Source organism: Burkholderia cenocepacia, assembly GCF_014211915.1.
GTDB classification, from domain to species: Bacteria; Pseudomonadota; Gammaproteobacteria; order Burkholderiales; family Burkholderiaceae; genus Burkholderia; species Burkholderia orbicola.
This window is the reverse complement of record NZ_CP060039.1, coordinates 2,795,848-3,507,573: the sequence shown is the minus strand read 5'-3', so window position 1 is coordinate 3,507,573 and position 711,726 is coordinate 2,795,848. Positions and strand designations below refer to the sequence as shown.

Genomic DNA, 711,726 nt, shown 5'->3' with positions numbered 1-711,726 from the left:
TTGCAACTGCATTCGGATTACGCATGCGGCGCATGCGCGGCGGCGAACCATGCGTCGACCGCGGCGGTCACCGCATCGAGCGTGCCGGGCGCGACGTGCAGGCCGAGCTTCGAGCGGCGCCACAGGACGTCCTGCGCGCAGGTCGCCCATTCGGCGTCGCGCAGGTAGCGCAGTTCGGCGTCGTGGATGCCCGGCGCGATTTCGGCGCCGAGATCGGCGAGCGACTTCGCGCCGTCGACCACGCGCTCCGCACGCGTGCCGTACGCACGTGCATAGCGGCGCGCAAGCGCGGCGGGCAGCCACGGATGACGTTTCGCGAACGCGCTGGCGAACCCGTCGAACTTCGCGTCCGCGATGTCGCCGCCCGGCAGCGCGACGCCGGCCGTCCAGGTCTTCGCATCGCGGCCGAGCGCACGGCACAGCATGTCGCCGGCTTCTTCCGCGAGCTTGCGGAACGTCGTGATCTTGCCGCCGAACACCGACAGCAGCGGGGCGCCCGCGCCATCGTCGAGTTCGAGGCGATAGTCGCGCGTGACGGCCGATGCGTTCGCCGCGTTCTCGTCTTCCAGCAGCGGGCGCACGCCCGAATAGGTCCAGTGCACGTCGGCCGGCGAGATCTTGCGCTTGAAGTAGCGGTTGATCGAATCGCACAGGTATTGCGTCTCGTCGCGATCGATCGCGACCTTCGCGGGATCGTTCGTGTATTCGACGTCGGTCGTGCCGATTAGCGTGAAGTCGTGCTCGTACGGAATCGCGAAGATGATCCGCTTGTCCGGGTTCTGGAAGATGTACGCGTGATCGTGATCGAACAGGCGGCGCGTGATGATGTGGCTGCCCTTCACGAGCCGCACGCTATGATGCGCGCCGCGGCCGAGCGCGCCGTGCAGCACCTCGCCGACCCACGGGCCGGCCGCGTTCGCGATCGCGCGCGCATGCACGACGCGGATCGAACCGTCGGCGTGCTGCAGCCGCGCTTCCCATTCGTCGCCGCGGCGTTCGGCGGAAACGAGCTTCGTGCGCGTCAGGATCTCGGCGCCGCGCTCCTTCGCATCCATCGCGTTCAGCACGACGAGGCGCGCGTCGTCGACCCAGCCGTCGGAATACACGAAGCCGCGCTTGATCGAGTCGATCAGCGGCGCGCCGGCCGCATGGCGGCGCATGTCGATGCCGCGCGAGCCGGGCAGCAGCTCGCGTTTCGCGAGGTGATCGTAGAGGAACAGGCCGATGCGGATCAGCCAGGCCGGGCGCAGGTTCGGCATGTGCGGCATCACGAAGCGCAGCGGCCACATGATGTGCGGCGCCGCGCGCAGCAGCGTTTCGCGTTCCTGCAGCGCCTTGCGCACCAGCCCGAACTCGTTGTACTCGAGGTAACGCAGGCCGCCGTGAATCAGCTTCGTGCTGGACGACGACGTGTGCGACGCGAGGTCGTCCTGCTCGCAGAGCATGACCGACAGGCCGCGGCCGGCCGCATCGCGCGCGATCCCCGCGCCGTTGATGCCGCCGCCGACGACGAGCAGATCGTAGCGATTCGGTTGGGTCACCTGCTGTCCTTATCGTCTGTTGAAATAGGGCGAACATGAAATGTTCGAATTCGAAATTTAACGAACGAAATCGAAAAAGTAAAGTTCGAAAAAGCGGGGCCAGTAGCGCGTGACACGATCCCGGACGATACTGGCGGAATCGACCGTTTCGCGAGGTGAATCATGCGTATTGGGATGTGGGCCGGCGCGTGCGCCGTGCTTCTGGCGGGGTGCAGTGCGGGGATGCCGCCGCTTGCCGGCAACTGGCGGGCGCCGTCGTTCGTCGACCTGCAGACGTCGTGCGGCGGCGCGGCGCGCGACTGGGGCGCGGACGCGCAGCCGGTCTACTCGACGCTGTACGACGCGTATGTGGCGAAACGGTATCGCGGGCTGACCGAAGCGAACTATTGTGCGTTCGTAAACGAACTCTCGACCCACTATGTGGCGCCTGACGCGGCGGCACGCGCCGACTGGGTCGCCTATTTCAACGGCGCGCGCGCGCAGGCCATCAGCTGGCGGGCGGCGGTCGACCCGACGCTGCGCGGCGGCTGAAGCCGGCGGCGCCGAACGGGCAGAGGGAAGGCAGGAACGACCGCGCGGCCGGATGCCGGCCGCGCGATCGGGTTCAGGTCAGGGAACAGCGGGGCTTACGAATAGCGGTACTTGATGGATCGCAGCGCGGCGTCGCCGGTCTCGGTCACGCAGTATTTGCGCCCCGAGCCGAGCCCTTCCAGGCGGACGAGCTGTTGTTCGAGCAGGATGTCCAGTTCATCCCGATCCATGTCGCGCTGATCAGGCGCGTCCTTCACAAGCAAGAGCGTGGCGAATTCATGCGGACTCAGCATCGTTCTCTCCGTGGCAATCAGACTGCCCGCGCGGCCGGCGCATACGCCGCCGCGCGATACCCCGCGAGGGTATGGCTTGGGGGGAAAAGCTGCATTCGCCGGCCTGCGATTCGCACCGCCCTGGCACAGGCGGATCGGCGAACGGGCCGGGGAACTGGAGTCTAGTCGAGTGCGCGGGCAACGACAAATCGTGCCCCGTTAATTTTCCGTTTGACAGAAACGCACGCCACGAGCGGTCCGCGCGCGGCGCCAACTTCTTGATTTCACTTGAAGTTTCAGGTGCGGTGCAGCATCGCAACCGTCATTCCGCGACGTACACCTGCGTGCCGGCGGCGGCCACCGTGTCGGCCATTTCGGGCGGCAGCGGCTTGTCGGTGAAGAGCGCGTGCACCTGGCTCAGATGGCCCTGGCGCACCAGCGCCGGGCGGCCGACCTTCGAATGGTCGGTCACGAGGTAGACCGTGCGCGCATGCTGCATGATCGCCTCGGCGACGCGCACCTCGCGCGTGTCGAAATCGCGCAGCGTGCCGTCGGCCTCGATCGCCGACGTGCCGATGATCGCGTAGTCGACCTTGAACTGGCGGATGAAGTCGATCGCGAGCTCGCCGACGATGCCCTTGTCCCACGGCCGCACGATGCCGCCGGTGATCAGCACCTCGCAGTCGGGTAGCCGCTCATCATCGACGCGACGTTCAGGTTGTTGGTGATCACGTGCAGCCCGTGATGGCGGTTCAGCGCGCGCGCGACTTCCTCGGTCGTCGTGCCGAGGTTGATGAACAGCGACGCCTGGTCGGGAATGTGCGACGCCGCGAGCGCCGCGATGCGCCGCTTCTCGTCGTGGAACATCCGCTGGCGCGCCGTGTACGACACGTTCTCCGAGCTGGTCGGCAGGCTCGCGCCGCCGTGGTAGCGGCGCAGCAGGTTCAGGTCGGCGAGCCAGTTCACGTCGCGGCGGATCGTCTGCGGCGTCACCGCGAAGTGCGCGGCGAGATCGTCGACGGTCACGAAGCCGTCGCGCTGCACCCATTCGAGCAATTCCTGCTGACGCGCGTTGAGGGTGAGGCGGGGATCTCGGGTCATGGCTCGATGGTCGTGTCGTGAGACGGAGCGGGTATTGTAAGGGCGGTAACGGCGTTCGGCCGGCCTGCCTGCCGTCGGCGCACGCAATTCATGCGTGAATTGCATGGATTCATGTGACAAATGAATTTGCGCGATGGCGCTGATCGCGCTGCAATGGCGGATTGCCCGCTCGCGCGGGCACGTTCATTCAGCTTTCGACGAGGTGGTATCGATGAGTGGCTTCAACTGGCACAACCCGTATCCGACGACCCGCATTCCGGTGTTCGCGCGCAACGTCGTGTCGACGTCGCACCCGCTGGCTGCGCAGGCCGGGCTGCGGATGCTGTGGAAGGGCGGTAACGCGGTGGACGCGGCGCTGGCCGCCGCCGCCGCGATCACGGTCGTCGAGCCCGTGTCGTGCGGGCTCGGCGGCGATGCATTCGCGCTCGTGTGGGACGGCGAGCGGTTGTCCGGGCTGAACGCATCGGGCGTCGCGCCGGCCGCCTGGAACGTCGACTACTTCCGCAAGCGCCACGGCGAGGATGCGCGCGGCATCGCGAACAAGCCGACGCGCGGCTGGGACACCGTCACCGTGCCGGGCGTCATCGCGGGCTGGGAAGCGCTGCACGCGAAGTTCGGTTCGCTGCCGTTCGCGGACCTGCTCGAGCCGGCGATCGAGATCGCGGAGCGCGGCTATTCGGTGCCGCCGATCGTCGCGCACAAGTGGGCCGCGGCCGTTCCCGAACTGCAGGGCCTGCCGGGCTTCGCGGACACCTTCATGCCGCGCGGCCGCGCGCCGCTCGTCGGCGAACGCGTGTGCCTGCCTGGTCATGCACAGACGCTGCGCACGCTCGCGAAGGACGGCGCCCGTGCGTTCTACGAAGGGGCGCTCGCCGAGCGGATCGCCGCCTTCGCGCGCGAAGGCGGCGGCGCGCTGACCGAAGCCGACCTGCGCGCGTACCGGCCGGAATGGGTCGAGCCGATCGGCAAGCGCTTCGGCCGCCACACGATTCACGAGATCCCGCCGAACGGGCAGGGCATTGCCGCGCTGATCGCGCTCGGCATCGCCGAGCATGCGGGCGTGACCGAATGGCCGGTCGACTCGGTCGATTCGCAGCATCTGCAGATCGAGGCGATGAAGCTCGCGTTCGCGGACGTCTATCGCTACGTCGCCGATCCGCGCGCGATGGAGGTCACGCCCGAACAGATGCTCGACGATGCGTATCTCGCCGAACGCGCGAAGCTGATCGATCGCGCGCGGGCCACGCACTTCGCCGCCGGCCGTCCGCATTCCGGCGGCACGATCTACCTGTCGGCGGCCGACGAGCGCGGGATGATGGTGAGCTTCATCCAGTCGAACTACATGGGCTTCGGCTCGGGCCTCGTCGTCCCCGGCACGGGCATTGCGCTGCAGAACCGCGGGCACGGCTTCTCGATGGACCCGGCTTCGCCGAACGTCGTCGCGGGCGGCAAGCGGCCGTTCCACACGATCATTCCGGCGTTCGTCACCGAGGAAGTCGACGGCCGCACCGAGGCCGTGATGAGCTTCGGCGTGATGGGCGGCGACATGCAGCCGCAGGGCCACCTGCAAACCATCATCCGGATGCTCGGCTATGGCCAGCAGCCGCAGGCCGCGTGTTGCGCGCCGCGCTGGAAGGTCAACCGCGACTTCACGCTCGACGTCGAGGCGACGATGAACCGCGCGACCGTCGACGGGCTGGCCGCCCGCGGCCATACGATCAAGTCGATCGACGATCCTTACATGGATTTCGGCTCGGGGCAGTTCGTCTGGCGCCTCGATCCCGACGATCCTGAGCGCGGCTACGTGGCCGCGAGCGACAGCCGGCGCGACGGGCTGGCGGCCGGTTTCTGACGGATCGCTTCCAGCTTCCTTTGCAGTTTCCCGGCATCACGGGCGGCCCGACGGCCGCCCGTTTTCATTTGGCGCGGCGCCTGCCATCGAACGCGCGCAAGCGGTTTGAAGGACTCATCTAACGAACGGCAACAGACGCCGTGGAACTGCGCCCGTCGGGTATGGTCAGTGCTCTGGAGCACGAACATCAAAGTCCGGCTAAGATGCCAAGATGGTTCGGCCGGACCGATTCACTATAAACGCAAGTAAAACGCCGCCTGCGGATCGGCTGGCGCCTGTGCCCCAGGCATGGGCCGGCCTCCGCGCGACGACTGGGAGCGCACTACCATGGACACCAAAACGACGCATGTGATGCCGTGGCGTATCGAGGACATCGACCTGAACCGGATCGATCGTCAGCGTGCGGCCGCGAACGAGGATCTGCTGCTGCTGCTGTGCGCGTCGTCGTTCATCGAGAGCGGCTCGGATCTCTATACGAGCAATCTGAGCGAATTCTTCAATGACGATCCGGAAGTCTCCGCATGGCTCAACAATGCATGGGAGCCCGAAGAATTGCAGCACGGCCGCGCGCTGAAGGCGTACATCGCGCACGTGTGGCCCGAGTTCGACTGGGATACCGCCTTCGCGAATTTCTTTGCCGAGTATTCGAAGACCTGCTCGGTCGAGGCGTTCGAGAAAACCCGCGCGCTCGAAATGGTCGCACGCTGCGTCGTCGAGACGGGCACGGCCACGCTCTATCGCGCGATCAACGAATGCTCGGACGAGCCGGTGCTGAAGGAAATCACCGACAACATCCGCACCGACGAAGTGCGTCACTACAAGCACTTCTTCAAGTTCTTCAAGAAGTACAACCAGGTCGAAGGCAACGGCCGGCTCGCGGTGCTCGGGGCCCTCGCGCGCCGCGTGATGGAAATCAAGAACGAGGATTCCGAGATCGCGCTGCGCCACGTGTTCGCGATCCGCTATCCGGACCGCGTCGGCGACAGCCAGTACAACCGCGAGCGCGCCGCGCGCATCAACTCGCTGGTGCGGCGCAACCTGTCGGCCGACATGTGCGTGAAGATGCTGCTCAAGCCGCTCGACCTGCCCGCGAAGATCCAGCCGGGCGTCCACTATCCGCTCACGAAGATCACGCGGCACGTTTTCCTGCGCTGATCGCCGCGGTACGGCCCGGCGCGCGTATGCTGACGCATCCTCATCCGATCCGCGCCCGGGCCACGCCATCATGACCGATACCCATCGCCACGCGCTCGAACAATGGACGTTCGACGCGTGGCCGTCCGCCGTCGTGTCGCTGTTCGACGGCACCGCACTCGAGCGTCATGCCGACCTCGCCGCGTCGCTGATCGTCGCGACCGACGACGGCCAGTTGCGCACGACGCTGCTCGGCGTCGGCGAGATCTATGCACACGATGCGCGCACGCTGTTGATCGCGCTCTGGCCGCAGTCGCGGGCGGCGCGCGCGATCGCGCAACGGCGCACGGCCGCGTTGACGCTCGTCGCGGACGGCGCGTTCTTTCAGGCGCAACTGGAGATGGCGCCGCTCGAAGGGGACTTCGGCGGCCTGGCCGGATTCGCCGCGACGATCGCGCACGGCGATGCGCAGCGGGTCGGCTATGCGCGTCTCGCGACCGGCGTCACGTTCACGCTGGAAGGGGAGCGCGCCGCGGTGCTCGCACGCTGGCAACGCCAGATCGAGCACCTGCGGCGCGCGGCCGCGCGGCTTCAGTGACCGCGCTGGCCGCTGCGCGACGAACGGTTGCGGTTCGGATGCGCGGCGTTGCCGCTTGCCGGGCGGGCGCCGTTGCCGCCACCTGCAGGACGTCCGCCATTACCGGCGGCGCTGCCTTGCGTGCGCGGCTTCGCGGCCTTCTGCTGCGCAGCCTTCGGTTGCGCGTTGCCGTCGCGTTTCGCGGCCGGCTGGCCTGAGCCGCCGGCACGCGGCTGGCGATTGCCGCCACCACCGCCACCGCCGCGCGGTTGCTGCTGCCCGCGGCGTTGCTGGATCGGCTCCGGCTTCGCGTTCGGATCGGGTTCGAAGCCCGCGATCACTTCCTGCGGGATCTCGCGCTTGATCAGCCGCTCGATGTCGCGCAGCAACTGCTTCTCGTCGACGCACACGAGCGACACGGCTTCGCCGGTCGCGCCCGCGCGGCCCGTGCGGCCGATGCGGTGCACGTAATCCTCGGGCACGTTCGGCAGATCGAAGTTGACGACGTGCGGCAGCTGGTCGATGTCGATCCCGCGCGCGGCGATGTCGGTCGCGACGAGCACCTGCAGCGTGCTGTTCTTGAACTCGGCCAGCGCGCGCGTGCGGGCCGACTGGCTCTTGTTGCCGTGGATCGCCATCGCGCTGATGCCGTCCTTCGTCAGCTGCTCGGCGAGCCGGTTCGCGCCGTGCTTGGTGCGCGTGAACACGAGCACCTGGAACCAGTTGTGTTCGCGGATCAGGTGCGTGAGCAGCTCGCGCTTGCGGTCGCGGTCGACCGGGTGGATCTTCTGCGCGACGCTCTCGGCGGTCGTGTTGCGGCGGGCGACCTCGATCAGCGCGGGCGAGTCGAGCAGGCTGTCGGCGAGCGCCTTGATTTCATCCGAGAAGGTCGCCGAGAACAGCAGGTTCTGGCGCTGCGGCGGCAGCTTCGCGAGCACGCGCTTGATGTCGTGGATGAAGCCCATGTCGAGCATCCGGTCGGCTTCGTCGAGCACGAGGATGTCGAGATCCGACAGGTCGATGGTCTTCTGCTGCATGTGGTCGAGCAGGCGGCCCGGCGTCGCGACGACGATGTCGACGCCGCGCTTGAGCGCATCGATCTGCGGATTGATGCTGACGCCGCCGAACATCACGGTCGAGCGCAGCTTCAGGTACTTGCTGTACGCACGCACGCTTTCCTCGACCTGGGCGGCGAGTTCGCGCGTCGGCGTGAGGATCAGCGCGCGCACCGCGCGCTTCGCGCCACGGTGCTCGGCGTAGAACGTGTGCAGGCGTTGCAGGATCGGCAGCGTGAAGCCGGCGGTCTTGCCGGTGCCGGTTTGTGCGCCGGCGAGCAGGTCGCCGCCGCCGAGGACGGCCGGGATCGCCTGCTGCTGGATCGGAGTCGGCGACGTGTAGCCGAGCTCGTTGACCGCCTTGACCAGCGGTTCGGCCAGGCCGAGAGATTCGAAAGACATAGATACCACTCTTGAGTTTTATGATCGGCGATGCAGCGCGCGGCCCGCGCGGCAAACCTGCATCGCTAAACAGCCAAAAAGCAAAAGGGCGCGGCCGCGGTTTCCCGCAGCCGCGCCCCGTTTGTGTGAGCCGCTTCTTAGTCGAGCGGCGCGGAACGCAGGTCGCTCACCTGTTGCGGCGAGATCGGCGTACCGTTGTTACCCCAAGACATCCGGATATACGTGACGACCGCCGCGACTTCCTGGTTCGACAGCGACTGCGCGAACGGCGGCATCCCATACGGACGCGGATTCTTGAACGTGCTCGGCGGGTAGCCGCCATTCAGCACCATGCGGATCGGGTTGACCGCCGATTCCATCATGATCGAGTGGTTGCCCGCGAGCGGCGGATAGGCCGGCGGCTTGCCGGCGCCGGTTTCGGCGTGGCAGGTCGCGCAGTTGTCCGCGTAGATCTTCTTGCCCTGGTCGAACAGCGCGTTGCCGAACTGCTTCGACGGCTCGTACTGCATGTTCTTCGGCGCTTCAGCCTTCTGCGGGATCGACTTCAGGTACGTCGACATCGCGCGCGTATCTTCGTCGGTCATGTACTGCAGGCTGTTGTGCACCACGTCCGCCATCGGGCCGAATACCGCACCCTTCTGCGACACGCCGGCCTGCAGCAGGTCGGACAGCTCCTGCACGTGCCAGTCGCCGAGGCCGAGTTCCTTGTCGTTCGTCAGCGACGGCGCATACCAGTTCTGCAGCGGGATCAGGCCGCCGGCGAACGCCGACGAGCTCACCGGGCCGCCCATCATGTTGATCGACGTGTGGCACATCGAGCAGTGGCCGAGGCCTTCGACGAGATACGCGCCGCGGTTCCATTCGACCGACTTCGTCGGGTCCGGCTTGTATTCGCCTTCCTTGAAGAACAGCGTGCGCCAGCCGATCAGCAGGTTGCGGTTGTTGAACGGGAACTTCAGTTCGTGCGGACGGCTCGGTACCGACACCGGCGGGACCGAACGCAGGTACGCGTAGATCGCATCCGAGTCGGCGCGCGTGACCTTCGTGTAGCTCGCGAACGGGAAGCCCGGGTACAGCAGGCTGCCGTCCTTCGAGCGACCCGTGTGCATCGCGCGGTAGAAGTCGTCCGACGTCCACTTGCCGATACCGTTCTGGTCGTCCGGCGTGATGTTCGGGGTGTACATCGTGCCGAACGGCGTCGCCATCGGCAGGCCGCCCGCGAACGACTTGCCGCCGCGCACGGTGTGGCACGCGATACAGTCGCCGACGCGCGCGAGGTACTCGCCCTTCTTGATCAGCGCGGCCTGGTCGGCCGGCGTGGCCGCGACGGCGGCAGCGCCGTGCAGCGTGTCGTTGCCCGGCCACAGGACCGGCACGAGGGCGGCAGCCGCGACGATCGCGACGGCCGAGAGTGCAAACAGGGACTTGCGTTTCATTGTGTCTGTCTCCCTTGCCTTATTGCGGTTCGCTGCCGCAGGCGAGCGGAGTCTTCATCGAACGCGCCGGGGCCGGCACGGGGTTGGCGGGCGCCGGTTGCGCGGCGAGCCATGCGGTCACGGCCGTCACGTCTTCGTCGGAAAGCTTCGCGGCGATGTCGTGCATGCAATCGGGTGCCTTCGCGTGGCGGTTGCCCGAGCGCCATGCGCCGAGCTGCGCGCTCAGGTAATCGGCGTGCAGGCCGACGAGGCCCGGGATCGCCGGCTGCATGCCGGTCAGGCCCGCGCCGTGGCAGGCCACGCAGGCAGGCAGCTTGCGGGCCGGGTCGCCCTGCGTGACGAGCTGCTTGCCGCGTGCGAGCGTCGCGGCCGGCAGCGTCGGCTTGGCCGGCGTCGGATACGGCGGACGTTCGGCCGAGAAGTGCTCGGCGATTTCGCGCAGGTAGTCGTCGTTCAGGTACGTCAGCAGATAGTTCATCGGCGGGTACTTGCGCCGGCCGTCACGGAAGTTGACGAGCTGGTTGTACAGGTACTCGGCCGGCTTGCCGGCAAGACGCGGGAAATAGTCGTTGTCCGTGCCCTGGCCGTGGACGCCGTGACATGCGGTACAGCCGCGCACGCGCTCGGCCATGGTATCGGGTGCCTTGAGCGGCGCCTGCTGGGCGTGCGCTTGCTCCGTGGGCTTGGTCTGCGCTTGGGCAGCGCTCATAAGGCCCGCGCCGCCGATCATCAGAACGGCGAGCAGCGGACGGAAGAGGCGTCTTGAAGACACACGAGACTCCATGTTTATTCGTCGGGGACCTTGTCCGGGCTACGATCGGCTCGGCGCATGGACGGCAGGACAGCCGGGCTGCTGCGACGCGGCATTCTATCATCGATGGGTAATGACGGCTATTTGACGAAAGGACATCGGTTCCTGTCCGTTTGCGACTTGCGACAATTTGACGCGCATTGCGGTCGGGCCGTGTGAACCGGCGTGCGTTTTCACCATCGAAGACCGTACACTCGCGGGTCGCGCGGCGCCGCCTCCGCCGCAGGTCCAGTCATTTCTCCCGTTTCCGGATTCATCGATGACGTTTTCTACCGTGCCGTTGCCTGCCTCACGCTGTCCGTCCCCTCGCAGCCGCCCTGCCGGCCTGCCGCTTGCGGGAGGGTGTGCGCGATGAAGTTCGACAGCTTGTGGATCGGTCAGGTCGCGCTCGCGGCGCTGATGGATGCGGCGTTCGCGATGGCGGTCGGCTCGGCGCTGCTCAAGGCGTGGCTCGGCAAGGACGGCGCGCGGCCGGTCGTCGCGCCGTCGCACCCCGCATGGCTGCGCGCGCAACATTCGCTGGTCGCGGCGGCGCTGGCGCTGGTGCTCGCCGATCTCGGCTGGCTCGTCTACGAGGCCGCGGCGATGAGCGGCGCGGGGCTCGGCGGCGCGTTCGCCGCGATTCCCGTGATGCTGATGCAGACGCACACGGGCTTCGCGTGGAGCGTCGCGTTCGCCGGCGCGGTGGTGCTCGCGTTCGTCGCGCTCGCGAAGCCGGACGGCCCGCTCGCGCATGCGGTGCTGTGGCTCGCGGTGATCGTGGTCGCGGCCGGCAAGGCCTCGCTCGGCCATGCGGCCGATAGCGGCGTGCTGTCCGCGGCGGTCGGCGTGCAGACGCTGCACCTGCTGGCCACCGCCGTATGGGGCGGCCTCGTGCTCGCGGGCGGGCTCGCGGTGCTGCCCGCGCTGGGGACGTCGGTCGCGCGCGGCGCGCTGATCCGTATCGGCCAGCACCTGTCGCGCACGTCGATCGTTGCGGTCGTGTTCGTGCTCGGCACGGGCGTGCTCAACGCGATCCGCGGGCTCGGCGGCTCGCTCGCGCCGCTCGACGGCAGCACGTGGGGGCGCGTGTTGCTGCTGAAGCTGCTGCTCGTCGCGCTCGCGCTCGTGCTCGGCGGCCTCAACCGCTTCTCGGCGCTGCCGCGCCTGCGCCGCACCGCGTCGACCGAGGACGCGCACACGTTCCGCAACATCCTGCATCTCGAAGGGATGACGATGATCGGCGTGTTCGTCGCGGCGGCCGTGCTGTCGTTCAGCGTGCCGGGGTTCGCGGCGCTCGGCTGACGGCCGAACGGCGCGGATGCAAGAACGGCCGCCCTGCCGGGGCGGCCGTGTCGAACGTCTCGCGCGGCGCATGCCGCGCAACGCCTCTTTCTTATCTCACGCGTTCATCACCACTCGGCGACGCTGCCGTCCGCGTGGCGCCACACCGGGTTGCGCCAGCGATGGCCGGTCTTCGCCATCTCGCGCACCTTCTCCTCGTTCACGTCGATGCCGAGCCCCGGGCCTTGGGGGATCGCGACGAAGCCGTCCTCGTAGCGGAACACCTCGGGGTTGCGCAGGTAGTCGAGCAGGTCGTTGCCCTGGTTGTAGTGAATGCCGAGGCTCTGTTCCTGGATGAACGCGTTGTAGCTGACCGCGTCGAGCTGCAGGCACGCGGCGAGCGCGATGGGCCCGAGCGGGCAGTGCAGCGCGAGCGCGACGTCGTAGCTTTCCGCGAGCGTCGCGATCTTGCGGCACTCGGTGATGCCGCCCGCGTGCGATGCGTCCGGCTGGATGATGTCGACGTAGCCGCCCGCGAGGATGTGCTTGAAGTCCCAGCGCGAGTACAGCCGTTCGCCGAGCGCGATCGGCGTGTTGGTCTGGTTGACGATGTCGCGCAGCGCCTCGGCGTTTTCCGACAGCACCGGCTCCTCGATGAACATCAGCTTGTACGGATCGAGTTCCTTCGCGAGCACCTTCGCCATCGGCTTGTGCACGCGGCCGTGGAAGTCGACGCCGATCCCGACGTGCGGGCCGACCGCGTCGCGCACCGCCGCGACGTTCGCGATCACCTGTTCGACCTTGTCATAGGTGTCGACGATCTGCAGCTCTTCGGAGCCGTTCATCTTCACGGCCTTGAAGCCGCGCTCGACCACCGCGCGTGCATTGTTCGCGACGTCGCTCGGCCGGTCGCCGCCGATCCACGAATACACCTTGATGCGATCGCGCACCTGGCCGCCGAGCAGCGCGTGCACCGGCACGCCGTGATGCTTGCCCTTGATGTCCCACAGCGCCTGGTCGACGCCCGCGATCGCGCTCATCATGATCGGGCCGCCGCGGTAGAAACCCGCGCGGTACATCACCTGCCAGTGATCCTCGATCAGCAGCGGGTCGCGGCCGACGAGGTAGTCGGCCAGTTCCTGCACGGCCGCCTCGACCGTGTGCGCGCGGCCTTCGACGACCGGCTCGCCCCAGCCGATGATGCCCTCGTCGGTTTCGATCTTGAGGAAGAGCCACCGGGGCGGGACGACGAACGTTTCGAGGCGGGTGATTTTCATGACGCGAGTCTCCATGATTGACCGGCGCGCCCGCTCGGGCGCGGCGCACGATCCGTGCTTTCGCGGTTATCCTAGCGTAGTCGAATAAAAAATAGTATTAATAGCATTAATGTGCAGATAGTGGGCAGTTCGCCCGACGGAGAACGATCATTCAACGCGACCTGCATGGACAGACGGCCTTCCGGCTCGCGACGGCGATCCTGCGCGGCGACTATCCGCCCGAATCGCTGCTGCCGAGGGAACCCGACCTGATGGAGATGTACGGCGTGAGCCGCACGGTGATGCGCGAGGCGCTGCGCACGCTGACGTCGAAGGGGCTGGTCGAATCGCGGCCGAAGGTCGGCACGCGCGTGCGGCCGCGCCGGGCGTGGAACCTGCTCGATGCCGACCTGCTCGACTGGTATGCGCGTGTCGCGCCGCCGCTCGCATTCGCGCTGAAGCTGCAGGAGATGCGCGAGATGATCGAGCCGCACGCGGCCGCGTTGGCCGCGCGCACCCATACGCCCGAAGCATTCGACGCGATCGACGGCGCGGTGCGCGCGATGGCCGCTGCACGCAACGTCGACGAATGGGTGCGCGCCGATCTGCACTTTCACCTGAGCGTGCTGGAGGCCGGCGGCAACGAGCTGCTGGTGCCGCTCGGCGCGCTGATCGATCGCACGCTCGAGGCGCAACTGCAGCTGAATGCGCGCCGGGCGGACGTGTACAACGCGTCGCTTGCCGAGCATACGGCCGTCAGCGACGCGATTCGCGTGCGCGACGAGAACGGCGCGCGCCGCGCGATGGCGACGCTGCTTGCGGTGACGCGCGCACGGATCGAGATGTCGTGACGGAAGCGGGCAGGCGGCGCCGGTGCCGGCGCCGTGCCGTCAGGCGTTCGCGCAGCCGCCCGGCTTGTGGATCCGTTCCGTCGACGGCGGGTACTTCGCGAGCAGGCTCGCCGGCCGCCGCGGGCGCGCGACCAGGTCGCCGCCGCAGTTCGGGCAGCGGCCCTTCAGCACGTCGTCCGCGCAAGTCGCGCAAAACGTACATTCGAATGTACAGATGCGTGCTTCCGCCGAATCGGGCGGCAGGTCCTTGTCGCAGCATTCGCAGCCGGGGCGCAGTTCGAGCATGACGGTCTCCTGGGTCGGTGAGGGATGGCGCCGTCCGGACATTGCGGGCGGCGCATGCGAGCGCTACTGTACGCGTTTGGATCGGCCCGGCCAACGGTGTCCCGCCGGGGCGCCGGCGATGTGCACGGGCTGCACCGGGAGACGACCATGCTTTATCGCGGAAGCTGTCATTGTGGAGACGTGACGTTCGAGGCGGAAGGCGACCTGCAGGGCGTGATGGCGTGCAACTGCTCGATTTGCCGGCGCAAGGGCGCGCTGATGTGGTTCGTGCCGCGAGACCACATGAAGCTGCTGACACCCGACGAGAATCTTGCCACCTACATGTTCAACAAGCACGTGATCCGGCATCGCTTCTGCAAGCGCTGCGGGATTCACGCGTTCGGCGAAGGCGTCGATCCGAAGGGCACCGCGATGGCCGCGATCAACGTGCGCTGCCTCGACGGCGTCGACCTCGACGCGCTGCCCGTCACGCACTACGACGGCCGTTCGCACTGAGCGGCGCGCCGGTGCGGGTGCCTACCCGCCGCGATCGGGCGGTCAGGACGGTTGCACGGCCGCTGCATTCGCCGCAGGCGTTTCCGCCTGCGGCGCCGGCCCCGCGGTACGCGTGCCGGCGTCGGCCGGGCGTTCGATCAGCGGTGCGAGCGCCGGCGCCATCGACTTCAGCAACTGCACGGCCATCGCGCTCGTGAAGTCGTAGCGCGCCGCATACGGTTCGTGCGCGGTCGCCGTCAGCACGCCGAAGAACCGGTCGCCGATCGCGAACACGAAGGTGCCGCTGCGGTTGACCTTGCGCGACTCGATCAGCCGCGCGCCGCGCGCATAGATGTTGAAGCGCTGGTCGCCCGTCCCCGTCTTGCCGTACACGTCGAGCGTCTTGCCGTCCGGCAGCGTGAGCCCGCCCGCGAGGCGGCGCGCGGTGCCGTGAAGCACGACGTCGCGCAGCAGCGTGTGCGCCACGTTGACGATCTCCGGCGACAGCACCGGCTGCGGCTGGGCGGCCGCGCGCACGAAACGGGTTTCGTACGGCGTGCCCTTCGCGAAATCGAGCCGCGTGATCGTCTCGGTCGGCGCCTTCTGGCCACCGTTCGCGATCAGGCCGATCAGTTTCGCGAGCGCGTCGGGCTGGTCGCCCGATGCACCGATCGCGGCCGCATAGGACGGCGTCACTTCCGCGAACGGGTAGCCGAGCGCACGCCACGACTTCGTGATCTCCGCGTACGCGCGCAGCTCGACCATGCGGCGGATGCGCCGGTCCTGGGTCGCGTGGTAGCGGGTCTTGTACAGCCACGAATACGTGTAGAAACGCGTATCGCGGCTGTCGCGCTGAACCTCGGCGAGCGACGCGCCCGGGTGCGCGCGCAGGTAGTTGAGCGTCCACAGCGCGAGCGGATGGACGCTCGCGATATAGCCGCGGTCGTTGAGGTTGAAGCGGTCGATCGCGTACTTCGCGTAGAGCGCGGCGAGATCGTCGTCGGACAGCGTCGCGGCCGGCGTGCCCTTCAGTTGCGCACGCATCTGCGCGGCGAACCACGCGAGCGACTCGTTCGGCGCGACGCTGCGCAGCACCGTCGCGAGCTTCGGCGGCGACTTGCGTACGTCGCGCAGCATCAGCGCGAGCGCGTCGTCGGGCGCCTTGCCCGCATAGCGCGCGTAGTAGCGCTTCACGTAGACCTGGCTTTCGCCGTCGACGAATTGCTGCAGGTAATGCTGGCGCTGCGCGGGATCGTTGAGCCACGACGACGACGGGCCGGCCGCCTGCAGCGTTTCATAGTGAACGATGTCGCGCATCAGCCGCACGAACACGAGGTTGACCGAGTGCTCGAACGCCGCGTGCAGCGTCAGGATGCGGCCGTTGTCCGACTTCTCGAAGTTGGAGAACACCTGCGCGCCGCCGCCCGTGTAGAACACGTCCGGGCTCGCCGAATACTTGCGCTCGACGGACGCATCGAGCATCGCCTGCAGCGAGCGGTCGCGCGTATGCGACAGGTAGTCGAGCGCCCAGCGCGACAGCCCGTCGATCGGATCGGGCTTCACGCGCGCCAGCTCCGCGTTCGACAGGTTCGCATAGCGCGCATGCAGGTCGGAGACGATCTGCAGGTACGTGATCAGCGTGCGCAGCTTCGCGGTCGAGCCGAGGTTGATGCGGCCGCCGCGATTCACGTCGAACGGCTGGTTCACGCTGTCGGTCTGTACGCGCAGCATGTTCGCGCCGTTGCGGTGCTCGTACAGCGTGAAGCTGTACGTGAGGTGCGACGGGTCGTCCTTCGGCGCGAGCATCTCGAAACCGTACAGGCCGGCGGCCTGCGCGCCGTCGCGTGTCGACGCCCGCGCGAGCCGCTCGGCGACCGCCTGCTGCACGCCGTTGTCGAGCGTGCTGGTGGCCTGCAGGTCGAGCTGGTCGAGCTGGTACAGGTCGCTGATGCCCAGCGCCGATAGCAGCGACGCGCGCGCGGAGGTGACGGCCTTGCGCGACACGAACGACTGCACGCGCGCGGCGGCCGGCGGCGCGCTGCGTTCGATCTGCGCGGCGAGCGCGGCATCGCGCAGCGCGGGCGAGATCATGCCGCCGTTGGACAGCAGCCGCAGGTAGCTGTCGGTCAGCTTCTGCAACGCCGGATAGCCGCGGTTGAGGAAGTACGACGGCGCGCGCTGCGCGATCAGCAGCGACAACACTTCGCGGAACGTCTTGCCTTGCTGGTCGACGTTGTCGCCGGTCGTCGGCGCGGAGAGGATGCGGTTCACGTCGTTGAAGTCGCGGCCGTACCACGCGGCGAGACCGTCGCCGATGCCGGTGATTTCGCCCACGTGCGGCCGTGCGGCAAGCGGCACCGAGTTCAGGTAGCGCACGACGATCGTGCGGCGCGCGAGCATCGTCTGCGGACCGTTCAGGTAGGCGCGCACCGACGCGGACGCGATCTGCCGCAGCTTTTCGGGCGGCGTCGCGGTGCGGCCCTCGGGAGAATGGCGGAATTTCTCGATCTGCGTCGCGAGCGTGCTGCCGCCCGGGCGCGCCTGATGGCGGTTGACGACGTGCAGCGCCTGGTCGGCGAGCGCGCGGCTGAAGCGCCCCCAGTCGATCGCCGGGTTGCGGTTCGGTTCGTTCCCGTCGAGCAGGTAGCGATCCTCGATGAACAGCAGCGAATCGGTGATCACGCGCGGCACCGTGTCGAAGTCCGCGTAGACACGCTGCGGAAACACGGTCGCGAACAGCGGCGAGCCGGTCGAATCGAACAGCATCAGGCCCGTCTGGTCCTTCTCTTCATAAGGAAGGAACAGCCCGCGCTCGCCGAGCGCCAGCATCCGCTGCGAATCGCGCGCCTGCTCGCTGACGACGAAGCCGCGCGCGAGCAGCCGCTGCTGGAACGCGGGATCATCGCGTAGCCGAAGCGCTGGTCGTACGGGCCGTTCGCGGGGAAGCGGATGTGATCGCTCGGCCCCGCCTCGACCGTATAGCCGACGTCGCGGGTGAGCTCGGACAGGTAGCGCGCCTGCAGCCGGGAGGTTTCGATCTCGGTCTGCACGAGCCGCGCGACGATCGCGAGCGCGATCAGCAGTGCGGCGAGCAAGGACCACTTGACCCACGTCCACACCGAGGCGGGACCGGTCACGCGCGGCAGGATACGATTCAGCGGCCGATTCATGGCGGCGTCTCCCTGAGGGCGCGGTTATCCGGCCGCACCCCATTAAGGATTAGTGTAGTCCTCCGCGGCGGGCTGCCAAGAGCGGTCGACTACCGAGATGCGCCGGCGCAACAGGCGTGCCCATACCCGCCGGGCGACGGGTCGACGGCCGTGGGAGCGCCTGCCGGCGCGCCGCCGCGGCCGGGTGCGGCGCGAGTGCGGCTCGAGCGGGCGACCGCGAATCGGCGTGAAAAATCGTGCGCGATGCCGTCCTGCATTCAACTGACGAAATGGTCGATCAGGTGATCGACGAAAAGTCGGGCGTTGCGCGGAAAGTGCCGGCGGCTCGGGTACGCGACGTTCATCTCGAGGGCCTCGAGCCGATAGCCGGGCAGCAGCGCGAGCAGCCGGCCGTCGTCGAGATCCGACTTGACGAGGAAGTCGGGCAGGACCGCGATGCCCATGCCGGACAGCGCCCAGTTCCGGATCAGCCCGACGTTGTTCGACGACGCGGACTTGTTCGGGCGTACGGTGATGCGCGTCTGGTCGTGATCGAACGACAGGTATTCGCCCATGAAATCGGCATGGAACGCCAGGCAGGCGTGCGACGCGAGATCCTGCGGATGCGCGGGCGTGCCGTGCCGCTCGACATATTGCGGTGCGGCGCAGACGAGCTGCCTGAGCCGCGTGAGCGGGCGCTTCACCAGCGTGTTGTTGCTGATGTGCTGGGACAGCAGCAGCCCGACGTCGAAGCCCTCCGACACGAGATCGACGTGACGGTCCACGATCGTGACTTCCGGCACGATGGCCGGGTGGCGCATCTTGAACGCATCGATGGCCGGCGCGAGCACGTGCATCCCGAACATGACCGGCGCGGCGATTTTCAGCGATCCGATCGGTTCGTGGTGCATCGAGGCGATCGTGTCCTCCACCCGGTCGATTTCGTCGATCACGTGACGTATCTGCGCCAGATAGAGGTGGCCTGCGTCGGTCAGCGACAGGCTGCGGGTGGTGCGATTCAGCAGGCGTGCGCCGAGCCGGTCCTCGATGCTCATGACGAGGCGGGTGGCCGACGAGTTGGAGATGTTCAGTTCCGTGGCGGCGCGCGCGAAACTGCGAAGTTCGGCGACCTTGACGAATAGTCGCATCGGTAGGAGTTCATCCATTTTTTTATCGATAAACAGAAAGCGTTGATTGAATTCTATCTATCGGATTGCTTGATTTTAACGGCCTGTTTTCATGAATGTTTATTGTGGAGCCGCGTATTTATCGGGTATGCGAACGGCCGGAGAATGATGGGTTTTGAGATGTGAGGGGCGTCGAATGAATGATTCGAGGCGAATTGCCATTAAACCTTTTTGATGTATTTGTATTTAGTAATTGTACGAAAATCTAGGCTAATTTTTGGGTTAAAGCATCAGACATTATCGATGTGACGGGATGCCGAACCGGATGCGTCCCTGTCGCCATGGCAACGTCGCGCGATCGTGCCGGCGCGAGCCTCGACGGAACAGTGGATCGGGTAGCCGCAGGCGATCGGGTTCGGCGCATCGCCGCGCGTGAACACGCCGTGGCGCCGAATCGCCATGCGCGGCGAATACCTGATGGAGCGACCGGCCGATGCGGAAGGCACGTGTCGCGGCCGCGGCGAGCGGTGATATGCTCGCGGGACGCCCGCGACCGACGGGCGGTTTCACGATGCCCGTGCGCGGTTGCGTTGCGCGGCGTTTCCGAGGGAAGAACCGACATCATGAGCCGCAAATTCATTCTGAAGGGCGACACGACCGATCACGGCGGCGTCGTGCTCGAAGGGATCGCCAATTCGTCGTTCGACGGGCGCGAACTCGCGTATCTCGGCGCAGCCGTGTTCTGCGCGGCGTGCAAGTCGCCGGGCGTGATCGTATCGGACGGCGGCGAGCGCACGATGACCGTGATGGGCAAGGTCGTCGCGCTCGAACACGACCTGTGCCAGTGCCAGTGCACGCCGCTACCGAAACTGATCCCCTCGCAGGCAACCGGGACGATCTCGGGGTGACCTTCGCCGCGCGACGGCGCTCGTCAGCCGCGCGACATCGAGACCCCGACGCCCGCCGTCAGACGCTGCCTTCGGTTTCGATCACGAGGATGCGCGCGGCGCCGAGCGGATGCGCGACGTGCTCGGTGCCGACCGTCGCATGGAAGACGTCGCCCGTTTCGAGCACCGTCGCGTGCTCGACGCCCGCTTCGCGGTAGCGCATCTCGACGCGGCCGTCGAGCACCGCGAACACCTCCTCCCCGTCGTTCACGTGCCAGCGATACGGCTCGTCGGTCCAGTGCAGCCGCACCGTGATGCCGTTCAGGTTCGCGATGTCGACGGCGCCCCACGCACGGTCCGCCGTGAATGCGGCACTCCGGATGATGTTCATCGAGGTGTTCTCCGGCACGCGCGTGCGCTGCTTTTCAGTGATTGTTCCGACATCCGCATCTCCCGTTCCGCATTCAGCGCAACGTGGCGCGCAGCGCCTGCTCGATGATCTGCTTGCGCTTCGCGAAGCCGGCGGCCGAACGTTCGGTGACGCGCTTCACGACCGCCGCCGGCGCGGTGTCGGGCGAGCCCGCGTCGAACGGCGGCGCGGGCGCATATTCGAGTTGCAGCTGGATCGCCTGCGCGGCTTCGTCGCCGACCAGCTCCGCGGCGATCGTCAACGCGAAGTCGATGCCGGCCGTCACGCCGCCGCCCGTGACGAGGTTGCCGTCGCGCACGACGCGCTCGCGCACGGGTATCGCACCCAGCGGTTCGAGCAGCGCGTGGAACGCCCAGTGCGTCGTCGCGCGCCGTCCCCGCAGCAGACCCGCCACGCCCAACAGCAACGAGCCCGTGCAGACCGACGTCACGTAGCGCGCGGTGGCCGCGCGCTGCTGCACGAACGCGATCGTTTCGGCATCGAGCAGCAGTTCGTTGATGCCGATGCCGCCCGGGATGCAGATCACGTCGAGCGGCGGGCAGTCGTCGAACGTGCAGGTCGGCGCGAGCGCGAGGCCGCTGCTCGACGCGACTGCGTCGCGCGACTTCCACACCAGATGGACGGTTGCGTCCGGCAGCGACGCGAGCACGTCGTGCGGGCCGGTGAGGTCGAGTTGCTGGACGCCTGGAAAGACGAGAAGGCCGATATGCAGGGTCATGCGAAGGCTCCGAAAGGGAAGGGGCGCGCCGTTCGGCACGGGATGGACAGGTCGATTCTAGGCGCGTAGTGTTTGGCGAAATTGCCATATCACCCACGTTTTCAGCCAATCGCCATGCCTGCCGCCGCCCCGCGTTCGATCCTGGTCCTCGCGTTTCCCCGTGCGCAACTGCTCGATGTGACGGGCCCGTTGCAGGTGTTCGCGTCCGTCAATGAGCTCGCGCTGGAGCGCGGGCAGCCGGCGCCGTATGCGCCGCGCGTCGTGGCCGTCGAAGCGGGGCCCGTCGAGACGTCGTCGGGCCTCGTCGTGATGGCCGAGTCGCTGCGCGCGGCCGCGCGCCGTCCCGACACGCTGATCGTCGCCGGCGGCAAGGGCGTGCACGCGGCGTCGAAGGACGCGCGGGTGGTTCGCTGGGTGCGGCAGCAGGCCGGGCGCGCGCGGCGCGTGGCGTCGGTCTGCACCGGCGCGTTCCTGCTCGCCGAGGCCGGCTTGCTCGACGGGCGGCGCGCGGTCACGCACTGGGCGCGCTGCGACGAATTCGCGGCGCGCTACCCGAGCGTGCGCGTCGAGCCGGACCCGATCTTCATCCGCGAAGGCGCGCTGTGGACGTCGGCCGGCGTGACGGCCGGCATCGATCTCGCGCTCGCGCTGGTCGAGGAGGATCTCGGGCGGGCGACCGCGCTCGACGTCGCGCGCGAACTCGTCGTATTCCTGAAGCGTCCGGGCGGGCAGGCGCAGTTCAGCACGATGCTGTCGATGCAGCGCACCGCCGACCGGTTCGGCGAGTTGCACGCATGGATGGCCGAGCACCTGACGGCCGACCTGTCGGTGCCCGCGCTCGCCGAGCGCGTGAGCATGAGCGAGCGCAGCTTCGTGCGCCACTATCGCGCGGAAACCGGCCGCACGCCCGCGCGTGCGGTCGAGCAGATCCGTGTCGAGGCCGCGCAACGCCTGCTCGGCGAAACGGCCTGGCCCGTCAAGCGGATCGCCGGGCGTTGCGGCTTCGGTTCGGAGGAGACGCTGCGGCGCAGCTTCGTGCGCGTGCTGGGCGTATCGCCGCAGGGATATCGCGAGCGGTTCGTGCGGTGACGTGCGACGAATGAGCGGAGCCCCGGCGGCCGCTACCCGGAACTGAACGGAAACCGGTCGGTTTCCAGTCCGAAGTGTCGAAACTATTCAGGATCGGAGAACAATAGGCGGGGGCTTGTGCCGTGCCCGCCGCGCGCTCTATTCTGTCCCGTTGGCGATTCGAAGGGGGAAGCAGCATGGACCGCATCCAGGCAATGGAGGTTTTTACCCGCGTGGTCGACGCGAACAGCTTCACGCGGGCGGCCGACACGCTCGCGATGCCGCGCGCATCGGTGACGACCATCATCCAGAATCTCGAGGCGCTGCTCGGCGTGCGCCTGATGCACCGGACGACGCGCCGGTTGTCGCTGACGCCGGAGGGCGCCGCGTACTACGAGCATTGCATGAAGATCATCGCGGAGATCGCCGAGGCCGACGCGAGTTTCCAGGCCGGCAACCGCAAGCCGAGCGGCGTGCTGCGCGTCCACATGCCGAGTTCGCTCGGGCGGCGCGTCGTGCTGCCGTCGCTGTCGATCTTCCGGCAGCGCTATCCGGACATCACGCTCGAGCTGGGGCTGTCCGACCGCTACGTCGATCCGGTCGAGGAGGGCATCGACTGCATGATCCGGGTCGGGCCGCTCGAGGATTCGTCGATGGTCGCGCGGCGCATCGGGATGCTCAAGCGCGTGACGTGCGCGTCTCCCGATTACCTCGCCCGTCACGGCGAGCCGAACGAGATTGCCGATCTCGTCGAGCATCACGCGGTGAATTTTCGCTCGAGCCACGGCGCGCGGGCGATTCCGTGGGTGTTCATGATCGACGGCAAGCCGTTCGAGGTGCGGATGAACGGCAGCGTCACGGTCAACGACTCGGATGCCTACGTGACGTGCGGGCTCGAAGGCTTCGGGATGATCCAGCCGACGCTGTTCATGGTGCTGCCGCACCTGCTCGACGGGTCGCTGGTCGAGGTGCTGCCGGACAGCAATCCGAAGCCAAAGCCGATCTCGATCGTCTACCCGCACAACCGGCATCTGTCGCAGAAGGTGCGCGTGTTCGCCGACTGGATCGCGGAGGTATTCGAGTCGACGCCGGCGCTGGAGGGCGGGGAGAACTGGCGGGGGAAGCTGCGGGCGGAGACGCCGGATACGCAGCGCGGAGCGGTGGTGGCGTAGTCTGGGCGCAGCGCGCGGCCTGAAGGCGGGCAACGCGCGCCGCCGCGTGCGCCCGATGAAGCAATGAAAAAAGCCGCTGTTTCGAAAGAAACAGCGGCTTTTCGCATTTGGTGGCGAATCAGGGATTCGAACCCCGGACCTGCGGATTATGATTCCGTCGCTCTAACCGACTGAGCTAATTCGCCGTGAAGACTTGAATTATGTCGATCGGCCGGTCAGCTGTCAATACCTTTTTCCATCTTTCCCGAAAAAAGTTGCCGACGGTCCGTGCCGGCCTCCATCGCGGGCGGGAGCCGGGCGCCGGAAGGCGATCCTCCGTCGGCCCTCCCCCGCCGCGGACCCGACATCAATCCTGCGCGTAGATGTCCGAGTCCTTCGTCTCCTTGACGAACAGCAGGCCGATCACGAACGTGGCCAGCGCGATCACGATCGGATACCAGAGCCCCGAGTAGATGTTGCCCTTCGCCGCGACGATCGCGAACGCAGTTGCCGGCAGGAAGCCGCCGAACCAGCCGTTGCCGATGTGATAGGGCAGCGACATCGACGTGTAGCGGATTCGCGTCGGGAACATCTCGACCAGCATCGCGGCGATCGGGCCGTAGACCATCGTCACGAAGATCACGAGGATCGTCAGGATCACGATCGTCATCGGCCAGTTGAGTTGCGCCGGGTCGGCCTTCGCCGGGTAGCCGGCCCCCTTCAGCGTCGACGCGAGGGTCTTGTCGAACGCCGCGCCCTGCGCCTTCGCGTCGGCCGCCTTGCCGTCGTAGGTCTGGATCACCGTGTCGCCGACCTTGATTTCGGCCAGCGTGCCGGCCGGCGCCGCGACGTTCTCGTAGTTCAGGCCGGCCTTCGCGAGCGCGCTCTTCGCGATGTCGCACGAGGTGGTGAACTTCGACGTGCCCACCGGGTTGAACTGGAACGAGCAGGTAGCCGGATCGGCGACGACCGTGATCGGCGCCTTCTGCGTCGCGAGTTCGAGCTGCGGGTTCGCGTAGTGCGTGAGCGCCTTGAACAGCGGGAAGTAGGTCAGCGCGGCGATCAGGCAGCCGGCAAGGATGATCGGCTTGCGGCCGATCTTGTCCGACAGCGAGCCGAAGAACAGGAAGAACGGCGTGCCGATCAGGAGCGCGATCGCGATCAGGATGTTCGCGCTGGCGCCGTCGACCTTCAGCGTCTGCGTGAGGAAGAACAGCGCGTAGAACTGGCCCGTGTACCACACGACCGCCTGGCCGGCCGTCAGGCCGATCAGCGCGAGGATCACGATCTTCAGGTTCTTCCACTGGCCGAACGCTTCGGTCAGCGGCGCCTTCGACGTCTTGCCTTCCGCCTTGATGCGCAGGAACACCGGCGATTCGTTCAGTTGCAGCCGGATCCACACCGACACCCGAGCAGCAGGATCGATGCGACGAACGGCACGCGCCAGCCCCAGTTGCCGAACGCTTCCTCGCCGATGAACGTGCGCACGCCCAGGATCACGAGCAGCGACAGGAACAGGCCGAGCGTGGCCGTCGTCTGGATCCAGGCCGTGTAGAAGCCGCGCCGGTTGGCCGGCGCATGCTCGGCGACGTAGGTCGCCGCGCCGCCGTACTCGCCGCCGAGCGCGAGGCCCTGCAACAGCCGCATCGCGATGAAGATCACGGGGGCGGCGATGCCGATCGACGCGTAGCCCGGCAGGAAGCCGACCACGAACGTCGAGACGCCCATGATCACGATCGTCACGAGGAACGTGTGCTTGCGGCCGACGAGGTCGCCGAGCCGGCCGAACACGATCGCGCCGAACGGCCGCACCGCGAAGCCGGCGGCGAAGCCGAGCAGCGTGAAGATGAACGCGGCGGTCGGATTGACGCCGGAGAAGAAGCTCTTGCTGATGTAGGCCGCGAGCGAGCCGGCCAGGTAAAAGTCGTACCACTCGAACACGGTGCCGAGCGACGACGCGAAGATCACCTTCTTCTCTTCGCCCGTCATCGGCGAGTGCGAAATTTGCCCGCCTAACGTTGCCATGAATCGTCTCCAAGTCCCTTGATATAGATGTGCGGCCGCCTTGGGAGGGGCGGGCCTGTCGACGATTATTGGCACGGAAACTTACGGCGCACTGACTTGCGCGTACAAAACGACTGCGCGTTAACCCGTGTCGAATCGGTCGCTTCGCGTGTCGATTGTGGCGTGAACGTCCGGTAAAGCGCCGGTTTCTGCGTGTTGGCGCCGCACCGTGGCGGCGCGCGTCAGGGTTAATCCGGGGCGGTATCGGTCAGCGGCAGGCTGATGCGCACCAGCGTGCCGGCGAGGCGCGGCGCGTGCTGGTAGACGTGATCGTCGAGCGTCAGCGTGCCGCCGTGCTGCGTGGCGATCTCGCGCACGATCGCGAGCCCGAGGCCGCTGCCGTCGCCTTCGCGGCCGAGGATCCGGTAGAAACGTTCGACGACGCGCTCGCGCTCGCCGGCCGGGATGCCGGGGCCGGTATCCTCGACTTCGAGATGCACGCGCCGCGCCGCGCGCTCGGCCCGCACGCGCACCGTGATGCGGCCGCCTTCGGGCGTATAGCGGATCGCGTTGTCGACCAGGTTGCCGAGCATCTCGCGCAGCATCACCGGACTGCCGTCGACCTTGAGCGGCGCGTCGTCGTCCGGGCCTTCGTACCCGAGGTCCATGCGTTTCGCGAGCGCGGCCTGCACCCAGTCGCGCACGGTGCGCCGCGCGAGCGAACCGATCTCGACCGGCTCGAACGTCAGCCCGCTCGCGCGGTTCTCGGCGCGCGCGAGCGCCAGCAGTTGCGTGACGAGCCGCGCGGCCTGCTCGGAGCTCGTCGCGATCTGCTCGAGCGAGCGCTGCACGTCGGGCGGCACCGGATGGCGCAGCGCGAACTCGGCCTGCGTGCGCAGGCCCGCGAGCGGCGTCTTCATCTGGTGCGCGGCGTCGGCGATGAAGCGTTTCTGCAGCGCCATGTTCTGTTCGAGGCGCGCGAGCAGGTCGTTGAACGACGTGACGAGCGGCTCGATCTCGGGCGGCGCGCGCTGCGCCTCGACGGGCGACAGGTCGTCGGGCCGCCGCGCGCGAATGTGCGCCTGCAGCGCGTTGAGCGGCGCGAGCCCGCGCGACAGCCCGAACCAGACGAGCAGGATCGCGAGCGGCAGGATCACGAATTGCGGCAGGATCACGCCCTTGATGATGTCGTTGGCGAGCGCGTTGCGCTTGTCGAGCGTTTCGCCGACCTGCACGAGCACGGGCTGCGCGCCGCTCGCCTGCGGCAGCGCGACGGTCGTATACGCGACACGCACGTCGTTGCCGCGCAGCAGGTCGTCGCGGAACACGACGACGCCTGGCGGCGGGCGGTCCTCGTCGCGCGGCAGCGGCATGTCGGCTTCGCCGGCGACCAGCTCGCCGCGCGTGCCGAGCACCTGGAAGTAGACGCTGTCGATGTTGTCCGCGCGCAGGAAGTCGCGCGTCTGCTCCGGCAGCGTCAGCTCGGCGACGCCGTTGACCGGATGGATCTGCCGCGCGAGCACGTAGGCGTTGGTCTCGAGCGCGCGATCGAACGGGCTGTTCGCGATCGTCTTCGCGACGAGATAGGTGACGGCGATGCTCATCGGCCACAGCAGCAGCAGCGGCGCGAGCATCCAGTCGAGGATTTCGCCGAACAGCGAGCGCGGGCGCGGCGTTTCGGGCGATTCGGTTTCGTCGGGCGGCGCGAACGGGTTTTCGTAGCGCGCGTCGCGCGCCTCGTCGGCAGCCGACGACGGCGCGCCGGTCGGGTGGCGGGAAGGGGAATGGGCCGGCGTGGCCATCGCGGCGCCGCCCGGCGTCAGCGCAGCGGCGTGCCGGCCGCCGCGGGCTGGGGCGCCGCCGTGTCGGCCGGCGTCGCGGGCGCGACCTTCTCGAGGCAATAGCCGAGGCCGCGCACGGTCGAGATCCGCACGCCGCTCGGCTCGATCTTCTTGCGCAGCCGGTGCACGTAGACTTCGATCGCGTTGTTGCTGACTTCCTCGCCCCATTCGCACAGGTGATCGACGAGCTGTTCCTTCGACACGAGGCGGCCGATCCGCTGCAGCAGCACCTCGAGCAGGCCGAGTTCGCGCGCGGAGAGATCGAGCACGTGATCGTTCGCGTACGCGATGCGGCCGACCTGGTCGAACGCGAGCGAGCCGTGGCGCACGACGGTCGGGCCGCCGCCGGCGCCGCGCCGGGTCAGCGCGCGCACGCGCGCCTCGAGCTCGTTGAGCGCGAACGGCTTGGCCATGTAGTCGTCGGCGCCGAGGTCGAGCCCCTTCACGCGTTCGTCGACGCTGTCGGCGGCGGTCAGGATCAGCACGGGGAGATTGGAATTGCGCGCGCGCAGGCGCTTGAGCACGTCGAGCCCGGACATTTTCGGCAGCCCGAGATCGAGGATCAGCAGGTCGAAAGTCTGCATCGACAGCGCGGTGTCGGCGTCGACGCCGCTCTTCACGTGATCGACGGCATAGCCCGATTGGCGGAGTGACCGGGTGAGGCCGTCCGCGAGTATGCTGTCGTCTTCGGCGATGAGAATTCGCATGTTGCTGACCGGTGCCGGCAGGGCGTTCGCGCCGGCGCGGCTGTCTCCGAAGTTATTCGTGCACAACGCTTTGCATTGCGGGCTTGCACAAAACACTGTTTTTTTATACAGTGTCTGCATTCGTGGGCAGCGCTTGAAGCGGGCGCGCCTCCAACAGACGCTGCTCATCATAGCAAAGGACGATTCATGGAAGATAGCAAGAAGGGCTCCGGGATGACCGCCGAGAAGAGCAAGGCGCTGGCGGCCGCACTCGCGCAGATCGAGAAGCAGTTCGGCAAGGGCTCGATCATGCGCATGGGCGACGGCGAGGCGACCGAGAATATCCAGGTCGTCTCCACGGGGTCGCTGGGTCTCGACATCGCGCTGGGCGTTGGCGGCCTGCCGCGCGGCCGGGTGGTCGAGATCTACGGTCCGGAATCGTCCGGTAAGACCACCCTCACGCTGCAAGTCATCGCTGAACTGCAGAAGATCGGCGGCACGGCAGCCTTCATCGACGCCGAGCACGCGCTCGACGTCCAGTACGCGTCGAAGCTCGGCGTGAACGTGCCGGAACTGCTGATCTCGCAGCCGGACACCGGTGAGCAGGCGCTCGAAATCACCGATGCGCTGGTGCGCTCGGGCTCGATCGACATGATCGTCATCGACTCGGTCGCGGCGCTCGTGCCGAAGGCCGAAATCGAAGGCGAGATGGGCGATTCGCTGCCGGGTCTGCAGGCTCGCCTGATGTCGCAGGCGCTGCGCAAGCTGACCGGCACGATCAAGCGCACGAACTGCCTGGTGATCTTCATCAACCAGATCCGGATGAAGATCGGCGTGATGTTCGGCAACCCGGAAACCACCACGGGCGGCAACGCGCTGAAGTTCTATTCGTCGGTGCGTCTCGACATTCGCCGGATCGGCTCGATCAAGAAGAACGACGAGGTGATCGGCAACGAAACCCGCGTGAAGGTCGTCAAGAACAAGGTGTCGCCGCCGTTCCGCGAAGCGATCTTCGACATCCTGTACGGCGAAGGCATTTCGCGTCAGGGCGAGATCATCGATCTCGGCGTGCAGGCGAAGATCGTCGACAAGGCGGGCGCCTGGTACAGCTACAACGGCGAGAAGATCGGCCAGGGCAAGGACAATGCGCGTGAATTCCTGCGCGAGAATCCGGAAATCGCACGCGAGATCGAAAACCGCATCCGCGAATCGCTCGGTGTCGTCAGCATGCCCGATGGCGTAGCCAACGAAGCCGAGGCGTTGGACGAAGAAGAGTAATGGTTGGGCGCCGAGGTCAGGCTGGCGAGCCGGAGGAGAGCGACGTGCCCGAAACGGCGGGTCGCTCCGGCCGGCGAGCCGGTTCCTCGGGCGCCGACCGGCGGGACTCAGGCGGCAACGCCGCGAACCGCACCGCGACGAGGGCATCCGACGATGCCCTCGTTTCATTTGAGATTGCCGCACCGGACGATCCGTTCGACGACGATGAGTCGTTCGATGCGCATGATCGCTCCCGCCGTCGCGTGTCCGGTGTCCGCTTCCCGGGCGATCGTGCCCCGGGCGATCGCACAGCCGGTGCGCCCGCGACGGAAGATGTCTATACGCGCAGCAGCCAGCATCCGCGCCGCACACGCCGCGCAGCCGGTGCGTCTTTCGGCGCATCTTCCGGCGGCGCTGCTTCAAGCGACGCGCCGGGCGCCAGCGAGTGCAAGTCGTCGAAGCCGCCGCGGTCGTTGAAGGGCCGCGCGCTCGGCTATTTGTCGAGGCGTGAATACAGCCGCGCGGAGCTCGCGCGCAAGCTCGCACCCTACGTCGACGAAGGCGAGTCCATCGAACCGGTACTCGATGCGCTGGAACAGGAAGGCTGGCTGTCCGACGCGCGCTTCGCCGAGAGCCTCGTGCATCGTCGCGCGTCGCGTGTCGGCGTCGCGCGCATCGTCAGCGAGTTGAAGCGCCATGCGGTCGGCGACAGTCTCGTCGAAGAGGTGAATGCCCAATTGCGCGAGACCGAATTGACGCGCGCGCAGGCCGTCTGGCGCAAGAAATTCGGTGCACTGCCGCAAACGCCCGCCGAACGCGCGAAGCAGGCGCGCTTCCTGGCCGCGCGCGGCTTCTCGAGCGCGACCATCGTGAAGTTGCTGAAGGTCGGCGACGATTTCCCGATCGACGACTGAGCCGCCCCGTCGCGCGCGTGGCGCGCGATTTTGCTGCATTGCAACCGCTTCCGGACAGGCGGGAATACCCGCCGTCGCGGCAAACTGTCTCAAATACCCAATATGCTAAAATCCACGGGTTTTCCTCTTCGGCCTCAACCTCCAGCATGCCGCTATCCGAGCCCGTGCCCCGTCAGTTGCGACATCGACGCGCAATCCGAGCGGAAGCCTACGAGCGCGGCGACGGCTTGTGGGACATCGAAGCCTGCCTGACCGACCACAAGCCGCGCGATGTCGCGCTTGCGTCGGGCATCCGGCCCCAGGGCCTGCCGATCCACGAACTCTGGCTGCGCGTGACCATCGATCGTGACCTCAATGTCGTCGACGCCGAAGCGTCTTCGGAATGGGTGCCCTATCCTGGTCATTGTCAATCCGCCCCGCCCGCCTATCGGGCCCTCATCGGGCTCAATCTCTTCCGCAATTTCCGCCGCAACGCGAACCGGCTGCTCGCCGGCGTCGCAGGCTGTTCCCATCTCACCGAACTGTGCGCCGTGCTGCCGACGGCCGCGATCCAGGCGTTCGCCGGTGACGTGTGGAACGTGCGCGAGGAGGGCGGCGAAGGGCCGGATCACGACGGCGCGCACGCCGAACCGCCTTTCCAGCTCGGCCGCTGCCGTGCGTTGCGATTCGACGGTGAGGTCGTGCGGCAGTACTACCCGCGCTGGTACGGCCCGATTCGGCCGGATCTGCCCGGTGAAGGCAGCACGAAGGAATGAACGGAAATCATTCGAAGAAGCGTCTTAAGCGACTTTTCATCCAACTCTCAGACTGAAGGGAATCACGCATGAAGATTCACGAGTACCAGGGTAAGGAAATCCTGCGGAAATTCGGAGTCGCGGTACCGCGCGGCAAGCCGGCGTTCTCGGTTGACGAGGCCGTCAAGGTGGCGGAAGAGCTCGGCGGCCCGGTATGGGTCGTGAAGGCTCAGATTCACGCGGGTGGCCGTGGCAAGGGCGGCGGCGTGAAGGTGGCGAAGACGATCGAGCAGGTCCGCGAATACGCAAACCAGATCCTCGGCATGCAGCTCGTCACGCACCAGACCGGTCCGGAAGGCCAGAAGGTCAACCGTCTGATGATCGAAGAAGGCGCCGACATCAAGCAGGAACTGTATGTCAGCCTCGTCGTCGACCGCATCTCGCAGAAGATCGTGCTGATGGGTTCGAGCGAAGGGGGCATGGACATCGAAGAAGTCGCCGAGAAGCACCCGGAACTGATCCACAAGGTCATCGTCGAGCCGTCGACGGGCCTGCTGGACGCGCAGGCCGACGACCTCGCCGCGAAGATCGGCGTGCCGGCCGCATCGATTCCGCAAGCGCGCGCGATCCTGCAAGGCCTGTACAAGGCATTCTGGGAAACCGACGCATCGCTGGCCGAAATCAACCCGCTGAACGTCTCCGGCGACGGCAAGGTCACCGCACTCGACGCGAAGTTCAACTTCGACTCGAACGCGCTGTTCCGTCACCCGGAAATCGTCGCGTACCGCGATCTGGACGAAGAAGATCCGGCTGAAATCGAAGCGTCGAAGTTCGACCTCGCGTACATCTCGCTCGACGGCAACATCGGCTGCCTCGTGAACGGCGCGGGCCTCGCGATGGCGACGATGGACACCATCAAGCTGTTCGGCGGCGAACCGGCGAACTTCCTGGACGTCGGCGGCGGTGCGACGACCGAGAAGGTCACGGAAGCGTTCAAGCTGATGCTGAAGAACCCGGACCTGAAGGCGATCCTCGTGAACATCTTCGGCGGCATCATGCGTTGCGACGTGATCGCGGAAGGCGTGATCGCCGGTTCGAAGGCCGTGAACCTGAACGTGCCGCTCGTCGTGCGCATGAAGGGCACGAACGAGGACCTCGGCAAGAAGATGCTGGCCGATTCGGGCCTGCCGATCATCTCGGCCGACAGCATGGAAGAGGCTGCGCAGAAGGTCGTCGCGGCTGCCGCAGGCAAGTAAGCACGCGCTAATGAACACGTAGGGCGGCGCGGTTTGCACGCGACGCCCATCGAACAGAGGTCAAAATACATGTCGATTCTGATCAACAAGGACACGAAGGTCATCACGCAGGGCATTACCGGCAAAACCGGTCAGTTCCATACGCGCGCCTGCCGTGAATACGCAAACGGCCGCGAAGCATTCGTCGCGGGCGTGAACCCGAAGAAGGCCGGCGAAGACTTCGAAGGCATTCCGATCTACGCGAGCGTCAAGGAAGCGAAGGCGGAAACCGGCGCGACCGTGTCGGTCATCTACGTTCCGCCGGCAGGCGCAGCCGCTGCGATCTGGGAAGCGGTCGAAGCCGATCTGGATCTCGCGATCTGCATCACGGAAGGCATCCCCGTCCGTGACATGATCGAAGTGAAGGACCGCATGCGTCGCGAAGGCCGCAAGACGCTGCTGCTCGGGCCGAACTGCCCGGGCACGATCACGCCGGACGAACTGAAGATCGGCATCATGCCGGGTCACATCCACCGCAAGGGCCGCATCGGCGTCGTGTCGCGTTCGGGCACGCTGACGTATGAAGCCGTTGCCCAGCTGACGGCACTCGGCCTCGGCCAGTCGTCGGCAGTCGGTATCGGCGGCGACCCGATCAACGGTCTGAAGCACATCGACGTGATGAAGATGTTCAACGACGATCCGGACACGGATGCGGTCGTGATGATCGGCGAAATCGGCGGTCCGGACGAAGCCAACGCCGCCGAGTGGATCAAGGACAACATGAAGAAGCCGGTCGTCGGCTTCATCGCGGGCGTCACGGCGCCTCCGGGCAAGCGCATGGGCCACGCCGGCGCGCTGATCTCGGGCGGTGCGGATACGGCCGAAGCGAAGCTGGAAATCATGGAAGCGTGCGGCATCACCGTCACGCGCAACCCGTCGGAAATGGGCCGTCTGCTGAAGAAGGCGCTGTAATCATTTCCATTGGGCTCGTCCTGCAAAAAACGCCGGCTTTGCCGGCGTTTTTTGTTATGCTCCCGCAATGAATTCGTAAGCACCGGGCATGCGTTCTGCATGTGCCTACGATGAACCGGGCCGCCCGCGAGGCGGCCGTTGTCCTTTCCTCTCCGCTATGCTCGAATTCCTGACCTCGCTGCACTGGGGCGCCATTCTCCAGATCGTCATCATCGATATCCTGCTCGGCGGCGACAACGCGGTCGTGATCGCGCTTGCGTGCCGCAACCTGCCGGCGAACCAGCGGCTGCGCGGCGTCGTCTGGGGCACCGCGGGGGCGATCCTGCTGCGTGTCGCGCTGATCACGTTCGCGGTCGCGCTGCTCGACGTGCCGTTCCTGAAGCTCGGCGGCGGCCTGCTGCTGCTGTGGATCGGCATCAAGCTGATGGCGCCGGCCGCCGACGCGCACGACAACATCAAGCCGGCCGACCGGCTGTGGGACGCCGTGAAGACGATCGTGATCGCCGACGCGGTCATGAGCCTCGACAACGTGATCGCGATCGCCGGCGCGGCCGAGCAGGCCGATCCGTCGCACCGGATCGCGCTCGTGATCTTCGGGCTCATCGTCAGCGTGCCGATCATCGTGTGGGGCAGCACGCTGGTGCTGAAGCTGCTCGACCGTTTCCCGGTCGTCGTGGCATTCGGCGCCGGGCTGCTCGGCTGGATCGCGGGCGGCTTGATCGTGAACGACCCGGTCGGCGACCGCTGGCCGGTGCTCGATGCGCCGGAAGTGGTCTACGGCGCGAGCATCGTCGGCGCCCTGTTCGTCGTCGCGATCGGTTATGCGCTCAGGAAACGCCGCAGCGTGCCGCACGCGCACTGACTGGCCATCCGGCTGACTGCCGGCTTCGCGGCCCGCTGGCTACGATCGAGACGCCTGCCTGTATCGGCAGGCGTTTTTCGTTTCCGGAGCCTGTTCATGTTCGAAGCCTTTTCCGTTTCCCTGTTCCGTCGCGTTGCCGCCGATCTGCGGCACGCGAACCGGCCGTCGTCGCGCTGGCGGCTGGCCGGCTTCACGCTGATCGAACTGATGATCGTGCTGGCTATCGTCGGGGTCGTCGCGGCCTATGCGATTCCCGCGTACCAGGATTACCTCGCGCGGTCGCGCGTCGGCGAGGGGCTGGCGCTCGCGTCGTCGGCGCGGCTCGCGGTCGCCGACAACGCCGCGAGCGGCGCGAGCCTCGACGGCGGCTACAGCCCGCCGGCCGGTACCCGCAACGTCGAATCGGTCGCGATCGACGGCGCCACCGGCCAGATCACGGTTTCTTTCACCACCCGCGTCGCCGCGGCCGGCACCAATACGCTGGTGCTCGTGCCGTCCGCGCCCGATAAGGCCGAGGCGCCCACCGCGCGCGTGCCGCTCAAAAAGGGCGCGATACAGGCGGGCGCGATTGCATGGGAATGCTTCGCGGCCGGCAAGGACGCGTCGTCGCTGCCGGCGCCTGGAGCGGGGCCGTTGCCGGGTAACGCCGCGACGCTGCCCGCGAAATATGCGCCCGCGGAGTGCCGCGCATAAGGCTGGCCGAGAAGCAGGGCGGCGGCGCCTGCGGCCTGCCGGTCGCCGCTTCGGCCGGCGGGGCTGCAGCCCGGCGCCGGCTCGCGGAGCGACGGCCCCGCACAGAGCAGGGAAAGTTTTGTATAGTGCGCCGGTTGCTGACATCCGGTTCGCTCATGCCTTCTACTTTTTCCCGTTCGTTGTCGCTCGTTGCGCTGGCTGTCGCCCTGATCGTGCCGTACGCGATCACGAATCACACGTATCCGATCCCGACCTTCTATTCCGAGTTTTCCGCGCTGGTGCTGTATCTGCTGGTGGGCGTGTCCGTCGTGCTGCTCGCGCGCATCGGCCGCCCGGCCGAGCCGTTTGCCGCACCGGCCGCGTTCGTCGTCCCGCTCGGCTTTGCGGCGGTGCTGATCGCGCAGGTCGCGCTGATCCCGCTCAAGGTGCCGTCGATGAACTGGCTGGCGGTCGGTTATCTCGCGGCCGCGCTGGTCGCGATGCAGGCCGGCTACGTGCTCGCGCGCGACGGGATGGCGGAAACCGTGTCGCGGATGATGGCCGGCGCGCTGCTCGTGGGCGGCGTGTTCGCGGTCGGTACCCAGATCGTGCAGCTGTTCCACCTTGAAGCGGCCGTCTCGCCGTTCGTCGTCGTGTACAACATCGCGGTCGACCGCCGTCCGTACGGCAACATGGCGCAGGCGAACCACCTGGCCAGCTACATCGCCTTCGCGCTCGCGGGCGCGCTGTATCTGGTCCAGACACGCCGGCTCGCGGTGTGGGCCTGGCTCGCGTTGTCGCTCGTGCTGTCGGTCGGTCTCGCGCTGACGGTGTCGCGCGGGCCGTGGCTGCAGGTGGCGGTGATGGTCGTCGCGGGCTTCTGGATGGCGTGGGTCGAATCGCGCCGCACGCCGGGCAATGCGCGTGCGTGGTTGATACCGGTCGTGCTGGCGGTCGCGTTCATCGCGGTGAACGTCGCGGTGCGCTGGGCCAACGTGCACTATCACCTGAATCTCGCGGAGTCGGCCGCCGACCGGATGCGCGACGCCGGGCAGATCGCGCCGCGCCTCGCGCTGTGGAAGTACGGGCTCGCGATGTTCCGCGAGCATCCGCTGCTCGGCGTCGGCTGGGGCGAATTCCCGTCGCACCAGTTTGCGCTCGTGCGCACGCTCGGCGCCGTCGAGATCGCGAACAACTCGCACGACATCTTCATCGACCTGCTCGCGAAGTCCGGTCTCGTCGGGCTCGGCGTGCTCGCCGTCACGCTCGTCATGTGGTTCGTGCGCACGGTGCGGGCGCCGCAGTCGAGCATGCGCGTGTTCGGCTTCGCGCTGATCGGCATCCTGCTGATGCATGCGCTGGTCGAGTATCCGCAGCAATACATGTTCTTCCTGCTGCCGGCGATGTTCGTGATCGGGCTGCTCGAGGTGAAGCCGCTGCGCGTCCTGCCGGGGCGCGCGGCATTCGGGCTGTTCGCGGTGCTGTCGTTCGGCGGCGTGCTGGCGGCTGTGCCCGTGCTGCGCGACTACCAGCGCGCGGAAGTGCTGTATTACGGCAGCAGCCCGGCCGCGCAGTATCGCGATGCGCCGTCGCTGCTGTTCGGCGCGTGGGGCGATTACGGTGCGGCGACGCTGCTGACCATTTCGCCGGACAACCTGCCGCTCAAGCTCGCCGCGCACGAGCGCGCGATCGCGTTGCTGCCCGGCGAGACGGTGCTGCGCCGCTATGCGGTGCTGCAGGCGCTGGCCGGCCGCGAAGCCGACGCGCTCGATACCGTCGCGCGCCTGCATGTGTTTGCGAAGGAGTTGAAGGACTGGCCGCAACAGCTGGCCGCGTTGTACAAGCTGTGCGGCGATGAGCCGGCGCTGAAGACGTTCAGGGCGGCCGTCGTCGCGAAATACGGGGAAGCGCCGGCCGACGAGGGCGACGACTCGGACGACGACGATTCGGATTGACGCGTGTCGTGCGCGCCGGAACGGGGAATTCCGGCGTTTGTCTGGCCGTGATGAAAGCGGGCTGACGTCGTCGGCGCAACATGGCCCGGCGCATCACGCGCTGAGCCGATCGGCTATCGATTACGTCGCGGATCGCGCGGATTCGGATCGAAGGGGCGGCGATTCGCGTCAACCATTGTCAAATTGCCGCCTGCTGACCGGGCGGCGCGGGCACAATGCGCGAAAGGGCTCGCGTGCGCGTCGGCGTGGGGCGCAGGCGGTGCCAATACGGCACACTTCCCGGTTATCCGGAGATTGCGCCGAGCAGGATCGCGGCCGGGCATCGCTCGGCCGTGCGGCCGTAACGGGGCGCCGGTCCGATGGCCGCGGCGCAGTGCGACACACGCGATGCGGGCGGGGAAGGCCTTCGTTGCGCGGCGCGTGTGCCCAGAACAGTGCTGAAGAACGATATTCGACCATGGCCATTCGCTCGACCTACCTGATCCTGCCCGCCATCGCGATGCTGTTTTCCGGCTGCGCGATGCTGTCGTCGTCGCAGGAAAGCAAGCTGACCTGCCACATTCCGCGTGCGGTCTATCCGGATACCGCGAAGCCGCTCACGCGCCCGGCGACCGTGCTCGTGCGCGCGCTGATGACGACGTCCGGCGAAGCGCAGAACGTCACCGTGACGACGAGCAGCCGCAACGCGGCGGCCGATCGCGCGGCCGTCGAAGCGATGACGCACGCGAGCTGCGTGCAGACCGGCGCGACGGCGAATCCCTTCTTGCTGACGCAACCGTTCGTGTTCGAGCCGCGGCGCGCCGAATGACGCACGGCCGGTGCGGGCGATCGCGCCGTGCCGCCATGCCCCAGTCACTTGTCGTTGTCGTTGTCGCCCGCCCGGCGCGATTTCACCGCTGCGCCGCGCGGCTGACGGCTCAGTGCCGCGGCATCAGATCCGCGCCGCGACACGCGGGCTCGGACGCGTTGCGCAGCCCGAGCATCGTGAAGCCGTTGCGCTCCTGGCGGATCAGCGCGTAGCGCCGCGCGACCGTTTCTCCACCCTTGCCCGTCAGATCCAGTTCGACCTGGAAGCGATCCTTGCGATCGGAACAGCCGCGTACCGGGCCGTATGCGAAGCCGATATCGGGCGCCTTGCTTTCCGCGTTGAACGTCTGCCGGGCTTTCAGCGCGGTCCCGGCGGCCTCGGGTTCGCTCCATTCGCGCGCGAGCACGTCGTCCACCTTCAGCCACTCGTCGACGAAATCGCGGCCGTTGGCGGCGGCCGGCTGCACGCGTTGCACCGTGTCGCCGTCGACGCGATAGCGGAAGATACCTGGCCGCGTCATCACGTCGCCGTCGAGCGAGCCGACCGTCGTGCGCAGCTCGAAGCCGTCGGCGCGCACCTTGAAGCGGATCGCATCGTCGTCGATCACGTAGCCGTGCGTGGTGTGGAACAGCGTGCGTTGCGCGGCCGACCCGTTGGCCGGCGCGACCACGTCCGCGCCGAACCGGCTCCAGCGCGACGAGCACCACGGTGTGCCGTGGACGACCGCCACCTGTCCGCCCGGCAACGCACCGAACCAGAAGCCGCCGCCGTATGCGTCGCCGATGTCCTTGTATTCGTCGGCTTGCCAGCGCAGCACGCGCTGCCACCGACCGTTTTCCCACGCGTACGCGGTGAGCAGGTTGTCGTCGCCGCATGCGATGTCGAAGCCGGCGCGTACGAACAGCAGCGGGCGCGACGTGCCGTCGCGCGTGACGTCGACGTCCGGGTTGCGGCCGAACGCCGATTCGCCGGTTTTCGGCTGTGCCGGCTGCGCGGGGACGCCGAGCGTTGCCGCGAGCGTGCGTTTCAGTGCGACCGCTTCGACATGTTCACCGCTGCATACGAGGCGCGCGTCGATCGCGCCGACGAGCGCTTGCTTGTAGGCGCGAAGCGCGTCGCGCAAAGGCGGCGAAACCTCGACGGTGCCGGCGCCGTCGCTTTCCGGGTTGGGCGCGCGTTGCACGCGGTGTTGCGCGTCGAGCGCGGCGCGTGCAGCGGTGTCAGCGGCGGGGCAGGGGCTGGCGGCGAAGGCGGCGGGCGATGTGGCAACGCATAGCGCGAGTGCGGCGCGACGCAGTGATTTATTCATCGAATTGAGTCTTCCGTCGTAGCAACGGGATTCGGTCTTGTAAGGCACGGTTATTTCGGACCGGGAACGACAGTTTCCTCAGTCTTTCATCGAGCAACGAGTACAGCGTGTTCGTATCCTGATTGAAATACCGATTGTGATAGACGATCCCGTCGACATTCTGCTTCCAGGTCTTGCCTGCGTCAGTGCTGCTGATCATCAGGGGGATCGGTGGATCATCGATTGCGTGCCCGGGGTCGGTCGCATAGACGAGCAACAGGCCATCGCGGCCCACGTCGAGGCCGCTCAGGATGAGCTTCCTGTCAAACGTCGTCACTTGCCGGACTCGCTCCGGGCGCGTGTTCGCCCACGTCGAAAGCACACCGGTCCGGCGTGCGCGATCCGGTGCAGTATCGTCGCCACTCTCATGGTCGAGGAGAGACAGCGTGTAAAGCGCGTAGCCGCCAGCCGTGGCAGGCGCAGACACGAGTCGAGTGACGGTCTGGTTAGGCAGGACGGTATCGAGAGCGAACGCCTGCTGATTTGGCGCGAGTCGGTATACGACGCTGCGGGCAGGGGCCGTAGCCGACCGGTCGACAGGGTAAGCCACTCGCAGGGTGCCGTCGGGGCCAAGATTTACTCCTGCGAAGCTGCGCCCGGGAGCACCACCGACGGCTGCATCCGGTGGTAGTGCGATCCGCTGCCAGGACACGCCGCCGTCGGATGTTCGCCGGACCGCCGGGCCCCGACCGATCGCATAACCGCGCCGCGCGTCGATGAAGAGCAACTGATCGATATCCTCGTGCTCGGGCCAGTCGAGCTGCGACCAGTGCCGGCCGCCGTCGAGCGATTTCCAGACACGGGTTTGCTGCGAGACGAGGCCGTCTGCCGGATGTGGCGCCGTGTAGCTGGTCCGGCCGACGCCGATGACCTGGACCTGACCGTCCCGCGAATGCCACCACGCCGTGTGTTGGCCCGGCGCTTGCAAGAAGCGCTGCAGTCCCTGATCGAGGGTGCCACGGAAGAAATTTACGGTCCGCCGATTGAGGGTTTCTGCTGCGTTGTTCATCCACGCTTCGGTGGGTTCGGCGACCATTGGATTCTTCCACTCGCCGGGAGGCTTCAGCGTCACCATAGGGTCGGCGACCGTGAGCGACATGATTTCGTTGCCGACGACGTAGAAATCACCCACGCCAGCCAGTGGGACGGGCCACGTCACCTTCGACGAAACGGTTTCCCATCGAGAGCCGGTATTTTCGACCAGCAGTATCAATGCGATGCTGCCGATCGCGATGGTGCCCAGCCGCTTTAGGCGGGAGTGGTTGCGCATCGGGTTGGCTGAAGTCAATGGAGAAGAGGGCGTGAGGCCGATCGTGCCGGGGGCGTCGTCCGATTCTGCGGACTCGGCCCACGGCAAATGCGTCTGGCAGCGATCAGAATTGCCGTTTCCGAAGTGTGTAGGCGAACACCGAATAGAGCGTATTCGTTTCCGGGTCGAAGTAGCCGCCCTGTGAAGCCTTGTCAGTGGTTTGCTGCCACGTCTTCCCACCGTCGGTGCTGCTGATAGTCAGATCGATCGGCGCGCCACCGCCGTTCGCGGTGTTCGGATCAGTTGCATGAACCAGCAGGACGCCGTTGCGACCTGCGCTGAGTCCGTTGAGCGTCAGCGAGCCGTCAAACGCACGTAGCTTCTGGATGTGATCGGGATGCTCGCTGGTCCAGGTCGAAATGACGCCCGCGCCACGACCACTGCCGGATTCGCCGTTTGTACGGGACAACGCATACAGCGCGTAATTTCGGACGGGTGCCGGCGGCGATTCGAGACTGACGACAACTTGTCCGGGCAGCACTGCTTCCCGGACGAAATCCTGCTGATTCCACGCGAGCCGCCAGACAACGGTTGCCGGTTGCGGATGCTCGGCGTTTTCGACCTGATAGGCAATGCGCAATACGCCGTCGGGACCGAGGTTGGATCCATCGAAAGTCCGGCGCGGCTTGCCTTGGACGGCGGCACCGGGTGGCTCCGCGATTTCCTGCCACGTTTGCCCGCCGTCTGCCGTTCGCCACACGTGTGGCCCCCAGCCGATGGCGTAGCCCCGTTGCGCGTCTATGAAGAGCAGGCGATTGATGTTGCGGTTGCCGGGCCATTCGAGCTGGGCCCAGTGCTGACCGCCATCGCTTGACTTCCAGAGCCTGGTCGTCTGAGGGGCCGCTCCGTCGTCGGGGCGCGGTGCCGCGTAATCCATCCAGCCGGTGCTTACATACAGGATCCGCCAGTCAGGCGAATACCACCATGACGCGGTCTGGCCCGGTTCCTGAAAGTGACGCACGGGGATGCCGCCCAGCGTGCCGCGCAGGAAACTCACCGTCGATCGGTTGAGCCGTTGGTTTGAATCGTCCATCCACGGTTCGGCGAATTCCGCGACGTCAGGGTTCTTCTGCTCGCTTTCCGGCTTGAACGTGAGTTCCGGTCGTGCAACCTTTAATGACATGAAGTCGTTGTGCTGCACGCGAAATGCGCCCGCACCGTACGGCTTGTCGTTGCGCATGAATTCGGTCGATACCGTTTCCCACCCTGAAGTCATTTCCGTATATCCGTAAATAGCGATCGGTAGAACAAGAGCGCATCCCGCGATCAAGAGCCATCGTTTGCCTCTTCGCATGTCACTTCACCAGCAGCCTGCCGAGTGCCTTGCCGACCGGATCGTCGACATCCCATGCGTCGGCTTTGTTCCTGAGAACGGGGATGGCCGAATCGACCGCCTGTCCCCACGTTCTTCCGTCGCCCCATTCCTGAATGTTCGGACGCGTCCCGATCCTGACGAGATCCATGATCGGCAGGTCTGCCAACCCGCCATCGAGGTAGGCCATCGGGTGCGTCTTGAATGCGAATTCCTTGAATTTTTCGGCGTTCATTTCGAGCTCGAACTGTGGCCACGTCATATCGACGCTACCGTTTCCAGGTGTCGGGCTGGCCATCTGGATCGTGTCGCCCATCATGTTCTGATTTAGGCCGTCTTCCATGTTGACCTGAAGCAGTTTCCGCGCTTTGTTCAGCCACGCTTTCCCTTGGGGGCTGAGTCGAGGGTAAAGATTCTTGCCATAGTCGGAGCAATAGTAGTAGCCGTAGCTAATGTAGTAATCGGGTGGTTTATGTCCGCACCCGATATGACGCATCATGAAGTTGCCGTGGCGCGACCAGTCGGAATCGGTGCTTTCCGTTTTGATCAGATCTTCGCGCCGATGCAGCAATTCCTCGGCGACCTTCTTATCTTTCCAGGGATCCCACGAAGTGGCGAACTTCTTCACGGTTTCCCATACGCTGGACATACTGACTTTCTGGACCGTGTCCCAGTATTGGCCGTGAAGCGGCCGATAGTAAAACGGACAGGTACCGACGATCCATTTCGCAGCCGGCGTCACATGCTTGTCGCAGATGTTGATCTGCACCTTCGGCCGATCCTGGTATCCCGTCGGGGTCAGCATCCCCGCACCGGTCCCAAGCACCTTGTCCTGTTGTCCGTCAGCCATTCGATTTCCCTAGAAACTTGACCACGACGTCGTGCGGCACGTGGCTCTGCGTGAGCCCGGTTTCGCCTGCCGCGTTGGTGACGCCTTCCGAGAGCAGCTTGCCGTTCGAGAACATCTGGTACCGCGTGTTCGCGACCGGAATGTCGGTGCCGGCCCAGTGCGCGATGAACGCCTGGTCATAGTTGCCGTTGGAGTTCGGCAGCGTCGGCATCGTTTGCGACAGGTGGGTGGGGCCGCTGAACGCATGCTGCGCGCCCTTGATGTCGATCTTGCCGGGCGCGTGCACCTCGATGTTGCCGTCCGCGATGCGGATATAGGCGCCGCCGGACGTCAACAGGATCTCCTTCGCCGCGGCGCCTTCGATCGATTGCGTGACGGCGATCAGCTTCAGCGCCTTCTGCGCAGTCAGCTCGATGTTGTCCGCCTGCGCCTGCACTTCGACCTTGCCCTTGCCGGCGAACAGCTTCATCCCCGCGTTCTGCGCGAACAGGCTGATCCGGTCGAGGACACTGGCGATCAGCGATTTTCCGGCGGCGACGTGCGTGTTTTGCCCGCTGACGAGGTTGATGTGCTGGTCCGCGGAAAATTGCGCGGACTGCTGCGTGGACATCCCGATGCCGGCCGGGCTGCCGAACAGCATCACGGGCTCCTTGAACGCGTTGGCGTTGCCGGTTCCGCCGCCGGCGGTCCGGCCGCCCGACGCGCCGCTTTCCGGCTTGAACGTGAGTTCCGGTCGTGCAACCTTTAATGACATGAAGTCGTTGTGCTGCACGCGAAATGCGCCCGCACCGTACGGCTTGTCGTTGCGCATGAATTCGGTCGATACCGTTTCCCACCCTGAAGTCATTTCCGTATATCCGTAAATAGCGATCGGTAGAACAAGAGCGCATCCCGCGATCAAGAGCCATCGTTTGCCTCTTCGCATGTCACTTCACCAGCAGCCTGCCGAGTGCCTTGCCGACCGGATCGTCGACATCCCATGCGTCGGCTTTGTTCCTGAGAACGGGGATGGCCGAATCGACCGCCTGTCCCCACGTTCTTCCGTCGCCCCATTCCTGAATGTTCGGACGCGTCCCGATCCTGACGAGATCCATGATCGGCAGGTCTGCCAACCCGCCATCGAGGTAGGCCATCGGGTGCGTCTTGAATGCGAATTCCTTGAATTTTTCGGCGTTCATTTCGAGCTCGAACTGTGGCCACGTCATATCGACGCTACCGTTTCCAGGTGTCGGGCTGGCCATCTGGATCGTGTCGCCCATCATGTTCTGATTTAGGCCGTCTTCCATGTTGACCTGAAGCAGTTTCCGCGCTTTGTTCAGCCACGCTTTCCCTTGGGGGCTGAGTCGAGGGTAAAGATTCTTGCCATAGTCGGAGCAATAGTAGTAGCCGTAGCTAATGTAGTAATCGGGTGGTTTATGTCCGCACCCGATATGACGCATCATGAAGTTGCCGTGGCGCGACCAGTCGGAATCGGTGCTTTCCGTTTTGATCAGATCTTCGCGCCGATGCAGCAATTCCTCGGCGACCTTCTTATCTTTCCAGGGATCCCACGAAGTGGCGAACTTCTTCACGGTTTCCCATACGCTGGACATACTGACTTTCTGGACCGTGTCCCAGTATTGGCCGTGAAGCGGCCGATAGTAAAACGGACAGGTACCGACGATCCATTTCGCAGCCGGCGTCACATGCTTGTCGCAGATGTTGATCTGCACCTTCGGCCGATCCTGGTATCCCGTCGGGGTCAGCATCCCCGCACCGGTCCCAAGCACCTTGTCCTGTTGTCCGTCAGCCATTCGATTTCCCTAGAAACTTGACCACGACGTCGTGCGGCACGTGGCTCTGCGTGAGCCCGGTTTCGCCTGCCGCGTTGGTGACGCCTTCCGAGAGCAGCTTGCCGTTCGAGAACATCTGGTACCGCGTGTTCGCGACCGGAATGTCGGTGCCGGCCCAGTGCGCGATGAACGCCTGGTCATAGTTGCCGTTGGAGTTCGGCAGCGTCGGCATCGTTTGCGACAGGTGGGTGGGGCCGCTGAACGCATGCTGCGCGCCCTTGATGTCGATCTTGCCGGGCGCGTGCACCTCGATGTTGCCGTCCGCGATGCGGATATAGGCGCCGCCGGACGTCAACAGGATCTCCTTCGCCGCGGCGCCTTCGATCGATTGCGTGACGGCGATCAGCTTCAGCGCCTTCTGCGCAGTCAGCTCGATGTTGTCCGCCTGCGCCTGCACTTCGACCTTGCCCTTGCCGGCGAACAGCTTCATCCCCGCGTTCTGCGCGAACAGGCTGATCCGGTCGAGGACACTGGCGATCAGCGATTTTCCGGCGGCGACGTGCGTGTTTTGCCCGCTGACGAGGTTGATGTGCTGGTCCGCGGAAAATTGCGCGGACTGCTGCGTGGACATCCCGATGCCGGCCGGGCTGCCGAACAGCATCACGGGCTCCTTGAACGCGTTGGCGTTGCCGGTTCCGCCGCCGGCGGTCCGGCCGCCCGACGCGCTGCCGCTCACGCTGTTCTGCGTCGCGTCGCTGAACTGCTTCAGCGCCGTGTGGCCGGGGTCGAGCGACTCGCCCTGATGCTGCGCGCTGACCTGCGACATGGCGTCGATCAGCCCTTGTGCGCGCACGAGCTGCTCCCGGGTCTCGTCGACGTCGAGCGGCTGACTGGCCGCCTGCTTGGGATGCGTCGTGACGTACAGCCCGCGGTTTGCGCGCACGGCGCCGTAGGCGTCCGAGCGCAGGTCGAAGCCACTGCCGAGATAGTTGCCGCGGTTGTTGCCCGTGTGGTCGATCAGGTAGCCGAGGTGCAGGTGCGTGTTGGCCTGGCTGCTGTAGAGGTGCACGCGGTTCTGCGCGGTCGCGTCGTCGAGCACCAGCTGGTTGTAACCGGCGCCCGCGTATTCCTTGGACCGGTACCCGGACAGGATGCCGTTGCTGTGCCATTGCGGGCTCGTCGCGCCGTTGTAGACCTTGCCGACGATGATCGGACGATCGCAGTCGCCGCCGAGGAAGTCGACCAGCACTTCCTCGCCGCTGCGGTGCGGGTGGACGGCACCGTAGCCATTGCCCGAATCGGACGCCGTGGCACGCAACCAGCACGACGCCTTTTCGTCGCCGTCGTTCAAGCGGTCCCAGTGAAAGCGGACCTTGACGCGGTTGAGCTCGTCCGTATGGACTTCTTCGCCTTGCGGCGCGACGACGATCGCCGATTGCAGGTGCATCGGCGGCTTCGCGTGCTCGAACGGGCTGCGGAACGGCACCGTCGTGCGCTGCGCCTCGATGCGGATCTGAAAGAAGCCCTCGCTGCCGTCGGGATGACGCACGCGGGACCGGTCCGTATCGGTGGCCTGCATGATGCTGCCGATCTCGGCCTGCAGGCTGTGCGGGAAAACGGCCGGCTCGTCGGCCACGGGCAGATTGTTGACGATGACCCACGCCGTCTCGATCACGGCGAATTCGCGCTGGCCGGCATCGTCCTTGTCGTGTTCGGGGTGTTCCGCGAACTCGAACACGCGTCCGGCGTCCATGCGCCGCACACCGCCGACACCGTGAAAGCGCTTCGCGTGCGATTCCTGCTCTTCCATCCAGATCTTCGACAGATGGTCGCCGCGTGACTGCTCGGGATACGTGTAGGCACCCGTGTATTCGTAGACTTCGAGTTGCTGCGGCAGATCGCCCTGGTTCGCGATCGTCGGCGTATGGGTGGCCTTCGGATTCGACGCGGTGGGCGGCTGCTTGTAGTCGAAGGTGCGCGTGGTGCGGGCGACGCTTCGCAGCGTGCGCGTACCGGTGAACTGGACGAGCGTGTCGGCTTCGTCGCCCGTGCCCGCGTGATGAAAGCGCACGGTTCGCGGCGACAGCGCGGGCAACGCGTCGATGCGATCGACGATGACGAGCCGGTGCGACTTGCCGTCGCTGTCCTGTTCCCAGAAACCGTACAGGCCTTCCGATTCCATCAGGCGATGGACGAAATTCCAGTCGTCCTCGTATTGCATGCAGAACGAGCGCGGCGGCAGCGGCTGGTAGAGCTTGAACGTGAAGCGGCCCTTGGCCTGCGGATGCTGGTTCAGCACGTCGGCGATGATGTCGTCCGCCGACCGGTCCTGCCAGATGCGCTGATCGCGGCGGAACTTCAGGAAGTGCAGGAACGACGCAAAGACGATCTGATGGTGCGTGACGCCGCTGTCCGACCCGAGCCGGCGGGCCGCATGCACGTAGCCGTGGTGCGGCGCGTACGATTGGTCGGCCTGCTGGATCCACAGCGTCACCGGCTGCGCGATCAGTTTCTTGAGTTCGAGGTGGTCGGATACCGACACGGTATCGACGGTGAACTCGAAATGGCGTCCGAGGCGCGATCGTCCCGTGACGCGCTGCGGCAACAGGACGTCGGGCCCGAGCGGGGTATCCAGTTTGATCAGGCGCTCATGCTGAACCGGTCCGGCCAGCAACGCGCTTCTTAACGCTTGCGAATTCATCACCAGTGCTCGCTTTTGTTGTGCTGGTTCGCACGCTCTCTCGTGCGGAATCCGGTAATTGTATGAGATAAAACGGTTTATCTCGAATTGGCGGGCCGGTGGTGCCCCGGTATTCACCCCGCGGCGTCTTCCGCCTTCCAGTCCCCCGACTTCCCGCCGCGCTTCTCCCGCACGCTCACGTCGGTGATCACCATCCCGCGATCGACCGCCTTGCACATGTCGTAGACGGTCAGCAGCCCGACCTGGACGGCCGTCAGCGCTTCCATCTCGACGCCGGTCCGCCCGAACGTCTCGACCTGCACGACGCAATGCACGCCCGGCAGCGCGTCGTCGAGTTCGAACTCGACGGCCACGCGCGTGAGCGCGAGCGGGTGGCACAGCGGAATCAGGTCGGCCGTGCGTTTGGCGCCCTGGATCGCCGCGATGCGCGCGACGCCGAGCACGTCGCCTTTCCTGGCCTTGCCGTCGCGGATCAGCGCGAACGTGGCCGGCAACATCCGGATCGTGCCCCGCGCGATCGCGATGCGCCGGGTTTCCTGCTTGTCGCCGACGTCGACCATATGGGCGTGGCCGGCGGCATCGAAATGGGTGAGTCCTGACATGTCTTCCTCTAGTGGAACGGCGTGTGCGCGCAGGTCCCTCGATCCTGCTGCGCGACCGGTCGGGCACCGCATCCCGTACCGGCGCGACGAACCGATCCAACCTCGCAACGGGCGCTTATCATAGCAGCGGCGTTCGCGTTGCCGGAGGCGCAGATGACGCTTGCGCGGCACGGGACAGTCGTCGCGGCGCCGGTACAATGACCCGAATATTCAGACCAAACGCCGCGATGCGCGCCGCGCGCGCGGGACGGCGTCGTTTTCATCCTGCCATGCGTGTCAAACAGTTGCTTGCCGTGTCGCTGTCGGCGGCGCTCGCGCTGCCGCCGGGCGGTCATGCGCAGAGCGCATCCGCGCCGCCGCTCGAGCCGGCGGCCGGCGGCCCGACGTCGATTTCCACCGTGCCGTCCGGCATCGCGACCGGCGTATTCGGCACGTACGGCGGCGCGGAGAGCCGGTTCTCGGGCGCGGCCGGTGCGTCGGCGCCGGTCGCGAGCCTGCGCGCGCCGCTGCGGGCGCTGGAGCTGCCCGATCTCGGCGACGGCTCCGGCGGTTCGCTGACGCCGCGCGCCGAGCGCCGGCTCGGCGAGCGCGTGATGCGCGAGGTGCGGCGCGATCCCGACTATCTCGACGACTGGCTGGTGCGCGACTACCTGAACGCGATGGCGGCGCGGCTCGCGGCCGCGGCGGCGGCGCGCTACATCGGCGGCTACACGCCCGACTTCGACCTGTTCCCGGTGCGCGATCCGCAGATCAACGCGTTCTCGATGCCGGGCGGGTTCATCGGGATCAACAGCGGGCTGGTGGTCACGACGCAGACGGAGTCGGAGCTCGCATCGGTGGTTGGCCACGAGATGGGCCACGTGCTGCAGCGGCACATCGCGCGGATGATCGGCGCGAGCGAGAAGACCGGCTACACGGCGCTCGCGACGATGCTGCTCGGCGTGCTGGCCGGCGTGCTCGCGCGCAGCGGCGATCTCGGCAGCGCGATCGCGATGGGCGGACAGGCGTATGCGGTCGACAACCAGCTGCGCTTCTCGCGGTCGGCCGAGCGCGAGGCCGATCGCGTCGGCTTCCAGCTGCTCGCGGGGGCCGGCTACGACCCGTACGGAATGCCCGGCTTCTTCGAGCGGCTCGACCGCGCGTCGATGGGCGATGCGGGCGTGCCGGCCTATGCGCGCACGCACCCGCTGACCGGCGAGCGGATTGCCGACATGGAGGATCGCGCGCGCCGCGCGCCGTACCGGCAGCCGCGCCAGTCGGCCGAATACGGGTTCGTGCGGGCACGGCTGCGCGTCCTGCAGAACCGGGCGCCGACCGACATCGCGGCCGAGGCGCGCCGGATGCAGCTCGAAATCGACGATCACACGGCGCCGAACGTCGCGGCGAACTGGTACGGCATCGCGCTCGCGAATACGCTGCTCGGCCAGTACGACGCGGCCGACAACGCGCTCGCGTCGGCCCGCGCCGCATTCGATGCGCGCGAGCGGCGCGAGGACGACCCCGCGACCAGCTCGCCGAGCCTCGACGTGCTGGCCGCCGACATCGCCCGCCGCGCGGGCCGGACCGACGACGCGGTGCGGCTCTCGGCGCTCGCGCAGCGGCGCTGGCCGGCGTCGCACGCGGCGATCGTCGCGCACCTGCAGGCGCTGATCGCCGCGCGTCGCTTCGCCGAAGCGCAAACCCTCGCACGGGCGCAGGCGAAGGCCGACCCCGAACAGCCGGACTGGTGGGATTACCTCGCGAAGTCGAGCGACGGCAAGGGCGACGTGCTCGCGCGGCGCCGGGCGCTGGCGGAGAAGCTGGCGCTCGACGGTGCATGGCCGTCGGCGATCCGGCAACTGAAGGAGGCGCGCGACGCGAAGGACGTGTCGTTCTACGAGCAGTCGATCATCGGCGCGCGGCTGCTGGAATTCGAGGCGCGCTACAAGGAAGAGCGCGACGACGAAAAGAACGGCCGCGGGTAGCGGCCGGCGCGCGGCGAACGCGGCCGTCGCCGCGGCGGGTCAGTGGCCGCTGTCGGCCGCGTCGCGTGCGTGGCGCGCCGGGCTGGCGACGTAGCCGAACCGGCCCGGCACGTCGGCGCACGCGATACTGCCGAGCGACAGCGTGCGGCCGTCGCGCCAGCGCAGCACGGGCGGCTCGGCATCGAAATCCGCGTGATCGGCGAACAGCCCGAGGTCGTGATCGTGCAGCGCCGCGATGCGCGCAGGCGTGCCGGCCTCGCGAAACAGCACGCCGCCGCCGTCGTCGAGCCAGGCGGCCTCCGGTTCGAACGGGGCGCCGGTCTGGTCGGTGAGCGCAAGCTGTCCGTCACGTTCGGCGAGCCGCACGACCCACGGCGTATAGGCGAGCTCGACGTACACGCGCTGCGGCCCGTTCTGGAAGAACCACCGGCCTTGCGCGTCGCATGCGTAGTTGCGGCCGATGAACGCGTTCAGCGCCTCATGCCGGATCGGCGAGCCGAGCTCGCCGGCCGCCTGTGCGGCGTCGTCGCGCAGCCGCCATGTGCCGCGCCGGTCGAGCAGCAGCCAGCCGGTGCAATCCGGCACGTTCGGCCATTTGGCGAGCGCCTGCCTGACGATGTCATCCATGGTCGACGAATTTCGAGCAATAGCCGAACACCCGCGCCGACAGCCAGTCGAGGCGGCCGGGGAACGGCCCGGTCATGAAGCCCGCGTGGCCGCCGTGCGCGGGCTGGTCGAGCTCGACGGCCGGCGACACGTCGGCCGGGCCCGGCAGCGCCGATTCGGGCAGGAACGGGTCGTTGCGGGCGTTGAGGATCAGCGTCGGCACGTCGATCGCAGGCAGCAGCGGCCGCGTGGTCGCCTTTGTCCAGTAGTCGTCCGCGTTCGCAAAACCGTGCAGTGGCGCGGTCACGACCTCGTCGAAGTCGCGCATCGTCACGGCCTGCAGCATCGCTTCGCGGTCGAACAGCCCCGGATACTGGTCGAGCTTCGCGAGCGCCTTGCGCTTGAGCGTCTTCAGGAAGCTGCGCGTGTAGACCATCGCGAACCCTTGCGACAACGCGCGGCCGCCCGCGTGCACGTCGATCGGCGTCGAGATCGCGGCGGCGGCGCGCACGATCGACGTGTCGCTGCGATGCTCGCCGAGCCAGCGCAGCAGCACGTTGCCGCCGAGCGATACGCCGGCGACGACCAACGGCCCGCGATGCTGCGCGGCGAGCCGGTGCAGGATCCAGTCGACCTCGGCGCTGTCGGCGAGATGGTAGAAGCGCGGCTGGCGGTTGATCTCGCCGCTGCAACTGCGGAAGTGCGGGACGACGGCGTGCCACCCGTTCGCGCGCGCGGTGGCCATCATCGCGAGCGCGTAGTGCGAGCCGGAGCTGCCTTCGAGGCCGTGGAACAGCACGAACAGCGGCGCGTCGGGCGCCGGGGCCGCGCTGTCGAGGTGCGCGACCCAGTCGAGATCGATGAAGTCGTGGTCGGGCGTTTCCCATCGCTCTCGTCGGTAAGCGACGACCGGACGCCGCGCGAACAGCGCGGGCACGATGGTTTGCACATGGCTGTTGGGCAGCCAGCGCGGTGCGCGATAGCGCAATGAATCGTCGTCGGGGGCCGGAGCCCCGGTCAGCGGCGAGGTGGGCGGAGAAGCCGTACTCATGATCGCCCCGCTAATGCGTTGCTTCGTTCTTCGTCAGTGCAGCGGACCCTGCCCGTGACGGATCTTCGCGGCGAATTGTCCGGCCGCCTGTTCAGGAATCGGGCTCGCGTGGATGTGCGCGATGCGCCATTCGCCGCGTTCGTGGATCATCACGTACGTCGCGAAAACCATGTCGGGTTCGGCCGTCAGGTCGGCCTGCTGATGCGCTTCGGCGATCGTATAGACGACCGTGCCGAGGCTGTCGTACACGCGGATGTCGAGCGGCTCGATCGTGACCGGGCGTGTCGCGAGCCGGTTGGCGAGCCCGCCGCGGATCTGGTCGAGGCCGTGCAGATGCTCGCCGTCCGCCCATACGCAGCTGGCGAAATCCTCGTCGATCCACAACGCCAGCAGCGCGTCGAGATTGGCATCCGCGACGGCCTGGTAGTAGGCGTTCAGCGTATCGGCAGCGGCTTCGAAGAGGCGGGCAAAACGTGGCATCGGGGTGGTCTCTCGCGCGCATCGCGCGCCGTATTCAGCACGGCGGCCCGGATCGAGCCGCCGCACACCGGTGAATCGGATTGCCCGGCGCGCCGTGCGACGCTGCCGGTCAGGGTCAGCGCTGCCCGACGAGCATGCCGCGCAAATCGCCGAATACCTGCTCCGGACCGAGTTCGCGCAGGCACTTCAGGTGGCCGAGCGGGCACTCGCGTTCGAAGCAGGGACTGCATTCGAGATGCAGCCATTGTACCTTCGCCAGGTCCGACAGCGGAGGGGTGTGGCGCGGATCGGTCGATCCGTACAGCGCGACGAGCGGCCGGCGCAACGCGGCGGCGACGTGCATCAGCCCCGAATCGTTGGTGACGACCGCGTTCGCGCGCGCGATCAGCGCGCATGCCTCGGACAACGACGTCTGTCCGCACAGGTTGCGCACGTTCGGCGCGTGGTCGGCGATCGCCTGCGCGGCCGCGGCATCCTTCTGCGAGCCGAGCGCGACGATCTGCGTATACGGGAACGACTGGTGGACGATGGTCGCGAGCGTCGCGAAGTGCTCGGGCGGCCAGCGCTTGGCCGGGCCGTATTCGGCGCCGGGGCAGAACACGACGAGCGGCTTGCGCGTATCGAGATTGAAACGCGCGGATACCCGCGCCGTCTCGTTCAGGTCGGCGTCCAGGCGCGGGGCGGGCAGCGTCTTCATCGACTCGGGCAGCTTCGCGCCCGGCGCGTACGCAAGCGCCGCGTAGTGGGTCGTCATCGGCGGCCGCTCGCCCGACTTGTCGGGGTTCGCGTGCCGCACGTTCAACAGCCCGTAGCGGTGCTCGCCCGTGTAGCCGATCCGCAGCGGGATGTTCGCGAGCCACGGGATCACCGCGGACTTCAGCGAGTTCGGCAGCACGTACGCGGCGTCGTAGCCGACGTCGCGCAGGTCGCTCGCGAGCTGCCAGCGGCGCAGCAGCTGCAGCTTGCCGTGCGCGAGATCGGTCGCGTAGACATCGTGGATCTCGGGCATCCGCTCGAGCACGGGCGCGACCCACGAGGGTGCGACGGCATCGATCGCGATGCGGGGATGGAGTTTCTTCAGCAGCGCAAAAAGCGGCTGCGCCATCAATGCGTCACCGATCCAGTTCGGTGCGATAACCAGCGCTCGACGCATCAGGTCGACTTCCGATGTCGTAATGAAGCACGGCGCTCGGGCGCCGCGTTCGGGTTGCCAGAATGGAGACGGGCGGCGCGCCGGACTCCCGGCTGCGCCGCCTTGCGGGACGGTGGGCCTTCAGGCCCGGCCGCCGGGGCTCAGTGGCCCTTGACGACCTCGCCGTCGCGCAGCTTGTAGCGCGTGCCGCAGTACGGGCAGCGCGCCTCGCCGTGCGACACGTCGATGAAGACGCGCGGGTGGGCATTCCAGCGCGTCATGGCCGGGTTCGGGCAATAGGCGGGAAGATCCTTGGCCGTCAGCTCGACGAGCGGCATTTCCTTGATTTCACTCATGAGACTTTCTCTTATCACTCTTGTGTGGGGCGGTCGGGGCGCGGCGCGCTCAGACCTTCGTCAGCCAGTGCGCGTACTTCGCGTTCTTGCCCGACACGATATCGAAAAACGCCGACTGGAGCTTTTCCGTGACGGGGCCGCGCGCGCCGCTGCCGATCGTGCGGTTGTCGAGTTCGCGGATCGGCGTGACTTCGGCGGCCGTGCCGGTGAAGAACGCTTCATCGGCCGTGTAGACCTCGTCGCGCGTGATGCGCTTCTCGATGACCTCGATGCCGGCGTCCTTCGCGAGCGTGATGACCGTGTCGCGCGTGATGCCGTCGAGGCACGACGACAGGTCGGGCGTGTACAGCTTGCCGTTGTTCACGAGGAAGAAGTTCTCGCCGGAGCCTTCCGACACGTAGCCGTCGACGTCGAGCAGCAGCGCCTCGTCGTAGCCGTCGGCCGTCGCTTCCTGGTTCGCCAGGATAGAGTTCACGTACCAGCCCGACGCCTTCGCGCGCACCATCGACACGTTCACGTGGTGGCGCGTGAACGACGACGTCTTCACGCGGATGCCCTTCGCGAGGCCGTCCTCGCCGAGGTACGCGCCCCACGGCCATGCGGCGATCGCGACGTGGATCGTGTTGCCCTTCGCGGCCACGCCGAGCTTTTCCGAGCCGACCCAGATGATCGGGCGCAGGTAGCACGACTCGAGCCGATTCTCGCGCACGACCGCGAGTTGCGCGGCTTCGAGCGTTTCGCGGTCGAACGGCACGTCCATCTGGAAGATCTTCGCGGAATTCAGCAGACGTTTGGTGTGCTCGCGCAGGCGGAAGATCGCGGTGCCGCCGTCGGCCGTCTTGTACGCGCGCACGCCCTCGAAGACGCCCATGCCGTAATGCAGCGTGTGGGTCAGGACGTGGATCTTGGCGTCGCGCCAGTCGATCAGCTTGCCGTCCATCCAGATCTTGCCGTCGCGGTCGGCCATTGACATACGATTCTCCTGGAAGCGGTGGTGTGCTGCGGGTTGTGCAGCGTTGAGCCGGAAAGATGCTTATTTTAGCGTCATTTGGGGGTGATCCGGTCGGCCGGCGCGGGGCCGGCGCTATAATCGTCCGGTACCGATTCCAATAACGATGGGTCGTACCGGCAGGAGGCGCCGGCGTCCCGACGAACCGCCCGCTGCGGCCCGCTTTCCGATGCTCGCTCGATTGTCCGCCACCGACCGCTTCGCGCTGATTCAGGGCGCACGCGACTATTCCCCGACACTGATGGCGATCCTGTCCTGGGGGCTCGTCACCGGCATCGCGATGAGCAAGTCCGTGATGACGCTCGGGCAGGCGAGCGCGATGTCGCTGTTCGTCTACGCGGGCTCGTCGCAGCTCGCGGTGCTGCCGCTCCTCGCGGCGAAGCTGCCGATCTGGACCGTGCTGCTCACGGCCGCGATGGTCAACATGCGCTTCGTGATCTTCAGCGCCGGGCTGGCGCCTCATTTTTCCTACCTGCCGCTGTGGCGGCGCCTCGCGATCGGCTATTTCAACGGCGACGTGATCTACCTGCTGTTCCAGAAACAGGGCTTCGCGTACGGCCGCGTGCCGGGCAAGGAAGCGTATTTCTGGGGATGGCGCTCGCGAGCTGGGCGTCGTGGCAGGTGTCCTCGCTCGCCGGCATCCTGCTCGCGAGCGCCTTTCCGGCGAGCTGGGGGCTGGAGCTGGCCGGCACGCTCGCGCTGATCCCGATCATGGTGTCGGCGGTCGCGAACCGCTCGACGCTCGCGGCCGTCGCGGTCGCCGGGATCGTATCGCTCGTCGCGTTCGACCTGCCGTACCGGCTCGCGCTGCCGATCGCGGTGCTCGCCGCGCTCGCGGCCGGCTGCACGGCCGATTTCTTCGTCGAGCGGGCCGACTGGCGACGTATCCGTACCGAAACCGTGCACGAAAGGGACATGGAATGAGCGCGACCGAGATCTGGATCGTCATCGTCGGGATGACGATCGTCACGGCCGTCACGCGCGCGCTGTTCCTGATCGGCGGCGAGCGCACGGTCTTGCCCGAACGCGCGCAGCGCGCGCTGCGCTACGCGCCGGCCGCCGCGCTGGTCGCCGTCGTGCTGCCCGACGTGCTCGAAACGCCGGCGGGGCTGTCGTTCGCGCTGTCCAACCATCCGTTCTACGCGGCGCTCGCCGGCCTCGGCTGGTTTTTGTGGCGGCGCAGCATGCTCGGCACGATCGTCGTCGGCATGCTCGTGTTCACCGCGCTCCGCCTGATCTTCTGATGGACTGCCGTTCCGGCTTGCCAAGCGCTGCCCGCCTGCGTGCGCGCATTGCTGCGTTGCAGCAGTGCTTCGGTTCCGGCGCGCAATCCCAAATAGGCGGAATTCGCCGCCGCACGGGTCAGTCTGCCGGGTGGATCGGCTAGAATGCCCGTTCGAGATTTTTTACCCGTGCGCGTCATGCGAACCGCCAGCCACGGCCGCATCCGGCGCCCTTTCGCGGCAGCCCGCGCACGTCCAGCGTGAACCCCCTTTCCCCATCCACTACTTCAATCTGTCCAACATGAGCCAAGTCAAGCGTCTTACCGACCTGATCGCCGCCGGCCAGCTCGCCGGCAAGCGGGTGTTCATCCGCGCCGACCTGAACGTCCCGCAGGACGATCACGGCAACATCACCGAGGACACCCGCGTGCGCGCGTCCGTGCCGGCCATCCAGGCCGCGCTCGACGCCGGCGCGGCCGTGATGGTCACGTCGCACCTCGGCCGTCCGACCGAAGGCGAATTCAAGCCGGAAGACTCGCTCGCGCCGGTCGCCAAGCGTCTCGCCGAACTGCTCGGCCGCGACGTGCCGCTGGTGTCGAACTGGGTCGAGAACGGCGTGAACGTCGCGCCGGGTCAGGTCGTGCTGCTCGAGAACTGCCGCGTGAACAAGGGCGAGAAGAAGAATTCGGACGAGCTCGCCCAGAAGATGGCCAAGCTCTGCGACGTGTACGTGAACGACGCGTTCGGCACCGCGCACCGCGCGGAAGCGACCACCCACGGGATCGCGAAGTACGCGCCGGTCGCATGCGCGGGCCCGCTGCTGGCGGCCGAACTCGACGCGCTCGGCAAGGCGCTCGGCAACCCGGCCCGCCCGCTGGTGGCGATCGTCGCCGGCTCGAAGGTGTCGACCAAGCTGACCATCCTGAAGTCGCTGGCCGGCAAGGTCGACCAGCTGATCGTCGGCGGCGGCATCGCGAACACGTTCATGCTCGCGGCCGGCCTGTCGATCGGCAAGTCGCTCGCGGAAGCCGATCTCGTCGCCGAGGCGAAGGCGATCATCGACGAAGCGCGCGAGCGCGGCGCGTCGGTGCCGATCCCGACCGACGTCGTCACCGCCAAGGAATTCTCGCCGACGGCCGCGGCCACGGTGAAGCAGGTCGCCGACATCGAAGCGGACGACATGATCCTCGACATCGGCCCCGATACGGCCAAGGCACTCGCGAGCCAGCTCGAGAAGGCCGGCACGATCGTGTGGAACGGCCCGGTCGGCGTGTTCGAGTTCGACCAGTTCGGCAACGGCACCAAGACGCTCGCCGAAGCGATCGCCAAATCGTCCGCGTTCTCGATCGCGGGCGGCGGCGACACGCTCGCGGCCATCGCGAAGTACGGCATCCACGACCAGGTCAGCTACATCTCGACGGGCGGCGGCGCCTTCCTCGAGTTCCTCGAGGGGAAGAAGCTGCCGGCGGTGGAAGTGCTCGAAACGCGGGCGGCCTGAGCGTGGCGGCGCGCGCAGGGGTGACGAAGGCCGCGCGCTCCGCGAAAGCGGAGCAGCCGGCCGGCGCGGGCAAGCGCAAACGCGCGCCCGCGCGGGCGAACACCGCCCCGCGCGCACCGGCGGCCGCCGGCGACGCGGCCGTGCAGCACCACGAATTTCAGAACAAAGCGATGCCGGGCGCCAGCACCGGCACGCTCCCCGGAGCGGCGGCCGCTGGGCCTGCCGCTTCCGGCTCTCGCAGCGTTTCACCCAGCGCATCCACCTTGATCCAGATGAGGAGTTTCATGCAGCGCGCCACCAAGATAGTCGCTACGATCGGCCCGGCATCCAGTTCGCCGGAGATTCTGCTGCAGATGATGCAGGCGGGCCTCGACGTCGTGCGGCTCAATTTTTCGCACGGCACGGCCGACGATCACCGCCAGCGCGCCGAAATGGTGCGCGAGGCCGCCCGCAAGGTCGGCCGCGAGATCGCGATCATGGCCGACCTCCAGGGTCCGAAGATCCGCGTCGGCAAGTTCGAGAACGGCAAGACCACGCTCGTGCCGGGGCAGCCGTTCATTCTCGATGCGGGCTGCGAACTCGGCAATGACGAGCGCGTCGGCCTCGACTACAAGGAGCTGCCGCGCGACCTGAAGCCGGGCGACCTGCTGCTGCTGAACGACGGGCTGATCGTGCTGACCGTCGAGCGCGTGCTCGGCGACGAGATTCACACGACCGTCAAGGTGGGCGGCGAGCTGTCGAACAACAAGGGGATCAACCGCCAGGGCGGCGGCCTGTCGGCGCCGGCGCTGACCGCGAAGGACATGGAAGACATCCGCACCGCGATGTCGCTCGGCGCGGACCTCGTCGCGGTGTCGTTCCCGAAGAACGCGACCGACATGGAAATGGCGCGCCAGCTCGCGAACATCGCGGGCGCGCCGTACGGCATCAAGCCGAAGATGATCGCGAAGATCGAGCGCGCGGAGGCGATTCCGGCGCTGCAGAGCATCCTCGACGCGTCCGACGGCATCATGGTCGCGCGCGGCGACCTCGCGGTGGAAGTCGGCAACGCGGCCGTGCCGGCGCTGCAGAAGCGGATGATCCGGATGGCGCGCGAGTCGAACAAGCTCGTGATCACCGCAACGCAGATGATGGAATCGATGATCTACGCGCCGGTGCCGACCCGTGCGGAGGTATCGGACGTCGCGAACGCGGTGCTCGACGGCACCGACGCGGTGATGCTGTCGGCCGAGACGGCCGCCGGCAAGTATCCGGTCGTCACGATCGAGACGATGGCGGCCGTGTGCGTCGAGGCGGAAAAGTCGGAAGAAGTCGAGCTGGACAAGGATTTCCTCGACCGCACGTTCACGCGGATCGACCAGTCGATCGCGATGGGCGCGCTGTTCACCGCGTACCACCTGGGCGCGAAGGCGATCATCGCGCTGACCGAGTCGGGCGCGACCGCGCTGTGGATGTCGCGTCACTACACGCACGTGCCGATCTTCGCGCTGACGCCGCGCGTCGGCAGCGAGCGCACGATGGCGCTGTACCGCAACGTGACGCCGCTGCACGTCGACTTCAACAGCGACCGCGATTCGGCGCTGCAGGCGGCGCTCGAGATCGTCGTCAAGCAGGGTTACGTGCAGCATGGCGACATGGTCGTGCTGACCGTCGGCGAGCCGATGGGGCAGGCGGGCGGCACCAACACGCTGAAGATCGTGCGGGTCGGCGAGCACTATTGAGCGCCGGCTGAGCCGCATCGAGCCGGCCCGGTGGCCGGCAGCCCGGATCGGCCGAAGCTGATCCGTCACTGTTTTTGAGCAAAAGCCGCGCGGGGTCCGAAGCCCCGCGCGGCTTTTTTTCTCCTTTTTGGCCGCATTGTGCCGTGCGAACGTAACAAATTGCGAGCGGGGCCCTCCGGGCGGTCGGAATCGGAGGCGCTTCGCGATAAAATGTGGCTATTCGACGCTCAGCCGCGCCGCGCCGTCCCGGTTCAGAGGGAAGCGAGCGCCGCGCCGGCGTCAGGGCGCACCGGTTTTCATTCCAAGGAGTTCCACAATGCCTCTCGTATCAATGCGTCAATTGCTGGACCACGCGGCAGAGCACGGTTACGGCCTGCCGGCCTTCAACGTGAACAACCTGGAGCAGGTCCAGGCGATCATGGCGGCGGCGGATCAGGTCGGCGCGCCCGTGATCATGCAGGCATCGGCCGGCGCGCGTAAGTATGCGGGCGAGCCGTTCCTGCGCCACCTGATCGAAGCGGCGGTCGAATCGTATCCGCACATCCCGGTCGTGATGCACCAGGATCACGGCCAGTCGCCGGCCGTCTGCACGGCCGCGATCCGCAGCGGCTTCACGAGCGTGATGATGGACGGTTCGCTCGAAGCCGACGGCAAGACGGTCGCATCGTACGAGTACAACGTCGACGTATCGCGCAAGGTCGTCGAGATGGCGCACTCGATCGGCGTGACGGTCGAAGCCGAACTCGGCGTGCTCGGCTCGCTCGAGACGATGAAGGGCGACAAGGAAGACGGCCACGGCGCGGAAGGCACGATGACCCGCGAGCAACTGCTGACCGATCCGGAGCAGGCCGCCGACTTCGTGAAGCTCACGCAGTGCGACGCGCTGGCGATCGCGATCGGTACGTCGCACGGCGCGTACAAGTTCTCGAAGAAGCCGACGGGCGACATCCTGTCGATCCAGCGCATCAAGGAAATCCACGCGCGCATCCCGAACACGCACCTGGTGATGCACGGTTCGTCGTCGGTGCCGCAGGAGCTGCTGGCCGAGATCCGCGAATTCGGCGGCGACATGAAGGAAACCTACGGCGTGCCGGTCGAGGAAATCCAGGAAGGCATCAAGCACGGCGTGCGCAAGATCAACATCGACACCGACCTGCGTCTGGCGATCACCGGCGCGATCCGCCGCTACCTGTTCGAGAACCCGGGCAAGTTCGATCCGCGCGACTACCTGAAGCCCGCGCGCGAAGCCGCGAAGAAGGTGTGCGTCGACCGTTACCTCGCGTTCGGCTGCGAAGGCCAGGCCGGCAAGATCAAGCCGGTGTCGCTCGACAAGATCGCCGAGCAGTACAAGTCGGGCGCGCTCGCACAGGTCGTGCGCTGAGACTGTAGTACGATTTGCCCCGCCCGGTTCTGCCGCCGGGCACGGGCTGGCCGCCCGGTTGGCCGGATTCGATCCGGCCCCGGCAGCCGTTTCGTCCGGCCGAACAAGGGCCGGCCGGCAGCCGCCCGGGCGTTGCGCCCGCCGGTTCGCCGACGTATTGCAAGACCGCCGTTCCCGCCTGCCGCGGGGAACGGCGTTTCCCTTTTTGTTTGGCTCCTTATCTGCGAAAAGACGATGTCTACCCTTTACGAATCCACGCTCCGCTCGCTGCCGCTCCTCGGTCGCGGCAAGGTTCGCGATAACTACGCGGTCGGCAACGACAAGCTCCTGATCGTCACGACCGATCGCCTGTCGGCCTTCGACGTGGTGATGGGCGAGCCGATTCCGAACAAGGGCCGCGTGCTGAACCAGATGGCGAACTTCTGGTTCGACAAACTCGCGCACATCGTGCCGAACCATCTGACGGGCGACGCGCCGGAAGCGGTCGTCGCGGCCGACGAGGTCGAGCAGGTGAAGGGCCGCGGCGTGGTCGTCAAGCGCCTCGAGCCGATCATGATCGAAGCGGTCGTGCGCGGCTACCTGGCCGGCAGCGGCTGGAAGGAATACCAGGCGTCGGGCGCCGTGTGCGGCGTGCAGCTGCCGGCGGGCCTGCAGAACGCGCAGAAGCTGCCCGAGCCGATCTTCACGCCGGCCGCGAAGGCCGAGATGGGCGAGCACGACGAGAACATCACGTTCGAGGAAACCGAGCGCCGCATCGGCACCGAGCTGGCCGCGACGATCCGCGACATCTCGATCAAGCTGTACAAGGAAGCGGCCGACTACGCGGCGACGCGCGGCATCATCATCGCCGACACGAAGTTCGAATTCGGCCTCGACAACCACGGCAAGCTGTACCTGATGGACGAAGTGCTGACCGCCGATTCGTCGCGCTTCTGGCCGGCCGACCAGTACGAAGTCGGCACCAATCCGCCGTCGTTCGACAAGCAGTTCGTGCGCGACTGGCTCGAGGCGCAGCCGTGGGGCAAGACGGCGCCGGCGCCGGCGCTGCCGGCCGACGTCGTCGAGAAGACGGCCGCGAAGTACCAGGAAGCGCTCGAGCGCATCACCGGCCAGTCGCTCGCCTGATCGAGGTACCGACGACATGAGCGAAATCCAGACTGCCCACACGCACAGCGCGCCGCTCATCGGCGTGCTGATGGGTTCGAGTTCCGACTGGGACGTGATGAAGCACGCGGTCGCCATCCTGCAGGAATTCGGCGTGCCGTACGAAGCGAAGGTCGTGTCCGCGCACCGGATGCCCGACGAGATGTTCGACTATGCGGAGAAGGCGCGCGAGCGCGGGCTGCGCGCGATCATCGCGGGCGCCGGCGGCGCCGCGCACCTGCCCGGCATGCTGGCCGCGAAGACCACGGTGCCCGTGCTCGGCGTGCCGGTCGCGAGCAAGTACCTGAAGGGAGTCGATTCGCTGCACTCGATCGTGCAGATGCCGAAGGGCGTGCCGGTCGCGACGTTCGCAATCGGCGAGGCCGGCGCCGCGAATGCCGCGTTGTTCGCGGTGTCGATCCTGTCCGGCAACTCGGTCGACTACGCGAACCGGCTCGCCGCGTTCCGCGTGCGCCAGAACGAAGCCGCGCACGCGATGGTGCTGCCGCCGCTGGAATGACGGCATGGCGCGCGGCCGCACGACGCGGCCGGCGCCGGATTTTCCCACTGCGGCGGGCCGTTCCGCGTTCCGCCGCAACCGACCACTGACATGACCGCAACTCCTGATTCCGTTTCCCCGATCCTGCCCGGCGCGTGGCTGGGCATGGTCGGCGGCGGCCAGCTCGGCCGCATGTTCTGCTTTGCCGCCCAGTCGATGGGCTATCGCGTCGCCGTGCTCGATCCCGATCCGGCGAGCCCCGCCGGCGCGGTCGCCGATCGGCACCTGCGCGCGGCGTACGACGACGAAGCCGCGCTTGCCGAACTGGCCGACCTGTGCGAGGCCGTATCGACGGAGTTCGAGAACGTGCCGGCCGCGAGCCTCGATTTCCTCGCGCGCACGACGTTCGTCGCCCCGGCTGGCCGCTGCGTCGCGGTCGCGCAGGACCGGATCGCGGAGAAGCGTTTCATCGAGGCGTCGGGCGTGCCGGTCGCGCCGCACGTCGTGATCGAATCGGCGGCGGCGCTCGCCGCGCTCGACGATGCGGCGCTTGACGCGGTACTGCCGGGCATCCTGAAGACCGCCCGCCTCGGTTACGACGGCAAGGGCCAGGTGCGCGTCGCCACCGCGCAGGAAGCGCGCGACGCGCATGCCGCGCTCGGCGGCGTGCCGTGCGTGCTGGAGAAGCGCCTGCCGCTGAAATACGAAGTGTCGGCGCTGATCGCGCGCGGCGCGGACGGCCGCTCGGCCGCGTTCCCGCTCGCGCAGAACGTGCACCACAACGGCATCCTGGCGCTGACGGTCGTGCCGGCGCCGGCCGCCGATGCGGCCCGCGTCGAGGAAGCGCAGCAGGCGGCGATCCGGATCGCCGATACGCTCGGCTACGTCGGCGTGCTGTGTGTCGAGTTCTTCGTGCTGGAGGACGGCTCGTTCGTCGCGAACGAAATGGCGCCGCGTCCGCACAACTCCGGCCACTACACGGTCGATGCGTGCGCAACGAGCCAGTTCGAGCAGCAGGTGCGCGCGATGACGCGCATGCCGCTCGGCAATCCGCGCCAGCATTCGCCGGCCGCGATGCTGAACATCCTCGGCGACGTGTGGTTCCCCAGCGGTGCGGCGACTGACGCCGTCACGCCGCCGTGGGACACGGTCGCCGCGATGCCGGCCGCGCACCTGCACCTGTACGGCAAGGAAGAGGCGCGCGTCGGCCGCAAGATGGGCCACGTGAACTTCACGGCCGAGACGCGCGACGAAGCCGTCGCGGCGGCTACCGCATGCGCGCAGCTGCTGCGCGTGCCGCTCGACTGAGGCGCCGGCCGATGTCCATCGATCTCCCGAAGCACGTGACGTCCGCGCAGATCGACGCGGCCGCCGCGCTGCTCGACGCGGGCCAGCTCGTCGCGTTTCCGACCGAAACCGTCTACGGGCTCGGCGGCGACGCGGCGAACCCCGAGGCCGTCGCGCGCATCTACGCGGCGAAGGGGCGGCCCGCGAATCATCCGGTGATCGTGCATCTGCCGCCCGGTGGCGATCCGGGTTACTGGGCCGACGACTTGCCGGCCGACGCGCACGCGCTGATCGATGCATTCTGGCCGGGGCCGCTCACGCTGATCCTGAAGCGCCACGCGCGCATTCCGGATGCCGTGAGCGGCGGGCAGGATTCGGTCGGGCTGCGCTGTCCGTCGCATCCGGTCGCGCAGGCGCTGCTGGCCGCGTTCAGCGCGCGGCGCGGCGGCCACGGCGGCGTGGCCGCGCCGTCCGCGAACCGGTTCGGTCACGTGAGCCCGACGACCGCGCAACACGTGCGCGACGAATTCGGCGATACCGTGCACGTGCTCGACGGCGGCGCATCCGAAGTCGGCATCGAATCGACGATTCTCGACCTGTCGCGCGGCTTCCCGGCGCTGCTGCGCCCGGGCCACGTGACGCCGCAACAGATCGCCGACGTGCTCGGCCGCGCGCCGAAGCTGCCGGATGGCAGCGATGCGACCGCGCCGCGCGCATCGGGCACGCTGAAAGCGCATTACGCGCCGCGTACGCCGCTCGCGCTGCTGCCGTTCGACGCGCTCGAGCCGTTGCTCGCGGCCGCGCAAACCGACGGCGAACGCGTCGCGCTCGTCGCCCGCGCGTCGCGGGCCGGGCACTGGGCGCAGGCCGACGGCGTGCATTTCATCGCGGCGCCGGAAGATCCGCAGGCCTATGCACGCGACCTGTACGGGATGCTGCGGGCGCTCGACCGCGCGCAGGTCGCGCGCATCCTCGTCGAGAAGCTGCCCGAGACCGTGGAATGGATCGCGGTCAACGATCGCCTCGGCCGCGCGGCGGCCGCGTTCGAAGCGCGCGACTGACGCATCCGTCCGCATCCATCCGCACCAACGAAAAACGCCCGACCGGTGAACCGGTCGGGCGTTTTCGTTTGGGCGCGTGGCCGGCGGCTTACTTGCCGACGCCGGACTTCGCGATCTGCTGCTGGACGTACTGCGCGAACAGCGCATGCAGGTGCGTCGACGGGTGGACCGTGTCGGCGAACATGTAGGTCTGGTCCGCGTTCGCGACCGTGTAGGTCTGCGGCGAGCAGAACAGCGACGAGCCGAACGCGGTCGCGTTCGCGACGCCGTACTGCGTGGCGGCCTGGACCATCGCCTTCAGGTTGCACGCGGTGTCGGTGTTCGACACGCTGAAGCCGTTCGCCTGGTAGTTGGCCGCGATGCCGTCCTGCCACGTGAACGCATCGACCACCACATACTTCGTCGGGTCGACCTTCAGTGCGGCGAGCGTGCCGACCAGCGTCTTGTTGAACAGCCCCGACAGTTGCGTGAACGCGGCCTGCGTGCCGCCCTGCAGCGCGAGCGGCGTGCCGCCGATGTCCGGCACGTTCGAGACGAACACGTGCGTCGCGCCCGCGGCGACGATCTGCTGGACGATCCCGCCGAGCTGCTGCGCGGCCAGGCCGATCGCCTGTGCGGCCGCGAGTTGCGCGGCCGGCGTGTTGCCTTGCGCCTGCGCGACCTGGGCCTGGTAGAAGATGTCGTTCGCGCCGCCGTTGATCAGCACGATCTGGCCGGCGTTGAAGCTGCCGTGCTGCGTCAGGTACTGCTTGACCTGGTCCGCGATCGGCGTGGTGGTCGCCTGTGCGTAGTCGGGGTTCGGCACGCTGGCGTCCGCATGGCCGATGCCCGGCTGCAGCGTCACGCGCGAGCCGCCCTGCGCGTAGCCGAGGCCGCCGGTGGCCTGCAGCGGAATGCCGAAGCCGCCCTGGTTCGCGGGCTGCAGCGTGTCGCCGTAGTACTGCGCGACGTCCTGCGTCCAGACCTGGCCCGGGTTGGTCGTGAAGCGGCCGCCGCCGAAGCCGAGCTTGATCTGCGAGTAGGTGCCGACGTCGGACAGGCTGTCGCCGAACGACACGACCTGCATCTTCACGCCCGACGGCGGCGTGTTCGACGCGCTGCTGCCGTTGTTGTCGTCACCGCCGCCGCATGCGGCGAGCAGCGCGAGCGCGGCGCCGGCGATCGCGACCTGCGCGGTGCGCAGCATGCGCAGCCGGCTGCGGAAAGGTGCGTGTTGTTGTGTCTGCATCGTTCGATCTCCTCGTAGATATGGCCTGATGTGTTTCTCATCTGCCGCGTGCCTGCTCGGTTCCGGGCTGCGCGGCGGCCGTTGGCTGAAACGGTTTATCGATCGCGCGCAGCCGCGAGCGGCTCGGTGCGCGGATCCTGGTTCGCGGCCTCGGCAATCTGCGCATGATAAGCGCTCGCCCATTCGGGCGGGCCGAAAATCGCGCGCAGCTTGTTGCGCCATCCGTCGACGCGCAACGCGTCGGACGCCATCGACACCCACTCGTGGAACGTCGCGACGAACGGGTTGTTCGAGCCGAGCCGCTCGACGATGCCGTACTGCGGCGGATCGTCGGGCGCCTCCTCGACATAGCTGCCGAACAGGCGATCCCAGATCACCAGGACGCCTGCGTAATTGCGGTCGATGTAGCGCGCGTTGCGCGCATGGTGCGCACGGTGGATCGACGGCGTGTTGAGCACGTATTCGAGCCAGCCGAGCTTGCCGATCGCCTGCGTGTGCACGAAGAACTGGAACGCGAGGTTGATCAGCACGATGCCGACGACCTGTTGCGGCGGAAAGCCGGCGAACGCGAGCGGCAGCCAGAACAGCCACATGCCCGCGACCGGGTACATCAGGCTCTGGCGGAAGGCGGTCGAGAAATTCATCCGCTCGGACGAGTGGTGCACGACGTGCGCGGCCCACAGCCAGCGCACGCGATGGCTCGCGCGATGGAATACGTAGTAGAGGAAGTCCTGCGCGACGAACAGCACCGCGAACGACAGCCAGCCGTCGTGCCACGTGTAGACGCGATAGTGCCGGTAGCAGTACGCATAGACGGGAATCACGAACAGCCACGCGAGCTTGTCGGCGCCCTGGTGCATCAGCGCGAGCGCCGCGTTGCACAGCGTGTCGCGCCACGCATAGATGCGGTCCTGCGCACGGGTGCGGGCGAGGTGCCAGGCCTCCCACGCGATGCAGAGCAGGAAGACGGGCGCCAGCGCGAGCAGAAGCAATTCGACGTCGAATCGCATGGGCGTGTGTCTCCTTCGTTCCCCTGCAAGCCATCAGGCCGGGCGTGTGGCCCGTTGTAGATATCGTCAGGCCAACAGCCTACGCAATCGCTACGCGCTAGGCGAGGGGGCAGCGTAGAGGGTTCCCTCTGAGGACAGGGTTTCTACGGAATCCGTACTGCACGGGGCCGGGCGGTGCGGCCCTGTTTTGCGGGAAGGGTGCGCGCGCGGCGCGGCGCGCGAAAGTGACGGAGGCGTTTCAAACCGCGCGGCGCGGGATTTCGCGAGCCGCGCGGTGCGGGAAGTCGCACGGGCCGCCTTGCCGGGACGGCCCGATGCGCGGTGCGCGGACCGTCAGTGCGCGCCCGCGTAGACCCACTCGAGCAGCGTGTCGTGCGCGGCGCGCGCGCCTTCCGCGTGATCGTTGTTGATGAAGCTGACGACGATGTAGCTCTGGCCGTCGGCGCCGGCGACGTAGCCGGCGATCGCGCGCACGTCGCGCAGCGTGCCGGTCTTGATGTGCGCGTTGCCGAGCACGCCCGCGTTGGTGAGGCGGTTCTTCATCGTGCCGTCGATGCCGGCGATCGGCAGCGAATCGACGAACGCCTGCGCGACCGGGCTCGCGTTCGCGGCCTGCAGCAGCGCGGCGAGCGACAGCGCGCTCACGTGCTCCTCGCGCGACAGCCCCGAGCCGTTCTCGAGCACGAGGTCGGGCATCGCGATGCCGTTCTTCTGCAGGAACGCCTGAATCGCGCGGCTCGACTGCTCGGGTGTCGCGGGCGGCTTGCCGCTCACCGCGCCGATCGTCAGGAACAGGTTGCGCGCCATCACGTTGTTGCTGAACTTGTTGATGTCGTAGACGATGCTGCCGAGCACCGGGCTGTGATGCACGGCGAGCGGCCGCGCGGTGGTCGGCACCTTGCCTTCGCTCACCGGCCCCGCGATCGTGCCGCCGTCCTGCTGCCACAGCGCGAGGAAGCCGCGCGCGAAGAAGGTCGTGTGATCGAGGATCGCGAGGTTGGTCGTGTGCGCGCCGCAGCGCAGCGGGTAGTCGCCGGCGAACGACGCGGTCATGATCCCGCCGCCGGCCGTCAGCGTCGGGCGCGCGGCCGCGGCGGCCGCGCTGCACGAGCCCGAGCCTTCGACGAGCTGGTTGTCGATCGACAGATCCGCGAGCGGCGGCAGCATGTCGACGGCGACCTTGCCGTCCTCGCCCGGCGTGACCGTGAACGACACGGCCTTGAACGCGTACAGCAGCGGATCGGGGCCGACGTTGTACGGCGCGCTGGCATCGTCGTCGAACGACGGCAGGTCGCGCGTCGACGCCGCGAAGTAGCTCTTGTCGAGCACGAGGCCGCCGGCCACGCGCTTGACGCCGGCCTTGCGCAGCTTGTCGACGAGGTCGATCAGCTCCTCGGGCACGAGCTTCGGATCGCCGGTGCCCTTGATGTACAGGTTGCCCTGCAGCGTGCCGTCGGGGTCGATCGTGCCGTCCGTGTACGCGGTGGTGCGCCAGCGGTAGTCGGGGCCGAGGATCGACAGGCCCGAGAAGGTCGTCACGAGTTTCATCGTCGAGGCCGGCAGCATCGGCCGGCTCGCATTCCATGCGATCAGCGGTTGCGGATCGCCGACGCGCTCGACCACGACGCTCATCGCCGATGCCGGCACCTTCGCGCGCTGCAGCGCGACGAGCACGGAGGCCGGCAGCCCGGCCGCGCGCGCGGCCGGCGACACGACGGCGGTCTTGCGCGCTTCCTTGTGGGATTTCTTGCGGGCCTGCGCGGACGGTGCGAACGCGAGGGCCGTGCAGGTGGCGACGACGGCGGCCGCCCGCAGGCAGGCGCGGGTGCGGGGGGCGAACCGGGCGGAAAGATCGGAAATCGGCATGGGCGAATACGGGAAAAGCAGGGGCTCGGGCAGGACGCGCGGGGGCGCCGAAGCGCACATTGTAGAGACAAGTCGGGGCAGGCCCCTTGCAATCCGCCTTACTGTTGCATTGCACGCCGCGCACGCGATTCGCGGCGCTACAATGGTCGCCGTGTTTGACTCGCCCCATGGATGCGTGGCCCGATGCGGATTCTGCTTGTCGAAGATGATCGAATGATTGCCGAGGGCGTGCGCAAGGCGCTGCGCTCGGACGGCTTTGCGGTCGACTGGGTGCAGGACGGCGACGCCGCGCTCACCGCGCTCGGCGGCGAGACGTACGATCTGCTGCTGCTCGACCTCGGTCTGCCGAAGCGCGACGGCATCGACGTGCTGCGCACGCTGCGCGGGCGCGGGCTCGCGCTGCCGGTGCTGATCGTCACCGCGCGCGACGCGGTCGCCGATCGCGTGAAGGGGCTCGACGCGGGCGCCGACGACTACCTCGTCAAGCCGTTCGATCTCGACGAGCTGGGCGCTCGGATGCGCGCGCTGATCCGCCGCCAGGCCGGGCGCAGCGAGTCGCTGATCCGCCACGGCGCGCTGACGCTCGATCCCGCATCGCACCAGGTGACGCTCGACGGCGCGCCCGTCGCGCTGTCCGCACGCGAGTTCGCGCTGCTCGAGGCGCTGCTCGCGCGGCCGGGCGCGGTGCTGTCGAAGAGCCAGCTCGAGGAGAAGATGTACGGCTGGGGCGAGGAGATCGGCAGCAACACGGTCGAGGTCTACATCCACGCGCTGCGCAAGAAGCTCGGCTCGGACCTGATCCGCAACGTGCGCGGGCTCGGCTACATGGTCGTCAAGGAAAGCTGACGCGTGCGGTCGATTCGTCATCAATTGCTGATCTGGCTGCTCGCGATCGTCGTCGCGGGCGTGGGCATGGCGGGCTGGCTCATCTACCGGCAGGCGCTCGCGGAAGCGAACGAGCTGTTCGACTACCAGTTGCAGGAAATCGCCGCGGCGCTGCCGTCCGAACCGTTCTCGCAGGTGTTCGGCTCGCGTACCAACGGCGACGAAGGCATCGTGATCCAGATCTGGAACCGCAACGGCGTGCTGATGTACTTCTCGCATCCGCGCGCGCCGATCGCGCCGCGCGCGGAGCTCGGCTTCTCGACCGAGCGTACCGATCGCGGCGAATGGCGCGTGTACGGCGCGATCGTCGGCGACAACGTCGTGCAGCTCGCGCAGCCGCTGTCGGTGCGCAACCGGCTGGCGGCGAACGTCGCGCTGCGCACGCTGTGGCCGCTGATCGTGCTGCTGCCGTTCCTCGGCGCGGCCGTGTGGGGGATCGTCGGGCGCGGGCTCGCGCCGCTCGGCCGCGTGACGCGCGCGGTCGAGGCGCGCCGGCCGGAAGCGCTCGATTCGCTGCCCGACGCGCGCCTGCCGCTCGAGGTGCAGCCGCTCGTGCGGGCGCTGAACGGGCTGCTCGCGCGGCTGGCGGCGGCGCTCGACACGCAGAAGGCGTTCGTCGCCGATGCAGCGCACGAGTTGCGCACGCCGCTCGCGGCCGTGCAGATCCAGGCGCAGCTCGTCGCCCGCGCGAAGGACGACGCATCGCGCCGCGAGGCGATCGCGGATCTCCAGGACGGCGTGTCGCGCGCGACGCGTCTCACCGAGCAACTGCTCGCGCTCGCGCGCGCCGAGCCGGACGGCGCGACGATGCGCGAACCGGTCGACCTGCAGGCGCTGCTCGCCGAATGCGTGGCCGCGCATGCGCCGCTCGCGCAGCGGCACGACATCGATCTCGGCTTCGAGGAAACGCGCGCGGCGAGCGTCGTCGCGGACGTCGGCGCGCTGCGCGTGATGTTCGGCAACCTGCTCGACAACGCGGTGAAGTACACGCCGGACGGCGGCCGCATCGACGTGTCGCTGACGCGCGACGCGGCCGGCCGCGCGTGCGTGCAGATCGCCGACAGCGGGCCGGGCATTCCGGCCGACGAGCGCGAGCGCGTGTTCGACCGCTTCTATCGCGACAGCTCGGCGCGGGCACGCACCGACGTGTCGGGCAGCGGGCTCGGACTCGCGATCGTCAAGCGCGTGGCGGCGCAGCAGGGCGCGACGGTGTCGCTCGGCGATGCAGCCGCGGGCGGCCTGCTCGTCAGCGTCGTGTTCCGCGATGCCGAGATGCCGGCCCCGGCCCCGCAGCCTTCCGAATCTGCCTGAAGGGCGGTTGCCGGCCGGATGCCGGCAGCCGCTTAAGCCCCGCTTAAGGCTGATTAAGCCTCCTTTAAGTCAGGGTCGTTACGCTGCGTCCTAACAACGAGGAGGTCCTACGATGAACACCCGATTCCTTGCGCGCGGCACCGTCGCGGTCGCCGTGGCGGCCGCCCTGTCGGCAGGCTATTTCGCCGGTACCCGCCGCGCCGATCCGCAGATCATCACGCCCGCGCAGGCCGCGATGATGCCGGCCGAAGCCGCGGCCAAGACCGGCATTCCCGATTTCTCCGGGCTCGTCGAGACGTACGGCCCGGCGGTCGTGAACATCAGCGCGAAGCACGTCGTGAAGCAGGTGTCGCGGCGCGCGCCGCAGCCGCAACTGCCGATCGATCCGAGCGATCCGTTCTACCAGTTCTTCAAGCACTTCTACGGCCAGGTGCCGGGCATGGGCGGCGACGCGCAGCCGGACGACCAGCCGAGCGCGAGCCTCGGGTCGGGCTTCATCGTCAGCGCCGACGGGTACATCCTCACCAATGCGCACGTGATCGACGGCGCGAACGTCGTCACGGTCAAGTTGACCGACAAGCGCGAATACAAGGCGAAGGTCGTCGGTTCCGACAAGCAGTCCGACGTCGCCGTGCTGAAGATCGACGCGAGCGGCCTGCCGACCGTGAAGATCGGCGACCCGGCGCAGAGCAAGGTCGGCCAGTGGGTCGTCGCGATCGGCTCGCCGTACGGCTTCGACAACACGGTCACGTCGGGCATCATCAGCGCGAAGTCGCGCGCGCTGCCGGACGAGAACTACACGCCGTTCATCCAGACCGACGTGCCGGTGAACCCCGGCAACTCGGGCGGCCCGCTGTTCAACCTGCAGGGCGAGGTGATCGGCATCAACTCGATGATCTACTCGCAGACGGGCGGCTTCCAGGGCCTGTCGTTCGCGATTCCGATCAACGAGGCGATCAAGGTGAAGGACGAGCTCGTGAAGACGGGCCACGTGAGCCGCGGCCGTCTCGGCGTGGCCGTGCAGGGGCTGAACCAGACGCTTGCGAGCTCGTTCGGGCTGCAGAAGCCGGACGGGGCGCTCGTCAGCTCGGTCGACCCCAACGGCCCGGCCGCGAAAGCCGGCCTGCAGCCGGGCGACGTGATTCTGTCGGTCAACGGTTCGCCGGTCGCCGACTCGACGTCGCTGCCCGCGCAGATCGCGAACCTGAAGCCGGGTTCGAAGGCCGACCTGCAGATCTGGCGCGACAAGTCGAAGAAGTCGATCAGCGTGACGCTCGGCGCGATGGCCGATGCGAAGCTCGCGTCGAACGACGGCGGGCCGGTGGAGCAGGGCCGTCTGGGTGTCGCGGTGCGGCCGCTGTCGCCTCAGGAGCGCACCGCGGACAACCTGTCGCACGGGCTGATCGTGCAGCAGGCCGGCGGGCCGGCCGCCAACGCGGGCATCCAGCCGGGCGACGTGATTCTCGCGGTCAACGGCCGGCCGGTCACGAGCCCGGAGCAATTGCGCGACGCGGTGAAGGGCGCGGGCAACAGTCTTGCTCTGCTGATCCAGCGCGATAATGCACAGATCTTCGTGCCGGTCGACCTGAGCTGACCGGCCACGGCCGACGGCCGGCCTGGCCGGCCGCGGCGGGCGCCGCCGCCGTTCGATCGCGCGACGCCGCGCCCCGTATGTGTTCCGACCCCAAGGAGAGAGCCATGCAATATCTACGCAACGTGTCCCGATTTGCCGTCGCCGCGGCGTTGACCGCCGGCCTCGCAGCCGGTGCGACCGGCGCGTACGCGCAGTCGGACGGCTTGCCGGCCGCGCGCCAGCAAGGCGACGTCACCTTCGTGTCCGGCGGCGTCGGGCAGGACGAATCGACGGCGTTCCAGCGCAGCGAGTCGCAGTGGCCGCTGGCGCTGCGCTTCACCGGCAAGGGCGGCGAGTTCCTGGCCGACGTGCATGTCCGGATCGTCGACGGCAAGGGCGCCGAAGTGCTGAAAACCGATGCGCGCGGGCCGTACATGCTCGTGAAGGTGCCGCCGGGGCGCTATACGGTGCATGCGTCGTACCAGGGCAGCGACGAATCGCGCGCCGTCACGGTCGGCGCGAAGGGCGGCGCGAAAGCCGCGTTCCAGTGGAGTGCGCAGTAGCCCGCCGCGTGCGGCCGGGCCCCCGGTCGCGCAATCGGACGAAGTTTCGCCCATAATGAAAGCCACGGCATGCGTGCCGTGGCTTTTTCGTTTCCTGCCCCGGCCAGGCGGCCGCCCGAAGGAGAAACGATGTCCGATGCAGCAGATCCTCGACTCGAAATCGTGCCGAACCGTCATCGCGTGCGCGTGATCCATCGCGGCATCACCTATGCCGATTCGCATGGTGCGCTGACCGTGCGCGAGGCGGGGCTCCCGGACATCCATTATCTGCCGCGCGGCGACGTCAACATGCGCCGGCTCGTGAAATCGGGCGTCACGACGGCTTGCCCGTTCAGGGGGCAAGCCGTGCATTTCGACTTGCAGACGGAAGACGGCGTGATCGAGAACGCCGCATGGAGTTACGAAGAACCGAAGGAGGCGGCGGCCGTGCTTGCGCACTACGTCGCGTTCGATGTCGCGCGGGTCGACAGTCTCGTCGAGACGTCCTGATGCGACGCGTGTTCATCGGGGAGGCGTCATGGAACTGAACGACACGTTACGCGTACCGCTCGCGCCGCCTGTCGTGCGGGATGCGCTGGAGGATCTCGCGCTGCTGCGGGCGAGTTTCGACCATTGCGAATCGTTCGTGAAACTCGCGCACGGCGAGTTCGCGCTGACCATCACGGTGCCGCTCGGCCCGCTGCGCGCCCGCTACGACGTGCGCGCGCATGCGGCCGCCGAGCAGGGCGACGCCGAAGGTCAGCCGCGCCGCGTGCTCAACTTCAAGGCGCGGGCCGACGGCCTCGGCGCGCTGCGCGGCCAGGTCGAACTCGTGCTGATGCCGGATGGCGACGCGAGCGCCACGCGAATCGAGTACGTGGTCTGGGCGACGGCAAGCGGGCCGCTCGCCGAACTGCCGGGGCGGCAGATCGACAATGCGCTGCGCGAATGGACCGACACGTTCTTCCGCGAGTTCTGCGCGGTCGTGCAGGCGAAACACGGTCTCGCGCCGAATCGCGCGAGCGCCGCCGCGCCGCGCCGCCAGCATGTATTTCTGCGGCCGGCATCGCTGGTGGCCGCGACGAAGCGTTCGCTGCCGCATCATCTCGGCGGCGCGCTGAGCGGACGTGCCGCGAGCGCGCTCCCGCATCGCGATTCCGGCACGGTGCCCGTGTGGGCCTGGGCGGCGATGATCGTGTTCGTCGCGCTGCTGCTGTACGCGGCGCGCTGGATCAACGGCGGCTGATCGGCGTTCGGCCGCCCGGTTCCGCTTCCCGGCCTGTTCGCGGCCCGCACGGCGGGCGTCACTGCGCCGCGTCGGCCCCGATTCCGGCGCCGCGAAATTCCCTTCGATACGCAGACGGCGACGTGCCGAGCGCGCCCGCGAAATGCTGGCGCAGCGACACGCTCGAGCCGTAGCCGGCCGCCTGCGCGATCGCGTCGATCGATTGTCCGGTGGTTTCGAGCAGATGCTGCGCGCGCGCGAGCCGCTCGGCCTGCAGCCATGCGGTGACGGTCGTGCCCGTCGCCTGGCGGAAGTGGCGCGTGAACGTGCGCCGGCTCATGAGCACGCGTTCGGCGAGCGAATCGACGCTGTGCGCGGCGTCGAGATGGGCGCGCACCCAGTCGAGCAACCCCGCGAGCCGCGCGTCGCGCGGATGCGCGGCGACCGGCTGCGGCACGTACTGGGCCTGTCCGCCCTGACGGTGCGGCGGGATCACGAGGCGGCGCGCGATCCGGTTCGCGGCGTCCGAGCCGAAGCGCCGCCGCACGACGTGCAGGCAGCAGTCGAGGCCTGCCGCCGTGCCGGCCGACGTCATCAGGTTGCCGTCGTTCACGTACAGCACGTCGGGGTCGAGTTTCACGCGCGGAAAGCGCCGGGCGAAATCGTCGGCCCACGCCCAGTGCGTGGTGGCCGGGCGGCCGTCGAGCAGGCCGGCCGCGGCGAGCACGTAGGCGCCGAGGCACAGGCCGACGAGCTCCGCGCCGCGCGCGGCGACCGCGCGGACCGCATCGAGCAGCGCGTCGGGCGGCACTTCGTCCGGGTCGCGCCAGGAAGGCACGATGACGATGTCCGCATCGTCGAGCGCATCGAGCCCGTACGGTGCGGTAATCGTGAAGCCACCCGTCGTCGCGAGCGGGCCGCGCTCGGCCGAGCAGACGCGGAACTCGAACGCGGGCGACGCGGCCGCGTCGCGTTCCTTGCCGAACACGACCGACGGCACCGACAGGTGGAACGGGCTGATGCCGTCGTACGCGATCACGGCGACGACGGTCGGAACGGACGGGGCGAATGGGGTGGGCGCGGCGGTGGCGAGCATGACGGGCTCCGGCAAGGCGATGGCCCGATTCTATCGAAGAATGGCTATCGGGCCACTATCGGCACAAGCCGCCCGGCTCGACAATGCATCGCATCGCACTGCTGGCCGCCCCGCTCCGGGGCGGGGCAGCGCCTCCCGACCAGGAGCCCGCCATGTCGACCGCCGTCCCGCATTCCACTTCCCGTCCTGTTGCCCGCCGTGCACTGATCGTGATCGACGTGCAGAACGAATACGTGACGGGCAACCTGCCGATCGAATATCCGCCGCTCGACGTGTCGCTCGCGAACATCGGCCGCGCGATCGACGCCGCGCACGCGACCGGCGTGCCGGTGATCGTGGTTCAGCACGTCGCGCCGGCCGGCGCGCCGATCTTCGCGCCCGGTAGCGACGGCGTCGCGCTGCACGCGGTGGTGGCCAGCCGGCCGTACGCGCACCTGATCGAGAAGGCGCAGGCGAGCTCGTTCGCCGGCACCGATCTCGCCGCGTGGCTCGACGCGCACGGAATCGACACGCTCGCGGTGGCCGGCTACATGACGCACAACTGCAATGCGTCGACGGTCTATCACGCGGCGCATGCGGGGCTGAAGGTCGAATACCTGAACGACGCGACAGGCGCGCTGCCTTACGAGAACGAAGCGGGAGCGGTAAGCGCCGAAGAGATTCACCGCGCGTATGGCGTGGTGTTTCAGTCGAATTTCGCGGCGGTGATGTCGACCGACACGTGGATCGCGGGACTGGCCGGCGCGCCGATGCCGGTGCGTGATTCGGTGGCCGCGTCGAACCGGCGGGCCCGCGCGCAGCGCGCGAAGGCGGCCTGACGCGGCACGGTGACGGCGACGGGGCGCGCCATGCGCCCGCGTGGTCAGTCGCGGTCCTTCAGCATCGCCGGACTGTAGCGCAGCATGTCGAAGCAGCCGTCGACGAGTTTTTCCGCATGCTGCTCGGCGTCGATCTCGTCGGGCAGCATCAGCATGTCGCGCACGAAGCCGCTGACGAGCGTGTGCAGCATCAGCGTCGCGCGCCACGTGTCGAGCCGCTCGGGCAGCAGCTTGAGCCCCACGGCCACCGCGAGATCGGCGTCGATCATGTGCAGCGCCTCGCTCATCCCCGCGCGGTTGCGCTGCAGCAGCGGCTCCATGTCCGCGACGTATTCGCACTTCATGAACAGGATGCTGAACACGCGGCGCAACTGCGGGTCGCGCTGCACGCCGAGCAGGCACCAGATCAGGATCTGGCGCACCTTCTCGAGCGGATTGCCGCCCGGCGCGTCGAGCGGCATCCGTTTCAACTCGTCGATCGGCAGGAACACGCGGTCGAACATCGCATCGAACAGTTCGCTCTTGTTCGCGAAATGCCAGTAGATCGCGCCGCGCGTCACGCCGGCGTGCTGGGCGATGTCCGCGAGCGACGTGTGCGACACGCCTTTCTCGAAGAACACGTGTTCGGCGGCGTCGAGAATGCGATTGCGCGTCTCGAGCGCCTCCTCCTTGGTACGTCTGACCATGTGCAGGCCTGATTGGATCGATCTTGAGTGAATATGGGGTCCGCAACCCCTCGTCGCCGTCATGCAGACAGGCTATGCTTGCTGCGGGTAACAATCTGTAAGACTGGACCGCGGGCGGAATACAAACGGGCTTTTTACATACATTCGTGAATGTATATACAATACCACCCTACGATCGAATGACCCAAGTGGCAATCAGTTAATATCCCACTCTGCTGATTCCCGCCCCTAGTACCAGTCCGCAGTTCGCGGCATCCCCGTCGGCACGGAGGTCTCGTGCCGACGTGCTGTATCTGGCAGTCCAGTAATTCAGGTGTTCGATCTGCGCCGCGAGGCGCATCCGTGTTGCGCTCCGGTCGGGCGCCGCACTTATTCCATTGGTTATACACAGAGGTCGCTCCATGCGCGTCGAACGGGTTCCATACCGCTTAATCACTGTCGCGACGGCCGCCGTTTTCCTGGCCGCGTGCGGGAAAAAAGAATCGGCACCGCCGCCGCAAACGCCGGAAGTCGGCGTCGTCACCGTCCAGCCGCAAGCCGTACCGGTCTTCACCGACCTGCCGGGCCGCACCAGTGCATTCCTCGTCGCGCAAGTGCGCGCGCGGGTCGACGGCATCGTGCTGCGCCGCGAATTCACCGAAGGCACCGACGTCAAGGCCGGTCAGCGCCTCTACAAGATCGATCCGGCGCCGTACATCGCGGCGCTGAACAGCGCGAAGGCGACGCTCGCGAAGGCGCAGGCGAACCTCGTCACGCAGAACGCGCTGGTCGCACGCTACAAGGTGCTGGTCGCTGCGAACGCTGTCAGCAAGCAGGACTACGACAACGCGGTCGCCACGCAAGGCCAGGCCGCGGCGGACGTCGCGGCCGGCAAGGCGGCAGTCGATACCGCGCAGATCAACCTCGGCTATACGGATGTCGTGTCGCCGATCAGCGGCCGCGTCGGCATCTCGCAAGTGACGCCGGGCGCTTACGTGCAGGCGAGCCAGGCGACGCTGATGTCGACCGTGCAGCAGCTCGATCCGGTGTACGTCGACCTCACGCAGTCGAGCCTCGAAGGGCTGAAGCTGCGTCAGGACGTGCAGAGCGGCCGTCTGAAGACGAGCGGCCCGGGCGCGGCCAAGGTGTCGCTGATCCTGGAAGACGGCAAGACCTACTCGGAGCCGGGCAAGCTGCAGTTCTCGGATGTGACGGTCGACCAGACCACCGGCTCGGTGACGATCCGCGCGGTGTTCCCGAACCCGGGCCGCGTGCTGCTGCCGGGCATGTTCGTGCGCGCACGGATCGAGGAAGGCGTGAACGAGAACGCGTTCCTGGTGCCGCAGATCGGCGTCACGCATGACCAGAAGGGTCAGGCGATCGCGATGGTGGTGAACGCCAGCAACAAGGTCGAGCCGCGTCCGCTGAAGACCACCGGCATGCAAGGCCAGAACTGGATCGTCGAAGGCGGTCTGCAGGCGGGCGATCACGTGATCGTGCAAGGCGTCGACAAGGTGCGCCCGGGCGCGACCGTGAAGACGGTCCCCGCGCAGCTCGCCCCGGCGGCCGATGCCGCCTCGGGTGCCGCTGCCCCCGCCGCGCCGGCCGCTGCCGGGTCCGGCGCCGCTGCCGCTTCCGGTGCCGCCGCATCGGGCGCCGCGCCGGCGAGTGCTGCCGCCGCGTCGAGCGCGCAATAACAGGGAGCCTGTTTCATGGCAAAGTTTTTTATCGATCGCCCGATCTTCGCGTGGGTGATCGCCATCATCCTGATGCTGGCCGGGGTTGCGGCGATCTTCACGCTGCCGATCTCGCAGTATCCGACGATCGCGCCGCCATCGATCCAGATCACCGCGAACTATCCGGGCGCTTCCGCGAAGACGGTGGAAGACACGGTGACGCAGGTGATCGAGCAGCAGATGAGCGGTCTCGACAACTTCCTGTACATGTCGTCGACCAGTGACGACTCGGGCAACGCAACGATCACGCTGACCTTCGCGCCGGGCACCAACGCCGACATCGCGCAGGTCCAGGTGCAGAACAAGCTGTCGCTCGCGACGCCGGTTCTGCCGCAGGTCGTGCAGCAGCTCGGTCTGTCGGTCACGAAGTCGAGCAGCAGCTTCCTGCTGGTGCTCGCCTTCAACTCCGAAGACGGCAGCATGAACAAGTACGACCTCGCGAACTTCGTGGCGTCGCACGTGAAGGATCCGATCAGCCGGCTGAACGGCGTCGGTACCGTCACGCTGTTCGGCTCGCAGTACGCGATGCGGATCTGGCTCGACCCGAACCGCCTGACCAACTACGGCCTCACGCCGGTCGACGTCAGCTCGGCGATCACCGCGCAGAACGTGCAGATCGCGGGCGGCCAGATCGGCGGCACGCCGGCCACGCCGGGCACCGTGCTGCAGGCGACGATCACCGAATCGACGCTGCTGCAGACGCCGGAGCAGTTCGGCAACATCCTGCTGAAGGTCAACCAGGACGGCTCGCAGGTTCGCCTGAAGGACGTCGCGCAGATCGGCCTCGGCGGCGAAAACTACAACTTCGACACGAAGTACAACGGTCAGCCGACCGCGGCACTCGGTATCCAGCTCGCGACCAACGCGAACGCGCTCGCGACCGCGAAGGCCGTGCGCGCGAAGATCGACGAGCTCGCACCGTTCTTCCCGCACGGCCTCGTCGTGAAGTATCCGTACGACACGACGCCGTTCGTGAAGCTGTCGATCGAGGAAGTGGTCAAGACGCTGCTTGAAGGTATCGTGCTCGTGTTCCTCGTGATGTATCTGTTCCTGCAGAACCTGCGGGCGACGATCATCCCGACGATCGCGGTGCCGGTCGTGCTGCTCGGGACGTTCGCGATCATGTCGATGGTCGGCTTCTCGATCAACACGCTGTCGATGTTCGGCCTCGTGCTCGCGATCGGCCTGCTGGTCGACGATGCGATCGTGGTGGTCGAGAACGTCGAGCGCGTGATGGCCGAAGAGGGGCTGTCGCCGAAGGAGGCGACCCGCAAGGCGATGGGCCAGATCACCGGCGCACTCGTCGGCGTGGCGCTCGTGCTGTCGGCGGTGTTCGTGCCGGTGGCGTTCTCCGGCGGCTCGGTCGGCGCGATCTATCGTCAGTTCTCGCTGACGATCGTGTCGGCGATGGTGCTGTCGGTGCTGGTCGCGTTGATTCTGACGCCGGCCCTGTGCGCGACGATCCTCAAGCCGATCCCGCAAGGGCATCACGAAGAGAAGAAGGGCTTCTTCGGCTGGTTCAACCGCACGTTCAACAACAGCCGCGACAAGTACCACGTCGGCGTGCACCACGTGATCAAGCGCTCGGGCCGCTGGCTCATCATCTATCTGGTCGTGATCGTCGCGGTCGGGCTGCTGTTCGTGCGCCTGCCGAAGTCGTTCCTGCCCGATGAAGACCAGGGCCTGATGTTCGTGATCGTGCAGACGCCGTCGGGCTCGACGCAGGAAACGACCGCGAAGACGCTCGCGAACATTTCCGACTACCTGCTGAAGGACGAGAAGGAAATCGTCGAATCGGCGTTCACGGTCAACGGCTTCAGCTTCGCGGGTCGCGGCCAGAACTCGGGTCTCGTGTTCGTCCGCCTGAAGGACTACTCGCAGCGTCAGCATGCGAACCAGAAGGTGCAGGCGCTGATCGGGCGGATGTTCGGGCGTTACGGGAGCTACAAGGACGCGCTCGTGATCCCGTTCAACCCGCCGTCGATTCCCGAGCTCGGTACGGCCGCCGGCTTCGACTTCGAGCTGACGGACAACGCCGGTCTCGGCCACGACGCGCTGATGGCCGCACGTAACCAGCTGCTCGGGATGGCATCGAAGGACCCGACGCTGCAGGGTGTGCGTCCGAACGGCCTGAACGATACGCCGCAGTACAAGGTCAACATCGACCGCGAGAAGGCGAATGCGCTCGGCGTGACGGCGGATGCGATCGACCAGACGTTCTCGATCGCGTGGGCGTCGAAGTACGTGAACAACTTCCTCGACACCGACGGCCGGATCAAGAAGGTGTACGTGCAGGCCGATGCGCCATTCCGGATGACGCCGGAAGACATGAACATCTGGTACGTGCGCAACGGGTCGGGCGGGATGGTGCCGTTCAGCGCGTTCGCGACCGGTCACTGGACGTACGGTTCGCCGAAGCTCGAGCGCTACAACGGTGTGTCGGCGATGGAAATCCAGGGGCAGGCCGCACCGGGCAAATCGACCGGTCAGGCGATGGCCGCGATGGAAACGCTCGCGAAGAAGCTGCCGGTCGGTATCGGCTACTCGTGGACGGGCCTGTCGTTCCAGGAAATCCAGTCCGGTTCGCAGGCGCCGATCCTGTACGCGATCTCGATCCTCGTCGTGTTCCTGTGTCTCGCGGCACTGTATGAAAGCTGGTCGATTCCGTTCTCGGTGATCATGGTCGTGCCGCTCGGCGTGATCGGTGCGCTGCTCGCGGCCACGATGCGCGGCCTCGAGAACGACGTGTTCTTCCAGGTCGGCCTGCTGACCACCGTGGGCTTGTCCGCGAAGAACGCGATCCTGATCGTCGAGTTCGCACGCGAACTGCAGCAGACGGAGAAGATGGGGCCGATCGAGGCCGCGCTGGAAGCGGCGCGCCTGCGGCTGCGTCCGATCCTGATGACGTCGCTCGCGTTCATTCTCGGCGTGATGCCGCTCGCGATCAGCAACGGCGCGGGTTCGGCCAGCCAGCACGCGATCGGTACGGGCGTGATCGGCGGGATGATCACGGCGACGTTCCTCGCGATCTTCATGATCCCGATGTTCTTCGTGAAGATCCGTGCGATCTTCAGCGGCGAGAAGGAAGACGTCGACGAGGCGCTGCGCCTGGCTCAGGAGCACTCGCACCACGAAGAGAAGCCGGGCAACGGCGACGAAGGCAACAAGGGACAGTGATGATGCAAAAACACGCTTTGACTGCAATCGCAGTCGCGCTCTTTGCCACGGGCTGCACGATGGCGCCGCACTACAAGCGGCCCGACGCACCCGTCGCGCAGGCGTACCCGGCCGGCGGCGTCTACGCGACGCAGCCGGGTGCGGCCGGCGCGCGCAGCGCGAACGGCCAGGCGGCGACTGCCATCGGCTGGCGCGAGTTCTTCGTCGATCCGCGCCTGCAGCGGCTGATCGAGATCGCGCTGAAGAACAACCGCGACCTGCGCGTGTCGGTGCTGAACATCGAGGCGGCGCGCGCGCAGTACCAGATCACGCGTGCGGGGCTGTTCCCGACGCTCGATGGTACGGGCACGGGCAGCATCCAGCGTTTCCCGGCCGGTGTATCGCAGACGGGCCAGCCGCTGATTTCGCGCACCTACAACGTCGGACTGTCGGCATCGTGGGAGCTCGACCTGTTCGGCCGCGTGCAGAGCCTGAAGGATCAGGCGCTCGCGCAATATCTGTCGACCGCGTATGCACGGCAGGCGTCGGAAATCTCGCTGGTGTCGCAGGTGGCGGATCAATACCTGACGCTGCTGTCGACCGATGACCTGCTGAAGGTCACGGAGGACACGCTGAAGACCGCGCAGGCGTCTTACGACCTGACCAAGCTGCAGTTCGACAACGGTACGGGCTCGGAGCTCGAGCTGCGTCAGGCGCAGACGGTCGTCGAGACGGCGCTCGCGAACCAGCAGGCGCAGGCCCGTGCCCGCGCGCAGGCGTTGAACGCGCTGGTGCTGCTGATCGGCGAGCCGCTGCCGGACGACCTGCCGGCGGGCATGCCGCTCGACGCGCAGAACCTGCTGACGGACGTGCCGGCCGGGTTGCCGTCGGACTTGCTGACGCGTCGTCCTGACGTGATGCAGGCCGAGCAGACGCTGCTGGCCGCGAACGCGAACATCGGCGCGGCGCGCGCGGCGTTCTTCCCGAAGATCTCGCTGACGGGCGCGTTCGGCACCGCGAGCCCGACGCTGGGCGGCCTGTTCAAGGCCGGCACGGCGGCGTGGTCGTTCGCGCCGAGCATCGCGTTGCCGATCTTCGAGGGCGGGCAGAACATCGCGAACCTCGATCTCGCGAACGTGCAGAAGCGCATCGAGATCGCGAACTACGAGAAGGCGATCCAGTCGGCGTTCCGCGAAGTGTCGGATGGCCTCGCCGCACGCGGCACGTACGACCAGCAGATCGCGGCGCTGGAGCGCAACGAGCACGCGCAGCAACGTCGCTTCGACCTGTCGGACCTGCGTTACAAGAACGGTGTCGACAGCTACCTGTCGGTGCTGACCGCGCAGACGGATCTGTACTCGGCACAGCAGTCGCTGATCAGCGCACGCCTGGCGCGCTGGACGAACCTGGTCGACCTGTACCGCGCACTCGGCGGCGGCTGGATCCAGCATGCAGGCGAAGCGCCGCGCGCGCCGGATGCGCCGGTCGACTACGACAAGGCGGCTGTTCCGGCGCCCGCGTCGGCAACGGCGACGAACGGGTAAGTGCAAAGAAGGGCAGGCGCGGTTTACCGCGCTTGCACGTCGAACCGGCTGTATGCGGAAACGAGAACGCCACGGACGAAAGTCCGTGGCGTTTTCTTTTGTGTTGTCGAATCGTGCGGGAAATCAAGCAAAACGCCACGGCATGCCGTGGCGTTTTTCGTTACCGCTTCGCGCCATCGTCCGGGGCGGCGCGATCAGTGGTGCACGTCGGCGGGCCGCCCATCGAAATCGTGCCCTGCGCGCCGAATCTCGCAGCGCGCATCCTTTTCGCCTTTCACACCGTTGAACACGATGTTCAGGATCACGGCCGTGGCCGATGCCAGCAGGATGCCGCTGTGCAGGATCGGTGCGAGCGCGGGCGGCAGCTTCGAGAAGAAGTGCGGCGACACGACCGGCACGAGGCCCATGCCGACGCTCACGGCAACGATGAACAGGTTGTGCGAGTTCTGCACGAAGTCGACCTTCGACAGCACCTTGATGCCGTTCGCGGCGACCATCCCGAACATCACGATGCCTGCGCCGCCGAGCACGAACGGCGGCACCGACGCGACGACCTGCGCCATCTTCGGGAACAGGCCGAGCAGCACGAGGATCACGCCGCCCGTCGCGCACACGAAGCGGCTCTTCACGCCCGTCACGCCGATCAGGCCGACGTTCTGCGAGAACGACGTATGCGGGAACGAGTTGAAGATGCCGCCGATCAGCGTGCCGAGGCCGTCGACGCGCAGGCCGCGCACGAGGCGCTCCTGGTTGACCGGGCGATCGACCATGTCGCCCACCGCGAGGAACATGCCGGTCGATTCGATGAACGTGACGAACATCACCGTGACCATCGTCACGATCGACAGCGGGTCGAAGTGCGGCAGACCGAAGTGGAACGGCATCACGAAACCGACCCACGGCGCATGCGCGACGCCGTCGGTGTTCACGCGGCCGAGCGCGAAGGCGATCACGAAGCCGGCGACGATGCCGAGCAGCACCGAGATGTTCGCGACGAAACCGCGGCCGTACTTGTTGATCAGCAGGATCAGCGTGAGCACGAGCAGCGACAGGCCGAGATAGACGGGGCTGCCGTACTCGGGGTTGCCGACGCCGCCGGCTGCCCAGTTGATGCCCACTTCCATCAGCGACAGCCCGATCACGGCGATCACCGTGCCGACGACCACGGGCGGGAAGAACCGCAGCAGCTTGCCGATCATCGGTGCGAGCACGATGCCGATGATGCCGGCCGCGATGGTCGAACCGAAGATGTCGAGAATGCCGAGGCCGGGGTTCGTGCCGATCGCGATCATCGGGCCGACGGCCGCGAACGTGCAGCCCATGATCACGGGCAGGCGGATCCCGAAGATCCACAGGCCGAGCGTCTGGATCAGCGTGGCGATGCCGCACGAAAACAGATCGGCGCTGATCAGGAACGCGATCTGGTCTTTCGGCAGCTTGAGCGCGGCGCCGACGATAAGCGGCACGGCGACGGCGCCGGCGTACATGACGAGGACGTGTTGCAGGCCAAGCGTTACCAGCTTGCCGGTCGGCAGCACCTCATCGCACGGATGGACCGTGTTCGATTGCATCTGTCTCACTCCATGATCTTGTTTTCGGGGTGATACGAAGTTATTCGGAATGAATCCATGCAACAAGAGCACTGGGTTCTATTCCGTTCTTTGCTGGTTCGATATGCCATTTCGGTATGGAACAGGGGGACGATCATCGGGAAACTGCCGCGGGAGTGAGGTTCACCGGTTTTATAGCGCTTCAAAATAGCGCCGGCCCCCATGTCAAATATGGCGCGCTTTATGGTGTGTATCGGGTGCGCCGCATAGTGGCAAAAAGCGGTGTGTGGAAATCGCGCCGGGTTAACCCGCGAACGGCCGCTTTTGCGTGCAAGGTGCGGCCCGGTGGAACGCGCCGATCCGACCGCACGTTCGATGCGTCGAGGCGGCGGCAAAAACCGGGGCGCCCATCGCGATCCCGTTATCATCGACATCCGTTCACACGAATCTCCTTCACGTCATGCGCCTGCTCGGAATCGACCTCGGCACCGGCTCCGTCAAACTCGTCACGCTCGATGCCGACGGCGTCGAGCGCGCGGTCGCGAGCGAACCTTATGCGTTGTCGTCGCCGCGGCCGGGCTGGGCGGAAATCGCCCCCGACACGTGGTGGCAGGCGCTGGTCCGCGCGGCCGCGCGACTGCCGGCCGACGAGCGCGCGCAGGTCGCGGCGATCGGTTTTTCGGGCCAGATGCATGGCGTCGTGCTGATCGACGCGGCCGGCCAGCCGGTGCGGCTCGCGCTGCTGTGGCCGGACACGCGCGCGGTGCGCGAGGCGGACGCGGCCGGCTGGGCCGCCGCCGGATCGTCCGTCCCACCGAATCCCGTCGCGCCCGGCATGGCGGGCCCGCTGTTGCGCTGGCTGGCCACGCACGAACCCGACGCGCTGCGCGTCGCGCGCTGGGCCGTGCAGCCGAAGGACTGGCTGCGCATCGCACTGGGCGGCGACGTCGCGGCCGATCCGAGCGACGCGTGCGCAACCGCGCTCGCGACGCCCGACGGTGCGTGGGACAACGCATTGATCGACTCGCTCGGCTTGCCGACCGACCGCTTCGCGCCGGTGCGTGCGTCCACCGCGCGCTGCGGCGTGCTCGGTGCGCAGGCCGCGGCCGCGCTCGGCCTGCCGGCCGGCGTGCCGCTTGCGACGGGCGCGGCCGATACCGCGTGCGCGGCGCTCGGCAGCGGGCTGGCCGTCGCAGGCGACGCGCTGCTGACGACCGGCAGCGGTGGGCAGATCGTCGTGCTCGCGGATACGTTGCCGCCCGCGCGGCGCGGCTTGCATCGCTATCGTGCGGCAACCGGCGGCGGCTATTACACGATGGCGGCGATGCAGAACGTCGGGCTCGCGCTCGAAGCCGTGCGCGGCTGGCTCGGCTACGCGCGATGGGCCGATGCGTATGACGAAGCGTTCGCGCAGCCGGCGTCCGAACGGCTGTGCTTCCTGCCGTACCTGACCGGCGAGCGTTCGCCGTGGATGAACCCCGATGCGCGCGGCGGCTGGCTCGGCCTCGGGCTCGGCGACACGCGCGGCGCGATGATGCGCGCCGCGTTCGAAGGCGTCGCGTTCGCGTTGCGCGCGGGGCTCGATGCGATCCGCGACGCCGATCGCGGCGACACGGTGACGACGCTGCGTCTCGCGGGCGGCGGCTCCGTCGATCCGCGCTGGCGCCAGTTGCTCGCCGACGCGCTCGGCGCGTCGCTGCACGCGATCGATTGCCCGAACGCCGCGACGCGCGGCGCCGCGCTGCTCGCGGGCGTCGCGATCGGGCATTGGCGTGAAGATGCGTTGCGCGCGCTGGCGCCGGGCGCGTCGCCGGTCGCGGCCCCGCACGACGATCGCCAACTGGCTGCTCGCCACGCGCGCTTCGTCGATCTGTACGCACGCACGGATGCATGGTTCACGACGGGCGTTTAAACTCGAACACTTGTTCTTTTGCGCCAGCGATGACGCATCCTGGCAAGCCGGCGACCGTTTCCCGCACGCGATGCGCGACGGGAGCGGCCATCATGGCGAGCACGAGATTCTTGCGCCGTGCCACGCGGCACGGCTTCGACCGCTTTGCACGAAACCCCGGCCGGCGCCGCACGCCGGCCCGGGCCGATCTCACCGACACACAGGAGTGACACGATGAAAACGAAAGCCGCGATTGCATGGAAGGCGGGTGCGCCGCTGACGATCGAGGAAGTCGATCTCGAAGGGCCGCGTGCCGGCGAAGTGCTGATCGAAGTGAAGGCGACGGGCATCTGCCACACCGACTACTACACGCTGTCGGGCGCCGATCCGGAAGGGATCTTCCCGGCGATCCTCGGCCATGAAGGCGCGGGCGTGGTGGTCGACGTCGGCCCCGGCGTCGGTACCGTGCGCAAGGGCGACCACGTGATTCCGCTCTACACGCCCGAATGCCGCGAGTGCAAGTTCTGCCTGTCGCGCAAGACCAACCTGTGCCAGAAGATCCGCGCGACGCAGGGCAAGGGCCTGATGCCGGACGCGACGTCGCGCTTCTCGCTCGACGGCAAGCCGCTGTTCCACTACATGGGCACGTCGACGTTCTCGAACTACATCGTCGTGCCGGAGATCGCCGTCGCGAAGGTGCGCGAGGACGCGCCGTTCGACAAGATCTGCTACATCGGCTGCGGCGTGACGACGGGCGTCGGCGCGGTCGTGTACTCGGCGAAGGTCGAGGCCGGTGCGAACGTGGTCGTGTTCGGCCTCGGCGGGATCGGCCTGAACGTGATCCAGGGCGCGAAGATGGTCGGCGCGGACAAGATCATCGGCGTCGACATCAACCCGAAGCGCGTCGAGCTCGCGAAGAAGTTCGGGATGACGCATTTCATCAACCCGAACGAAGTCGAGAACGTCGTCGACCACATCGTGCAACTGACCGACGGCGGCGCCGACTATTCGTTCGAATGCGTCGGCAACGTGAAGCTGATGCGCCAGGCGCTCGAATGCACGCACAAGGGCTGGGGCCAGTCGTTCATCATCGGCGTGGCGGCGGCGGGCGAGGAAATCAGCACGCGTCCGTTCCAGCTGGTGACGGGCCGCGAGTGGAAGGGCTCGGCGTTCGGCGGCGCGCGCGGGCGCACCGACGTGCCGAAGATCGTCGACTGGTACATGGAAGGCAAGATCAACATCGACGACCTGATCACGCACACGCTGCCGCTCGAGCGGATCAACGAAGGCTTCGACCTGATGAAGGCCGGCGAGTCGATCCGCTCGGTCGTGCTGTACTGACCGGGAGCGCACCGCCATGCTCGAACTCGTTTCCTCGCATGCGTGCCACGGCGGCGAGCAGCGTTTCTACCGTCACGATTCGGCGGCCATCGGCCTGCCGATGAAGTTTTCGGTGTATCTGCCGCCGCAGGCCGCGCACGGGCGCGTGCCTGCGCTGTTCTATCTCGCCGGGCTCACGTGCACCGACGAGACGTTCGCGATCAAGGCCGGCGCGCAGCAATACGCGGCGCAGCACGGCATCGCGCTCGTGATGCCCGACACGAGCCCGCGCGGCGCGGGCGTGCCGGGCGAGACGGATGCGTGGGACTTCGGCGTCGGCGCGGGTTTCTACGTCGATGCGACCGAAGCGCCGTGGTCGACGCATTACCGGATGGAGTCGTACGTGACGGGCGAGCTGCGCGAGCTGGTCGCGGCCGAGCTGCCGATCGACGGCGCGCGGCTCGGCATCTTCGGCCACTCGATGGGCGGGCACGGTGCGCTGACGCTCGCGTTGCGTCATCCGGGCTTGTACCGGTCGGTGTCGGCGTTCGCGCCGATCGCCGCGCCGACGCGCTGCCCGTGGGGCGAGAAGGCGTTCTCCGGCTATCTCGGCGCCGATCGCGAGACGTGGAAGGAGCACGACGCGAGCGAGTTGGTCGCGCGCGCCGATGCGCCGAAGTTCGCGGACGGCATCCTCGTCGATCAGGGGCTGGCCGACCAGTTCCTCGCGAACCAGCTGAACCCCGACGTATTCGAAGCCGCGTGCGCGAAGGCCGGTCAGCCGCTGACGTTGCGCCGCCATCCGGGCTACGACCACGGCTACTACTTCATCTCGACGTTCATCGCCGATCACCTTGCGCATCACGCGCGCGTGCTGGCGCGGTGAGCGGGAACCGACACACGTCGTGCATATGGCGCGCCGCGACGTAGTCGCGGGCGCATGAAAAAACGCCGGCGCTGCCCTCGGGCACGCCGGCGTTTTCATTGGCATCGGGAGGCGATGCGCCGCGCCGATCAGTTGCGTCGCAACAGGCTCGCGCCGTACACGAGCGCCGACAACGCCGTAATCCAGAAGCTCGTCGGCCAGTCGGTGTGATACGCGAGCACGATGCCGACCCACGCTTCGAACAGCGCGAACAGCGCGGCGAGCAGTACGCCCGTCGACAGTCGCGTCGACACGTTCTGCGCGGCCGCGGCCGGCCCCACCAGCAGCGTGAACACGAGCAGCACGCCGACGATCTGCGTGGCAGCGGCCACCGCGAGCGCGCACACCGCGAGGAACAGCATCGACACCGTGCGCAGCGACACGCCCTTGGCTTCGGCCAGTTCGGGCTGCAGCGACGCGAACAGCAGCGGCCGCGCGATCAGCGCGAGCGCGGCGAGGCTCACCGCGCCGATGCCCGCGAGCACCGCGAGCGTGTCGTGGCTGACCGCGAGCACGTTGCCGAACAGCAAGGCGGTGACCTGCGTCGCGAACGACGTGTAGAAGTGCAGGAACAACAGGCCGAAGCCGAGTGCACCCGACAGGATCACGCCGATCGCGACGTCGCGGCCCGCGAGCTTTTCGCCGAGTGCGCCCATCCCGATCCCGGCCGCGAGCGTGAAGCCGACCATCCCCCAGATCGGCGAGATGCCGAGCAGCACCGCGCCCGTCGCGCCGGTGAAGCCGACGTGCGACAGCGCGTGACCGGCGAAGGTCTGCCCGCGCAGCACCAGGAAATAGCCGACGATGCCCGCGAGCACCGCGACGATCCCCGACGCCGCGAAGGCGTTGATCATGAAGTCGTATTCAAACATCGTGCGAATGCCCGGGATGAGCGTGTCCGTGGTGATGATGGCCGTGGCCGCCGCCCCCGCCGTGCGAATGGCCGTCGTCGTCCTCGTGTTCGTGATCGTGCTTCTCGACTTCGACGTCGCCCGACATCACGAAGATCTTGCCGTTCACGCGCATCACGTCGATCGGCGAGCCGTAGAGGCGCGACAGCACGGGCTTCGTGATCACCTCGTCGACGGTGCCGAGCGCCGCGACGCCGTTGCCGAGATACAGCACGCGGTCGAGCGCGTTCAGCAGCGGGTTCAGTTCGTGCGCGGAGAACAGCACGGTGATGCCGAGCTCGCGCTGCACGTTGCGCACGAGTTCGACGACGCCGCGCTGGTGGTTCGGGTCGAGGCTGATCAGCGGCTCGTCGAGCAGCAGCAGCTTCGGATTGCCGAGGAGGCATTGCGCGAGCAGCAGGCGCTGCCGTTCGCCGCCCGACAGTTCGGACAGCGGCCGGCGCGCGAGCGACGGGCCGCCGACGAGGTCGAGCACGCGATCGACGTCGCGGCGCGTGGCCGCGTTCGTGTGCGGCAGGCCCCACCGGTGGCCGTCGGCGGCCATTGCGACGAAGTCGTAACCGCGCATCCGGCGGTTCGCGAGGCCGCTCCTGATCTGCGGCATGTAGCCGATCGATGCGTTGCCGCGCGCGACCGGCACACCGCCGACCGACAGCGTGCCGGCCGACACGGGGACGAGGCCGAGCACCGCGCGCATCAGCGTCGTCTTGCCCGCGCCGTTCGGCCCGAGCACGCCGACGAATTCGCCGGGCTCGATCGAGAAGCTGACGTCGCGCAGGATCGTGCGGCCGCCCAGTTCGAGCGTGACGCGATCGAGTGCGAGTGCGTGGGGAGTGGCGGTCATGGTGTGACGGTGGTCTGTTACTTGCCGGCGGAAAGCGCGTTGCCGAGCGCGTCGAGCTGGCCGCTCATCCATTGCTGGAAGGTCTTGCCGGCCGGCTGCGTCTCGGTGACGCTGACGGTCGGCACACCGCCGTCGCGCGCGATCTTCAGCATGCGCTTGGTCATCGGCTCCTCGGCCTGGCTGTTGTAGATCAGCACGCGCACCTGCTTCTTGCGCAGGTCGCCCTCGAACGCGGCGACGTCCTGCGCGCTGGCTTCGGTGTCGTTCATCGTTGCGAGCTGGAAGCGCTGGTTGCGCATGTCGAGGCCGATCGCGTCCGACATATAGCCGAACACGGGCTCGGTGGCCGTCACGGGCACGCCCTTGTACTTCGCGCGCAGTGCGGCGATCTTGTCGTCGACGGGCTTCAGCGATGCGACGAACTTCTGCAGGTTCGCCTCGTATTCGGCCTTGTTCGCCGGGTCGGCGCGGCCCAGCTCGGCCGCGATCGCGCGTGCGGCCGCCGGCATCGTCGCCGGGTCGTACCACAGGTGCGGGTTGTCGCCGGCCTTCTTGCCGACGAGATCGGCGACGACGATCGTCGCGCGCTTCGCCTGTTTCGACGCGCCGAGCAGTTTGCCCATCCACGGATCGTAGTCGGCGCCGTTGTAGATCACGACCTGCGCGTGCTGGAGCGCGCGGGCCGTCTTCGGGCTCGCTTCGAACAGGTGCGGGTCCTGATCGGGATTGCTGAGGATGCTGGTGACCGCGACGTGGCGGCCGCCGATCTGCGACGCGACGTCGCCGTAGAAATTCTCCGCGGCGACGACGTTGACGGTCGCGGCCTGCGCGACCACCGGCGCGGCGAACGACAGCGCGGCGACGGCGGCGGCCAGCCAGCGGACAGGCGACAGGGCGCGCCGCGGCGCGCGCTTCAGGGCAATGGACATGGAACTCCTCGTTGGAAGGGCGGCGCGCACGCCGCGCGATTCGGCGTCAGCGCTGCGCGGGCTTGCGCTTGCAGTGCCCGCACAGGCCGCTCAGCTCGACGACCTGGTGGTGGACTTCGAAACCGTGCGCGGGCTCGCTCGCGGACAACTGCTTCGCGAGGTCGCCGCCGGGAATCTCGACGGTGTCGCCGCACGAATCGCAGATCAGGAACTGGCCTTCGTGCGGCACGCCGATCTCGCAGCAGGCGAAGAACGCGTTCTTCGATTCGATCCGGTGGATGAAGCCGTGCTCGACGAGGAAATCCAGCGCGCGATAGACGGTCGTCGGCGGCACGCGGCCGCGCTGCGGTTCGAGTTCGGCAAGCAGGTCGTACGCGCCGATCGGGCGCTGTGCGGCCAGCACGCGCTCGTAGACCTGGCGGCGCAGCGGCGTCCACGCGAGCCCGTGCTCGGCGGCGAATGCGTCGGCCCGGGACAGCCGGGCGTCAATGGACGATGAGGTAGCCATGGCGTGAAGCAGGGCGATGAAACAAAGTACGGCGATGATATAACGTATCGTCGCGTCGTGCAGCGCGAATTCGGTTTTCCGCCTCGCTCCGCCCACGCTCCGTCCCCTTCATCGTCGATACCACCGCGCCGCACCGTGCGTCTTGCGCCTTGCCGCGCGGGCACGGCGGGGCGTCGTCGTGCGCCGCCGTGCCGCAGCGCGTCATAGAAAGCCGTCACGTCGCCTTGACAGCGCGCATCGCGTATCCGATCATTCGATCACTAACAGAGCAATTGATCGGTAGATGAGCGTTCGCTCACCTCGACCGTCGTGCAACAGAACGAACCGGAGACAGCCAGTGAGACTGGAAGACAAGGTCGCGATCCTGACGGGCGCCGCAAGCGGCATCGGCGAGGCGGTCGCGCAACGCTATCTGGGCGAGGGCGCGCGCTGCGTGCTCGTCGACGTGAAGCCGGCAGGCGGCTCGCTCGCGCGGCTGATCGAGGCCAACCCGGGCCGCGCGGTGGCCGTCACGGCCGACGTCACGCGTCGCGACGACATCACACGGATCGTCGCCACGGCGGTCGAGCGCTTCGGCGGCGTCGACATCCTGTTCAACAACGCGGCGCTGTTCGACATGCGCCCGCTCCTCGATGAATCCTGGGACGTGTTCGACCGGCTGTTCTCGGTCAACGTGAAAGGGCTGTTCTTCCTGATGCAGGCGGTTGCGCAACGGATGGTCGAGCAGGGGCGCGGCGGCAAGATCGTCAACATGTCGTCGCAGGCCGGCCGTCGCGGCGAGGCGCTCGTTTCGCACTACTGCGCGACCAAGGCTGCGGTGATCAGCTATACGCAGTCGGCCGCGCTCGCGCTCGCGCCGCACCGGATCAACGTGAACGGCATCGCGCCGGGCGTCGTCGACACGCCGATGTGGGAGCAGGTCGATGCGCTGTTCGCGCGCTACGAGAACCGGCCGCTCGGCGAGAAGAAGCGGCTCGTCGGTGAAGCCGTGCCGCTCGGCCGCATGGGCGTGCCGGGCGACCTGACGGGCGCCGCGCTGTTCCTCGCGTCGGCCGATGCCGACTACATCACCGCCCAGACGTTGAACGTCGATGGCGGCAACTGGATGAGCTGACGTGGCGCCGCTCGCACGCGCCCTCCGCCGGCCGGCCCGCGACGCAGCGGCCGCCGTCGCACGAGGAGGGCTCGCCTGATGGCCGAGATCGTCGTCGCCGGCGAACTGCTGGCCGAATTCGTCGCCGCCGAGCGCGGCCAGGGTTTCGATACGCCAGGCCTGTTCGAAGGACCGTTCCCGAGCGGCGCGCCGGCGATCTTCGCCGATCAGGCCGCGCGGCTCGGTGCGCGTGTCGCGTATGCGGGCTGCGTCGGCCGCGACGCGTTCGGCGATGCGATCGTCGCGCGGCTCGCCCGGGACGGCGTCGACGTCGCGCGCATTCGTCGCGTCGCTCGCCCGACCGGCACCGCGTTCGTCGCGTATCGCGACGACGGCTCGCGCAGTTTCGTGTTCACGTTGTCGACCAGTGCCGCGGCGTGCGTCGATGCGTCCGACGTCGACACCGCGATGTTCGACGGCTGCCGCTACTTTCACGTGATGGGCTCGTCGCTGACGAGCGAATCGGCGATCGCGGCCGTGCAGCGCGGCGTGATCGAGGCCGCGCGCGCCGGCGCCAAGGTGTCGTTCGATCCGAACGTGCGGCCCGAGATGCTGAGTTTCCGCCCGATGCGCGCGGCGCTCGACGAGATGCTCGCCGCGTGCCACCTGTTCCTGCCGAGCGAAGCCGACCTGCCGTTCTTCTGCGGCCCGCAGCCGGCCGAGCGCGCGATCGCGGGCCTGCTCGCGACGCATCCGCTGCTCGAGCGCGTCGTGCTCAAACGCGGCGCGCAAGGCAGCGTCGCGTTCGATCGCGCGCACCGTGCCGAAGCGCCGGCGTTCCCGGTCGACGAAGTCGACCCGACCGGCGCCGGCGACTGCTTCGGCGGCACGCTGGTCGCGAGCCTCGTCGCGGGCGTGGCCGTCGACGTCGCATTGCGCCGTGCGAACGCGGCCGGCGCGATCGCGGTCACGCGGCGCGGCCCGATGGAAGGCAACAGCAGCGCGGCCGAGATCGACCGCTTCCTGACCGAACGGGGGATCGCATGTCCGGCCTGACGACCGTTGCCGAACGCCCGCGCACCGCGCACGCGGACACCGTGCTGCGGATGATTTTCGACGCGAACCGCGCGGACGCGCAGCGCGGCATCTATTCGATCTGCAGTGCGCACCGGCTGGTGCTGGAGGCCGCGTGCGAAGCCGCGCGCGCGGACGGTTCGCCGCTCTTGATCGAGGCGACCTGCAATCAGGTCAACCATCTCGGCGGCTATACGGGCATGACGCCGGCCGATTTTCGTCGAGACGTCGATGCGATTGCCGCGCGCTGCGGGCTCGCGCCGTCGGCGCTCGTGCTCGGCGGCGACCATCTCGGCCCGAATCCGTGGCGGCACCGTCGCGCGGCCGACGCGATGCGGGAAGCCGCTGCGATGGTCGCCGCGTATGTCGAAGCCGGTTTCGAAAAGATCCACCTCGATGCGAGCATGGCGTGCGCGGACGATCCGGCACGGCTCGACGATCGCACGATCGCCGCGCGCGCGGCCGAGCTGTGCCGTGTCGCGGAAGACGCGGCGGCGCGCGTCGGGATCGCGCCCGTCTACGTGATCGGCACCGAGGTGCCGACGCCGGGCGGCGAGGTGAGCGGCGCCGCGAGTGACGATGCGATCGCGCAGATCGCCGTCACGCGCAGCGACAGCATCGCGGCGACGCTCGACGCGCACCGCCGCGCGTTCTCGGCGGCCGGGCTCGACGACGCGTGGACGCGCGTCGTCGCGATCGTCGCGCAGCCGGGCGTCGACTTCGACGATCGTCACGTGCTCGATTACGACAGCGCCAAGGCCGCGTCACTGGGCGCGAGTATCCTGCAGACACCGCGCCTCGTGTTCGAGGCGCATTCGACCGATTACCAGACGGAAGCCGCGCTCGCCGCGCTCGTGCGCGACCACTTCGCGGTGCTGAAGGTCGGCCCCGCGCTGACGTTCGCGCTGCGCGAGGCGCTGTTCGCGCTGACGTTCATCGAGGACGCGCTGATCGACGACGTCGCGCAGCGCTCGCGGTTGCGCGACGTCGTCGATGCGGCGATGCGCGCGCAGCCCGAACACTGGGCGCCGTACTACCGCGGCGACGAGACCGCGCAGCGGCTCGCGCGCCAGTTCAGCTACAGCGACCGCATCCGCTATTACTGGCTGCAGCCGGCCGTCGCGGCCGCGGTCGAGCAGCTGTTCGGCAACCTCGCGCGGCAGCCGGTGCCGGAGACGCTCGTCGCGCAGTGGCTGCCGGACGTCTACGCGGCGTGCCGCGCGGGCGGTCTCGCGAAGGAACCGCGCGCATGGGTGCGCCACCGGATACGCGACGTGATCGCGCACTATGCGCGCGCGTGCGGGATGCAGCGGCCGGCATGACGGGCCGCGAAGGAAACGACGCAACACCGATGCAAGACCGACGACATTTCGAACAATCACAGGAGACATGCCATGCAACGAAAGATGCTCGACGCCGCCGCACGCTGTTTCGCCGGAGCCGCGCTCGCGACGGCCGCCTGCGCGGCATCCGCCGGCACGCTGACGATCGCGACGCTGAACAACCCCGACATGATCGAGCTGAAGAAGCTGTCGCCCGCGTTCGAGAAGGCGAACCCCGACATCAAGCTGAACTGGGTGATCCTCGAGGAGAACGTGCTGCGCCAGCGCGCGACGACCGACATCACGACCGGCAGCGGCCAGTTCGACGTGATGGCGATCGGCACCTATGAAACGCCGCAGTGGGGCAAGCGCGGCTGGCTCGCGCCGATCACAGGGCTGCCGGCCGACTACGACCTGAACGACATCGTGAAGACCGCGCGCGACAGCCTGTCGTACAACGGCCAGCTCTACGCGCTGCCGTTCTACGTCGAAAGCTCGATGACGTTCTACCGCAAGGACCTGTTCGCGGCGAAGGGGCTGAAGATGCCCGACCAGCCGACCTACGACCAGATCGCCGAATTCGCGGACAAGCTCACCGACAAGTCGAAGGGCACCTACGGGATCTGCCTGCGCGGCAAGGCCGGCTGGGGCGAGAACATGGCATACGTGTCGACGGTCGTGAACACGTTCGGCGGGCGCTGGTTCGACGAGAACTGGAACGCGCAGCTCACGTCGCCCGAGTGGAAGAAGGCGATCAATTTCTACGTGAACCTGCTGAAGAAGAACGGCCCGCCCGGAGCGAGCTCGAACGGCTTCAACGAGAACCTGACGCTGACCGCGTCCGGCAAGTGCGCGATGTGGATCGACGCGACGGTCGCGGCCGGGATGCTCTACAACAAGCAGCAGTCGCAGGTGGCCGACAAGATCGGCTTCGCGGCCGCGCCGGTCGCCGCCACGCCGAAGGGCTCGCACTGGCTGTGGGCGTGGGCGCTGGCCGTACCGAAGACGTCGAAGCAGCAGGACGCCGCGCGCAAGTTCATCGCGTGGGCGACGTCGAAGCAGTACATCGAGATGGTCGGCAAGGACGAAGGCTGGGCGTCGGTGCCGCCGGGCACGCGTACGTCGACGTATCAGCGCGCCGAGTACAAGGCCGCCGCGCCGTTCTCGGACTTCGTGCTGAAGGCGATCGAGACGGCCGACCCGAACGATCCGTCGCTGAAGAAGGTGCCGTACACGGGCGTGCAGTACGTCGGGATTCCTGAATTCCAGTCGTTCGGCACGGTGGTCGGCCAGTCGATCGCGGGTGCGGTCGCGGGCCAGATGTCGGTCGACCAGGCGCTCGCCGCCGGACAGGCCGCGGCCGACCGCGCAGTGCGGCAGGCCGGCTACAAGAAGTAACGCGCAAGCCGTCGCGCGGCCCGCATCGTGCGCCTTGGTGCACGGCGCGGGCCGGCTAGGCTGACAGGCGGGCAGGCCGTTCGCGCCCGCGCATCAACCGGAGGGACTCCGATCATGCGTCACCTGCGTCTTCCCCTGAGTCACGCTCACGCGCCGTCGGTCGGCGACGCGTCGTCGCCGCCCGGCGCGCCGCGCCGTGCGCGCGGCGGCGCGAGCTGGCTCGTGTCGCCGTCCGTCGCGGTGCTGCTGCTGTGGATGTCGATTCCGCTCGCGATGACGATCTGGTATTCGTTCTCGCGCTACAACCTGTTGAATCCGGACGTGAAGGGCTTCGCCGGGTTCGACAACTACCGCTTCCTCGCGACCGATCCGTCGTTCCTGCCCGCGATCTGGCACACGCTGGTGCTGATCGGCGCGGTGCTCGCGATCACCGTGATCGGCGGCGTGCTGATGGCCGTGCTGTTCGACCGCAAGTTCTACGGGCAGGGCGTCGCGCGCCTGCTCGCGATCGCGCCGTTCTTCGTGATGCCGACCGTCTCCGCGCTGATCTGGAAGAACATGATCCTGCATCCGGTGTACGGGCTCGTCGCGAACGCGATGCGCGCGCTCGGGATGACGCCGATCGACTGGTTCGCCGATTACCCGTTGACCGCCGTGATCATCATCGTCGCGTGGCAGTGGCTGCCGTTCGCGTTCCTGATCCTGTTCACCGCGATCCAGTCGCTCGACCAGGAGCAGAAGGAGGCCGCGCGCATCGACGGCGCCGGCCCGATCGCGATGTTCTTCTACATCACGCTGCCGCACCTGAAGCGCGCGATCGCCGTGGTCGTGATGATGGAGACGATCTTCCTGCTGTCGATCTTCGCGGAAATCTATACGACGACCGGCGGCGGCCCCGGCGACGCGACGACCAACCTGTCGTACCTGATCTATGCGCTCGGCCTGCAGCAGTTCGACGTCGGCCTCGCATCCGCGGGCGGCATCATCGCCGTCGTGGTCGCGAACGTCGTGTCGTTCTTCCTGGTGCGGATGCTCGCGCGCAACCTGAAGGGGGAGTACGAAAAATGAGCGACCTGACCTTGGCAGGCCGGCGCACGCCGGCCGTGTTCGACCTCGTGCGGCGCGCGCTGCCCGGCACGCTTGCGTGGTTGATCGCGCTCCTGCTGTTCTTCCCGATCTTCTGGATGGCGATCACCGCGTTCAAGACCGAGCAGCAGGCGTACGCGTCGTCGCTGTTCTTCATGCCGACGCTGGACAGCTTCCGCGAGGTGTTCGCGCGCAGCAACTACTTCGGGTTCGCGTGGAATTCGATCCTGATCTCGGCCGGCGTCACGGTGATCTCGCTGCTGTTCGCGGTGCCGGCCGCGTACGCGATGGCGTTCTTCCCGAACCACCGCACGCAGAAGGTGCTGCTGTGGATGCTGTCGACCAAGATGATGCCGTCGGTCGGCGTGCTGGTGCCGATCTACCTGCTGTGGAAGAACGCGGGGTTGCTCGATACGGTGTCGGGGCTCGTGATCGTCTATACGCTGATCAACCTGCCGATCGCGGTGTGGATGACCTTCACGTACTTCAACGAAATCCCGAAGGACATCCTGGAAGCCGGGCGCATCGACGGCGCGTCGACGTGGCAGGAGATCGTCTACCTGCTGATGCCGATGGCGCTGCCGGGGCTTGCGTCCACCGCGCTGCTGCTCGTGATCCTGTCGTGGAACGAGGCGTTCTGGAGCATCAACCTGTCGAGCTCGAACGCGGCGCCGCTGACCGTGTTCATCGCGTCGTACTCGAGCCCCGAAGGGCTGTTCTGGGCGAAGCTGTCCGCAGCTTCCCTGCTCGCGGTCGCGCCGATCCTGATCGTCGGCTGGCTGTCGCAGAAGCAGCTCGTGCGCGGGCTCACGTTCGGGCGGTTAAATGAGCGGCGCAAGCAAAGGTGCGGCCGGGCATGGCGTCAACGTGCTGATCTGCGATTGCGACGGCGTGCTGATCGACAGCGAGGCCGTGGCCGCCGACGTGATCGTGCGCGAACTCGATGCGCGCTGGCCGGGCGTCGATGCGCGGCCGGCCGTGATGCCGCTGCTCGGGCTGCGCATCGAGCGCGTGCTGGCCGGCGCGAGCGACGCGGTCGGCCGCACGCTGTCGGCCGACGACGTCGACGCGATCCGCCGCGCGGTCGAGGCGGCGGCCGTCAACGCGCCGATGGTCGACGGTATCGATGCGGCGCTGGCCGCGATCGACCTGACGACGGCCTGCGCGAGCAACAGCTATCGCGCGTACGTCGAAGCGGCGCTCGCGCGCACCGGCCTCGCGCGCTTTTTCGGCGACCGGCTGTTCTGCGCGGATTCGGTCGCGCGGCCGAAGCCGGCGCCCGACGTGTATCTGGCAGCCGCACGCGCGCTCGGCGTGGTGCCCGCGCAATGCCTGGTCGTCGAGGACAGCGTGACCGGCATCACCGCGGCGGCCGCGGCCGGCATGACCGTGCTCGGCTTCGTCGGCGGCGGGCACGCGTCGGCGGCGCAGATCGATGCGTTGCGCGGCATCGGCGCGCGGCACGTATTCGACGACATGCACGAGCTGCCCGGCTACGTCGCGCGCTGGCAGGCGACGGGCGCGGTGCTGCCGAACTAGCAATCAGGAACGAAGGCGCGCCGCTTTCAACGCGGCGCATCACGAACGAACGGAGACAGATCATGGCAAGCGTGCTCCTGCGCAACATCGCGAAGCGCTACGACGACACCGAAGTGCTGCGCAACGTGAACCTCGACATCGCCGACGGCGAATTCGTCGTGTTCGTCGGCCCGAGCGGCTGCGGCAAATCCACGCTGATGCGGATGATCGCCGGCCTGGAAGACATTTCGAACGGCGACCTGCTGATCGACGGCGCGAAGGTCAACGACGTGCCGAGCGCGAAGCGCGGCATCGCGATGGTGTTCCAGTCGTATGCGCTGTACCCGCACATGACGCTGTACGACAACATGGCGTTCGGCCTGAAGCTCGCCGGCGCGAAGAAGCCCGAGATCGATCAGGCCGTGAAGCAGGCCGCGAAGATCCTGCACATCGATCACCTGCTCGACCGCAAGCCGAAGCAGCTGTCGGGCGGCCAGCGGCAGCGCGTCGCGATCGGCCGCGCGATCACGAGGAAGCCGAAGGTGTTCCTGTTCGACGAACCGCTGTCGAACCTCGACGCCGCGCTGCGCGTGAAGATGCGGCTGGAGTTCGCGCGGCTGCACGACGAGCTGAAGACGACGATGATCTACGTGACGCACGACCAGGTCGAGGCGATGACGCTCGCGGACAAGATCGTCGTGCTGTCGGGCGGCGCGGTGCAGCAGGTCGGCACGCCGAACGCGCTGTATCACGCGCCGGCGAACCTGTTCGTCGCGGGCTTCATCGGTTCGCCGAAGATGAACTTCCTGAAGGGCACGGTCGAATCGGCCGATGCGGGCGGCGTGCTCGTGCGCTTCGACAGCGGCGAGACGCAGCGGGTCGCGGTCGATGCGGCGGGGCTGCAGCGCGGCGCCGCGGTGACCGTCGGCGTGCGGCCCGAGCATCTGCTGGTCGATGCGGCGGCGGCGGGCGTCGCCGCGCGGACGATGGCCGTCGAGTCGCTCGGCGATGCCGCGTATCTGTATGCGGAATCGGCCGTCGCGCCGGACGGGCTGATCGCGCGGATTCCGCCGCTCGACACGTACCGCACCGGCGAGGCGCTGCGCGTGCATGCGCAGCCCGAGCACTGCCACCTGTTCGACGAACACGGGCAGGCGTTCCGGCGGCTGAGCGCGCACGCGAAGGCGGCGTGACGGCGGCGCGCCGGTTACAGCCGCAAATGCTCGGCCATGTAGTCGACGAACGCGCGCAGCTTGGGCAGCGGATGGCGGCCCGACGGCCATAGCACGTAGAACGGCGTGCGGCTCGCGACGTGATCGTCGAGCACTGCGCGCAGCCTGCCGTCGGCGAGCGTGTCGCGCACGAAGAACTCGGGCAGGCACGCGATGCCGAGCCCGCGCAGCGCGAAGCACAGGCGCGTCTCGGCGTTGTTGCTGACCATCGAGACGGGTACCTCCGGCGGTGTGCCGGCGCGCGGCGCGCGCAGCGGCCAGATCTCGAGCTTGCCGCTGCTCGGGAATCGGTAATGCAGGCAGCGGTGCTGCGCGAGGTCGGCCGGCGTGCGCGGCGTGCCGTGCCGTTCGAGATAGTCGGACGACGCGACCAGGTGCTGGCGGAAGTGGCCGAGCAGCCGCGACGACAGCCGGGAATCGGTCGGATGGCCGGTGCGCAGTACCACGTCGAAGCCTTCGTCGATCACGTCGACGATCCGGTCGCTGAAATCGATGTCGAGCTCGATCTCCGGATACGCGGCCATGAAATCGGCGAGCACCGGCAACAGCAACGTGCCGATCGTCGGCAGGCTCACGCGCAGTCGCCCGCGCGGCGCCTCGACGCTCTGCGTCAGTTCCCGCTCGGCCGCGTCGATTTCGGCGATCACGCGCCGGCATCGTTCGAGAAAGCGCGCGCCTTCGGCCGTCAGCGTGATGCTGCGCGTGCTGCGGTGAAAGAGCCGCACGTTCAGGCGTGCCTCGAGCCGCGCGATGCGCTTGCCGATCGCCGATGCCGACAGTCCGAGCGCTCGGCCGGCCGCGACGAAGCTGCGCGTTTCCGCGACCTGGACGAACACGACGAAGCCGCCAAGATTTTCCATGCAGGTTCCCGATTGCGGACACCCATGTCCGGAGTGTCCGGAACTCTAACCCGATTTTTCTTCTCGTGCCGGCTCCCTACGATGGGCGTTCCTTCACTGTTCGAGGTCACGCCATGTCATCACTGCCTGTCGCCGCCCGCCGCGCCGAACCGGATGCCGCGCTGCGCGCCCGGCTCGATGCCGTGCTCGACCGCGCGCTGGCCGATGCGCGCGCGGTTGGCGCGGTCGTGCTGGTCGCGCGCGACGGCGAATTGCGTTATGCACGCGCGGCCGGGCTGGCCGATCGCGAAGCCGGCACGCCGATGCGCGAGGACACGCTGTTCCGGCTCGCGTCGGTATCCAAGCCGATCGTGACGGCCGCCGCGATGCGGCTGGTCGCGGCATCGAAGATCGGGCTCGACGAGCCGGTCGCGCGCCGGCTGCCCGCGTTCGCGCCGATGCTCGCGGACGGCACGCCGGCGAACATCACGCTGCGGCATCTGCTGTCGCATACGGCCGGGCTCGGCTATCGCTTTCTCGAAGCCGACGCCGACGGTCCGTATGCGCGCGCGGGCGTGTCCGACGGGATGGATCGCGCGAGCCTGTCGCTCGCCGAGAACGTGCGGCGCATCGCCGGCGTGCCGCTGCAGTTCGCGCCCGGCACGTCGTGGGGCTACTCGCTTGCGACCGACGTGGTCGGTGCGCTGATCGAGGCGGTCGACGGCCGGCCGCTCGTCGACGCCGTGGCGGCGCTTGTGACGACGCCGCTCGGCATGACCGACACGGCATTTTTCACGCATGACGCGGCGCGTCTGGCGACGCCTTACGTCAGTACGCCCGACGTGCCGCGCCGGATGGCGGACGACGATCTCGTGCCGGTGTTCGACGGCACGGTCGGTATCCGCTTCGAGCCGGCGCGCGCGTTCGACGCGACCGCGTGGCCGTCGGGCGGCGCGGGCATGGTCGGCACCGCGCACGATTGCCTGACGCTGCTCGATACGCTGCGCACGGGCCTCGACGGCTGGCTCGCACCGCGCTGGATCGACGAGATGGCGCGGGTGCAGCCGGGCGCGCACGACTTGCCGGATGCGCCGGGATTCGGTTTCGGACTCGGTTTTTCCGTGCTGCATGACCCGGTGGCCGCGCAATCGCCGGAGTCGGTCGGCACCTGGCGCTGGGGCGGTGCGTACGGGCATGCGTGGTTCGTCGACCGCGCAGCCGGGCTGACGGTCGTCGCACTGACCAATACGTTGTACGAAGGGATGCACGGGCGCATCGTCACCGACGTGCGCGATGCGGTATATGGCATCGACGACCGGAGCGCGGCATGAGCGAGTGCGTATCCGTCTCCGACCGCGCTGTCGATCGTGCGGCAGATGCGTCCACGCCGGCTCGTGCACGTCTGCCCGTCGCGAACCTGCTCGCGCTGGCCACCGCCGGCTTCATCACGGTGCTCACCGAAGCGTTGCCGGCCGGCCTGCTGCCGCTGATGAGCACCGACCTGCACGTGACCGAGGCGTTGATCGGCCAGCTCGTGACCGTCTATGCGCTCGGCTCGATCGTCGCGGCGATCCCGCTCGTCGCGGCGACGCGTGCGATGCGCCGGCGCCGGTTGCTGCTCGCGGCGCTGGCCGGCTTCGTCGTGTCGAATGCGCTGACGGCCGCGTCGCCGTACTACGCGCTCACGCTGGCCGCACGGTTCGTCGCCGGGATGTCGGCCGGGCTGCTGTGGGCGCTGCTGGCGGGCTACGCGAGCCGGCTGGTCGACCCGTCGCTGCGCGGCCGCGCGATCGCGGTCGCGATGCTCGGCATACCGGCAGCGATGTCGATCGGCATTCCGGCCGGCACGGCGCTCGGCGCGATGTTCGGCTGGCGCGTCGCGTTCGCCGGGATCACGCTCGCGGCGCTGGCGCTGATCGGCTGGATTCGCCTGCGCGTGCCCGACTATCCGGGCCAGCAGGCCGGCGCGCGCGAGCCGGTGCTCGGCGTGCTGGCGCTGCCCGGCGTGCGGCCGGTGCTGACGGTGATGTTCGCGTACGTGCTCGCGCACAATATGCTGTACACGTACGTCGCGCCATTCCTTGCGGGCGTGCGGATGGGCGCGCAGGTCGATGTGGTGCTGTTCGTGTTCGGCGTCGCGTCCCTCGTCGGCATCGCGCTGACGGGCGCATGGATCGGCGTCGCGCAGCGGCGGCTGACGCTCGCGAGCATCGCGCTGTTCGCATTGGCGGCGGCGATGCTCGGCGCCGGGGCGGGGATGACGATCGTCTATGCGGGCGTCGTGCTGTGGGGGCTCGCGTTCGGCGGCGCGCCGACGCTGTTCCAGACGGCCACCGCGAACGCGGCGGGGGAGTCGGCCGACGTCGCGCAGTCGATGCTCGTGACGGTCTGGAATCTGGCGATCGCCGGCGGCGGCATCGCGGGCGGGATGCTGCTCGGCGCGACGGGCGCCGGCGCGATTCCGTGGGTGCTCGTCGCGCTGCTGGCGCTGGCGTGGGGCGGCGCGTGGTGCGCCCGCCAGCATGCGTTTCCGGCGCCGCGCGCGGCCTGAGCCGGCGCGTGCGATGGCAGCGTCAGGCCGCCTTCGCGGCGAGCGCGGCGCGCGCGCAGGCTTCGTCGGTGACGAGCCCCGACAGCCAGCCGCCGCGCAGCGCGGCAATCACCGCGTCGTGTTTCTTCGGGCCGCCGGCGAACGCGATCGTCGGCAGCTTCGGCGGCGTGGCGAGCGCGACGCTCGTCACGCGCGCGCTGGTCGACACGGTGATCTGCGTGCCCTGCGCGTCGATCGGCACGCCGAGCAGTTCGGCCACCGCGCCGAGCGCGGTCATCTCGTCGCGCTCCTGTTCGGTGATGAAGCCGTCTTCGTAGAGCGGGCAGTGCGGGCCGATGTTGCCGATCCCGACGAACGCGACGTCGGCCTCGCCCGACAGCGCCTCGACGATCCGGTACAGCCGGTGATTGCACCATTGCGCGCGCTCGGCGTCGCTATCCGCGAACAGCGGTGCGGGCAGCAGGAAGTGCTTGCTGCCGGTTTTCTCGGAGATGTACTGCGCGACGTCGTAGCGGTTCGACGAGCCGTCGGCCGCGATCGCGCCGACCATCGACACGAGCCGGTGCTGCGGGCGGTCGATCTGCGCGATCTGCGCGACCGCGGCCTTCAGCGTCCGGCCGCTGCTGACCGCGATCACCATCGGCCGGGTTTCGTTCAGGTAGCGCTCCATCACCTGCGCGCCGGCGACCGCGAGCTTGCGGTCGATCGCGTCGGGCGCATCGGCGTCGACCGGCACGACTTCGCACATCGCGAGGCCGTAGCGTTTCGACAGCTGCGCGCCGAGATCGAGGCAGTCGGCGAGCCGATGGTCGACGCGCACGCGGATCAGGTTCTTCTCGACCGCGAACGCGACGAGGCGCTGCGCGACGGGGCGCGACACCTGCAGCTTTTCGGCGATTTCGTTCTGCGTGTCGCCCGCGACGTAATAGAGCCACGCGGCGCGCGTGGCGAGATCGAGTTTTTCTGAGGACTTGGACACGATAGCGATTCGGTTCGGATCTGGGGGCCGCCCCGCGGGCCGGCCGGCGGGCCGCATGACGGCATCCACTGTAACGCATGTCGCGCGGCTGGCCGGCGGCCGGCCGTGCGACGGAGCGCGCCTACGCGAGCCGTGCGCGCGACGGTTCGTACAGCGGCCGCACGTGACGGTACAGCGTGCGGAACGCATCGAGGCGTTCGCGCAGCCGCGCATGGCGGGCGGCGTCCGGTGCGTATTCGGCGCGCACCGGCGGTTTGGTCAGCACCGTCTGCGGATCGCCGCCGACGGCCAGCCAGCCGAGCCGTGCCGCGCCGAGCGCCGCGCCGGTTTCGCCGCCGCCGTGCTGACGCGTGCGCACGTTCAGCGCGTCCGCGATCAGTTGCGCCCAGAACGCGCTGCGCGCGCCGCCGCCGATCAGCGACAGCTGGTCGGTCTCGACGCCGGCCGCGTGCAGCGCGTCGAGGCCGTCGGCGAGGCCGAGCGTCACGCCTTCGAGCACCGCGTAGCCGAGGTGCGCGCGCTCCGTTGCATGCGTCATCCCGAAGAACACGCCCTGCGCGTACGGATCATTGTGCGGCGTGCGCTCGCCCGACAGGTAGGGCAGGAACAGCGGGGCGGCGGCGAGCGCGTCGGGGTCGAGCGCCTCGACTTCGGCGAGCAGCGTGGGCTCGTCGGTGCCGGTCAGCTTGCAGACCCAGCGCAGGCAACTCGCGGCCGACAGCACGACGCTCATCAGTTGCCAGCGATCGGGAATCGCATGGCAGAACGCATGCACGGCCGACGCGGGATTCGGCATGAAGCGGTCGCCGACCACGCTCAGCACGCCGGACGTGCCGAGCGACACGAAGCCGTCGCCCGCGTGGGTCGCGCCGATGCCGAGCGCGCTCGTCGCGTTGTCGCCGCCGCCGCCCGCAACCAGCACGGCCTCGGATAACCCCAACTCGCGTGCGACGTCCGCACGCAGCGTGCCGGATGGCGCATTGCCCTCGACGATGCGCGGCATCTGCCCGCGCGTCATTCCGCACGCGGCGAGCAGCGCATCGGACCAGTCGCGGCGCGCGACGTCGAGCCACAGCGTGCCGGCCGCGTCCGACGGATCGGACACTTTCGCGCCGGTCAGCCGGAACCGCAGGTAGTCCTTCGGCATCAGCACGCACGCGGTCGCCGCGAACACGTCGGGTTCATGCTTCGCGACCCACAGCAGCTTCGGCGCGGTGAAGCCGGGCATCGCGAGGTTGCCGGCCAGCGCATGGAGATCGGGCGCGCGTTCGGTGAGCAGCGCGCATTCGTCGGCGCTGCGCATGTCGTTCCACAGGATCGCGGGGCGCAGCACGCGATCGTCGCGGCCGACCAGCACCGCGCCGTGCATCTGGCCCGACAGGCCGATGCCGCGCACCTGCGCGAACGCCTGCGGGTGCCGTTCGCGCAGCGCCGCGAGCGCGGCGAGCGTGCCTTGCCACCAGTCGTCCGGATGCTGTTCCGCCCAGCGCGGATGCGGGCGCGACACGCTGAACGGCGAGCCGGCGGTGCCGACGACCGCGCCGTCCGGGGCGAGCAGCAGCACCTTCACTTCGGAGGTGCCGAGGTCGATGCCGAGATACATGAGCGATCCGTTCGGTCAGTGAGGAGCCGCTACTTTAGCCGTGCGGCACGGCCTGTGCCAAGCGGGTTCGCCCGGCTGCGCGGCCGGGCGCCGCGCGCGGGTCATCAGCGGGCGGCGAGCCAGGCGTCGACGCGCGCGAGCCCGGCGCGCAGCGCCTCGAACAGCGCCGCGTTGCCGGCGAGCGAGCCCCACAAGGCGCGGCTCGCGCACAGCGCGACGACCGGGTCGTCGGCTTCGACGATCGCGCGTGCGCTGCCGTCGTCCATCACGCCGTCCTGGTACGCATACGGCAGCGTGCCGCGCGCCCAGCGTTCGAGAAAGCGCAGGAACAGCGCGGGCAGCACGGCGGTGGCGACGGGTGCCGCGCCGCGCGCGAACGATTCGACGAGCGTCGGCGCGATGAAGCCCGGGATCTTCGAGAAACCGTCGGCCGCGACCCGCTGGTTCGTGTCGAGCACGTACGGATTGCCGAAGCGCTCCAGCACGACGTCGCGATAGCGTGCGAGATCGAGCGGGCTCGGCGTGAGGCACGGGATCACGTCCTGCGTCACGTAGTCGTGCGCGAAGCGGCGGATCGCCGGGTCATGCGTGCCTTCGTGGATGTAGGTATGGCCGGCGAGCGTGCCGGCCCATGCGATGCAGCTATGCGTCGCGTTGAGGATGCGGATCTTCGCTTCCTCGTACGGATGCACGTCGTCGACGAGTTCGGCGCCGGCCAGTTCCCAGCGCGGCCGGCCGGCCGCGAAGCGGTCCTCGATCACCCACTGGATGAACGATTCGCCCATCACCGGGCACGCGTCGTCGATGCCGGTGGCCGCGAGGACGCGCTCGCGCACGTCGGCGGTCGGGCGCGGCGTGATGCGGTCGACCATCGCGCTGGGCGTCGCGACGTGCGCATCGAACCATGCGAGCAGGCCGCCTTCGCCGCGCCGTTCGAGGAATTCGCGCATCCCCGCGCGAAACCGCGCGCCGTTGTTGCGCAGGTTGTCGCAGCTTTGCAGCGTGAGCGGGCCGGCGCCGCGCTTCACGCGTTCGGCGAGCAGCGCGGCGAGCGCGCCGTACAGCGTCGTGCGCGCGCCCTGCAGGTCGGCGGCGAGATCGGCGTTCGCGATGTCGAGCCGGTTGTGTTCGTCGAGGTAGTAGCCGCCTTCGGTGACGGTGAACGACACGATCCGGCAGGCCGGATCAGCGCCGGCGTCGATCAGCGCGGCGAGGTCGATCGACCACGGCAGCACGCGCGTGATCGCACCGATCGTCTCGTACGCGCGCTCGCCTTGCGGCGTGACGGTTTCGAGCGTGTACGCACCGTGCTGCGCGGCGAGCACGTCCATCGTCGCGCGCATGTCGTCGCGGATGTTGCCGACGGTCAGCGACCAGCGTTCGTCGGCCGGCACGGCCGCGTTCACGCGATGCAGATACCACGCCTGGTGCGCGCGGTGAAACGAGCCCGCGCCGATGTGCAGCAGCACGGGCGCGTGGGCGGCGGGCGATTCGCTCATCCGGTGTCTCCTGTTCCAGCCTGTCTATCCTGCCGAATACGATCTTTTGCTCTTTGTGTGAGCGAATGATCGTATTCGGGCGGACGAAAGTCAAGGCGGGGACACGGCATTTCGATGGTGCGCTGCGGCGCCGTGCGGGGCAGCGCAGACGCGGAGCGCCGCTGGAAAAGGGCGTCAGCGCCCTTCGCGCGTGAGTGCGACGAGTTCGTCGAGCAGCTTGCCGGCCGGCCCGGGGAGGATGCCGTGACGGCGCCGGAATGCGGTGAGCGTGCGCACCGCGACGACTTCGCGCACGGGCAGCGTGTCGATCGTGCCGGCGCGCCGTTCCGCCCCGTACATCGGCTCGGCCATCCAGCAGAGGAATCCCGCATGTGCGACCAGGCTCTTCAGCGTCGTGACCGAACGTGTCTCGACCGCGATGTCGGGCAACGGCAGCCCATGTGCGTCGAAGGTCGCGCGCATGTGGTCGAACGGCGCGGTGCCGCGCGGCGGAATCGCCCAGCGTGCGTGCAGCGTATCGGCGAGCGTCGGCGGGCGGCCGAGCGCGCGCAGCGGATGGTGCGGCGCCGCAACGATATGGCTGCGGTCTTCCCAGCGGCACTCGGGAATCGCGACGATCTCGTCGGTATCGGGCCCGTGCGCGGACAGCGCAAGATCGATCTCGTGCTTGATCAGCCCTTCCGCGAGCCGGTCCCACACGCCTTCGATGATTTCGACGCGCAGGTTCGGCCAGCGATCGAGCACGCGGCCGACCGCGACCGGCAACACGAGGCTCGCGATGCTGCCCACCGTGCCGACCTTGATCGTGCCCTTCGCGAGCCCGCGCATCGCGTCCAGTTCCTCGCGCGCATGCTCGGCCTCGTGCTGCAGCAGCGTCGCGTGCGGCAGCAACGCTTCGCCGAACGCGGTGAGCTGCACGCCCTTCGAATGGCGTTCGAACAGCGGCGCGCCGACCTGATCCTCGAGCCGCTTCAGGATCCGGCTCAGCGCCGGCTGCGTGACGTGCAGTGCGTCGGCCGCGCGGCCGAGGCTGCCGCACGCGACGATCGTGGTGAACGCACGCAACTGTCGGAGATCGAACGTCATGCTGGAACGTAATGGCTTTGCGCAGAAAATACAGTATCCGTGAATGGCTTGCGCTTCGATACTGTGGAAACCGCCAAGCCATCGAGGAGACGCCCGAGCATGTCCGGCACCCCGTCCCAATCCGCCGCACCCGTCACGGTTCGCGACGCCGTGATCGACCTGTTCCGCCAGTTCGGCATCGACCGCGTGTTCGGCAATCCCGGCTCGACCGAGCTGCCGATGTTCCGCGACTTCCCTGCCGATTTCCGCTACGTGCTCGGCCTGCAGGAGGCCGTCGTGGTCGGGATGGCCGACGGTCACGCGCAGGCCACCGGCAATGCGGCGGTCGTCAACCTGCATTCGGCGGCGGGCGTCGGCAACGCGATGGGCAATCTCTTCACCGCGTTCAAGAACCGCTCGCCGCTGATCGTCACCGCGGGCCAGCAGGCGCGCGCGATTCTGCCGTTCGATCCGTTCCTCGGCGCGACACAGGCCGCCGAGCTGCCGAAGCCGTACGTGAAATGGAGCATCGAGCCGGCACGCGCGCAGGACGTGCCGGCCGCGATCGCGCGGGCGTACCGCATCGCGATGCAGGAGCCGCGCGGCCCCGTGTTCGTGTCGATTCCGGTCGACGACTGGGATCAGCCGGCCGAATTGCTGCCGCGCCGTGACGTGAGCAGCATCGTGCGGCCCGATCCCGACGCGCTCGCGCGGCTTGGCGACGCGCTCGACGCGGCGCGCCGCCCGGCGTTCGTGGTCGGCGCGGCCGTCGATCGCGCGGGCGCATGGGACGACGTCGTGCGCCTCGCCGAGCGGCACCGGGCGCGCGTGTACGTCGCGCCGATGTCGGGACGCTGCAGCTTTCCCGAGGATCATCCGCTGTTCGCCGGCTTTCTGCCCGCGATCCGCGAGAAGATCGTCGCGCGGCTCGACGGGCACGATCTCGTGTTCGCGTTCGGCGCGCCTGCGTTCACCTATCACATCGAGGGCTTCGGCCCGCACGTGCCGCCGGGCGCGACGCTCGTGCAGCTCGTCGACGATCCGGGCGTCGCCGCGTGGACGCCGTCGGGCGACGCGGTGGTCGGCAATGTGCGGCTCGCCGCGCGCGATCTGCTGGCACGGCCCGCGCCGCCCGAGCGGCCGATGCCCGCGCCGCGCGCGCCGCGGCTGCGCGTCGACGCGCCTGCTGCCGGCGAACGCATGTCGGTCGCGTTCGCGCTGCAGACGCTCGCCGACGTGCGCGACGCGCACGACATCGTCGTCGAGGAGGCGCCGAGCGCGCGGCCGGTGATGCAGGAACATCTGCCGTTCACGCGCAGCGGCACGTTCTACACGATGGACAGCGGCGGGCTCGGCTACGGGATGCCGGCCGCCGTCGGCGTCGCGCTCGCGCAGCCGGGCCGACGCGTGATCGCGCTGATCGGCGACGGCTCGAGCCTGTATTCGATCCAGGCGCTGTGGAGCGCCGCGCAGTTGAAGCTGTCGATCGCGTTCGTGATCCTGAACAACCGGCGTTACGCGGCGCTGCAGGATTTCGCGCCCGTGTTCGGCTTCGGCCCCGGCGATCCGGTGCAGGGCACCGATCTGCCCGACCTGGATTTCGTCGCGCTCGCGCAAGGGATGGGCTGTCGCGGCGTGCGCGTCGCCGAAGCGGCGAAGCTGCGTGACGCGCTGACCGACGCGCTGCGCGCGGCGACGCCGGTCGTCGTCGAAGTCGAGATTGCCTGACGCGCCGCGCGCGTCTTTCCGGAGATTCCATGCAAACCGTAGCGATGCTGATCGGCGGCGAACGCCGCCACTCGTCCGGCGGCGCGACCTTCGTGCGCCGCAACCCGCTCGACGGCGAAGTCGCGTTCGAAGCGCCCGCGTGCACCGTCGACGATGCGCTCGCGCACGGCGCGACGCTGCGGTGCGGCGGCCGGGCCGGCATCGCCGCGTTCACCGACCTGCGCTGGATCACCGTGCAGACGGCCCCGCGCCACTATCCGTTCTGACGAGGCGCCGACGATGAGAATTGCAATTCTGGGCGCGGGCGCGATGGGCTCGCTGTTTGGCGGGCGGCTCGCCGAAAGCGGCGAAGCCGTCACGCTGATCGACGTGAACGATGCGCATCTCGATGCGATCCGTCGCGACGGGCTGCGCATCGACGATGACCGCGGCGAACGGCGCGTTCGCACGCTGCAGGCCGTGCGGCCGGAAGCCGCGAATGCGCACGCGGCCGCAGCACTCGACACACCGTTCGACCTGCTGATCGTTTTCACGAAATCGCTGCACACGCGGGTGGCGCTCGACGGCGTGCGTGCGCTGCTGAGCTCGGACACGTTCGTGCTGACGCTGCAGAACGGGCTCGGCAACGTCGAGACACTGAACGCGTTCGTGCCGCTCGAGCGCATCCTGGTCGGCGTGACGACGTGGCCGGCCGACGCGGCCGGCCCTGCGCACGTGCGCTCGCACGGCGCCGGCACGATCCGCATGATGACGGCCGACGGCGCGGCACGTCCCTTTGCGACAGCCGTGGCCGACACGCTGTCGCGCGCGGGGCTCGCGTGCACGCTCGACGCCGACGTATGGGCCGCGATCTGGGAGAAGGTCGCGTTCAACGCGGCGCTCAACACGCTGTGCGCGACGACGGGCTGCACCGTCGACCAGCTCGGCCATCATCACGACGGGCCGCGGCTTGCGCTGGCGATCGCGGCCGAGACGGCCGCCGTCGCGCGCGCGAAGGGCATTGCGGTCGACGGCGAGCGCATCGCGCGCAACGTCGAGCATGCGATTTGCGACCATCGCGGCCATCGCCCGTCGATGCTGCAGGACGTGCTCGCGGGCCGCCGCACCGAAATCGATGCGATCAGCGGCAAGGTCGTCGCGGCCGCGCGTGAAGCGGGCGTCGCGGTGCCGCATGCGGAGACGCTGCTCGCGCTGGTCCGCTTGATCGACGCACGGACGAATTGAGCAACAGGCCGGCGGCCGGCTGGCGCCGCATGACGATACGGATGCCGCGCCCGCGGGGCGATGGCGCCGGATCGTGAAGGGTGGAACGAGACACCGGCGCCGATCGATGGGCGCCGCTCGACTGCACAGCATGAGATTCGGGCACGCGTGCGCGCGCCAGCCCGGACAACCGGAGACGCCATGAAAACCATCGAATGCCGTTGTCTTGTCGCGCACCGTTCGCGCATCTTGCCGCCGCCGCGCGGTGCATCGGAGGCCGCATGAGCACGCCCGACGCACTGAATGAACGGCCGTCGTCGATCGACATCGGCACGACGCTCGACGACGGCCCGTTCACGCTGATGCAGCGCTGCGTGGTGCTGCTCGCCGCGCTCGCGATCGTGCTCGACGGCTTCGACGGCCAGTTGATCGGTTTCGCGATTCCGGTGCTGATCCGCGAATGGGGCATCACGCGCGGTGCGTTCGCGCCGGCCGTCGCGGCGGGACTGGTCGGGATGGGCATCGGCAGCGCCTGCGCGGGGATCGTCGCGGACCGCTTCGGCCGCCGCCAGGCCGTGATCGGCAGCGTGTTCCTGTTCGGTATCGCGACCTGCGCGATCGGGTTCGCGCCCGACGTCGCGACGATCGCGATGCTGCGTTTTTGCGCGGGGCTCGGGATCGGCGGCGCGTTGCCGACGGCCACGACGATGACCGCCGAATACACGCCCGCGCGGCGCCGCACGATGATGGTGACCGCGACGATCGTCTGCGTGCCGCTCGGCGGGATGCTGGCCCGCCTGTTCGCGCACGAGGTGCTGCCGCGCTACGGCTGGCGCGGGCTGTTCTTCGCGGGCGGCGCGTTGCCGCTCGTGCTCGGCTTCGTGCTGGTGCGCGCGTTGCCCGAATCGCCGCGCTATCTGGCGCGGCGCCCCGCACGCTGGCCGGAACTCGGCGCGCTGCTCGCGCGGATGCAGCGGCCGGTCGCGCCGGGCACCGTGTTCACCGATACGAAGGACGCCCGTGCGCCGGGCAGCCGCGGCGGCTTCGGCGCGCTGTTCGCGAGCGGCCAGGCGCGCGACACGATCGCGCTGTGGTGCGCGTTCTTCATGTGCCTGCTCGCCGTGTACGCGGCGTTCAGCTGGTTGCCGACGATGCTCGCGGCGAGCGGGTTGAGCGTGTCGGTCGCGGGCTCGGGCCTCACCGCGTACAACCTCGGCGGCGTGATCGGTGCGCTGCTGTGCGCATGGGCGATCGCGCATGCGGGGTCGCGCTGGCCGCTCGCGCTGTGCAGCATCGGCGGCGCGGCGAGCGCGGTATGGCTGATGGGCGTCGATGCCAGCCGCCATACCGGCTGGCTGATCGTCGGGCTCGGTCTGCACGGGCTGTTCGTCAACGCGGTGCAGTCGACGATGTATGCGCTGTGCGCGTACATCTATCCGACGGCCGTGCGCGCGACGGGCACCGCGAGTGCGCTCGCGTTCGGCCGGCTCGGCGCGATCCTCAGCGCGTTCGCGGGCGCGATCGTGATCACGGCGGGCGGCGCGGGTGCGTACCTGACGATGCTGGCCGTCGCGATGGGGGTGGTGTGCATCGCGCTGCTCGTGATGCGGCGGCACATTCCGCGGCTGTCGCGCGCGGCGCAGCCGCGCGAAGGGGAGGCGCTCGCCCGCACGTCGTCGTGATCGTCGTGACGGCGGGCGCGTGGCGTGCGTTACAGCGTGGTGCGCACGTGCCAGAGCTCGGGGAACAGCACGACGTCGAGCATCTTGCGCAGGTACGGCGCGCCGCTCGTGCCGCCGGTACCCTGCTTGAAGCCGATGATGCGCTCGACCGTCGTCACGTGACGGAAGCGCCACTGGCGGAACGCATCCTCGAGATCGACGAGTTCCTCGGCCATCTCGTACAGCTCCCAGTGCTGCTGCGGATGACGATAGACCTCGAGCCACGCGGCCTCGACCGTCTCGTCGTGCCGCGTCGGCTGGGTCCAGTCGCGCTCCAGCCGCTCTGCCGCGATCGGGAAGCCGCGCCGCGCGAGCAGTCGCACGACTTCATCGTAGAACGACGGCGCCTCGAGCGTCGCGCGCACCTGTTCGAGGATGTCGGGCCGGTGCGCATGCGGCTGCAGCATCTGCGCGTTCTTGTTGCCGAGCAGGAATTCGAGCTGGCGATACTGGTACGACTGGAAGCCCGACGACTGGCCGAGGTACGGGCGCATCGCCGAATACTCGGACGGCGTCATCGTCGACAGCACGTTCCACGCCTGCACCAGTTGCTCGAGGATGCGCGACACGCGCGCGAGCATCTTGAACGCCGGCGGCAGCGCGTCGGTGCGCACCGCATCGAGCGCGCCGCGCAATTCGAACAGCGCAAGCTTCATCCACAGCTCGCTCGTCTGATGCTGGATGATGAACAGCATCTCGTTGTGATCGGGCGACAGCGGATGCTGCGCGTCGAGGATCGAATTCAGCGACAGGTAGTCGCCGTAGCTCATCGACTTCGAGAAATCGAGCTGCGCGTTGTGCCAGCCGGCTTGAGCGTCGGCCTCGCCCGGCACGTGCGGGGCTTCGTGCGCGGCTTGCGCCGGTTGTGCGGCGCGTGCGCCCGAGAACGGGCAGCCTGCCGGCGCGTCGCCGCCGGGGGCTGCATATGACCAGAATTCACGACTTTCTCCAGATTTGAATGACGAACGCGTGGCGCGCTTCGCATGCAACTGCGGCATGCAACGGCGGCGCGCCGCGCAAGACGGGTCAGGTCACCGCGCCGCGTTCGGCGAATTCGGGTGCCTTCCACGCGTCGGTGGCGAGGATGTCGCGCAGCGTCTCGACCGCATCCCACACGTCGGCGAAGCGCGTATAGAGCGGCGTGAAGCCGAAGCGCAGCACGTACGGCTCGCGGTAGTCGCCGATCACGCCGCGCGCGATCAGCGCCTGCATCACTTCGTAGCCGTGCGGATGCTCGAAGCTCGCCTGCGAGCCGCGCTGGTGATGCGCGCGCGGCGTGACGAGCTTCAGCGACAGGCCCGCGCAGCGCGCCTCGACGAGCGCGATGAACGCGTCGGTCAGCGCGAGCGACTTGCGGCGGATCGCGTCCATGTCGGTCTGCAGGAACACGTCGAGCCCGCATTCGACCATCGACATCGACACGATCGGCTGCGTGCCGCACAGGAAGCGCGCGATGCCCGGATCGGGCGCGAAGCCCGGCTGCATCGCGAACGGCGCGCGGTGGCCCCACCAGCCGGACAGCGGCTGCGAGAAATGCGCGAGATGGCGTTGCGGCACCCACACGAACGCGGGCGAGCCGGGGCCGCCGTTCAGGTACTTGTACGTGCAGCCGACCGCGCCGTCCGCGCGCGCGCCGTTCAGGTCGACCGGTACCGCGCCGGCCGAGTGCGCGAGATCCCACAGCATCAGCGCGCCGGCGTCGTGCACCAGCTGCGTGACGGCCGGCATGTCGTGCATGTAGCCGGTGCGGTAGTTCACGTGCGTGATCATCGCGACGGCCGTGTCCGCGCCGAGTGCGCCGGGCAGGTCGGCGGGATCGTCGATCAGGCGCAGCTCGTAGCCGCCGCCGAGCTGCTCGATCAGCCCTTGCGCGATGTACAGGTCGGTCGGGAAATTCGAGCGCTCCGACACGATCACCCGGCGCTCGGGCGCGCGCGCCGCCTGGTGGCGCAGCATCGCCGACAGCAGCTTGAACAGGTTGATCGAGATGGTGTCGGTCACGACCGTTTCGCCGGGTGCGCCGCCGATCAGCGTCGCAAGCTTGTCGCCGAGGCGGCGCGGCAGCGCGAACCAGCCGGCCGTGTTCCAGCTGCGGATCAGGCCTTCGCCCCATTCGGTGCCGATCACCTGCTGCGCGAGGGCGGCCGATGCGCGCGGCTGCGCGCCGAGCGAGTTGCCGTCGAGGTAGATCACGCCGTCGGGCAGCGAGAACTGGTCGCGCAGCGGGGCCAGCGGGTCGTCGCGGTCGAGCGCGAGCGCATCTTCACGGGTCTTGATCATCATGATGTGGGGTCGTAGGTCGGGTAATCAGGAAGCGTGCGCGGGCAGCGCGCGCAGCACCGCGCGCACGGGGCTCGCGTCGAGCGTCGCGAACTTCAGCGGCAGCGCGATCAATTCGTAGTCGCCGGGCGGCACGTCGTCGAGCACGATGCCTTCGAGGATCGCCATCCGGTGTGCACGCACGCGGTGATGTGCGTCCATCGTCTTCGATTCCTGCGGGTCGAGCGACGGCGTATCGATGCCGATCAGCTTCACACCGTGCGCGGCGAGCAGGTCGACGGTATCGGGTGCGACCGCGCAGAAATTGCTGTCCCATTGTTCGACCGCGGCGCGCGCATACGTGCGCAGCAGCACGCGCGGCGGTACACCGTCGAGCGCGGCTTCCACATCGGCTGGCCGCACGACGGGCGACGCGCCGATGCAATGCATCACGCGGCACGGGCCGAGATAGGTATCGAGCGGCACCGCGCCGATCGGCGCGCCGTCGGCATCGTAGTGCAGCGGCGCGTCGCAGTGCGCGCCCGTGTGCGGCGACAGCGTCAGGCGCGCGACGTTGACCGGCGAGCCGGCCTCCATCCGCCATACGCGTTCGACGGCAACCGGCGTATCGCCCGGCCACACGGGGTGGCGGGGCCGACCGGCGGCGAGATGTCCCAGAGTGTGTCCATGGCATGACGAAGCGTGAGTCGATCCTTCGAATGATAGGTGGACGCTCGCAGAAAGTGCTTGCGAAATAAACATGGACAATCCGCCGGATTGGCAGATAATTCGACTCAGAGGGAAAACGGGGACCAAAAATGCACGCGATCACGCTCGATGCCACCGACTGCCGGATTCTGGCGGTACTGCAGGAGGAGGGCAGAATCAGCAATCTCGACCTGGCCGAACGCATCTCGCTTTCGCCATCCGCCTGCCTGCGTCGCATGCGCCTGCTCGAGGAGCAGGGCGTGATCGAGCACTATCGCGCGTGCCTGAGCCGCGAGAAGCTCGGCTTCGAGCTCGAGGCGTTCGTGCAGGTGTCGATGCGCAACGAAGAGAATCAATGGCACGAGCGCTTCGCGGAAGCGCTGCGCGAATGGCCGGAGGTGGTCGGCGCGTTCGTCGTGACGGGCGAGAGCCACTATCTGCTGCGCGTGCTCGCGCACAACCTCAAGCACTATTCGGATTTCGTGCTGAACCGCCTCTACAAGGCGCCGGGCGTGATGGACATCCGGTCGAACATCGTGCTGCAGACGCTGAAGGACGAAGCCGGCGCGCCGGTCGGCCTGGCGCGCACGGGGGCGATCAAAGCGGTGTGAGGCCGTGGAAGCCGCCGCCGTGGAACACGAGCGGCGGGGCCGTTTCCGATACCGCGCGCACGCCGCAGCGTTCCACTTCGCCGACGAAGATCACGTGGTCGCCTTCGTCGTAGCGGCTGCGGTTGTGGCATTCGAACCACGCGAGCGCGCCGTCGAGCACCGGCATCCCCGAGTTGCCGGCCGCGTGCGCAATCCCTTCGAAACGATCGCCCTTGTAGGTCGAGAAGCGCTTGCACAGGTCGAGTTGCGACGCCGCGAGCACGTTCACCACGTAATGGCTGTTGCCGCGGAACACGGGCGTCGACGCCGATTTGTGCGCGAGGCTCCACAGCACGAGCGGCGGATCGAGCGACACCGAATTGAACGAACTGGCGGTGATGCCGATCAGCTGGCCGGACGGCGCGCGCGTCGTGATCACCGTCACGCCCGTCGCGAACTGGCCGAGCGCCTGCCGGAAGGCGGCCGCGTCGAAATCCGGCGGATTGGCGTGACTCATCGGGCAGCCATCCGGAACGGGACGGGCGGGCGCGACACGACACGGGCGTGACGGGCGCGGCGGACGAAAAATGACAACGCGGTCGATTGGGAAGGGGTGCGCATGGCCCGATTTTAGCGGAATCGGGGCCGCCGGACCCGGTCGGGCGGCGCATCGCGACGGCAGGGTGGCGTAGCGAACACTACGGCGCGCGGCCGGCAGCGCCGTTCCGTCACGTTTTTTAACGGTGCGGCCATTCCATTCGGTGCCGCGTTGCGCGAACGGGTCCTCGCTGCCCGCACTATCGCGCCGCCGCCAGCCCGAGCGACAGCGCTCCCGTCACGATCAGGCTCGACGCCCACACCGCATCGAGATTGAACCAGCTCCGCGCCACGAACTTCAGCCCGAGATAGCGGTACACGAGCCACGCGAGCCCGCCGCCGGCGGCGATCATCGCCGCCGCGTGCACGGCCGCGACGACGAGCGCCATGCCGAGATGCGCATCGACGAGCAGCGCCGCCGCGCGGTGGCCGGCATCCCGGTCGAGCCCGCACAGGCCGAGGTAGATCGGCACGAGCATCAGCCCCGCGCCGTGCGCGAGCGCGACCGCGAACGACCACAGGCCGAGCCGCGCCGGCGCGATCCGTGCGAGCGCCCGCGGATGCCGGCGCCGGATCAGCAGCACCGCGCCGAAGCCGATCACGAGCGCGCTCGCGCCGATCCGGATCGCCGTCTGCCACGCGAGCAGCGCGGCAAGCAGCCCGAACGGCAGCATCACCGCGAAGACGGCCAGTGCATGGCCGAGCGCGAGATACCCGAGCGCCGCGACGAGCGCGCTGCCGCGGCGCGTCATCAGCGCGTTCGATACCGCGAGCGGCCAGCCCATGGCCGGGTTGAGCCCGTGATAGACGCCGCTCGCGAGCACGGCCGCCCACAGCGCGAACGACGCATGAAGGCCGGTGCTCAACGCTTGACCGACGGATAGCAGAACGAGTCGGTCGAGCAGTCGCCGCCTTCGAGCCGGATCTGGTGCGCACGATAGCCGTCGGGGAATTCGACCCAGTAGTCGTCGGCGAGCGTCAGCCCGCCGTCCGGCCCCGCGTGCGCGAGCACCTGCGCGGCCGGCACGCCGTCCGGATAGAACTGGTCGTCCCACGTCGAATAGAGCGAGTTGGTCCAGTACACGCGCCGGCCGTCGCGGCTGATCTCGACCATCTGCGGGCCGCCCGCGAACGTGCGGCCGTTCGGGTGCGGTGCCCGGCGCGCGATGCCGCCGATGCGCACCGACCCCGCGAGCACCGGATTGTGCGGGTCCGACACGTCGTACTGGCGCATCTCGCCGGTACCCCAGCACGACACGTACAGGAAGCGGTCGTCGAGCGACAGGTCGATGTCGGTCACGAGCGGCGGCACCGCGCCGAATCCTTGCAGCAGCGGCGGCAGCTCGTCGGCCGTGGCCGGCTCGGCCGGGATCGTCGCGGTTTTCTTCACGTGGAACTTGCCGCCTTCGCGCCACCAGGTCCAGATCGAGCCTTCGAGATTGGTCGTATCGACCACGACGCCCACGAATCCGTATTCGCGCACCGGATCGTGCGCGGGCCGCACCTCGAGCGCCATCTGGTGCTGCGCGCCGAGATCGATCGTCTGCACGTTGCGCCGCGCGCGCAGGTCCCAGAAATGCAGCCGGTGCCCGTACTTGTTCGCGAGCAGATCCTCGGGGACGATCCCGTTCTCGAATTGCGGCGGTAGCGCCCATTCGCTCGACACCATGTAGTCGCGCGGCAGGTTCCACCAGAAGTCGTAATGCTTGTCCTGCGGGCCGCGATCGATCTCCCAGCGGCCGAGCACGTCGAAGGTCTCGCAATCCATGATGAAGATGCCGGGCGCGCCGTCGGTGCCGTCGTTGCCCGCGCCGCCGAGCGTGCTCACATAGATGCCCTCCGGCCCGCAATGCACGGTGTGCGGCCGCGAATAGCCGGTCTTCGCGAAGATCTCGTCGGGCTCGATGATCTTGTGGATGCGCGCCTGCGTCGGGTGCGGCTTCGTGTCGATCACGTAGATGCGCGACGAGCGCAGGCCGGGGATGATCAGGAAGCGGCGCTCGAGGAACGCATGGCCGGTCAGCGGCGACAGCGACGACGAGCACGCATTCCAGCCGAAGTGATGAAACTCGTCGCCGGTGTTCGGCATCGTCACCGTATGCACGATCTTGCCGTACGTCGACGAGCCGGGCTTCACGTCGATCACGGCGAGCGCGTCGGGTCTGGAAAAATCGGGGCTCAGCAACAACGTATAGGCAAACTCCTCCGCCGGCGCCTGCATCGCAAGCTCGGGCGAAGCGTGAAACGTCGGATCGGGCCGCATGCTCATGGTGATGTCCTCTGAATGGTGTCGAATCGTGGACGCACGGCCGTTCGTTGCGGGCGTGCGGACTGCGGTGGCCGCGCGGCGCGCATCATGCCGGCGCGGCGATCGGCCGGCGGACGCGCGCGTCGGCGACGCGCGCGATGCCGTGCATCAGGTCGTGAAAGCAGGAAAAGGCGAGAGGTTGGCGCGCCGCGCACTCGGTGAAACGGGCGCGCACCATCGCGATGGCGCGATGGACGTAGCGGCGACGGGGCCCGCGACGCGGGCGATGTCTGTTAAGGCGTGCATATCGATGTTCCGGCAGATGATGTGGGCATCGGGGTCGGGCATGCATCGGACGCTGCGCGGGCGCGACGGGTTGGCCGTCGCTTGCGCGTGCCTAAGTGTAGACGAGAAACACGCGGCGGGGCGCGTGCGGCGCCCTGTCCGATCTGCCAGTTGTGTGCACGAGTGAGATACTTGACGAAGTGCCGCTGCCTCCCGCCTCGCGGGCGGGCAGCGGCGATGCGAAACGATGGCGCGGCATTGGCGTGCCGGATGCCGTCATCCACGAGGGACTGATTTCATGGGGAACGAGATGCTTGAAACCGCAACGCTCGGAGGCGGGTGTTTCTGGTGCACGGAGGCCGTGTTTCTCGACGTCGACGGCGTGACGGCCGTTCAGTCGGGTTATGCGGGCGGCCATACGCGCAACCCTGGCTATCGCGACATCTGCGAAGGCGACACCGGCCACGCGGAAGTCGTCAACGTGACGTTCGATCCGGCGCGCATCGGCTATCGCGAGATCCTCGAGATCTTCTTCGCGACGCACGATCCGACCACGCTGAACCGGCAGGGCAACGACGTCGGCACGCAGTACCGGTCGGTCGTGTTCACGCATTCGGATGCACAGCGCGACACGGCGCTCGACGTGATTGCCGAGCTCGAGCGCGAACAGGTGTTCGGCCAGCCGATCGTCACGCAGGTCGTGCCGCTTGACGGCAATTACTGGCCGGCCGAGGACTATCATCAGAACTATTACGCACGCAATCCGGGGCAGGGCTATTGCTCGGTCGTGATCGGGCCGAAGCTCGCGAAATTCCGGCAGAAGTTCTCGCACCGGCTGAAGTCGCTGCGCGGCGCGTAAGCGTCGGCAGCGGCGGAAACCGCGGTCACGCCGCCTCCTTGCGCCACTGTGCGCACGCGGCGGCGATTTCGCGTGCGAGCGCGATGCACGACAGCGGCGCGGAGCCTTCCGCCTTGTTGTTGATCGTGATGATCACCGGCTGCCCGGCCAGCGCGTAGCGCGCGGCCAGTTCGGCGAGCGCCGAGCGGGTGGCCGGGTCCTCGTCGACGAGCTTGTCGAACGGCTCGTATTTCGCCTTCGCCTGCTCGTACTTGAAACCGCCGTGCAGGCTCCAGCGCACGATCAGCGGGCCCGGCGCGTCGCCGTCGAGCAGCGCGAGCGCGGCGGCCTGGCGCAGCGGGTCGGGCATCCGCGCGTGCAGGCCGACGCAGTAGCGCACGCCGAGCGCGGCCAGCGCGCGGATGAAGCGCGGCGTGAGCAGGCTCGCGTCGCGGATCTCGATCGCGTAACGCGTGCCGTCGGCGTCCGGCGGCAGCGGCGGCAGCGCCGCGAAGAACGCCGCGAGCCGGTCGATCAGCGCGGCCGGTTCCGCGAGCAGTTGGTCGGGCAGCGGCGAGAACTGGAACACCAGCACGCCGGCTTTGCGGCCGAGCCCGTCGAGGCACGGCTGGACGAATTCGCGGGTCGCGAGCTGGGCATCGAGGAAAGTCGGGTTCGGCCCGGACGGCTCGCCGCGCCGGCCGCGGATCACCGCGTCGGTCACCGCGGCCGGCGCCTTCACGACGAAGCGGAAATCGTCGGGCACCTGTTGCGCATAGCGCAGGTAGTCGGCCACTGACAGCGGGCCGTAGAACGATCTATCGAGGCTCACGCTCCTCAGCAGCGGATGCGCGCCGTACGCTTCGAGCCCTTCGCGCGACAGCTTCGTCTGCGCGAAATCGCCGTCGTAGACGATGCCGTTCCAGCCGGGGAAGTACCACGACGACGTGCCGAGCCGTACGTTCGGCGGCAGGCCGGCCGCGGCGGCGGCGACGTCCGCCGAGATCGGCGCGGGCAGCACGCCACGTTTGCGGCGGCCTTTCTTCGGCGCGGCGGCCGGCGGGGACGGTTCGTCCCACAGCAGGCCGGACGACGGGGCAGGTTCGTCGTCGGCGGCGGGACGGGAGGTCGTACGGGCGGGCGGTGGTGCCGGCCGTGCGTCTTCCGGCGTGTCCGGCATCACGTGCTCATCGGGGCTGGCGGGGCGCTCGTCGTCCGCTGGCGACGAGCGTGCGACATCCGTCGGCACGCCGAACAGGTCGAATTGCCCGTCGGCGTGCGACTCGTCGGTGTCGTCGCGCTGCTGTCGTTGCGGCGGCGCCTTGCGCCGCGTCCTGCCGTCACCCATGCATGCCCAGCGTGATGCGCCGCCTAGCGCGGCAGCGCGTGTTCGTACATGTAGCGCCGCGACCACGGCAGCGTTTTCGCGCTGCGTCCGGCCTTGCGGCACACGATCTGGAAGATCGACACGTCGTCGTGCTCGAACGCATACGCGCAGCCGGCGAGATACACGCGCCAGATACGGAATTTTTCGTCGTCGACGAGCTTTCTCGCTTCCTCGGCTTTCGCTTCGAAGTTTTCCGTCCAGATATCGAGCGTGCGCGCATAGTGCCGGCGCAGGCTTTCGACGTCAACCGCCTCGAGTCCGCCGCGCTGCGCCGCTTCGAGCGCGAGGCTGATGTGCGGCAGCTCGCCGTCCGGGAACACGTAGCGATCGATGAATTCGCCGCCGCCGAGCGCCGTTTCGCCGCTTTCCGCGTCGGTCGACGTGATCCCGTGGTTCATCGCGATGCCGTCGTCGGTGAGCAGGTCGTGCACGCGCGAGAAGTAGAGCGGCAGGTTCTTGCGGCCGACGTGCTCGAACATCCCGACACTCGTGATGCGGTCGAACTGGCCTTCGATCTCGCGGTAATCCTGCAGACGAATCTCGATCTTGTCTTCGAGCCCCGCGGCCTTCACGCGCGCGGTGGCGAGGTCGAACTGGTTCTGCGACAGCGTCACGCCGAGACACGTCGCGCCGAATTTCTGCGCGGCGCGCAGTACGAGCGCACCCCAGCCGCAGCCGATGTCGAGCAGCCGCTGGCCAGGCTGCAGCTGGATCTTCGTCAGGATGTGGTCGATCTTCTTGATCTGCGCGGTGGCGAGATCCTCGTCGCCGTTCTCGAAGTACGCGCACGAGTACACCATGTTCTCGTCGAGCCACAGCTGGTAGAACGCGTTCGAGACGTCGTAGTGGTACTGGATCGCCTTCTTGTCGGTGCTCTTCGTGTGATTGAAGTAGCGCTTCACGCGTGCGAGCTTGCTGGCGCTCGTCACGGTGCTGCGCGCGAGCGAGTAGCCGATGTTGATGATGTCCGACAGCTTGCCTTCGATGTCGATCTTGCCCTTCACGTACGCCTCGCCGAGATTGTCGAGGCTCGGTTCGAGCAGCAGCGGCAACGCCGACGCGCTGTTCACCTTCAGCGTGACCTGCGGCGCGCTGAAGGTGCCGAAATCGAGTTGATCGCCGTTCCACAGCACCAGTCGCGCCGGTATGTTCGCTTTCGCCCGTACTTCGTCCGCCCACTGTGCCAGCTTCTTTTCCCAGAACATTTGGATTCTCCGTTTGTTCGTTGAATCGAATACAGCCAAGTATCCTGACCGGCGCCCGCCGCTTGCGGCGCGGGCACCCGGATGCAACACGAGACACGACCGGCGCGCGCCGGCGCCGCGCTTACGGCGACAGGCGCGAGATCGTCCAGCCCGACGCCGCCGCGGCGTCGCGCGTATAGAGCAGGCGGTCGTGCAGCCGCGACGGGCGCCCCTGCCAGAACTCGATCGAGTCGGGCACGAGGCGGTAGCCGCCCCAGTGCGGCGGGCGCGGCGGGTTGTCGCCGTAGCGCTCGCTGACGGCCTTCTCGCGCGCTTCGAGCGTCGCGCGGCTGTCGATCACCGCGCTCTGCTCCGACGCCCATGCGCCGATGCGCGAGCCGAGCGGGCGCGACGCGAAATAGCGGTCGCTTTCTTCCGCGCTGGTTTTCTCGATCCGGCCTTCGATGCGCACCTGGCGCTCGAGCTCGATCCAGTAGAACAGCAGCGCGGCTTGCGGATGCACGGCGAGATCGTGGCCCTTGCGGCTTTCGTAATTGGTGAAGAAGACAAACCCGCGTTCGTCGACGCCCTTGATGAGCACGATCCGGGCCGACGGCCGGCCGTCGGCGCCGACGGTCGCGAGCGTCATCGTGTTCGGCTCGGGCAATTTGGCGGCGAGCGCCTCCTTGAACCAGCGATCGAACTGGGCGAAGGGGTCGGGGGCGGCATCGGCTTCGTCGAGCGAAGCACGTGAATAGTTGATGCGGAGATCGGCGAGAGTCGTCATGTTATGCAAACGCTTCAATCTGGGGCCAGTATAGCGAACGCGCGAGAATCGTGCGTGCACAGTGGCGCGTGGGAGCGGGGAGTTCAGGCAGAATAGAGGGCTGCACGACTTACGTTTTCCTTGCTGCCATGTCCTCCGCCGACGCTGCCCCGCCCAGTTCTTCCGATCTTACCCCGACCCCGCAAATCCAGCTTGACGTGGATCGCGCGCGGCGTTTCGGCGGCGTCGCGCGCCTGTATGGCGCGCCGGCGGCCGCCGCGTTCGAGCGGGCGCACGTCGCGGTGATCGGGATCGGCGGCGTCGGGTCGTGGGTGGCCGAGGCGCTCGCGCGCAACGCGGTCGGCACGCTGACGCTGATCGATCTCGACAACGTCGCGGAGAGCAACACGAACCGGCAGATCCATGCGCTCGACGGCAATTACGGCAAGCCGAAGGTCGACGCGATGGCCGAGCGCATCGCGCTGATCGACCCCGCGTGCCGCGTGAACCGGATCGAGGATTTCGTCGAGCCCGACAACTTTGACGCACTGCTCGGCGGCGGTTTCGACTACGTGATCGATGCGATCGACAGCGTGCGCACGAAAGTCGCGCTGATCGCGTGGTGCGTCGCGAAACGGCAGCCGTTGATCGTCGTCGGCGGCGCGGGCGGGCAGCTCGATCCGACGCGCATCCGCATCGACGATCTCGCGCTGACGATCCAGGACCCGCTGCTGTCGAAGGTGCGTGCGCAGTTGCGCAAGCAGCACGGTTTTCCGCGCGGGCCGAAGGCGCGTTTCAAGGTCAGCGCCGTGTATTCGGACGAGCCGCTGATTTACCCGGAAGCGGCGGCCTGCGACATCGAGGACGGCGCGGAGCCATCCGCGGCCGCGCACGTCGCGGGGCTCAACTGCGCGGGTTTCGGTTCGAGCGTGTGCGTGACCGCGAGCTTCGGTTTCGCGGCGGCCGCGCATGCGCTGCGAGCGATCGCGGCACAGGCGGCCGGCTGAGCGTGCAACGCGCGGGCAGGAAAGGGTGATGCTGCGGCGCGGGTAACGCGCGTCGAGCGATACGGCAGGTCAGCCGGGCCATCGTGGCCCGGCCTCTCGTGGCTCGGCCTTTCGTGGCCCGGCTCGTCGTACTTCAGTTGAGCGCCATGCTCAGCTTGCGTCGCCACGCGGCGACGAGGTCAGGGCGATCGCCGGCCAGTTCGAACACCGAGATCATCGTGCGGCGGCCGAGATCGTCGCCGTATGCGCGATCGCGCGTCACGATTTCCAGCAACTGTTCCAGTGCCCCTTCGTACGCGCGCCGCGCGATCAGGCTCTGCGCGAGGTCGAAGCGCGCGTCGAGATCGGCGGGATTCGCCGCGATGCGCGCTTCGAGCGCGTCGGTCGGCGGCAAGTCGGCCGTGGCGTCCAGCGCGTCGAAACGGGTCTTGATCGCCTGGTAGCGCGGATCGCCGTTCTGCACGGTTTGCGGCGACAGGCGCTCGGTTTCCGCGCGCGCGGCGTCGACCTCGTTGCGCGCGAGCAGCAGCTCGATCAGGTCGAGGCGCGCGTCGTCGTAGCCGGGGTTCAGCGCCAGCGCCGCTTCGAGGTGGGCGAGCGCATCGTCGAAGCGCTGTTCGGCCATCGCATATTGCGCGGCGCGGCGCTCGGCTTCCTCGGCCGCCGGCAGCAGCCGGTCAAGGAACGCGCGCAACTGGCCCTCGGGCAGCACGCCGACGAACTGATCGACCGGGCGCCCGTCGGCGAACGCGATCACGTGCGGGATGCTGCGCGTCTGGAAGTGCGCGGCGAGTTCCTGGTTCTCGTCGACGTTGACCTTCACGAGCTTCCAGCGGCCTGCGTAATCGGCCTCGAGCTTTTCCAGCAGCGGGCCGAGCGTCTTGCAGGGGCCGCACCACGGCGCCCAGAAGTCGACCAGCACGGGCGTGTCCAGCGACGCCTCGATGACGTCTTTCTCGAATGTGGCAAGCGTGGTGTCCATGTCGTTCTCTTCCGTTCGAATATCGTCAGGATGGGGGCGGCGCGCCGCTTTTTCAACGCGGCTTCGCTTCGGGCAGCGGAATCCACTCCGTCTCGCCAGGCACCTTGCCCATTTCCTGGCGCGTCCACGCCGCTTTCGCCCGCTCGATTGCCTCGCGGCTGCTCGCGACGAAATTCCACTCGATGAAGCGTTCGCCGTCCATCCGGTCGCCGCCGAGCAGCATCGCGCGCGCGCCGCTGGCGCTCGTCAGCGTGACCGTCGCGCCCGGCGCGAGCACGGCCATCTGTTCGGCCGGTACCGGCGTGCCGTCGATCGCGAGCGCGCCGTCGACCACGTAGACCGCGCGCTCCTCGTGCGACGCATCGAGTTCGAGCCGGCCGCCGGCCGCGAATTCGGCCGCGACGTACAGCGTGCGCGAGAACGTCGTCACGGGCGAATGCAGCCCGAACGCGTCGCCGGCGATCACCGTCAGCGCCACGCCGTTTTCGTCGCGCTTGGGCAGCGTGTCGGCCGCGTGGTGCTCGAACGACGGCTCGGTCGTCTCGTGCGCCTGCGGCAGCGCGACCCAGGTCTGGATGCCGTGCACGGTGTGGCCGCTCGCGCGCTGCGCGTCCGGCGTGCGCTCGGAGTGGACGATGCCGCGGCCGGCCGTCATCCAGTTCACGTCGCCCGGCACGATTTCCTGCAGCGAGCCGAGGCTGTCGCGGTGCAGGATCGCGCCGTCGAACAGGTAGGTGACCGTCGCGAGCCCGATGTGCGGATGCGGGCGCACGTCGAGCCCCGTGCCGGCGGGCAGCGTGGCGGGCCCCATGTGATCGAAGAAGATGAACGGGCCGACGAGGCGTGCGGCGAGCGCGGGCAGCGTGCGGCGCACCTGCAGGTTGCCGATGTCGCGCACGTGCGGCTTCAGCAGGGCTTTGATCGAGTCGGTCATGGGGGCCTCGTGGTGAACGGCTGGATTGCCGGTCATTGTACTGGCGGCGCGGCGCTGCGCGTGACGGGGGAGCGCGAAACGCGCGCGGCGCGATGCACCCGCGGCAGGCACGCGTCGTGCGGCATCCTCCGCCGTGCGCAGGCCGCCGCGCCCGCCGCCGATTCCATACGCGCCGCGCGGGTATCGGGCCGGGCGGCGAAACCCGGTAGACTGACCGGCTTCATACCGACAATTCGACAATCGAGGAGACGCCGATGATGGCCCCGAAGGACTTGCTGCTCGCGCTGGTCGTGATCCTCGCGTGGGGCGTGAACTTCGTCGTGATCAAGGTCGGCCTGCACGGCATGCCGCCGATGCTGCTCGGCGCGCTGCGCTTCACGCTCGCGGCGGTGCCCGCGGTGTTCTTCGTGCGCCGGCCGCAGATTTCGTGGCGGCTGCTGGTGCTGTACGGTGCGACGATCCAGCTCGGCCAGTTCGTGTTCCTGTTCACCGGCATGTACGTCGGCATGCCGGCCGGCCTCGCGTCGCTCGTGCTGCAGTCGCAGGCGTTCTTCACGCTGGTGTTCGCGATGCTGTTCCTCGGCGAGCGGCTGCGCGTGCAGAACCTGGTCGGGCTCGCGATTGCCGCGGGCGGGCTCGTCGTGATCGCCGCGCAGGGCGGCCGCGCGATGACGCTCGCGGGCTTCCTGCTGACGATCTGCTCGGCCGCGATGTGGGCCGTCGGCAATATCGTCACGAAGAAAGTCGGCAAGGCGAACCTCGTGTCGCTCGTCGTGTGGGCGAGCCTCGTGCCGCCCGTGCCGTTCTTCCTGCTGTCGCTGTGGTTCGAGGGGCCGCAGCGGATCGCGACCGCGCTCGCCGGGCTCGACGGCGCGTCGATCTTCGCGGTCGTTTATCTCGCGTTCGTCGCGACGCTGCTCGGCTACGGGCTGTGGAGCCGCCTGCTGTCGCGCTACCCGGCCGCGCAGGTCGCGCAATTCTCGCTGCTGGTGCCGATCATCGGGCTCGCGTCGTCGGCGCTGCTGCTCGACGAGCATCTGACGCAGGCGCAGTTGATCGGTGCCGCGCTCGTGATGGGCGGGCTCGCGGTGAACGTGTTCGGCGGGAAACTGCTGAGCCGCTTCGCGGCGTCGTGACGCGCCGGCACGCACTGCGTGCCGGCGGCAGGGAAGCGGTGGCGCTCAGGCCATCCGGCTCTTCGCGAGCGGCGGATTCGCGGCGAAATAGCGCTTGATGCCGCGGAAGATCGCGTCGGCCATCTCGTCGCGATAGCTGTCGTCGTTGAGCCGGCGCTCTTCGTCCGGGTTGCTGATGAACGCGGTCTCGACGAGGATCGACGGAATGTCGGGCGCCTTCAGCACCGCGAACCCGGCCTGCTCGACCGAGCCCTTGTGCAGCTTGTTGATGCCGCCGACTTCCTTCAGCACGTAGTTGCCGTAGCGCAGCGAGTCGCGGATCTGCGCGGTCGTCGACATGTCGAACAGCGCGCGGTTCACGGCCGCGTCCGCCGTCTTGATGTTGATGCCGCCGATCAGGTCCGACGAATTCTCCTTGTTCGCCATCCAGCGCGCCGCGGCGCTCGTCGCGCCGTGGTCGGACAGCGCGAACACCGACGAGCCGCGTGCGGACGGCGTCGTGAACGCATCCGCGTGGATCGACACGAAGAGATCCGCGCCGACGCGGCGCGCCTTCTGCACGCGCACGTTCAGCGGCACGAAGAAGTCGGCGTCGCGCGTCATCATCGCGCGCATGTTCGGCGCGGCGTCGATCTTCGCGCGCAGCTTCTTCGCGATGTCGAGCGCGATGTGCTTCTCGTACGTGCCGTTGCCGCCGATCGCGCCCGGATCCTCGCCGCCGTGGCCCGGGTCGATCGCGACCGTCAGCAGACGCACGGTGCCGCCCTTGCCGGATTTCGGCGCGGTGAACTTGTAGGTGTCGCCGTCGTCGTCGCTGTCGTCGCGGCGCGCGATGACGGGCGGCGGCTTGACGGCCGGTTTCGCGGGCGTCGACGGCGTGCCGGCCGCCGGCGGCGCGTGCGGCGTGGCTGGCGTGTTCTGCGCGAAACGCTGGAAGAATGCGTCGCTGTTGTCGCCCGCGCCGGGCGGCGGGGTGCCGGGGCCCGCCAGCGTGGACGGCGGCTGCATCTGCTGCGCGCGCGCGGTGTCGTTGAGCGCCTGTTCCTTGCGTTCCGTCTGCGCGATCAGGTCGGACAGCGGATCGGGCGCGACGGCCGGATACAGGTCGAACACCAGCCGGTACTTGTACGTGCCGACGGGCGGCAGCGTGAACACCTGCGGCTTCACCGAGCCTTTCAGGTCGAACACCATCCGCACGACGTGCGGCTGATACTGGCCGACGCGCACCGACTGGATCTGTGGATCGTTCGGCGCGATCTTCGAGACGAGGTCGCGCAGCGCCTGGTCGAGGTCGAGGCCGCTCAGGTCGACGACGAGACGGTCGGGGCCCTGCAGCAGCTGTTGGCTATTCTGCAGCGGCTGGTCGGATTCGATCGTGACGCGCGTGTAATCGCGTGCGGGCCACACGCGCACGCCGAGCACCGACGACGCGTGCGCGAGCCGCGGCGCGACGAGACCGAGCACCAGCGTCGACGCCCCGCGCGCAGGATCTGACGGCGCCGCCAGTTGTGCGTCGCGGTGGCCGCCGATTCGATCGAGCGGAACGGTTTGATCAACATCTTTCGAGACATGCCTTTCCTGAAGCGCTGTACGCCCGGACGGTGAGGGCACGGCCGTCGCCATCCACGTCGAGCGAGAAAACCAGATCGGGCACGCCGAGCAGGGCGCCCGCCTGTTGCGGCCATTCGACGAGGCAGATCGCGGTGGAATTGAAATATTCGCGAAAGCCTGCGTCGGACCATTCGGCCGGATCGTTGAATCGATACAGATCGAAGTGATAGACCTCGAGTTCCCCATCGCTGCGTTCGAGCGCGTATGGCTCGACGAGCGTATAGGTCGGGCTGCGCACGCGCCCCTGGTGGCCGAGGCCGCGCAGGATCGCACGCACGAGGGTCGTCTTGCCCGCGCCGAGATTGCCGACCAGCTGGATCTGCAGCCCGTCGAACGCATGCGCGCGGTCGAGCTCGAGGCGCGCCGCGTCGAGCGCGTGCGCGAAGCGGGTGCCGAAGGCCTCGGTTGCCGCTTCGTCGGCGAGCGCGACCACGCGCTCCGCGAGCGGGGCGGGCAACGTGGCATGAGGCGGTTGGCTGGACGTGGCTGGCATTCTCGTAAAATAGTGCGATGAACCGACTACCGGAACGCGCCGCATCCGACAGGCCTTCGACTCGTGACGAAGGCGCGGCGCCGTGCGCGCTCGACGATGCGGCGTTGACTGCGCTCGCCGCTCGCATCAGGGCGTGGGGGCGCGAATTGGGTTTCGGGGCGATCGGCATCAGCGATACCGATCTCTCGGATGCCGAAGCGGGCCTCGCCGCCTGGCTGGAAGCCGGATACCACGGCGCAATGGATTATATGGCGAAACATGGGATGAAACGCGCGCGGCCGGCCGAACTTGTGGCCGGTACGCGACGTGTGATCTCTGTGCGGCTCGCCTATTTGCCGGCCCAAACGCTCGACGACGGCGCGGCCGGCGGCGAGTCCGGCGCGCTCGTGCCGCACGACTGGCGCGCACGCGAACGGGCGCGGCTCGACGATCCGCAGGCGGCCGTCGTGTCGATCTATGCGCGCGGCCGCGACTATCACAAGGTGCTGCGCAACCGGCTGCAGACACTCGCGGAGCGCATCGAGCACGAGATCGGCGGATTCGGCTACCGCGTGTTCACCGATTCGGCGCCCGTGCTCGAGGTCGAGCTCGCGCAGAAGGCCGGAGTCGGCTGGCGCGGCAAGCACACGCTGCTGCTGCAGCGCGATGCCGGCTCGCTGTTCTTTCTCGGCGAGATCTACGTCGACCTGCCGCTGCCGACCGACGCGCACACGTTGCCCGACACCGCGCCCGAGACGCCCGGTGCGCACTGCGGCAGCTGCACCCGCTGCATCGATGCGTGCCCGACCGGTGCGATCGTCGAGCCGTACCGCGTCGATGCGCGCCGCTGCATCTCGTACCTGACGATCGAACTGAAAGGCAGCATCCCCGAGCCGCTGCGGCCGATGATCGGCAATCGCGTGTACGGCTGCGACGACTGCCAGCTCGTGTGCCCGTGGAACAAGTTCGCGCAGGCCGCGCCCGTCGCCGATTTCGACGTGCGGCACGGCCTCGACCGCGCGACGCTCGTCGAGCTGTTCGCGTGGGACGCGGAGGCATTCGACACACGGATGCAGGGCAGCGCGATCCGGCGCATCGGCTACGAAAGCTGGCTGCGCAATCTCGCGGTCGGGCTCGGCAATGCGCTGCGCGCCGGCGCGGACCGGCTCGCGCCGCCCGCGCGCGATGCGATCGTCGCCGCGCTGCGCGCCCGGGCCGACGATCCGTCGCCGGTCGTGCGCGAGCATGTCGAATGGGCGCTGCGAGCTGCGTGAAGGCGGCGTAAAGTGTCGTCGGCGCGCGCGCAGGGCCGCGCGCATCCCCCGGTCAGGAGAATTCAATGTTCAACGCAGTCATCGACGCGCCGTTCGGCAAGGTCGGCATCCGCACGGATGCCGCGGTGGTGCGCGAGATCGTCTATCTGCCCGAATCGATGAAGTCGGTCGGTCCGGATTCGGCGCTCGCGAAGCGCGCGGTCAAGCAGATCGAACGTTATTTCGAGCGCGCGTCCGCACGCTTCGACCTGCCGCTCGCCGACGTCGGCAGCGCATTCCAGCACCGGGTGTGGGACGCGATCAGCGATATCCCGCCCGGGACGGTGCTGACCTACGGCCAGGTCGCGAAGCGGATCGGCAGCGCGCCGCGCGCGGTCGGCCAGGCGTGCGGCGCGAACTATTTCCCGCTCGTGATTCCGTGCCATCGCGTCGTCGCGGCGGGCGGTCTCGGTGGATTCGCGAACCACGACGACAACGGCTATTACCAGCAAGTGAAGCGCTGGCTGCTGACGCACGAGGGCGTGCCGTACTGATGAGCGAACCGATGATTTCCCCCGCCGCCGACAACGACACCGACGCCGCATCGCCCGCGCTGCTCGCGAGCCGCGCGTCGATCGACGTGTTCTGCGATGCGTTGTGGCTCGAGCACGGGCTCGCGCGCAACACGCTCGATGCGTACCGGCGCGACCTGGCGCTGTTTTCCCAATGGCTGGCCGCGACGCACGACGCGCCGCTCGACTCGGCCGACGAGGCGATGGTGACGGGCTATATCGCCGCGCGCAGCGACGGCAAGGCGACGTCGTCGAACCGGCGGTTGTCCGTGTTCCGCCGCTATTACGGCTGGGCCGTGCGCGAGCATCGCGCGAGCGCCGATCCGACGCTGCGGATCACGTCCGCGAAACAGGGGGCCCGGTTCCCGTCGACGCTGTCCGAGGCGCAGGTCGAGGCGCTGCTCGGCGCACCCGATATCGGCACGCCGCTCGGCCTGCGCGATCGCACGATGCTCGAGCTGATGTACGCGAGCGGGCTGCGCGTGAGCGAGCTCGTGACGCTGAAGACGGTCGAGGTCGGCCTCAACGAAGGCGTCGTGCGCGTGATGGGCAAGGGCTCGAAGGAGCGGCTCGTGCCGTTCGGTGAAGTCGCGCACGGCTGGATCGAACGCTACCTGCGCGACGCGCGGCCGGCGCTGCTCGGCGCACGCGCGGCCGATGCGCTGTTCGTGACCGCGCGCGGCGACGGCATGACGCGCCAGCAGTTCTGGAACATCATCAAGCGTCACGCGCAGCAGGCCGACGTGCGCGCGCACCTGTCGCCGCACACGCTGCGGCACGCGTTCGCGACGCACCTGCTGAACCACGGCGCCGACTTGCGTGTCGTGCAGTTGCTGCTCGGCCACAGCGACATCTCGACCACGCAGATCTATACGCACGTCGCGCGCGAGCGGCTCAGGACGCTGCACGCGCAGCATCACCCGCGCGGCTGACGCGCGACGCGGGCATGTGGCTCGGCGTGAGCCGCAATGTGGACTCGCGTGCCGTCGCGTCGGCCGCGTCAGACCAGCTCGCGCAGCCGGTGCTTGAGCACCTTGCCGGTCGACGCGGCCGGCAGCGCATCGAGCACGCGGATGTGCGCAGGGCGTTTGTAAGCGGTGAGCCGATCCGCGCACCATGCGTGCAAGGCTGCCTCGTCCGCCGCCGCGCCCGGCACCAGTTCGACGAACGCGAGCACTTCCTCGTTGCCGTCGATCGCGCGGCCGATCACGGCCGCCTGCACGACGTCCGGATGCGCGTTCAGCACCTGCTCGACCTCGACCGGATACACGTTGAAGCCCGAGCGGATGATCAGCTCCTTGCTGCGGCCCGCGATCGTCACCGCGCCGTCCGCTTCCTGCCGCGCGAGATCGCCGGTGCTCAGCCAGCCATCGGCCGACACGGCCGCGCGCGTCGCGTCCGCGTTGCGGTAGTAGCCGAGCATCACGTTCGGCCCGCGCACGCGGATCTCGCCGACTTCGCCCGGCGGCACGTCGCTGCCGTCCGGCGCGACGATCCGTACGTCGACGCCCGGAATCGGCACGCCGACCGAACTGTCCGTGCGCGGCGCGTCGAGCGGCGTTTGCGTGACCGTCGGGCTGCTTTCGGTCATCCCGTAGCCGTTGTGCAGCGGCACGCCGTACACGTGCTCGACGCGGGCCTTCAGGTTCGCATCGAGCGGCGAGCCGCCCGAATACGCGAAGCGCAGCCGCGGCGCGCGCCACGCGTGGCCGTGCGTGTGCAGGTGTTCGAGCAGCTTCGCGTGCATCGCGGGCACGCCCTGGAAGATCGTCACGCCTTCGTCGGCGAGCGCGACCCGGACGGCTTCCGGCGAGAAGCGCGGCGCGAGCCGCAGCGTCGCGCCCGCATACAGGCTGCCGAGGCATACCGACGCGAGCCCGTACACGTGCGACACGGGCAGCACCGTGTAGACGACGTCGTCTGGCGACACGCGGCGTAGCATGCTCGACGTCGCCGCGATGAACAGCAGGTTGCGGTGCGACAGCATCACGCCTTTCGGTGTGCCGGTCGTACCGGTGGTGTAGATCAATGCCGCGCATTGTGCGGCGCCGTCGGTGGCCACCGGCTCGGCGGGCGCGCTTGCGTCGACGTGATACGACCACGCGCCGATGTCGACCGGCAGCGCCGCGGCCGGCGTGGCGCCGAGCCGCTCGGCATGGGCGCGCGCGTCGGGCGATACGTCGGTCGTGAACGCGATCAGCTTCGGGCGCGCATGCGCGGCGATCGCGTCGAGCTCGGCGGCCGACAGCCGCGCGTTCGACACGAGCGCCCATGCGTCGAGGCGGGCGGCGGCGAACAGCAGCACGATCTGCGCGACGCAGTTTTCGGCGACGATCATCACGCGGTCGCCGCCTTCTACGCCGAGACTCGCCAGCCGCGCGGCCGCCGTGTCGACGGCCTGCGCCAGGTCGCCGTACGACAGCCGGCGCGCATCCTCGATCAGTGCCGGCTGCGCGGGCGACTGCGCGGCCCGGTGCGCGGGCACGTCGGCGATGCGGCGCGGCAGCGCGGCGAGCAGCGCATCGACATCGAGCGATTCGGATGAACGGATGGGCGAGGACATGGCGTCTCCAGATGAAGGGCCGGCGGCAGCCGACGATATTTGCGAACGATCGTGCCATGACGAGACGCGCGCCACAATCAGCCAATCGGGCAATAGCGCTTCACGATGTCTGCAATGATGATGGACGCAATCGTGACGGCGACGCGGTGGGCCGGCGGAAAACGGGCCGCGAGTATACCGTCGGCGCGGGCTCGCTACTGCGCGCCCGGCGATCGTTCGCCATTAAAATGCCGCCATGAGCAAATCCAGACACGTGTCCGAAACCCCTGCGACCCAGCTGCTGCGCCGTCATGGCGTCGCATTCGGCGAGCATCCGTACGAATACGTCGAGCACGGCGGCACCGGCGAATCGGCGCGCCAGCTCGGCGTCGACGAGCACAGCGTCGTGAAGACGCTCGTGATGGAAGACGAGCACGCGAAGCCGCTGATCGTGCTGATGCACGGCGACCGCACCGTATCGACGAAGAATCTCGCGCGGCAGATCGGCGCGAAGCGTGTCGAGCCGTGCAAGCCCGAGGTCGCGAACCGCCATTCGGGCTATCTCGTCGGCGGCACGTCGCCGTTCGGCACGCGCAAGACGATGCCCGTCTACGTCGAGTCGACGATCCTCGCATTGCCGACGATCTACCTGAACGGCGGCCGGCGCGGCTACCTCGTCAGCCTCGCGCCGGCGGTGCTCACGTCGCTGCTCGGCGCGCAGCCGGTGCAGTGCGCGAGCGTCGACTGAGGGTTTCACCTTCGTGGCACCCCGCGCCCGTTCGGTAGAATGGGCGCCGTTTCGGCCTGCCGGCTTGCCGCGCACGGCCGTCCCTTTCCCGATACGTTGAAAGAAGAGTCCTCCGCATGCAGATCCTGCTCGCCGCCCTCGTTGCCTACCTGATCGGTTCGGTGTCGTTCGCCGTCGTCGTCAGTTCCGTGATGGGGCTGGCCGACCCGCGTTCATACGGGTCGAAGAACCCCGGGGCGACCAACGTGCTGCGCAGCGGCAACAAGAAGGCCGCGATCCTGACGCTCGTCGGCGACGCGTTCAAGGGCTGGATCGCCGTCTGGCTCGCCCGGCACTTCGGCCTGCCCGACGTCGCGATCGCGTGGGTCGCGATCGCCGTGTTCCTCGGCCATCTGTACCCGGTGTTCTTCCGCTTCCAGGGCGGCAAGGGCGTCGCGACCGCGGCCGGTGTGCTGCTCGCCGTGCACCCGGTGCTCGGGCTCGCGACCGCGCTGACCTGGCTGATCGTCGCGTTCTTCTTCCGCTATTCGTCGCTCGCGGCGCTGGTGGCGGCCGCGTTTGCGCCGGTGTTCGACGTGTTCCTGTTCGGCATGCCGGGCCACAACCCGATCGCCTGGGCCGTGCTGGCGATGAGCGTGCTGCTCGTGTGGCGTCACCGCGGCAACATTTCGAAGCTGCTCGCGGGGCAGGAGAGCCGGATCGGCGACAAGAAGAAGGCGGCCGCGGACGGCGGCGCGCAGGACGGCGGGAAAGCCTGAGAAAGCGCGGCGCCGGGCGCGCCGCGTGTGCGGGGCCCGGCCGGATGACGCGACGGGCCGGCGGCCGGTCAGTCGCGGAAGTTGTTGAAGTCGAGCGGCGTGTCGGTCACGTCCTTGCGCAGCATCGCGATCGTGCTCTGCAGGTCGTCGCGCTTCGTGCCCGAGATGCGCACCGCGTCGCCCTGGATGCTCGCCTGCACCTTGATCTTGCTGTCCTTCACGAGGCGCACGATCTTCTTCGCGAGGTCGCCCGTCACGCCCTTCTTCACGGTGACGACCTGCTTGACCTTGTCGCCGCCGATCTTCTCGACCTTGCCGTAGTCGAGAAAGCGCACGTCGACGTTGCGCTTGGCCAGCTTGCCGATCAGCACGTCCTTGACCTGGCCGAGCTTGAAATCGTCGTCGGCGAACAGCGTCAGCTCGCGTTCCTTCTGCTCGACGCGTGCGTCGGAGCCCTTGAAGTCGAAGCGCGTCGAAATTTCCTTGTTCGACTGCTCGATGGCGTTCTTCACTTCGATCATGTTCGCTTCGGAAACGACGTCGAACGATGGCATGGCATTCTCCCTTGAGATGCGGGCACCCGGCTCACGCACGGGCACTCGCTATAATTGCGGACTGTTTGCCATTTTACCGATGCCCCTCCGTTTGCCCAAGGCCGGCCATGCGCCGCCCGGGCCGACGTGACCGCGAATGCCGATGCCCCCTGACGATTCCGCCCTGTCGCTGCTTCCCGACCATCCGCTCGCCGCGCACAACACGTTCGGCATCGCCGCGCGTGCGCGCTTCGCCGCGCGCATCACGCAGGCGGCGCAGTTCGAGGCGCTGCATCGCGACCCGCGGGTCGCGAACCTGCCGCAACTCGTGCTCGGCGGCGGCAGCAACATCGTGTTCACGCGCGATTTCGACGGCCTCGTGCTGCTCGACGAGATCGCGGGCCGCCGCATCCTGCGCGAGGACGACGACGCGTGGTACGTCGAGGCCGGCGGCGGCGAGAACTGGCACGCGTTCGTCGCGTGGACGCTCGAACACGGGATGCCGGGCCTAGAGAATCTCGCGCTGATCCCGGGCACCGTCGGCGCCGCGCCGATCCAGAACATCGGCGCGTACGGCCTCGAGATGAAAGCGTATTTCGATTCGCTGGTCGCGGTGGAGCTGGCGACGGGGCGCCGCGAGCGCTTCGACGCCGCGCGCTGCGCGTTCGGTTACCGCGACAGTTTCTTCAAGCGGGAAGGGCGCGGCCGCTTCGCGATCGTCGCGGTGACGTTCCGGCTGCCGAAGCAATGGACGCCGCGGCTCGGCTATGCGGACGTCACGCGCGAGCTCGACGCGCGCGGCATCACGCCCGAGGCGGCAACGCCGCGCGATGTATTCGATGCGGTCGTCGCGATCCGCCGCGCGAAGCTGCCCGATCCGCTGGTGCTCGGCAATGCGGGCAGTTTCTTCAAGAATCCGGTGATCGGCGCCGCGCAATTCGATGCGCTGCGCGCCCGCGCGCCGGATGTCGTGTCGTATCCGCAGCCGGACGGGCAGGTGAAGCTCGCGGCCGGCTGGCTGATCGACCGCTGCGGCTGGAAGGGGCGCGCGCTCGGTGCGGCGGCCGTGCACGACCGCCAGGCGCTCGTGCTCGTCAATCGCGGCGGCGCGACGGGCGCCGACGTGCTGGCGTTGGCGCGGGCGATCCAGGCCGACGTGCGCGCGCAGTTCGGCGTCGAGCTGGAGGCGGAACCGGTCTGCCTGTAACGCAGCGCGCGCCGGTTTTGGCGCGCCCAAACGAAAAGCGCCGATCGTCGACCGGCGCTTTTTTTACGCGTGTGCGTTGAGCGGCGCGTCAGTGCTTGAGGCGGCCGAGCAGCAGGAACTCCATCAGCGCCTTCTGCACGTGCAGGCGGTTTTCCGCTTCGTCCCACACGACGCTCTGCGGGCCGTCGATCACGCCGGCCGTCACTTCCTCGCCGCGGTGCGCGGGCAGGCAGTGCATGAAGAGGGCATCCGGATTCGCATGGCCCATCATTTCCTCGTCGACGCACCAGTCGGCGAATGCCTGCTTGCGCGCCTCGTTCTCGGCCTCGAAACCCATGCTCGTCCACACGTCGGTCGTCACGAGATCGGCGCCCTTGCACGCTTCGTTCGGATCGTCGAACACCTCGTAGAACGGCGCGCTGTCGGGCGACACGAGCTTCATGTCGAGCGCATAGCCGGGCGGCGTCGACAGGCGCAGCTTGAAGCCGAGGATCTGCGCGGCCTCGATCCACGTGTAGAGCATGTTGTTCGCGTCGCCGACCCACGCGACGGTCTTGCCGGCGATCGGGCCGCGGTGCTCGTAGTACGTGAAGATGTCGGCGAGCACCTGGCACGGGTGGTATTCGTTCGTCAGCCCGTTGATCACCGGCACGCGGGAATTCTGCGCGAAGCGCGTGATCACGTCCTGCTCGAACGTGCGGATCATGATGATGTCGACCATTCGCGAGATGACCTGCGCGGAATCCTCGACGGGCTCGCCGCGGCCGAGCTGCGTGTCGCGCGTGCTCATGAACACGGCGTGGCCGCCGAGCTGGAAGATCCCGGCCTCGAACGACAGGCGCGTGCGCGTCGAGCTCTTCTCGAAGATCATCGCGAGCGTGCGGTCGTGCAGCGGGTGATAGGTTTCGTAGTTCTTGAACTTGCGCTTCAGGATACCCGTGCGTTCGAGCACGTACTCGTAGTCTTCCAGCGAGAAATCCTTGAACTGCAGGTAGTGACGAATGGTTTTGGCGGTCATGAAACGAAATACGGCGGTCTCACCCGGCCGCGAGGCCGGACGGCGCCGCCGTCGGGTGTGGATAACTCAAAGCAGCATAAAGGATTTTCTGTGCTTTGACGAGCCGTGGAACGACGCGGGGCAGGATCGCCGCGCCCGATCCGCGGTGCGGGAAGAGGGCCGTCGGGACGACGCGCGATGGCGCGCTGCGGTATAATTCGAAAGTTTTCTCCAGCCCGGCAGGCAAGGCTTTTCGCGCTCTGCCGGACACAAGCCGTGCGCTGCACACATCCGGTGCAGTCCACCGGCGGCGCGCATCGACGCCCCGTTTTCGGGATATCGATCGGCTCGTGCCGCCGCCTCTCCAGCTTTGTGTTCGCGTATCCAGGCGCCGTTGCCTGGACATCGCCGGGCCGTCACTTGGGTAACCACATGGCTGAAACCCCTCCGACCGAATTTTTCATCCAGGGCATCACGAAAGACGGGAAAAAGTTTCGCCCGAGCGACTGGTCGGAACGTCTGGCCGGTGTGATGGCCTGCTTCGGGCCGGGGGCGAGCGGGCCGAATGCGCGTCTCAAGTATTCTCTGTACGTGCGCCCGACGATGCTCGGCGACCTGAAATGCGTGATCCTCGATTCGCGGTTGCGCGACATCGAGCCGATGGCTTTCGATTTCGTGCTGAATTTCGCGAAGGACAACAACCTCGTCGTGACCGAGGCGTGCGAATTGCCGGACTACAACACGAAGAAGTGACTGATGCCGACGGGCGAGGGCGCGAGTTGCGCCCGCCGGGCAACTGCCGCTGCGCACGATGCGCGGGCGGCAGGCGACAAAAAAGCCCGCCTAGGCGGGCTTTTTCGTGATCGCAGGAAACAGGAACGCCCGCCTGAGCGGGCGCACCGGAGTTACGCTGCTGCCTGCAGGCCCTTGACGGCTGCGGCCAGGCGGCTCTTGCTGCGAGCGGCCTTGTTCTTGTGAACGATCTTCTTGTCGGCGATCGTGTCGATCGTCTTCACGGCAGCCTTGAACAGCTCGGCAGCCTTTGCCTGGTCGCCGGCTTCAACAGCCTTGCGAACCGACTTGATCGCGGTACGGAATTTCGAGCGCAGCGCCGAGTTGTGCGAGTTTGCCTTCGCGGCCTGGCGGGCGCGCTTGCGTGCTTGTGCGGAGTTAGCCATGACGGTTCCTTATCCTGTCCTGTTTCCAGAGCTTGGAGCCTGACGGCCAAGCGCTGCTTTTCGATCCGTCCCCTGAGAACGATTGCCCAGGGGCGCATAAAAAAACGGTGATTTTAACCGAGGCCGGGACATGAAAACGGCAGTTGCCGTGCATGTACGAGCCCAGAAACCGGCGATTATAGCAACAAAATCAAGCGAGTGGCAAGTTCAACGTGATGTCGGCCGGATGGGGCCGCGGGCGGCCGGTGCGCTTTTCGGCATCGGCCGGTGGCCGGGTCGCGCAACGTCCGTATAATAAGCGCCCCATGAATCTATTCCGAGCCCTGCTGACGGTCAGCGGCTTCACGCTGCTGTCGCGCGTGACCGGACTGGCCCGCGAGACGCTGATCGCCCGTGCGTTCGGCGCCAGTCAATACACCGACGCGTTCTACGTCGCCTTCCGTATCCCGAACCTGCTGCGCCGCCTGTCCGCCGAAGGCGCGTTCTCGCAGGCGTTCGTGCCGATCCTCGCCGAGTTCAAGAACCAGCAGGGGCACGATGCGACGAAGGCGCTCGTCGACGCGATGTCCACCGTGCTCGCGTGGGCGCTGGCCGTGCTGTCGGTCGTCGGGATCGCGGGCGCGTCGTGGGTCGTGTTCGCGGTCGCGTCCGGCCTGCACAGCGACGGCCAGGCGTTCCCGCTCGCGGTCACGATGACGCGGATCATGTTCCCGTACATCGTGTTCATTTCGCTGACCACGCTCGCGTCGGGCGTGCTGAACACGTACAAGAGCTTCTCGCTGCCCGCGTTCGCGCCGGTGCTGCTCAACGTCGCGTTCATCGCCGCGGCCGTGTTCGTCGCGCCGCTCCTGAAGGTGCCGGTCTACGCGCTCGCGTGGGCGGTCATCGTCGGCGGCGTGCTGCAGTTTCTCGTGCAGCTGCCCGGCCTGAAGAAGATCGACATGGTGCCGCTGATCGGCCTGAACCCGCTGCGCGCGCTGCGTCATCCGGGCGTGAAGCGCGTGCTCGCGAAAATGGTGCCCGCGACGTTCGCGGTGTCCGTCGCGCAACTGTCGCTGATCATCAACACCAACATCGCGTCGCGGCTCGGGCAGGGTGCCGTGTCGTGGATCAACTACGCCGACCGCCTGATGGAGTTCCCGACGGCGCTGCTCGGCGTCGCGCTCGGCACGATCCTGCTGCCGAGCCTGTCGAAGGCGCACGTCGACGCCGATTCGCACGAATATTCGGCGCTGCTCGACTGGGGCCTGCGCGTCACGTTCCTGCTCGCGGCGCCGAGCGCGCTCGCGCTGTTCTTCTTCGCGACACCGCTCACCGCGACGCTGTTCAACTACGGCAAGTTCGACGCGCATACCGTCACGATGGTCGCGCGCGCGCTCGCGACCTACGGGATCGGCCTCGTCGGCATCATCCTGATCAAGATCCTCGCGCCGGGCTTCTATGCGAAGCAGGACATCAAGACGCCCGTGAAGATCGCGATCGGCGTGCTGATCGTCACGCAGCTGTCGAACTACGTGTTCGTGCCGCTGATCGGCCACGCGGGCCTCACGCTGAGCATCGGCGTCGGCGCGTGCCTGAATTCGCTGCTGCTGTTCCTCGGGCTGCGCAAGCGCGGCATCTACCAGCCGTCGCCGGGCTGGCTGCGCTTCTTCGTGCAGCTCGTCGGCGCGGCGCTCGTGCTCGCGGGCCTGATGCACTGGTGCGCGATCAGTTTCGACTGGACCGGCATGCGCGCGCAGCCGCTCGATCGCATTGCGCTGATGGCTGCGTGCCTCGTGCTGTTTGCTGCACTATATTTCGGTATGTTGTGGGTGATGGGCTTCAAATACGCTTACTTCAGAAGGCGCGCCAAGTGACGACCGCAATGACCCGCGTCCTCGACTACTTCAGCACGCTCGTGGCGGACGACGACAGTCTGCCCGTCACGGAAGCCGCGCTGTCGCTGGCGCAGGACGCGTATCCCGACCTCGACCTGCAGGGCACGCTGGCCGAACTCGACATGCTGGCGGCGCGGCTGCGCCGGCGGCTCGCCGACGATACGGACCTGAAGGGCCGCGTCGCCGCGCTGAACGACTTCTTCTTTCGCGAGCTCGGCTTCGCGTGCAATCACAACGATTACTACGACCCCGATAACAGCCACCTGAATGCCGTGCTGAAGCGGCGGCGCGGGATTCCGATCTCGCTGTCGGTGCTGTACCTGGAGCTCGCCGAGCAGATCGGCGTGCCGGCGCGCGGCGTATCGTTCCCCGGCCATTTCCTGCTGCGCGTGACGCTGCCGGATGGCGACCTGATCATCGATCCGACCAACGGCCATTCGCTGTCCGAAGCCGAGATGGTCGAGATGCTCGAGCCGTACGTCGCGCGGGCGGCGGGAGCGGTCGACAGCGCGTTGCGCGCGCTGCTGCAGCCCGCGACGAGCCGCGAGATCATCGCGCGGATGCTGCGCAACCTGAAGACGATCTATCTGCAGACGGAGCGCTGGCAGCGGCTGCTCGCGGTGCAGCAGCGGCTCGTGATCCTGCTGCCCGAGCAGCTCGACGAGGTGCGCGACCGCGGCTTCGCGTATGCGCGGCTCGACTACCTGCGCCCCGCGCTCGAGGATCTCGAGCAGTATCTCGGCGAGCGGCCCGAGGCGGAAGACGCGACCGTCGTCGAGTCGCAGGTCAGCGAATTGCGGCAACGGATGCAGCGCGACGGCGAGGATTGAGCCGCCAGCGCGCTGCTTCTTGTACATGGAAAAAACGCCCGCATCGCGGGCGTTTTTCTTGCGCGCGTGCCACAGGGGCGTGCAAATCGCGACAAGCGAAAAAAAGCCGCCCGGACCGGGCGGCTTGCGGTGCGCGACGCGCTGCTTACTTCAGTGCGTCGAACGCGCGCTCGCGGATTTCGTCGACGGTGCCCAGGCCCGAGATCTTGCGATACTGCGGCGCCTTCAGACCGTTTTCCTCGCCGCGCTGCGCCCAGTCGCCGTAGTACGTGATCAGCGGCTTGGTCTGAGCTTCGTACACTTCGAGACGCTTTTTGACAGTTTCTTCCTTGTCGTCGTCGCGCTGGATCAGCGGTTCGCCCGTCACGTCGTCGTGACCTTCGACCTTCGGCGGGTTGAACTTGACGTGGTACGTGCGGCCCGATGCAGGATGCGTGCGGCGGCCGCTCATGCGCTCGATGATTTCCGAGAACGGGACGTCGATCTCGAGCACGTAGTCGATCGCGACGCCGGCTTCCTTCATTGCGTCAGCCTGCGCGATCGTGCGCGGGAAGCCGTCGAACAGATAGCCGTTCGCGCAGTCGGATTCCTTCAGGCGCTCCTTGACCAGGCCGATGATCAGCGCGTCCGGCACGAGCTTGCCGGCATCCATGTAACCCTTCGCCTCGACGCCGAGCGGTGTGCCGGCCTTGACGGCCGCGCGCAGCATGTCGCCCGTCGAGATTTGCGGAATGCCGAATTTTTCCTTGATGAAGTTTGCCTGGGTGCCCTTTCCCGCGCCGGGCGCGCCCAACAGGATCAAACGCATGGTGATATCTCCAAGTATGTAGATTCGTGTGGCGAGACACAAAGGCGTCGGCGACAGCGGGCGCGGGGCTCGCCCGGCGCGTGGCGGACCGGTCTGATGCGGCGCGTCGGCCAGGGCGACGCGCGGCTGCCGGCAGGGCCACGGGCGGGGTCAAGCGAGGACGCGCTGGTCGCGGACGGCTCGCACAATCGCCTGATTATGCCACGGGTTATTTTGAACCCGGCTGAAAAAGGGCCTGCACGCGCGCGAGATCGGCCGGCGTATCGATGCCGGCTTCGGGCGCGGATTCGGTGATCAGCACCGCGATGCGCTCGCCGTGCCACAGCGCGCGCAACTGTTCGAGCTGCTCGGCCTGTTCGATCGGCGCCTGCGCGAGCGACGGATAGGTGCGCAGGAAACGCGCGCGATACGCATAGAGGCCGATGTGCCGATAGACCGGGAAAGCCGGTCCAGGCATGGCCGCGACGTCGGGCCAGTGCGGCTGGTACGCGTCGCGGCTCCACGGAATCGGCGCGCGCGAGAAGTACAGCGCGACGCTCTGCGCGTCGAGCGCGACCTTCACGACGTTCGGATTGAACACGTCGGCCGCGTCGTGGATCGGGTGAGCGGCGGTCGCGATCGCGCACGCCGGATGCGCGGCCAGGTGCGACGCTACGTCGCGCACGAGCACGGGGTCGATCAGCGGCTCGTCGCCCTGCACGTTGACGACGACAGTGTCGTCGCGCCAGCCGAAGGCCGCCGCGACTTCCGCGAGCCGGTCAGTGCCGGACGGATGGTCGGCGCGCGTGAGCACCGCTTCGAAGCCGTGATCGCGCGCCGCGTCGAGCACGCTCTGCGCGTCGGACGCGACGAGCACCTGTTGCGCGCCCGCTTCGCGCGCGCGCTCGGCGACACGCACGACCATCGGCTTGCCGCCGAGATCGGCGAGCGGCTTGTTCGGGAGCCGCGTCGACGCGAGCCGGGCGGGAATGACGGCGATGAAGGGTTGCGGGTGAGTCATCGGGGAGCGCTGGGAAGGACGGGGCGGGCGACGCCGGAAGCCGGTCGCCCGGCGGAGTGCGGCGACCCGGCCGGGGCCGGGCCGTCACGGTGTCGAATCGGGGCACCGGGCACCGGGCGCCGGGCGAGCGGCGCGGCGGTTCAGCGGCCGGCCGGATCGACCGGCGTGCCTTCGACGGTCTGGCGCGCTTCGTCGACCAGCATCACGGGGATGCCGTCGCGGATCGGGTACGCGAGCTTGTCCGCGTTGCAGATCAGCTCCTGCGCGGCACGGTCGTAGTGGAGCGGGCCTTTGCAGATAGGGCACACAATGATTTCAAGCAGGCGAGCGTCCACGGAGTTTCTCCACAACGAGGGCAATGAGGCGAGGGTCGAGCGCGGCTTCGACGGGGACCACCCACAGTCGGGCGTCGCGCCAGGAAGCGCCCAATTTTACTGCATCCTTCTCGGTGATCAGGATCGCATCGACGGCATCGTCGACGAATGGATTGTCGGCGAACGCGTAATGGTCAGGCAGCGCGCGGGTGGCCGGCGCGAGACCGGCCGCGCGCAGCGTCGCGAAGAAGCGTTCCGGCGCGCCGATGCCGGCCGCGGCGAGCACGCGTTCGTTCGCGAATTGCGACAGCGGGCGGCGCAGCGCGGGCTGGTCGAGGTGCCAAGCGGCGCCCGGCGTCAGCGCGAGCGCGTAGGTGTCGGGCCACGGCGGCAGCGCGCCGCTGTACGGATCGTTGACGAGCGTCGCGTCGCGGTGCCGCGACAGCGGCTCGCGCAGCGGGCCGGCCGGCAGCAGGAAGCCGTTGCCGCCGAGCCGGTGGTCGAATACGACCAGCTCGACGGTGCGCGCGAGGCGGTAGTGCTGCAGGCCGTCGTCGCTGACGATCACGTCGACGTCCGGATGCGCGGCGCGCAGCGCCTGCGCGGCCGCGACGCGGTCGGGGCACACCCACACGGGCGCGCCGGTGCGGCGCGCGATCAGCAGCGGTTCGTCGCCGGCCGCACCTGCGCGCGACGCCGGCGTGACGGCGGTCGGCGCCTTCACGTTCGCGCCGTAGCCGCGCGACACGACGCCGGGCGTGAAGCCGGCCGCGCGCAGCGCGTCGACGAGCGCGATCACGGTCGGTGTCTTGCCGGTGCCGCCGACGGTCACGTTGCCGACCACGACCACCGGCACGCCGACGTCCACCGGCTGCTTCCAGCCCTGCGCGTAAGCAGTGCGCCGCAGCGCCGCGCACAGGCCGAACACGCAGGCGAACGGCGTGAGCGCCCACGCGAGCGCGCCGCGCCGCTGCCATTCGCGTGTCAGGCGCGCTTCGAGTCGCGCGAGCGGGCCGCCGGGCGCGCTCATCGGGCCGGGCGCGGCGCGTCGTGCGCCGCGGCGAGGGACGGATTCGTCAAGGCGGATTCTCCGTTGGGCGGCGCATGCCGCAGGGTCCGTGGAAGGCGGCACTCTAGCGCGCCGCACGCCGGCGCGGCAAGCGCGACCGGCCGCCGCAGCGCGTGGGGCCGGATCGCGACGCCCTGTGGATAACTCTGTGAAGAACTCCCCGGTCGATTGCCTCAAACGCCCGTCCGGCGGGCCTCGAATCGGATGAGAATCATTCTGAAAGGTTTAAAAAATTAGAAAAATCAAGGTGTTACCGAGAATCGTCTGGTTTTTTTAGCGGTTTCCGAGCGTTTTACGCGGACGAATGCCAGAGTGTGGACACCTTCCGTGCGCGGCGGCGAATACGGCGGCGCTGGACGCCGCGCGCGTGTCGGACTATCGTGACGCCGCCAGCATTCATCCGACCGCCCATGCTTTCCGATTCCCCTTTTTCCGCCCCCGGCGCCACGCGCGGCGGCGACGAAGTGATTCCCGTTTCGGCGCTCAATCGTGCGATTTCGACGATGCTCGAGCGCTCGTTTCCGCTGCTGTGGATTTCCGGCGAAGTGTCGAATTTCACACGCGCCGCGAGCGGCCACTGGTATTTCTCGATCAAGGACCAGCAGGCGCAGATGCGCTGCGTGATGTTCCGCGGCCGCGCCCAGTACGCGGAATTCACGCCGCGCGAAGGCGACCGCATCGAGGTGCGCGCGGTCGTCACGATGTACGAGCCGCGCGGCGAAGTGCAGCTCAACGTCGAAGCCGTGCGGCGCACCGGGCAGGGGCGCCTGTACGAGGCATTCCTGCGGCTGAAGGCGCAGCTCGAGGCCGAGGGCCTGTTCGCTCCCGAGCGCAAGCGGCCGTTGCCGGCGCACCCGCGCGCGATCGGCATCGTCACGTCGCTGCAGGCCGCCGCGCTGCGCGACGTGCTGACCACGCTCGCCCGGCGCGCGCCGCATATCCCGGTGATCGTCTATCCGGCCCCCGTGCAGGGCGCCGGCTCCGCCGAAAAGCTCGTCGCGGCCGTGGCGACCGCGAATGCGCGGCGCGAGGTCGACGTGCTGCTGGTCTGTCGCGGCGGCGGCTCGATCGAAGATCTGTGGTCGTTCAACGACGAAGCGCTGGCGCGCGCGATCGCGGCGAGCGAGCTGCCGGTCGTCAGCGGCGTCGGGCACGAAACCGATTTCACGATCGCCGATTTCGCGGCCGACCTGCGCGCGCCGACGCCGACCGGCGCGGCCGAACTCGCGAGCCCGCAGCGCGCGCTGCTGCTGCGCGAGGTCGACGAACGCCAGCGCGCGCTCGCACGCGGCATGGCGCGCCGGCTCGAACAGCGCGCGCAGCAGCTCGACTGGCTCGCGCGCCGGCTCGTGAGTCCGGCCGAGCGGCTGCAGCGGCAACGCACGCACGTCCAGCAGCTCGCAGCGCGGCTGGCGTCGGCGGCGTCGCGGCCGGTGCGCGATGCCCGTGCGCGTTTCGCGCTCGCGCAGTTGCGCTGGCAGCGCGCGCGGCCCGATGCGTCGCAGGCGCGCCACGCGCTCGCGGGGCTGTCGCAGCGTCTGGCCAGCGCGTTGCAGCGCCGTCACGAACGCGACACGGCGCGTGTGTCAGCCTGTGCCGCGCGGCTCGAGGTGCTGAGCCCGCAGCGCACGCTCGAGCGCGGCTATGCGGCGCTGATCGATGCGCAGACGGGCCGCGCGGTGCGCGCGCCGAACGCGCTGAAGCCGCAGCGGCGCCTGACCGTGCATCTCGCCGAAGGCTCGGCCGACGTGTCGCTCGCCGACGTGCAGCCGCGGCTGACCGATACGATCTGACGCAAGAAGCGACGCGCGCGACACGCGAGGATCGTCGCAACGCATGCGGCGCGGCCGGGCACGAATGCTGCGCATCGTCCGGTTCGTCCTGCCGGACGTCGCGCCAGCAGCGCTTTTTCGCATACCGCGGATAAATGGCCCGTGAGTTTGCGGGGTTATTCGTCCTCGCCTACAATCGGACGCTCGGCAGCATCCAACACAGCCTCCCTACATACTCAACGAAGGAATCGCCATGGCTCATACGCTCCCGCCGCTCCCGTACGCTGAAGACGCACTCGCGCCGACCATCTCGCTCGAGACGATCCAGTACCACTACGGCAAGCACCATCAGGCATATGTGACGAACCTGAACAATCTGATCCCGGGCACGGAATTCGAAAACCTGCCGCTGGAAGAGATCGTGAAGAAGTCGTCGGGCGGCATCTTCAACAACGCCGCGCAAGTCTGGAACCACACGTTCTTCTGGAACAGCCTGTCGCCGAACGGCGGCGGCGCACCGACGGGCGCGCTGGGCGACGCGATCAATGCGAAGTGGGGTTCGTACGACGCATTCAAGGAAGCGTTCACGAAGGCCGCGGTCGGCACGTTCGGTTCGGGCTGGGCATGGCTCGTGAAGAAGGCCGACGGTTCGCTCGACATCGTGTCGACGAGCAACGCAGCCACGCCGCTGACGACCGCCGACAAGGCACTGCTGACGATCGACGTGTGGGAACACGCGTACTACATCGACTACCGCAACGCGCGTCCGAAGTTCGTCGAAGCGTACTGGAACATCGTGAACTGGGACTTCGCAGCGAAGAACTTCGCGTAAGTCCGGCGCCTGCGCGCCGCTACGGCGCGCGGCATCGAAAAAAGCCCTCGTTTCGAGGGCTTTTTGTTTTTGCGCGGCCCGAACGTGCCGCGCCCGCCGGATCAGCCGGCGATGCCGAGCAGCCAGCCGAGCGCCGCGCTCGCGATCACGACGGCCCATGGCGGCACGCGCCAGAACACCAGCGCGACGAAGGCGACCAGCGCGGCGGCCAGGTCGCGCGGCGCGACGATCGTGTCGGTCCAGACCGGATGATAGAGCGCGGCGAGCAGCAGCCCAACGACGGCCGCGTTCACGCCGGCGAGCGCGGCCTGCATGTGCGCGCTGCGGCGCAGGCGTTCCCAGAACGGCGCGGTGCCGGCGATGAGCAGGAACGACGGCGCGAAGATCGACACGAGTGCGATCGTGCCGCCGAGCCAGCCGTTCGGCGCATCGCGCAGCGACGCACCGAGGAATGCCGAGAACGTGAACAGCGGCCCCGGCACGGCCTGCGCGACGCCATATCCGGCGAGAAACGCCGAATCGCCGACCCAGCCGGGCGCGACCACGGCCGCCTGCAGCAGCGGCAGCACCACGTGGCCGCCGCCGAACACGAGCGCACCCGTGCGGAAGAACGCATCGACGACGGCGAGCGTATCGGAGCGCAGCGCGCGGGCCGCGAACGGCAGCGCGACGAGCAGCGCTGCGAACAGCAGAAGCCACAGCACGCCCGCGCGGGACGACACGTGCAGCGGCAACGGTTCGTGCGCGTCGCGCGCCGGTTGCGGCAGCAGCACGAGACCGGCGGCACCAGCCACGACGATCACCGCGACCTGCGTCCAGGCGGCCGGCGCGAGCAGCGCGACGCAGGCGGCCGCGGCCATCAGCGTGACGCGCCGCGCATCCGGGCACAGCGTGCGCGCCATGCCCCATACGGCTTGCGCGATCACCGCGACCGACACGATGCGCAGCCCGTGCAGCGCGCCGGCTTCGATCGGCGCGCCCGTCGCGTGAACGCCGAGCGCGAACAGCATCATCAGCAGCGCCGACGGCAGCGTGAAACCGAGCCACGCGGCGAACATGCCGGCATAGCCGGCACGCGCGAGACCGATCGCCATCCCGACCTGGCTGCTCGCCGGCCCCGGCAGGAACTGGCACAGCCCGACCAGATCGGCATAGGTGCGCTCGGTGAGCCAGCCGCGCCGCGTGACGAATTCCGCGCGAAAGTAGCCGAGATGCGCGACCGGCCCGCCGAACGACGTGAGCCCGAGCCGCAGGAACGCGATGAAGACGGGCCACGGATGACGGGCGGGGGCGGGGAGGGTCGACGTGTTCAAGGCGGTGCGCGCGGCTGGCGGAACGAGTCGCCACGATAGCGCAACTCGGCGGCTGCGGGGCAGCGCGCAGCGTCGACAAAGGCCTGCCGAGGCCGTTGCGCGGCGTTCAGGACGCGCCGTCGCCGAGCCCGCTCGCGCGGCGCAATGCGTCGATGTCCACGAGCTCGATCTCGCCGACGTGCAGCCGCACCACGCCGTCGGCCTGCAACGCCTTCAGCAACTGGTTGGTGGTCTGCCGCGTCAGCGACAGCATCGACGCGAGCGTTTCCTGCGACAGCCGGATATGCGTGCGCCCGGCGCTGATGCCGCCGTAGCCTTCGGCGATCATCAGCAGCCGCGCGGCGAGCCGCTGCGCGGCCGGCATCACGCTCATCGACTCGACGGTCAGGAAGCTCAGGCGCAGCTTTTGCGCCATCAGCAGCGCGAACTGCCGCCAGTATTGCGGCGTCGTATCGAGGATCGCGAGCAGCGCGGCCTGGGGCACGTGCAGCAGCAGCGCGTCGTCGAGCGCGATGGCGTCGTGCGTGCGCGGCTGGCCGTCGAACAACGCGATCTCGCCGAACCACGTGACGGGCTCGGCCACCGTCAGCAGCGCTTCCTTGCCCTGCGGATCGACCGCCCCTATCGTGAGTGAACCGGCCAGTACCGCGTACAGCCCGCACGGCGGGTCGCCGCGCCGGAACAGCGCGTGGCCGGACGGCAAGCGGCGCAGCGTCGCGCGGGCGATCAGGTCGGCGCGCAGCGCGGGCGGCAGCCCGGCGAACCACGGGTTCGCTTCGATCTGCGGCAGGTACGGGGCGAGCGAAGAAGGCATGGGCACGCGATGTCGGGTAGCTGACAGAGGTTCTCGGGCGTGACGCGCATCATAGCGCTCAATAACCGATCAGGAGACGCCATGAAGACCCTCGAAGATCATCTTTCCCAGTATGCGGCCTACCATCGCGACGCGCGCAACATCGCGACGCATCTGGTCGGCATCCCGATGATCGTGTTCGCGGTCGAGGTGCTGCTGTCGCGGCCGGCGCTCGGGATGCTGGCCGGCATCGCGCTGTCGCCGGCGCTGCTGCTCGCCGTCGTGTCCGCGCTGTTCTACTTGCGTCTCGACCTGCGGTTCGGGATCGTGATGACCGGGCTGCTCGCCCTCGGCCTGTGGGCCGCGCAGTCGCTGGCGCCGCTGCGGACCGCGCAATGGCTTGCAATCGGCATCGGCGCGTTCGTCGTCGGCTGGATCGTGCAGTTCGTCGGGCACTGGTTCGAAGGCCGCAAGCCCGCGTTCGTCGACGATCTGGTCGGCCTGATCGTCGGGCCGCTGTTCGTCGTCGCCGAGGTCGCGTTCTTCGCGGGGCTGCGCGGCGACGTACGCCGCGAAGTCGAGCGGCGCGCGGGCCCGGTGCATGGCGGCGCGCATTCGCATGTCTGATGCGTCGGCCGGGCCGGTCTGCGTATTCGGCGCGGGCGCGATCGGGTGCTACCTCGGCGGCCGCCTCGCGGCAGCCGGCGCGCACGTCACGCTCGTCGGCCGCGCGCGGATCGGCGACGCGATTCATCTGCACGGACTCACGCTGACCGACCGGCGCGGCTATCGCGGGGCGCTCGCGCCGGCCGATGTCCGATTCGCCACCGATCCGGCCGCGGCGGCCGCCGCGCGGCTCGTGCTCGTCGCGGTGAAGTCGGCCGCCACGCGCGAGGCCGCCGCGCAACTGGCCGGCGTGCTGCGGCCGGGCACGATCATGATCAGCTTCCAGAACGGCCTGCACAACGCCGACGTGCTGCGCGACGCACTCCCGCAAGCGACCGTGTTGGCCGGCATGGTGCCGTTCAACGTGATCGAGCGCGGGCCCGGCGCGTTTCACCAGGGCTCGGCGGGGAGGCTGGCGGTCGACGCGTCGCCTGCGCTGCAGCCGTTCACCGGCCTGTTCGCGCGGGCCGGCCTGCCGCTCGTGCTGCATCGCGACATGCGCACCGTGCAGTGGGCGAAGCTGCTGCTCAACCTGAACAATGCGGTCAATGCGCTCGCGAACCTGCCGTTGCGCGACGAGCTCGCCCAACGCACGTACCGGCGCTGCGTCGCATTGGCCCAGCGCGAGGCGCTGCACTGGCTGGCGCGGGCCGCGATCCGGCCTGCGCGCTTGACGCCGCTGCCGGCCGCATGGATTCCGGCGATGCTCGATCTGCCCGATGCGGCTTTCCGCGTGCTCGGCGGCCGGATGCTCGAGATCGATCCGTTGGCGCGCTCGTCGATGTCCGACGATCTCGCGGCGCATCGTGCGACCGAAGTCGAATGGATCAACGGCGAAATCGTGCGGCTGGCCGGGCGCTTCGGCGCGCCGGCGCCGGTCAATGCGCGGCTGTGCGCGCTCGTCCACGACGCGGAAAGCGCGGCGTCACGTCCGGCGTGGCGCGGCGATGCGCTGTGGGCCGACCTGGCCGCGCAGGCGCCGCGTGCGGGCCACGTGCCGGCCGCGTAGGCCGGCGTCGCGGCGCTTGCCGGCGGCGCGGGCCGGGCGCAACGACTAAGATGCGGAGTGCGTCATCCGACGCCCTTGCGGAGCAATCGCCATGGTGGATCGCCCGACTCTCGATGCCTACGACGCCCATGCCGCGCAATACGCGCAGGACTGGCTCGACCAGGCTGCGCCCGACGACATGTACGCGCTGCTCGAACAACATTTCTCGCCGGGGCTGACCGCCGACGTCGGCTGCGGCGCGGGGCGCGACACGGCCTGGCTCGCGTCGCGCGGCTTCGACGTGCGCGGCTACGACGCGAGCGCCGCGCTGCTCGATGAGGCGCGGCGGCGCCATCGCGATCTGACGTTCGAACTGGCCGCGCTGCCGGCGCTGGCCGGCGTACCGTCCGGCGCGTTTCGCAACGTGCTGTGCGAAACGGTCGTCATGCATCTCGAACAGGCGGATGCAGCGGCGGCTGCCGCGCGGCTGGCCGATCTGCTGATGCCGGGCGGCACGTTGTACCTGAGCTGGCGGGTGGCCGGAAGCGGCATGTTGCGCGACGAGCGCGGCCGCCTCTATACGCCGCTCGATTCGGCGCGGATGCATGCGGCGCTGGGCGCGGGCGTGCACGTGATCGACGAACACGAGGTCGTCAGCGCGTCGTCCGGCAAGCGCGTGCACCGGCTGATCGTGCGCAAGGCGGGCCGCGACGGGTGAGCGCGCCGCGCCGGCGAACTCACTCGCGGCTGAGTGCCGCTTCCCAGTTGATGTCGACGCAGAGCACCTGCATGCCCGTCGCGGCCGGTGCGGCGATCGACGCGGTCACGCACAGGTGCGCCTCGTTGATCGACAGGTAGGGCGGCGTCAGATGCACGCCGCCGGGCGCGCGCATCGCGTCGATGAAGTACGGGCGGCGTTCCCAGCTCGCGCCTTCGGAATGCAGCAGCGGGCGGAAGCGCTTCGCACGTTGCGACACGCTGCCGCGCGCGAGCACGTTGTCGCCGATCTGGCGGCCCGACGCGTCGAGCAGGAAGCAGCGCGCGGTCTCGGGCAGCCCGAGCACGGCGGCGGCCGCATCGGTGAGCGATTCGCCCGCGCCGAGCCTGCGGCTCGCGTCCTCGAGCGCGGCCACGTACGGCGCGAGCCGTTCGGCCTGCGTGCGTTCGCGCTGCGCGACGCGCAGCCGCAGCGCGGCCGACAGCGTATCCATGCAGCCCGCGGCGGCCTGCGGCTGCACCGGATCGACGCTCGGCCCCGCGAAGTACTGGCCCTGTACGAAATCGACGTCGCATTCGAGCGCGATCAGCGCGTCGCGTTCGGTCGCGAGCCCGCCCATCAGCACGAGCTGGCCGGATTCGTGCAGCAGCGACACGAGCCCTGGCAGCACGCGTTCGAGATGCGAGTGCTCGCTCGCCTGCGCGAGGATGCCGCGGTCGAGCGTGACGATGTCGGGATGCAGATGCCACACGCGATCGATGTTCGAATGCTTCGCGCCGAACCCGACGAGCGCGATCAGGAAGCCGGCCTTGCGCAGCCCGTCGATGATCGCCGCATAGCGCGGCGTCTCGCCGCCGGCCTGTTCGGGCACCTCGAGCACCACGCGGTGCGGCGGCAGCCCGAGCGCCTTCAGGTTCGCGAGCAGCGCGTCGCCGTAGATGGTGTCCATCAGCGCGGCCGGATGCAGGCTCAGGAAGAGCCATTCGTCGTGGCTGTCGAACGCGTGGAAGTTACCGAGATGCAACGATTCGGCGAGCCGGCCGAGCTCGAGCAGGTCGCCGCGCCGCGCCGCCTGCGTGAACACCTCGTGCGACGCCACCTGGCGGTTTTCCTCGTCGTGCGCGCGCAGCGACGCGTGATAGCCGATCGCGCGCCGGTGCGACACCGAGAACACGGGCTGGAACACGCTGAACACGGTGTAGCCGCCGTACAGCACGGTGCGTCGGTTCCCGTCGTCGCCGGCGACCGGGCGGGGCGGCTGAAAGCCGGGGGGATCGATTTCGATCATGCTCATGATGTCGGCCGAAGGAAGACTCCCAGTTTACCTACAGAATACGCGAGCAAGAAGTATGCACGGCAGGCGCCGTGTGCGGCCGCCCGCCGCCGCCGACATGCGCACGCGTGCCGGGCCGCGTTGCACCGCGATGGTGCGTTCCGGCCCGATTCGGCGCGCGCCGCGCGTCACGCGCGCTCGGACGGGTCGGTCTTGCGCGCGGTGCTGCGGATCTCGGGCGCGAGCTGCGCGAAGATCCACGCGGACGCGGCCGTGATGATCCCGACGCAGATGAAGGTCGCATGGAACGCCGGCAGCGTGTTGCTCGGCGTCACCGTGCGCAGCATGCCGGTGAACGTTGCGAGCAGCGCGCCGGCGACCGTGACGCCGAGGCTCATCGACAGCATCTGCACGAGCGAGAACAGGCTGTTGCCGCTGCTCGCGCCGCCGGTGCCGAGATCCTTCAGCGTCAACGTGTTCATCGCGGTGAACTGCATCGAGTTGAAGCCGCCGAACAGCGCGAGATGCACGACCTTCACCCACACCGGCACCGTGTCGCGCATCAGCGCGAAGCTCGCCATCATCACGCCGACCATGATCGTGTTCGCGAGCAGCACCTTGCGGTAGCCGTGCTGCGTGATCAGCCGCGTGATGATCCGCTTCGAGAACATGCCGGCCGCCGCGACGGGCAGCATCATCAGCCCGGCCTCGAACGCCGAGTAGCCGAGGCTCACCTGCAGCAGCAGCGGAATCAGGTACGGCATCGCGCCGCTGCCGATCCGCGCGAACAGGTTGCCGAGCAGCCCGACGCTGAACGTGTGGATCTTGAACAACTCCAGCGAGAAGATCGGCTGCGGCGCGCGCACCGCGTACAGTCCGTACGCGACGAAGCACGCGAGGCTCAGGATCAGCAGCACCAGCACGGCCGCGTGCTGCATGCCGAGATCGGCGAGCCCGTCGAGCGACAGCGAGATCGCGACCATGCCGATCGTCAGCAGCAGATAGCCCTTCAGGTCGAAGCGGCCGGCGGCCGGGTTGCGCGAGTCGGGCATCGAATAGAAGGTCGCGATGCAGCCCGCGACGCCGACCGGCACGTTGATCAGGAAGATCCAGTGCCACGACGCGATCTTCACGAGCCAGCCGCCGAGCGTCGGCCCGATCAGCGGGCCGATCAGGCCCGGAATCGCGACGAACGACAGCGCGGGCAGGTAGCGTTCGGCCGGAAAGGTGCGCAGCACCGCGAGCCGCCCGACCGGCAGCAGCATCGCGCCGCCGACCCCCTGCACCACGCGGAACGCGACGAGTTGCGTCAGCGTATGCGCGTTCGCGCACAGCAGCGAGCCGAGCGAGAACACCAGGATCGCGCTGAAGAACACGCGCCGCGTGCCGAACGTATCGGCGAGCCACCCCGACACGGGAATCATCACCGCCATTGTCAGCGAGTATGCGATCACGACCGATTGCATTCGCAGCGGCGATTCGCCGAGGCTCGCGGCCATCGACGGCAGCGCCGTGTTGACGATCGTCGCGTCGAGCGTCTGCATGAAGAAGCCCGTCGCAACGAGCCAGAGCATCACGGTGAGGTTCTTTTCGCCAGGAGCGGCGGCGGGCGGGCGTTGGAACATGACGGCGGGGGCGGTGGCGCGGGACAGCCGACATTGTAGGGAAAGCCGCCGCGCCGTGCAGGTTCGGCGCGGTATGTCGTGTGGCCGCCGACCGGACCGGCCCGCGGGAAGCCTCTGTCCCCGTCGGCCGGCCAGTACAGTTCAGCCGAAAGTGTCTGCGGCCGTATCTGTCCGTGTGCCGTCACTGTCCGAAATACTGGCGTCATCGAACCCGTGCGACCAGGAGGCTGCCATGCGCGAACTGCGACTTTACGTGATGGACGGCGACGAGCCGGCCGGACGGTGGCGGATCGTCGATCGCACGCTGCTCGAAGTGGCCGAGGGCGACGTGTGGGTGACCGTCGAGGGCCGGCCCGACGATCACTGGCTGGGCGCGGGCGCATCGTTGACCTTGCTGCCCGGCATGCGCGCGTGGGTCAGCGCGGGGCCGCGCGGCGCGACGTTCGCATTCGGCCCGCTCGCGGCACCGGCCGTGCGCACAGCGTCTGCATGGTGGCGTCCGTTCGCCGTGTGGCGCGACGGCCGGCGTCACGCGGCCGCGTCGCTGCCGACGTAGCGGGCGCGCGGCCGGATCAGCTTCCCGTCCGCGTACTGTTCGAGCGCATGCGCGATCCAGCCGGCCGTGCGGCCGGCCGCGAACAGCGTGAATGCCGCGCCGTCGGGCAGCGCGAGCGTGCGCTCCAGCACCGCGAGCGCGAAATCGATCGTCGGCCGCAGGCCCGTCGCCGCTTCGACGCGTGCGGCGAGCGCGTGCGCGACGCGCAGCACCGGCCGCTCGGGCGCCGCCGCGTGCAGCGCATCGAGCAACGCCCGCGCGCGCGGGTCGCCGTCGGGGTACAGCGGGTGTGCGAAGCCTGACAGGGCGGTGCGGCCGCCGTCCGCGCGTTCGTCGTGCGCCAGCCGCAGCGCGAGGTAGCGATCGAGATCGGCGGCGCGGGCCGCTTCGTCGAGCAGCGTGCTGGCGCGGAACGTCTCACCGCCGTGGCGCGGCCCCGACAGCGCCGCGAGCCCGCCCGAGATCGCGCCGAACAGATGGGTGCCGGTCGACGCGATGCAGCGTACCGCGAAGGTCGACGGATTCAGTTCGTGATCGGCGCACAGCACGAGCGCGCGCCGCAGCAGGTCGGCTTCATTGCGCCGCCGCACGCGCCACGCGGCCGCGAGCTGTTGGTGCACGGGCGCGTCGCCCGGCGCGATGCCGGCGAGCGCGGCCGTCGCGACGCGCAGCAGCAGCGCCGCGGAATCGAGCTGTGCGTCGCGCCCCTGCGCCCACAGGCGCGGCAGCGACGCGGCGGTGGCCGGCAGCAGCACCAGCGTGCGTTCGAGCGGCGCGAGGTGCGCCCAGCGACGCGCCCAGTCGTCCCACTGCGCCGCGTCGAAACCGGTCGACGCGAGCGACGCGGCGGCCAGCCGCGCGGGCGGACAGTCCCACAGCCGCGCGGCCGTTTCTTCGAGTGTCGCCGCGTCGGCCAGCGCGATCGCATCGGCGCCGCGGTAGCGCAGGCGACCGTCGGCGATCTGCGTGATCCGCGATTCCAGGACCGGCACGCCCCAGTCGAGCGAACGTTCGGCGACGCCGCCCGCGCGCTTCGCATCGGCCCGGCGGCGCGCGAGCAGGCGCACTTCGTTGGCGTCGTAGCGGCGGCGCTTGGTCGCGCCGTCGGGCAGCGAGCGCAGCAGGCCGCGGCTCACGTACGCATAAAGGGTGCTCACGCTGACGCCGAGCATGCCGGCGGCTTCCTGCGCACTGAGGGACGTCATGCCGGTTGCTCCTGTCGCCGCGCATGAAGCGCGGGCGCGCTACAACTATTCGTTATGTGTTGATTCGTGCAATCAAGATTGATCGCGCCTGTCGCGAATTCTAGACTCGTTCCCGTCTCCTCAACGGCGTCTCCTTCACCATGACACCCGATTCCGCCTTGGCGCATCTTTGGCAACTCGCACGCGGCGAACGCGACGCGCTGGCCCGCACGACCGTGACCGGGCAGGACCCGACGCTGCCGTCGACGTTTCATGTCGGCACGCTCGCCGCCGCGACGATTGCCGCAGCCGGGCTCGCGGCAGCCGAGTGCCATCGACTGCGGACGGGCGTGGCGCAATCGGTCGACGTGTCGGTGCGCGACGCGCTCGTGGCGTTCCGCAGCGAACGCTACCTGCGCGTGGACGACGGCCCGCCGCCGGAGTTGCGTCATCCGGTGACCGGCTTCTTCGAGACGGGCGACGGACGCTGGATTCAACTGCACGCGAATTTCCCGCATCACCTGCACGGTATTCTCGACGTGCTCGGCTGCGGCCCGCAGCCCGCCGACGTCGCCGCGGCGATCCGTACCTGGGACGGCGCGGCACTCGATACCGCGCTGGCCGACGCCGGCCTGTGCGCGGCATTGATCAGAACACCTGAAGAATGGGCCGCGCACGAGCAGGCGCGCGCGATCGCGTCGCTGCCGCTGTTCGAGATCGAGCGGATCGGCGACGCGCCGGCCGAGCCGATCGGCCGCGGCGACGCCAGCCAGCCGCTGGCCGGCGTGCGCGTGCTCGATCTCACGCGCATCATCGCGGGCCCGGTCGCGGGCCGCACGCTGGCCTCGCACGGCGCGCAGACGCTGCTCGTCAACGGTCCGCACCTGCCGAACATCGCGCCGCTCGTGATCGACAACGGGCGCGGCAAGCGTTCGACGTGGATCGATCTGCGCGACGCGGCAGGCGTCGATACGCTGCACGCCCTGGCGCGCGAGGCGGACGTGTTTCTGCAGTCGTACCGCCCCGGCGCGCTCGCCGCGCGCGGTTTCACGCCGCAGGCGCTGGCGGCGCGGCGGCCCGGCATCGTCTACGTGTCGGTGTCGGCGTACGGGCATGCAGGGCCGTGGGCGCAGCGGCGCGGGTTCGACAGCCTCGTGCAGTCGGCGAGCGGCATCGCATGGCACGAGCAGCAGGCCGCGCAGGCGAGCGGGCCGCGCCATCTGCCGTGCCAGGCGCTCGATCATGCAACGGGGTATCTCGCGGCGTTCGGCGCGATGATCGCGCTCGCCCGGCGGGCACGCGAAGGGGGAAGCTGGCACGTGCGGATGTCGCTCGCGCAGACGGGGCGGTGGCTGCAGTCGTTCGGCGCGGTGCCGGACGGGCTGCAGGCGCCCGATCTCGCGCTGGCCGACGTGCGCGACCGGATCGACCGCATCGCGTCGCCGTTCGGCGCGCTCGACACCGTGCGGCCGGCCGAGCGGTTGTCGGCGACGCCGCCGTCGTTCGCGCGGCCACCCGTGCCGCTTGGCACCGACGACGCGCGCTGGCTGTGAGGGCCGGCGGCGCGGCTCGCGTTACTTGCGTAGTTCGACGACGAAATCGTAGTAGTCGTTGCGGCAGTAGGTATCGGTCAGTTCGATCGCGCGCTGGTCGGACGTATAGCCGATCCGCGTGATCAGCAGCAGGGCGTCGTGCGGGGCGATGCCCATCTGCTCGGCGATCTCGTCGGTCGCGTTCACCGCGCGGAAATGCTGCAGCGCGCGCACGATCGGCGTGCCGCGCGCTTCGAGATAGCTGTACAGCGAACCGGCGATCGCCTGCGGATCGGGAATCAGCGTCGCGGGGAACGTCGAGTTCTCGACGGCCATCACGATGCCGTCGGCGAGACGCAGGCGTTTCAGGCGCGTAACCGATGCGGCCGGCGACAGGCCGAGCTGGATCACTTCGTCGCGGTTGGCGGGCTGGATTTCGCGCGCGAGCCACTGCGAGCTCGGCTTGAAACCGCGGCGCTCCAGCATCTCGCTGAAGCTCGACAGCCGCGACAGCGGATCTTCGTAGCGCGGCTGGATGAAGTTGCCCGCGCCTTGCGTACGGCGGATCAGGCCTTGCTCGACGAGCAGCGCGATCGCCTTGCGCGCGGTGATGCGCGACACGCCGAGCGCTTCGGACAACACACGCTCGGAAGGCAGCGCTTCGCCGGCCGTCCAGCGGTTGTCGTGGATCGCATCGCCGAGCTTGCGGGCGAGCTGCAGGTAGAGCGGCGTATCGTTGTCGGGGTCGGGGCGCAGGTCCTGCCAGCGGTCGTCCGTGGGTGCCTTCATACAATGGGTATCGATCAGGTTGCGGCCATTCTAAGTCATCATGCCGCGCCGTTATAGCCGGTTTTTGCCGTGTAATAGGCCGGGGGCGCACCGATTGACTACACTGATGCGTCGTATCCGATGCTCCGGCCGCGGTGGGCGGCCACGAATCCGCAACGAGGACACGCATGACAGACACGATCGCCACGGTTGTCTTGCCGAACGGCGAGACGATTCCGAAGCTGGGCCTGGGCACCTGGGAAATGGGCGAGCGGCCGGCGCGGCGCGCGGACGAGATCGCCGCGCTGCGCGAAGGCATCGAACTCGGGATGACGCTGGTCGATACCGCGGAGATGTACGGCGACGGTGCGACCGAGGAACTCGTCGGCGACGCGCTCGCCGGCTTGCGCGACGACGTGTTCCTCGTCAGCAAGGTCTATCCGCACCATGCGAGCCGGCGTGGCGTCGTCGCCGCATGCGACGCGAGCCTCAAGCGCCTGCGTACCGATCGCCTCGATCTATACCTGCTGCACTGGCGCGGGTCGGTGCCGCTCGCGGAAACGGTCGAGGGCTTCGACGCGTTGCAGCGCGCGGGCAAGATCCGCCACTGGGGCGTGAGCAACTTCGATACGGCCGACATGGCCGAACTCGTCGACGAGGCGGGCGGCGGTGCGTGCGCAACCAACCAGATTCTCTACAACATCGCGCGACGCGGTCCGGAATTCGACCTGCTGCCGTGGCTGGCCGACCATCGGATTCCGGCGATGGCGTACAGCCCGGTCGATCACGGGCGGCTGCCGAAACGCTCGCCGCTCGACGAGATCGCGCGGCTGCGCGACGTGTCGGTGATGCGCGTCGCGCTGGCGTGGGTGCTCGCGCAGCCGGGCGTATTCGCGATTCCGAAGGCGTCGCGGATCGAACACGTGCGTGACAACCGCGCCGCGCTCGATGTCGTGTTCAGCGATGACGAGCGCGCGCAGCTTGACGCATATTTCCGTCCGCCGCGCAGCAAGCGCGCGCTCGAGATGCTCTGACCGACTTCGGCCGGGCAACGCGTCGGGTCAGTGGTTGCCGCCGGACGATCCGCCGTTGCCGTGACCGCCGCCATTGCCGTTGCCGGTGCCATGGCCGTTGCCGACCCCGTTGGCACCGCCGTTGCCGGCGCCGCCGCTGCCATTGCCGTTACCGTTGCCGCCGCCATTGCCGTGGCCGCCGGTGCCGTTGGCGCCGCCGCTCCCGCCGCCGTTACCCGCGCCTCCGCCGCCGTTACCGTTGCCGCCGCCGGCATTGCCACTGTTGCCGCCATTGCCACGGCCGTTGCCGACGCCGTTGGCGCCGCCGTTGCCGGCTCCGCCACTGCCGTTGCCATTGCCGTTGCCACCGCCATTACCGTGGCCACCTCCGCCGTTACCATGGCCGCCGCCGCCGCCGCCGCCGCCGCCGCCACCGCCACCGCCGCCACCGCCACCGCCACCGCCACCGCCACCGCCACCGCCGTTGCCGTTGCCGTTGCCGCCGCCGCCGCCGCCGCCGTTGCCGCCGCCACCGTTGCCATGGCCGCCGCCATTGCCGTTGCCACCGCCACCGTTACCATTGCCGTGGCCACCGCCGCCGTCACCATGGCCGCCGCCATTGCCGTGACCACCGCCGTCACCGTGGCCACCGCCACCCGAAGTACCGCCACCCGAGGTGCCTCCACCTGAAGTGCCGCCACCCGAAGTACCGCCACCCGAGGTGCCTCCACCTGAAGTGCCGCCACCCGAAGTACCGCCACCCGAAGTACCGCCACCCGAAGTACCGCCACCCGAAGTACCGCCACCCGAGGTGCCTCCACCTGAAGTGCCGCCACCCGAAGTACCGCCACCCGAGGTGCTTCCACCTGAAGTACCACCACCCGAAGTACCGCCACCCGAAGTACCGCCACCCGAAGTACCGCCACCCGAAGTGCCGCCACCCGAGCTGCCGCCACCTGAGCCACCGTTGCCGGACGCATTGCCTCCACGGCCCGTGCCGCTCGTACTGCCTGAGGTACCGCCTGTCGTTCCGCCGACGCCTGCAGGTCCGACGGCGCCGTTCCCGTTGTTTCCGCCGCTACCGTTCCCGCTCCCGCCACCGGTGCCGCCGCCGTTTCCACTGCCGCCCGCACCGGCACCGCCATTACCGACGCCCCGGCCGGCATAAACGTGCACCGCGCACGCAGCCGGATTGGCGGCGCACGGCGATGCGTTCTCGACCAGCGTCATGATGGTGTCCGCGCTGGCATTTGCGTCGGACACGGAGTCAGGTGTGGTGTTCTGTGCGACGGCATACGAGCAGCAGCACGCCAAAGCGGCCGCGGCCAGCAAGGTTGCACGAGGGCGCCGTCCCGCCGTGCGGAACGGTTGTTTCGTCTTATGCATCATGGCCTCCCCATGCGCGCGATGCCTCGTTGCCGCGCGACTATTCACGTGTGGTGCAGGGGGGCTTAAAAGATTCGTTGTCCTATCGTCAGCCGATGGCCTCCGGGCCAGCGCTTGACGCTGGCCGCGAACGCGGATCGGCACGCGGGCCCGCCGTGCGCATCCCACTCTGCGAGATTCGTGCCAGCGGCCGCGCGGGGCCGTGGCGCAAGGCGGGCGCAGTCACGTGACCACGCATGCAACGTCGTCGGGGAGGGTTTTGTTTCCGGAATGAAACGTCGGGGCGTCGTTCAGCGCGCCGGCGCGTCGGCCGCGCGTTGCCAGCGGTGGAACAGGATCGACGCGATCCAGCAGACGAGGAACAGCGCGACGATGCCATAGCCGATCGAGCCGAAGCGTTCGCCGAGCGCATCGAGCGTGTCGCGCACGGGGCCCGTCAGCGACAGCTTGTCGGCCAGCAGGCCGGCCGCTTCGATCCCGCCGATCGCCAGCGCGACGGCCGCCGACACGAACGTGATGCTCGCGTTGTAGAGCAGCTTGCGCTGCGGATCGTCCATCGCCCAGCCGTATGCCTGAATCATCAGCACGTTGTCGGTCGAGTCGATCAGCGTCATGCCGGCGGTGAAAAGCGCGGGAAACAGCATGACCGTATAGATCGGCAGCCCCTGGCTCGCCTGCGCGGCGGCAATCGCGAGCAGGCCGATTTCGGTTGCAGTATCGAAACCGAGCCCGAACAGCACGCCGACCGGATACATGTGCCAGCTCTTCGACACGAACCGGAACAACGGCCGTAGCAACCGCGAGACGAGGCCGGCGGGACGATGGTCGTGCGTGCCGTCGTGCGTGTGCCCGGACGCGCCGCGATAGCGTCGCCACACGTCGCGCAGGATCATCAGGTTCACGCACGCGAGCACCAGCAGGAAGGTGGCCGATACCGCCGTGCCGATCGTGCCGCCGATGTCGCGGAATGCATCGAACCGGTCGCGCAGCGCGAACGCGGTCAGCGCGATGCCGAGCGTCGCGGCGATCACGATCGTCGAATGGCCGAGCGAGAAGAACAGGCCGACGCTCACCGGACGCTGGCCGTCCTGCATCAGCTTGCGCGTCGCGACGTCGATCGCGGCGATGTGATCCGCGTCGACCGCATGGCGCAGCCCGAGCCCGTACGCGATCGCCGCGGTGCCGAACAGCAGCGGATGATCGCGCAGCACGGCGAGCGCCCACAGCCAGACGGCGACGTTCGCGGCGATCAGGCCGGCATAGAGGGTCAGCAGGCGGCGCAGGGCAGGGGTGGGCGGCATTGGGCGGGTTCCATCTGACGAATCGCCATCCATTGTGGCACGCGAAAAAAAGCCCGGCGCGCCGATCAAAAAGCCACGAACGCGATGCGCGCCGGAAGAAAAAAGCCCGTCCGGAACGAACCGGACGGGCTTTGCGCGCATGCGCCAGCGGGCGAGCGAGCGGCGCTTATTTCACTTTCGCGTTGATCACGGCTTCCGACACGTTCGCCGGCGTTTCCGCGTAATGCTTGAACTCCATCGTGTACGTCGCACGACCTTGCGTGGCCGAGCGCAGCGACGTCGAATAGCCGAACATTTCCGCGAGCGGCACCTCGGCACGTACCAGCTTGCCGCCACCGCCCGCGATGTCCTCCATCCCCTGCACGATGCCGCGCCGGCTCGACAGGTCGCCCATCACGTTGCCCATGAAGTCCTCGGGCGTCTCGACCTCGACGGCCATCATCGGCTCGAGCAGCACCGGCTTCGCCTTGCGCATTGCTTCCTTGAACGCCATCGAGCCGGCCATCCGGAACGCGTTTTCGTTCGAGTCGACGTCGTGGTACGAACCGAACGTCAGATGCACCTTCACGTCGACGACCGGGTAGCCCGCGAGCACGCCGCTCTTCAGCGTCTCGGTGATGCCCTTGTCGACGGCCGGGATGAACTCACGCGGAATCACGCCGCCCTTGATCTCGTCGAGGAACTCGTAGCCCTTGCCGGGGTTCGGCTCCAGCGTGATCACCGCATGACCGTACTGGCCGCGCCCGCCCGACTGCTTGACGAACTTGCCCTCGACGTCGGCCGCCGTCGTGCGCACCGTTTCGCGATACGCGACCTGCGGCTTGCCGACCGTCGCCTCGACGCCGAACTCGCGCTTCATCCGGTCGACCAGAATTTCGAGGTGGAGCTCGCCCATCCCCGAAATGATGGTCTGGCCGGACTCTTCGTCGGTCTGCACGCGGAACGACGGATCTTCCTGCGCGAGACGGTTCAGCGCGAGGCCCATCTTTTCCTGGTCGGCCTTCGTCTTCGGCTCGACGGCCTGCGAGATCACCGGTTCCGGGAATTCCATCTTCTCGAGGATGATCGGCTTGGCTGGATCGCACAGCGTGTCGCCGGTGGTCGCTTCCTTCAGGCCGACGGCCGCCGCGATGTCGCCCGCGCGCACTTCCTTGATTTCCTTGCGTTCGTTCGCGTGCATCTGCAGGATCCGGCCGAGCCGCTCCTTCTTGTCCTTCGTCGCGTTGAGCACGGTATCGCCCGACTCCACGACGCCCGAATACACGCGGAAGAAGATCAGCTGGCCGACGAACGGGTCGGTCATGATCTTGAACGCGAGCGACGAGAACGGCTCGTCATCGCTCGGATGACGTTCCGCCGGCTTTTCCGGATCGGCGAAGTCGTGGCCGAGGATCGCGGGCACGTCGACCGGCGACGGCAGGTAGTCGATCACCGCGTCGAGCATCGCCTGCACGCCCTTGTTCTTGAACGCGCTGCCGCACAGCATCGGCACGATCTCGTTCGCGATCGTGCGCTGGCGCAGCGCGGCCTTGATCTCGTCCTCGGTCAGCGATTCATGGTCGTGCAGATACTTCTCGAGCAGTTCCTCGCTCGCTTCGGCGGCGGCCTCGACCATCTTCTCGCGCCATTCGTGTGCGAGTTCGACGAGGTTCGCGGGGATGTCCTCGTACGTGAACTTCACGCCCTGGCTTTCGTCGTCCCACACGATCGCCTTCATCTTCACCAGATCGACGACGCCCTGGAAATGATCTTCCGCGCCGATCGGAATCTGGATCGGCACGGCGACACCCTTCAGGCGCTCGCCGATCTGCTTCTGCACGCGGAAGAAGTCGGCGCCGATCCGGTCCATCTTGTTGACGAACGCGATGCGCGGCACCTTGTACTTGTTGGCCTGGCGCCACACGGTTTCGGATTGCGGCTGCACGCCGCCGACCGAGTCGTAGACCATGCATGCGCCGTCGAGCACGCGCATCGAGCGCTCGACTTCGATCGTGAAGTCGACGTGCCCGGGCGTGTCGATGATGTTGATCCGGTGCTCCGGATAGTTGCCGGCCATGCCCTTCCAGAAGGCCGTGGTCGCCGCCGACGTGATCGTGATGCCGCGTTCCTGCTCCTGCTCCATCCAGTCCATCGTGGCCGCGCCGTCGTGCACTTCACCGATCTTGTGGCTCACACCGGTATAAAACAGGATGCGCTCGGTCGTCGTGGTCTTGCCGGCATCGATGTGAGCGCTGATCCCGATATTTCGATAGCGCTCGATGGGGGTTTTGCGGGGCACGTGAACCTCCTGGTGGTTCGGATCGTAAGCGGGCCGGCTGATTGGGTGCCGGCCCGGGCTGGAACTAGCGAGATTTAAAGGATAGCGCTTGTCCGTGGCTTTTGCAGATGCGGGCAGCGGGTGCCGAATCAAGGCGGGCGCCGCGGGCGGACGAAAAAAAAACCGGCGCCCGACAGGAAATGACGGGCGGCCGGCTGTTCGGTCGGGGCGCGGCGCGATGCCGCCGCGCGGACCGTTGCGGTTACTGGGCCCGCGGCAGGCCGTCGAGCTTCATGCCGGGCTTGATGCCCTTCGCGGCGAACCAGCCCTTGCTCATTTCGAGCGCATAGACGCCGTTGTTGCGCGGGCAGTGGTTGTCGGTCGTCTCGGCCTTCATCTCGTCGATGTCGGTGATCGTGCCATCCGCGCGGATGAACGCGATCGACAGCGGAATCAGCGTGTTCTTCATCCAGAAGCAGTGCACGGCGTTCTCGTTGAAGACGAACAGCATGCCCTCGTTCGGCGCGAGCTGCGAACGGTACATCAGCCCCTGTTCGCGGTCGGCGTCGTTCGCGGCGACGGCCGCGTCGATCACGTACATGCCGGCGCGCAGCTTCACGCGCGGGAACTCGCTCGGCTGCTTGGCGCCGGGCGGCACTTGGGCGCCGGCGGCCTGCATGCCGAGCGCGAGGATGGCGAGCGCGGCGGGAAACACGACGGCGCGCGCAAGGCGGCCGAGCGACGGGCGCAGGGAGAATGACACAGCATGGCTCCTGTCTGGAAAACGAGACCCGCATGGTACGCGATGCGCGCCGGCGGGCACAAAAAAGAAAAAGGCAGATCGCCTTGCGGTGATCTGCCTTTCAACGCCGTAAGAACGGCAAGACTGCGTGTTCTTGACTGCGTTATTACAGCCAGCTTACTTAGTTCGAAGCAGCTGCCGGTGCTGCTGCGTCGCTTGCTGCAGCCTTCTTCGATGCCTTGTGGTGCTTCTTGGCAGCGTGGTGCTTCTTGGCAGCGTGCTTAGCCGGTGCCGAAGCAGCTTCTGCTGCTGCCGGAGCAGCTTCCGGAGCCGAAGCTTGTGCGAAAGCAGCCGTTGCGAAGAGGCCAGCGACCAGAGCGGCGATCAGTTTGTTCATGTTGTGTTCCTCAGCTTTAGTTAATTAACCAAATGACCCGGCAATAGGAGTCATGTCGTCTAACGGTGCCATCCACCTTTCGGTTGACAGACGCTTCGAGAAATTTCTCTTTGCGCTGCGGGCGCCGAATCGTATTCGAATAAAACGTCGCTTTCGTGACGCAAACACGGGTTCGGCTGCCAATGCCGGATAGCTAAGGTTGGCATCTGCGTGGTTTAACGCATGATCTCCGCAGGCGGTTGACGAAAAAGATGACGAAAAATGCGCGCGTCCCGGGTTCGTCATCTGGCGGGCGCGAAACCGTCCCACGGCGCGCGCGGCGGCAGCGCGATCGTTTCGCCCGGTGCAATGCCGAGCGCGAATATGTCCAGCGCGCCGATGCCGACGCGCACCAGGCGCAACGTGGGGAAGCCGACGGCCGCCGTCATCCGGCGCACCTGCCGGTTCTTGCCCTCGGTGATCGCCAGCTCGATCCACGTGGTCGGGATCGCGGCGCGGTAGCGGATCGGCGGATTGCGCGGCCACAGCGTGTCGGGGGCTCGATGAATTCGGCGCGGCACGGGCGCGTCACGTAGTCGCCGAGGTCGACGCCGCGGGCGAGCGCCTTCAGGTCGGCCGGCCCCGGCGCGCCGTCGACCTGCGCCCAGTAGCGCTTCACCAGCTTGTGGCGCGGCTCCGCGATGCGGGCCTGCAGCCCGCCGTCGTCGGTGAGCAGCAGCAGCCCCTCGCTGTCCGCGTCGAGCCGGCCGGCCGCATACACGCCGGGCGTTTTGACCCAGTCGCCGAGCGACGGCCGCGTCTCGTGCGCGGAAAACTGGCAAATCGTGCCGAACGGCTTGTTGAGGGCGATCAGGTTCATGGCGGGGCGTCCGCCCGGCGCCCTGCGGGAGCGGGGGCGGGCGGTCTATGGCAAATGGCGGAATCTTAATGCATAATACGGAACGGCAAGTCCTCTGTCTTATATAAGACATAAGTGAGGTCTTGATACGCAGTGCCGCGGTTCACGCCGAAGTGCCCGGTTGGGGCGCTAGAATAGCGGCTCGCTGTTGTCGTCACGGGGTGGCCATGCCGCGCCCCCCGCCGCGCGCGCAGCTTCGACCAGCATCACCTGCTCAGCCACGTCACTGGAGTCGATCATGCCGTATCAGCACATCAAGGTTCCGGAGGGCGGTGACAAGATCACCGTCAACAAGGACTTCTCGCTCAACGTTTCCGATCAGCCGATCATTCCCTATATCGAAGGCGACGGTACGGGCTTCGATATCACGCCGGTCATGATCAAGGTCGTCGATGCGGCGGTCGCGCATGCGTACAAGGGCAAGCGCAAGATCCACTGGATGGAGATCTTCGCGGGCGAGAAGGCGACCAAGGTGTACGGTCCGGACGTGTGGCTGCCGGACGAAACGCTGCAGGTCCTGAAGGAATACGTGGTGTCGATCAAGGGGCCGCTCACGACCCCGGTCGGCGGCGGCATCCGTTCGCTGAACGTCGCGCTGCGCCAGGAGCTCGATCTCTACGTGTGCCTGCGCCCGGTCCAGTACTTCAAGGGCGTGCCGTCGCCGGTGCGCGAGCCGCAGAAGATCGACATGGTGATCTTCCGCGAGAACTCGGAAGACATCTACGCGGGCATCGAATGGGCCGCGGGCTCCGAGCAGGCGAAGAAGGTGATCAAGTTCCTGCAGGACGAGATGGGCGTGAAGAAGATCCGTTTCCCGGAAACTTCCGGGATCGGCGTCAAGCCCGTGTCGACCGAAGGCACCGAACGTCTCGTGCGCAAGGCGATCCAGTACGCGATCGACAACGATCGCAAGTCGGTCACGCTGGTGCACAAGGGCAACATCATGAAGTTCACGGAAGGCCTGTTCCGTGACGCCGGCTACGCGCTCGCGCAGAAGGAATTCGGCGGCGAGCTGATCGACGGCGGCCCGTGGATGCGCGTGAAGAACCCGAAGACAGGCAACGAGATCGTGATCAAGGATTCGATCGCCGACGCGTTCCTCCAGCAGATCCTGCTGCGCCCGGCCGAATACGACGTGATCGCGACGCTGAACCTGAACGGCGACTACATCTCCGACGCGCTGGCCGCGCAGGTCGGCGGCATCGGGATCGCGCCGGGCGCGAACCTGTCGGATTCGGTCGCGATGTTCGAGGCGACGCACGGCACGGCGCCGAAGTACGCGGGTAAGGATTACGTGAACCCCGGTTCCGAGATCCTGTCGGCGGAAATGATGCTGCGCCACCTCGGCTGGACGGAAGCAGCCGACACGATCATCGCCGCGATGGAGAAGTCGATTCTGCAGAAGCGCGTCACGTACGACTTCGCGCGCCTGATGGAAGGCGCGACGCAGGTGTCGTGCTCCGGCTTCGGCGAAGTGCTGATCGAGAACATGTAAGACCCCTTCCGGGGTGGGCCGGCACGGTGCCGGCCGCCCCGGCGCTGACTGCCGGCGCCGGAGCGTTTCGTGGATGGCAGGTTTGTTGGCAGGGTGGCCCGGCATGCGGGCCGCGGCGCCGCGAAGCGGCCCGCAAGCCCTGCAAGGTAGACCATGACGGCCCTCGCAACACCACCGCCCGGCTGAGCCGGCGCCCCTTTCGCGATCGACCCGGTCGCTCCCCGCCGGTTACCGCCGGCGCTCCTCAGTCCCTCAATCACGTAGCAATGCTTTGACCACCATGTCCACTTCGCCCAAGATCATCTACACCCTCACCGACGAAGCGCCGGCGCTCGCGACCTACTCGCTGCTGCCGATCGTCAAGGCCTTCACGCGTTCGTCCGGCGTCGCCGTCGAAACGCGCGACATCTCGCTCGCCGGCCGCATCATCGCGGCATTCGCAGACGTCCTGCCGTCGGAGCAGAAGGGTTCCGACGATCTGGCCGAGCTGGGCCAGCTCACGCTGAAGCCGGAAGCGAACATCATCAAGCTGCCGAACATCAGCGCTTCGGTGCCGCAGCTGAAGGCCGCGATCGCCGAACTGCAGGCGCAGGGCTACGCGCTGCCGGCCTATCCGGAAGATCCGTCGACCGACGAAGAAAAGGCCGTCAAGGCACGTTACGACAAGATCAAGGGCAGCGCGGTGAACCCGGTGCTGCGCGAAGGCAACTCCGACCGCCGCGCGCCGCTGTCGGTCAAGAACTACGCACGCAAGCATCCGCACAAGATGGGCGCGTGGAAGGCCACGTCGAAGGCGCACGTCGCGCACATGACCGAAGGCGACTTCTACGGCAGCGAGAAGTCGGCGCTGATCGCCGATGCCGGCAGCGTGAAGATCGAACTCACGACGACCGACGGCGCGAAGAAGGTGCTGAAGGAAAAGACGGCCGTGAAGGCCGGTGAAGTGATCGACGCATCGGTGATGAGCCGCAATGCGCTGCGCAGCTTCATCGAAGCGCAGATCGCCGACGCGAAGGCGCAGGACGTGCTGTTCTCGGTGCACCTGAAGGCGACCATGATGAAGGTCTCGGACCCGATCCTGTTCGGTCACTTCGTGTCGGTGTTCTACCGCGACGCGCTCGCGAAGCATGCGGACGTGCTGGCGAAGGCCGGCTTCAACCCGAACAACGGGATCGGCGACCTGTACGCGCGCCTGAAGGACCTGCCGGCCGATACGCGCGAAGCGATCGAAGCCGACGTCAAGGCAGAGTACGCGGTGCGTCCGCGCCTCGCGATGGTCAACTCGGACAAGGGCATCACGAACCTGCACGTGCCGAGCGACGTGATCGTCGACGCATCGATGCCGGCGATGATCCGCGATTCGGGCGGCATGTGGGGCCCGGACGGTCAACTGTACGACGCGAAGGCCGTGATTCCGGACCGCTGCTACGCGGGCGTCTACCAGGCCGTGATCGAGGACTGCAAGCAGCACGGCGCGTTCGATCCGGTCACGATGGGCAGCGTGCCGAACGTCGGCCTGATGGCGCAGGCGGCCGAGGAATACGGTTCGCACGACAAGACGTTCCAGATCCCGGCGGACGGCGTCGTGCGCGTCATCGACGAAGCCGGCAACGTGCTGCTCGAGCACGCGGTCGAGTCGGGCGACATCTGGCGCATGTGCCAGACGAAGGACGCACCGGTGCAGGACTGGGTCAAGCTTGCGGTCAACCGCGCCCGCGCGACCGGCGCCCCGGCCGTGTTCTGGCTCGACCCGGCGCGCGCGCACGATGCGCAGATCATCGCGAAGGTCGAACGCTATCTGAAGGATCACGACACGAACGGCCTCGACGTCCGCATCATGACGCCGGTCGACGCCACGCGTTTCTCGCTCGAGCGCATCCGCGCGGGCAAGGACACGATTTCGGTCACCGGCAACGTGCTGCGCGACTACCTGACCGACCTGTTCCCGATCATGGAACTCGGCACCAGCGCGAAGATGCTGTCGATCGTGCCGCTGATGGCCGGCGGCGGGATGTTCGAAACGGGTGCGGGCGGTTCCGCGCCGAAGCACGTGCAGCAGTTCGTCGAGGAAGGCTTCCTGCGCTGGGATTCGCTCGGCGAATTCCTCGCGCTCGCCGCGTCGCTCGAACACCTCGGCAACGCGTACCAGAACCCGAAGGCGCTCGTGCTCGCGAAGACGCTCGACCAGGCGACCGGCAAGTTCCTGGACGAGAACAAGTCGCCGGCGCGCAAGGTCGGTGGTCTCGACAACCGCGGCAGCCACTTCTACCTGTGCCTGTACTGGGCGCAGGCGCTGGCCGAGCAGACAGAGGACGCCGCGCTGAAGGCGCAGTTCGAGGGTGTCGCGAAGGCGCTGTCCGACAACGAGGCGCGCATCCTGGAAGAACTGGCGGCCGCTCAAGGCAAGCCGCAGGCGATCGGCGGCTACTACCGTCCGAACGTCGAGCTGACGAGCCAGGCCATGCGCCCGAGCGCGACGCTGAACGGCATCGTCGACGCGCTCGCCTGACCCCGGCCGCGCCAGCGCGCGAGTCCGTGCATGTGCCGGCGCGGCGGGTTGAACCGTTGGCCGCCCGGCACACAAGAAAAACGCCCCGGTCGCCCGGGGCGTTTGTCGTTGGAGGCTTGCCATTCAGACGTGAACGATTTCCCATTCGGCGATTTCGTCCGGCACTTCGAGCGTCGCCGTGTCCAGTTCGGACGGTTGCGCGCAGTCGCCGCGGGAGATGCGGTCGGCCGCGACTTCCGGGCACGAGAACGCGCCGAGCGAGGCGTTGCCGAACGTCGCTTCCCAGCCGCCGTTTGCCGGCAGGATGTAGAACGACCCGAGCGCTGAACCAAAGCGAAATCCCTTCATTTCCGTTCTCCCTTTCTGATCACGAGCGATTCTGTTGTGCCGCCTGCCGGCTCGGCCGGCTGTGGCCCGACTGGCTGCTTGCGCCGGGTTCCGTGTCGAACGTCGTGGCGAAGCGTCAGTGCATGGAACAAAGTCTACGTCCGCGCCCCGCTCGGATGGTGCAGGTAGAGCGGCTTCTCGAAACAAAAATTATTTTTTAAAAACAATAATTTATTTGCGTCGTTTTGTATTGCGGAACGTTTTTCGGCATCGCGAAACGGGAAATTTGTGCTCTGCATCACGAATTTTTATAACGCAGTGACTTGTTCCGCATTGTGAAAATTAGGTGGGTTTGCGGACCATCGAGGCCGCGAGCGCGTATGCCAGGGCGGGACGGAAGGTGGAAATCTCGTTTGCTGGTCGGCGCAAAGGGCCGACAGGTAACGATGGTTGCCGAGACGCCGCCCGGCGACGCCCGTCGTGGCGCCGTCCCCGCCGCGGTGGCGACGCTTGCCGCGGCGTATCGCCGCCCGCCGGGGCGGCGGCGTTTTTTGATCCGGCCCTGCGGTTATGATGACGCGACTGCCGCGGCTGTCGCGCGGCGCCGCATGAACAACGAGGATCGATTGATGAGACGGAGAACCTTCCTGTCGCGCGCCATCGGCGTCGCGGCCGCGTCGCTGTTCGCGCGCACCGCGTCGGCGCAACATGCCGGCCACGCGGGCATGGCCGGCATGGATTCGATGGACGACATGCCGGGCATGTCGGGTATGTCAGGGATGTCGGCGCACGCGCAGCACGGCCAGCCCGCGCCGGCCGCGCTCGCGGCCGCCGACGCACTGCCAGCCGGCGCGCCGCTCGCGACGTTGCGCACGCTCGCCAACGAAAGCCATGAGCCCGGCACGTTCCGGGCCACGCTGGTCGCTCAACCGGTGGCGCGACCGCTGCTGCGCGGTGCGCGGCCGACGACGTTCTGGCAGTTCGGTACCGGTACGCAAGGCCCTGTGGTCGGCCCGCTGATCGACGTGCGCGAGGGCGATACGGTCGAGATCCGGTTCGTGAACAAACTGCCGCAGCCGTCGACGATCCACTGGCACGGCCTGCCCGTGCCGCCCGACCAGGACGGCAATCCGTCCGATCCCGTCGCGCCCGGCGCGTCGCGCGTGTATCGCTTCACGCTGCCGAAGGGCAGCGCCGGGACTTACTGGTACCACCCGCATCCGCACATGATGACCGCCGAGCAGGTGTTCCGCGGGCTGGCCGGCCCGTTCGTCGTGCGCGCCGCGGACGATCCGCTAGCCGGCTGGCCCGAGCGTCACCTGTTCGTGTCGGACCTGAAGCTTGCACGCGACGGCACGATTGCGCCGAACGACATGATGGACTGGATGAATGGCCGGGAAGGTCAATTCGTGCTGGTCAACGGCGTGCGCCGGCCGCGCATCGACGTCGCGAGCGACGAACGCTGGCGTGTCTGGAATGCATGCAGCGCGCGCTACCTGCGCATCGCGTTCGACGACGGCCGCGTGTTCGAGCACGCAGGCACCGACGGCGGGTTGTTCGACGCGCCGCGGCGCGTGACGTCGCTGCTGATTGCGCCGGGCGAACGGGCGGAACTGCTGGTGCGCGCCGGCGACCGCGCGTCGCGCGCGGTGCTGCAGGCGGCCGAGTACGACCGCCGCAAGATGGCGATGTCGCACGACGACGGCCACGGCAGCCTGCCGCCCGATCCGGCGCAGGCACTGGCCGATGTCGCATTTGCGCCTGCCGAGGCCCGCGCGCTGCCTGCCACGCTGCGCGCGGTACCGCCGCTGGGCGAGCCGGTCGCGCACAAGACGGTCGCGTTCGGCGAGGAAATGGACATGGACGCGATGATGAAGGGCGCGGCGCACGGCCGCCCGGCAGGCATGCGCTTCACGATCAACGGCGACACCTACGCGCCGCACCGCGCGACGCTGACGAGCCGCCGCGGCGACGTCGAGCGCTGGGAGATCCGCAATACGACGGACATGGACCACCCGTTCCACCTGCACGGCACGCAGTTTCAGGTGATCGAGCGGACGTCGGCCGGTTCGCGCACGAGCGAGCCGTTCCGCGCGTGGCGCGATACCGTGAACGTGCGCAGCGGTGAAACCGTGTCGCTGCTCGTCACGCAAGACATGCCCGGCGAGCGCATGTTTCATTGCCACATTCTCGAACACGAGGATCTCGGCATGATGGGTACGCTGAAGGTCGTGTAACGAAGCCGCGGATATGTTTCACATGCGGATTCGATATCCGATCTGCATGCGTGACAAGACAATGCGTGTTCAATTATCGGGATTGAACGAAAAGGCCGGCCAATCGATTATCGATTGGCCGGCCACAAAAAAAGAAACCCGGCGCTGTGCGCCGGGTTTCTTCGTCCGATATCCGATGCCTTATGCGGCCTGGATGTTCGACGCTTGCTTGCCCTTCGGTCCTTGAACGACGTCAAAGCTCACCTTCTGGCCTTCCTTCAGCGTCTTGAAGCCATTCATGGTGATAGCCGAGAAGTGCGCAAACAGATCCTCACCGCCCTCGTCGGGAGTGATGAAACCGAAGCCCTTCGCGTCGTTGAACCACTTAACGATACCAGTTGCCATTTTCCTACTTCCCCTGTCACACAGTCGCTGCTACTTACCACGAGCACGCTCGAAAAGCTAAACGACCAAAATACGGCCGTTCCCCCCTCACAAGCTCACCTCGGCCTCTTTCGTTTCGCCAATCGGCAAATTGAAAAAAGTGCCAGCTTGATTGTTGGCGCTCTTTATTGGAGTGTCAAGTGGAATTTTTAGACGTTTAGAGGGTCGTTGTAAAGAACCCATTTTCAGGGTTTTTCCGGCTTTGCTTTGCAGCATGTGGCCAAGCGCGGGGGCTTGAAAAGCCGCATAATCGGCTCATATACCAGGCTCGAGTGACACGCGTTCGAGTCGTCCCGGCTTGTGGGATACTGGATGCGGACACGACGTTCCGGTGAGATTCCCCCTGACGGTTCGTGTTCCGCGCCATGCGTGAAAGCCGGCACCGCAGCCGGCTTTCGTATGGCGCGAAGACGATCGCGTGTTCCGGGACACCGGGGAGGGCGCCGGCCGGTCGGTCGGGTAATGGCAGGATTGCGGGCCTGTCCGAGTTGTTTAGAATGGGTGTATGGCGATTATCCCGGACAAGCAGGACAGTACCGTCCTGGAACGCAAGCAGCAGAAGCTCAAGCCGCCTTCGATGTACAAGGTGGTGCTGCTCAACGACGACTTCACGCCGATGGAGTTCGTCGTGATGGTGGTCCAGGAGTATTTCAAGAAGGATCGCGAGACGGCCACGCAGATCATGCTGAAGGTCCATCGCGAAGGGCGAGGGGTTTGTGGGGTCTATACGCGGGACATCGCGTCGACCAAGGTTGAGCAAGTCGTTACCCATGCGCGGCAGGCAGGGCATCCGCTGCAGTGCGTGATGGAGGAAGCATGATTGCCCAGGAATTGGAAGTCAGCCTGCACATGGCGTTCATGGAAGCACGCCAGGCGCGCCATGAGTTCATTACGGTCGAGCACCTGCTGCTGGCCCTGCTGGATAATCCGACGGCAGCCGAGGTGTTGCGCGCGTGTGCGGCCAACATCGAGGACTTGCGTCAGAACCTGCGCAATTTCATCCACGACAACACACCTACCGTCCCGGGTACCGACGACGTCGATACCCAGCCGACGCTCGGTTTCCAGCGTGTGATCCAGCGCGCGATCATGCACGTCCAGTCGACGTCGAACGGCAAGAAGGAAGTCACCGGCGCGAACGTGCTGGTCGCGATCTTCGGCGAGAAGGATTCGCATGCCGTGTACTACCTGCAGCAGCAGGGCGTCACGCGTCTCGACGTGGTGAACTTCATTTCGCACGGCATCGCGAAGACGAACAACGGCGAAGCCGCGAAGTCGACCGATGCGAACGCGGAAAGCGAAGACGCGAACGCGCAGAAGGAAACCCCGCTCGCGCAGTTCACGCAGAACCTGAACCAGATGGCGAAGGACGGCCGCATCGATCCGCTGATCGGTCGCGAGCCCGAGGTCGAGCGCGTGGTGCAGGTGCTGTGCCGTCGCCGCAAGAACAACCCGCTGCTCGTCGGCGAAGCCGGCGTCGGCAAGACCGCGATCGCGGAAGGGCTCGCGTATCGCATTACGCGCGGCGAAGTGCCGGACATCCTCGCGAACGCGCAGGTGTACTCGCTCGACATGGGCGCGCTGCTCGCGGGCACCAAGTATCGCGGCGATTTCGAGCAGCGGCTGAAGACGGTGCTGAAGGAACTCAAGGAGCGCCCGCACGCGATCCTGTTCATCGACGAAATCCATACGCTGATCGGCGCGGGCGCCGCGTCGGGCGGCACGCTCGACGCGTCGAACCTGCTGAAGCCGGCGTTGTCGTCGGGCACGCTCAAGTGCATCGGCGCGACCACGTTCACCGAGTATCGCGGCATCTTCGAGAAGGATGCGGCGCTGTCGCGGCGCTTCCAGAAGGTGGACGTGACGGAGCCGAGCGTCGAGCAGACGGTCGCGATCCTGCGCGGGCTGAAGTCGCGCTTCGAGGAGCATCACGGCGTCAAGTACTCGTCGGGCGCCTTGTCGGCCGCGGCCGAGCTGTCGGCGCGCTTCATCACCGACCGTCACCTGCCGGACAAGGCGATCGACGTGATCGACGAGGCGGGCGCCGCGCAGCGCATCCTGCCGAAGTCGAAGCAGAAGAAGACGATCGGCAAGAGCGAGATCGAGGAAATCATCTCGAAGATCGCGCGCGTGCCGGCGCAAAGCGTGTCGCAGGACGATCGCAGCAAGCTGCAGACGCTCGACCGCGACCTGAAGAGCGTCGTGTTCGGTCAGGACCCGGCGATCGATGCGCTCGCGGCCTCGATCAAGATGGCGCGCGCGGGCCTCGGCAAGATGGACAAGCCGATCGGCGCGTTCCTGTTCTCCGGCCCGACGGGTGTCGGCAAGACCGAAGTGGCGCGCCAGCTCGCGTTCACGCTCGGCATCGAGCTGATCCGCTTCGACATGTCGGAATACATGGAGCGTCACGCGGTGAGCCGGCTGATCGGCGCGCCGCCGGGCTACGTCGGGTTCGACCAGGGCGGCCTGTTGACCGAAGCCGTCACGAAGAAGCCGCATTGCGTGCTGCTGCTCGACGAAATCGAGAAGGCGCATCCGGACATCTTCAACGTGTTGCTGCAGGTGATGGACCACGGCACGCTGACGGACAACAACGGCCGCAAGGCGGATTTCCGCAACGTCATCATCATCATGACGACGAACGCGGGCGCCGAGTCGATGCAGAAGGCGACGATCGGCTTCACGACGCGCCGCGAAACCGGCGACGAGATGACCGACATCAAGCGCCTGTTCACGCCGGAGTTCCGCAACCGCTTGGATTCGATCATCAGCTTCCGCTCGCTCGATGAGGAAATCATCATGCGCGTGGTCGACAAGTTCCTGATCCAGCTCGAGGAACAGCTGCACGAGAAGAAGGTCGACGCGCTGTTCACCGACGCGTTGCGCAAGCATCTCGCGAAGCATGGCTTCGACCCGCTGATGGGCGCGCGGCCGATGCAGCGGCTGATCCAGGACACGATCCGGCGCGCGCTGGCCGACGAACTGCTGTTCGGCAAGCTGCTCAACGGCGGCCACGTGACGGTCGACGTCGACGAAAGCGACAAGGTGCAGTTGTCGTTCGACAAGCTGGCAAATCCGCCGCACAAGCCGAACGAAGAGACGGTCGAAGTCGAGTAAGCGATAATTCGTTGTTCATGCGAACGGCGCGGGAAGTTCTCCGCGCCGTTTCGTTTTATCCGGCGCCGGCGGCGCGATGGTGGTGCAGGGGAGTGGTAACGCAGTGACACAACAACAACGGTCGTTCGACGCTATCGTCGCGCGCGAACAAGGGTTGCGCCACGCGCTGACGTCGGGGCAGATGGCGATGATCGCGATCGGCGGCGCGATCGGCACGGGGCTGTTCCTCGGCAGTGGGTTCGCGATCGGGCTCGCCGGCCCGAGCGTGCTGGTGTCCTATGCGATCGGCGCGCTGATCGCGCTGCTGCTGATGGGCGCGCTCGCGGAAATGACCGTCGCGCATCCGACGGCCGGCTCGTTCGGCGCCTATGCCGAGCATTACGTCGGCCCGCTCGCGGGCTTCCTGGTGCGCTACGCGTACTGGTTCGCGGTCGTGTTCGCGATCGGCACCGAGATCAGCGCGATCGCGGTGTTCATGAAGTACTGGTTCTCGGCCGTGCCCGGCTGGTACTGGGTGATCGGCTTCTCGGCGCTGCTGATCGCGGTGAACCTCGCGAGCGTCACGCTGTACGGGACGGTCGAATACGCGTTCTCGCTGCTGAAGATCGCGGCGATCGTCGTGTTCATCGTGCTCGGTGCGTATCTCGTGTGGGCGGCGCCGGTCGCATCGGGCGTCGGTTTCGCGAACTACACCGCGCACGGCGGCTTCATGCCGAAGGGGCCGTGGGGTACGTGGGTCGCGGTGATCGTCGCGATCTTCAGCTACATGAGCATCGAAGCGGTCGCGATCGCGGCCGGCGAGGCGCGCGATCCGCAGCACGCGGTCACGCGCGCATTCCGCTCGACCGTGTTCCGCCTCGTGCTGTTCTACCTGCTGACGCTCGCGCTGATGCTCGCGATCGTGCCGTGGACGCAGGCCGGCACCGACGAAAGCCCGTTCGTGAAGGTGATGGCCGCGACGCACGTGCCGTACGCGGCCGGCGTGATCAACTTCGTGCTGTTGATCGCGGCGCTGTCGGCGATGAACAGCCAGCTCTACGTGACGACGCGCATGATGTTCAGCCTGTCGCGCGCGCGCCTCGCGCCCGCGGTGTTCGGCCGGCTCGGCGCGAACGGCGTGCCGCGGGCGGCGCTGTGGGTCTCGACGAGCGGCGTCGCGGTGGCGGCCGTGCTGGTCGCGCTCGCGCCCGACACCGCGTTCACGGTGATGATGGCGATCGCGATGTTCGGCGCGCTGTTCACGTGGCTGATGATCTTCGTCACGCATCTGCGGTTCCGTGCGCGGTATCGCGGCCCTGCGCTCGCGTTCCGGATGTGGGGGCATCCGTTCGGCAGCCTGCTCGGTGCGGGGCTCGTCGCGGCGATCCTGCTGACGACCGCTTTCACGCGCGAATTCCGGATGACGATGGTGGTCGGCGTCGTATTCGTCGTGCTGCTGACGCTTGCCTACGCGCTGCATTACCGGCACCAGCACGCGCGCTGATCGTGGCGTCGCGAACCGGCGCCTGCGCGAGTCGCGCAACCGGGATGCACGTGATGGCGCGCAAAAAGAAAAAGGGGCCGCGGCCCCTTTTTTCGTACCGCGTGGGTCAGTGGCGACCGGTGCTGCCGAAGCCGCCTTCGCCGCGATCGCTCTCGGTGAATTCGTCGACGATGTTGAACTGCGCCTGCACGACCGGCACGATCACGAGCTGCGCGAGGCGCTCGAACGGGTTCAGCACGAACTCGGTCTGGCCGCGATTCCACGTCGAGACCATCAACTGGCCCTGGTAGTCGGAATCGATCAGGCCGACGAGGTTGCCGAGCACGATCCCGTGCTTGTGGCCGAGGCCCGAGCGCGGCAGGATCAGCGCCGCATAGCGGGGGTCCGCAAGGTGGATCGCGAGGCCCGTCGGCACGAGCGTGGTTTCGCCCGGCTGCAGCGTGACCGGTGCGTCGAGGCACGCGCGCAGGTCGAGGCCGGCGCTGCCGGTGGTCGCGTAGGCGGGCAGGTAGTCGCGCATGCGCGCGTCGAGAATCTTCAGGTCGAGTTTCATGCGGTCGTCGAATCGGTCGGGAAGGGCGCGGCGGCTATGGCCGCCGCGCGGGATCAGATCAGGCGGTTGTCGGGCAGGCGCTTCGCGATTTCCGCGACGAGCACGTGCGCGAGTTCGTCCTTCGGGGCAGGCGGCAGGCGCGTGAGGCCGGCGGCCTCGAACAGCACGACTTCGTTGTCGTCGCGGCCGAACGTCAGCGGGCCGAGATTGCCGACGAGCAGCGGCACGTTCTTGCGCTTGCGCTTCTCGTCGCCGTGCACGTCGAGGTCGCCGCTTTCGGCCGCGAAGCCGACGCAGAACGGCGCATCGGGCAGCGCCGCGACCGACGCGAGGATGTCGGGATTCTCGACGAACGCGAGCGCCGGCATCTTGCGGTCGGCCGTCTTCTTCATCTTGTGCTCGGCCGGCTGGTCGACGCGCCAGTCGGCGACCGCGGCCACCGCGATGAAGATCTCGGCGTCGGCCACTGCATGCATCACTGCGTCGTACATCTGCTGCGCGGTCTGCACGTCCTGGCGGTACACGCCCCACGGCGTGTCGAGCGCGACCGGCCCGGCGACGAGATGCACGTCGGCGCCGGCCTGTTGCGCGGCGCGCGCGAGCGCGAAACCCATCTTGCCGCTTGAGCGGTTCGTCAGGCCGCGCACCGGGTCCAGCGGTTCGAACGTCGGCCCGGCCGTGATCAGCACGCGGCGGTGCGCGAGCACCTTCGGCGCGAAGTGCGCGACGATCGCTTCATAGATCGCCTCGGGCTCGAGCATGCGGCCGTCGCCGACTTCGCCGCACGCCTGCGCGCCCGAATCCGGGCCGAGCACCGACACGCCGTCCGCGCGCAGTTGCGCGGCGTTGCGTTGCGTGGCCGGGTTCTGCCACATCTGGCGGTTCATCGCGGGCACGACGAGCAGCGGACAGTCGCGTGCGACGCACAGCGTCGACAGGAGATCGTCGGCGAACCCGTGCGCGAGCTTCGCGAGGAAATCGGTCGACGCGGGCGCGATCACGATCGCGTCGGCTTCGCGCGACAGGTCGATGTGCGCCATGTTGTTGTCGATACGCGCGTCCCATTGGCTCGTATAGACGGGCCGGCCCGACAGCGCCTGCATCGTGACGGGCGTGATGAACTGGGTGGCGGCGTCGGTCATCGCGACCTGCACGGTCGCGCCGGCCTTCACGAGCAGCCGCGTGAGTTCGGCGATCTTGTAGCAGGCGATGCCGCCCGTCAGGCCGAGAACGAGGTGTTTTCCTGCAAGTTCTGCGTGTGCCAACTCAGGCCTCCTGGGGTCAAACGGAACGGCCGGCGCGAAGCCGGCCGTCGACACGGAGTATGCGCGCTCAGCGCGCGCCGCGCACGCGCCGCAGCTCGTCGTAGATCAGCAGCACCGCGCCGACCGTGATCGCGGAATCGGCGAGGTTGAACGCCGGGAAGTGCCACGCGCCGAGGTGGAAATCGAGGAAGTCGATCACGTGACCGTAGACGAGCCGGTCGATCACGTTGCCGAGCGCGCCGCCGAGGATCAGCGCGAGCGACACGCTGAACAGCCGCTGGTGGCCGTGGCGCTTCAGCAGGAAGCAGATCACGAGCGTCGCGCCGACGCCGAGCGCGGTGAACGCCCAGCGCTGCCAGCCGCTCGCGGTCGACAGGAAGCCGAACGCGGCGCCGCGGTTGTACACCAGCACGAGGTTGAAGAACGACGTCAGCGCATGCTGCGCGCCGTACGCGAACGTTTTGAGGATCGCGATCTTCGACAGTTGGTCGAACAGGATCACGATCAGCGAAATGCCGAGCCAGGGCGCGAGCGCGCCGCTGGCCGGTTTCGACAGGGTCTTCGCCATATTTAAGCAGCGCTCCGGATTTCGCCGTTTTCAAACAGGTTCGAGAAGCAGCGGCCGCACAGCGTCGGGTGCTCGGCGTGCGCGCCGACATCTTCGCGGTAGTGCCAGCAGCGCTCGCACTTCTGGTACTTCGACGCGGCCACGTCGACGCTTTCCTGCGCTTCGTCGTCGACCTTGACGACCGTCGCGGCCGACGTGATCAGCACGAACTTCAGGTCGTCGCCGAGGCTCGTCAGCGCGTCGTAGCGTGCGCCGCTCGCATGCACGGCCACTTCGGCCTGCAGCGACGAACCGATGCGGTTCGCGGTGCGCGCTTCCTCGAGCGCCTTCGTCACGTTGCCGCGCACGTCGCGCAGCAGTGCCCATTTCTCGATCAGCGCGGCCGAGCCGGCGACTTCCGGATACGCATAGTAGGTTTCCGTGAAGATCGTGTCGCTCGCCGGCTGGAACACCTTCCACGCTTCTTCCGCCGTGAACGACAGGAACGGCGCGAGCACGCGCAGCAGCCCGTGCGTCAGGTGATACAGCGCGGTCTGCGCGGAGCGGCGCGCGCGCGAATCGGCGGCGCTCGTGTACAGGCGATCCTTCAGCACGTCGAGGTAGAAGCCGCCGAGGTCTTCCGAGCAGTACGTCTGCAGCTTCGCGACGACCGGGTGGAATTCGTACTTCTCGTAGTGGCCGAGCAGCTCCGTCTGCAGTTGCTGCGAGAACGCGACCGCATAGCGGTCGATCTCGAGCCATTCGTCGACCGGCACCGCGTGCTGCGCGAAGTCGAAATCCGACAGGTTCGCGAGCAGGAAGCGCAGCGTGTTGCGGATGCGGCGATAGCCTTCCGTCACGCGCTTCAGGATTTCCTCGGAAATCGCGAGCTCGCCCGAGTAGTCGGTCGACGCGATCCACAGGCGGATGATCTCCGCGCCGAGGCGGTTCGCGACTTCATGCGGGTCGATGCCGTTGCCGAGCGACTTGCTCATCTTGCGTCCTTCGCCGTCGACCGTGAAGCCGTGCGTGAGCAGGCCCTTGTACGGCGCGCGGCCGTCGATCATCGATGCGGTGAGCAGCGACGAGTGGAACCAGCCGCGATGCTGGTCCGAGCCTTCGAGGTACAGGTCGGCCGGGAACTGCAGCTGATCCTTGTGCGAGCCGCGCAGCACGTGCCAGTGCGTCGTGCCCGAGTCGAACCACACGTCGAGCGTGTCGCGGTTCTTTTCGTACAGGTTCGCGTCGTCGCCGATCAGCTCGCGCGGGTCGAGCGATTGCCACGCCTCGATGCCCGACTGTTCGACGCGCTTCGCGACTTCCTCGAGCAGCTCGAGCGTGCGCGGGTGCAGCTCGCCGGTTTCCTTGTGCACGAAGAACGCCATCGGCACGCCCCACTGGCGCTGGCGCGACAGCGTCCAGTCGGGACGGTTCGCGATCATGCTGAACAGGCGCTGCTTGCCCCACGACGGATAGAACGCGGTCGCGTCGACGCCTTCGAGCGCCGTTTCGCGCAGCGTCTTGCCGCCGTCTTGCGGCGTCACGTCCATGCCGGCGAACCACTGCGACGTCGCGCGGTAGATGATCGGCGTCTTGTGGCGCCAGCAGTGCATGTAGCTGTGCGTGTACTTCTCGCTGCGCAGCAGCGAGCCGGCCGCGTTCAGCGCGTCGACGATCTTCGGGTTCGCATCCCAGATCGACAGGCCGCCGAACAGCGGCAGCGATTCGATGTAGCGGCCGTCGCCCATCACCGGGTTGATGAAGTCGGAATCGGTCATCCCGTGCGCCTTGCACGACATGAAGTCTTCAATACCGTACGCGGGCGACGAGTGCACGACGCCGGTACCGGTGTCGGTCGTCACGTAGTCGCCGAGGTAGACGGGCGCGGTGCGCTTGTAGCCGGGGTGGGCCGATGCGAGCGGGTGGTGGAAGCGCAGGTTCGCGAGCTTCACGCCGGGCGCGGTCGCGACGACGCGGCCCGTCAGCTTGAAGTCGGTCATGCAGGCTTCGACGCGTTCTTGCGCGATGATCAGCAGCCCGCGCTCGGTGTCGACCAGCGCGTAGATGATTTCCGGATGGAGGTTCAGCGCCTGGTTGGCGGGGATCGTCCACGGCGTGGTGGTCCAGATCACGATGCCGCCCTCGGCGCGCGGCAGTGCCGGCAGGCCGAACGCGTGCGCGGTCTTTTCCGGCTCCGCGAACGCGAACATCACGTCGATCGTCGGATCGGTGCGATCCTTGTACTCGACTTCCGCTTCCGCGAGCGCCGAGCCGCAGTCGAAGCACCAGTTCACCGGCTTCAGCCCGCGGTACACGTAGCCCTTCTCGATGATCTTGCCGAGCGCGCGGATTTCTTCCGCCTCGTTCACGAAGTTCATCGTCTTGTACGGGTTGGCCCAGTCGCCGAGCACGCCGAGGCGCTTGAAGCCGACTTTCTGCTTCTCGATCTGCTCGGTCGCGTACGCGCGCGCCTTGCTCATCACTTCGGCCGCCGGCAGCGACTTGCCGAACTGCTTCTCGATCTGGATCTCGATCGGCATCCCGTGGCAATCCCAGCCCGGCACGTACGGCGCGTCGAAGCCGGCCATGTTGCGCGACTTGACGACGATGTCCTTCAGGATCTTGTTGACCGCATGACCGAGGTGGATGTCGCCGTTCGCATACGGCGGGCCGTCGTGCAGGATGAACTTCGGGCGGCCCTTGCTGGCCGCGCGGATCTTCTCGTAGATGCCGCGCTCTTCCCACTCCTTGACCCACTGCGGCTCGCGCTTGGGCAGATCGCCGCGCATCGGGAACGGCGTGTCGAGCAGGTTGACCGGATACTTGGCCTGCGGTTTCGAATCGGCTTTCTTGTTGCTCATGATGGGATCGCTATCTAAATCGGGGGACGCTCGGGCGTCGTGAATCGGGTAGGCGCGCGCGAGGGCGGCGCGAGGGTGCGGCGCGAGGCGCCGCCGTCCGGATCAGCTAATTCGGTCGGTGGCCGACGTCGCGAAGCCCGTCGCGCGGCTGCCCGGCGCATGGTCGCGTTCGGTGAAGTAGGCGCGGGCATTCGCGACGTCCAGCGCGATCGCGCGCGACAGCGCCTCGAGATCGTCGAATTTCGCCTCGTCGCGCAGCTTCTTCAGGAATTCGACACGGATCAGCTTGCCGTACGCGTCGCCGTGCCAGTCGAGCAGATGAACTTCGAGCAGCACGCGGCCCGAATCGTCGACGGTCGGGCGCAGCCCGAGGCTCGCGACGCCCGGCAGCGGCTCGGGGCCGAGGCCGTGCACCTGCACGACGAAGATGCCCGCGAGCGCCGGCCGCTTGTGCTGGATCGGCAGGTTCAGCGTCGGGAAGCCGAGATCGCGGCCGAGCTTCAGCCCGTGCGCGACGTGGCCGCTGATCGCGTAGCCGTGGCCGAGCGCCTGCGCGGCCGCGTCGAGATCGCCCGCGGCGAGCGCTGCGCGCACGCCGGAGCTGGAAATGCGCGTGCCGTCGCTGCCGGCCACCGTACCCATCTGCTCGACCTCGAAGCCGTGCAGCTCGCCGGCCGCCTTCAGCGTGTCGAAGGTGCCCGCGCGCTTCGCGCCGTAGCAGAAATCGTCACCGACCATCATCCAGCGCGTGTGCAGCCCGTTCACCAGCGTGCGTTCGACGAACGCCTGCGGCGACTGGCTCGCGAAGGTGTGGTTGAAGTGCTCGACGACGACGCGGTCGACCCCGTGGTCGCGCAACGCTTCCAGTTTGTCGCGCAGCATCGCGATGCGCGGCGGTGCGCCGGCCGGATTGAAGAATTCGCGCGGGTGCGGCTCGAACGTCATCACGCACACGGGCAGGCCGCGCGCGTCCGCTGCCGCGCGCACGCGCGCGAGCAGGGCCTGGTGGCCGCGATGGACACCGTCGAAGTTGCCGATCGTCAGCGCGCACGGGGCGCGGCTCTCGGCGTTGGGCAGGCCGCGGAAGACTTTCACGATAGCGGATGCAGCGTCGGGGAATGGGCGGTGGGATGCCGCAAAGCAGAAGATTATAAACGTTCGGGCGGGCCGACGGCCGAGAAGGCGGGAAACGCGAGGGCGAATGGTAAAATTCGCGGATGAAAAAACTCGTGATCCTGATTTCCGGTCGCGGCAGCAACATGGAGGCCATCGTCCGCGCGTGCGCGCAGGAACGCTGGCCGGCCGAGATTGCCGCCGTGATCGCCAACCGGCCCGATGCGGCCGGACTGGCTTTTGCCGCGTCGCACGGGGTGGCGACGGCGGTGGTCGACCACCGGTCGTTCGACGGCCGCGACAGCTTCGACGCAGCGCTCGCTGCCGAAATCGACCGTTTCGCGCCCGATCTCGTCGTTCTCGCCGGCTTCATGCGCATCCTCACGCCTGCATTCGTCAGACGATACGAGGGCCGGCTGCTCAACATCCATCCGTCGCTGCTGCCGAGCTTCAAGGGCATCCACACGCACCAGCAGGCGCTGGATGCGGGCGTCGCGCTGCATGGCGCGAGCGTGCATTTCGTCATTCCCGAGCTCGACAGCGGCGCGATCGTCGCGCAGGGCGCGGTGCCGGTGCGTGCCGGCGACGACGCGGCCGCGCTCGCGCGACGCGTGCTGACGGTCGAGCACGTGCTGTATCCGCGTGCGGTGCGCTGGTTCGTCGAAGGGCGCCTGCGCCTCGAGGACGGTCGTGCAGTGGTCGCGCCCGAAGAGGCGCGCTGGATTTTCGCGGATCAACCGCAAACCGAAACGAGTGAGGGCGTATGAAGCTGCACGGATTCCTGATTGGCCAGACCGAAACCCTGCTCGCCGAGGTGCTGAAGTTCGCCGGCCCCGCCGACGCGACGACGAGCCGGTTCTTCCGTGCGCACCCGAAGCTCGGGCATGCGGAGCGCGGCGTGATCGCCGAGGCCGTGTTCGCGGTGCTGCGCCGGAAGATGGAGTTCTCGCATCTGGCCGAGAGCGGCACCGGCACGCCCGCGCGGCGCCTCACGCTGCTCGGCCTGATGCAGACGATGGGGCGCAATGCGCTGAAGCCGTTCCTGTCCGACACCGAGTCCGCGTGGCTCGAGCACGTGTCGAAGATCGATCCGACGAGCCTGCCGGTGCGCATTCGCACGAACCTGCCCGACTGGATTCACCAGGCGCTGTCGGAGCGTTTCGACGCCGAGGAACTCGCGCAGCTCGCCGCTGCGCTGAACTACCCGGCGCCGCTCGACCTGCGTGCCAACGCGCAGAAGGCGAGCCGTGACCAGGTGATCGAAGCGCTGCGGGTGAGCGGCATCGAAGCGGGCGCGACGCCGTTCGCGCCGTTCGGCGTGCGCGTGGTCGGCAAGCCGGCGCTGACGCGCCTGAAGCTGTTCGAGGAAGGCGCGATCGAGGTGCAGGACGAAGGTAGCCAGCTGCTGTGCTCGCTGGTCGCGCCGCGCCGCGGCGAGATGGTCGTCGATTTCTGTGCGGGCGCGGGTGGCAAGACGCTTGCACTCGGTGCGATGATGCGCTCGACCGGGCGCCTCTATGCGTTCGACATCTCGGAGAAGCGTCTCGCGAAGCTGAAGCCGCGCCTTGCGCGCAGCGGGCTGTCGAACGTGAACCCGGTGCTGATCGACAGCGAGCACGACGCGAAGATCAAGCGGCTCGCCGGCAAGATCGACCGCGTGCTGGTGGACGCGCCGTGCAGCGGCCTCGGCACGCTGCGCCGCAATCCGGACCTGAAGTGGCGCCAGACGCGCACGGCGATCGACGAACTGACGCCGAAGCAGGCGTCGATCCTCGCGAGCGCCGCGCGACTCGTGAAAAAGGGCGGCCGGCTCGTCTACGCGACCTGCAGCGTGCTCGACGCCGAGAACGAGCGCATCGTCGAACAGTTCCTGGCCGATCATCCGGAGTTCACGCTGGTGCCGGCGCAGCAGGTGCTGGCCGACCAGCGCATCGAGCTCGAGACGGGCGACTACCTGTCGCTGTGGCCGCACCGTCACGCGACCGACGGCTTCTTCGCCGCGGTGCTCGAGCGCCGCGCCGCGCAGTAACGACTGCCCGGACGGACGATGGAGAATTTGCAGAGCCGCCTGCTGTCGCACCGGCTGGAATCGGTGATTCGCGATTTCCACCAGCCGGTGATGATCTGGCAGGCGGCGATCCTCATCGGTGCGCTGTGTTTCGCGTGGGTGGCGGCGCGCTTCGTGCACGGCCGGATCGATGCACGGCGCCGGGCGGCCGGGCGTGCGCCCGGCGCGGGCGCGCAAAGCCTGAAACGTGCGTTGTTTCCGCTGTTCGGCAGCGTGTTCGTCGGCGGCGCGCAGCTCGCGTTCGACCCGTTCATGTCGACGTCGCTGCTGTCGCTCGCGCTCGTGCCGCTGTTCGGCATCGGGCTGATCTACGTGCTGTTCTTCTTCGCGCGGCGCGTGTTCGCGCGCGACGGCCACACGCACGCGTGGCTGTCGATCGTCGAGAAGATCGTGTCGACCGTCGTGTGGGCCGCGATGGTGATGACCGTGCTCGGTATCCAGCGCGACGTGCTGGGTTGGCTCGACAGCGTGCAGTTCCGGGTCGCGACCGCGCACCTCACGCTGCTGTCGGTGATCTCCGGCGCGCTGTGGGTGTGCGTGACGCTGATGGTCGCGATGTGGCTCGGCTCGGTGCTCGAGGATCGCCTGTCGCGCGCGAGCACGCTCGACGCGAATCTGAAGGTCGTGCTGTCGCGGGTCGGCCGTGCGCTGCTCGTGTTCGCGGCGATCCTGATCGGGCTGTCGCTGGTCGGCATCGACGTGACGGTGCTCGGCGTGTTCGGCGGCGCGGTGGGCGTCGGCCTCGGATTCGGGCTGCAGAAGATCGCCAGCAACTACGTGTCGGGCTTCATCATCCTGCTCGACCGCTCGCTGCGGCTCGGCGATGCGATCAGCGTCGGCGGGCTGCAGGGCGTCGTCACGCAGATCCGCACGCGCTACACGGTCGTGCGCGGCCTCGACGGCAACGAGACGCTGATCCCGAACGAGAAGCTGATCACCGACGTCGTGCAGAACCAGTCGTCATACCTGACGCGCGGCTACGCGAAAGTCGCGGTGCAGGTCGCGTACACGAGCGACGTCGAGCAGGCACTCGCGTTGCTCGCCGACGCCGCGACGGACGTGCCGCGCGTGCTGGCCGAGCCGGCGCCGACGCCGTACCTCGTGGGGTTCGGCGCGGACGGCATCGATCTGGAGCTCGGTTTCTGGATCGAGGATTCGGCGAAAGGGACATCGGGCGTGCGCTCGAGCGTGAACCGCAACATCTGGCGGCTGTTCAGCGAGCACGGGATCTCGATTCCGTTTCCGCAGCGCGAAGTGCGCGTGGTCGGGCTGCCGGACGGCTTTCCCGCGGCGGCGGGCGTGGCGGCCGGGCTCGATCCGGCGCTTGCCAATGGTGCGCTGGACGGGCGCGCGCCGGCGGCGTAGCGGCCACGGGCGGTCAATCGTACCGATTCCGCGGTCGAAACCGGATCGCGGGCCTTTCCCAGTCCGGACATGGACCGCGCGGATTGCGTCAGGGCAAGAAAATATTCATTTTTTACAAAGACTTGGAACGGTTGAAGTAAAATTCTGGTCTACACGCGGTATGCTTTCATTCTTCTGACGCCGGTGCGGCGTCGCTCTCATCACAGGTAACTGCCTTGTTGAATTCCCTGCTCGATTTTCTTTCCCACGGGCTCCTGCGTTTTTCGTGGTGGCAGGTCGCGTTGTTCGCGCTCGCCGTCACGCACGTCACGATCATCGGCGTGACCGTCTACCTGCACCGCTGCCAGGCGCACCGCGCGCTGGAGCTGCATCCGATCGCGAGCCACTTCTTCCGTTTCTGGCTGTGGATGACCACCGGCATGCTGACTGGCCAGTGGGCCGCGATTCACCGCAAGCACCACGCGAAGTGCGAGACCGAGGAAGATCCGCACAGCCCGCAGACGCGCGGCATCTGGAAGGTGTTCCTCGAGGGCGCCGAGCTGTATCGCGCGGAAGCGAAGAACGAAGAGACGATGCGCAAGTTCAGCCACGGCACGCCGAATGACTGGCTCGAGCGCAACGTCTACTCGAAGTACCCGATTCTCGGCATCAGCATGATGATGGTGATCGACGTCGCGCTGTTCGGCGTGCTCGGCCTGACCGTGTGGGCCGTGCAGATGGTGTGGATCCCGTTTTGGGCGGCGGGCGTCGTCAACGGCTTCGGTCACTTCTGGGGCTATCGCAACTTCAACTCGGCCGACGCGAGCACGAACCTGTTCCCGTGGGGCATCGTGATCGGCGGCGAAGAGCTGCACAACAACCATCACACGTTCGCGACGTCGGCGAAGCTGTCGAACAAGTGGTACGAGTTCGACATCGGCTGGATGTACATCCGCATCATGTCGGCATTCGGTCTCGCGAAGGTGAAGAAGGTCGCGCCGACGCCGCGCCTGAACAAGCCGAAGACGGTGCTCGACCAGGAAACGCTGCAGGCCGTGCTGTCGAACCGCTACGAAGTGATGGCGCGTTACGGCAAGGCCGTGAAGCGTGCGTACCGCCAGGAGCTCGCGCACCTGAAGGAACTCGGTTCGAGCGAGAAGTACCAGTTGATGCGCGGCGCGCGCAAGTGGTTCCACAAGGACGCCGACGGCCTCGACGAGCCGCAGAAGAAGCTGCTGCCGGAAATCTTCGCGAACAGCCAGAAGCTGCATACGTACTTCCAGCTGCGCCAGGATCTCGCCGCGATCTGGGATCGTTCGACCGCGTCGCGCGAACAGCTTCTCGCGCAATTGCAGGATTGGTGCCACCGCGCAGAACAAAGCGGCATCAAGGCGCTGCAGGAATTCGCGACACGCCTGCGTCGCTACGCCTGATTCGAAATCGATTAGAATCTCAGGACGTCACAAACCCCGCGTTGGCGGGGTTTTTTCATTTGGGCCGCCGGTTTTTGACGGATCGGCAGCACCGGGATTGGTATGAGGCTTGGGGCCGGTGTAAGTGTTGAAGCATTCACTCCGGCCGACTGCTATGCATGGGACCCAAGTAAGCGCTGAAGCGCTAACTTGGGTCGACAGGAGATATGGAGATGCAATCGACGATCAAACCCGTCGAGTACGACCGGCCCGTCGCAGCAGGGACCGTGTGCGGCGTCGGACAGGCATGGGCCAAGGTGCCCGACGCGCCGTCCGCCGAGGAGCGCGCTGCGCTGAAGGCACGCATCAAGGCGCTGCTCGCCCGTGAAAAGGCCGTGCTCGTCGCCCACTACTACGTGGATGCCGAACTGCAGGAACTGGCCGACGAAACGGGCGGCTGCGTGGCCGATTCGCTCGAAATGGCCCGCTTCGGCCGCGATCACGACGCTCAGACACTGGTCGTTGCCGGCGTGCGCTTCATGGGCGAAACCGCGAAGATCCTGAGCCCGAACAAACGGATCCTGATGCCCGATCTCGACGCGACCTGTTCGCTCGACCTCGGCTGCCCGGTCGACGAATTCTCGGCGTTCTGCGATGCGCATCCGGACCGTACCGTCGTCGTCTACGCGAACACCAGCGCGGCCGTGAAGGCGCGCGCGGACTGGATGGTCACGTCGTCGATCGGTCTCGAGATCGTGGCGGACCTGCATGCACGCGGCGAAAAGATCATCTGGGCGCCGGACCGTCATCTCGGCAGCTATATCCAGAAGAAGACCGGCGCGGACATGCTGCTGTGGCAGGGCTCGTGTCTCGTCCACGACGAATTCAAGGGCATCGAGCTCGACCTGCTGCGCGCCGAATATCCGGACGCGAAGGTGCTCGTCCACCCCGAGTCGCCGGAAAACGTCGTCGCGCAGGCCGATGTCGTCGGTTCGACCACGCAATTGATCGACGCGGCCGTCAAGTTCGATGCGAAGCGTTTCATCGTCGCGACGGATCTCGGCATCCTGCACAAGATGCAGCTGGCCGCGCCCGGCAAGACCTTCATTGCCGCGCCGACGGCCGGCAACAGCGCGACCTGCAAGAGCTGCGCGCACTGCCCGTGGATGGCGATGAACGGCCTCGCGAACCTCGCCGACGTGCTCGAACGCGGTCACAACGAGATCTTCGTCGATCCCGCGATCGGCGAGCGTGCGCGTTTGCCGATCGACCGGATGCTCGAATTCGCGGCCGCGCACAAGAAGCGTGTGCAGGCGAGCGGCGATCTGCAGCGCGACCAGTCGCTGTTCGCGAACGTGGGGGCGGCATGAGCAACGCCGTATCCCCGCTGTTCGAAGCCGTCCGCGCCCAGTACGGCGCGGCATTCGGCGAAGCGATCGCGCGCAACGTGGCCGACGCGATCGCCGAAGACGTCGGCACCGGCGACCAGACCGGGCGGCTCGTGCCGGCCGGCGAGCGCCGCCGCGCGCGGATCATCGTGCGCGAGGAAGCCGTGCTGTGCGGTGTACCGTGGTTCGAGGGCGTGATCGCCCGGATCGATCCGTCGATCGTCGTGCAATGGCGCTATCGCGAAGGCGACCGGATGACGGCTGATTCGACCGTCTGCGAACTCGAAGGGCCCGCTCGTGCGCTGCTGACGGCCGAGCGCAACGGGCTGAACTTCCTGCAACTGCTGTCGGGTGTCGCGACGGCGACGCGCCGTTACGTCGAGCGCGTCGAAGGCACGCGCGCGAAGATCCTCGATACGCGCAAGACGCTGCCGGGGCTGCGGCTCGCGCAGAAGTACGCAGTGCGCGTGGGCGGCGGCGAGAACCAGCGGCTCGCGCTGTACGACGGCATCCTGATCAAGGAGAACCACATCGCGGCGGCAGGCGGTGTCGGCGAGGCGCTCGATGCGGCGTTCGCGCTGGAGTCAGGTGTGCCGGTGCAGATCGAAGTCGAGACGCTCGCGCAGCTCGACACGGCGCTCGCGCATCGCGCGCAGTCGGTGCTGCTCGACAACTTCACGCTCGACATGATGCGCGAAGCGGTGCGCGTGGCGGAGGGCAAGGCCGTGCTCGAAGTCTCCGGCGGCGTCAATTTCGATACGGTGCGTGCGTTCGCGGAGACGGGCGTCGATCGGATCTCGATCGGCGCGCTGACGAAGGACGTGCGGGCGACCGACTATTCGATGCGAATCGTCGACTGACCGAACGTCATCCGATCAGACAAAAAGCCGTTGGCGCGCAAACGCCAACGGCTTTTTTCTTGTGCTGCGGCCGCCGCCGGGCAGGGCGGCGCGCCGCTCAGCGGCGCACGCGCGGCGTGAGCACGCTCGGCAACGCCTTCGGCAGCGTATGCGGCCAGTCGCGGCTGTAGTGCAACCCGCGGCTTTCGCGGCGGGAGTGCGCACTCTTGACGATCAGCGTGGCCACGTCGACCAGGTTGCGCAGTTCGAGCAGATCGCGTGTCACGCGGAAGTTCGCGTAGTACTCGTGGATTTCGTCGCGCAGCAGCGACAGGCGATGTTTCGCGCGTTCGAGGCGCTTGTCGGTGCGCACGATGCCGACATAGTTCCACATCAGGCGGCGCAGTTCGTCCCAGTTGTGTGCGACGACGACTTCCTCGTCCGCATCCGACACACGGCTTTCGTCCCACGCGGGCAGCGTGGCCGGCGTGTCGGCGTCGAAGCCGGCCGCCTCGATCGCCTCGGCTGCCGCGCGGCCGATCACGAGACATTCGAGCAGCGAGTTGCTCGCGAGCCGGTTCGCGCCGTGCAGCCCCGTGTACGACGTTTCGCCGACCGCATACAGGCCGGCGAGATCGGTGCGCCCTGCGAGATCGGTGACGACGCCGCCGCACGTATAGTGCGCGGCCGGCACGACGGGAATCGGCTGTTTCGCGATGTCGATGCCGAATTCGAGGCAGCGCGCATGAATCATCGGGAAGTGTTCGCGCAGGAACGCTTCCGGCTGATGGCTGATGTCGAGATACACGCAGTCGATCCCGCGCTTCTTGATCTCGAAGTCGATCGCGCGCGCGACGATGTCGCGCGGCGCGAGCTCCGCGCGCGGATCGTGCGAGGGCATGAAGCGGGTGCCGTCGGGCAGCTTCAGCAGGCCGCCTTCGCCGCGCACGGCCTCCGAAATCAGGAACGACTTCGCATACGGATGGAACAGGCAGGTCGGGTGGAACTGGATGAATTCCATGTTCGACACGCGGCAGCCCGCCCGCCATGCCATCGCGATGCCGTCGCCGGTCGCGGTGTCGGGGTTCGTCGTGTACAGGTAGACCTTGCCGGCGCCGCCGGTGGCGAGCACGGTGTGCGGCGCCTCGATCGTGATCGTGCGGTCGTTGTCGACGTCGAGCGCATACAGGCCGTGACAGCGGCGGCCGGGCAGGCCGAGCCGGTCGGACGTGATCAGGTCGATCGCATGGTGGTTTTCGAAGAACGTGATGTTCGGATGCTGGCGCGCCCGCTCCGACAGCGTCGCGAGCACCGCATGGCCGGTCGCATCGGCCGCATGGATGATCCGCCGGTGGCTGTGGCCGCCTTCGCGCGTCAGGTGAAAGCCGAGTTCGGCCGCGTCGTCCTTCGTGAACGGGACGCCTTGCGAGATCAGCCATTCGATGGCTTCGCGGCCGTGCTCGACGATGTAGCGCGTCGCGCCTTCGTCGCACAGGCCGCCACCGGCGACCAGCGTGTCGTCGACGTGGTTCTCGATGCTGTCCGCCGAGTCGAGGACCGCCGCGATGCCGCCCTGAGCGTTATCGCTCGCCCCCTCCATCATCGAACGTTTCGCGATCAGTGCGACACGTCGCGTGCTGGCCAGGTTGAGTGCGACCGACAGCCCTGCCAGGCCGCTGCCGACGATCGCCACGTCGAATTTCATGCTGCATCTCCATCGTTACGCTTTTGATCTTGTGCGTTCCGGCGACCGTGGCCGCGGAAGGGGAGAGCATACCGCGTCGGGCTCGAGCGTGCGCGCAAAACACGCGCAAAACAAAAAGCCCCGCATGTGCGGGGCTTTTCGGTCGCCGTCAGGCTGGCAGAAACCGGAGATTACTTGATCTTGGTTTCTTTGTATTCCACATGCTTGCGGACGACGGGATCGAACTTCTTGATCGCCATCTTTTCCGGCATGTTGCGCTTGTTCTTCGTGGTCGTGTAGAAGTGACCCGTACCAGCGGTCGACTCAAGCTTGATCTTGTCGCGGGCGCCTTTTGCCATGATTGTGCTCCTTGGGCTTAGGCTTCGCCGCGTGCGCGCAGGTCAGCGAGCACGGAATCGATGCCGTTCTTGTCGATCAGGCGCAGGCCGGCGTTCGAGACGCGCAGGCGCACCCAGCGGTTTTCGCTCTCAACCCAGAACCGGCGGTTTTGCAGGTTCGGGAGGAAGCGGCGCTTCGTCTTGTTGTTGGCGTGGGAAACGTTGTTGCCGCTCATCGGCGCTTTCCCAGTTACTTGGCATACGCGTGCCATGAGAGCACTCCTAATACGCTAAATTCGGGGTTCGATCGCCGGTGAAGGTTCCATCGCACTGCCACGTGATCCATGGCTGCACTCAGAACGCCGTAGCCCTTACAGACAAGGCCCTTCGATGGCTAGAACTGGTTGGAAAAAAGACAGACGACGATTCTAGCAGAAAAAGTTCAGAAAAATCAAACCTAATTTCGCTTCGTCGTTGCGGCGCCCTGGGATGGGCCGCCGCGCCACAGTCTACAGCCAACCGGCCCGCGCGAACGAGAAAGTATCGCTGACGCCGACGACGACATGATCGAGCAACCGCACGTCGACGAGTTCGAGCGCGTCCTTCAGCACGCGGGTCAGGCGGCGGTCTTCCGCGCTCGGCTGCACCGCGCCCGACGGATGGTTGTGCGCGACGATCAGCGCCGCGGCGTTGTGTTTCATCGCGCGGCGCACGATCTCGCGCGGATAGACGGCCATGCGCGTGAGCGAGCCGCGCGCGATTTCCTCCATGTCGATCAGGCGATTGCGCGCGTCCAGATAGACCGCGATGAACACTTCGTACTGGCGCGTGCCGATCTTCAGTCGCAAACAATCCTCGACGGCACCCGGCGAGTCGATCTGCATCCGTTCTTCCGCCTTCTCCACCAGCATGCGCCGCGCGATCTCGGTGACCGCGACGAGCCGCGCGGAGCGTGCGGGGCCGATGCCGGGGTGCGCCTCGAAATCGTCGGCGGTCGCTTCGAGCAGCCCGTGCAGCGTGCCGAACTGATCGACCAGTGCGCGGGCGGTGACGAATACATCGTGACCGGGCTTGCCGGTGCCGAGCAGCAGCGCGATCAGCTCGTCGTCGGTCAGCGCGGCCGGCCCGCGTTCCAGCAACCGTTCGCGCGGCCGCTCGGGCCGCCAGTCGCCCGGACGGCGCCTGCGCCGGTTGATCGGGATGACGCGGCCGGGCGGATCGGCCGGCGTATCAGGGGTGTCGCGGCATTCGGCCGACGGCAGGATGGGGCAGGGAGACAGCATGGTCGGAACTCCATTGGCGGCGGGCGGCGTGCGCAACGTCGTCGCACTTTCCGCCTTGCACGCTCAGGTGACTTACAATATTGGCTTTGCGCCGGGCCATTCGGCCGTAGCGGGCGCCGACTGAACGAGTAATTCATGAGCCTCATCGATCTATCCGAAGTGAAGCCCGGTTCCCACGTCACGTTGCATTACCGGCTGGCACTGGCCGACGGCGCCGACATCGTCAACACCTTCTCGGACAAGCCGGCCACGCTGTTGCTGGGCGCGGGGCAACTGGCGCCGTCGCTGGAACAGATTCTGCTCGGGCTCAGGGTCGGCGACCATTCGACTTTTCAGCTAGCCCCCGATCAGGGGTTCGGCCCCCGCAATCCGGACATGCTCCAGCGCGTGACGCTGTCGACGCTGCGCGAGAACGGGATGGTCGGCGACGATTTCACGCCGGGCGAACTCATCGAGTTCAATGCGCCGGATGGCGGTCGCTACGCGGGGGTGCTGAAGGAAGTCAGCGAGACTTCCGCGCTGTTCGACTTCAATCATCCGCTCGCGGGCCAGGCGCTCACGTTCGAAGTGAAAATCATCGGAATCCTGTAATCATGAGTACCACCGATACGCTGTCCGGGCAGACCGTCGCCGCCGACGCCGAAATCCTGCTGGCCCAGCCGCGCGGTTTCTGCGCGGGCGTCGACCGCGCGATCGAGATCGTCGAGCGCGCCATCGCGATGCACGGTGCGCCGATCTACGTGCGTCACGAAATCGTCCACAACAAGTACGTGGTCGAGGATCTGAAGAAGAAGGGCGCGATCTTCGTCGAGGAGCTCGAGGAAGTGCCGGCCGGCAACACCGTGATCTTCAGTGCGCACGGCGTGTCGAAAGCCGTGCGCGACGAGGCCGACGTGCGCGGGCTGCGCATTTACGACGCAACCTGTCCGCTCGTCACGAAGGTGCACGTCGAAGTGGCGAAAATGCGCCAGGACGGTGTCGACATCGTCATGATCGGGCACAAGGGCCATCCCGAAGTCGAAGGCACGATGGGCCAGGTGGAGCGCGGCATGCACCTCGTCGAAAGCGTCGAGGACGTGCAGAAGCTCGAGCTCGCCGATCCCGAACGCATCGCGCTCGTCACGCAGACGACGCTGTCCGTCGACGACGCGGCCGAGATCATCGGCGCGCTGAAGGCGAAGTATCCGAAGATCCGCGAGCCGAAGAAGCAGGACATCTGCTACGCGACGCAGAACCGCCAGGACGCGGTGAAGTTCATGGCGCCGCAATGCGACGTCGTGATCGTGGTCGGTAGTCCGAACAGCTCGAACTCGAGCCGGCTGCGCGAAGTGGCCGAAAAGCGCGGCGTGGCCGCGTACATGGTCGATGCACCGGACCAGATCGATCCGGCATGGGTTGCCGGCAAGCGCCGCATCGGCGTGACGGCCGGCGCGTCGGCGCCCGAGGTGCTCGCCCAGGCCGTGATCGCGCGGCTGCGCGAACTCGGCGTGCGCAACGTCCGCGCACTCGACGGCATCGAGGAAAACGTGTCGTTTCCGCTGCCGCGCGGGTTGAACCTGCCGCCCGCCGCCTGATTGCCGCATCGCACTCCGCGGAACACCGAAGCGCGCCCTCCCGGCGCGCTTTTTTTGTGCCTCGAAATTCAAATCGCAACCATTATTCCCGGTCATGGTGCAACCCGGTTGCTCCGGCTGCGCCCAATCGTGTCTCAAAATTGGTTGCAATGCAGGAAAACCCCATCGAATCAGGAATATTGGCGTCCTATAAATGGAGTTACAATGCGCCCGTTTTCAAGCCGGAATGGCTTTGAAATCGGGATTTGGCAAGGCGCGGGAGACCATTCAATGCATGTGAAGTTGGCTTACGCCGTGTCCGTCGCCGCGCCGGTTGCAATGCTTGCCGGCTGCAGCAAAAAGAGCGACGGCGAGGCGGGCAGGGAGGCCGCGGGGGGCGCGGCACCATCGGCCGGCGACGTGCGCGTCGCCGGAGCCGGACGTGCGGCGCCATCGGCGCGCCGTATCGCGCAACTGGGCAGGGACAAGGAAAACGGGGCACGTTTGACGAGTTTGACGATCGAGGAAATCCACGTGCCCGGCCCGACGACCGGGCCGGCAGCGGGTATGCCGGCTGCGTCGCGGTCAGCCGCCGATCGACGGATGCCGGACGCTCACGGCCAGGCCGGCAGCGTGCCGAGGCCACTGTCCCCCCTTCAATTCGATTCGACGAAACAGCGCGCCGCCGCGACCGACCGTGTCGCGACGCGCAGTCTGGTTCGTACGATGGATTCCGATGCAGTCCTGACGAAAGTCGGGAGCGGCTGTCGCAACGCCCTCGCCGGCGACGCGACGCGGAATCCGATCCGTCCTGGCGCGATGCTTGCATGGCACTGGACGGGCCAAGGCACGGATGCCGGGAAACCGGACGACGGCCGTCTCGGCATGCAGCCCCACGACTTCAAGGAGGCCACGAACACCGTCCTCGATGTCGTGACGATTTAGCGACGGGACTCATGACGGCACCGGAACAGTGCGGTGCCGTTTTTGTATCCGCTCCGGCGGCAGGTCCGGCCGTACAGGCCGGGCGGCGCGCGCCGGAACGATCCACCCTTACCGGTATCGACTAGTACCCGCAGTGTCGCCGAGAAGGCGCGATTCCTCGCTTACCCGCGGGGCGCAACGTCCTCCGGCAGCACGGGCCAAGGAGCTTTAAATGGATATTTTCGTCCAGCAGGTTCTCAACGGGCTGGTGCTCGGCAGTGTGTACGCCATCATCGCGTTGGGATACACGATGGTGTACGGCATTCTCGGCATCATCAACTTCGCGCACGGCGACGTGCTGATGATCGGCGCGATGGTCGCGCTGTCGGCCATCACCGTGCTGCAGAACCACTTTCCCGGACTCGGCAACGTCGCGACGCTGACGATCGGCCTGGGCATCGCCGCGGTCGTCTGTGCGTTCGTCGGCTTCACCATCGAACGCGTCGCATACCGGCCGCTGCGCCGCGCGCCGCGTCTCGCCCCGCTGATCACCGCGATCGGCGTGTCGATCCTGCTGCAGACCGCTGCGATGATCATCTGGTCGCGCAACCCGCTGCCGTTCCCGCAGTTGCTGCCGACCGACCCGATCAACGTGATCAAGGCCACCGACACGACCCCCGGCGCCGTGATCTCGGTCACTGAAATCGTGATCATCGCGGTCGCGTTCATCGTGATGGGCGGCCTGCTGCTGCTCGTGCACAAGACCAAGCTCGGCCGCGCGATGCGCGCGATCGCCGAAAGCCCGAACACGGCGAGCCTGATGGGCGTGAATCCGAACTTCGTGATCTCCGCGACGTTCATGATCGGCTCCGCACTCGCCGCGCTGGCCGGCGTGATGATCGCGTCCGAATACGGCAACGTGCACTTCTACATGGGCTTCATCCCCGGCATGAAGGCGTTCACCGCGGCGGTGCTCGGCGGGATCGGCAACCTGGGCGGCGCGATGGTCGGCGGCGTGCTGCTCGGCCTGATCGAGCAGCTCGGGGCCGGCTACATCGGCAACCTCACGGGCGGCGTATTCGGCAGTAACTACCAGGACGTGTTCGCCTTCGTCGTGCTGATCATCGTGCTGGTGTTCCGCCCGTCGGGCCTGCTGGGCGAACGGGTCGCGGACCGCGCGTAACGGAAGGGGAGCAAACAACATGACATCCATTCAACCGATCGAATCGTCGACGTCGCTGGTCGAAGAGCGCAATACCGCCAAGACCGTCGTCATCGGCATCCTGACCGCCGCGTTCGTGATCGCCGCGCCGATCATCATCGGCTCGGCCGGCGGCAACTACTGGGTCCGCGTGCTCGACTTCGCGATGCTGTACGTGATGCTCGCGCTGGGCCTGAACGTGGTGGTCGGCTTTGCCGGCCTGCTCGACCTCGGCTACATCGCGTTCTACGCGGTGGGCGCCTACACGGCGGCGCTCCTGAGCTCGCCGCACCTGACCTCGCAGTTCGAGTGGATCGCGGCGCTCGCGCCGAACGGGCTGCACGTGCCGTTCCTGCTGATCGTGCCGATCGCGATGGCGCTGGCGGCGACCTTCGGGATCCTGCTCGGCGCGCCGACGCTGCGCCTGCGCGGCGACTACCTGGCGATCGTCACGCTCGGCTTCGGTGAAATCGTCCGGATCTTTATGAACAACCTCGACCGTCCGGTGAACATCACCAACGGCCCGAAGGGGATCACGGGCATCGATCCGGTGCACGTCGGCGGCTTCAACCTGTCGCAGACGCATACGCTGTTCGGCTTCCAGCTGCCGTCGGTGTACATGTACTACTACCTGTTCGTGCTCTGCTCGCTGCTGGTGATCTGGGTGTGTACGCGTCTGCAGCACTCGCGTATCGGCCGCGCGTGGGCCGCGATCCGCGAAGACGAGATCGCCGCGAAGGCGATGGGCATCAACACCCGTAACGTGAAGCTGCTCGCGTTCGCGATGGGCGCGTCGTTCGGCGGCCTGTCGGGCTCGATGTTCGGTGCGTTCCAGGGCTTCGTGTCGCCCGAGTCGTTCACGTTCTGGGAATCGATCGTCGTGCTCGCCTGCGTGGTGCTCGGCGGCATGGGCCACATCCCGGGCGTGATCCTGGGCGCGGTGCTGCTCGCGATCTTCCCGGAATTCCTGCGCTCGACGATGAGCCCGCTGCAGCACGCGCTGTTCGGTCATGACATCGTCGACACCGAAGTGATCCGTCAGGCGCTGTACGGCCTCGCGATGGTGATCATCATGCTGTACCGCTCGGAAGGCCTGTGGCCCGCGCCGAAGCATGAGGACAAGATCGCGAAACTGGCGAAGCGCAACAGCAAGAAGCCGGTGCGCGCTTAACCTACGGACAAGGGGATACACACATGAGCGACAAGCAAATCCGACTGTCCGTCTCGGGCGTGAACAAGCGCTTCGGCGGGCTGCAGGCGCTGTCCGACGTCGGCCTGCAGATCCGCGAAGGCGAGATCTACGGTCTGATCGGCCCGAACGGCGCCGGCAAGACGACGTTCTTCAACGTGATCACGGGCCTCTACACGCCCGACTCCGGCGACTTCAAGCTGGACGGCACGAACTACACGCCGACGGCCGTGCACCAGGTGGCCAAGGCTGGCATCGCGCGCACGTTCCAGAACATCCGCCTGTTCGGCGGGATGACGGCGCTCGAGAACGTGATGGTGGGCCGCCACGTGCGCACCAAGCACGGGCTGCTCGGCGCGGTGTTCCAGACGCCGGCCGAACGCCAGGAAGAGCGCGAGATCAAGGAACGCGCGATCGAGCTGCTCGAATACGTCGGCGTGCTGCAGTACGCGGACTACACGTCGCGCAACCTGTCGTACGGCCACCAGCGTCGGCTGGAAATCGCCCGGGCCCTCGCGACCGACCCGAAGCTGCTCGCGCTCGACGAGCCGGCAGCCGGGATGAACGCGACCGAGAAGGTCGAACTCACGCGCCTGCTCGACAAGATCCGCTCGGACGGCCGCACGATTCTCCTGATCGAGCACGACGTGAAGCTCGTGATGGGGCTGTGCAACCGGATGACGGTGCTCGATTACGGCAAGGTGATCGCCGAAGGTCTGCCGCAGGACGTGCAGAAGAATCCGAAGGTGATTGAGGCATATCTCGGCGCAGGGGTGCACTGATGGCAGCGGCAATGTTGAAAATCAAGGGCTTGCAGGTCAACTACGGCGGCATTCAGGCCGTCAAGGGCGTTGACATGGAAGTCCGTCAGGGCGAGCTCGTGACGCTGATCGGTGCGAACGGCGCCGGCAAGACCACGACGATGAAGGCGATCACCGGCCTGAAGCCGTACTCGGCGGGCGACATCGAGTATGAAGGCAAGTCGATCAAGGGCATCCCGTCGCACGAGCTGCTCAAGCGCGGCCTCGCGATGGTGCCGGAAGGCCGCGGGATCTTCGCGCGCATGTCGATCATCGAGAACATGCAGATGGGCGCGTACCTGCGCAACGACAACGAGCAGATCAAGAAGGACGTCGACCGGATGTTCGGCTTCTTCCCGCGCCTGAAGGAACGCGCGACGCAGCTCGCGGGCACGCTGTCGGGCGGCGAGCAGCAGATGCTGGCGATGTCGCGCGCGATCCTGTCCAAGCCGAAGCTGCTGCTGCTCGACGAACCGTCGATGGGGCTGTCGCCGATCATGGTCGAGAAGATCTTCGAAGTGGTGCGCGAGATCTCGAAGGAAGGCATCACGGTGCTGCTGGTCGAGCAGAACGCACGCCTTGCGCTGCAGGCAGCCGACCGCGGCTACGTGATGGATTCGGGCACGGTCACGATGGAAGGCGACGCGAAGCAGATGCTCGACGATCCGAAGGTGCGTGCCGCGTATCTGGGCGAGTAAGTGATGGAGTGAGCGGGCCCGGTTGCGCAGGTCGCATCCGGGCTGTCGAAAAGCCGTCACGGCAGAAACCGTGACGGCTTTTTTTCGTCTTGGTCGATCGCGTCGAACTCTGCGCGCAAACGCCACTCCATTCGACTGTTGGGTCGTGCACGCGGCTGGCCGTCGGCAAACCGACACACGGGCCGCGTAGCATCGATGACCCATCGGGACACGGAGAACACGCATGAGTCTGGACTACGGTTTCGTGAAGGCGAAGGTGACGTCGGTGGCGAGGCTGAAGGGCTCGCCGCACGGCCGCGAGATCCAGTATCACGTTCACCTGACGCTGGCGCTGCCGGCGGGCGACTGGGACGTCGCGATCAACGTCGGCACCAGCGACGCGGACGATTTGCTCAACTACAAGCTCGTCTACGATTTCCACCATCCGGTCACGGCGACGCTCGCCGCCGCGGCCGAGGGCTATACCGATCTGACGGGGCAGGCCGCGCTGCCCGCGCTCGACTACCTGCGCAGCGACATCCTGAACGAGACGGGCGCGTGGCGCGCGAGCGCGGTGATGGACGGCACCGAGCATCCGGAGCCGATCCCGTCGCTGCTGCGGCTCGTGAACGCCGCGCAGTCGCAGGGCCTCGACGTCGTCGTGTTCGGCCGCACCTATGCGCAAGGCAACGGCATCCACGACACGCACATGAACCAGGGCTCGACGGGCCCGAACTACCTGCATCGCGCGGGTGACGACCACAACGACCACAACGACGTCTGGCAGGACGGCGCGCTGCTCGTGCGCGTGAGCGGCACGCAATGGGCCGCGTATTTCGCGGCGTTCGAGCAGCAGGCCGTGCCGACCGACGCGCTCGGCAATCCGCTGCCGGGCGCGGGGCCGATCACGCGCTGAGCCGTACTGCTACGAGCGGCCGTGTTACGCGGCCGACAGCGTCTTGCCGAACGAGATGCGTTCCTCGACGCGATAGCCGAGCGCCGCATAGAAGCGGCATGCGTCATCGTTGCCGGGCAGCACCTGCAGGTTGATCTTCAGGCAGCCGAGCGCGGCGAGCGCGCGTTCCGCATGCGCGATCAGTGCGCGGCCGATGCCGAGCCGGCGCGCATCGTTTGCGACGCCGAACGAGTAGAGCCAGCCGCGATGTCCGTCGAAACCGGCCATCAGCGTGCCGACGACGCGCGCGCCGCTGGTCGCGACGAAGAACAGTTCCGGCTGCGTCGCGAGCTTCAGTTCGATCGATCGCAGCGGATCGCGGTGCGGCGGCGCACCGGCCTCGTCGTACTGCGGGAACGCGTCGCGCCATACCGCGAGCACGGCATCGGTGTCGGCGCGTTCGAACGGGCGGATAGCGACAGCATCGGCGGCGGCATCCATCGCGACGGTCTCCTTACAGCGTGTCGAGGATCGACCGCAGCATCGCCATCATCTGGTCGATTTCTTCGGTCGTCACGTTCAGGGCAGGCATGAAGCGCAGCAGGTTCGGCCGTGCGGCGTTCAGCAGCAGGCCGTCGGGCTGCATGTCGCGCGCCTTCTCGACGATCTGCGGGCCGATGTCCTTGCCGAGCAGCAGCGCGCGCAGCAGGCCTTCGCCGCGTTCGCCCTCGAAGCCGCGCTCCTCCGACAGTTCGAGCAGCTTGCGCTTCAGATACTCGCTGCGCGCACGCACGCCTTCGAGGAAGCCGGGTGCGACGAGCTGCGAGATCACCGAATAGCCGACCGCCGTCATCAGCGGGTTGCCGTTGTACGTACCGCCCTGGTCGCCGGCCTCGAACACCGCGACGTCGGCTTTCGACAGCAGCGCGCCGAGCGGTGCGCCGCCGCCGATGCCCTTCGCGAGCGTCATGACGTCCGGCTCGATGCCGGACAGCTCGTACGCGAACAGCGTGCCCGCGCGGCCGCAACCGCTTTGCACTTCGTCGACGATCAGCAGCAGGTTGTGCTGCTTCGTCAGCGCGCGCAGTGCCTGCATGAATTCACGCGTGGCCGGGATCACGCCGCCTTCGCCCTGGATCGGTTCGAGCATCACCGCGACGGTCTTGTCGGTGATCAGCTTCTCGACCGACTCGATGTTGTTCAGCTCGGCCTTCGGGAAGCCCGGCACCTGCGGCGCGTAGATCGTGTCCCAGCCCGGCTTGCCGCTGGCCGACATCGTCGCGAGCGTGCGGCCGTGGAAGCTGTGGTCGAACGTGATGATCTCGTATGCGCCGTTCTTGAACTTGCGGCCCCACTTGCGCGCGAGCTTGATCGCGCCTTCGTTCGCCTCGGCGCCGCTGTTCGTGAAGAACACCTTGTCGAACACGCTGTGCTGCGTGAGCAGACCCGCGAGCTTCGCCATCGGTTCGTTGTAGAACGCCGGCGACGGGTTCAGCAGCTTTTCGGCCTGCGTCTTCAGCGCTTCGACGATACCGTCGTTGCAGTGGCCCAGGCTGTTGACGGCCCAGCCCTGGATGAAGTCCAGATAGCGCTTGCCCGTGTGATCGTAGAGCCACGAACCCTTGCCGTGCGTAAACACGATGTCGGGGCGGTTCGTGATGTACATCAGCGAGTCGATCGGATAATCGTTCAGGGGCATGGCAGCAGACTCCAGCGGGCGTTGAAAGGGAAACGGGCAATAAAAAAGCCACGGAAGGCCGTGGCTGGTGGGTCGAACAGCTTGTGCGTAACCGGTGAAGCGGAGGAGGGTTACGCGCGAGTCCGTGACGAGCCGGCGGCATCCGGGCGGAGCGGCGAGCGGCGACGTCGGAGAGCGGACAGGAAGCGGTTCATGTGCGCAAGCATAAGGCATCCCGCGCCCCACTGTAAACCGCCGCGATGCCACGGATGTGACACGGCGGCGCGCAGCGGGGGCGCGGCGCGCCCGGTGCTCAGACCGGATGCGCGAGATCGGCGGCGCTCGTGAACGAGTCCGCGTAGAACTCGTCGGCCGGCAGCGCGTGGTGCTGCGTGAAGTCGCGCTGCGCGGATTCGACCATCACCGGCGCGCCGCACGCGTACACCTGGTGGCCCGACAGATCGGGCAGATCCTCGATCACCGCGCGATGGACGAAGCCGGTGCGGCCCGTCCACTGGTCGGCGTCGTCCGGCTCGGAGAGCACCGGTACGTACTTGAAGTTCGGGATCTCGCGCGCCCACTGCTCGGCGAGCTCCGCGAGGTAGATGTCCTTCTTGCGGCGCGCGCCCCAGTAGAGCGTCATCGGGCGGGTGATGCCCGAATGCTTCACGTGCTCGATGATCGCCTTGATCGGCGCGAAGCCGGTGCCCGACGCGAGCAGCACGATCGGCTTGTCGGAATCCTCGCGCAGGAAGAACGTGCCGAGCGGGCCTTCGAAGCGCAGGATGTCGCGCTCCTTCATCGCGCCGAACACGTGGTCGGTGAACTTGCCGCCCGGCATGTGGCGGATGTGCAGCTCGATCGGGCCTTCCTCGTGCGGCGCGTTCGCCATCGAGTAGCTGCGGCGCGAGCCGTCCTTCAGGATGAATTCGACGTACTGGCCCGCGAGGTACTGCAGGCGCTCGTTCGCGGGCAACTGCAGCTTCACGACCATCACGTCGTCGGCCTTGCGTTCGAGCGCGGCGATCCGGCACGGCAGCTTCTTGACCTGCACGCCGTCGACGCCGGCGATCTCGCGCACGTCGATCTCGAGGTCGCATTGCGCCTTCGAGCAGCACAGCAGCGCGAGGCCGCGCGTGCGTTCGTCGTTGGACAGCGCCGACGCGGCGTGCGGGCCCTGTTCGATCTGGCCCGATACGATCTGGCCCTTGCAGGAGCCGCACGCGCCGTTCTTGCAGCCGTACGGCAGATGGACGTTCTGGCGCAGCGCGGCCGCCAGCACGGTTTCGTCCGACTCGACCTGGAATTGCCGGCCGCTTTGCTTGAGAGTGACGTTGAATGCCATAGAACCAAACTAGAACAAAATGGGGGACCGTGCATGTCGCGCACGGCAGCTACAATGCAAAGCCGTTGCGCGTCGCGCAACGGCGGCTACTGATTTCGCAACCAACATGATCGCGACACGAATCCTGCGCCGGCCGCGCGTACTGATCGTCGGCTGCGGCGACGTCGGCATGCGCTGCGTCGCGCAATGGCGTAACGCGCGCCCCGACCTGCATATCCTCGCGCTGACGAGCCATCCGGCCCGCCGCGACGAACTGCGCGCCGCGGGCGCGACGCCGATCGTCGGCGATCTCGATCGTCCGGCGACGCTCGGCCGTCTCGCGGGCCTCGCCCGCACGATCCTGCATCTTGCGCCGCCGCCATCCGACGGTCGAGACGACCGGCGCACGCGTGCGCTGATCGCCGCAACGTCCATGCCCGCGCGTCGGCCGGCGGCACCGCCGGCCCCGGCGGTCGGCCGGCTCCGAACGCTGCGCACCGCGGCGCGACAGGCCGGCGCGCCCGTTCGGGCAGCGCGTATTGTACCCGAGGGCCTTCGCGCGCCGACGCTCGTCTATGCCAGTACGACGGGCGTCTACGGCGACTGCGGCGGCGCGCGCATCGACGAAACGCAGCCGCTGCGCCCCGCGAATCCGCGCGCGTTCCGGCGCGTGTCGGCCGAGCGGCAACTGCGCGCGGCGACGGTTCGCGGCGTGCTGTCCGCGCGCATCGTGCGCATCCCCGGCATCTATGCGGCGAACCGCCTGCCGGTCGCGCGGCTCGAGCGCGGCACGCCGGCGCTCGAGCCGGCCGACGACGTCTACACGAACCACATCCATGCGGACGATCTCGCGGCGATCCTGCGCCGGGTGGTCGAGCGCGGCAAGCCGGCGCGCGTCGTGCACGCGTCGGACGACACCGAATGGCGGATGGGAGAGTATTTCGACCGGGTCGCGCAGGTGCTCGGCCTGCCGAAGCCGCCGCGCGTGAGCCGCGCGGACGCCGAGCGCCTGCTCGAGCCGACGCTGCTGTCGTTCATGCGCGAGTCGCGGCGCCTGTCCAACACACGGCTCAAGGCCGAATTGTGCGTGACGTTGCGCTATCCGACCGTAGACGATTTCCTTCAAACGCTCGCGCCGGCCAGCGCGTCAGGTGAGCGCCGGTAACGCCTCGATCAGCAGGAAGCACAGCAGCGCACCGATCAGCGCGCCGATCAGGTTCGGATGATATTTGTGCTTCAGATGCATCGTGGCCAGCAGGCCTCCGATCACGATGACACCGATGACCGCGAACGCGATCATCACCGACGACAGTTCGAAAGAATGGTTGATGTTCATGATGCCTCCCCTGCATCGCTGCTCTTGCAGCTTGTGATTTCAGTATAGCGGGGGAACCTGCGGCCGAGACGCGGCCAGGCACCGAACGGTCGTGCGGATTTTCCCTTACAGGGTTTTGACGGAATTGCGCAGCGCGGCAAGGTCGGCTTCGTCGAGCCATCGCCATGCGCCGGGCGCGAGGTCGGCCGGCAGCGCGAACCCCCGATGCTTTCGCGGTGCAGCAATTCGACGCGGTTGCTCGCCGCGGCGACCATCCGCTTGACCTGGTGGTACTTGCCTTCGAGCACGGTCAGCGCGAGTGCATGCGTGTCGCGGGCGTCGGCGGCGACGGCCGCGATCGGCTTCGGTTCGCCATGCAGTTGCACGCCGGTGCGCAGCGCGTGCAGTTGCGTGTCGTCGAGCGGGTGGCGCACGGTCGCGACGTAGGTCTTCGGCACCTTGCGCTTCGGCGACGTGTACGCGTGCACGAACTGGCCGTCGTCGGACAGCAGCAGCAGGCCGGTCGTGTCCTGGTCGAGCCGGCCGACGCACTGCACGCCGCGCGCGACGAGCGGCGCGGGCAGCAGGCTGAACACGCTCGCATGGTGCTGCGGATCGCGCGAACACTCGTAGCCCGCCGGCTTGTTGAGCGCGAGGTACGCGCGCGCATGGAACGGCCATGCCGTATCGTCGACCGAGAACACGAGGCCGGCGGTGTCGAAGGGGGCGTCCGGGTCGGTCGCGGCGGCGCCCGCGACGGCGACGCGGCCCGCTTCGATCAGGCCGCGGCACTGGCGGCGCGAGCCGAAGCCCTGGGTATAGAGAATGCTTTCGAGATCCATAGCGCGCGCATTCTATCAAGCACCGGCGCATGGGCGGCATGAACGCGCCCGCGCTGGTAAGCTGCCGGGACGCCGCGCGGCGCGCGGCACCCGTTCATTCTTCACGGAAAGTCCATGCCTTTCGATTCATTCCCGTTCGGCCGCCACGCTGCCGCCGTCATCGCGGCCGCGACCGTTTCGTCGGCCGCGTTCGCGCATGCGCATCTCGCGAAGAGCGATCCGGCGGCGGGCGCGGCGCTGGCCGCCGCACCAGCGGCCGTCACGATCGACTTCACCGAGCCGCTGGAGCCGGCATTCAGCTCGATCGTCGTCGTCGACGGCGACGGCAAGACGGTGTCGAACGACCGCGCGCGCATCGACGCATCGAACCGCAAGCGGATGACGGTGCCGCTCGCGGCGCTCGGCACCGGCGCGTATACGGTGAAGTGGGTGGCCGTCGCGACCGACGGGCATCGCACGCAGGGCGCATACGGCTTCAGCGTGAAGTAACGCAACGGCGGCGGCAGGCCCGTGCCAGGGTTGCCGCCCGCCTTTATCCGACAGGAGGCTCCCGCATGAATCCGACGACGCTCGACGCACTCGCCGATTTCCCTCGTCAGCTCGAAGCGCATTTCGCGGCCGTGCCCGACGGCTATGCGCGCTGGACACCCGACGACTGGGCCGGCATGCCGAGCGAGCATTTCTCGCCGCTCGGGCAGCTCTGCCACGTGCGCGACATCGAGATCGACGGCTATCACGTGCGGCTGCGGCGCATGCTCGACGAAGACCGGCCGCTGCTCGTGTCGATCGACGGCGACGCGCTCGCGATCGAGCGGCGCTACGACGACGCGTATGCGTCCGACGTGCTCGCGGCGATCCGCGGCGCACGACGCGAAACGCTGGAATGGCTGTCGCGCCTCACGCCCGCACAGTTCGAGCGTACCGGCGAGTTCGACGGCTACGGTTCGCTGACCGTGCGCGGGCTCGTCCATTACCTGTGCAGCCACGACCAGCAGCATCTGGCCGGCATGCAGTGGCTGCTCGGCAAGATCGACGCGGCGCTGTACGCGCGCTGACCGGGCCCGCGGCCGCGCTCGGCTTCAGAATCCGGCGCCGCCGTCGGTGCGGCAGACCACCTTGTGCCGCTTTGATTGGATCGGTTTTCTGGATAATCCATCCAGCCGCGGCCGGCTGACCGGCGCGTCGCACATGCCTACACTCCTAGCTTCGTTCAACGAAAAAAGGAGTCAACCGTGGCAACTCATACGCTCGCAGACAAGGTCGTCCTGATCGCAGGCGGCGCAAAGAATCTCGGCGGCCTGATCGCCCGGGACCTGGCGGGCCACGGCGCGAAGGCGGTGGCGATTCACTACAACAGCGCGGCGTCGCAGGCGCAGGCCGAGGAGACGGCTGCCGCGGTGCGTGCGGCCGGCGCGGAGGCCGCGACGTTCCAGGCGGACCTGACGACGGCCGCCGCGGTCGAGAAGCTGTTCGACGACGCGAAGCAGCGCTTCGGCAAGATCGACATCGCGATCAACACGGTCGGCAAGGTGCTGAAGAAGCCGCTCACCGAGATCAGCGAGGCCGAATACGACGAGATGTTCGCGGTCAACAGCAAGTCGGCGTTCTTCTTCATCAAGGAAGCCGGCCGGCACCTCGAGGATCACGGCAAGCTCGTCACGCTCGTGACGTCGCTGCTCGGCGCGTTCACGCCGTTCTACGCGGCGTACGAAGGATCGAAGGCGCCGGTCGAGCACTTCACGCGCGCGGCATCGAAGGAGTACGGCGCGCGCGGGATCTCGGTGACGGCTGTCGGGCCGGGCCCGATGGACACGCCGTTCTTCTATCCGGCCGAAGGCGCCGACGCGGTCGCGTATCACAAGACGGCCGCCGCGCTGTCGCCGTTCAGCAAGACGGGGCTGACCGACATCGAGGACGTCGTGCCGTTCATCCGCCATCTGGTGACCGACGGCTGGTGGATCACCGGGCAGACGATCCTGATCAACGGCGGCTATACGACCAAGTAACCGGGGCGCTTGCCGGCCGCGCGGCGCACCGCACTGGCGCGTTTGCGTAGACAATGGACGGGCGCGCGACCACGAGGCCGCGCGCCCGTTTTCTCTGTGTCGCCGAAGCCGGCCGCGATGCGCGGCGGCCGGCGGCGACCGTCGTTCGAACCCGGGTTTGCCGCCGATGGACAAGCTGGATCAGGTCAGGATCTTCCTGCAGGTTGCCGAGATGGGCAGCTTCATCAAGGCCGCGCATGCGCTCGACGTGCCGCGCGCGACCGTGTCGGCGGCCGTCCAGCAGCTCGAAACGGCGCTCGGCACGCGTCTGTTGCACCGCACGACCCGCCAGGTGCAGCTGACCGCCGACGGCGCGCTGCTGCTCGAGCGCGGCCGGCGCCTGCTCGCGGAGGCCGACGAACTCGACCGCCTGTTCCGGCGCCGCGACCGCGACGTGGTCGGGCGGCTGAACGTCGACGTGCCGAGCCGGATCGCGCGCCGCGTCGTGGCGCCGGCGCTGCCGTCGCTGTTTCGCCGCCACCCGAAGCTGCAACTGTCGCTCGGCTCGACGGACCGCTCGATCGACCTCGTGCAGGAGGGCGTCGATTGCGCGATCCGTGTCGGGCGGCTCACGGACAGCAGCCTCGTCGTGCGGCCGCTCGGGCAGTTCACGCTGATCAACTGCGCGAGCCCCGACTATCTGCGCGAGTGCGGCGTACCCGAGCATCCGGATGCGCTCGCGCACGGGCACTGGGCGATCGGCTATGCGTCGCCGACGACCGGGCGCGAGCTCGGCTGGGAATACTGCGCGGACGGGCAGCGGCACACGCTGACGCTGCCGAGCCGCGTGATCGTCAACAACGCCGAAACCTATATCGCCGGCTGCATCGCCGGAATGGGCTTGATCCAGATTCCGCGCTTCGACGTCGAGCATCTGCTTGCAAGCGGCGCGCTCGTCGACGTGATGCCCGGCCACCGCGCCGAGCCGATGGACGTGTCGGCCGTGTATCCGCACCGCCGGCATCGCTCGCGGCGGCTCAACGCGTTCATCGAGTGGTTCGGCGCGTTGATGGCGGATGCGTTGAACGACGCGGGCGCGCGCGGCAGCGGCGACTGACGGCGGCATCGTGCCGGTATCCAGTGGGCCGGCCTGCTGCTCGCCGGCCGATCGGCTCCGGTGCGAGGCGGCCCGTGCGACGAGCGCACAGCGCGTGTTCAGGCGGCGAACTGCCGCGTGCGCCCGGTGGCCCGCACCGCGTCGATCAGCGCGGCGCCGGCGCCCGCGGGTTTCGACGCGAATGCGTAAAAGCGTGCGGCCGGCAGCGCCGGCAGGCCGTCGTGCGGCCCGCATTCCCGCAAGCCGTCGCGCAATTGGCTGCGCGCGAGCGTCGTGACCGCGAAGCCGGCGAGCGCGGCCGACATGCAGCCGGCCATGCTCGCGCTTTCGAACAGCACGCGAAACGGCCGCAGCGCCGCGGCGAGCGCGGACACCGCGGCTTCCCGGTACACGCATGGTTCCGGAAACAGCGCGAGCGGCACGCCTTCCTCGGCGTCGAGCGCCGTATCGGCCGCGAAGGCCCACACGAGCGGCTCCTCCCACAGCAGTTCGGCGGGCGTGTCGACCTGTCGGCATTGCTTGCCGAACACGACGTCGAGCCGGCCGAACGTCTGCTCCCGCAGCAGCGATGCGGTGATGCCGACCTTCAGTTCGATCGATGCGCGCGGATGGCTGTCGCGGAAGGTGCGCAGCACCTGCGGCAGCCACGTACCCGCGAAATCCTCCGACGCGCCGATCCGCAGCGGCCCGTGCGCCGGCGCGCCGCGCAGCCGTGCCCGCACCTCGCGTTCCATGTCGACGATGTTGCGCGCGTACGCGTACAGCGTGTCGCCGGCCGGCGTCAGCGCGATGCGGCGGGTGGTGCGCGCCAGCAGCACGGTGCCGGCCGCCTGTTCGAGCCGCTTGATGTGGCCGCTCACCGCGGACGGCGTCAGCGCGAGGCGTTCCGCGGCCGGCGCGAACCCGCGGCGGTCGACGACTTCGAGAAAGGTGCGCAGCAGCGCGATGTCGAGCGTGGTCGACGCGGGGTCGGTCGGCGGTGGCATGGATCGATTCAATGCAAGATTTGAAGAATGAATCATGATACTCCGTGAATCGTGATGAAAGACCGACCTACCATCGTAGGTTCATGGTGATCTCACGGAGTACACGATGACGACCTATGCGCATGCGACGACCGCGTCGCTCGACATTGCCTATCTCGAATGGAACCCGCGCGGCGAACGCGTGGCCGTGCTGCTGCACGGCTGGCCGGACAGCCCGGTCGGCTGGGAGGCGGTGGCATCGGCGCTGGCCGCGCACGGCTATCGCGTGTTGGCCCCCGCGTTGCGCGGCTTCGCGCCGACGCGCTTTCGCGACGCGTCCGTGCCGCGCAGCGGCCAGCTCGCCGCGCTCGGGTGCGACTTGCTCGAATTCGTCGATGCGCTCGGTATCGAGCGGCCCGTGCTGGTCGGGCACGACTGGGGCGCCCGCGCGGCCGCGAACGCGTGCGGGCTACGCGACGGTGTTGCCTCGCAGCTCGTGATGCTGTCGGTCGGCTACGGCACCAACGATCCCGCCCAGCCGCTGTCGCTGCAGCAGGCGCGCAACTACTGGTATCACTGGTTCATGGCGACGCCGCGCGGCGAGCAGGCGCTGCGCGACGACCGCCGCGCGTTCGCGCGCCTGATGTGGGATACGTGGTCGCCGCCGGGCTGGTATCGCGACAGCGATTTCGACGCGGCGGCCGCCGCGTTCGACGGACCCGACTGGATCGACGTCGTGCTGCATTCGTACCGGCAGCGCTGGGGCTTCGCGCCAGGCACGCCGGCTTATGCCGACGACGACGCGCGGCTGAACCCGGCGCCCGTGCTGACGGTACCGACACTCGTGCTGCATGGCGGCGCAGACACCTGCAATCATCCCGACAGCTCGGCCGGGCGCGAGCGGTTCTTCGCGGGGCGCTACGAGCGGCAGGTGCTCGACGGTATCGGGCACTTTCCGCAGCGCGAATCCGCGGCGGCGGTCGCTGACGCGATTCTCGGCTTCTGCGAGCAGGATTGACGCGCGCCGGCCGGCCCGGCGCGCGAAGAAATCAGCCGCCGACACGCGGCGCGAGCAGATCGGCGAGCCCGATGTTCCGGAACATCTCGCGGCGGATGCGATCGCCGATGCGGAACACTTCCTCGGCGCCGTCCTGCGACGGGTCGACGAACACGCGGTAGGGGCGCTTGCCGGCCGGCGCCGCGACGAGCTCGGCAATCGCCGTGGCGACGGCGCCGGCGTCGGCGTCCGCCGGTTCGAGCGCGGCGAGGCCGGTCAACGCCTGATCGGCGACGCCCGCGTACGGCCCGCTGTCGTAGGCAGCCTGCACGGCGGTATCGGCCGGCTTGCCCGCATGGAGGAAGTGATTCGTGCCTCGGGTGAACGCGCCCGGCACGACGATCGACGTTTCGATGCCCCAGCGGGCGAGTTCGGCGGCGTAGGACACCGCGAGCGAGTCCATCGCGGCTTTCGCGGCGAAGTAGGGCGCGAGGAACGGCGGGGTGCCGCCGCGCGCCGACGAGGACGACACCCACACGAGCAGGCCGCGGCCTTGGCGGCGCAGGTGCGGCAGCGCCGCGCGGTTCACGCGCTGGGTCGACACGACGTTGACGTCGTAGAGCTGCGCAAGCTGCTCCGGCGTGAAGGCTTCGGCCGGCCCGAACACCATGTGGCCGGCGTTGTGGACGACGACGTCCAGACGGCCGTTGTCGGTGATCACGCGCTCGATGGCGGCGTCGACCGATGCGTCGTCGCCGACGTCGAGTTCGAGGCTGCGCAGGTCGACGCCGTGTTCCTGCGCATAGGCCGCGACGGCGGCGGCGCGCGGCGCGTTGCGCCCGGCGCGCTCGCGCATCGATGCATAGACCGTTTGACCGGCGCGCGCGAGCGCCTGGGCCGTCAGCAGGCCGAAGCCGCTGGACGCGCCGGTGACGAGGACGACTTCCTTCATGAGCGATCTCCTGGCAGAAAGATGAGGTGGCGGCGAGGGGTTCGTCAGCACATGCCGCCGTTGGCGCGCAGGATCTGGCCGTTGATCCACGCACCGTCCGGGCCGGCGAGGAACGCGACGACGCGCGCGATGTCGTCGGGCTGGCCGAGCCGCTCGAGCGGGTTCAGCTTCGCGAGCCGCTCGACGAGTTCCGGGCTCTTGCCCTGCAGGAACAGCTCGGTCGCGACCGGCCCGGGCGCGACGGCATTCACGCGGACGCCGCGCCCGCGCATTTCCTGCGCAAGCACCTGCGTGAGACTTTCGACCGCCGCCTTGCTGGCGACGTACACGCCGTAAGTCGGCATGCGCATGCCGATCACGCTGGTCGACAGGTTGATGATGCGTCCGCCGTCGCGCACCCGCCTGGCCGCTTCGCGGCAGACGTTGAAGGTGCCCTTCACGTTGATGGCGAGCGTTTCGTCGAACAGCGCATCGTCGCAGTCGGCGATGGTCGCGAGCTTCATCACGCCCGCGGAATTGACCACCACATCCAGACCGCCGAATGCTTGTTGCGCGGTGTCGAACAGCGCGGCCACGGCCGCCGGGTCGGCGACGTTCGCCTGCACCGCGACCGCATGGCCGCCGTCGGCGACGATCGCGTCGACCACTTCGCGGGCCGGGCCGGCGCTCCCGGCATAGTTGACGACGACCCGGAATCCGTCCCGGGCGAGTTGGCGGGCGATTTCCGCGCCGATGCCGCGCGACGAACCCGTGACGAGGGCGACCTGTTCCGATGTGCTCATGTCCTGCTCCTGATGACTGGATGAATGCCGTTCGATCCGGCGACAGGACAACTGTAGGCTTCCTCGATAAATAAAAATAATGAATAATGATCAGTAGATGAATGACTAAAAGTATGTCTCATGGGATTCGACAGCAGGCTGCTCAGCGGTATCGGTGTGCTCTCCGCGGTGATCGAGGCCGGCACCTTCGCGCGGGCGGGCGAGGCGATGGGGCTGACTCAACCGGCGGTGAGCCGCGCCGTCGCCCGGCTGGAAGAGCGGGTCGGCATCCGGATCTTCAACCGGACGGCCCGCGCGATCACGTTGACCGACGAAGGGCGACGCTTTTACGAGGCGGTCGCGCCGCTGCTGGCCGGCATCGAGGAGGCGGCGCTCGACGCCGGCCAGTCGAAGGCGCGCGTGAGAGGGCGGCTGAGGGTCAATGTGGACGGTACGTTCGGCCACTACGTGCTGGCGCCGCGGATGGCGGAATTTCTCGACCGCTTTCCCGATCTGTCGGTCGAGATCAGCGTGCGGGACCGGATGGGCGACCTCGTCGCCGACGGCTTCGACGTGGCCGTGCGCTTCGGTATCCCGGAGCCGTCGTCGTATCGTGCGCGACTGCTGCTCGAGACGCGTGTGCTGACCTGCGCATCGGCGGCCTACGTCGCGCGTCATGGCGAACCGCGTCATCCGCGCGATCTCGCGGACGGGCATCGTTGCGTGCTGATCCGCGATCCGGTGACGGGGCGACCGTACGAATGGGAGTTTCATCGCGGCAAGGAAGTGGTGCCGGTCGACGTCGCCGGCAGGTTGACCGTCAACGATACGGGCGGGCTGCTCGGCGCGTGCCTGGGCGGCGTCGGCATCGCGCAACTGCTGGGGCTCTATGCGCGGGAGATCCTCGCCGACGGGCGGTTGGTTCAGTTGTTGCCCGAGTGGGCCGACGAGACTTTTCCGCTTTATGCGTATCACCACGCGTCGAATCTCGTTTCGGCCAAGGTTAGGGTGTTTCTCGACTTCGTCCGCGAGTTGATGGCCTGAGTTGAGTATCTGCACGGCGAACGGCGGCCGTCGGGTCATTCGGTGCGATGGGGAACGTTGTCCGGGAACGGATAGGGCGCCTGCGGCCCGGGCCAGTCGGGTACGGGCGGCGCGCTCAGTATGTCGCACCCGCCGAGCATAAGCGCCAGCACGGTGGCGAGCACCCCGCGGCAGATCCGGCATGAAATCGTGCGCATGGACATGGGCGCCTCCATGGTCGGCATTCCCTGATGCTTGGACTACCGGAGCGGGCCACCTGTTGCGGCGAACGCGGCGCGACAACAAAAAACCCGCGAAGCGGCGAGCTTGCGCGGGTTTCGACAGTTGCAGCGCATGACGCTGCGAAATTCTGGTGCCCAGGGCCGGAATCGAACCGGCACGCCTTGCGGCGGGGGATTTTGAGTCCCCTGCGTCTACCAATTTCACCACCTGGGCTTGATCCTGGCCGCGCGCCCGATGCAGATTGTGCGCGGCGAAACGCGGATTATGGCGGAAAACCGGGCACCGGGCAAGCAGCCCGGCGACCGGCTGCTTCTGCTACTGGCTCAGGTACACGAACCGGCCCTGCTTCACGATCCCCATCACGCTCGCGCGCTGGTCGAGCCCCACGTGATCCTTGTCGCTGGTATTGACGACGCCGTTCGGCACGACGAGCTCGTGCGCGCGTTCGAGCTCGCGGCGCAGCGCCGCGCGGAACGCGGGCGTGCCGGGTTGCGCCGCTTTCAGCGCGCGGCCGACCGCATCGGCGAGGCGCGGGTACACGCCCGCCGCATCGCCCGCGAACTGCGTGACCGTGCCGGCGCCGTATTTCGCCTCGTACGCGTCGACGAACGCGAGCGCGGCCTGGCGGGCCGGGTGGTCGGCCGGCAGCGTGCGGGCGACGACCACCGGCTGGGTCGGGAACAGCGTCCCGTCCACATCCTTGCCGCCGAGCTTGATGAATTCCGGCGTCGCAATCCCGTGCGTCTGGTAGATCGGGCCCTTGTAGCCGCGCTCGATCAGCGTGCGCTGCGGCAGTACGGTCGGCGTACCGGCGCCCGCGATCAGGATCGCGTCCGGCTTCGCCGCGATCAGTTTCAGCGCCTGGCCGGTGACGCTCGCGTCGGTGCGGTTGAAGCGCTCGGTCGCGATCACGCGGATCTTGCGCAGGTCCGCGAAGCGCGTGAATTCGTTGAGCCAGCTGTCGCCGTAGCTGTCCGCGAAGCCGATGAAGCCGACCGTCTTCACGCCGTGGTTGGCCATGTAGCGGGTCATCACGTCGGCCATCGCGCGGTCGCTCTGCGCCATCTTGAACGCCCAGGTCCGCGCGCCTTCCTGCGGCTCGACGATCGAGCCCGAGCCGACCAGCGTGATCATCGGCGTCTGCGCGGCGGCCACTGCGTCGAGCGCCGCGAGCGCGGCCGGCGTGATGTTCGGGCCGACCACGACGTCGACGTGATCCTCGTCGACCAGCTTGCGGATGTTGCGTACCGCCGCGCCCGGGTCGGACGCGTCGTCGAGCACCGTGACCTGCACGGGTTGCCCGGCGATCGTCTTCGGCCACATCAGGATCGCGTTCTTGCTCGTGATGCCGATCGCGGCGGCCGGGCCGGTCGACGACAGGTCGACGCCGACCTTCAGGTCGGCATGCGCGGCCGCGCAGGCCAGCACGAGGGCGGCGCCGGCGGCGCGGCACAACAGGGCAGGAAGCGTCATGCGGGAATCTCCATCTCCGTCGGGCAACGAAAAGGGGCGCAATGTGCACCCCGGCGTTCATACCTGTCCGTCAAAGCTCGTACGATTCGGCTTCGCCCTTGAGCGCCTGCTCGATCAGCTTGCGGTTCAGCGTGGGCGACAGCAGTTCGACGAGCGTATACACATAGCTGCGCAGGTAGGCACCCTGCTTGAGCGCGACGCGCGTCACGTTGCTGCCGAACAGGTGGCCGACCGGGATCAGCCGCAGGCCGCGGTCGCGCTCGGGATTGAACGCGATGTCGGCCATGATGCCGACGCCGAGGCCGAGTTCGACATAGGTCTTGATCACGTCGGCGTCGATCGCCTCGAGCACGATGTCCGGCGACAGCCCGCGCAGCGCGAACGCATGGTTGATCTTCTTGCGGCCCGCGAACGCGTCGTCGTAGGTGATCAGCGGGTATTGAGCGAGATCGTCGAGCGTGACCGGCTTGCGTTCGAGCAGCGGATGGTCGGCCGGCACGACGGCCGCGTGATGCCACTGGAAGCAGGGCAGCGACACGAGCTCCTTGTAGTCGGAGATCGCCTCGGTGGCGATCGCGAGATCGGCCTGGTCGTGGATCACCATCTCGGCCACCTGCGTCGGGCTGCCTTGCAGGATCGACAGGTGCACCTTCGGAAAGCGCTTCTTGAACTCGGCGATCGCGGCCGGCAGTGAGTAGCGGGCCTGCGTGTGGGTCGCCGCGATGGTCAGGTTGCCCTGGTCCTGCGCTGCATAATCCTTCCCGACCCTTTTAAGGCTTTCCACTTCCTGGAGAATTCGCTCGACCGACGCGAGAATGATCCGGCCCGGCTCGGTGAGCGAGCGCACGCGCTTGCCGTGCCGCGTGAAGATCTCGACGCCCAGCTCGTCCTCGAGCTCGATGATCGCCTTCGACACCCCCGGTTGCGACGTGTAGAGCGCCTTGGCGGCCTCGGTGAGGTTGAAATTCTGCCGGACGGCCTCGCGCACGAAGCGAAATTGGTGCAGGTTCATTTATAACCCTTCCGCATATCAACAGAATTTTTTAGTCGTTTGAAATATAAGGCGAGTTTATTACGATTCACCGGAGTTTTTCAAATATGGATATCTGTTTTCGTCATTAGCAATCCAGCCGGCAGCGGTTGGCGGCGATGACGACGGAACGGAGATTCGGGCGCGACGTGGCTAGGACGTCGCGCAGTCACCACGAAAACCCTGGGGTCCCCGAATGTATCAGTACGACCAATACGACCAGACGATCGTCGACGAGCGAGTCGCGCAGTACCGCGATCAGGTGCGCCGCCGGCTGTCGGGCGAGTTGAGCGAAGACGAATTCCGTCCGCTGCGTCTGCAGAACGGCCTGTACATGCAGCGCCACGCGTACATGCACCGCATCGCGATTCCGTACGGCAACCTGCGCAGCGACCAGCTCCGGATGCTGGCGCGCATCGCCCGCGAACACGACCGCGGCTACGGCCATTTCTCGACCCGCTCGAACATCCAGTTCAACTGGATCGAGCTGGAAGACACGCCCGAGATCCTCGCGAAGCTCGCGTCGGTGCAGATGCATGGCATCCAGACGTCGGGCAACTGCATCCGCAACATCACGGCCGACCAGTTCGCCGGCGTCGCGCAGGACGAAGAGATCGATCCGCGTCCGTGGGCCGAGATCCTGCGCCAGTGGTCGACGTTCCACCCCGAATTCGCGTGGCTGCCGCGCAAGTTCAAGATCGCAGTGTCGGGCTCGAAGCGCGACCGCGCGGCCGTGCAGATCCACGACCTCGGCGTGTACCTGAAGAAGAACGCGCAGGGCGAGGTGGTCGCGAGCATCCTCGCGGGCGGCGGCCTCGGCCGTACGCCGATCGTCGGCGCGGTGATCAAGGAAGACCTGCCGTGGCAGCACCTGCTCACGTACTGCGAAGCCGTGCTGCGCGTGTACAACCGTTACGGTCGCCGCGACAACCTGTACAAGGCGCGCATCAAGATCCTCGTGAAGGCGCTGTCGCCGGCGAAGTTCGCGCAGCAGGTCGAGGAAGAATGGCAGCACCTGAAGGATGGCCCGTCGACGCTCACGCAGGCCGAAATCGACCGCGTGTCGCAGTACTTCCAGCCGCCCGTCTACGAGAAGCTGGCCGACACCGACGCGTCGTTCGAACAGCACCTGCTCGAGAACAAGGCGTTCGCGCGCTGGGTCGAGCGTAACGTCGCGCCGCACAAGGTGCCGGGCTATGCGGCCGTCACGCTGTCGCTGAAGGACCACCGCGTGGCCCCGGGCGACGCGACCGACGCGCAGATGGATCTGGTCGCCGACTGGGCCGACGCGTATTCGTTGGGCGAGCTGCGCGTGTCGCACGAGCAGAACCTGATTCTCGCGAACGTGAAGAAGCGCGACCTGTTCGCGCTGTGGGAAAAGGCGAAGGCGGCCGGTTTCGCGACGCCGAACGTCGGCCTGCTGACCGACATCATCGCGTGCCCGGGCGGCGACTTCTGCTCGCTCGCGAACGCGAAGTCGATCCCGATCGCGCTGGCGATCCAGCAGCGTTTCGACGATCTCGACTACGTGTACGACCTCGGCGACCTGTCGCTGAACATTTCCGGTTGCATGAACTCGTGCGGTCACCACCACGTCGGCAACATCGGCATCCTGGGCGTCGACAAGGACGGCGCCGAGTGGTACCAGGTGTCGCTCGGCGGCGAGCAGGGCACGGGCCGCAACGGCGCGCGTCTCGGCCGCGTGATCGGGCCGTCGTTCTCGGCGGAAGAAGTGCCCGACGTGATCGCGACGCTGATCGATACGTTCGTCGAGGCGCGCATCGACGGCGAGCGCTTCATCGACACGTACGACCGCATCGGCATCGCGCCGTTCAAGGAGCGCGTGTATGCGGCGCGCCAGGCAGTGAACGCGTAACCAACCGGGTAGAGGGAATTTGCAGATGGCTTCGATTATCAAGAACCGCGCAGTGATCGACGACGCATGGCAGGTCGTACGCGCGGCGGAAGACGGTACGCTGCCCGCGGTCGACGCATTGCCGGCCGGCAAGGTGCTGGTGCCGTTCGCGTTGTGGCAGGCCGAGCGCGCGGCGCTCGTCGCCGCGAAGACGAAGGACGAACTCGGCGTGTGGCTCGCGCCGGACAGCGAACCGGCCGATCTCGTGGCCGACTTCGGCGCGATCTCGCTGATCGCCGTCGACTTCCCGCGCTTCGCGGACGGCCGCGGCTACAGCATCGCGCGCCTGCTGCGCGAGCGTCATGGCTGGACCGGCGAGCTGCGCGCGATCGGCGACGTGCTGCGCGACCAGTTGCTGTACATGTCGCGTTGCGGCTTCGACGCGTTCGCGGTGCGTGCCGACAAGGACATCCACGACGCGCTGAAAGCGTTCACCGAATTCACGCAGCGTTACCAGGGCGCGTTCGACGAGCCGGCGCCGCTGTTCCGCCGCCGCGAGGCGGCTGCCGCCAAGGTGAGCGCATGAGCACCGCGACCGCCCCCGCGCTGACGCCGGAACTCGCCGCGAAGGTCGAGCGCCTCGACGCGTTGCTCGCGCGGATCGGCGAGCGTCACGACAAGGTGAAATTCGCGAGCAGCCTCGCCGCGGAAGACATGCTGCTCACGCACGCGATCCTGTCGAAGGGCGTGTCGATCGGCATCTTCTCGCTGAACACGGGCCGCCTGCACGCGGAAACGCTCGGCATGATCGACCGCGTGCGCGAGCGCTACGGCTACGAGATCGAGCAGTTCCATCCGCGGCAGGACGCGGTCGACCAGTATGTGGCCGAGCACGGCCTGAACGCGTTCTACGAGAGCGTCGAGCTGCGCAAGTCGTGCTGCCACATCCGCAAGGTCGAGCCGCTGAACCGCGCGCTGGCCGACGTCGGCGCGTGGGTGACGGGCCAGCGCCGCGAGCAGTCGGTCACGCGCGCGGAGCTGCACGAGGAAGAACAGGACGAAGCGCGCGGGATCGCGAAGTACAACCCGCTCGCCGACTGGACGGAAGCCGACGTGTGGGCGTACCTTAACGCGTTTGACGTGCCGGTCAACCCACTGCATGCCCGCGGCTATCCGAGCATCGGCTGCGAGCCATGCACGCGCGCGATCCGTCCCGGCGAGGACAGCCGCGCGGGCCGCTGGTGGTGGGAATCGCGCGACACGAAGGAATGCGGGCTGCACATCACGACGATCACCCCGATTCCCGCGGATGCCGAAGCCGGCGCCGCGCACTGAAAGCCGACAAGAAACTGAATATTGCGCCGCCTGCGACAGCGGGCGGCACGAACCCAGAAGAGAAGGACTGAAATCATGAGCACGACGCTCGAGCAATCCGCCTTTGCCCCGCCCACCGGCGCCGACAGCCGTATGGGCCACCTCGACTGGCTCGAAGCCGAGTCGATCCACATCCTGCGCGAACTGGTTGCCGAATGCAGCAAGCCGGCACTGTTGTTCTCGGGCGGCAAGGATTCGGTCGTCGTGCTGCATCTGGCGCTGAAGGCGTTCGGCCTCGGCGCGAACCGCAAGACGACGCTGCCGTTCCCGCTCGTGCACATCGACACGGGCCACAACTACGAGGAAGTGATCGACTTCCGCGATCGCCGTGCGCAAGAGCTCGGCGCCGAGCTGGTGGTCGGCCACGTCGAGGATTCGATCAAGCGCGGCACGGTCGTGCTGCGCCGCGAGACCGATTCGCGCAACGCCGCGCAGGCCGTCACGCTGCTCGAGACGATCGAACAGCACGGCTACACGGCGCTGATCGGCGGCGCGCGCCGCGACGAAGAGAAGGCGCGTGCGAAGGAGCGGATCTTCTCGTTCCGCGACGAATTCGGCCAGTGGGACCCGAAGGCGCAGCGCCCGGAACTGTGGAGCCTGTACAACGCCCGCCTGCACAAGGGCGAGCACCTGCGCGTGTTCCCGATCTCGAACTGGACCGAGCTCGACGTGTGGCAGTACATCGCGCGCGAGAACCTCGAACTGCCGTCGATCTATTACGCGCACCAGCGCGAGATCGTGCGCCGCAACGGGCTGCTCGTGCCGGTCACGCCGCTCACGCCGATGCGTGACGGCGAGACGAGCGAGCTGGCGCAGGTGCGCTTCCGCACGGTCGGCGACATCAGCTGCACGTGCCCGGTCGAGAGCGACGCGGACGACGTCGAGAAGATCATCGCCGAGACGGCGGTGACCGAGATCACCGAGCGCGGCGCGACCCGGATGGACGACCAGGCCTCCGAAGCCGCGATGGAACAGCGCAAGAAGCAAGGTTATTTCTGAAGCACACGAGGACATTCACATCATGAGCATCATCGAGAACACCGAAGACCTCGGCGTGTTGCGTTTCATCACCGCGGGCAGCGTCGACGACGGCAAGAGCACGCTGATCGGCCGCCTGCTGTACGACAGCAAGGCCGTGCTGTCCGACCAGCTGTCCGCGCTGTCGCGCGCGAAGAACAAGCGCACGGTCGGCGACGAGCTGGATCTCGCGCTGCTGACCGACGGCCTCGAAGCCGAGCGCGAGCAGGGCATCACGATCGACGTCGCGTACCGCTACTTCGCGACCGCGAAGCGCAAGTTCATCATCGCCGACACGCCGGGCCACGAGCAGTACACGCGCAACATGGTGACGGGCGCGTCGACCGCGCACGCGGCGATCGTGCTGATCGACGCGACGCGCATCACCGTCGAGAACGGCGTCGTGCAACTGCTGCCGCAGACCAAGCGCCACAGCGCGATCGTCAAGCTGCTCGGCCTGCAGCACGTGATCGTCGCGATCAACAAGATGGACCTCGTCGACTACAGCGAGGCGCGGTTCAACGAGATCCGCGACGCGTACGTCGCGCTCGCGAAGCAGCTCGGCCTGACCGACGTGCGCTTCGTGCCGGTGTCGGCGCTGAAGGGCGACAACATCGTCGGCGCGAGCGAGCGGATGCCGTGGTACGCGGGCGAGCCGCTCCTCGACGTGCTCGAGTCGCTGCCGGTCGAGACGCAGGCGCATGACGCGCTGCGCTTCCCGGTGCAGTGGGTCGCACGCCAGGACGGCAGTTCGGCCGACGATTTCCGCGGCTACATGGGCCGCATCGAGTCGGGCGAAGTGAAGGTCGGCGACAAAATCGTGGTGCTGCCGTCGAACCGCACCGCGACGGTTGCCGAGATCGTCGCGCCGGTGCCGGGCGGCACCGCGGCGGTTGCGCACGCGTTCGCGGGCCAGACGGTGACGATCCGTCTCGAAGAGGACGTCGACGTGTCGCGCGGCGACATGTTCGTCACGACCGCCGAGCCGGTCGAGCCGGCCAAGAAGCTCGAGGCCGACCTGTGCTGGTTCGACGAGGCGCCGCTGTCGCCGCAGCGCAAGTACCTGCTGAAGCAGACCACCAGCACGGTGTTCGCGAAGATCGGCGCGGTCAAGCAGGTGCTCGACGTGCATACGCTGTCGCACGCGACCGACCGTCAGGAACTGAAAATGAACGACATCGGCCGCGTGGCGCTGACGCTGCAAAAGCCGATCGTCTGCGACACGTACGATGCGCACCCCGGTACGGGCGCGTTCGTGCTGATCGACGAGGCGACGCATCACACGGTCGCCGCGGGCATGATCCGCGCGTTCTCGGCGTAATCGTCAATCTGCGCGGCGGCGAACCGGCCGCCGACGCAGGACCCTAGCGAAGCGACACACATGGGCAAGGTATATCTGATCGGAGCAGGACCGGGCGCGGCGGACCTCATCACGGTGCGCGGCATGCGGCTGCTCGAGCAGGCCGACGTCGTGCTGCACGACGCGCTCGTCGAGCCGGCGATGCTCGACTATGCGCCGAACGCGCGGAAGATCGCGGTCGGCAAGCGCTGCGGGCAGCGCTCGACCGCGCAGCATTTCATCAACAAGCAGGTCGTCGATGCGGCGCGCGAGCATGCGTGCGTCGTGCGGCTGAAGGGCGGCGATCCGATGCTGTTCGGCCGCGCGGAAGAGGAAATGCGCGCGCTGGAGGCGGCCGGCATCGACTACGAGGTCGTGCCGGGCATCACCGCGGCGCTGGCCGGCGCGGCGACGCTCAAGCGTTCGCTGACGTTGCGCGGCGTGTCGCGCAGCGTCGCGTTCGCGACGCACAGCCGCGCGCCGGGCAGCGACGAGATTCGCGAAGCCGCGCGTGCCGATTCGATCGTCTACTACATGGGCCGCGACAGCGCGCCCGGCATCGCGCAGGAATTGATCGACGCCGGCCGTGCACCTGCGACGCCCGTGGCGATCGTCGAGGCCTGCAGCACCGCACGCGAACGCACGCTGACGCTGACACTCGCGCAGATGGCGGCCGGCGACGCGCAGGCGTGGCTCGATCCCGCGGAACCGAGCCTGCTGATGATCGGCGATGCGTTCGCCGAACGCGCACGGCAGGCGCAGGCGGGTGCGCCGGTGCGCCATGCCGCCTGAGCACGGCTCGAACGCGGTCCGAAACGAAAAAAGCGCCGGCAGATGCCGGCGCTTTTTCTTTGGGTACGGCGAAGGCGCGGGCGGCTACACGTCGCCGCCGAGCTGGTCGATGCAATAGCGCGCGACCGCGTCGAGCACGCCGTCGTCTTCGCCGACGGCCGTCGCGCAGCGGATCTCGACGCCCGGATGCGCGGCGCGGCATGCATCGACGAGCTGCGGCAGGTCGCGGCGCACGTGGCCGCCCTGGCCGAAGAACACGGGCACCACGGTGATGCGCGCGCAGCCGGCCGCGACTTGTGCGGCCACGGCCTCACCGAGCGACGGCGTCATCAGTTCGAGGAACGCGAGCGACACGTGCGTGGCAGAGGAGCCGGCGCCGCGCAGCCGCGCGGCGAGCCGCTCGAACGGCTCGGCCCAGCGCGGGTCGCGGGCGCCGTGGCCGAACAGGACGATACCGTGCGAACTCATGTGGAAGCCTCCGTCGTGACGGCGCTCAGTGCCGGTCGACCCACTTGAGCGCGAACAGGCCGAGCGCGAGATAGATGAGGCCCGGCGTCGCGGCGGTGAGCGGCGCGGGCCACGTGTTCAGCGTGCCGATGTGCGAGAACAGCGTGTTGAGCAACTGGAAGCTCATGCCGAGCATGATGCCGCCGAACACCTTCACGCCGACCACGCCCGCCCGCGTGTGCAGGTACGCGAACGGCAGCGACAGCACGAGCATCACGAACACCGCGAACGGATACAGCAGCTTGCGCCACAGCGCGATGTCGTAGCGTTGCGTGTCCTGCTGGTTCTCGCGCAAGTGCTGGATGTAGCGGAACAGGTTGATGATCGACATGCGTTCCGGCGACACGAGCAGCACCGACAGGATCTGCGGCGTCAGGTCGGAGCGCAGCCGGTATTCGGGCAGCGACACCTGCTGCGACCGGTACACGGGGTTCAGCGCATCGGCCGGCTGGCCGGTGATCGGCTTGATCGGCGTCAGCTCCGTCTCGGTGACGCCCTTCAGCAGCCAGTGGCCGGGCGGCTCGTAGCGGCCCGTCTGCGCGATCCGCACGTTCTGCAGCTGGAATTTCGAGTCGAATTCGTAGATGCGCACGTTGCTGATCGTCGAGTCGGGCGACAGGCTGCCGACGTTGACGAAGCGCGTGACCTGCTCGCCGTTCTCGCGGGCGGCGAGCGTGTCCTTGACCCACACGCCGGACTGGAAGTTCGACGACACCGAGGCGCCGAGCGCCTGCAGCCGCACGCGTTCGGACAACTGGTCGGCGTACGGGCCGACGAATTCGCCGATCAGGTAGGTGACGATCACGAGCGGCACGCCGATCTTCAGCAGCGAGCGCAGCGCCTGGTTGGTCGCGAGGCCCGACACGCGGAAGATCGTGAATTCCGAGTTCGCGGCCATCTGCGCGAACACGTAGATCGCGCTGATCAGCGCGGCGACCGGGATGATCTCGTAGAAGCGCGACGGCGTCTGCAGCGCGACGCGCAGCACCGCGTAACCGAACTTGTAGTTGCCGTGCCCGACCGAGTTCAGCTCGCTGATCAGGTCGAAGAAGAAGAACAGACCCGAGAACGCGAACAGGATGAAGACGAACGTGATGTAGATCTGCCGCGCGAAGTATTTTTCATAGAGCCGCATCGATCATGCTCCCGAGCGGCCGAACAGCGCGCGTGTCAACAACGGACGATTGCGCACGCGCAACCAGAAAATGAACGCGACGATCGCCGCGACGACCACATGCAGGCCGACGAGGCCGACGCCGAACGACATCTTGCCCTGCTCGATCTGCGCCTGCACGACGTTCAGCAGGTTCGAGTACGTGAGGTAGATCAGCACGGCCATCACGAGGTTGATCGTGCGGCTGCGGCGCGGGTTCTGGTACGACAGCGGGATGCCGAGCACCATCAGGTTGATCGCGATCAGCGGCAGTCCCGCGCGCCACGCGAATTCCGCGAGATTGTCGCGCGTCGGGTTGCGCAGCAGGTCGGGCGTGGGCGTGCTGTTGGTGGTCTGCACGTTGGTGACCGGCTTGCTCGTGATCTTCACGCCGTAGCGCTCGAACTCCATGATCTTGAAGTTCGGCTGGCCGGGCGTGCCGTCGTAGCGGCGGCCGTCCTCGAGGACGACGAAGCGATCGCCGTCCTTCGAGGTTTCCGTATGGCCTGTTTGCGACACGACCACGTTGACCTTGCCGTTTTCCGTCGACGTGACGAAGACGTTCTGGACCTTGCTCTGGTCCGGCGACATCTTCTCGATGAAGAACACGCGATGGTTCGCGGCCGATTCGCGGAACTGGCCCGGCGCGAGCAGCGAGATTTCGTCGCGCTGCTGGAAGCGCGCGCGGATCATCTTGCTCTGCTGGTTCGACCACGGCCAGCCGACGAACGCGAAGAAGGTGATCAGCAGGATGATCGGCGTGGCGAACACGCCGATCGGCTTGATGAGGCGCGTGAGGCTCACGCCCGACGCGAGCCACACCACCATTTCGGAGTCCCGGTACCACCGGGTCAGCACGAACAGGATCGACACGAACAGCGTGACGACGAGCATCACGGCGAGGTAGCCGATCACGGTCAGGCCGATCAGCACGAGCACGTCCCGCGGATCGATTTCGCCGGACGCGGCGTAGCCGACGATGCGAATCATCATCGTCGTGAGCATGATCGTGAGCAGCACCATGAACACGGCGCCAGCCGTATACGCAAGCTCGCGCTGGAGGGAGCGTTCGAAGATCATTCTTGATGAGAAGAGGGCGGGAGGCTGCGCACGCGTGGTGGAGCGCTCGCGCCGCCACGGGAAAAATAGCGGATAATTGCGGCTTTCATCCTTAGCCCAGATTTTATCCGAGGACAAGCGCGATGGACTTTAGCATAAAAGGCTGTGATTGGAGCAAAGGCGAGGCCAAGGGGTTCCTGACCGGGAAGTCCGACTGCATCGTGCTCGGCATCTTCGAGGCGCAGACCCTGTCGGGCGCGGCGCTCGACATCGACACGGCCACCAAGGGACTGATCTCGCGCGTGGTGAAGGCCGGCGACATGGACGGCAAGCGCGGCAAGACGCTGTTCCTGCACGAAGTGTCGGGCATCGGCGCGTCGCGCGTGCTGCTCGTCGGGCTCGGCAAGCAGGATGCTTTCAATCAGAAAGCCTATAACGATGCGGCGACGGCCGCCTGGCGCGCGCTGCTGGCGACCAAGGTCGTCCAGGTCACGTTCTCGCTCGCGCAACTGCCGGTCGACGAGCGCAGCTCCGACTGGGGCGTGCGCGCCGCGATCCTCGCGCTGCGCAACGAGACCTACCGCTTCACGCAGATGAAGAGCAAGCCGGAACCGGCGTCGCACACGCTCAAGCGCGTCGTGTTCAGCGTCGACCCGGCGGACGAAAAGGCCGCGAAGGTCGCGGTCAAGCAGGCCGTCGCGCTCGCGAACGGGATGGATCTCACCCGCGACCTCGGCAACCTGCCCGGCAACGTCTGCACGCCGACCTATCTCGGCAACACCGCGAAGAAGATCGCGAAGGATTGGGGCCTGAAGGCCGAAGTCCTCGGGCTCAAGCAGATCCAGGCGCTGAAGATGGGGTCGTTCCTGTCGGTGGCGCGCGCGTCGGTCGAGCCGCCGCAGTTCATCGTGCTGCACTACCAGGGCGCCGCCGCGAAGGCCGCGCCGGTCGTGCTGGTCGGCAAGGGCATCACGTTCGACACGGGCGGCATCTCGCTGAAGCCGGGCGAGGGCATGGACGAGATGAAGTACGACATGTGCGGCGCCGGCTCGGTGCTCGGCACGATGCGTGCGGTCGCCGAGATGGGCCTGAAGATCAACGTCGTCGCGATCGTCCCGACCTGCGAGAACATGCCGGGCGGCAATGCGACGAAGCCGGGCGACATCGTCACCAGCATGAAGGGGCTGACGATCGAGGTGCTGAACACCGACGCCGAAGGCCGCCTGATCCTGTGCGACGCACTTACCTATGCCGAGCGCTTCAAGCCGGCCGCCGTGATCGACGTCGCGACGCTGACGGGCGCGTGCGTGATCGCGCTGGGCGGCCACAACAGCGGGCTGTTCTCGACGAACGACGCGCTCGCGGGCGAACTGCTCGACGCGTCGCGCGAGGCGAACGACCCGGCATGGCGCATGCCGCTCGACGACGAGTACCAGGATCAGCTGAAGTCGAATTTCGCGGATCTCGCGAATATCGGCGGGCGCCCGGCCGGCGCCGTGACGGCCGCGTGCTTCCTGTCGCGCTTCACCGAGAGCTATCCGTGGGCCCACCTCGACATCGCGGGCACCGCATGGAAGGGCGGTGCCGCGAAGGGTGCGACGGGCCGTCCGGTGCCGTTGCTCGCGCAGTTCCTGATCGACCGCGCCGGCCAGTGATGGCGGGGCTGACGACGCTGCGGGTGCGCGGGCAATGACGCGGATCGATTTCCACTCGAACGTCGGCGATTCGCTCGCGTACGCGTGCCGGCTGCTGCGCAAGGCCTATCAGGCCAGGCAGCCGGTCGTCGTGCTCGCCGAGCCCGCACGCCTGCGCGCGCTCGACGAGCGGCTCTGGACGTTCTCGCCGCTCGATTTCATCCCGCATTGCGGCGTCGACAGCGAGCATGCAGCCGGCACGCCGATCGTGCTGGCCGCCGATCTCGACCGTGCGCCGCATCATCACGTGCTGCTGAACCTCGGCGCGACCGTGCCCGCGCAGTTCGCCCGCTTCGAGCGCCTGCTCGAGGTGGTCGGCAACGCGCCGGACGAGCTGGCTGCGGGCCGCGACCGCTACCGGTTCTATCGCGACCGCGGTTACGCGCTGAACAACTACAAGCAGGGCGGCTAGCCGCAACCGTCGACGGAGTGTTCCCGTGACAGAAGCCGATTCATCCTCGATCCCGACACTGACCGACGTGCTGGTGCCGGGCAAGCCGGCGTCGGCGCGTTCGTCCGCGTCCGCCGCGCCCCAACCGCACGACAGCGCGGCCATTCCGGTGCTAACCGACGTGATCGCCCCGGGCGCCGCCGGTGCGGCGCCGGCTGATTTCCGTCAAACCGAAGCCGACCCCGAATCCGTCGTGGTCGAGCCCATCCCCACGCCGCACGTGCCGGCCGTCGAGTTGCCCGGTGATGCGGCGACGGCCGCCGTCGCGGGCGAGACCGATGCACCGGCCGAACCCGGCGCCGCGGAGCACGTGGTCGCAGAAGACGCGGCCGCGATGACGGCGCCGTTGCGCTCGTCGCTGATCGATGACGACCTGCCGCCGCACACGTTCGCCGCGATTGCGCCCGAAGCGGTTGCGCACGCGCCTGACACGGCGATGCCGCAGGCGGACCTGCCGAGTGCAGCGCCGCAGCCGGATAAGCAGGTCGCAGCCGGACTGACGCCGGAAGATGCGCAGCACATCGCCGAGCGGCTGCGCAATCGGCTGACGAATTATCTGACCGGGGCGGGGCGCGACGCCATCGAAGCGCGCTGTCGCGATGCGCTGCACGAGCATTCGGCCTGGCTGGTCGGCCAGATCACGCGCGAAGTCGCCCTCGCGCTGGAAACCGAGGTGATGGACTGGGTGCGCGATGCGGTCGATGAAGAGATCGCCCGCCGTCGCGTCGGTCATTCCGGCTGAACGACCGATTATTCGCGCTGGCGAAAAAGAGGGGGCGGGGCCGGTAAGGGCCTGCGAAGGCGCCGCAGAGGTGTGGGCCGGCCAGTACCGGGCCGCCTTCTTGCTGCGCCCTGCACACGGCGCGGGTACGCCGCGCGAGTATCCGATTCAGCGGACCGACAGCACCCACTGGGCGAGCGTGTGGGCTTCGATGCTCGTCAGTTGTGTATTGGCGGGCATCGGCACGCTGCCCCATACGCCGACGCTGCCTTTCACGATTGATTGCGCCAGATAATCGGCGGCGTCGCCGCGCGCCGCGTACTTGCCGGCGATGTCGTGGAACGACGGGCCCATCAGCGGCTTGCCGATTGCATGGCACGCCATGCAGTTCTTGCGCTGCGCCAGCGCGAGCCCGTCGGTCTGGTCGGCACGCGCCGCAGCCGCGCTGCCGGTCAGCAGCGCGGCGAGCAGCACGCGCAATATCGTCTGTTTCATGCGGTTCTCCGCCGGCGGGGACGGCCGGCTTCATGGTCCGCGCATTATAGAAGCAAAGGGGAAGCACGTTTTGCGCGTTCCCGGCGGCCTCGTTTATCGGGGTCGCATGCCTTGGGGCCCTGCTTCAACCCGTGACCGCTCCCTGGTTCGCCGGTCGGGCGAGCGCCGCGAATTTCGCGAGCACCCCGCGCGTATAGCGCGGCGCCGGCTGTCGCCACGCGGCACGGCGCCGTGCGAGTTCCGCCTCGTCGACGTTCAGTTGCAGCAGCAGCCGGTGCGCGTCGATCGTGATCGAATCGCCTTCCTGCACCAGCGCGATCGTGCCCCGACGAACGCCTCCGGCGCGACGTGGCCGACCACCATGCCCCAGGTGCCGCCCGAGAAGCGTCCGTCCGTGATGAAGCCGACCGATTCGCCGAGCCCCTTGCCGATGATCGCGGAAGTCGGCGCGAGCATTTCCGGCATGCCGGGGCCACCCTGCGGGCCGAGGTAGCGCAGCACGAGGATGTCGCCCGCGCGAATCCGGTCGCCGAGGATCGCGTCCATCGCGCTCTGTTCGTCGTCGAACACGCGCGCCGGGCCCGTGATCACCGGGTTCTTCAGGCCGGTGATCTTCGCGACCGCGCCGTCTTCCGCGAGATTGCCCTTCAGGATCGCGAGGTGGCCTTCCTTGTACAGTGCGCGGTCGATCGGGAAGATCACATGCTGGTCCGCGCGCGGCACGGCCGGCACGTCCTTCAGCTCGTCGGCGATCGTGCGGCCGGTGATCGTCATGCAGTCGCCGTGCAGCAGCCCTGCATCGAGCAGGATCTTCAGCACCTGCGGAATCCCGCCGGCCCGGTGCAGGTCGGTCGCGACGTATTGTCCCGACGGCTTCAGGTCGCAGATCACCGGCACGCGCTTGCGAACGCGCTCGAAGTCGTCGATCGTCCAGTCGACTTCGGCCGCGTGCGCGATCGCGAGATAGTGCAGCACCGCATTGGTCGAGCCGCCGGTCGCCATGATCACCGACACCGCGTTCTCGATGGATTCCTTCGTGATGATGTCGCGCGGCTTCAGGTCGCGCTTCACCGCCTCGACCAGCACGCGTGCCGATTCGGCGGCCGAATCGACTTTTTCCTGGTCGGGGTTCGCCATCGTCGACGAATACAGCAGCGACATCCCGAGCGCCTCGAACGACGAACTCATCGTGTTCGCGGTGTACATGCCGCCGCACGAACCCGACGTCGGGCACGCGTTCTTCTCGACGCCTTCGAAGTCTTCCTGCGACATCCGGCCTGCGGTGAATTCGCCGACGGCCTCGAACGACGACACGATCGTCAGGTCGCGGCCCTTCCAGTTGCCCGGGCGGATCGTGCCGCCGTACACGTAGATGCCCGGCACGTTGAGGCGTGCGAGCGCGATCATGCCGCCGGGCATGTTCTTGTCGCAGCCGCCGACCACCACCACGCCGTCCATCCACTGGCCCTGCACGCAGGTCTCGATGCAGTCGGCGATCACTTCGCGCGACACGAGCGAGTACTTCATCCCTTCGGTGCCCATCGACATGCCGTCCGAAATCGTCGGCGTGCCGAAGATCTGCGGGTTCGCGCCGGCCGCCTTCACGGCATCCACGGCCGCGTCCGACAGGCGCTGCAGGCCGGAATTGCACGGCGTGATCGTCGAGTGGCCGTTCGCGATACCGACCATCGGTTTATCGAAATCGTCCTTCTGGTAGCCGAGGGCGTAATACATCGAGCGGTTCGGCGAACGGGCCACGCCTTGCGTGATGTTCTTAGAGCGGCGGTTGTACGACATGGGGAGCTCCATCGTTGTTTTGGCGACGCCGGCGCGACCGGTGCGCCGGGTGGATCAACCAAGCATGGAGTTTCCGTTCTGGGATGTCCAATATATTATTTGTCGCTTATTAAGTCGTTTTGCGAATGAGTCGAGCATGGCCGATCCTACCCCCGACCTGCGCCAGTGGCGCTATTTCGTCACCGTCGCCGATGAGCGCCATTTCGGGCGCGCGGCCGAGCGCCTGTCGATGACGCAGCCGCCGCTGTCGCAGGCGATTCGCGCGCTGGAGGACGCGTTGGGGGTCGCGCTGTTCGTGCGCACCAAGCGCTCGGTGGCGCTGACGGCGGTCGGCGCGGCGCTGCTGCCGGACGTGCGCCGGCTGCTGGCGTCGGCCGACGCGCTGCCGCCGCTCGCGCGGCGGCTCGCACGCGGCGAGGCCGGCTCGCTGTCGCTCGCGTTCGTGTCGACCGCCGACTACGGGCTCTTGCCGTCGTTGCTGCATGCGTTCGGCGCGCGCTATCCGCAGGTGCGGCTGCAACTTGCGGAAGCGACGAGCGACGTGCAGATCGACGAACTCGTCGCCGGGCGCATCGATGCCGGGCTCGTCATTCCGCCCGTACCGCCGCGTCACGCGGCCGGATTGTCGTACCTGCCCGTCGTGCGCGAACCGCTGGTGGTCGCGATGCCGGCCGGGGCATCCGATGCGCCGGAGGACGCGCCCGTGCAGCTCGCCGAGGTCGCCGCGTTGCCGCTCGTGATCTTCCCGCGTCGTTTGGCGCCCGGCTTTTATGACATCATTACGGGCTGCTACGGCGCGGCGGGGGAAACTCCGCACATCGGCCAGGAGGCGATCCAGATGCAGACGATCGTCAGCCTCGTGTCGGCCGGCATGGGCGTCGCACTGGTGCCGCAATCGCTGCGTAACCTGCGGCGCACCGGCGTGGTCTACCGGCCGCTCGCCGGCCCTGCGCCGGTCGTCGAGACGGGCCTCGTGTGGCGCACCGGCGACGTGAGCCCCGTGCTCGCCGGCTTCATCGACGTCGTGCGCGCGCAAGGTCTTGCCGCGTGACGTGAACGATGGCGCGCGCGCCCCGTCCAACGCGCGGTGCCGCACATGTGCGACGGCCGTACCGTATTCGAAAACTTCTTCGCTAACCCATGATCATTCACCCGAATTTCGACCCCGTTGCGATCCATCTCGGGCCGCTGGCCGTGCGCTGGTATGGCCTCATGTATCTCGTCGGCTTCATCGCGGCGATCGTCGTCGGCCGGATCCGCCTGAAGCTGCCGTACGTCGCGGCGCAGGGCTGGACCGCGAAGGACATCGACGACATGATGTTCTACGGCGTGCTCGGCACGGTGCTCGGCGGCCGGCTCGGCTACGTGCTGTTCTACAAGGCCGATTTCTATTTCTCGCATCCGCTCGACGTGTTCAAGGTGTGGGAAGGCGGCATGTCGTTTCACGGCGGCTTCCTCGGCGTGACGCTCGCGATGATGCTGTTCGCGTGGCAGCGCAGGCGGCACTGGCTGCAGGTCACCGATTTCGTCGCGCCGATGGTGCCGTTGGGGCTCGCGGCCGGGCGGCTCGGCAACTTCATCAACGGCGAACTGTGGGGCCGCGTGACCGATCCGACGGCGCCGTGGGCGATGCTGTTCCCGGGCGCGATGCGCGACGATGCGGCATGGCTGCCGAAACATCCGGAACTCGTCGAGAAGTGGCATCTCGCGGACGTGTTCATGCAATACCAGATGCTGCCGCGCCATCCTTCTCAGCTCTATGAAATCGCGCTCGAAGGTATCGCGCTGTTCTTCGTGCTGTTCCTGTTCGCGCGCAAGCCGCGGCCGATGGGTGCGATATCCGCGCTGTTCCTGATCGGCTATGGCCTCGCGCGTTTCACGGTCGAGTTCGCGCGCGAGCCCGACGACTTCCTCGGCCTGCTCGCACTCGGCCTGTCGATGGGGCAGTGGCTGTCGCTGCCGATGATCCTCGCCGGTATCGCGATGATGATCTGGGCGTATCGCCGCCGCGCGGCGAATGTGAATGCGGCTGCTTGAAATGGCTACATGAGGTGGCTGCATGAGGTGGCCGCATGACGCAGTATCGATGCACGCGCGCCTGGCGCGCGCAGCGGTCACCCCGATGCACATGAAAACGCCGGCCCTCGGGCCGGCGTTTTTCGTTTCCGACGACTGCGCGATGCGCGTTACTTCATCTGCACCGAGCCGTTGACGGTGACCGATACGGTGGCCTTGCCGCCTTCGACCGCGATCGGCGCGCTCATCTTCGCGCTGTCCATCGGCGCCGCGGCCATCGCCATCATGCGCGTGTACGGCTGCACGTTGCGGCCGCTGCCGACGTTCACGTCGCGGATCGTGTAGCTGCTGTAGCCGAACGCCTTCGCGGCTTCGTCCGCGCGGGCGCGGAACGACTTGATCGCCTCGGTCGTGAGCTTCTGCTCGGCCGTGCGCTGCGCTTCCGGCGACAGCGAGAATTCGACGTTTGCGACCTGCATCAGGTTCGACAACTGGCCCGCCAGCTTCGACGCCGCGGCGAAATCGCGCGACTCGAGCGCGACCTCGGTGCGGCCGCGCCATGCGGAGATCTTGCCGTCGCGATCGGTGCTCGGATACACGGAGAACGCGCCCGTGTGCGCGGTGACGCCCGACACGCCCTTCGCCTGCGACAGCGCCGCGTCCGCGCGCTGGTTCAACTGCGCGGTGAGGCTGCCCGGGTCCTTGGCCTGCTGCTCGTAGAACAGCGTGATGTGGATGATGTCCTGCGGCACGTCGGCACTGGCCTGCGACGACAGCGACAGCACGCCCGCCGGCTCCGGAAAGTGCGGGTTCGCCGCCTGCGCGTGCGCGGCGGGCGATGCGAGCGTCAGCGCGACGGGAACGGCGGCGGCGAGGGCGAGCGACAGCGCGAGTGCGGATTTCTTGGTCATTGTTGGACTCCTTGTGCGAGGGCGCGCACGCGGATCACGCGTGCGCGACGCGGGCGTACCGCGCGACGAAAAAACGACAGCCGGCCCGATTGGCCGACAGCGGTTGCTTAGGCTGCGCGAATGCTCCGCGAGTTCCGTTGCGGCAACGCGTACTGACCGGATTTGACGTTTGGCGCGCGCCTACTTCATCAACTTTTCGGTGATGAATCGCCATTCCGCCCGCGTGACGGGCGTGATCGACAGCCGGTTGCCGCGCGCGAGCACGCGCATGTCGGCGAGCTCGTCGTGCTCGCGCAGCGCGGCGAGCGGCACGAGCGGCGACTTCTTCACGAAGCGCACGTCGACGAGCAGCCAGCGTGGCGCTTCCTGCGTCGATTTCGGGTCGTAATAGGGGCTTTTCGGATCGAACTGCGTGGGATCGGGGTAGGGCGTCGACGATACTTCGGCGAGGCCCGCGATGCCCGGCTCGGGGCAGCTGGAGTGATAGAACAGCACGCCGTCGCCGATCTTCATCGTGTCGCGCATGAAATTGCGCGCCTGATAGTTGCGCACGCCGGTCCACGGCAGCGAGCGCTGCGGTGCGTTGGCGAGATCGTCGATGCTCGCTTCGTCCGGTTCGGACTTCATCAGCCAGTATTGCATGGTCGTGATCGACGCAGAAAAAGGCCGCTACAAAAGAAAACGGCACCGGGACTTTCCCGATGCCGTTGGATAGGCCCCCGCCTTGGCCGCTAGGCCGGCATCCTGAACCTGAGGTTCAGAATTGGTCGCAGTTAGCAGCACTTCGGGTACATCAGACAGAGTGACGCGCGCGCCCGTGCTACAAATTTCCGCAACCGTGCACATGGCATTGGTTCAAGGAATATATGACCTTGGCGAACCAGGCAGGGAAGCTGACTGAACTGTGATTCGATGCGCCAATTTGACCACCGTTGATCGTCGAGATCAAGCGGAATCGACGTATCGTTTGAAACGTTACTGCGTCTCGTGCTGTGCGAGCACCGCGCCGAGCTGTTCGTTCATCTGGTGCATTGTACGACGGATTTCCTCGGCCGGAAATGCTTCACCGTGCCGCACGCTCGTTTGCAGTCGCAGCAATTCCGATGCAAGCGACAGCGCCGCCATCACCGCGATGCGGTCGGTGCCGCGCACCGAGCTGTTCGAGCGGATTTTCGACATCTCGGCGTCGACGCGCGCGACCGCTTCGAGCAGCGCCGCTTCGGTCTCGGCCGAACAGGCGAGTCGATAGGGCTGACCGAGAATCGAGACTTCGATCTGCTTGGTGCTCATGCATGTTCTCCGTGGCTGGCCGCGTCATCGCCATCCGTGCGCGCCTGCGCATCGAGCAGGTCGAGCTGGTTGTCGGCTTGCTCCGCGCTCTTCGAGCGCGGCAGCTTTTCGAGAATCGCGTTCAGTTTCACCTGGGCGTCGTCGATCTTCGCCGACAGTGTGTCGCGCTCGGCCGCGAGCGCATTGCGTTCGTCGCGCAGCTGCGCGAGTTCCGCGCGGACCGTGTCCGCTTCCGCGCGCAATTGCGCGACCTGCTCCTCGAGCGCGAGCCGTTCCGAGTGATAGCGCTTGTTCAGCGAAATCAGACGGCCAATATTTTGAGATAGGGTTTCGAGTTCGTTGAGCATTTGCTGCGTCCTCTAAAGACCCAGCATTTTAGCGCGGAATAACGCGCAATCCGACATCTGTAACGTTTCCAGTCGTAACACCCCGGCTTCTTGCCGCGAATAGGCGTGTCCCGCGCCGCTCCGGACGCTTCCTTGACGCTCGCGCGACCGCCTCCTAAACTGGCGCCGCCTCGGTGCTCGCGCGCAGGACGCGCGGTTAAACGGGAAGCAGGGTGCGGCTCCGCGAGCGTGCCAACCTGCGCTGCCCCCGCAACGGTAAGCGGCTGCGTCGTGTGACGCAGGCCGGCTCGGGTGCGTTTCGCGTGCAGGTCGCATGCGGGCGCGGGCCACTGCGCGTCATCGCGCGGGAAGGCGAGCCGGTCCGCCGCCAGCCCGGATACCGGCCGAGACGGGGAGCCCGCACGGGCTTCATGACGCGCGACCTGCGGGGAAGCAGGGCGCGCAATGTTTCACGGAACGTTCTTCGATGCCGACCCCAATCGTCCGCCCCGCGCCCCTGTCGCGCCCGGCCGGCTGCCGCAAGCGGATGCGCCGCGCGTCGTGCGCGCGGCCGTGCGCGGCATGAGCGCCGCACGCGCCACCGTCATCTGGGCCGCGCTGGCCGCGTTGGTCTCGCTGCTGTTCGTCGCGTCGCTGTCGATCGGCAGCGTGCCGATGTCGCCGTGGCAGGCGCTCGCATCCCTCGTGCCGCACGGCGGCGACACCCTGTTTGCCGACATCGTCCGGACGCTGCGCCTGCCGCGCGCGCTCGCGGGTTTCGCGTGCGGCGCGCTGCTCGCGCTGGCCGGCGCGTTGTTGCAGGTGCTGCTGCGCAATCCGCTCGCGGAGCCGTACGTGCTGGGCGTGTCCGGCGGCGCGGCCGGCTTCGCGCTCGTCGCGATGATCGCGGGCGGCGCATGGTGGCTCGTCGACGCATCCGCGTTCGCCGGTTCGCTCGTATCGGTCGCGCTGGTGCTCGGTCTCGCGCGGCGCGAGCTGTGGCGGGGCGAATCGCGCGACGCGTCGCCGCGGCTGCTGCTCACCGGCGTCGTGATCGCGGCGGGGTGGGGCGCGTTCGTCACGCTGTTGCTGTCACTCGCGCCCGACGCGCGGCTGCGCGGCATCATCTTCTGGCTGACGGGCGACCTGAACGGCGCGACGGCGCCGTGGTTCGCGTGGGGCGCGCTGCTGCTGAGCGCAGGCGTCGCGCTGCCGGTCGCGCCGCAACTGAACGTGCTGCTGCGCGGCGATGCGACCGCGCTCGCGCTCGGCGTGCCGGTCGCGCGGTTGCGCGTGCGGATCTATCTCGTCGCGTCGCTGGCCGCCGCGGCCGCGGTGACGACGGCTGGCACGATCGGCTTCGTCGGCCTCGTCGTGCCGCATGCATTGCGGCTCGCGTTCGGCAACGACCAGCGGATGCTGCTGCCGGCCGCGATGCTCGCGGGCGGCGGCGGCGTGATGGCGGCCGACCTCCTCGCGCGTACCGCGATCGCACCCGCGCAATTGCCGGTCGGCGTGATGACCGCGTTGATCGGCGTGCCGGTGTTCCTGTGGATGTTGCTGAGGAGGCCGATGCGATGACGGGCCCCGCACTGAACGCCGCCGCCGGCGACCTGCACTACAGGGCCGTCGACCTGACGCTGAAGGCCGGCGCGCGCACGTTGCTCGACCGCTTCACGCAGGCGTTCGGCCCTGGCGAGATCTGGTGCGTCGCCGGGCCGAACGGTGCGGGCAAGACGACGCTGCTCGCCACGCTCGCGGGATTGCAGCCGCCGGCCGGCGGACACGTCGAGATCGACGGCCGGCCGCTTGCCGCGTGGCGCCCCGAGCCACTCGCGCGGCGCCGCGCGCTGATGCCGCAGCAATTGCACGATGCGTTCAGCGCGACCGTGTTCGACACGGTGCTGCTCAACCGCTTTCCGTATCTCGGCGGCTGGGGCTGGGAGCGCGACGACGACCGCGCGGCCGCGCGCGCTGCGCTCGCGACGTTCGACCTGAGCCCGCTCGCGTCGCGCGACGTGATGTCGCTGTCGGGCGGCGAGCGGCAGCGAGTCGCGCTGGCCGCGACGCTGTGTCAGGATGCACCGCTGATGCTGCTCGACGAACCGCTCGCGCATCTCGACCTGCATCACCAGATCGATTGCCTCACTGCGCTGGCCGCCTGGCTCGCGGCAGCCCCGCGCACGATATTGTTTTCGTGTCACGACCTGAATCTCGCGCGGCGCTTCGCGACACATGCGCTATTGCTCGACGGCCGTGGCCATGCGTCGGCCGGCCTCGTGCACGATGTATTGACGCCCGAGCGCGCGAGCGACGCGTTCGGCTATCCGCTCGTGCTGATCCGCGAGAATGGCCGCGATGCGCTGCTGCCGGCATGGCCTGCGCGACAATGACCTTTCCTGTTCCGATTTTTTCGATGCGCGGCGCCAGCCGCGCCCACGACCCGGCTCCTCGATGACGACTCCCACCCCATTCCCGCCCGCGATCGCGCCGCTCGACGACGCGCTGCGCAAGCGCCTCCAACAGGTGATCGACCACAAGACCAAGCCACCGGGTAGCCTCGGCCAGCTCGAGGCGCTCGCGCTGCAGATCGGCCTGATCCAGCTAAGCGAGCGACCGGTCGTGCAGCGTCCGGTGACGATCGTGTTCGCGGGCGACCACGGGATCGCGGCCGAAGGCGTCAGTCCTTATCCGCAGGCGGTGACCGCCCAGATGGTCGCGAACTTCCTGGCCGGCGGTGCGGCGATCAATGCGTTTTCGGGCGTCGCGCAGAGCACGCTCGAGATCGTCGATGCGGGCGTCGCGTCGCCGCTGCCGCTGTCGGACCGGCTGGTGTCGCTGCCGGTCGCGCGCGGCACGCGCAACTTCGCGACGGAGCCGGCGATGACGCGTGAAGAAGCGATGACGGCGCTGGCCGCTGGCGCGGGGCGGGTACGCCTGCACGCGTCGCTCGGCACGAACGTGATCGGTTTCGGCGAGATGGGGATCGCGAACACGTCGTCGGCCGCCTGCCTGATGAGCCGCCTGCTCGACGTGCCGATCGATGCCTGCGTGGGCCGCGGCACGGGCCTCGACGACCAGGGTCTCGCGCACAAGCGCGCGGTGCTCGGCCGCGCGCTCGTCAAGCACTCGCATGCGATCGCGCCGCTCGACGTGCTCGCGACGTTCGGCGGCTTCGAGATCGCGATGATGACGGGCGCGTACCTCGCGGCCGCGAGCGAGCGGATGACGATCCTCGTCGACGGCTTCATCGCGACGGCCGCGCTGCTCGTCGCCGAGCGCATCGCGCCCGGCGTGCGCGACTACTGCGTGTTCTCGCATACGTCGCACGAGGCCGGGCACCGGCGCATGCTCGAGCATTTCGGCGCGAAACCGCTGCTCGCGCTCGACCTGCGCCTCGGCGAAGGCACGGGCGCCGCGCTCGCGCTGCCGCTGGTGCGCGCGGCGGCTGCGTTCCTCAGCGAGATGGCGAGCTTCGAGTCCGCCGGCGTCGACAATCGTGACGCCTGAGCGCGCGCGCGGCATACGGGCCGAACTGCGCTACTTCTTCGTCGCGCTCGGCTATTTCACGCGCGTGCCCGTGCCGCGCTCGATCGGCTACGCAGCCGGCGATCTCGATCAGGCCGCGCGCTATTTCCCGCTCGTCGGCGCCTGCGTGGGCGCGTGGGGCGCGCTCGTCTATCTCGTCGCACTGCGCGTGCTGCCCGCGTCGATCGCGGTCGGGCTGTCGATGGCCGCGACGCTGCTCGCGACCGGCGCTTTCCACGAAGACGGCCTCGCCGACAGCTGCGATGCGTTCGGCGGCGGTTACACGCGCGACGACGTGCTGCGCATCATGCACGATTCGCGGATCGGCACGTTCGGCGCGGTCGCGCTCGTGATCGCGCTCGGCCTGAAATGGCAGGCGCTGACGTCGATGTTGCCGCTGCGCGCCGCATGGACGATGATCGCCGCGCATGCGGCGAGCCGCGCGATGGCCGTGAGCCTGCTGATGTCGCTCGACTACGTGCGGCCCGAAGGCAAGGCGAAGCCGGTCGCGCAACGGATGGGCGCACGCGCGGCGTGCATCGCGGCGGTGTTCGGATTGCCGTGGTTGTTCTGGCCGGACTGGCGCATGGGCGTTGCCGCATGCGTGGCGCTCATGCTCGTGCGCGCGTGGCTGGCCCGCTATTTCGTGAAGCGGATCGGCGGTTATACGGGCGACTGTCTCGGCTTCGCGCAGCAACTGGGCGAACTGACGATCTATCTGGTGGCGCTCGGATGGACATCGTCCTGATCCGTCATCCGGCCGTCGGCGTCGAGCCGGGCGTCTGCTACGGACGCAGCGACGTGCCGCTCGCCGAATCGGCCGATGGTGGTGCGCAGGCCTCGCGTGCGCATCTGGCGGAACTCGGTGCGCCGTTGCCCGAGCAGGTCTGGACGAGCCCGCTGACACGCTGCGCATCGATTGCCGAACGGCTCGCGCTGACCTTCGACGTACCGCTGCGGCGCGATGCCGACTGGCAGGAAATGGATTTCGGTGCGTGGGAAATGCAGCGCTGGGACGATATCGACCGCGCGGCGCTCGATGCATGGGCGGCCGACCTGATGCATGCGTGCGCGCACGGCGGAGAAAGCGTCGCGCGATTCGTCGCGCGGGTCGCACGGCAGGCCGATGCGCTTGCGGCGTTTGACGGGCCGCAATGGGTCGTCACGCATGCGGGCGTGGTCCGCGCATTCGCGTCGCATGTGTTGCGCGTGCCGCTCGATACGCTGCTGTCGCGGCCGGTGCCGACCGGCGGAGTCGTGTGGCTGCGCACGGACGACGGCACGCGCACATGGGAAGTCGTGCACTGGGACGCATAGGTGCACTTGCGTCTGCAAGCGAACGACGCGGCACACGGATCGATCTGCGCTCGGGCCCCGGACGCATCCGGCCTCGATGCGCGATGAACGCGCGAGCCGCCGCGCCGGAAATCAGCGCACCGGCCGCCGCGCACGCGCGGCATCCAGATCCTCGCACAGCGCGGCCGCACCCTGCGCGATGCGCGGCGATGGCCGCGTCAGCAGATCGCCGTCGATCGCGAACAGGTTGTTGCGTGCCACGGCCGTCAGCGCGGGCCATGCACGCCAGCGCGCGAGGCTCGGCAGCGGTTCGTTCGAACGGGTCGCGCCGGCACTCGTCGTCACGATCGCTTCCGGATTCGCCGCGAGCACGGCCTCGTCGGTCACGGTCGGCGCGAGCGGCTTGAGCGATGCGAATACGTTGCGGCCGCCGCAGAGTTCGAACACTTCGTTGATCAGATGCGTGCCGTTGAGCGTCGTCAGCGGGCGGTCCCACACCTGGAAGAACATCGTGACCGGCGGGCGTGCCGCGTAGCGTGCGCGCAGTGTCGCGATGTCTCGGGTAAAGGCGGCCGCGGCGGCATCGGCAGTCGGTTGCGTGCCGAGCAGCGTGCCGAGCCGGCGCAACGACGACGACACGTCGTCGAGATGCTTCGGTTCGCTGAAGAACAGCGGAATGTGCAGCGCGCGCAGCGCGTCGGTCTGCCGCTCGGCGTTGCCGTGCCGCCACACGACGATCAGGTCGGGCTTCAGCGCGGCGATGCGTTCGAGATCGAGCGCCTTGTTGTCGCCGACGCGTGGCACCGCTTGCGCGGCGGCCGGATAGTCGCTGTACGTGACGGTGCCGACGAGCTTCGTGCCGCCGCCGGCCGCATAGACGAGCTCGGTCGCGTGCGGCGCGAGGCTGATTACGCGCTGGGCAGGCGCGGGTAACGTGACCGTGTTGCCGGCGTCGTCGCGGGTCGTGACGTCGGCGTGGACGAGCGGTGCGTGAGCGAGCGCGGCCAGCAGCGCGGCCGGCGCGAGCCGGCGGAACATGGGGGCGCTCATGCGGATGCCTTCAGCAGCGGCACGCAATGCGCGAGCGCGTCGCCGAGGCGCTGCCATTCGGCTTCGCTCGCCGGCAGGCCGATGCGTACGCTCGACGGTGTCGGGAAGTGCCGCGTCCAGATTCCGCGTGCCGCGAGCGCGGCATGCAGCGCCGCGGCGCGCGGGTCGTCACTCCAGCTGAAGAGCGGCGTCGCGCGAACCGCGAAGCCGTGCGCACGCAGCAGCGCGGCCAATCGTTCGCCGTCGGCCGCGAGCCGCTCACGGGCGGCAGCTTGCCATGCGCGATCGGCGAACGCCGCGGCGACCGCGTGGCGCGCGGGGCCGCCGACCGTCCACGCGCCGAGCGTGTCGCGCAGCGCGGCGATCAGCGCGGGATGCGTGAGCACGAAGCCCGCGCGAATGCCGGCAAGCCCGAAGAACTTGCCGACCGAGCGCAGCACGACGAGCCCCGGACGATCGACCCGCGGCGCGAGCGAGGGCGCGGCGCCCGTATCGGCGAACGCTTCGTCGACGATCAGCGTGCCGCCGCGTTCCGCCAGTTGCGCATGCCAGCCTAGCAGGCGCGCGGTCGGCACGCACTCGGCCGTCGGATTATTCGGATTCCCGACGATGATGTGGCGCAGCGTTGCGGGCAGCGTGTCGGCGTGGATATCGAGCGTGACGACGCGATGGCCGTGGCGCGCGAACGCGGGCGTGTATTCGCCGTACGCGAGCGCCGCGACGCCGGCGTCGCCGGCCGGCAGCAACGCGGGCAACGCGCGGATCGCGGCCTGGCTGCCGGCAACCGGCAGGACGTGCGCGGCATCGGGTGCGTGGTAGTACTGCGCGGCGCAGGCCGCGAGACCGTCGCCGTCGTCGGGCAGCCGGCGCCATGCGTCGGCCGGCACGGGCGGCACCGGGTAGCCGACCGGATTGATGCCGGTCGACAGGTCGAGCCACGCGTCGTACGGAATGCCGTGGCGGCGGGCGGCTTCATGCAGGTTGCCGCCGTGCGCGATGGATGAATCAGACATGATGGGTGGCCATGACGAGTGCGCCGCTCGCGACCAGCAGCGCGAGCCACAGCGCGAGCGTGCGCGTGACCAGCGACAGCGCGGCGACGATGTGAAGGGCGGTGGCCGTGGCCCCGGTGCCGAGCACCGGGCGATCCTCGATTTCGCCGTGATAGACGGCCGGGCCGCCGAGCTGCACGTTCAGGCTGCCGGCGCCCGCGGCCATCACGGGGCCCGCGTTCGGGCTGTCCCAGTGGCGCGCCTGCGTGCGCCAGCAGCGCCACGCGGCGGCCGTGTCGCCGAGCAGCGCGTAGCTCGCGGCGGTGAGCCGCGCGGGAATCCAGTTCAGCGCGTCGTCGATGCGCGCGGCGGCCCAGCCGAAAGTCAGGAAGCGCGGCGTGCGGTAGCCCCACATCGCGTCGAGCGTGTTCGCGAGCCGGAACAGCAGCGCGCCGGGGCCGCCCGCGACGACGAACCAGAAGAGTGCGCCGAAGATCGCGTCGTTGCCGTTCTCGAGTGCCGATTCGACGGCCGCGCGCGACAGCGCTCCTTCGTCGGCCTGGCTCGTGTCGCGCGAGACGATGCGCGCGGTCAGCGTGCGCGCCGCGTCGAGGTCGCGCCGCAGCAGCGCGGCGGCGATCGGCGCGACGTGGTCGGCGAGGCTCTTCGCGCCGAGCGCGAACCACAGCAGCGCGACGTGCAGCGCAGCGGCGAACGGCCAGGGCAGCACGGCGACGAGCCATGCCGCGACGGCCACCGGCGGCACGACCGCCGCGAGCCACGCGGCGACGCCGATCACGCGGCCGCGCCGGCCCGTGTTCAGCGCGGCTTCGATGCGCGCGGCCAAGCGACCGAACGCGACGAGCGGATGCCAGCCGGCCGGCTCGCCGATGGCGCGGTCGACGAGCGCGGCCGCGACCGCGAGCATCGCGACGACGGGCAGCGACAGCATCAGCATGACGGCGCGCCCGCCTTGAGGTCGAGCGGCAGCCCGGCGACCAGCAGCGTGACGCGCGTCGCGAGCGCGGCGACGCGCTGGTTCAGGCGCCCGAGCTCGTCGACGTAGCGGCGCGTGACCGACCCGAGCGGCACGACGCCGAGCCCGATCTCGTTGCTGACGACGATCACCTTGGCACGCGCGCCGCGCAGCGCATGTTCGAGCCGCTCGACCTGTACCGCGTACTGCGCATCGTCGAGCGGTTCGCCGTCGGCGGGGCACAGCAGGTTGGTGAGCCACAGCGTCAGGCAGTCGACGAGCAGGCACGCGTGCGAATCGTCGAGCCGCGCGAGCGTGCCCGGGAGATCGACGGGCGCGTCGGCGAAGCCCCAGTCGGCCGGCCGGCGCGCGCGGTGATGCGCGATGCGCTGCGCGAATTCGGCATCGGCGGCGGTCGCGGTCGCGATGTAGGTGACGGGGCGGCCGCTGTCGGCGGCGAGCCGCTCGGCATGCGCGCTCTTGCCCGAGCGCGCGCCGCCGAGGACGAAGGTGAGGTCGTGCGGAATCATCGCGTGATTGTAACGGCGCGGGCGGGCCGCCGCGGGCGATAATGCCGCCTTTGCTTCGCGACACCTTTCACACGATGAATGCACCCGAGCCGCGGCCGCGCGGCACGCTGATGATCCAGGGCACGACGTCCGACGCGGGCAAGAGCACGCTCGTCGCGGGCCTGTGCCGCCTCGCGCGCCGCAGCGGCGCGCGCGTGGCGCCGTTCAAGCCGCAGAACATGGCGCTCAACAGCGCGGTGACGGTAGACGGCGGCGAGATCGGCCGCGCGCAGGCGTTGCAGGCGCTGGCCGCGGGCGTCGCGCCGCATACGGATTTCAATCCGGTGCTGCTGAAGCCGACGAGCGACCGCGGCGCGCAGGTAATCATTCACGGCAAGGCCCGCATGAACCTCGATGCGCGCGCGTATCACGACTACAAGCCGGTCGCGTTCGATGCGGTGCTCGAGTCGTATGCGCGCCTGCGCGCCGGGTACGACACGGTGATCGTCGAAGGCGCCGGCAGCCCGGCCGAGATCAACCTGCGCGAAGGCGACATCGCGAACATGGGCTTTGCCGAGCGCGTCGACTGCCCGGTCGTGCTCGTCGCCGACATCGATCGCGGCGGCGTGTTCGCGCATCTGGTCGGCACGCTCGCGTGCCTGTCGGACAGCGAGCGCGCGCGCGTGCGCGGCTTCGTGATCAACCGCTTTCGCGGCGACCTCAAGCTGCTCGAACCGGGGCTCGACTGGCTGCGCGCGCAGACGGGCAAGCCGGTGTTCGGCGTGCTGCCGTATCTGCACGGGCTGCTGCTCGACGCGGAGGACATGCTGCCCGCGCAGGCGCGCAGCGCCGCCGCCCGGAGCGACGCCGGCATGCTGCGCGTCGTCGTGCCCGCGCTGCCGCGCATCAGCAACCACACCGATTTCGATCCGCTGCGCGCGCATCCGCAGATCGAATTCACGTACTGGAAGAGCGGCCCCGTACCCGACGCCGATCTGCTGATCCTGCCCGGTTCGAAGAGCGTGCAGCGCGACCTCGCGTGGTTGCGCGACGCGGGCTGGGACGCGCTGATCCGGCGCCATCTGCGCTACGGCGGCAAGGTGATCGGCATCTGCGGCGGCATGCAGATGCTCGGCCGCACGCTCGACGATCCGCTCGGCCTCGAAGGCGCGCCCGGCAGCGTGCCGGGGCTCGGGCTGCTCGATTTCGACACGACGCTGCAACCCGACAAGACGCTGAAGAACGTGACCGGGCAACTCGCGCTGCCGTGCGCGGCCGCCGTGCGCGGCTACGAGATCCACATGGGCGACACGCGCGGGCCGGCGCTCGAGACGCCCGCGCTGATGCTGGCCGCCGATGCCGGGCGGGAGGGCGTGCGGGAGGGCATGCGTCCCGACGGTGCGCTGTCGGCCGACGGCCAGATCCTCGCGACCTACGTGCACGGGTTGTTCGACGCACCCGACGCCTGCGCGGCGCTGCTCGCGTGGGCGGGGCTCGACGGCGCGGCCCGCATCGACTACCCGGCGCTGCGCGAGGCTTCGCTGGAACGGCTGGCCGACATGTTCGCCGCGCACCTCGACCTCGACGCGCTGTACGCCGAGTTTCGTTGAGGCCGGCCCTCGCTTTTTCCGCCCGATCGCGTACAACAGAGGAGGGCGGAGGTCCGCCCGAAGGAGGGCGACGATGAGGGCTCGACGGTGGTGGGGCGTCCTGCTCGCGGTGCTGCTGGGCGTGTCGGCGGTGGCGCATGCGTGCGATTCGTATGCGCCGGGCGGCGGCCGGTCCGGCGGCGACGCCACGCAAGGCAAGAGCGGTTACTGAGCGGGATGCGGGTGCGGGGCATGATCGGTCATGCCCTTTTTTGTGTCGATTCGTTCCTTGATGGAATCAATTTAAGCGGTATGGCGTGTTTATCGGCCGAATCGATTCGAATAGAGTGCGATCCACTCCCATCCACTCACGAAGGACTCCGTCATGAACGCCAACCGCCTGAACGATTTCGCCGCGACGCTGCTGCGCGTCGCCCTCGGCGTGCTGTACCTCGCACACGTCGCACAGAAGGTCTTTGTTTTCACGCTGCCCGGCACCGCGCAGTTCTTCGCGTCGATCGGCCTGCCGGGCTGGCTCGCTTACCTGACCACGTTCGTCGAACTGGCGGGCGGCCTGGCGCTGCTCGCGGGGTTCCGCGTGCGGATCGCCGCGCTGGTGCTGCTGCCGTTCATGCTCGGCGCGGTTGTCGCGCATCTGCCGAACGGCTGGAGCTTCGCGTCGCCGCACGGCGGCTGGGAATATCCGGCGTTCTGGGCCGTCACGCTGGCCGTGCAGGCCCTGCTGGGCGGCGGCGCGTTCGCGCTCGGCGCGCGGGAGGCCGCGCTCCAGCGCGCATGACGTGAAGGAAAGCCGACGAAACCGGCACGCGGTTCGGCGTGACCGGTTCCGGTGACCCCCCGTTTGCCGATATCATCGCTCCCTGTATCCGCAATCGAGCGGCGCCTGCCATGCGGCCGGCGCCGCGCGGCTTTTTCGGGGGAATTCATGACGGTCATCGTGGTGGCGAATCCGAAGGGCGGCGTGGGGAAGAGCACGCTGTCCACCAATCTAGCCGGCTATTTCGCGGCGCAGGGCGCGTGGGTCGCACTGGCCGACCTGGACCGGCAGCAGTCCGCGCATGCGTGGCTCGACCTGCGGCCGGCCGGCTTGCCGGCGATCGAGGCGTGGGAGCTCGATCCGGAGGCGCCGTCGAAGCCGCCGCGCGGGCTGGAATATGCGGTGATCGATACGCCGGCCGGCCTGCACGGCACGCGGCTCAACGTCGCGCTGCAACTGGCCGACAAGGTGATCGTGCCGCTGCAGCCGTCGATGTTCGATATTCTCGCGACCCAGCAGTTTCTGGAGCGCCTCGCCACTGAGAAGGCCGTGCGCAAGGGCAGCGTCGAGGTCGGGATCGTCGGGATGCGGGTCGACGCGCGCACACGCTCGTCCGACCAGCTGCACCGGTTCGTCGAGGGGCTCGGCCTGCCGGTGCTCGGCTACGTGCGCGACACGCAGAACTACGTGCAGATCGCCGCGCACGGCCTGACGCTGTGGGACGTCGCGAAAAGCCGGGTCGAGAAGGATCTCGAGCAGTGGCGGCCGATCGTCGAATGGGCCGAGCGCCGCGTGCCGAAGGCCGAGAAGGCCGCCAAGGCTTCCTGAGCGCCGGCCATCCGGCCGTCTTGCCGGCGCGACACCCAATGAGAAAGGGCCGGATACCGTGGCGTACGGTGTCCGGCCCTTCGGCGGCCAGCGGCGCCGCGCGGGTGGCACGCGCCACGTCGCGCGGGCGTGCCGCTCGGCCTACGTCCAGTTCTGTGTCGGCACGTGATCGCGGTGGCCCTTGATCTTGTTGCCGTCGTCGATGAACACCAGCTTCGGCTTCCAGCCGGCCTGCAGTTCGGCTTCGTCGACCATCGCGAACGCCGCGATGATCACGAGGTCGCCGAGCTGCGCGCGGCGCGCGGCCGAGCCGTTCAGCGAGATCATCCCGCTGCCGCGCTCGCCCTTGATCGCGTACGTCGAGAAGCGCTCGCCGTTGTTGATGTTCCAGATGTCGATCCGTTCGTTCTCGATCAGGCCCGCCGCTTCGAGCAGGTCTTCGTCGATCGCGCACGAACCTTCGTAGTGCAGTTCGCAGTGCGTGACCGCCGCACGGTGGATCTTCGATTTGAGCATGTGGCGCTGCATGGTGTCTCCGTGATGCGTCGTGAGGGGCGCGGGCGGGCCGCCCGTCAGATTTCCAGGTTGTCGATGAGGCGCGTCGCGCCGAGCTTCGCGGCCGCGAGCACGACGAGCGGCTCGCCGGCCTCGAGTTCGGCGGCGCTCGGCGCGATCAGATTCGCGCGGCGGCGGATCGCGATGTAGTCGGGCACCCAGCCGCGTTCGGCCAGGTGCGTATGCGCCTGCTGCTCGAGCTTGCCGAGGTCGCGTTCGCCGCCGAGCACGCTGTCGCGCACGCGCTGCAGCGTTTTCGCCAGTTCCGGCGCTTCCTTGCGTTCGTCGGCCGTCAGGTAGCGGTTGCGCGACGACAGCGCGAGGCCGTCCTCGTCGCGCACGGTCTCGGCCGCGATGATCTCGACCGGCAGCGCGAGCTGCTGGCACATCCGGCGCACGATCATCAGCTGCTGGTAATCCTTCTTGCCGAACACGGCGACGCGCGGCTGCACGCAGGACATCAGCTTCGTGACGACCGTGCACACGCCGGCGAAGAAGCCGGGCCGGAACTCGCCTTCGAGAATCCCGCCGAGATCGTCCGGCGGCAGCACGCGGTACTCCTGCGGCTCAGGGTACATGTCGCGCTCGGTCGGCGCGAACAGCACGTATACGTTGTCCTGCTGCAGCTTCTCGATATCGTCCTGGAGCGTGCGCGGGTACTTGTCGAAATCCTCGTTCGGGCCGAATTGCAGCCGGTTGACGAAGATGCTCGCCACGACCGGGTCGCCGTGCTGGCGCGCGAGGCGCATCAGCGACAGGTGCCCTTCGTGCAGGTTGCCCATCGTCGGCACGAACGCCGTGCGGTTCTGTCCGCGCAGCTGGTCGCGCAGTTCCTGGATCGAGCTGATGACTTTCATGATCGGGTAGCGGGTTCCTCGCGCAGGCGCGCGTTGACGCCGCGACAGCGGCGTCGGGGTCGAAGCGGAGAACGCCGGCGCGCGGGCGGCGCATCGGGCGTCGGCGGATTGTAGAGGATTTGGCCGCGCGACGCATCGATAAAAGAACGATCGTTCACTTTATAGTGGGGCGTGCCGGACACCCGCCGGACGGCCGTCCGCCGCGGCGAAGCCGCGAGCGTCGGGATGAACCGGGGAGCGGGGAAACGGCTGAGGGAAGACCTTACGCGGGCAGGTACGCGAGGCGCACGTAGATCGGCGCGAACGGCTCGGCCTGCGTGATTTCGAGCAGCGATTCGCGCGCGAGTTCGAGCATCGCGATGAAATTCACGACGACGACCGGCACGCCGCGCGACGTGTCGAACAGGTCGGCGAACTCCATGAAGCGCGCGTTCTGCAGCCGGCGCAGGATCAGGCTCATGTGTTCGCGCACCGACAGCTCCTCGCGGGAGATCTTGTGGTGCTGCACGAGCTTCGCGCGCTTGAGCACGTCGGCCCACGCGGCGCGCAGGTCGTCCGAATTCACGTCGGGAAAGCGCGGCGTGACGCTTTGCTCGATGTACACCTCGGCGCGCAGGAAATCGCGGCCGAGCTGCGGCAACTGGTCGAGCCGCTGCGCGGCGAGCTTCATCTGCTCGTACTCGAGCAGCCGGCGCACGAGTTCGGCGCGCGGGTCCTCGGCTTCCTCGCCGGTGTCGGCCTTCTTGACCGGCAGCAGCATCCGCGACTTGATCTCGATCAGCATCGCGGCCATCAGCAGGTACTCGGCCGCGAGCTCGAGGTTCGACGCGCGGATCTGGTCGACGTAGCCCAGATATTGCGCGGTGACCTGCGCCATCGGGATGTCGAGTACGTTGAAGTTCTGCTTGCGGATCAGGTACAGCAGCAGGTCGAGCGGGCCTTCGAACGTTTCGAGGAACACCTCGAGCGCGTCGGGCGGGATGTAGAGATCCTGCGGCAGCTTGAACAGCGGCTCGCCGTACAGGCGAGCGAACGCCGCGACACCGTCGACCGTGTCGGGCGTCGAATCGGCGCCCGCGGGCGCGGCGATCGCGTCGTCCTGCCGGGCGGCGCTGGCCTCGTCGGCGGCGCTCACGTCGTCAGAAGTTCTGGTAGTAGACGTACGACGTTTGCTTCACGCGCGATTCCTGCTGCTCGGCGCGCTCTTCGAGATCGATCGGCTGCTTGTCCCACAGCAGGGAACGGCCCTTGCGCTGCTCTTCCTCGAGCGTCGGCTTCTGCTGCTTGAGCTGGTTCAGGAACTGCGTGACGTCGGACTGGTACGGCATGGCTGGATCTTCCGTTTCGGGCGGCGCACGGTGCGCCGGATTCGCGATGGCGGGATTTTACCGCATCGCGGGGAACAGCCGGCGCCAATCGCGCGTCGAATCCGCGGGCCGGTACCGGCGGACACCGTGCGGCGGCCCTTCCGGCGCCTTGGCACTCTTTCACAATCGTTTGGCTGTGACGCCGGCACCCTGTGGTCAAATACAGGGTTTTCCACGAAACCGTAACCATCCAGGACGGCGAGGTCATATTTGGCGGGGCAGTCGAACCAGCAAGCACACACGGCGCATCACGCGGGCCCGCGCGCGGCACGCGATCGCGCCGGCGCCGCGGCCCGCGTCGCGCGGGCGGCCCTCGCGGGTTGCCTGGCCGCGTGCTTCGCGCTGCCGGCCCACGCGAAGTACGACGTCGACATCGACGCGCCGCGCTCGATCCGCAAGCTCCTGAAGACCCATCTCGATATTGCCCGCTTCGCGAAGCGCGACGACATCAGCGACGACCAGTTCGACTTCCTCGTGACCGCCACGCCGCAGCAGGTGCGCGACCTGACCGCGACGGCCGGCTATTTCTCGCCGGTCGTGCGCACCGACGTGCGCACCCGCGACGGCAAGCGCGACGTGCGTATCGCGGTCGATCCGGGCAAGCAGACCGTCGTGTCGACGGTCGACCTGACGTTCAAGGGGCCGGTCGAGACCGAGGACCCGAAGCAGGAAACCGCGACCCGCTTCGCGTTCTCGATGAAGCCGGGCGATCCGTTCACGCAATCCGACTGGGACGACGCGAAGGGCGCGGCGCTCCGGCAACTGCAGTCGCGCCGCTATCTCGGCGCGAAGATCGTGTCGTCCGAGGCGCGCATCGATCCGCGCACGCAGCGTGCGACGCTCGCGGTCGCGTTCGACAGCGGCCCGACGTTCACGATCGGCAAGGTTGATGTCGACGGCGTGCGCCGTTATCCGGAAAAGATCGTCACGAACGTCAATCCGCTGTCGGAAGGCGAGATCTACGACGTGCAGCGGATCGCCGAATTGCAGCGTCAGTTGCAGAACACGCCGTACTACGCGAGCGTCGCGATCGACGTCGGCGACGATACGTCGAAGCCCGAGCGCACGCCCGTGCACGTGAAGGTCAGCGAGTTTCCGTACAACAACATCCGCGGCGGCGTCGGCTTCGCCACCGATACCGGGCCGCACGTGCAGGGTTCCTATACGTATCTCGACACGTTCGGCGCCGCGTGGCCGCTGACGGTGTCGGGCCGGCTCGACCAGATCCAGCAGTACGGGCAGGTCCAGCTGTCGATGCCGCCGGGCGAGAAGGGCTGGACCAACAGCGTGCTCGCGTCGTACACGAACACCAACGTGTCGGACACGCGCATCTACAGCGCGCGGGTCGGCGTGCAGCGCACGCGCACCGGCCAGTTCATCGACTATGCGTATTCGCTGATGTACTACCAGGATCGGCTCGACCAGAACGGCGCGGGGCCGACCACGAGCCGCGCGCTGGTGCCGCAGTGGGCGTGGACCCGCCGCAACGTCGACGATCCGCTGTTCCCGCGCTCGGGCAACCTGATTCACGCGGAGGCCGGCTTCGCGGTCAAGCACGTGCTGGCCGACGAGAGCTTCATTCGCGGCTACGCGCGCGGGCAGCAGTATTTGCCGATCGGCAAGCGCGACCTGTTCGTGTTCCGCGCGGAACTCGGCGGCGTGTTCACGAGCGGTAGCTCGACCGGCGTGCCGGCGTCACTGCTGTTCCGCGCCGGCGGCTCGAACTCGGTGCGCGGCTACGGCTACCAGAGCATCGGCAACAGCGTCGACGGCTCCGTTTTGCCGACCAAGTACCTGATGACGGGGACGGCCGAATACCAGCACTGGTTCAACCGCGACTGGGGCGCCGCGACGTTCTTCGACATCGGCACCGCGACCGATGCGTGGGGCGAGCGCGTGTTTTACCCGGGCGTGGGCGTCGGTGCGCGCTGGCGCAGCCCGGTCGGCCCGATCAACGTCGACGTCGCGTACGGCTTGCGCAACCACAGCGTGCGCCCGTACCTGACGCTCGGCATCGCTTTCTGAACCCGCCGTCCTATTGACGACGACCCGCACGACGAACCGCATGACGAAGGACCCGAACGACACGCCGCCGCCTCACGATCCGGATTCGCCCGACGGCGCACCCGACACGCCGCCGCGCGCGCCGCGTCGCGGCCGCGCGTGGCGTGTCATTGCGTGGACGCTCGCGACGGTCGTGCTGCTCGTCGTGCTGGCGGCGGCGCTCGTGCTGGGCGCGGTGACGACCGAGCGCGGGACGCGGCTCGCGTGGCAGGTGGCCGGCAAGGTGCTCGGCACGCGGCTCGCGGGCACGCTCGAAGGCGGTTCGCTCGCGACCGGCGTGCGCTTGCGCGGGTTCGCATGGACGAGCCCCGACGGCACCGGCACCGAGGTGCGCATCGACCGGCTCGACGGCCGCTGGGCATTGACCCGCGCGCCGTGGCGGCTGTCCATCGCCTATCTGCGCGCGGGCACGATCGACGTGCGGATCGCGCCGGGGCCGTCGACGCCGAGTACGACGCCGCAGGACCTGAGCCTGCCGCTGCAGGTGCGGATCGACGACCTGCGCGTCGATCGCCTCGCCATTCACGAAGGCACGTCGACGACGCAGCTCGACCATCTCGCGCTGAACGGCCGCAGCGACGGCCGTCACCATGAACTCGTGCTCGACGGCGTCGATACGCCGTACGGCGCGCTGACCGCGCGCGCGAAGCTCGACGGCGTGAAGCCGTTCGCGCTGACCGGTGAAGCGACCTACGCGGGCAAGCTGTCGGACGAGCCGGTCGACGCGCGGGCCCGCGTGTCGGGCTCGCTCGAGGCGCTCGTCGCCGACGTCGACGCGAGCGGGATGAAGCTGAACGGGCGCGCACACGTCGAGGCCGCGCCGTTCGGCACGGTGCCGCTCACGCGCGCGTCGCTCGCGTTCGACCACGTGAACCCGCAAGCGTTGTCGCCCGGCGCGCCCGCGGCCGACCTGGCGGTGCGCGCGGAACTCGCACCGGTGAGCGCGCCGGCAGGCTCGGCGCCCGCGAAGGGTTTCGCGGTGACGGGCCCGGTATCGATCGTCAACGCGAAGCCGGGCACGCTCGGCGACCATCTGCTGCCGGTGATCGACGCGCATGCGACCGTGCATCTCGATGCGCACGCGCAACGGATCGACGGCCTCGCGCTGAAGCTGATCCGCGACGGCAGCGTGACCGGCGGCGGCACGCTCACGGGCGGCAAGGGCCGCTTCGACCTGAAGGTCGCGAACCTCGACCTGAACGCGTTCGTCGCCGAGCTGCGGCCGATGCGCCTCGGCGGCCCGCTCGGCGTGACGCTCGCCGGCGACGTGACGACCGTCGATTTCAACCTGAACGATCCGAAGCTCGCGCTCGGCGCACGCGCCAAGGTCGCGCTCACGCAGCAGCAGACCGTGCTGAGCGACACGCGCGTGACGGCCGGCAAGGGGCGCATCGACCTGACGGGCGTGTTCCGCCACGACGCGCATTCGAGCTACGACGCGAAGGCGACGCTCACCGCGTTCGATCCGCTGCTGCTCGCCGCGATGAGCGCGCCGAAGGCGGGCGGCGGCAAGGCGCCCGCGACGGCCGCCAAGGCCCCGGCCAAGCGCGGCGAGACACGCGTATCGGGCACGTTGACCGCGTCGGGCGCGTTCGCGCCGCAGGTGTCGACGAAGGCGACCTTCAAGCTCGCCGACAGCCTGTACGACGGCGTGCCGCTGACCGGCGCCGGCGTCGTGCAGCTCGCCGGCTCGCGAATCCTGCCGAGCAACGCGAACCTGTCGATCGCCGGCAACCACGTCGACCTGCGCGGCAGCTTCGGCGCGCCCGGCGACCGGCTGCGCTTCGTCGTCGACGCGCCGCAGCTCGACCGGCTCGGCTTCGGCGTCCAGGGGCTCGTGCAGGCGCAAGGCGACCTGACCGGCAGCTTCGCGCATCCGAACGTGACGGCGACCTACAAGGCCGAGCACGTCGTCGTCGGGTCGAACCGGATCGGCACCGCCCAGGGCCGCGCGGACATCCGCGATGGCGCGCACGGCGCGCTCGTGTTCACGGCCGACGCGTCCGACATCGCGCTCGGTTCGTTCCAGCTGAAATCGTTGCGCGCGAACCTCGACGGCACGCGCGCGAAGCACACGCTCGACGCGTCGGCGCTCGGAGTGGCCGGCGGCCGCGTGATCGACCTGACGCTCGCGGCGAACGGTGGCGTGGTCGAGAACCGCGACGGCATGCGCTGGGACGGCACCGTCACGCGGCTCGCGAATCGCGGCACGCCGGCGCTCGCGCTGCAGGCGCCGCTGACCATATCGGCCGGCGCCGGCCGCGTGACGCTCGGCGCGACGCGGCTCACGCTCGAAGGCGCGGCGATCGACCTGAAATCGTTCGTGTTCGACCGCGGCCAGATGCGCTCGGCGGGCGCCGTGACCGGCGCGTCGGTCGCGCGTTTCCTCGAGGTTCGCCAGGCGCTGACCGGCCAGCGGCCGCCGGTGCGGACCGACGTCATGCTCGATGCCGACTGGGATTTCGCACTCGGCGCGAACGCGACGGGCTACGTGCAGGTGAAGCGACGCGGCGGCGACGTGACGATCGAGACCGGGCGCGGTATCGCATCGCTCGGCCTGACCGACCTGTCCGCCCGCGCGAGCTTCGCGCCCGGCAACCGGCTCAACGTGACGGCGCTCGCGAAGGCGAGCCGGATCGGCACGCTCGACGCGAACGTCACGGTGCCGTTCGCGCTGCGCGACGGCGTGTTCGGCATGGTCGACGACGGTCCGCTGGCGGGCCGCATCGACGCCGACATTCCGGCGCTGAAGACCACCGGCAACCTGTTCGGGCCGAGCTACCTGCTCGGCGGGCGCGCGGCGCTGAAGCTCACGGTCTCCGGCACGCCGGTGAAACCGAACCTGTCGGGGACGCTGACGGGCGACGAGCTTTCCGCGACGCTGATCGACCAGGGCGTGCAGTTGAAGGACGGCATCGTGCGCGTGAAGCTGTCGGACAACCTCGTCGAATTCCAGCAGGTCGAATTTCACGGCGGCGACGGCACGCTGCGCGCGCTCGGCCGCGTGCGGCTCGACGGCGAGGCGCCGGACCTGACCGCCAGCATCGTCGCGGACAAGCTCGAACTGTTCGCGGCGCCGGACCGCAAGCTGTCGCTGTCGGGCAAGGCCACCGTCGCGAACGACGGGCCGCGCGGCGCGCTGTCGATCGACGGCAAGTTCGTGGTCGACCGCGCGCTGTTCGACCTGCCCGAGCAATCGGCGCCGCACCTGTCCGACGACGTCGTGATCGTGCAGCCGGACGGCACGGTGCGCGGCGAGACGCCCACCGGCACCGCGGCCGCGAAGCCGAAGCCGGTTGAAAACAAGCCGGCGCCGTCGCTGGCGCCGCGCGCGAACATCGACGTCGGGCTCGGCAACAACTTCCGCTTCAAGGGCCACGGCGCGGATCTCGGGCTGCGCGGCACGATCACCGTGATGAGCGCGCCGGGCGTGCCGCTGCGCGCGGTCGGCAACGTGCGCGTGACCGAAGGCTCGACGTACACGACGTTCGGCCGCAAGCTCGCGATCGAGAACGGCTTCTTCACGTTCAACGGCCCCGTGTCGAACCCGGGCGTCAACATCCTTGCGATGCGGCGCAACCAGGAGGTCGAGGCCGGCGTGCAGGTGACGGGCACGATCCAGTCGCTGACGGTCAAGCTCGTGTCGGAGCCGAACGTCACGGACAACGAAAAGCTGTCGTGGCTGTTGTTCGGGCACGGCACCGACCAGGGCAACAACGTCGGCCAGCAGGGGGCGATGACGGCGGCGCTCGGGCTGCTCGGCAGCGTGACCGGCAAGCGGGTCGCGCAGACCTTCGGTCTCGACGAGGTGTCGGTCGGCCGCAGCGAGGTCGGCCTGACCGATCCGCAGGTCGTGCTGGTGTCGAAGGCGATCAACGAGCGGTTCGTGCTCGGCTTCGAGCAGGGGCTGCAATCGGCGGCCAACGCGTTCAAGGCGACGATCAACCTGACGCGCTTCTGGTCGGTGTCCGCGTACGGCGGCACGTTCCAGGGCGTCGACCTGAACTACACGCGGCGGTTCGACCGTTGGTTCGGGCAGCGCTGACGAAGGGCGCGGCATACCGGGCAGCAATAAAAAAGCCCCGCACGATGCAACTCGTGCGGGGCTTTTTTGCGCAAGCAGCAACTGCGCGTTCGACTTACTTCACGCGCATGCCGGGCTTCGCGCCGCTGTGCGGTTCGAGGATGTAGAGGCCCGGTTCCGCCTTCTCGTCGGTGGCCGACGCGGCGAGCACCATCCCTTCGGACAGGCCGAACTTCATCTTGCGCGGCGCGAGGTTCGCGACCATCACCGTCAGCTTGCCGACGAGTTGCTCAGGCTGGTACGCGGACTTGATGCCCGAGAACACGTTGCGGGTCTTTTCCTCGCCGACGTCGAGCGTGAGCTGCAGCAGCTTGTCCGAGCCTTCGACCGCCTGGCACGCGACGATCTTCGCGATGCGCAGATCGATCTTCGCGAAATCGTCGATCGAGATCGGTGCGTCGTCGGCGCCGTTCACGGCCGCCGGCTTCGCGTTCGCCTTCGCGTTGCTCTTCGCATCCTTCGCGGCATTGGCGCCCGCGGCGCCCGCGCCGGCTGCCTCGGCCTGCAGCGAATCGCGGTTCGCGGCGAGCAGCGCTTCGATCTGCTTCGCATCGACGCGCGTCATCAGGTGCTGGTACGCCTTGATCGGCTGCGCCGACGACAGCGGCTTCGTGGCGTCGGCCCACGCGAGCGGCGCGATCCCGAAGAACGCCTCGACCGCTTCGGCGACACGCGGCATCACCGGCTTCAGCGCGAGCGACAGCAGGCGGAAGGCCTCGAGGCTCACGCTGCAGGTTTCGTGCAGCGCGACCGCATTGGCCGGGTCCTTCGCGAGATCCCACGGCTTCGCGCCGTCGACGTACGCGTTCACTTCGTCCGCGAGCTCCATCGTGTGGCGCAGCGCGCGGCCGTATTCGCGTGCTTCGTAGCTCGCGGCGATCTGCGCAATCGCATCGCGCAGCTTTGCGACGAGCGGATGATTCATCGCGCTGTCCTGCACGCGGCCGTCGAAACGCTTGATCAGGAAGCCGGCCGCGCGGCTCGCGATGTTCACGTACTTGCCGACGAGGTCGCTGTTCACGCGCGCCTGGAAGTCGTCGAGGTTCAGGTCGATGTCTTCCATCGTCGCGTTCAGCTTCGCGGCGAAGTAGTAGCGCAGCCACTCGGGGTTCAGGCCGGTGTCGATGTAGCTCTGCGCGGTGATGAACGTGCCGCGCGACTTCGACATCTTCGCGCCGTCGACCGTCAGGAAGCCGTGCGCGAACACGTTGGTCGGCGTGCGGTGGCCCGAGAACTCGAGCATCGCGGGCCAGAACAGCGTGTGGAAGTACAGGATGTCCTTGCCGATGAAGTGGTACTGCTCGGCCTTCGAGCCCGGGCGGATCCACGCATCGAAATCGATGCCGTTGCGCTCGCACAGGTTCTTGAAGCTCGCGTAGTAGCCGACCGGCGCGTCGAGCCACACGTAGAAATACTTGCCGGGCGCGCCGGGGATCTCGAAGCCGAAGTACGGCGCGTCGCGCGAGATGTCCCAGTCGGCGAGCTTGGATTCGCCGGCGTCGCCGAGCCATTCGCGCATCTTGTTGGTCGCTTCGGGCTGCGCGAGGCCGCTCACCCACTCGCGCAGGAACGATTCGCAGCGCGGGTCGGACAGGCGGAAGAAGTAGTGCTTCGAGGTCTTGCGCACCGGCGTCGCGCCCGACACGACCGAATACGGATTCAGCAGTTCGGTCGGCAGGTAGGTCGAGCCGCACACCTCGCAGCTGTCGCCGTACTGGTCCTTCGCGTGACACTTCGGACACTCGCCCTTGATGAAGCGGTCCGGCAGGAACATTTCCTTGACCGGGTCGTAGGCCTGCTCGATTTCGCGTTCGGCGATCAGGCCGGCTTCCTGCAGCGCGAGATAGATGTTCTCGCTCAGCACGCGGTTTTCTTCCGAATCGGTCGAGTAGAAATTGTCGAACGACACGCCGAAGCTGTCGAAGTCGCGCTTGTGCTCGGTCCACACGCGGTCGATCAGCTGCTTCGGCGTCAGGCCTTCCTTCTCCGCGCGCAGCATGATCGGCGTGCCGTGCGTATCGTCGGCGCCGATGTAGTAGACCTCATGACCATGCATTCGCAGCGTCCGCACCCAGATGTCGGTCTGGATGTACTCGACCAGGTGGCCGATGTGGATCTGCCCGTTGGCATAGGGCAGTGCGGACGTAACGAGGATCTGGCGGCTGCCTTGCGGCGCCGCAGCCTGCACGGAAGTGAGGTCGGATGCGGACATAGGGTCTGGAGAAGAACAGCGGGAAAAACGACGGGAAACTGCGATTCTAGCAGGGGCGCGGGCTCGCGCGGCGGGCGGGTGCCGCGGACCGGCCGGCTGCAGGGAGGAGGTCACCCAGATGCCGCGGCCGGCAGCGCGATGCTGCGATGCAGCATGAATTCTGCGGGCAAAAAAAACCGGGGCGGATACGGCCCCGGAGCAACAACGACAAGAGGAGAATGGTGACGCGCCGGCAACACCAGCCACGTACCGTAAATACTGACCACGGCCTGCGACAGAAGTTCGAAAATTTTTTCGATTTGTTACCGGCTCCGCCGAAAGCCTTATCCGGCGGGGCTGTGCGGGCAGGATGCCCGCACGATTCCTCTCGTGGTCGCGCTTACTGATGCTGTTGCGGCGCGCGCAGGTAGATCTCGACGCGGCGGTTCTGTGCGCGGCCGGCTTCGGTCGCGTTGTCCGCGATCGGATTCGACGGGCCCATGCCTTGCGCCGACAGACGGCCGCCGTTCACGCCGCGCTGCACGAGCGCGTTCACGACGCTTTGCGCGCGGTTCTGCGACAGCGTCTGGTTCAGCTGCTGCGAGCCCGTGCTGTCCGTGTAGCCGACGATCGATGCCGTGACTTGCGGGTTCTGGTTCAGCGTCGTCGCGAGGTCGTTCAGCAGCGGCGTGAACGCCGGCGTGATCGCGTACTGGTTCGTCGCGAACGTGACCGAGCTCGGCACGTTCAGCTTCAGCGAGCCGTCCGGCTGCTCGGTGACCTGCGTGCCCGTCTGCGCCGCCGACGGTGCGAGCTTGTTCTTGATCGCCTGCCAGTTGTAACCCGTCACGCCACCGACCAGTGCGCCGACGCCCGCGCCGATCGCCGCGCCCTTGCCGCCACCGGCCAGTGCCCCGATCCCCGCGCCCAGCGCCGCGCCCGTGCCGGTACCGACGGCCGTATTGTTGCCTTGCTGCGTGGCGCAGCCTGCCAGCAGTGCGCCGGCGAGTGCGAATACGGACAGGCGAGTCGCGATTTTCATGTTCATCTTGGATTCCTCTCTTGGTTGAACGAGTCGACAACGACGACAAACAACAGTTATGGCTCCCTGCGCGGGCCGTCCGAAAAAGGAGGGCCGGCCTGCGCTCGCGGCAGCCGCCGAGGCGGTCGCATGCCCTGTCCGTCAGCGTGGCTGTTCGGGCAGCGCGACGCGTCAGCCTCTACAATATAGGCGGTGAGCGGCCGATTTGGCCCTATAGCATGCCGCACGCGAAGAGTGCGCCGGGTCGCGCGTTCGCGCAATGGCGTGCAACAGATTCTTTCACTTTTCCCGATTTTCGCAGCGTAATTTGATATTTTTTGACGTTTGCGCGCGAGAAAAACGTTTTCACGGAGTTTTGATGAGCATTGACCGGGCACAAGTCGACGCCGCGCTGGCGGCAGTCGTCGACCCCAATACCGGCCGCCCGTACGCGGCGAACAAGGGCGTGCGCAACGTCGCGATCGACGGCGATGTCGTGGCGCTCGACGTGGTGCTCGGTTATCCGGCGCGCAGCCAGCACGATGACGTGCGCGCACGCGTCGCCGCGGCGCTCCAGGCCGTGCCGGGCGTGCGCGACGCACGCGTCGCCGTGTCGCAGGAGATCGTCGCGCATACGGTGCAGCGCGGCGTGAAGCTGTTGCCGAATGTGAAGAACATCGTCGCGGTCGCGTCGGGCAAGGGCGGCGTCGGCAAGAGCACGACGGCTGTCAACCTCGCGCTCGCGCTCGCCGCGGAAGGCGCGTCGGTCGGCATTCTCGACGCCGACATCTACGGCCCGTCGCTGCCGACGATGCTCGGCATCCACGGCCAGCGCCCCGAGTCGCCGGACAACCAGTCGATGAACCCGCTCGTCGGCCACGGGCTGCAGGCGAACTCGATCGGCTTCCTGATCGAGGAAGACAACCCGATGGTGTGGCGCGGGCCGATGGCGACGTCGGCGCTCGAGCAACTGCTGCGCCAGACCAACTGGCGCGAGCTCGACTACCTGATCGTCGACATGCCGCCCGGCACGGGCGACATCCAGCTCACGCTCGCGCAGCGCGTGCCCGTCACCGGCGCGGTGATCGTCACGACGCCGCAGGACATCGCGCTGCTCGACGCGAAGAAGGGGCTGAAGATGTTCGAGAAGGTCGGGATTCCGATCCTCGGCATCGTCGAGAACATGAGCATCCACATCTGCTCGAACTGCGGCCACGAGGAGCACATCTTCGGCGCCGGCGGGGCGGAACGGATGGCGAAGGATTACGACGTGAACGTGCTCGGCAGCCTGCCGCTCGACATCGCGATCCGCGAGCGGGCCGACAGCGGCACGCCGACGGTCGCGGCCGAGCCGGACGGCGCGCTCGCGCGTCGCTACCGCGACATCGCGCGCGGGGTCGCGCTGGCGATTGCCGAGCGATCGCGCGACATGACGTCGAAGTTCCCGTCGATCGTTGTTCAAAATACGTAAAACCCTTGCGGGGCGGGGCCTCACGCTGTTTACGGCGCCGCGAGGCGCGGTATCATGGCGACTTTTCCCGGGTCCCTTTACCCGCCCGGCGCGGCCGTCGTGTCAAACGGCCGCCAGCCGGCATGAGGATCGAATGAAACAACGACATCACGGCGTGCGCGCCGGCCGCGCGCGGCGCGCGCTGCTGGCCGCCGCCGCGCTGGGCCTGCTGGCCGGCTGTACCTCCTTTTCCTCGTCGCACGAAAAACGGGCCGACGCGCAACTGCAGCCGACGGTCGGCGCACAGGCGCGCGGCGCGGTGACGTTCGTCGAGCGCCCGGACGGTGTGCAGGTCACCTACAATCTGGTCGGCCTGCCGCCGAACAGCGATCACGCACTGCAGGTGCACGAGCGCGGCGACTGCAACGCGGGCGACGGCTCGAGCGCCGGCCAGGTGTTCGCGCCGGCCGCCGACCGGCTGCGCGCGGGCGCGCGCGTCGCCGGCGATCTCGGCAACATCCATGCGGATGCGAACGGCGTCGCGGCCGGCTTCATCGTCGCGCCCGATCTGGCCCTCGACGGCGTGCGCTCGGCGATGAACCGCGCGGCGCTGGTGCACCGCGACTCGAGCGACCCGGCGTTTCCGCAGCATGGCGCGGGGCCCGCGCTGGCCTGCGGCGTGATCCGTTGACGGCCGCCGCGTGCGTGAGCCGATGATCGCGTAAAATGTCCGCCTTTCCCGGCCGCCGCCCTGCGCGAGCGGCCTTCCCCTGACCGTCACGCAGCGTTTCCAGGCGCCCCGATATGAGCATCAAGTCCGACAAATGGATTCGGCGCATGGCCGAAGAGCACAAGATGATCGAGCCGTTCGTGCCCGATCAGGTCCGCGCGTCCGAGGACGGCCGCCGGATCGTCAGCTACGGCACGTCGAGCTACGGCTACGACATCCGCTGCGCGGACGAATTCAAGATCTTCACGAACATCAACTCGACGATCGTCGATCCGAAGAACTTCGACGAGGGTTCGTTTGTCGATTTCAAGGGCGACGTGTGCATCATCCCGCCGAACTCGTTCGCGCTGGCCCGCACCGTCGAATATTTCCGCATTCCGCGCACCGTGCTCACCGTCTGCCTCGGCAAGTCGACCTACGCGCGCTGCGGGATCATCGTCAACGTGACGCCGTTCGAACCGGAGTGGGAAGGCTACGTCACGCTGGAATTCTCGAACACCACGCCGTTGCCCGCGAAGATCTACGCGAACGAAGGCGTCGCGCAGGTGCTCTTCTTCGAAAGCGACGAGGTGTGCGACGTGTCGTACGCCGATCGCGGCGGCAAGTATCAGGGGCAGCGCGGTGTCACGCTGCCGAAAACCTGATCTGGTTGCATAACGTCTCACCAGTTTCCGGGTGACCGCTGCGCGTGACGCGCCGCGGTCGTTCTTTTTGGAGAATCGCCCATGAAGTTTCGTTTCCCCGTCGTCATCATCGACGAAGATTTCCGCTCCGAGAACATCTCGGGCTCCGGCATCCGGGCGTTGGCCGAAGCGATCGAGAAGGAGGGCGTCGAAGTCCTCGGCCTCACGAGCTACGGCGATCTGACGTCGTTCGCGCAGCAATCGAGCCGCGCGTCGTGCTTCATCCTGTCGATCGACGACGACGAACTCATGCTCGGCGAAACCGGCCCGGACGGCGAGCTGCCCGAGCTCGCGACCGCGATCATCGAGCTGCGTGCGTTCGTCACCGAAGTGCGCCGCCGCAACGCGGACATCCCGATCTTCCTGTACGGCGAGACGCGCACGTCGCGCCATCTGCCGAACGACATCCTGCGCGAACTGCACGGCTTCATCCACATGTTCGAGGACACGCCGGAGTTCGTCGCGCGCCACATCATCCGTGAAGCAAAGGTCTATCTCGACTCGCTCGCGCCGCCGTTCTTCAAGGAACTCGTCAAGTACGCGGACGAAGGCTCGTACTCGTGGCACTGCCCGGGCCACTCGGGCGGCGTCGCGTTCCTGAAGAACCCGCTCGGCCAGATGTTCCACCAGTTCTTCGGCGAGAACATGCTGCGCGCGGACGTCTGCAACGCGGTGGACGAACTCGGCCAGCTGCTCGACCACACCGGCCCGGTGGCGGCGTCCGAGCGCAATGCGGCGCGCATCTTCAGCGCCGATCACCTGTTCTTCGTGACCAACGGCACGTCGACGTCGAACAAGATCGTCTGGCATGCGACGGTCGCACCGGGCGACATCGTGCTGGTCGACCGCAACTGCCACAAGTCGATCCTGCACGCGATCACGATGACGGGCGCGATTCCGGTGTTCCTCACGCCGACGCGCAACCATTTCGGCATCATCGGGCCGATCCCGCGCGACGAATTCAAGCCGGAGAACATCCGCAGGAAGATCGAGGCGAACCCGTTCGCGCGCGAGGCGATGCGCCAGAACCCGGACATGAAGCCGCGCATCCTGACGATCACGCAGAGCACGTACGACGGCGTGGTGTACAACGTCGAGATGATCAAGGACCTGCTCGGCGACCTGCTCGACACGCTGCACTTCGACGAAGCATGGCTGCCGCACGCGACGTTCCACGATTTCTACCGCGACATGCACGCGATCGGCGACGGCCGTCCGCGCACGGGCGCGCTCGTGTTCGCGACCCACTCGACGCACAAGCTGCTCGCCGGCATCTCGCAGGCGTCGCAGATCGTCGTGCAGGATTCGGAGAACCGCACGTTCGACAAGCACCGCTTCAACGAGGCGTACCTGATGCACACGTCGACGAGCCCGCAGTACGCGATCATCGCGTCGTGCGACGTCGCGGCCGCGATGATGGAGCCGCCGGGCGGCACCGCGCTCGTCGAGGAATCGATCGCCGAGGCGATCGACTTCCGCCGCGCGATGCGCAAGGTCGACGCCGAGTACGGCGACGACTGGTTCTTCAGCGTGTGGGGGCCGGACAACCTGTCCGAGGAAGGCATCGGTTCGCGCGAGGACTGGATGCTGAAGCCGAACGACCACTGGCACGGCTTCGGCCCGCTCGCGGAAGGCTTCAACATGCTCGACCCGATCAAGGCGACGATCATCACGCCCGGGCTCGACGTCGACGGCGAGTTCGGCGAGACCGGCATTCCGGCCGCGATCGTCACGAAGTACCTGGCCGAGCACGGGATCATCGTCGAGAAGACTGGCCTGTACTCGTTCTTCATCATGTTCACGATCGGCATCACGAAGGGCCGCTGGAACTCGATGGTGACCGAGCTGCAGCAGTTCAAGGACGACTACGACAACAACCAGCCGCTGTGGCGCGTGCTGCCGGAATTCGTCGCGCAGCATCCGCGCTACGAGCGCGTCGGCCTGCGCGACCTGTGCACGCAGATCCACGACGTGTACCGCGCGAACGACATCGCCCGCCTGACGACCGAGATGTACCTGTCGGACATGGAGCCGGCGATGAAGCCGTCGGACGCGTTCGCGAAGCTCGCGCACCGCAAGATCGACCGCGTGCCGCTCGACGAGCTCGAAGGCCGCGTGACGAGCATCCTGCTCACGCCGTACCCGCCGGGCATTCCGCTGCTGATTCCGGGCGAGCGCTTCAACAAGACGATCGTGAACTACCTGCGGTTCGCGCGCGACTTCAACGAGCGTTTCCCGGGCTTCCACACCGACATCCACGGCCTCGTCGCGGAAGAGGTGAACGGCCGCGTCGAGTACTTCGTCGACTGCGTGCGCGACTGATGGCGACGGCGACGCACGGACGATTCCGGACGATGCGCGCGGCGCTGGCCGCGCTCGTCGTCTGGACGGCAGGATTGGCGGGGCTCGCGGGCGCGGGCGTCGCCCATGCGGAAGTCGCGGCGGCCGACCCGATCGACGTCGCGATGCGGCAATGCCTCGCGCGGCGCGACCGGTCGTCGCCGGCCGGGCAGATCCAGTGCATGGGCGAAGCCCAGCAGCAGTGGCAGGCAGTGATGGATGGCGCGTACCAGCGCCTGTCGAAGGATGCGCCGGCCGACGCGAAGCGCGGCTGGCAGGACAGCCAGCGCCGCTGGGTCACGTGGCGCAAGGACGAAATGCTGCTGCTGAAGGCCGTGTACGACACGACGCGCGGCACCGCATATGCGATGTCGAGCGCCGACCTGCAACTGCAGCCGGTGCGCGATCGCGCGCTGGCGCTGCGCGGGGCGGCCGATCGCTATGCCCCGCCGCCGGCAGCCGTGCCGGTCGCGGCGACGAGCGGTGCGCAGGGCAGTGGCGCGGCCGCGCCGGCTGGCGCCAAGCCGGCGAATGGGCCGCGCGATCCGGCGATCCGCCGCGTGCGGCCGTGCGTGCAGGACGCCGCGTGCGAACACGCGCTGTTCGACCTGAACCGCTATTACCAGAAGCTGCGCCGCAAGATGCCCGCGCATTCGGCCGCGACGCTCGTGCGCGCGCAGCGCGCGTGGGTGGCGTTCCGCGATGCGACGGCGCCGCTCGTCGGCGAGGACGGACGTGTCGATCTGATCGGTGCGCGCATCGCGACGATGAAGCGGCTGTCGGAGACGGCCGGCAACCGGTAAAGGACGCGCCGCTTTCGAGTGGGCGACACGACGAAACGGGCACCCTCGGGTGCCCGTTTTGCATGGCGCGGCGTATTGCCTACGCGGGCCTACGCGGGCTGCGACGTGCCCTGCAGCCCGAACCACGACGGCACGAGCGCGACCGCATCGTCGAGCGACGCGAGCACGTGCAGGCTCAGCGCGACGATCTCGGGCGTCGGCGCCTTCAGGTCGGGGACGGTGACGACGGCAGCACCCGCGCTGGCGGCCGACTGCGCGCCGAAGTCGCTGTCCTCGAACGCGACGCACGCGTGGGCCGGCACGCCGAGGCGCTCGGCCGCGAGCCGGTAGACGGCCGGGTCGGGCTTGCCGCGCGCGACTTCGTCGCCGCCCGCGATCGCGCGGAAGAACGGCAGCACGCCGACCGCGTCGAGCCGCGCGCGGATCACGTCGCCCGCGGACGACGACGCGACCGCGCAAGGAATGGCCGCACGCGCGAGCGTTTCGAGCAGCTCGAGCGCGCCCGGCTTCAGCGGAAACTTCGGATGGGGTTCGGGTGCGGAGAGTTGCTCGCGCACGCGGATACGCACCGCGTCGAACGTATCGGGGTCGCCGATCAGGCGCGCCAGGATCACCTGGCCCTCGGCGAACGAGCGGCCGACGATTTGCAGGTAGTCGATCTCGGTCAGCACGACGCCATGCGCGTTCGACACGTCGATCCACGTGTTCATGATGGTCCGCTCGGAATCGACGAGCAGGCCGTCCATGTCGAAGAGCGCGGCGGAAAAGGTCATCGGGGGCATCCGTGAAGCGGGGAAAGCAGCGGGCGGCGCGAGGAGCGCCCGAATGAAAAACGGACGCCGAAGGCGTCCGTCCGGAACCGCGGGCCGTTACTTGGCCAGCGCGGCGCGGGCAGCCTTGACGGCCGCACGCACCTGGTCGGGCGCGGTGCCGCCCGGATGGTTGCGGCTCGCGACCGACCCTTCGAGCGTCAGGTAGCCGAACACGTCGTCGCCGATCAGGTGCGCGACGTTCGGCAGTTCCTGCTTCATCTCGTCGAGCGTCAGGTCGGCGAGGTCGATGCCGCGGTCGTCGCAGATCTTCACCGCGTGCGCGACGGCTTCGTGCGCGTCGCGGAACGGCAGGCCGCGCTTGACCAGGTAGTCGGCGAGGTCGGTGGCGGTCGAGAAGCCCTGCAGCGCGGCCGCGCGCATCGCGTCCGGCTTCACGGTGATGCCGGCGACCATCTCGGCGAAGATCCGCAGCGTGTCGGCGACGGTGTCGACCGTGTCGAACAGCGGTTCCTTGTCTTCCTGGTTGTCCTTGTTGTACGCGAGCGGCTGGCCCTTCATCAGCGTGAGGAGCGCCATCAGGTGGCCGTTCACGCGGCCGGTCTTGCCGCGCGCGAGCTCGGGCACGTCCGGGTTCTTCTTCTGCGGCATGATCGAGCTGCCGGTGCAGAAGCGGTCGGCGATGTCGATGAAGCCGACGCGCGGGCTCATCCACAGCACGAGTTCTTCGGAGAAGCGCGACACGTGCGTCATCACGAGCGCGGACGCCGCCGTGAATTCGATCGCGAAGTCGCGATCGGACACCGCGTCGAGCGAGTTCGCGCAGATGCCGTCGAAGCCGAGCGTCTTCGCGACCGCGTGACGGTCGATCGGATAGCTCGTGCCCGCGAGCGCGGCCGCGCCGAGCGGCAGGCGGTTCACGCGGGTGCGGCAGTCGCGCATGCGTTCCGCGTCGCGCGTGAACATCTCGACGTACGCGAGCAGGTGGTGGCCGAACGTGACCGGCTGCGCGACCTGCAGGTGCGTGAAGCCGGGCATGATCGTGTCGGCGTTCTGTTCCGCGAGGTCGATCAGCGCGCCGCGCAGGTCGTTCAGCAGGCCGCCGATGCGATCGATCTCGCCGCGCAGCCACAGGCGGATGTCGGTCGCGACCTGGTCGTTGCGCGAGCGGCCCGTGTGCAGGCGCTTGCCGGCATCGCCGATCAGCGCGGTCAGGCGCGCCTCGATGTTCAGGTGGACGTCTTCCAGGTCGAGCTGCCATTCGAATTCGCCACGCTCGATCTCGCCCTTGATCTGCGCCATCCCGCGTTCGATCGCGGCGAGGTCGTCGGCACTGATGATCTTCTGCGCGGCGAGCATGTTCGCGTGAGCGAGCGAGCCGGCGATGTCGACGAGCGCGAGGCGCTTGTCGAAAAACACCGACGACGTGTAGCGCTTGACCAGCTCCGACATCGGTTCCGAGAAGCGGGCCGACCAGGCCTCGCCCTTTTTGTGCAGTTGGGACGTCATGGCGATTCTTCGAAGGGGAGTTGGGCGGCCGTGAGCCGCCGAGGGAATCCCGCGATTCTAACATTCGCGGGCCGGCCGACCGCCGCCGGCGCGGGGGCCGGCCCGCTCAGTCGCGCACCAGCACGACGAGCTTCAGGTCCTCGCGGTGCGCCGGCTTCAGCGTGATCTGCTGGTACACGAGACGGCCATCGGCCGGATGGTCGAATTCGCGCAGGCCGCCTTCGCGCTCGAACACGTCCTGCGACGCCCAGTACTGTGCGAACGCGTCGCTGCCGGTGGTCAGCGCGTCGATCAGCGCGCGCGTCGGCGCGTCGGTCAGGTGGCGGATCGCATCGGCGCGGAATTCGGCCGCGAGCCGCCGCGCGCGGGTGTCCCAGTCGACGATCAGCGTGCGTGCGGCCGGCGACATGAACGTGAAGCGCAGCAGGTTGCGGTCGTGCTCGCCGTCGAGCCAGCCGGAAAAGAGCGCGGCGGCCGGCGCGTTCCACGCGAGCGCGTTCCATTGGCGATCGAGCACGTAGGCGGGCGTCGCGATGGCCGCGACGGTGGCGGCGAGCGTCGGCGGCAGGTCGCCGCCCGCGACGTCGGGCTCGGCCGGGTCGCGCTGCGCGGCCAGCTCGAACAGGTACGCGCGCTCGGCCTTCGACAGCTGCAACGCGACGGCGATCCGGGCGAGCGCGTCGGCCGATGCCGACACGGGGCGGCCCTGTTCGATCCACGTGTACCAGGTCGGACTCACGCCGCACAGTTGCGCGACTTCCTCGCGCCGCAGCCCCGGCGTGCGGCGGCGCGGGCCGGGCGGCAGGCCGACCGCCTGCGGCGACAGCCGCTCGCGGTGGGCGCGGATGAATTCGCCGAGCGCACGGGCGGGCGTGGCGTCGAGCGGCGGGACGGGGGCGGAGGACGGCTGGTTCATGCGGAAACGGCGAAATGGAAGCGGAAACGCGGCAACGATCGAACGATCAGACAGGTGGATCGAATACCAGAATAACTACTTAACTTGTACTGGTACAAGCGCAGGCCTATTGTAGCGGCTCGCGCGCTGGCAGGGCAGCGGGCGTCCCACACAATGCGTTGCACGGGGCCGGATCGCGCGCTGAAGCGCCGGGATCGGCCGACTGCATCAAGGAAAGGAGCGAACGATGAAACACCACGACCAGGTCGCCGATGCATTCGGCACGACGGCCGCCGCCTATCTGACGAGCACGGTTCATGCGACGGGCGCCGACCTGCAGACGCTCGCCGACGCGGTGAGCGCGACACCCGACGCCGCGGTGCTCGACCTCGGTTGCGGCGCCGGCCACGCGAGCTTCGCGGTCGCGCCGCACGTGCGCGACGTGGTCGCGTACGATCTCGCCGCGCCGATGCTCGCGACCGTCGAAGCGGCCGCGCGCGAGCGCGGGCTCGCGAACGTCCGCACGCAGCAGGGGCCGGCCGAGCGGCTGCCGTTCGACACCGCGACGTTCGACTGGGTCGTGAGCCGGATGAGCGCGCACCACTGGCACGACATGCGCGCGGCGCTCGCCGAGGTGCGCCGCGTGCTGAAGCCGGGTGGCCGCGTGCTGATGATCGATATCGCCGGCAACGACCATCCGCTGCTCGATACGTACCTGCAGGCCGCGGAAGTGCTGCGCGACGCGTCGCACGTGCGCGACTACCGCGCGGACGAATGGCTCGCGATGTTCCGCGCAGCGGGCTTCGACGCGCAGGTGCACAGCCGCTGGCGGCTGCCGATCGATTTCGATACGTGGGTCGAGCGGATTCGCACGCCGGCCGACAGCGTCGCCGGCATCCGCGCGCTGTGGGCGCATGCGCCGGACGAGGTGCGCGGCTATTACGCGGTGCAGCCCGACGGTTCGTTCGAGCACGATGCGTTGCTGATCGACGCGCACTGAGCGTGCGGCGCGCGCTGCTTTGCCGTTGCGCCATTTCGTCGCCGCATGAAAAAAAGCCGCGATACGCATGAACGCGTATCGCGGCTTTCGTGATTCCGGCCGGCGCCGAACACGCCCGGCGCCCGCGCCGCCCGCGGATCAGCCGGTGTTGCGCAGGCCGGCCGCGATCCCGTTGATCGTCAGGTGAATCCCGCGGCGCAGCCGCGCGTTCGTGTCGCCCGCGCGGTGACGCTTGATCAGCTCGACCTGCAGGTGATTGAGCGGATCGAGATACGGGAAGCGGTTCTTGATCGAGCGCGCGAGCAGCGGGTTGGTCGCGAGGCGGCCTTCCTGCCCGGTGATTTCCGCGAGCGCCCGCGACGTGCGCTCCCATTCCGCGACGATCCGCTCGAACACGTGCTTGCGCAGCTTGCGGTCGGACACGAGCTGCGCATAGCGCGACGCGACCGCGAGATCGGTCTTCGCGAGCACCATGTCCATGTTCGACAGCAGGTTCGCGAAGAACGGCCAGGTCTTGTTCATCTTCTTCAGCAACGTGACGCGCTTCGCGCGTTCGGCGTCGTCCTGCGCGCCGTCGAGATACGCGCTCACCGCGCTGCCGAAGCCGTACCAGCCGGTCAGCAGCAGCCGGCACTGGCCCCACGAGAAGCCCCACGGAATCGCGCGCAGATCCTCGATCCTGCGCTGCTTCGGGTCCTGCAGCTTGCGCGACGCCGGGCGGCTGCCGATATTCAGCTCGGCGATCTCGGTGATCGGCGTCGACGAGAAGAAGTAGTCGGTGAAGCCCGGGGTTTCATAGACGAGCGCGCGGTACGCGGCCATCGCGGAATCGGACAGCGTCTGCATCGCGGCCTCGAACGCGGGCAACTGCGCCGGTGCGTTCGATTGCGGCAGCAGCGATGCCTCGAGCGTCGCGGCGACGACCGTCTCGAGGTTGCGCCGGCCGATCGACGGGTTCGAGAACTTGCTCGCGATCACCTCGCCCTGCTCGGTCAGGCGGATCTGGCCGTTCACGGTGCCCGGCGGCTGCGACAGGATCGCCTGGTAGGTCGGGCCGCCCCCGCGGCCGACCGTGCCGCCGCGGCCGTGGAACAGCCGCAGCGTGATCTTGCGCTCGCGGAACAGGTCGACGAGCGCGAGTTCCGCGCGATACAGCTCCCAGTTCGACGTGAGGAAGCCGCCGTCCTTGTTGCTGTCCGAGTAGCCGAGCATCACTTCCTGCTCGGCGCCCTGGTGCGCGATCAATGCGTCGATGCCCGGCAGCGCGAAGTAGTCGCGCATGATGCGCGACGCGTCGCGCAGGTCGGGGATCGTCTCGAACAGCGGGATCACCATCAGGCTGTTCTTCGCGTGGCTGCCCGGCACGCCGAGCGTGCCTTCGAGCAGGCCCGTCTCCTTCTGCAGCAGCAATACCTCGACGAGGTCGCTGACGGTTTCCGTGTGCGAAATGATGTAGTTGCGTACCGCACGCGCACCGAATTGCGCGCGGACCTCGCGTGCCTTCTCGAACACGCCGAGCTCGCTCTGCGCGAGCGCCGAGTATTCGAGGTACGGCGAGCGCAGCGGGCGCGGGTCGGCGAGCGCGGCGAGCAGCACGCGCAGCTTGTCTTCCTCGGCGAGCGCCGCATAGTCGGCCTCGACGCCCGCGCGCGCGAACAGCTCGGCGACCACCGCTTCGTGGATGTCGGAACTCTGGCGCAGGTCGATGCTCGCCAGATGGAAGCCGAACACTTCCGCCGCACGCACGAGCGGCGCGAGACGCGGCGCGGCGAGCGACGCGCCGTGGTGTTCGTCGAGCGACGCGGTCAGCACCTTCAGGTCGGCGACGAACGCTTCGGAATCCTCGTACGAAATCGCCCGCACGGGCGGCGCGCCGCGGCCCGCGCTGCGCACCGGCACCGTGCCTTCGCCGAGACGCACGCGTGCGCTCGCGGCGAGCCGCGTGTAGATGCCGATCAGCGCGCGGCGATACGGTTCGTCGACGCGGTGCGGCGACTGGTCGGGCGACGCGGCCGCGAGCGCCTTCACCGCGTCGTTCGCGCCGACCAGCAGGTTCGACACCGACAGCTCGGCGCCCAGCTTGTGCACCTGTTCCAGATAGTGTTCGAGGATCACCGCGGCCTGGCGGTTGATCGCCTCGTCGAGCGTCGCCGCGGTCACGTTCGGGTTGCCGTCGCGGTCGCCGCCGATCCAGCTGCCCATCTGGAAGAACGCGGGCACGCGGGCTGACAGCCCGTGCTCGGCGAGCGCGGCCTCGATGTCGCCGTACAGCGCGGGCAGCTCGTCGAGGAACGTCGCGCGGTAGTACGACAGCGCGTTCTCGATCTCGTCGCCGACCGTCAGGCGCGCGTCGCGCAGCATGCGCGTTTGCCACAGCGCGGTCACGCGCGCGCGCAGCATCGTTTCGTTGTACTGGCGCTCGCGCGCGGTCAGCTCCTGGTCGCGCTCGGCGAGCAGGCGCGCGATGTCGTGCTGCGCGTCGAGGATGCTCTTGCGCTGCACTTCGGTCGGGTGCGCGGTCAGCACCGGCACGATCAGCGCATCGTCGAAGAAGCGTTGCAGCAGGCGCTTCGACGCGTTGCCGGTGGTTTTCAGCTGGTCGAGCGCGTACGCGACCGTGCCGGGCTGCGGCGCGGAGCCGGCCAGCGCGTGGATGCGGCGGCGGCGGTTGTGGTGACGGTCTTCCGCGATGTTCGCGAGGTGCGAGAAATAGCTGAACGCGCGCACGACGCTCACCGTCTGCTCCGGCGTCAGCTTGCGCAGCTTCTTCTCGAGCGTCTGCGCGGCTTCGCTGTCGTCCTCGCGGCGAAACTTCACCGCGGTCTGGCGGATCGTCTCGACCACGTCGAACACGGTATCGCCTTCCTGTTCGCGCACGACGTCGCCGAGCAGGCGGCCGAGGAAGCGAATGTCCTCGAACAGCGGGCCGTCCTTGTCGTCGCGCGTGCGGGTGCCGGCCTTCGGCGCGACGGCATTGCGGGCGGCGGGGCTCGTGGCTGTCGTCGTGCGTTTTGTCTGACGTATCGGGTCTTTCGGTTTCGTTGCCGTTTTCGCACGGCCGTTCGCGGCGGTGGCGACGGTGTCCGTCGAGGCATCGGGGGAGGGCAAGGCAGCATTGCGGCGCGCCGTACGCGCCGATCCGGAAGACTTCACGATGGGTTTCCTTGGGAAAGCTCGAGTCAAAAGGAACTGCGGAAACTGCGGGAACTGCGGTCAAGCAACCAGCTACGTGCGGCACATCCGCACAACGGCGCCGCGACCCGCGCGGAAGCAGGCCGGGCGCAGGCTCCGGGCCCGGGCGGGCCGGGGCGTGCGTGCTACCATTGTTCGATCTTCAATCCCGTCCTTCGATGTTCCAGCAATGAATTCCGAGACCCCCGCGGCCGGGCCGCAGCAGGCACAGCCGCCCGCGACGTTGACGATTGCTTCGCGCGAGAGCCGCCTGGCGATGTGGCAAGCCGAACATGTGCGTGATGCGCTGCGCAAATTATATCCAGCTTGTGACGTGAAAATCCTCGGGATGACGACGCGCGGCGATCAGATTCTCGATCGCACGCTGTCGAAGGTCGGCGGCAAGGGCCTGTTCGTGAAGGAACTGGAAGCCGCGCTGGCTGACGGCCGCGCCGATCTCGCCGTGCATTCGCTGAAGGACGTGCCGATGGCGCTGCCCGACGGCTTCTCGCTCGCCGCGATCATGGAACGCGAAGACCCGCGCGACGCCTTCGTGTCGAACGATTACGCGTCGCTCGACGCGCTGCCGGCCGGCGCGGTGGTCGGTACGTCGAGCCTGCGTCGCGAGGCGATGCTGCGTTCGCGTTATCCGCATCTCGAGGTCCTGCCGCTGCGCGGCAACCTCGACACGCGGCTCGCGAAGCTCGACCGCGGCGACTACGCGGCGATCATCCTCGCGGCCGCCGGCCTGAAACGCCTCGGCCTCGAAGCGCGGATTCGTGCGCTGCTCGACGTCGAGGCCAGCCCGCCCGCGGCCGGCCAGGGCGCGCTCGGCATCGAGATCGCCGCGCACCGCGACGACGTCGCCGCGTGGCTCGCGTCGCTGCATGACCCGCAGACCGCGCTCGCGGTCGAGGCCGAGCGGATGGTGTCGCGCGCGCTCGGCGGCAGTTGCGAGGTGCCGCTCGCCGCGCATGCGGTGTGGCGCGCGGGCGAGCTGTACCTGACGGGACGCGTGTCGACCACCGACGGCAAGCGCGTGCTGACGGCCGAGGAATGCGGTGCGGTCGTGACCGTCGCCGATGCGCTCGCGCTCGGCCGCGCGGTGTCCGACGAACTCGAGGCGCAAGGCGCGCTCGACATCGTCCAGGCGCTGCTCGCGAGCTCGCAGGCCGCGGGCAAGGGCGACGCCTGATGGCGGGCGGCGCGCGCGCGTTCACCGCTGTCCTGACGCGTCCGGACGGCCAGTCCGACGCGCTTGCGGCGCAACTGGCCGATGCCGGTTGCGACGTGCTCGAATTCCCGCTGATCGATATCGCGCCGGTCGACGATCCGGCGCCGCTCGACGCCGCGTTCGCGGCGCTGGCCGACTACGCGCTGGTGATCTTCGTGTCGCCGAATGCGATCGACCGCGCGCTCGCGCGGTACGACGCGATCTGGCCGAATGCGCTGCCGGTCGGCGTGGTCGGGCCCGGCAGCGTCGCGGCGCTCGAGCGCCACGGCATCGCGGCGCCCGCGCATCGCGTGATCGCGCCGCAGGCGCCGGCCGACGGCGGCGTGCCCCATTACGATTCGGAGAGCCTGTTCGCGAGCATCGAGGTCGCGTTCGGCGGCGCGCAGGCGCTCGCGGGCAAGCGCGTGCTGATCGTGCGCGGCGACGGCGGGCGCGAATGGCTCGCCGAGCGCCTGCGCGAGGCCGGCGCGGACGTCACGCTCGTCGCCGCGTACCGGCGCGTCGTGCCGGAGCCGCGCGTCGGCGCGTGGGAGCGCGTGCACGCGTTGCTCGACGGCCAGCCGCATGGGTGGCTCGTCACGAGCTCGGAAGGCGTGCGCAACCTGCACGAGCTTGCGCGGGCCCATCTGAACGAGGCCGAGATCGATGCGCTCAAGCATGCGCCGCTCGTCACGCCGCACCCGCGGATCGAGCAGACCGCGCGGGCATTGGGTTTTGATAGGATTACGCTGACCGGCGCGGGCGATGAGCGCATCGTCCGCGCGTTTCGAACGATGGCCGACGAGGCCGTCCAACCGGCGACAGCCGTACCGGTGACTAAACGCATGACAGATACCAACGATTCCAAAAGCGTCGCTTCCCAGCCGGCCGCTGCATCCGCACCGCCGTCCAGCCCCCCTTATCTCGCGCCCGAGCCGCGTGCGCGCCGCGGCGGCAGCGCGGTGCTGTGGTTCGTCGTCGTCGTGCTCGGCTGCGCGGCGGGTGTCGGCGGCTACGCGCTGAACCGCAAGATCGACCGGCTCGACGGCACGTTCGTCGCGCGCCAGAAGGCGCTCGACGCGCAAGCGGCCGAAACGCGGCTGAAGACCGAGCAGGCGCTCGCCAGCACGCACCAGGTCGACACGCAGCTCGCGCAGCTCGACGGCAAGCTCGCCGATGCGCAGAGCGCGCAGCAGGCGCTGCAGCAGCAATACCAGGACCTGTCGCGCAACCGCGACGCGTGGATGCTCGAGGAAGTCGACCAGATGCTGTCGAGCGCGAGCCAGCAGCTTCAACTGACCGGCAACACGCAACTCGCGCTGATCGCGCTGCAGAACGCCGACGCGCGTCTCGCGACGTCGCAGAGCGCGCAGGCCGTCACGGTGCGCAAGGCGCTCGCGCTGGACATCGAGAAGCTGAAGGCCGCGCCTACGGCCGATCTCACCGGCCTCGCGATCAAGCTCGACGACGCGATCGCCAGGATCGACGCGCTGCCGCTGTCCGGCGAGGCGATCGTGCCGCACGCGGCGCCGAAGGCCGCGCCGGTCGACGCCGCCTCGTCGGTCGCCGCCGGCGAGCCGCGCTGGAAGGTGTGGTGGCACGACTTCTCGGCCGGCCTCGGCCAGCAACTGAGGGGCCTCGTGCAGGTGCGCCGGATCGACAACGCGGACGCGATGCTCGCGTCGCCCGACCAGGGCTACTTCGTGCGCGAGAACGTGAAGCTGCGCCTGCTGACCGCACGGCTGTCGCTGCTGGCGCGCAACGACAGCGCGATGAAGGCCGACCTGCACGCCGCCCAGGCGTCGCTCGGGAAGTATTTCGATCAGGCGTCGAAGGACACGCAGACCGTCGAGGATCTGCTCAAGCAGGTCGACGGCGCATCGCTGACGGTCGCGGTGCCGAACCTGAACACGAGCCTGAACGCCGTTCAGCAGTTCAAGAGCCGGGGGTAACGATGACGCTTCGAGGAATCGTCTGGCTCGCGGTCCTGTTCGCGATCGCCGCGGCGCTCGCCACCGTCGGCCGTTTCGACGCGGGGCAGGTGCTGCTCGTCTATCCGCCGTACCGGATCGACGTGTCGCTGAACCTGTTCGTGATCGCCATCGTCGTGCTGTTCATCGTCGTGTACGCGCTGCTGCGCATCGTGCGCAACATCTGGCGCATGCCGCAGCGGGTCGCCGCGTATCGGGCGCGTTCGCGCAACGAGAAGGCGCAGGCGTCGCTGCGCGATGCGATCGCGAACCTGTACGCGGGCCGCTTCTCGCGTGCGGAGAAGGCCGCGCGTGAAGCGCTGACCGTCGACGCGAACCTGGGCGCCGCGAGTCTCGTCGGGGCCACGGCCGCGCACCGGATGCACGAGTACGCGCGCCGCGACGACTGGCTGTCGAAGGTCGACGCGCCCGAATGGCAGGATGCACGGCTACTTGCGGCGGCCGACATGCGCGCGGACGCCCGCGACGCCGACGGCGCGCTCGCCGCGCTGGCCGACATGCAGGCCGGCGGCAAGCGCATTCATGCGCAGCAGGTCGCGTTGCGTGCCCAGCAGCAACTGAAGAACTGGGCCGAGGTGCTGAAGCTCGCGAAGGCGCTCGAAAAGCGCGAGGCGCTGCATCCGGCCGCGGCCGTGCGGCTGCGCCAGCAGGCAGCGGAAAACCTGCTGCGCGAACGCCGGCACGATCCGGACGCGCTGCTCGAAGTGTGGCAGTCGCTGTCGCCGGTCGAGCGCCAGTCGCCGCGTCTGGCCGATCTCGCGGCCGAGCTGCTGGTGCCGCTCGAGCGCCGCAACGAAGCGCGCCGCATCGTCGAGGACGCGCTCGCGCACAACTGGGATGCACGCCTGCTGCGCCGTTACCCGGACACGGCCGGCGCCGATGCGCTGCCGCTGATCCAGAAGGCCGAAGGCTGGAAGAAGGATCATCCGGAAGATGCCGACCTGCTGTTCGCGCTCGGCCGCCTCTGCCAGCAGCAGCAGCTGTGGGGCAAGGCCCAGTCGTTCCTCGAATCGGCGCTGAAGCTGGCCGACAACGAGGCGCTGAAGGTGCGGGCGCATCGTGCGCTCGCCCGCCTGTTCGAGCACCTCGGCGAAACCGACAAGGCCGCGAAGCACTACCGCGAAAGCGCGCTCGCGATCACCGTCGTGTGACGCGGCGCTGCGCTGCGTACAAAGCCCCGAACGCCGATCGGCCTTCGGGGCTTTTTTCGCCCGTGGCGAGGCAGGAGCGGCCCGCAGCGCGTTACGCGCCGAGCCTGCGCAGCAGGTCGTCCTCGCTCGCGACGAACCAGACCGATTTTCCGCGATTGCACTCGCGAACGAGCGCGCGCAGCGCTTCGCTGCGCGCGAGCCGGCGGTCGATGTCGCCGACCACGCCGAGCCGGACGCCGTAGTTGGTCAGCTTTTGCAGCACGACGCCGGCCAGCCCGCTGTCGAGCCGGTAGAAGTCGTCATGCAGCGTGTCCGCTGCGACCGCGATCCAGTCGGCTTCATGCTCGTGCGCGAGCGCGACGAGATCGAGCGCGTCGCTTTCCCGTTGCACGAGGCCGGCGGAAGGATCGCGGACCAGCACGCGGCTGCCGGCGGCCTGAACGATTCGATGGGGCATGTCGAGCGTGTCCGTCGATGAGAGAAAAGTGCGCACGGTGTCGCGCTGCCCGCGGATGAAGTGAGGCTGCTCGGGAAGAAACCGCACCTGCGCGTGCGGCACGAGGCGCGCCAGGCGATCCTGCGTGTCGCGGGAATCGAGCATCACGTCGCGGCCTCCGACGATCGCCAGCACGGGCATCGACAACGTGCGGAGCATGGTGTCGTCGAATACCGGAACCGGCTCGATGCGCGGCCGAAAGCCGCGATCGACGGCGCGCATCAGGGCGAGCGCGTCCCGTTCGGCCGGCGTCGACGCGGGTGGCAGGCGACCCAGCACGCGCCGCCGCACGCATGCGCGCCCGGCATCGCCGAGCAGCAACAGCGGCAGCGCCCACCACAGAAACGGCTTCTGCCTGCCGATGCCGGACGGGCAGAGCAGCGCGAGCCGGGTGACGCGCGGCGGCCGCCGCAACGCGAAATCGAGCGCCGTTCGCGCGCCGAGCGAGATGCCGACGAACGCGGCGCGCGACACCTGCAGGCCGTCGAGCACGTCGTCGAGCCACTGCGCATAGGCGTCGCCAGCGAGCGGCGGGCGCGACGGCGCGCTCGGTCCCGCTTCGCCGATCACGTCGATCGCGTAGAGCCGGAAGTGCGTCGCCCAGTCGGTCGCGTGATGCTGCCAGCTTGCCGCCGTCGTCTGTGCGCCGTGGATCAGTACGACCGGTGGCGCGTGTTCTGGACCGCAGGCGATGACGTGCGTCGCGCCATGACGCGTTTGCACGGTGACGCGCCGATGCCCGGCCGGCCAGTGCGACAGCGCGACCGCGTAAGCGGCGCGAATCGCGCGGGCATGGCGGGGTGACTTGAAGATTGCGCTCATGTCCCGCTTTGCTGGAGCAGCATGTCGAGTGACGACATCAGCGCGGCCGTGTCGGCCGGTGTCGCGGTCACGATGATCTTGACCATGCTCGAGGCGGGATCGAACGTGACGTCGATTCGCACGGGGTCGACGTACGATGCGCGGCCGGACGCCATCGCGTGCAGCGACCGCGACAGGTACTGGTGCAGCGACTGCGACGCATCGGGAATGTCGACGATGCTGGTGACGCGCACCGCACGCGGCGCGGGCGAGGCCGGCTCCGTCCGGGCGAACGCGGCGAGGTCGGTGTCGAGGATGCGGTAGGCACGGCCGACCCGCGTCGCGCGCAGCTTGCCGTCGCGAATGAACCGCAGGACGGTCTTCGGATGGACGCGCAGGCGGGCGGCGGTGTCTTCGACGGTGTGGAACATGAGCTATCGATGATTCCCTTAATTATCTTAATTGTTCCATATATAAAGGAGCATAAGGGAATAATTTGGGTGATAAAGGGGCTGCCGTCGGATGGGCGAGACACTCGGCCGATCCGGGTTGTGCCTGTCCGGAATCGAAAACGCCCCGGCGGCCGGCCATGCCGGACGTCGGGGCGTATCGGGGTGAAACGGGCCGGAAATCGGCCGGTGTGTTCGATCGATCCGGGCGCCTTTACGCGCCGCGCGTCGTCACTTGTCGACGAGCCGCTTCGGCACCGACAGCGCCAGCAGCCCGCCGAGCACGAGGAACCCGGCCAGCATGTACATGCCCGCATCGTTGGTGCCGGTCACCTGCTTGAGCCAGCCCATCAGGTACGGGCTCAGGAAGCCGGCGAGGTTGCCGATCGAGTTGATCATCGCGATGCCGGCGGCGGCGGCCGTGCCGCCGAGGAACGCGGTCGGCAGGCTCCAGAACAGCGGCAGCGTCGTCAGGATGCCGATCGTCGCGAGCGTGAGGCCGAGCATCGCGAGGGCCGTCTGGTGCGCCCAGATCACCGACAGCACGAGGCCGACCGCGCCGATCGCGGCCGGAATCGCGAGGTGCCAGCGGCGTTCGCGGCGCTTGTCCGCGCTGCGCGCGATCAGGATCATCGCGACCACCGCGGCCGCATACGGAATCGCCGACAGCAGGCCGATCATGAACGTGTCGGTCACGCCCGTCGCCTTGATGATCGTCGGCAGCCAGAAGCCGACGCCGTAGAGCCCCATCACGAACGAGAAATAGATCAGCGCCATCAGCCAGACGCGCGGGCTCGACATCACGGCGCCGAGCGGCAGGTCCTCCTTGGTGGCTTCCTCCGCGTCGACGTTGCGGGCGAGCAGTGCCTTTTCTTCGTCCGTCAGCCACGTCGCCTTCGCGATCCGCTCGTCGAGCGTGAAGAACACGAGCACGCCGGCGAGCACCGACGGAATGCCTTCGAGCAGGAACAGCCATTGCCAGCCGTGCCAGCCGCTCACGCCGTCGAACGCCTTCAGGATGAAGCCCGAGATCGGGCCGCCGATCACGCCGGACAGCGCGACGGCCGTCATGAAGAACGTCGTCATCCGGCCGCGCCGGTGCGCGGGGTACCAGTAGGTGAGGTAGAGGATCACGCCGGGGAAGAAGCCCGCTTCGGCGACGCCGAGCAGGAAGCGCATCACGTAGAACATCGCGGGCGTCGTGACGAACATCGTCAGGATCGAGATCACGCCCCATGTCGCCATGATGCGGGCGATCCACACGCGGGCGCCCACCCGGTGCAGGATGATGTTGCTCGGCACCTCGAACAGGAAATAGCCGAAGAAGAAGATCCCGGCGCCGAGCCCGTACACGGTATCGCTCAGGTTCAGGTCGCTCGCCATCTGCAGCTTCGCGAACCCGACGTTCACGCGGTCGAGATACGCGACCACGTAGCACAGCAGGAGGAGCGGCACGAGCCGCCACGACACCTTGCGGTAGGTTGCTTCCTCGAATGCGCCGGACGAGCCCGGCAGTGACTGCGTCGATGTTGCCATGTTGTCTCCTGTCGATCCGGGTTGGCGCTTTAGCGGTTACCTGGATCCCATGCTTTGCGGTCGATCGAGGTCGGCGCTTGGGCGGCTGCCTCGATCCGATGCACCGCTGTCGTTGTAGTGGGCCGGAGCAGGCGCGGTGGTGCCCGACCCGGTTTCGTGCGAAGCAAGACGGGCCGATCGTGCGGCCCGGTACGACTAGATGCAGCGCCCGCCGTCGACTTCGAGGCAGACGCCGGTGATGAATTCGGCTTCGTCGGATGCAAGATAAAGCGCGGCGTTCGCGATGTCCTGCGGCGTCGAGAAGCGGCCGAGCGGGATCGTCGCGAGGAAACGGCGGCGATTGTCCGGGGTGTCCTCGCAGCCCATGAACTCGGTCATCAGCGCGGTTTCGCCGAGCACCGGGTTGATGCAGTTCACGCGGATGCGGTCGGCACCGAGTTCGGCCGCGAGCGACTTGCTGGCGGTGATCATCGCGCCCTTCGTGCTGTTGTACCAGACGAGGCCCGGGCGCGGCCGCACGCCGGCCGTCGACGCGACGTTCACGAACACGCCGCCGCCCTGTGCGCGGAAGTACGGCACGAAAGTCTGCACGCACCAGAACAGGCTCTTCATGTTGACCGCGTACACGCGGTCGAATTCGGCTTCCGTCACGTCGAGCACGGGCTTGTTGCGGTGCGTGGTGCCCGCGTTGTTCACGACGATCTGCACCGCATGGAAATCGTCGAGCGCGGCCTGCAGCAGCGCGCGCCAGTCGTCCTCTTTCGACACGTCGCCGGCCACCGCGATCGCCTTGCCGCCCGCGAGCGCGATCTCGCTCGCGACGCGCTCGGCCGCCGCGCCGTTCAGGTCGTTGACGACGACGTTCGCGCCTTCGCGCGCATAGGTCTTCGCGATGCCTTCGCCGAACCCCGAGCCGCCGCCCGTGACGATGGCCGTCTTGCCGCTCAACCGCATGGTGTGTCTCCTGTGCTGGTGACGAGGGTCGTCGCGTGTCGCCGGGCTGCCGGCCGCTGCCGGCTGCCTGTGGCGGGCCGTGCGCTCAGCCGTGCCGGATCGCGATCGTCTTCAGCGCGGTGAAACCGTACAGGGCCTCGAAGCCTTTCTCGCGGCCGTGGCCCGAATGGCCGACGCCGCCGAACGGCAGTTCGACGCCGCCGCCCGCGCCATAGTTGTTGATGAACACCTGGCCCGCGCGCAAACGTCGCGCGAGCCGCATCTGGCGCGCACCGTCGCGGGTCCAGATGCCTGCGACGAGGCCGTACGGCGTGCCGTTCGCGAGTGCGACGGCTTCGTCCTCGTCGACGAAACGCATGGCCGCGAGCACGGGGCCGAATACTTCCTCCTGCGCGAGCCGATGCGACGGCGGCACGTCGCGCAACAGCGCGGGCGCCTGGTAGAAGCCGCTTTCGGGCGCGTCGGCGACGACCTGCCCGTGCGCGGCCATCGGAATGCCGTCGTGCTGCGCATCGGACAGGAAATCCCACACGCGTTGCTGCTGCTTCGCGTTGATCAGCGGGCCGCAGTCGAGATCGGCGCGGCTCGGGCCGACGCGCAGCCCGTTGAACGCGGTGGCGAGGCGCTCGACGAGCGGCTCGTACACCGCGCGCTCGATCAGCACGCGGCTGCCGGCCGAGCAGGTCTGCCCGCCGTTCTGCACGACGGCGGCTACGAGCACGGGCAGCGCCGCGTCGAGATCGGCATCGGCGAACACGATTTGCGGCGACTTGCCGCCGAGTTCGAGCGTGACGGGCACGTGGTTCTCGGCCGCCATCTGCGTGACCAGCTTGCCGGTGGCCGGCGAACCCGTAAACGAGATGTGGTCGATGCCCGGATGGCGCGCGAGCGCGGCGCCCGCTTCGTGGCCGTAGCCGGTGACGACGTTGAGCGCGCCGGCCGGCAGCCCGGCCTCGGCGGCCAGCTCGGCGACGCGCAGCACGGACAGGCAGGCATCCTCGGCCGGCTTGACCACGCACGCGTTGCCGGCCGCGAGCGCCGCGCCGACGCTGCGCCCGAAGATCTGCATCGGGTAGTTCCACGGCACGATATGGCCGGTGACGCCGTGCGGCTCGCGTACCGTCAGCACCGTGTAGCCGGCCTGGTAGGGGAGGGTTTCGCCGTGCAGCTTGTCGGCGGCGCCTGCGTAGAACTCGAAGTAGCGCGCGAGCGCGGCGGCATCGGCGCGCGCCTGCTTCAGCGGCTTGCCGGTGTCGCGCGCCTCGATCGCGGCGAGCTCCTCGATCGAATCCGCCACGCGCGCCGACAGCCGCATCAGCACGCGGCCGCGTTCGGCAGCGCTGGCGGCGCCCCACGGGCCCGCGAACGCGTCGCGGGCCGCGGCGACCGCGCGTTCGATGTCGGGCGCGGTGCCGCGCGCGATCGTCGCGAACGGCTGGCCGTCGGACGGATCGACGACCGCGATGGTTTCCAGTTGCGCGGGCAACGTCCATTCGCCCGCGATGAAATGCTTCGCCTCTTCCATGCCTCCTCCTGTCGACCCAAGTTAGCGCTTTAGCGCTTACTTGGGTCCCATGCAAAGCGGTCGACCCGAGTTAGCGCTTTAGCGGTTACTTGGGTCTCATGCATAGCGGTCGATCCAAGTGAGCGCTTCAGCGCTTGCCCGGGCGCCATGCTTTGTGGTCGACGTGCAACAGGCCGCCGGTTCGACGGCCCGACATCCGGAACGATTATCGCGCCGATCGTCATCAGGACGCCACCGGTCGATTGGCTATAATGGCGCATTCCTTTTGGGGAATGCCCGCGGCGGTGCATCGGCCGCGGCGCCCTGTCCCGAATTCCCATCGACCTACAGAGAGTGCTCATGAGCTTCAATCATGTTCCGGCCGGCAAGGACCTGCCGCAAGATTTCAACGTGATCATCGAGATTCCCGCGCAAAGCGATCCGGTGAAGTACGAGGCGGACAAGGAACTGGGCCTTCTCGTCGTCGACCGCTTCATCGGCACGGGCATGCGCTACCCGGTGAACTACGGCTACATCCCGCAGACGCTGTCGGGCGACGGCGATCCGGTCGACGTGCTGGTGATCACGCCGTTCCCGCTGCTGGCCGGCTCGATCGTGCGTTCGCGCGTGCTCGGCATGCTGCAGATGACCGACGAGTCGGGCGTCGACGCGAAGCTGGTCGCGGTGCCGCACGACAAGATCTGCCCGATGACGGCCAACCTGAAGACGATCGACGACGTGCCCGAGTACCTGAAGGATCAGATCAAGCACTTCTTCGAGCAATACAAGGCGCTCGAGAAGGGCAAGTGGGTGAAGGTCGAAGGCTGGGCCGGCATCGAAGCCGCGCACAAGGAAATCACCGACGGCGCCGCGAACTACAAGAAGTAAGCGGCGTGCCGGCCGATGGCCGGTTCGTACGGAACGCAAACCGCGCGTGTCTCCTCAGGAGGCCGCGCGGTTTTGTTTTGCGCGTGCGGTTTTCGGGCGGGCAGCCGGGGAGACGGGCGCGGGCGGGACAGCCGGCGCTTTCTTCGCGCGTTTCGTTCCGGGCGGGGCAACGGACGGAGCGATCGCGGCGGCGGCTTTCTTGGCCGCTGGACGGTGCCGGGCCGGTGCGGAAGCGGCCGCTTCGCGTACGCTCGCGCCGGGTTTGCCGGCAGTGGCCGGCGCCTTCCTTTTTGACGACGCGGAAGAGGGCGAGCCGGTTTTCTTTACCGGTGCGCCACGCGACGAGGTCTTTTTTGCGGCAGCATTGCCGTCGGCTTTTGCGCGTTTCGCGTCCGGCGCGGCTTGATTTGATTTCGTCGACTTCGACTTCGACTTCGACTTCGACGCTGGGGTGCCCTTTGCGGGCTGCGCCGTCTTCGCGGCCGTTGCGGACCCGGCAACTTTCCCGGCCTTCACCTTTTTCCCGGCAACCTGTTCCGTTGCAGCCGCCGTCACCGCATCGTCGACGATTTCCGCCTTCTCCTTCTTCCGCCCGCGCGCCGTGGCCTTCGTCCCGGCCGTGTCGCCGGCCTCGTCGAGCGCGACCACCACCGGCAACACCGATTCCAGCGTGCGCAACCCAGCCGCCAGCTCGCGCTTTTTCGCGGGCGTGAGCCGCTTCACCCAGTATTCGGCGCGCGACGCGCTCGACCGGTCGGGCAGCGCAAACGACGCGAGCACCGCGCGCGGCTTGCGCGAACGCGTGTAGCGCGCGCCCTTGCCGGACGCGTGTTCGTCGAAGCGCGCGGCGACATCGGTCGTGATGCCCGTGTAGACGCTGTCGTCGGCGCATTCGATCAGATACAGAAACCAGGACATGGCGGGGCGGCGGGATGCGAAGCCGCCAGTGTCTCAGAAAAAACGGGCGTCAACGCCACCGGGCGCCGCGCCCGTCGCGAAAGCGGCTCGGCGCCGCGCCGAGTTCGCGCGTGAAGAAGCGCGTGAACGCGCTCGTCGAACGGAAGCCGACGCGCACACCGATCTCGCCGATCGGCAACTGCGTGTTGAGCAGCAGGTCGCGCGCCTCGCCGAGCCGTGCCTGCGCGACGAGCGCATGGAACCCGACCGCTTCGCGATGCAGCCGCCGGCGCAGCGTCCAGCGCGACATCGCGAAGCGCGTGCACACGTGCTGCATCAGCGTATCGGTCGGCACGTCGACGTCGTCGGCCGTGCGCAACCAGTCGCGCACGCATTGCTCGACCGACGAGCCGAACGTCGAGCGGGCGCGCACGCGCTCGCGCGCGGCGTCGGCCGCATGACGCTGGATGCCGGCGAGCGGGGCGTTGTAGCGTTCGAACGGCGTGTCGACGTGCGCGGAGCGCAGCACGATGCGGTTGTGCGCGGCATCGAACGATACCGGCGCCCCGAGCATGTCGCGCAGCGTGGCAACGGGCGCGAACGCGCGACCGGCGAATTCGGCATCGTGGATGCGCACGTGCGGGTCGTACAGACGCGCCAGCGCCGCGAGAATCGCGAGGTTCGCGAACGCGCTGCCCGCATGCCGGCCGTCTCCTTCGTTCACATACTCGAGCGCGATCGCGTCGTCGTTCTCGTGCGCGAAGACCCAGTCGACGTTGCCGATCAGCTCTCGATAGCGCAGGTAGCCGTGCAGCGCGTCGCGCAGTGTCGCCGCGTTGCAGGTGATGCCGGCGAGCTCGGGAAACGGCACGAGCCACGGTACGACCTCCGGCGGCGGGCGATGCCACGACAGCGCCCAGCCGCTCGTCAGCTGCATGGCGGCCACATGCCGGTCGCCCGCGATGCGGCGCGTGTCGTCGGCGAGCTCGGCCGGCCCGATGCCGAGTGTCTCGTAAAGCGGTGCGGGATCGATGCCGTTCGCACGCGCGTCTTCGCACAGCCAGCGGTAGATCCGGACGGATACCGATTTCTGTTGCAACTCCATGTCTGTCTCCCTGTCGTCATGCCGTTCGGGTTTGTCCCCGCTGCGAGAGGTCAACGCATGCTCCTGCCGGTCAAGCGTGGTGACCGGTCAATTTTTAGACTCGGACGCTGGAGTGAGGCGACAAGTACTACAACAGAACGATTCTGGAGGATCAATGAAAACTTCGCTGTTCCGGTGTTCGACGATTGCGTCCGCGTGCGCGCTCACAGTGCTGCTCGCATCGTGCGGCGGCGACGACATCCATGCCCCGACCGCGCCGGCCGACCCCGACGCGGCAGCCGACCAGCGCGCGGCCGCGCTCGTCGCGCAACTGACGACCGACGAGAAGCTGCAGCTCGTGCATGGCACCGGCATGCCGGCGCTCAGCCTGGGCGGCCCGTTCCCGGCCGATGCGCTGAACGGCGCGAGCTACATCCCGGGCGTGCCGCGGCTCGGTATTCCGGCCGTCAGCAGCGCCGATTCGGCGGGCGGCGTGAACGTGAAGAACGCGCGCGTGACCGCGCTGCCCGCGCCGGTCGCGCTCGCGGCGACGTGGGACCCGGCGCTCGCGGGCACCTACGGCACGCGCATCGCGCTCGAACTGCGCGCGCTCGGCTTCGCGGAAGGGCTCGGCGGCGGCGTGAACCTCGCGCGCGAGCCGCGCAACGGCCGCACCTTCGAATACATGGGCGAGGACCCGGTGCTCGCGGGCACGCTGAGCGCCGCGCGCACGCAGGCCACGCAGGCGCGGCAGGTGATCGCGACGATCAAGCATTTCGCGTTCAACGACCAGGAAACCAACCGGATGACGGTCGATTCGGTCGTCGACGAGCGGACCATGCGCGAGGCCGAGCTGCTCGCATTCGAGATCGGCGTGAAGGACGGCCAGCCGGGCAACGTGATGTGCGCGTACAACAAGCTGAACGGCGTGTATGCGTGCGAGAACCCGTATCTGCTGACGACGGTGCTGAAGAACGAGTGGGGCTTCAAGGGCGTCGTGCAGTCGGACTGGGGCGCGACGCATTCGACGGTTGCCGCCGTGCAGGCCGGGCTCGACGAGGAACAGCCGGGCGCGGCCGACGACGGCAACGCGCCGCTCGGCTCGTACTTCAATTCGAAGCTGCGCGCGGCGCTGCAGGCCGGCAGCGTGTCGGCCGCGCGGCTGAACGACATGGTGCAGCGCAAGCTGCGCACGCTGATCCGCATCGGCGTGATGGACGCGCCGCCGAAGCCGGGCGGCGCGATCGACGAAGCCGCCGGCAATGCCGATGCGCTCGCGATCGCACGGCAAGCGGCGGTGCTGCTGAAGAACGCGGCCGCGCCCGGCGACACGCAGCCGGTGCTGCCGCTGGCCGCCGGCACGCTCAAGTCGGTCGTCGTGATCGGCGGCCATGCGGACGTGGGCGTGCTGTCGGGCGGCGGCTCGGGGGCGGTGCCGGCGATCGACGGCAACGCGGTGACGTCCTGCCAGCAGCCGGCCGACATGCTGTTCGGCGGATGCGCGACCTGGTACAAGTCCGCGCCGCTCGCGGCGATCCGCGCGAAGGCGCCGAATGCGTCGGTCAGCTATCTCGACGGGACCGACGCGAACGCCGCGGCCACCGCGGCCGCGCAGGCCGATGTCGCGATCGTGTTCGCCACGCAGTGGCAGACGGAAGGGCTCGACCTCGCGAGCCTGTCGCTGCCCGATGCGAAGGCGGACCCGTACAACCAGCAATACGACCAGAACGCGCTGATCGCCGCGGTCGCCGCGAAGGCCAGGCGCGTGATCGTCGTGCTCGAGAACGGCAGCCCGGTGCTGATGCCGTGGCTCGCGAACGTGCATGGCGTGCTGGACGTGTGGTATCCGGGTGCACAGGGTGGCCAGGCGATCGCCGACCTGCTATTCGGCGACGCGAACCCGTCGGGCCGGCTGCCGCTGACGTTCCCGAAGCAGGAGGCCGACCTGCCGCAGCCGACGATCGATCCGTCGAACCTGCGGAACGTCTATGCGGAAGGGCTCGCGTACGGCTATCGCTGGTTCGACGCGAAGGCGATCGAGCCGCTGTTCCCGTTCGGCTACGGGCTGTCGTACACGACGTATGCGTTGTCGGCGATGTCCGCGCAGGCCGACGCAGCGGGTAACGTGACGGTCGGCGTGACGGTGACGAATACGGGCTCGCGCGCCGGTACGCACACGGTGCAGATCTACGCCGCGCTGCCCGCGTCGCTCGGCGAGCCGCCGAAGCGGCTCGTCGGCTGGACCAAGGTCGCGCTCCAGCCGGGCGAGGCGCGCACGGTCAGCATCGCGGTGCCGGCGCAGCGCTTCGCGGTGTGGGATGCGAGCGCGCACGCATGGCGGATCGGCGCGGGCAGCTACGGGCTGTCGGCGGCCGCGTCGTCGCGCGACCCGCAGGCGCTGTCGCAGGCGGTGACGCTCGCCGCGCACTGAACCGGCGACGATCGTGCGGCATGCGGCGAGGCCACGCCTGGCTTCGCCGCATGCCGGTGCGCCGGATCGCGCTAGCCGGTGCTGCGCCGGAACGGATCGTGTTCGCGCAGTTCGTCGACGTATGCGTGGATATGCTCGGTCTCGCGTTCGAGAAAGCGCGCGACCGCATCGGAAAACGCCGGATGAGCGAGCCAGTGCGCGGAGTGCGTGACGGTCGGCAGGAAACCGCGCGCGAGCTTGTGCTCGCCCTGCGCGCCGCCCTCGAACGTGTCGAGCCCGGCCTCGATGCAGAATTCGAGCAACTGGTAGTAGGCCGTTTCGAAATGCAGGCAGGGCACGTGCTCGATCGCGCCCCAGTAGCGGCCGTACAGCGTGCCGCCGCCGTGCTCGCCGCGCCGGTACACGGCGAGCGCGCTCGCGATCGGCTGGCCGTCGGCTTCCGCGATCACGAGCAGCAGGTTCTCGGGCATCGTCGCGCCGATCGTGCGGAAGAAGTCGAGGTTCAGGTACGGGCTCGAATAATGCTCGCGGTACGTTTGCCGATAGCAGCGCGAGAAGAAGCGCCAGTCGGCGTCGGTGATCTGGTCGCCGGTGAGCCGCCGGAACGTCACGCCCGCGTCGTGCACCTTGCGCCGCTCCGCGCGGATGTTCTTGCGCTTCTTCTGCTCGAGCGTGCCGAGGAAATCGTCGAAGTGGCGGTAGCCGTCGTTGAGCCAGTGAAACTGCACGCCTTCGCGCAGCATCATCCCCATCGATTCGAGCAGCCGCGCTTCGTCGCCGGTCGGGAACAGCACGTGCAGCGACGACACGTCGCTCTGCTCGGCGAACGCGAGCAGCGTGGCCGCGAGATGGCGGCGCGCGTCGTCGTCGGCCGCGAGCAGGCGCGTGCCCTGCACCGGCGTGAACGGCACCGCGCACAGCAGCTTCGGGTAATAGGGCAGGTTATTGCGCTGGTATGCGTCGGCCCACGCCCAGTCGAACACGTATTCGCCGTACGAATGCTGTTTCGCATAGACGGGCGCGGCAGCCGCGAGGCGGCCGGTGCGCTCATCGGTCAGCGTGACGAAGTGCGGCGACCAGCCGGTGTCGTCCACCGCGCAACGCGCGACGTGCAGCGCGTCGAGAAATTCGTGGCGCAGGAACGGCGTGGGCTGCGCGTCGCGCGCGAGCAGCGCGTTCCATTCGTCGGCCGGCACCTCGGCGGGGGACGACAGGATGCCCGTGCGATAATCGATGCGTTCGTGTTTCAAGCGTGAATCCGTACCGTTGGATGTTGCCGGATGCGGGCCGCCGTGGCCCGCATCCGGGTCGATTTCGTCAGCCGTTCAAGGCGCGCCGCCGGGTTGCGCCGCTCCCGCCATGAAGACCCGACTCGCTCTCGCCCAGATCAACGTCACCGTCGGCGATTTCGCCGGCAACGTCGCGCGGATCGTCGCGGCCGCACGCGCCGCGCACAACGATGGTGCGCAACTGATGGTCGCACCCGAACTCGCGCTGTCCGGCTATCCACCCGAAGACCTGCTGCTGCGGCCCGCGTTCTACGCGGCGGCGGCGGCCGCGCTCGATGCGCTCGCCGACGCGCTGAAGGCGTTCGACGGGCTCGCGGTGCTGGTCGGCCATCCGTTGCGTGGTCCGGGCAGCGGTCCGGGCAGCGGGGCGGGCGACGATGCGCGCGCGTCAGCCGTCGATGGTAATGCAAACCGCCCGATCGAGCGCGGCGTGCCGCCTACCGACACCTTCAACGCGGTATCGCTGATCGTCGGCGGCGAGATCGTCGGCACCTACCGCAAGCAGGACCTGCCGAACGCCGAGGTGTTCGACGAGAAACGCTATTTCGCGACCGACACCGAGCCGCTCGTGTTCGAGCTGAACGGCGTGAAATACGGCGTGATCATCTGCGAGGACGCGTGGCATGCGTCGGCCGCGCAGATCGCGAAGGCGGCCGGCGCGCAGGTGCTGCTGATCCCGAACGGCTCGCCGTATCACCTGAACAAGGAAGCGGTGCGCATCGACATCCTGCGCGCGCGGATTCGCGAGACCGGCTTGCCGATGGTGTACGTGAACCTCGTCGGTGGCCAGGACGAACTCGTGTTCGACGGCGGGTCGTTCGTGCTCGACGGCGACGGCGCGCTCGTCGCGAAGATGCCGCAGTTCGACGAAGGGCACGCGATCGTCGAATTCGACGGCGCGCGGCCGCTGCCCGGCGCGATCGCGCCCGAACTGTCGACCGACGCGCAGGTGTACCGCGCGCTCGTGACCGGCGTGCGCGACTACATCGGCAAGAACGGTTTTCCCGGCGTGCTGATCGGGCTGTCGGGCGGCGTCGATTCGGCGCTGGTACTGGCCGTCGCATGCGACGCGCTCGGGCCCGAGCGCGTGCGCGCGGTGATGATGCCGTCGCGCTTCACGGCCGACATCTCGACCACCGACGCGGCGGAGATGGCGCGGCGCGTCGGCGTGCGCTACGACGAGATCGCGATCGCGCCGATGTTCGATGCGTTCCGCGCCGCGCTCGCGGGCGAATTCGCGGGCCGCGCGGAAGACGCGACGGAGGAGAACATCCAGGCGCGTATCCGCGGCACGCTGCTGATGGCGCTGTCGAACAAGTTCGGCTCGATCGTGCTGACGACCGGCAACAAGAGCGAGATGGCGGTTGGCTATTGCACGTTGTACGGCGACATGGCCGGCGGTTTCGCGGTGATCAAGGACATCGCGAAGACGCTCGTGTACCGGCTGTGCCGCTATCGCAACGCAACGACCGACTACGCGCTGCGCGACGTGATTCCCGAGCGAATCCTGACGCGCGCGCCGTCGGCCGAGCTGCGCGAGAACCAGACCGACCAGGACAGCCTGCCGCCATACGACGTGCTCGACGCGATCATGCGGATGTACATGGAAGAAGACCGGCCGCTCGCCGAGATCGTCGCGGCCGGCTATGCGCAGGCCGACGTCGAGCGCGTGACGCGGCTCATCAAGATCAACGAATACAAGCGCCGCCAGGCGCCGATCGGCATCCGCGTCACGCATCGCGCATTCGGGCGCGACTGGCGCTACCCGATCACGTCACGCTTCACCGAACGGCTCGATTGAGCGGTGCTGGGCCGGAGGCGGCCCGCCGGCTTACAATCGGGAACGCGATTTTTCATCCAAACGAGCATTGAGGGACAACCATCATGAAACGCATCACCGCCATCATCAAGCCGTTCAAGCTGGACGAAGTCCGCGAAGCGCTCGCCGAAGTGGGGCTCACGGGCCTGACCGTGACGGAAGTGAAGGGCTTCGGCCGCCAGAAGGGTCATACCGAGCTGTATCGCGGCGCGGAATACGTCGTCGATTTCCTGCCGAAGATGAAGATCGAGGTGGTCGTCGCGGAAGCGCAGGTCGATCAGGTGATCGACGCGGTGATCGGTGCGGCGCGCACCGGCAAGATCGGCGACGGCAAGATCTTCGTGTCGGACGTCGAGCGCGTGATCCGCATCCGTACCGGCGAAGAGAACGAAGCGGCCGTCTGAGCGCCGTGTCCGCTCGATTCGGTCAAGCGCGACCGAATCGACCGATCGGGCCACGGGTCGTACGAACCCGACGCCCAAGAAAAAACGGTGCGGATACCCGGTTGGGTACCGCACCGATACGCGCCTCTCGCAGCAGCGTGGAAAGTGTTGTCGAATCGTTCTTTGACGGCGCCTGATCAGAACAGGTGCTGGATGCCGGCGTAGACGCCGGTCTGGCTGCCGCCCTGATGCGGGTTGCCCGTCGAGACGGCCGTACCGGCGCCGTTCGCGTTCAGGCCGAAGTTGGCCGACGAGCTGTTGCGCACCGTCGCGACCTGCAGGTCGAACAGCGTGCGCTTCGAGATGTTGTACGAGCCGCCGACCGTGTAGATGTTCGCGTTGCCGCCACCGTGGTTCGCGTTCACGTGATACACGGCCGCGATCAGCGCCGCTGCCGGCGTGGCCTGCCACGTCACGCCGCCCCACACCTGTTGCGTACCCGTCACGCCGGCGTTCACTGCCGGGCCACCGCTGCCGTCGGCGCGCGATGCCTGGTAGGCCGCCTGAACCTTGAACTGGCCGAGGAACACGTTCACGCCCGCGAAGTATTCACGCGAGTAGTTGAACACGTCCGAGAAGCGGCCATTGCTGTCGCGCGTTTCGTCGTAAATGCCGCGCAACTGGAACAGCGAGTTCGTGTAGGTAACCTGACCGCCCATTGCACGGCCCGGTTGGCCGGCCGTCGTGTTGCCGTTGAAGCTGGTCGAGTTCGAGAACGAGAACTGGCCGTAGAAGTCGAGGCCGTAGAGCGACGGCGACTGGTACGACACGTTGTTGCTGGTCTTGTTCCAGTTGCGGCCGCGCACCAGCGAGGCCGTCGACCAGGCCGACTGGCCGAACGGGTCGAAGTCCCACACGCCGTTGGCGATCGCGAGTTCGCGACCCAACAGCAGCGTACCGTAGCGGTCGTTGGAGATACCGACGGTCGCGAAACGATCCCAGATCGAGCCGCTGAAGCCGCCCGTCATCGTGTTGAACGCGCCTTCGAGGTGGAACAGGATCTTGTTGCCGCCGCCGATGTCCTCGCTACCCTTCAAGCCCCACAGGCTCGTGCCCCAGTCGCCGCTTTCCGCGCGCACTTGGTGGCCGTTTTGCAGGCCGTTCATGTACTCGATGCCTGCATCCAGGCGGCCATACAGCGTGACGCTGCTCTGCGCGTGCGCCGTCACCACCCCAGCAGCCATCAGCGCGGCCGCGACCAAAGCTTTCTTCATCATCTCCTCCATACCCTGTCAAAAAGTCAACCCAGACTGCACGAGATGCCCGGAGCACGAGCGCCGGGCAAAAGCGGGATAACCAGGGAGACCTCGTGCAGGGCCGGTAAGCGCGGCACGCGGGCAAGCAGACGGAAAACCGTTGAGCGGTCCCGCGCAGCCGGGTCGGCCTGCGGGGTCTCCTTGTTGTGTCGTGAAGCTAAACTACATTTCACGAACTTCGTTTTGCTACTTTGGTTACTAATTTAGCAAAAATACAATTTTGTGGCGACGGAAATCGTTGTTTGACTAACCGCTGTCGCCAAATTGCCATGCAACACGGTGCGCAACAGGTGCCCCTAGGGTTCCTGATTACCGGAAAACCCTTGTCCCGCAAGGGAGACATGGATTCCGCGGGTATGGGTCAAGGATTGCCACTATTGACGTCGCCGGGGCGCCGGCGTAAGCGTGAAAGTCGCGAAATTGGTAAGTATTTCGTAATGATTCGGGCGATTGCCGACAGCGCCGATCGACGCCTGAAACCCCCGTCCCGCAACGCGCCGCGCTTAGCCTGGGCTCGGCCGTGCGGCGAGCAACTGGGCGCGAATCCAGCGATGCGCATCGGTGCGCGCATGCTTCGCGTGCGAGTAGACCTTCACCGTGTAGCGCGGGATCTCGAACGGCGCGGGGAAGATGCGGATCGGCGCCGCATGCCGCAGCGCCTGCGCGGCGCGGTTCGGCACCGTCATCAGGAGTGCCGACTCCGCGATCACGAACGGCGCGGCCAGCACGGTCGGCAACTGCACGGCCACCTGCCGCGCGAGACCGAGCCGGTCGAGCACGTAGTCGACGACACCGCGCGATTCGTTCCATGGCGTGACGACCACGTGGCGGGCCGCCAGGTACTGGTCGAGCGTCAGCCGCCGCCGGATGTCCGGATGCGCGGCGCTCGCGATCACGACGTAGTCGTCGGAGAACCAGTCGAAATCCTCGATGCCCGGCGCATCGGCCGCCGATTCCTCGTGGTAGCCGAGCGCGAAGTCGATGCGGCCGGCCGCGAGCGCGTCGACGGAAATCTTGCGGTCCGAATGGACGACGCGGACCCGCAGGTGCGGCGCCACGTGCTGGATGCGGGCGAGGAACGCCGGCAGCACCGCGAACGCCGTGTAGTCGGTCGCGGCGAACACGAACGTGCGGTCGCTTTGCGCGGGATCGAAGCGGCGCGCGCGGGCGAGCCCTTTCGACATCGCGTCGAGCGCGTCGCCGGCCCAGGTGGCGATGTCGTCGGCGCGCACGGTCGGCTGCATCTCGTTGCCGAGGCGCACGAACAGCGCATCGCCGATCGTGTCGCGCAGCCGGGCGAGCGCGTGGCTCAACGCCGACGGGCTCAACGCGAGTTCGTGCGCGGCCGCCGCGACAGATCGATGGCGATACAGCGCGTCGAATACGAGCAGCAGGTTCAGGTCGAGGCGGCGCAGATCGGGATGCATCACGTTCAGGTCTGGATGAAGAAACTGCACTTCCTGCAGGCATCGCGTGAACGTAGCATGACGGTTCGAACGGCGCCAGCGCGGGGGCGCGGCGCCGTTTTCCCGTTGTTTTTCGCTTCACATCCGGGCCGGAGGAGGGCTCAACCCGTGCAAATCGATATTCGTTCCGCCACCGTCGCCGACGTGCCGCTGATCCTGCGCTTCATCACCGAACTGGCCGTCTACGAGAAGGCGGAGCACGAAGTCGTCGCGACGCCCGAATCGCTCGAACGCAGCCTGTTCGGCGAAGGCTCGCCGGCGCGTGCGCTGATGTGCGAGGTCGACGGCGAGCCGGCCGGCTTCGCCGTGTATTTCTTCTCTTATTCGACGTGGCTCGCGCGGCAGGGGCTGTATCTGGAGGATCTGTACGTGTCGCCGCGTTTTCGCGGCGCCGGCGCGGGGCTGCGGCTGCTGAAGGCGCTCGCGCGGATCGCGGTCGACTCGGGCTGCGGGCGTTTCGAATGGAGCGTGCTCGACTGGAACGAGCCGGCGATCCGCTTCTACGAAAGCGTCGGTGCGGCGCCGCAGAGCGAATGGGTGCGTTACCGGCTGGCGGGCGACGAACTGCGCGCGTTCGCCGACGGCGCGCCGGTGAGCACCGCGTAAACGCAAAACGGGCGCCGCGCGGCGACCCGCGGGGCGCCCGTTCGGGCGTGGCGCGTGGCGGGCGTTACTTGAGGCTGCCCGACAGGAACGCGCGCAGGCGGTCGCTCTTCGGGTTCGCGAGCACCTCGGACGGCACGCCTTGTTCCTCGACGCGCCCCTGGTGCAGGAACATCACGTGATTCGACACGTTGCGCGCGAAGCCCATCTCGTGCGTGACGACGATCATCGTACGGCCTTCCTCGGCGAGCTTCTGCATCACCTTCAGCACTTCGCCCACCAGCTCCGGGTCGAGCGCGGAGGTCGGCTCGTCGAACAGCATCACGTCCGGATGCATCGCGAGCGCCCGCGCGATCGCCACGCGCTGCTGCTGGCCGCCCGACAGATGCGACGGATATTGCTTCTCGACGCGCGGCGCGAGGCCGACCTTCTCGAGATACTCGCGCGCACGGTCCTCGGCTTCCTTCTTCGGGATGCCGAGCACGTTCACCGGCGCTTCCATCACGTTCTCGATCACGTTCATGTGCGACCAGAGATTGAAGTGCTGGAACACCATCGACAGCTTGGTGCGCACGCGCTGCAACTGCTTCGAATCGGCCGCGCGCAGCGCGCCCGTCTTGTCGAGCGCGGTGCGCACTTCCTCGCCGTCGACGAAGATGCGGCCCGCGTTCGGCTGCTCGAGGAAGTTGATACAGCGCAGCATCGTGCTCTTGCCGGAACCGGACGAGCCGATCACGCTGATCACGTCGCCCGAGTTCGCCCTCAGCGACACGCCTTTGAGCACCTCGTTGTCGCCGTACCGCTTGTGGATATCGTCGACGAAAAGCTTCTGGGTCTGGGAGTTCATCAATAGTCCTGCGAAAACTTACTTGCCTTGCGGGCGCAGATACGCGAGCCAGCGACGCTCGGCCTGGCGGAACAGCCACACGAGCGTGAACGAGATCATGAGGTAGAGCAGGGCGGCGATGCCGAACGCGTGGAACGACATGTAGGTCGCCGAGTTCACGTCGCGCGCGATCTTCAGGATGTCGGGCACGGTCGCGGTGAAGGCCACCGTCGTCGCGTGCAGCATCAGGATCACTTCGTTGCTGTACAGCGGCAGCGCGCGGCGCAGCGCCGACGGCAGGATCACGCGGCGATACATCGTGAACGGCGACATCCCGTACGCGCGCGCGGCTTCGATCTCGCCGTACGACGTCGCCTTGATCGCGCCCGCGAAGATTTCGGTGGTGTACGCGCAGGTGTTCAGCGTGAACGCGAGCAGCGTGCAGTGCATCCCGTCGCGGAAGAACGCATCGAGCATCGGCGTGCCGCGCACGGCCTGCAGGCTGTAGAGGCCCGTATAGCAGAGCAGCAGCTGCACGTAGAGCGGCGTGCCGCGGAACACGTACGTGTACAGCCATACCGCGCCCGACAGCCACTTCTTCTTCGACACGCGCGCGACGGCGAGCGGCACCGACAGGCAGAAGCCGAGGCCGATCGACACGACCAGCAGCCACAGCGTGATCGCGACACCGGTGATGCGATAGCCGTCGGTGTAGAGATAGTTGCGCCAGTATTCTTGGATGAGTTCGATCATAGGTCAGCCTTGCGGACACCGGTCGAGTAGCGCTTTTCGAGCCACATCAGCACGAAGTTCGAGATCGTCGTGATGGCGAGGTAGACCGCTCCCGCGATCAGCGTGAAGAAGAAGAACCGCAGCGTGCCCTTGCCGGCGTCCTGCGACGCCTTCACGACGTCGGCCAGGCCGATGATCGACACGAGCGCGGTCGACTTCACGAGCACCTGCCAGTTGTTGCCGATGCCCGGCAGCGCGAAGCGCATCATCTGCGGGAACATGATCCGCGTGAACACCTGCCAGTTCGTCATCCCGTAGGCGCTGCCGGCCTCGAGCTGGCCGCGCGGCACCGACAGGAACGCGCCGCGGAACGTCTCGGTGAAGTACGCGCCGTAGATGAAGCCGAGCACGAGCACGCCGGCGAGGAACGGGTCGATGTCGATCTGGTCCCAGCCGAGCGCGTCGGTCGCCATGTTCAGCCAGATCTGCAGGCTGTAGAACAGCAGCAGCATCAGCACGAGATCGGGTACGCCGCGGATCAGCGTCGTGTAGATGGTGCCGACGCCGTTCGTCACGCGGTTGCGCGACAGCTTCGCGCCGGCGCCGAGCAGCCCCAGCAGGAACGACAGCGCAAGCGAAAGCACCGCCAGTTTGACGGTTTGCCAGGTGCCGGCGAGGATCAGCGGGCCGTAGCCTTGTAGAAACATATGTGGTCCCTGGTGTGGTCCCTGACGGTGCACGTCGTGCGCCGCGAAAGACGCGCCCGCCAAGCTGCGCGGAACGCCCCGTGCGTATCATGACCGTCCGCCCCGGCAACGGTGCCGGGCGAGCCCGTCGCGCGAACGGCGGGCAAGGGGGCGGGCGGCGCGTGGTTGACTGCCTGTACTGCCCGGACGCGGGGCCGCCCCCGCATCCGCTGCTGCTTGTCGGCGTTCAGCGGGCCGGCGCCGAGTAGACGCTGAACGAGAAGTACTTGTGCGACAGCCGGTCGTACGTACCGTCCTTGTGCATGTCGGCCAGCGCCTGGTTGATCCTCAGCTTCAGGTCGGTATCTTCCTTGCGCAGGCCGATCGCGGTGCCGTCGCCGATCGTCTTCGGATCCTTCACTTCCGGCCCGGCGAACGCGAAGCCCTTGCCGCGCGGCGTGCGCAGGAAGCCGTAGTCGGCCTGCAGTTCATCCTGCAGCGTCGCGTCGAGGCGGCCCGTGCCGAGATCGGCATAGACCTGGTCCTGGTTCTGGTAAGGAACGATCGTCACGCCCTGCGGTTCCCAGTACGCCTTCGCGTAGGTTTCCTGCGTGGAACCCTGCTCGACGCCGACGCGCTTGCCCTTGAGCGACGCGACCGTCGGCAGCAGCGGCGAGCCGGTTTTCGCGATCATCCGCGCGGGCGCGTCGTACACCTTGTCGGAGAAGTCGATCTGCTCGCGACGCTTGTCCGTCACGGTCAGCGACGACACGATGACGTCGTACTTCTTCGCCTTCAGCGCCGGGATGATCCCGTCGAGATCCTGCGCCACCCACACGCACTTCACGTTGATCCGCTTGCAGATTTCCTTGGTGAGATCGACGTCGAAACCGACGATCTCGCCGCTCGGTGCGGTCGACTCGAACGGCGGGTAGCTGGCATCGACGCCGATCCGCACGGTCTTCCACTCCTTCGCGAAGGCGCTGCCCGCCACGAGGGCGAGGGCGGCGCACAGGGCGGCCTTCTTCATTTCCATCCTTCTGTTGCTGACTTTCCGGGGGCGCTCGCGGCCGGTCGAACCGGGCGCCGCGGCGTATTCTAGACGGCCAAAAATCGCCGATCGGCGCTCTGGCGTTGGCGACCGCCGGAAGGGCGAACGCCAAAAGGGCGGTATTTTACCCGAACGCGATACCCGGAAAACGGCAATCCGGCGCGGTCGACCGATTCCTCGATTCGGCTGTTGCGGCAATCGAGGTATTCGCAACGAATATTTCGGCAATTGGGTGTGCAGGTGCAACGATGCGGTGCGCGGGCGGCGGATTGTGGCGCTGCCGGCCGCCCCTTACAGTGGCGGTAAACCCGAACAGAACATCTGCGCCCCGAGCGTCCGCCCCAATGTTCCAGATCCTGCGCGCCGAAGACCGCTGCCGCACGCACCACGGCTGGCTCGAATCGAGCCACAGCTTTTCGTCCGTCTGTCGCGACGGGCATGCGCCGGTGCGTCCGCCCGTCGGCGCGCTGTGCGTGCTGAGCGAGGACCGGATCGCGCCGACGCGCGGTTTCGGGATGCAGCCGCGCCGCGACGTCGAAATCCTCACCTACGTGCTGGATGGCGAGCTCGCGCACCGCGACAGCCTCGGCTGCGGTGCGATCGTCCGGACCGGCGGCATTCAGCGGATGAGCGCCGGCACGGGGCTCGTGCACAGCGAAACCAACGCGTCGCGCGACCGGCCGCTGCATCTGCTGCAGATCTGGCTGCAGCCGGCCGAACGGGGCGGGCGGCCCGGCTACGAGGCACGGCGTTTCGCCGATGACGAGAAGCGCGGCCGGCTGAGGCTCGTCGCGGCGCCCGACGGCGGCGACGGCGCGCTGTCGGTGCGGGCCGACGCCCGCATCTTCGCGGCGCTGATCGACGGCGACGAGACGGCGGCGTTCGACGTGCCGGCCGGGCGCAGCATCTACGTGCACGTCGTGCGCGGCGAGGTCGAGGTCAACGGCCGCGCGCTGACCGCCGGCGACGGCGCGCGGATCGGCGGCGTGGACGCGGTGGCGTTCGCGCGTGGCCGCACGGCCGAGGTGCTGCTGTTCGACGTCGCCTGAAACGAAAAAGGGGACGCAGGCCGGTGCCTGCGTCCCCTTCGATGCCGCTGCGGGAGCGGCCCGCCGGCTTACTGCGCTGGCGCCGACGCACCCTTCGCGGCCGCGCGATGCTGCTCCCAGCGCTCCTTCATCTTCTCGTGGCGCTGCTCCATCTTCGCGAACTGCTGCTTGAGCGCCGTGCTGACCATCGTCTTCTGCTGGTCGTTCAGCCCGTTGTAGAACGTGAGCCACGCGGCGGACGTCTGCTCGCGCAGTTGCGCGTTCTGCGCCTCCGCCTGCTGGCGTGCCGAGTGCATCGCGCTCAGGTCGAGGATCGGCTGGTTCTGCTGCGCCTTGAACTGCTCGCGCATCTGCTCGTGGCTCTTGCGCATCGCGTCACGGTTCTGCTTCATCGTGTTGACGGCTGCCTGCCATTGCTGTTCCTGCGACGCGTTGAGCTTCAGCTGGTCGTGCAGTTTCATGATCGCGCCGAACGGGCCGCCTTCGTGCCCGCCGTGCATCTGGTGCATGCCGGGGCCGCCCGGCGGCGGCACGTCGGTGGGTTGCGCGGCATGCGCGGTGCCGAATGCGAGAGCGAGCACGGCGGCGGCCGCGATGGCCACGCGGGAAGTCTTCTTATACATTTCAGAAACTCCTTGTATCCAAAGGGTCCGGCGATGCGGTGCCGGGAAAGTCGGGTACCGCATCCGGTAAGACGCAGGTTAGCGATGCAGGCCCCGGCGGGTGTTACGCGGGGTGGCGGCCCGGTTACCGCGCATTACAGTTCCCTTGCGCGGTAACCCGCAGTAACCCTTTCGCCCCTTTGTTTCGTTCTTCGACTCCGCCCTCGCGCGGTAAACTTCGAGCCATGACTACCCAGATCCTCATCGTCGACGACGACCAAGAACTCCGAGACCTGCTGCGCGACTATCTCGTGCGCCAGGGGATGGAAGTGTCCGTGCTGCACGACGCGGCGACGCTCGAGAAGCGCCTCGAGCGCGAGCGGCCCGACCTGATCGTGCTGGACCTGATGATGCCGGGCGTGGACGGCCTGACCGCGCTGCGCCAGTTGCGCGCGGCCGGCGACGACATCCCCGTGATCATGCTGACCGCGCGGGCGGACGACGTCGACCGCATCGTCGGGCTTGAGCTCGGCGCGGACGACTACCTCGGCAAGCCGTTCAATCCGCGCGAGCTGCTCGCGCGCGTGCAGGCCGTGCTGCGCCGCCGCCGCGCAACGCCGTCGGCGGCCGCGCCCGAGCAGCGCGAGCCGTTCGCGTTCGGCCGCTTCCTGCTCGACTTCCAGGCGCGCACGCTGTCGGTCGACGGCAAGCCGGCCACGCTGTCGAGCAGCGAATTCGCGCTGCTGAAGATCTTCGTGAACCACGCGCTGCGCACGCTCACGCGCGAGCGGCTGCTCGAGCTGCTGCACGGGCCCGAGTACGACGGCACCGACCGCGGCATCGACGTCCAGGTGTGGCGCCTGCGCCGCATCCTCGAAACGGATCCGTCGACGCCGCGCTTCATCCAGACGGTCCGCGGGCGCGGCTACGTGTTCGTGCCCGACGGCGAGGCCCATGCGCAAACCCATTGATTCACTGTTCGGGCGGCTGGCGCTGCTCGTCGTCGGTGTCCTGCTCCTGTCGCACTTCGCGTGGTTCTTCGCGATGCGGCTCGAGCGCAACCAGATGCAGACGCGTTATGCGGTCGAGGAAGCCGCGTTCCTCGTCGACGCGGTGCGCCAGCACATCGAGCGTACGCCCGACCAGCCGTTGCCGTCGCGCGTGCGGCTCGTGTCGCCCGACAGTGCCGACGTGCCGAAGAGCGGCGATTCGGGGCTGCCGCCGCCGCTGAAGCGGTTCCGCGACGACGTGAGCGAGCGCATGCCGCCCGGCACGCAGGTCGAGATCGGCACGCCCGGCCATCCGCCGGTGCTGTGGGTGAAGGAGCCGACCGACCGCAACTGGATCGTGGTGCCCGTGCAGCCGCTGCGGCCGCCGCGCTCGCTCGACCGGATGCTGCTGTGGCTCGGCACGATCTTCTCGGCCGGCGTGATCGCCGCGCTGTTCGCGGCCTGGCAGTTGCAGCAGCCGCTGCGCTCGCTCGCGCGCGCGGTCGCGCGTTTCGGCCGCGGGCAGCCGGTGCCGCCGCTGCGCGAGCGCGGCCCGCGCGAGCTGCGCCAGCTCACGCACGGCTTCAACCAGATGGTGGAGCAGGTGTCGCAGGCCGAGAGCGATCGCGCGGTGATGCTGGCCGGCGTCGCGCACGACCTGCGCACGCCGCTCGCCCGGATGCGCCTGCGGGCCGAAATGATGGACGACGCACGGCTGCGCGACGGCGTCGTGCGCGACGTCGACTCGATGTCGCACATCGTCGACCAGTTCCTGGTGTTTGCGCACGGCGGGGCCGACCGCAGCGAGCCGGTGCCGGTCGACCAGGCGTGCGAGCGGATCGCGCGCAGCTATCGTGCGGTCGCGCCGAATGCGCCGACGGTCCAGACGCGGCTGGAGGCCGATCCCGGCTTCCGGCTGCCGACGGCGACGCTCGACCGGATCCTGTCGAACCTGCTGGACAACGCGCATGCGTACGGTGCGCCGCCCGTATTCGTCGAGACGGCGCGCACGCCGGCCGGCTACGTGCTGTCGGTCAGCGACAGCGGCGGCGGCATCGCGCCGCGCGACCTCGCGGCCGCCACGCGGCCGTTCGTGCGGCTCGATCCCGCGCGCGGCGGGAACGGCCACAGCGGGCTCGGGCTCGCGATCGTCGAGCGGCTCGTGCTCAGGCTGGGGGGCGCGTGCGACATCGGCAATCGCCCCGAGGGCGGCCTGCGGGTATCGATGACGTTCCCGTTCGACGCCGTGCCGAAGGACGAACCCCACGCGCAGGCCGCATGAGCGGTCGCGGCGCCTGCCCGGGCGGGCAAGCGCCGCGCGGCATCATTCGCCGAACAGCGTGCCGAGCGTCTCCGCCGCGTTGCTGTCGATCGTGTTGTAGGTCACCGTGGTGGCCTCGAAGATATAGACCGTCGTATACCGGCCAAGGCGCTCCAGGATTTCTTCCTGCAACGATTCCGGCACGACGTTCATGTTCAGGTACCACGCCGTGGACGACAGGCGCGTCTGGAACGACCCATACTCCTGCATGAGTTCATAGAACGCGTCGGCATCCTGATCGCGACAGACGATCACCAAGTTTCCTGCCATTCCCTTCCTCCCGCTCGTCGGTCGATCCCCGGGGCCGGTATACAGACGGCGCGTGCGCATTGCGGCGGCACGGCCGAAACGGACCCGGGGCTAGCCCCGATCATACCTGCTTCGCCGTATCCGGCTGCTGATGCCGGACACGGTTTGTGCCCGCGTGCGGGGGCGGGTTCACGGCCGGGCCGGATCACGGCATAATTCGGGCCTGCGCGCCGGCCGCACGACCGCGGCCGGGTCGTTCCGTACCGCGCGCCCGTCATCCGCCCACGCGCCGGGCACGATCCATGCGCTGCCCAGCCGTCCCGGGACGGTTGTACCTGAAATACAGGTTGGTGTAGTGTCGTGCCGTCGCGGCCCGGCTCGCCCGGCCGCGGCAGCGCATGCGCGCACGGCGCGCCGCGCGTGCGCGACATCGCCAGTCAATCGAATTACCGCGCCCGTGCGCTTTGCCATGAATCAACATCGACTGCCGGCTTCGTTCGGCCTTACCGGGGAGGGCGCCTGATGAACGTCGGATTCTTCAATCCGAACCGGACCGCCAACGCATCCGCGTGGCGCGTGTTGCCGAACCGGTGGGACTTCATCGCATTTCCGCTGATCATCTGCCTGATCGCGATGGCGGTGGTCGGCTTTCACGAAACGATGGCGCCGATCGGCGTGCTGCAGACGCAGAAGATCTCGCTCGATCCGTCGAACCTGCCCGAATACGCGCTGCGCACCACGCTGCGGATGCTCGCCGCGATGGTCGCGTCGCTCGCGTTCACGCTCGTCTACGGCACGCTCGCGGCCAAGAGCCGCCGCGCGGGCATGGTGCTGATTCCGATCCTCGACATCCTGCAGTCGGTGCCGGTGCTCGGCTTCATCTCGTTTACGGTCACGTTCTTCCTCGCGCTGTTCCCGAGCCGCGTGCTCGGCGCCGAGCTGGCCGCGATCTTCGCGATCTTCACGAGTCAGGCGTGGAACATGACGTTCAGCTTCTACCAGTCGCTGCGCACGGTGCCGCGCGACCTGGACGAAGTGTCGCGCGGCTTCCACCTGACGTCCTGGCAGCGCTTCTGGAAGCTCGAAGTGCCGTTCTCGATGCCGGGCCTGATCTGGAACATGATGATGTCGATGTCGGGTGGCTGGTTCTTCGTCGTCGCGTCGGAGGCGATCACCGTCGGCAACCAGACGATCACGCTGCCGGGCATCGGCGCGTATCTCGCGCAGGCCATCTCCGACAAGAACTTCGGCGCGATCGGCTGGGTGATCCTGACGATGACGGTCGTGATTCTCGCGTATGACCAGCTCCTGTTCCGCCCGCTCATCGCGTGGGCCGACAAGTTCCGGATGGAGAACACCGCGTCGGGCGATGCGCCGCAATCGTGGCTGCTCGACCTCGTGCGCCGCACGCGCTTGATTCATCAACTGCTCGTGCCGGCCGGCTGGTTCTTCGCGAAGGCCGCGCGGATTCCGCTGCGCCTGCCGCTGTCGGGCGCGATGCGTTTCACGCTGCCGAAAGTCGAGAAGAAGGCGTCGCGCACGGTCGACATCGCGTGGGCCGGGCTCGTGCTGATCGGCACGGCCTATATCGTGTGGCGCGTCGTCAGCTTCGTCGCGACCGGCGTGACGATGGCCGAGGTCGGCCACGTGCTTGTGCTCGGGCTCATCACGCTGCTGCGCGTGGTCGTGCTGATCTCGATCGCGTCGGTGATCTGGGTGCCGATCGGCGTGTGGGTCGGGCTGCGTCCGAAGCTGGCCGAGAAGCTGCAGCCGCTCGCGCAGTTCCTCGCCGCGTTCCCGGCGAACCTGCTGTTCCCGGTGTTCGTGATCGTGATCGCGCGCTTCCACCTGAACGCGGACATCTGGCTGTCGCCGCTGATCGTGCTCGGCACGCAGTGGTATATCCTGTTCAACGTGATCGCCGGCGCGACGTCCTACCCGAACGACTATCGCGAAGCGGCGACCAACTTCCGCATCCGCGGCTGGCAGTGGTGGCGTCAGGCGATCCTGCCCGGCATCTTCCCGTACTACGTGACGGGCGCGATCACCGCATCGGGCGGCGCGTGGAACGCGAGCATCGTGTCGGAAGCCGTGCAGTGGGGCAGCACCCGAATCGAGGCGCACGGCCTCGGCGCCTACATCGCGCAGACCACCGCCGCCGGCGATTTTCCGAAGATCATCCTGGGCATCGCCGTGATGTCCCTGTTCGTCACCCTGTTCAACCGCCTGCTGTGGCGCCCGCTGTATGCCTTCGCCGAAGCGAAGCTGCGGCTCGACTGAGACCGATTGAGAGCGAAACGCGATGCACAATCCGAATGCTGTAAACGCCCCCGTCCAGACGTCCCAGCCGCCGCGCCTCGGTGAAGAAATCCTGCGCGTCGATCACGTCTGCCGCGGCTTCAACAAGACGCAGGGCGAACTGCTCGTGCTCGACGACGCGAACCTGTCGCTGCGCGAAGGCGAGATCGTCGGCCTGCTCGGCCGCTCCGGCTCGGGCAAATCGACGCTGTTGCGCATCATTGCCGGCCTGATCGAGCCGACCGGCGGCGAAGTGACCTACCTTGGCAAGCCGCTGCGCGGCCCGGCCGAAGGCGTCGCGATGGTGTTCCAGACCTTCGCGCTGTTCCCGTGGCTCACCGTGCTGCAGAACGTGGAAGCCGGGCTCGAAGCGCTCGGCGTCGGCGCGCGTGAGCGGCGCGAGCGTGCGCTCGCCGCGATCGACCTGATCGGTCTCGACGGCTTCGAGAACGCGTATCCGCGCGAGCTGTCGGGCGGGATGCGCCAGCGCGTCGGCTTTGCGCGTGCGCTCGTCGTCGACCCGACGATTCTGCTGATGGACGAGCCGTTCTCCGCGCTCGACGTGCTGACGGCTGAAACGCTGCGTACCGATTTGCTGGACCTGTGGACGCAAGGCCGCATGCCGATCAAGTCGGTGCTGATCGTCACGCACAACATCGAGGAAGCGGTGTTCATGTGCGACCGGATTCTCGTGCTGTCGTCGAATCCGGGCCGCGTGATCGCCGAGATCAAGGTGCCGTTCAAGCATCCGCGCAATCGTCTCGATCCGGCGTTCCGCAAGCTCGTCGACGACATCTACGCGAAGATGACCGCGCGCCAGACCGGCGAAGCGACGAAGAAGGGGCTCGAACTCGGCAGCTGGCTGCCGCAGGTGTCGACCAACCTGATGGCCGGCCTGATCGAGACGCTCGCGATGGCGCCGTACCACGGCCGCGCGGACATGCCGGAAATCGCGCGGACGCTGCACCTCGAGGTCGACGACCTGTTCCCGATCGCGGAAGTGCTGCAGTACCTCGGCTTCGCGGACGTGCGCGAAGGCGACGTGTTCCTGACGCCGCCGGGGCGCGTGTTCGCGGAATTCGGCACGCAGGAGCGCAAGCTGATGTTCGCCGATCACCTGCTGAAGCACGTGCCGCTCGCGGCGCGGATCAAGAAGGTGCTGAACGAGCGTCCGGGTCACCGTGCGCCGCGCGTGCGCTTCGAGCAGGAGCTCGAGGATTTCCTGTCGGACGGCGCGGCCGAGGAAACGCTCGACGCGGTGATCGACTGGGGGCGGTACGGCGAGATTTTCTCGTACAACGACCAGACCGAAATTTTCAGCCTCGAGGACGTCGAGTCCTGATGCTGGCGAGGCGCCTGGTATAACCAACCACGCCTCGCAGAACGCCACGGGCGCCGCGCATGACGCGCGGCGCCTCGCACCGCTACTGCAAATTCCCCCACCGATCGACGGCCGGTTCCGCCGACGCCCACTTCCAGTGCGTGCCTTGCTGGCACGCATTCGCGAAGTACCAGTCGGCCTTGTCGCCGTCCTTCACCGAGAACGCGAATTCCTTGCACAGCGCGAGCGCCGACGCGTACGCACGCGTGACGCGCACTTCGCCTTCGCCGTTTTCCAGCGGTAGCGTGTTCTTCACCTTCCACGGCTTCAATTCGCCGACGGCGAGGCTGCCGGCCGTCTTCGCGATCGCGTCCTGCTGATTCTGATGGAGCTGCTTCATCGTGCGGTTGACGGCTTCGTCGGTCGCGGCCTGGACGGCAATCCCCACGCCGACGCCCACCGCCGGGTTCGCGGTGACGAGGCCCGTCGCTGCGCCGGCCAGCGCGCCGCTCGCCGCGCCGACCGAGCCGCAGCCCGACAGCGCGGCCGTCGCCGCGCACAGCGCGCCGATCGCCGCGATACGGATCGCCACGTTCATTGCAGCGCGCCCCAGCGTTCGGTCGCCGGTTCGGCCGATGCCCATTTCCACACGGCTCCGTCGCGGCAGAGGGTGGCGACGTAGAACGCCGATTGCGCGGCCTTGTCGGCCTTCGCCGGCGTGTCGACCGCGAACACGATTTCCTTGCAGTCGAGCGGACCGACGCTGATCATCCGGCTGACCGTCACGCGGCCCTGCTCGTCGTCCTCGATCGGGAACGAATGGTGCGTCGACCACGGCGCGACGCCGCCGACGTCGAGCGGGCCGGCCGCCTTCGCGATCTGCTCCTGCGTGTAGCGGTGCGCGACGCGTTGCGAATACTGGACGCCAGCCCGCGCGCCGGCGACGGCGCCGAGGCCGATGCCCGTCGCGACGGCGGCGTTGTTGGTGACCTTGGAGGCGATCGCGGCGCCCGCGATACCGGCGCCGGCTGTCGCGCCTTCGCTGTACAGCGAATTGCAGCCGGACAGCAGTGCGGCCGTGGCGATCACGGCCAGCACGATGCGCGCCGGCGTGGCCCGGCGCGGCGATTCGAAACGAATGTTCATCCCTGAGTGCAAGTCCTGTCTGGGTGAGCGGCGACGCATGCACGCCCTGATGCCGCGTCATTGTTTCGCAATTGTCATGGGAAAACTGCAAAGCTTTGACAAATCGCCGCGGGGCAGGCCGCGTGCGCGCGGGCGGCGTCATTGTCGGATAGATGATTGGCGAGGGGTCGAAACGTTACAAATTGAAGGTAATTGTTACCTTCGGATGCGATCAAGCGACCTAGACTGTTTTGCTATGGAATGTTTCTACGACGGCCTCGAGCCGCGCCGCATATGAGACACCCAGCCATGCGCCGTTCGAAACGGTTGTCACACCGGCCGCCTGACGCGGCTGCCGGCCATCCGGAAGATCGCCCGCGTCCGCGGACCGACGCGCCATCGGCGCCGCCCGCGGGCGCGCCGGACGAGACGCCGTCGGACGGCGATCACAACCAGGGTGGTGCTCGCCCGGAAGGGCTCGACTATCAACGCGACCTCGGTCAGGAGCAGGACGCTTGATACGGTCGTCGCCACATTCCACCGCCGTATTTCATTGCAATTCTCGGAACTGAATCGCCGCGCGGCCGCCCTCGGGCCGCCGCGCCTGCTTTGGCGTGCGTCGCGCGCCAGCCAATCGAATCGAGGAGGGGAAGTCGCATGAGCAGATTGATCGTGGTATCGAATCGTGTCGCCGCCGGCGAGGACACGCGCCCGAGCGCGGGCGGCCTGGCCGTCGGCGTGATGGACGCGCTGAAGGAAACGGGCGGCGTCTGGTTCGGCTGGAACGGCGAGATCGTCGGAGCGCCGGATGCCGAGCCCGCGATCCAGCGGGACGGCAACGTGACGTACGCGACGGTCGGGCTGACCCGGCGCGACTACGACCAGTACTACCGCGGCTTCTCGAACGCGACGCTGTGGCCGGTGTTCCACTACCGCGGCGATCTCGCGCGCTTCGATCGGCAGGAGTACGCCGGTTATCTGCGCGTGAACGCGATGCTCGCGAAGCAGCTCGCCGCGCTGCTGCGTCCGGACGACCTGATCTGGGTGCATGACTATCATCTGCTGCCGTTCGCGCACTACCTGCGCGAGCTCGGCGTGAAGAACCCGATCGGCTTCTTCCTGCACATCCCGTTTCCGTCGCCCGACGTGCTGCGCCTCGTGCCGCCGCACGAGGAACTCGTGAAGTTCATGTGCGCGTACGACGTCGCGGGCTTCCAGACCGAGGCCGACAAACAGGCGTTCACCGACTACATCGAGCGGCGCGGCATCGGCGCGGCGAGCGAGGACGGGATGCTGCACGCGCATGGCCGCGTCGTGAAGGTCGCGGCCTATCCGATCGGCGTGCATCCCGACGCGATCGCGCAGGCGGCCGTCCAGTACGGCACGCGCAAGCCGGTGAAGATGCTGCGCGAGGCGCTGGGCGACCGCAAGCTGGTGATGAGCGTCGACCGCCTCGATTACTCGAAGGGGCTCGTCGAGCGCTTCCAGTCGTTCGAGCGGATGCTCGCGAATGCGCCGGGCTGGCAGGGGCGCGTGTCGCTGCTGCAGATCGCGCCGCCGACACGTTCCGACGTGCAGACCTATCAGCAGATCCGCGAAACGCTCGAAGGCGAGGCCGGCCGCATCAACGGCCGCTTCTCGCAGCTCGACTGGACGCCGATCCAGTACCTGAACCGCAAGTACGAGCGTAACCTGCTGATGGCGTTCTTCCGGATGTCGCAGGTCGGCTACGTGACGCCGCTGCGCGACGGGATGAACCTCGTCGCGAAGGAATACGTCGCATCGCAGGACCCGGCCGATCCGGGCGTGCTCGTGTTGTCGGAGTTCGCGGGCGCGGCGGCCGAGCTGACCGGCGCGCTGCTCGTCAATCCGTACGACCTGTCGCAGATGGCCGAGGCGCTCGAACGCGCGCTGTCGATGCCGCTCGCGGAGCGGCAGGCCCGTCACGAGCAGAATCTCGCGCGGCTGCGCGAGAACGACCTGTCGGTGTGGCGCGATACGTTCGTCGCCGACCTGCGCAGCGTCGCGGCGGCGGCGTCGGTCACGCGGCGTGCGGGCCGGCGCGTCGCGCATGCGTGAGTCCGCGCCGGGCGCCGGTGGCGACGACGAAGCGGCCGACGATACCGCCGGCCGTTTCTTCGTCGTGACGGGCGGCCCGGGTTCGGGCAAGAGCACGTTGCTCGATGCGCTCGAACGGGCCGGGTACGCACGTTCGCAGGAGGCGGGACGCGGCGTGATCCGCGACCAGATGGCCATCGACGGTCCGGCGCTGCCGTGGCGCGACCCGGCTGCGTTCGCCGAACTGATGCTGGGCTGGGAGATGCGGTCCTACCATCTCGCGCGGCAGGCCCGCGGGCCGGTGTTCTTCGACCGCGGCGTGCCGGACGTGATCGGCTATCTGCAGTTGACCGGATTGGCGGTGCCCGCGCATGCGGAAGCCGCGGCCCGGCGCTTCCGCTATCACCGGCGCGTGTTCATCGCGCCGCCGTGGCCCGACATCTATGCGCAGGACACCGAGCGCCGGCAGGATTTCGCGGAAGCGGTGCGGACCCATGACGCGATGGTCGATTGCTATACGTCGTACGGCTATCGGCTGATCGAGTTGCCGCGCGTGAGCGTGAAGGCGCGCGTGCGCTTCGTGATGGACACGCTCGACGCGGCCTGACGCCCGCCGCGGGTGCGGCGCACGGCGGCGGGTGTCAGGCCGCCGAGTCCGGCCGCGGCGACGCGATGCGCAGCAGGCTGACGACCGCGGCGACCGCCGCGAACACCGTGGCGACATAGAGCGCGATCGTCGGCCCGCGGTCGGGCGCGAGCCCGAAAATCAGCGCGACGAGCGCCGCGCCGAGCGTCTGGCCCGTCAGGCGCGCGGTGCTCAACATGCCGCCGGCGCCGCCGCTGCGCTCGCGCGGCGCCGACGACAGCATCGCGCGGTTATTCGGCGACTGGAACAGCCCGAAGCCCGCGCCGCACAGCGCCATCCGCCACACGATGTCGACCGTGCCCGGATGCGCGCCGATCGTCGCGAGCGACAGCAGCCCGGCGGCGAACAGCGCGAGCCCGATCCCGCCGAGAATCCCGGCCGAATAGCGGTCCGACAGCACGCCCGCGAGCGGCGCGGCGAACACGATCACGAGCGGCCAAGGCGTCATGTAAAGGCCCGTCTCGACTTGCGAGAAACCGAGCGAATTCTGCAGCCAGAACGGCAGCGCGACGAACGCGAGCATCTGCGACGTGAACGACGCGGTCGACGTGTAGACCGACAGCGCGAACATCGGGATGCGCATCAGGTCGACGGGCAGGAGCGGCGCCGGCTGCGACAACTGACGCTTCACGAAGAAGTAGCCGACCACGAACGCGACGGCCAGTTCGGCCGCGACGTACCCATGACTTTCGCCGTGACCGAGCCCGTCGACGGCCGTGATCAAGAGGCCGAACACGCACGCGTTCATCAGCGCGCTCGGGAAGTCGTACGGCGCGTCGTGCAGCGGGTTGGCCGGCAGCGCCCGCAGGCTGCCGAGCACGGCCGCGATCCCGATCGGCACGTTGACCGCGAACAGCCACGGCCACGACGCGAACGACAGGATCGCGGACGCGACCGTCGGCCCGATCGCCGACGACAGCGCGACCACCATCGCGTTGATCGACAGCCCGCGTCCGAGCAACGACGACGGGTAGATCATCCGCACGAGCGCCGCGTTGACGCTCATGATGCCGGCCGCGCCAAACCCCTGGATCACGCGCATCACGGCCAGCATCGGCAGCGAGCCGGCGAGCGCGCAGCCGAGCGACGCCGCGGTGAACAGCGCGAGCCCGGCGATGTAGATGCGGCGATAACCGATGCGTTCGCCGAGCGACGCGAGCGGCAGCAGCGTGATCGTGACCGCGAGCTGGTACGCGTTGACGATCCAGATCGACGCGGCGTCGGACGCGTGCAGATCGCGCGCGATGGTCGGCAAGGCGACGTTGGCGATGGCGCCGTCGAGCACGGCGAGCGTGATGCCCAGGGCGACGCAGACGATCGCCCAGTAGCGTTGCGGAAGCGGCAGGCCGGTATCGGCGTTCATGACGGGAGCGAGAGCAGGGTTGTCCGCGCGCCCGGTTGCAGGTTGCGTGCGCAACCATGTGCAAGGGTGGCGGCGATGAACGGCCCGGCCGGCGCGGCTGCACCGGCGCGGGGCCGGTCGAGTGTATCACCGCGCCGCATCGCGCGCCGCCAAGCCGCGCAGTGGCCGGCTGGCGCGCGCATTCAGCCTTCGAAGTCGAGACCGCCGAGCCGCACGAGCGGCTCGGCCTGCGTACGCGACGCGAGATCGATGTCGCGCGCGCTTTGCCATGCGCCGAGCTTTCTCGGCAGCGCGGCGAGATAGTGCTCGAAGCGCTCCCGGCCGTCCGGTTCCATCAGCCGCTCGATCTCGTCGGTGTCCCACGTCAGCTCGAGATTCAGCGGATGCACGAAGCCGCTCACGTGCTCGTGTGGCGCGCTGCGGATCTGGACGCGCGTCGGATGTCCGTGCCCGCCATAGGGGACGACGTCGGTCTGCACGTGTTCCGCGAAGAACGCGGCGATCGCCTGCGCGATGCGCGGTGCGAATTCGGTATCGAAACGGCGGGCGGTTTCGGGCTGCATGAAGGCGTCTCCTGTGTGCCGAAAATCGTAGCACGGCGACGACGCGTTTCGGCGCGAGCGATACCGGTAATCGCGCGTTACCACTTGCTGCATCTATTACGGCCGCGCACCGCCACAATGCATCCCATCCAGTACCACTTCGCGTCGGAGTCCATCATGAAAAAGATTGCCGCAGTGTGTGTCCTTGCCGGTTCGCTCGCGGTCGCGGGCCCGGCGTCCGCGCATGGCCGCGACGGCGGCGCCGTGATCGGCGCATTGATCGGCGGCGCGGTGCTGGGCGCGATCGTGACGTCGGCGATGAATCCGCCCGTCGCGTATCAGGCACCCGTGTACCAGGCGCCGGCCTATCAGCCGCCGACGTACTACCAGGCGCCCGCGTACCAGCAGCCGGCCTACCCGACCTATCAGCAGGCGCAGTACCAGGATGACGGCCCGAACTATTGCTACGACCGCTACCAGCGTGCGTATGTGTGCGGAGCGCCGGTGCAGGGCGGGTACGCGCGGCCGGCCGGCTGGTAATTCAAGCACGCGTGGCGCGAGCGGATTCCGGGCCGCTCGGCCAGCAGCGGTCGACGTTTGCTTCGCCGGGCCGAACGACGAAAGGCCCTCGCTCGATGCGAGGGCCTTTGTCTTTTTGTGTGGTCGTTCGTGGGGCGGAGCGATACGCCGCCAGCGCATCGGCGGGCCGTGCGCGGATACAAACGGTTGCAATTGCGCGTCAGTGGCGGTGGCCGCCGCCGTCGCCGCGACCGTGTCCGCCGCCGCCGCCTTCGTTCCAGTCGCCGCGGCGTCCGCCGCCGCGCCACCAGCCGTTGCCGCGGTTGCCGCGATCGCCGTCCCAGTGATGGTAGTCGCGCCGGCCGCGATCCCAGTCGCGTCCGCCGCCACCGCCCCAGATGTTGACCGTGCCGTACACGGGAGACGGGGCGTACGCGTAGCCGGGATCGGAATAGTAGGGCTGGCCGTAGCCGTATCCGGCGTCCGGGGCGACGACGCAGCCGGCCAGCAGGGTGGCGACGCCGGCGGCAGCAATGAGCTTCAGCATGATGTTCTCCGTTGGTTGCGCTATAAGTACCGCGCCCGGGGATTGCCGGCTGTTTGCAATTGTGTCGCCAAATTACAGCCTCGTAAGGTCTTGCGACGAAAGTGTTAGCATCCGGGGCTCATTTGTTTTTCAGGAGCACATCGATGACATTCGCGATCCGGGCCGCGCTGGCTGCCTTCTGCGTGACGACGGCCGCCGCATGCGTGGCCGCGCCGGCCTCCGCACCCGCCGTGCCGGCCGAGTCGATCAAGATGTTCCCGCAGGCCGCGGCCGGCCAGCAGCGCGTCGTGATCGCGCTGCCCGCGCTCGAGAACGAGGGCGATGCGCGCGTCGAGCTGATGATCGGCAAGACGCTGCAGACCGACTGCAACCAGCAGTGGTTCGGCGGCGAGCTGACCGCCGAGGACGTGAAGGGCTGGGGCTATACGTATTACCGGCTCACCGACGTAAAGGGGCCGGCATCGACGCTGATGGCGTGCCCGGGCCAGGCGCCGCAGCAACGGTTCGTGCAGGTGCGCGGCGACGGTCAACTGCTGCGCTACAACAGCCGCCTGCCGCTCGTCGTCTATGTACCGGACGGCTTCGACGTGCGTTATCGCGTGTGGCACGCGTCGAAGGACGTGCAGCAGGCTGCGAAGCAGTAACCTTTCCTTTCGGCGGCGTCCTGCCGCTACACACTGGCCGCGCTGCTCGTACCGACGAGCGCCGGCCAGGCGGCCAGCGCGGCCTGCACGATGGCCTCCAGATCGCGGCGGCTCGCGCCGTCGCGCGCCTGGATCGACATGCCCTGCTGAACCGTCACGTAGTAGCGGGCGATCGCATCGAGATTCGCGTGCGCGGATATTTCGCCGGTCGCGACGCCTTGCGCGAGGCGTTCCCGCAACGCGTCGACCGTGCCCTCGCGCATCCCGATCAGCGTTTGCCGGACCATGTCCGAACGTTCGGCCGGATGCAGCGCCGACAGCACGATCAGGCAGCCGGCCGGCTTCGAGCGCCGCGTGAACACGCGTGCGGTATCCATCAGGTAGCTCTGCACGGCGTCGTACGCGCTCGCCGCCCGTTCGACACCCCCCCAGATTTCCTGTCCCTCGGTTGCGCGGTAATGCTCGAGCGCTTGCCGGAACAACGCTTCCTTGCTGCCGAAGGCCGCATACAGGCTCGGCGACGCGATGCCCATCGCGGCCGTCAGGTCCGTCATCGACGCCCCTTCGTAGCCGAGACGCCAGAACACCTCCATCGCGCGATCCAGCGCCGCTTCCTTGTCGAAGCTTCTCGGTCGGCCTCGTTCAGCCATTGCGTCCGTCCCTTCGTCGATATCTGTATCGATCGATAAAATAAATCAATTGACTGTGCGGCGCAACTTGCCACATTCTGTGTTGGTCGTTACATAAATGAGGAAAGGAACCGACATGAATCGACTTCAGGGCAAGCGTGCACTCATCACGGGCGGCAGCCGCGGCATCGGCGCGGCGATCGCGAAACGGCTGGCGTCCGATGGCGCGGACGTCGCGATCACGTATGAAAAATCGGCCGAGCGGGCGCAGGCCGTGGTTGCCGGCATCGAGGCGCTGGGCCGCAGAGCCGTTGCGATCCAGGCCGACAGCGCCGATCCGGCTGCCGTGCGCAACGCGGTCGATCGTGCCGCGGAAGTGCTCGGCGGTCTCGACATCCTCGTCAACAACGCGGGGATTTTCCGCGCCGGCGCGCTGGAGGACCTCACGCTCGACGATATCGATGCGACTCTGAACGTGAACGTGCGTGCGGTGATCGTCGCGTCGCAGGCGGCGGCGCGGCACCTCGGGGAGGGCGGGCGCATCGTGTCGACCGGCAGTTGCCTCGCGACGCGCGTGCCCGATGCGGGGATGAGCCTCTATGCGGCGAGCAAGGCCGCGTTGATCGGCTGGACGCAGGGGCTCGCGCGCGATCTCGGCGCGCGCGGCATCACGGTCAACATCGTGCATCCGGGGTCGACCGATACCGACATGAACCCTGCCGATGGTGCGCATGCCGATGCGCAACGTTCGCGGATGGCGATTCAGCAGTACGGCAAGGCCGACGACGTGGCCGCGCTCGTGGCGTTCGTCGTCGGGCCGGAAGGGCGGTCGATCAACGGGACCGGGTTGACGATCGACGGCGGGGCGAACGCGTAAACGCCGATGCCCGGCGTGAGTTCGCCGGGGTGACGGTGCGTTCTTTGTTCGTCGTTGTTCGTTATGGGCAGCCGAGGCGCTGGTGCTCGGCTTCCAGATCGGCCCGTTTGTCGTAGGCGCGTAGTTCGTTGCGCGGTTTGCCGTTCGGGCCCATCCCGCGCACGACCTTCTGGCCGCGGTCGGGCGAGTGCGTGACCGCGTCGATGCCGGCGGCCAGTTCCCGGCAGCGGGCGTCGGAAGAGGTGGTTTCCGGGCGCGGGGCTGCTGAAGCTGTGACGTTGGCGATGCCCGGGCTGACGTAGCGCTGTTCCGCAGAGGCCGCGCCGGTGTCGGCGGCATTTGCCGTGGCGGTCGTCGCCGAAAGCGCGGCGAGTGCCGCGATCGTTCGAATCATTCGAGAAGTCCGTGTGCTGAACCGAAGAAGATTCGGAATTCTACGCAATGTTCGCTGCATGGCTGCGGTGAATGGACGAGGTGCGGTCGCGTGTCGCATGTTGTGGTGAACGCCCGATTGCGCACCTCTTCGTGTGTCGTGCTGCACGCGCAAGCAACATCCCCGGACCGCCGAACAGCAAAAAGCCCGCTTGCTTTCGCAAAGCGGGCTTCGGCATTTGGTTGCGGGGGTAGGATTTGAACCTACGACCTTCGGGTTATGAGCCCGACGAGCTGCCAGACTGCTCCACCCCGCGGCGCGAAGTGTACTTCGGGTTGATGCGGGGAGTCAATCGATTCCTGCGACGACGGGTTGATCCCATATCGGGCCTGTTCCTTGAAACGACTGCCGCGCAGTGAAGCCGATGCGTACGGCCGCAAATTTTTCACACTCGCCACAATATTCGCGCGCCTGAAACGTCTTCAGACGCATGGAACCGCCACCCACTTCGCAAACGATGACCGACTCAGACCGCGACATCACTGCGACAGTGATGCGTGAACGAACGAGGCTAGGGAACTTCATTCGGCGCCGGATCCGCGACCCGGACGACGCCGAGGACGTTCTGCAGGATGTGCTTCACGAATTCGTACAGGCTTATCGCCTGCCTGCGCCGATCGAACAGGCGAGCGCGTGGCTGTTCCGTGCCGCGCGCAACCGCATCATCGATCGTTTTCGCAAGAAGAAGGAGCAGCCGCTGACCGATCTGCTCGATGCCGACGACGAAGCGGACAGTGAGTATCGCCTGGATCTTGCACTACCGTCGCACGATGCCGGCCCCGAGGCGCTCTACGCTCGCACGCTGTTGCTCAAGGCGTTGCAGGATGCGCTCGACGAATTGCCGGCGAATCAGCGCGAGGTTTTCATCGCGCACGAACTGGAGGGGCTGTCCTTCAAGAAGATGGCCGCGCAGAGCGGCGTCACGCTCAACACGCTGCTCGCGCGCAAACGCTACGCGGTCCTGCATCTGCGTGCTCGACTGCAACCCATTTATGACGAACTGGATAACTAGAGGAGTCGACGGATGAATTTTCGAATCAGATGTGCAGGCAAAGCGCTGCTGGTGGTGGTCGCCATCGGCGTGCTCGGATGGGTCGTCATGATGCTGTGGAACTGGGTGATTCCGGGGTTATTCGTCGGTGCCCGGACGATCGACTTCGCCCATGCGCTGGGCCTGCTCGTGTTGAGCCGCATCCTGTTCGGCGGATTCCGCGGACACCGTGGTTGGCATGGTCGGCGTCATTGGCGCAAGTGGGAAGCCATGACGCCTGAAGAACGCGAGCAGTTTCGGGCCGCATGGCGATCGCGCGGCAAGCGGGCCGCGGAGGAGTGAGCATGCGCGAGAAATCAGCGGCCGACTGCAAGCAGAAGGCGGGCGTGATTGCGCCTGTCGTCGATCTGAAACGTTGTGAAGGGAAGGGCGATTGCGTCACCGTTTGCCCGGAGAACGTGTTCGAGGTCCGGCGCATCGATCAGGGCGATTATCTCGAGCTCGGTTTGATGCATCGCTTGAAGCTGCGCGTGCATGGAATGAAAGTCGCGTACACGCCGAATGAGCAAGCCTGCCGGTCATTCGGGCTTTGCGTGACGGCGTGCCCTGAACGCGCGATCACGCTTGCACGAAGGGCATAGCGTTGCCCGTGTTTGCTGATGATGGAGCGGCGGCGCCGCAGGTCTGATGGCGGATAGCGGTCGCTGGATACGCCGTCTACGTGATCAATCTCGTCAAGGAAAGCACTTGGTTTCTAACACCCACGCTCTTTTGCAACGGCTTCATGAAGAGAGCCAGCGCGAAATCATCGCCCGCGCACGCGCGCAGTTCCAAGGGCCGAACGAGGCGTTTCCCACGCTCGTCGACGAATACGAAACACTCGCCCCTCGGCTGCGAGGGCGTTTTCTCGAAACGTTCGGCTTGTTCACCGAAGATTTCGAGTTGTCGGCAGGCAGTGCTTTATCGTTGGCCGTGTCGGCGGAAACGGGAAGGTTCTTGCGCAATATGGTGCTCGCGCAACGGCCGGCCAGAATCCTTGAACTCGGCAGTTCGTGCGGCGTGTCGACACTGTATTTCGCCGATGCGTTGCGCACGCTGGGCCGTGGGGTGGCCATCGCGACCGAATGCGATGCGCTCAAGTGCGCGCGGTTGCGGGCTCATGTCGAAGCTGCGGGTCTGGATGCTTATGTCGACGTGCGGGAGGGCGATGTGTTCGAGACGGTTGCCGCGCTGGACGGTACGGTCGACATGGTGTTTATCGACGTATGGGCCGACGCCTATCTGAAGCTGTTCAAGCAGATCGAGCGCCTGCTACGGCCGGGATCGGTCGTGCTGGCCGACAACATGTACACGGCCGAGGACGCCGTTCGACCGTACAAGCAATACCTCGACGAGGAGCCGCGGTTTTCGACCACGACGCTGGATTTTGAGTCGGGGGTTGAGCTTACGGTCGTCGTTGCTTGAGCGGGAGTTGTTGTGAATCCAGAGGGCACAGAGCATGGCTGGTCTCCCCGACAGGAATCGAACCTGTATCTAGCGCTTAGGAGGCGCTTGTTCTATCCATTGAACTACGGGGAGAGCCATATCCGAGCATTCGCGCAAGAGATGGCGAACCGGACGGCGGTGTGGACAGCGCGCAGAGTATAGCAAACGCGCGGCGCGTCGGCGGGGCGGAATGCACCCCCGACGCGCGTATCGCGTGACCAACCGCGATCGAAACAGAAAATCAGAAATCGACGACGACGAAATCTTCCTTGCCCACGTCGCAAAGCGGGCAGCGCCAGTCCGCCGGAATGTCGGCGAAACGCGTGCCGGCCGGGATACCCTCGTCGGGCAGCCCTTCCGCTTCGTTGTAGACCCACCCGCAAATCAGGCAGACCCAGCTCTGGTATTCGGTTACTTCGCTCATGTTGCGCTCGGGATAATGAAAATTCGGCAATGCCGTCCGCAGCGTGGCCGGCGGACGAAAGGCGCAATGGTACCGGAATTTCGCCGAACACCTGCGCAACGTCGTTTTAAACGTACGCATCGCGAACAACCGGCGCCGTCGCGTCGGTCGGACATGCAGTGTATGCTTCGTGGGCCTGTCAATCTGAAGGAGGAAACGATGCTCAACAGAAAGTGGATCGCGGGTGCAGTCTGTGTCGCGGCAATGGCCGTATCGACGCTCGCGCGCGCCGAAGCGCGTGTGTTCTTCGTCGAGCCGCAGGACGGCGCGACGGTGTCGAGCCCCGTGCACGTGAAGTTCGGTCTCGAAGGCATGGCGCTCAAGCCGGCCGGCGACATGACCCCGGATACCGGTCACCATCATCTGCTGATCGACGGCAAGCCGGTGCCGAAGGGCGACGTGATCCCGGCGACCGACCATTCGCTGCATTTCGGCAAGGCCCAGACCGAAACCGACGTGAAGCTGCCGCCCGGTCAGCACACGCTGACGCTGCAGCTCGGTGACGGCGCGCACCGTTCGTACGGTCCCGAACTGAGTTCGACGATCACGATCAACGTGAAGTAACCGTACGTCCCGCGCCGGCGCTCGCCGCGCCGCGCACGGGATCGGCCGATCGGCCGGTCGCGGGCATCCGGCCGGCGTTCGGCCGTTTACGCGGGCACGTAAACCACGGCCGGCATCCAAAGCGAAAAGCCGCCCGCAACCTGCTCACGGCACCGCGCCGACGCACCTCAAGCGCAACCTGCGGCGCTCGTCCATCCAGCCAAGCCGATACCGGCCCGCGCGCCCGGTACAATGGGCGCTTCCGATTTCTCTCTTCGCCGTCTCCCCATGTCGCTCTATTCCATTACCGGCGCGCAGCTCGCGTTCGGTCACGTCGCGTTGCTCGATCACGCGGATTTCTCGCTGGAAGCCGGCGAGCGGGTCGGCCTGATCGGCCGCAACGGCGCGGGCAAGTCGTCGCTGCTGAAGATCGTCGCCGATCTCGCGAAGCCCGACGACGGGCTGGTCACGCGTCAGCAGGAGCTCGTGACGGTCTACGTGCCGCAGGAGCCCGAATTCGAGCCGGGCGCGACGGTGTTCGACGCGGTCGCGTCGGGGCTCGCGCACACGCGCGAACTGCTCGAAGAATACGATTCGATCGCGCACCGCCTCGCGGAGATCCCGGAAGGCGCCGAGCACGATGCGCTGCTCGCGCGGATGAACGCGCTGCAGTCCTCGCTGGACGCGCACGACGCGTGGAACTGGCGCACGCGCGTGTCGATGACGCTCGCGCAGATCGGCTTGCAGGACGTCGACGCAAGCGTCGACGCGCTGTCGGGCGGGATGCAGAAGCGCGTCGCGCTGGCGCGCGCGCTGGTGCTGCAGCCCGACGTGCTGCTGCTCGACGAACCGACCAACCACCTCGACTTCGACGGCATTCGCTGGCTGGAAGAGCTGCTCGTCGCGCAGCGCGCGGGCCTGCTGTTCATCACCCACGATCGCGCGTTCCTCGACCGCGTCGCGACGCGCATCGTCGAGCTCGATCGCGGTCGGCTGCTGTCGTATCCGGGCAATTTCTCCGCGTACCAGACGCGCAAGGCGCAGCAGCTCGAAGTCGAGCGGGTGGAGAACGAGAAGTTCGACAAGTTGCTCGCGCAGGAAGAAGTGTGGATCCGCAAGGGCGTCGAAGCGCGCCGCACGCGCAGCGTCGGCCGCATCGCGCGGCTCGTGCAGATGCGCAACGAGCGCGCGGAGCGCCGCAATGCGCAGGGCAACGTGAAGCTGGACGTCGCGCAGGGCGAGAAGTCGGGCAAGATCGTCGCGGAGCTGACCGACGTGACGAAGCGCTACGGCGGCCGCACGGTGGTCGACCGCTTCTCGACGACGGTCATGCGCGGCGACAAGATCGGCTTCGTCGGCCCGAACGGCGCCGGCAAGACCACGTTGCTGAAGCTGATCCTCGGCGACCTGAAGCCCGACGAAGGCACGGTGCGCACCGGCACGAACCTGCAGGTCGCGTATTTCGACCAGATGCGCGCGCAGCTCGACCAGGAGAAGAGCCTCGCGGATACGATCAGCCCGGGAAGCGAATGGGTCGAGATCGGCGGTGTGCGCAAGCACGTGATGAGCTACCTCGGCGATTTCCTGTTCGCGCCGGAGCGCGCGCGTTCGCCGGTGAAGTCGCTGTCGGGCGGCGAGCGCAACCGCCTGCTGCTCGCGCGGCTGTTCGCGCGCCCGGCCAACGTGCTGGTGCTCGACGAACCGACCAACGACCTCGACATCCCGACGCTCGAACTGCTCGAAGAGCTGCTGGCCGACTACGACGGCACGGTGCTGCTGGTCAGCCACGATCGCGCGTTCCTCGACAACGTCGTGACGTCGGTGATCGCGGCGGAGGGCGACGGCAAGTGGCGCGAATATGTCGGCGGCTTCACCGACTGGCAGATCCAGAGCGAGCGCTCGGAGCAGCTCGCGCAGCAGGAAGCGGCGAAGCGCGCGGTCAAGGAAGCGGCGCCCGCGAAGGACGAGCCGGCGAAGAGCGCGGCCGGCCGCAACGCGCAGCGCACGGTGAAGCTGTCATTCAACGAGCAGCGCGAGCTCGATTCGCTGCCTGAGAAGATCGCCGCGCTCGAAGCTGAGCAGAAGACGATCAACGCGCAGCTCGAAGATGGCGCGATTTTCGCGAAGGACCCGCAGGAAGGCACGCGCCTGACCGAGCGGTTCGCGGCGATCGACGACGAATTGCTCGCCGCGCTCGAACGGTGGGAAACGCTTGAGGCGAAGCGCAAGCCGGTGTGACGCGCGCGGTGCGCGCCGATCCCGCGATTGGCGTGCCACGCGGAACCAGTAAAATACCGCGCGTCCAGGGCAGCGCCGCACATGCCGCGCGCCCGCTTTCGGAGCAGTCCAAGCACACCGTTGTTTCGATTCGCTTTTTTACGGAACTCAACGTTTTGTCCACGACGTTATCCACACGAGGTGTGGACAACGTCCCGATGAATGACGAAATTCAGCGCCTATGTCAACGAAGAAACCCAGCGCGGCCTATAGCGAAGCATCGATCAAGGTGCTCAAGGGTCTCGAGCCGGTCAAGCAGCGTCCCGGCATGTACACCCGTACCGAGAATCCGCTGCACATCATCCAGGAAGTCATCGACAACGCGTCCGACGAGGCGCTCGGCGGCTACGGCAAGCAGATCACGGTCACGCTGCACGCTGACCAGTCGGTCTCGGTCGAAGACGACGGCCGCGGCATCCCGTTCGGCATGCACCCCGAAGAAGGCGTGCCGGTCGTCGAGATCGTGTTCACGCGCCTGCATGCGGGCGGCAAGTTCGACAAGGCCGCGGGCGGCGCCTATACGTTCTCGGGCGGCCTGCACGGGGTCGGCGTGTCGGTCACGAACGCACTCGCGACGCGTCTCGACGTGACGGTGTGGCGCGACGGCAAGATCGCCGAACTCGGCTTCGCCGACGGCGACGTCGTGAAGCCGCTGTCCACGCAAGGCGCGGGCCGCGGCGAGAAGAAGTCCGGCACGCGCGTGCAGGTGTGGCCGAATCCGAAGTACTTCGATTCGCCGAACCTGCCGCTCGGCGAGCTGCAGCGTCTGCTGCGCTCGAAGGCCGTGCTGCTGCCGGGCGTCGAGGTCGTGCTCGTCAACGAAAAGACGGGCGAGCGCCAGACGTGGAAGTATGAAGACGGCCTGCGCGGCTACCTGCTCGACGAAATGAACGGCAGCGAGCTGCTGATCCCGCTGTTCGAAGGCGAGCGCTTCGCCGATTCGCGTTCGACCGACGAAACCTTCGCCGAAGGCGAGGGCGCGTCGTGGGTCGTCGCATGGAGCGAGGAAGGCTCGCTCGTGCGCGAGTCGTACGTGAACCTGATCCCGACGCCGGCCGGCGGCACCCACGAGTCGGGCCTGCGCGACGGTCTCTACCAGGCCGTGAAGAGCTTCGTCGAGTTGCACAACCTGCAGCCGAAGGGCGTGAAGCTGCTCGCGGAAGACGTGTTCGCGCGCGTGTCGTTCGTGCTGTCCGCAAAGGTGCTCGATCCGCAGTTCCAGGGACAGATCAAGGAGCGGCTGAACAGCCGCGACGCGGTGAAGCTCGTGTCGTCGTTCTCGCGTCCGGCACTCGAACTGTGGCTGAACCAGCACGTCGAGCACGGCAAGAAGCTTGCCGAACTCGTGATCAAGCAGGCGCAGGCGCGCACGCGCGCCGGCCAGAAGGTCGAGAAGCGCAAGAGCTCGGGCGTCGCGGTGCTGCCCGGCAAGCTGACCGATTGCGAGACGGAAGATATCGCGCGCAACGAACTGTTCCTGGTCGAGGGCGACTCGGCGGGCGGCTCCGCGAAGATGGGCCGCGACAAGGAATACCAGGCGATCCTGCCGCTGCGCGGCAAGGTGCTGAACACGTGGGAAACCGAGCGCGACCGCCTGTTCGCGAACAACGAGGTGCACGACATCTCGGTCGCGATCGGCGTCGATCCGCACAGCCCCGACGACACCGTCGACCTGTCGAACCTGCGCTACGGCAAGATCTGCATCCTGTCGGACGCGGACGTCGACGGCTCGCACATCCAGGTGCTGCTGCTCACGCTGTTCTTCAAGCATTTCCCGCAACTGATCGAGCGCGGCCACGTGTTCGTCGCGCGTCCGCCGCTGTTCCGCGTCGACGCGCCCGCGCGCGGCAAGAAGCCCGCGCAGAAGCTCTATGCGCTCGACGACGGCGAGCTCGAAGCGATCCTCGACAAGCTGCGCAAGGACGGCGTGCGCGACACGCAATGGAGCATCAGTCGCTTCAAGGGCCTCGGCGAAATGAGCGCCGAGCAGCTGTGGGACACGACGATGAATCCCGACACGCGCCGCCTGATGCCGGTGAAGCTCGGCGAGCTCGACTACGAGGCGACGGTCGCGCGGATGACGATGCTGATGGGCAAGGGCGAGGCAGCCGCGCGGCGCGGCTGGCTCGAAGAAAAGGGCAACGACGTCGAAGCGGACATTTAGTGCAGTGTTCGACGCCAATCGGCACTGATGCGCTGCGCCTTCGCGCCCGTGGCGGCGTCGCAAATCCTTGCGATGCGTCTGGCATCGCTGCGGTTTGCTTCTTGCCACGAACGAGAATCCGCTGGCGCATCAGCACCGCTTGACATCGAACGCTGCACCGCCGCTTCCGCGCGGCCGGGTATGACGCCCGGCCCGGCCTCACGCCACTTACGAATACGGAATTCAGATGGACGACAATACTTCCGATCTCTTTGCCAGTCCCGACGCGCCCGAGAGCGACGCGCTGACGCTCGGCAACTACGCGGAGCAGGCGTATCTCAGCTACGCAGTCAGCGTCGTGAAGAGCCGCGCGCTGCCCGACGTGTGCGACGGCCAGAAGCCGGTGCAGCGCCGGATCCTGTTCGCGATGAACGAAATGGGCCTGGGGCCCGACGCGAAGCCGGTGAAGTCGGCGCGCGTGGTCGGCGACGTGCTCGGTAAATACCACCCGCACGGCGACCAGTCGGCATACGACGCGCTCGTGCGGCTCGCGCAGGATTTCTCGCTGCGCTACCCGCTGATCGACGGGCAGGGCAACTTCGGCTCGCGCGACGGCGACGGCGCTGCGGCGATGCGTTACACGGAAGCGCGCCTCACGCCGATCGCGAAGCTGCTGCTCGACGAGATCGACCAGGGCACGGTCGACTTCATGCCGAACTACGACGGCTCGTTCGAGGAGCCGAAGACGCTGCCGAGCCGCATGCCGTTCGTGCTGCTGAACGGCGCGTCGGGCATCGCGGTCGGCCTCGCCACCGAAATCCCGTCGCACAACCTGCGCGAAGTCGCGGCGGCGGCGGTCGCATTGATCCGCAATCCGAAGCTCACGCACGCGGAGCTGATGAACCTGATTCCCGGCCCGGATTTCCCCGGCGGCGGCCAGATCATCTCGAGCGACACCGAAATCGCGGCGGCGTACGAAACGGGCCGCGGCAGCCTGAAAGTGCGCGCGAAATGGAAGATCGAGGATCTCGCGCGCGGCCAGTGGCAGCTCGTCGTCACCGAGCTGCCGCCGAGCACGTCGGGCCAGAAGGTGCTCGAGGAAATCGAGGAACTGACCAACCCGAAGCTCAAGCTCGGCAAGAAGACGCTGACGCCCGAGCAGCTCAACACGAAGAAGGCGATGCTCGACCTGCTCGACGCGGTGCGCGACGAGTCGGGCAAGGAAGCGGCGGTGCGGCTCGTGTTCGAGCCGAAGTCGCGCACGATCGACCAGACGGAATTCGTGAACACGCTGCTCGCGTACACGAGCCTCGAATCGAACGCGACGCTGAACCTCGTGATGATCGGCGCCGACGGCCGGCCGGGCCAGAAGGGCCTGCTGACGATCCTCGACGAATGGGTGAAATTCCGCCAGCTGACGATGACGCGCCGGTGCCGCCATCGTCTCGCGAAGGTCGACGACCGCATCCACATCCTCGAAGGGCGGATGATCGTCTTCCTGAACATCGACGAGGTGATCCGCATCATCCGCGAGTCGGACGAGCCGAAGGCCGCGCTGATGAGCGCGTTCGGCCTCAGCGAGCGGCAGGCCGAGGACATCCTCGAAATCCGGTTGCGCCAGCTCGCGCGGCTCGAGAAGATCAAGATCGAGAAGGAACTCGACGCGCTGCGCGACGAAAAGGCAAAGCTCGAGGAACTGCTCGCGAACGAAAGCGCGATGAAGCGGCTGATGATCAAGGAGATCGAGGCCGATGCGAAGCAGTACGGCGACGATCGCCGCACGCTGATCCAGCAGGAAAAGCGTGCGACGTTCGAGGCGAAGGTGGTCGACGAGCCGGTGACGGTGGTCGTGTCGCAGAAGGGCTGGGTGCGTGCGTTGAAGGGCCACGGGCTCGATCCGGCCGGCTTCACGTTCAAGGCGGGCGACCACCTGTACGCGGCGTTCCAGTGCCGCACGCCGGATCGCCTGATCGCGTGGGGCAGCAGCGGCCGCGTGTATTCGGTCGATGTCTCGGTGCTGCCGGGCGGGCGCGGCGACGGCGTGCCGGTCACGTCGCTGATCGAGCTCGAATCGGGCTCGCACCTGATGCACTACTACGCGGCGCCGGCCGACCAGCAACTGCTGCTCGCGTCGAGCAACGGCTTCGGCTTCCTCGCGAAGGTCGGCGACATGGTGAGTCGCCTGAAGGCCGGCAAGTCGTTCATGACGATCGATGCGGGTGCGGTGCCGCTCGCGCCGATGCCGGTGCTGCCGAACGCGACGCAGGTCGCCTGCCTGTCGAGCGGCGGGCGCTTGCTGGTGTTCGGGATGGACGAGATGAAGACGCTGTCCGGCGGCGGGCGCGGCGTGATCCTGATGGCGCTCGACGACAAGGAAACGCTCGTGCAGGCACTCGCGATCGATCCGTCCGGGGTCGTGCTGATCGGCACCGGTCGCGGCGGCAAGGTGCAGGACGAGACGTTGTCGTATGCCGGGCTCGCGCCGCACATCGGCAAGCGCGCCCGCAAGGGCCGCGCGCCGGACACGAAGCTCAAGGTCGTCACCGAGTTGCGTCCGCTGCTCGGCTGACGCCGCGCGGTCGTCCGGATCGCCCGGTTCATCCGGTTCGTTCGGTTCGGCCGCGATCGAAGGCCGCACGTCCGCTTCGGCGGGCGGGCGGCTTTTTCTTTTCTGGCTGGGGGATTCGGGTAAGCAAGCGTGGCGTTGTCACGCGGAATTTGCAAAATAGTGTGAAATCGCGCTGAGGGTCCGAACCGCCGCGCGGCTGGCGAGTCGAACGTCGCTTGATGCCGCGTGCGACGCGGCCGTTCGCTGCACCCCATTCATCACAGGATCATCCCCATGTCCCACGCCGTTGCCGTCGCGCTGTTTCTTCACCTGCTGGCCGTCGCCGTGTGGGTGGGCGGGATGGTCTTCGCGCACTTCTGCCTGCGTCCCGCACTGTCCGACCTGTCGCCGCAGCTGCGGTTGCCGCTGATCGAAGGCGTGTTCGGCCGCTTCTTCAACTGGGTTTCAGGGGCCGTGATCGTGATCCTGCTGTCCGGCGGCTTCCTGCTGACGAGCTTCGGCGGCGCGCACGCGACGTGGTCGCTGCACGCGATGGCCGGGCTCGGCGTCGTGATGATGCTGATCTTCGGGCACATCCGCTTCGCGTTGTTCCCGCGCATTCGCCGTGCGGTGCAGGCGCAGAACTGGCCGGACGGCGCGCGCGCGGTGAACGCGGTGCGCCTGCTCGTCGTCGTGAACCTCGTGCTCGGCGTCGTCACGATTGGCGCGGCCGTGCTGTCGCGCGGTTTCTGACCGGCTGGCGCCAGCCCTCAGCCCTCAGCCTTCAGCCTTCAGCCCTCCGTCCCCGGCAGGCTCGACGGCACACGCACCGCTACGCGGCAAGCATCGCGTCGAGCAGCCATGACCCGGCCGGCCCGAGCGGCCGGTTGCGCGACCAGACCGCATCCACCCGCACGCGGCGCGGCCAGCCGCGCGCATGCAGTTCGCACAGGCGGTCGCGCGCGAAGTGCTCGACCATCCAGCGCGGCAGTTCAGCCCAGCCGAACCCCAGCACCGCCATCTCCAGCAGCATCAGGTAGCTCGGCGCGAGCCAGTGCTGCGTGCCGACGACGATCCGGTCGTCGGTGCCGCGTCCTTCCGTTTTCACGTAGGTATTGAGGCGCAGTTCGCGCACGTCGCGCAGCGCCGCGTGCGGCACCTCGGCGTCGCCATATGCGGCGAGCGCGTGCGTGCGGCCGACGAACAGCCCGATCTCCGATTCCTCCGCCACCGTCGCCGCGCCGATATCGGCCGGGTAGGTCGCGCGCGCGGCCATCAGCCCGAGTTGCGCGCGGCCTTGCTGGATCAGGTCGAGGACGTCGTCGTGCTCGGCGATCTGGCATTCGAGCTCGAGCGCCGGAAAACGCCGTTCGAGCGCCATCAACGTCTCTTCGTAGCGCTTCGACTGGTACGTATCCGAGACGACGAGCGTGAGCCGCGCTTCCTCGCCGTGCGCGAGCCGGGCGGCCGTGCGGTCGATCGCCGCGCTGGCCTCGAGCGCGCGCTGCACGTGCGGCAGCAGCGCGCGGCCGGCGTCGGTGAGCGTCGGCGCGCGCGTCGAGCGATCGAACAGTTGCACGCCGAGGTCGATTTCGAGATTCGCGATCGCTTCCGACACCGTCGACTGGCGCTTGCCGAGCTTGCGTGCGGCGGCCGTAAACGAGCCGAGCAGCGCCGCTTCGGCGAATGCGAGCAGGGCTTCCGGGGCGTGGTGCATGCAGGGTTCCTGACAGCGTTATATCGGTAAAACCGATGATATCAAACTGGATTCATACGGTTATGCCGATCAAAATGGCCGACATGGATCAGGTAACGCATTGGAGCGAATCATGAAACAGATCAATAAAACGGTGACGGAACGGCTACTGCACGCGCTGACGTTCGAACTGGTGGCGATCGCGCTGTGCGCGCCGATCGGCGCATGGCTGCTCGACATGCCGGTATCGCACGTCGGCGTGCTGACGGTGATGGTGTCGCTGATCGCGATGGCGTGGAACATGACGTTCAACACGCTGTTCGACCGCTTCGAGCGCCGGGCCGGGTTGTCGCGCACGCTCGGCATGCGGGTCGCGCACGCGGTGACGTTCGAGCTCGGCCTCGTCGCGATGGTGGTGCCGGTTGCCGCGTGGTGGCTGAACGTGAGCCTCGTCGAGGCGCTGTTGCTCGACCTCGGCATCGTGCTGTTCTTCCTGCCGTACACGTTCTGCTTCAACCTCGCGTACGACGCGCTGCGTGCCCGCTGGATGGCACGCCGGGTTACGGTGCAGGCAGGTTGAGCGGGTGAGGCGGACCAGACCGGACAGGGCGACGGCCGGCGCTCGTCAGCGCGCGGCCCACAGCCACACGCTGCATACCACGGCGACCGCGCCGTACACGGCATAGACGGGCACCTTGAAGCGCGTGAAGCACACCGTGGCGAACGCGCCCGTCAGCCAGTAAACCGGTTCGGCCGGTTCGCGATGCAGGATTTTCACGACGGCGACCACGAGAAAGCCGGTCGTCGCCGCGCGCAGCAGGCGCATCCCGTGCTCGAAGCGCGAATGGCGCTTGAGCCGGAGCAGATGGTTCTGCGCAAACACGACGAGGCATCCCGACGGAATGAACAGCGCGGCGGTGGCGAGCAGCGCGCCGAACCAGCCGTCGGTCAGATAGCCGAGAAACGGCACGACGTTCAGCAACGGCCCCGGCGCGACCGGCGACAGCGCGAACGCCAGCGTGAAGTCGTGATCGGAGATGCCCGTCGCCGGTGAGACGAACAGCGTCTTGAGCACCGGCAGCGCGGAGAAGCCGCCGCCGAACAGCGTCATGCCGGCGCCCGCGAGGCGCGGCCATAGCAATTCCGCCTGGTAATCGCCGGGCAGCGGCACCGCGAACAGCACGACGAGCACGCCGAGCAGCACGAGCAGGGTGCGGTCGCGCTTCGACAGCGTGAAATCGACCGCGTCGCGCTGCGGCGGCCCCGTCAGCCAGCCCGCTGCAAACGCGGCGAACAGAATCCCGACGAAAGCGGCCGGACTATGCGCGAAAGCGAGCAGAATCGTCGATAGTGCGGCGATCGCCTGTTCGAGCCGCGTGCGCGCGAGCGAGCGCACCTGCTTGACCCACGTGACGCCGATCAGCGCGGCGAGCACCATGCCGAAGTGATTGATCAGCATCGGCGCGGCAAGCGAGCGCACGAGCGGCGTCTGATAGAAGATCGCGAACAGCGTCATCAGGATCGAGAACGGCAGCACGCTCGCGATGCCGGCGACCCAGGCGCCGGCACGGCCATGCAGCGTCTGGCCGACCTGCACGGCGACGTTGCAGCCGACGGGGCCCGGGACGAGCCATGCGAGCGCGACGAGATCGCCGAAGACGTGCGGCTCGATGCGCCGCAGCCGCTCCACGTAATGGCGTTCGAGTTGCGCCATCATCGAAAGCCCGCCCCACGAAACGGCCGAAATGCCGGCGACGACCTTGAACAAGGCCCATAGGGATGCCGGTGCCTCTTCGACACGCGCGGTCGCTTCGACTTCGACGGTTGTCATGATTGGTGTGGTTGGCGCAGGGCCAGATCTCTCGCGTATGGCCGTGCCGGCGGCCCGCCGACACGTCGGCCCTCCCGATTGTCCGCTGCGCATCATGACACTGCCATGCGCGAAAACGCTAGTTAATGAATTGAACGATCGGATCGGAAAACGCAACGATTGCGGCGTTGCACAACGCGCGCGCCTGCAGCAGTGCGGCGCTCATGCGCCCGTGCTGCCGGTCGCGCGATGTGCGACGACATTCGGATGCTCGCCGCGCACGCCGAAGCGGGCGATCAGCGCGGGAATCGCATCGGCCGGCACCGGGCGCGAGAACAGGAAGCCCTGCGCCTCGATTTCGCCGAGCGCGGACAGCCACGTGATCTGCTCCTCGGTCTCCGTGCCCTCGACGACGACGGTCAGCCCGAGCGAGCGCGCGAGATGCACGATCGACGACACCATCACGCACACGCTGCGGTCGTTCGGAATCGCCTGCACGAACGAGCGGTCGACCTTCAGCGTGTCGACGGAGAAGCGGTGCAGGTACGACAGCGACGAGTAGCCGGTGCCGAAATCGTCGAGCGCGATCCGGATGCCGAGCTTTTTCAGCGCGACGATCTTCTCGGACACGAGTTCCGGATATTCCATCATCGCGGTCTCGGTGATCTCGATCTCGAGCCGGTTCGCGGGGATGCCGGTGTCCTGCAGCGCCTGCGAGATCGTCTCGATCAGGTCGCCGCGCCAGAACTGCACGGGCGAGATGTTGACCGCGAGCGTCAGCGTGTCGTGGCCTTCGTCGCGCCAGCGCGCGATCTGCTCGCACGCGGTACGGATCACGAAGTCGCCGATCGGCACGATCAGGCCGGTCGATTCGGCGATCGAAATGAATTCGTTCGCGGAGATGACGCCGTGCTCGGGGTGATCCCAGCGTGCGAGCGCCTCGAAGCCGGTGATGGTGCGATGCGTGAGGTCGATCTTCGGCTGGTACGCGAGGAACAGCTGCCCCTCGGCGAGCGCGACGCGCAATTGCTGTTCCCAGCGCATCAGGTGGTCGGCGCGGTGCGACAGGTGCGGCGCATAGAACTGGTAGCAGTTCTTGCCGGCGTCCTTCGCGCTGTACATCGCGAGGTCGGCCTTTTTCAGCAGGTCGATCTCGCTTTCGTTCGCGACGGTGTGCAGCGCGATGCCGATGCTCGCATGCAGCACGAACGAACTGCCGCGCACGTCGAACGGCTCGCCGAACATCCGGATGATCGCTTCCGCGAGCCGCACCGCGCGCCGCTCGACGTCGTCGCCCTTCATCACGACGACGAACTCGTCGCCGCCGATGCGCGCGAGCGAACCTTCGTCGCCGACCGCATCGGCCAGGCGCGACGCGGTCATCTGCAGCACGATGTCGCCGGCGTTGTGGCCGAGCGTGTCGTTGACGGTCTTGAAGTTGTCGAGATCGATGAACAGCAGGCCGAGCCGCGACAGGCTCGCGGGCATCGACACGTCGTTGCGCAGCCCGCGCAGCGTCGCATAGCGGTTCGCGAGGCCGGTGAGCAGGTCGTATTCGGCGAGCTGCGTCATTTCGCGCTCGCGGCCGAGCAGCTTGCCGATCAGGCCCGTCGCGACGCCGAAGAACGCGAGCATCGCGAGCGTGATGAAGCTCGTCATCAGCAGGTAGACGTTGCGCGTGTGGGTGTAGTCCGCGAACTCTTCCGTCTGCGACAGGCCGACCATCACCGCGAGCGGGTAGCCGTCGAGGTGGCGGTACGACACGATGCGCGTTACGCCGTCGATCGGATCGATGATCGTGCCCGTCACGCGCTCGGCGATCGGGTAGACGCCCGACGCCGAAAACGCGCCCGGCGCGTTGCTCACCGAGCCCGTGCGCCGCGCGAGCACCGCACCGGTATCGGACACGACCGCGATCACGCCTTCCTTGCCGATGGCCGCGTTGTTGTAGAAATCGTTCGTGAAGTAGCTCGGGTCTTCCGACACCACGACGATGCCCGCGAAGCTGCCGTCCGGGTTGTTCAGGCGCCGCGTCATCTGCAGCGTCCAGTGGCTCGACACGCGGCCGAGCACGGGCTTGCTGATGAAGAGGCGGTCGTCGTTGTGCGCGAGGTGGACCTTGAAGTCCTCGCGGTCGGACAGGTTGATCGGCTGCGGATGGAGTTCGGCGGTGTTCGCGAACAGGATGCCCTTCGCGTTGACGAGCGATACCTGGATCAGCGTGTCGCTCGGCACGACGCCTTTCTCGACGGCGCTCGCGAGATTGAAGCGCGCCGGCGATTTCTCGAATTCGAACTTGACGAAGCGGGTGATCTGGTCGACCTGGTGGATCGCCTTGACCGTATGCTGCTCGAGCGCGGACGACAGGATCGCCGCGGAGGCCGCCGCTTCCTTGTACGCACTGTCCTTTTCGACGGACAGACGCGCGATGATCACGGCCCACAGCAGCGCGAGCGCCAGCATCCCGAGCAGCGGGATGGCGAACAGCGCACGCCGGCGCGACTTGCGCGGCGCGCGCAGCGGCCGGTTCGGCGGCGTGTGGTTGGACCGGGCGGAGCTCATCGAAGAGGGCGGCGTCCTGCTCGCGTGCGCCATCCGTCTGGATGGCCGGCTATGGTTCGGATTGTCCCGACGTCTGTTCGTTCGCGGGACGCGCAACCATGGACAGACCTCCGAAACAACGGATTAGGCCCGATATTACTGGCTGGAACGTTTTTGCGATAGTTGGGCAAAGCGTAGGGCGCCGGACGAGCCGGCGCCATCCACATCGCGAAATGTCAGTCGGGTGACCGGAACGTGCCGTCGACGACCGTGACGACGTGGCCGCCGATCCAGGTCGTGCCGTCGTCGTCGTAGCTGACGAAGATGCGGCCGTCGCGGCCGATCGCCGTGCCCTGGCGGGCTGTATACGATTGGCCGGGGCGGCGTTCCTGGCGCGTCAGCAGCCCCGCGAGCGCGGCGTTCGCGCTGCCGGTGACGGGGTCCTCGCCGGGCGTGCCGAGCTGGCCGCCGGTCATCAGGCAGCGGATCTCGAACGTCGCGGGGCCGCCTTCGGCGTGCGGCGCGTAGGCGGCGAGGCCGTCCACGCCGTAGCGGTGGGTCAGCGCCGCCAGCGCGGCAGGATCGGGCGACAGGCCGATGCACGCATCGGCCGACTTCAGCCGCACGACCAGCCACGGTGCGCCGTTGTCCACCGCGCACGGCTCGGCGTCCAGGTCGAGCGCGTCGCTGCGCAGCGCGGCGGCCAGTACCGCGTAGTCCGAACGGTCGAGCGGCGTGACGCGTGCCGGCGGCGCGGCGAACGCCCAGCGGCCGCCCTGCTCGCGCAGCGCAACCCGGCCGATCCCGCACTGCTGGATCAGCCGGCCCGGCGTGCGCGGCTGCGCGCCGCTTTCCAGGAACGCATGCGCGGTGCCGAGCGTCGGGTGGCCGGCGAACGGCAGTTCGCCGCCGGTCGTGAAGATCCGCACGCGATAGTCGGCTTCCGGATCGGTCGGCGTGCAGAGGAACGTCGTTTCCGACAGGTTCGTCCAGCGGGCGATCTCGAGCATGGCGTCGTCGCCGAGCGAATCGGCGTCGAACACCACGGCAAGCGGATTGCCCTTGAACGGCACCGACGTGAACACGTCGACCTGCTTGAAGCGAACGAGACGACCGGGCATCGCGCTGCGCCCGTTACGCGACTTCGGCGATCAGTTCGATCTCGACGCACGCGCCGAGCGGGATCTGCGCGACGCCGAATGCCGAGCGCGCATGCTTGCCCGCGTCGCCGAACACTTCGGCGATCAGCTCCGACGCGCCGTTCGTCACGACGTGCTGTTCGGTGAAGTCGAGCGTCGAGTTGACGAGGCTCATCAGCTTGACGATGCGCGTGACCTTGTTCAGGTCGCCGGTGTGCGCGTGCAGCGTCGCGAGCAGGTCGATCGCGATCGAGCGGGCGGCGGCCTTGCCGTCTTCCGTTTGCAGATCCGCGCCGAGCTTGCCGGCCCAGACCTTGCCGTCCTTCTTCGCGATGTGGCCCGACAGGTAGACCGTGTTGCCGCTTTGCGCGCTCATCACGTAGGCGGCGGCCGGGGCGCCGGCGGTCGGGAGCTCGATGCCGAGCGACTTCAGTTTGTCGTAGACGTTAGCCATGTGTTCGATTCCTCGTAGAGAGTCGTGACAGGAAAAAGGGGATCAGAGGCGCTCGCGCAGCAGCTTGCCGAGGCGCGCGACGCCTTCCTCGATCTTCTCGGGCGGCACCGTCACGAACGACAGGCGCAGCGTGTTCTGCTGCGCGTTCTCCGCGAAGAACGGCGCGCCCGGCACGAAGGCGACGTGGTTGTCGACGGCCGCGGCGAGCAGCTTCATGCTGTCGATCTGCGCGGGCAGGTTCACCCAGATGAACATCCCGCCTTCCGGACGGTTCCACGTGACGCCTGCCGGCATGTGGCGCGTGAGCGCGCCGAGCATCGCGTCGCACTGCGCGCTGTACAGCTCGCGGATCGTCGGGATGTGCTCGTCGAGGAAGCCGTCCTTGATCACTTCGTGCGCGATGCGCTGCGTGAGCGTCGGCGTGTGCAGGTCGGTGGCCTGCTTGGCCTGCACGAGCTTGAAGTGGAGCTCCTCGGGCGCGATGATGTAGCCGATCCGCAGGCCCGGCGCGAGCACCTTCGAGAACGTGCCGAGATGCACGACGTGGTCGGGCGCCATCGACAGCATCGTCGGCAGCGGCTCGCCCTGGTAGTTCAGCGCGCCGTACGGATCGTCCTCCAGCACCGGGAACGGGCTCGTCTGCGCGAACGCGGCGAGCGCGCGGCGGCGCTCGACGGGCAGGCGGCGACCGGTCGGGTTCTGGAAGTTCGGCTGCGCGTACAGCAGGCGCGCGCCTTGCGTGAGTTCGGGCGTGAGGCCTTCCGGCAGCAGGCCCTGCTCGTCGGTCGGCACCTGCACGTAGCGCGGCTCGTACAGCGAGAACGATTGCAGCGCGCCGAGGTAGGTCGGGGTTTCGACGAGGATCGGGCTGTTCGGGTCGATCAGCGCCTTGCCGAGCAGGTCGAGCGCCTGCTGCGAGCCGGTCGTGATCAGCACCTGCGACACGCGCACGCTGTAGCGCTCGGCGATCCACTCGCGCAGCGGCAGGTAGCCTTCGGTCGCGCTGTACTGGAGCGCGGCGGCCGGCGCGTCGCGCAGCACGCGGTCGGCGGCGGCGCGCATGCGTTCGGCCGGGAACGTCGCGGGGGCGGGCAGGCCGCCGGCGAACGAGATGACCTCGGGGCGTTCCGTGACCTTCAGGATCTCGCGGATCGCCGAGCTCGTCAGCTTGCGGGCGCGTTCGGAAAGCTGCCAGTGCGGCGGATGCAGGTCGCTCGGATTCATAGTCTCCTCGTTCGGATATCGTGGTCGGTCAAGAAAGGTCGATCAGGCGGATCGCTTCGACGCCGCCGGGTGGGCGAGCGCGAGCACGATGGCGCCTTCGCGGCTGGGTGGGCACGGCCAGTCAGGCGAAACCGATCAGGCAAAACGTCCATTATGGCGCACCTCATCAGCCGGCGCGAGCGGCGCGCGGCGCCGTGGCGACCGCCGAGCGGCGCCCGAGCACCACGGTCGCGATCACGGCGGCGGCGAACAGCCACGTCGACGGCGTGACCGTTTCGCCGAACAGCAGCGCGGAAAAGGCGATCGTGAAGAAAATCTGCAGCAGTTGCACCTGGCCGACGCGCGCGGTGCCGCCCATCGCGAGCCCCGCATACCAGGCGAAAAAGCCGATGAATTGCGAAAAGAGGGTCACGTAGCCGAACGCGAGCCAGGTGCGTGGCGCGAGCGGCCCCGGATGCGCGGCGTGCTGCATCCATGCGAGCCAGCCGACCGGCAGCACGAGGAACGGCGCCGACACGACGAGCGCCCAGCAGATCACCTGCCAGCCGCCGATCTGGCGCGCGAGGCGCGCGCCTTCCGCATAGCCCAACGCGCCGATGCCGACCGCGACGAGCATCAGCGCGTCGCCGGCCTGCACGGTGCCGCCGCCGTCACGCAGCGCGAACGCGATCACGAGCGCGCTGCCGGCCACCGCGCTGGCCCAGAACGCCTTCGACGGCCGTTCGTGCGACAGCCACGCCGCGTACAGCGCGACGAACAACGGCTGCAGCCCGTTGACCACCGCGCCGTGCGAGGCCGGCACCGATTTCATCGCCCACGCCGAGAACACCGGGTACGCGATGATCACGCCGGCCGACGTGATCGCGAGGCTTTTCAGTTGCGCGCGGGTCGGCAGCCGCTCGCGGCGCCACCACAGCAGCAGGCCGGCCGGCACGGCGGCGGCGAGCGCGCGGCCGAGCCCGTTGAGCAGCGGGTTGAGTTCGGATACGACGATCCGCGTCATCGGCAGCGTCAGGCTGAAGATCATCACGCCGATGAGGCCGAGCAGCATGCCCCGGGTTTCGCGCGAATTCATGTCGTGGGTGTCTCCGTATTGCTGGTGGGTGTAATGGAAGCGGCACAGGGCGTTCAACGCAGCGTGCGTGGGCCCTGCGGCGTGTCGAATTCGGCGACCAGCGCCGGCGGACCGTCGGTGGCTTCGACGTCGAGCAGGTGGGCGGCGCCGAGCCAGTCGAGTTGCGCGCGGATCGTATCCGCGTGCGGATGGGCGCCCTTGAGCGCTTTCAGCGCGATGCCGTCGGCCGGCAGCGATTCGGCCGGATGGCGCGGACTGTCCCACTGGATCAGCGACGGCACGAGGCCGTCGCCCGCACCCTGCCACGCGGGGAAGCTGCCGTCGTCGGGCACCGTGAGGCCCCAGCTCAGGTCGCCGCGCCGCATCGCGACGACGGGCGCGATGCGGGCCGGATACTGGCGTTGCCACAGCGCAAGCTGGCGCGGGCGGTCGACGCGCGCGACCCAGTGCGCGAGAAACGGGCCCTGCTGCGCGAGCCGCGCCTGGATCGCCGGATCGTCGAGCCCGAACAGCCGCGCGCGAGGCGGCTTTGCTCCGTCGTCCGGCGCGGGCGCGTCGGGGTCGATCGCGATCACTTCGAGATAGAGCCCGCCCCACGCGCCGAACAGCGCATTGTGGGTCCGCATCAGCGGGTGGCGGCCGCCGCTGGCCGGTTCGATGCCGAGTGCGTCGGCGACATGGCGCACGCCTTCGTCGAGGGTGCGCGCGGCAATCACGAGATGGTCGAGTGTCAGGGAGCGGGCTGGCATGAGGGTCGGTCGGGAAGCGAAAGTGTCAGGGTAGGCGGACGGCGTGCCGGGCGGGGGCCGCACCGGCCGGCGCACCGGTCGCGAAGCGCCTCGGCGGGCGCTGCGCCAGGTGCGGCAGGGCCGGAACGGCGGCCGCACGATCGCCATTCCGGTCAACTGTAATCGTCGCTACCGGCACAGTAACGGTACAATCGGCGCGATAGCCTTCGGTACAGTTGGAGCCTGCCGCCCATGTCCACCGTCCCCCTCGCCCAGATTCCCGCGCCGCACGACACGGCCACGCTCACGCTCGTCGACCAGTTGGTCCAGTGGGCGCGGCGGCGCATCGACGAACGCGTGTTCCGTCCCGGCATGCGCATGCCGTCGATCCGCAAGCTCGCGCTCGACAAGAGCGTGTCGCGCTTCACCGTCGTCGAGGCCTACGAGCGTCTCGTCGCGCAGGGCTACCTCGACTCGCGGCGCGGCTCCGGCTTCTACGTGCGCGAGCGCACGGGCGCCGGCCCGCAGCCGGCCGACGGGGTCGCGCGCGTGGCCGAGGCCGCGCCCGTACACAACACGATCGACGTCGTCTGGCTGCTGCGCAACATGCTGCACACGGTCAGCCCGGAGAAGGGCCCGGGCCTCGGCTACCTGCCGGGCCGCTGGCTCGACGGCGAGCTGATCACCGGCGCGCTGCGCGCGCTCGGGCGCCAGTCGGGCGCGCAGATGCTCGGCTTCGGCACCGCGCAGGGTTTCCTGCCGCTGCGCCAGCAATTGCAGACGCGCCTCGCCGAAGTCGAGATCGGCGCGAAGCCCGAACAGATCGTGCTGGTGTCGGGCATCACGCAGGCGATCGACCTGATCTCGCGGATCTACATGCGCCCGGGCGATGCGGTGATCGTCGGCGATCCGGCGTGGTTCCAGATGTTCGGCCGTTTCGCGGCGCAGGGCGCGCAACTCGTCGGGATGCCGTATACGCCCGACGGCCCCGACCTCGATGCGCTCGAAACCCTGGTGCAGATGTGGCGGCCGAAGATGCTCGTGATCAACTCGGTGTTGCAGAACCCGACCGGCACGTCGCTGTCGGCCGCGCAGGCGTTCCGGATCCTGAAGCTCGCGGAGGCGTACGATTTCCTGGTCGTCGAGGACGACATATACGGCGACCTGTGCCCGCCCAGCTATCCGGCCACGAGGCTCGCGAGCCTCGACCAGTTGAAGCGCGTGATCTATCTCGGCAGCTATTCGAAGACGCTCGCCGCGAACCTGCGGGTCGGCTACGTCGCCTGCGCGCCGGAGATCGCGAAGGCGGTCACCGACCAGAAGATGCTGGTCGGGATGACCACGCCCGAGCTCAACGAGCGCGTGCTGTACAAGATCCTGACCGAAGGGCATTACCGGCGCCACGTCGAGCGGCTGCGCGCGCGGCTCGACGGCGTGCGCGACAAGACCGCGCGGATGCTCGAGCGCACGGGGCTCGGGCTCTTCACGATGCCGGCCGCCGGGATGTTCCTGTGGGCCGACACGGGCGTCGATTCGGACGCGCTCGCGGCGGTCGCGCACGAAGCCGGCTTCCTGCTGACGCCCGGCAGCCTGTTCTCGCCGCAGCAGTCGCCGTCCACGTGGATGCGCTTCAACGTCGCGAACTGCGGCGATCCGGCGCTGCCGGGGCTGCTGGCGGGCTATATCGACTCGGCGGTGCGGCGCGCGTCGTGACGCGGCGCGGCAGGCCGGCTCTTGAAATGGCGCGTGCCGTCCCCAGATACGCGCGCAAACCGCCGGCGCCAGGCGGTCGTCCCAGAGGGGGCCGTCCCGAACGGGCCGCCCCAACCCGGTTGTCCCAACCGGGCGTCCTTCACGGGTCCGCCGGCATCGCGCGCCGGGCGCCGGCGTCACCCCTTTTCAGTTCAAGTAAGAGGAAACAGCATCCATGGCACACGAAACGATGAGCTTTCAGGCAGAGGTCAAGCAACTCCTCCACCTGATGATCCATTCGCTCTACAGCAACAAGGAAATCTTCCTGCGCGAACTGGTGTCGAATGCGTCCGACGCGGCCGACAAGCTGCGTTTCGAAGGGCTCGCGGACAACGCGCTGTACGAGAACGATCCGAACCTGCGCATCCGCATCGGCTACGACAAGGCCGCGCGCACGATCACGATCGACGACAACGGCATCGGCATGAGCCGCGACGAGGCGATCGCGAACCTCGGCACGATCGCGCGTTCGGGCACCAAGGAATTCTTCACGAAGCTGTCGGGCGACCAGCAGAAGGACGCGGCGCTGATCGGCCAGTTCGGCGTGGGCTTCTACTCGGGCTTCATCGTCGCCGACAAGATCACCGTCGAAACGCGTCGCGCGGGTCTGCCGACGAACGAAGCCGTGCGCTGGGAAAGTGCGGGCGAGGGCGATTTCACGATCGACGCGATCGAGCGCGCGCAGCGCGGCACGACGATCACGCTGCACCTGCGCGAAGGCGAGGACGACCTGCTGTCGTCGCACCGCCTGAAGTCGATCATCCAGAAGTACTCCGACCACATCGCGCTGCCGATCCTGATGCGCAAGGAAGAGTGGGATCAGGAAAAGGGCGAGATGGTCCTGAAGGACGAGGACGAAACCGTCAACCAGGCGAGCGCGCTGTGGACGCGTTCGAAGAGCGACGTCACCGACGAGCAGTACACGCAGTTCTACCAGCACATCGCGCACGATCACCAGGACCCGCTCACGTGGACGCACAACCGCGTCGAGGGCCGCAGCGAATACACGCAGCTGCTGTTCGTGCCGGCGCACGCGCCGTTCGACCTGTGGAACCGCGACTATCGCGGCGGCCTGAAGCTGTACGTGAAGCGCGTGTTCATCATGGACGACGCCGAGCAGCTGCTGCCGCAATACCTGCGCTTCGTGAAGGGGGTGGTCGATTCGGCCGACCTGCCGCTGAACGTATCGCGTGAAATCCTGCAGGAAAGCCGCGACGTGAAGGCGATCCGCGAAGGCGTGACCAAGCGCGCGCTGTCGATGCTCGAGGAGCTCGCGAATGCGGAAGACGATGCCGGCAAGGAGAAGTACAAGACGTTCTGGGGCGCGTTCGGCCAGGTGCTGAAGGAAGGCCTCGGCGAGGATCACGCGAACCGCGAGCGCATCGCGAAGCTGCTGCGCTTCGCGTCGACGCATGGCGACACCGACGCGCAGGAGGTGTCGCTCGCCGACTACGTGTCGCGCATGAAGCCCGAGCAGAGCAAGATCTACTACGTGACCGCCGATACGTGGCAGGCCGCGAAGAACAGCCCGCATCTGGAAGTGTTCCGCAAGAAGGGTGTCGAGGTGCTGCTGCTGACCGACCGCGTCGACGAATGGATGCTGTCGTTCCTGCATGAATTCGACGGCAAGCCGCTCGCGAGCGTGGCCCGCGGCGATCTCGATCTCGGCGAGCTGAACGACGAGGAGAAGAAGGCGCAGGAGCAGGCCGGCGAGGCGATCAAGCCGGTCGTCGAGAAGATGAAGGAAGCGCTCGGCGACAAGGTGAAGGAAGTGCGCGCCACGTTCCGCCTGACCGATTCGCCGTCGTGCCTCGTCGCGGACGACAACGACATGAGCGGCTACCTGCAGCGGATGCTGAAGGCAGCCGGCCAGAACGCGCCGGCGATGCAGCCGATCCTCGAGATCAATCCCGAGCACGCGCTCGTGAAGCAGCTGAACGCCGACAGCGCCGATTTCGGCGACTGGTGCCATCTGCTGTTCGATCAGGCGCTGCTGGCCGAAGGCGGCATGCTCGACGATCCGGCGAGCTTCGTGAAGCGGACCAACGCGCTGCTGCTGTCGCGCGCCGCGTGAACGCGCGCATGCGATTCGACGGTGGGCAGGCCGGCTGGCGCGAGACGCCACGGCCTGGCTGCACGCTCGACCAGCGCGACTGGCTGACGCGCGGCGGATCGCTGACCGCGCACCTCGCGCGGCTCGGCCGCGTGAACGTGCGGGTGACGCGCGAGGCCGTCGACCGCCCGTGGTTCGACGAGCCGGACGCGCTCGCCAGTTCGCCGCGCGCGCCGATGTGGGTGCGCGAGGTGATCCTGTCGGTCGACGGCACGCCGTACGTCGCCGCCCACAGCATCGCGCCGCTCGCGGCCAGCAAGGGCGTGTGGCAGGCGATGCGGCGGCTGCGCACGCGGCCGCTCGCGGAGTTGCTGTACAGCGATCCGCAGGTCGAGCGCTCGGCGCTCGTGAGCCGGCGCGTGATCGCCGGCCATCCGCTGTATGCGCTCGCGAGCCATGCATTGCAGGGCGCGCGGGCCCCGCATGCGTTCGTCGCGCGGCGCTCGGTGTTCCAGCGTCACGGCAAGCCGCTGATGGTCACCGAGTGCATGCTGCCGGCGCTGTGGCGCCACCTCGATGCGCACGGCGACGGGCCGCGGTCCGTCGGGTCGCACGGAGGCGCGTGATGCTGCAAGGCTTTCCGCCGGTCGTCGCGCCGAATACGCACACGATGATCCTCGGCAGCTTTCCGGGCGAGGCGTCGCTCGACGCCGCGCAGTACTACGCGCATCCGCGCAACCAGTTCTGGCGGCTGCTCGGCGCGGTGCTCGGCGAGCCGTCGCTGCATGAGCTGCCGTACGACGCGCGGCTCGAACGCGTGCTGTCGCACGGCATCGGCATCTGGGACGTGCTCGATGCGTGCCATCGTCAGGGCAGCCTCGATTCCGCGATCAGGAACGCGAAGCCGAACGACTTCGATTCGCTGCGAGCGCATGCGCCGTTGCTGAAGCGCGTGTGCTTCAACGGCAAGACGGCGGGGCGGTTCGCCGACGTGATCGGCCAGGCTGGGTACGAGACGCTCGTGCTGCCTTCGTCGAGCCCGGCGAACGCGATGCTGTCGTTCGAGCAGAAGCTGGTGCTTTGGCGCGGGATTCGCGCCTGAGACGTGCTGGATTCCGACGGGTCGACGAAGCGGTGCAGGGGCGGGAGCGGCAACAGGACAAACCGGACCTGATGCGACCGCGCCGCCACTCGACGCTACCGGTCAAGGCTTCGCCTCGCCTTGCCTGGTGCCCGCGGCCGAGACGATGCGACTTTGTGCCGCGACGAGTTGATCATCGGTGGTCGCCACCAGCCACAGCCGCGCATGCTCCTCGATCCGGCGGTTGTGGTCCTTCAACGGCCCCAGCGCGGCAGCGGCCTTCCAGACCACCGGGCCGATTCGGCTACTTCTGCCCGACGGCGCGCCTACCAGCAGGCAGTAAGGTCCCAGCGGAAGCGAGACGAACGGAAGTGCCGGACTGGCGATCACGCGCCAGTCGATGAAGGGGGTGTCGCTGATCAGCAGCGGCGTGGGCAAGCCGTAGAGCACACTGAAATCGTACAGCGCCAGCTGTTCTCGCATGCCGACGTAAATTCGCCGGATGTCGTCGACGACCGCCGCGCGGATCTCGTCCTCGAACATCGGTTCCTGCGCGTAGCGGGCCCATGCCTGGCGAGCCTCCCGTTGATACGCGCTGAACAGGCCGATCTCCACGCAATCCTGCACCGCGCGCTGAACCTCCGCCACGGAGCCGGCTTCCCCGGGCGTGCCCATCTGCGCCGCCCGCAAAAAGCGGGCAAGTCCGGCATCGTGGATCGCGGGACCCTCCGCGGACGTGTCGTCCTCAGCGTTCTTGCCCAGCGGCACGTAGGTATATTGCTCGGCGGCGAAATGCGATTTCTTGCCTTCGTCGAACTTGATTTCGCGATCCACGCAGTCCAGATAGCGCGTCCCGATTCGACCGTGCTCCCAGACCCAGTTTTTCAGGAACGGACGGAGTGGATGCAGTCTGTCGTGATCGGCCATCGAGCCTCCAAGTTTTCCCGGTATGAGCCACGCGGGCAACCCGCCGCACACTCCGCACCGTCACGGGCCCGTGCTACAGGGCGAGCGTGCCCAGCTCCTCATAAGTACGATGCAGCCAGACCTTGACGCGCTGCCGTTCCAGCAAGCCGAGCCCCGTGGCGGCGCGGTCGGGATGATTGACCGCCGCCCAGAAGCTCGCGCTTTGCCGATCGATCTTCTGCATGGTCGTATCGGGCAGGCGGCGCAGCGTAATCACGCTGGCGCCAAGGGCTTCGGCCCGCTCGCGTTCGCCGGAGGCCTCCAGAATCTCGAAGCGATCGCCGCGGACTTCATTCAGCACCAGCACCAGCTTGATTCGTCCGCCGAATTCGTCGAGCCATTGCCGCAGCAGATCGACCGAATCGCGTCCAGTGTCCATCACGTGCCACCACGTCAGCGTGAGGCCGTGTTCCTTGGCGAAGTCGACTACGTCCGAATCGTCGAGCCACTTGGCGAGCGACTGCCGCGTCTGGGCCGCGAGATCCACCAGTATGCGCCGTTGCGGATCTTCGAGCGCCGATTCCATGACCGGATCGAGGCTGTCATGCTGGTCGAGCACGGCGGGCGCGGCAAAATCGGCATAGAACCGCAGGAGCGCGCCGTGCGATCGGTCGGTATCGAAGCCCACGAAGGACATGCTCCGATCGATGAAATACTGGGCCAGCACGCGGGCCGCGAGCGATTTGCCGACGCCGCCTTTTTCCCCGCCAATGAAGTGGATGTGACTCATGCTTACGAAATCCCGTGTAATGGAGCAGGTATGGCCAGAGCGGATATTGGCAGGCTTCGATGACGTTACGGCGCAACCGGTCCCGTCGAAAGAAAATGCATGCGCGGCACCAGCATGCTGTCTGGCCAACGCCGGTGTCAAACTGAACAAAATGGCGTCCCGTTCCGGCGGTTGCCGGGCACGGTGCGCGGCGAGCCGACGCTGCATGCACCGCCGTACGACGCGCGGTCGTCAGGCAGCAAAAACGACTTCGATGTGTCAGCTCAATCGTCGTTGCCCCATCGCCACCGGGGCTTCTCGCCCTTGAGCCAGCACACCGCAGTCAGCAGCGCGACCAGCACCATGAGGCATGCCCCGTACGCCACCGGCGACCGATGCGGCGGCACGAGCCATGCACTCGCGATGACGCCGATCGCGAACAGCAGCAGCACGATCCAGCCCTGCCACGCGACCGGCAATCCCCATCCCCAGCCGTAGCGCTTCGCCGGAAACCAGATCTTCTTGTCGTGCGAGGTCATGCGCTCTCCTGTGGGTCCGCGAATGCAGCGTAGCGCCGACGGGATTCGACGTCACGCGTGGCGGGGCACGCGTCGGCGGCCTCCGCCTCCCACCAATGCTATCCTCTCGTCCGCTCATCCAGCGTCACCCAGCGAGATTCAACCATCATGACCCGACTGATCAAGCGCGCGTCCGCCGAGGCACGCGCATTCAAGCAACGCAAGCCGTCCGCCTACAACGGCTCCGAAAAACTCCAGCCGCCGCGCGTGAAGCGCCGCCCTGACATCGACGAACACGACGACGTGCCGGTGCTCGAAGCGCCGCGCAAGCCGCGCTTCGCGCCCGTGACGTTCTCCGAAGAAGGCGGCGTGCGCTTCCTGCACTTCGGTACCGAGTGGGTGCAGGGCGCGATGCGGATCTCGAAGCCGCTGCATATCGAGCTCGAATACGCGCAGCAGATGATGGTCTGGCTGCTGTTCCTCGAAACGCCCGAGCGGATCGTCCAGCTCGGGCTCGGCACCGGCGCGCTGACCAAGTTCTCGCATCGTTTCCTGCCGCACGCGAAGGTCGAGGCCGTCGAGCTGAACCCGGCGGTGATCGTCGCCGCGCGCACGATGTTCGCGCTACCGCCCGACGACGCGCGCCTCGCCGTGCACGAAGCCGACGCATGGGACTTCGTCAACGACCCGGCCAACCGCGGCACGGCGGGTGCGATCCAGATCGACCTGTACGACGCGACCGCGCGCGGCCCCGTGCTCGACAGCGTCGCGTTCTACCGCGCGGTGCGCGGCTGCCTCGCCGATGCCGGCATCGCGACGATCAACCTGTTCGGCGATCATCCGAGCTTCGTGCGCAACATGAAGCACCTGAATGCGGCGTTCGACCACCGCGTGATCGCGCTGCCCGAAGTGCACGACGGCAACCGTATCGCGATCGCGTTCTCGGGCCCCGCGCTCGACGTGCCGTTCGCCCAGCTCGACGCCCGCGCGAAGCTGATCGAGGACACGCTCAAGCTGCCCGCGCGCAAGTGGGTGAAAGCTTTGAAAGCAACGGACGGCGCACGCGACACCGCGTTCTCGATCTGACGCAGGAGGCGCCGGCGCAAGCCGGCGCATCCCAGTGACAAGGGGCGGATCACCTCGGGTTCGCCCCTGCTTGACCGCGTACTCGCGGCTCCTATACTGGCGCGAAGCCAGGGGAGCCGCAGCCTACCCGTTTCGCCGCTCCTCTCGGTGCCGTACCCGCTCAACAAGATCGATAACCGGGATAGAAGAGGAGACGTCATGGCTCACGATGCCGACGCCAACCGGGCCGCGAAGCGCTGGCTCTGGCTGCTGGTACTGCCGTTGATCGCGATGGTCTGGGTGCCGTCGTACAGCAAGATCGAACCGCAATGGTTCGGTTTTCCGTTTTTCTACTGGTACCAGTTGCTCTGGGTCTTCATCAGCGCGGTGATCACCGCGTTCGTGTACTTCAAGACCAAGAACGCGTGGAAGGCGAGCGGTACGCAAGGAGGTGCGCAATGAATCTCGGCGCGACCTTCGTCTTCGTCCTGCTGTTCATCGGCGTCACGATCATCGGTTTCCTGGCCGCGAACTGGCGGCGTGGCGATCTCGCCCATCTCGACGAATGGGGCCTCGGCGGACGCCGCTTCGGCACGATCGTCACGTGGTTCCTGCTCGGCGGCGATCTCTACACGGCCTATACGTTCGTCGCGGTGCCCGCGCTCGTGTTCGGCGCCGGCGCGATGGGCTTCTTCGCGCTGCCGTACACGATCCTGATCTATCCGTTCGCGTTCGTCGTGTTCCCGAAACTGTGGAGCATCGCGAAGCGGCACGGCTACGTGACGGCCGCCGACTTTGTCAACGCGCGCTACGGCAGCCGGATGCTCGCGCTGGCGATCGCGGTGACGGGCATCGTCGCGACGATGCCGTACATCGCGCTGCAGCTCGTCGGCATCGAGGTGGTGATCGGCGCGCTCGGCTTCGACACGACCGGGTTCGTCGGCGACCTGCCGCTGATCATCGCGTTCGCGATCCTCGCCGCCTACACGTACACGTCGGGGCTGCGCGCCCCCGCGATGATCGCGATCGTGAAGGACGTGCTGATCTACGTCACGATCGCCGCCGCGGTCATCGTGATCCCCGCGAAGCTCGGCGGGTTCGGGCACATCTTCTCCGCCGTGCCGCCCGCGAAGCTGCTGCTGAAGGCGCCCGACGCGATGAGCCTGAACGGCTACAGCGCATACGCGACGCTCGCGATCGGCTCGGCGCTCGCGCTGTTCCTGTATCCGCACTCGGTCACGGCGATTCTGTCGTCGTCGTCGGGCAACTCGATCCGCCGCAACATGGCGATGCTGCCCGCGTACTCGTTCGTGCTCGGCCTGCTCGCGCTGCTCGGCTACATGGCGCTCGCCTCCGGCGTGAAGGACATGCCGCAGTACGCGCCGTACTTCAAGGCGTTCGGCCCGAACTTCGCGGTGCCCGCGCTGTTCCTCGAGTACTTCCCGTCGTGGTTCGTCGGCGTCGCGTTCGCGGCGATCGGCATCGGTGCACTGGTGCCGGCGGCGATCATGTCGATCGCGGCCGCGAACCTGTACACGCGCAACATCCACCGCGAGTTCGTGAACCGCAACATGTCGCACGACCAGGAGACGCACGTCGCGAAGCTCGTGTCGCTGATCGTGAAGGTCGGCGCGGTCGTGTTCATCCTCGGGCTGCCGCTGACCTACGCGATCCAGCTGCAGCTGCTCGGCGGGATCTGGATCATCCAGACGCTGCCGGCGATCGTGCTCGGCCTGTACACGCGCGTGCTCGACCATCGCGGCCTGCTGGCCGGCTGGGCGGCCGGCATCGTCTGCGGCACGTGGATGGCGGTCTCGCTGAAGCTGGCGAGTTCGATCTTCACGATCCACCTGTTCGGCCTCGCGATTCCCGGCTACGCGGCCGTGTGGTCGCTGATCGTGAACCTGGTGGTGTCGGTGGTCGTGAGCGTGCTGGTGCGCGTGATCGGCATGGCGCATGCGGAGGATCGCACGCGGCCGGAGGATTATCTCGACGTCGTCGAGGGTTGATACGGGCCGTGCGCGGCCGCGTGCCGCGCACGACGCATTGCCGGCTGCCCGGCAACGAAAACGCCCGCCACCGCAAGGTGGCGGGCGTTTCCTTTGCGTCAGCCCTGCGCGCGTTTCGCGAGCGCCTCGCGCTGCGACAGATCCTCGACGTTGACCATCCAGTGCACGCCGAAGCGATCCTTCGCCATCCCGAAGCCGAGCGCCCAGAACGTCTTGCCGAACGGCATCGTCACTTCGCCGCCGTCGGCGAGCGCATCGAACAGCTTCTGGCCTTCCTCGACCGTCGCCGGGTTCAGCGACAGCGAATAGCCGGCGTGCGCGGCGCCCGCCGGCTGGCTGCAATCGCCGTCCGAGCACATGATCATCGAGTCGCCGATCGTGAAGCTCGCGTGCATCACCTTGTCGCTCATCTCCGGCGACATCGGGTAATCGGGATTCGGCGGAGCGTCCTTGAAGTGCATCTTGAACATCGTCTTCGCGCCGAGTGCCTTTTCGTAGAACTGAAGGGCTTCGTCGGCACGACCGTAGAACGTCAGGTACGGTTGAACTTGCATCGTTGTCTCCTGGAATGAGCCGTGCCGGCGCGTCGGCGCTGGCGCGGCGTCGTGCAAGATTGACTGGGGAAAGGGCGCATCGGGAGGCGGCCGTCGCACCCGTGACGTGGATTGTAGTGCGCGTGCTTGACGATGGAATGAAAAATAAAAAACGGCCGCGAACATCCTGTTCGCGACCGTTTGCAGCGCTTGCTGACGGTTGTTGTCAGTCTTGCTGACAGCCGCTGACGCGTCGTGCGGCTCAGCGCAGCGCGTCGATCAGCTTCTCGAGCTTCACCGCATCGGCGGCGAACACACGGATGCCTTCGGCGAGCTTTTCGGTGGCCATCGCTTCGTCGTTCAGCTGGAAGCGGAACGACGCCTCGTCGATCGCGACGCGCTCGGCCGGCTTGTCCTGCAGCGTTTCCGGCGACAGCTTGCGGGCGACCGTCTCGTTGCTCTCCTGCAGCTTCTGCAGCAAATCGGGACTGATCGTCAGCAGGTCGCAGCCGGCGAGCTCGGTGATCTGGCTGGTCGTGCGGAAGCTCGCGCCCATCACTTCGGTGTTGTAGCCGAACGTCTTGTAGTACGTGTAGATGCGGCGCACCGATTGCACGCCCGGATCGTTCGCGCCGCCGTCGCGCGCTTCATTCCATTCGGCGCCGGCCTGCTTCTTGTACCAGTCGTAGATGCGGCCGACGAACGGCGAGATCAGTTGCGCGCCGGCTTCCGCGCACGCGGCGGCCTGCACGAGCGAGAAAAGCAGGGTCATGTTGCACTTGATCCCTTCCTTCTGCAGCACCTCGGCCGCGCGGATGCCTTCCCACGTCGACGCGAGCTTGATCAGGATGCGCTCGCGGCCGACGCCGGCTGCTTCGTACAGCTTGATGAGCTCGCGGCCCTTGTCGATCGAGCGCTGCGTGTCGAACGACAGGCGAGCGTCGACCTCGGTCGATACGCGGCCCGGGATCAGCTTCAGGATTTCGGTGCCGAATGCGATCAGCAGGCGGTCGATGATGAAATCGGTGCTTTCGTTGCGATGATCGCGGACGGTTTTCTCGAGGATCGGCTTGTACGCATCCTTCTGGACGGCCTTCAGGATCAGCGACGGGTTCGTGGTCGCGTCCTGCGGCTTGTATTGCGCAAGCTGCTGGAAGTCGCCCGTGTCGGCGACGACGGTCGTGTACTGCTTCAGCTGGTCGAGTGCGGTAGTCATGGCGATTCGGAAGAAGAGCGCGGGGCGCCGGGTTCTCACGGGCCGCGCGAGCGCGGCGGCGAAGCGAAGCGGCGCCGGGCGCCGCTTCCGATCCATCATTTTAGGCCCGATTCGTGTCGCGCACGTTTTGGCGTGCCGGGCGGGCGCGGCGGCGCGCGCCGCGGCAGGCGGCCGAGCCGCGTCACGCGGGCCGCCGCGCGTTCAGGATCACCTGCGTGACGACCCCGGCGACGAGCCCCCAGAATGCCGAGCCGATCGACAGCAGCGTGAGGCCCGACGCGGTCACCATGAACGTGACGAGCGCCGCTTCGCGCTGCTTCACGTCCTGCATCGCGTTCGCGAGCCCGCTCATGATCGAGCCGAACAGCGCGAGCGCCGCGACCGACACGACGAGCGCTTTCGGCAGCGCCGCGAACAACGCGGCGATCGTCGCGCCGAAGACGCCGGCGACCAGGTAGAACGTGCCGCACCACACGGCGGCCGTGTAGCGCTTCGCGTGGTCCTCGTGCGCTTCGGGGCCGGTGCAGATCGCGGCCGTGATCGCCGCGAGGTTCACGCCGTGCGAGCCGAACGGCGCGAGCAGCAGCGACGCGAGGCCGGTCGTCGCGATCAGCGGCGACGACGGCGTCGGGTAGCCGTCCGCACGCAGCACCGCGATGCCCGGTACGTTTTGCGACGCCATCGCGACGACGAACAGCGGAATGCCGATGCTGACGATCGACGCGATCGAGAACGCGGGCATCGTGAACACCGGCTGCGCGAGCGCGATGTGGAAGCGGCTGAAATCGAGCAGGCCGAGGCCGCCGGCTACCACTGTGCCGACGATCAGCGTCGTCACGATCGCATAGCGCGGCGCGAGGCGCTTCACGATCAGGTAGGTGAAGAACATCGCGAGCACCAGCGCGGTCTGGAACTGCGCGGCGCGGAAGATCTCGATGCCGATCTCGAACAGGATGCCCGCGAGCAGCGCGGCCGCAATGCCGGCCGGAATGCGCTTCATCAGCGTGTCGAACAGGCCGCTCACGCCGACGGCCGTCAGCAGCAGCGCGCATACGACGAACGCGCCGATCGCCTCGGGGTAGGGCACGCCGGGCAGCGACGCGATCAGCAGCGCGGCGCCGGGCGTCGACCACGCGACCACGACGGGCGCGCGGTAGCGCAGCGACAGGCCGATCGTCGTCACCGCCATGCCGATCGACAGCGCCCAGATCCACGACGAGATCTGCGCATCGGTGAGGTGGGCGGCGCGGCCGGCCTGGAACATCAGCACGAGCGAACTCGTGTAGCCGGTCATCATCGCGACGAAGCCGGCGACGAGCGCGGACACGGACGTATCGGCGAAAAAGCGGCGGCCGCCGGCGCGGCCGGCACTCGCGGTGGACGAAGGGTTCATGCTCTCTCCGGGGCGGCCGCTCGGATGCGGCCTGTATATCTGCGAGTGGGTGTCGTTACTTGCTGAGTGCGCGCATCGCGGTTTCGAGGCCCGCGAGCGTGAGCGGATACATGCGATGGCCGAGCAGGTCGCGGATGACCGCGACCGACTGCCGGTACTCCCATAGTCGCTCGGGCTCGGGGTTCAGCCATGCATGATGCGGAAACTGGTCGGCGAGGCGGCGCAGCCACACGGCGCCGGCTTCCGGGTTGTTGTATTCGACCGAGCCGCCGGGCTGCAGCACTTCGTACGGGCTCATCGTCGCGTCGCCGACGAAGATCAGCTTGTAGTCGGGCGTGAACTTGTGCAGCACGTCCCACGTCGCGGTGCGTTCCGCGTGGCGGCGGCGGTTGTTCTTCCACAGGTGGTCGTACACGCAGTTGTGGAAGTAGAAGAATTCGAGGTGCTTGAATTCGGCCTTCGCGGCCGAGAACAGCTCCTCGGTGCGCTTGATGTGGTCGTCCATCGAGCCGCCGACGTCCAGCAGCATCAGCACCTTCACGTTGTTGTGGCGCTCGGGCACCATCCGCAGGTCGAGCCAGCCCGCGTTCGCGGCCGTGCTGCGGATCGTGCCGGGCAGGTCGAGCTCCTCGGCGGCGCCTTCGCGCGCGAAGCGGCGCAGCCGCCGCAACGCGACCTTGATGTTGCGCGTGCCGATCTCGACCGAGTCGTCGTAGTCGCGGTAAGCGCGTGCTTCCCACACCTTCACCGCGGTGCGGTTGCCGTTCGACGGGCCGCCGATGCGCACGCCTTCGGGGTTGTAGCCGCCGTGCCCGAACGGCGACGTGCCGCCCGTGCCGATCCATTTGTTGCCGCCTTCGTGGCGTTCCTTCTGCTCGTCGAGCAGCGCCTTCAAACGCTCCATCAGCTTGTCGAGCCCGCCCATCGCTTCGATCTGCGCCTTCTCCTCCGGCGACAGCTCGCGCTCGAGGCGCTTCTCGAGCCAGTCGAGCGGGATGTCGAACGCCTCGGACGGCAGTGCGGACACGCCATGGAAATACGCACCGAACGCCTGGTCGAACTTGTCGAAGTACTGCTCGTCCTTGACGAGCGTCATCCGCGCGAGGAAGTAGAACGCGTCGATCGACGGCGAGATCAGCCCGGCCTTCAGCGATTCGAGCAGCGTCAGGTATTCCTTCACCGAGACGGGCAGCTTGGCTGCGCGCAGCGCGTAGAAGAAATTGAGCAGCATGGCCGGGCCTTCGCGGGGTGAGGGAGGATTACCGGTTGTGCCGGTTCATGTAGACGAGCCGCTCGAGCAGGCTCAGATCCTGCTCGTTCTTCAGCAGCGCGCCCGCGAGCGGCGGCACGATCTGCTTCGCGTCCGCGCCGCGCAGCGCGTCGGCCGGGATGTTCTCGGCGAGCAGCAGCTTCAGCCAGTCGAGCAGTTCGGACGTCGACGGCTTCTTCTTCAGGCCCGACACGCCGCGCAATTCGAAGAAACTCTCGAGCGCCGCGCGCAGCAGCTCCTCGCGGATGTCGGGGAAGTGGACTGCGACGATCTTCTGCATCGTCGACGGATCGGGAAACTGGATGTAGTGGAAGAAGCAGCGGCGCAGGAATGCGTCGGGCAGCTCCTTCTCGTTGTTCGACGTGATGATGACGAGCGGGCGGTGCTTCGCGCGGACCGTCTCGCGCGTCTCGTACACGTGGAACTCCATCCGGTCGAGCTCGCGCAGCAGGTCGTTCGGGAATTCGATGTCGGCCTTGTCGATTTCGTCGATCAGCAGCACGCTCGGCTGCTCGGCGTCGAACGCCTGCCACAGCACGCCCTTGACGATGTAGTTCGCGATGTCCTTCACGCGCTCGTCGCCCAGCTGCGAGTCGCGCAGCCGCGACACGGCGTCGTATTCGTACAGGCCCTGCTGCGCCTTGGTGGTCGACTTGATGTGCCACTGCAGCAGCGGCATGTCGAGCGCGGCGGCCACTTCCTCGGCCAGCATGGTCTTGCCGGTGCCGGGCTCGCCCTTGATCAGCAGCGGGCGTTGCAGCGTCAGCGCGGCATTGACCGCGAGCTTCAGATCGTCGGTGGCGACGTAGTGCGAGGACCCTTCGAAACGCATGGCGACGCTCTTCTTCATCGGGGAAAAAACCCAGTATAAGTCAGAAGGGCTGTCCGGGCGGGCCGCGCCCGCGTATCGTTGCAGGGCTGTGGCGGGGCGAACCGGGGCGCCGTATGGACGCGTTCCCCGCCGACGCGGTACAATCTGGCCGTTTTTTTTGGCCTGCGTGGCGACCGACAAGCAAAACGGCGCGGGCCGTTGCCGCTTCGGCGCCAGTTTCCCCTCAAGCTAGGTTACAAGAGCTATGAACAAATTCGTCGGCAAACACGTCGTTGTCGCAGCGCTCGTGGCGCTCGCGGGCAGCGCGCAGGCGGCCGGTGTGGTCGGCAACCCGAAGGACGGGGCGAGCAAGGCCGCCATGTGCATCGGTTGCCACGGCATCCAGGACTACCGCGCGGCGTACCCGGAGGTCTACCGGGTGCCTGTCCTCGGCGGCCAGAACCAGCAATACCTCGAGAACGCGCTGAAGGCCTACCGCAAGAAGGATCGTCACTTCCCGTCGATGAATGCGATCGCCGGCTCGCTGACCGACCAGGACATCGCGGATCTGTCGGCGTACTACGCCGCCCAGAAGGCCGACACGAAGGACAACCCCTACAAGTAAAGCGCGCGCCGCCGATCTCTCCGGCGGGACAGGAGCATTCATGAACAACGCATTCAAGACGGCGGCGGTTGCACTGGCGGCCGGCCTCGCGATCGGTACCGCGCACGCCGCGGACATCTCGAAGGGCAAGGAACTGGTCGAATCGCACAACTGCGCGGCCTGCCACGGCGCGCAGCTGAACAAGCCGATCAACGCGGAGTACCCGCGCCTCGCCGGCCAGCACGCCGACTATCTCGTGTGGGCGATGCGCCAGTACCAGATGGGGCTGACGAACCCGCTGATCGGCCGCAACAACGCGATCATGCAGGCGCAGGTACAGAACCTGTCGGTCAGCGACATGAAGGACATCGCGTCTTACATCGAGTCGCTGAAGGAAACCGACCTCGTGTTCAAGAAGTAAGCGCGACGGGCCTCACGGGCTCGCGCAGCAACAATGCCCCGCCTCGGCGGGGTATTTTTTTGTCCGCGGCCCGGCTGTCCGCAGCCCGGCGCGGCGGGATGTGCCGGGCCTGCGCGCTCAGTCGCGCGACGCGCGGCGCAGGATGCGCTGCAGGTACGCGTCGGTATCGGGCGGCGTGTTGGTGCGCTGCGCTTCCCAGATCGTCTCGCCGAGGCATTCCATGATCGCGTGCTGCGCGTCGTGGGTCGAGTCGAGCTTCGCGGCCAGCTTGTCGTGTGCGGCGCGGATGCCGGGCGGCTGATCGATCGACAACTGCTCGCTGATCGCGAGGTGCATCGACAGGTGCAGGAACGGGTTGGTGCGGCCTTCCTCGGGCGTGTAGTTGCGCGCCGCCGCGCCGTCGGCGTCGGCCAGGTCGTCGTGGTATTCGGGGTGCTCGACGATCCAGTCGGCCGCGATCGCTTCCAGCGGCGTCAGGATCTCGCCCGCGCGCTGCTTGCGCCAGGTCTCGGTGAAAAAGCGACGCACGTCGTCGCGGCTCGGATTGAACATGGTGGGGAAACGTCGTGATTCGGACGGCGTCATGCCGCGTCGGGCATTGTACGCCGGCGCGGCGGACGGTGCTGGCGCCGGCCCCGGGAGCGGTCGGCGCGGAACGCGCGGCCGCCCGCCGCGCAACGGGTAAGCGTGGGCTAGGCTCGGCACCGCCGCGCCGCTACACTCCGACGATTCCCGTCACGGCGCCCGTTCGCCCGTTTCATCATGACCGCCACCGTTCGCTCATCGTCCGCCGCCCTGCAGGGTGCGCTCTACGTCGCGTTGTCCGCCGCCGCGTTCGGCGCGATGGCGATTTTCGGCCGCTATGCGTATGCGGCCGGCGTCGACGTGCTCGGGCTGCTGATCGTGCGCTTCGCGATCGGCGGCGCGGTGCTCGCGGCGATCGCGCGGCACCGCCGCGTCGCCTGGCCGCGCGGCCGGGCACTGGCGCCGCTGGTGGCGATGGGCGCGCTCGGCTACGTCGGGCAGTCGTTCTGCTATTTCAGCGCGCTGCAGCACGCGCAGGCGAGTCTCGTCGCGCTGCTGCTGTACCTGTACCCGGCGTTCGTCACGCTGCTGGCCGCGTGGTGGCTCGGCGAGCGCCTGACGCGGGCGAAGGCCGTCGCGCTGGTGCTGTGCGTCGCGGGTTCGGCGCTGATGGTCGGCGGCGGGCACGGCGAGCCGCTCGGGATCGCGTTGGCGCTGGCCGCCGCGGTGATCTACTCGCTGTACATCGTCGGCGGCACGAAGGCGACGCGCGGCGTCGATCCCCTCGCGACCACCGCGATCATCTGCCTGTCGGCCACGGCGACGCTCGTCGCGATCGCCGTCGTGCGAACGGCGGCGTTCGGCGCGCCGCCGCGCTGGCCCGCGACGGCCGGCGGCTGGGCGTCGATGCTCGCGATCGCGCTGGTGTCGACGGTCGCGGCCATGCTCGCGTTCTTCGCCGGGCTCGAGCGGCTCGGGGCCGCGCGCACGTCGATGCTGTCGACGCTCGAACCGGTCGTGACGGTCGCGCTTGCGGCGCTGCTGTTCGGGGAAGCGTTGTCGCCGCTGCAGTGGGCGGGCGGCGTCGCGATTCTGGCGGCCGTGCTGGCGCTCGTGCGCGCGGGCGGCGCGGCCGCCGACGACGCGACGGCGACATCCAACGCGTAAGCGGGGAAGGGGGGGCGTCTCGACGGCGCCTGCGGAGCTCGCCCGCGCTGCCTGATGCTTATTCGTTCGGCGGCGGCGTCTTCGGCCGGAACTCGCACAGCGGCTCTATCGCGCAGTGCCAGCATTCGGGCCGGCGGGCCTTGCACACGTAACGCCCGTGCAGGATCAGCCAGTGATGCGCATCCTGCAGGAATTCCTTCGGCGTGAACTTCTCGAGCGCGGCCTCGACGGCCCGCACGTCCTTACCCGGCGCGAGCCCGGTGCGATTCGCGACGCGGAAGATATGCGTGTCGACCGCGATCGTCGGCTGGCCGAACGCGGTGTTCAGCACGACGTTCGCGGTCTTGCGGCCGACGCCCGGCAAGCCTTCGAGCGCTTCGCGATCGGCCGGCACCTCGCCGTCGTAGCGCTCGAGCAGGATCCGGCACGTCGCGACCACGTTCTTCGCCTTGGTGCGATAGAGGCCGATCGTCTTGATGTACTCGGTGACGCCTTCCTCGCCAAGCGCGACGATTTGTCGCGGGGTGTTCGCGACCGGAAACATTTTCCGCATCGCCTTGTTGACCGACACGTCGGTCGCCTGCGCGGACAGCATCACGGCGATCAGCAGCTCGAACGGCGTCGAATATTCGAGCTCGGTGGTCGGATGCGGATTGAGGCTCTGCAGCGTTTCGTAGATCGCGCGTCGTTTGCTGGCGTTCATGGAGCGTTCTGGTCGGGCGGCGCGGACGGGCCGTCCGGATCGTCGTTGCCTGCGTCGTTGTCGTGGTCGTTGCTGCCCGATGCGGCTTCGGCATCGCGCTGCGCCTGCTGTTCGGCGAGCCGCTTGCGGCGGGCTTCGGCCGCATCGATCTGCGCCTGGACGGCCGCGCTCACGCCTTCGGTGTTCTTCGGCCCGGCGCCTTGCCCGGACAGTTCTTCCTTCTTCTTGCGCGCGCGTTCGAGTGCGGCGGCGATGATCGCGCGTTTCTTCGCTTCGGCATCGTCGGCCGGCGCGGCGGCGGCCGGCGTGTCCGGCTGCGAACCGGGCTGCGTTGCAGAGGACTCCGCAACCGGCTTGGCGGCACTGGCCGCGCGGCGGGCGGCGGCACGCGCTTCGGCGGCCTCGCGCTCGCGGCGCTCGCGCGCGAGCCGCAGGTCGTGGCGTTCGCGCGCGGCGTCGGCCTGTTCCTGCGACCACGCGTCCCAACCCGTGCGATCGCCGGTCACCGGCAGCATCGCGATGCAGTCGACCGGGCACGGCGGCACGCACAGGTCGCAGCCCGTGCACAGCGACGCGACGATCGTGTGCATCTGCTTCGGCGCGCCGACGATCGCGTCGACCGGGCACGCCTGCATGCACAGCGTGCAGCCGATGCACAGGTTTTCGTCGATGAACGCGACCGCGCGCGGATGCTCGCTGCCGTTCACGGGGTTCAGCGGAATTACCGGCTTGCCGAGCAGGTTCGCGAGGCGCGCGATGCCTTCGGCGCCGCCGGGCGGGCACTGGTTGTAGTTCGCGTCGCCGGCGGCGATCGCCTCGGCGTACGGACGGCAGCCGTTATAGCCGCACTTCGTGCATTGCGTCTGGGGAAGCAGATCTTCGATGCGATCCGCGAGTGTTTTGGAGTCGGTCACGGTGACAACAGGCTGACAACGGGCGCAGCGGCGCCGAATGGCTCTCGGTCGGCCGCGTCGGGCGCGGCCGGAGAGGTTTGCCAAAGCTCGATTATCGCCGATTTCCCGCATTGCGCCGGACGCCGTCTATGCGCATAATCGAACCGCTTTTTTGCAGGGGCTCAGCAGGAGGGCGGCCGCCCGCGGCGCGCCCGTTCCAGGGCGGCCGGCGCCGAGGCGGTGGGGGTGTCGGTCCGAATCAAGCGGCTCACATAGCAAAGCGCCACCATGAATCAGCCAAAAATCAAAAGAGATCCTGAAGGTACGCGCCGCCGCATCCTGATGGCGGCAGCCGAAGAGTTCGCGAATGGAGGGCTGTTCGGCGCGCGCGTCGACCAGATCGCGCGCCGGGCCGAAACGAACGAGCGCATGCTCTATTACTACTTCGGCAGCAAGGAGCAGCTCTTCACGGCGGTGCTCGAACACGCGTTCTCCGCGCTGACCGAGGCCGAGCGCGTGCTGGATCTCGACGGCGTCGCGCCGGTCGAAGCCGTCACGCGGCTCGCGCATTTCGTTTGGGACTACTACCGCGACCATCCGGAGCTGCTCCGGCTCATCAACAACGAGAACCTGCACGAAGCGCGCTATCTGCACAAGTCGACGCGAATCCGCGAGATGATGTCGCCGATCGTCGCGAAGCTCGGCAACGTGCTGATGCGCGGCCAGAAGGCCGGGCTGTTCCGCGGCGACGTCGATCCGCTGCGCTTCTACGTGACGCTGTCGGGGCTCGGCTACTACATCGTGTCGAACCGCTTCACGCTCGCTGCAACGCTCGGCCGCGACTTCACCGACACCGACGAGCGCGCGGAGATGGTCCGGATGAACACCGAGGTGCTGCTCGCGTATCTGCTGCGGCGCTGACGCGACGAACGGAGGCGAGCCGATGAGCCGCCCGCTCGCGGCCGCGCCGGGATAAAAAAACGCCGCCGTGCGTCAAGCAACGGCGGCGTTTTTGCGTCGGAACGCCGCGCGTCAGGCGGCCTTGCGGACCCGCGCGGCTTTTGCGCGCGGGCTGCCGGCCGCGCGTTTCGCGGCGGGCGCGGCCTTCGCGGCGGGCGTCCTGGCGGGCGCAACCGTCACGGCCGGCGCCTTCGCGCGCGTGCGTTTCGCGGCGGTGGCGCGCACCGCGGTTTCCGGCTCCGGCTTGGCGGCCGGCACGACGCCGATCGCGGTCGCATCCTGGGCATCGACGGGCAACTTCGTCGCGCCGGGCTTGGGCTCCAACGCATGCTCGCGAATGAAGTCGCGCAGTTGCGGATAGATGATCGTGCGCCAGCGGCGGCCCGAGAAGATCCCGTAGTGGCCGCATTTCTCGGCGGTCAGGCTGCGGCGATCGTCTTGCGGAATGCCCGTGCACAGCTCGTGCGCGACGTGCGTCTGGCCGCTGCCCGAGATGTCGTCGAGTTCGCCCTCGATCGTCATCAGCGCGGTGTGCTTGATGTCCTGCGGCCGCACGCGCTCGCCTTCGACGTCCCACGTGCCTTCCGCGAGCCGGAATTCCTGGAACACGACGCGGATCGTCTCGAGGTAATACTCGGCGGCCATGTCCAGCACCGCGTTGTACTCGTCGTAGAAGCGGCGGTGCGCTTCGGCGTCGTCCTCGTCGCCGCGCAGCAGGCTCTGGTAAAAATCCCAGTGCGATTGTGCGTGCCGCTCGGGGTTCATCGCGACGAAGCCGGTGTGTTGCAGGAAGCCCGGATACACCTGGCGGCCTTCGCCCGGATAGTTCGCGGGCACCGTGTGGATCACGTTGTTCTCGAACCACGCGGTCGAGTGCTGCGTGGCGAGCGAATTCACCGACGTCGGGCTGCGGCGCGCGTCGATCGGGCCGCCCATCATCGTCATCGTGAGCGGCGTGTCCTCGCCGCGGCTCGCCATCAGCGAAATCGCCGCGAGCACCGGCACCGTAGGCTGGCATACCGAGATCACGTGCAGGTTGCGCGCGCCGATGTGACGGATGAATTCCTGGATGTACGCGATGTAGTCGTGCAGGTGGAACGGGCCGGTCTCGACCGGCACCATCCGCGCGTCGATCCAGTCGGTGATGTAGACCTTGTGATCCTGCAGCAGCGTGCGCACGGTGTCGCGCAGCAGCGTCGAGTGGTGGCCCGACAGCGGCGCGCAGACCAGCACGACCGGCTCGTCCTTCAGTTGCGTGACGGCGTCGGCGTCGTCCGAATAGCGCTTGAAGCGCAGCAGGCGGCAGAACGGCTTCTCGATGATCGTCTGCTCGACGATCGGAATGTTGTGGCCGTCCTTGACGATCTGATGAATGTTGAATTCCGGCTTCTCGTAATCCTTGCCGAGCCGATACATCAGCTCATAGGCAGCCGCCATCCGCGGGGCACCGGGCATCAGCGAGAACGGGCTGGACGGATTCGCGAACGACTTCGAGGCGGCCTGGGCCCAGGCCGTGAGCGGGCTCAGCATGGCCCGCTGGAATTCGTGCAGTTGGTAAAGCATGCAGGCTACTCCCGCGTGGGGGACGGTGCGCAAGGGCGGCGTGAGGCGTCGCGGCGTGCCGTGTGGGTCAGCGACCGGCCATGTTGCATTGCAGCCGGACAATCTCGTCGATCATATCGGACAACGATCGGTGGTGCAATGCAACATTTCCCCGGGTTTTCATCAAAGTGTTGCGATTTGACGATCTCTGAACAAGGCCCGCGCGCGCCGTTCAGCGGCCGGTGGCCACGGCCGGCGCGGGCTGGCCGGCCGCGCGCGCCATCGCGTCTTCGTGGTGCATCAGGTTCATCGCGGTGTGCACGAGCGCCACGTGGGAGAACGCCTGCGGGAAGTTGCCGACGAGCCGCCCGGCGACCGGGTCGTATTCCTCCGCGAGCAGCCCGAGGTCGTTCGACAGTGCGAGCAGGCGGCTGAAGAGCCGATGCGCGTCGTCGATCCGGCCGAGCAGCGCATAGCTGTCGACCAGCCAGAAGCTGCACGCGAGAAACGTGCCTTCGCCCGGCGGCAGGCCGTCGTCGTATTCGGTCGTGCGGTAGCGCATCACGAGCCCGTCGTGCAGCAATTCCCGTTCGATCGCCTCGACCGTGCCGACGATGCGCGGGTCTTCCGGCGGCAGGAAGCCGAGCTGCGGCAGCAGCAGCACGCTCGCGTCGAGCTCGTCGCTGCCGTAGCTCTGCGCGAACGCCTGCTTGCCTTCGTGCCATGCGTTGGCGCAGACGTCCGCATGGATCTGCTCGCGCAGCGCGCGCCAGCGGTCGAGCGAGCCGGGCAGCCGGAACATCTCCGCCGACTTGATCGCGCGGTCGAACGCGACCCACGCCATCACCTTCGAGAACGTGAAATGGCGCCGGCCGCCGCGCGTTTCCCAGATGCCTTCGTCGGGTTCTTGCCAGATCTTCTCGAGATGGTCGAGCAGCGCGCACTGCACGGACCAGACCGTGTCGTCGGCCTGCAGGCCGCCCACGCGCGCGAGGTGCAGCGCGGCCATCACCTCGCCGAACACGTCGAGCTGGAGCTGGTTCGCGGCGCCGTTGCCGACGCGCACCGGCAGCGAGTCCTGGTAGTCGGGCAGCCAGTCGAGCTCCATTTCCGGCAGCCGGCGCTCGCCGGCGATTCCGTACATGATCTGGATCTGCTCGGGCGAGCCGGCCATCACGCGGCCGAGCCACGTGCGCCACGCACGCGCCTCGTCGTAGTAGCCGCCGCGCATCAGCGCGAGCAGCGTGATCGTCGCGTCGCGCAGCCAGCAGTAGCGGTAGTCCCAGTTGCGGTTGCCGCCGATCTTCTCCGGCAGCGACGTGGTCGGCGCGGCGACGATGCCGCCGGTCGGCTCGTACGCGAGCGCCTTCAGCGTGATCAGCGAGCGGCGCACGGCGGCCGCGTAGCGGCCCTGCACCTGACAGCGGCCCGACCATTCGAGCCAGTAGTTCTCGGTGCGCGCGAGCATCGACAGCGGATCGCGCGCGGGCGGCAGCCGCATGTGCGACGCCGCGTAGCCGAGCGAGAACGGCACGCGCTCGTCGGCGCCGACCGTGAATTCCGCGAGCGTATGGAGGTTCTTGCCGGTGAGCGGCACCGGCGTGCGTAGCACGACGGTATCGGGGCCGGCGATGGCCTTCATGCCGTCCTCGCGGGTCAGTTGCGTGACCCACGGAATCGAGAAACCGTAGTCGAAGCGCAACACGAGCTCCATGCGCATCTTCATCTTGCCGTGGCGGCCGACGACGATCCGCACCAGTTCGGACCAGCCGTTGCCGGGCGGCATGAAGTCGATCACGGTGACGGCGCCGTCGGCGCTTTCGTAATCGGTTTCGAGAATCAGCGTGTCGCCGCGATAGCGGCGGGTCGTGTGCGTGATCGCGGCGTCGGCGGCCGGAGCAAGCAGCCAGCGGCCGTGTTCCGGCGTGCCGAGCAGCGCCGCGAAGCAGGCGCCCGAATCGAAGCGGGGCCAGCACAGCCAGTCGACGGAGCCGTCTTTTGCGATCAGCGCGGCCGTGTGGCCGTCGCCGACGAGGGCGTAGTCTTCGATCAGGGCGGGCATGGGCAGGCGATCCTTGGGTATTCGAGTTTCACAATGCGGACGTCGGCGCCCTCGACTTCACGCGCGGGCGCCGCGCCCCGTATACTCGGCCGGGCGGCGGAGCGCGTGAACGGCCGGCGTTTCGTCCTATCTCAACACTTGAAGCGACTCGATGCAAGGAGGATTCAATGCCCAACCGTTTACGCGAGCGTGACGCACGCGCTTCGACACGAGGGTTCCCGCTTAGGTTCGCTCACTGGATGAAAGGTTTCGCGATCGTGCTTTCCCTGTCCGCGACCCACGCATTCGCGCAGCAATCGTCCGCCCCGGCCGACGGCGTCTACAACCTGCTCGTCGGCACCTATACGGGCGGCGGCAGCGACGGGATCTACGTTTACCGCTTCGATACCAAGAGCGGCAGCGTCGCGCCGGTGTCGTCGGCGAAGACCGTGAATCCGTCGTACCTGTTGCCGAGCCGCGACGGTCGCACCGTCTACGCGGTCAACGAGCTGCCCGGCGACGACGGACCGGCGACGCAGCGCGGCGGCGTGAGCGCGTTCCGCTTCGACGCGAAGACGGGCGCGCTGAGCTTCATCGACCGCGTATCGTCGGAAGGGAACGATCCGTGCTATCTCGCGCTGTCGCCGGACGGCAAGTACCTCGTCACCGCCAACTACTCGGTCGCGGCCGACCCGGGCGGCAGCTTCGCGGTGCTTCCGCTGCGCGACGACGGCGCGGTCGGTCAGGCCGTGCTGACGGTCCACCACGAAGGCACCGGGCCGGTGAAGGGCCGCCAGGACGGCGCGCACGTGCATTCGACGGTGTTTTCGCCGGATGGCCGCTATCTGTTCGTGCAGGATCTCGGCGCGGACAAGATATACGGCTACCGCTACACGGTGGACGGCAGTCGCGGGCTGATCAGCCCGACCGACACGCGCTACACGCCGGTGAAGGCGGGCTCGGGCCCGCGTCACATGGTGTTCAGCGCCGACGGCCGGTTCGCGTACGTGACGAGTGAACTCAACGCGTCGGTCGAGGTGTTCGGCTATCACGACGGCAAACTGACGCCGATCGAGACGCTGCCGATGACGGCGCCGGGCTTCAAGGGCAAGGTCGGCGGTGGCGCGATCCACCTGTCGCCGGACGGCCGCTTCCTGTACGCGAGCAACCGCGGCGACGCGAACGATCTCGTGATCTACGCGGTGAACAAGGCCGACGGCCGGCTGAAGCACGTCGGCCGCCAGTCGAGCCTCGGCAAGACGCCGCGCGAGTTCCTGATCGATCCGACCGGCAAGTGGCTGATCGTCGGCAACCAGGACAGCGACACGTTCTACGTGTTCAGTCGCGATGTCGAAACGGGGCAGCTCGGCGCGAATCCGCAGAAGATCGCGGTCGGCAAGCCGGTCGACTTCAAGCTGGTGCCGGTCGCGCAGTAAGTCCCGCTCGATTCCAGGCTGATGCAAGAAGGGCGCTGCCGATGCAGCGCCCTTCGTATTTCAGGCAGTTGGTTTCACGACGCGCCCATCTCGATGAACGGCGGCCGGCGGGCCGCCTGCCTCAGTCGGCCGCGGCCGGCACGAGCACCTCGCGGCTGCCGTTGATGCCCATCGCCGACACGAGACCGGCCGCCTCCATCTGCTCGACGAGCCGCGCCGCGCGGTTGTAGCCGATGCGCAACTGCCGCTGCACCGACGAGATCGACGCGCGCCGCGTGCGCACGACGAACGCGACGGCTTCGTCGTACAGCGGATCGGCTTCCGCGTCCGGCGCGTCGCCGAACAGGTCCTGCGTCGCTCCGTCGGCGGCCGGGCCGTCGAGAATGCCTTCCTCGTACTGCGGCTCGCCGAACTGCTTCAGGTACTCGACGATCCGGTGCACTTCCTCGTCGGCGACGAACGCGCCGTGCACGCGCTGCGGATAACCGGTGCCCGGCGGCAGGAACAGCATGTCGCCCATCCCGAGCAGCGACTCCGCGCCCATCTGGTCGAGGATCGTGCGCGAATCGATCTTCGACGACACCTGGAACGCGACGCGCGTCGGGATGTTCGCCTTGATGAGGCCGGTGATCACGTCGACGGACGGCCGCTGCGTCGCGAGGATCAGATGGATGCCGGCCGCGCGCGCCTTCTGCGCGAGGCGGGCGATCAGTTCCTCGATCTTCTTGCCGGCGACCATCATCAGGTCGGCCAGCTCGTCGATCACGACGACGATCAGCGGCAGCGTCGACAGCGGCTCCGGATCCTCGGGCGTCAGCGAGAACGGGTTGCCGATCTTCTTTTCCTTCGCTTCCGCGTCGCGGATCTTCTGGTTGAAGCCCGCGAGGTTGCGCACGCCGACGGCCGACATCAGCCGGTAGCGCTTCTCCATTTCGCCGACGCACCAGTTCAGCGCGTTCGCCGCGAGCTTCATGTCGGTGACGACCGGCGCGAGCAGATGCGGGATGCCTTCGTAGACCGACAGCTCGAGCATCTTCGGGTCGATCATGATGAGCCGCACGTCTTCCGGCGTCGCCTTGTACAGCAGCGACAGGATCATCGCGTTGATCGCGACCGACTTGCCCGAACCCGTCGTGCCGGCCACGAGCATGTGCGGCGCCTTCGCGAGATCGGTGACGACCGGGTGGCCGGTGATGTCCTTGCCCATCGCGATCGTCAGTTGCGACGGCGAATGCTGGTATTCGCGTGCGGCAAGAATTTCCGACAGGCGGATCATCTGGCGCTTCGCGTTCGGCAGTTCGAGGCCCATGCAGGTCTTGCCGGGGATCGTCTCGACGACGCGGATCGACGTGAGGCCGAGGCCGCGCGACAAGTCCTTCATCAGACCGACGATCTGGCTGCCGCGCACGCCGAGCGCGGGTTCGATCTCGAAGCGCGTGATCACGGGGCCGGCCGACGCGCCGACCACCGTCACCGGCACCTTGAATTCCTGCAGCCGCTGCTCGATCACCTGCGCGGTTTGCGCGAGGTGTTCGTCGGTGATCATTTCGACGTCGTCGGACGCGGGCTCGAGCAGGTCGAGCGTCGGCAGTTCGACGTTGAACGACGCGGGTGCGTGGAATTCGAACGCGTTCAGGCGCGGCGGGCGGGCCGGGGTATCGGCTTGGGCGGGGCCGATTGCCTCGATTGGATGGGAGGCCGGTGCGCCCATCGGCGGGACTGCCGGCGATGGCGGCGCAGAAACGACGGTTGCCGGCGTGGTCGGCAGGTTCGCGCCGGGGACGGTTGCCGCCAGCGGTGCCGTGGTCGGTGCTGCCGTCACGTCATGCGACATGGACCAGCCCGACGATGAGACGGCAGGGGCGGGCGATGTCGTGAACGTCTGAGTCGCGGCCGGGGCGGCGGCAGGGACGGACGCGATCGATGGAGCCTGCGTCGCGGTGGTCGAACCGATGGACGTCAGCGGCCCGGCCGCGGCGACAGGCGCGCTAGCGATCGGGTGCGCTGGCGTGGCGGCGGCCGTGGTCGTCGGCGCGAGCGCGCTGAAGGACGTGAAGGACGTCGACGTCGCGGCGGACGCGGTTGGCGATACGGGCAGGCTGATTGGCGGTTGCGGAGCGACCGCGCCCGATGAGCCGAATGGAGCGAAGGTCGTCGTACCGGTCGACGTGGCTGCTGTGTCGACAGGAAATGCCGATGCCGACGCGGAAGACGGCGCGGCGATCGATGTGGACGTGAAAGTCGCGGGCGTCGCGGTAGCGGGCACCGGCGTTACGGGCGCCTGCGCAGTCGAGCCGAACGTCGAAGCCGATGCGCCAGTCGTCGACGGCATCACGGCGGGCGCATCGGTTGATGCAGGCGTCGAGGCGCGGGAAAGCGAACCGTCGGTCAGGTCCGTGATACCGGCCGGCGATGCCGACGCAACGGAAGTAACAGGCGATGCCGAGGCGGCCGGTTGCGACGGCGAAGCGGACGCCGTGCCGGTTACGCCGACGGGGGAAACTGCGGTAGCGACGGGCGCGATGTTCGATGCGGAGGCGGGCGCGGACGCTTGTGCAGTCGAGCCATGAGCCGCGCCGGTCAGCGGCGATGCATTGACGGCCGAAGCCGCCGAGGTTGCGGCAAACGGCTGAACCGCCGGCGATTTCGGCGGTTCAGCGGCAACGGTCGTTTGTGTCGCTGCGGGCGGTATCGTCGGCGCGGTCCAATATGTAGCGGGCGTCGCGCGTTGAGCGACCGCCGACAGCGGTGCCGCGGGTTCCGCCGCCTCGACCGGCTTGACGGCGTCCGGCACGTGATTCGACGCCGCCGGTGCGGACGTTGCCGCGATCGACGCCGTTTCCGAACCTGCGCTCACGGACGTTCCCGCGAGCGACGAAGCGGGCAGGGCAGCGAACGGAACGATGCCGTCGGCAGGCTTCGCGGCGGCGTGCGGGTCGGCAGCCCCTTGAGGCACGCGGGCCGAAGCGGCGCGATCGATTGCAGACGCCGGTTGCGCGTCGGCGTGGTCGTCGATATCGATAGACCCGGTTGGCTTGCTGGTGTCGAGGTCGCGAACCGCTGCATCGCTTCCTTGTGGGAAGGCTGAATGCGCGGATTGCGGTCCCGCGGTGACTGCCGGCGGCTCGGCGATCGGGTTTCCGGTCGACGCGTCGAGCGCCGGAACCGGCGCGCTGACGACATCTTCCCAAGGCGCGAGGTCGATGGGTGCGTCGATCGACGGTGCTGCGACCCCGAATGCCGGCGCGGCGGGCGTAGCGTCGACGTGACGGATTGCGTCGTCGGCGCGATGCGAGAACGCGGCATCGTCGCTGCCGGCATTCGACCGTGGGTTCGGTTCAGCGTCACCGAATGCAGGAGGGGACAAATCGCCAACCGGAGCCTGCGCGATGCCGGACTGCGCCGGCATGAAGGCGTCGAGCACGATCGGCGCGTTGTCGTCGTATGCGGGCGCGGCATCGTGTTCGGCCGGAGTATTGGCGTCCTGGGCTGCGATGCCGTGCGTCGCGGAGCCGAACGCATTCGACACGGCCGCCGATGCCGGCGCGGCCACGCTGCCGGCTGCGGCGGCGACACCGGCGACACCGGCCACGGCAGCAGCCGCCGTCTGCGCTGCATCGCCGGACGGCGCGCCGCCCAGCGACGCCCATTGCGCGGTGCTGGCCTCGATCGAACGCAGCGTGTCGTGAACGCTCGGTGCGGGCGTAATCGGCGCGGCCGGCTTCTCGTTCCACGCATAGAGCGGCGCGCGCGCCGGCGCGGGCGGCGCCGGGCGGCGTCGTGCCGCGTCCGTCGACAGGCCGGCTGGCGTCGTTCCTGTGACCGGGCGCACCGGCGGACGCGGCGGCTGCGTAGCAGCCGGTCGCGGCGTGACCGTGGCGCGCGGCGCCGTCTGCGTCAGCGCGGCGGTGGTTGGGCGTGCGGCGGTCGGGCGCGGTCGGACGGGTTCGAATCCGGCCGGAAGCGGGGCGGGCGCGGGGCGCGGCACTTGCGTGTTCGCTGCCGCGCGCGCGAGGCTGGCGGTGCTGCCGGTGGTCGGCGGCGGCATCGCGCTGGCCGGGATCGGCGCGGGCGCCGCAGGCGGGCGCTGCGGCGCGCTCGGCTTCAGCCAGCCCGACGGCGCGACGGGTTCCGCAAGGGGGCGCGGCGGGGTCTTGCTGCGCGGCTTCGGCCGTGCCTGCGGATCGGGTTTCCACACTGTCGGGCGCGAATACCGGCCGTTCTGGCGCGGCGCCATCGAGTTGACGGTATGCGCGGTGGTCGGCTGCACGACGTCGTCGTCGCGATGCAACGCACTGCGCGGCAGGTCGGCGATCCCGCGCGCGTCGTCGTCGTCGCCGGCGCGCGACAGCTTGACGCCGAACGACGTGTCGACCCACCCGGCGAACTGCCGCCAGCCGATGCCGGTCAGCCACGGCAAGCCGGCGAAGAACAGCACGACCATCGCGACCGGCGTGCCGATCGGGCCGAGCACGTGGGCGAAGCCGGCCGAGAACGCATGGCCGAGCGCGTTCGTGTCGGGGCCCGAGAGCGGGCTCGTCAGCGTGACGCTTGCGATGAATACCGCGGCGAAGCCGAGCCACAGGCGGATCGAGCCGCGGCCGGCAAGCCCGCCGCCGCCGGGCAGCATCGCCTGCACGAGACGCCAGAAGAGAAGGAGGAACCAGACGGCGGAGATGCCGAACCAGCCGAAGACAACCGTGTGCATGCTTTGAAACAGGAGTGGGGAGGGGCGCGCGGGGCGCGACCCGCCGAGTTTAACCGGCCGGCGAACAAGACTCTAACGCGGCGTGATTCCGATTCACGCCGCGCGACGCACGTGGGCGGCACGTGCATGTCGCGCGCCACGCGAAGGCGGTCGGTCGGCCTCCGCGCGCGCCGTGCATCAGGGGCTCCGGTGCGTGAACGTCAGCGTTGCGCCGGCCTGGGTCACGATCTGCAATTGCTGGGGCGCGCGCATCTGCACGCCGGTCTTGTCGACGTGGGCGAGCGCGTCGAGATACGCGGATTCGAGCTGGCCGCCGAGCGTGTTCGGGCAGGCCATTCGCGTTCCGGCGAGCGGGCCGAAGCTCAGCAGGCCGTTCTTGACCGCATAGGTGCCCATGTAGCGGTTGCAGCCCGAGAACCCGCTCGCGCGCCGGATGCCCGACTCGGTCGACAGTGCGAGCTTGATCGGCTCGCCGTTGTCGCCGTGCGGGATCGCGCGTTGCGTGCCGTCGGCGTTCACCCAGCTGGTGAGTTCCCAGTTCGTGTCGTCGAGCAGCTGGACGGCGGCCGGGTTGTACGGGTCGGGCGCGGGGGCGGCGGAATCGGGATGGGTCGGCATCGTGCAGGCGGCGAGAAGCGTGGCAAGCGTCAACGCGCAAAGCGGCGCGCGCAACGGGCGAAGCAGGCCGGTGCGTGCGCGTGCGGCCGCGGACAGGTGGGACATGAGCCTCGTTCCTCTTCGGATTCTGATCAAGGCGTAAGAGTAACGCACCCGCCCCGCGGCAGGCGAGCCGACACTTCGCGCGCGAAAACGTTCGCAGCCCGCCCACGGGCCTCGCGCGACATGGCGCCGGGGGCGGCCAAACGGCCCAAACCGGCCCGGATGCCCGTGTTAACATCGAAGCCGTTTTTGTCCTCCAACAGAACCAGCGGGAAATCACATGCAGATCGGTCAGCGGCTCGGTACGCCGCTTTCGCCCTCGGCCACGCGCGTCATGCTGCTCGGCGCGGGCGAGCTCGGCAAGGAAGTCATCATCGCGTTGCAGCGTCTCGGCGTCGAAGTCATTGCGGTCGATCGCTATCCGGACGCGCCCGGCCATCAGGTCGCGCATCGCGCGCACGTGATCGACATGACGGACCCGGCCGCGCTGCGGGCAGTCGTCGAGGCCGAGCGTCCGCACCTGATCGTCCCCGAGATCGAGGCGATCGCCACCGACGCGCTCGCGGCGATCGAGACGGCCGGCCTCGCCGAGGTGATCCCGACCGCGCGCGCGACGCAGCTCACGATGAATCGCGAAGGGATTCGCCGGCTCGCGGCCGAGGAGCTCGGCCTGCCGACTTCCCCGTATGCGTTCGCCGATTCGTTCGAGGCATTCAGCGCGGCCGTCGCGAAGATCGGCATGCCGTGCGTCGTGAAGCCCGTGATGTCGTCGTCGGGCAAGGGGCAGTCGGTCGTGAAGACCGACGCCGACGTGAAACCCGCGTGGGACTACGCGATGGCGGGCGGGCGCGTGAACCACGGCCGCGTGATCGTCGAGGGCTTCGTCGATTTCGACTACGAGATCACGCAACTGACCGTGCGCGCGATCGACCCGGCGACGCTCGATACGCGTACCTACTTCTGCGAACCGGTCGGCCACGTGCAGGTGGCGGGCGACTATGTCGAATCGTGGCAGCCGCAGCCGATGAGCGCGGCGGCGCTAGAGAAGTCGCGCGAGATCGCGCACAAGGTGACCGAGGCGCTCGGCGGGCGCGGCCTGTTCGGCGTCGAGCTGTTCGTGCGCGGCGACGACGTATGGTTCTCCGAGGTGAGCCCGCGGCCGCACGATACGGGCCTCGTCACGCTCGCCTCGCAGCGCCAGTCGGAATTCGAGCTGCACGCGCGGGCGATTCTCGGGCTGCCGGTCGATCCGGCGCTCGGCACGCCGGCTGCGTCGGCGGTGATCTACGGCGGCCTCGACGAGCGCGGGATCGCGTTCGAAGGCGTGCGCGACGCGCTCGCGGTGCCGGGCGCGGACTTGCGCCTGTTCGGCAAGCCGGAAAGTTTTGCGAAGCGACGCATGGGCGTCGCGCTGGCGACCGGCGCGACCGTCGACGAAGCCCGCGAACGCGCGAAGCGTGCGGCCGCGGCCGTCCGGCCCGTGTCGGCGCGCTGACGGAACGAGGAGAGGACGATGGCGTCGAGAGCGTTGCGTATCGGAAAGCTGGGCGTCGCGCTGGCGCTCGTCGCGAGTCTCGCGGGCTGCGGCCTCGCGGCCGCGCCGTGCCGGGTGGCGTCGGCCGGACTCAAGATCGTGCCGCTCGTCGGCCATGTCGCCGCGGCGCCGACCGATGCGTGCGCGGATGTGATCGATCCCTGATTCCGGCAAGCCGCCGAGCCTCCCTATAAACCTTCCTATAAACAATAACCGCGCGCCCTGCGAGGGCGCGCTTCCACCCGTCTCGTGAGAGGACCTGCATGATTCGCCAAACCCTCGCCGCGCTTGCGCTCGCCGGCACCGCCGTTTCCGTCGCGCATGCCGCGCAGCTGACCGTCGAGGAGATCGACGCCGACGCGCGCCAGCAAACCGTCTACCAGTGCGCGAACCAGAAGCAGCTCGTGCGCGTGTCGTACTGGCTCGCGGGCAACGGCCAGAGCTTCGCGCTCGTGCCGGTCGACGGCAAGCAGATGCTGTTCGTCGATACGGTGTCGGCATCGGGCGCGCGCTACCAGGCCGGCCGCTATACGTGGTGGACGAAAGGCAAGGAAGCGACGCTGCGCGACGAGATCGCCGACCCGAAGTCGCCGCCGCTGCTGGGCGACTGCGTGCAGGTCGAGAAGAAAAAGAAGAAGGGCTGAGCGGCGGGCGCGATCGCGGAGCGCATTCATCCGTGTTGACCGCTGTCGGGCTGAAGGCTCGACACGCGGGTTGGCGTCGGGGCGTGCTGATGCGAGGCTTCCGGATCGAACCCTTAATCGAGTTCATCGGCCGATACGGATACCCCGATCGACCAACCGCTGGCCCGCACGGGCCGGAGCAGGGCCGCCGCGCGAACCGCCGTCGCCGCCGTTCGCGGCGTTGTCGCGGACAGATTCCCGCACGGTGCTACAATACGGCCCTTTCCGCCGGCATTCGCGCCGAACGGAGTCCGCACGGCCTGGCGTCCAGCGTTCGCATTGAACCGGTCCCAAGCGCCAGAGCGGCGCCGCGCGGCGCGCCGCGGCTCCGTCTATTTCCGAATTGTGATGAGCGCAGGCCCGGCCGGCCTGACGCACGATGTCCCGCCGCGCCTTTTGAGCGAAACGCCACCATGTCCGATTCTGTCGCCAAGCCCGTCGACGCAACCTTCGATCAATTCGGCCTTGCCCCCGATATCCTGAAAGCCATTGTGGAGCAGGGCTATACGACGCCGACGCCGATCCAGGCGCAGGCCATTCCGGTCGTGCTCGCCGGCCGCGACGTCATGGGCGCCGCGCAAACGGGCACCGGCAAGACCGCGAGCTTCTCGCTGCCGATCATCCAGCGTCTGCTGCCGCAGGCCAACACGAGCGCGTCTCCGGCGCGCCACCCCGTGCGGGCGCTGATCCTCACGCCGACCCGCGAACTCGCCGACCAGGTCGCCGCGAACGTGCACGCGTATGCGAAGCACACGCCGCTGCGCAGCGCGGTGGTGTTCGGCGGCGTCGACATGAACCCGCAATCGGCCGAACTGCGCCGCGGCGTCGAGATCCTGATCGCGACCCCGGGTCGCCTGCTCGACCACGTGCAGCAGAAGACGGCGAACCTCGGCCAGGTGCAGATCCTCGTGCTCGACGAAGCCGACCGGATGCTCGACATGGGTTTCCTGCCCGATCTGCAGCGCATCCTGAACCTGCTGCCGAAGGAGCGTCAGACGCTGCTGTTCTCCGCCACCTTCTCGGGCGAAATCAAGAAGCTCGCGTCGACCTATCTGCGCAACCCGCAGACGATCGAGGTCGCGCGCAGCAACTCGACGAACGCGAACGTCACGCAGATCGTCTACGACGTCGCCGAAGGCGACAAGCAGGCGGCCGTCGTGCAATTGCTGCGCGATCGCGGCCTCAAGCAGGTAATCGTGTTCTGCAACAGCAAGATCGGCGCGAGCCGCCTCGCGCGCAATCTCGAACGCGACGGCGTGGTCGCGTCGGCGATTCACGGCGACAAGACGCAGATCGAGCGGATGCAGGCACTCGACGCGTTCAAGCGCGGCGAGATCGAGGCGCTGGTCGCGACCGACGTGGCCGCGCGCGGCCTCGACATCGCCGAGCTGCCTGCCGTGATCAACTTCGACCTGCCGTTCAGCGCGGAAGACTACGTGCACCGGATCGGCCGTACCGGCCGCGCGGGCGCGACGGGCGACGCGCTGTCGCTGTGCAGCCCGAACGAGCGCAAGCAACTCGCCGATATCGAGAAGCTGATCAAGCGTCCGCTCGACGTGCAGACGCTTACGATCGACAAGCCGGCACGCCAGCGTCACGACGAACGTGGCGGCGAGCGCAACAACAGTGAGCGCGGCGGCGAACGGGGTGGCGAACGCGGCGGTCGGCGCGATCGCGACGAGCATCGCGGTGCATCGGGCCGCCGCTCGGGCAGCACCGAGCGCGGCGGCCATCATCGCCGCCACGAAGCGCCGGTCGACGATTTCTTCCTGAAGCCGTACGAGCCGTCGGCGTCGGCGAAGCAGCCGGACGATGCGCAGCCCGCGCAGCAGCCCGAGAAGAAAGGGCCGAAGCGCCAGGTTGCCGCGCTGCTCGGCGGCTTCGGGATGCCGCGCAAGCCTTCGGCGTAAGCCGGACGGAGCGCAGGGGCGGCGCGTCAGCGCCGCCGGACAGGCGGGTGCATGCGATGAGCATGTGCCCGTTTTTCATTGGGCGCCGCGATCGGGGCGGTGTGCAGCAGGGCGTATCGCTTGATGCGCAGATAGGGACTTTCGATGCCGTGTCGTCAACCGGCGTGGCGCCCAGACTTCCGTCACGCTTTCACGCGATCGGATTCGCCGCTCGCGGAGGCCGGAGCGTAGTCGGCACGGGCCGGTGTCCTGCAAGCGACTCAACCGGCGCGCGGCCCGAAGCGACGCGCCCACGCATCGGTCGCGGCCGTGTAGAACGCGTCGAGCGTCCCGCCCGGTAGATCGCCATCGTTGGCCAGGCCGAGATGCGCGGCCGCAGCGTGCAGCGCCGGCAGCGGATCGTTGCGTTCGAGCGCCGTCGCGCCCGTCTGCTTGCTGAGCTTTTCGCCGTTTGCATCGACGACGACCGGCACGTGCAGGTACTCGGGCGTCGGCACGCCGAGGCAGCGCTGCAGGTAGATCTGGCGCGCGGTCGAGTCGAGCAGGTCGGCGCCGCGTACGATGTGCGTGATGCCGGCATCGGCATCGTCGACGACGACCGCGAGCTGATACGCCCACTGGCCGTCCGCGCGTTTCAGCACGAAATCGCCCACTTCGGCCGCGAGGTTCTGCGATTGCGTGTGCTGCCAGCGATCGTCGAACGTGACGACCGCGTCGCAGCCGTCCGGCACGCGCAGCCGCCATGCGCGTGCGGGCTTGCCGTGAAGGCCGGTGCGACAGGTGCCCGGATACGCGAGCGTCGTGTGGCGTTCATGGGCGGCGCGCAGTGAATCGGCGATCTCCTTGCGCGTGCAGCCGCACGGATAGACGAGCCCCGCCGCGACGAGCTGCTCGAGCGCGGCCGTGTACGCCGCGTCGCGCGTGCTCTGCCAGACGGGCGGCTCGTCCGGCGTCATGCCGAAATGCGCGAGCGTCGCGAGGATGTCGTCGGCCGCGCCGGGCACCGTGCGAGGGCCGTCGAGATCCTCGATGCGCAGGAGCCATGTGCCGCCGTGCGCGCGGGCGTCGAGCCAGCTCGCGAGCGCGCCGACCAGCGAGCCGAAGTGCAGCGGGCCGGTGGGCGAAGGCGCGAAGCGGCCGCGATAGCCGGGGTTCATCGGCAGTGCGCGGTGCGATGCGCCGTTACGCGGCGCTGGCGGCCTGCGCGCAGGCGGGGCATGACTTGCCGGGCACGTAGCTCGGCGATCGTTGCGCTTCCGGCGTGACCACCGCGCGGCACGCGAAGCACGTGACGTTCTCGGTGGGCTGGAGCTGCGGGTTCAGCGCGGTGCGGTAGTCGAACACGAAGCAGTCGCCGTGATAGTGCGCGCCGCCGACTTCCTCGAAGTACTTCAGAATGCCGCCTTCGAGCTGGTACACGTTGTCGATGCCGATTTCCTTCATGTGGATCGCGGCCTTCTCGCAGCGGATGCCGCCGGTGCAGAACGACACGACCGTCTTGCCTTCGAGGTCGGCGCGGTTTGCATCGATCACTTCCGGGAATTCGCTGAACTTGTCGATCCGGTAATCGAGCGCGTTGTCGAACGTGCCGACGTCGACTTCGAACGCGTTGCGCGTGTCGAGCATCACGACCGGGCGGCCCGCATCGTCGTGGCCGCGGTCGAGCCACGCCTTCAGCGTGCGCGCATCGACGAACGGCGCGCGGCCGAGTTCCGGCTTGATCGCGGGCTTCTTCATCGTGATGATCTCGCGCTTCAGGCGCACGAGCATGCGGCGGAACGGCTGCGAGTCGGACAGGCTTTCCTTGAACTGCAGCGTCGCGAACTTGCCCTCGAACAGCGGATCGTGGCGGATGTACGCGATGAACGCGTCGGTGGCTTCGCGCGTGCCGGCGATGAACAGGTTGATGCCTTCCGGCGCGAGCAGGATCGTGCCGCGCAGGCCGAGTTCGTTGCAGCGGGCGGTGACGAGCGGGCGCCATTGCTCGTTCGCGTCGAGCGATACGAAGTGGTAGGCGGCGAGGTTGACGATGGTCATGATGGTCCGACGGGAAAACGGCCGCACGGCGGCCCGCAAAAAAGGGTGCGAAGCCGGGGCGTTGATTCGAAAAACCGTATTATCCCGCAAACGGCGCGGGCATCGGTACCTGGCCGATCGGCCAACCGCGCGACGCGTCGCCGCGTGCATCGGCCGAACGGCCAAAGCGGGCATTTTTTGGGCAGCCTGCGCGGCGGGGCGGCTACAATAGCGCCCATGTCAGATCCTCGCTTCGTCCATCTTCGCGTTCACTCCGAATTCTCGATTGCCGACGGCATCGTGCGCATTGACGACATCGTCAAGGCGGCGGCCGCGGACGGTCAGGGCGCGCTCGCGCTCACCGATCTCGGCAACGCGTTCGGCCTCGTTCGTTTCTACCAGGAAGCCCGCGGCAAGGGCATCAAGCCGATCGCCGGCTGCGACGTCTGGATTGCCAATCCGGACGACCGCGACAAGCCGTCGCGGTTGCTGCTGCTGGTCAAGGACAAGGTCGGTTACCTGAATCTCTGCGAGCTGCTGTCGAAGGCGTGGCTCACGAACCAGTACCGCGGCCGCGCGGAACTCGACGCGAGCTGGCTCGACGGCGAGCTCGCGCAGGGGCTGCTCGCGCTGTCGGGCGCGCAACAGGGCGATATCGGCCTTGCGCTGGCCGCGGGCAACGAAGAAGCCGCGCGCCGTCACGCCGAGCGCTGGGCGCGGGTGTTTCCGGGCGGCTTCTACATCGAGCTGCAGCGTTACGGGCAGCCGGGCGCCGAGGCGTACATCCAGCAGGCGGCGGCGCTCGCCGCGTCGCTGAAGCTGCCGGTCGTCGCGACGCACCCGACGCAGTTCATGACCGACGACGATTTCACCGCGCACGAGGCGCGCGTGTGCATCTCGGAAGGCGACATTCTCGCGAATCCGCGGCGCCAGAAGCGTTTCACGACCGACCAGTACTTCCGCACGCAGGACGAGATGGCTGCGCTGTTCGCCGACCTGCCGTCGGCGATCGCGAACACGGTCGAGATCGCGAAGCGCTGCAACCTGAAGCTCGAGCTCGGCAAGCCGAAACTGCCGCTGTTCCCGACGCCGGACGGCATGTCGCTCGACGACTACCTGGTCCAGTTGTCGAAGGAAGGGCTCGAGGCCCGTCTCGCGCAGTTGTATCCGGTCGAGGCCGAGCGCGACGCGCAGCGCGACACGTACTACAAGCGCCTCGAGTTCGAGTGCGGGACCATCACGAAGATGGGCTTCCCCGGCTACTTCCTGATCGTCGCGGACTTCATCAACTGGGCGAAGAACAACGGCGTGCCGGTCGGCCCGGGCCGCGGCTCGGGCGCCGGCTCGCTGGTCGCGTACGCGCTCGGCATTACCGATCTCGATCCGCTGCGCTACAACCTGCTGTTCGAGCGCTTCCTGAACCCGGAACGCGTGTCGATGCCCGACTTCGACATCGATTTCTGCCAGCACGGCCGCGATCGCGTGATCCAGTACGTGAAGGAGAAGTACGGCGCGGACGCCGTCTCGCAGATCGCCACGTTCGGCACGATGGCCGCGAAGGCGGCCGTGCGCGACATCGGCCGCGTGCTCGACCTCGGCTACATGTTCACCGACGGCATCGCGAAGCTGATTCCGTTCAAGCCCGGCAAGCATGTGACGATTGCCGACGCGATGAAGGAAGAGCCGCAGTTGCAGGAGCGCTACGACCACGAGGACGAAGTTCACCAGTTGCTCGACCTCGCGCAGCGCGTCGAGGGTCTCACGCGTAACGTCGGGATGCACGCCGGCGGCGTGCTGATCGCGCCCGGCAAGCTGACCGATTTCTGCCCGCTGTACACGCAGGGCGACGACGGCGGCGTGGTCAGCCAGTACGACAAGGACGACGTCGAAGCCGTCGGCCTCGTGAAGTTCGACTTTCTGGGCCTCACGACGCTGACGATCCTCGACTGGGCCGAGCGCTACATCCGCCGCCTCGATCCGTCGAAGGCCGACTGGTCGCTCGCGCAGGTGCCGCTCGACGATCCGGCCTCGTTCCAGATCCTGAAGAAGGCGAACACGGTCGCGGTGTTCCAGCTGGAAAGCCGCGGGATGCAGGGCATGCTGAAGGATGCGCAGCCCGACCGCTTCGAGGACATCATCGCGCTCGTGTCGTTGTACCGTCCGGGCCCGATGGACCTGATTCCGAGCTTCTGCGCGCGCAAGCACGGGCGCGAGAAGGTCGACTATCCGGATCCGCGCGTCGAACCCGTCCTGAAAGAGACCTACGGCATCATGGTCTATCAGGAGCAGGTGATGCAGATGGCGCAGATCATCGGCGGCTACTCGCTCGGCGGCGCCGATTTGCTGCGTCGCGCGATGGGCAAGAAGAAGCCCGAGGAGATGGCCAAGCACCGCGAGATCTTCGCGGAGGGTGCGGCGAAGAACGGCCTCACGCGCGAGAAGTCCGACGAGATCTTCGACTTGATGGAGAAGTTCGCGGGCTACGGCTTCAACAAGTCGCACGCGGCCGCGTATGCGCTGCTCGCGTATTACACCGCGTGGCTGAAGGCGCACCATCCGGCCGAATTCATGGCGGCCAACATGACGCTCGCGATGGACGACACCGACAAGGTGAAGATCCTGTTCGACGACTGCGTCGTGAACAACCTCGCCGTGCTGCCGCCGGACATCAACCAGTCGCATTACCGGTTCGAGCCGGTCGCGGAAGCCGACGGCAAGCGCTCGCGCACGATCCGCTACGGCCTCGGCGCGGTGAAGGGCAGCGGCCAGAACGCGATCGAGGAAATCCTGCGTGCGCGCGAAGAAAAGGCGTTCACCGACCTGTTCGACTTCTGCGAACGGATCGACCGGCGTGTCGTCAACCGCCGCACGGTCGAGGCGCTGATCCGCGCCGGCGCGTTCGATTCGCTGAACCCGAACCGTGCGCAACTGATCGCGTCGGTGCCGCTTGCGATGGAAGCGGCCGACCAGGCCGAAGCGAACGCGATGCAGGCCGGCCTGTTCGACATGGGCGCCGAGTCGCCGCATGCGCATGCGCTTGTCGACGAGCCCGCGTGGGACGACAAGCGCCGCCTGCAGGAAGAAAAGGCCGCGCTCGGCTTCTACCTGTCCGGCCACCTGTTCGATGCGTATCGCGACGAAGTGCGGCGCTTCGTGCGGCAGAAGGTCGGTGATCTGAAGGAAGGGCGCGACAAGCTCGTCGCAGGCATCATCGCGTCGCTGCGCACGCAGATGACGCAGCGCGGCAAGATGCTGATCGCGCTGCTCGACGACGGCACGGGCCAGTGCGAGATCACGATCTTCAACGAACAGTTCGAGGCAAACAAGGCGCTGTTCAAGGAAGACGAGCTGCTGATCGTGCAGGGGCAGGCGCGCAACGACGCATTCACCGGTGGCATTCGCTTCACGGCCGATACCGTGATGGATCTCGAACGCGCGCGCAGCCGCTACGCGCAGGCCGTGCGGTTGACGATGAACGGCAACGCCGACGCGCTCGCGCTACGCCGCGTGCTCGAGCCGCACGTGTCGAAGGACGATCCGGCCGCCGCGAACGGGGTCGACGCGCCCGCGCCGCGCGGCGGCGGCCGCGATGGCGGTCGGCGCCCGCAGCCGCCGCTGCCGAACGGGCTTGCGGTCCAGATCCACTACAGCAACGCGCGCGCGCAAGGCGAAATGCGTCTGGGCGACGCGTGGCGCGTGAAGCCGAGCGACGTGCTGCTGGCGGAGCTGCGTGCGGCGTTCGACGGCAGCGTCGTCGAAATCACGTACTGACCGCGCGCTGTTTCGACGGCTGTCGCGCATAGGCGGCCCGTTGCATCGCCATCGTGCGGTGCGGCGGGCCGTTTTTACGTGGTGCAAGGGTAATCGGGCGCTTGGGCTTGCCATCCGGACGCTATACAATCCCGCGCTAACCGTCCGAACGCGGCGCCTGCCGCGGGTTCGCACGGCGAGCGGCGCCGACAGCGCGCGCGTAAACAGGGGCGGATCGATGCGGCGTGCGGCGACTTGCGGCAGGGCAGGCTCGCGGATCAGGATGCCGTGGAACGGCACGCCGCGACGATAAAAACGGATTGTCACCACATGACCATGGCCAATGGGAACCCGACGCAGCGGATCCTCGTGATCCGGATTGATTTTCTGGGCGACATGCTGTGCACGACGGCGTTTCTCCGCGCGCTGAAGGCGCGCTGGCCGGGCGCGGAGCTACATGTGGTCGCGAACCGCTACAACGCGGCCGCGCTGGCCGGAAATCCGGACGTGCACACGATCCACACCTACGTGTACAGCCGCCAGTGCGAGCGCAACGACCGCCCCGGGCGGATGCGCGCATTCTTCGACCGGCTGCGACTCGTGCGCCGCCTGCGCCGCTTGCGGTTCGACCTCGTGATCGTGCCGAACGGCGGCATGCATCGCAGCAGCATGCAGTTCGCGCGCCAGCTTCGCGCGAAGGATTGCCGCTGGCACGATGCCGAGACCGAATTCGACGATCGCAAGCCCGAGCATGTCGCGCAGCGGCCGATGTGCCACGAGGCGTTGTCGGGTTTCCGCTTGGTGCCCGAACTCGGCTGCGCCGATCTCGATCGTCTGGAACTGTCGGTCCATCCCGATCGTGCGCGGCAGGAAGCGTGGCATCGCCTGCTCGGCGCACGCACGAAGCCGCGCGTTGGGCTGTTCGTGTCGAACAAGGCGGTCGAGCGCCGCTGGCCCGCCGACCGCTGGCGCGACCTCGGCGAGCGGCTTGCCCCCGTCGCGGATGTGATCGTGTTTCGCGATCCGGCCATCGGTCAGGCCATCGAGGGCGAGGGATGGCGCGACGTGAATGCGCGGCATGTCGCGCCGTCGTCGGTTGCCGATCTCGTGGCGGCCACGAGCCTGCTCGATGCAATCGTCTCGGCCGACAGCGCGCCCGTCCATCTTGCGTCGGCGCTCGGCGTACCGGTGGCCGCCCTGTTCGAGGACCGTCCCGAGAAATACCTGCGCTGGCATCCGATAGGCGTGCCGCACGTGATCCTGCGCGCGGGTCGGACCGTCGATGCGATCGGTGTCGATGCGGTCGAGCGTGCGGTGCGCCACCTGCTGTCGCAGGCCGGCCAACGCGACGAAGCGCCGGCCGCCGCGGCGCGCGTGCAGCCGGCCGCCGCCACGGCCCCCACGATCGCGACGATCGCTTCGTAGCGCGGCACGAACGGCCCGCTCGCGTACCGCGCGATACGTCACGATCGGGCCGCATCGTGGCCGCTTTCATCGCCGGCGCGCGACGCCGCGCCGGCTGCTGCAAAATCCTGTACATTGCCAGCCTTGTTCAGCCAGCCAGACGATCGCCGTGGCCCTGTTTTCTTCCGCCCGTCCGCCCAGAACCATCCTCGTTGCCGCGCCGCGCCGTATCGGCGACGTACTGTTGACGACTCCGCTCGTACGGTCCCTGAAGGCCCGCTGGCCGGACGCGCAGATCGACATGCTGGTGTTTCGCGGCACCGAGGGCGTGCTCGAGCACAATCCGGACGTGCGGCGCGTGATCGTGGTCGCGCAGCGTGCGGGATTGGGCGAGCGGCTGCGCGACGCGCTGTCGATGTGGCGCCGCTACGATCTCGCATGCGCGGCGCTGAGTTCCGACCGGCCGCGTTTCTATAGCTGGTTCGCCGGCCGCAAACGGGTCGGCCTCGTCGACCCGAATCGCGTCACGTGGCTGACGCGGATGATGCTGAACGGGATCGCGATCAATCACCACGAATCTGCCCATACGGTCGTCAGTACGCTGGCACTCGCGCCGGTGCTCGGCATCGAGCCGGTGTCCGAGGTCGTCGCGCCCGGCATCGGCGATGATCCGGCGCGGCGCGCGCGTTTCGACGCGTGGCTCGCCGAGTCGCCGGCGATCCGCGCCGGCAAGCCGCTGGTCGTGCTGCATCCGTACCCGATGTTCCGTTACAAGCAATGGCGGCTCGACGGCTGGGTCGAAATGATCGGCTGGCTGCGCGAGCAGGGCTTCGCGATCGCGCTGTCGGGCGGCCCGGCCGACCGCGAGCGCGAGTATGCGGAGCAGGTCGCGACGGAGGCGGGCGGCGACGTGCTGAACCTGGTCGGCCGCCTGACGTTCGGCGAGAGCGCGGAGCTCGTGCGGCGCGCGCGGCTCTTCATCGGGCCCGACACCGGCGCGACGCACGTCGCGGCCGCGACGGGTACCGACACGATTGCACTGTTCGGACCGTCCGACCCCGTGCGTTGGGGGCCGTGGCCGCAGCACTGGCCTGCGACCGAGAATCCGTGGGCGCTGCGCGGCTCGGGGCGGCACGCAAACGTGTGGCTGCTGCAGGGGGACGGAGATTGCGTGCCGTGCCGCCACGAAGGCTGCGAGCGTCACGTCGACAGTCGCAGCGACTGCCTCGTCCATCTGGACGCGCAGCGCGTGAAGGCCGCGGCAGCCGAGATGTTGGGGTTGAATCCGCCGGGGCCGGTCGACGTCATCGTCGACACGTCGCGGCTGCGTCGTGCCGGGTCCGACTGACGCGCGCCCTTCTTCGTCAGCCGGAGTTCGTTTCGCGGAGCGCCGCGCGGCTCTCCGGCGTCGACGGGGCGGATGTCCGCCGCCGCCGAACCAGGTGGGCGGGCCGCGGAACGTAGGCAGGCGTGCGTTACACGCTGCGCCGGATCGCCGACGTTTCGCGCGGCAGTGCTTCGCTGCGTTCGCCGCAACCGAGCAGGATGCCGGCCAGCAGCACGATCAGGTGCCCTTCGGCGAAATCCAGCAGCAGCGAATTCGCGAGACTGCCGATCGTGAAGATCGCGAGCCACGCGAGCAACAGGTGTCGCGAGCGCGGATCGAGCGCGCGGCTGCCGCGCGCGATCTGCACGATCAGGTTGACGAACAGCAGCAGGCCAACCGTGCCGAGCTGCACGGCCATCAGCAGGTATTCGTTGTGCGGATTCGCCGTGAGCTGGCCTTCGGCGGCCGTCTTGCCGGCCGAGAGTTTCTGGAACTCGAGCTCGAGCCCCCCCGCGCCATAACCGAGCACGGGGCGCTGACGAAACAGCTCGATTCCCTTCTTGTACCACTCGAGGCGCAGCCCGGTCGACGTGGCCGCATCGCTCTGCCGATATTGCTGCACTTCAGTCACGACCTTCGTCAGCCGGCCGTTGTGAACCGTGCACGCAGCCACTACGAGTGCGACGCCCGCCAGTACGAGCATGCCGGCAGCGAGCCCTGCGCGCAGGGCGGATTGCCGGCGCAGCAACAGCACGAAACGTACCGCGACGACGAGGATCAGCAACAGCGCGATGACCTGTCCCGTGCGTCCCTGCAGCATCACGAACACGTTGACGAGCGACCACACGGCGATGCCCGCATAGGCGGCACGGGACAGCCGCGTGCGGGTCGCCAGCGCGAGATCAGCCGCCTGGTAGAAGAGCAGCGCGCCGAACATGCCGGCCGCGATGTGGTTCTTGAACACCCAGGCGCGCGACAGCGGCAACTGGGTCGCATGTGCTGGCCCGATCGCGGTGAGCCCGAGGTAGTTGGTGGTCGACAGCAGCAGAATCACGCACAGCGTGCCGAACCAGCAGCGCCGCACGATCGGCGCCCAGTTCGAATGACGGAACGCGAGCACGGCGAACGGCAGCAGCAACAGCTTGTCGTACTTCGCGACCCAGTTCCACGCCTTGTCATGCGGCGCGACCGTATAGGTGACGCTCACGGCCAGCGCGGCCAGAATCAGCAGTGCCGCGAGCGAAGCCGGATCGGTGACGAACGAGCGCAGGTCGCGCCAGAATTCGGGGGAAATCACGAGCGCCACGGCGAACAGCCCGCAGAACACGTTGGTCAGCGCCGTCGAGACGGGCACCATGCAGAGCGCGGCGACGGCGAAGGCGCGGGCGGCGGTCAGGCGCCGCGTGGCGGGAGCGGAAAACGAAAGCATCGGAACCTGTCGTATGGACGAATGCGGCTTGCGGACATCGTGCACCGTGCCGCGTCGCGCATCCCGGCGAGAGAGCCGGGACGAACGGCGCAGTATACGCGAAGCAGGACGGCTTTCCGTACGGTTTTAGGGGTCCGATCAGCTGAATGCGCGCTTGATCCGCGAGCGCAACAGCGCACGTTTGAGGCGGCCTTCCACCGTCGGCGTATCGAGCGCGATCTGCGTGCCGACCGGCTCGCCGCGATGCAGGTAGTAGCGATCGAACGTCGCCTGGGTCATGCCCCATTTGTTCAGGAACTGGCGGCGGCCGTCGTTCTTGACGATCTTGCCGGTGCTCTTCTGCTGGAAGTGGTACACGAGGCTGTCGCCCACGCCGATGAAGATCCGGCAGCCGGCGTCCCAGAATTTCATCGAGAAGTCGTTGTCGCTGCTCATGCCCGGCGACAGCTCGCTGCTGTAGCCGCCGATGCGGTTCCACCAGTCGCGGTGCACGAGCGTCGGCGGCCAGGTCGAGCCGAGCCAGTCCGGGCGTGCCAGTTTCGGGGTCGCGGCGACCAGGCCGGCCGCGTCGAATTGCTCGGCGTCGCGGCCGAAATTGCTGACGACCACGCACGGATTGCGCGTGTCGACCGGCTCGATCATCGTGCCCGACAGCATGAACAGGTCGGTCGGCATCTGTTCGATGCGGCGCACGAGCGCCGTGTCCCAGCCCGGGCAGCAGAACATGTCGTCGTTCATGTAGACGACGTAGTCGCGCGTGGCCCGCGCGGCGGCCAGGTTGACCGCATGGCAGATGCCGATGTTGGCCGGCGACGCGGTGTGCTCGATCCCTTCGTTGCGCACCCAGTCGAGCGTGCCGTCCGAGCCGTCGTTCACGTGCACGATGATCTGGTGGTCATACGCGGAGTGCCGGCGCAGGCTGTCGACGACGAGCTTGAGGTACGGCAGGTTGTTCCAGGTCGGAATGATGATGGAGAACATGGTGGTCGGAATTCGGTGGTCGTCGTGGCGCGCGGCGCAGCCGCTCGGGCGGGCACGCGTGGTGCGCGCAACCCGGCATTGTAACGCCGGGCCGGCCGTGCGCCGGGCGCTCGCCCAGGGCACGTTCGCAAGCCCGTCATTCGCGTGAACAGGCTCTAGCGTACCGGGTCGTGACCGAGCTTCAGGAAGCGGTAGTACACGGTTTCCGCGTTGAACACCGCGATCATGAAGCCCGCGCGACCATCGAGGAACCCGCGCCGCAGCACGTAGGTGCGCACGAACGCCCACGCGCCGCGGCCGAGCGCCTTGCCGAAGCCGCCGCGCTGGCCGGCCGCGCGGCGCTGGCGCGCGCCGGCCGTCGAATAGGCGTCGAGCTTGCGCACGACCGTTTCGAAATCCTCGTACGAGTAGTGCATCAGCTTGCCGGCCAGGCGCTGCGCGGCCGTATCGAACACGAGGCGCTCGTGCACGAGGTCGTCCGAGAACCGCGCGGTGCCGCGCCGGAACAGCCGCGGCACCCAGTCCGGATACCAGCCGCTGTGATGGATCCACTGGCCGCAGAAGCTCGACAGCCGGTCGAGCGCATAGACCTGCGCGGCCGGCGCGCGGATCGCGTCGCGGATCGAGCGCGCGAGTTCCGGCGTGACGATTTCGTCGGTATCGAGCGACAGGATCCAGTCGGTGCCGAGCGCGTCGAGCGCGCGGTTCTTCTGCGGGCCGAAGCCCGGCCAGTCGCGCTCGACGATCACGCGTGCGCCGTGCGCCTGCGCGATCGCGACGGTATCGTCGGTGCTGCCGCCGTCGACGACGACGACATCGTCGGCGAACGACAGCGCATCGAGACACTGCGCGAGCCGCGCGGATGCGTTGAGGGCGATGAGGGCGACGCCGAGGGTGGGTTCAGCCATGAAATCGTCGGAAAGGCGGAGAAAACGGTGAGCGGCAGTATACCTGCGGCCCGGCCGCGGGCCGCCGCGACAACGGCCGTGCCGGCGAGGGCGGTACAGCTATAATGTTGAGCCCTTTTCGGCACCCGCCCGACAGGGCGCACACTCGGGCGGCCACGTGCCGGGCGCCGCATCGCGGCTCAAGAAGGATTGCCTTGGAAACCCAGAACACTCTTCGCAAACCGATGGACGGCACCGGCACCTCGCCGGTGACGGTCCTCAAGCGCCTGTGGCCGTACATCCGGCCGCTCATCGGCATCGTGGTGCTCGCCGTGGTGACGATGGGCGTCGTCGCGGCCACCGAGGCCGGTATCCCGGCCCTGCTCAAGCCGCTGCTCGACCACGGCTTCGGCTCGCACGGCAGCGACAGCGCGAAATGGTACGTGCCGATCGCGGTGATCGGGCTCGCGCTCGTGCGCGGCGTGTCGCAGTACACATCGAATTACCTGCTCAACTACGTATCGAACCGCATCCTGCTGCAGCTGCGGCTCGAGATGTTCCAGCGGATGATCCATACCGGCGCGTCGTTTTTCCAGCGCGAAACCGCGAGCACGGTGATCAACGCGATCGTGTTCGAGGTCAACCAGATCCTGTCGGTGCTGACGGGCGTGATGGTCACGCTCGTGCGCGACTCGCTGACGGTGATCTTCCTGCTCGGCTACCTGTTCTACCTGAACTGGCGGCTCACGCTGATCGTCGCGGTGATCCTGCCGGGCATCGGCTGGCTCGTCAGCAAGATCAACCGCCGGCTGCGCCGCCTGAACCGCGAGCACCAGACGCTGACCAACGAGCTGTCGTACATCGTCGAGGAGACGGTCGGCGGCTACAAGGTCGTCAAGGTGCACAACGGCGAAGCGTACGAGATGGACCGCTTCACGACGATGAGCAAGCGCCTGCGCGGCTACGCGATGCGCATGACGATCTCGGGCGGCCTCGCGCAGCCGCTCACGCAGTTCCTCGCGTCGATCGCGCTCGCGGTCGTGATCACGATCGCGGTCGTGCAGTCGTCGAACGACCAGACGACAGTCGGCGGTTTCGTCGCGTTCGTCACGTCGATGCTGCTGGTGATCTCGCCGCTCAAGCACCTGATCGACGTCAACCAGCCGCTGCAGCGCGGGATGACGGCCGCCGAGCTGATCTTCGGGCTGATCGACGAGCCGGCCGAGCCGCAGGGCGGCGGGCGGCCGCTGTCGCAGGCGCGCGGCGAGATCGAGTTCCGCGCCGTGTCGTTCGACTACGGCGCGGCCGAACGGCCGACGCTCGACCGCATTTCGTTCAAGGTCGCGCCGGGTGAAATGATCGCGCTGGCCGGCCCGTCCGGGAGCGGCAAGACGACGCTCGTGAACCTGCTGCCGCGCTTCTTCGACCCGACGGACGGCACGATCCTGGTCGACGGCGTGCCGGTGTCCGACTACGATCTCCACGCGCTGCGCAGCCAGATGGCGATGGTCAGCCAGGACGTCGTGCTGTTCAACGACACGATCGCCGCTAACGTCGCCTACGGGCAGACGCCCGACCGCGCACGCGTGCAGGCCGCGCTCGAGGCCGCGAACCTCGCCGATGCGGTCGCCGCGATGCCCGACGGGCTCGATACGCTGGTCGGCGGCAACGGGATGCGGCTGTCCGGCGGCCAGCGCCAGCGGCTCGCGATTGCGCGCGCGATCTACAAGGACGCGCCGATCCTGATCCTCGACGAAGCGACGTCGGCGCTCGATTCGGAGTCGGAGCGCCACGTGCAGGCCGCGCTCGAGCGGCTGATGGAAGGCCGCACGACGCTGGTGATCGCGCACCGGCTGTCGACGATCGAGCGCGCGGACCGCATCCTCGTGCTCGAGGCCGGCAAGATCGTCGAGGAGGGCAGCCACGACGAACTGCTGCGCCACGGCGGCCTGTACGCGCACCTGCACCGGATCCAGTACCAGCAGCAGGCGGCGTGACGCGCGCTCATGCGGCCGCGATGCCGTGTGCTAGTCTTCATCGGGCAGTCCCGGTCGTTTCTTGTTCGACGTGATACCACGGAGGGGAAGGACAATGAAGAGGATGCACGGCATGATGCTGGCCGCATGGATCGCGGCCGGCTGCGCCGCCACCGCGGCGATGGCGCAGGATCACGGCAACCACGACAATCGTGATGACCGCGGCGGCCACGGCATGCAGCGCGGCCATGGCCCGAAACACGTGCCGCCCGGGCAGGCGAAGCATCGCGACGACGTACCGCCGCGCTGGGCCGACCAGCCGCGCCGCGACTGGCACAAGGGCGACCGGCTGCCGGACGAATTCCGCGATCGCCAGTACGTGGTCGACGACTGGCGCGGCTACCGCCTGAGTCCGCCGCCGCGCGGCTATCACTGGGTCGGCGTCGGCGGCGACTACCTGCTCGTGCAGATCGGCTCGGGCATCGTGCTGCGGGTCGGTCCGTAACCGGGGCCGTCCCCCGGACCGTCACCGGCACGCCGCATTCCGATCGTTCATCCGGCTGCCGGGCGCGTTGCCCGGCGCCGCGTCACTTTGCCGCCGCGCGGCGGAACCAGCGCCGCTCGATTCTCGACATCACCCAGCACACGCCGAGCGCGCACACCGTGCCGAGCGTCACTTCGCCGAACCGGATCAGCGGAACGTCCCACAGCGGGCCGTTGCCCGGAAACAGCAGCACGATCGTCGCGGTCACGCCGCCGAGCCGCGCGGCGCTGCCGATGTTCAGGCACCAGCAGCAGACGATCACGACCGCGACCGTGATCGCATACGCGACGAGGCGATCGCCGCCCAGCGCCGCGCCGGCGAAGCCGAGCACGCCGCCGACCATCGCGCCGATGAACTGGTCGCGCGACAGCGACATCGTGTCCGAGTAGTTGTGCTGCGTGACGGCGATCGCGGTGATCGCCGCCCACACGGCCTGCTCGCTATGCATCGCGCGGCCGATCGCATACGCGAGGCACGCGCCGCAGACGGCCTGCAGCGCCATCAGGCCGCCTTGCGCGAGCCGTTCGCTGAATGACAACCCCTTGAACAGATCGAAGATCGACTGCTGGATCTGCTGGCGGGCTTCGTTGAGTGTCCTGATCGTATCCATCGTGCATCGGCCAAGAAGCGGGTAGCGGGCGGCGCGTTGCCGTCAATGCGCCTGTTCGGGCGACGCGGCCGCCGGTTCGTCGGCCGTCGCATCGCCGTTCTCGACGCGCGTTTCCGGCATCACGAGCCAGACCAGCAGCACCGCGAGCGCACCGGCGGCCGCGAGCCCGAAGAAACTGACCGCGTTGCCGAAGTGGTCGGCGACGTAGCCGGCCACGGCCGTGCTGAGCGTCGCGCCGATCCCGGCCGCGAGCCCGAACAGCCCGATACACAGGTTGTAGCGGCCCTTGCCGCCCGCGACGTCGGCCGCGATCAGCGGCAGCATCACGCCGAACACGGCCGCGCTGATGCCGTCGAGCATCTGCACCGGCACGAGCAGGTATGGGCTGCTGACGCCGGCGAACAGCAGTGCGCGAACCGGCAGCGCGGAGAAGCCGAGCAGCAGGATCGGCCGGCGTCCCCAGCGCTGCGCGGAGCGGCCGACCCACGGCGACAGCATCGCGACGATCGCCTGCGGCACGATGATGCACGCGGCGATCACGAGCTGCACGTTCTCGCCCATCCCGGCCGTGACTTCGCCGGCCGCGAGGTTCAGCATCGCGGCGTTCGACAGGTGGAACAGCACGACGCAGGCCGCGAAGATCAGCATCCGGCGGTCGCGCAGCAGTTCGAGCAGCGTTTCGCGCTCGCCGGCTTCGTCGAGCTCGTCAGGCTTCGACGACTGCGGAATCACCTGGTGCGTCGGCTGGATCATCGCGAGCGCGAACAGCGCGGGCAGCGCCAGCACGGCGGTCAGCCAGAACACCGCGCGCGCGGAGAAGTATTCGCCGGTCAGTCCCATCAGGCCCGCCGCGACCGCACTGCCGATCGACGCCCAGCGCGCGTTGCGGCCGAGCCGGTCGCCGAGGTCGGCGCGGCCGACGAGCGAGAACGAGATCGCGGCCATCGCCGGCACCAGCATGCAGCTTGCAAAGCCGTGGAACACCTCGGCGGCGATCACCGGCACGATCGTCGGGCTGGACGCGAGCAGGACCGCGGACAGGATGATGGCCGCGATCGCCCAGGCGGCCGCGCCTTTCTTGTTCTTCAGCGCATCGACGGCCGCGCCGCCCGGCACCTGGCTGACCATCGCGCTGATCGTGCCGATCGACAGCACCATGCCGATCTCGCCCTGCGTCCACTTGTGCGACGCGAGGTAGGACGCGATGAACGGACCGAACCCGGTTTGAACGTTTGCAACGAAAAAGTTGAGCCAGTCGAGGGCCCGGAGACTGCGCCCGCTGACGGAATGCTTGATCGTCATCGGGTAGCACTCGCAGACGAGGCCGGTGCGGCCGGGGCAACGGGCGGGAAGACCGCGACGATCGGCTTGTCGGCCGCGTACGGCGGCGAGGCCTTGATCTGGGCGTCGTTCAGGTCGAGCTGCGGGTGCAGCGCCTTGTCGCGCGTGACGAAGCGCAGCGCGCCCCAGCTCGCGGCGATCGAGCGGCGGTCGGTATTGACGAGCCCGCCGAGGTCGAGCACGACGGCCTGCGGCTGGGCGCCGCGGTCGATCAGCACGTCGACGATGCGGCCGATCTTCGTGCCGTTCGGGCGCTCGACGTCGCTGTCGAGCATCGGCAGTCGCGTCGCCGGCGACGCCGCGGCCGAGCCCGACAGCGGCACGGCCTTCGGCCGCGCGGCCGGCGGCAGGTCGCCCGACGGCACGTCGAGCACGATCGGCTCCTGTTTGCCGCCCGGCGTGAAGCGGAACACGTTCCACGGGAAGATGACCTTGCGGTCGCCGATGCCCATGAAGCCTTGCAGGTTGACGATCATCTCGCGCGGCTTGCCGCTCGCGTCGACCACCATGTCGACCGCGCGGCCGACGACCTTGCCGTTGCGGCGCGCGACCTCGCTGTCGAGCAGCGCGTGGATCTGGGTGCGGTCGAGCGAGCGCGTCGCGACGATCGGCGGGGGCGGAGGCGGCGGCGGGGTCGGCGATTCGGGACGCTGCACGGGCTTCGGCCGCGTCACCTCGCGGTGCGGCTTCTTCGGCGCTTCCGGTTCCTCCGGTTGCGTCGGCGCGGGCACCGGCGGCATCGTCAGCGGCTCGCCGGCGGTCTCCTCGACAGGCTCGACGAGCGCCTCGCTGATCGGCGCGGGCGGGTTCTGCACCGGCAGCAGCCCGCAGCCGGACAGCAGCGCGGCGACGGCGAGAATCAGGAAGACCGTCGACGACGGCAACGACTTGCGGGATGCGGGAAACGGGAGTCCGCCGCTCATTGACACTCACTCCATGGGTCGGGGGCGGCCCGAGGGCACGCGGCTGGCGATGGATGGCGGGTGCGGGCGGCGCACCACGCGAGGTGAGAGTTTAACGTGTCTTGCTTTCAGGACCGACTTCGATGGCCTGTTGCAGGCCGACCGTCGGGAAAAGGAAGGGATCGGACGCGGGTTGGAGGCCCGGCTGCGGTGGCCGATCGACGACGATGCGGGCGCCGGCGCCGCTGCCACGGGGCCCCTGGCTCAACGAGCCGAGGCCCGCGGACCGCGGCAACCGCGCCGCAACGCCTGCTGCAATCATGGCCATTCGGCGGACGCGGCGCAGGCGCGGCTGCTGTCTGAAACAGCTTGAAACCGGAAAATCAGGCGTCCGGATACCACGCGTCGGCGAATTCGCTGACCTGGACGTCCTTCAGTTCCGGACGGGCGGCCAGCCACCCGCGCACGAGTTCGCGGTCGGCGTCGGTCGTCGTGCCGCGCGGCGCGCCGGAGATCACGTACGCGCCGATGCCTTCGTCCGCGGACGCGACGGTCAGCAGCCCGTTCGCTTCGACGAAGTCGATGAATGCATCGATCAACTGGCCGCGCTCGAGGTCGGTCATTTCATTGCGGTAATGCGCGGTGGCGTTGAACGAGAGTTCCTGGAATTCGCCGATGTGGAGTTTCTTGCGCTGGCGGCGGTTGTGGCCTTGGCTCATGGTGTGTGGTGAATGCGAAAAGGGTCAATGAAAGGGCGGCGGCCGGCGCCGGCGCGGCAGGCGCGAACGGCCCGGACGCCGCATCGGGGCGCCGCGCGGCGATGCCGGCGGCGGATGGGCGGAAGGTTACATCAGCACGATATCGTACTGCTCCTGGCTCAGATTCGACTCCACCTGCAGCGACACCGGCTTGCCGATGAAGTCGATCAGCATCGCCAGATGCTGCGACTCCTCGTCGAGGAACAGGTCGATCACCTGCTGCGCGGCGATCACGCGAAACTCACGCGGGTTGAACTGCCGCGACTCGCGCAGGATTTCGCGCAGGATGTCGTAGCACACGGTGCGCGACGTCTTCACCTGGCCCTTGCCCTGGCAGGTCGGGCATGGTTCGCACAGCACGTGCGCGAGCGATTCGCGCGTGCGCTTGCGCGTCATCTCGACGAGCCCGAGCTGCGAGAAACCGTTGACCGTCACGCGCGTGCGGTCGCGCGACAGCGCCTTCTTCAGCTCGGACAGCACCGCGTCGCGGTGCTCGGCGTTCTCCATGTCGATGAAGTCGATGATGATGATCCCGCCGAGGTTGCGCAGCCGCAGTTGCCGCGCGATCGTATGCGCGGCCTCGAGGTTGGTCTTGAAGATCGTGTCGTCGAAGTTGCGCGCGCCGACATAGCCGCCCGTGTTCACGTCGATCGTCGTCATCGCCTCGGTCTGGTCGATCATCAGGTAACCGCCCGATTTCAGGTCGACGCGGCGCGACAGCGCGCGCTGGATCTCCGTCTCGATGTTGTACAGGTCGAACAGCGGCCGCTCGCCCGTGTAGTGATGCAGCTTCGGGCTCACGGCTGGCGTGAATTCGCCCGCGAATTCCGACAGGCGCTGGTACGTCTCGCGCGAATCGACCTGGATGCGCGTCGTGTCGTCGTTCGCGAAATCGCGCAGCACGCGCTGCGCGAGATCGAGATCCTGATACAGCAGGCTCGTCGCCGGCAGACGCTGCGCTTGTGCGACGATCGTCGCCCAGGTCTTGCGCAGGTACGTGACGTCGCCGGCCAGTTCGTCGGAGGTCGCATCCTCGGCGATCGTGCGCACGATGTAGCCGCCTTTCTCGTCCGGCGGGATCACGGCCGTCAGGCGCGCGCGCACGGCCTCGCGCTCGGCCTCGCTCTCGATTTTCTGCGAGATGCCGATATGCGGCTCCTGCGGCAGGTAGACGAGCGTGCGCCCCGCGATACTGACCTGCGTCGACAGCCGCGCGCCCTTCGTGCCAATCGGGTCCTTGATCACCTGGACCATCAGCGTCTGGCCCTCGAACACGATCTTCTCGATCGGCTGGTGCGGCGCGCCCGACTGCGGCTCGCCCGCGAGGCGCGGATGCCAGATGTCGGCGACGTGCAGGAACGCCGCGCGTTCGAGGCCGATGTCGATGAACGCCGACTGCATGCCGGGCAGCACGCGCACGACCTTGCCGAGATAGATGTTGCCGACCCGCCCGCGCGACAGCGTGCGCTCGACGTGAAGCTCCTGCACCGCACCTTGCTGGACGAGTGCGACGCGCGTTTCCTGCGGCGTGAGGTTGATCAGGATTTCTTCGTTCATGGTGCGGTTCAGAAGGCGACGCATGCGGTACGCAGCAGCGCGGCAGTCTCAAAAAGGGGCAGACCCATGATACCTGAATGGGACCCGTCGATTCGCTCGATGAATTCGGCCGCGCGGCCCTGGATCGCGTACGCGCCGGCCTTGCCGAACGGCTCGCCGGTTTCGACGTAGCGCACGTATGCGTCGCGCGGTGCGTTCGAAAAGCGTACCGACGAGCGCGACAGCGCGGGCGGCAGCAGTTCGCCGTCGGCGCCGATCACGGCGACGGCGGTCAGGACTTCGTGTTCGCGGCCCGCGAGGCGGGTGAGCATCGCGAGCGCATCGTCGGCGTCGGCCGGCTTGCCGAGGATCGCGCCGTCGATCGTCACCGTGGTGTCCGCAACGAGCACCGGCGCGGCCGGTTTGCCGCTCGCGACGAGACGTGCGCGCGCAGCCTCGGCCTTCGCGACGGTCACGCGCCGCACGTACGCGTCGGCGGCTTCGCCGGGCAGTTCGGCTTCGAGCGCCTCGGCGTCCTCGTCGGGGCGCGGCAGCAGCAGCTCGAAGCGTACGCCGATCTGCAGCAGCAGCTCCTGGCGGCGGGGGCTTTGCGAAGCGAGGTAAAGGATCGGGAAAAGCGCGGGGACGTGCTGGACGGCATGGTGTCGTTATCTCGTTGAGCGCGCCCGGCGCGCGTCTCGAGGACGACACGTCATGCGCGGTGGTAGGGGTGATTCTGCGTGATGCTCCACGCCCGGTAAAGCTGTTCGGCGAGCAGCACGCGCACCATGCCGTGCGGCAGCGTCATGCTCGAGATGCGCAGCAGCACGTCGGCGCGTGCTTTCAGGTCCGGATCGAGCCCGTCGGCGCCGCCGATCACGAACGCGACGTCGCGACCGTCCTGCTGCCAGCCGGGCAGCGCCTGCGCGAGCTGCATCGTGGTCCAGTCGCGGCCGCGCTCGTCGAGCGCGACGAGGCGCGCGCCCTTCGGCAGCGCGGCCTCGATCTTCTGCCGCTCGGCGGCCATCACGCTTTCGGCGCTGCGGCCGCCCGAACGCAGTTCAGGCTTGATTTCGCGCAACTCGATGCGCAGTTCGGGCGGCATCCGCTTCGTGTATTCGTCGAAGCCGGATGCGATCCAGCCGGGCATCTTGTGACCGACCGCGAGGATGAAAAGCTTCATCGACAGACGCGTGACGGCTCAACGGCGGCGGGCGGCCGTCTTGCGCGCCGGGCGTGCGGGCGCTTCTTCCTCTTCCTCGTCGTCTTCGCTCGCCGTGGCGAAGCCGTTGCCCTTGCCGCCGCCCAGCTTCATCCGCACGGGCTTGTCGCCCCAGATTTCCTCGAGGTTGTAGTACTGGCGCAGGGCCGGTTGCAGGATGTGCACGACCGCGTCGCCGCAGTCGACCAGCACCCATTCGCCGGTGTCCTCGCCTTCGGAGCTGACGACGTCGCCGCCGGCTTCCTTGACCTTGTCGCGCACGTTCGACGCGAGCGCCTTGGTCTGGCGGTTGGAGGTGCCCGAGGCGACGACCACGCGGTCGAACAGTTCGGTCAGGTGGCTGGTGTTGAACACCTTGATGTCTTGCGCCTTGACGTCTTCGAGGGCGTCGACGATCACGCGCTGCAGTTTGCGAATATCCATGGATTCAGGAATGGTAGAGGCGATGTTGAAGAATATAGGCCCATACGGCGGCCGGCACATGTTCGGCCGATGCGTCGGGCATTTGCGCATGGCGTGCGATGCATTCGCGCAGGTGCGCGCGGATGTCGGTCGCGGCGATGTCGAACGAAAGGGTCGTATCGATCAGCAGGCGGCCTGCCGGCGTGGCCTTGAGCACGTCGGCGCCGGCCTGCCGCGCGGCGATTTCCCGCGCGACGTCCGGCGGCGCCGCGCCGAGCTCGAAGCCCGGGCGCGTCGACACGCCGATGTGCGCGTAGTCGAACAGCGTGCGCCAGTCGCGCCACGTATCGAGGCGCACGAGCTGGTCGGCGCCGATCAGCAGCGACAGCGACGCATCCGGGCCGATCCGCTCGCGCCAGCGCGCGAGCGTCTCGACCGTGTAGGTCGGGCCGGTGTGCTCGATCTCGTCGGTGGCGACGGTCACGGTCACGCCCGGCACGGACAGCGTGCCGGCCGCCGCGCGCGTCATCGCGAGCCGGTGCTCGGCGGCCGACACGTCGCGCTTCTGGTACGGCTGCCCGGCGGGCAGCAACACGAGTTCGGTCAGGTCGAGCAGTTCGGCGAACCGGCGCGCGAGCGCGAGATGGCCATCGTGGATCGGGTCGAAGGTACCGCCCAGCAAGCCGATACGACGCGGCAGCGGGGCGGGGCGGGCGGTGGTGTCCAGAAACGCGTCCTTTCGTTGGGGCAGCGGCACGCGCGGGTTCAGACCCAGTCGCGCGGCACGAGGAAGTCGCTATAGAGGCGCGCTTCCGGCGAACCCGGCTCGGGTTGCCAGTTGTAGCGCCAGTTCGCGACCGGCGGCATCGACATCAGGATCGACTCGGTCCGGCCGCCGCTTTGCAGGCCGAACAGCGTGCCGCGGTCGAACACGAGGTTGAATTCGACGTAGCGGCCGCGGCGGTAGGCCTGGAAGTCACGCTCGCGCTCGCCGTACGGCAGCTCGGCGCGGCGCTCGACGATCGGCAGGTAAGCGTTCAGGAACGCATCGCCGACGCTTTGCATCAGGTCAAACGAGCGTTCGAAACCGGGCTCCGAGAAATCGTCGAAGAAGATCCCGCCGACGCCGCGCGTCTCGTTGCGGTGCTTCAGGAAGAAATATTCGTCGCACCATTGCTTGAAGCGCGGGTAGAGCTCGGCGCCGAACGGGTCGAGCGCGTCCTTGCAGCTCTGGTGGAAATGCCGCGCGTCGTCCTCGAAACCGTAAACCGGTGTCAGATCCATGCCGCCGCCGAACCAGAACACGGGCGCCTCGCCCGGTTTCGTCGCGATCAGCATCCGCACGTTCATGTGCACGGTCGGGCAGTACGGATTGCGCGGGTGCAGCACCAGCGACACGCCGAGCGCCTCGAAGCCGCGGCCCGCGAGCTGCGGGCGCGCCGCGCTCGCCGACGGCGGCAGCGCGTCGCCCGCGACGTCGGAAAAGCCGATTCCCGCGCGTTCGAACACGCGACCGCCTTCGAGAATCCGCGTGCAGCCGCCGCCGCGCAGGCGTTCGGCCGGCCCGCGCTGCCACGTGTCGGTCGCGAGCGGCGTGCCGTCGAGCGCGCCGAGCGCGTCGGCGATCCGGGTCTGCAGGCCCTGGAGGTACGTGCGCACACGCGCCACGTCGTAGGTCGAATCGGTCATGTCTGGACTGGCTGCCCCCGCCTGACGCGGGGGCCGTAAAAAAAGCATCTGCCGGGCATTCTATCGAACCCCGGCAGAGGGGCCGCCGCCGCGCGGGCGCGGGGCGGCGATCACGACGTCACGTGCTCTTGCGGTTGAGCGCGCGAAAGCCGATGTCGCGGCGGTACTGCATGCCTTCGAAATTGATCTGGTTGATCGTGTCGTACGCATGCTGCTGCGCTTCGCGCACCGAATCGGCGAGGCCGACCACGCACAGCACGCGGCCGCCGGACGTCACGAGCTTGTCGCCGTCGGCGAGCGTCGTGCCCGCATGGAACGTCACGGCCTGTTCGGTCTCGGCCGGGATGCCGTTGATACGGTCGCCCTTGCGCGGCGCGTCCGGGTAGCCGTGCGCGGCGAGCACGACGCCCAGCGCGGTGCGGCGATCCCAGTCGAGCTCGACCGTGTCGAGCGTGCCCGCGATCGCCTGCTCGACGACCTTCGAGAAATCGCTCTTCAGGCGCGCCATGATCGGCTGCGTTTCCGGGTCGCCCATCCGGCAGTTGAACTCGAGCGTGCGCGGATTGCCGTCCTTGTCGATCATCAGGCCCGCGTACAGGAAGCCGGTGAAGCGGATGCCGTCCTTCTCCATCCCGCGCACGGTCGGCATGATGATCTCGCGCATCACGCGTGCATGCATCTGCGGCGTGACGATCGGCGCGGGCGAATACGCGCCCATGCCGCCGGTGTTCGGGCCGCGATCCTCGTCGAGCAGGCGCTTGTGGTCCTGGCTGGAGGCCAGCGCCAGCGCGTGCTTGCCGTCGACCATCACGATGAAGCTGGCCTCCTCGCCATCGAGGAATTCCTCGATCACGACGCGCGCGCCGGCATCGCCGAGCTTGTTGCCCGACAGCATCATGTCGACGGCCGCATGCGCCTCTTCGAGCGTCATCGCGACGACGACGCCCTTGCCGGCCGCGAGGCCGTCGGCCTTCACGACGATCGGCGCGCCCTTCGCGTCGATGTACGCGTGGGCGGCGGCCGCATCGGCGAAGGTTTCGTAGTCGGCGGTCGGAATGTTGTGGCGCTTCATGAACGCCTTCGCGAAATCCTTCGAGCTTTCGAGCTGCGCGGCTTCGCGGGTCGGGCCGAATACCTTCAGGCCGCGTGCGCGGAACAGGTTGACGATGCCGGCCGCGAGCGGCGCTTCCGGCCCGACGAGCGTGAACGCAACGCCTTCGCGCTCCGCGAAATCGGCGAGTTCGTCGAGCGCCGTGATGTCGACGTTCTTCAGACGCTCGTCCTGCGCCGTGCCGCCATTGCCGGGCGCGACGTAGACCATCTGGACGCGCGGCGATTGCGCGAGCTTCCACGCCAGCGCATGTTCGCGGCCGCCGGAACCGACGACGAGTAGTTTCATGGGATTCCCCGCAGACTAGAAAACAGGGCGGCCGGCACGCTCAGGCGCGCCGGCCGCGAAATCGGTCGGGCCGCCGTCGCAACGCTGCGCGCGGCGGCCGGCATCTCATTCCTCGACGATGACGGCGTTCGTATACACGTCCTGCACGTCGTCGAGATTCTCGAGCGCGTCCAGGAGCTTCTGCATCTTCGCCGCGTCGTCGCCGGTGAATTCGACTTCGTTCTGCGGCTTCATCGTCACTTCGGCGAGTTCGGCCTTGAAGCCGGCGGCTTCGAGCGCGTCCTTCACCGCGGAAAACGCCTGCCAGTCGCACAGCACCTCGATCGAGCCGTCGTCGTTCGTGTTCACGTCGTTCGCGCCGGCTTCGAGCGCGGCTTCCATCAGCGCGTCTTCCGACGTGCCGGGCGCGAACAGGAACTGGCCGACGTGATCGAACATGAACGCGACGGAGCCGTCGGTGCCCATGTTGCCGCCGAACTTCGAGAATGCGTGGCGCACTTCCGCGACCGTGCGGGTGCGGTTGTCGGTCAGCGTGTCGACGATGATCGCCGCGCCGCTGATGCCGTAGCCTTCGTAACGGATTTCTTCGTAGTTCGCGCCGTCCGCGCCGCCGACGCCGCGATCGATCGCGCGCTTGACGTTGTCCTTCGGCATGTTCGCGTCGGCTGCCTTGTCGACCGCGAGACGCAGGCGCGGGTTCGAGTTGACGTCGCCGCCGCCGAGGCGCGCCGCGACCTGGATTTCCTTGATCAGGCGGGTCCAGATCTTGCCGCGCTTCGCGTCGGCCGCAGCCTTCTTATGCTTGATGTTGGCCCATTTCGAATGACCAGCCATACCTTTCTCCGTGCCCGGGCGCGCAGCGCGGGCGATTGTTTCAGTGTGTCGTTGAATCGGCGGCCGTTTCGGCGGGCATGAAGCCGCGGGGCCGCGCGTGTCGAGTGGATCGTGATTTTATCACGCGGCGACCGCCGCTTCGGGGCCGCCGCGCATGGCCGAACGGCCGGGGCGGCCGTCGCGGCGCGCCGGGGCGCGCGGCATGGCGGCGCCCGACGCCCGGTGCGCTCAGTTCTTGGTGCCGAACAGGCGGTCGCCGGCGTCGCCCAGGCCCGGCACGATGTACGCGTGTTCGTTCAGATGCGAGTCGAGCGACGCGACGAACAGCTTCACGTCGGGGTGCGCGTCCTGGAACACCTGCACGCCCTCGGGCGCGGCGACCAGCGCGACGAACATGATGTTCGCGGCCGGCACGTTGCGGCGCTTGAGCACGTCGACCGCATGCACGGCCGAATAGCCGGTCGCGACCATCGGGTCGCACAGGATGAAGATGCGGTCTTCCAGGTCCGGCAGGCGCACCAGGTATTCGACCGGACGGTGGTCCTCGGCGCGGTACACGCCGATGTGGCCGACGCGCGCGGACGGCACCAGGTCTAGCAGGCCGTCCGACATCCCGATGCCCGCGCGCAGCACGGGCACGATCGCGAGCTTCTTGCCGGCGATCACCGGCGCGTCGACCGCCACCAGCGGGGTTTCGACCCGCTTGGTCGTGATCGGCAGGTTGCGGGTGATCTCATAGCCCATCAGCAGCGTGATCTCGCGCAGCAGTTCGCGGAACGTGCGCGTGGACGTGTCCTTGTCGCGCATGTGCGTGAGCTTGTGCTGGATCAGCGGGTGATCGGTGATGAAGAGGTTCGGGAAACGGCTGTCCTGTTTCATGACGGGGTGCCTTGGCGGCAAAAGGGGATCGGGGGCGGCGGCGGCCATGAGCCGGCCGTCGCTCATGGCCGCAATTTTACCAAGGCGCGCCGCGCGATCCGGATATTATCGACGTCTCACGACAATCCGCGTGCCGCGCACGCCCGTTTGCCCGCCGCCGGCGGCAACGCGGGCCCGTGCCGGCACGCGCGCCACCAGGGAAACGACGATGGATCTCGGCATCGAAGGAAAGACCGCGCTCGTGTGCGCGGCCAGCAAGGGCCTCGGGCGTGGTTGCGCGGAAGCGCTGGCCGCCGAGGGCGTGAACCTCGTGATCGTCGCGCGCACGCGCGACACGCTGGAGGAAACCGCGGAAGAGATCCGCGCCGGCGCGAACGTGTCGGTCACGGCGGTCGCCTGCGACATCACGACGCCGGACGGCCGCGCGGCCGCGCTCGCCGCGTGCCCGCAGCCGGACATTCTCGTGACGAATGCCGGCGGTCCGCCGCCCGGCGACTTCCGCGACTTCTCGCACGACGACTGGATTCGCGCGCTCGAGTCGAACATGCTGACGCCGATCGAGCTGATCCGCGCGACCATCGACGGGATGATCGGCCGCGGCTTCGGCCGGATCGTCAACATCACGAGTTCGGCCGTGAAGGCGCCGATCGACGTGCTCGCGCTGTCGAACGGCGCGCGCTCGGGGCTGACCGGCTTCGTCGCGGGGCTGTCGCGCAAGGTCGCGGGGCAGGGCGTGACGATCAACAACCTGCTGCCGGGGCTGTTCGACACCGACCGGATCGCGACGACGCTCGCCGCGTCGGCGCAGGCGCAGGGCGTGACGGTCGACGAGATGCGCGCGCGGCGCACCAGGGACATCCCGGCCGGGCGCCTCGGCACGCGCGCCGAGTTCGGCGCGGCCTGTGCGTTCCTGTGCAGCGTGCATGCCGGCTACATCACCGGGCAGAACTGGCTGCTCGACGGCGGCGCGTATCCGGGTACGTTCTGACCGGCGCTTTTCGATTCACGACGACAACAACCGAACGACGAAGGAACTGGAGATGAGCAAACCCCGCATCGCACTGATTGCGCACGACGCGAAGAAGGACGAGATCGTCGCGCTCGCGGGCCAGTATCGCGAGACGCTCGCGCAATGCCGGCTGGTCGCGACCGGCACGACGGGCGGCCGTATCGCCGCCGCGCACGGGCTCGAGGTCGAGCGCAAGCTGTCGGGGCCGCTCGGCGGCGACCTGCAGATCGGTGCGGAACTCGCCGACGGCCGCGTCGACATCGTCGTGTTCCTGCGCGACCCGATGACCGCGCAGCCGCACGACCCCGACATCACGGCGTTGGTGCGCGCATGCGACGTGCACGACGTGCCGGTCGCGACCAACGTCGCGACCGCGCGGATGCTGCTCGACGATCTGGCGCGGAACATGCAGGACGTTTGCTAGGCGCGGGCATCGGCTGATTGTCCCTGCCGGCGGCAGGGCCATGCACGAACGGTGGCGACGCGCGAGAATCGTGCGTCGCCACGCGCGCCTGCCGGCACCCGCACGAATCGGTGCGGCGCGCGCATCGGCGCCCCGGATTTCCCTGACTGACAGACAGAAGAGGAGCAAAACGATGCCGAAAGCAATCCGTTACGACCAGCCGGGCGGCCCGGACGTGATGAAGTGGGTCGATGTCGAGGTCGGCGCGCCGAAGGCGGGCGAAGTCCGCATCCGGCAACACGCGGTCGGGCTCAACTACATCGACGTGTATTTCCGCACGGGCCTGTATCCGCAACAACTGCCGGCCGGCCTCGGGATGGAGGCGGCGGGCGAGGTGACGGCCGTCGGCGACGGCGTGACCGCGTTCAAGGCCGGCGACCGCGTCGCTTACGTCGGCCAGCCGCCCGGCGCGTATGCGCAGGAGCGCGTGATGCCGGCCGAGCGCGTCGTGAAGCTGCCGGACGGCATCAGCTATGACGACGCGGCATCGGTGATGCTGCAGGGCCTGACCGCGCACTATCTGCTGCGCCGCACGTACCCGGTGAAGGCCGGCGACACGATCCTGATCCATGCGGCGGCCGGCGGCGTGGGCTTGCTCGTGTGCCAGTGGGCAAAGGCGCTCGGCGCGACCGTGATCGGTACGGTCGGCTCCGACGAGAAGGCCGAGCTCGCGAAGGCGCACGGCTGCGATCATCCGATCGTCTACACGCGCGAGAACTTCACGCAGCGCGTGAAAGAGATCACGAACGGCGCGGGCGTGCCGGTCGTCTACGATTCGATCGGCAAGGACACCTATATCGGCTCGCTCGACAGCCTCGCGCCGCTCGGCTACTTCGTCAGCTTCGGCAATGCGTCGGGGCCGCTGCCGCCGATCGACTCGAAGGAATTCTCGTCGCGCGGCTCGCTGTTCTTCACGCGACCGACGCTGTTCTCGTACATCGCGAAGCGCGCCGATCTCGAAGCCGCGGCCGCCGAGCTGTTCGACGTGATCCTGTCGGGCAAGGTAAAGACGAACATCAACCAGCGCTACCCGCTCGCCGAAGTCGGTCGCGCGCATGCCGATCTGGAAGCACGCAAGACCACCGGCTCGACGATCCTCGTTCCCTGACGCATCCTTTCTCGTGCCGGCGTCACGCCGGCACATCCCCGGGCGGCGCCGGCGGGCCGCCCGTCCTGCCTCCTGTCTCCTGTCTTCCGGCCTGTCCGACGTCCCGTCCACTGTTCCCGCTGTACGCGTTTACGCGTTTTTTACACCCGCCCCGATACCTTTGACCTGCCCTTTACGCGCGTTCCCATAAGGTTCTAGTCGTCCGATTTCGACGACGGAGAACAAAAAATGGATGGGGTTTTCATCGGCGCACTGGTGCTCTTCACCGCGCTGATCCTCGGTTTGCTTGCCGGTTGCGACAAGCTCGTGCAATACGGTCGCGGGGGGCGGGCATGACCTGGATGCTTTGGCTGGCGGGCGCCTCGACGGCCCTGCTGTTCGCGTATCTCGTCTTTGCGCTGCTGCGCGCGGAGGATATCGAATGAACGCGAACAACCTGTTGCAGATGGTGCTGTTCATCGTCGTGCTGCTGGCGGCGGCCGTACCGGTCGCGCGCTACCTGAGCGCGGTGATGGACGGCAGCTCGCGCGTCGTGCGCGTGTTCGGGCCGCTCGAACGCGCGCTGTACCGCATCGCCGGCGTCGATGCGGGCACCGAAATGAACTGGAAGCAGTACACGGTCGCGACGATTGCATTCAACGCGCTCGGCGTGCTGTTCCTTTATGCGCTGCTGCGCCTGCAGGGCTTCCTGCCCGGCAACCCGCAGCAGTTCGGCGCGATGACGCCCGACGGCGCGTTCAACACGGCCGTCAGTTTCGTCGCCAACACGAACTGGCAGGACTACACGCCCGAGCAGACCGTCAGCTATCTGTCGCAGATGCTCGGCCTGACGGTGCAGAACTTCCTGTCGGCGGCGACCGGCATCGTCGTCGTGATCGCGCTGATCCGCGGTTTCGCGCGCCACACCGCGCAGACGATCGGCAACTTCTGGGTCGATCTCACGCGCGTGACGCTGTACGTGCTCGTGCCGATGGCGGCGCTCGTCGCCGCGCTGCTGATGAGCCAGGGCGTGCTGCAGAACATGAAGGCGTACCAGGACGTGCCCGTGCTGCAGGCGAGCACCTATGCGGCGCCGAAGCTCGACGCGCAGGGCAACCCGGTGAAGGACGACAAGGGCAACGCGGTCACGGTGCCGACTCCGCTCACGAAGCAGACGCTCGCGATGGGGCCGGTAGCGTCCCAGGAAGCGATCAAGATGCTCGGCACCAACGGCGGCGGCTTCTTCAACGCGAACTCCGCGCACCCGTACGAGAACCCGACGCCGTTCGCGAACTTCATCGAGATCTTCGCGATCCTGATCATCCCGGCCGCGCTGTGCCTGGTGTTCGGCCGCATGATCGGCGACCGCCGGCAGGGCATCGCGGTGCTCGCGGCGATGACGGTCGCGTTCGCGGTCGCGACCGTCGTCGAGGTGAGCGCCGAGCAGGGCGGCAACCCGACGCTCGCCGCACTGCACGTCGACCAGTCGGCCGGCGCGCTGCAGCCGGGCGGCAACATGGAAGGCAAGGAAACCCGCTTCGGGATCGCGCAGACCGGCATCTTCACGGTCGCGACGACGGCCGCGTCGTGCGGCGCGGTCGACGCGATGCACGATTCGCTGACGCCGGTCGGCGGTCTCGTGCCGATGCTGCTGATGCAGCTCGGCGAGGTGGTCTTCGGCGGGGTCGGCTCGGGCCTCTACGGGATGCTCGTGTTCGCGCTGCTCGCGGTGTTCGTCGCCGGCCTGATGATCGGCCGCACGCCGGAATACGTCGGCAAGAAGATCGAATCGTACGAGATGAAGATGGTGTCGATCGTCGTGCTGCTCACGCCGCTGCTCGTGCTGGTCGGCACGTCGATCGCGGTGCTGGCGGACGCGGGCAAGGCCGGCATCGCGAACCCGGGCCCGCACGGCTTCTCGGAAATCCTCTATGCGTTCAGCTCGGCCGCGAACAACAACGGCAGCGCGTTCGCGGGCCTGACGGTCGGCACGCCGTTCTACAACTGGATGACCGCGATCGCGATGTGGTTCGGCCGCTTCGGCACGATCGTGCCGGTGCTGGCGATCGCAGGCTCGCTCGCCGCGAAGAAGCGCATCGCGGTGACGAGCGGCACGCTGCCGACCCACGGCCCGCTGTTCGTCGTGCTGCTGCTCGGCACCGTGCTGCTGGTGGGCGCGCTGACCTACGTGCCGGCGCTCGCGCTCGGCCCGGGCGTCGAGCACCTGATGATGTGGCTGGGCGCGTGAGGCGCGCCCGCATGGCGACACATTGAAAAGACTGAAGAGCTTGAAGAGATCGCAATGACTCAACATTCCGCAACACGGTCCATGTTCGATCCGGCGCTGCTGCGCCCGGCGATCGTGGATTCGTTCAAGAAACTCACGCCGCGCACGCAGTTCCGCAACCCGGTGATGTTCTGCGTGTACGTCGGCAGCATCCTCACCACGATCCTGTGGATCGCGGCGCTCGCCGGCCAGGCCGAGGCGCCCGCGGGCTTCATCCTCGCGATCGCGCTGTGGCTGTGGTTCACCGTGCTGTTCGCGAACTTCGCCGAAGCGCTCGCCGAAGGACGCTCGAAGGCGCAGGCCGCGTCGCTGCGCAGCGCGAAGAAGGACGTGATGGCGAAGAAGCTGAACGAGCCGCATCCGAAGTCGCCGATCCGCATCACGACCGCGTCCGACCTGCGCAAGGGCGACGTGGTGCTGGTCGAGACCGGCGACGTGATCCCGGCCGACGGCGAGGTCGTCGACGGCGTCGCGTCGGTCGACGAGTCGGCGATCACCGGCGAATCCGCGCCGGTGATTCGCGAATCGGGCGGCGACTTCTCGTCGGTGACGGGCGGCACGCGCGTGCTGTCCGACTGGATCGTCGTCAAGGTCACCGCGAACCCCGGCGAGGCGTTTCTCGACCGGATGATCGCGATGGTCGAAGGCGCGAAGCGCAAGAAGACGCCGAACGAGGTCGCGCTGACGATCCTGCTCGTCGCGCTGACGATCGTGATGCTGCTCGCGACCGCGACGCTGCTGCCGTTCTCGATGTTCTCGGTCGAGGCGATGAAGGCCGGCCACGTGGTGACGATCACCGCGCTGGTCGCACTGCTCGTGTGCCTGATCCCGACGACGATCGGCGGGTTGCTGTCCGCGATCGGCGTGGCCGGCATGAGCCGGATGATGCAGGCCAACGTGATCGCGACGTCGGGCCGCGCGGTGGAAGCGGCCGGCGACGTCGACGTGCTGCTGCTCGACAAGACCGGCACGATCACGCTCGGCAACCGCCAGGCGTCGACGTTCGTGCCGGCGCCGGGCGTGACCGAGGAAGCGCTGGCCGATGCCGCGCAACTGTCGTCGCTCGCGGACGAAACGCCGGAAGGGCGCAGCATCGTCGTGCTCGCGAAGGAGCGCTTCAACATTCGCCAGCGCGACATGGCGCAACTGCACGCGACGTTCCTCGGCTTTTCCGCGCAGACGCGGATGAGCGGCGTCGACCTGCCCGGCCGCGAGATCCGCAAGGGCGCGGCCGACGCGATCCGCCGCTACGTCGAAACCCACGGCAGCCGCTTCCCCGAAGAAGTGCGCCGCGCGGTGGACGACGTCGCGCGCCGCGGCAGCACGCCGCTCGTCGTGGCCGACCTGCAGGACGGGGCGGCGCGCGTGCTCGGCGTGATCGAGCTGAAGGACATCGTGAAGGGCGGCATCAAGGAGCGCTTCGCGGAACTGCGCAAGATGGGCATCAAGACCGTGATGGTGACGGGCGACAACCGGCTGACGGCCGCGGCGATCGCGGCGGAAGCGGGCGTCGACGATTTCCTCGCGGAAGCGACGCCGGAAACCAAGCTCGCGACGATTCGCGAGCATCAGGCGGCGGGGCGCCTCGTCGCGATGACCGGCGACGGCACCAACGACGCGCCGGCGCTCGCGCAGGCCGACGTCGCGGTCGCGATGAACACCGGCACGCAGGCGGCGAAGGAAGCCGGCAACATGGTCGACCTCGACTCGAACCCGACGAAGCTGATCGAGATCGTCGAGATCGGCAAGCAGATGCTGATGACGCGCGGGTCGCTCACCACGTTCTCGATCGCGAACGACATCGCGAAGTACTTCGCGATCATCCCGGCCGCGTTCGTGACGACCTACCCGCAACTGCGCGTGCTCGACATCATGCATCTGACGTCGCCGGCGTCCGCGATCCTGTCGGCCGTGATCTTCAATGCGTTGATCATCGTCGCGCTGATCCCGCTCGCGCTGAAGGGTGTGACTTACCGGCCGCTCGGCGCCGCGTCGCTGCTGCGCCGCAACCTGCTGGTGTACGGCCTCGGCGGCGTGCTGCTGCCGTTCCCGTTCATCAAGCTGATCGACATGACGCTCGCCGCGCTCGGCTGGGCCTGAGCCGGCCGTTCTTGAAGGAACCATCATGAAAACGTTGATTCGCCCGCTCGTCGTGCTGTTCGTCATCCTGACCGCCGTGACGGGGCTCGCTTACCCGGCCGTGATGACCGTGTTCGGTCAGGCCGTGTTCCCGTCGCAGGCCAACGGCAGCCTGATCGAGCAGAACGGCAAGGTCGTCGGCTCCGCGCTGATCGGCCAGCCGTTCGACGCGCCGAAATACTTCTGGGGCCGGCTGTCGGCCACCGCGCCGATGCCGTACAACGCGGCAGGCTCCGGCGGCTCGAACCTCGGCCCGTTGAACCCGTCGCTCGCCGACCAGGTGAAGGCGCGCATCGCCGCGCTGCGCGACGCGGGCACCGATCTGTCGAAGCCGGTGCCGGTCGACCTCGTGACGGCGTCGGCGAGCGGTCTCGATCCGGAAATCACGCCGGCGGCGGCCGCGTATCAGGTCGAGCGCGTCGCGAAGGCGCGCAACCTGACGCCGGACGCGGTCGCGCAACTCGTCGCCGCGAACACGACGGGCCGCCAGTTCGGCGTGCTCGGCGAGCCGCGCGTGAACGTGCTGAAGCTGAATCTCGCGCTCGACGCGGCGCAGGCCGCACACTGAGCGTGCGTGCGGGCTCCCCGGCGCGGCTGGCTGCGCGCCGGGCCCGACTTCGTTTCGACGGCGCTCGCGCCGTCTTTGCCTTTTGCGGCGATTTGGAACCACAATGGCTGTATCTCGCGCGCCATCCGGCGTGTCGCCCTCCTGACGCATGAACCGCCCCGATCCAGACCAACTCCTCGACAAGCTGCAGCGCGATGAAGAAAAGCAGCGGCGCGGCCAGCTCAAGATCTTCTTCGGCGCGTCCGCCGGCGTCGGCAAGACCTACGCGATGCTGCAGGCGGCGCGCCAGCGCGTGCAGGAAGGCGTCGACGTCGTCGTCGGCATCGTCGAGACCCACGGCCGTGCCGAAACCGCCGCGCTGCTCGACGGCCTCGACGTGCTGCCGCCCGCCCGCATCGACTATCGCGGCCGCCCGCTCGCCGAATTCGATCTCGACGGCGCGCTCGCGCGTGCGCCGCAACTGATCCTCGTCGACGAGCTCGCGCATTCGAACGTGCAGGGCGCACGGCACCTGAAGCGCTGGCAGGACGTCTACGAGCTGCTCGACGCGGGCATCGACGTGTATACGACCGTCAACGTCCAGCACCTCGAAAGCCTGAACGACGTGGTCGGCGCGATCACCGGCATCCGCGTGTGGGAGACGGTGCCCGATCGCGTGTTCGACGCGGCCGACGAAGTCACGCTCGTCGACCTGCCGGCCGAGGAACTGCTCGAGCGGATGCGCGACGGCAAGGTCTATCTCGCGCAGCAGGCCGAGCGCGCGGTGCGCAACTTCTTCCGCAAGGGCAACCTGATCGCGCTGCGCGAACTCGCGCTGCGGCGCACGGCCGATCGCGTCGACGCGCAGATGCGCGAGTACCGCGCCGACCGTTCGATCCAGCGCATCTGGCAGGCGCGCGAGCGGCTGCTGGTGTGCGTCGGGCCCGGCCCCGAAGCGCCGACGCTCGTGCGCGCGGCGGCGCGCCTCGCGGCGAGCCTGAAGGCCGACTGGATCGCCGTGTACGTCGAGACGCCGCGCCTGCAGCGGCTGCCCGACGCGCGGCGGCAGCGCACGCTCGACGCGCTGAAGCTCGCGGCCGAACTCGGCGCGGAGACGGCCACGCTCGCCGGCGCGGATGCGGTCGCCGCGCTGATCGGCTATGCGAAGGTGCGCAACGTGTCGAAGCTCGTCGCGGGCGGCTCGCCGAAGGTCGGGCTCGTGCGCCGCTTCGCGCGGCCGTTCGGCGAGCAGCTGGCGGAGCGCGCGGGCGACGTCGACCTGATGCTGATTCGCGCGTCCGCGAGCGACGAGGCGCGCGCCGCGCCGCTCGACGCACGGGCGCGCGACTGGCGCGATGCGTTCGCGCAGTTCGGCACGCACCGCTCGCCGCCGCGCCATTACGCGTATGCGGGCGCGATCTGCGCGGCGATCACCGTCGTCGCGAGCGTCGTGTCCGGGCGGCTCGACCTCACGAACCTCGTGATGCTGTACCTGCTCGGCGTGGTGTTCTCGGCGGTGCGGCTCGGGCGCGGCCCGGGCGTGCTGCAGTCGTTCCTGTCGGTGGCCGCGTTCGATTTCTTCTTCGTGCCGCCGCGCATGTCGTTCTCGGTCAGCGACACGCAATACCTGCTGACCTTCTTCGGGATGCTGCTCACGTCGCTCGTGATCAGCCACCTGACGTCGACGCTGACGCGCCAGGCGAGCGTCGCGCAGCGCCGCGAGCGCCGCACCGGCGCGATCTACGCGATGGCGCGCGAGCTCGGCGCGGCGCTGACGACCGAGCAGATCGTCGAGATCGGCAGCCGCCACGTGGGCGAGGTGTTCCGCGCGCGCGTCGCGTTCCTTTTGCCCGACAGCGCGGACCAGGTGCGGCAGAAGATCGAGGAGCCCGATGCGGCCATCACGCTGACCGGTGCCGAGCTCGACAGCGACGTCGGCCAGTGGGTGTACGACCAGCAGAAGCCGGCCGGGCGCGGCACCGATACCTTGCCGGCGACGGCCGCGCTGTACCTGCCGCTGAAGGCGCCGATGCGCACGCGCGGCGTGCTGGCCGTCGCGTCGCGCGAGCCGCGCGAACTCGAGGTGCCCGAGCAGCAGCGGATGCTCGACGCGTTCGCCGCGCAGATCGCGCTGGCGCTGGAGCGCGTGCACTACGTCGAGATCGCGCGCGACGCGCTCGTCAACATGGAGTCCGAGCGGCTGCGCAATTCGCTGTTGTCGGCGATCTCGCACGACCTGCGCACGCCGCTCACGACGATCGTCGGCTTCTCGTCGATGCTAGCGAACGGGCGCGCGGCCGCGCAGGCCGGCGACGCCGCGGCGGCCGGGCGGCTCGCGCAGCGCGAGGGCGAACTCGTCGACGCGATTCACGACGAGGCGCTGCGGATGACGGGCATCGTCACGAACCTGCTCGACATGGCGCGGCTGCAGGCCGGCAGCCTGCAGCTGAAGCGCCAGTGGTCGCTGCTCGAGGAAACGGTCGGCGCTGCGCTCGCCGCCTGCCGGCGCGTGCTCGCGCGCCATCCCGCGCGCGTCGCGCTGCCGGCCGACCTGCCGCTGCTGCAGATGGACGCGGTGCTGATGGAGCGGCTGTTCACCAACCTGTTCGAGAACGCGGCGAAGTACACGCCGCCCGATACGTCGCTCGACATCGGCGCCGAGCGCGTGACCGAGGACGGGCAGCCATTCATTCGCGTGCACGTCGACGATCACGGCCCGGGCCTGCCGGCCGGCATGGAAACGCGGATCTTCGACAAGTTCACGCGCGGCGAGAAGGAATCGGCGACGCCGGGCATCGGGCTCGGCCTCGCGATCTGCCGCGCGATCGTCGAGGCGCACGGCGGTAAAATCGGCGCGCTCAACCGCACCGCGCCCGACGGCCACGTGACGGGCGCGCGCTTCTGGTTCACGCTGCCGGTCGACACGCCGCCGGCCGCCCCCGCCGTGCCCGACGACGAATCCGACCTGCCGGGCGCATCGCCTCCATCCGAGTCATTGCCAGACCATGAGTGAACCCAGCCTGACCGTCGTCCTGATCGAGGACGAAAAGCAGATCCGCCGCTTCGTGCGCGCCGCGCTCGAAGAGGAGGACATCGCGGTGTTCGAGGCCGAGACGGGCAAGCAGGGGCTGATCGACGCGGCGACGCGCAAGCCCGATCTCGTGATCGTCGACCTCGGCCTGCCCGATACCGACGGCCTCGACGTGATCCGCGAGCTGCGCGGCTGGTCCGAGGTGCCGGTGATCGTGCTGTCCGCCCGCACGCAGGAAGAGGAGAAGGTCGCGGCGCTCGACGCGGGCGCCGACGACTACCTGACCAAGCCGTTCGGCGTGTCCGAACTGCGGGCGCGGATGCGCGCGCAACTGCGCCGGCGCAACCAGGGCGGCGCGAACGAGTCGCCGAAGGTGAGCTTCGGCACCGTGACCGTTGATCTCGCGCTGCGCCAGGTGTGGCGCGACGACGCGATCGTGCACCTGACGCCGCTCGAATACCGGCTGCTCGCGACGCTCGTGCGTCACGCGGGGCGCGTGCTCACGCACCGCCAGCTGCTGCGCGACGTGTGGGGGCCGTCGCACGTCGAGAGCCATCACTACCTGCGCATCTACATGGCGCACCTGCGCCAGAAGCTCGAGGCCGATCCCGCGCAGCCCGAGCACATCGTCACCGAGACGGGCGTCGGCTACCGGCTCGTCGGCGCCGTGTGACGGGCGGTGCGCGGCGGCGCATGCGGCCGTGACGCCGCGCATCGGCACGGTTGCGCCGGCGCGACAGTCTCTCGACCGGCGCCGGCCTTGCACACCCGTTGCGCAATCCCCGCTATCCTGACCGTTCCGCGAACGAAAACGAGGAGCGTGCAATGTCCGTCCGTCTGGTCGTCATCTGTGCGCTGGCGCTGGTCGCGCCCGGCGCGTTCGCCCAGCCGTTGCCGCCCGGGCAGCAGCCGCCCGCGCAGGTGGCGCTGGCCAATCCCGCGTCGGTCAACTGCGAGAAGCTCGGCGGTCGCCACGTGATCCGCAACCTGTCGAGCGGGCAGGTCGGGATGTGCGTGTTCGAGGATGGCCGCGTGTGCGAGGAGTGGGCGCTGTACCGCGACGATCGCTGCGTCGGCGGCGGTGCGCCGAAGCGCGTGGCGAACTGACCGCGGCCGCCCGATCGCGCCCCGCATCGGCCGCCGACGTGGCCGGCAGCCGGCAGGTCCGTAAGCCTCTTGTTATACTCGGCGCCGCCCGGGGACGACCCCGGGCCATTCGCTTCAACGGGGACGGCCCCATCCGATCTGGAGTACGTCGAGATGGCGTGGGTATGGTTATTGATCGCCGGTTTGCTGGAAGTGGCCTGGGCGGCCGGCTTGAAATCGTCGGACGGCTTCACGAAGCTCGGTCCGTCGGTGTTTACGATCGTGACGGCGCTGGCCAGCTTCGGGCTGCTCGCGGTCGCGATGCGCCAGTTGCCGCTCGGCACCGCATACGCGGTGTGGACGGGCATCGGCGCGGTCGGCGCGTTCGTGTTCGGTATCGTGATGATGGGCGAGGCGCTGACCGTCGCGCGCGTCGCGAGCGCGGCGCTGATCGTCGCGGGGCTGGTCGGCCTGAAGCTGTCGTCGGCCGCCTGACGACGGGATGCCGGGCGCGCATGCGCCCGGGCGCCATCCCGCACCGCGGAATTGCGCCGGCCGCCCGCCCAGCCTGTCTATAATGGAACGCATTCGGGCCTGAATCCCGTCGTGCTTCTCGCGGCACGCGGTGCCGGTCGCCACGCGCCGCGCGGCCAGTCTGTCCGACCCGATCCGGTCAATCGGCAAAACGCACGGAAAGTGCAAGGAGAGGGCCATGATCGAAGCCATTTCGCTCGGCGCGGGGCTCGCGTGGGCGAGCGGCCTGCGCCTGTACCTGACGGTCCTGATCGCCGGCGTGCTGGCGCGGTTCGGCTGGCTCCATCTGCCCGACACGCTGGCCGTGCTGATGTCGCCGTGGGTCATCGGCGCCGCGGCCGTGCTCACCGTGACCGAATTCCTTGCCGACAAGATCCCCGCGTTCGACTCGCTGTGGGATGCCGTGCATACCTTCATCCGCATTCCGGCCGGCGCCGTGCTCGCGGCCGGCGCGCTTGGCCATGCCGACCCGACCATGCTGGCGGTCGCGGGGCTCGCCGGCGGCTCGCTCGCCGGCGCCGCGCACGTGGCGAAGGCCGGCACGCGCGCGCTGATCAACCTGTCTCCCGAACCGATTTCGAACTGGGTCGCGTCGTCGACCGAGGACGGTCTCGTGGTCGGCGGGCTCGTCCTCGCGTTCTTCGTTCCGCTCGCGTTCCTCGTGCTGCTCGCCGCGTTCATCGCGGCGTCGGCGTGGGCGCTGCCGCGGCTGTGGCGCGGCGTGTCGGGTGGTTTTCGCGGAATGGCGAACCACATGGTGTCGCGGCTCAACTCGATCGGAGGGAAACGCGATTGAAGGGGCCGCAACACGCGGCGCAGCCGCCGGCCGGGCAACCCGGCCATGACGGGCGCGCGCATGCCGGCCGCTTCGGCCTGCGCGACCTGATCCACCAGGCCGCCCGGATGACCGCGCGCGACTGGCGCGCGGGCGAACTGACGCTGCTGGTCCTCGCGCTGGTGCTCGCGGTCGCGGCCCTGACGAGCGTCGGCTTTCTCGCCGACCGCCTGCGCCAGGGGCTCGAGCGCGACGCGCGCCAGATGCTCGGCGCCGATTTCGTCGTGCGCGCCGATCGCCCCGTCGATCCGTCGTTCGACCGGCAGGCCCGCGCGCTGGGCCTGCGTACCGCGACCACCGCCATCTTCCCGAGCATGATCGCGGCCGCCGCGGGCGGCCAGGCGGCCGACGCCGCGCCGTCGCGCCTCGCCGCCGTGAAGGCCGTGTCGCCCGGCTATCCGTTGCGCGGCGCGGTCGAGATCCTGCCGGCCGGTGCCGCCACCACGCGGAAGGCGGCCGCGATTCCCGCGCCGGGCACCGTATGGGCCGATCCGGCGCTGCTCGACGCGCTGCACCTGAAGGCGGGCGATACGGTGCGTGTCGGGCTGCGCACGTTCACGGTCGCCGCGGCGATCACCCGCGAACTCGATCGCGGCTTTTCGTTCGTGAATTTTTCGCCGCGGCTGATGATGCGCGCGGACGAGCTCGCCGCGACGGGGCTCACGGGCTACGGCAGCCGCGTCACGTACCGGCTGCTGGTCGCCGGCGACGCACCGGCCATTGCGCGCTTCGAAACGTATGCGCACCAGCGCGTCGACGGCGGGAAGCTGCGCGGCGTCGGGCTCGAGTCGTTGCAGGAAGGGCAGCCGCAGGTGCGGCAGACGCTGGATCGCGCGCGTCATTTCCTGACGCTCGTCGCGTTGCTGACCGCGCTGCTCGCGGCGGTCGCGATCGCGATGGCCGCGCAGCGCTACATGCGGCGTCATCTCGACGGCTGCGCGACGATGCGCTGCCTCGGCGTGAGCCGCCGCACGCTCGGCGCGCTGTTCGCGCTCGAATTCGTCGGCGTCGGCATCGTGTCGGGCGCCGCGGGCGCGGTGCTGGGCTACGGCGGCCACTGGGCGCTGCTGGCCGCGCTCGGCAGCCTGATCGACGTCGTGCTGCCGCCGCCCACGTTATGGCCGGCGCTGATCGGCATGGGCGCCGCGCTCGTGCTGCTGCTCGGTTTCGCGCTGCCGCCGCTCGTGCCGCTCACGCGCGTGCCGCCGGTACGCGTGCTGCGGCGCGAGTGGGGCGACGCGTCGCGCACCGCGTGGGCCGCGTATGCGATCGGCGTCGTGCTGTTCGCGGGGTTGCTGATCGTGGCCGCCGGCAACCTGAAGCTCGGCCTGATCGTCGCGGGCGGCTTCGCCGGCGCGCTGGTCGGGTTCGCGCTGATCGCCCGGCTCGTGCTGTTCGCCGGCGCGCGCGCGGTGCGCAATGCGCGCGTGGCCGCGGGCGTCGGCTGGCGTTACGCGCTGGCGTCGCTGCACCGGCGCGGCACGGCCAGCGCGCTGCAGATCACCGCGCTCGCGCTCGGCCTGATGTGCCTGCTGTTGATCGCGATCACGCGCAACGACCTCGTGGCGGGCTGGCGGCAGTCGACGCCGCCCGATGCGCCGAACCAGTTCCTGATCGACATCCAGCCCGACCAGCGCGCCGATGTCGCCGCCTATCTGGCCGCGCACGGCGTGCGCGACGCGGTGCCCGCGCCGATGGTGCGCGGCCGCCTCGTCGCGATCAACGGCAAGCCGGTGAATCCGGACGCGTATCCTTCCGAAGAGGCGCGCCGGCTCGTCGATCGCGAGTTCAACCTGTCGTATACGACCGAACTGCCGTCCGACAACCGGATCGTCGAAGGCGACTGGTTCGGCAACGCGGCCACGCCGCAGATCTCGATCGAAGCCGGCCTCGCGAAGACGCTGAACGTGAAACCGGGCGACACGCTGCGCTTCGACGTGACGGGGCTGACGGTCGATGCGCCGATCACCAGCGTGCGCAAGCTCGACTGGGGCTCGTTCCGCGTCAACTTCTTCGTGCTGATGCCGCCGCCGGTGCTGAAGGATTTCCCCGCCGTCTACCTGACGAGCTTCCATCTGCCGGCCTCGAACGCCGCGCTGCTCGATCCGCTGATCGCGCGCTACCCGAACCTGACCGCGATCGACGTCGCGCCGATCCTCGCGCAATTGCAGCGGATGATGCTGCAGGTGGTCGGAGCGGTGCAGTTCCTGTTCGCGTTCACGCTCGCGGCCGGCGTGCTCGTGCTGTACACGGCGCTCGCCGGCTCGCGGGACGAGCGCGTGCGCGAGGCCGCGCTGCTGCGTGCGCTCGGCGCGTCGCGCGCGCAGGTCAACGCAGTGCAGCGCGCGGAATTCGTCGTGGTCGGCGCGCTGGCCGGCACGCTCGCGTCGGCGGGCGCGAGCGCGGTCGGCTGGGTGCTCGCGTCGCGCGTGTTCGACTTCCAGCTCGCCGTCGATCCGTGGCTCGTGCCGGCGGGCATCGCGGCCGGTGTCGTCTGCGCCGGTGCGGCCGGCTGGCTGAGCCTGCATAATGTGTTGCGGCGCCCCGCGCTGCAGTCGCTGCGCGATGCCTGAGCGTCGCCCGCGGCCTCGAAGATCCCGTTTTCCGACTATCCGTAATGACCGATGTGAATGACGATGCGCCGGCGCAGCCGACGGCGTTCGAACTCGTGGGCGGCGAAGCCCGCGTGCGCGAAATGGTGGACCGTTTCTACGACCTGATGGACCTCGAGCCCGAGTTCGCGCAGATTCGCGCGCTGCATCCGCCGTCGCTCGACGGTTCGCGCGACAAGCTGTTCTGGTTCCTGTGCGGCTGGCTCGGCGGCCCCGACCACTACATCAGCCGGTTTGGCCATCCGCGGCTGCGCGCGCGGCACCTGCCGTTCCCGATCGCGTCGGTCGAGCGCGACCAGTGGCTGCGCTGCATGGCGTGGGCGATGGAGGACGTCGGGTTGCCGGAGCCGCTGCGCGAGCGGCTCATGCATTCGTTCTACGACACGGCCGACTGGATGCGCAACCGGCCCGGTTGATCGACCGGTACGCCGCTGTCCGCGCGCGGGACGATCTGCGTCTGGGCGCACGAGCGGCCCGGCGCGACACTGGCCGTTTCTCCATCGATACGAGGCTTGCCCGATGACGACACAAGCGCTGTTTCGCGAAGACGCGTACCTCACGCAATGCGAGGCGATCGTCCAGGCCGTCGGCGACGACGGCATCCGGCTCGACCGCACCGTGTTCTATCCGCTCGGCGGCGGCCAGGCCGGCGACACCGGCACGCTGACTTTGCCCGACGGCAGTACGATCGCGATTGCCGACACGCGCAAGGCGAAGTTCGACGGCGCGACGCCCGACGACGCCGTCCACGTGCCCGCGCCGGGCCAGGAGGCGAGCGTCGCGACGCTCGCCCCCGGTACGCGCGTGGTCGCGGAGATCGACTGGCTGCGCCGCTACCGGCACATGCGTCTGCACACGGCCGCGCACCTGATGTGCGCGGTGCTGCCGTACGCGGTCGACGGCTGCAGCGTGACGGCCGACTACGTGCGGCTCGATTTCGCGACTTCCGACGCGATAGACCGCGACGACGTCGAGCGGCGCCTCGCGGACTTCGTCGTCGGCGCGCATCCGGTCACGACCGAATGGATCACCGACGACGAGATGGCCGAGCGTCCCGAACTCGTGCGCACGATGAGCGTGAAGCCGCCGATGGGCCTCGGCCGCGTGCGGCTGTTGCGCATCGAAAACGTCGACCTGCAGCCGTGCGGCGGCACGCATGTGCGCAACACATCCGAAATCGGCGGGTTGCGGGTTGCGAAACTGGAAAAGAAGAGCGCGCGCACACGGCGCCTCGTACTGGAGTTTGCATGACGGTCGATACCGGGAAAACAGGCGCGGCGGCGCTCGATCCGCAAGCAAGGGAGATTCTCGATTTCTGGTTCGGCGAGCCGGGCTCGGCCGAATTCGGGCAGAACCGCAAGGTCTGGTTCAACGGCGGCGTCGCGTTCGACGACGTGCTGCGCACGCGTTACGGCGCACTGCTCGACGCCGCGTGCGACGGCGCCTGCGATCACTGGGCCGATTCGCCGTCGGGCGCGCTGGCGTTGATCGTCGTGCTCGACCAGTTCTCGCGCAACATCCATCGCGGCACGCCGCGCGCGTTCGCCGCCGATCCGAAAGCGCTCGCGCTCGCCCGCCGCGTCGTCGCGGCCGGCTGGGACACCCGGTTGCCGAGCGGCCATCACCGTGCGTTCGCGTATCTGCCGTTCGAGCACGACGAGTCGGTCGAGAGCCAGCGCGAGGCCGTGCGCCTGTGCGCGGGCATCCGCGACGAGGCCGGATGCGAGAGCTATCACCGCTTCGCGTTGCTGCATGCGGCGATCGTCGAGCGCTTCGGCCGCTTTCCGCACCGGAACGCGATTCTCGGTCGCGCGTCGACCGACGAGGAAACGGCGTTTCTGCGAGAGCCCGGCTCGTCGTTCTGACGATCCGTACGTTGGCGAGATGAGGGAACGGGGCGGCTAACGCCCGGGCGCTTGCGGGTTCGTGCAGGCGCGGGTGCGGCAGCACGGGCTGCGCACCGGTCGGCCGGATTGCCGCGACCTATGCCGAAGAGGAAAGTGAAGGCGGGCAGGACGGCGCATCGCGCCGTCCTGTATCACTGCAGGTGCTGTTCGGGCGTGCGCACGTAGACGCGCAGCAATTCCTCGTTGTCGCCCGGGCGGGCGCCCGCCCAGAACAGCTTCCATTCGCTGCCCGGCGCGGGATCGACGGCCCGCACGCCCTGCACGATCATCCACGTGCAGCGCGTCGTCTTCGCGTCGTCGATCGGCGTGTGCTCGATGCCGGAGAAGTAGTACAGCATCGGCGCTTCCGATTCGCCGAGCCCATGCAGGCTCGCCATGCAGTCGCCGTCGTTCCATTCGAGCGCGAGATGCGCGTTCAGGTCGTCGAACACCGAGCGGTAGCTCTTCGCGACGTCGAGCCACGGCAGCAGCAGCGTATAGATGAGCCCCCAAGCGACAATCGCGCCGGCGCCCCACGACAGCGCGCCGCGCCACAGCCCCGTCGTGCGCAGCTTCGGCAGCAGCGTCAGCCAGCCGACCGTCAGCGCGAGCGCGCCGGTCACGAGCGCGGGCTGGATCGGCATCGTCCAGTCGAGCGGCAGCCAGCGGCCGAGCAGCGCGAGATCCGCGCGCGACGCGGCCGGATCGGCCATCACCGCCCAGATCGCCCACGCGAGCACGACCACCGTGCCGAACAGGATGCGGCTCAGGTAATCCCACGCGAGATGCAGCCGGCGCGGCAGGCGCTCGATTGCCTGCGCGGCGACCAGTGCGAGCGGCGCGAAGAACGGCAGGATGTAGAGCTGGCGCGACGTCGCGGACACCTGCAGCACCACGAGCCCGATGCCGGCGAACAGCACGGGCAGCGCGATGCGCGGCGCACGCCAGTCGCGCCATGCGCCGCGGGCGAGCGCGACGATCGCGAGCGGCGCGACCGGGAAGCCGACGGTGAGGAACGCGCGCAGGATGAAGAACGGCTTGTCGTTTTCCGCGCCCAGTTCGGGCACGGAGAAACCGAAGAAGCGACCGACGTTGTTGTCCCAGAACCACGTCATGAACAGCGTTTCGGAGCGCAGGAACAGCGCGGTCGGCCAGATCAGCGCGAACGGCGCGAACACGAGTGCGGCGACGCCCAGCGCGCGTGCGAACGAGCGGGTGCGGCAGGCCGGGTAGAGCACCAGCGTGCACACGAGCGTGGCCGCGAACACGAGCGGCACGAACAGCCCTTTCGCCATCAGCGCGATGCCGACGCCCGCGCCGAAGATCGGCGCGGCCCAGCGGCTCGCCGGATGTATCGGCAGCCCGTGCCGCATCTGCTGCGCCTGCGCGACATGCTGCATCACGAGTTCGAGCAGCCCGCAGAACCCGATTGCCGTGCCGGCAAACAACGCGACGTCCGTCATCATGTCGTGCACGTGCTTGATGACGACGAGCGTGCCGGCGCTGAGTACCACCGGGCCGAGCACGCGCAGGTCGAACCAGGTGTCCGCGCGACTGGCCACGCGGGCCGCGCGTGCGATGAAGCCGAACGCGAGCGCGGCGAACAGGGCACTCGCCAGGCGCGCCGCGTCGTGCAGCGGCATCACGCGCTGCAGCAGCCACGCGAGGCTGGTCCCGACCCATGCGTAAAGCGGCGGCTTTTCCATGAACGGCAGGCCGGCATTGGTCGGCACGACGAAGTCGCCGGTCTCGAGCATGTGCTGGATGATGCCGAACGTGTAGGTTTCGTCCTGTTTCCACGGATCGTGGCCGAGCACACCGGGCAGCGTGTACGCGCACACCAGTGCGGCGACGAACAGCCAGGCGCGCCAGCCGAGCAGCAGCGAGCGGTCGCGCGGGGCGCTGATCGTGGCGGTCGAGGCGGCGACGGGCGGGGCGGCGACGTCGAGCGTCGCGAGGACGTCGGTATCGGCGGTCGAGCGGGTGTGCGCGGCCGGGGCGGGCACGGACGTGCGTCGCCGGCTGGGCGCTGCGGTTCCAGGCATGGAAAAGATCTCGGGTCGAGTCGAGCCGGTCCGGCGACATGGGCTGGACCGATAAGGGGCTACATCCGGGGTAACGGACAGCGTGTTTGAGACACCTGTCTGAATGGCCGCTAGTAGAGCACGGAATTGTTACGGATGTTTACTGGAAGTGTCACGGAATTGTGGAGATTTGTGGCGCCGTGACTACGAGGCGGTTTCGATCGCTGTATTGTTGCGCCGCGCGTCAGCTTAGCGGCCGCCGCCGACGTCGAGCAGGGCGCCCGTCGTGTAGGACGCCGCGTCGCCGAGCAGCCAGACGATTGCTTCCGCGATCTCTTGCGCCTCGCCCGCTCGGCCGAGCGGCGTCTGCGCGCCGAGGCGGGCTGCGCGGCCCGGCTGGCCGCCGCTTGCATGAATTTCGGTCTCGATCAGGCCGGGGCGCACCGCGTTGACGCGCACGCCATGCGGGCCGAGTTCCTTTGCCAGGCCGATCGTCAGCGAATCGACCGCGCCTTTCGAGCCCGCGTAGTCGACGTACTCGTTCGGCGAGCCGAGCCGCGACGCGATCGACGACACGTTGACGATCGCGCCGCCGCGGCCGCCACGGTCGGTCGACAGCCGGCGCGCCGCTTCCCGCGCGCACAGATAGGCGCCGAGCACGTTGGTATCGAACATCCGCCGCAGCCGGTCGACCGGCATGTCGGCGAGCGGCATCGACGGTGCGACGATGCCTGCATTGTTCACGAGCGCGTCGAGGCGCCCGAACTCGGTCGCAACCGTATCGAACATCGCGACGACGTCCGTCTCGTTCGCGACATCGCCCGCGACGATGCACGCGCGGCCGCCCGCGTCGCGCACGGCCTGCGCGGTCAGTTCGGCCGCCGCCGCGTCGCGCGCGTAGTTGATGCCGACGTCCCAGCCGCGTTCGGCCGCCAGCACGGCGGTCGCGCGGCCGATGCCGCGGCTCGCGCCGGTGATGAGGACTGCCTTGCGGTCGGACGGTGCGGTCATCGCGTGCGGTTTCCGGTGCGGATCACTTCGCTGCGTCGGGCGCCCACTTGTCGCGGGCGGGCGGCTGGTAGTGGCGCAGCCGCTCGATCAGCGCGACGGGTTCCGATTCGACGCACAGCGCGTCGAAATAGGCAGGCCGCATGAAGCCTTCGTCGACCGTATGGCGCAGCAGCGCGATCAGCGGATCGTAGAACGAATCGATGTTGTAGAGCGCGACGGGCTTGCGGTGATAGCCGAGCTGCGCCCACGTGTAGACCTCGAAGAGCTCCTCGAGCGTGCCGGCGCCGCCGGGCATCGCGACGAACGCGTCGGAGAGGTCGGCCATCATTTTCTTGCGATGGTGCATGTCGGGCACGACGTGCAGTTCCGACAGCCCCGTATGGCCGACTTCCTTGTCGACGAGCAGCTCGGGGATCACGCCGACCGCCCGGCCGCCGGCCGCCATCACTTCGTCGGCGATCACGCCCATCAGGCCGACGCGGCCGCCGCCGTACACGAGCGTGAGGCCCGCATCGACGAGCGCGCGGCCGAACGCGCGCGCGGCGTCGGCATAGACGGGCCGCACGCCGGACGACGAGCCGCAGTAAACGCAGACTGCCTTCATTGCTTGGAATCCTTGGAGGACGCCTGCCCGGTGACGACGGGGCTGTCGGCGGGGCGCGGGGAGCCGTCGCGCGGCGGCAGGTAGTCGGTGAACTGGCGCTTGGGCAGCTTGCCGGAGACGAGGTCGTCGAACAGCTGGCGCGAACGGCCGCGCAGGTACGGGGCCATGATCGAGATCACGTGCATGCTCACCTGGTGCAGCTCTTCGCGGATCGCGTCCTGGTCGTTGTATTTGCGCGGATGCATCACGTACTGGTACGACAGCCAGTAGGTCGAGATCACCGCCATGTTGGTGGCGATGACTTCGATCTCGGCGGGCGTCGCGACCATTTCGGCATCGGAGACGAGCAGCTCGCACATGTCGTGCGCGAAGCGCACCTTGTGGCTGATGATCTGCTTGAAGTGCGTCTCGAGCGTGCGGTTGCGCGCGAGCAGGTCGTTGAGGTCGCGATACAGGAACCGGTAGGTCCACATGAAATCGGCCATGTACTGCAGGTACGACCAGGTTTCGTCGATCGTCGGACGGTGATCTTCGGGGAAGCGCAGCCGCCGTTCGATCTGCTGCTCGAACTGCGCGAAGATGCTGTTGATGATGTCGTCCTTGTTGCGGAAATGGTAGTACAGGTTGCCTGGACTGATTTCCATTTCCTCGGCGATCGTCGTGGTGGTGACGTTCGGCTCGCCGATCTCGTTGAAGAGTTTCAACGACAACTCGAGAATCCGTTCGCGGGTGCGGCGGGGAGGTTTCGCTTCCATGTCGTCCGGCCCTGTGTGTGCCGGACTGGCGGGCGCTGCAATCGATGCTGCGTGATTCGTCCGGCGCGGGTTGCTGTTCTATGTCTAGCGGACGATTATAAACCGGGGTTTCGCCACATCGGGGCATTTCATGATCGCGGCCCCGCGCGGCGCATGGTGCAGCGCCGCATGCGGGCGACGGGAAGGACGCCGGGCGGTTGTCTAGAAGCCGAGCCAGCGTGCGACGACCGGCCCGAGCACGAAGCCCCACGTCGTCACGCACGCGAACAGCGCGACCGTCACGGCCGCGCTGCCGAGGTCCTTCGCGCGCTTCGAGAGTTCGTGGCGCTCGAGCGAGATGCGGTCGATCGCGGCTTCGACGCTCGAGTTGAGCAGCTCGACGATCAGCACCAGCAGCACCGAGCCGATCAGCAGCGCGCGCGATGCGGCCGGCACCGGCGCGAACGCGCCGATCGGCAGCATCAGCGCGGCGAGCGTGAGCTCCTGGCGAAACGCGCTTTCCTCGCGGATCGCGACGCGAAAGCCGTTCAGCGAATGCTTGAGCGCGAACCACGCACGCGTGATGCCGCGGTGGCGCTTGTACGGGTTCGGCGGCAACGGCGCGAGCCGGTCGTCGGGGCCGAGCGGCTCGTGCGGGTGCACGTCCGCATCGGCGTGCGGCTCTTCCTCGTCGAACGGGCGGTGCCGTGACGGCGTCGCGGCGGGGGGCGGGATCTTGTCGTTCAGGTCTCGTTTCAAACGGCGGCACCTTCGGCTGGCGAGTACGCGGTCTTCGGCAGCGGCTTCAGATGCGACGCGAACTGCTCGGATGCCGCGCGCCACGAGAAGCGTTCCGCCCACGCGCGCGCAGTCGTGCGTTCGATCTTCAGCGCCTCGAGGCAGGCTTCCTGCAGGTCCTCGTGCATCGCGCCCGCGTCGCCGCCGCTGAGCACGTCGATCGGGCCCGTGACGGGATACGCGGCCACCGGCGTGCCGCAGGCGAGGGCTTCGAGCAGCACGAGGCCGAACGTGTCGGTGCGACTCGGGAATACGAACACGTCGGCCGCAGCATACACCTTCGCGAGCTCGGTCTGTGACAGCACGCCGAGATAGTTCGCCTCCGGGTAGCGCGACTTCAGTTCCGCGAGCGCGGGGCCTTCGCCCGCGACCCACTTCGAGCCGGGCAGGTCGAGGCGCAGGAACGCCTCGACGTTCTTCTCGATCGCGACGCGGCCCACGTACAGGAAGATCGGCCGCGCGGTGTTGAGCACCTTCGACTCCATCGGCCGGAAGATGTCGAGATCGACGCCGCGGGTCCACAGCACGACGTTCGTGAAGCCGAATTTCTCGAGGTCCTGCTTGACGACCGGCGTCGGCGCCATCACCGCGAGCGACGGGCCGTGGAACCAGTGCAGGAAGCGGTAGGTGGCGGCGAGCGGAATACCGAAGCGCGCCTGCACGTATTCCGGAAAGCGCGTGTGGTACGCGGTGGTGTACGGCAGCTTGCGGGCGCGCGCATAGCGCCGCGCGGCCAGGCCGAGCGGGCCTTCGGTCGCGATGTGCAGCGCGTCGGGTGCGAACGCATCGATCCGCGCGCGCAGCTTGCGGTACGGCAGGATCGACAGGCGGATCTCGGGGTAGGTCGGGCAGGGCACCGTGCGGAATTCCAGCGGCGTCAGCAGTTCGACGCGGTGGCCGAGCGCCGTGAGTTCGCGCGCCGTGCTCTTCAGCGTGCGCACGACGCCGTTGACCTGCGGTTCCCACGCGTCGGTGACGATCATGATCTTCATCGCGGCATGTCCTGTAAGTAGGGTTGTGTCAGGCAGCGGCCTTGGCCTTGCGCGACGTGGTCTCCGACGGTGCGGTGCGCATCACCGTCCAGTAGACGATCTTCAGTTCGCCTTCCATCGTTTCGACGAGCGCGGACAGGCTTTCGACCCAGTCGCCGTCGTTGCAGTACAGCACGCCGTCGATGTCGCGAATCTCGGCCTTGTGGATGTGGCCGCACACGACGCCGTCGCAGCCGCGGCGGCGCGCCTCGTCGGTCATCACGGTCTCGAACTGCGAGATGAAGTTGACCGCGTTCTTGACCTGGTGCTTCAGGTACTGCGACAGCGACCAGTACTGGAAGCCGAGCCGGCTGCGGATCCGGTTGAACCAGCGGTTCAGCACGAGGATCAGCGTGTAGAGCGTGTCGCCGAGGTACGCGAGCCATTTCGCGTGCTGGATCACGCCGTCGAACAGGTCGCCGTGCACGATCCACAAACGTTTGCCTGCGAGCGTCGTGTGGAATGCCTCGCCGCGCACCTGGATGTCGCCGAACGCGAGATCGCAGAATTGCCGGGCGCCTTCGTCGTGGTTGCCGGGGATGTAGACGACCTGCGTGCCCTTGCGCGCCTTGCGCAGGATCTTCTGCACGACGTCGTTGTGCGCCTGCGGCCAGTACCAGCCCTTTTTCAGCTGCCAGCCGTCGATGATGTCGCCGACCAGGTACAGGTATTCCGAGTCGTTGTGACGCAGGAAATCCAGCAGGTAGGGCGCCTGGCAGCCGCTCGAGCCGAGGTGGATGTCGGACAGCCAGATGGTGCGGTAGCGATGGGCGGACGGCTCGGGGTCCTCGTGCTGCGTGGTGGGCGCGACGGGCGGCTTGTGCGACACCACGCCGTCGGTTGCCCCCGAGCCGGACAGGAACGCAGTGGCGGCGCGGGCGCCGATGGGGTGACGAAACAGTGAGGTCGCGGACGTTTTCTGGCCCATGCATGACTCGCGCCGGTTGACATTACCGGCATTCCGCCATGCGGGCGTGACTGTGCCATGACAGTCACGAGACGTTCTTATTACGACCGTTGAAGGGTGTTTAGCAGTGAACGAGCGGGCGTTGCGTCATCTGCCGCACTGAACGGCCGAAGCTTGTTCGGCAAGGCCGTCCGGAGGGCAGGAGCACCGAGCGAGCGGCTTTCGTCTGGCGAATGCGGCGCGTCAGCGCGGTATCGCGACGACGCGGGTGCGCGCGATCCGGTCGTGCGGGAACTGGCGGCCGGCGTGCAACCGGGCGGCGCCGGCCCATACGATGATCCACGCGGCGGCGAGCGCGAGCGTGACGGGTACCGACAGGCCGAGGAGCGGGTGCAGCGCGAGCGGCGGCAGGAACCACAGCCAGCCGAGCACGTAGCGGACGAGCGCGTGGCCGGCGCTCAGCGGCCGGCCGTTCGACGATTCGAGCCGCAGCCGCCAGGTTTTCATCGGCAGCGTCTGGCCGCCGTGCGTCCAGAACCACACGAAATACGCGCCGACGACGAGCGCGATCCACGCGGCAAGCAGGTTGTGATGGACGAGGCCGTTGCGTTGCTGCGTCGCGAGGCTGAACGCGAGCCCGGCGAAGAACACGACGCCGAACAGCAGCACGCCCTCGTAGAGTAGCGCGGCGAGGCGCCGTCGCACGGACGGCGCGGCGGTCGGGGTGTCGGGCGCGCGGGCGTTTGCCACGGCCGTTCAGGAGCCCTTGAACAGCGAAGGCGCGTCGGCGGGCGACACCGGCGCCACGGCGGCCGGTGCGGACGCGGTGCCGGACGTCGACGACGCGGGCACCGGCTGCGCGGCGACGCCGGCCGACGCGGGCGCCGGAGCGGCGGCCGCACCGCTGGCCGGGTGTTCGTGCGAATTGACGAGGCGGCGGACGTCACGGTCGGCGACGGTCGGCGGCGCGCTGACGACGCTCGGCTTGCGGCGGCGTTCGGCGGCGGCAAGCCGTTCCTTCTGCTCCTCGGGGAGTTGCTGATAGGCCTTCCACGCGCGCTCGCGCGCCTGCGCGGACAGTTCCTTCGCGCTCTGGTAGTTCTCGCGTGCGACGCGGCGCTGCTCGGGCGTCATCTTCGCCCATTCGGTCATCCGCTCCTGCAGGCGCTTCTGGTCATCCGGCGACAACTTCGCGAAACGCGATGCGATCTTCAGCCATTTACGCTTGCGGGCATCGCTGAAGCCGTCCCACTGGTCGGCGAACGGGGCGAGGGCCGCGTGCTGCGCCGGCGTGAGGCGCGCCCACGACAGCGGGCCGGCGGCGGCCGGTAGCGGCAGGGGAAGCGGCAGCGGCGGAAGTTCGGTGGTCAGCCCGGCCGCGGCCGACGCCGGCGCGGCGGAACTGGTGGTCGCGACGGGCATCGTCGCGGGGGCCGGGTGGAATCGGGGATACGTGGCGACGTAGGAAACGGCGATCGCGATCACGCATCCGAAAAATACGGCCAGGCCGCGCTTCTGACTCACCCGTACGATCCCCTCGTTATTGTCTGTTAGTGAGCGCGCGAAAGATACGCGTTGAACCCGTGGTCGAGATACGCGTTGAGCGGCAGGTCGTCGCTGAGCATCGCCGCGTCGATGTCGGCGAGTTCGGCGGTGCGCTGCATGTCTTCCCAGTACGCGATGCCGACGAGCCCCGCGAGCAGCAACGCGAGCGGCCACGCGCGCAGCAGGCGGCGGCCGAACGACGTCGGCGGGCGGTTCGCGGGCGTCGGGCCGTAGGCGCCGGCCGCGCCGGCGAAGGCCGGCACGAACACCGGCGCGGTCGCGGCTTCGGGCTTCTTGCGCGCGAGCGCGGCCCGGCGGGCGACGGCCAGCCGATCGGTGGTCGCGGCAGGCAGCGCGGACGCGCGCTCGTCCAGCGCGCGGCGCACCTTCAGCGCGAATTCGTGTTCTCGGTTTGCGGAGCTCATAGCGTGATTCCTTTGGCCTTGAGCGCTTGCGCCAGGGTATGAGTGGCTCGTGAGCAGTGCGTCTTGACGCTGCCCTCGGAGCACCCCATTGCGGCGGCAGTCTCGGCGACATCCATATCTTCCCAATAACGCATCAGGAACGCTTCCCGTTGACGCGCCGGAAGTTTCTGGATTTCTTCGTCGATCAGGGCCAGAACCTGCTCTCGTTCGAGGCGGTGCTCGCTGCTCTCGACGCCCGCGTTGTCGTCCGCGGATTCGAGTGTTTCGAGCGGGTCGAAGTCGTCGTCGTCGGTGTTGTTCAGCGACGAGAAGAGCGTCACCCACGTATTGCGGACCTTCTGCCGGCGGAACCAGTCGTGGATCGCGTTCTGCAGGATCCGCTGAAAAAGCAGCGGCAGCTCGGCCGACGGCCGGTCGCCGTACTTTTCCGCGAGCTTGATCATCGCGTCCTGCACGATGTCGAGCGACGCATCGTCGTCACGCACGGCGTACGCAGCCTGCTTGAACGCGCGCCTTTCGACGCCCGCCAGAAAGTCGGCGAGTTCCTTGTCTGATGCCATTCCGTGAAGGTATGCGCTGCGGCCCGCTGCGTGGTGTAAAAGGTCGAAAAATTTCGTAAAACCCGCGGATGCTATCAAATTTTCGTGCGGCTTGGCACCGGGTCGGGCGCCGCACGTTGCGCGCGAGCCGCGCCGGCGGGACGCCCCGCGGCGTGCATGATGCGCTGCGGGATATTTTACTTGACGGCCCCATCACGACCCGCTATCGTCAGCGATTCGCAACATGAAGTGATGGTCTCATTTGAGGCTGGCCCAAGAAGCCCGCCCTTCAAACTGGACGCGCCGCTTGAACCCGAGCCACAAGCCCGGCAGAGAGCACCCGATCAATTTTTTGCCGAAAATTCGAAAGGTCAAAATGAACATGCCCAGCGCGGAATTCTCCACGTCGGAACCCCTTTCCCCTCCCGATAGCGACTCCATCGGCGGTACCGTGCTCATGAAGGCACTGGCCGACGAAAACGTCGAATTCATCTGGGGCTACCCCGGCGGCTCGGTTCTCTACATCTACGACGAGCTGTACAAGCAGGACAAGATTCAGCACGTGCTGGTGCGCCATGAACAGGCGGCCGTGCACGCAGCCGATGCGTATGCGCGCTCCACCGGCAATGTCGGCGTCTGCCTCGTGACGTCGGGCCCCGGTGTCACCAACGCGGTGACCGGCATCGCAACGGCTTACATGGATTCGATCCCGATGGTCGTGATCAGCGGCCAGGTGCCGACTGCCGCGATCGGCCAGGATGCATTCCAGGAATGCGACACCGTCGGCATCACGCGTCCGTGCGTGAAGCACAACTTCCTCGTGAAGGACGTCCGCGACCTCGCGGCAACCGTCAAGAAGGCGTTCTATATCGCCCGCACCGGCCGGCCGGGCCCGGTGCTGATCGACATCCCGAAGGACATCTCGAAGACGCCGTGCCAGTACGAGCCGATCAAGAGCGTGTCGCTGCGCTCGTACAACCCTGTCACGAAAGGCCATTCGGGCCAGATCCGCAAGGCCGTGTCGCTGCTGCTGACCGCGAAGCGTCCGTACATCTACACGGGTGGCGGCATCATCCTCGCCGACGCGTCGCGTGAACTGAACCAGTTCGCGGACCTGCTCGGCTACCCGGTCACGAACACGCTGATGGGCCTCGGCGGCTATCGCGCGTCGGACAAGAAATTCCTCGGCATGCTCGGCATGCACGGCACCTACGAAGCGAACATGGCGATGCAGCACTGCGACGTGCTGATCGCGATCGGCGCCCGCTTCGACGACCGCGTGATCGGCGACCCGGCGCACTTCGCGTCGCGCCCGCGCAAGATCATTCACATCGACATCGACCCGTCGTCGATTTCGAAGCGCGTGAAGGTCGACATCCCGATCGTCGGTGACGTGAAGGAAGTGCTGAAGGAGCTGATCGAGCAACTGCAGACGGCCGAGCATGGCCCCGACACCGAGGCGCTCGCGCAATGGTGGAAGGACATCGAGGGCTGGCGCGCGAAGGACTGCCTGAAGTTCGACCGCGAAAGCGAGATCATCAAGCCGCAGTACGTGGTCGAGAAGGCGTGGGAGCTGACGGACGGCAATGCGTTCGTGTGCTCGGACGTCGGCCAGCACCAGATGTGGGCCGCGCAGTTCTACCGTTTCAACAAGCCGCGTCGCTGGATCAACTCCGGCGGCCTCGGCACGATGGGCTTCGGCCTGCCGGCGGCGATGGGCGTGAAGATGGCCCATCCGGACGACGACGTGCTGTGCATCACGGGCGAAGGCTCGATCCAGATGTGCATCCAGGAACTGTCGACCTGCCTGCAGTACGACACGCCCGTGAAGATCATTTCGCTGAACAACCGCTACCTCGGCATGGTCCGCCAGTGGCAGCAGATCGAATACAGCAAGCGCTATTCGCATTCGTACATGGATGCGCTGCCCGATTTCGTGAAGCTCGCCGAAGCGTACGGCCATGTCGGCATGCGGATCGAAAAGACTTCGGATGTGGAGCCGGCGCTGAAGGAAGCGCTGCGCCTGAAGGACCGCACCGTGTTTCTCGACTTCCAGACCGATCCGACCGAAAACGTCTGGCCGATGGTACAGGCCGGCAAGGGCATCACCGAGATGCTGCTCGGATCGGAAGATCTGTAACGGCGCGACGCGCGTCTGGCCGGATGCGGCCGCCTTCACGAAGGGCGGTGCGGCACGCGGCGGCGCGCGGCGCGAGTGAATCGACACGGACACATTCTGGAAGAAGCGAACATGAGACACATCATTTCCGTCCTGCTGGAGAACGAACCGGGCGCGCTGTCGCGCGTGGTCGGCCTGTTTTCCGCACGCGGCTACAACATCGAAACCTTGACGGTGGCGCCGACCGAAGACCAATCGCTGTCGCGGCTCACCATCGTTTCCATTGGCTCCGACGACGTGATCGAACAGATCACGAAGCATCTGAACCGCCTTATCGAGGTGGTGAAAGTGGTGGACCTGACCGACGGTGCACACATCGAACGCGAGCTGATGCTGATCAAGGTACGTGCAGTGGGCAAGGAGCGCGAAGAAATGAAGCGGATGTCGGACATTTTCCGCGGCCGCATCATCGACGTGACCGAGAAGACCTACACGATCGAATTGACGGGCGCGAGCGACAAGCTCGACGCATTCATCCAGGGGCTGGACGCGGGCGCGATCCTCGAGACCGTGCGCACCGGCAGCTCCGGCATCGGACGCGGCGAGCGCATCCTGAAGGTGTGATGCCGACATAGCCAAAGAGGCACGCCGGGTGCGCCGTCATGTCCCGGCCCGCAGTACTCCATCCGAACGAATTATTGAATTTTTTTGAATTAGCGAAGGAACCATCATGAACGTTTTCTACGACAAAGACGCTGACCTCTCCCTCATCAAGGGCAAGCAAGTCACGATCATCGGCTACGGCTCGCAAGGCCATGCACACGCGCTGAACCTGAAGGATAGCGGCGTGAACGTGACGGTCGGCCTGCGCAAGGGCGGCGCGTCGTGGAGCAAGGCCGAAAACGCCGGCCTGTCGGTCAAGGAAGTCGCGGAAGCGGTGAAGGGCGCGGACGTCGTCATGATGCTGCTGCCGGACGAGCAGATCGCCGACGTGTACGCGAAGGAAGTCCACGCGAACATCAAGCAGGGCGCGGCGCTCGCGTTCGCGCACGGCTTCAACGTGCACTACGGCCAGGTGATCCCGCGCGCCGACCTCGACGTGATCATGATCGCGCCGAAGGCGCCGGGCCACACCGTGCGCGGCACGTACTCGCAAGGTGGCGGCGTGCCGCACCTGATCGCGGTGGCGCAGAACAAGTCGGGCGCGGCACGCGACATCGCGCTGTCGTACGCGGCGGCGAACGGCGGCGGCCGTGCCGGCATCATCGAGACGAACTTCCGTGAAGAAACCGAAACCGACCTGTTCGGCGAGCAGGCCGTGCTGTGCGGCGGTACCGTCGAGCTGATCAAGGCGGGTTTCGAGACGCTGGTCGAAGCCGGCTATGCGCCGGAAATGGCGTACTTCGAGTGCCTGCACGAGCTGAAGCTGATCGTCGACCTGATCTACGAAGGCGGCATCGCGAACATGAACTACTCGATCTCGAACAACGCCGAGTACGGCGAGTACGTGACCGGCCCGCGCGTCGTCACGGAAGAGACGAAGAAGGCGATGAAGCAGTGCCTGACCGACATCCAGACGGGCGAGTACGCGAAGAGCTTCATTCTCGAGAACAAGGCAGGCGCCCCGACGCTGCAGTCGCGCCGCCGCCTGACGGCCGAGCACCAGATCGAGCAGGTCGGCGCGAAGCTGCGCGCGATGATGCCGTGGATCGCGAAGAACAAGCTCGTCGACCAGACGAAGAACTAAGCACCTCGTGCTGTTCCGGCCCTTCGAGTGGAGGGTCGGCATCAAAAAGCCGTCCGAAGGCAGCAGTGCCCCGGGCGGCTTTTGTTATGCTACGTGCTTTGCAATTCACCGAACACAGAACGAATCCATGAACTATCCTCATCCGATCATCGCGCGCGAAGGCTGGCCGTTCATCGCGATTGCAGCCGTCGTCGCGCTGTTGATCCATGCCGTCGGGGGCTTCGGCTTCGCGTGGCCGTTCTGGCTGCTGCTCGTCTTCGTCGTCCAGTTCTTCCGCGATCCGCAGCGCCCGATCCCGGCGCAGCCGAACGCGGTGCTGTGCCCGGCGGACGGCCGCATCGTCGCGGTCGAGACCGCGCAGGATCCGTACGCGAACCGCGAAGCGCTGAAGATCAGCGTGTTCATGAATGTCTTCAATGTCCATTCGCAGCGTTCGCCGGTCGATGGCGCGATCAGCAAGGTCGAGTATTTCCCGGGCGCGTTCCTGAACGCGGCGATCGACAAGGCGTCGACCGAGAACGAGCGCAATGCGGTCGTGATCCAGACGGCGAGCGGCAAGACCGTCACGTCCGTGCAGATCGCCGGCCTGATCGCCCGCCGGATCCTCTGCTACGTGCGCGCCGGCGAGCCGCTGTCGCGCGGCCAGCGTTACGGTTTCATCCGCTTCGGTTCGCGCGTCGACGTGTACCTGCCGCTCGGCAGCCGCGCGAAGGTGTCGATCGGCGAGAAGGTCTACGCGTCGTCGACGATCCTCGCCGAGCTCGAACAGTAAGCGGCGGGGCGCACGATGGCCGCATTCAAACCGCGTCGGCCGCGTAACGGCTCCGGCCAGACGCCACGCCCGTTCCGCCGCAACAAGGTGATGGCGCCCGATGCGGCGCCGCTCGAGAGCCGCCGCGCTGCGCGCCAGCGGTTCCTGAAGACGCGCGGCATCTATCTGCTGCCGAACGCATTCACGACCGCCGCGCTGTTCTGCGGCTTCTTCGCGGTCGTGCAGGCAATGAACGTACGCTTCGAGATCGCCGCGATCGCGATTTTCGTGGCGATGGTGCTCGACGGGATGGACGGGCGCGTCGCGCGCATGACCCATACGCAGAGCGCGTTCGGCGAGCAGTTCGATAGCCTTTCCGACATGGTGTCGTTCGGCGTCGCGCCCGCGCTCGTGATGTACGAGTGGGTGCTGAAGGATCTCGGCCGCTGGGGCTGGCTCGCCGCGTTCGTCTATTGCTCGGGCGCCGCGCTGCGCCTCGCGCGCTTCAACACGAACATCGGCGTGGTCGACAAGCGCTTCTTCCAGGGGCTGCCGAGCCCGGCCGCCGCCGCGCTGATCGCCGGCTTCGTGTGGCTCGCGACCGACAACCGCGTGCCGATGAAGCTCGGCTGGCTGCCGTGGGTCGCGTTCGTGCTGACGATCTACGCGGGCGTGACGATGGTGTCGAACGCGCCGTTCTACAGCGGCAAGGCGCTCGACGTCCGGCACCGCGTGCCGTTCGCGGCGATCCTGCTCGTCGTCGTCGCGTTCGTGCTCGTGTCGTCCGATCCGCCGCTGATGCTGTTCTGCCTGTTCGTGCTGTACGGGCTGTCCGGCTACGTGTTCTGGGCCTACATGGCCATCCGCGGGCGCGCGAATCCGGCGCGCTCGTCGCAGCGCGATCACTGACGCCGACGCACGATCTGCCCGGAAACGGCGGCCTCGGGGCCGCCGTTTCCATTTGCCCCTTTTTGCGGGCCAGGCCGCGCCGGTTCACGGTTTCCCGGGTGCCGTTCTCGGGTGTCGTCCAATTGCGCGGTCCACGGAATGTCGCTATAGTCTGCGGCATGACTGCATTTCCCCGCTTCCCCCTCCTTCTGGCCGGTGCGCCGCTACGCGCGCCAGCTTTGGCGCGCCTGCCGCGCTGACCGTTCTCGCCCTCCGTCTCAAGCCTCGTCTGTTGTTGAGCGTCGCCAGCGGTGGCGCGATCTCGTTACGTTTGACTTCCGTATAAAAGAGCCCTGGAGCCCCCCATGACAGACAAGCTGATCATTTTCGATACGACGTTGCGTGACGGCGAGCAATCGCCCGGCGCGTCGATGACGAAGGAAGAGAAAATCCGCATCGCGAAGCACCTCGAGCGGATGAAGGTCGACGTGATCGAGGCGGGTTTCGCCGCCAGCTCGAACGGCGATTTCGATGCGATCCACACGATCGCCGGTCTCGTGAAGGACAGCACGATCTGTTCGCTGGCGCGGGCCAACGACAAGGACATCCAGCGCGCGGCGGACGCACTCAAGCCGGCCAACAGTTCGCGGATCCACACGTTCATCGCGACGTCGCCGCTGCACATGGAGAAGAAGCTGCGGATGACGCCGGACCAGGTGTTCGAGCAGGCGCGTCTCGCGGTGCGTTTCGCGCGCAAGTTCACCGACAACGTCGAATTCTCGCCGGAAGACGGCAGCCGTTCGGATCTCGATTTCCTGTGCCGCGTGCTGGAAGCGGTGATCGCCGAGGGCGCGACGACGATCAACATCGCCGATACGGTCGGCTACGGCGTGCCGGAACTCTACGGCAACCTCGTGAAGACGCTGCGCGAACGCATTCCGAACTCGGACAAGGCGATCTTCTCCGTGCATTGCCACAACGACCTCGGGATGGCGGTGGCGAACTCGCTCGCCGGCGTGAAGATCGGCGGTGCGCGGCAGATCGAATGCACGATCAACGGTCTCGGCGAGCGCGCGGGCAACACGTCGCTCGAGGAAATCGTGATGGCCGTGAAGACCCGCAAGGACTACTTCGGTCTCGACGTCGGCATCGACACGACGCAGATCGTGCCGACGTCGAAGCTCGTGTCGCAGATTACCGGCTTCGTCGTGCAGCCGAACAAGGCGGTGGTCGGCGCGAACGCATTCGCACACGCATCGGGCATTCACCAGGACGGCGTGCTGAAGGCGCGCGACACCTACGAGATCATGCGCGCGGAAGACGTGGGCTGGACCGCGAACAAGATCGTGCTCGGCAAGCTGTCGGGCCGCAACGCGTTCAAGCAGCGTCTGCAGGAGTTGGGCGTGTCGCTCGACAGCGAAGCCGAACTGAATGCCGCGTTCATGCGCTTCAAGGATCTGGCCGACCGCAAGGCGGAGATTTTCGACGAGGACATCATCGCGATCGTGTCCGAGGAATCGGCGCTCGCGCAGGAACAGGAGCACTTCAAGTTCGTGTCGCTGTCGCAGCGTTCGGAAACGGGCGAGCAGCCGCAGGCGAAGGTCGTGTTCGCGGTCGAAGGCAAGGAAGTGACCGGCGAGGCGCGCGGCAACGGCCCGGTCGACGCGACGTTCAATGCGATCGAGGGTGAAGTCGGCAGCGGATCCGAGCTGCTGCTGTACTCGGTGAACGCGATCACGACCGGCACGCAGGCGCAGGGCGAAGTGACCGTTCGGCTGTCGAAGAGCGGGCGGATCGTCAACGGCGTGGGCACCGATCCGGATATCGTCGCCGCATCCGCGAAGGCGTACATTTCCGCGCTGAACAAGCTGCACTCGAAGGACGACAAGCTCAACCCGCAGCGCTCGTAAGCGCCGCGCGTTGCGCGGCACCGAGACGCCCCGTGCGGCCCTGCGCCGCCGGGGCGTTTTTTTCATTGGCCGCTCATTCCGCGGCCGGCGCGCGGAACAGCCAGCGGCGCGCCGCCGGGCGTGGCGCCGGATTGCGCCGGCGGAACTCGACCGCGATCCCGCGCCGCGGCGCATCGGCGACGAACGCATCGAGCAGTTCGAGCACGTCGTGATCGATGTAGTCGGCGCGCGTCGCGTCGATGATCACCGCCGCCCGGTCCGGAATGTGCCGCAGGTGGTGCTTGACCTGCACCTTGCCGAGAAACGACACGTCCTTGCGGAACGACAGCAGGAAGTGATCGTCATGCTGCGCGAGCGTGACGGGGCTCTTCAGGTTCGCGACGGCGACGGCCAGCACGCTGCATGCGAGGCCGAGCGCGATGCCGAACAGCAGGTCGACCGCCAGCACACCCGCGATCGTCGCTGCGAACGGTGCGAACGCGGCCGGGCCTTGCTTCATCACCGAGCGGAACAGTGCGGGCTTCGCGAGCTTCAGGCCGGTGTGGATCAGGATCGCGGCCAGGCTCGCGAGCGGGATCAGGTTGATCAGGCCGGTGAGCGCAAACACGCTCGCGAGCAGCAGGACCCCGTGCACGATCGCGGACATCCGGCTTTGCGCGCCGGCGTTGACGTTGGCCGAACTGCGCACGATCACCGACGTGATCGGCAGGCCGCCGACGGCGCCCGCGACGAGGTTGCCGACACCCTGCGCCTTCAACTCGCGATCGGGTTGCGTCGGCCGCCGCTTCGGATCGATCTGTTCGACCGCTTCGAGGCACAGCAGCGTCTCGAGGCTTGCGACGACCGCAAGCGTGATCGCCACGCGCCATACGTCCGGATTGAGCAGTTGCGCGAAGTTCGGGCCGAGCTCTGCATGCTTGAGCGATGCCGCGAGCGCCGCGAACGAGTCGAATTCGGGCAGCGTGACGCGATGCGCGGCGCCCGGTGCGGCTGCCGGTGCGACCACGCCGAGCACGAGCGTCGCGCCGATACCGAGCACGACGACCGCGAGCGGCGCGGGTACCGAGCGCACCCACGCGAAGCGCTTGAGAGCCGGCGTGTCCCACGCGATCAGCAGCGCCAGCGACGCAAGCGCGATCGCCGTGGCGGCCCATGCGGTCGGCAGGCCCGGCCAGTTCGCAAACGATTGCGCGGCCTGGCCGCCGAGGCCGAATGCGAACGGAATCTGCTTCACGATCAGCAGCAGGCCGATCGCGGCGAGCATGCCCTTGATGACGGGCGACGGCACGTAAGCGGCGAAGCGGCCGGCGCGCAGCATGCCGAAGCCGAACTGCAGCACGCCGGACAGCAGCACCGCGAGCAGGAACGCGGAGAAGCTGCCGAGTTGCGCGATCCCTTCGACGACGATCACGACGAGGCCGGCGGCCGGCCCGCTGACGGACAGCGACGAGCCGCTCAGCAGTGCGACGACGATGCCGCCGACGATGCCCGACACGAGCCCGGCGAACGGCTCGACGCCGGACGCATTGGCGATGCCGAGACAGAGCGGTAGCGCGACGAGGAAAACGACGATGCCGGCGACGATGTCGCGCGGCAGGGTGGACAGGCGCTCGTTCAGTTTCATGGTTGGGGTGGTTTCGTTGACGTGGAGGGGCAGGGCGCGGGTCAACCGAGCGCGACGGCGGCAGCGCGTTCGGGCTCGGCTTCGGTCGGCGACGCCGCATAGCCGGAGTCGAGCTCCTTCAGGCGGCCGTCGGCGAGCGAAAAGATCCAGCCATGCACGAGCGGTGGCCGCTCGCGGCTGCGCACAATCGGCGACGCGCGCAGCAGCCGCACCTGTTCGAGCACGTTCAGCTCGGCGAGGCGGTCGGCCGCGGCGAGCTCGTCGAGCCCGTCGAGTGTGTCGCGATGGCGCCGCGCGAGCGCGCAGAGCGGCGCGATGCGGCGCGCGACGTGCGGCAGGTCGGCGGGCGGCGGCAGCAGCGATGCACGCACGCCGCCGCACCCGTAGTGACCGCACACGATCACGTGGTCGACCTTCAGCACCCGCACTGCGTACTCGAGCACGCTGGCGGAATTGTCGTCGTCGGGGTGGAACAGGTTCGCGATGTTGCGATGGACGAACAGCTCGCCGGGCGCGCAGTGCGTGATGGTTTCGGCTGGCACGCGGCTGTCCGCGCAACCGATCCACAGTACGCGCGGATTCTGGCCGCGCGCGAGCGCGTCGAAAAAGCCGGGCGTGTGTTCGCGCGTCTCGCGGGCCCAGGCAATGTTGGCAACCAGCATGCTCTTGGGGCGATTCATGAGGACTCCTTTTTGATAAAGGCAAATAAATATCGAACGAAATGGCGCAATCGCATGCTTTCTAAATTGAAAGGTTGGATTTTCGACTGATATTAGGGGTATGCCCTAGCACTGCGGGTGGGTTGATACAAATTGTTTCAAATTGATTGGGCGTAGTGCATTGCATGCACCAGTGCGACGCATAACATGCCCCCGGGCGTGCCTGTTTCCCGCTACGGCCCGCATGACGGGGCGTTCAGCGTATTGCCATCGCAATGTCATCGATCGGAAAAGTTTTCCGTCTTATTCGTTGAATTAAATAAGGCAGCGGAAAAAATGAAATGGCCATTCACGCAATAATTCGTGAATGGCCATTGCGACAATTGCGTATAAATACGCAATCGGTCAGAACAGGGTGCGGCGATCGGGATCGTGCAGCGGGTCCGGCGTTTTCTGCGTGGTGCGCAGGATGCCCTGCGGATCGAAGTAGAAGCTGTACATCATGTACCAGACGTTGTCCTCGAGATACCGGTACGTCCACACCTCGCGTTTCATCAGCGGGAAGTAGGAGGTTTCGACCGGGCGTCCGAAATTGACGAGGACGTCGGTCTTCGTCCACTTGCCGATCTCCGCGCGATAGAACTCGCTCGGCTGCAGCACCTGGCGCACGTTGACGATTCGGTGGGCTGCATCGACGTCGGCCGCGACCGTGATTTCGCCCATCGGCTGGGTCGGCCACATCAGGCGCTTGCCGCCGCCGGGCAGGTCGTAGATCTCGCGCGGCGGCCCCATGCGCGCGACGATCGCCGACTCGTCCTGGCCGGCCTGGTATTGCTGCCACGGTTGCGCGCAACCGGCCAGCAGCGCGGCCGCACCGGCGATCAGCACGGGCAGGCGCGCGGGAATGCGAATGCGCATCGGATTCTCCAGAACACGGAAACAAGTCCCGTTTTATCACGGACGGCGCGCGACGGCGCATCGCGCGTAAAAAATCGGTGCGGATCGCTGGCTGTCGCGCTTGCGGGTGGCGGGCGCGGCGGCCTATGATCCGCGCTTCTCGGGCAGATTGAAGGGCAGGTGGCCGATGCAGGGGTGGAAACGGTGCGCGCTCGCGTGGAGCGCGGGGTGGATGCTGGTGTCGTCCGCGTTTGCCGGCGGCGAGCCGGTGCGGATCGCGCTGATCGAAGGGATGTCGGGCCCGTTCGCGAACGCGGGCGCGGCGGTGGAGCGCAACCTGCGCTTCGGTGTCGAGCGGGTCAATGCGGCGGGCGGCGTGAAGCTGCGTGACGGCGCGCATCCGCTCGAACTCGTCGTGCTCGACAGCAAGGGCAGCCCGGAGGAGGCGCTCGTGCAGTTGCGCGTGGCCGCCGACCGGCATGTCGGCTTCGTCGCGCAGGGCAACAGCTCGGCCGTCGCGGCCGCGCTCGTCGCCGCGCTCGACAAGCTGAACGCGCGTGATCCGGACAACCGGATGCTGTTCCTGAACTATTCGGCCGACGATCCGGCGCTGACCGGCGCGCGTTGCAGTTTCTGGCATTTCCGCTTCGATGCGCATGCCGGCATGCGGATGGCCGCGCTTGCGGACGTGATGGCGCGCGATCGCGCGCTGCGCAAGGTCTATCTGTTGAACCAGGACTACAGCTTCGGCCACGACGTCAGCGCCCTCGCGCGGCAGGCGCTCGCGGCGCGGCGCCCGGACGTGACGATCGCGGGCGACGAATTCCACCCGATCGGCCGGATCAAGGATTTCTCGCCGTATATCGCGAAGATCCGCGCCAGCGGCGCGGACGCCGTCGTGACCGGCAACTGGGGCAACGACCTCACGCTGCTCGTGAAGGCGGCGCGCGAACAGGGGCTCGACGCGAAGTTCTATACGTTCTACGGCAACAGCCTCGGCGCGCCGGCGGCCCTCGGCGACGCGGGCGTCGGCCGCGTCGTGGCGGTGGCCGACTGGCACCCGAACGCGGGCGGCGCCAAGTCCGACGCGTTCTACCGCGCGTTCCGGACCCGTTTCCCGGCCGCGCAGGACGACTACCCGGTGCGGCGGATGAGCCAGATGATCGAGATGCTGGCCGCGGCGCTGACCCGCGCGGGTTCGGCCGACCCGGCGGCGGTCGCGCGTGCGCTCGAGGGCCTGTCGTTCGACGACGGCTTCCACGCGTCGCGGATGCGCGCCCAGGATCACCAGCTGATCCAGCCCCTTTACGTGATGGAAATGGACAAGGTCGGCACGCCGGGCGTGCGCTTCGACAACGAGGGATCGGGCTACGGCTTCCGGACGGTGCTCGCGGTGCCGGCGCAGCGTACGGAGATGCCGTCGACGTGCTCGATGACACGCCCGTGACGGTGGGGGTAAAAACGGCATCGAGTTGTGCTACAATGCGCGCCGGTTGTAAGTCACGGCACGGCCATTCTTCCGTGTCCGCCTGTTCAGTTAGAAAGGAAATCACATGTCTGTTGCAGATATCAAGAAGTCGGAAGTCGTTGCTCAGTTCGCCCGCGGTACCAACGACACGGGGTCGCCCGAAGTCCAGGTCGCACTGCTGACCGCACGTATCGTCGAACTGACGGGTCACTTCAAGACCCACGCGAAGGATCACCACAGCCGCCGCGGCCTGCTGCGCATGGTGAGCCGCCGCCGCAAGCTGCTCGACTACCTCAAGGGCAAGGATGCCGACCGTTACCGCGCACTGATCGAGAAGCTGGGTCTGCGTAAGTAATCGAGGCGATTGCCGCCAGCAAGATGCCTGTGTCAGTCCGCTGATACAGGCATTTTGTTTTTGCGCGGTGCGTAGCGTCACACGCATCGCAGGCTGTCCGGCACGTTCGTGCGGGGCCGCCGCCGCGACCGATACCGGGGCAGGATTTGTGTCATTCCAGCGCGCTGCTGCCTGAGCGCCGCGCTGGAATGGCATAAAAAACACACCTTGCTCCGGGTGATTCGGTCGGGACGCCGCCGCGCGGGATGGCCGGCGCGGCGAATGAAATGCATGAATACAAAGGAGCAACCATGTCCATGTTCAACAAGGTCGTGAAGGAATTCCAGTGGGGCCAGCACAAGGTGCGCCTCGAAACCGGTGAAGTCGCCCGCCAGGCGAGCGGCGCCGTGATCGTCGACGTCGAAGACACCGTCGTGCTGGCAACCGTCGTCGGCGCGAAGTCGGCGAAGCCGGGCCAGGATTTCTTCCCGTTGACCGTCGACTACCTCGAGAAGACCTACTCGGCGGGCAAGATCCCGGGCGGCTTCTTCCGCCGCGAAGGCCGTCCGTCGGAGCACGAGACGCTGACGTCGCGCCTGATCGACCGTCCGCTGCGCCCGCTGTTCCCGGAAGGCTTCTACAACGAAGTCCAGGTCGTGATCCACGTGCTGTCCGTGAACCCGGAAATCCCGGCCGACATCCCCGCGCTGATCGGCGCATCGGCCGCGCTCGCCGTGTCGGGCCTGCCGTTCAACGGCCCGGTCGGTGCCGCACGCGTGGCATACATCGACAACGCGTACGTGCTGAACCCGACGCGTGACCAGCTCAAGGCATCGAGCCTCGACCTCGTCGTCGCGGGTACGGAGCGCGCGGTGCTGATGGTCGAGTCGGAAGCCGATCAACTGTCGGAAGAAGTGATGCTGGGCGCCGTGGTGTTCGGCCACGAGCAGATGCAGATCGCGATCGACGCGATCCACGAACTGGTGCGCGACGGCGGCAAGCCCGAGTGGGACTGGCAGCCGGCGCCGAAGAACGAGGCGCTGATCGCACGCGTGACCGAGCTGGCGCAGAACGATCTGCTCGCCGCTTACCAGCTCCGCGACAAGCAGGCGCGTTCGGCGAAGCTGAAGGAAGTCTACGCGGCGACCTCGGCGAAGCTCGAGGAAGACGCGCTGGCGGCCGGTACGGTCGCGGCCGACAAGGCCACGGTCGGCAACGTGCTGTTCGACATCGAAGCGAAGATCGTCCGTTCGCAGATCCTGAACGGCGAGCCGCGCATCGACGGCCGTGACACGCGCACCGTGCGTCCGATCGAAATCCGCACCGGCGTGCTGCCGCGTACCCACGGCTCGGCGCTGTTCACGCGCGGCGAGACGCAGGCGCTGGTCGTCGCGACGCTCGGCACGAAGGGTGACGAGCAGATCATCGACGCGCTCGAAGGCGAATACCGCGAGCGCTTCATGCTCCACTACAACATGCCCCCGTTCGCGACCGGCGAAACGGGCCGCGTCGGTTCGCCGAAGCGCCGCGAAATCGGCCACGGCCGGCTGGCCAAGCGCGCGCTGGTCAAGTGCCTGCCGAGCGCCGACGAATTCGGTTACTCGATCCGCGTCGTGTCGGAAATCACCGAGTCGAACGGTTCGTCGTCGATGGCTTCGGTATGCGGCGGCTGCCTCGCGCTGATGGACGCCGGCGTGCCGATGAAGGCGCACGTCGCGGGTATCGCGATGGGCCTGATCCTCGAAGGCAACAAGTTCGCGGTGCTGACCGACATCCTCGGCGACGAAGATCACCTCGGCGACATGGACTTCAAGGTGGCCGGCACGGAGCAGGGCGTGACGGCGCTGCAGATGGACATCAAGATCCAGGGCATCACGAAGGAAATCATGCAGGTCGCGCTCGCGCAGGCGAAGGAAGGCCGCCTGCACATCCTCGGCAAGATGACGTCGGCGGTGTCGGGTGCGAACACGCAACTGTCGGAATTCGCGCCGCGCATGATCACGGTCAAGATCAACCCGGAAAAGATCCGCGACGTGATCGGCAAGGGCGGTTCGGTGATCCGCGCGCTGACGGAAGAAACCGGCACGACCATCGACATCTCGGATGACGGCGTCGTGACGATCGCCAGCACGAGCAGCGAAGGCATGGCCGAAGCGAAGAAGCGCATCGAGCAAATCACGGCCGAGATCGAAGTCGGTCAGGTGTACGAAGGCACGGTGCTCAAGCTGCTCGATTTCGGCGCGATCGTGAACCTGCTGCCGGGCAAGGATGGCCTGCTGCACATCTCGGAAATCGTCAACGAGCGCGTGAAGGACATCAACGACTACCTGAAGGAAGGTCAGCAGGTGAAGGTCAAGGTGATCCAGACGGACGAGAAGGGTCGCGTGCGTCTGTCGGCCAAGGCGCTGCTGAATGAAGCAGCGGCGGCAGCGCAGTCGGATACGCCGCCGCAGCAGTAAGCGGACAGGCGGATCAACGGCCGGCAGTGCGAAAGCGTGCCGGCCGTTTTTTCTGTAGCATCGTTGTGCGGCGCAGCAGCGCCGGCGAGGCGCCCGCGCCGTGCGCACGGGTGTGCCATCCGATTCCGATCCTGGAGCGACTCTCACCATGAAAGCCATCGAAATCACCGAATTCGGCGCCCCCGACGTGCTGAAGCTCGCGGAGCGTCCGCGCCCCGAACCGAAGCGCGGCGAGGTGCTGATCAAGGTGGCGGCCTCCGGCGTGAACCGGCCCGACGTGTTCCAGCGCAAGGGCGCCTATGCGCCGCCGCCGGGTGCGTCGGATCTGCCGGGCCTCGAAGTCGCGGGCGAGATCGTCGGCGGCGATTTGTCCGATGCAGCCCTGAACCCGTTCGGGCTGAAGCTGGGCGATCGCGTGTGCGCGTTGCTCGCGGGCGGCGGCTATGCCGAATATGCGGTCGCGCCGCTGCCGCAGTGTCTGCCGGTGCCGGATGGCCTCACCGATATCGAGGCCGCCTCGCTGCCCGAAACGTTTTTCACCGTGTGGAGCAACGTGTTCGACCGTGCGCAGCTCGGCGCGGGCGAGGGCGGTGAGCAGGAGACCCTGCTCGTGCAGGGCGGCTCGAGCGGCATCGGCGTGACGGCGATCCAGATCGCGCATGCGCTGGGCTTTCGCGTGTTCGCGACGGCCGGTACCGCCGACAAGTGCCGTGCGTGCGAGGCGCTCGGCGCCGAGCGCGCGATCAACTACAAGACCGAAGACTTCGTCGAAGTCGTGAAGTCGCTGACGCACGATCGCGGCGTCGACGTGATCCTCGACATGGTGGCGGGCTCGTACGTGCCGCGCGAGTTGTCCGCGCTCGCGGACGGCGGCCGTCTCGTGCTGATCGCGCTGCTCGGCGGCGCGAAGGCCGAGGTCAACCTGAGTGAGATCCTGCGCCGCCGGCTGACGGTGACGGGTTCGACGCTGCGCCCGCGTCCGGTCGAGTTCAAGGCGCGCATCGCCGCGCAGTTGAAGGCGCGCGTGTGGCCGCTGCTGGCCGACGGTCGCATCAAGCCCGTGATCTATCGTGTGCTGCCGGCCGGCGAAGCCGCGCAGGCGCATGCGCTGATGGAAAGCGGCGAGCACATCGGCAAGATCGTGCTCGATTGGGGTACGAACGCGTGACGGCCCGCGTAGCGGGCTTGACATACGCGGTTTGACCGGTTCAAGTCGCGCGCAGTAAAATCGCGGGTTTGCTTCGCCAGATCCAACCTGACGGCCGGGTTCCGGCACGTTAATGACAAGATAGTGACGAGACAGACACGATGTCGAAACAACGAACAAAGCGAGTGATCGGCAACTGGAAGATGCATGGCCGGCTGGCCGGCAACCAGGCGCTGCTGAACGAAGTGGTGCAGGGTGCGGGCACGGTGGCGGCTGAAACGTCGATCGGCGTGTGCGTGCCGTTCCCGTATCTCGCGCAGGTTCAGGCGCAGCTTGGCGGTGGCCGTGTCGCGTTCGGTGCGCAGGACGTGTCCGCGCACGAGCAGGGCGCGTTCACCGGCGAGGTGGCGGCAGCGATGGTGGCGGAGTTCGGCGCGCGGTATGCGATCGTCGGCCACTCGGAGCGTCGCGCGTATCACGGCGAAAGCAACGAGACGGTCGCGGCGAAGACGCAGCGCGCGCTCGCGGCCGGCCTCGTGCCGGTCGTGTGTGTCGGCGAGACGCTCGACGAGCGCGAGTCGGGTGCGACCGAGCAGGTTGTCGGTGCGCAGCTCGACGCGGTGCTGGCCGTGCTGACGGCTGACGAGGCCGCGCGTATCGTCGTCGCGTACGAGCCGGTTTGGGCGATCGGCACGGGCAAGAGCGCGACGTCGGCGCAGGCGCAGGACGTGCATGCGTTCCTGCGGACGCGTCTCGCGGCAAAGGGTGCGGCGGACGTGTCCGTGCTGTACGGCGGCAGCGTGAAGCCGGACAACGCGGAAGAACTGTTCGCGCAACCGGACATCGACGGCGGCCTGATCGGCGGCGCGTCGCTGAAGGCGGAAGATTTCCTGGCGATCTGCCGGGCCGCGCGTTGAGCGGTCCGAGATCGAATTGAACCATGACGGCGGCCGGTCGGTCCGGTCGCCCGATCCAATCGGGTGGGTGTGATGCTGTTATTCAAGACGCTGATTATTGTGGTGCAGGTGCTGTCTGCACTCGGTGTGATTGGGCTCGTGCTGCTCCAGCACGGCAAGGGTGCCGACATGGGCGCCGCATTCGGCAGCGGCGCGTCGGGCAGTCTGTTCGGTGCGACGGGCTCGGCGAACTTCCTGTCGCGCACGACGGGCATTCTCGCGACGATCTTCTTCGTCGCGACGCTCGCGCTGACGTACCTCGGTTCGTACAAGTCGACGCCGTCGGCAGGCGTGCTCGGCACGGCAGTGACCGCGCCGGCATCGGCCCTCGCGGCATCGGCGCCGGCTGTCGCGGCGTCTGCTGTCGCCGGTTCGGCCGCAAGCGCGCCGGGCCAGGATGTCCCGAAATAAAAAGTTAATTTTTTTGCGGTTGTGCGTTGAACAAATCTGGAACTCGGGTTAGAATTTAATTCTTGAAGCGATTCGCGGGAACGAGCAGCACAACCCGAGTTGCATGCAGTGCCGACGTGGTGAAATTGGTAGACACGCTATCTTGAGGGGTAGTGGCGAAAGCTGTGCGAGTTCGAGTCTCGCCGTCGGCACCAAAGTTACTCAATGCCAGCCGCTTCCAGTGGCTGGCATTTTTCATTTGTGGGGTGGGCTTGCGGTTGTCTTGCGATCGCCTGCACTCCGAAATGATTCCTTCCGCCGGAAGTGGTATTCTCCGGACGCTCAGAACCAACCGATAGAGGATTGCCTTGAACCTCGCAGCCTATTACCCCGTCTTGTTGTTCCTCCTCGTGGGCACTGGTTTAGGTATAGCGCTGGTCAGCATCGGCAAGCTCCTTGGTCCCAACAAGCCGGACGTCGAGAAGAACGCACCGTACGAGTGCGGCTTCGAAGCCTTTGAAGACGCCCGGATGAAATTCGACGTCCGGTATTACCTCGTCGCCATCCTGTTCATCATCTTCGATCTCGAAACCGCATTCCTGTTCCCGTGGGGCGTCGCGCTCCGGGACATCGGCTGGCCGGGTTTCATCGCAATGATGATTTTTCTGCTCGAATTCCTGCTGGGCTTTGCCTATATCTGGAAGAAAGGCGGGCTCGACTGGGAGTGATGGGTTAATCGCCGGTTTGCATGAGCGGCCACGCTCGGTCGCTCGTCTGGAGTGGAAAGCAAATGAGTATCGAAGGGGTCTTGAAGGAAGGGTTTGTCACCACGACGGCTGACAAGCTGATCAACTGGACGCGTACCGGCTCGCTGTGGCCGATGACGTTCGGGCTCGCGTGTTGCGCCGTCGAGATGATGCACGCGGGCGCGGCCCGTTACGATCTGGACCGGTTCGGCGTCGTGTTTCGCCCGAGCCCGCGTCAGTCGGACGTGATGATCGTCGCCGGCACGCTGTGCAACAAGATGGCGCCCGCGCTGCGCCGCGTGTACGACCAGATGGCCGAGCCGCGCTGGGTGATCTCGATGGGGTCGTGCGCCAACGGCGGTGGTTATTACCACTACTCGTACTCGGTGGTCCGCGGCTGCGACCGGATCGTGCCGGTCGACGTCTATGTGCCGGGCTGTCCACCCACGGCCGAGGCGCTGGTCTACGGCGTGATCCAGCTTCAGGCGAAGATCCGCCGCACCAATACCATCGCCCGTCAATAAAGCCCCGAGCGTCCCCTCAATATGGCAAGCAAAATCGAGACCCTCAAGGCAAACCTCGAAGCCGCGCTCGGCGCGCGCGTGGTGAGCCTCACCGAAGCGATCGGTGAACTGACGCTCGTCGTGAAGGCGAGCGATTACCTCGAAGTCGCAAAGACGCTGCGCGACGATCCGAAGCTCCGTTTCGAGCAACTGATCGACCTCTGCGGCGTCGACTACCAGACCTTCGGCGACGGCGCCTACGACGGCCCGCGCTTCGCGGCCGTGTCGCACCTGCTGTCGGTCACGAACAACTGGCGCCTGCGCCTGCGCGCATTCGCGCCGGACGACGATCTGCCGATCGTGGCGTCGCTGGTCGACATCTGGACCTCGGCGAACTGGTACGAGCGCGAAGCGTTCGACCTGTACGGCATCGTGTTCGAAGGCCACCCCGACCTGCGCCGCATCCTCACCGACTACGGCTTCATCGGTCACCCGTTCCGCAAGGACTTCCCGGTGTCGGGCTACGTCGAAATGCGTTACGACCCGGAAGAGAAGCGGGTCGTGTACCAGCCGGTGACGATCGAGCCGCGCGAAATCACGCCGCGCGTGATCCGCGAGGATCGCTATGGCGGTCTGAAACATTAAGGGGGCGTCATGGCAGAAATCAAGAACTACACGCTCAACTTCGGCCCGCAGCACCCGGCAGCGCACGGCGTGCTGCGCCTCGTGCTCGAGCTCGACGGCGAAGTCATCCAGCGTGCCGATCCGCACATCGGCCTGCTGCACCGCGCGACCGAAAAGCTCGCGGAATCCAAGACCTTCATCCAGTCCGTGCCGTACATGGACCGTCTCGACTACGTGTCGATGATGGTCAACGAGCACGGCTACGTGCTCGCGATCGAAAAGCTGCTCGGCATCGAAGTGCCGGAGCGCGCGCAGTACATCCGCGTGCTGTTCGACGAAATCACGCGCGTGCTGAACCACCTGATGTGGATCGGCGCGCACGCACTCGACGTCGGCGCGATGGCCGTGTTCCTGTACGCTTTCCGCGAACGCGAAGACCTGATGGACGTGTACGAAGCGGTGTCCGGCGCCCGGATGCACGCGGCCTACTATCGTCCGGGCGGCGTCTATCGCGATCTGCCTGACGCAATGCCGCAATACAAGGCGTCGAAGATTCGCAACGAGAAGGCGCTCGCGAAGATGAACGAAGCGCGCAGCGGCTCGGTGCTCGACTTCATCGACGATTTCTTCACGCGCTTCCCGAAGTGCGTCGACGAATACGAAACGCTGCTGACCGACAACCGGATCTGGAAACAGCGTCTGGTCGGGATCGGCGTGGTGAGCCCGGAGCGTGCGCTGCAGATGGGCCTGACCGGCCCGATGCTGCGCGGCTCGGGCATCGCGTGGGACCTGCGCAAGAAGCAGCCCTACGAAGTGTACGATCGGATGGATTTCGACGTGCCGGTCGGCGTGAACGGCGATTGCTACGACCGCTATCTGGTGCGCGTCGAAGAAATGCGTCAGTCGATCCGCATCGCGAAACAGTGTATTGAGTGGCTCCGCAAGAATCCGGGCCCGGTGATGACGGACAATCACAAGGTTGCCCCGCCGTCGCGCGTCGGCATGAAGACCAACATGGAAGACTTGATTCACCACTTCAAGCTCTTCACCGAAGGTTTCCATGTGCCGGAAGGCGAAGCGTACGCGGCGGTCGAGCATCCGAAGGGTGAGTTCGGCATTTATCTCGTGTCGGATGGCGCCAACAAGCCGTATCGCCTCAAGATTCGCGCGCCGGGTTTCGCGCACCTGGCGTCGCTCGACGAAATGGCGCGCGGTCACATGATCGCCGACGCCGTCACGATCATCGGTACGCAGGACATCGTGTTCGGCGAAATCGATCGCTAATGGTTGCGCCGCCCGCGAGCACGGGCGGCGAGCAGTCAGTCACACGCGAAGTCACATGCGGTATGCGCCGAACCGGCGCGGCTTCGCAAGCTGTCAACAGAGTGAGCGCCAGGTCTGCCGTCCATGCACCCCAGTGTGCGGCAGGTTGTTCGTTCGGTAGGAATTGAAAGAGTCGTGTCTGAAAATGATCTCAGCTGAAGGCCTGAAGGAAATCGATCGAGCGTTGACGAAGTATCCCGCCGATCAGAAACAGTCCGCCGTGATGTCGGCGTTGGCCGTGGCTCAAGAAGAGCACGGCTGGCTGTCGCCCGAACTGATGCAGTTCGTCGCGGACTATCTCGGCATGCCGGCCGTTGCCGTGCAGGAAGTCGCGACGTTCTACACGATGTACGAGCTCAAACCGGTCGGCAAGCACAAGATCACGCTCTGCACGAACCTGCCGTGCCAGCTCGGCCCGCACGGCGGCGCGGAAGCGACTGCCGACTACCTGAAACAGAAGCTGGGCATCGGCTTCGGCGAGACCACGCCCGACGGCAAGTTCACGCTGAAGGAAGGCGAATGCATGGGCTCGTGCGGCGATGCGCCGGTGCTGCTGGTGAACAATCACAGAATGTGCAGCTTCATGAGCCGCGAGAAGATCGACCAGCTGCTTGAGGAGCTCTCGAAATGACGTCCCTCCACGACCGTCACATCAAACCGCTGATCCTCGCTGGTCTGAACGGCGAGAACTGGCACCTCGAAGACTACGTTGCGCGCGGCGGCTACAAGCAGCTGCGCCGCATTCTCGAAGAAAAGATTCCGCCCGAGCAGGTGATCGCCGACGTGAAGGCGTCGGGCCTGCGCGGCCGCGGCGGTGCGGGCTTCCCGACCGGCCTGAAGTGGAGCTTCATGCCGCGTCAGTTCCCGGGGCAGAAGTACCTCGTCTGCAACTCGGACGAAGGCGAGCCGGGCACGTTCAAGGATCGCGACATCCTGCGCTGGAACCCGCACGCGCTGATCGAAGGCATGGCCATCGGCGCATACGCGATGGGCATCACCGTCGGCTACAACTACATCCACGGCGAAATCTTCGAAGTGTATCGACGCTTCGAAGCCGCGCTCGATGAAGCACGCGCGGCCGGGTTCCTCGGCGACAACATCATGGGCTCGGAATTCTCGTTCCAGCTGCACGCGCACCACGGTTACGGCGCGTACATCTGCGGCGAGGAAACGGCACTGCTCGAGTCGCTCGAAGGCAAGAAGGGCCAGCCGCGCTTCAAGCCGCCGTTCCCGGCGAGCTTCGGCGTGTACGGCAAGCCGACCACGATCAACAACACCGAGACGTTCGCCGCGGTGCCGTTCCTGCTGTCCATCGGGCCGCAGAATTACCTCGAGATCGGCAAGCCGAACAACGGCGGCACGAAGATTTTCTCGGTGTCGGGCGACGTCGAGCGCCCGGGCAACTACGAAGTGCCGCTCGGCACGCCGTTCGCGACGCTGATGGAGCTCGCCGGCGGGATGCGCGGCGGCAAGAAGATCAAGGCCGTGATTCCGGGCGGGTCGTCGGCGCCGGTGATCCCGGGCGACATCATGATGCAGACGGATCTCGACTACGACTCGATCGCGAAGGCCGGCTCGATGCTCGGTTCCGGTGCGGTGATCGTGATGGACGAGACGCGCTGCATGGTGCGTTCGCTGCTGCGCCTGTCGTACTTCTACTACGAGGAATCGTGCGGTCAGTGCACGCCGTGCCGTGAAGGCACCGGCTGGCTGTATCGCGTCGTGAACCGTATCGAGCACGGCGAAGGGCGCCAGGAAGATCTGGACCTGCTGAACTCGGTGGCCGAGAACATCATGGGCCGCACGATCTGCGCGCTCGGCGATGCGGCGGCGATGCCGGTTCGCGGGATGCTCAAGCACTACTGGGACGAATTCGCGTACCACGTCGAGCACAAGCACTGCATGGTCGGCGGCCACGCGCACGCGGCGGCAGCCTGAAGCGAACCCGGTTGCGGAATTTGAGCGCACGGTCGGGCCAAGGCGCGAACGGGCGGAAATAGGTTAAGGACCATTCACCATCATGGTTGAACTTGAAATAGACGGCAAGAAGGTCGAGGTGCCCGAAGGCAGCATGGTGATCCAGGCTGCGCACAAGGCGGATACGTACATTCCTCACTTCTGCTATCACAAGAAACTGTCGGTCGCGGCCAACTGCCGGATGTGTCTCGTCGAAGTCGAGAAGATGCCGAAGGCCGTGCCTGCCTGCGCGACCCCCGTGTCGGCCGGCATGATCGTCCGCACGCAGTCCGACAAGGCTGTGAAGGCGCAGCAGTCGGTGATGGAATTCCTCCTCATCAATCACCCGCTCGATTGCCCGATCTGCGATCAGGGCGGCGAATGCCAGCTGCAGGATCTGGCGGTCGGCTACGGCAAGTCGTCGTCGCGCTACTCGGAAGAAAAGCGCGTGGTGTTCCACAAGAACGTGGGCCCGCTGATCTCGATGGAAGAAATGTCGCGCTGCATCCACTGCACGCGCTGCGTCCGCTTCGGCCAGGAAATCGCCGGCGTGATGGAGTTCGGCATGCTGGGCCGCGGCGAGCATTCGGAAATCACGACGTTCGTCGGCAAGACGGTCGACTCCGAAATGTCGGGCAACATGATCGACCTGTGCCCGGTCGGCGCGCTGACCAGCAAGCCGTTCCGCTACAGCGCCCGTACGTGGGAACTGTCGCGTCGCAAGTCGGTGAGCCCGCACGATTCCGTCGGCGCGAACCTCGTCGTGCAGGTGAAGAACAACCGCGTGATGCGCGTGCTGCCGTTCGAGAACGAAGCCATCAACGAATGCTGGATCTCGGACAAGGACCGCTTCTCGTATGAAGGCCTCAACAGTGAAGAGCGCCTGACGAAGCCGATGCTGAAGCAGGGCGGCCAGTGGATCGAGACCGACTGGCAGACCGCGCTCGAATACGTCGCGAAGGGCCTGAAGGGCATCGCCGCGGATCACGGCGCGAACGCGCTGGCGATGCTCGCGAGCGCGCACAGCACCGCGGAAGAGCTGTTCCTCGTGAAGCAGCTCGCCAACGAACTGAAGACGCCGAACGTCGATTTCCGTCTGCGTCAGCAGGATTTCTCGGCGCCGGTCCAGGGCGCGCCGTGGCTCGGCATGCCGATCGCCGATCTGTCGAACGTGGATGCCGCATTCGTCGTCGGTTCGTTCCTGCGCCGCGACCACCCGCTGTTCGCATCGCGCCTGCGTCAGGCCGCGAAGAACGGTGCGAAGCTGCACTTCCTGCACGCGACCGGTGACGATTCGCTGATCCCGACCGCGCAACGCATCGTCGCCGCGCCGTCCGCATGGCTCGACGAGCTGGCCGGCATCGCCGCCGCCGTCGCGCAACTGCGCGGTGTCGCGCTGCCCGACGCGCTCGCGGGCGTCACGGCATCGCCGGCCGCCCAGGCTGTCGCGCAGTCGCTCGCGAACGGCGAACGCCGCGCGGTGCTGCTCGGCAACGTCGCGGTCCGTCATCCGCAATTCGCGAAGCTGCACGCCGTCGCGCAGTGGATCGCCGACAACACCGGCGCCACGTTCGGCTTCCTGACGGAAGCGGCGAACACGGTCGGCGCGCACGTCGTCGGCGCACTGCCGGGCGAAGGCGGCCTGAACGCACGCGAAGCGTTCGAGCAGCCGCGCAAGGGCTATGTGCTGCTGAACGTCGAACCGGAATTCGACACCGCCGATCCGGCACAGGCGCTTGCCGCGCTGAACCAGGCTGAAATGGTCGTCGTGATGTCGCCGTTCAAGCACGGCCTCGACTACGCCGACGTGCTGCTGCCGGTCGCGCCGTTCACGGAAACGGCCGGTACGTTCGTCAACGCGGAAGGCACCGTGCAGAGCTTCAACGGCGTCGTGCGCCCGCTCGGCGACACGCGTCCGGCCTGGAAGGTCCTGCGCGTGCTGGGCAGCCTGCTCGGCCTGCCGAACTTCGAATACGAGACCGCGGAAGAAGTGCGTCTCGCCGCGCTCGGCGACGCCGGCGTCGCGGGCCGTCTGTCGAACCAGACGTCGGTCGCGCCGGCCCGTGCCGCGGCGAATGCCACCAATGGCGGTTTCGAGCGCCTGGCCGATGTGCCGATCTATCACGCCGACGCGCTCGTGCGCCGCGCGGGTGCGCTGCACCTGACGGCCGCGGCGAAGGCGGCGAATGCCGCAGCCCTGCCGGCCGCGCTGTTCGACAAGCTGGGCTTGAAGGAAGGCGACGCCGTGCGCGTGCGCCAGGGCGAGCGTGCGGTGCAGTTGCCGGCCGTGCGCGACGCGAATCTTGCGGAGACGGTCGTTCGCGTGTCGGCGGCGACGCCTGCCGGCGCAGCGCTCGGCAGCCTGTCCGGTGAACTGGTGGTGGAGAAGGCGTAAATGAGCTTGTTCGATACGATCAACGCGGGCGGGGCCGAGCTTCTCGGCTTCGCGTGGCCGACGGTGTGGGCAGTCGTGCGCATCCTCGTCGTCTCCGTCGTCATCCTGCTGTGCGTCGCGTACCTGATTCTGTGGGAACGCAAGCTGATCGGCTGGATGCACGTGCGTCTCGGCCCGAACCGCGTCGGCCCCGGCGGCCTGCTGCAGCCGATCGCCGACGTGCTGAAGCTGCTGCTGAAGGAAGTCATTCAGCCGAGCGCCGCCAGCCGCTGGCTGTACCTGATCGCGCCGGTGATGACGGTCGTGCCGGCGTTCGCGGTGTGGGCGGTGATTCCGTTCCAGGCGGAAGCCGTGCTCGCGAACGTGAACGCGGGCCTGCTGTACGCGATGGCGATCTCGTCGATCGGCGTGTACGCGGTGATTCTCGCCGGCTGGGCGTCGAACTCGAAGTACGCGTTCCTCGGCGCGATGCGCGCCGCGGCGCAGATGGTGTCGTACGAAATCTCGATGGGCTTCGCGCTGGTGCTCGTGCTGATGACGGCCGGCAGCCTGAACCTGTCGGAAATCGTCGGCTCGCAACAGCACGGCTTCTTCGCCGGCCACGGCGTGAATTTCCTGTCGTGGAACTGGCTGCCGCTGCTGCCGGCGTTCGTCGTCTACTTCATCTCGGGCATCGCCGAAACGAACCGTCACCCGTTCGACGTGGTGGAAGGGGAGTCGGAGATCGTCGCGGGTCACATGATCGATTACTCGGGCATGGCGTTCGCGCTGTTCTTCCTCGCCGAGTACATCAACATGATCGTGATCTCGGCACTGGCCGCGACGCTGTTCCTCGGCGGCTGGGACGCACCGTTCGAATTCCTGTCGTTCATCCCGGGCATCTTCTGGCTGGTGCTGAAGGTCTTCGCGCTGCTGTCGGTGTTCATCTGGGTGCGCGCGACGTTCCCGCGCTACCGTTACGACCAGATCATGCGTCTGGGCTGGAAGGTGTTCCTGCCCGTCACGGTGGTCTGGGTGATCGTGGTTGGCTTCTGGATGATGTCGCCGCTGAACATCTGGGTGAAGTAAGGACGAAATCATGACGGCTATCCAACACTTCTTTAAGACTTTCTTCCTGACCGAGCTGCTGAAGGGGCTCGCGCTGACCGGTCGTTACACGTTCAAGCGCAAGTTCACCGTGCAGTTCCCGGAAGAGAAGACCCCGATTTCGCCGCGTTTCCGCGGGCTGCATGCGCTGCGCCGCTACGAAAACGGCGAAGAGCGCTGCATCGCGTGCAAGCTGTGCGAGGCCGTGTGCCCCGCGCTGGCGATCACGATCGAATCGGAAACGCGCGCGGACAACACGCGCCGCACGACGCGCTACGACATCGACCTGACGAAGTGCATCTTCTGCGGTTTCTGCGAAGAGAGCTGCCCGGTCGATTCGATCGTCGAGACGCAGATTCTCGAGTACCACGGCGAAAAGCGCGGCGACCTGTATTTCACGAAGGAAATGCTGCTCGCGGTGGGCGATCGCTACGAGAAGGACATCGCCGCGGCGAAGGCTGCCGACGCGCCGTATCGTTGATTGTGTTTGCAGTGCCGGCCCGGCATGAACGATGCACGGGCCGAGCCGCCGCGACGGGTGCGGGCATTCCGCAAGCCGCGCCTGACTATGGCCTAACGATGAACCGGTAATCATGGAATTCACGACCGTACTGTTCTACATCTTCGCGCTGCTCCTGGTGGTATCAGGGCTGAAGGTGATCACTTCGCGCAACCCGGTGGCGTCTGCGCTTTTCCTTGTGCTGGCGTTCTTCAACGCCGCCGCGATCTGGATGCTGCTGGAAGCGGAGTTCCTCGCGATCCTGCTGGTTCTGGTCTACGTGGGCGCGGTGATGGTGCTGTTCCTGTTCGTCGTGATGATGCTGGACATCAACATCGACTACCTGCGCCGCGACTTCAAGCGCTTCGTGCCGATGGCGACCGTGGTCGGCGCGATCATCGTGATCGAAACCGCGCTGATCCTGTGGCGCGGTTACGGCGACACGCACACCGTGCATGCGATGGCGACGGGCGAGATGGCCAACTGGTCGAATACGCGCCTGATCGGCAAGGTGATCTACACCGACTACATCTTCGCGTTCGAAATCGCCGGCCTCGTGCTGCTGGTCGCGATCATCGCCGCGATCGGGCTGACCGAACGCAAGGGCAAGGACAGCAAGCGCCAGCGCGTGTCGGATCAGGTCAAGGTGCGCCGCAACGACCGCGTGCGCCTCGTGAAGATGGAAGCGGACAAGCCGCAGCCGGAAACGGCGCAGAGCGAAGCCGGTTCGGGCACCAACGGCTAAGCGGAGGAAAAGAAAACCATGCTGACTCTTGCCCACTACCTTGTGCTCGGCGCGATCCTGTTCGCGATCGCGATCGTCGGGATTTTCCTGAACCGCCGCAACGTCATCATCATCCTGATGTCGATCGAACTGATGCTGCTGGCGGTGAACACCAACTTCGTCGCGTTCTCGCATTACCTCGGCGACGTGCACGGCCAGATTTTCGTGTTCTTCGTGCTGACCGTCGCCGCAGCGGAAGCCGCGATCGGCCTCGCGATTCTGGTGACCCTGTTCCGTAAGCTCGACACGATCAATGTCGAGGATCTCGATCAGCTCAAAGGTTAATTTCAGGCTACGCTGTTATGTCAACGACACTCAATGAAAACCTGCTGCTGGCGATTCCGCTCGCTCCGCTGGCCGGCTCGCTGATTGCGGGGCTGTTCGGGAACGCAGTCGGGCGCAAGGGCGCACACCGGATCACGATCCTCGGCGTATTGATCGCGTTCCTCCTGTCGGCGAAAGTCTTCTTCGACGTGATGGGCGGCGCAAGCTTCAACGCGACCGTCTACGAATGGATGAACGTCGGCTCGCTGAAGCTCGAAGTCGGCTTCCTCGTCGATTCGCTGACCGCGATGATGATGGTCGTCGTGACCTTCGTCTCGCTGATGGTGCACGTGTACACGATCGGCTACATGGCGGAGGAAGACGGCTACCAGCGCTTCTTCTCGTACATCTCGCTGTTCACGTTCTCGATGCTGATGCTCGTGATGAGCAACAACTTCCTGCAGCTGTTCTTCGGCTGGGAAGCGGTGGGTCTGGTGTCGTACCTGCTGATCGGCTTCTACTTCACGCGTGAGAGCGCGATCTACGCGAACATGAAGGCGTTCCTCGTGAACCGCGTGGGCGACTTCGGCTTCCTGCTCGGCATCGGCCTGCTGCTCGCGTTCGCCGGCTCGATGAACTACGGCGAAGTGTTCGCGAAGCGCGCCGAACTGGCGAGCCTGCACTTCCCGGGCACCGACTGGGGCCTGCTGACCGTTGCCTGTATCTGCCTGTTCATCGGCGCGATGGGTAAGTCGGCCCAGTTCCCGCTGCACGTGTGGCTGCCGGACTCGATGGAAGGCCCGACCCCGATCTCGGCGCTGATTCACGCGGCGACGATGGTGACGGCCGGCATCTTCATGGTGTCGCGCATGTCGCCGCTGTTCGAACTGTCGGATACCGCGCTGTCGTTCATCACGGTGATCGGCGCGATCACGGCGCTCTTCATGGGCTTCCTCGGCATCGTCCAGAACGACATCAAGCGCGTGGTCGCGTACTCGACGCTGTCGCAGCTCGGCTACATGACCGTCGCGCTCGGCGTGTCCGCTTACCCGGTCGCCGTGTTCCACCTGATGACGCACGCGTTCTTCAAGGCGCTGCTGTTCCTCGGCGCCGGCTCGGTCATCATGGGCATGCACCACGACCAGGACATGCGCAACATGGGCGGCCTGCGCAAGTACATGCCGATCACGTGGATCACGTCGCTCGTCGGTTCGCTCGCGCTGATCGGCACGCCGTTCTTCTCGGGCTTCTACTCGAAGGACTCGATCATCGACGCGGTGAAGCTGTCGCACCTGCCGGGTTCGGGCTTCGCGTACTTCGCGGTCGTCGCGAGCGTGTTCGTCACGGCGCTGTACTCGTTCCGCATGTACTTCCTGGTGTTCCACGGCGAGGAGCGCTTCCGCAAGCCGAAGCATCCGGAATCGCCGATGGGCATGGCGGCCGCGCACGGTCACGACGATCACGGTCATGGCCACGGTCACGACGACCACGCGCACGAGCCGCACGAGACCCCGTGGGTCGTGTGGGTGCCGCTGGTCCTGCTGGCGATCCCGTCGGTGATCATCGGCGCGATCGCGATCAGCCCGATGCTGTTCGGCGATTTCTTCCAGCACGGCGTCGCATTCGACAAGGTGATCTTCATCGGCGAAAACCATCCGGCACTTGCCGAGATGGCCGAAGAGTTCCACGGCTGGGTGGGCATGGGCCTGCACTCGGTGTCGGGCCTGCCGGTGTGGCTGGCGCTCGCCGGCGTGGTCGTCGCGTGGTTCCTGTACCTGAAGCGTCCGGAGCTGCCGGCGTCGATCCGCCGCGCGTTCGGCCCGATCTACACGCTGCTGGACAACAAGTACTACATGGACAAGATCAACGAAGTGGTGTTCGCCCGCGGTTCGGTGGCGATCGGCCGCGGCCTGTGGAAGGAGGGTGACGTCGTGGTGATCGACGGCCTCGTCAACGGCAGCGCCCGGTTCATCGGCTGGTTCGCCGGCGTGATCCGCTTCCTCCAATCCGGTTACATCTATCACTACGCGTTCGCCATGATCATCGGCATGCTGGGGCTCCTGACCCTGTTTGTAACGCTCGGCGGCAAATAAGGCGGGGAGACAACACTAATGCACGCTTTTCCGATTCTCAGTACCGCGATCTGGCTGCCGATCGTTTTCGGCCTCCTCGTGCTGGCGGTAGGTAACGACAAAAATCCGGGGACGGCCCGCTGGATTGCGCTGATCGGCGCGCTGCTCGGCCTCGCGGTCACGATCCCGTTGATCACGGGCTTCGACTCGAGCACGGCCGCGCTGCAATTCGTCGAGAAGTCGACCTGGATCGAACGCTTCGACATTGCGTATCACCTTGGCGTCGACGGCATCTCGATGTGGTTCGTCGTGCTGACCGCGCTGATCACGGTGATCGTCGTGATCGCCGCATGGGAAGTGATCACCGAGAACGTCGCGCAGTACCTCGCGGCATTCCTGATCCTGTCCGGGATCATGATCGGCGTGTTCTCGGCGGCCGACGGCCTGCTGTTCTACGTGTTCTTCGAGGCGACCCTGATCCCGATGTACATCATCATCGGCGTGTGGGGCGGCCCGAACCGCGTGTATGCGGCATTCAAGTTCTTCCTGTACACGCTGGCCGGCTCGCTGCTGATGCTGGTCGCGCTGATCTATCTGTACACGGAAACGCATTCGTTCGACCTCGCGACGTGGCAGAACGCGAAGATCGCGATGACGCCACAGATCTTGCTGTTCATTGCCTTCTTCCTCGCGTTCGCGGTGAAGGTGCCGATGTGGCCGGTGCACACGTGGCTGCCGGACGCGCACGTGGAAGCGCCGACGGGCGGCTCGGTCGTGCTGGCCGCGATCATGCTGAAGCTCGGCGCATACGGTTTCCTGCGCTTCTCGCTGCCGATCACGCCTGACGCGAGCCACTTCCTGGCACCCGTCGTGATCACGCTGTCGCTGATCGCGGTGATCTACATCGGTCTCGTCGCGATGGTGCAGGCCGACATGAAGAAGCTGGTCGCGTATTCGTCGATCGCGCACATGGGCTTCGTCACGCTCGGCTTCTTCATCTTCAACCAGCTCGGCGTCGAAGGCGCGATCATCCAGATGATCTCGCACGGCTTCGTGTCGGGCGCGATGTTCCTCTGCATCGGCGTGTTGTACGACCGCGTGCACTCGCGCCAGATCGCCGACTACGGCGGCGTCGTGAACGTGATGCCGAAGTTCGCGGCATTCGCGATGCTGTTCTCGATGGCCAACTGCGGCCTGCCGGGTACGTCGGGTTTCGTCGGCGAGTTCATGGTGATTCTCGCGGCCGTCCAGTACAACTTCTGGATCGCATTCGGCGCGGCATTCACGCTGATCCTCGGCGCGGCCTACACGCTGTGGATGTACAAGCGCGTGTATTTCGGCGCGGTGGCGAACGATCACGTCGCCAAGCTGAAGGACATCGGCCGTCGCGAATTCCTGATGCTGGCCGTGCTTGCCGCGTTCACGCTGCTGATGGGCCTGTATCCGAAGCCTTTCACCGACGTGATGCACGTTTCCGTCGAAAACCTCCTCTCCCACGTCGCGCAGTCGAAGCTGCCGCTGGCCCAGTAATCGCGAGCGGAGGAACTCAAGATCATGAACGCTCCTATGAATGTCCTGTTGCCTGACGCGCTGGTGATGGCCGCCATCGTCGTCGCATGGCTGAACGACACCTTTGCCGGTGCTTCCGGTCGCCGCCTGACCTATCTGATCGCAGTCGTCTCGTCGGTGGTCGCCGGCGTGTGGTTCGCGGTCCAGGCGCTCGACCCGCAGCCGTACTACTTCTTCTCGAAGATGATCGTCGTCGACTCGTTCGCGAGCATGATGAAGGCGGTCGTGTCGTTCGGTTTCGCGGTCTCGCTCGTCTATTCGCGCAAGTACCTCGAAGACCGCGACATGTTCCGCGGCGACGTGTTCCTGCTCGGCATGTTCTCGCTGCTCGGTCAGCTGGTCATGGTGTCGGGCAACAACTTCCTGACGCTGTACCTCGGCCTCGAACTGATGTCGCTGTCGCTGTACGCGGTCATCGCGCTGCGCCGCGACGCCGCACAGTCGAGCGAAGCCGCGATGAAGTACTACGTGCTGGGCGCGCTCGCGTCGGGCTTCGTGCTGTACGGCATCTCGATGCTCTACGGCGCGACCGGCTCGCTCGAGCTGGGTGAGGTGTACAAGGCGGTCGGCGGCAACACTGACGCGGCGGTGCTGATGTTCGGCGTGATCTTCATCGTCGCCGGTATCGCGTTCAAGCTCGGCGCCGTGCCGTTCCACATGTGGGTGCCGGACGTCTACCAGGGCGCACCGACCGCGATGACGCTGTTCGTCGGCGGCGGCCCGAAGGTGGCCGCGTTCGCGTGGGGCCTGCGTTTCCTGGTGATGGGCCTGCTGCCGCTCGCCCAGAACTGGCAGACCGCGCTCGTGATCCTCGCCGCGCTGTCGCTGATCGTCGGTAACATCACCGGTATCGTCCAGCGCAACATCAAGCGGATGCTCGCGTACTCGGCGATCTCGAACATGGGTTTCGTGCTGCTCGGCCTGCTCGCGGGCATCGTGAAGGGCGACGCGGCGGCACCGGCGAACGCGTACAGCTCGGCGATGTTCTACGCGATCGTCTACCTGATCACGACGCTCGGCTCGTTCGGCGTGGTGATGCTGCTCGCGCGCCGCGATTTCGAAGCTGAAACGATCGACGACTTCAAGGGCCTCAACAAGCGCAGCCCGGTGTTCGCGTTCGTGATGATGGTCATGATGTTCTCGCTGGCCGGCATCCCGCCGACCGTCGGCTTCTACGCGAAGCTGGCCGTGCTCGAGGCGACCGTCAACGCGGGCCTCACGTGGCTGGCCGTGCTGGCCGTGATCACGTCGCTGTTCGGTGCGTTCTACTACCTGCGCATCGTGAAGCTGATGTACTTCGATGCCCCGCAGGATTCGACGCCGATCTCGGGCGATTTCTGCAAGCGCACGATCCTCGTGCTGAACGGCCTGGCGGTCGTCGTGCTCGGCCTGATCCCGAGCCCGCTGCTGACTGCCTGCCTGCAGGCAATCCGTCACACGCTGCCGCTGTAATGTCGGCAGCCGGCTGGTTCATCGTGCTGTTGGCGCTCGTCTGCGCCAACCTGCCGTTCCTGAACCAACGCCTCTTCGCCGTCGTGCCGTTCGGCGCGACGAAGAAGAACGCGTGGGTGCGGATCGGCGAGCTGATCGTGCTGTACTTCGTCGTCGGCGCGCTCGGCTTCTGGCTCGAGTCGCGCGCCGGCAACCGCTTCGAACAGGGCTGGCAGTTTTACGCGATCACGTTCAGTCTCTTCGTCGTGTTCGCGTTTCCCGGCTTCACGTTCCAGTATCTCGTCAAACGACGCTGACGGCTTCGGCTGTCCGTCGTGCTCATTCAGGAGCCGCCGATGGCCGAACTACCCAATCACGACGCCGCACTGACCGAAACCTGCCTCGAGAGCGAGGCGATCTTCGAAGGCGCGTTCCTCAAGCTCAAGCGCGACACCGTCCGTCTGCCGGACGGCAAGAAGGCCACGCGCGAATACGTCCAGCACCCGGGTGCGGTGATGGTGATCCCGCTGTTCGACGACGGCCGCGTGCTGATGGAAAGCCAGTTCCGCTATCCGATCGGCAAGGTGATGGCCGAATTCCCGGCCGGCAAACTCGACCCGAACGAAGGCGCGCTCGCGTGCGCGGTGCGCGAACTGCGCGAGGAAACCGGCTACACGGCGCGCGAGTACGTGTTCCTGGCCCGCATCCACCCGATCATTTCCTATTCGACCGAATTCATCGACCTGTACCTCGCGCGCGGACTCACGGCCGGCGAGCGCAAGCTCGACGAAGGCGAATTCCTCGAAACCTTCACCGCGACGCTGGCAGACCTGCAGGAATGGGTGCGCACGGGCCAGATCTCCGACGTGAAGACGATCATCGGCACGATGTGGCTCGACAAGGTGCTGTCCGGCACGTGGCCGCTCGGGCCGGTCGTCACGCCCTGAGTACGGCGTCAGCGGCGGCCGGGGCACCGCGTTACAATCCCGTGACGTGGCGCATTCGCGCCGCGTGATCGCGATTTAGCACGATCGTTCACAAAACCGCTTTTTGCGCTACACTCGTCACACGCCCTGATTCAGCATGAAGGTCCTCGATTTACAGTGCCCGCACGGTCATCGGTTCGAAGGCTGGTTCGCTTCCGCCGACGAATTCGAAGCGCAGTTGTCCCGCAAGCTGGTCGAATGTCCGGTGTGCGGGACCACCGAGGTCAACCGTCTGCCGTCGGCGCCGCGCCTGAACCTGTCGGGCGCGACGCAGGCGCAGCCGGCCGATCCGCGTGCGCTGCAGGCGCAGGTGATGCGCGCGCTGCGCGAGGTGCTGGAGAAGACCGAGAACGTGGGCGAGCGCTTCGCCGAGGAAGCGCGGCGCATCCATTACAACGAGGCGCCCGCACGCAGCATTCGCGGCGTCACGACGCCAGAGGATGCGCAGTCCTTGGTCGAAGAAGGCATCGACGTGATGCCGCTGCCGATTCCAGCCGCGCTGAAAGAACCGCTGCAATGACGTACGCAGTGTGTCCTGGCCGGCCCGGACGGTCGCGGACAGGAGACACTGCGCATGGATCTGGATTATTCCCCCGCCGACGACGCGTTCCGCGTTGACGTCCGCGCCTGGCTCGAGGCCAACCTGCCTCACGCACTGCGCGCCAAGGTACTCGATCACAAACGACTCGACCGCGATGATTTCGCGAGCTGGCACCGCATTTTGGGCCAGCGCGGCTGGTCCGCACCCGCATGGCCGGTCGAATATGGCGGCCCGGGCTGGAACGCGACGCAGCGGCACATCTGGGACGAGGAGTGCGCGCGGATCGGTGCGCCGACCGTGCTGCCGTTCGGGGTGTCGATGGTCGCGCCGGTCCTGATGAAATACGGCAGCGAAGCGCAGAAGCGCCACTATCTGCCGCGTATTCTCGACGGCTCGGACTGGTGGTGCCAGGGGTATTCGGAGCCGGGTTCCGGGTCCGACCTCGCGTCGCTGCGCACGCGCGCCGAGCGCCACGGCGATCACTACGTCGTCAACGGCCAGAAGACCTGGACCACGCTCGGCCAGTATGCCGACATGATGTTCTGCCTCGTGCGCACCGATCCGGCCGCGAAGAAGCAGGAGGGCATCTCGTTCCTGCTGATCGACATGAAGACGCCCGGCATCACGGTGCGGCCGATCGTGATGCTCGACGAGGACCACGAGGTCAACGAGGTGTTCTTCGAGGACGTGAAGGTACCGGTCGAGAATCTCGTCGGCGACGAGAACCGCGGCTGGACCTACGCGAAATACCTGCTGGGCCACGAGCGCACCGGTATCGCGCGCGTCGGCGCGTCGAAGCGGGAGCTCGCGTTCCTGAAGCGCGTCGCATCGAATCAGCGCAAGAACGGCAAGCCGTTGCTCGCCGATCCCGTGTTCGCCGCGAAGGTCGCGGCACTCGAAGTCGAGTTGATGGCGCTGGAAGTGACGGTGCTGCGCGTCGTCAGCCGCGAGACGAGCGGCAAGGGGCCCGGCCCCGAGGCGTCGATGCTGAAGATCAAGGGCACCGAGGTGCAGCAGGCGCTCACCGAGCTGATGGTCGAAGCGATCGGCCCGCTGGCCGCCCCATTCGACGTGCCGTTCCTCGACGGCGAGCGCGAGCACAGCATCGCGGGCGACGACGATGCGGCGCCGCTCGCCGCGTACTACTTCAATTACCGGAAGACGTCGATCTACGGCGGTTCGAACGAGATCCAGAAAAACATCATCGCGCAGATGATTCTGGGCTGTGATCAGGGAACGGAGACAACCATGGATTTCAGCTTTACCGATGAGCAGCAGCAGTTCGCCGACGCGCTGCGCCGGTATCTCGGCGAGCAATATGGCTTCGAAGCGCGCCAGGCGATCGTGCGCAGCGATGCCGGTGTGTCGGACGCGCAGTGGCGCGCATTCACCGAACTCGGCTTGACCGCGTTGCCCGTGCCGGACGCACAGGGCGGCTTCGGCGGCGGCCCGGTCGACATGCTGGTCGTAATGCAGGAGCTGGGCCGCGCGCTCGTGATCGAGCCGTACTGGGCCACGGTAGTCGGCGTCGAGGCGTTGCGGATCGCCGGCTCCGGCGCAGGCGACGATGCCGCGCTGCTGGAGGCGGTCGCGCAAGGGCAAAAACGCGTGGCGGTCGCATTCCACGAACCGCGGGCGCGTTACGATCTATACGAACTCGACACGCACGCACGCGAGCAGGGCGGCACGTACAGGTTGATCGGCGCCAAGTCGGTGGTTCAGCACGGCGCGCAGGCGCACGTGTGGATCGTGCCTGCGCGGGTCGACGGTGGCGGCATCGGCCTCTTCGTCGTCGAACGCGCTGCAGCGAACACGAAGGTGGTCGACTACCGGACCATCGACGGCCAGCGTGCCGCGACGATCACGTTCAACGACACGCCGGCCCGACGGCTGACGGGCGGTGCGCGCGACGCGGCGGCACTCGAGCAGATCGCCGATTACGCGACCTTCCTGCTGTGCGCGGAAGCGGTCGGCGCGCTCGACGAGCTGAATCGCGCGACGGTCGAATATACGAAGACGCGCGAGCAGTTCGGCGTGCCGATCGCGCGCTTTCAGGCGCTGCAGCACCGGATGGTCGACATGCTGATCCATGCCGAGCAGGCGCGTTCGCTGACCTATCTTGCGGCGGTGCGCTACGCGAACGGCGATGCCGATGCACGGCGCAAGGCCGTGTCGGCCGCGAAGGCGCGGGTTGGCGCGGCCGCGCGCTTCGTCGGCCAGCAGGCGGTCCAATTGCACGGCGGCATGGGCGTGACCAACGAGGTGGCCGCCGCGCACCTGTTCAAACGGCTGTCGATCATCGAGACGACGCTCGGCGATACCGATCATCACCTCGCCCGCATCACGGCGCTGCCCGATTTCGCGCAGACCGACGTAGCATGACGGCGACGCGCGAGCGCGTCAGACAAGGAGACTTATCAGTGGGCATCAGTTACGAAGATCTGGTGGTCGGCAGTACCACCGAAGTGGGCCGCTACACGTTCGAGCCGGACGACATCAAGACGTTCGCGAAGCGCTATGATCCGCAGCCATTCCATGTCGACGAGGAAGCGGGGAAGGCGTCGCATTTCGGCGGGCTCGTCGCGAGCGGCTGGCATACGTGCTCGGTGTTCATGAGCCTGCTGGTTCAGAAGCTCGGGCCGGATTCGACCAGCATGGGCTCGCCCGGCATCGATTCGATCCGCTGGCTGAAGCCGGTGCGCGCCGGCGACACGATCACGATGTATCAGAAGGTGCACGACAAGCGCGTGTCGGAGAGCAAGCCCGATCGCGGCATCGTGTCGACCGAATGGGTCGGCGTGAACGAAGCCGGCGAGACGGTGATCAGCGTGCACACCAAGGTGATTTTCGGGCTGCGCCATCCGGGAGGCGCGAACCCATGACCGACGTGACCTTGCCGCTGATCGCCTCGGCCCAGGCGCTGCAGGCGCGGGTCGGCGCGGAGCCGCTCGCGAGCGGCTGGATCGAGATCGACCAGCCGCGCGTCGACGGTTTCGCCGACGCGACCGGCGATCATCAATGGATTCACGTCGACCCCGAACGCGCGCGGCGCGAGTCGCCGTTCGGCGGGCCGATCGCGCACGGATTCCTGACGCTGTCGCTGATTCCGGCGTTGATGACCGACGCGATGCGCTTCGAGCAGAAGATGGGCGTGAACTACGGGCTGAACCGCGTGCGGTTCCTGAAGCCGGTGCCGGTCGGGGCGCGCGTGCGTGCGCTGTTCGCGGTGAAGGAAACCGCCGACGCCGCGCGCGGCGGCATCCAGGTGACGTGGTCGGTATCGGTGCAGGTCGAGCGCCCCGACGCGCCGCTGCCGGTGTGCGCGGCGGAGTTCATCACGCTGCATTACTTCTGAAGCACGGAACGGCATGCACGGATGCCGCTCCGCCCGCCACGTGCGTGTCAGCGCTTTGCGTATTGCGTTGCGCCGAACAGCACCTCGCGTGCCTTGTCGTCCTGCAGCGCCTTGCGCATCGACGCAAGCACTTCGACACCGCGCTGCACGGCCGGTCGCGCGGCGATCGCCTCGTGCCAGCGCTTCACGTTCGGCAACGCGTCGAGCACGATGCCCTGGTTCTGCCATGAGCGTGTCCACGGGAACGTCGCGATGTCCGCGATCGTGTACGTGTCGCCCGCCAGATACTCGGATTCGCCGAGGCGTTTTTCCATCACGTTGTACAGGCGCTTCGCTTCGTTCGTATAGCGGTTGACCGCATACTCGATCTTCTCCGGCGCATACAGCCGGAAGTGGTGCGCCTGCCCGAGCATCGGGCCGACACCGCCCATCTGGAACATCAGCCACTCGAGCGTCGCATAGCGCGCGGCCGGATCGGTCGGCAGGAACTTGCCGGTCTTCTCCGCGAGGTAAATCAGGATCGCGCCCGATTCGAACAGCGAGATCGATTGGCCGCCGGGGCCGTCCGGATCCACGATTGCCGGGATCTTGTTGTTCGGGCTGATCTTCAGGAACTCGGGCTCGAACTGGTCGCCCGCGCCGATATCGACCGGATGCGCACGATACGCGAGGCCGGTTTCCTCGAGCATGATGTGTACCTTGTGGCCGTTCGGGGTCGCCCAGCTATAGACGTCGATCATCGTCAACTCCTGTGTGGCATGCGCGAAAACGGCGCCGGCGGCGCCGCGACAGGCGGTCATTAGAGCATGGATCGACACGGGCTGCTGGCGACGCAAACGCGCGCGCCGACGGGCAAGGCACGGCGGGGCCGGAGAGCGCCGCCGACATGGCGTACGCGTCGGCGGGCCGCATCGGATGGACCCGGCGGCGTGGCGTCGGTTCGAAGTCCGACGCGGTGGATCAGCGCTTGTAGCGCGGCTGACGCTTCTCGAGAAAAGCGGTGATGCCTTCGAGCCCGTCCGCATGATGCAGCGACGCGACGAAATGATCGCGCTCGGTGCCGAGGTGCGTGTCCAGCGGTTGCGCGGTCGCGTCGTCGAGCAGCGACTTGATGCGCGTGAGCGCATTCGGCGAGATGCCGGCGAGTGCGTCGGCCCAGGCCAGTGCGTCGCTCAATGCGGTGCCTGGCGCGGCGAGCCGGTTGACGACGCCGAGCGCATGCAGGCGTTCGGCGGCGACCGGTTTGCCTTCGAACAGGATCTCGGCTGCGATCGCACGCGGCAGCGCGCGGGCGAGAAACCACGAGCCGCCGCCGTCGGGCGTCAGGCCGACGCGCGCATACGACATCACGAATTTCGCATCGTGTGCGGCGACGATCAGGTCACACGCGAGCGCGAGCGAGAAGCCCGCGCCGGCCGCGGCGCCTTCGACGGCCGCGATCACCGGCTTCGTCGACGCGCGGATCGCCGTGACCCATGCCGCGAGCTGATCGATGCTGTCGGCCTGGAAGGACGGATCCTTCGAGCGATTCTCGAGCAGCCGGTTCAGGTTGCCGCCGGCGCAGAAGAAGCGATCGGCGCCCGTCAGCACGACGGCGCGAATCGCTGGATCGCGCTCGGCGGTGGCGAGCGCTTCGATGCCCGCCGCGTACATGTCGGGATGCAGCGCGTTGCGCGCGCCAGGATTGGACAGCGTGAGGACGAGCGTCGATTCGCTCTCGGGCGGACGCGAGGCCAGCAGTTCAGCACTCATGCGAGCGTGTCTCCATCGGGTGGCGCGGCGACGCCGCCGCGTGTGTCGTGCGGACGGCTAGAGCCGACGCCGCAGCGGATGTAATGTTGTCGTGACGAACGCAAAACTTGCTTTAGACTAGCACGAACGTGCTTTTCGGCGTGATGAATCCCGATGCGGCTGGCGTCGAGGCGGCCGCCCCTGAGCAAGGAAGGAGACTTCGATGTTACAGCTGTGCGGTATTCCGTTGTCCAACTACTACAACAAGGTGAAGTTCGTCCTGCTCGAGCACGACATTCCGTTCGAGGAAGCGGTGTGCGGTTTGCCGATCAGCGATCCGGCGCAGCTTGCCGATTCGCCGCTCGGCAAGATTCCGTTCCTGAAGACCGAAGAGGGGGCGCTGTTCGAGTCGCAGGCGATCATCGAATACCTGGCGGCGCGCTATCCCGAGAAAGGCATTTTCCCCACGAGCCCGTTCGCGGCGGCAAAGGTGCGCGAACTGGTCGAGACGCTCGAGCTGTATCTCGAATGGGTGGCGCGCGAGGTGTACACGGAAGCGTTTTTCGGCGGCAAGGTGAGCGACGGGATGAAGGCGCACGTCGAGAAGCGCCTGCCGCGAGCGATCGATGCCTTCAAGCAGATGACACGTTTTTCGCCGTATGTGCTCGGCGAGTCGTTCGGCCTCGCGGACATCGCCGCGTGGGTCCATCTGCCGGTCATCGGCATGGCGACGAAGGCCATATACGGGCGCGATTTCCTGCTCGATGCCGGCATCGACTGGAAGGCGCACGCCAAAATGGTGAGTGAACGCCCTGCCGCGCAGCGCGTGGCCGCCGAGCGCAAGGCGTATGTCGAAGCGGCGAACGTCGCGCGTTCGTAACCGCGGTTCCCGAAGGGCGGCGTGCGGCCGCCCGTGCGGTCTTACAGGCGGGCCAGCCGTTCGAGCGCGGACGCGAGCGTGCTTTCCTGCTTCGCGAAGCAGAAGCGCACGACGCCCGATTCGTGCGGCTCGTGATAGAACGCCGACACCGGAATGGCGGCCACGCCGATCTCCGACGTGAGCCACTTCGAGAATTCCGCTTCGGGCAGGTCGCTGATTGCCGAGTAATCGACGCACTGGAAGTACGTGCCCGTGCACGGCAGCAGCTTGAAGCGCGTGCGCTCGAGGCCGGCCCGGAAGAAGTCGCGCTTGCGCTGATAGAAGCCTGCGAGCGACAGGTACGGCGCCGGGTCCCGCAGGTAGTCGGCGAGCCCGATCTGCATCGGCGTGTTCACCGTGAACACGTTGAACTGGTGGACCTTGCGAAATTCGGCGGTCAGCGCCGCAGGCGCCGCGACGTAACCGACCTTCCAGCCCGTCACGTGATAGGTCTTGCCGAAGCTCGACACGATGAAGCTGCGCGCGGCGAGTTCCGGATAGCGCGCGACGCTTTCGTGGCGTGCGCCGTCGTAGACCATGTGCTCGTAGACCTCGTCGGACAGGATCAGCACGTTGGTGCCGCGCACGATGTCCTCGAGCTTGCGCATGTCCGCCTCGCGCCACACGGTGCCCGTCGGGTTGTGCGGCGTGTTGATCAGGATCATCCGCGTTTTCGGCGTGATCGCGGCCGCGAGACGGTCGAACGGGATCGCGTAGTCGGGCGCCTCCAGCGTGACGAACACGGGCTTGCCGCCGGCGAGCTCGATCGACGGCAGATAGCTGTCGTAGGTCGGCTCGACCACGATCACTTCGTCGCCCGGATGCACCGCGCACAGGATCGCCGTCAGCAGCGCCTGGGTCGCGCCGGCCGTCACGGTGATTTCGGTGCCCGGATCGTAGCGCCGGCCGTACACCTGCGCGATCTTGTCGGCGATCGCGTCGCGCAGCGGCGCGACGCCGGCCATCGGCGGGTACTGGTTGTGCCCGTTGCGCATCGCGGCGGCGACTGCATCGACGATGCGCGGATCGCAATCGAAATCCGGAAAGCCCTGGCCGAGGTTCACCGCCCCTTTTTCGGCGGCAAGCGCGCTCATGACCGTGAAGATCGTCGTGCCGACGTTCGGCAGGCGCGACGGGAAAACGGGTGTCGTTGGCATATCTGAAGGAGCGTTCATTGATACGGTCGAATTCGGGTTGGGGCGTCAGGCCGGCGTCGCCGTGGCGGGCGGCGCGGCATCGAGGGCGCAGGCTTCGGCAAACGGCGCGGGTTGCGCGATCCGGAAACCGAAGTCGCGTGCGGTGCGTTTCGCGAGCTTCAGCAGCGCGCGGTCTTTCGACACGAGCCAATCGGCCTGCGCGGCGCGGGCGAGTTCGAGAAATTTCTGGTCGTCGCGGTCCTTGCACTTCGGCAGCGGCGGCGCATCGGCGTCGAGGGGCGGCGGCTCGACGAGGCTCGCGAGTCGGGCGACCGTTGCGAGCGCGGCCGCCTTGTCGATCGCGCGCGACTGGAACTGCGGATAGTCGAGCACGTATTCGAGTTCGGTCAGGCAGCGGCCGTCGATCACGGCGGCCAGCGTGCCGCGCTCCAGCGCGGCACGGATCGGGCGCGTGGCGGGGTCGTCGAATACGAGGATGTCGATCCAGACGTTCGAGTCGAGCACGACGCGGTGTGCGGCATGCGGGGCGAGAGAGCGGGTCATTCGTTACAATCGGTGGTTTTCGTCTGACCGCAAGGCACGGCGTGCCAGCGAGCCTCTATGATAATCGTTCTCTCTCCCGCCAAATCCCTCGACTACGACACGCCCGCGCATGTCGAGTCTTACACGAAGCCTGCATTCGTCGACGACGCGTCGGAGCTGATCGACGGCCTGCGCAAGCTGTCGCCGCAGGACATCGCCACGCTGATGGATATCTCCGATCCGCTCGCGCGCCTGAACTTCCAGCGCTACGCCGACTGGTCGCCGACCTTCACGCCGGCCAACGCGAAGCAGGCCGTGCTGGCGTTCAACGGCGACGTCTACGAGGGGTTCGACGCGAAATCGCTGTCGTCCACCGATCTCGACTATGCGCAGCAGCACGTGCGCGTGCTGTCGGGCCTGTACGGGCTGCTGCGCCCGCTCGATCTGCTGCAGCCGTATCGGCTCGAGATGGGCACGCGGTTCGCGAACGCGCGCGGCAAGGATCTGTATGCGTTCTGGGGCGACCGCATCACGCGGGCACTGAACGAGCAGCTCGAGACGCGCAGCGGCGCGGCGCGCGTGCTCGTCAACTGCGCGTCGACCGAATACTTCAAATCGGTCAAGCCGAAGCTGCTGGCCGCACCGGTCATCACGCCGGTATTCGAGGACTGGAAGGGCGGACGCTACAAGATCATCAGCTTCCATGCGAAACGCGCGCGTGGCCTGATGGCGCGTTTCGTCGTCGAGAACCGTATTACCGACCCGAAGGCGCTGAAGGAATTCGCGACGGAAGGTTATGCGTTCGATGCGGCTGCGTCGAACGATTCGACTTACGTATATCGCCGGCGCGTCGGCGAGTAACCCTGCCGGCGTTCACGAGACGGCCGGCGCTTATGAGGCCGGACAGGCGGTACACCGTCTGCTTCGGTCGCGAGCTTTGCATGAGACTGGTGTAAGCGCCAAAGCGCTAACTCCGGTCGACAGCTTTGCATGGGACCGGAGTAAGCGCTAAAGCGCTAACTCCGGTCGACAAAGGAGAGATAGATGGCCCTTTCGATCACCAGTAATTTCGACGCAGGCGCAATCGACGTCGTGTCGTGCGAAAGCCCCGACGCAATCCGGCTGCGCGTGCGCGGCGACAATCGTTCGGAATTCGCGCAATGGTTTTACTACCGCTTGACGGGTGCGCGCGGCGAGCGATGCGTGATGACGTTCGAGAACGCAGCCGAATGCGCGTATCCGTCGGGCTGGCGCAACTACCACGCGGTGGCGAGCTACGACCGGGTCGACTGGTTCCGCGTGCCGACGACGTTCGACGGCAAGACGATGACCATCGACCATACGCCGGAGTTCGACAGCATCTACTACGCGTATTTCGAACCGTACTCGGAAGAGCGTCACGCGGCGTTTCTCGGTGCGGTCCAGCAGTTGCCGCAGGCGAGCGTCGTCGAGCTCGGCCGTACGGTCGAAGGCCGTCCGATGTCGCTGCTGACGCTCGGCACGCCGGAAACCGATGGTGCGCCGAAGAAGAAGGTGTGGGTCATCGCGCGTCAGCATCCGGGCGAATCGATGGCCGAGTGGTTCGTCGAAGGCCTGGTCAAGCGGCTGGCCGGATGGGGCGATTGGGCTGGCGATCCGGTTGCGCGCAAGCTCTACGATCGCGCGACGTTCTACATCGTCCCGAACATGAACCCGGACGGCAGCGTGCACGGTAACCTGCGCACCAATGCGGCCGGCGCGAACCTGAACCGCGAGTGGATGGCACCCGATGCCGAGCGCAGCCCCGAAGTGCTGGCCGTGCGCGATGCGATCCACGCGATCGGTTGCGACATGTTCTTCGACATTCACGGCGACGAGGATCTGCCGTACGTGTTCGTCGCCGGCTCGGAGATGCTGCCGAGCTTTACCGAGCAGCAGGGCAAGGAGCAGGCTGCGTTCATCGACGCGTTCAAGGTCGCAAGCCCCGACTTCCAGACCGAGCATGGCTACGCGGCGAGCAAGTACAAGGAGGATGCGCTGAAGCTCGCGTCGAAGTACATCGGCCACCAGTTCGGCTGTCTGTCGTTGACGCTCGAAATGCCGTTCAAGGACAACGCGAACCTGCCCGACGAGCGTGTCGGCTGGAACGGCGAGCGCAGCGCGGCGCTCGGCGCGGCGATGCTCGCCGCGATCCTGGTGCACATCGACACGTTCGGTTAAGCACGGCCGTCGTCGCATGAAAAAAGCCGGCGCATCTTGCGATGCGTCGGCTTTTTTGCTGCTGTCGTTGCCGCTCCGTCGTATCAGGACTTCTTCGCGGTTTTTTTCTTCACGGCTTTCTTCTGGCCACTTGATTTCTTCGTCGCGACGGCCTTCTTGCTGCCGGTGCGACCCGATGCCTTCGCCTTGGCCTTGCCGCGATGCGACTTGCCCTTGAACTTCTTCGTCGGAGACGACGAGCGCTCGACGCGTGGCTTCAGCGGCGGAACCGGGTCGTTCCAGCTGAACGCGAGCATTTGCTGGCCGACGTAGCCGCAACGGAATTTCAGCGGCGTCGGATCGCTGCCGTTGCTGTGGATGCCGAGCCCGTCGACGGTGACGATGTTGTCGACCTTCACGCGCTGCTTGCCTTGGTCGAACGAGTCGTTCCACGGCGTGATCGTCGCGTTGCCGCTGTCGAATGCGTTCGGCGCGAAGTCGACGCGGTCGAACGCCGTCGACGTGCTGGCGATGAAGCTACCGTGCGCCGCACAATCGGCGGCGAGCGGATCGGCATGCATCTCGTTGACGAATTTGTTGATCAGTTCGGAGCGCTGGTCGAGCAGGTCGGCGAATACCGGTGCGGGAAGCGCAAGCGACAGGCCCGCGATACAGGCTGCCAACTTGCCGAGCGCCCGGAAAATCCGGAGCGAGGCAGGAGAGCTGTCCATCTGGTTATTGGTGAGGAGCGAAGGAGACATCGGGCACGTATAGATGCCCGATGAAGAACAGGAGTTCAATCTTAGCGTAAAAAAGTTGTGCGGCAGTAGGTGGCGTATTCGGCGCGCGCCGCGGAAGTACCGCCGGTACGCGTGTGCGCCGAGCCGATCAGGGGGATTTTCAGGCGCGCGGGCCGCCGAGGCGGTAGCGCCGGACGTCGAACGTCGTGACCCACGCGGGGCGATAGACGGCGATGAGTGCCGTTGCCATGCCGGTGAACCATGCTTCGCCGAGCGCCAGCAGTGCGGTGTTCAGCAGATAGCCGGCCGGAATCACGACGGGCACGCCGTCGGCGAGCGCGAGCTGGACACCTGCCGCCGCGGCGGCGACCGCGACGATCGCGATGGCCGGCGACAGGAAGCCCTGCCCGGTGATGAACGAGGCGAGGTTATGCGGCAGCCAGGCGAGCGCGGCGCGTTGCAGCAACGCCGACACGCCGACAGGCAGCGCACCGTAGATCAGATAGGTCAGGCCGATGCCTTGCCACGGCGCGTCGAAGATGACCGCGGCAATCGCCGTGACGGCGCCCATCGCGACCAGCGCGAGTGTCCAGTCGAACAGCGTGACGAGCAGGGTTGCGCCAAGCAGATGCATGACGATGCCATCCTCGAGCCATGCGTTCGAGGCCCACAGGACCGTGATCGCGGTGACGAGCGCGAGCCACACGTGCTGAAGCGTGGCGTCTTGCACACGTACGAACGGGCGATTCCAGATCGCGAGCGCGAGCAGGGCCACGGCGGCGATCCAGCCACCGATGCCAACCCAGAGCGGAAGCGGTGTGAAAAGAAAACCCATGCGTCCATATTACTCGTTGAGCATCAAAGGTGGGAATCTGCACATGCCCGACCGTCGCAATATCGAGACTGTTTGCCTAGCGTCCGCGCCGGAACCGTGGCCGCGGCTCGGCGGCGAGTGGCAGGTCCTGCGTGCCGGCATGGGCGGTAGGTAACGGGTACGGACGGTCATGCCGTTGTGTACGCAGCGGAACCGGGCCGTGTTCGCCGATGGCCGGTTTGCGGGCGCGGTTGCGGTTCGCCAGCAGCACCTCGAGATGGGGCGACAGCCAGCCGTTGTAGATCGCGACGGCGGCGGCGCGGTTTGCTGCGCCGAGCTGCTGGAAGATGCTCGCGAGGTGGATCTTCACGGTGCCTTCGCTAATGCCGAGCGTACGCGCGATCATCTTGTTCGTGCTGCCCATGTGGACGAACCGCATGATCTGCGCTTGCCGCGGCGACAGGAGGCCGCTCGGCGGGCGGCGGGGCAGCGAGCCGGCGAGCGTCTGGAAATGGGCATCCTGGCGTGCCGTCGTCGGGGCGGGCAGCAGGCTGAGGGCGATCGGCGGAATGTAGTGGCCGCCCAGCAGCACGATCTCGAGCGCACGTACGATCAGGTGCGGCCGCGTGGAATGCGGGATCACGCCCGCGACGCCGTAGTTGAAGAAGCGCTGGATGGCTTCGGGCGAGACTTCGTCGACCAGGACGGCGATCGGCGTCGGCGAGCACGCGTTGCCGAGTGCCTGGAGCTCGCTGAGCCGGCCCACGTCGAGCCAGTCGATCGCGACGAGGTCGAAACGCTGGGTACGCAGCAGCCGGCGCGCCTGGAAACTGTCGGGCGCATCGTTGATGCTGGCGTGCCGGTCGATCTGCCGCAGCAGGGCCTTCAGTCCGTCACGCCGTTCGGCGTCTGAGTTAAGCACCAAGAACCGCATATTCAATCTCCGTAAGGTGAGTCATCGACTGCTGTCGGGTATAAGCTGGCCCCGATAATGACAAAGACCTTACACGATGTCTGCTTGGCTGAAAGGCTTAGGAAAAGTTCGAAATTTTCGGCGACAGAGCATCGGACAAGAAAAAAAGCCGCTTCGGCAGGCACCGGAAGCGGCTTTTGGCGGGGCAGGCCGACGGGCCTGCGGGGGCAATGTCAGTGGAAATGCGGCTGGGCGGGCGACGCGTCTTCCGGCATTTCCGCATGGACGATTTCGCCGAGCGGATCTGCGTAGAGCGGCACGCCGCAGTCGTCGCAGTATTCGGGTTCGAAACGGCCCGCGTGCCTGCGGACGTCGGTTACGCCGCATTCCTTCAGCAGGCTCACGATTTCTTCGAGCGGCCCTTCGATCGGCGCTTCGCCTTCGAGCGTCGCGCTGTCGGTCGATACGTCGCCGTTTTCACGGCCGTAGAGCGGCCACACGACACCGTAGATCACGTCGTTGCTGGCACGCCGCGTGAACCCCACGCGATACTCATCGATACGACGCTCGCCGAAGCCGGCGACCACCGCCCGCAACTCTTGCGGCGCCGCACCAAGTGTGTCGAATAGATAACGAATGGCCGTTCGGACGGTGTGCGGACGCACACGTTCGTCCGCATCGCGACAGGCCGAGTAGTACGCGTCCGGAAGCAGGCATTCGAATTCGCATCCGGGCAGCGCGATCGACAGGTTCGGGCCGCCTTGTGCCGTCCACTGTTCAAGGCACTGGCCGCGCTCGATGCGGCTGCCGTTTTCTTCTTCCTGCCAGCGGAACAGCGGTGCGCCGGCCGGCGCGGCGACGACCGCCAGCAGGAAGCGCGGATCGGCCAGGATCGGCGAGGTTTCCGGCAGATCGCCGAAGCTCAGCTTCGGGGTGTGCTGACCGATTGCCGCATGGGCGAGTTGCTGCGCAAGCCGGTAGGTTTCCACGTGGTGCCGCGGCAACTGGTCGATGCTGTAGAGGAACGGGGCGAGCCCGACGAGCGTGCCGTTCGCCAGGACGTGCGCCTGCAGATGCGTTCGCAGCGCGTCGGCCACGTCGCCCTTGAGCGGACCGGACGGAATCATGTAACGCGTCCAGGCGAGAACCGGGACGGCGACCAGCAGCGCATCGTATGGTTGACCGTCGTGCTCGATCACCATCGACTCGCTGTGCGTCTCGGCCATGTCGGCGAGCGCGCCGTAGGCGTCGGGATGATTCTGCTGGAGATGGTCGAGCGCGGCGTCGAGCGTGGTCTGATTGCCGTTGCGGACAATCTTGGCGAGCAGCGCATCGAGCTTCGCTTCCCAGAAGCGATCCTCGATGCGGCTGCCCGACGCGAAGAGCGCAAGCGACAGACCGACCAGTTTGTCGGCATCGGGGGGGAGGCGTTTGGCGATTCGCTGGCGCATATTAAAGACGTATATAGAAAGAGGCGAAGAACCTCACATTCTAGTCCGTTCTTTGCACCATAAGCGGTCTCGTGCCTCAGGCATGGCCGGACGGCCGAATTGCGGCGTTTGTGAAAAAGTTGCGTCAAACCCCTTGCGCGATCGCTAGCGGGTGCTTAGAATCACGCCTCTTTCGCGCTAACGGAAACGCAGCGCGGAAGGAAGGGAAGCAGTGCTGTTGAGGTTCGGCGGTAGCGAGCCTCGGCGGTACAGAAGTTGAGCCCCGCGGTCGCAACGAAGTCGTTCAGAAAGTTGTTGACGAGCTGCGAAACACGGTTCATAATCTCGCTTCTCTGCTGCTGAAAACGCAGCGCTGCTGAGGGGTTCAAGATTCCTCGCAGAAACGCTCTTTAAAAATTAACAGCCGATAAGTGTGGGCGCTTGATGGTAGCGAGCTGATCCTCGGATCAGATAGCGAAAGTATCAAGAGTCTCACACTAAAGTAAGTCAGGTTTATGAAGTGATTCATATTCCTGTCAGCTTTGAGTGAGCGACCGGTTCTTAACTGAACCGAAAACAGTAACAGGTTTGAACTGAAGAGTTTGATCCTGGCTCAGATTGAACGCTGGCGGCATGCCTTACACATGCAAGTCGAACGGCAGCACGGGTGCTTGCACCTGGTGGCGAGTGGCGAACGGGTGAGTAATACATCGGAACATGTCCTGTAGTGGGGGATAGCCCGGCGAAAGCCGGATTAATACCGCATACGATCACGGATGAAAGCGGGGGACCTTCGGGCCTCGCGCTATAGGGTTGGCCGATGGCTGATTAGCTAGTTGGTGGGGTAAAGGCCTACCAAGGCGACGATCAGTAGCTGGTCTGAGAGGACGACCAGCCACACTGGGACTGAGACACGGCCCAGACTCCTACGGGAGGCAGCAGTGGGGAATTTTGGACAATGGGCGAAAGCCTGATCCAGCAATGCCGCGTGTGTGAAGAAGGCCTTCGGGTTGTAAAGCACTTTTGTCCGGAAAGAAATCCTTGGCTCTAATACAGTCGGGGGATGACGGTACCGGAAGAATAAGCACCGGCTAACTACGTGCCAGCAGCCGCGGTAATACGTAGGGTGCGAGCGTTAATCGGAATTACTGGGCGTAAAGCGTGCGCAGGCGGTTTGCTAAGACCGATGTGAAATCCCCGGGCTCAACCTGGGAACTGCATTGGTGACTGGCAGGCTAGAGTATGGCAGAGGGGGTAGAATTCCACGTGTAGCAGTGAAATGCGTAGAGATGTGGAGGAATACCGATGGCGAAGGCAGCCCCCTGGGCCAATACTGACGCTCATGCACGAAAGCGTGGGGAGCAAACAGGATTAGATACCCTGGTAGTCCACGCCCTAAACGATGTCAACTAGTTGTTGGGGATTCATTTCCTTAGTAACGTAGCTAACGCGTGAAGTTGACCGCCTGGGGAGTACGGTCGCAAGATTAAAACTCAAAGGAATTGACGGGGACCCGCACAAGCGGTGGATGATGTGGATTAATTCGATGCAACGCGAAAAACCTTACCTACCCTTGACATGGTCGGAATCCTGCTGAGAGGTGGGAGTGCTCGAAAGAGAACCGGCGCACAGGTGCTGCATGGCTGTCGTCAGCTCGTGTCGTGAGATGTTGGGTTAAGTCCCGCAACGAGCGCAACCCTTGTCCTTAGTTGCTACGCAAGAGCACTCTAAGGAGACTGCCGGTGACAAACCGGAGGAAGGTGGGGATGACGTCAAGTCCTCATGGCCCTTATGGGTAGGGCTTCACACGTCATACAATGGTCGGAACAGAGGGTTGCCAACCCGCGAGGGGGAGCTAATCCCAGAAAACCGATCGTAGTCCGGATTGCACTCTGCAACTCGAGTGCATGAAGCTGGAATCGCTAGTAATCGCGGATCAGCATGCCGCGGTGAATACGTTCCCGGGTCTTGTACACACCGCCCGTCACACCATGGGAGTGGGTTTTACCAGAAGTGGCTAGTCTAACCGCAAGGAGGACGGTCACCACGGTAGGATTCATGACTGGGGTGAAGTCGTAACAAGGTAGCCGTATCGGAAGGTGCGGCTGGATCACCTCCTTTCCAGAGCTTCTCGCAAAGTTGAGCGCTCACGCTTATCGGCTGTAAATTAAAGACAGACTCAGGGGTCTGTAGCTCAGTCGGTTAGAGCACCGTCTTGATAAGGCGGGGGTCGTTGGTTCGAATCCAACCAGACCCACCACCGTCTTGTGTGGCGGTACACACCTGAGGAATTCTGTACATGGGGGCATAGCTCAGCTGGGAGAGCACCTGCTTTGCAAGCAGGGGGTCGTCGGTTCGATCCCGTCTGCCTCCACCAATCACCAACGCTAAGGGCTTGGTTCAGACACTGAACCGAGAATTTTGCATTGGCGATTGAGCCAGTCAGAGGATATCAACAGATATCGGCTGTCGTTCTTTAACAATCTGGAAGAAGTAAGTAATTTGGATAGCGGAAGCGTCTCGAGATGGACGTGGAAGTTATCCGGGTTGTGATTGTATCGATGTATCTCAAGATGATTCGAACTCTATGTTCGACTTAAATTGGAATACGGCACAACGCGAGAACTCAACCTGTAGCGACTGTCGATGAGACAGACTCGTTATAGGGTCAAGCGAACAAGTGCATGTGGTGGATGCCTTGGCGATCACAGGCGATGAAGGACGCGGTAGCCTGCGAAAAGCTACGGGGAGCTGGCAAACGAGCTTTGATCCGTAGATGTCCGAATGGGGAAACCCGGCCCTTTTGGGTCATCCTAGACTGAATACATAGGTCTAGTGAAGCGAACGCGGTGAACTGAAACATCTAAGTAACCGCAGGAAAAGAAATCAACCGAGATTCCCAAAGTAGTGGCGAGCGAAATGGGATGAGCCTTGCACTCTTTATTTGTATTGTTAGCCGAACGCTCTGGAAAGTGCGGCCATAGCAGGTGATAGCCCTGTAGGCGAAAACAGTATGAAAGAACTAGGTGTGCGACAAGTAGGGCGGGACACGTGAAATCCTGTCTGAAGATGGGGGGACCATCCTCCAAGGCTAAATACTCGTGATCGACCGATAGTGAACCAGTACCGTGAGGGAAAGGCGAAAAGAACCCCGGGAGGGGAGTGAAATAGATCCTGAAACCGCATGCATACAAACAGTCGGAGCCTCGCAAGGGGTGACGGCGTACCTTTTGTATAATGGGTCAGCGACTTACGTTCAGTAGCAAGCTTAACCGTATAGGGCAGGCGTAGCGAAAGCGAGTCCGAATAGGGCGTTCAGTTGCTGGGCGTAGACCCGAAACCAGGTGATCTATCCATGGCCAGGATGAAGGTGCGGTAACACGTACTGGAGGTCCGAACCCACTAACGTTGAAAAGTTAGGGGATGAGCTGTGGATAGGGGTGAAAGGCTAAACAAACCTGGAAATAGCTGGTTCTCTCCGAAAACTATTTAGGTAGTGCCTCGTGTCTCACCTTCGGGGTAGAGCACTGTCATGGTTGGGGGGTCTATTGCAGATTACCCCGCCATAGCAAACTCCGAATACCGAAGAGTGCAATCACGGGAGACAGACATCGGGTGCTAACGTCCGGTGTCAAGAGGGAAACAACCCAGACCGCCAGCTAAGGTCCCCAAATATAGCTAAGTGGGAAACGAAGTGGGAAGGCTAAAACAGTCAGGAGGTTGGCTTAGAAGCAGCCACCCTTTAAAGAAAGCGTAATAGCTCACTGATCGAGTCGTCCTGCGCGGAAGATGTAACGGGGCTAAGCTATATACCGAAGCTGCGGATGCGAGCTTGCTCGCATGGTAGGAGAGCGTTCCGTAAGCCTGCGAAGGTGCCTTGTAAAGGGTGCTGGAGGTATCGGAAGTGCGAATGCTGACATGAGTAGCGATAAAGGGGGTGAAAGGCCCCCTCGCCGTAAGCCCAAGGTTTCCTACGCAACGTTCATCGGCGTAGGGTGAGTCGGCCCCTAAGGCGAGGCAGAAATGCGTAGCTGATGGGAAGCAGGTCAATATTCCTGCACCATTGTTAGATGCGATGGGGGACGGATCGCGGAAGGTTGTCCGGGTGTTGGAAGTCCCGGTCGCTGCATTGGAGAAGGCGCTTAGGCAAATCCGGGCGCGCAATTCAAGGGTGTGGCGCGAGCTCCTTCGGGAGCGAAGCAATTGGAAGTGGTTCCAAGAAAAGCCTCTAAGCTTCAGTCTAACGATGACCGTACCGCAAACCGACACAGGTGGGCGAGATGAGTATTCTAAGGCGCTTGAGAGAACTCGGGAGAAGGAACTCGGCAAATTGGTACCGTAACTTCGGGATAAGGTACGCCCTTGTAGCTTGACTGGCCTGCGCCAGGAGGGTGAAGGGGTTGCAATAAACTGGTGGCTGCGACTGTTTAATAAAAACACAGCACTCTGCAAACACGAAAGTGGACGTATAGGGTGTGACGCCTGCCCGGTGCCGGAAGATTAAATGATGGGGTGCAAGCTCTTGATTGAAGTCCCGGTAAACGGCGGCCGTAACTATAACGGTCCTAAGGTAGCGAAATTCCTTGTCGGGTAAGTTCCGACCTGCACGAATGGCGTAACGATGGCCACACTGTCTCCTCCCGAGACTCAGCGAAGTTGAAGTGTTTGTGATGATGCAATCTACCCGCGGCTAGACGGAAAGACCCCATGAACCTTTACTGTAGCTTTGCATTGGACTTTGAACCGATCTGTGTAGGATAGGTGGGAGGCTATGAAACCGGAACGCTAGTTTCGGTGGAGCCGTCCTTGAAATACCACCCTGGTTTGTTTGAGGTTCTAACCTTGGCCCGTGATCCGGGTCGGGGACAGTGCATGGTAGGCAGTTTGACTGGGGCGGTCTCCTCCCAAAGCGTAACGGAGGAGTACGAAGGTACGCTAGGTACGGTCGGAAATCGTGCTGATAGTGCAATGGCATAAGCGTGCTTAACTGCGAGACCGACAAGTCGAGCAGGTGCGAAAGCAGGTCATAGTGATCCGGTGGTTCTGTATGGAAGGGCCATCGCTCAACGGATAAAAGGTACTCTGGGGATAACAGGCTGATACCGCCCAAGAGTTCATATCGACGGCGGTGTTTGGCACCTCGATGTCGGCTCATCTCATCCTGGGGCTGTAGCCGGTCCCAAGGGTATGGCTGTTCGCCATTTAAAGAGGTACGTGAGCTGGGTTTAAAACGTCGTGAGACAGTTTGGTCCCTATCTGCCGTGGGCGTTGGATATTTGAAGGGGGCTGCTCCTAGTACGAGAGGACCGGAGTGGACGAACCTCTGGTGTACCGGTTGTCACGCCAGTGGCATCGCCGGGTAGCTATGTTCGGAAGAGATAACCGCTGAAAGCATCTAAGCGGGAAACTCGCCTTAAGATGAGATATCCCTGGGGACTAGATCCCCTTGAAGGGTCGTTCGAGACCAGGACGTTGATAGGTCAGGTGTGTAAGCGCAGTAATGCGTTCAGCTAACTGATACTAATTGCCCGTAAGGCTTGATCCTATAACAAGTCTGCCTTGTAGATCGGCGCCGTGCGACAGCACCGGCCGCGATCCAAAGCGACATGTTGGATTCTCGTGTGTGATACACACAACCTAATTACTGCTTCTTCCAAGATTGGTTCTGTTGGCCACGCCAGCAGAACAACCCCCTTTGCCTGATGACCATAGCGAGTCGGTCCCACCCCTTCCCATCCCGAACAGGACCGTGAAACGACTCTACGCCGATGATAGTGCGGATTCCCGTGTGAAAGTAGGTAATCGTCAGGCTCCCTTAGCCAGAAACCCCGCCCGACAAGGCGGGGGTTTTTGCATTTCAGCGCTCAAAAAGCATGCGGCGAAGCGCCGTCATAACTCGCCGTTACGAACGCCAGATCAGACTATCTGCGCTCCTGCTGCCAAGCCTTCCCCGGAACGAAACCACGCGATTTGATACGATCGAACTGTCGTCGATGAGGGTATCGTCGACGTTCGTGTTCGAAACCAGGGCTTCATGAAGAGGGCGGGGAATGAATATCGGCGACGCGTCGCGCGAATCCGGCGTCAGTGCAAAAATGATCCGGTACTACGAACAGGTCGGTCTTCTTGCGCCCAGCAAACGGACCGATGCTGGCTACCGGATCTATGGAGCAGACGAAATCCATATCCTGCGGTTCATCCGTCAGGCGCGACGACTTGGCTTTCTCGTCGAAGACATTCGCAAGCTGCTGATGCTCTGGCAGGATCGCTCACGCGCCAGCGCCGAAGTGAAATCGATTGCTCTCGAGCACGTGGCCGAACTCGACAGACGTATCGCCGAATTGAGCGACATGCGCGACACGCTGGTCGATCTGGCCGCGCACTGTCATGGTGACGGTCGGCCCGAATGCCCGATTTTGGCGCGCTTGGCTGACCCTGTCGGCGACCCAAATTAGTGCGCGCTCTCGCGGCTCAAAACAGGCTTTGCCCCGACATCTATATAAATCAATGAGTTATATGTGGTCTGCATGCCAACATTCCAAAATGGAATGGGCGCCATGCAAGGATTTCACTGGCATCTTGGTGCGGCGTCGCTATAATTCGGGATAACCCTATACGGGAAATCCCTGAATCTCGATTCACCAGGGGTCCCTCTTCCTTGGAGAACGTCATGATCGCCTACATCGTCGAAAAGCTGAGCAACTGGTTCGAATCCGCAGAACGTGAACGCCGTGAGGCTTACCTTGCCACGTCGTCGGACATCGTCCAGCTCGAGAGCCGCATCCGCTCGCTCGAAACCAACGGCTACTCGCTGTAATCGGAGTAACCGTCAGGTGCCGCGCGGCACCGAACGATAAGCAAGCCCCGTATTGACGGGGCTTTGTTTTTTGTGCGCCGGCTCTAGCGAAATCGTCGGTGCAGCGCTATGGTATGGACCTGCTTTTTATCCTGAAGGTCACGATCATGCGTTTGTGTGTCGATGTGCGTCGCAGTGCCCGCGCGCGTCTCGTTCTGGGTGCGGTCGTGCTCGTCCATGGCCTCGCGGCCGGTGCCGCGACGTCGTCCAGGCCGCTCGTTCTCGATACGCAGCGCGGTATCCAGGACGGCAAGGGCGGGTTGGTGCTGCAGACGGCGCCGTTGTCTTCCGAGCCGATCGTCGAGCCGGCAGGCATGCGGGCGCCAGCCGGGCAGGCGCCGAACACGTCGGTTCCGCTGTTCGTCGCGCCATATATCAATGTTCCCGCGTGGGGCGGGCAGCCGGCCAACCAGCCCCGGCTCGCGCCGAGACCGCAGCCGTAACGACCGGTCGCCCGATCAGTTGCCGCGGTGCTCGATCTGAAAGCGGGCGCCGCTATCCTGTCCCAGCTTTTCGACCAGATAGGGCAGTACCTCTTTCATGCTCTGGGCGAGCGTATACGGCGGATTCAGGATGAACATCCCGCTGCCGTAGAGACCCAGTCCGTCGGTCGGCGGATTCGACACCGTCAGCGTCAGGTGCAGCCAGTTGTTCGGCTGCAGACGCTTCAACTGCTCGGGAAAGCGCTGCGATTCCGTCCGCGTGACCTGCGGATACCAGATGGCATAGCAGCCGGTCGAGAAACGCTTCAGGCATTCCGTCACGCAGCTCACCGTGCGCGCGTAATCCTTCTTGTCCTCGTAGGACGGATCGATCAGCACGAGTGCACGTCGCGGCGGCGGCGGCAGCAGCGCCTTGATACCTTCGAAGCCGTCGCCGGCGAAGATCATCGCGCGTCGCCCGGCATCGCGGAAATTGTGGCGCAGCACATCGATTTCCGTCGTATGCATTTCGAACAGGCGCATCCGGTCCTGCTCGCGCATCGACCGCCATGCGATGTACGGGGAGCCCGGGTAGAAGTGCAGTTCGCCGTCGTCGTTCAGCGCGCGGACTTCGTCCACATAGTCGCCCAGTGCCTCCGGCAGGTTCTTTTCGTTCCACAGTCGGCCGATGCCGGTATCGAATTCCGACGTCTTCGCTGCATAACCGTCGCGCAGCGAGTACACGCCGGCGCCTGCGTGCGTATCGATGTACCAGTACGATTTGTCTTTCTTGTTCAGGTAGCGCAGCAGCTGGACGACGACGGCGTGCTTGAGCACGTCCGCGTGGTTGCCTGCGTGAAAACCGTGACGATAACTGAGCATGGCTGGCTGCCTGAAACGAAAGGTGAATCGATGAAAACGGTCGATCGTGCGCGGCCGTGAGGCCGGGCGCCGATGCGGCCGCGTATTGTACGCGAGTGGCCGTGAGTCGCCTTACTCGTATGCATCGCCGACCACCGCCTCGATGCGCTGCTTCACGTCCGGCGTCAGCTTCGCGGCAACCTCGAGCGCGCGCATGTTGTCGCCGATCTGATCGACCCGCGATGCACCCGTGATGACCGAACTCACGCGCGGGTTCGCGAGCACCCACGCGATTGCCAACTGGCCGGTGCTGCAGCCGAATTCGGCCGCAATTTCGCCGAGCCGTTCGACGATGTCGTTGGCGGCCCGATCGGTCAGGCGTTCGCGCATCCAGTCGTAGCCTTGCAACTGCGCGCGGCTGCCGGCGGGTACGCCGTTGCGGTACTTGCCGGTGAGCAGGCCCGACGCCAACGGGCTCCAGGTCGTGAGCCCAAGACCGTAATCGTCATAGAGCCGCGCATATTCCTGTTCGACCCGGGTGCGGTGAAACAGGTTGTACTGCGGTTGTTCGACGACCGGCTTGTGGAGATGATGCCGCTCGGCAATCTCGCATGCCGCGCGGATTTCGTCGGCGCTCCATTCCGACGTGCCCCAGTACAGCGCCTTGCCGCGCACGATCATGTCGCTCATCGCCCAGACGGTTTCCTCGATCGGCGTATGCGGATCGGGGCGATGGCAATAGACGAGGTCGACATAGTCGAGCTGCAGCCGGCGCAGCGAGCCGTCGATCGCGTTCAGCAGGTACTTCCGGTTCAGCGTGTGATACTGGTTCGGGGCTTCCGCGAGCCCCCAGAAGAACTTCGTGGACACGATATAACTGACGCGCGGCCAGTCGAGCGACTTGAGCGCATGGCCCATGATTTCCTCAGATTTGCCGCCGGCGTAGACCTCGGCGTTGTCGAAGAAATTGACGCCTGCATCACGTGCCGCGGCGAGGCATTCGCGCGCGACCCGCTGGTCGACCTGGTTGCCGTACGTCACCCACGAACCGAGTGAAAGCTCGCTGATCTGTAGGCCGGAGCGGCCTAGCCGTCGATAGTGCATGAGAATCTCCTGCTGAACGGAACCGACCTTAAGCTTAGACGTTTTGCGCACGAACGGCGGGGCCAATCGTGCACAATGACGGCTGGCACGCTGATGCGATTTCGCGATGAACGCGGATGCGGCGGGTGCGTGTTTCATCGATCCGATAACGGAAGGAGACGGACATGGCAGCAGATCTGAGCGGCAAGACCGCAGTCGTCACGGGCGCCGCAAGCGGCATCGGCAAGGAAATCGCACTCGAGCTGGCCAAGGCCGGCGCGGCCGTCGCGATCGCCGACCTGAACCAGGACGGCGCGAACGCGGTCGCCGACGAGATCAACAAGGCAGGCGGCAAGGCGATCGGCGTCGCGATGGACGTGACCAACGAGGACGCCGTGAACAGCGGCATCGACAAGGTGGCCGAAGCGTTCGGCTCGGTCGACATCCTCGTGTCGAACGCCGGCATCCAGATCGTCAATCCGATCGAGAACTATTCGTTCTCCGACTGGAAGAAGATGCAGGCGATCCACGTGGACGGCGCGTTCCTGACGACGAAGGCCGCGCTCAAGCACATGTACAAGGACGATCGCGGCGGCGTCGTGATCTACATGGGTTCGGTGCACTCGCACGAAGCGTCGCCGCTGAAGTCGGCGTACGTGACGGCCAAGCATGGCCTGCTCGGCCTCGCCCGCGTGCTGGCGAAGGAAGGCGCGAAGCACAACGTGCGCTCGCACGTCGTGTGTCCGGGCTTTGTGCGCACGCCGCTGGTCGACAAGCAGATTCCGGAGCAGGCGAAGGAGCTCGGTATCAGCGAAGAGGAAGTGATCAAGAAGGTGATGCTCGGCAACACGGTCGACGGCGTATTCACGACGGTGCAGGACGTCGCGCAGACGGTGCTGTTCCTGTCGGCGTTCCCGAGCGCCGCGCTCACGGGCCAGTCGGTGGTCGTCAGCCACGGCTGGTTCATGCAGTAACGCGGGTGCGGGCGGTGCCGCCGCCCGCCGCGCTGGACTGGACGGCACAAAAAAACGCGCTCCGTGGAGCGCGTTTTTCATGTCGGCAGGGCGGGGCCGGTGACGGCTGCCGCCCGGCCCGGCTTTACTTCAGGACCGCTGCGACCGCATTGGCGACCGCGTCGAGGTTGCGCGTGTTCAGCGCGGCGACGCAGATCCGGCCCGTGCCGACCGCATAGATACCGAACTCGTCGCGCAGGCGATCGACTTGTGCCGAGGTCAGGCCCGAATACGAGAACATCCCGCGCTGCGCGTTGATGAAGCTGAAATCGCGATCGACGCCGCTTGCCTTCAGGCGCTCGACGAGACCATTGCGCATCGCGCGGATGCGATCGCGCATTTCGCCGAGTTCCTGCACCCACGAAGCGTGCAGTTCCGGCGACGCGAGCACGGCTGCGACCACCGCGCCGCCGTGGGTCGGCGGGTTCGAGTAGTTCGTGCGGATCACGCGCTTCAGTTGCGACAGCACGCGCGTGGCTTCTTCCTTGCTCGACGTGATGATCGACAGCGCACCGACGCGCTCGCCGTACAGCGAGAACGACTTCGAGAACGACGACGACACGAACGCGTTCAGGTCGGCCGCGGCAAACAGGCGCACGGCGGCGGCATCGGCTTCGATGTTCTCGCCGAAGCCCTGGTAGGCCATGTCGAGGAACGGCACGAGGTTGCGCGCCTTCACGACGTCGACGACCTGTTGCCATTGCGCTTCGGTGAGGTCCACGCCGGTCGGGTTGTGGCAGCACGCGTGCAGCACGACGACCGTGCCGGCCGCGTAGCCGTTCAGCGCCGACAGCATGCCTTCGAAGTTCACGCCGTTCGTGGCCGCATCGTAATACGGGTACGCGACGACTTCGAAGCCGGCCGCTTCGAACAGCGCGCGGTGGTTTTCCCAGCTGGGATCGCTGATCGCGACCTTCACGTTCGGATTCAGGGTGCGCAGGAAATCGGCGCCGATCTTCAGCGCGCCCGTGCCGCCCAGTGCCTGGGCCGTGACCACACGGCCCGCCGCGATCAGCGGCGAGTCGTTGCCGAGCAGCAGCTTCTGCACGGCCGCATCGTAGGCGGCGATCCCGTCGATCGGCAGGTAGCCGCGCGGCAGGCCGGCCTCGACACGTGCCTTCTCCGCGTCGCGCACCGCGCGCAGCAGCGGAATCTTGCCGTCTTCGTTCGTGTACACACCGACGCCGAGGTTGACCTTGGTCGGACGCGCATCGGCGTTGAAGGCTTCGTTCAGGCCCAGGATCGGGTCGCGGGGAGCAAGCTGGACAGCGGAGAAGAGCGACATGATGATTCGGCAGTAGTGAAAAGAGGGTCAGGCTTTCAGCCGGCGGGGCGGGCGCAGTGGACCGCGCCCACGGTGCGACGCCGGGAAGCGCAGCAGCCTGACATTGTAGCGAATTCGTGATGGCAGGGGCGGTGATTCCGTCGCGATTCGGGCGGCGAATCGCGATTCGGGGCGGCCGTCCCGCGTCAGGAGCCGACAGCAGTTCGCGCGGCCGCGAAGCGCTAGAATGCTTTCTTTGCCCTTGCTCCGGCCGCATTCCATGTCCGAACATCATGCCGAAGTCGGCGACGCACTCGACGAATCCAAATTCGTCACTTTCGAAGGGTCGCCGTTCCAGCTTTACCAGCCCTATCCGCCCGCGGGCGACCAGCCGACCGCGATCGACACGCTCGTCGAAGGCGTCGGCGACGGCCTTGCCTTCCAGACGCTGCTCGGCGTGACCGGTTCGGGCAAGACCTTCACGATGGCGAACACGATCGCGCGGCTCGGCCGCCCGGCGATCGTGTTCGCGCCGAACAAGACGCTCGCGGCCCAGCTTTACGCGGAGTTTCGCGAGTTCTTCCCGCGCAACGCGGTCGAGTATTTCGTGTCGTACTACGACTACTACCAGCCTGAGGCCTACGTGCCGCAGCGCGACCTGTTCATCGAGAAGGATTCGTCGATCAACGAGCACATCGAGCAGATGCGGCTGTCGGCGACGAAGAGCCTGATGGAGCGTCGCGACGTGGTGATCGTCGCGACGGTGTCGGCGATCTACGGTATCGGCAATCCGTCCGAATACCACCAGATGATCCTGACGCTGCGCGCCGGCGACAAGCTCGGCCAGCGCGACGTGATCGCGCGATTGATCGCGATGCAATACACGCGCAACGAGCAGGACTTCCAGCGCGGCACGTTCCGCGTGCGCGGCGACACGATCGACATCTTCCCGGCCGAACACGCGGAAATGGCCGTGCGCGTCGAGCTGTTCGACGACGAAGTCGAGACGCTGCAGCTGTTCGATCCGCTGACCGGGCGCGTGCGGCAGAAGATTCCGCGTTTCACCGTGTACCCGTCGTCGCACTACGTGACGCCGCGTGACACCGTGATGCGCGCAGTCGAGACGATCAAGGACGAACTGCGCGAACGGCTCGAGTTCTTCCATCGCGACGGCAAGCTCGTCGAGGCGCAGCGCCTCGAGCAGCGCACGCGCTTCGATCTCGAAATGCTGCAGGAGCTCGGCTTCTGCAAGGGCATCGAGAACTATTCGCGGCATTTCTCGGGCGCGGCGCCCGGCGATCCGCCGCCGACACTCGTCGACTACCTGCCGCCCGACGCGCTGATGCTGCTCGACGAATCGCACGTGCTGATCGGCCAGCTGAACGGCATGTACAACGGCGACCGCGCGCGCAAGGAAAACCTCGTCAATTACGGGTTCCGCCTGCCGTCGGCGCTCGACAACCGGCCGCTGAAGTTCCCCGAGTTCGAGCGCAAGATGCGCCAGGTCGTGTTCGTGTCGGCCACGCCGGCCGACTACGAGAAACGCGTGACGGGGCAGATCGCCGAGCAGGTCGTGCGGCCGACCGGCCTCGTCGATCCGGAAATCGAAGTGCGCCCGGCGAGCTCGCAGGTCGACGACGTGCTGACCGAGATCAACGCGCGCGTGAAGGCCGGCGAGCGCGTGCTGATCACCGTGCTGACGAAGCGCATGGCCGAACAGCTGACCGAGTTCCTGGCCGATCATGGCGTCAAGGTGCGTTACCTGCACAGCGACATCGATACGGTCGAGCGCGTCGAGATCATCCGCGACCTGCGGCTCGGCACGTTCGACGTGCTGGTCGGGATCAACCTGCTGCGCGAGGGCCTCGACATTCCCGAAGTGTCGCTCGTCGCGATCCTCGACGCGGACAAGGAAGGCTTCCTGCGCGCCGAGCGCTCGCTGATCCAGACGATCGGCCGCGCCGCGCGGAACGTGAACGGCAAGGCGATCCTCTACGCGGACAACATGACCGAGTCGATGAAGCGCGCGATCGGCGAAACCGAGCGGCGCCGCGCGAAGCAGATCGCCTACAACGAAAAGATGGGCATCACGCCGCGCGGCGTCGTGAAGCGCATCAAGGACATCATCGACGGTGTCTACAACGCCGACGACGCGCGTGCGGAGCTGAAGGAGGCGCAACAGCGCGCGAAATTCGAGGACATGTCGGAAAAGCAGCTCGCGAAGGAAATCAAGCGTCTCGAGAAGCAGATGGCCGACTACGCGAAGAACCTCGAATTCGAGAAGGCCGCCGCAACCCGCGACCAGCTTGCCGTGCTGCGCGAACGCGTGTTCGGCGCGAACGTCGGCGACCACATCAGCGGCGGCCGGTAACTCTTTCCAAGCGTCACCGAATCTTTTGGTAAAGCGCCTGTAAGCCTTGTCGGATCAGGGGTTTACGGCGCTCTCCGTTTGTTCCGAAACAGGTTCGGTGCTAAACTCCGCATGTATTGAGAATAGTTCGCATTAACGTTCTTCGTCGCGTTAGTGTTTCCAGCGAGCGGCCCCGGCGGCGGCTCGCATGTCGTCAAGATAGTCAGACAAATAACAAGGAGTGTCCATGTTGGGTTCTTCGTTCATCCGCACGACGGTTGCGGTAGCGGCGGCGCTTGCCGCGATGTCGGCCTCGGCTGCCGAGTATCCGATCGGCAAGCAGCAGATCCAGGGCGGCATGGAAATCGGCGCGGTGTATCTGCAGCCGATCACGATGGACCCGGAAGGCATGATGCGCAAGGCGTCGGATTCCGACATTCACCTCGAGGCCGACATCCATGCGGTCAAGAACAACCCGACCGGTTTCGCGGAAGGCGACTGGATGCCGTACCTGCAGGTCACGTACAAGCTGACGAAGCAGGGCGACACGAAGTGGAAGGCCGAAGGCGACCTGATGGGCATGGTCGCGAGCGACGGCCCGCACTACGGCGACAACGTGAAGCTCGCCGGCCCGGGCAAGTATCACCTGACGATGGTCGTCAAGCCGCCGATGCAGTCGGGTCACATGGCGTTCGGTCGCCACGTCGACAAGGAAACGGGCGTGGGCCCGTGGTTCAAGCCCATCACGCTCGAGTACGACTTCCCGTTCGCCGGTATCGGCAAGAAGGGCGGTTACTGATCGGTGGCATCACGAACGGCGCGCTTCGGCGCGCCGTCGGCGTAGAGAACCCAGAATGAAGATTCCCCAGAAAATCGTTGCCGCGGCCGCTGCGCTGTGGCTTGCCGGCGCGGCGCATGCAGCCGATCTGCCGACGTTCAAGCTCGAGATGACGGATGGCAAGCTGAATCCTGCCCGCATCGAAGTGCCGGCCGGCCAGCGTTTCAAGATCGAGATCCGGAACACCGGCAAGGGCGCTGCCGAATTCGAGAGCGTGCAGTTGCGCAAGGAGAAGGTGCTCGCGCCGGGCGCCGATTCGTTCGTGGTCGTCGCCCCGCTGTCGCCGGGCGAATACAAGTTTTTCGACGATTTCCACCAGCAGGCACAGGGCGTGATCGTCGCGAAGTAACGCGTTTTATCTGCGCGCGGGCGCACCAGTCCCTTGCGCCGCGCGTCAGGAGGTATCGATGGGTCAGATCTTGTTCATCGTCTGGCGGGAGAGCGTCGAAGCGCTGCTCGTCGTCGGCATTCTCTATGCATGGCTGAAAAACGGCGACGACGACGCGCGCCGCGGCCTGCCTTTCCTCTGGGCCGGTGTCGGCGTCGGCCTGCTGATGGCCATCGGCCTCGGCGCCGCGCTGGTCGGGTTCACCGAAGTGCTGTCCGGCGACGCGCAGGACTATTTCCAGACGGCGATGGTGCTGATCGCCTGCGTGCTGATCGTGCAGATGGTGCTGTGGATGCGCCGGCACGGCCGCACGCTCAAGCGCGACATGGAGCAGTCGCTGCAGCAAAGCACGCGCGATTCGAACTGGTGGGGCGTCGCCGTGCTGGTCGCGCTCGCGATCGCGCGCGAAGGCAGCGAGACGGTGATCTTCCTGTACGGCCTCGGTTTCGGCCAGTCGGGCCACGTCGACGGCAGCCAGATGCTCGCGGTCGTGATCGGCCTCGGCCTCGCGTTTCTCACCTTCTATCTGCTGCAGCTCGGCGGCAAGTACTTCTCGTGGCGGCATTTCTTCCGCGTCACCGAAGTGATGCTGCTGTTCCTCGGCGCGGGCCTGTTCCAGACCGGCGTCGACAAACTGATCGACAAGGAAATCCTGCCGCTCGGCATCTCGCAGGTGTGGGATACGTCCGCGATCCTCGATGATTCGGGCACGTTCGGTTCGCTCGTCGCGACGCTGACCGGCTATCGCGCACACCCGGCGCTGACCAACCTGGTGGCCTATGCGGTGTACTGGGCGGTCGTCTGGTTGTTGATGAAGCGCGCGAGCCGCCGTCCGGCCGTTGCAGCGGGTCGCGCGGCATGAGCGTTGTCGCCGCCGTCAAGCCGGGCTGGCTCGCGCAGGCGGGCCAGTGGATGCAGCGCCACGGTGCGCTGATCCGCGGTATCCAGTGGATCGTCGTCGCCGTCTACGCGTTCCTGATCATCGTGCCGGCCGTGTTGCCGCTGCCGGACGATTCCGCGCATCTGTGGAACAACCTCACGCTCATCGCGCAATTCGCGTTCTGGGGCATCTGGTGGCCGTTCGTGCTGCTGTCGATGGTGATGCTCGGCCGCGTGTGGTGCGGCGTGCTGTGCCCGGAGGGCGCGCTCACGGAATATGCGAGCAAGTTCGGCCGTGGCGGCCCGATTCCGCGCTGGATCCGGTGGGGCGGCTGGCCGTTCGTCGCGTTCGGCATCACGACGATCTACGGGCAGATGGTCAGCGTGTACCAGTACCCGCTCGCGGTGCTGTTCGTGCTCGGCGGCTCGACCGTCGGCGCGATCGTGATCGGCGTGCTGTACGGCCGCGAGAAACGCGTGTGGTGCAAGTACCTGTGTCCGGTCAACGGCGTGTTCGGGCTGCTCGCGCGGCTCGCGCCGATGCGCTACAAGGTCGACGAGGATGCGTGGCGCCGTTCGTACAAGAACGGCGAGCACGGCCATCGCGTGATTCCGATCAACTGCGCGCCGCTCGTGCCGTTGCGCAACATGAAGGGCGCGGCGGACTGCCATATGTGCGGCCGCTGCAGCGGGCACCGCGACGCGATTTCGCTGTCGCTGCGCTCGCCGTCCGACGAAGTCGTGAACCTCGGTGCAGAGCGGGCCAACCCGTGGGACACCGCACTGATCCTGTACGGCCTGCTCGGCGTGGCGATCGGCGCGTTCCACTGGACCGTCAGCCCGTGGTTCGTGCAGATCAAGCAATGGCTCGCGGGCTGGTTGATCGACCACGACATCACGTGGCCGCTCGAGACCAATGCACCGTGGTTTCTGCTCACGCACTACCCGGACCGCAACGACGTATTCTCCTGGCTCGATGGCGGGCTGGTCGTCAGCTACATCGTCGGCACGGGGCTCGTGTACGGCACGGCGCTGCTGGTGTTGCTGGCCGGCGCGACGCTGATGCTCGGCCGCTTCGATCGCGTGCGCCTGCATCACCTCGCCCAGGCGTTGATCCCGATCGCGGGGGCGGGCGTGTTCCTCGGATTGTCGGCCACGACGCTGTCGTTGCTGCGCGCCGAGCATGTGCCGCTCGGCTGGGCAACCGATGTGCGCATCGCGATTCTGGTCGGCGCCAACGTATGGAGTGCGTGGCTCGCGTGGAAGGTGACGGGGCGCTATGCGGCGTGGCCGCGCCGGCTCGCGGCATTCGCATGGTTCGCCGTCGGGCTGGCGGTCGTCGACAGCGCATGGTGGTTGATGTTCTGGGGGTTCTGAAGCGGCTCGCATGCCGCTTCCTTTAGCCGTCGTGCATTGATAGCCGACCTACACACGGGTGGCACGCTTCGCGCATTGGCTGCCCAAACAAAAAAGCGACACGTCCTTCGACGTGTCGCTTTTTTTCTTCCTTGTGCGAGAACCAAAAAAGTGGCTTGGCTTGCTGCAACGGCTGCTTGAGTGTGTTTGCACGAAGGGGTCTAGATCTCGCGTGCAAGCCGTTACGCTGGCTACTGCCCAACACCTCTCAGGGAGGTGGTCCCCACAATACTCGGTCGTTACTTCGTCAGGATCAGTTTGCCGAGCCGCGTGGCCCGCAACTGGTAAGTCTCTCCGTTATGCGCGATGCTGATGTGGCTTTGGCCTTGCAGCAGCGTATCGCTGTTGACGACCCGCGTGCCTGGATCGCGGTTGCCGGCGGGTTTCGCCGGCGTGGTGACCGCTGCCGTCTTCTGACGGCTGCTGGCTGCGGTGCTGGTGGTGCGGCGCAGGGTCAGCGTGGTCGGGCGCATGGTGTCGGTCATTCGGTTTGATCGGTGACTGTCGATACGATGGAATGAATTCTAAATGATAACTATTCCCATTTACAAAAACTCTTTATCGATCGATAAGTCTGGTCTGATAGTTTGAATCAAAGCGGCGGCCCGCAGGCCGCCGCCGGGTTCAGTGCAGCGGATCGGGGTCCTTGCGACCTTGCGCGTACTCGCGGATCAGGCGAACGGTGTCGATATCCGACGTGCGGTACGCCTCCTTGACGATCCCGTGCGTCTGTCGCGCTTCTTCGCTGTCGTCCGTAACCGTCAGCGTCGTGCGGTACTCGAAACGCAGGAACAGTTGGCGGTCGTCGCGCTCCTCGATCGTCATCGTCAGCGAGCCGCCGATCTCGCCATCGGCGGCGCGGATGTCATAGCGGACCTGCTGGTTCGGCGTGAACGTCACGTGGTCGCGCACGGTCGCGTGGCCGTAATGGAGTTCGCGTTCGAGCGTCGTGTCCGTCCGTTCGTGGATGACGCAGCTGTCGAGGCCGATCACGAACAGTTGCGGCTGTTCTGCACGCAATACGAGGCCTTCCCAGAGCTGGTCGCGGGTGAGGCTCGGCACGCCCGGTTCGTCGGAGTTGATCTGGATCAGGTGTTCGAAGTTCAAGGGGCGGGTTCCTTCTGGTGGCGGCTGGCCACATGGTTCAAGAACTTATTGTGACGTAAAACCATCGGCTTCGCGGCTACCTGTGACCCCGATCCGATTCACGCTTCGATGCGGCCCATGCGACCGGTCTGGTAGTCGACGACGGCCTGCCGGATCTCTTCTTCGGTATTCATCACGAACGGGCCGTAGCGGACGATCGGCTCGTTGAGCGGCACGCCGCCGATCAGCAGCAGGTCGAGCGACGTGTCACCCGCAGCGAACGTGACGGTGTCGCCATCGTCGCCGTAGACGATCATGTGCCGTGCGTCGACCGCCTGCCTGTCAGGCCCGTAGAGGCCCGTTCCGTCGATCGGATAGGCAAACACGCGATAACCGGCCGGCACGGGCTGCGTGACCGTCGCACCCGGCTCCAGCGTGAAGTGCTGGTAGAGAATCGGTGTGCGCGTCTCGATCGCGGCCTGTACGCCGAATGCTTCGCCGGCGATGACGCGCACGCGCGCGCGGCCGTCCGGCGACGTCGCGGTCGGAATGCGTGCGGCCGGGATCTCCTGGTAGCGCGGTGCGATCATCTTGTCGCGGCGCGGCAGATTGACCCACAGCTGGAAGCCGTGGGAACGCCCGCCTGCCTCGGCGAACGCCGGATCCGGCATCTCGCTGTGCACGACGCCGGCGCCGGCCGTCATCCACTGCACGTCGCCGGGGCCGAGCGTGCCGGTATGGCCGGACGAGTCGCGATGGCGGAAGCGCCCGTCGAGCGCGTACGTCACGGTCTCGAAGCCGCGATGCGGATGGTCGGGCGCGCCCACGGCTTCGCCGGGGGCGTAGTCGACGGGGCCCATTTCATCGAGCAGCAGGAACGGATCGAAGTCCATCAGCAGCCGCGTCGGGAACGGACGGTGAACCACGAAACCGCCGCCTTCGGTGGTGCGAAGCGCGGGGTAGGTACGATCAAGCGAGCGAGCGGTCGTCATGGGAAGCCCTCGAAATCATCGGAATAGCGTTATTTTTGAAACATAGCGCTATTATATTGGGCGTTTTCCCGTCCGATTTGCGGCCGTTCGCAATGGATTGTTCTGAAATTGGAACGATGAGATGAATATCGATGCACATAACCTGAACGACCTGATGTACTTCTCGCAGGTCGTCGAACATGGCGGCTTTTCGGCCGCCGAGCGCGTGCTGGGCATCTCGAAATCGCGTCTGTCGCGACGCCTGACCGAGCTCGAGGCGGCGCTCGGCGTGCGCCTGCTGCAGCGTTCGACGCGCAAGCTCGCGCTGACCGAGGCGGGGGAGTTGTTCTACCAGCATTGCCAGGCGATGCTCGCCGAAGCGCAGGCCGCGATGAACGCGGTGCAGCAGTTGCGCGCGTCACCACGCGGCTCGGTGCGGGTCAGCGTGCCGGTGACGCTGTCGCAGACGATGCTGTCGCGCATCCTGCCCGAATTCCTGCGCCGCTATCCCGAGGTGAAGGTGCATGTCCGCGTGACGAATCGCGTGATCGACCTGTTCGAGGACTCGATCGACGTTGCGTTGCGCGTGCGCTCCGAGCCGCCGCAGAACGCCAACATCGTCGTGCGGCCGCTGTGGCGCACCGAGCAGATGCTGGTGGGCGCGCCGAGCCTGCTGAGCCAGAATGCGCCGCCGCTGGCGCCGGACGACCTGACCGGCTTCGAGACGCTCGATACGCCGAGCGTCGACGGCCGGCACGTATTCAACCTGATCGCGCCGGATGGAACGCGCCACGTGCACGAGCATGATCCGCGGCTCGTGACGGCCGACCTGATGACGATCCGCGAGGCCGTGCTCGATGGCCTCGGCATCGCCGCGCTGCCGGAGATGATGTACGGCAACGCGCTGCGCGCGGGGCAACTGTCGCCCGTGATGCCGGGCTGGACGCTGCCGGTGCCGCAGCTGTACGCGGTGTTCGTGTCGCGGCAGGGGATGCCGCCCGCGGTCCGTGCGTTCGTCGATTACCTGGTCGAGAAGCTCGACCATGGCGCGTACAAGGAGCCGGGTTGCCCCGAGCGCGCGAAGCAGGAAGCAGCGGCCGATGTTTCGGCGACCTGAACACGGCGTGCACGACGACGCAAATTTGTTTTGTCATTGAAGCGTCGTCTGCAATCGCAAGTTTCAATCGCCGGAACCTTGAATGCGTGCGCGGGCGGGCCTATATTGAAATCCCATTTCGCGAAGGAAGTTCTGAGCGAAATCAGGTGGCCGCATATATTGTGAGCCAGATAGGGCAGAACGCGCAGTCCGTGCAGACCACGGCAGAGTCGCATTTGCGTTGCTCGAGGCGTAACCGATACCGCCAAAGAGCCCGCCGCCCGAAGGCGCCCGCGTGCGCATGAAAAAAGGCCTTCATCTGGCGATGAAGGCCTTTTACTTTGTGCGCGGCCGGTTAGGTGCGGCCGGTTAGGTGCGACCGACCAGGTGCGCAGTTGCGACTGCGAGACGTATGCGCGTTACTTCGCTTTTGCACCCGGCTCCGTCACGAAGCCCAGCTTCGTCAGGCCGCCTGCCTGCGCATCCGACATCACTTCCGCGACGTGCTCGTACGCAACCTTGCGATCCGCGCGCAGATGCAGCTCCGGCTGCGGCGTGCGTTTCGCGGCTTCCGCGATGCGCGCCTGCAACTGTTCGCGCGTGACCGTGTGGTCGTCCCACAGGATCGTGCCGTCGCCCTGGATCGCGACGTCGACGGTCTGCGGCTTTTCGTCGACGGGCTGGCTGCTGGCGTGCGGCAGGTCGATCTTCACCGCATGCTGCATCGCCGGGATCGTCACGAGAAAAATGATCAGGAGTACGAGCATGACGTCGACGAGCGGCGTCATGTTGATCTCGCTCATCACGGCATCGTCGTCATCGTCGCTGAAACCGGTGTTCATGGCCATGGTTCACCTCGTCTCAGCTGGCGGCGCGCGATGCGAGACGCAGACCGTCGCGCGTCGACGACGACGCGAGGCTCGCACCCGTCACGAAGTACGCGTGCAGACCGTGCGCGAAGCGGCGCAGCTTGCTGACGACGCCCTTGTTCGCGCGGGTCAGTGCGTTGTAGCCGAGCACCGCGGGAATCGCGACGAACAGGCCGAAGGCCGTCATGATCAGCGATTCGCCGACCGGGCCCGCGACCTGGTCGATCGACGTCTGGCCGGTGGCGCCGATGGCGAGCAGCGCGTGGTAGATGCCCCAGACCGTGCCGAACAGGCCGACGAACGGCGCCGTGCTGCCGACCGATGCGAGGATCGCGAGGCCGCTCTGCATGCGCGAGATGGCTTCGTCCATCGTGTCCTTCAGGCAGCGCGTGACCCAGTCCGATACGTCCATGCGGTCGTGCAGGTGCGGTTGCGTCTGATGGTGGTGGTCGGCGGCTTCCTTGCCCGACAGCGCGAGCGCGAGGAACGGGTTGTCGTTCGGCGTCGATGCGGCGAGGCCGAGCTTCTTGATGCCGTCGTCGAAATTGTCGGAATGCCAGAATGCCTGTTCGGCATTCTTCGTGAGGCGGTTCAGGCGAATCACGTTCCAGCCCTTGATGACGATCACGATCCACGACAGGACCGACATCACGAGCAGCGTGATCGCAATGGCGCGCGTGACGAAATCACCTTGCGCCCAGACGTGCGCGATACCGTAGCTTTGCATTTTTGTTTCCTTTGAATCTTCCGGATGAGGCAGGTTAGTCGGTGAGCCCGAAGCTGTAGGGCTGTGTGCGGGCAGCGCGGATCGCCTGGCCGTTCTCGACGTACGGACGGCAGGTGGTCGAGCGCATCGCGTCGAGTGCGGCATCGTCGAGGCGCGGATAGCCGCTGCTCTTCTGCAGATCGATACTTTCGATCTTGCCGGTCACGCCGACGACGAAGTGAACATAGGCGGTACCCGATTCGCCGCGGCGGCGCGACATCGACGGATAGTCGGGCTTCACGAAGTTGCATTGGAGCGTCGGCACGTTCTTCGGCGCGCTGACCTGCATCGTTTCGCGCGCCGGGCCCGGCGTGGCGGCTGGTGCCGCGGGAGCGGGCGCGGCCGGAGCAGGCGTTGGGTCGGCGGCAGGCGCGGGGGTGGGCGACGGAGCCGGCGAGGGCGCAACCGGCTGCGGCGTCGGCTTCGCCGCCTTCTGCACCGGCTTCGGCTCGACCTTGGGTTTCACGCGCGGCACGGGCTTCGGCGGTGCGGGCTGCGGGATCGACTCGGCCGCGACCTGCTGCGTGATCGGCGCAGGCGTGATGAGCTGCGCGGTGATCGTCTGGACTTCGACCGATTTCGGCGGCGGCGCGTTGCGATGGAGCCACGCGGCCGTCAGCATGATCGCGTGTGCGGCAAGCACACCGACCGCGACGACGATCACTCGGGGATTCATACGTGGTGCAGCCGGCATGGCGCCGGCAGGAGCGAGATGCGAAGCCTGCATGTTAGCTTGAAAGAACGACGTCGCACCCGGGGCGCGGCGGGTGAATCGGCATCACTTGCGGAAAATCAGCAGCGAGATGCAAACGGTGGTTACGAATCCGATCAGCAATTCCATCACAGGCTCCTTGACAGGTAAGCCGTTGGCTCGCGCGGACGGTGGCTTGCTGACGGTCAAAACAAAAAATGCGGCCTGGGCCGCATACGCACGCTCGGTGCAGCTCAGGCCGCCTTGCGGTCGTAGAACGTGACCGGGATCGGATGAGCATGATGCTCGACACCGCACCGGCTCGCGCAGACGCCTTGTTCGGCCATGAGGTCGCGTACGGACTCCTCGCACTTGCCGCAGCACGTGGCCACGCCGAGCTCGAACTGGAGTTCATCGAAAGAGTTCACGCCCTCGGCAAGGGACGCGCGAATCTTGCGATCGGAAACAGACTTGCACACGCAGACGATCATGATGAGTTGCGATAGCTAACGTTAATGCGAATTATTATCATTAATTTTGCGGGTGTTGACAAGCCTGGGTCGGGCTTTTTTTAAGGTCATCGGACCCTTGAAACGGCGGGAGCGGGGAAGCTGGGGCGGGGAGCCGGCGCACCGGCCCGTGTCAGGCGGTCGCGCAGACGCGCGCGTTCGGCGAGGAAATGGTGACGGATTCGACCGGCGCATCGAGGCCGAGCAGCGTGGACGCGAGCGCGTGCAGCTGCAGGCCGTCGCTCGTCGAGCAGAAGCGCGGCGGCGCGGCATGCGTGCCGGCCGGCGCGCGCAGCCCGCGTTCGTCGAGCACCCGTGCGAGCTGGCGGGCGATGGCATCGCTCGTGTCGACGATCGTCAGGCGCTCGCCAACAAGGTCACGAATCGTTTCCGTGAAGAACGGATAATGCGTGCAGCCGAGTACCAGCGTATCGGCACCGTCGTCGAGCATCGGCTGGATGTAACGCTCGAGCAACGCGCGCAACGCGGGCGAGTTCGTGTCGCCGCGTTCGATCGCTTCGACGAGCCCGTGGCCGGGTTGGCAGATGAAGCGGCGGCCGGCGCCGTAGCGGTCGAGCAGCGCCTGGAAGCGCGGGCTGTTCAACGTCGATTGCGTGGCAAGGACGCCCGCGACGCCGGTCTCGGACAGCGCGGCGGCCGGCTTGATGCCCGGCTCGACGCCGACGAGCGGGATCGACAGGCATTCGCGGATGGCCGCGATCGCCCGTGCCGTTGCCGTGTTGCACGCGATGACGAGCGCTTTCGCGCCTTCGCGGGCGAGCCACTCGCCGATGGCCAGCGTGCGTTCCGTGATGAAGGCCTCGTCGCGCGGGCCATATGGCGCGTGGTGCGAGTCGGCGACGTAGACGAACGATTCGTCCGGCAGGTGCGCGCGTGCGGCGCGCAGCACCGACAGGCCGCCGAGCCCCGAGTCGAAGATGCCGACAGGGGCGGCGGCGCGCGGCGCGGTAGCGTGGGACGGGTTCGTCATCGTCAGGCAGGCGGCGGGCTGGCGGGCAGGGCGATTACTCGGCCGAACCCATCATCGTTTGCTGATAGTTCTGCAGGCCGACCTTGCCGATCAGGTCGATCTGCGTTTCGAGCCAGTCGATGTGCTCTTCGGTGTCGTCGAGGATCTTCTCGAAGATCTCGCGCGACACGTAGTCGCGCACCGATTCGCAGTAGGCGATCGCTTCCTTGCAGGTGGACTGCGAGATCTGCTCGAGCTTCAGGTCGCACTTCAGGATCTCTTCGGTTTCCTCGCCGACGAGCAGCTTGTGCAGGTCCTGCAGGTTCGGCAGGCCGTCGAGCATGAACACGCGCTCGATCAGCCAGTCGGCGTGCTTCATTTCGCCGATCGACTCGTCGTATTCGTGCTTGCCGAGCTTGTCGAGGCCCCAGTGCTTGTACATGCGCGCATGCAGGAAGTACTGGTTGATCGCCGTGAGTTCATTCTTCAGTTGGGCGTTCAGATATTCGATGACTTTCTTGTCGCCTTGCATGGCTGTTCCTTGTTCAGTGGGGCTTCAGAAACCGAACGATAATCGCTCGAACGAGAAAAGCCAAGCCTCGAAGCCTTGTCGGGCCTGCCTTTTGCGTGTAATGAGAATCAGCCTTGAATAACCGGCCGCGCACAATAATGAGAATGAGAAGTAAAAAGGCCGGACTCCCGTCCGGCCTTTCGTTCGATCGCGCTTAAGCGGTGGCGACCGGGATCTTGCCGATCTTCGCCTGCCATTCCTTCGGACCCGTCTGGTGCACCGACGTGCCCGACGAATCGACGGCGACCGTCACCGGCATGTCCTGCACGTCGAACTCGTAGATCGCTTCCATGCCGAGGTCTTCGAACGCGAGCACCTTCGCGCCGCGGATCGCCTTCGACACGAGGTAGGCCGCGCCGCCGACCGCCATCAGGTAGGCCGCCTTGTGCTTCTTGATCGCGTCGATCGCGACCGGGCCGCGCTCGGCCTTGCCGACCATCGAGATCAGACCCGTCTGAGCGAGCATCGTCTCGGTGAACTTGTCCATGCGCGTGGCCGTCGTCGGGCCGGCCGGGCCGACCACTTCGTCGCGCACCGGATCGACCGGGCCGACGTAGTAGATCACGCGGTTCGTGAAATCGACCGGCAGCTTCTCGCCCTTCGCGAGCATGTCGGCGATGCGCTTGTGCGCGGCGTCGCGGCCGGTGAGCATCTTGCCCGACAGCAGCAGCGTCTGGCCCGGCGTCCAGCTCGCGACTTCTTCCGGCGTCAGCGTGTTCAGGTCCACGCGCTTGCTGGTTTCCGTGTTCGGTTCCCACTGCACCTTCGGCCAGGCGTCGAGCGACGGCGCTTCCAGCTTGGCCGGGCCCGACCCGTCGAGCACGAAGTGCGCGTGGCGCGTGGCCGCGCAGTTCGGGATCAGCGCGACCGGCTTCGACGCCGCGTGCGTCGGCGCCGCCATGATCTTCACGTCCAGCACGGTCGCGAGGCCGCCGAGGCCCTGCGCGCCGATGCCGAGCGCGTTGACCTTTTCGTGCAGTTCCACGCGCAGTTCCTCGACCCAGTCCTTCGGGCCGCGCGCGATGATTTCCTGGATGTCGATCGGCTCCATCAGCGATTCCTTCGCCATCAGCATCGCCTTCTCGGCGGTGCCGCCGATGCCGATCCCGAGCATGCCCGGCGGGCACCAGCCGGCGCCCATCGTCGGGACCGTCTTCAGCACCCAGTCGACGATCGAATCGGACGGATTCAGCATCACGAACTTCGACTTGTTTTCCGAGCCGCCGCCCTTCGCCGCGACCTGCACGTCGACCTTGTCGCCCGGCACGATCTCGTAGTGGATCACGGCCGGCGTGTTGTCCTTCGTGTTCTTGCGGGCGCCTTCCGGCGGATTGACGATCGACGCGCGCAGCACGTTGTCCGGGTGCGTGTAACCGCGGCGCACGCCTTCGTTGATCATGTCGGTGAGGCCCATCGTCGCGCCGTCCCAGCGCACGTCCATGCCGACCTTCACGAAGATCGTCACGATGCCGGTGTCCTGGCAGATCGGGCGTTTGCCTTCCGCGCACATGCGGCTGTTCGTGAGGATCTGCGCGATCGCGTCCTTCGCCGCCGGGCTCTCTTCCAGCTCGTACGCGCGGCCGAGGGCCTGGATGTAGTCGAGCGGGTGGTAGTAGCTGATGTACTGGAGCGAATCCGCGATGCTCTGGATCAGGTCTTCCTGTTTGATGACGGTCATGGCTGAGACTCTGTGGGGACAGTGGGGAAGGGTTTGCCGACGGTTCAGGCCGCCGGTCGGGACGCCGCGGGCGCGTGCGCCTCGTGGAAATGGGCCGGGTGCGTGTGTGTCGTCAGGCGGTCGACCCACGCCATCACGAGCGCCGACACGAGGAACGACACGTGGATGATCACCTGCCACATGATCGCGTGCGTCGTGTGCTGGTCGGGGTTGATGAAGGTCTTCAGCAGGTGGATCGACGAAATGCTGATCAGCGCCATCGACAGCTTGACCTTCAGCACGCCCGCGTTCACGTGGTCGAGCCACTCGGGCTCGTCGGGGTGGCCCTCGATGCCGAGCCGCGACACGAACGTTTCATACCCGCCGACGATCACCATGATCAGCAGGTTCGAGATCATCACCACGTCGATCAGGCCGAGCACGGCGAGCATCACGCTGATTTCGTCGAGGCCGGTCGCATGCGACAGCAGGTGCCAGACTTCCTTCAGGAACAGGAACACGTAGACGCCCTGCGCGACGATCAGGCCGAGATAAAGCGGAACCTGGAGCCAGCGGCTCATGAAAATCAGCGCGGGAAGGGGGCGAAGCGGGCGGCGGCCGGGACGGCCGGGCGAATGCGGGGCGGACATGTCGGGGTACGGGCGCGGTGCGCAGGTATCGGGGTAATCTTGAAAAGGCGCGCTATTGTAACGCGTCGGCCGGCGCCGCTGCAGCGACGCGCCGGCCCTGCCGGGGACGGATCAGGAAGCGGCCGCCGGCACGCGTTTCACGCGCAGGCTCGCGAGCACGATACCGGTGACCACACAGGCGAGCGCGATGCCGTGCGCGAGCGTCGGGCGCTCGCCGAGGAACGCGATGCCGTACGCGGCCGCGGCGATCGGCAGCACCGCGCTGAACACGCCGGCGAGGCTGCCCGGCACGTGCCGGATGCCCTTCATCCACAGCCAGAACGAGAAGATGCTGGCCGACAGCCCGTACCAGACGACGAGCGCCCAGGTGCCGGCGGGCACGCTCGCGTAATCGAAGCGCCACAGCGCGGTTGCGCCGAGCGGCAGCATCAGGAACAGGCCGAACAGGTGGGTGTACGCGCAGATGTCGATCGGCGCGAGCGTTTGCGTGAGCCGGCGCGACAGGATCACGTAGATCGATTCGCAGCAGACCGCGCCGAGGATCAGCAGGTTGCCCGCCAGCGAGCCGGACGCATCGCCCTGCGCGCCGTGGCCGGTTGCACTGCCGTTGGCGAGGTTGATCGTCACGACGCCGACGATCGCGAGCGCGATCGACACGAGCGCACGGCCGTTCGGTTTTTCACGCAGGATCAGCCACGCGAACAGCGCGACGATCGCCGGGATCGTGCTCGTGATGACGCCCGCGGCCACCGCGCTCGTGCGCTGCACGCCGTTGAGCATCAGCAGCGTGAACATGAAGGTGCCGAAGAACGCCTGCAGGAACAGGTTCAGCCATTCGCCGCGCTTCACCGCGCGCATCTTCACGGGGCTGAACAGCGGCCACAGCACGGCGATCGCGATCACGAAGCGCAGCGTGGCGAGGATGGCAACCGGGACGAATACAACGATGGATTTACCGATACCGACGTTGCTGCCGACGAACAGCATCGACAGGATGAGGAAGAGGGCGTAGCGATTCAAGCTGGAGTCCGGAAGGCGAGTTCAGTTAGGATTGTAGGGTCGCGGTTGTAACAGCGTAAAGCCGACCTCGATGCGGTGCCCTGCGCACGACGGCCATGCCGCGTAAGTGACGGGTAAGTTCGAGCGCTTATCGTGGAAACTGCCGGGCCGCGAGTCACGTTCGCGTGATGTGGTGCGGTGCAGCATCGTGCGCAGGCCTTCGCGGTCGCGTGCAGGTGGTGGGAGACAGCGGCGCGCAGGCGCCGGCCAGGACGACGCGCGGCGCGCACGATCGCGCCGCCATGCAGAGGATTCATGTTCACCAAGGGGTAGTCGATGTCTGCGATTGAATCGGTTCTTCACGAAACCCGTCAGTTCGCGCCGCCCGCGGCGCTCGAGAAGACGGCGACCATTTCCGGCATGCCGGCCTACCGCGCGCTCGTCGCCGAGGCCGAGCAGGATTACGAAGGCTTCTGGGCGCGTCTCGCGCGCGAAGGCCTCACGTGGCACAAGCCGTTCACCAAGGTGCTCGACGAGCGCAACGCGCCGTTCTACACATGGTTCGACGACGGCGAGCTGAACGCGTCGTACAACTGCCTCGACCGCCACGTCGAAGCCGGCAACGGCGAGCGCGTCGCGGTGATCTTCGAGGCCGACGACGGCACCGTCACCCGTGTCACCTATGCGGACCTGCTCGCACGCGTGTCGCGCTTCGCCAATGCGCTGAAGAAACGCGGCATCGGCAAGGGCGATCGCGTCGTCATCTACATTCCGATGTCGATCGAAGGCATCGTCGCGATGCAGGCCTGCGCGCGCATCGGCGCGACGCACTCGGTCGTGTTCGGCGGCTTCTCCGCGAAATCGCTGAACGAGCGGCTCGTCGACGTCGGCGCGGTCGCGCTGATCACCGCCGACGAACAGGCGCGCGGCGGCAAGACGCTGCCGCTCAAGAGCATCGCCGACGAGGCGATCGCGCTGGGCGGCTGCGAAGCGGTCAAGAGCGTGATCGTCTATCGCCGCACCGGCGGCAAGATCGACTGGCATGCGGAGCGCGACCTGTGGATGCACGAGTTGGTGGATGGCGAATCCGACCGCTGCGAGCCGACCTGGGTCGGCGCCGAGCATCCGCTGTTCATCCTGTATACGTCGGGCTCGACCGGCAAGCCGAAGGGCGTGCAGCACAGCACGGGCGGCTACCTGCTGTGGGCCGCGCAGACGATGAAGTGGACCTTCGACTGGAAACCCGACGACGTGTTCTGGTGCACGGCCGACATCGGCTGGGTAACGGGCCACACGTACATCACCTACGGCCCGCTCGCGTGCGGCGGCACGCAGGTCGTGTTCGAGGGCGTGCCGACGTATCCGGACGCCGGCCGCTTCTGGAAGATGATCGGCGATCACAAGGTCACCGTGTTCTACACCGCGCCGACCGCGATCCGTTCGCTGATCAAGGCGGCCGAAGCGGACGACAAGGTCCATCCGAAGAGCTATGACCTGTCGAGCCTGCGCATCATCGGCACGGTCGGCGAGCCGATCAATCCGGAAGCGTGGATGTGGTACCACAAGCACGTCGGCCACGAGCGCTGCCCGATCGTCGATACGTGGTGGCAGACCGAAACCGGCGGCCACATGATCACGCCGCTGCCGGGCGCCACGCCGACCGTACCGGGCTCGTGCACGCTGCCGCTGCCGGGCATCACGGCCGCGGTGGTCGACGAGACCGGCCAGGACGTGCCGAACGGGCAAGGCGGGATTCTCGTCGTCAAGCGCCCGTGGCCCGCGATGATCCGCACGATCTGGGGCGACCCGGAGCGTTTCAAGAAGAGCTATTACCCGGAAGAACTCGGCGGCACGCTCTATCTGGCCGGCGACGGCACCGTGCGCGACAAGGAGACCGGCTACTTCACGATCATGGGCCGGATCGACGACGTGCTGAACGTGTCGGGCCACCGGCTCGGCACGATGGAGATCGAGTCGGCGCTGGTGTCGCATGAGCTGGTGGCCGAGGCGGCGGTAGTGGGCCGTCCGGACGACACGACCGGTGAAGCGGTCGTGGCGTTCGTCGTGCTGAAGCGCTCGCGCCCGGAAGGCGACGAAGCGGCGGCGCTCGCGAAGACGCTGCGCGACTGGGTCGGCAAGCAGATCGGGCCGATCGCGAAGCCGAAGGACATCCGCTTCGGCGACAACCTGCCGAAGACCCGCTCGGGCAAGATCATGCGGCGCCTGCTGCGCTCGCTCGCGAAGGGCGAGGCGATCACGCAGGACACGTCCACGCTCGAGAATCCGGCCATCCTCGAGCAGCTCACCGAAGTGCGCTGAGCGCCTGCCGGTTGCGCATCTCGCGCACGAGCCCCTGCGCGGCAATCCCGATTGCCCGCGCAGGGGCTTTTTGCTACATAACGGCATGACCGTTCCGACCCGTTCGGCGCCTGCCGCGCCGCCCCCCGTTCCCGAACCGCTCGCGCGTGCGCACGCACGCTACTGGCGCTTCAACGTCGCGCTGATCGCGGTGCTGATGGTGATCGGCTTCGCGGTGTCGTTCATCGTGCCGTTCTTCGGGCCCGCGCTCGCCGGCGTTCGCTTCGCCGGCTTCAGCCTGCCGTTCTATGTCGGCGCGCAGGGCGCGATACTCGTGTACCTCGTGCTGATCGTCGTCTACATCGGGTTGATGCAGCGCGCGGACCGCACGCTGCGCCGCGCGTACGACGAGCATGCGGCGCGCGCCGGCCATGCGAACGGCGGGCGCTGACTCATGCTGACGCATCGACTGATACGCGCATACGCGCTCTACACGCTCGGGTTTCTCGGCTTCGTGCTGCTGATGTGGCGGATCGAGCGCGCGACGGGCTCGGGCGTCTGGATCGGCTACGTGTTCCTGTTCGTGCCGATCGCCGTGTACGCGGTGATCGGGTTGTTGTCGCGCACGTCCGATCTCGTCGAGTACTACGTGGCCGGGCGGCGCGTGCCGTCCGCGTTCAACGGGATGGCGACGGCGGCCGACTGGCTGTCGGCCGCGTCGTTCATCGGCCTGGCCGGCTCGCTCTACGCGACCGGTTACGACGCGCTCGCGTACGTGATGGGCTGGACGGGCGGGTTCTGCCTCGTCGCGTTCCTGCTTGCGCCGTATGTGCGCAAGCTCGCGCGTTACACGATTCCCGACTTTCTCGGCACGCGCTTCTCGAGCACGGCCGTGCGTGCGCTTGCGGCCGGCGCGGCGATCCTGTGTTCGTTCGTGTACCTGGTCGCGCAGATCCAGGGGATCGGCCTGATCGCGACGCGCTTCATCGGCGTCGATTTCGCGATCGGCATCTTCTGCGGGCTCGCGGGCATTCTCGTGTGCTCGTTTCTCGGCGGGATGCGCGCGGTTACGTGGACGCAGGTTGCGCAGTACATCATCCTGATCAGCGCGATCCTGATTCCGGTGTCGCTGATCGCGATGAAGAACGGGCTCGGCCCCGTGCCGCAGTTCAATTACGGCAAGCTGATGGAGCGCGTCGCGGCGCGCGAGGCGCAGGTGCGCGACGCGCACGACGAGCAGCAGGTGCGCGATGCGTATCGCCGGCAGGCCGCGGCTATCCAGACGCGGCTCGACCGGCTGCCGGCGTCCTATGCGGATGCGCGCCGGCATCTCGTCGACCAGCTTGCCGACCTGCGCCGTCACAACGGGCCGCTGCGCGAGATCAGCCAGCGCGAGCGCGAACTGGCCGATTTCCCGCGCGATCCGGCAGCGGCGCGCGTGGCGTGGACGCAGGCGCGCGACGACCTGCTCGCGCGGGCCGAGCCGCCCGTGCCGATGCACGAGCCGTTTCCGGCCGCGAGCGAAGACGAACGCAAGCCGCGGGAGCGGAATTTCCTCGCGCTGCTGCTGTGTCTGTCGCTCGGCACCGCGAGCCTGCCGCACATCCTGACGCGCTACAACACGACCACGTCGGTCGCGTCGGCGCGGCGTTCGGTCGGCTGGACGCTGTTCTTCATCGCGCTGTTCTACCTGAGCGTGCCGGTGCTCGCGGTGCTGATCAAGTACGAGATCCTCGCGAATCTCGTCGGGCGGCCGTTCGCCGAATTGCCGGCGTGGGTCACGCAATGGCATCACTTCGAACCCGACCTGATCAGTGTCGTCGAGGTGATCCGCGACGGCATCGTGCACTGGTCGGAAATCCAGATGCAGCCGGACATGGTCGTGCTGGCCGCGCCGGAGATCGCGGGGCTGCCGTACGTGGTGTCGGGGCTGATCGCGGCCGGTGCGCTGGCCGCGGCGCTGTCGACCGCGGACGGGTTGCTGCTGACGATCGCGAACGCGCTGTCGCACGACGTCTATTACTGCATGGTCGCGCCCGATGCGTCGAGCCAGCGGCGCGTGACGATCTCGAAGGTGCTGCTGCTGGGGTGGCGCTGTTCGCGTCGTATGTCGCGTCGCTCAATACCGGGAAGATCCTGTTCCTCGTCGGCGCCGCGTTTTCGCTGGCGGCGTCGAGCTTCTTTCCGGTGCTGGTGCTGGGGGTGTTCTGGAAGCGCACGACGACGCGTGGCGCGATCGCCGGGATGGTGACGGGGTTGGCGGTGTGTGTGTACTACATCGTGTCGACTTATCCGTTCTTCACGCAGTTGACCGGGTTCGCCGGGCGTACGTGGTTCGGGATCGAGCCGATCAGCTCAGGCGTGTTCGGCGTGCCGGCGGGGTTCGCGGTGGCGATCGTGGTGAGTCTGTTTGATAAGCGGCCGGATGAGTATACGCGGGCGTTGGTGGATTACATTCGGCATCCGTGAGGGGGAGGGGGCGACGAAACGCGGATAGGCCCGATGGACCGCACCTGCCGCCAGTGCGTTCGGCCGGATGTCGCCGTGTGACGCACGCCCGACCTTGCCGACTCATCAAGCCCGCTGCTCGGCTCACGTTCAATTCGTGACCCCGCGTGCCGCAACAGGCGCTTTGCATAGCGCGGCATTGTGCAAGATCGCTTTCCCCGTCGACTGGTAGTTGGTCGCGTCGCAAGGTGGCAGGCCGAACGAGGCGTCACTCTCGTTGTCGCTGTCGTCATGATTGCGCATCGCCGTCGTCTGCGAGAGCGTAGCAAGGCATTTTGCACTTTTGCCGAGATGGTATTGCGTCAGCGCGAGATCGCTGCGCACGCGATCGATCTCGATCCAGTCCATGTCGCGCGTGCATTCGTCTATCAATGATGTAAATACCATCTCGGCCGCCGCGTAGTTCTTCTTTACATAAAGAGCGCGGGCCTGCGTGAGTCGTGCCGCACGTGAGCGGTCCGTACACGCTGCGGTGGGCTGTCGATAGGCGCCGTCAAACATCGCGCGTACACCGCAATACGAACGGCACGCATCGGTATTGCCGGAATCGACCTTCACCGCGCCGTGGCCGCCAGTGATGGAAATACGACATGTTTCGCCGCCATCAGTGGCCACGCCCGTATTGCCTTTGAGCGTGCCCGTGAGTGAACAGGTGTGGCAGTTGCCTCCAATCGTATCGAGCGTGAATCGACCGCCCTTCACGACGAGCGCGCCATGCGAGTGACCGCCTTCGACATAGAAATACTCGCCCGGCTCGACAGCGGATGCGACCGCAACGAAGGCACCTGAAAAGCCCATGAAACTGCAAGCGCTCGCAAGCCATAGCGCGACATGCACACCTTTCCGTAGTGACACGTGCTTTCACCTTTTCGTATTGAGATCGAGATTCTAGAAGCCAGGCTATCGGAGGATAAGTCATCTTCTTTTCAGTGCCAACGTTGCTAGAGCCGGACGAGGGAGGAGCGCGCAATCAAGACAGATCGTTGCGTCGACATCCGCTATTAAATAACGGGCACGAAGAGCAACCACAGCGACAGGAGATACATGCCGACCTTAACGTGGTGGCTTATTCGATTCGAGGCGACGTTCACGTGGGCCCCGATGCTTCCGCATGAAAGGCGAGTGTCAGGCAGAATTTTTTACAGGAATTCGACACGCTGCCGACCATGATTCCTGCCTACTGTGACGGTGGCGCTTCACAGGATATGCGGGGCGAAATCTTCCGCCAGCGCGCATGGACCGATTCGTACGTTTGCTTGCGCTGGTTCATCGCCGTCTCGACCGACGATGCTCGACTTCACGAAGAACGGCAAGGCATTCCCGTGTCTTCCCCTATTCTGCCCCGAAGCGGCACTTTGATATCGGTTTGTGGGTCGGAAAACAAAAAGCCCCACAGAACATTGATTCTGCGGGGCTTTTTTGGTGAATCCTGGCGGAGAGAGGGGGATTCGAACCCCCGATAGGCGATTAACCTATACACGCTTTCCAGGCGTGCGACTTAAACCACTCATCCATCTCTCCGGAAGACCGAGAGTATAGCAAACTCTGGCGGCAGCCCGCCACTCCCTTCCGCGTCGGTCAGAAATCCGTCGTCATCGACAGCCACACCGAGCGCGGGTCGCCCTGCGTCAGGTATCCGCCGATCGTCGACGACCAGTACGACTTGTTCGCGACATTGCGCACGGTCGCGCGCAATGTCGTCTTCTTGCCGAACACGTTTGTCGCGTAGCGCGCGCCGAGGTCGAAGCGGTCCCACGCCTGGATCGACATCGTGTTCGCGACGTCCAGGTACTGCGGCCCCGTGTGGAGCCAGCGCGCGGTCAGCGTGAGCCCGCGCAGCATCGGCACGTCGTATTCGGCGCCCGCGTTGAGCAGGAACGACGGCACGCCGATCGGCCGGTGGCCGTCGTTCGCGCCGCTCGCCGTGTTCTGCAGCGTCGCGTTGAGGTACGTCGCGCCGGCGATCAGCCGCACACCTTTCCACGGCTCGCCGTACACGGCCGTCTCGATGCCGCGGTGCCGCTGCGTGCCGTCGGCGCCGAACAGGTTCGTCGCCGGATCGGTGTACGCCATCGGCTTCTCGATCTGGAACAGCGCAAGCGACGCACCGTACTTGTCGGTGTCGTAGCGGATGCCGGCTTCATATTGCTTCGACCGGTACGGCGACAGCGCCTGGCCTGCGTTGCGCGCGGTGTTCGGCGCGATCTCGCCCTGGGCGAGCGCTTCGCTGCGATTCGCGAAGATCGACACGTTGCGCCACGGCTTCACGACGAGACCGAACACGGGCGTCGTGATCGCGTCGCTGTAGACGCCCGTGACCGCGCCCGTGTAGCTGAAGTTGTCGACCGAAATCGACTGGCGGCGCGCGCCGATCGTGAACAGCACGCGGTCGTCGAGGAAGCCGAGCGTATCGGACACCGCGAGGCTGCGCAGCCAGGTCTTCGTGACCGTGCCCGGATCGTTCATGTCGCCGCCCGTGTAGGCCGTCGGCGGGGACGCGATCGGTGCCGGATCGTAGAGCGTCGTCGGGAACGCGTTCGACATCGTGTACGCGGACTGGCTGTCGATGCGGATGAACGACGCGCCGGCCGTCACGAAGTGCGACACGGGGCCGGTCGTGAAGCGGCCGCGTACGCCGGCCTCGGCCGACTGCGCATCTTCCTTGTGCGGCACGCTCAGGCGCGAGCCGGTCGTGCCGGACGACGAGTAGGTCGGCGTGTAGTAGTCGCCGTGCTCGTTCGTATGGCGTGCGCCGGCCGATACGTAGGCCGTCCACGCAGGCAGGAAGTCGTACTCGGCGCGCACGATGCCGACCGTGTCCTCGAGTTCGCTGAAGCTCCACGGCTGCGCATAGTTGTGCGTCGCCGACGGCACGGCGGGCAACTGATCGCCGCTGACGAGCACGACCGGGCGGCCGTTGTCGATCCGCTGCCGCTGATACAGGAAGTCGCCGGACAGTCGCAGCTTGTCGCCGCGCCAGTCGAGCGACACCGCCGTCACGTTGCTGCGGCGGCGCTCGTCGTCGACGGCCGTGTCGCCGCCGCTGATCGACTGGTTCACGCGCACGCCGAACTGGCCTTCGCTGCCGAAGCGGCGGCCGATGTCGACATGCGTGCCGAGCGAACCGGACGTGGCGCCGTCGACGGTGACGCGCGTGAGCGGCTTGTCGTCCGCGCGCTTCAGTTGCAGGTTCACGCCGCCGCCGACCGCCGAGCCGTTCGGCGACGCGCCGTTCAGGAAGGCATTCGCGCCTTTGAACACGTCGACGCGCTCGACCGCATCGGTCTGGACGAGCTGCCGCGGCGTGACGCCGTACAGGCCGTTGAGCGACACGTCGTCGCCGGCAAGCTCGAAACCGCGGATGACGAATACCTGCGAGAAATTGCCGTAGCCGGAGGCGCTGCGCACGGCCGGATCGTTGTCGAGCACGTCGGCGAGCGTGCGCGCCTGCTGGTCCTCGATCAGTTTCGACGTATAGGTGGTCATGCTGAACGGCACGTCGCTCGCCTTTTGCCGGCCGAGCACGCCGAAATCCGCGCCGCGCGCGACCTGGCCGCCGGCGTAGGTCGGTGTGAGGTCGCCGGGCAGCGGCTCGGCCGCGCCGGTCACGTTGATCGACGGCAGCATGGTGGCATCGGACGCGGCATTGGCGTTGACGGCGGCGGAAGTCGCCTGCTGGGCCCGTGCGGCGACCGGGAAGGTGCAGGCGAGCGCAATGCCGAAGGCAATCGGCGTGAGACGCCGGACGGGTAACGAAAGTGTCGACATGGGACGCAAATCGGGTGTGGTCGTTGATCCATCCCAGGGCGGCAAGTCGGAATCCGGGCGGCGTGACGCGTCCGTACTGTCGCGGACGTGTTTTTATCGAGCGGCGGAGTCTAACGTAAACGAGAATCATTGTCGTTTACGGGAGGGGCGGCCCACTATTTGAGATAACTGGGCGTTCACGGGCGATGGTGCATGACCGCCGAGGGGGCGTCGGATGGCATGCGATCATGCGAAGTCCACATTCGTCGCAATAAACCACGCGTACCGGTTGTGGTGTTCATCCGGCCCATATCGGGGATGCGAGGCGTACGGGAACGACGGTGGGACGACGGTCGAGGGGCACGGGATGGGACCGACCCGATTCGAAAGAATGTGAACTGTCGAGTCCGGTTGGGCGCTTGGAAAAAAGGATTCTAAATTCTGTCAAAAAGCCGTCATCAACTTGACAGATTTGCTATGCTCGCCGAAAACCAGACGGGCGGCACTCCCAGGACGGACCAGCGGGCGTGATTGCTCGCCGAATAACGAAATCAAACAAAATCCTGAGAGTCACGCTGTGAATACAGCCGAATTGCTACGCGCATTTGCGTCCGGGGTGGTCGATCAGAACAATCGGCCGGTGCGCATGAACTGGGGGCCCGCCCAGAAAACGCTCGAGCAGGTGCTCGCGCTTCAGTATGCCGATATCCGCGAAGGCTTGATGACGGGCATCGAGGGGCATCTGACCTGCGTGTCGGCACGGGCCGATCTTCCGATCCGCAGCTTCATCGGGCTGCCGGTCTCCGTCGAGATGACGACCGATCGCGGGCGTCTCCATACCATCAACGGCATTGTCACCGACGTTCGCACCGGACAATCGGACGGTTCACTGACCTGTTACCAGTTGACGATTCGCGACGTGCTGTCCGTGATGGAGCGGCGGACCAATTCGCGGTTGTATCGGTCCAAGAGCCTGCCCGACATCCTGGGGGTGCTGCTTCAGGAATGGCGCCAGCGCAGTTCGGCGCTCGCGGGTGCATTCGAGTTCGACCTATCCGGTCTGCAAACCGAGCGTTACCCGGCGCGTGAACTCACGCGGCAGGTCAACGAGTCGGACGCGCACTTCATCCGGCGGCTGTTGCGACGCGAGGGGGCGACCGTATTCGTCAAGGCGGGCAAGGCCGGCGAGCGGGCGAGCGGCAATGCGAACGACACGCCGGTTCATACGCTCGTCTTTGCCGACGACTCGATGAAGTTGCCGGAGACGGCCGCCGGTACCATCCGCTACCACCGCGACGCCTCTACCGAGGAGCGCGACTCGATCACGCTGTGGGCGACGAGCCGCCGATTGATCCCGGGCAAGATCGTCCGGCCGACGTGGGACTACAAGAGCGGCCGCATGTCGCAAACCGAGCAGGCGACGATCGTCGATCAGGGCGACGGCGGCAACGATCTCGGGCATTTGCTGGCCGACGTCGTCATCGATATCCCGCACGCCGGGGATTCGTCGTCCGATCTCGACCGGATCGGCAAGGACCGGATGCTGGCGCATGAACTGCGTGCCGAATCCGTCGATGGCGTGAGCAATGTGCGTGATCTGGCGGTCGGTCACTGGTTTGCGCTCGCAGAGCATCCGCAACTCGACACGTTGCCCGCCGAACAGCGGCAGTTTGTCGTCACGTCACTTCATCATTGCGTGCGGAACAACCTGCCGAAGGAACTGAACGAGCGCGCGCAATCGCTGTTCGCGGCAAGCCGCGTGCTGTTCAACGCGGTGCCGTCCGACGTGAACGGCAAGCCGGGCGACGAAAGCGACAGGCGCTACGAAAACACGTTCTCGTGCGTGCGGCGAGGTGTGCCGCTGACGCCTGCCTACGATCCCCACGTCGACCTGCCGCCTGTGCATCCGATGACGGCCGTCGTCGTCGGGCCCGAGGGCGAGGAGGTGTTCTGCGATGAAATGGGCCGCATCCGTGTGCGGATCCAGGGACTGAGCGCGGACGATCATGCGCACGCGCAGGGTGCCGGTACGAGCGGCACGCCGTCCGACAGCGCGCCGGTGCGCGTCGCCTGCGCGCTCGCCGGGCCGAATTTCGGCGCGAATACGTTGCCGCGCGTCGGCATGGAGGTGCTGATCGGTCATATCGGCGGCGATCCGGACCGGCTGGTCGTGATGGGCGTGCTGGCCAACGGGCCGAACATGCCGGCAACCTTCAGCCATACCGGCGCGCTGCCGGGCAACCGCTATCTTTCCGGCACGAAGACGAAGGAAATCAAGGGGCAGCGGTACAACCAGATCCGCTTCGACGATACGCCCGGGCAGATCAGCAGCCAGTTGGCGAGCGAGCATGCGTACAGTCAGCTGAACCTCGGCTATCTGACGCAGCCACGCGACAATGGGCAGGGGGCGGCACGCGGCGAAGGCGCCGAATTGCGCAGCGATGCGCACGTGGCGATTCGCAGCGGCAAGGCGATGCTGATTTCGGCCTGGGAACGGCTGCGCGCGAGTGACGGCCACCTCGCGCGGGACGAGTATCTGCAGTTGATGCAGGAATGCGTCGAGCTGTTCAAGAGTCTCGGCGACTATGCTGGCCAGCATCAGGGCGTGGCGCCGGATACGCAGCCGCACGATGCACTCATGACCACGGTGAAAGGCTGGCCGAATGGCGAGGCATCTGGCAGCGGCGAATCGCCAGGCGTGTCGATGGCCGCGATCGGCATCACCGCGCCGGCCGGCATCAGCATGGCGACGCCCAAGACCGTGACGACCCATGCGGGCGGCAACGTTGATGTCGTCGCGCAGAACCACCTGCAGTACACGAGCGGGCAGCGGATCAACCTGCAGGCCGGGCATGGCGTCGCGATGTTCGCCCACAGCGAGGGCGTGTCGGCGATCGCCAACCAGGGGAAGGTGGCGCTGCAGAGCCAGAACGACGACACGCAGATCGATTCGGCGAAGAACATCCAGATGACGGCGGGCGGCGGCAAGCTCGCGGGCATGGCCAGCGAGCAGGTCGTATTCGTGACGTCGGGCGGCGCGTATCTGAAGCTGCATGGCGGTGATATCGAGCTCGGGTGTCCGGGGAGTTTTACCGTCAAGTCCGCATCGCATACGTGGGCCGGGCCGGCGAGCATGAGCGCCGATTTTCCGAAGTTCGACCAAGGCTCGCTCGGGCGGGTGCCGAAGCTGGTCCGGGCCACTGACGGGCAGCCGGTCGAGGGCATGGAAGCCGAGGTGCGAAAGGCATCGGGCGAATTGATCAAGGGGAAGACCGACGCGCAAGGCAAGCTGGCGCCGGTCAGCAGCGATCAGTTCGAACAATTGGTGGTTCGCTTTTTCAAGTCGAGAACCTGAGCTGAGTCTTCAAGAAAAACAACATGTTCAACTACAACTTTGCGCAGAACCCGGGCGGGCAACCGTCGACGGATGACCCTTCGCAGACTTCGGTGGGCGGTGGACTGGGGACGACGCTATTCAACCGCAACGACCTCGAGTGCGTGATGCAGATGCCGCTGCCGGGCGTCGTCATTTTCGTGCATGGGGTGAACTCGGAAGGGGAATGGTTCAAGGAAGCCGAGAAGGGGCTGTGTGCCGGATTGAACCGGCGCATGGGGCGTTATGACGATCAGCTGTTCCATTGGGGGCCGGTGGCCGGGCAGATGACGCCGGTCAGTTATATCGAAAGCCTGACGCCAGACGGTTTCCTGAATCCGGACATGTCGTCGAAGACGTACATCACGCCCGATCCGTCCTTTTCGCCCGTCATTCACTTTCGGTGGGGCTATGCCGCGAATGCGGTGGAGTTGAAGGAGTATGGCGACAAGATCATGCTCAACGAGAAGAATTACTGGGGCGGTGGCCCGTTCGCGGGCGGGTGTTCGAGTCTGCCGGACCTGTGGAACGACGGATTGAACGATCGGCTCTTTCTGTGGCTGACCGTCCAGCACATGAACGGCATCGGCAATCGAAAGATCTATTCCACGCCACCGCGCACTTATGGCGTGCTTGGTGCTCTGCGGCTTGCACGTCTGGTCGAATCGATCCGCAAGCGACAGGCCGACGCGCCGATCACGATCGTATGCCACAGCCAGGGAAACATGATCGGCCTTGCCGCTGCATTCCTCGGTGATCGGTTGCCCGAGGTGACGGATCAATGGGGCAAGAAAGGGCGCTGCGTAGCCGATACCTATGTTCTCGCCAATCCCCCGTACAGTCTCGTCGAGGCCAACATGACCGACTCGTGGGCCCAGCGTGGGGTGCGCGACAAGAACGGGCACGTGGGGCGCGAGACCTATGTCGCGCGCAAGGAAACGCTGAGGGCATACTTCGATATCCTGCGTGCCCGGGCCGAGCTCGAGATGCCTGCGGAGGATCTCGATCGGGCAATGGAAAACGCACGACCGTCGAAGAACGGGGGCAAGCCGTATAGCGCAGCCAAGGACCGGGAGGCGCATGGGCTGTATCAGAAAAACACCTACGGGAGAGTGACGCTGTACTGTTGCCCGCACGATCAGGTCATTTCTGCCCTGACCGTTCAGGGAATCGGCTGGCGCGGGATGAGTGTCGACGAGATCAGTGCGACGAACGCGTGGGGTGTTTTTTCGCAACGCGTGTTCGCGTCGAATTTCGAGGTCGGCGGAGAGAACAAGCTCTATCGGTATTGGCAGGATGACTGGCGCAAGGACAAGAACCAGAAGGAAGGTTTCTGGTATCCGCCATCACCACCTGCGCGGTATGGTCTTGGACGAGGCATGCATTCCAATGAAGGGTGGATCGCGAAGTTTTTCACGATTGCAACGAGCCCGGCACTCTACCTGTTCAATTTGACGAACATGCCGGTCAATGAGGATCCGCCAAAAGACTGGGAAATCCCGATTACCGCACCGATGCTCGATAAGGAAACGCGCTTTCTGCCGCAGGCGTTGCGCTACGGCAAACCATCGGGTGCTCGCGATGCGCAAGGCAAACCGATTGAGGAAGGGTGCTTCAACGAGGGTTACGATCCGCCGTCGGCTGGGCGTGACGCCAACAAGGAGAACAAGCGGGATGACGATCCGTATGACAACTTCGACGCGAAGTCGGAAAAATTCAAGACTGAGGGTGATGCGCTGAAGGCGCAGGGGGATGCGGCGTCCGAGGCTGCGCAGCGGTATGAGGATCATTCGATTCTTCGCATGGAAGCGCGGAGATCCGGAAATCGTCGCTGGGTCGACAAGGAAGGAAATGTGGTCGGGGAAGACAATCCGGAGGCAGCGAGTGCTGACTATACCGAATGGCGGAACAATGAGATTTTTCAGATTCTGAACGGCGGGGACAAGAATAACCCCACCAACCATTCGACCATCATGACCAACAAGGACCATGCTGAAAAGGCGTTGGCTTATGATGTCGCAATTGGGCTTTGCTATCTGACTGAAGAAGATCTGACATATCTCAGAACTCAAGCTGATTGGAGGTTCGCCAGTGATTCCAGGAAGAGTGATCCTAATTTCAATTTGATGGATTATATAAATACTGGCAAGCATGGCGAATTGTTTTTGCCCGATTGGGCAAAAAAAGACGACAATGCCAAGATGCCAGGGAAAATATATGACGAGCGAGATGGCGGATTTTTCATGAAGCTGGGAGGTGTTTTGTGAGGGCGGTCATTTCTACCTGGCCGCGCCGAGTCGGGATTGCAAGTCTTGCGTTGTTTCTTGCTTTAGGGGCATCATTTTTGATATTGATTTTGTCTGGCAAGCCGACGGGAGAGTTATTGAGTATGGGTAATCTGATGAGACGATTGGTGCTGGTCCCTGGGCTCGTGGCAATCATGGTATTTGCGTTCGCAACAGTGATTGCCGCCCCTCGCGCGGTGGCTGCCTCGTCGACCGATAAGGCAGTTCCCATAGCTGGAGCCAGTTCATCCAAACCTTTCGTTGCTCAAGTTGTAGGGCTTGGATGGATGAATCCCCTTCAACGCAGAGATTACCCTACCGAGTGGCAAATATTGTGGACGCTTGGTCTAGTCAAGCCAAATGTCAACGACGATATGGTTCGAACGAACCCGAAGAAATATTCGACGTTGCAGGCAATTTCCATTGTCGCCGATGGTAATCGAGGTAGCGAATCTTTTTCTGGATTTTATGAGAAGTATGTTGATAAGTTGTTGTTGCTGTTCCGGGTTCCGTATTTTACCAACGAAGATTATTTTTATACCGTCAGTGCGGATGAGAAAGGGAAGTGGCGGGAGTTGGCTGGTGTGCACGTCGAACTGGCTATTCCTTCTGGTCGAATTGAGCCTGTATCGGCTGCGTCTTATCTGCGCAATCGCATTATCAATATATTCGAAATCGGCAATCCATCCGCAAAAAATCTATGGAGCCGCGACACACCGCCCGATGTGCACGTGACGACGGGCCACGGCAACGCCGGCTTCGCATCGCTGGACGCCGCGCTGGACTATCTGGCTACGCATCCGGACAAGAGTGCATGGGTGATGAACTGGGACGCGCCGAGTTTTCCGCCGAACGACGAACAGATCAACGAGAATATGGTGGTGCTATTCCTTGCTGGCCCGGATCTGAAGACTGAGCGCGAGCCGCTGGCGTGGATCGGTAAAGCCGCACGAAGCAACGTCAAGGACTTCGAGGCAAAGCAAGGCGCGAGCCGCGCGGTGCAGGCGTGGAAGTCGACGATCAATACGGCGGCGAATAATGCGGGTGTGCCGGTGTCGTCGGTGAATTACGTCGTGCACGACGCGGGTAAGGGCAGCGATGCTGCATCGACACGTATTGCCTCACTGTCGCAGACGCTGACCGAAGTGCTGCCCGAGTACGATTTCCGTACGCAGACCTTCAATACATCGGCGTTGCTCGGTGACATGGGGGCCGGCGCGGCGCTGACCGATGTGGCGTTGGCGATCGGCCGGGCGAATCACCTCGGTGGAAATGTGCTCGTAGCCGGAACGACCGACACCGAGCATCCGACAGCGATGGTAGTGATCGCGCCCTCGAAACTGACGCCGATCGACGCAAGTAAGAACTGGTTTCGTGCACGCGGTGGAAACAACGCCTATCTGCCTTGGTGGGGACATCGTCACGATGCGAGTCCTACGACCCAAGGCTATTCAAAGTAAGGAGCGCGCATGCGCGGAATCATTCGAGTCGGCGACGCAACGAGCCACGGCGGTCAAGTCGTGACCGGCAGCTCGGTCATCGAAGTGATGGGGCGGCCGGTCGCCCGGCTCGGTGATACGTGTATCTGTCCGATCGCGGGCCATCAGGCCTGCTTTATCGCCGAAGGCGATCCGCAGGTCATCGTCGATGGAAAACCGGCCGCGTTCGATGGTCACAAGACCTCATGTGGTGCGACGTTGATTTCGAGTCTCGCGTCCTCCGGACGGGAATGAATTGCCGAACCGGCGCGCTCGATTGGCCGGTTCGATCGGGACTATTCCTGCACTGCTTCACACTTGACGCATCGGGTGCGTCTCGATTGTCATGGCAACACTCTTGTCGGGCCCGCCGTTGCGGACCGAGACGAGCGCCACATCGGCGCAATTTGTCGAAGGTGTGCCGGCTGTGCCGGTTGTTGCCCAGGCTGTCGGACTTGAATGGCTCAATCCGCTGCGGCGTGACTATCCGACCGAGTGGCAATTGCTGTGGACGCTTGGGTTAGTCAAACCGAACGCCAACGACGATATGATCCGGACAGCTTTCCGAATCTCTATCCCGACTACGCGCCGCGCATCGAGCGGCACATCCGGCAACCTCGTTGAAGCCGTCGCGGCGACGACGCGCGAATTCAACGAACTCGGCGCGGCCGACATGATGGCCGGGATGTTCGCGCAGGCAACGCGCAGGGCCGGCATGTTCGAACGCTGGTTCGGTGGGGCGTCCAGCCATGTCGACTACCGCGCGGCGCTCGGTGCGCTGAAGCAGTCGCTCGGCTTTTTCCCGCGCCGTACCGAGGAGCTCGCCGCGAAGGTCCGCCATGCGGAGGAAAACCTCGTGGTCGTGCTCGCGGCGCTGAGCGCGGTGTCGGGCGTCGTGCGGGCGCCGGACGATGCGGGCGTCGAACGCACGCTGTTCGACCGTCGCAACGTCGTCGGGCAGGCCGTCCAGCCGATCCGGATGCAGCCGGCGCAACTGCGCGGGCTCGACGAGCGCGTGACCGACCTGCTGTCGCGCGCCGATCACCTGATGAACGTCGTGCTGCCGGCGGCGTTGGCCGCGCGGCCGCCGCGCTGAGCGAACGATCCGACCGCATGCGCTTCGCCGCGCGCGGTCTCGTGTCGGGCGGTACGGTTTCGCGCGGGCCCTCGCGAGTCTGCTATCTTCCCGGGCATCTCATCGCTTTCCCCGCCGATTCTCCATGACCGACCGCATCGTCGCCGCCTTCGATTTCGACGGCACCATCACGACCACCGACAGCTTTCGCCATTTCGTCCGCCAGGCGGTCGGCACGCCGCGTTTCGCGTGGGCCGGGTTGCGCGCGCTGCCGTGGATCGTCACGATGAAGGCCGGGCTGCTGTCGCGCGGCGACGCGAAGGCGAAGTTCGCGTCGTTCGCGTTCGGGCCGATTCGCGAAGACGCGCTCGATGCGCACGCGCGCACATTCGTCGACGGTTATCTGCCGCGCCTCGTGCGTCCGGAAATGCTCGAGCGCATTCGCGAGCATCGGGCGCGCGGGCATGAAGTCGTGCTGGTCAGCGCGTCGCCGTCGCTGTATCTGGAGAAGTGGGCGAAGACGGCCGGCTTCGACGCGGTACTCGCGACGCGGCTCGCGTTCGAGCGCGGCATCTTCACCGGGCGCCTCGACGGCGAGAACTGCTGGGGGCCGCAGAAAGTCGTGCGGTTGCGCGGATGGTGGGGCAACCGGCCGCCGAAGCAGTTGTTCGCGTATGGCGACAGTCGCGGCGACAAGGAAATGGCCGAGCTCGCGCACTGGTCATGGATTCGCGGGCAGGGGCCGATGCCGCCGATCGGCGATTGACGCGGCGCTGATGCGGCGCGCCGCCGCCGTTACGCGTCGGCCGGCGCGTTGCGCGCCGCGCGGGGCGGACGATAGCCGCCCCAGCGATTCGCGCGGGCGAAGGTGCCGACGTCGTTGAAGCGTACGCCGACTTCGCGCAGCGCCGCATGCGCGGTGCGCGCGGTCAGCTGGCGGATGTAGAACGGATCGCGCACCACGAAATGATGAATCGCGTGCGTGCTGCCGAAATTGAAGCAGAACAGCTGGAACGGCAGCATCCACCACGGGTTCAGCACCTGCGTCTGCTGGATCACGTTGCGCGAGTCGATGTCGCCGAAATAGTGCATGTTCGAGCTGACGAAGTTGATGCAGAAGCTGCGTACGAAGTTCGGCCCGAGCCACACCACCGCCAGGAAATCGACGACGCTCATCACGCGCTCGACGGCGGCGGGCACCGTCACCGCGACATCGAATGCATGCAGCGCGAACAGGCCGACGTGATAGACGATGAACGCGTGCCACAGCGTGTAGTACAGGTGACCGATCGGCATGTACGACGACACCTGCTCGATGCGCAACTGCAGGCGTTCGGACGGGTCCTGCACCGGTTGCGCGGCCACGTACTGCTTCACCTTGCGACGCATCGCGGCCGGCCGCAGCACGACGGCGAGCATGCCGTCCGCGATCATCAGCAGGCGCTTCGCGCCCCAGCGCTCGCCGTTGGTGATGCCGAATTCCTCCAGATCCGATTCGCCGCCCGACACCTTGTGGTGGTGCAGGTGCATGCGCCGGCGCGTCCACGGGTTGATCGTGCCGGGCCGCGTGACCCAGCATAGCGCCATCATCAGGTGATACGCCCACGGCGTCTTCTTGAAGTACATCAGGTGGATCAGGTCGTGCTCGAGCTCGTGGATCAGCGACGTGACGAACGCGGCGAGCGGCAGCGCGGCGTACCACGCGATCGCGCCGCGCGCATACAGCCATGCGATCGCGAGCATCGCGCTCACCGACACGGCCATCACGGTCGCGCCGACGAGGTTCTGGCGGTCGAGCAGCGGAAAGCGTGCGCGGATCGCGTCGCTCGCCGCGTTCACTTCGCGGCGGACGTACGCGACCCTGTCGGCGTCGTGGCGAAAGGCGGTTCGTGCGGGTTGGCTCATCGACCGGAATCCGTGCGAAAAGAGTGGGGGCAATGCCGATGTGACAAGCATAGCGCGTGCCGGAACGCAGGCGAGGGCCATCGGTGCCAATGGCGGTGTCATTTCGGGCCACGTTGGCCGACGCGCGGGCGCCTGAGCGGAGGTCGGCCCGCTAGAGTGCCGCCGCGGTGTCATCGCGGGCCAGCGACGCTACAATCCGCCGAAACCGCTCCGGAGTTCGCCGCATGGCCCTGTCCGTTCCGGATGCCGCGCGCCAGTTGAACAAGGCGACGGTGTCGTCCGCGTATGCGCTGTTCATGCTGATGCTGGCCGAGGAGCGCGGCATCGATGGCGGCCGCATTCTCGCCGGCTCGGGCGTCGCGCGCGACCGGCTCGCGCAGCCCGATGCGCGCATCACGCCGCTGCAGCAGGCGGCGATCGTGTTCAACCTGCTCGATGCGACCGACGATCCGTCGATCGCGATCGAGATCGGCCTGCGCAGCAGCCTGACGAAAGCGGGGCTGATCGGCTTCGGGCTGATGAGCTGCGCGACGCTCGGCGAGGCGATCGCGCTCGGCATCCGCTACCTGCCGACGCGCGTGCCGTTTTTCTCGGTGCGGCTCGCGCAGCTCGACGGCATCGTCGACATCGACGTGCTCGAAGCGTTTCCGCTCGGCCGGCTGCGCCAGTTCGCGGTGGAAAACTTTCTGGTCGAAACCGCGATCCTGTTCAATTCGCTGCTGTATCCGACGCCGGGACGCACGCTGCAGTCGCGTGCCGAACTCCATTTCGAATGGCCGGAGCCGCCGTGGTTCGAGCGTTATCGCGCGCGGCTGCCGCGCTGCCATTTCGACGCGAGCGCGAACCGCATCCGCTGCGACGCCGCGTTGTTCGACGAGCCGATCGGCACCGCGAACGCGCAGACCGCGCAGATGATCGTCCAGCAGTGCGAGGCCGAACTCGCGCGGCTCGGCTATGCGGAGAGCATCGTCGAGCGCGTGCGCAACCTGCTGATCTGCGGGGAGGGCGGCTATCCGTCGGTCGACGACGTCGCGCGCGAGTTGCATGTGTCGGCGCGCACGCTCAAGCGCAAGCTCGCCGAATACGGCGCGACCTATTCGGCGCTGCTCGACGAGATCCGGCTGCGCGACGCGCTGCGGCTGCTCGAAGGCACGCGGTTGCCGGTCGACGAGATCGCCGCGCGCGTCGGCTATACCGACCGCGCCAATTTCACGCGCGCGTTCAAGCGCTGGACGGGCGTGACGCCGAGCGAGCGGCGCTGAACGTCGCGTCGGCGCCGGCTTTTGCCGGTCCTCGCGCAGGCGCGGATGCTTTTTCAAACCTTCAAGCTTTCAGACAATCGCGATCCAGTTCGCGCCGCGGCCGCCCGGCACGCGCGTGTGCAGCGACAGCGTGCCGTCGCCCGGCGCGATCGCATACAAGGCCACGTGCTCCGACTGCTCGCCGCAGGCGACGAGCCAGCGCCCCGACGGATCGATCGCGAAGCCGCGCGGCTGCGTCTCGGTGGGCGTCGCGTGGGTGGGCTCGAACGACCCGTCTTCGTTGCGGCGGTAGCCGAGCAACCGGCTCGACGTGCGCTCGCTGACGTACGCGAAACGCTCGTCTGGCGTCAGGTGCAGATCGGCGGCCCACACGGACGGTTCGGTCGGGGCGGGCGGGCGCGCATGGCCTTGCGCGAGTTCGGCGAGGGCCGGATGGCGCGCGCTCACATGCGGGTCGCCGAGCCGGCCGGTGTCGGTATCGCGCGCGAAGGTCGCGAGCGTTCCCTGGAATTCGCTGACGACGACGAGCGTGCGGCCGTCATCCGCGAACCGCAGGTGACGCGGGCCGAAGCCGGCCGGCACGCGCGTTTCGCCGTGCTCGATCGCGCGCAGGCCGGCGGCGTCCTCGACGAGCGCGAAGCCGAACACGCGGTCCGAACCGAGCGAGCTGACGTACGCGAAATGGTTGTCCGGCGACACGATCACCGCGTGCGCGTTCGCGATGCCGCTCGCGACTTGCAGCGGCGTGCCGTCGCCGTCGCGCACGCGGGCGGCGTCGTAGAGGCTCAGCGAATTCCCGCCGTACGACGCGCCGAGCAGCCAGCGGCCGCTGCGGTCGAGCGACAGGTACGCATGGCTCGCGTCGATCGCGGTCGTGCCGATGCGCGCGAGCGCGCCCGCGGCGGCGACGCGGAACGCGACGATCGTCGGCTGCTCGCCGCGCGTTGCGACGTAGAGCCGCGTGCGGTCGGCCTGCACGGCGATCGGCATCGCGACGTCGGCGGCCGGATAACGGGCGAGCGGCGCGAGCGTGCCGTCGCCGGTGAGGGCGAAGGTGGCGAGGTCGCCGTCGACGGCATTCGAGACGACGACGGTCAGGCGGTCAGTGTTCGGCATGGCGGAGCATCGAGGCGTGCGAGAAAGTTTCGTCGGCCGGCTGGCCGCGCGGCGGATCGCTGCGCCGGTGCGTGCGCGCGAACAGCGCGGCGACCGCGGCGACGAGCGAAGCGATCGCGAGCGCATACAGCCCGCCCGTGATCGAACCCGTATGTTGCTTCAGATAGCCGAAGGCCGTCGGCGCGACGAAACCGCCGAGGTTGCCGACCGAGTTGATCAGCGCGATCACGGCCGCGGCCACCCGCGTATCGAGATAGCCCTGCGGAATCGGCCAGAACAGCGACGACGCGGCCTTGAAGCCGAGCGCGGCGAAGCAGATCGACGCGAACGACCAGACCGGATCATGCGACGTCGACGCGAACAGCCCGCACGCGGCCAGCACGAGCGCGCACGCCAGCCAGCGTTGCGGATGCTTCCACTTCGACGACAGCACCGCGAAGCCGTACATCGCGCCGATCGCGATCATCCACGGAATCGTGTTGTACAGGCCGACCTGGAAATCGGTGAGCCCGCCCATCTTGCGAATGATGGTCGGCAGCCAGAACGTGGCCGCGTAGATCGTCAGTTGGATCGAGAAGTACAGGAAGCAGAACAGCATGATCTGCGGATCGCGCAGCAGCGTGGTGGCGCGCACCGGCACGTTCGAGCGGACGTCGCGCGTCGCGCGCTCCTCGTCGAGTGCGTTCTGCAGCGCCGTCCGTTCTTCGGCGGTGAGCCACGTCGCATCGCGGATATGCGATTTCAGCAGCAGCCAGCTCGCGCCGCACAGCGCGACCGAGAACAGCCCTTCGATCAGGAACATCCATTGCCAGCCTTCCAGGCCGAAGCCGCGGATCGACAGCAGCGCGCCGGTGACGGGCCCGGACAGCACCGACGCGAACGCGGAGCCGCCAAGGAAGATCGCCATCGCCTTGCCGCGTTCCTGCGGCGGCAGCCATTGCGACAGGTACAGCACGACGCCGGGGAAGAAGCCGGCCTCGGCCGCGCCGAGCAGGAAGCGCAGCGCGTAGAACGACGTGTCGTTCCACACGAACGCCATCGCGGCCGCGACGATGCCCCATGTCGCCATGATCCGCGCGAGCCAGATGCGCGCGCCGTAGCGCTGCATCAGCAGGTTCGACGGCACTTCGAACAGCGCGTAGCCGACGAAGAACAGCCCGGCACCGAGCCCGTACGCGGCCGCGCCGATGCCGATCGACGCTTCGAGATGGCGATCGACGAAGCCGACGTTCACGCGGTCGATGTAGTTCGCGATGAACATGATCAGCACGAGCGGCAGCACGTGCCACTTCACTTTCGAGACGGCGGACGCGAGCGGGTCGCGGCCGGGCAGGACGGACGAGGGCGGGTTCAAGGGTGTCTCCGGTCGGGGGACGGCGGACGGGGCGGCGGCCCGCGTCGGCGTCTGGATGCCGATTCAATGTAGTACGTCGTCGTATGACATGGTACGCCGGTGGACCGAGGATGACGTCACGGGTTTACCCGGAAATATCCCGCATTCTGCATAAATATCGGGAGGAGAAGCGAGCGCTTTCATATCTGATGACGTATGACATGGAACGATGCTGCGTCCGTCGGCGGTCCTTGGGGGGCGGCGTGAAATCCGAGGTCGAGGCGGCGCGTTCATTCGTGCGTGGTCGATTTCCGGAGCCGGTGGAGAAAACCGACCTCGACGGGGCTGCGCTCGATACCCGTGTGTTTCACACGCTGGTGCGCATGGGGCAAGGCGTGCCGCACATGGAGCGGCGGCAACGCGATCGTGATGAACGACACGGAGGCACCCCGCAAGCCGTTTGCGGGGGGAGGGCGGCTCCGCTCCATTGAGTTGAAGAACGCGCTCGCGGTTGCGGCAAAATATCAGGCACGCGAACTCGCCGTGCACGCCACTCGACGCAAACGGCGGCGATTTCATACCTTGACGATGGAGCAACGGATCATGCAGGACAACCGGTACGCGCGGCACGTCTTCGCATTCAACGGCGACGCGGACGGCCTGTGCGCGCTTCAGCAATTGCGGCTCGCCGAACGCGTGCACGGCACGCTCGTGACCGGCGTGAAGCGCGACATCCGGCTGCTCGAACGCATCGACGCGGGCGCGGGCGACATCGTCACCGTGCTCGACGTGTCGCACGACCAGAACCGCGACGCGTGCGTGCGGCTGCTGCGCGACGGCGCGACGGTCCGTTACTTCGACCACCACTTTGCCGGCGAGCTGCCCGACCATCCGCGTTTCGACGCGCATATCGACATGGCGGCCGACGTCTGCACGAGCGCGATCGTGAACCGCTATCTCGGCGGCCGGTATGTGCGCTGGGCGATCGTCGCCGCCTATGGCGACGAACTGCCGGCGCTCGGCGATGCGCTGGCGCGCGAGCATGGCGTCGACGAAGCCGAGCGTTGCATGCTCGCCGAGCTCGGGCGCTATCTGAACTACAACGCATACGGCGAGTGCGTCGGCGATCTGCATTTCGATCCGGCGACGCTCGCGGACGCGATGCTGCCGTGCATCGATCCGCTCGATTTCGTGCGCGACACGGCGGTGTTCGCCGCATTGCGCGACGGTTACCGCGACGACATGGCGCGCGCGTGCGCGCTCGCGCCGCTGCGCGAGGTGCCGGGCGCGACGCTGGTCCGGATGCCCGATCATCCGTGGGCGCGGCGCGCGACCGGCATGCTCGCGAACGAACGGATGCGCAATGCACCGCATGCGGCGCTCGCGGTGCTGTCGCCGCGCGCGGGCGGCGGGCTGGTCGTCAGCGTGCGCGTGCCCGACGGCCGGCCGATCGGCGCGGACGAGTTCTGCCGCGGCTTCGCGACCGGCGGTGGGCGCAAGCGCGCAGGCGGCATCAACCATCTGCCGGAAGACGAGTTCGACGCATTCGCCGAGCGCTTCGAGGCCGCGTTCCGGCTCGATTGACGCGACGCATCGTCGACCGGATCGGCCGGCCGCACTGGCGAGCACGGTCGCCCCGTCGGGCGGTCGTGGCGCGACTCGATGGATTCGGCGCTGCGTCAGCCGTGCGTGGCGTGCACGAGCCGGTCGCCGTATCCCGGACCGAGAAACCTTCCGGGCGTGCTGCCGGTCGGTAGCGCGACTTCCATCGGATTGAAGCGGATCGTGTGCCCGAGCGCGGTGTCGCACGTGGCGTGCCGGCCATGACGGCCGGCGTCGACACCGCGCAGCGCAGCCGCGACAATACGCGTCTCCTTTTGCTTTCGCCATCGAGGTGCCTGCCCGTGTCTGCCAAGCCGTCCGTTGCTCCCGCGATCGTTTGGTTCCGCGACGATCTGCGCGTGACTGATCAGCCCGCGCTGACGCGCGCGGTCGAATCCGGCCGGCCGCTCGTCTGCGTGTTCATCGACGACACGGGCGCCGGCGCCGGGCCCGCACTCGGCGGCGCGGCGCGCTGGTGGCTGCACGGGTCGCTGGCCGGGCTCGACACCGCGCTCGCGCGTCACGGCGGGCGCCTGCTGCTGTTGCGCGGCGACGCACAGCGCGAGATCGAGCGCGTCGTCGGTGACACGGGCGCGGCAGCCGTGTACTGGAACCGCCGCTATGCGCAGCCGCAGCGCGACGCGGACGCGGCGCTGAAGGCGTCGCTCAAGGCGCGCGGCGTGACGGTCGAGAGCAGCAACGGCAGCCTGCTGAACGAGCCGTGGGAGGTGCTGACGGGCAGCGGCGGCCCGTACCAGGTGTTCACCGCGTACTGGCGCGCGGCGCGCCGCGATCGCACGGTCGCCGCGCCGTTGCCGGCACCCGAGCGGATCGCGTTTCATCCGTGGCCGCAAGCCGTGCGCGACCGCGCGCTGGCGCTCGATGCACTCGCGTTGCGTCCGCATGCGCCGGACTGGGCCGGCGGCCTGCGCGATGCGTGGCCGGCGCCCGACGAAGCCGGCGCGCTCGCGCGACTCGACACGTTTCTGACGACCTCGCTCGCCGGCTATGCGGATGCGCGCGACCGTCCCGACCGCCCCGCGACGAGCCGGCTGTCGCCGTTCCTGCGTTTCGGCAACGTGTCGCCGCGACAGGTGTGGCATGCGGTGCAGGGCGCCGCGAACGCAGGCGGCGCGGCATACGCGGCGCACGCCGACAAGTTCCTCAGCGAACTCGGCTGGCGCGAATTCAGCTACACGCTGCTGTATCACTTCCCGGCGCTCGCGACCGACAATTTCCGTGCGCAATTCGATGCAATGCCGTGGCGCGACGATCCCGCCGCGTTACGTGCGTGGCAGCGCGGCCGCACCGGCTATCCGCTCGTCGATGCGGGCCTGCGCGAGCTGTGGACGACCGGCTGGATGCACAACCGCGTGCGGATGGTCGTCGCGTCGTTCCTGATCAAGCATCTGCTGATCGACTGGCGCGCGGGCGAAGCATGGTTCCGCGACACGCTGGTCGACGCCGATCCCGCGAACAACGCGGCGAGCTGGCAATGGGTGGCTGGCTGCGGCGCCGACGCCGCGCCGTATTTCCGCATCTTCAATCCGGTCGCGCAGGGGCAGAAGTTCGACCCGGACGGCGCGTACGTGCGGCGCTGGGTGCCCGAGCTTGCCGGCCTCGACGACGCGTCGATCCATGCGCCGTGGGAAGCGTCGCCGCTGGCGCTCGAGGCGGCCGGCGTCCGGCTCGGCATCGACTATCCGGCGCCGCTCGTCGAGCATGCGGCCGCGCGCGCCCGTGCGCTCGATGCGCTGGCCGCGTTGCCGAAGCGCCGCTGACCGCACGCGCCGGTTCGCCGCATCAATTGCAGAACGCGACGTGCTCGAGCAGCGCGTACGCGACGCCCGAATCGAAGTAGGCCGCGCCGCACCACGCGACGAACGCGAGCGTGCCGGCGGCCAGGGCCGCGCGGATCATGCCCATGCCGCGTGGCCCGACGCCGGGCGCGCGACGCGCGCGTCGTCGATCGGCAGGTGCAGTAGCGCCGCGAGCACGCCGAGCGCGATCGAGCCGAGCCACAGCGGCATATACGAGTGCGTCGCGTCGTACACGATTGCACCGAGCCACACGCCGAAGAAGCTACCGAGCTGGTGCCCGAAGAACACGAAGCCGAACAGCGTCGCGATGTAGCGCACGCCGAACACCTGCGAGATCACGCCGTTCGTCAGCGGCACCGTGCCGAGCCACGTGAACCCCATCACGGCCGCGAACACGTAGACGCTCGCGGGCGACAGCGGCGCGGCGACGAACGCGGCCATCGCGAGCGCGCGCACGAGGTACAGCACCGACAGCACGTACTTGCGCCGCAGCAGCCCGCCGAGATGGCCGCACGCGTAGGTGCCGGCCACGTTGGTCAGCGCGATCAGCGCGAGCGCGACACTCGCGTGGCGCGCCGGCAACCCGTGGTCGAGCAGGTACGCGGGCAGGTGCGTCGCGATGAACGCGAGCTGGAAGCCGCACGCGAAGAAGCCCGCGTTCAGCAGCCAGAAGCCGCGATGCGCGAACGCCTCGCGCACGGCTTCGCCGATCGACTGGTCGGCGCCGGCAGCGGCGCCTGCCGCTTGCGCGGGCCGGTCGCGCAGCAGCACGGCGAGCGGCGCGAGCAGCGCGGCGACGAGCGCCAGCGCGATGAACGCGTGCCGCCAGCCGATGCCGCCGATCAATTCCTGCGCGACGGGCACCATGCAGAACTGGCCAAGCCCGCCGATCGCGCCGGCGACCCCGAGCGCCCAGCCGCGCCGGTCGGGCGGAAACAGGCGGCTCAGCGCGCCGTAGATCGACGCGAACGCGGAGCCCGACAGCGCGATGCCGATCACGAGCCCGGCGCCGACCGTGAACAGGCCGGTCGTGGCCGCCTGCGCCATCGTGACGAGCCCGGTCGCGTACAGCAGCGTGCCGGCGACGATCACGCGCACCGAGCCGAAGCGGTCGGCGACCATTCCGGTGAACGGCTGCGCGACGCCCCAGATCAGATTCTGCAGTGCCAGCGCGAGCCCGAACGCCTCGCGCGACCAGCCGTGGTCGAGCGACACGGGTGCGAGGAACAGGCCCTGCACGTGGCGGATGCCGAGCGCGGCGCCCATGATCAGGCCGCCTGCCAGCACGGGCAGCCAGCGGCGCCGGACTTCCTGCTCGATCGGGGTCATGCGTGTCTCCGGATGAAGGCGCGACGAAACGGCCGCGCTCGATCCGATTAGACGAGCGGGGCGGCCGTCGCTCAAGCGATCGTTCAGTCAGGTTGGCATGCGTCACGGGAATGTGAAGGGGCGATGGCGGTTGCCGGTGGTCACGCGCATCCGCACCGCCGGCTCAGGCCGACGTCGTATCGTGCGCGTGCATCGCCGCATCGCATTCGGCTGCTTCGGCGAGCATCCAGTCGCGCACGTCGGCGACTTCGCGGCGCGGGGCCGGATCGTGCTGGAACAGCCAGTAGCCGTACGTCTGCGACAGCGTCTGCGTGTGCGGCCCGAGCACCGCGAGCCGGCCGTCGGCGAGCATCGGCGCGACGAGCGCGAGCCGGCCGAGCGCGATGCCCTGGCCCGCGATCGCGGCCTGGATCACCTGGTCGTACTGGTTGAAGCGCAGCACGCCTTTCGGGCGCGCGTCGCCGAGCCCGGCCGCGTGCAGATGCGCGTGCCACTGCAGTTGCGGTTGCGGCGGCCCGTCGAATTCGAGCAGCACGTGATCAGCGATCGCGGCCGCGCTCGTGACCGGTCGCGCGGCGAGCGCGGGGTGTGCGACCGGCACGACGATCTCGTCGAACAGGCGCAGCGCGCCGGCCGGCGCCCGCTCGCGCGGGCAGTAGCGGATGCCGAGGTCGATGCCTTCGGCGCGCAAATCGAGTACCTTGTCGTTCGCGGCGACGCGCAGGTCGATCCCGGGCAGCCGCGCCTGCAGCCGCCCGAGCCGCGGCAGCAGCCACAGCGCCGTCACGCCGATGCTGGCGGTGATCGTCACGGGCTGGCGCTCGCGCGCCGCGGCGAGCGACGCGACGGTGTCCTGCAGGCCGAGCAGCGCCGCATCGGCGACGCGGAACAGCCGGTCGCCTTCCGGCGTGAATGAAATCTTCCGGTAGCCGCGCTGCAGCAACGTCACGCCGAGATGCGCTTCGAGCGCATGGACCTGGCGGCTGACCGCCGACTGCGTGACGCACAGATCCTGCGCGGCGAGCGTGATGCTCATGCGGCGGCCGACGGCGACGAAACCGCGAACGAGGTCGAGCGACGGGAGACGGACGAGTGGCGTTGACATGCGCGTGACTCATGCGAACGGAGCAGCAAGATTGGTTGAGAATGCGGCACGCGTCAAGTTCAATGGAGGCGGGTTGATCGCGGAGGACGGGGCGAGTAGGCGCTGAAGCGCTAACCCCGACCGACCGCGATGCATGGGACCCCAGTAAGCGCTAAAGCGCTAACTGGGGATCGACAGGAGACACGATGACGATTTCGAACGAGGAAAGCGACGCGGCGCAGGCCAGTCGCGCGGCGGGCGCGTTGCCGCCCGAGCCCGTGACGCTGCGCGCAGCCGACGGCTACGAACTGCGCGGCCATGTCTGGCGCCATCGCGGCGGCGGCGCCGTGCGGCCCGTGACGGTCGTCAATTGCGCGACGTCGGTGCGCTGCGACTACTACTTTCGTTTCGCGGCCTGGCTGTTCGCGCAGGGGCGCGACGTGCTCGTCTACGACTATCGCGGCATCGGCGGGTCGCGTCCGGCGCGGCTTGCGAAGCTCAGCGCGAACTGGCTCGACTGGGGGCGGCTCGATTGCGAGGCCGCGCTGCACTACGCGCGCGACGCGTTTCCGGGCCAGCCGCTCGATGTGGTCGCGCACAGCATCGGCGGCTGTGTGCTCGGCCTCGCGGCATCGAACGTCCACGTGCGGCATGCGGTGACCGTCGGCGCACAGTACGCGTACTGGCGCGACTATCTGCCGGCCGAGCGGCGCCGCATGTGGTGGAAGTGGCATGTCGCGATGCCGGCGCTCGCGGCCGTGTTCGGCTACGTGCCCGCAAAGCGGCTCGGCTGGATGGAGGACACGCCGCGCGGTATCGCGCTGTCGTGGGCGCGTTCGCAGCCGCGTTTCGAGGAGGGCTACGTCGGTCGCGTGCTGGACGACAGCGGCGGAAGCCGCGCCGCGTTGCCGGCGCGCTTCGCGGGGCTGTCGGCGCCGATGCTCGCGGTCGGCATCGACGACGACGCGTTCGGCACGGTCGACGCGGTCGAGCGGCTGGTCGGCTACTACACGGGCAGCAACGTCACGCATCTGCGGATCGCGCCGGCCGACATCGGCGTCGACGCGATCGGTCATTTCGCGTTTTTCCACAGCCGCTTCACCGACACGTTGTGGCCCGTCGCGCTGTACTGGCTGCAACACGGCGTGTTGCCGGCCGATGCGCCGGGCGCCGTGCACGCGCTGCATCCGGCGTCGCGCGGGCGGGTGACGGGGAGCGGCGTGCCGGGCATCGCCGCGAACGGGTGATCCAGCGTATGCGAGCATGACGCGCAGCCTCGTTCGCGTCACGAGCCTGCCGCAGCCGCCGGCCGCCGGTCGGCGCGATCGATTAACATCGGACGTTTCGTTCCAGAACACAGGCTGCTGCGCGCCGATGCCCATTCCGTCCGATTCCGCTTCTCCCGTTGAAACGCCGCACGCATGGCGCGTGCATGCACTCGACGTGCCGCCTGCCGCGGCGCGGGCCGGCGTGCGGATCGCGCGCGTCGATTTCGACTGGCGCGTGCCGCTCGTGTCGCCCGCGTACGCGGCGCTGAACGACGACGAGCGCGCACGCGTCGCGCGCTTCCTGCGGCACGAGGATGCGGTACGCAGCGCCGCGACGCGCGCCGCGCTGCGCGACGTGCTCGGCGCGGCGCTCGGCCTCGCCCCGCACGCGGTCCAGATCATCGTCGACGCGGCGGGGCGGCCGTCGCTGGACCGCGCGCATCGAGCGTCGCTCGACTTCAACGTATCGCACGCGGGCGATCATGCATTGATCGCGTGGGCGCCGGCGGGCCGCGTCGGCGTCGATATCGAGGGCTGCAACCGCGCGGCCGACTGGCGCGCGCTGACACGCGAAGTGTGTGCGCCCACCGAGGTCACGTATCTCGACGGCCTGCCGGCCGGCGCGCGCGAGCGCGAATTCATGCGGGTGTGGGCCGCGAAGGAGGCGCTGCTCAAGGCGCTCGGCACCGGCATCGTCGGCGGATTGCGCGCGTTCGCGGTCGTGCCGCCGCGCGACGCGGCGACGCCCGCGACGACGATCGTCGAGCCCACCGCGCCCGCCGCCGGCGTCGCCGCGTTCGACGCGGCATGGCTCGACGCGGCGCCCGGCTACGCGGCGTGCGTCGCGTGGACGCGCGCGTAAGCCGGGCGTGACGCGCGGCGCTTATTCGAGCGGCGCGTCATTCGGCGCCGCGTAACGCGCCTTGATCACGTCGCTCATCGGAAAGTCGAACGACAGGCCCTTCGGCGGCACCGGCTTCATGAACCATTTGTCGTACAGCGCGTTGATCTCGCCGCTTTTCATCAGCTGCACGAGCACGCCGTCGACGAGCGCCTTGAACTGCGGATCGTCCTTGCGCAGCATGAACCCGTAGGCTTCCGACGATTGCGGCGTGCCGACGAGCTGCCAGTCGGCCGGTTTCGCGGCGAGCTGGCGCACGCCCGCGAGCAGCACGTCGTCCATCATGTACGCGGCCGCGCGGCCCGATTCGAGCGTGAGGCGTCCTTCGCCGTAGTCCTTCGCGCTGATGATCTGCATGTTCATCTTCTTTTCCTCGTTCATCTTGCGCAGCAGGCGTTCGGACGTCGTGCCCTGGTTCGTCACGACCGTCTTGCCGGCGAGATCGGGGAAGTCGCGGATGCCCGACGTGGTGCGCGTGAGCAGGCGCGTCGTCGCGACGAAGAAGGTGGTCGAGAACGCGACCTGCGCATGGCGCGCGGCGAGGTTGGTCGTCACGCCGCATTCGAGATCGACGGTGCCGTTCTGCACGAGCGGAATGCGGTTCTGCGACGTGACCGGAATGAAGCGCACCTGCAGGTCGGGCTTGCCGGTGCGCGCCTTCACCGCGGCGATCACGCGGTCGCACAGGTCCTGCGAGAAGCCGATGACCTTGCCGCCCGCGTCGACATAGGAGAACGGCACCGACGTTTCGCGATGGCCGATCGAAATCAGGTTGGATTGCCGGATCTTCTCCAGCGTGCCGGCCAGCGGCTCGGCGGCGACGGACGCGCCGCACGCGAGCGCGCATGCGGCGACGAGCAGGGGGCGGCCGACGCGGGCGGCGAATCGGGACGGGAAGGGCATGACGGTCTCCGTGGCAAGTGATGATTCGTATGTTGCCAAAAACAAAATAATTGCAACACATGTTAAGCGCCGGATCGCACCGACCGGCCTGCCGGGCCGCGCCGGCATCAGGGAAACTCCTGAGGCCGGAATATTGAAAAACGGGTTGTCTAGACAAGTTCCGATGGCTACACTTCAATCCATTCCGAACTTGTCTAGACAGGATTGCTCACATGATTACGTTGACCCCCGGCCACCTGACCCTCCCGCAACTGCGCCGGATCGCCCGCGAGCCCGTGCAACTGAAGCTCGACCCGGCCAGCTTCGCGAAGATCGACGCGGGCGCGAAGGCCGTCGCCGACATCGCCGCGAAGGGTGAGCCGGCCTACGGCATCAACACGGGTTTCGGCCGTCTGGCCAGCACCCACATCCCGCACGACCAGCTCGAACTGCTGCAGAAGAACCTCGTGCTGTCGCACGCGGTCGGCGTGGGCGAGCCGATGGCGCGTTCGTCGGTGCGCCTGCTGATGGCGCTGAAGCTGTCGAGCCTCGGCCGCGGCCACTCGGGCATCCGCCGTGAAGTGATGGATGCGCTGATCACGCTGTTCAACGCCGACGTGCTGCCGCTGATCCCGGTGAAGGGTTCGGTCGGCGCATCGGGCGACCTCGCGCCGCTCGCGCACATGTCGGCCGTGCTGCTCGGCGTCGGCGAAGTGTTCATCCGCGGCGAGCGCGCGAGTGCGCTCGACGGCCTGCGCGTCGCGGGCCTCGCGCCGCTGACGCTGCAGGCGAAGGAAGGCCTCGCGCTCCTGAACGGCACGCAGGCGTCGACCGCGCTGGCGCTCGACAACATGTTCGCGATCGAGGACCTGTACCGCACCGCGCTCGTCGCCGGCGCGCTGTCGGTCGACGCGGCAGCCGGCTCGGTGAAGCCGTTCGACGCGCGCATCCACGAACTGCGCGGCCATCAAGGCCAGATCGACGCGGCCGCGTCGTACCGCGAACTGCTCGAAGGCTCGCCGATCAACCAGTCGCACCGCGACTGCGACAAGGTGCAGGATCCGTACAGCCTGCGCTGCCAGCCGCAGGTGATGGGCGCGTGCCTGGACCAGATGCGCCATGCGGCCGACGTGCTGCTGGTCGAAGCGAACGCCGTGTCGGACAACCCGCTGATCTTCCCGGACACCGGCGAAGTGCTGTCGGGCGGCAACTTCCACGCGGAGCCCGTCGCGTTCGCGGCCGACAACCTCGCGCTCGCCGCGGCGGAAATCGGCGCGCTGGCCGAGCGCCGTATCGCGCTGCTGATCGACGCGACGCTGTCGGGTCTGCCTCCGTTCCTCGTGAAGGACGGCGGCGTGAACTCCGGCTTCATGATCGCGCACGTGACGGCCGCCGCGCTGGCATCGGAAAACAAGACGCTCGCGCACCCGGCATCGGTCGACTCGCTGCCGACCTCGGCCAACCAGGAAGACCACGTGTCGATGGCGACGTTCGCCGCGCGCAAGCTCGCGGACATCGCGGACAACACCAAGCACATCCTCGCGATCGAACTGCTGGCCGCCGCGCAAGGCGTCGACCTGCGCGCGCCGTATCACACGAGCCCGAAGCTCGCGCCGGTGATGGAGACGATCCGCGGCAAGGTCGCGCACTACGAACTCGACCACTACTTCGCACCGGACATCGCGGTGATCGCGAAGCTGGTCGGCGAGCGCGCATTCGCGAAGGTCGCGCCGTTCTCGTTCGCGTCGGAACAGTAAGCCGATGAGTGCGCCGGTCTACCAGGAGATCAAGGATTTCATCCTGGCCCGCATCCATGCCGGCGAGTGGGAGGAGGGCGATCAGGTGCCGTCCGAGAACGAGCTGGCGCGCGAGTTCAAGGTGGCGCGCATGACCGTCAACCGCGCGCTGCGCGAACTGACGGCCGAACAGGTGCTCACGCGCATGAAGGGCGCGGGCACCTACGTCGCGCGGCCGAAGTACGAGTCGACGCTGGTGGCGATCCGCAGTATCTCCGAGGAAGTCGGCGCGCGCGGGCATGCGTACCGCGCGAGCGTGCTCGGGCTCGACACGATCCGCGCCGACGAGGCCCTCGCCGACGAGATGCAGGTGGCCGTGCGCACGAAGCTGTTTCATTCGCAGGTGCTGCACTTCGAGAACGACGAGCCGGTGCAGCTCGAAGAACGGTGGGTGAATCCGGCGGTCGCGCCGGATTACGCCGAGCAGGACTTCACGAACACGACGCCGAACCAGTACCTGATGCGCGCGGCGCCGCTGCAGCGCGTCGAGTACCGGATCGAAGCGGCGGCCCCGGCGCCGGAGCGGCGCGAGCAGCTGCGGATGGACGGCGTCGAGCCGTGTCTGGTTTTACATCGGCGCACCTGGTCGCAGGGCGTCGTCGCCTCGGTGGCGAATCTGTGGCATCCCGGCAGCCGTTATCGCTTCACCGGGCATTTCTGATTCCTATTTGATCTTCAATTTCCTTCGGGAGCAGTCGTCATGAACCATCCGAAACACATCGATCCCCGTCTCGATCCGACGCGCACGATCCGCGCGCCGCGCGGCAGCGAAAAGACCTGCAAGACCTGGCTGGCCGAAGCGGCCTACCGGATGATCCAGAACAACCTCGACCCGGAAGTCGCCGAGCATCCGCATGCGCTCGTCGTGTACGGCGGTATCGGCCGTGCGGCGCGTAACTGGGAATGCTACGACCAGATCCTCGCGTCGCTGAAGGATCTCGAGGAAAACGAAACGCTGCTGATCCAGTCGGGCAAGCCGGTCGGCGTGTTCCGCACGCACAAGGATGCGCCGCGCGTGCTGCTCGCGAACTCGAACCTGGTGCCGCACTGGGCGAACTGGGATCACTTCCACGAACTCGACCGCAAGGGCCTGATGATGTACGGCCAGATGACGGCCGGCAGCTGGATCTACATCGGCAGCCAGGGCATCGTGCAGGGCACCTACGAAACCTTCTTCTCCGTCGCGAACCAGCACTTCAACGGCGATCCGTCGGGCCGCTGGATCCTGACGGGCGGCCTGGGCGGGATGGGCGGCGCGCAGCCGCTGGCCGCGACGATGGCCGGCTTCTCGATGATCGCGGTCGAATGCGACGAGACGCGCATCGACTTCCGCCTGAAGACGCGCTACGTCGACAAGAAGGCGACGACGCTCGACGAAGCGCTCGGCATGATCGAGGAAGCGAAGCGCACCGGCAAGCCGGTGTCGATCGGCCTGCTCGGCAACGCGGCCGACGTGTTCGCGGAACTCGTCACGCGCGGCATCACGCCGGACTGCGTGACCGACCAGACGAGCGCGCACGACCCGATCAACGGCTACCTGCCGCAAGGCTGGACCGTCGCGCAATGGCGCGAAGCGCAGAAGGTCGACCCGCAGAGCATCGTGAAGGTCGCGAAGCAGTCGATGGCCGTCCAGGTGCGTGCGATGCTCGCGCTGCAGGAACGCGGCGCGGCGACGCTCGACTACGGCAACAACATCCGCCAGATGGCGCTGGAAATGGGCGTCGAGAACGCGTTCGACTTCCCGGGCTTCGTGCCGGCGTACATCCGCCCGCTGTTCTGCGAAGGCAAGGGCCCGTTCCGCTGGGTCGCGCTGTCCGGCGATCCGGAAGACATCTACAAGACCGACCAGAAGGTGAAGGAGCTGATCCCCGACGATCCGCACCTGCACAACTGGCTCGACATGGCGCGTGAGCGTATCGCGTTCCAGGGCCTGCCGGCGCGGATCTGCTGGGTCGGCGTGAAGGATCGCTATCGCCTCGGCCAGGCGTTCAACGAGATGGTGAAGAACGGCGAACTGAAGGCGCCGATCGTGATCGGTCGCGATCACCTCGATACGGGTTCGGTCGCGAGCCCGAACCGCGAGACGGAATCGATGAAGGACGGTTCGGACGCCGTGAGCGACTGGCCGCTGCTGAACGCGCTGCTGAACACCGCGGGCGGCGCATCGTGGGTGTCGCTGCACCATGGCGGCGGCGTCGGCATGGGCTTCTCGCAGCACTCGGGCGTCGTGATCGTCGCCGACGGCACGGCTGACGCGCACGAGCGTCTCGGTCGCGTGCTGCTGAACGATCCGGCCACGGGCGTGATGCGCCATGCGGATGCCGGCTACGAACTCGCGCAGCAGACGGCCCGCGAAGCCGGCCTGAAGCTGCCGATGCTCGGCCGCTGAGCATGACGGCGCTCGACCACGCGCCGGGGAATGCGACGCTGGCCGTCGCGCTGATCCGCGCGGCGGATCTCGTCGCGTCGCCGTGGAAGAACGGTGGCGGCGTGACGCGTGAAATCGGCGCGTTCCCGCCCGGCGCGGCGCTCGATACGTTCGCGTGGCGCGTGAGCGTCGCCGACGTGGGCACGGCCGGGCCGTTCTCGCGTTTCGACGGCATCGACCGCACGCTCGTGCTGCTGTCCGGCGCGGGCATGACGCTGGCCGAGGAGGGCGGCACGCGCCACGTGCTCGATGCGCCGCTCGCCCGCGCGGATTTCGCGGGCGAGACGGCGATCGACGCGACGCTGCACGACGGCGCGACGCGCGACTTCAACCTGATGATGCGCCGTTCGGCCGCGCGTGGCGCACTCGACGTGTGGCGCGCGGGCGTGCACCGCGTCGCGCCGGCCGATACCGTGCTGCTGTCTTGCGCGGCCGGCGCGGTGGGCATCGACCTCGACGGCACGCACTACGCGCTGGAAGACATGGACACGTTGCGGCTCGACGGGCCGCGGCGTGCGTTTGACGTCGTCGTGAGCGGAGGCGGCGCACTGCTGGCCGTCTCGCTTGCCGTCGGCGAACGAGACTGAACGCATGAAACCGACTGTCTGGCATCACCTGAGGCTGTGTCCGCACGGCCATCCCGACGAGACGATCGACGACGCGGCGATCGCCGTCGACGAAACCGGCACGATCGCGTGGCTCGGCGCGTTGTCCGCGCTGCCGCACGGTTACGCGCACTGGCAGCGCGAGGACCTGCACGGCGCGTGGGTGACGCCGGGCCTCGTCGATTGCCATACGCACCTCGTGTACGGCGGCACGCGCGCCGACGAATTCGCGCAACGCCTCGCGGGCGTCAGCTACGAGGAAATCGCGCGGCAGGGCGGCGGGATCGTGTCGACGGTGCGCGCGACGCGCGCGGCCGACGAGACGACGCTGTTCGTGCAGGCCGCCGCGCGCCTGCAGCCGCTGCTCGCCGAAGGCGTGACCGCGATCGAGATCAAGTCGGGCTACGGGCTCGACCTCGCGAGCGAGCGCAAGATGCTGCGCGTCGCGCGCCAGCTCGGCGAGCGCTTCCCGGTCACCGTCTATACGACCTTTCTCGGCGCACATGCGCTGCCGCCGGAATACGCGGGCCGCGCGGACGAATACATCGACGAAGTGTGCGACCGCATGCTGCCGACGCTGGCCGACGAAGGGCTCGTCGACGCGGTCGACGTGTTCTGCGAACGCATCGGCTTTTCGCTCGCGCAGACCGAGCGCGTGTTCGAGGCCGCGACGCGGCGCGGGCTGCCGGTGAAGCTGCATGCGGAGCAACTGTCGAATGCGGGCGGGACGGCGCTCGCCGCGCGTTACCGCGCGCTGTCCGCCGACCATCTGGAATTTCTCGACGAAGCGGGCATCGAGGCAATGAAGGCGGCCGGTACGGTCGCCGTGCTGCTGCCCGGTGCGTACTACTTCATCCGCGAAACGCAGCTGCCGCCGATCGAGCTGCTGCGCAAGCACGGCGTGCCGATCGCGCTCGCGACCGATCACAACCCCGGCACGTCGCCGCTCGAATCGTTGCTGCTGACGCTGAACATGGGCTGCACGCTGTTCCGCATGACGGTGCCCGAGGTGCTGCAGGGCGTCACGCGCCATGCGGCCGCGGCGCTGGGCCGCGCGGATCGCCACGGCGCGCTCGAGGTCGGTCGCCAGGCCGATTTCGCCGTGTGGTCGGTCGGCTCGCTGGCCGAGCTGGCGTACTGGATCGGCCGGCCGCTGTGCGAGCAGGTCGTACGCGGCGGCACGACCGTGTTTCGCCGGATGAACGGATAAGTTTGACGACGGACCGGGCTCGGTACGTGACGTACCGGGTCCGGCCGACGCTTTGCAGGGGACCGGAGCCGGTGCGCAACGGGCGCACTCCGGTCGATCGCCGCAAGGCTGGCGCTGGCGCGACGCGCTCGCGCCTGCCGGCTGCGGCACCGGGCCGGACGGGATTGCTCAAGCGCTCGATCCGGTCGATGAGGACACGCAATGACCGACACCCTGTTGTTCGCGGACCATGCCTATCTGCCCGAGGGCTGGCGCCGCAACGTGCTGCTGCGCTGGGACGCCACCGGCACGCTGACCGACGTGACACCCGACACCGATGCGCCGGCAGGCGTCGCGCGCGCGGTCGGGCCGGTGCTGCCCGGCATGCCGAACCTGCATTCGCACGCGTTCCAGCGCGCGATGGCGGGCTCACCGAATACCGCGCGAATCCCGCCGACAGCTTCTGGAGCTGGCGCGACCTGATGTACCGCTTCGCGCTGAAGATCACGCCCGACGCGCTCGCGGCGATCGCGCGCTGGCTGTATGTCGAGATGCTCAAGTGCGGCTACACGTCGGTGTGCGAATTCCATTACGTGCATCACGCGCAGGACGGCTCGCGCTATCCGCAGATCGCGGAGCTCGGCACGCGCGTGATCGACGCCGCGCGCGCGGCCGGCATCGGCATCACGATGCTGCCGGTGTCGTACCAGTTCGCCGGCTTCGGCGACAAGCCGCCGCGCGACGACCAGCGCCGCTTCATCAACACGCCCGACGGCGTGCTCGAACTGCTCGACGCGATGCGTCGCGTGGCGCCGGAACATGGCGGGCTGCGCTATGGCGTCGCGCCGCACTCGCTGCGCGCGGTGTCCGAGAACGGGCTGCGTGTGCTGCTCGAAGGGTTGCCCGGCGATGCACCGGTGCATATCCACATCGCCGAGCAGACGGCCGAAGTCGACGACTGCGTGCGCGCCTACGGCGCACGCCCCGTGCAATGGCTGCTTGATCGCTTCGACGTCGATGCGCGCTGGTGCCTCGTGCATGCGACGCACGTCGACGCGGCCGAGACGGCGGCGCTCGCGAAGCGTCGCGCGGTCGCGGGCCTGTGCCTGACGACCGAAGCGAACCTCGGCGACGGCGTATTTCCGGCCGTCGACTACCTCGCGCAGGGCGGCGTGATCGGCATCGGCTCGGACAGCCACGCGTCGGTCGACTGGCGCTCGGAGCTGCGCCTGCTCGAATACGGGCAGCGGCTCGTGCACCGCGCGCGCAACGTGCTGGCGAGCGACACGCAGGCGCACGTCGCCGATCGCCTGTTCGATGCGTCGCTCGCGGGCGGCGCGCAGGCGAGCGGGCGGCGCATCGGTGCGCTGCGCGCAGGCTGCCGCGCCGACTGGCTCGTGCTCGATCCCGATCATCCGGCGATCGCCGAACACGACAGCGCCGCATGGCTGTCGGGCATCGTGTTCGCCGAGCACGGCGAGACGCCGGTGCTCGACGTCTACACGGGCGGCGAGCGCGTCGTGAGCGGCCGCCGCCATCGCGACGAAGCCGCCGCGTATGCCGACTACCGCGCCGCGCTGGCGCAACTGCTGCGCTGAACGCGCGGCAACCGGCGCACGCGGCGTGCGTGCGCCGGCCGACTCTTACGGTGAGGCGACATGACTGAACAACCGGCTGTATTCACGCTGAAGCAGGGCACGCTGCCGCTGCTGATCTCGATTCCGCACGCAGGCACGCACATCCCCGACGACATCGCCGCGACGATGACGCCCGACGCGCGCTTCGTCGACGATTGCGACTGGCATCTCGAGCGGCTGTACGGCTTCGCGGCCGATCTCGGCGCATCGATCCTCGTGCCGTCGCATGCGCGTTACGTCGTCGACCTGAACCGTCCGCCCGACAACGAGAACCTGTATCCGGGGCAGGACACGACGGGGCTCGTGCCGGTCGATACGTTCGACAAGGCGCCGCTGTATCCGGCCGACGCGCTGCCCGGCAACGACGAGATCATGCGTCGCCGCGATCGCTACTGGCTGCCGTATCACGACGCACTGCAACGCGAGATCGCGCGCCTGAAGGGCGAACACGGCCGCGTGCTCGTGTGGGAAGCGCATTCGATTCGCTCGCACGTGCCGCGCTTCTTCGACGGCCGCCTGCCGGACTTCAACTTCGGCACGTCGAGCGGCGCGAGTGCGGCGCCCGGTCTCGCGGAAGCGCTGGCCGCGCGCGTGCTCGCGCACGGCGGCTATACGGCCGTCGCGAACGGGCGTTTCAAGGGCGGCTACATCACGCGTCACTATGGCGTGCCCGATACCGGCGTCGAGGCCGTGCAGCTCGAACTGTCGCAGATCACCTACATGGAAGAGACGCGTCCGTACGCCTACGACGAAGCGCGTGCAGCGCGGATCGTGCCGCTGCTGCAGACACTCGTCGAAACCGCGCTCGCGCATCGTTGAGCCCGGGCCGCCTCCATGCGGCACCGCGGCGGGGCAGTGCGCTCCGCCCCGTCGGCACGTAGCAGGCAAGCCGACGCAATGCACAAAACGGCGTCGATCCGGCGCGATCGATGCCGTTTTTTTCGTCTGACCGATGTCGTCATCGACCCCTGAAAATTTGACGCAATTTTTAAGTGATATAAGCTGAATGTCAGGAAGTCGTCACGCGCGCGCCGGCGGCGAGGCCATCGACGATGGCCGGACTGCGCCGGAATGCGCTGCGAGACATCTTGCTGACGTGTCGCCACGCGGCATTGCGACACGTGTCCTGCCTCCATCAGTCAGTCGAGTACGATCGTGAAAGCCGCCAGCCCTTCGATACGCCGGACGCGAAGTCCGTCGGCGGGCGCGCCGCCTCAGGCCGGGCCGAACCGGCATGCTGATCGCGGCACGCGCGCCGCCCCGTTACGCGAGCCTCGCTTCTTCGCCATTTCCCATTGCGGCACGCGCCGCTTCAATCTCGTGACCGCGCACCTGTGCAGCGCGGTGCAGTGCGACGGCAGCGCATCGTTGTTGCCCTAGCGCCCCTTTCCGCTACCGTCCCGGGCCGTACCGCCGGTTGCCGCGGCATTCGGGCGGCAGGATCGCGCCTGCGCCGGCGCTGCGCGATTGCGCGCATGTGCGGCGTAGCCGCAAACCTGCATCGTTGCGCGCGCTAGCGTGTCGCGCGCCATTACCGGAGAGACGTCGATGCGCGCACGACCGATCGTAGCCGTCACCGCGGACCGCATCCTGCGCGGCGCCCATCCGAACCACACGGCGGGTGAGAAGTACCTCGCCGCCGTCGTCGACGGCGCCGGTGCGCTGGCGTTCGTGCTGCCCGCGCTCGGCGCGCGGCAGCCGGCCGACGCGATCGTCGCGGCAATCGACGGGCTGCTGTTGACCGGCAGCTATTCGAACGTCGAGCCGCATCGTTACGGCGGCGCCGCCAGCGCGCCCGACACGCTGCACGATCCGGCGCGCGACGCGACCGCGTTGCCGCTGATTCGCGCGGCGATCGACGCGGGCGTGCCGGTGCTCGCGATCTGCCGCGGCATGCAGGAGCTGAACGTCGCGTACGGCGGCACGCTGCATCAGCGGCTGCATGCGACGACCGGTTTCGACGACCATCGCGAACGGCCGGCCGACCCGCTCGAACGGCAGTACGGTCCCGCGCACGTCGTGCAGCTCGCGCCGGGCGGCCTGCTGCAGCGGGTCGCGCGCGGCGCGCACGAGGCGACGGTCAATTCACTGCACGAGCAGGGCATCGCGCGTCTGGGCGCCGGGCTCGCCGTCGAGGCGAGCGCGCCCGACGGGCTGGTCGAGGCCGTCAGCGTGCGCGGCGCGCGTGCATTCGCGCTGGGCGTGCAGTGGCATCCCGAATGGCGCTACGCGGAGCAGCCGCTGTCGCGCGACATCTTCGCGGCATTCGGCGTGGCGTGCCGCGCGCGCATGGCGCACCGCATGCATGCTGCCGGCGGCGCGATACCGTCGCCGGCCGCATCCGACATCGACATCGACCAACGAGGCCGATCATGCAACCCGAACTGAGCGAATTCCTGCGACAGCACCGCATCACCGAAGTCGAGGCGATCATTCCCGACATGGCCGGCATCGCGCGCGGCAAGATCATTCCGCGCAACAAATTCGAATCCGGCGAATCGATGCGCCTGCCGCAGGCCGTGATGGTGCAGACCGTCACCGGCGACTATCCGGAGGACGGCACGCTGACCGGCGTGACCGATCCCGACATGGTGTGCGTGCCCGATCCGTCGACGATCTGCCTGATCCCGTGGGCGGTCGATCCGACCGCGCAGGTGATCCACGATTGCGTGCATTTCGACGGCTCGCCGGTCGAGATCTCGCCGCGCTACGTGCTGCGCCGCGTGCTCGACCTGTACGAGGCGAAGGGCTGGAAACCCGTGGTCGCGCCCGAGCTCGAGTTTTATCTGGTCGACATGAACGCCGATCCCGATTTGCCGCTGCGTCCGCCCGTCGGCCGCACGGGGCGGGCGGAAACGGGCCGCCAGTCGTATTCGATCGAGGCCGTCAACGAGTTCGATCCGCTGTTCGAGGACATCTACGAGTACTGCGAAATGCAGGGGCTCGATATCGAGACGCTGATTCACGAAGTCGGCGCCGCGCAGATGGAGATCAACTTCGTGCATGGCGACGCGCTGCCGCTGGCCGACCAGGTGTTCCTGTTCAAGCGCACGGTGCGCGAGGCCGCATTGCGTCACAACATGTACGCGACGTTCATGGCCAAGCCGATGGAAAACGAGCCGGGTTCCGCGATGCACATTCATCAGAGCCTCGCGGACATGCGCACCGGGCGCAATCTGTTCGCCGACGAAAACGGCGCGGTGTCGCCGCTGTTCCGCAGCTATCTGGCGGGGCTGCAGAAGTACACGCCGGCGCTGATGCCGATCTTCGCGCCGTACATCAATTCGTACCGCCGCCTGTCGCGTTTCATGGCCGCGCCGATCAACGTGCAGTGGGGCTATGACAACCGCACGGTGGGCTTTCGCATTCCGCAGTCGAGCCCCGTCGCGCGCCGCATCGAGAACCGGATTCCGGGCGTCGACTGCAACCCGTACCTCGCGTTCGCGGCGACGCTCGCCGCCGGCTATCTCGGCATGACGCAACAGCTCGCGCCGACGGAGCCGATCGCATCGGACGGCTACGACCTGCCGTACCAGCTGCCGCGCAACCTCGAGGAAGGGATCTCGCTGATGGCCGCGTGCGAGCCGCTCGCCGGCATCCTCGGCGACAAGTTCGTGAAGGCTTACCTGGCGTTGAAGGAAACCGAATACGAAGCGTTCTTCCGCGTGATCAGCTCGTGGGAACGCAGGCATTTGCTGCTGCACGTGTAAGCGTGCGGGGCTGTTTGACGGAGAAAACATGACCGATCGAAACGAAGCTTTTCCGCCGCGCTCGACCGCCGATTTTCGCGCGCTCGACGCCGCCCACCACATCCACCCGTTCTCCGACATGGGCGCGCTCAACCGCGCCGGCAGCCGCGTGATCGTGAAGGCCGACGGCGTCTACCTGTGGGACTCGGACGGCAACAAGGTGATCGACGGGATGGCCGGCCTCTGGTGCGTGAACGTCGGCTACGGTCGCAAGGAGCTCGCCGACGCCGCCTATCGCCAGATCCAGGAACTGCCGTTCTACAACACGTTCTTCAAGACCACGCACCCGCCGGTGATCGAGCTTTCCGCGATGCTCGCGGAAGTGACGCCCGCCGGCTTCAACCACTTCTTCTATTGCAACAGCGGCTCGGAAGGCAACGACACCGTGCTGCGTCTCGTGCATCAATACTGGCGCGTGCAGGGCAAGCCGCAGAAGAAGGTCGTGATCTCGCGCAAGAACGGTTACCACGGCTCGACGATCGCAGGCGGCACGCTCGGCGGGATGGGCTACATGCACGAGCAGATGCCGTCGAAGGTCGAGCACATCGTGCACATCGACCAGCCGTATTTCTTCGGCGAAGCGCAAGCAGGCGAGACGCCCGAAGCATTCGGCCTCGCGCGTGCGCAGCAGCTCGAAGCGAAGATTCTCGAACTCGGCGCGGAGAACGTCGCGGCGTTCATCGGCGAACCGTTCCAGGGCGCGGGCGGCGTGATCTTCCCGCCGTCGACGTACTGGCCGGAAATCCAGCGGATCTGCCGCAAGTACGACATCCTGCTGGTCGCCGACGAAGTGATCGGCGGCTTCGGGCGCACCGGCGAATGGTTCGCGCACCAGCACTTCGGCTTCGAGCCGGACCTGATCACGATGGCGAAGGGCCTCACGTCGGGCTACGTGCCGATGGGTGCCGTGGGCATTCACGAGCGCGTCGCGCGCCCGATCATCGACAACGGCGAATTCAATCACGGCCTCACGTACTCGGGTCACCCGGTGGCGGCGGCCGTCGCGGTCGCGAACCTGAAGCTGCTGCGCGACGAGGGGATCGTCGAGCGGGTGAAGACCGACATCGGGCCGTATTTCCAGCGTCGGCTGCGTGACGTGCTGGGCGACCATCCGATCGTCGGGGAGATTGCGGGAGCGGGGCTGGTCGCCGGCGTTCAACTGGCGCGCGACCGGAGCCGGCGCGAGCGCTTCGGCGCGGACGTCGATATCGGCACGATCTGCCGCGACTTCTGCTTCAACGGCAACCTGATCATGCGCGCGACCGGCGACCGGATGCTGCTGTCGCCGCCGCTCGTGATTCGCGAGGCGGAGGTCGACGAGATCGTCGACAAGGCGAAGCGCGCGTTCGACGCGACGGCGGAGCGGGTGGGGCGCGCACGGTAAGCCGGTTCCTGCGTGCGGCGTGGCGTCGAATGACGTGGCGCCCGCGTCGCGCAGGGCACGCGCGACGCCAAAACGAAAAGGGCCTGCGTCGTGAGACGCAGGCCCTTGAATTCTTTGGTGGGCGGTACTGGGATCGAACCAGTGACCCCTGCCGTGTGAAGGCAGTGCTCTACCGCTGAGCTAACCGCCCAAAGAAGAATCAAATTATGTCAGAGATTTTGGGGCTCGTAAAGCCCTTTCTGCAAATTTTTTCAAATAGCCGCAAGCACCGGTTCGCGAGCCGCGCGCTCAGCCCGCCAGCGCGGGCAGCGCATCGATCGACGCGCGTACGTAGCCGGCAAAGCGCAGCGCCACCGGTTCGGCGGTGCCGCTGCGTTTCAGCGCGAGCGTACGCGATTCGAGCGACGCATCCTTCAGCGGCAGGAACACGAGCCGATCGCTTTTCGCCTGCTGCAGCACGCGCGGCACCAGCGCGATGCCCATCCCGAACTCGATCATCGACAGGATCGTCTGCCACAGCCGCGCCTCGTGGCGGATCAGCGGACTGAATCCCGCGTTCACGCACTGCGCGATGATCAGGTCGTGATAGTGCGGCGCGGCGTCGCGCGGAAACAGGATGAACGGTTCGGTCGCGAGCGTGGCGAGCGCGACCTGCCTGCGCCGCGCGAGCGGATGCGCGGCCGGCAGGCAGCACACGAACGGCTCCGCATAGACGAGCACCGATTCGACCTCGGGCGGGAAGTGGCCCCAGTGCGCATAGCCGAGATCGATCTGGCCGCGCTGGATCGCCTGCACCTGCGCGTGCGTGTTCATCTCGCTCAGCACGACCTCGACGCCCGGATAGTCGGCCTCGAAGCGCCGCACGGCATCGGGCAGCCCGCGATACAGCATCGAGTGGACGAAGCCGATCCGCAGCCGGCCGGCGAGCCCCGACGCGGAGCGCACCGTCAGGCGCTCGGCTTCGTCCGCCTGCAGCAGCAGCCGGCGCGCTTCGCCGAGCAGCACCTCGCCCGCGTTGGTCAGCGCGACCGTCTTGTTGGTGCGCGAGAACAACTGCACGCCGAGCGCGTCCTCGAACTTGCGGATGTCGAAACTCAGCGCCGGCTGCGAGATGAACAGGCGCGTCGCCGCGCGCCCGAAATGCAGCTCCTCCGCCACCGCCACGAAGTAGCGCAACTGCCTCAGTTCCATGGTGTCTCCTCCCGGCGTCGGCATCGATAAGCGATATCTATCGTACCGGACAAATCCTGTATTGGACGCTTATCGATCGCGCGCCTACGCTCTGCGGGAGGCTTGACGCAGGACCGGCCGGGCGCTGCGGCGCATGGCCTGGTCGCCGCGCAGGCAACCCAGGAGACGCACGCATGAACGACACCGCTCGCACGCCGGACACCGGCGCATCCAATATTCCCGATACCCGGGGCATCAATTTCTTCACCGTCGATCCCGATCTCGGCGCGTTGCTGAAGCTGCATCTCGGCGACGCGCACTATGCCGAACTCGAGCCGCGGTTGCACGCGCTCGGCGCGCGCGTGTCGGGCGAACTCGACGAATGGGCGTCGCGCGCGGACAAGCATCCGCCCGTGCTCGAGCATCGCAACCGGCGCGGCGAGGCCGTGCAGCGGATCGACAAGGACCCGGCGTACGTCGCGCTCGAACGCGTCGCGTATGCGGAGCTCGGGCTCGCATCACTGAGCCACAGCGCCGAAACCGTGCCGCCGCTCGTCAAGTACGCGCTGACGTTCCTGTTCGTGCAGGCGGAATTCGGGCTGTGCTGCCCGGTCAGCATGACCGATTCGCTGACGCGCACGCTGCGCCGCTTCGGCGATCCCGCGCTCGTCGCGCGCTACCTGCCGCGGCTCGCCTCGCGCGACTTCGATACGCTGTACCAAGGCGCGATGTTCATGACCGAGCAGGCGGCCGGCTCCGACGTCGGCCGTATCGCGACGCGCGCGACCAGCGAAACCGACGCGCACGGCGAGACCGTCTGGCGGCTGACCGGCGACAAGTGGTTCTGCTCGAACGCGGACGCCGATCTCGCGATGGTGCTCGCGCGGCCCGACGGCGCGCCGGACGGCATCAAGGGCCTCGCGCTGTTCCTGCTGCCGAAGACACTCCCGGACGGCACGCGCAACCGCTACCGGATCGTGCGCCTGAAGGACAAGCTCGGCAGCCGTTCGATGGCCAGCGGCGAGATCGCGCTCGAAGGTGCGCAGGCGTACCTGATCGGCGAGATCGGTCGCGGCTTTCACCAGATGGCCGACATGATCAACATGTCGCGGCTGTCGAACGGCGTGCGCGCGGCGGGGCTGATGCGGCGCGCGCTGAACGAAGCGCTGCACGTCGCCGCGCATCGCGAGGCGTTCGGCCGCAAGCTGATCGAGATGCCGCTGATGCAGCGCCAGTTGATGAAGATGCTGCTGCCGGCCGAGGCCGCGCGCGCGATGTTCATGCAGATCGCGCTGCTGCTGCCGCAGGCCGACGCGGGCGACGAGCAGGCCGCGCGCTGCGTGCGGATCCTGACGCCGCTGATCAAGTTCCGCGCCTGCCGCGACGCGCGCCGCGTGACGGGCGACGCGATGGAAGTGCGCGGTGGCACCGGCTATATCGAGGAATGGAGCGATGCGCGGCTCGTACGCGACGCGCATCTCGGTTCGATCTGGGAAGGCACGAGCAACATCGTCGCACTCGACGTCGCGCGTGCCGCGCAGCGCGAGCATGCGCTCGACGCGCTGCGGACGTTCCTCGGCGATCGTCTGGGCGCGGCGCCGCTGCCCGAGGCGAGCCGCACGGCGCTGCGGCGCATCCTCGTACGGGCATGCGATGCACTTGCGAGGGTGGCCGGGGAAGGCGACGACGCGCGCGTGCGGCAGGCCGCGTCCGCGCTGTACTACGCGAGCGCGGCCGTGCTGATGGCCTGCGAAGGCGCACGGCTCGCGCCGGATTTCCGGCGTCTCGCGCTCGCGCACCTGATCGTGCGGCACAAGCTGCTGCCGGTCGATCCGCTCGCGCCGGCCCCGCGCGACGACGAATCGGCCGCGTCCGATGCGCTGCTGCGTGGCCTGCCGGTCGCGCTCGACATGGCGCTCGACCTGCTGCCGGAGGTCGAGCGATGAACACGACGCGTGGCGCACTGGACGGCCTGAAGGTCGTCGACCTGAGCCGGGTGCTCGGCGGCCCGTACTGCACGCAGGCGCTCGCCGACCACGGTGCGACGGTGATCAAGATCGAGCCGCCCGCCGGCGACGAGACGCGCGGCTGGGGGCCGCCGTTCCTCGGCGACACGGCGTGGTATTTCATGGGCGTGAACCGCAACAAGGAGGGGCTCGCGCTCGACCTGTCGCACGACGAAGGGCGCGCGATCCTGTGGCGCCTGCTCGAAGAAGCCGACGTGCTCGTGGAGAATTTCAAGCCGGGCACGCTTGCGCGCTGGGGATGGACTACGCACGCGACCTGCAGCCGCTTTTCCCGCGCCTGATCCACTGCGCGGTGACGGGCTTTGGCGACGACGGCCCGCTCGGCGGGCTGCCGGGCTACGACGCGGTGATCCAGGCGATGGCCGGGCTGATGAGCGTGAACGGCGAACGCGACGGCGACGCGACCCGCATCGGTTTGCCGATCGTCGACATGGTCACGGGGCTCAACGCGCTCGCCGGCATCCTGCTCGCGCTCGCGGAGCGCGAGAAGAGCGGGCGCGGGCAGTCGATCGACGTCGCGCTGTACGACTGCGGCGTGTCGCTGTTGCATCCGCACCTGCCGAACTTCTTCGGCTCGGGCCGCGTGCCGGAACGCAGCGGCAACGCGCATCCGAACATCGCGCCGTACGACAGCTATCGCACGGCGACCGTGCCGATCTTCCTCGCGGTCGGCAACGACCGGCAGTTCGCGCGGCTCGTCGCGCATCTCGGCGCGCCGGCGCTCGCCGACGATCCGCGCTTCGTCGACAACCGCAGCCGCTGCGCGCACCGGCCCGAGCTGAAGGCCGAACTGGAAGCGCGGCTTGCCGCGCATGCGTGCGAGCCGCTCGCGCGCGACCTGATGGCGGCCGGCGTGCCGTGCGGGCCGGTGCGCACGGTGGCCGACGTCGCGCACGATCCGCATGCGCTGCATCGCAACCTGTTCGTCGAGATCGGCGCGTATCGCGGCACCGCGTCGCCGGTGAAGCTGTCGCGCACGCCGGCCACCTACCGGTCGGCGCCGCCCGCGCTCGGGCGCGATACGCGCGCGGTGCTCGACCGGCTCGGCGTCGATCGCGCGCTTCAGCAGCAACTGCTCGATGCCGGCGTGCTGAAGACGGCCGCCGGCGAGTCGCCGCCCGACTGACACGACGCCGCCGGCCGGCGGCGTGATGCCGGCCACCCGGGAAAGGCGCGCGCGAGTCGCGCCCCCGATCATCACAATATGGAGACATCGATGAGTCGTCCGCAATCCCCGAGCGCCGCGCAGCCGCGGCCCGGCCGCGCCGCCCTCGCGGCGTTCGTCGGCACCACGATCGAGTGGTACGACTTCTACATCTACGGCACGGCCGCGGCGCTCGTGTTCGGCAAGGTGTTCTTTTCGAGCACGATGAACCCCGGCGTCGCGACGCTGCTCGCGTTCGTCACGTTCTGGGCCGGCTTCGCCGCGCGGCCGCTCGGCGGCATCGTGTTCGGCCATCTCGGCGATCGCGTCGGCCGCAAGACCGCGCTCGTGATCACGCTGGTGATGATGGGGCTCGCGACGACCGGCATCGGCCTGCTGCCCGGTTACGCGTCGATCGGCGTCTGGGCGCCGGCGGGCCTCGTCGTGCTGCGCGTGCTACAGGGCATCGCGGTCGGCGGCGAGTGGGGCGGCGCGGTGCTGATCGCGAGCGAGAATGCACCGAAGCATCGCAGCATCCTGTATGCGGCGTTCGCGCAGCAAGGCTCGCCCACCGGCAACCTGCTGGCCACGGCGGCATTCTTCGCGCTGAGCACGCTGCCGGCCCCGTCGTTCCTGATGTGGGGCTGGCGTATTCCGTTCCTGCTGTCGGCCGTGCTCGTGATCATCGGCATGGTGATCCGGCTGAGGCTCGAGGAGTCGGTCGACATGCAGCGCGTGCTCGCGCGCAAGCGCACGGTGAAGCTGCCGCTGCGCGACGTCGTGCGCGACCACTGGGTCGTCGTGCTGCTCGCGGCCGGCACGCTGCCGGTGATCAACGTCACGTATTTCCGCAGCACGTTCGCGCTGTCGTGGGCGACCAAGGAGCTCGGTTACGCGCAGGGCACGTTCCTCGGCATCCTGTCGATCTCGCTCGTCGTGCAATTCCTGATGCAGCCGGTCGGCGCGTGGTTCGTGTCGAAGGTCGACATGCGACGCGCGATGTGCTGGATCCTGATTCCGGAAATCGTGCTGATGCCCGTGATGTTCCATGCGCTCGCGACGCGTTCGTACTGGGTCGCCGTCGCGGGCATGTGCATCTCGACGATTCCGTCGGCGATGTTCTACGGCGCGGTCGGCGGCGTGCTCGCCCGCGTGTTCCCAGCCAACATCCGCTATACGGGCCTGTCGCTCGCGTATCAGTTGAGCGCGCTGGTCGTCGGCGGCGGCACGCCGGTGCTCGCGCAGGCGATTCTCAATGCGACCGGCAGCATCGTCGGCGTCGCGATCGCGTCGGGGCTCTATGCGCTCGTGTCGCTCGCTTGCATGCTGGCGCTGCTCAATCGCACCGGATATCGCGCCGACGAGCTGTCGAGCGCCGAGCGTGGCGATGCGGCAGAGTGGGGCACCGAAGGCGCGAGCGCCGATCGTCCGGTCGGCGAGCCGGCGCAGCCGGACGATCGCGGCACGTTGAAACCGGCGGGTTGAGCGGGGGAGGCCGGAGTGATTCGGCACGCTGGCGATGCGGCGATTCGGTGATTCGGCGCTCCGTCGGCATCGCGCGTCGGACCGAGCACGCGTGGCGCAGCCTCGACTCGTTCCGATTACGCAGCCCAAAAGCAAACGGCACCGTGCGATCCACGGTGCCGTTCGGGCGTTTGCTTCAAGTCACGACGAGATCGGCGCTGCCGGCCGTCGCGAGTCGAGCGTCGCTTAGCCTTCCGTCGGCGGCACGTAGCCGGACGCCTGGTCCGCGCCGTCGCCGAAGAAGTACTTCTCCGTCTGCTTCATCAGGTACTGGCGCGCGCGCGGGTCGGCCATGTTCAGGCGGTTTTCGTTGATCAGCATCGTTTGCTGCTTGAGCCAGCCTTGCCACGCTTCCTTCGAGACGCTCTCGTAAATGCGCTTGCCGAGTTCGCCCGGCAGCGGCGGGAAATCGAGGCCTTCGGCTTCCTTGCCGAGCTTCGCGCATTGGATCATTCGAGCCATCGTGTACTTCTCCTGTAATCGGTGTCTGGGGGGAAGGGCAGTCGTGCCTGCGCTCAGAGCTGCTTCATCAGCACGAGCGACTTGCGCTGCCAGTTATAGAGTTTGCGGCGGTCTTCCGGCAGGTCGTCGACGCTGACCTTGACGAAGCCGCGCTTGAGGAACCAGTGCTCGGTGCGCGTCGTGAGCACGAAGATGTGCGTGAGGCCGCGCGCGCGGGCGCGCTGCTCGATGCGCTTGAGCAGGCGTTCGCCGTCGCCCGAGCCCTGCGCTTCCGGCGCGACCGTCAGGCACGCCATCTCGCCGATCTTCTCCTGCTGGTACGGGTACAGCGCTGCGCAGCCGAACAGCACGCCATCGTGCTCGATCACCGAGAAGTGGTCGATGTCGCGTTCGATCTGGTGGCGGCCGCGCCGCACCAGCGTACCGTCGGACTCGAGCGGCTCGATCAGCGACAGGATGCCGCCGACGTCGTCCGGCGTCGCCTCGCGCAGGCTTTCGAGGTTCTCGTACGAGATCATCGTGCCGACGCCGTCGTGCAGGAACAGTTCGAGCAGCATGCTGCCGTCGAGCGACTGCGGGATCAGGTGCGCCCGGGTCACGCCGCCGCGGCATGCGCGGATCGAGTGCTTCAGGAAGAACGCGTCGTCGCCCTGGATGTTGCCGGAATCCAGCAGCTCGGCCGCCGCGTCGAGCGACATTTCGCGCACCAGCTCGCCTTCGTCGTCGACGATGCCGGGCCCGTCGGTGAGGAAGATGATCTTGTCGGCGCGCAGCGCGATCGCGGCCGCCGACGCGACGTCTTCCATCGACAGGTTGAACGCCTCGCCGGTCGGCGAGAAACCGAGCGGCGACAGCAGCACGAGCTTGCGGCTCGCGAGCGAATGACGGATCGATTCGGCGTCGATCTTGCGCACGATGCCCGTGTGCGCGAAATCGACCCCGTCGAGAATCCCCACCGGCCGCGCGGTCACGAAGTTGCCGGACACGACGCTGATGTGCGCGTGCGCCATCGGCGAGTTCGGCAGACCCTGGCTGATCGCGGCCTCGATGTCGAGACGCACTTCGCCGGCCGCTTCCTTCGCGGATTCGAGCGCGCGCGCATCGGTGATGCGCAGCCCGTGCGAAAACTCGGATTCGACACCGTGCAGGCTCAGCTGCTCCTCGACCTGCGGCCGCGAGCCGTGCACCAGCACGATCTGGATGCCCATCGCCTGCAACAGCGCGATGTCGGAGACGAGCGCATTCAGCAGACCCTGCTGCACCACCTCGCCGCCGAACCCCACGACGAACGTGCTGTTGCGGAACTTGTGGATATAGGGCGCGACGGAGCGCATCCAGTCGACGAACTGCGCGTGGCTGGCGGCCGAATCGTCGGCGGCCGGCGGCGTCGCGGCGCCGGTCTGGGCGGGAGGGAGGTCGGTTTGGGAATTCATGGGCGGGATTATAATGCGCCCCCATGTCGAATGTTTCTAAAAGTCCCGCGCCGACGCGGGCCAATACGCCGTCGGCGAAGCACCCGGATGGTGCGGCCGATGCGCGCGAGCAGCAGGGCCAGCCGCCGCGCCAGCAGCAGGGCACGCCGGCGGGCAAGCCGGCACCCGCACCGCGCGGGCCGCGCAATGACGAACGGCGCGGCGACGCGCGCCAGCCGGCCGTGAAGGGCGCGCCGCAGACAACCGGCGAGCGGGCCCCGCGCCGCGAACGTGCGCCGCGTGCCGCGGTGGCACCGAATCCCGTCCCGCCGATCACGTACCCCGAAAGCCTGCCCGTGTCGGGCAAGCGCGACGAAATCGCGCGCGCGATCGCCGGTCATCAGGTTGTCATCGTCTGCGGCGAAACCGGCTCGGGCAAGACCACGCAGTTGCCGAAGATCTGTCTCGATCTCGGCCGCGGCCTCGGCGCCGGCGGCACGGGCCTGATCGGCCATACGCAGCCGCGACGCCTGGCCGCATCGTCGACCGGCCGCCGCATCGCCGAGGAACTCGGCACGCCGTTCGGCGAGGTGGTCGGCTACAAGGTGCGCTTCACCGACAACCTCGCGCCGGGCGCGTCCGTCAAGCTGATGACGGACGGCATCCTGCTCGCCGAGACGCAGACCGATCCGCTGCTGAAGGCGTACGACACGCTGATCATCGACGAGGCGCACGAGCGCAGCCTGAACATCGACTTCCTGCTCGGCTACCTGAAGGAAATCCTGCCGCGGCGGCCGGACCTGAAACTGATCGTCACGTCCGCGACGATCGACGCCGACCGTTTCGCGCGCCATTTCGGCACCGACGAACGTCCGGCGCCCGTGATCGAGGTGAGCGGGCGGCTGTATCCGGTCGAGATGCGCTACCGCCCGGTGGCCGAGGATCGCCCGGCGGTGAAGAACGCCGAAGGCACCGGCGGCCGCGATCGCGTGAAGACCGCGCGCGAGGCCGAGCGCGACCTGATGGACGCGATCGTCGACGCGGTCGACGAGCTGTGCCGCGAAGGCCCCGGCGACGTGCTGGTGTTCCTGCCCGGCGAGCGCGAGATCCGCGAGGCGGCCGAGGCGCTGCGCAAGCACCATCCGCCGCACACCGAGATCCTGCCGCTGTTCGCGCGGCTGTCGGCGGCCGACCAGGACAAGGTGTTCAAGGCGTCGAACGCGCGCCGGATCGTGCTCGCGACCAACGTGGCCGAAACCTCGCTGACGGTGCCGGGCATCCGCTACGTGGTCGACACCGGCCTCGCGCGCGTGAAGCGCTATTCGTACCGAAACAAGGTCGAGCAACTGCAGGTCGAGTCGATCTCGCAGGCGGCCGCGAACCAGCGTGCGGGCCGCTGCGGCCGCGTGGCCGATGGCGTCTGCATCCGCTTGTACGAGGAAAGCGACTACCAGGCGCGCGCACGCTTCACCGACCCGGAAATCCTGCGCTCGTCGCTCGCGTCGGTGATTCTGCGGATGAAATCGCTGCACCTGACGGCGATCGAATCGTTCCCGTTCCTCGAACCGCCGCCCGGCCGCGCGATCGCGGACGGCTACCAGTTGCTCAACGAACTCGGCGCGGTCGACGACGACAACGCGCTGACGCCGCTCGGCCGCGAGTTGGCGCGGCTGCCGCTCGATCCGCGCGTCGGCCGGATGATTCTCGCCGCGCGCGACCAGCAATCGCTGCGCGAGGTGCTGATCATCGCGAGCGCGTTGTCCGTGCAGGACCCGCGCGACCGCCCGATCGAGGCGCAGGAGCAGGCCGACCAGGCGCACCGCCGGTTCGCCGACGAGCGCTCCGAATTCCTGCAGTGGCTGAAGATCTGGGCGTGGTTCGAAGAGGCCGTCGCGCACAAGAAATCGAATCGCCAACTGATCGACGCATGCCGGCAGAACTTCCTGTCGCACCTGCGGCTGCGCGAATGGCGCGACGTCCATTCACAGCTGCTGACGGTCGTGCGCGAGCACGGCTGGCGACTCAACGAAGTCGAGGCCACCTACGAACAGATTCATCTGGCCCTGCTGACGGGCCTGCTCGGCAACCTCGGGATGAAGGCCGACGACGATCCGCATTACCTCGGCGCGCGTGGCATCAAGTTCTACCTGTGGCCGGGCTCCGCGCTCGCGAAGAAGGCCGGCCGCTGGGTGATGGCGGCCGAACTGGTCGAGACGAGCCGGCTGTACGCGCGCTGCCTCGCGAAGATCGAGCCTGAGTGGGTCGAGAAGATCGGCGCGCACCTGTTGAAGAAATCGTTGTCGGAGCCGCACTGGGAAAAGCGTCCGGCGCAGGTCAGCGCATTCGAGCGCGCGACGCTGTACGGGCTGCCGATCTACCACCGGCGGCGCGTCGCGTTCGGCAAGCAGGACCCGGCGCGCGCCCGCGAGCTGTTCATCCGTGGTGCGCTGGTCGAAGGCGAATTCGACACGAAGCTGCCGTTCTTCGCGCACAACCGCAAGCTGCTCGCCGACATCGAGCAGCTCGAACACAAGTCGCGCCGCCAGGACGTGCTGGTCGACGACGAACTGATCTACGCGTACTACGACCAGGCGATTCCCGAAGGCATCCACACGGGCGCCGCGTTCGAGCGCTGGTATCGCGACGAGGTGAAGAAGGGCGGCCAGGCGGAGGACAAGCAGCGGCTGCTGTACCTGTCGCGCGACGACCTGATGCGCCACGAGGCGGCCGGCGTCACGACCGACCTGTTTCCGAAGCGCGCGACGATGGCCGGCGTCGAGATGGCGCTCACGTATCACTTCGAGCCGGGCACGCCGCGCGACGGCGTGACGCTCGCGGTGCCGCTCTTCGCGCTGAACCAGGTCGACGCGCGCCGTTGCGAGTGGCTCGTGCCGGGGATGCTGAAGGAAAAGGTGCAGTTGCTCCTGAAGTCGCTGCCGCAGAAGCTGCGCCGGCACTGCGTGCCGCTGCCCGAGTACGCGGCCGGCTTCGTCGAGCGGATGGGCCGCGAGCGCTTCGGTGCGGGCGGGCTCGTCGAGGCGCTGATCGCCGACGTGCGCGGCGAGACGCAGGTCGCGATGAAAACGGCCGACTTCAAGCTCGAGACGTTGCCCGCGCACCTGTTCATGAACTTCAAGGTGATCGACGAGCACGGCCGCCAGCTCGCGATGGGGCGCAATCTCGCGCAGCTTCGCCAGGAACTGGGCGCGCAGGCGCAGCAGCAGTTCCAGAAGATCGCGGCGGCGTCGACGATCGCGACCGGCGGCGCCGATGCCGGCGCGGGCGACGCAGGCGATACGCCGGCGCCCGCTGCCGCGCCGGGTTCGGCGGCGAAGGGCGGCAAGCCGGGCAAGGGCGCGGCGCCGCAGACGGCCACCGCGGCGGAAACCGGCGCGACCGCGCTGTACGAGAACCTGACGACGTGGAATTTCGGCAAGCTGCCCGAGCTGCTGGAAATCCGCCGGCGCGGCCAGACGCTGTACGGCTATCCGGCGCTCGTCGACCGCGGCACGCATTGCGACGTCGAGGTGTTCGATTCGCCGGAGGAGGCCGCGCGCATCCACCGGGCCGGCTTGCGGCGGCTGTTCGCGCTGCAGCTGAAGGAGCCGATCAAGTTCCTCGAAAAGAACCTGCCGGGCCTGCGCGAGATGGCGATGCAGTACATGTCGCTCGGCACGCAGGACGAGCTGCGCGACCAGCTGATCGATACGGCGCTCGACCGCGCGTGCCTGCAGGACCCGCTGCCCGACGACGACGCGAGCTTCCACGCGCGCCGCGACGAGGGCCGCAGCCGCCTGAACCTGCTCGCGCAGGAAATCGCGCGGCTCGTCGGGCAGATCCTGGCCGAATACGCGGGCCTCGTGAAGAAGCTCGCGCAGGCGAAGCCGTTCGCGCAGGCCCATGCGGATCTGCAGCAGCAACTGGGCGCGCTGGTCGGCAAGCGTTTCGTGATCGACACGCCTTACGCGCAGCTTGCGCACTTCCCGCGCTACCTGAAGGGCATCGCGCTGCGGATCGACAAGCTGAAGGCCGATCCGGCGCGCGACGCGAAGCAGTCGGCCGACCTGCTGCCGCTCGCCCAGCAGTACCAGCGCGCGGTGTCGCAGCGCGGCGGCGTCGCCGATGCGCGGCTCGCGGAATTCCGCTGGCTGCTCGAGGAACTGCGAATTTCGCTGTTCGCGCAGGAACTGCGCACGCCAATGCCGGTCTCTGTCAAGCGTCTGCACAAGGTCTGGGAGTCGATGCAGCGCTAGCGCAACTTCGATGGGCCGGGCCGGCCTCGGCGGCCGGCCCCGGTCGGCCGCACGGCGCCTGCCGCGGCGGCTCGTCCGGCAGGCGGGGCGTGCGTCGAAGCGGCGCAATGCCGGCCTGGGTCAACCGGCGGGGCCCGCCGAACGTTCTACAATGACTGCTGTTCCACGACGTGAGTCTTCATGCGCACTTTCCTTTCCCTCGGCCGCACGCTCGCGCTGGCCGCCGCCGTCCTGGCGCCCGCCGCCCACGCGAATAACGTGATCGTTCTCAACTCGGCCGAAGCGACGCTTTCCCTGATCGACCAGCAGACCCGCGAAGTCGTTTCCACGATGCCGACCGGCAAGGAACCGCACCATTTGATGGCGACGCCCGACAACGCGTCGCTGATCGTCGCAAATTCGGTCTCGAACAGCCTGATGTTCCTCGATCCGAAGACGGGCACGCTGCAGCGCACCGTCGAAGGGATCGACGATCCTTACCAGCTCGGTTTCTCGCCCGATCGCAAGTGGTTCGCGGCGGCCGGCCTGCGGCTCGACCGCGTCGACATCTACGGCTACGACGGCCGCGACCTGAAGCTCGTGAAGCGCGTGCCGCTCGCGGTGATGCCGAGCCACCTCGCGTTCACGAAGGACAGCAAGACGCTGCTCGTGTCGCTGCAGGTGTCCGGCGAGATCGCGGCGATCGACCTGCCCACGCAGACGGTCAAATGGAAGATGAAGGTCGGCAAGGTGCCGGCCGGCCTGTGGCTCACGCCGGACGACAAGTTCCTGCTCGTCGGGATGACCGGCGCGGATTATGTCGCGGTCGTCGACTGGCGCAACCAGAAGGTCGTCAAGCAGATCTACACGGGCAAGGGCGCGCACAACTTCCGCTCGCTCGCCGACGGCACGCACGTCGCGGTGACGAACCGCGTCGCGAACACGATCAGCATCATCGACGAGAACACGCTCACCAACGTCGGCGACATCACGGGCCTGTTGCCGGGCCCCGACGACATGGAGCTGTCCGCCGACAAGAAGACGCTGTGGGTGACGTTCCGTTTCGCGAAGAAGGTCGGGATCATCGACCTGGCCTCGCGCAAGCTGGTGCAGACGATCGCCGTCGGCCGCTCGCCGCACGGCATCTACTTCTACGACCGCGCGCCGTGGAGAGCGGCGAACGGCGCGTGACGGGCGGAGGCGAACGATGCTGCACCTGATCGATGCGTTCGTGTCGGACATCCAGACCTGGCTGTACGTCGACGTCGTGCAGCCGCTCCTCTTCAAGTTCAACCTGATGGACTATGACGAGGACACCTACGACGCGCTGTACTGGGTGATCATCGGCGCGCTGCAGATGGTGCTGATGTTCGCGCTGCTGCGCCCGCTCGAGGCGCTGCTGCCGGTCGAGCGCTGGAAGAACCGCCGCGCGGTGCGGGTCGACGTGATCTACACGGCGATCTCGAAGCTCGGCATCTACACGCTGTTCTTCTTCTTCGCGCTGCAGCCGGTGTTCGACAACTTCCAGGCGTGGCTGCGCCTGCACGGTGTCGCGAACGTCAACCTCGACTATCTGTGGCCGGGCGTGACCTCGCAGCCGATCGTCGCGTTCGCGATCTACCTCGTCGTGCTCGATTTCGCCGGCTACTGGTATCACCGCTGGCAACACAAGTTCGGCGTCTGGTGGGAGCTGCACGCGGTCCATCACAGCCAGCGCCAGATGTCGCTGTGGTGCGACGACCGCAACCACCTGCTCGACGACGTGCTGCAGTCGTGCTTCTTCGCGGCGATCGCGCTCGTGATCGGCGTGACGCCGTCGCAGTTCGTCGTGCTCACCGCGGTCACGAACTTCGTGCAGAGCATCCAGCATACGAATGCGCGGCTGTCGTTCGGCTGGCTCGGCGAGCGCCTGCTCGTCAGCCCGATCTTCCACCGCCGCCACCATGCGGTCGGCTACGGCCACGAAGGCACCAAGTACGGCTGCAACTTCGGCGTGCTGTTCCCGTGGTGGGACATGATGTTCGGCACCGCGTCGTGGAGCCGCACGGTCGAGCCGACCGGCATCCGCGAGCAGGTCGAGGGCGTGTCCTATGGCGACGGCTTCTGGTCGCAGCACGGCCTGGCGTTCGTGCGGATCTTCCGGCGCCTGTTCCCCGCCAAGCGCGGCGCGGCGTCGGCCTGATCCCCTCCGGCCGTTCTCCCGTTGAACGACCCTTCCACGCGGCCCGCATGCGCTTTGGCGCATGCGGGCCGCGTGGTTTATCCTTTCCCCGTTTTTCTCCGTCAATCCAGATTCCATAGGCTCGCATGAACGACTTGCTGCGTTCCTTCGTCCGGGCGCTCGCCAGCGCGCTGCACCCGCGCATGCTGTGGCTCACCCTGATGCCGTTCGTCGTGTCGGCGCTGCTGTGGGGCGCCGTGCTGTGGTTCTCGTGGCAGACGCTGCTGGACCTCGCGCGCGGCGCGCTCGACGGCTTCGTGCTGACGGCCATGCTGTACCGCGCATTCGACGCGATCGGCATGTCGCAACTGCATGCGGTCGTCGCGCCGTTCGTGGTCGTGTCGCTCGCGATCCCGCTGATCGTGCTGACCGTGCTGCTGCTGATCGCGACGATCTCGATGCCGGTCGTGATCAAGCACCTGTCGAATCGCCAGTTCGCGGCACTCGAAGCGAAGCGGGGCGGCACCTTCTTCGGCAGCGTGGTCAATTCGCTCGGCGCGGCGATCGTCGGCGTCGTGCTGCTCGTCGTCACGATCCCGCTGTGGCTGATTCCGCCGTTCTTCGCGCTGCTGCCGCCGGTGATCTGGGGCTGGCTCACGTACCGCGTGATGACCTACGACGCGCTCGCGCTGCACGCGAGCCGCGACGAGCGCCGCGCGCTGGTGCGCCGGCACCGCTGGCCGCTGATCGGCATCGGCGTCGCGACCGGGCTGCTCGGCACCGTGCCGACCTTCGTGTGGGTCTCGTCGGTCTGGATGATGGTGCTGTTTCCGTTCGTCGCGGCCGCCATGATCTGGGTTTACGCTTTCATCCTCGTCTTCTCGGCGCTGTGGTTCGGGCACTACTGCCTGCGCGCGCTGGAGGACCTGCGCGCGAGTGCGCGCGCCACCGCAATCGACATGGGGCAGGCATGAGCATCGGCATCATCATCATCGGCGACGAAATCCTTTCGGGCCGTCGGCAGGACAAGCATCTGGCGAAGATCATCGAGCTGCTCGGCGCGCGCGGCCTCGCGCTCGACTGGGCCGAATACGTCGGCGACGATCCGGCGCGTATCACCGCGACGCTCGCACGCGCGATCGCGTCGGGCGACATCGTGTTCTCGACGGGCGGGATCGGCGCGACGCCGGACGACCATACGCGCCAGTGCGCGGCCGCCGCGCTCGGCGTGCCGCTCGAGCTGCATCCGGAGGCGAAGGCGTTGATTTCGGAGCGCATTCGCGAAACGCATACCGATCCGGCCGCGCCGGTCGATTTCGATTCCCCGGAGAACCAGCATCGCTTCAACATGGGCGTGTTCCCGGCGGGCGCGACGATCATCCCGAACGGCTACAACCGGATTCCCGGCTTCTCGGTCGGCGATCTGCATTTCGTGCCGGGCTTCCCGGTGATGGCGTGGCCGATGATCGAATGGGTGCTCGATACGAAGTACGCGCACCTGCATCACGCGACGCCGCATGCCGAGCGCTCGCTGTACGTGTTCGAGCTGCCGGAATCGACGCTCACGCCGTTGATGGAGAAGATCGAGCGCGATTTCCCCGGTGTGCGCGTGTTCAGCCTGCCGAGCGTCGGCGACGCGGAGCGCGGGGGCATCTATGCGCGCCGTCACATCGATCTCGGCGTGAAGGGCGAGCCGGAAGCGGTCGCGGCCGCGTTCGTGAAGCTGCGCGAAGGCGTGCACCTGCTCGGCGGCGACGTCGTCGAGCCCGATACGCCGCGCGCCTGAGCGGCCTGCCACGCCGCCTTGTCAAAAGCAACGGGCCGCGCAACGCGGCCCGTCATCGGCATGTCATCGCCCGGCTCGACGATGAGGTCGTCGCAGCCGGCGTGAGCGGCGCGCGCTCAGGCGCCGATCCACGGCAGTTTGCGGAAGCACCAGCCGTCGACCGTCTTGCGGTGGCCTTCGGCGTCCTTCGCGCCTTCGAAGCCTTCGAGCAGGTCGAACGCCTTCGTGAAGCCGGCCTGCGCGGACGCGACCGCGGCGAGCTTCGAGCGCGCGGCGCTGCGGCACAGGAACAGCATGGGCGTATCGGCCGGGAGGGCCGCCTTCAGTTCGTTGACGAATTCGGCGTTCGGCACGCCGCCCGGGTAACGCGTCCATTCGAGGTGCAGGTACTGGCCGTCGCCGACGAGCGGGCGGCCGATCCAGTCGAGCTCGGCGCGGGTGCGCACGTCGACGAGGCGCGCCGACGGGTCGAGCTGCAGCAGTTCGAATGCTTCAACGGGCAGCAGCGCGCCGGCATAGTTGAGCGCGCCTTGTGCGCGGCGTTCGTCGGCCTTCGCGTAAAGCTGGTCCAGCGTACTCATGGCAGGGAGTCTCCGTATCGGTCAAACGATCATTCTAGCGCGACGTCGCGGCATGGACGTCCGCCTGCGACACGGTGCATGGGCCGTACACGCGCTCACCAAAAGAGTGCAGAATGGCGTGAATGCACCAAAATAACTCGCTCGAAGCGACGGGGCTCGATGGTTGCACCACGTCGGTGCTTTCGGGGCGGGGCCGACGGCGGGTAAAGCCCCGGAATCGCGCAGCGCAGCCCTGTCGTGGCGAGCCCTGACGCGATTCGCGCCGATCCTGCATGAAGGTGGCACGGAAGCTGCTATATAGAATTCGGTCGAATCGGGGCGCGCTGCGCCAAAGCAAGACCCCGATCAGCTCGATAAACGAGGCGGTTTCCCAGTCCGCCGGAATTGTTCAATCAGGAGAAGAGGTTATGAGTAAAACCGTCGCCGACGTCATGCAGCTCGTGAAGGACGAGGACGTCAAGTTTGTCGATTTCCGCTTCACGGATACGCGCGGCAAGGAACAGCACGTGTCGGTGCCGGTTTCGGCGTTTGACGAAGACAAGTTCGAAAGCGGCCATGCATTCGACGGTTCGTCGATCGCGGGCTGGAAGGGCATCGAGGCGTCGGACATGCTGCTCATGCCGGACCCGACCGCTGCCTTCGTCGACCCGTTCTACGAAGAGTCGACCCTCGTGCTGACCTGCGACGTGGTCGAGCCGGCCGACGGCAAGGGCTACGAGCGCGACCCGCGTTCGCTCGCGAAGCGCGCGGAAGCCTACCTGAAGAGCACGGGTATCGGCGACACGGCGTACTTCGGTCCGGAACCGGAATTCTTCATTTTCGACTCGGTCCAGTGGAACACGGACATGTCGGGCTGCTTCGTGAAGATCAACTCGGAAGAAGCACCGTGGTCGGCCGGCAAGGAATTCGAAGGCGGCAACACCGGCCACCGTCCGGGCACGAAGGGCGGCTACTTCCCGGTCGCGCCGGTCGACACGTTCCAGGACATGCGTTCGGAAATGTGCCTGCTGCTCGAGCAGCTCGGCATCCCGGTCGAAGTGCACCACCACGAAGTGGCGGGCCAGGGCCAGAACGAAATCGGCACGAAGTTCTCGACGCTGGTTCAGCGCGCCGACTGGACGCAATGGTCGAAGTACATCATCCATAACGTCGCGCACTCGTACGGCAAGACGGCGACGTTCATGCCGAAGCCGGTCGTCGGCGACAACGGTTCGGGCATGCACGTTCACCAGTCGATCTGGAAGGACGGCCAGAACCTGTTCGCGGGCAACGGCTACGCCGGCCTGTCGGAACTGGCGCTGTTCTACATCGGCGGCATCATCAAGCACGCCCGTGCGCTGAACGCGATCACGAACCCGACGACGAACTCGTACAAGCGTCTGGTCCCGCACTTCGAAGCACCGGTCAAGCTCGCCTACTCGGCACGCAACCGTTCGGCATCGATCCGCATTCCGCACGTGTCGAACCCGAAGGGCCGCCGTATCGAAACGCGCTTCCCGGACCCGATGGCGAACCCGTACCTGTTGTTCTCGGCGCTGATGATGGCCGGCCTCGACGGGATCCAGAACAAGATCCATCCGGGCGAAGCAGCCGACAAGAACCTGTACGACCTGCCGCCGGAAGAGGATGCAAAGATCCCGACCGTCTGCGCAGGCCTCGACCAGGCACTGGAAGCGCTCGACAAGGATCGCGAGTTCCTGACCCGTGGCGGCGTGTTCACGGACAGCATGCTCGACGCGTACCTCGCGCTGAAGGAGCAGGAGCTGGCGAAGTTCCGCATGACGACGCACCCGATCGAGTTCGAGATGTACTACTCGCTCTAATCGGCGATGGCGCTTCGATTCAGCGCCGTCATGCCGGTTCGTTCCCGTCGCGCGGCTGGCGGCGGGAACGGCGGAGTCTGAAAGGGGACGGCGTCCGGCCGTCCCTTTTTTGTTCCGACGATTTTCATTTTCTGGCCCGGTGAGGCGCGACAAGCACGCAGATGGTTCTGAAGAATCTGATCAAGGCGAAAACGGGGCAACCCGAACGACTGACGGACGACGAGCGGCTCGCGCGCTCGGGTCTGCTGGCGGGGCTCGAAGCGCTGCCGACGGTCGTGATCGTGCTCGACCGCAAGACGCTGCGGGTCGCGTTCGCGAACCCGTCCGCGGAGGCGATGCTCGACATCTCGCGGCGGCAGCTCGCGCAGCGGCCGTGGGGCGAGATTTTCCCGAACGCGAACGAGCTTGCGTCGACGATCACCGCGATCGGCCAGGAACGCTTTCACGCGACGCACCTCGATACCGTGCTCGACCGGCCCGGCCGCGAACCGCTGCACGTGCATGCGATCGTCGGCTTCCTCGAGAGCGCGCCCGATTTCGTGCTCGTCGAGCTGTTCGAGAACGAACGGCAGTCGCGCACCGATCGGGAAGAGCGCATCCACGACCTGACCGCGGTCAACAAGCAACTGATCCGCAACCTCGCGCACGAGATCAAGAACCCGCTCGGCGGCATTCGCGGCGCAGCCCAGCTGCTCGAATTCGAACTGGGCGAGCGCGAGCGCGGCGAGTTGCGCGAATACACGCAGGTGATCATCAAGGAATCCGATCGCCTGCAGACGCTCGTCGACCGGCTGTTGGAGCCGCACCGGCATCCGCACATCGTCGGCGACGTGAACATTCATGAAGTGTGCGAACGCGTGCGCGCGGTGATGCTCGCGGAATTTCCGCGCGGGCTCACGATCGAGCGCGATTACGACGTGAGCGTGCCCGACCTGCGCGGCGACAAGGAGCAGTTGATCCAGGCGCTGCTCAACATCGTTCGCAACGCCGCGCAGGCGCTGCGCGAGCGGATCGCGCAGGGCGACGCGAAGATCGAGCTGCGCACGCGCATCGCGCGCAAGATCACGATCGCGAAGCGCCTGTACAAGCTGGCACTGGACTTGCACGTGGTCGACAACGGGCCCGGCATTCCGGAAGAGATCCGCGACCGGATCTTCTATCCGCTCGTGTCCGGACGCGACGACGGCAGCGGCCTCGGCCTCACGCTCGCGCAGACGTTCGTGCAGCAGCACGACGGGATGATCGAGGTCGAAAGCCGGCCCGGACGTACCGAATTTCAGATTCTGCTGCCGCTCGACCATTGAGCGGCAGCATTGCGATTCACCCATACCTGACCGACCTATGAAGCCGATCTGGATAGTAGACGACGACCAATCGATCCGCTGGGTGCTTGAAAAGGCACTCGCCCGGGACAGCTTCGCGACGAAGAGCTTCGCGAACGTGCGCGATGCGCTGGCCGCGCTCGACCACGAGACGCCGCAGGTGCTCGTGTCCGACATCCGGATGCCGGGCGGCTCGGGCCTCGAGTTGCTGCAGGCGATGCACGAGCGGCTGCCGGGCCTGCCCGTCATCATCATGACGGCGTTCTCCGATCTCGACAGCGCCGTCGCGGCGTTCCAGGGCGGCGCGTTCGAATACCTCGCGAAGCCGTTCGACGTCGACAAGGCGGTCGAGCTGATCCGCCGCGCGGTGGAAGAAAGCCTGCGCGGCGGCGCGCCGCAGGACGAGCGCGTGGCCGAGGCGCCCGAGATGCTCGGCCAGGCGCCGGCGATGCAGGACATGTTCCGCGCGATCGGCCGCTTGTCGCATTCGGCCGCGACCGTGCTGATCACCGGCGAGTCGGGCACCGGCAAGGAGCTCGTCGCGCGGGCGCTGCACCGTCACAGCCCGCGTGCGAACGGACCGTTCATCGCGCTGAACACGGCGGCGATTCCGAAGGATCTGCTGGAATCCGAACTGTTCGGCCACGAGCGCGGCGCGTTCACCGGCGCGCAGACGACGCGGCAGGGCCGCTTCGAGCAGGCCGAGAACGGCACGCTGTTCCTCGACGAAATCGGCGACATGCCGTTCGATCTGCAGACGCGCCTGTTGCGCGTGCTGTCGGACGGGCAGTTCTACCGCGTGGGCGGCCACAACCCGCTGCGCGCGAACGTGCGCGTGATCGCCGCGACGCACCAGAATCTCGAGTCGCGCGTGCGGCAGGGGCTGTTCCGCGAGGATCTTTATCACCGGCTCAACGTGATCCGGCTGCGTCTGCCGCCGCTGCGCGAACGCAGCGAGGACATCGCGCTGCTCACGCGTCACTTCCTGCAGAAGAGCGCGCGCGATCTCGGCGTCGAGCCGAAGCGCGTGTCCGACGACGCGCTCGCGTACCTGACGTCGCTGCCGTTTCCCGGCAACGTGCGGCAGCTCGAGAATCTCGCGAACTGGCTGACCGTGATGGCGCCCGCGCAGACGGTCGAGATCAAGGATCTGCCGCCCGACCTCGTGCCGGCCGGTGCGCCGGTCGTCGCGACGGGCGACGGCGCGGACGCGCACGGCAGCGGCGGTCACGCAGCGGCGCCTGCCGCGATCGGTGCAGCGCCGACGGCCGCGCCCGTCGCGAGCGCGGCGAACGGCAGCGCGCCGGCCGGCTACCCGTTGTGGGAGCACGGGCTGCGCACCGAAGTCGCGCGGCTGTTGCGCGAGAACTCGGCCGACGTGATGGACGAACTCGCACGCCGCTTCGAAGCCGCCGTGATCCGCGAGGCGCTCGACTTCACGCGCGGTCGCAAGGTCGAGGCCGCGGAGCGGCTCGGCATCGGCCGCAACACGATCACGCGCAAGATCCAGGAACTCCATCTGGAACCCTGAGCACGATTCGCGGCATGCGCGGGCCCGCGCATGCCGCGATCGGACATAATCGCGGTTTGCATGCAGCTTGCCATTCCGCGATCCTCAATGTCCGAATCCTTCCGCTGGCCCGCCGGGGCCGACCCGTTCCGTTTCCTCGAAGCACTCGACAGCAAGCGCGCCCGCACGTGGGTCGACGAGCAGAATGCGCGCACCCGCGCCGCGTTGCGCGACGACGATGCCTATCGCGCGCTGACCGCGCGTCTCGCGAAAGCGTATCTGCCGCGCGAACGCCCGGTGATTCCGACCCGCTGGCGCGACTGGGCGTACGACCTGTGGCAGGACGATCTCCATCCGAAGGGGCTGTGGCGCCGCACGCGCTGGGCCGACTGGCGGGCCGGCCAGCCGGCCTGGGAAACGCTGCTCGACATCGACGCGCTCGGCGCCGAAGAGGGCGAGTCGTGGGTGTTCGAGCAGGAGGCGATCCTGTATCCGGACGGCGATCGCGTGCTGCTGTCGCTGTCGCCCGGCGGCGCCGACGCGGTCGTCGTGCGCGAATTCGATCTCGTCGAGCGCCGTTTCGTCGACGACGGTTTCACGATCGACGCGCCGGGCCATCACACGGTCGGCTGGATCGACCGCGATACCGTGTACGTGAGCTGGGATCGCGGCGAAGCGCATGCGACCGCCGCCGGCTATCCGTATGAAGCGCGGCGCTGGGCGCGCGGCACGGCGCTTGCCGACGCGCCCGTCGTGTTCAGCGGCGAACCGGACGACATCAGCGCAGGAGCGTGGTACGACCCGATCGACCGCCGCCACGTCGCGTGGCGCAGCGTCGATTTCTTCGACGCACACGCGTACTGGTTGACCGACGCGGGCGAATGGGCGCGCTACGACGTGCCGACGCATGTCGAGGTCGGGTTCTGGGAGGGCTGGCTCGTGCTGGAGCCGCGCCTCGACTGGGATTGCGACGGCGTGCGCCACGCGGGCGGCTCGCTGCTCGCGATTCGCGAAGAGGCGTTCCTGGCCGGCGCGCGCGATTTCACGACGCTGTTCGCGCCGCGGCCGACGACGTCCGCCTGTACGTGGACGCATACGCGCACGACGCTGATCGCCAGCTGGCTCGACGACGTGCACAACCGCACGATGCTGTGGCAGCCGCGGCAGGCCGACGACGGGGCGTGGACGTGGGACGCGCGGCCGTTCGACTGGCCCGGCGACGCGCAGATCGACGTCGAGCCCGTCGAATCGACGCTGAACGACGAAGTGTACGTCGACGTCGACACCTATCTCGATCCGCCCGAATGCTGGCTGGCCGATCTGGCCGACCGCGCGGACGATGCACCGTCGCGCCGCGTGCTGCTCGACCGGCCGCCGGTGCAGTTCGACGCGGCCGGCCTCGTCGTGCGCCGCGCGAGCGCGCGTTCGCACGACGGCACGGTGGTGCCGTACACGCTGATCGGGCCGAGCGATGCGCTCGACGCACCGGAAGGCGAGACGCGCGTCGCGCGGCCGTGCCTGCTGTCGGGCTATGGCGGCTTTGCGATCCCGAACCTGCCGGGCTACAGCGATGCGTTCGGCATCGGCTGGCTCGAACGCGGCGGCGTGATGGCGTTCGCGCACATCCGCGGCGGCGGCGAGTTCGGACCGCGCTGGCATACCGACGCGCAGCGCGAACACCGTCAGCGTTCGTTCGACGATTTCATCGCGGTGGCCGAGGATCTGATTGCGACCGGCGTGACGAGCGCCGCGCAGTTGGGGATCGAGGGCGGCAGCAACGGCGGGCTGCTGGTCGCCGCGTGCATGATGCAGCGGCCGGAGCTGTTCGGCGCGGTGCTGTGCCGCGTGCCGCTGCTCGACATGCAGCGCTATCCGAAGCTGCACGCGGGCGCCGCATGGCTCGACGAATACGGCGATCCGGACGATCCGCGCGAAGGCGCGGCGCTGGCAGCGTATTCGCCCTATCACCGCGTGCGCGAAGGTGTCGTGTATCCGCCGTTGCTGCTGACGACGTCGACCCGCGACGACCGCGTGCATCCCGCGCATGCACGCAAGCTGGCCGCGCGCATGCAGGCGCTCGGTCACGAACGGGTGTGGTACTGGGAGAACACCGACGGCGGCCACGGCAGCGCCGACGATCTCGAACGCGCGGAAGCCGATGCGGCCGAATTCGGCTTCCTGTGGGCCCATCTCGGGCCGGCGCCCGCGCGGCGCTGATCGCGCGTGAACAGGCCCTGGGCGATCAGCCGACGATCGCGACGACGGGCGTGTGGTCGGACGGCTGTTCCCACGTGCGCGGCGTGCGATCGACCTCGCACGACGCGCAGGTTGCCGCGAGCGCCGGCGACAGCAGGATGTGGTCGATGCGCAGCCCCGCGTTGCGGCGGAACGCCATCATCCGGTAGTCCCACCACGTGAAGGTTTTCTCGGGCTGCTCGAAGCGGCGGAACGCATCGACGAAGCCGAGTTCGATCAGCTGCGCGAAGTGCGCGCGCTCCTGCGGCGACACGAGGTTCTGGCCTTCCCATTTCGCGGGATCGTGCACGTCGCGGTCTTCCGGCGCGATATTGTAGTCGCCGAGCAGCGCGAGCTTCGGGTAGCGCTGCAGCTCGGTGCGCAGCCATGCCTGCAGCGCGTCGAGCCACTGCATCTTGTAGACGAACTTGTCGGAGTCGAGCGCCTGGCCGTTCGGGAAGTAGGCGGACACGATGCGCACGCCGTCGACCGTCGCGGCGATCACGCGCTGCTGCGGGTCGTCGAAGCCGGGGATGTTGCGCACGACGTCCGATTCGTCGACGGCGAGCGTGTCGCGCACGAGGATCGCGACGCCGTTGTAGGTCTTCTGGCCCGTGAACCAGCTGCGGTAGCCGACCGCCTCGAGATCGGCGCGCGGGAATTTCTCGTCCGGCAGCTTCAGTTCCTGCAGGCACAGGACGTCGGTGCCGCTTTGCGCGAGCCAGTCGAGCACGTGCTGTTTGCGGACGTTGAGCGAGTTGACGTTCCAGGTGGCTATTTTCATGAACGGGAGGGGCGTGCGGCGTGAATTCGGAGGCCGTCATCTTACCGCGAGCATGGGGTGCGAACGCGGATGTCGTGCAGGGTCACGCATCGTCGCGCGAGGAAGGGAGGCAGAAATTGTGACAAAAGTATTGACGTGAGTATTTCCTCACCCTATAATTTATTTCTCTGACGCGGGGTGGAGCAGTCTGGCAGCTCGTCGGGCTCATAACCCGAAGGTCACAGGTTCAAATCCTGTCCCCGCAACCAAGCACACCAGACGATGTGCCGCGCAATTGACCGATGCGCACCTCGTCCACGAAAAACCCGGCTCCATGCCGGGTTTTTTGTTTTCCGCGTCCGCTTGTTATTTCGGCGCGCCCGGGCTCCCGGGCAGGAAGCCGTTCTCGAGCAGATAGGTCGTCGTGTTGACCAGCGTGGTCCGTGCGTTCGGCGTGCCCGAGAGCACCGCGCACTTGTCCTTGCCCGTATTCAGCCGGATCGACCGCTCGGTCGCCGGGTAGTCCACATCCTTCAGGTAGAAATGCGGCAGCGACGTCATGTAGCGCGCATACGGCACGCACGGCCGCTGCATCGGGTCCTTCGACGCGGCGTTGAACGGGAAGTACTCGTCGAACAGGTAAGCCGAGCTCGACAGGCCGCCCCAGTCCGCCGGCACCGCGATACTGCCGGTCGGCGTCGTGGCGCCGGTGGCGACGTCCGTGATGAAGCCGTCGACGGTCGAGCGCCCGTCGCTGCGATTGGCCTGCGTCACGGTGACCTGCAGCCGATAGGCGTGGCCGGTTTTCCACGGGTAGGCGATCGAGCACGACGTGCCGGAGCCGCCGTCGGCGCCGCCGCGGCAATTCGCCGACAGCGGCGCCGTGCCGGTGCCGAACGCGCTGAAGATCACCACGTTGGTGCTGCGGGTGCGCGGCTGGATGCCGGTGTAGATCGCGTGTCCGCCGTGTTGCGACGACAACTGGTTGGCCCAGTAGTAACTGGCGTTGACCTGGGTCGGCACGACTTCGGGCGTGATCTCCCACGTCATGCGATCGAAGCCGTCCCTGGGCGTCGTGGCGGCCGATGCGGTGATGCTGGGGTCCGCGTGCGCGTTGAGCGTGGCCGACACGGCGAGCAGCGCGCCGAGCACGGTGCTGAGTCTTTTCATGTTCCTGTTTCCGGTTGGTGGAAAAAAGAGACCGCGACGAGCAGCGTCGAGTGCGGTGCCGCTGCTCGCGTACCAATTTGCGGTCACTTTATTACCAAGGGATCAGCAGTCGCGCCGGCGCGTCCGCGTGAAGCGAGCCGCGTGATTCGTGGGTCGTTCGTGCCGGGCCGGTGTGATGGGCGAGAGCAGGGAGTCGGGCGCACGGCGACACGTACGCCGGGAGAGTGAATCCCGGTGCGCGGAACAATGCGGCGATGCCGTCCGACGACGGTTTTCTTTATGCGATGGCGCGCATCGTTCAGCGCGCCGCCCATTCGACGGCTGCTTTCGCATGCAGCGCGGTCGTATCGAATACCGGCAGCGGCGAGTCGTCCGCACCGATCAGCAGCGTGATTTCCGTGCAGCCGAGGATCACGGCCTGCGCGCCGCGCTGAGCCAGCCCATCGATGATCGACACATACGTGGAGCGCGATTCCTCCGAGATGACGCCGTGGCACAGCTCGTCGTAGATGATCCGGTGCACGTCGTCGCGCCCGCGTTCGTCCGGCACCAGCACGTCGAGCCCGAACTTCTCGCGCAGCCGCGCCGCATAGAACGGCAGTTCCATCGTGTAGCGCGTACCGAGCAGCGCGACGCGCTCGACGCCCGCGGCGCGCAGCGCGCTGCCGGTCGGATCGGCGATATGCAGGAACGGCAGCGTCACCGCGGCCTCGATCGCGTCGTGCACGCGATGCATCGTATTGGTCGTCAGGACGACGAGGTCGGCGCCGGCCGCTTCGAGCTGTCGCGCGGCGTCGGCCATCCGTTCGCCGAGCGCGGCCCAGTCGTGCGTGCGCTGCAGCGCTTCGATTTCGGCGAAGTCGACCGTGACCAGCACGCTCTTCGCGTTGTGATGGCCGCCGTGCAATGCCTTCGAGTGCCGGTTGATCATCCGGTAGTACTCGGCCGACGATTCCCAGCTCATGCCGCCGATCAGTCCGATCGTCTTCATCCGTCACCTTTGGATTTCGTGTGTCGCGGCAGACGAGTATAGGTGCCGCTGCCCGTGCCCGGCCGGTACGATCCGCACGAACCGGGCCGGTACGGCGCAGTCGGCGCCAGGCGGCCAGTTGCGGGAGGGCTGGCTGCGGCCGGCGAGCGACGGACGTATGCGGCAGTTGAAACCGGCACTGTGTTTTTGTACAGTATCGGCACCGTGAGCCCGACCACCATCCCGCCTGCCGATCTACCCACGCCGCTGCCCGGCGACGCGCCGCCGCGCACGCGCAAGATCATTCACTGCGATTGCGACTGCTTCTACGCGTCGGTCGAGATGCGCGACGACCCGTCGCTGCGCAACCGGCCGCTCGCGGTCGGCGGCCGCCCCGACCAGCGCGGCGTGATCGCGACCTGCAACTACGAGGCGCGGCGCTACGGCGTGCATTCGGCGATGTCGTCCGCGCTGGCGATGCGCAAGTGTCCGGACCTGCTGATCCTGCCGTCCGCGATGGACAAGTATCGCGCGGCGTCGCGGCAGATCATGGCGATCTATCGCGACTACACGCCGGACGTCGAGCCGCTGTCGCTCGACGAGGCGTACCTCGACGTCAGCGGGTCGGAACGTTGCCAGGGCAGTGCGACGCTGATTGCGCGCGAGATCCGCGAGCGGGTGCGCGATACGGTCGGCGTGACCGTGTCGGCGGGCGTCGCGCCGAACAAGTTCATCGCGAAGATCGCGTCCGACTGGAACAAGCCCGACGGGCTGTTCGTCGTGCGGCCGCACGAGATCGACGCGTTCGTCGCGGCGCTGCCGGTGCGCAAGCTGCACGGCGTCGGCAAGGTGACGGCCACGCGGCTCGACCGGCTCGGCATCCAGACCTGCGCGCAATTGCGCGACTGGCCGCTGATCGACCTGCACCGCGAGTTCGGCGCGTTCGGGCGGCGGCTGTACGAACTGTCGCGCGGGATCGACGAGCGGCCCGTGCAGGCCGACCAGGAGCGCAAGTCGGTCAGCGTCGAGACGACCTACGTGACCGACCTGACGACACTCGAACAATGCGCGGACGAAATCCGTCGCCTCGTCGTGCAACTCGACGCGCGGATCGATCGCGCGGGCGCCGCGCGGTCGATCCGCAAGCTGTACGTGAAGATCCGCTTCGCCGATTTCCAGCGCACGACGGTCGAGTGCGTGGCCGACGCGACGAATGCCGAGACGGCCGTCACGCTGCTCGCGAAGGGGTTGTTGCGGCGCGCGCAGCCGGTACGGCTGCTCGGCGTCGGCGTGCGCATCGACGAGGATACGGCCGAACGCCACGGGCAATTCCTGCTGTTCGACGACGAAGTGGGCGGCGACACGCCCGCGCCATGAAAAAAGGCACCGCCGAAGCGGTGCCTGTCGATGCAGCCGGCGTGGCCGGGCAGCCCATTCAGTGCGCGGACGCGGCCATCCCGTTGTGGCGCAGCAGCGCGTCGATCTGCGGCTCGCGGCCGCGGAACGCCTTGAACGATTCCATCGCCGGCCGGCTGCCGCCGACCTCGAGGATTTCGCGGCGATAGCGCGTGCCGGTTGCCGCGTCGAGCACGCTGCCGCTGGCGGCGGCCGCTTCCTCGAACGCCGCGTATGCATCGGCCGACAGCACTTCGGCCCACTTGTAGCTGTAGTAGCCGGCCGCATAGCCGCCCGCGAAGATGTGGCTGAACGTGTTCGGCCAGCGCGAGAACGCCGCCTGCGGGATCACGTGATAGCGCTCGTTGATCTCGCGCGCGAACGCGGTCACGCCGGTGGTGCCGGCCGGGTCGAAGTCGACGTGCAGCAGCATGTCGAACATCGAGAACACGATCTGGCGCAGCGTGCCGAGCCCGCTCTGGAAGTTCTTCGCGGCGATCATCTTGTCGAACAGCTCGCGCGGCAGCGATGCGCCCGTATCGACGTGCGACGACATCGACGACAGCACGTCCCATTCCCAGCAGAAATTCTCCATGAACTGCGACGGCAGTTCGACCGCATCCCATTCGACGCCGTTGATGCCCGACACGCCGAGCTCGTCGACGCGCGTGAGCATGTGATGCAGCCCGTGGCCGAATTCATGGAACAGCGTGATCACTTCGTCGTGCGTGAAGCATGCGGGCTTGCCGCCGACCGGCGCGGAGAAGTTGCAGGTGAGGTACGCGACGGGCGTTTGCACGTCGCTGCCGCGCTTCGCGCGCGAACGCGCATCATCCATCCAGGCGCCGCCGCGCTTGCCTTCGCGTGCGTACAGGTCGAGATAGAACTGCGCGACGAGCGAGCCGTCGCGGTTCTCGACGCGGAAGAAGCGCACGTCCTTGTGCCATACCGGCGCGTCGTCCGGCTTGATCTTCACGCCGAACAGCGTTTCGGTGACGGTGAACAGGCCCTTCAGCGCGGCCGGTTCCGGGAAGTACTGCTTGACCTCGTTTTCCGAGAACGCATAGCGCTGCTGGCGGAGCTTCTCGGCCGCGTATGCGACGTCCCACGGCGCGAGTTCGGCGAGGCCGAGCTCCTTCGCGGCGAACGTGCGCAGCTCGTCCCAGTCCTTGTCCGCGTGCGGGCGGGCGCGCGTCGCGAGATCCTCGAGGAATGCGATCACCTGCTGCGGCGATTCGGCCATCTTCGGCGCGAGCGACACTTCGGCGAAGTTGCGGTAGCCGAGCATCTGCGCCTCTTCGCGGCGCAGCTTCAGCGCGTCGACGACGATCGCCGTGTTGTCCCATTCGGCCTTGCCGTCGCCGTACTGCGGCCCGAGCTCCGACGCGCGCGTCGCATAGGCGCGGTAGAGCGTCTCGCGCAGCGCGCGGTTGTCCGCGTACTGCAGCACCGGGAAGTACGACGGGAAATGCAGCGTGAATTTCCAGCCTTCCTTGCCGTCCTTCTGCGCGGCTTCGCGAGCAGCCTCGATTGCGTCGCCGGGCAGGCCGGCCAGCTCGGCTTCGTCGGTGACGAAGTACGCGTACGCGTTGGTTGCATCGAGCACGTGATCGGAAAACGCCTTCGACAGCGCGGCCTGCTGTTCCTGCAGTTCCGCGAAGCGCGGCTTCTGGTCCTCGGGCAGCTCGGCGCCCGACAGGCGGAAGTCGCGCAGCGCGTTGTCGAGAATCTTCTTGCGCTCGGCGGACAACGTTGCGTATTCGGCGCTCGCGGCGATCGCCTTGTACTTTTCGTACAGCGCGAGATTCTGGCCGACGCTCGACCAGAACTCGGTCACGCGCGGCAGGTTTTCACCGTAGGCAGCGCGCAGTTCGGGCGTGTCGGCGACCGCATTCAGGTGGCCGACGATGCCCCAGGCGCGGCCGAGCGGCTCCGTGGCCTGCTCGACCGTCTCGACGACGGCGGCCCAGGTCGACGGCGTGTCGCTCGCGCTCGCCGCTTCGACCGCGCGGCTGGCGGCGTCGAGCAGCGTATCGAGCGCGGGCGTCACGTGTTCCGGGCGGATCTCGCCGAAACGGGGCAGGCCGGAGAAGTCGAGGAGGGGATTGGTGTTGGCGCTGGCGGACATTGAGACTCCCTGTCTGTTGCCGGATGAACCGGGGTGAAAAGGGTGAGGCGCGATGAAGCGGCGCCCGATACCGACATTATTGGGGCGCATCGTGCGCTTTCCAATCGTTAGTTTCTAATGACGCGATTGACGCAGGGTCGGATGTGGGCGCCCGGCCAGGGGCGGCCGGCGGCGGGCGAGCAGCGAGGTGCATCGGCGCGCCGGCCGGCGCGATGCAGCCGCGCGATTGCGGCTGGCGAGGCGCCGGCGCGCGGACCGCGCACCGGCTGGGCAAAGGCAGCTTCAGGCTGCGGCGGCAGCGGCGCGTTCGGCGGATTCGATCGTGTTGATCAGCAGCATCGTGATGGTCATCGGGCCGACGCCGCCCGGCACCGGCGTGATGTAGCCGGCGACTTCCTTCACGCCCGCGAAATCGACGTCGCCGCACAGCTTGCCCGCGTCGTCACGGTTCATGCCGACGTCGATCACCGTTGCGCCCGGCTTCACCATGTCGGCGGTCAGGATGTTGCGCTTGCCGACCGCGGCGACCACGATGTCGGCCTCGCGCGTATGCGCGGCGAGGTCGCGCGTCTTGCTGTGGCAAATCGTCACGGTCGCGCCGGCGTCGAGCAGCATCATCGCCATAGGCTTGCCGACGATGTTCGAGCGGCCGATCACGACCGCGTTCGCGCCCTGCAGCGCAATGCCGTGCGCTTCGAACATCTTCATCACGCCGTACGGCGTGCACGGGCGGAACAGCGGCTTGCCGGTCATCAGCGCGCCGGCGTTCGCGACGTGAAAGCCGTCGACGTCCTTTTCCGGCGCGATCGCCTCGATCACCTTGTGGCTGTCGATGTGCGCCGGCAGCGGCAGCTGGACGAGGATGCCGTGGATCTTCGGGTCGCGGTTCAGTTCGTCGATGCGTGCAAGCAGGTCGGCTTCGGACAGCGTGGCCGGGTACGCATCCTTCAGCGAGAAGAAGCCGTTGTCCTCGCACGCCTTGATCTTGTTGCGCACGTAAACTTCGCTCGCCGGGTTGGCGCCGACGAGGATCACCGCGAGACCGGGCTGGTGGCCGCGTGCGGTCAGCGCGGCGGCGCGTTCGGCGGCCTGGGCGCGCAAGGTCTTCGAAAGGGCGTTGCCGTCGATGAGGAGGGCTGTCATGGTGGTGGGTCCTGCCGGGAAGTTGGAATGCGGGCGTACGGCGCGCAAAGCGCCGTAGCAAAGCACGTAATTATACCGTTCGCCTGCTGCCGTCCGACAGCGAATCAACGGGAAGCGTCATGGCCGCGGCGCTCGCGCGCCGGGAGAAACGGCCGCCGCCGCGCGAGTGGGCCGCATCGCGCGGGGCGGCAAACACCGGTTCCGAGCCGGGCGGCCGGCGGTGGGCCGTGCCGCCGCGGCCGGAGAACCCGCTCAGGCCTGCTTCTTCGACAGCGCGAGGCGCAGCAGGTCGGCCACCGTGTTGACGTTGAGCTTTTCCATGATGTTCGCGCGGTGTGCCTCGACCGTCTTGATGCTGATGCCGAGGTCGTCGGCGATCTGCTTGTTCAGGCGGCCGGCGATGATCCGCTCGAGCACCTGCTGCTCGCGCGCGGTCAGCTTCGACAGGCGTTCGCTCGCGGCACGCTGCTCCTGCACGCTCTTGCTTTCGCTTCGGGCCTTGTCGAGCATCCGCTCGACGAGCTTGCGCAGCTCGGCTTCGTCGAACGGTTTCTCGATAAAGTCCATCGCACCCTTTTTCATCGTCGACACGGCCATCGGCACGTCTCCGTGACCGGTGACGAAGATGATCGGCAGCGCGGCATTGTCGGCGATCAGGCGTTCCTGCAATTCGAGGCCGCTCATGCCCGACATCCGCACGTCGAGGATCAGGCAGGCGATCTGGCCGGCCTGCTGCGCCGGCTGATAGGCATCGAGGAACTGCTCGGCGCTCGAGAAGCATTGCACGCGATAGCCGTTCGCCTCCAGCAGCCAGCGCAGCGAGTCCCGTACGGCCTCGTCGTCGTCGACGACAAAGACGGTTTCCTGAGTGGTGGTGACAGGGCTATTCATAGTTCTCCCGTAACGGTATGTGATGCCGATGCCTCGCGCCCCCCTTGGCCGAGATCAGCGGGTTCCCCAATGGGCAGGCTGCAGTGGAACGTCGCGCCGGAAATGCGGCCATCCGGCTCGACGTTGTTGACCACCCACAGACGCCCCCGATGCGATTCGATGATCGAACGGCAGATGTTCAGCCCCATGCCCATGCCATCGGACTTGGTGCTGTAAAACGGTTCGAACAGGCGCTCGGCGGTCGCTTCGTCGACGCCCGGGCCCTGGTCGATCACACGGATGTCGACGAAGCCCGCATCGATGTCGGCGACCACGCGGATCACGCCGTCCGCCGACGCCGGCTTCACGTCGGCCATCGCCTCGGCTGCGTTCTTCATCAGGTTCATCAGCACCTGTTCGATCAGCACGGGGTCGACATAAATAATAGGCATTCTTGCGAGGATTTCCGTGACGATCCGGATCCTGCGCTTTCTGGCCTCGATTTCGGCCAGCCCGACCGCGTCGGCGACGATGTCCGCGACCCGCGCCGGCTGGCGCTTCGGCTCGCTGCGCTTCACGAATTCGCGAATCCGCTTCACGATCATCCCGGCCCGCAGCGCCTGCTGCGCGGTCTTTTCCAGCGCGGGCTGCAGCGTCTCGGGCGTGCCGCGGCCGCTCTTCACGAGCGCGAGCGTGCCCGAGCAGTAGTTGTTGATCGCGGCGAGCGGCTGATTCAGTTCGTGAGCAATCGACGACGCCATTTCGCCCATCGTCATCAATCGGCTCGTGAACTGCAGTTTCTCTTCCTGCTGGTGCGCGAGCTCCTGCGCCTTCTTGCGGGTCGTGATGTCGGTCGCGATCTGCATCTGCGCGAGGTGGCCGTCCACCCACTGGATGTACTGGCGGCGCACCTCGAACCACTTCTGGATGCTCTCGACGTACACCTCCTGCGCATCGGCGGTGCTGCTCGTCAGCGCGGCGGCCGGCAGGCCCGCGAACGCATCGACCATGTCGATCGAGTCGGACGACGCCTGCGCGCGGTCGAAACCGCCGCCCGACAGCTCCAGATGGCCATCCGGGCGGATGCCGAACAGGTGGCGGTAGTAGCGGTTCGCGAACAGGAGCTCGGCTTCGTCGGCGGCCAGCACCGACACCGCGGCGTCGAGGCTTTCGAGCACCGTCGTGAAGCGTTCGTGCGCGGCCGCGAGTTCTTCGCGCGCGCGCTTCGGCTCGGTGATGTCGGTCATCGACGACATCCAGCCGGTCTGGCGGCCCGAACTGTCGATCAGCGGCGACACGTACAGGCGCGCGTGGAACAGCGTGCCGTTCTTGCGCCGCACGCGCAGCTCGAAGCCCGAGCTCGGCGCCTTGCCGCGCAGCGTCATGTCGAGCTGGCGCTGCATTTCCGGGTACGCGTCGCGCGGCCAGTACGGGAACGGCGCGACCTTGCCGACGAGATCGGTTTCGTCCCAGCCCGTCATCCGGCAGAACGCGGGGTTCACGTGCGTGATGCGGCCGTGCATGTCGAGCACGCGCATGCCGATCAGCACCGAGTTTTCCATCGCGCGGCGGAAGAACGCTTCCGCGTACAGCGCCTGCTGCGCCTCGAAGCGCTGGCGCGTGTGCTTCCACAGGCTCCAGAGGCTCCACAGCACGAAGCACGACAGGCCGGCGACGAGCCACACGAGCGTGTTGTTGGTCAGGTTGGTGAGCTGCGGGAACGCGTACACGCGCACCGTCAGCCCCTGGCCGGGCGGGTCGAGCGGAAGATCGTAGTGCGAGTCGCGCGGCAGGCGCGGGCGTGTCGACGTGGACGACAGTTCGCGGTTGTTCGAATCGGTGATGGAGATCTTGTACTTCGACGACAGTTCCTGCGGGATGTCGTGCTTCAGGATGCCCTCGACCGAGAACACCGCGGCGATCGAGCCGAGATATTCGCGGTCGCCGCGCATCACGGGCGTCTGCAACGTGATGAAGCCGTTGCCGAAGTCGTCGTAGATCAGCGGAGAATAGGCCTGGCGGCGCGTGCTGCGCGCCTCGTCGTACGCACCGCGCACGGCGTCCTGCATCTGCGCGTCGCCGGGCTTCGCGAGGCGCTGGCCGAGCAGCGGCGGATGCACGGTCGGCCAGCGCTGCACGCCGGGTGCCGTGTACCAGTTCAGGTAAAGGATTTCCGGATGCGTCTGCATCACGTCCGCGACGGCCATCTGGAATGCGTTCTGGTCGAGGCGGCCGGACGCGAGGTCGCGCGACAGCGCCTGCAACTGTTCCTGCGCGCCCGTCATCGACAGGCGGATCTGCTGCTGGGCCCACGCGACGTTGCGAAACAGGGTGTCTTCCTGCTGCTGCTGTTCGCGCCGGTTGAGGCTCCACAGGATGAGGCTCATCACCACGAGGAACACCAGGATCGACAGCAGCGGCGTCAGCAAATAGGAGTTGGACCACCACGGTCCGTGGTGCCAACGGGACGGCTGCGACTCCGCCGGCGGGCCCGGCGGTCGCGCCGAGCGTGCGAAAAGCCGATCGGTCAACATGGCAGGATTGTAGCGCAGCGCAATACATGGAAAACCGATACCGGATATGTTGAACGGAAACGGTTTTGTTCGGACGAGACGGGCCGCGGAGCCCCGAAGTATGGGTGCAGCGCAGCAATATTCCGCATTACGAGAAAAGATCTCACAATTCGAAAATTTTGTTGCGCAGGCCCGTCCACGCTCATTACAATCCGTCGGAGCTTGCCCGCAGCCGGCCGCGTCGCGTCGTCTGCACGAGAGCGATCCTCACATTCCAGGACCCAGGAGACGAGAATGTCCGCTGTACCGAACGAAGTGATGAAATATGTCGCCGCCGAACGTGACGACGACCCGCAAGAAACCGTCGAGTGGCTGGAGTCGCTCGATGGCGTGATCTCCTCCGTGGGCACCGGCCGTGCGCATTACCTGATCGAAAAGCAGATCGAATTCGCCCGCATGCACGGCGAACACCTGCCGTTCTCCGCCAATACCCCGTACATCAACACGATTCCGGTCGAAGCCCAGGCAAAGATTCCGGGCGACCAGGACATCGAGCACCGCATCCGTTCGTACACGCGCTGGAACGCGCTGGCGATGGTGCTGCGCGCAGGCAAGGACACGAACGTCGGCGGCCACATCGCGTCGTTCGCATCGGCGGCGACGCTCTATGACGTCGGCTACAACCACTTCTGGCACGCAGCGTCCGACCAGCACGGCGGCGATCTCGTGTTCGTGCAGGGCCACTCGTCGCCGGGCGTGTACTCGCGCGCGTTCCTGCTCGGCCGCCTGAAGGAAGAGCAGCTCGACAACTTCCGTCAGGAAGTCGACGGCAAGGGCATCTCGTCGTATCCGCACCCGTGGCTGATGCCGGACTTCTGGCAGTTCCCGACCGTGTCGATGGGGCTCGGCCCGATCATGGCGATCTACCAGGCACGCTTCATGAAGTACCTGGAATCGCGCGGCATCGCGAAGACGGAAGGCCGCAAGGTGTGGGCATTCCTCGGCGACGGCGAGACGGACGAGCCGGAATCGCTCGGCGCGATCGGCATGGCGAGCCGCGAGAAGCTCGACAACCTCGTGTTCGTGATCAACTGCAACCTGCAGCGTCTCGACGGCCCGGTGCGCGGCAACGGCAAGATCATCCAGGAACTCGAATCGGAATTCCGCGGCGCCGGCTGGAACGTGATCAAGGTCATCTGGGGCAGCCGCTGGGATGCGCTGTTCGCGCGCGACAAGTCGGGCGCGCTGATGCGCCGCATGATGGAGTGCGTCGACGGCGAATACCAGACGTACAAGTCGGAGTCGGGCGCGTACGTTCGCGAGCACTTCTTCAACACGCCTGAACTGAAGGCGCTCGTCGCCGACTGGTCGGACGACGACATCTGGGCGCTGAACCGCGGCGGTCACGATCCGCACAAGATCTACGCGGCATTCCACGAAGCCACGAACACGAAGGGCGCGCCGACCGTCATCCTCGCGAAGACCATCAAGGGCTACGGGATGGGCGAGTCGGGCCAGGCGATGAACATCACGCACCAGCAGAAGAAGCTGCCGGTCGAGCAACTGAAGAAGTTCCGTGACCAGTTCCGCCTGCCGATCACCGACGAGCAGATCGCCGACGTGCCGTACCTGAAGTTCGAGGAAGGCTCGAAGGAACTCGAATACATGCGCCAGAAGCGCATGGACCTCGGCGGCTACCTGCCGCACCGCCGCGAGAAGGCGACGTCGTTGCCGGTGCCGGCGCTCGACGCGTTCGAGCCGCTCCTGAAGGGCACGGGCGAAGGCCGCGAGATCTCGACGACGATGGCGTTCGTGCGGATCCTGAACATCCTGCTGAAGGACAAGGCGCTCGGCAAGCGCGTCGTGCCGATCGTCCCGGACGAATCGCGTACGTTCGGCATGGAAGGCCTGTTCCGCCAGATCGGTATCTGGAACCAGGAAGGCCAGAAGTACGTGCCGGAAGATTCCGACCAGCTGATGTTCTACAAGGAATCGCAGACCGGCCAGATCCTGCAGGAAGGCATCAACGAAGCGGGCGGCATGTGCGACTGGATCGCGGCGGCGACGTCGTATTCGACGCACGGCGAGATCATGGTGCCGTTCTACATCTTCTACTCGATGTTCGGCTTCCAGCGGATCGGCGACCTTGCCTGGGCCGCGGGCGACATGCGTTCGCGCGGCTTCCTGCTGGGCGGCACGGCGGGCCGTACGACGCTGAACGGCGAAGGCCTGCAGCACGAAGACGGTCACTCGCTGCTGTGGGCGGCATCGGTGCCGAACTGCGTGAGCTATGACCCGACGTTCGGCTACGAACTCGCGGTGATCATCCAGGACGGCCTGCGCCGCATGGTGCAGGACCAGGAAGACGTGTACTACTACATCACGGTGATGAACGAGAACTACGAGCACCCGGCGATTCCGCAGGGCGAGCACGTGGCGGCCGACATCATCAAGGGCATGTACGCGTTCAAGAAGGCCGACGCCGACAAGAAGGCACCGCGCGTCCAGCTGCTCGGCGCGGGCACGATCTTCAACGAAGTGATCGCCGCCGCCGACCTGCTGAAGAACGACTGGGGCGTCGCCGCCGACCTGTGGAGCGTGCCGAGCTTCACCGAACTCGCGCGCGAAGGCCATGAAATCGAGCGCTGGAACCTGCTCCATCCGACCGAGGAGCGTCGCCTGTCGCACGTGCAGAAGTGCCTGAAGGACACGCAGGGCCCGGTCATCGCATCGACCGACTACGTCCGTGCGCTGGTCGACCAGATCCGTGGCCAGATCGATCGCCGCTTCGTCGTGCTGGGCACCGACGGCTTCGGTCGTTCGGATACCCGCGAGAAGCTGCGTCACTTCTTCGAGGTCGACCGTCACTGGGTCACCGTCGCCGCGCTCAACGCGCTGGCCGACGAAGGCACGATCGAGCGCAAGGTGGTCGCGGACGCGATCGCCAAGTACAACCTCGATCCGTCCAAGCCCAACCCGATGACCGTTTAACGCACACGCCGTGTGATGCCGCGCGCCGCTCCCGCGAGGAGCGCGCGCGGCCATGGAGACAGAAACAGATGAGTCAAGCGATCGAAGTGAAGGTGCCGGATATCGGCGATTACAAGGACGTGCCGGTCATCGAGATCGGCGTGAAGGTGGGCGATACGGTCGAGCCCGAGCAGTCGCTCGTCACGCTCGAGTCGGACAAGGCGACGATGGACGTGCCGAGCCCGGTCGGCGGCGTCGTGAAGGAAATCAAGGTCAAGGTCGGCGATTCCGTGTCGGAAGGCTCGCTGATCATCCTGCTCGAAGGCGGCGCTGGCGCTCAGGCGAATGGCGCGGCCGCGCCGGCCGCGGCTCCGGCTCCGGCAGCAGCGCCGGCACCGGCTGCCGCAGCCCCCGCTGCCGCACCGGCGGCGTCCGGCGGCACGCTGGAAGTGAAGGTGCCCGACATCGGCGACTACAAGGACGTCCCGGTGATCGAGATCGGTGTGAAGGTCGGCGACACGGTCGAGAAGGAACAGTCGCTCGTCACGCTCGAATCGGACAAGGCGACGATGGACGTGCCGAGCCCGGCCGCCGGCGTCGTGAAGGACATCAAGGTCAAGGTGGGCGATTCGGTATCGGAAGGCACGCTGATCGTGCTGCTCGAAGCCGTCGGCGCACCGGCTGCCGCACCGCAGGCCAGCGCACCGGCTCCGGCCGCTGCCGCACCGGCACCCGCGCCTGCGAAGGCTGCGCCGGCACCGGCTGCCGCCGCCCCGGCCGCCGCGCCGTCGGGCGAATACCGCGCCAGCCACGCATCGCCGTCGGTCCGCAAGTTCGCACGCGAACTCGGCGTCGACGTCGCGCGTGTGCAGGGTTCCGGTCCGAAGGGCCGCATTACGAAGGAAGACGTCACCGGCTTCGTGAAGGGCGTGATGACCGGTCAGCGCGCGGCGCCGGCCGCGGCAGCCGCACCCGCAGGCGGCGGCGAGTTGAACCTGCTGCCGTGGCCGAAGGTCGACTTCTCGAAGTTCGGCCCGTTCGAAGCGAAGCCGCTGTCCCGCATCAAGAAAATCTCGGGCGCGAACCTGCATCGCAACTGGGTGATGATCCCGCACGTCACGAACAACGACGAAGCGGACATCACCGAACTCGAAGCGCTGCGCGTCCAGCTGAACAAGGAGCACGAAAAGGCGGGCGTGAAGTTCACGATGCTCGCGTTCGTGATCAAGGCAGTCGTCGCCGCGCTGAAGAAATTCCCGACCTTCAACGCGAGCCTCGACGGCGACAACCTCGTGTTCAAGCAGTACTTCCACGTCGGTTTCGCGGCCGATACGCCGAACGGCCTCGTCGTGCCGGTGATCCGCGATGCGGACAAGAAGGGCCTCGTCGACATCGCGAAGGAAATGAGCGACCTGTCGAAGGCTGCGCGCGAAGGCAAGCTGAAGCCGGACCAGATGCAAGGCGGCTGCTTCTCGATCTCGTCGCTCGGCGGGATCGGCGGGACGAACTTCACGCCGATCATCAACGCGCCGGAAGTGGCGATCCTCGGGTTGTCGCGCGGCCAGATGAAGCCGGTGTGGGACGGCAAGCAGTTCGTGCCGCGGCTCATGCTGCCGCTGTCGCTGTCGTATGACCATCGCGTCATCGATGGCGCGGAAGCCGCGCGGTTCAATGCGTATCTCGGAGCGTTGCTCGGGATTTCCGTCGCATCATTCTTTGATGAGCGTGGGAGTGGCTCGCGGGGCGTGGGGTCGATGTCTGTGATCCTCGCCCTGTCGTTGAACCTGTTGCGCTAACGGTCTATTAGCGTCGCCCCTGCGCGGGGCGGCGGTCACTTTTCTTTGTCTTCCAAAGAAAAGTAACCAAAAGAAAGGCGCGTCCTTGGGCGGACGGCAAAGGTGGTTCTGCCCAGGTTCACGTTCTTTTGTCAGGCCGTAGCCGTAGTTGGGTTCTCTCGCGGGTTCCTCCCCTCTGTCTGCAGTCAATCAAGAAGGGGACAGTCATGAGTCTCATCGAAGTCAAGGTTCCGGATATCGGCGATTTCAGTGGCGTCGATGTCATCGAAGTCAACGTCAAACCCGGCGACGTGATCGAAAAAGAGCAAACGCTCATCACGCTCGAATCCGACAAAGCCTCCATGGAAGTGCCCAGCGACGTCGCCGGCACCGTCAAGGAAGTCAAGGTCAAAGCCGGCGAGAAAGTCTCGCAAGGCACCGTCATCGCCATCGTCGAAGCTTCGGCAGGCGCAGCCGCGCCCGCACCCGCGAAAGCACCCGAAGCGCCGAAGCCCGCAGCCGCCGCACCGGCTCCGGCCGCCGCTGCGCCGGCGCCCGCGCCGCAAGCCGGCAGCTACAGCGGCGCCGCCGACATCGAGTGCGACATGCTCGTGCTCGGCGCCGGCCCCGGCGGCTACTCGGCCGCGTTCCGCGCCGCCGACCTCGGCATGAAGACCGTACTCGTCGAACGCTATTCGACGCTCGGCGGCGTGTGTCTGAACGTCGGTTGCATCCCGTCGAAGGCGCTGCTGCATACGTCGCTCGTCGTCGAGGAAGCCGCGGCGCTCGCGTCGCACGGCATCACGTTCGGCAAGCCGCAGGTCGATCTCGACAAGCTGCGCGACTTCAAGGGCGGCGTCGTCAAGAAACTGACGACGGGCCTCGCCGGCATGGCGAAGGCACGCAAGGTCGAAGTGGTGACCGGCGTCGGCGCGTTCGTCGATCCGTTCCACATGGAAGTGCAGGGCGAAAACGGCAAGAAGGTCGTCAAGTTCAAGCAGGCGATCATCGCCGCCGGCTCGCAGGCCGTGAAGCTGCCGTTCATGCCGGAAGACCCGCGCGTCGTCGATTCGACGGGCGCGCTCGAACTGCGCCAGTTGCCCAAGCGCATGCTGGTGATCGGCGGCGGCATCATCGGCCTCGAAATGGCCACGGTGTACTCGACGCTCGGCGCCGAGATCGACGTCGTCGAAATGATGGACGGCCTGATGATGGGTGCCGACCGCGATCTCGTGAAGGTCTGGGAAAAGTACAACGCGAAGCGCTTCGGCAACGTGATGCTGAAGACCAAGACGGTCGGCGCGGAAGCGAAGGAAGACGGCATCTACGTGAAGTTCGAGGGCGAGAAGGCGCCAGCGGAAGCGCAGCGCTACGACCTCGTGCTCGTCGCGGTGGGCCGCAGCCCGAACGGCAAGAAGATCGGTGCCGACAAGGCCGGCGTCGCGGTCACCGACCGCGGCTTCATCGACGTCGACAAGCAGATGCGCACGAACGTGCCGCACATCTTCGCGATCGGCGATATCGTCGGCCAGCCGATGCTCGCGCACAAGGCCGTGCATGAAGGCCACGTCGCAGCGGAAGCCGCGCATGGCGAGAAGGCGTACTTCGACGCGCTGCAGATCCCGTCGGTGGCCTACACCGATCCGGAAGTGGCGTGGGCCGGCAAGACCGAAGACCAGTGCAAGGCCGAAGGCATCAAGTACGGCAAGGCCGTATTCCCGTGGGCCGCTTCGGGCCGCGCGATCGCGAACGGCCGCGACGAAGGCTTTACGAAGCTGATCTTCGACGAGGAAACCCATCGCGTGATCGGCGGCGCGATCGTCGGCCTGAACGCGGGCGACCTGATCAGCGAAGTGTGCCTCGCGGTCGAGATGGGCGCGGACGCGGAAGACATCGGCAAGACGATCCATCCGCACCCGACGCTCGGCGAATCGGTCGGCATGGCCGCCGAGCTGTACGAAGGCGTCTGCACGGACCTGCCGCCGCAGCGCAAGAAGTAACGCGACCGGCACGGCCGGCCGAAGGGTCGGCCATGACAAAACGCCGCCGCCCCGGGGAATCCGGGCGGCGGCGTTTTCTTTTGCGTGGCGCGTGACAGGCTCGAATGTGGCGGGCAGTTGCCGCTCGCGCGCATTCCGGCGCCAGAAACGAAAAAGCCGCGCTGGGCGCGGCTCTTTCAGGAGCAGGGGACGCTTACGCGGCCGGCTTGCTCGAACGACGTGCGGCAGCGGCGGTGGCAGCCTTCGTTGCGACGGCAGCAGCGGCGTTGAAGTTCGTTTCAGCGATTTCCACTGCTTGCTTCGTGGCCTTCTGAACCGTTTCGTACGTGGTGTTCGCAGCGTTCAGCGCCGACTTCAGTGCGGCGACGGCCGTTTCCGAACCGGCCGGGGCGTTCTTCGCGACGTTGTCGACGAGCGCCTGGACCTTCTTGTTCTGCTCTTCGAATTGCGCTTCGGCGACCTTCGCGAACTCGGCTTGCGTCGACGATGCGATTTCGTACAGGTGACGACCGTACGACAGCACCTTTTCCGCGACCGGCTGCGACAGGCTCGCTTGCAGCGCGATCAGTTCCTGCGCGTCCTTCACCGACAGCAGGCGCTGCGCGTTTTCCTGGCTCTCGGTCAGCGTCGACTTCACGACCTGCAGGTTGAGTTCGATCAGCTTTTCGACGCCTTCGAATGCCTTGGTCGTCAGACCGAACAGGCTTTCGAGGTTGGCTTTCTGGGCGGCGGCGATTTGCTCGGGGTCAGCAAGGACATGTCAGGCTCCTGAAAAGCGATCGCGTCGATCGCAGAATAAAGGGCACTACGCTGGGGAACTTCGGCGCCGCGTGCTTTGTGCAACGCAGCAATGAGGCCTATTTTAGGGCAGAGAGCACGGATGTCAAGCACTTTTTGTGCGTTGCACAATCGCGACAAATTATCGATAAAACAACGAGTTATCGCGGTCGTTCGGAATCGGTTTCAGGCTTGTTCCCACATGGTGCGCACGGTGGCGGGGCAAACGCGCCGCACCATGATCATGCACAGGTAAACCTGACAGGCCCATGGAACGTTATCCTTCTGTTCCTGTCGAAAAACGCGCTGTTTCGATGCGCGTGCCGTGGCGACGTGCCGCCGCCTGTGGCACGCCGAGCACCGGATACGTACTTTCCCCGCTTTAAATCGCCTCCGAAGTGACGTTATCTCAATTAACCGTGCGGTAATCGGGAGACGGGCGCTGTCGGGCAGTGCATCTCATCGATTTTTTCGATGGGATCGGAAGGGTCGATTGGCCGGAGGTTGGCCGACTCTTACATTCCGGTTTAAAGACGATCGGTAAGTGCCTAATATTGCTCTTTTTTTCAGCTTTAACTACACTTGCGGAAACCTCCCGCCCGCTTTGTCCAGACCCCAATGAAAGCCGAATCGTTTTCACCGCGCAGATTGTTGCAGAGCATGACGCTCGGCACCGCTGTGTCGGTCGCAGTCGCGTTGCTGGCGACCACCGCGTTCGTCACGCCTGCCGACGCCTTCGCCGCCACTGCGAAGACCCAAGCCGCCAAGAAAAAGGCCGTTGCTCCTGCTTCGTCAGCGAAGAAGAAGTCGGCCAGGGCGACCACCGATAAATCCGCCAAGGTCGCCGCGGCCGATGCGCCGCGCGCGAAAGCGTCACGCAAGCGCGTGACGCTCGCGGCGAGCAACGTGCACGGCGGCCATCGCGGCGCGGTGCGCAAGGTCGCGTTCCAGCCGCGCCGTCCGACGGTCGGCCAGGCGTTCGGCCTGCACGACACGCCCGACGCGCTCGCGCTGCGCTCCAGCGTCGCGTACGTCGTCGACCAGAATTCCGGCGAGCCGCTGTTCGACAAGAACTCGCACGCGGTCGTGCCGATCGCGTCGATCTCGAAGCTGATGACGGCCATGGTCGTGCTCGACGCGAAGTCGCCGATGACCGACCAGCTCGAAGTCACCGACGAAGACCGCGACTACGAGAAGGGCACGGGCTCGCGCCTGTCGGTCGGCTCGGTGCTGTCGCGCGAGGACATGCTGCACATCGCGCTGATGGCATCGGAAAACCGTGCGGCGGCCGCGCTGTCGCGTTACTACCCGGGCGGCCGTCCGGCGTTCATCGCGGCGATGAACGCGAAGGCGAAGGCGCTCGGCATGACCGATACGCACTTCGAGAATTCGACCGGCCTGTCGAGCTCGAACGTGTCGAGCGCGCGCGACCTCGTGAAGATGGTCAATGCGGCGTACCAGTACCCGATGATCCGCCAGTTCTCGACCGATCGCACCTACGAGGTGTACACGGGCAAGCGCAACCTGGTCTACAACAGCACCAACGCGCTGATCCGCGGCAACGGCTCCTGGGACATCGGCCTGCAGAAGACGGGCTTCATCAACGAAGCGGGCGAATGCCTCGTGATGCAGGCGACGATCCATGGCCGGCCGATGGTGATGGTGCTGCTCGATTCGTTCGGCAAGTACTCGCGCTTCGCCGACGCCTCGCGCCTGCGCAACTGGCTCGATGCCGGCGGCGGCGAGCGTCTGACGGCGGCCAACACGCCGGCCGGCGGCACCTGATCGTGTGCGGCGGTTCGCCGCCGTACCGCACCGGTCGCTGCAACGAAAAAGCCCCGCAATCGCGGGGCTTTTTTTATCCGGCGAAACCGGAATCGGGGCCGACGGCGCGGCTCACGCCTGCCGCTGCAACCCGTCCACGTTCTTCTCGGGCGCCGGCCGGTAGCCGAGCGATTCCGAGATGGTGAGCGCCGTCCGGCTCAACTGGCCGAGCCACGCGTCCTGCAGGCGGTCGGCCGGCGCCGACAACGACAGGCCCGCGACGAGCTTGCCCGAATCGTCGTAGATGCCGGCCGCGATGCAGCGCACGCCGAGTTCGAGCTCCTCGTTGTCGCGCGCGCACGATTGCTGGCGGACGATCGTCAGCTCGCGCTCGAGCTTCGCGATATCGGTGATGCTGTTTTGCGTATGGCCGGACAGCCCGGTGCGCGTCGCATAGGCCCGCACCCGCGACGTTTCGTCGGCCGCGAGGAACAGCTTGCCGACCGACGTGAGGTGCAGCGGCGCGCGGCCGCCGATCGCGCGGACGACCTGCATTCCCGAGCGCTCCGAGTACGCGCGCTCGATATAGACGATCTCGTCGCCCTGGCGCACCGACAGGTTCACGGTCTGCCCGGTGAGACGGTGCAGCTCGCGCATCGGCATCAGCGCCGCGTCGCGCACCGACAGGCGTGCCTTCACGAGGTTGCCGAGCTCGAGCAGTCGCATGCCGAGGCGGTAGGTGCCGGGATCGGAGCGGTCGACGAGGCGGCAGGTCACCATGTCGTTGAGGATGCGGTGCGCGGTCGACGGGTGCAGCTCCGTGCGCTGCGCAAGTTCCTTCAGGCTGACAGGGTCACTGTGCGCGGCGAGCGCGTCCAGCAACCGCATCATGCGTTCGATCACCTGGATCGACGTTTTTGAATCCGGGGTGGGTTGGCTCATGTCGGGGGAGGAATCGGTTGACGCGTCAAGCGGTGTTGGAACGATTGTATCTCGTATCGTGAAAAAAGCGAACGCCGTTCGAGGAAGTCCTCGTTTCGCGTACCGCGGGCTTGCGCACGGGCCGGCGTTGGTCTTGCCAGCCAAACGTCGGATAATGAGAGCCGTTTTCTCGAAGGAGCACGTATGCGAGTCGGTTTGTTCGTGACCTGCCTGGTCGACCTGATGCGCCCCGAAATCGGCTTTTCGGCGCTCAAGCTGATTCGCGACGCCGGCTATGAAGTGATCGTGCCGCCCGCGCAGACCTGCTGCGGCCAGCCGGCCTACAACTCGGGCGACCGCGCGCTCGCGCGCGATCTCGCGGAAAAGACGCTGCGCGAGTTCGAGCAGTTCGATTACGTCGTCGCGCCGTCGGGTTCGTGCGGCGGGATGATCCGCGCGCACTACGGCGACCTGTTCCGCGACGATCCCGAACTGATGGGGCGTTACACGCGGTTCCAGCAGAAAGTCCACGAATTGACCGATTTTCTCGCGAACGTCGCGAAGGTGTCGCTCGCGCCGGGCGAATTCACCGGCCCGGTCACCTATCACGATTCGTGCTCGGGCCTGCGCGAGCTCGGCGTGAAGGCGCAGCCGCGTGCGCTGCTCGCGCAGCGCGGCGTCGCGGTGACCGAGATGAAGGACTGCGAGCACTGTTGCGGCTTCGGCGGCACGTTCTCGGTGAAATACGGCGACATCTCGGCGGCCATCGCGGACGAGAAATGCGCGAACGTGCGCGCGTCGGGCGCGGGTACCGTCGTGCTCGGCGATCTCGGCTGCATGCTGAACATCGAAGGGCGGTTGCGCCGCACCGGCGACCGCGACACGCGCGTGCTGCACGTCGCGCAGGTGCTGGCGGGCGACGTCTGACGCCCGGTTCCGCTCACTTTTCCCCCGATACCGCGATGCAAGTCCAATCGATGCATTTCAAGGCGCGCGCCGGCCAGAAGCTGGCCGACCAGCGCCTGCAGCAGAACCTGAAGAAGCTGTCGACGAAGTTCGTGTCCGCGCGCGCCGACGCGATGACCCTGATCGACTTCCCGGCCACGCGCGCCGCGCTCAAGGCGCGCCGCAACCGCGCGCTGGAGCATCTCGACGTGTGGCTCGAGGCATTCGAGCGCGAGGCGACGCGGCGCGGCACGACGGTGCTGTTCGCGGAAACGACCGCGGACGCCGCGCGGCTCGTGGCCGACATCGCGCGCCGGCACGACGTGAAGAAGGTCATCAAGACCAAGTCGATGGTGTCCGAGGAAATGCGCCTGAATGCGGTGCTCGCGGAGATGGGCGTGCAGTCGATCGAGACGGACCTCGGCGAATACATCCTGCAGATCAACGACAACGAGCCGCCGAGCCACATCATCGCGCCCGTCGTGCACAAGGACAAGGACGAGATCGCCGACCTGTTCGCACGCACGCACCAGCGCGAGCGGCTCACCGAGATTCCGGACATGACGCGCGAGGCGCGCGAGGTGCTGCGCCCGCATTTCATGTCGGCCGACATGGGCGTGACGGGCGGCAACTTCGTGATTGCCGAGACGGGCTCGGTCGCGATCGTGACGAACGAAGGGAACGAGGGGATGTGCACGGTGATGCCGCGCGTGCATGTCGCGGTGACCGGCATCGAGAAGGTGCTGCCGACCCTCGAGGATCTCGCGACCGCGATGCGCCTGCTGCCGCGTTCCGCGACCGGGCAGAAGACGTCGAACTATTTCTCGCTGCTGACCGGGCCGCGCGGGCCGGGCGACGAAGACGGCCCCGAGCACAACTACGTGGTGCTCGTCGACGGCGGCCGCACCGGCCTGATCGGCGGCGAATTCCAGGAGATGCTGCGCTGCATCCGCTGCGGCGCCTGCATGAACCATTGTCCGGTGTATCAGAAGGTCGGCGGCCACGCGTACGGCTGGGTCTATCCGGGGCCGATGGGCTCGGTGCTGACGCCGAGCTACGTCGGGCTCGACCGCGCGCTCGACCTGCCGCAGGCGGCGACGCTGTGCGGCGAATGCGACAGCGTCTGTCCGGCCGGGATTCCGTTGTCGCGCCTGTTGCGCACGCTGCGCGAGAAGCAGGTCGAGCGCCACCTGCGGCCATGGCGCGAGCGCGCGGCGCTCGCCGCGTGGGGTTTCTTCGCGCGGCGGCCGCTGCTGTATGCGCTGACGACCAAGCTCGCGGTGCGCATCCTCGAGCGGCTGGGCGGCAACGGCGGCACGCTGCGGCGCTTGCCGATGATGGGTGGCTGGATGGACACGCGCGACATGCCGACGCCGACCGGACGCACGTTCCGCGAGCTGTACGCGGCGTCGCAAAGCCACTTGGGCTGACACTGTTCAGCGGGCAGCAACAGTGCGTTCGCTATTTGTATATTTATCTCGATAGATGTGATCTATAGAATCTCGTCTGTAGTCCCCGGAATTGGGTTTCGGGGTACGAGGTCAAGGAGGTCCGCATCATGAAAAAGACAATATCGATGTACTGGCCGCTGGCAATCGTGGTTCCGCTGGCAGCGGTTGCCTATCTGCATGCGATGGCCGGTGCGCCGTCGCGCGGCCCGCTCGCGGTTCACCAGGCGTCCGCCGAACTCGCGCGCGCGGTGTCGTTCGGGCTGGTCGGCGACGCGGCACAGCCGCTGCCGGCGGCGTCTGGCGACATGGTGCTCGCTGCGCCGAAGGCGCTGTAAGGCATGGCGCCGTCGCTTTGCGCGACGGCGCGATTCCGGTCGCCTTTGTATAATGGCGTGTTCTTCTCCCACGCGGTCCGCCGCGGCTTTCCGATAGTGCGATGACCCGCGTTGCGATCTGTTTCGTCTGTCTCGGCAACATCTGCCGTTCGCCCACCGCGGAAGGCGTGATGCGCCACCAGGTCGACGCGGCCGCGCTGGCCGACCGGATCGCGGTCGATTCGGCCGGCACCGGCGACTGGCACGTGGGCGAGCCGCCCGATACGCGTGCGCAGGCGGCGGCCCGCAGCCGCGGCTACGATCTGTCGGCGCTGCGCGCCCGGCAGGTGAGCGCGGCGGATTTCGAGCAATTCGACCTGCTGCTCGCGATGGACGAGGCGAATCTCGCCGAACTGCGCCGCCGTTGCCCGCCGCAGCACCGCGAGAAAGTGCGCCTGCTGATGGAATTCGCGCCGGGTGCGACCGAAACCGAAGTGGCCGATCCGTATTTCGGCGGTGCGCAGGGCTTCGAGCAGGTGCTCGACCAGGTCGAGCGTGCGTGCGCGGGCCTGCTGGAGACGCTGCGCGCACGTACGGCGCGCTGACCGCGCACTATTCAGCAGTCTGCGAATACCCTTTCAAAGACATGGATACTTGACTAAAAACGTCAAATATTTATACTTGACCAAAATCGTCAAGATTGCAGTCCCCTAGACACCATGAGACTCACCACCAAAGGCCGTTTCGCCGTCACGGCGATGATTGACTTGGCACTGCGCCAGGAGCAGGGCCCGGTGACGCTTGCAGGCATCAGCCAGCGCCAGCGGATTTCGCTCTCGTATCTCGAACAGCTGTTCGGCAAGCTGCGCAGGCATGAAATCGTCGAATCCGTGCGCGGCCCGGGCGGCGGCTACAACCTCGCGCGTCGCGCGCAGGACGTCACCGTTGCCGACATCATCATCGCGGTCGATGAACCGCTCGACGCCACGCAGTGCGGCGGCAAAGGCACGTGCGACGGCTCGAAGCAGCCCGACGGCCATTGCATGACGCACGAGCTGTGGTCGACGCTGAACCAGAAGATGGTCGAATACCTCGATTCGGTGTCGCTGCAGGATCTCGTCGATCAGCAGCGCGCACGCGAGGGTGCCCCCGCGGTGCTGCGCGACCGTCGCGCGCCGGAGCCCGTCGCCGCACCGGCCGAGCCCGTGCGCACGATGCCGCTCGGCCCCAATTCGGTGTTCAACATCGCGAGTTCGTGAGCGCGAAAGCGCCCGCCAACCCCCATAACGCACATAGTCCCTGCACAGAATACCCGGAGCGACAGATGACCCAAGAGACTCTCCACCTGCCCATCTATATGGATTACAGCGCGACGACGCCCGTCGATCCGCGCGTGGTCGATAAGATGGTGCCGTACCTGCGCGAGCAGTTCGGCAACCCGGCGTCGCGCAGCCACGCTTACGGCTGGGACGCGGAGCGTGCAGTCGAGGAAGCGCGCGAACAGGTGGCCGCACTTGTGAACGCCGACCCGCGCGAGATCATCTGGACGTCCGGCGCCACGGAGTCGGACAACCTCGCGATCAAGGGCGCCGCGAACTTCTACAAGGGCAAGGGCAAGCACATCATCACGGTGAAGACGGAGCACAAGGCCGTGCTCGATACGTGCCGCGAGCTCGAGCGCGACGGTTTCGAAGTCACCTACCTCGACGTGAAGGATGACGGCCTGATCGACCTCGACGTGTTCAAGGCCGCGCTGCGCCCGGACACGATCCTCGTGTCGGTGATGCACGTGAACAACGAGATCGGCGTGATCCAGGACATCGAGACGATCGGCGAAATCTGCCGAGAGAAGGGCATCGTGTTCCACGTCGATGCCGCGCAGTCGACCGGCAAGGTCGCGATCGACCTCGCGAAGCTGAAGGTCGACCTGATGTCGTTCTCGGCACACAAGACCTACGGCCCGAAGGGCATCGGCGCGCTGTACGTGCGCCGCAAGCCGCGTGTGCGCATCGAAGCGCAGATGCACGGCGGCGGTCACGAGCGCGGCATGCGTTCGGGCACGCTGCCGACGCACCAGATCGTCGGCATGGGTGAAGCGTTCCGCATCGCGCGCGAGGAAATGGCGACCGAGAACGAGCGTATCCGCATGCTGCGCGACAAGCTGCTGCGCGGCCTGTCGCAGATCGAGGAAACCTACGTGAACGGCGACATGGATCACCGTGTCCCGCACAACCTGAACATCAGCTTCAACTTCGTCGAAGGCGAGTCGCTGATCATGGCGATCAAGGACGTCGCGGTGTCGTCGGGCTCCGCGTGCACGTCGGCGTCGCTGGAGCCGTCGTACGTGCTGCGTGCGCTCGGCCGCAACGACGAGCTCGCGCACAGCTCGATCCGCTTCACGGTCGGCCGCTTCACGACGGAGCAGGAAGTCGACTTCGTGATCAACCTGCTGAACAGCAAGATCGCGAAGCTGCGCGAACTGTCGCCGCTCTGGGAAATGCACCAGGAAGGCATCGATCTGTCGACGATCGAATGGGCCGCGCACTGATACCGCATTGAATGCAACCGCGGGCGGATTGACGCACGCAGGCGTAACGAGTCAAGGAGTCTGAGTCATGTCTTACAGCAACAAGGTTCTGGATCACTACGAAAACCCGCGCAACGTCGGTTCGTTCGCGAAGGACGACGACACGGTCGGCACGGGCATGGTCGGCGCGCCGGCATGCGGCGACGTGATGAAGCTGCAGATCCGCGTCGGCGCGGACGGTGTGATCGAAGACGCGAAGTTCAAGACCTACGGTTGCGGTTCGGCGATCGCATCGAGCTCGCTCGTCACCGAATGGGTGAAGGGCAAGACGCTCGACGAGGCACTGTCGATCAAGAACACGCAGATCGCCGAAGAACTCGCGCTGCCGCCGGTGAAGATTCACTGTTCGATCCTCGCGGAAGACGCGATCAAGGCAGCCGTGGCCGACTACAAGAAGCGCCACGACACCAAGGAAAGCGATCAGGCAGCAGCCTGAGCGGCATCGAGCGGCTAGGGAAGGAAACGCGGGGCCTCCGGGTGGGGCGCCGCGGCAAGGACATCATGGCAATTACACTGACCGAAAAAGCAGCACAGCACGTTCAGAAATACCTCGTCCGTCGCGGCAAGGGTGTGGGCCTGCGGCTTGGCGTTCGTACGACCGGGTGCTCGGGGCTCGCGTACAAGCTCGAGTATGTCGACGATCTGGCTCCGGAGGATCAGGTGTTCGAGAGCCATGGCGTGAAGGTCGTCGTCGATCCGAAGAGCCTCGCGTATATCGACGGCACCGAGCTCGACTTCGCCCGCGAAGGCCTGAATGAAGGGTTCAAGTTCAACAACCCGAACGTGAAGGACGAGTGCGGGTGCGGGGAATCGTTCCGCGTGTGACGCGGCTCCCTCCGCGCGATGCGGGCAAGAGGCGGCACGGGCCGCCTTTTTAATGTGCGGCGCTTGCCGCACGACGAACCGGAATTGAACGCGACGATGGTTTCGCTGAAAAACAGCCATTTCGACCTGTTTCACCTGCCGGCGCAATTCGCGCTCGACGAGACGGCGCTCGACGCCGCCTACCGGACGGTGCAGACGCAGGTGCATCCCGACCGCTTCGCGGCGGCCGGCGACGCGCAAAAGCGTATCGCGATGCAATGGGCCACTCGCGCGAACGAGGCGTACCGCACGCTGCGCGATCCGTTGAAGCGCGCGTCCTATCTGTTGTCGCTGCGCGGTGTCGACATCGGCGCGGAAAACAACACGGCGATGGAGCCTGCGTTCCTGATGCAGCAGATGGAGTGGCGCGAGGGCATCGAGGATGCCGCGGCCGCCCGCAACGTCGACGCGCTCGATGCGCTGCTCGCCGAGCTGCGCGACGAGAAGCGCGTGCGCGTCGAGCGCCTCGGCACGCTGCTCGACAGCGGTGCCGACCAGGCCGCCGCGGAAGCCGTGCGTCAGCTGATGTTCATCGAACGAGTCGCGTCGGAAGTGGGCGCGCAGATCGAGCGCCTCGAAACTTAACCGCGTGCCTTGCGGCACGCGCAGCAAACGGGCCGAGCGCCCGAACGAACCAAGATGGCTTTACTGCAAATTTCCGAACCGGGCATGGCGCCGGCGCCGCACCAGCGGCGACTCGCCGTCGGGATCGATCTCGGCACGACGAACTCGCTCGTCGCCGCCGTGCGCAACAGCGTGCCCGAAGTCCTGCCGGACGAAGCGGGCCGCGTGCTGCTGCCGTCGGTGGTCCGTTACCTCGAGAAGGGCGGCCGCCGCATCGGCCACGAAGCGAAGGAGCAGGCCGCGACCGATCCGCGCAATACGATCGTGTCGGTCAAGCGCTTCATGGGCCGCGGCAAGGCCGAGGTCGAAGGCGCGGCGAACGCGCCGTACGAATTCGTCGATGCGCCGGGCATGGTGCAGATCCGTACGATCGACGGCGTGAAGAGCCCGGTCGAAGTGTCGGCCGAGATTCTCGCGACGCTGCGTTATCGCGCGGAAGATTCGCTCGGCGACGAGCTGGTCGGCGCGGTGATCACGGTGCCGGCTTACTTCGACGATGCGCAGCGCCAGGCGACCAAGGATGCCGCGCGTCTCGCGGGCCTCAACGTGCTGCGCCTGCTGAACGAACCGACCGCCGCGGCGATTGCCTACGGTCTCGACAACGCGGCCGAAGGCCTTTACGCGGTGTACGACCTCGGCGGCGGCACGTTCGACCTGTCGATCCTGAAGCTGACCAAGGGCGTGTTCGAGGTGCTGGCCGCGGGCGGCGATTCCGCGCTCGGCGGCGACGATTTCGACCACGCGCTGTTCGGCCACGTGCTCGCGCAGGCCGGGATCGACGCGAAGACGCTCGCGCCCGAAGACGTGCGCCTGCTGCTCGATCGGGTGCGCGTGCTGAAGGAAGCGCTGTCGTCGGCGCCCGAAGCGGCGCTCGACGTGACGCTGTCGAGCGGCGCACACCTCGTGCAGACGATTTCGCACGATACCTTCGCGTCGCTCGTCGAGCCGCTCGTGCAGCGCACGCTCACGCCGACCCGCAAGGCGCTGCGCGATGCGCAGGTCACGCCGGCCGACATCAAGGGCGTCGTGCTCGTCGGCGGCGCGACGCGCATGCCGGTGATCCGCGACGCGGTCGCGAAGTATTTCGGCCAGCCGCCGCTCGTGAACCTCGATCCGGATCAGGTCGTCGCGCTCGGCGCGGCGATCCAGGCCGATCTGCTCGCGGGCAATCGCGGCACCGGCGACGACTGGCTGCTGCTCGACGTGATTCCGCTGTCGCTTGGTGTCGAGACGATGGGTGGCCTCGTCGAGAAGATCATTCCGCGCAACTCGACGATTCCGATCGCGCGTGCGCAGGAATTCACGACCTTCAAGGACGGCCAGACCGCGATGGCGATCCACGTCGTGCAGGGCGAGCGCGAGCTCGTCGCCGACTGCCGGTCGCTCGCGCGCTTCGAGCTGCGCGGCATTCCGCCGATGACGGCGGGCGCGGCTCGCATTCGCGTGACCTATCAGGTCGACGCGGACGGCCTGCTGTCGGTGTTCGCACGCGAGCAGTTGTCGGGCGTCGAGGCATCGGTCGTCGTGAAGCCGTCGTACGGCCTCGCCGACGACGACATCGCGAAGATGCTGGAAGACAGCTTCAAGACCGCCGAAATCGACATGCGGGCCCGCGCGCTGCGCGAAGCGCAGGTCGAGGCCGAACGGATGCTCGAGGCGACGCAGGCCGCGCTGGCGGCCGACGGCGAACTGCTCGAGGCCGACGAGCGCGCGCAGGTCGATGCGCTCGCCGCGGCGTTGCGCGCGGTCGCGCAGGGCGACGATACGAATGCGATCGAAGCGGCGACCAAGGCGCTGGCCGACGGGACCGACGAATTCGCGGCGCGCCGGATGGACAAGAGCATCAGGCGCGCGCTGTCGGGCCGCCGGCTCGACGAGATCTGAACCCACGAACCGCGCATCGGCCGGCAACGGCCCGCGCGATGATGAACGTGCGGCGCGCGGCGCCGCACCCTGACTGACGGAACGAACATGCCTCAACTGGTGGTGCTGCCTCACGTCGAACTGTGCCCGGACGGCGCGGTGATCGACGCGACGCCCGGCAAGAGTATCTGCGACAACCTGCTCGATCACGGGATCGAGATCGAACATGCATGCGAGAAGTCGTGCGCATGCACGACGTGCCACGTGGTGATCCGCGAAGGCTTCAACGATCTGACGCCGTCCGAGGAGGACGAGGACGATCTGCTGGACAAGGCGTGGGGCCTGGAGCCGACGTCGCGCCTGTCGTGCCAGGCGATCGTGAAGGAAGATTCGGACCTGGTGGTCGAGATCCCGAAGTACTCGATCAACCACGCGAAGGAAAATCACTGACAGGAACCGGAGGCAGGCGATGAAATGGACCGATTCGCGTGAAATAGCCATTGCGCTGGCGGACAAGCACCCCGACATCGACCCGCAGCGGATCAACTTCGTCGACCTGCGCCAGTGGGTGCTCGAGCTCGACGGCTTCGACGACGATCCGACGCACTCCGGCGAGAAGATCCTCGAGGCGATCCAGGCGCACTGGATCGACGAATCGGATTTCGACGACGAGGACTGATCGACCCGAACGGCCACGGCGTGCGCTGCAACGGTGCGCGCCGCGTCAATGAAAAACGGCTCGTGAGCGCTTGCTCGCGAGCCGTTTTCGTTTTGGGCGACGCCGCGCACGACGTGCGGGCAGCGGGACGCCGGCGACTACACGATCAGCTTCAAGCGCCGACCAGCGTGCCGTTCTCGATCCGCACGCGCTGACCCTGGCCGAACGGCGGCGGGTTGTGGTACGTGAACGTGCGCGTCGCGCCGCTTTCCATCTGCACTTGCACCTGATAGTCGGTTTCCGCGCGGACCTGCTTCTCGACCTGGTTGCCGGCGAGACCGCCGCCCAGCGCGCCGATGATCGTCATCGCGGTGCGGCCGTTGCCGTTGCCGAACTGGTTGCCGAGCAGGCCACCGGCCGCTGCGCCGCCCACGGCGCCGATCCCCGAGCTCTGGCCCGGCGTGCGCGTCTGCGTGATCGCGACGACCGTGCCGCAACTCTGGCAGTAGGCTTGCGCCGGCGCCGACGGCTGCTGCGCGTATTGCGGCGGCTGCGGCGCGGTCGTGTGACGGCGGTGCGGCGCGGCCGGGCGCGGCGCCGGCTTCGGCTCGGCCTGCGCGACGGCGGCCTTCTGCTGCGCGGCGGCCTGTTCCGCGGCCTGCCGCTGCGCTTGTGCGGCCAGCGCGGCGCTGGCGGCCGCGGCCGTATCGACGGCCGGCTGCGACGCGATCAGCGCAGCCTGGGTCTGACCATTCTGTTCATTGCTGCTGGTGGCTTTCGGGAACACGCCCGTGATTGCTGCCGTCGCCGCGAGGCTGGCGACGATGACGGCGCCGGCTGCGGTGGCGATCAGCGGGTGGAGGCGTTGCTTTTGCGGCGTGGTCTGAGTCTGGTTGTCCATTTTTTTCTCCAAGGTCGATCCGCATCGGCGCGCTGCGCCGGAGCAGGATCCCACGCTCGGGAGCGAGCAGACCGGGCGTTCCGGCGCCTGGTTCTGGTCCCGTGGTCATGCGTGGTGACGCAACAGGAGTGTCGTCCACGGCCCAGACGTGCACCGTATCAAGGTGTAACGAATTGCAGCACGGGATCAACGCTTGCTACCGGGAAAACCCGGAGAAGGGCGTCGCGACAAGGGGAATAAAACAGGGGAGGATCGAAGGCCGGCAGACGCCGGCTGGCGGGATTTACGCGTCGTTACAAAGCCGACGCGTGCGCGCCACGGGGGGCGGCGCACACGCGGTCGCGGCCGTCAGTCTTCGCGGCGCAGATGCGGGAACAGCAGCACGTCGCGGATCGTCGGGCTGTCGGTCAGCAGCATCACGAGACGGTCGATGCCGATCCCGCAGCCGCCGGTCGGGGGCATCCCGTATTCGAGCGCGCGGATGTAGTCGGCGTCGAAGAACATCGCTTCCTCGTCGCCCGCGTCCTTCTGCTCGACCTGCTTCTTGAAGCGCGCGGCCTGGTCTTCCGGATCGTTCAGCTCCGAGAAGCCGTTCGCGATCTCGCGGCCGGTCATGAAGAGCTCGAAACGCTCGGTGATGCCCGGCACCGTATCCGATGCGCGTGCGAGCGGCGACACCTCGACCGGGTAGTCGATGATGAACGTCGGCTCCCACAGCTGCGCTTCGGCCGTTTCCTCGAACAGCGCGAGCTGCAGCGCGCCGATGCCGGCGTTCAGGAACGCCGGCTGCGACACGTCGACGCCGAAGCGCTTCAGTTCGGTGCGCAGGAACGCGTCGTCCGACAGCTGGCCGTCGGTGTAGTCCGGTGCGTACTTCTGGATCGCCTGCGTGATCGTCAGGCGATGGAACGGCTTCGCGAGGTCGAGCTCGCGGCCCTGATACTGGATCGTCGCGGTGCCGAGCGCATCGATCGCCGCCTGGCGGATCAGTTGCTCGGTGAAGTCCATCAGCCAGCGGTAGTCGGTGTACGCGGCGTAGAACTCCATCATCGTGAATTCCGGATTGTGGCGCGGCGACACGCCTTCATTCCGGAAATTGCGGTTGATCTCGAACACGCGCTCGAAGCCGCCGACGATCAGGCGCTTCAGGTACAGCTCCGGCGCGATGCGCAGGAACATCTGCATGTCGAGCGCATTGTGATGCGTGACGAACGGCTTCGCGGCCGCGCCGCCCGGGATCGGGTGCAGCATCGGCGTCTCGACTTCCATGAAGTCGGCGTTGTCCATGAACTTGCGGATCGACGCGATCGTCTTCGTGCGGGCGCGGAACGTGTCGCGCGTTTCCGGCGTGACGATCAGGTCGACGTAGCGCTGGCGGTAGCGCATTTCCTGGTCGGACAGGCCGTGGAACTTGTCCGGCAGCGGGCGCAGCGCCTTCGACAGCAGACGCAGCTCCTTGCACTGGACCGACAGCTCGCCCTTGTTGGTGCGGAACAGCACGCCGCGCGCGGCGACGATGTCGCCGAGGTCCCACTTCTTGAACGCGTCGTAGGTGTCGGCGCCGACGTCGTTCGGCGTCACGAAGAACTGGATCTGGCCCGAGCCGTCCTGCACCGTCGCGAAACTCGCCTTGCCCATCACGCGCTTGAGCATCATGCGGCCGGCCACCGACACCTCGACCGGGTTCGCTTCGAGCGCGGCCTTGTCCGAATCGGCGAATTTGGCCTGCAGGTCGGCTGCGTGGTGCTCGGGGCGGAAATCGTTCGGGTAGGCGACGCCTTGCTCGCGCAACGCGCGCAGCTTCTCGCGGCGCTCGGCGATGATCTGGTTTTCGTCCGCCGTGACGGCGGGCTGCGTTTGGGTCGGTTCGGTCATGATGGTCGGAATTCGGAGTGGGGTGCGGCAAGGCAACGGAAAGGGCGGCGCGGGCCGGCCGCGCCGCGGCGCTTACACGCCCTGTTTGAGGCTCGCGCTGATGAAGTCGTCGAGGTCGCCGTCGAGCACCGCCCGCGTGTTGCTCATTTCGACGTTCGTGCGCAGGTCCTTCACGCGGCTCTGGTCGAGCACGTACGAGCGGATCTGGTGGCCCCAGCCCACATCGGTCTTGCTCGATTCGAGCTTGTCCTGCTCGGCCTGGCGCTTGCGCATTTCGACTTCGTAGAGGCGCGACTTCAGCATCGCCATCGCTTCGGCGCGGTTGCGGTGCTGCGAGCGGTCGTTCTGGCACTGCACGACGATGCCCGTCGGCATGTGCGTGATCCGCACCGCGGAGTCGGTCTTGTTGATGTGCTGACCGCCCGCGCCCGAGGCGCGGTACGTGTCGATGCGCAGGTCGGCCGGGTTGATCTCGACTTCGATCGAGTCGTCGATTTCCGGATAGACGAACACCGACGAGAACGACGTGTGGCGGCCGCCCGACGAGTCGAACGGCGACTTGCGCACGAGGCGGTGGATGCCCGTTTCGGTGCGCAGGAAGCCGTACGCGTATTCGCCCGTGACCTTGACCGTCGCGTTCTTGATGCCGGCGACGTCGCCGTCGGACTCTTCGAGCACTTCCGCCTTGAAGCCCTTGCGCTCGCAGTAGCGCAGGTACTGGCGCAGCAGCATGGACGCCCAGTCGCATGCCTCGGTGCCGCCGGCGCCGGCCTGGATGTCGATGAAGCAGTTGTTCGGATCGGCCGGGTTCGAGAACATCCGGCGGAATTCGATGTCGCCGACGCGCGCTTCGAGCTTCGCGGCGTCGTCTTCGGATGCGAGAAGGGTGTCTTCGTCGCCTTCCTCGCGTGCCAGCTCGAACAGGTCGAGCGCATCGCGCAGGTCGCTATCGAGCGCGGTGAGCGTCGTGACGACGCCTTCGAGCAGCTTCTTCTCGCGGCCGAGTGCCTGGGCGTTCTTTGAATCGTTCCAGACGTTCGGGTCTTCGAGTTCCTTGTTGACTTCGGTCAGACGCGCAGCTTTGGCGTCGTAGTCAAAGATACCCCGAAGCTCGCCCGCGCGATTGCGCAGGTCGAGCAGGGAGCTTTCGATCGCGTTGAGACGTTCCGCTTCCATGATCGTTCGCTGTTCCGGCTTCGTAAAAAAGCGGAATTATAGCTGATCGGGAGGGTTGCCCGGTGACGCAAACGGTGCCCGTACGCGTGTCGGCGGCCCCGTCCGGCGCGGCGTGCACGCGTGCGGCGGCGCGTCGCGGGGCGGTCGGCCCGCTCAGCCGGCCGCGTGTTCGACGATCAACTGGACGCGCGTGACGCCGTTCCACGTATCGGCGACGAGCCGGTACGCGACCAGCGCGCTCGCCGGCAGCGGCTCGGTGTGGTTGAACCAGATCGCGTTGAAGCGCTGGCGGCCGCGCGCCAGCTGCAGCTTCAGGTGCTTTTCCTTCACGAGCGACTGCGACACGACGTCGAATTCGCCCGAGAAAAGCGGGGCCGGAAAGCCTTGCCCCCACACGGCTTCGTCGAGCAGGCCGACGAACTGCGGCGTGAAGTACGCGTCCTCGAGTTCGCCGTCGGTCTCGATCACGCGGGCCAGCGCGTCGTCGGACAGCCATTCGCGCGCGACGGCCTCGAACGCGGCCGCGAAGCGCGGCACGTTGTCGGTGTCGAGCGTGAGGCCGGCCGCCATCGCGTGGCCGCCGAACGCGACGATCAGGTCCGGTTCGCGCTTCGACACGAGGTCGAGCGCGTCGCGCAGGTGGAAGCCGGCGATCGATCGGCCGGAACCCTTGACCCGCCGGCCTTCGTCGTCGGCGTGCGCGAACGTGAACGACGGACGGTGGAATTTCTCCTTGAGCCGGCCGGCGACGATGCCGATCACGCCCTGGTGCCACGCGGGATTGAACAGCGTGATCGTGCACGCGTCGGCCGGATCGACGTCGGCGAGATCGGCGAGCGCCTGCTGCTGCATGCCGGCCTCGATTTCGCGGCGCTCGCGGTTCATCACGTCGAGCTGCTGCGCGAGATCCCACGCGCGGCCGATGTCGTCGGTGATCAGGCATTCGATGCCGAGCGACATGTCGGACAGCCGCCCAGCGGCGTTCAGGCGCGGGCCGAGGCCGAAGCCGAGGTCGAAGCCCGACGCGGTGCGCGCTTCGCGCGCGGCGGCCCGGAACAGCGCGGCGATGCCCGGCTGCATGCGGCCGTTGCGGATGCGCTGCAGCCCCTGCGCGACCAGCACGCGGTTGTTGCCGTCGAGCCGCACGACGTCGGCAACGGTGCCGAGCGCGACGAGGTCGAGCAGGCCGTCGAGGCGCGGCTCGGCCTCCTTGCTCGCGAATGCACCGCGGCGGCGCAGCTCGGCGCGCAGCGCGAGCAGCACGTAGAACATCACGCCGACGCCGGCGAGGTGCTTGCTCGGGAATGCGCAGCCGGGCTGGTTCGGGTTGACGATCGCGCGCGCGGCGGGCAGCGCGTCGCCGGGCAGGTGGTGGTCGGTCACGAGCACGTCGATGCCGCGCGCGTTCGCGGCTTCGACGCCGGCGACGCTCGCGATCCCGTTGTCGACGGTGATCAGCAGGTCGGGCTTGCGCGCGGCCGCGAGCTCGACGATCTCGGGCGTGAGGCCGTAGCCGTATTCGAAGCGGTTCGGCACCAGGTAGTCGATCTGCGCGCCGAACATCCGCAGGCCGCGCACCGCGACCGCGCAGGCAGTCGCGCCGTCGCAGTCGTAGTCGGCGACGACCAGCAGGCGCCGCTTGTCGGCAATCGCGTCGGCGAGCAGCACCGCCGCATCGGCGCAGCCTTTCAGCTCGGTGGGCGGCACGAGGCGCGCGAGCGCGGTCTCGATGTCGACGGGCGACTGCACGCCGCGCGACGCGTACAGGCGCGCGAGGACGGGGTGCAGACCGTGGCGCGCAAGCGCTTCGGCGTCGGCGGGCGCGACGGGGCGGGTAACGATCCGGGTCATTCGGGGTCTGCTGGTTATTCGAACAGGGAGGCAAGCGCGCGGCGGCGCCAGAACTTGCGCAGATCGCCGCGCGTCGCGTGCAGCGTCACGGAGCTCGTGTCGCCGCACAGCGTGACATCGACGCTCGCCAGCTCGCCGTTCTGCAGCGCGGCGAGCGCCGGCGCGAACCAGGCGCGCTCGAGCGCGGTGAGGCCGTCGTGCCAGCGCGCCCAGTCCTGCTCGATGAACGGGGTGGTCAGCGCAGGCAGATCAACAAGCGTCGCGCCGTCGGCGGCAGGCAGCGCGCCGAATGTCGCAGGCGGCTTGCCGGCTTCGATTTGCGCGGCGCGCGCGAGGCCGAGCGCGGCGGGCGACGCCGACAGCACGCGCGCGAACGGCTTGCCGACCGGCTTCAGCGTGCCCTGCGCATGGAACCAGACCGAATTGACGGCGGGCAGGCCGCGGGCCTCGCGGGCTTCGTTGACCGGATGCTGGAACCACGCCATCTGCACTTCGTTCTGCAGTTTCATCCACATCCGCGAGCGCTCGCCCGTATGCGCCTCGTGCGGCAGCCAGATCTCGATGTTGCGGCCGCTGGCGCGCAGCGGCGCGGCGCCGGCGAGGCGCGCGAGCTGGTCGCTCGACAGATACCAGCGCGCCGGGTTCGGCGCTTCGAGCCGTACGCCCAGTTCCTCGATCAGCGGTCGTGCGACCGCGAGCAGCGCGGCCGCGTCGCCGTCGTCGAGCGCGAGGGCGGCCGGATCGACGAGCACCAGGTGATCGTGCGCGATTTCGACGTGCACGGGCTCGACGCACGCCCACGCGTGCGTGCCGGGGTCGCCGCCGTCGGCCAGCAGCATGTAGGGCGCGAGCGGCGCCTCGTCCGCGGCATTGCCTTGCGTGGCGCCGAACCGGCTTGCCAGCCAGCGCTCGTGCGGCAGCGTGCGCTGGAAGTCCTCGCCGGCCACGCGCTCGACGAGGCTCGCGCGGGCGAGCAACTTCTGGAGCGCGGGGCTGTCCAGCGTGTGCAGGGACGAGGCCGCATCGGCCGCCGACGGCAGCGCGAACGGAACGAGAAAATGGAGGCGTCGGTCGTGCATGATGGTGCGCATTGTATGGCAAACTGCGCGCGTGATCGGGCCGGCTGACGGCCCGTTCGCGTCCGGCGGTCGTTTTTCGGCCGTGCCCGGGCTGCCGGCCGCCACCCGGCGGCGGCCCGGCCGCGGCGCGCCTCCCGCCGTAACCAGCAGAAAGGATTCGCTTGAAACTTCCGTACGAATGGCAGATCGGCTGGCGCTACACGCGCGCCGGCAAACGCACGACCGGCAACGGCTTCATTTCCTTCATCGCGCTCGTGTCGATGCTCGGGATCGCGCTCGGCGTCGCGGCGCTGATCGTCGTGCTGTCGGTGATGAACGGCTTCCAGAAGGAAGTGCGCGACCGCATGCTGTCGGTGCTCGCGCACGTCGAGGTGTTCTCGCCGACGGGGTCGATGCCCGACTGGCAACTGACCGCGCAGGAAGCGCGCCGCAATCCGTCGGTGATCGGCGCCGCGCCGTATGTCGACGCGCAGGCGCTGCTCACGCGCCAGGACGCGGTGAGCGGCGTGATGCTGCGCGGCGTCGAGCCGTCGCTCGAGCCGCAGGTGTCCGACATCGGCAAGGACATGAAGGCCGGCCAGCTCGGCGCGCTCGTGCCGGGCCAGTTCGGCATCGTGCTCGGCGACGCGCTCGCCGGCAACCTCGGCGTGACGGTCGGCGACAAGGTCACGCTCGTCGCGCCCGAAGGCTCGATCACGCCGGCAGGGATGATGCCGCGCCTGAAGCAGTTCACGGTGGTCGGCGTGTTCGAGTCGGGCCACTACGAATACGACAGCACGCTCGCGATGATCAACATCCGCGACGCCGAGGCGCTGTTCCGGATGAACGCGCCGACCGGCGTGCGGCTGCGGCTCACCGACATGCAGAAGGCGCCGCAGGTCGCGGTCGAGCTGTCGCACACGCTGTCGGGCAGCCTGTACATTCGCGACTGGACCCAGCAGAACAAGACATGGTTCTCGGCCGTGCAGATCGAGAAGCGGATGATGTTCATCATCCTCACGCTGATCATCGCGGTGGCCGCGTTCAACCTCGTGTCGTCGCTCGTGATGACGGTGACCAACAAGCAGGCGGACATCGCGATCCTGCGCACGCTCGGCGCGCAGCCGGGGTCGATCATGAAGATCTTCGTCGTGCAGGGCGTGACGATCGGCTTCGTCGGCACCGCGTCCGGCGTCGCGCTCGGCTGCCTGATCGCGTGGAGCATCCCGTGGCTGATCCCGATGATCGAGCACCTGTTCGGCGTGCAGTTCCTGCCGCCGTCGGTGTACTTCATCAGCGAGCTGCCGTCCGAACTCGTCGCGAGCGACGTGATCCGGATCGGGCTGATCGCGTTCGCGCTGTCGGCCGTCGCGACGCTTTATCCGAGCTGGCGCGGCGCGAAGGTGAAGCCGGCGGAGGCGCTCCGCTATGAATGACCGCGCGGCCGCATTCGCGGATTCACGACAACAACACAACAGACAGGATTCGGCAGGTATGCAGGAATACGTGCTTCAGGCGCGCGGGATCACGAAGGCGTTCGTGCAGGGCGGCTTCAACGTGCAGGTGCTCAACAACACCGAGCTGACGGTGCGGCGCGGCGAGAAGCTCGCGGTCGTCGGCGCGTCGGGCTCCGGCAAGAGCACGCTGCTGCACGTGCTGGGCGGGCTCGACGAGCCGAGCGCCGGCGAAGTGTCGCTGCTCGGCAAGCCGTTTACGCAACTCGCCGAGCGTGAGCGCAACGAGTTGCGCAACCGCGCGCTCGGCTTCGTCTACCAGTTCCACCACCTGCTGCCCGAGTTCACCGCGCTCGACAACGTCGCGATGCCGCTGCGCATCCGCCGGATGACCACCGAGGACGCGCGCGAGCAGGCACAGGCGATGCTCGAACGCGTCGGTCTCGGCCCGCGGGCGAAGCACCGGCCGGGCGAGCTGTCGGGCGGCGAACGGCAGCGCGTCGCGATCGCGCGTGCGCTGGTCACGAAGCCCGCGTGCGTGCTCGCCGACGAGCCGACCGGCAACCTCGACGGCACGACGGCCGACACGGTGTTCAACCTGATGCTCGAACTGTCCGAGACGCTCGAAACGAGTTTCGTGATCGTCACGCACGACCCCGATCTCGCCGCGCGTTGCGATCGCATCATGCGGCTGCGCGACGGGGTGCTGCACGAGGAGCCGGCGCTGCCGGTGTAAAAAAGCCACGCCGTTGGCCGGCCGCCGGTTCGTCGCGGCACGGCGCAACGACGCAGGACCGCTGCCATGTGGATCGACACGCATTGCCATCTCGATGCCGCCGAGTTCGACGCCGACCGCGACGCGGTCGCGCAGGCTGCGCACGCGGCCGGCGTGTCGCGCATCGTGATCCCGAGCATCGGGCGCGACAACTTCACGACGGTGCGCGAACTCGCGCAGCGCACGCCGGGCGCGGCGTACGCGCTCGGTATCCATCCGATGTATACGCCGCAGGCGCGCGACGAGGATCTCGACCGGCTGCGCATGGAGATCGAGGCCAGCCTCGACGATCCGCGTTTCGTCGCGATCGGCGAGATCGGGCTCGACTATTTCGTGCCGGGGCTCGACGAAGACCGGCAGCAATTCTTCTACCAGGGCCAGCTCCGGCTGGCGCGGGAATTCGACCTGCCGGTGCTGTGTCACGTGCGCAAGTCGCAGGACCGCGTGCTGGCCGGGCTGCGCCGTTTCGGCGTGCGGCGCGGCATCGCGCATGCGTTCAACGGCAGCTTTCAGCAAGCCGAAGCGTATCTGGCGCAGGGCCTCCATCTCGGCTTCGGCGGTAATGTGACCTTCACGCGCGCGCGGCAGATCCGCCGGCTCGCCACCGAGTTGCCGCTCGACGCGCTCGTCGTCGAGACCGATGCGCCCGACATCGCGCCCGAATGGGCATACAAATCCCGCAATACGCCCGACCAGGTGCCGCGCATCGGCGCCGTGCTCGCCGAATTGCGCGGGCTCGATACTGGCGAATTGGCCGTACGCACTTCGGCTAACGCGCTCGCCGCGCTGCCGCGACTCGCACTTTCGTCCGCATAATCGTTGCCGGAAGGCGCCGTATTGGCAGGGTGGCGCCGGGTCGACGAGGAGGCGGAATGCGCGTGGGGTGGATCGCGTTCGCGCTCGGCGTCGTCGTGCTGCAGCGGCAGGCGGCGTTGCCGGGGGCGATCGCATGGACGGTCGGAGCAGCCGTGCTCGCGGGCTGTGCGGCGCTCGGTGTGTGGTGCGTGCGCTGGCCGCGCACGCGTGCGGTCGTTGCATGCGGATGGATGCTGTGGGCGCTCGCGGCCAGCGTCGCGGGGTTCGGCTATGCGGCGGCACGCGCCGAGTGGCGGTTGAGCGACAGCCTGCCTGCCGAGTGGGAAGGGCGTGACATCGTCGTCACGGGCGTGATCCGCGGGTTGCCCGTCGTCGATGAAACGGGCGCGCGGCTGCTGTTCGCGGTCGAATCGAACGATGCGGGGCTCACCCGTTTTCCACCATTGATCCGGCTGTCGTGGCGTGCGTATGGTGCATCCGCGACACGCGATACGCTTCCCGATTTGCGGGCGGCCCAGCGCTGGCGTTTCGTCGTGCGTCTCAAGCGTCCGCATGCCGAGGCCAATCCCGGCGTGCGCGACAGCGAGGCGGCATGGCTCGCCGCGGGCATTCGTGCGATCGGCTATGTCAGTGCGCCGCGCCGGGCGGTATTGCTCGATGCGCGCGCATCCGGATGGCGTGCATCGATCGATCGGGTGCGCGACACGCTGCGCGCACGCATCGACGACGTGCTCGGTACCGATGCAGCGCACCGCGGCATCGTCGCCGCGCTGGCGATCGGCGACCAGTCGGGCATCGGCGACGACGACTGGCGCGTGCTGCGCAATACGGGCACGAGCCACCTGGTCGCGATTTCCGGTCTCCATGTCGGGCTGGTCGGCGCGATCGCCGGCTGGCTCGTGTCGATGGTCTGGCGCCGCGTGCGATGGCGCGCGGGGGCCGCGACGCTCGTGGTGCCGGCGCCGTACGCGGCCGCGCTTGCGGCGCTGGTTGCTGCCGCGGGCTACGCCGCGCTCGCCGGTTTCAACGTGCCGGCGCAGCGCGCGTGGTGGATGATCGCGGGCGGCGGCATCGCGTATCTGGCCGGCCGCAGCGTGCCGACGTCCGCGGTGCTGTGCGCGGCGCTCGGCGGCGTGCTGCTCGTCGATCCGTGGGCCGTGCTGTCGGCCGGGTTCTGGCTGTCGTTCGGCGCGGTCGCCGTGATCCTGCTGGCCGTTGCCGGCTGGCGTGCGGTGCGCGAGGTCGACGATATCGATGAAGCGGGTGCGGAAGGCGGCACGACCGGCCTGCGGAGCCGGTTGCGCGGGTGGGGGACGCGTTGCCGGCGCCGCCTCGCCGAGGCGACGCGCGTGCAGTACGCGGTGACGATCGGGCTCGCGCCGCTCACCGCCGCGTGGTTCGCGCAGGTTTCCCTGTCGGGCCCGTTCGGCAATGCGTTCGCGATTCCGTGGGTCAGCTCGGTCGTCACGCCGGTCGTGCTGGCCGGCATCGCGTTGCCGCCGCCACTCGATGCGGCGGCTTTCCGGCTTGCGCATGCGGCGCTCGAACCGATGATGACGCTGCTCGGGTATCTGGCCGACTGGCCGGCCGGCGTGTTTTGGCTGCGCATGCCCGACTGGCCGGTGCTGGCGCTCGCATGCGTGGGCGTCGCGTGGGCGCTGATGCCGCGCGGCTGGCCGTTGCGCTGGGCGGCGCCGCTCACGTGGCTGCCGCTGGTCGCGCCGGCGCCGGATGCGCCGCCGCCGGGCGGCTTCCGGCTGACCGTGCTCGACGTCGGGCAGGGTGCGGCGGTGCTGGTCGAAACCGCACGGCGGACCTTGCTGTTCGATGCGGGGCCGGGCGCTGAGTCGTCTCACGCCGGTACGCGGATCGTCGCGCCGGCGTTACGGGCGCGCGGCATCGCGACGATCGATTCGCTCGTCCTCAGTCACGCGGATGCCGATCATGCGGGCGGCGCACCGGCCGTCTATGCGGCCACCGACGTGCGCCAGCTGCTGGCCGGCATTGCGCCGCGGCACCGGCTGTGGCGCGATGCGCAGGCGGCCGGCGTGGCCGATCGGCTACCTTGCGCAGCCGGGCAGCGATGGACCTGGGACGGTGTCGTCTTCACGATGCTGTGGCCGCCGGGCGGGGTGGGCACGGGGTCGTCGAACGGACAATCGTGCGTGTTGCGCATCGATGCGGGCGGCACGTCGGCACTGCTGACGGGCGACATCGAGGCCGCCGCCGAGCGCCGGCTGGTGGCCGATGCGCGCGACGCGCTGGCCGCGCAGATCCTGGTCGTTCCGCACCACGGCAGCCGCACGTCGTCGGTCGAGCCTTTCCTCGATTCGGTCGGGCCGCGCGTCGCGGTATTTCCTGTAGGCTATCGCAATCGTTTCGGGCATCCGCACCGGACCGTGCTGGCCCGCTACGAGGCGCGCGGGATTCCGCTGCCGCGCACCGATCGCGACGGCGCCGTGCGATTCGACGTCGCGCCGGCCGGCGGCGGGTTTGCCTTCGCGCGCTATCGCGATGAACGGCGCAGGTACTGGATGGACCGGTGAGCGCGGCGAAGGCCGCCGTATCGGGATGGAAAGTTCGGGGCCGGCGTGCCGTACCGAAGCGCGGTCCCGACAGAATACGAAGCATGGGACTGGCGTGAGAGCCAAAGCGCCAACGCCGGTCGACCGCGAAGCATGGGGCGGGAGTAAGTGCTGAAGCACTAACTCCCGCCGACAAAGGAGACATCGGCGTTTGAAGGACATCCTCCACTTCTCGCATGCGAACGGCTTCCCGGCGTCGACGTACCGGACGATCTTCGCCGAACTGGCCGACGACTACGAGTTGCGCTACGTCGAACGGATCGGCCACGACCGCCGCTACCCGGTGACGCGCGACTGGCCGCATCTCGTCGAGCAACTGCTCGACGACATCGGCAGCCGCTACGAGCGTCCGGTCTGGCTCGTCGGCCATTCGCTCGGCGGCTACCTGTCGCTGATGGCCGCGCTGAAGAAGCCGCAGTGGGTGCGCGGCGTCGTGATGATCGATTCGCCGATCATCGCGGGCTGGCGTGCCGGCGCGCTGCGCGCGAGCCAGTGGGCGGGGCTCGACGAGCGGCTGTCGCCGGCCGCGGCGACGCGCAACCGGCGCACCCGCTGGATGAGCCGCGACGAAGTCTGGCGGCACTTCCGCGAGAAGCCCGCGTTCGCGCGCTGGGACGAACGGATGCTGGCCGACTATATCGACTACGGGATTCCGCAGGCCGGCGCCGACGGCGAGCGCGCGCTCGCGTTCGACCGGCAGGTCGAATACCTGATCTACCGGACGCTGCCGCACACGCTCGGCCCGCGGCTCGCGCACGGCGCGCCGGTGCCGCTCGGCTTTCTCGCCGGCACGCGCTCGCGCGAGGTGCGGCAGGTCGGGCTCGATGCGACGCGCCGCGCGACGCGGGGGCGCATCGAATGGCTCGAGGGCAGCCACCTGTTCCCGATGGAGCGGCCGATCGAGACCGCCCGCGCATTGCAGCGGATGCTGAATTCGCTGAAGGCGGAAGAGGGCGGCGTTTCGCAGGCCGGCGCGCCGCTCGCGAAGCGCGCCTGACGTTTCGCCGGGCGGCTGGAACGCCCGCCGGTGGATGCGTGCGGCGCCGACCGGCCGGCCGGTTCGTACCGGCGCGCACGGCCGGCGCGGGTCGGCCCGAACGGGGCGCGATCATCACGCCAATTGCTGAGAGAAGGGCGGGCTTTACGGTATAATCCGTTTTTCCCGCGAGCATCCAGCGATGACCAAATATGTTTTCGTCACCGGCGGCGTAGTTTCTTCCCTTGGCAAGGGCATTGCCGCCGCTTCCCTCGCCGCGATCCTCGAATCGCGCGGTCTGAAAGTCACCCTCCTCAAGCTTGATCCCTACATCAACGTCGACCCCGGCACGATGAGCCCGTTTCAACACGGCGAAGTGTTCGTGACGGAAGACGGAGCGGAGACCGACCTCGACCTCGGCCACTACGAGCGCTTCATCAGCACGAAGATGCGCAAGGCCAACAACTTCACGACCGGCCAGATCTACGAATCGGTGATCCGCAAGGAACGCCGCGGCGACTATCTCGGCAAGACCGTGCAGGTCATTCCGCACATCACGAACGAAATCCAGGCGTTCATCGAGCGCGGGGCCGCATCGGCCACCTGCGGCGAGCCGGACGTCGCGATCGTCGAGATCGGCGGCACGGTCGGCGACATCGAGTCGCTGCCGTTCCTCGAGGCCGCGCGCCAGATGAGCCTGCGCCTCGGCCGCAACAGCGCGTGCTTCGTGCACCTGACGCTCGTGCCGTACGTCGCGACGGCCGGCGAGCTGAAGACGAAGCCGACCCAGCACAGCGTACAGAAGCTGCGCGAGATCGGCATCCTGCCGCACGTGCTGCTGTGCCGTGCGGATCGCCGCATCCCCGACGACGAATCGAAGAAGATCTCGATGTTCTCGAACGTGCCGGAAGACGCCGTGATCTCGGTGTGGGATGCCGACAGCATCTACAAGATTCCGCAGATGCTGCACGACCAGGGCCTCGACCGGATCATCTGCGAAGAGCTGAAGCTGTCGCCGAAGGATGCCGACCTGAGCATGTGGTCGGCGCTCGTCGAGAAGCTCGAGAACCCGAAGCAGGAAGTGACGATCGGCATGGTCGGCAAGTACGTCGACCTGACCGAGTCGTACAAGTCGCTGATCGAGGCGCTGCGCCATGCGTCGATCCACACGTCGACCAAGGTCAACATCGAGTACATCGACTCGGAAGAGCTCGAGACCAATGGCGTCGACAGCCTGAAGCATCTCGACGCCGTGCTGGTGCCGGGCGGTTTCGGCCGTCGCGGCACGGAAGGCAAGATCGCCGCGGTTCGCTACGCGCGCGAGTCGAAGGTGCCGTACCTCGGCATCTGCCTCGGCATGCAGCTCGCGGTGATCGAATTCGCGCGCGACGTCGTCGGCCTGAAGCAGGCGAACAGCACGGAATTCGATCCGGACACGCCGGAGCGTGTGGTCGCGCTGATCACCGAATGGTACGACCGCGAAGGCAAGGTCGAGACGCGCACCGAGGAATCCGACCTCGGCGGCACGATGCGCCTGGGTTCGCAACGCTGCCCGATCAAGCCGGGCACGATGGCGGAAGAAATCTACGGCAAGGACGTGAACGAGCGCCATCGCCACCGTTATGAAGTCAATAACCGCTTCGTGCCCCAGCTCGAAGCCGGCGGCCTTATCATCAGCGCCCGTACCCCGAGCGAGGATCTGCCGGAAATGATGGAGCTGCCGCGTTCGATGCACCCGTGGTTCGTCGGCGTCCAGTTCCATCCGGAATTCACGTCCACGCCGCGTGACGGTCATCCTCTGTTCAAGTCGTTCGTCGAAGCGGCGCTTGCCAACAAGCAAGCGCGCGGAGTGCAAGCATGAAGCTGTGCGATTTCGAGGTCGGTCTCGACCAGCCTTTCTTCCTGATCGCGGGTACCTGCGTCGTCGAATCGGAGCAAATGACGATCGACACGGCGGGCCGCCTGAAGGAGATCTGCGAGAAGCTGAACGTTCCGTTCATCTACAAGTCGTCCTACGACAAGGCGAACCGCAGCTCGGGCAAGTCGTTTCGCGGCCTCGGAATGGACGAGGGGCTGCGGATTCTCGGCGAGGTGAAGCGCCAGCTCGGCCTGCCGGTGCTGACCGACGTGCATTCGATCGACGAGATCGAACAGGTCGCGTCGGTCGTCGACGTGCTGCAGACGCCGGCGTTCCTGTGCCGCCAGACCGACTTCATCCATGCGTGCGCGCGCTCGGGCAAGCCCGTCAACATCAAGAAGGGCCAGTTCCTCGCGCCGCACGACATGAAGAACGTGATCGACAAGGCGCGCGACGCGGCGCGTGACGCGGGGCTGTCGGAAGACCGCTTCATGGCGTGCGAGCGCGGCGTCTCGTTCGGCTACAACAACCTCGTGTCGGACATGCGTTCGCTCGCGATCATGCGCGAGACGAACGCGCCGGTCGTGTTCGATGCGACCCACTCGGTGCAGTTGCCGGGCGGGCAGGGCACGAGCTCGGGCGGCCAGCGCGAATTCGTGCCGGTGCTCGCCCGTGCGGCGGTCGCGACGGGCGTCGCGGGCCTCTTCATGGAAACGCATCCGAATCCGGCCGAGGCGAAGTCGGACGGCCCGAACGCGGTGCCGCTGAACCGGATGGGCGCGTTGCTGGAGACCCTCGTCACGCTCGACCAGGCGGTGAAGCGCAATCCGTTCCTGGAAAACGATTTCAATTAAAGATCGAATGAACCTTGCGACGGCTTCGCGCGTCTGTAGCGAAAGCGGTTCCGGCACGCACGCCGTCGCAGTTTGAAGAATCCATCGTCATTCTCAGAGGAAACCCATGAGTGCAATCGTAGATATCATCGGCCGCGAGATTCTGGATTCGCGCGGCAACCCCACCGTCGAATGCGACGTGCTGCTCGAATCGGGCACGATGGGCCGCGCGGCGGTGCCGTCGGGCGCGTCCACCGGCTCGCGTGAAGCGATCGAACTGCGCGACGGCGAAGCCGGCCGCTACAACGGCAAGGGCGTGCTGAAGGCAGTCGAGCACATCAACACCGAAATCTCCGAAGCCATCATGGGCCTCGACGCGTCGGAACAGGCGTTCCTCGACAAGACGCTGCTCGAGCTGGACGGCACCGACAACAAGTCGCGCCTGGGCGCGAACGCGATGCTGGCCGTGTCGATGGCCGTCGCGAAGGCCGCCGCCGAAGAGGCCGGCCTGCCGCTGTACCGCTACTTCGGCGGTTCGGGTGCGATGCAACTGCCGGTGCCGATGATGAACATCGTCAACGGCGGCGCGCACGCGAACAACAGCCTGGACATCCAGGAATTCATGATCGTTCCGGTCAGCCAGCCGACGTTCCGTGAAGCGCTGCGTTGCGGCGCGGAAGTGTTCCACGCGCTGAAGAAGATCCTGAGCGACCGCGGCATGAGCACGGCCGTCGGCGACGAAGGCGGTTTCGCACCGAACTTCGGCAGCAACGACGAGTGCCTGTCGACGATCCTGCAGGCGATCGAGAAGGCCGGCTACCGTGCGGGCGAAGACGTGCTGCTCGCGCTCGACTGCGCGGCATCCGAGTTCTACCACGACGGCAAGTACCAGCTCGCCGGCGAAGGCCTGCAACTGTCGTCGGCCGAATTCACCGACTACCTCGCGACGCTCGCCGACAAGTTCCCGATCGTATCGATCGAGGACGGCATGCACGAAAGCGACTGGGACGGCTGGAAGCTGCTGACCGATCGTCTCGGCAAGAAGGTGCAGCTGGTCGGCGACGACCTGTTCGTCACGAACACGCGCATCCTGAAGGAAGGCATCGAGAAGGGCATCGCGAACTCGATCCTCATCAAGATCAACCAGATCGGTACGCTGACCGAAACGTTCGCGGCGATCGAAATGGCGAAGCGCGCGGGCTACACGGCCGTGATCTCGCACCGCTCGGGCGAAACGGAAGATTCGACGATCGCGGACATCGCGGTCGGCCTGAACGCCGGTCAGATCAAGACGGGTTCGCTGTCGCGCAGCGACCGCATCTCGAAGTACAACCAGCTGCTGCGCATCGAGGAAGACCTCGGCGACATCGCGAGCTACCCGGGCAAATCGGCTTTCTATAACCTGCGCTAACGCGCTACTATCGGGTTCGTCATCTCGACGCCGCTCTGTGCCTGTGCGCGGAGCGGCGCTTCTTATATCTGCGTCTCTTACATGCGGCTTGTCACTGTCGTCCTGATTGCCTTGCTGGCGCTCATTCAGTACCCCCTATGGTGGGGACACGGCGGCTGGCTGCGGGTGCACGAATTGCGTCAGCAGCTCGACGACCAGCTTCAGAAGAATGCGGACGAGAAGCTGCGCAACGAGCGCACCGCGGGCGAAGTGCAGGATCTGCAGAGCGGCACCGCGGCGATCGAGGAGCGTGCGCGCTACGAGATGGGCATGGTGAAGGACGGCGAAGTATTCGTGCAGTTCGTGTCGCCGAATGCGCCTGCGGGGCCAGTGAACAACACGCCATCGAATACGTCGACGCGCGGCGCGGTTTCGGCGGCGCCGGTGCGGGTCGTGCCGAATCCGCAGTCGATCGCGAAGCCGTCGCGCCATCACGGCGGCGACAAGGGCAAGCCGGCGCATCACTGAGCGCGGTACGTCGAATCCATTGAAAAAGCGCGGGAAATGCCGCGCTTTTTTATTTCCTGCCAGTCAGCAATCGATCGGGCGACGCCGCTCACCACCACCAGCCCGGGTAACCGTAGCTGACGCCCGTGCCCCAGCGATTGCCCCATCCGCCGTAGTACCCGCCGTAGACCGTCACGGGTGGCGGCGAGTAATACGCCCACGCGCGCGCCGCCGCTTCGGCTGCCATCGCGCTGTTCTGTTCGCGCAGCACCTGCTGGTCGATCTCGTCGTAGCGCTTGCGTTCGGCGCTCGACAACACGGGTGGCTGGCCGCCCGACGCGCCCGGTTCGGGCAGGCGGCTCAGGATCGTGGAAGTCGGCGGCGGCATCGCGCAGCCGGCCAGCGCGAGCGTGCCGGCGGCCATGCCCGTCAGGGCGACGCTGCGGATGGTGAGCAAGGGGTGAGGGCGATTCATGTGTTTCTCCTGCGGCGCGCCGACCGTGGGAAAGCGGCTTGCGCCGAAGGCCGGGCCTTGGGCGCCTGAGCCGCGGTGCGGCGCTCGTGCGTCATTATGCGCCCGTGCCGCGCCGGTGGCGGGCACGGGCGCATGGCTCAGTGACGCTGGTCGGTCGCGGGCGCGATGCCGGTTTCGACACCGGGTGCCGCAAACAGTTGCGCGACGTCGACCGGATCGAATTCGTAGCGCTGGTTGCAGAACTCGCAGTGGATCTCGACGTGGCCGCGCTCGACGATCACGCTGTCGACTTCTTCACGACCGAGCATGCGCAGCATCGCACCGACCTTCTCGCGCGAGCACGAACACTGGAAGCGCGTGCCGGCCGGTTCGAAGTGCTGCACGTTTTCCTGCCAGAACAGCCGGCGGAACACGACTTCCGGTTCGACTTCGAGCAGTTCCTTCGCGGACAGCGTGCCGCCGAGCGTGCACACGCGCTCCCACGTGTCGATATCGGTTTCGGCGTTGCGCGGCACGATGCCGCCGTCGCCCGGCAGCTTCTGCAGCAGCATGCCGACCGCGCGGTCGCGATCGGCCGCGAGCCACAGCCGCGTGTCGAGCTGCTCCGAGTGATGCATGTAGTGCTCGAGCACCTGCGACACCGATTCGAGCGGGCCGTCGACGCCGTTCAGCGGCACGATGCCTTGATACGGCTGCTGGCCCGGCAGCTTGTCGGCCGGATCGAGCGTGATCACGCAGCGGCCGTGGCCGCTCGCGTTGACGAGCGACGCGAAACTCGTGTCGTCGCTGATCGTCTGCGCGGCGTCGCCGGAGAACTTCGCGGTGGCCCGCATCGACAGATCGGACCCGCACTGGACGACCAGCATCTGGACCGGCCCGTCGCCGAAGATCTGCATGATCAGGGTGCCGTGAAATTTCAGGTTCGCGGACAGCAGCGCGCATGCGGCCATCATCTCGCCGAGCACCGTGCGCACCGGGGCAGGGTAGTCGCGGCGGGCGAGCACTTCCTGCCACGTGTTGCGCAGCGAAACGATCTCGCCGCGCACGGGCGCCGCATTGAACATGAATTTCTGTAACTGGTCGCTCACTCTTCTTCCTTGAAATCCGTGCGAATCACCCGATCCGCACGAGTTGCTCCTTGAAATGCGCACGTCGCTCGACATACGTCTTCGCGTTCGCGCGCAGCCGCGCGACGTCTTCGGCCGACAGCTCGCGCACGACTTTCGCCGGTGCGCCGAGAATCAGCGAATTGTCCGGGAACGTCTTGCCTTCCGTCACGACCGCGCCGGCACCCACCAGACAGTTGCGGCCGATGACCGCTCCATTCAAGACCACCGCCTGAATCCCGATCAGCGAACCTTCGCCGATCGTGCAGCCGTGCAGCATCGCCTGGTGCCCGATCGTCACGTTCTCGGCAATCGTCAGCGGAAAGCCGGGGTCGGTATGCAGGACCGCGCCTTCCTGGACGTTGCTGCCGGCGCCGACCGTGATCGTCTCGTTGTCGCCGCGAATCGTCGCGCCGAACCACACGCTCGCGTTTTCCTCGAGCACGACCTTGCCGATGATGGCCGCCGTATCGGCGACGAATACGCTTTCGTGGATCGTCGGGGCCGTCTCGCCCAGCTTGTAGATCGTCACGGAGTCTCCTTGTCTCTTCGATGATGGGCGCCGGTAGAATGGCGCGTCCGGTTTGCCCCGGCGCCTGGCGCCGCGGAACAAACGCATATTGTAAACCGTCGCGTGCCGATGCTCCCGCGATGCGTACGCAAGGTGTCCCCGTTTATGAGCATGGAGTCTTCTTCTTTCGACCAGCCGCAGGCCTGTGTGCGCAGCGTGGCGCTCGATGCGCTGCGTATTGCCGAGCCGGCGGCCAAGGCCGCGCGAGTGCGCGCGCTGCACGATGCGCTGCGCGCCGGGCAGGCGGCGATCGCGCCGGCGCTCCAGTTGCGCGAACCGGCCGGTCTGCCCGGGCGCCCGGCGCGGCCCCCGCTGGTCGAGCCGCGCGAGCTGCAGCGGCGCAGCATGCGATCGCCCGAAGGGCGCGCCGTGCTGCTGCACGCGCTCGCCCATATCGAGTTCAACGCGATCAACCTGGCGCTCGACGCGGTCTGGCGCTTCGCGGACATGCCCGACGCGTTCTATGCGGACTGGCTGAAGGTCGCGGCCGAGGAGGCCTATCACTTCACGCTGCTGTCCGACCGGCTCGCCGACGGCTTCGGGCATGCGTACGGCGATTTTCCCGCGCATAACGGGCTATGGGAGATGTGCAAGCGGACCAAGGACGATGTGCTCGCGCGCATGGCGCTCGTGCCGCGCACGCTCGAGGCGCGCGGGCTGGACGCCTCGCCACCGATCCGCGCGCGGCTCGTGCAGGCGGGCGACGACGCGTCGGCTGCGATCCTGGACGTGATCCTGCGCGACGAAATCGGCCACGTCGCGATCGGTAACCGCTGGTTCCGCCATCTGTGCGACGCAGCCGGGCGCGACCCCGTGCCGACCTATCGGCAGCTCGCCGAGCAATACCATGCGCCGCGGCTGCGCGGCCCGTTCAATTTCGATGCGCGACGCGATGCCGGCTTCGAGCAGGCCGAACTCGACGAACTGGCCGCGCAGGACGCGGCGGACGGGCGCACCGCGCATTAGCCGGATCGCGTGCGGCTGCGTCGGGTGGGCCGCCTGCTTGCGCGCCCGATCGACAGCCTCTTTCCGCCTGGCGCCGTACGGCCTCGCTGCTAGAGCGGTACCTCGATTGCCGGCCGCCGGAACTGGAGCATCGCCGCTATAATCGAACGACCATTCTTTTTTTGGCGGTGGCAATGAGTGCGTCGAGTTCTGTTTCCGATTTCGTCACGGTGCGCGGCGTCCAGCTGCATGTGCGGCGCTGGGGCCGGCCCGATGCGCCGACGCTGTTCATGCTGCACGGCTGGATGGACGTTGCGGCGTCGTTCCAGTTCGTCGTCGATGCACTCGCGGGCGACTGGCAGGTGATCGCGCCCGATGCGCGCGGCTTCGGGCTGTCCGACTGGCCGGTCGCGCGGCAGGGTGGCGGCCACTACTGGTTCCACGAATACCTGGGCGACCTCGATGCGCTCGTCGACCGCTACGCGCCAACCGGCGAGGTCAACCTGGTCGGACACAGCATGGGCGCGAACGTCGTGTGCCTGTATGCCGGCGCCCGGCCGGAACGCGTGCGCCGCGTGGTCGATCTCGAAGGGTTCGGGCTCGCGCCGGCCCGCGCCGAACAGGCGCCGCGCCGGCTGCGCGGCTGGCTCGACGAGCTGCGCGAGCCGCCCGCGCTGCGGCCGTACGCATCCCTCGACGACGTGGCGGCGCGCCTGATCAAGACCAATCCGCGGCTCGATCCGCGCCGCGCCGCGTTTCTGGCCGCGCACTGGTCGAAACGCGGCGACGACGGCCTCTACCATCTGCTCGCCGACCCGGCGCACAAGATGCCGGGCCCGCTGCTGTACCGGCTCGACGAAGTGATGGCGACCTGGAAGCAGGTGCGCGCAAAGGTGCTGCACGTCGAGGCCGTCAATTCTCCGACGCTCGCGCACCTGGCCGGCGACATCCCGCTGCCCGAATTCAAGGCGCGCTTCAACGCGTTCCCCGACTGGCGCGAGAAGCTCATCGAGGATGCCGGCCACATGGTGCATCACGACCAGCCCGAGCAGATCGCGGCGTTGATCGAGGCGTTCTGCGCATAGGCGCGTGGCACGGGCGGCACGGCAGGCGAGCGGCGCAATTGCCGCGTTGCAGTAGAATGAGGCCTTACCTGCCATGCCGACAATGAACGCCGATCTCCACTGCCATTCCAATGTTTCCGACGGGTTGCTGTCGCCTGCCGACGTCGCGCGCCGCGCGCATGCGGGCGGGGTGACCCTGTGGGCGCTGACCGACCACGACGAGATCGGCGGCCAGGCGGCGGCGCGCAGCGAGGCGGAAGCGCTCGGCATGCGCTACCTGAGCGGCGTCGAGATTTCGGTCACGTGGGCATCGCGCACCGTGCACATCGTCGGTCTGCACATCGATCCCGCCCATCCGGCGCTGGTCGACGGCCTGTATCGCACGCGCCACGGCCGTGCGGCGCGCGCGGTGGCGATCGCGGAGCAACTCGCGACGCTCGGCATCCCCGGCGCGTACGAAGGTGCACTCAAATACGTATCGAATCCCGACCTGATCTCGCGCACGCACTTCGCGCGTTTTCTCGTCGAGAACGGCCACGCCGAATCGACGTCGGACGTGTTCGATCGCCTGCTCGGCGATGGCAAGCCCGGCTTCGTCCCGCACCGCTGGGCGTCCCTGTCCGACGCGGTTGGCTGGATTCGCGCGGCAGGCGGCGAAGCGGTGGTCGCGCATCCGGGCCGCTATCGCTATACGCCGGTCGAATTCGACGCGTTCTTCGGCGAGTTCATCGATCTCGGCGGCCGCGCGATCGAGGTCATCACGGGCAGCCATACGCCCGACCAGTACCGCGAATACGCGGACGTTGCGCGCCGCTTCGGCTTCGAAGTGTCGCGCGGCTCGGATTTCCACGCACCGGGCGAGGGCCGCATCGAGCTCGGCAGCCTGCCGCCGTTGCCGCCCGACCTGACACCGGTCTGGGAGCGCTGGCTCTGACGCCGGGCGGCTTCGGCCCGCCCGCGTTGCCGTTGATGCGCACATCCGACTTCTCCCTCTTTACGTGTCCCCATGTCCCAGTTCTTCAGGATTCATCCGGATAATCCGCAGCCGCGCCTGATCAAGCAGGCGGTGGAGATCGTCAGCAAGGGCGGCGTGATCGCGATGCCGACCGATTCGAGCTATGCGCTCGCGTGCCATCTCGACGACAAGGATGCGGTCGAGCGCGTGCGGCGGATTCGCGGCCTCGACGAGAAGCAGCACCTGTCGCTGCTCGTGCGCGACCTGTCGGAGCTCGCCAACTTCGCGATGGTCGACAACCGCCAGTACCGGCAGATCAAGTCGGTGACGCCGGGCCCGTACGTGTTCATCCTGCAGGCGACGAAGGAAGTGCCGCGTCGGCTGTCGCACCCGTCGCGCAAGACGATCGGGCTGCGCGTGCCGGATCACGCGATCACGCTCGCGCTGCTGGAGTCGCTCGGCCAGCCGCTGCTCGGCACGACGCTGATCCTGCCGCCGGACGACGAACCGCTGAACGATCCCGAGGAAATCCGCACGCGGCTCGAGAAACAGGTCGACCTCGTGATCGACGGCGGCGCGTGCCCGCGCGAACCGTCGACGGTGATCGACCTGACCGGCGATGCGCCCGAACTCGTCCGCGCGGGGCGCGGTGCGCTCGAACCGTTTGGACTCTCGGCCGCATGACCCGCGGTGTCATTTTTGCGCGAGTGCGCTTGTTACAATAACGCGATATGGATGCTTCCCTGATACAGACCATCGCCGTCTACGCGCTGCCCGTGATCTTCGCGATCACGCTGCACGAGGCCGCGCATGGCTACGCCGCGCGCCTGCTCGGCGACAACACCGCCTACGCGATGGGGCGCGTGTCGTTCAATCCGATGCGCCACATCGACCCGCTCGGCACGATCGCGATTCCGCTCGCGATGTATTTCCTGACCGGCGGCGCATTCCTGTTCGGCTATGCGAAGCCCGTGCCGGTGTCGTTCGGCAACCTGCGCAATCCGCGCTGGGGCAGCCTGTGGGTCGCGCTCGCGGGCCCGGCCTGCAACTTCGTGCAGGCGCTCGTCTGGGGCCTGCTGACCCTGGTGCTGCCGGCCGTCGGCGTCGACGAGCCGTTCTTCACGCGGATGGCGTTCGCCGGCGTCAGCGCGAACCTCGTGCTCGGCGTGCTGAACCTGTTTCCGCTGCCGCCGCTCGACGGCGGCCGCATCCTGGCGGCGCTGCTGCCGACCAGGCAATCGATCGCGCTGTCGCGCATCGAGCCGTACGGTTTCATCATCGTCCTCGTGCTCGTCACGACGGGCGTGCTGACGAACTTCTGGCTGCGTCCGCTCGTCAACGTCGGCTACGCCGTCCTGAGCGCCATCCTGTCTCCCTTCGCCTCGCTTTTCTAACGACAATCATGTTCCCAGAACGTATTTTCTCCGGCATGCGACCCACCGGGTCGCTGCACCTCGGTCATTACCACGGCGTGCTGAAAAACTGGGTGAAGCTGCAGTCCGAGTACCCGTGCTTCTTCTGCGTCGTCGACTGGCATGCGCTGACGACGCACTACGAGACGCCCGAGGTCATCGAGAAGAACGTGTGGGACGTGCTGATCGACTGGCTCGCGTCCGGCATCGATCCGGCGCAGGCGACGCTGTTCATCCAGAGCAAGGTGCCCGAGCACGCGGAACTCGCGCTGCTGCTCGGCATGAGCACGCCGCTCGGCTGGCTCGAGCGCGTGCCGACCTACAAGGAGCAGATGGAGAAGCTGAAGGACAAGGATCTGTCCACCTACGGCTTCCTCGGCTACCCGGTGCTGATGGCCGCCGACATCCTGCTGTATCGCGGCTCGCTGGTGCCGGTCGGCGAGGACCAGGTGCCGCACGTCGAGATGACGCGCGAGATCGCGCGCCGCTTCAACTACCTGTACGGCCGCGAGCCCGGTTTCGAGGAGAAGGCGCTCGAAGCCGCGAAGAAGCTCGGCGGCAAGCGCGCGAAGCTCTATCACGAGCTGCGCAACGCGTATCAGCAGGAAGGCGACGACGAGGCGCTCGAACAGGCGCGCGCGATGCTGCAGGAATCGCAAAGCCTGTCGATGAGCGACCGCGAGCGCCTGTTCGGCTATCTCGAAGGCGCGCGCAAGATCATCCTGGTCGAGCCGCAGGCGCTGCTGACCGAAGCGTCGCGGATGCCGGGTCTCGACGGGCAGAAGATGTCCAAGTCGTACGGCAACACGATCGGCCTGCGTGAAGACGCCGACACGATCACGAAGAAGGTCCGCACGATGCCGACCGATCCCGCACGCGTGCGCCGCACCGATCCGGGCGATCCCGACAAGTGCCCGGTGTGGCAGCTTCACCAGGTCTACACGGACGAAGCGACGCACGAATGGGTGCAGAAGGGCTGCCGCTCGGCGGGTATCGGCTGCCTCGACTGCAAGCAGCCGGTCGTCGAAGGCATCCTGCGCGAACAGCAACCGATGCTCGAGCGCGCGCAGAAGTACATGGACGATCCGTCGCTGCTGCGCGCGATCGTCGCGGACGGTTGCGACAAGGCGCGCAAGTACGCGACGGAAACGATGCGCGACGTGCGCGACGCGATGGGTCTGTCGTACAACTGATCCGGCGCATGAGCGAATCCGTCATCGCCGCCGCGGGCGGCCACGTCGGCCAGGCCGAGCCGTCGCGCTGGGTCGCGCAATGGGCGCGGCTCGTGCCGGCCGGCGGGGCGGTGCTGGACGTTGCCGCGGGCGGTGGTCGCCACGCGGGCTGGTTCGCGTCGCGCGGGCATCCGGTCGTCGCGCTCGACCGTGATCCGGCCGCGCTGGCCGCGTTGCGCGCGATTCCCGGCGTCGACGCCCGCGCGGCCGATCTCGAAGGCGCGCCATGGCCGCTGCCGGCCGGCGAGCGGTTTGCGGCCGTGATCGTCACGAATTACCTGCATCGTCCGCTCTGGCCCCATCTGCTCGATGCCGTGGCGCCGGGCGGCGTGCTGATTTACGAAACTTTCGCGCAAGGAAACGAAACGGTCGGAAAACCGTCCAACCCCGCGTTCCTGCTCGCCCGGGGCGAGTTGCTGGACGCGGTGCACGGCCGCCTGCGGGTGGTCGCGTACGAGGACGGTTTCGTCGCCGCGCCGCGCGAGGCATTCGTCCAGCGTCTCTGCGCAGTGCGCGAGGGCGCGACCCCGAAGGCGGGGGCGGGAATTCCACGTTACGAACTGCCCGGCTAATCCGCTACAATCTCAACGTTTACCGGTACACAATCAATCGCGTTTCATGGCTAACGGCACCCAAGACGGCATTCAAATCCGCGGCAGCATCCCCGCGATCGTCACCCCGATGCTCGAAGACGGCAGTCTCGACCTGCCGGCGTTTCGCAAACTGGTCGACTGGCACATCGCGGAAGGCACCGACGCGCTCGTCGTCGTCGGTACGAGCGGCGAGTCGGCAACGCTCAGCGTCGAAGAGCACATCCTGATGATCCGCACGGCGGTCGAGCATGCGGCGAAACGCATCCCGATCATCGCGGGCGCGGGCGGCAATTCGACCGCCGAGGCGATCGAGCTGACGAAGCACGCGAAAGCCGTCGGCGCGGACGCGACGCTGCAGGTCGTGCCGTACTACAACAAGCCGACGCAGGAAGGCATGTACCGCCACTTCCGGACGATCGCCGAAGCGGTCGACCTGCCTGTGATCCTGTACAACGTGCCGGGCCGGACGGTCGCGGACATGACGCACGAGACGACGCTGCGCCTCGCGGAAGTCCCGGGCATCATCGGCGTGAAGGAAGCGACCGGCAACATCGATCGCGCCGCGCACCTGATCAAGGCCGCACCGAAGCATTTCGCGATCTACAGCGGCGACGATCCGACCGCGATCGCGCTGATGCTGCTCGGCGGCCACGGCAACATCTCAGTGACCGCGAACGTCGCGCCGCGCGCGATGAGCGAGCTGTGCCGCGCGGCGCTGGCCGGCGACGTGCAGACGGCCCGCGCGCTGCACATGAAGCTGCTGTCGCTGCACAAGAACCTGTTCATCGAAGCGAACCCGATCCCGGTGAAGTGGGCGTTGCAGGCGATGGGCAAGATGCAGGGCGGCATCCGGCTGCCGCTCACGGCGCTCGACGAGCGCTGCCACGATGCCGTGCGTTCGGCCCTCGTCGAGGCCGGCGTCCTCTGATGCCGAGGCGGCCGCGTCCTGCGGCCGCCGGCTCGACCCCTGATCAACCCGCACCGGCCGGCTCCGTCCGGCGCCGCTCCTGACGAGCGTTCTAGCAAGACGAAGGATTTCATGAAACGTTTCGCCTTTTCCTCTCGCGCCATCCAGTTGTCGGTGGTGGCGCTGGCGCTGGGCGCGCTCGCTGGCTGCGATACGCTGAACGACTACCTGGCCCCTGACCGGGTCAATTACAAGAACACCGGCTCGGCGCCGCCGCTCGCGGTGCCGAGCGACCTGAAGCCGGTGCAGACGACGCAGCAGTTTGTCGCGCCGCCGACCAACGCCGGGCTCGGCACGCTGCCGCCGCGGGCCACGACGCAGGCCGGCAATGCGACCGACGGCATCCCGAGCGCGCAGGATCCGCTCGGCATGCACATCGAGCGCGACGGCGATCGCCGCTGGCTCGTCGTCGACGGCCGGACGCCCGAGCAGCTGTGGCCGATCCTGAAGGAATTCTGGCAGGAAAACGGCTTCTCGCTGAAGACCGATGCGCCGTCGACGGGCATCATGGCCACCGACTGGGCCGAGAACCGCGCGAACATTCCGGACGACTGGTTCCGCCGCACGATCGGCCGGGTCATCGATTTCGCCTATTCGTCGGGCACGCGCGACCGCTTCCGCACGCTCGTGAACCGCACGTCGGACGGCAACACCGACATCTCGATCACGCACAGCGCGATGGAAGAAATGATGGTCGGCCCGCAGGGCGGTACGTCGTCGCGCTGGGAAGAACGTCCGCGCAATCCGGTGCTCGAAGCCGTGTTCCTGTCGAAGCTGATGCAGAAGTTCGGCCTGACCGACGCCCAGGCGAAGCAGCTGTTGACCGATGCGCGTCCCGCGACGGCGCCCGCGCAGGTCAGCGATACGAGCGGCGGCGCGGCGACGCTGCAGCTGGCCGAGTCGTTCGACCGCGCATGGCTGCGCGTGGGTCTGGCGCTCGACCGGACCAACTTCACGGTCGACAATCGCGACCGCGAGAAGGGCATGTACACCGTGCGCTATGCGAATTCGATGGAAGAGCTCAAGCGTGACGGCCTGTTCGGCAAGCTGTTCTACGGCGGCCCGTCGGCAGCCAAGCCGGGCAAGGAATACCTGATCAACGTGCGCGCGCAGGGCAACGGCGGCACGCAGGTCGCGGTGGTCGGCGCGAACGGCCAGGTCGACAACTCGTCGGACGCGCAGCGGCTCATTTCGCTGCTGCACGCGCAGCTGAACTGAGCGCGTGCGATTCGCCAGCCTCGGAAGCGGCAGCGAAGGCAACGCGCTGGTCGTCGAGGCCTCGAGCGGCACGACGACCACCCGCGTGCTGCTCGACTGCGGCTTTTCTGCCAAGGAGGTCGAGCGCCGGCTCGGCCGACTGAATCTCTGCATCGCCGATCTCGATGCGATCCTCATCACCCACGAACACAGCGACCACGTCGGCAGCGCGCTGACGCTTGCGCGCCGCGCGTCGTTGCCGCTCCACATGAGCTGGGGCACCGCGCGCGCGGTCGGCGCGGACGAGGCCGATGTCGATCTCCACGTGCTGTGGGGCGACGAGACGGCCGCGATAGGCGATCTCGCCGTGATGCCCTATACGGTTCCCCACGACGCGCGGGAACCGCTCCAGTTCGTCTTCATGGACGGAAACCGCCGGCTCGGCGTGCTGACGGACGTCGGGATGGCCACGCCGCACATCACGGCCGTCCTGAGCGGCTGTGACGCGCTGGTGCTCGAATCCAACCACGATACCGCGATGCTGGCCGCCAGCCGCTATCCGCAGTCGCTGAAGGCGCGGATCGGCGGCAACCACGGCCATCTGAGCAACGCCGCCGCGGCCGACATCCTCGCGTCGCTGGAACGCAGCCGTTTGCAGCACCTGGTCGCGGCCCATCTGAGCCAGCAGAACAATCTGCCGGAACTGGCCCGCCAGGCGTTTGGCGGCGTACTCGGGACGGACGGCGAAGACGTGGTCGTGGCCTCGCAGGACGCGGGCTTCGACTGGCTGATGCTCGGATGAGCGGAGCGGGGCTGCCGCGGCGGCCCGAAGCGGCTGCCGGGCGCTCGATTCGCAAGCGGCAGACGTAAAAAAACCGGCCCTCGGGCCGGTTTTTTTCAGCTGATGCTGAAGGCTTACTGGCTTGCGCCCGAAGCCGGAGCAGCCGTCGCTGCCGAAGCAGCCGACGCCACTGCAGCAGCAGCGTCGCTCGCAGCAGCCGTTGCCGACGAAGCAGCAGCCGAAGCGTCGCTCGCAGCACCAGCAACTGCCGAAGCAGCCGACGAAGCAGCAGCAGCCGCGTCGCTTGCAGCCGACGAAGCAGCTTGATCAGCGCTCTTGTTGCAAGCAGCCAGTGCAACAGCAGCCAACAGGGAAGCTACGAGGAGGGATTTCTTCATGATCACGTCCTTTTATGGTTAAAGGTAAGCAACAGCGCGAAACAATACCGGTAATGTGCTCCAACACCGACCTGGGCCGCTGGTGGAGATGCACTTCTTAGAGCGTGAATCTTCCCTACGGCTTGGGCGGAAATTATATGCACTTTCCTATCGACCGTCGACAAATGCGGGGTCAATACGTTGTCTTTCCCATACAGAATTTGATCTGTACGGGCATACGGGGCGACTCACACTAATTCCGGTTTCCGACCCGTATCCAGCCCGCACGATACCACTCGTGCAACAAGGCTGTCATCGAAGGAACCCGGGATAGTGTTACAAACCGTTTCGCCTCCATCTGACGTTGATTGGCCAGTTCGGGCAGCCATTCCCCGGCTTCCTCGAGCGGTCCTTCCTCGCCATTAATGAAGTACGAGCGCGCGTTATACATCAATGCGGCCCTTCTGTCGAGACGCACGCCACGGCGTGACGCCTGCGTGACGAACGCGGCCTCGGACAGCGGGCGCTCGGGCGGGTCGAAAACGACGTTCGATTTCGGCTCGCTCAGGTAGCAGCCGAGGAATTCGGCGACGTCGCGCTTGCGCCAGCGGATCGCGTCGACGATCTCCGCCACGCGTTCGACCATCGCCGGCGGCAGTTGCGCGGGCGCATCGACGGCCGGCTGCTTCGGATCGCGGTAGAGATCGTCGCCCCCGCGTGGCGCAGGCCGCCGCGTTCCGCGAGGTAGTACAGGAACTGGGCGCCCAGCTCGCCGGCGGACGGGGCCCGGAAGCCGATCGAGCAGGTCATGCACTCGCCTTCGGCCACGCCGTCGTGCGCGATGTGAGGTGGCAGGTACAGCATGTCGCCGGGCTCCAGCACCCATTCGTCGCTCGGCTCGAAGTTTTCGAGGATCTTCAGCGGCACGTCCGGCTGCAGCGACAGATCCTTCTGCGCGCCGACCCGCCAGCGGCGCCGGCCTTCGACCTGCAGCAGGAACACGTCATACGAGTCGAAGTGCGGGCCGACGCCGCCGCCGTCCGTCGCATACGAGATCATCAGGTCGTCCAGCCGCGCGTCCGGGATGAAACGGAACCGGTCGAGCAGCGCGCGCGCCGCGTCGACGTGCAGGTCGAGCCCCTGCACGAGCAGGGTCCAGGATTTGTGCGTGACGGCAGGCAGCGCGTCGGGCTCGAACGGACCGTGCGCCAGTTGCCACTTGTTACGAAAATGGGTGATCAATCGTGATTCCGCGTCATAGTCGGCGGCGAGCTCGAACAAGGCATCGCGCGTGACCGGCGACGCGACGCCGGGGATCGCCTGGCGGATCAGCAGCGGCTTCTTTTGCCAGTAGCCGCGCATGAATTGCGCCGGCGTGAGGCCGCCGAGCAGCGGCGTGGGAAGATCGGAGGGCGGCGCGCCGAGCGGGGCGGCAGCGGTATCCCGCGGTTCGGCTTGAGACCGGTTGCGCATCGTATAATGAGACTTGTATTTGGGAGAATTGGATGAAAATCGCAAAAAACACCGTCGTGTCGGTCACTTACAAGCTGTCGGACGCACAGGGCAATCTGATCGAGGAAAGCGACGAGCCGATGGTCTATCTGCACGGCGGCTATGATGGCACGTTCCCCAAGATCGAGGAACAGCTCGACGGCCACGAGGCAGGCTACCAGGCGCAGATCCAGCTCGAGCCGGAAGACGCGTTCGGCGACTACGATCCCGAGCTCGTGAAGATCGAGCCGCGCGACCGTTTTCCCGAGCCGCTCGAAGTGGGCATGCAGTTCGAAGGCACGCCGGAAGACGGTGACGAGGAAGCCGATTCGCTGATCTATACGGTCACCGATATCGCCGAAGACAAGGTCGTGCTGGACGGCAATCACCCGCTGGCGGGCATGGCGCTGCGTTTCGCGCTGACCGTGAAGGACGTTCGCGAAGCCACCGAAGACGAAATCGAGCACGAGCATGCGCATGGCGCGGAAGGGCTCGAGATCGTCGACGAGGATGACGACGAAGACGGCGAAGCGCCGTCAGGGCGTACGCTGCACTGAGCTTGCCGGCAGGCCCGGCGCCGGCCCCGATGCGGGGGGCGGTGCCGGCCACGACGCGCCGCCCGGTGCGGCGCCGTCACCCTGTAACGGCGGCGCGACCGACGACGCGTCGGGCAGTGCCGGCAGCGCGGGGATTTCCGGCATCTGCGGCAGTGGCACGTCGTCGCGCGGCACGAGCGGCAGCGTGGGCGGCACCGGCAGGTTCTTCGGCACCTCCTGCAGGCTGACGTTGAAGATCGTCTGCCGTGCCGGCGATACGCTCACCTTCACCCACTGATTCGCCGGATGGCGCGGTCCGATCGCGACGCGCGTCACGTTTCCTACCAGCTCACCATCGTCGGCATGCAGCGGACGGTCGATCAGAAAGCCGTTCGCCAGCGGTTCGCCGCTCGCGTGCATCACCAGAATGGGGCCGCGGAACGTCGTCGCCGCCTTCACCAACGTTCGTTTCAGTTCGCGGAAGCCATCACGCACGCGCGGCCGGTTGAAACGCAGCCAGGCAAAGCGTTCCGCCCGTTCATAGCGTTCGAACTGCGGATCGCCTTCGAACATCACGACCATCGCGCGCGCTTCGCGCCGCTTCGCATACTCGGCCGCGTGATCGATCCAGAAGCTGTTCGCGATGATGCGGTCCTCGAATTCGCCGTTGCGGCCGCCCGCGGTCAAATAATGGTTGTTCGGCGCCGGCGCATTGAGTGCGACGTACACGATGTCGTCGCGCATCCAGCGTGCGTTCTCGCGATACGGCCGGAACCGTGCGACTTCGCTCTCCCGCGTGATCTGCAGTGCACCGGGGTCGGGCAGTGCCGAATCGGCGAGCAGCGTCTGCCGCAGGAAGTCGAGCCGCTCGACCGGGTCGTAGCCGCCGCCGGCCGCGGTATTGCAGGCGATCCAGTCGTCGTGGCCGGGAATGAATACGAGCGGCACGCGCGCCGCATCCAGGATCGCCCCGCGCTGCGAATACAGCGCGTCGCGGCATGCTTCCTTCGAGCCTTTGAGATCGCCTGCGTAGACGACGAACGCGAGATTGCGCTCGCGCGCGATCGCATCGAGCAGCCGCTGCGCAGCCGGTTCGTCCGCCGGAGCATTGATGACGCCCGACACGACCGCGAACGAGTAGGGCGCGGCGCTGCGCTTGGGCGGCGCGGCCAGTGCACCGGCCTGCGCCAGCGCAAGCACCGCCGCGACGAGTGCAGCGGCGGCGCGGGCCGGCAGGCCCCGCGGCATGCGCTTACGCGTGCCCGTCGGCATCGTGCGACCGGACCAGCGTGCGCAATTCATACAGCAGGTCGAGCGCCTCGCGCGGCTTCAGATCGTCGGGATCGATGTCGCGCAGTTTTTCGAGCGCCGGATGCGGCGTGTCGGGCAATGCCGACGCGTCCGCGCATTCGAGATCGTCGATGGCCGCGGGCGGCGCGCTGAACAAGTCGAGTTGCGGCGTGTGCTGGGATGCCGACTGCTGTTCGAGATACGCGAGGTGCTTGCGCGCGGCGCGGATCACCGGTGCCGGGACGCCCGCGAGTTGCGCAACCTGGAGGCCGTAGCTCTGGTTCGCCGGGCCTTCGTTGACCGCGTGCAGGAACACGATGCCGTGGCCGTGCTCGACAGCCGACAGGTGGACGTTGGCCGCTTGCGGGAATTCGGCCGGCAGTTGCGTCAGCTCGAAGTAGTGCGTCGCGAACAGCGTGTAGCACGCGTTGTGCGCCAGCAGGTGGCGCGCGATGGCCCAGGCGAGCGCAAGGCCGTCGAAGGTCGACGTGCCGCGGCCGATCTCGTCCATCAGCACGAGGCTTTGCGGTGTCGCGTCGTTGAGGATCGCCGCCGCTTCGGTCATCTCGACCATGAAGGTCGAGCGGCCGCCCGCGAGATCGTCGGCCGCGCCGATGCGCGTGAAGATCCGGTCGATCGGGCCGAAGCATGCCGACTTCGCCGGCACGTAGCTGCCGACGTACGCCATCAGCGCGATCAGCGCGGTCTGCCGCATGAACGTTGACTTACCGCCCATGTTCGGCCCGGTGATCAGCAGCAGCTTGCGCTCGGTGCCGAATCGGCAGTCGTTGGCGATGAACTGCTCGACCTGCGCTTCGACGACCGGGTGGCGGCCCTGTTCGATTTCGATGCCGATCTCGTCGGTGAAGGTCGGCGCGACCCAGTCGAGCGCCCGTGCGCGTTCGGCGAAGGCGGCGAGCAAGTCGAGCTCGGCGAGGGCCGAGGCGACGCGCTGGCATTCGGGGATGAACGGCAGCAGCGCCTGCAACACCGAGTCGTACAGCGCGCGCTCGCGCGCCAACGCGCGTTCCTGCGCGGACAGCGCCTTGTCCTCGAAGGTCTTCAGTTCCGGCGTGATGTAGCGCTCGGCGTTCTTCAGTGTCTGGCGGCGGCGGTAATCGTCGGGCACCTTGTCGGTCTGGCCGCGCGTGACCTCGATGTAGAAGCCGTGCACCTTGTTGTATTCGACGCGCAGGTTCGCGATGCCGGTGCGCGCGCGCTCGCGCGCTTCGAGATCGATCAGGAACTGCCCGCAGTTCTCCGAAATGTCGCGCAGTTCGTCGAGCTCGGCATCGTAGCCACGTGCGATCACGCCGCCATCACGCACCATCGCGGCCGGCTCGGGGGCGATCGCACTCGTCAGCAGGTCGAGGCATTCGGCAGGGGGCGCGAGCGCCGCGTCGACGCGCGCGAGCGCATCCGCGTTCGCGACGATCGCGCCGATGCGCTCGCGCAGCGCCGGCAGCGCGGCGAACGTGTCGCGCAGGCTCGACAGGTCGCGCGGGCGCGCGGACAGCAGCGCGAGCCGCCCGGTGATCCGTTCGACGTCGGCGATCTGGCGCAGCGCACTGCGCAGCGCATCGAGGCTCGCGTTGGCCGGTGCATCGAGCAGCGCGCCGATCGCCTGCTGGCGCGACTGCGCGGCGACCGACGCGCGCGGCGGGTGATGCAGCCAGTGACGCAACAGGCGGCTGCCCATCGTCGTGCAGCAGGTGTCGAGCAGCGAATACAGCGTGGGCGACTCGGTGCCGCGCAGCGTTTCGGTCAATTCGAGGTTGCGGCGCGTGGCCGGGTCGAGCCCGATGTATTCGGTTTCGTTCTCCACCTTCAGGCTGCGCACGTGCCGCAGTTGCTGGCCTTGCGTGGCCGCGGCATAGAGCAGCAGCGCGCCGGCCGCGCCGCACGCGCTCGTCAGCGAATGCGCGCCGAAGCCGTCGAGGCTCGCGACGTCGAGCTGATCGCACAGGCGCTGCGTGCCCGACGCGATGTCGAAGTGCCAGGCCGGCACGCGCTTGCTTGCGCCCGCGCCGGCGGGAATGGCGTCGGTTGCGCCGTCCGGCGTCAGGATTTCGGCCGGCCGGATGCGTTCGAGCGCGGCGGCAAGCTGATCGGGCTCGATTTCGGCGAGCCGCAATGCGCCGCTCGCGAGGTTCAGCCATGCGAGGCCGATATTGACCGCGACGCCGCGCTTGTTGTGGCCGGTACACATCGCGAGAAGGTAGACGTCGTTCTTGTCGGACAGCAGCGCGGCATCGGTCAAGGTGCCGGGCGTGACGACGCGCACGACCTTGCGCTCGACCGGGCCTTTCGACGTGGCGGGGTCGCCGATCTGCTCGCAGATCGCGACCGATTCGCCCATCTTCACGAGCTTCGCCAGATACTGCTCGACCGCGTGATGCGGGACGCCGGCCATCTTGATCGGCGTGCCGGCCGACGCACCGCGCTGCGTGAGGGTCAGGTCGAGCAGGCGTGCCGCTTTTTCCGCGTCCTCGAAGAACAGCTCGTAGAAGTCGCCCATCCGGTAGAAGACGAGCGTGTCCGGATGATCGGCCTTAATGCGCAGGTACTGCTGCATCATTGGGGTATGGCCTGCGAAGGCTTCGGGCGACAGCGTGGTCATAGGTCAGGCATGAAGTTGTTGCTTGGGTTGCCCGAGTTTACCAGTGGCTTCGACGTCCACGCGCGAAGTTCGCCGTTTGGCCGATGGCCGGTGATGCCGGGTCGTCGCGATTTGACGGATGTACTCGCCCGACTGCCCACCCACGAAGCGTCCGGGATCGCCGGGCCGCTCCCGCGGCGTCGGGCATCCGGCGCCACCAAGCTGGCAAGACGGGTTCACTTACAATCAGCAGAATGCGCTCGCCGTTTCCGGGAGCAACCTTGGCCATGCCTGTATCGGCGACCTCGATGTCGTCTCTCCGGCGACGGCGCCTCGATTACCGTGCGGCAACAGGAGAACCTCGATGATCAAAGTCAGTGTCATGTACCCGTACGCCGCAGGCGCGCGCTTCGACCATGCTTACTACCGCGATACGCACATGCCAATGGTGAAACAGCGGCTCGGCGCGGCATGCCTGTACTACACGGTGGACAAGGGTATCGCAGGCGGCGCTCCCGGCGCGGACCCTGTTTACGTCGCCAAGTGTGACTTCGTCTGCACTTCCGTCGAAGCTTTCCGGGCAGCCCGCGATCCGCACGCGCAGGAGATCATGGCCGACATCGCCAATTACACGGATATACGCCCCGTGCTGCAAATCAGTGAGGTGGTCGTGGAGCGTTCGGAAGGCTAACCAGGGTTCGGATATCGCCAGGCATCGCATCCGCGTATGACGCAGCGCCCGCGCTATCGTGGCGCGGGTCGCGCTCGCTTGGCCTGATCGGGTACGCTTGCCGCCGCGGAAAGGGCGGTACGAAATTCCGTGCGTCGAGCCACGAATGAAGCGTCCATGAAGCCACGGCGGGGCAGGCCGGCGGCGCTCGGGTCACGAACCTGCGCGCCCCGACCCGCCACCGCAGGTCAGGACGCGTGCCCCGACGTCAGACTGAGCGCCACCGCCTGCGCGACTTCGATGCCGTCGATCGCCGCCGAATAGATGCCGCCCGCATATCCCGCGCCTTCGCCGGCCGGATACAGGCCTTCGATGTTCATGCTCTGGTAGTCGTCCTTGCGTCGAATCCGGATCGGCGACGACGTGCGCGTCTCCACGCCGGTGAGCACGGCGTCGTGCATCGCGAAGCCGGCGATCTTCTTGTCGATCTCGGGCAGCGCTTCGCGGATCGCCTCGATCACATAGTCGGGCAGCGCGGTGCTGAGATCGGTCGGATTCACGCCGGGCTTGTACGACGGCTCCACGGAACCGAGCGACGTCGACGGCCGGCCCGCGATGAAATCGCCGACCAGCTGGCCCGGCGCGCGGTAGTCGCCACCGCCGAGCTCGAACGCGCGTTCTTCCCATTTGCGCTGGAACGCGATGCCCGCGAGCGGGCCGCCCGGATAGTCGTCCGGCGTGATGCCGACGACGATGCCCGCGTTCGCATTGCGCTCGGCGCGGGAATACTGGCTCATCCCGTTGGTGACGACACGGCCCGGCTCCGACGTCGCGGCGACCACCGTGCCGCCCGGGCACATGCAGAAGCTGTAGACCGCGCGCCCGTTGCTGCAGTGGTGGACCACCTTGTAGTCGGCCGCGCCGAGCTGCTTGTGGCCCGCGAACTTGCCGAAGCGGCTGCGATCGATCAGCCCCTGCGGATGCTCGATGCGGAAACCCAGCGAGAACGGCTTCGCCTCGATGTAGACGCCGCGGTCGTGCAGCATCTGGAACGTGTCGCGCGCGCTGTGGCCCACGGCCAGCACCACGCGGTCGCACCGCAGCGTTTCGCCGTTCGACAGCTTGAGCGCGCGCACCTTGCCCTGGTCGATTTCGATGTCGTCGACGCGGGTTTCGAAACGCACTTCGCCACCGAGTTCGTGGATCGACGCGCGCATTTTTTCCACCATGCTGACGAGGCGGAACGTGCCGATGTGCGGGCGGCTCAGATACAGGATGTCCTCGGGCGCGCCGGCCTTGACGAATTCGTCCAGCACCTTGCGGCCATAGTGGTTCGGATCCTTGATCTGGCTGTACAGCTTGCCGTCGGAAAACGTCCCCGCGCCGCCTTCGCCGAACTGCACGTTGGATTCGGGATTGAGCACGCTCTTGCGCCACAGGCCGAAGGTGTCCTTGGTGCGCTCGCGCACGGCCTTGCCGCGTTCGAGGATGATGGGACGGAACCCCATCTGCGCGAGGATCAGCCCCGCGAACAGTCCGCACGGCCCCATGCCGATGACGACCGGGCGCAGGAAGTCGGCGTGTTCGGGCGCCTTCGTGACGAAGTGGTACGCCATGTCGGGCGTCACGCCGCAATGCGGCTTGCCGGCGATGCGCTTGAGCGCGGCCGCTTCGTCCTTGACTTCGATATCGACGATATACGTGAGCTTGATGTCGGCACGCTTGCGCGCGTCGTGCGCGCGGCGGAACACGGTGTAACGGAGCAGTTCGTCTGGCGCCACGCCGAGCTCCGCGAGGCGCGCGCGAATCGCGGCCTCGAGCGCGCTCTCGGGGTGGTCGAGGGGGAGTTTAATTTCGCTTAGCCGTAACATGGGGACTCGGATGCGATTGCCACGGCGCCGTGGCGGTGTTGATACAGGCGGGGCCGGCACCCCGGCGGCGGCGTTGTTCGCCGCGCGGGCATGCCGGACGCAAACCCTTCGCTGTCGTTGCGGGACAAGCGATACGGGCGGCAGTACGCCGACTCGTCCGGGCAACTCGGGCAACTTCAGGATAGGCGCACGAAGCGACCCGTGTGCACGGAAAATTGTCCCGCGTGTCGGGCGATCGGTGCGCCATCGTGACGATGCCGCGCGAGCGGTTTGCGTGAAAGCCGCGCCACGCGGGCGCGGCCCGGGCTTACTCCGCTGCCGGATGCACGCGGCTGTAGCGGTTCAGGATCGGGATCATCTGCGCGTAGATCTTCGGGTTCGCGGCGACGATCTCGTGGCGATGCAGGAAATCGGCGTCGCCCGTGTAGTTGCCGACGAGGCCGCCGGCCTCGGTGATCAGCAGGCTGCCCGCCGCCATGTCCCACACGTTGATGCCTTGCTCGAAGAACGCGTCGAGGCGGCCGGCCGCGACGTTCGCGAGATCGAGTGCCGCCGCGCCCGGGCGGCGCAGGCCCGTGCAGGCCTGCGTCATTTCGGTGAAGAGGCGCGCGTAGGCGTCGAGGCCGTCCTTCTCGCGGAACGGGAAGCCCGTGCCGACGAGTGCATCTGCCAGGCGGTCGCGGCGGCCGACGCGGATGCGGCGATCGTTCAGGTACGCGCCGCGGCCGCGGGTGGCCGTGAACAGGTCGTTCTTGTTCGGATCGTAGACGACGGCCTGCGTGACGACGCCCTTGTGCTCGAGCGCGATCGAGACGCAGTAGTACGGGAAGCCGTGGATGAAGTTGGTCGTGCCGTCGAGCGGATCGATGATCCACTTGAATTCGGATTCGTTCTCGGATTCGCCCGATTCCTCCGCGAGGATCGCGTGGTCGGGGTAGGCGGTCTTCAGCGTCTCGATGATCGCGTCTTCCGCGGCCTTGTCCACTTCGGTGACGAAGTCGTTCTGCTGCTTCTTGCGGATCTCGATCAGGTCGAGATCGAGGGACGCGCGATTGATGATCTGTCCGGCGCGGCGCGCAGCCTTGACAGCAATGTTGAGCATGGGATGCATGAGCCTGGATCCTGTAGCCGGCGGCAGGGCCGCCACGAAGTGGGACAACCGCCCGGAACGGCGCAAGCGTGCCGGGGCGAGGTGAGACGCGAATTGACAAAGAGCGGGGTACGACCCGCGCTGCGCCGGGCGCAACGCGTAAAGGCATGATTTTACCCGATTTTCGGCGGTTTCAGGCGACTGGCACGCGGGGAAACCCCCACTGGCCATCCGGACGAGTGGGTTTGCCGGGGCGATGGCGATACCATACGGCCATTCTGATGAACCGAGTCGTATCGTAGTGGAAACTCCGCAGAACACCGCCGCGCCGTCCGAATCGGGCGCGGCCTCGTCCCCGCCGCCGTCCGGCGGCTTCACGTCCACCCGCTTCGTGCTCGTCGAGCCGAGCCATCCCGGCAACGTGGGGGCGGCCGCCCGCGCGCTGAAGACGATGGGCTTTTCGCGCCTCGTGCTGGTCGCGCCGCGCGTGCCGCACGTGCAGAGCGACCCCGAGGCGATCGCGATGGCCAGCGGCGCGGACGACGTCCTCGCGTCCGCGCATGTCGTGCCGACGCTCGGCGAAGCGCTGTCCGGCGTGCACTGGTCGATCGCGCTGACCGCGCGCACGCGCGAATACGGGCCGCCGCGCCTCGCGCCGCGTGCGGCCGCCGCACAGGCGAGCGCGCAGGTCGGCACGGGCGACATCGCGCTCGTGTTCGGCAACGAGCGCACCGGTCTCGCGAACGAGCATGTCGAGCAATGCAGCGCGCTCGCGCACATTCCGGCCAACCCGGCCTACAGTTCGCTGAATCTCGCGCAGGCCGTGCAGGTGCTCGCATACGAGTTGCGCGTCGCGTTTCTCGAGCAGGCGAGCGAGCCGTCGGCGCAGCCGCAGGCCGAAGTCGGCACGCTCGCGCAGAGCGACGAGATCGAGCGGATGTACGTGCACCTCGAGAACGCGTTGATCGCGCTCGACTTTCTCGATCCACGCAATCCGAAGAAGCTGATGCCGCGGCTGCGGCGCCTGTTCGCACGCACGGGCCTCGAGCGCGAGGAGGTCAACATCCTGCGCGGCATCGCGAAGCACATCCTGCTGAAGTCGGGCAAGCCGGACGGCGACGCGTAAGCGGCCGGCGCTCCAGTCCGACCGATTCATGTTGCGTAACGCCCAACGCATCGTCTGGTCGGCTGCTCATGCGGTGATCGGCGATAAGCACCGGGCCGGCTTTCACCTGATCGACGGTCCCCGGAAGCCCCGTCACGGCAAGCGTTCCGGCCGAATACCCGTGCCGACGGCGGGGTGAACGCGCGGCCGCGTGCGGCCGGGCACGACTGGCCCTACAATCGCCGGACGTCATAAGTAAATTACCCGGCGCGATAACGGCCGACATTGCCGGCGATGCGCGTCGGCCTTTTCCCAGATCACATCATGTTCACGAGACTGCGCGAAGACGTCGCAACGATTCGCGAGCGGGATCCCGCCGCTCGCAGTGCGTGGGAAGTGCTGACCTGTTATCCGGGGCTGCATGCACTCGTGCTGCACCGTTTCGCGCACGCATGCTGGCGCGCGAAGCGCTACTGGCTCGCGCGGTTCGTGTCGCAGGCCGGTCGGTTCCTGACCGGCATCGAGATCCACCCCGGCGCGACGATCGGCCGGCGCGTGTTCATCGATCACGGCATGGGCGTCGTGATCGGCGAGACGGCGATCATCGGCGATGATTGCACGATCTATCAGGGCGTGACGCTGGGCGGCACGTCGCTCACGCGCGGCGCGAAGCGCCACCCGACGCTCGAGGCTGGCGTGATCGTCGGCGCCGGCGCGAAGGTGCTCGGCGGTTTCACGGTGGGCGCGGGCGCGAAGATCGGGTCGAACGCGGTGGTCGTCAAACCGGTGCCGCCCGGCGGCACCGCGGTCGGCAACCCGGCGCGCATCGTGATGCCGGCGCAGCCGAAGCCGCAGACCGAGCGCGCGGCATTCAGCGCATACGGGATCACGCCGAACGCCGACGATCCGATGTCGCTCGCGATCCACGGGCTGATCGATCACGCGGCGAAGGAAAGCCGCCGCGTCGACGAGATCGTCGCGGCGCTCGAGCGGCTCGGCACGCATCTGGAAACGCTGCAGGGCGCCGACGCGGCGCGCCTCGACCTGCGCAGGCTGTCGGCGGTGCTGGAAGGCAAGACGGTCGAACGCCAGACGTAACCCACGCGATGTGCGCTGATCGCTGCCGGTCAATGCGACGGCAGCGCCGGCGTCAGTCGAGCGGCATCGCGTGGATGCCTTCCGCGTCGACGCGCAGGTAGCCGCCGCGCGGCGTGCCGTGGTCGAGATCCCAGTCGGGCAGCACCCAGCGGATTCCGCCCGGTTCCGCGTGGCGCGCGGGGCGGTGCGTGTGGCCGTGAATGATCACGCTCGCGCGGCTCTTCCGGAACAGCGCGGCCACGCCATCCCGCGTGACGTCGTAGATGGCCGAAGCCGGGCGCATCCGGCCCGCTTCGCTGTTCGAGCGCATGCGCTGCGCGAGCGCGCGGCGCCAGCGGAACGGCCACGCGAGAAACAGCCATTGCGCGACGCGATTGCGCGCGAAGCGCCGGAACACCTGGTAGCCGCGGTCGGCCGTGCATTGCGCGTCACCGTGCGCGAGCACGATGCGCTGGCCGAACGCCATGATCAGCGAAGGGTCGGGCAGCAGCATCGCGCCGGCCGCCCTCATGAAGCGCCGGCCGAGCAGGAAATCACGGTTGCCGTGCATCACGTAGAGCGCGATGCCGCGTTCCGAGAACGTGTGCATCAGCGCGGCCATGCGCGCGGCGAACGGATCGTCGTCGAGGATGTCGTCGCCGATCCAGTATTCGAACAGGTCGCCGAGGATGAACACCGAGTCGGCGCTGTCGGCGGTGTATTTCACGAAATGCTCGAACGCGGCGACCGTCTTCGGAATCGCCTCGCTCAGGTGCAGATCGGAGAGAAACAGGAACGGGCGTGCGGCTTGCGCGTACTCGCGCTCGCCCGGCACGCCCGCGGAGACGCTTCGCGGCGGACTCTCCTGCAACATCGAAGTGCCTCCGTAACGACTATGCGTCAGACCACCACGGCCTTTTCGATCACGACGTCATCGGTCGGCACGTCCTGATGGAAGCCCGCGTTGCCCGTCTTGACGCCCTTGATCTTGTCGACCACGTCCTGGCCTTCGACGACCTTGCCGAACACTGCGTAGCCCCAGCCCTGCGGCGTCGGCGACGAGTGGTTCAGGAAGTCGTTGTCGTTCACGTTGATGAAGAACTGGGCGGTCGCCGAGTGCGGATCGTTCGTGCGTGCCATCGCGACCGTGTAGTTGTCGTTCTTCAGGCCGTTGTTCGCTTCGTTGTCGATCGGCGCGTCGGTCGGCTTCTGCTTCAGGCCCGGCTCGAAGCCGCCGCCCTGGATCATGAAGCCGTTGATCACGCGATGGAACACGGTGCCGTCGTAATGGCCCTTCTTCACGTAGTTCAGAAAGTTCTCGACCGTCTTCGGTGCCTTCGCGGCGTCGAGTTCGAGCTTGATCACGCCGTGGTTCGTATGCAGTTCAACCATGATGAATTCCTTCGGTGAGGCGGTTTAAATGGCACGCGGCCGGTCGTGCGACGCGGCCGCGTGTGGCGCCGGACGTGCCGGCAGGTGCTTACTTCGAGACGATGCTCGCCGATTCGATCACGACCGGTTGCGCCGGTACGTCCTGCATCGGGCCGCGCGAGGTCGTCGCCACGCCTTCGATCTTCTTCACGACGTCGAGGCCGGACACGACCTTGCCGAACACCGCATAGCCGTTGCCGTCCGGGTTCGGATAGTCGAGGCCGCCGTTGTCGACCGTATTGATGAAGAACTGCGCGGTGGCCGAATTCGGATCGCTCGTGCGCGCCATCGCGATCGTGCCCGTCAGGTTCTTCAGACCATTGCGGCTTTCCAGCGGGATCGGCGCGCGGGTCGGCTTTTCCTCGAAGTTGGTCTTGTAGCCGCCGCCCTGGATCATGAAGCCCCTGATCACGCGATGGAAGATCGTGCCGTTGTACTGGCCGGCCTTCACGTAATCGAGGAAGTTGGCGACGGATTTCGGCGCCTTCTCCGGATAGAGCTCGACGCGGATGTCGCCCTGCGAGGTCTTCAGCTGCACGACGGGGTGCGCGGTGGCCGTTTGCGCGAACGCGGGCGCGGTCGCGAGAAGGGCGGCGCCGCCAAGCGCCAGCAACAGACGTTTCATTGCGATCCTCAGGTTGGGAGGGAAGGAAGGTCGCGCCGCTTATTGCGACGGCGCGACGTACGGCGCCGCCAGTGCGCCCGACGGACCGCTGAACTGGAACGTCGGCGACATCGGCAGCGTGGTGGTGCTCACGTTCGCGGCGGCGCGGTCGGTGTAGTCGCGCGTGGCCGGCGACGTCGCGCGGGCGTTCGGCGCGGCTTTCGACGGCGACACGATCTTCTGCAGATCGGCGAGGCGCTGCGCGGTCGCGCCGCTCGTGCGGCCGAGCGATTGCGCGCGCTTGTACGACTCGGCCGCGAGGCGCAGGTAGAGATCGCCGAGGTTCTCGTACGCGAGCGAGTAGCCCGGGTTCGATTGCGTCGCGGTGACGAGCGCGGTGCGCGCCTCGTCATAGCGGCCGTGCTTCGCGTAGAGCGCCGCGAGGTTATTGTACGGCTCGGGCAGTTCGGGGTACGCCTGCGTGATCGCGACGAACTGCTGGATCGCGTCGTCGTCGCGGTTCAGGCGGGCCAGCACGGTGCCGCGCTTGAACTGCGCCTGCACGTCGTGCGGGTTCGACGCGATGCGCGCGTCGAGCTGCGCGAGCGCCTGCTGCCACTGCTTGCCGGCGATCGACGCGTCGATTTCGGGGGTGCCGTCGGCGACCGCCGGGGCCTTTTGCGCATGCGCCGCGGGAGCCGCGAAAAGCGTCAGCGCGACGCCCATGACGGTGGTCGCAACGAGGGTCGCAGCGCTCGGCGCGCGGCCGCGATGAGGTTTCATAGGCGTAAATCGGAATGTTATACTCCGAGCCATTCTAACAAAACGTCTGCGCGTTCCGGCGAGCGGCAGACAGTCTTTCTTAGCCTCTCGTGGCCGTCACCGCTGTGCTTGCAGCCTGACCGCCCCATGTGATATCGAGGACGCGCGGCCTGGCGCCGCAGCAGATGGTCCGTCCGTTTCACATGCTGGGCGAGCTTCGCCAGGGCGGTTTCCTTCGGCTCACGGTTCATCTCTATGGAATCACTGCGCATCTACAACACGCTCGCGCGTGACAAGCAAGTTTTCGTGCCGCGCCAGCCCGGCGAGGTGCGGATGTACGTATGCGGGATCACCGTCTACGACTATTGTCACGTGGGCCACGCGCGCATGCTGGTCGTGTTCGACCTCGTCCAGCGCTGGCTGCGTGCGATCGGCTATCGGGTCACGTACGTGCGCAACATCACCGACATCGACGACAAGATCATCCGCCGCGCGGTCGAGAACGGCGAGACGATCAAGTCGCTGACCGACCGCTTCATCGGCGCGATGCATGAGGATGAAACCGCGCTCGGCATCCAGCGGCCCGACGTCGAGCCGCGCGCGACGCAGTTCATCCCGCAGATGCTCGGCATGATCGAGACGCTCGAGACGAACGGCTACGCGTATCAGGCGGCCGACGGCGACGTCAATTACTCGGTGCGCAAGTTCGCAGACTACGGGAAGCTGTCGGGCAAGTCGCTCGACGATCTCCGCGCGGGCGAGCGCGTCGCCGCGAACGATGCGAAGCAGGATCCGCTCGACTTCGTGCTGTGGAAGCGCGCGAAGGCGGACGAGCCGGAAGGCGCGTCGTGGGCGTCGAAGTACGGGATGGGCCGCCCGGGCTGGCACATCGAGTGCTCGGCGATGGGCTGCTCGCTGCTCGGCAATCATTTCGACATCCACGGCGGCGGGCAGGACCTGCAATTCCCGCACCACGAGAACGAGATCGCGCAGAGCGAAGGCGCGACCGGCGAGACGTTCGTCAACTACTGGATGCACAACGGCTTCGTGCAGGTCGACAACGAGAAGATGTCGAAATCGCTCGGCAACTTCTTCACGATCCGCGAGGTGCTCGAGCGTTACGACGCGGAAGTCGTGCGCTTCTTCATCGTGCGCACGCACTACCGTTCGCCGCTCAATTACAGCGACGTGCATCTCGACGATGCGCGCGCGTCGCTCACGCGTCTGTACACCGCGCTGAAGGACGTCGAGCCCGACACGCTCGCGCTCGACTGGAACGAGCCGCACGCGCAACGTTTCGCGGCGGCGATGAACGACGATTTCAACACGCCGGTCGCGGTGGCGACGCTGTTCGAGCTGGCGGGTGAAGTCAACCGCACGCGCGATGCCTCGCTCGCACGGCAACTGAAACAGCTGGCGGGCCTGCTCGGCCTGCTGGGCCGCGAACCGCGCACGTTCCTGCAGCAGGCGTCCGGTGCCGCTCAGGCGGGCGGGCTCGCGGCCGACGAGATCGAAGCGCAGATCGCCGCGCGCGTCGCGGCGAAGCAAGCGAAGGACTATGCCGAAGCGGACCGGATCCGGGCGGAATTGCTCGAAGCCGGCATCGCACTTGAAGACAAACCGGGCGGATCGACCGAATGGCGTCGCGTATGAGCGCAGCGCGTTCCACTGACCGATCCGTCAGGTAGGAGGCAAGATGGCAACGGCCAGAAAAGCGCCGGTCAGGCGCGCGACCCCGGTCGCCGCGCGTCCGGCAGCCAAGCGCGTACCGGCGGCGAAGGCGGACGCGACGCGCGCCGTGCCGAACGGCGCGCTGAACGGTCATGCGCAGCCGGCGGCCGCGCAGCCGGCCGCCGACGCGGCCCGCAAGATACGTGCGTCCGAAGCGGACGGCGAGGAGGGCGTCGTGCGTCCCGCCTATTGGGACAAGGCGTGCGCGGACCTCGTCAAGCGCGACCGGATCCTGAAGAAACTGATTCCGAAGTTCGGCCCCGCGCATCTGGTGAAGCGCGGCGACCCGTTCGTCACGCTCGCGCGCTCGGTCGTCGGCCAGCAGATTTCGGTGCCGTCCGCCCAGTCGCTGTGGGCGCGCATCGAGGACGCCTGCCCGAAACTCGCGCCGCAACCGGTGATCCGGCTCGGCGCGGACAAGCTGATCGCGTGCGGGTTGTCGAAACGCAAGACGGAATACATCCTCGATCTCGCGCAGCATTTCGTGTCGGGGGCGCTGCACGTCGACAAATGGACGTCGATGGACGACGAGGACGTGATCGCGGAACTCACGCAGATCCGCGGCATCAGCCGCTGGACGGCCGAGATGTTCCTGATCTTCAACCTGTCGCGGCCGGACGTGCTGCCGCTCGACGACCCGGGCCTGATCCGTGCGATCAGCGTCAATTACTTCAGCGGCGAACCCGTCACGCGCAGCGAGGCGCGCGAGGTCGCGGCCAACTGGGAGCCGTGGCGCACCGTCGCGACCTGGTACATGTGGCGCAGCCTCGATGCGCCCGACGCCGACGCCTGAGCGTCGGCTATCGGGTTTTAAACATCAATAGTTGAGAGCCGGTTTTGAGCGTCGCCCGCGCGGGTAGAATACGCGCTGCCGCAAGACCCAAGGATTCGAACACATGAAGACCACGTTTCTGGATTTCGAACAGCCGATCGCCGAACTCGAGGCCAAGATCGAAGAGCTGCGATTCGTGCAGGACGACTCGGCTGTCGATATTTCGGAAGAAATCGAGCGGCTGTCGAAGAAAAGCCAGCAACTGACGAAAGACCTCTACGCGAACCTGTCGCCGTGGCAGGTTTCGCAGATCGCGCGGCACCCGCAGCGGCCGTACACGCTCGACTACGTCGCGGAGCTGTTTACCGATTTTCACGAGCTGCATGGCGACCGCGCGTTCGCGGACGACCTGTCGATCGTCGGCGGTCTCGCGCGCTTCGGCGGCCATCCGTGCATGGTGATCGGTCACCAGAAGGGCCGCGACACGAAGGAGCGCGCCGCGCGCAACTTCGGGATGCCGCGTCCGGAAGGCTATCGCAAGGCCGAACGCCTGATGCGTCTCGCCGAGAAGTTCGGGCTGCCGATCTTCACGTTCGTCGACACGCCGGGCGCGTACCCGGGCATCGGCGCCGAAGAGCGCGGCCAGTCGGAGGCGATCGGTCGCAACCTGTACGTGATGGCCGAGCTGAAGACGCCGATCATCACGACGGTGATCGGCGAGGGCGGTTCGGGCGGTGCGCTGGCGATCGCCGTGGCCGACACGGTGATGATGCTGCAGTTCTCGACCTACTCGGTGATCTCGCCGGAAGGCTGCGCGTCGATCCTGTGGAAGAGCGCCGCGAAGGCGCCGGAAGCCGCGGAAGCGCTGGGCCTGACCGCGCACCGCCTGAAGGCGCTCGGCCTGATCGACAAGATCATCAACGAGCCGCTCGGCGGCGCGCATCGCGATCCGAAGGGCATGGCCGCGTTGCTGCGCCGTGCGCTGGCCGATTCGCTGCGCCAGTTCCAGGGCATGAGCATCGATGCGCTGCGCGAGCGCCGCTTCGAGCGCCTGATGGCCTACGGCAAGTTCAAGGAAACCACGCCCGGCGCATGACCGGCCGTGTATTCAAGGCGCGTGCCGCTGCACGCGCGTCTCGCTCGTGATCCCACCCACCGAATTCTCCGCTGACCGCGTCGTCCTCGACGCGGTCGGCGTTGCGCTTTCCGGTCTGCCGCCGGACGCGCGCATCGCGATCGCCTACAGCGGCGGCCTCGATTCGACCGTGCTGCTCGATGCGGCCGTGCGCGTCGCGGGCGCATCGCGCTGCGTCGCGCTGCACGTGCATCACGGCCTGAGCGCGAACGCCGATGCGTGGGTCGCGCATGCCGAAGGGCAAGCGGCGCGGCTCGGCGTCGCATTCGAATCGATGCGCGTCGACGTGCCGCGCGACAGCGGGCTCGGGATCGAGGCGACCGCGCGCGAGCGTCGCTACGCGGCGCTCGACGAGATGGGCGAACGCCATGGCGTGGCGGCGCTGTGGCTCGCGCAACATGCGGACGACCAGGCGGAGACGGTGCTGCTGCAACTGTTGCGCGGGGCGGGAATCGCGGGGCTCGCCGCGATGGCGCCGCGTTATCGCCCGGACGGCGCGAGCATCGAGCGGGTGCGCCCGTTGCTGCGACTGTTGCGCGCACAACTCGAGCGCTACGCGGAGCAGCACGCGCTCGCGTGGATCGACGACGAATCGAACGGCGATACGCGCTATGCGCGCAATGCGCTGCGCGTCGACGTGCTGCCGGCGCTGGCCATGCATTTCCCGGGCTTTCGCGACGCGCTCGGCCGCGCGGCCCAGCATGCGGCCGCCGCTCAGCGGCTGCTCGACGATCTGGCCGAGCTCGATTTCGCCGTCGCCGCGCGCGATGACGGTCACGCGTTGTCGCGCGACGCGCTGGCAGGATTCGACGACACGCGCGGCGCGAACCTGCTGCGCTTCTGGATGCGCCGGCTCGGTTTGCCGGGCGCGTCGGCTACCCGTCTGGCCAACATGATGCGGCAACTGCGCGCGGCGCACGACGCGCATGCGCTGCGTGTGGATCACGCGGGGCAGTGCCTGCGGCTCTATCGCGATGTCGTGTACTGGGAGGCGGGCGACAGCAGCGAGCCGGCCGACGACGGCACGGGGACGCCGCAGCCGGAGGCGGCACTCGCGTGGGACGGGGAGGAAGTGTGGCATCTGCCGGGATGGCGCGGCACGTTCGTGTTCGCGCCCGCCGACGCGGGCAGCGCCGACGCGGTGCCCGAGGCGCTGCTGCGCGGTACCCGGCTGGCGGCGCGCGCCCGTGCCGGCGGCGAACGGATGCGCACGTCGCCGGGCGGGCCGGGCCGGACGCTGAAGAACCTGTTCCAGGAGCGCGGGGTGCCGGCCTGGCAACGCGACGTGCCGCTGCTGTTCGCGGGTGACCGGCTGATCTACGTGCCGCGGGTGGGCGTCAATCGCGACATCGGCGAACCGGCCGACGCGGCGCCCGGGGATGCGGCATGGCGCCGGATCGAATGGCGCCCCGACCTGCTGATCGCCTAGCAGCGGCAGGCGGTCGAACGCGCGATGGCGGGCCGATTTTCACCATTTGGTAAACAGCGCCGGAACGGCCGCCGACACGGCGCGCGGCTTGTCAAGCGGGCTTCTATCGGGTACGCTCGGTCGTTTGCTCGGCTCGATTTTTGAGCGTTTTGTGCAGGTTCTCCGCGTGACGTACCCGGTTTGCGCGGCCTGATCGGCCTTCCGGGCAAAATCCGCCACGCTTGCGTGTTGCGTCCCAGCCGTCCCCCTCGTCGTCCGTCCACAGCCACAAGCCGCGTGACCGAACGGCTACGCGGCCTGCCCAGCGCGCCCGTGCGGTTTCTCCTCCAGTTCAGAACGACAATGGCACTCATCGTACACAAATACGGCGGCACTTCGATGGGCTCGGTCGAGCGCATCAAGAACGTCGCGAAACGCGTCGCAAAATGGCATCAGGCCGGGCACCAGATGGTGGTCGTGCCTTCGGCGATGTCCGGCGAAACCAACCGTCTGCTCGGTCTCGCGAAAGAGATTTCGAGCCAGCCGAGCCCGCGTGAGCTCGACATGATCGCGTCGACCGGCGAGCAGGTCAGCGTCGGCCTGCTGTCGATCGCGCTGCAGGAAATCGGCGTCGAGGCCGTGAGCTATGCCGGCTGGCAAGTGCCGATCAAGACGGACAGCGCGTTTACGAAAGCACGCATTCACTCGATCGACGATGAGCGCGTGAAGGACGATCTGAACGCAGGCAAGGTCGTGATCATCACGGGCTTCCAGGGCGTCGATCCGGACGGCCACATCACGACGCTGGGCCGGGGCGGCTCGGACACGTCGGCGGTGGCGGTGGCGGCTGCGCTGGGTGCCGAAGAGTGCCTGATCTATACCGACGTCGACGGCGTCTACACGACCGATCCGCGGGTCGTCGAAGAGGCGCGCCGCCTCGACCGCGTGACGTTCGAGGAGATGCTGGAAATGGCCAGCCTCGGCTCGAAGGTCCTGCAGATCCGCTCGGTCGAATTCGCCGGCAAATACCAGGTGAAGACGCGTGTGCTGTCGAGCCTGACCGATCCGCTGATTGCGCTCGACGAAGAAATGCGCTCGGGCACCCTGATTACTTTTGAAGAAGACGAGACCATGGAAAAGGCAGTCATTTCCGGCATCGCGTTCCAGCGCGACGAAGCACGCATTGCTGTGATGGGCGTGCCCGACAAGCCGGGCATCGCATATCAGATCCTCGGCCCGGTGGCCGATGCGAACGTCGACGTCGACATGATCATCCAGAACCAGAGCGTCGAAGGCAAGACCGACTTCACGTTCACGGTCGGCCGCGGCGACTACCAGAAGGCGATGGACATCCTCACCAACCAGGTGCAGGGCCATGTGAGCGCCGAGCGCGTGCAGGGCGACCCGAAGGTGTCGAAGGTGTCGGTCGTCGGCGTCGGCATGCGTTCGCACGTGGGCGTCGCGAGCAAGATGTTCCGTACGCTGTCGGAAGAGGGCATCAACATCCAGATGATCTCGACGTCCGAAATCAAGATTTCGGTGCTGATCGACGAGAAATACATGGAGCTGGCCGTCCGCGCGCTGCACAAGGTATTCGAACTCGACCAGGCGTCGTGAATTTTTCGTGATGCATTGAAGAAACTGCATCACGGAAATTGACGCACGGTTCGAAACCCTATATTATCTCGTTCTCGTCGCACTGCCTCCCTGGTGCGAGCGAAAGTTTGGGAGACGTGGCCGAGAGGTCGAAGGCACTCCCCTGCTAAGGGAGCATCTGGGCCAAAACCTGGATCGAGGGTTCGAATCCCTCCGTCTCCGCCAAAAGCGGTGACAAAGCCCGCAAGTTCTCGGACTTGCGGGGCTTTTTCTTTTTCCGGCCCACCGTGTGGTGTCGTGCGCCAAGCATCGATGCCGTCGAGTCTCGTCTTCGGGCGCGCATCGTCGATACGGCATTCGGGCAATGAATGCTCGACGGGAGTGGCGGTCATGCGCTACATATCGCGTATCGTTCCGCGCGACTCGAGGTGATGCTCGTGGCAACCCCGCATTCCGTTCTGACCGTCCTGTCTCATCGACCTGTCGACGGATTGATCGACAACCACGCACGTTACGCGGATCTGCACGGCTACCGGCAGGCGACGGTCGACGGCATGCACGTGTATGGCGAGCGCCAGCAAGTGCTGTACAAGTACCACGCGATCATCGCGCAACTCGTTGCGATGGAGCACGGTGCGTTGCTGCTCGTGCTCGACCCGTTCTCCGTCGTGTTCGATCCGCACGCGCTGACGGATGTCGCGCACGGTTACGACGCGATCGTCACGACGCAGACGTCGAAATCGGCGTTGCCCGCCGCGAGCGGCATGATCTTCCGCAACGTGCCCGACGTACGCGAGCAGTTGCGCCGGCTGGCGCTCGAACTGGGCAAGTGGGCGATGCATCTTCCGGAGCGGCAGCACGCGTGCGAGGCGACGCTGCTGGCAGCGCACTTTCCACCGCTGCCATTCGACGTACCGCTTGCGAACGGCCATTTCGCGTCGGCCCAGACGGTCTGGAGCGATGGCGTGTCGATCGATTCGATCGCCGGCGCGCGACCGCTCGTGGCGCACCAGGCACCCGAGTGGCGAGACGTGAACGGCTTCTGGGCGCCGGTGCCCGATTACGACTTCCGCTACGTGACGGCGCTCGTCGACGATGCCGAACGGTACCAGCGCGGCGACTGTCCGCGCGCGATGGACGACTGGTGCGCCGCACAGCAGCGACCGCGCGAAGCAGAGCGGCATGTGAATCCGCATGCGCCGATCGCGTTCGTGAGCCTGCATACGTCGCATATCGCGGGCTATGGCGACCTGCACGAGGAGAATTTCGTCCGCTACTGCACGCGACATGGCTATGCGTACCACACGTATCGCGCCGCGCCCGCTTTCCTGCCGGACGGCATCGACGCGAACTGGGCGAAGCTGCATCTGATTCGCGAACATCTGCCGCATCACGCGTTCGTGTTCTGGGTCGATGCGGACATCCTCGCGATCGACCAGCGCCAGCGCATCGATGGCACGATCGAGGGGCGCGACTTCGTGATCGGGACCGATCACACGGCGTGGGCGATCAACTCGTGCATGATTGGCGTGCGCAACGTGGCGCCGATGCGCGAACTGGTCGAACGCATCTGCGCGCGCATCGAGCAGTTCGACGATCGCTCGTCGGTCTATGCGAGTGGTGGCGACCAGCAGGCGATCTATGTGGAGTTGCTTGAGTCCGGCATGATCGACGCGCGCCATATCGTCGATGCGACGACGCTCGCGTCGTCCCCGGTCTATGCGACGCGCGACAGCCGCTTCGTCCATTTCCCCGCCCAGCACGACCACTATCGTGCGGTGACGATGCGCGTATGGGATCGCTTGAGTCACCTGCGCTAATGGCCGCTCGCGTGAGAAGTGGTGCGCGAGGGTAACTCGATCTGCGGTATGCGCAGCATGAGATCGAATGAAATAAAAATGAAAGTATTTCTGTAAGACAGGAGAGGCCACGCGACCGCGGCACTGCGGAACGCTAAGCATGTCGTTCCGGCCCTCCGAAATGACCGGTTGACATCAAAAATGCGGCGCTGCGTCGATTTCTGTCGCACACGGCATCGAGCAATACGAAAAATTACTCATAAAAATCAGTAGGCTACACGGGCACGCAAAATTGATGTTCTGCTGCGCTGCAGAAAATATTCAATCGTTTTATGCTGGTTAACCCGATCGCATTTGAGCGGCATCAACTTTTCCGGTGATGCCGCTTTACATTTTGCCAACATTGGCGATTCACGAAATCTACCTGTCGATTTGATTTCGTCCCTTTCGTCGCGCCTGTCCCCGATGCAGGGCGCGACCTCCTCAAGGCGTTGTTGACATGCATGATTTCCCCTTCCTGAGCCTGGCCATCTGGGTTCCGATACTGTTCGGCGCGGTGCTGCTGCGCGCCGGTTCCGACCAGCATTCACGCCGGATACGACTGATCGCGCTGATCGGCGCGATCGCCGGGCTGGCGGCCGTCGTGCCGCTGATCGCCGGTTTCGACGCGCATTCGGCGGCGATGCAGTTCGTCGAAAGACGCGACTGGCTGGCGGCATTCAATGCCGGCTGGCGGGTCGGCATCGACGGCGCGTCGCTGTGGCTCGTCGTGCTGACCGCATTCACGACGCTCGTGGTGGTGGTGGCGTCGTGGGAGTCGGTCACGGTGCGCGTCGCGCAGTACTACGCGTCGTTCCTGATCCTGTCGGGGCTGATGGTCGGCGTATTCGTCGCGCAGGACGGGCTGCTGTTCTTCATCTTCTTCGAGGCGACGCTGATCCCGCTGTACCTGCTGATCGGTACGTGGGGGCGCGAGCGACGCGTGTATGCGGCCGTGAAGTTCTTCTTCATCTCGTTCGCCGGCTCGCTGTTTCTGCTGATGGCGATGCTGTACCTGTACGCGCAGTCGCATACGTTCGACATGGCCGTGTGGCGCACGCTGCAGCTCGGCTTCGCGCCGCAGTTGCTGGTGTTCCTCGGCTTCTTCGCGGCGTTCGCGGTCAAGGTGCCGATGTGGCCGGTCCACACGTGGCTGAGCGACGTGTACACGGACGGCCCGACGGGCGCCGCGCTGATGCTCGCGATGCTCAAGCTCGGCGGTTACGGGTTCCTGCGCTTCGCGCTGCCGATCACGCCGGACGCGAGCCACTTCTTCGCGCCGGCCGTGATCGCGCTGTCGCTGTTCGCGATCGTCTACGCGAGCCTGATCGCGCTCGCGCAGACCGATCTCGGCAAGCTGCTCGCGTATTCGACGGTCGCGCACATGGGGATCGTCACGCTGGGGCTGTTCCTGTTCAACCGGATCGGCGTCGAAGGCGCGATCGTGCAACTCGTGTCGTACGGCTTCGTGGCGGGCGCGATGCTGTTGTGCGTGAACGTGCTCGTGGATCGTACCAGGCAGCGCGAGATCGCCGCGTACGGCGGCGTGGCGGGCGTGATGCCGCGTTTCGCGACCTTCACGCTGCTGTTCGCGATGGCCAACGTCGGTCTGCCGGGCACGTCGGGGTTCGTCGGCGAGTTCATGGTGATCATGGGCGCGATCCGCTTCAACTTCTGGATCGGTGCGATCGCGGCGCTCACGCTGATCCTCAGCGCGTCGTACACGCTGTGGATGCTCAAGCGCGTCGTGTTCGGCAAGGTCGCGAGCCAGCGGATCGCGAAGCTCGCCGACCTGAATCGTCGCGAGATCGTGATGTTCGCGTCGCTCGCGCTGATCGTGCTGGCGGTCGGCATCGATCCGAAGCCGTTCACCGATGCGATCGATCCGACCGTCGGCAAGCTGATCCAGGAAGCGAGCCATTCGAAGGTGCCGGCAGGGGATGGCCCCGCGCCGGCGCTGCCGTCGTACATGGCGTCGACGCACGACTGATCCCGGCACACCGCGCCGCGCAAGCCAGCCGCATTCGCGCGGCAGGTATCGTTGCGCACGCATCGATCGAGGCTCAGCACGGGGCGTGCCGGGCCCGCTTCCGGCTGCGTGAAATTGCCCCGCGACAATGTGACTCACGGCAGATTTTGCAATGATGATTTGCCGCCTGCACCGGTTTTTCATCGCACTCGCGCGACGTATGATTCGGCCAATTTCGTGAATCGAATGCGCATCGGGCATACGCAAACGGATTCAATGACCCGCGGGGCTGTGTGATGAAAAGAAGGGCTTCAAGAGGCTGGTCGGCGCTGATGGCCATGGGCGCGGCGCTAAGCCTGTCAGGTTGTAATTTAGGTGTACTAAATCCGAAAGGAAGTGTGGGTGCCGCCGAAAAGGCGCTGATCGCGACGTCCACCTGGGCGATGCTGATCGTCGTCGTGCCGGTGATTCTGCTCACGCTGTGGTTCGCGTGGCGTTACCGTGCGTCGAACCGCAACGCCGCCTACGCGCCGAACTGGTCGCACTCGACCGCGATCGAGGTCGTGATCTGGACGGTGCCGACGCTGATCATCCTGTTCCTCGGCGTGCTCACGTGGAAAACCACGCACGAGCTCGATCCGTACAAGCCGCTCGAATCGGCGGTGAAACCGATCGACGTCGAGGTGGTCGCGCTCGACTGGAAGTGGCTGTTCATCTATCCGGAACTCGGTATCGCGTCGGTGAACCAGCTCGCGATTCCGGTCGGCACGCCGGTGAACTTCCGCATCACGTCGGATTCGGTGATGAACTCGTTCTTCATCCCGCAGCTCGGCGGCCAGGTCTATGCGATGGCCGGCATGCAGACGCGCCTGCACCTGATCGCCGACGAGCCCGGCAACTACGCGGGCACGTCCGCCAACTTCAGCGGCCGCGGTTTCTCCGACATGAAGTTCCGCACGCTCGCCGAGCCGCGCGAGCAGTTCGATGCGTGGGTGCAGAAGGTGAAGGCGTCGCCGGACCGGCTCGACGCGACTATGTACGGCGGCGTCGCGCAGCCGAGCGAGAAGGCGCCGGTGCGCTATTTCTCGTCGGTCGATCCGCGGCTCTTCCACAACATCATCGCGAAATACAACGATGGCCACGTCCTCGACCTGAAGGACGCCGCCTGCGGCACGAAGGGGTAACGCATGTTCGGCAAACTCACACTCTCGGCGATCCCGTTCGATCAGCCCATCATCATGGGGGCCGGCGCCTTCATGGGTCTGGTCGTGCTGGGCATTCTCGCCGCGCTGACGATCACCGGCCGCTGGAAATGGCTGTGGACGGAATGGCTGACCACGGTCGACCACAAGAGACTCGGCGTGATGTACATCATCGTCGCGCTGATCATGCTGCTGCGCGGCTTCGCCGACGCGATCATGATGCGCATGCAGCTCGCGCTCGCGTACAACGCGCCCGGCTACCTGCCGCCGCACCACTATGACCAGATCTTCACGGCGCACGGCGTGATCATGATCTTCTTCATGGCGATGGTGTTCATGGTCGGCCTGATGAACCTGGTCGTGCCGCTGCAGATCGGCGCGCGCGACGTCGCGTTCCCGTTCATCAACTCGTTGTCGTTCTGGATGACGGCGGTCAGCGCGATCCTGATCAACCTGTCGCTCGTGATCGGCGAATTCGCGCAGACGGGCTGGCTCGCATACCCGCCGCTGTCGGAGCTGCAGTTCAGTCCGGGGGTAGGGGTCGACTACTACCTGTGGGCGCTGCAGATCTCGGGCGTCGGCACGTTGCTGACCGGCGTGAACTTCTTCGTGACGATCATCAAGATGCGCGCGCCGGGCATGACGTTGATGAAGATGCCCGTGTTCACGTGGACGGCCCTGTGCACGAACGTGCTGATCATGGCGTCGTTCCCGATCCTGACCGCGACGCTCGCGCTGCTCGGCCTCGACCGTTACCTCGGCATGCACTTCTTCACGAACGACGCCGGCGGCAACGCGATGCTGTACCTGAACCTGATCTGGGCGTGGGGCCATCCGGAGGTGTACATCCTGATCCTGCCGGCGTTCGGGATCTTCTCGGAAGTCATCGCGACGTTCGCGAAGAAGCCGCTGTTCGGCTACAAGACGATGGTGTACGCGACCTGCGCGATCATGGTGCTGTCGTTCCTCGTGTGGCTGCATCACTTCTTCACGATGGGCTCGGGCGCGAACGTGAATGCGTTCTTCGGGATCATGACGATGATCATCGCGATTCCGACCGGCGTGAAGGTGTTCAACTGGCTGTTCACGATGTACCGCGGCCGGATCGAATTCACGACGCCCGTGCTGTGGACGATCGGCTTCATGGTCACGTTCACGCTCGGCGGCATGACCGGCGTGATGATGGCGATTCCGGGCGCGGACTTCGTGCTGCACAACAGCCTGTTCCTGATCGCGCACTTCCACAACGTGATCATCGGCGGCGTGCTGTTCGGCTATCTCGCGGGCTTCAACTACTGGTTCCCGAAGGCGTTCGGCTTCAAGCTGAACGAGAAGCTCGGCAAGGCTGCGTTCTGGTTCTGGCAGGTCGGCTTCTACGTCGCGTTCGTGCCGCTCTACGTGCTCGGCTTCATGGGCATGACGCGCCGCCTGAACCACTACGACAACCCGGCCTGGCATCCGTGGCTGATGGTCGCCGCGTTCGGCGCCGTGCTGATCGCGATCGGCATCGCGTGCCAGTTGCTGCAGCTGGTGGTCAGCATCCGCAACCGCCATCTGCCCGAGTACCGCGACACGACGGGCGACCCGTGGGGCGGCCGCACGCTGGAGTGGGCGACCTCGTCGCCGCCGGCCGACTACAACTTCGCGGTGATCCCGCAGGTGCGCACGCTCGACGCGTATGCAGACATGAAGGCACGCGGCGAAGGCCGGCCGAACCCGGCGACGTTCCGCGACATCCATATGCCGTCGAATACCTGCGCAGGCCTCGTGATCGCGGTCTTCAGCCTGGTGCTCGGCTTCGCGCTGGTGTGGCACATCTGGTGGATGGCGATCGGCGGGCTCGTCGGGATCATCGCGACGCTCGTGATCTACAGCTCGCGCGATAACGACGGCTATTACATCCCTGCGTCGACGGTGCGCAAGACCGAAGACAAGCAGCCGACGCGGCGCACGGCCGCGCGCGTCGACGACGTGGAACTGGAGGCCAACTGATGTTGCAGAAAACCTTGAGCGCAACCCTGCTCGAACACGACGACCATCCGCCGTCGCATTCGGTGTTCGGGTTCTGGTTGTACCTGATGACCGACTGCGTGATCTTCGCGGCGCTGTTCGCGACGTTCGCGGTGCTCGGCCACCAGTACGCGGGCGGGCAGACGGCGAAAGAGCTGTTCGACATTCCGGGCGTCGCGGTCGAAACCGCCGCGCTGCTGCTGTCGAGCATCACGTACGGCTTCGCGATGCTCGCGGCGTACCAGCAGCGGCGCGGCGCGCTGCTCGCATGGCTCGCGGTGACGTTCGTGCTCGGCGCGGCGTTTCTCACGATGGAATTGCGCGAGTTCTCGCACCTGGTCGCGGAAGGCGCGGGCCCGCAACGCAGTGCGTTCCTGTCGGCGTTCTTCACGCTGGTCGGCACGCACGGGTTGCACGTGACGGCGGGCCTGTTGTGGATGATCGTGCTGGCCGCGCAGATCGTGTTGCGTGGCGGCGACCTGACCGATCGCGACCTGCGGCGCCTGACGTGCCTGAGCCTGTTCTGGCACTTCCTCGACATCGTGTGGATCTGCGTGTTTTCCTTTGTCTATCTCGCGAGCGTGATCTAAATGGCCCATTCGCATTCGTCTCAACTCGAAGAAGGGCATGGCAGCGTCGGCGGCTACGTCGCCGGTTTCATCCTGTCGGTGCTGCTCACGGCCGCGTCGTTCGGCCTCGTGATGGGCGGCGTGCTGTCGCCGCATGCGTCGCTGATCGGGCTGGCCGTGCTCGCCTTCGTGCAGATCGTCGTGCACCTCGTGTACTTCCTGCACATGAACGGCTCGTCGGGCCAGCGCTGGAACGTGATGGCGTTCAGCTATACGGTGCTGACCGCCGCGATCGTGATCGTCGGCACGCTGTGGGTGATGCACAACGTCAGCATGAACATGATGTCGCGCTGAGCGGCAGCGTGGCGCATCGGGTTCGCATCCGTGCGCGTTCATGAAGAAAAGGCGGCACATGCGTGCCGCCTTTTGTGTTTTCCGGCGGGTGTGTTGCGCCGGAGTGCGCGGTCAGTGGTGCGTGCCCGCGTCGGCCGTCAGCGCGTGCGTGCAGTCGGCGCGGTACTCGGCGCCGAGCCGATCCTCCGCGCCATTGATATCGTCGGGATAGTAAGGGCTCGAGGGCGCCGGCTTGTAGCCGACCTGTTCGAGCTCGGACAGCTCGCGTACGAGGTCCGCACGCGAGACGCCACTGCCCGTGTGCACGAACGGGTACGCGTGGCATTCCTGCGGCGTGAGGTGTGGCCCCGCAAACGCGGCGGTGCTGGCGCATGCGAGCAGCATGCAGGCGACGGTGGTCGACAGTTTCATCCGATAGCTCCTGGTTTCGCGGCCCGATGCCGCATGACGTCAGCGTAGGCGGCAGCCGTCGCAGGGCGGGCGACGCACGGATGAAACATGTTTCACGTACGCACGTCGCGATGCCGAATGAAGTTATTTTCATCTGGCGCCGCACGGCAATCGCGGCGCTTACGATAGTGGCGGGCGCATCGTGCGCGCCCGTGTTGAAGTTCATTGCGAGGGCAACCATGCGAGTACTGACGGTCGAGGACGATGCGGTGACGGCGAACGAAATCGTCGGCGAACTGACCGCCCGCGGGTTCGAGGTCGACTGGACCGATAACGGCCGCGACGGGATGATGCGCGCGATGAGCGCATCGTACGACGCGATCACGCTCGACCGGATGCTGCCGGGCGCGGACGGCCTCGCAATCGTGACCGCGATGCGCACGGTCGGCATCGACACGCCGGTGCTGATGCTGAGCGCGCTGGGCGACGTCGACGAGCGCATCCGCGGGCTGCGCGCGGGCGGCGACGATTATCTGACGAAGCCGTTCGATTCCGGCGAACTGAGCGCGCGCATCGAAGTGCTGCTGCGCCGCCGGCAGGCATCGGGTGTGCCGCAGCAGACGCTGCTGAAGGTCGGCGTGCTCGAGCTCGACCTCATTTCGCGCTGCGCGCGCCGCGGCACCGACGAGATTCCGCTGCTGCCCACCGAATTCCGCGTGCTCGAATTCATGATGCGCAATGCAGGCCAGACGATCACGCGCACGATGCTGTTCGAGGCCGTGTGGGGCTATCACTTCGATCCCGGCACCAACCTGATCGACGTTCACATGGGCCGGCTGCGCAAGAAGATCGATCCGCCCGGCGCGAACCCGATGATCCAGACGGTGCGCGGATCGGGCTACATGCTCGCTTGACGGAGGCGCGAATGGACGCAGCCCGCGCGGCGCACTTCACGCGCCGCTGGCATACGACGACGTTTCGCTGGCTATGCGCGTACGCGGCGATCTTCTCGGTGTCGCTGCTGCTGCTCGCGGGCGTGATCAGCGTGGCCGCGACGCATACGATGACGCACGACACGGACGAAGTGCTCGCGTGGCAACTGATCTATTTCGATTCGATTCCCGATGCCGAGCTGCCGCTCGCGATCCACCGGCGGCTCGAGCACGAGCACATGCACACGAATTTCTACGGGCTGTTCGATGCGAGCGGGCGCCGCGTGGCCGGCGACATCACGACGCCGCCCGCGCTGCAGACCGATCGCCGCGGCCGGACGCTGAACCGCACGCTCGCGCTGCTCGACGGCCAGCCGTCGCCGATCGCGCGCGCGATGGCCGAGCGTCGCGACAACGGCATGACGCTGGTGGTCGCGCGCGACCTGTCGCATTTCATCCAGATTCGCGACGTCGCGATCCGCGGGCTCGTGATCGGCGGCGTGGTGATCCTGATCGCGGGCATCGCGGGCGGCAGCATGCTCGGCATGCGGCAGATGCGCCGCGTCGCCGCGATCCGGCGCGTCACGCGACAGATCGCCGAAGGCGATCTCGGCAAGCGGCTGCCGGTCGGCGGCTACGACGAACTCGATCTGCTCGCGCATCTCGTGAACCACATGCTCGACGAAGTCGAGCGGCTGATGGGCGAGGTGCGCCATACCTGCGACGGGATCGCGCACGACCTGCGCACGCCGCTCGCACGCGTGCATACGATGCTCGCGCGGCTCGCCGACCAGCCGTTCTGCGCGCATGATCCCGCGTCGGCGGCGCTGCTGGCTTCGGCGCGCGACGAAACCGACCGGCTGCTCGAACGGTTTCGCGCGATGCTGCGCATTTCCGAGATCGGCACGCTGAGCCGGCGCGGCGGTTTTGCCGCGGTCGACGTCGCGGCCCTGCTGCGCGACGTGTGCGAGCTTTACGAGCCATTGGCCGAGGACGTCGACGTGTCGTTCGCGCTCGAGGCGGCCACGGTCGACGGCATCCACGGCGATCGTGCGTTGCTGTTCGAGGCGTTCAGCAATCTCGCGGACAACGCGATCAAGTTCACGCCGCCGGGCGGCCGCGTGCGCGTCGTGCTCCAGACGACGCCGCACGGTCCGCTCGTCCGGTTCGAGGACACCGGGCCCGGCATCCCGCCCGGCGAGCGCAATGCGGTGCTAGAACGCTTCTATCGCGGCGAGCGCACGCGCCACGTGAACGGCTCGGGGCTCGGATTGAGCATCGTGTCGGCGGTGATGCGCGTGCATGGTTTCGCGCTGCGGATCGGCGATGCGCAGCCGGCCGGTACGGCGATCACGGTCGAATGCTGGCCGCGTTCGCTCGCATGACGGCGCGGGAGATCGAGCGATGCGCATCCTGCTGATTGCGCCGCCGAATCCGCACGCGTCGCGGCTCGACAAGGCGTTTCGAGAAAGCATGCACGGCGTCGAGCGCGTCGACGCATGGCGCGACGGCTGTTTCGCGGCGACGCAGGACCGGTTCGACGCGATCGTGATCGTCGCGACCGATGGCGGGGCCGCGGCGGCGATTCTAGATGAATTGCCGCGGCTCGCCGCGTCGGCCGGCGGTGCGACGATCGCCGCGATCGTTGCCGGCACCACGTCCGCCCAGCGCGCGCAGCTGCTGAACGCAGGCTGCGACGTATGCCTGGCCCATCCGTGTTCGTTCGTCGAATTGCACGAACGGTTGCACGCGCTGTGGCGCCGCGCGGGCATCATCGCGATGCGTGAATCGATCCGGCTCGACACGGCGACGCGCGCACTCGAGGAGCAGGGCCGGCGGCTCGCGCTCAGTGCACGGGAGTTTCGCGTGGTCGAATGCCTGCTGCGCGAAGCGGGGCGGCCGGTCGGGCGGGACGCCGTGCTGCGTTATGCGTGGGACGATGCCGACATCGAACCTGAAACGGTCAATGCGCTGGTCGTCCGGTTGCGGCGCAAGCTGGTCGCGCATGCGTTTTCCGCACGGATCGAAACGGTTGCGCGATTCGGCTTCCGGTTCGATACGGGCGGGTGACGGGGCGGATATCGACACCGGGCTGAAAGAAGCTCTTGACGGGCGGCGTGCGCAGCGCCACGCCACGCGGCCCGGCCCGGCCCGGCCCGGCCCGGCGACGGCAGCCGGGCGTCGATTGTTACAAGACGTTAGCGCGCGTGTCCCGTTGCGATGCCGCGCATCAGTTCTTACAAACTTGAAATATGCGGAGCCGGCGCTTGCCGCTATAGTCGAATCACACATGACACAACCAGAAGAGGAATCCATGAAGACTTTGCGTGTTGCCTCGCTCCTGACCGGTATGACGGCCTTGCTCGTGTCGGGCGCAGCAATGGCGGGAGTCAATGTCGGGATCAACGTCGGCGTGCCGGCACCGGTCTACGTCGCGCCCGCGCCCGTGTATGCGCCGCCGCCTCCGCCGGTCGTCTACCAGCCGGCGCCTGTCTATGCACCGGCGCCCGTGTACGCCCCGGCGCCGGCGATCGTGATCGGCTGGCACGGCGACCGCTACTGGGACGGCCGCCGCTACTGGGGCCGCGACGAGTGGTATCGCCACCATGGCCGCGGCTGGGGCGGCGATCGCGGTCACTGGGATCACGGCCGCCACAACGGCTGGCGCTGATCGACCGGTCGCGCATGTGTGCCGCGTGCGCGACAACCGCTCGCGAGAAAACCGCCCGCGTGGCGGTTTTCTTTTGGCTCGACGGACTGAATGGGTAGAATCGCTCCACGTTACTACCCTCATTCGATCGACAGGGCCTCTATGACGAAGGGTTCGCCCCGGGCCGCCGCCACGCGTGCCTGCCTTGGCGCGCTGCGGGCCGCCGGCCGCGTGGCCACGGTGCTGGCGCTGCATGCGGTGCTGGCCGCGCCGGCCGCGCACGCGGCCTACGCCATCGCGCAGTACGGCGAGCCGAAGTATCCGCCGGGCTTCAAGCATTTCGACTACGTGAACCCCGACGCGCCGAAGGGCGGCACGCTCGTGCTCGCGAATCCGAGCCGACTGACGTCGTTCGACAAGTTCAATCCGTTCACGATGCGCGGCAACACCGCGCCCGGCATCGACATGCTGTTCGAGAGCCTCGCGACCGGCAGTTCCGACGAACCGGCGTCCGCCTACGGGCTGCTGGCCGACGACATCGACATCGCCCCGGACCGCCGTTCGGTCACGTTCCACCTGAATCCGCGCGCCCGCTTCTCGAACGGCGATCGCGTCACGGCCGACGACGTCAAGTTTTCGTTCGACACGTTGAAGAGCAAGCAGGCCGCGCCGCAGTTCGGCGCGTATTTCGCGGAAATCGCGAAGGCCGTGGTCGTCGATCCGGCGACCGTGCGCTTCGAGTTCCGTAGCGCGAACCGCGAACTGCCGCTGATCGCCGGCGGCGTGCCCGTGTTTTCGCGCAAGTGGGGATTGCGCGCGGACGGCTCGCGCATCCCGTTCGACCAGCTTGCGTTCGAGCAGCCGATCGGCAGCGGCCCGTACGTGATCGAGCGCTACGACAACGGCCGCACGATCACCTACCGGCGCAACCCCGCGTACTGGGGCGCCGACCTGCCGGTACGGGTCGGCACCAACAACTTCGAGCGGATCGTGTACAAGCTGTACGGCGACGGCGTCGCGCGGCTCGAGGCGTTCAAGGCCGGCGAATACGACGTGCTCGTCGAGTACATCGCGCGCAACTGGGCGCGGCGCGACGTCGGCAAGCGTTTCGACAGCGGCGAGCTCGTCAAGCGCGAATTCCGCCAACATAACGGCGCCGGCATGCAGGGCTTCTTCATGAACCTGCGCCGGCCGCTGTTCCGCGACGTGCGCGTGCGCCAGGCGCTCGACCTCGCGTTCGACTTCGAGTGGCTGAACCGGCAACTGTTCTACAGCGCATACACGCGCCTCAACAGTTATTTCGCCGACACCGACCTGCAGGCGACCGGTACGCCGAGCGACGGCGAGCTGAAGCTGCTGGAGCCACTGCGCGGGCAGCTCGATCCGGCCGTGTTCGGCCCGACGGTCACGCAGCCGGACACGAATCCGCCGGGCTCGCTGCGCGCGAACCTGCTGAAGGCGCGCGCACTGCTCGCGCAGGCCGGCTGGACCTATCGCGACGGCGCGCTGCGCAACGCGAAGGGCGAGCCGTTCGCGTTCGAGATCCTCGACGATGCGGGCGGCGCGATGGAAGGCGTCGTGACCGCCTACCAGCGCAACCTGGCGAAGCTCGGCATCGTCGTGCGGTTTCGCACGGCCGATTACGCGCTGCTGCAAAAGCGCCTCGATGCATTCGACTACGACATGACGACGATCCGCTTGCCGGGCGTGCAGGTGCCGGGCGCCGAGCAATACTCGCGCTACGCGAGCAAGTTCGCCGACGAGCCGGGCTCCGACAACTTCATCGGATTGAAATCGCCGGCCGTCGACGCGTTGTTGCATGCGCTCGGCGCCGCGCAGACGCGCGAGGAACTGCTCGACGCGACGCACGCGCTCGACCGCGTGCTGATGCACGGCTACTACGCGGTCCCGCAGTGGTACAGCACGACGCACCGCATCGCGTACAAGCGCACGCTCGCCTATCCGCGGACGCTGCCGCTGTACTATTCGGCCGAGGGCTGGGTCGTGTCGACCTGGTGGGCGAAGCCCGACCACTGACCCGCGCCGGCCCTTCGTCCAACCCCGCCATCCGATCACGAGTCGACGCCCTATGTGGAGCTACATCCTCAAACGCCTGCTGCTGATGATCCCGACGCTCGTCGGCGTGCTGACGCTCACGTTCGCGGTGATCCAGTTCGTGCCGGGCGGCCCCGTCGAGCAGGCCGTGCAGGAGTTGCGCAAGGGCGCGACGGAGCAGGGCGCGACGCCGTTCGGGATGCGCGCGCACACCGGCGTCGACGCGCAGCAGCTCGCGCAACTGAAGGCGCTGTACGGGTTCGACAAGCCGCCGCTCGAACGCTACTGGCTGATGCTGAAGCGCTTCGCGCGCTTCGATCTCGGCGACAGCTATTTCCGCCACCAGAGCGTGTGGTCGCTGGTCGTGCAGAAGCTGCCGGTGTCGATCAGCATCGGGCTGTGGACGTTCTTCCTCACGTACCTGATCTCGGTGCCGCTCGGCATCGCGAAGGCCGTGCGCAACGGTTCGCCGTTCGACGTTGCGACGAGCCTCGTCGTGCTGGTCGGCTATGCGATTCCGGGCTTCGTGCTCGGCGTGCTGCTGCTCGTGCTGTTCGGCGGCGGCTCGTTCTGGCAGCTCTTTCCGCTGCGCGGCCTCACGTCGGACAACTTCGCGCAGCTGTCGCTCGTCGGCAAGGTGCTCGACTACCTGTGGCACATCGCGCTGCCGATCACCGCGTCGGTCGTCGGCAGCTTCGCGGTCGTCACGATGCTCACGAAGAACGCGTTCCTCGACCAGATCCGCCGGCAATACGTGCTGACCGCGCGCGCGAAGGGGCTCTCCGAGCGCAGCGTGCTGTGGAAGCACGTGTTCCGCAATGCGATGCTGCCGTTGATCGTCGGCTTCCCGGCCGCGTTCATCGGTGCGTTCTTCACCGGCAGCCTGCTGATCGAGACGCTGTTCTCGCTCGACGGCCTCGGGCTGCTGTCGTACGAGTCGGTCGTGCGGCGCGATTACCCGGTCGTGCTCGGCACGCTGTACCTGTTCACGCTGATCGGGCTCGCGACCAAGCTGATTTCCGATCTTTGCTATGTGTGGGTCGATCCGCGCATTCAATTCGACAACCTGGAGCGCTGACATGAAACGAGCCATTCGCATGCCCGGCGCCAGCGGGCGGGGCGCGCGATGAACCGGGCCGTCGCCTCTTCCCGTATCGACGCCGCACGTGCGCGCGTGTCGCCGTCGCCCACCCGCCGCGTGTGGCAGCGCTTCAGGCAGCAGCGCCTCGGCTACTGGAGCTTCGTGATCTTTGTCGTGGCCTTTGCCGCGAGTCTCGCGGCGCCGCTGTGGTCGAACGACAAGCCGCTCGTGGTGCGCTACGACGGCCAGACCTATTTCCCGATGTTCCATGCGTATCCGGAGACGACCTTCGGCGGCGATTTCCCGACGCCGGCCGACTATCTCGATCCGTATGTGCGCAAGCGGCTCGAGGCGCCCGGCAACTTCGTCGTCTATCCGCCGAACCGCTATTACTACGACACGCTGAATTACTTCTCGAACGTGCCGAACCCGGCGCCGCCTTCGCGCGAGAACTGGCTAGGCACCGACGCGCAGGGCCGCGACCTGCTCGCGCGGCTCGTGTACGGTTTCCGCGTGTCGGTCGAGTTCGGGCTGATCCTGACGGTGATCGGCACGCTGCTCGGGATCGCCGCGGGCGCGGTGCAGGGCTTCTTCGGCGGGCGTATCGACATCGTCGGGCAGCGGCTGATCGAGATCTGGAGCTCGCTGCCGGAGCTGTACCTGCTGATCATCTTCGCGTCGATCTTCGAGCCGAGCTTCCTGCTGCTGATCGTGCTGTTGTCGCTGTTCGGCTGGATCGGTCTTGCCGACTACGTGCGCGCGGAATTCCTGCGCAACCGCACCCAGGACTACGTGCGCGCGGCCCGCGCGATGGGGCTGACGAACTGGCAGATCATCTGGCGCCACGTGCTGCCGAACAGCCTCACGCCGGTGATCACGTTCCTGCCGTTCCGGATGAGCGGCTCGATCCTCGCGCTCACCAGCCTCGATTTCCTCGGGCTGGGCGTGCCGCCGCCCACGCCCAGCCTCGGCGAGCTGTTGGCGCAGGGCAAGGGCAACCTCGACGCATGGTGGATCTCGCTGTCGACGTTCGGCGTGCTGGTCGCGACGCTGCTGCTGCTGACCTTCATGGGCGACGCGCTGCGCAACGCCCTCGACACGCGGATCGCCGATTCGGTGCGCGCGGCGGGAGGGCAGCGATGAGCGAGTCGACCGTATCGACGCAGCACGAACCGCTGCTGTCGCTCGAGCGTCTGCATGTGCGCTTCGGCGACACGGTCGCGGTGGACGACGTGACGCTCGCGATCGGGCGGGGCGAGCGGGTCGCGCTCGTCGGCGAATCGGGGTCCGGCAAGAGCGTGACCGCGCTGTCGATCCTGCGGTTGCTGCGCGACGCAGAGGTCACGGGCGCGATCCGCTTTGCCGGGCAGGATCTGGCGGCCAGGAGCGAGCGCGAGATGCGCGGGCTGCGCGGCTCGGACATCGCGATGATCTTCCAGGAGCCGATGACGGCGCTCAACCCGCTGTATACGATCGGCGTGCAGATCGGCGAGACGATCGTGCTGCACGACGGCGTATCGGCCGTCGAGGCGCGCAAGCGGGCGATCGCGTTGCTCGCGCGCACCGGCATCGCGGAGCCCGAGAAGCGGGTCGACAGCTACCCGCACCAGTTGTCGGGCGGCCAGCGGCAGCGCGCGATGATCGCGATGGCGCTCGCGTGCCGGCCGCGCCTGCTGCTGGCCGACGAGCCGACCACCGCGCTCGACGTGACGATCCGTGCGCAGATCGTCGACCTGCTGCTGGAACTGCAGCGGGAAGAGGCGGAAAAGCGCGGGATGGCGATCCTCCTGATCACGCACGATCTGAATCTCGTGCGGCACTTCGCGCAGCGGGTGGCGGTGATGGAGCACGGCCGGCTCGTCGAGAGCGGGCCGGTCGAGCAGATTTTCGCGGCACCCGAGCATCCGTATACGCAGCGGCTGCTGAACAGCCGGCCGCAACGCACGGTCACGCCGGTGATGCCGATCGCGCCCGTCGTGCTCGACGCGCGCCACGTGAGCGTGCAGTTCGCGCGCAAGCGGCCGGGCTTCGCGGGCTGGTTCGGCACGGTGCCGGTGACGGCCGTCGCCGACGTGTCGGTGTCGGTGCGGCAGGGCGAAACGCTCGGCATCGTCGGCGAATCGGGTTCAGGCAAGTCGACGCTCGCGATGGCGCTGCTCGGGCTGCAGAAGACGGCCGGCGGCGAGATCGAATTCCAGGGACGCGCGCTGTCGACCTATCGCGGCCGCGAGCAGACCGCGCTGCGCTCGAACATGCAGGTGGTCTTTCAGGATCCATTCAGTTCACTTTCGCCGCGTCACACGATCGAGCGGATCGTCGGTGAAGGGCTCGAACTGCATCGCCCGGACATGACGCCCGACGCGCGCCGCGCGAAGTCGCTCGCGGTGCTGCGCGAAGTCGGGCTCGACCGTACGGTGCTGCAGCGTTATCCGCACGAATTCTCGGGCGGGCAGCGCCAGCGGATCGCGATCGCGCGCGCGCTGGTGCTGGAGCCGCGCATCCTGATCCTCGACGAGCCGACGTCGGCGCTCGACGTGTCGATCCAGCAGCAGGTGCTGAAGCTGCTCGCGAATTTGCAACAGAAATACAACCTCGGCTATGTATTCATCAGCCACGACCTGGAGGTGATCGGTGCGATGGCACACCGCGTCGCGGTGATGCAGGACGGCGCCGTCGTCGAGTCGGGGGAGGTGTCCGACATCTTCACCCGACCGTCACATCCTTACACACAAAAGCTGTTGAAAGCGGTCTGGAAAGCGTGATAGGCGTCCAATGGTCTGACCATCTCGATTGTATTTATTAATTTGTTTTGACAAACGATTACGCGCTGGCTAGTATCGACCGAAATTTTCCGCCAATCAGCTGATTTTTAAGCACATTCCATCGACCAATGCAGCATCGATCCCTGACCCAGGCATGCGCGCGCACCATCGCCGGGCTGTTCATCGGCGCCCTGTTCGCAGCAGCACCCGGCGCGTTCGCCGACGAAGTCAGCAGTTTTAACCAGAATGTCACCAATTCGACTCAGATCGGGTCGGGTTCCTCCCTCCAGCAGACCAACGCGCAGTCGTCGAGCGGCGGCGCGAAGTCGTTCCTTGCCGGCATGGCGGGCAAGGCGGGCGACGTGGTCGTCGGCGCGCTGAACATGATCGGCGTTCGGTATCGCTGGGGCGGCAACTCGCCGGATTCGGGCCTCGACTGCAGCGGCTTCGTGCGCTACGTGTTCCAGGACACCCTCGGCATGTCGCTGCCGCGTCGCGCGGAAGAAATGAGCCGCGTCGGCGAGAAGGTGAGCATGAGCAACCTGAAGCCGGGCGATCTCGTGTTCTTCAACACGATGCGCCGCACGTTCTCGCACGTCGGCATCTATATCGGCGACAACAAGTTCGTGCACTCGCCGTCGACGGGCAGCACCGTCCGCGTCGACGATCTCGACAGCGGCTACTGGGAAAAGCGTTTCACCGGTGCGCGCCGGATCGAATCGGAATTCCCGATGAAGCCCGAAGACCTGCGCCGCGTGCGCGCGACGATCGGCGACGATTCGGCGAACGGCAGCAACTGACGTTTGCCGGTCGGTCAGGCCGGACGATAAAAAACCCTGTCACCGAAAGGCGGCAGGGTTTTTTGTTTTGAGGCTGGCGCCGACGGCGCGGCGTAAGTCGTTCCGTCGGCCACCGGGAGGCGGCGCGTGCCGCGGCCTCCCGCCCATCGCGGCCTACGCGGCGGCAGTCACGCCCCGCGCCGCCGCGAGCTTGCGCTGCAGTTCCGGCATGACGCGCGCGACCGCTTCCTCGCCCGCGAGGATCGCCGCGTTGCGCTGGTTGAAGTCGCTGCCGCCCATCGCCGCCAGGTTCGGGCGAATCACGACGTCCGCATACTTGTCGAGCTCGTAGGTCTTGATCGTCTGGCCCATGATCGTGAAGGTCTGCAGCAGCATCTCGATCGGGTTGTTGGTCGCCGCGCCGTCCGGCCGGGCCGAGATGTCGACCGCGATCACGAAGCTCGCGCCCATCTTGCGCGCGAACGACGCCGGCACCGGGCTCACCAGCCCGCCGTCCACATATTCGCGATTGCCGATCTTCACCGGCTCGAACACCGACGGCACGCTGCACGACGCGCGCACCGCGAGCCCCGTGTTGCCTTGCTGGAACAGGATCGGCTGGCCGCTTTGCAGGTCCGTCGCGACGATGCCGAGCGGCTTCGCCATCTTCTCGATCGGCCGGTTGTTGAGCGTCTTGTTCAGGAAGTTTTGCAGCGCGACGCCTTGCAGCAGGCCGCGCGAGCGAAACGGCAGCGCCCAGTCGCTGATCGATGCCTGGTCCATGTCGAGGGCGATCTTGTTGATCTGCAGCGCGTTCATGCCTGACGCGTAGAGCGCGCCGACCACCGAGCCCGCGCTCGTTCCGGCGACGATCTCGATCGGAATGCCGCGCGCCTCGAGCGCCTTCAGCACGCCGATGTGCGAGAACCCGCGCGCGGCGCCGCCGCCGAGCGCGATGCCGATCTTGACGGGCTTCTCCTGCGGCAGGGCCGTGCCGGGGCGGGACTTGTCGCCGAAGGACGTACAGGCGGCGAGGCTGGCGGACGCGCACGCGATCGTGAAGTGACGGCGCGACAGGCGAGGGGACGACATCGAATGGTTCTCCGGCGGCTTGGCGGCGGGTTACACGGCCCGCGGCGGCGATAGGTTCCGAGCGGCCGCGCAGCGGGTTGCGTGCGGCCGGCGCCGCGCCGGCTGGCGGCCGCGGCGCGCACATCATAAAGCAAGCGGTGCGCTTGGCGCGATGTCCGGCGCGAGTATAATTCCGGCTTCTTTCCCGTTCCGGGCGCCGCCGGCTCCGTTGCTGTCCGGGCTGCCGCGTCGTCCCGCGTCGAATCATTCATGCGCCCCAGGCGTTCGAGTTACCGTTTATGACCCGTCCTGTCCGTACCCGCTTCGCGCCGAGTCCCACCGGCTTCATCCACCTCGGCAACATTCGCTCCGCACTTTATCCGTGGGCGTTCGCCCGCAAGATGAAAGGCACGTTCGTGCTGCGCATCGAGGATACCGACGTCGAGCGCTCGTCGCAGGAAGCGGTCGATGCGATCCTCGAGGGGATGCAGTGGCTCGGGCTGGATTTCGACGAAGGCCCGATCTACCAGATGCAGCGGATGGACCGCTATCGCGAAGTGCTCGCGCAAATGCTCGAGAAGGGTCTCGCATATGCGTGCTACATGTCGGCCGAGGAACTCGACGCGCTGCGCGAACGCCAGCGCGAAGCCGGCCTGAAGCCGCGCTACGACGGTACGTGGCGTCCGGAGCCCGGCAAGGTGCTGCCGGAGCCGCCGGCCGGCGTGAAGCCGGTGCTGCGCTTCCGCAATCCGCTGACGGGCACGGTCGTGTGGGACGATGCGGTGAAGGGGCGTGTCGAGATCTCGAACGAGGAGCTCGACGACCTCGTGATCGCGCGCCCGGACGGCACGCCGATCTACAACTTCTGCGTGGTGGTGGACGACATGGACATGGGCATCACGCACGTGATCCGCGGTGACGACCACGTGAACAACACGCCGCGCCAGATCAACATCCTGAACGCACTCGGCGGCGAGCCGCCCGTCTATGCGCACTTGCCGACCGTGCTGAACGAGCAGGGCGAGAAGATGAGCAAGCGGCATGGCGCGATGAGCGTGATGGCGTACCGCGACGCGGGCTTCCTGCCGGAAGCCGTCGTCAACTATCTCGCGCGTCTCGGCTGGTCGCACGGCGACGCCGAGATCTTCTCGCGCGAGCAGTTCGTCGAATGGTTCGATCTCGAGCATCTCGGCAAGTCGCCCGCGCAGTACGACCACAGCAAGCTGAGCTGGCTGAACGCGCATTACATCAAGGAAGCCGACAACGCGCGCCTTGCCGAACTCGCGAAGCCGTTCCTCGACGCACTCGGCATCGATGACGCGGCGATCGCGACGGGCCCCGCGCTCGACGCGGTGGTCGGCTTGATGAAGGATCGTGCGACGACGGTCAAGGAGATCGCGGAAGGTGCGGCGATGTTCTATCGTGTGCCGGCACCCGACGCCGACGCGCTCGCGCAGCACGTGACCGATGCGGTGCGTCCGGCGCTGGCCGATCTCGCTGCCGCGCTGAAGGCGGCCGACTGGACGAAGGAAGCGGTGTCCGCCGCGCTGAAGGCGACGCTCGCCACGCACAAGCTGAAGATGCCGCAGCTCGCGATGCCGGTGCGTCTGCTGGTGGCGGGCACGACGCATACGCCGTCGATCGACGCGGTGCTCGTGCTGTTCGGTCGCGACGTCGTGGTGACGCGCATCGAGGCCGCGCTGGCTTGACGTTCGTGCGCGTGCGAAGCTGTCCGTGCATGAGGTACGAGGCGGCTTCGCAAAAAATTTCGCACGAATCGTAAAAAGGGTATTTACAAGTTCGAAATCGGTCCATATAATCTCATTTCTGTTCTGCAAGGGGGTATAGCTCAGCTGGGAGAGCGCTTGCATGGCATGCAAGAGGTCAGCGGTTCGATCCCGCTTACCTCCACCAACAGAACAAGATGGATTGATTTGCGAAGCAGCGGTAGTAATAAATGCTTCACAAAATGATTCAAAGCAGTTAGAATTTCGGCCTTCGCTGTTGACCAGAAGTGAATAGCGAAAGTCAGACAAATCTGAAAAGATTATGTCCCCTTCGTCTAGAGGCCTAGGACATCACCCTTTCACGGTGAGTACAGGGGTTCGAATCCCCTAGGGGACGCCAGATTCAGCGGCGTTTCATAGAAGTGTCGCAAGGCTTGCAGGAACGTAACCGACGTCCTGCAGGTTGGGTAAGAAAGCTGGAGCGGTAGTTCAGTCGGTTAGAATACCGGCCTGTCACGCCGGGGGTCGCGGGTTCGAGTCCCGTCCGCTCCGCCAGAACGAAGCCCGTTCAAGACGTTTTTGAGCGGGCTTTTGTATTAAAGATGTAAGCAGTACGTTGTCCCCTTCGTCTAGAGGCCTAGGACATCACCCTTTCACGGTGAGTACAGGGGTTCGAATCCCCTAGGGGACGCCAGATTCAGCGGCGTTTCGTAGAAGTGTCGCAGCGTGTGCAGGAACGTGACGAGATCCTGCAGGCGATGGTGCAGAAAGCTGGAGCGGTAGTTCAGTTGGTTAGAATACCGGCCTGTCACGCCGGGGGTCGCGGGTTCGAGCCCCGTCCGCTCCGCCAGAACGAAGCCCGTTCAAAAGCGTTTTTGAACGGGCTTTCTCGTTAAAGATGTAAGCAGTACGTTGTCCCCTTCGTCTAGAGGCCTAGGACATCACCCTTTCACGGTGAGTACAGGGGTTCGAATCCCCTAGGGGACGCCAGATTTCGGCGTCGTTCGAACAAACGACGCGCCGGCAGGAAGTAACCGACGCCTGCCAGGCAAGCAGCAAGACTGGAGCGGTAGTTCAGTCGGTTAGAATACCGGCCTGTCACGCCGGGGGTCGCGGGTTCGAGTCCCGTCCGCTCCGCCAAACAAACAACAATGCCCGCCTTGTGCGGGCATTGTTGTTTGTGCGTTCGGTCGTTGTGCCCGCTTGCGGGCACGTGACTGCGGAGCGGAGGAAGCCGCCTGCGCGGCTTCCGGCGGGACTCGAAGGGCTGCGCTTGCAAGCGCAGCCGCGGCCTGCGGGAGGTAGGCGAGTCCCGTCCGCTCCGCCAGAAAATGAAGAAGCCCGCCTCGTGCGGGCTTTTTCATTTGCATCGCTCGTCCCGCCTTTCGCTCACTCCTCACCCGTGTGCTGCATCGAGCGCCGCGCCCCTACGAGAAATTCGCGATTGCATCCGCACGCGACTGCGCTATCGTGGCGGGATGCGTTTCCGACTCCTGCGCGATGCTCGATCCGACCGACCTGCGACTCCTGTATCAGCTCCGGCCCGCGGAGCCCGGCGATTTTCCGTATGCCGAAGCGTTGACGCACGGCAATATGGGCGGCTACTACAAACGCCATGGGCTCGTCTGGCGCAGCGACCTGTTCTATGCGAGCTGGCGCGAATCCGAGAACTTCATCCTCGAGGCCGACGGCGAGCGCATCGGCGTGCTGCGCGTGACCGAGGAGGGCGATTCGCTGCATATCCGCGACGTGCAGATCGCGGCCGGGCATCGCGGGCAGGGCGCCGGCACCTATATGCTCGAGATGTCGCATCGCTGGGCACGTGCGCGCGGGCTGCACGAACTGCAGTTGCGCGTGTTCGTCGACAATCCTGCCGCGCGCTTGTACCTGCGCATGGGCTACCACGTCACCGGCCCGCGACTGGCGCAACTCGGCTCGATTCGCCACATGGTGCGGCCGGTCTGAGGGGCGGCGCGCCGGAGCGCGCAATCAGCGCACCGCGTCGATCGGGCCGTCGTCGTCGTCCGGCGTTTCGCTGTCCGCGAAACCGCCTTCCGGGCCTCGATGTTCGTAGCCACGGAGCATGAACGCGCGCGGGCTTTCGCCGAAGGCGCGGCGGAACATGGCCGAGAACGCGCTCTGGCTCTGGTAGCCGAGTTCGCGCGCGATATGCGACAGCGGGCGCCCCTGGTTCAGCAGCGGGATCGCCCGGGCGAGCAGCGCCTGCTGGCGCCACTGCGAAAAGCTCACGCCCAGTTCCTGCTTGAAAAGCCGCGATATCGTGCGCGTGCTCGCGCCGACCTCGCTCGCCCAGTGTTCGAGCGACTCCGCATGCGCGGGGTGCGCCAGGACCGATTCGCACAGCAGGCGCAGCCGTTTCTCGTCGGGCATCGGCACCGCGAGCGGTAGCGGTTCGGCCTGACTCAGTTCGTCGAGCACGAGCCCGCACAGCAGGCGCTCGCGCGCGGTGCTCAGATCGCGTGCGTCGAGTGCGACGATCAACTCGCGCAGCAGCCCCGTCACCTCGACGACGCGGCATGCATCGAGCCCGCCCGGCACGATCGACTCGTCGATGTACAGCGTGCGCAAATAGGCCTCTTCGACGATCGTGACCTCGTGCGTCACGTGCGGCGGCACCCAGATCGCGCGAGACGGCGGCACCATCCAGGTCGTGCCGGTCGTCGCGACGCGCAGCACGCCGCGCGACGCGTACGCGAGCTGAGCCCAGGCATGCGTGTGCAGCGGAATGCGGCGGCCGGCATCGACCTGCCGCGCGCGCACGCGCATCGGATGGACGGCGGTCGGCGCGAATTCCGGCGGGATGTCGATGACGTCGTACGGTTTCGATACGTCGGCTGGAGCGGGCGGATTCATGAACGGTTCGGGCAGCGCGGCGGCGATGCCGTTATTTTAGAAGGCGCAGCGCTTGCGCATGCGGCGGTTTTTCCGGCCATCATGCCGGGTTCAAATGAACTTTGTGTGGGCGCTGGCGAATCCGGGGGCGGCTGGCCGCTGCCGCGCGTCGACGGTTCGAACCATCGGGCCGGTATCGGGGTCTATCGATGCGTGCGCCATGTCGCGCCCATCGCGCGCCGAGCGCATGCAAACACGGCAACACACGAATCGAAGAGGAGAACCATGATGCGCCATGTATTCGTCTATGGCACCTTGAGAGCCGGACAGGCCAACGACATCGGCCATGCGGCCGCCCGCCACGGCATCGCCGCGCCGACGCTGCTGGGCGCGGCCGCGCTGCCCGGCGAACTGGTCGATTTCGGCACGTATCCGGGCATGATTCCCGGGCCGGCCGGCAAGTCGCTCGTCTGGGGCGACGTCTACGAGGTCGACGAGCGGCTCGTGCCGGTGCTCGACGAGATCGAGCGCGTCTATCCGGGCGTCGACTCGCTGTTCAAGCCGGAAGAGGCGACGGTCGAACTCGGCGGCCGGCAATACGCCTGCCTGTATTATCCGGTCGCCGCGCACGCGGCAGCCGGGCGTCCGCGCATCGCGTCGGGCGACTGGGTCCAGCATCGGCGCGAGCAGGAAGCCGCCTGAGCGTGCCTGCCGGCGGCGGCTGGATTTGCCGCTGTCGAATCCAAAAGAAAAGCGCCCCGCGGGGCGCTTTTTCATGCCATTGATCCGTCGTCGCACGCGACCGGCGGCACGACGTGGAGCCGGCCGACGATCGCAGCGGACAGCTCGTCAGATTTCCTCGTACAGCGGCAGCGTCAGGAATTCGGTGAAGCCTTCCGACGTCGACATCTGTTCGAAGATCGCTGCGGCGCGTTCGTACGGCTGCGTGTTGCCGCCGACCGCGCGCTTCACGTTGTCCAGTTCGATCTTCGCGAATTCGCGCACGAGTTCGGCCGTGACCTTGCGGCCGTCGTCGAGCACGCCCTTCGGCGAGCGGATCCATTGCCACACCTGCGAGCGGGAAATCTCGGCCGTTGCCGCATCTTCCATCAGGTTGTGGATCGGCACGCAGCCGTTGCCGTCGAGCCAGGCGCCGAGATAGTGGATCCCGACGTTGATGTTGTTGCGCAGGCCGGCTTCGGTGATCGGCGCTTCCGGCTGGAAGTCGAGCAGGTCCCTGCCTTCGACGTGCACGTCGTCGCGCTGCTTCGCGATCTGGTTCGGCTTGTCGCCGAGCACCTTGACGAACTCTTCCATCGCGATCGGCACGAGGCCCGGGTGCGCGACCCAGCCGCCGTCGTAGCCGTCGGTCGCGTCGCGCTGCTTGTCCGAGCGCACGCCGCCCATCGCCTTGTCGTTCGCTTCCGGATCGTTCTTGATCGGAATCAGCGCGCTCATCCCGCCGATCGCCGGCGCGTTGCGCTTGTGGCAGGTCTTCAGCAGCAGCAGTGCGTACGCACGCATGAACGGCACCGTCATCGTGATCTTCGAACGGTCGGCCAGGCAAAAGTCGCGGTCGTTCTTGAACTTCTTGATCGCCGAGAAGATGTAGTCCCAACGGCCGGCGTTCAGGCCCGAGCTGTGTTCGCGCAGTTCGTACAGGATCTCGTCCATCTCGAACGCGGCGAGGATCGTCTCGATCAGCACCGTCGCGCGGATCGTGCCGCGCGGCACGCCGACCGCTTCCTGGGCCGCGACGAAGATGTCGTTCCACAGGCGCGCCTCCAGATGGCTCTCCATCTTCGGCAGGTAGAAGTACGGGCCCGAGCCGCGCGCGAGCAGTTCCTTCGCGTTGTGGAACAGGAACAGCGCGAAATCGAAGATGCCGCCGGACACGCGCTGGCCGTCGACCGTCACGTGCTTCTCGTCGAGGTGCCAGCCGCGCGGACGCACGATCAGCGTCGCGACCTTGTCGTTCAGCCGGTACGACTTGCCGTTCTGCTCGAGCGAGATCGTGCGGCGCACCGCGTCCTTCAGGTTGATCTGGCCGTCGATCTGGTTCGTCCAGCTCGGCGCGTTCGAATCCTCGAAGTCCGTCATGTACGAATCGGCGCCCGAGTTCAGCGCGTTGATGATCATCTTGCGCTCGACGGGCCCCGTGATCTCGACGCGGCGGCATTGCAGGTCGGCCGGCAGCGGCGCGACCTTCCAGTCGCCTTCGCGGATCGCCTTCGTCTGCGCCAGGAAATCGGGGCGCTCGCCCGCGTCGAGGCGTTTCGTGCGCTCGACGCGCGCCTGCAGCAGCGCCTGGCGGCGCGATTCGAACGTGCGGTGCAGCGCCGCGACGAGCGCCAGCGCGTCGGGCGTCAGGATGGCTTCGTAACCCGGCTTGATTTCGCCGGTGATCGTCATGCCTTGCGGCAGCGTGATCGAGGTGCTCATGAGTCTCATCTCCTTGGTCGGTCAGTTGCGGTTTCGGTGAAGGGGGAAGGCGGCAGCTGCGAGCGTCATGCACCCGGGCCGGGGCGCGTGCGGTTTGCGGGTCTGCCGGACGGAGCCGGGGTGGGTGTGGCGAGGAAGGCGAGCAGGTCGGCCATGCCGGTGCCGGTGCCGTCGGGCGGCGCGCCGAGTTCCTCGGCGGGCGCGCCCGTGCGGTTGAGCCAGAACGTCGTGTAGCCGAACCAGGTGGCGCCGGCGACGTCCCACGCGTTCGACGACACGAACACGATGTCGCGCGGGTTCGCCCCGAACGCGGCGGTGCCGAGCGCGTAGGCGGCCGGGCTCGGTTTGTACGCGCGCACGGTGTCGGCCGACAGCACGCGATCGAACAGGCCGGACATGCCGGCGCTCTTGATCGCGATGTCGAGCATCTGCGGGGTGCCGTTCGACAGGATCGCGAGCGGCGGGCGCGGGTCGAGCGCGCGCAGCTTGCGCAACGCGGGCACCGTATCGGGATAGGTCGACAGGCACGCGTATTCGTCCATCAAGCGCTTCTCGGCCGCGCCGTTCAGCGCGAGCCCGAGCCGGCGCGCGGCGAACCGCAGCGCATCGAGCGTGATGTCCCGGAACGGGCGATAGTGCGCGCCGGCCGGATCGGCGAGCGTGCGCAGCTGCGAGTATTCGATCTGCTTGCGTCGCCACAGCTGCGACAACCGTTCCCCGTGTCCGGGAAACATCTGCTCAGCCGCGGCCAGCACGGCACGCACGTCGAACAACGTGCCGAATGCGTCGAAGAGGATGGCGTCGGGAGAGGAGAGTGTCGTTGTGGCCGACATAGCCTTGCGCTCCAGTTTCAGAGGTCGGGTCGATTCTATTCGTGATCGAAGGTGCTAAAAAAGACGCTAAACATCACTTGATCTTTTACTTTCATATACCTAATCTGAGCGACTCACGTTATTTGAAAGGCGGCGATGCCGTCCTTTCGAGAGAGTCATGGACCGGTTCAAGCAGATCGAAACGTTCGCCGCGGTCGCGGCGAAAGGCAGCCTGTCGGCGGCCGCGCATGCGGAAGGCGTCGCGCCGGCGATCATCGGCCGCCGCCTCGACGCGCTCGAGGAGCGGCTCGGCGTGAAGCTGCTGGTACGCACGACGCGCAAGCTCACGCTGACGTTCGAGGGTTCGGCGTTCCTCGAGGATTGCCAGCGCATCATCAACGACATGCAGAACGCGGAAGCGAGCGTGTCCGCCGGCGGCGTCAAGGCGAGCGGCCATCTGCGGATTTCCGCGCCGGCCGGCTTCGGCCGGCGGCACGTCGCGCCGCTCGTGCCTGAATTCAGCGTCGGGCACCCGGATGTGTCCGTCACGCTCGACCTGTCCGACCGAATGGTCGACCTCGTCAACGAAGGGTTCGATTGCGCGGTGCGGCTCGGCGAACTGCCCGACTCGTCGCTGGTGTCGCTGAAACTCGGCGAGAACCGCCGCGTGTGCGTCGCGTCGCCCGCGTATCTCGCGCGGCGCGGCACGCCGGCCACGCTCGCGGAACTGGCGCGGCACAACTGCCTCGCGCTCGCGGCGAACGCGAACCAGCAGCGCGGCTGGTCGTTCCAGGAGGACGACAAGGTCGTGTCGATCCGCGTGAACGGCACGATGGAATGCTCGGACGGCGCGGTGCTGCACGAGTGGTGCCTCGCAGGCCATGGCCTCGCGTGGCGCTCGTGGTGGGAAGTCGGCGAGGACATCGCGGCCGGGCGGCTCGTCAGCGTGCTCGACGCGTTCGCCGCGCCGCCGATCGGCATCCACGCGGTGTTTCCGCAACGCCGGCATCTGCCGCTGCGGGTGCGCCTGTTTCTCGATTACCTGAAGCACACGTACGAGCGGCCCGGCTATTGGGGCGAGTAGGCGACGCGCGCCCGCGTGTTTCCGATATGAGGGCGAACCCGCTGCCGATTCGGCCGGCGCGATTTCGCACACTACAATCGTAAGAGGCATGCGCGCCGTGTCGCGGCCGGCTCGACCGGCGCCGCGGCGCGTGGCGTGCAATTGACGAAGGAGGGCGCGATGTTCCGGCACATCCTCGTTCCAACCGACGGTTCCGAACTGTCGCAAAAGGCGATCGACGGCGCGATCGACCTGGCTCGTGCGGTCGGCGCGCGCGTGACGGCCTACGCGTGCCTGCCGCAATATCCGTACTCGCCGTTTTCCGAAGTGATCATCGAGCCGCCCGCCGACTTCCGTGCGCGCAGCGAGCGTGAGGCGCGCGCGCATCTCGACGAGGTGGAGGCGGCCGCGAAGGCGGCCGGGGTCGCGTGCGACACGTGGACGAGCGTGCATCCGTCGCCGTATCTCGGCATCATCGAGGCGGCGGAGCGCGGCGGGTGCGACGTGATCTTCATGGCGTCCCACGGACGCCGCGGGCTCGGCAGCCTGTTGATCGGCAGCGAGACGCAGCGCGTGCTGACCCATACGAAAATTCCGGTGATCGTCTATCGGTAGGGCAGCGCCGGCCGTGGCCGGGCAAGCTGCGCCGCAGAAAAAGGGCGCGCCGGACGAAGCCGGCGCGCATCGTTGCTGGCGGCCCGCAGGCCGCGCGGCCGGTCGCGCGAAGGGACTCGCGCGCCTGCCGTCTCCTCCCTGATTGTTGTTCCGGTGGCCGATGCCGCGGCGTCGCGAGACGCGGCGGCATCACGCCTGGGCGCGTTACGCGACTTTCTTGCCGTCGAAGAACTGTTCGTCCTCGGTCGAGCCGTGCAGCGCGGTCGTCGATGCTTCGCGTTCGACTGTCTGCGTCACCGCGTCGAAGTAGCCGGTGCCGACCTCGCGCTGATGCTTGACTGCCGTGAAGCCCTTGTCGGCGGCCGCGAACTCGGCCTGCTGCAGTTCGACGAACGCGCTCATCTGCGTGCGAGCATAGCCGTGCGCGAGGTTGAACATCGAGTAGTTCAGCGCATGGAAGCCGGCCAGCGTGATGAACTGGAACTTGTAGCCCATCGCGCCCAGCTCCTTCTGGAACTTCGCGATCGTCGCGTCGTCGAGGTTCTTCTTCCAGTTGAACGACGGCGAGCAGTTGTACGACAGCAGCTTGCCCGGGAACTGCTTGTGGATCGCTTCCGCGAACTTCTTCGCGTACTCGAGATCGGGCTTGCCGGTTTCGCACCAGATCAGGTCGGCGTACGGCGCGTACGCGAGGCCGCGCGAGACCGCCTGTTCGAGGCCCGGCTTCGTGCGGAAGAAGCCTTCCACCGTGCGCTCGCCGGTCAGGAACGGCTTGTCGTTGTCGTCGACGTCGGACGTGATCAGGTCGGCCGCTTCCGCGTCGGTGCGCGCAACCAGCACGGTCGGCGTGCCCATCACGTCAGCCGCGAGCCGCGCGGCCGACAGTTTCGCGACGGCTTCACGCGTCGGCACGAGCACCTTGCCGCCCATGTGGCCGCACTTCTTCACCGATGCGAGTTGATCCTCGAAGTGAACGCCCGATGCACCGGCCTCGATCATCGCCTTCATCAGCTCGAACGCATTGAGCACGCCGCCGAAGCCGGCTTCCGCGTCGGCGACGATCGGCGCGAAGAAGTCGACGTAGCCTTCGTCGCCCGGGTTCTTGCCTTCCGACCACTGGATCTGGTCGGCGCGCGTCAGCGTGTTGTTGATGCGCTTCACGACGAGCGGTACCGAGTTGGCCGGGTACAGCGACTGATCCGGGTACATTTCGCCCGCGACGTTTGCGTCGCCGGCGACTTGCCAGCCGGACAGGTAGATGGCCTTCAGGCCGGCCTTCACCTGCTGCATCGCCTGGTTGCCGGTCAGTGCGCCGAGTGCGTTGACGAACGGCTCGTTGTTGATGAGGCTCCACAGTTTTTCCGCGCCGCGCTTGGCCAGCGTGTGCTCGATCGGGATCGAGCCGCGCAGGCGGACCACGTCCTCAGCCAAGTAGCTGCGCTTGATGCCCTTCCAGCGCGGATCGGTTTCCCATTGCTGCTGCAGTTCCTGTGCCTGTTGCTGACGCGACATGATGAGCTCCTTGATGCGATGTATGCCTGCCGAATCTGACGGGGATGATGCTGTTCGCGAGGCGGGGAAGCGGTACGTTCCGTTTCGCGAGGTCTTGTATAAGAGTCTAGGCAAATCGCCGGGAGCGAAACAGGGGCTGGCTCGGGAGGTGTGGAATTTTTTAGTTGTTTTTAATCAATGGCTTGATTGCATTATTTCGGGATAAGAAACGCATTTTCCTATCCCGCAATCGTATGGGTTGTGCCGTGCAGCATGATTTTTTACGACGCAAAAAAATTTTCCACATCGTGAAATAGGCGGCGAGGCAAAAAAAAACCGGCGCGGATGCGCCGGTTGGCTGGGATAGGCGAGTAGCCGATCCGCAGGGCGGCCGAGGACCGCCCGTGTGTGCTTACGATGCCGAGTTGCTGCGGCGCGGGCCGCCGCTGCGCTGGCCGTCGCGACGCGGGCCGCCGTCACGGCTGCCGCCCGGCTTGCCGCTCCAGCCGCCGCCATTGCCGCCGCCGTAGCTGCGGCCATTGCCGTTGCCGTTGCCGCCATGACCGCCGCCCGGCTTGCCGCCGAAACGGCGACCGCCGTTACCGCCGCCCGGACGGCCGCGACCACCGGTGCCGCCGTTACGCGGGGGCGACTTGCGCGGCTCGAAACCTTCGATCACGTTGACCGGCAGCGGCGAGCGCACGAAGCGCTCGATGCGCTTGAGCGCGCCTTGCTCGGCGTGGTGCACGAGGCTTACCGCGATACCCGAACGGCCCGCGCGGCCGGTACGACCGATACGGTGCACGTAGTCTTCCGCGAACTTCGGCAGGTCGTAGTTGAACACGTGCGTGATGCCCGGGATGTCGATGCCGCGTGCCGCGACGTCGGTGGCAACCAGCACGCGCACACGGCGCTCGCGCAGCGCACGGATCGTGCGGTTGCGCGCGCCCTGCGGCAGATCGCCGTGCAGCGCGGCCGATTCGAAGCCTGCGTCGGCGAGACGGCCGGCGAGCTGGTCGGCGTCGATCTTGGTCGCCGTGAAGATGATCGCCTGGTCGAGCGCGTCGTCGCGCAGCAGGTGATCGAGCAGGCGATCCTTGTGATCGCGGTCGTCGACGTAATGGACGGTCTGCGCGATGTTCGCGCGCGATTCGAGGCGCTGCTGGATCTCGATCCGTTCCGGATCCTTCAGCAGGCGGCTCGTCAGCGAACCGATCTTGCCGTCGAGCGTGGCCGAGAACAGCATCGTCTGGCGCGATTCCGGCGTGGCGGCGACGATCGTTTCGATGTCTTCGATGAAGCCCATGTCGAGCATGCGGTCGGCTTCGTCGAGCACGAGCATCTTCAGTTCGGACAGGTCGATACGGCCGCGCTCGAGGTGATCGAGCAGCCGGCCCGGCGTGGCAACCAGGATTTCCGGGTTCTTCGCGAGCAGCATCAGCTGCTGGCCGTAGGCGACGCCGCCCAGGATGCTGACCGTGCGCAGGCGCTTCAGGTGCTTGCCGTACGTCGATGCGGCCGTCGTGACCTGCATCGCGAGTTCACGGGTCGGGGTCAGCACGAGCAGGCCCGGGCGCGCGACGGGTTGCGGGCGGCGCACGCGGCGGTCGCCCTGGTTCGGTTCACGCGGCGCGCGCGGCTGCTGCGCCTGCGTCTTCTGGAGCTGCGCGAAACGTTCGATCGCGGGCAGCATGAATGCGGCCGTCTTGCCCGAACCGGTCGGGCTCGACACCAGCAGGTCGCGGCCGGCGATGCCGGCCGGAATCGCGCGCTGCTGGACCGGCGTCGGCTTCACGTAGCCGGCGGCCTGCAGCGCGGAGACGATCTCCGGCGACAACCCGAGCGACGCGAAGCTCGGCTCGTCCGACGCCGGTTCGACCGCGGCCGGTGCGGCGGCGTCGTCGAGACCGAGCGCCTGGTCGGCGATCGCGTTGAGCGGGCTGGAGTTGATGCTCGAAGTCATAACAATCCTTGAAACACAGTGGGTGAAACGTCGGCGCCAATCGCGCATACCCAAGTCGTCGGATTCAGCGAGCAAATCGGGAAACGGGTGCAATCCGCCGAACCGTCGGCGGATGAGGCATTAGAAGCTGTTTTGGGTGCGGCGCGCTTCAGGAGCGGGGCCGCCAGCCTAGTTGACGACCGCAAGGGTCGAAGCAGGAGGGGACAGGTTCTAAACCGGATTGGAGCTTAACGCTACGAGGCGTCGGGCCGGAACGGCTTGCGAGCCGAGCGCGGGAGGTGACGCAGGCCGCATTATAAAGAAATTTGCTGCGCTGCGCCACTGATTTGATTGCCGATTGCGGCGGCGTCGATTCCGTCAGGACGCCGTGCCGTTTTTCAGCGATTCGACGAGTTCGATGTACTGCTGCTTCGCCGCATCCTGCGACGTGCCCTTCAGCGCTTCCCAGGCATCGTACTTGTATTTGCCGACGATGTCGGTGAAGCCCGGCTTGTCGCCGTGCGCATCACCGTCGGTCGCCTGCTTGAAGAGCGCGTACAGGCGCAGCAGGGTCAGGTTGCCCGGCCGCTCCGTCAGTTGCTTGACGTCGATCTGGGCCTGGTCGAATTGGGCGGTGAGTTCGCTCATCGGGTGTCTCCGTAAGGGTTTCAGATCGGCCGATCTTAACAAGCGGGCCGTCGCGCGGGTCGAGCGATCCTTCCAAACCGCCGCCGGCGCCGCCCGCGCGCACAGATCGGGCCCGATCGCCCGTGGGAGCGGGGCGGCGCATTACAATGTCGGCCATGACGCAAACAGTGCTCCTCGCCATCGATACGTCGACCGAATACTGCTCGGTCGCGCTGCTGCGCTCGGCCTCGGCCGATGACGCCGTTTCCACCCCGCAAACCTGGGTCCGCCACGAGCCGACGGGCGCCGTGTCGAGCACGCGCGTGCTGCCGGCGATCCAGGAGCTCTTCGCCGAATCCGGGCTGACGCTCGCCGACTGCGATGCGATCGCGTTCGGCGCGGGCCCTGGCTCGTTCACGGGCCTGCGTACCGCGACGGGCATCACCCAGGGCCTCGCGTTCGGGGCCGGGCTGCCGGTCGTGCCGATCGGCACGCTGCTCGCGTGCGCCGAGCATGCGCGGCTGCGCGCGCCCGGCACGACCCGCGTGCTCGCCGCGCTCGACGCGCGGATGGACGAAGCCTACTGGGCGGATTTCGAATGGGACGACGGCGCCGGTGACTGGCGTACGCTGCATCCGGCGTCGCTCGACGCGTCGGGCGCCATCGGCGTACCCGATGCGCCGTTCACGCTCGCCGGCAATGCGGCCGCGGCGTTCGGCGCGCAGTTGCCGGCCGCCGCGCGGGCGGCCGCAATCGACGGCGAGGCGCTGCCGCATGCGCTGGCGGTCGCGCATGCCGCGCTGCGCGCGTTCCGCGCCGGGCGGGCGGTGCCGGCCGATCAGGCCGCGCCCGAATACGTGCGTGACAAGGTCGCACAGACCACCGCCGAGCGCATCGCGGCACGGGCCGCGCAGACGGGCGGAGCGAAGGGATGACAGGGGTCCTGCTGAGCGACCGCTATCTGGCGCCGATGACGGACGCCGACCTCGACGAAGTCGTCGCGATCGAGCACGTCGCGTACGAATTTCCGTGGAGCCGCGGCAATTTCGAGGATTCGTTGCGCAACGGCTATCTGGGCGTGTGCCTGCGGCACGTGACGGGGTCGCTCGTCGGCTATTGCGTGCTGATGCCCGTGGTCGACGAGATGCATCTGCTGAACCTGTGCGTCGCGCCGGCCGCGCAGCATGCGGGCGCCGGCCTCGCGCTGCTGCGCGAGGCGGTGCGCATTTCTCGCGCGGAGGGGCTCGACGGCGTGCTGCTCGAAGTGCGGCCGTCCAATCCGCGCGCGATTCATCTGTACGAGCGCTTCGGTTTCGTGACGATCGGCCGGCGCAAGAACTACTATCCGGCGAAGCATCGCAGCCGGGAGGACGCGATCGTGATGCGTCTGACGCTGAACAAGGACGAGGGGGACGCGCATGGCGTGGGGTGAAGCGGCGCTCGAGGAACTCGGCCTCGCGCAGATCTGGGTGCGGCGCGGCCAGCGCGCGGACGAAGGCGCGGCAGCCGACGCGCCTGCCGTCGCGCAAACCGCGGCGCCCGACGACGGCTCCGCCGTCGCGGCCGAGCGGCCGGTGCGTGCAGCACGTGCACCGGGGCAGGACGATGCGCCCGCGACCGTCGCGCGTGGTGTGGGCGGCGGCTTGCCGGCTCGCGACGCCGGGGTGTCGGCGCACGGTCTCGTCGAGGGCGATCGACCGCCCGCGCGAGCTGCATCGCCTGCATCGACCGATACGATGCCGCCGAAGGATGATGCACCGCCGGCGGGAGACGACGATTTCGCGTGGTTCGACGCGGCGCCGCCGGGCGAATCCGTGCCCGTGCCGGCCGCCGAATCGCGCCCCGTCGGCACACCGGTCGCCGTGCTCGACTGGGATGCGTTGGCCGCGCGCGTGGCCGACTGCACGCTGTGCCGTCTGTGCGAGAAGCGGACCAACACCGTGTTCGGCGTCGGTGATCGCGAAGCGGACTGGATGCTGATCGGCGAAGCGCCGGGCGAGAACGAGGACAAGCAGGGCGAGCCGTTCGTCGGTCAGGCCGGCAAGCTGCTCGACAACATGCTGCAGTCGCTGGCGCTCAAGCGTGGCGACAACGTGTACATCGCGAACGTGATCAAGTGCCGCCCGCCCGGCAACCGCAACCCGGAGCCGGACGAGGTCGCGAGCTGCGAGCCGTATCTGCAGCGCCAGGTCGCGCTCGTGAAGCCGAAGCTGATCGTCGCGCTCGGCCGGTTTGCCGCGCAGACGCTGCTGAAGACGGACGCGAGCATCGCGTCGCTGCGCGGCCGCGTGCATGCGTACGAGGGCGTGCCGGTGATCGTCACCTATCACCCGGCATACCTGTTGCGCAGCCTGCAGGACAAGTCGAAGGCGTGGGCCGACCTGTGCCTCGCGCGCGACACGTTCAAGCGTGCGGAAAGCGCCGACACGAACGGCCCGGCCGGGCCATGACGACCGGCGCGGCGTTCGCGTTCGTCGATACGCTGCATGACGCCGCAGTGCGCGATCTGGGCTGGCTGCTCGCCAGCCCGAGCCTGCTCACCGCGGTGCCGGGCGCGCCGCTCGCGCGCCCATGGCCGGATGCAGCGGGCCAAGCGGCCGTCGAAGCGTGGCTCGCCGCGCTCGATGCGCAGCCCGGGCCGCTGCATCGCGCGCTCGACGGGTTTCGGCCGACCCGGCTCGGCCGCTACGCCGAATGCCTGCTCGAGTACTTTCTGACCCACGGGCCGTCGCTGCGGCTCGTCGCGGCCAATCTGCCGCTGCGCAGCAACGGCCGCACGCTCGGCGAAGTCGATTTTCTCGTCGATGCGCCGGACGGCCGGCGCCTGCACTGGGAACTCGCGGTGAAGTGCTATCTATGCGCGCCGGTCCGCGACGGCGCATCGCTTGCCGACTTCGTCGGCCCCAATCTCGTCGACCGGTTCGACCGCAAGCGCAGCCGGCTGCTCGACCACCAGTTGCGGCTCGGCGAACACGACGGCTTTGCCCGGCTCGGCTACGGCGCCCCGGCCGACGCGCAGATGTTCATCAAGGGCTGGCTGTTCCATCCGTACGGCGCGCCGGTGCCGCCGGTGTCCGTCGAAATCGCGCCGGATCATCCGCGCGGTTTCTGGCTGACGCACGGGCAGTGGCCGGCGTGGGCGGCTGCGCAACGTGACGGCGCGGCATGGAGCGTATTGCCGAGACTGGCGTGGCTGGCGCCGCGACGTGCCGTCGCCGGCGCGGGTATCGAGCCCGAGCCGCTGGCGAGCGCACCGGAGTTGCCGGCCGTGCTGGCGACGCGCCAGACGCCCGACCTGATCGCGATCCATGAAAAGGGGGGCGACGGCACGTGGCGCGAGACGGCGCGCGGTTTCATCGTGCCCGACGACTGGCCGGCGCGCGCGCAGGCGTTCGCGGCGCAGGATCACTGACGCCGCGTCAGCGGCCGCTCACCACCAGCGATGGAAGTGATGGACCGGACCGACGCCGTGACCGACGTCGAGGTGGCCGCTCGCGGCGATCGCGCCGGTCAGGTAGGTTTTTGCCTCGCGTACCGCGCTTTCGAGGTCGGGCTGCTGCGGCAGCAGCGCGGCGATTGCCGACGACAGCGTGCAGCCGGTGCCGTGCGTATTGCTGACCGGCACGCGTGCGCCGTCGAGCCGCACGGTGCGGGTTGCTTCGACGAGCCAGTCGGGGCTCGCGGACGCGTCGGGCAGGTGGCCGCCCTTCATCAGCACGGCGCGTGCGCCCGTCTGCAGCAGGGCCTCGCCTTGCCGCACCATGTCGTCTTCGGTGGTGGCGGGCGCGTCGTTCAGCAGCGCGGCCGCTTCCGGCAGGTTCGGCGTGACGACCGTCGCGAGCGGCAGCAGCGTGTCGCGCAGCGCGTCGACGGCATCGGGCGCGAGCAGCGCGTGCGAACTTTTCGAGATCATCACCGTGTCGAGCACCACGAAGCGCGGCGCGTAACGGCGCAGCGCGTCGGCCACCGCCCGCACGATCGCCGCGTTGGCGAGCATCCCGATCTTGACCGCATCGATGCGGATGTCGTCGAACACCGCGTCGAGCTGCGCGGTCACGAACGCGGCGTCCGGCGCATGCAGGCCCGTCACGCCGCGCGTGTTCTGCGCGGTCAGCGCGGTGATCACGCTCGCACCATATGCGCCGAGCGCCGAAAACGTCTTCAGGTCGGCTTGGATGCCTGCGCCGCCGCCCGAATCGGAGCCGGCGATCGTCAGGAGGTTGGGTATCGGGTGCGTCATGAGGGCAACGCGCCGGTGTGAGCACCGGCGCCGGCGGACGAAAACGGAAAGTGTAGCGTCAGTGCCGCGATTCGCCGATCAGCGCGACCGAGTCGAACTGACGCTGGTTCGCCTGGTGGCGGCGCATGACGAGCCACATCGTCAGGCAGACGAACGTGCCGAACAGCACGATCACGACGCCGACCGGCACGTCGAGCCACACGAGCACCGCATACAGGCACAGCATCACGAGCACCGACAGGTTCTCATTGAAGTTCTGCACCGCGATCGAATGGCCGGCCGACAGCAGCACGTGGCCGCGATGCTGCAGCAGCGCGTTCATCGGCACGACGAAGTAGCCGGACAGCGCGCCGACGCCGATCAGGAAGATGTAGGCGACGATCAGGTAGAACGGCAGGCGCAGATGGCCGAAGTGCACGGCCCACTGCGCCGGGAACAGGTCGCGCGTGTAGAACGCCATCAGCATCACCGCGATGCCCATGATGATGCCGACGGGCAGCACGGTCAGCGACTTCTTCAGCGGAATCCGGGCAGCGGCGGCAATCGCGCCGGCCGCCACGCCGACCGCGACTACGGCCTGCAGGATCGCGCCTTCGGACAGCGACATGTTGAGCGACACCTCGGCCCACTTCAGCACGATGAACTGCAGCGTCGCGCCCGCCCCCAGAACAGCGTGGTGACCGCCAGCGAGATCTGGCCGAGCTTGTCGCGCCAGAGCACCATGAAGCAGTCGGCGAAATCGGTGAGCAGCTTGACCGGGCCGCGCTCCTGCTTCGGGTAGCGGGCGCCCGTGTCGGGAATGCGCAGGTTGAATAGCGCGGCGACCACGTAGATCGCCATGATGATCGCCATCGCGGCTTCGGCGGGCGTGCCGATCCAGGCGGGAGTATGGGCGATCACGTGCGATGCGATGTGCGGGCTGATCAGCGCGCCCCGAGCACGGTGCCGAGGATGATCGAACTGACGGTCGTGCCCTCGATCCAGCCGTTCGCGGCGACCAGCCGGTCGGCCGGCAGCAGTTCGGTGAGAATCCCGTATTTGGCGGGGGAGTAGGCCGCCGCGCCGAAGCCGACGATCCCGTACGCGATCAGCGGGTGGGCGCCGAACAGCATGATCAGGCAGCCGACCACCTTGATCGAGTTGGTGATGAACATCACGCGGCCCTTCGGGCGCGAATCCGCGAACGCACCGACATACGCCGCCAACACCACATAGGACAACACGAAGAACAGCTTCAGCAGCGGTGTCATCCAGTTGGGGGCGTGGAGGTCTTTCAGCAGGGCGATGGCGGCGATGAGAAGCGCATTGTCGGCCAGCGACGAGAAAAACTGCGCGGCCATGATGGTGTAAAAACCTTTTTTCATCTGATGCGATGCTTTCGTCGCTGCGGCAGGGCCGCGTAGGCCGCCTGGTATGCGATCGGCTTATTCCGTTCGAAATGGGTTGTGCGCACGGCTTTATAACATGAAAATACGCGAATTCGGACTAGCAAGATTCCCCGATCGTTCCGCAAATTGTCGGCTTCGGTGCTCAAAAGGCGCGGTAAGCTGATGATTCGCAAGCGTCTTTACGTAAATTTCCCATGCCGCGCCCGATCTCCGCCACCATCCACACCGCCGCTCTCGCGAACAATCTCTCCGTCGTCCGCCGCTTTGCCGGCCCGTCCAAGGTCTGGGCGGTCGTCAAGGCCAACGCGTACGGCCACGGTCTCGCCCGCGCGTTTCCGGGCCTGCGCGGCACCGACGGCTTCGGCCTGCTCGACCTCGACGAGGCGGTGAAGCTGCGCGAGCTCGGCTGGGCCGGCCCGATCCTGCTGCTCGAAGGCTTCTTCCGCTCGACCGACATCGACGTGATCGACCGCTACAGCCTGACGACGACCGTCCACAACGACGAGCAGATGCGGATGCTGGAAACGGCGCGGCTGTCGAAGCCCGTCAACGTGCAGTTGAAGATGAACAGCGGGATGAACCGGCTCGGTTACGTGCCGGAAAAATACCGTGCCGCGTGGGAGCGCGCCCGCGCGTGCCCCGGCATCGGTCAGATCACGTTGATGACCCATTTTTCGGACGCGGACAACGAGCGCGGTGTCGCCGAGCAGCTCGCGACGTTCGAGCGCGGCGCGGAAAGCATCGCCGGCGCGCGCAGTCTCGCGAATTCGGCCGCCGTGCTGTGGCATCCGGATACGCACTTCGACTGGGTGCGGCCGGGGATCGTGCTGTATGGCGCGTCTCCGTCCGGGCTGTCGTCCGATATCGCGGACACGGGGTTGAAGCCCGCGATGACGCTCGCATCCGAGCTGATCGCGGTGCAGACGATCGGGAAGGGCCAGGCGATCGGTTATGGTTCGACGTTTTCGGCGCAGGCGCCGATGCGGATCGGCGTCGTCGCGTGCGGCTATGCGGATGGCTATCCGCGCGTGGCGCCCGAAGGCACCCCCGTGATCGTCGACGGCATCCGTACGCGGATCGTCGGCCGCGTGTCGATGGACATGATCACCGTCGACCTGACGCCGTGCCCGCAGGCCGGCGTCGGCGCGCGTGTCGAGCTGTGGGGCAACGCGCTGCCGATCGACGACGTCGCGCGCCATTGCGGCACGATCGGCTACGAGCTGATGTGCGCGGTCGCGGCCCGCGTGCCGGTGCGAGCGGAATAAGGGCATCGCGCGTGGCCAAACAGAAAACCGTTTACGTCTGCAGCGAGTGCGGCGGACAGACCCCGAAGTGGCAGGGCCAGTGCCCGTCGTGCCAGGCCTGGAACACGCTCGTCGAATCGGTCGCCGAGTCGCCGGCCGCCCATCGGTTCCAGTCGCTCGCGAAGCGGGCGCCGGTGCAGCGGCTCGCCGACATCGAGGCCGCCGACGTTCCGCGCTTCTCCACCGGCATCGGCGAATTCGACCGCGTGCTGGGCGGTGGCCTGGTGCCCGGCGGCGTCGTGCTGATCGGCGGCGATCCGGGCATCGGCAAGTCGACGCTGCTGCTGCAGTCGCTCGCGGATATCGCGAACGAGCGGCGTGCCCTCTATATCAGCGGCGAGGAATCGGCCGCGCAGATCGCGTTGCGCGCGCAACGGCTCGCGTTGCTCGACGGCGGCGCGCCGGCGGCCGAACTGAAGCTGCTCGCCGAGATCCAGCTCGAGAAGATCCAGGCCGCGATCGATACCGAGCGGCCGGACGTGGCCGTCATCGACTCGATCCAGACCGTCTATTCGGACGCGCTCACGTCGGCGCCGGGCTCGGTCGCGCAGGTGCGCGAATGCGCGGCGCAGCTCACGCGCATCGCGAAACAGTCGGGCACCGCGATCATCATGGTCGGGCATGTGACGAAGGAGGGCAATCTGGCCGGCCCGCGCGTGCTCGAGCACATCGTCGATACCGTGCTGTACTTCGAAGGCGACACGCATTCGTCGTTCCGGCTCGTGCGCGCGTTCAAGAACCGCTTCGGCGCGGTCAACGAACTCGGCGTGTTCGCGATGACCGAGCGCGGGCTGCGCGGCGTAGCCAACCCGTCCGCGCTGTTCCTGTCGCAGCACGAGCAGGTCGTGCCCGGTTCGTGCGTGCTCGTCACGCAGGAAGGCACGCGCCCGCTGCTCGTCGAAATCCAGGCGCTCGTCGATACGGCGCACGTGCCGAACCCGCGCCGGCTCGCGGTCGGCCTCGAGCAGAACCGGCTCGCGATGCTGCTCGCGGTGCTGCACCGCCACGCGGGCATCGCGGCCTTCGACCAGGACGTGTTCCTCAATGCGGTGGGCGGCGTGAAGATCACCGAGCCGGCCGCCGACCTCGCGGTGCTGCTCGCGATTCACTCGTCGATGCGCAACAAGGCGCTGCCGAAAGGGCTGATCGTGTTCGGCGAGGTGGGGCTGGCGGGCGAAATCCGGCCGTCCCCGCGCGGGCAGGAACGGCTGCGCGAAGCGGCGAAGCTCGGCTTCGCGTCCGCGCTGATCCCGAAGGCGAATGCGCCGAAGCAGCCGATCGAAGGGCTGAACGTGATGGCCGTCGAGCGGCTCGAGCAGGCGATCGACCGCGTGCGCGATCTCGAATGAGCGGGCGGGGCCCTGGCAGGGGCCGTAGCGGGCCGGACGATCTGTCGCGTAATTCGCTGTAAAGAATATGTAGGCTGATGTAACCCGCCGGACATCGCTTTTCCCTATCCTTTGCCGGATTGTCGAACCGCGCAATGCGAAGGGAACCTATGTTGAAATCGTACGGGGAAGCGCCTGGCGGACGCCTTTACAACCTGCGCGGCTGCCGCGTGTCGGAGCCGATTCGCCAGCCGTGGGGCGGTGGATGCCGGATCGTCGAGTGGATCGACGAAGAAGGGCGGCTGGCGCGCAAGGTCGTGTCCGAGGACGTGACGGAAGCCGAAGTCGCCGCTGCGATCCGCCGGCCGATCAAGGGGCGCCGGCACTTGATGGGCGATGACGAGCAGATGCCGCGCGACACGCTGCCGCGTCGTTGAGTGGGGGCGCGGCCGACATACGGGCCGATGCAACCCCACCAACGCAGCAATGACGACGAGGCCGGGCCCGGGCGCCCGGCCTCGTCGTTTCCGGGTTCGGTGCGGCGGGGCGGATTCGTGGCTCGTCGACGCCCCGACGCGCCGCGTCTCCGATGAAGCGAACCGCGGCTGACGGCGCGCCGGGGCCGCGTTTAACCGATCTGCTCGAGTTCTTCCTGCACGGCGAGCCAGTCCGCCTCGACCGTTTCGAGCCGGGTATTGACCTCGCCGAGCTTGCGGATCGCGTCGGTCAGTTCCGTCTTGCGCGCGGCTTCGTAGCTCGCCGGATCGGCGACGAACGCGTCGAGGCGCGCCTTTTCGGCGTGCAGTGCTTCCATTTCCTTCTCGAGCTTCGTGATGCGGTTCTGCAGCGGCTTCTTCAACTGGGACAGCCGTTGGCGTTCCTCGGCCGCCTGACGCTTCTGATCCTTGCGGTTGACGCCCGGATCGGCGCCCGCGGCCGCCGCGCTGTCGGCCTTCGCGGCCGCGCGCTGCTCGGCCGCGTGCTGCAGCAGCCAGTCGCGGTAGTCGTCGAGGTCGCCGTCGAACGGCTGCAGCCGGTGCTTCGCGACCAGCATGAACTGGTCGGTCGTCGCGCGCAGCAGGTGACGATCGTGCGACACGAGGATCAGCGTGCCTTCGAATTGCGCGAGCGCCATCGTCAGCGCGTGGCGCGTTTCGAGGTCGAGGTGGTTCGTCGGTTCGTCGAGCAGCAGCAGGTTCGGTTTCTGCCAGATGATCAGCGCCAGCGCGAGGCGGGCTTTTTCGCCGCCCGAGAACGGCCCGACCGGGCTGGTCGCCATGTCGCCCGAGAAATTGAAGCCGCCGAGGAAGTCGCGCAGTTCCTGCTCGCGCGTGTCGGGCGCAAGCCGTGCCAGATGCGCGAGCGGCGAATCGTCTTCGCGCAGCGTTTCGAGCTGGTGCTGCGCGAAATAGCCGATCGTCAGCCCCTTGCCGTCGCGCACGTGCCCCGACAGCGGCGCGAGTGTGCCGGCCAGTGTCTTGATCAGCGTCGACTTGCCCTGGCCGTTGGCGCCCAACAGGCCGATACGCTGGCCGTTCTGGATCGACAGCGCGACGCGCTCGACGATCGGGATGTCCGTTCCGTCGTCGGCGTGGTAGCCGCAGCGGACGTCCTCCATCACCATCATCGGGTTCGGCGCGGCATCGGGCGTGCGGAATTCGAACGTGAACGGCGACGCGATGTGCGCGGGCGCGATCAGCTCCATCTTCTCGAGCGCCTTCATCCGGCTTTGCGCCTGCTTGGCCTTGGTCGCCTTGGCCTTGAAGCGGTCGACGAAGCTCTGCAGATGCTCGATCGTCTTCTGCTGCTTCTCGTACGCGCTTTGCTGCAGCGCCAGTTGCTGCGCGCGCAGCACTTCGAACTGCGAGTAGTTGCCGCCGTAGCGCTTCACCTGGCGGTTTTCCAGATGCAGCGTGACGTTGCAGATCGAATCGAGGAATTCGCGGTCGTGCGAAATCACGACGAGCGTGCCGGGGTAGCGATGCAGCCAGTCTTCGAGCCAGACGATCGCGTCGAGGTCGAGGTGGTTCGTCGGTTCGTCGAGCAGCAGCAGGTCGGAGCGGCACATCAGCGCCTGCGCGAGGTTCAGGCGCATGCGCCAGCCGCCGGAGAAGCTCGCGACGGATTCGCGCGTTTGCGCGAGCGTGAAGCCCAGGCCGAGCAGCAGCGCTTCGGCGCGGGCCGGCGCGGTGTAGCCGTCGGCATCGGCGAATGCCGCGTGCGCGTCGGCTTCGGCGGCGCCGTCATGTGCGGCCGACGCGGCGGCGATGCGGGCCTCGATCTCGCGCAGCGCGGTATCGCCGTCGAGCGTGTAGTCGAGCGCCGAGCGGTCGACCGCGGGTGTTTCCTGCGACACGTGGGCGATCCGCCACGACGGCGGCATCGAGAAATCGCCTCCGTCGGAATGCAGCTCGCCGCGCAGGACGGAAAACAGCGTCGACTTGCCGGCGCCGTTCGCGCCGATCAGGCCGGCTTTCTCGCCGGGATTGAGCACGAACGAGGTCGACTCGAACAGCGGCTTGGTGCCGCGCGCAAGGCTGAACTGATTGAAACGGATCACGGCGGAAATGACTGGCCAAAACCGCTATTCTAGACCGCGCGCCGGTTGCGCCGGGCATCGGCCGTTCGGCGGATGCCGCAACGGCGCAATTTCGCCTAGACTCCACGTCGATCGGTTTCATAAAAGGAGTGCCCGATGTCCACCCTGTATTCGTTCAGCGCAGAGACGCTCGCCGGCGCGCCGGTATCGCTCGACGCGTATCGCGGCAAGGTGCTGCTGATCGTCAATACCGCGAGCGAGTGCGGTTTCACGCCGCAGTACGCGGGTCTGCAGAAGCTGTACGACCAGTATGCGGCGCGCGGTTTCTTCGTGCTCGGCTTCCCGTGCAATCAGTTCGGCAAGCAGGAGCCGGGCGACGCCGCGCAGATCGGGGCATTCTGCGAGCGCAACTACGGCGTCACGTTCCCGATGTTCGCGAAGATCGACGTGAAGGGCGACCATGCGCATCCGCTGTATCGCTACCTGACCGACGAGGCGCCCGGCATTCTCGGCCTCAAGGCGATCAAGTGGAATTTCACGAAATTCCTGATCGACCGCGAAGGGCGCATCGTCAAGCGCTACGCGCCGTCCACCAAGCCCGACGAAATCGCCGCGGACATCGACAAGCTGCTGTGACGGCGATGCGCGGCGTGCGCCGCGCCGGTGTGAATGGTGCGGGCGCGGCCGTCGTCGCGGCCGTTACAGGATCGGCGCGAACAACCGCGCGACGTGCATCGCGATGCGCCGCCAGGCAGGTGAGTGCTGGTATTCGTCCGCATCCACCTCGTACGCCTGCGCGAAGTCGGCATCGAGCATCGTCTCGACTTCGCCGGCGAATGCGCGATCGACGGTCATGACCATGACCTCGAAATTGAGGCGGAACGAACGGTTATCGAGATTCGCGCTGCCGACCGCCGCCGCGATGCGGTCGATCAGCACGACCTTCTGGTGCAGGAAGCCGGGCCGGTAGCGGAACACTTTCACGCCCGCATCGACGAGGTCGCGCGCGTAAAGCTTGGACGCCTCGAACACGACGTAGTGATCGCGCCGGCTAGGGATCAGGATGCGTACGTCGACGCCGCGCATCACGGCGAGTTTCAGCGCGGAGACCACGGCTTCATCGGGAACCAGGTACGGCGTGGTGATCCAGACCCGTTCGCGGGCGGCGTTGATCGATTCGACGAAGAACAGCGAGCCGGTTTCCTGCTTGTCCGCCGGCCCCATCGGCACCGCGAGGCAATGCATGCCGTCGCCGGGCTGCGCGGGCGGCGGCAGCGCGATGGGCGGCAGTTTCTGCGTCGCCCAGTGCCAGTCTTCGGCGAACACGTACTGGATGCTCGCCACCACGGGGCCGCGGATCTCGATGTGGGTGTCGCGCCATGGCGACAGGCGCGGCTTCGCACCGAGATATTCGACACCGACGTTGTGGCCGCCGACGAACGCGCGATTGCCGTCGACGACGACGATCTTGCGATGGTTGCGGAAGTTCAGCTGGAAGCGATTGACGAATTTCCGGTTGGTCGCGAACGGATGGACCTCGACGCCACCGCGGCGCAATGCGTCGACGTAGCTGTGCGGCAGGTCGAAGCTGCCGATGCTGTCGTACAGCAGGCAGCAGCGTACGCCGGTGGCCGCGCGCGCGAGCAGCGAGTCGCGCAGCATCCGGCCGAGCGCATCGTCGCGCACGATGAAGAACTGGACGAGCACGTAGTCGCGCGCGTCGTCGATCGCCGACAGGATGGCGGAGAACGTCGCGTCGCCGTTGACCAGCGTGCGTACCGAATTGCCGCCGAGGAACGGCATGCCGCCGAGCCGAGTGAGCGCGAGCACGGCAGCCTGCCCCAGCGCGTCGGCGGCCGGCCCGTCGGTCGCGTCGGTTGCGCGCCATGGCGCACGCGGTGTGTGCGTGCGCAACATTTCCAGCTCGTGGCGCCGGGCGTCGACGTAGCCGGAGAATTTGCTGCGGCCGAGGAACAGGTATGGAACGAGTGTCAGGTACGGCATGGCCGTGAGCGAGACGGCCCACGCGATCGCGCCTTGCGACGTGCGCGTGTTCATGATTGCGTGGCACGCCGCGACGATCCCGAGCACATGGATGGTCAGGATCAGGGTGCCGAGATGGAGCCAGTCGAGGGTCATGGGCGCTTAAAGGACTCCTGCGGGACACCCGATGGGACTCCCGAAGTCGTGCGGCCGGGCGGCCGCCTACGCGCATCTTACCCAACCGTGCGGCGCAACGGGGCGCCGCACGGCGGGTGGGCCGGCAACGCTCAGGCCTTGCGCGGCAGATCGGACGCCTGGATCAGGAATACGGCGTCATCGCCCGCGCTGGTGGGCAGCCACGTGAGCTCGAGGCCGCCGAATGCCGCTTCGACGTGCTCGCGCTCGTTGCCGATCTCGACGACGAGCACACCGTCGTCATGCAACCAGCGGTGCGCTTCGGCGACGATGCGTCGCACGATGTCCATCCCGTCGTCGCCGCCGGCGAGCGCCATCTCCGGCTCGTGCCGGTATTCGGGCGGCAGCGCGGCCATCGACGCGGCATTCACGTACGGCGGGTTCGTCAGGATCACGTCGTAGCGCGAGTCGGGATCGGTGCGGAACGCGGGCAGCGGTGCGTAGAGATCGCCGCGGTGCAGCCCGATCCGGTCTTCGAGGCCGTAGTCGCGCACGTTGATTTCCGCGACTTCGAGCGCTTTGTCCGACAGGTCGACCGCGTCGATCTCGGCATTCGGGAACGCGCTTGCCGCGAGGATCGCGAGGCAGCCGGAGCCGGTGCACAGTTCGAGCACCGCGCCGACCTGCTCGGGATCGGCGACATACGGCTGCAGCCCGTCGTCAAGCAGTTCGCCGATGAACGAGCGCGGCACGATCACGCGTTCGTCGACGTAGAAGCGGTGGCCATGCATCCACGCTTCATGCGTGAGGTACGCGGCCGGCACGCGGTCGGCCGCGCGTCGTTCGATCACCGCGAGCACGGCCGCGATTTCGTCGGGCAAGAGGCGCGCGTCCATGAACGGCTCGAGCGTGTCGAGCGGCAGGTCGAGCGTATGCAGCACGAGGTAGGCCGCTTCGTCGTACGCGTTGTCGGAACCGTGGCCGAACGCGAGCTTCGCTTTCGAGAAGCGCGTGACCGCGTAGCGCAGCAGGTCGCGAACTGTGGCAAAAGGTGTCGTCATGCGAGGCTCCGTCAGGCGATCAGTTGTTCGAGCACGCGTCGGTACACGTTCTTCAGCGGGTCGACGAAGCGCACTTCGATGTGCTCGTCGATCTTGTGGATGCTGCCGTTCGGCGGGCCGAACTCGATCACCTGCGGGCAGATGCGCGCGATGAAGCGGCCGTCTGACGTGCCGCCCGTCGTCGACAGCTCGGTCGTGATGCCGGTCTCGGTGCGGATCGCGTGTTCCAGTGCGCCCGACAGTTCGCCGCGCGGCGTGAGGAACGGCAGGCCGCTCACCGACCACTTCAGCGTGTATTCGAGGCCGTGCTTGTCGAGGATCGCGTGCACGCGGGCCTGCAGGCCTTCGACGGTGCTCGCGGTCGAGAAGCGGAAGTTGAACAGCAGGTCGGCGTGACCGGGGATCACGTTGGTCGCGCCGGTGCCGGCGTGCAGGTTCGACACCTGCCAGGTGGTCGGCGGGAAGTATTCGTTGCCGGCGTCCCATTGCTCGGCGGCGAGCTCGGCAAGCGCCGGCGCGAGCAGGTGGATCGGATTCTTCGCGAGGTGCGGATACGCGATGTGGCCTTGCACGCCCTTGACGACCAGTTCGCCGGACATCGAGCCGCGGCGGCCGTTCTTGACGACGTCGCCGAGCTCGGCCGTTGACGTCGGTTCGCCGACGATGCAGTAGTCGAGCCGTTCGCCGCGTTCCTGCAGCAGCTCGACGACCTTCACGGTGCCGTCGGTGGCCGGGCCTTCCTCGTCGCTCGTGATCAGGAACGCGATCGCGCCGCGGTGGTCCGGATGCGCCGCGACGAATTCCTCGGAGGCGACGACGAACGCCGCGAGCGACGTCTTCATGTCGGCCGCGCCGCGACCGTACAGCTTGCCGTCGCGATGGGCAGGGACGAACGGCGGCGAGGTCCACTGTTCGAGCGGGCCGGTCGGCACGACGTCGGTGTGGCCCGCGAACGCGAGCAGCTTGCCGTCGCGGCCGTCGGTGCCGCGCTTGACGGCCCACAGGTTGGTCACGCCGTGCGACGCGATGGTCTCGCATTCGAAGCCGAGCGCGGCGAGGCGCTCGGTCATGATCTGCTGGCAGTGCTGGTCGTCGGGCGTCACGGACGCGCGGGCGATCAGCTGTTCGGTAAGGGCTAGGGTGGCGGACATGGTTCGGACCACTTTCGATAAAAAATGCCGGCGCGGTGGCCGGCAGCGACAGGGCGTCGGGCGGCGCCCGTGGGCGCAGCGGCGACCCTATGCGGCAAACAGCGCCGCGTATTGATCGGCCACGAAGCCGAGCGATTTCACGCGGCCGTTGACGACGAGCACGGGGCGCTTGATGACCGACGGCTTGTGGATCATCAGCGCGACCGCGCCGGTCTTCGTTTCGGCGGCCGCCTTCATCGCGTCGTCGAGGCCGCGCCACGTGGTGCCGCGCTTGTTCACGAGCGCGTCGAGCGACACGTCCTTCAGCCAGTCTTCGATCAGCGGCGCGCTGACGCCGAGCTTCTTGAAATCGTGGAACTCGAATTCGACGCCGTGATCGTCGAGCCACACGCGGGCCTTCTTCACGGTGTCGCAGTTCGGAATGCCGTAGACGACCACGGTGTGCGGCTTTGCCATCAGTCGCCTCGCAGCAGCTCGTTCAGGCCGACCTTCGCACGCGTCTTCGCGTCGACCTTCTTCACGATCACCGCGCAGTACAGGCTGTGCGAGCCGTCCTTCGACGGCAGGTTGCCGGCGACGACGACCGAGCCGGCCGGGATGCGGCCGTAGCTGACTTCGCCCGTCTCGCGATCGTAGATCTTCGTGCTCTGGCCGAGGTACACGCCCATCGAGATCACCGAGTTTTCCTCGACGATCACGCCTTCGACGACTTCCGAGCGCGCGCCGATGAAGCAGTTGTCTTCGATGATGACCGGGTTCGCCTGCAGCGGCTCGAGCACGCCGCCGATGCCGACGCCGCCCGACAGGTGCACGTTCTTGCCGATCTGCGCGCACGAACCGACCGTGGCCCACGTGTCGACCATCGTACCTTCGTCGACGTACGCGCCGATGTTGGTGTACGACGGCATCAGCACGACGTTCTTCGCGATGAACGAGCCGCGGCGCGCGATGGCCGGCGGCACGACGCGGAAGCCGCCCGCGGCGAAGTCTTCGGCCGTGTAGTTCGCGAACTTCGACGGCACCTTGTCGTAGAACTGCGAGTAGCCGCCGGCCGGCATCGGCGCGTTGTCCTCCAGGCGGAACGACAGCAGCACGGCCTTCTTCAGCCACTGGTGGACCGTCCAGTTGCCGTCGATTTTCTCGGCGACGCGCAGTGCACCCTTGTCGAGCTGCTCGATCGCGTGAGCGACGGCTTCGCGGACGTCCGCGGGCGCGGCCTTCGGCGACAGCTCGGCGCGGTTTTCCCAGGCGGTATCGATGATTTGCTGAAGTTGTTGCGACATGTTCGTTTTCGCAGGAGATGGATGGAATTGATCGGGATGGACGTCTTACCGCGCGAGAGCGCGGCAGAAATCGACGATGCGTTGCGCGCCCTCGACGCATTCGGGGTGCCCGCGACGAGCGCGATCCGGATGAAATCGCGGCCCGGGTTCGTGCCGTGCGCATCGCGCGCGAGGTACGAGCCGGGCAGAACCGCCACATTATAGTCGGCGTACAGCCGGCGGGCGAACTCGGTGTCCGACAGGCCGGTACGCGACACATTGGCCCACAGGTAGAACGCGGCGTCGGGCAGCTTCACGTCGATCACGTCGGCGAGCATCGGCGTGACCGTATTGAACTTCTGCAGGTACAGCGCGCGGTTCTCGCGCACGTGCGCCTCGTCGTTCCACGCCGCGATGCTCGCGTGCTGCCAGACCGGCGACAGCGCGGCGCCGTGGTACGTACGGTACAGCAGGAATTTCTTGAGCAGCGCGGCGTCGCCGGCGACGAAGCCCGAGCGCATGCCCGGCACGTTCGAGCGCTTCGACAGGCTCGACAGCATCACGAGCCGCTCGAAGCCGCGGCCGAGGCGGTGCGCGGCCTCGAGGCCGCCGAGCGGCGGCGCCGCTTCGTCGAAATAGATTTCGGAATAGCACTCGTCGGACGCGATCACGAAACCGTGGCGGTCCGACAGTGCGAACAGCTCGCGCCAGTCGTCGAGCGTCAGCACGGCACCCGTCGGGTTGCCGGGCGAGCACACGTACAGCAACTGCGTGCGCGCCCACACGTCATCGGGCACGGCCGCGTAGTCGCACGCGAAGTTGCGGGCCGGGTCGCTGTTCGCGAAATAGGGTTCGGCACCGGCGAGCAGTGCCGCGCCTTCGTAAATTTGATAGAAAGGATTCGGACAGAGTACGATCGCCTTCTTGCCGTCCGCAGACGGCCGTGCATCGATCACCGTCTGCGCGAGCGAGAACAGCGCTTCGCGCGAGCCCGATACCGGCAGCACCTGCGTGGCCGGATCGATCGCCGGCAGCCCGTAGCGGCGCTCGAGCCAGCGCGCGATCGACGTGCGCAGCGCGTCCGAGCCGGCCGTGGCCGGGTACGACGCGAGCCCGTCGAGCGCGGCCACCACGGCGTCGCGGATCAGCGCCGGCGTCGCGTGTTTGGGCTCGCCGATGCCGAAGCTGATCGGTTTGAGGTCGCCGGAAGGCGTCACGTCCTTGAACAGGGCGCGCAGCTTTTCGAAGGGATAGCGCTGGAGCGAGTCGAGTCGAGAGTTCACGGGCGAAGCGGCCATCGCGGCCGGTTGGAGCGAAAGAAGCGGCGGGCGCGCCGCGCGGCTGCGAACGGGCGCCGGGGCGCGCGGCTCGCAACGGACGATTATAGCGTGACGCAATGCGGTCACGGCCTGCCGGAACGGCGGCCGGGCCGGTCGAATAAAGGGTATCGAACCAAATGAACAACGCGGTACGCGGCAGCCTGCCGACGCTGGCCATCCTGATCGGCGCGTCGGTATGGGGCCTGATCTGGTATCCGCTGCGGATCCTCGCGTCGCTCGGCGTGACGGGCACGCTGGCCAGCGCGCTGACGAGTCTCGTCGCCTTCCTGTTCGTGATCGTCGCGCGGCACCGCACGATCGCGACGCTGCGCTGGCACTGGGTGCTGCCGGGTATCGCGGTGACGGCCGGCGTGACGAATCTCGGGTTCGTATGGGGCACGATCCACGGCGAGGTGCTGCGCGTGATGCTGCTGTTCTACCTGACGCCGGCCTGGACCGCGATCTACGCGCACTTCCTGCTGCGCGAGCGGCTGACCTGGGCCGGCGCGGGGCTCGCGGCGCTGTCGATCGGCGGCGCGATGCTGATGCTGTGGTCGCCGGCGCTCGGTTTGCCGCTGCCCGCCAACCCGGCCGAATGGGCCGGCCTCGCGGCCGGGCTGAGCTTTGCGATGAGCAACGTGCTGGTGATCAAGGCGAGCCGCGAGCTGCCGGACATGCGCGCGGAAATGCGCACCGCGACGCTGTTCGGCGGCGCGGCCGTGTTCGGCGCGATCGCGTCGCTGTTCGAAGGGCTGCCGGCCGCGCCGGCGAGCGGCCAACTGGGCGTGGCCGCACTGATCATCGCGGCGATCGGCGTGACGATGGCGTCGAACAACCTGCTCGTGCAGTACGGTCTCGCGCGCGTGCCGGCGAACCGCGCGTCGATCATCATGCTGTTCGAGATCGTGATCACCGCGCTGTCGGCGTGGGTGTTCGCGAACGAGCTGCCGAGCGCGCGCGAGTGGGCGGGCGGCGCGTGCATCGTGCTCGCGACGTTGCTGTCGAGCCGGGTCCATCGTGCCGCGCCGGCACCGGACAAACCCGGCGACGGTCGGGACGGCACACGCGCGATGGTATGATGGAAGCCGTTTGCGGGGCCCAACGCTGGATGCGCGCGGCCCCGTTTTTGAATTCCGGGGCGCGTGGCGCGCAGGGGCTCTCCGGCCCCGCGCCGTGCGGCCCCGTCCGTTTCACACCTTCTTCACATCCGATACCGCCGTGCGTCTGAGCTCGATCAAACTCGCTGGCTTCAAATCCTTCGTCGATCCCACGCATTTCCAGGTTCCGGGCCAGCTTGTCGGCGTGGTCGGCCCGAACGGATGCGGCAAGTCCAACATCATCGATGCCGTGCGCTGGGTGCTCGGCGAGTCGCGCGCCTCCGAGCTGCGCGGCGAATCGATGCAGGACGTGATCTTCAACGGTTCGACCGCCCGCAAGCCCGGCAGCCGGGCCAGCGTCGAACTGATCTTCGACAACTCCGACGGCCGCGCGGCCGGGCAGTGGGGCCAGTACGGCGAAATCGCCGTGAAGCGCGTGCTGACGCGCGACGGCACGTCGAGCTACTACATCAACAACCTGCCGGCGCGCCGCCGCGACATCCAGGACATCTTCCTCGGCACCGGCCTCGGGCCGCGTGCATACGCGATCATCGGGCAGGGCATGATCGCGCGGATCATCGAGGCGAAGCCGGAAGAGCTGCGCGTGTTCCTCGAGGAAGCCGCCGGCGTGTCGAAGTACAAGGAACGTCGCCGCGAAACCGAGAACCGCCTGCACGACACGCGCGAGAACCTGACGCGCGTCGAGGACATCGTCCGCGAACTCGGCGCGAACCTCGAAAAGCTCGAGGCGCAGGCGGTGGTCGCGACCAAGTACAAGGAACTCGTCGCCGACGGCGAGGAGAAGCAGCGCCTGTTGTGGCTGCTGCGCAAGAACGAGGCCGCCGGCGAGCAGCAGAAGCAGCAGCGCGCGATCGAGCAGGCGCAGATCGACCTCGAGGCGCAGACGGCGAAACTGCGCGAAGTCGAGGCGCAACTCGAGACGCTGCGGGTCGCGCACTATTCGGCGAGCGACGCGATGCAGGGCGCGCAGGGTGCGCTCTACGAGGCGAACGCCGAGGTGAGCCGCCTCGAAGCCGAGATCAAGTTCATCGTCGAATCGCGCAACCGCGTGCAGGCGCAGATCGCCGCGCTGAATGCGCAGCGCGAGCAGTGGCGCGCGCAGGCCGAGAAGTCGCAGGACGAGCTCGAGGAAGCCGAAGAGGCGCGCGCGATGGCCGACGAGAAGGCCGCGCTCGCCGAAGACAACGCGGCCGCGAAGCACGATGCGCTGCCGGCGCTCGAAGCGAAGTGGCGCGACGCGCAGGCGCAGCTCAACGACGAGCGCGCGCGGATCGCGCAGACCGAGCAGTCGCTGAAGCTCGAGGCCGCGCACCAGCGCAACGCCGATCAGCAGCTCCAGCAGCTTCAGCAGCGCCACGAGCGCCTGAAGAGCGAAGCGGGCGGGCTCGACGCGCCGGACGAAACGCAGCTCGAAGAGCTGCGCATGCAACTGGCCGAGCAGGAAGAGATTCTCGCTGAAGCGCAGGCGCGCCTCGCCGACGCGCAGGAAACGGTGCCGCGCCTCGACGGCGAGCGCCGCGCCGCGCAGGAGCGCGTGCAGGCCGAAGCCGCGCAGATCCACCAGCTCGAAGCGCGCCTCGCCGCGCTGAAGCAGTTGCAGGAAAACGTGCAGACCGAAGGCAAGATCCAGCCGTGGCTCGACAAGCACGAGCTCGGCGCGCTGCCGCGTCTGTGGAAGAAGCTGCACGTCGAGGCCGGCTGGGAAGCGGCGCTCGAGGCCGTGCTGCGCGAGCGTCTCGCCGCGCTCGAAGTATCGAATCTCGACTGGGTGAAGGCATTCGCGACCGATGCGCCGCCCGCGAAGCTCGCGTTCTACGCGCCGCCGGCGGCCGGTGAGCCGCCCGCCGCGGTGGCAGGGCTGCGGCCGGTGCTGTCGCTGGTGCGCATCGACGACGCGGGCATCCGCGCGGTGCTGAACGACTGGCTCGGCAACGTCTACGTGGCCGACGACGTCGCGCAGGCGCTCGCGACGCGCACGCAGTTGCCGGCAGGCGGCGCGTTCGTCGTCAAGGCCGGCCATATCGTCACGCGCGTCGGCGTGCAGCTGTACGCCGCCGATTCGGAGCAGGCCGGGATGCTGGCCCGCCAGCAGGAAATCGAAAACCTGACGCGCCAGGTGCGGGCGCAGGCGCTGCTCGCCGACGAGGCGCGCACGGCTGCCGTGCGGGCGGAAGCCGCGCACACGCAGGCCACGCAGGCGCTCGGCGACGTGCGCGCGCAGGCCGAACGCGCGACGCAGCGCGTGCATGCGCTGCAGATGGACGTGCTCAAGCTCGCCCAGGCGCACGAACGCTATACGCAGCGCAGCACGCAGATCCGCGAGGAACTCGAGGAAATCGGCGCGCAGATCGAAGAGCAGCGTGCATTGCGCGCGGAGTCGGAAGCGAGTTTCGAGCGCTTCGACGGCGAGCTCGCCGAACTGCAGGCGCGCTTCGAGGACAACCAGCTCGCGTTCGAGTCGCTCGACGAATCGCTGACGCAGGCGCGTCAGGAAGCGCGCGACCTGGAGCGCGGCGCGAACGACGCGCGCTTCGCCGCCCGCAACGCGGTGACCCGGATCGACGAGCTCAAGCGCACGATCCAGGTCGCGCACGAACAGAGCGAGCGCGTCGCCGTGTCGCTGGAAGACGCGCGCGCCGAACTCGAGACGATCAACGAGCAGACCGCGCACACGGGCCTGCAGGACGCGCTCGAAATTCGCGCGGCGAAGGAAGAAGCGCTGCAGGCCGCGCGGATCGAGCTCGACGACCTGACCGCGAAGCTGCGCGCGTCGGACGAGCAGCGGCTCGTCGCCGAGCGTTCGCTGCAGCCGCTGCGCGACCGCATCACCGAACTGCAGCTGAAGGAGCAGGCCGCGCGCCTGGCCGTCGAGCAGTTCGCCGAGCAGCTCGCAGCCGCCGAGGTCGACGAAACCGCGCTGGCCGCGAAGTTGACGCCGGATCTCAAGCCGTCGTACCTGCAGGGCGAAGTCACGCGCCTGAACAACGCGATCAACGCGCTTGGCCCGGTGAACATGGCCGCGCTCGACGAGCTGAAGGCCGCGAGCGAGCGCAAGGTGTTCCTCGACGCGCAATCGGCCGACCTGATCGACGCGATCACGACGCTCGAGGACGCGATCCACAAGATCGACCAGGAAACCCGCACGCTGCTGCAGGGCACCTTCGACGAGGTCAACCGTCATTTCAGCGACCTGTTCCCGCGCCTGTTCGGCGGCGGCCAGGCGAAGCTGATCATGACGGGCGACGAGATTCTCGATGCCGGCGTGCAGGTGATGGCGCAGCCGCCGGGCAAGAAGAACGCGACGATTCACCTGCTGTCGGGCGGCGAGAAGGCGCTGACCGCGACCGCGCTCGTGTTCGCGATGTTCCAGCTGAACCCGGCGCCGTTCTGTCTGCTCGACGAGGTCGACGCGCCGCTGGACGATGCGAACACCGAGCGTTTCGCGAATCTCGTGCGCGCGATGTCGGACAAGACGCAGTTCCTGTTCATCTCGCACAACAAGATCGCGATGGAAATGGCGCAGCAGCTGATCGGCGTGACGATGCAGGAGCAGGGCGTGTCGCGGATCGTGGCGGTGGACATGGAAACCGCCGCGGGTTTTGCCCAGAATTGACGTTTGACGAAACCGGACCGCGTTCGCGCGGCGCACGAGCGCCCGTTCGCGGTCCCGACGAAAAAGAATTGCTGATGGAGCGTGCATGGACGAGTTGACACTCGGTTTGATCGGCGCGGGCGCCGTCGTGGTGGGCGGCGTCGTGGTCTACAACGCATGGCAGGGCGCGAAAGTGCGGCGCAGGATGCCGCGCCCGATGCCGGAGGAAGCGGCCGAGGCGATGAACCGCCCCGAGCGCGACGAAGAGTTGCCGTTCATCGAACCGGTGCGTCAGCCGGTGCGCCGCGAGCCCGCGGCACCGGTCGCGGCGGCGCCGGCGGCTGCGGCCGACGCCGCGCGCGTCGAGCCGACGTTCGGCGGGGCCGGGAGCGGCGCGGCGCCGGCCGATACGCCGGCCGACCTGCAGGCCGAGGCGACGGGCGTCGACACGTCGGCCGAATCGACCGAACCGGTTGCCGGCGAAGAGGCCGTGCCCGCCGCGACGCATGAAGCGGCGGCCGAACCGGCCGAGCCGACCGAACCGGTGATGCCGGCCGCGACGACGGTCTCGTCGGCGCCGCCTGCGATCGTCGACCGCCGGATCGACTGCATCGTGCCGATCCGCCTCAACGGCCCGCTGCCGGGCGACAAGATCCTGCCGGTCGCGCAGCGGCTGCGCCGCGCGGGCAGCAAGCCCGTGCACATCGAAGGCAAGCCCGAAGGCGGCCAGTGGGAGCTGCTGCAGAACGGCGTGCGCTACGAAGAACTGCGCGCGGCCGCGCAGCTCGCGAACCGCAGCGGCGCGCTGAACGAGCTCGAATTCTCCGAGTTCGTGACGGGCGTCCAGCAGTTCGCGGACGCGATCGACGGCGCGCCGGAATTCCCGGACATGATGGAAACGGTCGCGATGGCGCGCGAGCTCGACGCGTTTGCCGCGCAGTGCGACGCGCAACTGTCGATCAACGTGATGTCGGACGGTGCGCCGTGGTCGGCGAACTACGTGCAGGCGGTCGCGTCGCAGGACGGCCTGCTGCTGTCGCGCGACGGCACGCGCTTCGTGAAGCTCGACGCGAAGCAGAACCCGGTATTCATGCTGCAGTTCGGCGACACCAACTTCCTGCGCGACGACCTGACGTACAAGGGCGGCAACATGATCACGCTGGTGCTCGACGTGCCGGTGGCGGAAGAGGACATCCTGCCGTTCCGGCTGATGTGCGATTACGCGAAGTCGCTGTCCGAGCGGATCGGCGCACGCGTCGTCGACGATTCGCGCCGGCCGCTGCCGGAGTCGACGCTGGTCGCGATCGACCAGCAACTGATGAAGCTGTACGCGAAGCTCGAGGAAGCCGGCATCCCGGCCGGTTCGCCGATCACGCGCCGCCTCTTCAGCCAGTAACTCGATGGCGCGGACGACGATCGTTGGCGCCGTCGTCCGTCGCTGCGGCGCGCACCGTTTCGTGTGCGCTGCAGCACGTCATCCGGCCCGCATTGCGTGCCCCGCCGCGGCGTCAAACTGAGATAATCGGGCATCCGATTTTTCAGAACGACTCTGCCGCCAGCATGGCCCGAACCCAAGCCGAACCGCCAGCCAGCCAGCCCGACGCGCGCGCCGCGTGGCTGCGCGACCAACTCGAGCGGGCGAACTACGCCTATTACGTGCTCGACCAGCCGGATCTGCCCGACGCCGAATACGACCGGCTGTTCCGCGAGTTGCAGCAGCTCGAAACCGACCATCCCGAACTCGTGACGCCCGATTCGCCGACGCAGCGCGTCGGCGGCGAAGCGGCCGGCGGCTTCACGCCGGTCGTCCACGATGCGCCGATGCTGTCGCTGAACAACGGCTTCGCCGACGAGGACATCGTCGCGTTCGATAAGCGCGTCGCCGACGCGCTCGCCAAGACGACCGACCTCGCCGGCTCGGTGACCGACCCCGTCGAATACGCGTGCGAACTGAAGTTCGACGGCCTCGCGATCTCGCTGCGCTACGAGCAAGGCGTGTTCGTGCAGGCCGCGACGCGCGGCGACGGGACGACGGGCGAGGACGTGACCGAGAACGTGCGCACGATCCGCTCGATTCCGCTGAAGCTGAAGGGCAAGCACGTGCCGGCGGTGCTCGACGTACGCGGCGAGGTGCTGATGTTCAAGCGCGATTTCGCACGCCTGAACGAACGCCAGCGCGCGGCCGAGCAGCGCGAATTCGCGAACCCGCGCAACGCGGCGGCCGGCAGCCTGCGCCAGCTCGACTCGAAGATCACCGCGCAGCGGCCGCTGTCGTTCTTCGCGTACGGCATCGGCGTGCTCGACGGGATGCCGATGCCCGACACGCACAGCGCGCTGCTCGACTGGTACGAGTCGCTCGGCCTGCCGGTGAACCGGGAGCGCGCGGTCGTGCACGGCGCCGAAGGCTTGCTCGACTTCTTCCGCAAGGTCGGCGAGAAGCGCGAGTCGCTGCCGTATGACATCGACGGCGTCGTCTACAAGGTCAACCGGCGCGACGAGCAGGAGCGGCTCGGCTTCGTGTCGCGTGCACCGCGCTTCGCGCTCGCGCACAAGTTCCCCGCGCAGGAAGCGCTGACGAAGCTCGTCGCGATCGACGTGCAGGTCGGCCGCACCGGTGCGATCACGCCGGTCGCGCGTCTCGAGCCGGTGTTCGTCGGCGGCGCGACCGTGACCAATGCGACGCTGCACAACGAGGACGAAGTGCGCCGCAAGGACATCCGGATCGGCGACACCGTGATCGTGCGGCGCGCGGGCGACGTGATTCCGGAAGTCGTCGGCGCGCTGCTCGACCGGCGCCCGGCGGATGCGGCCGAATTCGTGATGCCGACCGAATGCCCGGTGTGCGGCTCGAAGATCGAGCGCCTGCCGGACGAGGCGATCGCGCGCTGCACGGGCGGGCTGTTCTGCCCGGCGCAGCGCAAGCAGGCGCTGTGGCATTTCGCGCAACGCCGCGCGCTCGATATCGATGGCCTCGGCGAGAAGATCATCGACCAGCTCGTCGAGCTGAATCTCGTGCGCACGCCGGCCGACCTGTTCAATCTGGGCTTCGCGACGCTGGCCGAACTCGACCGGTTCGCCGAGAAGTCCGCGCAGAACCTGCTCGATTCGCTCGAGAAGGCCAAGCATACGACGCTCGCGCGCTTCATCTACGGGCTCGGCATCCGCCATGTCGGCGAATCGACCGCGAAGGATCTCGCGAAGCATTTCGGCTCGCTGACGCCGATCATGGACGCGTCGATCGAGGAACTGCTCGAAGTGAACGACGTCGGGCCGATCGTGGCCGAGTCGATTCACCAGTTCTTCGCGGAAGAGCACAACCGCACGGTCATCGAGCAGTTGCGCGCGCCGGGCAAGGTCACGTGGCCGGAAGGGCCGCCCGCGCCGAAGGCGCCGCAGGGCGTGCTGGCCGGCAAGACGGTCGTGCTGACGGGCACGCTGCCGAATCTCACGCGCGATGCGGCGAAGGAGATGCTCGAAGCGGCCGGCGCCAAGGTGGCTGGTTCGGTATCGAAGAAGACGGATTACGTGGTCGCGGGCGCCGAAGCCGGCAGCAAGCTCGCGAAGGCCGAGGAACTCGGCATCCCCGTGCTGGACGAAGACGGTCTGCACCAACTCCTGGAGGGCAATACGCCATGATTCGCGAGATCCTGAAGATGGGCGATCCGCGCCTGCTCGAAATCGCCCAGCCGGTCGAGCGGTTCGATACACCCGAGCTGCACGAGATCGTCGCGGATATGTTCGAGACGATGCACCACGCGAACGGCGCGGGGCTCGCCGCGCCGCAGATCGGCATCGGGCTTCAGATCATCATCTTCGGCTTCGGCAACAACAACCGCTACCCGGATGCGCCGCCGGTGCCGGAGACCGTGCTGATCAACCCGAAGGTCGAGTACCTGCCGCCGGAGATGGAAGAGGGCTGGGAAGGCTGCCTGTCGGTGCCGGGCATGCGCGGCGTCGTCAGCCGCTACGCGAAGGTGCGCTACAGCGGCTTCGACCAGTTCGGCCAGAAGATCGATCGCGTCGCCGAGGGGTTCCATGCGCGCGTGGTTCAGCATGAGTACGATCATCTGATCGGCAAGCTGTATCCGATGCGGATCACCGATTTCACGCGCTTCGGTTTCACCGAGGTGCTGTTCCCGGGCTCGATCCGGCCGACGACGACTGATCGTCCGCGCTTCCGCGAAAATGAAAAAGCCCGCTTGAGCGGGCTTTTTCATTGGATCGCGCACCGGGTGCGCCTACGGTCAGAACGTCTCGTCGGCGGACAGA

Annotated in this window: 618 protein-coding genes, 18 tRNA genes, 3 rRNA genes, 1 other RNA gene, 27 pseudogenes and 1 riboswitch (1 of these 668 only partly in view); of the genes and pseudogenes, 375 read left to right on the top strand and 292 right to left on the bottom strand. The window is 67.3% G+C overall.

Translation table 11 applies throughout. The features are described from left to right. Window positions 1-17 precede the first annotated feature (17 nt). Complete coding sequence (gene glpD / locus SY91_RS16575; RefSeq protein ID WP_006477890.1) at window positions 18-1,541, bottom strand: glycerol-3-phosphate dehydrogenase; 1,524 nt, start codon at window positions 1,539-1,541, stop codon at window positions 18-20. Between the two features lie 162 nt (window positions 1,542-1,703). Here glpD and SY91_RS16570 point away from each other — a divergent pair, with 162 nt between their 5' ends. Beyond that, window positions 1,704-2,072: a hypothetical protein gene (locus SY91_RS16570; RefSeq protein WP_043887571.1), complete on the top strand. Its 369-nt coding sequence runs from the start codon at window positions 1,704-1,706 to the stop codon at window positions 2,070-2,072. Between the two features lie 95 nt (window positions 2,073-2,167). On the opposite strand, the gene SY91_RS16565 is transcribed toward SY91_RS16570, so the two are convergent. Next, complete coding sequence (locus SY91_RS16565) at window positions 2,168-2,365, bottom strand: hypothetical protein (RefSeq protein WP_006477892.1); 198 nt, start codon at window positions 2,363-2,365, stop codon at window positions 2,168-2,170. Between the two features lie 301 nt (window positions 2,366-2,666). Beyond that, window positions 2,667-3,445 (bottom strand): annotated as a pseudogene (locus tag SY91_RS16560) (DeoR/GlpR family DNA-binding transcription regulator). Between the two features lie 211 nt (window positions 3,446-3,656). Here SY91_RS16560 and SY91_RS16555 point away from each other — a divergent pair. The 3 genes from SY91_RS16555 to SY91_RS16545 all read left to right on the top strand — a co-directional run bounded on the left by SY91_RS16555 (window position 3,657) and on the right by SY91_RS16545 (window position 7,029). Further along, entirely contained in the window at window positions 3,657-5,297 is a 1,641-nt protein-coding gene (locus SY91_RS16555; RefSeq protein ID WP_043887574.1) for a gamma-glutamyltransferase family protein, read from the top strand. A gap of 327 nt (window positions 5,298-5,624) precedes the next feature. Next, complete coding sequence (locus SY91_RS16550; protein ID WP_011546143.1) at window positions 5,625-6,452, top strand: ferritin-like domain-containing protein; 828 nt, start codon at window positions 5,625-5,627, stop codon at window positions 6,450-6,452. A 70-nt stretch (window positions 6,453-6,522) separates the two neighbouring features. After that, window positions 6,523-7,029 carry a hypothetical protein gene (locus SY91_RS16545; RefSeq protein WP_023476261.1) on the top strand — a complete coding sequence of 169 codons (507 nt, stop codon included), beginning with the start codon at window positions 6,523-6,525 and terminating at the stop codon, window positions 7,027-7,029. Here the strand turns inward: SY91_RS16545 and SY91_RS16540 are convergent. From SY91_RS16540 to SY91_RS16530, 3 genes are all read right to left on the bottom strand, one after another. Then, a complete protein-coding gene (locus tag SY91_RS16540) occupies window positions 7,023-8,465 on the bottom strand; it encodes a DEAD/DEAH box helicase (protein ID WP_023476260.1) in 1,443 nt (480 codons plus the stop codon). The two genes, SY91_RS16545 and SY91_RS16540, sit on opposite strands and share 7 nt — an antisense overlap. A 137-nt stretch (window positions 8,466-8,602) precedes the next feature. Further along, window positions 8,603-9,901: a c-type cytochrome gene (locus tag SY91_RS16535; RefSeq protein WP_006477897.1), complete on the bottom strand. Its 1,299-nt coding sequence runs from the start codon at window positions 9,899-9,901 to the stop codon at window positions 8,603-8,605. A gap of 19 nt (window positions 9,902-9,920) precedes the next feature. Beyond that, a complete protein-coding gene (locus SY91_RS16530; RefSeq protein ID WP_006477898.1) occupies window positions 9,921-10,685 on the bottom strand; it encodes a c-type cytochrome in 765 nt (254 codons plus the stop codon). A gap of 378 nt (window positions 10,686-11,063) precedes the next feature. Between SY91_RS16530 and SY91_RS16525 the strand changes: the two genes are divergently transcribed. Further along, window positions 11,064-11,996 carry a CopD family protein gene (locus tag SY91_RS16525; RefSeq protein WP_012329179.1) on the top strand — a complete coding sequence of 311 codons (933 nt, stop codon included), beginning with the start codon at window positions 11,064-11,066 and terminating at the stop codon, window positions 11,994-11,996. 107 nt (window positions 11,997-12,103) lie between these two features. Here SY91_RS16525 and dgoD read toward each other — a convergent pair whose 3' ends face one another. Continuing rightward, the gene (gene dgoD, locus SY91_RS16520) at window positions 12,104-13,252 is read right to left on the bottom strand and encodes a galactonate dehydratase (RefSeq protein WP_006483258.1); all 1,149 of its coding nucleotides are present in this window, start codon (window positions 13,250-13,252) and stop codon (window positions 12,104-12,106) included. 146 nt (window positions 13,253-13,398) lie between these two features. Here dgoD and SY91_RS16515 point away from each other — a divergent pair, with 146 nt between their 5' ends. Next, complete coding sequence (locus tag SY91_RS16515; protein ID WP_034174415.1) at window positions 13,399-14,082, top strand: FadR/GntR family transcriptional regulator; 684 nt, start codon at window positions 13,399-13,401, stop codon at window positions 14,080-14,082. Between the two features lie 39 nt (window positions 14,083-14,121). Here the strand turns inward: SY91_RS16515 and SY91_RS16510 are convergent, their stop codons facing one another. Continuing rightward, a complete protein-coding gene (locus SY91_RS16510) occupies window positions 14,122-14,367 on the bottom strand; it encodes a DUF1272 domain-containing protein (protein ID WP_006483256.1) in 246 nt (81 codons plus the stop codon). Window positions 14,368-14,514: 147 nt separating this feature from the next. Here SY91_RS16510 and SY91_RS16505 point away from each other — a divergent pair, with 147 nt between their 5' ends. Then, a complete protein-coding gene (locus SY91_RS16505) occupies window positions 14,515-14,862 on the top strand; it encodes a GFA family protein (RefSeq protein WP_034174674.1) in 348 nt (115 codons plus the stop codon). A gap of 42 nt (window positions 14,863-14,904) precedes the next feature. Here SY91_RS16505 and SY91_RS16500 read toward each other — a convergent pair. Together SY91_RS16500 and SY91_RS16495 are read right to left on the bottom strand one after the other, a co-directional pair. Continuing rightward, window positions 14,905-18,011: pseudogene (locus tag SY91_RS16500) on the bottom strand (transglycosylase domain-containing protein). 257 nt (window positions 18,012-18,268) lie between these two features. Further along, the gene (locus SY91_RS16495) at window positions 18,269-19,156 is read right to left on the bottom strand and encodes a LysR family transcriptional regulator (RefSeq protein ID WP_043887569.1); all 888 of its coding nucleotides are present in this window, start codon (window positions 19,154-19,156) and stop codon (window positions 18,269-18,271) included. 584 nt (window positions 19,157-19,740) lie between these two features. Here SY91_RS16495 and SY91_RS16490 point away from each other — a divergent pair. Further along, the gene (locus tag SY91_RS16490; protein WP_006477906.1) at window positions 19,741-20,025 is read left to right on the top strand and encodes a PAAR domain-containing protein; all 285 of its coding nucleotides are present in this window, start codon (window positions 19,741-19,743) and stop codon (window positions 20,023-20,025) included. Between the two features lie 58 nt (window positions 20,026-20,083). Here the strand turns inward: SY91_RS16490 and SY91_RS16485 are convergent, their stop codons facing one another. After that, window positions 20,084-20,395, bottom strand: a complete 312-nt coding sequence (locus SY91_RS16485; protein ID WP_012329174.1) for a cupin — start codon at window positions 20,393-20,395, stop codon at window positions 20,084-20,086. A gap of 73 nt (window positions 20,396-20,468) precedes the next feature. Further along, window positions 20,469-21,152, bottom strand: coding sequence for a DJ-1/PfpI family protein (locus SY91_RS16480; RefSeq protein WP_023476254.1), 684 nt, complete (start codon window positions 21,150-21,152; stop codon window positions 20,469-20,471). 114 nt (window positions 21,153-21,266) lie between these two features. Here SY91_RS16480 and SY91_RS16475 point away from each other — a divergent pair, with 114 nt between their 5' ends. Together SY91_RS16475 and SY91_RS16470 are read left to right on the top strand one after the other, a co-directional pair. Then, window positions 21,267-22,241: a GlxA family transcriptional regulator gene (locus SY91_RS16475; RefSeq protein WP_023476253.1), complete on the top strand. Its 975-nt coding sequence runs from the start codon at window positions 21,267-21,269 to the stop codon at window positions 22,239-22,241. Between the two features lie 176 nt (window positions 22,242-22,417). Beyond that, window positions 22,418-23,392, top strand: a complete 975-nt coding sequence (locus SY91_RS16470) for a LysR family transcriptional regulator (protein WP_011546129.1) — start codon at window positions 22,418-22,420, stop codon at window positions 23,390-23,392. 108 nt (window positions 23,393-23,500) lie between these two features. Here SY91_RS16470 and SY91_RS16465 read toward each other — a convergent pair. The 4 genes and pseudogenes from SY91_RS16465 to SY91_RS16450 all read right to left on the bottom strand — a co-directional run bounded on the left by SY91_RS16465 (window position 23,501) and on the right by SY91_RS16450 (window position 27,923). Further along, window positions 23,501-23,577 (bottom strand) — tRNA-Met (locus tag SY91_RS16465). Between the two features lie 161 nt (window positions 23,578-23,738). Further along, a pseudogene (locus SY91_RS16460) lies at window positions 23,739-25,396 on the bottom strand (MFS transporter). 227 nt (window positions 25,397-25,623) lie between these two features. Then, window positions 25,624-27,177, bottom strand: coding sequence for a sensor histidine kinase (locus SY91_RS16455; protein ID WP_023476251.1), 1,554 nt, complete (start codon window positions 27,175-27,177; stop codon window positions 25,624-25,626). Window positions 27,178-27,194: 17 nt separating this feature from the next. Beyond that, complete coding sequence (locus SY91_RS16450; protein ID WP_006497347.1) at window positions 27,195-27,923, bottom strand: response regulator transcription factor; 729 nt, start codon at window positions 27,921-27,923, stop codon at window positions 27,195-27,197. A gap of 186 nt (window positions 27,924-28,109) precedes the next feature. Here SY91_RS16450 and recA point away from each other — a divergent pair, with 186 nt between their 5' ends. The 9 genes from recA (at window position 28,110) to SY91_RS16405 (ending at window position 37,311) form a co-directional block, all read left to right on the top strand. Further along, window positions 28,110-29,180 carry a recombinase RecA gene (gene recA, locus SY91_RS16445; protein ID WP_006477913.1) on the top strand — a complete coding sequence of 357 codons (1,071 nt, stop codon included), beginning with the start codon at window positions 28,110-28,112 and terminating at the stop codon, window positions 29,178-29,180. Continuing rightward, on the top strand, window positions 29,180-30,073 hold the full coding sequence (gene recX / locus SY91_RS16440; RefSeq protein ID WP_043887566.1) for a recombination regulator RecX: 894 nt from the start codon (window positions 29,180-29,182) through the stop codon (window positions 30,071-30,073). Before recA ends, recX begins: the two co-directional genes overlap by 1 nt. 146 nt (window positions 30,074-30,219) lie before the next feature. Next, the gene (locus SY91_RS16435; RefSeq protein WP_012329167.1) at window positions 30,220-30,828 is read left to right on the top strand and encodes a DUF2889 domain-containing protein; all 609 of its coding nucleotides are present in this window, start codon (window positions 30,220-30,222) and stop codon (window positions 30,826-30,828) included. A 68-nt stretch (window positions 30,829-30,896) separates the two neighbouring features. Then, a complete protein-coding gene (gene sucC / locus SY91_RS16430) occupies window positions 30,897-32,063 on the top strand; it encodes an ADP-forming succinate--CoA ligase subunit beta (RefSeq protein WP_023476248.1) in 1,167 nt (388 codons plus the stop codon). A 69-nt stretch (window positions 32,064-32,132) separates the two neighbouring features. Continuing rightward, window positions 32,133-33,014: a succinate--CoA ligase subunit alpha gene (gene sucD / locus SY91_RS16425; protein ID WP_006477916.1), complete on the top strand. Its 882-nt coding sequence runs from the start codon at window positions 32,133-32,135 to the stop codon at window positions 33,012-33,014. Window positions 33,015-33,171: 157 nt separating this feature from the next. Next, window positions 33,172-33,876: a TerC family protein gene (locus SY91_RS16420; protein WP_011546122.1), complete on the top strand. Its 705-nt coding sequence runs from the start codon at window positions 33,172-33,174 to the stop codon at window positions 33,874-33,876. Between the two features lie 96 nt (window positions 33,877-33,972). Then, window positions 33,973-34,569, top strand: coding sequence for a pilin (locus tag SY91_RS16415; protein WP_011546121.1), 597 nt, complete (start codon window positions 33,973-33,975; stop codon window positions 34,567-34,569). Between the two features lie 155 nt (window positions 34,570-34,724). Beyond that, window positions 34,725-36,503: a PglL family O-oligosaccharyltransferase gene (locus SY91_RS16410; RefSeq protein ID WP_043887564.1), complete on the top strand. Its 1,779-nt coding sequence runs from the start codon at window positions 34,725-34,727 to the stop codon at window positions 36,501-36,503. 457 nt (window positions 36,504-36,960) lie between these two features. After that, complete coding sequence (locus tag SY91_RS16405; protein WP_023476246.1) at window positions 36,961-37,311, top strand: TonB family protein; 351 nt, start codon at window positions 36,961-36,963, stop codon at window positions 37,309-37,311. A 109-nt stretch (window positions 37,312-37,420) separates the two neighbouring features. Here the strand turns inward: SY91_RS16405 and SY91_RS16400 are convergent, their stop codons facing one another. From SY91_RS16400 to moaC, 8 genes and pseudogenes are all read right to left on the bottom strand, one after another. After that, entirely contained in the window at window positions 37,421-38,620 is a 1,200-nt protein-coding gene (locus SY91_RS16400; protein ID WP_023476245.1) for a hypothetical protein, read from the bottom strand. Continuing rightward, window positions 38,613-39,929 carry a WD40/YVTN/BNR-like repeat-containing protein gene (locus tag SY91_RS16395; protein ID WP_043887563.1) on the bottom strand — a complete coding sequence of 439 codons (1,317 nt, stop codon included), beginning with the start codon at window positions 39,927-39,929 and terminating at the stop codon, window positions 38,613-38,615. The genes SY91_RS16400 and SY91_RS16395 overlap by 8 nt, the downstream gene beginning before the upstream one ends. Window positions 39,930-40,032: 103 nt before the next feature. Beyond that, window positions 40,033-41,184 (bottom strand): WD40/YVTN/BNR-like repeat-containing protein, encoded by a 1,152-nt coding sequence (locus SY91_RS16390; RefSeq protein ID WP_043887562.1) that lies wholly within the window; start codon window positions 41,182-41,184, stop codon window positions 40,033-40,035. Between the two features lie 79 nt (window positions 41,185-41,263). Continuing rightward, the gene (locus SY91_RS16385) at window positions 41,264-42,130 is read right to left on the bottom strand and encodes a hypothetical protein (RefSeq protein WP_023476242.1); all 867 of its coding nucleotides are present in this window, start codon (window positions 42,128-42,130) and stop codon (window positions 41,264-41,266) included. Further along, window positions 42,123-42,836: pseudogene (locus SY91_RS16380) on the bottom strand (DUF2345 domain-containing protein); the annotation flags it as partial. The pseudogene SY91_RS16380 and the gene SY91_RS16385, both read right to left, overlap by 8 nt. 220 nt (window positions 42,837-43,056) lie before the next feature. Next, the gene (locus SY91_RS16375) at window positions 43,057-43,923 is read right to left on the bottom strand and encodes a hypothetical protein (protein ID WP_023476242.1); all 867 of its coding nucleotides are present in this window, start codon (window positions 43,921-43,923) and stop codon (window positions 43,057-43,059) included. Continuing rightward, a complete protein-coding gene (locus tag SY91_RS16370; RefSeq protein WP_043887560.1) occupies window positions 43,916-46,603 on the bottom strand; it encodes a type VI secretion system Vgr family protein in 2,688 nt (895 codons plus the stop codon). The genes SY91_RS16375 and SY91_RS16370 overlap by 8 nt, the downstream gene beginning before the upstream one ends. A gap of 113 nt (window positions 46,604-46,716) precedes the next feature. Next, entirely contained in the window at window positions 46,717-47,205 is a 489-nt protein-coding gene (moaC, locus tag SY91_RS16365) for a cyclic pyranopterin monophosphate synthase MoaC (protein WP_012329158.1), read from the bottom strand. Between the two features lie 269 nt (window positions 47,206-47,474). On the opposite strand from moaC, the gene SY91_RS16360 reads away from it, so the two are divergent. Further along, on the top strand, window positions 47,475-49,169 hold the full coding sequence (locus SY91_RS16360) for a M48 family metalloprotease (RefSeq protein ID WP_023476238.1): 1,695 nt from the start codon (window positions 47,475-47,477) through the stop codon (window positions 49,167-49,169). 39 nt (window positions 49,170-49,208) lie between these two features. Here SY91_RS16360 and SY91_RS16355 read toward each other — a convergent pair whose 3' ends face one another. The 6 genes from SY91_RS16355 to SY91_RS16330 all read right to left on the bottom strand — a co-directional run bounded on the left by SY91_RS16355 (window position 49,209) and on the right by SY91_RS16330 (window position 53,767). After that, window positions 49,209-49,796: a DUF2946 family protein gene (locus tag SY91_RS16355; RefSeq protein WP_023476237.1), complete on the bottom strand. Its 588-nt coding sequence runs from the start codon at window positions 49,794-49,796 to the stop codon at window positions 49,209-49,211. Continuing rightward, window positions 49,789-50,826 carry a hydrolase gene (locus SY91_RS16350; protein WP_043887559.1) on the bottom strand — a complete coding sequence of 346 codons (1,038 nt, stop codon included), beginning with the start codon at window positions 50,824-50,826 and terminating at the stop codon, window positions 49,789-49,791. The genes SY91_RS16355 and SY91_RS16350 overlap by 8 nt, the downstream gene beginning before the upstream one ends. Before the next feature lie 33 nt (window positions 50,827-50,859). Continuing rightward, window positions 50,860-51,306: a nuclear transport factor 2 family protein gene (locus SY91_RS16345; protein WP_006477934.1), complete on the bottom strand. Its 447-nt coding sequence runs from the start codon at window positions 51,304-51,306 to the stop codon at window positions 50,860-50,862. Window positions 51,307-51,421: 115 nt separating this feature from the next. Next, window positions 51,422-52,459 (bottom strand): lipopolysaccharide heptosyltransferase II, encoded by a 1,038-nt coding sequence (gene waaF, locus SY91_RS16340; protein ID WP_006477936.1) that lies wholly within the window; start codon window positions 52,457-52,459, stop codon window positions 51,422-51,424. A 140-nt stretch (window positions 52,460-52,599) separates the two neighbouring features. Continuing rightward, on the bottom strand, window positions 52,600-52,794 hold the full coding sequence (locus SY91_RS16335) for a zinc-finger domain-containing protein (protein WP_006482499.1): 195 nt from the start codon (window positions 52,792-52,794) through the stop codon (window positions 52,600-52,602). 49 nt (window positions 52,795-52,843) lie between these two features. After that, entirely contained in the window at window positions 52,844-53,767 is a 924-nt protein-coding gene (locus tag SY91_RS16330; RefSeq protein WP_011546109.1) for a branched-chain amino acid transaminase, read from the bottom strand. Between the two features lie 205 nt (window positions 53,768-53,972). Here SY91_RS16330 and SY91_RS16325 point away from each other — a divergent pair. The 3 genes and pseudogenes from SY91_RS16325 (at window position 53,973) to SY91_RS16315 (ending at window position 56,524) form a co-directional block, all read left to right on the top strand. Continuing rightward, window positions 53,973-54,727, top strand: a pseudogene (locus SY91_RS16325) (AzlC family ABC transporter permease). After that, window positions 54,724-55,047 (top strand): AzlD domain-containing protein, encoded by a 324-nt coding sequence (locus SY91_RS16320; protein ID WP_006477942.1) that lies wholly within the window; start codon window positions 54,724-54,726, stop codon window positions 55,045-55,047. The pseudogene SY91_RS16325 and the gene SY91_RS16320 overlap by 4 nt, the downstream one beginning before the upstream one ends. A gap of 280 nt (window positions 55,048-55,327) precedes the next feature. Next, a complete protein-coding gene (locus tag SY91_RS16315) occupies window positions 55,328-56,524 on the top strand; it encodes a phosphoglycerate kinase (protein ID WP_006481732.1) in 1,197 nt (398 codons plus the stop codon). Window positions 56,525-56,681: 157 nt separating this feature from the next. Here SY91_RS16315 and SY91_RS35055 read toward each other — a convergent pair whose 3' ends face one another. Further along, window positions 56,682-56,810: a hypothetical protein gene (locus SY91_RS35055; protein WP_023476234.1), complete on the bottom strand. Its 129-nt coding sequence runs from the start codon at window positions 56,808-56,810 to the stop codon at window positions 56,682-56,684. Here SY91_RS35055 and pyk point away from each other — a divergent pair. From pyk to SY91_RS16285, 6 genes are all read left to right on the top strand, one after another. Further along, a complete protein-coding gene (gene pyk, locus SY91_RS16310; RefSeq protein ID WP_011546106.1) occupies window positions 56,809-58,245 on the top strand; it encodes a pyruvate kinase in 1,437 nt (478 codons plus the stop codon). The two genes, SY91_RS35055 and pyk, sit on opposite strands and share 2 nt — an antisense overlap. Before the next feature lie 316 nt (window positions 58,246-58,561). Continuing rightward, entirely contained in the window at window positions 58,562-59,626 is a 1,065-nt protein-coding gene (gene fba / locus SY91_RS16305) for a class II fructose-bisphosphate aldolase (protein ID WP_006481730.1), read from the top strand. Window positions 59,627-59,860: 234 nt separating this feature from the next. Continuing rightward, entirely contained in the window at window positions 59,861-60,751 is an 891-nt protein-coding gene (locus SY91_RS16300) for a phosphoribosylaminoimidazolesuccinocarboxamide synthase (RefSeq protein ID WP_006477945.1), read from the top strand. Window positions 60,752-60,767: 16 nt separating this feature from the next. Beyond that, the gene (gene purE, locus SY91_RS16295) at window positions 60,768-61,289 is read left to right on the top strand and encodes a 5-(carboxyamino)imidazole ribonucleotide mutase (protein ID WP_006477946.1); all 522 of its coding nucleotides are present in this window, start codon (window positions 60,768-60,770) and stop codon (window positions 61,287-61,289) included. Window positions 61,290-61,379: 90 nt separating this feature from the next. Next, the gene (locus SY91_RS16290) at window positions 61,380-62,576 is read left to right on the top strand and encodes a 5-(carboxyamino)imidazole ribonucleotide synthase (protein ID WP_006477947.1); all 1,197 of its coding nucleotides are present in this window, start codon (window positions 61,380-61,382) and stop codon (window positions 62,574-62,576) included. Between the two features lie 11 nt (window positions 62,577-62,587). Next, a complete protein-coding gene (locus SY91_RS16285) occupies window positions 62,588-63,616 on the top strand; it encodes an L-threonylcarbamoyladenylate synthase (RefSeq protein ID WP_006477948.1) in 1,029 nt (342 codons plus the stop codon). An 88-nt stretch (window positions 63,617-63,704) separates the two neighbouring features. On the opposite strand, the gene SY91_RS16280 is transcribed toward SY91_RS16285, so the two are convergent. The 3 genes from SY91_RS16280 to dacB all read right to left on the bottom strand — a co-directional run bounded on the left by SY91_RS16280 (window position 63,705) and on the right by dacB (window position 67,720). Beyond that, window positions 63,705-64,844 (bottom strand): SGNH/GDSL hydrolase family protein, encoded by a 1,140-nt coding sequence (locus SY91_RS16280; RefSeq protein WP_006477949.1) that lies wholly within the window; start codon window positions 64,842-64,844, stop codon window positions 63,705-63,707. Window positions 64,845-64,939: 95 nt separating this feature from the next. Beyond that, window positions 64,940-65,854, bottom strand: coding sequence for a sterol desaturase family protein (locus SY91_RS16275; protein WP_023476233.1), 915 nt, complete (start codon window positions 65,852-65,854; stop codon window positions 64,940-64,942). 333 nt (window positions 65,855-66,187) lie between these two features. After that, window positions 66,188-67,720, bottom strand: a complete 1,533-nt coding sequence (dacB, locus tag SY91_RS16270; protein WP_023476231.1) for a D-alanyl-D-alanine carboxypeptidase/D-alanyl-D-alanine-endopeptidase — start codon at window positions 67,718-67,720, stop codon at window positions 66,188-66,190. Window positions 67,721-67,903: 183 nt separating this feature from the next. On the opposite strand from dacB, the gene SY91_RS16265 reads away from it, so the two are divergent. From SY91_RS16265 to SY91_RS16240, 6 genes are all read left to right on the top strand, one after another. After that, window positions 67,904-68,566, top strand: coding sequence for a response regulator (locus tag SY91_RS16265; RefSeq protein WP_006481728.1), 663 nt, complete (start codon window positions 67,904-67,906; stop codon window positions 68,564-68,566). Window positions 68,567-68,569: 3 nt separating this feature from the next. After that, on the top strand, window positions 68,570-69,916 hold the full coding sequence (locus SY91_RS16260) for an ATP-binding protein (protein WP_011546100.1): 1,347 nt from the start codon (window positions 68,570-68,572) through the stop codon (window positions 69,914-69,916). A gap of 112 nt (window positions 69,917-70,028) precedes the next feature. Then, window positions 70,029-71,510: a DegQ family serine endoprotease gene (locus SY91_RS16255; RefSeq protein ID WP_006477953.1), complete on the top strand. Its 1,482-nt coding sequence runs from the start codon at window positions 70,029-70,031 to the stop codon at window positions 71,508-71,510. A gap of 104 nt (window positions 71,511-71,614) precedes the next feature. After that, on the top strand, window positions 71,615-72,052 hold the full coding sequence (locus SY91_RS16250; protein ID WP_011546098.1) for a carboxypeptidase-like regulatory domain-containing protein: 438 nt from the start codon (window positions 71,615-71,617) through the stop codon (window positions 72,050-72,052). Window positions 72,053-72,181: 129 nt separating this feature from the next. Then, window positions 72,182-72,541 (top strand): DUF427 domain-containing protein, encoded by a 360-nt coding sequence (locus tag SY91_RS16245; protein ID WP_006477955.1) that lies wholly within the window; start codon window positions 72,182-72,184, stop codon window positions 72,539-72,541. A gap of 28 nt (window positions 72,542-72,569) precedes the next feature. After that, window positions 72,570-73,277 carry a CoxG family protein gene (locus SY91_RS16240; protein ID WP_011546097.1) on the top strand — a complete coding sequence of 236 codons (708 nt, stop codon included), beginning with the start codon at window positions 72,570-72,572 and terminating at the stop codon, window positions 73,275-73,277. A 58-nt stretch (window positions 73,278-73,335) separates the two neighbouring features. Here the strand turns inward: SY91_RS16240 and SY91_RS16235 are convergent, their stop codons facing one another. Beyond that, window positions 73,336-74,352 carry a helix-turn-helix domain-containing protein gene (locus tag SY91_RS16235; RefSeq protein WP_023476229.1) on the bottom strand — a complete coding sequence of 339 codons (1,017 nt, stop codon included), beginning with the start codon at window positions 74,350-74,352 and terminating at the stop codon, window positions 73,336-73,338. A 152-nt stretch (window positions 74,353-74,504) separates the two neighbouring features. Between SY91_RS16235 and SY91_RS16230 the strand changes: the two genes are divergently transcribed. Further along, the gene (locus tag SY91_RS16230) at window positions 74,505-75,170 is read left to right on the top strand and encodes a cysteine hydrolase family protein (protein ID WP_006477957.1); all 666 of its coding nucleotides are present in this window, start codon (window positions 74,505-74,507) and stop codon (window positions 75,168-75,170) included. Window positions 75,171-75,214: 44 nt separating this feature from the next. Here the strand turns inward: SY91_RS16230 and SY91_RS16225 are convergent, their stop codons facing one another. After that, window positions 75,215-75,856: a TetR family transcriptional regulator gene (locus SY91_RS16225; protein ID WP_006486802.1), complete on the bottom strand. Its 642-nt coding sequence runs from the start codon at window positions 75,854-75,856 to the stop codon at window positions 75,215-75,217. A gap of 401 nt (window positions 75,857-76,257) precedes the next feature. On the opposite strand from SY91_RS16225, the gene SY91_RS16220 reads away from it, so the two are divergent. Genes SY91_RS16220 through SY91_RS16210 form a run of 3 tightly spaced genes read left to right on the top strand, consistent with a single transcriptional unit; the run spans window position 76,258 to window position 82,271 of the window. Next, window positions 76,258-77,532, top strand: a complete 1,275-nt coding sequence (locus SY91_RS16220; RefSeq protein ID WP_012329143.1) for an efflux RND transporter periplasmic adaptor subunit — start codon at window positions 76,258-76,260, stop codon at window positions 77,530-77,532. Between the two features lie 15 nt (window positions 77,533-77,547). Then, window positions 77,548-80,748 carry an efflux RND transporter permease BpeB gene (gene bpeB, locus SY91_RS16215; RefSeq protein ID WP_006482626.1) on the top strand — a complete coding sequence of 1,067 codons (3,201 nt, stop codon included), beginning with the start codon at window positions 77,548-77,550 and terminating at the stop codon, window positions 80,746-80,748. Continuing rightward, the gene (locus tag SY91_RS16210; protein WP_185920991.1) at window positions 80,748-82,271 is read left to right on the top strand and encodes an efflux transporter outer membrane subunit; all 1,524 of its coding nucleotides are present in this window, start codon (window positions 80,748-80,750) and stop codon (window positions 82,269-82,271) included. The genes bpeB and SY91_RS16210 overlap by 1 nt, the downstream gene beginning before the upstream one ends. A gap of 194 nt (window positions 82,272-82,465) precedes the next feature. On the opposite strand, the gene SY91_RS16205 is transcribed toward SY91_RS16210, so the two are convergent. Next, on the bottom strand, window positions 82,466-83,842 hold the full coding sequence (locus SY91_RS16205) for a nucleobase:cation symporter-2 family protein (protein WP_034174426.1): 1,377 nt from the start codon (window positions 83,840-83,842) through the stop codon (window positions 82,466-82,468). A 439-nt stretch (window positions 83,843-84,281) separates the two neighbouring features. On the opposite strand from SY91_RS16205, the gene SY91_RS16200 reads away from it, so the two are divergent. The 3 genes from SY91_RS16200 (at window position 84,282) to fghA (ending at window position 87,918) form a co-directional block, all read left to right on the top strand. Beyond that, complete coding sequence (locus SY91_RS16200) at window positions 84,282-85,733, top strand: xylulokinase (protein ID WP_185920990.1); 1,452 nt, start codon at window positions 84,282-84,284, stop codon at window positions 85,731-85,733. 213 nt (window positions 85,734-85,946) lie between these two features. Continuing rightward, entirely contained in the window at window positions 85,947-87,053 is a 1,107-nt protein-coding gene (locus SY91_RS16195) for an S-(hydroxymethyl)glutathione dehydrogenase/class III alcohol dehydrogenase (protein ID WP_006483756.1), read from the top strand. Between the two features lie 16 nt (window positions 87,054-87,069). After that, window positions 87,070-87,918, top strand: coding sequence for an S-formylglutathione hydrolase (fghA, locus tag SY91_RS16190; RefSeq protein ID WP_185920989.1), 849 nt, complete (start codon window positions 87,070-87,072; stop codon window positions 87,916-87,918). Between the two features lie 128 nt (window positions 87,919-88,046). Here fghA and SY91_RS16185 read toward each other — a convergent pair whose 3' ends face one another. The 4 genes from SY91_RS16185 to SY91_RS16170 are packed head-to-tail and all read right to left on the bottom strand — an operon-like array spanning window position 88,047 to window position 91,149. Then, window positions 88,047-88,829, bottom strand: a complete 783-nt coding sequence (locus SY91_RS16185; protein WP_185920988.1) for a metal ABC transporter permease — start codon at window positions 88,827-88,829, stop codon at window positions 88,047-88,049. Continuing rightward, window positions 88,822-89,712: an ABC transporter ATP-binding protein gene (locus SY91_RS16180; protein WP_012329132.1), complete on the bottom strand. Its 891-nt coding sequence runs from the start codon at window positions 89,710-89,712 to the stop codon at window positions 88,822-88,824. Before SY91_RS16180 ends, SY91_RS16185 begins: the two co-directional genes overlap by 8 nt. A 17-nt stretch (window positions 89,713-89,729) precedes the next feature. Then, window positions 89,730-90,641 carry a metal ABC transporter solute-binding protein gene (locus tag SY91_RS16175; RefSeq protein ID WP_034174427.1) on the bottom strand — a complete coding sequence of 304 codons (912 nt, stop codon included), beginning with the start codon at window positions 90,639-90,641 and terminating at the stop codon, window positions 89,730-89,732. A 46-nt stretch (window positions 90,642-90,687) separates the two neighbouring features. After that, window positions 90,688-91,149 carry a Fur family transcriptional regulator gene (locus SY91_RS16170; protein WP_011546084.1) on the bottom strand — a complete coding sequence of 154 codons (462 nt, stop codon included), beginning with the start codon at window positions 91,147-91,149 and terminating at the stop codon, window positions 90,688-90,690. Window positions 91,150-91,486: 337 nt separating this feature from the next. Between SY91_RS16170 and SY91_RS16165 the strand changes: the two genes are divergently transcribed. The 8 genes and pseudogenes from SY91_RS16165 (at window position 91,487) to SY91_RS16130 (ending at window position 99,833) form a co-directional block, all read left to right on the top strand. Further along, window positions 91,487-92,263, top strand: a complete 777-nt coding sequence (locus SY91_RS16165; RefSeq protein ID WP_034174428.1) for an L-iditol 2-dehydrogenase — start codon at window positions 91,487-91,489, stop codon at window positions 92,261-92,263. Window positions 92,264-92,341: 78 nt separating this feature from the next. After that, window positions 92,342-93,298 (top strand): sugar kinase, encoded by a 957-nt coding sequence (locus tag SY91_RS16160; protein ID WP_006477972.1) that lies wholly within the window; start codon window positions 92,342-92,344, stop codon window positions 93,296-93,298. After that, the gene (locus SY91_RS16155) at window positions 93,286-94,638 is read left to right on the top strand and encodes a D-tagatose-bisphosphate aldolase, class II, non-catalytic subunit (RefSeq protein ID WP_006477973.1); all 1,353 of its coding nucleotides are present in this window, start codon (window positions 93,286-93,288) and stop codon (window positions 94,636-94,638) included. The genes SY91_RS16160 and SY91_RS16155 overlap by 13 nt, the downstream gene beginning before the upstream one ends. A 72-nt stretch (window positions 94,639-94,710) precedes the next feature. Continuing rightward, a complete protein-coding gene (locus SY91_RS16150; RefSeq protein WP_006477974.1) occupies window positions 94,711-96,036 on the top strand; it encodes an ABC transporter substrate-binding protein in 1,326 nt (441 codons plus the stop codon). A 114-nt stretch (window positions 96,037-96,150) separates the two neighbouring features. Then, window positions 96,151-97,104 carry a carbohydrate ABC transporter permease gene (locus tag SY91_RS16145; protein WP_011546081.1) on the top strand — a complete coding sequence of 318 codons (954 nt, stop codon included), beginning with the start codon at window positions 96,151-96,153 and terminating at the stop codon, window positions 97,102-97,104. After that, window positions 97,101-97,940 (top strand): annotated as a pseudogene (locus SY91_RS16140) (carbohydrate ABC transporter permease); the annotation flags it as partial. The gene SY91_RS16145 and the pseudogene SY91_RS16140, both read left to right, overlap by 4 nt. Window positions 97,941-97,947: 7 nt before the next feature. Next, window positions 97,948-98,661 (top strand): HAD family hydrolase, encoded by a 714-nt coding sequence (locus SY91_RS16135; protein WP_006477977.1) that lies wholly within the window; start codon window positions 97,948-97,950, stop codon window positions 98,659-98,661. 62 nt (window positions 98,662-98,723) lie between these two features. Then, a complete protein-coding gene (locus SY91_RS16130; protein ID WP_185921160.1) occupies window positions 98,724-99,833 on the top strand; it encodes an ABC transporter ATP-binding protein in 1,110 nt (369 codons plus the stop codon). A gap of 14 nt (window positions 99,834-99,847) precedes the next feature. On the opposite strand, the gene SY91_RS16125 is transcribed toward SY91_RS16130, so the two are convergent. Then, window positions 99,848-100,732, bottom strand: coding sequence for a LysR family transcriptional regulator (locus tag SY91_RS16125; protein ID WP_124678147.1), 885 nt, complete (start codon window positions 100,730-100,732; stop codon window positions 99,848-99,850). Window positions 100,733-100,845: 113 nt separating this feature from the next. Here SY91_RS16125 and SY91_RS16120 point away from each other — a divergent pair, with 113 nt between their 5' ends. Then, window positions 100,846-102,042, top strand: coding sequence for a serine hydrolase domain-containing protein (locus tag SY91_RS16120; RefSeq protein WP_185920987.1), 1,197 nt, complete (start codon window positions 100,846-100,848; stop codon window positions 102,040-102,042). Then, complete coding sequence (locus tag SY91_RS16115) at window positions 102,039-103,262, top strand: MFS transporter (RefSeq protein ID WP_124592144.1); 1,224 nt, start codon at window positions 102,039-102,041, stop codon at window positions 103,260-103,262. Before SY91_RS16120 ends, SY91_RS16115 begins: the two co-directional genes overlap by 4 nt. A gap of 22 nt (window positions 103,263-103,284) precedes the next feature. Here the strand turns inward: SY91_RS16115 and SY91_RS16110 are convergent, their stop codons facing one another. From SY91_RS16110 to SY91_RS16095, 4 genes are all read right to left on the bottom strand, one after another. Next, a complete protein-coding gene (locus SY91_RS16110; RefSeq protein ID WP_011546075.1) occupies window positions 103,285-104,298 on the bottom strand; it encodes a sugar-binding transcriptional regulator in 1,014 nt (337 codons plus the stop codon). A gap of 64 nt (window positions 104,299-104,362) precedes the next feature. Continuing rightward, the gene (xylB, locus tag SY91_RS16105) at window positions 104,363-105,844 is read right to left on the bottom strand and encodes a xylulokinase (RefSeq protein ID WP_185920986.1); all 1,482 of its coding nucleotides are present in this window, start codon (window positions 105,842-105,844) and stop codon (window positions 104,363-104,365) included. Between the two features lie 104 nt (window positions 105,845-105,948). Further along, a complete protein-coding gene (gene dalD / locus SY91_RS16100; protein ID WP_185920985.1) occupies window positions 105,949-107,343 on the bottom strand; it encodes a D-arabinitol 4-dehydrogenase in 1,395 nt (464 codons plus the stop codon). Between the two features lie 174 nt (window positions 107,344-107,517). Then, complete coding sequence (locus SY91_RS16095) at window positions 107,518-108,429, bottom strand: LysR family transcriptional regulator (RefSeq protein WP_053524893.1); 912 nt, start codon at window positions 108,427-108,429, stop codon at window positions 107,518-107,520. Window positions 108,430-108,528: 99 nt separating this feature from the next. Here SY91_RS16095 and mdlC point away from each other — a divergent pair, with 99 nt between their 5' ends. The 4 genes and pseudogenes from mdlC to SY91_RS16075 all read left to right on the top strand — a co-directional run bounded on the left by mdlC (window position 108,529) and on the right by SY91_RS16075 (window position 113,021). Then, complete coding sequence (gene mdlC / locus SY91_RS16090; protein ID WP_185920984.1) at window positions 108,529-110,136, top strand: benzoylformate decarboxylase; 1,608 nt, start codon at window positions 108,529-108,531, stop codon at window positions 110,134-110,136. Between the two features lie 29 nt (window positions 110,137-110,165). Next, window positions 110,166-110,323, top strand: a pseudogene (locus SY91_RS16085) (salicylaldehyde dehydrogenase); the annotation flags it as partial. 92 nt (window positions 110,324-110,415) lie between these two features. Continuing rightward, a complete protein-coding gene (locus SY91_RS16080; RefSeq protein ID WP_023477611.1) occupies window positions 110,416-111,360 on the top strand; it encodes a ketopantoate reductase family protein in 945 nt (314 codons plus the stop codon). A gap of 260 nt (window positions 111,361-111,620) precedes the next feature. After that, window positions 111,621-113,021: an MFS transporter gene (locus SY91_RS16075; protein WP_023477612.1), complete on the top strand. Its 1,401-nt coding sequence runs from the start codon at window positions 111,621-111,623 to the stop codon at window positions 113,019-113,021. Between the two features lie 29 nt (window positions 113,022-113,050). Here the strand turns inward: SY91_RS16075 and kynA are convergent. From kynA to kynB, 3 genes and pseudogenes are all read right to left on the bottom strand, one after another. Continuing rightward, a pseudogene (gene kynA, locus SY91_RS16070) lies at window positions 113,051-113,977 on the bottom strand (tryptophan 2,3-dioxygenase); the annotation flags it as partial. A gap of 109 nt (window positions 113,978-114,086) precedes the next feature. Beyond that, entirely contained in the window at window positions 114,087-115,340 is a 1,254-nt protein-coding gene (kynU, locus tag SY91_RS16065) for a kynureninase (RefSeq protein ID WP_409557530.1), read from the bottom strand. A 27-nt stretch (window positions 115,341-115,367) separates the two neighbouring features. Next, a pseudogene (gene kynB / locus SY91_RS16060) lies at window positions 115,368-116,008 on the bottom strand (arylformamidase). Between the two features lie 129 nt (window positions 116,009-116,137). Here kynB and SY91_RS16055 point away from each other — a divergent pair. Beyond that, window positions 116,138-116,638, top strand: a complete 501-nt coding sequence (locus tag SY91_RS16055) for an Lrp/AsnC family transcriptional regulator (protein ID WP_006477992.1) — start codon at window positions 116,138-116,140, stop codon at window positions 116,636-116,638. On the opposite strand, the gene SY91_RS16050 is transcribed toward SY91_RS16055, so the two are convergent. The 4 genes from SY91_RS16050 to SY91_RS35050 form a co-directional block, all read right to left on the bottom strand. After that, window positions 116,625-117,134 carry a flavin reductase family protein gene (locus SY91_RS16050; RefSeq protein ID WP_006477993.1) on the bottom strand — a complete coding sequence of 170 codons (510 nt, stop codon included), beginning with the start codon at window positions 117,132-117,134 and terminating at the stop codon, window positions 116,625-116,627. The two genes, SY91_RS16055 and SY91_RS16050, sit on opposite strands and share 14 nt — an antisense overlap. A gap of 280 nt (window positions 117,135-117,414) precedes the next feature. Beyond that, a complete protein-coding gene (locus SY91_RS16045) occupies window positions 117,415-118,080 on the bottom strand; it encodes a hypothetical protein (protein WP_023477616.1) in 666 nt (221 codons plus the stop codon). Continuing rightward, window positions 118,077-119,483, bottom strand: coding sequence for a selenium-binding protein SBP56-related protein (locus SY91_RS16040; protein WP_023477617.1), 1,407 nt, complete (start codon window positions 119,481-119,483; stop codon window positions 118,077-118,079). Before SY91_RS16040 ends, SY91_RS16045 begins: the two co-directional genes overlap by 4 nt. Window positions 119,484-119,568: 85 nt before the next feature. Further along, window positions 119,569-119,700 carry a hypothetical protein gene (locus SY91_RS35050; RefSeq protein ID WP_023477618.1) on the bottom strand — a complete coding sequence of 44 codons (132 nt, stop codon included), beginning with the start codon at window positions 119,698-119,700 and terminating at the stop codon, window positions 119,569-119,571. A gap of 345 nt (window positions 119,701-120,045) precedes the next feature. Here SY91_RS35050 and msrA point away from each other — a divergent pair, with 345 nt between their 5' ends. Next, window positions 120,046-120,606, top strand: coding sequence for a peptide-methionine (S)-S-oxide reductase MsrA (gene msrA / locus SY91_RS16035; RefSeq protein ID WP_043888519.1), 561 nt, complete (start codon window positions 120,046-120,048; stop codon window positions 120,604-120,606). Window positions 120,607-120,631: 25 nt separating this feature from the next. On the opposite strand, the gene SY91_RS16030 is transcribed toward msrA, so the two are convergent. The 3 genes from SY91_RS16030 to pdxH form a co-directional block, all read right to left on the bottom strand. Next, on the bottom strand, window positions 120,632-121,933 hold the full coding sequence (locus SY91_RS16030) for a DUF72 domain-containing protein (RefSeq protein WP_023477620.1): 1,302 nt from the start codon (window positions 121,931-121,933) through the stop codon (window positions 120,632-120,634). Between the two features lie 23 nt (window positions 121,934-121,956). Further along, the gene (locus tag SY91_RS16025) at window positions 121,957-123,177 is read right to left on the bottom strand and encodes an SAM-dependent methyltransferase (RefSeq protein ID WP_023477621.1); all 1,221 of its coding nucleotides are present in this window, start codon (window positions 123,175-123,177) and stop codon (window positions 121,957-121,959) included. A 121-nt stretch (window positions 123,178-123,298) separates the two neighbouring features. After that, the gene (gene pdxH / locus SY91_RS16020) at window positions 123,299-123,943 is read right to left on the bottom strand and encodes a pyridoxamine 5'-phosphate oxidase (protein WP_011546060.1); all 645 of its coding nucleotides are present in this window, start codon (window positions 123,941-123,943) and stop codon (window positions 123,299-123,301) included. Between the two features lie 128 nt (window positions 123,944-124,071). Here pdxH and SY91_RS16015 point away from each other — a divergent pair, with 128 nt between their 5' ends. Continuing rightward, a complete protein-coding gene (locus SY91_RS16015; RefSeq protein ID WP_012329106.1) occupies window positions 124,072-124,929 on the top strand; it encodes a ThiF family adenylyltransferase in 858 nt (285 codons plus the stop codon). Between the two features lie 133 nt (window positions 124,930-125,062). On the opposite strand, the gene trxA is transcribed toward SY91_RS16015, so the two are convergent. Both trxA and SY91_RS16005 read right to left on the bottom strand, forming a co-directional pair. Further along, complete coding sequence (gene trxA / locus SY91_RS16010; protein ID WP_011694383.1) at window positions 125,063-125,911, bottom strand: thioredoxin; 849 nt, start codon at window positions 125,909-125,911, stop codon at window positions 125,063-125,065. A 52-nt stretch (window positions 125,912-125,963) separates the two neighbouring features. Next, on the bottom strand, window positions 125,964-126,845 hold the full coding sequence (locus tag SY91_RS16005; RefSeq protein ID WP_023477623.1) for a pirin family protein: 882 nt from the start codon (window positions 126,843-126,845) through the stop codon (window positions 125,964-125,966). 257 nt (window positions 126,846-127,102) lie between these two features. Between SY91_RS16005 and SY91_RS16000 the strand changes: the two genes are divergently transcribed. Further along, window positions 127,103-127,981, top strand: a complete 879-nt coding sequence (locus SY91_RS16000; protein ID WP_011694382.1) for an O-acetylserine/cysteine exporter — start codon at window positions 127,103-127,105, stop codon at window positions 127,979-127,981. A gap of 45 nt (window positions 127,982-128,026) precedes the next feature. Here the strand turns inward: SY91_RS16000 and SY91_RS15995 are convergent. Both SY91_RS15995 and tsaE read right to left on the bottom strand, forming a co-directional pair. Continuing rightward, window positions 128,027-129,552 (bottom strand): annotated as a pseudogene (locus tag SY91_RS15995) (N-acetylmuramoyl-L-alanine amidase). Then, window positions 129,534-130,085: a tRNA (adenosine(37)-N6)-threonylcarbamoyltransferase complex ATPase subunit type 1 TsaE gene (gene tsaE, locus SY91_RS15990; protein ID WP_043888520.1), complete on the bottom strand. Its 552-nt coding sequence runs from the start codon at window positions 130,083-130,085 to the stop codon at window positions 129,534-129,536. The pseudogene SY91_RS15995 and the gene tsaE overlap by 19 nt, the downstream one beginning before the upstream one ends. A gap of 17 nt (window positions 130,086-130,102) precedes the next feature. Between tsaE and queG the strand changes: the two genes are divergently transcribed. From queG to xerD, 3 genes are all read left to right on the top strand, one after another. Next, window positions 130,103-131,338 (top strand): tRNA epoxyqueuosine(34) reductase QueG, encoded by a 1,236-nt coding sequence (gene queG, locus SY91_RS15985; protein WP_023477627.1) that lies wholly within the window; start codon window positions 130,103-130,105, stop codon window positions 131,336-131,338. Between the two features lie 65 nt (window positions 131,339-131,403). Continuing rightward, on the top strand, window positions 131,404-131,871 hold the full coding sequence (locus tag SY91_RS15980) for a methylated-DNA--[protein]-cysteine S-methyltransferase (RefSeq protein WP_006478008.1): 468 nt from the start codon (window positions 131,404-131,406) through the stop codon (window positions 131,869-131,871). Beyond that, entirely contained in the window at window positions 131,871-132,821 is a 951-nt protein-coding gene (gene xerD / locus SY91_RS15975; protein ID WP_023477628.1) for a site-specific tyrosine recombinase XerD, read from the top strand. Before SY91_RS15980 ends, xerD begins: the two co-directional genes overlap by 1 nt. Window positions 132,822-132,889: 68 nt before the next feature. Here xerD and SY91_RS15970 read toward each other — a convergent pair whose 3' ends face one another. Further along, on the bottom strand, window positions 132,890-134,452 hold the full coding sequence (locus SY91_RS15970) for a class I adenylate-forming enzyme family protein (RefSeq protein ID WP_124477359.1): 1,563 nt from the start codon (window positions 134,450-134,452) through the stop codon (window positions 132,890-132,892). 235 nt (window positions 134,453-134,687) lie between these two features. On the opposite strand from SY91_RS15970, the gene ybaK reads away from it, so the two are divergent. Then, entirely contained in the window at window positions 134,688-135,179 is a 492-nt protein-coding gene (gene ybaK, locus SY91_RS15965) for a Cys-tRNA(Pro) deacylase (protein WP_006478011.1), read from the top strand. A 116-nt stretch (window positions 135,180-135,295) separates the two neighbouring features. Further along, entirely contained in the window at window positions 135,296-135,937 is a 642-nt protein-coding gene (gene plsY, locus SY91_RS15960) for a glycerol-3-phosphate 1-O-acyltransferase PlsY (RefSeq protein WP_006478012.1), read from the top strand. A gap of 68 nt (window positions 135,938-136,005) precedes the next feature. Here plsY and SY91_RS15955 read toward each other — a convergent pair whose 3' ends face one another. After that, window positions 136,006-136,491, bottom strand: a complete 486-nt coding sequence (locus tag SY91_RS15955) for a YajQ family cyclic di-GMP-binding protein (protein WP_006478013.1) — start codon at window positions 136,489-136,491, stop codon at window positions 136,006-136,008. 136 nt (window positions 136,492-136,627) lie between these two features. Between SY91_RS15955 and murB the strand changes: the two genes are divergently transcribed. Then, complete coding sequence (gene murB / locus SY91_RS15950) at window positions 136,628-137,677, top strand: UDP-N-acetylmuramate dehydrogenase (RefSeq protein WP_043888617.1); 1,050 nt, start codon at window positions 136,628-136,630, stop codon at window positions 137,675-137,677. Window positions 137,678-137,765: 88 nt separating this feature from the next. Here murB and argF read toward each other — a convergent pair whose 3' ends face one another. After that, complete coding sequence (gene argF / locus SY91_RS15945; protein ID WP_006482207.1) at window positions 137,766-138,695, bottom strand: ornithine carbamoyltransferase; 930 nt, start codon at window positions 138,693-138,695, stop codon at window positions 137,766-137,768. Between the two features lie 411 nt (window positions 138,696-139,106). Between argF and SY91_RS15940 the strand changes: the two genes are divergently transcribed. After that, window positions 139,107-139,427, top strand: a complete 321-nt coding sequence (locus tag SY91_RS15940) for a DUF3579 domain-containing protein (RefSeq protein WP_011546046.1) — start codon at window positions 139,107-139,109, stop codon at window positions 139,425-139,427. Between the two features lie 152 nt (window positions 139,428-139,579). Here the strand turns inward: SY91_RS15940 and rpsT are convergent, their stop codons facing one another. Beyond that, window positions 139,580-139,852, bottom strand: coding sequence for a 30S ribosomal protein S20 (gene rpsT / locus SY91_RS15935; RefSeq protein ID WP_006482211.1), 273 nt, complete (start codon window positions 139,850-139,852; stop codon window positions 139,580-139,582). 305 nt (window positions 139,853-140,157) lie between these two features. Here rpsT and murJ point away from each other — a divergent pair, with 305 nt between their 5' ends. Together murJ and SY91_RS15925 are read left to right on the top strand one after the other, a co-directional pair. Beyond that, window positions 140,158-141,708: a murein biosynthesis integral membrane protein MurJ gene (murJ, locus tag SY91_RS15930; protein ID WP_043888618.1), complete on the top strand. Its 1,551-nt coding sequence runs from the start codon at window positions 140,158-140,160 to the stop codon at window positions 141,706-141,708. A gap of 8 nt (window positions 141,709-141,716) precedes the next feature. Next, window positions 141,717-142,559, top strand: coding sequence for a SirB1 family protein (locus SY91_RS15925; RefSeq protein WP_011546044.1), 843 nt, complete (start codon window positions 141,717-141,719; stop codon window positions 142,557-142,559). 145 nt (window positions 142,560-142,704) lie between these two features. Here the strand turns inward: SY91_RS15925 and adk are convergent, their stop codons facing one another. The 4 genes from adk to lpxK form a co-directional block, all read right to left on the bottom strand. Next, window positions 142,705-143,367 carry an adenylate kinase gene (gene adk / locus SY91_RS15920; protein ID WP_006482212.1) on the bottom strand — a complete coding sequence of 221 codons (663 nt, stop codon included), beginning with the start codon at window positions 143,365-143,367 and terminating at the stop codon, window positions 142,705-142,707. 208 nt (window positions 143,368-143,575) lie between these two features. Next, window positions 143,576-144,367 carry a 3-deoxy-manno-octulosonate cytidylyltransferase gene (kdsB, locus tag SY91_RS15915; protein ID WP_023477932.1) on the bottom strand — a complete coding sequence of 264 codons (792 nt, stop codon included), beginning with the start codon at window positions 144,365-144,367 and terminating at the stop codon, window positions 143,576-143,578. Between the two features lie 140 nt (window positions 144,368-144,507). Continuing rightward, complete coding sequence (locus SY91_RS15910; RefSeq protein ID WP_006482216.1) at window positions 144,508-144,702, bottom strand: Trm112 family protein; 195 nt, start codon at window positions 144,700-144,702, stop codon at window positions 144,508-144,510. Beyond that, window positions 144,683-145,711: a tetraacyldisaccharide 4'-kinase gene (lpxK, locus tag SY91_RS15905; RefSeq protein WP_027812762.1), complete on the bottom strand. Its 1,029-nt coding sequence runs from the start codon at window positions 145,709-145,711 to the stop codon at window positions 144,683-144,685. Before lpxK ends, SY91_RS15910 begins: the two co-directional genes overlap by 20 nt. Window positions 145,712-146,160: 449 nt before the next feature. Between lpxK and xseA the strand changes: the two genes are divergently transcribed. Both xseA and sodB read left to right on the top strand, forming a co-directional pair. After that, a complete protein-coding gene (gene xseA / locus SY91_RS15900; protein ID WP_011546041.1) occupies window positions 146,161-147,543 on the top strand; it encodes an exodeoxyribonuclease VII large subunit in 1,383 nt (460 codons plus the stop codon). A gap of 232 nt (window positions 147,544-147,775) precedes the next feature. Next, window positions 147,776-148,354, top strand: a complete 579-nt coding sequence (sodB, locus tag SY91_RS15895; protein WP_011546040.1) for a superoxide dismutase [Fe] — start codon at window positions 147,776-147,778, stop codon at window positions 148,352-148,354. 101 nt (window positions 148,355-148,455) lie between these two features. Here sodB and chrA read toward each other — a convergent pair whose 3' ends face one another. Both chrA and SY91_RS15885 read right to left on the bottom strand, forming a co-directional pair. Next, the gene (gene chrA / locus SY91_RS15890) at window positions 148,456-149,667 is read right to left on the bottom strand and encodes a chromate efflux transporter (protein ID WP_023478083.1); all 1,212 of its coding nucleotides are present in this window, start codon (window positions 149,665-149,667) and stop codon (window positions 148,456-148,458) included. A 106-nt stretch (window positions 149,668-149,773) separates the two neighbouring features. Beyond that, entirely contained in the window at window positions 149,774-150,481 is a 708-nt protein-coding gene (locus SY91_RS15885; protein ID WP_023478084.1) for a Crp/Fnr family transcriptional regulator, read from the bottom strand. 81 nt (window positions 150,482-150,562) lie between these two features. Between SY91_RS15885 and SY91_RS15880 the strand changes: the two genes are divergently transcribed. From SY91_RS15880 to SY91_RS15870, 3 genes are all read left to right on the top strand, one after another. Then, on the top strand, window positions 150,563-151,087 hold the full coding sequence (locus SY91_RS15880) for a DUF962 domain-containing protein (RefSeq protein WP_023478085.1): 525 nt from the start codon (window positions 150,563-150,565) through the stop codon (window positions 151,085-151,087). After that, window positions 151,080-152,135, top strand: a complete 1,056-nt coding sequence (locus SY91_RS15875) for a 2-dehydropantoate 2-reductase (RefSeq protein ID WP_124477357.1) — start codon at window positions 151,080-151,082, stop codon at window positions 152,133-152,135. Before SY91_RS15880 ends, SY91_RS15875 begins: the two co-directional genes overlap by 8 nt. Before the next feature lie 91 nt (window positions 152,136-152,226). Continuing rightward, window positions 152,227-152,832 (top strand): class I SAM-dependent methyltransferase, encoded by a 606-nt coding sequence (locus SY91_RS15870; protein WP_124477356.1) that lies wholly within the window; start codon window positions 152,227-152,229, stop codon window positions 152,830-152,832. Window positions 152,833-152,851: 19 nt separating this feature from the next. On the opposite strand, the gene SY91_RS15865 is transcribed toward SY91_RS15870, so the two are convergent. Further along, the gene (locus tag SY91_RS15865) at window positions 152,852-154,126 is read right to left on the bottom strand and encodes an EAL domain-containing protein (RefSeq protein WP_023478121.1); all 1,275 of its coding nucleotides are present in this window, start codon (window positions 154,124-154,126) and stop codon (window positions 152,852-152,854) included. A 167-nt stretch (window positions 154,127-154,293) separates the two neighbouring features. Next, window positions 154,294-155,730 (bottom strand): multidrug transporter subunit MdtD, encoded by a 1,437-nt coding sequence (gene mdtD, locus SY91_RS15860; protein ID WP_011694373.1) that lies wholly within the window; start codon window positions 155,728-155,730, stop codon window positions 154,294-154,296. Between the two features lie 232 nt (window positions 155,731-155,962). Between mdtD and SY91_RS15855 the strand changes: the two genes are divergently transcribed. Then, the gene (locus SY91_RS15855) at window positions 155,963-156,286 is read left to right on the top strand and encodes a DUF2917 domain-containing protein (RefSeq protein WP_124592134.1); all 324 of its coding nucleotides are present in this window, start codon (window positions 155,963-155,965) and stop codon (window positions 156,284-156,286) included. Here SY91_RS15855 and SY91_RS15850 read toward each other — a convergent pair. Beyond that, entirely contained in the window at window positions 156,259-157,491 is a 1,233-nt protein-coding gene (locus SY91_RS15850) for a citrate/2-methylcitrate synthase (RefSeq protein ID WP_185920983.1), read from the bottom strand. The genes SY91_RS15855 and SY91_RS15850 overlap by 28 nt on opposite strands. 140 nt (window positions 157,492-157,631) lie before the next feature. On the opposite strand from SY91_RS15850, the gene SY91_RS15845 reads away from it, so the two are divergent. Continuing rightward, complete coding sequence (locus SY91_RS15845) at window positions 157,632-159,023, top strand: CoA transferase (protein WP_124477353.1); 1,392 nt, start codon at window positions 157,632-157,634, stop codon at window positions 159,021-159,023. Between the two features lie 21 nt (window positions 159,024-159,044). Here SY91_RS15845 and SY91_RS15840 read toward each other — a convergent pair whose 3' ends face one another. Next, window positions 159,045-159,791, bottom strand: coding sequence for a GntR family transcriptional regulator (locus SY91_RS15840; RefSeq protein ID WP_011546029.1), 747 nt, complete (start codon window positions 159,789-159,791; stop codon window positions 159,045-159,047). A gap of 167 nt (window positions 159,792-159,958) precedes the next feature. Between SY91_RS15840 and SY91_RS15835 the strand changes: the two genes are divergently transcribed. After that, on the top strand, window positions 159,959-160,804 hold the full coding sequence (locus SY91_RS15835; RefSeq protein ID WP_023474811.1) for an aldo/keto reductase: 846 nt from the start codon (window positions 159,959-159,961) through the stop codon (window positions 160,802-160,804). 27 nt (window positions 160,805-160,831) lie between these two features. On the opposite strand, the gene SY91_RS35045 is transcribed toward SY91_RS15835, so the two are convergent. From SY91_RS35045 to SY91_RS15805, 6 genes and pseudogenes are all read right to left on the bottom strand, one after another. Then, on the bottom strand, window positions 160,832-162,169 hold the full coding sequence (locus tag SY91_RS35045; protein ID WP_260632411.1) for a hypothetical protein: 1,338 nt from the start codon (window positions 162,167-162,169) through the stop codon (window positions 160,832-160,834). Between the two features lie 290 nt (window positions 162,170-162,459). Continuing rightward, complete coding sequence (locus SY91_RS15825; RefSeq protein ID WP_043888094.1) at window positions 162,460-163,470, bottom strand: HoxN/HupN/NixA family nickel/cobalt transporter; 1,011 nt, start codon at window positions 163,468-163,470, stop codon at window positions 162,460-162,462. Window positions 163,471-163,636: 166 nt separating this feature from the next. Further along, window positions 163,637-165,748: an elongation factor G gene (gene fusA, locus SY91_RS15820; protein WP_023477042.1), complete on the bottom strand. Its 2,112-nt coding sequence runs from the start codon at window positions 165,746-165,748 to the stop codon at window positions 163,637-163,639. Window positions 165,749-165,989: 241 nt separating this feature from the next. After that, window positions 165,990-166,490: a DUF192 domain-containing protein gene (locus SY91_RS15815; protein ID WP_023477041.1), complete on the bottom strand. Its 501-nt coding sequence runs from the start codon at window positions 166,488-166,490 to the stop codon at window positions 165,990-165,992. Between the two features lie 160 nt (window positions 166,491-166,650). Beyond that, a complete protein-coding gene (locus SY91_RS15810; RefSeq protein ID WP_011352970.1) occupies window positions 166,651-166,866 on the bottom strand; it encodes a hypothetical protein in 216 nt (71 codons plus the stop codon). Window positions 166,867-167,147: 281 nt separating this feature from the next. Next, a pseudogene (locus SY91_RS15805) lies at window positions 167,148-167,725 on the bottom strand (pseudouridine synthase). A 277-nt stretch (window positions 167,726-168,002) separates the two neighbouring features. On the opposite strand from SY91_RS15805, the gene icd reads away from it, so the two are divergent. Together icd and SY91_RS15795 are read left to right on the top strand one after the other, a co-directional pair. After that, complete coding sequence (gene icd / locus SY91_RS15800) at window positions 168,003-169,259, top strand: NADP-dependent isocitrate dehydrogenase (protein ID WP_006478026.1); 1,257 nt, start codon at window positions 168,003-168,005, stop codon at window positions 169,257-169,259. 280 nt (window positions 169,260-169,539) lie between these two features. Further along, window positions 169,540-171,768 (top strand): NADP-dependent isocitrate dehydrogenase, encoded by a 2,229-nt coding sequence (locus tag SY91_RS15795; protein WP_043888081.1) that lies wholly within the window; start codon window positions 169,540-169,542, stop codon window positions 171,766-171,768. 123 nt (window positions 171,769-171,891) lie between these two features. Here SY91_RS15795 and SY91_RS15790 read toward each other — a convergent pair whose 3' ends face one another. Beyond that, on the bottom strand, window positions 171,892-172,116 hold the full coding sequence (locus SY91_RS15790; protein WP_006478028.1) for a hypothetical protein: 225 nt from the start codon (window positions 172,114-172,116) through the stop codon (window positions 171,892-171,894). A 608-nt stretch (window positions 172,117-172,724) separates the two neighbouring features. On the opposite strand from SY91_RS15790, the gene SY91_RS15785 reads away from it, so the two are divergent. Next, window positions 172,725-174,332 (top strand): multicopper oxidase family protein, encoded by a 1,608-nt coding sequence (locus SY91_RS15785; protein ID WP_043888087.1) that lies wholly within the window; start codon window positions 172,725-172,727, stop codon window positions 174,330-174,332. Window positions 174,333-174,512: 180 nt separating this feature from the next. Here SY91_RS15785 and SY91_RS15780 read toward each other — a convergent pair whose 3' ends face one another. Next, window positions 174,513-174,716, bottom strand: a complete 204-nt coding sequence (locus SY91_RS15780) for a cold-shock protein (protein WP_006478030.1) — start codon at window positions 174,714-174,716, stop codon at window positions 174,513-174,515. 87 nt (window positions 174,717-174,803) lie between these two features. Then, window positions 174,804-174,971 carry a hypothetical protein gene (locus SY91_RS15775; protein ID WP_155123336.1) on the bottom strand — a complete coding sequence of 56 codons (168 nt, stop codon included), beginning with the start codon at window positions 174,969-174,971 and terminating at the stop codon, window positions 174,804-174,806. A 289-nt stretch (window positions 174,972-175,260) separates the two neighbouring features. On the opposite strand from SY91_RS15775, the gene clpS reads away from it, so the two are divergent. The 3 genes from clpS to SY91_RS15760 all read left to right on the top strand — a co-directional run bounded on the left by clpS (window position 175,261) and on the right by SY91_RS15760 (window position 179,355). Continuing rightward, the gene (clpS, locus tag SY91_RS15770; RefSeq protein ID WP_006398529.1) at window positions 175,261-175,575 is read left to right on the top strand and encodes an ATP-dependent Clp protease adapter ClpS; all 315 of its coding nucleotides are present in this window, start codon (window positions 175,261-175,263) and stop codon (window positions 175,573-175,575) included. Next, window positions 175,572-177,872, top strand: coding sequence for an ATP-dependent Clp protease ATP-binding subunit ClpA (clpA, locus tag SY91_RS15765; protein WP_011694369.1), 2,301 nt, complete (start codon window positions 175,572-175,574; stop codon window positions 177,870-177,872). Before clpS ends, clpA begins: the two co-directional genes overlap by 4 nt. 103 nt (window positions 177,873-177,975) lie before the next feature. Then, window positions 177,976-179,355, top strand: coding sequence for an amino acid permease (locus tag SY91_RS15760; RefSeq protein ID WP_043888085.1), 1,380 nt, complete (start codon window positions 177,976-177,978; stop codon window positions 179,353-179,355). A gap of 106 nt (window positions 179,356-179,461) precedes the next feature. On the opposite strand, the gene dut is transcribed toward SY91_RS15760, so the two are convergent. The 5 genes from dut to SY91_RS15735 form a co-directional block, all read right to left on the bottom strand. Beyond that, the gene (dut, locus tag SY91_RS15755; protein ID WP_023477037.1) at window positions 179,462-179,908 is read right to left on the bottom strand and encodes a dUTP diphosphatase; all 447 of its coding nucleotides are present in this window, start codon (window positions 179,906-179,908) and stop codon (window positions 179,462-179,464) included. 53 nt (window positions 179,909-179,961) lie between these two features. Then, window positions 179,962-181,173, bottom strand: a complete 1,212-nt coding sequence (coaBC, locus tag SY91_RS15750; RefSeq protein WP_023477036.1) for a bifunctional phosphopantothenoylcysteine decarboxylase/phosphopantothenate--cysteine ligase CoaBC — start codon at window positions 181,171-181,173, stop codon at window positions 179,962-179,964. A 67-nt stretch (window positions 181,174-181,240) separates the two neighbouring features. Then, window positions 181,241-181,741, bottom strand: a complete 501-nt coding sequence (gene lspA / locus SY91_RS15745; protein ID WP_006478035.1) for a signal peptidase II — start codon at window positions 181,739-181,741, stop codon at window positions 181,241-181,243. A gap of 2 nt (window positions 181,742-181,743) precedes the next feature. After that, the gene (gene ileS / locus SY91_RS15740) at window positions 181,744-184,581 is read right to left on the bottom strand and encodes an isoleucine--tRNA ligase (RefSeq protein ID WP_023477035.1); all 2,838 of its coding nucleotides are present in this window, start codon (window positions 184,579-184,581) and stop codon (window positions 181,744-181,746) included. A gap of 102 nt (window positions 184,582-184,683) precedes the next feature. After that, window positions 184,684-185,676, bottom strand: a complete 993-nt coding sequence (locus SY91_RS15735) for a bifunctional riboflavin kinase/FAD synthetase (RefSeq protein ID WP_006478037.1) — start codon at window positions 185,674-185,676, stop codon at window positions 184,684-184,686. A gap of 122 nt (window positions 185,677-185,798) precedes the next feature. On the opposite strand from SY91_RS15735, the gene purN reads away from it, so the two are divergent. The 6 genes from purN (at window position 185,799) to nadC (ending at window position 192,766) form a co-directional block, all read left to right on the top strand. Beyond that, complete coding sequence (gene purN / locus SY91_RS15730) at window positions 185,799-186,461, top strand: phosphoribosylglycinamide formyltransferase (RefSeq protein WP_006478038.1); 663 nt, start codon at window positions 185,799-185,801, stop codon at window positions 186,459-186,461. Next, window positions 186,458-187,723 carry an RsmB/NOP family class I SAM-dependent RNA methyltransferase gene (locus tag SY91_RS15725; protein WP_023477034.1) on the top strand — a complete coding sequence of 422 codons (1,266 nt, stop codon included), beginning with the start codon at window positions 186,458-186,460 and terminating at the stop codon, window positions 187,721-187,723. Before purN ends, SY91_RS15725 begins: the two co-directional genes overlap by 4 nt. 18 nt (window positions 187,724-187,741) lie before the next feature. Further along, window positions 187,742-189,127 carry a mechanosensitive ion channel family protein gene (locus tag SY91_RS15720; RefSeq protein WP_023477033.1) on the top strand — a complete coding sequence of 462 codons (1,386 nt, stop codon included), beginning with the start codon at window positions 187,742-187,744 and terminating at the stop codon, window positions 189,125-189,127. Between the two features lie 215 nt (window positions 189,128-189,342). Next, complete coding sequence (locus tag SY91_RS15715) at window positions 189,343-190,539, top strand: acyl-CoA desaturase (RefSeq protein ID WP_006478042.1); 1,197 nt, start codon at window positions 189,343-189,345, stop codon at window positions 190,537-190,539. Between the two features lie 212 nt (window positions 190,540-190,751). Further along, window positions 190,752-191,888, top strand: a complete 1,137-nt coding sequence (gene nadA, locus SY91_RS15710; RefSeq protein ID WP_023477032.1) for a quinolinate synthase NadA — start codon at window positions 190,752-190,754, stop codon at window positions 191,886-191,888. Continuing rightward, entirely contained in the window at window positions 191,885-192,766 is an 882-nt protein-coding gene (gene nadC / locus SY91_RS15705) for a carboxylating nicotinate-nucleotide diphosphorylase (protein WP_023477031.1), read from the top strand. Before nadA ends, nadC begins: the two co-directional genes overlap by 4 nt. Window positions 192,767-192,863: 97 nt before the next feature. On the opposite strand, the gene nadB is transcribed toward nadC, so the two are convergent. The 4 genes from nadB to radC all read right to left on the bottom strand — a co-directional run bounded on the left by nadB (window position 192,864) and on the right by radC (window position 196,050). Next, on the bottom strand, window positions 192,864-194,450 hold the full coding sequence (nadB, locus tag SY91_RS15700) for an L-aspartate oxidase (protein WP_011546008.1): 1,587 nt from the start codon (window positions 194,448-194,450) through the stop codon (window positions 192,864-192,866). Window positions 194,451-194,620: 170 nt separating this feature from the next. Beyond that, window positions 194,621-194,788: a 50S ribosomal protein L33 gene (gene rpmG / locus SY91_RS15695; RefSeq protein ID WP_006478046.1), complete on the bottom strand. Its 168-nt coding sequence runs from the start codon at window positions 194,786-194,788 to the stop codon at window positions 194,621-194,623. A 17-nt stretch (window positions 194,789-194,805) separates the two neighbouring features. Further along, entirely contained in the window at window positions 194,806-195,039 is a 234-nt protein-coding gene (gene rpmB, locus SY91_RS15690; RefSeq protein ID WP_004186391.1) for a 50S ribosomal protein L28, read from the bottom strand. A gap of 237 nt (window positions 195,040-195,276) precedes the next feature. Beyond that, a complete protein-coding gene (gene radC / locus SY91_RS15685; protein WP_006478048.1) occupies window positions 195,277-196,050 on the bottom strand; it encodes a RadC family protein in 774 nt (257 codons plus the stop codon). 135 nt (window positions 196,051-196,185) lie between these two features. On the opposite strand from radC, the gene SY91_RS15680 reads away from it, so the two are divergent. The 8 genes from SY91_RS15680 (at window position 196,186) to SY91_RS15645 (ending at window position 203,310) form a co-directional block, all read left to right on the top strand. Further along, window positions 196,186-196,641, top strand: a complete 456-nt coding sequence (locus tag SY91_RS15680; protein ID WP_006488950.1) for a peptidylprolyl isomerase — start codon at window positions 196,186-196,188, stop codon at window positions 196,639-196,641. A 2-nt stretch (window positions 196,642-196,643) separates the two neighbouring features. Beyond that, the gene (ispH, locus tag SY91_RS15675) at window positions 196,644-197,624 is read left to right on the top strand and encodes a 4-hydroxy-3-methylbut-2-enyl diphosphate reductase (protein ID WP_006488968.1); all 981 of its coding nucleotides are present in this window, start codon (window positions 196,644-196,646) and stop codon (window positions 197,622-197,624) included. Between the two features lie 270 nt (window positions 197,625-197,894). Beyond that, window positions 197,895-198,548, top strand: a complete 654-nt coding sequence (locus SY91_RS15670; protein ID WP_034174439.1) for a hypothetical protein — start codon at window positions 197,895-197,897, stop codon at window positions 198,546-198,548. 211 nt (window positions 198,549-198,759) lie between these two features. Beyond that, window positions 198,760-199,710, top strand: coding sequence for a branched-chain amino acid ABC transporter permease (locus SY91_RS15665; RefSeq protein ID WP_006478051.1), 951 nt, complete (start codon window positions 198,760-198,762; stop codon window positions 199,708-199,710). 19 nt (window positions 199,711-199,729) lie between these two features. Continuing rightward, window positions 199,730-200,899, top strand: a complete 1,170-nt coding sequence (locus tag SY91_RS15660) for an ABC transporter permease subunit (protein WP_006478052.1) — start codon at window positions 199,730-199,732, stop codon at window positions 200,897-200,899. A gap of 23 nt (window positions 200,900-200,922) precedes the next feature. Then, window positions 200,923-201,699 carry an ABC transporter ATP-binding protein gene (locus SY91_RS15655; RefSeq protein WP_006478053.1) on the top strand — a complete coding sequence of 259 codons (777 nt, stop codon included), beginning with the start codon at window positions 200,923-200,925 and terminating at the stop codon, window positions 201,697-201,699. Then, window positions 201,699-202,415 carry an ABC transporter ATP-binding protein gene (locus SY91_RS15650; protein ID WP_006478054.1) on the top strand — a complete coding sequence of 239 codons (717 nt, stop codon included), beginning with the start codon at window positions 201,699-201,701 and terminating at the stop codon, window positions 202,413-202,415. Before SY91_RS15655 ends, SY91_RS15650 begins: the two co-directional genes overlap by 1 nt. 223 nt (window positions 202,416-202,638) lie before the next feature. Continuing rightward, a complete protein-coding gene (locus SY91_RS15645) occupies window positions 202,639-203,310 on the top strand; it encodes a DUF2278 family protein (RefSeq protein ID WP_023477028.1) in 672 nt (223 codons plus the stop codon). 24 nt (window positions 203,311-203,334) lie between these two features. Here the strand turns inward: SY91_RS15645 and SY91_RS15640 are convergent, their stop codons facing one another. The 3 genes from SY91_RS15640 to SY91_RS15630 form a co-directional block, all read right to left on the bottom strand. After that, entirely contained in the window at window positions 203,335-203,790 is a 456-nt protein-coding gene (locus tag SY91_RS15640) for a GNAT family acetyltransferase (RefSeq protein WP_023477027.1), read from the bottom strand. A 13-nt stretch (window positions 203,791-203,803) separates the two neighbouring features. Continuing rightward, window positions 203,804-204,988, bottom strand: coding sequence for an acetylornithine transaminase (locus SY91_RS15635; RefSeq protein WP_023477026.1), 1,185 nt, complete (start codon window positions 204,986-204,988; stop codon window positions 203,804-203,806). Window positions 204,989-205,280: 292 nt separating this feature from the next. Continuing rightward, window positions 205,281-206,312: a CDP-6-deoxy-delta-3,4-glucoseen reductase gene (locus tag SY91_RS15630; RefSeq protein ID WP_006478058.1), complete on the bottom strand. Its 1,032-nt coding sequence runs from the start codon at window positions 206,310-206,312 to the stop codon at window positions 205,281-205,283. A 106-nt stretch (window positions 206,313-206,418) separates the two neighbouring features. Between SY91_RS15630 and SY91_RS15625 the strand changes: the two genes are divergently transcribed. Further along, window positions 206,419-207,456 (top strand): NAD-dependent epimerase/dehydratase family protein, encoded by a 1,038-nt coding sequence (locus SY91_RS15625; RefSeq protein ID WP_124592350.1) that lies wholly within the window; start codon window positions 206,419-206,421, stop codon window positions 207,454-207,456. Here the strand turns inward: SY91_RS15625 and SY91_RS15620 are convergent. Both SY91_RS15620 and SY91_RS15615 read right to left on the bottom strand, forming a co-directional pair. Then, window positions 207,439-207,627: a hypothetical protein gene (locus SY91_RS15620; protein WP_011546000.1), complete on the bottom strand. Its 189-nt coding sequence runs from the start codon at window positions 207,625-207,627 to the stop codon at window positions 207,439-207,441. The genes SY91_RS15625 and SY91_RS15620 overlap by 18 nt on opposite strands. A gap of 105 nt (window positions 207,628-207,732) precedes the next feature. After that, window positions 207,733-208,448, bottom strand: a pseudogene (locus SY91_RS15615) (16S rRNA pseudouridine(516) synthase). Window positions 208,449-208,562: 114 nt separating this feature from the next. Between SY91_RS15615 and copC the strand changes: the two are divergent. The 4 genes from copC to SY91_RS15595 all read left to right on the top strand — a co-directional run bounded on the left by copC (window position 208,563) and on the right by SY91_RS15595 (window position 211,550). Beyond that, the gene (copC, locus tag SY91_RS15610; RefSeq protein ID WP_006478062.1) at window positions 208,563-208,937 is read left to right on the top strand and encodes a copper homeostasis periplasmic binding protein CopC; all 375 of its coding nucleotides are present in this window, start codon (window positions 208,563-208,565) and stop codon (window positions 208,935-208,937) included. 65 nt (window positions 208,938-209,002) lie between these two features. Next, window positions 209,003-209,503: a DinB family protein gene (locus SY91_RS15605; protein WP_023477187.1), complete on the top strand. Its 501-nt coding sequence runs from the start codon at window positions 209,003-209,005 to the stop codon at window positions 209,501-209,503. A gap of 177 nt (window positions 209,504-209,680) precedes the next feature. Then, window positions 209,681-210,454, top strand: a complete 774-nt coding sequence (locus tag SY91_RS15600) for an SDR family oxidoreductase (RefSeq protein WP_023477186.1) — start codon at window positions 209,681-209,683, stop codon at window positions 210,452-210,454. A gap of 166 nt (window positions 210,455-210,620) precedes the next feature. After that, window positions 210,621-211,550, top strand: coding sequence for a LysR family transcriptional regulator (locus SY91_RS15595; RefSeq protein ID WP_006478065.1), 930 nt, complete (start codon window positions 210,621-210,623; stop codon window positions 211,548-211,550). A gap of 98 nt (window positions 211,551-211,648) precedes the next feature. On the opposite strand, the gene SY91_RS15590 is transcribed toward SY91_RS15595, so the two are convergent. Then, window positions 211,649-212,536, bottom strand: a complete 888-nt coding sequence (locus SY91_RS15590) for a LysR family transcriptional regulator (protein WP_043888186.1) — start codon at window positions 212,534-212,536, stop codon at window positions 211,649-211,651. A gap of 106 nt (window positions 212,537-212,642) precedes the next feature. Here SY91_RS15590 and SY91_RS15585 point away from each other — a divergent pair, with 106 nt between their 5' ends. After that, on the top strand, window positions 212,643-213,533 hold the full coding sequence (locus SY91_RS15585) for an alpha/beta fold hydrolase (RefSeq protein ID WP_023477183.1): 891 nt from the start codon (window positions 212,643-212,645) through the stop codon (window positions 213,531-213,533). 31 nt (window positions 213,534-213,564) lie between these two features. Here the strand turns inward: SY91_RS15585 and SY91_RS15580 are convergent, their stop codons facing one another. Then, window positions 213,565-214,464 carry an SDR family oxidoreductase gene (locus tag SY91_RS15580; RefSeq protein ID WP_023477182.1) on the bottom strand — a complete coding sequence of 300 codons (900 nt, stop codon included), beginning with the start codon at window positions 214,462-214,464 and terminating at the stop codon, window positions 213,565-213,567. Between the two features lie 44 nt (window positions 214,465-214,508). Then, entirely contained in the window at window positions 214,509-215,246 is a 738-nt protein-coding gene (locus SY91_RS15575) for an SDR family oxidoreductase (RefSeq protein ID WP_043888184.1), read from the bottom strand. A gap of 120 nt (window positions 215,247-215,366) precedes the next feature. Between SY91_RS15575 and SY91_RS15570 the strand changes: the two genes are divergently transcribed. Beyond that, entirely contained in the window at window positions 215,367-216,269 is a 903-nt protein-coding gene (locus tag SY91_RS15570) for a LysR family transcriptional regulator (protein WP_043888182.1), read from the top strand. A 35-nt stretch (window positions 216,270-216,304) separates the two neighbouring features. Here SY91_RS15570 and SY91_RS15565 read toward each other — a convergent pair whose 3' ends face one another. The 4 genes from SY91_RS15565 to SY91_RS15550 form a co-directional block, all read right to left on the bottom strand. Further along, window positions 216,305-216,472 (bottom strand): hypothetical protein, encoded by a 168-nt coding sequence (locus SY91_RS15565; RefSeq protein WP_023477181.1) that lies wholly within the window; start codon window positions 216,470-216,472, stop codon window positions 216,305-216,307. A gap of 147 nt (window positions 216,473-216,619) precedes the next feature. Then, window positions 216,620-216,704, bottom strand: a tRNA-Leu gene (locus SY91_RS15560). 102 nt (window positions 216,705-216,806) lie between these two features. After that, window positions 216,807-217,964: an ABC transporter substrate-binding protein gene (locus SY91_RS15555; RefSeq protein ID WP_023477180.1), complete on the bottom strand. Its 1,158-nt coding sequence runs from the start codon at window positions 217,962-217,964 to the stop codon at window positions 216,807-216,809. A 70-nt stretch (window positions 217,965-218,034) separates the two neighbouring features. Then, window positions 218,035-218,976, bottom strand: coding sequence for a CysB family HTH-type transcriptional regulator (locus SY91_RS15550; RefSeq protein WP_006478072.1), 942 nt, complete (start codon window positions 218,974-218,976; stop codon window positions 218,035-218,037). Window positions 218,977-219,190: 214 nt separating this feature from the next. Here SY91_RS15550 and SY91_RS15545 point away from each other — a divergent pair, with 214 nt between their 5' ends. The 6 genes from SY91_RS15545 (at window position 219,191) to cobA (ending at window position 225,371) form a co-directional block, all read left to right on the top strand. Next, window positions 219,191-220,870: a nitrite/sulfite reductase gene (locus SY91_RS15545; RefSeq protein WP_006478073.1), complete on the top strand. Its 1,680-nt coding sequence runs from the start codon at window positions 219,191-219,193 to the stop codon at window positions 220,868-220,870. A 25-nt stretch (window positions 220,871-220,895) separates the two neighbouring features. After that, entirely contained in the window at window positions 220,896-221,435 is a 540-nt protein-coding gene (locus SY91_RS15540) for a DUF934 domain-containing protein (protein WP_006478074.1), read from the top strand. Continuing rightward, window positions 221,432-222,184 carry a phosphoadenylyl-sulfate reductase gene (locus tag SY91_RS15535; protein ID WP_023477179.1) on the top strand — a complete coding sequence of 251 codons (753 nt, stop codon included), beginning with the start codon at window positions 221,432-221,434 and terminating at the stop codon, window positions 222,182-222,184. Before SY91_RS15540 ends, SY91_RS15535 begins: the two co-directional genes overlap by 4 nt. Window positions 222,185-222,259: 75 nt before the next feature. Further along, window positions 222,260-223,222, top strand: a complete 963-nt coding sequence (cysD, locus tag SY91_RS15530) for a sulfate adenylyltransferase subunit CysD (protein WP_006478076.1) — start codon at window positions 222,260-222,262, stop codon at window positions 223,220-223,222. A 22-nt stretch (window positions 223,223-223,244) separates the two neighbouring features. Continuing rightward, window positions 223,245-224,561 (top strand): sulfate adenylyltransferase subunit 1, encoded by a 1,317-nt coding sequence (locus SY91_RS15525; protein WP_006478077.1) that lies wholly within the window; start codon window positions 223,245-223,247, stop codon window positions 224,559-224,561. 60 nt (window positions 224,562-224,621) lie between these two features. Continuing rightward, the gene (gene cobA, locus SY91_RS15520) at window positions 224,622-225,371 is read left to right on the top strand and encodes a uroporphyrinogen-III C-methyltransferase (RefSeq protein WP_006478078.1); all 750 of its coding nucleotides are present in this window, start codon (window positions 224,622-224,624) and stop codon (window positions 225,369-225,371) included. Window positions 225,372-225,455: 84 nt separating this feature from the next. On the opposite strand, the gene SY91_RS15515 is transcribed toward cobA, so the two are convergent. Genes SY91_RS15515 through lptF form a run of 3 tightly spaced genes read right to left on the bottom strand, consistent with a single transcriptional unit; the run spans window position 225,456 to window position 228,111 of the window. Next, window positions 225,456-225,839, bottom strand: coding sequence for a sirohydrochlorin chelatase (locus SY91_RS15515; protein ID WP_006478079.1), 384 nt, complete (start codon window positions 225,837-225,839; stop codon window positions 225,456-225,458). A 25-nt stretch (window positions 225,840-225,864) separates the two neighbouring features. Continuing rightward, complete coding sequence (lptG, locus tag SY91_RS15510) at window positions 225,865-227,013, bottom strand: LPS export ABC transporter permease LptG (protein WP_011694364.1); 1,149 nt, start codon at window positions 227,011-227,013, stop codon at window positions 225,865-225,867. A 3-nt stretch (window positions 227,014-227,016) separates the two neighbouring features. Beyond that, window positions 227,017-228,111 (bottom strand): LPS export ABC transporter permease LptF, encoded by a 1,095-nt coding sequence (gene lptF / locus SY91_RS15505; protein WP_011694363.1) that lies wholly within the window; start codon window positions 228,109-228,111, stop codon window positions 227,017-227,019. Window positions 228,112-228,233: 122 nt separating this feature from the next. On the opposite strand from lptF, the gene SY91_RS15500 reads away from it, so the two are divergent. Genes SY91_RS15500 through SY91_RS15490 form a run of 3 tightly spaced genes read left to right on the top strand, consistent with a single transcriptional unit; the run spans window position 228,234 to window position 230,977 of the window. Continuing rightward, window positions 228,234-229,745, top strand: coding sequence for a leucyl aminopeptidase (locus tag SY91_RS15500; RefSeq protein ID WP_006478082.1), 1,512 nt, complete (start codon window positions 228,234-228,236; stop codon window positions 229,743-229,745). Window positions 229,746-229,779: 34 nt separating this feature from the next. Further along, a complete protein-coding gene (locus SY91_RS15495; RefSeq protein ID WP_023477178.1) occupies window positions 229,780-230,196 on the top strand; it encodes a DNA polymerase III subunit chi in 417 nt (138 codons plus the stop codon). A gap of 25 nt (window positions 230,197-230,221) precedes the next feature. Next, window positions 230,222-230,977, top strand: coding sequence for a DUF2486 family protein (locus SY91_RS15490; RefSeq protein ID WP_023477177.1), 756 nt, complete (start codon window positions 230,222-230,224; stop codon window positions 230,975-230,977). Window positions 230,978-231,124: 147 nt separating this feature from the next. Here the strand turns inward: SY91_RS15490 and SY91_RS15485 are convergent, their stop codons facing one another. Both SY91_RS15485 and ilvD read right to left on the bottom strand, forming a co-directional pair. After that, window positions 231,125-231,451, bottom strand: a complete 327-nt coding sequence (locus tag SY91_RS15485) for a c-type cytochrome (protein WP_023477176.1) — start codon at window positions 231,449-231,451, stop codon at window positions 231,125-231,127. A gap of 124 nt (window positions 231,452-231,575) precedes the next feature. After that, window positions 231,576-233,248 (bottom strand): annotated as a pseudogene (gene ilvD, locus SY91_RS15480) (dihydroxy-acid dehydratase). Window positions 233,249-233,384: 136 nt separating this feature from the next. On the opposite strand from ilvD, the gene SY91_RS15475 reads away from it, so the two are divergent. Both SY91_RS15475 and lgt read left to right on the top strand, forming a co-directional pair. After that, window positions 233,385-234,299 carry a LysR substrate-binding domain-containing protein gene (locus SY91_RS15475; protein WP_023477173.1) on the top strand — a complete coding sequence of 305 codons (915 nt, stop codon included), beginning with the start codon at window positions 233,385-233,387 and terminating at the stop codon, window positions 234,297-234,299. 89 nt (window positions 234,300-234,388) lie between these two features. Continuing rightward, a complete protein-coding gene (lgt, locus tag SY91_RS15470; RefSeq protein WP_023477172.1) occupies window positions 234,389-235,285 on the top strand; it encodes a prolipoprotein diacylglyceryl transferase in 897 nt (298 codons plus the stop codon). Between the two features lie 149 nt (window positions 235,286-235,434). Here lgt and SY91_RS15465 read toward each other — a convergent pair whose 3' ends face one another. The 5 genes from SY91_RS15465 to SY91_RS15445 all read right to left on the bottom strand — a co-directional run bounded on the left by SY91_RS15465 (window position 235,435) and on the right by SY91_RS15445 (window position 237,812). Next, window positions 235,435-236,175, bottom strand: a complete 741-nt coding sequence (locus tag SY91_RS15465; protein ID WP_006478089.1) for an SIMPL domain-containing protein — start codon at window positions 236,173-236,175, stop codon at window positions 235,435-235,437. Window positions 236,176-236,355: 180 nt separating this feature from the next. Then, entirely contained in the window at window positions 236,356-236,817 is a 462-nt protein-coding gene (locus SY91_RS15460; RefSeq protein ID WP_006478090.1) for an EVE domain-containing protein, read from the bottom strand. A 70-nt stretch (window positions 236,818-236,887) separates the two neighbouring features. Continuing rightward, a non-coding RNA gene (ssrS, locus tag SY91_RS15455) (6S RNA) lies at window positions 236,888-237,069 on the bottom strand. An 81-nt stretch (window positions 237,070-237,150) separates the two neighbouring features. Beyond that, a complete protein-coding gene (locus SY91_RS15450) occupies window positions 237,151-237,465 on the bottom strand; it encodes a cell division protein ZapA (protein ID WP_006478091.1) in 315 nt (104 codons plus the stop codon). Beyond that, the gene (locus SY91_RS15445) at window positions 237,462-237,812 is read right to left on the bottom strand and encodes an ATPase (RefSeq protein ID WP_006478092.1); all 351 of its coding nucleotides are present in this window, start codon (window positions 237,810-237,812) and stop codon (window positions 237,462-237,464) included. The genes SY91_RS15450 and SY91_RS15445 overlap by 4 nt, the downstream gene beginning before the upstream one ends. A 154-nt stretch (window positions 237,813-237,966) precedes the next feature. Next, a riboswitch (cobalamin riboswitch) is annotated at window positions 237,967-238,215 on the top strand. A gap of 41 nt (window positions 238,216-238,256) precedes the next feature. On the opposite strand from SY91_RS15445, the gene SY91_RS15440 reads away from it, so the two are divergent. The 5 genes from SY91_RS15440 to cobC all read left to right on the top strand — a co-directional run bounded on the left by SY91_RS15440 (window position 238,257) and on the right by cobC (window position 242,636). Beyond that, window positions 238,257-239,372: a FecCD family ABC transporter permease gene (locus SY91_RS15440; protein WP_006478093.1), complete on the top strand. Its 1,116-nt coding sequence runs from the start codon at window positions 238,257-238,259 to the stop codon at window positions 239,370-239,372. Continuing rightward, window positions 239,369-240,184, top strand: a complete 816-nt coding sequence (locus SY91_RS15435) for an ABC transporter ATP-binding protein (protein ID WP_006478094.1) — start codon at window positions 239,369-239,371, stop codon at window positions 240,182-240,184. The genes SY91_RS15440 and SY91_RS15435 overlap by 4 nt, the downstream gene beginning before the upstream one ends. A gap of 61 nt (window positions 240,185-240,245) precedes the next feature. Further along, a complete protein-coding gene (gene cobT, locus SY91_RS15430; RefSeq protein ID WP_023477171.1) occupies window positions 240,246-241,301 on the top strand; it encodes a nicotinate-nucleotide--dimethylbenzimidazole phosphoribosyltransferase in 1,056 nt (351 codons plus the stop codon). Continuing rightward, entirely contained in the window at window positions 241,291-242,067 is a 777-nt protein-coding gene (locus tag SY91_RS15425; protein ID WP_006478096.1) for an adenosylcobinamide-GDP ribazoletransferase, read from the top strand. The genes cobT and SY91_RS15425 overlap by 11 nt, the downstream gene beginning before the upstream one ends. Next, on the top strand, window positions 242,052-242,636 hold the full coding sequence (cobC, locus tag SY91_RS15420; RefSeq protein WP_006478097.1) for an alpha-ribazole phosphatase: 585 nt from the start codon (window positions 242,052-242,054) through the stop codon (window positions 242,634-242,636). Before SY91_RS15425 ends, cobC begins: the two co-directional genes overlap by 16 nt. Before the next feature lie 111 nt (window positions 242,637-242,747). Here cobC and SY91_RS15415 read toward each other — a convergent pair whose 3' ends face one another. From SY91_RS15415 to cobU, 4 genes are read right to left on the bottom strand one after another with little or no spacing between them, the layout of a single operon-like run. Further along, the gene (locus SY91_RS15415; protein WP_034174443.1) at window positions 242,748-243,665 is read right to left on the bottom strand and encodes a cobalamin-binding protein; all 918 of its coding nucleotides are present in this window, start codon (window positions 243,663-243,665) and stop codon (window positions 242,748-242,750) included. Continuing rightward, window positions 243,662-244,678 (bottom strand): threonine-phosphate decarboxylase CobD, encoded by a 1,017-nt coding sequence (gene cobD, locus SY91_RS15410; protein ID WP_023477169.1) that lies wholly within the window; start codon window positions 244,676-244,678, stop codon window positions 243,662-243,664. Before cobD ends, SY91_RS15415 begins: the two co-directional genes overlap by 4 nt. Further along, entirely contained in the window at window positions 244,671-245,615 is a 945-nt protein-coding gene (gene cbiB / locus SY91_RS15405; RefSeq protein ID WP_105797908.1) for an adenosylcobinamide-phosphate synthase CbiB, read from the bottom strand. Before cbiB ends, cobD begins: the two co-directional genes overlap by 8 nt. Beyond that, window positions 245,609-246,163 (bottom strand): bifunctional adenosylcobinamide kinase/adenosylcobinamide-phosphate guanylyltransferase, encoded by a 555-nt coding sequence (cobU, locus tag SY91_RS15400; protein WP_034174444.1) that lies wholly within the window; start codon window positions 246,161-246,163, stop codon window positions 245,609-245,611. The genes cbiB and cobU overlap by 7 nt, the downstream gene beginning before the upstream one ends. 74 nt (window positions 246,164-246,237) lie before the next feature. On the opposite strand from cobU, the gene SY91_RS15395 reads away from it, so the two are divergent. From SY91_RS15395 to SY91_RS15380, 4 genes are all read left to right on the top strand, one after another. Next, window positions 246,238-247,752 carry a cobyric acid synthase gene (locus SY91_RS15395; RefSeq protein WP_043888670.1) on the top strand — a complete coding sequence of 505 codons (1,515 nt, stop codon included), beginning with the start codon at window positions 246,238-246,240 and terminating at the stop codon, window positions 247,750-247,752. A gap of 73 nt (window positions 247,753-247,825) precedes the next feature. Further along, the gene (locus tag SY91_RS15390; protein ID WP_023478055.1) at window positions 247,826-247,963 is read left to right on the top strand and encodes a hypothetical protein; all 138 of its coding nucleotides are present in this window, start codon (window positions 247,826-247,828) and stop codon (window positions 247,961-247,963) included. A 153-nt stretch (window positions 247,964-248,116) separates the two neighbouring features. Then, window positions 248,117-248,530 (top strand): DoxX family protein, encoded by a 414-nt coding sequence (locus tag SY91_RS15385; protein ID WP_023478054.1) that lies wholly within the window; start codon window positions 248,117-248,119, stop codon window positions 248,528-248,530. Between the two features lie 147 nt (window positions 248,531-248,677). Beyond that, window positions 248,678-249,337, top strand: a complete 660-nt coding sequence (locus SY91_RS15380) for a ParA family protein (protein ID WP_023478053.1) — start codon at window positions 248,678-248,680, stop codon at window positions 249,335-249,337. Between the two features lie 141 nt (window positions 249,338-249,478). Here the strand turns inward: SY91_RS15380 and panD are convergent, their stop codons facing one another. From panD to SY91_RS15360, 4 genes are all read right to left on the bottom strand, one after another. After that, window positions 249,479-249,865, bottom strand: coding sequence for an aspartate 1-decarboxylase (panD, locus tag SY91_RS15375; protein ID WP_011545962.1), 387 nt, complete (start codon window positions 249,863-249,865; stop codon window positions 249,479-249,481). Window positions 249,866-249,909: 44 nt separating this feature from the next. Next, window positions 249,910-250,749: a pantoate--beta-alanine ligase gene (gene panC, locus SY91_RS15370; protein WP_023478052.1), complete on the bottom strand. Its 840-nt coding sequence runs from the start codon at window positions 250,747-250,749 to the stop codon at window positions 249,910-249,912. A 262-nt stretch (window positions 250,750-251,011) separates the two neighbouring features. Next, on the bottom strand, window positions 251,012-251,884 hold the full coding sequence (locus tag SY91_RS15365; protein WP_006478106.1) for a segregation and condensation protein A: 873 nt from the start codon (window positions 251,882-251,884) through the stop codon (window positions 251,012-251,014). A 4-nt stretch (window positions 251,885-251,888) separates the two neighbouring features. Further along, window positions 251,889-252,077: a DUF3460 family protein gene (locus tag SY91_RS15360; protein WP_006478107.1), complete on the bottom strand. Its 189-nt coding sequence runs from the start codon at window positions 252,075-252,077 to the stop codon at window positions 251,889-251,891. Between the two features lie 249 nt (window positions 252,078-252,326). Between SY91_RS15360 and SY91_RS15355 the strand changes: the two genes are divergently transcribed. Both SY91_RS15355 and SY91_RS15350 read left to right on the top strand, forming a co-directional pair. After that, entirely contained in the window at window positions 252,327-254,141 is a 1,815-nt protein-coding gene (locus tag SY91_RS15355; protein WP_069233000.1) for an autotransporter assembly complex protein TamA, read from the top strand. 40 nt (window positions 254,142-254,181) lie between these two features. Continuing rightward, window positions 254,182-258,225, top strand: coding sequence for a translocation/assembly module TamB domain-containing protein (locus tag SY91_RS15350; protein ID WP_023477948.1), 4,044 nt, complete (start codon window positions 254,182-254,184; stop codon window positions 258,223-258,225). Window positions 258,226-258,319: 94 nt separating this feature from the next. Here the strand turns inward: SY91_RS15350 and metG are convergent, their stop codons facing one another. Both metG and SY91_RS15340 read right to left on the bottom strand, forming a co-directional pair. After that, window positions 258,320-260,476 carry a methionine--tRNA ligase gene (gene metG / locus SY91_RS15345; RefSeq protein ID WP_043888627.1) on the bottom strand — a complete coding sequence of 719 codons (2,157 nt, stop codon included), beginning with the start codon at window positions 260,474-260,476 and terminating at the stop codon, window positions 258,320-258,322. Window positions 260,477-260,855: 379 nt separating this feature from the next. Further along, window positions 260,856-261,503: an OmpA family protein gene (locus tag SY91_RS15340; RefSeq protein WP_006478111.1), complete on the bottom strand. Its 648-nt coding sequence runs from the start codon at window positions 261,501-261,503 to the stop codon at window positions 260,856-260,858. 352 nt (window positions 261,504-261,855) lie between these two features. Here SY91_RS15340 and apbC point away from each other — a divergent pair, with 352 nt between their 5' ends. The 5 genes from apbC to SY91_RS15315 all read left to right on the top strand — a co-directional run bounded on the left by apbC (window position 261,856) and on the right by SY91_RS15315 (window position 267,482). Beyond that, window positions 261,856-262,947, top strand: coding sequence for an iron-sulfur cluster carrier protein ApbC (gene apbC / locus SY91_RS15335; protein ID WP_023477952.1), 1,092 nt, complete (start codon window positions 261,856-261,858; stop codon window positions 262,945-262,947). Window positions 262,948-263,080: 133 nt separating this feature from the next. Next, the gene (gene sodC, locus SY91_RS15330; RefSeq protein WP_011545956.1) at window positions 263,081-263,617 is read left to right on the top strand and encodes a superoxide dismutase [Cu-Zn]; all 537 of its coding nucleotides are present in this window, start codon (window positions 263,081-263,083) and stop codon (window positions 263,615-263,617) included. A 113-nt stretch (window positions 263,618-263,730) separates the two neighbouring features. Beyond that, the gene (dcd, locus tag SY91_RS15325; RefSeq protein WP_006398615.1) at window positions 263,731-264,300 is read left to right on the top strand and encodes a dCTP deaminase; all 570 of its coding nucleotides are present in this window, start codon (window positions 263,731-263,733) and stop codon (window positions 264,298-264,300) included. An 81-nt stretch (window positions 264,301-264,381) separates the two neighbouring features. Further along, window positions 264,382-266,661 carry an arginine/lysine/ornithine decarboxylase gene (locus tag SY91_RS15320; RefSeq protein WP_011545955.1) on the top strand — a complete coding sequence of 760 codons (2,280 nt, stop codon included), beginning with the start codon at window positions 264,382-264,384 and terminating at the stop codon, window positions 266,659-266,661. Window positions 266,662-266,693: 32 nt separating this feature from the next. Then, window positions 266,694-267,482: a lysozyme inhibitor LprI family protein gene (locus SY91_RS15315; protein ID WP_034174680.1), complete on the top strand. Its 789-nt coding sequence runs from the start codon at window positions 266,694-266,696 to the stop codon at window positions 267,480-267,482. 89 nt (window positions 267,483-267,571) lie between these two features. Here the strand turns inward: SY91_RS15315 and SY91_RS15310 are convergent, their stop codons facing one another. The 3 genes from SY91_RS15310 to SY91_RS15300 form a co-directional block, all read right to left on the bottom strand. Further along, window positions 267,572-268,255 (bottom strand): HAD family phosphatase, encoded by a 684-nt coding sequence (locus SY91_RS15310; protein ID WP_185920981.1) that lies wholly within the window; start codon window positions 268,253-268,255, stop codon window positions 267,572-267,574. A 96-nt stretch (window positions 268,256-268,351) separates the two neighbouring features. Then, entirely contained in the window at window positions 268,352-269,761 is a 1,410-nt protein-coding gene (argH, locus tag SY91_RS15305) for an argininosuccinate lyase (RefSeq protein WP_006478117.1), read from the bottom strand. Window positions 269,762-269,867: 106 nt separating this feature from the next. Further along, window positions 269,868-270,677: a helix-turn-helix transcriptional regulator gene (locus SY91_RS15300; protein ID WP_185920980.1), complete on the bottom strand. Its 810-nt coding sequence runs from the start codon at window positions 270,675-270,677 to the stop codon at window positions 269,868-269,870. Window positions 270,678-270,903: 226 nt separating this feature from the next. Between SY91_RS15300 and SY91_RS15295 the strand changes: the two genes are divergently transcribed. Then, entirely contained in the window at window positions 270,904-271,656 is a 753-nt protein-coding gene (locus SY91_RS15295; RefSeq protein ID WP_006478118.1) for a class I SAM-dependent methyltransferase, read from the top strand. 138 nt (window positions 271,657-271,794) lie between these two features. Here the strand turns inward: SY91_RS15295 and ppc are convergent, their stop codons facing one another. Continuing rightward, the gene (gene ppc / locus SY91_RS15290; RefSeq protein ID WP_023478075.1) at window positions 271,795-274,809 is read right to left on the bottom strand and encodes a phosphoenolpyruvate carboxylase; all 3,015 of its coding nucleotides are present in this window, start codon (window positions 274,807-274,809) and stop codon (window positions 271,795-271,797) included. Window positions 274,810-275,017: 208 nt separating this feature from the next. Here ppc and hemC point away from each other — a divergent pair, with 208 nt between their 5' ends. The 3 genes from hemC to SY91_RS15275 are packed head-to-tail and all read left to right on the top strand — an operon-like array spanning window position 275,018 to window position 279,182. After that, window positions 275,018-276,022 carry a hydroxymethylbilane synthase gene (hemC, locus tag SY91_RS15285; RefSeq protein WP_006478120.1) on the top strand — a complete coding sequence of 335 codons (1,005 nt, stop codon included), beginning with the start codon at window positions 275,018-275,020 and terminating at the stop codon, window positions 276,020-276,022. Beyond that, on the top strand, window positions 276,022-277,992 hold the full coding sequence (gene hemDX, locus SY91_RS15280) for a fused uroporphyrinogen-III synthase HemD/membrane protein HemX (protein WP_034174448.1): 1,971 nt from the start codon (window positions 276,022-276,024) through the stop codon (window positions 277,990-277,992). Before hemC ends, hemDX begins: the two co-directional genes overlap by 1 nt. A gap of 2 nt (window positions 277,993-277,994) precedes the next feature. Continuing rightward, window positions 277,995-279,182 (top strand): heme biosynthesis protein HemY, encoded by a 1,188-nt coding sequence (locus SY91_RS15275; RefSeq protein ID WP_006478121.1) that lies wholly within the window; start codon window positions 277,995-277,997, stop codon window positions 279,180-279,182. A 91-nt stretch (window positions 279,183-279,273) separates the two neighbouring features. Here the strand turns inward: SY91_RS15275 and SY91_RS15270 are convergent, their stop codons facing one another. From SY91_RS15270 to SY91_RS15250, 5 genes are all read right to left on the bottom strand, one after another. Next, on the bottom strand, window positions 279,274-280,500 hold the full coding sequence (locus SY91_RS15270) for an alpha/beta fold hydrolase (RefSeq protein WP_185920979.1): 1,227 nt from the start codon (window positions 280,498-280,500) through the stop codon (window positions 279,274-279,276). Further along, entirely contained in the window at window positions 280,497-280,910 is a 414-nt protein-coding gene (locus SY91_RS15265; RefSeq protein ID WP_006478123.1) for a helix-turn-helix domain-containing protein, read from the bottom strand. Before SY91_RS15265 ends, SY91_RS15270 begins: the two co-directional genes overlap by 4 nt. A 249-nt stretch (window positions 280,911-281,159) precedes the next feature. Continuing rightward, window positions 281,160-282,464: an MFS transporter gene (locus tag SY91_RS15260; protein WP_006478124.1), complete on the bottom strand. Its 1,305-nt coding sequence runs from the start codon at window positions 282,462-282,464 to the stop codon at window positions 281,160-281,162. Window positions 282,465-282,659: 195 nt separating this feature from the next. Continuing rightward, the gene (locus tag SY91_RS15255) at window positions 282,660-283,418 is read right to left on the bottom strand and encodes an SDR family oxidoreductase (RefSeq protein ID WP_006478125.1); all 759 of its coding nucleotides are present in this window, start codon (window positions 283,416-283,418) and stop codon (window positions 282,660-282,662) included. An 85-nt stretch (window positions 283,419-283,503) separates the two neighbouring features. Continuing rightward, window positions 283,504-284,943 carry an aldehyde dehydrogenase family protein gene (locus SY91_RS15250; protein WP_185920978.1) on the bottom strand — a complete coding sequence of 480 codons (1,440 nt, stop codon included), beginning with the start codon at window positions 284,941-284,943 and terminating at the stop codon, window positions 283,504-283,506. A gap of 339 nt (window positions 284,944-285,282) precedes the next feature. Between SY91_RS15250 and ppa the strand changes: the two genes are divergently transcribed. Continuing rightward, window positions 285,283-285,810, top strand: a complete 528-nt coding sequence (gene ppa, locus SY91_RS15245; protein WP_006489643.1) for an inorganic diphosphatase — start codon at window positions 285,283-285,285, stop codon at window positions 285,808-285,810. A 54-nt stretch (window positions 285,811-285,864) separates the two neighbouring features. On the opposite strand, the gene SY91_RS15240 is transcribed toward ppa, so the two are convergent. Beyond that, window positions 285,865-286,728 carry a GIY-YIG nuclease family protein gene (locus SY91_RS15240; protein ID WP_185920977.1) on the bottom strand — a complete coding sequence of 288 codons (864 nt, stop codon included), beginning with the start codon at window positions 286,726-286,728 and terminating at the stop codon, window positions 285,865-285,867. 49 nt (window positions 286,729-286,777) lie between these two features. After that, entirely contained in the window at window positions 286,778-287,812 is a 1,035-nt protein-coding gene (locus tag SY91_RS15235) for an AraC family transcriptional regulator (protein ID WP_185920976.1), read from the bottom strand. A gap of 154 nt (window positions 287,813-287,966) precedes the next feature. Between SY91_RS15235 and SY91_RS15230 the strand changes: the two genes are divergently transcribed. After that, a complete protein-coding gene (locus tag SY91_RS15230; RefSeq protein ID WP_185920975.1) occupies window positions 287,967-290,222 on the top strand; it encodes a glycoside hydrolase family 3 C-terminal domain-containing protein in 2,256 nt (751 codons plus the stop codon). Window positions 290,223-290,293: 71 nt separating this feature from the next. On the opposite strand, the gene SY91_RS15225 is transcribed toward SY91_RS15230, so the two are convergent. After that, window positions 290,294-291,472 carry a GNAT family N-acetyltransferase gene (locus tag SY91_RS15225; RefSeq protein ID WP_034174450.1) on the bottom strand — a complete coding sequence of 393 codons (1,179 nt, stop codon included), beginning with the start codon at window positions 291,470-291,472 and terminating at the stop codon, window positions 290,294-290,296. Between the two features lie 109 nt (window positions 291,473-291,581). Here SY91_RS15225 and SY91_RS15220 point away from each other — a divergent pair, with 109 nt between their 5' ends. After that, on the top strand, window positions 291,582-293,312 hold the full coding sequence (locus SY91_RS15220) for an NAD+ synthase (protein WP_185920974.1): 1,731 nt from the start codon (window positions 291,582-291,584) through the stop codon (window positions 293,310-293,312). A gap of 83 nt (window positions 293,313-293,395) precedes the next feature. Beyond that, the gene (locus tag SY91_RS15215) at window positions 293,396-293,734 is read left to right on the top strand and encodes a P-II family nitrogen regulator (protein WP_006398637.1); all 339 of its coding nucleotides are present in this window, start codon (window positions 293,396-293,398) and stop codon (window positions 293,732-293,734) included. Window positions 293,735-293,910: 176 nt separating this feature from the next. Here the strand turns inward: SY91_RS15215 and SY91_RS15210 are convergent, their stop codons facing one another. Next, window positions 293,911-294,990, bottom strand: a complete 1,080-nt coding sequence (locus SY91_RS15210) for a porin (RefSeq protein ID WP_027813490.1) — start codon at window positions 294,988-294,990, stop codon at window positions 293,911-293,913. Window positions 294,991-295,532: 542 nt separating this feature from the next. After that, entirely contained in the window at window positions 295,533-296,459 is a 927-nt protein-coding gene (locus SY91_RS15205) for a LysR family transcriptional regulator (RefSeq protein ID WP_185920973.1), read from the bottom strand. A 144-nt stretch (window positions 296,460-296,603) separates the two neighbouring features. Here SY91_RS15205 and SY91_RS15200 point away from each other — a divergent pair, with 144 nt between their 5' ends. Continuing rightward, window positions 296,604-297,101 carry a GNAT family N-acetyltransferase gene (locus tag SY91_RS15200; protein ID WP_006478135.1) on the top strand — a complete coding sequence of 166 codons (498 nt, stop codon included), beginning with the start codon at window positions 296,604-296,606 and terminating at the stop codon, window positions 297,099-297,101. Window positions 297,102-297,165: 64 nt separating this feature from the next. On the opposite strand, the gene SY91_RS15195 is transcribed toward SY91_RS15200, so the two are convergent. The 4 genes from SY91_RS15195 to SY91_RS15180 all read right to left on the bottom strand — a co-directional run bounded on the left by SY91_RS15195 (window position 297,166) and on the right by SY91_RS15180 (window position 300,372). Continuing rightward, window positions 297,166-297,945 (bottom strand): ABC transporter ATP-binding protein, encoded by a 780-nt coding sequence (locus SY91_RS15195; RefSeq protein ID WP_185920972.1) that lies wholly within the window; start codon window positions 297,943-297,945, stop codon window positions 297,166-297,168. 18 nt (window positions 297,946-297,963) lie between these two features. Further along, window positions 297,964-298,677: an ABC transporter permease gene (locus SY91_RS15190; RefSeq protein WP_185920971.1), complete on the bottom strand. Its 714-nt coding sequence runs from the start codon at window positions 298,675-298,677 to the stop codon at window positions 297,964-297,966. Further along, a complete protein-coding gene (locus SY91_RS15185; RefSeq protein ID WP_034201477.1) occupies window positions 298,674-299,363 on the bottom strand; it encodes an ABC transporter permease in 690 nt (229 codons plus the stop codon). Before SY91_RS15185 ends, SY91_RS15190 begins: the two co-directional genes overlap by 4 nt. A 226-nt stretch (window positions 299,364-299,589) precedes the next feature. After that, entirely contained in the window at window positions 299,590-300,372 is a 783-nt protein-coding gene (locus SY91_RS15180) for an ABC transporter substrate-binding protein (RefSeq protein ID WP_011545930.1), read from the bottom strand. A 365-nt stretch (window positions 300,373-300,737) separates the two neighbouring features. On the opposite strand from SY91_RS15180, the gene SY91_RS15175 reads away from it, so the two are divergent. Continuing rightward, complete coding sequence (locus tag SY91_RS15175) at window positions 300,738-301,442, top strand: pirin family protein (RefSeq protein ID WP_124477703.1); 705 nt, start codon at window positions 300,738-300,740, stop codon at window positions 301,440-301,442. Window positions 301,443-301,510: 68 nt separating this feature from the next. On the opposite strand, the gene SY91_RS15170 is transcribed toward SY91_RS15175, so the two are convergent. After that, window positions 301,511-302,065 (bottom strand): periplasmic heavy metal sensor, encoded by a 555-nt coding sequence (locus SY91_RS15170; RefSeq protein WP_034174454.1) that lies wholly within the window; start codon window positions 302,063-302,065, stop codon window positions 301,511-301,513. Between the two features lie 224 nt (window positions 302,066-302,289). Between SY91_RS15170 and SY91_RS15165 the strand changes: the two genes are divergently transcribed. Both SY91_RS15165 and SY91_RS15160 read left to right on the top strand, forming a co-directional pair. Then, the gene (locus SY91_RS15165) at window positions 302,290-303,015 is read left to right on the top strand and encodes a response regulator (protein WP_006493394.1); all 726 of its coding nucleotides are present in this window, start codon (window positions 302,290-302,292) and stop codon (window positions 303,013-303,015) included. Continuing rightward, a complete protein-coding gene (locus SY91_RS15160; protein ID WP_011694353.1) occupies window positions 302,999-304,315 on the top strand; it encodes an ATP-binding protein in 1,317 nt (438 codons plus the stop codon). Before SY91_RS15165 ends, SY91_RS15160 begins: the two co-directional genes overlap by 17 nt. 42 nt (window positions 304,316-304,357) lie before the next feature. On the opposite strand, the gene SY91_RS15155 is transcribed toward SY91_RS15160, so the two are convergent. Beyond that, the gene (locus SY91_RS15155; protein WP_011545926.1) at window positions 304,358-304,624 is read right to left on the bottom strand and encodes a hypothetical protein; all 267 of its coding nucleotides are present in this window, start codon (window positions 304,622-304,624) and stop codon (window positions 304,358-304,360) included. A gap of 501 nt (window positions 304,625-305,125) precedes the next feature. On the opposite strand from SY91_RS15155, the gene SY91_RS15150 reads away from it, so the two are divergent. Beyond that, window positions 305,126-306,883, top strand: coding sequence for an ABC transporter permease (locus SY91_RS15150; protein ID WP_011545925.1), 1,758 nt, complete (start codon window positions 305,126-305,128; stop codon window positions 306,881-306,883). Between the two features lie 22 nt (window positions 306,884-306,905). Then, the gene (locus tag SY91_RS15145) at window positions 306,906-308,243 is read left to right on the top strand and encodes an AAA-associated domain-containing protein (protein ID WP_006755837.1); all 1,338 of its coding nucleotides are present in this window, start codon (window positions 306,906-306,908) and stop codon (window positions 308,241-308,243) included. Between the two features lie 82 nt (window positions 308,244-308,325). Here SY91_RS15145 and SY91_RS15140 read toward each other — a convergent pair whose 3' ends face one another. Both SY91_RS15140 and SY91_RS15135 read right to left on the bottom strand, forming a co-directional pair. Then, window positions 308,326-308,820 carry a hypothetical protein gene (locus SY91_RS15140; protein ID WP_023476778.1) on the bottom strand — a complete coding sequence of 165 codons (495 nt, stop codon included), beginning with the start codon at window positions 308,818-308,820 and terminating at the stop codon, window positions 308,326-308,328. Further along, complete coding sequence (locus tag SY91_RS15135) at window positions 308,817-309,368, bottom strand: hypothetical protein (protein ID WP_023476777.1); 552 nt, start codon at window positions 309,366-309,368, stop codon at window positions 308,817-308,819. The genes SY91_RS15140 and SY91_RS15135 overlap by 4 nt, the downstream gene beginning before the upstream one ends. 288 nt (window positions 309,369-309,656) lie before the next feature. Between SY91_RS15135 and SY91_RS35040 the strand changes: the two genes are divergently transcribed. The 3 genes from SY91_RS35040 (at window position 309,657) to SY91_RS15125 (ending at window position 312,012) form a co-directional block, all read left to right on the top strand. After that, complete coding sequence (locus SY91_RS35040) at window positions 309,657-309,866, top strand: hypothetical protein (RefSeq protein WP_023476776.1); 210 nt, start codon at window positions 309,657-309,659, stop codon at window positions 309,864-309,866. A gap of 138 nt (window positions 309,867-310,004) precedes the next feature. Beyond that, on the top strand, window positions 310,005-311,426 hold the full coding sequence (gene otsA / locus SY91_RS15130; RefSeq protein ID WP_006478148.1) for an alpha,alpha-trehalose-phosphate synthase (UDP-forming): 1,422 nt from the start codon (window positions 310,005-310,007) through the stop codon (window positions 311,424-311,426). Then, window positions 311,419-312,012 carry an AAA family ATPase gene (locus SY91_RS15125; RefSeq protein WP_023476775.1) on the top strand — a complete coding sequence of 198 codons (594 nt, stop codon included), beginning with the start codon at window positions 311,419-311,421 and terminating at the stop codon, window positions 312,010-312,012. The genes otsA and SY91_RS15125 overlap by 8 nt, the downstream gene beginning before the upstream one ends. A 34-nt stretch (window positions 312,013-312,046) precedes the next feature. Here SY91_RS15125 and SY91_RS15120 read toward each other — a convergent pair whose 3' ends face one another. After that, window positions 312,047-313,414 (bottom strand): MFS transporter, encoded by a 1,368-nt coding sequence (locus tag SY91_RS15120; protein ID WP_023476774.1) that lies wholly within the window; start codon window positions 313,412-313,414, stop codon window positions 312,047-312,049. A gap of 182 nt (window positions 313,415-313,596) precedes the next feature. Then, window positions 313,597-313,977 carry a DUF5594 family protein gene (locus SY91_RS15115; RefSeq protein WP_011545918.1) on the bottom strand — a complete coding sequence of 127 codons (381 nt, stop codon included), beginning with the start codon at window positions 313,975-313,977 and terminating at the stop codon, window positions 313,597-313,599. 156 nt (window positions 313,978-314,133) lie between these two features. Here SY91_RS15115 and SY91_RS15110 point away from each other — a divergent pair, with 156 nt between their 5' ends. Then, window positions 314,134-314,496: a hypothetical protein gene (locus SY91_RS15110; RefSeq protein WP_012328977.1), complete on the top strand. Its 363-nt coding sequence runs from the start codon at window positions 314,134-314,136 to the stop codon at window positions 314,494-314,496. A 199-nt stretch (window positions 314,497-314,695) separates the two neighbouring features. Here SY91_RS15110 and SY91_RS15105 read toward each other — a convergent pair whose 3' ends face one another. Next, the gene (locus tag SY91_RS15105) at window positions 314,696-315,022 is read right to left on the bottom strand and encodes a hypothetical protein (protein ID WP_006478153.1); all 327 of its coding nucleotides are present in this window, start codon (window positions 315,020-315,022) and stop codon (window positions 314,696-314,698) included. Window positions 315,023-315,165: 143 nt separating this feature from the next. On the opposite strand from SY91_RS15105, the gene eco reads away from it, so the two are divergent. Beyond that, a complete protein-coding gene (eco, locus tag SY91_RS15100; protein ID WP_023476772.1) occupies window positions 315,166-315,666 on the top strand; it encodes a serine protease inhibitor ecotin in 501 nt (166 codons plus the stop codon). 26 nt (window positions 315,667-315,692) lie between these two features. Here the strand turns inward: eco and SY91_RS15095 are convergent, their stop codons facing one another. Then, entirely contained in the window at window positions 315,693-316,316 is a 624-nt protein-coding gene (locus SY91_RS15095) for a TetR/AcrR family transcriptional regulator (protein WP_023476771.1), read from the bottom strand. Between the two features lie 115 nt (window positions 316,317-316,431). On the opposite strand from SY91_RS15095, the gene SY91_RS15090 reads away from it, so the two are divergent. Then, a complete protein-coding gene (locus SY91_RS15090; protein WP_023476770.1) occupies window positions 316,432-317,172 on the top strand; it encodes an SDR family NAD(P)-dependent oxidoreductase in 741 nt (246 codons plus the stop codon). 61 nt (window positions 317,173-317,233) lie between these two features. Here SY91_RS15090 and SY91_RS15085 read toward each other — a convergent pair whose 3' ends face one another. After that, window positions 317,234-317,566: a hypothetical protein gene (locus tag SY91_RS15085; protein ID WP_023476769.1), complete on the bottom strand. Its 333-nt coding sequence runs from the start codon at window positions 317,564-317,566 to the stop codon at window positions 317,234-317,236. 218 nt (window positions 317,567-317,784) lie between these two features. Continuing rightward, window positions 317,785-317,861 (bottom strand) — tRNA-Met (locus tag SY91_RS15080). Window positions 317,862-318,035: 174 nt separating this feature from the next. Between SY91_RS15080 and SY91_RS15075 the strand changes: the two genes are divergently transcribed. The 4 genes from SY91_RS15075 to SY91_RS15060 are packed head-to-tail and all read left to right on the top strand — an operon-like array spanning window position 318,036 to window position 320,060. Next, window positions 318,036-318,617, top strand: a complete 582-nt coding sequence (locus SY91_RS15075; RefSeq protein ID WP_185920970.1) for an RNA polymerase sigma factor — start codon at window positions 318,036-318,038, stop codon at window positions 318,615-318,617. 12 nt (window positions 318,618-318,629) lie between these two features. Next, complete coding sequence (locus SY91_RS15070) at window positions 318,630-318,938, top strand: hypothetical protein (RefSeq protein ID WP_006478159.1); 309 nt, start codon at window positions 318,630-318,632, stop codon at window positions 318,936-318,938. 2 nt (window positions 318,939-318,940) lie between these two features. Further along, window positions 318,941-319,237, top strand: a complete 297-nt coding sequence (locus tag SY91_RS15065; RefSeq protein WP_023476767.1) for a 4Fe-4S dicluster domain-containing protein — start codon at window positions 318,941-318,943, stop codon at window positions 319,235-319,237. A 46-nt stretch (window positions 319,238-319,283) separates the two neighbouring features. Continuing rightward, window positions 319,284-320,060, top strand: a complete 777-nt coding sequence (locus SY91_RS15060; protein WP_409557524.1) for an O-methyltransferase — start codon at window positions 319,284-319,286, stop codon at window positions 320,058-320,060. Window positions 320,061-320,099: 39 nt separating this feature from the next. On the opposite strand, the gene SY91_RS15055 is transcribed toward SY91_RS15060, so the two are convergent. Together SY91_RS15055 and SY91_RS15050 are read right to left on the bottom strand one after the other, a co-directional pair. Beyond that, a tRNA-Arg gene (locus SY91_RS15055) sits at window positions 320,100-320,174 on the bottom strand. A 148-nt stretch (window positions 320,175-320,322) separates the two neighbouring features. Then, window positions 320,323-320,505, bottom strand: coding sequence for a rubredoxin (locus SY91_RS15050; RefSeq protein ID WP_006478164.1), 183 nt, complete (start codon window positions 320,503-320,505; stop codon window positions 320,323-320,325). 198 nt (window positions 320,506-320,703) lie between these two features. On the opposite strand from SY91_RS15050, the gene SY91_RS15045 reads away from it, so the two are divergent. The 5 genes from SY91_RS15045 (at window position 320,704) to SY91_RS15025 (ending at window position 328,808) form a co-directional block, all read left to right on the top strand. After that, a complete protein-coding gene (locus tag SY91_RS15045) occupies window positions 320,704-321,108 on the top strand; it encodes a DUF4399 domain-containing protein (protein WP_043887812.1) in 405 nt (134 codons plus the stop codon). A 231-nt stretch (window positions 321,109-321,339) separates the two neighbouring features. After that, window positions 321,340-323,325, top strand: a complete 1,986-nt coding sequence (locus tag SY91_RS15040; RefSeq protein ID WP_011545892.1) for an ATP-binding cassette domain-containing protein — start codon at window positions 321,340-321,342, stop codon at window positions 323,323-323,325. A gap of 220 nt (window positions 323,326-323,545) precedes the next feature. Continuing rightward, window positions 323,546-325,528: a DNA topoisomerase IV subunit B gene (locus SY91_RS15035; RefSeq protein ID WP_023476762.1), complete on the top strand. Its 1,983-nt coding sequence runs from the start codon at window positions 323,546-323,548 to the stop codon at window positions 325,526-325,528. 226 nt (window positions 325,529-325,754) lie between these two features. Further along, window positions 325,755-328,076 (top strand): DNA topoisomerase IV subunit A, encoded by a 2,322-nt coding sequence (gene parC / locus SY91_RS15030; protein ID WP_006478168.1) that lies wholly within the window; start codon window positions 325,755-325,757, stop codon window positions 328,074-328,076. A 273-nt stretch (window positions 328,077-328,349) separates the two neighbouring features. Beyond that, entirely contained in the window at window positions 328,350-328,808 is a 459-nt protein-coding gene (locus SY91_RS15025) for a CopD family protein (RefSeq protein ID WP_006487629.1), read from the top strand. Window positions 328,809-328,887: 79 nt separating this feature from the next. On the opposite strand, the gene SY91_RS15020 is transcribed toward SY91_RS15025, so the two are convergent. Beyond that, window positions 328,888-329,772, bottom strand: coding sequence for a LysR family transcriptional regulator (locus tag SY91_RS15020; RefSeq protein ID WP_023476760.1), 885 nt, complete (start codon window positions 329,770-329,772; stop codon window positions 328,888-328,890). 112 nt (window positions 329,773-329,884) lie between these two features. Here SY91_RS15020 and SY91_RS15015 point away from each other — a divergent pair, with 112 nt between their 5' ends. After that, window positions 329,885-330,331 (top strand): multidrug/biocide efflux PACE transporter, encoded by a 447-nt coding sequence (locus SY91_RS15015; protein ID WP_011694345.1) that lies wholly within the window; start codon window positions 329,885-329,887, stop codon window positions 330,329-330,331. 45 nt (window positions 330,332-330,376) lie between these two features. Here SY91_RS15015 and SY91_RS15010 read toward each other — a convergent pair whose 3' ends face one another. The 7 genes from SY91_RS15010 to SY91_RS14980 all read right to left on the bottom strand — a co-directional run bounded on the left by SY91_RS15010 (window position 330,377) and on the right by SY91_RS14980 (window position 338,743). Next, window positions 330,377-331,582: a chromate transporter gene (locus SY91_RS15010; RefSeq protein ID WP_023476759.1), complete on the bottom strand. Its 1,206-nt coding sequence runs from the start codon at window positions 331,580-331,582 to the stop codon at window positions 330,377-330,379. Between the two features lie 201 nt (window positions 331,583-331,783). Continuing rightward, window positions 331,784-334,123, bottom strand: a complete 2,340-nt coding sequence (locus tag SY91_RS15005; protein ID WP_023476758.1) for an EAL domain-containing protein — start codon at window positions 334,121-334,123, stop codon at window positions 331,784-331,786. 215 nt (window positions 334,124-334,338) lie between these two features. After that, entirely contained in the window at window positions 334,339-335,223 is an 885-nt protein-coding gene (locus SY91_RS15000) for a PhzF family phenazine biosynthesis protein (protein ID WP_023476757.1), read from the bottom strand. A 13-nt stretch (window positions 335,224-335,236) separates the two neighbouring features. Next, on the bottom strand, window positions 335,237-335,695 hold the full coding sequence (locus tag SY91_RS14995) for a RidA family protein (protein ID WP_006478174.1): 459 nt from the start codon (window positions 335,693-335,695) through the stop codon (window positions 335,237-335,239). A 42-nt stretch (window positions 335,696-335,737) separates the two neighbouring features. After that, a complete protein-coding gene (locus SY91_RS14990) occupies window positions 335,738-336,919 on the bottom strand; it encodes a PLP-dependent aminotransferase family protein (protein ID WP_006478175.1) in 1,182 nt (393 codons plus the stop codon). Window positions 336,920-337,085: 166 nt separating this feature from the next. Next, complete coding sequence (locus SY91_RS14985) at window positions 337,086-337,994, bottom strand: DMT family transporter (protein WP_006478176.1); 909 nt, start codon at window positions 337,992-337,994, stop codon at window positions 337,086-337,088. Window positions 337,995-338,047: 53 nt separating this feature from the next. Further along, window positions 338,048-338,743 carry a VOC family protein gene (locus tag SY91_RS14980; RefSeq protein ID WP_023476756.1) on the bottom strand — a complete coding sequence of 232 codons (696 nt, stop codon included), beginning with the start codon at window positions 338,741-338,743 and terminating at the stop codon, window positions 338,048-338,050. Between the two features lie 231 nt (window positions 338,744-338,974). Here SY91_RS14980 and SY91_RS14975 point away from each other — a divergent pair, with 231 nt between their 5' ends. From SY91_RS14975 to SY91_RS14960, 4 genes are all read left to right on the top strand, one after another. Beyond that, window positions 338,975-340,435, top strand: coding sequence for a PLP-dependent aminotransferase family protein (locus SY91_RS14975; RefSeq protein ID WP_006478178.1), 1,461 nt, complete (start codon window positions 338,975-338,977; stop codon window positions 340,433-340,435). Between the two features lie 214 nt (window positions 340,436-340,649). Next, a complete protein-coding gene (gene htpG, locus SY91_RS14970) occupies window positions 340,650-342,548 on the top strand; it encodes a molecular chaperone HtpG (RefSeq protein ID WP_023476754.1) in 1,899 nt (632 codons plus the stop codon). 8 nt (window positions 342,549-342,556) lie between these two features. Beyond that, on the top strand, window positions 342,557-343,153 hold the full coding sequence (locus tag SY91_RS14965) for a chorismate--pyruvate lyase family protein (RefSeq protein ID WP_006478179.1): 597 nt from the start codon (window positions 342,557-342,559) through the stop codon (window positions 343,151-343,153). After that, the gene (locus tag SY91_RS14960; RefSeq protein ID WP_023476753.1) at window positions 343,153-343,629 is read left to right on the top strand and encodes a DNA-deoxyinosine glycosylase; all 477 of its coding nucleotides are present in this window, start codon (window positions 343,153-343,155) and stop codon (window positions 343,627-343,629) included. Before SY91_RS14965 ends, SY91_RS14960 begins: the two co-directional genes overlap by 1 nt. A 102-nt stretch (window positions 343,630-343,731) precedes the next feature. Here the strand turns inward: SY91_RS14960 and SY91_RS14955 are convergent, their stop codons facing one another. The 3 genes from SY91_RS14955 to SY91_RS14945 form a co-directional block, all read right to left on the bottom strand. Further along, window positions 343,732-344,535 carry a hypothetical protein gene (locus tag SY91_RS14955; protein WP_023476752.1) on the bottom strand — a complete coding sequence of 268 codons (804 nt, stop codon included), beginning with the start codon at window positions 344,533-344,535 and terminating at the stop codon, window positions 343,732-343,734. A gap of 73 nt (window positions 344,536-344,608) precedes the next feature. Further along, entirely contained in the window at window positions 344,609-345,304 is a 696-nt protein-coding gene (locus tag SY91_RS14950) for a hypothetical protein (protein WP_023476751.1), read from the bottom strand. Between the two features lie 263 nt (window positions 345,305-345,567). Further along, window positions 345,568-345,822: a hypothetical protein gene (locus tag SY91_RS14945; RefSeq protein ID WP_006478183.1), complete on the bottom strand. Its 255-nt coding sequence runs from the start codon at window positions 345,820-345,822 to the stop codon at window positions 345,568-345,570. A 147-nt stretch (window positions 345,823-345,969) separates the two neighbouring features. On the opposite strand from SY91_RS14945, the gene SY91_RS14940 reads away from it, so the two are divergent. The 3 genes from SY91_RS14940 (at window position 345,970) to mctP (ending at window position 348,875) form a co-directional block, all read left to right on the top strand. Then, window positions 345,970-346,887 carry a spermidine synthase-like protein gene (locus SY91_RS14940; protein WP_023476750.1) on the top strand — a complete coding sequence of 306 codons (918 nt, stop codon included), beginning with the start codon at window positions 345,970-345,972 and terminating at the stop codon, window positions 346,885-346,887. Between the two features lie 198 nt (window positions 346,888-347,085). Beyond that, window positions 347,086-347,328 carry a DUF3311 domain-containing protein gene (locus SY91_RS14935; RefSeq protein ID WP_006478185.1) on the top strand — a complete coding sequence of 81 codons (243 nt, stop codon included), beginning with the start codon at window positions 347,086-347,088 and terminating at the stop codon, window positions 347,326-347,328. Then, window positions 347,325-348,875 carry a monocarboxylate uptake permease MctP gene (gene mctP / locus SY91_RS14930; RefSeq protein WP_023476749.1) on the top strand — a complete coding sequence of 517 codons (1,551 nt, stop codon included), beginning with the start codon at window positions 347,325-347,327 and terminating at the stop codon, window positions 348,873-348,875. The genes SY91_RS14935 and mctP overlap by 4 nt, the downstream gene beginning before the upstream one ends. A 98-nt stretch (window positions 348,876-348,973) precedes the next feature. On the opposite strand, the gene SY91_RS14925 is transcribed toward mctP, so the two are convergent. The 5 genes from SY91_RS14925 to SY91_RS14905 form a co-directional block, all read right to left on the bottom strand. Further along, the gene (locus SY91_RS14925; RefSeq protein WP_023476748.1) at window positions 348,974-349,429 is read right to left on the bottom strand and encodes a VOC family protein; all 456 of its coding nucleotides are present in this window, start codon (window positions 349,427-349,429) and stop codon (window positions 348,974-348,976) included. A gap of 241 nt (window positions 349,430-349,670) precedes the next feature. After that, the gene (gene tal, locus SY91_RS14920) at window positions 349,671-350,624 is read right to left on the bottom strand and encodes a transaldolase (RefSeq protein WP_043887817.1); all 954 of its coding nucleotides are present in this window, start codon (window positions 350,622-350,624) and stop codon (window positions 349,671-349,673) included. A 181-nt stretch (window positions 350,625-350,805) separates the two neighbouring features. Continuing rightward, a complete protein-coding gene (locus tag SY91_RS14915) occupies window positions 350,806-352,017 on the bottom strand; it encodes a benzoate/H(+) symporter BenE family transporter (protein WP_006478189.1) in 1,212 nt (403 codons plus the stop codon). A gap of 55 nt (window positions 352,018-352,072) precedes the next feature. Further along, a complete protein-coding gene (locus SY91_RS14910; RefSeq protein WP_006478190.1) occupies window positions 352,073-353,248 on the bottom strand; it encodes a vWA domain-containing protein in 1,176 nt (391 codons plus the stop codon). Between the two features lie 28 nt (window positions 353,249-353,276). Beyond that, window positions 353,277-354,119: an AAA family ATPase gene (locus SY91_RS14905; protein ID WP_027806662.1), complete on the bottom strand. Its 843-nt coding sequence runs from the start codon at window positions 354,117-354,119 to the stop codon at window positions 353,277-353,279. A 244-nt stretch (window positions 354,120-354,363) separates the two neighbouring features. Between SY91_RS14905 and SY91_RS14900 the strand changes: the two genes are divergently transcribed. Both SY91_RS14900 and SY91_RS14895 read left to right on the top strand, forming a co-directional pair. After that, the gene (locus tag SY91_RS14900; protein ID WP_006478192.1) at window positions 354,364-354,723 is read left to right on the top strand and encodes a c-type cytochrome; all 360 of its coding nucleotides are present in this window, start codon (window positions 354,364-354,366) and stop codon (window positions 354,721-354,723) included. A 40-nt stretch (window positions 354,724-354,763) separates the two neighbouring features. After that, window positions 354,764-355,123 carry a c-type cytochrome gene (locus tag SY91_RS14895; protein ID WP_006478193.1) on the top strand — a complete coding sequence of 120 codons (360 nt, stop codon included), beginning with the start codon at window positions 354,764-354,766 and terminating at the stop codon, window positions 355,121-355,123. Window positions 355,124-355,240: 117 nt separating this feature from the next. On the opposite strand, the gene SY91_RS14890 is transcribed toward SY91_RS14895, so the two are convergent. Then, window positions 355,241-355,675, bottom strand: a complete 435-nt coding sequence (locus SY91_RS14890) for a DUF1841 family protein (protein WP_034174488.1) — start codon at window positions 355,673-355,675, stop codon at window positions 355,241-355,243. A gap of 210 nt (window positions 355,676-355,885) precedes the next feature. Between SY91_RS14890 and SY91_RS14885 the strand changes: the two genes are divergently transcribed. Further along, window positions 355,886-356,815 carry a DMT family transporter gene (locus SY91_RS14885; RefSeq protein ID WP_175683490.1) on the top strand — a complete coding sequence of 310 codons (930 nt, stop codon included), beginning with the start codon at window positions 355,886-355,888 and terminating at the stop codon, window positions 356,813-356,815. Window positions 356,816-356,873: 58 nt separating this feature from the next. Here the strand turns inward: SY91_RS14885 and nth are convergent, their stop codons facing one another. Together nth and rsxB are read right to left on the bottom strand one after the other, a co-directional pair. After that, complete coding sequence (gene nth / locus SY91_RS14880; RefSeq protein WP_006478196.1) at window positions 356,874-357,518, bottom strand: endonuclease III; 645 nt, start codon at window positions 357,516-357,518, stop codon at window positions 356,874-356,876. Next, window positions 357,515-358,432 carry an electron transport complex subunit RsxB gene (gene rsxB, locus SY91_RS14875; RefSeq protein WP_023476744.1) on the bottom strand — a complete coding sequence of 306 codons (918 nt, stop codon included), beginning with the start codon at window positions 358,430-358,432 and terminating at the stop codon, window positions 357,515-357,517. The genes nth and rsxB overlap by 4 nt, the downstream gene beginning before the upstream one ends. A 267-nt stretch (window positions 358,433-358,699) precedes the next feature. On the opposite strand from rsxB, the gene SY91_RS14870 reads away from it, so the two are divergent. After that, entirely contained in the window at window positions 358,700-359,332 is a 633-nt protein-coding gene (locus SY91_RS14870) for a TetR family transcriptional regulator (protein ID WP_006478198.1), read from the top strand. 111 nt (window positions 359,333-359,443) lie between these two features. Here SY91_RS14870 and SY91_RS14865 read toward each other — a convergent pair whose 3' ends face one another. Continuing rightward, complete coding sequence (locus SY91_RS14865; RefSeq protein WP_006478199.1) at window positions 359,444-360,934, bottom strand: polyhydroxyalkanoate depolymerase; 1,491 nt, start codon at window positions 360,932-360,934, stop codon at window positions 359,444-359,446. Window positions 360,935-361,145: 211 nt separating this feature from the next. Then, complete coding sequence (locus tag SY91_RS14860) at window positions 361,146-362,975, bottom strand: glycoside hydrolase family 15 protein (RefSeq protein WP_185920969.1); 1,830 nt, start codon at window positions 362,973-362,975, stop codon at window positions 361,146-361,148. Window positions 362,976-363,142: 167 nt separating this feature from the next. Between SY91_RS14860 and SY91_RS14855 the strand changes: the two genes are divergently transcribed. Further along, the gene (locus SY91_RS14855) at window positions 363,143-364,390 is read left to right on the top strand and encodes a lactonase family protein (RefSeq protein ID WP_011545866.1); all 1,248 of its coding nucleotides are present in this window, start codon (window positions 363,143-363,145) and stop codon (window positions 364,388-364,390) included. Window positions 364,391-364,511: 121 nt separating this feature from the next. Here the strand turns inward: SY91_RS14855 and SY91_RS14850 are convergent, their stop codons facing one another. Together SY91_RS14850 and SY91_RS14845 are read right to left on the bottom strand one after the other, a co-directional pair. Further along, window positions 364,512-369,098, bottom strand: a complete 4,587-nt coding sequence (locus SY91_RS14850; RefSeq protein WP_185920968.1) for an FtsK/SpoIIIE family DNA translocase — start codon at window positions 369,096-369,098, stop codon at window positions 364,512-364,514. Between the two features lie 177 nt (window positions 369,099-369,275). Continuing rightward, window positions 369,276-369,821, bottom strand: a complete 546-nt coding sequence (locus SY91_RS14845) for an META domain-containing protein (protein WP_023477166.1) — start codon at window positions 369,819-369,821, stop codon at window positions 369,276-369,278. A 217-nt stretch (window positions 369,822-370,038) separates the two neighbouring features. Here SY91_RS14845 and purT point away from each other — a divergent pair, with 217 nt between their 5' ends. The 4 genes and pseudogenes from purT to SY91_RS14825 all read left to right on the top strand — a co-directional run bounded on the left by purT (window position 370,039) and on the right by SY91_RS14825 (window position 373,885). Continuing rightward, complete coding sequence (gene purT / locus SY91_RS14840; protein ID WP_006478203.1) at window positions 370,039-371,253, top strand: formate-dependent phosphoribosylglycinamide formyltransferase; 1,215 nt, start codon at window positions 370,039-370,041, stop codon at window positions 371,251-371,253. A gap of 18 nt (window positions 371,254-371,271) precedes the next feature. Further along, entirely contained in the window at window positions 371,272-371,457 is a 186-nt protein-coding gene (locus SY91_RS14835) for a DUF6726 family protein (protein ID WP_011545862.1), read from the top strand. A 98-nt stretch (window positions 371,458-371,555) separates the two neighbouring features. Continuing rightward, complete coding sequence (locus SY91_RS14830) at window positions 371,556-371,936, top strand: MliC family protein (RefSeq protein ID WP_006478204.1); 381 nt, start codon at window positions 371,556-371,558, stop codon at window positions 371,934-371,936. 387 nt (window positions 371,937-372,323) lie between these two features. Further along, window positions 372,324-373,885: pseudogene (locus tag SY91_RS14825) on the top strand (DEAD/DEAH box helicase). A gap of 260 nt (window positions 373,886-374,145) precedes the next feature. Here the strand turns inward: SY91_RS14825 and gluQRS are convergent. Both gluQRS and SY91_RS14815 read right to left on the bottom strand, forming a co-directional pair. Beyond that, entirely contained in the window at window positions 374,146-375,042 is an 897-nt protein-coding gene (gene gluQRS, locus SY91_RS14820; protein WP_023477163.1) for a tRNA glutamyl-Q(34) synthetase GluQRS, read from the bottom strand. Window positions 375,043-375,067: 25 nt separating this feature from the next. Next, window positions 375,068-375,922: a sulfurtransferase gene (locus SY91_RS14815; RefSeq protein ID WP_023477162.1), complete on the bottom strand. Its 855-nt coding sequence runs from the start codon at window positions 375,920-375,922 to the stop codon at window positions 375,068-375,070. A gap of 216 nt (window positions 375,923-376,138) precedes the next feature. Between SY91_RS14815 and dnaE the strand changes: the two genes are divergently transcribed. The 3 genes from dnaE to SY91_RS14800 all read left to right on the top strand — a co-directional run bounded on the left by dnaE (window position 376,139) and on the right by SY91_RS14800 (window position 382,403). Continuing rightward, complete coding sequence (gene dnaE, locus SY91_RS14810) at window positions 376,139-379,672, top strand: DNA polymerase III subunit alpha (RefSeq protein WP_006478208.1); 3,534 nt, start codon at window positions 376,139-376,141, stop codon at window positions 379,670-379,672. A 315-nt stretch (window positions 379,673-379,987) separates the two neighbouring features. Beyond that, the gene (locus SY91_RS14805) at window positions 379,988-381,076 is read left to right on the top strand and encodes a glycosyltransferase family 9 protein (RefSeq protein WP_006478209.1); all 1,089 of its coding nucleotides are present in this window, start codon (window positions 379,988-379,990) and stop codon (window positions 381,074-381,076) included. Between the two features lie 148 nt (window positions 381,077-381,224). Next, window positions 381,225-382,403, top strand: coding sequence for a glycosyltransferase family 9 protein (locus SY91_RS14800; protein WP_006478210.1), 1,179 nt, complete (start codon window positions 381,225-381,227; stop codon window positions 382,401-382,403). Window positions 382,404-382,530: 127 nt separating this feature from the next. On the opposite strand, the gene SY91_RS14795 is transcribed toward SY91_RS14800, so the two are convergent. From SY91_RS14795 to SY91_RS14785, 3 genes are all read right to left on the bottom strand, one after another. Continuing rightward, the gene (locus SY91_RS14795) at window positions 382,531-383,811 is read right to left on the bottom strand and encodes an O-antigen ligase family protein (protein ID WP_043888167.1); all 1,281 of its coding nucleotides are present in this window, start codon (window positions 383,809-383,811) and stop codon (window positions 382,531-382,533) included. Between the two features lie 138 nt (window positions 383,812-383,949). Further along, the gene (locus SY91_RS14790; protein ID WP_023477159.1) at window positions 383,950-384,792 is read right to left on the bottom strand and encodes a glycosyltransferase family 2 protein; all 843 of its coding nucleotides are present in this window, start codon (window positions 384,790-384,792) and stop codon (window positions 383,950-383,952) included. A 155-nt stretch (window positions 384,793-384,947) separates the two neighbouring features. After that, entirely contained in the window at window positions 384,948-385,700 is a 753-nt protein-coding gene (locus tag SY91_RS14785; RefSeq protein WP_023477158.1) for a glycosyltransferase family 2 protein, read from the bottom strand. A gap of 224 nt (window positions 385,701-385,924) precedes the next feature. Here SY91_RS14785 and msbA point away from each other — a divergent pair, with 224 nt between their 5' ends. Together msbA and SY91_RS14775 are read left to right on the top strand one after the other, a co-directional pair. Then, window positions 385,925-387,676 (top strand): lipid A export permease/ATP-binding protein MsbA, encoded by a 1,752-nt coding sequence (gene msbA / locus SY91_RS14780; protein ID WP_034174491.1) that lies wholly within the window; start codon window positions 385,925-385,927, stop codon window positions 387,674-387,676. Between the two features lie 94 nt (window positions 387,677-387,770). Next, window positions 387,771-388,160, top strand: coding sequence for an RcnB family protein (locus SY91_RS14775; protein ID WP_006478215.1), 390 nt, complete (start codon window positions 387,771-387,773; stop codon window positions 388,158-388,160). An 82-nt stretch (window positions 388,161-388,242) separates the two neighbouring features. Here SY91_RS14775 and SY91_RS14770 read toward each other — a convergent pair whose 3' ends face one another. The 13 genes from SY91_RS14770 to upp all read right to left on the bottom strand — a co-directional run bounded on the left by SY91_RS14770 (window position 388,243) and on the right by upp (window position 399,771). Next, window positions 388,243-388,809 carry an FUSC family protein gene (locus tag SY91_RS14770; protein WP_006478216.1) on the bottom strand — a complete coding sequence of 189 codons (567 nt, stop codon included), beginning with the start codon at window positions 388,807-388,809 and terminating at the stop codon, window positions 388,243-388,245. 42 nt (window positions 388,810-388,851) lie between these two features. After that, window positions 388,852-390,111: an MFS transporter gene (locus tag SY91_RS14765; protein ID WP_006478217.1), complete on the bottom strand. Its 1,260-nt coding sequence runs from the start codon at window positions 390,109-390,111 to the stop codon at window positions 388,852-388,854. Then, window positions 390,108-391,073 (bottom strand): PRC-barrel domain-containing protein, encoded by a 966-nt coding sequence (locus tag SY91_RS14760; RefSeq protein WP_023477155.1) that lies wholly within the window; start codon window positions 391,071-391,073, stop codon window positions 390,108-390,110. The genes SY91_RS14765 and SY91_RS14760 overlap by 4 nt, the downstream gene beginning before the upstream one ends. A gap of 362 nt (window positions 391,074-391,435) precedes the next feature. Then, entirely contained in the window at window positions 391,436-391,771 is a 336-nt protein-coding gene (locus SY91_RS14755) for a YggL family protein (protein ID WP_006478219.1), read from the bottom strand. 126 nt (window positions 391,772-391,897) lie between these two features. After that, window positions 391,898-393,367 (bottom strand): ribonuclease G, encoded by a 1,470-nt coding sequence (rng, locus tag SY91_RS14750; protein ID WP_011545847.1) that lies wholly within the window; start codon window positions 393,365-393,367, stop codon window positions 391,898-391,900. 8 nt (window positions 393,368-393,375) lie between these two features. After that, window positions 393,376-393,975, bottom strand: coding sequence for a nucleoside triphosphate pyrophosphatase (locus SY91_RS14745; protein WP_185921158.1), 600 nt, complete (start codon window positions 393,973-393,975; stop codon window positions 393,376-393,378). An 83-nt stretch (window positions 393,976-394,058) separates the two neighbouring features. Further along, a complete protein-coding gene (rlmH, locus tag SY91_RS14740) occupies window positions 394,059-394,529 on the bottom strand; it encodes a 23S rRNA (pseudouridine(1915)-N(3))-methyltransferase RlmH (protein WP_006478222.1) in 471 nt (156 codons plus the stop codon). Between the two features lie 18 nt (window positions 394,530-394,547). After that, complete coding sequence (rsfS, locus tag SY91_RS14735; RefSeq protein ID WP_006484266.1) at window positions 394,548-394,991, bottom strand: ribosome silencing factor; 444 nt, start codon at window positions 394,989-394,991, stop codon at window positions 394,548-394,550. A 4-nt stretch (window positions 394,992-394,995) separates the two neighbouring features. Beyond that, entirely contained in the window at window positions 394,996-395,727 is a 732-nt protein-coding gene (locus SY91_RS14730) for a nicotinate-nucleotide adenylyltransferase (protein ID WP_006478224.1), read from the bottom strand. A gap of 8 nt (window positions 395,728-395,735) precedes the next feature. Next, window positions 395,736-396,659, bottom strand: coding sequence for an oxygen-dependent coproporphyrinogen oxidase (gene hemF, locus SY91_RS14725; protein ID WP_023477151.1), 924 nt, complete (start codon window positions 396,657-396,659; stop codon window positions 395,736-395,738). A 118-nt stretch (window positions 396,660-396,777) separates the two neighbouring features. Further along, window positions 396,778-398,058: a phosphoribosylamine--glycine ligase gene (gene purD, locus SY91_RS14720; RefSeq protein WP_006478226.1), complete on the bottom strand. Its 1,281-nt coding sequence runs from the start codon at window positions 398,056-398,058 to the stop codon at window positions 396,778-396,780. A gap of 105 nt (window positions 398,059-398,163) precedes the next feature. Then, window positions 398,164-398,892, bottom strand: coding sequence for a YebC/PmpR family DNA-binding transcriptional regulator (locus SY91_RS14715; protein ID WP_006478227.1), 729 nt, complete (start codon window positions 398,890-398,892; stop codon window positions 398,164-398,166). 228 nt (window positions 398,893-399,120) lie between these two features. After that, entirely contained in the window at window positions 399,121-399,771 is a 651-nt protein-coding gene (upp, locus tag SY91_RS14710; protein ID WP_006478229.1) for a uracil phosphoribosyltransferase, read from the bottom strand. 208 nt (window positions 399,772-399,979) lie between these two features. On the opposite strand from upp, the gene SY91_RS14705 reads away from it, so the two are divergent. The 16 genes from SY91_RS14705 (at window position 399,980) to SY91_RS14630 (ending at window position 417,266) form a co-directional block, all read left to right on the top strand. Then, on the top strand, window positions 399,980-400,759 hold the full coding sequence (locus tag SY91_RS14705; protein ID WP_023477150.1) for an SDR family oxidoreductase: 780 nt from the start codon (window positions 399,980-399,982) through the stop codon (window positions 400,757-400,759). Between the two features lie 52 nt (window positions 400,760-400,811). Continuing rightward, window positions 400,812-401,204: a methylglyoxal synthase gene (locus SY91_RS14700; RefSeq protein ID WP_006478230.1), complete on the top strand. Its 393-nt coding sequence runs from the start codon at window positions 400,812-400,814 to the stop codon at window positions 401,202-401,204. A 172-nt stretch (window positions 401,205-401,376) separates the two neighbouring features. Continuing rightward, complete coding sequence (locus tag SY91_RS14695) at window positions 401,377-402,351, top strand: quinone oxidoreductase family protein (protein ID WP_023477149.1); 975 nt, start codon at window positions 401,377-401,379, stop codon at window positions 402,349-402,351. 332 nt (window positions 402,352-402,683) lie between these two features. After that, the gene (gene kdpF, locus SY91_RS14690) at window positions 402,684-402,776 is read left to right on the top strand and encodes a K(+)-transporting ATPase subunit F (protein ID WP_006752209.1); all 93 of its coding nucleotides are present in this window, start codon (window positions 402,684-402,686) and stop codon (window positions 402,774-402,776) included. Beyond that, complete coding sequence (gene kdpA, locus SY91_RS14685) at window positions 402,773-404,578, top strand: potassium-transporting ATPase subunit KdpA (RefSeq protein WP_023477148.1); 1,806 nt, start codon at window positions 402,773-402,775, stop codon at window positions 404,576-404,578. Before kdpF ends, kdpA begins: the two co-directional genes overlap by 4 nt. 54 nt (window positions 404,579-404,632) lie before the next feature. Then, window positions 404,633-406,717, top strand: a complete 2,085-nt coding sequence (kdpB, locus tag SY91_RS14680) for a potassium-transporting ATPase subunit KdpB (protein ID WP_011545836.1) — start codon at window positions 404,633-404,635, stop codon at window positions 406,715-406,717. Between the two features lie 25 nt (window positions 406,718-406,742). Next, window positions 406,743-407,324: a potassium-transporting ATPase subunit KdpC gene (kdpC, locus tag SY91_RS14675; RefSeq protein ID WP_043888157.1), complete on the top strand. Its 582-nt coding sequence runs from the start codon at window positions 406,743-406,745 to the stop codon at window positions 407,322-407,324. 148 nt (window positions 407,325-407,472) lie between these two features. Continuing rightward, window positions 407,473-410,316 (top strand): DUF4118 domain-containing protein, encoded by a 2,844-nt coding sequence (locus SY91_RS14670; RefSeq protein WP_105798372.1) that lies wholly within the window; start codon window positions 407,473-407,475, stop codon window positions 410,314-410,316. Then, window positions 410,309-411,007: a two-component system response regulator KdpE gene (gene kdpE / locus SY91_RS14665; RefSeq protein WP_011545833.1), complete on the top strand. Its 699-nt coding sequence runs from the start codon at window positions 410,309-410,311 to the stop codon at window positions 411,005-411,007. Before SY91_RS14670 ends, kdpE begins: the two co-directional genes overlap by 8 nt. 152 nt (window positions 411,008-411,159) lie before the next feature. Continuing rightward, window positions 411,160-411,441 (top strand): DUF333 domain-containing protein, encoded by a 282-nt coding sequence (locus SY91_RS14660; protein WP_006478234.1) that lies wholly within the window; start codon window positions 411,160-411,162, stop codon window positions 411,439-411,441. A gap of 153 nt (window positions 411,442-411,594) precedes the next feature. Then, window positions 411,595-411,915, top strand: coding sequence for a quaternary ammonium compound efflux SMR transporter SugE (sugE, locus tag SY91_RS14655; protein WP_006497024.1), 321 nt, complete (start codon window positions 411,595-411,597; stop codon window positions 411,913-411,915). Window positions 411,916-412,132: 217 nt separating this feature from the next. Then, a complete protein-coding gene (locus tag SY91_RS14650) occupies window positions 412,133-412,750 on the top strand; it encodes a DUF4126 domain-containing protein (RefSeq protein ID WP_006483514.1) in 618 nt (205 codons plus the stop codon). Further along, on the top strand, window positions 412,747-415,362 hold the full coding sequence (locus SY91_RS14645; RefSeq protein ID WP_023477816.1) for an ABC transporter permease: 2,616 nt from the start codon (window positions 412,747-412,749) through the stop codon (window positions 415,360-415,362). The genes SY91_RS14650 and SY91_RS14645 overlap by 4 nt, the downstream gene beginning before the upstream one ends. Window positions 415,363-415,406: 44 nt before the next feature. Continuing rightward, on the top strand, window positions 415,407-415,817 hold the full coding sequence (locus tag SY91_RS14640) for a group II truncated hemoglobin (RefSeq protein WP_006478237.1): 411 nt from the start codon (window positions 415,407-415,409) through the stop codon (window positions 415,815-415,817). A gap of 103 nt (window positions 415,818-415,920) precedes the next feature. Next, entirely contained in the window at window positions 415,921-416,652 is a 732-nt protein-coding gene (locus tag SY91_RS14635) for an alanyl-tRNA editing protein (RefSeq protein ID WP_023477818.1), read from the top strand. After that, window positions 416,649-417,266, top strand: coding sequence for a DUF924 family protein (locus SY91_RS14630; RefSeq protein WP_023477819.1), 618 nt, complete (start codon window positions 416,649-416,651; stop codon window positions 417,264-417,266). The genes SY91_RS14635 and SY91_RS14630 overlap by 4 nt, the downstream gene beginning before the upstream one ends. A 173-nt stretch (window positions 417,267-417,439) precedes the next feature. Here the strand turns inward: SY91_RS14630 and SY91_RS14625 are convergent, their stop codons facing one another. From SY91_RS14625 to SY91_RS14575, 11 genes are all read right to left on the bottom strand, one after another. Then, window positions 417,440-419,332 carry an ArnT family glycosyltransferase gene (locus SY91_RS14625; protein ID WP_043888580.1) on the bottom strand — a complete coding sequence of 631 codons (1,893 nt, stop codon included), beginning with the start codon at window positions 419,330-419,332 and terminating at the stop codon, window positions 417,440-417,442. 228 nt (window positions 419,333-419,560) lie between these two features. Next, a complete protein-coding gene (locus tag SY91_RS14620) occupies window positions 419,561-420,322 on the bottom strand; it encodes an SDR family oxidoreductase (protein WP_006478241.1) in 762 nt (253 codons plus the stop codon). Window positions 420,323-420,344: 22 nt separating this feature from the next. Then, the gene (locus tag SY91_RS14615; protein ID WP_006478242.1) at window positions 420,345-420,926 is read right to left on the bottom strand and encodes a TIGR00730 family Rossman fold protein; all 582 of its coding nucleotides are present in this window, start codon (window positions 420,924-420,926) and stop codon (window positions 420,345-420,347) included. Further along, window positions 420,923-421,681, bottom strand: coding sequence for a TetR/AcrR family transcriptional regulator (locus SY91_RS14610; protein ID WP_023477823.1), 759 nt, complete (start codon window positions 421,679-421,681; stop codon window positions 420,923-420,925). The genes SY91_RS14615 and SY91_RS14610 overlap by 4 nt, the downstream gene beginning before the upstream one ends. A 201-nt stretch (window positions 421,682-421,882) precedes the next feature. Continuing rightward, window positions 421,883-422,419, bottom strand: coding sequence for a diacylglycerol kinase (locus tag SY91_RS14605; RefSeq protein WP_011694335.1), 537 nt, complete (start codon window positions 422,417-422,419; stop codon window positions 421,883-421,885). Beyond that, on the bottom strand, window positions 422,416-423,450 hold the full coding sequence (locus SY91_RS14600) for a glycosyltransferase family 4 protein (protein WP_043888581.1): 1,035 nt from the start codon (window positions 423,448-423,450) through the stop codon (window positions 422,416-422,418). The genes SY91_RS14605 and SY91_RS14600 overlap by 4 nt, the downstream gene beginning before the upstream one ends. A 28-nt stretch (window positions 423,451-423,478) precedes the next feature. Continuing rightward, window positions 423,479-424,417, bottom strand: coding sequence for a UDP-2,3-diacylglucosamine diphosphatase (locus SY91_RS14595; protein WP_023477824.1), 939 nt, complete (start codon window positions 424,415-424,417; stop codon window positions 423,479-423,481). A 222-nt stretch (window positions 424,418-424,639) separates the two neighbouring features. After that, on the bottom strand, window positions 424,640-425,146 hold the full coding sequence (locus SY91_RS14590; protein WP_006478247.1) for an RDD family protein: 507 nt from the start codon (window positions 425,144-425,146) through the stop codon (window positions 424,640-424,642). Between the two features lie 6 nt (window positions 425,147-425,152). Then, window positions 425,153-425,920 (bottom strand): DUF3106 domain-containing protein, encoded by a 768-nt coding sequence (locus SY91_RS14585; protein ID WP_006478248.1) that lies wholly within the window; start codon window positions 425,918-425,920, stop codon window positions 425,153-425,155. Between the two features lie 26 nt (window positions 425,921-425,946). After that, a complete protein-coding gene (locus SY91_RS14580; protein ID WP_006478249.1) occupies window positions 425,947-426,366 on the bottom strand; it encodes a DUF3619 family protein in 420 nt (139 codons plus the stop codon). Further along, window positions 426,363-426,926, bottom strand: coding sequence for an RNA polymerase sigma factor (locus tag SY91_RS14575; protein ID WP_006478250.1), 564 nt, complete (start codon window positions 426,924-426,926; stop codon window positions 426,363-426,365). The genes SY91_RS14580 and SY91_RS14575 overlap by 4 nt, the downstream gene beginning before the upstream one ends. Window positions 426,927-427,281: 355 nt before the next feature. Between SY91_RS14575 and SY91_RS14570 the strand changes: the two genes are divergently transcribed. The 6 genes from SY91_RS14570 to SY91_RS14545 all read left to right on the top strand — a co-directional run bounded on the left by SY91_RS14570 (window position 427,282) and on the right by SY91_RS14545 (window position 434,320). Continuing rightward, a complete protein-coding gene (locus SY91_RS14570) occupies window positions 427,282-429,045 on the top strand; it encodes an acetolactate synthase 3 catalytic subunit (protein ID WP_006478251.1) in 1,764 nt (587 codons plus the stop codon). Window positions 429,046-429,156: 111 nt separating this feature from the next. After that, on the top strand, window positions 429,157-429,648 hold the full coding sequence (ilvN, locus tag SY91_RS14565; protein ID WP_006398781.1) for an acetolactate synthase small subunit: 492 nt from the start codon (window positions 429,157-429,159) through the stop codon (window positions 429,646-429,648). Window positions 429,649-429,754: 106 nt separating this feature from the next. Beyond that, window positions 429,755-430,771, top strand: a complete 1,017-nt coding sequence (gene ilvC / locus SY91_RS14560) for a ketol-acid reductoisomerase (protein WP_006478252.1) — start codon at window positions 429,755-429,757, stop codon at window positions 430,769-430,771. 127 nt (window positions 430,772-430,898) lie between these two features. Continuing rightward, window positions 430,899-431,543, top strand: coding sequence for a phosphatidylserine decarboxylase (locus tag SY91_RS14555; RefSeq protein WP_006478253.1), 645 nt, complete (start codon window positions 430,899-430,901; stop codon window positions 431,541-431,543). A gap of 15 nt (window positions 431,544-431,558) precedes the next feature. After that, window positions 431,559-432,431 carry a CDP-diacylglycerol--serine O-phosphatidyltransferase gene (pssA, locus tag SY91_RS14550; protein ID WP_006478254.1) on the top strand — a complete coding sequence of 291 codons (873 nt, stop codon included), beginning with the start codon at window positions 431,559-431,561 and terminating at the stop codon, window positions 432,429-432,431. Window positions 432,432-432,775: 344 nt separating this feature from the next. Further along, the gene (locus SY91_RS14545; RefSeq protein WP_006478255.1) at window positions 432,776-434,320 is read left to right on the top strand and encodes a 2-isopropylmalate synthase; all 1,545 of its coding nucleotides are present in this window, start codon (window positions 432,776-432,778) and stop codon (window positions 434,318-434,320) included. A gap of 73 nt (window positions 434,321-434,393) precedes the next feature. Here SY91_RS14545 and SY91_RS14540 read toward each other — a convergent pair whose 3' ends face one another. The 3 genes from SY91_RS14540 to SY91_RS14530 all read right to left on the bottom strand — a co-directional run bounded on the left by SY91_RS14540 (window position 434,394) and on the right by SY91_RS14530 (window position 437,521). Further along, complete coding sequence (locus SY91_RS14540) at window positions 434,394-435,944, bottom strand: SulP family inorganic anion transporter (protein ID WP_023476899.1); 1,551 nt, start codon at window positions 435,942-435,944, stop codon at window positions 434,394-434,396. Window positions 435,945-435,985: 41 nt separating this feature from the next. Further along, entirely contained in the window at window positions 435,986-436,624 is a 639-nt protein-coding gene (locus tag SY91_RS14535; protein WP_023476900.1) for a carbonic anhydrase, read from the bottom strand. Window positions 436,625-437,008: 384 nt separating this feature from the next. Continuing rightward, complete coding sequence (locus tag SY91_RS14530) at window positions 437,009-437,521, bottom strand: hypothetical protein (protein ID WP_006478258.1); 513 nt, start codon at window positions 437,519-437,521, stop codon at window positions 437,009-437,011. A 166-nt stretch (window positions 437,522-437,687) separates the two neighbouring features. On the opposite strand from SY91_RS14530, the gene SY91_RS14525 reads away from it, so the two are divergent. The 28 genes and pseudogenes from SY91_RS14525 to SY91_RS14390 all read left to right on the top strand — a co-directional run bounded on the left by SY91_RS14525 (window position 437,688) and on the right by SY91_RS14390 (window position 464,388). Next, window positions 437,688-438,947 carry a branched-chain amino acid ABC transporter substrate-binding protein gene (locus SY91_RS14525; RefSeq protein WP_006478259.1) on the top strand — a complete coding sequence of 420 codons (1,260 nt, stop codon included), beginning with the start codon at window positions 437,688-437,690 and terminating at the stop codon, window positions 438,945-438,947. Between the two features lie 106 nt (window positions 438,948-439,053). Next, window positions 439,054-439,323 carry a 30S ribosomal protein S15 gene (gene rpsO, locus SY91_RS14520; protein WP_006398792.1) on the top strand — a complete coding sequence of 90 codons (270 nt, stop codon included), beginning with the start codon at window positions 439,054-439,056 and terminating at the stop codon, window positions 439,321-439,323. A gap of 290 nt (window positions 439,324-439,613) precedes the next feature. Continuing rightward, window positions 439,614-441,761 carry a polyribonucleotide nucleotidyltransferase gene (gene pnp, locus SY91_RS14515; protein ID WP_011545817.1) on the top strand — a complete coding sequence of 716 codons (2,148 nt, stop codon included), beginning with the start codon at window positions 439,614-439,616 and terminating at the stop codon, window positions 441,759-441,761. A 148-nt stretch (window positions 441,762-441,909) separates the two neighbouring features. Then, entirely contained in the window at window positions 441,910-442,929 is a 1,020-nt protein-coding gene (locus SY91_RS14510; RefSeq protein ID WP_023476904.1) for an NAD(P)H-quinone oxidoreductase, read from the top strand. 140 nt (window positions 442,930-443,069) lie between these two features. Then, entirely contained in the window at window positions 443,070-443,825 is a 756-nt protein-coding gene (gene tpiA / locus SY91_RS14505) for a triose-phosphate isomerase (protein ID WP_006478261.1), read from the top strand. Window positions 443,826-443,897: 72 nt separating this feature from the next. Then, window positions 443,898-444,275, top strand: a complete 378-nt coding sequence (gene secG, locus SY91_RS14500; RefSeq protein WP_034174495.1) for a preprotein translocase subunit SecG — start codon at window positions 443,898-443,900, stop codon at window positions 444,273-444,275. A 110-nt stretch (window positions 444,276-444,385) separates the two neighbouring features. Continuing rightward, window positions 444,386-444,469 (top strand) — tRNA-OTHER (locus tag SY91_RS14495). 153 nt (window positions 444,470-444,622) lie between these two features. Continuing rightward, a complete protein-coding gene (locus SY91_RS14490; protein ID WP_006398798.1) occupies window positions 444,623-444,982 on the top strand; it encodes an NADH-quinone oxidoreductase subunit A in 360 nt (119 codons plus the stop codon). A 62-nt stretch (window positions 444,983-445,044) separates the two neighbouring features. Next, entirely contained in the window at window positions 445,045-445,524 is a 480-nt protein-coding gene (locus tag SY91_RS14485) for a NuoB/complex I 20 kDa subunit family protein (RefSeq protein WP_006398799.1), read from the top strand. 21 nt (window positions 445,525-445,545) lie between these two features. Then, window positions 445,546-446,148 carry an NADH-quinone oxidoreductase subunit C gene (locus SY91_RS14480; RefSeq protein ID WP_006478264.1) on the top strand — a complete coding sequence of 201 codons (603 nt, stop codon included), beginning with the start codon at window positions 445,546-445,548 and terminating at the stop codon, window positions 446,146-446,148. 9 nt (window positions 446,149-446,157) lie between these two features. Next, complete coding sequence (locus SY91_RS14475; RefSeq protein ID WP_006478265.1) at window positions 446,158-447,411, top strand: NADH-quinone oxidoreductase subunit D; 1,254 nt, start codon at window positions 446,158-446,160, stop codon at window positions 447,409-447,411. 184 nt (window positions 447,412-447,595) lie between these two features. Beyond that, window positions 447,596-448,081 carry an NADH-quinone oxidoreductase subunit NuoE gene (nuoE, locus tag SY91_RS14470; RefSeq protein ID WP_006478266.1) on the top strand — a complete coding sequence of 162 codons (486 nt, stop codon included), beginning with the start codon at window positions 447,596-447,598 and terminating at the stop codon, window positions 448,079-448,081. After that, on the top strand, window positions 448,078-449,388 hold the full coding sequence (gene nuoF, locus SY91_RS14465) for an NADH-quinone oxidoreductase subunit NuoF (protein ID WP_006478267.1): 1,311 nt from the start codon (window positions 448,078-448,080) through the stop codon (window positions 449,386-449,388). Before nuoE ends, nuoF begins: the two co-directional genes overlap by 4 nt. Window positions 449,389-449,470: 82 nt before the next feature. Beyond that, entirely contained in the window at window positions 449,471-451,801 is a 2,331-nt protein-coding gene (gene nuoG, locus SY91_RS14460) for an NADH-quinone oxidoreductase subunit NuoG (protein ID WP_006478268.1), read from the top strand. Beyond that, on the top strand, window positions 451,802-452,869 hold the full coding sequence (gene nuoH / locus SY91_RS14455) for an NADH-quinone oxidoreductase subunit NuoH (RefSeq protein ID WP_006478269.1): 1,068 nt from the start codon (window positions 451,802-451,804) through the stop codon (window positions 452,867-452,869). A gap of 10 nt (window positions 452,870-452,879) precedes the next feature. Next, window positions 452,880-453,368: an NADH-quinone oxidoreductase subunit NuoI gene (gene nuoI, locus SY91_RS14450; protein ID WP_006478270.1), complete on the top strand. Its 489-nt coding sequence runs from the start codon at window positions 452,880-452,882 to the stop codon at window positions 453,366-453,368. 112 nt (window positions 453,369-453,480) lie between these two features. Continuing rightward, window positions 453,481-454,131, top strand: a complete 651-nt coding sequence (locus SY91_RS14445) for an NADH-quinone oxidoreductase subunit J (protein ID WP_011545812.1) — start codon at window positions 453,481-453,483, stop codon at window positions 454,129-454,131. Between the two features lie 18 nt (window positions 454,132-454,149). After that, window positions 454,150-454,455, top strand: coding sequence for an NADH-quinone oxidoreductase subunit NuoK (gene nuoK / locus SY91_RS14440; protein WP_006478272.1), 306 nt, complete (start codon window positions 454,150-454,152; stop codon window positions 454,453-454,455). A 17-nt stretch (window positions 454,456-454,472) separates the two neighbouring features. Beyond that, the gene (gene nuoL, locus SY91_RS14435) at window positions 454,473-456,527 is read left to right on the top strand and encodes an NADH-quinone oxidoreductase subunit L (RefSeq protein ID WP_006478273.1); all 2,055 of its coding nucleotides are present in this window, start codon (window positions 454,473-454,475) and stop codon (window positions 456,525-456,527) included. An 18-nt stretch (window positions 456,528-456,545) separates the two neighbouring features. After that, complete coding sequence (locus SY91_RS14430) at window positions 456,546-458,036, top strand: NADH-quinone oxidoreductase subunit M (protein ID WP_006478274.1); 1,491 nt, start codon at window positions 456,546-456,548, stop codon at window positions 458,034-458,036. Window positions 458,037-458,072: 36 nt separating this feature from the next. Then, the gene (nuoN, locus tag SY91_RS14425; RefSeq protein WP_023476907.1) at window positions 458,073-459,527 is read left to right on the top strand and encodes an NADH-quinone oxidoreductase subunit NuoN; all 1,455 of its coding nucleotides are present in this window, start codon (window positions 458,073-458,075) and stop codon (window positions 459,525-459,527) included. Beyond that, the gene (locus SY91_RS14420; protein WP_006478276.1) at window positions 459,527-459,823 is read left to right on the top strand and encodes a DUF2818 family protein; all 297 of its coding nucleotides are present in this window, start codon (window positions 459,527-459,529) and stop codon (window positions 459,821-459,823) included. The genes nuoN and SY91_RS14420 overlap by 1 nt, the downstream gene beginning before the upstream one ends. 39 nt (window positions 459,824-459,862) lie before the next feature. Next, the gene (locus SY91_RS14415; protein WP_006478277.1) at window positions 459,863-460,453 is read left to right on the top strand and encodes an NUDIX domain-containing protein; all 591 of its coding nucleotides are present in this window, start codon (window positions 459,863-459,865) and stop codon (window positions 460,451-460,453) included. A gap of 136 nt (window positions 460,454-460,589) precedes the next feature. Then, window positions 460,590-461,012, top strand: a complete 423-nt coding sequence (locus SY91_RS14410) for a DUF1178 family protein (protein ID WP_006478278.1) — start codon at window positions 460,590-460,592, stop codon at window positions 461,010-461,012. A 54-nt stretch (window positions 461,013-461,066) separates the two neighbouring features. After that, window positions 461,067-462,257, top strand: a pseudogene (locus SY91_RS14405) (acyl-CoA dehydrogenase family protein); the annotation flags it as partial. Window positions 462,258-462,281: 24 nt separating this feature from the next. Next, on the top strand, window positions 462,282-463,415 hold the full coding sequence (locus tag SY91_RS14400) for an acyl-CoA dehydrogenase family protein (RefSeq protein ID WP_006478280.1): 1,134 nt from the start codon (window positions 462,282-462,284) through the stop codon (window positions 463,413-463,415). Window positions 463,416-463,453: 38 nt separating this feature from the next. After that, entirely contained in the window at window positions 463,454-463,915 is a 462-nt protein-coding gene (locus SY91_RS14395; RefSeq protein ID WP_006478281.1) for a MaoC family dehydratase, read from the top strand. After that, window positions 463,912-464,388 (top strand): MaoC family dehydratase, encoded by a 477-nt coding sequence (locus SY91_RS14390; protein ID WP_006496999.1) that lies wholly within the window; start codon window positions 463,912-463,914, stop codon window positions 464,386-464,388. The genes SY91_RS14395 and SY91_RS14390 overlap by 4 nt, the downstream gene beginning before the upstream one ends. A gap of 47 nt (window positions 464,389-464,435) precedes the next feature. Here SY91_RS14390 and SY91_RS14385 read toward each other — a convergent pair whose 3' ends face one another. Continuing rightward, the gene (locus tag SY91_RS14385) at window positions 464,436-465,128 is read right to left on the bottom strand and encodes a glutathione binding-like protein (RefSeq protein WP_006478283.1); all 693 of its coding nucleotides are present in this window, start codon (window positions 465,126-465,128) and stop codon (window positions 464,436-464,438) included. Window positions 465,129-465,348: 220 nt separating this feature from the next. After that, window positions 465,349-466,140, bottom strand: coding sequence for an oxepin-CoA hydrolase, alternative type (locus SY91_RS14380; protein WP_006478284.1), 792 nt, complete (start codon window positions 466,138-466,140; stop codon window positions 465,349-465,351). Window positions 466,141-466,342: 202 nt separating this feature from the next. On the opposite strand from SY91_RS14380, the gene SY91_RS14375 reads away from it, so the two are divergent. Further along, window positions 466,343-466,999 (top strand): glutathione S-transferase, encoded by a 657-nt coding sequence (locus SY91_RS14375; RefSeq protein WP_006478285.1) that lies wholly within the window; start codon window positions 466,343-466,345, stop codon window positions 466,997-466,999. 41 nt (window positions 467,000-467,040) lie between these two features. On the opposite strand, the gene SY91_RS14370 is transcribed toward SY91_RS14375, so the two are convergent. Both SY91_RS14370 and SY91_RS14365 read right to left on the bottom strand, forming a co-directional pair. Beyond that, window positions 467,041-468,213 (bottom strand): pyridoxal phosphate-dependent aminotransferase, encoded by a 1,173-nt coding sequence (locus SY91_RS14370; protein WP_043887951.1) that lies wholly within the window; start codon window positions 468,211-468,213, stop codon window positions 467,041-467,043. A 27-nt stretch (window positions 468,214-468,240) separates the two neighbouring features. After that, on the bottom strand, window positions 468,241-468,738 hold the full coding sequence (locus tag SY91_RS14365; protein ID WP_006478287.1) for a putative toxin-antitoxin system toxin component, PIN family: 498 nt from the start codon (window positions 468,736-468,738) through the stop codon (window positions 468,241-468,243). A gap of 57 nt (window positions 468,739-468,795) precedes the next feature. On the opposite strand from SY91_RS14365, the gene yaaA reads away from it, so the two are divergent. Both yaaA and SY91_RS14355 read left to right on the top strand, forming a co-directional pair. Next, window positions 468,796-469,578 carry a peroxide stress protein YaaA gene (gene yaaA / locus SY91_RS14360; RefSeq protein WP_006478288.1) on the top strand — a complete coding sequence of 261 codons (783 nt, stop codon included), beginning with the start codon at window positions 468,796-468,798 and terminating at the stop codon, window positions 469,576-469,578. A 183-nt stretch (window positions 469,579-469,761) separates the two neighbouring features. Beyond that, window positions 469,762-470,916, top strand: a complete 1,155-nt coding sequence (locus SY91_RS14355; RefSeq protein WP_023476912.1) for a M14-type cytosolic carboxypeptidase — start codon at window positions 469,762-469,764, stop codon at window positions 470,914-470,916. 83 nt (window positions 470,917-470,999) lie between these two features. On the opposite strand, the gene SY91_RS14350 is transcribed toward SY91_RS14355, so the two are convergent. From SY91_RS14350 to SY91_RS14335, 4 genes are all read right to left on the bottom strand, one after another. Further along, complete coding sequence (locus SY91_RS14350) at window positions 471,000-471,656, bottom strand: BspC domain-containing protein (protein WP_034174496.1); 657 nt, start codon at window positions 471,654-471,656, stop codon at window positions 471,000-471,002. A gap of 139 nt (window positions 471,657-471,795) precedes the next feature. Next, window positions 471,796-472,470: an energy-coupling factor ABC transporter permease gene (locus SY91_RS14345; RefSeq protein ID WP_006478291.1), complete on the bottom strand. Its 675-nt coding sequence runs from the start codon at window positions 472,468-472,470 to the stop codon at window positions 471,796-471,798. Window positions 472,471-472,546: 76 nt separating this feature from the next. Further along, window positions 472,547-473,383 carry a response regulator transcription factor gene (locus SY91_RS14340; RefSeq protein ID WP_023476914.1) on the bottom strand — a complete coding sequence of 279 codons (837 nt, stop codon included), beginning with the start codon at window positions 473,381-473,383 and terminating at the stop codon, window positions 472,547-472,549. A 212-nt stretch (window positions 473,384-473,595) separates the two neighbouring features. Continuing rightward, entirely contained in the window at window positions 473,596-474,813 is a 1,218-nt protein-coding gene (locus SY91_RS14335) for a DUF2863 family protein (protein ID WP_012328889.1), read from the bottom strand. Between the two features lie 569 nt (window positions 474,814-475,382). Here SY91_RS14335 and SY91_RS14330 point away from each other — a divergent pair. The 8 genes from SY91_RS14330 (at window position 475,383) to SY91_RS14295 (ending at window position 482,091) form a co-directional block, all read left to right on the top strand. Further along, window positions 475,383-476,913: ribosomal RNA gene (locus tag SY91_RS14330) — 16S ribosomal RNA — on the top strand. A gap of 62 nt (window positions 476,914-476,975) precedes the next feature. Continuing rightward, window positions 476,976-477,052, top strand: a tRNA-Ile gene (locus SY91_RS14325). A 41-nt stretch (window positions 477,053-477,093) separates the two neighbouring features. After that, a tRNA-Ala gene (locus tag SY91_RS14320) sits at window positions 477,094-477,169 on the top strand. A 289-nt stretch (window positions 477,170-477,458) separates the two neighbouring features. After that, window positions 477,459-480,337: ribosomal RNA gene (locus tag SY91_RS14315) — 23S ribosomal RNA — on the top strand. A 153-nt stretch (window positions 480,338-480,490) separates the two neighbouring features. Beyond that, window positions 480,491-480,603 (top strand): 5S ribosomal RNA (gene rrf / locus SY91_RS14310). The 16S, 23S and 5S rRNA genes sit together here with 2 tRNA genes alongside, the layout of an rRNA operon. A 239-nt stretch (window positions 480,604-480,842) precedes the next feature. After that, a complete protein-coding gene (cueR, locus tag SY91_RS14305) occupies window positions 480,843-481,247 on the top strand; it encodes a Cu(I)-responsive transcriptional regulator (protein WP_006478294.1) in 405 nt (134 codons plus the stop codon). 215 nt (window positions 481,248-481,462) lie between these two features. Then, window positions 481,463-481,609 (top strand): DUF3563 family protein, encoded by a 147-nt coding sequence (locus SY91_RS14300; protein ID WP_006478295.1) that lies wholly within the window; start codon window positions 481,463-481,465, stop codon window positions 481,607-481,609. Between the two features lie 113 nt (window positions 481,610-481,722). Further along, entirely contained in the window at window positions 481,723-482,091 is a 369-nt protein-coding gene (locus SY91_RS14295) for a hypothetical protein (protein ID WP_023478117.1), read from the top strand. Between the two features lie 15 nt (window positions 482,092-482,106). On the opposite strand, the gene SY91_RS14290 is transcribed toward SY91_RS14295, so the two are convergent. Both SY91_RS14290 and SY91_RS14285 read right to left on the bottom strand, forming a co-directional pair. After that, entirely contained in the window at window positions 482,107-482,952 is an 846-nt protein-coding gene (locus SY91_RS14290; protein WP_023478116.1) for a 23S rRNA (adenine(2030)-N(6))-methyltransferase RlmJ, read from the bottom strand. 111 nt (window positions 482,953-483,063) lie between these two features. Further along, the gene (locus tag SY91_RS14285) at window positions 483,064-484,035 is read right to left on the bottom strand and encodes a potassium channel beta subunit family protein (protein WP_027810190.1); all 972 of its coding nucleotides are present in this window, start codon (window positions 484,033-484,035) and stop codon (window positions 483,064-483,066) included. A 164-nt stretch (window positions 484,036-484,199) separates the two neighbouring features. On the opposite strand from SY91_RS14285, the gene SY91_RS14280 reads away from it, so the two are divergent. Next, entirely contained in the window at window positions 484,200-484,988 is a 789-nt protein-coding gene (locus SY91_RS14280; protein WP_006478299.1) for a 3-hydroxybutyrate dehydrogenase, read from the top strand. A 124-nt stretch (window positions 484,989-485,112) separates the two neighbouring features. Here the strand turns inward: SY91_RS14280 and SY91_RS14275 are convergent, their stop codons facing one another. Next, window positions 485,113-486,312: an amino acid aminotransferase gene (locus SY91_RS14275; protein ID WP_006478300.1), complete on the bottom strand. Its 1,200-nt coding sequence runs from the start codon at window positions 486,310-486,312 to the stop codon at window positions 485,113-485,115. Between the two features lie 259 nt (window positions 486,313-486,571). Here SY91_RS14275 and uvrB point away from each other — a divergent pair, with 259 nt between their 5' ends. The 5 genes from uvrB (at window position 486,572) to SY91_RS14250 (ending at window position 492,123) form a co-directional block, all read left to right on the top strand. Continuing rightward, window positions 486,572-488,662, top strand: a complete 2,091-nt coding sequence (uvrB, locus tag SY91_RS14270) for an excinuclease ABC subunit UvrB (protein ID WP_027807217.1) — start codon at window positions 486,572-486,574, stop codon at window positions 488,660-488,662. Window positions 488,663-488,888: 226 nt separating this feature from the next. Continuing rightward, window positions 488,889-489,440: an iron transporter gene (locus SY91_RS14265; protein WP_006483880.1), complete on the top strand. Its 552-nt coding sequence runs from the start codon at window positions 488,889-488,891 to the stop codon at window positions 489,438-489,440. A 55-nt stretch (window positions 489,441-489,495) separates the two neighbouring features. After that, entirely contained in the window at window positions 489,496-489,828 is a 333-nt protein-coding gene (locus SY91_RS14260; RefSeq protein ID WP_006478303.1) for a cupredoxin domain-containing protein, read from the top strand. Window positions 489,829-489,886: 58 nt separating this feature from the next. Beyond that, complete coding sequence (locus tag SY91_RS14255) at window positions 489,887-490,729, top strand: FTR1 family protein (RefSeq protein WP_006478304.1); 843 nt, start codon at window positions 489,887-489,889, stop codon at window positions 490,727-490,729. After that, complete coding sequence (locus SY91_RS14250; RefSeq protein ID WP_006478305.1) at window positions 490,726-492,123, top strand: 4Fe-4S binding protein; 1,398 nt, start codon at window positions 490,726-490,728, stop codon at window positions 492,121-492,123. The genes SY91_RS14255 and SY91_RS14250 overlap by 4 nt, the downstream gene beginning before the upstream one ends. Before the next feature lie 278 nt (window positions 492,124-492,401). On the opposite strand, the gene hemP is transcribed toward SY91_RS14250, so the two are convergent. The 3 genes from hemP to SY91_RS14235 all read right to left on the bottom strand — a co-directional run bounded on the left by hemP (window position 492,402) and on the right by SY91_RS14235 (window position 494,240). Then, the gene (gene hemP / locus SY91_RS14245) at window positions 492,402-492,647 is read right to left on the bottom strand and encodes a hemin uptake protein HemP (RefSeq protein ID WP_006478306.1); all 246 of its coding nucleotides are present in this window, start codon (window positions 492,645-492,647) and stop codon (window positions 492,402-492,404) included. Window positions 492,648-492,786: 139 nt separating this feature from the next. After that, the gene (locus SY91_RS14240; protein WP_006478307.1) at window positions 492,787-493,269 is read right to left on the bottom strand and encodes an SRPBCC family protein; all 483 of its coding nucleotides are present in this window, start codon (window positions 493,267-493,269) and stop codon (window positions 492,787-492,789) included. Window positions 493,270-493,367: 98 nt separating this feature from the next. Further along, on the bottom strand, window positions 493,368-494,240 hold the full coding sequence (locus SY91_RS14235) for a pirin family protein (protein ID WP_053526001.1): 873 nt from the start codon (window positions 494,238-494,240) through the stop codon (window positions 493,368-493,370). A 121-nt stretch (window positions 494,241-494,361) separates the two neighbouring features. On the opposite strand from SY91_RS14235, the gene SY91_RS14230 reads away from it, so the two are divergent. Beyond that, a complete protein-coding gene (locus SY91_RS14230) occupies window positions 494,362-495,336 on the top strand; it encodes a LysR family transcriptional regulator (RefSeq protein ID WP_006478309.1) in 975 nt (324 codons plus the stop codon). Between the two features lie 398 nt (window positions 495,337-495,734). Here SY91_RS14230 and SY91_RS14225 read toward each other — a convergent pair whose 3' ends face one another. The 9 genes from SY91_RS14225 to SY91_RS14185 form a co-directional block, all read right to left on the bottom strand. Then, window positions 495,735-496,163, bottom strand: coding sequence for an ExbD/TolR family protein (locus SY91_RS14225; RefSeq protein ID WP_006478310.1), 429 nt, complete (start codon window positions 496,161-496,163; stop codon window positions 495,735-495,737). A gap of 13 nt (window positions 496,164-496,176) precedes the next feature. Next, window positions 496,177-496,911: a MotA/TolQ/ExbB proton channel family protein gene (locus SY91_RS14220; protein WP_185920967.1), complete on the bottom strand. Its 735-nt coding sequence runs from the start codon at window positions 496,909-496,911 to the stop codon at window positions 496,177-496,179. Window positions 496,912-496,945: 34 nt separating this feature from the next. Further along, complete coding sequence (locus SY91_RS14215; RefSeq protein ID WP_124478489.1) at window positions 496,946-497,677, bottom strand: energy transducer TonB; 732 nt, start codon at window positions 497,675-497,677, stop codon at window positions 496,946-496,948. A 218-nt stretch (window positions 497,678-497,895) separates the two neighbouring features. Continuing rightward, the gene (locus SY91_RS14210) at window positions 497,896-498,132 is read right to left on the bottom strand and encodes a bacterioferritin-associated ferredoxin (RefSeq protein WP_006482749.1); all 237 of its coding nucleotides are present in this window, start codon (window positions 498,130-498,132) and stop codon (window positions 497,896-497,898) included. Window positions 498,133-498,283: 151 nt separating this feature from the next. Then, a complete protein-coding gene (murI, locus tag SY91_RS14205) occupies window positions 498,284-499,141 on the bottom strand; it encodes a glutamate racemase (RefSeq protein WP_006478314.1) in 858 nt (285 codons plus the stop codon). 34 nt (window positions 499,142-499,175) lie between these two features. Further along, complete coding sequence (bfr, locus tag SY91_RS14200) at window positions 499,176-499,652, bottom strand: bacterioferritin (RefSeq protein ID WP_006478315.1); 477 nt, start codon at window positions 499,650-499,652, stop codon at window positions 499,176-499,178. Window positions 499,653-499,845: 193 nt separating this feature from the next. Then, window positions 499,846-501,369, bottom strand: coding sequence for a fumarate hydratase (locus SY91_RS14195; protein WP_006478316.1), 1,524 nt, complete (start codon window positions 501,367-501,369; stop codon window positions 499,846-499,848). A gap of 44 nt (window positions 501,370-501,413) precedes the next feature. Further along, a complete protein-coding gene (locus SY91_RS14190; RefSeq protein ID WP_006478317.1) occupies window positions 501,414-501,998 on the bottom strand; it encodes a TIGR00645 family protein in 585 nt (194 codons plus the stop codon). Window positions 501,999-502,109: 111 nt separating this feature from the next. Then, window positions 502,110-503,018 (bottom strand): DMT family transporter, encoded by a 909-nt coding sequence (locus SY91_RS14185; protein WP_124478488.1) that lies wholly within the window; start codon window positions 503,016-503,018, stop codon window positions 502,110-502,112. Between the two features lie 315 nt (window positions 503,019-503,333). On the opposite strand from SY91_RS14185, the gene acs reads away from it, so the two are divergent. The 3 genes and pseudogenes from acs to SY91_RS14170 all read left to right on the top strand — a co-directional run bounded on the left by acs (window position 503,334) and on the right by SY91_RS14170 (window position 507,764). Beyond that, complete coding sequence (gene acs / locus SY91_RS14180; protein WP_069232912.1) at window positions 503,334-505,316, top strand: acetate--CoA ligase; 1,983 nt, start codon at window positions 503,334-503,336, stop codon at window positions 505,314-505,316. 85 nt (window positions 505,317-505,401) lie between these two features. Further along, on the top strand, window positions 505,402-505,746 hold the full coding sequence (locus tag SY91_RS14175; protein ID WP_023477496.1) for a DUF4212 domain-containing protein: 345 nt from the start codon (window positions 505,402-505,404) through the stop codon (window positions 505,744-505,746). 3 nt (window positions 505,747-505,749) lie between these two features. Beyond that, a pseudogene (locus SY91_RS14170) lies at window positions 505,750-507,764 on the top strand (sodium:solute symporter family protein). A gap of 129 nt (window positions 507,765-507,893) precedes the next feature. On the opposite strand, the gene SY91_RS14165 reads toward SY91_RS14170, so the two are convergent. From SY91_RS14165 to SY91_RS14155, 3 genes are all read right to left on the bottom strand, one after another. Further along, window positions 507,894-508,658: a hypothetical protein gene (locus SY91_RS14165; RefSeq protein ID WP_006478322.1), complete on the bottom strand. Its 765-nt coding sequence runs from the start codon at window positions 508,656-508,658 to the stop codon at window positions 507,894-507,896. Between the two features lie 575 nt (window positions 508,659-509,233). Then, window positions 509,234-509,324: transfer RNA gene (locus SY91_RS14160), tRNA-Ser, on the bottom strand. Window positions 509,325-509,381: 57 nt separating this feature from the next. Beyond that, window positions 509,382-511,571 carry a TonB-dependent receptor gene (locus SY91_RS14155; RefSeq protein ID WP_023477500.1) on the bottom strand — a complete coding sequence of 730 codons (2,190 nt, stop codon included), beginning with the start codon at window positions 511,569-511,571 and terminating at the stop codon, window positions 509,382-509,384. 556 nt (window positions 511,572-512,127) lie between these two features. On the opposite strand from SY91_RS14155, the gene SY91_RS14150 reads away from it, so the two are divergent. From SY91_RS14150 to SY91_RS14120, 7 genes and pseudogenes are all read left to right on the top strand, one after another. After that, window positions 512,128-514,905: a type VI secretion system Vgr family protein gene (locus SY91_RS14150; protein ID WP_006478324.1), complete on the top strand. Its 2,778-nt coding sequence runs from the start codon at window positions 512,128-512,130 to the stop codon at window positions 514,903-514,905. 23 nt (window positions 514,906-514,928) lie between these two features. After that, complete coding sequence (locus SY91_RS14145; RefSeq protein ID WP_006478325.1) at window positions 514,929-517,190, top strand: hypothetical protein; 2,262 nt, start codon at window positions 514,929-514,931, stop codon at window positions 517,188-517,190. After that, complete coding sequence (locus SY91_RS14140) at window positions 517,187-518,668, top strand: hypothetical protein (protein WP_006478326.1); 1,482 nt, start codon at window positions 517,187-517,189, stop codon at window positions 518,666-518,668. The genes SY91_RS14145 and SY91_RS14140 overlap by 4 nt, the downstream gene beginning before the upstream one ends. Before the next feature lie 9 nt (window positions 518,669-518,677). Then, window positions 518,678-518,941 (top strand): PAAR domain-containing protein, encoded by a 264-nt coding sequence (locus SY91_RS14135; RefSeq protein WP_006478327.1) that lies wholly within the window; start codon window positions 518,678-518,680, stop codon window positions 518,939-518,941. A gap of 22 nt (window positions 518,942-518,963) precedes the next feature. Further along, window positions 518,964-519,245: pseudogene (locus SY91_RS14130) on the top strand (virulence factor); the annotation flags it as partial. After that, window positions 519,234-519,782, top strand: coding sequence for a hypothetical protein (locus tag SY91_RS14125; protein WP_260632435.1), 549 nt, complete (start codon window positions 519,234-519,236; stop codon window positions 519,780-519,782). The pseudogene SY91_RS14130 and the gene SY91_RS14125, both read left to right, overlap by 12 nt. A gap of 124 nt (window positions 519,783-519,906) precedes the next feature. Then, on the top strand, window positions 519,907-520,527 hold the full coding sequence (locus tag SY91_RS14120) for an HAD family hydrolase (RefSeq protein ID WP_006478328.1): 621 nt from the start codon (window positions 519,907-519,909) through the stop codon (window positions 520,525-520,527). A 29-nt stretch (window positions 520,528-520,556) separates the two neighbouring features. Here SY91_RS14120 and SY91_RS14115 read toward each other — a convergent pair whose 3' ends face one another. Continuing rightward, the gene (locus SY91_RS14115; protein WP_023477503.1) at window positions 520,557-521,666 is read right to left on the bottom strand and encodes a fatty acid desaturase; all 1,110 of its coding nucleotides are present in this window, start codon (window positions 521,664-521,666) and stop codon (window positions 520,557-520,559) included. A gap of 224 nt (window positions 521,667-521,890) precedes the next feature. Here SY91_RS14115 and SY91_RS14110 point away from each other — a divergent pair, with 224 nt between their 5' ends. Then, window positions 521,891-522,928, top strand: coding sequence for an AraC family transcriptional regulator (locus tag SY91_RS14110; protein ID WP_023477504.1), 1,038 nt, complete (start codon window positions 521,891-521,893; stop codon window positions 522,926-522,928). A gap of 69 nt (window positions 522,929-522,997) precedes the next feature. Here the strand turns inward: SY91_RS14110 and SY91_RS14105 are convergent, their stop codons facing one another. Both SY91_RS14105 and SY91_RS14100 read right to left on the bottom strand, forming a co-directional pair. Next, window positions 522,998-524,044 carry a lactonase family protein gene (locus SY91_RS14105; protein WP_023477505.1) on the bottom strand — a complete coding sequence of 349 codons (1,047 nt, stop codon included), beginning with the start codon at window positions 524,042-524,044 and terminating at the stop codon, window positions 522,998-523,000. Beyond that, the gene (locus tag SY91_RS14100) at window positions 524,031-525,398 is read right to left on the bottom strand and encodes an MFS transporter (protein ID WP_043888478.1); all 1,368 of its coding nucleotides are present in this window, start codon (window positions 525,396-525,398) and stop codon (window positions 524,031-524,033) included. The genes SY91_RS14105 and SY91_RS14100 overlap by 14 nt, the downstream gene beginning before the upstream one ends. 582 nt (window positions 525,399-525,980) lie before the next feature. Between SY91_RS14100 and SY91_RS14095 the strand changes: the two genes are divergently transcribed. Both SY91_RS14095 and SY91_RS14090 read left to right on the top strand, forming a co-directional pair. Continuing rightward, window positions 525,981-526,961, top strand: a complete 981-nt coding sequence (locus SY91_RS14095) for a hypothetical protein (RefSeq protein WP_043888483.1) — start codon at window positions 525,981-525,983, stop codon at window positions 526,959-526,961. Window positions 526,962-527,281: 320 nt separating this feature from the next. After that, window positions 527,282-528,760: a cryptochrome/photolyase family protein gene (locus tag SY91_RS14090; RefSeq protein WP_185920966.1), complete on the top strand. Its 1,479-nt coding sequence runs from the start codon at window positions 527,282-527,284 to the stop codon at window positions 528,758-528,760. 135 nt (window positions 528,761-528,895) lie between these two features. Here the strand turns inward: SY91_RS14090 and SY91_RS14085 are convergent, their stop codons facing one another. Together SY91_RS14085 and SY91_RS14080 are read right to left on the bottom strand one after the other, a co-directional pair. Continuing rightward, entirely contained in the window at window positions 528,896-530,128 is a 1,233-nt protein-coding gene (locus SY91_RS14085) for an MFS transporter (protein WP_043888479.1), read from the bottom strand. A 163-nt stretch (window positions 530,129-530,291) separates the two neighbouring features. Further along, window positions 530,292-531,233: a LysR substrate-binding domain-containing protein gene (locus tag SY91_RS14080; protein ID WP_023477510.1), complete on the bottom strand. Its 942-nt coding sequence runs from the start codon at window positions 531,231-531,233 to the stop codon at window positions 530,292-530,294. A 185-nt stretch (window positions 531,234-531,418) separates the two neighbouring features. Between SY91_RS14080 and SY91_RS14075 the strand changes: the two genes are divergently transcribed. Both SY91_RS14075 and SY91_RS14070 read left to right on the top strand, forming a co-directional pair. Next, a complete protein-coding gene (locus tag SY91_RS14075; protein WP_185920965.1) occupies window positions 531,419-532,459 on the top strand; it encodes an alpha/beta fold hydrolase in 1,041 nt (346 codons plus the stop codon). Between the two features lie 127 nt (window positions 532,460-532,586). After that, a complete protein-coding gene (locus tag SY91_RS14070) occupies window positions 532,587-533,342 on the top strand; it encodes a 4'-phosphopantetheinyl transferase family protein (protein WP_185920964.1) in 756 nt (251 codons plus the stop codon). A gap of 21 nt (window positions 533,343-533,363) precedes the next feature. Here the strand turns inward: SY91_RS14070 and SY91_RS14065 are convergent, their stop codons facing one another. Further along, complete coding sequence (locus SY91_RS14065) at window positions 533,364-534,284, bottom strand: glutamate/aspartate ABC transporter substrate-binding protein (protein WP_034174508.1); 921 nt, start codon at window positions 534,282-534,284, stop codon at window positions 533,364-533,366. A gap of 212 nt (window positions 534,285-534,496) precedes the next feature. On the opposite strand from SY91_RS14065, the gene hutH reads away from it, so the two are divergent. The 10 genes and pseudogenes from hutH to SY91_RS14015 all read left to right on the top strand — a co-directional run bounded on the left by hutH (window position 534,497) and on the right by SY91_RS14015 (window position 547,051). After that, window positions 534,497-536,020, top strand: coding sequence for a histidine ammonia-lyase (hutH, locus tag SY91_RS14060; protein ID WP_006478341.1), 1,524 nt, complete (start codon window positions 534,497-534,499; stop codon window positions 536,018-536,020). Between the two features lie 4 nt (window positions 536,021-536,024). Then, the gene (gene hutC, locus SY91_RS14055; protein WP_006478342.1) at window positions 536,025-536,720 is read left to right on the top strand and encodes a histidine utilization repressor; all 696 of its coding nucleotides are present in this window, start codon (window positions 536,025-536,027) and stop codon (window positions 536,718-536,720) included. A 39-nt stretch (window positions 536,721-536,759) separates the two neighbouring features. Further along, complete coding sequence (gene hutU / locus SY91_RS14050) at window positions 536,760-538,448, top strand: urocanate hydratase (protein WP_006478343.1); 1,689 nt, start codon at window positions 536,760-536,762, stop codon at window positions 538,446-538,448. Between the two features lie 2 nt (window positions 538,449-538,450). Beyond that, a complete protein-coding gene (locus tag SY91_RS14045) occupies window positions 538,451-539,074 on the top strand; it encodes a HutD family protein (protein ID WP_185920963.1) in 624 nt (207 codons plus the stop codon). A 4-nt stretch (window positions 539,075-539,078) separates the two neighbouring features. Continuing rightward, complete coding sequence (gene hutI, locus SY91_RS14040) at window positions 539,079-540,302, top strand: imidazolonepropionase (RefSeq protein WP_069232900.1); 1,224 nt, start codon at window positions 539,079-539,081, stop codon at window positions 540,300-540,302. 201 nt (window positions 540,303-540,503) lie between these two features. Continuing rightward, window positions 540,504-541,879: pseudogene (locus SY91_RS14035) on the top strand (formimidoylglutamate deiminase). Between the two features lie 60 nt (window positions 541,880-541,939). After that, entirely contained in the window at window positions 541,940-542,737 is a 798-nt protein-coding gene (hutG, locus tag SY91_RS14030; protein ID WP_185920962.1) for an N-formylglutamate deformylase, read from the top strand. A gap of 729 nt (window positions 542,738-543,466) precedes the next feature. After that, on the top strand, window positions 543,467-544,306 hold the full coding sequence (locus SY91_RS14025) for a gamma-glutamyl-gamma-aminobutyrate hydrolase family protein (RefSeq protein WP_185920961.1): 840 nt from the start codon (window positions 543,467-543,469) through the stop codon (window positions 544,304-544,306). Beyond that, the gene (locus SY91_RS14020) at window positions 544,291-545,628 is read left to right on the top strand and encodes a glutamine synthetase family protein (RefSeq protein ID WP_011549431.1); all 1,338 of its coding nucleotides are present in this window, start codon (window positions 544,291-544,293) and stop codon (window positions 545,626-545,628) included. The genes SY91_RS14025 and SY91_RS14020 overlap by 16 nt, the downstream gene beginning before the upstream one ends. A gap of 28 nt (window positions 545,629-545,656) precedes the next feature. Beyond that, on the top strand, window positions 545,657-547,051 hold the full coding sequence (locus SY91_RS14015; protein ID WP_185920960.1) for an aspartate aminotransferase family protein: 1,395 nt from the start codon (window positions 545,657-545,659) through the stop codon (window positions 547,049-547,051). 115 nt (window positions 547,052-547,166) lie between these two features. Here SY91_RS14015 and SY91_RS14010 read toward each other — a convergent pair. Together SY91_RS14010 and SY91_RS14005 are read right to left on the bottom strand one after the other, a co-directional pair. Then, window positions 547,167-547,241: transfer RNA gene (locus SY91_RS14010), tRNA-Val, on the bottom strand. Between the two features lie 98 nt (window positions 547,242-547,339). Next, window positions 547,340-548,242, bottom strand: a complete 903-nt coding sequence (locus SY91_RS14005; protein WP_023478008.1) for a LysR family transcriptional regulator — start codon at window positions 548,240-548,242, stop codon at window positions 547,340-547,342. 173 nt (window positions 548,243-548,415) lie between these two features. On the opposite strand from SY91_RS14005, the gene SY91_RS14000 reads away from it, so the two are divergent. The 3 genes and pseudogenes from SY91_RS14000 (at window position 548,416) to SY91_RS13990 (ending at window position 552,877) form a co-directional block, all read left to right on the top strand. Beyond that, window positions 548,416-550,167, top strand: a complete 1,752-nt coding sequence (locus SY91_RS14000; RefSeq protein ID WP_023478007.1) for an acyl-CoA dehydrogenase family protein — start codon at window positions 548,416-548,418, stop codon at window positions 550,165-550,167. Beyond that, window positions 550,164-551,374 (top strand): annotated as a pseudogene (locus tag SY91_RS13995) (CaiB/BaiF CoA transferase family protein). Before SY91_RS14000 ends, SY91_RS13995 begins: the two are co-directional and overlap by 4 nt. Window positions 551,375-551,464: 90 nt before the next feature. Then, on the top strand, window positions 551,465-552,877 hold the full coding sequence (locus tag SY91_RS13990) for an MFS transporter (RefSeq protein WP_023478005.1): 1,413 nt from the start codon (window positions 551,465-551,467) through the stop codon (window positions 552,875-552,877). A 225-nt stretch (window positions 552,878-553,102) separates the two neighbouring features. Here the strand turns inward: SY91_RS13990 and SY91_RS13985 are convergent, their stop codons facing one another. Together SY91_RS13985 and argA are read right to left on the bottom strand one after the other, a co-directional pair. Further along, window positions 553,103-553,378: an oxidative damage protection protein gene (locus SY91_RS13985; RefSeq protein ID WP_006478357.1), complete on the bottom strand. Its 276-nt coding sequence runs from the start codon at window positions 553,376-553,378 to the stop codon at window positions 553,103-553,105. A 53-nt stretch (window positions 553,379-553,431) separates the two neighbouring features. Next, a complete protein-coding gene (argA, locus tag SY91_RS13980; RefSeq protein ID WP_006497806.1) occupies window positions 553,432-554,811 on the bottom strand; it encodes an amino-acid N-acetyltransferase in 1,380 nt (459 codons plus the stop codon). Window positions 554,812-554,834: 23 nt separating this feature from the next. On the opposite strand from argA, the gene hrpA reads away from it, so the two are divergent. From hrpA to SY91_RS13955, 5 genes are all read left to right on the top strand, one after another. Then, window positions 554,835-559,043, top strand: a complete 4,209-nt coding sequence (hrpA, locus tag SY91_RS13975) for an ATP-dependent RNA helicase HrpA (RefSeq protein WP_124591789.1) — start codon at window positions 554,835-554,837, stop codon at window positions 559,041-559,043. 180 nt (window positions 559,044-559,223) lie between these two features. Beyond that, on the top strand, window positions 559,224-560,213 hold the full coding sequence (locus SY91_RS13970; protein ID WP_023477464.1) for a beta-propeller fold lactonase family protein: 990 nt from the start codon (window positions 559,224-559,226) through the stop codon (window positions 560,211-560,213). Between the two features lie 16 nt (window positions 560,214-560,229). After that, entirely contained in the window at window positions 560,230-561,204 is a 975-nt protein-coding gene (locus SY91_RS13965) for a sterol desaturase family protein (protein ID WP_023477463.1), read from the top strand. A gap of 125 nt (window positions 561,205-561,329) precedes the next feature. After that, on the top strand, window positions 561,330-562,157 hold the full coding sequence (locus SY91_RS13960) for an EI24 domain-containing protein (protein WP_006478362.1): 828 nt from the start codon (window positions 561,330-561,332) through the stop codon (window positions 562,155-562,157). Beyond that, window positions 562,154-562,969 (top strand): competence/damage-inducible protein A, encoded by an 816-nt coding sequence (locus tag SY91_RS13955; protein ID WP_006478363.1) that lies wholly within the window; start codon window positions 562,154-562,156, stop codon window positions 562,967-562,969. The genes SY91_RS13960 and SY91_RS13955 overlap by 4 nt, the downstream gene beginning before the upstream one ends. A gap of 116 nt (window positions 562,970-563,085) precedes the next feature. On the opposite strand, the gene SY91_RS13950 is transcribed toward SY91_RS13955, so the two are convergent. Next, the gene (locus tag SY91_RS13950) at window positions 563,086-563,550 is read right to left on the bottom strand and encodes a rhodanese-like domain-containing protein (RefSeq protein WP_023477462.1); all 465 of its coding nucleotides are present in this window, start codon (window positions 563,548-563,550) and stop codon (window positions 563,086-563,088) included. 407 nt (window positions 563,551-563,957) lie between these two features. Here SY91_RS13950 and glnA point away from each other — a divergent pair, with 407 nt between their 5' ends. The 4 genes from glnA to SY91_RS13930 all read left to right on the top strand — a co-directional run bounded on the left by glnA (window position 563,958) and on the right by SY91_RS13930 (window position 570,422). After that, a complete protein-coding gene (glnA, locus tag SY91_RS13945; RefSeq protein WP_011549441.1) occupies window positions 563,958-565,373 on the top strand; it encodes a type I glutamate--ammonia ligase in 1,416 nt (471 codons plus the stop codon). Window positions 565,374-565,534: 161 nt separating this feature from the next. Beyond that, window positions 565,535-566,677, top strand: a complete 1,143-nt coding sequence (glnL, locus tag SY91_RS13940) for a nitrogen regulation protein NR(II) (protein ID WP_006478366.1) — start codon at window positions 565,535-565,537, stop codon at window positions 566,675-566,677. Window positions 566,678-566,714: 37 nt separating this feature from the next. Beyond that, on the top strand, window positions 566,715-568,226 hold the full coding sequence (gene ntrC / locus SY91_RS13935) for a nitrogen regulation protein NR(I) (RefSeq protein WP_023477459.1): 1,512 nt from the start codon (window positions 566,715-566,717) through the stop codon (window positions 568,224-568,226). Window positions 568,227-568,313: 87 nt separating this feature from the next. Beyond that, complete coding sequence (locus SY91_RS13930) at window positions 568,314-570,422, top strand: prolyl oligopeptidase family serine peptidase (protein WP_023477458.1); 2,109 nt, start codon at window positions 568,314-568,316, stop codon at window positions 570,420-570,422. A 25-nt stretch (window positions 570,423-570,447) separates the two neighbouring features. Here the strand turns inward: SY91_RS13930 and xth are convergent, their stop codons facing one another. Next, complete coding sequence (xth, locus tag SY91_RS13925) at window positions 570,448-571,224, bottom strand: exodeoxyribonuclease III (RefSeq protein WP_006478369.1); 777 nt, start codon at window positions 571,222-571,224, stop codon at window positions 570,448-570,450. 171 nt (window positions 571,225-571,395) lie between these two features. Between xth and SY91_RS13920 the strand changes: the two genes are divergently transcribed. Further along, window positions 571,396-571,472, top strand: a tRNA-Met gene (locus tag SY91_RS13920). Between the two features lie 97 nt (window positions 571,473-571,569). Here the strand turns inward: SY91_RS13920 and SY91_RS13915 are convergent. After that, a complete protein-coding gene (locus SY91_RS13915; RefSeq protein WP_034174512.1) occupies window positions 571,570-572,373 on the bottom strand; it encodes a DUF3472 domain-containing protein in 804 nt (267 codons plus the stop codon). Between the two features lie 298 nt (window positions 572,374-572,671). After that, window positions 572,672-573,364 carry an aspartate/glutamate racemase family protein gene (locus SY91_RS13910; protein WP_006478371.1) on the bottom strand — a complete coding sequence of 231 codons (693 nt, stop codon included), beginning with the start codon at window positions 573,362-573,364 and terminating at the stop codon, window positions 572,672-572,674. Window positions 573,365-573,544: 180 nt separating this feature from the next. Between SY91_RS13910 and dinB the strand changes: the two genes are divergently transcribed. Then, window positions 573,545-574,720, top strand: coding sequence for a DNA polymerase IV (gene dinB / locus SY91_RS13905; RefSeq protein WP_034174513.1), 1,176 nt, complete (start codon window positions 573,545-573,547; stop codon window positions 574,718-574,720). 58 nt (window positions 574,721-574,778) lie between these two features. On the opposite strand, the gene SY91_RS13900 is transcribed toward dinB, so the two are convergent. From SY91_RS13900 to fixL, 4 genes are all read right to left on the bottom strand, one after another. Further along, the gene (locus SY91_RS13900) at window positions 574,779-576,866 is read right to left on the bottom strand and encodes a M3 family metallopeptidase (RefSeq protein ID WP_023477456.1); all 2,088 of its coding nucleotides are present in this window, start codon (window positions 576,864-576,866) and stop codon (window positions 574,779-574,781) included. 282 nt (window positions 576,867-577,148) lie between these two features. Continuing rightward, window positions 577,149-578,009 carry a bifunctional methylenetetrahydrofolate dehydrogenase/methenyltetrahydrofolate cyclohydrolase FolD gene (gene folD, locus SY91_RS13895; RefSeq protein WP_023477455.1) on the bottom strand — a complete coding sequence of 287 codons (861 nt, stop codon included), beginning with the start codon at window positions 578,007-578,009 and terminating at the stop codon, window positions 577,149-577,151. Window positions 578,010-578,261: 252 nt separating this feature from the next. Next, window positions 578,262-578,900, bottom strand: coding sequence for an oxygen response regulator transcription factor FixJ (gene fixJ / locus SY91_RS13890; protein WP_006493245.1), 639 nt, complete (start codon window positions 578,898-578,900; stop codon window positions 578,262-578,264). Continuing rightward, a complete protein-coding gene (gene fixL, locus SY91_RS13885) occupies window positions 578,897-581,413 on the bottom strand; it encodes an oxygen sensor histidine kinase FixL (RefSeq protein WP_006478377.1) in 2,517 nt (838 codons plus the stop codon). The genes fixJ and fixL overlap by 4 nt, the downstream gene beginning before the upstream one ends. A gap of 273 nt (window positions 581,414-581,686) precedes the next feature. Between fixL and aceE the strand changes: the two genes are divergently transcribed. From aceE to lpdA, 3 genes and pseudogenes are all read left to right on the top strand, one after another. Further along, a complete protein-coding gene (aceE, locus tag SY91_RS13880) occupies window positions 581,687-584,383 on the top strand; it encodes a pyruvate dehydrogenase (acetyl-transferring), homodimeric type (protein ID WP_012328827.1) in 2,697 nt (898 codons plus the stop codon). A 68-nt stretch (window positions 584,384-584,451) separates the two neighbouring features. Continuing rightward, window positions 584,452-586,082: pseudogene (aceF, locus tag SY91_RS13875) on the top strand (dihydrolipoyllysine-residue acetyltransferase). 282 nt (window positions 586,083-586,364) lie between these two features. Further along, window positions 586,365-588,137 carry a dihydrolipoyl dehydrogenase gene (lpdA, locus tag SY91_RS13870; protein ID WP_027805343.1) on the top strand — a complete coding sequence of 591 codons (1,773 nt, stop codon included), beginning with the start codon at window positions 586,365-586,367 and terminating at the stop codon, window positions 588,135-588,137. A 193-nt stretch (window positions 588,138-588,330) separates the two neighbouring features. On the opposite strand, the gene SY91_RS13865 is transcribed toward lpdA, so the two are convergent. Further along, window positions 588,331-588,873 carry a phasin family protein gene (locus SY91_RS13865; protein WP_185921157.1) on the bottom strand — a complete coding sequence of 181 codons (543 nt, stop codon included), beginning with the start codon at window positions 588,871-588,873 and terminating at the stop codon, window positions 588,331-588,333. A 659-nt stretch (window positions 588,874-589,532) separates the two neighbouring features. Between SY91_RS13865 and pbpG the strand changes: the two genes are divergently transcribed. Then, on the top strand, window positions 589,533-590,699 hold the full coding sequence (gene pbpG, locus SY91_RS13860; protein WP_124591788.1) for a D-alanyl-D-alanine endopeptidase: 1,167 nt from the start codon (window positions 589,533-589,535) through the stop codon (window positions 590,697-590,699). Between the two features lie 111 nt (window positions 590,700-590,810). Here pbpG and SY91_RS13855 read toward each other — a convergent pair whose 3' ends face one another. Then, window positions 590,811-591,620, bottom strand: a complete 810-nt coding sequence (locus SY91_RS13855) for an IclR family transcriptional regulator (RefSeq protein ID WP_185920959.1) — start codon at window positions 591,618-591,620, stop codon at window positions 590,811-590,813. A gap of 183 nt (window positions 591,621-591,803) precedes the next feature. Between SY91_RS13855 and SY91_RS13850 the strand changes: the two genes are divergently transcribed. The 12 genes from SY91_RS13850 to iscX all read left to right on the top strand — a co-directional run bounded on the left by SY91_RS13850 (window position 591,804) and on the right by iscX (window position 600,926). Further along, window positions 591,804-592,526 carry a (Fe-S)-binding protein gene (locus SY91_RS13850; protein WP_006478385.1) on the top strand — a complete coding sequence of 241 codons (723 nt, stop codon included), beginning with the start codon at window positions 591,804-591,806 and terminating at the stop codon, window positions 592,524-592,526. Window positions 592,527-592,561: 35 nt separating this feature from the next. Then, window positions 592,562-593,974 (top strand): lactate utilization protein B, encoded by a 1,413-nt coding sequence (locus SY91_RS13845; RefSeq protein ID WP_185920958.1) that lies wholly within the window; start codon window positions 592,562-592,564, stop codon window positions 593,972-593,974. 128 nt (window positions 593,975-594,102) lie between these two features. Next, window positions 594,103-594,330 (top strand): hypothetical protein, encoded by a 228-nt coding sequence (locus SY91_RS13840; RefSeq protein WP_006478387.1) that lies wholly within the window; start codon window positions 594,103-594,105, stop codon window positions 594,328-594,330. Window positions 594,331-594,431: 101 nt separating this feature from the next. Then, the gene (locus tag SY91_RS13835) at window positions 594,432-594,914 is read left to right on the top strand and encodes a low molecular weight protein-tyrosine-phosphatase (RefSeq protein ID WP_006478388.1); all 483 of its coding nucleotides are present in this window, start codon (window positions 594,432-594,434) and stop codon (window positions 594,912-594,914) included. A 114-nt stretch (window positions 594,915-595,028) separates the two neighbouring features. Continuing rightward, entirely contained in the window at window positions 595,029-595,568 is a 540-nt protein-coding gene (gene iscR, locus SY91_RS13830) for a Fe-S cluster assembly transcriptional regulator IscR (RefSeq protein ID WP_006401955.1), read from the top strand. Between the two features lie 65 nt (window positions 595,569-595,633). Continuing rightward, entirely contained in the window at window positions 595,634-596,857 is a 1,224-nt protein-coding gene (locus SY91_RS13825) for an IscS subfamily cysteine desulfurase (RefSeq protein ID WP_011549460.1), read from the top strand. 67 nt (window positions 596,858-596,924) lie between these two features. Continuing rightward, entirely contained in the window at window positions 596,925-597,332 is a 408-nt protein-coding gene (iscU, locus tag SY91_RS13820) for a Fe-S cluster assembly scaffold IscU (protein ID WP_006478389.1), read from the top strand. A gap of 65 nt (window positions 597,333-597,397) precedes the next feature. After that, entirely contained in the window at window positions 597,398-597,721 is a 324-nt protein-coding gene (iscA, locus tag SY91_RS13815) for an iron-sulfur cluster assembly protein IscA (protein ID WP_011549461.1), read from the top strand. 96 nt (window positions 597,722-597,817) lie between these two features. After that, entirely contained in the window at window positions 597,818-598,345 is a 528-nt protein-coding gene (gene hscB, locus SY91_RS13810; protein ID WP_124591784.1) for a Fe-S protein assembly co-chaperone HscB, read from the top strand. Between the two features lie 54 nt (window positions 598,346-598,399). Further along, window positions 598,400-600,268, top strand: a complete 1,869-nt coding sequence (gene hscA, locus SY91_RS13805; protein ID WP_105798537.1) for a Fe-S protein assembly chaperone HscA — start codon at window positions 598,400-598,402, stop codon at window positions 600,266-600,268. Between the two features lie 87 nt (window positions 600,269-600,355). After that, entirely contained in the window at window positions 600,356-600,697 is a 342-nt protein-coding gene (fdx, locus tag SY91_RS13800) for an ISC system 2Fe-2S type ferredoxin (RefSeq protein ID WP_006478392.1), read from the top strand. A 19-nt stretch (window positions 600,698-600,716) separates the two neighbouring features. Further along, complete coding sequence (gene iscX, locus SY91_RS13795; protein ID WP_006478393.1) at window positions 600,717-600,926, top strand: Fe-S cluster assembly protein IscX; 210 nt, start codon at window positions 600,717-600,719, stop codon at window positions 600,924-600,926. Between the two features lie 151 nt (window positions 600,927-601,077). Here iscX and SY91_RS13790 read toward each other — a convergent pair whose 3' ends face one another. From SY91_RS13790 to SY91_RS13770, 5 genes are all read right to left on the bottom strand, one after another. Next, a complete protein-coding gene (locus SY91_RS13790) occupies window positions 601,078-601,806 on the bottom strand; it encodes a glycine zipper 2TM domain-containing protein (protein WP_027813471.1) in 729 nt (242 codons plus the stop codon). A 348-nt stretch (window positions 601,807-602,154) separates the two neighbouring features. Continuing rightward, window positions 602,155-603,681 carry a lysine--tRNA ligase gene (gene lysS, locus SY91_RS13785; protein WP_006478395.1) on the bottom strand — a complete coding sequence of 509 codons (1,527 nt, stop codon included), beginning with the start codon at window positions 603,679-603,681 and terminating at the stop codon, window positions 602,155-602,157. Between the two features lie 72 nt (window positions 603,682-603,753). Then, a complete protein-coding gene (prfB, locus tag SY91_RS13780; protein WP_185920957.1) occupies window positions 603,754-604,857 on the bottom strand; it encodes a peptide chain release factor 2 in 1,104 nt (367 codons plus the stop codon). A 153-nt stretch (window positions 604,858-605,010) separates the two neighbouring features. Next, on the bottom strand, window positions 605,011-606,708 hold the full coding sequence (recJ, locus tag SY91_RS13775) for a single-stranded-DNA-specific exonuclease RecJ (RefSeq protein ID WP_011694323.1): 1,698 nt from the start codon (window positions 606,706-606,708) through the stop codon (window positions 605,011-605,013). A 14-nt stretch (window positions 606,709-606,722) separates the two neighbouring features. Further along, window positions 606,723-607,799, bottom strand: coding sequence for a hypothetical protein (locus SY91_RS13770; protein ID WP_043887616.1), 1,077 nt, complete (start codon window positions 607,797-607,799; stop codon window positions 606,723-606,725). A gap of 149 nt (window positions 607,800-607,948) precedes the next feature. Here SY91_RS13770 and SY91_RS13765 point away from each other — a divergent pair, with 149 nt between their 5' ends. From SY91_RS13765 to ftsB, 9 genes are all read left to right on the top strand, one after another. Then, window positions 607,949-609,202, top strand: a complete 1,254-nt coding sequence (locus SY91_RS13765) for a lipoprotein-releasing ABC transporter permease subunit (RefSeq protein WP_006478398.1) — start codon at window positions 607,949-607,951, stop codon at window positions 609,200-609,202. Window positions 609,203-609,260: 58 nt separating this feature from the next. After that, window positions 609,261-609,956 (top strand): lipoprotein-releasing ABC transporter ATP-binding protein LolD, encoded by a 696-nt coding sequence (gene lolD, locus SY91_RS13760; RefSeq protein WP_034174517.1) that lies wholly within the window; start codon window positions 609,261-609,263, stop codon window positions 609,954-609,956. 66 nt (window positions 609,957-610,022) lie between these two features. Further along, window positions 610,023-610,811: a TatD family hydrolase gene (locus tag SY91_RS13755; protein ID WP_006478400.1), complete on the top strand. Its 789-nt coding sequence runs from the start codon at window positions 610,023-610,025 to the stop codon at window positions 610,809-610,811. Between the two features lie 56 nt (window positions 610,812-610,867). Next, on the top strand, window positions 610,868-613,357 hold the full coding sequence (locus tag SY91_RS13750; RefSeq protein ID WP_105798535.1) for a DNA internalization-related competence protein ComEC/Rec2: 2,490 nt from the start codon (window positions 610,868-610,870) through the stop codon (window positions 613,355-613,357). A gap of 190 nt (window positions 613,358-613,547) precedes the next feature. Beyond that, entirely contained in the window at window positions 613,548-614,393 is an 846-nt protein-coding gene (locus tag SY91_RS13745; RefSeq protein WP_034174518.1) for an alpha/beta fold hydrolase, read from the top strand. Window positions 614,394-614,574: 181 nt separating this feature from the next. After that, entirely contained in the window at window positions 614,575-616,233 is a 1,659-nt protein-coding gene (locus SY91_RS13740) for a CTP synthase (protein WP_006478404.1), read from the top strand. Next, the gene (gene kdsA / locus SY91_RS13735; RefSeq protein WP_011549472.1) at window positions 616,230-617,084 is read left to right on the top strand and encodes a 3-deoxy-8-phosphooctulonate synthase; all 855 of its coding nucleotides are present in this window, start codon (window positions 616,230-616,232) and stop codon (window positions 617,082-617,084) included. Before SY91_RS13740 ends, kdsA begins: the two co-directional genes overlap by 4 nt. A gap of 106 nt (window positions 617,085-617,190) precedes the next feature. After that, complete coding sequence (eno, locus tag SY91_RS13730; protein WP_006478406.1) at window positions 617,191-618,474, top strand: phosphopyruvate hydratase; 1,284 nt, start codon at window positions 617,191-617,193, stop codon at window positions 618,472-618,474. An 81-nt stretch (window positions 618,475-618,555) separates the two neighbouring features. Continuing rightward, window positions 618,556-618,981 (top strand): cell division protein FtsB, encoded by a 426-nt coding sequence (gene ftsB, locus SY91_RS13725; protein ID WP_006478407.1) that lies wholly within the window; start codon window positions 618,556-618,558, stop codon window positions 618,979-618,981. A gap of 88 nt (window positions 618,982-619,069) precedes the next feature. Here the strand turns inward: ftsB and SY91_RS13720 are convergent, their stop codons facing one another. The 3 genes from SY91_RS13720 to SY91_RS13710 all read right to left on the bottom strand — a co-directional run bounded on the left by SY91_RS13720 (window position 619,070) and on the right by SY91_RS13710 (window position 621,073). Next, on the bottom strand, window positions 619,070-619,435 hold the full coding sequence (locus tag SY91_RS13720; RefSeq protein WP_023475916.1) for a hypothetical protein: 366 nt from the start codon (window positions 619,433-619,435) through the stop codon (window positions 619,070-619,072). Window positions 619,436-619,572: 137 nt separating this feature from the next. Continuing rightward, complete coding sequence (gene hslO, locus SY91_RS13715) at window positions 619,573-620,523, bottom strand: Hsp33 family molecular chaperone HslO (protein ID WP_012328811.1); 951 nt, start codon at window positions 620,521-620,523, stop codon at window positions 619,573-619,575. A 25-nt stretch (window positions 620,524-620,548) separates the two neighbouring features. Next, complete coding sequence (locus SY91_RS13710) at window positions 620,549-621,073, bottom strand: gamma carbonic anhydrase family protein (protein ID WP_006478410.1); 525 nt, start codon at window positions 621,071-621,073, stop codon at window positions 620,549-620,551. Between the two features lie 144 nt (window positions 621,074-621,217). Here SY91_RS13710 and SY91_RS13705 point away from each other — a divergent pair, with 144 nt between their 5' ends. The 11 genes from SY91_RS13705 (at window position 621,218) to SY91_RS13655 (ending at window position 630,585) form a co-directional block, all read left to right on the top strand. Next, entirely contained in the window at window positions 621,218-622,078 is an 861-nt protein-coding gene (locus SY91_RS13705; protein ID WP_023475917.1) for a ferritin-like domain-containing protein, read from the top strand. A 173-nt stretch (window positions 622,079-622,251) separates the two neighbouring features. After that, on the top strand, window positions 622,252-623,142 hold the full coding sequence (locus SY91_RS13700; RefSeq protein ID WP_006478412.1) for an alpha/beta fold hydrolase: 891 nt from the start codon (window positions 622,252-622,254) through the stop codon (window positions 623,140-623,142). 82 nt (window positions 623,143-623,224) lie between these two features. Then, the gene (locus SY91_RS13695; RefSeq protein WP_043887388.1) at window positions 623,225-624,055 is read left to right on the top strand and encodes a 3',5'-nucleoside bisphosphate phosphatase; all 831 of its coding nucleotides are present in this window, start codon (window positions 623,225-623,227) and stop codon (window positions 624,053-624,055) included. Window positions 624,056-624,127: 72 nt separating this feature from the next. Beyond that, a complete protein-coding gene (locus SY91_RS13690) occupies window positions 624,128-624,760 on the top strand; it encodes an L-threonylcarbamoyladenylate synthase (RefSeq protein ID WP_006478414.1) in 633 nt (210 codons plus the stop codon). Window positions 624,761-624,807: 47 nt separating this feature from the next. Further along, a complete protein-coding gene (locus SY91_RS13685; protein ID WP_011549479.1) occupies window positions 624,808-625,470 on the top strand; it encodes a site-2 protease family protein in 663 nt (220 codons plus the stop codon). An 8-nt stretch (window positions 625,471-625,478) separates the two neighbouring features. Continuing rightward, the gene (locus tag SY91_RS13680; RefSeq protein WP_012328807.1) at window positions 625,479-626,681 is read left to right on the top strand and encodes a tryptophan--tRNA ligase; all 1,203 of its coding nucleotides are present in this window, start codon (window positions 625,479-625,481) and stop codon (window positions 626,679-626,681) included. 8 nt (window positions 626,682-626,689) lie between these two features. Then, complete coding sequence (locus SY91_RS13675; RefSeq protein WP_023475919.1) at window positions 626,690-627,292, top strand: class I SAM-dependent methyltransferase; 603 nt, start codon at window positions 626,690-626,692, stop codon at window positions 627,290-627,292. 46 nt (window positions 627,293-627,338) lie between these two features. Further along, window positions 627,339-628,241: a 4-hydroxy-tetrahydrodipicolinate synthase gene (gene dapA, locus SY91_RS13670; RefSeq protein ID WP_011549481.1), complete on the top strand. Its 903-nt coding sequence runs from the start codon at window positions 627,339-627,341 to the stop codon at window positions 628,239-628,241. 111 nt (window positions 628,242-628,352) lie between these two features. Continuing rightward, the gene (gene bamC, locus SY91_RS13665; RefSeq protein ID WP_006478417.1) at window positions 628,353-629,498 is read left to right on the top strand and encodes an outer membrane protein assembly factor BamC; all 1,146 of its coding nucleotides are present in this window, start codon (window positions 628,353-628,355) and stop codon (window positions 629,496-629,498) included. A gap of 4 nt (window positions 629,499-629,502) precedes the next feature. Further along, on the top strand, window positions 629,503-630,279 hold the full coding sequence (locus tag SY91_RS13660; protein ID WP_043887375.1) for an MBL fold metallo-hydrolase: 777 nt from the start codon (window positions 629,503-629,505) through the stop codon (window positions 630,277-630,279). 102 nt (window positions 630,280-630,381) lie between these two features. Beyond that, complete coding sequence (locus SY91_RS13655; RefSeq protein WP_006487056.1) at window positions 630,382-630,585, top strand: hypothetical protein; 204 nt, start codon at window positions 630,382-630,384, stop codon at window positions 630,583-630,585. Here SY91_RS13655 and SY91_RS35480 read toward each other — a convergent pair. Both SY91_RS35480 and SY91_RS13650 read right to left on the bottom strand, forming a co-directional pair. Beyond that, window positions 630,586-630,832: pseudogene (locus SY91_RS35480) on the bottom strand (hypothetical protein). Between the two features lie 56 nt (window positions 630,833-630,888). Next, window positions 630,889-632,108 (bottom strand): annotated as a pseudogene (locus SY91_RS13650) (JmjC domain-containing protein). A gap of 32 nt (window positions 632,109-632,140) precedes the next feature. Between SY91_RS13650 and SY91_RS13645 the strand changes: the two are divergent. Beyond that, a complete protein-coding gene (locus SY91_RS13645; protein WP_011694320.1) occupies window positions 632,141-632,683 on the top strand; it encodes a peptidylprolyl isomerase in 543 nt (180 codons plus the stop codon). Here the strand turns inward: SY91_RS13645 and SY91_RS13640 are convergent. Next, the gene (locus SY91_RS13640) at window positions 632,663-633,910 is read right to left on the bottom strand and encodes a hypothetical protein (protein ID WP_023475921.1); all 1,248 of its coding nucleotides are present in this window, start codon (window positions 633,908-633,910) and stop codon (window positions 632,663-632,665) included. The genes SY91_RS13645 and SY91_RS13640 overlap by 21 nt on opposite strands. 4 nt (window positions 633,911-633,914) lie before the next feature. After that, the gene (gene mutS, locus SY91_RS13635) at window positions 633,915-636,572 is read right to left on the bottom strand and encodes a DNA mismatch repair protein MutS (RefSeq protein ID WP_043887377.1); all 2,658 of its coding nucleotides are present in this window, start codon (window positions 636,570-636,572) and stop codon (window positions 633,915-633,917) included. 343 nt (window positions 636,573-636,915) lie between these two features. On the opposite strand from mutS, the gene SY91_RS13630 reads away from it, so the two are divergent. Then, on the top strand, window positions 636,916-637,242 hold the full coding sequence (locus SY91_RS13630) for an EthD family reductase (protein ID WP_043887379.1): 327 nt from the start codon (window positions 636,916-636,918) through the stop codon (window positions 637,240-637,242). A gap of 227 nt (window positions 637,243-637,469) precedes the next feature. Here SY91_RS13630 and SY91_RS13625 read toward each other — a convergent pair whose 3' ends face one another. Both SY91_RS13625 and SY91_RS13620 read right to left on the bottom strand, forming a co-directional pair. Further along, the gene (locus SY91_RS13625) at window positions 637,470-639,092 is read right to left on the bottom strand and encodes an NAD(P)/FAD-dependent oxidoreductase (protein ID WP_023475924.1); all 1,623 of its coding nucleotides are present in this window, start codon (window positions 639,090-639,092) and stop codon (window positions 637,470-637,472) included. Between the two features lie 307 nt (window positions 639,093-639,399). Further along, on the bottom strand, window positions 639,400-640,203 hold the full coding sequence (locus SY91_RS13620) for an inositol monophosphatase family protein (protein WP_011549489.1): 804 nt from the start codon (window positions 640,201-640,203) through the stop codon (window positions 639,400-639,402). 280 nt (window positions 640,204-640,483) lie between these two features. On the opposite strand from SY91_RS13620, the gene SY91_RS13615 reads away from it, so the two are divergent. Together SY91_RS13615 and cysE are read left to right on the top strand one after the other, a co-directional pair. After that, window positions 640,484-641,308 carry an RNA methyltransferase gene (locus tag SY91_RS13615; protein WP_023475925.1) on the top strand — a complete coding sequence of 275 codons (825 nt, stop codon included), beginning with the start codon at window positions 640,484-640,486 and terminating at the stop codon, window positions 641,306-641,308. Between the two features lie 303 nt (window positions 641,309-641,611). Beyond that, the gene (gene cysE / locus SY91_RS13610) at window positions 641,612-642,385 is read left to right on the top strand and encodes a serine O-acetyltransferase (protein ID WP_027812921.1); all 774 of its coding nucleotides are present in this window, start codon (window positions 641,612-641,614) and stop codon (window positions 642,383-642,385) included. A gap of 52 nt (window positions 642,386-642,437) precedes the next feature. Here cysE and SY91_RS13605 read toward each other — a convergent pair whose 3' ends face one another. The 4 genes from SY91_RS13605 to SY91_RS13590 form a co-directional block, all read right to left on the bottom strand. Next, complete coding sequence (locus tag SY91_RS13605; RefSeq protein ID WP_023475927.1) at window positions 642,438-643,238, bottom strand: UDP-2,3-diacylglucosamine diphosphatase; 801 nt, start codon at window positions 643,236-643,238, stop codon at window positions 642,438-642,440. Between the two features lie 26 nt (window positions 643,239-643,264). After that, the gene (locus SY91_RS13600) at window positions 643,265-643,756 is read right to left on the bottom strand and encodes a peptidylprolyl isomerase (RefSeq protein WP_006478428.1); all 492 of its coding nucleotides are present in this window, start codon (window positions 643,754-643,756) and stop codon (window positions 643,265-643,267) included. Window positions 643,757-643,844: 88 nt separating this feature from the next. Beyond that, window positions 643,845-644,420, bottom strand: a complete 576-nt coding sequence (locus SY91_RS13595) for a peptidylprolyl isomerase (protein WP_023475928.1) — start codon at window positions 644,418-644,420, stop codon at window positions 643,845-643,847. Between the two features lie 39 nt (window positions 644,421-644,459). After that, window positions 644,460-645,182 carry a tetratricopeptide repeat protein gene (locus tag SY91_RS13590; protein ID WP_023475929.1) on the bottom strand — a complete coding sequence of 241 codons (723 nt, stop codon included), beginning with the start codon at window positions 645,180-645,182 and terminating at the stop codon, window positions 644,460-644,462. 234 nt (window positions 645,183-645,416) lie between these two features. Between SY91_RS13590 and cysS the strand changes: the two genes are divergently transcribed. The 4 genes from cysS (at window position 645,417) to tilS (ending at window position 650,228) form a co-directional block, all read left to right on the top strand. Beyond that, complete coding sequence (cysS, locus tag SY91_RS13585) at window positions 645,417-646,814, top strand: cysteine--tRNA ligase (protein WP_023475930.1); 1,398 nt, start codon at window positions 645,417-645,419, stop codon at window positions 646,812-646,814. Window positions 646,815-646,857: 43 nt separating this feature from the next. Beyond that, window positions 646,858-647,685 (top strand): DNA-3-methyladenine glycosylase family protein, encoded by an 828-nt coding sequence (locus SY91_RS13580; protein ID WP_006478432.1) that lies wholly within the window; start codon window positions 646,858-646,860, stop codon window positions 647,683-647,685. Between the two features lie 103 nt (window positions 647,686-647,788). After that, window positions 647,789-648,760: an acetyl-CoA carboxylase carboxyltransferase subunit alpha gene (locus SY91_RS13575; protein ID WP_006478433.1), complete on the top strand. Its 972-nt coding sequence runs from the start codon at window positions 647,789-647,791 to the stop codon at window positions 648,758-648,760. A gap of 46 nt (window positions 648,761-648,806) precedes the next feature. Then, the gene (gene tilS, locus SY91_RS13570; protein WP_023475931.1) at window positions 648,807-650,228 is read left to right on the top strand and encodes a tRNA lysidine(34) synthetase TilS; all 1,422 of its coding nucleotides are present in this window, start codon (window positions 648,807-648,809) and stop codon (window positions 650,226-650,228) included. Window positions 650,229-650,350: 122 nt separating this feature from the next. Here the strand turns inward: tilS and SY91_RS35590 are convergent. Continuing rightward, window positions 650,351-650,588, bottom strand: a pseudogene (locus tag SY91_RS35590) (hypothetical protein); the annotation flags it as partial. On the opposite strand from SY91_RS35590, the gene SY91_RS13565 reads away from it, so the two are divergent. From SY91_RS13565 to cyoD, 8 genes are all read left to right on the top strand, one after another. Then, complete coding sequence (locus tag SY91_RS13565) at window positions 650,571-651,824, top strand: aspartate kinase (protein ID WP_011549493.1); 1,254 nt, start codon at window positions 650,571-650,573, stop codon at window positions 651,822-651,824. The pseudogene SY91_RS35590 and the gene SY91_RS13565 sit on opposite strands and share 18 nt — an antisense overlap. A gap of 110 nt (window positions 651,825-651,934) precedes the next feature. Next, window positions 651,935-652,028, top strand: a tRNA-Ser gene (locus SY91_RS13560). Window positions 652,029-652,234: 206 nt separating this feature from the next. Next, complete coding sequence (locus SY91_RS13555) at window positions 652,235-653,623, top strand: hypothetical protein (protein WP_043887390.1); 1,389 nt, start codon at window positions 652,235-652,237, stop codon at window positions 653,621-653,623. A 478-nt stretch (window positions 653,624-654,101) separates the two neighbouring features. Further along, entirely contained in the window at window positions 654,102-655,631 is a 1,530-nt protein-coding gene (locus SY91_RS13550; protein ID WP_023475934.1) for a NuoM family protein, read from the top strand. 275 nt (window positions 655,632-655,906) lie between these two features. Further along, entirely contained in the window at window positions 655,907-656,794 is an 888-nt protein-coding gene (gene cyoA, locus SY91_RS13545; protein WP_043887385.1) for a ubiquinol oxidase subunit II, read from the top strand. A gap of 3 nt (window positions 656,795-656,797) precedes the next feature. Beyond that, on the top strand, window positions 656,798-658,804 hold the full coding sequence (gene cyoB / locus SY91_RS13540; protein WP_023475936.1) for a cytochrome o ubiquinol oxidase subunit I: 2,007 nt from the start codon (window positions 656,798-656,800) through the stop codon (window positions 658,802-658,804). Beyond that, the gene (gene cyoC / locus SY91_RS13535) at window positions 658,804-659,412 is read left to right on the top strand and encodes a cytochrome o ubiquinol oxidase subunit III (protein ID WP_006478440.1); all 609 of its coding nucleotides are present in this window, start codon (window positions 658,804-658,806) and stop codon (window positions 659,410-659,412) included. The genes cyoB and cyoC overlap by 1 nt, the downstream gene beginning before the upstream one ends. After that, window positions 659,413-659,745 carry a cytochrome o ubiquinol oxidase subunit IV gene (gene cyoD, locus SY91_RS13530; protein ID WP_006478441.1) on the top strand — a complete coding sequence of 111 codons (333 nt, stop codon included), beginning with the start codon at window positions 659,413-659,415 and terminating at the stop codon, window positions 659,743-659,745. 111 nt (window positions 659,746-659,856) lie between these two features. Here cyoD and SY91_RS13525 read toward each other — a convergent pair whose 3' ends face one another. Further along, window positions 659,857-660,156 carry a DUF4148 domain-containing protein gene (locus SY91_RS13525; protein WP_006478442.1) on the bottom strand — a complete coding sequence of 100 codons (300 nt, stop codon included), beginning with the start codon at window positions 660,154-660,156 and terminating at the stop codon, window positions 659,857-659,859. 218 nt (window positions 660,157-660,374) lie between these two features. Here SY91_RS13525 and SY91_RS13520 point away from each other — a divergent pair, with 218 nt between their 5' ends. The 9 genes from SY91_RS13520 to SY91_RS13480 all read left to right on the top strand — a co-directional run bounded on the left by SY91_RS13520 (window position 660,375) and on the right by SY91_RS13480 (window position 670,415). After that, window positions 660,375-661,049, top strand: a complete 675-nt coding sequence (locus tag SY91_RS13520; RefSeq protein WP_034174523.1) for a response regulator transcription factor — start codon at window positions 660,375-660,377, stop codon at window positions 661,047-661,049. An 11-nt stretch (window positions 661,050-661,060) separates the two neighbouring features. After that, a complete protein-coding gene (locus SY91_RS13515) occupies window positions 661,061-662,452 on the top strand; it encodes a sensor histidine kinase (protein ID WP_034174524.1) in 1,392 nt (463 codons plus the stop codon). A 19-nt stretch (window positions 662,453-662,471) separates the two neighbouring features. Further along, complete coding sequence (locus SY91_RS13510; protein ID WP_023475937.1) at window positions 662,472-663,137, top strand: response regulator transcription factor; 666 nt, start codon at window positions 662,472-662,474, stop codon at window positions 663,135-663,137. 244 nt (window positions 663,138-663,381) lie between these two features. Then, on the top strand, window positions 663,382-663,738 hold the full coding sequence (locus tag SY91_RS13505) for a hypothetical protein (RefSeq protein WP_027808916.1): 357 nt from the start codon (window positions 663,382-663,384) through the stop codon (window positions 663,736-663,738). Window positions 663,739-663,879: 141 nt separating this feature from the next. Further along, window positions 663,880-665,754: an extracellular solute-binding protein gene (locus tag SY91_RS13500; RefSeq protein WP_124477847.1), complete on the top strand. Its 1,875-nt coding sequence runs from the start codon at window positions 663,880-663,882 to the stop codon at window positions 665,752-665,754. Window positions 665,755-665,806: 52 nt separating this feature from the next. Continuing rightward, entirely contained in the window at window positions 665,807-666,850 is a 1,044-nt protein-coding gene (locus tag SY91_RS13495; RefSeq protein WP_006481944.1) for a microcin C ABC transporter permease YejB, read from the top strand. A 48-nt stretch (window positions 666,851-666,898) separates the two neighbouring features. Further along, entirely contained in the window at window positions 666,899-667,996 is a 1,098-nt protein-coding gene (locus SY91_RS13490) for an ABC transporter permease (protein WP_011549505.1), read from the top strand. Beyond that, window positions 667,993-669,615: an ABC transporter ATP-binding protein gene (locus tag SY91_RS13485; RefSeq protein WP_124549856.1), complete on the top strand. Its 1,623-nt coding sequence runs from the start codon at window positions 667,993-667,995 to the stop codon at window positions 669,613-669,615. The genes SY91_RS13490 and SY91_RS13485 overlap by 4 nt, the downstream gene beginning before the upstream one ends. A 128-nt stretch (window positions 669,616-669,743) precedes the next feature. Next, window positions 669,744-670,415, top strand: coding sequence for a C40 family peptidase (locus SY91_RS13480; RefSeq protein ID WP_006478451.1), 672 nt, complete (start codon window positions 669,744-669,746; stop codon window positions 670,413-670,415). Window positions 670,416-670,568: 153 nt separating this feature from the next. Here SY91_RS13480 and SY91_RS13475 read toward each other — a convergent pair whose 3' ends face one another. Further along, the gene (locus tag SY91_RS13475; RefSeq protein WP_185920956.1) at window positions 670,569-671,486 is read right to left on the bottom strand and encodes a patatin-like phospholipase family protein; all 918 of its coding nucleotides are present in this window, start codon (window positions 671,484-671,486) and stop codon (window positions 670,569-670,571) included. 278 nt (window positions 671,487-671,764) lie between these two features. Between SY91_RS13475 and gltX the strand changes: the two genes are divergently transcribed. The 9 genes from gltX (at window position 671,765) to SY91_RS13430 (ending at window position 675,157) form a co-directional block, all read left to right on the top strand. After that, window positions 671,765-673,174 carry a glutamate--tRNA ligase gene (gltX, locus tag SY91_RS13470; RefSeq protein WP_185920955.1) on the top strand — a complete coding sequence of 470 codons (1,410 nt, stop codon included), beginning with the start codon at window positions 671,765-671,767 and terminating at the stop codon, window positions 673,172-673,174. A 129-nt stretch (window positions 673,175-673,303) separates the two neighbouring features. Next, a tRNA-Ala gene (locus SY91_RS13465) sits at window positions 673,304-673,379 on the top strand. Window positions 673,380-673,516: 137 nt separating this feature from the next. Continuing rightward, window positions 673,517-673,592: transfer RNA gene (locus SY91_RS13460), tRNA-Glu, on the top strand. Window positions 673,593-673,670: 78 nt separating this feature from the next. Next, window positions 673,671-673,747, top strand: a tRNA-Asp gene (locus SY91_RS13455). Window positions 673,748-673,810: 63 nt separating this feature from the next. Then, a tRNA-Glu gene (locus SY91_RS13450) sits at window positions 673,811-673,886 on the top strand. Window positions 673,887-673,965: 79 nt separating this feature from the next. Next, window positions 673,966-674,042, top strand: a tRNA-Asp gene (locus SY91_RS13445). Window positions 674,043-674,106: 64 nt separating this feature from the next. Continuing rightward, window positions 674,107-674,182 (top strand) — tRNA-Glu (locus SY91_RS13440). Window positions 674,183-674,255: 73 nt separating this feature from the next. Then, window positions 674,256-674,332 (top strand) — tRNA-Asp (locus SY91_RS13435). Window positions 674,333-674,692: 360 nt separating this feature from the next. Further along, window positions 674,693-675,157: a GNAT family N-acetyltransferase gene (locus SY91_RS13430; RefSeq protein ID WP_011549510.1), complete on the top strand. Its 465-nt coding sequence runs from the start codon at window positions 674,693-674,695 to the stop codon at window positions 675,155-675,157. A 24-nt stretch (window positions 675,158-675,181) separates the two neighbouring features. On the opposite strand, the gene SY91_RS13425 is transcribed toward SY91_RS13430, so the two are convergent. After that, window positions 675,182-676,066: an AraC family transcriptional regulator gene (locus SY91_RS13425; RefSeq protein ID WP_105797732.1), complete on the bottom strand. Its 885-nt coding sequence runs from the start codon at window positions 676,064-676,066 to the stop codon at window positions 675,182-675,184. Window positions 676,067-676,333: 267 nt separating this feature from the next. Between SY91_RS13425 and SY91_RS13420 the strand changes: the two genes are divergently transcribed. After that, on the top strand, window positions 676,334-676,747 hold the full coding sequence (locus SY91_RS13420) for a gamma-glutamylcyclotransferase (RefSeq protein WP_006478456.1): 414 nt from the start codon (window positions 676,334-676,336) through the stop codon (window positions 676,745-676,747). Between the two features lie 147 nt (window positions 676,748-676,894). Here SY91_RS13420 and aceB read toward each other — a convergent pair whose 3' ends face one another. Together aceB and SY91_RS13410 are read right to left on the bottom strand one after the other, a co-directional pair. Further along, a complete protein-coding gene (gene aceB, locus SY91_RS13415) occupies window positions 676,895-678,487 on the bottom strand; it encodes a malate synthase A (protein WP_124591775.1) in 1,593 nt (530 codons plus the stop codon). A 65-nt stretch (window positions 678,488-678,552) separates the two neighbouring features. Next, complete coding sequence (locus tag SY91_RS13410; RefSeq protein WP_006478458.1) at window positions 678,553-679,320, bottom strand: haloacid dehalogenase type II; 768 nt, start codon at window positions 679,318-679,320, stop codon at window positions 678,553-678,555. Between the two features lie 157 nt (window positions 679,321-679,477). Between SY91_RS13410 and SY91_RS13405 the strand changes: the two genes are divergently transcribed. Continuing rightward, window positions 679,478-680,383, top strand: a complete 906-nt coding sequence (locus SY91_RS13405; RefSeq protein ID WP_053525366.1) for a LysR family transcriptional regulator — start codon at window positions 679,478-679,480, stop codon at window positions 680,381-680,383. 159 nt (window positions 680,384-680,542) lie between these two features. Then, entirely contained in the window at window positions 680,543-680,977 is a 435-nt protein-coding gene (locus tag SY91_RS13400) for a universal stress protein (protein ID WP_011549516.1), read from the top strand. A gap of 204 nt (window positions 680,978-681,181) precedes the next feature. On the opposite strand, the gene aceA is transcribed toward SY91_RS13400, so the two are convergent. The 3 genes from aceA to SY91_RS13385 all read right to left on the bottom strand — a co-directional run bounded on the left by aceA (window position 681,182) and on the right by SY91_RS13385 (window position 685,058). Next, window positions 681,182-682,489, bottom strand: coding sequence for an isocitrate lyase (gene aceA / locus SY91_RS13395; protein WP_012328776.1), 1,308 nt, complete (start codon window positions 682,487-682,489; stop codon window positions 681,182-681,184). A gap of 391 nt (window positions 682,490-682,880) precedes the next feature. Next, window positions 682,881-684,431, bottom strand: coding sequence for a DEAD/DEAH box helicase (locus tag SY91_RS13390; protein WP_011549518.1), 1,551 nt, complete (start codon window positions 684,429-684,431; stop codon window positions 682,881-682,883). 357 nt (window positions 684,432-684,788) lie between these two features. Beyond that, on the bottom strand, window positions 684,789-685,058 hold the full coding sequence (locus tag SY91_RS13385; RefSeq protein WP_006478462.1) for an acyl-CoA-binding protein: 270 nt from the start codon (window positions 685,056-685,058) through the stop codon (window positions 684,789-684,791). Window positions 685,059-685,204: 146 nt separating this feature from the next. Here SY91_RS13385 and tsaB point away from each other — a divergent pair, with 146 nt between their 5' ends. The 4 genes from tsaB to SY91_RS13365 are packed head-to-tail and all read left to right on the top strand — an operon-like array spanning window position 685,205 to window position 688,449. Further along, the gene (gene tsaB, locus SY91_RS13380) at window positions 685,205-685,972 is read left to right on the top strand and encodes a tRNA (adenosine(37)-N6)-threonylcarbamoyltransferase complex dimerization subunit type 1 TsaB (RefSeq protein ID WP_185920954.1); all 768 of its coding nucleotides are present in this window, start codon (window positions 685,205-685,207) and stop codon (window positions 685,970-685,972) included. Further along, window positions 685,969-686,469 carry a ribosomal protein S18-alanine N-acetyltransferase gene (gene rimI / locus SY91_RS13375; RefSeq protein ID WP_006478464.1) on the top strand — a complete coding sequence of 167 codons (501 nt, stop codon included), beginning with the start codon at window positions 685,969-685,971 and terminating at the stop codon, window positions 686,467-686,469. The genes tsaB and rimI overlap by 4 nt, the downstream gene beginning before the upstream one ends. Then, on the top strand, window positions 686,456-687,487 hold the full coding sequence (locus tag SY91_RS13370; RefSeq protein ID WP_185920953.1) for a uracil-DNA glycosylase: 1,032 nt from the start codon (window positions 686,456-686,458) through the stop codon (window positions 687,485-687,487). The genes rimI and SY91_RS13370 overlap by 14 nt, the downstream gene beginning before the upstream one ends. Then, entirely contained in the window at window positions 687,484-688,449 is a 966-nt protein-coding gene (locus SY91_RS13365) for a DUF1853 family protein (RefSeq protein WP_124591771.1), read from the top strand. Before SY91_RS13370 ends, SY91_RS13365 begins: the two co-directional genes overlap by 4 nt. 18 nt (window positions 688,450-688,467) lie before the next feature. Here SY91_RS13365 and thiD read toward each other — a convergent pair whose 3' ends face one another. Both thiD and lplT read right to left on the bottom strand, forming a co-directional pair. Then, the gene (gene thiD / locus SY91_RS13360) at window positions 688,468-689,277 is read right to left on the bottom strand and encodes a bifunctional hydroxymethylpyrimidine kinase/phosphomethylpyrimidine kinase (protein ID WP_006478467.1); all 810 of its coding nucleotides are present in this window, start codon (window positions 689,275-689,277) and stop codon (window positions 688,468-688,470) included. A 58-nt stretch (window positions 689,278-689,335) separates the two neighbouring features. Then, window positions 689,336-690,641, bottom strand: a pseudogene (lplT, locus tag SY91_RS13355) (lysophospholipid transporter LplT). Window positions 690,642-690,859: 218 nt separating this feature from the next. On the opposite strand from lplT, the gene alr reads away from it, so the two are divergent. From alr to SY91_RS13340, 3 genes are all read left to right on the top strand, one after another. Further along, window positions 690,860-691,930: an alanine racemase gene (gene alr, locus SY91_RS13350; RefSeq protein ID WP_006478469.1), complete on the top strand. Its 1,071-nt coding sequence runs from the start codon at window positions 690,860-690,862 to the stop codon at window positions 691,928-691,930. 11 nt (window positions 691,931-691,941) lie between these two features. After that, entirely contained in the window at window positions 691,942-693,318 is a 1,377-nt protein-coding gene (gene radA / locus SY91_RS13345; protein ID WP_185920952.1) for a DNA repair protein RadA, read from the top strand. A gap of 149 nt (window positions 693,319-693,467) precedes the next feature. Then, complete coding sequence (locus SY91_RS13340; protein ID WP_006488228.1) at window positions 693,468-693,734, top strand: DUF2866 domain-containing protein; 267 nt, start codon at window positions 693,468-693,470, stop codon at window positions 693,732-693,734. Between the two features lie 191 nt (window positions 693,735-693,925). Here SY91_RS13340 and SY91_RS13335 read toward each other — a convergent pair whose 3' ends face one another. Next, a complete protein-coding gene (locus tag SY91_RS13335; RefSeq protein ID WP_006478473.1) occupies window positions 693,926-695,857 on the bottom strand; it encodes an ATP-binding cassette domain-containing protein in 1,932 nt (643 codons plus the stop codon). A gap of 135 nt (window positions 695,858-695,992) precedes the next feature. Here SY91_RS13335 and SY91_RS13330 point away from each other — a divergent pair, with 135 nt between their 5' ends. Next, a complete protein-coding gene (locus SY91_RS13330; protein WP_011549528.1) occupies window positions 695,993-696,472 on the top strand; it encodes a glutathione peroxidase in 480 nt (159 codons plus the stop codon). 63 nt (window positions 696,473-696,535) lie between these two features. On the opposite strand, the gene cls is transcribed toward SY91_RS13330, so the two are convergent. The 6 genes and pseudogenes from cls to dapC form a co-directional block, all read right to left on the bottom strand. Then, window positions 696,536-697,975 (bottom strand): cardiolipin synthase, encoded by a 1,440-nt coding sequence (gene cls / locus SY91_RS13325; protein WP_185920951.1) that lies wholly within the window; start codon window positions 697,973-697,975, stop codon window positions 696,536-696,538. A gap of 131 nt (window positions 697,976-698,106) precedes the next feature. Beyond that, window positions 698,107-699,015 carry a 50S ribosomal protein L3 N(5)-glutamine methyltransferase gene (prmB, locus tag SY91_RS13320; RefSeq protein ID WP_006478476.1) on the bottom strand — a complete coding sequence of 303 codons (909 nt, stop codon included), beginning with the start codon at window positions 699,013-699,015 and terminating at the stop codon, window positions 698,107-698,109. Between the two features lie 11 nt (window positions 699,016-699,026). Further along, window positions 699,027-700,166: a succinyl-diaminopimelate desuccinylase gene (gene dapE / locus SY91_RS13315; RefSeq protein ID WP_006478477.1), complete on the bottom strand. Its 1,140-nt coding sequence runs from the start codon at window positions 700,164-700,166 to the stop codon at window positions 699,027-699,029. 87 nt (window positions 700,167-700,253) lie between these two features. Continuing rightward, on the bottom strand, window positions 700,254-700,622 hold the full coding sequence (locus SY91_RS13310; protein ID WP_006478478.1) for an ArsC family reductase: 369 nt from the start codon (window positions 700,620-700,622) through the stop codon (window positions 700,254-700,256). Beyond that, window positions 700,622-701,449, bottom strand: coding sequence for a 2,3,4,5-tetrahydropyridine-2,6-dicarboxylate N-succinyltransferase (gene dapD, locus SY91_RS13305; RefSeq protein ID WP_006478479.1), 828 nt, complete (start codon window positions 701,447-701,449; stop codon window positions 700,622-700,624). The genes SY91_RS13310 and dapD overlap by 1 nt, the downstream gene beginning before the upstream one ends. Before the next feature lie 45 nt (window positions 701,450-701,494). Beyond that, window positions 701,495-702,726: pseudogene (gene dapC, locus SY91_RS13300) on the bottom strand (succinyldiaminopimelate transaminase). A gap of 158 nt (window positions 702,727-702,884) precedes the next feature. On the opposite strand from dapC, the gene SY91_RS13295 reads away from it, so the two are divergent. The 5 genes and pseudogenes from SY91_RS13295 (at window position 702,885) to def (ending at window position 711,622) form a co-directional block, all read left to right on the top strand. Then, window positions 702,885-703,826: a DMT family transporter gene (locus SY91_RS13295; RefSeq protein WP_027807064.1), complete on the top strand. Its 942-nt coding sequence runs from the start codon at window positions 702,885-702,887 to the stop codon at window positions 703,824-703,826. Between the two features lie 139 nt (window positions 703,827-703,965). Continuing rightward, window positions 703,966-707,478: a chromosome segregation protein SMC gene (gene smc / locus SY91_RS13290; protein ID WP_185920950.1), complete on the top strand. Its 3,513-nt coding sequence runs from the start codon at window positions 703,966-703,968 to the stop codon at window positions 707,476-707,478. Between the two features lie 85 nt (window positions 707,479-707,563). Then, entirely contained in the window at window positions 707,564-708,853 is a 1,290-nt protein-coding gene (locus SY91_RS13285) for a cell division protein ZipA C-terminal FtsZ-binding domain-containing protein (protein ID WP_011549536.1), read from the top strand. A gap of 164 nt (window positions 708,854-709,017) precedes the next feature. Then, window positions 709,018-711,093, top strand: coding sequence for an NAD-dependent DNA ligase LigA (ligA, locus tag SY91_RS13280; protein ID WP_006478484.1), 2,076 nt, complete (start codon window positions 709,018-709,020; stop codon window positions 711,091-711,093). Next, a pseudogene (gene def, locus SY91_RS13275) lies at window positions 711,090-711,622 on the top strand (peptide deformylase). Before ligA ends, def begins: the two are co-directional and overlap by 4 nt. 79 nt (window positions 711,623-711,701) lie before the next feature. Here def and SY91_RS13270 read toward each other — a convergent pair. Further along, window positions 711,702-711,726, bottom strand: a pseudogene (locus tag SY91_RS13270) (pseudouridine synthase); it runs 1,852 nt beyond the window's last position.

What these genes read in the sequence shown, in the direction of transcription:
- SY91_RS16570 (WP_043887571.1), top strand. Translation starts at nt 1,704, where the DNA reads ATGCGTATTGGGATGTGGGCCGGCGCGTGCGCCGTGCTTCTGGCGGGG.
- SY91_RS16565 (WP_006477892.1), bottom strand. Translation starts at nt 2,365, where the DNA reads ATGCTGAGTCCGCATGAATTCGCCACGCTCTTGCTTGTGAAGGACGCG.
- SY91_RS16555 (WP_043887574.1), top strand. Translation starts at nt 3,657, where the DNA reads ATGAGTGGCTTCAACTGGCACAACCCGTATCCGACGACCCGCATTCCG.
- SY91_RS16550 (WP_011546143.1), top strand. Translation starts at nt 5,625, where the DNA reads ATGGACACCAAAACGACGCATGTGATGCCGTGGCGTATCGAGGACATC.
- SY91_RS16545 (WP_023476261.1), top strand. Translation starts at nt 6,523, where the DNA reads ATGACCGATACCCATCGCCACGCGCTCGAACAATGGACGTTCGACGCG.
- SY91_RS16540 (WP_023476260.1), bottom strand. Translation starts at nt 8,465, where the DNA reads ATGTCTTTCGAATCTCTCGGCCTGGCCGAACCGCTGGTCAAGGCGGTC.
- SY91_RS16535 (WP_006477897.1), bottom strand. Translation starts at nt 9,901, where the DNA reads ATGAAACGCAAGTCCCTGTTTGCACTCTCGGCCGTCGCGATCGTCGCG.
- SY91_RS16530 (WP_006477898.1), bottom strand. Translation starts at nt 10,685, where the DNA reads ATGGAGTCTCGTGTGTCTTCAAGACGCCTCTTCCGTCCGCTGCTCGCC.
- SY91_RS16525 (WP_012329179.1), top strand. Translation starts at nt 11,064, where the DNA reads ATGAAGTTCGACAGCTTGTGGATCGGTCAGGTCGCGCTCGCGGCGCTG.
- dgoD (WP_006483258.1), bottom strand. Translation starts at nt 13,252, where the DNA reads ATGAAAATCACCCGCCTCGAAACGTTCGTCGTCCCGCCCCGGTGGCTC.
- SY91_RS16510 (WP_006483256.1), bottom strand. Translation starts at nt 14,367, where the DNA reads ATGCTCGAACTGCGCCCCGGCTGCGAATGCTGCGACAAGGACCTGCCG.
- SY91_RS16505 (WP_034174674.1), top strand. Translation starts at nt 14,515, where the DNA reads ATGCTTTATCGCGGAAGCTGTCATTGTGGAGACGTGACGTTCGAGGCG.
- SY91_RS16495 (WP_043887569.1), bottom strand. Translation starts at nt 19,156, where the DNA reads ATGGATGAACTCCTACCGATGCGACTATTCGTCAAGGTCGCCGAACTT.
- SY91_RS16490 (WP_006477906.1), top strand. Translation starts at nt 19,741, where the DNA reads ATGAGCCGCAAATTCATTCTGAAGGGCGACACGACCGATCACGGCGGC.
- SY91_RS16485 (WP_012329174.1), bottom strand. Translation starts at nt 20,395, where the DNA reads ATGAACATCATCCGGAGTGCCGCATTCACGGCGGACCGTGCGTGGGGC.
- SY91_RS16480 (WP_023476254.1), bottom strand. Translation starts at nt 21,152, where the DNA reads ATGACCCTGCATATCGGCCTTCTCGTCTTTCCAGGCGTCCAGCAACTC.
- SY91_RS16475 (WP_023476253.1), top strand. Translation starts at nt 21,267, where the DNA reads ATGCCTGCCGCCGCCCCGCGTTCGATCCTGGTCCTCGCGTTTCCCCGT.
- SY91_RS16470 (WP_011546129.1), top strand. Translation starts at nt 22,418, where the DNA reads ATGGACCGCATCCAGGCAATGGAGGTTTTTACCCGCGTGGTCGACGCG.
- SY91_RS16455 (WP_023476251.1), bottom strand. Translation starts at nt 27,177, where the DNA reads ATGGCCACGCCGGCCCATTCCCCTTCCCGCCACCCGACCGGCGCGCCG.
- SY91_RS16450 (WP_006497347.1), bottom strand. Translation starts at nt 27,923, where the DNA reads ATGCGAATTCTCATCGCCGAAGACGACAGCATACTCGCGGACGGCCTC.
- recA (WP_006477913.1), top strand. Translation starts at nt 28,110, where the DNA reads ATGGAAGATAGCAAGAAGGGCTCCGGGATGACCGCCGAGAAGAGCAAG.
- recX (WP_043887566.1), top strand. Translation starts at nt 29,180, where the DNA reads ATGGTTGGGCGCCGAGGTCAGGCTGGCGAGCCGGAGGAGAGCGACGTG.
- SY91_RS16435 (WP_012329167.1), top strand. Translation starts at nt 30,220, where the DNA reads ATGCCGCTATCCGAGCCCGTGCCCCGTCAGTTGCGACATCGACGCGCA.
- sucC (WP_023476248.1), top strand. Translation starts at nt 30,897, where the DNA reads ATGAAGATTCACGAGTACCAGGGTAAGGAAATCCTGCGGAAATTCGGA.
- sucD (WP_006477916.1), top strand. Translation starts at nt 32,133, where the DNA reads ATGTCGATTCTGATCAACAAGGACACGAAGGTCATCACGCAGGGCATT.
- SY91_RS16420 (WP_011546122.1), top strand. Translation starts at nt 33,172, where the DNA reads ATGCTCGAATTCCTGACCTCGCTGCACTGGGGCGCCATTCTCCAGATC.
- SY91_RS16415 (WP_011546121.1), top strand. Translation starts at nt 33,973, where the DNA reads ATGTTCGAAGCCTTTTCCGTTTCCCTGTTCCGTCGCGTTGCCGCCGAT.
- SY91_RS16410 (WP_043887564.1), top strand. Translation starts at nt 34,725, where the DNA reads ATGCCTTCTACTTTTTCCCGTTCGTTGTCGCTCGTTGCGCTGGCTGTC.
- SY91_RS16405 (WP_023476246.1), top strand. Translation starts at nt 36,961, where the DNA reads ATGGCCATTCGCTCGACCTACCTGATCCTGCCCGCCATCGCGATGCTG.
- SY91_RS16400 (WP_023476245.1), bottom strand. Translation starts at nt 38,620, where the DNA reads ATGAATAAATCACTGCGTCGCGCCGCACTCGCGCTATGCGTTGCCACA.
- SY91_RS16395 (WP_043887563.1), bottom strand. Translation starts at nt 39,929, where the DNA reads ATGCGCAACCACTCCCGCCTAAAGCGGCTGGGCACCATCGCGATCGGC.
- SY91_RS16390 (WP_043887562.1), bottom strand. Translation starts at nt 41,184, where the DNA reads ATGACTTCAGGGTGGGAAACGGTATCGACCGAATTCATGCGCAACGAC.
- SY91_RS16385 (WP_023476242.1), bottom strand. Translation starts at nt 42,130, where the DNA reads ATGGCTGACGGACAACAGGACAAGGTGCTTGGGACCGGTGCGGGGATG.
- SY91_RS16375 (WP_023476242.1), bottom strand. Translation starts at nt 43,923, where the DNA reads ATGGCTGACGGACAACAGGACAAGGTGCTTGGGACCGGTGCGGGGATG.
- SY91_RS16370 (WP_043887560.1), bottom strand. Translation starts at nt 46,603, where the DNA reads ATGAATTCGCAAGCGTTAAGAAGCGCGTTGCTGGCCGGACCGGTTCAG.
- moaC (WP_012329158.1), bottom strand. Translation starts at nt 47,205, where the DNA reads ATGTCAGGACTCACCCATTTCGATGCCGCCGGCCACGCCCATATGGTC.
- SY91_RS16360 (WP_023476238.1), top strand. Translation starts at nt 47,475, where the DNA reads ATGCGTGTCAAACAGTTGCTTGCCGTGTCGCTGTCGGCGGCGCTCGCG.
- SY91_RS16355 (WP_023476237.1), bottom strand. Translation starts at nt 49,796, where the DNA reads ATGGATGACATCGTCAGGCAGGCGCTCGCCAAATGGCCGAACGTGCCG.
- SY91_RS16350 (WP_043887559.1), bottom strand. Translation starts at nt 50,826, where the DNA reads ATGAGTACGGCTTCTCCGCCCACCTCGCCGCTGACCGGGGCTCCGGCC.
- SY91_RS16345 (WP_006477934.1), bottom strand. Translation starts at nt 51,306, where the DNA reads ATGCCACGTTTTGCCCGCCTCTTCGAAGCCGCTGCCGATACGCTGAAC.
- waaF (WP_006477936.1), bottom strand. Translation starts at nt 52,459, where the DNA reads ATGCGTCGAGCGCTGGTTATCGCACCGAACTGGATCGGTGACGCATTG.
- SY91_RS16335 (WP_006482499.1), bottom strand. Translation starts at nt 52,794, where the DNA reads ATGAGTGAAATCAAGGAAATGCCGCTCGTCGAGCTGACGGCCAAGGAT.
- SY91_RS16330 (WP_011546109.1), bottom strand. Translation starts at nt 53,767, where the DNA reads ATGTCAATGGCCGACCGCGACGGCAAGATCTGGATGGACGGCAAGCTG.
- SY91_RS16320 (WP_006477942.1), top strand. Translation starts at nt 54,724, where the DNA reads ATGAGCGCGACCGAGATCTGGATCGTCATCGTCGGGATGACGATCGTC.
- SY91_RS16315 (WP_006481732.1), top strand. Translation starts at nt 55,328, where the DNA reads ATGAGCCAAGTCAAGCGTCTTACCGACCTGATCGCCGCCGGCCAGCTC.
- pyk (WP_011546106.1), top strand. Translation starts at nt 56,809, where the DNA reads ATGCAGCGCGCCACCAAGATAGTCGCTACGATCGGCCCGGCATCCAGT.
- SY91_RS35055 (WP_023476234.1), bottom strand. Translation starts at nt 56,810, where the DNA reads ATGAAACTCCTCATCTGGATCAAGGTGGATGCGCTGGGTGAAACGCTG.
- fba (WP_006481730.1), top strand. Translation starts at nt 58,562, where the DNA reads ATGCCTCTCGTATCAATGCGTCAATTGCTGGACCACGCGGCAGAGCAC.
- SY91_RS16300 (WP_006477945.1), top strand. Translation starts at nt 59,861, where the DNA reads ATGTCTACCCTTTACGAATCCACGCTCCGCTCGCTGCCGCTCCTCGGT.
- purE (WP_006477946.1), top strand. Translation starts at nt 60,768, where the DNA reads ATGAGCGAAATCCAGACTGCCCACACGCACAGCGCGCCGCTCATCGGC.
- SY91_RS16290 (WP_006477947.1), top strand. Translation starts at nt 61,380, where the DNA reads ATGACCGCAACTCCTGATTCCGTTTCCCCGATCCTGCCCGGCGCGTGG.
- SY91_RS16285 (WP_006477948.1), top strand. Translation starts at nt 62,588, where the DNA reads ATGTCCATCGATCTCCCGAAGCACGTGACGTCCGCGCAGATCGACGCG.
- SY91_RS16280 (WP_006477949.1), bottom strand. Translation starts at nt 64,844, where the DNA reads ATGCAGACACAACAACACGCACCTTTCCGCAGCCGGCTGCGCATGCTG.
- SY91_RS16275 (WP_023476233.1), bottom strand. Translation starts at nt 65,854, where the DNA reads ATGCGATTCGACGTCGAATTGCTTCTGCTCGCGCTGGCGCCCGTCTTC.
- dacB (WP_023476231.1), bottom strand. Translation starts at nt 67,720, where the DNA reads ATGCCGATTTCCGATCTTTCCGCCCGGTTCGCCCCCCGCACCCGCGCC.
- SY91_RS16265 (WP_006481728.1), top strand. Translation starts at nt 67,904, where the DNA reads ATGCGGATTCTGCTTGTCGAAGATGATCGAATGATTGCCGAGGGCGTG.
- SY91_RS16255 (WP_006477953.1), top strand. Translation starts at nt 70,029, where the DNA reads ATGAACACCCGATTCCTTGCGCGCGGCACCGTCGCGGTCGCCGTGGCG.
- SY91_RS16250 (WP_011546098.1), top strand. Translation starts at nt 71,615, where the DNA reads ATGCAATATCTACGCAACGTGTCCCGATTTGCCGTCGCCGCGGCGTTG.
- SY91_RS16245 (WP_006477955.1), top strand. Translation starts at nt 72,182, where the DNA reads ATGTCCGATGCAGCAGATCCTCGACTCGAAATCGTGCCGAACCGTCAT.
- SY91_RS16240 (WP_011546097.1), top strand. Translation starts at nt 72,570, where the DNA reads ATGGAACTGAACGACACGTTACGCGTACCGCTCGCGCCGCCTGTCGTG.
- SY91_RS16235 (WP_023476229.1), bottom strand. Translation starts at nt 74,352, where the DNA reads ATGCTCGCCACCGCCGCGCCCACCCCATTCGCCCCGTCCGTTCCGACC.
- SY91_RS16230 (WP_006477957.1), top strand. Translation starts at nt 74,505, where the DNA reads ATGTCGACCGCCGTCCCGCATTCCACTTCCCGTCCTGTTGCCCGCCGT.
- SY91_RS16225 (WP_006486802.1), bottom strand. Translation starts at nt 75,856, where the DNA reads ATGGTCAGACGTACCAAGGAGGAGGCGCTCGAGACGCGCAATCGCATT.
- SY91_RS16220 (WP_012329143.1), top strand. Translation starts at nt 76,258, where the DNA reads ATGCGCGTCGAACGGGTTCCATACCGCTTAATCACTGTCGCGACGGCC.
- bpeB (WP_006482626.1), top strand. Translation starts at nt 77,548, where the DNA reads ATGGCAAAGTTTTTTATCGATCGCCCGATCTTCGCGTGGGTGATCGCC.
- SY91_RS16210 (WP_185920991.1), top strand. Translation starts at nt 80,748, where the DNA reads ATGATGCAAAAACACGCTTTGACTGCAATCGCAGTCGCGCTCTTTGCC.
- SY91_RS16205 (WP_034174426.1), bottom strand. Translation starts at nt 83,842, where the DNA reads ATGCAATCGAACACGGTCCATCCGTGCGATGAGGTGCTGCCGACCGGC.
- SY91_RS16200 (WP_185920990.1), top strand. Translation starts at nt 84,282, where the DNA reads ATGCGCCTGCTCGGAATCGACCTCGGCACCGGCTCCGTCAAACTCGTC.
- SY91_RS16195 (WP_006483756.1), top strand. Translation starts at nt 85,947, where the DNA reads ATGAAAACGAAAGCCGCGATTGCATGGAAGGCGGGTGCGCCGCTGACG.
- fghA (WP_185920989.1), top strand. Translation starts at nt 87,070, where the DNA reads ATGCTCGAACTCGTTTCCTCGCATGCGTGCCACGGCGGCGAGCAGCGT.
- SY91_RS16185 (WP_185920988.1), bottom strand. Translation starts at nt 88,829, where the DNA reads ATGTTTGAATACGACTTCATGATCAACGCCTTCGCGGCGTCGGGGATC.
- SY91_RS16180 (WP_012329132.1), bottom strand. Translation starts at nt 89,712, where the DNA reads ATGACCGCCACTCCCCACGCACTCGCACTCGATCGCGTCACGCTCGAA.
- SY91_RS16175 (WP_034174427.1), bottom strand. Translation starts at nt 90,641, where the DNA reads ATGTCCATTGCCCTGAAGCGCGCGCCGCGGCGCGCCCTGTCGCCTGTC.
- SY91_RS16170 (WP_011546084.1), bottom strand. Translation starts at nt 91,149, where the DNA reads ATGGCTACCTCATCGTCCATTGACGCCCGGCTGTCCCGGGCCGACGCA.
- SY91_RS16160 (WP_006477972.1), top strand. Translation starts at nt 92,342, where the DNA reads ATGGCCGAGATCGTCGTCGCCGGCGAACTGCTGGCCGAATTCGTCGCC.
- SY91_RS16155 (WP_006477973.1), top strand. Translation starts at nt 93,286, where the DNA reads ATGTCCGGCCTGACGACCGTTGCCGAACGCCCGCGCACCGCGCACGCG.
- SY91_RS16150 (WP_006477974.1), top strand. Translation starts at nt 94,711, where the DNA reads ATGCAACGAAAGATGCTCGACGCCGCCGCACGCTGTTTCGCCGGAGCC.
- SY91_RS16145 (WP_011546081.1), top strand. Translation starts at nt 96,151, where the DNA reads ATGCGTCACCTGCGTCTTCCCCTGAGTCACGCTCACGCGCCGTCGGTC.
- SY91_RS16135 (WP_006477977.1), top strand. Translation starts at nt 97,948, where the DNA reads ATGAGCGGCGCAAGCAAAGGTGCGGCCGGGCATGGCGTCAACGTGCTG.
- SY91_RS16130 (WP_185921160.1), top strand. Translation starts at nt 98,724, where the DNA reads ATGGCAAGCGTGCTCCTGCGCAACATCGCGAAGCGCTACGACGACACC.
- SY91_RS16125 (WP_124678147.1), bottom strand. Translation starts at nt 100,732, where the DNA reads ATGGAAAATCTTGGCGGCTTCGTCGTGTTCGTCCAGGTCGCGGAAACG.
- SY91_RS16120 (WP_185920987.1), top strand. Translation starts at nt 100,846, where the DNA reads ATGTCATCACTGCCTGTCGCCGCCCGCCGCGCCGAACCGGATGCCGCG.
- SY91_RS16115 (WP_124592144.1), top strand. Translation starts at nt 102,039, where the DNA reads ATGAGCGAGTGCGTATCCGTCTCCGACCGCGCTGTCGATCGTGCGGCA.
- SY91_RS16110 (WP_011546075.1), bottom strand. Translation starts at nt 104,298, where the DNA reads ATGCGGCCCGCCGGCCGGCCCGCGGGGCGGCCCCCAGATCCGAACCGA.
- xylB (WP_185920986.1), bottom strand. Translation starts at nt 105,844, where the DNA reads ATGTATCTCGGCATCGACCTCGGCACCTCCGAAGTGAAGGTGCTGCTG.
- dalD (WP_185920985.1), bottom strand. Translation starts at nt 107,343, where the DNA reads ATGAGCGAATCGCCCGCCGCCCACGCGCCCGTGCTGCTGCACATCGGC.
- SY91_RS16095 (WP_053524893.1), bottom strand. Translation starts at nt 108,429, where the DNA reads ATGACGTTCGATCTCCGACAGTTGCGTGCGTTCACCACGATCGTCGCG.
- mdlC (WP_185920984.1), top strand. Translation starts at nt 108,529, where the DNA reads ATGTCCGGCACCCCGTCCCAATCCGCCGCACCCGTCACGGTTCGCGAC.
- SY91_RS16080 (WP_023477611.1), top strand. Translation starts at nt 110,416, where the DNA reads ATGAGAATTGCAATTCTGGGCGCGGGCGCGATGGGCTCGCTGTTTGGC.
- SY91_RS16075 (WP_023477612.1), top strand. Translation starts at nt 111,621, where the DNA reads ATGAGCACGCCCGACGCACTGAATGAACGGCCGTCGTCGATCGACATC.
- kynU (WP_409557530.1), bottom strand. Translation starts at nt 115,340, where the DNA reads ATGATCAAGACCCGTGAAGATGCGCTCGCGCTCGACCGCGACGACCCG.
- SY91_RS16055 (WP_006477992.1), top strand. Translation starts at nt 116,138, where the DNA reads ATGCACGCGATCACGCTCGATGCCACCGACTGCCGGATTCTGGCGGTA.
- SY91_RS16050 (WP_006477993.1), bottom strand. Translation starts at nt 117,134, where the DNA reads ATGAGTCACGCCAATCCGCCGGATTTCGACGCGGCCGCCTTCCGGCAG.
- SY91_RS16040 (WP_023477617.1), bottom strand. Translation starts at nt 119,483, where the DNA reads ATGAGCATGCGGCCCGATCCGACGTTTCACGCTTCGCCCGAGCTTGCG.
- SY91_RS35050 (WP_023477618.1), bottom strand. Translation starts at nt 119,700, where the DNA reads ATGGTGCGCGCCCGTTTCACCGAGTGCGCGGCGCGCCAACCTCTCGCC.
- msrA (WP_043888519.1), top strand. Translation starts at nt 120,046, where the DNA reads ATGGGGAACGAGATGCTTGAAACCGCAACGCTCGGAGGCGGGTGTTTC.
- SY91_RS16030 (WP_023477620.1), bottom strand. Translation starts at nt 121,933, where the DNA reads ATGGGTGACGGCAGGACGCGGCGCAAGGCGCCGCCGCAACGACAGCAG.
- SY91_RS16025 (WP_023477621.1), bottom strand. Translation starts at nt 123,177, where the DNA reads ATGTTCTGGGAAAAGAAGCTGGCACAGTGGGCGGACGAAGTACGGGCG.
- pdxH (WP_011546060.1), bottom strand. Translation starts at nt 123,943, where the DNA reads ATGACGACTCTCGCCGATCTCCGCATCAACTATTCACGTGCTTCGCTC.
- SY91_RS16015 (WP_012329106.1), top strand. Translation starts at nt 124,072, where the DNA reads ATGTCCTCCGCCGACGCTGCCCCGCCCAGTTCTTCCGATCTTACCCCG.
- trxA (WP_011694383.1), bottom strand. Translation starts at nt 125,911, where the DNA reads ATGGACACCACGCTTGCCACATTCGAGAAAGACGTCATCGAGGCGTCG.
- SY91_RS16005 (WP_023477623.1), bottom strand. Translation starts at nt 126,845, where the DNA reads ATGACCGACTCGATCAAAGCCCTGCTGAAGCCGCACGTGCGCGACATC.
- SY91_RS16000 (WP_011694382.1), top strand. Translation starts at nt 127,103, where the DNA reads ATGGCCCCGAAGGACTTGCTGCTCGCGCTGGTCGTGATCCTCGCGTGG.
- tsaE (WP_043888520.1), bottom strand. Translation starts at nt 130,085, where the DNA reads ATGCCAGCCACGTCCAGCCAACCGCCTCATGCCACGTTGCCCGCCCCG.
- queG (WP_023477627.1), top strand. Translation starts at nt 130,103, where the DNA reads ATGAACCGACTACCGGAACGCGCCGCATCCGACAGGCCTTCGACTCGT.
- SY91_RS15980 (WP_006478008.1), top strand. Translation starts at nt 131,404, where the DNA reads ATGTTCAACGCAGTCATCGACGCGCCGTTCGGCAAGGTCGGCATCCGC.
- xerD (WP_023477628.1), top strand. Translation starts at nt 131,871, where the DNA reads ATGAGCGAACCGATGATTTCCCCCGCCGCCGACAACGACACCGACGCC.
- SY91_RS15970 (WP_124477359.1), bottom strand. Translation starts at nt 134,452, where the DNA reads ATGTCCTCGCCCATCCGTTCATCCGAATCGCTCGATGTCGATGCGCTG.
- ybaK (WP_006478011.1), top strand. Translation starts at nt 134,688, where the DNA reads ATGAGCAAATCCAGACACGTGTCCGAAACCCCTGCGACCCAGCTGCTG.
- plsY (WP_006478012.1), top strand. Translation starts at nt 135,296, where the DNA reads ATGCAGATCCTGCTCGCCGCCCTCGTTGCCTACCTGATCGGTTCGGTG.
- SY91_RS15955 (WP_006478013.1), bottom strand. Translation starts at nt 136,491, where the DNA reads ATGCCATCGTTCGACGTCGTTTCCGAAGCGAACATGATCGAAGTGAAG.
- murB (WP_043888617.1), top strand. Translation starts at nt 136,628, where the DNA reads ATGCCGATGCCCCCTGACGATTCCGCCCTGTCGCTGCTTCCCGACCAT.
- argF (WP_006482207.1), bottom strand. Translation starts at nt 138,695, where the DNA reads ATGACCGCCAAAACCATTCGTCACTACCTGCAGTTCAAGGATTTCTCG.
- SY91_RS15940 (WP_011546046.1), top strand. Translation starts at nt 139,107, where the DNA reads ATGGCTGAAACCCCTCCGACCGAATTTTTCATCCAGGGCATCACGAAA.
- rpsT (WP_006482211.1), bottom strand. Translation starts at nt 139,852, where the DNA reads ATGGCTAACTCCGCACAAGCACGCAAGCGCGCCCGCCAGGCCGCGAAG.
- murJ (WP_043888618.1), top strand. Translation starts at nt 140,158, where the DNA reads ATGAATCTATTCCGAGCCCTGCTGACGGTCAGCGGCTTCACGCTGCTG.
- SY91_RS15925 (WP_011546044.1), top strand. Translation starts at nt 141,717, where the DNA reads ATGACCCGCGTCCTCGACTACTTCAGCACGCTCGTGGCGGACGACGAC.
- adk (WP_006482212.1), bottom strand. Translation starts at nt 143,367, where the DNA reads ATGCGTTTGATCCTGTTGGGCGCGCCCGGCGCGGGAAAGGGCACCCAG.
- kdsB (WP_023477932.1), bottom strand. Translation starts at nt 144,367, where the DNA reads ATGACTCACCCGCAACCCTTCATCGCCGTCATTCCCGCCCGGCTCGCG.
- lpxK (WP_027812762.1), bottom strand. Translation starts at nt 145,711, where the DNA reads ATGAGCGCGCCCGGCGGCCCGCTCGCGCGACTCGAAGCGCGCCTGACA.
- xseA (WP_011546041.1), top strand. Translation starts at nt 146,161, where the DNA reads ATGCTTTCCGATTCCCCTTTTTCCGCCCCCGGCGCCACGCGCGGCGGC.
- sodB (WP_011546040.1), top strand. Translation starts at nt 147,776, where the DNA reads ATGGCTCATACGCTCCCGCCGCTCCCGTACGCTGAAGACGCACTCGCG.
- SY91_RS15885 (WP_023478084.1), bottom strand. Translation starts at nt 150,481, where the DNA reads ATGCCTTCTTCGCTCGCCCCGTACCTGCCGCAGATCGAAGCGAACCCG.
- SY91_RS15880 (WP_023478085.1), top strand. Translation starts at nt 150,563, where the DNA reads ATGAAGACCCTCGAAGATCATCTTTCCCAGTATGCGGCCTACCATCGC.
- SY91_RS15875 (WP_124477357.1), top strand. Translation starts at nt 151,080, where the DNA reads ATGTCTGATGCGTCGGCCGGGCCGGTCTGCGTATTCGGCGCGGGCGCG.
- SY91_RS15870 (WP_124477356.1), top strand. Translation starts at nt 152,227, where the DNA reads ATGGTGGATCGCCCGACTCTCGATGCCTACGACGCCCATGCCGCGCAA.
- SY91_RS15865 (WP_023478121.1), bottom strand. Translation starts at nt 154,126, where the DNA reads ATGAGCATGATCGAAATCGATCCCCCCGGCTTTCAGCCGCCCCGCCCG.
- mdtD (WP_011694373.1), bottom strand. Translation starts at nt 155,730, where the DNA reads ATGTTCCAACGCCCGCCCGCCGCCGCTCCTGGCGAAAAGAACCTCACC.
- SY91_RS15855 (WP_124592134.1), top strand. Translation starts at nt 155,963, where the DNA reads ATGCGCGAACTGCGACTTTACGTGATGGACGGCGACGAGCCGGCCGGA.
- SY91_RS15850 (WP_185920983.1), bottom strand. Translation starts at nt 157,491, where the DNA reads ATGACGTCCCTCAGTGCGCAGGAAGCCGCCGGCATGCTCGGCGTCAGC.
- SY91_RS15845 (WP_124477353.1), top strand. Translation starts at nt 157,632, where the DNA reads ATGACACCCGATTCCGCCTTGGCGCATCTTTGGCAACTCGCACGCGGC.
- SY91_RS15840 (WP_011546029.1), bottom strand. Translation starts at nt 159,791, where the DNA reads ATGAAGGCACCCACGGACGACCGCTGGCAGGACCTGCGCCCCGACCCC.
- SY91_RS15835 (WP_023474811.1), top strand. Translation starts at nt 159,959, where the DNA reads ATGACAGACACGATCGCCACGGTTGTCTTGCCGAACGGCGAGACGATT.
- SY91_RS35045 (WP_260632411.1), bottom strand. Translation starts at nt 162,169, where the DNA reads ATGCATAAGACGAAACAACCGTTCCGCACGGCGGGACGGCGCCCTCGT.
- SY91_RS15825 (WP_043888094.1), bottom strand. Translation starts at nt 163,470, where the DNA reads ATGCCGCCCACCCCTGCCCTGCGCCGCCTGCTGACCCTCTATGCCGGC.
- SY91_RS15810 (WP_011352970.1), bottom strand. Translation starts at nt 166,866, where the DNA reads ATGAACAAACTGATCGCCGCTCTGGTCGCTGGCCTCTTCGCAACGGCT.
- icd (WP_006478026.1), top strand. Translation starts at nt 168,003, where the DNA reads ATGCCGTATCAGCACATCAAGGTTCCGGAGGGCGGTGACAAGATCACC.
- SY91_RS15795 (WP_043888081.1), top strand. Translation starts at nt 169,540, where the DNA reads ATGTCCACTTCGCCCAAGATCATCTACACCCTCACCGACGAAGCGCCG.
- SY91_RS15790 (WP_006478028.1), bottom strand. Translation starts at nt 172,116, where the DNA reads ATGAAGGGATTTCGCTTTGGTTCAGCGCTCGGGTCGTTCTACATCCTG.
- SY91_RS15785 (WP_043888087.1), top strand. Translation starts at nt 172,725, where the DNA reads ATGAGACGGAGAACCTTCCTGTCGCGCGCCATCGGCGTCGCGGCCGCG.
- SY91_RS15780 (WP_006478030.1), bottom strand. Translation starts at nt 174,716, where the DNA reads ATGGCAACTGGTATCGTTAAGTGGTTCAACGACGCGAAGGGCTTCGGT.
- SY91_RS15775 (WP_155123336.1), bottom strand. Translation starts at nt 174,971, where the DNA reads ATGCTGCAAAGCAAAGCCGGAAAAACCCTGAAAATGGGTTCTTTACAA.
- clpS (WP_006398529.1), top strand. Translation starts at nt 175,261, where the DNA reads ATGGCGATTATCCCGGACAAGCAGGACAGTACCGTCCTGGAACGCAAG.
- clpA (WP_011694369.1), top strand. Translation starts at nt 175,572, where the DNA reads ATGATTGCCCAGGAATTGGAAGTCAGCCTGCACATGGCGTTCATGGAA.
- dut (WP_023477037.1), bottom strand. Translation starts at nt 179,908, where the DNA reads ATGAAACTCGACCTGAAGATTCTCGACGCGCGCATGCGCGACTACCTG.
- lspA (WP_006478035.1), bottom strand. Translation starts at nt 181,741, where the DNA reads ATGGCGAAGACCCTGTCGAAACCGGCCAGCGGCGCGCTCGCGCCCTGG.
- ileS (WP_023477035.1), bottom strand. Translation starts at nt 184,581, where the DNA reads ATGAGCAACAAGAAAGCCGATTCGAAACCGCAGGCCAAGTATCCGGTC.
- purN (WP_006478038.1), top strand. Translation starts at nt 185,799, where the DNA reads ATGAAAAAACTCGTGATCCTGATTTCCGGTCGCGGCAGCAACATGGAG.
- SY91_RS15725 (WP_023477034.1), top strand. Translation starts at nt 186,458, where the DNA reads ATGAAGCTGCACGGATTCCTGATTGGCCAGACCGAAACCCTGCTCGCC.
- SY91_RS15720 (WP_023477033.1), top strand. Translation starts at nt 187,742, where the DNA reads ATGGAGAATTTGCAGAGCCGCCTGCTGTCGCACCGGCTGGAATCGGTG.
- nadA (WP_023477032.1), top strand. Translation starts at nt 190,752, where the DNA reads ATGCAATCGACGATCAAACCCGTCGAGTACGACCGGCCCGTCGCAGCA.
- nadC (WP_023477031.1), top strand. Translation starts at nt 191,885, where the DNA reads ATGAGCAACGCCGTATCCCCGCTGTTCGAAGCCGTCCGCGCCCAGTAC.
- nadB (WP_011546008.1), bottom strand. Translation starts at nt 194,450, where the DNA reads ATGAAATTCGACGTGGCGATCGTCGGCAGCGGCCTGGCAGGGCTGTCG.
- rpmG (WP_006478046.1), bottom strand. Translation starts at nt 194,788, where the DNA reads ATGGCAAAAGGCGCCCGCGACAAGATCAAGCTTGAGTCGACCGCTGGT.
- rpmB (WP_004186391.1), bottom strand. Translation starts at nt 195,039, where the DNA reads ATGGCACGCGTATGCCAAGTAACTGGGAAAGCGCCGATGAGCGGCAAC.
- radC (WP_006478048.1), bottom strand. Translation starts at nt 196,050, where the DNA reads ATGCTGTCTCCCTGCCCCATCCTGCCGTCGGCCGAATGCCGCGACACC.
- SY91_RS15680 (WP_006488950.1), top strand. Translation starts at nt 196,186, where the DNA reads ATGAGCCTCATCGATCTATCCGAAGTGAAGCCCGGTTCCCACGTCACG.
- ispH (WP_006488968.1), top strand. Translation starts at nt 196,644, where the DNA reads ATGAGTACCACCGATACGCTGTCCGGGCAGACCGTCGCCGCCGACGCC.
- SY91_RS15670 (WP_034174439.1), top strand. Translation starts at nt 197,895, where the DNA reads ATGCATGTGAAGTTGGCTTACGCCGTGTCCGTCGCCGCGCCGGTTGCA.
- SY91_RS15665 (WP_006478051.1), top strand. Translation starts at nt 198,760, where the DNA reads ATGGATATTTTCGTCCAGCAGGTTCTCAACGGGCTGGTGCTCGGCAGT.
- SY91_RS15660 (WP_006478052.1), top strand. Translation starts at nt 199,730, where the DNA reads ATGACATCCATTCAACCGATCGAATCGTCGACGTCGCTGGTCGAAGAG.
- SY91_RS15655 (WP_006478053.1), top strand. Translation starts at nt 200,923, where the DNA reads ATGAGCGACAAGCAAATCCGACTGTCCGTCTCGGGCGTGAACAAGCGC.
- SY91_RS15650 (WP_006478054.1), top strand. Translation starts at nt 201,699, where the DNA reads ATGGCAGCGGCAATGTTGAAAATCAAGGGCTTGCAGGTCAACTACGGC.
- SY91_RS15645 (WP_023477028.1), top strand. Translation starts at nt 202,639, where the DNA reads ATGAGTCTGGACTACGGTTTCGTGAAGGCGAAGGTGACGTCGGTGGCG.
- SY91_RS15640 (WP_023477027.1), bottom strand. Translation starts at nt 203,790, where the DNA reads ATGGATGCCGCCGCCGATGCTGTCGCTATCCGCCCGTTCGAACGCGCC.
- SY91_RS15635 (WP_023477026.1), bottom strand. Translation starts at nt 204,988, where the DNA reads ATGCCCCTGAACGATTATCCGATCGACTCGCTGATGTACATCACGAAC.
- SY91_RS15630 (WP_006478058.1), bottom strand. Translation starts at nt 206,312, where the DNA reads ATGGCATTCAACGTCACTCTCAAGCAAAGCGGCCGGCAATTCCAGGTC.
- SY91_RS15625 (WP_124592350.1), top strand. Translation starts at nt 206,419, where the DNA reads ATGATCGCGACACGAATCCTGCGCCGGCCGCGCGTACTGATCGTCGGC.
- SY91_RS15620 (WP_011546000.1), bottom strand. Translation starts at nt 207,627, where the DNA reads ATGAACATCAACCATTCTTTCGAACTGTCGTCGGTGATGATCGCGTTC.
- copC (WP_006478062.1), top strand. Translation starts at nt 208,563, where the DNA reads ATGCCTTTCGATTCATTCCCGTTCGGCCGCCACGCTGCCGCCGTCATC.
- SY91_RS15605 (WP_023477187.1), top strand. Translation starts at nt 209,003, where the DNA reads ATGAATCCGACGACGCTCGACGCACTCGCCGATTTCCCTCGTCAGCTC.
- SY91_RS15595 (WP_006478065.1), top strand. Translation starts at nt 210,621, where the DNA reads ATGGACAAGCTGGATCAGGTCAGGATCTTCCTGCAGGTTGCCGAGATG.
- SY91_RS15590 (WP_043888186.1), bottom strand. Translation starts at nt 212,536, where the DNA reads ATGCCACCGCCGACCGACCCCGCGTCGACCACGCTCGACATCGCGCTG.
- SY91_RS15585 (WP_023477183.1), top strand. Translation starts at nt 212,643, where the DNA reads ATGACGACCTATGCGCATGCGACGACCGCGTCGCTCGACATTGCCTAT.
- SY91_RS15580 (WP_023477182.1), bottom strand. Translation starts at nt 214,464, where the DNA reads ATGAAGGAAGTCGTCCTCGTCACCGGCGCGTCCAGCGGCTTCGGCCTG.
- SY91_RS15575 (WP_043888184.1), bottom strand. Translation starts at nt 215,246, where the DNA reads ATGAGCACATCGGAACAGGTCGCCCTCGTCACGGGTTCGTCGCGCGGC.
- SY91_RS15570 (WP_043888182.1), top strand. Translation starts at nt 215,367, where the DNA reads ATGGGATTCGACAGCAGGCTGCTCAGCGGTATCGGTGTGCTCTCCGCG.
- SY91_RS15565 (WP_023477181.1), bottom strand. Translation starts at nt 216,472, where the DNA reads ATGTCCATGCGCACGATTTCATGCCGGATCTGCCGCGGGGTGCTCGCC.
- SY91_RS15555 (WP_023477180.1), bottom strand. Translation starts at nt 217,964, where the DNA reads ATGACGCTTCCTGCCCTGTTGTGCCGCGCCGCCGGCGCCGCCCTCGTG.
- SY91_RS15550 (WP_006478072.1), bottom strand. Translation starts at nt 218,976, where the DNA reads ATGAACCTGCACCAATTTCGCTTCGTGCGCGAGGCCGTCCGGCAGAAT.
- SY91_RS15545 (WP_006478073.1), top strand. Translation starts at nt 219,191, where the DNA reads ATGTATCAGTACGACCAATACGACCAGACGATCGTCGACGAGCGAGTC.
- SY91_RS15540 (WP_006478074.1), top strand. Translation starts at nt 220,896, where the DNA reads ATGGCTTCGATTATCAAGAACCGCGCAGTGATCGACGACGCATGGCAG.
- SY91_RS15535 (WP_023477179.1), top strand. Translation starts at nt 221,432, where the DNA reads ATGAGCACCGCGACCGCCCCCGCGCTGACGCCGGAACTCGCCGCGAAG.
- cysD (WP_006478076.1), top strand. Translation starts at nt 222,260, where the DNA reads ATGAGCACGACGCTCGAGCAATCCGCCTTTGCCCCGCCCACCGGCGCC.
- SY91_RS15525 (WP_006478077.1), top strand. Translation starts at nt 223,245, where the DNA reads ATGAGCATCATCGAGAACACCGAAGACCTCGGCGTGTTGCGTTTCATC.
- cobA (WP_006478078.1), top strand. Translation starts at nt 224,622, where the DNA reads ATGGGCAAGGTATATCTGATCGGAGCAGGACCGGGCGCGGCGGACCTC.
- SY91_RS15515 (WP_006478079.1), bottom strand. Translation starts at nt 225,839, where the DNA reads ATGAGTTCGCACGGTATCGTCCTGTTCGGCCACGGCGCCCGCGACCCG.
- lptG (WP_011694364.1), bottom strand. Translation starts at nt 227,013, where the DNA reads ATGCGGCTCTATGAAAAATACTTCGCGCGGCAGATCTACATCACGTTC.
- lptF (WP_011694363.1), bottom strand. Translation starts at nt 228,111, where the DNA reads ATGATCTTCGAACGCTCCCTCCAGCGCGAGCTTGCGTATACGGCTGGC.
- SY91_RS15500 (WP_006478082.1), top strand. Translation starts at nt 228,234, where the DNA reads ATGGACTTTAGCATAAAAGGCTGTGATTGGAGCAAAGGCGAGGCCAAG.
- SY91_RS15495 (WP_023477178.1), top strand. Translation starts at nt 229,780, where the DNA reads ATGACGCGGATCGATTTCCACTCGAACGTCGGCGATTCGCTCGCGTAC.
- SY91_RS15485 (WP_023477176.1), bottom strand. Translation starts at nt 231,451, where the DNA reads ATGAAACAGACGATATTGCGCGTGCTGCTCGCCGCGCTGCTGACCGGC.
- SY91_RS15475 (WP_023477173.1), top strand. Translation starts at nt 233,385, where the DNA reads ATGGCCGATCCTACCCCCGACCTGCGCCAGTGGCGCTATTTCGTCACC.
- lgt (WP_023477172.1), top strand. Translation starts at nt 234,389, where the DNA reads ATGATCATTCACCCGAATTTCGACCCCGTTGCGATCCATCTCGGGCCG.
- SY91_RS15465 (WP_006478089.1), bottom strand. Translation starts at nt 236,175, where the DNA reads ATGACCAAGAAATCCGCACTCGCGCTGTCGCTCGCCCTCGCCGCCGCC.
- SY91_RS15460 (WP_006478090.1), bottom strand. Translation starts at nt 236,817, where the DNA reads ATGCAATACTGGCTGATGAAGTCCGAACCGGACGAAGCGAGCATCGAC.
- SY91_RS15450 (WP_006478091.1), bottom strand. Translation starts at nt 237,465, where the DNA reads ATGAGCACCAAGCAGATCGAAGTCTCGATTCTCGGTCAGCCCTATCGA.
- SY91_RS15445 (WP_006478092.1), bottom strand. Translation starts at nt 237,812, where the DNA reads ATGCTCAACGAACTCGAAACCCTATCTCAAAATATTGGCCGTCTGATT.
- SY91_RS15440 (WP_006478093.1), top strand. Translation starts at nt 238,257, where the DNA reads ATGTTTCACGGAACGTTCTTCGATGCCGACCCCAATCGTCCGCCCCGC.
- SY91_RS15435 (WP_006478094.1), top strand. Translation starts at nt 239,369, where the DNA reads ATGACGGGCCCCGCACTGAACGCCGCCGCCGGCGACCTGCACTACAGG.
- cobT (WP_023477171.1), top strand. Translation starts at nt 240,246, where the DNA reads ATGACGACTCCCACCCCATTCCCGCCCGCGATCGCGCCGCTCGACGAC.
- cobC (WP_006478097.1), top strand. Translation starts at nt 242,052, where the DNA reads ATGGACATCGTCCTGATCCGTCATCCGGCCGTCGGCGTCGAGCCGGGC.
- SY91_RS15415 (WP_034174443.1), bottom strand. Translation starts at nt 243,665, where the DNA reads ATGAGCGCCCCCATGTTCCGCCGGCTCGCGCCGGCCGCGCTGCTGGCC.
- cobD (WP_023477169.1), bottom strand. Translation starts at nt 244,678, where the DNA reads ATGTCTGATTCATCCATCGCGCACGGCGGCAACCTGCATGAAGCCGCC.
- cbiB (WP_105797908.1), bottom strand. Translation starts at nt 245,615, where the DNA reads ATGCTGATGCTGTCGCTGCCCGTCGTCGCGATGCTCGCGGTCGCGGCC.
- cobU (WP_034174444.1), bottom strand. Translation starts at nt 246,163, where the DNA reads ATGATTCCGCACGACCTCACCTTCGTCCTCGGCGGCGCGCGCTCGGGC.
- SY91_RS15395 (WP_043888670.1), top strand. Translation starts at nt 246,238, where the DNA reads ATGAATGCACCCGAGCCGCGGCCGCGCGGCACGCTGATGATCCAGGGC.
- SY91_RS15390 (WP_023478055.1), top strand. Translation starts at nt 247,826, where the DNA reads ATGAGGGCTCGACGGTGGTGGGGCGTCCTGCTCGCGGTGCTGCTGGGC.
- SY91_RS15385 (WP_023478054.1), top strand. Translation starts at nt 248,117, where the DNA reads ATGAACGCCAACCGCCTGAACGATTTCGCCGCGACGCTGCTGCGCGTC.
- SY91_RS15380 (WP_023478053.1), top strand. Translation starts at nt 248,678, where the DNA reads ATGACGGTCATCGTGGTGGCGAATCCGAAGGGCGGCGTGGGGAAGAGC.
- panD (WP_011545962.1), bottom strand. Translation starts at nt 249,865, where the DNA reads ATGCAGCGCCACATGCTCAAATCGAAGATCCACCGTGCGGCGGTCACG.
- panC (WP_023478052.1), bottom strand. Translation starts at nt 250,749, where the DNA reads ATGAAAGTCATCAGCTCGATCCAGGAACTGCGCGACCAGCTGCGCGGA.
- SY91_RS15360 (WP_006478107.1), bottom strand. Translation starts at nt 252,077, where the DNA reads ATGCCGTACCAGTCCGACGTCACGCAGTTCCTGAACCAGCTCAAGCAG.
- SY91_RS15350 (WP_023477948.1), top strand. Translation starts at nt 254,182, where the DNA reads ATGACGAAGGACCCGAACGACACGCCGCCGCCTCACGATCCGGATTCG.
- metG (WP_043888627.1), bottom strand. Translation starts at nt 260,476, where the DNA reads ATGTCCGCATCCGACCTCACTTCCGTGCAGGCTGCGGCGCCGCAAGGC.
- SY91_RS15340 (WP_006478111.1), bottom strand. Translation starts at nt 261,503, where the DNA reads ATGAACATGAAAATCGCGACTCGCCTGTCCGTATTCGCACTCGCCGGC.
- apbC (WP_023477952.1), top strand. Translation starts at nt 261,856, where the DNA reads ATGAGCATTGACCGGGCACAAGTCGACGCCGCGCTGGCGGCAGTCGTC.
- sodC (WP_011545956.1), top strand. Translation starts at nt 263,081, where the DNA reads ATGAAACAACGACATCACGGCGTGCGCGCCGGCCGCGCGCGGCGCGCG.
- dcd (WP_006398615.1), top strand. Translation starts at nt 263,731, where the DNA reads ATGAGCATCAAGTCCGACAAATGGATTCGGCGCATGGCCGAAGAGCAC.
- SY91_RS15320 (WP_011545955.1), top strand. Translation starts at nt 264,382, where the DNA reads ATGAAGTTTCGTTTCCCCGTCGTCATCATCGACGAAGATTTCCGCTCC.
- SY91_RS15315 (WP_034174680.1), top strand. Translation starts at nt 266,694, where the DNA reads ATGCGCGCGGCGCTGGCCGCGCTCGTCGTCTGGACGGCAGGATTGGCG.
- SY91_RS15310 (WP_185920981.1), bottom strand. Translation starts at nt 268,255, where the DNA reads ATGACCTTTTCCGCCGCGCTCTTCGACATGGACGGCCTGCTCGTCGAT.
- argH (WP_006478117.1), bottom strand. Translation starts at nt 269,761, where the DNA reads ATGACGTCCCAACTGCACAAAAAGGGCGAGGCCTGGTCGGCCCGCTTC.
- SY91_RS15300 (WP_185920980.1), bottom strand. Translation starts at nt 270,677, where the DNA reads ATGAACCAGCCGTCCTCCGCCCCCGTCCCGCCGCTCGACGCCACGCCC.
- SY91_RS15295 (WP_006478118.1), top strand. Translation starts at nt 270,904, where the DNA reads ATGAAACACCACGACCAGGTCGCCGATGCATTCGGCACGACGGCCGCC.
- hemC (WP_006478120.1), top strand. Translation starts at nt 275,018, where the DNA reads ATGAATTCCGAGACCCCCGCGGCCGGGCCGCAGCAGGCACAGCCGCCC.
- hemDX (WP_034174448.1), top strand. Translation starts at nt 276,022, where the DNA reads ATGGCGGGCGGCGCGCGCGCGTTCACCGCTGTCCTGACGCGTCCGGAC.
- SY91_RS15275 (WP_006478121.1), top strand. Translation starts at nt 277,995, where the DNA reads ATGACGCTTCGAGGAATCGTCTGGCTCGCGGTCCTGTTCGCGATCGCC.
- SY91_RS15270 (WP_185920979.1), bottom strand. Translation starts at nt 280,500, where the DNA reads ATGAGCGCAATCTTCAAGTCACCCCGCCATGCCCGCGCGATTCGCGCC.
- SY91_RS15265 (WP_006478123.1), bottom strand. Translation starts at nt 280,910, where the DNA reads ATGTTCCACACCGTCGAAGACACCGCCGCCCGCCTGCGCGTCCATCCG.
- SY91_RS15260 (WP_006478124.1), bottom strand. Translation starts at nt 282,464, where the DNA reads ATGGCAACATCGACGCAGTCACTGCCGGGCTCGTCCGGCGCATTCGAG.
- SY91_RS15255 (WP_006478125.1), bottom strand. Translation starts at nt 283,418, where the DNA reads ATGCGGTTGAGCGGCAAGACGGCCATCGTCACGGGCGGCGGCTCGGGG.
- SY91_RS15250 (WP_185920978.1), bottom strand. Translation starts at nt 284,943, where the DNA reads ATGGAAGAGGCGAAGCATTTCATCGCGGGCGAATGGACGTTGCCCGCG.
- ppa (WP_006489643.1), top strand. Translation starts at nt 285,283, where the DNA reads ATGAGCTTCAATCATGTTCCGGCCGGCAAGGACCTGCCGCAAGATTTC.
- SY91_RS15240 (WP_185920977.1), bottom strand. Translation starts at nt 286,728, where the DNA reads ATGTCCTGGTTTCTGTATCTGATCGAATGCGCCGACGACAGCGTCTAC.
- SY91_RS15235 (WP_185920976.1), bottom strand. Translation starts at nt 287,812, where the DNA reads ATGGAGTTGCAACAGAAATCGGTATCCGTCCGGATCTACCGCTGGCTG.
- SY91_RS15230 (WP_185920975.1), top strand. Translation starts at nt 287,967, where the DNA reads ATGAAAACTTCGCTGTTCCGGTGTTCGACGATTGCGTCCGCGTGCGCG.
- SY91_RS15220 (WP_185920974.1), top strand. Translation starts at nt 291,582, where the DNA reads ATGAAGACCCGACTCGCTCTCGCCCAGATCAACGTCACCGTCGGCGAT.
- SY91_RS15215 (WP_006398637.1), top strand. Translation starts at nt 293,396, where the DNA reads ATGAAACGCATCACCGCCATCATCAAGCCGTTCAAGCTGGACGAAGTC.
- SY91_RS15210 (WP_027813490.1), bottom strand. Translation starts at nt 294,990, where the DNA reads ATGATGAAGAAAGCTTTGGTCGCGGCCGCGCTGATGGCTGCTGGGGTG.
- SY91_RS15195 (WP_185920972.1), bottom strand. Translation starts at nt 297,945, where the DNA reads ATGAACTCCCAGACCCAGAAGCTTTTCGTCGACGATATCCACAAGCGG.
- SY91_RS15190 (WP_185920971.1), bottom strand. Translation starts at nt 298,677, where the DNA reads ATGATCGAACTCATCCAAGAATACTGGCGCAACTATCTCTACACCGAC.
- SY91_RS15185 (WP_034201477.1), bottom strand. Translation starts at nt 299,363, where the DNA reads ATGTTTCTACAAGGCTACGGCCCGCTGATCCTCGCCGGCACCTGGCAA.
- SY91_RS15180 (WP_011545930.1), bottom strand. Translation starts at nt 300,372, where the DNA reads ATGAAGAAGGCCGCCCTGTGCGCCGCCCTCGCCCTCGTGGCGGGCAGC.
- SY91_RS15175 (WP_124477703.1), top strand. Translation starts at nt 300,738, where the DNA reads ATGTTCCAGATCCTGCGCGCCGAAGACCGCTGCCGCACGCACCACGGC.
- SY91_RS15170 (WP_034174454.1), bottom strand. Translation starts at nt 302,065, where the DNA reads ATGTATAAGAAGACTTCCCGCGTGGCCATCGCGGCCGCCGCCGTGCTC.
- SY91_RS15165 (WP_006493394.1), top strand. Translation starts at nt 302,290, where the DNA reads ATGACTACCCAGATCCTCATCGTCGACGACGACCAAGAACTCCGAGAC.
- SY91_RS15160 (WP_011694353.1), top strand. Translation starts at nt 302,999, where the DNA reads ATGCGCAAACCCATTGATTCACTGTTCGGGCGGCTGGCGCTGCTCGTC.
- SY91_RS15155 (WP_011545926.1), bottom strand. Translation starts at nt 304,624, where the DNA reads ATGGCAGGAAACTTGGTGATCGTCTGTCGCGATCAGGATGCCGACGCG.
- SY91_RS15150 (WP_011545925.1), top strand. Translation starts at nt 305,126, where the DNA reads ATGAACGTCGGATTCTTCAATCCGAACCGGACCGCCAACGCATCCGCG.
- SY91_RS15145 (WP_006755837.1), top strand. Translation starts at nt 306,906, where the DNA reads ATGCACAATCCGAATGCTGTAAACGCCCCCGTCCAGACGTCCCAGCCG.
- SY91_RS15140 (WP_023476778.1), bottom strand. Translation starts at nt 308,820, where the DNA reads ATGAACGTGGCGATCCGTATCGCGGCGATCGGCGCGCTGTGCGCGGCG.
- SY91_RS15135 (WP_023476777.1), bottom strand. Translation starts at nt 309,368, where the DNA reads ATGAACATTCGTTTCGAATCGCCGCGCCGGGCCACGCCGGCGCGCATC.
- SY91_RS35040 (WP_023476776.1), top strand. Translation starts at nt 309,657, where the DNA reads ATGCGCCGTTCGAAACGGTTGTCACACCGGCCGCCTGACGCGGCTGCC.
- otsA (WP_006478148.1), top strand. Translation starts at nt 310,005, where the DNA reads ATGAGCAGATTGATCGTGGTATCGAATCGTGTCGCCGCCGGCGAGGAC.
- SY91_RS15125 (WP_023476775.1), top strand. Translation starts at nt 311,419, where the DNA reads ATGCGTGAGTCCGCGCCGGGCGCCGGTGGCGACGACGAAGCGGCCGAC.
- SY91_RS15120 (WP_023476774.1), bottom strand. Translation starts at nt 313,414, where the DNA reads ATGAACGCCGATACCGGCCTGCCGCTTCCGCAACGCTACTGGGCGATC.
- SY91_RS15115 (WP_011545918.1), bottom strand. Translation starts at nt 313,977, where the DNA reads ATGCAGCCCGAAACCGCCCGCCGTTTCGATACCGAATTCGCACCGCGC.
- SY91_RS15110 (WP_012328977.1), top strand. Translation starts at nt 314,134, where the DNA reads ATGAAAAAGATTGCCGCAGTGTGTGTCCTTGCCGGTTCGCTCGCGGTC.
- SY91_RS15105 (WP_006478153.1), bottom strand. Translation starts at nt 315,022, where the DNA reads ATGCTGAAGCTCATTGCTGCCGCCGGCGTCGCCACCCTGCTGGCCGGC.
- eco (WP_023476772.1), top strand. Translation starts at nt 315,166, where the DNA reads ATGACATTCGCGATCCGGGCCGCGCTGGCTGCCTTCTGCGTGACGACG.
- SY91_RS15095 (WP_023476771.1), bottom strand. Translation starts at nt 316,316, where the DNA reads ATGGCTGAACGAGGCCGACCGAGAAGCTTCGACAAGGAAGCGGCGCTG.
- SY91_RS15090 (WP_023476770.1), top strand. Translation starts at nt 316,432, where the DNA reads ATGAATCGACTTCAGGGCAAGCGTGCACTCATCACGGGCGGCAGCCGC.
- SY91_RS15085 (WP_023476769.1), bottom strand. Translation starts at nt 317,566, where the DNA reads ATGATTCGAACGATCGCGGCACTCGCCGCGCTTTCGGCGACGACCGCC.
- SY91_RS15075 (WP_185920970.1), top strand. Translation starts at nt 318,036, where the DNA reads ATGGAACCGCCACCCACTTCGCAAACGATGACCGACTCAGACCGCGAC.
- SY91_RS15070 (WP_006478159.1), top strand. Translation starts at nt 318,630, where the DNA reads ATGAATTTTCGAATCAGATGTGCAGGCAAAGCGCTGCTGGTGGTGGTC.
- SY91_RS15065 (WP_023476767.1), top strand. Translation starts at nt 318,941, where the DNA reads ATGCGCGAGAAATCAGCGGCCGACTGCAAGCAGAAGGCGGGCGTGATT.
- SY91_RS15060 (WP_409557524.1), top strand. Translation starts at nt 319,284, where the DNA reads ATGGCGGATAGCGGTCGCTGGATACGCCGTCTACGTGATCAATCTCGT.
- SY91_RS15050 (WP_006478164.1), bottom strand. Translation starts at nt 320,505, where the DNA reads ATGAGCGAAGTAACCGAATACCAGAGCTGGGTCTGCCTGATTTGCGGG.
- SY91_RS15045 (WP_043887812.1), top strand. Translation starts at nt 320,704, where the DNA reads ATGCTCAACAGAAAGTGGATCGCGGGTGCAGTCTGTGTCGCGGCAATG.
- SY91_RS15040 (WP_011545892.1), top strand. Translation starts at nt 321,340, where the DNA reads ATGGGCGCTTCCGATTTCTCTCTTCGCCGTCTCCCCATGTCGCTCTAT.
- SY91_RS15035 (WP_023476762.1), top strand. Translation starts at nt 323,546, where the DNA reads ATGTCAACGAAGAAACCCAGCGCGGCCTATAGCGAAGCATCGATCAAG.
- parC (WP_006478168.1), top strand. Translation starts at nt 325,755, where the DNA reads ATGGACGACAATACTTCCGATCTCTTTGCCAGTCCCGACGCGCCCGAG.
- SY91_RS15025 (WP_006487629.1), top strand. Translation starts at nt 328,350, where the DNA reads ATGTCCCACGCCGTTGCCGTCGCGCTGTTTCTTCACCTGCTGGCCGTC.
- SY91_RS15020 (WP_023476760.1), bottom strand. Translation starts at nt 329,772, where the DNA reads ATGCACCACGCCCCGGAAGCCCTGCTCGCATTCGCCGAAGCGGCGCTG.
- SY91_RS15015 (WP_011694345.1), top strand. Translation starts at nt 329,885, where the DNA reads ATGAAACAGATCAATAAAACGGTGACGGAACGGCTACTGCACGCGCTG.
- SY91_RS15010 (WP_023476759.1), bottom strand. Translation starts at nt 331,582, where the DNA reads ATGACAACCGTCGAAGTCGAAGCGACCGCGCGTGTCGAAGAGGCACCG.
- SY91_RS15005 (WP_023476758.1), bottom strand. Translation starts at nt 334,123, where the DNA reads ATGAGCTCCGCCCGGTCCAACCACACGCCGCCGAACCGGCCGCTGCGC.
- SY91_RS15000 (WP_023476757.1), bottom strand. Translation starts at nt 335,223, where the DNA reads ATGCCCGGTCGTCTCGTTCGCTTCAAGCAGGTCGACGTGTTCACGTCG.
- SY91_RS14995 (WP_006478174.1), bottom strand. Translation starts at nt 335,695, where the DNA reads ATGGCTAACGTCTACGACAAACTGAAGTCGCTCGGCATCGAGCTCCCG.
- SY91_RS14990 (WP_006478175.1), bottom strand. Translation starts at nt 336,919, where the DNA reads ATGAATCCGAGCGACCTGCATCCGCCGCACTGGCAGCTTTCCGAACGC.
- SY91_RS14985 (WP_006478176.1), bottom strand. Translation starts at nt 337,994, where the DNA reads ATGAATTCGCGCGAAACCCGGGGCATGCTGCTCGGCCTCATCGGCGTG.
- SY91_RS14980 (WP_023476756.1), bottom strand. Translation starts at nt 338,743, where the DNA reads ATGCCAGCCCGCTCCCTGACACTCGACCATCTCGTGATTGCCGCGCGC.
- SY91_RS14975 (WP_006478178.1), top strand. Translation starts at nt 338,975, where the DNA reads ATGTCCACCGTCCCCCTCGCCCAGATTCCCGCGCCGCACGACACGGCC.
- htpG (WP_023476754.1), top strand. Translation starts at nt 340,650, where the DNA reads ATGGCACACGAAACGATGAGCTTTCAGGCAGAGGTCAAGCAACTCCTC.
- SY91_RS14965 (WP_006478179.1), top strand. Translation starts at nt 342,557, where the DNA reads ATGCGATTCGACGGTGGGCAGGCCGGCTGGCGCGAGACGCCACGGCCT.
- SY91_RS14960 (WP_023476753.1), top strand. Translation starts at nt 343,153, where the DNA reads ATGCTGCAAGGCTTTCCGCCGGTCGTCGCGCCGAATACGCACACGATG.
- SY91_RS14955 (WP_023476752.1), bottom strand. Translation starts at nt 344,535, where the DNA reads ATGGCCGATCACGACAGACTGCATCCACTCCGTCCGTTCCTGAAAAAC.
- SY91_RS14950 (WP_023476751.1), bottom strand. Translation starts at nt 345,304, where the DNA reads ATGAGTCACATCCACTTCATTGGCGGGGAAAAAGGCGGCGTCGGCAAA.
- SY91_RS14945 (WP_006478183.1), bottom strand. Translation starts at nt 345,822, where the DNA reads ATGACCTCGCACGACAAGAAGATCTGGTTTCCGGCGAAGCGCTACGGC.
- SY91_RS14940 (WP_023476750.1), top strand. Translation starts at nt 345,970, where the DNA reads ATGACCCGACTGATCAAGCGCGCGTCCGCCGAGGCACGCGCATTCAAG.
- SY91_RS14935 (WP_006478185.1), top strand. Translation starts at nt 347,086, where the DNA reads ATGGCTCACGATGCCGACGCCAACCGGGCCGCGAAGCGCTGGCTCTGG.
- mctP (WP_023476749.1), top strand. Translation starts at nt 347,325, where the DNA reads ATGAATCTCGGCGCGACCTTCGTCTTCGTCCTGCTGTTCATCGGCGTC.
- SY91_RS14925 (WP_023476748.1), bottom strand. Translation starts at nt 349,429, where the DNA reads ATGCAAGTTCAACCGTACCTGACGTTCTACGGTCGTGCCGACGAAGCC.
- tal (WP_043887817.1), bottom strand. Translation starts at nt 350,624, where the DNA reads ATGACTACCGCACTCGACCAGCTGAAGCAGTACACGACCGTCGTCGCC.
- SY91_RS14915 (WP_006478189.1), bottom strand. Translation starts at nt 352,017, where the DNA reads ATGAACCCTTCGTCCACCGCGAGTGCCGGCCGCGCCGGCGGCCGCCGC.
- SY91_RS14910 (WP_006478190.1), bottom strand. Translation starts at nt 353,248, where the DNA reads ATGCTGCTCAATTTCTTCTACGCGCTGCGCGCAGCCAAGCTGCCCGTC.
- SY91_RS14905 (WP_027806662.1), bottom strand. Translation starts at nt 354,119, where the DNA reads ATGCGTTTCGAAGGGTCCTCGCACTACGTCGCCACCGACGATCTGAAG.
- SY91_RS14900 (WP_006478192.1), top strand. Translation starts at nt 354,364, where the DNA reads ATGAACAAATTCGTCGGCAAACACGTCGTTGTCGCAGCGCTCGTGGCG.
- SY91_RS14895 (WP_006478193.1), top strand. Translation starts at nt 354,764, where the DNA reads ATGAACAACGCATTCAAGACGGCGGCGGTTGCACTGGCGGCCGGCCTC.
- SY91_RS14890 (WP_034174488.1), bottom strand. Translation starts at nt 355,675, where the DNA reads ATGTTCAATCCGAGCCGCGACGACGTGCGTCGCTTTTTCACCGAGACC.
- SY91_RS14885 (WP_175683490.1), top strand. Translation starts at nt 355,886, where the DNA reads ATGACCGCCACCGTTCGCTCATCGTCCGCCGCCCTGCAGGGTGCGCTC.
- nth (WP_006478196.1), bottom strand. Translation starts at nt 357,518, where the DNA reads ATGAACGCCAGCAAACGACGCGCGATCTACGAAACGCTGCAGAGCCTC.
- SY91_RS14870 (WP_006478198.1), top strand. Translation starts at nt 358,700, where the DNA reads ATGAATCAGCCAAAAATCAAAAGAGATCCTGAAGGTACGCGCCGCCGC.
- SY91_RS14865 (WP_006478199.1), bottom strand. Translation starts at nt 360,934, where the DNA reads ATGCTTTACCAACTGCACGAATTCCAGCGGGCCATGCTGAGCCCGCTC.
- SY91_RS14860 (WP_185920969.1), bottom strand. Translation starts at nt 362,975, where the DNA reads ATGCCCGCCCTGATCGAAGACTACGCCCTCGTCGGCGACGGCCACACG.
- SY91_RS14855 (WP_011545866.1), top strand. Translation starts at nt 363,143, where the DNA reads ATGCCCAACCGTTTACGCGAGCGTGACGCACGCGCTTCGACACGAGGG.
- SY91_RS14850 (WP_185920968.1), bottom strand. Translation starts at nt 369,098, where the DNA reads ATGCACACGGTTGTCTTCGGCTGGTTCGGCATCTCCGCCGTCTGGTTC.
- SY91_RS14845 (WP_023477166.1), bottom strand. Translation starts at nt 369,821, where the DNA reads ATGTCCCACCTGTCCGCGGCCGCACGCGCACGCACCGGCCTGCTTCGC.
- purT (WP_006478203.1), top strand. Translation starts at nt 370,039, where the DNA reads ATGCAGATCGGTCAGCGGCTCGGTACGCCGCTTTCGCCCTCGGCCACG.
- SY91_RS14835 (WP_011545862.1), top strand. Translation starts at nt 371,272, where the DNA reads ATGGCGTCGAGAGCGTTGCGTATCGGAAAGCTGGGCGTCGCGCTGGCG.
- SY91_RS14830 (WP_006478204.1), top strand. Translation starts at nt 371,556, where the DNA reads ATGATTCGCCAAACCCTCGCCGCGCTTGCGCTCGCCGGCACCGCCGTT.
- gluQRS (WP_023477163.1), bottom strand. Translation starts at nt 375,042, where the DNA reads ATGAACCCCGGCTATCGCGGCCGCTTCGCGCCTTCGCCCACCGGCCCG.
- SY91_RS14815 (WP_023477162.1), bottom strand. Translation starts at nt 375,922, where the DNA reads ATGACCATCGTCAACCTCGCCGCCTACCACTTCGTATCGCTCGACGCG.
- dnaE (WP_006478208.1), top strand. Translation starts at nt 376,139, where the DNA reads ATGTCAGATCCTCGCTTCGTCCATCTTCGCGTTCACTCCGAATTCTCG.
- SY91_RS14805 (WP_006478209.1), top strand. Translation starts at nt 379,988, where the DNA reads ATGGCCAATGGGAACCCGACGCAGCGGATCCTCGTGATCCGGATTGAT.
- SY91_RS14795 (WP_043888167.1), bottom strand. Translation starts at nt 383,811, where the DNA reads ATGCTTTCGTTTTCCGCTCCCGCCACGCGGCGCCTGACCGCCGCCCGC.
- SY91_RS14790 (WP_023477159.1), bottom strand. Translation starts at nt 384,792, where the DNA reads ATGTTCTCCATCATCATTCCGACCTGGAACAACCTGCCGTACCTCAAG.
- SY91_RS14785 (WP_023477158.1), bottom strand. Translation starts at nt 385,700, where the DNA reads ATGGCTGAACCCACCCTCGGCGTCGCCCTCATCGCCCTCAACGCATCC.
- msbA (WP_034174491.1), top strand. Translation starts at nt 385,925, where the DNA reads ATGGACGGCACCGGCACCTCGCCGGTGACGGTCCTCAAGCGCCTGTGG.
- SY91_RS14775 (WP_006478215.1), top strand. Translation starts at nt 387,771, where the DNA reads ATGAAGAGGATGCACGGCATGATGCTGGCCGCATGGATCGCGGCCGGC.
- SY91_RS14770 (WP_006478216.1), bottom strand. Translation starts at nt 388,809, where the DNA reads ATGGATACGATCAGGACACTCAACGAAGCCCGCCAGCAGATCCAGCAG.
- SY91_RS14765 (WP_006478217.1), bottom strand. Translation starts at nt 390,111, where the DNA reads ATGACGATCAAGCATTCCGTCAGCGGGCGCAGTCTCCGGGCCCTCGAC.
- SY91_RS14760 (WP_023477155.1), bottom strand. Translation starts at nt 391,073, where the DNA reads ATGAGCGGCGGACTCCCGTTTCCCGCATCCCGCAAGTCGTTGCCGTCG.
- SY91_RS14755 (WP_006478219.1), bottom strand. Translation starts at nt 391,771, where the DNA reads ATGAGCCAAGGCCACAACCGCCGCCAGCGCAAGAAACTCCACATCGGC.
- rng (WP_011545847.1), bottom strand. Translation starts at nt 393,367, where the DNA reads ATGAACGAAGAAATCCTGATCAACCTCACGCCGCAGGAAACGCGCGTC.
- rlmH (WP_006478222.1), bottom strand. Translation starts at nt 394,529, where the DNA reads ATGAAGCTTTTCATCCTCGCGGTCGGTCACAAGATGCCCGGCTGGATC.
- rsfS (WP_006484266.1), bottom strand. Translation starts at nt 394,991, where the DNA reads ATGGATATTCGCAAACTGCAGCGCGTGATCGTCGACGCCCTCGAAGAC.
- hemF (WP_023477151.1), bottom strand. Translation starts at nt 396,659, where the DNA reads ATGACCGATTCGACCTACGACGTGGCGCGTGTGCGCACGTACCTCCAG.
- purD (WP_006478226.1), bottom strand. Translation starts at nt 398,058, where the DNA reads ATGAAACTACTCGTCGTCGGTTCCGGCGGCCGCGAACATGCGCTGGCG.
- SY91_RS14715 (WP_006478227.1), bottom strand. Translation starts at nt 398,892, where the DNA reads ATGGCTGGTCATTCGAAATGGGCCAACATCAAGCATAAGAAGGCTGCG.
- upp (WP_006478229.1), bottom strand. Translation starts at nt 399,771, where the DNA reads ATGAAACAGGACAGCCGTTTCCCGAACCTCTTCATCACCGATCACCCG.
- SY91_RS14705 (WP_023477150.1), top strand. Translation starts at nt 399,980, where the DNA reads ATGGATCTCGGCATCGAAGGAAAGACCGCGCTCGTGTGCGCGGCCAGC.
- SY91_RS14700 (WP_006478230.1), top strand. Translation starts at nt 400,812, where the DNA reads ATGAGCAAACCCCGCATCGCACTGATTGCGCACGACGCGAAGAAGGAC.
- SY91_RS14695 (WP_023477149.1), top strand. Translation starts at nt 401,377, where the DNA reads ATGCCGAAAGCAATCCGTTACGACCAGCCGGGCGGCCCGGACGTGATG.
- kdpF (WP_006752209.1), top strand. Translation starts at nt 402,684, where the DNA reads ATGACCTGGATGCTTTGGCTGGCGGGCGCCTCGACGGCCCTGCTGTTC.
- kdpA (WP_023477148.1), top strand. Translation starts at nt 402,773, where the DNA reads ATGAACGCGAACAACCTGTTGCAGATGGTGCTGTTCATCGTCGTGCTG.
- kdpB (WP_011545836.1), top strand. Translation starts at nt 404,633, where the DNA reads ATGACTCAACATTCCGCAACACGGTCCATGTTCGATCCGGCGCTGCTG.
- kdpC (WP_043888157.1), top strand. Translation starts at nt 406,743, where the DNA reads ATGAAAACGTTGATTCGCCCGCTCGTCGTGCTGTTCGTCATCCTGACC.
- SY91_RS14670 (WP_105798372.1), top strand. Translation starts at nt 407,473, where the DNA reads ATGAACCGCCCCGATCCAGACCAACTCCTCGACAAGCTGCAGCGCGAT.
- kdpE (WP_011545833.1), top strand. Translation starts at nt 410,309, where the DNA reads ATGAGTGAACCCAGCCTGACCGTCGTCCTGATCGAGGACGAAAAGCAG.
- SY91_RS14660 (WP_006478234.1), top strand. Translation starts at nt 411,160, where the DNA reads ATGTCCGTCCGTCTGGTCGTCATCTGTGCGCTGGCGCTGGTCGCGCCC.
- sugE (WP_006497024.1), top strand. Translation starts at nt 411,595, where the DNA reads ATGGCGTGGGTATGGTTATTGATCGCCGGTTTGCTGGAAGTGGCCTGG.
- SY91_RS14650 (WP_006483514.1), top strand. Translation starts at nt 412,133, where the DNA reads ATGATCGAAGCCATTTCGCTCGGCGCGGGGCTCGCGTGGGCGAGCGGC.
- SY91_RS14640 (WP_006478237.1), top strand. Translation starts at nt 415,407, where the DNA reads ATGACCGATGTGAATGACGATGCGCCGGCGCAGCCGACGGCGTTCGAA.
- SY91_RS14635 (WP_023477818.1), top strand. Translation starts at nt 415,921, where the DNA reads ATGACGACACAAGCGCTGTTTCGCGAAGACGCGTACCTCACGCAATGC.
- SY91_RS14630 (WP_023477819.1), top strand. Translation starts at nt 416,649, where the DNA reads ATGACGGTCGATACCGGGAAAACAGGCGCGGCGGCGCTCGATCCGCAA.
- SY91_RS14625 (WP_043888580.1), bottom strand. Translation starts at nt 419,332, where the DNA reads ATGCCTGGAACCGCAGCGCCCAGCCGGCGACGCACGTCCGTGCCCGCC.
- SY91_RS14620 (WP_006478241.1), bottom strand. Translation starts at nt 420,322, where the DNA reads ATGACCGCACCGTCCGACCGCAAGGCAGTCCTCATCACCGGCGCGAGC.
- SY91_RS14615 (WP_006478242.1), bottom strand. Translation starts at nt 420,926, where the DNA reads ATGAAGGCAGTCTGCGTTTACTGCGGCTCGTCGTCCGGCGTGCGGCCC.
- SY91_RS14610 (WP_023477823.1), bottom strand. Translation starts at nt 421,681, where the DNA reads ATGGAAGCGAAACCTCCCCGCCGCACCCGCGAACGGATTCTCGAGTTG.
- SY91_RS14600 (WP_043888581.1), bottom strand. Translation starts at nt 423,450, where the DNA reads ATGAAGATCATGATCGTCACCGACGCGTGGGAACCGCAGGTCAACGGC.
- SY91_RS14595 (WP_023477824.1), bottom strand. Translation starts at nt 424,417, where the DNA reads ATGGGCCAGAAAACGTCCGCGACCTCACTGTTTCGTCACCCCATCGGC.
- SY91_RS14580 (WP_006478249.1), bottom strand. Translation starts at nt 426,366, where the DNA reads ATGAGCTCCGCAAACCGAGAACACGAATTCGCGCTGAAGGTGCGCCGC.
- SY91_RS14575 (WP_006478250.1), bottom strand. Translation starts at nt 426,926, where the DNA reads ATGGCATCAGACAAGGAACTCGCCGACTTTCTGGCGGGCGTCGAAAGG.
- SY91_RS14570 (WP_006478251.1), top strand. Translation starts at nt 427,282, where the DNA reads ATGAACATGCCCAGCGCGGAATTCTCCACGTCGGAACCCCTTTCCCCT.
- ilvN (WP_006398781.1), top strand. Translation starts at nt 429,157, where the DNA reads ATGAGACACATCATTTCCGTCCTGCTGGAGAACGAACCGGGCGCGCTG.
- ilvC (WP_006478252.1), top strand. Translation starts at nt 429,755, where the DNA reads ATGAACGTTTTCTACGACAAAGACGCTGACCTCTCCCTCATCAAGGGC.
- SY91_RS14555 (WP_006478253.1), top strand. Translation starts at nt 430,899, where the DNA reads ATGAACTATCCTCATCCGATCATCGCGCGCGAAGGCTGGCCGTTCATC.
- pssA (WP_006478254.1), top strand. Translation starts at nt 431,559, where the DNA reads ATGGCCGCATTCAAACCGCGTCGGCCGCGTAACGGCTCCGGCCAGACG.
- SY91_RS14545 (WP_006478255.1), top strand. Translation starts at nt 432,776, where the DNA reads ATGACAGACAAGCTGATCATTTTCGATACGACGTTGCGTGACGGCGAG.
- SY91_RS14540 (WP_023476899.1), bottom strand. Translation starts at nt 435,944, where the DNA reads ATGAAACTGAACGAGCGCCTGTCCACCCTGCCGCGCGACATCGTCGCC.
- SY91_RS14535 (WP_023476900.1), bottom strand. Translation starts at nt 436,624, where the DNA reads ATGAATCGCCCCAAGAGCATGCTGGTTGCCAACATTGCCTGGGCCCGC.
- SY91_RS14530 (WP_006478258.1), bottom strand. Translation starts at nt 437,521, where the DNA reads ATGCGCATTCGCATTCCCGCGCGCCTGCCCGTGCTGATCGCCGGTGCG.
- SY91_RS14525 (WP_006478259.1), top strand. Translation starts at nt 437,688, where the DNA reads ATGCAGGGGTGGAAACGGTGCGCGCTCGCGTGGAGCGCGGGGTGGATG.
- rpsO (WP_006398792.1), top strand. Translation starts at nt 439,054, where the DNA reads ATGTCTGTTGCAGATATCAAGAAGTCGGAAGTCGTTGCTCAGTTCGCC.
- pnp (WP_011545817.1), top strand. Translation starts at nt 439,614, where the DNA reads ATGTCCATGTTCAACAAGGTCGTGAAGGAATTCCAGTGGGGCCAGCAC.
- SY91_RS14510 (WP_023476904.1), top strand. Translation starts at nt 441,910, where the DNA reads ATGAAAGCCATCGAAATCACCGAATTCGGCGCCCCCGACGTGCTGAAG.
- tpiA (WP_006478261.1), top strand. Translation starts at nt 443,070, where the DNA reads ATGTCGAAACAACGAACAAAGCGAGTGATCGGCAACTGGAAGATGCAT.
- secG (WP_034174495.1), top strand. Translation starts at nt 443,898, where the DNA reads ATGCTGTTATTCAAGACGCTGATTATTGTGGTGCAGGTGCTGTCTGCA.
- SY91_RS14485 (WP_006398799.1), top strand. Translation starts at nt 445,045, where the DNA reads ATGAGTATCGAAGGGGTCTTGAAGGAAGGGTTTGTCACCACGACGGCT.
- SY91_RS14480 (WP_006478264.1), top strand. Translation starts at nt 445,546, where the DNA reads ATGGCAAGCAAAATCGAGACCCTCAAGGCAAACCTCGAAGCCGCGCTC.
- SY91_RS14475 (WP_006478265.1), top strand. Translation starts at nt 446,158, where the DNA reads ATGGCAGAAATCAAGAACTACACGCTCAACTTCGGCCCGCAGCACCCG.
- nuoE (WP_006478266.1), top strand. Translation starts at nt 447,596, where the DNA reads ATGATCTCAGCTGAAGGCCTGAAGGAAATCGATCGAGCGTTGACGAAG.
- nuoF (WP_006478267.1), top strand. Translation starts at nt 448,078, where the DNA reads ATGACGTCCCTCCACGACCGTCACATCAAACCGCTGATCCTCGCTGGT.
- nuoG (WP_006478268.1), top strand. Translation starts at nt 449,471, where the DNA reads ATGGTTGAACTTGAAATAGACGGCAAGAAGGTCGAGGTGCCCGAAGGC.
- nuoH (WP_006478269.1), top strand. Translation starts at nt 451,802, where the DNA reads ATGAGCTTGTTCGATACGATCAACGCGGGCGGGGCCGAGCTTCTCGGC.
- nuoI (WP_006478270.1), top strand. Translation starts at nt 452,880, where the DNA reads ATGACGGCTATCCAACACTTCTTTAAGACTTTCTTCCTGACCGAGCTG.
- SY91_RS14445 (WP_011545812.1), top strand. Translation starts at nt 453,481, where the DNA reads ATGGAATTCACGACCGTACTGTTCTACATCTTCGCGCTGCTCCTGGTG.
- nuoK (WP_006478272.1), top strand. Translation starts at nt 454,150, where the DNA reads ATGCTGACTCTTGCCCACTACCTTGTGCTCGGCGCGATCCTGTTCGCG.
- nuoL (WP_006478273.1), top strand. Translation starts at nt 454,473, where the DNA reads ATGTCAACGACACTCAATGAAAACCTGCTGCTGGCGATTCCGCTCGCT.
- SY91_RS14430 (WP_006478274.1), top strand. Translation starts at nt 456,546, where the DNA reads ATGCACGCTTTTCCGATTCTCAGTACCGCGATCTGGCTGCCGATCGTT.
- nuoN (WP_023476907.1), top strand. Translation starts at nt 458,073, where the DNA reads ATGAATGTCCTGTTGCCTGACGCGCTGGTGATGGCCGCCATCGTCGTC.
- SY91_RS14420 (WP_006478276.1), top strand. Translation starts at nt 459,527, where the DNA reads ATGTCGGCAGCCGGCTGGTTCATCGTGCTGTTGGCGCTCGTCTGCGCC.
- SY91_RS14415 (WP_006478277.1), top strand. Translation starts at nt 459,863, where the DNA reads ATGGCCGAACTACCCAATCACGACGCCGCACTGACCGAAACCTGCCTC.
- SY91_RS14410 (WP_006478278.1), top strand. Translation starts at nt 460,590, where the DNA reads ATGAAGGTCCTCGATTTACAGTGCCCGCACGGTCATCGGTTCGAAGGC.
- SY91_RS14400 (WP_006478280.1), top strand. Translation starts at nt 462,282, where the DNA reads ATGGATTTCAGCTTTACCGATGAGCAGCAGCAGTTCGCCGACGCGCTG.
- SY91_RS14390 (WP_006496999.1), top strand. Translation starts at nt 463,912, where the DNA reads ATGACCGACGTGACCTTGCCGCTGATCGCCTCGGCCCAGGCGCTGCAG.
- SY91_RS14385 (WP_006478283.1), bottom strand. Translation starts at nt 465,128, where the DNA reads ATGATCGACGTCTATAGCTGGGCGACCCCGAACGGCCACAAGGTACAC.
- SY91_RS14380 (WP_006478284.1), bottom strand. Translation starts at nt 466,140, where the DNA reads ATGAGTGCTGAACTGCTGGCCTCGCGTCCGCCCGAGAGCGAATCGACG.
- SY91_RS14375 (WP_006478285.1), top strand. Translation starts at nt 466,343, where the DNA reads ATGTTACAGCTGTGCGGTATTCCGTTGTCCAACTACTACAACAAGGTG.
- SY91_RS14370 (WP_043887951.1), bottom strand. Translation starts at nt 468,213, where the DNA reads ATGAACGCTCCTTCAGATATGCCAACGACACCCGTTTTCCCGTCGCGC.
- SY91_RS14365 (WP_006478287.1), bottom strand. Translation starts at nt 468,738, where the DNA reads ATGACCCGCTCTCTCGCCCCGCATGCCGCACACCGCGTCGTGCTCGAC.
- yaaA (WP_006478288.1), top strand. Translation starts at nt 468,796, where the DNA reads ATGATAATCGTTCTCTCTCCCGCCAAATCCCTCGACTACGACACGCCC.
- SY91_RS14355 (WP_023476912.1), top strand. Translation starts at nt 469,762, where the DNA reads ATGGCCCTTTCGATCACCAGTAATTTCGACGCAGGCGCAATCGACGTC.
- SY91_RS14350 (WP_034174496.1), bottom strand. Translation starts at nt 471,656, where the DNA reads ATGTCTCCTTCGCTCCTCACCAATAACCAGATGGACAGCTCTCCTGCC.
- SY91_RS14345 (WP_006478291.1), bottom strand. Translation starts at nt 472,470, where the DNA reads ATGGGTTTTCTTTTCACACCGCTTCCGCTCTGGGTTGGCATCGGTGGC.
- SY91_RS14340 (WP_023476914.1), bottom strand. Translation starts at nt 473,383, where the DNA reads ATGCGGTTCTTGGTGCTTAACTCAGACGCCGAACGGCGTGACGGACTG.
- SY91_RS14335 (WP_012328889.1), bottom strand. Translation starts at nt 474,813, where the DNA reads ATGCGCCAGCGAATCGCCAAACGCCTCCCCCCCGATGCCGACAAACTG.
- cueR (WP_006478294.1), top strand. Translation starts at nt 480,843, where the DNA reads ATGAATATCGGCGACGCGTCGCGCGAATCCGGCGTCAGTGCAAAAATG.
- SY91_RS14300 (WP_006478295.1), top strand. Translation starts at nt 481,463, where the DNA reads ATGATCGCCTACATCGTCGAAAAGCTGAGCAACTGGTTCGAATCCGCA.
- SY91_RS14295 (WP_023478117.1), top strand. Translation starts at nt 481,723, where the DNA reads ATGGACCTGCTTTTTATCCTGAAGGTCACGATCATGCGTTTGTGTGTC.
- SY91_RS14290 (WP_023478116.1), bottom strand. Translation starts at nt 482,952, where the DNA reads ATGCTCAGTTATCGTCACGGTTTTCACGCAGGCAACCACGCGGACGTG.
- SY91_RS14285 (WP_027810190.1), bottom strand. Translation starts at nt 484,035, where the DNA reads ATGCACTATCGACGGCTAGGCCGCTCCGGCCTACAGATCAGCGAGCTT.
- SY91_RS14280 (WP_006478299.1), top strand. Translation starts at nt 484,200, where the DNA reads ATGGCAGCAGATCTGAGCGGCAAGACCGCAGTCGTCACGGGCGCCGCA.
- SY91_RS14275 (WP_006478300.1), bottom strand. Translation starts at nt 486,312, where the DNA reads ATGTCGCTCTTCTCCGCTGTCCAGCTTGCTCCCCGCGACCCGATCCTG.
- uvrB (WP_027807217.1), top strand. Translation starts at nt 486,572, where the DNA reads ATGTCCGAACATCATGCCGAAGTCGGCGACGCACTCGACGAATCCAAA.
- SY91_RS14265 (WP_006483880.1), top strand. Translation starts at nt 488,889, where the DNA reads ATGTTGGGTTCTTCGTTCATCCGCACGACGGTTGCGGTAGCGGCGGCG.
- SY91_RS14260 (WP_006478303.1), top strand. Translation starts at nt 489,496, where the DNA reads ATGAAGATTCCCCAGAAAATCGTTGCCGCGGCCGCTGCGCTGTGGCTT.
- SY91_RS14255 (WP_006478304.1), top strand. Translation starts at nt 489,887, where the DNA reads ATGGGTCAGATCTTGTTCATCGTCTGGCGGGAGAGCGTCGAAGCGCTG.
- SY91_RS14250 (WP_006478305.1), top strand. Translation starts at nt 490,726, where the DNA reads ATGAGCGTTGTCGCCGCCGTCAAGCCGGGCTGGCTCGCGCAGGCGGGC.
- hemP (WP_006478306.1), bottom strand. Translation starts at nt 492,647, where the DNA reads ATGACCGACACCATGCGCCCGACCACGCTGACCCTGCGCCGCACCACC.
- SY91_RS14235 (WP_053526001.1), bottom strand. Translation starts at nt 494,240, where the DNA reads ATGACGACCGCTCGCTCGCTTGATCGTACCTACCCCGCGCTTCGCACC.
- SY91_RS14230 (WP_006478309.1), top strand. Translation starts at nt 494,362, where the DNA reads ATGAATATCGATGCACATAACCTGAACGACCTGATGTACTTCTCGCAG.
- SY91_RS14225 (WP_006478310.1), bottom strand. Translation starts at nt 496,163, where the DNA reads ATGGCCATGAACACCGGTTTCAGCGACGATGACGACGATGCCGTGATG.
- SY91_RS14220 (WP_185920967.1), bottom strand. Translation starts at nt 496,911, where the DNA reads ATGCAAAGCTACGGTATCGCGCACGTCTGGGCGCAAGGTGATTTCGTC.
- SY91_RS14215 (WP_124478489.1), bottom strand. Translation starts at nt 497,677, where the DNA reads ATGCAGGCTTCGCATCTCGCTCCTGCCGGCGCCATGCCGGCTGCACCA.
- SY91_RS14210 (WP_006482749.1), bottom strand. Translation starts at nt 498,132, where the DNA reads ATGATCGTCTGCGTGTGCAAGTCTGTTTCCGATCGCAAGATTCGCGCG.
- murI (WP_006478314.1), bottom strand. Translation starts at nt 499,141, where the DNA reads ATGACGAACCCGTCCCACGCTACCGCGCCGCGCGCCGCCGCCCCTGTC.
- bfr (WP_006478315.1), bottom strand. Translation starts at nt 499,652, where the DNA reads ATGCAAGGCGACAAGAAAGTCATCGAATATCTGAACGCCCAACTGAAG.
- SY91_RS14195 (WP_006478316.1), bottom strand. Translation starts at nt 501,369, where the DNA reads ATGACCGTCATCAAACAGGAAGACCTGATCCAGAGCATCGCGGATTCG.
- SY91_RS14190 (WP_006478317.1), bottom strand. Translation starts at nt 501,998, where the DNA reads ATGTCCGCCCCGCATTCGCCCGGCCGTCCCGGCCGCCGCCCGCTTCGC.
- acs (WP_069232912.1), top strand. Translation starts at nt 503,334, where the DNA reads ATGTCTGCGATTGAATCGGTTCTTCACGAAACCCGTCAGTTCGCGCCG.
- SY91_RS14175 (WP_023477496.1), top strand. Translation starts at nt 505,402, where the DNA reads ATGACCGTTCCGACCCGTTCGGCGCCTGCCGCGCCGCCCCCCGTTCCC.
- SY91_RS14155 (WP_023477500.1), bottom strand. Translation starts at nt 511,571, where the DNA reads ATGTCGACACTTTCGTTACCCGTCCGGCGTCTCACGCCGATTGCCTTC.
- SY91_RS14145 (WP_006478325.1), top strand. Translation starts at nt 514,929, where the DNA reads ATGTTCAACTACAACTTTGCGCAGAACCCGGGCGGGCAACCGTCGACG.
- SY91_RS14135 (WP_006478327.1), top strand. Translation starts at nt 518,678, where the DNA reads ATGCGCGGAATCATTCGAGTCGGCGACGCAACGAGCCACGGCGGTCAA.
- SY91_RS14125 (WP_260632435.1), top strand. Translation starts at nt 519,234, where the DNA reads ATGATCCGGACAGCTTTCCGAATCTCTATCCCGACTACGCGCCGCGCA.
- SY91_RS14120 (WP_006478328.1), top strand. Translation starts at nt 519,907, where the DNA reads ATGACCGACCGCATCGTCGCCGCCTTCGATTTCGACGGCACCATCACG.
- SY91_RS14115 (WP_023477503.1), bottom strand. Translation starts at nt 521,666, where the DNA reads ATGAGCCAACCCGCACGAACCGCCTTTCGCCACGACGCCGACAGGGTC.
- SY91_RS14110 (WP_023477504.1), top strand. Translation starts at nt 521,891, where the DNA reads ATGGCCCTGTCCGTTCCGGATGCCGCGCGCCAGTTGAACAAGGCGACG.
- SY91_RS14105 (WP_023477505.1), bottom strand. Translation starts at nt 524,044, where the DNA reads ATGCCGAACACTGACCGCCTGACCGTCGTCGTCTCGAATGCCGTCGAC.
- SY91_RS14095 (WP_043888483.1), top strand. Translation starts at nt 525,981, where the DNA reads ATGCAGGACAACCGGTACGCGCGGCACGTCTTCGCATTCAACGGCGAC.
- SY91_RS14085 (WP_043888479.1), bottom strand. Translation starts at nt 530,128, where the DNA reads ATGACCCCGATCGAGCAGGAAGTCCGGCGCCGCTGGCTGCCCGTGCTG.
- SY91_RS14080 (WP_023477510.1), bottom strand. Translation starts at nt 531,233, where the DNA reads ATGTCAACGCCACTCGTCCGTCTCCCGTCGCTCGACCTCGTTCGCGGT.
- SY91_RS14075 (WP_185920965.1), top strand. Translation starts at nt 531,419, where the DNA reads ATGACGATTTCGAACGAGGAAAGCGACGCGGCGCAGGCCAGTCGCGCG.
- SY91_RS14070 (WP_185920964.1), top strand. Translation starts at nt 532,587, where the DNA reads ATGCCCATTCCGTCCGATTCCGCTTCTCCCGTTGAAACGCCGCACGCA.
- SY91_RS14065 (WP_034174508.1), bottom strand. Translation starts at nt 534,284, where the DNA reads ATGCCCTTCCCGTCCCGATTCGCCGCCCGCGTCGGCCGCCCCCTGCTC.
- hutH (WP_006478341.1), top strand. Translation starts at nt 534,497, where the DNA reads ATGATTACGTTGACCCCCGGCCACCTGACCCTCCCGCAACTGCGCCGG.
- hutC (WP_006478342.1), top strand. Translation starts at nt 536,025, where the DNA reads ATGAGTGCGCCGGTCTACCAGGAGATCAAGGATTTCATCCTGGCCCGC.
- hutU (WP_006478343.1), top strand. Translation starts at nt 536,760, where the DNA reads ATGAACCATCCGAAACACATCGATCCCCGTCTCGATCCGACGCGCACG.
- SY91_RS14045 (WP_185920963.1), top strand. Translation starts at nt 538,451, where the DNA reads ATGACGGCGCTCGACCACGCGCCGGGGAATGCGACGCTGGCCGTCGCG.
- hutI (WP_069232900.1), top strand. Translation starts at nt 539,079, where the DNA reads ATGAAACCGACTGTCTGGCATCACCTGAGGCTGTGTCCGCACGGCCAT.
- hutG (WP_185920962.1), top strand. Translation starts at nt 541,940, where the DNA reads ATGACTGAACAACCGGCTGTATTCACGCTGAAGCAGGGCACGCTGCCG.
- SY91_RS14025 (WP_185920961.1), top strand. Translation starts at nt 543,467, where the DNA reads ATGCGCGCACGACCGATCGTAGCCGTCACCGCGGACCGCATCCTGCGC.
- SY91_RS14020 (WP_011549431.1), top strand. Translation starts at nt 544,291, where the DNA reads ATGCAACCCGAACTGAGCGAATTCCTGCGACAGCACCGCATCACCGAA.
- SY91_RS14015 (WP_185920960.1), top strand. Translation starts at nt 545,657, where the DNA reads ATGACCGATCGAAACGAAGCTTTTCCGCCGCGCTCGACCGCCGATTTT.
- SY91_RS14005 (WP_023478008.1), bottom strand. Translation starts at nt 548,242, where the DNA reads ATGGAACTGAGGCAGTTGCGCTACTTCGTGGCGGTGGCGGAGGAGCTG.
- SY91_RS14000 (WP_023478007.1), top strand. Translation starts at nt 548,416, where the DNA reads ATGAACGACACCGCTCGCACGCCGGACACCGGCGCATCCAATATTCCC.
- SY91_RS13990 (WP_023478005.1), top strand. Translation starts at nt 551,465, where the DNA reads ATGAGTCGTCCGCAATCCCCGAGCGCCGCGCAGCCGCGGCCCGGCCGC.
- SY91_RS13985 (WP_006478357.1), bottom strand. Translation starts at nt 553,378, where the DNA reads ATGGCTCGAATGATCCAATGCGCGAAGCTCGGCAAGGAAGCCGAAGGC.
- argA (WP_006497806.1), bottom strand. Translation starts at nt 554,811, where the DNA reads ATGAATTCCCAAACCGACCTCCCTCCCGCCCAGACCGGCGCCGCGACG.
- hrpA (WP_124591789.1), top strand. Translation starts at nt 554,835, where the DNA reads ATGTCGAATGTTTCTAAAAGTCCCGCGCCGACGCGGGCCAATACGCCG.
- SY91_RS13970 (WP_023477464.1), top strand. Translation starts at nt 559,224, where the DNA reads ATGCGCACTTTCCTTTCCCTCGGCCGCACGCTCGCGCTGGCCGCCGCC.
- SY91_RS13965 (WP_023477463.1), top strand. Translation starts at nt 560,230, where the DNA reads ATGCTGCACCTGATCGATGCGTTCGTGTCGGACATCCAGACCTGGCTG.
- SY91_RS13960 (WP_006478362.1), top strand. Translation starts at nt 561,330, where the DNA reads ATGAACGACTTGCTGCGTTCCTTCGTCCGGGCGCTCGCCAGCGCGCTG.
- SY91_RS13955 (WP_006478363.1), top strand. Translation starts at nt 562,154, where the DNA reads ATGAGCATCGGCATCATCATCATCGGCGACGAAATCCTTTCGGGCCGT.
- SY91_RS13950 (WP_023477462.1), bottom strand. Translation starts at nt 563,550, where the DNA reads ATGAGTACGCTGGACCAGCTTTACGCGAAGGCCGACGAACGCCGCGCA.
- glnA (WP_011549441.1), top strand. Translation starts at nt 563,958, where the DNA reads ATGAGTAAAACCGTCGCCGACGTCATGCAGCTCGTGAAGGACGAGGAC.
- glnL (WP_006478366.1), top strand. Translation starts at nt 565,535, where the DNA reads ATGGTTCTGAAGAATCTGATCAAGGCGAAAACGGGGCAACCCGAACGA.
- ntrC (WP_023477459.1), top strand. Translation starts at nt 566,715, where the DNA reads ATGAAGCCGATCTGGATAGTAGACGACGACCAATCGATCCGCTGGGTG.
- SY91_RS13930 (WP_023477458.1), top strand. Translation starts at nt 568,314, where the DNA reads ATGTCCGAATCCTTCCGCTGGCCCGCCGGGGCCGACCCGTTCCGTTTC.
- xth (WP_006478369.1), bottom strand. Translation starts at nt 571,224, where the DNA reads ATGAAAATAGCCACCTGGAACGTCAACTCGCTCAACGTCCGCAAACAG.
- SY91_RS13915 (WP_034174512.1), bottom strand. Translation starts at nt 572,373, where the DNA reads ATGAAAAGACTCAGCACCGTGCTCGGCGCGCTGCTCGCCGTGTCGGCC.
- SY91_RS13910 (WP_006478371.1), bottom strand. Translation starts at nt 573,364, where the DNA reads ATGAAGACGATCGGACTGATCGGCGGCATGAGCTGGGAATCGTCGGCC.
- SY91_RS13900 (WP_023477456.1), bottom strand. Translation starts at nt 576,866, where the DNA reads ATGTCCGCCAGCGCCAACACCAATCCCCTCCTCGACTTCTCCGGCCTG.
- folD (WP_023477455.1), bottom strand. Translation starts at nt 578,009, where the DNA reads ATGACAGCCCTCCTCATCGACGGCAACGCCCTTTCGAAGACCTTGCGC.
- fixJ (WP_006493245.1), bottom strand. Translation starts at nt 578,900, where the DNA reads ATGAATAGCCCTGTCACCACCACTCAGGAAACCGTCTTTGTCGTCGAC.
- fixL (WP_006478377.1), bottom strand. Translation starts at nt 581,413, where the DNA reads ATGTTGACCGATCGGCTTTTCGCACGCTCGGCGCGACCGCCGGGCCCG.
- aceE (WP_012328827.1), top strand. Translation starts at nt 581,687, where the DNA reads ATGTCCGCTGTACCGAACGAAGTGATGAAATATGTCGCCGCCGAACGT.
- lpdA (WP_027805343.1), top strand. Translation starts at nt 586,365, where the DNA reads ATGAGTCTCATCGAAGTCAAGGTTCCGGATATCGGCGATTTCAGTGGC.
- pbpG (WP_124591788.1), top strand. Translation starts at nt 589,533, where the DNA reads ATGAAAGCCGAATCGTTTTCACCGCGCAGATTGTTGCAGAGCATGACG.
- SY91_RS13855 (WP_185920959.1), bottom strand. Translation starts at nt 591,620, where the DNA reads ATGAGCCAACCCACCCCGGATTCAAAAACGTCGATCCAGGTGATCGAA.
- SY91_RS13850 (WP_006478385.1), top strand. Translation starts at nt 591,804, where the DNA reads ATGCGAGTCGGTTTGTTCGTGACCTGCCTGGTCGACCTGATGCGCCCC.
- SY91_RS13845 (WP_185920958.1), top strand. Translation starts at nt 592,562, where the DNA reads ATGCAAGTCCAATCGATGCATTTCAAGGCGCGCGCCGGCCAGAAGCTG.
- SY91_RS13840 (WP_006478387.1), top strand. Translation starts at nt 594,103, where the DNA reads ATGAAAAAGACAATATCGATGTACTGGCCGCTGGCAATCGTGGTTCCG.
- SY91_RS13835 (WP_006478388.1), top strand. Translation starts at nt 594,432, where the DNA reads ATGACCCGCGTTGCGATCTGTTTCGTCTGTCTCGGCAACATCTGCCGT.
- iscR (WP_006401955.1), top strand. Translation starts at nt 595,029, where the DNA reads ATGAGACTCACCACCAAAGGCCGTTTCGCCGTCACGGCGATGATTGAC.
- SY91_RS13825 (WP_011549460.1), top strand. Translation starts at nt 595,634, where the DNA reads ATGACCCAAGAGACTCTCCACCTGCCCATCTATATGGATTACAGCGCG.
- iscU (WP_006478389.1), top strand. Translation starts at nt 596,925, where the DNA reads ATGTCTTACAGCAACAAGGTTCTGGATCACTACGAAAACCCGCGCAAC.
- iscA (WP_011549461.1), top strand. Translation starts at nt 597,398, where the DNA reads ATGGCAATTACACTGACCGAAAAAGCAGCACAGCACGTTCAGAAATAC.
- hscB (WP_124591784.1), top strand. Translation starts at nt 597,818, where the DNA reads ATGGTTTCGCTGAAAAACAGCCATTTCGACCTGTTTCACCTGCCGGCG.
- hscA (WP_105798537.1), top strand. Translation starts at nt 598,400, where the DNA reads ATGGCTTTACTGCAAATTTCCGAACCGGGCATGGCGCCGGCGCCGCAC.
- fdx (WP_006478392.1), top strand. Translation starts at nt 600,356, where the DNA reads ATGCCTCAACTGGTGGTGCTGCCTCACGTCGAACTGTGCCCGGACGGC.
- iscX (WP_006478393.1), top strand. Translation starts at nt 600,717, where the DNA reads ATGAAATGGACCGATTCGCGTGAAATAGCCATTGCGCTGGCGGACAAG.
- SY91_RS13790 (WP_027813471.1), bottom strand. Translation starts at nt 601,806, where the DNA reads ATGGACAACCAGACTCAGACCACGCCGCAAAAGCAACGCCTCCACCCG.
- lysS (WP_006478395.1), bottom strand. Translation starts at nt 603,681, where the DNA reads ATGACCGAACCGACCCAAACGCAGCCCGCCGTCACGGCGGACGAAAAC.
- prfB (WP_185920957.1), bottom strand. Translation starts at nt 604,857, where the DNA reads ATGGAAGCGGAACGTCTCAACGCGATCGAAAGCTCCCTGCTCGACCTG.
- recJ (WP_011694323.1), bottom strand. Translation starts at nt 606,708, where the DNA reads ATGACCCGGATCGTTACCCGCCCCGTCGCGCCCGCCGACGCCGAAGCG.
- SY91_RS13770 (WP_043887616.1), bottom strand. Translation starts at nt 607,799, where the DNA reads ATGCGCACCATCATGCACGACCGACGCCTCCATTTTCTCGTTCCGTTC.
- lolD (WP_034174517.1), top strand. Translation starts at nt 609,261, where the DNA reads ATGCAGGAATACGTGCTTCAGGCGCGCGGGATCACGAAGGCGTTCGTG.
- SY91_RS13755 (WP_006478400.1), top strand. Translation starts at nt 610,023, where the DNA reads ATGTGGATCGACACGCATTGCCATCTCGATGCCGCCGAGTTCGACGCC.
- SY91_RS13750 (WP_105798535.1), top strand. Translation starts at nt 610,868, where the DNA reads ATGCGCGTGGGGTGGATCGCGTTCGCGCTCGGCGTCGTCGTGCTGCAG.
- SY91_RS13740 (WP_006478404.1), top strand. Translation starts at nt 614,575, where the DNA reads ATGACCAAATATGTTTTCGTCACCGGCGGCGTAGTTTCTTCCCTTGGC.
- kdsA (WP_011549472.1), top strand. Translation starts at nt 616,230, where the DNA reads ATGAAGCTGTGCGATTTCGAGGTCGGTCTCGACCAGCCTTTCTTCCTG.
- eno (WP_006478406.1), top strand. Translation starts at nt 617,191, where the DNA reads ATGAGTGCAATCGTAGATATCATCGGCCGCGAGATTCTGGATTCGCGC.
- ftsB (WP_006478407.1), top strand. Translation starts at nt 618,556, where the DNA reads ATGCGGCTTGTCACTGTCGTCCTGATTGCCTTGCTGGCGCTCATTCAG.
- SY91_RS13720 (WP_023475916.1), bottom strand. Translation starts at nt 619,435, where the DNA reads ATGAATCGCCCTCACCCCTTGCTCACCATCCGCAGCGTCGCCCTGACG.
- SY91_RS13705 (WP_023475917.1), top strand. Translation starts at nt 621,218, where the DNA reads ATGAGCATGGAGTCTTCTTCTTTCGACCAGCCGCAGGCCTGTGTGCGC.
- SY91_RS13700 (WP_006478412.1), top strand. Translation starts at nt 622,252, where the DNA reads ATGAGTGCGTCGAGTTCTGTTTCCGATTTCGTCACGGTGCGCGGCGTC.
- SY91_RS13695 (WP_043887388.1), top strand. Translation starts at nt 623,225, where the DNA reads ATGAACGCCGATCTCCACTGCCATTCCAATGTTTCCGACGGGTTGCTG.
- SY91_RS13690 (WP_006478414.1), top strand. Translation starts at nt 624,128, where the DNA reads ATGTCCCAGTTCTTCAGGATTCATCCGGATAATCCGCAGCCGCGCCTG.
- SY91_RS13685 (WP_011549479.1), top strand. Translation starts at nt 624,808, where the DNA reads ATGGATGCTTCCCTGATACAGACCATCGCCGTCTACGCGCTGCCCGTG.
- SY91_RS13680 (WP_012328807.1), top strand. Translation starts at nt 625,479, where the DNA reads ATGTTCCCAGAACGTATTTTCTCCGGCATGCGACCCACCGGGTCGCTG.
- SY91_RS13675 (WP_023475919.1), top strand. Translation starts at nt 626,690, where the DNA reads ATGAGCGAATCCGTCATCGCCGCCGCGGGCGGCCACGTCGGCCAGGCC.
- dapA (WP_011549481.1), top strand. Translation starts at nt 627,339, where the DNA reads ATGGCTAACGGCACCCAAGACGGCATTCAAATCCGCGGCAGCATCCCC.
- bamC (WP_006478417.1), top strand. Translation starts at nt 628,353, where the DNA reads ATGAAACGTTTCGCCTTTTCCTCTCGCGCCATCCAGTTGTCGGTGGTG.
- SY91_RS13655 (WP_006487056.1), top strand. Translation starts at nt 630,382, where the DNA reads ATGCTGAAGGCTTACTGGCTTGCGCCCGAAGCCGGAGCAGCCGTCGCT.
- SY91_RS13645 (WP_011694320.1), top strand. Translation starts at nt 632,141, where the DNA reads ATGAAAATCGCAAAAAACACCGTCGTGTCGGTCACTTACAAGCTGTCG.
- SY91_RS13640 (WP_023475921.1), bottom strand. Translation starts at nt 633,910, where the DNA reads ATGCCGCGGGGCCTGCCGGCCCGCGCCGCCGCTGCACTCGTCGCGGCG.
- mutS (WP_043887377.1), bottom strand. Translation starts at nt 636,572, where the DNA reads ATGACCACGCTGTCGCCCGAAGCCTTCGCAGGCCATACCCCAATGATG.
- SY91_RS13630 (WP_043887379.1), top strand. Translation starts at nt 636,916, where the DNA reads ATGATCAAAGTCAGTGTCATGTACCCGTACGCCGCAGGCGCGCGCTTC.
- SY91_RS13625 (WP_023475924.1), bottom strand. Translation starts at nt 639,092, where the DNA reads ATGTTACGGCTAAGCGAAATTAAACTCCCCCTCGACCACCCCGAGAGC.
- SY91_RS13620 (WP_011549489.1), bottom strand. Translation starts at nt 640,203, where the DNA reads ATGCATCCCATGCTCAACATTGCTGTCAAGGCTGCGCGCCGCGCCGGA.
- cysE (WP_027812921.1), top strand. Translation starts at nt 641,612, where the DNA reads ATGTTCACGAGACTGCGCGAAGACGTCGCAACGATTCGCGAGCGGGAT.
- SY91_RS13605 (WP_023475927.1), bottom strand. Translation starts at nt 643,238, where the DNA reads ATGTTGCAGGAGAGTCCGCCGCGAAGCGTCTCCGCGGGCGTGCCGGGC.
- SY91_RS13600 (WP_006478428.1), bottom strand. Translation starts at nt 643,756, where the DNA reads ATGGTTGAACTGCATACGAACCACGGCGTGATCAAGCTCGAACTCGAC.
- SY91_RS13595 (WP_023475928.1), bottom strand. Translation starts at nt 644,420, where the DNA reads ATGAAACGTCTGTTGCTGGCGCTTGGCGGCGCCGCCCTTCTCGCGACC.
- SY91_RS13590 (WP_023475929.1), bottom strand. Translation starts at nt 645,182, where the DNA reads ATGAAACCTCATCGCGGCCGCGCGCCGAGCGCTGCGACCCTCGTTGCG.
- cysS (WP_023475930.1), top strand. Translation starts at nt 645,417, where the DNA reads ATGGAATCACTGCGCATCTACAACACGCTCGCGCGTGACAAGCAAGTT.
- SY91_RS13580 (WP_006478432.1), top strand. Translation starts at nt 646,858, where the DNA reads ATGGCAACGGCCAGAAAAGCGCCGGTCAGGCGCGCGACCCCGGTCGCC.
- SY91_RS13575 (WP_006478433.1), top strand. Translation starts at nt 647,789, where the DNA reads ATGAAGACCACGTTTCTGGATTTCGAACAGCCGATCGCCGAACTCGAG.
- SY91_RS13565 (WP_011549493.1), top strand. Translation starts at nt 650,571, where the DNA reads ATGGCACTCATCGTACACAAATACGGCGGCACTTCGATGGGCTCGGTC.
- SY91_RS13555 (WP_043887390.1), top strand. Translation starts at nt 652,235, where the DNA reads ATGCTCGTGGCAACCCCGCATTCCGTTCTGACCGTCCTGTCTCATCGA.
- SY91_RS13550 (WP_023475934.1), top strand. Translation starts at nt 654,102, where the DNA reads ATGCATGATTTCCCCTTCCTGAGCCTGGCCATCTGGGTTCCGATACTG.
- cyoA (WP_043887385.1), top strand. Translation starts at nt 655,907, where the DNA reads ATGAAAAGAAGGGCTTCAAGAGGCTGGTCGGCGCTGATGGCCATGGGC.
- cyoB (WP_023475936.1), top strand. Translation starts at nt 656,798, where the DNA reads ATGTTCGGCAAACTCACACTCTCGGCGATCCCGTTCGATCAGCCCATC.
- cyoC (WP_006478440.1), top strand. Translation starts at nt 658,804, where the DNA reads ATGTTGCAGAAAACCTTGAGCGCAACCCTGCTCGAACACGACGACCAT.
- cyoD (WP_006478441.1), top strand. Translation starts at nt 659,413, where the DNA reads ATGGCCCATTCGCATTCGTCTCAACTCGAAGAAGGGCATGGCAGCGTC.
- SY91_RS13525 (WP_006478442.1), bottom strand. Translation starts at nt 660,156, where the DNA reads ATGAAACTGTCGACCACCGTCGCCTGCATGCTGCTCGCATGCGCCAGC.
- SY91_RS13520 (WP_034174523.1), top strand. Translation starts at nt 660,375, where the DNA reads ATGCGAGTACTGACGGTCGAGGACGATGCGGTGACGGCGAACGAAATC.
- SY91_RS13515 (WP_034174524.1), top strand. Translation starts at nt 661,061, where the DNA reads ATGGACGCAGCCCGCGCGGCGCACTTCACGCGCCGCTGGCATACGACG.
- SY91_RS13510 (WP_023475937.1), top strand. Translation starts at nt 662,472, where the DNA reads ATGCGCATCCTGCTGATTGCGCCGCCGAATCCGCACGCGTCGCGGCTC.
- SY91_RS13505 (WP_027808916.1), top strand. Translation starts at nt 663,382, where the DNA reads ATGAAGACTTTGCGTGTTGCCTCGCTCCTGACCGGTATGACGGCCTTG.
- SY91_RS13500 (WP_124477847.1), top strand. Translation starts at nt 663,880, where the DNA reads ATGACGAAGGGTTCGCCCCGGGCCGCCGCCACGCGTGCCTGCCTTGGC.
- SY91_RS13495 (WP_006481944.1), top strand. Translation starts at nt 665,807, where the DNA reads ATGTGGAGCTACATCCTCAAACGCCTGCTGCTGATGATCCCGACGCTC.
- SY91_RS13490 (WP_011549505.1), top strand. Translation starts at nt 666,899, where the DNA reads ATGAACCGGGCCGTCGCCTCTTCCCGTATCGACGCCGCACGTGCGCGC.
- SY91_RS13485 (WP_124549856.1), top strand. Translation starts at nt 667,993, where the DNA reads ATGAGCGAGTCGACCGTATCGACGCAGCACGAACCGCTGCTGTCGCTC.
- SY91_RS13480 (WP_006478451.1), top strand. Translation starts at nt 669,744, where the DNA reads ATGCAGCATCGATCCCTGACCCAGGCATGCGCGCGCACCATCGCCGGG.
- SY91_RS13475 (WP_185920956.1), bottom strand. Translation starts at nt 671,486, where the DNA reads ATGTCGTCCCCTCGCCTGTCGCGCCGTCACTTCACGATCGCGTGCGCG.
- gltX (WP_185920955.1), top strand. Translation starts at nt 671,765, where the DNA reads ATGACCCGTCCTGTCCGTACCCGCTTCGCGCCGAGTCCCACCGGCTTC.
- SY91_RS13430 (WP_011549510.1), top strand. Translation starts at nt 674,693, where the DNA reads ATGCTCGATCCGACCGACCTGCGACTCCTGTATCAGCTCCGGCCCGCG.
- SY91_RS13425 (WP_105797732.1), bottom strand. Translation starts at nt 676,066, where the DNA reads ATGAATCCGCCCGCTCCAGCCGACGTATCGAAACCGTACGACGTCATC.
- SY91_RS13420 (WP_006478456.1), top strand. Translation starts at nt 676,334, where the DNA reads ATGCGCCATGTATTCGTCTATGGCACCTTGAGAGCCGGACAGGCCAAC.
- aceB (WP_124591775.1), bottom strand. Translation starts at nt 678,487, where the DNA reads ATGAGCACCTCGATCACGCTGCCGCAAGGCATGACGATCACCGGCGAA.
- SY91_RS13410 (WP_006478458.1), bottom strand. Translation starts at nt 679,320, where the DNA reads ATGTCGGCCACAACGACACTCTCCTCTCCCGACGCCATCCTCTTCGAC.
- SY91_RS13405 (WP_053525366.1), top strand. Translation starts at nt 679,478, where the DNA reads ATGGACCGGTTCAAGCAGATCGAAACGTTCGCCGCGGTCGCGGCGAAA.
- SY91_RS13400 (WP_011549516.1), top strand. Translation starts at nt 680,543, where the DNA reads ATGTTCCGGCACATCCTCGTTCCAACCGACGGTTCCGAACTGTCGCAA.
- aceA (WP_012328776.1), bottom strand. Translation starts at nt 682,489, where the DNA reads ATGTCGCGTCAGCAACAGGCACAGGAACTGCAGCAGCAATGGGAAACC.
- SY91_RS13390 (WP_011549518.1), bottom strand. Translation starts at nt 684,431, where the DNA reads ATGACTTCGAGCATCAACTCCAGCCCGCTCAACGCGATCGCCGACCAG.
- SY91_RS13385 (WP_006478462.1), bottom strand. Translation starts at nt 685,058, where the DNA reads ATGAGCGAACTCACCGCCCAATTCGACCAGGCCCAGATCGACGTCAAG.
- tsaB (WP_185920954.1), top strand. Translation starts at nt 685,205, where the DNA reads ATGTCGGCCATGACGCAAACAGTGCTCCTCGCCATCGATACGTCGACC.
- rimI (WP_006478464.1), top strand. Translation starts at nt 685,969, where the DNA reads ATGACAGGGGTCCTGCTGAGCGACCGCTATCTGGCGCCGATGACGGAC.
- SY91_RS13370 (WP_185920953.1), top strand. Translation starts at nt 686,456, where the DNA reads ATGGCGTGGGGTGAAGCGGCGCTCGAGGAACTCGGCCTCGCGCAGATC.
- SY91_RS13365 (WP_124591771.1), top strand. Translation starts at nt 687,484, where the DNA reads ATGACGACCGGCGCGGCGTTCGCGTTCGTCGATACGCTGCATGACGCC.
- thiD (WP_006478467.1), bottom strand. Translation starts at nt 689,277, where the DNA reads ATGACGCACCCGATACCCAACCTCCTGACGATCGCCGGCTCCGATTCG.
- alr (WP_006478469.1), top strand. Translation starts at nt 690,860, where the DNA reads ATGCCGCGCCCGATCTCCGCCACCATCCACACCGCCGCTCTCGCGAAC.
- SY91_RS13340 (WP_006488228.1), top strand. Translation starts at nt 693,468, where the DNA reads ATGTTGAAATCGTACGGGGAAGCGCCTGGCGGACGCCTTTACAACCTG.
- SY91_RS13330 (WP_011549528.1), top strand. Translation starts at nt 695,993, where the DNA reads ATGTCCACCCTGTATTCGTTCAGCGCAGAGACGCTCGCCGGCGCGCCG.
- cls (WP_185920951.1), bottom strand. Translation starts at nt 697,975, where the DNA reads ATGACCCTCGACTGGCTCCATCTCGGCACCCTGATCCTGACCATCCAT.
- prmB (WP_006478476.1), bottom strand. Translation starts at nt 699,015, where the DNA reads ATGACGACACCTTTTGCCACAGTTCGCGACCTGCTGCGCTACGCGGTC.
- dapE (WP_006478477.1), bottom strand. Translation starts at nt 700,166, where the DNA reads ATGTCCGCCACCCTAGCCCTTACCGAACAGCTGATCGCCCGCGCGTCC.
- SY91_RS13310 (WP_006478478.1), bottom strand. Translation starts at nt 700,622, where the DNA reads ATGGCAAAGCCGCACACCGTGGTCGTCTACGGCATTCCGAACTGCGAC.
- dapD (WP_006478479.1), bottom strand. Translation starts at nt 701,449, where the DNA reads ATGTCGCAACAACTTCAGCAAATCATCGATACCGCCTGGGAAAACCGC.
- SY91_RS13295 (WP_027807064.1), top strand. Translation starts at nt 702,885, where the DNA reads ATGAACAACGCGGTACGCGGCAGCCTGCCGACGCTGGCCATCCTGATC.
- SY91_RS13285 (WP_011549536.1), top strand. Translation starts at nt 707,564, where the DNA reads ATGGACGAGTTGACACTCGGTTTGATCGGCGCGGGCGCCGTCGTGGTG.
- ligA (WP_006478484.1), top strand. Translation starts at nt 709,018, where the DNA reads ATGGCCCGAACCCAAGCCGAACCGCCAGCCAGCCAGCCCGACGCGCGC.